Source organism: Archangium violaceum, from assembly GCF_016887565.1.
Classification (GTDB): Bacteria; Myxococcota; Myxococcia; order Myxococcales; family Myxococcaceae; genus Archangium; species Archangium violaceum_B.
On the sequence record NZ_CP069396.1, the window covers coordinates 11083392 to 12006137 of the forward strand.

Sequence of the window (922746 nt, forward strand, 5' to 3'; positions counted from 1 at the left end):
GCGGTGGCCGCTTCGACTGGAACGCCAACGGGCTCATCCAGCTCGAGTCCCGCGTGCCGCACCCCAGCGGCGAGAAGATCCCCGCCTTCGTGCACGAGGACGGCAAGACCTACGGCCCGTTCGACCGCTACGTGTCCGTCGACTCTCCGCAGGAGCTCGCCTACTTCTCGATGGAAGGCCAGAACCTGGCGTCCTCGGGCATCAAGCTCGTCAACCGCAACCACGTGAAGATCCACCACGTGAAGATCAAGGACTACACCTGGGCCGGCATCCTCAGCGAGAGCGCGGGCTACGCCGAGGTGAAGGACCTCCAAATCTCCAACTTCCTCATCGCGGAGTCCTCGAAGGAGGACACGGGCTCCTCGTGGGGCAACATCACCCTGCGCGGCACGCACGAAGGGCTCCTCATCCAGGACGGGCGCATCGAGCACCTAACCAACCCGACGCGCCCCGAGGGCTACTTCAAGGGCTCCGGCTACGCCATCAAGGCCTTCCGCTCCTGGGAGGACACCGCCCGGAAGCAGGATGAGCTGCGAAGCTCCAGAATCCTCAACATCGTGCAGCGCGGCAAGGACAGCGCGCCCTGGGCCAACTACACGGCCGCCAACATCGCCTTCGAGTTCTGGAGCATCGGCGCGGACGGCGTGGAGATCGCCAACTGCGACCTCAACGCGGCACTGTCACTCGAATACAACGCGGCGATCGACCAGAACCCCTACAGCTTCTACGTGCACCACAACCGCATCAAGACGGTGAAGTCCGGCCTCGTGGAGCTGGCCAACAGCAACATCATCGTCGACAGCAACTCCTTCGACCTGACCGGCAACGCCAACCCCTGGAACGTGATGGGCGAGTACAACAACGGCGGCCCCTCCAACCAGGGCCCCGTCCTCAAGAACATCCGGGTGAGCAACAACGTGTTCAACCTGGCCTCGTTCAGCCCCGCCATGTTCGTGTTCACCACGCGGGTCGAGAACTTCAAGTTCTACAACAACACGGTGATCAGCTCGGGTGCCCCGGCCCTCTTCGAGTTCCGCCGCCCCAGCTCCCAGGGCAGCGGCGCGATCGACATCCGCAACAACATCTTCGAGTCCGGCTCCGCGATGAAGATGTTCGTGTTCACGGAGAACAACAACGGGACGGCGCCCTCCTCCGTGGCCTACACGAACAACCTGCACAAGGCCGCGCCGGTGAACCTGCCCGCGACCACCACCCAGGCGGGGAACATCCTGGGCACCGCCCAGCTCGCTCGCACGGGGGCGATGCCCTTCCCCTACTTCGAGGCCTCGAGCGCCAGCTCGAACGTCGTGGATCGGGGAGTGAACGTGGGCCTGCCGTTCACGGGCTCCGCTCCGGACATCGGAGCCTCCGAGTACGGCAGGCCGGCGGGCACCATCGGCACGCCTTGAGCACGGCGCCCGTGCTCAGGGAATGGCGAGCACGGGCGTGTCGTCCAACACCAGCGGGTCCGTGGCCCCATCGCCGCCCCAGAACTTCCACTGTTCGGCGGTGGGGACCAGCGGCCGGTAGCCTCCGTCGTAGTCCCAGGTGGTGACGTACACCTTCACGCCCTTCAGGTTCGTCAGGCCGCTGAACAGCTCCCCCGACAGCGTGAGGGTGACGGTGTTTCCGGCCATGTCCACCTCGATGGCGGCGGCGGGAGAGACCGGGGTGCCTTCCACGGTGGCCGAGGCGCCACGCGTGTCGAACAGGGCGTTGGACCAGCCGTGAACGCGGGCGCGGTAATCCCACTCCATCCCCGCGGGCACGGAGGCGTTCTGCTGCGGCATCACCGTGATGCCGGTGCGCCCGGGCACGTCGACGAAGACGGTGAAGGCCACGTGGTCGAAGCCGTTCTGCGGATTCCAGATGGTGGTGACGCGGTTCGTCTGGAGGGCGATCTTCAGGACGTTGCCCGAGCCCAACAGGGTGACGCGGCGCAGGTCTCCCTGGTGGTTGTCTCCCCAGGAGGAGTCGGTGGGGTAATGGTAGTTGCCCCCCGGGCCGATGTCGTCGCCCGCCGGATCCTCATGGGTGAGCAGGGGCGAGAAGGAACGGTTGACGCGGAAGGTGCGCGTCTCGGAGAAGACCTGGGCGTCCTCGGCCCAGGCCACCAGAGAGTGCTGGATGTCCGGGTCCACCATGCCGGCGACGCTGACGGTGGTCCGCCAGGTGCCACCACCCCCGACCGTCACCGTGCTCGCCGACCCCAGCGCTCCATCCACCACCACCTTGAAGGTGGACACACCGGTGGCGGTGCCGGACAGCTCGAAGTCTCCGCTCACCGTGTCGCCGCTGGACGCGGCCAGGGTGATGCGGGCGGTCTCCGCGGGCGGCGGCGTCACCTTGCCGGTGGGCATGAAGACCCGGGCCGCGCGCGCGGGCAGCTTCAGGGAGAGCTTCCCGCCACGTCCCACGGCGGCGTCTCCGGCCGCGGGCCCGAGGCTCGCGAGCAGCTTCAGCTCGCTGCCATCGGCCAGCCCCGTCCCCAGGTTGTCCAGCAGCGTCTCCTCGTCCGAGGTGTTGAAGACGACGAAGGCCACCTGCCCCTCGCCCTCCATCTTGTACGCGAACACCCCGCCGCGAGCGTCGTTCTGCCGCAGCACGGTGGGCGTGCCCCGACGGAAGACGGCCTGGGACTTGCGCAGGGACGTCAGCTCCCGGATGAGGCCATACAGCGGCGCGGAGGTATCGAAGCGGTCCTTCCCGCCCGAGCCGTAGCCCCGCTGGAACATGGCGCCACGCTGCTCGGTGAAGCCCTGCTCGGTGCCGTAGTAGAGGACCGGGATGCCGGGCACGGTCATCATGAACAGCAGCGCCTGGCGCAGCGCGGCCTCCGAGCCTCCCGCCAGGAAGCGGTCCACGTCATGGTTGTCCAGGAAGGTGGGCATCAGGTGCGGCCGCGCGAACAGCTCCCGCGAACGCGCCATCCGGTACGCCAGCTGCGACGTGGGACGTCCCCGGGCGAAGACATCCCCCATCGTGCCGTACAGCGGGAAGTCGAGCATGCCCGGCAACAGGTCCTCACCCGTGGCCGGATTCTTCATGTACGAGGCCACCTTCCTGGACGCGGCGTCATCGAAGGGCTTGTCGACGGCGAACCCCTCTCCGAACGCGAGGAAGCCCTCCTTGCCCAGACTCCGCGCGTGCTCGATGACGCCCGGGTGTTCCTTGTCCTGGGAGTAGAGGAAGTCCTTGAAGGTGGACGAGGGCACGTAGAAGACGGTGTCCACGCGGAAGCCATCCACGCCCACCTCGCGGATCCAGAAGTTGTAGCTGTCCTTGAGGGCCGCGACGACCGCCGGGTTGTCCGTGTTCAGGTCGTCCAGGTCGGAGAGCTGCCAGTTCGCCTCCTGCTCGCGGTTGCCGTAGTCCGCGATGGTGGGCGTCCAATGGAAGATGTTGGCCTGACGGTGCGCGGCGTTGGTGGGGTCCCACTGGTCGAACGGCGCCTGGATGGGGCCACACGCCGGCCTGGCGCCCGTGTTGAGCACCACGTGGGCCGTCACGTCCGAGGGGTCGTAGCTCGTGTAACGGAAGCAGTTGGCCATGTGGTTGAGGACGATGTCCTGCACCAGGTACATGCCGCGCGCGTGGAGGCCTCGGGACAGCCGCTGGTAGTCCTCCAGCGTGCCCAGGTGGGGATCCACCTGGTTGAAGCTCCGCGCCCAGTAGCCGTGATAGCCGCCGTAGTTGACGAGCGGATCCCACCACTGGTTGGCCACCGGCGGGGTGATCCAGATGGCCGTGGCCCCCAGCCCCTGGATGTAGTCGAGCCGGTCGAGGACGCCCTTCAGGTCCCCGCCGCTGTACTTCGCCCCATTGGCCGGATCGAACTCGCCCGCCCCCTGGTTGTCATTGTCCGGGTCGCCGTTGGCGAAACGGTCGGTCATCACGAAGTAGAGGATTTGATCCCTCCAGTCCGGTGAAGGGACATGGAGCGGATCCGCGGGAGGCGGCGGAGGTGGCGGCTCCTCGTGGGATTTGCAGCCCAGGAGGGTGGCGGCACCACACACCAGTGCCAGGAGTGTCGGGGAGATGGGACGCATGCCCCGGAGACTACACAGAAGGCCGGAGACTTCCCGCGTGGGAAGTTCCGAAGCATCCAGAACACGTCTACGTCTGAAGGAGCCCTCCGCTCAGCGCGGTGGGGGAGTAGCCGAGCATGCGGCGACAGGTCCTCGAGAAGTGCGCGAGGTCGGCGAACCCGGCGAAGTGTGCGGCGTTCGTCGCATCGAGCCGCGCGGACGCCCCCACCGCGACGAGGAGCCGGTGCCAGAGTTGGAAGGTGCGGATGGGCAGCCCCACGTCGCGAACGAACAGCGCCTGCAGGTGCGCCTGGGAGATGCCGACGCGCGCGACGACGGGACGCCGATCGACGGCTGGATCGCGCAAGGCCTCGAGGACACGGGCGACACGTCCGTCGGGTTCGCGGCGTGGTGACTCCTTCGCGAGCCAGGCCGCGTACTCGCGCGCGAGGCCGTCGAGGCTCTCGGGGCGGGACAGGGACGCGCGGTGCGCGGCCACGGCCGCTCCGAACCGCGAGGCAAGGCGACCTTCGAGCGGAAATGCCCCGCCACGCAGGCGCGAGTAGACCGCGACGTGTGAGGCCCGCTCCGGGTCGTAGAGGAACCCGAGAGTAGGCCCGGGACAGCTGGCGGCGTGCGGCAGGTGGGGAGGCACCACGACCACGCGCCCGCTCACCCGTGCGCCGTCCGTCTCAGTCACCGTCACGTCGCTGTCCAGTCCGACGAGCAGTCCCACTCCGTGCTGCGCGTGAAGAGACGAGGCCGTCCCCACCGAGGCTCTCACCGCGAACGTGTCCGTGAGCACGGCACCGATCCGCGATTCGTTCAAGCGGTCCATGGACCCGGGACTGTACCGTCTCTTCATGCCCCTCGATCCAGGGCCATGGAGGTCGTGAGCGATGATGAACCTTCTCTCCGACGAGACACGCCGCAATCCCTATCCCGAGTACGACCAGCTCCGGAGCCGCTCTCCCCTGCTTCACGAGCCACGCTCCGATTCATGGATGATCTTCGATTACGAGGGCGTGAAGCGCGTGCTCCATGATCATGAGGCGTTCAGCTCCATCGTGGCGCCGCCGAGCTCGCAGACTTCTCAGTGGCTCATCTTTTCCGACCCGCCGCGCCACACCCAGCTGCGCGCCCTCATCATGCGGGCTTTCACCTCGCGGGCCGTGGCGAGCCTCGAGCCCCGCATCCGGGAGCTGTCGCACGCGCTCCTGGCCCCGGCGCTCGAGCGGGGAGAGATGGACCTGGTCACGGACTTCTCCGTCCCCCTCCCCCTGATGGTGATCGCCGAGATGCTCGGTGCCCCCGTCGAGGACCAGCCGCGGTTCAGGCACTGGAGCGATGTCATCCTGGCCCTCAGCCACACCACCGCGGGCGGTGAGGAGGCAGCCCGGGTGCAGGGTGAGTTCAGGGCCGTGACGGATGAGATGAAGGTCTACCTGCGGGGCCTGGTCGAGCAACGACGGGTGTCGCCAAAGGACGACCTGCTGACCCGGCTCATCGAGGCCGAGGTGGACGGCGAGCGGCTGACGGAGGAGGAACTGCTGGGCTTCTTCCAGCTCCTCCTCGTGGCAGGCCACGAGACGACCACGAACCTCATCAGCAACGCGATTTTGTGCCTCATCGAAAACCCGGACCAGCTTGCCCGTCTGGCGGCAACGCCCGACCTGCTGCCCTCGGCGATCGAGGAGGTCCTGCGCTACCGCTCACCGGTCCAGGCGATGTGGCGCGTGACGAGGCACGACGTCCAACTGCACGGCCAGGAGATTCCCGCCGGGAAGATGGTGATGCCGATGATCGGCTCGGCGAACCGGGATCCGCGGAAGTTCTCCGATGCGCACCGGTTCGACATCACGCGCGATCCCAACCCGCACATCGCGTTCGGGCACGGCATCCACTTCTGCATCGGAGCACCGCTCTCGCGCCTGGAGGCCCGGATCGCCCTCTCCGCGTTCCTGGAACGGGTGAAGGGCTTCCAGCTCGCGAGTGACGCGCCATGGGAGCCGCGCAAGGCCATCCACGTGCACGGCCCGGCCCGCCTGCCCATCCGATTCGAGCCGGGCAGGCGGGCCGCTGTACCGGCCTGACGGTGCTACATCATCCGCCGATGGACTCCGGCTCACCCCGCCGTGCGCACGAGCTTGGGTGAGAGGCTGTCCAGGAGCGCCTCCGCGAGCCGCTCCAGGTCATCCAGCGGCACGCCCTGGATGGTGACGAGCGTCTTGCCGCCCTGGACGCTCGTCTTGAGTTGCACACGGGCGCCCTGGGCGAAGTGCCGCGAGAAGCTCTCGCGCACGAAGTCGACACGGGCCACGTCCGGCTGGGGCATGGATGGCTTGAGCGGCTTGCGCTTGTTCTTCACGGCATTCTTCAGCTCATCCAGGCTGCACTCGGTGAAGGGCTTCTGGCTCACCGCACCGCCCTCCTCGGGAATGTCGATGGGCATGTCGTCCAGCTCGCTGGGAGCGAAGTCGAGCTCCGCGGCCTTCGCGTAGCTGCTCAGCGTGGTCAACTTCATCACGCCGTGCTTCTTGCATGCGTCCTCGGTGAACGCCCGAGCCACGGCGCCGTAGCGGCTCAGGGTCGCCTGCGACAACTCCTTGAAGTTCTGGCTGAAGTAATTCTGAGCAGTGCCGAAGCCCTCCTTCTCCGCCAGCTGGTTGGCCACCGTGTAGTTGTAGAGCTTGCCGATGCTGTATTGCCCGGCATTGCCCTGGGTCAGGTAGGAGCGGATGGAGTTCGTCACCTGTTCGAGCGTCAGCTCGGGCAGGGTGTTGCTTGCGTTCGTGTCAGTCATATTGCCCCCTCGATGTGTGGAGCGGACCGCGGAGATCGCGGCCGGCCTCGCCATGAGCAACGTCCAGGCCAGGGCTGATGGCTCGTGGATTCGCACACTTACGAGGCGCTGGCAGGCCGAGGCGGTCTTCAATCCAGACGAGTCATCCGCGCTCTGGGACTGCGAGCCGCACCCATCGAATCCACTTCTCACCGGTGAGAAGTGAAAAGTGGCATTTCAAATGCACTTCTCACCGGTGAGAAGTGAAACCGGGTGGGTCAAATCCACTTCTCACCGGTGAGAAGTGAAACTGGGCGGGTCGAATCCACTTCTCACCGGTGAGAAGTGAAACCGGAGGCCTATGTCCCAGTGCGATCCCTGATGCCGTCACGCACGCCATGGACCTGGCTCCCCTCACCCGAGGAGGGCTCGCACCAGGAGGAGCTCGCCAGCAGGTTCCGCGCGTAGTCGTGGAGCCTCCGCTGCCACGCCTGGGCCCGCGCCAGGATGGGGGCGCGAAGACCGTCGGCCACCTCGGCCAGTTCCAGGGCCCGCTCGAAGATGTCCTCCTCGGGCACCGACAGGTCCACATGCCACGCATCCAGTCCCAGCGAGGACATGAAGTCGAGGCACTTCTCCCGGTAGCCCAGGGAGAGGGTCGGTGTGCCGGCGCAACACGAGAGCACGGCCGCGTGCAGGCGCGTGGCGAACGTCAGCGTGCACGGGCCGACGAGCTCCATGTACTCCTCGGCGGTCCGCGGACTGTGCGTGAGGTCCTCCGCCCGCCCCACCGCGACCTTCAGGCGGTACAGCGCCTCGACGTCATGCTCATGCATGGCCACGAAGAGGGGCTCCCACTTCCGCGCCATGAAGTGACGGATGGCGCGCTCCAGTCCCTCCAGCCGCTCGTAGGCGAAGCCCTCGCGCTCCTGCCGTGGCGGGAGGACCAGATTGACGGCGAACCGACGCGGCTCCAGGGGCCGCACCGGCGCCTCGCGCGCCAGCACCAGCGCCAGATCTCCAATCACTTCCGCATGGGAGACGCCCAGGTCCTCGAGCAGGGCCTTGGAGCGGGGCCCCCGCACCCCCACCGCCTGGAAGTCCCGCAGCAGCGCACGCCACTCCGCCAGGTCCGGCTTCCGGCTCATGTTGAAGCCGGCGCTGCCCACCCCGGTGCCAAGCGTCCACGCGGGAAGTCCCTGCCGGAGGGCCGCGCGCACCGTGCCCAGCCCGTAGGGGTTGATGAATGTCCCTCCACCCAGGACGAACCGCTGGAAGAAGGGCCGGCCCGAGAGGCCCAGGTGAGCGAAGCGCTCCTCGTGTCGAGGGTAGCGGAAGGACACGAGGTGGACCCCCTCGAGCACCCGCTGCGCGGCCTCGAAGAGGGCATCATCTCCGAGGTTCCGCCAGCCATGGCCGCCCGCGTACGCCACCCGTTGCCCCCCCTCCCTCAGCAGGGAGAGCCGCTCCCGGGCGACGAGAGCATTGCGGTGGAGCGCGGCGAGCAGGGAATGCATCCGGGAGGAAGCCTGCCCCCCCGTCTGACGGATTGCTCATCTCGAACACCCGCGCACCCGGAACCACACCACTGGAGAACGAATGAGCGCGGAAGAGTTTCAACAGTCGACAGAGCCGCTCGTCACCGCGCGGGCGCACCGAGAAGCGCACACAGGGCGTCCAGGTGGGTGTCGGTGCTGAAGTGCCGGGACATGCGCCAGGCGCCCTCACGCAGCCGGGCATGGTGGTCCGCATCGGCGAGCGCCCGGACGATGGCGTCGGCGAGTCCCTCGGGAGTGGGCGGCTCTCCCGGGGCGAGCTCGCCGGACACGCCCGGCTCGCACCAGTCGGGAATGCCCCCCACCGCGAAGGCCACCGAGGGCAGACCCACCCCGCCCGCCTCCGCTCCCACGACCCCGAACGGCTCGGGCCAGACGCTGGGCACCGCGAGCAGGTCCGCCTGACGCATCAACCGCTCCCGCTCGGCCCGGTCCACCCATCCCGTGAAGCGCACCAGCACGCGCCGGGACTCCGCCTCCGCTCGCATGCGCGGAAGCTCCGGCCCGTCTCCCGCCACCACCAGCTCCAGCTCACGCCCCAGCGCCGCGCGGGCCCGGGGCAGGGCACGCACCAGCTCCACCCCACCCTTCAGCTCCGTGAGCCGCCCCACCATCAACACCTGTCCGGAGAAGGGACGGGGCGCGGGAGGCTCCGCGTCCGGCAGGCTGTCACCGAAGAGCGTCAGGCGCACCACCTGGGACTCGGAGAGCCCGTGCCGGAGGTACTCCTCGCGCATCGCCCGGCTGCCCACCAGCACGGTGCCATAGCGCCGGGCCAGGGCCAGACGGCGCTGCTGGTAGTGGTACTCGCGCACCGCGGTGAGGGGGCTGCGTCCGCCGCAGCGGCGCGGGAGGTAGTGCACGAGACACCCGGGACCGAGCACCCGCTGGCACGGCACGGGCCGCGGAAAGGCGTGGCGCTTCATCCCGCTGATGCAGGTGCCGTAGTAGGCGTGGAGGAAGAGCAGCGCCGGGTAGCGCTCCAGCAACGCCTCCTCCAGGTCCAGGTCCTGCACGCCGTGCTGGTACACGCGCGCGGGCCTCCACACCGCCACGGCGTCGAGCACCCCCTGGCGTCCGAGCGCGGCGAGGCTCCACACGGGAATGCCGAGCCCCTCGTCGATGCGGGCCTGGCCCGGGGTGGCGTCGTGCTCGAAGAGGAGCCCGGGGGAGAAGCCACGGGACTGGAGGAGCGGCAGCAGCGTGCGCAGGTGCGTCTCGACGCCTCCCACCACGGCGCGGTGCCGCGTGACGAAGAGGATGCGCGCACCGTGGCTCATGGGCTTCCCGAGGGCTTCGAGCCCGCTCGGGCCACCCAACGCGCCGGCATGCGCGCGAGCACCGCGTTCCACCGGGGCCGTACGTAGGCCTCCAGCGGCCCGCGGAAGGCCACGGGGCCCACCACGACGAGGTACAGCAGCGCGGCGGCTGCGGACAGCGCGACCAGGCCCGGGAAGTGGTCGGGAGACCAGAAGAGGGCCGCCGCGGCGCCGAGCACCATCAGGGCCCCGGTGCGCAGGCCCCAGGGCGCGAGCGGCCGCAGGAGCTGTCCCACCGAGGTGCCCGAGTGGCGCGCCAGCGCGCGCAGGTGGCCGGGGAGGCTCACCAGCACCAGGCCCGCGAGCGTGCCGAGCGGCGCGCCGATGAAGCCGAAGAGCTTCAGGCCCACCGCGCCCAGCACGAAGGCCAGCGAGCCATCCACGAGCGTGGTGAGCGCGATGCGGCGCTCGTCTCCGAAGCAGAACGTGGCCAGCGCGGTGGCGTTGGCCAGGTGGCGCAGCGTCATGTTGAGGGCGAACAGCACCGTGACGGCGAGCCCCAGGTGTTTGTCCGCGCCCACCCACCAGCCGACGAAGGCACCATTGGCGGCCACCACGCCCGTGGCGAGCAGTCCGCTGACGAGCAGCGTGGCCTGGGTGAGGCCGGTGGTGACATGCAGCAGGCGCTCGCGAGACTCCCCGGTGCGCATCTGGCTCAGGCCGGGCAGCGCCGTGTTCACGAGCATGCGCGGCTGGTGGATGAGGATGCTCACCGCCTTGCCCGTGCACGCGTAGGCGACGGTGGCTTCGGGCCCCAGCAGCTTGCCCACCAGCAGCAGGTCCGTGCCACTCACCAGCAGGGTGGCCAGCTTGTCGACGCTGATCCACGCGCCCCGGCGCAGCCAGTGGACCACCTCGGACCAGGCGAGCACCGGCAGCCGCCTCGGCAACAGGTGCCGGTGGTGCCGCCACAGGCGCCAGCCGGCCAGCACCGCCACCACTCCCTGCTGGACGATCCACCCCCAGGCGAGCGCCACCAGGCCATGGCCCAGCAGCACCAGTCCCACGGTGGTGGCATTGCCCAGGAGGAAGGCCACCATCTGGGCGCCCGACTGCCAGGCCAGGTCCTGCAATCCCTCCAACAGCGCCGGCAGCAGGCGCAACGGGTATTGCAGCACGAAGGCCAGCAGCGTGGGCCCCAGCGCCGGACGCAGCGCGTCCCAGTCGGAGGGCAACAGCAGCCAGAGGACGAGCGCCGCCACCCCGACGAGCACCGTCTGCATCAGCGCCAGCCGCGCGGAGAAGCCCACCAGCCGCGAGGTGGCCTCCGGGTCGTCCGCGCGGCCGGTGGAGATGGCGATCTCCCGGGGCACGAGCGCCACCACGCCGACATCCAGCAGCAGCAGCCAGCCCAGCAGCTGCATGCCGACAATCCAGAGGCCATACTGCTCCGAGCCCAGGCGCTCGAGCAGGAAGCGGGTCAGGTAGAGCCCCACCCCCATGGACAGCAGCTGGTGGGCGTAACCCACCCCCATTCCACGGAGGTACCGGCGCGTTCGACTCATGAGCGCCTCCTATACTGCCATCACCCCGCCCGGGAACGGTCGAGACATGTCAGGGTCCGCGGGGACCCCCGAGCGCCCGACAGTCAACCGAGCGCCCCGACCCCCCGGAATGGCCTCATCCGCGCCTTGACCTGACCGGTCCACTCTGGTGGCGTCCGCCCGGTGCGGTTGCTCTTCCTCAGTCCCGTGGGGGTGGTGGGCGGTGCGGAGCGGACGCTCCTGGACCTGATGGATTGTCTGCGCCGTGCTTCCGACGCCCCCTGGCTCGGGCTCATCGCCGGAGCGGAGGGACCGTTGACGGAGCAGGCGCGAGCGCTGGGCGTGGAGACGCTCGCCCTGCCCCTGCCTTCCGAGCTCGCCGCGCTCGGGGACTCGCAGCTCCGGGGGGCGGGAGCGGACCGCTTCCTGCGCTTCGGCGCCTCCCTGGCCCGGGCCACCCCGGCCGCGGCGGGCCACCTGCTCTCCCTGCAACGCGCGCTCCGGCAGCTCCGCCCCACCCTCGTCCACTCCAATGGCCTGAAGACGCACCTGCTCGCCGCGCTCTGCGCCCCCGGAGCCCCGGTGGTCTGGCACATCCATGACTTCCTCGGTGAGCGGCCCCTGCTGCGGCGGGTGCTGCGGGTGGCCGGAACGCGCGCGGCGGCGGCCATCGCCAACTCGGCGGCGGTGGCGGAGGACGCCCGGCGCGTGCTCGGCCCCGTCCCGGTGCACCCGGTGCACAACGGCGTGGACACGGAGCGCTTCGCGCCCGGCCCGGCTGAAGGGGGGAGGCTCGATACGCTCGCGGGCCTGCCCCCGGCGCCCGAGGGCACGGTGCGACTCGGGCTGGTGGCCACGTACGCGCGCTGGAAGGGCCAGGAGGTGTTCCTCCAGGCCGCGGCGCGGCTGCGGGCCCGGCTCCCCGCGCACGCGGTGCGCTTCTACGTGGTGGGCAGCCCCGTGTACCGCACGCCCGGCTCGCAGTACTCCGAGGCGGAGCTGCGCGCCACCGCGCACGCGCTGGGCCTGGAGGGCCACGTGGGCCTCATCCCCTTCCAGGCCGAGCCCTCCGCCATCTACCGGGCGCTCGACGGCGTGGTGCACGCCAGCACCCGGCCGGAGCCGTTCGGGATGACCATCGTCGAGGCCATGTCCTGCGCCCGGGCGGTGGTGGTGTCCTCGGCCGGAGGGGCCGCGGAGCTCGTCCGGCCCGGGCACGACGCGCTGGCCTTCTCGCCCGGGGACGTGGAGGGCCTCACGGAGGCGATGGCGCGGCTCGTCCGCGAGCCGGAGCTGCGCGCGCGGCTGGGCGGGGAGGCCCGCCGCTCGGTGCTCGTGCGCTTCACCCGCGAGCGCTACGCCTCACAGGTCAGGGACGTCTACACGCGGGTGCTGGGAGGGAGGGAATGAGCGGGCGGCGAGAGGACGCGCACGGCGTCTCCTGGCACCTGCTCACCGGCGAGTACCCGCCCCAACCCGGCGGGGTGAGCGACCACACGTGGCAGGTGTCCGAGGGGCTCGCGCGGGCGGGCTGCGCCGTCCACGTCTGGGCGCCGGGTGAGCGCCAGGACACCCCGCCTCCCGAGGGCATCACCGTGCACCGGCTCCCCGAGGGCTTCGGCCCGCGAGGCCTGCTGCGGCTGGAGCGCGAGCTGGCGAGGCTTCCCGGCCCGAAGCGGCTGCTGGTGCAGTACGTGCCCCATGCCTTTGGTTACCGGGCGATGAACGTCCCCTTCGCGCTGTGGCTCGCCAGGCGGTGGGGAGACGAGGTGTGGACGTTCTTCCACGAGGTCAGCTTCCCCTGGGGCTGGGACCGGCCCTGGCGCCACAACGTGCTGGGGGCCGTCACGCGGGTGATGGCGGCGCTCGTGATGGCCCGGACGGACCGGCTCTTCGTCTCCACGCCGTGGTGGAAGGAGCGCCTCCCTCAGCCACCGCGCCGGGTGCCCATCGAGTGGCTGCCCGTGCCGAGCAACCTCTCCACGCGACCGTCTCCGGACAGGGTGGAGAGCGCCCGGGCCTCGCTGCGGACGAGCCCGGACGCCGTGCTGCTCGGCCACCTGGGGACGTACGGTGAGCCCCTCGTGACGATGCTGGAGGAGGCACTGCCCGGGCTACTGCGGCGGGACACGCGCCGGCTGGCGGTGCTGACGGGCCGGGGCAGCACGCGCTTCGCCGAGCGACTCACCGGCCGCTACCCGGAGCTCGCCGGACGCGTGCACGCGCTGGGAGGGCTGCCCGGGGACGAGCTCGCCGCCACGCTGAAGGCCTGCGACGTGCTCCTGCAGCCCTTTCCCGATGGGCTGAGCACGCGCCGCAGCAGCGCCATGGCGGGGCTGGGGCTGGGCGTACCGCTGGTGTCCAACGCCGGCTCCGCCACCGAGCCCCTGTGGCACGGCTCGGGCGCGCTCGCGCTGGCCCCCGAACCGACGAGCGCCTCCATCAGGGAAACGGCCGAGGCCCTGCTGTCCGCGCCGGACACCTGGCCCGCCCTGGGCCAGCGGGGCGCCGATTTCTATACGGAGAATTTCTCACTCACGCATACGCTGGAGGTGCTGCTGGACCGAGCGCCCGCGCGCGTGGTGGAGGACACATGAGCCGCACCGAGAGCCCTCTGCGTCTGGCGTTGCTGATGGATCCGCTCGATGAAGGTTGGCCGAGCATGGACCTCGCGGGCGAGGCGCTGCACGAGCAGTTCCATGGTCCCCTGGCGCAAGCGGTGTACGTGACGTCGATGCGGCCGAAGCTGTTGCCCCTGGCGCGGAAGCTCCCGGTGCTGCGGGACAGGCGGGAAGCGCTCAACGTGGACCGGGTGCTCACGCGCTTCCTCGCGTACCCGGCCCGGGCGGCCCTGCGCTCGCGGGGACAGGATGCCTGGCACGTGGTGGACCACACGTACGCCCAGCTCGTGCACGCGCTCCCGCCCGGCCGCGTGGGCGTGTACTGCCATGACCTGGATGCCTTCCGCAGCATCCTCGAGCCGTGGAGGGAGCGGAGGCCCGCATGGTTCAAGGCGATGGCCTGGACCACGCTGAAGGGGCTGCAACGGGCCGCCGTGGTGTTCCACAGCACGGGCGCGGTGCGCGAGGAGCTGCTGCGTCACGGTGTGGTGCCCGCCGAGCGGCTGGTGCACGCACCGCTGGGAGTCTCGGAGGAGTACAGGCCCGAGCCGGTGCCGGGAGACACGAGCGACGAGGTGCTGCGCCCCCTGGGTGGCCGGCCCTACGTGCTGCACGTGGGCAGCGGGATTCCGCGCAAGCGCATGGACGTGCTCTTCGAGGTGTTCGCGGCGCTGCGCCGCCGGCATCCAGAGCTGCGACTGGTGCAGCAGGGCGCGGCGCTGAACGAGGCCCAGGTGGCCCAGGTGGCGCGGCTCGGCATCGGCGAGGCGCTGCTGCAGCCGGCGAAGCTCGACCGGGCGACGCTGGCGGGGTTGTACCGGAAGGCGAAGGCGGTGCTGGTGACGAGCGAGTCCGAGGGTTTCGGGCTGCCCGTCATCGAGGCCCTGGCCTGCGGCACGCCCGTGGTGGCGAGCGACATCCCGGTGCTGCGCGAGGTGGGCGGGGATGTCGTCAGCTACGCCCCGGTGGGAAACGCCGCGGCGTGGACGGAGGCGGTGCACCGCGTCCTGGAGTCACCGGAATCCGACGCGGCCCGGAGCCAGCGCATCGCACGCGGGCAAGGCTACTCGTGGACGAACCACGCGCGCATCATCCTGGACACGTACCGCCAGCTCGCCGGGCACTGAGCCCCCTCCCCCTCAGCGCCGGGAGGCCAGTTCCTGTTCGACCAGCCCGGCGAAGGCATCGAAGCAGCGCGAAGCCTCGAAACGCTCCTGGACCATGCGCCGCCCGTTCCGGGCCAGGGCGAGGAACGTCTCCGGCTCATCCATCACCCGAGCGAGGGCCGCGGCGAGCCTCCGAGGCGAGCGCACCGGAACGGTGAGGCCCGTCTCGCCATCGACGATCGTCTCCCGCAGTCCACCGACGGCCGTGGCCACCACGGGCACCTCGCACGCCAGCGCCTCGAGGGGAGAGAACCCGAGCCCCTCCTCCAGCGACACCTGCGCGCACACGTCCGAGGCCTGGTAGTACGCGGGCAGCTCGCGCATGGGGTCCACCGCGTCACGGGCGAGGGTGCGGTCTCCCAGGCCCCGCTCCATGGCCAGCTCCCGCAGCCGCTTGTGCCCGCCACTCAGGTTGAGCATCCAGAAGGCACGGCCCTGCGCTCGCAGCAGGGCACAGGCATCCAGCAGGGACTCGGTGTCCTTCTCCGGGGCTACCCGGCTGGAGAAGAAGACGAGGAAGCCCTCCTCGGGCAGGCCCAGCTTCGCGCGCAGCCGCCGCTTCTCCTCGGGCGTCACCGGCGTGAAGCGCGACGTGTCCACCCCGTACAGCGGCACCAGCCGCACCTTCTCCGTCCGACCGAGTGACACCTCGCGCCCCAGGTAGTCACTGAGGACGAGGTAGCGATCCGCCAGCAACGCGTTGGCCGCACGCGCCGCCTCCAACAACGTGCGCCCGGCGAGGTAGGCCGGCAGGCCAATCTCCCCGCGCGAGTAGCGGCACTGAAAGTAGGCGATGTTGGGGCTGCAGATGAGCAGGTACGTGGGAGCGCGGGTGACACCACGCGCGACGTTGGCGGCCAGCGAGGCCACTCCCGCGTTCTGCGCCAGCACGGCGTCGAACTCCGCGCGGTGCCGCAGGAGCCACGCCCCGGCGTACGCGGCGAAGGCGACGCGCCCGGCCGGCCCCTCCACGATGCGGACGGGCTCGGGGCCCTCGTCCTTCCAGTTGATGGTGCGAGGCCCGAAGGCGGGGCGCAGCAGCAGCGTCAGCTCGAAGCGCTGCTTCAGCCCCGTCACCAGACGCACGTCGGTACCACTCTCGCAGATGAACACCAGCCGTCGGCGGGTGGGGGTCGTCATGCACGCCTCTCCAGCACCTGCTCGTACACCTGGAGTGTCCGCTTCGCCACTTCGTCCCAGGTCAGCGTCTCCGCACGGGCCCGCGCCGCCCGGCCCACGCGCTCCGCGAAGTCCCTGTCCACGGCCAGCTCGCGCAGGCCCGCGGCGAGCCCCTCGATGTCCCCGGCGTCGTCCAGCAGCAGGCCCTCCTCGCGGTGGGTGATGAGCTCGGAGGCCCCGGCGGCACGCGAGACGATGACGGGCAACCCGCAGGCCATGGCCTCGGTGACGACCATGCCGAAGGCGTCATACGGCGTGGGGCAGACGAAGAGGTCCGCCGCGGCATAGAAGCGCTCGACGGTGGCCGTGGGAGGATGGAAGCGCACCCGCTGGCCCAGCCCGAGCCGCTCCACCCTGGCGCGCAGCGAAGCGGTGTCGCTCCGGGTGACCACGTCCAGCGAGAGCTCCGGGACGCGGGCGAGCGCCTCCACGGTGACGGCGGCCCCCTTGCGCAGGTCTCCCACGAAGAGCGCGCACCGCTCCTCCGGCGCGATGCCGAGCTCCGCGCGCACCTCGCGCCGCACCTGACCGCGCAGCGCGGGGTGGAAGCGCTCCACGTCCACGCCATGAGGAACGACGTGGATGGGAGCCCGGCACCCGTGCAGGGTACGCAGCTCCTCCTCCAGTCGGCGGGAGATGGCGATGACGGAAGCACCTGACTTGCGGTAGAGCCGGTCCTCCAGCGGCACCAGCACGTTCTCGAAGATGCGCTGGCGCGGGGTGTAGTCGTAACCGAGCGCGCGCTGCGCCTGGAACCACGAGCGGTTGCAGATGTGCGCGGTGAGGACGTTGGCCTGCGCGGCGATGAGCCCCTGGCCGTGGATGATGTCGAAGCCCCGGCCACGCCCCAGTTGAAGCGTGGCGGACGCATAGAAGGACAGCACGCTGACCAGCGCGGTGGTGCGCACCGCGGGCACGTGGTGGAAGGTGATGCCCTCGGCTCCGCTCCGGTCGATGCGGTCGGCGAAGACATGCACCTCGTGCTTCTGGCGGAAGCGCTCGGCCAGCTCGACGACGTAGCGGCTGTGCCCGAAGCCGCGCTCGTAGTCGTGTACCACCAGGGCGATCCTCATCGGCGCACCGCCTCCAGGGGGCGCACCGGCAGGGCCGGTGGAGGCGACCCGGTGGGAGTGGAAACGGAAGCGCGAGCGGCCACCTGCCGGGGTTTGACCACGGGAGCCGGACGCCGCATCCCCACCACGGCCCCCATCCAGAGCAGCAGCAGCGCGGAGCCGGGGACGGAGGAGAGCAGGCCCGTGCCGATGAAGGCCGTCAGCCACATCACCCCCATGGTCAACCAGATCATCCGGTCCGCCACCAGCGAGGCGCCACGGCGGCGCGGCGGGATGCGGGTGACGAGCCAGACGAGGAAGCTCATCCAGATGATGAGCCCGAGGATGCCCTGCTCCATGGCGATGCGGCCGAACTCGTTCTCCAGGCCGTGCTGCGGCCGGGCCAGGTCCAGCAGGAAGAAGGGGATGCTCGTGCCCGCGGCACTGCCCAGGCCGTTGCCCAGCGGGTAGTTCGTGACGACATCCAGCAGGCTGCTGTTGACGCTCCAGGACACGCGCTCGGACACGTACTCGGTGTCCTGTAGCGTCGCGAAGCGCTGGAAGCGCGGGTTCTGCATGACGACGAGGCCCACCACCAGACCGAGCCCCACCACCGCGCCAATCACCTTGATGGAGACGCGGGTGAAGAACAGCAGCAGCAGGATGATGGCCAGGAGCTGCACCACGGGCTGGCGCGCCGCGCAGATGAAGAGACACAGCACGCTGCACACCAGCACGGCGGCGGTGAGGACTCGGCCGCGCGGGCGCCGGTGCCACCGGCGCAGGAGCATCGGCAGCGTCATCAGCACGGTGCCTCCGAAGGCGTGCGCGTTGTTGAAGGTGGACGGGATGCGGGGCAGTCCCTCCTCCCCCACGTCCGTGGAGAGATAGATGATGGCGGTGGAGGCGTTGCGAGGGAAGAAGGGCTCCAGCCCGTAGCGCAGCTCCGCCAGCGCGAAGGCGAACGCCACCACGTTGAGCCACAGCATCCACTCGCCGAGCCGATCCAGGTCATCCTCGTCCAGGCTCGCGCCGATGGTGATGAGCGGCAGCAGGAGGATGGCCACCCGCAGGCCGACGATCTGGATGAAGAAGTGCTGCGAGTCGAAGAGCGGCGACAGCACCATGGTGCACAGGGGCCAGACCATCAGCACCTTGACCCAGAGCTTCAACGCCAGACCGTCCCGGCCGACCCGCACCGACTTCTTGCGCCGCCGGGTGAAGAAGGCCAGGTAGAGGCCCAGCACCGCGCCGTCGCAGATGAAGTGCGAGAAGCCATCCAGGAAGCGCGCGCGGAGGATGCCGTAGAAGTAGCCGAACATCATCAGCGCGCCCAGCCCATGGCCGACGGCGCGCCGCGTGGCGAACATCGTCACGACGATGGCCATGACCGTGAGCAGCAGGCCGATCATCGCCGCGCCCCCACCGCGTCCAGGACCCGCCGGTAGACGTCGAGCACGCGCTCGCCCATGCGGGCCTGGGTGAACTCGGCCAGCACCCGTGCGCGGCCCGCCTCGCCCCAGGCCCGCCGCTGCTCCGGGTGCGTCAGCATCCGCTTCATGGCCGCGGCCAGCGCCGCCTCGTCCCCCGGTGGCACGGTGAGCCCGCTCTCCTCGTGGCGGCTGACGAAGGGCACCCCCGAGTCCAACGCGGTGTTGATGATGGGCAGCCCGCAGGCCATGGCCTCCAGTTGCACCAGCGCGAAGGCCTCGGCGCGGGTGACGGAGGACAACACGAAGGCGTCGCACGCGTAGTACAGCGACAGGAGCGCCTCGTCCCCCAGGTTCCCGAGGAAGTGGACGCGCCCGGCCACGCCGCTCGCCCGGGCCAGCGCCTCCAGCTCCGCGCGCAGCGGGCCCTCGCCCACCAGCAGCAGGTGCGCGTCCTCCACCCGGCTCAGCGCGCGGATGGCGTGGTCGAAGCCCTTGTAATAGACGAGCCGCCCCACCCCCATCAGCAGCGGCGCCCCACCGTACCGGGCCCGCACGGCCGCGGCCGCCGCCTCGCGCTCGGGCGTGCGCGTGAAGCGCGTCACGTCGATGCCGAAGGGCACCACGTGGCACTTCGCCCGGTACGGGCGCAGCGCCTCGGACGTCTCCACGTAGTTGGGCGAGCCCACCAGGATGGCGTCCGCGCGCCCCAGCGCCCGCCGCATGAAGGGCCCGTACAGCTTCAGCAGCCGTTTCTGGCGGACCACATCGCTGTGGTAGGTGATGACGAGCCCGTGCCGCCTCGGCCGCACGCTCCCCAGGTACCCCATCACCGCCATGGGGTGCGGGAAGTGCATGTGCAGCAGGTCATACCGGCGCCGCGACAGCTCCAGCGACAGCGTGGGGTTGAACGAGGTGGAGGCCACCTTGACCAGCTCGGCGCAGCGGGTGACGGACACGCCGCGCACCACCTCGTGCACGGTGCGCGGGGCCGTGTTGGAGACGAGTACCTCCAGCTCCACGCGCCCCCCGAGCTCCTCGCACAGGCCCGACAGGTGCGTCTCCATGCCGCCCCGGTAGGGGGCGTAGTACTTGCCGAGTTGGAGGACCTTCATCGCCGGAGCGCTTCTCAGGTGGCGGTGCGCTCGTCGCGCTCGCCGCCGTAGGAGTTGTAGCCGCCGTATTCGCCCTCGTACCTACCACTCTTCAGGTCCACGTGGTTGAGCAGAGCGCCGATGATGTGCGCCTTCACGTCGCGCAGCGAGCGGATGGCGCGCTTCGCCTGCTCGCGGTGGGTGGTGCCGGCCTTGAGCACCAGGAGGATGCCGTCCGTCTGCTTGGAGAGGACGAGCGCGTCGGACACGGGCCCCAGGGGAGGACTGTCCAGCAGGATGCAGTCGAAGCGCTCCCGCAGCTTGCCGAGCAGCTCGGAGAAGGCGCGGGTGTGGAGCAGCTCGGCGGGGTTGGGCGGCAGCGGCCCGCAGGGCAGGACGAAGAGATTGGGCACGTCGGTGGACTTGATGGCGCCCTCCAGCGAGCCCTCGCCCACCACCAGGGAGCTGACGCCCATGTCGTCGGGCAAGCCGAAAGCCCCGTGCAGGCGGGGCCGGCGCATGTCCGTGTCCATCAGCAGCACCCGGGTGCCCGTCTGGGCCATCACCATGCCCAGGTTGATGACGACGGTGGACTTGCCCTCGGAGGGCCCGGCCGAGCTCACCACCACCGTGCGGAAGGGCTTGTCCGGCGACATGAAGAGCAGGTTGGTGCGGATGGCCCGGCACATCTCCGCCGCTGGCGAGCGCGGGTGGCGGTGGATGTACAGGTCCACCGGACCTCCATCCCCGGGCACCAGCGGTGGCATGGCGCCGATGAAGGGCAGGCCCAGCCGCTCCTCCACGTCCGCGCGGCTGGCCACGCTCGCGTCGAGGAACTCCAGCGCCAACACCACCGCCACGCCTCCCAGGAGGCCCAGGATGAAGAAGAGCATCACCGAGTTGCGGGTGTTGGGCCGCACCGGCACGGGGTTGGGCAGCGCCGCGTCCAGCACGCGCACGTTGCTGGTGCGCAACAGGCCCGACACCTCCAGCTCCTTGAAGCGCTTGAGGACCATCTCGTACATGCGCTGGTCGTTCTCCGCCTCGCGCTGGAGCTTCTCGTACTGGATTTCCTTCTCCGTCACCTGGAAGGCCTCGGTCTTGGCCTTGTCCACCAGCGCCAGGAGGTTGCGCTCATTGGCCTGGGCGGCCGCCAGGTCCGTCTCCGCGCCGAGCACGAGGTTCTCCAGGCTGCGCCGCAGCTCCTGCTGCAGGACGGTCAGCTTCTGCTGGCACTCCTGCATCTTGGGGTGCTCCGGCAGGTAGCGCCCGGACAGCTCCACGCACGCGGTGCGCTGCTCCAGCACCCGGGTGCGCAGGTCGCGCAGCGAGCCCTCGCTGGCCTCCGAGAGGCCCTCGGCCCAGTGCTCCGACTCGGGGCTGGCGCTCTTGCGCAGCTGGCGCATGGAGTCCACCCTCGCCTGGAGCGCGGCAATCTTGGTGCGCACCGCGATGAGCGTGGACATGTACGTGTCGTGCGCCAGCTTCGCCGTGCTCTGCTGCGGCCCGCCCTTCTTGTCGAGGGACATGGAGAGCATGTCCGCGCCGCGCTTGAACTTGAAGAGGTTGAGCTCGCTGCCGTTGGCGCGCGCCCCCAGCTCGCTCATCCGCTCCTCGAGCCAGGCGCTGGCGCCCTCGGTGGTCTTCAAGCGCAGGTTGAGGTTCTCCGCGATGTAGGCCTCGGCCACCTCGTTGGCCAGCCGCGCCGCGCGGTCCGGGTCCACGTCCTCCACGGCGATGCGCACCACGCGCGAGTTGACGGAGGGGATGACGTTGATGCGCGAGCGCACCAGCCCCACCGCGTCGATGGAGGCCATGGCCTTCTTGCGCTCCTCCTCGTCCTTGATGCCCTCCACGCCCAGGAAGGCCGCGTCGTTCTGCAGGCCCAGCCTGTCCACCACCCGGGAGGCCACCGCGCGCGAGGTGATGACCTCGTTCTGCGTCTGGTAGTACTCCTTGTTCGCCCAGTAGTTGCTGCGCTCGTCGCCCATGACCTCCTTGACCTCGGTGTCGAGGACGCGGGGCGCGGCGACGTCGATGATGAGGGAGGTGCTCGTCGAGTAGATTTTCGGCTGGCGCAGGGTGTAGAGCGTGCCGACCAGGGCCATCACGGTCGTCACGCCGACGATGAGCCACTTGCGACGCCAGAGCGCGCGGACGTACTGCATGACGTCCAGCGCGGGCTCCTGGGCCTCGGGGGCCTCGTTGGGGGTCTCTTCCACGTCGCTCTCCTGCCGGGACGCGGGCGCGCCCGCTCCGTGGCGAAGGGGCCAGAGTGCCCCGGGAGGACGGGTGGGTCAATCTTCACCGCCTCGCCCGGATGCCCTCCTGCCACGCACTGTTCATCCGCCCGCGCACCCGCGCCCGCCGTGTGGTAGTCACGCGGGCGTGAGTCAGTCTCCGTCCTACGTCATTCCCTTCACCCCCGCGTCCGCCCCGGCCGCCTCCCGCTTCGCCCACTCGCTCGCCGCCCGGGGCGCCGAGGTCATCCTCGCCGGAGAGGGGCCGCTGGATGCGCCCTCCGGGCCGAACGTGCACGTGCTCCAGGGGCTGTCCGGCAAGGGAGCGGCCATCCGCGCGGCGCTCGGCCGGGTGACGGGCGACATCACCGTCCTCCAGGACGCGGACACGGCCTATTCGCTGGAGTCCTGCGAGGCGCTGTGCCGCCCCATCCGCGAGGACGCGGCGGACGCGGTGTTCGGTAGCCGGCGGATGCCCGCGCGGGACGCGGAGGTGCTGGCGGACCGGGCCCTGGGTCACGTCACCCGCTTCGTCACGGACGTGTCGCTGACGGATCCGCTCTGCGGCCAGCGCGCCTTCCGCACCGAGGCGCTCAAGTCGGTGTCGCTCACCAGCGATGATGACTCGGTGGACGCGGAAATCGTGGTGAAGCTGGCGGCGCAGCTCTTCCGGCTGGCCGAGGTGCCGCTGGTGCTGGACACGGCGCCGCACCAGCCGCTGGCCTCGCAGCTGGCGCGGCTGCGCACGCTGGTGCGCTACGCCACCGTGCGCAACGACGCGGACAACCAGCACGAGGGCTACAACACGCTGGAGCGCATGGACGGCGCCAGCAACTACAACGCGTGGCTGGGCCAGCGCTTCCGCGAGCACCTGGGCCGGCGCGTGCTGGAGATTGGCGCGGGCATCGGCACCATCACCGAGCAGTTGGAGCCGGGGCTGGAGCTGCTCATCGCGCTCGAGGTGGACCGCTTCTACGTGGACCGGCTGCGCAACAAGTTCCGCGGCAGGCCGCACGTGCGGCCGTACCTGTCGGACGTGGCGCTGGCGGACTGGGAGTCGCTGAAGGCCGAGCGGCTGGACACCATCGTGCTGTCCAACGTGCTGGAGCACATCCCGGACGACGCCTCGGCGGTGCGGCGCTTCCGGCAGATCCTGCCGCCGGGCGGCCGGGTGGTGGTGCTGGTGCCGGCGCTGCCGCAGCTCTTCGGGGCCATCGACGAGGCGGTGGGGCATTACCGGCGCTACACGATGCCCGGCCTGCGCTCCGTGCTGGAGGGCAATGGCTTCGAGGTGGAGCGGCTCGAGTGGATGAACCTGGTGGGGATTCCGGGCTGGTTCATGAACAGCCGGGTGATGCGCCGCCGCTCGGTGCCGAAGTTGCAGCTCAAGGTGTATGACCGCATCGCGCCGTTCTTGGCGCGGGCCGAGAGTCAGGTGAAGCTGCCCCTGGGAATGAGCCTCTTCGCGGTGGCGCGAGCCACTGGAGGTACCGCATGAAGAAGATCGAAGCCATCATCAAGCCGTTCAAGCTGGATGACGTGAAGGACGCCCTGCACGAGGTGGGGGTGCTCGGTCTCACCGCGGTGGAGGTGAAGGGCTTCGGTCGGCAGAAGGGCCACACGGAGCTCTACAAGGGCGCCGAGTACGTGGTGGACTTCCTGCCCAAGGTGAAGGTGGAGGTGGTGGTGGACGACGACATGGTGCAGCGCGTGGTGGACGCCATCGTGCGCGCGGCGCGCTCGGGTCCCGACGGGAAGATTGGCGACGGGAAGATTTTCGTCCTGCCGGTGGACGAGGCCGTGCGCATCCGCACGGGGGAGCGCGGTAGCGACGCGCTGTGAGTGCCCTGCCCTCGCGAGCACCGCGCGCGGTGTACGCGGTGCTGGTGGCGCTGTACGTGCTGCTGTTCCCGTATCACCCGGGCCTGCGCTCGCCCAACGAGCTGTGCCGGTTGTGGCAGACGCGCGCGCTGGTGGAGTACGGGACGCTGGACATCAACCGCGCCCTCCAGGACTTCGGCTACGTGGGGGACCTGTCGGTGAAGGACGGAAGGTACTACCCGTCCAAGGCGCCCCTGCTGTCCTTCGCCGCGGTGCCCGTGTACGCGGTGCTGCGCTGGTGGGGCGGTGGCTTCCTGTACGCCGTGCCCGAGGTGCCGCTCGTCTTCTTCAGCCGGCTGTTCCTCACCGTGCTTCCCACGCTGTTCATGCTGTGGCTCGTGCGCCGCTTCCTGCGAGCGTACCTGTCCCCGGCGGTGGCGGACGCGGTGACGGTGACGTACGGGTTGGGCTCGCTGGCATTCAGCTACTCGCTGCTCTTCATGAGCCACCAGACGACGGCGGTGCTGCTGTTCGGCGGCTTCTACGCGCTGTGGCGGCTGGCGCGCGGCGAGTGGCGCGAGCGGGGCTACCTGGTGGTGGGCGCGTGCGCGGGGGCCACGGTGGCCGCCGAGTACACCGGTGCGCTGGGCGTGCTCGGGCTGGTGCTGTACGCGGTGCTGACGGTGCTGTGGCGCGAGGAGCCGATGCGCGCGCGGTGGGTGCGCCTGGGACGCGGGGCCGCGCTGGCCACGCTGGGGGCGCTGCCCTTCGTGGTGGGGCTGATGCTGTATCACCAGGCGGCCTTCGGGCATCCGCTGGAGAGCGGGTACAAGCACCTCAACGACGCGGCCTACCAGCCGTGGCACCTGGGCGGCTTCCTGGGCATCCGCTATCCGGATCCGCGCGCCTTCGTCCTCTCCTTCTTCTCGCCGCTGCGGGGGCTGTTCACCCTGTCGCCCTTCCTGCTGCTCGCGCTGCCCGGAGTGGTGGTGATGCGGCGCGAGGCGCGCACGAGCGGGGAGATGCGGGCGCACCTGTGGCTCGTGGTGGCGCTGCTCGCCGGGTACACGTACTTCACGTCGTCCTTTTCGTATGACTCGTGGGGCTGGACGACGGGCCCGCGTCACCTGACGGGACTGGTGCCCTTCCTGCTGCTGCCCGTGGGCCTGCTGCTGGAGCGGCTGCGGACCGGGGGCCGGCTGGCGCTGCTGGGCGCGAGCGCGGCGCTGTGCACCGCGTCCCTCGTGTTCACGGGCGCGGCCACCTTCGTCAACTACATCCCCGATGACGTGTCCAACGCGTTCCTCGGGCTGGCGGTGCCTCTGTTGAAGGACGGCTACCTGCCGCCGAGCCTCCCGCAGTTCATGGGGCTCGGGAACCCCGCGGCCGGCGTGCTGCTCGGACTGTCACTGCTCGGACTGGCGGGGTGGGTCTTCGTGCGGCTGGTGTGGCTCGAGACGCGTGTGCCCGGCCCGGTCCCCCTGGTGGCGGGGCTCGCGATGCTCGCCGTGCTGCTCAGTGTCCAGGTGGCGACAGTGAAGCACCATGACGCGGACCGAGGGGCGGTGCGCTTCCTGAAGCAGCAATGGCTCGTGCCGCCCGGGCGGACCGTGGAGTTCTGGCCATCCCCCTCCGGCAGTTGATGGAGAATCCACGAAGCCCTTGGGCATACTGTGCATGTCCCCTCTCCCTCTGGGAGAGGGCTAGGGTGAGGGTATTTCCATCCCGCGGGCCACACGGGAATCTGAACACGGAGGCGACTACCCTCACCCCCCGCCCTCTCCCAAAGGGAGAGGGAGCATGCGAAACCCAACCCTGTCCACGAACTTCTCCGAATGTCCGCGCTGCTGCTCCCGCTCGCCCTCACGTTCCTGTACCGGGTGTGCAGGCACCTCGGTGCCGGACGTCGCCCGGCGCTGCTCTGGGCGGTCCTCGTGTGGACGCTCGCGCTGACGGCCGTCACGGAGCTGCTGAGCCTCTTCAGGCTCATCACCTTCGTCTCGCTCCTCGGCTTCTGGAGCAGCGTCGTCGTGGGCCTCGCGGGCTGGCTTCTCGTGCTCCGGCGCCGGAGGGCGGCCAGTTCCACCCCGGAGGAGAAGCTCGAGTTACCGCGAGAGCCCACCACACGGTTCGCGCTCGGCCTGCTGGCGCTGCTGCTGCTCGCCATCGGCGTGACGGCCCTGGTGGCGCCGCCGAACACGGGTGACTCGCTGTACTATCACATGAGCCGGGTGGCCCATTGGGCGCAGAGCCGGAGCGTGGCGCACTACCCCACGCACGTGCTGGCGCAGCTCCACCAGAACCCGGGCGCCGAGTTCATCATCCTCCACCTGCAGGTGCTCAGCGGGGGGGACCGCTTCGCCAACCTGGTGCAGTGGACCTTCCTCGCCTTCAACCTCGTGGCGGTGTCGCTGGTGGCGGCCCGGCTGGGGGCCCGGCCCTCGGTGCAAGTCTGGGCGGCGGTCTTCGCCGCCACCGTGCCCATGGGCATCCTCCAGGCCTCGAGCACCAAGAACGAGCACGTCCACGCCTTCTGGCTGCTGTGCTTCGTCCACGGCTTCCTGCGGCTGCGAGAGCGGGTGAGTCGGGGCCTCGTGCTCGCCACGGGCGCGAGCCTGGGCCTGGCCATCCTCACGAAGATGACGGCGTACTTCTATGCCTTCCCCTTCGTGCTCTGGTTCGCCGTGGACATGCTGCGCTCGCGCGAGTCCTTCCGGCGGCTGCTCGCGCCCGCGCTGACCATCTCGGTCCTGACGCTCGCGCCGAGCAGCGGGCACTACCTGCGCAACCAACACCTCTATGGCCGGCCCACGGGCCCCGCGGGCGAGGTCAACGTCTACAAAGAGGGCGACTCGTACGTCTATTACAACGAGGTGCTGTCGCCCTCGGCGCTCGTGTCCAACACACTGAGGAACGCGGCGCTGCACCTGGGCACGCCGGTGGGGCGCTTCAACATCCACTTCACCGAGCGGCTCGTGCGCGGGGTGCACCGGCTCATCGGGTTCGACGTGAACGACCCGCGCACCACCTGGGTCACCACCTCGTTCGCCGCCGGGCTCGCGGGGGCCTTCCGCAATGAGAACTACGCGGGCAACCCCCTGCACTTCGTCCTCTTCGTGGCCACGGCCTGCGTGTTGCTCTGGCGGTGGCGCCAGACGCCGGGCGAGCAGCGGGCCTACCTCGCCTCGCTCGGGGGAGGCTTCCTCATCTTCTGCCTGGCGCTGAAGTGGCAGCCCTGGAACAGCCGGCTCCACCTGCCGCTCTTCATCCTGAGTGCCCCGCTGGTGGCCGTGGGGCTCGCCGCGCATGGGAAGCGGCGTTGGGCCGACGCCGTGATGCTCGGGCTGCTGCTGGCCTCGTTCGTCTGGGCCCTCGGCAACGAGACCCGGCCGCTCGTGGGCCACGGCTCCATCCTCACGCGGAGCCGGGAGGAGCAGTACTTCAGCGACACCGGCACCCGGGACGCCTACGAGGGAGCGGCCCGGTACATCCGGGAGCACGGGCGCACTCGCGTCGGCCTCGTCTTCGGAGGCGACGCCAACAGCCAGCGCGAGTACCCCCTCTGGGCACTGCTCGCCGGCTCGCCCTCCCCCATCCGGGTGGAGAACGTGGACGTGCGCAACGTCTCCCGCCAGCTCGCCGATCCGAGCTTCTCGCCGGACGCCATCGTCTGCTTCCAGTGTGGCGAGGCCCAGGTGGCGCGCTACCGCAGCAGCGCGCGCGAGGTCCACGCGTTCGGCTCGGCCTGGGTCTTCGAGCCCTGAGCCCTCCCGGAGCGCCGCCGAGCGCTCACCGTGTGGTGGGCTCGGCGGAGGGAGCCCGCCGCTCACCCGCCGAGAACAGGCGCTTGCCCAGGCCCACCAGCGGCTTCTCCAGCACGTAGTAGCTGAGGGCCGCGCAGGCGAAGGCGGCCACGAGGTTCAGCGGCAGTTCCTGGAATGGGCCGAAGGGCAGCGGGCGCTTCATCACCGCGCCCACCAGGAAGAGTTGCTGCCACAGGTAGAGGCTGTACGAGAGCCGCCCCACCCAGGCGAGGGCCGGGGATTCCAACACCCTGCCGAGCAGCCCCGTGGGATGGAGCACGGTGCCCACGAGGAAGAAGGGGAGGAGCAGCGCCCACCACATGGTGTTGAACGGCAGCAGCGAGCCCTCCAGGCAGATGGCGGCCAGCACCACCAGGGCGGCCCAGGTCCACCGCGAGGCGAACAGCTTCCGAAGCCACTGCTCGCGAGACCCGTGGAAGAGCAGCAGCGCCGCGAACGCGCCCCAGAGCAGACCATCGATGCGGATGTCCGTGCGCACGGACATGTCCATCTGGGTGAGCCAGGCCGCGGTGGGGTGGAAGCGGATTTCAATCCAACGCCAGAAGGCCACGCCCCCACCCAGCAGGGCGGTGAGCCAGAGCGCGCGTCGTGAGCCAGCGAGCACCAACAAGCCGGGCCAGAGCAGGTAGAAGTGCTCCTCGATGGCCAGCGTCCAGAAGTGCCCCGTGTACCAGGTGCCGACCCGCGCGGGCGACAGGTAGTTCCGGTAGAAGAGGAACGAGCTGAGCAGGTCCTCGCGATGGATGGCCAGCAGCCCGGCGCCCGTCAGCGCCGTCACCGTCAGCAGGTAGGCCAGGCACGCCGGCAGGATGCGGAGGACGCGGCGCCCGTAGAAGTGCTGGAGGCGGATGCCGCCCGTCCGCTGCCGCTCCTGGAGCAGCCGATAGGTGATGAGGAAACCGCTCAGTCCGAAGAAGAGGGCCACGCCCTCGGCGCCGTACCGGGTGAGGTTGTGCCAGAAGCCTCCCGGCCCCTCACGCGCGAGCAGTGGCGCATCGGACGCGTGGCAGATCATCACCGCGAGGATGGCAATGGCCCGCCAGCCATCGAGCGTCGGCAGGTAGCTGGCCCGCTGCAGCTCCGTCACTTCCGGCTGCTTCTCCACCGTCTGAAGTGATGTCACCCGGCACCTTTCATCGGAGGAGGGATGCTTTCCAACGGCGCCCTATCTGTCAATGCAACGGTGCCCTATCTGTCAATGAACACCGCTGACATCCAGACTGTTGCCTGAGTGGCAGGCAGCTCCCCTCGCGGGCCCCCGAGCCCGCGCGCCTCCGGCCAAGCACCCGAAGATCGGCTGCCGCGGGCACTGGCACACATGGTCTTCAACTCCCTCTCGTTCCTGGCCTTCCTGGCCGTCTGCCTCGTGCTGCATCACCTGCCGCTCACGTGGCGGGTCCGGAAGCTCAACCTGCTGGTGGCCAGCAGCCTCTTCTACGCGGCCTGGAACCCGCTCTTCCTGCCGCTGCTCTGGTACGCCATCACCCTGGACTGGTTCCTCGCGCGCGCCCTCGCCTCGGCCCGGACGCCCGCCCGGCGCAAGGCCCTGCTCGGTGTGAGCCTCGCCAGCAACCTGGGGCTGCTCGCCTTCTTCAAGTACGGGCCGTTCCTCGCGGACAACACCAACGCCCTCTTCCTCGCGCTCGGCGTGCCGCTGCACGTGCCTCGGGTGGACGTCGTCCTGCCGGTGGCCATCTCCTTCTATACGTTCGAGTCGCTCGCCTACACGCTCGACGTCTACCGGGGACACGAGAAGCCCTGGGACTCGTTCCTCGACTTCGCCCTCTTCCTCACCTTCTTCCCGCACCTGGTGGCCGGTCCCATCGTCCGGCCCCGTGACTTCCTGCCCCAGTGCACCGAGCCGCGGCGCGCCACCCCGTCCCAGCTCCAGTGGGGCCTGCTGCTGCTGGTGCTGGGCGTGTTCGAGAAGGCGGTGCTCGCCGACGGGCTGCTCGCGCCGCTGGTGGACACCGTGTTCTCCCCGGGCGCGCGGCCCTCGGCCGGGGAAGCCTGGAGCGCGGCGCTCGCCTTCTCGGGGCAGATCTTCTGCGACTTCGCGGGCTACTCGCTGTGCGCCATCGGCGTGGCGCTGTGCTTCGGCTTCCACCTGCCGGACAACTTCCAGAGCCCCTACGCGGCGGTGGGCTTCAGCGACTTCTGGCGCCGGTGGCACATCTCCCTGTCGAGCTGGTTGCGCGACTACCTCTACATCCCGCTCGGCGGCAACCGGCACGGGCCCGCGCGCACGCACGTCAACCTGATGCTGACGATGCTGCTGGGCGGGCTGTGGCACGGCGCCTCGTGGACCTTCGTCGTCTGGGGCGGGCTGCACGGGCTGTTCCTCATCGCCGAGCGGATGCTGCGGCCCTTCCTGGAGAGGCCACGCTGGACGCGGGGACCCCTGGGGCGGCTCACGGGCGTGGCGGTGACGTTCCTGGGCGTCTGCTTCGCCTGGGTGTTCTTCCGCGCCCCGGACTTCGCCACCGCCTTCACCGTGGTGCGCGCCATGGTGGGCGCCTCGGGAGTCCACGCGGGAAGCCTGTTGAGCCAGTTCGACATGGGCCTGGCGGTGCTCACCGTCGGCGCGCTGCTGGCCGTGCAGTGGCGCTACCGCGACGTGCCCCTGCCGGAGGTGTTCACGTCCGTTCCCTGGTGGGCCTCGGCGAGCGCCATGACGGCGATGCTCGTGGCCCTCGTCACCGCCACCGGAGTCGACCGTGCGTTCATCTACTTCCAGTTCTAGCAACGCGCCCGAGTCCGGCGCGCTGGGGCGGGTGTGGTGGGTGGCGCTGCTCGCGGCGGGGGTCCTCCTGGCGGGCACCGAATGGGGTTGGCGCGTCCGTGGCTTCCAGCCGAGCGTGAAGGACACCCCGGAGCTGTGGTCCCTGGCGCGGGCCCGCGCGAGCGAGGGCGACGGTCGCGCCGTGGTGATGCTGGGCTCGTCGCGGTTCCAGGTGGGCCTGGTGCCCGAAGTGCTGTCCCAGTCGCTGGGCGAAGCACGGGTGGTACAGCTCTCCATCAGCGGCTCCAGCAGCCTGCCGGTGCTGGAGGACCTCGCGGCGGATGAGCACTTCCGAGGGCTGGTGCTGTGCGAGGTGAGCCCGACGCTCTTCTTCTCGGTGGAGCCCAACGAGGTGCGCGCGAGGCCCGCCTCGTACGTGGCGCGGCACGCGCACCGCACCTTCGTGGAGGACTGGGAGACGGCGCTGCGGTTGCCCTTCCAGGAGCACCTCGTGGTGCTGCTGTCGGCGGTGCAACCCAAGGGCGTGCTGCACCACCTGCTGGTGAACCGGACGCTGCCGCCGCCCCCCCTCAACCGCACCCGGGCCGACCGCCACCAGCCGTCCGACTTCGAGGGAGTGGACCTCGCGGCACTGCGACAGTCCTGGGAGCGGCGCTACCAGGACGCGCACGGGAGGACGCCGGAGCCCGCGGAGTTGGAGTCCCAGCTGGAGCGGGTGTCCGCCCAGGTGGAGCGCATCCGGTCGCGCGGTGGAGAGGTCGTCTTCGTGCGGATGGTCTCCTCGGGCGCGGTGCGGCGCATCGAGGACACGCGCTACCCGCGCGCGCTGTACTGGGAGCGGCTCCTCGAGCGCACGGGCAGCCAGGGTTTCTCCTTCGAGGACAGCCCCGCGCTGGCCCGCTTCGAGTGCCCGGATGGCTCGCACCTCGACTCCCGGTCGGCCCCCGGGTTCACCCACCTGCTCGGGCAGGAGCTGCTGCGCCGGGCACCTGGCAGGCTGGCCGCCCGCGATCCCTGACCGACCCGGACGCGGTGTGCGGGTGCGCGGCCCCGGGAGGTTTGCCTCTGGCCACCGGCCTCCCGGTCGGTCGACACTGAGCGCCTTCCCGATCTGCCTCCTCCGAGGAGACCCCCCACCATGAAGACCCGGATCGCCCTGCTGCTGTCCTTCTCCCTGGCCACCACCGCCTCCGCCGCCGACGAAGCCGCCGCCGAGCTGTGGACGCAGAAGTGCAAGTCCTGCCACGGACCGGATGGCCGGGCCCAGACCCAGATGGGCAAGAAGGAGTCCATCGTCGACCTGTCCCAGCCGGCCTGGCAGAAGGCCCAGAGCGACGACGACATCCGCGAGGTCATCTCCGAGGGCTCCTCCCGCAACAAGAAGATGAAGCCCTACAAGGAGAAGCTGACCCCCGAGCAGATCGACTCGCTCGTGAAATATGTCCGCACCTTCAAGAAGGGCTGAGTAGGTGGTTGTAGGCCCGGGGCCCCAGGTGCCTGTCGCCAACCGGGCCCCTCGCTCTCCCGTTGACCCCCACCCCTCCGGCTCCTAATTACCCTGGGGCGCTCCGAGGCGCCCCACGGATGGACACTCCTTTTACCCAGAAGCTCGATGTGGAAGCGCTCCGCGCGCCTCCGATGGCTGGGGACCCTTTCGCCCGAGTGCTGGAGTTGCTGCGCGCCGGGCAGCGTGTCCGCACGCAAGGGCTCCAGGGGGCCGCTCGAGGCCACGCGCTCGCCCAGCTGACGCGCACCCTGAAGGCGCCCCTCGTCTGCGTCACCACCGACGAGGAGTCCGCGGATGCCCTCGCGAATGACCTCGCCTTCTTCCTGGGCGGGCGGGGCACCCCGCGCGAGCCCCACGTCCTGCGCCTGCCGGCCGACGAGGTGCTCCCCTACGACGAGGTGTCCCCGGACGCGGACGTAGTCGCGGACCGGCTCGGCGCCCTCTTCCACCTCCACCAGGGCACGCGCTTTCCCGCGCTCGTGCTCTCGCTGCGCGGCCTGTTGCGCAAGGTGCTGCCTCCGAAGGTGATGGGCGAGCTGTCCGAGCGCCTCGTCGTGGGCCAGGACTTCGACCGGGACGAGCTTGCGCGCAAGCTCGCCAACATGGGCTACCAGTCCAGCCCGCTGGTCGAGGACCTGGGCACCTTCTCCGTGCGCGGTGGCCTGGTCGACGTCTTCAGCCCGCTCTACGAGAAACCCGTCCGCATCGAGTTCTTCGGCGACACCATCGAGTCCATCCGCGCGTTCGATCCGGAGACGCAGCGCACGGTGGACGCGCTCAAGGAGATCATCCTCCTGCCGGCGCGCGAGGTCATCTTCTCCGAGCAGACGCGCGTGAACGCCGAGGCCGCCGCCCGGAGCGTGGCCGACCGCATCAACCTGCCCACCACGAAGCTGCGCGAGCGCCTCGACGCCATCCGCGAGGGCATGCCCGGCTTCGGCCTGGAGGCCCTGCTGCCCGGCTTCTTCGAGGGGGGCCTGGGCACCGTCTTCGACTACCTGACGCGGTGGCACGCGGAGCCGCTCTTCTACCTGGACGATCCCCTGGGCCTCGAACGTGTCGCCGGGGAGCTGTGGAAGGAGGTGGAGCGCTCCGCCGAGGCGTCCGACGCGCGGCAGGATCTCGCCTATCCGCCGGGAGAGCACTTCCTCACCCATGAGCAGGCGGAGAAGCGGCTCGCGGCCTTCCGCGTGATGGAGGGAGGGGGCCTGTCGCTCACCCAGGGCGAGGCGCCGGTGCACTTCCCCTTCGGCACCACGCAGGACGTGCGCGAGGCCATCCTCGCCCACCACGGAGAGGAGGGCGCGCTCACGCCGCTCGTCGAGCGCCTCCAGCGCTGGCGCGACACCCGCATCGCCTGCGCGGTGGCGTGCGGCACGCTCAGCCAGGCGGACAAGCTCAAGCGCCTGCTGCTGGACCGCAACGTGATGGTCCGCGTCCACACCGAGCCGCTCGTGGATGCCTCGAAGCTCTACGAGCCCTCGGTGCATGCCCACCTCTTCACGGGCGAGGTGAGCCACGGCTTCGTGGATGGGGCCGGTGGCCTCGCGGTGCTCTCGGACGAGGAAATTTTCGGAGCGCGCTCCCGCCGGCGCGTGCGGCGCTCGAAGAGCCTGGATGCCTTCGCCTCGGGCTTCAAGGACCTGAAGGAAGGCGACATCATCGTCCACACCGACTTCGGCCTGGGCCGCTACGCGGGCCTGACGAAGATGCAGGTGAACGGGGTGCCCGGGGACTTCCTCGTCCTGGAATACGCGGGCCGGGACAAGATCTACCTCCCGGTGAGCCGCATGCGGCTCATCCAGAAGTTCACCGGTGGAGACCCCACCCAGGTGACGCTGGACAAGCTGGGGACGACGTCCTGGGAGAAGACGAAGAAGAAGGTCAAGGAGCAGCTGCTCAAGATGGCGGCGGACCTGCTCAACATCGCGGCGGCGCGCCGGGCGCACCCGGGCCACTCCTTCAGCGCGCCGGACCGGTACTTCGCCCAGTTCGAGGCGGACTTCGAGTTCGAGGAGACGCCGGACCAGGCGAAGGCCATCGAGGACGTGCTCAACGACATGCAGAAGTCCGAGCCGATGGACCGGCTCGTCTGCGGAGACGTGGGGTACGGCAAGACGGAGGTGGCGATGCGGGCCGCCTTCAAGGCGACGTTGGATCGCAAGCAGGTGGCGGTGCTGGTGCCCACCACGGTGCTGGCGCAGCAGCACTACCTGTCCTTCAAGAAGCGCTTCAAGGACTACCCGGTGGTGGTGGAGGTCATCTCCGGGATGAAGAAGCCGCCCGAGGTGCGGGAGATCCTCAAGCGCGCCAGGGACGGCAAGGTGGACATCCTCATCGGCACGCACAAGCTGCTGGGTGGGGACGTGGCCTTCAAGGACCTGGGGCTGCTGGTGGTGGACGAGGAGCAGCGCTTCGGGGTGAAGCACAAGGAGCAGATCAAGAAGCTGCGGGCGATGGTGGACGTGCTCACGCTGTCGGCGACGCCGATTCCGCGCACGCTGCACATGGCGATGTCGGGCGTGCGCGAGATGAGCATCATCGCGACGCCGCCGCAGGATCGGCGGGCCATCCGCACCTTCGTGATGAAGTTCGACGAGCAGACCGTCAAGGACGCCATCGAGCGCGAGGTGGCGCGCGGAGGCCAGGTCTTCTTCGTACACAACCGGGTGGAGTCGCTGCCCGCGATGGAGGACACGCTCAAGAAGCTGGTGCCGCACGTCTCCATCGGCGTGGCGCACGGGCAGATGGGTGAGGGCCAGCTCGAGAAGGCGATGCTGGAGTTCACCGAGCGGAAGTACCAGATGCTGCTGTGCACCAGCATCATCGAGAGCGGCATCGACATCTCGAGCGCCAACACGATGATCGTCAACCGGGCGGACACGTTCGGACTGGCGCAGCTCTACCAGTTGCGAGGGCGGGTGGGCCGCTCGAAGGAGCGCGCGTACGCGTACCTGCTGGTGCCGGCGCGGACGACGATCAGCAAGGACGCACAGCGCCGCCTGGAGGTGTTGCAGCGCTTCACGGAGTTGGGGGCGGGCTTCACGATCGCCAGCCACGACCTGGAGATCCGCGGCGCGGGCAACCTGCTGGGCGCCGAGCAGTCGGGCTCCATCTCGGCGATCGGCTTCGACCTGTACGCGCAGTTGCTGGAGGAGGCGGTGGCGGAGGTGCGGGGCGAACCGCCCCGGGTGCAGATCGAGCCGGAGATCACCATGCCCCTGGCCGCGCTCATCCCGGACGACTACGTGCCGGACGTGCACCAGCGGCTGGTGTTCTACAAGCGCTTCAGCCAGGCCAGCAATCCGGACGAGGTGCAGGACCTGCGGTCCGAGCTGGTGGATCGCTTCGGCGAGGCTCCGGACGAGGTGGACAACCTGTCGGAGCAGACGCTGCTGAAGATCGACATGAGGGATTTGCGGCTGCGCGCGTTGGAGGGAGGTCCGGGTCGGCTGGTGGTGACACTGGGCGCGGACGCGCTGCTGGACGGGATGCGGGTGGCGACGCTGGTGCAGAAGTCCAAGGGCGTCTACCGGCTCACGCCGGACATGAAGCTGGTGGTGAAGCTGGGTGCCGAGGTGCGGGACCAGGCACTCATCGCCGAGGCCAAGAAGGTGCTGCGCGACCTCGGCACCTGCGCTCTGCCGCAGGCGTGACGGGTTGCTTCACCTCGACGTCCACCGGGATGAGGTCCCATTCCATGGTGAAGACACGGGCGAAGAGCACCTGGAGGCTGGCGGGTTTTCTCCTGGTGCTCGTGGCGGCCCTTGGCTCCCAGGCGGAGCGGGCTGCGTATGAAGGGAGCGAACGCCCCAAAGGCTTCCAGGGCCAGGTCTACCTGCCCGTGGACTGCCGCTGAGCGGGCGGCCAGCGCTTGAGGCGCATCTGCCCGCTGTAGTAGGGCGAAAGGCCATGACCTCGGAACCCTCCCCGGTGCTCGAGTTTCCAGCGTGGCTCCATGGCACCACCGCCGCCATCCGCCGCAAGGCGAGAGCCGAGGGCCAACGGTGGGCGCGGGCTTACCTCAAGACCGGTGCCTTTCCCCTGCCCCGGCAGATGCGCCCGGTGCTGCCCGGCGAGGTGCTGGTGATGCACTCGGCGGGCGAATTCGACCTGGGCACCACACGTTGGTGGATAGACATGTTCATCGGCGTCTTCATGGGCTTGGACGAAGGTGCCCCGGAGGTGGAGGACCAGCGCATGAGGGACGCCTTCGAGTCCTTCTGCCTGCGCACTCCCTGGGGTGCCATCTACCAGGCCGCGGCTCCGTCCCCGCCGCGGAGTGCGGAGCGCATGGCGAAACGGCTCGCCTCGGTGCTCCGCTTCTGGGATGTGCTCCAGGGCCCTCGCTATGCGTACAGGATGCCCGGCACCCACCACTCCCTCGACGACCTCATGGCGTACATCTACCGCCCGACCCTGGAGGCATGGTGCCCCGGAGGCCCTGCCCCGGTCCGCGAACACCTGGCCCTGACGGTGGAGCGCATGGCTCGCGCGACCCGAGAGGATTGCCTGGAGGCCGTGTTCCGGGTCATTCCCGGCCTGGTGGAGGCGAACACGGACCTCCAACACCGCGAGCTGCTCAGCGACCCGGACTTCGTGCGCGAGCGCCTCTCCGCGCTTTCCCCGGAGAGGTTCGAGGATTTCTCCAGCGCCTACAGATACACGGTGAACGGGCAGTTGTACGCCTGGGACAGGGAGTTGGGGCGGCATTAGCCCGCTCGCCTTCTCCGCGCGCCTCAGCGCCCGCCCGTGCCCATCCCGGGCGCCAGGACAATCTCGATGCGCCGGTTGAGGCTGCGATGCTCCGGCGAGTCGTTCGCCGCGATGGGCTGGTACGGGCCATAACCCGCGGCGGAGAGCATCGTGGGGTCCACCCCCGCGTCCTGCAGCGACCGCACCACCGCCATCGCTCGCGCCAGGCTCAGCTCCCAGTTGCTCGGGAACGGGCCCTTGGCATCCGTCGGCACGTCATCCGTGTGGCCCTCTACCCGGATGATCTTCCCCTGCACCCCCTTGAGCGCCTCGGCGATCTTCGCCAGGGCCGCCTGCCCCTCCTTGCCCACCTTCGCCGACCCGGAGGCGAACAGAATCTTGTCCTTGAGGTTCACCGTCATCCGGCCCTTCAGCTCGGACAGCTCGATTTTGCCCTCGGAGATCTCCTGCTCCAGGCTCTTGGCCAGGCTCTCGTACTCGGCGCTCTTCTTCTCCAGCGCCTCCTTGGCCTCGGTCAGCTTGCGCTTGGAGCTGGCCAGCTCGTCGTTGAGCGCGGTGAGCTCGGCGTTCTTCTGCTCCAGCGCCCGGCGCTCCGCGGCCCCCGCCGTCAGCCTCGCCTCGGCGGTGGTGAGCCGCGTGGCCAGCGCCTCCTTGTCTCGCTCCAGCCCCGCCACCTGCTCCTCCAACCCCTTCACCTTCTCCTCCAACCCCCGCACCTTCTCGTCGGCCGCCGTCCGCGCGCCCTGCTCCGCCTTCAGCTGCTCCTCCAGCGTCTGGGCGTTCTGCATCGCCAGGTCGTACTTGCCCTGGGTGACGCAGCCCGTGCTCAGCGCGAGCGTGCACAGCGCGGTCATCAGTCCAGTCCTCATGTTGTGCTCTCCCGAAGATGGTTTGAGCACAAATGTACCGACTGGACGCGCGATGGCCAGCGGGAAGTACCCGCCTCCCGTCAGCGGTGCTGACCCGAGCGGCCGGCCTCGACGAGCGCGCGGGACAGGTCGTCCATCACCCGCAGCAGCTCCTGCCGCACCTCATCGGAGGAGTTGCGGAGCTGCGAGGTGATGGTGTGCAGCGTGTCTCCCGGAGCGGAGGCATCGTGCAGCATGCGGGCGGCGGTGCGCGTGGCGGTGAGGGGGCCCTCCACGTCCTCCGCCACGAGCCGGCGCAGCCGCTCCATGACACTGCTGGTCGCCGAGTGGGGAGCGGCGGCGGAGGCGGCCGGCACCGGTGGCGGCGGCGGATCCGTGCTGAGCGAGGCCGCGCACACCCGGTTGCGGCCCTGGCGCTTGGCGGAGTAGAGCGCCGCGTCGGTGAGCTCCATCAGGTCCGAGATGGAGGTGGCGTGCACGGGGAAGCAGCCCACCCCGACGCTGATGGTGAGCGCCCGGCTCCCGCCCCTGGCGCCGTGCACCATGGCGCCCTCCACCGCGACGCGGAAGCGCTCGGCGGCGATGAGCCCGTGCTCCAAATCCGTCTCGGGGAGGATCATCGCGAACTCCTCGCCACCGTGGCGGGCGACCACGTCCGTGGAGCGCGCCGTCTGCCGCAGCCGCGAGGACACCTCGCGCAGGGCCTGGTCACCGGCGCTGTGGCCGAGGTTGTCGTTGACCTGCTTGAAGAGGTCCAGGTCCAGCAGCACCAGCGTCATCGGGTGCTTGTAGCGCTGGGCGCGGCGGAACTCGACGCCGAGGGCCTCGTGGAAGTAGGCGCGGTTGTAGAGCCCGGTGAGCGGATCCGTCACCGCCACCAGCATGGCGCGGTCTCGCGAGGTGCGCAGCTGACGCTGGCGGCGCTGGCGGCGCAGGGTGCTGCCCATGCGGGCGGCCAGCTCGGCCATGGGCGTCTGCAGCGTGAGGTAGTCGTCGGCTCCCGAGTCGAACGCCGTCACGCGCCGCGAGGTGGACTCGGAGTCGTCCACCACGATGATGGCGGGGGCCTCCTCGTCGAAGCCGAAGCGCTTGAGGAGCGGCTGCTCCCCCTCGAGCGCGATGGAGTAGCTGACGATGAGCAGATCCGCGTCGGTGGTGGTGAGGCGCTGGGCGGAGGCGCGCTGGGTGAGCTGGAACTCGCTGCCCACGGGCGAGCCCCTGAGCGCCCTGGCCAGCCGCTCGCCCACCACGGGCATGTGGTGGATGATCTCCACGCGGGCCTGGGGCGGGGTGGGAGCCTCCTGCTCGCGCATCACCCGGGCCATGGCCTCGTGCTGCGCCAGCAGCTGGGCGCGCATCTTGCCCAGCGAGATGAACGAGCGCACGCGCGCCAGCATCTCGGCGTCGGGGGCGGTCTTGGTGAAGAAGTCGTCGGCGCCCACCGTCAGGCCCGTCACCCGGTCCTCGGATGAGTCGAGCGAGGTGAGCAGGAGGATGGGCGTGTTGGCGGTGCGCGGATGGTCGCGCAGGCGGCGCGTCAGCTCGTGGCCGTCCAGGCCCGGCATGATGACGTCGAGGATGAGCAGGTCGAAGGGATGGGGCCCATCGGTGGCGAGCTCGAGCGCCTCGCGAGGCGAGGTCAGCATCACCACGTCCAATCCGCTCTCCTTCAATCGGGAGCCGATGGCTTCAAGAGCAATGGGGCTGTCGTCCACGAGGAGGACGCGGCCGGAGGTGCTGAGGGAAGTGAGCGCTGCCATGGGGTCCGTTCTGCCCTCGAGGCTATCAGAGTGGAGGGATCGGATGGATGAGGGGGGCGACATTTCGTTCACCCGGTTGAGTCCCCGCTCCCCGGACGAGGTGGCCATACCCGCGGTCCTGGGCCTCGTGTCCGGGGGTGGGGCTGGAGTCACCAGGAGAGGACGTAGGTGCAATGCGGTCCGCCGTTCTTGCGGCACGGCTTGGACTCGTCGTGCGTCACGCGCACGCCCCGCTCGTAGCGGCGGGACAGGGACATGAGGATGCCCATGTCGAAAGCACACGGGTAGGGGGTCGCGCACACGGAGATGATACGCCGTTGTCCCCGCACCGGCTCGTAGCCATAGTGCCCGATGCCCTCCTCCATCCGGCCGGTCCCCGGGTCGAACATCGGCCTGCCGTGCTTGCGGTGGTTCATGTGGTACGCCACATCCAGGGACTTGAGGGCGCCGTGGATGTCCTGGGCTCCCGGGGGAAAGGTCGCGTTGCGGGGGACGGCCATGCCGATCTGCGTGACGACCCCGTCCCCCAGCTGCCTGCTGATCTGCTGGAAGCACAGGAGCCACGCCCGCTGCGAGTACCACGCGTCCAATTCCAGGTGCGCCACGCCGCTGGGGCCTGGCCGGCCAATGCCCTCGTCCAGCAGATAGGCGCTCGCGAGCACCGCGAATTGACTGAAGCCATCCAGCACGGAGCGCACCGCCAGGCCGATGACCTCGATGCCCTCTTCGAACGGGACGAATTGCATGTGCTTGGACTCCCTGGCCGTGGCCCTGAGCGGCACGTCCACCGGATGACACTCCGGCCCCACGGCGCGGGACTGTACCACCCAGGTCATGTCCGGGGACAAGCCCGGGCGGCGCGCCGATCGCGCCCCGGCCCCTGGCAGGCACCGGAGGATGACCCGGTGCGTCTTGACGCTCAGCGCCCGGAGTCTCCAGGGGCGCCGCAGAAGCGCGCGATGGCCCGCGAGAGGTACGCCTCGCACCGCACCAGGTCCTCCACGGGGACGTACTCCCCCGTCTGGTGGGCCACGCGGATGTCTCCCGGGCCGAACACCACCGCCTCCGCGCCCAGCTCCGTGAGCTGAGGGGCCTCGGTGCCGAAGGGCACGGTGATGGGGGCGTTGCCGGACAGCTCCGCCAGCACCCGCACCACCTCGGCGTCCGCCCGCGTGTCCACCGCCGGCTCCGAGCGCAGCAACCGGATGCGCGCCTCGTAGCCGGGCTCGTCGCGCACCAGCTCCTGGCGGATGGACTCCAGCAGCTCCAGCACCCGCTCCTTGGGCTGCCGGGGGATGGGGCGCCACTCCACGACGAAGCGGCACGCCCCGGCGATGACGTTGGCCGCCTTGCCTCCGCCGATGACGCCCACGTTCACCGTGGTGAAGGGAGGCTCGAAGGAATCGTCGCGCTCCTCGCGCAGCCGCGTGCGCGCCAGCGTCTCCAGCTTCTGCAGGAAGCGCCCCGCGCGGAAGATGGCCGAGGCGCCCTCGTCCGGGTACGCGCTGTGCCCCTCCTTGCCCCGCACCTCCACCTCCGCCAGGCAGTAGCCCTTGTGCGCGCGCACCGGCACCAGCGAGGTGGGCTCGCCCACGATGGCGTGCCGTGCCCTGCCCTTGCCCAGCGCCACCAGGTGCTTGGCGCCCTCGCAGCCCAGCTCCTCGTCGGCCGTCAGCAGCACCATGAGGGGGGCGCGCAGCGGCCCCGTGTAGTGCGTCACCGCGTGCAGCGCGCAGGCGATGAAGCCCTTGGTGTCGCACGCGCCACGGCCGTAGAGCCGCCCGTCGCGCTCCGTCAGCCGCAGCGCGTCCGTCCACGCCGTGTCGTACGGCACACAGTCCGTGTGCCCCACCAGCGCCAGCTCCGCCCGCTCCTCGCCCCCGCCGCCCTTCACCGCCACCAGGTTCACCTTTTCCACCCCCGCCCCGTCCCGGTAGTGCAGCCGCTCCACCCGGAAGCCCGCCTCCACCAGCCGACCCTGGGCCAGGTCCACCAACGGCGCGTTGGGGCGAGAGGACGTCGTGTCCAGGGCGACGAGCTCCGACAGTGTGGTGCGAAGCGCGGGCAGGGTGTCACTCACGGGTGGGGCCTCCAGAGCCGCCCAGGGGGGATTCACTCTCGAAGGTCCCACATCACTCCCGGAGGAGTCCAGGCTCCCCGTGCGTGGAATCCGACAGGTGACACACCCTCCAGGGCGTCTCGCCGCCGCGGCCCGCCCGCCTTAACTCAGCCCCCACCTGCGTGGCAGGGGAGACCAGACATGGCGGGTGGAGGAGCACGAGGGCTGCTGTTGGTACTGGCCGTGCTGCTGCTCGCCGCCGGGTGCCGGCGTGACAAGGCCGAGGGCCTGGCCGCTGTCCCCGAGCAGCCCGCTCCGGCCCTGGAGGCGCCCCGGGCCTCGGGCGGGAGGTTCCGGCTGAGCGAGCAGCGGGGAAAGGTGGTCCTCCTCTCCTTTGGCTACACGGCCTGTCCGGACGTGTGCCCCACCACCCTGTCCCAGCTCCGCCGCGTCTACGAGCAGCTGGGCGCCGCCGCCCGGGACGTGGAGGTGGTGTTCGTCTCGGTGGATCCGGAGCGCGACAGCGCGGAGCGGCTCGAGACGTACGTGCATGCCTTCCACCCGCGCTTCACGGGCCTGCGCCTGGAAGGAGACGCGCTCGCGGCGGTGCTGTCCGGCTATCGCGTCACGGCGTCCCGCCGTTATCCGGACGCCACGCGCTACCGCGAGCACCGGTTCGCCGGAGACATCCCCTACACCGTGGACCACACGGGGGCCTACTTCCTCATCGACAAGCGCGGCGTGCTGCGCGAGCGCCTGCCCTATTCGGTGCCGGCCGAGCAGCTCCGGGCGGGGGTGGAGCGGCTCCTGTCGGAGCGGGAGCCTCGCGCGTCCGTGCCCGGGATACAGGTGGAGGGGGCGCTCGCGCGTCTGACGCCCGCCCAGGTCGGGGCCGTCTACTTCACGCTGGTGAATACCGCCGGAGGGGAGGATCGGCTCGTGTCCGCCGAGGCCTCCTCCGCCGAGCGGGTGGAGTTGCACGAGGTGGTCGCGGAGGGAGAGATCCTCCGGATGCTCCCGAGGCCCGAGGGCTTCGGCGTGCCGGCGGGAGGCCGTGTCGAGCTGAAGCCGGGGGGCAAGCACCTCATGCTGTACTCCGTCCGGGGCTCGCCCGAGAGCATCCGCCTCACCCTCCATTTCGAGAAGGCGGGCGCCGTCCAGCTCACCGTTCCCGCCTCGGGGCCGGGCGCGGACGGGCCTTGAGCTCCGGGGTCACCATGGTTCCGCCTTCCTGGAAGCAGGTTCGCGGGGTGCTCGCGCTGCTGATCACCCTCGCCGGAGGCACGCTCGTCCTGCGCGCCTGGCTCGTCCAGCCGAGCCGGGAAGTGGAGTTGGGGGGACTGCGGCTGCGGCTGGAGCGGGCCGTCTGGATGCACGAGCCGACGGACCATGGAGACACGGCGCGCCTGCCCACCTCGGAGGGCGCACCTGGACCCGGACCGGGGCAGCGCCGCCTGGTCGTCGAGGTCACCGTCTTCAACCCGGGGAGGACGCCTCGGGACTTCGAGCCCGGGGAGCTCCGCCTCGCGGAGGCGGCGCGAGGGACGGTGTGGCAACCCTCGGCGGGAGGCCGTGGCGTCTTCACCCTGCGCCCCGCGGAGCTGCTGCCCGTGACGTTGAGCTTCGACGTCCCCGCCACCCAGGAGCCCGTGCGGTTGGAGTGGGAGCGTGACACGCGGCGCGAGGCCCTCCTCCTCACTCAGCGCCCCTCGAGCCCTGGCGAATCCGGGGAACAAGCCGGGTGGCCCCTGCGCGTGGAGCAGCTCCCGCCGGGCAGGGAGGCCGCGGGCTCGGCCCTCTTTCATGGACGGCTCGCCTGCACGTCCTGCCATGGCGACCTGGCACGGCCCGAGGGCCCGCGCATCGCGCCCTTCCTCGGCGACTTCGCCCGGGTGGGCGCCACCCGCGTCGCGGGCAAGAGCGCGGCGCAGTACGCCTACGAGTCGCTGCTCGACCCGAACGCCTTCATCCCCCCGGAGTGCGCCGAGCGGCAACCCTGCGCGCGGCCCACGCTCATGCCCCTGTATGGAGAGTCGCTGTCGCTCCAGGAGATGGCGGACCTCGTCAGCTACCTCATGGGCCTGCGGGGAGGGGGTTGAGCATGAGGGAGGCATGGCGGCAACGGTTGGCGCTCGCGGTGCTCCTCACGCTCGGCATGCTGGGCTGGGAGCTGTGCCTGCTGGAGCTGCTCTCGGGAGGCTTCGGTGTCCCGGCGAGCGCGCTGGCGCCCCGTCTGGCCAGGGACGCGATGCTCCTCTTCCCCCTCTGGCTGGTGGCGCTGTGGAGCACGCGTCCGGAGAAGCCACGCGACGCCGCCGCCCTGTCCTTGTGCTTCCTGCTGCTGCTGCTCCCCGTGGCCGCCGGACGTGCCCTCGTCCAGCGCTCGCAGGCGCGCCCTTCCTCGTCCGAGGCCGCGGAGGGACAGGCCGTCTCGGCGACGACCCGGACGCTGGAGGACGAGGGCCGCTTCCTCTGCGCCACGGTCAACGCGGACGTGTCCGCCGTCTCTCCGGAGCCAGCCAATGACTCGCTGGTGGCGACGGCGTGGACGGGGATGCGGGACGCGCTGCTGCTCCAGGTCCCCGTCCTTCCCCTGACGCTGCTGCTACTGCGCCGCCGCTCCAGGCCCGCCGCTTCCGAAGCACGCGCGGCCACTCCGGCGCTCGGGCCACTCATCTTCCTGGGGCTCCTCTGTGGCTGGAGCTCCGATGGAGGCCCTCCAGCACCTCGCGTCTCCTCTCCTCTGGAGCGCGAGGCAGCGTGCCGCCCCGGAGCGCCCGTGAGGACGTACTCGGTGGCGGCCATCTCCGTCGACCTTCCCCTCAATGCGCACGGAGACCATCAACCCCAGGGCCTCATGTACGTGCTGGAGGAGCGGTTGCCGGCCGTTCGTGAGCAGGAGCGGCGACCCTGGCCGGAGCGCACCGCCCCCGGGTTGCACGGCGAGCCCATCCAGCCGCTCGTGCTGCGCGCCAACCTGGGAGAGTGCCTCCTCCTTCACTTCACCAACCGGCTGGCCACGGGCCCCGCGGCGCTGCGCATCGAGGGCCTGCCAGCCACCGTGAGGGGAAGAGGCCCGGAGGGTGGCTTCGTCCCCGGCACCGCCGTCCCCCCAGGGCAGGGCCTCACGTATGTCCTCTCCCTTCCCGAGTCAGCGGAGGCGGAGGGCACCTATCTCCTTCACGACTCGGAGGAGGGAGGAGCGCGGGAGGCGCGTGGGCTCTTCGGGGCCCTCGTCCTGGAGCCAGCCGGTGCCGTGTACAGCGACGCCTCCACCGGCGAGCCGCTGCGGCATGGCGCGGGGTGGGAGGCCCTCATCGACGTCCCCACGGGCGAGCACTTCCGGGAGCTGGTGCTCCTCTACCATGCCCTGGGGCCTCCCGAGGCCGCCGACGTGCGCACCGCGAGCGGCGCCCCACTGCCCGTGCTGGACGAGATGGCGGGTCCCTTCCGGACCGGAGCATTCGGCGTCAACTACCGCAGCGAGCCCCGGTTCGATCGGGAGGAGCTCCTCCCGGAGGAGCACGAGCAGCGCCCCGCCTCTCGCCGAGGCCTGGCGACACCGGCGCTCCGCTCGTACCTGGGCGAGCCCGTCAGGCTGCGCATCGCGCACGCGGGGAGCGCGGAGTTCCATGTCCACCACCTGCACGGCGGCAACGAGCGCCGGGGCGGCGGCGAACCGCCCCGACTCCTGAGCCCGGGGCGCGGACAGACCCTCCGCCTCGGCAAGCCCGGCGACTTCCCGCGGGCGCCTGGAAGCTTCCTCGTGCATTGCCACGTCCCCAACCACTTCACCGGAGGCGAGTGGCTCGAGTGGCACGTGTTCTCCGCCCGACAGCCCGGGCTCGCCCCGCTGCCATCTCCCCGGTGAAGCAGCGGCCACGCCCCCGGGGTGCGACAACATGTCCCACCCCTCGTGGGGAACATCCAGCCTACAAGCCAGGCCGACATCCAACCCTGGAGGAACACGGATGAAGGCCCTCTCGAGCCCGCTTCTCGCCGTCGCGGTCGTCCTGCTGTGCCAGGCCGCCCATGCCCATATCTCGGTGGTCTCCGGCCCCGCCTTCGCGGGAAAGAGCCAGGAGCTCACGTTCAAGGTCGGTCACGGTTGCAATGGCGCGGACACCTACCGCGTGGAGATCCGCATCCCGGAGGGAGTGACCTCGGTGCGCCCGCTGGACTCGGTGTTTGGCAAGGCGGTCGTGGCGAAGGACGCGGCGGGGAAGGTGACGTCGGTGACCTGGACGAAGGCCGCCGCAGACGTCCTGCCCGGCGACACCCAGCTCTACAAGTTCACGCTGAGCGCCTCCCTGCCCAACGTGCCCTTCACCCCGTTGTTCTTCCCGACGATTCAATCCTGCCGGGCCGCGGACGGCACCGAGTCGACCACCGAGTGGGTGGGCACCACCACGGAGCACAACCACGGTGAGGACGCGGGCACCACGCCCACGGCGGAGCCCGCCCCCTCTGTCTTCCTCTACCCCGCGCGCCTGCCCGGCTGGAACAAGTACACCGTGGACCAGCACGTGCACGATCTCTCCGTCTTCAACGACGCACAGATCGTCTGGTCGGGAAACGCCGCCTACAGCCCCAATCCGGCCACCCTGCAACTGATTGAAAAGGAGCCGAATACCCAGACGCTCCGGGAGCTCCACCCCGGCACCGAAATCTGGGTCAAGTACTGAGCGAGGAGCCCACGATGCGTCCCATCCTCATCCTGGCCGCGCTGTCCCTGCTCTGCGCTTGCCCCTCGGGCACTCCCCCCCCGACGGACAAGCCCGGGGAGACTCCCCCCACGGGACTCCCCGCGGAGCTGAAGCCTCCCACCTCCCAGGAGCGTCCCCCCACGGGACCGGGGCTGCCGAGCGACTTGAAGCCACCGGGCCACTGATCAGGCCTGCACTTCCATCCCTTCGGCCACCCACGGGCGCTTGCGCACCGCTTCCTTGATCCACGTGATGTGCCGCTCCTCGTCACGGCGGTTCTTCTCGATGAGCGAGCGCACCTCGGGGCTCCACTCGAAGCTCAGCGCCAGCTCATAGGCCCGGTTGGAGAACTCCTCGTTGCCGAGCATCGCCACCAGCGCGGCCTCCGTCCCCATCAGGCTCGACATCGCCGTCAGGCCCCTCATCGCCGCGCCCTTCAGATCCGGCCGCAGATCCACCGCCTCGCCTCCGAACCGGAGGATGAAGGCGTTGAGGTCCTGCACGTGGCGGACATGGTCCACCCGGAACTCGTTCAGCCGCTCGCGCACCAGCGGCTCCTTCACCCGGGCAATCGCCGCGTCGTACGCCCCCACCGCGTCCACATCGAGCTGAGCCAGGCTGCGTAGCTTCTCCACCTCGGACTTGCGTGCCATCTCGTCCTCCCCCCCTCCATGAAAATCGACCCGGGCAATGTGCGTGGGCCCGCCCGCACGGCCAACCCCACCGCCACCGCGCCCGCTCGGACAGCAGGCAGGAGGGCTTCGCCCCGATGTCTCTTCACGGCCCGCGCCGTGCGCACCTTCCCTCCGTACCGCTCACAACGGAGGCACCTGCCATGAAGAACGAAGACGTCGTCACCACCAATGTCGAGCTGCGGACGCGGCGCATTCCCTCCATCGGCTTCCTCGGCGTCGCCATCGGGTGCATGGCCGCCAGCGCCCTGCTGATGGTCACCGGCCGCAAGAACTGGGCGAACTTCGTCGGACAGTGGGCACCCACCATCCTCATCCTCGGCACCTACAACAAGATCGCCAAGACGTTCTCCGCCCCCATCGACGAGCACGAGCGCGTCCGCCACGGCGACCATGCCTCCCTGCTGAAGTCTCCCGAGGAGCTCACCCGCCAGATGTCTCCGCGGCCCGTGAGCTGAACCACGGAAGCACCTCCCCTCACCCCGTCCCTCTCCCAGGGGGAGAGGGGTGGGGGGGGCACCTCAGGCCCTCGCGGGGCTCGCTCCGGAGGGCACCTGGCTCTGGCTCTCGCCCTGCCGCTCCGCTCGCCGGTGCTTCATCACGATGATGATTCCCACCATCGCGCTCACCAACATCAGCGCGTTCGTCACCACGAACACCCAGTTGTGGACCATCAGGCTGTAGAGGGTGAAGCCCGTGGACGCGGTGATCTGCCCCACGAAGAGCCACTTCGACACGCCCTTGCTCGTGCCCGACTTCCACTGCTTGTACACCTGATTCCCGATGGTCAGCACCAACACGAATGAGCTGAACCATCCGATGGCTTCGCTCCTCATACCCTCAACGATGCGCATGTCCTGCGGGACAGGACGGACCCTCCCCCGGGGGACGGGCGGGCGGGCAGGTGGGCAGCGGCGGGGAATTCGCGGCACACGCGCCGGAGCGGACACACCCTCCCTCCGATGACTCCCAACCCGCAGCCACGAGGTGCGTCCCATGAAGATCCGTGACGTGATGACGCCGGACGCCGTCGCCGCCCACCCGGAGACGACGCTGATGGCCGCCGCCGAGATGATGCGCCTGCTCAACGTGGGCTCCCTCCCCGTCCTGGACGGCGAGCGCGTCGTCGGCATCATCACCGACCGCGACATCGTCGTGCGAGGCCTCGCCCTGGGCTTCAACCCCCGGAACGCCTCCGTCGCGGACGTGATGACGCGCAACGTGCAGACGTGCTCCGTGGACGAGGACGTCGAGGACGTCGCCCATCAGATGCGCGAGCTCCAGGTGCGCCGCCTGCTCGTCGTGGACGAGCGCGAGCGGCTCGTCGGCATCGTCTCCCTGGGGGACCTCGCCATGGAGATGGAGGATCAGACGCTCGCCGGGCGGGTGCTCGAGGGAATCTCCGAGCCACCCGTGTCCCTGGCGCACTGAGGGTCAGGCCTTTGCGCCAGCCCGCCCGAGCCCGTGTCGTGCGCGGGAGCAACCTACGGCCATGCAGTCAACCTGCCGGCCAGGGCTGCAATGGCCGCAGCAACCCGGCCCGGTCCAGCAACTCGTGGACGCGAGCGGCCAGCGCGACGTGCTCCGGGTTGAAGGCAGTGAACCGCTCGGGAGTGAGGATGACGAGGGTGCCCTTGTCCTCCACAGGCTCGATGCGCACGGGGGCAGGCAGAGGGGGCACGGTGCCTCGCAGCCGCGAGAAGTACATCACCCAGCCCACCGAGGTACCTGCAGGTATGACCTGCTCTGAAACGAGGTCGTCGTATTGATGAGAGGTGACCACTCCCCACTCCGGCTCCCATGCCAGGGCCATGGCACGCAATACCTCGGTCATGACCGGAGCAGTCAGCACCCGTTCCCCGACAGGACCTTCATCGAAGGGCTTGAGCACGCAGTTGGATGGAAGCAAGGTTTCAACTGAACCGCACGCCGCTCCAGCGGAGGAGGTTTCCTCCTGGCTGTCGCCCGTCCACAGCCGGAACCTGAAGCCATCATCGCGCTGATGTTCCTCCTGTGCGAACAGTTTCTGGAAGCTCGCGGCGTTTGGAGTGAACTGGCGTTTGCGCGCCTCCTCGAAGGAGTTTGCCGGCTGGTACCAGCGGTTCCACGCTGGGTCGCAGCGCCCCAGGAGGTGGAAGAAACGCTCCGCGCGGCGTGCACAAGCCTCAGCGGATTCGGACCGGGCGAGCCAATAGGAGCCCGCGTAATAGGTTTCTATCATTGAACGGCTACTCCTCGTGGGGTCGGAGAAACATGGACGACCTCAATGGGGAGGCGCTCTTCCTTGAACATCTTCCTGAGTGCACCCGCGAGTTTCTCTTCAGCGACGATCCACCGAATGGGTGTTCCATTGGCGGCTTTGAACTGGCGCTTCGCCTGAGCTTGCCTTGGCCTGTGTCGAGGCGGACGACCTTCGTTGGGGTGCTGCACCCGGCGAGGGATGCGACCAGTAGAAGAACGACCCAGCGCCGCATGTGTGGAGCCTCTTGGCCATGGCCCCCGCGAGCCGGGAACGCAAACCGAGATTACAGAAGAGCCCCCAGAGCATGAACAGTGGAAGCGGCGGGAATCGAACCCGCGCCGGGCGGTGGGAGTCGATATCCCGCCGCGTCCCCTGGTGTCCCGCCCTGTTCCAGCCCGTTCCGCAGGCTCACGCGACATGGACGCAACATGGCGGGGGAGGTGAAGACCGACAATTCAGAGCGCGAGGGCAAGTACGAGACGCGCCGCGGGTCGTTCTCGTCATCTGGGCTGGCGGTTGAGGTCTGGCAGCATGCCAGCGCCCTCCTACTGTAGGTTCAACGGGTGCGAGGTGGTCGTGCCGAACAGCGCATTGCCGGGTACGCACGAAGTGAGAAGCGTGGGGCAGCGTTGCTCCTTGACACTCGCGCGCTGTCACGGCCACGCTGCGACGATGACAAATACTCGTCACAGAGGTTCCCTTCGACAAGCGCTGGCTGTAGTGACTGCGTTCGCGCTCCTGCTCGGCATCGGCAACGAGGCTGAGGCTCAACAAACGGGCAAAACGACCCGATACTGGGATTGTGCCAAACCAAGCGCTGCGTGGACTGGGAAAGCCTCAGTTACCAGTCCGGTTAAAGCTTGCGCCAAGGATGGCGTCACCGTGCTCGGTCCGGATGTGCAAAGCGGTGCGAATGGTGGTACTGCCTTCGCGTGCAACAACAATCAGCCGTGGGCTGTGAATTCAATTTTGTCGTATGGGTTTGTCGCGGCGCATGTGCTCGGCGGGTCAGAAGCCACTTGGAGCTGCGCCTGTTATGAATTGACATTCACCAGCGGGCCCGTGAATGGCAAGAAGATGGTGGTTCAGGTGGTCAATACGGGAGGGAATTTGGGTGAGAACCGTTTCGACCTGCTAATTCCTGGCGGGGGTGTTGGCATTTTCAACGCCTGTCAGAGTCAGTGGGGTGCTCCAGCCGATGGTTGGGGTGCCAGATACGGCGGCGTCAGCACTCGCGCTCAGTGCGACACGCTGCCGACTCAATTGAGGCCGGGCTGTCAGTGGCGATTCGATTGGTTCCTGAACGCGGATAATCCTAGCGTGAGCTTCAAGCAGGTCACCTGTCCATCCGCAATCACCAATAAAACTGGCTGCATCCGCAAGTAAGAGCAGGCGAACGTATCGTTGACCACCTGCGCGGGCCGGGTTCCTACGGGGACTCGGCCCTTTGCTTTCTGTGGGAGTGAGCGGGCGAATCAGCTCGGTACGAGCCCGGATTGCGTGTGCACTCTGGGGGCTACACCCAGCGGGTCATCCCGCAGGCCCCGCGCGTGAAGCTCTTCGGGAAGGTGCCGAAGGCTGCCTTCGACTTCCTGAACTTCGACGAAGCCGAGCGGCTTGTCGCCGCCGCTGACCTGGAGTGGCGTCCCGTGCTGCTCGTCGCGCTCAAGGCGGGGCTGCGGCTGGGGGAGCTAATCGGGCTCCAGTGGGACCGACCTGGACTGGCAGCGGAGCACCCTCCACGTTCGCCGGACTATCTGGCGCGGGGTGGAGGGCTTGCCGAAGGGCGGGCGTGAGCGGGCGGTCGAGCTGCCTGCGTCCGTGGTGGATGCCCTCAAGGCACACCTGTCGCGGTGCTCGACGCGCCCTTTGCGCCGGCACGCGACATAGACGCAATACGGCTGGAAGGTGCTGCTAACCAGCCGTGATCACGGCCTGAAAATGTGGAGGCGGCGGGAATCGAAGCCGCCAAGGCCGGATCCGCCTCCACTCGAGAACAGAGGCACACCCCCCGTTTTCCCTCTGAAAATGGGGCGCCCATCTGTCCGGGCGAGTCCATGCGCGTCCGTTCGATTTGGTCCTTTTTTGGTCCCCTTGGACCCCTCGCCGGGCTAGAGCGGCGAGCCTTCCGGGCCCTCCGGCTGTCTTCTGGCGCCAATGCCTTAGCCTACTATTGCCGCGTCCTGGTGGCCTCCACCGGCCCGAGCTTCGGCTGCCGCGCCCTGTGGCTCTCCCGGATCGCCTTCGTTTCGGTCCTTGGTTCCCTGGAGCCCTGGGCTACGACGAACTGCACAACTTTCAATGCACTAATAGGAGCGCTGTTACTTCCATGGAACACACCAACAAACAGGACGTGCTAGCAGAACTTTGTCCTGGCGGCTCTTTGGTCGGGTGGAACGCATGGACGCGAAAAGCAGGACAAGGCTTCATCGATCAAGACTCTGACTTCATCCCACCCGAAAACGGCGGCGAACCAGAAGAATACGAACACTTCTACAAACTTAGTGACTTCGGGGTGGATTACGCGCGACCGCGCTTGAGTCAATTGGCCGAAATTGTCCGCCTTGCAGGAAGCCTCGATAAGACTTGGGCTTTTCGCTGATCAACGGCATCCATCACAGAGACCACACATGAGCAACGAAGATAAAATCGCCGCACTGGAAGACAGGTTGAAACAAATTCGCGCCAACAATGGGGGAAATCAAACAGGAGTTTATTCAAGCCGTCGTGCCTTGGCTTGAGCCGTGGCATTTGAAAACCCGCTGTTAAAGGACGCTGGAACCGTGATGACTGAGCGCGACGCAGCCAAGCTCGAAATGGCAAGGCAGGCCGTCAAAAAGCCATGAGATGAAAACCAAGTAAAGGTGCGGGAGATCCAACCAAACACAGGCCACATCTCCCGTCTTGCGCGGCACCTAATCAACATCCAATTTCCAAGTGCCCTCGCCCCAATACTTCAGAACGCGAGACGCCAAGAAAGGAACCATGCCTTTCCCCTTGGCCGCTTCCTCGAGGACGGGCTTTGCCTGCTCGGGTCTATCACTGAGCAAACAGGCCGCCGCGTTGACTCGAACATCCATGCGCGGATGCGCTAACAGTCCCGCGAGCGCATCCCTCCCAGCCTCGCCCTGGTCGCGTAGCTTCTTGTAGGCAGCTATGTATCGCTTCGCATACTTGTTCCCGCCCTTACGGTCGCCGCGCATGATCGCCTCAGTCTGCGCCGCTACATTTTGGGCGAAGTCCTCCACGATGCTGCCCAGATCCATTACCACCCCCCATTCTTGATGTTCTCAATTGCAAGCAAGGCAAAATCTCGCTGCGCCTCGTAGGATTGAGTGCTGAGCCATTGCCTCACCGTCAGGCGTGAGGACTTGGTGGCGGTCCACTGGATGGACGAATAGAAGGCGCTCACCTCGTCATGCAGCGGCTTGTCTAGAGCAATGACATTCTCGGTGTTGTGTATAGCCTCGCCTCCAAATCGCTTGACGTTCCCTTTGGTCTGCTCAACCAGGTGATGCCACTCCTTGCCTTTGCCCGCTGGCCCCATGGCCGACTTGAAGCCACTAAACGACCCCCACGGCGACTGCGGGCCAGGGGACTAATGCGACTCGACCACCCATCAATGCCTGTTGGACTTCGGTCCTTGGCCTGAATGCAAAGCCGACTGCCACTGTCGCGGGAGAGATTTGTGATGGCGGCTCCTGCAGGCCTGGTTGCCGCTCGAACTGCGAGTGCCCGTATCCGAGTGTCTGTTACAGCTCGACCTGGACGTGCGGCCCAGACTTTGGCCCATTCCCCCCTGCACTCCCGGCTGTAACGGTTGCCCCTGACGCGGGGACGAGCCTCGGCGGCGAGTGTCTATGTCAGGAAGCTCAGCACCTCGCGCGCGCGACGCTCCAGGCTCTCTCGTATCGCGTCGCACGCCGTGGCGTGTGGCACCACGCACTGGAAGGGAGAAGCCCTCCAGGAAGGCGTGCCGGGGTTGCGTTCAATTGTACTCGGCTGGAGGGTCTAGAAGCCGAGCGGCACCAGGTAGGCCGTGCCGTTCTGCGTGCCCGTGCGGTAGCTGAGCGGCGCGCCGACGACGAGGGTGGGCGGGATGCTTCCGCTCCCCGCCACCAGCGCCAGATCGCTCCCGAAGTTGGAGCGCTCCGTCACGTCGCCCGTCAGCGTCAGCAGCGGCGAGACCGGGCCCGTGGTCGTGGGCCCGCCCGCGTAGACGAACACCGCGCCGCCGCCGTCCGAGGCCACCGACGCGCCCGGTGCGCTCACCACCAGCTCCGGCGCGCCGTCGCCCGTCAGGTCCACCCCACCGGCCAGCGCCGTGCCGAAGCCCACCGCGCGCGAGCGGTGCACCAGCACCTTGGGAATCAGCGCGCTGTCCATGGCGCCCACCACCGTCTCACCCGAGGCCGGCCGGCGGCTCACCAGCTGCGCGATGTCGAACAGCAGCACCGCGGGCTGCGTCACGCCGTCGTACGTCACGTTCGCCGCGCTCACCGCCAGGTAGTCCGCGCCCGTCTTGCCCAGCACGCGGCCCGCGCGCGTCGTCGCCACGCCCAGGCCGATGAAGTTCATGCCCACTTCCGAGTCCGCCGCCAGCCGCACCGTGGAGGGCACCTTGCGCGTGCCACACTTCACCCCGGCCGGGTCGTAACCGAACGCCACCACCACGCCGCCGCGCTGGGCGTTGTCCGTGTAACGCCACGCCACCTCGTCGCAGCCATCCGCGTTCAGGTCTCCCAGCACCGCCGGCGCCGACGTCTGCTGCACCAGCGAGGGCGGCTGCCCGGGGTTGCCCGGGAGGATGAGCGTGGGCGCCGTGTAGAGCGGATCGCACCCCATGGTCAGCTTGCCCGGCGAGACGTCGTCCGGAGCGCGGCCCGGCAGGATGTCGATGCCGTTGGTGCGCAGCATCGCGATGTCCTGCTTGCCATCCCCGTTGAAGTCGAAGCCGCCCAACACCCCGCGCCCCATGCTCCGGCGCGTGCAGTTGCCGGTGTTGCCCACGGCCGTGCACCCCTCGATGGTGCCCGGCGCCCACAGCCGGTAGGCGGGCTTGAAGGTTCCATCCGCCTGGCCCAGCGACACCAGCACGCCACCGTACTGCACGCTCGCGGTGGGGAGGCACTCGGGCCGCTCCAACTGGTACACGGGGGTGATGTCGGTGGCCCGCGTGGAGGTGCCCGGCATGATGAAGCCCGGCGCGCCGATCACCGCGTCCTGGCGCCCATCGCCGTTGAAGTCCGTGAAGGCCACGTCCGTGCCCACGTTGCGCCCGGGGGCCAGCGACGAGATGCTCCCCTCGCCCGCCAGCGCGAACTTCCCGTCCTGGCCGAAGGACCAGGCGCGGCCGATGGACAGCTCGGCGCCATCCGCGTTGGCCCCACCCGAGCCGGAGAAGCCCGGCGAGCCCACCAGCGCCACCGCGGCCGTCGTGCCCCGGGCCACCGCCACCACTTCACCGAAGCGCTCCACGCTCGGCCGCGCCGGCACCATGGAGACCGAGCGCGACCACTGCGCGAGCGAGTCGCCCGTCTTGAGGAAGGCATCCACCCGCCCGGTGAAGCCCAGCCCGGGCGCGGAGGCGCGGCCCGCGAAGGCCACCAGCCCGGACCGCCCCTCCGGCAGCGGCCACGTCGCCAGCCCCACGCCGAAGACGTCCGACTTCGCCAGTCCCGGCAGGAAGGAGCTCGACTTGTTGAGCGCGGCACCGCGGCTCAGCGTGGACAGCGGATAGACGAGCACCTTGCCGCCCAGGCGCAGCGTGGTGCTCCCCGAGCCCGGGCTCGCGTAGGGCGCGCCCAGCAGCAGCTCCGGACCGGGAGTCCCGTCCACGTCCAGCACCGCCCAGCTCCGCCCCGCGTTGATGCCGGCCGCGTCGCCGTACAGCCGGGCCCAGGCCTCGTCGCGCTTCACCTGCGCGGGCGTGGCCGCGGGCTCGCCCATGGGCTTGTACGCGCTCACGTCGAAGAGCAGCGCTCCGCCCGCGTCGTTCATGTTGACCTGGCCACCGCTGGTCCTCAGGTCCGGCGAGTCCACGCGATCCGCCAGCGCCATCAGCAGCGTGGGCCGCGTCCCCTCGCCCGGCACGACGTCCAGCTTCCAGGTGCCCTCGCCATTGGTATCATTCGCGACGGTGGGCATCACGTACACGTCCGGCGACTCGCGGAAGCGCGTGCCCGAGGCCCGCGCGAAGTACACGGACACGGCCTGCACCATCGCGGAGGTGCCATCCGCGTTGTAGCGCGACGCCCTGCTCAGCGCCGCCACGTCCGGCAGCCCGTCGCCGTTGAGGTCCGCCACCTTCAGCACGCGGCCCAGCTCCGTGTTGCCACGCGACTCGGTGGTGCCCGTCTTGCTCAGGTCCAGTCCGCCCAGGCGGAGGCTCGGCAGCTCCGGCACCGCCTCGCCCGGGGTGAGCAGGTAGATGTCCACCACGCCCCGGCGCAGCGTCACCGAGCCGGACAGGTCGCCCGTGGGCGAGCCCACCACCAGGTCCACGTCCCCGTCCACGTCCACGTCCGCGAGCGCCAGACCCGCGCCGAAGGAGCCACTGCGCCCCAAGCCGGCGAGCGGCGCGCGCAGGGGCTCCGGCCCATTGGCGCCGAAGCGGTACAGGTACACCGCGCCCGCGTCGCCCGCGGTGAAGTCCGCGCCCGGCGACGACACCGCCAACTCCGCCCTGCCGTCGTTGTCCAGGTCCCCGGCCACCACCGTCTCGCCGAAGCGGGCCGTGTCCGTCTCACCCGTCAGGGTCCACGTGGGCTTGTCGGGCAGCACGCCATCCCGGCTGCCCTTGTAGATGAACACCGCGCCGCCCTGGGGCCTGGCCAGGTCGCTCTCCGCCTGCCCCACCGCCACGTCCGAAATCCCATCCCCGTCGAAGTCCGCCGTCACCACCGAGGCCACGTCCGAGAGCCGTCCGTGCGCCTGGGTGTCGCGCTTGAGCTCGTCCAGGATGCGCACGGAGACGCGCGCCTTCTGGCCGGTGAAGGGATCCGCCGCCTCCAGCACCGCCAGGCCCTTCGCATCGGCCTCGGCCGAGAAGGCGCCATGGGCGATCTTCCCCGGGCCGGACACCTTGGTCCAGACCACCCGGTCACTGCCGCCCACCGTCCCCAGCGGCGCCGACGAGCCCGCCGGCACCGCCATCAGCGCCGGGTCTCCGCGCAGCTGCGCGTCCGCGCGCACCTCGAACTGGAGGACGGCCTCCTCGCCCGTGCGGCCATCCCGCACGCGCACCAGGTCCACGCCCTGCGCCGTGCCCGCCTTGTACGTGCCCGTGGACGACAGCGTGCTGCTGCCCGTCGCGTTGCGCTCCAGCGTGAAGACGGGCGTGCCCAGCTGCCCCGACACCTGCACCTGGAAGGTCGTGCCCGGCTTCACCGTGGCCCGCGCGGGCGCCACGTCGAAGCCCGTCACCACGTTCACCTGCGCCCGCGCGTCACCCGGGCAGCGGATGTCCTCCACCACCAGCGTGTCCGTCGCGGGCGTGGAGCCGGCGACGAAGCGCGACCCGCGCATCTCTCCCGACGAGCCCCCGGACTCCACGCGGAAGCTGTAGTAGCCGCTGCCTCCCGCGGCCGTCAGGGTGACGGGCTCATTCACGTGCACCCGGTCGGGGCTCGCGGTGAGGGTGAGGGGCGGCAGCCCCGAGCAGGGATTCACCGAGGGAGGCAGCTCGGTCGGCCCCTCCTCCAGGTTGCAGCCCGTGCCCAGGAGCGCGAAGGCCAGCGACGCGCGGAAGACTCGATTCATGGGGGAATGCCTCAAGGATTGGCGCCAGCAGTCGCCCAGCGCTGGATGACGGAGATGAGCTGTGGATCCAACGGACCGTCAGCGGGCATGCGCTGATCCCTCACCGCCGCGATGATGAGCGGCAGGTTGTCCTTCCACTGCTGATACGTGGACAGCTGCCGGCCCGGTCCCGAGTCGTGGCACTTCGCGCACCGCGCCACGTGGATGGGGCGGATGTCCTTGTTCCAGCCGAGCACCGACGAGGAGACGGGCTGGTACGAGAAGGAGACGGCGCGCCGGGCCTCGGTGCCGTCCGCGTAGCGCGCCACGGCGCTCAGCGTGTGCACGCCCGGTCCCAGTCCATCGAAGGAGTAGGCCTTGGGTGTCCCGTCCGCCTCCACCCCGCCGAGGCTGAAGGCCGGTCCGCTCACCGGCACGTCCACGCCCGCCACCTGGAAGGTGACGCTCTCCGGCGCATTGCCCGGCGCCACGCGCGCGCGCACCACCAGCGAGTCCTCCACCACCCGCATGCCCTCGTGCAGGCCCAGCACGCGCGGCACCGGGCCGCGGCTGAGCGCCACCGTCTCGGTGCCCAGCTGCGCCCAGACACAGCCGCTCTCGTCCGCCGTCAGCAGGCGCAGGCTGCCCGTGTCCACGCCCGAGGCCTGGCCCCACGCGTCCTTGTCCGCGTCGTACAGGAAGAGCCCGTCACCCGTCTTCACCCAGAGGAAGCGCCCCGCGGCCACCACCTGCTCTGGCGTCTCCTCCAGCGCCACCTCGCGCCACCCGTCCGCCGCGTTGCGCAGCAGCCGCTCCGACGTCAGCAGCCACGCCTCCCCCGCCCCCTTCTCCGACTCCCCCAGCCCCGCCAGTCCCACCAGGGTCTCGCCCTTGTGCAGCGACACCTGGGCCTGGCGCACCTGCCACGCCCCCGCCGCCGTCTGGATGGCGTTCCACAGCTTGTCCTCGCGGATGAACCACAGCGCCGGCGACACGCGCTCGGCCGGTGCCACCACCAGCGAGCTGATGCCCACCAGCGGCTGGCCATCCACCTTGAGCTGGGACAGCGCCCCGTCACGCAGCTGGAAGAGGCCCGAGGCATGCGCCAGCCACGCCGCGCCGTCCGGCGTCACCACCGACGCGCTCAGCCCCAGGCTCAGCGCATCCCTCCAGGGCGGGGCGATGATCCACCCCGACTGCGCCATGAAGAGACCGTTGTCCGCCTCCACCAGCGCGGAGCCCGGCCCCATCCGGAAGACGGCGCGGCCGCGTCCCGGCGTGATCGGATTGCCCGGGTGGTTCTCCAAGGGAGCCTTCGTCCCGTCCAGCCGCAGGCGGACGAGCTCGCCGGCCGCCGTCACGAAGATGCCGCCGCCCGTCTGGTCCGCGAAACCCGGCGAGGGCGCCACCTCCGCCTGGGCCGTCACCCGCGCCGGCTGGAAGGCCTCCGGCTTGGGGGTGTCCTGGGGGAGCGAGGGCTCGCAGGCCGCCAGCAGGCCCGCGAGCAGGAAGGGGTAGACCCTCACCCCAACCCTCTCCCAGGGGGAGAGGGAGCCGATACGGTACGAAGCTCGAGTGTTCATTACGCCAACAGGGCTTTGAGGGGTTCGACGCGCGTGATGCTGTAGTCCAGCTTGGCCGACGCCAGCACCGTCGCGATGATGTGCTCGGGGAGGATGCTCGTCCCGTTGGTCGGGTCCGACTGGCCCGTGGCCAGGTCCACCACGGCCGGCGCCATGCCGATGTCACCGCTCTTGCCGAACGTCAGGTTGTGCTTCAGCCCGGCGCCCATCAGCAGGCAGCTGTTCGTCAGGTGGTGGTCGCGCCCGCTCGTGGAGTTGATGGTCGGCGTGCGGGCGAACTCGGAGAACACCAGGATGGTGGTGTGGTCCATGAAGTTGCCCCCTCCCGGGTGCGCCGTCCTGCGCAGGTCGTCCACCAGCGCGCCCAGGGCGTCGAAGCCCGCGCGCTGGTTGATGGCGTGCGTCGTCTGCGTGCCGAAGTGCGTGTCCAGGCCACCGGCCAGGTTGATGGACACGCACTGGCTGATGCCCTTCTTGAGCGCCGTGGCCACCAGCGCCGCGCGTCCCGCCGCGTTGTCGTAGGGCCCCGAGGTGGGCAGACCGTAGAAGGAGCGCACCTCCGCGTTCTCCGCCAGCTCGAAGCGGAACGCGTTGTCCAGCCGGCCCGACAGCACCTGCCGCATCTGGTCCCGGCTCGTCGAGTACGTGGAGCCCACGCCACCGGCGCCGTACGCCGCCTCCTCGCAGGAGATGGGCTGGCCGCGGAAGTCCACCAGCTGCTTCTCCAGCTCGCTGTCCAGCTGCCGCGTGCTGGCCGCCAGCGTGAGCAGCAGGTCCCTCGACTGGCTCACCTTCAGCGCGTTGGCGTTGCCCGGGTAGTTGTCGTTGTACGTCTCGACGTTGTAGGCGATGGAGGGGATGGGCACCCTCGGCATCATCTGCCCCACCACCTCGGTGGCCGTGGACGAGCCGCGCGCCGCCGCGCCAATGGGGCGCTTGCCGGTGATGAAGTAGCGCATGCCCTCTTCATGCGCGAGCGTCGTCATGTTGATGCCCCGCACCACCGCCATCAGGTCGTAGTGCGCGGCGAGCCTGTCGCCCACCGCCGGACCGAAGGTGATGTTGGAGGGCGCCGCGCCCGCCCGCGTGGACGGCACGACGGGCCGGTCCGGGAAGCGCGCGTCGGTGAAGAGGTTGTAGCCCGGCTGGATGCGCGTCTCGGCGATCCGGTCGACGGTGAAGACGTCCGGGTCCCTCGGGTCGAAGGCGAGCAGCTGATCCCACCCTCCCGAGAAGTAGACGAAGACGAAGCAGCGGTCCGCGGGCGCCAGGGCCGAGGCCTGGGCGAAGGAGCGGAAGGGCAGGCCACCGAAGACGGTGGCGCCCATGAAGCCGGCGGCGGCCTTCAGGAAGGTACGGCGGCCGGTAGAGGTCTCTGGGTTCTTCTTCATGGATGCATCTCCCCGTGCCTTCAGTAGGTGAGGAAGCGCGAGTCCGTCATCAGCGCGATACACACCGCCGCCAGCGCCTGGTCTCGCTTCTGGATGGTCTCGGCGCGCGTGGCCGCCTGGGTGAAGAAGCCCACCCAGCGCGTCAGCTCCTCGCCCTGGAGCGGCGCGCCCCAGAAGCGGGTGGACAGGTAGCCGAGCAGGTCACGCACCTGCGTGTCCGACAGCTTGCGCAGGTCGGCCACCGCCCCGGTGGGCAGCGTGCGGCTGAGCACGCGTTGCGCCGGGTCGGTCAGCTTCACCTCGGCCGCCGCCTGGGTCATGCACACCTCGCGCGCCCCGTCCTCGAGGAACTTGGCGAAGACGAGGTTGGGCTCGGTGCTCTCCTGGTTGATGAGCGCGTAGTCCGGCCGTCCCAGCGAGGTGGCCAGGCCCTCGAGCCCGGCCCATGGCCGGCCCACGGCCACTTCGATGGAGCGGGCCAGCTGGTTGACGGTGACGCGGCGGGGCGAGCGCCCCACCCGGCCGTCCTGCAGCTCCGGATCCGGCAGCGGCGTCACGGACTCCGCATGCGGGTTGGTCACGGGCAGCATCTGTCCCTCCTCCGGGGGAGGAGTGGACGGGGTCTTCTCACACCCGGCGGCGCCGAGCGCGACGAGCGCGAAGATGAGCAGGCGGCGCATCAGTCGATCCTCCGGTAGGCGTCGGTCATCACCAGGCGCTCGATGAGCGCCTTGAAGCGGTGGCCGTCTCGCGCGAAGTCCTCGGCGAGCGGCTCCAGGTAGAGGCGCTTCTCCTCGGCGGACATGGGCCGGCCGAGGAACTCCTGCCAGACGCGCCGCACCGTGCAGCGCTCCAGCTCACCTGTCTGCAGCATGCGCTGCACCAGCAGCTGCGGGCCGCCGTCGATGTTCTGCTCCTCGTCCGCGGTGCGGTAGAGGTACGTCTTGAGCATGCCCAGCGAGCTGGCGCCGTCGCCGTCGTAGGCCTGCATGACGTACTGGCCGCACTCGTTGTTGCAGGTGGTGTTGCCCGACAGCGCGCAGTCACGGCACTTGGGATCGAACCGGGGGAAGTGGGACGGGTCGAGGAAGAGGGCGCCGCGCTCGGCGTAGCGGCCCCAGTGGGCGCCGGTGGGCTCGATGGTGGCGTGGCAGTAGTTGCAGCCGCAGCGCTTGGCCAGGTTGTTCTCCCGGTTGCACGCGTCCTCGGCGGCCGGCTGGCGCGCGTTGTCCGGAGGGGCGAACGACTTGCACAGGAAGGCCGCGTAGAACTGGTTGACGCGGGCGCGCTGGGTGGGGAAGCGGTAGAGGAAGGAGGGCGTGGTGAGCACGCCGGAGTGCTCGGGACCGCGCACGTACTCCTTCCAGGTGGCCGTCTCCGCGAAGGGCACCACGGGCAGCGCCTCGGCGGCCGTCGGCGCGCTGATGCTCAGCACCCCCAGGCCCTCCTGCGGGTTGCGGTAGAGCTCGGAGAGCGGGCCGTTGAGGAACGAGCGCGGCGTGGTGAGGATGTTGAAGTAGGGCTCGTCGCGGCGCACCACCGAGTCGGCGATGAGCTCGGGCTCGGCGTTGATGGAATCCACGCGCAGCTTGTGGACGTTGGCGGTGGCGTCGGCCACCTCGCAGCGCTCCATGCGATCACCACAGCCGCAGCTGCGGTCGTTGTTGAAGCGGGTGGTGGTGCAGGACTCCATCGTCCACGGGTTGGACACGCGCGTCTGCGCCTCGATGGCGCACACCCGCACCTCCGCGCCGGTGGTGCTCCAGTAGGGCGCGGGCCGAGCCACGTAGCCCTCGCGCTGGATGCAGCCATTCTGCGGCACGTAGGAGCCGTTGATGGGGAAGCCCCTGCCGTCCTTCCTCAGGACCAGGTCCACCGAGCACCGGTCGAGCCGCGTCAGGGGCGTGGAGGACGTGGGGCTGGGGTGCTTGAAGGAGACCACGCGGCCCGAGCCGTCCGTGTCCAGCACCTCCTCCGAGAGCGCGGCCGCGTTGGTCTTGGCCGGATCCGGCAGGCACAGGTGCGGCAGCAGCGTGCCGTTGGACTGGCGCCGCATGTCGCAGAAGTAGAGGTACTTGGCGGGGATGCGCCCCTTGGACACCGCCAGCTCACACGAGGTGATGGTGGCGTCGGTGGGGTTCTGGTCCAGCCGGTCGCAGCGGTAGTAGGTGGTGTCGTAGTCCCAGCTCACCGGCAGCGGCACGCCGCGCGTGTCGTAGCACGTCTTGGCGGTGGTGGGCTCGGCATGCGGATCCTGCCGCGGGCTGTTGCACGAGTCCTGGGGGATGAAGTTGTCACAGCCCTGGCCGTTGGCGCCGCGCAGCTGGCGGCTGCTGTTGCCACGCAGCGAGTACGCGTCCGTGGTGGAGCCCACGCCGGACAGGCGCGAGTTGCCGTTGTTGTTGACGCTGGAGCTCACGTTGCTCCACAGCAGCGCGCGGTGATAGGCGCGGACGCGGGAGTAGAACTCCTCCTTCTGCATGAGGGCACGGACATCCTCGACCGTCACCTCACCCTTGGCCCGAGCGGCCTGGTACTCCTCATAGGTGGGTGGACGACCGAGCAGATCCAGGGAGAGTTGGCGCAGGTGGCGCTCGAGGGGGACCTTGGACACCGGGGCACACACCTCGCCATCCGCCAGGGCGGCGGTGGAGCCCAGCAGGGCGGTGGTGACCAGGGGAGCGAGGAAGCAGCGTGCGAATCGCACGGGAACCTCCGGGGGGGCGCAGCGGGGGGAAACGACGGCGCCACTTATGCCAGGAATTCAACTTAATTGCTATATGCCCACACGACTCAGAGTGAAACAAAATGAGAAAAATGGGCCGGGAGGGCCGCGAGTTGCATGCGGGGCACAAGCAGGACAGAAAGGTGCGCCATGTCTGATGCTGCCCACGCCCCGATCACCCGGGTGAGCGACCGTAACTTCTTCATCTTCACCGCGGTGGTGTCGGCCGCCGCGCTCGCCTTCCTCGCGTACATCCTGCTGATCCGCCGGGGAGGACCGGTGGAGGGGGTGGATCTGCGCTTCCTGCCGGCGGTGAACGCGAGCTTCAACGCGCTGGCGGCGACGTTCCTGGCCGCGGGCTGGGTGGCGATCCGCCGGGGCGCACGGCGCGCGCACCAGTACCTGATGGTGTCCGCCTTCGCGTCCTCGGCGCTCTTCCTGGTGTGCTACCTGGCGTACCACTACGTGCACGGGGACACGCGCTACGCGGGGGGCGGGGTGATGCGGACGGTGTACCTGGTCATCCTGGCCAGCCACGTGCTGCTGTCGCTGTTCGTGGTGCCGGGGGCGCTGCTGGCGTTCTACTTCGCCTGGCGCGATGCCTTCGCGAGGCACCGGAAGGTGACGCGGTGGCTGGCGCCCATCTGGCTCTACGTGTCCGTGACGGGCGTGGTCATCTTCTTCATGCTGCGCGGCAGCCTGCCCGCGGTGCCCTGAACCCCTCGTCGCGAACGAGTCCTCAGGCCTGCTGTTCCGACCGCGCCTCCTCCACGCCCACCCCGCGTGGCAGGCGCATGATGAAGACGGAGCCCTGGCCCTCCTGGCTCTCCACGGACAGGGTTCCACCGTGCATCGCCACCAGGCGGTGCGCGCTGGCCAGCCCCACGCCACTGCCGGAGATGGCCGGGGCCACGTTCCTGCCCCGGCGGAAGCGCTCGAAGATGTGCGGCTGGTCCGCCGCCGGTATCCCCATTCCCCGATCCCTCACGCTCAGCCGCACCCAGCCCTCGGGCCCCGGGGACTCCTCGCTCAACTCCACGTCGATGGGACCTCCGCGCGGGCTGTACTTCACGGCGTTGCTCAGCAGGTTGTCCAACACCCGCTCCAGGCTCGCCGCGTCCCACTCGCCCTGGAAGCCCGCGCCCTCCACGTGCAGGTGCACCGGATGCGTCGCCGCCAGCGGCCCCAGCTCGTTCATCTTCGTCCGCACCAGCCCCAGCAGATCCACCGGCTCCCTCTTCAGCGGACGCTCCTGGCCCCGCGTCACCTCCAGGAAGTGGTCGATGAGCTCCCCCATCCTCTGCGTGCCACGCAGTATCTGCTCGAAGCGCGCCTCCACCCCGCCCTTGCGCACCTCCGCGGGCAACTGGCGGCGCAGCAGCTGCGTGCTCAGGAGGATGCTCTGCAACGGCCCCTTGAGGTCATGCGTGGCGATGGCGAAGAACTCGTCGCGCACCGCGAGGGCCTCGCGCGCCGCCCGCTCCGCGCGCTCCGTCTGGTGGCGGCGCTCCTCCAGCTCGCGCACCATGCGCACCGACTCCACGGCGTTGCGCAGGCTGTGGCGCAGGCGCTCCGGGGTGAAGCCCTCCTTGAGGATGTAGTCGTGGGCGCCGGACTTCATCGCCTCCACCGCCACGCGCTCGCTGCCACTGCCGGTGAAGAACACCGCCGCGGGAGCCCGCTGGCCGTACTCCTCGCGCAGCGTGCGCAGCAGGGACACCCCGTCCATGCCCGGCAGGTGATAGTCCACCACCAGGGCGTCCACCGGCGGAGCCTGGCGCAGACGCGTCAGCGCGCTCTCGGAGGAGCTGACGAGCTCCACCTCCCACTGCGACTCGGTGTCCTTCTCGAGCGACCGCCGCAACAGCGTCTGGTCCGCCAGGCTGTCATCGACGAGGAGCACACGCAGGCTCATTCCGTGGGTTCCCCCGCGCCGGGCAGCAACGCGGCGCTGAACCAGAAACACTCCAGGGCCCGCGCCGCCTCCTGCATCTCCTCGCTCCCACCGGGCTTGAAGAGGTAGCTGTTGGCCCCTCCGGCGTAGGCCCCGTCCACGTCCTGCGCGAGGCTGGAATTGGAGAAGATGATGACGGGCAGGGAGCGCAGCTCCGGATCCGCCTTGAGCTGGGAGAGCACCTCCTGGCCCCCGATGCCGGGCATGTTCAGGTCCAGCAGCACCAGCACGGGCCGGGGAGCGTCCACGTACGCCCCCCTCCGGTAGAGGTAGTCGAGCGCGGACTCCCCATCGCGCACGCGCACCACGGGCGCGAAGAGCGGCATCCTGCGGGCCACGCGAAGCAAGGCCTCGGCGTCCGGGTCACTGTCCTCCACGAGCAGCAGGGGCCGTTGCTTCTCCATCACCGGGGCCTCTCTCCCAGGGTGAAGAAGAAGGTGGAGCCCTGGTCGGCAATGGATTCCACCCAGAGCTCGCCCCCATGCAAACGGACGAGCCGGCGAGCGATGGCCAGCCCCGCCCCACTCCCTCCGCCATAGGCATGGGCGGGGTGCAGCCGGCGGAACATCTCGAAGATGGCCTCGTGGAACCGCTCGGGGATGCCGATGCCGTTGTCTCGCACATAGAAGACGTATTCATCTGGTCGGCGCCGTGCCGGTGCGGACAGGGGCTCTGCCGGGGCGACGAACCCCACCTCCACCCAGCGCGGCTCGCCGGGCCGATGGTACTTGGCGGCATTGATGAGGAGGTTGGCCCAGACCTGCTGGATGCGCACCCCATCGCATTCCACCCGGGGCAACGGACGCGGAGTCCGCACCTCCACCTGGTTCTCCCGCAGGCGGGCGGTCAGGGTGAGCAGCACCTCGTCCACCAGCGCTCCCATGTCCACCTCGCCCCAGGCCAGCTCCACGCGCCCCACCCGGCTGTACTCGAAGAGGGCGTCCAGCTGTCCCTGGGTCCGCCCGGCCAGCCACCGCACCTCCTCGAGCTGCTTGAGGCCCTCCTCGCCCAGGACGTCACCGTAATCCTCGGTGAGGAAGCCCACGTACTGCTGGATGCCCCGCAGCGGCTCCTTGAGGTCATGCGCCACGGTGCCACTGAAGGCATCCAGCTCCGCGTTGGAGCGGGCGAGGGCGGCGGCCTGGCGCAGCAGCACCCCCACCAGGGCACCGCGGAAGCTCGTGGCGGCGGCCAGGTCCGCGGGAGCCCAGGGGACGCTCACCCCGCGCACCGTCTCCCGCCAGGCGTCGAAGGAGGCGCGCGGGTGCAGGCGGCTGGCCCCGGGCCCGGGGACCACGGGCTTCTGGGGATTGCCGGCCCAGGTGACGGTGCGAACCACCTCGGGGCGGAACCAGAGGACGAAGCGCGGCGCGTCCTCGTCCAGCCGCACCGCGAGCAGACCACTGGCCACGTCCGCGTACCCGGCGGCCGGTTCGTGGAGCCGCGAGAGTCTGTCCGTGTGGAAGGCCCCCTCGAAGTGCTGCCCGGCCAGCCACCGCGCCAGCGCGTCCACCTCCGGCAGGGAGGGCGTGGCGCCCACGAGGAGGGGGGCTTCACCGAGCAACAGGGCCATGCCGCCCGCGCCGGTGAGGCCGAGCAGGAGGTCGCCCTGACGGGGGAGGGCCGTGCGCAGCGTCCCCGCCTCCGCGGAGAGCCGCCCCACGAGCTGGGACTGGAGGTCGGCGCGGCGGGCGAGCTCGGCGGACGCGGCGGCGCGCTCCTCGGACGCGAGCTGCAACGCCACCAGCCGGGCCAGCACGTCACACGCGCGGCGCGTGGCGGCCGGCACGACGAGCGGGGTGCGGTGGTGGCACGCGATGAGGCCCCACAGCCGGCCCTCGCGCACCAGCGACACGGACATGGAGGCGGCCACCGCCATGTTCGCGAGGTACTCCAGGTGCACCGGCGACACGCTGCGCAGGGCCGCCTGGGAGAGGTCCAACGGCCGCCCCAAGGAGGGGAGGACGGAGGGCACCAGCGGCACCGGGGCGGCGCGCGAGTCGGCGATGAGGCGCAGGGTGTTTCGCGTGTACAGGGCACGGGCCTGGGCGGGAATGTCGCTGGCCGGGAAGTGCATGCCCTGGAAGCTGTCCACGGCCTCGTCCCGGCTCTCCGCCACCACCTCGCCGTGCCAGTCCGCGTCGAAGCGGTACACCATCACCCGGTCGAAGCCGGTGAGCGCGCGCACCGCCTCGGCCGCCGACTGGAGCAACCCCAGCGAGCCCTGAGCGCGGGTGAGCGGCGAGAGGAGCAGCTCCACCATCGCCAGCGCCTCCTCCTCGCTGGTGAGCTCCGCGGCGGGCTCCAGCTCCAGCACGGTGAGGCCATCGCTCCGGTGCGGCAGGCCGATGAAGTGGCGGCCCGCGGCCTCGATGCGCAGCCCCCGCGCGTGGGACTGGGACGACAGGGCCCGGGTGAGGAGAACGAGCGAGGACGGATGGAGCACCTCCGCCAGGGGCTGGCCCAGCAGCGACTCCGGCGGGCGCCCCAGCATGGCGCCGGTGTTGGCGCTCACCACCCGCAGGGTGAGATCCGGCTCGGAGAAGGCCAGCAACACGCCGTGGGGCTGGATGCCCCCCAGCAGGTGGATGGGCTCGCGCTCGCACTGCGAGAGGTCGGCTTCAGAGACGGGAGGGCGCATCACCAGGAACCTCATGGACTTCGCGGAGCCAGACCTCGAAGGCCTCGAAGGTGTCCTGGGCACCTCGCACCACCCGGGGGGCGAGCGCCGGGTCCGGGCAGGCCCGGACGAGAGCCTCTCCGAAGGCCTTCCACATGGGCCCCACGGACTCCCCATACGCCCGGAAGAAGACGAAACCGCCCGCGGTCACGCCCTCGAAGTGGCGCTGGAGGTGGCGCAGGACGAGCTGTCCCCCGAGCGTCGAGCCCTCCAGGACGTAGAGGCAACCGAGCGCCTCGGGCACACCGGACAGGCAGGGGGGGCGCGTGGGCCGGGGGAGCCGCGCCAGCGTGGCCTCTTCGTGACCGAACGCACGGAGGTCCTCCGCCAGCAGGGGCAGCTTCCAACGCTCGTCCAGGCGCAGCGAGGGGAAGAGACCCTCCAGCCGCGCGGCGAGGGCCGCCTCCAGCGTGGCATGGAGACCGTAGAGCGCCTCCAGGTGGCGCCGGTATCCGGCCAGGGTGAGGTGGGGGTCCATCAGGCGCACCACACGCTCGGCGCGCTCGTGATGGGGGCGGGTTTCCGCCTTCAACGTCTGCAACAGGGTACGGGGCTCGGAAGAGAACAAGGCTCCCCCGAGCATGCGCACGAGCGGCGTACCGGGAAATCCCCGTGACGTGCGAGTGTCGACATTCCGCCAGCCGGGAGGGGAGGGAGCACGGGGTGCGCGCCCCTCCCCGCCCGCCCGGGCCCGGGGCTACTCGTCCGAGCGGTAGGGCACGAGGGTGAAGTTGATGCCGCTCACCGTCTGATCCTCGGACAGGAGGATGGGCTCGACGGTGGTGGCATCACGCCAGAAGCCCACGCGCTCCCCGTCCTCGAAGAACTCGTTGTCCCCGTCGTCGTCGATGGTGGCCAGCGCGAAGTAGGTGCGCGGGGTGAGCGCCAGGCTGTAGGCGTAACCCCCGGAGGAGGGCACCAGCGCCACGCCCTCGTCATCCACCTGCCACTCACCGACGTCGTCCAGGTAGGCGAAGGCGATGACGGCATCCTTGTCCTGGGTGGTGCCCACCTGGAACTTCACCAGCACCTCGGTGCTGTCCCCGTTGCTGCCCGACAGGGCGACGCGGGCCTCGTAGTTGCCGTTGGCCAGCCCCGCGGTGTTGACGGCCACCGCGAGCGAGTCGGACGCATAGCCCGACAGGGTCAGCGTGTTGCCCTCGGGGAAGGACAGCGCGGAGAGCTGCGCGCCCCTGGCCGCGGCCGTCACCTTGAGCGAGCCACCTCCCACGTTGCGCACGGTGAGCTGCTGGGTGCCTCCCCCGGGGAAGGAGAGCTGGGTGGAGCTCACGCTGAGCCTCGGCGGCGCGTTGGGGTCCGGCTGGACGCCCTTGGCCCGCAGCACGGCGGCCTGGGCATTGACGAGGCCGGCGCCACAACCCTCGGAGCACTGGCTGGACGGGTCGGCGGTGTCCTTGAGGATCTGCTCCGCGTCCGCCGCGCTGAGGCTGGGGTTCACGTCCTTCATGAGCGCGACGATGCCGGCCACGTGCGGAGAGGCCATGCTGGTGCCCTGGTAGTAGGCCCAGACGGGCTGGCCGGAGTCATCCAGGATGGTGGACAGCACGCCGTCCGGCTTGCCGTCGCCGTTGAGGTCCTCGGCCGTCTCGCCGCCGGTGGCCATCACGTCCACCGCGCTGCCGTAGTTGGAGTAGCTGGAGCGCCTGCCACTGAAGCGCGTGGCGCCCACGCAGATGACGCGCTGCTGGTTGCACGGCGAGAACTGGCTGGCGGGGATGTTCGAGTTGCCCGCGGCCACGACGATGACGACGCCCTTGGCCACGGCGGTGTCGATGACCTCCTGGAGCGCCTGGCTGGGGCTGCTCTCTCCACCGAGGCTCATGTTGATGACCTTGGCGGGGTACTTGTTGACGGGCAGACCCGGGACGCTGACCCCCGTGGCCCACTGGATGCCCGCGGCGATGTCGGCGAACGAGCCGCTGCCGCCGCCCAGCACGCGCACCGGGAGGATGGCGCGGCCACCCCAGTAGATGCCGGCCACGCCCCGGCCATCGTTCGTCGCGGCGGCGATGGTGCCGGCCACGTGCGAGCCGTGGTACGAGGAGCCGCCGTTGGGCTGGTCCTTGCCCTGGTCCGTGGGGTCGGTGTCGCGCCCATCACCGTCCTGGGACGAGGAGGTATCCGACACCAGGTCGGCGCCCGGCAGGACGCGGCTGTCCAGGTCGGAGTGCTTGATGATGCCCGAGTCCAGCACGGCGATGACGACGTTGCTGATGCCCGTGGAGGAGTTGGAGGAGCCCGTGGTGACGTCCCAGGCGGCGGGCAGGTTCATCATCGGGTAGTGCCACTGGCGCGAGTAGCCCGGGTCATTGGGCGCGGCGAGGGCCTGGACGCGCACGTTCTTCTCGGCGTAGCGCACGCCGCCCAGCTTCGCCACCTGCCGCACGAGACCGCCCGTCTCCCCGGCCTTCATGGCGCGCCGCTCCAGGGGCGCGTAGCCGATGACGTGCAGGTACTCGGAGATGAAGCCCTTGTGCACCGCGCGGTAGCCGGGCAGGTGCACGCGGGCGAGCGCGGCGGCCTCGGGGAGGTGGGCCTCCTCGAAGCGGACGATGACGTCACCGGGGATGGCGTTGGCCTCGGTGGACGGGCTCGTGGTGGTGAGTGCCGCGCCCTGGACGCCCTTGTTCGCGACGGCCTGGGCGATGGACTGGGAGAGCTTGCGCCGCAGAGCGGAGTCCTTGAGCAGCGCGGGCGAGACGGTGGCGGGAGTGGACTGGAGGCGGAACGGGGTCAGCGAGCCCCGCACCGTGCCCGTGGGCTCCAAGAGCTCCTCGGGGAAGGTACAGGTGGAGAGGCCCAACAGCCCCAGGAAGGCAAGACGGCGAATCATGAAATTTTCCTCGAACGCGGGTTGTGGTCCGCGCCGGACGCTAGAGCCACGTGGGCCGGTGCGTCCAGATGGCCCTGGCCGCCTGCTTGTTCTCTGGACCCGGCGAGAAGCTTCTCCCTACGATGCGCGCCCGCGGTCGCTCACGGCACACACATCGGAGGGGATACACCGGGTGAAGCACGGCATCGAGCTCGACAAGGTCACACGTGTGGTGGAGGGCGAGACGCACCTGGCGGACATCAGCCTGAGGCTCGAACCCGGCTCCTTCAACATCCTCCTGGGGCGCACGCGCGCCGGGAAGACATCGCTGTTGCGGCTCATGGCGGGGCTGGATCGGCCCACCACGGGGACACTGCGCGCCAACGGCGCGGACGTGACGCATGTGGACGTGCGCCGCCGCGACGTGGCCATGGTGTACCAGCAGTTCGTCAACTATCCCTCACTCACCGTCTACGAGAACATCGCCTCGCCGCTGCGGCTGGCGGGGAAGCTGGGCAAGCAGGACATCGACAAGCGCGTGCGGGAGACGGCCGCCGCGCTCCGGCTGGAGCCCTTCCTGGACCGGCTGCCCGCGGAGCTCAGTGGTGGGCAGCAGCAGCGCACGGCCATGGCCCGCGCGTTGGCGAAGGAGGCCTCGCTGCTGTTGCTCGACGAGCCGCTGGCCAACCTGGACTACAAGCTGCGCGAGGAGCTGCGCACGGAGATCCGCCAGCTCTTCCGCAACCGCCCCGCCGTCGTGGTGTACGCCACCACCGAGCCCACCGAGGCCCTGCTGCTCGGCGGACGGACCGCGGTGCTGCACGAGGGGCGCCTGCTCCAGGTGGGCCGCACCCTGGACGTGTACCAGTCGCCCGCCACCGAGCAGGTGGGCCAGGTCTTCAGCGATCCGCAGATGAACCTGCTGGACGCCGAGGTCTCCGCCGACGCGGGAGCGCGGCTCTCGCCCGAGGTGGCCTTCCCGCTGTCCGGGCACCTGAAGGGCCTCGTGCCGGGCCGCTACCGCCTGGGCTTCCGCGCCCACCACCTGCGGCTCGCCCCCAGCTCGCCCGAGGATGTCCGCCTCCCCGCGCACGTGGAGGTGGAGGAGATCAGCGGCTCCGAGACACTGGTGCACGCGGCGCACGGAAAGCTGTCGCTGACGGCGCAGGTGGAGGGCGTGCACCGGCACCCGTACGGCGCGCCGGTGGAGCTGTTCGTCCCGCCCTCCCGGATGTTCGTGTTCAGCCCCGAGGGCCGGCTGGTGGCCGCGCCCCCCTTCACCCCCGAGGAGCCCGCGAATGGCCAGGATTGAGCTCCGCGGCATCGCCCACGCCTATGTGCCCTCACCGGCGTCCGACAAGGACTACGCGCTGAGGCCCCTGGAGCTCGTCTGGGAGGCCGGCGGCGCCTACGCGCTGCTGGGGCCCTCGGGCTGCGGGAAGACGACGCTGCTCAACATCATCTCCGGCCTGCTGCGGCCCTCGCGAGGCCAGGTGCTCTTCGATGGAGTGGACGTCACCGCGGCCCCGCCGCAGCAGCGCAACATCGCCCAGGTGTTCCAGTTCCCGGTCATCTACGACACGATGAGCGTCGCGGAGAACCTGGCCTTCCCGCTGCGCAACCGGGGCCTGGGCGCCGAGGAGACCCGGGCGCGGGTAGAGGAGGTGGCGGAGCTGCTGGAGCTCACCCCGGACCTGCGCAAGCGCGCGAGCGGGCTGTCCGCGGACATGCGGCAGCGGATTTCGCTGGGGCGAGGGCTGGTGCGCCGGGACGTGGCGGCCATCCTGCTGGACGAGCCGCTGACGGTCATCGACCCGCACGTGAAGTGGCTGCTGCGCCGCAAGCTGAAGCAGGTGCACGAGCAGCTGAAGGTGACGCTCGTGTACGTGACGCATGACCAGGTGGAGGCGCTGACGCTCGCGGACCGGGTGGTGGTGATGAACCAGGGGCGCGTGGTGCAGATGGGCACGCCGCAGGAGCTCTTCGAGCGCCCGGCGGACACCTTCGTCGGCTACTTCATCGGCAGCCCGGGGATGAACCTGCTGCCCTGCGCGGTGGAGGACGGCGCGGTGGTGCTGGAGGGGCAGCGGCTCCCGCTGGACGCGGGCGTGTGCGCGAGGGCGCGGGCGGCCGGAGGCGAGCTGCGGCTCGGCATCCGGCCCGAGTTCCTGCGGCGGGTGTCCGAGGGGACGCCGTCCTCGGTGCGCGTCGAGGTGACGCAGGTGGAGGACCTGGGGCGCCACAAGCTGGCCACGACGCGGCTGGGGACGCAGACCCTCAAGGTGCGGCTGCCGGAGGAGGAGCGGCTCGCCCCCGGCGAGTCCTGCTGGCTGGAGCTGCCGCCTCGCTGGACGACGCTGTACGCCGGAGGCAGTGCCATCTCATGAGCAAACCCATCAACAACCGCGCCTGGCTGCTGGTGCTGCCCGTGCTGGTGGCCGTCGCTTTCAGTGCCGTCATCCCGTTGATGACGGTGGTGAACTACTCGGTGCAGGACATCCTGGGACCGGACCAGCGCGTCTTCGTGGGGACGGAGTGGTTCCGCAAGGTGCTGAGGGACCCGGAGCTGCACGGAGCGCTGCGCCGGCAGATCGGCTTCTCGCTGGCGGTGCTGGCGCTGGAGATTCCGCTGGGCGTGGCGCTGGCGCTCGTGCTGCCGAGACAGGGGCGCGCCGCGTCCGTGAGCCTGGTGCTGCTGGGCCTGCCGCTGCTCATCCCCTTCAACGTGGTGGGCACCATCTGGCAGATCTTCGCCCGGGGTGACATCGGCCTGTTCGGCGTGCTCATCAACTCGCTCGGCTTCCAATACAACTACACGGCCAACGCGCTGGACGCCTGGCTCACGGTGCTGCTGATGGACGTGTGGCACTGGACGCCGCTGGTGTCGCTGCTCTGCTACGCGGGCCTGCGCGCCATCCCCGAGGCCTACTATCAGGCGGCGCGCATCGACGGCGCCTCCGCGTGGGCCACGTTCCGCTTCATCCAGCTGCCCCGGCTGCGCGGGGTGCTGACCATCGCGGTGCTGCTGCGCTTCATGGACAGCTTCATGATCTACACCGAGCCCTTCGTCCTCACCGGCGGTGGACCCGGCAACGCCACCACGTTCCTGAGCCAGTACCTGACGCGGCTCGCGGTGGGCCAGTTCGACCTGGGCCCGGCGGCGGCCTTCTCGCTCGTCTACTTCCTGGTCATCCTGCTGTTCAGCTACGTCTTCTACACCGCCATGACGAGCGCGGACCGCAAGGAGGCGCGATGAAGCCCTCCCGCTTCGTGGTTCCGCTCTACCTGCTGCTGAGCTTCATCCCCATCTACTGGCTGGTGGGCATGTCGCTGAAAACGAACGAGGAGATCCTCGGCGGCTTCACGCTCTGGCCGCGCAATCCCACCCTGGCCAACTACGCCGTCATCTTCACCGACGCGGACTGGAGCAGCAGCTACGTCCACTCGCTCACGTACGTGGGCATCAACACGGTGCTCTCGGTGCTGCTGGCGCTGCCCGCGGCCTACGCCTTCTCGCGCTACCGCTTCCTCGGGGACTCGCACCTCTTCTTCTGGCTGCTGAGCAACCGCATGTCGCCCCCGGCGGTGTTCCTCCTGCCCTTCTTCCAGCTCTACTCGAGCATCGGCCTGTTCGACACGCCCTGGGCCGTGGCCCTGGCCCACATGCTCTTCACCGTGCCGCTGTCGGTGTGGATTCTCGAGGGCTTCATGTCCGGCGTGCCGAGGGAGATCGACGAGACGGCGTACATCGACGGCTACAGCTTCCCCCGCTTCTTCCTGAGCATCTTCCTGCCCCTCATCCGCTCGGGCGTGGGCGTGACGGCCTTCTTCTGCTTCATGTTCAGCTGGGTGGAGCTCTTGCTGGCGCGCACGCTGACGTCGGTGGAGGCCAAGCCCATCGTGGCCACCATGACGCGCACGGTGAGCGCGGCGGGCATGGACTGGGGCGTGCTGGCCGCGGCCGGCGTGTTGACGCTGGTGCCGGGCGCGGTCGTCATCTACTTCGTCCGCAACTACATCGCCAAGGGCTTCGCCCTGGGGAGGGTGTGAGCCATGGACTTCGAATGGATGGCCTGGACTGCGCCCACGGCCAGCTTCTTCATCGTCATCGCGCTGCTGCTCGCGGTCTACACCGTCTGGGGAATGCGCTCCCCTTCCCTGCCTCGCAAGGGGCTGCTGCCCATGACCACCACCCGGGGAGATCGCCTCTTCGTCGGGCTGCTGGGCAGCGCCTTCATCCACCTCGCCTGGGTGGGAGTGACGGATGCATCCGTCTGGTTCGCCGTAGGTCTGTCGTTGCTGTTCATGGTCTTCATTGCACGATGGGGGTAACCCGTTGAAGAACGCGCTGAAATGGACGCTGGCCCTGGCCCTCGCAGTCCCCGTGTACGGATGTAAGAAGGAGTCGAAGCCGGCCGAGGGCGAAAAGCCCGCCGCCGGACAGCAGCAACAGCCACAGCAACAGGTGGACGTCGCCGCGCTGGAGAAGGCCGCCGAGAAGTGGGTGGACCAGGAGTTCCAGCCGAGCACCCTGACACGTGAGCAGCAGCTCGCGGAGATGAAGTGGTTCCGCGAGGCCGCCGCGCCCTACCGCGGAATGGCCATCAACGTGGTGTCGGAGAGCATCGACACGCACGTGTATGAGTCCAAGACGATGGCCAAGGCCTTCGAGGAGATCACCGGCATCAAGCTGAAGCACGATCTCATCCAGGAAGGCGATGTCATCGAGAAGCTGCAGACCCAGATGCAGTCGGGCCGCAACATCTATGACATGTATGTCAATGACAGCGACCTGATCGGCACGCACATCCGCTATGGACACGTGGTGCCGCTGTCGGACTTCATGGCGGGCGAGGGCAAGGACGTGACGCTGCCCACGCTCGACGTGGACGACTTCATGGGCAAGAGCTTCGTCACCGGCCCGGACGGGAAGATGTACCAGCTGCCGGACCAGCAGTTCGCCAACCTGTACTGGTTCCGCGCGGACTGGTTCGCGCGGCCGGAGCTCAAGGAGCGCTTCAAGAAGAAGTACGGGTACGAGCTGGGCGTGCCGGTGAACTGGTCGGCCTACGAGGACATCGCGGACTTCTTCACCAACGACGTGAAGGAGATCGACGGCGTCAAGGTGTACGGCCACATGGACTACGGGAAGAAGGACCCGTCGCTGGGGTGGCGCTTCACGGACGCGTGGCTGTCCATGGCGGGCGTGGGCGACAAGGGCTTCCCCAACGGCAAGCCGGTGGACGAGTGGGGCATCCGCGTGGAGGGCTGCAACCCGGCGGGCGCCTCGGTGTCGCGCGGCGGCGAGACGAACGGCCCGGCGGCGGTGTACGCGCTGACCAAGTACATCGACTGGCTGAAGAAGTACGCGCCGCCCCAGGCGGCCGGCATGACGTTCTCCGAGGCCGGCCCGGTGCCTGGCCAGGGCAACGTGGCGCAGCAGATCTTCTGGTACACGGGCTTCACGGCGCAGTTGGCCAAGCCGGGCCTGCCGGTGGTGAACGCGGACGGCACGCCGAAGTGGCGCATGGCGCCCTCGCCGCACGGCCCGTACTGGCAGGAGGGCACGAAGCTGGGCTACCAGGACACGGGCTCGTGGACGATGCTCAAGAGCACGCCGCTGGAGAGGCGGAAGGCCGCGTGGCTGTACGCGCAGTTCGTGGTGGCCAAGAGCACGTCGCTCAAGAAGTTCCTGGTGGGACTGACGCCGATTCGTGACTCGGACGTGCGCTCCGAGCACGTGACGAAGGTGGCGGACAAGCTGGGCGGCCTGGTGGAGTTCTACCGGAGCCCGGCGCGCGAGGCGTGGACGCCCACGGGCACCAACGTGCCGGACTACCCGAAGCTGTCGCAGCTGTGGTGGCAGAACATCAGCCTGGCCGTGGAGGGCGAGAAGACGCCGCAGGAGGCCATGGACGCGCTGGCCAAGCAGATGGACGACGTGATGGGGCGGCTGGAGCGCGCGGGCATGCAGAACTGCCCGCCGAAGCTCAACCCGGAGAAGGACGCGAAGACCTGGTTCGACGCGCCGGGCGCCCCGCACCCGAAGCTGGCCAACGAGAAGCCCAAGGGCGAGACCGTGCCCTATGAGCAGCTCGTGCAGGCCTGGAAGGAAGGGCGCGTGAAGTAGGCGCCCACCTCCTCCTGACATCAGATAAAGGAGCACAACCGGACAGGGCGGGGCATCACTCAAGCGATGCCCCGCGCATCCTCTCTGGTTAGCGTTCGTTGAGAACGACGCTCTAAATTCCCAAGCCAGCAGAAGTAAAGTCCGGCCAATCATTCACCCGAAAGGCCAGAGGACCTTCTTCAGTCTCCTGCAATCTTGCACTGCACTACACTCAAGCACCTAAAAGGAATACCCCTTGCCCGGCAGGAAGAGATTTTCCTTCCTCGAAGAACTAAAGAACAACGGTTGGACAGTCTTGGATGACGTGGTTGAAAGCGCTGCGTTCCTTCAACTTGCACACAGCATTGGCGCACCAAGCATCGGAATTCATCGCTATAGAATTGAGCATCTCAGCCCGACCACAGCCAATGCAGCCAAAGCCGGAACAATGAGTTCCCAATATGGATTGGGCGAGTTCCCCCTACATACGGACACTGCCCATTGGCCAACACCTGCTCGATATATCCTTTTGCGATCAGTGGGTCTCTCCCACAGCCGCTCAACAATCATTGCCAGCACCAAGGACCTACCATTCAACCCTGAGCAACGTCACCTCATCGCCCAAGGGACATGGCTTGTATCTCAAGTTGCCCAGCCATTTACCTGCTCGGTCTTCTTCCAGCCAAACGAATATGCATTCCGCTTTGACGCAGCGTGCATGCGCCCCTACAATTCGGCAGCAAAAAGGATCCACCAACACATCATCGACACACTCAAACAGTCCAACTACAAAGAAATCAAATGGAGTCCTGGCCGGGTCTTGATTGTTGACAATTGGCGAATGCTACATGGCCGTGCCGACAGCCGAGAAACCAACGAAGTTCGTACTTTGCAGCGAATAACAATCCCCTGGGTGTGAAAAAACCATGCTTTGGACATACGATCTCCTCTGGGCAAAGGCCGCGTCTTACATGGAAAAGGCGCTTGCCGAACCAAAGGACGGAGCAATGTTTCCATTCTGGGCGTCATTGGCCATGGAATTCCTGGCGCGTGCGGCGCTTGCATCCAAGCATCCAGTCCTACTAGCTGATCCCGCAAATGAAAAGAACATTCTATACACTTTTGGAGTTTCCAGCCCAGACTTCCATCCCAAGTCCATCGGCGTGGCACTTGTCTTCGAGCGATGCAGAGCATTGATGCCGGACTTTCTAAAGGAACATGCCAGCTCATGCCTGTCACTAGCAAACAGTCGTAACGAGGAACTCCATAGCGGAGGAAAACCTTTTGAGAAATACGAAACAAAAAACTGGCTAGGATCCTACTATGCAGCATGCGTTCCTCTGCTAAAGTTCCAGGGCAAATCTTTGCAGGACTTCTTGGGTGCCGCAGAGGCCAAGGCCGCAGAGGAGATGCTCAAGGCCAAAAACGAAGCCACCGAGAAGAAGGTCAAGAAACTCATTTCTTCTCACGCAAACATATTCGAAAACAAACCCGAGCCCGAAAAAGCTCAACTGAGAAAAACCGCAGAAATTCAAGCAGAGCAAAAACGCTATGATGGTGGCCACCTAACCCAATGCCCCGCGTGCCAATCAAACGCAACCGTAACCGGCGAAGTGGTAAACACAACAGGGCCCAATTTAGAGCAAGGATATCTTGTTTTCCGCTCCTCAGTTCTACCTACAGGTTTTCATTGCGCCGCATGCGGACTGACTCTCGACGGACACGCAGCTCTACATGCTGCAGGACTCGGTGGGCAGTTCACAAGAACATCGAAGTGGGATCCTCTTGACTATTACGTTGTCACCGAAAGAGAGAACGAAGATGAAGACGAAGGCCCCCACGAAGAATACAACAACGAGTAGCTTAGAATAACTTCGATAATCCAGCGCAAGGACCTCAGTAGTTGATGATTTTTGGTGTGTACTTGCTGGGTTACAAACCTTGCGCAAGACGTAGTTCAAGCTGTGCCATCAAGCCACTTCAAAATCCGAGAACATGCTGCAGCGTCGCGGGGTAGAGTTCATGGAGCATCCCAGCCTTGAAGAATTGGTCCAGAAGTTCGAGGCGGCCAGGAAAGCCGGTGAGCGCGAGCGTGGGAACCCAGAGCAATTGCGATTGCACCGCGAGCTCGCTGATGAATGCCCTGCATTCACTCACAACCTGCTCTATCTCGCCCGGTTGCAACACCTCGTCGACCAAGCCGGCAGAAGCGCAGAAGAGGTGCTCCCCGAGATCCAGCACCTGCTCGAGTCCGCCGTCTTGGGCTCATACAGAAGTGCGCCTGCGCTGTTGGCACTGGGTAACTTCCTGGACACATTCCAAGATGACACGCCAGAGGCCATGAAGCTCTACGAAGAGGGAGAGCAGAAGGCACTCGCTACGCTCGCGGATGCGTGGTTCTTCAAGCTCAGGCACTGGAATCTCGAACGGACGAAAGAATCCCTGGAAAAGGCCCTTCGGCTTTGTGCCTTGGTGGAGCTGCTCTTTCCCGATCCGAATGTCCTCCTGGAGGGCGAGATACAGACCACGAAGCGCTACGCTGTGCTGGAGGGCTTGCTTCCCCAGGAAGACTCGTGACTCGATTCGGTACCCTGAGAAACCGCCTGTCTCGACAACTTCTCTACACCCCTGCTCCATTGTGGGGGAAAATTCAGATGCGCGTGATTCTACTGCTCCCGTTATGGCTGGCAATCCTCCAAGGTTGTTCGGGCATACCCAAGCAGATGTGCCTGGATTTCGACGCCAGCAGTGCACATGGCTCTGAAGAGATCGCGCTGGGTCCCAGGCTATTCCGCCCTCCACGAATCCGGAGCAACCCTTCCCAACCGGTCAAGCCTCCTCACCCCGAGCAACCCAAGCCGCAAGCATCTCAACCGCGGGCAAACCAACACCCCAAACCCGCCGGACCATCACCGTTCACACGGTTCCTGGACCCGAAGGTCGCTCGCGAGAACTTCGACAAGGGGCAGGCGGAAGCCCGTGCTGCATTCCCCCACTTGTTCGGCAAACCGAAGCAGCAACACCACCTCCACCCCAAGTATCTCGGTGGTGCCGAGGATGGGCCAACAACCGATGTGGATCCCGCCTATCATCAGCTCATCACCAATGCCTTCCGGCGGGAGCACCCCTACGGGCAGGAAGTTCCCAGCCCCGCTCAGCAGCAGGAAATCATGCGAAAGGTCTACTCCAAGTATCCGCTCCCCGGAGTGCATTTCTAGACGTCATGCGTGAAACCATCGAGATCCGGCTCTCCACGGACAAGGCACAGCATTTCCTTCCGCCAGACATTGGTGAGGATTGGGACATCACCCGCCGACTCGAACTGAACGTCGATGATCCGCTGGTCGAGACCATTCGCAAGCACGAGGAGGAGGAGCACCGCCGGGGAACGACGATGGTCACCTTCTGGCAGGTACGCCGCCGCTATTCGCAGCGCGAGTTACAATCTGCCGAGTTGCTCTGGATGAGAGTCCGGCCCTTTTTCGAGCCTACGGGCGAGGAGTGTGGCACCCTCTACGACGAGTCCCAGGCATGCACCTCCTGTGGAGCCGGCACACGGCAGGTTTCCGAGCTGCATCTCGACCTCAAGCGCATCCCCAAGGGCCGAGACATCGCGCAGACCCTCGGGGGAGAACTCGTGGTTTCCTCCAGGCTGGCCGAGGTGCTGCGCACGCACGGCATCACGGGCATGGAACTGAGGCCCGTGCTCGGAAAGCAGGGCGAGCGGAGCAAGGCATGGCATCAGCTCGTCATTCCCTCGCGTGCGTTGCAGGTGGCCGCGCCCACCCGAGTCGGCAATACCTTCTTCGTCCCAGAGCCCGATACGGCTCGCTGTCCCAAGGGACACACCTTGGGGCTCCGTGTGCTGTCCGAGGTCTACGTTTCTCGCGCGAGTCTCGACAGGAACGACTGGTCCTGCACACACCAGAGCGTTGGCCTGCGACAAGGGCTGTTCCGTCCTCAACCGCTGTTACTCATCTCCCAGCGGCTGTACCGCCTGCTCTGGGAGATGAAGGTCCGGCGCTTCGATGTCGAGATAGCCCGCCTGACATGACCCCTTGGCCGCGGAATGTCCCTGTGCATCAGCGTTCTCAGGCGCGCATTGCCTGAGCAATCTCCGCTGGAGTCATGCCCGGCTCGAGTAAGAAGTCGATGGCCATCGATTCGTGACAGAAAACCACTTTTTCGGATGGTGGGATAAGCGCGCGGCACCAGTGAGCGAACTCGGCACAGTCTTCAAGGGCACCGCTGTCAATAGTCAAACCTTTGCCCAACAGCTCAACGGATCCATAAAGCACTGAGCGATCCATGGGGAATTCGAAGTCTTGAAAGGTGTGCGTTTGAGAAGTGCTCAACTTTTCGATTTGAACCAGAGGCCAACGCATACGCAGCCGGCCCAAGAAAGCCTCCGCTGAGAAAGTCCATCCCGTCGTGATGACGATGTAATAACGCATTGGCATCTGGCTCTCGTCAGTTGGCCTGTGCCGCCTCGCCGGAACTGTCCTCGCCCTCCCCTTCCTCGTCGTCTCCCTGTGCGTCGAAGCCCTGGGGTACGCCGTCCACGTAGGTGACGACGTTGCCTACCGTGGCCGGCACTCGCGGGCCCGGTGTCACCACTCCCGTGAGGTTGAGTGGATCCACCGCAGAGAGCTGCACTCGCACTCCCGAGGGCGCTCGCCGGCGCACCGCTCGCGCCACGTCCACCGCCTCCGGTAGCGCGAACTGCTCTCCCACGAAGCCCGCCACGAAGCGGCCTCCCCGGATCTCTCCTCGCGCCTCCATCCGCCGGTACACGTACAGCAACTCGCGCCACGAGGGCGCCAGCGACTCGCGCATCACCAGGTCCCGCCAGACGATGCCGTAGCGCTGCAGGAAGAGTCGCGCGAGTGCGTCCCGCACCTCGTCCTCCGGCTTCGGCTCCGAGGGCACCAGCAGGCTCCAGCGGCCCGGTCCGCCTCGCTGCAGGAGTTTCTGGCGCTTGCGCTGCGCCGGGCTCTGCAGCACCCGCAGGTTCTGCACCGCGTCCGCTGTCACGAGGCCGCGCGCTACCAGTTCCCACAGTGCGTCCTCTACTTCCGCCGGCAGCCGGCGCGAGCGCGAGCACAGGTCGTTGAAGAAGCACGCGCCCCGCTGCTCCAGCACCGCCACCACGTCCTTCGCTGGACCGGACAGGTCCGGTGGCACCCAGACCCCTCCGTCCGCCAGCACCGCGTTCGGACGAGCCGCCGACAGCATCCAGTCCATGTCCTCGCGCTTCACGAACGTGAGGCTCGCGTTCCGGTTCGGTGTCGCCGCTCGAGATCTGGGCGCCTCGGGCTCCGGTGGCGTCGCGGGGGCTCCCCGGCGTGGGCCTGGAACGGGTTTCGCGTCCTTCATCGTCAGGCGGCCCCAGGCCACTTCTCCCGAGTAGCAGGCCCGCTCCAGCAGGTCCCCCAGGTAGCCCTTCATCCGCGCCGGTAGCAGATAGCGCTCCCACGCGGAGGCCGGTGCCTCGTAGCCCTGCAACAGGCTGATCGCCTTCGCCAACCCCGTGGAGCCTCGCAGGGCGTCCACCTCCTCCAGGTGGTGCCACCGGAAGAGGAATCGCATGAAGTCCTGTGCACTGAGTGGCTCGATCTCCTTGCGCAGTCGGCCCACCGTGAGCCTGTGGATTCGTTGCAGGAGGCGACGGTCACACCACTCCACCACGGCCGGGGTGGAACCCGGGGTCTCCGATACCCTCACCCCGTCCCTCTCCCAGGGGGAGAGGGTCAAACCCAAGGGACGGAATCGGCCTCTCAGGATTCCTCCCGTTGCCTCCAGTTGGTGCAACGTCAGGTTGATCTCGGACTCGTCCAACGCCGTTTGCTCGGCCAGCTCCGCCGCCGTGGTCGGTCCGAGTTGCTCCATCCACCCTCTCACCACCTGCGCCACCGCCGCATCCCGCTCCACTGGTTTGTCGCCTGGCAGGGGTTGAAGCTCCGGTTGCAGTGGCACCCCGGGGAACAGCGCACGGATCGTCCCCTGCCGCTCCGCTGGGATGAGGAACCGTTTTTCGCCTGTCTCCAGCCACGCCACCCGGCGTTGCGTCATGAGGCTCGCAACGAAGCGCTGCGGCACCTGCTCCTCCGGCATCAGCACCAGTTGCAGCAGCGCGTCGTGCAGCTCGTCCTCGTCTCGCAGCGGCGGCGCCGCGTCCCGCACCACCTGCTCGATGGCGTCCGCATCCAGTGCCCCGAACGACGCCGCGTCCTCCGCCGGCAGCGTCCTCCGCAGCACCACGTTGCGCACCCGGCGTTCCTCCGCCGGTGCATCGTCGAGGAACGTGTACGGCTGGCTGTTCACCATCTGGTGCGCGAAGACGCTCGGCTCGGGCACGTCCCTCGCCACCAGCTTGATGCGCCCGTCCTTCATCCTCCGCAGCACCTCGCGCAGGCCCTCCACATCCATGGCCTCGCGCAGGCAGTCCTCCATCGTCTGCTTCACCAATGGATGGTCCGGCAGCTCGACGTCCGCTCCTCCGTGGTTGTCCTGGCACCCCACCTGCGCCGGGAACACCGCCGCCAGCAGATCCTCACTCCTCGCCCTCTGGAGGTTCGGCGCCACCCGCTTCCCTCCCGCGAAGCGCGACAGCGACAACGCCCGCGTCGCATTCCACCGGAAGCGCGTCCCGAACAGCGGCACCTGCAACACCGCCTGCACCAGCACCTCCTCCACGTTCTCCGGGCTGAGGAACTGGAAGATGTCCTCCAACGGGAAGGAGTGCTGCTCTCCCAAGGACAGCAGCAGGCCATCCTCCGTCGCCGCCGCCTGCAGCTCGAAGTCGAAGGTGCGGCAGAAGCGCTTGCGCAGCGCCAGGCCCCACGCCCGGTTGATCCGGCTCCCGAATGGCGCATGGAGGATGAGCTGCATCCCCCCCGCCTCGTCGAAGAAGCGCTCGGCGACAATCGTGGTGTTGCTTGGCACCGTGCCCAGCACCTGCTGCCCCGCTCTCAGGTACGCCAGCAGCGCATCCACCGCCGGGGGCGGCACCTTCAGCTCCTTCTCCAGGAACAGCGCCGCGTCCGCACGCGCGAGCAACTCCTCGCGCAGCCGACCCACGTGCACGCTCAGCTCGTCCGTGCGCCCCGGCGCCTCGCCCCTCCAGAAGGGCACCGTCGGCGGCTGCCCGTGCGCGTTCTCCACCATCACCGACGCCCCCATCACCCGCTGGATGCGCCACGCCGTCGTCCCCAGCAGGAAGATGTCTCCGGGCGTCGACTCCACCGCGAAGTCCTCGTCCAGCGTCCCCACCACCTTCCCCTCGGGCTGTGCCACCACGTTGAACGTGAAGGTGTCTGGAATCGCTCCACCGTTCGTCAGCGCCGTGATCCTCACGCCCCTCCGCGCCTTCAGCCGCTGGTTCACCCGGTCCCGATGCAGGTGCACTCCCGCACGACCCCTCCGCAGCGACACGCCCTCCGACAGCGTCTCCAGCACCTTCTCGTACTCCTCGTACGTCAGGTCCCGGTACGGGTACGCCCTCCGGAACAGGCTGTAGAGCGCCCGCTCATCCCACTCCTCGCACGCACACGCCGCCACCACCTGCTGCGCCAGCACGTCCAGCGGCTTCTCCGGCATCCGCACCGCGTCAAGGTCCCCCTCCCGCACCGCGTTCAACAGCCCGACGCACTCCATCAGCTCGTCGCGCGTCATCGCGATCAGGATGCCCTTCGAGATTCCTCCCTTGTAGTGGCCCGCTCGCCCCACCCGCTGCAACAGCACCGCGATGGACCTCGTCGTCCCCAGCTGCACCACCAGGTCCACGTTCCCCACGTCGATGCCCAGCTCGAGCGACGCCGTCGCCACCATCACCGACAGCTGCCCCCCCTTCAGCCTCTCCTCCGCCGACAGCCGCATCTCCCTCGACATGCTGCCGTGGTGCGCCGCTACCTTGTCCGGCCCCAGCCTCTCCCCCAGGTCGTGCGCCACACGCTCCGCCATCTTCCGCGTGTTCACGAACACCAGCGTCGTCCGGTGCTCCCCCGCCAGCTGCACCAGCCGGTCATACACCTGGCCCCACATCTCGTTCGTGGCCAGCGAGCCCAGCTCCTCGTCCGGTACCTCCACCCTCAAGTCCCACGGCCGCTGGTGCCCCACCTGCACCACTCGGCACTCCCCCGCCTTCTCTCCCGTCAGGAAGCCCGCGATCGCCTCCAGCGGCTTCTGCGTCGCCGACAGCCCGATGAGCTGCGGCCGCACCTCGGTGATCGCCTTCAGCCGCTCCAACGACAGCGCGAAGTGGCTCCCCCGCTTGTCCCGCGCCAGCGCGTGGATTTCGTCCACGATGACCGTGCGCACCGAGCGCAGCGTCGCCCTCGCCCGGTCCGCCGTGAGGTAGAGGTAGAAGGACTCCGGCGTGGTGATGAGGATGTGCGGCGGCCGGCGCACCATCTGCGAGCGCTCGGACGCCGACGTGTCTCCCGTGCGCACCTGCACCCGCAGCTCCCGCGGGGTGAAGCCCGCCGCCCGGGCCCGCTGCAGCAGCTCCTCCAGCGGCTGGAGCAGGTTCTTCTGCACGTCGTTGCCCAGCGCCTTCAGCGGCGACACGTACAGCACCTGCGTCTGGTCCGGCAGCCGCCCTTCCAGGGCCAGCCGGAAGAGTCGGTCCAACGCCGCCAGGAAGGCCGTGAGCGTCTTGCCGCTGCCCGTGGGCGCGGCGATCAGCACGTCGTGCTGCGCCTGGATGAGGGGCCAGCCCTCCACCTGGGGACGCGAGGGCTCGCCCAGCCGCTCGGCGAACCACCGCTGCACCACCGGGTGGAACGACTCGAGGGCCGGATGGACGGCCTGGGACTCGGCGAAATCGAGGGCAATCTGAGGGGCCATGGCGCTCTCCCTCAGACTGAACACCGGTTTAGCTGGAGCGTCAACGCATCCGCCCGCCCGCTCGTCCAGCGTCACTGCACGCACCTCGCGTGAACCCTGCCCATACGTACGACACCACACAGCCACCGACAGACGACTGTCTCCTCCTCCCCACTCGGGCCCCGCGACGAGCCGCACCGAGCCAGCGGCCAGGAGAGCCCGTGCTTACCTCCACGGGTGAGGAGTCCCCCATGTTTCCCCCGAGCAGCCGCTATGCCCTCGAGGCGATCAACCCGGATGGGTTCCTCGCCCTTCGCCCGGAAGGCGGCGTGGAGGGCGCTCCCGAGGACTTCCTCTGCGAGTACGCGAACCCCGCCTCCGAGGCGCTGCTCGAGGAGAACCTGAACGGCCGCCGGCTGCTGGTCCGCAGGCCGGAGCTCGTCGAGGCCGTGAAGGCCTGGGGCCAGGTGCTCGCCACGGGCGTGACGGGCACGCACCTGTTCTCGCTGGGCCGGGGCCTCGACGCGCGCCGGATGATGGCTCGGGCCGCTCGCGTGGAGGATGGACTCCTCGCCGTGTGGCTGTCGGACGTGACGGACACCGAGCGCTTCGTGAGCGAGACGGCCGCCTTCGAGGAGAAGGTGCTCTCCTTCATGGAGTGCATGCCGGACCCGTTCCTCGCGTTCGATCGGCAGTGCCGCTTCATCTACGTCAACCGCGCCGCGGAGCGGCTGCTGGGCAAGCGGCGCCAGCTCCTCGTCGGGCGCAGCCTCTGGCAGGAGTACCCCGAGGAGCCCGGCTCCGTTCTGCGCCCCCAGGTGCAGCGCGCGCTCGCCACGGGCGCCCCCGTGGACTTCGAGGAGCGCTTCAACGGCCTCCACCTGGAGGTGACCGCGGTTCCCTCGGACAGCGGCGTGCTCGTGTACCTGCACGACGCCACCTCGCACCACCGGGCCTCGGATGCCGCGCGGCGCGCCAGCGCCCTCTTCAACGCGGTGCTCCAGGGCGCCACTGACGCCATCTACACCAAGGACCTCCAGGGCCGGTACACCCGCATCAACACCGCCGGAGCCCGGCTCATCGGCAAGCCGGCCGAGGCCATCATCGGCCGCACCGACGCCGAGCTGTGGTCGCCCGAGGCCGCTCGGGCCACCCTCTCCCATGACCGCGAGGTGCTCGCCTTCCGGCAGACCTTCACCTACGAGGAGTCGGAGTCGGGGCCCGTGAAGCGGGTCTGGTTGTCCACCAAGGGCGTGCTGCGCGATGAGGCCGGCGTGGTGTTCGGCCTCTTCGGCATCTCGCGGGACATCACGGACCTGAAGCTGCTCGAGGAGGCACTGCGGCAGAACGAGGCCCGTGTGCTGGAGGCGCTGTCGGCCGCGTCGCTGACGCTGTGGGACCTGCGGCTGCCGGAGCGGCGCCTGCGCTGGGAGCGTGGAGCCGCGGCCGCCTTCGCGCTCAGGTCGCTCGCCCCCGAGGAGCCGCTGGATTCGTTCCTCTCCCGCGTCCACCCGGACGACCAGCCCGTGGTGACCGAGGCCCTCGCGCGCTGCGCCCGGAGCCCGGGGGAGGTGTCCCTGACGTACCGGGTGCTCGCACCGGATGGATCCGAGCGGCGGCACGCGCTACGGGCACGGGCCTGTGCCGATGGACAGGGGCAGACCCGCGTGCTGGGCGTGCTGGAGGATCTGTCGGGCCGGACCCCGGCCGTGAGCGTCGCGGTGGCTTCTTGTGCGGACATGGCCCCCGCGGCCTTGGGCCCTCGCCGCCCTAGGAATGTCCCGCGCGCGGCGACGGGTGAGGTCGCCCTCCACGGACAACGGACCAGCCTCGTCCTGCAGGAAGAGGGGCACGAGGGAGAACGTGGCGAGCGCAACGAGGTGGGGCTGATCGGCAGCGCCGCACAGGGCGACGGTTAGTGGAGTGTCCGTGTAGTGGAGTGTCCGTGACCTCGAACGGAGACCCGTGGATGTCCCCTCTCCCTCTGGGAGAGGGCTAGGGTGAGGGTATTTCCCCGATCCGCGCGCCACACGGAAATTGGAACACGGAGGCGACTACCCTCACCCCCCGCCCTCTCCCAGAGGGAGAGGGTGCATGCGGAACCCAATACTCTCCTTGTCCCGCAGGGCAGTGGGTCCCCTCCTCCTGCATGGAGAGCTTCCTGCTCCGCATGCAGGAGGACGCCCGGATGCTGCTGCAGGAAAGCGAACTGATTTCGACCCGGGGGGCCCACAAGCCCCAGCTCGACCCCTCGCTCCAACATGGAACCAAGGGGGTCAACGTCAGCCCCGGTGAGCGGCTCGTCTCCCTCGTCGTGGGACTCGGCTGCGTGGGCTACGGACTGCGACGCCGCACCGTCCCCGCCATCCTCCTCGCCGTGGTCGGCGGCTCGCTCGTGCACCGGGGGCTCACCGGACGCAGCCGCGCCCTCGCCCTCATGGGCATGACCGAGGTGCCGGGCGAGCAGCCAGGTGTCGCCTTCGAGCTGAGCACCACCATCCTCAAGCCGCGCCAGGAGCTGTACCAGGCGTGGCGCGACTTCGAGAAGCACCCGCGCTTCATCCCCCACCTGCTCTCAGTGCGGAACCTGGAGAACGACAAGAGCCACTGGGTGTACCAGGGCCCCGCGGGCTCCGTCATCGAGTGGGAGTCCCGCGTCACCGAGGACCGGCCCGGCGAGCGCATCGTCTGGCGCACCATGCCCGGCTCCCTCATTCAGCACACCGGCACCGTCCGCTTCGAGGACGCACCGGGCGGCCGTGGCACCGTGGTGCACCTCGAGCTGCGCTACCACGTCCCCGGAGGCCGCGCCGTGGCGGTCGTGGCGAAGCTGCTCGGCGACGAGCCCAAGCAGCACCTCTCCCGAGGCCTGCGTCAGTTCAAGCAGCTCATGGAGACGGGGGAGGTCGCCACCGTCGACTCCCAGCCCCATGGCCACCGCTCCGGGTTGGGACGGACGCTGGCGCCGCGCTCCTGAGGACTCGCACCAAGGACGGAGGAAGAACCATGAAGGCCGTGTGCTGGACGGGTGTGAACGACGTGCGCGTGGAGACGGTCCCCGATCCCTCGCTCCTCAATCCGCGGGACGCCATCGTGAAGGTGCGGGCCACCACCATCTGCGGCTCGGACCTGCACCTCTACGATGGCTACATCCCCTCGGTGCTCAAGGGCGACATCCTCGGCCATGAGTTCATGGGGGAGATCGTCGAGGTCGGCAGCAAGGTGAAGAACCTCAAGCCGGGCGACCGCGTCATCGTCCCCTCGGTCATCAGCTGTGGTGACTGCTCCTGGTGCAAGAAGGGCCAGTTCTCCCTCTGTGACAATTCCAACCCCAAGCCGGCCCTGGCGGAAAAGCTGTGGGGACACGCCACGTGCGGCATCTTCGGCTACTCGCACATGATGGGGGGTTACGCGGGCAGCCACGCCGAGTACATCCGCGTGCCCTTCGCCGACGTGGGGCCTCGCAAGGTGCCCGACGGGCTCAGCGACGAGCAGGCCCTCTTCATCTCCGATGCCTTCCCCACCGGCTTCATGGGCGCCGACCTGTGCAACATCCAGCACGGCGACACCGTGGCCGTGTGGGGCTGTGGCGCCGTGGGCCTCTTCGCCATGAAGAGCGCCTGGCTGCTGGGCGCCGGGCGCGTCATCGCCATCGACCGGCTCCCGGACCGGCTCGCCGTGGCGCGCGAGCGCTGCCAGGCCGAGGTGCTCGACTACACCCAGGTGAATGTCCCCGAGGCCCTCAAGGAGCTCACCGGCGGGCAGGGCCCGGACGCGTGCATCGACGCGGTGGGCATGGAGGCCCATGAAATCGGCTACGAGGGCGTCTATGACCGGGTGAAGCAGGCCATGCGCCTGGAGACGGAGCGCCCCTACGTGCTGCGCGAGGCCATCCAGGCCTGCCGCAAGGGCGGCATCGTCTCCATCATGGGCGTGTACGGCGCCCTGGTGGACAAGTTCCCCATGGGCGCGGCGATGAACAAGGGACTGACGCTGCGCATGGGGCAGATGCATGCCCAGCGCTACCTGGACCGGCTCATCGGCCACGTGGAGCGCGGCGAGGTGGACCCCTCCTTCGTGGCCACGCACCGGATGGCGCTCGACGACGCCCCCCAGGCCTACGACATGTTCAAGAAGAAGAAGGACCACTGCCTGCGCGTGGTCCTCACCGCGTAGCCCGCCTCAGCGCCGCGTCAGCCCCACGGCCACCGCCCGGGTGGCCGCGTGGGTCCACGAGAGGCGGAAGGTGGCCGCCGTGCCGTCGAAGGCCACCGGATCCACCAGGATGTCGCCCGCCCCCGCCGAGCGCAGCGTCTCGGAGAGGAAGCCACAGGCGAAGAACGGGTTGTCCGCGGTCACGTCCTTCATCCACAGCGTGGCCGCGTGTGTGCCCAGCTCCTCCACCCGCACCTCGTTGAAGTTGTTGCCCGCCCGCACGTTGTGCGGCACCCGCTCCAGCGTGGGCCGGGGCCCCAGCCGCGTCACGAACGCCATGCTCGCCCGCCCCTGCGCCGTCTGCCGGTAGCCCTGCAGGTAGCGCTCGCCCAGGTTGAACCACGCCTCCCGGGGCGAGGCCGCCGGGAACACGTCGCTCGCCGCCACGCGCAGGAAGGCCTTCCACTGCTCCAGCGCATAGGCCGGCCGCAACGGCTCGTTCAGGTCCAGGCCCAGCTCCCTCAACCGGCGCCGGCCCTCCCGCGTCAGGTGCGGCCCCAGGGCTCGCACGAAGAGGGCATCCACGGACTGGGCGAAGAGCAGCTTCTCGTTGGCCAGCACTGAGGAGGGCATGGCGCAAAGGTGACAGTCCCCTCCGGCTTCCGGCCACCCCCCCTGCCCCTACTGTGTGTGCTGGTAGAAACTCCGCCAGCCCAGAAGGTCCCGGATTGTCCGCTGCCGCGCAGCCGATCCGTTCACACCTGCATCTTCAGCCGCGTCTCCTGCACCTCCGTCGAGGTGGCCACCTTCTCGCGCTCGGCCTGGCGCAGCAGGCGCAGGATGGGCGGGCCCAGCACGTCCACCTCGGTGGAGGCGAACGTCTCCGTGCCGAAGCGGCGGATGGTCTCCGTCTGCCGCTCGAGGATGCGGGCGTCCTGCCCGAAGATGTGCAGCGCCACCGGCGTGACGAAAGGCTTCACCAGCCAGTGCGGCACGGGCATGCGGAAGGTGACGACCGCGTACACCCACGTGTCCCAGTCGTCCGCTGGCGTCATCGCCGAGGTGACGATCAGATGGCTGTCGTCCCCCAGGCGGTACTCCACCTGCGCGATGGACGGCAGCAGGAAGCGGTCGAAGTGCTGCACCACCCCGCCCCCCGGCGCCAGCAGCTTGCCCGCCAGGCCCGGCGGACGCGGCTCGCCGATGTACTCGGCCTCTACCCGGTCCGCGCCCCGGCGCACCACGACGTCGATCTCCGCCCGCTTCTTCTCCGTGCGGAACAGGCCCCCATGCAGGAAGGCCGTATGCGGCACGTCCAGCGTGTTCTCCAGCAGCGCGTGCAGCGACCCCTTCGCCCGCAGGGTGCGGCGCACGGTGCTGTAGCCGTGAGCGTCCAGCAGCGGGAAGCGGTAGGGCTCGTGCGAGGGCTCGACGCCCGGGGTGGAGTACACCCAGACGAAGCCCTCCTGCTCGCGCGTGGCGTGCCAGGTGGAGCAGCGGGACTTCGCCCCCGGCTCGCCGATGAGGCCCGGAATGGCACGGCACTGGCCCGCTCCGTCGAAGCGCCAGCCGTGGTAGCCGCACTGGAGCTGACCGCCCACCACGCGCCCCATCGACAGCGGCACGTTGCGGTGCGGGCAGCGGTCCACCAGCGCCGCCGGCTTGCCCGTCTCGGTCCGGAAGAGCACCAGCGGCGTGCCCTGCAACATGCGCGCGAGCGGCTTGCGGCCCAGCTCGCGCGAGGTGCTGAGGATGAACCAGCTCTGCGGGAGCCGGACCACCGAGACCAGTCCTGAGGGCGCTCCGGCCGCGCGCCCTTCCTCACGAGAAGAGAACATGGGCGTCAGTCTAATGAGACGCCAGAGGAGTGCACGCTTCCTGGAGGCTCAACCCGACGCCCACCAGGCAGCGAGGCATCCCCGTGCACCATTCCATGTCCGTGGAGCCCTTTCAGCCCGCGGCCGCGAAGCTGCCGTGGAACGTGACGGGGATGGGGTGATCGAAGTGGACCGTCGCCAGGGGGCCGTCCTCGAGGTGCTGCCCGTCCAGGACCGCGACGTAGGAGTGATCGCTCGTCCGGTCGTAGACCAGATCGAGCACGAAGGCATCGTCCTCCGCCTTTCCGCGCGGCACGAGCACGGGCTCACTCGGCACGTGCCCGGCCGGCACGGCCCACTCCGCGCTGCCCCCCCGATCGAGGTCGATGCGCGTGAGCCCCGCACACCTCCGGTCCGCGCCGCGGCGCTCGGTCTGCACGAAGACGGTGCCGTGACGTGCCCCGTGCACTCGCGGATGCAGCTGCGGGAATTCGCAGGGGACATCGAAGAGCTTCGTCTCGCGCGTCCTTCCCGTCTTCAGGTCGAGGTGCAGGCGCGTCAGGAGCGGGGGCGGGCCGCTCTCCTCGAGCTCGCCGATGTCGCCGAGCGCGAACTCGGGGTAGCGGCACAGGTCGATGCACGGACCGTCACCGTCCTCGAAGGCGTTCGCGAAGTGCCAGGTCCAGAAGGCATCGAGCTCGAAGGTTCGCGGCGCATGGATGGCGTCCAATGGGACGACGATGAGCCGAGCCCCGAGCTCGGGCTTCCATTGGAAGAGCTTCGTGAAGTCGGCGAGTCCCAGCATCGCCCGCAGGAGGTTCAGCTTCACCGGCCCCAGGAAGAGGATCAGGTGCCGCTCCGTCGCCATGAAGTCGTGCACCATGCTCTGCCAGGGCGCCTCGAGCGTTCCAAGCTTCGTCCCCCGCCCCTCATCGGGCAGCGCGTAGAGGTCGATGAGCATCTTCGGGCCGTAGCGCAGTCCGAAGTTGAAGGAGGTCCGGAGCGAGGCGACGCGATGCGGGTGCGCGGAGAACGCTCCTGAGATCACCCCCAGGTCGGTGGCCTCGAGCGTGTCCAGCGAGCCCGGGTCCATCTCCTGCGGCAGTCCACCCTCCATCAGCGCGAAGAGCCGGTCCTGCCACAGCAGGGTCGACGTGTTGCCCGTGCTCTTCGCCGAGCCGCTGCGCGCGGCGCGCATGCGATCGAGCCACGAGGCCGCCGAGTTGAAGAGAAACCGCCCCGCCGCCTCCTCCGCGCGGTAGCCGGCGCTCTCGACGATGCGGCAGGCCCCCTGTGCGCCTCCACCCCCGAAGCGCACCGCCGTGACCGCCCCGTCCGCCTCGAACGCATGCGAGATGCTCCGGCCGAAACGCTCGAAGAGGCCCGCTCCGGCACGGAAGAGCGTGCCCCGGAGCTCCTCGGGAAGCGCTCCCTCGACCCGCAGGGGCTCGAACCCATGGGGGCGGGAGAGGGACCTCAACAAGGGGCTCACGGTCTTCTTGCCGCTCATCGTTCGCTCTTTCGGACAGGGAGACCTGCGCCTCCGTTGCAAAGTAAGTGCATCTTACTTACTTTGCAACGGACATGACCCGAAAGACGCCAACGCGCCCCTACCACCACGGAGACCTCAAGCACGCACTGCTCGAGGCGAGCATCGAGCTGCTTCGAGAGGAAGGTGTGGACGCGCTGACGGTGGCCGAGGTCGGCCGCCGGGTCGGCGTCTCCTCCGCCGCCCCCTACAAGCACTTCGCGGATCGCCAGGCGCTGTTGCGCGCGATCGCCGCGGAGGGAGACCGGCGGCTGGGCGAGGCCATCGTCGCGGCGGCGGGGAAGACCACCGATCCGCGCGAGGCGTTCCGCCTGTCGGGGATCGCCTACATCTGCTGGGCGGCGGAGAACCCCGCCCTCTACCGCATCGCGACCGACCCCGCGCACATCGACTACGCGTCGACGCCGCCGGACGTCCATCCACCGGAGGCACTCAAGGGGTCGATGGAGACGTTCTGGACGGAACTGGCGGCACTGGTGTGCTCGGGTGCCGCCATTCCCGCCTCGCATCCGTTGATGGAGCAGTTGCGAGGGCGAGCCCTGGCGCAGGGAGTGGCCAGCCTCTTCGTCAGCGGCGCCTTCAGCTCGCTCGGCATCACCACCGCGGATGCGGGGCGGATCGCGCGGGCCGTGACGGGCGAGGACGTCCCAGCCACTTCACGCCGGAGCAGAGCCTCGCGAGGATAGGCACGCCCCGCGATACCCTCACCCCGTCCCTCTCCCAGAGGGAGAGGGGTGGTTGGGGCTACAGGTCCAGCTTGCGCAGGCGCAGCGCGTTGCCGATGACCGACACCGACGAGAGGCTCATCGCCGCCGCCGCCAGCATCGGGCTCAGCAACAGCCCGAAGAACGGGTACAGCACCCCCGCCGCGATCGGCACTCCCAGGGTGTTGTAGACGAAGGCGAAGAAGAGGTTCTGCCGGATGTTCCCCAGCGTCCCCCGGCTCAGCTTCCTCGCCCTCGCGATTCCCCGCAGGTCCCCCTTCACCAGCGTCACCGCCGCGCTCTCCATCGCGATGTCCGTCCCCGTCCCCATCGCGATCCCCACGTCCGCCTGAGCCAGCGCCGGTGCGTCATTCACCCCGTCCCCCGCCATCGCCACCGTCCGGCCCTCGCCCTGAAGCCGCTTCACCACGTCCCCCTTGCCCTCCGGCAACACCTCCGCCACCACCTCGTCGATGCCCAACTGGCGCGCCACCGCCTCCGCCGTCGTGCGGCTGTCACCCGTCAGCATCACCACCCGCACTCCCTCCCGGTGCAGCGTGGCCAGCGCCTCGGCCGTGGTGCTCTTCACCGGATCCGCCACCCCGAGCAGCCCCGCCGGCTTCCCGTCCACCGCCACGTACATCACCGTCTGACCCTCGCGCCGCAGCTCCTCCGCTCGAGGTCGCAGTTCCGCCGCGTCCACCCCCAGCGACTCCAGCAGCGCCACGTTGCCCAGCGCCACCTCCGCGCCCTCCACTCGTCCCGTCACGCCCTTGCCCGTCACCGAGCGGAACCCCTGCGCTCCCACCAGCACCGCCCCTCGCTCCTCCGCTCCCGCCACCACCGCCGCCGCCAGCGGGTGCTCGCTGCCCCGCTCCAGGCTCGCCGCCAGCCGCAACAGCCGCGCCTCGTCCACGCCCTCCGCCGCCACCACCGACACCAGCTTCGGCTTGCCCTCCGTCAGCGTCCCCGTCTTGTCCACCACCAGCGTGTCCACCTTCTCCAGCAGCTCCAGCGCCTCCGCGTCCCGGATGAGCACCCCCGCCCCGGCCCCCTTGCCCGTCCCCACCACCACCGACATGGGCGTCGCCAGCCCCAGCGCGCACGGGCAGGCGATGATGAGCACCGCCACCGCGTTCACCAGCGCGTGCGCCAGCCGCGGCTCCGGGCCGACGAAGGCCCAGACGAGGAACGTCACCGCCGACACCGCGATGACCGCCGGCACGAACACCCCGGCCACCTTGTCCGCCAACCGCTGGATGGGCGCACGCGAGCGCTGGGCCTCACCCACCCGCTGCACGATGCGCGACAGCAACGTGTCCCGCCCCACCCGCTCGGCCTTCATCACCAGGCTGCCCGTCCCGTTGACGGTGCCGCCCGTGACTCGCGCCCCGGGCACCTTCTCCACCGGCATGGACTCACCCGTCACCATGGACTCGTCCACCGCGCTCTCGCCCTCCAGCACCACGCCGTCCACCGGCACCTTCTCGCCAGGGCGCACGCGCAGCGAGTCCCCCACCTTCACCTGCTCCAGCGAGACGTCCTCCTCCCGGCCGTCCGCGTGGATGCGCCGGGCCACCGCCGGGGCCAGGCTGAGCAGCGCGCGCAGCGCCCCCGAGGTCGCACGCCGGGCACGCAGCTCCAGCACCTGTCCGAGCAGCACCAGCGTGGTGATGGTCGCCGCCGCCTCGTAATACACGGGCGCCGCGCCGCCATGGCCCGTGAAGGCATGGGGCAGCAGCCCCGGCGCCACCGTGGCGAAGACGCTGAAGAGATACGCCGCCCCCGTCCCGATGGCGATGAGCGTGAACATGTTGAGGTGCCGGTTCCTCACCGACGCCCAGCCCCGCTCGAAGAAGGGCCAGCCGCCCCAGAGCACCACCGGCGTCGCCAGCGCGAACTGCACCCACGCCAGCAGCCTCGGGTCGAAGGCGCGCTGCACCGGCTGGCCCGGAATCATCTCGGACATGCCGAGGAAGAGCAGCGGCAGCGAGAGGACCACCCCCACCCAGAACCGCCGCGTCATGCTCAGCAGCTCGGGGTCCGGCTGCTCCTCGGGCAGCACCGTGCGCGGCTCCAGCGCCATGCCGCACTTGGGGCAGGTGCCCGGGTGGTCCTGCACCACCTCCGGGTGCATCGGACACACCCACTCGGTGCGCGCCGTCATCAGCACCGGCTGCTCCGGCTCCAACGCCATGCCGCACTTGGGGCACGCGCCCGGGTGGTCCTGGCGGACCTCGGGGTCCATCGGGCAGATCCACATCGTGCCCGGCGGAGCCTCCACCGGCTCCGGCTCACCCTTCGCCTCGAGGAATTTCGAGGGCTCGGCGGCGAAGCGCTCCCGGCACTTCGGGTTGCAGAAGTGGTAGGTCGCGCCCTTGTGGACGTGGCTGCCGCCCTTGGCGTTCGCGGGGTCGACGGTCATGCCGCAGACCGGGTCCAGCACCTTGCCCGAGGCCTCGGGCGGCGGGCCATGCGAGTGGGCGGCATGGGGATCGTGCGAGTGGGTGTGCTCGTGGGCCATTGAGGGAACTGCTCCTTTCACCCGGGCTAACGGAGCGCCCGCCAGACCCTTACAGTGGTCATGCTCCGCGCCCGGATTCCGGTCCGGGAGGTAACCTGGGCTCCCTGCCCGTCAAGCGGGCGTCTGACAGCCCCCACCCGGCTTCCCGCAGGTGCAGTCCAGGCACCCATGCGCCGCGCATGTACCGCAGCTCCGCTCCAGCTGTTTCTTCAAAGCCTGGCGCGCCCGGTGGAGCCGCACCCCGGCGTTGTTCGCGGTGATGCCCGACTCCCGCGCCACCTCGGGAACGCTCCGCCCCTCGAGGTCCACCTGACGCACCATCTCGGCGTACTCGGGCTTCAGCGCGGGCAGCAGGTCATGGATGCATGCGCAAACCGTTTGCGTCAGCTCCGGATCCCCACCCACCTCGGAGGCCTCGCGAGCCTCCCGCTCCAGCGCACGGCCCTCGGCGGCGTTCCGGCGGTAGTGGTCCACCAGCGCATTGCGCAGCAGCCGGTAGAACCACGCCACGGCCCCCTCGCCCTCCTGGAGGTCACCGCCCTTCTCCAGCGTCCGCACATAGGCGGATTGCAGCAGTTCCTCGGCGAGCGCCCGGCTGCCCACCCGGCTCTCGAGGAAGCCGAGGAAACGCCGGTGGTTTCCCACCAGTGCCTCCACGACCCCTGTATTCAACGTCCCCCCTCCCTCTCCCTCTGGGAGAGGGTCAGGGTGAGGGTATCCGTCACCGTCCCGCATTCCGTACCTCGGGCCTCTACCGGAGCGCACCTCGCGCCCCGGTTCCTGTCCATACCCGAGGCCCGGCGGGATTCAACCCCATCAGAACAGCCGATTGAGGCCGTTGAGCGCGGCCACCCGGTACGCCTCGGCCATGGTGGGATAGTTGAACGTGGTGTTGACGAAGTAGTCGATGGAGTTGCCCGGCCCCTCCTGCGCCATGATGGCCTGGCCGATGTGGATGATCTCCGACGCGTTGTCCCCGAAGCAATGGATGCCGAGGATCTCCCGCGTCTCCCGGTGGAAGAGCAGCTTGAGCATCCCCACCGTGCGGCCGGTAATCTGGGCGCGCGCCAGGCTCTTGAAAAAAGCGTGTCCCACCTCGTAGGGCACACCGTCGCGCGTGAGTTCCTGCTCGGTGCGCCCCAGGCTGCTGATCTCCGGGCTGGTGTAGATGCCCGTGGGCATGTCCTTCACCAGCTTGTGCTCCAGCCGACCCTCGACGATGTGCGTGGCGGCGAAGCGGCCCTGGTCATACGAGGCGCTCGCCAACGACGGAATGCCCACCACGTCTCCCACCGCGTAGATATGCGGGACGACCGTCTGGTACGCGTCGTTCACCTGCACGTTGCCACGCGAGTCCATCTGGATGCCCAGCGCCTCGAGCCCCAGGTTCTGGGTGTTGCCGGTGCGCCCGTTGGCCCACAAGAGGATGTCCGACTTCAGCCGCTTGCCGCTCTTGAGGTGCAGCACCACCCCGTCCTCGAGAGGCTCCACCCGATCCATCTGCTCGTGGTGGCGGATGAGCACGCCCTGCTCGCGCAGGTGGTAGGAGAGCGCGTCGGAGATCTCATCGTCCAGGAAGGACAGGAGCCGCTCGCGCGTGTTCACCAGGTCCACCTTCACGCCCAGCATGCGGAACATGGAGGCGTACTCGCAGCCGATGACGCCCGCGCCGTAGATGATCATCGTCATCGGCGTCTCGCGCAGCTTGAGGATGGTGTCCGAGTCGAAGATGCGCGGGTGGCGGAAGTCCAGGTCCGGCGGGTGGTAGGGCCGAGAGCCGGTGGCCAGCACGAAGGCCTTGGCGGAGAGATGCTCGCTGGCGCCCCGGGGCTCGCTGACCTCGACCGTCTGGGCGTCCAGGAAGCGCGCCCGCCCCACCACCAGCTCCACCCGGTTGCGCTCGTAGAAGGTGGTCCGCAGTTGCACCTGGCGGGACACCACGGACGAGGCCGTCCGCATCATGTCCTTGAACTTCCAGCGGTGGGCCAGCTCGACCCGGAGCTCCGGGTGGTCGGTCTGCACATCCACCAGCCGCTGGATGGCGTGGCGAAGCGCCTTGGAGGGAATGGTGGCGGTGTGAGTGCAGGCGCCCCCCACCAACATCTGCTGCTCCACCACGCACACCCGCTTGCCAGACTTCGCGGCCTTCATGGCGGCCCCTTCACCACCCGGGCCCGAGCCGATCACCACGACGTCGAATTGCCGCACGCTCATGGCCGGATATTTCCCGAGCCCGCGCATCCCGCAAAGAAATCACCCGGTAAAAGGGAGGGGGCACGGGCTCCCCCGCCCGCTCCCCTTGCATTCGGGGGCGGGTGACGGAACATGACAGGGGCGGGCCCCACCTTCTCGAGGGCCCTCGGAGAGCCCCATGGCGGTGCGCTACAAGAACCTGGACGGCAGTGGCCCGCATCCCCTCGGCACCGTCTTCAAGTGGGCCGTCGGCGACAAGCTGGCGGGCAGACGCCGTAGGAGCCCGGAGCGCGCCGCCGTGCGCCGCGTGGAGCCGGACCTCACCGTGCTCGCCACTCCGCCCGCTCCCGGAGAGGGCGTGCGCCTCACCTGGCTGGGCCACGCCAGCTGGCTGGTGCAGCTCGACGGCGTGTCGCTGCTCATCGACCCCGCGCTGCGCGACACCATCACCGGCTTCATCCGCCGCAACGTGGCCCCGGGCGTCCCGCTGGAGAAGCTGCCCCCCATCGCCGCCACGCTGGTGTCCCACAACCACTACGACCACCTGGACATGCCCACCGTCCTGCGCGTGGGCGCGCCCGTCATCACCGGGCTCGGCGTGGCGCGCTACTTCCGCCACGGCGCACCTCCCGCCACCGAGCTGGACTGGTGGGGCTCCACGAAGGTGGGCCCGGTGACGGTGCACTTCGTCCCCTCGCAGCACTGGAGCCGCCGGAGCCTCAACGACGCCAACGAGACGCTCTGGGGTGGCTTCGTCGTGGAGGGCTCCAGCGCGCGCGTCTACCACTCGGGGGACACCGCGTACTTCGACGGTTTCAAGGAGATAGGCCAGCGCTTCCCCGGCCTCGACGCGGCCATGCTGCCCATCGGCGCGTATGACCCGGGCTGGTTCATGGAGAAGCAGCACATGAACCCCGAGCAGGCCGTGCAGGCATATGAGGACCTCGGGGCCCGGCGCTTCCTCGCCATGCACTGGGGCACCTTCAAGCTCACCGACGAGCCCCTGGACGAGCCACCCCAGCGGCTGGACGCCGAGTGGAACCGCCGCCAGCTGCCTCGCGAGCCGCTCCACGTGCTCGCCGTGGGAGAGAGCCTCACCGTCCGCCACGACACGGCTCGTCAGGGTTGAGCGAGCGCGAGGGGTGTGCTCAGTAGGGAGCCGCCATGCTCCTGCCCGTACTCCTCGCACTCGCCCTCAGTCAGGCCCCCCTCACCACCGTCGCCGAGCAGAGTGGATGGACCCGCACCGGCCGCTACGCGGAGGTGGAGTCGCTCTGCCGCGCCTTCCCCAAGCGCTACCCCGGCAAGGTGCGCTGCGACACCTTCGCCACCACGCCCGAGGGCCGCCCCCAGCTCGTGCTCGTGGCGAGCGCGGATGGCACCCTCACCCCCGCCGCCGCCGCGAAGAAGAACCGCCCCGTCGTCTTCTTCCAGGGCGGCATCCACGCCGGTGAAATCGACGGCAAGGACGCCGGCTTCTGGCTGCTCAGGGACATGCTCGAGGGCAAGACCCTGCCGGGCGTGCTCACGCAGGTGACGGCCGTCTTCCTGCCCGTCTTCAACGTGGATGGCCATGAGCGCTTCGGCCCCAACAACCGCCCCAACCAGGTGGGCCCCGAGGAGATGGGCTGGCGCGTCACCGGGCAGAACCTCAACCTCAACCGCGACTACGTGAAGGCGGACGCCCCGGAGATGGTGGCGGTGCTGAAGCTGCTGCACTCCTGGGACCCGCTCTTCTACGTGGACCTGCACGTCACGGATGGCGCCAAGTTCGAGCACGACGTGAGCGTGCAGATGGAGCCGCAGAAGACGGGCCCGGAGACCCTGCGCACGTTGGGCACGAAGCTGCGCGAGGAGCTCTTCACCGAGCTGGAGTCCAAGGGCCACCTGCCCCTCGCCTTCTACCCGTCCTTCCGGGAGAACGATGACCCCGCCTCGGGCGTGAGCTACGGCGTGTCTCCCCCGCGCTTCAGCCACCCGTACTGGGCGGTGAACCGGCGCTACGGCATCCTGGTGGAGACGCACTCCTGGAAGCCCTACGCCCACCGCGTGGCCACCACGCGCCACGTGCTGGAGGGCCTGCTGCGGCTCGTCGGCCGGGACGGCCAGACGCTGATGGCCGCGCGAAAGGCCGCGGACGCCGAGGCCGAGTCCGGCAAGGTCCGCGAGGTGGTGCTCCTCTGGGAGAACACCGAGAAGAGCCGCCCCATCTCCTTCCGGGGCTACGCCTACGAGCGCATGCCCTCCGAGGTGTCCGGCCAGCCGTGGATCCGCTACGACGACACGAAACCGCAGGTATGGACGATTCCCTACTACGAGGAGCTGCGCCCGGGCCTCACCGCCACGCTGCCCACCGGCGGCTACCTGATTCCCCCGGCGCACGCGGCCTGGGTGGCGGAGAAGCTGACCGCGCACGGCCTGCGCTTCCAGCGGCTCGGTCAGGATGTCCCCTCGGCCCAGGTGGAGGTGTTCCGCGCCACCGAGACGAAGCTCCGCCCCGGCTCCGTCGAGGGCCACCAGGGGCTCTCCGTGAAGGGAGACTGGAAGAAGGACACACAGCCGCTCCCCAAGGGCACGCTCTACGTGCCAGCGGCGCAGAAGAGCGCGCCCCTGGTGGCGCACCTGTTCGAGCCGCTCGGGCCGGACTCCCTGCTCTCCTGGGGCTTCTTCAACAACCACTTCGAGCAGAAGGAGTACGTCGAGGACTACATCCTGGAGCCCTTCGCGCGCGAGCTGCTGGCGAAGGACCCCGCCGTCAAGGCCGCCTGGGAGGAGAAGCTGAAGGACAAGGAGTTCGCCAGCAACCCCCGCGCCCGCCTGCGCTTCTTCTACGAGCGCCACCCGGCCAACGACACCCGCTTCAACCTCTACCCCGTCTTCCGCACGGACTCGGCCCCCACGGCGCGGTGATCAACGGGGGGAGTCACCGCCTCCGAACAGGTTCACGAGCGCCGGACACGGCATCCTCGGCGTGTCCTCGCGCTGTCCGGGGGGCAGCATGTCATGCGCGATGCGCCACGCGATGGAACCCGCGACATAGGGAGCCGTGCACTCGTTTCCCTTGGCGTCGTTGCTCGGCTCTTCGCAGGTGGGATGGCAATAGCCCGCCTTGTGAGTCATCTCGTGCACCATCGTGCCCGCCCAGTACCAGGGCGCGAACCAGCCCACCTTCACCCGGTTCAGCTGGATCTGCTTCGACTCACCCCCGCCGTCCCAGGCATCCGTCAAGAAGAAGGCCACGGGATGGAGCGTGATGCGCGTCGTCACCTCCAACCCCGTCGCATGGGTCTGGATGGAGGGGACGAGCCCCAGTTCCGACTGCTGCCGCCAGGAAGGCGCATACCTCGGATCCTTCCCGAGGATCTCCTCCGCCGCCCGCATCTTCTCCGCGAACGCTCCGCTGTCGACCACCTTCAAGGCCAACTCCATGGAGGTCCGCATCCGCTCCGTTTCGGATTCGGGAATCTTGCTCAGCGGGCCGGAGCAGCGCTCACCCGAAGTACCTGCGACACAAACCTTTTGAATGGACGTGGTGGCGCAACCCGATACCAGCACACCTGCCCCGACCACGGCCCAGAGCCGCATCATCCGCTTCATGGCGATACCCCCTCCGAAATATTAGCGTCAGTGTCCCTCACCCGAGGAGACACCATGTCCAAGACCGCCTTGAAGTACCTGCTGCCCGTCCTGCTGCTCACCACGTCCGCCTTCGCCGCCGGCACCGCCGACGTGAAGGTTGGCACTGGCGTCGAGAAGTATGAGATCACCGGCGCCTCCGACAGCTTCACCGTCGCTCCGAACACCCGCATCTACGCCGCCACCAAGCTCACCGGTGCGGAAGTCGGCACCGTGACCGTCGTCTGGTCCAAGGACGGCCAGGAGGTCTCCAAGACGGAGCTGAAGGTGCCCCGCTCGTCCTACCGCACTCACGCCTACCGCACCTTCCGCGCGGGTGACTCCGGCTCCTGGACCGTGAAGGTGGTCGGCGCCGATGGGGCGGAGCTGGGCTCCGCCTCCTTCAAGGCCGAAGTCTCCGGCTGACCCCACGGGCGCGAGCTGGCACCGGGTGTACCCCACCTGGTGCCCCTCTCGCGCCGCGCGGCCCTCACCAGGGCAGCGGCCGCAGCTCCGTGTCGAGGAACAGCCCCGAGTGCTCCGGACGCAGCCGCGAGATGGCGGCCACCATGCGCTCGGCCACCACATCGGCCGTATCGGGGGCCTTGTCACCGCCCATGGCCGTGCGCGCCCAACCCGGATGCAGGGACACGCAGATGACCCGGGGCTCCTGCGCGGCCTGCCAGCGCGTCAGCGCGTTGAGCGCGGCCTTGCTCATGGCGTACTCGGGCTTGCCGCTCACCCGGAATACGGACAGCGAGCCCGAGTCCGAGCTCACGTTCACCACCACGCGCGGCTCCTCGGCGGCCCGCACGCGCTCGATGAAGGCGTCATAGACGCGCATCGGCCCCGCGGCGTTGACGTCCAGGATGCGCGCGGCCCGCTCCAGATCCATCCCCGGCGCCCGCTGCGGCCCCCCGTTGAGCGCGGCGTTGTTGATGAGCACGTGGAGCGGCCCCGGAGGACAGCGCGCCGCCGCGGCCCGCACCGACTCCGTGGAGCCCACGTCCATCGCCACCACGTGCAGCCGGGACGAGGCATGCGCCCGCAGCTCCTCCGCCCCCTCCGGGTCCCTCACCGCGGCCACCACCTCATCACCCCGCGCGAGGTACCTCGTGACCAGCTCCAGGCCGATACCCCTCGATGCTCCAGTGACGAGTACACGCATGCGCGCCTCCCTGGCTCACGGCGTGGCGGGCGCCACGACAGGCGGGGTGCTCCACGGCAGGACGTTGTTGTCCACCGGCGGCAGCGTCTTCAGGTAGTCGTAGATGGCGCCCAGGTCCTCTTCCGCCATCCCCGCGTAGGCCATCCAGGCCATCACCGTGTTGCGCTCCGGGGCGACCTCGCGCCGCGCCTCGGGCAGCGCGTGGCGCTTGAAGAGCGCGATGAAGCTGCCCCGGCTCAGCCCTCCGAGTCCCGTCTCATGCGGGGTGAGGTTCGAGCTGCGCACCATGGCGTCCTTCTCCAGCCCGAACTCCTGGCCTCCGGCGAACAGCTTTCCTGGCAGCGGCTCGCGCTTCTCATCGGTGGGGGTGTGGCAATCCACGCAGCCCGCCACGGTGCTCAGGTACCGGCCGTAGGCCACCGTGTCCGAGCGCGCGGGCGCGGTGACGGCCTTCTCCAGGGGCTCGGGCATCAAGCGGATGAAGACGTTCACCGGGAAGTCGAGCCGCGTCTTCGCCAGCGGGTTGCGGATGGCCGGAATGGACCTCAAGTACGCCACGAGCGCCTCCACGTCCTCGTCGGACATCTCCCGGTAGAGGCGGTAGGGCATGAGCGGCATCAGCGCCCGGCCATCCCGGCTCACGCCCTCGCGGATGGCGCGGATGATCTCCCCGTCCGTCCACTGGCCCAGACCCGTCTCGGCATCCGGCGTGATGTTGGACATGCACATCGTGCCGGGGAAGCCCGTCTCCGGCCCCAGGCACTGGCCTCCACCGCCCTCCGTGCCGGGCTTCGGCGGAGTCCCGAAGAGGCCCGTGTCCGCCTGCGAGTGGCAGTGGAAGCAGACGAAGACGTTCTCCGTGAGGTAGCGGCCTCGCGCGAGCTTCTCGGGGGTGACCTCCACCTTCTGGGCCGAGGCCGGGCGCGACCGCGGCCTCGCTCCCAGCACGAAGCCCGCCGCACCCAGCACCACCAGCAAGAGCACGGCGAGACCCGCCACGACGACCTTCTTCATCATTCACATCCTCAACGGGGGGGAATGGCTCTTTTTAGCTGAATTCCCGGTCTCGACCCATCCCCCCGGCCCGGCTCACGGGGACGCGCGCTGCCCTCGCACGTCGATGACGAAGTAGAGCTCGTCCTTGTTCTTGAAGAGCCCCGCCACCATCGAATACGGCTCGAAACCGAACTCCGTGTGACGGGTCGTCAGCACACCGCGTGCGGCCACCCGCTGCTCGTCCACCGCCACCTCCAGCGGCAGCTTCACCTCGTGCGTCGCCCCACGCATCGTCATGTCGCCCGTCACCTCCACCACCGGGTATCCACCCTCGCCCCGCTCCCCCGTGAGGGTGCAGGACGTCGAGGTGAACTGGATCGACTCGTGGTGGGCCAGGTCCAGCTGGTCCTCCGCCCGGAGGTGCTCGCGGATCGTCTCCCGGTCGCTCTCGGGGACGCGGTCCTCGCCGAGGAGGTCGCGCATCTCGTCACGCTCCGGATCCAACCCCTCCACCCGCACCGTCACCGCCACCGAGCAGCCAGACAGGTTGGAGGGGTCGAACCGCACCGTGCCCGCCCAGTCCGTGGCGCGCACCACGTGGTCGTGCCCGAGCGAGGCACTGAAGATCTGCACGTAGAGGTGGCTCTTCTCCAGGTCCGCGTCGAGCGAGTAGGTGCGCTGGCCGGGCGACAGGGACTCCAGGCCACTCGTGCCACCGGGAAAGTCACCGCGAGCGGGGAAGGTGATGCGCTCCCGGTCCTCGGCGGGGGTGGTGCCACAACCAGAGAGGGCGGCCGCGCCGAGCAGCGTGGCGGACAGGAAGAGGGAGAAGCGGCTCCGCATGGAAGACTCCGTGTCGGGGGGGAGTGTCTGACAGTGACACCGCGACTCTAGCACCGGCGCCGCGTGCGCCCTGACCACCCGGGAGGCCCTGCTACCGTGCGCACCGTGGTCCCCCATCCACGACTGGAGTTCCTCGCGTGAAGGCTCTTCTCCCCGTTGTCACCCTGCTCGTGTCCCTGCACCTCACCGCCTGTGGAAAGGCCGAAGCGGGCGACGACTGCTCTCCGGACAACAGCGCCACCTGCAGCAGCACCTCCGAGGCCCTGTGGTGCGAGAACGGCAAGCTCCGCGCCATCCCCTGCAGCGGTCCGAGCGGCTGCACCGAGACGAATGGCGGCCTGACGTGTGACTTCTCGCGCGCACAGGCGGGCGATGCCTGCCCGGCCACGAGCGAGAACAAGGGCCAGTGCGCGGTGGGCAACCCGGATGAGGCGCTGCGCTGCACCTCGGGCACCTGGACGGCGCTCACCTGTCAGGGCTGCTCCGTGCAGAGCGGGCAGATCACCTGCATCCCGTGAGCCCGAAATAGCAGGGGCCGGAGGCCGCTGGAACATCAGCGACGTCCGGCCCCGGCTTCAGCGACCCCGGCGGAAGTGGCTCCGCCGGGGCACGCCAACCTCACGAGCTCAGCCGATCTTACCCTCGCAGCGGCAGGTGCTCATGTTGCACGTCGTGCTGCCGGTGCAGCTGCCACCGCAGTTGTCCTTGCAGACGCACGAGCAGGAGTTGGCGTCGGCCTGGTAGGTGGAGCCGCAGTTGAGCGCCGCCGTGTCGCAGACGCAAGCGCAGGCGTTCGCGTCGAACTTGAAGCCCGTGGCGCAGGTGGCGCTCGCCACGCACTGGCAGGAGCAGGTGCTCGTGTTGCACTGCTGGAAGCTGCCGCACGCACCACCGCAGTCCGCCGCGCAGACGAAGCCGCACACGTCCTTGCTGGTGTTGCACACCTGGCCAGGAGCGCCGCCACCACCACAATTCGACGGGCACTCGCACCGGTTCGTCTGCCGGTTGCACGTCAGGTTGCCCTTGCAGAAGTCCGCCTGCGTCGGGTCGTAGTAGCCCGTGTCCGTCGAGCAGGGAGGCGGGTTGCCATCCTTGTTCGGCGTGAGGTCGGCCCAGTAGCGGTAGGAGATGGCGGCCTTCGTCGAGCCCGCGGCGGCGGGACGGCACGCGCCGTAGAAGGCCAGCGCCTGGCTGACACCGTCCACGTCGAAGCCGTTCACGCGGCTGCGCGGCAGGTCGCTCGCGTTGCACTGCGAGGAGTCCCGCACCGCCTCCACCGCCACACGCACCGAGGCGCCGATGGGCGGCTTGAGCGTGCGGTAGCCCGAGGAGGCAATCGCGCTGTCGAAGATGGTGTTGATGGTGTTCTGGATGGACGTGGCGCTGCGGATGCTGCCCGTGATGCCGCCCGTGGCCTGGATGACCTCCACGTGCCGCTGGTCGTTGACGGGCTCGCCCGGATAGCACTCGCCACCGGTCGCATCGCAGATGATGCCGTGCATGGGGATGAGCTGGCCGGTGGGGTTGGCGCTCTTGAAGTAGTCGATGTACGTGCTCACGGCCGTGCTGTCGTTCGTGTCACGCACGTCGGTGAGGATGATGACCACCAGCTTGGCGCCCGGACGGTACTTCTTGTCCGTGGGGGTGCCGGCGTTGGTCATGTAATCCACCGCGCCACGCGCGCTGTGCAGGGTCTTCTCGTCGCTGGAGCCGCTGATGCCGATCCAGCACCCCTGGGTGGTGTCGGGGCACGGGGCGTCCTTCTGCAGCCACGCCTTGAACTGGTTGATGTCGCGGGTGAAGCCGCGGAACACCCCGGCGTTGGGGATGCCATTGCCCGTCTGCGTGTAGGACGTGCTCACCATGGAGATGCGCCAGTCGAGCTGCGAGTTGGCCAGCCGGTTGGCCACGGCCGTGGCGGCCTGGCCCAGCGCGCTCTGGGACGTCTCCATGGAGCCGCTGTCGTCCACCACGAAGAGGAAGTCGGCCATGCCGTTGCCCGTGGTGAAGGTCTCGCACTGCACCGCGTCCGCGTCACCGAACTGGGCCAGCGCCGTGCCGCCCGCGGTGTCGCTCATGACGAAGAGGCCGGGCTCCACGAAGCGGTTGGCCGGAGTGATGGCAATCACCACCAGCACGCTCGAGTTCGAGCGGTGCACGTACTGCGCCTGGATCTTGTACGGACCGGCCGCGTTCGAACCGCCCGTGAGCGTGCCAGCGCCGGAGCCGACGAGCGTGTTGGCCACGGAGTTGGCGTAGTCACGCAGGTTGGTGGTCGCGGGCTGGTCGTAGTAGGCCAGCACCGCCGGGTGACCGTCCCAGGTGGTGAAGCTCTGGGTGGTGGCGGTGGTCGACGTCACCGACGGGGAGAACTGGCCACGCACGCCCAGCTCGTCGTTCACCGCCGTGGTCGAGGTGCCCACCTGGCCGCGCTTGTAGGCGATGAAGGCCACCTTGTGCGCGTCGTCATAGCCGATGAAGCCCTTGCTGTTGCCGTTCAGGACGATCTGCTTCACCTCCTGGAACTCGGGCCGGAGCGCCAGGCGGACGTCGCCGCCGCTGTCCTCCCGGAACGTCACCTGCCGCAGGTTCTGCGCGGCACAGGCCTGGCCCGCCGGGGTGTTGACGGCGCCATCCGCTCCGTTGTTCGGGTTCAGCTCGCCCGTGTCCGTGCGGCCGTTCTGGTTGGCGTCCTCGGCGCCGTCGGCGATGCCGTCGTTGTCCGAGTCGTTGTCCACCGGATCCGTCTTGGTGGACGTATCCGAGTCACCGGAGTAGCCGCAGTTGGTGACGGGCGCCGAGCCGGTGGCGACACCGCGCTCCACGCCGTCCAGCAGGCCGTCGCCGTCCGTGTCGCGGTTGGACGGGTCGGTCTCGCCCGGATCCTTCAGGCCGTTGCCGTTCACGTCCTCGCCCAGGAAGGTGCCCTGGTTGGGGCCATCGACCAGGCCGTCGCAGTCGGAGTCCTTGGAGCGGGGATTGGACTCGCCGGTGTCCACCGCGCCGTTGTGGTTCTTGTCCTCCACGCCGTCCTTGAGCCCATCACCGTCCGTGTCGGCGTTGTTCTTGTCGGTCTCGCCCGGATCCACGACGCCGTTGCCGTTGGCATCCTCGACGTCGTCCGGCTGGCCATCGTTGTCCGCGTCCGGCCGGGTGCCCGTGCCGCAGTCCTTGCCCGCCAGCGGATCCGTCTCGCCCGGATCCTTCTTGCCGTTGCCGTTGATGTCCTCCGCGCCGTCCTTGCAGGTGTCGTTGTCCGTGTCGGGGTTGCGCGGGTCGGTGCGGGTGACGTTCAGCTCGATGTTGTCCGAGAGGCCATCGCCGTCCATGTCGCGCAGGCGCGGGTCGGTCTCACCCAGGTCCAGCACGCCGTTGCCGTTGGCGTCCTCGGCACCATCCAGCAGCCCGTCACTGTCGGTGTCGGGGTTGGCCGGGTCGGTCTCGCCCTGGTCCTTCTTGCCGTTGCGGTTGGTGTCCTCCAGGCCGTCCTTCAGGCCGTCACCGTCCGTATCCGGGTTGGTGGGGTTCGTCCGGGTGGCCGGGTCCGAGTCGGCCCTGAAGAGGGCAGCGCATTCCGCGCTCGTGTTGAGGCTGGAGGTGCGGCCCACCTCGAGGCCGTCGCGCAGGCCGTCGAGGTCCGTGTCGCGCACGCCCGGCTTCGTCTTCGAGGTGTTGTCCGGAGGGTAGTAGTTGCCCCACTCCTCCGCGTTCGACAGGCCGTCGCAGTCGGTGTCGATCTTGTTGTTGTTCGGATCGCGGGTGGTCGGCACCGGAATCTCGACCTGGTCGGGATCCACACCGCCGTCGGGCTCTTTGGGGCCCCCATCGGGATCCGGGGTGCCACCGTCATCGGTGGGATCGGGGTTGACCTGACCGGCATCATCTTCGCCCGGGTCGACGGGACCCGGACAACCTGTAGCGAGAGCGGCCACGAGCAGAGCGGCCGCGAGGAATCTGGAAGGGACACTCATGGCGATTCGAGACCCGCGGAAGTGAGGAGGTGGTAAGAGGGGGACTGCATTCCGCGAAGCGTACGATTGCACTCGCCCTTTGTTGAGGTGGGAGTCTAGGCGCATGTCTCTCGCCAACTGGTGACCGCATGGTAGGAGTGCAGGCGCTTGGAACAATTGCAGCCGCCCGGTTGCAGAGCGGCCATTAACAGGAAATACACGATAGATGACCCAGGGGAGGCAGGCTCGGCTATCCTCCGTCGACGTGCCAGTGTTCGGTCTCGCGGCGTTGTGGAACGGCTCGGCCCGTGCGGAGCGGGTGCGAGAGCTGGTGGAGGGGCTCGGGGCGTTGCTGCCCTCGCCGAAGCCGCCTGGCATCGTCGTGGCGCTGCGAGAGGCGGAGGCCTCGCTGGAGCTGAAGGTGGAGGTGCCCAGCTACCCGCGAGCGGCGGTGGAGGCCCTGACGGAGCAGGTGCAGCAGAGCGGCGGGACGTTGGTGGAGCTGTGGCGCCTGCCCAAGGCGCAGCGCGATGCGTTCCGCGAGGGCTCGCTCACCGGTCCGGACACGCACGCCCTGGAGGACTTCGAGGCGGCGGCCATCGTGCTGCACGGGCACCTGCAACAGCTCGCCGTGCGAGAGCCCATCCCTGACGGGCCTCCGCGGGGGCCCGCCTCCGTCCCCATCGCCTTCTTCGACACCGCGTCCAAGGCCGCGACGCACTCCGCCCCCGAGCCCGAGGAAGCCGCTCCGGCCGAGAAGCCCACCGCCCCCGAGCCCGAAACCGAGCCGACGGAGACAGCCGACAGGCCCGCCGGCCAGGTCTACGAGACGTTCGACACGCTGCGCCGGGGCCGCCGCTTCGCGGTGAAGCTGGAGATGGAGTTCCGCACGGAGCTGGACTTCGTGCGCGAGCACGCGACGAACATCTCCAACGGGGGCCTCTTCGTGCGCACGGCGCACCGCCCGCCCGTGGACAGCGTGGTGACGGTGCTGGTGAAGCTGCCCAACGGCGAGCGGCTCCAGGGAGACGCGCTGGTGGTGCACGTGGTGGACGACCCGTACAAGGGAGGCGTGGGGCTCGCCTTCGTCAACGACGACCCCAGCTTCTCCCAGACGCTGGACCGCTACCTGGCGAGCCTGGCCGGCCCGCTGAGCTGAGCCCTACCCCACCGATGCCGAGGGCCGCGCGTCGGGAACCGGGGGGACGAGGAGTCCCGGCTCACCCATCACGACGAGCCGGCTGCGCCCGGCGCCCTGCTTCACCACGCGCACCTGCACGCCGATGCGCTCGGCCAGCCCGGACACGTGGGAGATGATGCCCACCTGCCGGCCGGTGGCCTGGAGCGCATCGAGCGTGGCCAGGGCCATCTCCAGCGTCTCCGGGTCGAGCGTGCCGAAGCCCTCGTCGATGAAGAGCGTCTCCACCTGGGTCGTCTCCGAGGAGAGCGAAGCGAGGCCCAGGGCGAGCGCCAGGGAGACGAGGAAGCTCTCCCCGCCCGAGAGGCTGGAGACGGCACGCACCTCGTCGCCCATGTCCTGATCCACCACCTGGAGGTCCAGGTCGTACTTCGGCACGCGCATGAGGCGGTAGCGGGGAGCCAGCTCCTCGAGGTGCGCGTTGGCGTGGTGCAGGAGGGCGTCCAGGGTGAGGCTCTGGGCGAACACCTTGAACTTGCGGCCATCGTGCGAGCCGATGAGCTCGCTGAGGGTGCGCCACACGCCGCTGGCGCGCTGCAGCTCCTCCAGGAGCCGGGCCTGCTCCCCCTGACGGCGGCGGGCCTCGTCATCCTGCTCGAGCCGGGCCTTCAGGGTGGCGGCGGCCTGGCGCCGGGCCTCGGTGTCGGCGCGGGCCCGCTCGCAGGCGGCCGGGGCATCCGCCTCGGCGATGGACGGGAGCCCGGTGGACTCGTGCCGGGTGCGCTGGCCCTCGCGCTCCTGGCGCACGGAGACGGCGTGCTCGTGCGCCTGGCGGAGTGCCGTCAGCGCGTTCTCCTCGGCCGCGCACCAGGCGGCATCCCGCGCGAGCAGGGCACGCACGGACTCGAGCGTGAGACCCCGGGCCGACAGCCGCGACGAGAGCGCCGCCTCGGCCTCGGTCCTGGCCGCGCTCGCGGACTCTCGGGCCCGCACCGCCTCCTCGACACGCGCGGCGGCGGCGGCGGCCTGCTGCTTCGCCTTCTCCGCATCGGCGCGCACGGACTCGAAGAGGCGGGAGGACTCCTCCAACTCCTGGCGCAGCTCGGCGCGAACCTCGGTGGTGGGACGTCCTCCGAGCACCACCGCGCGCGCCGCCTGCGTCTCGCGGAGCACGGACTCCAGCCGCGCCAGCTCCCGTGCGCAGAGCTCGGCCTGGGAGCTCCGCTCCTTGGCGAGGGTCTCCGCGGGAGCACGGTTCTTCTCCGCCTGCGCCACGCGCGTCTCCGCGTCACGGAGCGCCTGCTCGCGGGTGTTCCACTCCGCCACCCACTTCGCGCAGCGCGCGCGGAAGCTCGCCGGGTCGGCCGTCAGCGACTCCTCCCAGCGCTGCGAGTCCTTGAAGGGCGCCGCCAGCCCGGCCAGCACCTCCTGGCGGACGCGCGCGGCCTGCTCCACGTCACGGGTGGCGGCGGCCTGGGCCTCGGTGTTCTGGCGCAGTGCCTCCTCCGACTGGCGCAGCACCTTCTCCACCGCATCGAGGCGCTCGCGCGCGACGGTCAGCGCGGCCCGGGCCTCCTTCGCCTCGCGGGCCAGCTTCTCCGCCGTCTCCTCCTCGGCCTTCAGCGCGGCCAGCTGCGCCCTCGCCTCCGCGAGCGCCGACGCCAGCCACGCCTCGACGTCCGGCGCCTCCACGTCCTCCGGGGGCAGCACGCCCGGGAGCTTCGCGCGGGAGTGGCTCCACGCCTCGCGCTGCTGGAGCCGCCGCTTCGCCGCGGACTCGCGCCGGCTCTCCGCCTGCGACGCACGCGGGCCCGCCGCCGACGCACGCGCGCTGGCCGAGGCCTCCTCCTGCACCGCGGCCTTCAGCTCCCCTTCCAGCGCCTCCACCCGCTCCCGCGCCTTCGTGGCGAGCCCCTCCAGCGCGCTGCCGGAGCGGCGGTAGGGGTGCTCGGTGGCACCACAGAGCGGACAGGGGTGGCCCTCTCGCAACTCCGCGCGGTGCTCCGCGAGATCCAACGTCGCCCGGGCCTCGGTGAGCGCCCGCCGGGCCTCCTTCAGCGCGGCTTCCCGCTCGATGCGGCGCACCTTCGCGGCCTCGGCCTCGGCCGTCGCGGCGCCCTGCTCCAGACGGGCACTCGCGGCTTCCTCGGCGGCTTCCTGCTCGGCACGGGCCGCCTCGCTCGCGCCCTTGCGCGCCTCCGTCAGCGTCCGCAGTCCCTCCTGCCGAGACAGCAACGACTCCCGCCGGGCCCGCCGCTCCGCACCGGCATCCACCCCCAGCGCGGCCTCGGCACCGGCCACGGCGGCCTCCGCCGACTGCACGGACTCGCCCGCCTTGCGGCGCTCCTCACGACGGCGCTCGGCATCCGCGCTCAACGCGCCGGCCTGTGCGCTCACCTTCGCGAGCGACTCGCGGGCCGTGGCCTCCTCTCGCGCCGCGCGGCCGTAGCGGGTGAGCTCCGCGTCCCACCGGGGCCACTCGCGCGCCAGCGCCTCCAGGCGTGCGTACTCCGTGAGCCAGGCTCGCGCGGCCTCCACCTCCGAGCGCGCGGCCGACTCGTCCCGCGCCACCCGCGCCACCTCGTCCCGGGCTTGCCGCTCGGACTCCCGGGCCTCGTCCAGCTTCCGCGTCGCCTCCTGGGCATCGCTCCGCGCGCGCTCCAGCGCCGCGTCCAGCTTCACGGCCTCTTCCAGCGCCGGACGCGCGGCCGCTTCCGCCTCCACCGCCGCCTTCGCCCGCGCCTCCGCTTTCGCCCGCGCCTCCTCGCGCACCTGCTCCGAGGCCCGTGCCGACTCCGCCTCCGCGCGCCGCGCCGCCAGCGCCGACTCCGCCTCCGCCAGTCGCCGCGCCTCCTCGTCCGCCCGGTTCAACGGAGCACGCAACACTTCCGCGGCGCGCACCCGCTCCAGCTCCACCTTCCGAGGCTCCGCGGCCCGCAGCGCCTCCGCCGCGCCCTGGAGGGCCCGCTCCGCCTCCGCCTCCTGCGCCACCAGCCGCGAGCGCTCCGTGTACCAGTGGAGCGCCTGCTCGGCCCGGGCCTGCACCGCCTGGGCCTCCACCAGCGCCGACTCCTCGCGTGCGCGGCTCTCCTCCACCGCCGCGCGCTCCTCGTCCGGCAGACGGGGAATGGCCTTCACGCCCCTCTCCAGCTTGTCCAACTCCTCCTGCGCCGACTTGTGGCGCTGGTGCGCGGCCATGGACACCCGGCTGTACACCTCCGTCCCCGTCATCCGCTCCAGCAACTCCGCGCGCTCGTTGGCATCCGCGCGCAGGAAGGCGGCGAACTCGCCCTGCGCCAGCAGCGCCGAGCGGCGGAACTGGTCGAAGGACAGGCCCAGCCGCTCCTCGATGGCCTTGAGCACCTCGGACTTGGTGCGCCCGAAGGTCTGCTGGTTGGCCACGTCGGTGAGGCTCATCTCCTGGGGACGGAAGCGGCCCTCGGCGCGGTTGCGCGCCCGCCACACGGACCAGCGCGCGCGGTAGCGCCGGCCGTCCCTGCCCTGGAAGTCCACCTCGGCGAAGCCCTCGCCCGCGCCCCGCCGCAGCATGCCGCGCACGTCGTTGGCCTGCAGCCGCGCCTCCTCGTCCTCGTCCGGACGGCCCACCGGCGCGCCTCCGCGGTCACTCAGCCGGGGTGTGCGGTCGAAGAGGGCCAGGCACATGGCGTCCAGCAGCGTGCTCTTGCCCGCGCCCGTGGCGCCGGTGATCGCGAACAGCCCCAGCTTGTCGAGCGGCGGCTGGTCCAGCTCCAGCGCGAAGTCGCCCGCGAGGCTCGTCAGGTTGCGGCCACGAATGGCGAGAATCCTCACGACGCGTCCTCCTGCACCTGGGTGAGCAGCGAGTGGAAGGCCTCGAGCAGCGCCGGCTCCGGCGGCTCGGTGTAGTCACGCGCGTAGCGGGCGCGGAAGACGTCCTCGGGGGTGCGCTCCTTGAGGGAGAGGCCCGGCCGTCCATCCGCGAGCGCGTTGCCGGTGCCGGTATAGGCGGGGGTGAGCTTCACCAGGCGCGCGGCCTTGCCCTCGAGCGCGGCCTCCACGCGGCGGCGCAGCGCGGGCTCGGGGCGGAGCAGCGCGACGCACACCTCCAGGTAGGGACGGCGCCAGTCGGGTGTCTCGGCCTCCAGTTCGGGCAGGGCCTCCAGCTGTTGCACCACGTCATCCAGCGTGGCCACGTCGCGCGCGGGCACCCGGAGGATCTCCACCCGGCGAGGCACGTGCAGCGGCCTCACGGAGGAGAGCGTCTCGCCCTCCAGCTCCACCAGCAGCACCTGGTGCGCGTAGCTGGCCTCGGAGAGGGACAGGGGCAGGGGCGAGCCGCTGTAGCGCACTCCCTCGCGCCCGCCCACGCGCTGCGCCTTGTGCAGGTGCCCGAGCGCCGCGTACGCCACGTCCTCGGGGAAGAGGTCCACCGGGAGCGCGTGCTGGTTGCCCCCGAGAATCTTTCGCTCGCTGAGCGCGGACAAATCGGTGCCCACCATGTAGCAGTGACCCATGGCCACGAGCGCCTGTCCGGCCTTGCGCTTGGAGCGCGCGCCCTCCAGCACCTCGGCGTAGATGGAGCGAACGCCCTCGACGAGCCTGTCGCCCGCCTCCTCGGCCACGAGCGGCAGGTCCGCGGGCCGCAGGTACGGCACCGCCGCGACCCATGCGCCCACCTTGCCCTGTGCGTCCTTCAGCGGCACCAACAGGCGCTCCAGCTCCACCGAGCCGCGCGACCTGGGCAGCCCGCCCACCACACGCACGTCGAGCGCGGCGAAGAGTGGATCCGGCGCATCCAGGCGCGCGGCCGAATCGTGGTTGCCGCCGATGACGACGATGTCGAGCCGGGGGCAGCGCCGACGGGCGCGAGCGACGAACTGGTACCAGGCGGCCTGGGCTTCGGCGCTGGGGTTGGCGGTGTCGAAGATGTCGCCGGCCACCAGGAGCGCGTCGACCTTCTGGACCTCGAGCGTGTCGAGCAGCCACTCGAGGAAGGCGGAGTGCTCGGCCTCGCGCGAGGTGTCGTACAGCGTATGCCCGAGGTGCCAGTCCGACGTGTGCAGCAGGCGCATCCGTGCGCTCCCCTCCTGTGTCCGCCACGAGCCGGGAGCGGTGGGTTCCGCTGACTGCTCGTACGTTCAGGCGGCGCGCAGTGTGCACGCCGATAGGCACGGTGCCAACGGTGAGAATGAGGCCTACACGAAGGGGGTGAAAACGGGTGGACGGACACAATTCCGCTGGAAAAGTGCGGCGGAAATGCGGATCCGAACGGTTTCACTTCTCACCGGTGAGAAGTGGATTCGAACCCCTCGGTTTCACTTCTCACCGGTGAGAAGTGAAACGCTTCACAAGGTGATGTGCCCCTCGAGGTACAGCACCGCCTGTCCGGCCATGCCCACGCGCTCGCCGCGCGCCTCGCACTGGAGCACGCCGCCCCGGTGGGACACCTGGTGCGCCAGCAGCTGCTGCTTGCCCAGCTTCTCCGCCCAGTACGGCACCAGCGTGCAGTGCGCCGAGCCCGTCACCGGATCCTCCGGCACCCCCACCCGCGGCGCGAAGAAGCGCGAGACGAAGTCCGCCTCCGAGCCTCGCGCCGTCGCCGTCACCGCGAAGTAGTCCAGCTGAGCCAGCTTCGCCATGTCCGGGGCGAGCGCCCGCACCTGCTCCTCGCTGTCGAACACCGCCAGCAGATCCCTCGACACGAGCGTCTCACGAGGCTCGGCGCCCAGGGCCTCGACGAGCCCCTCCGGCACCGCGCACGGCTGGGGCGGCCGGGCGGGGAAGTCCATCTCCATCCAGTCCCCCTCCAGCTGCGTCACCACCAGCGGCCCCGAGCGCGAGTTGAACTGCGCCCGCTCCAGCCCCGGTGCCAGACGCGTGAAGAGGATGTAGGCCGAGGCCAGCGTGGCATGACCGCACAGGTCCACCTCCTGCGTGGGGGTGAACCAGCGGATCTGCCAGCCGCGCACCTCGTCACGCAGGACGAAGGCCGTCTCCGAGAGGTTGTTCTCCGAGGCGATGGCCTGGAGCACCTCGTCCGGCAGCCACGCGTCGAGCGGGCACACCGCGGCGGGGTTGCCGCTGAAGACCTGGGAAGTGAAGGCATCGACCTGGTAGAGCCGCAGGCGCGTGGGCATGGGGGGACGTGTTTATCTCAACCCGAGGAGTCATGAGAACCCAGGGCCTGGAGGATGAGGCCCCGGACACGTTCGGCGAGCACCCCCTCGTCCGAGCCGAAGTCCTCCGGGCGGACGAGCGGCAGCACCTGGACGCGCACGCGCGCATGGGGGTTCATCCACGGGCCGTCGCCCTCCACCAGCTCCGTGGTGCCCCGAATCACCACCGGAACCACCGGCACCCCCGCCTCCAGGGCCAGCCGGAAGGCGCCGCGCCGGAAGGGCAGCAGCCGGCCCGCCTCGCCGTAGGTGCCCTCGGGAAAGAGGAGCACTGGCATGCCCCGCCGCAACCACCCCCGGCAGACATCCAGCATTTCACGCATGGACTGGGGCCGCCCCCGCTCCACCCGCACGTAGCGCAACAGGCCCATCATCCACCCCAGCAGCGGAATCCGGAAGAGCGAGGCCTTGGAGACGAACTTGAAGGGGTGGAAGAGGCCCATGGCCGCGAGGATGTCCGCCATGGACTGGTGGTTGGCCACCAGCACGCACGGGCCCTCGGGCAGCAGCTCACGCCCCTCCACCCGCGCGCTCCACCCCGGCCAGGCGCGCAGGTACTGGAAGCACCAGTGGCACACGTATGCGTGCAGCACGCGCCGCTCCGGGTCGAACGGCAGCGTCAACAACCACAGCGCCACGCCCAGCAGGAACCCCGGTACGGCGGTGAGCCCGAAGACGGCCCAGAACCAGAGCGTGGCGGCGTATCTCACTTGGAGGACTGGGTGAGGACGCTGGCGAACTGCATGGCGTAGTTCACTTCCAGCCCTCCATCCACCACCAGCGTCTGGCCGTTGACGTACGAGGAGCCCTCGGAGCACAGCCACTCGATGGTCTTGGCGATCTCATCCGCGCTGGCCACGTAGCCCACCGGGACGCTGTCCTTCACCTTGGCCTCGAGCGCGGTCCAGGCGTCGCCCATGTAGAAGCGGCTGGAGTCGGTGTCGATGTAGCCCGGGTTGACGGCGTTGACGCGGATGCCGGTGGAGGCCAGCTCGGCGGCCAGGTACTTCACCAATATCTCCATGGCGCCCTTCATCGCGCCGAGGAAGCCGTGGAAGGGCAGCGGCATGCGCGAGTCCATGCCGGACACCATGACGATGCGGCCCTTGCGGCCCTCCATCAGCGGCACGGCGCGCTGGGCGCCCAGCAGGAAGCTCTTCACCGTGACGTTGAACGTCTTGTCCATCTGGTGGAGCTTCATCTGCATCAGCGGGGTGAAGGCGGTGGAGGCGGCGTTGGCCACGAAGACGTCCAGCGCGCCGAACTCCTGCTGCACCAGGTCGAAGGCGGCATGGAGGCTGGCCGGCTCCAGCTGGTCGGCGATGACGGTGCGGCAGCGGCGGCCGAGCGCCTCCACCTCCTTCGCCAGGGCCTCGGCGGCCTCGGCGTCACGCCGGTAGGTGGAGACGATGTCGTAACCCGCCTTCGCGAGTCGCAGGGAGAGGGCGCGGCCCACGCCACGCGAGCCACCGGTGATGAGCGCCACGGGAGCAGTCATGTCCCCGGGCATAGCACCTTCCGGCCGCGTCGCGCGCTCCCCTGCGCCGGGAAGTGTGTCGGATAGAGTGCGCCGCCATGAACGTCGCCTCCACTGCCTCCTCGCCTTCCGCCGGCCCGCGCTGGCTCTACCTGCACGGCTTCGCCTCGGGGCCGGAGTCCGCCAAGGGCGTGGCCCTCGCCGAGCACTACGCGCGCCAGGGCATCCACCTGGAGCGGTTGAACCTGCGGCAGCCCTCGCTCGAGCACCTGAGCCTGAGCGCGATGATGCGCACGGTGCGCGACGCCATCGGCGGCGAGCGGGACAGGGCCATCATCTTCGGCTCCAGTCTGGGCGGGCTGACGGCCTGCCGCGTGGCGGAGGAGGACGCGCGGGTGTGCGCGCTGGTGTTGCTGGCACCGGCCCTGCGCTCGCCGGAGCAGATGCGGCGCAACGTGGGAGAGCAGGGTCTGCGCCAGTGGCAGGAGACGGGCTGGCTGGAGACGACCGACTACGCGGAGAAGCGCAAGGCGCGCGTGCACTCCGGCCTCCTCCACGACATCGACACCATCGACTCGCGCTCGGGTGGCTGGCCGGACGTGCGCGTCCCCACGCTCCTCGTTCACGGGCGCCAGGACACGACGACCCTGCTCTCGTATTCGCGCACCTGGGCGCACGGCAAACGCCACGTCCGCCTCGTCGAGGTGGATGACGGCCACGAGCTGGTGAGCTCCCTCGGGCGCATCGCCTCCCTGGCGGACGACTTCCTGCGGCCCTTCCTCGTGCCTCCGGACGAGAAGGCGGGCCCCCGGTAGAAGGAGCGAGGCTCCACGCCAGCCCAGCGGCCGAGCGCACGCAAGCCCAGGCGCGACGAGGAATGCCTGTCGGGGCCTTCCGTTTGAGGCCCCACGATGCACAAGCGAATCCTCTCATCCTCCTGCCTGGTGGGTGCTCTGCTCGCCACGGCCTGTGAAGTCCCCTCCACTCCCCCGCCCTCTCCGACGGTGGCTGAAACACCAGCGCCGAAGGAGGTGCTCGACACCGCGGCCGGGCTCACCGTGACCAACTGCCGCATGCTCACCACTGCCCGCACGAGCGCCAGCGGCGACGACGGCGCCGGCAGCGTGGCCGCCAATACCCAGGACGACAACCTGGCTACGCGCTGGAGTGGCCCGGGCAAGGGTGCGTGGCTGACGATGGACCTCGGCACCTCGCAGTCGCTCGCGGGGGCGGCCATCGCCTGGCACCAGGGCAACACGCGCCAGAACCACTTCGTCCTCTCCACCTCCGAGGACGGCACCACCTTCACCCAGGCGTACGCGGCCGACAGCGCCCTGACGACCGAGGCCCAGACGTACCGCTTCACCGCGCGCAAGGCGCGCTACCTGCGCGTCACCGTCAACGGCAACACCGTCAACGACTGGGCCTCCATCGCCGAGTCCCGCATCTGTGGCGATGACGCCACTCCGTCTCCCACCGTGCCCACCACGGACTCGGGGGCGGCGCTGCCCCGCCTGCCGTACCTGCAGAGCGTGGGCCCCACCAGCGCCCTCGTGGCCTTCCGCACCGGCGTGTCCTGTACGCCCTTCGTGCGCTTCGGCGAGGGCGCGGACATCTCCCGCACCGCCACGGCCACGGTGGCCGGCTGGCGGCACGCGGTGAAGCTGGACGGGCTGCTGCCGGGCAAGACGTACAGCTACGTCGTCGAGGCGTGCGGCTCCGTCACCGGTGTGCGCCAGTTCCAGACGGCCACCGGCCCCGAGACGACGCGCGTGCGCTTCACCGCCATGGGCGACTTCGGCACCGGCGGCACGGCGCAGAGCCAGGTGCTCAAGCTGCTCGCGCAGCCCTCGCGCGCCGGTGAGTTCCTCCTCGCGCTCGGCGACAACGCGTACGAGTCCGGCACCGAGGCGGACTTCCAGGACCACATGTTCAAGCCCATGGCGGCCCTGCTGCGCGCCACGCCCATCTTCCCCGCGCCGGGCAACCACGAGTACGTCACCAACCAGGGCCAGCCCTACCTGGACAACTTCTACCTGCCGGCCAACAACACCGAGAAGAGCGAGCGCTACTACTCCTTCGATTGGGGTCCGGTGCACTTCGTCTCGCTCGACTCCAACTGCGTCATCGGCCTGGCCACGTCCGACCGCTGCACGCTGGCCGCGCAGAAGAGCTGGCTCTCCCAGGACCTGGCCGCCACGAAGCGGCCCTGGAAGGTCGTCTTCTTCCACCACCCGACGTGGAGCAGCGGCGAGCACGGCTCGCAGCTCAAGATGCGTCGCGAGTTCGCCCCGCTCTTCGAGCAGTACGGCGTGGACCTGGTCCTCACCGGCCATGACCACAACTACGAGCGCTCCAAGCCCATGAAGGGTGACGCGGTGGCGGCCTCGGGCACGCGCGGCATCGTCTACATGGTGGTGGGCAGCGGCGGCGCCAGTCTGCGCCCCTTCCCCGGCTCGCAGCCGAGTTGGACGGCCTTCCGCGACAACACCACCGCGGGCTACCTCGACGTGACGGTGGACGGCGGCACGCTGGCCGCGAAGCTCATCACCCCGAGCGGCGCCGTGCGCGACAGCCTCACGCTGACGAAGACGCTGCCCGCGGCGGTGCCCCAGATGACGGGCGTCTCGGCGATGTCGATGGAGACGCCTCCGGGCCCGGTGGACGACCCCACCCGGCAGCCCGCCTACATGCGCCCCCGGGCGCCGGTGCCGCCCGCCGACACGCTGGAGTCCGTGGCGGACGCACCCGAGCCCTCGGACACCATCGTCCGCGATCAGAAGTAACGCGGGCCCTCATGCGGCGGGGGTGAACACGGCCCCCGCCGCATCACGAGTTCCGGTTGGAATGCCGCCCGGACGCGGACAGGATGCGGCGGCCTTCCCCTGGAGCCCGAGAATGAACCGCATGCACTGGCTGGACGCACTCGCCGCGCGCTTCCTGGTGGCGCGCCAGCCCCGCTTCTTCGAGGAGGGTTGGGGCTCCAACGCGCTCCTGGAGAAGCTCACCCGAGGCCCCCAGGGCTTCGCCTTCCCCGAGCTCTCCGAGGTGACGATGCGCCAGCCGCGGCGCGAGGGGCGCCTGCTCGTGCGGGAGGGCCGCTTCCCCAGCCCCGCCGCGGTGGGCTCGTTGCCGGAGGCCTGCCGGGAGGCGCGCTTCCAGTTGCTGCTCCCCCAGGATGCCGGCCCGCGCCCGCCGGTGTGCGTCTTCCTGGCCGCCTCCGGGGACGAGGGCTTCGGCCTGCGCCGCTTCATCGCGCGGGAGCTGGCCCGGCACGGGGTGGGCGCGCTGCTGCTGGAGAATCCCTATTACGGCACGCGCCGCCCGCCCGGACAGAAGGGGCCCGCGGTGCGCACGGTGGCGGACCTGCTGCTGATGTTCCGCGCCACGGCGGTGGAAGCCACGGCGCTGCTGGGCTGGCTGCTGGCGTGCGGGCACCCCAAGGTGGGCATCTCCGGCTACAGCATGGGAGGCAGCATCGCCGCCCATGCCGCCGCCATGTTCCCGCTGCCCGCGGCCGTCATTCCCCTGGCCGCGGCGCACTCGGCGGCCCCCGTCTTCACCGAGGGCGTGCTGTCCGCCGTTCCCGACTGGGAGGTGCTGGGCCGCACCACCGGAGGAGCCGAGGCGGCGCGCCAGCGGCTCTCCGAGCTCCTCTCCGCGGCGGCCACCACCGCGCTGCCCCCACTGTCCAACCCGCGCCGCGCCATCCTCGTGGCGGCGCGCCAGGACGGCTTCGTCCCCTCGTCCTCCACGCTGCGCCTGCTTCAGCACTGGCGCGGGGCCGAGCTGCGCTACCTCTCGGGCGGACACGTGAGCGCCTTCGCCACCGGGCGCTCCACCATCATCCGCGCCATCCTCGATGCCTTCTCGCGCATCGAGCCCCTCCAGCTGCCCCCGGAGGAGCAGCGGGCCTGAGCGGGGCGGAGAGGTGCCTCACTCCTTCAGGGCGGAGTAGATGCGGAGGAAGATGTCGTTGGGCGTGTCGGAGGTCTGGTCCCACATGTTGACCATGATGACGCCCACGAGCTTGTTCTGGGGGTCGACCCAGGCGTGGCTCTTGAAGATGCCAGACCAGAAGTAGCGCCCCACCGGGCCCTGCTTCTCCACGAGCGCGGGGTCCTCCTGCACCGCGAAGCCGAGGCCGAAGCCGGTGCCGACGAACTCCGCGCGCAGCTCGCCGATTTGATTCCGGGTCATCTGCTCGACCGTCTCCTTCTTCAGGACGCGCACGCCGCCGAGCTCCCCCCCGTTGGCCATCATCTGGAGGAAGCGCGCGTAGTCGCTCGCCGTCGACACCAGCCCCGCGCCGCCCGAGCGGTAGCTCTTGGAGCCAGTGGTCTGGAAGTCAGGCGCGTAGGTGAAGAAACCCTCGACCACGTTGGTGCCCGTCTCGGGCACGCGCTCGAGCGAGCCCGAGGAGGTGTGCCGGTACAGCGCGGGCATGCGGGAGGCCTTGTCCTCAGGCGGGAAGAGGACCGTGTCCTTCATGCCGAGCGGCGTGAAGATGCGCTCCTGGAAGAAGCGGTCCAGCGGAGCTCCGGAGACCTGCTCGACGAGGTAGCCGAGGAGGTCCGTGTTGAGGCCGTAGGAGTAGGCCGCGCCCGGCTGATGCTTGAGGGGCAGCGAGGCCAGGGCGCGCGACTCGTCCGCGAGCGTCCACGGGGTGTGCTCGAAGCCGTCGGTGATACCGGCCTGCTGGTAGAGGGGACCGAGCGGCGGGCCCATGAAGCGATAGGAGATGCCGGAGGTGTGCGTCAGCAGGTGCTTCACGGTGATGGGCGTCTGGGCCGGCACGGTGCTGGAGTTGCCGCCCGGAGTCGCAGGCGGAGCGGCCAGCACCTGGACGTTCTGCCACTCGGGCAGGTACTTCGAGATGGGCTCATCCAGGCCGAGCTTGCCCTCCTCCACCAGCATCATCACGGCGACGCTGGTGATGGGCTTCGTCATGGACGCGATGCGGAACAGGGAGTCCGCTTGCAGCGCCGTCCCCTTCTCCCGGTCCAGCTGGCCAATGGCCTTCACATAGGAGTCCGAGCCATCGGTGCGCTGGAGGAGCACGACCGCCCCTGGAATCTTCTGGGAGTCCACCTGCTCGCGCAGGAGCGCCTCCACCGGCTTCATCTGCCGTCCGAGCGGAGACACGCACGCGGACAGCGCGAGGGCACTCAACGCGACGAGGAACTTCGACCACGACCTTCCTGGGAACCGAACCACGACGGACGCTCCTTGTTCGAGAAGCGCCGGACCCTAACAAGCCCGGGACGTGGCCTCACGAATGGAGTGTGAGGCCCCGAGCCCGAGGGATTACGGGTTCCCGCCCTGCGCGCCCTCGCCCCGCCCCCGCCATCCACCGGGACGGGACTGCTGCCGCTCCTCGCGCCGCATCTCGTCGTACTTCGCCTGCTGCGATTCATCGAGGAGGGACTTCACCTCCTTGTCCGTCTGGTCGCGCAGCTGGCGGATCTCCCGCCGCAGCTCCTGGGGCGACTTGCTGCCCGACTGCACCGCGTCGAGGAGCGCCTGACGCTGGGTGGTCTCGTTATCCATGTGGCGCGTGAGCGCCTGCTCCTGGCTGTAGCTCAACCGCGCGTCGGAGACGAACTGGCGCAGGCGCTCGGAGCGTCCCTCCAGCGCCTGCGCTTGCGCCTGCTGGAACTGCTGCTGACGGAGCTCGCGCTGCTCGGTGCGCATCTCGTCCTGGACCGAGCGCATCATGCCCTTGAGGTACTCGCGCCCGCCCTCGGAGCTCAGCGCCTCGCCGGCGATCATCCCGCGCACCTCCGTGCGGAGCTGCTCCACCTCGGCGGCCAGGGACGGCGGGACCGCGGCCACCAGGCCCCCGTCGGAAGCGGCCACCGGCCGCTGCTCGAGCAGCATCAACCGCTGGGACAGGCTCAGGGCGGAGTCCTCGAGGGACTTCACCCGCCGTTCGAGTGCCTCCAACTCCTGGGGTGAAGAGGCGGAGGCCGGGGGCTCGCGGGAGGGGGCGGGAGCCTCCGTCTCGCCACGAGAGCCCAGGAGGGTGACCGCGAGGGCCAGGGCGGACAGACCGAAGGATGCGAAGCCGAGGAAGCGATTCATATGTCTCTCCGGACGGTGGGAGGGGGCTCCGTATTCCATGGCCACCCGGAGGCCCACCCCACCCCGCAACACCTGGAGAGAATGGAGGTTAAAAAACCGCCCCGCTCAATAGAAGAAGCGGGTGGAGAAGATGAGCCGCACGGCGTCGGCCCGGGCCCCATCCATGTTCTCCCGCCGCCCGTAGAGCAGCTCCGCGCCGAAGGTGACGGAGCGCACCGGCGAAATGAGGAAGTTGCCGGAGAGGTAGTGCGTGCGCCTCAGCGCGCCGCCCGGCTGCACGTCCTGGGCGAACACCTCGAGGTAGCCGTAGACGAACGAGGAGGAGAGGTGCTCGGTCCAGTGCGGCTCGAGGGCGGCGAACAGGCCGAGCGAGGGCACCGCCCGCAGCCGGCCGGGGGCCACCACCAGCGCATCGAGCCCCAGCCCGGCCAGGTCGCTCGTGTAGTTGCCGATGCCGGAGCCATAGTGCACCTGGGCCGAGGCGCGCGAGCCCGTGCGGCCCCACGTCCAGAGCCCGCTCAACAGGGCGCCCCACCCCGGCACCGCGCGCTGCATGCCGCCCACCTCGTAATACCCGAGCCATCGGGCGAGTCCCGCCGCGCGCACGTGCCGGCCCGTGCCGAGGTTCCACTCCAGCGCGCCCACCACGTCCGGCAGGGGCTTGCGCACCTCCTCCGTGTCCGGGTTGGAGAGGGTGATGTCCGGCAGGGGCCGCTCCAGCGCCACCTGCACCAGCAGCGGGCCGAAGGTGTTCCCGTAGCGCAGCACCTCGCGCCGTGAGGCCAGCATGGAGCCCGGCCCCTGGAAGTCGAGGGTGTCGGGCACGGCCTCCAGGTCCATGAACGTCGTCCACTTGCGCCCCGCCAGCAGCGGACCGATGACGGCATACGCCTCGTAGACGCGGAAGTCCCCGCCGCTGGAGCCCTCGCCGTAGAAGTCCGCGGAGACATGGCCGACGAGCGGCCCCAGGAGCGTCAGCTTTCCCCCCTCGAAGAAGAGCCGGCTCTGCTTCGCGTTGAAGTTCAGGTTGGGCCCGCGCTGCTCCGCGCCCACCGGAATGGAGGCGGGCACGAAGTCCTCCTCGTTGAGGATGGGCTTGAAGTCATAGTTGAGGTCCACCTTGATGCGGCCGCGGAAGGAGACATAGCCGCGCCTCAGGTCCTCCTCGGTGGCGGGTCCCACCTTCACCACCATGCCCGTGAGCGAGGGGTCGACCACCGCCGGCTTCGACACCTCGGCGGGTGGCTCTTCCTCCGGGGGAGACTCCGGCGTCTGGACGCCACCGGGCGTCTCGGGTGCCTCGGGGACAGCGACATCCTTCGATTGTGCGAGGGTGCTGCTCCCGGCCAGCAACGCGCCCAGCAGCACCCCAAGTTGACCGAGCCTCCACATAGGACATGCCCCTTCCCGCTACCTCGGTACGAGGAGCAAGAGGATGGGACGTCATCCGGGCCTCAGCACCACTGAACCAGGGCCGAGGTGACTGTGGTGGACAGAACCCCCGCTCGACGCACCGCGGCGGGCGAAGGGGGCTGCCATCCGGGTGGGCTCGGGTCGAGAATTCTCAGAAACCGATACAGGAGCCCCCATGCAACGACGTTTCTTCTCCTCCCCCCGCCTGCTGGCAGCCGTGGTGCTCGCGCTCGCCCTGGGCGCGTGCGACACGGACCCCCCGGACGAGGGCGAGCTCTCGACGCGGAGCGACGCGCTCGCCGACCCCTGCGCGGGCAACCAGAGCTTCCAGGTGGGCGCGGGCATCTACGACATCACCGGCCCGGCCGCCGAGCTGGGGATGATGGGCTACGCGATGGTGGACCAGAAGACGGCGGGCATCCACCAGCGCCTGCGCTCGCGGGCCTTCGTCATCTCCTCGGCGTGCAACGGCAAGCGCGCGGTGTTCGTGAGCGCGGACGTCGGCCAGGTCTTCCAGGGCGTGAGGCAGCAGGTGGTGGAGAGGCTGCGCGCGAAGTACGGCACCCTCTACACGGACGACAACGTGTTGCTGAGCGCCACGCACACGCACTCGGGCCCGGGGGGCTTCTCGCACTACGCGCTCTACAACCTCACCGTGCTCGGCTACGACAAGCAGAACTTCGAGGCCATCGTGGACGGCGTCTACCAGTCCATCGTCCGAGCCCATGACAACCTCGCACCCGGCGGCATCCGCGTGGCCTCCGGCGACCTGCTCGACGCGAGCATCAACCGCTCCCCCGAGGCCTACCTGCGCAACCCCTCCACGGAGCGGGCGCAGTCGGCCCACGACACGGACAAGCGCATGACGCTGCTGCGACTCCAGGGGGATGACGGGCGCGAGGTGGGCATCATCAACTGGTTCGCCGTCCATGGCACCTCCATGGGCAACGACAACCTGCTCATCAGCGGCGACAACAAGGGCTACGCGTCCTACCTCTTCGAGAAGCTCAAGGGGACGAACTACACCGCGCAGCGCACCTTCGTGGCCGCCTTCGCGCAGAGCAACGAGGGTGACGTGACGCCCAACATCTACGGCGGCACGAACGGCGGGGGCGCCAACGACTTCGAGAGCACGGAGCTCTCCGGCCGCAAGCAGTACACCCTGGCGAAGGCGCTCTATGACTCGGCGACGGTGCCGCTGACGGGTGGCGTGGACTACCGGCACGCCTACGTGAAGATGGACGAGGTGCAGGTGGCGCCGCAGTACGCGGATGGGCTCGCGCACACCACCTGCGAGGCGGCCATCGGCGACTCCATGCTGGCGGGCGCCGAGGATGGCCCGGGCTTCGGCTACGAGGGCTCCACCTGCGAGGACATCGACAGTGTCTGGACGGTCTTCAACTGCACCCTCTTCACCACGCCGTGCCAGGGGGAGAAGCCCATCACGTTGGAGATGGGCACGATGCAGCCCTACCCGTGGACGCCCGAGGTGCTGCCGCTCCAGGTGGTGAGGCTGGGCAACGTGGCGCTGGTGGGAGTGCCCTTCGAGCCGACGACCATGGCGGGCCGGCGGCTGCGCAAGCAGGTGCTGGCGCAACTGTCGCCGCTGGGGGTGGACCAGGTGATCATCGCCGGCCTGTCCAACGCCTACGCGGGCTACCTGACGACGCGCGAGGAGTACGCGAAGCAGGACTACGAGGGGGCCTCCGTCCACTTCGGCCCGTGGCAGCTGGCGGCGGTGCAGCAGGAGGTGGACAAGCTGGCCATCGCGATGCGCACGGGCGCCAGCGTGGCGCCGGGCCCCACCCCGAGGGATTTGCGCAACGACCAGACGACGGTGCAGACGGGCGTGGTGTACGACGACAAGCCGCTGACGGCGAGCTTCGGCGGCCTCGTCGCGGACGCGCGTGCCACGTATACCCGGGGCGAGACGGTGAGCGTGAAGTTCTGGGGCGGCCACCCGAAGAACAACCTGCGGCGCCAGGGCTCCTTCCTCCAGGTGCAGCGCAAGTCGGGCACCTCGTGGGTGACGGTGGCCAACGACTGGGACTGGGAGACGAAGTACCGCTGGCAGCGCTACGACTGCGCCCCCACCTTCGGGTGCTCGCACGTCACCACCGAGTGGAAGATTCCGGCGGACGTCACACCGGGCACCTACCGCATCCGCCATGATGGGGACTGGAAGTCGGGCTGGGACGGGCTCATCCGCGCCTACTCCGGCACCTCGCGCGAGTTCACCGTCAACTGAAGTCGCCTGGACGGGCGGTGCGCCATGTCGGAGGCATGGCGCCCGTGCGCCCACCCGGGGAGCGGCGTGACACAAGGATGGGCATGGGCAGGCGCCCGGGACTGTGATTCGGTCGCGCCGCCATGCGACTCCCCTTCCGTCTCTCCCTCCTCTCTTCCCTGGCCGCTCTGGCCCTGCTCACCCATTGCGCCCATTCGAAGGGCCCGGCGCTCGCATCCGGACCCGCGCCCGTGGTCGCCACCGACAAGGGCCCGGTGCGGGGGCTGGCGTACGCGGACGGCAGCGCCGCATTCCTGGGCATTCCGTTCGCGGCACCGCCCACCGGCGCCCTCCGCTGGCGCGCGCCTCAGCCCGCCGAGGCATGGACGACGCCGCGTGAGGCCACGCGCTTCGGCAGCGCCTGCCCGCAGGTGGAGATGTTCAGCGGCAAGGCGATGGCGGACACCAGCGAGGACTGCCTCTCTCTCAACGTGTGGACGCCCGCGCTCCAGCCCGCCACCCGCGCGCCGGTGATGGTGTGGATTCACGGCGGCGGCTTCACCATGGGCTCGTCCGGCTTCGAGCTGTACGACGGCGCGGCGCTGTCGCGCTCGGGCGTGGTGGTGGTGAGCATGAACTACCGGCTCGGGGCGCTGGGCTTCCTCGGCCACCCCGCGCTGGGCGCCGAGAATGCGAACAAGGCCTCCGGCAACTACGGCCTGATGGACCAGCGGCGCGCGCTCGAGTGGGTGCGAGACAACATCGCCGCTTTCGGAGGTGACCCGGACAACGTCACGCTCTTCGGCGAGTCGGCCGGAGCCATCTCCGCGTGCCTGCAGATGGTGTCGCCGCAGGCGCAGGGCCTCTTCAAGCGCGTCATCGCCGAGAGCGGCACCTGCTACCTGACGGGCGTGCCGCTGCGCGACCCGGGCACGCCCCGGGAGGACAGCGCCGAGGAGCGGGGCCTGCGCCTGGCGAAGGAGCTGGGCTGCACGGACGGGGACGTGGCCGGGTGCCTGCGGACCAGGACGCCCGAGCAGCTGCTGGCCGCGAGTGGTGCCGCGCTCGACCTGCTCAAGCCGCACGTGGGCTTCGCGCCCATCATCGACGGGGACGTGCTGCCCGCGGCGCCGCGCCAGCTGCTCGCGGAGGGCAAGTACGCGAAGGTGCCGCTGCTGCTGGGGACCAACAAGGACGAGGGCACGCTCTTCACCATCAAGGCGAAGCTGAGCTCGCCCGAGCAGTATGAGGAGGCGCTGCGGGTGCGCTCGCCGGAGCACGCGGAGGAGCTGCTGCGCCTCTACCCGGCGAAGTCCTTCGCCTCTCCGCACGCGGCGTACGACCACATGCTGCGCGATGCGCTCTTCCTGTGCCCTGCCCGCCGGCTGGCGCGCACGGTGGTGGAGCACGGGCAGCCCGTCTACGCCTACCACTTCACGTACGAGCCCAAGAGCCTCTTCGGGGCCTTCTACAACCTGGGAGCGGCGCACGCCGCCGAACTGCCCTTCGTCTTCGGAGCGGAGAAGGGCCGGCTGTCGCTCGGAAGCGACAAGGAGCGGGAGCTGTCGGCGAAGATCATCGGCTACTGGACGCGCTTCGCGACCCAGGCGGATCCGAACGGCAAGGACGCAACCGAGTGGCCGGCATACACACGAGAGGGAGAGCCGCACCTGGTGCTGGACATGAACCTGGAGCGAGGCGAGCGGCTGGACCAGGAGCACTGTGACGAGCTGGAGAAGCTAGGACTCTAGAACTCGAGTTGCGCATGCACCCTCTCCCTCTGGGAGAGGGCGGGGGGTGAGGGTCGTGGACATTCCGAGCCTCACCACCCGGAGACCCCCCACCGCGGAACCGGAAGCGGTTTGCACCACAAACTGGTTGTTGACACCAAGCAGACAAGCGCGTTACCTCTCGGTTTGTAACGCAAACCTGTCTGTCCCACTGAGGGGGGAGCCGGTCATGTCCGAGCAACAGCTCCAGCGGATCCAGTTCGTGACGACGTACTACGACTGGCTGCAGGGACTGCGCTTCGTGCCCTTCGGGGTGGTGCAGCTGCTCTTCGCGGCGTGGCTGGCGGTGCCAAGACCGGAGGGAGCGGACGCGAAGGGATACCTCGCGGTGGCGCTGCTGACGAACCTGGGGGGGATGCTGGTGGCGACGGGGCTCTACGGGCTGTTGGGGAGGTACTACCGCCAGCGGTTCGGAGAGGTGCGCAGGAGCGCGACCACGAACCAGCGCATGCAGCGAGCCATTGGCCTGTCGGCGGCCCTGGGGCTCTTCGCGGGGCTGCTGACGGCGATGCTGCGCGCGTCCACGAGCGCATCGGGGCTGCCGCTCACGGAGTTCCTCTTCCTCTCCGCGGCGAGCATCGTGGGGTACTGGTACTGGAGCGGCCGGGTGGCGAGCCACTACCTCGGGGTGGCGGGGCTCTTCGCGCTGCTGGCGGGGCTGCACGCGGTGGACGCCAGCCCGGTGTATGCGCTGCTGCGGACACTTCCCTTCACGACGGACAGCCATGGGGCGGCGGTCACGCTGGCGGGCGCGTGGGGGCTGGCGGTCATCCTCATGGGAGTGATGGATCACCGGCTGCTGGCGCGCACCCTGGGGCACGAGCCCGAGGCGGAGACGGCGGAGGTGCCGGAATGAAGGCCCCGTTCGAGGAGCTGGCGACGCTCGACCGGCTGATCCACGAGCCCGCGAGGCTGGCGCTGCTGACGGCGCTCGCCTCGTGCGAGAGCGCGGACTTCCTCTACCTGCAGCGGCTCACGGGGCTGTCCAAGGGGAACTTGTCCAGCCACCTGTCCAAGCTGGAGGAGGCGGAGCTGGTGACGGTGGAGAAGCAGTTCAAGGGGAAGACGCCCCTGACGCGCATCGCGGTGACGGAGAAGGGGCGGGAGGCGGTGGAGCAGCACTGGCGGCAGCTGGAGCAGTTGCGAGGCAAGGCGCGGCGCTGGGTGCCACGGGGCACCGAGTAGCCGAGGGGAGGGACACGCCATGATCGAAGCCCGGAAGCTGACGAAGCACTACGGGGAGGCCACGGCCGTGAAGGAGGCGAGCTTCACGGTGGCGGCGGGAGAGGTAGTGGGCCTGCTGGGTCCCAACGGCGCGGGGAAGACGACGCTCCTGCGCATGCTGGCCGGGGTGCTCACGCCGTCCGAGGGAGAGGGGGTGGTGGCGGGGGCGAGCACCGCGACGGACGCCTTCGGCATCAAACAGCGGCTGGGCTTCCTGTCGGGAGACACGGCGCTCTCCCAGCGGCTGACACCGCGCGAGGTGCTGACCTTCTTCGGCCAGCTGCACGAGCTGAAGCCGGCGGAGCTGAAGCAGTGCACGGAGGAGCTCATCGCGCGGTTCGAGATGGGGCCCTTCGCGGACAAGCCATGCGGGACGCTGTCGGCGGGGCAGAAGCAGCGGGCGAACGTGGCGCGAGCGTTCCTGCATGATCCACCGGCGCTCATCCTGGACGAGCCCACCACGGCGCTGGACGTGCTGAGCGGGCGGTTCCTGCTGGACGCCATCCGCGCGGCGCGAGACGCGGGCAAGGCCATCCTCTTCTCCACGCACGTGATGGGCGAGGTCGATTACCTGTGCGACCGGGTGGTGTTGCTGCACCAGGGCCAGGTGCTCGACCAGGGACCCATCCCCGAGGTGTGCGCCCGCGCCGGAGTGCGCACGCTCACCGAGGCCTTCCTCCACTACCTCCCCTCGCGATCCGCCTGATCGGGGTGTCCCATGCGCTGGAGCATTGCCCGAACCCTCTTCCGGAAGGACCTGCTCGAGGCCCTGAGAGACCGCCGCACGCTGACGCTGCTCGTCGCCGTGCCGCTGCTGCTCTACCCGCTGCTGCTGGTGGTGACGGCGCTGACGTCCGGGGCGCTCGCGCGGAGCACCGAGGAGAAGCCGCTGAAGCTCGTCGTCTGGGGTTCTCCGTCCCCGATGCTCCAGGAGGCGCTGAGCGGAATGGAGCGCGTGGAGTGGGTGGACTCGCGCGAAACGGCGCCCGAGGACCCCTCGCGTGAAGCGAAGCGGCTGCTGGACGAGCGCAAGGCGCACGTGGTGCTCGCGCTGACGTCGAAGCCGGTGACGGGGAGCGAGGAGAACCTGGGCGTGCGCGTCTACTCCGACTCGGGCCGCCCCGAGTCGAGGGCCGCCCGCCAGCGGTTGGGAAAGGTGCTCGACCGGGTGCACCTGGACACGGTGCGCGTGCGCTTCACGGAAGCGGGGCTGTCGGACGAGCTGGCCGAGCCGCTCCAGGTGGAGGACTCGGACTTCCGCTCGCTGGGGCTGTGGCTCGCGTACATGCTGCCCTACGTGCTGCTGTGCGCGCTGGTGATGTCGGGCTTCTACCCGGCCATCGACGTCACGGCGGGAGAGAAGGAGCGGGGAACGCTGCAGACGCTGCTGTGCGCGCCGGTGAAGCCGCTGGAGGTGGTGCTGGGCAAGTACGGCGTGGTGAGCCTCTTCACGCTGGGCGGAGCCCTGATGAACCTGCTGGGAATGGGGCTGGCCTTCATGGCGATCGCCGGAGGGACGGTCGGGCGGGTGCACATGAGTGTCGGGACGCTCGCGGCGGCCTTCGGCGCGCTCGTGCCGCTGGCGATGCTGGTGAGCGCCCTGCTCATCGTGGTGGGGGTGACGGCGCGCAGCTTCAAGGAGGGGCAGAACCACCTGATGCCCTTGCTGCTGGTGGTGATGGCACTCGGCCATGGAGCGATGATTCCCAGCGTGGAGCTGACGCCGACGCTGGCGCTGGTGCCCATCGTCAACGTGGCGGTGCTACTGCGCGAGCTGCTCACCGGGCGGGTGGACGTGGGCCTCTATTCGGTGGTCTTCGTGAGCACGCTGGCCTGGGCGGTGGCGGGCGTGCTCTTCGCGGCCCGCGTCTTCGAGAGCGAGCAGGTGCTGCTGTCCGGCGAGAAGCCCTGGCGGGACGTGTTCGGCCGGAAGGTGCGCAGGGGGGACGCGTTCTCGCCCGGGAGCGCCCTGCTCTACTTCGCCGTCATCCTGGTGGGCTCGCTCGTCGCGGGGCTCCTGCTGTGGAAGCGGTTGCCGATGTGGGGGGTGCTGGCGGTGACGCAGGTGGGCATCTTCGGGGTGCCGGCCGTGGGGTGGGTGCGGTACCGGGGAGCGGACGTGCGCGAGGTGTTCTCCCTGCGCCTGCCCACGGGGCGCGGGGCGCTCGCGGTGCTCCTGCTCATCCCCTGTGCCCTGGGCGTGCAGGTCCTGCTGCGCAAGGCCCTGGGGGCCGCGTCCACTCCCGGGCTGGAGGAATTCCTGCGCGGGATGGAGCTGATGATGAAGGAGAGCGCGAGCTGGCCGTTGCCGCTGGCGCTGGCGGCGCTGGCGCTGGCCCCGGCCCTTTGCGAGGAGGCGGCGTTCCGCGGGGTGATGCTGGTGGGGCTGTCGCGCACGGGCTCGCGGGGGGTGGCGGTGGTGGGCAGCGCGCTCACCTTCGGGCTGCTCCACATCCACCCCATCCACGTGCTGCACGCGGCGATGTTGGGGCTGATGCTCGGCTACGCCACGCTGCGGACGCGCTCGTTGCTGGCGGGAGTCGTGCTGCACTTCGCCAACAACGCCCTCTCCGTGGTCAGCGTCCGGACCGGGACGGCCGCGGTGTGGACGTGGCTGGACACCTGGCCGGTGGCGCTCGCGCTGTGCGTGCCCGGCCTGGTGGCGCTGTGGCTGCTGCGCGGAGAGGAGCCGGTGCCCGTCCCGGCCGCGGTGGAGGCCGCCCCGGCCGAGCCGTCCGTGCCGTTGCCGAAGGCGTCCTGACTCACTCCACCACGAGCGAGGTGACGGAGAGCCCCGTCTGCCCGAGCTGCTCGACGTCGCGGCTGCCGCACACGGGGCAGCGCGGGCGGGGGTGCTCGGGCGCGTAGGTACGGCCACAGGACCGGCAGCGAGCCTCCACGTAGATGAGCTCCAGCAGCAGCCGCGCCCCTTCCGCCGAGGTCCCCCGGGCCCGGTCGGCGAAGTGGACGGAGAGGCGCTCGGGGCACAGGGACACCATCTCCGCCACCCAGCCCCGCACCACGCGGACACGCGAGGCGCCCTCGAAGAGGGCGCGCTCGAGCACGACCTCGAGCACCTGCCCTGCCAGTACCGACTCGTGCATGAAGCTTCCGGGGGGAAACGGAGGTCTCGGGAAGACGAGGAAAAATGGAGCCTACGGACCTGGAACTCGGGCCCGCGAGAGGAGCCGGACCGGCACGTCATCCGGAGAACGATTGAGGTTCCTCCTTCCCTCAGCGGACGGAGCCCTCGGCCTCGGGGACGGGAGCGGGTCGCGACGTATTGATGCGCCCGCGAGGTCCCGAGCGCATATGTTCCCCCCGCATCCGCCGTTCCGGAGGACGACATGGAAGAGCAGGGCCTGCACATCGAGACCCACCCTCGCGAAGGTGATCCGCTGGTACGGGCGGGAAGACCGGATCCGTGCACCATGGTCCTCTTCGGTGCCACGGGAGACCTCGCCCAACGCAAGCTGTTCCCGGCCCTCTTCGAGCTGGCGCGGCAGCGGCAGCTGCCCGACAACTTCGCGGTGGTGGCCTTCAGCCGCTCCGAGCACGACCTGGAGCACTTCCGCGAGCAGGTGAAGGAGGGCTTGAAGAAGTTCGCCCGCACCCAGCCATTGGACGAGGCCACCTGGGAGCGGCTCGCCAGCAAGCTGGAGATGATGACGGGGGCCTACGACGACCCGGAGTCCTTCATCCGCCTGCGCGAGCACCTGGAGCGCACCGCGGAGCGCTTCGGGACGCAGGGCAACCAGCTCTACTACCTGGCCACTCCGGCCTCCACCTTCCCCTCGCTGCTGGATGGCCTGTCCAGCTCCGGGCTGCTGTACCGCGAGGACGCGTCGGTGAAGCGCCCCTGGAGACGGCTGGTCATCGAGAAGCCCTTCGGCCGAGACCTGGCCAGCGCGAAGGAGCTCAACCGGGCCCTGGCGGCGGTGATCGACGAGAAGCAGATCTTCCGGATCGACCACTACCTGGGGAAGGAGACGGTGCAGAACATCCTCGTCTTCCGCTTCGCCAACGCCATCTTCGAGCCGCTGTGGAACCGGCAGCACATCGACCACGTGGAGATAACGGCGGCGGAGAAGATTGGAGTGGAGGGGCGGGGGCGCTTCTACGACGAGACGGGAGTCATCCGGGACATGGTGCAGAACCACCTGTTGCAGGTGCTGGCCATGTGCGCGATGGAGCCGCCGGTGTCGTTCGCGTCCGAGGACATCCGGGACGAGAAGAACAAGGTATTCCGCGCGCTGCGCCCCATGGTGGACGGTGAGGTGGCGAAGTACGTGGTGCAGGGGCAGTACCAGGGGTACCGCGAGGAGCAGGGCGTGGCGAAGGATTCGAAGACGCCCACCTACGTGGCACTGAAGACGTACATCGACACGTGGAGGTGGCAGGGTGTGCCCTTCTACGTGCGAGCCGGCAAGGGGCTGAGCAAGCGGGCGACGGAGGTGTCCATCCACTACAAGTCGGTGCCGCACTGCCTCTTCAACACGAGTGACACGTGCCAGAGGCTGCAGCCCAACGTGCTCACGCTGCGCATCCAGCCGCGCGAGGGCATCGGGTTGAGCTTCGAGTCGAAGGTACCCGGCGAGGACATCAACCTGTCGGGGGTGACCATGGACTTCGACTACGCGAAGAGCTTCAACAAGCCGGTGCCGGAGGCCTACGAGCGGCTGATGCTGGACTGCATGAGGGGCAACACGACGCTCTTCGCGAGGCAGGACAGCGTGGAGCAGGCGTGGGCGTGGGTGACGCCCATCATCGAGTCGCTGGACTCGGGGAAGGGAGGGCCGATGCACACGTACGAGCAGGGGAGCGCGGGGCCGGACGCGGGAGCGGCGCTGCTGGCGCGCGATGGGCGGCGGTGGACGGAGCTGAAGGGATGAGGCCCGGGCCCATTGTGGTGGACAAGGAGGCGCTGGTGGGCGAGGCGGCGGACTGGCTGGCCCGGGCGCTGAACGAGTGCGTGACGGGGGGCCAGAGGGTGAGCCTGGCGCTGTCGGGCGGGAGCACACCGGGGCCGGTGTACCGGGAGCTGGCGAAGCGGGACGTGCCGTGGGCGCTGGTGGACTTCTACTTCGTGGACGAGCGCTTCGTGCCGCCGGACCACCCGGAGAGCAACTACCTGCTGGCGGAGGAGGCGCTCTTCAAACCGCTGGGGGTACCGGTGCATCAAATCTTCCGGATGCCGGGAGAGAGGGCGGACCGGGACGAGGCGGCGCGGGACTACGAAAAACTGTTGCCGCGGGTGATGGACGTGGTGGTGCTGGGGATGGGGGAGGACGGGCACACGGCGTCATTGTTCCCGGGAGGCACGTCGCTGAAGGAGAAGGAGCGGCGGGTGTTGGCGGTGGTGGGACCCAAACCGCCGCCGTGGCGGATGACGCTGACGCTGCCGGTGCTGCAATCAGCGAGGAAGGTGCTGGGGCTGGTGAGTGGGGCGGGCAAGAGGGAGATGGTGAAGCGGGTCCTTGCGGGAGAGGACCTACCGGCGGCGAAGGTAGAGCAGACGCACTGGATGATGGACAAGGCGGCTGCGGGCCAGTGAATGCTCCCTCTCCCTCTGGGAGAGGGCTGGGGTGAGGGTCTGCCCCCGGAACCGACACACAGGAGTCAACGAAATGACCACAGCACAGGGGCAGCAGGGGCGAGCGCAGTTCGGCGTGGCCGGGATGGGGGTCATGGGACAAAGCCTCGCGCTCAACGTAGCGGACCACGGATTCAAGGTAGCGGTCTGGGACCGACACCCCGAGCGCTTCGAGGATCTGCGCAAGAAGGGAGCGCCGGCGAGCCTGAAGGGGTACGCGGAGCTCGCGGAGTTCGTGGGGGCGCTGGAGCGGCCGCGACGCATCCTGCTGATGGTGACGGCGGGGGCGGCGGTGGACTCGATGTTGGAGAAGCTGGAGCCGTTGCTGGAGCCTGGGGACGTGGTGTTGGACGGAGGGAACTCGTGGTTCCAGGACACGCGCAAGAGGGAGGCGGAGTGGAAGGCGAAGGGGCTGCACTTCCTGGGGGTGGGGGTGTCAGGGGGTGAGGAGGGGGCGCGCCATGGCCCGTCGATCATGCCGGGAGGCCCCGCCGAGGCGTACGGGCTGGTGAGGCCGGTGCTGGAGGCAATCGCGGCGAGGAGCGAGGCGGGAGTGTGCGTCACGCACGTGGGGCCGGACGGAGCGGGCCACTTCGTGAAGATGGTGCACAACGGCATCGAGTACGCGGACATGCAGTTGCTGGCGGAGACGTACGATCTGCTGAAGCGGGGGTTGGGACTGTCGGCGGAGCAGCTGGCGGATCTGTTCGCGCAGTGGAACCAGGGGATCGCCGAGTCGTTCCTGCTGGAGACGACGATCAAGGTGCTGAGGAAGAAGGACGGGGAGACGGGCAGGCCGCTGGTGGACCTGGTGTTGGACAAGGCGGGGCAGAAGGGGACGGGGAAGTGGACGGTGCAGGTGTCGCTGGACCTGGGGGTGCCGGTGCCGTCGATCGCGGGGGCGCTGGACGCGCGCAACCTGTCGTCGATGAAGGACGAGCGGGTGGCGGCGAGCCGCAGCCTGCACGGGCCGACGGGGGAGAGCCTGTCGGCGGAGGAGAAGACGAACCTGGCGGCGTGGGTGCATGACGCGCTGTACGCGGCGAGGGTGGTGACGTACGCGCAGGGGCTGAGGCTCATCCAGGCGGCGTCGAACGAGTACAAGTGGAACGTGTCGCTGGCGGAGATGGCGCGGATCTGGCGAGCGGGGTGCATCATCCGGGCGAAGCTGCTGACGCCGCTGCGGGAGGCGTTCGAGAAGAAGCCGGACCTGAGCAACCTGATGTTGGCGGACAGCCTGGCGCCGGTGCTGGAGAAGATGGCGCCGGGGTGGAGGCGCACGGTATCGGTGGCGACGAGGCTGGGGATCGCGGTGCCGGTGTTCAGCGCGAGCCTGGCGTACTTCGACAGCTACCGGAGCGCGGAGCTGCCGCAGAACCTGACGCAGGCGCAGCGAGACGCCTTTGGCGCGCACACCTACCAGCGCCGGGACAGGCCCGAGGCGGGCTTCGTGCACTCCGACTGGAGCTGATTCGCGCGGAGGACGCCATGACCACCATTCGCACGGCGGCACGAGCCATCATCCGTCATGAGGGACGGCTGCTCGTCATCCGTTACCGGGACGAGAGGGGTGACCGGTACGCGCTGCCCGGGGGTGGGCAGCGGCATCGGGAGGGAATGGAAGCCGCGCTCATTCGAGAGGTGGCGGAGGAGACCGGGGCGAGCATCCGCGTGGGGCCGCTCCGGTTCGTCCGCGAGTGCATCGCGGGACCCGGAGACCGGGCCCTGCCACCGGAGTTCCACCAGGTGGAGCTGTTCTTCGAGTGCACGCTGGAGCGGCCCTTCTCGACGGATACCCGGGGACAGGAGTTGGACCCGGATCAGGAGGGTGTCGAATGGCGCGGAGAGGAGGAGCTGCGTCAGCTCTGCTTCTTCCCCCGAGCGCTGCTCGACGCATTCGAGCGCGGCCAGGAGTTCGGGTACCTCGGCGTGGTCTGATCTCACTCCAGGCTCATGCCGATCCCGCCATCGACGATAGCATCAACTGCGTCTGGAGGAACTACGACGAGGCAACCGCTTTGAAGCGGGTCGAGGAGATGGAGAAGGTCGGTGTGAATACTCGCGCGCGCGTCGATGCCTACAGCAAATACAACACCGCCCGAAGTGGGACCGTCATGTCACTTCCCGAAGGAGATACCTGTCTCAAATGACATGAGAGGCATCATTGTCCGCGCCGCCGCGCTGTTGATGGTGGTGAGCTTTGGTTTGGGTACCGCCTTAGCCGCCTCCCGAATTCGCTACGTAAACCCAGGGGCTATGTTGTTGGTTTCTTCAACGGAGTCTGGAGCACGGAGTGCGCGGAGCTGAATCGACAGATGGTTCGACCGGGCCATCCTGGGCCTGATCCGTTCAAGCCAGGTGGGTAGGCGCGTACAGGAGGAGGTCCCGGACGAGCTCGGGAGCAACTGGTCCGATGATCGGACCAGTTCGTCCGGCGCGCCACCGGAAGGTCCCTCTGCAGGCTGGGCGGGCCGGCAGGAACCGGGGCACGCGGGCGGTTCTCCTCTCCCATTCCCCCCTCTGCGCTCGACACCAGGCGGGCCTGCCAGCACAACCCGCTCCTGGATATTTCGGGCAACCCTCCGCAGACTGCGGACCTCCGCTGGAAGGACGGGAAGCCCGCATGAAGCTCGACATCAACGGACAGGAACACGAGGTCTCCGACGAGAACCCCCACCGCGTACTGCTGTGGGTGCTCCGGGACGAGCTGGGCCTCGCGGGCACCCGCTTCAGCTGCGGAGCCGGCATCTGTGGCGCCTGCACGGTCCACGTGGACGGCGTCGTCACCCGCGCGTGCATCTCGCCCATCTCCCTGTTGGCCGGCAAGCGCATCCGCACCGTGGAGGGCCTGTCCCGCCCGGGTCCGGATGGCAAACCGCGGCTGCACCCCGTGCAACGGGCCTTCCTCCAGGTGCAGGCGCCCCAGTGCGGCTGGTGCATGAGCGGCCAGATGATGACCGCCGCCGCGCTCCTGGAGAAGAACCCGAGCCCCTCGCCCGAGCAGGTGGTGGAGGCCATGAGCCACAACTACTGCCGCTGTGGCACCTACCCCCGCATCAAGAAGGCCGTGCTCGCGGCGGCGAGCCAGCTGGCCGAGGAGACGGAGCCATGAGCGACTCGCTCCCGAAGAAGGGCTGGCGCCCGACGCGCCGGCAGTTCCTGCTCGGACTGGGCGTGGGCGGTGCCGGAGCCGTGGCCCTGGGTCTGCCCGCCCTGCGCCTGGGGGTCGCGCAGTGGTTCGACAAGGGCGACCTGCCCACCCCGAAAGGCAAGCTGGACCCTACCGTCTGGTTCGAGCTCTTCCCGGATGACCGCGTGCGCCTGCACCTGCCCAAGGTGGAGATGGGCCAGGGCGTCCACACCGCGCTGGCGCAGATCGCCGCCGAGGAGCTGGAGGTCCCCTGGGAGCAGCTGGAAGTGGTGCACGCCAGCACCTCCCATGGGCCGTTGGATTCGCAGGGCACCTCGGGCAGCCAGACCGTGGTCGGCCTGTTCACCCCGCTGCGCGAAGTGGCCGCCACCCTCCGGGAGATGCTGCGCGCCGAGGCCGCCCGCCAGTTGAACGTTCCCGCCGGGTCGCTCGTGGCGGCGGCCGGGACGTTCAGCGTGCGGGACCAACCCGAGCGCACGCTGCGCTACGGCGAGGTGGTGGCGAAGCACACGGGCACGTGGGAGGTGCCCGAGCAGGCGCCGGCCCTCAAGCCCGCGAAGGATTTCCAGCTCATCGGCCAGTCGATGCCGCGCGTGGACCTGGAGGCCAAGCTCACCGGCCAGCCGGTGTACGCGTATGACCAGCGGTTGCCCGGCATGCTGTACGGCGCCGTGGCCCGGCCGCCGAGACTCGGAAGCACGCTGCGGAGTGCCCGCGAGGGCCAGGCGCGCCAGCAGCCGGGCGTGGTGGCGGTGGTGGTGGAGGGCGACTTCGCCGGAGTGGCCGCCGAGTCCCGCGCGCAGGCCTACGCCGCCCTGGCCCACCTGGAGCTGGAGTGGAGCGAGGGCGAGTCCCTCCAGCAGGCGGACATCGAGGCGCTGACGACCGTGAAGGATGGCGAGGGCGTGCTCGTCCAGGACGAGGGCGATGCACCGGCGCACCTGGGGCGAGGCAGGCAGCTGAGCGCCGAGTACCGCACGCCCATCGCCGCGCACGCGCACCTGGAGCCGCAGGCCGCGCTGGTGGAGGTGAAACCGGAGGGGGTGCGGGTGTGGATGGCCACCCAGGTGCCCGGGAGCATCCGCAAGCAGGTGGCCAAGGCGCTGGACCGCGAGGAGGAGAGCGTCGAGCTCTTCCCCACCTACCTGGGAGGAGGCTTCGGACGGCGCCTGGACGCGCGGCCCGCCATCGAGGCCGCGAGGCTCTCGCGGGCCACGGGCCGGCCGGTGCACGTGGGGTGGAACCGCACCGAGGAGTTCCGCCAGGGATTCTTCCGCCCGCCCACGCACCACCAGCTGAAGGCCTCGCTGGACGAGTCCGGCCGGGTGCTGGCGTTCGAGCACCAGCAGGCCAGCGGAGACGTCATCTTCTCGCTGATACCGGAGGTCGCGGCGGCGGTGCTGGGAGCGGACCTCGGCGCCTGGCGGGGAGGCACCATCCGCTACGCCATGGCCCACCGCCAGGTGCGAGCCCAGCGCGTGAAGCTGCCCGTGCCCACGGGCACCTGGCGCGGCCTCGGCCTGCTGGCCAACACCTTCGCGCTGGAGAGCTTCATGGACGAGCTGGCCCACGCGGCCGGGGAGGATCCGCTGGCCTTCCGGTTGAAGCACCTGCCGGAGGACGAGCTGGGGCGCCGCTGGCGCCGGGTGCTGGAGTCGGCGGCCTCGCGTGCGGGCTGGGGAACGGCCGCGCCGGAGGGTCGCGCCCGGGGCCTCGCGTGCTCCATGGACACGAAGACCCTGGTGGCCCAGGTGGCCGAGGTCTCCGTGGAGGGCAACCGGGTGCGCGTGCACCGCTTCACGAGCGCCGTGGACTGCGGCCTGGTCATCAACCCGGACGGTGCCATGGCGCAGGTGGAGGGCGCGGTGATGATGGGGCTGAGCTCCACCCTGTCCGAGCGGATCACCGTGAAGCAGGGGCAGGTGGAGGCGGAGAACTTCCACGACTACCCGCTGCTGACGATGGCGGAAGCCCCGGACGTCGAGACGGTGCTGGTGGGAGACGGTGACACGCCGCATGGCATGGGCGAGCCGCCGCTCGGGCCGGTAGCGGCCGCCGTGGCCAATGCCGTCTTCACCCTCACCGGGAAGCGTCTGCGCAGCCTGCCCCTGCGGCTGGGGTAGGATTCAACCCGCGAACCTCGATACCCTCACCCCGTCCCTCTCCCAGAGGGAGAGGGGTGGGTGGTGGGTCTCGGGCGCAACAGGCCCGGCCGGTCCACGACGCCTTCACGGATGCACTCGATGGCTTCCTCCACCGAGTCCGTCACCACCAGCCGGTCCACGTCCGCCGCGTCGATGGTGCCCTCCGCCAACAGCTTCCCTCGCAGGAAGTCCAACAGCGGCTCCCAGTGTTCCCGGCCCATCAGCACCAGGGGAAAGCTCCGGATCTTCCCCGTCTGGATGAGCACCGCCGTCTCGAAGATCTCATTCATCGTCCCGAAGCCGCCCGGGAACGCCACGAATGCGTATGAGTATTTCACCAGCATCAGCTTGCGGATGAAGAAGTAGCGGAACTCGAGGAAGGTATCGAGGTACGCATTGGGCTTCTCCTCATGCGGCAGCTGGATGTTGCACCCCACCGAGCGCCCTCCCCCCTCGCGCGCCCCACGGTTGGCCGCCTCCATGATGCCCGGGCCTCCTCCCGTCATCACCGTGAAGCCCATCCGGGCGAGCTCCGTCCCCATCCGCCGAGCCAGTTCGTAATGGCGATGGTCCGGGCCGAAGCGCGCCGAGCCGAACACCGTCACGCACGGCCCCACGAAGTGCAGCGTCCGGAAACCCCTGAGGCACTCGGTGAAGATGCGCAGTGCCCGGCGCAGCTCCTCCCCGCGAGACCGGGGCCCCTCCAGGAAGATGCGCTCCTCGTGGGCTCGCGTTCCCTTCCCCCATCGGGCATCGGGGAAGGCTTCGGGCTCTGGCCTCTGGGAGTCGTCCGCTGGCACGAGGTCCGAGTGTAGTCCGTGCGACCGGCTCCCACCCGAACAAGAAGGCAGTACCCGGAAAGGTCACCGCTGGAGTAAGCGCGCACCATGTCGCCGCCCCTCCCGCTCCAGAAGAAGGTCGTGCTGGGCCTCCAGCACACCATCGCCATGTTCGGCGCCACCGTGCTGGTGCCGCTCCTCACCGGTCTCAACCCCAGCGTCGCCCTCTTCGGTGCCGGGCTCGCCACCCTTCTCTTCCACGTCCTCACCGGGCTCGGCGTGCCCATCTTCCTGGGCAGCAGCTTCGCCTTCATCGCCCCCATCATCGCCGTGCTCAAGGCCGAGGGCCCCGCCGCCGTGGGGGGAGGGCTCCTCGCCGCCGGCGCCATGTACCTCGTCTTCTCCGCCCTGGTGAAGGCCGTCGGCGTGCAACGCATCCAGCGGATCTTCCCGCCCATCGTCACCGGCCCCGTCATCATCGTCATCGGGCTCGGCCTGGCCAACGTCGCCGTCAACCAGGCCCAGAGTCACTGGGGGCTGGCGCTCGTCACGCTGCTGGCCGCCATCATCACCAGCGTCTTCGCCCGGGGTCTCTTCAAGATGATTCCCATCCTCATCGCCGTCATCGCCGGCTACGTGACGTCGCTGGTGCTCGGCGCGGTGGAGCCCGCGAAGCTCGATGCCATCCGGGAGGCCGCCTGGGTGGGCCTGCCTGCCTTCCACGCCCCGGCCTTCTCGTGGACAGCCATCTTCGTGCTCGCCCCGGTGGCCGTGGTCACCTTCATCGAGCACATCGGCGACGTCATCGTGAACGGCCGCGTGGTGGGGAAGAACTTCCTCGAGCGCCCCGGCCTGCCGCGCACCCTCTTCGCCGATGGCATCGCCAACATGGTCTCCGCCGCGCTCGGAGGGCCCGCCGCCACCACGTACGCGGAGAACACCGGCGTGCTCGCCGTCACCCGCGTCTACGACCCCGCCGTGCTGCGCATCGCCGCCGGCTTCGCCATGCTCTTCGGCCTCTCGCCCAAGCTGGCCGCCGTGTTCCAGAGCTTCCCGGCCGGCGTGCTCGGCGGCGTGAGCATCCTGCTCTTCGGGATGATCGCCTCCGTCGGCATCCGCACCCTCTCCGAAGCGAAGATCGACTTCGCCCACAGCCGCAACCTCATCGTGGTCAGCCTCATCCTCGTGCTCGGCCTGGGTGGCGCCAAGGTGCCGCTCACCTTTGGCGGGGTCCACATGGAGCTGCACGGCATGGCCCTGGCCGCGCTCGTGGGCATCCTGGCCAACGCGCTCCTGCCCGCCTCGCTCGACCGCGAGGAGCTGGATGCCCACCCCGCCGGGGAGTCTCCGCCCGCTTCGGACTCCACGCGCGACGTGAAGTAGGCATCCGTACCATTCAATGACTGACGGCCCTCCCAAAGGGCCCATTGCGCGTTCCCCTGCCCGTGTACTCCCTTGTCGGAGTCCACAGGCGAGGGAGCCCGTATGTCATTCATTACCGCAGCGGACAATCATCCGAGCGCCGGTCGAGCGATACTCCGGCCGCATGGCTGGCTGGCGCTCCTGACGAGTCTTCTATTGCTGTCCGGCTGCGCGGGGTCCCCCGCGCCCGGCCGCCCTGGCTCGCTCGCCACCTGGACTCCCGCGAACAAGGTGGGGTTTGGCACCGCGCACGAGGAAGCGAGTCGTGTCTGGTACACGCTCGGTGCCACCGGAGAGCTGACGGAGGTCTACTACCCCACGCTCGGCACCCCGAGCGTGAGGGACCTGCGCTTCGTGGTCTCCGACGGCCGCACCTTCGCCGAGTCGGAGCAGGACGCCACCGAGCACCGCGTCGAGCTGGTGGATCCGCGCAGCCTCACCTACCGCCAGGTGAACACGGCCCGCTCCGGCCGCTACCGTCTCACCAAGACGTACGTGACGGACCCGCGCGGGAACGTGCTGCTCATCGACGTGCGCTTCGAATCCCTCTCCGGGGAGCCCTATGCGCTCTACGTGGTGTATGACCCGTCGCTGTCCAACGATGGCATGGACGACTCGGGTACGAGCCATGATGACGTGCTGCTCGCGTCCGATGCGAAGGCCGCGAGTGCCCTGCTCGCCCGGCCCGGCTTCACGCGGACCTCCAACGGCTTCCTCGACGTGAGCGATGGCTGGACCGACCTCCGCGAGGACTACAAGCTGGACTGGAGCTTCGGCTCGGCATCCGAGGGCAACGTGGTGCAGACGGCCCGGGTGGCGGTGGATGGGCGCTCCCGCCAGCAGGTGACGCTCGCGCTCGGCTTCGGCCCCACGGCGCGCAAGGCCCACCAGACGGCACGCGACTCGCTGGCCACGGGCTTCCTGGAGATCTCCCAGCGCTACGCCGCCGGCTGGCACGCCTACCTGGACTCGCTGTCTCCCGCGCCGGCCAGCGCCCAGGAGTGGCGGACCACCTATGACGTGTCGGTGATGGTGATGGCGGCCTCCGAGGACAAGACGTACCGGGGCGCCTACATCGCCTCGCCCAGCATGCCGTGGGTGTGGGGCACCCGGAAGCTGGAGAACCCGTCCGGGCCCTACCACCTCGTGTGGTCGCGCGACCTGTATCAGATCGCCACCGCGCTGCTGGCGGCCGGAGACCGTGCGGGAGCGGAGCGCTCGCTGGACCACCTCTTCCAGGTGCAGCAGAAGCCGGACGGCTCCTTCCCGCAGAACGCCGAGGTGGATGGAACCCCGCGCTGGACCAGCCTCCAGCTCGACGAGGTCGCCCTCCCCATCGTCCTGGCCTGGCAGCTGGGCCGGGCCGATGCACAGACGTACACCGAGCACATCCGCAAGGCGGCGGACTTCCTGGTGGCCCATGGCCCCATCACGCCGCAGGAGCGCTGGGAGAACCAGGGAGGCTATTCACCCGGGACGATCGCCGCGGAGGTGGCGGGGCTCATCTGCGCCGCGGACCTCGCGCGCCGCAACGGAGACACCGCCTCCGCCGAGCGCTACGAGGCGACCGCGGACGCGTGGCAGCGCCAGGTGGAGGGCTGGACGGTGACGACCAACGGGCCGCTGGCGCCGCACCCGTACTACCTGCGGCTGACGAAGGACGGGAACCCCAACGCCGGGACGACCTACAGCGTGGGAGACGGAGGCCCGTCCGCCGCCGACCAACGCCGGGTGGTGGACCCGAGCTTCCTCGAGCTGGTGCGGCTGGGCGTGAAGCCGGCGGATGACCCGGCCATCGTGCGAACGCTGCCCGTGGTGGACGCGCAGCTGCGGGTGGAGACGCCCAACGGCCCCTTCTGGCGCCGGTACGACTTCGACGGGTATGGCGAGACACGCGAGGGCGCCCCCTGGGACATCAGCGAGCCCGACACCGGGCTGACACTCGGGAGGGCCTGGCCCATCTTCGCGGGCGAGCGGGGCGAGTACGCGCTCCTGGTGGGACAGCCCGCGGACGGCTTCCTCGCCGCGATGGCCCGCTCGGGCAACGACGGGTACATGCTGCCCGAGCAGGTATGGGATGGGCGTCCTCCGTCCGGACAGCCCGGCTTCGTTCCCGGCGAGGGGACGTTCTCCGCCACCCCCCTCGTCTGGTCTCATGCCCAGTTCGTGCGCCTGGCCTGGTCCATCCAGGTCGGCTACCCGGTGGAACAGCCCTCGGTGGTGGCCTGCCGCTACGCCCGCGTCTGCCGTAAATAAAGACACGGGGGAGGTCCCCGGCACGGTGCCAGGAACCTCCCCCGCGCGACGACTCAGGGACTCAGGGGCTCAGCCGCAGGTGAAGGTCCAGCGGCAGTTGTTCGAGAGGCACTCGCGGTTCTCCGCGCAGAGGGCGCCCTTGGCCTTCTTGTTCTGGCAGATGCCGGTGTTGAGACCCCAGCCGCAGTACTGGCTGGTGCCGCAGTCGTTGTCACCGTCGCAGATGCAGGTGCCGGTGATGTTGCCGCAGTCCAGCGAGGTGCACTTGGCGCTGACGCACTCCTCGTTGAAGCGGCACGTCTCGCCGAGCACCTTGGAGTTGGGCGAGTAGGCCTTGCCGCACACCTGGGGGTACTGCGCCTCGCGGGTGGCCTTCTCCACGTAGGGCGCCACGCCGCTGGTGTCGATGTCCGTGGCCGCGTCCGCCATGCCCGTGCGCGTGGACTGCGCGCGCTCCCACATGCGGATGAAGGTCTCCGCCGAGTTCTCCAGGCCCGTGGTGTTGACGCCCAGCTGCTTGAGGTCACGCACCACGTCCGGCAGCAGGCCCACGTGCGCCAGGCCGTACACGTCGAAGTCCGTGCCCAGGCGCGGCGGCCCGGAGAGGCGCTGCTGGTTGGCCTGCGCGTCCGCCTCCGCCTTGAAGCCCGCCGAGCACGCCCCGTACGAGCCGAAGCGCGGCCGCGTCTGCTGGATGAAGCCGTTGAGGTCCGCGCCGAAGGCCATGGGCACCTTCAGGCCCTGGCGGCCGAACTCGTACGCCTGGGCCAGCGAGCGCGTCGAGCCCTGGCAGGAGTTGGCCACGGTGGTGCGCGTGTACGCCCGCGTCTCGTCATGCGCCGTGCGCAGACCGAACATGCCGCCCGTCTGCCGCAGCTCCTTCACCACCCACGCCGGCGTCGTCTTCTCGTTCTCCGCCAGCTTCGGGTTCATCACCTCGCGGAAGTGGCCGTGGGAGATGTAGAGCGGGTAGTAGTTGTTGGCCTGGGACACGGAGAAGGTGTCCTGCACGCTGCGCTCGGACATGTGCGCCACGTCGATGAGCATGCCCTTGGCCATCATCTCCTGCACCAGGGCCCGGCCATCGGTCGTGAGACCCTTGACGTTGCGGCAGTTGGCGTCCACGTCGAAGCCCAGCGTGAAGCCGGGTCCGGTCACGCCGCAGTCGGTGTCGATGTGGCAGTTCTCCAGGAACTGCGCGGCCTGGAAGATGGCGTTGTGCAGCGCCGCGCCACCAAAGCGGTTGTCCAGCTGGTGCACCGGCTGGATGGAGCGCACGCCCAGCGAGTGGAAGCGGTTGAGCTCCGTGCGCCAGTCCTTGGTGCCGAACAGCTTGCTCGTCTCGATGGAGAGCACCATGGCCAGCTTGCCGGCGCCGATGATCTGCCGGGCATGCGCGGGCGACAGGGCGATCTCCGCCCAGTCCGTGCGCGCATCGAAGTCACGCGCCATCTGCAGCTGCACCTCGATGTCCGCCATCTCGTCGCAGGGGCGGCTGATGTTCTGGTAGGGCAGCGCGCTGCACAGGAAGCCGTTGCTCACCAGCGACACCGTCACCAGCGACAGGCCACCGTCCTTCGCCTGCTTCAGCCAGCCTTCCCAGGCCTGCTGGTGGGCGATGGTGTCCCAGCGCGGCCACTGGGTGGGCACCTGCTTGCGTCCCAGGTGCAGGCCCGTGTCGCCCTCGGTACCTTCGATCTTCCCGATGAACTCCGAGCCCACCGCCCCGCCAATTCCAAACAGCTGCGACAGCACCGGCACGGAGGACAGATCCACCCCCCCCGCGTTGGGGCACAGGTTGAGCATGTTGCTCAGGTCCATGCGCACGCGGGCGTGATCGCTCTCCGGCTCGCCGCCGTCACAGCTCACCAGCGTGCCGGTGTGGCCGCCGTGGAACCAGCCACCGCTAAACGCCTCCTCGGCGAACATGTGGTGGTGCAGCTCGGCGAAGCCCGTCACCGCCAGGGGCTGCTCGACGGCGGCGGCCTCGGGAGCGGGGGCTGGCGCCTCCTCCTCCGTCACCGGGTTACACGCCTGGGACAACAGGACAGCGGACAACAAGGCCAACGGGCGTCTGGACATCGCTGCTTCTCCTCGCACGGGGAGTGGAAAATTACACTTTCCATATCCCTCGGCTCGGACGAGGAAATCAAGCAAGCCCAGGAAAAATAGGGAGCAATTCGGAAAACACGGCCCCCTTTTCTCACGAGGTGAGAAAGCATGGGGGGCGCGGTCCTCCCGCCGGGGGTTCAGTCCTTCTTCTGCTGCGCCAGGGCCCGCAGGTCCGTGCGGCGGATCTTCCCGCTCACCGTCTTGGGCAGCTCCGTGACGAACTCGATTTCGCGCGGGTACTTGTAGGGGGCCGTCGTCCTCTTCACGTACTCCTGCAGCTCCTCGGCGAGCTGCGTGGAGCCCGTGAAGCCCGGCGCCAGCACCACGTACGCCTTGATGCGCTGGCCGATCCGCTCGTCGGGCACGCCCACCACGGCCGACTCGGCCACCGCCGCGTGCTCCAGCAGCGCCGACTCCACCTCGAAGGGCCCCACCCGGTAGCCCGACGTCTTGATGACGTCATCGCTGCGCCCCACGAACCAGAAGTACCCCTCCGCGTCCTTCACCGCCCGGTCGCCCGTCACGTACCAGTCGCCCCGGAAGGCCACCCGGTTGGCCGAGTCGTCGTTGAGGTAGCCCCGGAACAGCCCCACCGGCCACTCCGGCTTCACCTTCACCGCGATGTCGCCCTCCTGCCCCACCGGCACCTCCTTCCCCTCCCCGTCGATGATCGCCACCTCGAAGCCCGGGGACGGCTTGCCCATGGAGCCCGCCTTCGGCTCCAGCGCCGGGAACATCCCCACGATGACCACCGACTCCGTCTGTCCGTAGCCCTCGCGGATGTACAGCCCCGTGGCCTGCTTCCACGTGTCGATGACCTCGGGGTTGAGCGGCTCGCCCGCGCTCAGCGCGTGCCGCACCGAGGACAGGTCGTACTGCGACAGGTCCTGCAACACGATGGCCCGCCACGCCGTGGGCGGCGCGCAGAACGTCGTCACCTTCTGCCGCTCGAGCACCCGGAGCACCCGCGCCGCGTCGAAGCGGCCCCGGAAGTCGTACACCACGTTGCACGCGCCCTGGCTCCATGGGCCGAACAGCTTGCCCCACGCGCACTTGGCCCAGCCCGTGTCCGACAGCGTCAGGTGCCGGTCCTCCGGCGTCAGGTCCAGCCAGTAGCGGCCGGTGATCTGGTGCCCCAGGCCGTAGCTGGCCTGCGTGTGCTGCACCATCTTCGGCATGCCCGTGGTGCCCGAGGTGAAGTAGATGAGCATCGGGTCATCCGCCCGGGTGCGCTCGAACTGTGCGCCATGCGAGCCGGTGCCCGCGCCACCGGGCTCGTAGCGCACCCAGGGTGCGGGCGCCTGGCCCACGGCCACCCACGTCTCCACCCGGCCCGTGCCCACCAGGCCCTCGAACCTGTCCAGGCAGCTCGTGTCCGCGATGACGCCGTTGGCGTCGGCCGCCAGCAACCGGTAGCGGATGTCCTTGACGGTGAGCATCGGCGTGCCCGGCATGAAGACGATGCCAGCGCGAATGCACCCCAGGACGAGGAACCACCACTCCGGAATCCTCGGCATCATCACGAAGACACGGTCGCCCTTGTGCAGACCCTGGCTGGTGAGGAACTGCGCCGCGTGCAGCGAGCGCTGCTTCACGTCCTTCCACGTGAAGACGCGGGCCTGCCCCGCCTCGTCGCTCCACTGCAGCGCGGGGGCATCGGGGCGCTCGGAGGCCCAGCGGTCGATGACGTCCGTGGCGAAGTTGAAATACTCGGGGCGCTCCCACTGGAAGTCGCGGTGGGTTGCCTCGTAGTCAGTCATGTTGCGCGGTGTGGGTGTGGACATGATGACTGGCTCCTGTCGGGGGAGGAGGGTGAGCTTGGCACGGTTGGAGCGGCAAGGAGTGGGCGGCCCCTGGAAAAACGCCGGGTTTTGGCGCCAGAATGCAAGCGGTTGACGGCCTGAGGGAAGCGGCGAGGGTCCGGAGTAGGGCAATCACCGATGGTCGGAACCACGACATCCCATCATCACAGGGGGGACCTGATGAACACGATAGCTCTGTCCGCCGAGGCCCAGCGCCGCCCGTTCGGCCTCTACGCGCGGGTGCTGGCCACCCAGATTCTCTACGTCGCGCCGCTGCTGTGGCTCCTGGAGCTGAGCCAGAACCAGGCCTGGAAGGCGGTGAACGGGACGTATGGCTGGGTGTACCCGGCCTCGCCCTATGGCTGGTTCTCCTTCGGCAGCATGGTGCTCTGGGCGGGCTCCGTCTTCCTGATGTGGACGCTGCACTACTACTGGTTCCACCCGAAGGGGATGAAGCTCTGGCCGCGCGTGGCCATCGCCACGGGCGTGTGCTGGGTGGGCGAGTGGGTGGGAGGCTTCCTCGCGGTGCAGCTCACCGGGCAGCCCCTCCACGTGTGGCCGGGCTCGTCGATGGTGTACGTGAGCTTCCCCGCCATGTTCTTCTGGGTGAGCAACGTCATCATCTACCACCTGCTCACCGCGTACGTGATCGACCTGACGCCCAACTACGACGCGCCCGCGGACACCTGAGCACCGAGCCCCCGCGCATGAACCCCATCGTCCACGCCGAGCTGTCCTGGTTGATGACACAGCGCCTGGAGGCGCGGCGGGACCGTGTGCTCGTCGTCTGCGCGGGGCTGGCGCCGGACCTGGATGGGCTGAGCCTGCTGGGTGGGGTGGAGATGTACTCGACCTACCACCACCTCCTCTTCCACGGGTACGTGGGCGCGCTGTTGACGGCGCTGGTGTGCGCGATGCTGGCCCGGCAGCGGCTCCGGGTGGCGGCGCTGGCGCTGCTGGCCTTCCATCTCCACCTGCTGTGCGATCTCGCCGGCAGCGGCCCGGGCTGGCCCATCTGGTACTTCTGGCCCACCAGCCGGACGGAGTGGTTCTGGGAGGGGCAGTGGGACCTGGCCTCCTGGCAGAACAGCCTCATCGGGATGACGGTCACCACGCTGTGCCTCGCGTGCGCGCTGCGCTACCGCCGCACGGTGGTGGAGGTGTTCTCCACGCGCTGGGACGCCGAGGTGGTCCGCGCGCTGCGAGCCCGGTTCCTCGGCGAGGGCAGAGGAGAGGGTAGACCCTCGGCCTGAGCCTCCCGCGCCTCGCTCAATGCAGGCGCTGCTCCACCGCGCGCAGCACGGCGGACTCCAACTCGGCCGGAGTCGGGCCTGAGCTCCCCACGCCCAGCTCGGCCACCAGTCCGGGAATCTCGTCGACGGCGGGTCCGCCCACGAGGATGGGCAGGCCAGGACCCAGTCGCTCGCGGACCTCCGCGACGGCCCGGCGAAGGGCCGAGATGTTGAAGACCATCGTCACCGAGAGGGCCAGCACGTCTGGTGGCTCCTGCTCGAGGATCGACAGCAGGCTGTCGGTGGGCAGGTTGGCTCCGAGGTACAGTACGGTGAAACCGGCCAGCTCCAGGAAATCGGACAACAGGCGGGCGGCCATCTCGTGCAGCTCCCCCTCGACGCAGGCGACCGCCACGCTCACGCCCCGGGACGGCGCGGGTTGGGCGCGCGAGAAGAGGTGGGCGAGCGCCACCTGGGAGATGGCGGTGGCCCGGTGCTCCTGGGCGATGCCGATGTATTTGCCCTGCCAGAGCTGACCCAGCTCTCGCTGGGCCGCCTGGATGACGTGGCACTGCAGGTCGGTGATGGAGGCCCCTCGCGCCAGCGCCTCGTCGAGGAGGCGCAGGGACCCCCGCAGGTTCCCCGCCAGCTGGACCGCGCTGTAGGACGCGAGCAGACGAGGGAGGTCGATTTCGGGTGGCTGTCTTCGCTCCATGGTTCCCCCCGGCGCACGCGCCTCTCCTGAGCAAGCATAGCCAGCGCGCTCGTCTTCACGGGGATGGGGGACACCCTGGCGTTGCCCCGCCTGCCTCCGTCTCTCGCGCGCTCCGGGATTGGAAGGGCCTCGCCCCCGCGCCATGTTGAAGGAGGCCATGGCCTTCCTGGCCAGGGCTTCTCACGGGGGGAAATGGAAAGGACATGCACCAGCGCCTCTCCGGGACCACGGGTAGGGTGAAGCTCTCGGGACTGCTGGCCCTGGGAGCCCTCACCCTGGTGCAGGCCCTGTCGACGTGGGAGCACCCGGTGGGCTGGACCCTTCCGGGCGCGGTGCTGGTGGTGCTGGCACTGACCCTGGGCGTCCAGCTCTGGTTCGAGCAGCGGGAGGCCTCGGAATGGAGCCGCGCGCGACTCGAGTTCGCCGTGCAGGCACTCCGCGTCTCGGAAGCCCGGCTCTCGTGCGTCATCTCCATCGCCGGAGACGCCATCCTCTGCCTGGACGAGGCGGAGCGCATCATCCTCTTCAATCAGGCCGCCGAGCGGATGTTCGGCTACTCCAGCGACGAGGTGCTCGAACAACCCCTGGACCTCCTCTTCCCCGAGTCCCTTTGCCCCGACCAGGTGCGGCGCATGCGGGCCTTCATGGCCTCGCCGGACGAGACGCAACGGCTGGAAGAGCATGGCCCGGGGCTCGTGGGCCTGAGGAAGGGGGGCGACACGTTCCCCGCGGAGGTCACCCTCTCCAAGCGGGAAGTCTCTGGCTCCCGGCTCCTCACGCTCGTCCTGCACGACGTCACCGAGAGGGAGAGGCACGAGCGGAAGGCACGCTTCCTCACCGAGGTGGGCAACCTCCTCGCGTCGACGCTGGACTACGAGCAGACGCTCACGAACGTCGCGCGGCTGGCGGTGCGCTCCCTGGCGGACTGCTGCTTCCTCGCCCTGAAGGAGGAGGAGGACTGGCAGGAGCGGCGGTTGAAGGTCATGCACGGAGCGCCGGACAAGGCCCACCTCGCCGAGGCCCTGGAGCGGGCGATGCTGGAGCTGCGCGGCCCGCCCTTCATCACGTCCGTGATGGAGGCGCGGCGGCCCTGGGTGATGTCGACGGTGTCCTTCGGGAAACTCGAGTCCATCGCCCGGAGCAAGGAGCACCTCCGGCTCCTGCGGGAGTTGGAGCCACGGTCGCTCATGGGCCTGCCGCTCCTGGTCCATGGAAGCTTCCTGGGAACGCTCATCCTCGTCTCCGCCGCGCCCCGGCGCCTGTATGGAGAGGAGGACCTGCGGCTGGGAGAGGAGTTGGCCTACCGGGCCGCGCTCGCGCTCCAGAGCGCCCGGCTCTACCGGGCCGCGCGCGAGGCCTCCCAGGCGCGTGACGACATCCTGGCCGTGGTGGCGCATGACCTGCGCAATCCGCTGAACACCATCTCCATCAGTGCCCAGGCCCTCTTGCGGCAGCAGACCCTCGCCGGCGATGCGCGACTCCAGGCGCCCCTGCGCACCATCCGCGGCTCCGTGGACCGCATGAACCGGTTGATCCAGGACCTGCTCAACGTCAGCCGCATGGAGGCCGGCAGGATGTCCGTCGAGACCTATCCGGAGCCGGCGGAGACCATCCTCCAGGAGGCCCTCGAGGCGGCGCTCCCGTTGGCCTCGCAGGTCCAACTGCGCACCGAGGTGCCCGAGACGCTGCCCTGGGTGCGCGCGGACCGGGAGCGGCTCCTCCAGGTCTTCTCCAACCTGCTCGGCAACGCCCTGAAGTTCACCCCCCCGGGAGGACGGGTGACGATCGGCGCCAGGAGCGAGGGGTCGGTGGTGCGCTTCTGGGTGAGCGATACAGGCCCGGGGATTCCTCCCGAGGCCCTCGAGCACCTCTTCGACCGCTTCTGGCAGGTGCGGCACGGAGACCGCCGCGGGGCCGGGCTCGGGCTGTCCATCGCCAAGGGGCTCGTCGAGGCCCACGGAGGCCGCATCTGGGTGGAGAGCGAGCCCGGCCGGGGAAGCACCTTCTGCTTCGTCGTGCCCGTGGCGCACGAAGCCCCCGCCCTCGCGCCCTCCGAGCAGGGACAGCACGCCTGAGCCCCGGGACGCACTCCCTTGGAGCGGGGGACCCCCCGCACAGCGCTCTTGTCTGGAATGTTACACTGGTGACCGATGACGGTTGATTCCCCCGAATCGCGGGACCTGCTTTGGACGAAGAGGAGGGACTCCTTCATCTGCGCGATCCTCCTCGTCGTGGGGTTCGTCGCCCATTGCCTGGTCTCGGGAACCTTCCGCCAGGAGATCTCACTGGCTCTTCTCGGGTGGAGCGCGAGCTTCGCGACGCTCGGGGTCGTGTCTGGGTATGGATGGGTCCCCGAGAAGTGGATGGGAGGGTGCTCCGGGCTCATCAGCCTGGTGGGGGCGACGACCCTCATCCACTTCACCGGAGGGCCGCGCAGTCCCTACTTCCCCATGCTCGGCGCCCTGCCTCTCACCATTGCCGTCTTCGCCCCGGACACCCGGGTGTTCACGCTCCTGACCAGTGGGGGGACGCTGGTGGCGGCGGTGATACTGGACGTGCTGGTCGGCCTGCCCCCGAGGGAGATGCTGTTGCAGGTGTCGAGCTTCGGGATGATCGGAACGGTCGCTCTCTTCGTGGTGAGGACGTACCGGCGCACGCTGCACGCGGAGAAGGCGGCGCAGCGGGAGCGGCTGGAAGCCCTGGAGCAGCTCGCGGAGAGTGAGCGCCTCCGGAGACGCGCCGAGAGGGAACGCGCCGAGGTGGAGCGCCTGGTGCTGGTGGGGCAGCTGGCCGCCGGGGTGGCCCACGAGGTGAACAACCCGCTGGCCTTCGTGAAGTCCAACCTGTGCTTCATCCAGCAGGAGCTGCTGCGCGAGGACGGGCCGCTGGACCGCGCGGAGCTGCGCGACGTGCTCGCCGAGACGCAGCAGGGCGTGCTGCGCATCCAGCAGATCGTCCGGGATCTGCGGCGCTTCTCGCGCGAGGGGGACGGCGCCGAGGCGGAGGGGCGCTCGGAAGAGGCCATGCGAGAGGCGGAGCGGCTGGCCTCGGTGCGCCTGCGCGGCCTGGGCGAGGTGTCGCTGGAGATTCCACCGGGGCTGCCGGCGGTGCGGCTGGGCCAGCGTCAGCTGGTGCAGGTCCTGGTGAACCTGCTGCTGAACGCGGCGGACGCGGTGGAGATGGCGGAGCCCGCGCGCCGGGCCCTCATCGGGGTGAAGGCGCGGCGGGTGGAGGGCGGGGTCCGGCTGGAGGTGGAGGACAACGGCCCGGGGATTCCCGCGGACGTGCTGCCGCGGCTCTTCGATCCCTTCTTCACCACCAAGCCGCCCGGAAAGGGGACGGGGCTGGGGCTGGCCCTGTGCCGTGAGTACGTGTCGCGGGTAGGGGGTTCACTGGTGGCGGAGAACCGCCCCGAGGGGGGCGCCCGCTTCGTCCTGGTGCTGCCCACGGTGCCGGAGAGCGCCCCGACGGGGGCCTGAGGGAGCGGCCGGGCGGCTGTACGGGAAGCGTGAACCGGTGCGACTTCCGGTGCGGGAGGGCTCTGTCCGCCCTTGTGGAAGACCCGAGGGCTTGAGCATTCTCCGTCCACCATGGGACGCATCTTCGAAACCCGCAAGACCACGATGTTCGCCCGCTGGAACAAGATGGCGAAGCTGTTCACGCGGATCAGCAAGGACATCGCCATCGCCGTGAAGGCTGGCGGCCCCAGCCCGGACAACAACCCGGCCCTCCGCCGAGCGCTGCAGAACGCCCGCCTGGGCAACATGCCGAAGGACAAGGTCGAGGCCGCCATCAAGCGCGCCAGCGGCCAGGACGCCAAGGAGTACGAGGTCGTCCTCTACGAGGGCTACGGGCCGCACGGCATCGCCGTCCTCGTGGAGACCGCCACCGACAACGTGGTGCGCACCGTGGCCAACGTCCGCATGCACTTCAAGGACAACGGCGGCAACATGGGCAACACCGGCAGCGTCGGCTACCTCTTCCAGCGCATGGGCGTCTTCCGGCTCGCTCCCGAGGGGTTGGACCTCGAGGCGCTCGAGCTGGATCTCATCGACCATGGCCTGCAGGAGATGGGAGAAGGGACCGGCGAGAAGGGCGAGAAGCAGATCATCATCCGCTGCGCCTTCAACGACTTCGGTCAGCTCCAGGCGGCCATCGAGGCCCGCGGGCTCACGCCCCTGTCCTCCGAGTCCGAGTACATCGCCCAGAACCTCATCGAGCTGCCCGAGGACAAGGCGAACGAGGTGCTCGCGCTCGTGGACGCGCTGGAACAGGACGAGGACGTCCAGCGCGTCTTCCACAACCTGGCGTGACTCAGTGCCCGCTGCCCCCGGTGCTGGAACCCGGGGGCGGCGTCACCTCGCGCGGCGTGGGCTTCACCCCGGGAGGCGTGGGGAAGCTGCTCGGCTGGAAGTCCGGCTGACGCACGGCGAGCTGTCCCTGCCGGGCCAGGTCCATGGCGATGCCCAGGATGCGCGCGGCCTCCTCGGGCGCGTGGAAGCCCATGGAGTTCTCCGCCTCCACGAAGTCCACCATGAACTGGGCGCGGCGCTGCAGGTCCATGGCCGTCTTCAGGTCCGCGTCCGTCTTGCCCGCCGCGCGCGCGGCCTTCATGTCCCCGATGAGCGCCACCACCGCGTCCAGCGCCCGGTTGCGCAGCTCGAAGGTGCGGTCCTGGATGGTGTTCACCCGCTGCGTCAGCTCCTCCTCCGTCCAGTTGTGGCACGTCTGGCAGGCGCGGTTCACGTTGAGCAGCGGGCTGCGCACGTGGTGGTCCGAGATCTTCAGCGCGCCCTCGCGCTTGTAGGGCATGTGGCAGTCCGCGCACGACACACCCGAGCGCGCGTGGATGCCCTGGTTGTACATCTCGAACTCGGGGTGCTGGGCCTTGAGCACCGGCGCGCCCGTCTCGGCGTGGACCCAGTCCTTGTGCGGGTTCTCGTCGTAGTACGAGAGGATGTTCTCGATCTTGATGCCCTTGGACCAGGGATAGGTCAGCCGCTTGTCCGGGCCCTTGAAGTAGTACTCGACGTGGCACTGGCCGCACACGTACGTGCGCATCTCCTGGCGGGTGGCCATCGTGTTCACGTCGTAGTTCTGCACGCCCTGGCTGGCCTTGAGCGCGCGGATGCCCTCGAGGAAGCCCGGCCGCGTCACCCGCAGCTGCATCGTGCCCGGGTCATGGCAGTCGATGCACGCCACCGGGTGCTCCACCAGCTTGCGCGCCTCCATGTAGGGCATGTGGTTCATCTGCTCGAAGCCCTTGATGAGGTCTCCCCCGCCCAGCTTCTTGTAGGGCACGTACACCGAGGCGTGGCAGTGCATGCACGTGCCCGGCTGCTTCGTCACCACCTGCCGCTCGGTGAAGGTCTGGTCGTCCAGCATGTACGCGTGGCCGCGCTCCTCGCGGAAGTCCACCGCGAAGGCATAGCCCGCCCAGAAGGTCTTCAGGCGCGGGTCCTCCTCCAGGCGCGACTGGGCCGTCACCTCGCGCGGGTCGTTGGCGGTGGGCGCGCGCGGCACGCCGTCACTGCCGCCGTACTTCGTGCGCGTCATGTCCACCGTGCGCTTGTAGTCGTCGTACTGCAGGGGGAAGTTCTTGCCCCAGATGGCGGGATCCACGGTCTCGTCGGTGAGCTCGACGACCCGGTAGAAGGGATTCCGGGACTCCTGCTTGCGCTCCATGATGTTCACGGCGAGCGCGGCGGCTCCGGCGGCGGCGCCCGCGGCGAGCACCATGGCGGCGACGAGGAGAGCGATTCTGCGGCGAGTGCGAGAAGCTTCCATACGGTTCGGATCCAGGGAAGTCAGGGAGCGTGTCCGACGTCGTTGTGACAGCGAATGCAGGAGATGGAGCCGTCGTCACCCTCGGCTTTCGTGGAGGCCGCGTGCGCGTCGATGGCCTGCACGATGGGCTGGTGGCACGAGCGGCAACGCTGCTCGGTGATGGCCCGGTTGTGCGGGGTGATTTGAATGGGCTCGTGGAAGTCGCCGGAGGTGAAGGCCACCGAGTGGTGCCAGCCATTGCGCGCCTTGGAGATGTACTTGCCGACGAAGCTGGGCGGCGTGTGGCAGTCATTGCAGACGGCCACGGCATGGTGGCTGGACTTGCTCCACCCGGCGTACTGGTCCTGCATGATGTGACAGTTGGCGCACGCCGCCGGGTTGTCCGTCATGTAGGAGCCGCCCTTCGCGTAGGCGAAGGTGAAGCCACCGATTCCGGCCGCTACCCCGATGACGACGCTCGCGCCCAGGCTGAGCCAGGTGAAGAGCGTGGGCCCTCGGCGCCTGGGGCGACCCTCTCCTGCTTCGGGCTGGGAGCCCTTCGTCTCCACGCGAACACGCCTCCGTCAAGAGTGGCGGGCAAGATGGGTATCACATTCCAATGAGTCCACCCCGGAGCGTTGAAAAAAACGCGCGAGCCAGGTCCGTACACCACTCGATGCAGCGCGGGCCGCGAGGGTCCATGGCCCGACACTCCCGGTCAGTCCTTCTGGCGCACGTAGATGTCCACGTAGGACAGGCTCCACACGGCGTCGACCTCGGCCGGGTACATCTCCCCCACCTCCACGTCCGCTTCCGCGAGCGAGGTGTTGAGCGCGTACCCACCGCAGCGCTTGCCGCCCGCGGCGCTCCCATCCAGGCTGAAGGTCAGGCGGTACCAGCCCGCAGCACTGACGTGCGGGGGCAACGCGGCGCGCCCCGGCTCCCAGTCGTACCGGAAGAGCGCCTTGCCACGGACGTCCACCACGGCGGACAGGCCTCCGGCCCGGCCCCGGTCCCCCTTCTCCCAGACCGCGCTGTTGACGAGCGTGTACGCCGCGCCGTCCCACTCAGCCGAGGCAGCGTTCCACCGGAAACGCTCCTCCCGCGGCCGGGTGGCCGAGTCGGAGGGCTCCAGCTTCTGGAGGGTGAGGCGCGCGCACGGCGTCACCACCGTGGCGTCCCCGCTTTCGAAGAGCGACGGGATGGCCGGGTCCGTGTCCGACGCCACCACGCCCTGCATCTCCCGGGGCCCCTGGCCATGGAGATGGAGCATCTCGTAGGCCAGCAAGGGCTCGGGAAGCGGGGTGTAGAGCGTGGTCTCCACGCGGATGGCGGACGCGGTGCTCCAGGTGGTGTTCTCGAGCGTGTCGCTCCAGTCCACCTCGGACACGCCCACGGTGGCGCCCGGCGTCCCATTCGAGACGCCCGCCTGCCAGCGCCCTCCCTGGTCCTGGGGGTACACGCGCCACACGTCCACGCCTGGCGGAGGCGTGCAGGTGCTCGGGGCGCAGACCACCGGGGTGTCGCCCTCCGTCCAGCCGTACCACCAGTGGCCCTCGAGGCGGGGGGCCGTCAGCCCCACTCGCGGCGACAAGCCAGCGCCTTCCGGGAGCACCACCGGGAAGGACAGGTTGTGGCCATCCGCCCACGCGCCCGCTGGAAGCCACACCGCTCCCGCGAGCAACCAGGCCCGGGTGGCCCGACACACGACTCCCCGCTTCATGAGAGCGCCTCCTCCACCTGTCGCCATCCGCCGCCGGCTGGGGTGCCCTGGCGGCGTCGAGATGCGCAACGAGTTGGGGATGAGGCGTCGCGGCTTCAAGTGCCCGCACGGGCACCGTGCCGGACCGCGAACGGGCAGTGTCTGGCAACACACCTCGACTCAGCAGGGGTGTGCCTCGTGCGAAACCCAGCAACACCTCACGACCGCGGCTGGCTGGGAGCTCCCGCCGCGATGCTCCAAGGACTGCTCGGCGAGCGACAGGAGCGGGCCCCTGTCCTGGCGGGTACCGTTGGAGCCCGGTATCCGCTGCTGGCGAGTCCACGCGGCTGACCGCGAGACCCGCGATGAGCGTTCCCCTGATGCGGGCGGAACGCGGGTTGGACACCACCTGCTCCCGCACCGGTGTGGGGTGCTGGGAGGGGGTGCCCCGTCCGGAGCGACCGGCGGTGTCGTGCCGGTGCTGGACGCTGTCCTCCAACTGGAGGGCAAGGGAGTCGAGGGAATCCTCGAGCTGGCCGCATCCGGAAGCCGACACGACGAGCAGCAGCGACGCCAGCAGGACACCCGCCCCGCCGGGACGCACAGCCGCTCCCGCTCTGTCGACTCCTCGGTTCATGCGCTTCTTCCGGTGCTACTCGATGACCAGCAGATCCCCTCATGTGTTACCGCGACTATGAGGAAGCGCAATTCTTCGACTCGACAAGTGCCAGGAGCCGGGGCACCCGCTACCCTCCGCGCCGTCGCGCTACATCCCACAACCGGAGGAATCGAACATGGACGTCCAGGCAGCGGTGGCCATCGGACCGGGCAAGCCCCTGAGCATCGAGACGGTGCACCTCGAAGGACCCAGGGCCGGTGAAGTGCTCGTCGAGCTGAAGGCCACGGGCATCTGCCACACCGACGCGTACACGCTGTCGGGAAAGGATCCCGAGGGCCTCTTCCCCTCCATCCTCGGCCACGAGGGCGCGGGCATCGTGGTGGACACGGGCCCCGGCGTCACCTCGGTGAAGAAGGGGGACCACGTCATCCCGCTCTACACGCCCGAGTGCCGCCAGTGTAAGTCCTGCCTGTCGCGCAAGACGAACCTCTGTACGGCCATCCGCGCCACGCAGGGCAAGGGCCTCATGCCGGATGGCACCAGCCGCTTCCGGCTCGGCAAGGAGCCCGTCTTCCACTACATGGGGACGTCCACCTTCTCGCGCTACACGGTGCTGCCGGAGATCGCCGTGGCGAAGATCCGCGAGGACGCGCCCTTCGACAAGGTCTGCTACATCGGCTGCGGGGTGACCACGGGCATCGGCGCCGTCGTCTTCACCGCGAAGGTGGAGGCGGGCGCCCGCGTGGTCGTCTTCGGCCTGGGCGGCATCGGCCTCAACGTGGTGCAGGCCTGCCGCATGGTGGGCGCCGACCAGATCGTCGGCGTGGACCTCAATCCCAACCGGCGCGCCATCGCCGAGAAGTTCGGCCTCACCCACTTCGTCAACCCGGCCGAGGTGGGCGCGGACCTGGTGCCCTACCTCGTCAACCTCACCCAGGGCGGCGCCGACTACAGCTTCGAGTGCATCGGCAACGTGAACACCATGCGCCAGGCGCTCGAGTGCTGCCACCGGGGCTGGGGCGAGAGCATCGTCATCGGCGTGGCCGCCGCCGGAGAAGAAATCCGCACCCGTCCCTTCCAGCTCGTCACCGGGCGCGTGTGGAAGGGCAGCGCCTTCGGTGGCGCCCGCGGCCGCACGGACGTGCCCCGCATCGTCGACTGGTACATGGAGGGGAAGATCAACGTGGATGACCTCGTCACCCATACCCTTCCCCTGGAGCGCATCAACGAGGGCTTCGACCTGATGCACCGGGGCGAGTCCATCCGCGCGGTGGTGAAGTACTGATGGCCGCGTCGACCCTCCGGCTCGCCACTGAGCACCGCTGCTTCGGAGGCACCGTCGCCTACTACCGCCACGATTCCGAGGTGTGCGGCGGTGAGATGCGCTTCTCCGTCTTCCTGCCGCCCCAGGCGAAGGCGGGCAAGGTGCCCGTCCTCTATTACCTCTCGGGCCTCACCTGCACCGAGGAGACCTTCCAGATCAAGGCGGGCGCGCACCGGCTCGCCGCCGAGCTGGGGTTGATGCTCGTGGTGCCCGACACCAGTCCGCGCGACACCGGCATCCCCAACGAGAACGCCGACTGGGAGGTGGGCACCGCCGCGGGCTTCTATCTGGACGCCACCCAGGCGCCCTGGGCTCCGCGCTTCCGGATGTTCAGCTACGTCACGCGCGAGCTGCCCGAGCTGGTGGGCAGGAGCTTCCCCGCTCGCATGGACAGGGAGGGCATCTTCGGCCACTCCATGGGAGGCCACGGCGCCCTCGTCTGCGCCCTGCGCCAACCGGGCCGCTACCGCTCCGTCTCCGCCTTCGCGCCCATCAGCGCCCCCCTGCGCTGCCCCTGGGGACAGAAGGCCTTCCGCACCTATCTGGGAGCGGATGTCGATGCGGGGAAGGCCTGGGACGCCACGGAGCTGGTGCGCTCCGGCGCGCGTCTTCCGCCGCTGCTGGTGGATCAGGGCACCAGCGACAAGTTCCTCGTGGAGCAGCTCAAACCCGAGCTCCTCCGCGAGGCCTGCGAGCAGTCGGGGCAGCCCCTGACGCTCCGGTTCCAGGACGGCTACGACCACGGCTACTACTTCGTCTCGACCTTCATGGAGGACCACCTCCGGCACCACGCCGCGGCGCTAACCGCATGAAATGACGGGAGGTCCGTGCTCGCTCGGTGCACGGGCCTCCGTCGAGGTCCTCGAGTGCCCGCCAGGGACTCCGGGAGGACGGAGAGCTCCGACTGGAAGGGGGGCTGACAGGGGAGCACGCCGGGAAGTGGGAAGGGCTCCCGTTTGTCCGTGGGAGCCCAACCGGAACGAAAGGACCGAGATTGAAGCGTTTGCTGAGACTTGCCCCCTTCGCCCTGCTGCTGCCCACCCTTGCCTCCGCTTCCGTTGTCTGGAAGGGAGACTTCGAGACCGGAAACCTCTCGCAGTGGGACCGCGAGCAGAGTGTCGCCTCGAATCGCCTGCTGGTGGTCAACTCGCCGGTGCGAGAGGGCCGCTACGCGCTGAAGGTCACCGTTCACCAGGGCGATGACCCCATCAACGCCAGCGGCAACCGCAACGAGCTGCTGTACCTGGATAGAGCGGAGCCCGGCACCGAGTACTTCTACAAGTGGAGCACGCTGTTCCCCAGCAGCTTCCCGCGCTCTTCGAAGTGGGCGCTCTTCACCCAGTGGCACCACGACGGAAACGGTGGCTCTCCGCCGCTCGAGTTCTACGTGGTGGATGACCAGATCAACCTGCGCATGGGCGGCCAGAGTGGAAAGATCGTCTGGCGGGCCCCGCTACAACGCGAGCACTGGAACGACTTCGTCCTGCACGTGAAGTGGTCCCCCAGCGCGAGCACCGGCTTCGTCGAGCTGTACCACGATGGCAAGGTCGTCCTGCCGAAGACGAAGGTGGCCACCCAGTACTCGGGTCAGCGCAACTACCTCAAGATGGGCCTGTACCGGGATTCCTCCATCGCCCCGACGGGCATCGTCTTCCACGACGGCTTCGCCATGGCCACCAGCCTGGCGGACGTGATGCCCGCGCCCGTCGTCAACACGCCGCCCGACACCACCCCGGGCACCAACGCGCCCGGCTCCGTGTCCGGGTCGCCCCCGTCCGATGGGGGCTCCACTCCCGTGGCCGACACGCCCCAGGATCCCGACCCCATCGCCCAGACGCCCACGGGCTCCGACGACTCGTCCAACCCGGGCACCGGCGGTGTCGTCCCGGGAGATCCGACGACGCTCGGCGCGGGCATGCCTCCCGCGGGCTGCGGTGCCTCCTCGACGGGCGGCGCTCCCCTGCTCACGGTCGTCGGGCTGACGGTGCTCGCCCTGCTCGGCCGGCGCAAGCAGGTGCTCGCCCGCGCACGCGCCCCACGCTCGTCGCGGCGCTGAGCCAGCGCGTGGGGTTTCGACCCCCCACGGTCCGCCGAGGGGCTCTCCCCTCCCGCCATTGAAGCTGGCGGGGGGAGCCCCTCTTCGTCCCTTCCGGCGGGCAAGCCCATGTTCCCCGGCTCACGCCGGGTACGGAGTCCGCGGCTCGACGACTCGCTCGAGCAGACCTCGCTCCTTGAGCAACGCCTGAACGCGGCGGCCGAGGGCGAGGTGCTCAGGGTTGCTTGGGCCCGGACGATCGGGAGTCAGAACCAGGAGGCTGCCCTTATCGTCTACCGGCTCCACTCGCACAGGCTTCGGCAGACCAGGCAGCTCGCCGCGCTGACGCGAGAAGTACGTCATCCAACCCACGAAGGTGCCGGCGGCTCCCTGTTCCGCAATGCTGTCCCGGAAGTCCCCCGAGACGATGACACCCCAGTCCGGCTCCCACGCCAGCGCCATTGCCCGCATCACTCCAGCGAGCACTGGCGATGTGAGCATCCGCTCACTGCCAGCCGTCTCCTCAGGGAAATAAAGTATCAGGTGATTGGAAGACCCTTCCGCGTGTGCACCGCAGAAGATCAGGACCATGCCACCCTGATCCTGTTCGGCGTGACCTGTCCATGCACCGAAACGGAAGCCGCCACCGTCGCTTCGGTACTCCTCCTTCCCGAAGAAGTGCATGAAGGTCTCACGTGAGGGCTCAAACTGAAGCCTGGCCTCCGTGTCCTCCGAGTCCTGCTGCTCGTACCAGTGCGAGTAACTCGGGTGACACTGCGCCAGGAGGCGGAAGAACAGCTCCGCGCGACGAGCGCACTCCTCGGCGGACTCCTGCCTGCGGCCCCAATATACGCCCGCGTAGTAGCTCTCCGTCATCTTGCATCGGCCTCATGGCAGCAGCGGCGCTGTGTACACGACCTCGATCCCCTCGATGTTGTTCTCCAGAAACACCTTCTTGAGGATGGCAACCATCCGGGGCTCCGCCACATGCCATCGCACCTGGAGCCCTCCTGCAAGCCGACTCTGCCGCTTCGCTTGATCGATGAGACTCTGTGCGCCTTTGTATTTCCATTTCACCTTGAGGGCGTCGTCCCACCACTTCTCATATTCAAGAGCCTTGGCTTCGAGCAGTGTGTGTCGTTGGATCGAATCCATCGTAATCCACGCAGTCACCGCCTCGACAAACCTTGTAGCACCACCGCTTCGGTGCTCCCGTCACCTGGGCCTGGTAGTCCCGGGCCTGCTCGGACATGCTGGAAGTGTCCTCCACCCACTGCCCGGGTCCCCCAACCGGAGGCCACCCGCCGCCACCTCCCGTGCCCTGGGCGCCTGTATTGGCCATGTGCAGCACGTAGGTGGCACTCAGCGCATTGCCCGCCACGGCGACGGCGCCCCCAACGGGCACGGCCACCAGACGCACCGCCAGGAGCCCGTCCCCCGAGAGCGACAACAGTGGGACCGCCATGTTCCCGAGCTTCCCGCCCCACGAAGTCGCCTTCGCAGCACCCGCTCCCGAGGTGCCCACCATCAGGACCAGGCCTGTCGCGAGCCGGGACACGGTCCGTACCCTCTCCGCGTAGGGCTTGTGGCGAAACTCCTGCCAGAGCCGCGGCGAGTTCTCGTAGAGCTGACGCACGGCGCCTGGGAGTTGCACCAGCCCCTCGAGTGTCTCACCCGTGTGGAAGACGAGCCGGTAGAGGCCCTCGACCATATCCACCACCGCCAGCACCGCGCCCTCGGCCAACGCGAGCCCGGCGTTGTCGTCCGGCTCGTAGATGCCCGCTGAACGAGCCCCGTGCGGTACCTCGAGCTTTTCATCCACCGGGAAGAGACGCTCGCCGTCGATCGCGTAGAACGGGCCCACCTCGAAGCGGCCAGCGCGCAGGGTGCCGTCCTCGGCCAGCACCACCTCCCCCACCCTCTGCACGGCGATGCCTGTGGTGGGCCTCACCAGGTAGCCGTCTGGGCGGAGCACCAGGAGTCGTGAGAAGCGACGCATGCGTGCCTGCAATTCGTCGCGTGACACAGCCACCCCGCGCGTAGCCACCTCCAGAAGCAGGTGCGCCGCCATGCGCCGAAGCCCGAAGTTCCCCAGCGTCACCGGCGTGGACAGCAGGTGCGGCAGCAACTCCAGCGCCTGCCGAGGAGAAAGCGTGCGCCCATCCCTGGGCACCACGGTGGAGGGCATTCCCGCCTGCACGAGGAATCCTTGGAAGTAGTCGAGGGTGACGGGGACCTCGTAGGGCCGACCATCCCCCACACCGTCCGGCCATCCTGCCGCTTCTCCCTCCCAGTCCTCCGCCTCGTCATCCCTACCAGCGAGGCGGACGTGGCGCCGCGACGCCTCGGAGGCTGCCTCGCCCTCAGCGTCACTCACCTTCTGGGCCTTCGCCGCGCGCTCATTCACGTCCGGACTCTCCTGGGGCGAAGAGCGCCGGTACTGGTAGATACTGCCCGTGAGTCCTCCTCTCGTCGGAGAGCCCGTGGCACACGCGGCGTGCAGCACGAGGACGAGTAACGCCAGCGATGCTGGTGCCCGCCGAGGTGAGCCCCATGAGCTCTTCCGCCGAGCATCGAGCTGTGTAACGACGCCCTCCCCCACCCCAGGACTCCGGTACTCCCGCGCCATCCAACGCTCCATTGGTGGAGAGCGCCGACAATGCCCTCTCTCCCTACTGCCCACATGATAGGGGCAAGCCCGGATGGGCCCGTTCGCCCCCGATCGACATGGGGTGAGGAAACTTCTTTTCGGCTCCTACGAAAATAGGACCAGGTTTCCCCCCGAACAGCGAGTCCTCCCCCCATGGTCGCTATCGCCCGCTCCTCCGCCCTCGCCCCCCGTGTCGCCGCGAGTGCCGCTCCGCCCACGCTCCGCCTGAATTCGCGCGGGCCCTCCGTGGTCACCCTCCAGAAGAAGCTGAAGGCCGCGGGCTTCAACCCCGGCGCCGCCGATGGGGCCTTCGGCCCGAAGACGCTCGCCGCCGTGAAGGCCTTCCAGAAGGCCCGTGGCCTCGCCGCCGATGGTGTCGTGGGCCCCAAGACGTGGAGCGCCCTCAACAAGGCCACCGCCCCCAAGCCTCCTCCCCCCGCCTCCTCGGGCGGCTCAGGGCCCACGCTGCGCCATGGCGCCCGGGGCGAGCCCGTGCGCGCCCTGCAGAACCGCCTCAACGCGCTCGGCTTCAACGCGGGCGGCGCCGATGGCGTCTTCGGTGACAAGACGCTCGCCGCCGTGAAGGCCTTCCAGAAGGCTCGCGGCCTCACCGCCGATGGCGTCGTGGGCCCCAAGACCTGGGACAAGCTGGGCATCAAGGTGCAGGGCCCCACCACCCCGCCCCCCGGCGGCGGACGCACCGTCACCGGCTACGTCAACGGCGTGCCCCGCCAGATCACCCTCTCCTCCATCCCCAACGGCAAGGAGATGCGCTCGGACGCGGCGGCCGCCTTCAATCGCATGCATGCCGCTGCCCGCGCCGCCGGTATCAACCTCCACGTCAACAGCGGCTTCCGCTCCATGGAGGAGCAGCGCATCCTCTACCAGAAGTACCTCAACGGCACCGGCAACCTCGCCGCCAAGCCTGGCTACTCCAACCACCAGGGCGGCATCGCCGTGGACATCAACGTGGGCGCCACCAGCTCCGCCACCTACCGGTGGCTGGCCAACAACGCGAGCCGCTTCGGCTTCGCCCGCACCGTGCCCTCCGAGCCCTGGCACTGGGAGTACCGGCCCTGAGGGCAGGACCCGCGGCGGGGGCCGGACTCCACCACCCGCCCCGCCGCGCGGACTCACACTACTGCCACTGGTAGACGCGCACCCAGTCGACCTCGAACACCTGCGGCGTGCGGGCGATGAGGTCCGCCGTGGCCTGCGGCACGCCGTGATACGGCTGGCTGGCCCCGTTGACGCCGGCCGGGTAGTCGCCACCGACCGCCAGGTTCAGGATGATGTACAGGGGCTTGTCATACACCCAGTTTCCGTACCGGGTGACCTCAGACTTCAGCGTGGTCTTCACCAGGACACCGTCGATGAACCACTTGATGTCGGTCGGCGAGTACTCGGTGCGGTACGTGTGCCAGTTGGCGACCGAGGAGTTCGGGTAGAAGCGGCCGTTGATCGGCGTGTTGCCCGAGTAGCCCGGGCCGTGCAGCGCGCCCGAGGTCCAATCGGCGTAGCCGACGTTCTCCATGATGTCGAGCTCGCCGCACGCCGGCCAACCCACCGTGCCGATGTCGTTGCCCAGCAGCCAGAACGCCGGCCACAGGCCCGGGCCCACCGGCATCTTGAGCCGCGCCTCGATGGCGCCGTGGCGGAACTCCCTCTTGCCCGCGCTCTCCAGACGGCCCGAGGTGAACGGGTAGCCGTTGTTCGTCTCGCGGCGGGCGATGAGCTTCAGCGTGCCGTTGCTCACCTGCACGTTGTTGGCCGACGTCGTGTACTGCTGCTGCTCATTGTTGACGTGGATGTTGGTGATGTAGCTCCAGTTCGCCGTGTTCACGCTGGTGCCGTCGAACTCGTCGCTCCAGATCTGCTTCCAGCCAGTTCCACCGCCGCCAGCGGTCCCGAAGGAGAAGGCCTCCCAGCACCCGGCGGTGGTGCGGTCCGCGTACAGGGGCGCGTTCGCGCCACGGTTCGTATCGGTCGACACGTACTTACCGGTGCTCTTGGCGATCAGGCCAATGGTGCCGTTGTTGAAGTCGACCCACGTGAAGCGCTCCCAGTCGCCGATGGCGGTCCGGTCGGCGACGAGCTGGCCGCCGAGGTTCGTGTCGGCCGACACGTACTTGCCGGTCTCGCTCACGCGCAGCGCGATGGTGCCGTTGCCGGCATCGACGATCTGGAACAGCTCCCAGCCCGCCGCCGCCGCGCGATCCGCCACCAGCGGGGCCGTCGCCCCGAGGTTGCCATCCGCCGAGACGAACTTCCCGGTCAGGCAGGCCTTCAGCCAGATCGTCTGCCCGATGGGCGCCGCCAGGGACTGCGTCACCTCCGCCGCCGCCTCAGGAGCCAGCGCGAACTGGGGCGCGGCCTCGGGCGCGCACGCGGGCGCTCCCAGCAGCAGGCCACCAATCCCAGCCATCAACACCCAACGGCTTCCCATTGCCTTCTTGAAGTTCAAAACCATGTGACGTTCCTCGTGAGAATGTTTTGATGACTCACTGCTTGACGAGCTCGAACTGATCGAAGGCCGCCCAGTTCTGGGCCAGGGCGTCGCTGTAGACGCCCACCTCGATGAAGCCGTTGCTGACCTGGATGTTGTTGATGGTGTACTTCGTCCAGCCAGAGACGACACCCGAGCCGATCTCCGCGGTCACCTCCGCCGAGCCATGGTTCTTGGCATACAGGCGCAGCGCCCGCTGGCCGCCGCTGGAGCGAACCCAGACACTGGCCCGGTAGGCGCCGTTCGCCACGTTCAAGGACTGGCCGGTGATCTGCTGATAGGCCGTGGGCGCGTAGTGGGTGAGCTTGTAATTGCCCGTGTACGGGTAATCCGTGTCCACCTTGTGCGCCAGCTCGCCGCTGTGCCACTCGGCGTTCCAGCCGGAGAGGGTTCCGTCGGCCTCGAGCCCCGGGTTGGCGAGCAGGTTCGGCGCCGTGCCGGAGCTCTCGCGCAGCCACGTGTAGGTGCCCACGGTCTTCGCCGGCAGCGTGGCGAGCAGCTCCCAGCCCTCGGACGAGAGCTTGAACCGCTGGCTCGAGGCGGTCTGGTTGATGACGACGGACACGATGGTGTTGTCCGGGTTCAGGAAGGACACGTTCGTCACCGTGCTGGCCGAGCCATAGCTGCTGGAGATGCGCTTCGCACCCGGCTTCACGTACTTGGAGTACTGGGCGATCAGGTAGTACTCGGGAAGCGCCCAGTACGTGTCGTAGGTGGAGGCGCTCTGGATGAGCATCGTGGGGCCGGGCGTCCCGGTCCATTTCTCGGGCTGGATGTTGCTGTCCAGCATCGTCACCCAGGCGTTGTAGCCGGCGGCCCAGTTGCGGAAGTACTGCGCCATCCGGTCCGCCCCGCTCGTCCCCCAGACCGTGCGCTCGGTCAGGTAGATGTTCTTGTTCGGGTAGCTGTTGCGCACCTGCGTCATGATGCTGGGGTCACCGGCGTAGTCGTGGAAGGCCACGCCGTCCACCGCCGCGTTCGACGTGGCGTCGTCCAGGATGGTGGGGACGTAGGACCACGCCGAGTCGAAGTTGTGGTCATACGCCCAGATGCGGGTGCTCAGGCCGTTGGCGTTCAGCTCGTTCTTCAGGGCGAGGATGAGCTGCTTCTCCTGCGCAGGATCCACGGAGGCGCTGGGGTAGTCCGGCGCCGTGTACAGCGGCTCGTTCTGGACGGTCAGCGCGTAGATGGGGATGCCCTGCGCCTGGTAGGCCTGGATGGCCTTGCGGTAGTACACCGCCAGGTTCGGGATGTACTGCGACAGCAGCTTGCCGCCGATCAGGCTGCCATTGTCTTTCATCCAGGCGGGCGGACTCCACGGGCTGGCGAAGATCTTCAGGTTCGGGTTGAGCGCCAGCACCTGTTTGATCGTGGAGACGATGTTGTAATCAATGTCCTTCTGGATGGAGAAGTACGTGAGGTTGGGATCCGTCTGCCCGGCGGGCCTGTCGTCGTACGTGTAGAACTGCCGGCCGGTGAAGTCGGAGGCGCCGAAGGTGATGCGCAGCAGGTTGATGCCCGCCCCGGTGGAGGGATCCACCAGCTTCTTCAGGACCTCTGTCCGCTTCGCCAGGGACATGCGCGAGAGGTTGAAGACCGTCGACTCCTCCATCGACGTGCCGATGCCCAGCATCGTCTGGTATTGCACCGTGGGGTCCACCGCCAGCGTCGTGGCCGCCGTGGTCGTCGGGCTCGTCAGGGCGATGTTCGCCTGCTGGCTCAGCGCGTAGGGGATGGACTGGGGACCTCCGAACCAGCTGCCGCTGCCAGGGTCCTTCTCGGAGCTCCAGATGACCTGCGCGCTCGGCGCGGCCGAGGTGGCCGTCCCCGCGACGAGCACCCCCAGCGTCAGGGCGGATGTCAGGCGCTTCCATACCGCGAGTGAATCGGGACTGAGGGGCACTGTAGCCGACTCCGGTCTCGGGAGGTTTGACGGTTTCCCGGGTTTAGGAGGGCTAGAGTGAGTGACCCTTTTTTTCGGGTCAAAGAAAACAGGGGAGCCGTCAGGCCCGGACCTGTCCGCGAGCCGCCGGCCCGGAGGTGTGGCGCGCGCGCACACGGGCCTCGGCCAGCAGGTTCGCCAGATCCTCCTGCTTCATCGTCGCCTTCACCACCACCGAGTCCGCGAGGCGGTAGAGGACGGTGGCCAGCTCCAGCAGCAGGGGACGCAGCCGCTTGCCGAGCAACACCGTGCAGGCCCCCGCGCCATACCCGAGCAGGAACGGGGAGAAAGGGAGCTTCACGAGGACGCCTCCAGGCGTCGGACAACGAAGGGTCCGACCTCCTGTAGGTGGAGCCGCCCCCCGCTCGGCGCAAGGTGTCTCGCCTGCCTGCCTACACCGGGGGACACGACCCACCTCCCCCGGTCCTCTTGCACCCGGGAAAACCGGGTTCTCCCGCGAGCCTGCCCGCCTGCCGGGGGTTGAGCCTCCAGAAAGGTCCCCACCTCGGGTGCCCGGACGCACGGAAGTCGGGTCGTGTAGGGGAAACCCGCTGGGGTTGCGATAGATTGTGAACGTGCCGCGTTGTGTGACATGCGGGCAGCGTTGGGAGGGGACCCACGCGCACTGTCCCCGAGGAGCCACCCCCACCGACACCCCGTCCGTGGGGCGCGCGGGGATGACTCCAGTCCTCGCCATTCCCGGCTACAGGCTGGGGAACGAGGTGGCACGCGGCGGCTTCGGCACCCTCTACTCCGCGTGGCGCGAGAGCGACGGCCTGCACGTGGCCATCAAGGTGGCCCACCCCGAGGTGGCCCTGGCCCACACCCAGCTCGCCCGCGAGACCGAGGTGTTGCGCGTCATCGGCCCACCCACCGTGCCCACCGTGTACGAGACGGGCTCCCTGCCTGGGGGCGCGCCGTACCTCGTCATGCAGTTCATCACGCACCCCACCCTGGCGCAGCGCCTGGCCCGGCTGTCCGGCCCCATGCCCGTGGCGGAGTACGCCTCGCGCGCCCTGACCCTGCTGGACGCGCTCGCGGTGGTGCACGCCCGCGGCTTCCTCCACGGCGACCTCAAGCCGGAGAACGTCTTCCTCGACGACACCGCGCGCGCCGCCGGCTTCTTCGACTTCGGCCTCTCGCGGCCCGTGAGCGCCCCCGCGGCCTCCTCCGCCGAGGAGCCCACGCCCCCCATCGGCGACTCCTTCGCCGGCACCGCCGAGTACATGTCCCCGGAGCAGTGCTCGGGCGAGTCCGGCCTGGACGCGCGCTCGGACATCTACTCCCTGGGAGTCCTCTTCTACGAGATGCTCACCGGCCGGCCGCCCTTCTTCGGCACCCCGGCCGACGTCATCCACGCGCACCTGGCGCGCCGGCCCCTGCGCCCCTCGGAGCTTGCGCCCGTGCCCGCGGCGCTCGAGCAGGTGGTGCTGCGCTGCCTCACCAAGGAGCGCGCCCGCCGCTACGACACCGTGGACGCCCTGCGGCTCGCGCTCCAGGAGGCCCTGGCCAGCGCCGAGCCCTCCGCTCCCGCGCCCCTCCCGCGCGCACAGGAAAAGGCTCCGCCGGCCGCGCCCGTGCGGCGCTCGGTGGCCGTGCTCTTCTTCCGCTCCGGCGCCAACCCCGTCACCGTGCAGAAGGCGCTCGCCAGCTTCGGCGGGCAGATGGCCTTCCACGAGGGCACGCGCTTCGCCGGTGCCTTCGACCCGGACGTCGGGGAGAACCCCGTGCAACGCGCCCGGCAGGCCGCCGAGGGCCTCGCCGCGCAGAACCTCGCGCCCGCCGCGCTGGTGGACGTGGCCTCGGTGATGGTGCAGCGCCGCCCCGGTGGCCCCGCGCGCTACCTCGGCCCCATCTTCGCCCGCAAGGACCGCTACCCCACGGACGACGACCCCGCGACCCTGCTGCTCACCACCGCGGCGGCGGAGGCGCTGCCGGAGCTGCCATGCGAGCCGGTGCAGGGCCGCGAGGGCCTCTTCCGGCGCGCGTCCACCGCCACCGGGCGCGAGGACGTCACCGTCCTCCAGCACGGCAGCGGGGTGCTGGTGGGCCGCGGCAACGAGCTGGCCGAGCTGATGGAGAGCGCGGGCCTGGCGCTGGTGGAGGGCGCGCCCACGCTGGTGACGGTGCTGGGAGACCGGGGCCACGGCAAGACGCACCTGAGCGCCGCCCTCGTCCAGCAGCTCCAGGTGGCCCTGCCCCACGCGCGCGTGGCCGCCTGGCGCGCCCGCGAGCCGGTGCAGGGCGACCCCGAGGGCACGCTGCGCATGGTGCTGCGCGGCGCGCTGTATGATTTCCGCGGTGAGTCGGACCTGACGGGCTCCGAGGAGGAGGGCCGCGCCGCCTGCTTCGAGCTGCTGGGGCCCCAGCTGGCCACCGAGCTGTGGCCCGGCGTGGCCTCCACCCTGGGGTGGCTCGCCCCGGGTGCCGCCGGGCTGCAGAACTGGGCCGCGGCACCTGGCGCCCTCCGCTCGCTGGCCATGCGCGCCGCGGGTGAGCTGCTGGCCGCGCGCGCCCGCCGCCAGCACCTGTGCCTGCTCCTCGACGACGCGCACCACGCCGAGGAGACGGCGCTGGACGCGCTGGAGTACGCCGCGCTCGCCGAGTCCCGCATCCCCCTCTGGGTGTGCGTGCTGGCGCGCCCGGGCTTCGAGCGCCTGCGCCCCTCCTGGGGCACGCGCGCCGCCCGCCGCCACGTGCTGCCCCTGGGGCCCCTGTCCCCGCCTGGTGCGATGGAGCTGTGCCGCACGCTGCTGCGCCCGGCGGAGAACGTCCCCGCCGCCGCGCTCGAGCGCCTCACCGAGCGCGCCCAGCACGTCCCCCTCTTCCTCGTGGAGCTGGTGCGAGGCCTCAAGCGCCTGGGCCTCGTGCGCCAGCGCGCCAGCGGCGGCAGCTGGTACCTCGCCACGGACGAGCTGGACCGCATGCCGGAGATGCGGCTGGTGGACTGGCTGGCGGACCGGGAGCTGGGCGCGCTGCCGGTGGAGCTGGCGGCGCACGCCCGGCTGTGCGCGCTGCTCGGCCCGGACTTCACCGCCGCCGAGGCCGAGGGCGTGGTGCACGCGCTGGAGGAGGACGGGGGCGCGGCGGACTTCCCGTTGGACCCCCGGCATGCCACGCGCCGGCTGTTGGACCTGGGCCTGCTGGTGTCGCACCGCCAGGAGGGCATCAGCTTCCGCAACGAGCTGCTGCGCGCCACGGTGGAGCGCGCGCTGCCCGAGGGAGACCGGGTGCGCATCCACCGCGCCGCCTTCCGCTACTACCTGAGCGCGGCCGGTGCCGCCGAGCGCCAGCGCCTGCCGCGTCTGGCCCTGCACGCCGCCGCCGCGGGCCTGCGCGACGAGGCCGCCGCCCTCTACATCGACCTGGCCGAGTCCGCGCGCGGCCGGCATGCGTACCTCGAGGCCGAGTCCACCTATACCCGCGCGCTGGAGCTGCTGGACGCGGAGGACTGGCGGCGCCGCCTCACCGTGCTCCGGGGGCGGGGACTCATGCGCTACCGCGTGGGGCGCTACGAGGACTCGCTGGCGGACTTCGCCGCGGCGCGCGAGCTGGCCAGGCAGCTCGAGGCCGTCAACGACGAGGTGGACCTGCTGCTGGACGAGGCCATGGCCTACGACTGGATCAACGACTACAACCGCTCCGAGGAGCGGGTGTACGCGGCCCAGGAGCTGGCCTTCGCGGTGAACCTGAAGTCGCCGCTGCTCCAGGTCCGCCTGCTGCTGGGCCTGGGACGCGCGCAGTTCCGCAACGGCCAGTGGGAGGAGTGCTGCGAGCCCCTGCAGGAGGCGGCCGAGCGCGCGCGCAAGCTGGGAGACGCGGGGTACGAGTCGCTGGTGGTGGCGCAGCTGCTGCTCGGCGTCATCCTCCCCAACCTGGGCCGCATCGACGAGGCGGAGCGCATCTTCGAGGAGGTCATCACCGAGTGCACCGAGCGCGGAGACCGGTTGCACCTGGGCAGCGCCATCAACAACCGCCGCAACCTGTGGGTGGCGCGCAACGACTTCCAGGGCGCCATGCAGGACCAGGAGCGCTTCATGCACCTGGGGCGTGAGCTGGGCATGGTGGGCTGGGAGTACTTCGCCGAGCACAACATGGGCGAGCTGCTCTACCAGGCGGGAGACGCGGAGGCGGCGGCGCCCCACATCGCCCGCGCCATCGAGCTGGAGCGGCACCACCCGGAGATGGCGCCGCGGCCCTGGGCGCTGCTGCTGCAGGCGCGTGCGCTGGCCTACCTCGGGCAGGACGAGCGGGCGCGCGAGCTGCTGACGAACATCCGCCAGACGCTGAAGCAGAGCGGCGCGGAGTTCAGCCCCTCCGAGGAGGTCATCTTCTCCGCCGTGGAGCTGGCCACGCGCGATGCCACCCTCAAGGAGTGGGACGCGCTGCTGGCCCGCTCCGCCGAGTACTCGGTGGAGCAGGAGCCACTGGAGGTGCTGGAGCTGCGGGGGCTCGCCTGGCTGCGCAAGGGAGAGCGAGCGGCGGCCGTGCGCATGCTGGAGGAAGCGCTGCGCCGCGCCGACACCGTCCCCAACGTCATGCGGGGACGGCTCCAGCGCAGCCTGGAGAAGGCACGCCTCAGCCCTGCCGCATGAGGCTCAGCGCCGAGACGAACACGCCCACCAGGGACTCACCGACGATGGCGCCCGCGCCCGCGGACTGCACCGTCTGGGTGGTGGAGGGCCGCAGCCGGCCCACGAGCGCGGCCAGCAGCGTCCCCAGGCAGAGCGTCACCGCGTAGCTGGCCGGCAGGAGGAAGCCGAGGCCCATGGCGGCCGCCGAGGGCAGCAGGCGCGCCAGCCGCCCGCGGGCCGCCGCCGACAGCACGACCCCCAGGGCGAAGGCCACGCCCGTGGCCAGCGTGGACGAGCGAGGCAGTCCCTCCAGGCCTCGCGCGGTGAGCAGCTCCGCCACGGCCTTGAACTGACGCCCCGTGGGCACGGGCAGCGCCTGGGAGTCCAGCCCGTGCACGGACACCAGCAGGTGGTAGGTGGGCAGTGCCACGGCGGCGCCCAGCAGCAGGCCGGAGAGCTGGACGAGGAGCTGGCGGGAGGCGCTCGTCCCCAGCAGGCGCCCGGCCTGGAGCGACCAGAGGCTGCCGCTGGCGTGCGAGGCGGCACCGGACACCACCGCTCCAGCCGAGGCGTTGAGGCTCGGCAGGGGCGGCGCCAGCATGCCGAAGGCCCCTTGCGCGAACTGCCCCACGGGGCTGATGGGGGCGATGTCCGTCTGGCCCGTCGCGCGGGCACACACCGCGCACAGCGGCACGGCCAGCACCAGCGCCAGGAGGAAGTAGAGCGGACTCAGGTGGAAGGCGAACCACCCCATGGCCCCGGTCAGGAGGATGACCGGGAGCACCGCCCTCGCCACCCACCGGCTGGCCGTGGCCTCCCAGCCCTCGCCATACCGCGCGAGCCCCCTCAAGTCGGCGAGCACCGCCGGGAGGGCACGCACCTGGGAGGCGATGGACGTGGCGGCCGCGCCCACCATCAACCCCACGCCGGGCCAGAGGAGCCACGCGGCGAGCGACTCGCGCAGGGCGTCCGGGGTGGCTCCCGTCGCCACCCCCTCGCGCACCAGCCAGGGCGCCAGCCCCAGCCACGCCACGAGCGAGCCCAGCAGGATGCTCAACCCCGCCTGGAGCCCCACCAGCACGCCGATGCCCAGCAGCATCGGGTTCCACGCCATGCCCAACGACAGGGTCTCCGGCCCCATCCCGCCCACCCGCATCGCCGCGGGCAGCAGCGACACCGGGGGGACGAGCTGGCTCGCGTCCCTCAGCCAGGTGAGCACCCCGGAGACGAGACCACTCGTCCACAGGCCCCGCGCGCGCGCGGCATAGGCGGAGCCCGTGGAGTGCAGCGTGGAGATGAGCTCCGCGGCGGCGGCACCGGTGGGGAAAGGCAGGGCCTCCTCCTCGAGCAGGCGCCGCCGCAGCGAGAAGGCGAAGAGCACACCGAGCGTCCCCAGGCCCACGCCCCACAGGGCCACGGCCCAGCCAGGAGGCTGCGTCCCCAGCAGCGTGAGCGCGGGCACGGCGCCCAGCAGCCCCGCGCTGGCGGGCATCGCGCCCACCGAGACGGCCGTCGTCTGGGCGAGGTTGGTCTCCAGCGGGGAGGGAGGAGCGCCGCGCCGGGCGAGCACCGACAGGCCGCCGAAGGCCAGCAGCGAGGACAGCACGCACCCCGACTCCCAGAGGCCCGTCTTCAACCCCATGTAGACGTTGGTGACGGCCAGCACCGAGCCGATGAGGCCTCCCATCACCAGGGCGCGCACCGTCAGCTCACGCGGGGCCGGCGGCAGCGGAGAAGGCGTCCCGGAGACGGAATGCAGCGGGCGGGACGCGGACTCTTCCGGGAGGGGCGCGGGAGCCACCCCGGCACGTCCCGCCGGCAGCTTTCTCATCTCGCGCCACCGATGGCGAGCGGCACGGGCGCGGACGGAGCGGCCGAGGCGGCGTTCTGGGCGGAGCGGCCCACCAGCGCCCTCAGCTGGCGCAGGTCCAGCGGCTTGCTGAGCTTCGCGTTGGGCACCTCCTGCAGGAAGCTCAGCGCGCGCGGGGTGAAGGCGCCACCGGTCATGAAGACGACACGCTGGGCCTGGTCCGGCGCGAAGCGGTTCAGCTCGGCGTACAGGTCCATGCCCGTCATCCCCGGCATCATCACGTCACAGAGGATGAGGTCGAAGCGGCTGCCCCCGTCCAACATCTTGAGCGCGGCCCGGGCGCCGTTGACGGTGGCCACCTCGTGCTCGGGTGTCAGCGAGCGCTGGAGCGCCCGTGTCACATAGGGCTCGTCGTCCACCACCAGGATGCGCGCGCGTCCCACGGAGGGCACCGGCGCCGGCTCCGCCCGCTTCTCCACCGGGACACCCGCCACGCCCAGGTGCACGCGGAAGGTGCTCCCCTTGCCGAGCGTGCTCTCCACGCCGATGCGGCCTCCCATGGAGTCGATGATGCCGTGGCAGATGGACAGCCCCAGCCCCGTGCCCTCGCCCACCGCCTTGGTGGTGAAGAAGGGGTCGAAGATGCGCGCCTGCACCTCCGGGGACATGCCGCTGCCCGTGTCCCGCACCTCCACCACCACATCGCCCGCGCTCCCCTCGCGGATGACGACGCGAATCTCATGGTCCCTCGCGTCTCCCTCGGGGATGGCGTGCGCCGCGTTGAGCAGCAGGTTGAGGAACACCTGGCACAGGCGCGACTCGTTGCCCTGCACCGAGGGCACGGGCTCGAACTGCGTCACCAGCCGGGCCCGGTGCTTGATGACGTTGTCCGCCATCTTGCACGCCAGCTCCACCGCCTTGCTCACCTCCACCGGCCCCAGCCTGTCCTCCTGCTGGCCCCGGGCGAACGTCTTCAGGTCCCTCACGATGGAGGCGATGCGCTCGGCGCCCTCCACCGTCTCGCGCACCACCTGGTGCAGCGGCTCCACGTCGTGCGCCACCGGCGAGCCCCTCAGCCGCTCCAGCCCCTCCGACACCAGGTGCAGGTTGACGAGCATGTAGGCCAGCGGGTTGTTGATTTCATGGGCCACGCCCGCGCCCAGCGTGCCCACCGAGGCCAGCCGGTCCGCCATCTGCAGCCTCGCCTGCAACAGGCGGCGCTCGGTGGTGTCGCGGTGCACCATGATGTGGGCGATGGTCCGGCCCTCCGCGTCCCTCAGCGGGGCCACCACGGACTCGCAGTAGCTCTGCGTGCCATCGGGCCGCTTGAAGTCCATCTCACCCGTCCACCGGCCGTCGCGCTCCAGCGCCGAGAGCACCTCCCCGGTGCGCTTGTCCGCCTCGCCCGGGTGCAACAGCGAGAAGAGCGTCTGCCCGAGCGCCTCCGCCTTGCCCCGGCCGAACATCTTCTCCGCGCTCGCGTTCCAGTCGATGATGCGCCCGTTGCGGTCGGTGACCACCACGCCCTCGCACAGGCTCTCGAAGATGAGAGCCTGGCGGCGCAGCTCCTGCTCGGCCACCTTGCGCTCGGTGATGTCCATCACCGTGCCGGTAATCCGCACCGGGGTGCCCGTCTCGTCGCACAGCACGTCGCCCTTGCAGGACAGCCACCGGCCGCGCGCCCCCGCCACCTCGATGCGGTACTCCACGTCCAGGTGCGTGCGCTGGGTGATGGCCGAGGACAGCCCCTCGCGCACGCGCGACAGGTCTCCCGGGTGCACCACCTCGGACAGGTCCGTGGGCCGGCCCGACAGCGAGCCCACCGGCAGGCCCAGCAGCCGATCCACCTGCTCGGACCACGTCACCGCTCCGGTGACGGCGTTCCAATCCCAGATGCCCACGCGCGCCGCGCTCAACGCCTGACGCAGCTGCTCCTCGCCCTGCTCCACCAGCTCGCGCATGGAGAAGCGCAGCACCGTCACGGTGCCGATCTGCACCCGGTCTCCCTCGTGCAGCTCCGCCGAGGCGATCCTCACCCCGTTGACGTAGGTGCCATTGGTCGAGCCCAGGTCCGCGATGTGGAAGCCACCCTCGGCCGTCCGGGTGATGCGCGCGTGCCGGCGCGACACGCCATGGTCGTTGATCTGGAATCCCGCGTCCGCGCCTCGACCGAGCACGTGCTCCGCCGCCTCGATGCGGAAGACCTTTCCGATCGCCGCGGGCGTGGTGGTGCTGGTGAGGATGAGGCACGCACTCTCGGAGGACGGGAGCGGCTGCGCGGGCCCTCCACACATCGTGAGATCGTCCACCATCTTCATGGGCATGCTCTTCCCGAAGGCAGGAGTTCTTGAGTCATGAGAGTATCCAGCAGACTCGGGGCTCGCGGCACGCCACCTGGTCGTGGGCCCACACGCCCATTCATCCTCCACTGGACACCCGGCCACCGGAGGCTAACCGAAGTGCCTCCCTCTCGACAGAGCCCCCCCCCTGCCCGGAGCGGCTCCAGTCCTGGTGCTAATCTTGAAGTGATGGCGGACACGGACAGCACCTTCCACATCCTCCCACGCAACGAACGGACGCCCCCCCGGGACGCCCCGGCCCGAGTGAAGCTCGCCCCGGGAGTGCTCGCGGGTGAGTACATGCTCAAGGCCGTGCTCGCCTCTGGTGGGCATGGCGCGGTGTACGAAGCTGAACACCGCATCCTGGGCCGGCGCGCCGCGGTGAAGGTGCTGCACCCGCATCTGACCGATCAGGGTGAAATGTTGCAGCGCTTCGTGCGCGAGGCGCGGGTCGTCAATCAGATCCGCCACCCCAACATCGTCGACGTCTACGACTTCGGCATGCTGCCGGATGGCAGCCCCTATTATGTGATGGAGTTGCTGCCGGGGCGCACGCTCGGCCAGCTGCTGCAGGAGCGGGGAAGGCTGTCGCCGCAGCGGGCCCTGGCCTTCCTGGAGCCGGTGTGCGCCGCGCTGGAGGCGGCCCACCTGGCGGGCGTGGTGCACAGAGACCTCAAGGCGAGCAACGTGGCCGTGGTGTCCGAGGCGGACCCCCCCGTGGTGAAGCTGTTGGACTTCGGCATCGCCAAGTTCATCCACCCCGAGCCGGGGCAGGAGGGGCTGACGGTGGCGGGCCAGCGGCTGGGCACCTCGCAGGCCATGGCGCCCGAGCAGTTCCGCGGCGGCGCCATCGGCCCCACCACGGACATCTACGCACTGGGCGTGCTGCTGTACCAACTGCTGGTGGGCCACTACCCTTTCCAGTCCGAGGACCGGCTGGAGGTGGAGCGGATGCACCTGGAGGCCCCCGCGCCCCGGCCGAGCACCGAGGCGTCCGTGCCGCCAGCGGTGGACGCGGTGGTGCTGCGCTGCCTGGAGAAGGAGGCGGACCGGCGCTACCCGGACGTGGCCGCCTTCCGCGAGGCGCTGCGCGAGGCGGTGCAGCCCTCCTCCGAGCGGGTGACGGCCCTGGGCCGGAGCCTGCGCGCCTTCGCCCTCCACGCGGAGGTGGTGCTCGAGGACGGCGCCGAGGACGACGAGGCCTACGCCACCGTGTCCGAGGTGTTGGACGCGCTGGAGCAGGACCTGCGCGCCGCGGGCTTCGTGCTCGCCGTGCAGACGGGCATGGCGCTGCTGGGTGTGCGGATGCTCGACGAGCCCTCGCGCGCGGAGCCCCGGGCGCTGCTGGAGACGGCGCGCGAGCTGCACCGGCGCGCCCAGGAGCGCGCGGCCGGGACGCGCGTGAGCGTGCACGCCTGCGCCCACGTGGGCCAGGTGGATGCGCGGCGCGGTCCAGACGGGCTCGAAGTCACCGGCGGGCCCCTGGCGGACATCGCCGGCTGGGTGGTGCGCGACGCGAGCGGTCTCGGCATCACCCCCTCGGCCGCGCGCGCCTGCTCCCTGCCGCTCACGGGCTGACGGCTCCCCTCTTCCCTCTCAATCCCAGACGACGTGAGGCACTCCCCGCCTCACGTGGACCTCTCACGTCCCCCCACTTGACGTGAAAAGTCTTTCACTGACCGACATTGCCCGTGTTCCGATTCTCACTTTCAAGGAATCGGATGTCTCAATTCTGACCGATTAGGCGGCTCTGACGGGGGTGTCCTTTTTTTCATCTCTGACTGAGTTCACACTGGTGGCGTGGAGTTCAGATTGTCGGGGCCTTACTCCGAGCTGCTCCACCAGGGGGAGTTCCAAGCAGACAGACATATCCCGCGACACCATTCCCAGGGGGGTGGCCCATGCTGTTGAAGACTTTCGAGTCTCGGCGCAGTGGTTGGGAGCTTCGTCCGACGCGGTGGGGTTGGTTGGTGACACTCACACTGACCTGCGCCATCGGCTGCGGACCAGCGGGAGGGCTGCCTGGGGAAGGCGAGGAGGAATTGGAGAGCACTTCCCAGGAGGTGCTCGTGGCCAATGGCCTGAGTCTCAATGGCTTGAACCTCAATGGCCTGAATCTCAATGGCCTGAGTCTCAATGGCCTGAGCCTCAATGGCCTGTCGACGAGCAGCTTCACCTCCTGGTTCCAGGCGGACCGGGTGCAGCGCGACGAGGTGATGAAGTACGTGGTGGCCTGCGCGGTGCCGCTGGGCCAGAGCCGGACCTACACCGACCCGAGCACGTACACGACCTACACGTGGAACGGGTCGCTGGGGCTGGCCACGAGCTGGGCCAGTGGCAACGCGGCCACCACGACGGAGCTGCAGGTGGTGTCGGCCTGCATGGCGGCGCACGCCAACAAGTTCGGCATCCACGTCACCGTCTCGCTGCGCGGGCTGGACGGGGCTGGCACCGCCATCTCCACCACGAGCCAGGAGGTGACGAACTACACCACCCGGGAGGCGTGCTTCTTCGGCAACCTCTTCGACGGCTCCACGGGCACCTTCGGTGGCAATGACGGACTGTCGTTGAGCAGCAGCCAGAGCAGCCCGCGCGTGTGCGGCCTCGCCGGCTCCGGGGGCAGCTCGCAGTGCTCGCCCATGGTGTACGTGGGCAGCTGCTCGACGTACTGCACCCGCGACGCGACGAACACCTTCTTCACGTCCTGCACCTACAACAGCGTCACCTACCGCCCCATCACCACGCGCATGAATCCGGCGGACATCTACACCTGTGGCGATGGCGTGTGTCAGGCCACGGAGAAGTGCGGCACGGGCACCACGCCCGCCAGTTGCGCCGCCGACTGCGGCTCCTGCTAGCGCTCCACGCGCCTGAGACGGAACACGTCGACATCGACTCCTTCCGAGAAGAGGGCCATGGGCGGCTCGGAGGGACGGGGAATCCCGGCGGCCGCCAGGAGCGTCTCGTCCAGGCCCTCCACCTCGGCGCCCCGCACCTGGTAGGGCGTGTGGTGCACCTGGCCGCGGAACAGCTCCCCGTGGGCGGTGGAGTAGAGGAAGTAGCGCTCGACGAGGAAGTGCTGGAGCGTGCCCGGGGTGGAGCTGGAGGCGGTACCCCGGGGCGTGCACCGCACGGCGCACCGGGCCGGCGTGGGGCCGGGCCAGCGGCGCTCGGAGCGGTAGGCATAGGACGAGCCCTGGGGCCCGGCGGTGAGCTCCATGCCCGCGTAGTGGTACGGCAGCTTGAACCACGCCCGGGCGAGCCGCACGGCGATGGCATTGGCCGCCTCCAGACTGAAGAACCAGACGCCCGGGTCCTTCCCCTTGTAGTGCACGTACGTGCGCACGTTGGTCTCGTGGAAGTCCGACAGGAAGCCCACCGCGGGCAGGCCCCTCGGGCGCACGCCGCGCATGGTGAAGGGCACCAGGCCCACCCAGGCCCGGCTGTCGAACGTGTCCAGCGTCAGGCCCGGCGGCAGCAGCGGCGCCACCACCTCCGCTGGCAGCGACCAGTGGAGGAACAGCAGGTGCTTCCAGCTCTGGTACATCACCGGCCGCTCGTCCGGCCGGCGTGTCGGGCCGATGCGGTCGATCTCCGGCTCGGCGGGTGGGGTGAGGGACTCGGCACGACGCTCGGACACGGTGGGCCTCCGGAACTGACTGCGAGGACTTCATACCCCCGTCTGGCTCATGCCGACTGCCGGCACATTTTCCTACCTTCCCCCACTGGACAATTTGACCCAGGGGGGGTGGAAAGGCACCCGGCGAATGGTCCAGACTGTTCTCTCCCCCACCATTCAGTAGGCCCCTACTGAAGAATTGAAGGAGTACCGGATGCAAGCTGGCCTGGAGAGCATCGGGATCGCGGTGCCGTCGACGTACGTGGAGTTGGCGGAGCTGGCCAAGGCGCGCGGAGTGGCGCCGGGCAAGTATGTGGATGGCCTGGGGGTGACCCGGATGGCCGTGCCGCAGGTGGACGAGGACACGGTGACGCTGGCGGCGCGCGCGGCGCGGATGGCGCTGGACGCGGCCGGGTGCTCGACCGAGGACGTGGCCATGCTGGTGGTGGGCACCGAGACGGCGGTGGACCACTCCAAGCCGGTGTCCTCGTATGTGCAGGGCCTGCTGGGGCTGTCCACGCGCTGCCGCGTCTTCGAGACGAAGCACGCGTGCTACGGCGGCACGGCGGCGCTGCAGCTGGCGCTGGACTGGGTGCGCTCGGGCAGCGCCAAGGGGAAGAAGGCGCTCATCATCTGCTCGGACATCGCCCGCTACGGGGTGGGGACACCGGGCGAGCCCACGCAGGGCGCGGGCGCGGTAGCGCTGCTGGTGTCCGACAAGCCGAAGCTGCTGGCGCTCGAGGCGGGGAAGACGGGTGTGTACGCCAACGACGTGATGGACTTCTGGCGTCCGCTCTATTCGAAGGACGCGGTGGTGGACGGGCACTACTCGGTGCAGTGCTACCTGGACGCGCTGGAGGGGGCGTACAAGGCGTACCAGGAGGCCGCGGGCGACGCGGGGGGCGAGGGCCTCTACAGCGACCGGTTCGCCGCGCTCGTGTACCACGTGCCGTACGGGAAGATGTCGCGCAAGGCGCACCGTCACGTGCGCACGCTGGACGGGGACAAGGACGCGGACGCGAGCTTCGACAGGCTGGTGGGCCCCAGCCTCGTGCTGCCCTCGCAGGTGGGCAACATCTACACGGGCTCCATGTACCTGGCGCTGGCGAGCTTGCTGTCGAGCGCGAAGGAGGACCTCACGGGCAAGCGCGTGGGCCTGTTCTCGTACGGCAGCGGCTCGTGCGCGGAGTTCTTCAGCGGCGTGGTGCAGCCCGAGGCGCAGGCGCGCGTGAAGGCGCTGGGCCTGGAGACGCTGCTGGAGAAGCGGCGCGCGCTGAGCATCCCCGAGTACGAGCAGATCATGAACGCCCGCGAGAAGCTGGACGAGAAGCCGGCCGAGGACGCGCCGGGCCAGGGCTTCCGCTACCTGGGCACGCGCGACCACAAGCGCATCTACGCGCGCTGAGCCGAGAGGTTTGCACGGCCCGCGAGCGTCCTGACATGCTCGCGGACCATGCAGCTCGAGTGTGAAGCCTGCCATTCCCCGTTGCGCGCGGAGGACGTTCGCTTCGACCTGGCGCTGGCGAAGTGCCACGCGTGCGACGCCGTCCATGATTTGACAGGCCGCAAGGCGCGCGAGCTCGCCCCGACCTCGCGCGAGCGTCGGCCCATCCGGCCCAGGGCGGCGCTCCCCGAGCGCATCCAGGTGGAGGAGGACGGTCAGAGCACCGTGCTCACCTGGCGGTGGTTCAAGAAGCATCACCTCCTCATGGCCTGCTTCTGCGTCTTCTGGGATGGGATGCTGTTCAATATGTACAGAGCGATGCTCGAAAAGGGGAACGTGTCTCTTGTCGAGCTCCTCTTCCCCATGATGCACGTGGGCGCGGGCGTGTTCCTCACCTACTCGACGCTGGCGGGATTCCTGAACCGCACGCGCATCGAGGCGAGCCGCGACGAGTTGCACATCCAGCACGGTCCCCTACCCTGGCCGGGCAACCGCACCTTGTCGGCCCGCCAGCTCACCCAGCTCTATGCCACGGAGGTGCGGGGTAACAAGGGAAGCGTGTCCTACACACTGCTCGCTCTCGACCGGCGGGGGCACAAGGTGGAGCTGCTGTCGGGACTCGATGACAAGGACCAGGTGCTCTACCTGGAGCAGACCCTGGAACGTCGGCTCGGCATCGAGGACGACCCCGTGGATGGAGAGCTCGGCACCCGCGACCACGCGGGGTGAGCCACTACGGAATGAGGTAGTACGCCTCCTGCCGGGGCACGAAGAAGCGCCAGCCCTCACTGGTGAGGTACGCGGGGTCCTCCCCCATCGCATAGACCTCCTGACCGTCCCACTCGGGCACCGCGGTGCGCGTGTTGAGCTCGATGGCGATGTACGAGCCCTCGCGCAGCGGCTTGGGCTCCTCCTTCCGGCTGGCCGAGCGGAAGTCGATGGCCGCCCCCAGCGCGTGCCCCTGGTTTCCCAGCGGGTGCGAGTACACCTGCGCCTGAATCCCCTTCTCCTTCATCTCGGCCATCACCGCCTCGTACACCTCGGCGGACGAGCGCCCCGGACGCGAGGCCTTCACCAGCGCGTCCTGGAGCGCGTTCGTGTTCGCCAGCGCCCGCTTCAACCCCTCGGGGACATCCTTTTCGCCCTCGCGCAGCACGTAGGCCATCTTCTGCCAGTCGGTGTGCAGACCCAGGAAGCTGATGCCGAAGTCCACGTGCAGCAGGTCGCCCCGCTGGATGAGCACGTCCTCCCGAGCCACCGCGAGGAAGCCCCTCGACGACGCGTTGCCCTGCCCCCTGCGCTGCACGCGCAGATCCGGCTGGAACCAGGTCCCCACGCCCAGCCGCCACAGCTCGTCGTACAACCAGTGGCGCACGTCCCCCACCCGCGTGACGCCCGGCTTCACCACCTCGGTGGAGAGCGCCCGCCGCACCACCTCCTGCGTGAGCACCACCAGCGCCCGGTAGTGCTCCAGTTCCTCGGGGAGGCGCGTGTCCAGGTACTCTTCGATGAGGGGCGCCGCGCTCATGAAGCGCGCCTCCGCCTCGGGCCCCAGCGACTCCGCGAGGAACGCATGGGAGTCCCGCGTCAGGCTGCGTGTCACCCCGCGCTTGCCACCGGTGCCCAGCGCGATCGTCTTCGGCCGGTACCGCGCGTAGAGCACGGACAGCGCCTCCTGCTGACCACCCGCCTCCAGCGACTCGAAGAAGCGCGCGAGGTTCTCCTCCACGTAGCCCGTCAGCGCGTACTTCCTCAGCCCCTGCTCGCCCGCGTCGATGAAGACGAAGAGGTCCCGGTTTCCCACGTAGGGACGCGGCGGTGCGACACAGGAGGTGAGTGGATCGTCGTGGAACTCCTCGTTCACGACGATCCACATGCCCACGCCGTGGCGACGCATCATTGGCAGGAGCAGCTCATGGCGCCGGGCGAGCCAGGACTCGCGAAGGGCGAGCTGCTCGGACCAGCTCGGCAACCGGACCGGCCGCGTCTCCGTGGGGCCAGGGCGCACCGTGGCACAGGCCACGTTCAGCGCGAGCAGCAGGCAGGCAACGGCGCGGCGGTTCAATGTCATCGAGCGACTCCCGAGCGGGATGGAGCGCACAGGCTACCCGAGCTCCATGCGCCACCGGATCATCGGATGCCTGGTTCCCAGCCGAGCTCCTCCAACGGTGCGCGGCGAGCCGGGAGCCGAGCGATTACAACCTCCGGGTGATCGACGTGAGAGATCCCCGCGTGCAGGACGCGCTCCGCCAGGCGTGTGACGAGCTCGGGCTGCCCCTCACCTACCGCGGCTGCGTGTACCCGCTCCTGCGAGATCCCGAGGGCGAGTGGCCCCAGTGCTGCGGCGGAGGCTGCTTCCCATGCGCGCAGACGCTCGTGGATGTGGCGGTGCGCACGCTGCAACTGCTCGGCACGCCGCGCACCTCACCCCTGACGGGGTAGACCACCGCCCACCTACTCCTGCTGTGCTTCGTGCTGGGCCGGGGGCGAATCACGCTCGTCTTCCGCATCCAGCTCGCGCACCAGCGACTCACCGACCGAGCCCCGCCTCATCCACTCCGGCCAGGAATCGACGACCTTCTTGTTGCGCTCCAGGAACTCCCAGAAGCGTCGATTCTCCTCCGTATCCATCTTCTTGAACGAGGACATCAGGACTTTCCTCCCTGCACCTGACGCTCCAGCTTGACGAGCACTTGCTTCAGCTCGTCCGTCGCCAACCGCTCCAGCTGCACATAAGAATAATGAAGGAGCGGTATCCTGGGAGTGCTCTTCGCCGCTGTCCACTCCACAGCTCTGCCCTTCTTGTCCTTCCGGGAGACACGGCGACCCGAGCTGAGTTTCATCGAGAACACATCGAAGAACCGCCGCGGCCCCACACCCATGAAGGGGATGAAGCTCACCTTCCCCTTGACTTCGCCACCGTCCATCAAAGCGATGGTGTCATCGTGGAGCTTCAAGGCGTAACTCTTGGGGTACGGCTCGACGAAGTAGACGCGTTCGATCCCCGACGACACGATGTGCTTGGCGCAGTTGTGGCACGGGAACGTCGTGGCATACAGGTGAGCGCCCAGTGCCTGGGTGCCCATCCTCGCGCACGCGGTCAACGCGGCCATCTCGGCGTGGACTTCCCGGCTGTACTCGGTGATGTCCAGCAGGCCTGTGTCGGCGAACAGCTTGCGCCCCTGGTCGAAGAGCAGGTCGTCGTCACCCCCGTCGCTACCGGGCTCGTAATGCTCCTTCATCTTGCGCATCACCTGCACGACCAGCCGCCGTTTGAGGACGTCGTTGTAGTCGATGCCCCGAGCGCTATCACGCTGATCCTGCCGGCCGGGCCAGTACTGACCACCTCCATATTGGGGGGCATCGTTCGCGCCCGTGGCGATCACGTCCCCTGATGGAGTGGTGATGACCGCACCCACCTGCCGCGCCAGACTCCCGGAGCGCTGCGAGGCGGCGAAGGCCATGAACATCCCGTGTTCCTCCCGGGTGGGGGTCGTCCAGGGCTCACCGAAGAGGAGATCCAGGAAGCGGAAGACGTGATGCTTCGACTCGTCCTCGTTGCCCGTCATGGGGATGAAGACGTCGGCCAGCTCGAACGTGTCGCGCCCGTGCTGCCCGTAACCTTCCTTCTCGTCCGCATCCTTCTGGATGAGCTCACGCGCCTCATGCTCTGGAATCAGATGGCGATCCATCAGATTGCGCAGCCGCTGCGATTCCGGGGAGTAGACCCCCAGCAGGAAGAAGCCCTGGCCATAGAGCCGCTGGAGAGCCCGCACCTCATCGGGATGCTTCAAGGAATGGATGATGTGGGCTTTGCCCCAGAGCGGCTCCAACCTCGACACCGTCCCTTCCTTCTTCTCGGGCCGGCGGATCGCGATCTGCTGTGCGGCGTAGAGCGCGAAGATGTCATTGCGCTCCGAGAGCTCACGGAACTTGTTGCCCGCCTTGATGCGAGAAAGGATGCGTTCGTACTCAGGCGCGTCCTTCAGCTCGATTCCAAGCCGGGGGACGTCGAAGGTCTTGAAGAGTTCGGTCACCTGGATGACCTCCGGCTCGTAACCGAACCGCTGGAGCCCCTCTTTGAGGAAGGTCTCCAGACGTGACAGCTCCGTCCCCACGGCTCCGACGAGTCCCAGGACCAGTTCCGTGTGGTCCTTCTCCAGCGAGGCCAGCTCGGACTTTGTTTCGATGGTGGGCACTGCTCCCCTCCTCAGCAGATGCGACACCTTGGATAGCACGCGCTCCTGACATGACTCGTGAGCCAAGGGGCGTTCCTGTCGACCACCGGTCTCAGCGCTCCTGCTCCTCCTCGGGCGGCGAGAGGTCCGGGTCGATGGCCCGGATGATCCAATCCAGCGCCCTCGCCTCCCAGTTCGGATCCTTCAACGAGTCCACGTAGCGCTCGTAGGCGTACACGCCCGTGGCCTTCGCCAGACCGAGGACCTGCATCAGCGCCACGGTGCTGTCCAACACCACCACGGAGCGCACCATCCCATGGTCACGCAACCACACCATCGACTCCCGGATGAGCTCCTGGGTGTCCGTCGGGTTGGCCCGCTGCGTCCGCGAATCCACCATCAGCCCGAAGGGCTTGCCCCCCAGGGCGATGACCTGGAGCTTCAGGTCCTCCAACCAGGCGCGCGCCTCCTCGGGGGTGATGTACCCGGGAGCGTGGACTCGAAAGCCGTACTCCGTGACGAAGTTCCTTGGGACGGACATTCACTCCTCCCTGTGTCGGGTAGCGCGCGCCCCCCTACCACATCCAACATCCAGCATGTCTGAAAAAATTTGATTTACCTGTTCACAAAGGAAAGGAACTGAGGTACATCGTGCGACATCGGTGGCACGACACACACCGCGCCGCGCGCACGCATTCCTCACAGAAGAAAGGGGAGCCTGTGTCCCAACCCGCCCTCGCCAAGGTCCCGTCGAGTTCTCCGAGCCGTGGTGAGTCCGCCACCGCCCTGTTCCTCCCCCACCCGAGGGACGGCGTGGCCCCGGCCGAGCCGCACGCCCGTCCGCAGGAGCCGGTGGCGGCCCCGGCGCGGCTGCGCTCCTTCCGGACGCTGGAGGACGTGACGGTGGTGGAGGCCCTGCTGGCGCACCTGGAGGCGGAGCGGGTGGACACGGTGTTCGGCATCCCCGGGGGCAACATCGCCCCCCTGGTGCAGGCGCTGCGCCGCCAGTCGCGCATCCGCTTCATCATCGGCAGCCACGAGGGCGGCACGGCCTTCATGGCGGACGGGTACGCGCGCGCCACCGGCAAGCTGGGCGTGTGCGCGGTGACGGCCGGTCCCGGAGCCACCAACGCGATGACGGGCGTGGCCTCGGCGCACCTGGATCAGGTGCCGGTGCTCACCATCAGCGGGCAGGTGTCCACCGACCGCTTCGGCCTGGCCGCCATCCAGGAGAGCACGGACGAGGGAGGCATCAACACGGCGGAGATGTTCCGGCACTGCACGGCCTCGAGCAGCACCATCGTGGACGCGAAGAGCTTCCCCCGGCTGCTGGAGCGTGCGCTGAAGACGGCGCAGGCGGTGCCGTACGGGGCGGTGCACCTGAGCATGCCCACCAACATCGCCCGGCAGAAGCTGGAGAAGGTGAGCGTGCCCACGGCACCGGGTGCGTGGAAGGGCACGCTGTCCGCGGCGCCAGCCTCCGAGGTGTACACGGCCTTCGAGCTGCTGCGCCAGGCGAAGAGGCCCCTGCTGTACCTGGGCTCGGGCGCGCGCGAGGCGCTGGAGAGCCGGGGCGCGGAGTTCACCACCTTCGTGCGCCGCTACTGCATCCCCGTGGCCACCAGCCTGCGCGGCAAGGGGCTCTTCTCCGAGGAGGATCCGCTGTCGCTGGGCGTGCTGGGCATCGCCGGCAGCAAGCGCGCCGAGCAGTACCTGCGCGAGGGAGTGGACGTGCTGATGGTGCTGGGAAGCCGCCTGGGAGAGTGGGCCAGCAAGAGCTTCTCCTCGCTCTTCCAGACGGCGAGCACCGTCATCCAGGTGGACGCCACCCCGTCCGTCATCGGCCAGTTCCTCCAGGTGAACCTGCCCATCGTCGCGGACGTGAGCTCGGTGGTGGGGGGACTGGTGGAGTTCGGCCACGGCTCGGCGCCGGGCAGCGAGGCGGTGGTGCGCGAGCGCCGGCAGCACCTCAACGAGCTGAACCTCGCCCACCGGGCGGCGGCGGTGCTGCCCGAGGACGGGCCGCTCAAGCCCCAGCACGTCATGGCGGAGCTCAACCCGCACCTGCGAGGCAACACGGACCTGTACGTGGACATGGGCAATTGCACCGGCTGGGCCACGCACTGCCTGCGCATCGCTCCGCCCGCCCGCGTCTTCTATCCCTGCGGCCTGTCCTCCATGGGCTGGTCGATGGGCGCGGTCATCGGCGGGAAGGTGGGCCGCCCGGAGAACACGGCCATCGCGCTCATGGGGGACGGCTCGTTCCTGATGAACGGGACGGAGCTCGTCACCGCGGTGCGCTACCAGGTGGGCGCCGTGTACGTCGTCCTCAATGACAACTACCTGGGGATGGTGAACCACGGCGAGCACGCCCAGGCCAAGGGCGAGTACGCGCTGGACGACTCCTTCTTCAGCCTGGGCGACCCGGACCTGGTGAGGTTCTCCGAGTCGCTCGGGGCGCGGGCCTATGAGGTGACGCGGCCGGGGCAACTGACGCGGCTGCTGCCGGAGGTGCTCCGGCGCGCGGACGAGGAGCGCCGGCCACAGGTCATCGTGGCCCGCATCGACTACCGCGAGGTACCGCCGTACGGGGACCGGTTCGCCGCCGTCGCCTCGGCCCCCAGGGAGGGCTGAACACCTCCGGGGAGCATCCAGCGCCAGACGCGGCCGTTCGCGGGTACAGTTCGGCACGGGGTGGACACGGAAGCCCCCGGCCCCCCTGGAGCCCCGAATGACCCAGACACCCGCCACGCGGTCCGCCAGCGACTCGGCCCTCCCCCTCGACACACCGGGAGGCCCGCCCTCACCGGCGCCGGGGCAGCGAGGCTTCTTCGGCCACCCGCGCGGGCTCGCCACGCTCTTCTTCACCGAGATGTGGGAGCGCTTCAGCTTCTACGGCATGCGGGCGCTGCTCATCCTCTTCATGACGGCGACCGTGGAGAAGGGGGGCCTGGGCTTCGATGCGCAGAAGGCGAGCGCCATCTACGGGCTCTACGGCGCGGGCGTGTACCTCACCGCCATGCCAGGAGGGTGGCTGGCGGACCGGCTCATCGGCCAGCGGCGCGCGGTGCTCGTCGGCGGCATCATCATCGCCCTGGGCCACTTCAGCATGGCGCTGCAAGGGGTGTTCTTCTTCTACCTGGGTCTGCTGCTCATCGTATTGGGCACGGGGCTGCTCAAGCCCAACATCAGCGCCATGGTGGGCGGCCTCTACCCCGAGGGCGGCGCGCGGCGCGACGCGGGCTTCTCCATCTTCTACATGGGCATCAACACCGGCGGCTTCATCGCGCCGCTGGTGGTGGGCTACCTGGGCGAGCAGGTGAACTGGCACCTCGGCTTCGGCGCCGCGGGCGTCGGCATGGTGCTCGGCATCATCCAGTACCTGGTGGGAGGCAGGCACCTGGGCGAGGTGGGGCAGAAGCCCAGGAGCGAGGCCGCCCAGGGGTCCGGGCAGTCGAAGCAGGGTTCCTCACGCACGGTGGCCATCGCGGTGGCGGGCGTGCTGGTGGGCCTGCTGGGGGTGTTGCAGTGGGCGGGCGTGGTGGACCTGACGACGCCGGTGGGCCTGGCCAACGCGGGCGGCTTCATCATCTTGACGCTGGCGCTCGCGTTCTTCGCCTTCATGTTCACCGCTGGCGGGCTGGACGCCACGGAGAAGCGACGGCTGGGCGTCATCGGCGTCTTCTTCATCTGCTCGACCATCTTCTGGGCCGGCTTCGAGCAGGCGGGCTCCTCGCTCAACCTTTTCGCCCGGGAGCTGACGGACAGGACGGTGTTCGGCTGGGAGATGCCGTCGAGCTTCCTCCAGTCCATCAACTCGCTGCTCATCATCGGCTTCGCGCCGGTGTTCGCCTGGCTGTGGGTGTGGCTCAACAAGCGCGCGAACGAGCCGAGCAGCCCGGCCAAGTTCTCCCTGGGGCTGGTGCTGCTGGGCGCGGGCTTCGTGGTGATGGTGGCGGCGTCACTGGCGGTGGCGGGAGGGAACAAGGTGAGCCCGATGTGGCTGGTGCTCACCTACCTGCTGCACACCTTCGGCGAGCTGAGCCTCAGCCCGGTGGGACTGAGCACGGTGACGAAGCTGTCCCCGCAGCGGACGGTGGGACAGATGATGGGCGTGTGGTTCATGTCCATGTCGCTGGGCAACCTCATCGCCGGACGCGTGGCCGGACAGTTCGAGGCCATGCCGCTGCCCCAGCTCTTCGGCGCGGTGGCGGCGGTGGCCATCGGCGCGGGCCTGGTGCTGGCCGTCTTCGTCCGCCCGCTCCGGCGGATGATGGGCGGGGTGCACTGAGGAACCCGGCGCGAGCAGCAGGTGGAGCCTCGGGTCACACGGGCTGGGCGCGGGCTCACGCGCCCAGCAGCCGCGTCCAGTCGTCCCCATTCTCGAAGACGTGCACGCCCAGCCGCATGCCCACCTCGCGGTGCAACAGCGCCACCGGGCCTCCCACCCAGACCGGCGTTCCCTTGGGAATGCCCTCCAGGATTCGCGACAGCGTGTCCTCGAAGACCCGGGCGCCCTCGTCCGTCACCGCCGACAGCCCCACCAGCTCCGCCTTCAGCGCCTGCGCCACCCGCCCCACCTCCGCCGCTGGCGTCCGCTGGCCCAACAACGTCACCGACAGCCCGGCGTGCCGGATCCTCAACGCCGCGCCCAACAGTCCAATCTCGTGCTCCTCCTCCGGAAAACACGCCAGCACCACGCGCCGGTGCCCCTGGCCCGGCGCCGCGTGCAGCAGACCGATGAGCCGCGCACGCACCTCCTGCGTCACCAGGTGCTCCTGCCCCACCGACAACGTGCCCGCGTGCCAGCGCTCCCCCACCTCCCGCTGCAGGGGCACCAGCACCTCTTCATAGGCCCTCAGCGGTGACAGCGCGGCCAGCACCTCGTCCAGCACCGCCGACACCCGCCCCTGGTCCAACGCCTCCGCCGCCGTGAGGGCCTCGTCCATCCACGCCCGCACGTTCGCGGAGTCTGGCTCCACGGCGGGCGCCACCGCGTCCAGCTCCTTCAGCAACCGCGGCAGCATCGTCGCCGCCTCGCTGATGGACACGCCCTCCTCGGTGAGTTGCTTGAGCCGCCGCAGCAGCGCCACGTCCCGGTCCGTGTACACCCGGTAGCCCGAGGGCGTGCGCCTCGGCGACAGCACGCCATAGCGCCGCTCCCAGGCCCGGATGAGCTCCACCCTCACCCCGGAGAGCTCGGCGGCGACGTGGATCCTGTAGGTGCGTTCGGCCATGGCTTCCCCTGCCCCTCCGCACCCATCTGTCTCAGGTGCGGTTCGACTCGCCGCGCGCCTGCTGCCAGAGGAGCACCAGCTCCTCCGCGGTCTCGGCGTACTGCGCCCCCGCGCTGAAGATGGCCTTCAGGTGCTCACGCGCGCCCGGCCCTCCTACCACCACCAGCGTCGGAGCACACGCCTTGACCGAGGCGCTCAGCACCTGTTGCAGCTCCCCTGGATCCCTCCTCCGCACGCAGGAGAGCGCCACCAGATCCGGGTGCACCTGCTGGCACGCCGAGCGCAACGCCTCCGCCGGCGTGTCCGCCCCCAGCAGCGTCACCCTCCAGCCCTTTCGCTTCAGGTGAAGTCCCAGCGCCAGCAGTCCGCCCTCGTGCATGTCCCGCTCCGGGCAGGCCAGCAGCACCCGGGGGCCCTCCGGGGGCGAGTCCTCGGCCAGCAGCAGCGCGCGCAGCCGCTGGCGGATGAGCGCCGAGGCCATGTGCTCCCGCGCGATGTCCAGCCTCATCCCCATCTCCCGCAGCAGCGGCATGAGGAAGGCGTCACAGTAGGTCCGCGCGTCCATCGCGGCCCGCGCCTCGCCCAGCACCCGGTCCGCCTCGTCCCCGTCCAGCATCATCACCGCCGACCAGAAGCGCTCCTCCAGCCGCTCGCCCACCGGCAGCTCGCCCACCGGCGTCGTCCGCACCTGGGCGATCGCCTCGCTCACCGCCAGCCCCTCGGAGATGAGCTTCGCCACCCGGCGGATGTTCTCCACCTCGTCGCGCGAGTAGACGCGGTAGTTGCTCTCGTTGCGGAGGGGGCGCGGGAAGCCATAGCGCCGCTCCCACGCCCGCAGCGTGGCCTCGCGGATGCCCGTCAGCCGGGCGATGGTTCGGATGCGCAGCGTCATGCCGAAGGCGCCCTCCCCCTCACCACGTCCCAGCGCTCCGCCACCCCCAGGCCCCCGGACACCACCCGCGTGAAGCCCTCCAGGCTCGTCGTCTCCGCCAGCCGCCGCACCGCCCCCTCCAGCTCCGACTGGAAGCGCGACAGCGTCCCCGCAGCGTGCGGCGTCCCCACCTCCACCAGCACGTCCGGCCGCTCGTGCTCGAAGAAGGCATAGCGGATGGCCAGCGGCACGCACTCCACCCGCCCCACCCGCGCCAGCAGCTCCACTCCCCGCTCCAGCCGCAACGGCACCACCCCGAAGGGCCGCAGCTCTCCCTCCGGGAAGATGCACACCGCCGCCCGGGGTCTGCGCAACAGCTGGCCCGCGTAACGCAACGTCTCCAGCGACGAGGCCCACTCGCCCCGGCGGATGCTGAACGCCCCCAGCCGCGACAGGAAACGGTAGCGCTCCAGGTTGTGCTCCTCCATCACGCAGTACGCGTCCCACCCCGCCGCCCGCCCCACCTGGTGCAGCACGAAGCCGTCCCACCAGTTGCTATGGTTGGCGTACACGAGGCGCGACCCCTCCCCTCCCGGCAGCCCTCCTCGCACCCACAGGCCGCGAAACGCCGAGCGGAACTTCCACCCGACGTATCCATCGAGCACCCACCCGAAGAGTCCGCCCTTGGCCGCGCGAATCACGGCACACGCGCCTCCCGCCGCGATAGGAGAACCGTGAAGAGCGTCAGCCCCAGCGACACCATCACGCTCGTCAGCAGGAAGAAGAGGATCTCCTCCAGCGGCACCCCCGCCACGTAGACGCCCAGGTGCTTGCCCTCGCCGAAGTTCCAGATGCCCACCCGGATGGCCAGGTGGTCCGCCACCACCAGGTACGTGCCCACCACCAGCGCCGGAGGCAACACTGCCCCCAGCACCGCCCACGTACGGCCCCGGAAGTGGTGCACCAAGAACCCCAGCTGCAACACGATGAAGGGCACCGCCCACGCCAGCAGGTGGATGAGGTACGCCCAGCGCGACTCCATCATGACGCCACCTCCTCCCCGTCCAGCCGGGCCTCGCGCGCCTTGGGGGTTTCCGCCGCGCTCTTCTTCGCCGGTGCCTCCAGCACCCGCCGCAGCCGCTCGCCCGCCCAGAGCCCCACCAGCAACGTCTGCAGCCCGAAGAAGAGGTACTCCTCCAGCGGCAGGTAGCCCAGCTTGATTCCCCAGATGCGCTCCGGGTCGAAGCCCCACAGCCCCCACTTCACCGCCAGGTTGTCCCACGGCGACGTCGCCGCGTAGACCACCACCAGCAGAATCCCCATCGGCGCCAGACCTCGCCACGACAGCGTCCGCCGGTAGCGCACCAGCAGGAAGAGGATCGGCAGGACGACGAACAGTCCCAGGAAACGTGCGTACGTCATCCCCGGCCTCCTCCACTCAGCTCCGTCCACATCGGTGACATCCGCCCCCCCGCGTGCAACGCGTAGGTGCGCCCTCTCCAGGTCACCCTCGGCGGGTGTACGAGCGAGGAGAGAAAGGCGCACAGCAACAGCGCCTCTCCCAACAGCCAGTCCAGTGCCACGTGGCGCACGGTGGTTCCTATACCCTCACCCCGTCCCTCTCCCAGGGGGAGAGGGGTGCTGAGCACCGTCAGACGCCAGGACAACAGGGTTCTCATGCACAGCAGACCCCCCACCGCCATCGCCAGCCACTCCGAGCCCATCAGCACCCCCAACGCCAGCAGCGGCCACGTCGGCGTGAAGAGCAGTGGGACCGTCGGGTAGAGGCCCGGCCTGTGACTCTCCAATACCTGCATCCACCTCGTGAAACGGGCCAGCGCCGCCTCCCACGTACCAGACGCCAGGGGCACTACCGCCGGCACCTCGCACAGCGCCACGTCCAGCCCTCGCGCGTGCAACCGCTTCGACAGCTCCAGGTCCTCGCCAATGTGGTCCGCCAGCCCCTCCAGCTCGTCCATCGCCCGGTCGCTCAGCCCCAGCGCCTTGCCGCACACCGACTTCGCTCCCGCGCTCATCACGTGCAGCGCCCGGAAGCTGTGGTGTGTACGGCGCAGCAGCCCCGCCACCGCCCGATCCGCCAGGCCAGCCTCGCCCACCGGCGTCGGCACCGCCGTGCTCAGCGCCGCCCCCGCCTCCACCGGCGACGCCAGGCCTTCCACCAGCGCCCCCGTCACCGCCACGTCCGCGTCCACCACCAACACCACACGCCCCTCTCTCCGCAGTGTCTCCAGCGCGAACAGCAGGTGGCCCACCTTCCGGTTCGGCGTCGAGGGGTCGCTCCGCAACCACCGCACGCCCTCGGGCAACCGCGGCTCCCTCGGCGAGAGCACCACGTGCTCCAGTGGCCCCGCGTAATCGATCGGCCTGGACAGGTTCTCCAGCTCCCGGGCCGTGGGCTCGTCCACCGGCCGCAGCAGCAGCACCGGCACCCGCGTGGGCTCCACCGCACGGCGCCGCCGCAACAGCCTCGCCAGGGCCACCGCGCTGAAGCCCCCGGCCAGCACCGTCCAGCCCAGGCCCATCACCACCAGCGGGTTCATGTCCCACGCTCCACGCGCGTGCGGAAGTGCGCCATCCAGCGGATGAAGGGCGAGTGGAAGCGGCGGAAGTCCGCCACCTCCCCCATCACGTCCAGCCCGCTCCGCCGGGCCTCCACCCGGGCGTAGAAGGGCGAGGACTCCAGCAGCTTCGGCACGCCCACCACCGTGTTGCCCGCATGCAACCGCGCCGGCACCCGCAGGCCCCAGCCCGTCAGGCTCGTCGGCCGCGCCTCGGCCAGCAGGGGCCTGCGCTCGCACTTCGTCCCCAGCGCGCCCGCCGACACCCGCACCGGCGCCACCCCGCCCGGCAGGTGGTAGTCCACCACCGTCTCCTCCGGCCCGTGCACGCGCGCCCAGTGCCACCCCGGCAGCCTCGCGCCCAGCAGCTCCGCTCCGTGGTTGCTGTCGTGGTAGCCCAGCCCCTCCGACACCACCCCCTCCGAGGCCACCTCCAGCCGGGCCTTCGCCCGGGGGGCCAGCGCCCGCCAGTAGTGCGGCAACCCCGGCACCAGTTGCAGCTCCTCCGCCGCCGGCACCTGGGGCTCCAACACCAGACTCGCCCGCACCGCCCTTCCGAAGGGCGCGCACCGCTCGTCCACCTCCAGGCGCACCGTGCCGTCCGGCGCGTACTCCAGCAGCGAGCGGCCAATCCGCAGCGCCCGGCCATTGCCCTGCATCGAGGCCTCCGGGTACTCGCTCAGCACCCAGCGCTGGCGCCTGCCCTGGTGGTAGAGCGCGAAGTTCACCGCGCAGTGCTCGAGCGGCAGGGCCCCACGCTTCACTCCCGCCGAGTAACGCGGGGAGAAGAGCGAGCCCACCATGAAGATGAACACCGCGCTGTACTCCCCCGCCGTCACGTCCGCGTAGAACCAGCGGTAGGCCCCCGCCGTGTCCGGCAGCGCCGGCAACGCATCCAGCCAGCCATACCCATACGAGGCTCTCGGGGCCGATGCAGGGTCCAGCAGCCTCATGCGCTCCTCCGCAGGTGCGCGGACGCCATCTCCGCGGCGAAGCGGCCCGACAGCATCACCAGTGGGACTCCGCCTCCCGGGTGCGTGCCTCCCCCCGCGAAGAAGAGCCCCGGCGAGCAGCCCCGGATGCGCGGCCGGCGGAAGGGACCGAACTTCCCGTGCGGCAGGAAGCCGTAGATGGAGCCACCCGGGGCGCCCAGCGCCGCCAGGTCCACCGGCGTGCGCTGCCCCACCACCCGCATGCGCCCCCGCAGCTCCGGGTAGTGCTGCAGCAGCTTGTCGAACATCTGCGCCTTCACCCGCTCGGCCTGCAGCTCCCACGCGGCCGCCGCCCGCTCACAGGCGCCCGGCTCGCGCGGCAATGCCGGGGCGTTCACCATGACGAAGAGGCCCGTCTTGTCCGCGGGCGCCATCGTCGGGTCCGTCGCCGAGGGGTTGCAGAAGTACACCGTCGGATCATTGGCCAGCTGACCGCCGAAGAGCTCGTCGAACTCGCGGCGGTAGTCGCGGCTGAAGAGCACGGTGTGGTGCGGCAGCGCCGGACGGCCGTCCACCTCCAGCAGCAGCACGTAGCCCGACAGCGACAGGGGCTCGCTCCCCCGCCCCAGCGTGTCCAGCGGATCCGCGTTCACCACCACCGTGTCGAAGCGCTCCTCGCCGCCCTCGGGCCCCACCTGGTAGCCCCGCGCATCGCGCGTGTAGCGGGCTCGCGCCTGGAGGTGCACCTTCACCCCCTGCCGCTTCACCGCCGCCCCGAGTGCGTCCACCAGCGCGCCGATGCCGCCCCGCACGTGGTGCACGCCGTACGCGCGCTCGATGTGCGGGATGAGGGCATACGCCGCGCTCGCCTCGTAGGGCGAGGCCCCCGCGTACGTGGCGAAGCGCCCCACGAACTGCTGCATGTGGTCCGTCTTGAAGTGCGCCCGCGCCAGCTCATCCAACGTCGCCAGCTTCATGCCCCGGGCCATCGCCACCACGCCCCGCCGGGCCACGCGCGCCATGAAGCCCGCCATGCCCTCGAAGGGCGCCTCCAGGTACGGCTCCCCCGCGGCGCGCCAGATGGCCTCGGCCTCCGCGTAGAAGCCATGCACCCCGCGCCGCTCGCTCGGACGCAGCTCGCCCGCGCTCTGCGCGGTGCGCTCGAGGTCCTTGTACGCCACGAAGCCGCACCCGTCCGCGAAGCGGTAGGTGCACTGGGGCTCCAGCTCCGTGATGGGCGGCAGCAGCTCCACCGCGCCCAGCCGCTCGAACAGCCCCTTCACCACCTCCGGCAGCGTGAGCAGCGTGGGCCCGGTGTCGAACACGAGCCCGTCCGCCTTCACGCACTGCGCCTTTCCTCCGAGGGTAGGGCCTCCCTCGAAGAGCGTGACGTCGTGGCCCTCCTTCGCCAGGAGCCCGGCGGCCGTCAGCCCTCCGATTCCGCCGCCCACCACCGCGACACGCATCGCCTTCATCTCGAGGCCCCCTTGCGCCGTACCTCCTCGGCGAGGATCTCCCGCGCGCGCTCCGGCCGGTAGACGCGCTCACGCGCCAACCGCTCGGCGACGATCTCCACCAGCTCTCCCTCCGCCCCCACCTCCGCGGCCACGCGCCGTGCGTGCAGCGCCATGTGCCCCTTCTGGATGCCCTCGGTGGACAGCGCCTTGAGGGCCGACAGGTTGGTGGCCAGTCCCGCCGCCGCCGCCACGCACGCCAGGTCCACCGCGCTCTTCACACAGGCCAGCTTCAGCGCCCGCCGCACGCCCGGATGCGTGCGCGCCGCTCCGCCCACCGTCGAGGTGGCCAGCGGCATCACCAGCTGCCCCTCCAGCTCGCCCTGCGGCCCCTTCTTCCACGACGTGAGCGGCCGGTACACGCCCGAGCGCGCCGCGTACGCGTGCGCCCCCGCCTCCACCGCGCGCCAGTCGTTGCCGCACGCCACCAGCACCGCGTCCACCCCGTTCATCACGCCCTTGTTGTGGGTGACGGCCCGGTATGGATCCAACTCCGCGAAGAGGTGGGCCTCCAGGATGGCATCCCGCACCGCCGCACCATCGGGGAAGCCCTCGAAGGCCAGCGCCGCCGCGGGGACTCGCGCCCGCACGTACACCTTCCGGCGATCCGCCAGGTTGGTGAGGATCTTCAGCCCCGCCCGGCTCCTCGTGAGGGCCGCGAGCCGCGGCGCCATCTTCTCGGCCAGCCCGTTGACGAGGTTGGCCCCCATGGCATCGCGCGTGTCCACGTGCAGGTGGACGACGAGCGTGGTGGCGTCCAGAACGCGCACCTCCAGCTCGCGTGCCCCTCCACCCCGGGCGCACATGGTCCCCAGCAGACCATTGGCCTCGGCCAGCAGCTCGGGCGCTCGCGTGCGCAGCACCGTCTCCGCCTCGGCCAGCGAGGGCACGTCCAGCAGCTGCACCTGGGCGGTGGTGATGGGCTCGTCCGCCGTCACGGTGAAGCCGCCGCCCTCGGCGCACAGGCGCGCGGCGTAGCTGGCCGCGGCGATGATGGAGGGCTCCTCCACCGACATGGGCACCAGCCGGTCCTGCCCGTTCACCACGAAGTTGAGCGCCAGGCCCAGCGGCAGGCCGTGCAGGCCGATGACGTTCTCCACCATGGTGTCCGCGCAGGCCTCGTCGAAACCACCCAGGCCCGCGCACGCCTCGGCCTCCTCCGGCTCCAGCCAGCGCGACTCCACCAGCCGGGTGCGGCGGCTCTCCGGCGTCTGCCGGTAGAAGCCCGACAGCCGCGAGGAGCGCCGCACCTGCAGCCTCTGTATCTTGTCGTCGCTCATGGGCTGACTCCCGGAGTGATGCCCCTGGGCAGCAGCGGCACCTTCACCTCAGGCGTCGGTGGTGCTGGAAGCACCGAGGTGGGCCGCACCAGGATGGCCGTGGCCAGCGCCAGCTTGCGCGAGCCCGGCACCGACAGCCGCCCCTTGAAGACGTCGTAGTCGTTCTGCTCGATGGCGCGCAGGATGTCCCCGTAGATGGAGCCCATCAGCTTCACCATGCGCTGGCAGCCGAAGCCGGTGAGCGCGGGGATGCCCGCCGCCGCCCTCGCGTAGTAGGCGCGCGCCCGGTCGATCTGGAAGCGCATGAAGTCGCGCCAGCGGTCATCCACCACGCCCCGGCGCAGGTCGTCCACGGACAGACCGAAGGCGGCCAGCTCGTCCAAGGGCAGGTAGACGCGGTCGCGATCCAGATCCTCCTTCACGTCCCGGAGGATGTTGGTGAGCTGCATGGCGCGGCCCAGGTCCGCCGCCGGCCCGAGCGCCCACTCGTCCGAGCAGCCCAGCATCGGCGCCATCATCAACCCCACCACGCCCGCCACCCGGTAGCAGTACAGGTCCAGCTCCGCCCAGCTGTCGTAGCGGCGCTTCGTCAGGTCCATCTCCATGCCGGAGATGAGGTCCTGCATGGGCTGCTCGGGGACGCGGAAGCGGCGGATGCAGTCCACCAGCGCGGCCAGCTCCGCCGCGTCCCACGGACCCTCGCCGCCACTGGCGCGCGTGGAGGGCGGAGGCATGCGCGGATCGGCCAGCTCCGGCGTCTCCAGGAAGAGCTCGGCCACCGCCCGGCGCGCGCGCACCAGCCGCTCGCCCAGCCCCTCGGGCACCGCGCCCTGGTCCGCGCCGTCCGCCACGTCCACCATGTCATCCAGCCGCCGGCAGTAGGCGTAGAGCGCGAAGGCCGCCTTGCGCCGCATGCCGAAGAGCATGAACGAGGCGAAGAAGAAGCTCTTGGCGTGATTGCGAGTCACGCGCTCCGCCATCTCGTAACCACGTGCCACCAGGGTGTTGTCGTGCGCCTTCATGCCGCCTCCTCGATTGCTCCGCGCCCGGCTCCCCGGGGCTCCTTCACCACGTCCACCGCTCCCGACCAGGCAAGGATACGCTCCACCACCAGCCTCGCCGAGATGAGCACCGTGGGAAGTCCGGTACCCGGCTGTGTGGAGGCCCCCACGAAGAACAGGTTTCGTACCCGCGCATCCTGGTTGGAGGGGCGGAAGGGGCCAATCTGCATAAAGTTTTGAGCCAGCCCGAACGCGCTACCGCGGGCCAGGTTGAAGGTGAACGCCCAGTCGTCCGGCGTGAACACGCGCTCCACCTCGATGTCCCGCTCCAGCTCCGCGTGGCCCAGCTCCGCCAGGCGCTGGAACACCTTGGCCCGCACCTTCGGCCCCTCCACCTTCCAGTCCAGACCCGGGTGCTGATGGGGCACCGGCACGAGGATGTAGAGGGCGTCCTTGCCCGGGGGCGCGAGGCTCGGGTCCGTGTGCGCCGGAGCATTCACGTAGAAGCTCGGATCCTCGGGCACGCGGAAGCGCTCGAAGATGTCCTCGAACGAGCCCTTGTAGTCGCGGCCGAAGACGACGTTGTGGTGGTGCAACCCGTCGTAGCGCCGGCGCAGTCCCAGGTAGAGCATGTAGCCACTGGAGGTGAAGCGCAGCTTCTCCGCGCGCTTGAGCCGGGTGACGCCCGGATCCAACAGCTTCTCGTACGCGTAGGGCAGGTCCGCGTTACAGAGCACCACGTCCGCCTTCACCACCTCGCCGTCCTCGAGCTCCACGCCCGTGGCTCGCGAGCCCTCGGTGAGGATGCGCTTCACCGGCGTGCCGTAGTGCAGTCGCACACCCTCCTCGCGCGCCACCTTCTCCAGCGCGAGCGGAATGGCGTACAGCCCTCCCTTGGGGAACCACACGCCCACGCCCAGCTCGGTGAAGGGCAGCAGCCCGTACACCGCGGGCGACGCGAAGGGCGACACCCCGAGGTACATCGTCTGGAAGGTCATCGCCGCGCGCAGCCGCTCGTCCTGGAAGAAGCGGCTGACGTCCGCGTACATGCGGCGGTGGGCGCGCACCTGGAAGATCTTCTTGAGCACCGAGGGCGCGAAGTAGTCGCTGATGCCCGAGTAGTTGCGGCCCACCAGGTGGTCCAGGCTGGTGCGGTACTGGGTGCGGCCCTGCGCCAGGAAGGCGAGGTAGCGCGCGTAGCTGCCCGATTCAATCCGCTCCAGCTCCTGGCCCATGGCGCACAGCTCGGAGGTGAAGGTGATGGCCGAGCCGTCGCGGTAGTGGATGCGGTAGTTGGGATCGCACCGCAGCAGCGTGAGGTAGTCCTCGAGGCGCCGGCCGAGCGCGGCGAACGTCTCCTGGAACACCTCGGGCATCAGCACGATGGTGGGACCGATGTCCCAGGTGAAGCCGTCCACCTGGAGCCGGTTGCAGCGGCCACCGGGGCCGTCCGTCTTCTCGAAGAGGTGGACGTCGAAGCCCTGGTGGGCCAGCCGCGCCGCCGCGGCGAGTCCCCCCACGCCCGCGCCCACCACCACCGCCTGTCGCTTGCCGCTGCTCACGGTGCTTCTCCTCTCAGTCCATCCGATGGGACAGCTGGCCGACGAGCGTCTGCAACAACTCCCTCAGGCCGTTGGGGTTGGGCAGCGCCGCGAGCGCCCGCACCGCACCGCGCGAGGCCCGTGCCACCAGTCGCTCCGTGGCCACCCGGCCCCCGGCCTCCTCCACCAGCCGGCGCGCCCGCGCGAGCGCCGCGTCGTCCTTGGCCTCGGGAGGCAGCGCCCACAGCTCCGCCAGCTCCTGGCGCACCTGCGGGCTCGCGCGCGAACAGGCCGCCACCAGCGGGAAGGTGCGCCGGCCCAGGGTGAAGTCGCAGGACGCGCTCCGGCCGGAGCCCCGCGCGTCTCCGAAGAGGCCGATCAGCTCCTCGCGCAGCTGCCAGGCCAGCGCCACGTTGCAGCCCACGCGCGCCAGCCGCAGCCGCAGCGCGTCGTCCGCCCCGGCCAGCATCGCCCCGCACACCAACGGGGAGCAGAAGCCCTGGCGCATCGTCCTCAGGCGCACCCCGCGCAGGGCCTGACGCACGCTCATGCCGTCCGGCGACACACCCTCCCGCTCCAGGGCCGTGTACTGCCCCACCGCGGTGTAGCGGCACAGGCGCAGACAGTACTGCGTGGCCTGCGCCGCGCCCGGCAGCGACGCGCCGAGCATCGTCTCCAGCGCGCGAGCGAAGAGATGGTCCCCCACCACCACCGCCAGGTCCTGCCCGATGCGGCCCGGAGCCAGGAGCAAGTGCATGGCCAGGCCTCCGCGCCGCAGCACCGCCTGCTCCGTCACGTCATCGTGGATGACCTGGCAGGCGTGCAGCAGCTCCAGCCCCGCGGCGAAGCGCCACAACCCCGCCGGTACCGCCGCCGAGCCCCGCGCCAGGCAGTAGCCCGCCAGCAGCAGCGCCGGGCGCAGCCGCCGCGAGGGACGCAACACGTACTCCCGGACGTGGCCCAGGGCTTCTGTCCAACGAATGCCCAACCCGGCCTCGTCGGGCAGCTCGAGCAGCTCCACCAGGGACCCCTGCACCTGGGCCTGCACCAGCTTCAGCCACGCCTGCTCCACCGAGGGAGCGGGCATGAGCGGCGCGGCGATGAACGGCGTGGGGCCCATACAGCTGTCCTCCAGGGCGATGGGTACCTTCGACCCTGGAAGTAATCTTTGTGTCCAGCCCTTGTCAAGGTTATGTCCAAGGTATGTACAATGTTTGTCCACGGAGTTCCCGATGACCACACGGATAGCTGGCATGCTGACGATCGCCCTGTTGGCCACGAGCCCCGTGCTCGCCACCGAGCCTCGGGCGGTACCCATGGACGCAACCTTGAGGGGTTCCGATGGAAAGGAAGTGGCCCTGTCCCGTTGGCGGGGAAAACCCGTCATTCTCTTCTATGAGGATCGCCACTCCACGACACTCAACGGACCCCTCAAGGACGCCCTCTTCTCCCGGGGCCAGGCGCTCGGACTGCTGGACGCCGCCTGGGTGGTGGCGGTGGCCAACCTGGAGTCCTTCGACTTCTTCCCCGCCAGGGGCATCGCGCTCTCCCACGTGAGGGACGAGGAGAAGAAGTGGGGCATCCCCATCCTCGTGGACCTGAAGGGAACGCTCGGCACGGCCCCGTGGAACCTGCCAACGAAGACGTCCTCGGTGCTGCTGATGGATGGCGCGGGCACCGTCGTGTACCGATATTCGGGCCGCATGAACGAACGAGAGAGGGAGACGTTCTTCCACGCGCTCGGCACACTGCTGGGGCGTGACATTCCAAAGGAGACACACCCGTGAAGGTGGCGCTCACCGGAGCGAGCGGTTTCATCGGCCCCGAGCTGGTGCGGCGGCTGTTGGAGAGGGGCCATACGGTGCACGTGCTCGCGCGGGACGTGAAGCGCGCGCTGGCGCGGCTGCCGGAGGGAGTGAGCGGCTCCTTCTTCGACGCGGCCACGCCGCTGTCGCCGGACGCATTGGGAGGCGCCGAGGCGGTGGTGCACCTGGCGGGCGAGCCGGTGGCGCAGCGGTGGACGGAGAGCGCGCGCCAGCGCATCCACGACAGCCGGGTGGTGGGCACGCGGCTGCTGGTGGAGGCCATGAAGGCGGCGGGCACGGTGCGGCACTTCGTGTCCGCCTCGGCCATCGGCATCTACGGGGACGAGCGGGGCGCGGAGCCGCTCACGGAGAGCAGCTCGCTGGGGGACGACTTCCTCGCGCGGGTGTGCCGGGCCTGGGAGGCCGAGGCGCTGGAGGCGGACGCGGCGGGCATCCGCACGGTGGTGCCGCGCATCGGCGTGGTACTGCACCCGGAGGGCGGCGCGCTCAAGCAGATGCTGCCCCCCTTCCGCCTGGGCGTGGGCGGGCGCATGGGCTCGGGGCGGCAGTACATGAGCTGGGTGCACCGCGATGACACGCTCGGGCTGCTCCTCTTCGCGCTGGAGCAGGGGGAGCTGCGCGGGCCGATGAACGTGACGGCACCGGAGCCGGTGACGAACGCGGACTTCACCCAGGCCCTGGGAGCGGCGCTGGGGCGGCCGACCGTGCTGCCGGTGCCCTCGCTGGCGCTGAAGGTGGCGTTCGGGGAGATGTCCCGGGTGGTGCTGGGAGGCCAGCGGGTCCTGCCCCGGCTCGCGCTGGAGAGCGGCTATCGCTTCCAGCACCCCGAGCTGCCGGAGACGCTGCGCTCGCTCGTGGGGTGAGGCGCGGCTTCACGCTTCTTCACATACGATGGGGTTGCGGCGCATGGCGCGCCGAGTATCCAAGGCCCCATGATTCCGCTGCGATTCGTCATCTTCTTCGGCCTGCTGTCGCTGGTGGTGGTGTCCGGCCACATCTACCTCTACCGGCGGCTCTTCCGGGACACGGCGGCGCACCGCGCCTGGCGCCGGGCCGGCGTGGTGCTGATGGCGCTGCTGGCCTCGGCGATCCTCGGCTCGCGGCTGCTGACGCGCTTCTTCCCCTCGGAGCCGACGTTCGCCTTCGCCAACCTGGGCTGGTACTGGATGGGGGCGGCCACCTACCTGCTGCTGGCGGTGCTGTCGCTGGGAGGACTGCGCAAGCTGTCCGGGTGGCTGGAGCGTCGGCGGGCGGAGAAGGTGGAGCCGGCCCCCGTCTCCGAGGAACGGCGGCAGTTCCTCGCGCGGGCGAGCGCGGGGGCGGCGCTGGTGGCCACCGGGGGCATGGCGAGCTACGGCGTGTGGCGCGCCTTCACTCCGCCGGTGGTGAACGAGGTGGCGGTGCGGCTGCCCGGGTTGCCCAAGGCGCTGGATGGCTTCACCATCGTCCAGCTGAGCGACATCCACATCGGGCCCCTCATCCAGCGCCGCTTCATGGACGCGGTGGTGGCGCAGACCAACGGGCTGAAGGGGGACCTGGTGTGCATCACCGGGGACCTGGTGGACGGCAGCGTGGAGGAGCTGGGCTTCGCGGCGGGCTCGCTGAGGAACCTGCGCGCGAGGTACGGAACGTACTTCTGCACGGGCAACCACGAGTACTACTCGGGAGACGAGGAGTGGAGCGAGGCGCTCACGCGCATGGGGATGACGGTGCTGCGCAACCGCCACGTGAGCGTCGGCGAGCCGGGCGCCTCGTTCGACCTGGTGGGAGTGGATGATTGGGGAGCGCAGCGCTCGGGCTACCCGCGCGCCCGCAGCTATGACCTGGCGGCGGCCACGGCGGGGAGGGACCCGTCACGCGCGGCGGTGCTGCTGGCGCATCAGCCGAGCGGCTGGCGCGAGCTGGCGCAGAAGGCGGGCATGGGGTTGCAGCTCTCCGGACACACGCATGGAGGACAGTTCTTCCCCTTCAACCTGGTGGTGTCGGCCGTCTGGGAGCACCCCGCGGGACTGTTCCGCGAGGGAGACAGCCACCTGTACGTGAGCCGGGGGACGGGCTTCTGGGGCCCGCCGCTGCGCGTGGCCGCGCCGCCGGAGATCGTCAAGGTGACGCTGCTCGCCTGAGGTGGGTAGGATACCGCCGTAATGCGGAAGGAAGCGGCGAAGCGGGAGATCAAGCAGGAGCGCGCGGCTCGGACGCGAGTGGAAATCATGGAGGCGGCCATCACGCTGTTCGCGCGCCGCGGAATCCTCGCGACGACGATGGCCGAGTTGGCCAAGGCCATCCGGATGACGCCCGGGGCGCTCTACTGGCACTTCCCGACGAAGGAGGACCTGCTGCTGGCCACCATCGAGGAGCTGCACGCGCGCTACCTGCGTGAGTTCGAGGAGATCCTCGGCGAGCTGCGCAAGATGACGGCCCGGCAGCAGTTCGAGGCCTTCTACGAGCGGACGCTGCAGTTCCTGCGCTACCACCGGGAATACGGCATCTTCTTCGCGATGGTGTCGGCGGAGTCGGCGTACACGAACGACCGGGTGGCCGAGGCCATCCGGGAGAAGCTGGGCGTCTACGTGGCGGTGATGGAGAACATCATCCGCTACGGGCAGACGAAGACGAAGGAGTTCCGCACGGACATGGATGCGCACGTCACCGCGCACACCATCTTCGGCGGGTTCATGGGCGCGCTGCTGCACCAGAACCTGTTCCGCGATTCGGTGACGTACGACCCCATGCTCACGACACTGGAGCGGCTGGCGGCGGACGGCATCACCACGAAGCGCTGAGGGGCACGCGCCCTCGCCTCCCCCGAAACGACGACGCCCCCCGCGGCACCTGGAGACGGTGACGCGGAGGGCGTGAGGACTTCACCGGCCCTGCCCGCCTCGCGGTGGAGGCGGGCAGCACCGGCCAGCGTTACGGCTTCTCGGTCGGGCTCGACGAGTTCTGCGGATCGCGGATGGTGCGAACCACCCAGTCGGTCGAGTTGTTGTCCGTGTCGTAGCCGTTGCCCTTCTTCTCGTCGGCGCCGTTGATGGCCATCGAGGTGCTGTCCGAGGTGGCGAGGGCCTTGCGCTCGAGGCTGCCACCCGCCGCGGGATGGGCCGGAGCCGCCGAGCCCTCGGGCCTGTTGGCCGTGCCGTAACCCACCTTGTCGACAACATACAAATCGTCGATCTCATTGCTCATCAGGCCCGGCCCGATCCGGATGTGGCCACCACCCGTTGCCGAGGCCGACATGTCGAACCCGTACTCCGCGTCCGCCGCGGGAGGACCCACGTAGTCCTTGTGAGCCACCAGGAAGTATCCGTGGGCGGGGATGCTCTTGCCGTCCGGGATGGTGGCCGAGCCCGAATAGGTCGTGGTGGAGGTGGCGGACTTGTACTGGACCTTCCAGCCGCTCAGGTCCACGGCGGTGTCCGTCGGGTTGTAGAGCTCGACGTACTCGTTCGTGCCGAAGGTGGTGCTGTTGGGATCCGTGGGACCACGACCGGAGATCTCACTGATGACGATCTTCGGCGTGACCGCCACGTTGGCGGACACCGAGCTGCCGTAGGCATTGGAGGCCACCACCTTGCCGACCTTGAACGACCCACCCGCGGTGAACGTCACCTCGGCCTTGGTGCCATTCTCGGCGATGGTCGCGCTCGCCTGGGAGAGCGAGCCCAGCCCCTCGGCCGGCTCCAGGGTGAACGTGATGACGAGGCCATCCTTCTCGGCCGGCTTGTCGAGCGTCACGGTGTAGACCTGCGTGGCACCCGGCAGCAACCGGACGTTGGTCGGGGTGATGGTGGAGGGCTTCGGGTACGGCGGGCGCACCGTGAGCTGAACGGGGATGGACTTCGCGCCGAGCCGCGCGGTGACCGTTCCCGGGACGAAGTCCGTGCTCGTGCTGGTGTCCGCGGTGAAGATGAACTTCGCCGAGGTCTGCCCCTTGGGCACCGTCACCGTGGCGGCGGGCACCGTACCGAAGGCCGCGCCCGCGGTAACGGGCACCGCCGAGATGTTCACCGGGGTGTCTCCCAGCGCCGCACTGTCCAGCGTCACCGTGAACTCCTGGGTAGTGCCACGCACGAGGGTCAGCGGGCCCACCGGGGTGAGGGTGGCGAGCTTCGGGACGGCGGCGTTGATGTTGACCGTGGCCTTCGCGGTGCTGTCACCCAGCGTGGCCAGGATCTCCGCCGTGCTGATGGCGGGCGCTTGCGAGGCCGTGAAGACGAAGGTGACCGTGGAGGCGTTGGGCGTGAAGGTCACCGTCGGCTCCACCGTGCCGATGTCCTCCGGCACGCTGAGCGCGAGGGTGGTGTCCTTCGGCGCGGGGATGTCCACCCAGGCGGTGAGCGTCACGTCTCCGCCCGGTCCGACGATGACGGTGTCGGGCGTGATCTTCGTGAGCCTGGGCTGCTCGTTGGTGCCCAGCACCCGCACCGTGGTCTCCTTGCTCGAGTCACGCAGCGTGGCGGTCAGCTTCACGCTGGCGGCCTGGGCCTTGCCAATGAGCTTCACCTCGGCGGTGGTCTGCCCAGCGAGGATGACCACCTTGCCACCGTTGGCCGCCTCCAGCTTGGACGGATCGGCGGAGGTGATGGTGACCGTGACGTCCTCGGCGTACGTCTCGGACAGCGTCACCAGGAGCGGCCCACCGATGGCCGAGCACCCATCCGTCTCGCACGCGGAGTCCACGCGGGAGAACAGGCCCGCGGGGCCAATGGAGGCGAGCGGCGGCGCGGGCGCCAGGAAGTCGCTCGAGCCGCGCGGCTCCACCTTGGAGTTGCCGTTGCGCCAGTTCAGCAGGCCACGCAACCGGTGGTACTCCGTGCCCACCGCCGGAAGCGCCGTGGGCTTGTACATGAAGTCATCCACGCGCACGCCCACGGTCTCGCCATCCGTGCCGGCCTTGATGTCGACGACGTACTCGTTGATGGGGGCGCTCTCGCCCGAGCCCGGGGTGGGCTCGTGCTTCGTCACGAAGACGTCGGTGAGCTCCACCAGGACGCCCTCGAGCGCCTGGGCCCGCGAGCCACCCGTGCGCACCTCGGCGGGGGTGACGGAGACGGGCACCGGCGTGGCGGTGGCGGTCTGGGCAGTGACGACGGCGTTGGTGAGCTCGATCTGCCCGTAGTAGTGATCCACGATGGCCGAGGTGACGGTGATGCGCTCACCGACCTTGCGCCCGGAGGAGGTGCCGAAGACGAAGATGCCGGACCAGTCAGGACCGGCGGTCCGCTCCTCGTCCACCACCTGGATGAAGTAGCCGCTGCTGCCAGCCGTCCCCGTCACCATCGCATTGGCGATGGAGACCGGGTAGCCCGCGAACGGGTGGAGGCCATTCACCGGCTTCTTGATGTCGTAGATGGAGACGGGGCAGGCCGTGTCGCCGGGGTTCTTCGCGGCGCAGAGGTCGCACGCGTCACCCCTGCCGTCGCCGTCCGAGTCCTTCTGGTCCGCGTTGGCCACGGCCGGGCAGTTGTCGGTGGAGCTGGCGATGCCGTCACCATCCCTGTCGGCCGGGTTGGCGGCCTTGCAGGTCGTGCTGTTGGCCTCGAGCGGGCACGGGTCGCAGGCATCACCCACGCCATCATTGTCGGTGTCCGCCTGCTTGCCGTTGTCCATCGGGCGGATGGGGTTGAAGACGATGGAGCAGTTGTCCTGCGCGTTGGCGATGCCGTCACCATCGAAGTCGGCGAGCCGGCGCGTGCCGTTGTAGACGTTGGAGCCATTCACCGAGGCGGCCACCGGAGTGGAGGCGATGCGCTGCGGAGCGCAGATGGGCTCGTTCTGGGGCTGGTCGCCGCAGAAGAAGAGCGCGTAGGCGGTGGCGTTGGCGTCCTTCAGGGCGGAGAAGGTCTTGCCCGTCTCGGCCTTCACGCAGGCCGCCTTGGCGGTGCCGCACACGTCCACCGCGTCACAGGCATCCGTGGCGCCCTTGGTCAGCTCGGTCATCAGAGCCTGGTCACCATAGAGGGGCTTGCCGCCGCGCACGGTGAGGACCACGTCCTCCGGCCTGGCGGTGATGACGGCGCGGTGCGGAGAGAACGCGTTGGCGTTGAGCCGGAAGATGGCCAGGTCCGCCACCTTGCCCGGAGCGATGCGGCCCAGCTTCTCCCCGGTGTCCGTCGCATCCGCGGCGCTCGCGGTGGCCATCCGCCACAGCTGCTCGTCGGTGAACGTCTTCGAGTAGTGCACCTGGTTGAGGTAGTCCGCGCACCGCAGCTCGCGCAGGATGTTCATGGAGCCCGACTGCAGCCAGTCCGTGCCCAGCGCGATGTTCACGCCCATCTGCTTGTAGGCGGTGACCATGGCCGTGTCGCCGTACAGGGACACGTTGCTGCGCGGCGACCAGACGAGGCTCGCGCCGCGCTCGGCCATCTTGCCGATCTCCGCCGCCGTGAGGCCGATGCCCTGGATGACGGCCGTACGCCCCGTCAACACGTCCTGGCTGCCGGTGCCCTGACCGGAGAGGCAGCGGAACTCGTTGCGCGCCGACTCCTCGATGCCCTCGGACACGTGCGGCATGTAGGCCGACAGCCCCGGCATGTCGTCCGGCGTGTCGATGGCCGAGTAGTCGCACCCGCTCGCGAGCTCCTTGCCGTCATCGTCGTTGAGCGGGAAGGTCTGGAAGTTCACGGCCATCTCGTGCAGGCCTTCCTGGCTGGGCTTGCCCGAGCCGGTGGCGGACAGCTCGCGCACCAGGCCCGACAGGCCGCCCGCACCGGCGATCGACGTGGTACCGGCCATCACATGGCGCAGCTCGGCCCAGCGCTGGGCGTCATCGCCCGCGGTGCTGCCCTGGCTGACGGCCTTGTGGCCATCCTTGCCCTCGCGCCAGTCGTGACGGTGCTCGAAGCGCTCCTCGCGGCCCGGATCCGGCGCCTTCTGGAAGTTCATGTGCTCGTGCGCGTTGATGAGACCCGGGGAGATGACGCCCGCGGGGCAGGAGATCTTCGTCGCGTCCTTGGCCTCGGCCTGGTCCGAGCAGTCGCACGCCGAGCAGGTGATGATGCCCTGGGCATCCACCAGCACCTGACCCCCGTTGAGCGTCTTGCCGTCCAGCAGCACCACGCCCATGTAGAGGCGCGCGCCCGACGTCCCCTCGATCACCTTGCAGGTGGCCCCGGCCTCCGGCTGAGGCAGGCTCGACGGCGCGGCGCACTGCTCCTGCGTCGGCCGCGAAATCTCACAGTTGTTCTCGCACCCGTCCCCGTCCACCTTGTTGCCGTCGTCACACGCCTCGGAGATCTCCCGGACCTTGTTGCCGCAGACGGCCAGCACTTCCTGCTCCGGCGGCGTGAGGCTGCAGTCGTTCTGGCAACCATCCCCGTTGATGGAGTTGCCGTCGTCACACGCCTCGCCCACCTCCACCTCCTTGTTACCGCAGGTGGCCTGGTGCTCGACGGTCGTACACCGGTTGGAACAGCTGTCGTCATCGACGGTGTTGCCGTCGTCACATTGTTCCTTGCCCTCGACGCGGCCATTGCCGCATTCCTCGGACGAGGGGCAGGCGGTCAGCAGGAGCAATCCTGTGCCGAGGAGTGCCAGGAGATGGCGGGGGTTGTTGCGCATGCGGTTCCTGGGGGTTGGGGTTGGACCTGGGAAGTGGGCTCCTCCCGTGTGACAGGAGTGTGAAGCCCACTGAAACATTTGAGCGACACCTTACGCTGGAGGTGAGCCAGGGGGAAAATCCGGACCCGCGGCTGGATGCCCGCTCGCGAGCGCGATTCCCCTCTCAAACGCGTACTCTTGGACAGCCCCGGGACTCGCGTCGCACGAAGCAGTGGCGATCACGCCTCGAAGGTGATTGTTTGCTCTCCATGGCGCGCTCCCTGCTGCTCTCGCTGCTCGTGCGGCAGCACCTCGCACTCAAGGAGAAATTCCGCGCCCGCTACCCTCACTGTTGGTTGGTGTGGGAGGCGGGCGTGTGGAACGTGCCGGAGAGTAGCGAGCAGAATCACGGCACCACGCGGCTGCCCACCTCGGATCTGCGCGACTGTCTGCCCTCGGGGGACGCCATGTGCTTCGAGCTGGCGCTCGGGACGAGCGGACGGGATGTGCTGTCGCTGGGGCGCGCCTCGCACAACGTGTTCGTCATCAACGACGCCACGGTGTCGCGCGAGCACCTGGTGCTGCGCCCCCTGCCGGAGGGAGGCTGGACGGTGGAGGCCCTGGCCCAGGGAGGGCCGGCGACGCTCGGCGGCACGCTGCTGCGGCCCGGCCAGCCCACGCCCATGGAGTCCGGCATGCAACTGCAGCTGGGCGACGTGCGGCTCACCTTCCACGACGCCGACGGCTTCAGCACCCGCATGGGTCACACGGCCGCGCTGCTGATGGCCCAGCAGCGTGGGCCTCGCCAGAGCCCGGCCTGAGCCGGGCGCGGGCCCGTCCCTAGTGGACGGTGCCCAGCGTCGTGGGGCGCGGCTGGGGAGCGGTGGCCACATAGGCGATGGTGCCACCGGCGATCAGCGCCACGGCGCCCGCCCCCGCCCACACCCACCACTTCTTCGTCAGGCTCTCGCCCTTCACCGCCGTCTTCGCCTCCGCCGCCGAGGCCCGGGGCACCAGGACGCGCTTGCGCTCGGAGTCCTGCACCCGGCGCGCGGCGGTGGCCTCCGCCTGCGCCTTCAGCGCCGCGGCCCTGGCCTGATCCCTCGCCGTCGCCTCCCGCGCCATGCGCCGCTCCTGCTCCTTGCGCGCCGCCGCGTCCATCTCCGCGAGCAGCTCGCGGGCCAGCTCGGCGTTGCGTGGCTCACCCTTGGAGAGGGTCAGGTAGCGCCGGTAGAAGAAGGCGGCGCGCTCGGGGTTGCCCAGCTGCCGGTGGCACTGGGCGATGTTGAAGAGGAAGCCCGGCAGCGGCATCAGCCGGTACGCATCGCTGTAGGCGTCCAGGGCCTTGTTGAACTCGGCCAGGTCATAGGAGAGGTTGCCCTGGGCGAACCTCGCGCGGGCCTGTGCCTCCACGTCGCCCCCCGCGTTCAGGTCGGCGGCGCGCGCGGCCAGGGGCGAGAAGACGAGCGCCAGGGCCACCAGCACCGGCAGCACGAAGCGCTCAGTGAGCGAACGGGTCGATGACATCATCGCGCATCCCTGCCTTCTGCTTGCGGTGGACGTTGGTGCGCACGGGCCCTCGTGCCGCGTCCCGAGGAGCGCGCGGCTCCTCCAGGGCGGGCAGCTCCTCGAGGGCCGCGGGCGAATCGAGCCGCGCCTCGTGCTCACTGGAAGAAGGGAGGGCGACCGGCGTGGACGCCTCCACCGTGTCCGGAGAGGAGGCGTGCTCCGCGCGCGGCCAGAGGGCGAGCCCGGCGAGGCTCACCGCCAGCACGCCCGCGGCGATCGCCATCCCCCGGCGCCGCGCACCGGACAGCCACCCGGGAACGGGCAGCGGCTGGGTGGGCCGGCGATCCTCCGGGATGGGCTCCGGCACCGTGTCCGCCAGCAGCACGGTGATGACCTCGGCGAGCGACTGCGGACGATCCGCGGGCTCCTTGGCCAGGCAGCGCAGGGTGAGCTGCGCCAGCGACTGCGGCACCGGCTCTCCCGAGGGCGTGTGCGAGGGCAGCGCCGGCGGCGGCGCGGTGATGATCTTCACCATCAGCTGGCCGAAGTTGGACGCCAGATAGGGCGGCTGCCCGGAGAGCATCTCGTAGAGGACGGCGCCCACGGCGTAGATGTCCGCGCGGTGGTCCACCGGCAGGCCCGCGGCCTGCTCCGGCGACATGTACGTAGGCGTGCCGATGATGGTGCCATCCAGCGTGCCGCTGGTGTTCTCGGCGGTGAGGAGCTTGGCCACCCCGAAGTCGAGCACCTTGACGAAGTCCGCCTGCCCGCCCTTGTGGGTGATGAAGAGGTTGTCCGGCTTGACGTCCCGGTGCACCACCCCGAGCTGGTGCGCCGCGCCCAGCGCCGCGCACACCTGCACCGTGATGCGGCGGATGCGCATCACCGACAGCTGCTCTTCTTTCACCAGGGAAGAGAGGTTCTGCCCCCGCAGCAGCTCCATCACGCAGTAGACGTGCCCGTGCTGCGCGTCCTCCACGAAGTCGAAGATCTCCACGATGTGCTCGTGGTTGATCCGATTGACGGCGTGCGCCTCCTGGAAGAAGCGCCGCACGAAGCCATTGTCATGGGCGAAGGCGGGACGCAGCACCTTGAGGGCCACCTGGCGCCCCAGCCGCACGTGGCGGGCCTGGAATACCTGTCCCATGGAGCCCTCGCCCAGCAGGCGCTCCAGTTGGTAGCTGCCCAGCACTTCTCCTTCCCGAAGCTCCCGGTCCACGACCGTTGAACCTTCGGTAGAGCGGAAGCTGCTGGAGAGCACGGTGCCCGAGATGACGTCGTCGCCGCCCATGGGCGGCAAACCTTTCCATCCTCTCAGCGCCCGGCAACCCACCGTGCCTGCAATGTCGCCAGGGTGACGACTCTTCTGCCCCGCGAGCGGAGACTGTCTTCCACTCGCGGTTATCGAGAACTGGGAAGAGGCCCGCCAGATGGGGGCGGGCCTCCTACCGGGTGCACCTCAGCCGCAAATCCTCAGCCGCACGCCTTGTTGGTGCACTTGCCCGCCGTTCCGTCCGCCTTCCGGCAAACGGTGTTGTTGGGGCAGTCCGCCGAATCCGCGCAGTCGAACCCGTTGTTCCCGTCGTTGTCCAGGCCGTCGTTGCAGATGGTCTCCTTCTTGGTGCAGTTGGAGAAGACGCAGCCCGTGCCGCAGGTGCCGTTGACGCAGTTGGCGTCCGCGTTTCCGGTGAGGCAGTCGACGCCGCCATTGCCATCGTTGTCCACGCCATCGCCGCAGTTGGTCTCCTTCTTGACGCAGCTGACGAGGGAGCAGCCATCACCGCAGACACCGCTGACACAGTTGGCGTCCGCGTTTCCGGCCGCACAATCGATCTTGCCGTTCTTGTCGTTGTCGGTCGTGTCCGAGCAGGCGACCTCCACCGGATTCCCGCTCAGGCAGATGGAGCCATTGCCCAGGTTCGTATAGTTCGGGCAGTCGACCGTATCCGCGCAGTCGATCTTGCCGTCCTTGTCGTTGTCCTGGCCGTCACCGCACGCGGTCTCGACCGCCTTGCCACCCTGGCAGAGGCAGTTGGTACCGCACGGCTTGCTGGAGCAATCCACGGTGTCCGCGCAGTCGGTCCCGTTGTTGCCGTCGTTGTCCTTGCCGTCACCGCAGTCCGACTCGGACTTGCCGAAGTTCGAGCACGTGCAGCCGGCGCCGCAGGTCTGCTTGTCGCAGTCCGTGTCGACGCAATCGAAATCCCCGTCCCCGTCATCATCGGCGCCGTTGCCGCACGCGCCCTCGCCGGGCCTGCCGTTGACGCAGATGCAGGTGGGGCCGCACGCCTTGCCGGTGCAGTCGATGAGGTCCGCGCAGTCCTTGTTGCCGTCCCCGTCGTCATCGTCGCCGTTGGCGCAATCCAGCTCCGAGCGCCGGTTGCAGGTGCCGTTGACGCACGTCTCGGACGCGGCGTTGCAGGCACGGCCGCAGGTGCCGCAGTTGGCCATGTCGGTCTTCAGATCGAACTCCTCGAGGTCCGGCACGCCGTCGCAATCGTCGTCCTTGCCGTTGCACGACTCGGCGGTGGGCTTGACCTCGCCCGTGCAGACGACCTGACCGTTGGCGCCACAGGCCGGCTTGCCCGCCTTGCACTCGCCCTTGCCCAGCGTCCCCTCGGGGCCGGTGTAGCAGGGCTGGCCGGACAGGTCGTCCTTCGTGCCGTTGCAGTCGTCGTCGACGCCGTTGCACACCTCGGTGTCGGCCCTGCAGCAGAAGCCACGCAGGCCCGCGCGAGGCATGCACACCACGCCCTCCTCGGCGCAGTCGGCGTTCGTGTCGCAGCTGAAGATGGTGTCGTCCGGCAGCTCCGGCACCCAACAGCCCGTGGCGGACACCGCGAGCAGGAGACAGCAGAGGAGAGAAGAGAAGGACTTCATGGTCAGAAGCTCCCGCCAATGACGAGGTGGAGGTCCGTGCTGCCCTTGCCCGCCCCGGAGGTCACGGGGGCCAGCGACGAGGAGGCGGGCTCGGAGCGCGCCGGAACGATGATGAGCCACAGCAGGCTGCCGGCGGCCACCGCGCCGCCTCCCGCCATGAGCCCCGAGGCGAGCATCGACTGCTGCCGGGCGGCCAGGTACTCGCTCCGGGTGAGGCTCTGCACGCCCTGCCCGTCCACGCCCGTGGCGGCGGCGTTCCGGGCGCTCATCCCCAGCGCCACGCCCGCGCCCACCGCCGCCAGTCCCACCACCGTGGTGTAGAGCGCGGGCCGGCTGAAGACGGAGGGCCCTCCCGAGGAGGACTTCTTGCTCGACTTCTTCACCACCGCCACCGCGTCCGCCGGCGGCCCGTCCGGCGAGGGGCCGTTGAGCTCCAGCCGCACCTGCACCTCCTCCGTCGCGCCGGGGGCGAGCGTCAGCGTCTTCGTATAGGTGCTGTAGTCGTCGGCCTCGACGATGAGCTGCACCTCGCCGGGCGGCAGCTTCGCCTCCACCTTGCCCACGCCCAGCATGCGCTCGCCCACGCGCACCACCGCTTGCGGCACATTGCTGGACACCTTCAACAGGGAGCGCTGCCGGGCCAGCCCCGTCAGCCGCTTCGTCAGCACGTTGCCGGACTCGCGGATGAAGTTGCCGTCATTGGCCTTGCGGCCCGTCACCACGTCCGTCTCCACCACGCCCCGGTCCCGGTCATACGTCCACAGCCGCAGCGTCCACGTCCCGTCCTCCTGCGCCAGGCGCGCGGTGGTGAGCAGGTCCGCGTCGAGCGTCTCGGCGGCCGGCCCGAAGCACGAGGCCTCCCCGCAGCGCAGCGCCGAGTCGTAGTCCGCCCCGAGCTGGCTGCGGGACTCGCCCACGTCGGCGGCCCTCGACACGCCGGAGCGGAACGCCACGGCCTGCAGCCAGCCCAGCCACCGCTTCGACACCGCGGCACCCGCGCGATCCGGCGTGTCCACGCCCAGGAAGGCGAAGCGCGAGCGCAGATCCACGCCCGAGGTGCTCCCGCTCAGGTCCAGGCCCAGGTTGCCCGTGTCCAGCTGGGCGTCCTCGGAGTCCTGCTGCTCGTTGGGTTTCTGGCCGTTCGAGTCTCCGGAGAGATCCAGCCCGAGGCCTTCCTGGGCCCTGGCGGGCCCGGCGGCGAGCGCCAGCGCCAGCAGTCCAGCCACATACACGACGGGGGTACGCATGACCCCATGTTGTACCCTGAACAGAGCCCGCTGCGGAGCACCCCTCGCGTTGGCCCCACGCCCTCGCAGCCGGGGCAGGCAGGTGACCCGCGAACGTGCGCGAGTCATGTGGCACAAGGGCGCACACACACCAGGTGCGCCCGGAGGAAGGTCAGACGCTCATCCCGCGCGCGAGGCGAGGTAGCGCGCCAGGGCCTGGGCCTTGGGGATGAGCGTGTCCACCTCGATGAACTCATCCACCGTGTGGAAGCCCTTGCCGCGGGGACCGAGCCCGTCGATGGACGGAATCCCCATGGAGGACGAGGTGCTGGCATCCGAGCCGCCCCCCACCAGGGCAGCCTCGGCATGACCCAGCCCGGAGGCATGGGCGCAGGAGCCATACGCCGCCATCAGCGCCGCGGAGGCCTCGGTGCGCTCCAGGGGCTCGCGGGCCACGCCGCCATTCACCTCGATGCGGGTGCCGGGGACGCCGGACGCCGCCTCCTCCGCCGCCTGGCGGAAGCGCCGCACCAGATCCTCGCCGTCCGCGCGGGTGCAGAAGCGCAGGTCCACCTCGGCCACGGCGTGGTCCGGCACCGTGTTCTTCCCCTGGCCCCCCGTCACCCGGCCCACGTTGACGGTGATGCCGCGCGGGTAGTCCGTGAGTTGCTGCACCCGGTCCACGAAGCGGGCGAGCGCCCAGAGGGCATTGGCCCCATCCTGGTGGTTGTTGCCCGCGTGGGCCGCCTTGCCCTGCGCCACCGCCGTGGCCATGCCGGTGCCCTTGCGTCGGGTGATGATGGCGTCCCCGGCCCGGCCCGACTCGAAGACGAGACAGGCGTCCGCCCCATCGATGGCCTTGCGGATGACGTCCGCGCCCTCGGGCGAGCCCACCTCCTCGTCCGACACCACCACCAGCCGCAGCGGGGGCAGTGACTCCAGCCCGCCCGACGCCGCGAGCGACTTGAGGGCCCAGGCGATGACGACGAGGCCGCCCTTCATGTCCAGCACGCCGGGACCGCGCCGCAGCGCCCCATCACGCCGGTAGCCCTCGAACTTGCCCGGGGGGAACACGGTGTCCAGGTGGCCCACCAGCGCCACCGGCTTGAGCCCCGCCTTCCCCTTGGAGCGGAACACCAGGTGGTCCGCGTACCGCGTGCTGCGCACCACCTCGGCCTCGAGCCCGGGCATGGCGAACTGCTCGCGCAGCAGGGCACCGACCTTGCGGCCGCCCTCCGCGTTCTCCGTCCAGGAGTTGACCTCCACCAACGAGGAGAGCGCCTCTTCCATCTCCCCCAGCCTGCCCACCAACCAGCTGGCCGCCGCTTCACCCATCTCGCGCATCGTCTCGGCCTCCACCAAGGAGTTTCCCACCCGGAGTGCATCCCCGGATGCAATCCGGGCATATGCCAGGCCCCCGGCTCCAGGGAAGGTATCCCGGCGCCCGCCCGCCTGGGGCTCCAGCACGAGCCCTCCGGGGGAAGGAAGCTTGCCGGGGACGGTGGGGGTCCGCACCTCAAGGCCAGGAGGATGAACGATGGCGGACGCGCTGTGGATTCTGGTGGCCAATGCGAGCCGGGCCAAACTCTTCGCGACGGACGAGCGGGCGGAGCGGTGGGACCTGCGCGAGGAGTTCCAGCACGAGGAGAGCCGGATGCCCTCCCGGGAGCTGATGGGCCAATTCGACAACCCCAACGCTGGCACGCTGCACAAGCCCCAGCCGGAGAACGAGCCTGATGCGCGCCACCAGCTGGAGCACGAGCGCTTCGCCCGTGAGCTCGCCCAGCGGCTGGAGCGAGGACTGAACGACCATGCGTATGACCGCCTGGTCATCGCCGCTCCTCCCGAGTTCCTCGGCCGGCTGCGCAAGATGATCAGCCGCCGCGTGCACCAGCGGCTCATGCTCGACATGCGCGCCGACTACGTGAACGTGCCGGAGCGGGAACTGCCCGAGCGCATTCCGCTCTCCTAGGTAGGCAGGCGGGCAGACGCGGCGCCCGGGGGCCCTCACCCGCTCCGGGCGCCATCCGCGCGAAGTAGCTACGAATCCCACCTGGACATACCCGGGACAGGGGCCCCTCCAGTCAGGCGCGCTCCGTGGTACAGGTGGGGTGGGAATCAGCTGGAGGACACTGGAGTCCCCCGCGAGCCCACCGCGCGGACGTACGAGTTCATGAGACTTCCCCTGATCGGTACCCTGAAGCTGCGTGGCCGCCTGACGCTGTACGTCACCCTGCTGGCCGTGGTTCCCCTGCTGGCGTCCTCGCTGCTGGGGTTGCGTACCACCCATGGGATGATGCAGCAGCAGGTCCACGAGATGCTCCGCATCGAGGCGGAGGGCCTGAAGGACCTGGTGGAGGCCTCGCTGGCGGAGCGTGAGACGAGCGTGCGCAGCTGGGCGGAGGACGCGCTGCTGCGCGAGGCGCTGCTCACGGGAAGCTACGAGCAGAGCGACGCGGTGCTGTCGCGGCTGCAGCTGCGCTACACCACCTTCACCGGACTGGTGCTCTTCACCGAGGACGGCCGGGCCGTCTCCGCCAGCACGGCGCCCCTGCGCGACTCGTTCGCGGGCCAGGAGGTGGTGGTGCGGGACTCGCCCTGGTTCAAGGCGGCCCTGGAGGGGCGCTTCACCAGCGCGATGCTCACCGAGGAGGATCCCGTCTTCGGCATGCAGGTGCTGCACCTGGCGGCGCCGGTGATGGAGTCGCGTGGCGGGCGGCGGCTGGGCGTGCTGCTGGCGGCGTACGACTGGGGCCAGGTGGGCGAGGTGGTGAAGACCGCGCTGGCCCGCGCCCGCGCGCGCAAGAACGACAGCTTCGCCCTGGAGGTGCGCACCGAGGCGGGCAGCCTGCTCTTCGACTCGCGCGGCAAGGGCGCCGGGCGCATCGCCAATGCCGTGACGGCCGAGGCCATCAACGGGCCGGAGCTCTCGGACGTGGGGGATGGCTGGCGCTTCGTGGCGCTGTCCGACCAGGAGGATGTGTACGGCTCGGTCAACCAGCTGAGCCTGGGCGTGCTGGGCATCGCGCTGGCCGCGGTGGTGGTGGTCTCGCTGTCCGCCTTCCTGCTGGCGCGCGGCGTCGCCCAGCCCATCAGCCGGCTCAACCAGGCGGTGCGCCACATCGTGCAGGAGGGAGACCTCACCCAGAGGCTGGAGGCGCACGGGGATGACGAGGTGGGCGAGCTGGCGCGCTCCTTCGTGCAGATGGTGGGCAACCTGAAGGAGACGACGCTGAGCCTTCAGCGCGGCACCCAGGTGCTCACCGACACGGTGGCCGAGCTGACGCGCGCCGCCGAGCAGCAGGAGAACAACATCACCCGTCAGGCGGCGGCCCTGCAGGAGACGCAGGTGACGGCGCAGGAGATCAAACAGACGTCGTTGATCGCCTCGGAGCGCGCGACGGCGGTGCTCCAGGTGGCCACGCGGGCCGAGGAGCTGGGCCAGGGCGGCGTCAACGCGCTCACGGAGAGCATGAGCGGCTTCCAGGGGATGCAGGACCAGGTGAACGAGATGGCCGCGCAGATCGGCCGGCTCAACGAGCGCGCCCAGCGCATCGGCGGCATCACCCTGACGGTGAAGGGCCTGGCGGACCGCTCCAACATGCTGGCGCTCAACGCCGCCATCGAGGCGGTGCGCTCGGGCGAGCACGGCAAGGGCTTCGCCATCGTGGCCAAGGAGATCCGCACCCTGGCCAACCAGTCCATCCACTCCACCGCCGAGGTGGGCACGCTGCTCGAGGACATCACCCAGTCCATCCTCAAGACGGTGGAGCTGAGCGAGCAGGGCCAGGAGCGCATGGATGCGGGCCTGATGAAGGCGCGCAGCAGCGGCGAGAGCATCCAGGCTCTGAGCACCATCGTGCAGGACAACATGAGCGCGGTGAGGCAGATCGCCGGCGCGGTGAGCCAGCAGAACGCCGGCATCGCGCAGATCTTCACCGCGATGACGGACCTCTCCACCATGATGCACGACACCATGGTGGGACTGCAGGCCACCCAACGCGTCGCCCAGGCGCTGCGCGACGTGGCGGAACAGATGCAGCAGGTGGCGCGTAGCTACCGGGTATAAACAAGAAGGGGACGTCCATGACCACTCCGCCCCGCGCCGTCATCCTCGACCTCGGCAACGTGCTTGTCTTCCACGACAACGCCCTGCTCTTCCGTCGACTGGGTGCGAGGGCGGGCCTGTCACCGGCGGAGACCGAGAGCCGGCTGGCCTCGGGCCTGGGCTGGACGGCGGCCAACCGCGGGCTGCTGGGCGCCGAGGGCATCCGGCGCGACGTGTGCGGCTCGCTGGGAGTGGACCTGCCCTCGGAGGAGTTCAACACCCTGTGGAGCAGCCACTTCACCCTCCACGAGGCGGTGCTGCCGCGGGTGGAGGGGCTGGTGGGGCGGGTGAAGCTGGTGCTGCTGTCCAACACCAACGTGCTGCACGCGGCCTTCCTGCGGCCGAAGCTGCCGGTGCTGGAGCGCTTCGACTCGCTGGTGCTCAGCTGCGAGGTGGGCTCGGTGAAGCCCGAGCCCGGCATCTACAAGGAGGCGCTGCGCCGCGCGGGGTGTGAACCGCGGGACGTGGCCTTCTTCGATGACATGCCCGAGTTCGTCCAGGCCGCGAACGCGCTGGGCATCCGCGGCCACGTCTTCACCACCGCCGAGGCCTTCGACGCGCAGCTGAAGGCGCTCGGGCTGTAGCGGCACTACTTCTCGTAGCGCGCCACGGGCGGCTCGTTGCGGCCGGCCTCGGTCCAGGCCTTCAGGGCCGGCAGGGCGAGCACCGCGTCACGGTAGGCGGCGCACACCGGCTCCAGCTCCACGTCATAGGTGACGAAGCGCGTGACGACGGGCGCGTAGAAGGCGTCCGCGATGGAGAAGGCGCCGAAGAGGAAGGGCCCGCCCTGTCCGTGACGCGCGCGGCACTCCTTCCACAGCGAGGTGATGCGCTCGATGTCCTCGGCGACGCCGGGAGCGCGGCCCTCACCGGGCTTGCGGGCGCGGAGGTTCATCGACATGTGGTTGCGCAGGTTCGTGAAGCCCGAGTGCATCTCCGCGGTGACGGAGCGGGCCAGGGCGCGGGCGGCGGTGTCCTGGGGCCACAACCGCGCCTGGGGGAAGAGCTCGGCCAGGTACTCGCAGATGGCCAGCGAGTCCCAGATGACGAGCTCGCCGTGCAGCAGCGCGGGCACGCGGCCACTGGGCGAGTACTTCGCGATGTGCGCGGCGGTGTCCGGCTGGCCGAGCTGCACCACCACCTCGCGGAAGGGCTGCCCGGTATGGGCGAGCGCGAGGTAGGGCCGCAGCGACCAGGAGGAGTAGTTCTTCGAGGCGACGACGAGGGTGAGCTCTTTCATGGACGCGCACGATAGCCGGGCAGCAGGCCGCGCAGACGTGACATCCACGACTGGCGGCGGCCGCGCCGGAGCACGGGCGGATCGATGCGGTAGACGGACACTGGCAGGCGGATGTTCTTCAAGTCCCCGCGCCCCAGGCGCACCACGGGGGCGAGCACCTGACGCTCCACCTGCCGCACCACGGACTCACTGACATAGAGACTGCCGGGCCGGGCGAGCGCCTCCAGCCGGGCGGCCAGGTTGACACCCTCGCCGAAGACGTCTCCGTCCCGGTGCACCACCGAGCCCAGGTGGATGCCGATGCGCAGCTCCACCCGGCGCTCGTGCGGGACACACTCGTTGCGCGCACACAACGCCGACTGCAGCTCCAGCGCACATGACACCGCGGGGAGCGCCTCGTCGAACTCGACGAGGAAACCATCCTCCATCTGTTTGATCTCGCGTCCTCCGTGCCCGGACAGCAGGCCACGCACGAGCCGACCATGCTCCTCGCGCAGTTCGAGGTTGAGCGCCTCGTCCCGCCGGGCTTCGGGGCTGAGCTCCACCATGTCCGTGAACATGATGGCCGCCACCTTCCTGGGTTCCGGTTGCGGTACGTCCGCCATCATCAACGCGTCTCCTTCCCCCCCAACCAGACAGAAAGCGAATGTTACCCTACCGACACTCGCTTGTTCTGCCCGAGCCCCCCAGCCGGGCCAGCGAGAAAAACCCGGGCCCCCTCCGCCCGGTCGGGACGAGGCGCCCGACATCCGCGCCTGAACCCCACCTATTGACAGCGATAAGTAACCCACCACTGACGCAACGCACAATGTACGGAAGGGCTCCGAGGTAGGGAGACGTCGGCGAGACGACAACGGACGTGGCCCAAGTGTCGCCCTGTTACTGTTGAGAGTGAATCCGCCCATGTCCGAGCCCCAGGACGAACACGCCCCGCTCTGGCCGCCCCTGCTGCTGACGCTGGGCGTGCTGTACGTGGCCACCGAGGCGCGGCACGCGAAGCTGGCGCTCACGGCGCTCGCCGCGCTCGTGCTGCTGCCCACGGCGTGGCGGGTGATGACGCGCCGGTGGGTAAGAGGGGACGTGATGCGAGGGCTCGGCGCGGGCTACATCGCCAGCCACGTGCCGCTGCTGCTCGGGGCGTGCTCCACGCTGGAGAGGCCCGAGTGCCGCATCCACCTGTGCATGGAGGGAGTGGTCGCGGGAGTGCCCTTCGTGCCCTGGGCGGGAGTGTTGGGCACCCTGCTGTACTGGGCGTGGGCCGGACCGGGGCCGGGGCGCCGCGCGGAGTGAGGGCCGGGGGCCACCTTGCGGCTCCGGACGGCACCGCCCTAGCGTCTGGCTCCTTCGCACTCGAACGACGGAGCCGGGAATGAAGACCACGGGAAGCTGCTGCACGCTCGACATCGCCACCATGCAGGCCACGAAGACGCACGTGGCCGCCAACCCGGAGGCGGGCAAGGGCCGCTTCGAGACGGTGACGGAGTGGCGGGATGGCGCCCAGGCGGTGACCCGGGCGCGCTCCTTCACCCTGGAGACGGACGAGCCCACGGCGCTCGGGGGGAAGGATCAGCACATCGATCCGATGGAGCTGCTGCTGGCCTCGCTGGGCACGTGCCTGACGATTGGATGGGTGACCCAGGCGCGGATGCGCGGGCTGGAGTACCGCGACCTGCGCATCAAGGTGAGCGCGCCCTTCGATTTGCGCGGTTACCTGAACCTGGACCCGCAGGTGCGCCCTGGGTTCTCGGAGCTGCAGTACACGGTGGAGGTGGACACGGACGCGGACGCCGCCACGCTGGAGGAGATCCGCAAGGCGGCGGAGAAGAGCAGCCCGATGTTCGACAACATCCTCAATCCGACGGCCATCTCCGGCCGGGTGACGAAGCGCGGAGAAACGGTGGCCGCCTGAGTTCTCGCCTATCCCCTCTCCCTTCGGGAGAGGGAAAGGAGGGAGGGAGGGAAGAGAAGCTCAGCGCTGATTGGCGCGGAGCTCCTTCACCAACCGGTTGGCGCCGTAGACGTGCTCGAGGGCCCGCAGCAGGCCCTCGCCATGCACCGCCACCGCGCGGTTCGTCTCCGGGACGTACGCGTACCGGCCCCCGAGCGACGGCAGGTTGCCGTCGAAGATGAGCCCCACCACACGGCCCTCGCGGTCCACCATGGGCGAGCCCGAGTTGCCGCCGATGATGTCGTGGGTGGTGGCCATGTCGAGCGGCGTCTCACCGGACACCTTGCCCTGGGCCTCGAGCCACGAGTCCGGCAGCCGGAAGGGCTCCTTGCCGGTGTGCCGCGCGTAGGCCCCGGCGAACGTCGTCAACGGAGCCACGGTACGGCCATTCTCCGCCCAGCCCTTCACCACGCCGTAGCTGAGGCGCAGGGTGAAGGTGGCGTCCGGGTAGCCGGTGGTGCCATATGCCGCCAGCCGAGCCCGCGCGAGCAGCTCGCCATTCTTCTTCAGCACCGACTCCACCGAGTCCTCGTAGCGCTTGCGCACCTCGCGAGCCCGCGCGTCCACCCGGCGGGCCAGGAGGAGCATCGGATCCTTCGACGCCTCCACCGCGGCCCTCCCGCCCTCGAGCAGCCGCTGACGCTCCTTCACGTCGAAGAGCTTCGTGCCCTTCACCAGCGCGCGAGCCAGTTCCTCCGGGGCCTCGCGGCCGAGCACCTCTTGAACGAAGGGGTCATCGGCGCCCAGCGTCTCGCGCAGCCTGTTGAAGCCAAAGGTGAGCGTGACCACCTCGAGCTCCGGGGTGATGGGGGCGTCGCGCAAGAGCCCCTGGCGCAGGGCGGGGAGCTGGCCGTCGGTGTACTCGCGCAGCCGCTCCGCGTTGGCCTTGGGCAGCTCGTCCGCCGCGCGCACCAGTTGCCGGGCGAGGCCGAACAGCTCTGACGGGAAGCCATCCCCGCCCTCCTTCAGCTTGTACTCGGCCAGCAGGGGCCGATAGGCATCCAGCGCGCGGGCGATGGCGTCCCAGGCGCCCGAGGTGGTGGCCTTGAGCTTCGGATCCGCCTCCACCTTCGCGCGCAGGTCGGCCTCGGCCTTGCGCTTGTCCCCGAGCAGCGAGGGCTCGGCCAGGGCCTGGTGCCGGCCGCGCAGGGCCTTCAGCCCGTTCTCCACCGAGCGCAGCTTCGCGCGCGTGGTGCGCCAGCGCTCCGGGGAGGCCGAGGCGTACTCGCGCAGCATGCCGCGCATCTCCGAGAGGTGCAGGAGCGTGTAGGGCAGCGCCACGTCGCGCTGGAACTCCAGCTCCGCCACGGTGCTCTGCCGCTCGGTGCCGCCCGGATGGCCGGAGACGAAGACGAGGTCCCCCTCCCTGGCGCCCTCCCTGGCCCAGGACAGGAAGTGGTCCGTCTTCAGCGGCTGACCGTTGGTGCCCCACACGCGGATGAAGGCCGCGTCGAAGCCGAAGCGCGGGAAGTTGAAGTTGTCCGGATCCCCACCGAAGGCGGCCATGGAGAACTCGGGGGCGAAGGCCAGCCGCACGTCCTGGAAGCGGCGGTACTTGTAGAGGTGGTATTTGCCGCCGTTGAAGAGCGTCACCACGTCGCAGCGCAGCTCCGGCCCGGTGGCGCACTCGCTTTCGATCTTCGACATCTCCGCCTTGAGGGCGGTGTTGAAGGCCGAGCCGCCCAACCCCTGGGTGGCGCCCTGGAGGCGCGCGGTGACGTCCGTCATCTCCACGAGCTGGTTGGCCTCCACCTTGGGGCAGCGCAGCTCGTCCCCGGGCGCCTTCGCGTAGAAGCCGGTGGCGAGGTAATCCCGCTTGGGGGAGGACAGGTCCTCCACGCACGAGCGGATGCAGTGGTGGTTGGTCATCACCAGGCCGTCCGGAGACACGAAGCTCGCGGAGCACCCGCCGGCCAGCCGCACGGAGGACAGCCGCACATGGTCCAACCACTCCCGCGAGGGCTCGAACCCATGGCTGGCCTTCACGGCGGCGGCCGGAAAGGCGTCATAGGTCCACATCCCCTCTTCCGCGGCGGCGGGGAGGGCCAACAGGAGGCCGAGAGCAAGCAGGCGTTGCACGGGCAAGCGTCCTTGGAATGAAGGGGGAGCCCGCGTTGTGGCCTGGGAGGGGCGTGGCGTCAACCCGGACGGGACGGAGGAACGCACGTCGAACGCACGTCGGACTTGAGTTGGAGGCCAGGACCCCGGAAGGTTGGGAGGATGGCGACGAAGCACCACATCTATCTGGTTCCCGGCTTCTTCGGCTTCGCCAACCTGGGAGAGCTGCTCTACTTCGGGCACGTGCGCGACTACTTCGTGGCGGAGATGGCGCGCCGCGGAGTGGAGGTGGAGGTGGTCCAGGTGCTCTCGCACCCGACCGGCTCCATCCGCACGCGGGCGGCGGACCTCTACAAGGCCATCGAGGCCAGCAGCGCGAAGGACGACGACGGCCCCATCCACCTCATCGGTCACTCCACGGGAGGACTGGACTCGCGGCTCTTCGTCAGCCCGAGTGCCTCGCTGGGAGAGGGACTGGAAGTGGAGTTCTTCGCACGCCGGGTGCGCACGGTGGTGACGGTGTCCACCCCGCACGCGGGCACGCCGCTGGCGTCCTTCTTCCTGGGGCTCTTCGGGCAGAAGCTGCTGCAACTGCTGTCGCTCTTCACCGTGTACGTGCTGCGCTTCGGCCGGCTGCCGCTGACGGTGGCCTTCCGGTTGGGCAGCCTGCTGACGCGCTGGGACGAGCAGCTCGGCTTCCGGCCCACGCTGCTGGACCAGCTCTTCGAGCAGCTGCTGGGGGACTTCTCCGCCGAGCGCCGGGAGGAACTGGTGCGCTTCCTGGGGGACGTGGGCAGTGACGCCTCGCTCGTGCCCCAGCTCACGCCCGAGGGCATCGACCTCTTCAACGCGGGCACGCAGGATCGGCCGGGGGTGCGCTACGGCTCCGTCATCACCCAGGCCCGGCCGCCGTCGCTGCGCACGCGGCTGAGCGCGGGGTTGGATCCGTACGCCCAGCTCACACACACCGTCTACTCCTTCCTCTACGGGCGCACGCAGAACATGCCCCTCACGGCGATTCCCCTTCACACCCCGGCGCAGACAGCGGCGCTGGTGGAGGCGTATGGGGCGCTGCCGGGCCCGCAGGCCTGTGACGGCATCGTGCCCACGCGCTCGCAGGTGTACGGGCGGGTGCTGACGGCGGTGCGGGCGGACCACCTGGATGCCATTGGCCACTTCGACCAACCGGCGCACCGGCCGCCGCACGTGGACTGGCTCATCTCGGGCTCCGGATTCCGGAGGCTCCACTTCGAGCGCCTGTGGCGCACCGTGGTGGATTTCGTCCTGCTGGAGACATGAGATACACAGCGGACCCCAGCCCTCTGGAGTCCCCATGTCTTCCCACCTCCGTGACTTCTCTCCGCACGCACTCCGGGTCCTCGTGCTGGCGCTGCTCGCCGTCCTGACGGGCTGTGCCACCACGCCGAAGGTGCAGTCCACGCCTCCGCCCGCGCCGGTGCTGTTCGTGCACGGCACCGACGACACCCCAGGTGCCTTCTACGCGATGCTCGATGCGTTCGAGGAGGCGGGCTGGCCGAAGGAGCGGCTCCACGCGGTGCGCCTGCACCCGAACAATGGCCAGATGCCCATCGAGGTCATGGCCTACCAGGTCCGCAGCGCGGCGGAGGGTCTGCGCAAGCGCACTGGCGCCGAGCGCATCGACGTGGTGGCCTTCAGTCAGGGCACGCTGTCCTCGCGCTACTGGATGCAGGAGCTGGGAGGCCAGGGGCGCGTGCGGCGCTTCGTCTCCATCTCGGGGCCGCACCACGGCACACGCGCGGCGTACATGAAGGCGGATCCGGCCCTGGTGCAGATGCGCCCGGACAGTGACTTCCTGCGCGAGCTGAACCGCCGCGAGAACCCCCTCGGGGACATCGAGGTCTTCTCCTTCTGGACGCCGCTCGACAGCACGGTCGTCCCGGCCGACAGCGCGCGCCTGCCGGGCGCCACCGAGCGCACCTTCATCGTGCCCATGCACCAGCTGATGCTGAGCAGCCCGGCCGTCATCTCCGCGACGGTGGAGGCGTTGTCGAAGCCGGCGACCCCGTAGCTCCGGCTCGCGCTCAGGTACTGGCCGCCAGTACCTTTCCGACCCACTCGCGGGCTTCCTGACAGGTCTCCATCAGGAAATCGAATCGCCCGGACCGAAGCAGTTTCACCAGGGATGTGTCCCGGCCGACGAGGTCCGGCACATCCCAGGGGAAGTTGAGGCGCTCCACCTGTCGCTCCAGGGAGTGCGAATAGGTATCGAAGAAGCGGTCCACACTCGATGCGATGGGCAACGCATAGAGGTCCTCGTAGGTGTCGACCCATACGACCGGCTGTATCCCCTGCTCATCCGCCAGTGAGGGAACAGTTGCCAGGTAATAGGCCAGTGCCTGTTCCTTGGCGAAGACGAGCAGGGACCCGAAGGGCTCGGGCCAATCCCGGCGCCATTCCTCATTGACCCCCCTGAGGTCAAACCCATCCTCGGCCTTGCCAGGGAGCAGGAAGAATCCCTCTGGCAGACCGAGTGTGCTCACGCGAGTGAGGACGGCGGAAAGGTGAGGATCGCAGGGCAGTCCCGCTACGGGCTCCCCAGCGACAGGCGTGAAGGAAACCGGAGGCTCCTGATACAGCGCCAGTCCATACTTCCGGCACACCTCGAGCATGCGCTCGAATCCGGGAAGCAATTCTACAGGAGTCATCCTCACCCTCTCGCGAGCAGCCTCTCGATGTCATTGAGAGCGGATTGCGTCGCCTCATCGAGCGCCGACGTGGACCGCGAATCATGAAGCGCATCGTACCAACGCTGGAAATGTCGATCGACGATCTCCGCCACCTGTTTCACCTCGGCGGCATCCACCTGAGAACCACTCCGACCCTTCCGGAACTTCGTCCATAGACCGCTGATGCGCTGATGGACCGGCCGGGCCACGGCCGCGAGATTGCTCCGAGCATTGATGTCTTCCCCAAGGAAGAGATGGGCGTACTCCAGGGGGCGGCGGTGATGGATTTCATACGAGCCTCCTCGCCCGAGTTTCATGGCCTCTGCGAGCTCGGGATGAAGCCGTTGGAAGCTCGCACGAGCCGTGGTCCTGAGATCCTCCTTCTCCTCGCGGCTCAGCGGCACGGCGATGAGGTCCTCGAGCCGCTTCGCGAGCCTGCTCAACTCGCGCTCCTCGGCCTGGGAGAGCGAGCGGGCGCCTCGCAGCTCCAGCTTCTCCCAGAGCAGTGAGAAGGCATTCCGCTCCGCCTGGGGAAGACGTCGGAGGAGGTTGCCCAACCACCCGCGAACCCTCGCTCCACCCCGGAGGAGGATCTCCATCAACCTGGGCGCCGCGACTTCAAGGATGGCCCCCGTCCCGTGCGCCACCACGCCGCCGATGATCCAGAAGGCCAGTTCCTCCGCACCGAGGCGCAGCGCCAACCGCCCTGAATCCTCTACCTCCTCGCGCCATTCACGCAGGATGGACTCGTGCAGGGCCCGGTACCCGGCGATGACATCCTCATCCGCGCCGCCCGTTGGTTCCGGGTGGAGGGCCTCCGCTTCTACCAGTCTCCAGCTCGAAACGGTCTCTTCCGGCCGATGCGTCCCACGAAGCGCGAGACGCACCTCCCGCCTTCCTACTCCGTGTGTGAAGGGAAGCAACGCTTGGACGAGATCGCCCTGAAGGCGCGCCCTCGAAGACGAGCCCGCCTCGCGGCCCGCTCCCTCGTAAGGACCTGGCTCCCAGCCAACCAGCCCGTCATCCTCCAGCGTCACCGTCGCGGCGAAGGAAGCACCGCTCTCGGACGGACCCCCCATGAGACGTGCCATCTCCCCGGCCACCCGGACCACGGCCGCGTAGGTCTCGACCGAGACACCTTCGCGCCGTACGGGTTGTGTCTTCGCCTCCGGCGGCCGGGACACGTCCGAAGTCCCACGGAAGTCCACCCGCCAATCCGCTCTCCGCCGGTGCAACGTGAAGACGGCCTCTCCTGTCCGCTCATCCACGTAGGCGGAGAGGAGGCGCCGGAACCCCGTCACGAATTGGGCTTGGTCCACCGGCTCGGCCCGTTCCTGACCTCCAGTCGTTCGATGCGAGAGCAGCGTCAGCGCCCCGCCCTGCGCCCAGAAGCGCAACTCCACCTTCGCTCCCACTTCGTCCACACCGTGGACGAGCCCCCAGACCTGAGCCAGCGCGCACTCGGCCTCCGCGCGCCGGGCCTCGGTCACCTCTGGCTCCCGCCGGCCCGAATCGTGGAGGAACACTACCCCCTGGGTCCCCTCGGGTAGCAATCCCACTGGCGACAGCAAACCACCAGAGGCCATGGACCCCGCCGCACACGCCTGCAGCAGCACGGCCAGACTCAACAACAGACCTCGCACGATGGCCTCCCGGCCCATGGGCTCCACCTTCCCGGAAGCCGAAACAGGTGACGGGAGGATACAGAGAGAGAGGGGGCTTACACGGTCGCCCCCCGGGTTGACGGTCCCCACCCCTCCAGGCGGGGTGGCTTCCCGGGTTGGCGCGGGTCATCTCCGTCCCCACCGTCTGGGAAAGCCTCCGACGGCTTCCGGGCCGGGCGGAACCATGACGAGGGACGTATGACCACGAAGTTTCCGAGCCACATCAATCTCCCGCGCGAGGCCCGTGAGGAGCTCATCGAGCTGCTCAACACCTGTCTGGCCACCTCCATCGACCTGCACTGGCAGGTGAAGCAGGCCCACTGGAACATCCGCGGCAGGGACTTCATCAGCCGCCACGAGCTCTTCGACGACATCGCCGACCACGTGCGCAAACAAGCCGACGAGTTCGCCGAGCGCGCCGGAGCCCTCGGCGGCTATGCCCAGGGCACCATCCGCCTGGCCACCAAGAACAGCGAGCTGGACGAGTATGACCTGGCCGCCGTCAACGGCGACGACCACGTCCGCGTCCTCGTGGATCGCGTCTCGACCTATGCCACCACCATCCGCGAGGGCATCGAGCGCTGTGACGAGCTGAACGACCCGGTCACCGCGGATCTGCTCACCCAGGTGCTCGGCGTGGTGGAGCAGGACCTGTGGTTCCTGGAGAGCCACCTGTATGGCTCGACCGCCACCACCCGCGAGGAGATCGCCCCCTCCAGCATCCGCGAGGAGCGCAGTCCCTCTCCCACCGCATGACCCGCTCGTCAGCATGCGCGCGGACTCCTCGGTGAATATAGATGGCCCTCATTTCTGGAGGGCCATACGGGATGACGCCGGGAAACATGGAAGGAAAGGTCTGCCTCGTCACCGGGGCCACCTCGGGCATCGGGCTGGAGACGGCCCGCGCGCTGGCGCGCCAGGGCGCCACCGTGGTGCTGTCGGGACGTGATCCGGGGCGTGGCGAGGCGGCCCTCGCGGAGGTGCGCCGCACCGTCCCCGATGCGAAGCTGGACCTGATGCTCGCGGACCTGACCTCGCTGGGCTCGGTTCGCAAGCTCGCCCAGGGCTTCCAGGCCCGCTACTCACGGCTGGACGTGCTGCTCAACAACGCCGGCCTCATGCTCGACCGCCGCAAGGTGACCCCGGATGGCTTCGAGGCCACCTTCGCCACCAACCATCTGGCCCACTTCCTGCTCACCCACCTGCTCCTGGACGTACTCAAGGCCAGCGGCCCGGCGCGCGTGGTGAACGTCGCCTCCGAGGGCCACCGCATGGGCTCGCTCGACTTCCTCGACGACCTCCAGGCCGAGCGTGGCGGCTACAGCGGCATGAGGGTGTATGGCAACTCGAAGCTGGCCAACATCCTCTTCACCCGCGGCCTCAAGCGGCGGCTCGAGGGCACGAAGGTGACCACCAACAGCCTGCACCCGGGCGTGGTGCGCACCGGCTTCGGTCTCAACTCCGAGGGCATCACCAAGCACCTGGTGAAGCTGGCCGCGCCCTTCATGCTCTCCGCCGAGGGCGGCGCCCGCACCTCGGTGTTCCTCGCCTCCTCGCCCGAGGTGGAGGGCGTGAGCGGCAGGTACTTCATCAAGAGCAAGGTGGCCCGGGAGTCCAAGGCCGCCCAGAGTGACGAAGCCGCGGAGACACTGTGGCGCAAGAGCGCCGAACTGACGGGAGTGGGAGCATGATCGACCTCTACACATTCACGACGCCCAACGGGCGCAAGGTGTCTATCGCCCTCGAGGAGCTGGGGCTGCCCTACAACGTCCACGTGGTGGACATCACCAAGGGCGACCAGTTCAAGCCCGAGTTCCTCGCCATCAACCCCAACAACAAGATTCCGGCCATCGTGGACCCGCAGGGTCCGGGCGGAAAGCCGTTCTCCGTCTTCGAGTCCGGCGCCATCCTGCTCTACCTCGCGGAGAAGACGGGGAAGCTGCTGCCCAAGGACCCGCGCGCGCGCACCGAGGCGATTCAGTGGCTGATGTTCCAGATGAGCGGCGTGGGCCCGATGCTGGGACAGCTCAACCACTTCAAGCGCTTCGCCAAGGAGCAGATTCCGTACGCCATCGAGCGCTATTCGCAGGAGTCCGCTCGCATCCTGGGCGTGTTGGACAAGCATCTGGCGCAGCACGAGTTCCTGGCGCCGGAGTACTCGGTGGCGGACATCGCCACGTACCCGTGGCTGGTGGGCACGGGGCAGTACTACCCGGAGATGCTGCAGCCGGTGCCCAACGTGCGGCGCTGGCTGGACACCGTGGGGGCTCGCCCGGCGGTGCAGCGCGGCATGAAGGTGCCGGAGAGTAGATGAGCACGGGGAGGGAAATACCCTCACCCTAGCCCTCTCCCAGAGGGAGAGGGGACATCCACGGTGTAGAACCAGGTTCAGCCCTCTCCCCCTGGGAGAGGGTCGGGGTGAGGGTATCGGGAGGACCCGGGTTCAGCCCTCTTCCTCTGGGAGAGCTGGGGTGAGGGTCTCCTGGGTTTCCCTCCACTCGACCCCCCACCAGACGGGCAGGCACTCGAGAACAGGACCACGCCAGGCCCGGTGCCTAGCTTGAGAGGCACCATGAGTGAGCTCGTCTCCCAGCCTCGCGGCTTCTTCCAGTCCCTGGGCCCCGGCTTCGCGGGCGCCCTCTCCCTCACGCTCGTCCACCAGGGCGCTCGCGCCGTGCTCGACCACCCACCCCGCATGGACGTGCTCGGCATGCGCTCGTTGAAGAAGGTCTCCCGGTGGCTCGGCCTCCGCCCCGCCCATGGCCGTGCGCTGTACCGGCAGAGCCTCATCGGCGACCTGGTGAGCAACACCTTCTACTACGCGTTCGTGGCCATGGGCCGCCCTCGCCGCATCTACCTGCGGGGCGCACTCCTCGGCGCGCTCGCGGGCCTGGGGGCCGTGGTGCTCCCGCCCTACCTCGGCCTCGGCGAGCGCCCCAGCCGCGCGAAGCGCTCCACCGCCTTCCTCACCGTGGCCTGGTACACCCTCGGGGGCCTCGGCGCGGCTCGGGCCGCCAAGCACTCGCTCCTGACATCCACCACGCGGTGACGCGGCCTCGAAGGTTGCCGAGGTGAAACTCGCCTCCCGGAGCACTTGTCCCGGGAGGCGGGCCGTCCGAGCCTCGATGGCATGAACACGGACCTCACCCGCGTGCCCCTCCGAGGCAAGGACGGTGCCTTCCACGTCGTCGTCGAGTCGCCCCGAGGCTCCTCGGTGAAGCTGAAGTACGAGCCGAAGCTCGGGGCCTTCACCATCTCCAAACCGCTGGTGCACGGGCTGAGCTACCCCTTCGACTGGGGCTTCGTCCCCAGCACCCTGGCCCCGGATGGAGACCCGCTCGACGCGCTCGTGTACTGGGACGAGTCCACCTACCCCGGCGTGGTGCTCCCCTGCCGCGCGCTCGGCGTGCTGAAGGTGGACCAGAAGAAGAAGCGCGGCGGCGGCCGGGAACGCAACGACCGGCTGCTCGTCGTCCCCGTCAGCGCGGCGCGCGCGGAGAACCTCAGCGGCATCAAGGACCTGTCCCGCCGGGAGCGCGATGAGCTGGCGCATTTCTTCACCGCCGCCGTCGCCTTCGCGGACAAGGACGTGCGCATCCTCGGTTGGGAAGGGCCCGAGAGCGCCGAGCGGATGGTGGGGGAAGCCGCCACCGAGTTCGAGAAGACGGCCCGTCGTTAGGAAGAAGCCATGCCCCGCCCCACGCCCATCCGCGGGCTCGGCCCCGAGAGCCGTCTGGCCGAGGCCGCCCGCCGCATCATCGCCAGCCGCCTCGCCGACGTGCGCCACGAGGAGGACGCGCTCGCCACGGGCCTCACGGAGGACGGCGTCCACGACATGCGCGTGTCCACCCGGCGCCTGCGCGCGGCGCTGAAGGTGTTCCGCGGCATGGGGGCGCTGGCACCGCTGGAGCGCGAGGTGAAGCAGCTCCAGGACGCGCTCGGCGAGGTGCGCGACGTGCACGTCCAGGGCGCCTGGCTCGCGCAGGCGGCCCGGAAGGAGAAGTCCTCGAAGCGGGCCGGGCTCCTCGCCCTGCGCACGAAGGTGGAGTCCCAGCTCGGCGCGAAGGAGAAGAAGCTGCGGCGCACGATGAACCGCTGGGCGGACCGCACGGTGCCCACGCTCCTGCGCGAGGCGAAGCAGCTCGACGGCCCCGGGCGCTACGGAGGCCAGCGTGTCCGCCAGCAGCTCCGCCGCCGCCTCCGCACGGTGGAGCGGCTCATGGAGGACTACTCGGCCGCTCCGGACGCCCTCACGGCGCACGAGCTGCGCAAGGTGGTGAAGAAGCTCCGCTACGAGGCGGAGATCTTCCGCCCCTCTCTGCGCCGGACGATGGAGGGCCTGCTGGAGGCGCTGGTGCCGCTCCAGGAGCTGCTGGGCGAGCTGCACGACTCGGATGTGCGCCTGGGACTGCTCGAGGGCTTCGCCGCGGAGGGCTCCGCCTCCGAGCGCACCGCCGCGCGGGCACTGCTGGAGCGCGTGCGCGAGGAGCGTGCCGAGCGCGCCGCCCGGACCGCGCGGGAGCTGCAACGTTGGCACGCCGAGGAGCTGGCCCGCGGCCTGCGCCGGTTGCTGAAGTGAGGACCCGGGGACGGGGACGGTTCCCTATTTTGCCTTCTCGGGCGCGGGCCGGGCCCGCGCCGTCACCTCCACGAGAATGGCGATGGGCTGGCCCTGCACGTCCCGGTACAGGGCTCGCACCTGGTCGCCCTCCTGGATGTCACTCACGCTGGCCATCTGCCCATCCACCGTCACGATGGTCCTCGGCTTCATTCTCAGGTGGACATCCGGCGCGCCTCGCACGGACACCCGCACGCCCTCCGGGCTCGCGAGCTCCACCGCTCCAGTGACCTCGCCCGGTGCGCTCTCCGCGGGTGTCTCGGGAACTCCTGACTCTCCCTGGGGCGTGGCCGCCGCCTCGACTGGCGCCTTCACGGTCGCCAGGAGCAACGCGGTCATCCCCACCAACCACCCGCTCGCTCCCATTCGCATGGCATCCCCTGTCCTCTCCCGGACCGACTTCTAAGATGCACCCTGTCCCCCGGACGCCAGCCCTTCCGGGTGGCGACACGGCTCCTTCCTCGGGTGCCCGGGTGCCCTCCTGCTGCCCCAAGGAGCGCTCAGATACCCTCACCCCGTCCCTCTCCCAGGGGGAGAGGGGGTGTGGGTACATCCTCACTCCACGCTACCCATGCGCATCGTTTGCGCGTAGAGGATGCGATCCCCCATGCGCGCCTGCGGACTCGACTTCGGAACCAGCAATACGGCCATCGCGCTCCCCGACGGAACGGTTCTCCCCGTCTCCCCCGGCTACAGCGATCCCCGCCTCTATCGCTCCGTCATCTTCTTCCCCGAGGACGAGCGCGAGGTCTACACGGGCGCCCCGGCGATCGCCCGCTACCTCGAGGACAACTCCGGCCGCTTCATCCAGTCCGTCAAGTCCTTCCTCCACAGCGCCTCCTTCCGCGCCACCCAGATTCGCGGCCGCACCTGGCTCATCGAGGACCTCGTCGCCCTCCTGCTGCGCCGCGTCCGCGAGGCCGCCACCCCCCTCGCTGGCGGCGCCCCCGAGGCCGTCGTCCTCGGCCGCCCCGCCGTCTTCACCCCCGAGCCCGAGGCGGACGCGCTCGCCGAGCAGCGCCTGCGCCGCGCCGCTGAAATCGCCGGTTTCACCCACATCCAGTTCCTCATCGAGCCCATCGCCGCCGCGCTCTCGTACGAGGCCCAGCTCACCCGCGACGAGCTGGTGCTCGTGGCCGACTTCGGCGCCGGCACCACGGACCTGACGCTGATGCGTCTGGGGCCCTCGCGCCGCGGCAACCCGGACCGGCGCGGCGACGTGGTGGGCTCCACCGGCGTGCGCATCGGCGGTGACCGCTTCGACGCGGAGATCATGCGCCACAAGCTGCTGCCCCGCTTCGGCGCCGGCTCCACCTACAAGGTGCGGGGCTTCAGCGACAAGCGGCTCCCCGTGCCCCAGCACGTCATGGCCAAGCTACTCTCCTGGCACGAGATGTCCTTCATCCGCGAGAAGTCCACCCAGGAGCTGCTCGAGCTGATGCAGGAGTCCAGCGACAAGCCCGCCGAGGCCGAGGCCCTGTACGACCTCGTCATGGACAATCTCGGCTACCGGCTCTTCCGCGCCATCGAGGCGGCCAAGGTGCAGCTCTCCAAGGAGGAGGAGACCACCATCGACTTCGAGGAGGCCCGCATCCACCTGCACGAGCGCCTCACCCGCGCCGAGTTCGAGGCCGCCAGCGAGTCCCTCCTCACCCAGCTGCGCGAGGTGACCGAGGGGCTGCTGGAGCGCTGCGCGGGCGCGGGCGAGGTGGATGCCGTCTTCCTCACCGGCGGCTCCTCGCAGATTCCCGCCGTGCGCCGGCTCTACAGCGAGCGCTTCGGAGAGGGGCGCGTGCGCACCCGGGACGCCTTCACCTCCGTGGCCGAGGGACTCGGGCGGGCCGCGGCGTCCCTCTGAGCCACCCGCGCCTCAGTCGTGGTACCGCATCCAGTCGAGGATGCGCGGCCACACCGAATCCTGCGCGTCGTCCGCGAGGAACAGGTCCGCGTGCCCGTAGTCCAGCACGCGGGCCTCCGCCGGGAAGCGCTGCTGCAGGTGGACGGTGACGTCCGTGCTCCCCAGCAGGGAGGTGCTGTAGGTACCGAAGTGACCGAAGCCGCCCTCGGCCCCCACGTACAGCACCGGGACCTTCACCTGGCTCAGGTAGTCGTCATAGGGGACGTCCGGCGTGCCGCACCACAGCGCCAGCGTGTCCACCTGCTCGCCGATGCTCTGGTAGGTCGAGGCCTGCAGCAGGAAGTCGTAGAAGTAGCGCTCCCGCGTCCAGGTCGTCCCGGTGGGCAGACCGTCCGCACCGAACTGGCCGCCGGCGAAGTGGTAGGCCGGGATGATGGCCGGGCTCTGCAGCGCGAAGGTGGCCTGACCCGCCATGAGCGCGGCCTGCCGGTTGGTGAGCCCCGGCAGGAACGAGGGCGCGTCCGGCTGGGCGATGGCACCCGCCCCGAGCGCCTGGAGCAGACCGCCCGTCGCGCCGCCCTCGTACTGCCCCGCGGCCTGCTGCTGGGCGAGCGCCGTGTAGCTCTGACACGCCGCCTGGCGCTGCGCCTCGTCACCGGGTGCGAGCTTGTAGGGCATGTCCACGGGGATGAACCCGCTCACCCGGCGCTTGCCCGGTGGCAGCTTCGCCTCCTCGTTCAGGTACGCGTAGGAGACCGCGGCCCCGCGGCTCCACCCCAGCAGCACCGTCTTCCCGCCCTTGACCGTGGCGTTGAGCTCATGCACCCCTCGCGCCACCGCCAGCCCGGTGCCCAGGTCCTGGGCGTGCAGGCCCAGGTTCCAGTCCTTCATGAAGGAGAAGTCGGCCGTGTTGGCCGGGACGTTCACCCAACGCAGGTCGATGCCCCACACGTCCACACCCCGCTGCGCCAGGAAGATGGCGAAGGACTGCTGCCGCGGCACCGCCGCGCTCCCGGCGCTGGCCAGGAAGGCTCCCCGGAAGCCCCACACGTCCCCGTGCACCAGGAAGACCGACTCCTGCGAGTGCGCCGGCACGCCCTGCGTCACCTCGCGCACCACGCGGTGCACGGTGATGCGGTCATACGTCCCGGGCCCCACCCGGAGGTGGAAGCTGTACTCGAAGATGTCGTCGACCAGCTGCCGGCGCTCGGTGGACTCCAGCGTGCACTGCTCGTCGGAGAGCTCCTCACCGCAGGTCCGCTGGGGATGCTTCGGTGTCGGCCGGGACTCCGGCCTGCCTTCCTCGGCACGGGCCTGCAGCCCCAGACCCATGACACCGACACACAGCCACGCGAACACCTTGGTTGAAATGCGCATACCGACGTCCTTCCGCATGAAAGACCGCCCTCAACGGGAAAACTGGTCATCCCGGTCTTTCCTGACAACTGCAATAATGCTTTATTTTTTTAACATTGCGCAAGAGTGGGAGATGGACACACGGGAGGATTTCAGCGCTTTCCGGAGAGGGCGGCGGCCTCGACGATGAGGTCGGCGTAGCGGTTGCGGGGGTCGGCCGGCACGGTGCCGTCGCGGTAGTAGAAGGTGAAGTCGTCCCAGTCGTCCGGACGGGCATCGTTGGCGAACATCCATGGCCCACTCGCACCTACCCCGGTGCGCCAGGCGCAGCGGAACCAGCCCCGGTACAGGGCGCGCCGCTCGTCGAGGGAGAAGCCCTCCCGGTTGCGCAGGGCGAACTCGCCGATGAGCAGCGGCTTGCCGAGGTCCCGGGCGATGGCCGCGTGCTCGGAGAACCAGTGCGCGCCCGCCCGGGCGGTGAAGTCCGGCTTCACGCCGTAGGCCTCCGGGTAGAAGTGCACGCTGGCGAAGTCGATGAAGGGCGAGGCCGTGTTGCGGCGGAAGCTGGTGCCGCCCTCGAAGAAGGAGGTGCCCGTGCCGCGCCAGAAGAGCTCGTCGTAGCCCGCGGGGGAGGTGTCGAAGCCCTCCTCGCCGGTGCCCACCAGGTGCCCGGGCGCGTACTCCTTCACCACGGCGGCCACCTCGTCCACCCAGGCCCGCATGGCCACGCCGTCCGGGTCCAATCCCTTGCCGCGCGGCTCGTTGAGCAGCTCCCAGGCCAGCACCGCCGGGTGCTCGCCGTAACGCAGCCCGTCGAAGGTGTTGACGCGCGAGAGCAGCCGGGCCACGTGCGCCTTGTAGTGCTCGATGACGGCGCGCTCGGTGAAGAAGCGCGCGTCCCCCTCCACCGGCGAGGGCAGCCCGGCCCATTCCACGTACCGCCGGGTGCCCCCGTAGGCATCCCAGTAGTTGCCTAGCGGGAGGACGAGCTTCACCCCGTACGCGGAGGCCCGGGTGAGCACCAGGTCCAGCCCGCGCAGGGACACCTCGTCATACTGCAACGGGGCCACCTGGATGGCGGAGTCCCCCCGCTTGTCGGCCGCGTCGTTGTAGCCCGTGGTGCGCACGGCCCACACCCCGAGCGCCGCGGCCTTGGCGAGCGTCTCCTCCACGGCGGGCGACTCGGCGCGGCCGCGCCGCAGGTCGCGCGCGGCCTCCTCCTGGAGGTAGTAGGCGTTGAGCAGCACCGCCGCGGAGGGCGTCTCGCCGAGCCGCATCACCGGCGCCTCGGGGCAGTCCGAGGCCTCCGCCTGGAGCTCCTCGAGGGAGTCCTCGCCACACGCCACCACCGAGAGCAGCAGCACCACCAGGAAAGGGGCTCGCATGTTCTCAGCCCCGAGGCTCGTTCAATCCGAGGGCCTGGCGCACCTCTTCCACCGTGCGCGAGGCCCAGTGGCGGCGGTGGTTGTCCAGGGTGGAGAAGCTGCGCGGCTCCATCCGGTCGATGTAGAGCGTGCCATCCAGGTGGTCTATCTCGTGCTGGAGGATGCGGGCGTACCAGCCGCGCGCCGAGATGGATACGGGCTGACCCTTCTCGTCGAACGCCTCCACGCGCACGGCGCGGGCCCGGCGCACCAGCGCGGAGAAGCCGCTGACACTCAGACAGCCCTCGTGGAATTCCACGGGTGTCGGGTCCTCCACCACGAGACGCGGGTTGATGAGGACGTGGAAGGGCACGGGCTGGCGCTCGCGCGCGGCCAGCTCCGCGGGTGGGAGGGCCGCCTGGTACTCGGCCCGGTCCTCGATGACCGCGAGCCGCACATCCACCCCCACCTGCGGCGCGGCCAGGCCCACGCCCGGAGCATCCCGCATGGTGTCGCGCATGAGGGCGATGAGTTGCCCGATGGCGAGGCTCGTCATCTCCTCGGGGGTGAGCTCTCTCGCGCGCCGGCGCAGCACCGGCTCTCCCGTCTGGACGATCTTCAGGACCATGGAGCGAGGATAGCTTGGCATCGGCGGAGAAATAGGCTCTTAAGCGGGCGCCATGAGTCCGACACTCGATGTCCGCAACCTGCAGCACTCGGTGGAGCTGTCCGCCGCGCCGGAGGCCATCTACGACGCGCTGCTGGACGCACGGCAACATGCCGCCTTCACCGGCTTCGACGCGGAGATCGACGCACGCGAGGGCGGGGCCTTCTCCACCTGTGAAGGACGCAACAGGGGCTACACGCTGGTGCTCGTGCCCGGGCGGCGCATCGTGCAGGCGTGGACGCACCGGGACTGGCCCGAGCACCACTACTCCATCGCCACCTTCGACCTGGCGCCCATGGGGAGGGGCACGCGGCTCACCTTCACGCAGGTGGGGGTGCCGGCGGAGGCCTACGCATGGCTCGACGAGGGCTGGCGCACCACCTACTGGGGACCCCTCGCGCGCTACCTCGCCATGCGGCGCCGGGGGTGACTCGCGGAGCCCGTCACCGCGGCCCGCAGATCCAAAGGTTGTGAACCGGGATTTCGTCGCATTGCCGCCGGGGACCGCACACCTCCTCCTCGTCCGGTCCGCACCGCTGCCGGCATGTGTCCATGAAACATACGAACCCCTCGGAACAAGGGCGCTGCTCGTCACAGGGGCTCAAGCACTGCATTTCGGCGGTCCAAGCCTCCGCACCAGGCGAATAACCGATGTCGCATTGCTGCCCTTCGGGACACGGTTGCCGCTGGCAGTTCTCGCCACGAACGCGCATACAACTGGCATTGTCGGTACCCGCCCCCACACATTCCCGACCCTCTGGACAATCTCCGCCCTTGCAAAAAGGCCGACAGGAGGGAGCGTCCGGGCCTCCCCGACAAACGAAACCCGCGGGGCAGCTCGAAGGCACATCCATCTGACAAGGCCGGCCACAATGGCCATCACCACAGATCAGCCCACGTTCACAAGCGGACTCCGGATCAGGCGCGCTGTCGAAACAAGGCTGCCCCTCTTTTCGAGAGCCAATGAGAACACACCGACGCACCAGAAGGCCACCTTCCGGTACCTCCCGGGTTCGACACGTGAAGCCCTGCTTGCATTGCAGGTCCGTCAGACACGAGCTGCCAATACAGATGCGCTCCCCACCCAGGGAAAGACTCAGACACCCCAGGGGAGGCTCGCAGTCCTTCTGGCTCTCGCAGGAACGCCCATAGGTCAACAGCGCACGTCTTTCATCTCGAGCAAGGATGGGCACGACTCTGGCCCCCTGCTGAGTCATGGTCCTCGTCTGATATTCCCTCAGCTGGGCTCCGCAGTGATCGAACATGAACGACAGCGGAAGCATCAACCCCACGGTGACACCCAAGATCGTGCGCCACTTCATTCGCATTTCCAGTAACACGCATCTGGACGGTTCTTCGGATCATCGCAGTGCCACACCAACTTGCGACCCTTACCTCGACACTCAATGTCCTTCCCCATTTCGCGCTGCCGCTCGTCGTGCTGCTCCTCGATGTCCTCACGCATCGCATCGTCCAGAGCACCCCCCTTCCCATAGAGCTGCTCCGGGCACCCATTCCCGCCAGCAGCGCGATACCCAACACGAGCCCCCAACGCATGAAGCGTCCTCCTCGGTGGTGAGACGAGGGTCGCGACCCGTCTCTTCACTCCGAGTGTAAGTTCACCGGGGCATGCGGTACAGCACGATGCTGGAGCGCGGCGCCTGGAAGAGGAACTGCGCGCCGCGTTGCTCCTTCAGGGCCCGCTCCGCCGCCGAGCCGCCGCGCACCCCCACCCAGCGCGGTTTCAGCGCGTCGATGCGCGCGAGGTAATCCCTCACATCCACGTCGCTCGGCACGTACTCCACCCGGGTGCGGTAATCCCTCGTGAAGAACTCGGACAGGAAGTCCACCGACTGGTCATACACGACCACGTCGCCCGCCTGCAGCTCGCGCTCCTTGAGCAGGTTCCACTCGGTGGGCCACAACCAATCCACCACCTGCAACGCCGAGCGCTGCAACGGGCTCGCACGCAACGCCTCGCCGAAGTGCTTCGCGTACATGAACACGTCCACCTGCCGGACCTGCGCTCTGGCCCCCTGCCAGAACGTGATGCCCGTGAGCACCAGGAAGGCCAGCGACAGACCCGGCCGCAGCGGCCCTCGCAACAGCCGCCCGTGCACCACGCCCAGCGCCACCAGCCCCGCGGTGGCCACTCCCATCACGAAGCGCGGCCACCACGCCGCCTGCACCGCGAGCGACACCACCGCGAGCGCGAGGATGGGCAGATTGCGTTTCCAGCTCCTCGGGCTCAGCAGCTCCAACATCAGCAATATCAGACACGGCACCAGCAGGTAGGCGAACACCGGACCGAAGCCGCCCGTGCGCACGTCCGGCCAGAAGGTGGGCACCTCCGCGTACCAGCTCCGCAGCAGCTTCATGAACGCGCCTGGCGCACCGAAGAAGAGCGGGCTCTCCCCGGGCCGCGAGCCGTAGAAATCGGAGGGATCGAACTGCCCGGGCAGCTCCTTGCCCAGCAGCGGCACCTTCACCCGAAAAGCCCACAGCGGATTGCCCGTCTTCCACAGGTTCTGGAAGTACTTGAACGAGCCCACCACCATCAGCGCGAGCACCGACAGCACCACGTCCCCCACCCGCCTCGCCCGCTCGCCTCGCGCGTGCCACAGCTCCAGCGCGCACCGCACGGCGATCCACGGCCCGAGCATCAGCAGGTGGAAGGCCCCCGTCATCTTCGTGCCCGCGTACAGCCCGAGCGCCAGCAGGCACATCCACCGGTCCCGCGCCGTGGGACGCTCCCGCAGGAAGAACACCGCCGCGCTCAACAAGGCGCCACACGCCACGTCCACGTGCGTGCTCCACACCTGCAGGAACATCGGCGGCAGCAGCACCCACGCCGCGCCCACTCCCGCCGCGAAGGCCTTGCGCGCTCCCGCGGCTCGCGCCCACGCCGCCGTCACCGCCGCGCCCAGCACCGCGAAGGGCAACTGCGAGCTGTCGTCCAGCCGGTTGTCGAGCGGGAAGATGCAGTTCCACGCCGCCAGCAGCTCCACGTTCTTCGGGTGGCTCTGCGTCCACGGCACCGACGTCTCGATCCAATCCAGCGAGCCCATCTGGATGGCGTAGGCCGTGATGGGCACGTGGTACCACGTCGGGTCCCACGTCCAGGACTTGTAGATCCACACCAGCAGCGCGGCGAAGAGCAGCACGCCCGCGGCGGCCACCACCATGAGCACCGCCGGCTCGCGCTCCCTCCACGCATCCCGGGCCAGCCTCGCGGGCGCGCCCGCGTCCGAGCGCAACAACGCCAGCGCCCGCTCACGCCCCAGCCGGCGCCACGCCACCCACGCGGGCACCGCGAACACCACCGGCGCCAGCAGCCCGAGCCACACCGGCCGCAACAACCCCGGCAACCCCAACGCCTGCATGACCACCAGGATGAGCGAGGGCGCCACCAGCAGCGTGGCGATGAGCCGGTGCAACACACCCCGCTCCGGATAGAGCGCCGCCGCCACCAGCCAGCTGGCCCCCAGGCACATCAGCGTCTCGATGATCCAGATGATCCAACCCATGGCGCTCGTGGACGCGGACAGTGCCCCAGCCCGGTGAACCCCGCAAGCCGCGTCTCTCGCGTCACGACCTGGACACTCCGGGGTGGCTTTACCCGATCCTCCATCTGACCGATCATGTGCCCAGGAGGTTCCCGTGGCGATCCAACCCGCCGATATCCCGCTGCTGGTCCGGCAATACAAGGACAGCGCCGCCGCCAACATCCTGCAGGGGAAACCCGAGGAGGCTCTGGCCGACTACCGCAAGGTGGTGGACCTCAGCCCGCATGACACCGCCGCCCGCCTCAAGGTGGCCGAGCTCCTCGCCCAGCTCGGACACCGGCAGGAGGCCGTCCGCGAGTTCCACTACCTCGCCATCCGCTACGCCGCCGAGGGCCACACCATCCACGCGATCGCCGCCTGCAAGCTCATCCTCGCGATCGATCCGGAGCACCAGGCCACGCAGGAGAACCTGGCCAGCCTCATCGCGATGCAGAGCGCCGAGGAGCGCCAGCACCCCGAGCGCACCGAGCCCCTCGAGGCCGCCACCGAGTCGCCCAAGCGCGTCCCCACGCCCCTCTTCTCCCAGCTCCCCCGCGACGTCTTCGTGGCCCTCCTGGGCGAGCTGGAGATGCGCCGGGTGGCCGGCGGCGAGCGCATCATCACCGAGGGCGAGCGCGGCAACTCCATGTTCATCCTGGAGCAGGGCACCGTGCGCGTGGTGCACACGCCTGAGAACGGGCAACCGCGCACGCTGGCCGAGCTGGGTGAGGGCTCCTTCTTCGGAGAGATGGGGCTCATCTCGGACGCCCCGCGCGTGGCCAGCGTCATCGCCACCCGGGACTGCACCCTGCTGGAGGTGACGCGGGAGATGCTCACCCGGCTCGGTGCCCGCTTCCCCGTGCTCGAGCAGGTGGTGCAGCAGTTCTACAAGGACCGGCTGCTGGACACCCTGCTCAAGACCAGCCCCCTCTTCCAGCCGCTCTCCGACGAGCAGAAGCAGGCCATCGCCGAGCGCTTCCAGAGCCGAAGCGTGGAGCCGGGGACCGTGCTGCTCCAACAGGGACAGCGCAGCCACGCGCTCCACCTGCTGCTGCGCGGCCGCTGCTCCGTGGTGCACCAGGATCTCAAGGGCACCGAGCTGCCCTACCCGGACATGACGGAGGGCGCCATCTTCGGGGAGATCTCCCTGATGCTCGACCTGCGCATCACCGCCACCGTGAGGGCCGCCACGCCCTGCCTGCTGCTGGTGTTGGATCAGGACACCGTGAAGGAGCGGGTGCTGACCCACCCCGAGGTCCGCCGGAGGCTCACCCAGCTCACCCGCGAGCGGCTGGACCGGACGGCCACGATGCTGGCCGAGGGCGCCGAGGTCCAGGACTCCTTCCTCATCTGAGCACCGCTAGTCGCGGTCGTAGATGGGGTTCTCCGTCAGCCAGGCGGAGAAGAGCGCGTCGGCGAAGTCCTTGCCGGGGATGACGGCGCCCCGGCTCCCCTCGCCAGAGATGAGCAGTCCCTGATCCGGCAGGTAGGTGATGAGGAGCTTGTCGCCCTTGCGCACGCCGCGCAGCGACTGGACGAGCAGCTCCGAGTTGCGCCTCATCTCCGGCGAGCCGGCCGCCTTGCTGTGCGAGAGGAAGTTGCGGAAGGCATCCGCCAGCTGCTCGCGCTTGATGCTGCGCCGGAAGTGGAGCTGGAGCTGCTTGGGCCCCTGAAACGCGATGGCCTCCCTCATGGAGGACGGCTTCTGCTCCAGGTAGAGGCCCCAGACGTAGATTTCGAAGAAGAGCTTCTTCTTGAGGTCCACGTGGTTCAGGGCCAGCTCCTTGCCCGCCAGGGAGATGGAGTCCGGCAGGCGAACGCCCGCCATCACCCGGGCCTCGGCCGTCCCCGCCACCAGCGCCAGCGCCAACACCAGCCACCGCACTCCCCGCAACCTCGGCCCGCTCATGTCCTTCGCGTCCCCCCGCCAGCCCCTCGCCACCTCTCGCCTGGAATGCATGTCGTCGAAGGTGCACACGGTTGTGACGTTGGACCAGCCCCGGGTTTCCGGGTTATTCCCCGCGAGCGCTCGCCTGCCCGCCAGGTGAGGGTCGATCAGGGAGCGGGCGTGCCCTCCCGGCTGTCAACCCTCCGGCTTGTCCGAATGCCATGGGCAGGTCCGGGCCATCTGCCCACCTTCAGAGGCATGAACCCGTTTGATGAAGAGGAAGGCGGCCGGGGCTTCCGTCCGGAGCTCATCGAGGGTGTGCGAACCGCGGCCATCCCGCTGACGGACGAGGACTCGGACTTCGACGCGCTCATCGAGAGCATCGGTGACGCACGCTTCGTCCTGCTGGGCGAGGCCACCCACGGCACGCACGAGTTCTACAAGGCACGCGCCCACCTCACCCGCCGCCTCCTCACCGAGCGTGGCTTCTCCGCGGTGGCGGTGGAGGCGGACTGGCCGGACGCGCTGCGCCTCAACCAGTACGTGCACGGCGAGGGGACGGACGCGGACGTGGTGCACGCCTTCGACAACTTCCAGCGCTTCCCCCGGTGGATGTGGCGCAACCAGGACGTGCTGGAGCTGGTGGAGTGGATGCGTCAGCACAACGCCGCGCGGGGCAAGGACGCGCCCCGGGTGGGCTTCTACGGGTTGGATCTCTACAGCCTGCACGCCTCCATGCGCGAGGTGGTGCGCTACCTCGAGACGAGAGACCCCAGGGCCGCGGAGCGCGCGCGGGCCCGGTACGCATGCTTCGACCGCTTCGGCTCGGACCCGCAGTCCTACGGCCATGCCACGGCGTACGGCTTCGAGGACCCCTGCGAGGCCGAGGTCATCGAGCAGCTGCTGGAGCTGCGCCGGCGCGAGGTGAGGGACGGGCTCCTCGAGGAGGACGCGCTCTTCCACGCGGAGATGAACGCGCGGCTGGCGAGCGACGCGGAGGCCTACTACCGGACCATGTACGCGGGGCGCAACGAGTCCTGGAACCTGCGCGACACGCACATGGCGGACACCGCGGATGCGCTCTCCGAGTACCTCGGCCGCCGCTACGGGCAGCCGGGCCGCCTGGTCATCTGGGCGCACAACTCGCACCTGGGCGACGCACGCGCCACGCAGATGGGGGACCAGGGCGAGCTGAACCTGGGCCAGCTGATGCGCGAGCGTCACGGCAAGGAGACGTTCAACGTGGGCTTCACCACGTACTCGGGCACCGTCATCGCCGCGAAGGAGTGGGACGAGCCGGGCCTGAGGCGGCGGGTGCGGCCAGCGCTGCCGGGCAGCTACGAGGCGATCTTCCACGAGGTGGGTCTGCCCGGCTTCCTCCTGAGGATGGAGGACCTGGGCGAGGCGGGCTCGGGCCTGCGCGAGCGGCGGCTGGAGCGCGCCATCGGCGTCATCTACGCGCCACACAGCGAGCGCTACAGTCACTACTTCCACGCGGACCTGCCAGCGCAGTTCGATGCCGTGCTGCACTACGACCTGACCAGCGCCCTGAAGCCGCTGGACCGGGACGCGGGCCACGAGGAAGAGGACGCCGCGGACACCTGGCCCTACGGCATCTGAGCGAAGCCGCTGCGGCGCGAGGGCTCTCGGGATATAGGAGGCAACCGTGATTCTCGAGAGCTTCCAGATAGGAGAGGGGCAGCGGCCGACGGTGCTGCTGCATGGTTTCCTCGGCACGGGGCGCAACCTGCGCTCGCTGGCGACGGCATGGAGCGAGGTGGACAAGAGCCGCCGCTTCCTGCTGGTGGATCTGACGGGCCACGGCACCTCGCCGCGGCTGCCTCCGGGCGCCACCCTGTCCACGGTGGCCGCGGATGTGCTGGAAACGGCGCGCGCTGCGGGACTGCGCGGGCCGCTGGACCTGGTGGGACACTCGCTGGGCGGCCGCGTGTCGCTCGCCGCGAGCCTGCGCTCCCCCGAGGACGTGGCCAGCGTGACGCTGCTGGACATCACCCCCAGCCCCATCGCCTCCAACCTCTCCGAGAGCGGCAAGGTGATGGAGATCCTCCGCGCCGCGCCGCTCAGCGCGCCGGACAGGAAGACGATGCGCGCGGAGCTGACGGGACGCGGGCTGTCCGGGCCGCTGGCGGACTGGCTCGTCATGAACCTGGAGCCGGCACCGGACGGTGGCGTGCGCTGGCGCTTCGATCGCGAGTCGCTCGCCGAGTTCCACGGGCGGGTGAACGGGGAGGACCTCTGGGCCGCGCTGGAACGCCCGGGAGCGAAGGTGCGCTGCATCCGCGGCGGCCGGGCCCACTACGTCAGTGACGCGGACGTGGCGCGGATGGAGGCCCTGGGCTGCCCCGTGGCCACGCTCCCCGAGGCGGGCCACTTCGTCCATGTGGACGCCCCCGACGCGCTGTTGCGCTGGCTCACGAATGCTCCCGGCTCCGGCCAGGGCTAGAACGGAACGACTCCCTTCATGGAACGAACCACCCTCTTCATCTGGCTGGCGGTCCTGGCGGACGGCCTCGCGGGGCTGACGGGTGGGCTCCTCTCGGAGCGCTGGTTGGCCCGGCACCTGTCGGCCCTGGTGGCCTTCGCGGCCGGGGCCCTGCTGGGCGCGGTGTTCCTCGACATCTTCCCCGAGGCCGTGGAGGCCGCGGGCCCCTCCGCCTTCCACTGGGCCTTCGCCAGCTTCCTGGCCCTCACCTTCCTCGAGTGGTTCCTCGGGCCGCACCACCATGACCACTCGGCCCACGCCCCGGGGGAGCACGCGCACACGGGCCCCTCCTCCACCGTGGTGCCGTCGCTGCTCGCGGCGGACGCGATGCACAACTTCGGGGACGGAGCGGCGGTGGCGGCGGCATTCCTCGTCTCGACCGAGGCCGGAGTGGCCACCGCCCTGGCGGTCATCGCCCACGAGCTGCCCCAGGAGGTGGGCGACTACGCGCTGCTGCGCGCCAAGGGCCTGTCGCGCTCCCGGGCCCTGCTGGCGCTCGGAGGCGTGCAGCTCACCGCCGTGGCCGGGGCCGGCGCGGTGCTGCTGGGCTCCCAGGTGGTGCGAGGCCTGGAGGGCATCATCCTCGCGCTCGCCAGCGGCACCTTCCTCTACATCGGCGCCACGGACCTGCTGCCGGAGTTGCGCCGTGGCACCAGCCCCAGGGAGGCACGCGGCCGCCTGCTCGGCTTCCTGCTGGGCCTGGCGCTCGTGGCCATGGCCGGCGCCGTGGAGGGGCGGCTGATTCCGCACTGACAGGAGGGCAACCAGCGCGGCGGGGGCTGGTTCGGGTGTCCATCGCCGGACAGGGGCTGTATGGCCACGGTTCCAGCCATGCAGCTCGGGTCCAAGCGAATGCTCGGGGAGATCCTGATGGAGCTGGGGCTGATCGACCGCGCCCAGCTCCGGCTCGGACTGGTGCACCATCACGAGACCCAGGTCCCGCTCGGCCGGGCGCTGGTCCGCGAGGGTATCTGCACCGAGGCCGACGTCCTGCGGGCGCTCTCGCTGCAGCTCGGCATCGATCCCATCGACCTGGACCGGGAGCCCCTGGACAAGAAACTCACCCGGCTGGTGCCCGCGCGCATCGCCCGGCGCTACCGGGTCGTCCCGCTCCGGCTCGAGAAGGGAGAGCGCGAGGTGCTGCACGTCGCCCTGCCCGCTCCGGCGTCGATCGAGGCCCTGGACGCGGTGCGCGCCATCTCCGGCAAGCCCCGCGTCGAGCCCCACCTCGCCTCGGACACGGCCCTGTCCCACGCGCTCGCGGCGCTCTACGGCATCCAGGAGCACGCCGAGGAGCAGGCCTTCGCTCCCGCGCCCCGGGAGGGCCCCGGCACGCCCCTGCTGCTCTACGCGTGGCCCCCGGTGACCGCCACCCTCATCTCGCGAGCGCTCGCACGGCAGGGCATCCAGACGAAGGTCGCCTCCCCGCTGGAGGTCATGCACACGACGAGCTTGGACATCGTGTTCGCCCCCGTGCAGGCCATGGAGGGGCTGCTCGCGGGAGAAGCCCACATCGCCGGCGCGCTGCTGCTCTCGGGCACCTCGGATGACGAGGACCTCGAGCGCGCCCACCGGCTCGGCGCGAAGGGCTACGTCGCCAACCCGCTCGACGGCGAGCTGCTGCTGCGCGCCATCCGCCGGCTGCGCCCCGGGCCCGGTGACACGTCGCAGCCCCTGTCCGGTCCGAACGGCTGACGGCGGAGGGAAGCGACCACTGTCCTGGAGGTGACCCATGAGAGCGTCCACCCGATTCCACCAGAGGCACCCCGTCCTGACGGCCGTGCTCGGGGCAAGCGCGCTCACCTGGCTCTTCCAGCGGCTGCGCGCCCGGCTCTCCCCGGCCATCCTCCCGGAGCCGACCGGGCCCTATGACGTCGGCCGCGTCGCCTTCGACTGGGTGGACGCCCACCGCGACGAGCCCTATGCCCGTCACGGGCACCGCCGTCCACGAGAGCTGTCCGCGTGGCTCTGGTACCCCGCCGAGCCCGAAGCGGGAGCGAAGCCCGGTCCCTACCTGCCCGCGGGATGGCGCCTCACCAGCCTCTTCTGGCACTTCCAGGGCTCACGGGTGCGCGCCCACGCGGTGCCCGGGGCTCCCGTGGCACGCCCCCGGGCCCGCTACCCCGTGCTCGTCTTCTCCCCGGCCGGCTTCCCACCGCTCTATTACTCGTCCCTCTTCGAGGAGCTGGCGAGCCATGGCTACATCGTCGCCGCCGTGAGCCACACGTACGAGGCGCTCCCCGTCTCCGCCTTCGCGGATGGGCGCCTGCGGCTCTTCAGGCCAGCGAGCGTGGGCGGCGCATTGAAGGTCTCGCGCGCCTCGCATGAGGAGGACGTGCGCGCCCGGGCCTCGGTCGTCGACGTGAAGGCCGAGGATCTTCGCTCCCTGGTGGACGAGCTGGAGCGGCTGCAGGCCGGCTCCGGGCTGCTCGCCGGGCGGATGGACCTGGAACGGCTCGGTGCCTTCGGCCACTCGATGGGTGGCAACGCGGCGATGGAGCTCTGCGCGCGGGATGCGCGGTGCCGGGCCGTGGCCAACCTGGACGGAGGCGTGTGGAGCACGGTGGGCCAGGAGGGACTCCCCAAACCGCTGATGGAGCTGTTCGCCGAGCACCCCGAGTACGTGCGTCCGTGCGACGAGTCCGTGAGTCAGAAGGCCTTCGCGTCCGTCGAGTACTGCGAGGCGAACCGCGAGCTCGCGGTGGGCGGCTGGCAGCGCCTGTATGCCCGGGCCCGACCCGGCTACAGCATCCAGATTCGTGGGGCGGGTCACGCCAGCTTCACGGACTGTGGCCTGCTGCCCTTGAAGCGGCGCTCGCTCGCACGGCGGGCCCTGGGCACCATCGACGGCCGGCGGATGTGGCGCGTGCTGAGCGACTACCTGCGGGCGTTCTTCGACCGGCACCTGCAGGAGGCACCCGCCCCTCTGCTCGATGGGGCTTCCCCCTTCTACCCGGAGGGCGTCCTCGCACCTCCGGAAGCACTCTTCTCCCCGGCCCCGGGAAGCTGACGCCGAGGGGAACAGGGGCCCGCTACCGGGCCCGCACCGTCCTCCAGTAGAGTCCCCGCATTCCATGATTCCGCATCGCCCGAGGGGGAAGATGAAACCGAGGTCGGCCGTCGCCAGTGGACTCCTCACGCTCGCCATGCTCGGCGGTTGCTCGAGCCCCAACCACCAGCAGCGCCCCGAGCAGCCCGCCCCACCCGCGCCGAAGACCGCCTCGGCGCCGCTGACCGCACCGGCGCCAGCACCGGCTCCCAGTCATCCGCTGACCGAGAACCGCCTCGTCAACTCCGGACTCATCATCGAGAGCTTCGCGGCGAAGTTCGGAGCCCCGGAGCTCAAGCAGATTCCCTCCGAGGTGATCGACACCGGCGTCTTCCGGTACGTCCCCTATCTCTCGTACGAGGCGTCCCAGCTGGAGCTCAACATCTACGGGGACCCCCAGCACCCCGCCGGTGTGGAGATCGGTGTCTACGCGGGCAAGGACAGCACCAAGGAGGAGATCCGCAAGTTGATCGCCGGGCTCCTCCAGAAGGCGGAGGATCGGGAGCTGGTCCACGGCCTGGCGCTCGAGAAGGACGAGCTCCAGCGCGCCGGCCTCACGTTCGTGGTCACGCCCGCGACGGCGGAGGATGCCTTCGGGGGCTGGTGGATCTCCATCTACGACGCGAACGCCATCGAGAAGGCGCGTGCCTCCGATGCCGAGCTGAAGGTGCTCGCCCAGAAGCCGCCCAAGAGCGAGAGCACCCCCACCGCGCCGGCCGGGAAGAAGAAGGGCAAGAAGCACGCGCGCAAGCCGGGCGAGGCCCCTCGCGTCTACATCAAGGACTACTCCCGCGAGGGGGATACCTACGTCCCCGCCGACTCCGACGAACACTGGTAAGGGACGTGCGGCTCACTCGTTGCTGAAGAACAGCCCGGCGACACTCCCGCGCGACGAGTACTCGAGCAGCGGGAAGTCGTCGGTGGCCACGCGCGAGTCGTTGAACAGGTTCGGGAGCTGCTCGGGCGTGAGGCCCTGGGAGAAGACCTCGCCCGCGCGGAGCGGCTCGATGATGCCGATGCCGCGCAGGGCCCCGTGCACGGCGGGAATCCGCGTCAGCGCGTCGATCTTCCCCGGATCGGCCACCAGCGGCTGGTCCGAGGCGACCACGTTGAAGCCGTTCTGGTACGAGGGGAACAGCCGGACGTGCTTGAACGAGCGCCCCAGCGTGCTGAGCACCAGGCGCATCTCCGTGCCGAAGGCGTGCTGGATGACCACGCCGCCCTCGGTGAGGCGCTGCTTCACGATGTCGTAGAAGTCGCTGTGCAGCAGGCTCGCGCCACCGGGGAGCCGCGGGTCCGAGATGTTGATGGAGACGATGTCGAAGCGGTCCTTCTGGCGGGTGAGGTAGTGCCTGCCGTCGTCGACCACCACGCGCACGCGCGGGTTGCGGTGGTAGCCAAGGTTGTGCGGCATGAAGAGGTCGGCCGCCTCCACCATGCCCGGGACGATCTCCACCGCGTCGATGCGCTCGAGCTGCGGGTACAGGCCGAGCGCGCCCGCGGTGATGCCATAGCCGCTGCCGAGCACCACCGCCGTCTTCGCCTCGGGGCGGAAGAACAGGGCCAGGTGGCCCTGCATCTGCTGCACGTACGCGGTGTTCGCCGCGCCCAGGTAGTGGACCAGCTTCGTGTTGTTGTTGCTGACGCTGAGCAGGCCGCCCGGCAGCCCGTTCACCTGGAACACGCCGTAGCGGTCCTCGGCGCGGTAGACCAGCTGCTCCTTCGCGTCGAGCGTGACGAGCTCCTCCGGCAGCGCCAGCGGGACGAGCGTGACCACCACCGTCACCGCCCCCAGCCCGGCCAGCTTCGGCAGGCGCGAGCGCACGCCGAACCCGAAGACCACCGCGGCCATGACGCAGGCGAAGGCGACCAGGTAGCCGATGCCGCGGTACACCCCCACCGCGGGCAGCACCCAGAAGCCGACGAGCAGCGAGCCCGCCACCGAGCCCACCGTGTTGACCAGGTAGAACAGACCCGCCGCCAGGCCCGAGCGCTCCCGGGTGAGACGCGAGGCGGTGAGGCTGAGCGGGAACAGACAGCCCATGGCCAGCATCATCGGAGCCAGCAGCACCAGCGCCTGGAGGATGCGCGCGGTGAAGAACACACCTCCGGCGGGAGGCAGCGTGCGCTCGACCTCCGCCTGATGGTGGATCCACCACTCCGACATCGCCGCGCAGGCCATCATGAGGCCGGCCGAGAGCACCAACACCCCGCCCAACAACTCCGGGAGGCGGTGACCGAACCGGCGCATCAGCCGCTCGGCCAGCCACGAGCCCACCGCGAGCGAGACGAGGACACACGCCATCAGCGTGCTGAAGGCATAGGCGCGATTGCCCAGGAAGTAGCTGGACAGGCGCGTCCAGGCCACCTCCGCGCCCAGCGTGAGCAGGCCACTGGACGCCGCCACCAGCAGCAACACCCACTGGGGCAGAGCGGTGCTCCCGCCGTCCGGCGTGCTCCCGGCCTCCGAGGGAGCCTCGGACTCGGAGGAAGAAGCCGGCCCGGGCTCGGAGCGCGCGAGCAACGCCGGGACGCAGGCGGCGGCCGCGAGCAGGTTGAGCACGGCCCCCGCGCCCACCGAGCCACGTACCCCGAGGGCGGGAATCATCACGAAGCCGCAGGCCACGGTGCCCAGCGAGGCTCCCAGCGTGTTGAGCGCGTAGAGGACGTTCACCCCACTCACCTGGATGCCCTCACGGCGCGCCGCCGCCACCATCAGCGGGAAGGTGGCGCCCATGAGCAGCGTGGGCAGCAACACCAGCGCGAGCACGAAGAAGAAGACGAGCGCCACGCGCGCCACCCCGTGCACGTCACCCCCGATGATGAGGGTGTCGCGCAGCAGGAACAGCCCGAGGCCCGCCGCTCCGGCGGTGAACGCGATGGCCACCTCCACCAGGGCATACGCGCGCAGCGGGAGGCGCAGGACATCGGCCTTCCCGCCGGCCAGCCACGCCCCGAGCGCCAGTCCCGCCAGGAAGGCCGCGAAGATGGTCGAGGCCGCCTCCACCGTGGAGCCCACCATGTTGGTGAGCGAGCGGATCCACAACGTCTCGGCGATGAGCGCGGCGGCGCCCGAGAGCACCGTCGCCACCTTCAGGCCCAACCACGTCCGATTCAGCGTGCTGCTCACGGTGCGGCGCCTCCCGCCAGCTTCTGGCGCAGCGACTCGCGCAGCGCCTGGTCCTCGGAGCTCAGGGGCCCCAGTCCCCGGAGGAACTCCAGGTGGGCCAGCGCCGCGGCATCCAAGCCCCGGCGGGCCGAGACCTTCGCGAGGACGCGGCGCACGCCCGTGTTCAAGGGACCATCCCGATAGAGGCGCACGAGCGCCTCGTCCGGCACCTCGCGGCCGAGCCGGAGCATCAGGTCCAACCGCATCAGCTCGTACTGCAAGTCACCCCGGAGCGACTTCTCCAGTCCCTCCAGGACCGACAGCCCGCGCTCCACCTGACCGTGCTCCACCAGGCTCGACACCATGGACATCCGGGTGCGCGGAGCATCCTCCTCGTCGCCCCGCTCGAGCATGCGCTCGACGTACGAGAGCGGCAGTGGCTTGCGCCCGCCCTCCGTCAGCAGCTGCTTGCAGATGGGGTCGAGCGCGCGGGTCAACGCGTGCATGACGAAGCAGCGGGTGCCCAGGGTCTCGCGCGTGAGGGGCTGCTCCCCGGGGAAGCCGGGGGTGAAGAGATCCGCCTGGGCGAGCATCCACGGGGACCAGGGCTTCACGGTGCGCTGGGTGAGCGAGGCCGAGGCCATGACGAACTCCAGCTCCGGCTGGTCGAAGGTGTTGAGCGGCGCCTCCCAGTCGATCTCGAAGAGGCGGTGCTTGCGGAGGATGAGCTGGGAGTACAGCTCGTTCATGCCCATGCCGAGGTGGTGCGCGTCGAAGAGGGCCTTCAGGTCGGCCGGCCAGGCCTCCTCGGGGAGCGGGTGCGGCGTGAGCGGCTGGTTGCCGCACACCACCTGGGCGTACACGGAGGTGAGGAAGACGAAGTGGCAATCCGCGAAGCTCTGCCGCAGCGTCTCGAAGATGATGCGCGCGCCCTCCGGCGTGACGCGCGCGTCGAACCACATCGAGTACACCCCGCCCTCACTCAGCCGGCTCTTCACCAGCTCGAAGAACTCGCGCGTGTACAGCTTGCTCGAGGAGAAGTAGAGCGGGCTGGTGACGGTGTTGACGATGGCGTCGTAACGCTCGTGGGTGCGGGCGAGCGCGGTGAGGCCATCGTCCAGGACGAGCTGGAACCCGGGCCGCTGCAGCAGCCCGAGGTTGTTGGGCGTGAAGCGAGGGAGGGCCGCCGCCACCGCCGGATTGATCTCCACCCCATCCGTGCGCGCGAACAGGCTGGCGGTGGCGCCCGCGGTGATGCCGGTGCCCACGCCGAGCACCAGTGCCTTCTCGCGCCTGGGCACGTAGAGCGCGGGCGAGGTCCCCACGATGAGCTCGCTGAGGTTGGTGCGACCCGAGCTGGAGGAGACCAGCGAGCGGTAGCCGTTGATGATGACCGACTCCTCGCCACGGTGGTCACGCACCAGGCTGAGCGCGCTGTCGAAACGCTTGAGCAGCTCCGTCTCGCGCACGTTGGACAGGGTCTTCTCCAGGGTGTCCGAGGAGACGAAGTCGCGGTAGGACATCTGCATCAGCGTGTCGGACCAGGTCAGCCCGATGAGCGCGATGAGCGGCACGGGCAGCAGCCGCTGCCACCACCCCGGAGCGCGCGAGCCCTGGCCCTCGCGGGCGAGCAGTCCCAGCAGCCACAGCCCGGCGGGGAAGAGCAGCGACAGGGCGAGGAGCGACAGGTTCTCGTAGAGGACCGCGACGGACAGCACATAACCCAGACAGTTGCCGAAGCTGGACACCGCGAGCATGCGTCCCGCGGTGGTGCGCGCGCCCTTGAGGTGCCCGAGCAGGGCGGGCACCGTGGCGCCAAACACCGTCAGCGGCACCAGGCCCATGGCCGTGAGCACCAGGGCCTTGCACAGCGAGCTGAGCAGCGGCGTCACCCCGAACGCCACGTTGAGGTGCCCCCAGAGGCGCATGAGCGGCTGGAGCAGCCCCAGGCTCACGGCCACGGCCGCGGCCCCCACCAGCAGCAACGTCTCGAACCGGAGCCGCCAGCGGTGCGCGCGCCACGTGCCGAACGCGATGCCCGCCAGCCCCAGCGCCAGCACCAGGGCGAAGTTCTCGTGGAACGGACCGAAGACGGTCTCCGTGACCTTCAGCAGGAAGAGCTGGAACAGACCGCTCAGCGCACTGGCCAGGAAGAGCGCCGCCTGCCACCGCAAGGGCACCGGCTCCTGCTCGTCCCGGGGCTGCTCCTCCTGGGGTGGCTCCAGCTTGCGGAGCACCAGCGCGCTCACCAGGTTGAGCAGCGCCAGCAGCAGCAGCGTCTGCTTCACCCCGAGCGCGCGCAGCAGGCCGTACTCCATGGCCAGCACGCAGGCCGCCCCGCCCAGGTTGTAGATCCAATAGACGATGTTGAAGGCATCCGAGGAGCGCGTCGCGCCCAGGTGGTGCCGGGCATACACCGAGAAGAGCGGCACCGAGAAACCGATGAGCAGCGCCGGCACGAACGCGAAGGCGAAGGCGGTGAACGCCACCATCCAGCGGCCATGGCCGATGACGGGCAGCAGGTGCTCGAGCACGGCCTGGGTGTCGCTGGCGAACGTCAGCGCGACCAGCAGCGCGTACACGCCGATGCCCAGCTCGACCAGCCACAGCCAGCGCACGAAGCGGTGTGACACCCACGCGCCCAGACCGATGCCCAGCAGGAAGCTGGTGAGGATGGCCGCGTTCACCTGGAACATGTCGCCCAGCTGCGTCGTCAGCAGCCGCGAGTAGAGCAGCTCGTAGGCGATGCCACACCAGCCCGACAGCAACGCGATGATGGGGAGAAGTCGGCGGAAGAGCATGGGTTTTTCGGAGTCGGGCAGCGTAACAAAGGACCCCTCCCTGTCGAGCTTCACGGATACCCCTCGAAGGGGCGGTCCTCTGCTCGGCAGGGTCCCAGCACAGCCCGGTCGACGAGCAACCGGGCAAGTCACTCCTCCCCTGGATGCGGGGACGGCTCAGCGATAGCGGCGCTCGGACTCCTGGATGGGGTAGTCATTGGCGCTCATGTCGCGGCGGCGCATGAGCCCGGAGTCATCGAACTCCCAGTGCTCGTTGCCGTGCGTGCGCATCCACTGCCCCGTGTCCGCGTCACGCCATTCGTACTCGAAGCGCACGGAGATGCGGTTGCCCGTATAGGCCCACAGCTCCTTCATCAGCTTGTAGTCCAGCTCCTTGGCCCACTTGCGCCGCAGGAAGGCCTTGATGGCCTCGCGCCCTCGGAAGAACTCGGTGCGGTTGCGCCACTCCGAATCCTCCGTGTACGCCAGCGCCACCCGCTCCGGGTCTCGCGAGTTCCAGGCGTTCTCGGCGGCCTTCACCTTCATCCGCGCGCTCTCCTCGGTGAAGGGGGGTCGGATGGGGGTCGGAGTCGGGGACTGCGTCTCGGTCGGGGACATGCTTGCGGCCCTCCTGTCAGGTGACGACCCTTCTAATGAACGGCCCTACCCCATTCCAGGCCGCTGGAGACCGAACATGCAGATGGTCCGCGCGCTGTACGCATTCCTGGGGTCTCTCCTGCTCGGTCCGGCGTTGGCGCTCGCCCAGGCGGCCGAGCCCATCGAGCCGTATGAGCCCTACCAGGCCACCCGCTGGGGCGTGGGCTGGCTCTGGCTGGCGGTGCTCGCCGTCATCCTCGTCGCCCTCGTGGCCTGGGGACTGTCGCGCGACCGGACCCATCCACCGGGGCCGCTGACACGTTGAGGGGGGTCTCTTCGCCCGAGCTCCTCCCGGCGCGTACTCGCGGTTCTTCAGGGACGAGCAGCCGTCCAGGATGGATCGCCTGCCTGCCCTGGATTGGCGCGGGGCGAGCCATCGTGGACCTGTATACTCCCGGCCATGCTTCCGGTGATGGCGCTCGGGTTCGCCGTGGCCCTCGGTTCCTCGGCCCCCCAACAAGGGCCGAGGCCGGTGACGTTCGAGGAGATGGTGGGCATGCCGGTCGCCTTCGAGGGCCGGCACATGATTCCCCTGCCGCCGAAGATGCCCCGCCGGGCGCTGCGCTTCGAGTCCGCGCCGGAGAACCGCGGTCCGGCCAGCACGCTGCCCTGGGTGAACCTGCCCGGGGACACGGATGGCGGTAAGCGCACGCCCTGGGCGGTGCTGCTCGGCGAGATGCTCTTCCACGCGCCCCGGATGCTCGGACCGTTGAGCGTTCGGATGGGGGTGTCCTGCCACTCGTGCCACCCCCACGGCGCCACCAACCCCACCGTCTACACCGAGCACTCGTACATGGTGCCCGGGCGCATCGACCTCACCGTCTCCTATTTCTCCCCCACCGGGGACGACGGCATCCTCAATGCGCACATGGTGCCCACGCTGCGGGGCATCCGGTTCACCGCGCCCTACCCGCTCGACGGCCGCACGCACAGCCTGCGGGAGCAGGTGCGCAACGTCATCGTCGGCGAGTTCGCCGTGCCCGAGGTGCCCGACCACCTGATGGATGCGCTCGTCGCCTTCCTCAACCAGTTGGATCCGCTGCCCAACCCGAAGCTCGGCCCCCGGGGCCGGCTCGCACCCGGCGCGAGCGAGGCCGCCCAGCGAGGACAGGCCGCCTTCTTCCGCCCGCGCGCCGAGCTGGATGGGGACTCGTGCGCCACCTGCCACCCGCCGGAGCTCGGCTTCACCGATGGCAAGGTGCACGTGCTCGGCAGCCAGCGCGAGCGCTACGACACCCCGACACTCCTGGGGCTCGTCCACACCCCGCCGTATCTCCATGACGCACGGGCACGCACCGTGCCCGAGGTGCTCGTCGAGGTGGACAAGATGCTCGGCCTCGGGCTCTCCGAGGAGGAGCGGAGCGACCTCACCGCCTACCTGCAAGCCGTTGGCGACGAGGTGGAGCCCTACGAGCCCGACCGGCGCGATCGCCGGGTGGCCCTCTCCCTGGCCTTCGTCGACCTGGTGTTGGAGGGCCCCTACGCGCAGGACCCGCTCGTCTGGCGACTCACGCTGGAGACGGTGATGCGCGAGCTGGAGGACGAGCTGAAGGGGACACGGTCCCTCGAGGCCTTCCTCGCCGCGGCGCGTCCGGCCTTCACCCGTCCTCCCAACGACGCGGATCGCCGGGCCCTACGCGCGGCGCGCAAGGCCCTGCTGGACTCCGTCGCCCGCTCCACCCGCAAGGCCCCTGCCTCCGCGCGCACCGACCCGCCCTGAGCGGGGGCCTCAGCGAACGGCCCAGGTGGCCGGAGGTACGTGGAACACGAGCTCCGGCCGGTTCACGGGCGAGAGACTCGACGCGCCCGCCTGCAACGAGCCCGCGAGCGTGGGAATCACCCGGAAGTGGGCGCTGAAGGGCTCGGCGGCGCCTCGCGGTGGCAGGGTGAGGCTCACCGCCCCATCCTCCACCTCGTAGGACGTCACCTTGCCCGCGCTCACCAGCGCATCGAGGCTCGCCCGGTCCACCTGCACGCCCGCGGGCAGCCCCTGGCGCAGCGTGAGCGCCATGCCCGAGGGCGACGCCGCCTGCACCGTCAGCTCCGCCGGCATGCCCACCTTCACCTCGGCCGGACCCTTCACGGCGAGCTCCAGGCCGCTGCTCTTCTCGCTCGCGCGCCACGGCACGTAGGCCCCCAGCGTGAGGGAGAAACCCAGCCCCGGCACCGCCGGCTCCGCGCGCACCGCCCAGGTGTGCGTCCCCGCCGAGCCGGGCACCTCGCCCTCCAGCGCGAGCACCTCGCGCAGCGCCTTCGCGTCGAGCGTCCCCTCCGTCACCACCTTGCCGTCCCGCTCCAACACCACGCGCACCTGGGCCGGCAGCGGCTCCTTGAAGAGCGCCAGCGCCGCCTGGAGGCCCACGAGGTTGGCTCGCCCGTCACCCCAGCCAGACTCGGGCCGGTAGTCCGCGAGCAGCGAGGTGCCCAGGTCCGCCAGCGGCGCCTCCTTGTCGTCCGCGAGCGCCAGCACCGCGAGCGCGGTGGCCTCGGCCACCGAGGGAACGAGCCCGTCCGCGCGCACCACGCCGGGGCCCACCGGCAGGAAGGCGGAGCCATCCGGACGCTTCTGGATGGACTCGCGGACCTGCTTGCGCAGCGCGTCCCGCACCGAACCGCTCACTCCGCCGCTGGCGAGGATCGCCGCCGCCGTGTAGCCGTCCTGCACCCGCGCCACGTAGCGCTCGAAGGCACCCGCGACGCGCGCACCGAAGGCCGAGGCCCGGCGGCGTCCCTCGTCCGAGCCCGCCCCGGCCCGCACCGTCCGGGCGCAGTCCGCGGTGGCCACCAGCAGCCGCTGCAACGTCCAGCCATCCGCGCCCTGGCACGTCCCATCGGGCCGCTGGGCCGAGGTCACCTGCGAGGACAGGCGCTCGCCCAGGCGGGCCAGCACGGGGTTGTCGGGGTGCGCCAGCGCCGCCTCGGCCAGCAGCGTCGCGGTGGCCACGTCCGGCGCGCGGCCCGCTCGCAGCACGCGCTGCCCGGCGAGGGCCGACATGCGCGCGAGCACCTCCGCGTCCGCCGTCTCGCCCAGTGACTTCAGCAGCTCCGGCGCACGGCCGGCGAGCAACAGCGCATAGGAGTCCTCGGCCACGCCTCCGCGCCCCAGGGCCGCGGACAGCTCCGAGCGCAGCACGCCCAGGGCGCCCGGGTAGACGAGCAGCCGCACCCGCTCGCTGCCCGCCACCGCGTCGGCGGGGCCCACCAGCTCCAGCGAGCGGGGAGCGGCCAGCGTACCTCCACGTGTCTCCATCACCGGCCGGCCCGTGGGCCACACGTCGAAGGTGCGCGTCACCGAGTCCGTTCCACCCAGCGAGGCCCGCACCGTCACCGGCCCCGGCTGCGCCGCGCGCATCGTCACGTACTCCACCACGCTGCCCGCCGCCGGGACCGTCACCGTGCGCGAGCCGCCCTCCAAGGCCGCGCCCTGGGCCTCCACCTTCAGCGAGCGCGTCACCGGCGTCCCCGTGGTGTTCACCACCTGCACCGGCACGCGCACCACGTCCCCGGCGCGCAGGAAGGGCGGCAGCACCGGGTCCACGTAGGTGGGCAGCGTGCCCGCGAAGGTGCTCACCGCTCCGGCCTGCGCTCCCGAGCGCGAGTGCGCCAGCGCCAGCACCCGCCAGTTCGTCAGCCGGTCCGGCACCTTCACCGGCACCGAGGCCGAGCCCGACGCGTCCGTCACAACCAGCGGCTCGAAGAGGAACGTCTCGGGGAACCAGGCCCGCCCCGGTGTGGCCGGCGCTTCCTCGCCGGGAGGCGCGGGCGGCGGGGGCGGCGGAGGTGCCCCGGCCGCCATCACCGGCTTCGCCGCCCCTCCCCGTCCCGAGCCACCACCTTTGACGATCTGGATGATCTCCCGCCTCTTCTGCTCGAGGGGCCGCTCCTCGAGAGAATCCTCCATCGCTGGCGCCGCCATCGCCATCCCCTCCGCGTCCGCTTCCGCCGCGCCGAAGGTACTGAGGCTCTTCTGCTGCAAAACCATCTCCGGCGGCTCCGGGGAGGCCAGCGCTTCGGCGGAAGAGCCGAACATGCGGCGCACATTGCCCAGGCACGTGTTCAGCCCGAACCCCGCCATGAGGCACAGCCCACCCACGATGATGTAGTAGCGCTTCATGGCGACTCCCGGGCGACCCACGCGCCCCAGTTCTCGACGTCCTCGGGCAACCGCGTCCCACTCACCACCACCGCCCGCGGGTCGGTGAGGGCGAGCAGCTCCGGTGGCAGCCGCGACAGCTTCAACGTGCGGCCGTAGGCGTCCGTCACCGCCTCGCCGCGCTTCTCACAGGCCTCGAGCGCCCGGTCCCACAGCTTCGTCATCCCCGCGGCGGAGAGCGTCTCGCCCGGGGGGGCCGACTCCTCCCAGGCACGCACCTGCACCGTCAGCTCCGCGAGCACCCGGTAGAAGGGCTCGGTCAGCTCCACGTCCGGCATGAAGCTCCCCCGCGCCTCCACCGAGATGGGCTTCTCTCCACCGTTGCGCTGGGGCACGCCCGACACGCGCAGCAGGGTGGCGGCGGCCGCGTTGGCACCACGGATGCGCCCCATGGCGAGCGCCGTCCCGTCGAGCACGTCGAAGGCCGGCGACGCCAGCGTGGGCGCCGGGCGCATCCCATCGAGCGCGCCCGTGCCCGGCAGGGACGCGAGCTGCGACAGGCTCTCGTCCACGCCGAAGAGGCCCACCGCCGCCGGACCCGCCTGTCCATCCACGCGCGTATTCACCTGGATGTGGGCCAGCTCGCCGGGCGCATAGGCCGCCTTGTCCGGCGCCACCTCCAGCGAGAGCTTCGCGCGCGGCGCCACGTACACCCGCGCCACCGCGCCCTCCCAGGAGGCCTCGGCCCAACCCTCGAAGCCACCGGGCAGACGGAAGCGCGCCACCGGGCCCGGCTTCTCCACCTCGGCCTCCAGCCGCTCCTCCCCCGCTTGCAGGTAGAGCTTCTTCGGCAGCTCGCCATTGAAGTCCGGGCCGCGCAGCAGCTCGATGCGCACCTCCTCGCCCCCGCGCGCCAGCACCGGCGTGGCGCGCAGGCGCGTGGGAGGCAGCCGGGCCGGACGCAGCACCAGCTTCGTCGCGCCCAGGTCCTCCTTCCCCGCCGTCGCGCTCACCCGCAGCTCGTAACCGAGCAGCGTCGTCTCCTGGGACGCACCACCCGACTCGCCATGACCTCCGGGCTGGGCGGTGAGACGCACCACGCCCATGGCGTTCTCCGTCTCCACCTCTTCGCCCAACACCAGCCGCGAGAAGCGCGACTGGATGCAGGACAGATGCTCGGCGGACAGCATGCCCCGCGCCTGCGGCAGGGAGGCCCAGCCCACCTCCACCTCGCGCCGTCCCTTGTGCGTGCGCCAGGTGAGTGTGGCCGGCAACGAGGCGGACAGGGACAGCGTCTCGGGCAGGCACGCCCGCGCATCCAACAGGGTGGCGTGCAGCACCTGCTGCAACCACTCGGAGTACTCACCGGAGACGTAGTCCACCTCGATGGAGAGCTCGGGCAGGCCGGGGTCGCTCACATCCAGGGAGAGCGCCAGCATCCGCTCGCGGCCGGGCGGCAGCGTGCGCGTGCGCACCGCCAGGGCAAGGCAGGTGGCCAGCGGCGTATCCTCCGTCGCCACGTCCGTCACCGTCCCGCCCGAGCTCACGCGCACGCCCAACGTCACCGAGGCGGAGCCCTCCTCGGCCGACACGAAGCGCGCGCAGGGGCGCAGGGAGCCCAACCACCGCTCCAGGGCGAGCTGATCCTCGAGCCCGGCCTCACCGTCCTCCGAGAGGAGGTCCCTCACCGAGCTCAGCCCCACTGGGGGAGGCGGAGGCACGCGGCGCACCGGCATGGCGGGGATGACGACGTTGACGGGCGGACCCGGGTCGAGCTGGAAGGCGGCCACGCCATCCTCGTCCGTCACCGCGCGCACGCCCTCGTCCCGCGGGTCCCATGCGCGCTTCACGGTGAGCTCCGCGCCGGGCAGCAGCCGGCCATCTGCGCTGGTGGCGCGCAGGTAGACGCGGTTGCTGTAGCCCTCCACCAGACCATCCTCCAGCTCCGTGACGGCCGACACGGAGAGCGAGTCCTCGGAGAGCAGCACCGAGGTCCCACTCTGCACCTGGTCTCCCGCGGGGTCCGTGGCGGACAGCCAGGCGGAGAGGGTGAACTGGCCGCGCAGGTCATAGGGCACGCGCGGCAGGGCGAGGCGGAAGTGACCCGAGGCGTCCGTGCGTGCCTTCCGGGGCAGCCCGTCCCTGGCCTTCTCGTCGAGCCACTCGGTGGGCGGGGGCCACCCGCCCGAGGCATTCCACTTCACCTCCACGGCCGCGTCCGGCACCGGCGCGCCCGAGCTGTAGACGACCTGGCCCTCGACGATGGGCGACTCGCCCGCGCGCCAGAAGGGCCGGGTGCTGGTGGCCTCCACCCGGAAGCGAGGCAGGGTGAAGGGCTTCACCTGGAAGGAGGTCTCGGCGGAGGCATCACCGCTCGTCCAGCGCACCGTCCACCTGCCCGTGGGCGCGCCGCTGTCGAGTGGGAAGTCCCCGGCCACCACGCCCCAGGGGCCCGCGGGTGCGCGCTGCTCCAGCACCACCTCGCCGGAGGGGTCGGTGACGAACCACGTGCCCGGGCGCCCGTCGATGGGCGCGAGGTCCTTCGCGCGCAGCACCACGGCGCGGAAGCGCACCTGGTGGCCGGGCTCGTAGAGGGGCCGATCGGAGAGGACGTGGACACGGGCGGGGGCGTAGAGGGCCAGCGGGGCCTCCACGGTGTCGGTGCCGAGTGGTGAGCTGACGCGAGCGCGCAGCCGGTAGTCCCCATCCGGCAGCGCGGGCAGCTTCACCTGGGCGCGCAGCGTGAAGCTGGAGCCCTGCTTCTTCCAGCCGTCCTCGGGCGGGAGTGGAGACTCCTTGCCCTGGGCATCCACGAGGAAGAGCGAGGCATCCAGGCGCCGCACCGGGGCCTCCAGCCGCTCCCAGTCACGCGTGGTGACACCATGCGCCTGGGCCGAGACATAGACGAAGCCCGTGCTCTCGCGGGCGAGCCCCTCGACGCGCAGGCTCGGCGTCTGCCGGAGGCGCCCGTCCGGGCAGTGAGGCACCTTCACACCCTGGAACAACCAGGCGGAGACGCACACGTCCGAGGTGGCCCACCCCACGAGACCCACGAAGAGTCCCGCGGCGCAGCCGAGCACGACCCGGCGTTTCAAACGGATGTCCATCTGTCCTCCCCAGCCGGGACTCTACGCCAGGAAGGGTGCCGCGCGCTCTCCGGAGCCCGGCGCCGGGCGCCGGGTCCGACCCGATTCATCAGTGGTGACGGCCACCCCGGTGGTGACGGACGGGGCCCGCGTCATGGTGACGAGGTCCGTCGTACCTGGGGCCGTCGTACCTGCGGCCGTCATGCCAGCGACCGTCATTCCAGCGGCCGTCATTCCAGCGGCCGGGCCCTCGCCGGTGCCAGTAGTCGTGACGCACCACGCGGTAGCGGTCCCAGGAGTGGAGGAAGTAGTTGGGGTGTCCCCAGCGCACGGCGATTCCCGAGTGGCGGTAGAGGGGAACGGAGACGTGGAACGAGCCCGGGACGGCCCAACCCCCGCTCGCGAAGACCCAGGTGGGACCCCGGCGGATCCACTTCGGCGAGACATAGGCCAGGCCGGGCCGGGGCGGCTCGACCCAGGAGCCCTCCACCCAGACCCAGTTGGCGCCGGACCAGTACCAATAGCCCGGGGCCCACGTGAGGTTCGGAGCGGGAGGCGGCGGCGGTGTCTCCGCCCGGAGCTGGGGAGGCGCCTGGGTCGCGGAGAGCTCCTCGCGGGTCACCGCGATGGGGAACTCCACCTGCAGTGAGCCGGGTCGCGCCCAGCCACCCGACACCCAACGCCAGATGCTTCCCTCCTGCTGCCAGTAGCCATTGACGAACTGGTAGCCCGGCATCTGGGCGATCCACGTCCCCGGGTTGAAGCGCCACTCACCGCCATCCCAGAACCAATGACCGGAAGCCCATACCGCGTCATCGAAGGGAGGCGCCGAAGGCGACTCGGCCGGCAGCGCCGGAGGCGGGGAAGGCGCAATGGGCGATGCATCCTCCACGTCACCGGCGCTGTTGAATTCCTGGGTGGCGGCGACCGGAGCGGTCTGAGCTTGAACAACTGGAGCCGCCAGCGCGACCACGACACACATCCACCATCGACGAGTCATCACATCGTCTCCGCTGACTACTGAGCCTCTATCCCTACAGAGACTCCTCCAGCCCCCATTTATTCATCCCGCCGCCCGTACACCGGCCGAGCACGAGCCTGGCTTGCCTGCCCGGCTGCTCTTCCCCTTGCGACATTTCCGGAGATACATATAATTTATCCGTACCAGCTCGCCGGAGCTTATAAAAACAAGGTCCCAGGTCCCCAGATGGACGAACTCGACTACCGCATCGTCGATGTGCTGCAGCGCGACGGTCGCGCCACCCAGCTGGAGATCTCCCGCACGGTGGGGCTGTCGCAGCCGGCGGTGGCCGAGCGCATCCGCAAGCTCGAGGAGCGAGGGGTCATCACCGGCTACTCGGCGCGCGTGGACGCGGCGAAGCTGGGCAAGGACATCACCGCCTTCATCGGCGTGAGCATCGAGCACCCGAAGTACTTCGAGGGGTTCGCCAAGAAGGTGCTCGCCCTGCCCGAGGTGCTCGAGGCCCACCGCGTCGCCGGTCAGGACTCGTACATCCTCAAGGTGAGGACGGCGAACACCAAGACGCTCGACACCCTGCTCGTGGAGACGCTGCGCACCATTTCCGGCGTCACCCGGACTCACACCACCATCGTCCTCTCCTCCATCAAGGAGGAAACGTACGTCCACGTCTCTGAAGAAGAGCTGAAAGGAGCCTGATCCATGACCGCGGCTGTCAGCATTTCCGCCCCCCCGGCGTTCCCGCTCGCTCAGCGCATGTCGCGGATGAAGGCGTCCGCCGTGCGGGAGATCCTCAAGGTGGCCGAGCGTCCCGACGTGCTCTCGTTCGCTGGCGGCCTGCCGGCGCCCGAGCTGTTCCCCGTGGAGGCGATCGCCCAGGCGCACGCCGAGGTCTTCGCCCAGGAGGGCCGCGCCGCGCTCCAGTACAGCACCACCGAGGGCTACGGGCCGCTGCGCGAGTGGATCGCCTCGCACCTGGGCGAGCGGGGCCTGCACGTGGCGGCGGACCAGGTGCTCATCACCAACGGCTCGCAGCAGGGCATCGACCTGGTGGCCAAGGTGATGCTGGACCCCGGGGACGTGGTGCTGGTGGAGAACCCCAGCTACCTCGCCGCGCTGCAGACCTTCAGCGGATACGAGGTCTCCTTCAGCGTCGTGGGCAGCGATGACGACGGCATGCGCGTGGACGAGCTGGAGCGGTTCGTCACCGCGGGCCGCAAGCCCAAGCTCATCTACCTGGTGCCCAACTTCCAGAACCCGAAGGGCACCACGCTGTCGCTGGAGCGCCGGCACGCGCTCGTGCGCTTCGCCCAGCGCCACCGCATCCTCATCCTGGAGGACAACCCGTACGGCGAGCTGCGCTTCCGGGGCGAGCACCTGCCGTCGCTGGCCTCGCTCGACACCGAGGGCGTGGTCGTCAACCTGGGGACGTTCTCCAAGACGCTGGCCCCCGGACTGCGCATCGGCTGGGCGGTGGGCCCTCGAGAGATCATCCGCGCCCTCACCGTCGTCAAGCAGTCCACGGACCTGCACACCGCCACCGTCGCGCAGCGGGCCACGGCGCGGCTCCTGTCGCGCTTCGACTACAACGCCCACCTGGACCAGCTGCGCGCCGTCTACGGGGAGCGCTGCCTGGCGATGATCGGCTCGCTGGAGCGGCACATGCCCGCGGGCACCCGGTGGACCCAGCCGGACGGCGGCATGTTCATCTGGGTGGAGCTGCCGCGCGGCATGAGCGCGGACACCCTCTTCCCCCTGGCGCTCGAGAAGCGCGTGGCCTTCGTGCCCGGCTCTCCCTTCTTCGCCTCCGAGCCCCGCACCGAGTTCATGCGCCTGAACTACTCCAACCGCCCGCCCGAGCTGCTCGAGGAAGGCATGCGCCGGCTCGGCGCGGTCATCGCCTCACAGCAGTAACGCGACACCGCATCGGAGCTGAAAAATGCCGCTCCGGTGGCAGGCCTCATGTCACCGGAGGGTGCGTCGGTTGCTGGTGCAACCGGGGAACGAGTAGAGCGTGGGGCCATGATGAAGAGCCCCGCGCGTCTCCGAGCCCTGTCGTTGGGTGTCGTGCTCCTCACGGCCTGCGAGCCGGAGGAGCAGCGTCCGCCGCCTCCGCCGCCCCCGCCCGAGTTGAAGGTCGCCTTCAGGGGCCCGGACACGGTCCACTGCAACGCCAACCCGGTGGTCCTCACCTTCACCATCGAGGGCGGCACTCCGGACACCGTCGAGCTGAGTGACGGGCGGGGACCGATCGCCCAGCTCTCCGGGCCCTATCAGTACGTGTTCGACTGCGGTGCCGAGGCGGAGGAGCGCGCCTACACCTTCATCGCGACGGCCCGGGTCGGAGGGCGCGCGTTCTCCAGCCCTCTCAAGCAGGTCGTGGTCGACCGCACCGCGCCCGCCGTCCTCACTCCACCGTTCGATAGCGCCGACCCGGAAATCCCGAAGGACGCTCCCATCCGCGTGACGTTCTCCGAGCCCATGCGCACGGCCAGGGTCACCCCGGCGAGCGTCGACCTGGAAAGCGTCTCCCCCTACCTCGTGAAGAGCGTCTCGTGGTCGGAGGACGGGCGAACCCTGACGGTGACCCCCTCCAGGGAAATCAGCGCGCCCGAGACCCTCGCGCTCTCGCTGCACCCGGAGGACTTCCAGGACCTCGCGGGCAATGCGCTCCCCTCGAGAGCCACCACGAGGTGGACCTGGAGCGTGCCGACGTTCCTCACCTCGTGGATCCTCCCCAAGCACGGCAACGGCGTCGACGGAGCGGATCACCCCGCCTTCGCCATCGACCACGCCGGGCGCTCCATCGCCGCCTGGCCCGAGTTCACCCGGACGACGGGCTCACGGGACCTCTACGTGTACAGGTCCGGCGAGGGTGGGGGCGCGCGGCTCGGCGATGTCCTCAGCGCCCTGCCCGGTGATACCTCGGTCGATCAGGTCACCCTCGCCGTGGATGCCTCGGACCGGCCGGTGGTGGCGTGGATCGAAAAAGCAAAGGAAGGCGATCGGATCTTCGTGCGCCGCTGGAACGGCTCGAGCTGGGAGGATCTCGGAGGCCCTCCCGATCTGGCTCCCGAGCACGAGCCCTACCGCCTGACCCTCGCGACCGGAAGCTCGGACCTGCCCGCCGTGGCCTGGTCGGAGCTCGACGCCACCGGCGAGGCCAACATCTACGTCTACCGTTGGAACGGGACGGCCTGGGCCCCCGTGGGCAACCCCGTCGAGGCCCACTCGGGCAAGACCCACGCGGGCCATCCCTCGCTGGCGATCGACGGCGAGGACCGGCCCGTCATCGCCTTCCATGAGCAGGTCTCGGAGCTGGGTGTCTCCGACGTGTTCGTGATGCGTTGGAATGGCACGGACTGGGCGCAGATCGGCTCGGCCATCCGTCCGGCCGAGGTGAGCGAGAGTGCCTATGCCAACCACCTCTCGCTCGTGCTGGATGCGAAGGGAGCGCCCACGGTGGTGTTCCAGCTCATCACCCCCGGCTCGAGCTACACGTACTCCCTCTTCTACTCGCGCTACGACTCCACGGGCTGGTCCAATCCCACGCAGGTGGGGGGCGTCCGCGCCTTCTGGCCCTCGGCCACCTTCGATGCGCAAGGCCATCTCTGGCTGGCCTGGGAGGAGGAGCCGGTGCTCACCGTCCGCACCGCGCAGTTCCAGAAGGTGGACGCCGCCGACCCGTGGTTCGCCTCCCTGGAAGACGCCGCCGGCCCCGTGGTCGCGAGCGGCGGCGCGGCCGGGCCCGCGATGCTGTTCGTTGATGAGTCAAGGAGGGTTCCCCGGGTGGTGAGGCGCCAGTAGCACGGTGCCCTTTCTTTTTAAGAGAACCCGGGCATGAGAGGCTCTGCTCGCACGTCGAGGAGCACGCCATGCCCGCGGTGAAGAAGCCCCGCCCTCCCCAGGACACGCTGCCCCCGCGCCTGCAAGCGCTGCTCGAGGAGCTCACCCACCGCGAGCTGGCCGCGCGCCTGGAGCGGGTGTACCGCGCGGCGGCGGTGGCCATCGACCGGCTCGGGCACCTGAGCATCGTCAAGTACGAGCCCACCTCGCTGGAGGAGGCGGAGGGGGCGGATCTCTCGCTGTGGGAGACCATGGCCCCCGCCATCCGCGACACCGTGGTGGACGTGAACACCCTGGTGTCCGTCATCCGCGACGCCTTTCCTCCACCCGCCGAGGCCTCTCGGGACCAGGCCTGGGCACCGCCCCCGGCGGGTGTCGACGAGCGGCTGTCCCTGGAGGTGGAGGCGGTGCTGAACGCGTGCGCGGGGCGGCTGTCCCAGCGCGTGGCGGACCTGGGCCAGCGGGTACGGCGGCCCGAGGTGGTGAGCGACCGCTGGGCCCTCATGGCGGAGCTGCAGTCGTTCCGCGCGGACTTCCGCGCGCAGATTGGAGACCTCGTGTACCTCACGGCCGCGGCGTTCTCGGACGTGCGGCGCGAGGACGTGGTGCCGGGCTACCCGACGCACGTGGCGGCGGCGGCGGCACTGCGCGGCGCGGTGGCGGACCTGCGGCGCTCGTTGCACGCCCGGCTGGAGAAGTCGGCGAGCGCGGCGCCCAGGGAGCAGCCCTCCCAGGCCCGGAGGCTGGAGGAGACGCTGGCGGCCTTCGCGGGCATGCAGGCCTCGCTGACGATGAAGACGCGCGACAAGCGCCTGGTGGTGGAGTTGCGCGAGCGGCTGCACGAGCGGGGCGCCCGGCCGGAGCTGGACGCGCCGGAGCTGCGGGCGCTGGTGGAACCCTTCCTGGGCGAGTTGGGACGGGTGGGCACCGAGCTGACGCAGCGCACGCTGACGGCGCATGATCGCGCGGTGTGGGCGGCCTGTGGGGCGCGGCTGGAGCAGGCGTCCATGCACCTGTTCCTGGGCTCGCCGGGAGCGGAGCGCGTGCTACGCGAGGCCGTGGCGGCCGCGGAGGCGCTCTACGGCCGGGCACCGGTGTTCGACACCTTCCTGCGCAAGGTGCGCTCGGCGCTCGAACAGTCCTTCGGGGAGATGGAGCTGCGCGAGACGCTCGAGGTGTTCCGGGAGCGTCTCGCGGCCCTGCCCTTCACCTGAGGGAGCCGGGACTACTTGGACTCGGGCTTCGCGCCCTCGGGCAGCGCCGGCGCGGCCGCGTGGCGCGGCACCACCCGGTTGCGATGCTCGGTGACGAGCGTCTCGGGAGTCATCTCCTCCTGCCACTGCTTCGGGTTGGTGTTCCACCCGAAGTCGGCGGGCACCTTGCCGCCGCCCTGGTTCTTGTAGCCAATCATGTCCGGGAACTTCGCGGACCAGCGGCCCGCCGGGTCCGGCTCACGGGTGATGGGCTCGCGGTGGGACCGGGGGGTGTAGTTGCTCTTGCCGTTGCTCATGAGACGTGACTCCTAGCAGGTGCGAAGCCTCTCCGGAACCCCCAGTGGGGGCCGGAGGATGCCCGGCCCCCACCCCCCTAGAGGGGCCCGCTCGCTGCCCGCTCGGAGGAGGGGGCCTCGGCCCGGGAGCCCCGCCGGCGCCGGCCCCGCGACACCGGCGGCAACCACCGGGGTCCCAGCGCGAACACGGCCGCGAAGTAACGCGCCTGGGCCTCGCTGCCGTAGCGATATCGCCGCACACCTCCCTCCTTCAGGGTCACCTCCACCCCCCAGCCCTTCCCACGTCGGCGAAGCGCGACTCGCGCAATCTCCATGCCCACCGCCCCCCTCAGGAACGCCCCCTTCCTTGGAAACGGCGTGCCAGCCGGAGCGCCTCCGCTCGCGGGGTTGGGATGTGCGGCCGTGGACACAGCACGGCGGGACGGTAGGGACTACAGGCCCGCCCGTCCGCCTGCCCTCCGAGGGTGCACGAAAACGCGGCCCCGCGACTTGTGGCCACCGAATGCTGCGTTACGTGAAAGGCATGACATCGATTCCCGAGAAGACCCTCGGCGACAACATCGCCGAGTTCACCCTCCCTGAAGGCTGCATGCTGTGTGGCGGCGCGCTGATCATCCGCAGCTCGCCGGGCAACGGCTCGCACAGCTACTGCCCTCACTGCCACTGGCTGTCGCGCACGCGGGTGCGCATGCACAACGGCGGCCTGGAGATCGCCTACGCCACGCGGGCCGTGGCGTAGCACCCCTCAACGCAGCAACCACAGGGCGCACGGCACCGTGGCGAACGAGAGCGGAATGCCCAGCCCCACCATGAGCGCCGAGAGGTCCGGATCCAACTCGTGCTCCGCGGCGAGGATGGCGGCGGTGACCATGGGCGCCATGCCAGCCTGGAGGACAGTCACCTCGAAGGTGAGCCGGCTGATTCCGGGCAGAGCCAGCAGCAGCAGGGCAATCACCAGCGGGCACAGCACCAGCTTGTAGCCGAGCCCCAGCGCGAGCGCGCGCACCCGGCCCCTCAATCCCGAGAGCCGGAGTTGGAACCCCACCGAGAAGAGCGCCAGCGGGGTGAGCAGATCTCCCAGCCGGCCGAGCACCACGTCCACCCAGCCGGGCCAGTCCCAGGGGTGGGAGAGGAACGCGACCACCAGGGCGATGAAGGGCGGAAAGCCCAACACCTTCCAGAGCAGCACACGAGGCCGGGAGTCCTTCGCGGCGGCGTGCGTGGCGAAGAGGGTGGCCACCGTGGCCAGCGCGAGGAACGAGCCGAGCTGGTCGATGACCACCGCCACCTGCACCCCGTCGCGGCCCATCAGCCCCTCGATGAGCGGCAGGCCCACGAACGAGGTGTTGCTCAACCCGCCGGTGAGCACGAGCGCCGCCACGGTCCGGGGCGCGAAGCCGAGCCGCGGGCCCAGCGCGCGGAAGAAGAGCCAGGAGCCACCGAAGACGAGCCAGGGCGTGGCGGCGGCGATGAGCAGCTCGGGGACGAGCGTCAGCCGGTGGATGGCGCGCAGCACCAGCGCGGGCAGCGCCACGTTGAGGACGTAGGCGTTGAGGACCAGCGCCGTCTGCTCCGGGAAACGGCCACTGCGCCGCGCGAACACACCGAACAGGAGACTGGCGGCCAGCAGGCCAGCGAGCTGGCTCACGGAGCCCTCCTTCCAGAAGCACGCGGGGCCGGGCGTCCCTCTCCAGAGAGGAGCGGACGCTCACGTTGGATGAGCTCGGCGAGGAAGTGGAGGGTGGCGCGCACGCGTGCGTTGTGCTGCAAATCCGCGTGGACCACCAGCCAGATGTCACGGCGCAGCGAGGCCACCACGGGCGCCACCCGGCGCAGGCCCGACTCCCGGTCTCCGCACAGACACGGCATCACCCCCACGCCGAGCCCCGCCGAGGTGGCCGCCACCACCGACAGCAACGAGTTGCAGCGCACCGCCACGTGCGCGCTGGGAGCGGCCTCGGCCAGCCAGCGGGCCTCGGGCCATCGCTCCGCCGAATCCACGTAGCCGATGACGTCATGGCCCGCGAAGCCCTGGGACGGATCCGGCATCCCGCGCCGCTCCAGGTAGGTCTCCGAGGCATAGGGGGCGATGGCGATCTCCCCCACCTTGCGCGCCACCAGCGTGTCCTCCTGGGGACGGGTCAGGCGGACGGCGATATCCGCCTCGCGCCGTGCCAGGTCCAGCGAGCCGTAGTCGGTGAGGAACCGCACCTCGATGCCGGGGTGGCGCTCGCGGAAGGGGGCGAAGCGCGGCAGCACCACATCCACCGCGAAGGCCTCGGTGAGGGTGATGCGCACCACGCCCTCCAGACGCGCGTCCTCGCCACTGGCCCGGCGCTCCACCGCGAGCGCCGCCGCCTCCATCTCCTCCACCGCCGAGCGGATGCCCCGCCCCACGTCCGTCAGCACCAGTCCCGCCGGCGTCCGATCGAAGAGCCTCGAGCCCAGCTCCTCCTCCAACGCCGTCAGCCGCCGCCCCACGGTGGAGGCATCCACCTCCAGCTCACGCGCCGCCGCGGCGAGCGTCCCCTCCCTCGCGATGGCCAGGAAGTAGCGAAGGTCGGTCCAATCGGGCATGCCCTGCGAATTCGCATGCCCCCCTTGCGAATTCCAGCGTTTTCGCAGGGGGCCGGACTGGGGCATTTCATGGCTCGCCCGGGCCGCACGAAGCGGCCGGAGCTTCCGCACTGGAGCAAGCCATGACTTCCCTGAACCGCCTCTTCCTGTCCGTCGCCACCCTGGGCCTCGCGGCCGGCTGTGCCACCACGGGAGGCGCCGCGGGCACGCACGTGAAGACGAACGACCTGAAGGGGGCGTGGTCGAGCGCGGTGTGCGAGACGATGAGCAACCCGGACGGCTCGAAGACGTACTTCCAGCGGCACTTCGACCTCCAGGAGGCGCAGTGGTCGCTGAAGTTCGAGACCTTCGGAGACGCGGGCTGCACGGCGAGGCTGTTCACCGCGCGCTTCGAGGGCCCGTACACGCTGGTGAAGGACTCGGAGAAGGTTGCGGGGGCGACGGAGGGCGACTTCGGCTTCGCCCGGCACTACATGACGGCGCACGTGCAGCCGGTGGCGGACTGGTTCCAGGGGGCGAAGTGCGGCACGGGGGCGTGGAAGGTAGGAGAGGAACAGGAGACGAGCACCACGGGGTGCGTGTTCCTGCGGCCGGTGACGGCCTGCGGAACGGACCACGACGTGGTGAAGGTGGCGGGGGACAAGCTGTACTTCGGCCAGAGGCCGGCGGACAACGACATGTGCACGCCAGACAAGCGGCCCACGGAGCTGACGCCGGTGGCCGTGGTGCGCCACTAACCCTCTCCCTCTGGGAGAGGGACGGGGTGAGGGTATCCGCCCCCCGGGTTGCGCCCCACGCCCCCCTGGCAACTCACTCCGGCTTCCCGCAAGCTGCGCCGGGCATGAAGCACCTGTTGGGGCGACTGGGGGGGGAGTTCCGCGCGACGGCGGGGGGCCTTCCAAGCACATACTGGTACCTGTGGACGGGCACGCTGGTGAACCGGCTGGGCTCGTTCGTGGTGCCCTTCCTGGCCCTGTACCTCACGCGCGAGCGCGGCTTCCGGGTGGAGGAGGCGGGGCTGGTGGTGTCGCTGCACGGTGCTGGGGGCGTGCTGGCGGGGCTGGTGGGCGGGACGCTGGCGGACCGGGTGGGCCGGCGCAAGACACTGCTGGCGGGGCTGTGGCTGGGCGCGGCGGCGATGCTGTCGCTGGGCCTGGCGCGCGCCACCTGGCACATCTCCCTCTCCGCCTTCCTGCTGGGCCTGGTGGGCGAGCTGTACCGGCCCGCGGTGTCCGCGGCCGTCGCGGACCTGGTGCCGCCCCAGGACCGACCACGCGCCTACGGCCTGCTGTACTGGGTGGTGAACGTGGGCTTCTCCATCGCCCTGCCCCTGGCGGGGCTGGCCTCGCACTTCGGCTTCCTCACCCTCTTCGTGGCGGACGCCATCACCAGCTTCCTCTATGGCCTGCTCGTCTGGTGGAAGGTGCCGGAGACGCGCCCCGTCCTCCGCACGGAGCCGGCGAAGTCCTCGCCCCTGCCCTCACTGGCCCCCTTCCGGGACGGGGTCTTCCTCGCCTTCGCCGTGCCCACCCTCCTCACGGCCATCGTCTTCGCCCAGGGCACCGTGACGCTGCCGCTGGACCTGACGTCGCGAGGCATGTCTCCGACGACCTTCGGCACGGTGCTGGCGATGAACGGCGTCCTCATCGTGCTGCTGCAGCCCTTCGCCGGACGGGCGATGGGGCGGATGCGTCGCGCCACGGCCCTGGCCTGGGCCTCGGGGCTGACGGGGCTGGGCTTCGGGCTGCACGTGCTGGGCGCGAGCCCGGGGCTGGCGACGCTGGCCGTGGCGGTGTGGACGATGGGGGAGATCGCCCAATCCCCCGTGGCCTCGACGGTGGTGGCGGACCTGGCGCCCACGGAGCAGCGAGGCACCTACCAGGGCGCCTATTACATGCTGTGGGCCCTGTCCGCGTGTGTCGCCCCCTCGCTCGGCTCGTGGGTGCTGGGACACCAGGGCGCCGCCACCCTGTGGGGCGGCTGCCTGGCGGTGGGGCTGTTCGCCGCTGGCTGGCACCTGGCCGTCGCCGATGCCCGCCGCCGCCGCCTGGAGACCCTGCGCCTCACCCGCCCCGAGGTGAGCGCCGCGCAGGACTGAGGCTCAGGCCGGGTGCACCACGGCGTGGAGCGACGCGGGTCCACGCACCACCATCGAGCGGTGCCACGCCACCGGCTCCGGCACGGGGGACAGCCCTCCGCACCGGTCCAGCAGCGCATCCAGGGCCAGCCGCGCCTCCAGCCGCGCCAACTGCGCCCCGATACAGAAGTGGGCGCCGTGACCGAAGGGCATGGCGTGCGGGCGGGGCCGATCGAGGTCGAAGCGGTCCGCGTCCGGGAAGTGCGCCTCGTCCCGGTTGGCCGAGCCCATCAGCACCACCACCCGGGCCCGCTCGGGCAGACGGACACCCCCCAGCTCCACCTCGCGGGTGGTCATCCGCAACGCGCCCTGCGCCGGAGCCTCGAAGCGCAGCACCTCGTCGATGAAGCGGGGCAGCAGCGAGCGGTCCGCGCGCAACCGCGCCAGCAGCTCGGGCCGTTCCATCAGCACCAGGAGCGAGAGCCCCAGCAGGTTCACGGTCGTCTCCAGCCCGCCCACCAGCAGCAGGAAGAGGAAGGCCATCAACTCGTCGTCCGTGAGGGCCTCCCCTTCCACCTGGGCCCTGAGCAGCTCGCTCACCATGTCGTCCCCGGGCTGGCACCGGCGAGCCTCCACCACCTCGCCGAAGTAACGCCTCGCTTCCGCGATGGCCTGGCGCACGGGCCCGTGGCGCTCCGTGTCCGCGGGACCCAGGGCGGTGACGGTGGTGAGCTGGTCCGCCCAGCGCTTGAGGTCCATGCGCAGCGAGGGGTCCAACCCCAGCAGGAGGCAGAGCACCGAGGCCGGCACCGGCAGGGAGAAGGCCGGAATCATGTCCACGGGACGCCCCAGGGGCAGCGCGGCCACGACCTCCTCGGCGAAGGCGCGCACGCGTGGCTCCAGCCGCACCATGGCCGCGTTGCCAAAGGCCCGGTTGACGAGCGACCGCAGCCGCCCGTGCCTCGGCGGATCCATGGCGATCATCGACTCGGAGAACGGGTTGCTCCCGATCCACGGCGGATTGGTCGCGCGCCCGAACCCCTCGGATGAGAAGATCTGCGGGTTCTTGAACACGAACATCGCGTCCTCGAAGCGCGCCACGGCCCAGAAGCCACCGGGGTCTACCTGGGACACGGGCGCGCTGCGGCGCAGCTCCGCGTAGAGCGGATAGGGGTTGGCCTTCAACTCGGGCGTCATCAGGTTGGGGCGGCCACTCATGTACGAAGCTCCTGGGGAAGAGGGCTAGCGCCGGAAGCCGTACACCCATGCCGCCGCCGCGCCAAGCGCCGGCAACACCACGAAGAGCGTGAGCACGCCGAAGACGGCGTCGTTCACCGGCTCGCCAATGGCGTCCACGCCGGCCACGCGCAGCCACGCCTTCACGGCGGTGACGGACCAGTTGGCGAAGTTGGCGACGATGAAGGCCCACGCCAGCCGGTGCTGTCCCCGCGGGCCGTAGCGCAACATCGGCAGCGTCCAGGCCACGCCCAGCAGCAGGAAGGCCCCCAGCAGCGCGTTGAGGTGCGAGGCGAGCGCGGCCTGGGGATCGGCGGGCACCTTGCCCGTCATGGCGGCGGCGACGTAGCCCCCGGTGAGCAGGCCCAGGAGGATGAGCCACGCGGCCGCGTGCGCCATCAATCGCGCGGCGGGCAGCGGGGCCGGAAGGGTGGAAACGGAAGCGGGAGGAGACTCCTCGCTGGAGGACACGGGACGCAGGGCGGTCGTCATGGGAGGGTTCAATCTATCCGGGAAGCAGACGGGCGGACGAGCCGACCCAGGTTCGGACGGTCCCGAGGGCCGTGACAACCGGCGGACCTCGGAGCGCCTGCCTGGCCGCCTGCTCGCATTCCGGGAATGGATGTGAGAGCACCCTCTCCTGCCCTTCTGGACAGGAACCGCCCCATGCCGTTCCCTCCGCTCCGCTGGAAGCTCCTGCTGGCCCTCGTCTGTCTGCTCGTACCGGGACTCGCCCCGGGCGCGGGTGGGAAACCCGGACGGAAGAAGACACCGCTCGTCACCCTGCCCGGTGGCTCGGCCCTGCGCCGCGACGCCGCGAAGGCCTTCGAACGGATGTCCGCCGCGGCCCGCGCGGAGGGCGTCTGGCTCTGGGTGAGCAGCGGCTACCGCACCCGGAAGCAGCAGCGCTTCCTCTATGAGCGCTACAAGCAGGGCCTGGGTCCCCGGGCGGCGCGCCCCGGCCAGTCCAACCACCAGCGCGGCACCGCGGTGGACGTGTCCGTGGGCCACGAGGACACCCCCACCTATCGGTGGCTCGCCGCCAACGCGTGCCGCCATGGCTTCCGGCGCACGGTGCCCTCGGAGCCGTGGCACTGGGAGTACCGGCCCCGCACCACGCCCAAGCCCGCCCAGGGCAGCAATTGCCTCGGCCAGGCCGTGACGCCCCAGGAGCCGCCGCGCACGGCCTCCTCGGGCCAGAGCTGACGGCCCGCACTGTGTCATTCCCACCCTCGGCGGTGGGGAGTGCTCGCCAGCGGGCACTTACAATGTCCTGCTGTGTCAGCCCTGCACTCCGGGAGGAGGCGGAGAAAAGGGACCGACACCAACGTGGGCGGCCTGCCTATGACCGCCTTCCTGCTCACAGCCCTGCTCTGGCACGCCAGCCCCCAGGCCGGAACGCCCCAGGCCCAGGCGATGACTCCACAATTCCAGCCCGAGGTCTCCGACCCGATGCTGGCCCCCGTCCCCCCCGCGCCGATACAGGTGGGCTCCTGGGACGAGGCGCTCGCGCTGCTGCGCCAGCGCTCCACGGACCTGCGTGCCGCGCTGGCCCAGGTGGAGGTCGCCGCGGGACAGAGGCGCGCGGCGCTCGCGGGACTGCTGCCCTCGCTCCAGGGAACCCTCTCCGTGCAGTCCAACGTGCTCGACCCGAGCGCGACGCCCGTCCTCGGTGGCGGCGCTGGCGGCGGCATCGGAGGGGGCGCCGGTGGAGGGACGGGCACGGGAGGCGACACGCGGCCCACGTCGCCCCTGGGCACGGGCGTGCTGACAGCCTCGGTGCCCCTGTTCAACTGGAGCTCCATCCAGTCGCTGCGCTCGGCGAGCGCATCGCGCCGGGCGGCCGAGCTGTCGCTGGACGAGACGCGGCGCCAGCTCACCGGGGGCCTGGCCCGGGCGCTGGCGCGAGTGGCCTCCTCGGAGCGGCTCGCGGAGGTGAACCGCGTCAACCTGCGCTCGGCCCTGGAGCGGCTGGCGCTGGCCCAGCGGAGGCTGGAGCTGGGCGCGGGCACGCAGCTGGACGTCATCCGCCTGCGGCAGGACGCGGAGTCGGCGCGCTCGTCGGTGGTGTCCGGGGACGAGACGCTGCGGCAGGCGCGGGACACGCTGGGGCTGGTGCTGGGCGCGGACCAGCCGGTGGGCCTGGACCGTGGCGTCTCCCTGGAGGACCTGCTGAACCGCGGCCAGCGGGAGTGCCGCAGGTTGGAAACGGTGGAGCAACGGCCGGACCTCGAGGCGGCGCGCGCGCAGCTGGAGGCGGCCGAGCACTCGGTGTCGGCGGCGAGGGCGCAGTACCTGCCCACGCTGGCGGCGCAGAGCACGGCGGTGGGCCTGACGGTGGACCCGGGCTTCGCGCGGGTGCCGGTGTGGAACATCGGCGCGGTGCTCACCTTCCCCTTCTACGAGGGGGGTGCGCGCGAGGGGCTCGTGCAGCAGGCCCGCGCGCGGGAGGAGACGGTGCGCCAGCAGGTGGTGGCGCGCCAGCGTGCCGTGTCGGTGGAGGTGTCGCAGACACGGCGCGAGGTGGACGTGGCCCAGGCGGAGCAGCAGATAGCGACCCGGACCCGGGAGCTCGCCGCGGAGAACGATCGGCTCACCCGCCGTGCCTTCGAGGTGGGGGCGGGAACGAGCCAGGACCTGGTGGTGTCCGCGGCGGCCTTGCGACAGGCGGAGCTGAACCTGGTGGTGAGTGAGTTCCAACTGTTCCAGGCGCGGATCGAAGCATTCCTGGCGGAGGCGGCATGCGACTGGTGAGACATGGAGTCTGGGGAGCGTGGCTGGTGGGCCTCGCGCTGACCGGGTGCAGCGGTTCGAACGGAAAGGAAGGCCCGCGGGGAGGGCCCGGAGGCCCCGGAGGGCCAGCCGGCGCCGCGCGGCCGATGCCGGTGGAGGTGATGGAGCTCCGGCCGGGCCCGGTGCGTGACGTCGGGGAGTACCTGGGGACGCTCGTCTCCCGCCGGAGCATCACCGTCTATCCGCAGGTGGCCGGCTACATCCGGCGCATCGCGGTGAAGCCGGGCCAGCAGGTGAAGCCGGGCCAGCTATTGCTGGAGGTGGACCCGCGGCGCGAGCGCGCGGGCGTGCAGAGCGCCCAGGCCCAACGCCAATCGGCGCTGGCGCAGCGGGAGTACGCCCGGAGCACCCGCCAGCGCGCCGAGCAGTTGCTGCGCGAAGGACTCATGAGCCGCCAGGACTACGAGCAGGCGGTGGCTCAGGCCACGGCGGCCGAGGCCAGCGCGCGCTCGGCGGAGGCGCAGCTGCAGTCGCAGCAGGTGGAGCTCGGCTACACCACGGTGCAGGCGCCCTTCGCCGGGGTGGTGGGCGACATCCCCGTGAACCCGGGCGACTACGTCACCCCGCAGACGGTGCTGACGAGCGTGAACCAGAGCCAGGCGCTGGAGGTGTCCGTGGCGGTGCCATCGGAGCGCGCCGCGCGGGTGCAGCTGGGACGCACGCAGGTGGAGGTCCTGGACGACGAGGGCAAGCCGGTGCTGAGCGCCCCCGTCGTCTTCGTGGCCCCCACGCCGGATCCGCGCACGCAACTGGTGGAGGTGACGGCGGCCTTCGAGAACACGGTGGGCCTGCGCGCCGACCAGGTGGTGCACGCCCAGGTGGTGTACGAGACGCGCGAGGCACTGCGTCTGCCCACGTTCGCGGTGACACAGCAGAGCAGCCAGTTCTTCGCCATGGTGGCGGCGCAGGGAGACGGGGGCTCGCCCATCGCGCAGCGCCGGCCGGTGAAGCTGGGAGGGCTCGAGGGCAACTACTACGAGGTGCTGGGAGGCCTGGAGGCGGGCACTCCGGTCATCGTCGGTTCCCTGCAACTGCTGCGGGATGGCCAGCCCATCCAACCCAAGCCCGTGCGGCAATTGCCAGGCGAGGAGCAGGGCGTGGGCGGCGCCGCGGACGCGGGCACGGGTGGCGCCGGGGACGCGGGCACGGGCTCCGGCCCGGACGGAGGCAGGTGAGCGCCCATGTTCTCCGAATTCTTCATCCGCCGGCCCATCTTCGCCAGCGTCATCTCCATCCTCATCACGCTGGTGGGAGCCATCTCCATTCCCAGCCTGCCCGTCGAGCAGTACCCCAACCTCGCCGCGCCCCAGGTGACGGTGACGTCCACGTACATCGGCGCCTCCGCCGAGGTGGTGGAGAGCGCGGTGACGACGGTACTGGAGCGCCAGCTCAACGGTCTGGAGGGCATGCGCTACATCTCCTCCACCAGCAGCAACAACGGCACCAGCACCGTCACGGTCACCTTCGAGCCGGAGAGGGATCTGGACGTCGCCGCGGTGGACGTGCAGAACCGGGTGGCCACGGCCTCGGGACGGCTGCCCGCCGAGGTGAACGCGCTGGGCATCACCATCAACAAGACGCAGTCGCAGCTGCTCATGTCCTTCGGCCTGTATGACAAGGAGGGGCGCTACGACACGGGCTTCATCAGCAACTACGCGGACGTCTACATCCGGGACGCGCTGCTGCGCGTGAAGGGCGTGGGCGACGTGCGCATCTTCGGCGAGCGCCGCTTCGCCATGCGCTTGTGGTTGGACCCGGTGAAGCTGGCGAGCCGGGGCCTCACGGCGCAGGACGTGGTGAGCGCGCTGCGCGAGCAGAACGTGCAGGTGGCCGCGGGGCAGGTGGGGCAGCCGCCTTCGCCCCAGGGGCAGACGTATCAGATCAACGTGCAGGTGCTCGGGCAGCTGTCCACGCCGGAGCAGTTCGGCGACATCGTGGTACAGCGGGGCGAGGACGGCTCGCTGGTGCGGATGAAGGACATCGGCCGGGTGGAGCTGGGGGCGGAGAACTACAACCAGCTCTTGCGCTTCAACGGCCGGGACGCGGTGGGCCTGGGCATCTTCCAGCTCCCCGGCTCCAACGCGCTGGAGGTGCGCGAGGGCGTGGTGGCCGAGCTGGAGCGGCTCGAGGCCAGCTTCCCGCCGGGCCTCATCTACGAGAAGGCCTTCGACACCACGGCGGCGGTGGAGGAGTCCATCAACGAGGTGCTGCTCACGCTGCTGGAAGCCGTCGTGCTGGTCATCTTCGTGGTCTTCATCTTCCTGCACGGCTGGCGCAGCATCCTCGTGGTGGCCACGACGCTGCCGGTGTCGCTGCTGGGCACCTTCGCCTTCGTCAGCGCGTTCGGCTTCTCGCTCAACACGCTGACGCTGTTCGGCCTGACACTGGCGACGGGTCTGGTGGTGGACGACGCCATCGTGGTCATCGAGAACGTCGAGCGCGTGATGGCGGAGGAGAACCTGCCCGCGCGAGAGGCGACGCACCGGAGCATGAAGCAGGTGGGCGGCGCGGTGGTGGCGACGGCGCTGGTGCTGTCGGCGGTGTTCGTCCCGGTGTCCTTCTTCCCGGGCACCACGGGCTCCATCTACCGGCAGTTCGCGCTCACCCTCGCCTTCTCCATCGGCCTGTCGGCGCTGGTGGCCCTCACGCTGTCCCCCGCGCTGTGCGCCCGGCTGCTGCGTCCGCACGAGGGACAGAAGTGGCGCGTCTTCCGCTGGGTGGACCAGGGCATGGACTCCTTCCGGCGCGGCTACGCGCGCTTCCTCGGGCGGCTGCTGGGGCCGCGCATCCGGTGGGGCGTGCTGGCCGGCTTCGGGGTGTGCCTGGCCATCACCGGGCTGCTCTACAAGACGACGCCCACCGGCTTCATCCCCGAGGAAGACCAGGGCTACCTCATCGTCGCCATCCAGGGCCCGGAGGGCACGTCGCTGGACTACACGCGGCAGGTGCTCCTGCAGGCCGAGAAGGTGCTCAGCCAGCAGCCGGAGGTGACGGGCCTGTTCGCCGTGGGCGGCTTCTCCCTGCTGGGCAGCGGTCCCAACTACGGCGTCCTCTTCGTCAACCTGCGGCCCTGGGGTGAGCGCGAGGAGAAGGAACAGAGCGTGGCGGGGCTGGTGGCCCGGTTGCAGGGACCGTTCGCGGCCATCCCCGGCGCGCGGGTGCTGGCCTTCCAGCCGCCCACCATCCGCGGCGTGGGCAGCGTGGGCGGCTTCGAGTTCGTCCTGGAGGACCAGTCGGGCACCCACACGCTGGACGAGTTGTCGGCGGCGACGCAGCAGCTGTCGGCGCGGGCCAACCAGTCACCGGACCTGCGCGGCGTCTTCTCCTCCTATACGGCGAGCACCCCGCTGCTCAACGTGTCGGTGGACCGGGAGAAGGCCAAGGCACTGGGCGTGTCGCTGGACTCGCTCTACTCCACGCTGCAGGTCTACATGGGCAGCCAGTACGTCAACGACTTCACCTTCTCCAACCGCGTCTACCGCGTCTACGTGCAGGCGGCCACGCCCTTCCGCAACGAGCCCCGGGACATCTCCGCCTTCTACGTGCGCTCGGCGCAGGGGAGCATGGTGCCGCTGGAGAGCCTGGTGAAGGTGGAGTCCGTCACCACCGCGCAGAACATCCAGCACTACAACCTGTTCCGCTCGGCCACCATCAACGGCCAGGGGGCGCCCGGTGTCAGCACGGGCCAGGCGCTGCAGGCCATGGAGGCCGTCGCCCGCCAGGGCCTGCCCACCGGCTACACCTTCGAGTGGACGGGCCTGTCACTGGAGCAGAAGCAGTCCGCGGGCAAGGTGCTGCTCATCTTCGCCCTGGGCATCGTCTTCGTCTTCCTGGTGCTCTCCGCGCAGTACGAGAGCTTCGCCCTGCCCTTCGTCATCATGCTGTCGGTGCCGGTGGCCATGCTCGGAGCGCTGGGGCTGCAGAACCTGCGCGGGCTGGCCAATGACGTCTTCTGCCAGGTGGGTCTGGTGATGCTGGTGGGCCTCTCCAGCAAGAACGCCGTGCTCATTGTCGAGTTCGCCGAGCAGCTGCGTCACCAGGGCCTGAGCGTGGTGGACGCGGCCATCCAGGCGGCGGACACGCGGCTGCGGCCCATCCTGATGACGTCCTTCGCCTTCCTCCTGGGCGTGCTGCCGCTGGTGCTGGCCTCGGGAGCGGGAGCGGCCTCGCGCAAGTCGCTGGGCACGGCGGTCTTCGGCGGCATGCTGCTGTCCACCTTCGTCAACCTCATCTTCATCCCCGTGCTGTACACGCTGGTGGAGACGGCGCGCACGAAGCTGCTCAAGCGGCACGAGACACCACGCCCGGCCTGAGAAAAAAGAAGGCGGCGGGCGGCCCCTCTGGCAAAGGGCCGTCCGCCGCTCCCGGTTGGCCGTGAGGAGACGGCCACTGCCTACCTACAGCACGTCCCGTGCCAGCAGGCAAGCGCTTGAATCCTCGAAGGCCTTCTTATGCCACTGGTGCATCCAGGCTCCACTCCCAGGAGAACGGATGTAAAGCTTCGTGACAAATCTGGCGGAATCCCTTGGAACACCAATGGGTTGGCGCCGTCGGAGCCGCTTGTCGTCGAATCGGACAGGGCTGTCCTGATGGCGGACAACCCTGGCGCGGCACGGACCGAGGGGCTCAGGAGATCCAGGTGTCCACGGTCTTCACCACCTTCCACCGGCCCTCGACGCGCTCGAGGATGAGGGTGAGCCCGTTGGCGCCGACGTTGCCATAGGTGATGGAGGCATCGGCGGAGGCGCGGTCGGGTGAGGAGAAGCGCACCTGCTCGACGTCGAGGAACATGGCGCGGGAGGGAGCGACCCGGGTCTCGTATCGCCCGGCCGTGACCGTGAGGAGTGAATCCCGCGTGGGCACCACCTTGCCCCCCTGCCACTTACAGGCCTCCGGGCCGGACACCATGAAGCGGTCGTTCAGGAAGAGCGACAGGAACCGGTCGCTGGGGGCGCCGCACTCACCCCGGACGCAGACGCGAAGACAGTGGAGCGTCTGGGGATTGAGATCGCCTCCGAAGTTCGCGACGGTGCCGCGGACGATGGCGGCGTACAGCTCCGCCTCGTCCTCCGCCGCCAGCTCCGATCGGGAACGGGCACCGACGTCGTGCGAACACGCGGAAACGAGGAACAGCGCGACGATCCACCACCCTGCTCGGCGAGCTCCATTCATGGGCTTCCTCCTGGCTGGTTGCCAGGAGTGAGCCCAGCAGAGGGAGGGCCGGGAGGCCAGGACCTTCCAGGTGCGATGGCGGGAGACGGACAGGTACGAAAAGGTCGGGGCGCGGTGTTAGAAGGAGCCGCATCTCTCCGAGGCTCACCTTGGTTCGCGCCGCCAGACACATCGAGAACGTCCGATACGCCATCCGCAACGTCGTGGCCGAGGCGAGCCGCCTCGAGGCCCAGGGGCGGCGGATCCTCTATCTGAACATCGGGGACCCGCTGAAGTTCGACTTCCGCACCCCGCCGCACCTCATCGAGGCGGTGCACCGGGCGATGAAGGAGGGCCACAACGGGTACGCGCCCTCGGCGGGCATCCCAGCCGCGCGCGAGGCCATCGCCCGCGAGGCGGCGCGCAACGGCATTCCCGGCATCACGGCCTCGGACGTGGTGGTCACCACGGGAGCCAGCGAGGCGCTGGAGCTGGCGCTCACCGCGCTGCTGGAGCCCGGGGAGCGCGTGCTGCTGCCCTGCCCCGGCTATCCGCTCTACGGCGCGCTCATGGCCAAGCTGAGCGCCCAGGGCGTGCCCTACTCGCTGAACGAGGAGAATGGCTGGTCGTTGGATCTCGAGGAGATCGACGCCCTGTGCACGCCAGGCACGCGGGCCATCCTGCTGTGCAGCCCCAACAACCCCACGGGCGCGGTGCTGGACCGGAAGGTGCTGGAGGGCCTGCTGGAGATCGCCCGGCGGCGCGGGCTCGTGGTGCTGTCGGATGAGATCTACGACAAGCTGCTCTACGACAAGGCGCACGTGGCCACGGCGTCGCTCGCGACAGACGTGCCCATCATCACCTTCAACGGCCTGTCCAAGGCGTACGTGGCGTGTGGCTGGCGGGTGGGGTGGCTGGTCTTCTGCAACGCGCACCTGATGCCGGAGCTGAAGAGCGCGGTGATGAGGTTGGCGGACGCGCGTCTGTGCAGCCCGGCCCCGCAGCAGTACGCCATCGAGCCCGCGCTGGAGGGACCGCAGGACCACATCCCGGAGATGATGGGGCGGCTGCGCGCGCGGAGGGACTTGATGGTGCGGCGGATCAACGCCATCCCCGGACTGTCGGTGGTGGAACCGGCCGCCGCGTTCTACGCGATGGTGCGCCTCCAGCTGCCCGGTGTGACGTCGGATGAGGACTTCGTGCTCTCGCTGCTGCGCGAGAAGGGCGTGCTGTTCGTCCACGGGAGCGGCTTCGGGCAGAAGCAGGGGACCCAGCACTTCCGGGTGGTGTTCCTGCCGCGGGAGGACGTCCTCACCACGGCCTTCGACCGGTTGGAGACGTTCGTGCGCGAGCGCTATTCACGGTGAGGCACCAGCCCGAAGCATCCAGAGCCCGCCTCAAGGGCGCGGACTGACGCCCTCGCTCACCGCTCCGCCTCATTCAGACACAGAGAAGCCATCCTCACCTCACGGAGGGGAGCCCAATGAACAGGATGAGGGGGAGCCATCTGGCCCGACTGTGGCCCGTGGCCCTGTATCTGCTGCTGACGTCCGCATGCGCGACGCTGGAAGCAACCTCCCGGGAAGCGCCTCCTCCCCCTGGGTCGGAACCGCTCGTGCGAGTGAGCCCATTGCCTGATGGCAGACTCCAGCTCGCTTTCCCATCGGTACCTCCAGTTCCAGCATTGCAGCGTCTATCCGTGGAAGAGGCCTCGCGTGTGCTGGCTGATTTTCGCGAGGCTTTCGCTCAGCAGGCGGGCTCACGGGTCACCCTGGCATCATCGAATCCGGTTTGCTCCGGCTCCCGTTGTCCCACCCCGTGGGGGCAATCCTTGCGCGAGCAATACCATGACCGCTACGGGCCACCCCTGCTCCCACTGCCCACGTGCCTGGAGGAGAGTGCGCTCCTGATGGCCTTGCGCCTATCCCCCCGGTACATGCCCGCTGGCATACGTGAGGCGGCGGAGGAACTCTTCAAGGATCCGGCTTTCCTCGCGGGCATCGCCACCGCCCTGGTGGTGTATATCGTCGCCTGGGCGGCTCCCGAACCGATCTTCACCAAGTCCTTCGCCATTTCCGTCACGGCGGTGCTGACCTTCGCCTTCACCTTGGCGGAGCTCACCCACCTGGGTCTGGTGGCTCTTCGCCTGTACCAGGACACGGAAGGGAGCCGGACGCTGGGTGAGATCGAAGCGGCGGCGAAGCGCTTTGGCAGATCTCTGGGAGGCGTAGGGCTGCGGGCCATGGTGTTCGTGGCGAGCTATGGAGTGGGCAAGGCTTTCCCCAGGCTCCCTCCAGGAGGACTGAGGGCGCTGCTGGCACCTCCTCGCTACGCGGTGGCGGGCGGGTTGGAGCTGACCGCGGCCACGTCAGTCCAAGCCGTGGCGGATGGGACCCTCCTGATCTCGGGAGTGGCCGCTGGTGCGACGAGTTCCACCCTCCGAAGCGCCTGCAAGGACGGCTCGCGCCAACTGGCTGGCCACTGATGGCATCACCTGGCCACCAACAAGAACGACTCAGCCGCCGTGCGAGGTGGCCCGTGGACTCCCCGCTTCGAGAAGATCTTCGCCAAAGCGGGAATGAGCCTGGATGCGCGAGAGAACCAAGTCTACCTGGAGGCACACCAGGGACCTCATCCCGAGGAGTATCATGACGAGGTCTACGAACGACTCCGAGAAGCGGTTTCGAGATGCAGGACGCAGCAGTCCTGCCGGGCCAGGCTGGTGGATGCACTCGGGCGAATCGCGGATGAGGTCTGCACGCCTGGCTCCAGGCTTCATCGGTTGGTGACGAAGTCCCAGCGTTGAGAGGGAGGGCGCATGAAATACTTCCAGCTCCGAGACGACATGCGCATTCCTGGACGCTGGGTCCTGTCGGATCCCCTCGACGAAAACGGTCAGGAGGTCGATCCCTGGCTGTTCGACGAGGGGAAGCCCCTGGAGTTGCAAGGAACGCTTCGTCTCCCCCAGGCCCAACCGGGACGTGCGCTCGACTTCAGCCTCACCACACTCGCCATCCCCGTGGTCCATGCCCGGGTCGTCTCACTCCTCGAGCGCTCAGGTCTCCAGCAGCAGGTGCAGTGGCTCCCTGTTCAGGTGGAGGGACAGCCCGAGCCCTACTTCATCCTCAACGCGCTTCGTGTCATCCGCTGCATCGATGACTCGCGCTGCGAGCAGGTGCAGTACTGGCGGCCAGAGGATGGAGAGCCCGACAAGGTGGGGCAGTACCGCGTGGTCTCTGGCCTGCGCATCGACCCGAGCCGGGTGGGAGACGCCTCCATCTTCCGAACCTGGGGTTGGAGCGTGGCGCTCATTGTCTCCGAACCTCTCAAACAGGCACTGGAGCAGGAAAACGTCACGGGTCCCCGATTCACCGAGGTCTGATGCCTTACGAACCGGACTTGCCGGAGACGGGTTCGCCTGCCTACCAACCCCTCCTGGGAGCAGGCCCCACCAACCCACTCGCCCCGGTCGCTTCCAGGGGGAACGGTGCCACCCCGACAGCCCGAAACCGCGGGGACGCCGGGCCGGTGGGGGCGTGTTATGTGAGGCAGCATGCCTCCCCGACGTCCTGAAATCCTCGCCCCGGCGGGCGACCTCGATTCCATGCGCGCCGCGCTCGCCAGCGGAGCGGACGCCGTCTACTTCGGGCTCGACGAGGGCTTCAACGCCCGCGCCCGCGCCGACAACTTCAACCTGGAGCGCCTCCCCGAGACGATGGCGCTCGTCCACCGGGCCGGGGCTCGCGCCTACCTGACGCTCAACACGCTCATCTTCGAGCCCGAGCTGCCCGTGGTGGAGCGCATCCTCCGCCGGGTGGCCGAGGCCGGCGTGGACGCCCTCATCATCCAGGATCCGGCCATCGCCCTGCTGGCCCGTGCCATCTGCCCCCAACTGGAGCTGCACGCCTCCACGCAGATGACCGTCTCGAGCGCCGAGGGCATCCGCTTCGCCCGGGGCCTGGGCATCACCCGCGTCGTCGTCCCGCGAGAGCTCTCCACCACGGAAATCCGCCGGCTGGCCAGTCAGACGGACATGGAGCTGGAGGTCTTCATCCACGGGGCGCTCTGCATGTCCTGGAGCGGCCAGTGCCTCACCAGCGAGGCGTGGGGCGGGCGCTCGGCGAACCGGGGCCAGTGCGCCCAGTCCTGCCGCCTGCCGTATGACCTGATGGTGGACGGCCAGAAGCGCGACCTGGGCGACGTGAAGTACCTGCTCAGCCCCAAGGACCTGGCGGGCGTGCGCGCCGTGCCCGAGCTCGTGGACATCGGCGTCCACAGCCTGAAGATCGAAGGCCGGCTGAAGGGCCCGCAGTACGTGACGACCACGGTGCAGGGCTATCGCCGGTGGGTGGATGGAGTCGTCGCCGGCAAGCCGGATGAGCGCCAGCTCGCGAGCGACCTGGCCGACATGTCCCTCACGTACAGCCGCGGCTTCTCCAACGGCTTCCTCGCGGGGTCGGACCACCAGACGCTCGTCGAGGGCCGCTTCCCCAAGCACCGGGGCCTGTACCTCGGCCGGGTGCGCTCCGTGTCCGGCAAGGAGGTCGTCGTCACGCCCGACGAGCGTCCCTGGACGGGAGCCCTCGGCCTGGGCGAGGAGCGTCCCGAGGCGCCGGGCGGACAGGTGTCCTCTCCGCTCGCGGGAGAGCCCACTCCGGCCGACGTGGATCCGCGCCCGGGCATGGGGGTCGTCTTCGACGCGAGCACGCCCGAGGACAAGCACGAGCCCGGAGGACCCATCTTCCGCGTGGACCGGCGGGGCAATGGCTGGGTGCTCGGCTTCGGGCACCCGGGACCGGACCTGGGGCGGGTGGCGCCCGGCCAGCGCGTGTGGCTCAACAGCGACCCGTCCCTGGCGCGCCGCACCGAGGGTCTGCTCTCCCACGGCGAGCCCGAGGGCCGCATCCCGCTCACCCTGAAGCTCTCCGGCGCCGAGGGCACGCCCCTGCGCCTGCATGCGAGCGCCTGGGGGCACGAGGGCTCGGCCAGCAGCCAGACTCCGCTGGCGGCCGCGAAGGGCAAGGGCCTCGACGAGGCGCTGCTGCGGGACAAGCTGGGTGCCTTTGGAGGCACGCCCTTCACGCTGGCGCACCTGGACTGCACGGAGCTGGCGCCGGGCCTGCACCTGCCCGTCTCGGAGCTCAAGGCGCTGCGGCGCGACCTCGTGGCCGGACTCTCCGCCGCCGTGGAGCGGGGCCCCAAGCGCACCGTGGTGGAGACGCCGGTGCTGGAGCAGGTGCGCGCCTCGCTGCTCGCGAACGTGCCCGAGGCGCTCGCCGAGGACGGTGCGCGCCTGCTGCCGCTGTGCCGCAATGACGAGCAGCTGGAGGCGGTCATCGCCGCGGGCCTGCGCGAGGTGGAGCTGGACTGGATGGAGATGGTGGGCCTGCAGCGCGCGGTGGAGCGGGCGAAGGCGGCGGGGCTGCGCGTGACGATCGCCACGGTGCGCGTGCAGAAGCCGGGCGAGGAGGGCTACGACGCGCGGCTGGACCGGCTGCGGCCGGACGCGGTGCTGGTGCGCCACTGGGGAGCGATGATGCACTTCCTGGAGCGGCCGGCGGGCCAGCCGCGTCCGGTGCTGCACGGGGACTTCTCGCTCAACGTGACCAACTCGCTGACGGCGGCGCACCTGCTGCGGCTGGGGCTGGACACCCTGACCTTCTCGCACGACCTGGACGAGACGCAGCTCTTCTCGCTGCTGGACCACGCGCCGGCGAATCGCTTCGCGGTGGCGCTGCACCACCACATCGCCACGTTCCACACGGAGCACTGCGTGTACTCGCACAACCTGTCGAACGGGCGCGACTACCGGAGCTGTGGCCGTCCGTGCGAGCGGCATCAAATCTCACTGAGGGATCGCATCGGACTGGAGCACCCGGTCATCGTGGACGTGGGGTGCCGGAACACGGTGTTCAACGCGCAGGCGCAGAGCGCGGCCTCACTGGTGCCGAAGCTGCTGGAGCGAGGGGTACGCCGCTACCGGGTCGAGTTCGTCCGGGAGTCGCGAGAGGAAGCGGCGCGGGTGCTGAGCGCCTACCAGGAGCTGCTGGCGGGGCGTATCAGCCCCACGGAGGCGGTGCGAAGGACAGCGGTGCACGAGCAGTTCGGGGTCACGAGGGGAACGATGCAGGTCCTCAGCTGAAAACAAAGGGGACCCCTCGTCCAAACACAACAACCCCTCTCCCTCTGGGAGAGGGACGGGGTGAGGGTAAACGATTCCGTTCTCCAACCCGTGCTCAAGCTCCGGAGACCCGTGAAGCCGCCCGAGTGCCCGCGGAGGAATAAGCCTCGACGACCCCGGACAGGTCCTCGATGACGAGCACGCGAACGATCTTCCCGTCGAGGAAGTCGAGGACGAGAGAAAACTCGCTGTGGCAGGCCCTTCCAGTCTTCCTGACGATGAACTGCTCGTCGCCGAGGACGATGACCTGGTCGCCGTTGCCGACAAAATCCCAGGTGTGGATCTCCTGGACGTCGAGCACGTCATCGAGCCGGTCGAAGTAATCGACGATGGCCAGCCTGCCGCGGAACTCGCCGCTGAGGGGAGTCCCCGGGGGGAGGGAGAGCTTGAAGACGGCATCGTCGGCCAGCATGTCGAGGAGGGGCTGGACGGAGCCGGTGCGAGACATCTCCTCGAAGGTCTGCCGGGTGCGCTCCACGTTCTTCTTCGCTTCGGACACGGCGGGTTGCCTCTGGGTGCTGAGAAGGGAATCACTCTGCGCCTGGAGGCCGAGTCAGGTCCAAGGCCCGTGGAGGCTCGTGTACAGTTGCGGGCATGTCGCAAGTCGCCATCGTTGGATACGGACGCTTTGGCCGCGCGCTGGGCTCACTGTTGGAGGCGGCGGGGATCGGCTACCGGGCGTTGGACCCGGTGGCCGACATCCCCGAGGCCCACCGTGCCAATTCGTTCCAGGAGCTGGTAGCCGGAACGGAGCTGATCGTGGTGGCGGTACCGGTGCCGCGAATGCAGGCCGTGCTCGAGAACCTGTTGCCGCACCTGCGGCCGGAGCAGCTGGTGCTCGACGTGGGGAGCGTCAAGGTGAAGCCGGTGCACGCCCTGAACGCGGTGCTCGGCACGCGGGTGCCCTGGGTGGGGACGCATCCCCTCTTCGGTCCACTCAGCCTCGCGATGGCGGAGCGCCCCCTGCGGGTGGTGGTCTGCCCCAACCCGCTCCACCCGAACGCGGCGCGCCAGGCGCGGGCCTTCTTCGAGCGGCTGGGCTGCGAGATCATCGAGCAGACGCCCGAGGGGCATGACCGGATCATGGCGCACACGCACGCGCTCACCTTCTTCGTGGCCAAGGGGATGCTGGACGCGGGCTCGGGAGTGGACGTGCCCTTCGCGCCGGCGAGCTTCAAGGCGCTGTCGCGGACCATCGAGACCATCCGGGCGGACGCCGGACACCTCTTCGCGGCCATCCAGCACGACAACCCCTTCGCGGCGGAGGCGAGGAGCCACCTGCTCGGCGCGCTCGGAGCCATCCATCAGGAGCTGGAGGCCATCCCCCCCGAGGCCGAGGCGCCGGAGACACCGCACCTGGAGCTCCCCGCGCTCGAGACGGGCCTGCCGGAGCTCACGGAGACGCGCGAGCTCATCGACCAGGTCGACCGCGAGCTGGTGGAGCTGCTGGCCCGGAGGGCCGAGCTGGCCCGGCGAGCGCTCCAGGCCAAGGCGCAGGCGGGACAGCCGGTGCCCGACCCGGCGCGGGAGGAGGCGATGGTCGCCTCGCGGCGCGCCTGGGCCGCCGAGCGGGGTCTGGATCCGGAGGGGGTGGAGGCCATCTTCCGCGCCGTGCTGCGCTTCTCCCGGCGTGCCCAGCACACGAAAGGCTGACACTCTGAACCATTGCGCTTCATGAGTGGGACGTGTTGATTGCGCCCCAGCGGAGGCCTGCCCCGGCCTCCGAGACACGTGACGCATGTCCCAGGACAGCGTCACAGGGAGGGGTGCAATGTCGAAGTTCGTTCGAGGAACGGTGCTGTCGGGCGTGCTCGCGGGTCTCCTGCTGGCTCCCGCCGTGGGAGTGGCGCAGGGCCGCGCGTCCGTGAAGGTGGACGCGAACGGCAACGTCGAGGTGAAGGCGGGCAACACGGAGGTGAAGACCCAGGGCGCTGGAGTGAACGTCCAGGGTGGTGGCGCCGAGGTGGAGGCCCAGGGTGACGAGGAAGGCGCGGGCGCGCGGCTCGAGATTTCGGGGACGGAGAGCCAGGAGACGCACCGCTGCTCGCCGAAGACCGAGGTGGACATCACCGGCAGCGACAACGTGGTCACGCTGACGGGTGAGTGCAAGAGCGTGAGCGTGAGCGGCGCCAGCAACAAGGTGACGGTGGAGGCCGTCGCCGCCATCACCGTGACGGGCGCCGACAACTCGGTCACCTGGAAGCGGGCCGTGGGCGGCAAGAAGCCCAAGGTGAGCCGCTCCGGTGCCAACAACAAGGTGACGCAGGCGCGCTGAGCATCCGTATCCGGTGAGGCCAGACGCGGGGCAACACTCCCGGGTCTGGCCTCCGGCGTACGGTGACCCGCTGATTTTTTGATCACTCCCGGGTGCTCCCGCGACCAAGTCAGTCGAACCAGGGGCGGTTGGCCGGACCAGCCCCCGGGTCATCGGAACAGGTCACCGTCATGATGAAGAACTTCGTCCTCGCCACCGCGCTCTCGTTGAGCGCGAGCTGGAGCACCGCGTCCAAACCCTGCCTGGAGGCACGGCCCTCCCTGCCTCGGGAAATGAAGGAGAGCATCGACCAGCTCGTCGAAAGACGGATGCAGCATGGCCACATCCCCGGGCTCTCGCTGGTGGTCCTGCGTGAAGGCAGGCCCGTCTACGTCCGGGGTTACGGGAGCGCCAACCTGGAGTCGGGCGAGCCGATGACCGCGTGCACGCGCGTCTCGGTGGGGTCCACCACCAAGGCCATGACGGCGCTGGCCCTCATGCAACTGGTGGAGCAGGGGAAGGTGGAGCTGGATGCGCCGGTGACGCGCTACCTGCCCTGGTTCCAGACAGCGGATGGACGGGGCAGCGGCATCCTCGTGAAACAACTCCTCTCACATACCTCGGGCATGCCCGCCAAATCCCTCCTGGAGGGCACCACGGATGATGGCGCCCTGGAGCGCCGGGTGCGCTCCTTTTCCCAGTTGAGCCTCGCCTTCGCGCCGGGCCAGGGATGGATGTATTCCAACACGGGCTACGCCGCCGCTGGACTCATCGTCCAGACGGTGTCGGGTATGCCTTATGAGCAATACCTGGCGAGCCACGTCTTCCAGCCCCTGGGGATGAAACACACCTCTTTCGGCCCTCCGCCGGAGGAAACGGGCCACCTGGCCCAGGGCTACGTGTGGACGCGAGGGGACACCCGCCCCGCGCCCATGCTGCTCGCACGCGAGCAGCACCCGGCCGGCTCCTCGACCTACTCCTCGGCCCGTGACGTGAGCTACTACCTGGCCGCGTTGCTCGCGAAAGGACGGGGCGTCCATGGCCGCGTCATCACCCCGGAGTCCCTCCACCAGATGTGGCAACCCGCCGCGGCCACCTCCGCGGATGCCGCCTATGGGTTTGGCTGGGAGCTGGGGTCGATGTACGGGCGGCAGGTCGTCTACCACGACGGGAGCGTGGTCGGCGGCGGCTCCATGTTCATGTTGTTCCCCGACGATGGCCTGGCGGTGGCGACGCTCGCCAACCTGAATGGCGCCCACCAGCAGGAGCTGGCCAAGGCCGTTGCCGCGCTGCTGTTGGGAGCCGAGCCTCCCCCGGCCCCGCCCCTGGTCTACCGGGCTCCCAGTACCTTCGTGCCGGACACCTCGGTGTGGCAGAAGTACGTGGGCGACTACATCCTCCCCATCTATGGAACGATGAGGCTCTACGTGGAGTCAGGCCGGCTGCTGGCGGACTGGACCTACACGACGCCCACCCAGGTCCTGGAGCTCGAGGCCTACGGTGACAATGATTTCGTCATCCGCAATGAGCTCGGCATCAACGAGGGGTTGAACATCAGTTTCCAGGGCACCCCGGACGGCCAGGTCCTCCTGTTGATGAATGGCCAGCCATTTGGACGCCGCTTGTAAGCCATACCTCCAAGGCCTACTGGGCCACGTAGCGGAAGAGTGGCTTCAACCAGACGACGACGGCCGCCGCCCCGGCGTCGGGAACACCGAGGACGCGCTCGCCCAGATAGCTGGCGCGTCCCAGGCGCGGCTTCATCCGCGCGGTGGCCTCCACGCCGCGCTCCGCCGCCAGGACACAGGCTTCCCAGGCATTGGCCAGCGACTGCCCGGCCTCCAGCGCTCGAGCGAAGGCGTCCGCCGCCGGCTGCAGGGCGTCGAGCATCGTGCGGTCTCCAGGACGGGCGCCGCCGAGCTCCGCCACGGCCTCGACACCCGCCAGGAAGGCCCCGGCCCACGCCTTCGGGTCCGGCGTCGCGTCCGTCAGATGGCGGGCGGCGCGCAACAACGCGGTGGCGTAGAACGGCCCCGAGCTACCGCCCACGCTGCGGCGCAGGGCCTCGCCCATCGCCATCAACGCCCGCAAGGGATTCGCCCAGGAGGACTCGGGCAGGGCGCGCAGGGCCGCCGCGCCGCGCGCCAGGCTGATGCCGAGGTCGCCATCGCCCGCCGCGCTGTCGAGCTCGGTCAAGACCGACTCGGCCGCATCGAGCGCGTCGGCGACCGCCAGGACCGCCTCCTTGAACCGGGCCATTCCGGGCTGCTCCGCGGTGGCCGTCACGGGGGCCGGCGCGGGAGGCACGGGCCGGCGCTGACGTGCCGGAGCGAGCCTTCCATTGCCCGGCCAGGCCGGTGCGGCGGTGGCCGCGTCGAGCCAGCGCAGCCGCTCGTCGTCCACCTTCAACAGGGTCAGCGAGCAGCCCGGCATCTCCAGCGCCGTCAGGAACGAGCCACTCCAGGCCCGCTCCACGAGGACTCCCCGTTCACGCAACACGGCCAGGGCGCGGCGGGTCACGATCGCCAGCTCCATGGGCGGCGTGCCACCCAGACCATTGACCAACAAGGCCACGCGGTCGCCGGAACCGATGCGCCGGTCCTCCAGGATGGTCTCCAGCAGGGTATCCACCAGCGCATCGGCCGGCTGCAGCGGCACGCGCCGCACGCCCTGCTCACCATGGATGCCCAGACCGAGCTCGATCTCCTCCGCGCCGAGCGAGAAGCCGGGCCGGCCCGCCGCGGGCACGGTACAGGGGCCGAGTCCAACCCCCATGGAGCCGAGCTCGGCGGCGGTCGCGGCGGCTTGACGCGCGACCTCCGCGAGCGGCGCGCCGGAGGCGGAAGCGGCACCGGCCACCTTGTGCACCAGGATGGTCCCCGCGATGCCCCGTCGGCGCGAGGGCTCGACGGTGTCGCGCAGGGAGACATCGTCGGCGACGACGACGATCTCCGTCGGAATGCCTTCCGCGCGCGCCAACTCGGCGGCGAGGCCGAAGTTCAGCCGGTCACCGGTATAGTTCTTCACCACCAGCAGTGCGCCCGCCGGACCCGAGACCGCGCGGATCGCCGCCAGGACCGCATCGGGGCTGGGCGAGGTGAACACGTCGCCAGCGACCGCCGCGTGCAGCATGCCGACGCCCACGTAGCCCGCATGGGCGGGTTCATGTCCGCTGCCACCTCCGGAGATGATGGCGACCTCGCGTTGATGGACCTCGGCGGGGGTGTCGGCGCGGACCACCACGGATTCACCCTCCAGCAGGGCCTGCCCTGGAGAGAGCGAGACCAACCCCTCGAGCATCTCCCCCACGACTGCGCGGGGACCATTGACGAGCTTCTTCATCCTCCAAAATTGAACGCGCGGCCCAAGCCACGTCAAGTCCCAGCACTCCCCGGTGCCTGGCCCTGAGGGGCGGCTTCTCGGTATGTTAAGGGGGCACTCGATCCGACGCGGTCTGGAAGGCAGCGAGCGCTTGAGCCACGAAACAGGTCCCTCTTCAGAGCTGGCTCATTCCATCGCGGAGTTCCTTCGCCGAAGGAGGTCGGAAATCCTCGCGGCCTGGAAGGAGAGGGTCAGGGGCCCCCCGGTGCTCCAAGCCCACCTTCCCGAGTTCCTGGACGACCTCATCAAGGGGTTGCTCCAGTTGGAGGATGGGGGTGCTGGACGGCAGAGGACCGGGCCCGGTGAGGACAGACTCGAGCAGGTCATCCAGGAGTACGGGCTGCTGCAATCGGTGCTGCTCGAGTTCCTCCATCGGGAAGCGCGCCCGTCCCCGGAAGGCATCCAGCTCATCCTCGACTCCGTCAATAAAGGAATCCGCGAAGCCGCGGTCGGGCTTCAACACGCGAGAACCCAGACCGAGAAGTTGAAGTCCGGCGAACGTGAACGGCTCATCTCCGCGTTCAAGGCCGCGACGGCCGCGACCGCCATCGTCCACGGCCCCCAGTTCATCTACGAGTTCGCCAATGACGAATACCTGAGGCTCTTCCTGGGCACACGCGAGTACCTGGGCCTGCCTCTTCGCCGCGTGTTGCCGGAGCTCGAGGGCACCGGCATCTTCGAGCAGCTCGATGAGTCCTTCCGGACGGGAAGACGGGTCGAGCAGAGCGAGGTCCCCCTCCACTTCCGCACCGCCGACGGGACCATGAAGCTCGGTTACTACACCTACACGTTCACGCCTCATTTCGATGAGTCCGGCCGTGTCCAGGGGCTGCTCCTCATGGGGATCAACGTGACCGACTACGTGCTCGCGCGTCAGGCGATCCAGCGAAGCCAGGAGCAGTTGCAACTCATCACCGATCGCCTGCCCGCCTTCGTCAGCTATATCGATCGGGAGGGCCGCTATCGGTTCGTCAACCGGACCTACGAGACCTGGTACGGAATCAAGGGCTCCGAGATGCTGGGCAAGAAGCGCCGCGACTTCACGACCGAGGAGACCGCGGATCTCGCGGAGCCCTATGAGAGGCGCGCGCTCTCCGGCGAGCCGGTGCGCTACGAGAACGTGCTGCGCAAGCCCTCGGGTGAGTACACCATCCAGGATGTCGAGTTCGTCCCCGACCGGGATTCCGAGACCGGGGAGATTCGCGGCGCCATCATCGTCGCCCACGACATCACCGAGCAGAAGAAGAGCAGGCAGGCGCTCGAGGATGCGATCCGCGCTCGCGACGAGTTCCTGTCGATCGCCTCGCATGAGCTCAAGACCCCGCTCACCTCCATCCAGCTCCAGACCCAGATGATGAAGCGAAGCATCGAGCAGGGCCGCCCGGACGCGTTCGATCCCCCCCGGGTGACCCGGCTCGTGGTGCAGACCGACAAGAGCGTCCAGCGGCTGACCCGGCTGGTGGACGACATACTGGACATCTCCCGCATCTCCACCGGGAAGCTCACCTTCACACCGGAGACGTTCGACCTGTGTGAGCTGGCCCGGGAAGTCGTGGAGCGCATGGCCGTTCAAGCGAGCGGCGCACGCATCACCTGCGAGAGCCAGGACCAGGTCGAGGGCGCCTGGGACCGCTTCCGGATCGACCAGGTGCTCACCAACCTCGTCACCAACGCCATCCGGTACGGTCAGGGCTCACCCGTCAAGGTCACCGTCCATTGCTCGGGCCCTTACGCCGAGCTGAGGGTGCGAGACCAGGGACCGGGCATCACGCCCGAGAACCAGGAGCGGATCTTCCTGCGATTCGAGCGCGCGACGTCCGCGAGCACCGTCAGCGGCCTGGGTCTCGGGCTCTACATCTCCCGGGAGATCATCGAGCGCCATGGAGGGTCCATCCGGGTCGAGAGCGAGCCCGGCAAGGGCGCGACCTTCATCGTGAAGCTTCCCCTGAGGGTGGCGCCCCCCTGACGAGACAGGCCCCATTCGACCTAGAATGGGGATGGAATGATCGAACCCGCCCAGCCCATGCCCTCCCCCGCCGGGGAGCTCGCCCCTCCCATCGATGTCACGCCCGAGGAGCGCGAGTACCAGCGGGCCCGGGTGGCCTTCTTGCTCCCGGAGCGAGCGAGCAGCGGTGCGCTCCTGCTGATGGGGACGCTCGTCCTGTTCGCGCTCTCCATGTGGGGCGAGCACGACTGGCGGTACCTGGTGCTGCTCATCTCCGTGCTGCTCTTCCACGAGCTCGGACACTGGGCCGGGATGCGGCTGTTCGGCTTCCAGGACGTGCGGATGTTCTTCATCCCCTTCTTCGGCGCGGCCGTGTCCGGGCGCAACCAGGGCGCGGAGAGCTGGAAGGAGGCACTGGTGCTCCTGCTGGGACCCGTCCCCGGCATCCTCGCGGGTTGTGGGGTGGCGATCTTCTCCGCCGCCACGAAGTCCCAGGGGCTGACGGAGGCGGCGTTGCTGCTCCTGGGCCTCAACGGCTTCAACCTCCTGCCCCTGGTGCCGCTGGATGGAGGGCGCCTCTTCCAGCTGCTCCTCTTCAGCCGCCACCGCTACCTGGAGCTCGCCTTCACCCTGCTCACCTCGCTGGCGCTGATCGGCGTGGCGCTCGCGCTCGAGACCTGGCTGCTGGCCGCGGTCGGTCTCTTCAACGTGATCGGACTGTTCCGCCAGGCGCGGCTGCTGCGTCACGTCCACGAGCTGCGCGCGGCATACCCGGGCATGGTGCAGGGACCGGAGCGGCTCGATGACACCTCGACGCGGGCCCTCTACGACGCCTCGCTCGCGATGGCGGGCACGAGCGGTGAGCACGAGACGAATGCCTACGTGGGGCGCGCCCGGGTGATGCGGGAGCTCCACCAGCGGGTGCGGCAACACCCGCCCTCCGCGCTGGCCAGTCTCGCGCTCTCCGGCGCGTGGTTCGCGGGGCTGCTGGCGCTCCTCGTCGGGCTGGTGCTCCTGGCGTGGGCGTCCAGAGCGTCCTGAGCTCGGGGACGCAACCTCCGAAGGACAGGTTCCGATAACGTGCCCGGTGTCAGGGCGCTCCGCGAGGGCGGGGCCTACGTCGGCTACTGACGGGGGCCACCCCATCACGGCGGGGGCCCGGGTGGACTAATCTGCGGTGCCATGTCCCTCCCGCGCGCCCTGCTCACCGGATTCCTCCTCGCGGCCATGGCCCTGTCGGGCTGCAAGCGCGACTCCCAGGTAGACGAGAAGAAGGCCGCGGAGCCCGAGCTGCCCCGGGCGGATCCAGCCCTCTTCGCCCGCGCCGGGCTCACCGCCCCCACCACCGCGCCGGGCATGCCGGACCCGGGCACGGTGGTGCTCTCGGAGCTGCGAGAGGCCATGGCCGACCCCCAGCCCGTCACCGAGCCCGAGCTCTGGAACCTCGTGCGGGAGGCGAACTGGCGCGAGGAGGGGCAACCGCCCGGCGAGCGGCGCGGCAAGGCGGAGCGCTCCGATGAGGAGAGCTCCACGCTGGGCTCTTCCGGAGGACAGCCTCAGCTGAGGCGCAAGAACCTCAGGAACTTCGGACAGGCGGAGGACGGGGAGGCGTCCCCCAGAATCGACATTCGGTCTCCCTCCCGAGTGGAGGCCCTGGTCCAGGAGGAGCCGCCGCCCCCGCCGGCTTCCGCTCCCGCCGCGGAACCCGTCCCGGCCCCCTCCGCGGCGCCCAAGCCCACCATCCCCGCGGACTACGCCGAGCAGCGCAGGAGGCTGGCGCAGTACGAGCGCCCGCGCGTGCTCGATCAGAAGCGGCGGGAGGTCATCCAGATCATCAAGGGAAGCGGAGCGCCCGCGAAGGCGGACGCGAAGCCCCTCGCATCCAAGAAGCTGGCGCGGCCGGAGAAGCCAGCGCCCGAGCCTGCGGACGAGCCGGCGGACGAGGCACCGCGGCCGGTGCTGCCCAAGGTGGAGTCCGCGCCGCGCATGGCCAAGGTGTTGGTGCGGGACGAGTCGGGCCGCTACCAGCCGCTGAAGGCCCGCGCGGTGCGCGTGGTGACGTACATCCAGGGCGCCCGCGCGCGCACGGTGGTGGACTACCTCTTCGAGAACGACACCCCGCGCACGCTGGAGGGCACCTTCTATTACCCGCTGCCGGGCGGGGCGACGGTGGCGGGACTGGCGCTGTACTCGGGCGCGGTGGCGGTGGACTCGCCCTCGCTCTTCCAGTCCGCGGAGCTGCTGCCGCCGCTGGGGGACGACTCGGGGAAGCCGGAGTCGCTGGCGGCGGCGGCCCCGCCGAGCCCTCCGGGAGCGAAGCGCTCGTGGGGCGTGGCGCAGGAGGCCCGCGTCGTCGAGCAGAAGCGCGCCCGCGAGGTCTACGAGGACGTGGTGCGCCAGGGCGTGGACCCGGCGCTGCTGGAGTGGGCGGGAGCCTCGACCTTCAGCGCGCGCGTCTTCCCGCTGCCGCCAAAGTCCCTCAAGCGCGTGGTCGTCGCCTACGAGCAGACGCTCCTCTTCGATGGCCAGCACCTGCGCTACACGTGGCCGCTGCCGCCGGGAGCGGGCCAGGCGCTGAAGGTGTCGGCGCGCGTGCACGTGGACCCGAGGCACGCCGGTGAGGTGACGGTGGGCCCGGACGCGGGACAGCCGCGCACGCTCGGAGCCTGGCGGGCATGGGACCTGCCGCGGCTGAAGGGGGACGGCGCGCTGGACGTGGCGCTCACCCCGAGGAGCGCGGAGGCGGACGTGCTGGTGGGCGGGGACCCGGCGGGACTGCCCGGGCACGCCTTCTACACGCGGGTGCGGCTGCCGGAGCGGCTCACCGCGGGCAACGAGGGAGCACCCACCGGGCGCGCGGTGCTGGTGGTGGACACCTCTCTGTCCTCGGAGGAGGGCAATGCGTGGGCCCTGCAGGCGGCGCTGCTGCGCGCGCTGCTGGAGAAGGATGAGAGCCTCGGCGAGTACGCGGTGCTCCTCTTCGACGTCCGCCCGCGCTGGTTGCATGGCCCGGGCTTCCGGCGCAACACGCCCGAGGCGCGCCAGGAGACGTTCGCGGAGTTGGAGCGTGTCTATCTCGAGGGTGCCTCGCATGTGGATGGAATGCTGGCCGAGCTGGACCGGGCCAGCCGGGACTGGCTGAAGCCGGCGGCGAGCGGCGGGCGGGTGACGGCCTTCCTGCTCTCGGACGGCAACGTCACCTGGGGGCAGAGCCACGTGGACGCCCTCATCTCGAGCCACTCCGCCACGGAGACGCTGCGCTGGGTGGGCTACCGCTTCGGCGAGGCGGCGGTGAACCAGGAGCTCTTCGACGCGCTGGCCCGGGCAAGTGGAGGCCGGGTGGTGAACGTGCTGTCCGGCGCCGAGGTGGAGGCGGCGGCACGCGCGCACCGGGCGGCCTCGGTGGTGCTGGCCCGGGTGGAGGTGAAGGGCGCGCAGGTGAAGGACCTGGTGGTGGCGGGCCGGCCGCACCTCGTCTTCCCCGGGCAGGAGCTGCAGGTGGCCGGGCGGCTGGTGGGTGACGGCGAGGCACGGCTGGAGGTGGTGACGCAGGCCGCGGGAGAGGAGCGCTCGCTGGCGGTGCCGCTGCCTCGCGAGGAGGACAGCACCTTCGCCCCACGCGCCTGGGCGGAGCTGTTCGTGTCGCGGCTGGTGGCGCTGGACGACGTGAAGCTGGACCGGATGGTGCTGGCGCTCAGCCAGCACTACCGGCTGACCAACGCGCGGGCCTCGATGCTGGTGCTGGAGTCGGAGGGGGACTACGTGCGCTACGCGGTGCGCGACGAGCAGATGGACCTCTCCGACCTGGACACGCTGAGGAAGCAGCAGGAGGACCAGCGGCGGGACGAGCTGCTGGGGCTCTCGCTGAATGGCGTGCCGGAGACGGGCCGCGAGGTGCTGCGGGTGCTGAAGGCGAAGCAGGAGGTACTGGGCTCGAAGCTGAAGGCCCAGGCCCTGCGGGACGCGCCCTACACGGGCGGCGAGGAGCGGCTCCAGGCGGAGCTGGAGTACCGGAAGGCACGGCGGGCCAACAAGGACGACGTGATGGTGTACGAGGCGGTGGCACGCAAGCGGGCCTTCGCGGGGGACACCTGGGGCGCGGTGCGGGCCCTCTCGTCACCGGTGGAGCTGCGCCCGAAGGACGCCGAGGCGCTCCGGCTGGTGGGCTACGGACTGCTGGCGCTCGGCCAGTACCCGGCCGCCGCGGAGCTCTTCGAGCACGTGCGCCTCAACCGTCCCTTCGAGCCCCAGTCCTACCTGGAGGAGGCCCTGGCGCTGGACGCCGCGGGGCGGCCCGCGGAGGCGGCGCGCGACTGGGAGATCGTCCTGGCCGGCTCCTGGAAGCGGCATGACGAGCAGACGAAGAAGGTGGCGGCCTTCCACTACGGCCGGATGCTGGCGGCGCTGGCGAGGCACCCCCGGCTCGTGGGCGAGATGAAGGTGCTGGAGTCGCGCCGGCGCGAGCTGGAGGAGCTCGCCAGGCAGGGACCCATCGACTACCAGCTCACCACGCACTGGAACTCGGATGGGACGGACATCGACCTGTGGGTGGTGGAGCCCACGGGAGAGAAGTGCTTCTACAAGCACAAGCGGACGTCGCTGGGCGGAGAGCTGTACTGGGACATCACGGACGGACTGGGCCCCGAGCTGTACCACGCGCGCGAGGCCGTCACGGGCACGTACTTCGTGGTGGTGCACTACTACGGCAACAACTCGCCGAGGTACGCGGTCCCCACCGCCCTGCTGCTGGTGTCGGACCGGGACGCCTTCTCCAAGGACGACGCGTACCAGCGGCGCTTCCAGGTGCGCATCCTGCCCAGGAAGGACGCCCGGCTGTTGCTGCGGCGCGAGGTCGTGCTGACGGAGAACGTCCCGGTGGCCAGGACGGAGGAGTGAGCACCTCCGCCCTCCGCGCCCTACCAGGTGAAGAACAGGTGGAACTCCAGCCCCGGCTCCCAGCTCGCCTCCAGGGAGACCGTCGTCCGGACGCTGGTGATGTTCCGGACGGTCGCCTTGTAGATGCCCAGGAGCAGCGAGGGCCCCAGCAACTCACGGAAGAACACGAGCCGGCCCTGGGTGGGACCCACGCTCTCGTACCTGCGCTCACCGTAGGAGCAGAGGAACTGGGCCGATTTCACGGAGAAGGCCAGGCGGTCATGCGCGTTGCCGCTGTCGCTCATCCGGTAGGCCTTGATGAGCGGCAGCTGCAGGACCCGCCGCGTCATGTGCTCCCCGATGGCTTCCAGCGCCTGTCCGTACGACAGCTCGCCCCGGCCCGCCACGCGGTCCGCCGTGGCGTCGACCAGCCGCAACAGGTCCACCACGGGATACCGGGCGACCGCCACCCACTCCCACACGGGCCACGTGGCGGCGCGCAGCGACTCCGCCTGATCTCGCCCCAGCAGCTCGCTCATCGCCAGGAAGGCGCTCTCGCAGAACACCCCCGCGATCTGATCCTCGGGCCGGGCCCGCTGGATGCGCTGCCGTAGTGCCTCTCTCGTATCCTCTTGCATCCACTCCCCTCCCCCTGTGCCTCCGGATGCGGCCAGGACCCTCGGGTCAACGCTCGGGGCTCAAGATGATGCGCAGCTCCTCGAGCATCTCCTGCTCGGAGGCCTGCAACTGGCCGTCGCTCGCGATGAGCGCGCGGGCCGCTTCGAATACCTCGTCCGGGCGATCTCGCAGCAGCGCCAGGTCCGGCGCCGGGGGCGGCGCGTTGCTCTCCAGGGCCTTCTTCAGGGCGGCCACCTCCCGCTCCGGCACCCCCCAACTGCGCGCCGAGCCGAGCAGCAGTCCCGCCTCCCGCTCGTCGATCCGACCGTCACTCCAGGCCAGCTGGAGCATCAGCTTGAGCACCTCGATGTTGAAGTCGTCCTCGGCGGCACGCCTGGCCATGCGACATCCTCCCAGGAACGAGCCTCGCCGTTCCCGCAGCGGGCGTCCACAGCGTGTTCGACCGTCCTGCGGCACACACCCCGCCCGGGCCCCACCCCGGGCTCCTGCCCACCCGGCGACACCCCGGCGGCGGCCGGGGCCTCGCAATTCCCAAAAACCCAGCAATCCCTCGCATGCGGCGGCCAGGGCCTCACGTCCCGAGGCAATTGATGCGGCGTAGCTGCAGCTCCGCCAGCCCGGCAAAAGCCTGACAAGCCTCCGCGCGCACCCTGCAAGTCATTGTTTGCCCGACTCCACGCGGGAGCCGTTTTCCCTGAGATATACCGGGGTTCCAGGGTCTCGACCCGACGGAGCGGAGTTTTCCAGCCACGCCGGGCGCGCGCAAAACGCTGGGCAAAGAATGGCAGCCGCACTTGACGAAAAGAGTGCCTGGGCGTTCTCATTTTCGTGCAAGGGATTACCCTCTCGTGGAACAAGAAAGACCACGATGAGGCAGCGCCCTCGCCGCCGCGTCCCCGAAGGAGGAGGAGCCATGAGCAGTACAGACCTCGAGACCCCGGCTGGAACGGTGCTCGCCGCCGGGAGCTACTCGGGCTACTCGCTGCACGCCCAGGGTCCCGAGGAGGGTATCAACCTCATCCTGTCCCAGCCCGGCATCAGCTGCAGCCGGGTGACGCGCCTGAGCCCCACCTCGGTGTGGGCCATCCCCTCACCGGGTGCCGAGCTCCCCTCCCGCGAGCGGCCCCTCCACCTGCTGCTGGATGGCAACGGCCACACCATCGGTCCGCTGCGGGGTGAGATTCTGTGGAGCGACTCGCGCCGGTACGACGCGCCCCTGGGCATCCAGCTGGTGGGGGTGTCCCTGGAACAGGGGCAGCAGATCCTCTCCCTGCTGGACGCGGAGGCCCGGAGGGGACGCGCCCGCCCCGCGGTCTCGCCGCTGCCCATCGAGGAGGCCCTCGTCCAGCCCGAGCGCATCCGCTCCGTCCTCAAGTCCGTGTGCGTGATGAAGCACCAGGGCCTGCTGCGGCAGCTGGGCCGCACCCTGCGCGTCACCCTGGAGTACTTCGACGTCGAGTCCTCCCAGCTCCACTGGCGCCGGGAGGATCCGGAGCTCGACTGGGGCGCGGCGCCCTATGACATCGAGGTGGTGGGCTACAACTCGGCCTACCGGATGCGCGTGCCGGCGCTCGAGGTGCGCGGGGACCGGATGATCACCCCCATGCCCCGGCGGCTGTGGAAGGTGCGCCACCGCTGGCACCGGCGCGTCCCCGCCCCCGCCGGCCTCCGGGCCCGTTTCCAGCACCCGCTGTGGAACCAGCTGGGACCCCGGGAGCGAGAGGTCCTGGACCTCTCCTTCAGTGGCATGGGCCTGCGGGGCGTCCCCGAGGACCTCGTCTTCCCGGGCCTCCTCCTCCAGCCCATCGAGGTCTGGGGCGATGACGACGAGCCCATCCTCCTGCGCGGCGAGGTGCGCCACGTGGCGGACAAGCAGCCGGAGGGGCAGCGGATGTACGGCCTGCAGGTGACGCCCTGCACGCCCATGGACGAGTCGCGCTGGGTGCACCTCGTCTCCCAGGCGCTCTGCCCCTCCACGCGAGGGGGCGCGGAGCTGCTCGAGCCGCTGTGGGAGCTCTTCGTCGACTCGGGCTACTTCAACCTGGCCGGCAAGACGACGGAGCACTTCGAGGAGCTGCGCACCGGCTTCATGCACCTGAGCCACCGCGCCGCGCACCTGCCCCGGCTCTTCTGCCAGACGGTGTGGCCCTCCGAGCGAGGGGTGGAAGCCACGCTGTCCTCCGTGCGCCCCTACCGTCACAGCTGGCTGGTGCACCAGCTCGCCAAGCGCTCCGGAAAGCCCGCCGTGGACGTGCCGCCCGGGCAGATCCTGCGCGACATCCACGTGCGCACGCTGGAGCACTCGCAGAGCGATCCCCACTTCCGGTGGCTGATCGCCTACGCCGAATCCACCGTCCCCCTCATGGAGCGCGTCCACATCCCCTACGCCCAGGCCCAGGTCCCGAGCGGCGACGCGCTGGTCATGCCCGTGCGCCTCATGGACGTGAGCTGCGAGGAGGAGAGCGGACTGCCCGCGGACGGGCTGGACATCGGCCCCGCCACCTCCTCGGAGAAGCTGCGGCTGGCGGAGGAGATCGCCCGCACCCGCCCGGCCTGCTACGTGGACGCGCTGGACTTCTCGCGCGAGCGGATGGACATGGGGGACGCGGCGGAGACGTGGCTGGAGGCCGGGCTGGAGCGCGAGCGCCGCATCCTGGTGGCCCGCCGCGACGGCGTGGCGCTGGCCGCCATCGTCCTGGAGCTGGGACCTCCCGGGACGAACCTCTTCCGCCTGCTGGACGCCGCGCGCCTGTTCCCGCTCGCACCCGACGGCCGGGACGCCTACGTCGCCCTGCTGGACGAGGCCCGCCGCTGGTACGCGCGCCGGGGCCGCTCCTCCTTCGTCTTCCTGCGCGAGGACGAGGACGACAGCTACGCCGCCGCCGCGCGGCTGCATGACGAGCCCGGTACCCGGCCCTGCCTCTGGCTGCTGTCGGCCCGGCTGCTTCCCGAGTTCCTCGAGTACGTGAGCGAGGCGACCGTGGGTCGCCTGATGCCCACCCACCGCAACCCCTGACGTGAAGTGCAGTACCAGCTGTACCCAAGGAGTAGGCACCATGAGTCTGGTCAAAGAGCTGTACGAGCCGTATGTGCTGCCCGCGCGCGCCCGCATCTCGACGGATCCGGTGATGCGCAGGCTGGTCGATCCCGCCATCGAGCCGCTCGTCCTGGAGCGGTTCTTCATCCAGTTGAACTCCCTGGGCGTGTACATGACCGAGCCCGTGGAGGGGTGGATCCGCCGCGCCGGCCAGCGCTGCATCGCCCAGGGCCAGGACTCCATCGGCAGGTCCCTCGTCGCGCACGCGAAGCACGAGGCCGGCCACCACCAGATGATGATCGACGACGTGCGCCACCTGGTGCGGCGGTGGAACTCGCGGCGCGGGCAGACCCTGCACGTGGAGCGGCTGCTCGCCCAGCACCCCACGGACGCGATGCGCGCCTACCGGCAGCTCCACGAGCAGACCATCATCGGGGACCTGCCCGCGGGGCAGATCGCCATCGAGTTCGAAATCGAGAACCTGTCCGTGGTGCTGGGGCCGCACCTGCTGTCCAACGTGGCGCGGGTGCTCGGCCGCGAGACGCTGGAGGGGCTCAGCTTCCTCAAGGAGCACGTGAAGCTCGACATCGGCCACACGGCGCTCAACGAGCGGATGCTGGAGGAGCTGCTGCAGCAGATGCCGGAGAACGCCCGGACGCTCGCGGAGCTCGGCGCCGAGGCGCTCGACATCTACCTGCGCTTCATCGGTGACTGCCTGCACTCGGCCGAGACGGCGCTGTGGACCCCGACCGAGGTGGTGGCGGTGGCCTAGCGGCCGAAGAGGGCCTCGGGCTTGTCGAGGCCGCGCGCCTTGGCCAGCGGCAGGAGGATGTCCTCGGGAGGCGCATCGGCGGTGAGCAGCAGGGCGCGCACCGCCGTCTCCACCACGTCCTCGGCGCTGGGACGCACCATGCCCCGGCGCGCGTCCTCCACCTTGCGCTGGCGGTAGACGTCGAAGCGCTCCTTCACCCGCGTGGCGATGGCCGTCATGGCCCTGTCGCCCGCCTCCACCCGGAGCTCCGCCTCGCTGCGCAGCTGCACCGGATCCGCCAGCACGCCCACCTTGTCGTAGGCCTTGTTGGCCGAGTCCTCGTGCATCGCCGCGTAGTCCTCGGTGCGCGGCGAGGCGGCGACCGCGTCCTTGGCCAGGTCCACCAGCCGCTCGGTGACGCTGGCGGTGATGGCGAGCCGGTGCAGCTCCACGTCATACGGGTACTCGCTGTAGACGGGCTCGTCCACCGTGAGGGGCTCGCGGTAGTAGGCGTCCCGGCCGCGCTGCACCTCGCGCCGCTGCGCCTCGGCGGACTCCTGGGCGGCCGTCAGTCGGCGCTCCAGCTCCTGCGCCGCCGCGCCCCGCTGCGACAGCGAGCCCTCCTCGCCATCACACTGCGAGTTGCAGCGCGCGGGGTTGCACTCCTGGGGCACCTGCCCGTTCTGGCTCTGGGTGAAGGCCCGGGTGCACTCGGTCAGCGCGGTGGCGCACAGCTTGCGCTCGCGCTCGCGGCAGCGGAAGGCCACCTCGCGCGCCTGCACCAGCTCGTCCTGCTTGCGCAGGTAGTCGCGCAGCACGCCCGACAGCTTGCGCTCCACGTCCTCCAGCTTGCGCTCCTGCTCCAGCAGCGCCGTCTCCAGCTCCACCCGGCGCGGGTTGGGCACGGCCTTGTTCGTCACCAGGTAGCGCTGCGTACGCTGGGACTGCTCCACCGTCTTCTCCGGCCGCACCCGCTCCAGCGCCACGCCCAGGCGCACGCCCTCGTGGTCCTTCGGCGCCTCGGTGGTGATGACGCGGATGGGAACCTCCTGCGGCAGCAGCGCCGACAGCCGCCCGGGCGACAGCCGCTGCACCACGTCCGGCGCCTCGGCCTTGTCCTCCGCCGGCCCGGCCACCACCAGGAAGGCGATCTCATCCTGCAGCTTGCGGCGCACCGCCTCGGCGCGCTCGCGGGCGGGCGTGGCCCCCACCCGCTCCTGGTCCGCGCGCACGTACGCCAGCAGCGCGTTGCCGGGCTTGCCCTCCTCCTCCAGCCGCTGCGCCGTGGTGAACCACCGGCGCGCCCACGCCGTCTTCACCGCGTCCACCACCTTGCGCGCCTCCGCGTGCGTGGCATCCACCGCCAGCACCGCGTCGAGCTCGGCCCGCGCGTCCTGCAGCCGCTCCTCCTTCAGCGCCTTCTGGGCCACCTCCACCCGCGCGTCCAGCGTCTGGGTGAGGAGCGCGCGGGCCGGGTCGTTCTCCCCGTCCAGCTCGAGCGCGCGCACCAGCAACTGCGAGGCCCCGGCCAGGTCACCCTCGGAGTGCCTGGCCTGGGCGGCCTGGAACACCTCGGCGCTCCACTGCTTGCGCATGGCGCGCAGCTTCACGCGCACCTCCGAGTCGCCCGGCTCCACGGCCAGGGCGCGCTGGTAGGCGGCCTCCGCCTCCGCCCACTTGTGCTCGGTGGTGAGCTGGTCGCCTTCCTTCACCGCGCGGGAGAAGGCCGAGCAGCCCGCGAAGGCGAGCAGGGCGAAGAGGGAGAGGGCAATCAGTCCCAGACGGCGGGACGGAGACGATGAGGGGCCGGGCATCGAACGCACGGCCCCATCTTCGGGGAAAGCCGCGCCTGGATGAAGAGATGATTGAGTGTTCGACCACCAGGCAAGCAGTCTCTGGAAACGGACGGGTCACGACGCTATGAAGAAGGTTCCAACCCCGAGGTGAGCCATGTCCGTGCGCATCCGCCTGTACTCGGATTTCGTCTGACCGTTCTGCTTCATCGCGGAGCGCAGCAGCCTGGTCAGGCTGCAAGAGGAGTACGACGTCGAGGTGGAGTGGAAGGGTTTCGAGCTGAACCCGGAGACGCCCCGTGGGGGCATCTCCCTGGACCAGCTCTTTCCGGGCCGGGGAGAGGCGATGCGGGCCCACGCGGAGCAGTTCGGCCGGAGCTTCGGTGTGTCCCTGAAGGTCCCCGCGCGCATGTCCAACACGCGCCGGGTGCTCGCGGTGACGGAGTGGGCGAAGGACCAGGGCCGCTTCCAGGCCTTCCACCAGGCGGCCATGGAGGCCTACTGGCGGCGGGGTGAGGACCTCGAGAGCCCGGACGTGCTCGCCCGTCTGGCGGAGCAGGCGGGCCTGCCCGGCGAGGGAGCACGCGGCGCCATGGACTCGCCCGAATACCAGGCCCGTCTGGACACCCTGCGCGACGAGGCCCGGCGCGACAGCGTGCGCGGCATCCCCACCTTCTTCATCGGGAAGACCCGCGTGGTGGGCTGCCAGCCGTACGAGGCTTTCGAGCAGGCCGTCCAACTCGCGGGGGCCCGCCGCAGGCAATGAAGCGCTCGCTCGCCCGGCTGTTGTCCACACGGAGCGCGACCCCACGCTCGCGCTCCACCGCTCGGGAATGACGCGACGCACCAGTGGGTATGAATCCAGTCTCCAAGAGGGGGGCCCATATTCCAAGAGGGAGTTTCAGCGAATGGCCTGCTCGCCACCGAAGCCAAATCCCACCGAGCTCCGCCTGCCCATGTGGGCGGACCACCATCGCGTCGAGGACTACCGCAACGTCCACTGCCGCCACTACGCGATGTGCATCGACGCGGCGGTGCGTGAGGACTGGGAGGGCTTCTCCTGCCAGAAGTGCCCCCTGTTCCACAATGACGCCGCGCCTCGCGCGGAGCAGTACGCGTACGATCAGCCGGCGGACAACGGTCGGCCGTAGTCGAAGCCGACCATCTCCCCTCTGGACGGCCCCCGGGTGTGTGCCAGCACACGGGCCCACCCGGGTGTCCGTGCACTGAAGCACGCGGGGCATGTCCCCCCGGCCACTGGCCTCCAGACGCATGTAGGTCCCCCTGGCCTTTCCGGCAACGCGACAGCAACTTGACGCGTCATCACGGCGGACCATCCGCGGGGGGGGCGATGTTGCGACAGCTGCTGCTGTCCGGAACCGGAATCCAAGCCGACGGTGCGATGCGGGCCCTGCCCGGCGCCTTCGCCCTGCTCGCCGAGGAGTTTCCCACCATCACCGTGCGGCCCCTGGATGCGGCCAGCGACACGAACGTGTTGCGGCTGGATGCCCAGGAGTGGCGCGCCCCCGGCTTCGATCCGTTCGACTGGGACGAGCGCGTCTTCGGCGCCGCCACCGGGTGCGCGCAGGGCCACGGTCTCGCCCTGCACCTCACCGGCTCGCCCCACGAGGCGCTCGCCGGCACCGCGATGGAGATCCTCACCCGCTACCAGGGCCTCGTCGGCCGCCGCAACGCCGAGTCCGAGGGGCCCCTCTTCGACGCCATCCTCTCGCGGCACCTGGCGCTGCACGACCTGAGCAAGCCGCTCGTCGTCGCGGACCACCGGCATGCGCTGGACACGTGGCAGTGGGTGCTGCGGCTCGCGCCGCACGCCGACCTGGCCCTCCAGGTCGCGGCCCTCTTCCACGACGTGGAACGCCTGCTGTCCGAGGCGGACGTGGCCTGTGAGCTGCTCGCGGAGGTGGGCGTCGACGCGGGCACCCGCGAGCGCGTGCGCTGGCTCATCGGCCGCCACGAGCGCCCCCAGGAAGACGTGTGCCTCGCGCTGCTCAACGACGCGGACGCCCTCTCCTTCTTCTCGCTCAACGCCTCCGGCTTCGCCCGCTACTTCCCGCTCGAGCACACCCGCCGCAAGGTGGTCTACACGCTCCGGCGGCTGCGTCCCAGCCAGCGCTGGCGGCTGGCGCGTGTCCGGCTCGCGCCCCAGGTGCGTCGACTCCTCGAGGAAGCCATCGGAGCGATCACCCTCCCCAACACGATGCAGGAGTCGGCATGAAGTTGGTGATCTTCGGCCTCACGGTCAGTTCCTCCTGGGGCAATGGCCACGCCACCCTCTGGCGCGGGCTCATCTCCGCCCTCACCGCCCGCGGGCACCGCGTGGTCTTCTTCGAGAGGGATCAGCCCTTCTATGCCTCGCACCGCGACCTGCTCGCGCTGCCCCGGGGCGCGGAGCTCATCCTCTATTCCTCGTGGGACGAGGCCCTGCCGCACGCGCGCCGGCACCTGCGGGACGCGGACGTGGGCATGGTGACGTCCTACTGCGCGGATGGCATCGAGGCGGGCCGCCTGGTGCTGGGCTCGCCCGTGCCGGTGAAGTCCTTCTACGACATGGACACGCCCGTCACGTTGGAGCGGGCCGAGCGCGGAGAGCGCGTCGAGTACATCGGTCCGGAGGGACTGGGGGACTACGACATCGTCCTGAGCTACACGGGCGGCGAGGCCCTCACGGGGCTGCGGCGGCTCTTCGGCGCGCGCCATGCCGTGCCCCTGTATGGCAGCGTGGATCCGCGGGTGCACTACCCGGTGCCGCCGAAGGAGCACTACCAGGGGCACCTGTCGTACCTGGGCACCTACGCCGCAAACCGGCAGCAGGCGCTGGAGCGCCTCTTCCTGGAGCCCGCCAGGCGCATGCCCGAGCGGCGCTTCGTCATCGGCGGGGCGCAGTACCCGCGGGACTTCGCGTGGACGGAGAACCTCTACTTCGTCCAGCACCTGCCGCCCTCGGAGCACCCGTCCTTCTATTGTTCCTCCGCCCTCACCCTCAACGTCACCCGTGCCCCCATGGCCGCCAGGGGCTGGTGCCCGTCGGGCCGCCTCTTCGAGGCCGCGGCCTGCGGCACCCCGGTGCTCAGTGACGCATGGGAGGGCCTGGAGTCGTTCTTCCGTCCCGGCGAGGAGCTCCTCATCGCGCATTCCACCGAGGATGCGCTGGAGGCCCTCTCGCTCTCGCCGGAGGAGCTGGCCCGGATGGGCCGGCGTGCCCGGGAGCGAGCGCTCACCGAGCACACCGCGGAACGACGCGCGGAGGAGCTGGTGGTGTTATTGGACGGTGCGCGCGTCTCGAACCATGTGAGGAACTGAGACATGTGGGGACTCATGAGCGTGGACGTCCCCTCTCCCTCTGGGAGAGGGTCAGGGTGAGGGTCTACGGGCGTTTCGGACGGTGAGTACGGGGGAAGGGAGGCGGCGATGGAAGGAGTTCCGGGAAGGAGGTGCGCGCATGCGACCTCCTGACGAGTCACCCTGGCAGGAGGAGCAGTCGTCCGAGGACACACGGACCGTGGCGGAGGTCCTCGGGCCGCTGCTGCCACCGCAAGCCCTGCATGGCTCCGCCCTGATCGTGGCCGCGCACCCGGAGGATGAGGTGCGGGGAGCCTCGTGGCTGCTGCGCCGCAGCCCCGGCTGTCACGTCGTCCACGTCACCGACGGCTCCCCAAGGGACATGTCGTCGACCCGGCGCGAGGCCTATGCGCGCCTCCGCGAGGAGGAGTCCTTCGCCGCGCTGGCCCTCGCCGGAGTGCCTCCCCATCACCTCCTCTCGCTGGGGGCGGCGGACCAGGAGGCGGCGCTGGATCTCGTCACCCTCACCGAGTACCTCATGGCGCTGTTGAAGGCGCTGCGCCCGGCGCTCCTCGTCGTCCATCCGTACGAGGGCGGCCACCCGGATCACGATGCCGCCGCCTTCATCTCGCACGCCGCCGTTGCGCTGATGGCGAGGGCGGGACGCACGCCGCCAACCCTGCTGGAGATGGCGTCCTATCACCGCCGCCAGGGAGTGCTCGTCACCGGCGAGTTCCTCCCCGCGCCAGATAGCAGTCCGGTGGCCACGGTGTCCTTCACCGACCCCGAGCGCGCCAGCAAGCAGCGGATGCTCGCGTGCTACGCCTCGGAAGCGCGAGAGCTGAAGTCCTTCCCGGTGGAGCAGGAGCGCTACCGGGCCGCGCCTCGCTACGACTTCACCCGTCCGCCACACGAGGGGATGCTTCAGTACGAGTCCAACGTCTGGAGGATGACGGGCGCCCGCTGGCGGGAGCTGGCCCGGCAGGCGCTGGAGAGACTGAAGCTGCCGGAGGTCCCATGGCACTGAGCTCCGACCTGGGCGCGCCCCGGCTCCAACCGGCCCGGGCCCCCGCCCACCTCGAGGTGGAAGAGGTCGTCTCCCCGCGAGGCCTGGAGCAGCTCCGAGGCGAGTGGCGCTGGCTGTGGGCCCGCTGTCCCGGGGCCACCACCTTCCAGCGGCCCGAATGGCTGCTGCCCTGGTACCGGCACTTCGGCCCGGGCTTCTCGCCCCGACCGCCCTGGGTGGTGACGCTGCGGAGCGAGGGCCGGCTGGTGGGGCTCGCGCCACTGGCCATTCGCGAGGAGGAGGGAGCGCGCGTGGTGAGGCTGCTCGGCGAGGGCCTCTCCGACTCCCTCGACGTGCTGATGGATCCGTCCCTGGCACCACAGGGCGTGCGGGCCCTGTTCGACTGGCTCGCCCGGAATGACGAGCGCTGGGACCTGTGCGTCTTCGAGCAACTCCGGGAAGACTCGCCCCTGCTGGCCACTCCCGTGCCTCCGGGCTGGGGCGAGCACAGCGAGGCGCGGGAGGTCTGTCCCCGGACGATCCTCCCCTGGGCGGCGGGGGGACGGCTCGCGGCCATCCTGAGCCAGGCCCGTCACCGCCTGGAGCAACTGGGCCCGGTGCGCATCGAGGAGGCGAACGAGGGCAACCTGGACGCGATGATGGATTCGCTGTTCCGGCTGCGCGGTATGGAGGATGCCACGCTCCAATCCTTCCACCGGGAGGTGGCGCGCGGCCTGCTCGCCGCGCGGGCCCTGCGCCAGTACACCCTCCACGTGAATGAACGGCCGGTGGCCGTCTTCCACGGCTTCCAGGACGGAGCGCACGTCCGCTATCACCTCGGTGGGGCCGATCCGGACTTCGAGCGCTACCACGTGGGCCACCTGGTGATCGCCCATGCCCTCGAGGAGGCGGCGCGCTCCGGGGCGACGGTGTTCGACTTCCCGCGTGGCTCCGAACCCGCCAGGTACCTCTGGGGCGCGAGGGAGAGCCGGGACCACCGGCGCAGCGTGTGGCACGGCCCCGAGACGAAGATGTGAAGCCGCGGAGGCGCGGCTCATGAGACGACAGGCGGAGAAGCACCTGCCCCATCGGGAGGGATTGACCTGGCGGACAGGTGCCTTTCCGCCGCCTCGTCAACAGATTACCCGCATGCGGCTCTCCACTGGGCAGTCCCGGCGAGGAACACGTCCATGACCCTGGCGATGCGAATCGAGCGTGAACAGCTGCAGTCGCACTCCGCACCCCGTCGGCGCTGGGTGACCGTGGCGGCGGATGGGAGTGGTTGGTACGTCCGGCTCGAAGGCAACCACCGGGTCGACCGATACCCCAACGTCACCCAGGCCATCCACCGCGGGCGGAAGCTGGCGCACCAGCACAAGCCCTCGGGCCTCGTCATCCAGTACCAGGACGGAGAGGAGGAGGAGCTCCAGTACGAGAGCGTGGCGAATCCTTGAGGGCCCCGTGACGGGCCCGTGAAAACCTTTCACTTCCCGACGTCCCGAGCCCCCACGAAGCTGGTGGGGGCACGTGCCAGAACACCGGGCGCTGCCCATCTTCCGTCCCGTGCAGGAGCAACGCGTCGAGAACTGGGTGGAGTTGCAGGATGCGCTCTTCGCGGGCTCGTGGAACGAGACCCTCAAGCGTTTCCGCCCCACCCTCGCCTTCCGCGGCATGCCGGACTCGAGCCATGACCTGGCCACCAGCCTCAACCGGCGCGGCGGCAACTACTCCCGCCAGGAGCACGTCATGCTGCGCGCCTTCCGCAAGTACGCGCGCGGCACCAGCAACCCCTGCGAGTCCATCTGGGACTGGCTGTCACTCGCCCAGCACCACGGGCTGCCCACGCGCCTGCTGGACTGGACCTTCAGCCCCTACGTGGCGCTGCACTTCCTCACGGAGAACCCGGAGCTGTACGGCATGGACGGCGTGGTGTGGTGCGTGGACTACCGCGAGACGAACCGGCTCCTCCCCCGTCCCCTCAAGGCCCAGCTCCAGGAGGAGGGCGCCGACGTCTTCAGCGCGGAGATGCTCGCCGAGGTGGCCGACAACCTCGCCACCTTCGATCGGCTCTCCCGCGGCCCCTTCGTGCTCTTCTTCGAGCCGCCCTCCATCGACGAGCGCATCGTCAACCAGTTCGCCCTCTTCTCGGTGATGAACGACGCCTCGGCGCGGCTGGACGAGTTCCTCGAGCGCCAGAAGAAGGGCGTGCGCCGGCTCATCGTCCCCGCGCGCCTCAAGCAGGAGGTGCGGGACAAGCTCGACCAGGCCAACATCACCGAGCGTGTGCTCTTCCCTGGCCTGGACGGGCTCTCCCGCTGGCTGCGGCGCTACTACAACCCGCGGCCCCCCGGCGCCCCCCGTCTCCACTAGGGACTGGAGTGGGCCTCCCTCTGCCCGGGCAGCCGCTGGTACTGAGTGGCGCGCCCCTCCTCCTTCACGCGCTTGTCGCTGAGTCTGCTGATGCCACCCAGGACGATGGTGAGCGCGATGACGAGGAAGAAGAAGACGAGGACGGCGAAGAAAAACCCCATGGCGAACATGTCACCCATCGAGCGACCTCCTTTCGGCTCAAGGTAGGGCCGCTGTGGGAGCCCGTGCCTGCCCCCTCTCCCTCTGGGAGAGGGCTGGGGTGAGGGTCTGCCTCCCCGCTCGCCCTCCACCTCTCCCCGGGCTTGCCGTCTCCCCCGGACCACCAGACCTTGAGTGTCGAGTTCAACACACCCATCCCGACGGAGGACGCACGTCCGGTTTCGACTCCCGTTCACCCGATACCCTCACCCCAACCCTCTCCCGGAGGGAGAGGGAGTCAGCTCGCGCAACAGCCAGTCACGGACCACCGTGAAGACACGCTCGGCCGCCTCGTCCAGCACGTGCCCCGCTCCCGGAATGAGCTCCAGCGCCTTCTTCCCCCGGGCCCTCTCGTAGATGGACCGTGAGCAGCTCGGCGGCAGCACCGCGTCCGAAGCGCCGTGGATGAGCAGCAGCGAGCGCGGCGGCAGCTCCGACACGGCCTCCGCCCCGTAGCTCTGCGGTGACAGTCCCACCACCGTCGTCACCCAGGGCGACTGCGCTCCTGCGCCGATCATCACCGCCCCGCCGAACGAGTGCCCCACCAGCGCCACCCGCTCCAGCCCGTGCTCCACCAGGAACTCCACCCCCGCGAGCACGTCATGCACCGACTCCGCCAGGTCCGTCGCGTGCCGGTACTTCAGCCGCAGTGTGGACAGGCCCTGCCGCAGCAGCTCCTCGCCCAGCCGTGGATACAGTCCAAGGGCCGGCGTGTCGAAGCCTCCCCCCACTCCCCCGGCCAGCAAGGCGCCCGCCTTCGCTCCAATGGCCTCGTACAGCAGTACATCCACCGCGCCCCGCCTCGTGCGCAATGTAAATGACCGCGGCTCCATACCCGCCCCGTCTCGCGGCGTTTCCATCTCGGGTCCGCTCCTGCTGTCGTTCCAACCCTTGCCTCTAGGGTGGGCATGAGCGGCAGGCTGGGAAGGCGTGCCATATCGGGCGGGAGAGCGAAGGGTAGACCCTCACCCTGGCCCTCTCCCAGAGGGAGAGGGGATGGACACCGTGGGGAATCCGGAAGGGCTCAGGTCTTCGCGGCCGGCGGATGGCGCGGCAGGTTCAGCCAGAAGCAGGTGCCCTCCGCCTCCGTCGAGCGGACCTGCAACGCTCCCCCATGCGCCTTCACGATTTCATGGGTGATGTAGAGCCCCAGTCCCAACCCCGAGCGCGAGCCCGAGCGGGCACCATCCCGCCCGCGCACGAACGGGTCGAAGATGTGCGGCAACCGCTCCGAGGGAATCGGGGAGCCCAGGTTGTGCACCTCCACCCGCACCCCATCGCCCTCGTCGCGCGCCAGCACCCGCACCGCGCTGTCCTCCGGCGAGTACTGCACCGCGTTGCCCACCAGGTTGGACGCCGCCTGGGCGATCCGATCCGAGTCCCACTCGCCCCAACCGGTGCCCGACACGCCCAGCTCGAAGCGCCGCTTGGGATGCGCCACCTCCAGTTCCTCCACCACCTGCCGCAGCACGTCGTGCAGGTTCATCCACGTGCGCTGCAGCGGGTAGCCTCCGCCCAGCCGCGTGCGCGTGAAGTCCAGGATGTCGGAGATCATCCGCGCCATCCGGTCCGCGGAGATGGAGATGCGGTTGACGGCCTTGCGCTGGGGCTCGGACAGGCCCCCGTAGCGCAGCAGCAGCGCCGCGTTGCCGGAGATGGCCTGCAGCGGATTGCGCAGGTCGTGCCCGAGGATGCCCAGGAACTGCTCGCGGAACACCGCCGTCTGCCGCGCGGCCTCCTCGCGCTTGAGTCCCTCCTCCGCCCGCTTGCGCTCGATGGCGTAGCGCAGCGCGCGCACCAGCAGCGGCCCCGTCACCTGGCCCTTCACCAGGTAGTCCTGCGCGCCCGCGTGCACCGCCTTCATCGACAGCTGCTCGTCGTCCGTGCCGGTGAGCACCACCAGCGGCAACATGGGCGCCGCCTGCAGCATCCGCTCGATGTTGGAGATGCCCTGCCCATCCGGCAGCGCCAGGTCCAACAGCACCACGTCCAACCCCGGCTCGCTCACCACCGCGAGCGCCTCCGCCATGCGCGTCACGTGGCGCACCTCGAAGCGCACGGACGGCACCTCCTTCAGCTCCTCCTGCAGGAGCCGGGCGTCCCCGGGGTTGTCTTCCACCAGCAGCAGCCGCAACGGCCGTCCCTCGTTCTGGGTCATGGTGGCCTCACTCCCCCGAGGGCAGCCGCACCACCGACAACCAGAAGTCGTCGATGGAGCGCACCACCGAGATGAACTGATCCAGATCCACCGGCTTGGTGATGTAGCAGTTGGCGTGCAGGTCGTACGTGCGCAGGATGTCCTCCTCCGCCTTCGACGTGGTCAACACCACCACGGGGATGCGGCGCAGGCTCGAGTCCTCCTTGATCTCCGCCAGCACCTCGCGCCCGTCCTTCTTGGGCAGGTTGAGATCCAACAGGATGAGGTCCGGCCGCGAGGACTCCGCGTGGGGACCCTCGCGGCGCAGGAAGGCCAGCGCCTCCACCCCGTCGCGCGCGACGGAGAGGCGGTTGCGCACCTTGCCCTCCTTGAGGGCCTCGATGGTCAGGCGGACGTCTCCGGGGTTGTCCTCCACCAGGAGGATTTCGATGGGCCGTCCGCGGGTGTCGTCACTCATGAAGTAGTGCCCTGGGGTGAGGGGGTGGGAATGGCGGGAAGGGTGAACCAGAACGTCGTTCCCTGTCCGAGCTGCGAATCCAGTCCGATGCGGCCACCGTGCCGCTCGACGATCTTCTTGCAGATGGCGAGTCCGATGCCGGTGCCGGGGTACTCCTCCTTGCCGTGGAGCCGTTGGAAGATGACGAAGATGCGTTCGTAATACTGCGGCTCGATGCCGATGCCGTTGTCCTCCACGGTGAAGCGCCACTCGTTGCCCTCGCGCTCGGCTTCCACCAGCACCCGGGGCGGCGTCTTCCCGCGGAACTTCAAGGCGTTGCCCACCAGGTTCTGGAAGAGCTGGATGAGCTGCGTCTCGTCCGCCATGACCGGCGGCAGCTTCCCCTGGACGAGCGTGGCCTCCGTCTCCTCCACCAACGTCTTGAGGTTGGCCAGGGCCTTCTCCAGCGCGCGGCCGGAGTCGATGGGCTTGAACTCGTGGCCCCGCGTGCCCACGCGCGAGTAGGCCAGCAGGTCCTGGATGAGCCGCTGCATGCGGTTCACCCCGTCCACCGCGTAGGCGATGAACTCGTCCGCGTCCGAGTCCAGCTTGCCCTGGTAGCGCCGGGCCAGCAGCTGCGTGTAGCTGGCCACCATGCGCAGCGGCTCCTGCAGGTCATGCGAGGCCACGTAGGCGAACTGCTGCAGCTCCTCGTTGGAGCGCGCCAGCTCCCGGGCATGCTCCTGGAGGGACAGCTCGGCGCGGCGGCGCTCGAGGCCCTGGGCCACCGCGTCCGCCACCGTGGCCAGCGTGGCCAGCGCTTCCTCCTCCAGGGGGCTCCTGCCGAAGACGGAGAGCACGCCCACCAGCTGCCCGCGCACCAGCAGCGGGGTGCCCACGAAGGACACCAGTCCCTGGGCCTGCATCCACTCGCGAGACCGGACACCGGGGTGTTGCAGCACGTCGTTGAGCAGCAGGGGCTGGCGCGTCTGCCCCACCGTGCCGACGAACCCCTCCCCCAGCGCCAGACGGGTGGGCTGGATGGAGGAGGGAACGGCGACGCCGGCAGTGCCTTCCAACACCAGCGCCTGGGCCTCCCGGCTCCACCCCCACACCTGCACCAGCGCCAGCGCCGGCAGGCTGCGCACCATCGCCCCGGCACAGTCCTGCATCAACCGGGAAGGAGCCTCCTCGCGCGACAACACCTCGCTCACCTTGATGCGCAGGGACTCCAGCTGGCGGGCACGCTGCTCGCTCTCCAGCCGCCGCGAGGACTCCTCGGCGCGGCGCTGGGCGGTGATGTCCGTGGTGGTACCAATCCACTCGCGCACGGTGCCCTCGGGGTTGAGGAGGGGCACCGCGCGGCACACGGTGATGGCGTAGCGCCCGTCCGGCAGGCGGACGCGCATCTCCACCTCATAGGGCTGTTTGAGCGCCCGCGCCGCCTCCCACCCACGCCGCACCCGCTCCTGGTCCTCCGGATGGATGGCGGCGAGCCAGCCATGGCCCCGGTAGTCCTCGTAGCTCTGCCCGGTGAAGGCCCGCCAGGAGGGCGAGTCCTCCTCCACGAGCCCATCGGGCCGGCGGACCCAGACGGCCTGGGCGCTGGCGGAAACGAGCGAGCGGAAGCGCTCCTCGGCGCGCAGGGCGTTGCCGTAGAGGCGGGCGTTGTCCACCGCGAGCGCTGCGCGGGACGCCAGCTGCTCGGCGAAGACCACGTCCGAGGGAGTGAAGCGCCGGCCGGACTCGGCGGTGACGAGCGCGAGGGCTCCGAAGGTACGGCCCCGCGCCGTGAGGGGCACGGTCAGCGACGAGCGCAGACCCAGCTCACGGGCGATGCGCAGTTGCTCCTTGTCCCGGCAGGCGGCCACCAGGAGCGAGTCGGGGATGTCCGGGAGCACCGAGGAGCGGCCGGTACGGATGACCTCGTGGATGCCGTGCGGGTCCTTGGGGTCAGGCGGGTAGCGCCGGCGCAGCTCATGGGCCCACTTCGCCTTGGAGGGATCCACGTGCGCCACGGCGAGCAGGCGCACGACGCCGTCCTCGCCCTGGATGTCGATGGAGCACCAGTCGGCCATCTGGGGCACCGCCAGGCGGGTGAGAGCCGCCAGCGTCGTCTCGTAGTCCAGCGAGGAGGCCAGCAGCGAGTCGGCCTGGGTGAGGAACCGCATCGAGTCCGCGGCGCGCTTCTGCTCGTCGATGTCGGTGCAGGTGCCGAACCACTTGACGATGCGACCATCGGCATCGCGCACGGGCTGGGCGCGACCGAGGAACCAGCGGTACACGCCGTCGTGGCGCCGGCAGCGGTACTCCACCTCGTAGGTGTCCCCGGTGCGCAGCGAGTGCAGCCAGCGCTTCTGCGCCTCTGGCACGTCCTCCGGATGGAAGGGCAGGCGCCAGCCGTCTCCCTGGGTCACCTCGAGGGACGAGCCGGTGTAGTCGTACCAGCGCTGATTGAAGTAGTCGTGGTAACCATCCGGCCGCGTCGTCCACACGAGCTGGGGGATGGCCTCGGCGAGCTGCCGGAAGGTGGATTCCCCATCAGGATGACTCAGGGTCTTGCTCAGCAGCGTGTGCACGTCCGTTACGCGTCGCTCGGTGGAGTTCATGAAGGGGGGACGTGGGACGTTAACAGCGCCAGAACAGTCCGGAGCCGCCCCTCCCATTCAGCCCCCAACGGCTTTCCACCAGCGGACACTCCCGAAATGGGTGTTGCACACCCGGAGGACGGAGGGCGGGGTCCTCGCCAGGCCGCCCGGTCCACGGAGGGAGGAGCGCGAGCCGGCGCGAGTCATCACCTCCGCTGCTCGTGACGAACAGAAGGAGCTGTCGGTGGTGGCGCGAAGCCATCGGCGGGAGCAGACATGAGGGGAGACGGGACGCGAGGAGGAGGACCCCATGGCGCGGGCGATGTGGAACGGAGTGGTGCTCGCCGAGAGTGATACGTACGAGCTGGTGGAGGGGAACGTGTACTTTCCGCTGGAGTCGGTGAAGCGCGAGGTGCTGAAGCACAGCGGCACGCACACGACCTGTCCGTGGAAGGGAGTGGCGAGCTACTACGACGTGGTGGTGGACGGAAAATCGAACAAGGACGCGGCGTGGTACTACCCGGAGCCGAAGGAAGCGGCGCGGAACATCCAGGGCCACATCGCCTTCTGGAAGGGAGTGCAGGTAGAGCGCTAGCGGACCCGAGCGGTACCGGTGCACACTTCCCCTCTCCCTTCGGGAGAGGGACGGGGTGAGGGTACCCGTCACCGAGTTCCCCAAGAAGAAGGTTCGTGGATGTCCTGGCTCCTCCCCTGCGCGCTCCTCACCGCCACCCTGTCCCAGACTCCGACCCCCGAGGAGCCCCCATCGCCCCCCGCGGCCAGCGTGCCCGGAGAGACGACGGTGGTGGCGCCGAGAGTACCCACGCCGCTGAGCCGAACGCCGACGGCGGTGAGCGTGGTGGAGAAGGAAGACATCCAGGAGGGGCGCGCCACGCTGGGCCTGTACGAGGCGCTGGTGGGAGTACCGGGACTGCTGACGCAGAGCCGGAACAACCATTCGCAGGACCTTCGGCTCTCCATTCGAGGCTTCGGGGCGCGCTCGGCGTTCGGCATCCGGGGGGTGACGGTGCTGGTGGACGGCTTTCCGGAGACGATGCCGGACGGGCAGACGAACGTGGACAGCCTGGACATGGCGTCCACGGCGCGCATCGAGGTGCTGCGGGGCCTGTCCTCGTCGCTGTACGGGAACGCGGCGGGGGGAGTGGTGAGCATCACCACGGAGGAAGGCCCGGAGCGGCCCTTCGTGGAGGCGCGGACGCTGCACGGAGACGCCGGCTTGTGGAAGCTGCACGCGAAGGGCGGCGGAAAGAGCGGGGACGTGCGCTGGCTGGTGAGCGCCTCGAGGCTGGAGCAGGGCGGGTGGCGGAGGCAGTCGGGCACGGAGCAGGTGCTGCTGAACGGGAAGGTGAACTGGACGCCGGATGAGCGCTCGAAACTCACGGCGGTGCTGTCCCTGGTGGATGCGCCCGAGGCGGGGGATGCCGGAGGGCTGACACAGGCAGAGGTGGAAGGAGACCCCCGTCAGGCCTCGCCGCTCAACCTGAGCGCCCGAGCGGGCGAGTCGGTGCGACAGGGCCGGCTGGGGCTGACGTACCACCGGCGCCTGAGCGAGACGCAGGAGGTGGAAGCAAGCGGATTCCTGGCGCTGAGACGCTTCCAGAACGCACTGCCCTCGGTGGTGGTGGCTTTCGACCGGACATTCGACGGGGTGTCGGTGCGCTACGGCAACCGGGCGCCGCTGCTCGGGCTGCGCAGCCGCTTCACCTTGGGAGCGGAGTTCCAGTCCCAGTCGGACCGGCGGAAGAACTTCGACAACGTGGACGGCCAGCCCGGGAGCACGTTGCAGCTGGACCAGGACGAGGACGTGATGTCCCTGGGCCTCTTCGCGCAAGAGGAGTGGGAGCTGCGCGAGCGCCTGACGCTGGTGGCGGGGGCGAGGTACGACGTCTCGCGCTACGGGGTGGAGGACTTCCTGAAGGAGGACGGGGACGGGACGGGGACGCGGACGTTCCAGCAGCCCACGGGGAGGCTGGGGCTCATCTGGGCACCGAGGCCGGAGGTATCGGTGTTCGCGAACGTCTCGCAGGCCTTCGAGGCGCCGACGACGACGGAGCTGGCGGTGCAGCCGGGGTCGGGCGGAGGACTGTCGAGGGACCTGAAACCCCAGCACTCGGACGGGGTGGAGCTGGGAGCGCGAGGACACCTGTGGGGCCGGCTGCGCTACGACGTGGCGCTGTTCGCGGTGTTCATCCGTGACGGGCTGGTGCGCTTCGAGGACGAGACGGGGCGGGCGTACTTCCGCAACACGGGGCGTTCGCGGCACATGGGGGCGGAGGTGGCGCTGGAGACGAAGGTGACGGAGGAGTTGCGGGTGCGCGCGGCGTACAACGCGTTGCAGGCGACGTTCCGCGACTACACGTCACAGGGGAAGCAACTGCGAGGCAAGTCCATCCCGGGCATTCCGGCGCATCAGGTGAGCGCGGAGGCGGTGTACCAGCACGCGAGCGGAGCGAGGGCGGCGGTGGAGGTGTTCAGCGCGGGAGGGCTGTACGCGGACGACGCGAACACGGTGCGCGAGCACACGGCCTGGGTGGTGAACGCGAGGCTGGGGCACCACTTCCAGCTGGGCGTCTTCGAGGTGAGCCCGTTCCTGGGGCTGCAGAACCTGCTGTCGGCGCGCTACAGCGACAACGTGCGGGTGAACGCGAGCCGGGGGCGCTACTTCGAGCCGGCGCCGCCCCTGACGGTGTACGCGGGAGCGGGCCTGTCGCACCGCTGGTGAGGGTGCTCAGGCCAGGGGCGTCGCGGGCACTCCACAAAGCTCGGCGATCGAGCGAACCAACTTGTCGAATGACGCGGAGCGCTCTCGGAGGAAACCGATATCGATGCGCCGCGTCTCCTGAAGCTGGTGCACGGTCGGGGAATAATCCGGGACGAGCTTCCTCATCGTGCCCTTGGCGCCACGCCCCGACACCGGCACGGCCACTCCCGCCGCCATCAACTCCGCATCCGGCCGGCTGAGCAGAAGCCACATCTCGTACTCATGGACGGCCATCACGGCGACGCCAGCCCCCAGACGGCGCATGACGCGTGTGGCATCCGGTCCCCATACCGCGGCGCAATCCTCGTCCTCGTCACACAGCAACAACACGGCATTTCCAGGACGAGGCCGCCGCTGCGCCAGCACCATCGCCTTGACGACCTCGTCCTCGCGGCACGGCCGCCGAGGCCTCGGATGGCGAGCATCCACGAGCGCGGAACGCTTCCGGCGAATGGGCTCGGGATCCACCACCCAGCCCTGGACTCCAAGGTAGGCCATCACCCGGGCACACAGGTTCGGGATGGCGGCGACCTCCCCCTCCCCTTCCACGACACAGACGAGTCGCTTCAAGTCAGATCGCGCGGATCCAGCGACTCTGGCTCCTCGCCCTCGATCCGGAGCGGCTCGCTACGCGCGAGCTCCGACAGGCTCAAGAGTCCCTCTCGGACGACCTCTCGCTGGGCCGTGGAGAGAGGACCGATTCGCGTGGTCCCGTTCCGGTAGCCACACACGAGGATCTCCTCGTCCTGGGCCGCGTCCAGCAGCTCGGGGCTGTGGGTCGTCACCAGGACGGAGCCTCGCTGCGAGGCGAGCTTCAGCACCTCGAAGAGCAACGCCGCGGCCCCAGGATGGATGGCGACCTCGGGCTCCTCGACGATGAGCAGTTGAGCAGCAGGAGGTAGAGGCTGCGCCGTATGGGAGAGGGTCTGGGCCGCGACGATGATGCCCAGGGTCCGAAGAGCCCCTTCCGACATGTTGGCCGCCGCGAAATGCGCCACGCCCATGGGCTGTCGCTGGCTGAATCGCAGGACCAGGAACCCGCCCGCCTCCTCGACGAAGATGTCCTCCAGCCCGGGGATGAGCCGCCGCATGGACAGCAGGATGAAATCGAACGCCCTCCTATCCTGACTACGGAGACGCCCCAGCACGCTGGCGATGTTGCGCCCGTTCTCCTGGAGCCGTCCCGCTTCGCCAGGAGGTTGGGGCACGGTCATCTCGGCCAGGTCCAGACGCAGCCGATGCACGTCGATGACATACTCGGGAGCTATCTGCCTGGCGTAGAGCAGGATGCTCGTCGTGGGCGGCAGGTGTGTGAACCCGAATCCTCCACCTTGCATCCCGCGTCCACCCTCACGCGTGAATTGGAGGTCCCTCTTCCCCGCCTCGACGACCTCGAGGGTCTCATCCAAGAACCTCCACCTGTTCCCCGCCTCTGGCGCTATCGAGCAGAATTGCTCGACATACCTCGAAGCAAACTCCTCCCTGCTTCCGCTGGCGCGCACCCTCACCTGGAGCGTGTCGTCATCCCCGACGCCCCAACGCCGGATGGACGCCAATCCACCCCGCCGCTGAATGGCGGATGCGGCATCGATGCCCAGCTCACTGGAGAGCACGAGCGCGTCGACGAAGTTGGTCTTGCCGCTGCCGTTCGGTCCCACCAGGACCGTGAAAGGCGCCAGTTCCACCTCCGCGCTCTCGATGCTCCGGTAGTTCTTCAGCGCGATCCGCAGCCACATGCAGCGTTCATCCCTTGTCCCACACGCCGAGTCAATCTGTCCGCTTCCTGAGCGTCCACCCTCCTGCACGCCACGCCTCCATGGCATAACACTCCCCCCATGACCGCCCCCGCCTCGAACCCACTGATCTCCGACCGCGACGTGGACTTCCAGCTCTACGAGGTGCTGGACACGGAATCGCTCTGCAAGCTCCCGGCCTTCGCGGACCACTCGCGCGAGACGTTCACGCTCTTCCTGGACAGCACGCGCCGCTTCGCACGGGACGTGCTCTTCCCCACGTACCGCCTCATGGACGCCGAGCCCCCGGTGTTCCGCGACGGCCGCGTCCACGTGCACCCGCTGATGCGCAAGCTGTATCCGCAGCTGGTCGAGCTCGGCCTGTTGTCGGCCACGCGGCCCGCCGAGGTGGGCGGCCAGCAACTGCCGCTCACGGTGTACTCGCTGGCCTCCGCGTACCTGATGGCGGCCAACCTGAGCGCCTACGGCTTCGTCGGCCTCACCACCGGCGCGGCGCACCTCATCGAGGCCTTCGGCAACGCCTGGCTCAAGGACACGTTCATGTCCCGCATGTACCGGGGTGAGTGGACGGGCACCATGGCCCTCACCGAGCCGCAGGCGGGCAGCAGCCTCGCGGACGTGCGGACCCGGGCCACGCTGGCGGCGGACGGCACGTACCTCATCACCGGCTCGAAGATCTTCATCAGCGGCGGGGACCAGGACTTCACGGAGAACGTGGTGCACCTCACGCTGGCGCGCATCGAGGGCTCGCCGCCGGGGACGCGGGGCCTGTCGCTCTTCGCGGTGCCGGCGCGCCGGCCCGAGGGGGGCCGGCTGGTGGACAACGACGTGCGGGTGGCGGGGGCCATCCACAAGATTGGCTGGAAGGGCATCCCCAGCCTCGCGCTCAACTACGGCGAGGGCGGGGACTGCCGCGGGTGGATTCTGGGCGAGCCGGGCAGGGGCCTGTCCCAGATGTTCCAGATGATGAACGAGGCGCGCATCATGGTGGGCCTCAACGGCGTGGCGACGGCCTCGGTGGCGTACCAGGAGGCCCTGGCGTACGCGCAAAACCGTCCCCAGGGGCGCCCCTCCTGGGAGAAGGACGCGACCCGGCCGCAGCACCCCATCATCGAGCACGCGGACGTGCGGCGCATGCTGCTGCGCCAGAAGGCCATCGTGGAGGGCGGCCTATCGCTGCTGGCGGCCGCCTCGTGGCAGTCGGACGTGGCGGCGCACGGGAAGACGGAGGAGGAGCGCAAGCGCGCGGGGCTGCTGTTGGATCTGCTCGTGCCGCTGGCCAAGACGTTCCCCGCGGAGAAGGGCTTCGAGGCCAACACTCTCGCGGTGCAGGTGCACGGCGGCTACGGCTACTCGACCGAGTACCTGCCCGAGGCGTGGCTGAGAGATCAGAAGCTCAACAGCATCCACGAGGGCACCACGGGCATCCAGGGGTTGGACCTGCTGGGGCGCAAGGCGATGGCGGCGGGCGGCGCGGCGCTGCAGGCGTTCTCCGAGGAGGTGGAGGCCACGGTGGAGCGGGCGCGCCGGGCCGGCGTGGACCCGGCCTGGGGCGACGCGCTGAGCAAGGCCATGCAGCAGGTGACCGAGCTGACGATGGACCTGGGCGCCGCGGGCATGGCCGGCGAGGTGGAGCGCATGCTGCGCCACAGCGCGCACTACATGGAGCTGTTCTCCGTGCTGGCGGTGGCGTGGCGGTGGCTGGCGCAGGCGGCGGCGGCGCAGGAGGGCATCGCTCGCGGCGGCGGTGACCGCGGCTTCTACGAGGGCAAGCTGGCCGCCGCGCAGTACTGGCTGCATACGGAGCTGCCCCGCGTGTCGACCCTCGTCTCGCTGTGCCGCTCGGGGGAGGATTCGTACACGCGGATGCGGCCCGAGTGGTTCTGACATGTCCGTCTCGTTCCACCTGTGCCAGCCCGGCCGTGGCGCCTCCTGCGGGGCGTGCTGCGGCCTCTACAACTTCCGCGACCACTCGCGCGCCACGCTCACCGAGCGTCTCGCCACGCAGACCGACACCTTCCGCCCCCTCCCCCAGGAGCCCGAGGCCTGGCGCTCCGCGGCTCGCGGCCTGCTCGAGGCCCGCCAGGCCACGCCTCCCCTCTTCCCCGCCGTGCGCGTCTGCCCCCTGCTGGGCTTCCTCGATGCCGAGCGCACCCGCGTGGGCTGCCTCGGCCACCCCAAGGTCACGGGCGGCGCGGATCTGCGCGACTGCGGCGTCTACCGCGCCGACATCTGCGAGACCTTCACCTGCCCCTCCTTCACCTGGCTCTCGGACGCACAGGCCCGGCTCGTCCAGGCCGCGTGCGCCGACTGGTATTTGTACGGGCTCGTCATCACCGACGTGGAGCTCGTCCGCGGTTGTCTGCGTCTGTTGGAGTGGGAGCTGGCTGGGCCCGTGGACCCCGAGGCCCTCATCGCCCGTCCCGCTACGCTTGAGGCCGTGCGCCAGCTCTTCGCCCTGAAGGAGACCGCTCCCGGCCGCGGCTCCCACGCCGCCGTGTTCGGCCGGTTCACCCCGGACACCGAGGGCGAGCCTGTCTCGCGCAACCTCGACTACGCCGCCCTGGGCGCTCGCGCCTCCCCGGAGGATGAGGTGGTGCTGTGCCTCGGGTATGTGCCCCAGAGGCTGGAGGAACTCACCGCGGCTCGGGAGTTGGTTCGCTCGCATGTGCACGCCGTGGCACGTGCGCTCACGGTACGGCCCATACCCTCACCCTAGCCCTCTCCCAGAGGGAGAGGGGACATACACGGGGGCTCGGTGGGCTTTCTTCTGTGCGCCCGAGCGGGCAGGCGCCACGTGGTCTCTCCTGGGTCCAATGTCCATCTGGAGACATATGAGACCCCTCGTCCTCGCCTCCGCTCTCCTGGCGCTGCTGCTCGGCTCGGGCTGCGCTTCCCTCGCCTCAGCCACCCGCCCCGCCACCCGCGCCATCGGCGAGCTTGTCCTCTCTCCCCAGGATGAGCTGCGGATCGGAAACCAGCTCGCCTCCCAGGTGAGACAGCAGGAGAAGGTCCTCGAGGATCCCCAGGTCCAGAGCTACGTGAACACCCTCGGACAACGCCTCGTTGCCCAGGTGCCTGGCAAAGAGCGGCCGTTCGACTTCCACTTCACCGTCATCGACGCCCCCGACAACGTCAACGCCTTCGCCCTGCCCGGTGGTCACATCTTCGTCTACTCGGGCCTCATTCGCGCGGCCAGCAATGAGGCCGAGCTCGCCTCGGTGCTCGGCCACGAGGTGGCCCACGTCGCCTCCGGCCATGCCCGTCAGCAGCTCGCCAGCCAGGTGGGATTGGGCACCCTGCAGCAACTCCTGCTCGGGAACGACCCGCACGTCCTCGCCCAGCTCGGCAGTGCCATCGCCTCCCAGGGCTACCTCGCCGCCTACACCCGCGGCATGGAGAGCGAGGCGGACAAGCGCGGTCTGCAGTACCTGGACACTGCCGGGTATGACCCGGCCGCGATGGCGCGCTTCTTCGACAAGCTCGGGAAGCTGGAAGGTTCCAAGCCCAACTTCGTGAGCTCCTTCTTCGCCACCCACCCCAATCCCGGCGCACGCGCGCGCGAGGTGAGCTCCCTCATCGAGTCGCGTGGCTATGGCGGAGGCCAGGAGGCCATCGTCAGCAGTGACTTCCAGAACATCCAGGCCCGGGTCGGCGGACCGGTGCGCTGAGCCACCAGTGAACAGGACGCCGGGGCCTGCCTTGCCGCCCCGCCCCTGGCTCCCCACCTTCCCCCGGCGGGAGAACGCCGGGAGTGTGGGATGTCCAGATGGGCGATGGGGTTGGGGCTGGTGGCATGGAGCGTCCTGTGCTCGACGGGATGCCGGAAACCCGCGGGGCCGGAGATCGCGGTGCCCGCCCCAGCCGAGTCCCGCCCCGGCAAGACCATCGATGTCGTCGAGTTACCAGAGCTCACGCCGCTCCCCGTTGAGGCCAGCAAGGCCGATCCTCCCCCGCTCCCCATCGCCACCACCCAGGTGACGGATGAGGAGCAACCTCCTTCACGACTGCTGGAGACGGACTCCGAGGCATGGGAGTGGCCGGAGCGCCGCACCGTCCGCACAAGCCCTGAGGAGGACGAGGAGCGTGCCTGGTTCCGCCAGGCCGCCGAGGCCGCGCGCGCTGGCAACACGGGCGTCTCCGCCTCCGACCCCGTCGAGGAGGTCATCATCGCCAGCGGCACCGTGGACGGGCGGGTGCGGCGCGTGCGGCCCGACACCATCGAGGTGAGCGACAACGAGGGCAACGTCTACGAGCTGCGCATCGACAACCGCAGCCGGGGCCTGCGCCGGGGCCGCCACATTCCCCTCAAGCGCATCACCGAGGGCATGCCCGTGCGTGCCTCGTTCGACCTCGTGGGCGGCGGAGAGAGCCTCGCGCGCGACATCGAGCTGCGGCGCTGAGGAAAAGACGACGGGCGGTCCCCCCATGAAAAGGACCGCCCGCCATTCAACCCATCCTGTACGTCGGGACTACGGCTTGGTGTAGCTGATGGTCAGGCTGTAGGTGGCCGCGGTGTAGCCGCGCACCATCACGTAGGCGCTGCTCTGGCCCGCGGGCACCGTCAGGTCGCACGTCTCGGAGGCGCCCGAGGCGTACGGACGGCAGTTGTACGTGGTGGTGGTGGGCGCCGCGCCGAAGCGGACGTACAGGTCGGGGTCGCCCGAGCCCGTCATCACCACCTTGAACTTGGTGCCAGCCACCACGCTGTAGGCGCCGTAGTTGACGTTCGCGCCCGAGGCCACGCTGCCGCTGACCGTCGTGGTCACCGGCGTGCCCGTGCCACCCGTGCCCGTGCTGTACGTGCCCTTGAGCGAGGTGCCCGAGTACGCCGAGAAGGCATTCACCATCACGTACCAGGTGCCCGCGGCCGGGTTGGTGAAGGGGCAGCTCTCCGCGTTGCCGCTCGCGTACGGACGGCAGTCATAGCTGCTGGCGGTCGGCAAGGCGCCGTACTTCACGTACAGGTCCGCGTCACCCGTGCCGCCGCTGATGTCGAACACCAGGCTGCTCTGGCCGGCGGGAACCTCCAGCGTGTAGTACTTCTTGCTGCCCGAGCTGCCGGAGATGCTCACCGCCACGCCGTTGCTCAGCGGCGTGAGCACCGGCGGCGGAGGCGGCACGCCCACGGCCTTCCAGGCCTCGGTCACCGCGGCGGCCTCGGCCGAGCCCGCGCCGTAGAGCGCCTCGGCGGCCTGCACCGTGTACGTCTTGGCCTGCTCGAAGGTGGTGCTGGAGGTGAACAGGTCCGTGTTGGCCTTGTAGAAGATGCGGCCGGCCTTCTCCGGGCCGATGGCCGGCACCGTGTTGGTCGTCTTGCCGCGCGGGTGCGTGCCACCCTTGGACAGCAGCGAGAACACCAGGTTGCTGATGCCCGAGCTGTAGTGCACGTCCTGGCCGGCGTAGTCCGCGTACGAGTCGAGCGACACGCCGTCCTTGGCCGGGTCGTCCATGTAGCGGAGCGCGTCACCCGCGGTGGCCGGCGTCCAGATGTCCTCGCCAATCTTGAAGACGTCCGCGTCCACGGCCCAGTTGCGCGACCAGCTCTCGCACACACCGGCGAAGATGTCGGACATGGACTCGTTGAGGCCACCGGACTCACCCGAGTACACGAGGTCCGACTCACTGTCGGTCACCGCGTGGGTCAGCTCGTGGACGGTCACGTCCAGGTCCAGGCCCAGCGCGATGGAGTCCGTGCCGTTGCCATCGCCGTACACCATCTGGGTGCCGTCCCAGTAGGCGTTGACGTAGTTGGAGCTGTAGTGGACGGTGCTGATGAGCGTGGCGCCCGCGTTGTTGTACGAGTCGCGGCCGAACAGCGTCTTGTAGCAGTTGTAGGTGTCGCCCAGCTTGTCGTAGTTGGTGTCGACGTGGTTGTCGCCGATGGCCGCCTGACCCTCACTGCGCTTGAGGGTGCCCGGCGTGCTGGTGCCGTTGTTGGCCGAGTACACCTTGCGGTTGAGGGCCGAGTGGATGAGCGGGTTCACCAGCAGGATGCCACCGCGCCGCGCGTCCACGTAGACGAGGTCGTCGGCGGGCATGCCGTCGCGCTCGCCCTGCACGCGCACCTCGTAGGCCAGCCGGGGCTCCTGGCTGCCCTCGGTGCTCACGTAGACCAGCTTCGCCTCGCTCCCGGAGGCCCCTCGCGCGGTGGAGCCGTCCACGGCCGCTCGCAGCGCGGCCTCGGGCGCCACGCTGGCCTGGGCCGCCCCGCGCTCACCGGCCCGGAGCGAACCGTTGGCCGAGTAGATGTTACCCGCCCCGTCCGCGTGCAGGATGAGCTCGCCGCCCACCACGCGCAGCCCGTTGAGCGTCTGCTGGAAGCGCAGGTGCTGGTGGCCGCGCTCGTCCACCGAGGCCCGCTTGAACACCAGGTCCTCACCACTCACGCGGAACACCGGCGCGATGTCCTCCAGCGCCGCGCGCAGCGAGTCGTTCGCCCGGAGCGCGCCCACCTTGTCCGCCACGCCCTTCACCGCGCCCAGGTTGCCGCTCACCACGTAGGGCACGCCCGAGTCGCTGGTGGCCACCACCCGAGCGTCCTTGAAGCGCGCCAGGGCCGCCTGGATGTCCACGTCCTTCGCACCCGCCCGGACGGCCTCCTCGTTGACGTCCGTCGTCGAGCCGCAAGCCGCGAGACTGGCACCGAGCCACGCCGCGCAGAAGGTTCTCCACAGTCGATGAGCCAAGGCGATACCCCCTCTGAAGAAGAGAACTGTGTCTTGACATACGTATTAGACCGCATTCAAGAGGCTCTGATGGTTTTCAGGATTTTTTCTATTTCAGGGGCTGTAAACCTCGCTCCGAAGCCACTTGTCTCCGTCCCGACCCGCTGCGATGGTGCGCGATTTTTCCACCGGGCGCCGGGCCTGCTGGCGCTGGGACTGCTCGCGCTCCTGTCCGCGTGTGCCCGCAACGTGCGCCCCACGGAGCCCCCCCTCCCGCCGCGAGTCACGGTGGAGCAGGCGGCGAAACTGATGCCCCCGGACGAGAAGGACCGGGAGGGCTGGGCGGAGGACGTGATGGCCGCGCTGGAGGCGCATCGGCTGTACCCCTCGGCGGAGGCGGTGTGCTCGGTGCTGGCCGTCATCGAGCAGGAGTCCGGCTTCGAGTCCAACCCGCCGGTGGCGGGACTGGCGCGCATCGTCCAGCAGCGGCTGGACGCCTACGCGGACAAGCTGGGCCCGCTGGGGCCGCCCGCGGTGAAGGCGCTGCTCGAGGGCAAGGCCCCGGGCCAGACGCAGACCTTCGAGCAGCGTCTCAAGCTGGTGCGGACGGAGCGGGACCTGGACCGCATCTTCCGCGAGCTGCTGGAGTTCTACGAGACGGAGTACCCGAAGTCCTACGCCGCGGCGCAGCTGGCGAGCTCGCTCTTCAAGTCCACGCGGCTGGAGGACCTCAACCCCATCACCACCGCCGGCTCCATGCAGGTGAGCGTGAAGTTCTCGGCGGACCTGGCCGGCGGGGACGAGCAGGCGATGCAGCGGGTGCGCGAGGAGCTCTACACGCGCGGCGGCGGGGTGTACTACGGCACGGCGCGGCTGCTCGGCTACGAGGCCCACTACGACGACCCCATCTACCGCTTCGCGGACTACAACGCGGGCTTCTACGCCTCGCGCAACGCGGCGCTGCAGGCGCAGGTGAGCCGCCTCACCGGCATCAACCTGGTCACGGATGGAGACCTGCTCGCCTACGACAAGCAGGGCGAGCCCCTGGACCAGGACAGCAACTCGCTCAAGGCGCTGCTCGCCTTCCGGCAGCGGTACGCCTCGGACGACCTGAGCGAGCGGCGGGTGCGCAAGGACGCGCTGCAGGAGAAGGAGCTCGCCTTCGAGGAGACGGACACCTGGAACGCCATCAAGCGCGCGTACCAGGAGGTGACGGGCGAGACACCCGTCTACGCGCAGCTGCCCACGGTGGTCATCCGCAGCCCGAAGATGAGCTCGGAGCGCTCCACGGCGTGGTTCGCGCAGTCGGTGAACAGGCGCTACCAGAAGTGCATGGCCCGCTACGCCGCCCTGCCGAAGTAGCGGGGGTGGCGGGCCATGCGGCGCCCTCAGCGGCTCAGGGGCAGCCGGAGCTCACCTCGAGCGCGTCGTACGCCATCCAGCCGTTGCGCTTGGTGCCAGTGGTGGCGGCGATGACGTAGCCGTAGATGAACTTCATCGTCCCCGACTGCTGGCGGTAGCGGCCCGTGCTGTCCTGGACCCAGAGCGGGATGTCGATGGACGGAGCGCCGCCGTCGGTCGGCACGTCCAGGCGCTGGAACTTCGTGCCCGCCGGCCAGTGGTCCACCGCCGGGCCGCCCAGGCCGAAGCCCGGCACGTTGAAGGCGAGGTTGACCGAGCGCAGGCCATTGGCGCGCACCAGCGGCAGGTAGTCGCCCGCGCGCTCGTTGCTCGACGTGGTGTCGTAGACCACCTTCTTCACCTCGAGGGCGGGGTCATGCCAGTTGCGCACGGCGTAGCAGCCCAGCTTCGCCAGGCCCGCGCCCAGCGCGGACACGTGGCCGACCTTCTGCTCGAAGGACGTGCGCCCCAGGATGGCCGAGATCGGCAGCCACCCGGCGCTCGAGTTGGACGTCGACACCGCGAAGGCATGCAGCTCGTTGGCGAAGGTGCGCGTCTGGCCGTAGTTGAAGGCCGAGCTCGTCCGGTTGTTGATGCCCATCACCGTGCCGTTGCCGTTACGGATGGGCACGCCCGTCACCAGGCCCCAGTTGTCGTCGGCGGGATCGTTCGTGGGAACGCGATTGCCGCCGGGGTCCTGCAGCTTGCAGTTGTACGGGCTCTCGAGACAGTACGTCCCGTTCACGCCCGAGTAGGCCGCCTGCTTCCGGGTCGAGACCGCCTCGCCAGCCTCCGTGCCCTCGTCGACGGCCACCTCGCCGCCACACGCGGAGGACACCAGCGCCACAGCGCAAATCGTGAATATCTGGTTTCGCATGACATCATGGAAGACCAGGCTCTTCCCGGATGTCAAACGACTCCCAGTGCGTCCCCGTCAGCCGACAGGGACGCCTTGGGGACGCGAGCGCTCGCGGGTGTCTACTTCTTCACAGAGGCCCGGGGAGCGAAGTGCGGGTCGGTGATGCTCATCTCGGTGACGGTGCCGTACTTGCGAGCCACGTCACGGATGTCCGCGGCCTTGCCGATGAGCACCACGGTGAGGTCATCCCCGGAGGGCAGCACGCGCTGGATGGAGGCCTGGAGGCGGGCCTTGTCGGCACTGGCCACCCGGGCGGCGAAGTCGTCCACGTCGCTCGCGTCGAGCCCGTAGAAGGAGAGCTCGGACAACTTGCCGGCGATCTGCCGGCCCGTCTCCAGGGTGGGCGGGAACTGGCCCAGCACGTACTCCTTGGCGGAGGCGAGCAGGGTGTCGTCCACGCCCTGCTGGCGATAGCGCGCGAGCACGTCCAGCGCCAGGTCCAGCGCCTTCTCGGTGGACTCCGTCTTCGTGTACGAGGAGACGGCGAACGCACCCGGCTGCGTGTCGCGCACCACCACCGAGGCGGCGCCGTAGGAGAGGCCGGACTTGATGCGCAGCGCCGTGTTGAGCAGCGAGGTGAAGCGGCCGCCGAGCACCGTGTTGGCCAGGGCCACGTCCACGCGAGCGGGATCCGTGCGGGAGATGCCGGTGTTGCCGGCCCAGAAGTACGTCTGCGTGGCGTCGGGCTTGTCCACCAGCAGCACGCGCCGGCCCTTCGTCGCCTGGGTGGGCGGAGCCACCGGGGCCGGCGTGGACGCACGAGCCCAGCCCCCGAGCGCAGCCTCCAGCTGCTTCGCGAGCTTCTTCGCGTCGATGTCGCCCACCACCGAGAGGATGAGCCGGTCACCGCCCAGGTGCGCCTTGGCGTACGCCAGCACGTCCTCGCGCTGGAGCGTGGCCAGCGACGCCTCGCTGCCGATCACCGGACGGCCGTACGGGTGCGTCCCGAAGTGGAAGGCATGGAAGTAGGTGCCGATGATGCCGCGCAGGTCGCCATCCTTCGCGGCGGCGAGCTCCGACACCATGCGCTCGCGCGTCTTCTCCAGCTCGGCCGGGTCGAAGCGGGGCCGCATCAACAGATCCGAGAGCAGCTCCACCATGAGCGTGGTGTCGCGCGACATGAACTGCCCGTACACGTCGAGCGCCTCGCGGCCGGGAGCCACCGCGATGAAGCCGCCCACGCTGTCCACCGCCTCGGCGAACTGCCGGGCATCGCGCGCGCCAGCGCCCTTCTGGAGCAGCTCGGCGGTGAGCGCGGCCAGGCCCTCCTTGCCCTCCGGGTCTCCGAGCGCCCCGCCGCGCACCTTGGCGCTGAAGGACACCAGCGGTACCTCGCGCTTCTCCACCAGGAGCAGCTTCGCGCCGTTCTTCAGCTCCAGCACGGTGGCCTTGGGCAGCTTCACCGCGTCCTGAACCTGGGCCTGCTGCGCCGCAGGGCGCTGCGCCTTCGCGTCCTGGGCCCCCGCCGTGGAGGCCACCAGCAGCGCCGCGAGCGCCACCTTCCCCATGAACACCTTCATCGCGCCGCCTCCTTCTTCGCCTCGACGGGGGCCTCGGGCACCAGCACGCCCACCGTGCGGTTGTTCTTCGCGAACACCTTCCCGGCCACCTTCCGTACCTGCTCGCGCGTCACCGCCTCGTACTGCTCGGGCGCGCTGAAGAGCTTCTGCCAATCCCCGTGGAACACCTCGTAGGTGCCGAGCGCCTGCGCCCGGCCGCTGTTGGTCTCCAGGTTGCGCCAGAAGTCCGCCACGACGCCGTTCTTCGCCTTGCGCAGCTCCGCGTCGGTGACGCCCGCGGACACCAGCTTGCCCAGCTCCTCGTCGAGCAGCGCCTCCACCTTGCCGAGGTCGCCTCCCGGCGGCAGGTCCACCAGCAGCCATGTGAGCCCCGGGTCGAAGCCGGCCGCGCGGTAGCCCTCCACGTGGATGGCCACCTGCTCCTCCTCCACCAGGCGCCGGTGCAGCCGCGAGGAGTCCCCGTCCGTGAGGATGCGCACCAGCAACTCCAGCGCGGGCGCCTCGGGGTCGCTGGCCTTGAAGGCGTGGAAGGCCATCTGCAGCAGCGGGGCCTGCGCCAGCTTGCGCACCACCACCCGGCGCTCGCCCAGCTGCGGCGGCTCCTGGGTGCGCACCGGCTCGGGCGCGGGCTGGGACGGGATGGGCTCCAGGTACTTCTCCGCCAGCGCGAAGATCTCCTCGGGCGTCACGGCCCCCACCGCGATGAGCGTGGCGTTGTTGGGCGCGTAGTAGGTGCGGAAGTAGCGCTCCAGGTCCTCCTGCTTCCAGCTCTCGATGTCCGAGGGCCAGCCGATGGTCGGAATCTGGTACGGGTGGGCCACGTAGGCGGTGGACTGCACCTGCTCCATGAGCAGGCCGGCGTTGTTGTTGTCCACGCTGGAGCGCCGCTCCGAGTAGACGACGCCGCGCTCGCTCTCCACCACCTTGGGGTCGAACGACAGGTGCTGCAACCGGTCCGCCTCCAGGTCGAAGATGAGCTCCAGCGCCGAGCGCGGGAACCAGTCCTGGTACACGGTGACGTCCTCGGAGGTGTAGGCGTTGTTGCTGCCGCCGTGCGCCTCCATGACGCGGTCGAACTCACCGGGGCCGTACTTCTTCGCGCCGTTGAACATCATGTGCTCGAAGAAGTGGGACAGGCCGGTGATGCCGGGGCGCTCGTTGCGGCTGCCCACGCGGAACCAGTCGTAGAGCGAGATGCTGGGGTTGTCCGGGTCCGACCAGACGATGATCTTCAACCCGTTCTTCAGCGTCTTCGTGCGCACGTTGGCGCCGGGCTTCTGGGTGGACGTGGCGGTGGCCGACGTCTCGGTCCGCGCGGCGCGACCCTGGGCGCACGCGGCCGAACCGGCCAGCAGCACCAACCCCGTGACGAGCAACTTCTGTCTGAGCATCCGCTCTCCCTATGCGAAGGCACCCCTCAACGGGAGGAATTTCGGGATATTCCCCAGGGAGCCGTCCGGCCCTCAGGCCACCGAGGCGTACGAGAACTCGGGAACGGACCCGAGCGAGGGCGGAGTCTCCCCGTGCAGGGGCCCGTGGATCCACCCGCGCAGCGCGGCGGTGAGCCAGCTGAGGTGCGAGCCGCGCACCGCGCCGAAGAGGTAGCGGTCCGGGCGGAGGACGGCGATGTCCACGTGGTGCTCGCGGAACCACGCGTCGAGCTTGCCCTCGACGTCCACCGCCTCGCCGGGCTCGGCCACGCCGGAGCGCGGAGGGATGATGCGCACGCAGCGGGCGCCGATGCTGTCGGCGAGCGCCTGCGCGGCCCGGCGCGAGGCCTCCGGAGTGTCCGGGTGCACCACCACCGAGAAGCCGGGGCCCAGCAGCTCATCCAACCGCAGCAGCCCTCCCCCCGGAACGCCCACGCGGGGCTGAGGGAAGTAGGACCCCTCGGGGGCCTGACGGTGGGCGCGCGCGCCCCCCAGCATGAAGCCGCGGGTGATGAGGGGCTGGGGCTTGAACTCGAAGTCGCGGATGAAGCGCTGCGCGCGCGGGATGCGGTGGAGCGCCTTGAGGAGGTTGTCGCGCAGGAACGCGACCGGGCGGCTGCCGGTGAGCATGACCTTGCCCATGTTCACGCTGGTTTCGATCATCGCCTGTGCATGGGGGCGGCGCTCCTGCTCGTAGGAGTCGAGGAGCGGCTCGTCGGCGTGGCCCTGGAGCACGGCGGCCAGCTTCCAGGAGAGGTTGGCGGCGTCGCGCAGGCCGGAGCAGAGCCCTTGTCCCAGGAAGGGCGGCATGAGGTGGGCGGCGTCGCCGAGCAGGAACATCCGCCCATCGCGCCAGCGCGAGGCCACGCGGCTGTTGGTGATGTAGGCGGCGGCGCGGAGGATCGTGGCGCGATCCGGGTCCACGTGGGGGGCGATGAACTCGCGGATGCGCTCGGGCCGGAGCAGGTCCTCGTGCTTCTCCTCGGGGCGGATCCGGCACTCGATGCGCATCTCGTTGCCGGCGCAGCGGGTGACGAAGATGTGCCGGTAGGGGTCGCAGATCATGCGACTGATGGGCGGAGGCGTGTCGTGCAGGAGGAGGGAGATGGCGATGGTGCCCTCCTCGTCGGTGGAGCCCACCATGTCGATGCCGGCGAGCTGGCGCACGGTGCTGCGGCCTCCATCACAGGCCAGGAGATAGCGGGCGCGCACGGTGCGCTCGGCGCCCTGGGAATCGCGGACGGAGACCGAGATGCGCTCGGCGTCCTGCGTGTAGGACTCGACGCGATGGCCGAGCTGGAAGCCGACATGGGGGAAGCGCGAGAGCCCCTGGCGCAGCACCTGCTCGAGATAGGGCTGGCTGAAGAAGCGCAGGACCGGGAAGCCGAAGCCGAAGTCGAGCCCCTGGGCGACGACGCGGGCGAAGAGCTCACCCGAGGCGCCGACGAACTCCACCTCGGGGCAGTCGTACATATGAGCATCCAGGACGTTGGCGAGGCCGACGGACTGGTAGATGCGCATGGCCTCGTCGTCACAGGTGATGGCGCGAGGCTGGCTGTGGGGGGTGAGGTCGCGCTCGAGGACGAGCGTCCGCACCCCGTATAGACCGAGGAAGTTGGCCGTCAGCGCACCCACCGGGCCGCATCCGGCGATGAGCACGTCCGTCTCTTCGACCTGGGGCGTCATGGAACTCCGAACTCCTGCCAGGGAGACCCCCGGGATGGGGTCCTGGCAGGCGGGAATCTACCGGATGGCAGGCGGCCCACCACAGCCCATGTCATGGGGCGGCCCGGGGGGCGAACGGGCGAGGGCTCGTCACACCTGGTACCCATCTCGCCCGCCCGTCGAGCTTCCTTCTCTCCTTCTCCAGCGATATGACTTCCCAAGTCATATCCAGAAACACTACATTTGCCGTCCTCACCGTCTCCGTGAAGTCCACGGGCATGACGCGTGGACTTCACCCCGAGAACCAGCCACCGCGGGTCAGACTACCCGACGCACGGAATCGACCCGCCGACCATTATTTCTGGGTATACGCACCTTGCAACACTCCCCCCGCCATGCGCACGGACCTCCATATCATCGCCAGCTGCACCAAGAGGAAGCGGGCTCCGGTGCCCCCGGAGCTGCGCCTGCGGGAGCTGCGCGAGACGAAGCCCGACCTCCGGGCCCGGCGCTGGTGGAGCCGCCTTCACGAGCACCCGCACCCCACCCTCCCCGCGGAGTCCCTGTACGCGGGCGAGCACTGGCGCGTCGTCCTGGAGCTGCCTCCCCTCGCCCTCCAGGCCCGGCTCCGGCCCCGGCTCTGGGTGGCCTCGGCCGGCTACGGGCTCATCCCCTCGGATGCCCCCATCCGCCCCTACTCGGCCACCTTCTCCCGGGACGACGAGGACTCCGTCGTCCCTCGCCACCCCTCCCGGTCCACCGGCGCCCTGTCGCGGCAGTGGTGGATGGCGCTCGCCCGCGAGACGGGTCCCGCGCCCGGAGAGCCCCGGCTCCTCCACCACCTGGCTCGCTCCTCCCCCGACGCCCGCATCCTGGTGGTGGCCTCGCCCTCCTATCTCGGCGCGCTCGAGGAGGACCTGGCACTCGCGGCCCGCGCCCTGCGCCGCCCCGAGCACCTGCTCGTCATCTCCGCGCCCGGCCCCACCTCCCGGGGCGTGCTCGCTCCCCACTGGGTCCCCTCGAGCGCCCGGCTCCAGGCCGCCCTGGGCGGCACCCGGAATGCCCTGAGTGTCCGGATCGCGAAGGACCTGCTGAGGCGCGCAAGCGGGGAGGACGTAACGGATTTGGACGCCGCCAGGGTCCAGGGTTATTACGGGCGTCTGATCCACCGCAGCGCGCCTCCACCGCGCTTGCAGCGGACGCCCATGACGGACGACGAGGTACGGCGGTTCATCGCGCGGGAGATGCGCACGGAGCAACGGACATGGAGCGCCATGCTGCGGCGGCTGCGCGACAGCGGCCTCGCCTGCGAGCAGCAGCGCTTCCGCCGGCTCTTCCTCGAGCTCCAGGAGCGCCCATGAGCCGCCTCCCCCCGAAGCCCCTCCTCCACCTCCGGATGCTCGCGTGAAGTTCTTCCTGCCAGACAGCCAGGATCTCGTCGATCCCTCCTTCGACTTCGAGCTGGAGCGCCGCTCGATGACCCGCCAGCGCCAGCGGGACGACCTCTATGCCCACGAGGTCTTCTCCACGCCCGCCTTCGACGGCCTGCTGGTGTCCAAGGGAATCGTCGACGGCTTCGGCGTCCTGGGCAGCCGCTACACCCTGTCCCAGCGCCGTCGGCTCCAGCGCGATGGCGCTCCCCAGTTCTTCCGTCTGGACAACGCCCCCTACCCGCTGGAGATCATGGGCGACTGCGGCGCCTTCACCTACGTGGACGAGGAGGAGCCTCCGTACTCCGTCGACGAGGTGCTCGCCTTCTACGAGAGCTGCCGCTTCCACTACGGTGTGTCGCTCGACCACGTCATCCTTGAGTTCGACCCCGCCGCGGATGCCCCGGGCGCCGAGGAGGACGTCATCTCCCCCGCCATCCGCGCCCGGCAGCAGCTCACCCTCGAGCGCGCCCGGGAGTTCCTGCGCAAGCACAAGGCGGGAGGCCATTCCTTCAAGCCGCTCGGGGTGGCCCAGGGGTGGAGCCCGAAGTCCTACGCCGCCGCGGTGAAGGCGCTCCAGAAGATGGGCTACGACTACATCGCCCTGGGCGGCATGGTTCCCCTCAAGACGCAGGAGATCCGCCTGTGCCTGGAGGAGATTCAAGCGGTCCGCAAGCCGGGCACCCGCCTGCACCTGCTGGGCGTGACGCGCCCCGAGCACCTCCAGGAGTTCTCCCGCCTGGGCATCGCCTCCTTCGACAGCACGTCCCCACTGCGGCAGGCCTTCAAGGATGCCCGCGACAACTATTACCTGGACGGGCACAAGTACACGGCCATCCGCATCCCGCAGATCGAAGGCAACCCCGACCTGCAGAAGAAGATCTTCGCCGGCCAGGTGTCCCAGGAGAGCGCGCGCCGGCTGGAGCGCGAGTGCCTGGAGTCCATGCGTCTGTTCGATCAGGGCCGGCGCACGGTCCGCCAGACGCTGGAGGTGCTGCTGGAGTACGAGCGGCTCTACGACCCGGACACGAAGCCGAAGAGAAACGACCACGCCGCCGCCTACGAGCAGACGCTGGAGAATGCGCCCTGGCGCCGCTGTGCGTGCGAGGTGTGCGGGAAATTGAAACACCACGTCATCCTCTTCCGGGGCGCGGAGCGCAACCGGAGGCGCGGCTTCCACAACATCTGGACGCTGTATCGCCAGATGCACGAGCGCGGGCTGGGCGAGGGCTCCCCGTTCCAGGAGGAAATGGGTCCGCGCGCGCGCCGGGCGAAGGCGCGCGCCCACGGGTGAGGGAGAGGGAAGAGACATGCCGAAAGAACTGAAGCTTCCCGCCGTCGAAGTGCGCCAGTCCAAGGGCCGGACGCTGTACTCGTTCGCGGTGGACGGGAAGCTGGTCCATCGCTTCGCCACCATCTCGCGCGTGAGCCGCAGGGAGGGCCAGCTGCACGGCTACCAGCGGCCCGAGGCCCTCGCGCACATCGAGGAGATCCGCAACTACCTCGAGAGCCCCTCGCCGATGGTGCCCAACGCCGTCATCCTGGCCTTCGACTCGCGCGTGCGCTTCAAGCCGGCGGAGACGAAGCCTCCCTCCAAGGAGGTCTACTCGCGGCCGGGCTTCATCATCATCCCGATGGAGGAGCAGCCCGACGAGGACAAGCCGGGCTTCATCGTGGATGGCCAGCAGCGACTGGCGGCCATCCGCGACGCGGCCATCGACAGCTTCCCCATCTGCGTCACGGCCTTCATCACCGACGACATCGGCCAGCAGGCCGAGCAGTTCATGCTCGTCAATTCGACGAAGCCCCTGTCCAAGGCGCTCCTGTACGAGCTGCTCCCGCAGACCCGCGCCCAGCTCCCCTCGTCCCTCAGCCGCCGCCGGCTCCCGGCCCAGCTCATGGTGCGGCTCAACCAGGATGAGCGCTCTCCGCTCCGGGAGATGATCCAGACGGCCACGCACCCCACGGGCATCATCAAGGACAACTCCATCCTCAAGATGCTCGAGCACAGCCTGATCGATGGCGCGCTCTACGAGGTCCGGAAGCGGGGCGACTCGGAGGATGGCCTCGAGCCCATGATGGAGCTGCTGCGCAACTACTGGACGGCGGTCTCCCAGGTCTTCAAGGAGGCCTGGGGGAAGCCTCCCAAGAAGTCGCGGCTCATGCATGGCGCGGGAATCATCAGCATGGGCCTCATCATGGATGACGCCAGCGCGCTCCTCATGGAGACGGCGCGCCCCCCCACCGTCCAGCAGTACGCGGCCGCGCTCCAGCCGCTCGAGAAGCTCTGCCACTGGACCTCGGGCACCTGGGACTTCGGCAATGGCCGCACGCGCAAGTGGAACGAATTGCAGAACACGCCCAAGGACATCGATCTGCTCGCCAGGTACCTCACCGACCAGTACCGGAGTCTGGTGAAGGACCGGCCGCAGAAGCTGCGCCGGGTCGCCCAGCGCTGAGGTGTCACGCTCCCAGAGTCTACGTCCCGTGACCCCGTACAGCAGCCTGGAGCAACTCTTCCAACAAGGCCTGGCCTTCGCGCCAAGAGCCAAGGCGGGCCGCGCTGCCCAGGTGGTCCTTCGCGCCCACGTTCACGAGCTTCGCTCCCCAGTCCGCGGCAAGCCCGGTGATTCGCTCCATCGTGATGAACGCGTCATTGGTGCTCGCCACCACTACTGAAGGAAACGGGAGCCGCTGGCGCGGCATGGGCGCGAAGCCGCTCGTTCCCGCCGGAAAGCCGGGGGCCTCCGTGTCGCTGGGCGCGACCAGCAGGGCACCGCGGACCTTGCCATGATTGGCGGGATGCGCCGCTGCCCAATGCGCGACCAGGATGCACGCGAGGCTATGTGCCACGAGCACCACCGGCCGCCGCGCTCCCGCGATGGCCAGTTCCAGCGTGGCCACCCAGTCCTCCCTCCGGGGTGTGTTCCACTCCGCCTGCTCGATGCGCTGGCAGTCCGTCCGCTCCCGCTCCCAGTGGGTCTGCCAATGCTCGGGGCCCGAGTTGTAGAGGCCCGGAAGGATGAACACGGCGGGGGAGGCTTCTGTGGACATGGCTACCTCGGCAGTGCGACGCGGGCGTTCGATGGGGAACCTTCCCGACCGTATTAAGGCAGTGCATCCAAGTCGGGCAAAAATAACGAACTTCTGATCAGACTTCGTCGAATCGCCCACCCACCATGCCAGTTCGTTCCAGGGCCGCTTTGATCTCCTCATCAACGATGACCGGCGGGTGCCAGCCCCAAAGCCGGAACACGCGGGCATCGCCAACCTTCGACTTGTCAATGCGCAGACCTATCACTGAGCGGTACTCCCCGACTCGCTCTGGCCGCCCATCTCCCGCACTGTAGAACTGAACTTCTGCGCTCGCCTTATCGTCAATGCACCGGACTGTCCGCGCCACGTTCACAAGATAGTAAGTCTCGGCCTGTCCTTGAACCTCGACAGGAAAGAGCTGAACATCGTTGGGGGCCATCTCACGGAAGACAGCGGCCACTCGCACGTTGACGATGGGGGCTTGCCCAACCCCCGCTGTGTCGAAGTCCAGTGGCCTCCCGGGTCGGTCAACCGAGACGCGCAGTCGCTCGCGAACCTCGACGGGCCGACCATAGCTGAATTCCCAAACGTCCTCTAGCTCCTGACCGGTAAGGCGAGTCGGCTCTCCCAGGTACCAGCGCCCCGCCACATCCACGTCAATGCCTAGCCGGAAAAAGCGTCGCTCCATGGGTCATGCCTCGGGGTTCTTCGTGACCAGCTTCCGCAGCTCTGTACCCGCCGTTGTAAGGTCTTTCGCGATCTTTGCCAGTTCGTCAACCAACGCGGCCCGGCACTGCGCGGCCCCCCGGCATCCCTGCATTGCTCTCGCGATCCGGTCCAACACGGCCTGGTGGTACTCGCGAGAGTGAGGTCCCTTGTGCCCCTTGATGCGCACCTGGTTCGCAGGGTCATTGAGTTCCATCCTGGCCAGCCTGAAATAGCGCTCGAACAGCGGAGTCCATGGGCCGCCAGAAGCCTCGGAGATTTCGTTCTTGTTCGTGCAGATGTGGTGAATGTCGCCTTCGGGGTCGCCCTGCATGGCACTCCCGGGGCCCATGGCGACCGCTGCAACGGCCGTGGGGGCAAGTACGACATTCAGCACTCCCGCTGAAGGCATGGCAATCGATTGCACCCCGCCTGTCCACGCCGCAGATAGCTGAAACCCGCCTTCGGCCTGTGCCCTCAACGCCGCCTGCGCCGCGCCTGGTAGCTTGGAGCCCTGCGCAGCCGTGGCGTTCCTACCGCCGAGAACGGACAAGGCGACGATAACCAGAACCCGAGCACCATTGTCTCCGAGCACTTTCCCGAATCGGTGTCCAACATCCTCCAACTCCGAGATGGTACGGGCGTTCTTTGACTCCTCCATGAGCCGCAGGAATCCCTGTCCGAGGTTCCACACGGGGCCGGTGCCGAGATACGCAATCAATGATGCCGTTAACGCAATCGCAACAAGCTTGGTGATGGGCTCGGGTGCAACCAACATCACAAGTGCGGTCCCCACCATGGACACAACCATTGTGCGGAGGGCAGCAGGGTCCGCGAAGTCCTTTACCGCTTCCTCGACGCCTTCCCAGACTGTATCGAATGCGAAGAAGAGCGACATCATGCGCAGCTGCGTCGGATCCAGAGTCAACTCCCCCGCGAGCAGATTCAGCCGCGCTCTGGGGTCACTCTGCTGTTGTCCGATCCGTGCATGCGACTGGGCCATCGTGCGCCCCTGGGCCCCGTCAACCACCCCTCCAGCCGAAGCAAGTAGAAAAAGCCGGGCATCCTGCTCGGGCTCCTCATGTATGACATTCAGCTTCAAGTCGAGCATGAGTTGCACGACAGCCCTCTTGAACTCTGCTTCATCGATTTCAATAGGTTTGGTCTCAACGGGTTGCCAGACGCTCGGCGCCCCCTGTCCAGTGTCCAGGTTCACGATTCGCGTCGTTGCGCAACCTGACGCGAGCAACAGCAACGCGACGATTGCGCAGATCTTCATGGCGCTCCCCGAGGTCAACGTCCCTATGCCCCCGATGCACAGTACTGTCTTGGCAGTGAGCATGCCCCGATCTTGTGGCTCTCCCGCAGTTCGTGTGGTTCAGAGCGGCGAGCGGGCGAGCCTTATTCGTCAGTCGTCCGTATGCACCCAGGATTCACACAGACCGCGGCCGTGGTCCTCCTGCGAGGAACCAAGCGGGCAACTCGGCACCGGGAAGTGCCCATCGTCACCATCGACTCGATCTCCATGACGCCTGCGCCCGCATTGGCATCGCCCACTGATCGCCGAACGCTCTCCGCCGCACCCTCGCGACCTTAGCCCAGGGCGCACCACCGGACCTCATCGCCCCGATGATGGGACATGCGGGCACGCGGATGGCTGAGTGGGGTCTACGGCAGGCTGCCAACGAGGGAGCTTGCTACTCGGGTCGTCGCTGCCGTGGGAGCAGACCGTAGCGCATTTGTAGCAGACACCCGCGCTACAAATGGACTCCCTGGACTCCGTGGACTGACTAAGTCCTCGAAGTCCGAGGGAGTTGATGTGCCCAGGGGCGGAATCGAACCACCGACACGGGGATTTTCAGTCCCCTGCTCTACCAACTGAGCTACCTGGGCGTTCTGCTCAACCGCGCGAAGTAGGGGCGATTTACGGGGACTCGGCCCTCACGTCAAGCTGGTTCTTCAACTCCACCCCACTTCCCCTCCTTCCCCCTCCCCGCTCGCACGCCCGGCCGCCCTCCCCTCCTCCACGCCCGCACGCCCCGTGCGTTTCCGTTAAATCCCCGCCATCTCCCCCGGAGGCCCCTGCGTGAGCTGGCTCAACTACCACCACCTCCTCTACTTCTGGACCGTCGCCCGCGCCGGCTCCATCGCCAAGGCCAGCCAGGAGCTCCACCTCGCCCAGCCCACCATCAGCGCCCAGCTCAAGCTCCTCGAGGAGTCCCTCGGCCACAAGCTCTTCGAACGCCAGGGCCGCCGCCTCGTCCTCACCGACGTCGGCCGCACCGTCCTCCGCTACGCCGAGGACATCTTCCGCCTCGGCAACGAGCTCAAGAACGTCGTCAACGGCATGCCCTCCGGTCAGGGCCTCCGCGTCGCCGTCGGCGTCACCGACGTCATCCCCAAGCTCGTCGCCGAGCGCCTCCTCCAGCCCGCCTTCGACGTCTCCCCTGACCTCCGCATCACCTGCCGCGAAGGTCCTCTGCCCCAGCTCCTCGCCTCCCTCGCCCTCCACGAGCTCGACGTCGTCCTCGCCGATTCCCCCTCCCCCGAGCCCGTCAGCGTCCGCTCCTTCAACCACCTGCTCGGCAAGTGCGGCGTCTCCTTCTTCGCCGCCCCCAGGCTCGCTCACCTGTCCAAGGGCTTCCCTCGCTCCCTCGATAGCGCCCCCGTCCTCCTCCCCTCCGACGCCTCCTCCGTCCGCCGCTCCCTCGAAATGTGGTTCGACTCCCGCGGCATCCACCCCGTCATCACCGGCGACTTCGATGACTACGCCCTCTTGTTGGCCTTCGGGCAGCGCGGCCACGGCGTCTTCGCCGCCCCCTCCGTCATCGAGCAGGAGGTGTGTCGACAGTTCAATGTCTCCGTCATCGGGCACACCGATGACATCGAGACCTGCTTCTACGCCATCTCCGTCGAGCGGCGACTCAGGCACCCCGCTGTTGTCGCCATCGCCGAGACGGCTCGATCACGGTTGTTCGGGTAGCGGGGTAGACCCTCACCCCAGCCCTCTCCCAGAGGGAGAGGGAGCATCGCTCAGGGCGAACGGTGGACTTCGCGACCGTCTACCACCGTCGCCACTACCTTCGCGTCCACCAGTTTCTTGGGCTCGTCCGCGACCGGGTCCACCGACAGCACCGTGAAGTCAGCGTCCATCCCCTCCACCAGACGCCCCCTTCGCCCCTCCGCGAACGACGCCCACGCTGGTCCCACCGTGAAGCCCTCCAACGCCTCCTCCCCCGTCAGGCGCTCCTGGGGTTGCCACCCGCCCTCGGGCTTTCCCCCCGCGTCCTGACGCGTCCTCGCCGCGTACAGCCCCGCCAGTACGTCCGGATTCTCGATCGGGAAGTCGCTCCCCAGCGCCAGCACCGCCCCCGCTTCCTTCAGGCTCTTCCACGCGTACGCCCCCTTCAGCCTCTCCGCCCCCAGCCTCGCCTCCGCCCACCCCATGTCGCTCGTCGCGTGCGTCGGCTGCACGCTCGCCACCAGCCCCGCCTCCCCCAGTTTCTGGATGTCCTCCGGCCTCAAGATCTGCGCGTGCTCCACCCGGTGTCTCAGCGCCTTCGTCCCCGTCCCCGCCGCCGCTCGGATCAGCGTGTCCACCACCAACGTGTTCGCCCGGTCTCCAATCGCGTGGATGCACACCTGGAAGCCCCTCTCCATGAAGGCCCACGTCCTCGCCGACAGTTCCTCCGGCTCCATCAGCAACAGCCCCGTCTCCCCAGGCGCGTCGCTGTAGGGCTCGTGCAGCGCCGCCCCTCTCGAGCCCAGCGCCCCGTCCAACAGGAACTTCACCGACTTCATCTCCAACATCCGCCCGCTGTACGTCCCCAGCTCCAGGTACGTCTGCCGGTCCCCTCCCTGCCCGTCCGCCATCGCGTACACCCGCACCGGCAGCCTCCCCGCCATGTCCCACATCTGCAGCCGCCGGAACGTCCTCAGGTCCATCCCCGCGTCGTGCACCCCCGTCAGCCCCACCTCCGCGCACCGCTCCAGCGCCGCCGAGAGTCTCGCCTCCAGCTGCTCGTCCGTCGGCGGCGGCACCACCCCCGCCACCAGGTCCATCGCGTTGTCCACTAGCACGCCCGTCGGCTCCCCCTTCGCGTCCCTCAGGATGCGGCCTCCCGCCGGATCCCTCGTCTCGCGCGTGATGCCCGCACGCCGCAGCGCCTCCCCGTTCACCCACGCCGCGTGATGGTCCACCCGCGTCAGGTACACCGGCGTCCGCGGAAAGCGCGCGTCCAGCTCCGAGCGTCCCGGAAAGCTCTTGCCCGGCCACCCGTTCTGGTCCCATCCCTTTCCCACCAGCCAGTCCCCCTGGAAGCTCGTGGACGGTGCATCCCCCAGACGCTGGATGACCTCGTCCACCGAGCGCGCTCCCTCCAGCCTCGCCACCGTCAGGCTCCACCCCAGTCCCGCCAGGTGCGCGTGCGCGTCCACCAGCCCCGGCACCACCACCGCGCTCCCGTAGTCGACGATCCGCGCCCCCTCGCCCGCCGCCTTCAGCACCTCCGCCTTCGTCCCCACCGCCAACAGCCGCCCCTCGCGCACCGCCAACGCCTGCGCCTCCGGCCTCCTCGCATCCAGCGTCCGGATCCGGCGTGCCACGTAGACTGTCGTCTCCACTCGCGCTCCCTCGGGCGCCCTCCGGGCGCACCCCAGCCCCAACGCCAGCACCAGCATCCCCAGGAGGACGCCCCGTGCCGCACCGCGGGCCCGTGTTCCGTGTTCGTGTTGGACCATCCGCGCCTCTAGCTAGCCGAGTGTCCCGGCCATTGCATCGAGCATCTGGGGCCCAACCGCCCTCGGTGCGGCTCTCGCACGGGCTCACCGCTGTGGAGGGATTCCCCCGTCCGGCTCGGTGATCGGTCCCGCGGGCCCCGGCGGCTCCGCGGGCACGTTCTGCACCTCCTCCCGCTGTGCCGCGTCATCGAGCGGCTCCCGGTTCTCCGTCCCAGGTGGCTGGGTCGTCCGGCAGGCCAGGAAGCCAACGAGCACTCCCATCCCCATCAGCAGCGCACGGCGCATGGGCACCTCCTCCATACCAACGCGTTCCCGCCCACCGTAGGGAGCCCCTCCTTCCACCGCAACGCGCTCTCCCTCCCTCCGTCCGCCAGCGGATTCACCCACTCCGCCGGGCACCCTCCCCATCGCCCCCCTCCCCTCCCACCGAGCCTCTCCCTCCCTCCTCCACGCTCGCCACCTCGGCCCCATCCTTCCAGGCAGGAGGTCTCATGCTCGACGTCGTCGACATCGGTGATCGCTCCCTCGCGTCCTACCGCGGCGTCGCTCCCGACGAGCAGCTCGACGAGCTCGCCCGCGTCGCCCGCGAACTGCGCGGCGCCCGCATCCTCCACCTCAACGCCACCGCCTATGGAGGTGGCGTCTCGGAGATCCTCCGCTCCAGCGTTCCCCTCCTCCGCGCTCTCGGCCTCCAGGCCGAGTGGAAGATCATCCGCGGCGACGACGCCTTCTTTCAAATCACCAAGCGCCTTCACAACGGCCTGCAGGGCGCCCCCGGCGAGCTCTCCGACACCGAGAAGGCCGTCTACCTCGGCAACGCCCAGCTCAACGCACCCCACCTCTCCGAGGGCTACGACTTCGTCATCGTCCACGACCCCCAGCCCGCCGCCATCCCCGGCCTCGTCCACCACCGCGGCCCCAAGTGGATCTGGCGCTGCCACATCGACACCTCCCACCCCAACCCCGCCATCTGGGACTTCCTCCTGCCCTACCTCGGCTCCTACGACGCCGCCGTCTTCACCCTCCAGAGCTTCATCCCTCCCCGCTTCCCCGTCCGCCGCGTCGCCATCATCCCTCCCGCCATCGACCCCCTCAGCCCCAAGAACCTCTCCCTCCCCGAAGACCTCGCCCGCCACATCCTCGAGTGGATCGGCGTCCGCATCAGCCACCCCCTCGTCACCCAGGTCAGCCGCTTCGACAAGTGGAAGGATCCCCTCGGCGTCGTCGCCGCCTACCGCCTCGTCCGCCAACGCATCCCCCGCCTCCAGCTCGCCCTCCTCAGCTCCATGGCCCAGGACGACCCCGAGGCCTGGGACATCTACGAGAAGGTCCGCGCCGAGACCGCCGACGACCACCTCATCCATGTCTTCACCAACCTCGTCGGCGTGGGCAACGTCGAGGTCAATGCCTTCCAGTCCCTCTCCGATGTCGTCATCCAGAAGTCCCTGCGCGAGGGCTTCGGGCTCGTCGTCTCCGAGGCCCTCTGGAAGGGCACCCCCGTCGTCGCCGGACGGGTTGGCGGCATTCCCATGCAGATGCCCCCGGGCACCGGCGGCATCCTCGTGGACAGTGTCGAGGAGTGCGCCGATGCCCTCCTTCATCTCCTGCGTCACCCCCAGGAGGCTCATGCGCTCGGCGCGCGCGGACGGGAGCGCGTCCGGCAGCACTTCCTCATGCCCCGGCTCGTGCTCGATGAGTTGCTTCTGTTGGAGGCGCTCGCACAGGAACGGCCCGTGGGTGATGCTTCGCGAGAGATCGTGGTGGAGTCACCGCTGGCCAGCGAGGTGGGGCACTGAGACGGGGGATGACCCTCACCCCAGCCCTCTCCCAGAGGGAGAGGGGGCTGCGGAGCGCTGCTGTGTAGCACAGCGGACCCCTCGGCTCCCCGCGCAGTGCACGGCTGGATGGATGCCCTCCAAGGTGGGGTGACTTTGCTCGGGCTGGTGGTCAGTGGTTCCGCTGGTTCTCAGAGGTGGAGCACGAGGACGGATACCCTCACCCCGTCCCTCTCCCAGAGGGAGAGGGGTTGGGGCCGCGGTGTTGGGGCCGCGGTACAAGGAAGTGGGGTTCGCGATGCTCGGGGCGTTCGGGCGATTGGCCGTGGTGGCCCTGGCGCTGGGGGTGATTCTGCTCGGCCAGGCGGACGGACATGCGGATTCCCCGTCGCCCCCCACCGTCTCCCTCTGTGTCCTCGATGGCATGGTCGATGCCGGCTCCAGCGCCTACCTCGTCGACTGTGTCCGGCGCGCCCAGGACTCCGGTCATCAGGCGCTCCTCCTCCGCCTCGACACCCCCGGCGGCGAGCTCGAATCCACTCGCGATATCGTCCGCGCCTTCCTCGGCGCTCGCATCCCCGTGCTGGTGTGGGTGGGACCTTCCGGCGCCAGGGCCGGCAGTGCCGGAGTCTTCATCACCCTCTCCTCCCACCTGGCCGCCATGGCCCCCGGCACCAACATCGGCGCCGCCCACCCCGTCGTCGGTCTCACCGGACAGGACCCCGAGGAGGCCGGCGGCAAGGAGATGGCCCGGAAGATCGAGAACGACGCCGTCGCCTTCGTCGAGGCCATCGCCAAACAGCGCGGCCGCAACGTCGAGTGGGCCATCAGCGCCGTCCGCCAGAGCGAGAGCGTCCCCGCCGAGAGGGCCCTCGCGCTGCACGTCATCGAGCACGTCGCCCCCACCCAGGAGGCCTTTCTCGAATGGGCCAACGGCCGCACCGTCACCGTCGCCGACACGCCCGTCACCCTGCGCACCGCCAACGCCCAGGTGGTGGAGCTCGCGCCCTCCCTCTCCCAGCGCGTCCTCCACGTCCTCGCCCAGCCCGCCGTCGTCTACGTCCTCTTCCTCATCGCCGGCCTCTGCATCACCGTGGAGCTCACCCACCCCGGCCTCTTCGCCCCCGGCATCGTCGGCGTGGTGTGCCTGGTGCTCGCCCTGCTCGCCTCCTCCGCCCTGCCCGTGCGCACAGGCGCCCTCGTCCTGTTGTTGCTCGGCGTCGCGCTGCTCGTCGCCGAGCTCTTCGTCACCAGCGGCCTGCTCGGCGCCACCGGCACCGTGCTGCTCGTGCTCGGCGGCGTGTTCCTCGTCGACCGCTTCGACGCGGACTGGTTCGTCGACCGTCCCCTGCGGATTCCCCTGCAGACGCTCATCCCCACCGCCGTCTTCTTCGCCGGGGCCGCCGTCTTCCTCGCCTTCCGCGCCGCCGAGACCCGACACAAGCCCCAGCTCGCCGGAGACGTGGGCCTCGTGGGCGAGGTGGGCCAGGTACTCGAGGCCGTCTCGTCCTCTGGCGGCGAGGTGTTCGTCCACGGCGAGCGCTGGTCCGCTGTCTCCTCCTCGCCCCTGGCCCCCGGCGCCCGCGTGGTGGTGCGCCGCGTGGAGGGGCTCACCCTCTTCGTCGACGAGGTGAAGCCATGAACGACTTCTTCCTGAATGCCCTCGGGCTGCTCATCCCCCTGGGCATCCTCGTGCTCCTCTTCCTCTCCGGCGTGCGCATCGTCAACGAGTACGAGAGCGGCGTCGTCTTCCGCCTCGGCCGCTTCGTGGGCCTCAAGCGCGCCGGCTTCCGGTGGATCATCCCCTTCGTCGAGCGCATCGTCATCATCGACATGCGCACCGTCGCGCGCGACGTGCCCCCTCAGGACGTCATCACCCGGGACAACGTCAGTGTGAAGGTGAGCGCCGTCGTCTACTTCCGCGTCATCCACGCCGACAAGGCCGTGCTCCAGGTCGAGGACTACCTCTACGCCACCAGCCAGCTCGCTCAAACCACCCTGCGCGCCATCCTCGGACAGGTGGAGCTGGATCAGCTCCTCTCCGAGCGCGACCGCGTCAACCGCGACATCCAGAAGGTGCTCGATGCCCACACCGACCCGTGGGGCATCAAGGTCTCCAACGTCGAGGTGAAGCACATCGACCTGCCCGTGGAGATGCAGCGCGCCATCGCCCGCCAGGCCGAGGCCGAGCGCGAACGCCGCGCGAAGATCATCGCCGCCGAGGGCGAGCACCAGGCCGCCGAGAAGCTCTTCCTCGCCGCCGACGTGCTCAACCGCAACCCCATCACCCTCCAGCTGCGCTACCTGCAGACGCTCGTGGAGATAACGGGCGGTGGCAACCAGACCATCATCCCCATTCCCCTCGACCTCATACGCGCCCTCGGCCTGCAACCGAAGTGAGTGCCGGACGCCCCGGTGCGCTCAGCTCCTTCGCTCCTCCGTGGGGGCGGGGACCTCGGCGTCCTCGTACATCTCGCGCTTCTCCAGCGCGATCGCGTCCCGGCCGAGCCGCAGCGACGCCAGCGCGAACACCGCGATGACGCCCAGCAGCACCACGCCCACCGAGAAGGACACCACCGGCAGCACATCCGGCACGCCGAAGCGCCGCTGCGACAGGTACAGCAGCGAGGTCAGCACGAACGAGATGAGCGCCCCGTAGTCCATCCCCATCGCCCGCGCCAGCAGCAGGTGCCTCCGGTCCAGGATGGCCACCTCCGCCTTCAGCAGCTCGCGTCGCGGATCTCCCTTCGGCAGCGAGCGCCACTCGCGCAGCATCTCCCGCATCCGGGACGTCATCCGCCCAATCTGGTTGTCCAGCCCCGTGGCCAGGATGCCGCACGCGGACACCATGACCGCCGGTGTCACCGCCGCTCCGATGACCCGGATGGAAGAGATGTCCACGCCGCCCGTCGCGTCCATGGGCCCTCCTCTGACCCACCCGACCCGCCCGGCGCAAGCCCGGCCGCCTGCTCCCCCCCATCCTCACAGTGGTTTCATGACAGTGACAAATCGACAGTGACGACTTGACACCAGAACTGTCGGGTCCTACTGTCTGGGTCGTGAGCACAACGAAGACATCCAAGGAGTGGAAGCTGACGGAGCTGGCCGAGGCGGCGGGCGTGTCCCCCCGGACCGTGCGCTACTACGTCCAGCGTGGACTCCTGCCCGCCCCGCCCTTCAAGGGGCCGGACACCGTCTACGGGGAGGACCACCTGCTGCGCCTCAAGGCCATCCGCGCCCTACAGGCGAAGTTCCTCCCGCTCGATGCCATCCAGGTGGAGCTGGCGCGGCTGGGTCCCGATGAGCTGAAGGCGCTCGCCGACACGGACTCCGCCCGCCTTGCGTCCCCCACCGCCGAGGCCCCCGCCCCGGCGCCTCTCCCGAGCCCGGAAAAGGCCGAGGCGTCTGTCTCCCCCTCGGAGGGGGTGACAAGCTGGCGCCGGTGGGAGCTGGCACCAGGGCTGGAGCTGCACCTCGCCGATACGGCGGACGCGAAGACCCGGGCGCTCGTGGAGCGTGTGCGCGCCCTCATCCAGGAGTCCCAGGAAAGGTAGAGCCATGGAGAACGTCGAGAACGTCAAGGCAGGGCTGTACACGCAGAGCGGTGCCCAGGTTCCCCTTCAGGGCGTGGACGTTACCGGTGAACTCCTCGGCGGCCATGCCAGGGTGCGCGTGCGCCAGCGCTACCGCAACGCCGAGTCCAGGCCCGTCGAGGCCGTCTACGTCTTTCCGCTGCCCTCCGACGCCACGCTCACCGCGTTCTCCATGGAGTGTGCCGGGCGCCGCGTGCACGGCATCCTCAAGGAGCGCGAGGAGGCCTTCCGCGCCTATGACGACGCGGTGACGGCCGGCCACGGCGCCGCGCTGCTCGACCAGGAGCGCCCCAACGTCTTCACCGCCCAGGTGGGCAACCTCCTGCCCGGCGAGGAGACGCTCGTCGAGGTGGAGTTCCTCCAGGCCATCCAGGTGGAGGAAGGCTGCGTGCGCTGGGCCCTGCCCACCCTCGTCGCCCCCCGCTACATCCCTGGCAACTCCCAGGGTGACCGCACCGCCCACGGCGCGGCCAATCCCACCAACCGCGTGCCCGACGCGGACCGCATCACCCCGCCCGTGGGCGACGCGCGCTACGGCCTCACGTTGGACCTGCTCGTCTCGCTCGGCCGCGAGGTGGTGGTGGAGAGCCCCTCGCACAAGCTGGACGTCTCCCGCGCCGAGGGCGGCATGCGCGTGAAGCTCTCCCAGCCAAACGTGGCGCTGGACCGCGACCTCGTGCTCAGCGTGCGCAGCCCCGACACAAGCACCCCGCTCACCACGCTCGTCACCCACCGCAAGGGCCAGGAGCCCGGCACCTTCGCGCTCACCGTGGTGCCGGACCTGCTCGGCATGGCCGCGGGCCCCAAGCGCCAGGAGGTGGTGTTCGTCGTGGACACCTCCGGATCCATGGACGGCGAGAGCCTCCCCCAGGCCCAGGGCGCGCTCCGCCTGTGCCTGCGCCACCTGCGCGAGGGCGACCGCTTCAACATCATCGCCTTCGAGAACTCCTTCCGCCTCTTCTCGCCGGAGCCCGTCGTCTTCACCCAGAAGACGTTGGAGCAGGCCGACCGCTGGGTGGCCGCCCTGCACGCCAGCGGTGGCACCGAGCTGCTCGAGCCCATGCGGGCCGCCGTGCGGGCCGTGCCGGATGGCGTGGTGGTGCTCCTCACGGATGGCCAGGTGGGCAACGAGTCGGAGATCCTCGACGCGGTGATGGCCGAGCGGAAGACGGCGCGCCTCTACTCCTTCGGCATCGGCACCAACGTGAGTGACGTGCTGCTCAAGGACATGGCCCGGCAGACGGGCGGCGCGGTGGAGTTCATCCACCCCGGCGAGCGCATCGACGACAAGGTGGTGGCCCAGTTCTCCCGCGCGCTCGCGCCGCGCGTCACCGGCGTGGAGGTGCGCTTCGAGGGCGTGGAGGCCTCGGAGCTGGCCCCCGCCGAGCCGCCGCAGCTCGTGGACGGCACGCCGTGGAGCCTCTTCGGCCGCTACACCACGCCCGGCTCGGGCAGGGTGGTGCTCAAGGGGAAGTCGGGCGCGGAGACGTTCTCGCTCTCCATCCCCGTGAGCTTCCCCGCCGAGAGCGATAGGCCCGCGGTGGAGAAGCTGTGGGCCGCCGAGCGCATTCGCGCCTGGCAGGACGCCGCGCTCGTGGGCCGGCGCGCCCAGGCCCTCAAGGAGCGCATCGTCCAGCTCGCGCTCGCGCACGGCATCGTCACGCCGTACACCTCCTTCGTCGTGGTGGAGGAGCGCACCGGCGAGCGCCGCGCCTCGGGCCAGCCCGAGACGCGCGTCGTCCCCGTCCACGCCCCCGCCGGCTGGGCCATGTTCGGCACCGCCAAGCAGGAGGAGGCGGAGGGCGCGGCCATGCCCTCCCTGGCCGCGGCGACGCCCCGGAACCGCGGGGCGGCCCCGAAGAAGGTGGCCGCATCCTTCGCGAATGTCTCCGCGGGTGCGCCACCGCCCCCCTCGCCCGTCCGGTACGCGTCCGCTCCGGCCGCAATGCCTCCTCCGGCTCCCGGCGCGCCGGCTCCCGCGGCGGCGGCTCCCGTGGTAGCCGCCGCCCGGCCCCAGGAGCAGGCGAAGGGTGGTGGCTTCTTCGAGCGGCTGCTCAGGAGCAAGGCGAAGGAGGTTGCGTCCTCGGCGGGGCCTGGCGGGGATGCCTTCGCGGCTCCCGAGCCCCTCTCCCTGGAGGCCCCCAGCGTTGACTCCCTGGACTTCGAGGGCGATGACGAGGCCATCTCGGTGCGGCGCGAGGGATTGGCGGCCGGAGGCCTTGGAGAGGTCGCCACCGATGGCGGCGTGGGCCTGCTCGAGAAGCAGCTCGCCAGCGGCCTGTGGGCCGGTACGGGGACTGGGCCCGAGCCCGTTCGCCAGGCTCGCGCCACCGCGCTCGCCCTGCTGGAGTTGCTGCGCCTGGGGATTACCAGCAGCCACGCGTTGCACGGCGCCCAGGTGAAGAAGGCCGTCGAGGCCCTGCTCGCGCTCGTGCCACAGTTGAGTGGTGCTCCCGATGTGGCCGAGCTCGTCCTCGGCGTGGCCTGGCTCGTGGCCGCGGGTCCTCGCACCCGGGGACGGATTGCCCAGGCCGCTCAGCCCATCGCCGGGCTCAGCTCGCGGCTGGAGAACGAGGTGGCCCTTCGCCAGCACGTGGATGCGCTGGCGGCGCGGTAGAGCAGGCGGAGTCACGGAAGGGGAGACCCTCACCCCAGCCCTCTCCCAGAGGGAGAGGGAGCATTCACGGTGTCACGGAAGGGGAGACCCTCACCCCAGCCCTCTCCCAGAGGGAGAGGGAGCATTCACGGTGTCACAAGGGGGAAGACCCTCACCCCAGCCCTCTCCCAGAGGGAGAGGGAGCATTTACGGTGAGGAATCGGGTTGGACCCTCTCCCTCTGGGAGAGGGACGGGGTGAGGGTATGGGGTGGACTCGGGTTCCCCATTTCCCGCGCTCCACGGATTGGAAAACGGGGACAGGCACCCTCACCCTGACCCTCTCCCGGAGGGAGAGGGGATGAATGAATGGGAGCTACAGCGACTCCAGGAACATCAGCAGTGACTCTCGCTCCTCCTTCGAGAGCTGCTTGACCGCTTCCCTCGAGGCCTCGGCCTCTCCACCGTGCCAGAGAATGGCCTCCATCAACGAGCGCGCCCGCCCATCGTGCAGCAAGCGCGTGTGCCCGTTGACGGTGGCCGTCAGCCCGATGCCCCACAGCGGTGCCGTGCGCCACTCGCGCCCAGTGGCCTCGAAGTCCGGCCGCCCGTCCGCGAGCCCCTCGCCCAGGTCATGCAACAACAGGTCCGTGTAGGGACGGATCGTCTGTCCGGACAGCTCCGGGTAGCCCTCCAACATGCCCGTGGTGAGCGTAGGCCGATGGCAACCCGCGCAACCCACCCGGTGGAAGAGCGCCTTCCCCCGCAGCACCTGGGGTGAGTCCACGTCCCGGCGCGCCGGCACGGCGATGACGTGCGAGTAGAAGGTGAGCGCCGCCAGCCGGTTCGCCTCCACCTCCGGCGCTCCTCCCGAGGGCGCATCCCCGCAGGCCTGCTCGGCCGGGGTGCACGGCTGCGCGGGAAACAAGGGCGTGGTGAGCCCCATGTCTCCGAGGAAGGCCCCGGCGCTCTGCTGCTCCAGGTCCGGCTGGTTGGCCTTCCACCCGAAGCGCCCCAGCACCTGCCTGCCCTGACGCACGCTCCACACGCGGTTGGGCCGGCCGGAGATGCCATCCCCGTTCGCGTCGTCCGGGTCCGCCCACTCCAGCACCGTCTCCTCGGGGACCGCCGCCAGCAGACCGAGCCCATGCAGGGGTTGCGCGAGCCGCGGCGAGAGCATCGTGTCCGGATGCGGCGGACCGTGGGCCAGTTCCTCCAGCGCATACTCGGGAGCCATCAGGGTGAAAGGCTCACCATCCGCGAAGGTGCCCGGGCGCGGCGTATGGCGCACCACCAGCCGCGCCTCGGCCGGCACACCCGGGACCCCCTTCGGCTGCAGCTGGTCACCATAGGTGGGCTCCGGGAGCGGTCCACCGTTGGGCGCCATGCCCGGGATGCTCAGGCGAATCAGCAGCGCCTCTCCTGTGGAGCCGGGCTCGTCCGGTGGCGCGGTCCTCCCGTTGCCCACGTGGCAGGACTTGCACGCCACCGCGTGGAAGAGCGGCCCCAGCCCGTCCCGGTCCGCCCGGCTGCTCGAGGCCGGCGCCGGAATCCAATCAATCTCAAAGACGCCTCGCCCCGAGACGAAGCCCGAACGCCGCTCCAGCGTCAGCACGGGCAGCGCCTGGGAGAAGGCCTGCGCGCTCGCGTCGGTGACGGTGCCCGCCTCGCCTCCCGATAGCGCCTCTCCAGGCTCCACCACGTCCCAGCGGACCGGAGGCACCTCGTCCAGCGGAGCCGGAGACGGAGGCTCCCCACGGCACGCCATCGCCGAAAAGCCAAGCACCACCGCCAGCGTCCAACCCTGGCGCGTCCTCATGGCAGCTTCACCACCACGGGCTCGGGGAAGCTCCAGTTGTTCTGCAACGTGTCGTTGCCCAGCGAGCCGGTGCTGTTCCAGCCCCACCCGAAGAGCTGACCATCCCGGCGCAGCCCCAGCCCGAACGTGGAACCCGCGGCGGCGTCCCTCAGCTCCGAGAGCCCCACCACCGCCTTGTCCGCGAGGGGATGGGCCTGATGCTCCGAACCACTCTGCCCGTTGCCGAGCTGCCCGTTGAAGTTCTGGCCGAAGCCCCACAGCGTGCCGTCCGCCTTCAGCGCGAGGCCGAAGTTGGAGTTGGCATACACGGCCACCACGTCCGTCAATCCCACCACCTTCACCGGCGCACGCACCTCGAAGCCCGAGCCGCTCTCGCCGTTGCCCACCTGCCCGCTGGCATTGAGGCCCCAGGCCGACACCGTGCCGTCCTCGTGGAGCGCCAGCACGTGGTCACGCCCGCTGGCGATGTCCACCACGCTGGAGAGGCCCGGCACCCGCACCGGCTCGGGATGGGCCACCGAGTCCTCGGTGCCCTGGCCCAGGTTGCCGAAGTTGTTGTTCCCCCAGGCCCACACCGTGCCGTCCCTCGTGAGGGCAACCGACTGCTGCGAGCCGCCCGCCAGCTTCACCACCTCCGTCAGCCCGCGCACCGGCACCGGGTAGTCGCGGTCCGTGGTGGTGCCATCCCCGAGCTGCCCGTTGTTGTTCTTCCCGAAGGCCACCACGGTGCCATCGGCCTTCAGCACGAGGGCGTGACTGAAGCCGAGCGCGCCCGCCACCGCGTCCGTCAGTCCAGGCACCTGCGTGGGCCGATTGCGCGGCTGGGTGTCCGGGGTGCGTGGCTGGCCCTCCACGGGTGGAGTCCCCAGGCCGAGCTGTCCACTGGCGTTGGCGCCCCAGGTCCACACCGTGCCGTCCTCGAGCACCGCCAGCGAGGTGTTGCTGTTGATGGCGATGGAGGCCACCCGCGACAGCTCCGCCACCAGGACCGGCGTGGAGCGAGGAGTCGTATCACCGAGCCCGAGCTGCCCCTGCGCGTTCTGCCCCCACGTGTAGAGCCGTCCGTCGCGCACCGCGCCACCGTGCAGACCGCCCGCCGACACGAGGGTGCCGAAGTGGAAGGACACGGAGGCCTCGGCCACATGGCCCGTGGCATCCTCCGCGCGCACCACCAGCGTGTTGTTCCCGGGCCGGGGCGTCACCTCCAGCGCGAACGCGCGCCCACCCTCCGACTCCGTGGACTCGAGGACTCGCGTCTCGCCATCATTGAAGCGCCAGGTGAGCCGCTCCACGCCGGTGTCATCGGCCGCGGTGCCCTCCAGCCGCACCTGCTGGTACGCGCCCAGGCGCCAGGCCTCTCGTGGCGAGGTGAAGCTCACGGTCGGCGGCGTCAGGTCCGCAGCGGCCGGTGGCGTGTTCGTCCCGGGGGGCGGCTTGCCACCACATCCCCACAGCAGAACGGCGCCCAGCAGGGCGCGAGGCAGACGTCGGTGCATGGCTCTCCTCTCACCGGAGCCAGACTCCGGCGGAAAGCCCTGCCGGTAACGCATCCCCGGGAGGAGCACAAGCCACCCACGTGCGCTCGGGCTCCCCCTCCTACTGTCTCGGATCGCGTTACGGAATCTTGGGCGCGTCTTCCGAGGTGTTGAAGATGATGATGGACGTGCAGGTGTTGGATGCGTCCCAGCCGAAGGCGAGAGAGCTGTCCCCATTCAGGGACTGGACCATGTTCACGAAGCCGGGCGCCGTGGACGAGCAGCTCACGTAGGTGCCGCCAGCATCCCTCGCGTAACACTGACCGATGATGGTCGTGAACGGACTGACCGACTGCGTGTAGCAGCCGATGTACTGCATCGAATCCGCGCTGTTGCGCGCTCCTCCCAGAGAGCCCTGCGCATGCCGGTTCGTCACGTCCACCACGACCTGCTGGCTGGACTTGAAGCCGGCCACGGCGCTGGTGGCCGCCAGCAACGCTCCCACCCCCACGGCCGCAACGGTCATCTTCCTCTTCATGCGCGCTTCTCCCGGTGAGTGGGGCGACCCCTGTCGCCCCCGTGCGGCCGGCATGATGGGGAATCGGTCTGACATCGCCCGCTCACGCGTCCAGCAGGGCGCGCAGGTCCTCGGGAATCGGCATGGGCGTGAGGATGCCCACGTTGGCTCCTCCGGTATTGCCGAGCGGAGCCCGGCCGAGCCACGAGCCCGGCCCGGCCACCAGGATTCGCGCCAGCTGACCGAGCAGCTCGCGCACGTCCCCGCGCCGCCACCCGAAGGCGAACATGAGGCAATGCACCCGGACATGCGGCCCGGCATGGGCCTGACTCAGGATGTGGGCCCGCTCCAGGTGCCGCCACGCGCGCGGCAGCTCACCACCCCGCTCCGCCTCGGTGGCCTGGTGCAGCTCGGTCTCGAACGCGGCCCGCAGCTTCGACTTCATCGGCATGACTTCCTCCTTCTTGACCGCGCCACCTTCACGCGGGAGGAGCGCCGCGCGCTTGTAAGAACTCGCCACCTCCTGGGGGGAGGACCCACTCGACCACGCCGGCGATCTCCGAGGGGGAGAGCCCGAACACCCGGCGGAAGACGTGGCTCAGGTGGGCGCTGTCGGTGAAGCCCGCCGCGTGCGCCGCGGTGGTGAGGGGAGCACCCGCCCGCAGGTGCTCGGCGGCGCGGTGGAGCCTCAGCCAGAGGATGTACGGCCGGAGCGCCAGCCCCACCTCGGCCCGGAAGAGATGGGACAGCCGGCTGGTGGAGAGCCCCACCCGGGGCGCGAGCGCCTCGAGGCGCACGTCTCCCTCAAGCGCCTCCGGCAACAGGCGCAGCAGGCGCTTCACCGCGGGATGGGTGGGCCGAGGGCTCGCCGTGTCCACCCGCAGCGCGAGGAGCATCGCCTGGGCGAGCGACTCGGCCTCGTGCCAGTGCCTCGGTGGCGCCTTCGGGGCGAGCGACACGAGGCACTCGCCCGCCCGCTGCCAGTCCGCCACGGAGTCTCGCGCGATGCCGAGTGTCTGGAGGCTCCGTCCGACGAGGTCATCGGGGTACACGTGGAGCAGCACCGCGGCACTGGCCGCGCCGGCCACGGCGTGCTCGACATCCGGCGGGATGATGGCCGCCTGGCAGGGCCGGGTGCGCAGGCGGGAGTCCGCCAGCGAGACCGGCTCACCGAGCGACAGCACCAGTTGGAAGCTGTGGTGCGCATGCGGTCGCGTCTCGCCCAGGGGCCCCGCGTAGAGCAGGCGCCCGGGTCCGAAGAAGAGCCGCCCCCTCCACGTACGGCTCACGGGGTCAGCGGTCGCGCAGTGGCGGAGTGCCCGTCCGAGCCTCCTCCGCCGAATCCAACGTTTTCGGCCACGCCGACTCCGGCTGGTAGCGCTGCACCTCGCGCACCACGAAGAAGGCCGCCGCCGACAACACGCCGATGTCGTCCAACCAGCCCAGGATGGGCAGGAAGTCCGGCAGCGCGTCCACGGGCATGACGAAGTAGATGACGGCGAACAACCCCGCGAGCCTCCGCCACATCGGCACGCGCGGGTCTCGCACGTAGCGGAAGAACCGGGTCCCCATTGCTCGAAGGCCTGCAGCGTTCATGTCCTCTCCTACGAATGGAGGCCGATTTCCATTGCGGCCCCTCCACCGTAGGCGCCCGGCCGCTCGTGGGGCAAGCCGCCATCTCCCCGAGTGTCCTCAGTCGTCCTCGCACGGCTCCTTGGGCGGCTTGTCCTTCTTGGCCCCCCGCGCACCCGGCGCCTCCGGCTCCTCGCAGTCATCGGGGCCCGGGTGCTGTTCGAAGGGCGGACGCCGCTCGAGGAAGGCCTCCATCAGCTCCTGCCGGTACGGGAGGAAGGTGCCCACCAGCGACTCCGAGAGCCCGTAACGCGGGCCGTCCGGACCCTCCTCCAGCGTGCGCTCGCTCACGTGGACGAAGGTGTAGAGGGTGGACTTGGAGGGCCAGGTGAGCCCGCCTCCGAGGTTCGTGCCCGTGCTGAGCTGGTGGCACCCCGCGCAGGAGAGCGTCTGCGCCCTCGCGACGATGTTCGCCGGCGTGAGCGTGCTGCGCAGCGTGGAGAGCCGCTGCTGGAGTTGGGTGCGCAGCGGGCTCGCACCCGTGCCGAAGTGGTGGACGTAGAGGTTCTCCGTGCCGCTCGCGTTGCTCTGCCCGGTGTTGAAGCGCTCCTCGGTGGCCATCGTGTAACGGAGCAGGTCGTTGGTCGCCAGCGTCCCCACCTGGGACGCCAGGGACTCCGCGAAGTCCGCCTTGAGCGGATGGCCCACCTTCGAGCTGAAGAGCACTCCGGCCGGGTTCGTCTTCACCGTGTCCGGCTCGAAGCGCATCACGCACGAGCCCCCCTCGCACCGCTTGCGCACGCGGAACTCGCGCAACGTCCAGGTGGACTGCATGAACTGGTTGGTGCGCACCTGGCCGGTGGCGCGATCCGTGGCGTTGCCGAAGTTGTCGATGTCGATGACCGGCGGGATGTTCCCGATTCCCTCGAAGTAGAAGCGGTGCAGGGCCTCGGCGCGCACCGCCGGGTCCGGCTCCTGGGAGAGCTCCGCCCAGAAGCGCATCACCTTGCGGCACCCGTGAATCCCCTTCTTCGGCTTCGGGTTGGGCAGCACTCCCTCGAAGGCGATGAGGTTGCGGCTGCGCGAGTTGGTGATGCCCGAGCGCCGGGCGAAGACGATGCGGTACTCCCCGCAGTCGCTCCCGTCCTCCGCCGCCAGGTCGAAGCGGTTGAAGAGCCCGATGGGCACGTACGCCGCGTGATGGGTGTCCGGATTGAGGAAGGGATTCTCCTGCGCCTGGCTCCCCTCCGCCCGAGGGCAGGCATAGGCGAAGCCGTTGAAGCCCGGCAGCCCGTCCTCGAGCGTCTGGTCATCGCAATGCGCACCGCCCAGCCCCAACCCCGGCCCCGGCCGCTGCGTGTCCCACCACTCCTGGTAGAGCCTCAGCCCCGTGAGCCCCGGAATGCCGCTCTGCTCCGCCAGCCGGTTCATCACCTCCTCGAAGCTGAAGCGCGCCAGGATGAGCTGGTCCGTCACCGCCAGCGAGCGCCGTGGATCCACGCTCACCTCCAGCCCTGGCTTCGCCATGGATTGGGGGCCGCCCATCGGTAGCAGCCCGATTCCACGTCGCTCTGGATGGAGTGACACCCCCGGGGAAACCGCTGGAGCCGATGGCGGCTCCACCGTCACTCCACATGCAGATAGGGCCACGACCCCCGCCGCGGCCAGGAGATAGAACGCACGCATCAGGACCCCCCTCATGCGGTCCGCCCGAAGCAAAGACAGCGGCGGGTCCGCCTCCAGAACTTAGGAACCCTGGCAAGGCGGGGTTGACCGTCCGGGAGGGAACGCTCGGTGTGGAGCCGCGGGACTGGTTTCGTGTGGAGCCGCACGACCTTCTTGTCCTGGAGGGACGTGGGTCTCCGGTTTACACGCGGCGGGTCTCGTTCGAAACGCGAAGAGGGCCGGAGGAGGGAAATCCCTCACCCCAGCCCTCTCCCAGGGGGAGAGGGGGTTTACACGGGTTCGACTCGCGGCCCGTGAGACCCTCACCCCGTCCCTCTCCCGGAGGGAGAGGGGTTCTTGCTTACTCCTCGGACTCCGGCTCCGACGACTCCGTGGACTCCTCGGCGGTCGACGCTTCGGCCGCGGGCTCGGTGGACTCCGACGACGCGGACGCCTCCGCCACCACCGCCTCGCCTCCGTTCTCCTCGCCCTCCTCCTCCGACTCCGGCAGCTTCGAGATGCCCGTCACCTTCTCCTCCGCGCTCTCCAGCGCGATCAGCCTCACACCCTGCGTGTTGCGGCCGATGACGGAGATCTCCTTCGCCTTCATCCGAATGAGCATCCCGCCGTTGGTGACCAGCATCACCTCGTCCTTGTCCGTCACCTGCAGCAGGCCCACCACCTTGCCATTCCTCTCGGTGGCCTTGATGTCGATGATGCCCTTGCCGCCTCGGCCCTGCTGACGGTACTCGCCCTCCTCCGTCCGCTTGCCGTAGCCGTTCTCCGTCACCGTCAGCACCGTGGTGTCCTTCTCCACCAGGTCCGCACCCACCACCTCGTCGCCATCCTCCAGCGTGATTCCCTTCACGCCGTAGGCATCCCGGCCCATCGAGCGCACTTCCGTCTCCGGGAAGCGGATGCTCATGCCGTTGGCCGTGGACAGCAGGATGTCCTTCGAGCCGTCGGTGATCTTCACCGCCACCAGCTCGTCCCCCTCCTCGATGCCCAGCGCCCGGATACCGCTGGAGCGCACGTTCGAGAAGGCCGACAGGTCCGTCCTCTTCACCACGCCACGCTTCGTCACGAAGAAGACGAACTGGTTCTCGCCGAACTCCTTCGTCACCAGCACCTGCGCCAGCCGCTCGCCCTCGCCCAGCTGCACCAGGTTCACGATCGGCTTGCCTCGCGACGTGCGGCCCGCCAGCGGAATCTCGTGCACCTTCAGCCAGTACAGCCGGCCCGTGTTGGTGATCGGCATCAGGTACGCGTGCGTGCTCGCCACGAACAGGTCGGTGACGAAATCGTCCTCCTTCGTCGTCGCCCCCGTCTTGCCTCGCCCGCCTCGCTTCTGCGCCCGGTACTCCGTCAGCGCCGAGCGCTTCACGTACCCCGTGTGCGACAGCGTCACCACCATCGTCTCCTCGGCGATGAGGTCCTCGCTGGTGATCTCCTCCGCCGCGCCGGTGATCTCCGTGCGCCGCTTGTCGCCGTAGCGCTCGCGGATCTCCCTGAGCTCCGTCCGGATGACGTTGAGCAGGCTCGACTCGTTGGCCAGGATGTCCTCCAGGCGGAGGATCTCCCTCACCAGGTCCACCAGCTCGCGGAACAGCTCCTCGCGCTGCAGGCCCGTGAGGCGCTGCAGGCGCATCTCGAGGATGTTCTTCGCCTGCTCCTCGCTGAAGCCCGAGCCCTCGTACCGGTGCTCCAGCCCCGAGTAGCTCGGCACCTCGTCGCGCGCCCTCGAGACCAGCAGCTCCATCTGCGCCTTCGCCTTGGCGTAGTCGATGCGCTGCAGGTTCTTGAAGTTCTCCCGCTCGTAGAGCGCGGGCGACAGGATGTTCATCAAGCCCCAACGCGCCTCGTCCGGATCCCTCGAGGCACGGATCAGGCTCACCACCAGGTCGATGAGGTCCTGCGCGACCAGCAAGCCCTCGACGATGTGGCGGCGGGCCCGCGCCTTGCGCAGCTCGTAGCGGCTGCGGCGCGTCACCACGTCCCGGCGGTGCGCGATGAAGCGCTCCAGCAGCTCCTTGAGCGTGAGCGTGCGCGGCTGGCCCGCGTCGATGGCCAGCATCACCGCGCCGAAGGTGGTCTCCATCGCGGTGTTGGCGAACAGGTTGTTGAGCACCACGGCGGAGATGGCGTCGCGCTTGAGCTCCACCACGATGCGCATGCCCTGCCGGTCGCTCTCGTCGCGGATGTCGCTGATGCCCTCCAGCTTCTTCTCGCGCACCAGGTCGGCGATCTTCTCGATGAGCCGCGCCTTGTTCACCTGGTAGGGAATCTCCGTGACGATGATGCTCTCACGGTCACCCTTCTTGGAGGTCTCGATCTCCGTGCGGGCCCGGACGGTGATCTGCCCACGGCCCGTCTCGTAGGCGCGCAGGATGCCCTCCCGGCCGGTGATGATGCCGGCGGTGGGGAAGTCCGGCCCGGGGATGAACTGCATCAAGTCCCGAACGGTGGCCTCGGGATGGTCGATCAGGTGCAGCGTCCCGTCGATGACCTCGGTCATGTTGTGCGGCGGGATGTTGGTGGTCATACCCACCGCGATGCCCGTGCTGCCGTTGACCAGGAGGTTGGGGAACTTGGTGGGGAGGACCAGCGGCTCCACGGTGGAGTCGTCGTAGTTGGGACCGAAGTCGATGGTCTCCTTGTCGATGTCCGCCAGCATCTCCTCGGCCAGGCGGTCCATGCGCACTTCCGTGTAGCGCATGGCCGCTGGCGAGTCGCCGTCCACGGAGCCGAAGTTGCCCTGGCCGTCCACCAGCAGGTAGCGGAGGCTCCACTCCTGGGCCAGACGCACCATGGCGTCGTAGACGGCGGTGTCGCCGTGCGGGTGGTACTTACCAATCACGTCACCCACCACGCGCGCGCTCTTCTTGTAGGCACGGTTGTGGTAGTTGCCCAGGTCGTTCATCGCGTACAGCACGCGGCGATGCACGGGCTTGAGGCCGTCACGGACGTCGGGCAGCGCGCGCCCGATGATGACGGACATCGAGTAGTCGAGATACGAACGGCGCATCTCGTCTTCGATGTTGACGGGGATGAGTTCTCCCACGCTGCCCTGAGGAGGAGCGGGGGGCGTTGCCGGCTTGTCGGTGGTGTCGTCGGCCATGAAATCGAGGGTCAGGGGTGGGGCCCGCACGATGGGGGCCCGTCAGGGTAACGTGCCTACGTAACCCCCGGATTTTCCAGCGTCAACAAGGGAAACACGGGGGTGACGAGGGGTAGGCGGAAAGAGGAGCCAGAAGTCGCCTGGCTGGGGGGCATCGGACACCTCGTCCGACCCCATCCGAACCTCTAACCGATGACCGAGCGCGCTTGTTGCACCAGATTCACCAGGCGTGACGAATCCCTCCACCCGCGCAGGGCGGAGCTTCCAATTCCGTGCCTCTGGATGAGTTCCCGGAGGACTCCGCGAACCCGCTCGCCATCCGCGCCGCCGCGCGACTCATCCGCCCGCCAGGCCAGCTCCTCCAGGCGAGCCCAGCGCGCGGCCAGCCAGCGCTCCTCCTCGGGAATATCCTGGCGCTGAGCGTCCCACAGCTCATAGGCCACTTCGATCAGTGCCGCCCGGGCGTCCGCCAGGCGTTCCGTGGCCAACAGCCGGATGCGCGGGACGTACTCGCGCTCGAACATCCACCAGAGCACCTCGGGGAACTCGGCGTCCTCGAGCACCAGCGGGGCCACCCGAGCCTGGGCCATCCGGCTCAGCAGGGCATGGGCCTCCTGGAACCAGTAGGCGGCGTGCAACAGGCGCTCGGGGCCGTTGCGCGGCGGGTGGAGCGGCGCCCGGGTGGACTGCTTGCGGAAATCCTCCACCATGCCGCCAATCGCATCCACTCCGGAGAGCCGGTTCCACAACGACACCAGCGCCGCCTGTCCTCTCGGCCACCACAGGCTCAGCTCCTCCCGTTGCGCGCTCGTGAACGGGATGCGGCCCGTGATTGGCAGGGGCCGCGCGAAGAGCGACTCCAGCAGCTCCCCGAAGGCCGAGGCCTCCCGGAGCGCCGGCAGCGTGTCCGGGAGCACCTCCACCGCCGTGCTCCACCGCTGCTGGGGCGGCACCATGCGCGGGATGGTGAGCAGCCAGTCCTCCAGGGCCACCATCAGGCTCCCGAGGGGCTCTTGGGCGCTCCGCCCCAGCTTGCGAGCCAGGTCCCGGGCGAGCTGGTCCCTCAGCGAGCGCACCTCGAAGATGCCGCGGACGGTGGGGTTGCTGGTGGGCCAGGACTCGGCCTCGGCGCGGCGGACGGCGTAGGCGAGCACCTCGTCCACCTTCTGCTGATGGGCCGCCACCTCGCGCAGGAGGGGCATCTGCTTGCGCAGCGCCGCCTCCCACCCGGAATCGGCCAGGGCCAGCACCAGGCCGTAGTAGCGCTTCCGGGCGGGCTCCAGCACCACTCCCCGGCCCTCCAGGCGCAACTGGTACTCGTCCTCGACGGGTGCTCCCATGGTGGACGCAGTATAGCCCCGGGGCTCAGCTCGCCTGGGCCAGCGGATCCTTGGGACGCAGCGGGGTGGCGAGCCGCTCGGCCTCGGCACCCAGGGGACCCTCCGGGTCCAGCGACTTCGCGCGCTCGAAGGCGGCGAGGGCGCCCTCCCGGTCCCCCCTCAGCTTGAGCGCCACGCCCACGTTGAGGTGCGCGCCGACGTTGTCGCGGTCCATGGCGAGCGCCTCGCGGAAGTGGGCCAGGGCATCGTCCAGGTCACCAGCCAGCAGGGCCTCCTTGCCGGCCTGCACGCGCTTGTCCGCGTCGTTGACGAACTCCACCTGCAGCAGGCTGCCGCCGGCCACGGTGACGATGAGCGCGCGGAGGATGCCACCCCAGTAGAAGGTGAGGCCCTCGGCGGCCACCACGGCGGCGATGGGCAGATCCGGCAGCAGCTGCTTGCCCCGGAACTTGAAGCGCACCTTGGTGTAGCGGCCCTTGTTGGCCCAGTGGACGAGCTCCTCGCGCATCTTGCGCAGGCTCTCCTCCACCCGCTTGGGGTCGATCTCGAAGGGCAGCGCGCGACCGCCCTCCACGGGCTCCCCGGCCGGCAGGGCCTTCATCTCGGGCGTCTCGGGCGTCTCGAGCGCCTCGCTCGGAGCGGTCTGCTCGGGCGCGGGGGGCGCCACCGGGGCGGCGCGCTTCTTCGCGGCGGCGGGTTTCTTCGCCGGAGCCACACGCTTCTTCACGGACGCGGGGCGCTTCTTCGCGGGGGCGGCGCTCTTCTTCTTCGGAGCCGCTCGGACGGCCTTCTTCTGGCTCGCCGAGGCCTTGCGGGGTGCGGTCTTCGCCATGGACGCGACTCTAACCAGTCGCGGGCCGGCTTGCTCGTCGAGGCGCACCGACATGTCGATCCGACACGTCAACGCCGCGTCAATGAGCAGTCTGAAGGGCGGCGTCCGGCGTCTGGCCCGTCAGACACGCGTGCTTTGCATGGCATGCGCTTTGCGTCTGAATCCGGATATCGAGGAGAGAGAAGAAGTCATGGACACGAGCAGGAAGACGGCGTTGGCAACCGACTCGCGGATCGACCCCCAGGCCGAACGCTTCATGGAAGAGACGGTCCACCACGCCCAACCCTGTTCCGCTCACGCGCTCCTGGCCTCGTGGGCCGGTACCTGGAAGGTGCGGACGAGGAACTGGATGGGCTCGTGGGTGGAGTCGACGGGCACGGTGAAGATGCGGATGACGCTCGGCGGGCGCTACCTCGAGGAGACCTATACCAGCACCGTCCTGGGCCATTCCTTCGAGGGACGCACCGTCTACGGCTACGACAACGCCCAGGACGTGTTCGTGATGATGACGTACGGCAGCATGGGCACGGGCCTCACCCTGCGCGAGGGCACGCTCGATGCGAGCGGCAGGGTCATCACCTTCCGGAACGCGACCGGCGGGAGCGAGCGCGTGGTGATTCGCATGGAGGGCCCCAACGCGCTCGTCGCGGAGATGTTCGATGGGGAGCCGGGCCCCGATGAGGTGCGGGTGGTGGAAGCCAGGTACACCCGCGCTCGCTCCGTCTGGGGACTCGGCACCTGAGGCATCCCCCCCTCACGCCGGCAGGCGCCAGTCGATGGGCTCGCGCCCCGCCTTCTTCAGCGCCTCGTTGGTGAGGCTGAAGGGCTTGCTCCCGAAGAAGCCCTTCTTCGCCGACAGCGGCGAGGGATGCGGTGCCTTCAGGACGATGTGCCGCGAGGTGTCGATGAGCGCCTCCTTCTTCTGCGCGTAGCTGCCCCACAGCAGGAACACCACCGGCTCCGGCTCGTCGCTCACCTTCTGGATGACCGCGTCGGTGAAGGCCTCCCAGCCGTGCCCCTCGTGGGCGTTGGCCTGCCCCTCGCGCACCGTCAGCACCGCGTTGAGCAGCAGCACCCCCTGCTTCGCCCACGGCACCAGCGAGCCGTCCTTCGGCTTCGGCACGCCCAGGTCGCTCTGGAGCTCCTTGAAGATGTTCACCAGCGAGGGCGGTGGCTTCACCCCCGGCTGCACCGAGAACGCCAGCCCGTGCGCCTGTCCCGGCCCGTGGTACGGGTCCTGCCCGAGCAACAGCACCTTCACCTCGTCGTACGGCGTCAGCCGGAAGGCCGAGAACAGGTCCTCCTCGGACGGGTACACCGTGTGCTCGCGCCGCTCCCGCGTGACGAACGCCTCCAGCTCCGCGAACCCAGGGCTCGCCAGCACGTCCTTCAGCACCTTCTTCCAGTCCGCCGGCAGCCGGTCCTTCATCGCACCCATCGCGCCTCCGAGTCAGGGCTCATCACCTACGGAGCACCCGTCCACCCTACTTCAGCGGTCATGTGGCGTGGGTGTCTTTTTCACGTCGGTCCGATTCACGGTGGGTCGAGCATTCCAGGCCGGGCCATACCTCGCGTATTGAGGAGTCGAGGATGCGCCCCGGGTGGACCGGGGCGGGAGGAGGTCTACACATGGGAGCGCCGAGACTCGCGTTCACGGTGATGCACGCCGCCTTCGATCCCACACGGGTGGAGCTGGCGCGGAGGTTGGAGGAGCGGTTGCGCCAGTCGCTGGGCACGAGGGACGTGCTCCACGTGGAGCGGGACACCGTGCGCCGTGGCGTGTGGAACGTGGCCAGCGCGTGCTGGCGGTGGGGCATCGCCCAGGCCGAGCACGGCATCACCCACGTGGTGCTGCTCAATGACGACGCCGTGCCCTGCGCCGGCTTCGTGGAGGCGGTCCGCGCGGCGCTGGCCGTGAGGCCTCGGCACCCCGTCTGCTTCTACGCGAACCATGAGACGGCGCGGCTCGCGTACGAGCAGGGAGATGCGTGGTGGACCTCGGACGATGGGCTGGTGGGTGTGACGTGCGCTCTTCCGGTGGAGCTGGCGCGCGACTTCCTGGAGTGGGAGCACGCCTCGCTGGTGGAGCGCCCCCCTCCGGGGCTCTCGGACGACGGGCGGCTCAACGTGTGGGCCATGGCGCACGAGCGGAAGATCTGGCACGCCAGGGGCCTCGTGGAGCATGCCATCCCGGACGAGAGCCTCATCGGCAACCAGGGGCATGAGGGGCGCACCTCGCTCACGCCCCTGCCGGCCAGTGAGGAGGAGGCCCGTGCCATCGACTGGACCCGGGGGCTGGAGGAGCCGCTGCACGTGCTGGTGTACGGGGTCTCTCCCATCCACCTGCTGAGGGAGATCAAGCCCGAGGTGCGCTCCCGGATGGGGCTGGAGCAGGTCGTCGATCGCCTCTGGGGCGAGGCGGCACCCCGGGCGCGTGAGTTCTACGGCCGCATGAGGCCGTGACACAGGCGGAACACCCGCGTTTCCCCCCGTCCGCCGCCCCACCTGACAAGCAACCGAGCCCTCCTCTTGGGCTCGGGCCATTGTCGGGCTACCCTCGGGGACGCCATGTCGATGTACAACGAGTCGCTCCGCGCGTTCCTCAAGCCCGTCCTCCCCTATCTCGACGACCCGTCGGTCTCAGAGATCATGATCAACGGGCCCACCGATGTCTGGATCGAACGCAAGGGCAAGGTCTCCAAGACCGATGCCACGTTCACCGAGGAAGGTCTGATCGGCGCCGCGCGCAACATGGCGCAGTTCGTCGGCCGCCTCCTCAACGACGAGCGTCCCCGCCTCGACGCGCGCCTGCCCGACGGCAGCCGCATCCACGTCGTCATCCCGCCCATCGCCCGCAAGGGCACCACCATCTCCATCCGCAAGTTCTTCAAGGACAAGCTCACCATCGAGTCCTTGATCAAGTTCAAGTCGATGACCAAGGAGATGGCGCGCCTCATCGACGCGGGCATCCACACCAAGCTCAACATGCTGGTGTCCGGCGGCACGGGCTCGGGCAAGACGACCCTGCTCAACATCGTCTCCTCCCTCATCCCCGACGAGGAGCGCATCCTCACCATCGAGGACTCGGCCGAGCTCCAGCTCAACCAGTCCCACCTCGTCCCCTTCGAGAGCCGGCCCCCGGACAAGTTCGGCAAGGGCGGCGTGGACATGGGAGACCTGCTGCACTCGGCCCTGCGTCTGCGCCCGGACCGCATCGTCGTGGGCGAGGTGCGCGGCGGCGAGGCCTTCCACCTCGTTCAGGCGATGAACACGGGCCACGGCGGTTCGCTCGCCACCACCCACGCCAACACCCCCACGGACACGCTGCGCCGCATCGAGTCGCTGTGCCTCATGTCCGGCATCGAGCTGCCCATGGTGGCCATCCGCGCCCAGGTGGCCAGCGCCATCAACTTCGTCATCTGCTGCGAGCGCCTCCACGACGGCAGCCGCAAGACGATTGCCCTCTCCGAGGTGCTCCCGCTCAGCGAGAAGGGCGAGTACCGCACCCAGGACATCTTCGTCTTCACCCCGGTGACGAAGGACGAGGACGGCCACATCCTCGGCTACCACGCGCCCACCGGCATCATCCCCACCTTCGTGGACAGGGCGCGCGCCTACGGCTTCTCCGACCTGGACGAGTCCTTCTTCGACCCGGCCACCTACGGCCTGCCCCCGCCCCCCTCCTTCCGCCTGGGCGAGACGTACGCCGTGCGCTGGGCCCCCTCGCTCAAGCACCGCGAGCGCGGCGAGCGCGACCCGGACAGCTTCAAGAAGGAGTGGCTGGCCTTCGAGCAGCGGCTCAAGGACGAGGCCCACGACGCCAAGGACGGCAAGCCCCCGGCGCCCGCCACCCCGGCGGTGCAGGTGCAGGTGCCCGCCAACCTGCCCACCCCGCCCAAGGCGCCCGCCGCCCGCGGCGGCCCCGCCCTCCGGCCCAACCTTCCCGCCAACAAGCCCCCTCCTCCCCCGGATGACGACCGGACGCCGCCGCCCACGCGCAACCCCTTCGCCTCCGAGGAGGATGGACCCGGCGCCCCGGACGACGAGCCCAAGGTGCAGGTGGCCGCGGACCTCCTGGCCGAGGACGAGACCCAGGGCCGCGGCATCGTCCCGCCGCGCCCCACCCGCTCGTCCACGCCCCAGCCGCAGCGCTCGGGCCCCACCACCGGCGTCCGCCCCGCGATGGCTCCTCCCGCCCGCCGGCCCGCCGCCATGCCCCCCGCCCGGCCCGCCCTCGCCCCTCCCGTGCCCGACGAGGACCTGGAGGACGAGCCCCGGGAGCTGGACAACTCCGAGAAGACACACATCCGGCCCATGCCGGACAAGCCGCGCCGCTGAGCCCCTCCGGGCGCCTCCGCCCATCGCGCACCCGGCGTCACTGACGGTACGTCTCCTTGCGGCAAGCGCTACATGAGGGGAAAGTGGCGCCGTGTTCCTTCCACTCCTCGCCACGCTCGCCGTGCTCGGCCAGGCGCCCGCGTCCTCCGAGGCGCCCCTCACCGTGCTGATCGCCCCGCCCGAGGCCGCGGGCGTCCCCTCCCACATCATCTCCTTCGCCCAGGAGCATGTGGCCGAGCAGCTCAAGACGCAGGGCCTGCAGGTGGTCCTCACCTCGGACTTGTCCCAGCTGCTGTCGCCCGCCCAGCGCAAGTCGGTGCTCGGGTGCAACCGGCTGGAGCCCGCCTGCCGCATCACCCTGGGCGAGGCGGCCGAGGCCGACGTGGTGATGATCACCGAGCTGGTGCAGTTCCTCAGCGGCTACCGGGTGGGACTCAAGGCCTACGCCACGCGCGACGGCGAGCTGCTCGCCGAGCACTACGAGCCCGGAGTCCGCGAGGACCTGTTGCTCGACGCGCTCACCCGGGCCAGTGAACGGGTGGTGCCCCCGGTGCTCCAGGCCCTGCGCCCGACGCAGGCCCCCATCGTCGAGACGCCGCTGCCGGAGCTCACCCCGGTGCAGCCCCCCACGCAGCCGAAACCCGAGCTGACGGCCACCCGCTCGGGCCCGCCGGGCTGGGCCTGGGTGCCCGCCGCCGGAGGCGCGGTGATGCTGGGCGTGGGGACGGTCTTCCTCGTGAAGGCGGGCCAGGACTACCAGGAGCTGAAGGACCAGAAGTTCGAGGACCTCGAACGCGGTGCCCAGCTCAAGGAGTCCGGCCAGAGAGCGCAGAACCTGAGCCGGATCGCCTATGCGGTGGGCGCGGCGGGCGTGGTGACGAGCGGGCTCATCTATCTGCTGTCGGGCAAGGACAAGAAAGAGGCGGTGGAGGTACGACCCACCGCTTCCGTGGGAAATGGCGGCGGGATGGTGGGGCTGGTGGGGACACTGCCGTGAGGATGCACATGCTCGAGACGAAGAAGCTGTTCGCCGCGGGGCTCGCGCTGGCGTCGCTGGCCACCACCGGCTGTTTTGACTTCGACACGGCGTTCACCGAGTGCGTGAGGAATGGGCACTGCAATCCGCCCTCCGGCACATGCGACCCCACGCTGCCGGACCCGCTGGATGACGCCTTCGCCGACGCCAACTGCGACGGCGTGGATGGTGATGCCGACGCCGGCTTCTTCGTCGACCCCGTCGCCGGTCAGAACGTCAATCCCGGTACCCTCAAGGCTCCGTTCAGGACCCTCTCGTACGCCCTTCCGTTCGCCGCCGATGCCGGCAAGGTGCTCTACCTCGCACAGGGCACCTACAACGAGCCGGCGCTCCGGCTCGAGCGGCCCGTGTCGCTCCGTGGCGGCTATTCCAGGCTCGAGGACGGCGGCTGGGCTCGCGGCAATGAGTTCGACACCCGCATCAACGGCGGCCCCATCGGCCTGACGGTGAGCGGGTTGGAGGACGCCACGCTCGTGCTGGATCGCCTGCACATCACTTCCTCCACGCCTCCCGATGCCGGAGGGGCCTCCATCGGGCTGCGGGTGCTCAACTCGCTCGACGTGCAATTGAATCATGTGACCGTGGAAGCAGGGCGCGGCGCGGATGGACTGCCGGGTAGTTCGCCCGTGCTAAACCCCCAGGCGGGTGCGGATGGCGGGCCGGGGCAGAGCACCAGCGAAGCCACACAGAACACCCGCGCCGATGGTGGCTCTCCTGGCGTCAACAGTTGCGGCGCTGGCATTCAGGGAGGCCGGGGTGGGCAGGGCGGAACCAACGCTCAACTCGCCGCCAATGGAGAAGGAGGAATTCCCTTCGCTGACGGAGGTATCGCCGGAGTGCGGCAGGAAGAGAGCTGCCCCGGAGGTACGTGCAAATGCCTTGGAGATCCAGGCGGAAGGGGCCTGGATGGCGTTGAAGGAGATGCCGGAACGGACGGCACGTCGGGAGATGGCATCGGCCAGTTGGAGGGCAACACCTGGATCGCGCATGGCAGCGCGGATGGTGGTTCTGGCTCTCCAGGCGGAGGGGGTGGCGGAGGTGGCGGCGGGAGCTATTGTGTCGTCAACGCCGTGAGCCAGGCGTACTCGGAAGGTGGCGGTGGAGGGGGTGGTGGCGCGGGCGGCTGCCCCGGCCTCGGCGCGAGCGGTGGCAGCGGTGGAGGTGCCTCCATCGCCGTGCTGCTCATCAATGGGCGAGTGAAGTTGGAGTCTTCCATGCTCAAGACGGCTGGCGGTGGACAAGGGGGACGTGGCGGCACAGGTGGCAACGGCGGTGCCGGCGGCAAGGGAGGACCCGGCGGGTCGGCCTACACGCATCGAGTCTCTCTCTCCCCAACACTCAGCGCGGAGAGCACCGGGGGCACAGGCGGCAATGGTGGCAATGGCGGCAACGGTGGCCGCGGAGGTCATGGCGGCAACGGCGGAGGTGGACCGTCCGTGGGCATCTGGTGCGACTCCAGCTCGTCCTTCTCCCAGGAGCGTACGGTCTTTTCCCTCGGCGACGGAGGCATGCCGGGCAATGGCCCCGCTCCGACAGGCGAACCGGGCATCATGGAAGAGCAGTACCGGTGTCAGTAAGAGCTGGCATGCTCAGTCCCCAACCCGGTGCTTCGGCGTCCTCCATGTGAGGGCACCAGGCACCGGGTTTCTTCATTTCAGAACGCAGTCTCCGTACGGAGCACCCGATGAAGCGCCTCATATCCTGGCTCGCCCTGCCCTTGCTCGTGGCCGGCTGCACCACACCCGGCTCCGGTGAGGAGCCCGGCCCCTCCTGCCCCGATGCAACGGCGTGTCCCTGCCAGCCCGGCCAGACAGACCTGCCGGACGACTCCTTCCAGGACTCCAACTGTGATGGCGTGGACGGCACCGCCAGTGCCGCCCTCTTCGTCGACCCCACCTCCGGCCAGGACATCAACACCGGTACCCGCGAGGCTCCGCTCAAGACCCTCTCGTATGCCATCCAACGCGCCGCCAACCAGGGCAAGGCGCTCTACCTGGCCCAGGGCACCTATGACGAGCCAGCACTCGTGCTCGACAAGCCCGTGTCTCTCTACGGCGGCTACTCCGGCGTGAGTGGCGGCTGGGCTCGCGGCAACTACACCACCCAACTGCGTGGCGGCGGCGTCGGCCTGACGGTGAGCGGGCTGGGCAAGGACGCTGGCGTCACCCTCGAGCGCATGCGCATCACCTCCGCTTCGGCCACCGACGCAGGTGCTCCGTCCATCGGCGTGCGGGTGATGTACTCGGGGGGAGTGAAGCTGCGCTACGTGGAGGTGCTGGCCGGGGCCGGTGCTCCGGGGACTCCAGGCTCCACTCCTCCACCCAACCCCCAGGGCGGTGTGCAGGGTGGCATGGGGCAGAGCACCACCAATGAAGCCACACCGAACACGCGAGCCGGTGGTGGCGCGCCTGGTGTCGGCGGCTGTAGCTCCGACCTGGCGGGCCGAGGTGGACAGGGCGGTGTCTACGGTGTGGAGCCCACCCGGGGCGAGGCGGGCATTCCCGCCTCTGACGGGGGAACTGCCGGACCCAACGTGGTCTTGAACAACTGCCCGACCACCATCCCCACCTGCCAGTGCAACGGGATTGCAGGTGGCAAGGGCCAGGATGGCGTCGAGGGTGAGGCTGGCACGGATGGCCGCGCGGGTGATGGCATCGGCCGGTTGGCGGGCGACTCCTGGATGGCGAATGTCGGCGGGGATGGCGGGCTCGGCCATCCCGGAGGAGCAGGCGGCGGCGGTGGCGGCGGCAGTTACTGTAGCACCGAATGGCTGCGGGCGACCGAGGCGTCGGGTGGGGGCGGCGGGGGAGGAGGTACGGGGGGTTGCCCGGGAACGGGGGCAACTGGTGGCAGCGGCGGTGGCGCCTCCATCGCCGTGCTGCTCATCAACGGACTCGTGGAGTTGGAGTCCGCCACGCTCAAAACGACCGGCGGTGGACAGGGAGGTGCCGGTGCGCAGGGTGGCTCCGGTGGTCCCGGCGGCCTCGGAGGAGCCGGGGGGACGGGCTACACACAAAGGACCGATTTCACGGTGAATGGTACGCCGTATCGCGCGGAATCCATCGGAGGCCCGGGCGGTGCGGGCGGCAACGGGGGAGTAGGAGGCCGCGGTGGCCATGGTGGCAACGGGGGCGGTGGCCCTTCCGTGGGTGTCTGGTGTGATGCCACCTCGACCTTCACCCAACGGGACACGGTCTTCGACCTCGGTCCCGGAGGCCGGCCCGGCAACGGTCCCGCCCCCACCGGCGAAACGGGCCTCCGGGGCCAGTCCTACCAGTGCCAGTAGGGACTGGCATGCTCGGTTCCCACCCGGTGCTTCGGTGTCCTCCATGTGAGAACGCCCTGCGCCGGGTTTCTCCATTTCAAGACGCAGTCCCCGTACGGAGCACACGATGAAGCGCCTCATGCCCTGGCTCGCCCTGCCCTTGCTCGTGGCCGGCTGCACCACACCCGGCTCCGGTGAGGAGCCTGGCCCTTCCTGCCCCGACGCAGCGGCGTGTCCCTGTCAGCCCGGCCAGACAGACCTGCCGGACGACTCCTTCCAGGACTCCAACTGCGATGGCGTGGACGGCACCGCCAGTGCCGCCCTCTTCGTCGACCCCGCCTCCGGCCAGGACATCAACACCGGCACCCGTGAGGCTCCGCTCAAGACCCTCTCGTACGCCCTCCAGCGCGTCGCCAACCAGGGCAAGGCGCTCTACCTGGCCCAGGGTACCTATGACGAGCCGTCGCTCGTGCTCGACAAGCCCGTGTCTCTCTACGGCGGCTACTCCGGTGTGGAGGGCGGCTGGGCTCGCGGCAACTACACCACCCATCTGCGTGGCGGCGGCGTCGGCCTGACGGTGAGCGGGCTGGGCAAGGACGCTGGCATCACCCTCGAGCGCATGCGCATCACCTCCGCTTCGGCCACCGACGCGGGCACTCCGTCCATCGGCGTGCGGGTGATGTACTCGGGGGGAGTGAAGCTGCGCTATGTGGAGGTGCTGGCCGGAGCCGGTGCACCGGGCACTCCAGGCTCCACTCCTCCACCCAACCTCCAGGGGGGCGTGGATGGCGGCGTGGGGCAGAGCACATTCCAGGCGACCTCTCCCACGCGTGCCGATGGTGGCGCTCCTGGCGTCGGTGGCTGCAGTTCCGACCCGGCGGGCCGTGGTGGACAGGGCGGTGACTTCCTCACATCCGCCACCGACGGGGAATCAGGCATCCCCTCCGCTGACGGGGGCATCGCAGGAGGACGGCGGGAAGAGAGCTGTCCCGGCACTTGTCAGTGCATCGGGAATCCTGGGGGCAAGGGACAGGATGGCGCCGAGGGTGCGCCCGGAACGGACGGTACCCCAGGCGATGGCATTGGCCAGTTGCAGGGTGACTCCTGGATGGCGCATGTCGGCGCGACTGGCGGACCAGGCGCTCCTGGTGGAGGAGGCGGCGGGGGTGGAGGAGGTGGCTACTGTGAACTCACGACTTCGACCAGCGTGATCTCGCAGGGTGGCGGTGGAGGAGGTGGGGGCACGGGCGGCTGCCCGGGGATGGGAGCAACTGGAGGCAGTGGCGGTGGCGCCTCCATCGCCGTGCTGCTCATCAACGGACTCGTGGAGTTGGAGTCCGCCACGCTCAAGACGACGGGTGGAGGACAGGGAGGTGCCGGTGCGCACGGCGGTGCTGGCGGTCCTGGTGGCCGCGGCGGAGCCGGGGGGACTGCCTACACGCGCACGAGCAATTACTCAGGGCTTGTGGTGGATAGCACCGGAGGCCCGGGTGGTGCGGGCGGTAACGGGGGAGTGGGAGGCCGCGGCGGCCACGGTGGCAACGGAGGCGGTGGCCCCTCCGTGGGTGTCTGGTGTGATGCCACCTCGACCTTCATCCAGCGGGACACGGTCTTCGACCTCGGTCCCGGAGGCCGGCCCGGCAACGGTCCCGCCCCCACCGGCGAGACAGGCCTCCGGGGCCAGTCCTACCAGTGCCCCTCCGCCCCATGAGAAGGTGAGCCCCTGCTGATCCACCCCTCCTGCTCGCTCGCTTGTGGGAATCCGCCCCCGGTCTGCTAGCCTGGGGCTCCTTCCCCGATGGCTGATCCTCGTACCTGCGAAACTTGCGGTCTCGCCGTCCCGGCGGACACGGACTTCTGCCCGCGTGACGGCACCGTGCTGCTGGGCTCCTCCACGTCGTCGCTCTTCCCCGACGATCAGGCGAGCTCCCGGCGTACCTCGCCCGGAAGGACCGTGCACGTCATGGAAGACCCCTCCGCGCAGGATCCCCTGGTCGGTCTGAAGCTGGGTGAGTACGAGCTGCGCCAGCGCATCGGCGTGGGTGGCATGGGCCTGGTGTACGACGGCATCCAGCCCCTCATCGGCAAGCGCGTGGCGGTGAAGGTGCTGCGCCCGGAGCTGGCCGCCGCCGAGGAGCAGGTGGCGCGTCTGCTCGCCGAGGCCCGCGCCGTCAACGCCATCCGCCACCGGGGCATCGTCGACATCTTCGGCTTCGGCCAGGTCCCCGATGGCCGCCAGTACATCATCATGGAGTACCTCGAGGGCGTCGCCCTCGACGCGTACCTGGCCGAGAAGGGCCGGCTGCCCGTCTCCGAGGTGCTCGACATCCTCGACGAGGTGCTCAGCGCCCTGGGCGCCGCGCACGGGGCCGGTGTCGTCCACCGCGACCTCAAGCCGAGCAACATCTTCCTCGTGCAGCAGCCGGACGGCTCGCGCTACGTGAAGCTGCTGGACTTCGGTCTGGCCAAGATGGGCCTGCCCGCCGGCCGCACCGCGCAGACGCGCACGGACATGGTGGTGGGCACCCCGGAGTACATGGCGCCCGAGCAGGCCCGCGGCCAGCCCGTGGGCCCCATGACGGACCTCTACGCCCTGGGCGTGGTGGCCTTCGAGATGGTCACCGGCCGGCTGCCCTTCACCGGCTCCTCCCCGGTGGACCTGCTGATGAAGCACGTGGACGCGCGGCCCCCGAGGCCCTCGGAGTTCGTCTCCGAGCTGCCCGCCGCCCTCGACGCCTTCGTCCTCCAGATGCTCACCAAGGACCCGGAGGCGCGTCCCGGGTCCGCCGAGCAGCTGCGCCGCCAGCTCCTGCGGCTGCGCGATGCCCTCCACACCCCGGTGCATCCCCCGGCCCCGGCCCCGCAGGCCAAGCCCACGGTCCCGGAGCACCCCGTCAAGGTGCACCCGGAGAACCCGGAGCCGACCGCGCCCTCGAAGGTCTCCACCCCGCCCCCGGCTCCCGAGGCGGCGCGGCCCGAGCCCGCTCCCGAGGACGTGCGCACCCCGGCGGTCGCCTCTCCGCTCAAGCGCCTGCTGCCCGTGGGCCTGGGCGCCGTCGCGCTGGCGGCCGTCGGTGGCATCGTGTTCGCCCTGCGCGAGCCACCGCCCACTCCTCCGCCCCAGGTCACCGTCACGCAGCCGAAGCCCCAGCCCGCGCCGGAGGTCCAGCCCTCCACGGGGACGACCCAGGCCCAGCAGGGCACTCCGGCCACGCCCCCCGACGCGGGCACCGGCCTGGCCGTGACGCAGCCGGAGAAGCCCGCGGACAACGCGGTGCAGCCGGTGGCCCATCACGAGACCTCGGACACGCCAACGGTGGTGCCCAAGGCCCGCCCGGCCCCTACCCAGGCCGCGCTCCTGCGCCGCATCGAGCAGCTCGAGCGCCAGGTGGCCACCGGATTCGGCAGGGACGGCCAGAAGCTGAGCCCGGCCACGCACTCCACCCTCGAGAAGCTCCGCAGGAAGGCCGAGACGGCGGGGACTCCGGAACAGCGCCGCGAGATGGCCTCGCAGCTGGACAGCTGGGAGAAGCTGTTCCTGCGCCGCAAGTGAAGCGGGCCCGGCCCCTGGCCAGGCCCCTTCGCCTCCTCAGCGCACGCAGTCCACCGGCTGGGACCGGGCGTTGGACGCCCGCTCCTCGGTGACGAGCTTGTAGGCCGCCAGGTCGTCCAGCAGCACGTCCCGGTTCTGCCGGATGAGGCTCGCGTTCCGGCAGAAGACGGCGTCCTGGTAGAAGGAGTGGGGCGGCAGGGTGAGCGCCAGCTCGGCCAGCTCCGGCAACTGGAGCGTGTCCAGCTCGCGCCTGAACACCTTGAACGCCGCGTCCTCCACCCCGACGATGCCCCGGTCGAAGTAGAGGGCCGACAGGTCATAGGCGATGAGCTGATCCTTCTGCAGGAAGGAATGCAGGCGGTGGGTGGCCACCGTCAGCTCCACGTTGCCCTGGATGCCGAGAGCCATGGCCAGCCGCGTGGCGATGAGCCGCTCGCAGGCGCCGTCTCCCGGTGGCTCGGAGCCGAAGGTGAGCAGGGAGAAGAGACGCCAGGCCCAGGCGGGGCCGTCCTCGCGCGGCGTCTGGAAGTAGGTGGGGCACCCGAGCTGCGCGATGTAGAGGGCCACCAGGTCCTTGGGCAGGCGCGCGAACTCCGGCCGCTTGTATTCGATGGAGCGCGAGCGGTCGAACGTGCCCGCGCGCAGGCTCATGCGCTCGCCCTCGATGGAGTTGCGCAGCTGCTTCTCCAGGTCGAACTCCGTCTCCAGCTGGGGCAGCTTGCTGGCGGCATGGAGGTACACGGCCGGCAGCGCCACGCCCGCCAGCCCGATGAGGAACAGCACCAACCAGAGCAGGGTCTTCACGCCCCCCAGGTTATCAAAGGGCGACGCCGGGCCGGGTCCGGGTTAAATCTCCCCCTGACATGAACGACTGGCACCCCACCACCGTGGCGGCCGTGCTCCCCGCCGCGGAGGGCCTCACCGAGCTCGTCCTGGACATCGGCGGCACCCCTCTGGTGGGTACCCACCGCACCCCGGGGCAGTACGTGCGCCTGGCCCTGCCCGAGGTGGGCGAGAGCATGTTCGCCATCGCCTCGCCGCCCGAGCCCTTCAGCACCCGCTGGGAGTTCCTCCTCAAGGGAGGCAGCCCGCTGCCGGACGCCCTCGTGCGGCTGGAGCCCGGGGCGAAGGTGCACAGCAAGCGTCCCGAGGGCCGTGGCTTTCCCCTCCCCCAGGCGCGAGGGAGGGATCTGCTCCTCTTCGCCACCGGCTCGGGCATCTCCCCCATCCGCTCCGTCATCGAGAGCATCCGCCAGGAGCGGGGCTCCTACGGGCAGGTGACGCTCTACTTCGGGGCGCGCACCCCGCAGGCCTTCGCCTACGAGAAGGAGCTGCACCATTGGGAGGCAGCGGGCATCCGCGTGGTGCGCACGGTGAGCCAGCCGGGCGCGAGCGGCTGGCAGGGCCTCACCGGCTACGTGCAGACCCACCTGGGCGAGCAGCCGGCGGCGGACACCCTGGCCTTCTTGTGCGGCCAGTCCGGCATGGTGCAGGAAGTCATCGAGGCGCTGCGCACCCTCGGGCTGCCCCGCGAGGCCATCCACCTCAACTACTGACGCCACTCCACGGTGGGAGCGGCGTAGCGCACGGTGAAGAGGGCCGCGGCCGGCTCGCTCTCCTGATTGCCCGTGGCCTTCTGCGGCGTCCACGCGGCCACGCCCACCCACTGCCCATCCGGGCTGAAGCGCACCCGGCGCACGGACCAGCCGAACGTCCGCTCCGCCACCGGATTCTCCGCACCGTCACGCCACACGTAGAGCTGCTTGTCCCAGCCGCCGCTCGCCAACGCGCGCCCGTCCGGCGAGATGCCCGCGGTGGCCACCACGCCCCGGTGCCGCGTCCACTTGCGCAGCACCTGCCCGTTCCTCGCGTCCACCAGCGCCACGGCGTTCTGCTCGGAGAACGGCTCCACGAGGCCCTTCTTCTCGCGCTCGTAGATGGTGCGGGTGCGCTCGGCCTTGCCCTCGGAGAGCGCCACGCCCAGGCGCTTGCCGGCCGCGTCCACGGTGACGTCGTTGACGTGGGCCTCGTACGTGAAGGTGGCGCGCGGCGCGAACACCAGCCCCCGCTCCTCCTCCTGCGTCCCCGCGGCCGGTGCCTTCAGCGTGAGGACGACCTCGCCCGTGGACTCGTCGAAGGCCACGTCGACGCGCTCGGAGAAGGGCGCGCCCAGCACGCCCGCCACGTTCTGCGGCAGACACGCGTCACACACCGCCACGTCCACCTCCAACTCCAGGCCCTTGAGGCGCAGGTGCTGGCCCCGCGCCACGCGCGCCAGGTTGGAGCCGAGCGCCGAGGGCAGCGTCACCGAGTCCTGAAGGAAGGCCGTGTCGATGCCCGCCGCCGCCGCCGCCTGCGTGCCCAGCACGATGGCGGGAGTGCGCGCATCCAGCGCGAAGGCCACCGGGGACTTCCCGTTGACGGTGCCTCCCACCACGGCATGGCCCCCGCGCCGCTCGAAGCGCAGCCGCGTCTGGTCCCTCCGCAGCGTCTCCTCGCGGGTGTCGAAGACCCGGATGTGCTTGTCCCAGCTCCCCGAGTACAGCGTCCCGTCCGCCGCGAAGGCGAGCGCGCTCACCCTGTCCTGGTGGGGCCGCACCTCGAAGGAGAACCCCAGGTCCGCCACGCGCAGCGCGGTGACGAGCCCCAGGGCGCTGCCCACCACGAGGTAGCGCCCAGCCGGGTGGAAGGCCACCGTGGTGAGGGGCTCCTCGGTGCGCAGGCTGGCCTTCTGCGCGCCCGTGACCGCGTCATACAGGCGCACCATGCCGTCCCAGCCCGCGCTCGCCAGCAGCGTGCCGTCCGGCGAGAAGGCCAGCGCCTCCAGGTCGAACTCGGCGGGGTTGACGCCCGCGTTCACCACGGGCGCCAGCACCGGCTTCAACGTCCACAGCGCGAGCTGGTACTCGCGAGCACCCAGGTGCGAGTAAGCCACCCGCGAGGACTCCGGCGAGAAGGCCAGCGTCCAGACGAAGTCCTTCCGGTCGAGCACGGTGGAGTCATCCAGGCCCGCCACCTCGCCCGCCAGGTACGCTCCCGGCTTGGACTCCAGCCGCGAAACGATCTCCGGAGCCAGGGCCGGCGCGGCGTGCTCACAGCCCGCCAGCGCCAGCAGTCCCACCACGGCCAGCGCGCGCGGCGCGACGGTCCTCACGAGCCCCCCAGCGCCGCCGTCTTCTCCGGTGGCACCTCGGTGACGCCCTTGTTGTCCACCGCGAGCAGGAACAGGGGCTTGCGCGCCTCCCGCTTCTCGTCGAAGGCCGTCTTGCCGGTGGCGCCGTCGAAGTCCTTCAGGGTGGCCAGGGCCTCGCGGAACTCGCCGCGGCTCCGCGGCGCCTGCTTCGACTCGAGGATCTGCCTCACCATGCGCGCCGAGTCGTAGCCGTAGGCCTCCAGCAGGCTCGGGTCCTGGTTGCCGTTGGCCTGGCGGTAGGCCTTCACGAAGCGCTGCGTGGCCGGCCGCTGCGAGTCCACGAAGAAGCCGTCCACGTACACCGAGCAGGTGACGAACTTGCCCCCGCGCTCGACGAGCTCGGGCAGGCCGCTGGCCCCCTTGGTGCTGCTCCACGCGTTGGTGCCCAGCAGCATCACCGTCTTGAGGTCCTTCTTGCCCGTCGTCTTGCGGATGCGCTCCAGGTCGCGTGAGTCGCACGCGTTGGTGACGATGTCCTCCACCGCCAGCGCCGGAGCCACCAGGCTCACCCGCTTCCACTCGTCGGGGATGAAGATGGCCTCGAAGTCGATGATGGGCTCCACGCCGCCCTTCATCTTCTCCATCGCCTTGCGCTTGCGGAACGCGTCCTGGCCGCTCGTCTGCTGCTGCACCTCGCGCACGCCCTCGATGTAGTCGAGCCGGTCCTCCAGGTAGTAGCGGCCCACCAGCTTCTTGGCCTCGTTGGTGAACGTGGTCTGGTCGTGGTCGTACGACTCGGCGCCCCGCACCTGCCCCCCGCTCTCCACCACGTGGTCCCAGAAGTCGTTGGCCAGCTCCACGCCGTAGGGGAGGTTCGGGTAGAGCACCGCGAAGCTCTTGAAGCCCTTCTGCTTCATCGCGAAGTCGGCGATGGCCCGCGCCTGCGCCGAGTTCGTCAGCATGTTGCGGAAGACGTAGGCACCGATGTCGGTGATGTCTTCCTGGCGCGTGAGGGTGAGCAGCGGCACCTGCAGCTCCTCGGCCACCAGCGCCGCGCGGCGCGACTCATCCGAGGTGATGGGGCCCAGCACCGCGATGGCCCCCTCGTCGAAGGCCAGCTGCTCCATCACCTGGCCGGTGGTGTTCACGTCGCCCTGGGTGTCCTTGACGACCAGCTCGATGTCGCTGCCGGCCAGCCCCAGCTTCACACCCCGCAGCACCGCCTCGCCCACGGCCTTGTACTTGCCGGACATGGGCAGCACCAGGCCCACCGTCTTCGGCTGCACCTCCACGCGGCGGGTGGCACGCGCGAGCAGCTCGCGGGCCTGTCCGGCGAACGGGTGGTTGGGCGCCTCCGCCAGGAAGCGGTTGAGCGTCTCCTCCAGCCGCGTCCAGTCCCGCAGGTGGTAGTAGACGCGCGCCAGCTTGAACGTCAGCACCGGCCAGGCGGGGTTGGACGTGGACAGCCCCTCCATCACCCGGGCGATGTCCATGAAGCCCGCGCGGCCCTCCACCAACTGCTGCACCCGCGCCGCCGCGGCCTGCTGCGCCTCGGGCGTCTGCGCGTTGCCGGCCAGGTCCACGGCGATCTGCAACGACTGTCCGAAGAGGCCCGCCTTCTCGGCGGCCTTCGCGGAGTCCTCGAGCAGCTGCGTGCGCTCGGCGCCCTCGGCACGCTCGGCGAGGCTGTAGAGCGTCTGGTACGCGTCGCGGTAGGCCCCCACCTCCAGCGCGGCCCGGCCCAGGCGGCGCTTGGCGTCCTGCGCCTGCGGATGCAGCGGGTTCTCGAAGAGCAGCTCGTTGAAGCTCTTGCGCGCGTTGACGTAGTCCTGGGAGTCGTAGAAGAGCACGCCCGCCCGGTAGAGGGCCTCCTGGCCCGCCGTCGTCTCCGGGTACGACTTGCGCACCGCGAGGAAGGACTCGGCGGCCTGCTTGCGCGGCGCCGTCTCCGACTGCTGGATGGCCTGGGCCAGCGCCTGGTCCGCCCGCGCGTCCTTGCGCGCCTCGACGGAGGGCTTCGTCGGGAACGGGTCCCCCCGGGGGACGTCGTCCTGGTTGGAGCCGGAAGAAGAGCCGGAGGAAGAGCCATGCGAGGAGCCACCGCCCACGGCGGTAGGCGTCTTGCACGCGGTCATCAGCAGCACCAGCGCGAACAGCAGCGCGCGGCGCGGAGAAGGGCGGACGTCCATGGTGTGGGGGTGCATAGCAGTGGGGCGCGCCTCCGTCGACAGTCGAGCGGGGGGTGGGTCTCCCTCCTTCGCCCGATGGGTCCTGCACCAGACGTGCCGCCCTGGAGCCCCGAGCGCCCACCCCGGACATGGAAGGCCGTGGGCCCCGAAGCCCGTGGGCCCCGAGCCACGGTCGTGTGGGCCCGGGTACTCGCCCGCCTGCTCGGGGGACGGCGAGGAGGGCGCTCCCAGGGAGGGGCCCCCGATTGCGGCCCCCACCCCCCATCCCAACCGTTGAGGCTTGGACCTTCACCGAGGAGCTGGCGATGGCGGGCACGAGGAAGCTGAGGGAGGGCTACGGAAGCACGAGCGAGCAGCGGCAGCGCAACCTGGAAGGCGACGCCTTCGAGGAGCGGGCGCCGCACACTCCGGAGGAGAGCGAGGCGGCCCGGGGCTCGCCGGACAAGGGAGGGCACGTGGTGCACGTGGATGCCCTGCCGGAGCCGCTCGACCTGGACGACCCCCCCGAGAAGTGAAGGACCCATCCGGAGCCAGCCATGTCCCAGCCCAAACGGATTCGTGCAGGAATGGTGGTGAAGAGCCGCGCCGGAGAGCCCCTCGGGCGGGTGCTCAGCGTGGATGACGAGGGCTTCGTCCTGGAGCGCAGGGTGGTCATCACCCGGGAGCACCGGGTACGGCTCGACGAGGTCCACGCGTTGGAGGCCGACGGCGTGGTCATCCACCACGACCGGACGCCCCCGCTCCACGCGGATGCGAAGGACCTCACCGAGGTCTTCTGGTCCGCCCGGCGCGCACGTGACGAACAGAAGCCCCTGGACGAGCGGGAGACCCGGTGGAGCGGGGTGCCGCAGCGCATCGTCGCGGTGACCGAGCACGCCGAGGCCTACCCCGTCCAGGTGGAGCGGGGCACCGTCAGCAACCCCCGCTACGTGCCCATGTCCGAGGAGCGGTTGCCCCTGCCCCCCACTCCGGACGAGGAGGAGCCGCGCCCCTTCCGGAGCCAGGAGGAGACGCCGAGAGCCCCTCCACCGAAGCGCTCGTCACGCTCGCGCTGGAATCGCGGAGTGCTGCAGCTGACCGAGGGGCTCGTGGCGCGCTACGCCGCCCGGCCCTTCATCGCAGCCACCTCGCTGTTCGAGCGGCTGCGCGGCGCGTGGTCCTTCGCGGAGCACTGAGCGCCCTCAGCCCTCGGATGCGGGGACCGGGCGGCGTCCCACCGCCAGGTCCCTCATCCCGCGCGCGCCGTTGAAGAAGAGGCGGATGTCCGACAGGCCCGCGGTCCGGAGCATCCCCTCCATCTCCTCCGGCGTGAAGTTGTCGCCCCCCGTGCTGAGCAGCATGAACAGCGACAGGAGCGCGGGCAGCAACGGCCCCCTCCGCTCGGGATGGAACAGCGTCTCGCTGACGAGCAGCAGCCCCCCCGGACGCAGCAGGGACACCGCCCGGGAGAGGATGCGCGCGCGCTCCTCCGCCACGAAGTCGCCAATCACTCCCGACAGCAGGAGGGCATCGGCCGGCTCCAGGGTGCCCCCCAGGTCCTCGCGCAGGTCCGCCACCGTGCAGCGGATGCGGCCGGTGAGCCCGGCACGCGCGATGCGCTCGGCGGCGTACGCCCGCGCGGGCGGCGTGTCGACGAGCTCGATGGACAGGTGCGGCACCGCCTGGGCCAGCTCGATGGCCACCTGCCCTCCCCCGCCCCCGAGGTCCACCAGCCGGCGCACCCCGGTGAAGTCCACCTGCTCGGCGATGAGCCCGCCCACCCCACGGCTCGCGATGTCCATGGCCCGCATGAGGAGCGCGTACTCGTCCGGGTGCCGGGCCAGCTCCGTGTACGCCTCACCGGCATGACGCGCGGGGTCGACGAAGGGCCAGTGCTCGAACTGGGATTGACCACTTCGCACCGCCGCGCCCAGGTGCGCGAACAGCGAGTCCACGTGACGGCGCTGGTGCTGGAGGAACGGCACGAGCGAGTCCTCTCCGTCCGAGGTGAGCACCGCCGCCGCCAGGGGTCCATTGCGGAAGCGCGGGCCCACCTCCTGCTCGACGAGCCCGAGCGCCACCAGCGCCGTGAGGAGCCGCCTCGCTCCCTCCCCGGAGATACCCGCCCGGGCCGCCAGCTCCTGGGCATCGAGAGGACCCGCGGCCAGGTGGTCGAAGAGCCGCAGGTCCAGCGCCGCGCCGAGCACCGAGCCCAGTATCGGAGCGCAGGAGAGGAGCTGAAGGGTGGCCGGCGTGCACGGCACCGGCTCGCCTCGAAAGCCGAGCGTCGCGTCTCCACTCATCGCCGGGACAGACGTGCGAGCTCGTCGATGACGCGATCGCACTCCTCCTCCGTGTTGCACGGGTGGGGCGAGACGCGGACTCCCGCCCCCGGCCGGGTGTCGATGTCGATGCCAAGCGCCGCCATCCGCTCGACGAGCACCGCCCCGTCCTCCATGTCGAAGCAGAGCATCCCACCGCGCCGCTCGGGCTCGCGCGGCGTCTTCACCGGGAGCCCCGCGTCGTGCGCCCGGGCCATCATCCGCGTGGTGAGCGCCACGCTGCGCTCCCTCAGCCGCTCCACGCCCGTCTCCAGCACGAAGCGCAGGCCCGCGCGGCCGGTGTAGATGGGCTCGATGGCGGGCGTCCCCTGCTGGAAGCGCGCGCTCCCCGGCGCGGGCTCGTACGTCTCCGCGAATCCCACCATCTCCCGATGGCCGATCCACCCCGGGAAGGCCGGCTCGAGCCGCTCGGCCAGCGCGGGCCGCACGTACAGGAAGGCCAGCCCCAGACCGCCGCCTCCCAGCCACTTGTGGGTGCCCCCCACCACGACATCCGCGCCGAGCCGCCGCACGTCCACCGGCACCACGCCCACCGCCTGGTACGCGTCCAGCACCACGAGGGCCCCCGCGTCGTGCGCCGCCTTCACCACCGGCGCGACCTCCAGGAGCGCCCCGGTGCGCGGCGACACCAGCGACAGCGCCACGATGGCCACCCGCTCGTCCAGGTGCCGCAGCACCTCCTCCGGCCGCAGCAACACCCCGTCCTCCGGCCGCAGCTCCTCGACGGAGAAGCCCCGGCGCGCCTGCGCGGACCACAGGTAGCGCGAGGAGTGGAAGTCGATGGCGCTATAGAGGATGCGGTGACGCTCCGGACGCGGCGACACCGCGGAGGCGATGGCCGCCTGCGCCGCGGTGACGCTGTCGCGGAGCGCCACCGAGCCCGGCTCGGCCCCGAGCAGCTGCTCGAGCAGCCGGGAGAACTCGCCCATGCGCTCGATCCACACCGGAAGGGAGCGGTTGCGCAACCCCAGCGTCCGGGCGTACTCGAGCAGGTCCACGTACATCTCCGAGGGCGTGGGGCCGAGGCACTGCGTGGCGAAGTAGGTGCGCTCGGAGAACAGCGGGAAGCGGGCGCGCAGCGCGGCGAAGTCCGAGGCGCTCATGGGTAGCACTGGCGGTACAGCGCGTCGAAGAAGGCGCGCGACGCGGTGGCCACCGCCTTCGCGCCACGCCAGGCGGCCTCGCTCGCCGGGCCCGTGGGGATGAGCCGCGCCATGTCCATGGACTCGCTGGCGTGCTCCACCTCCAGGTGCTCGTGCAGGTGCAGCCACTCGAGCGCGGAGGGAGGAATCTGCGTCTGGCGGCGGAACTGGTCCGCGACGAACGTGTCCACCTGCTTGCCGTACACCTCGACCACCAGGCTCGCCCCCACCCCTTCGTAGGGCTCGGCGCTCACGTAGCAGCGCTCCAGCTCCGCGCCGAGCGCGTGACCCGGCGCGAGCACCTCCTGTGTCTCCGGTGGCGCCCAGGGCGCGAGCACCTCGAACATCCGCTCGAAGAGTCCCCGGTGGGCGCGCGTGAAGTCGCCATCGCCCAGCTCGTCGTTGAGCTGCTTCGCCAGCACGCTTCGGATGCGCTCGTCCGTCGCTCGGGCGGTGAGCCACGCCAGCCGGCGAGGAAACTCCCGGGTGATGCCCACGCGAAAGTTGGCCAGCAGGCGGGCCAGCACCTCCAGGCGCACCGGCTCGCGCTGCATCCGCGTGAAGAACGGGTGGTCCGCCACCGAGTGCGTCTCGAAGTGGTCGACGATCTCCGTCGCCGGCCGTGCCACCTCCACCGCGGGTGGCTCGCGCGACGGCTGCCGCATCATCCCGTACGTCTCCGGTGAGAAGTAGACCGTCACCCGGGGCCGCCCCTGCCACCGCACCGCGGCATAGGTGTGGATGCCCGTACCGGCCTCCAGCGGACGGTGGGCCGAGGCCTCCAGCGCTCCCAGGTACGGCCCGGTGGCCAGCCCCTGGCTGTCGAGATAGCCGGTGATGCGCTGGCGGATCTCCCGGTCGTCACGCGCGTGGTGCGACATGGGGAAGTACACCGTCACGGCCTGGGGTCGCGCATCGGAGGGGTCCGTGAAGCTCAGGCATGTCACCAGCCCCTTGCCACCATAGGGGCCCTCGCCGCCACCGGCCATCTGCCGGCAGAACTCGGCGGCGACTCCCGGCTGGTGGTGACGCCCCAGCGCGCACACCTCTTCGAGGAACGACGCGGTCGCGCGGTGGTGGCGGAAGTAGAGCTTCGCCCGGGCATCGGCACGCGGCGACAGGTCGAGCGCGAAGTAGACGGGCTCGTCCATTCCCACCTCGCGGCGCCCCATCACCTCGGCCACCGAGGACCAGGCCGCGTGGAAGCCGATGCGGTGCAGCGCCTCCTCGGTGAGCCGGGCCGCCCGTCCCGGACCCTGGGCCAGGAGGTTGAAGTACGCCTTGAAGTCCACCGGGTGCCCCGGGCTGAACGCGGCCGAGTACCACGCGACGAACCGGCCCCGCGCGTCCTCCGGCATCAACAGCCCCTCCAGCGCGCGCAGCCGCTCGAGGTGCAGGCCCTGGGTCCGCGCGAGTTCCTCGTGCAGGCGCAGGCTCGCGGCGCGGTTGGCGCTCAGCGAGAACGGCGCGTCCATGGGCTCCACCAACACGCGCAGCTGCGGCCCCTCGGCGTCGATGGCCACCGACAGTTCGAAGGGCGAATGGTCGTCACACACGTCCGAGGGCCAGGGCGGAGCCTCTCCCACCGGCAGCGCGCCCCAGCTCGAGGCCAGCGTCAGGAAGATGTCCCGCATCGCCTGGGTGGAGGGCTCGTCGAACCCCAGCGCCCGGGCGAGCGCCGTCATCCGTTCACTCCCCGAGGCGATGAGCGTTCCAGCGAGAAGACCGTGCTCCCGCATGTGACTCCTCCTCAAAAGAGTGAGGGAGGGCGCCGCGTTCCAGGCGGAACGCCGTCCCTCCCCCCTCAGGTGACTCAATTTCTCGAAAAGTAAACGTTGGCTCGTGTGGCTGTCTATGAGCGGGGGTCGCACCACCGCAATCGCTCGCACGCACCGTGAGAGCGCGAGGAGGGGATGCGCGAAAGGAGCCAACGTCGCGCGCGGCTCACCGCACACACGCAGCGGAATCCCCCGCCGGCATCTCCCGAGCGGGTGAGGAGGGACCCACCGGGAGTGGTCTCCGACACCTGTCTGACCGTCACCACGACCCGAGAGGAGGACCCTCCGGGCGCGGTTTCCGCCAACTGGTCCGACTGTCGGACCAGTTGGCGCGAAGCGGGCCCGGAAGGCTCAGGCGCTCACGGAGGCGGAGGCGAGCACCACCGGGGCGGGCACCACGGCCGCGCGGCGAGGCTGAAGCGCGCGCCGCAGCTTCGCCACCAGCACGTCCGGATTGACCGGGTACATGAGGACATCGTCCGCGCCCGCGTCCAGCCCGGCCTCCACCAACCCGGGGTCCTCCGGAGGGGCCAGCACGAAGATGGGCAGGGAGGCGGTGTCCGCCGAGGAGCGCAGCGAGCGCGTGAGCGCGGCGCCGTCCCCATCCGGCAGTTGAGAGGCCACCACCAGCGCCTGACTGCCCTGCGCCAGCAGCGTGCGGGCCCGCGCCGCGGAGTCGGCGAGCACCACCCGCACCCCGTCCGCCAGGAAGCGCGCCTGGAGGGCCGAGGCCCGCGCCGTGTTGGGCTCGGCGAGCACCACCGTGTGCGCGGCGCTCTCGCCCAGCACCAGCTCCATCACCTCCGCGGAGAGGGCCTCCAGGGCCACCGCGGGCAGGCGGTTCTCGGTGCGCAGCTTGACGAGCGACTGCGACGCGGCCGAGGCCACCGGCGTGGCCGTCCCCGCCACCTCCAGCAGCGACACCGCCGCGGCCAGGGCCAGCGTGGCCCGGTTGGCGTTGTCGGACAGCGGCGGAGCGTCCCGGGTGCAGGCGCCGATGAGCCCCGCCAGCTCGCCCGCGTCACGGCCGAGGATGGCGCGCACCGACTCGCGCGAGGGCCGGGAGAAGCGCTCCTCCGACTCCTGGCAGGCCGCGAGCGCCAGCGCATAGGCCACCGCGGAAGCCCGCTCGGCCTCCGCGCGCCCCGCGCCCAGCCGCCGGGCCACGCGCCGCGCCAGCTTGGCGAGCGCCGCGCCCTGCACTCCCACCCCACCGAGCTCCGCGAGCGCCGCGTCCACCACGCGCGCGTGCAACCGCGCCGCGCGGCCGAGCGGACCGGCCTCTCCTCCGAGCGCCTCGGCCAGCGAGGGCAGCACGCGCACCTCCATCGAGGGCGCCACCGTCATCAACCTCGCCACCAACGACGGCGCGTCCGGCACCGTGTCCGCGGCCACCAGCGCCACCTCCGTACCGCCGAGGGCCACCGCCTTCTCCACGTCCGCGGCGCTGCTGCCGGAGGCCGCCACGCCCTGGCGCGTGAGCAGCCGCACCGCCGCCTCGCGCAGCTCCTCGTCGTCCGACACCACCAGCATGGTGCGCGCCAGCGAGGCGGGCGCGAGCGTCGGCGGAGGCCGCGGCGCCGGCTCGGGCACGGGCGGTGGCGGCAGGGGCGGCGGCGCGGGGACGGCGGAGACCTCCTCGAAGGCGGACTCGTCCAGCAGGCGCTCGCGCGTGCGGGTGTGCTTGTCGGCGTAGGGCGTGACGCCCGCCTGCGTCTCCGAGCCCGCCAGCGGCATCATGTTGGACCAGTCATCCATCTGGTCCGGGTCATCTCCCCGGTAGAAGCGGCCGATGGCGCGGCGGATGGCTCCCTCGGTGGCGTAGATGCCGCGCACGGGACAGCCGGTGATGAACTTGAGCTCGTCCAGGCGCGCCAGGTCGCGAGGCTCGCGCATGGCGCACACCAGCTCCTTGGACTGCTGGGCCACCGGCACCGCCTCGAGCCGCTCGGCCTTCTCCAGCGGCAGCAGCGCCAGCAGGCCCTTGGGCACCGGCATGGTGCGCAGCACCTTGTCCGACACGAACGCGATGCCTCCCTGCTCGCTGAGGGCTCGCACCACGTCCTCGTCGGTGAGGATGCCCTCGGCCACGAGCAGCTCGCCGATGCGCCCGCCGGTGCGCTTCTGCCGCTCCAGCGCGCCCTTGAGCTGCGACTCCGACAGCTTGCCGGCCGCCACCAGCATCTCCCCCAGCTTGCGGCGCCCCGTGCGCATCACACGCGTGGGCACCTGCATGGCCACGGAGGAGCCCACCGCGCTCATCGTCATCGAGCGCGCGCCGGTCGGCGACACATGTGGAATGGATGAAGGGCCCACCCCGCTCAGCGTCATCGCGCGGGCGCCGGCCGGCGGAGGCACCTGCATCGTGACGGAGGTGCCCGCGCGCGCCTCGGGCGGCGGGGGCGGAGGCTGCGTCCGGCCCGCGTCCCCCACGCTGCGCATGGAGGGAATCGACGGCGTGCCCGGGCGCGGGCCTCCGGGAAACGGCGGGCGCGAGCGCACCGAGGTGAGCGTCGGCGGCCGCTGCATCCCCGCGTCCGAGCCCAGGCGGATCTCCTCGCCCCGCACCTCGCCCGAGCCCTCCAGCGGCGAGTGGCGGTCGGGGAAGCAGCGCGAGAAGAGCGCCGCCACGTCCTGCGGGCCCACGCGCAGCCGGTGGTCGAAGAGGAAGTTCTGCAGCGCGTCCGAGATGTCGCGCGCCCGCTGGAAGCGCGCCGTCGGGTTCTCCGCCAGCGCCCGGGTGACGATGCTCCACAGCGCCGGCGGCACGCCCGGCAGCGGCGACAGCGCCTTCACGTCGAACTGGGCGATGTTGCGCAGCGTCTGGAAGTAGTCCGTCCCCCCGAAGAGCTGCTTGCCGGCGAGCAGCTCGTACAGCATCAGCCCGATGAGGAAGAGGTCCGCGCGCTGGTCCACCTCGGCGCCCTTCACCTGCTCCGGCGCCAGGTACCCCGCCTTGCCCTTCACCACGCCCACCTGCGTGCCGTTCTGCGCGTTGGCCGCCTTGGCGATGCCGAAGTCCGCCAGCTTCACCTCGCCGCTGCTGGCCACCATCACGTTGGACGGGTTCACGTCCCGGTGGATGATGTTGAGCGGCCGGCCCGCCGCGTCCGAGCGCCCGTGCGCGTACGCCAGCCCCTCGGTCACCTGCTGGACGATGAAGCACACCTCGCGCAGCCCCAGCGGCACCTGGTGGGACGCCGAGCCCCGCTGCACCGCCCGCAGGTTCTCCCCGTCCACGAACTCCATCACCATGTAGTACTGCCCGTTGATGGCCCCCAGGTCGAACACCTGCACCACGTTGGCGTGCTGCAGGCACACCGTCAGCTTCGCCTCGCGCAGGAACAGCTCCACGAACTCCCGGTCCTGGGCGAGCGACGGAAGGATGCGCTTCACGGCCACCGGCTTCTCGAAGCCCTCGGCTCCGACCACCTTGGCCAGGAACACCTCCGCCATCCCGCCGGCCGCGAGCTTGCGGATGAGTCGGTATGTGGCCATGCCGGCACCTCCCCCATCTCCCTAGGTTGCGTGCTCGGTATGCTCACGGGAGGGCGTCTTGGTGAGTCCCCTTCGCCCCGGGACGCCAGGAACGTCCACCCGCGGGCACTCCCATGACGCATCGCGCCCCTACCTCGTTCACCGGTGGTCAGCGGCCTACGACTCCAGGGAAGGTGGGGCGCTCTGCGGCACGGGAGGAGCTGGCGGCACATGCCCCTTCACCCCCGGGGCGCCGCGTCTCGTTGGATCAGAAAATTCGACGAGGACAACAGGTGAAGTGCGAGGGACGCGGCGGGTAGGGCGTGGTAGCGTGTCCTTCCGTGGCGCAGCCGTACGACGACGACGACGAGCAGCAGGACGAGCAGACAGCAACCCTGCACAGGGCCGAGTCCGGCCGGGTGCGGCTGAAGCTGGTGGTGCTGTCGGGGCCCAGTGCCGGACGCAGCCAGGTGCTCGAGCCTGGGGAGTACCTGGTGGGCAAGGCCCCCACGTGCGACATCGTCCTGAGCGACAAGACCATCTCGCGGCAGCACCTGAAGCTGGTGGTGCGCCAGGATGGCGTGCAGGCGGTCGACATGGAGTCGCACAACGGCTCCTTCTGCGAGGGGCTGCGCTTCTCCGAGCTGGAGCTGCGCCCTGGAACCGTCATCACCCTGGGCACCACCGAGCTCAAGTTCGTCCCGGAGGACACGCGGGAGCGCTCGGTGACGCTCTCCTCGCGCACCCAGTTCGGCGCCCTGGTGGGCAGCAGCCGCAAGATGCGCGAGGTGTTCACCCTGCTGGAGCGCATGGCGCCCGGCGGCTCGGACGTGCTCATCCAGGGTGAGACGGGCACGGGCAAGGAGCTGTGCGCCGAGGCGCTCCACCAGGAGAGCCCGCGCGGCAAGGGGCCCTTCGTCATCGTGGACCTGGCGGGCATCGCCCCCTCGCTCATCGAGTCGGAGCTGTTCGGCCATGTGAAGGGAGCCTTCACCGGCGCCCAGAGCGACCGCGCGGGCGCCTTCGAGCGCGCGAGCGGGGGCACCGTCTTCCTCGACGAGGTGGGCGAGCTGCCGCTGGAGCTGCAACCGAGGCTGCTGCGCGTGCTGGAGCGGCGCCAGGTGAAGCGGGTGGGCGCCAACGACTACCGCACCGTGGACATGCGGGTGGTGGCGGCCACGCACGTGGACCTCGAGGGCGCGGTGAAGGCCGGGAAGTTCCGCCGCGACTTGTTCCACCGGCTCGCGGTGCTGCGCGTCACGCTGCCGCCCCTGCGCGAGCGGCCCGATGACATCGCCCTGCTCATCGACACGGTGCTCAAGCGGATGGGCCGGCCGCCCAGCGCGCTGTCGGACCAGACGCGGGCGCTGCTCACCCAGTACCCGTGGCCGGGCAACGTGCGCGAGCTGCGCAACGTGGTGGAGCAGGTGGTGAACCTGGGCGAGGAGGCCCTGCCGGAGCTGGAGCCGCTGCCCGGCGAGTCCCTCACGGGCGACGCGCACTCCGGCGCCGGAACGCCCGAGTTGGATCTGCCCTTCAAGGAGGCCAAGGAGCGGCTCATCGAGGGCTTCGAGCGGGACTACCTCAAGGGTCTGATCGAGCGCTGCGAGGGCAACATCTCCCGCGCCTCGCGCGAGGCCGGCATCGACCGGGTGTACCTGCGCAAGCTGCTGAAGAAGCACGGTCTGGAGGACCGGAGCGGCGCCAGGGAGGCATGACGGCAGTCACCGGAAAGAGGCGCCCGGTAGTTGGATCGCCTCTTGCAGTGGGTTGGGGACGTCTCCATCGCGGGAAGGGTCCCCATGAACGTCGGCAGGCTGGCGCAGGCAGTGGTTGCTCGGGCGGGAACGCAGGGCCAGCGGCTCGAGCAGGGTCCCCGGCGCGAGTCGGCGAAGCCTGAGCAGGCCCGGAAGTCCTCGCCGGGCGGCGCTCCCGCGGGCAAGTCCGCTCCCGGCGGCGACGCCGGAGCCGCCCGGGGCGCGCGGCGCCAGGAGGGGATGGAGGTCCGCGGTGATGCCGCCGGGGCGTCCCAGGGTGGCTTCGAGGGCGTGGCGGACAAGCACGGCGTGGCCGACAAGCAGAAGGCCCCGTGGAAGCCCCAGACCGACCCGGCCCGTTTCGCGTCCCAGGGCCAGGCGCCCCTCGCGCGCGAGACGCCGGCCCCGGCGACCCCCGAGCTCTCCCGGGAGCAGGCCGCCGTCGACAAGGATGCCCCTGGCGCCGAGCGCCGGGCCGTCATGGGCCGCGCGCAGCTGCGCGCCGCGGTGGTGGATCGCCTCGTCCGGGGCCTGACGGACCTCCAGGTCCGGCTGAGCGACTTCCTGAAGAGCCCCGCCCGCCGGCAGGGTGTCGTCAGCCTGTCGCTGGTGTTGAGCGAGAGCTCCGTCACCCACGAGCTGTGGCAGGAGCCGATGTCCACGCCCGAGGGCCGGATGCGCCTGATCCAGATGCTGGGCCTTCCGCTGGAGACGGACGACGGCTCGGTGGCGCGGGTGCTGGTGGACGAGGTGCGTCAGGCCTTCAAGGACTTCCACGCCAGTGTCGCGGGCCGCAAGTGCCGGCAGGAGTACGCGGAGCTGATGCGGCGCTTCGAGGAGGCGAACGTGCTGCCCGTGGTGGCCGGCCACGACACCGGGCCGATGGTGGCCGAGCTCACCCGGCTGGGCGTGCGGCTCGAGAGGGACTTCACCCTGTCACTGCTGGTGGACCCGCACACCATCGCGGTGGGGTTCCTCCCCGACGAGGGCTCCGCCACCCAGGTCATGGTCACCGGCCTGAACGCGCAACAGCTCGGCGCGCTCATCGCCCAGATGCGCCGTCTCAACAACCGGCTCTCCAACCGGCAGGTGCGCATCCTCCTGCACCGCCTCACCTTCGACGTGGTGAAGGAGTGCCGCAGGAGCCTGGGACAGGCCGAGGTGCGCCACGCCCAGGAGTTGGCGCTCCAGCACCTGCGGCTCCAGGCCTACGAGTACTGCCTGCCCTGACTCCAGAGTGGTGACGGTCGTCACCAGGTGATGACAGCCGTCACCCGGGTCCCCCCCGGTTTCGATGGTGACAGCCGTCACCAGTCTCACTGGAAGAGCCCCCGTCAGCGGGCAAAACCCCGTCTCTTCGGGCACTTTTCGATGACGCGGCGCGTGGCACACATCCTGCTCTAGTCTGTGCGCAACAACCACTCAGTGGGTGCGGGACACCCATCCAACCACAGCGAGCACACCATGCAGATCCCCACGCAGTTCCAGAAGCCCTCCCTGCCCCCCACCACCGCGCCGTCCCTCTCCCGCGCCCCCGAGGCGAAGCTCCAGACGCCCTCGGCGAGGGCCACGGACCGCGCCACCTCCGGCTTCGAGGCGCGCTCGAGCTTCGCTCCGGCCAGCAAGTCCCCGGTGGCGCTCACGGACACCCCCGCTCCCACGAGCAAGGGCGCCCTGCCCCTGAACAGCCCGCAGGCCCAGGCCGCCATCCAGAAGACGCTCGACTTCGTCCAGCGGGGGCAGCCGGGTGCGGCGAGCCGGGGCCTGGTGCCCACCACGGATGCCTCCAAGACCCTGTCGCCCCGCGCCGTCGAGCGTGACGCGTTGGGTATGACGCATGTGCGCATGGATCGCGTGCACGAGGGCGTGAAGGTCTTCGGCGAGCAGGTCATCGGCCACCTCGACCGCGAGGGCAAGGTGGCGGGCCTCACCGGCAATGTCTCCTCCATCCCGGCCGGGCTGGGCAAGACGGAGCCGAAGCTGTCGGCCAAGGAGGCCCTGGCGGTGGCCCAGAAGGACTTCGCGGGCCGGACGGACCGGGAGCCCTCGGTGCAGCGCGCCATCTACCAGGCGAAGGATGGCAGCTACCACTCGGCCTTCCACGTGGAGCTCACCAACACCTCGAAGCTCCAGGGGAGCGAGCGCCCGCGGCGGATGAACTACCTGGTCGACGCCAACTCGGGCGAGCTGCTCGAGAAGTTCAACCAGATCGGCGGCATCGAGCTACCCCACAAGGGGGGCGCCCAGGCCGCGTCCGCGAAGAGCGCCACGCCGGCCCCGGCGTCGGGCAAGGTCTCCACGCCGGACACCGAGCCCACGAGCAAGGCGGATGACACCACGCTCTACAGCGGCAAGGTGGACCTCTCCACCACGAAGAACAAGGACGGCACCTACAGCCTGGAGGACAGCACGCGCGGCAAGGGCGTGGTGACGTACGACGCGCAGAACAAGGAGGAGGCCAGCAACCCGGTGAAGATCACCGACAAGAACAACGTGTGGGGCGAGTCGGCGGACCCCACGCGCAACCGCTCCGCGGTGGACGCGCACTACGGCGCGGAGATGACGTACGACTTCCTCAAGAACGTGCTGGGCCGCGACTCGCTGGATGGCAAGGGCGAGAAGCTCGTGTCCAACGTGCACATCGGCACCGACTTCGTGAACGCGTACTGGGACGGCAAGCAGATGAACTACGGCGATGGAGACGGGAAGGACGCGGGCCCGCTCACCACGCTGGACATCGCCGGCCATGAAATCGCCCACGGCCTGACCGAGCGCACCGCCGGCCTCATCTACAGCGGCGAGTCCGGGGGCCTCAACGAGGCGATGAGCGACATCATCGGCACGGGCGTGGAGTGGTACGCCAGCCAGAAGAACAAGGCGGTGGAGTTCGACTGGAAGATGGGCGAGGACGCGTGGACGCCGGCCAATGGCGACGGGGACGCGCTGCGCTACATGGATGACCCGACGAAGGACGGCTACTCCATCGACAACTACAAGAACTTCCCGAAGCAGACGGAGGTGCACGGCTCGAGCGGCATCGCCAACAACGCCTTCTATCTGCTGGTCAACGGCGGCACCAACCGCACCTCGGGCCAGCAGGTGAAGGAGGGCCTCGGGATGGAGAAGGGCCTCCAGGTCTACTACCGGGCCCTGGAGCACTACATGACGCCGAAGACCACCTTCGCCCAGGCGCGTCAGGCGACCGTCCAGGCCGCGACGGACCTCTTCGGGGCCAACTCCGCGGAGCTGCAGAAGGTGAAGGACAGCTGGAGCGCGGTGGGCGTGAACTGAACGGGTGCCGATGACCCGAAAAATCGGGCACCGCTCTCCTGGGTGGGTGGCAACGGTCCGCTGCACAGGAGAGCCCATGAAACGTTCGATTCGCTCCGCCGCCTTCCTCGCGGCCATCCAGCTGTTTGGCACTGCTTGCGGTGGGCAGGACACGCTTCCTCTGGAGCTGGAGGAAGGGACCCTGACCGCCGCCGCCTGCTCCGAGTGGGCGGAAGGCAATACCTACACGGCCGGGCAGGCCGTCACCTATCAGGGCGCGGCGTACACGGCGCTGGTCACCCACACCGCCTATGTCGGTACCAACTGGAACCCCAGGGACACCCCGTCCCTGTGGTCGCCCGGGGGCAACTGCGGCACGCCCGCGTTCACCGTGAGCCTGTCGGCGAGCCCGACCACGCTCACCGCGGCGGGCAGCATCGGCCTGACGGCGCAGCTGAGCGGCGGCACGGGCACGAAGGTGGAGTTCTACCGGGGCAGCACGCTGCTGGGCACGGACACCAACGGCGCGGATGGCTGGAAGGCCTCGGACGCGTTCAGCGCGTCGACGCAGAACGGCACCTACAGCTACACGGCCAAGGCGTACACCTCCACCACCAACGCGACCAGCTCGGCGGTGAGCGTGACGGTCAACATCGGCGGGCAGCCGCCGCCCAGCAGCATTCCGAAGCACGCGCTCATCGGCTACTGGCAGAACTTCGACAACGGCGCCAAGACGCTGCGCATCCGCGACGTGCCGGCCGCCTACGACGTCATCATCGTGGCCTTCGCCGAGCAGACCGCCATCCCCGGCCAGGTCACCTTCGCCGTGGATCCGGGCCTCTCCAACGCCCTGGGCGGCTACTCCAAGGCGGACTTCATCGCCGACGTCCGCGCCAAGCAGGCCGCGGGCAAGAAGGTCGTCCTCTCCATCGGCGGCGAGCGTGGCAACGTCACCATCAACAGCTCGGCGACCGTCACCGCCTTCGTCGACAGCTTCTACGCGCTGATGAACGAGTACGGCTTCGACGGGCTCGACATCGACCTGGAGCACGGCATCGACGCCGCCAACCTGAGCACCGCCTCGCGGCAGCTCGCCAATAAGGTCGGCTCGCGCTTCGTGCTTACCATGGCCCCCCAGACGCTCGATGTGCAGACGGGCGGCCGGTACATGCCGCTCATCAACAACACCAAGGACATCATCACCATCGTCCACACCCAGTACTACAACTCGGGCGCCATGCTGGGCCGCGATGGCAAGGTGTACAGCCAGGGCACGGTGGACTTCATCACCGCGCAGGCGGACCTGCTCCTGGCCACCCTGCGCGCCGACCAGGTCGCGCTCGGCGTGCCGGCCACCGCGCAGGGCGCTGGCAGCGGCTACGTGAGCCCCTCGGTGGTCAACGCGGCCCTGAGCTGCCTGGCCCTGGGCACCAACTGCGGCAGCTACAAGCCCGTGGCGAAGTACGAGGCCATCCGCGGCGTGATGGACTGGTCCATCAGCTGGGACGGCACCAGCAACTGGGCCTTCTCCAACGCCGTGGAGCCGCACCTGAACTCGCTGCCCTGAGTGGCGGCACGAGGGCCCGGTGGCGGTTGCACCGGGCCTGTTTCACCCCGGCGGCGCGGCTCGTGGTAGGCAGGGGAGGCAATGAACCCTGCACAGACAGCGCCCCGGGTCCTCGTCGTCGGCTGTGGTGGAATCGGCGGCGTGCTCCTCTCGCGCATGGTGGAGGCGGGCCAGCGGGTGGCCGCGGTGGCGCGGCGCGAGGAGATCGCCAGCGTGCTGCGGACGCGCGGCCCGGTGCTGCGTGACGAGAAGGGCGAGCGCACCGTCCGAGGCGACCTGGAGGTCTTCGTCCAGCCGCCCCGGGAAGGCGCCTACGACTTCATCCTGCTCGCCACGCCACCGAATGGGGTGGAGGCGGCGGCCCGGGACACGGCGCACCTGCTCGCGCCGGACGGAGCCATGGTGGTGCTGCAGAACGGGCTCTGTGAGGAGCTGGTGGCCCAGGTGGTGGGCGAGACGCGAGTGCTCGGCGCCATCGTGGCCTGGGGCGCGTCGTCACCGGAGACGGGCGTCTACGAACGGACCTCCTCGGGGGGGTTCATGCTCGGCGCGCTCTCCGGCGAGCAGGACCCGAGGCTGCCGCGGCTGGCCGAGGTGCTGGGCGCGGTGAGCCAGGTGGCCTTCACGGGGAACCTGCGCGGAGCGCGCTGGAGCAAGCTGGCCATCAACTGCGCCATCTCCACGCTGGGCACGGTGGGAGGAAGCCGCGTGGGGCCGCTCCTGCGGCACCGCTTCGTCCGACGGCTCGCGATGGAGGTCTTCACCGAGGTGTTCCAGGTGGCCCGGGCGGAGGGCGTGAAGGTGGAGAAGGTGGCCTCCACGGTGGACCTTGAGTGGCTCACGCTGGGCGAGTCGGAGCGGCACGCATCGGGCTCCCCTTCCCTGCTCCTCAAGCACGCGATGCTGCTGGCCATCGGCGCGCGCTACCGCCGGCTCCGCTCGTCCATGCTGGCGGCCATCGAGCGGGGACGCGAGCCGCCGGTGGACTTCCTGAATGGCGAGGTGGTCCGGCGCGGGAAGGCGCATGGCATCCCGGTGCCGGTGAACGAGCGCTTGCTGGAAGCGGTCCACGCCATGGCCCGGCGCGAGCTGGCGCCCGGCGTGGAGACGCTCCGCCGCATCCACGAGCAGACCCGACCCCAGGGCCGCTGACCCGGGCGCGCGCCGCGCGAACTGGTCTGACTGTCAGACCAGTTGGTGAAAAACGCGCCCGGGAGGCGCTCCGGTCACGGCAACTTCCGGGAGCGAAGCCGTCAGGGGATGGGGTAGCTCAACCCGTACCCGATGGGGTAGAGGCTCGAGGAGGGCTTGCCCGCCTCCGGGATGTTCACGGGCAGCAGGCCGGTGGGGTTGATCACCCCCAGCAGAACCTTGGCGAGCGCCCGCATGGAGACGGGACGGTAGCCATAGGTGGCCACGACGGTGGGCGCGTCTCCCAGGTAGCCCACGTCGTAGGGCTCGCGCACCGAGACGACCACCACCGGCTTCTGCGTGGAGCGCAGCGCGCTGACCAGCTGCAACTGGGACGGGTTCTCCCAGGCCCGCGAGGTCAACACCACGACGACATCCACCTGCTCGGCCGCCGCCACCGCCTGGTCGATGGCCGACTGGGCCGGGGCGATGCCCGTCTGCAGCACCTGCGCGGAGACCCACCGCTTCGACAACTCCTCCCCCAGCGCCGCGGTGGTCGCCACGCCCCAGCCGGTGACCAGCACCTTGCTCACCGGCGCCTTCAGCGGCAGCACCCGCGCGTCGTTGCGCAGCAGGGTGATGGAGCGGGCCGTGATGGACTCGGCCGCGTCCAGGTGGCTGGCGGCTCCCACCTGCGCCAGAGCCGCCTCATCGACCAGGGGCTCGGCCAGCAGACCGCGCTTCTGCTTGAGGGCGAGGATGCGGCCCACGGCCTCGTCCAGCCGCTCCTGACTGAGCTCGCCCCCGCGCACCGCCGCCAGCACGGCGTTGTAGGCCACGTCGATCTTCGGCGGCATGAGGAGCAGGTCCACGCCGGCCTTGAGGGCCTCCACCGGCACGCGCGCGTCGCTCTCGTCACCGAAGGGCCGCGCGCCCGCCATGGCGAGCGAATCGCTGACCACCACGCCCGTGTAGCCCAGCTGGCCGCGCAGCAGGTCCGTCAGGATGGGCCGGCTCAGCGTCGCGGGCAGCCCCGAGGCATCCAACGAGGGCACCACGATGTGGGCGCTCATGATGGCATCCACCCCCGCGTCGATGGCCGCCACGAACGGCGGCAGGTCCACCGCGTCGAGCTGCTGCGTGCTGCGGGAGATGATGGGCAGCCCGAAGTGGCTGTCGACATCGGTGTCCCCATGACCGGGGAAGTGCTTGGCGGAGGCGGCGATGCCCCCGGCCTGCATGCCGCGGATCTGCGTCTGGACGAAGCCGGACACCAGCGCGGGGTCCACCCCGAAGGAGCGCACGCCGATGACGGGGTTGAGCGGGTTGCTGTTGACGTCCGCGACCGGACCGAAGTTCTGGTTGATGCCCAGGGCGCGCAGCTCGCGCCCGGTGATGCGCGCGGCCTCGTGGGCGTCCTGGAGGCGGCGGGTCGCTCCGAGCGCCATGCTGCCCGGGAACTGGGTGACCGGCTCACCCACGCGCGTCACCACGCCGTGCTCCTGGTCCGTGGCGATGAGCAGCGGAATGCCCGGCGCCTGGCGCATCGCCACCTGCTGGAGCCCCCTGGAGAGCGCGGAGATCTGCCGGGGGTTGTTCAGGTTGTTGGACCAGGTGAAGTAGATGATGCCGCCCAGGTGGTAGCGCGAGATGAGCTGCTCGGCGTTGTCCACCCCGTGGTCCTTCTGGTTGGACGCGATCATGCTCGCGTTCGGATCCGCGGCCTGCTCTCCGTAGGCGTACGTCATGAAGAGCTGACCCACCTTCTCCTCGAGGGTCATGTCCTTCAGCCGGCAGGGCACCCAGTCCGCCGCATGGATGTCGTCCTTCTGCTGGCAGGGCGTGGGGGGCGGGGTGACTTCATCCTTGCCACAACCCGTGCTTCCGAATGACAGACAGACGAGTGCCGCCGTCAGCAGCACGTGCTTCCGCTGATGCTCCACCATTCCTCGTTCCTCTTCTCGCAGGGCCGCTGACCGTCCACGGCCGGGGGGCCGGAAAGATGCCTCACCGCGCTGACAAGAAGGAGGGGGAAGGAGTCCCGCTCACTTCCTATTGTTGGAGGACTTACCGGAGCCCTTGCGCAGCCGCGCCGTGACAGTGACCAGCGAGTCCCGAGGGCACGGGGTGCGGTGCGTCGCCTTCTGGAAGCCCCGCAGGGTGAACTCGACGACGAGCGTCCTGCCCGGCACGCAGTCGAGCCCCACCGTCACGGGGGTGTCGCCCTGGTCCACGCCATTCACCCGGACGTTGGCACCGGAAGGTTGCGACTCGAGCGACAGGAGGGCCCCCTTGAAGGCGGTGCGCTCCTCCCGGGTCGGCTTCTCCGTCTCCGGGGGTGGCTCCCCCTCGGAGGCGGCGGGCTCGTCCCCGCCCGGCTTCGAGGCAGGAGTGGGCTCGGAGCTCGAAGAGGCGGAGGTGGGCGAGAGGGTGATGAGGCGAGGCGTGGAGGACACCTCCCCCCTCAGCAACGGGAGGACGAACAACCCGGCCGCGGCCAGCCCGCAGAGCGCGGAGGCCAGCTTCAGCACCGCGGCCACCAGCTCCCCCGCCGAGGCCGTCGGCCTGGGGGGCTTCCCCACCGGACCGACGGAAGACCGCGGCGAGCCCGCCTGGACCGCGCCAGTCTCCTCGGGCCGAGAGCCCGGCTGCATCGCGCCGTTCACGTGTCCACCTCCGACGCCCGGGTTTCAGCCGACCACACGGAAGACCTCGCGCAGGGTCGTGGCCCCGGCCCGCGCACGCTCCAGGCCCGCCGCGAGCAGCGGCACCATGCCCTCCTTCACGGCGGCATCGTGCGTCTGGGACGTGGGCACCTTGGTGTTGATGCACTCGCGGATGGTCGGGGTGACGGTCAGCACCTCGTAGAGGGCGGTGCGTCCCAGGAAGCCCGAGCCGCCGCACTTCGCGCACCCCGACGCCCCGTAGAACGGGCCCGCGGTGGGCAGCCCCGCCGCGTTGAGCCGGAGGACCTCCTCGTGCTCGGGCTGGAAGGGGACGCGGCAATGCGGGCACAGCGTGCGCACCAGCCGCTGCGAGATGCTGGCCACCGAGGCGGACGCGAGCAGGAAGGGCTCCACCCCCATCTCGATGAGCCGGTTGAAGACGCCCGCCGCCGAGTTCGCATGCACCGTCGTCAGCAGCAGGTGTCCGCTCAACCCCGCCTGGATGGCCGTGCGCGCCGTCTCCGCGTCGCGAATCTCTCCCACCATGATGACGTTGGGATCCTGCCGGAGCACGGACCGCAGGCCCTGGGCGAAGGTGAAGCCCTGCTCGGTGTTCACCTGCGTCTGGGAGAAGAGCGGCACATCGAACTCCACCGGATCCTCGATGGTGGCGATGCGCGTCATGTCACCGCGCGTCCGCTTGATGTAGCCCAGCGAGGCATACAGCGTCGTCGTCTTGCCGCTGCCCGTGGCTCCCGCCACGAAGATGACGCCCTGCGGCCGGTCGAGCACCCGCTGGTAGGGCCCGAGGATGGCCGGCGGGAAGCCCAGGTTGGACAGCTCCGGCAGCCGCACGCTGCTGCGCGCGATGCGCAGCGCCACCGACTCGCCGTGGTTGGTGGGCAGCAGCGACACGCGGATGTCCGCGGGGCCGTCCGGCGTGCCGAAGGCGAAGTGGCCGTCCTGGGGCCGATCGCTGCGGAAGAGCACCACCTTGGCCAGCACCTTGAAGCGGTTGATGAGGCGCGGGTGGTGCTCCCGCGGAATCATCATCACCTCCTCGAGCACGCCGTGGATGCGGTAGGCGATGCGCGTGCCCGTCTCCAGCGGGTGGACGTGCACATCGCTCGCGCCGATGCTGATGGCCCCCTCCATCAGGACATCCACGAAGGCGATCATGTCCGGCTCGGAGCGGGCGATGTAGCCGCGCAGGGACTGCCGCAGCTCCTCCAGCATCTCGCGCACCACGGACGCCACGTCCGCGTCCACCACCGCCAGCGGCGACAGGGCCTGCCGCTGGGGGAGGGAACGCTCGGAGCGCCGGGAGCGGGCCTCCACGAACGCGCCCGCCGTCCCCAGCGCGAGCGCCAGACCCACGCTGCCCAGCAGGGCCGGCGTGAGCGCCAGCCCGAGGAACTGGAGCCCCACCCGGCGCGCGACCTCCACGTCCTGGATGGGATTCTGGAACCACCACAGGCCCACGCCGCCCAGGAGCAACAGCAGGGCCAGGACCCAGGCCGCTCGAGCGGCTCTGCGCAAAGGCTGGAGCATTCGGGCCACGAGGCTAACAGAACCCGTGGCCCGTCACACCCTCACCCCGTCCCTCTCCCAGAGGGAGAGGGTCAGCCGAAGAGCTCACGCACCTTGTCGAAGAAGTTCTTCGACTGCGGGTGCGCCTCCTCACCGCTCAGCTCGGCGAACTTCTCGAGCAGCTCGCGCTGCTTGCCCGACAGCCCCGTCGGCGTCTCCACGATGACCCGCACGTGCTGGTCCCCGCGCTGCCCGCTGTGCAGGTGCGGAATCCCCTTGCCCTTCAGCCGGAACACCTTCCCCGACTGCGAGCCCTCGGGAATCGTCATCTTCACCTTCCCGTCCAGCGTGGGCACGTCGATCTTGGCTCCCAACGCCGCCTGCGTGAACGAGATGGGCACCTCGCAGAAGACGTCGTAGTCCTCGCGCTGGAAGAGCGGGTGCTCGCGCACGATGACCGTCACGTACAGGTCGCCCGGAGGTCCTCCCCGGTCTCCCGGCTCGCCCAGGCCTCCCAGCCTCACCCGCGTGCCATTGTCCACACCCGCCGGGATGTTGACCTCGATGACCTCCTCGGAGGGCACCTTGCCCGAGCCCCGGCACTTGGCGCACGGGTCCGGCACCACCGCGCCCGTGCCGCCGCAGTCACTGCACGGCCGGGACACCGCGAAGAAGCCCTGCGTGAAGCGCAGCTCGCCCGAGCCTCCGCACGTCCCGCACGCCTTGGGCCCCGCGCCGCTCTTGCTGCCCGAGCCGCTGCACGTCTCGCACTTCTTCGGCCGCGGAATCGGCACCTTCGGACGGCAGCCGAACGCCGCCTCCTCGAAGGAAATCTCCAGGTTGAAGCGCAGGTCCGCGCCCCGGTTGTTCACCCGGCCGCGTCCTCCCCTCCCACCGAAGATGTCCCCGAAAATCTCCCCGAAGATGTCGTTGATGTTGACGCCCTGGAACCCGCCGAACGGGTCTCCGCCTCCGGCGCCACCCACGCCCGCGTGGCCGAACCGGTCATACCGGGCCCGCCGCTCCGGGTCGCTCAGCACCTCATAGGCTTCCGAGGCCTCCTTGAACTTCTCCTCGGCCTCCTTGTTTCCGGGGTTCCGGTCCGGGTGGAACTGCAGGGCCACCTTGCGAAAAGCGCTTTTCAGCTCTTGCGCCGAGACGTTCTTCTGGACGCCCAGTACCTCGTAGTAGTCGCGTTTCTGTCCCGCCGCCGCTGGCATTGCGTCAAACCCCTGGATTTATTGAACTTTCTACGCTCGCGTAGTCTTCGAAGTCACTATAACGCAGGCGAGAGGTCCGGCAATCCGGGCCCGCCCCGCTGAGCGGGGCGGGCCCTCGGGTCCACGCGTGAAACGTCGGGCTCAGACAGTCCAGACCCGATTGGCCGTCAGCTCCATGCGAGCAAGCCGCCGCTTGAGCACCGGATCCACCGCTCCCCGGGGGGCCCACTTGGGGACCACGAAGTGAAGCTCCGCGTTGTAGAGCTTCGCGGCGCTGGACAGCAGGCTCCAGCGATTCTCCGTCGTGGGGTCCTCCACCATGCCCGGCGTGACGATCTCCAGGATGATGGGGGTGCGCGCCGAGTCGGACTGCCGACAGGTGAAGTCCGGCCGGTGGTCCTCGATGGTGCCCGAGAGGATGGGCGGAGGCATGAAGCCGGGCAACCTGGCTTTGATGTCCGTGCAGCCGATGGTGCGGAAGTACTCCGCCATCAGCCACAGGAGCCGACGACGCTCTTCGTTATCGACCACGGGCTCACAGCCCGGACTGAACAGCGTCTCTTTCCCAGTGTTGTTGGTGTCCATGGCTAGCGAAAAGCTGTCCGCCCCTTCCCGGCGGAGCAATGAAAGGGCCAACCCGGATTGAGTGCCGGGCAGCAGGGCGGGCGGGGAGGCACGCGGTGCTGTCGTACAGTGGGCTTTGCCCGGCAGCGGACAGGATGCGAAGGTGCGCACCTCCGTGGCCCCCCGTCCTCCTCCGCACGTCTACCGCCGTCTGCTGGGCTACCTCCGGCCCTACCGGGGCCTGCTGCTCGCGGGCCTGGGCGCCTCGCTCGTGGCCGCCGCCGCCACCTCCGCCTACGCCTGGTTGGTGGGGCCGCTGCTGCGCGCCGTCCTCACCGGCGCCCCCGTGGAGCTCGCGGGCATGACGCTGCCCGGAGAGCGCCTGCTGCGCGTGCTCCCCCTCATGGTGGTGGCCGTGGCCGTGGTGAAGGCGACGGCCAGCTTCCTCCAGGGTGGGTGGATGCAGCGGCTGGGCCAGCGGGTGATGGCGGACCTGCGCGCCTTCCTCTACTCGCGGCTGCTCGCCCAGCCCCCCGCGTTCTTCGAGCGGCGGCACTCGGGCGAGCTCCTCACCCGCTTCACCGCGGACGTGCCCCTGGTGGAGTTCTCCGTCACCCAGGCGCTCTCCTCCTATTTGAAGGACGGGTTGCAGATCCTCTCGCTGCTCACCGCCTGCTTCCTCATCGACGCGAAGCTCTTCCTCCTCACCTTCGTGGTGATGCCCCTCACGGTGCTGCCGGTGCGCAGCTTCGCGCGCTCGCTCAAGAAGGTGGCCAACCGCTCGCAGAACAGCCTCGGCGCGCTCACCGCGCTCGCCGCGGAGCAGCTACAGGCCCTGCCCGTGGTGCAGGCCCATGACGGCGCGCCCCGGGCGCTGAAGGCCTTCGAGGCCGAGTCGGAGCGCTACCTCGGGGAGATGCGCCGCTCGCTCTTCCTGCGCGGCGCGTACAGCCCCACGGTGGAGGTGATGGGCATCCTCGGCGTGGCGCTGGCGGTGGCCTGGGGCGCCCGCGCGGTGGCGGCGGACCCGGCGCTCTCCGGGCGGCTGCTCTCCTTCATCGCCGCGGTGCTCCTGCTCTACCAGCCGGTGAAGTCGCTCAGCGGCACGCTCTCCCAGGTGCTCACGGGCCTGGTGGCGGCCGAGCGGCTCTTCTCGCTGGCGGACTCGCCGGTGCCCCCGGACGAGGGTCAGGAGGCCGCGCCCCTCGGCCGCGCGCTGACGCTGGAGGGGGTGCGCGCCACCTACGCGGATGGCCGCGAGGCGCTGCGCGGGGTGGACCTCACCGTGCCGGCGGGCGCCCGGGTGGCGGTGGTGGGCGCCTCGGGCGCGGGCAAGACGACACTCTTCTCCGTGCTGCTGGGCTTCCTGCCGCCGAGCGGTGGCACGGTGCGTTGGGACGGCACGCCGCTGTCCCAGCTCAAGCCCTCCAGCGTGCGCGCCCAGATGGCATGGGTGCCCCAGGAGCCGGTGCTCTTCTCCGGCAGCGTGCGGCACAACCTGCTGCTGGGCCGCCCCGAGGCCACCGACGCCGAGCTGTGGGAGGCGCTGCGGCTGGCGCACGCGGAGGACTTCGTGCGCGCCCTGCCCGGCGGCATGGACGAGCCGGTGGGCGAGCGCGGTGCGCGCCTGTCCGGTGGACAGCGGCAGCGGCTCGTCCTGGCGCGGGCCTTCCTGCGCCAACCCTCGGTGCTGCTGCTCGACGAGCCCACCAGCGCCCTGGACGCCCAGAGCGAGGCCGCGGTGGGCGCGGGGCTGGCGGCACTGATGAAGGGCCGCACGGTGCTCGTCATCGCCCACCGCCTGTCCACGGTGCGAGACGCCGACCTCATCGTCGTCCTGGAGGCCGGCCAGGTGGTGGAGGCGGGCACCCACACCGAGCTTGTCGCCAGAGGTGGGCGTTACACCCAGCTCCTGGGTGAAGGCGCCGTCGCCGCCTGATAGCGGACACGGTTGTCCGCCTTCCTGTCAGCGCTTCAACCCAATGCCCCGTGGATACGTTCACGGCCAGGCAGGGAAACCAGATTCTTGCCCCAATTCTGGAATTCCTGGCGGATGCCGTATAGTCTTACAGCATGTTGGTCCCCGCGAAGCTGAACACCGTCTCCGGCCTGCTCGTCGCCACGCTCCCCGCGGTGGCGGTGGTGGGCTTCGGTTCCGCCCTCCTGTCGTTCGTCGGTGGTCGCACCGAGGTGTGGCGCATGGCGGACACAGCGGGGCCGTACAGCCTGTTGATGGCGGCGGCGGTGCTGGGAGTGATGGTGGTGCTGTCGATGCTGCTGAGCATGGGCTTGACGGGACGGCACGCGCCGCTGGTGGTGCTGGTGGGCATCGCCACGCTGCCGTGGTTCCTGGGCATCGCCGGCACGGACGAGGCGATGGAGCGGGTGCTGGCGGCACTGCCGGACGTGGGCAGCGGAGACGCGCTGAGCGTGCTGGTGGCGGGCACCGGCGAGGCCATGGTGACGCGGCTGCTGGGGGCGTGGGCGAGCGCGGCGCTGCTGGTGGGGGTGGCGGTGGGGCTCGTGCTGCTGCGCGGGCGCGCGGCGCTGGTGGGCGAGGGCGCCGGACAGCTGCTGGGCGCCGCGCTGAGCCTGGCGCTGGGGAGCATCGCGCTGCTGGTGGCGCTCGAGGCGCACCAGCTCTTCCAGATGCTCACGACGATCGCCACGCAGGCCCCGGAGGCGCGCGCTGGCTTCATCACCTCGGGCACCGAGCGGCTGGCCCACCTGGAGGATCTGCGCTCGGCGGCGCTGGTGGTCCTGGCCATCCTGGCGCTCTCGCTGGTGTCGTGGCAGTTCTACCTCCGCCCCCAGGCGGTGTCCCAGTGGGCGGGCAGCCTCATGCTCGCGGGGCTCTCCGCCGCCGTGCTGCTGCTGGACGCGCGCCCGCTGGAGCTGGCCGCCCGGGGCGCTCGGGAGGCCGGCCTGTCGCGCACCCTTCTTCCCCTGCTGGTGCGCAGCAGCTCGGCGAACGCGCTCGGTACCCTGCCCTCCGGCACCCTGCCGTCGCTCGGTGGCATCCGGACGTCGCGGTGAGCACGCGGCCCACCCGGGCCAGCGAGGTACTCAGACGAGCCAGAGGAGCAGCACCACGCCCAGCACGAACCCCAGCCCGAGGACGATGAGCATCGTCAGGCCCTCCGTCTTCTGCCTGCGCAGCATGACGGGGTCGACGGGCGGAACGTTGGGGAGCCGGATGGGGGCGGGCGGGGCCGGCGCGGCGGGAGGAGCCGGAGCGTGAGCCTGGGCACTGGACGCGGCTTGCGCGGCGGGAGCGGGCGCGACGGGAGCGGAAGACGCGGCCTGGGCGCCCCCGGCGAGCACGAGTCCCTGGCGCGCGAGCGCGAGCACGCGCTGGATGTGTTGGATGTAGCGATCCTCGCCCTGGTAGTCCTCGAGGGCGAGCGCGGCGCGCAGCAGCCGCGCGGGGACGGGCTCGGCGTCCGGGTGGACGACACTGGCCGCGGCGCGCGCGGCCCCATCCTGCTCCACCCGTCCGGTGCGCAGGCCCACGCCGCTCATCCACACGCAGTGCTCGCCCAGCAGCGTCAACTCCTGGCGCTGCACCTTCCCCTCGCTGTCCACGAAGGAGAGCAGCTCCGCGCCCTGGGGCGACAGGTGCCACACGGAGCGCTGTCCACCGTCTCCGGGAGGCCCCTCCACCGGGCGCGCCTGGTACAGCGCCAGGACGGCGGCCTTCATTCTCTCCGACGACGATTCGCTCATGGACGGGGCGTCAGCCTAGGGTGGGATGGACGGAAACGGAAGGCCGGGCATGCCTCTGGCTCCCCGCTCGGCCTACCCGGGGAGGCCCGGGCCATGGCCCCCAGGCATTCCTATGGTTGCCCTGGAGGAACCCACACATGGCCATCATCCTGCCCGAGACACCCATCCAGGCGCCCTTCGTGGTGCCCGCCAACCGCACGGAGGTGACGGGCGAGCCGGAGCGGAAGGGAGGGGGATATGACCCGCGCTTTCCGGACGTGAGCTGGGACGGCACGGCCCAGCACGGAGGCGGCCACGTGCCGGAGGACTACCAGTGGCCCAGCAACCCCAAGCAGCACCAGGACGACCTGATGGGCGAGTAGTGGAAACGACCGCACGGAGTCACGTGCCTCCCCGCCGTCCGGGCGCTACGGTGTGCACCTCATGAGTCGCTCCCGCTCCAAGCGAATGGATTTCGTCCACCACTTCGAGGGCGCGCAGGTGCTCGACGGGCTGATGGAGCTCGCGGGCACGGCGCACGACAGCCTCACGGTGCTGGCGCACATGCGGCAGGCCCACGCGGAGGGGCGCCCCTCGGGGGAGGCCATCTCCGGCCTCTTCGAGCGCGAGCCGCGCTTCGAGTCCCCGGAGCTGGCGCGCCGGCTCTTCCAGAACCTGCTGGGCCTGTGGGACCTGGTGGAGGAAGGCAAGTCGGTGCGGCTGGAGGAGGAGCCACGGGCGCCGAGGCCCAAGAAGCAGAAGACGGAGGCGCCCCGGCCCTTCGCCCCGGGCGAGCCGGACACGGCATTCGTGGAGGCGGCCTGGCGTTATCTGGAAGACGACGAGCGGGGGCGGACGCGGCTGCACGATGCGTTCGAAAACAAGCAGGACGCGCTGCTGGGTGCCCTTGACGGGGCGGGGCTCACGGACGAAGGATATGCCGTCGCCCGACACCTGCTGTTCGAGCTGCATGCCATGCTGGAGCTCGGTTGGCCGCAAGGGCTGGCGAGCGTGGCCGCCAGGGCGATGGAAGAACCGGGCACGGAGAATCCGCCAGTGCCCGCGGCCCTCACCGCGTACGCGGACGAGGCGCTGTTCGAGGCGGAGCAGGACGAGGAGCACCCCCTGACACCCGAGGAGCTGACGAAGGTCCGCACCCTGGTGAAGCGCGGCACGGTGGCGCTGTGGAGTGCTCGGAAGGGAAAGTGAAGAATGGCACGTGACAAGGACGACGATCGGGGCGGAGGGGGCTTCTCCGGCAAGCGGACGAAGTCGTGGAGGGAGATCGACGCGTCGCGAGGCAAGGGCCGCGGGCACACGTCCCGGCAGGACGATCCGGCGCAGCAGCGAATCGAGCGCAGCGCGTCGTACCAGAAGTACAAGGCGGCGGCGGACGCGCTGTTCACGGGGGGCGAGCTGCCGGAGGGTCTGGCGAAGACCTTCGACCCGGAGGGCAAGCGCAAGGCGCAGAAGCAGGCGATGCAGAAGCTGATGGAGTCCGCGGAGGATCCGCGAGCCTGGGCGCAGGGCGTGCTGGACTACCTGGAGAAGTACCCGGAGCTGCCGGAGGACCCGTACTTCCTGGACAGCCTGCTGGGACATCCGCGGGAGCGGATCGTGGACAAGGCGCTGGCGAGGCTGGAGGGGCTGGAGGCGGAGGGCAAGCTGGTGAAGACGAAGGTGCCCAAGAGCCTGGATCAGCGGCTGAAGGGAATCGAGCTGACGAGCCTGGACCCGGACATGCAGGGTCGGGCGAAGACGTTGCGAGAAAAGCTGCGAGTCTGACGCGCGCCCCACCCCACCCCATCCCGCCCACCACTCCCACTCCCACTCCCTCTCCCTCTGGGAGAGGGTCGGGGTGAGGGTATACGCGCCTCGGGTTCCTACCCCACGAGAGGCAACGCGAGCGGCACGAGGGCCGTGGGAGGGTCGACCATGTGGAGCACGCGCATCATGCGCTGATGAGCATCCGGGTCGTAGGTGGCGCGGAGCGTGACACGGTCGACCAGGAGGCTGCTGAGTGACATGGCGAGGCGGCGGGTGGCGCTCACGTTCTCCAAAGAGCACCCGGGCACGCGGAGATCCTCACTGGCGGCGGAGAGCCAGGGGCCCTCGACGAGCTCATTGAAGGCCTTCTGAGAGGTGCGCCCGTCGCGAGCCAGTTGCCGTCCGAGCTCGAGCGCGGACAGCATGCCCACGGTCATGCCCTGCCCATAAACGGGATTGAAGGCGCACAGAGCATCCCCGAGCATGACGAGGTTGTCGGCCTGGAGCGACGAGCTCAGGACGCGAGTGCCGGCCATCCTGCGGAAGCAGTGGATGGGACCGAGGAACTCGGCGTCGGGGAGGACCTGTGCGAGGGCGGGGTCCCGCAAGGAGCGCGCGTAGTCGAGGAAGCCCTCGCGGTCGCCCGGGGGCAGCTCGTTGCCGGAGCCGACCAGCAGCGCCAGGAACAACCCGTTCTCGATGGGAACGAGCCCGCCGCCGCGGAGGAACCGAGGGGGACACACCTGCACGTAGATCTGCCGGAACGGCAGCCGCTCGGCGTGGGGGACACGCACCACGCAGGTGGAGTAGCTCGCCCGGGCATCCACCTTCTCGAGCACGGCCTGGGAGCGGAAGGGGCCGTTGCGGCCCGAGGCATCGACGAAGAGCGAGGCCTCCAGCTCGCGACCATCGCCAGCCTTCACGGCCAGGATGCGGCGCCGCGAGGAGTCCCAGCGGAACGTCCCGGCCTCGAAGCGCTCGACGAGCTCGATGCGAGGGTTGCTGGCGACGCGAGCACGAACCGTCTTCTCCAGGAGCCCGCGGCTGCACGAGCGCGAGGTGATTTCGGAGGGAGGACGCGGGAAGGCGCCGAAGCGACCGACCCAGTAGCAACCGGGGCCCCAATCCAGCCACGCGGCGCCGGCGCGGGTCAGGTCGTCGTCGATGCCCGGGAAGAGCTCGCCGAGCGCCATCCAACCGCGCCGCAGCAACACGTGGACGTGGTCCACCTGGGGCACGCCCCGGCGCGCGTGCTGGACGTCCTGACCATCCTTGTCCACCAGCAGGACGCGCTCGAAGTGCCGGGACAGCACGGTCGCCGCCGACAGACCCGCGATCCCACCGCCAATCACCACTGCTCTCGACATGTACAGGGCCCCCAGGGTGCTCCCATTCAGGGAGACAGCGTCTGGGGGCCGGACGATAGCCGATCCGCGTGGGAGCGCGGAGGCTCAGCGGTTGATGACGAAGCCGCAGGCGGAGTCGAGCACCACCTTCGCGCCCGCCAGTGCCGTCAACAAACGCTCGTAGTGCGTGCGCTCGGCGGAGAGCTGCGCCTCCACGGCCTTCTCCTCCAGCCCCTGGTGCGTGAGCGACAGCCGCATCCGCTCCAGCGCCGCGTCACGCTCGGACTCGATGGCCTTGCGCGCCCGCGCCTGCAGCTTGGCCAGGTCGGCCTCGGCGGCCTTCTGCGCCACGGGCACGCCCTTCTCCACGAAGGCACCGAAGCCCGGGAAGAGCCGCAGCCACTCGTCCCCCTTGAGCGACTTGCCGTCGGCCTCCAGCGCGGACAGCACCGCCGCGTCGGCCTTGGGGCCCGTGGGGCCCTCCACCACCGCCACGTGCACCAGCGTGCGCTCCAGGAAGCGGGCGATCTGCCGGCTGGGCACCCGCGCGCCCGGCGAGGTGTCCTCGGGCTCCGGCATCTGCACGTGGTAGAGCAGCTCCACGCCCCGGGCCTTCATCGGCCCACGCTTCTCGATGAAGCGCGCCCCGCTGCGCCCATAGGGCCCGTCGCGAAGGAAGCCGAACAGCGCCTCGACGATGGGATGGCCGGTGGCGAAGTACTCCAGCTCCTCGGCTTCCACGGCCGTGTCGCGCCAGAAGGAGCCCAGCACCGTCCGGTCCTCGGTGATGTCGATGCCCGGAAGCCCCTCCACCTTCAGCGCGTGGCCGAACTGCAAGGCGCACTGGAAGGCATCCACCTGCTCGTCCGTGTCCACGCCGATGCCCACCCGGCGCGCCAGCTCCGTCACCGTCTCCTCGAGCTTCTCGTCCAGGTCGCGCGCCACGCTCCACAGGCCCTCGTCGAGGCTCTGCTCCTCCTCCTCGTCGGGCTCCACGCCCATGCGCTCCTGGGCGCGCGTCACCAGCCGAGCCACGGCCTCGCGGTCGAACGAGCGGATGTCCAGCAGCGGGTCATACGCGCGCTTCACCTGCGCCCGCGCCGCCTCCACCTTCTCCTTCAGCTCGGCGGCGTACGCCACGCGAGACTCGCGCGGCAGCAGGGCCAGCTCCGTGAGCCGCTCCTCCACCTCCTCCAGCACGGCGTCCAGGCCGCCCACCGTCTCGCCGAACACGCCCACCGCGTCCGCCAGCAGCATCAGCACGTCCGCCGCCAGCGTGCCCACCGGGTCGAAGACGTGAATCTCCACGGGGTGGTTCTGCCCGATGCGGTCCAGGCGGCCGATGCGCTGCTCCACCGTGGACGGGCTCCACGGCAGGTCGTAGTGCACCAGGTGGTGCGCGAACTGGAAGTTGCGGCCCTCGCCGCCCACCTCGGTGCACAGCAGCACCTTGGGGCCCTCGGGGTCGCGGAAGCGCGCCACCTGCCGGTCCCGCTCCACCATGGGCAGGTCGCCATGGTACGCGAGCGCTTCGATGCCCTCGCGGCCCAGCTCCGAGCGCAGGGCCTCCAGGGTGTCGCGGCTCTCGGTGAACACGAGCACCTTGGCGTTGGGCTCCGAGCCCCAGATGCGGCCGCGCAGCACGTCCAGGAAGGCGCCGAACTTCGCGTCGCGCGCGGGCAGCTTGAGGCTGCCGGCCACGCCCGCCAGGGCCTTGTTGGTGCGCAGGGCCTCGCCGAAGGCGGCGGGGCTCGACTCCAGGCGGCGCAGCAGGTTGCCCAGCGGCGCGCCGCGCAGGTTGGAGGACGCGAGCGCGGCCAGCGCGGCGTCCCGCGTCTTGAGCTCGTCCGCGGACAGCTTCACCGGGTGGCGGTGCAGGCGGCGCGTGGAGAAACCACCCACCACCGCGCGCCGGTTGCGCACCAGCCGGTCCGACAGGCTGTACGTCTCCGCCAGGTGCTGCATCAGCGCGTCCCGATCCTTCTCCGTCTTCAGCTTCGGGTCATCCGGGAAGCGCGCCGCCAGGGCCTTCACCGCGCCCGCCGCGTCCTTGCCCTCCAGCAGCCCGCGCACCGCCGCGCTCAGCTCCTCCTGGCGCGCCAGCCGCTGCTCGAAGCCCTTCACCGTGGGCGCCGTGGACGCATCAATCAACGTGAGCAGCCCGTGGTACTCGGCGGGGTCCAACTGCATGGGCGTCGCCGTGAGCAGCAGCAGGCCCCAGCTGTTGGCCGCCAGGCCCTCCGCGGCCTCGAAGGCCTTCTCGCCCTTGAGGTGGTGCGCCTCGTCGATGATGACCAGGTCCCAGAAGGCGCCCTCGTCGGCCACGGCCTCGCGGTGCTCCTCGCCGCGCGCCAGCATCTCCAGGCTCGTCACCACCAGCGGGAAGCGCGCCCACGGGGACACGCCCGGCATCTCCTTGAGCGACTGCGCGTACCGGTCCGAGTCCATCAGCGTGAAGAGCTGGTTGAACTTGTGGAACAGCTCCACCAGCCACTGCACGGTGAGGTGGCTGGGGGCCACCACCAGCACGCGCCGCGCCAGGCCCGACAGGCGCAGGGCGCTGAACACCATGCCCGCTTCGATCGTCTTGCCCAGGCCCACCTCGTCGGCGAGCACGAAGCGGGGCCGGCGCGCGCTCAGCACGCGCTGCACCACGCCCACCTGGTGGGGCTTCACCATCACCCGGCTGGCCAGCAGCGCGCCCAGCGCGTCACAGCGCCGCTCGTCATCCAGCACCAGCGCCTGCTTGCGCAGGGTGAAGGCGCGCGCGTCCCCCACCCGCCCCTCGCGCAGCGTACTGAGCAGGTCCGAGCGCGGCGCGAGCGCATGCACCTCGGACTCCGGCAGCTCGTCCTCCTCGCCCGTGTCCGCGTAGCGGATGACGTAGCGGCGCAGGCCCCGGCCGCCCTCCTCCTCGCCCAGCACGGTGGCGCGCCGGCCCTTGGCCGTCTGCACCGGCTCGCCCTTCGTCAGGGCGTAGTGCACCAGGGCGCCACCCTTGGTGGACACCAGCACCGGCTCTCCCTCCCGGGCGGGGAAGAGGACGAGCGCCTTGGCGCCCTCGTCCTGCATCGACAGCAGATGTCCCACGCCCCACTCGGGCTGGGGGAGGTAGCGGACCTTGTTGCCAGGAACGAACGACATGGTCGGAAACGGACCCTCACGGAATGAAAAGAAGGGGGTTCGCTCATAACCTCGCGAGCCCTTCCCGGCCATCCCGCGAACCCCTCGGATTTCGGTCCGGCCTCGTACTCCGGGGTGATGCCGCTGTCATCTAATGGACTCGCCCCTGCCCGGGAGGGCCATTCCTCCACAGACCCTCTACAGGCAAGGTGGAACGTGCCTGCGACCCTGCACGAAGGGGGGTTGCTGGGGGGGAGAGCCACATGCCGCTGCATCATCACCTCACCGCGCCGCGCGCGCGCGTGGGCCTGCTCGCGTCCGCCCTGTTGATGTTCACCCTGCTGACGGTGCCACTGCTGGCGCCGGGCTCCCTCCCAGGCGAAGGGACACCAGGCCCGCTGCTGCCGCTGCTCACGGGCCTGGGCGGGCTGGCCCTGGGGAGCGCGCTGAGCTGGAGGCTGCGCCTGACGCGGGACAACGCGCGGCTGCGCGCCCAGGTGCAGGGCGCCTTCGAGCTGGTGGGCGTGGCCGCGCACGACCTGGGCAACCCCCTGCTGGCGCTCCAGCTGCGCCTGTACCGGTTGCGCGGCCACCTCCCGCCGGACTCCCGGGCCCAGGAGGGCCTGGCCATCGCCGAGCGGGAGACACGCCGCATGGGCCTGCTGGTGCATGACCTGCTGGACCTCTCCCGGCTGTCGGCCGGCCGACTCTCCCTGGAGCGAGAGGAGCTGGACCTGGCCGCGCTCGCCCGCGAGGTGACCGAGCGCTTCGCCGACCAGGCCGCCGCCATGGGCAGCCCCCTGCGGCTCCACGCCCGGGGGCCGGTGCGCGGCCAGTGGGACCGCGAGCGCCTGGACCGGGTGGCCACCAACCTGCTGAGCAACGCCCTCAAGTTCGGCCAGGGCCAACCCATCGAAGTGGAGGTGCTCGCCGACGGGCCCCGCGCCCGGTTCGCGGTGCGCGACCATGGCGTGGGCATCCCTCCCGAGGCCCAGCAGCGCCTCTTCGGCCGCTTCGAGCGCCTGGGCGACACCGGCCGCCCCGGCTCCGGGCTCGGCCTCTACATCGTCCGCCAGCTCGTCGAGGCCCACGGCGGCACCATCCACGTCTCCAGCCTCCCCGGCCAGGGCTCCACCTTCACCGTCGAGCTGCCCCAGGCCCACGCCTGACGTGGCTGGACGTGGTGCGCCCTCCCACGCCCGAACCCCTCCGCCCACACGTGACGTGGTGAGTCCTCCCACGTCCGTCCACCGCGGGCCCACACCTGACGCGATGCGTCCTGTCAGAACCGCACAGTCAGGCGGGCTTTCGAGGGTAAATAATTACTCTCGAAGTTGAAATTCCAGGCAGAAACCCTCTATTCTGTCGTTGCTTGAAAAAAGCCGTTCCCTGGGAAACAGGGAATAGCCCAAGCGCTTCGACTCCCCACCTGGTAGGTAGGAAAGAGGAGTCGGAGTCACGACACACGGCGGGGCGCGAGCGAGCCCGCCACCACGACAGCAATGGAGGGCCGCCATGAGCGGATTTGGAGCGCTTTGTGTGCCGTCGCACTCGTCCGTCCGTGTCCCCGGGATGAAGGGGATCCGCCGCGGCGTGTGGCTCGCGGCCCTGGCCCTGCTCGGGACGGGCTGCGGTGAGCGCGAGGCGCTCGAGCTGGCCCCCGGCCTCGTGGCCCAGGCCCAGGCGCAGACCGAGGAGGCCCAGGCCGACACGCAGACCGAGGACCTGATGAAGCCCCGGCCGGTGGCGAAGCCGGTGGGCCTGGCGCTCGAGGTGGACAACGGCGTGGGCACGCCCCTGCGGGTGCGGGCCGGGCAGACCTTCTTCATCAATCAGATCGACCTGCGCGCCGCGATAACGGCCACGGAGGACCGGGGCGTGGACGGTCTGCGCCGCACGGGCGACTTCGCGTCGCTGGCCTGGCAGGGCACGGCGCTGGCCGACGCGGACCCCACCTTCTCGCTCAACGCGGACCAGACAACCTACACCCGCCGCCGCTTCTACCGCTCCTCACATTGGATGCAGAAGCCCAGCATCATCACCGTGATGCCCGTGGACGCCCGGGGCCGCCCCACCGGCCGCGTCATCCCCCTGAACCTGGGCAGCGAGGACCGGCGCAAGTTCAGCGACGACTTCTTCATCCGCCGCATGCGCGCCATCCAGTGGACGCGTGACTGCGGCTCGGCCACCTCCTGCGCCGGCGCGCACGCCTTCGAGGAGGAGGCACTGGTGGAGGTGCGCAACGCTCGCACCGGGGCCACCACCTTCAGCCTCTCGCCGGATACCCGCGCCCTGCTGGTGGACTGGACGGCGCGCTCGGGCGCCCCCTACCGCATCCCCGTGGAGCAGGTGCAGAGCTCCACCTGGTCCTACGGCTTCAACATCGACATCACGCCCGTCACCCCCCCGCGCGCGGATGGCACCTACGCCCCCGGCTCGGAGGTGACCTTCCGGATGACCTTCAGGGACGGAGCGGGCAAGCGCCTGCACCCGGAGGGCAGCCTGCCGACCTACAACGAGTTCCTCTCGGGCCAGGTCGAGTCCGGCCTCCAGTACTACCGGGGCTTCTCGGACGCCGCCACGACGTACTATCGTCGCAAGCACCGCGAGTGCAATTTGTCGGCGTCCATCATCGGGCCTGCCCAGAGCATCCAGCCCCTGCGCAACATCGTCGAGATGGAGGACTTCCTCGGTCCCGAGGAGTCCATCTCCATCGGTACGCCCGAGCGGGATGGAGTGTACGCACAGGCCATGACGGTGCCGCCGGCCAACAAGCTCTTCGGTGGCGCGTACGACCCGACGCACGCGGGCTGGGACGCGCCGGTGCGGGACACCTTCACCAACAAGCTGCCGCTCAACGCGGAGCCCGGCACCTACCTGGTGACGGTGAAGGCCCGCCGCATCTACCTGGGCGAGGACGTCGCCGCCAGCCGCACCATCGAGATTCAAGTGGGCACCCGCCAGCACACCGAGGTGGAGCTCACCACGGGCAAGTGCGCCACCTGCCACACCGAGGGCGGCGAGCTGGGCAAGGTGCTGCATGCCCTGGACAACCGCGCCACGTGCGCCACCTGCCACGCCCCGCTCGCCTTCGAGCTGGAGGGGCCCATCGCGGTGCGCACCCACTTCGTCCACTCGCGCGGCCGCTTCGACGCCCCGCTGCAGCAGTGCTCCTCCTGCCACGTGAAGCAGGAGACCACCCAGCGCACCAGCAAGTCCGCCTGCCTCTCGTGCCACACCAGCTACCCCGAGTCGCACGTGCAGAAGTTCGGGCCCATCCAGCACATGTACGTGGGCGGCGGGCGCGAGTCCTTCCAGCAGTGCACCGGCGCCTGCCACAAAACACACCCGGGCAGCGGCTTCTAGCGCCGCCGCCCATCCCCCCGGAGGTCCTCCTTGGCAATCGTGAAGATGCAGACGGCTCGCACCACACTGTCCGACCCGCTCGCGGCCGCCGAGGACCTCGTCAAACAGCTGGAGGGAGTCAACCCCAAGCTCGTCACCCTCTTCGCCTCGAGAGACAGGGATCAGCAGGCGCTCAACCGCGCGGTGCGTGAGCGCCTGCCCGCTGGCACCCGCCTGGTGGGCGCCACCACCAACGGCGAGCTGGACAACCACGGCATCTACCGCGGCAACGTGGTGCTGGGCGCGCTCTACGGCGACTTCGAGGTGGGCCTGGGCCTGGGCACCGGCCTCACCCTGGACGCGGTGGGCGCCGGCGCCATGGCCATGAAGCGCGCCGCGCAGGACCTGGGCGTGCGCCAGCAGGACATCGACTCGCGCAAGTTCGTCGGCCTCGTCATCGACGACGGCTTCCGTTACAAGAAGGAGGAGCTGCTGCTGGGCATCCTCGAGAAGAACCCCGCCCTCATCCTCGTGGGCGGTGGCGCTTCCGACCACGAGTTGGACCCCGCCAAGCAGTCCGCCCTGCTCCACGTGGACGGCGAGGTGGCCACCGACTGCGTGCTGGTGGCCCTCTTCAAGACGAACGCTCCCTGGGCGGCCCTGCGCTCGCACTGGTACGTGCCCACCGGCGAGCGGCTCGTCATCACCAAGGTGGACGAGAGCGCCCAGCGCGCCCTGGAGATCGACGGCAAGCCCGCCGCCCTGCGCTACTCGGAGCTGCTCGGCATCCCCGTGGAGGAGCTGGAGTACGGCAAGCCCCGGGGCTTCGCCGCCCAGCCCACCGCCCTCAAGGTGGGCCGCGAGTACTTCATCCGCTCCCCCTGGAAGGCCCTGCCCGACCACTCCATCCTCTTCGCCAACCTCCTGGAGGAGGGCACCGAGCTGGAGCTCATGAAGCTGGGCGACATGGCCGGCCTCACCCGCTCCTTCTTCCAGGACGAGCTGCCCCGCCGCGTCCAGAATCCCCAGGCCGCCCTCCTCTTCCACTGCGGCGGCCGCATGTACTATTCCCACGTGGTTGGAACCACGGCCCAACTGGCCGACACCTTGCGTCACGCTCCCCCGGCGGCTGGAATGAACGTGAACTTCGAAATCTACTCGGGGTTCCACATCAACACGACGCTGACGGTTCTCGCGTTCGGGGGTAACTGACCGATGACCACCACACCGGCTCCCGCGATGTCGGGCCAGGATACGCCCCGGCTGCTCCTCGTGCTGGGCGAGGGCGAGGCTACCCAGGTGCTGGAGGTGCTGCGGCGCGCGGACGTGACGGTCGCCTCCGAGCGCGTGTCCACCCCCGAGGAACTGAAGACCGCGCTGGAGAAGCCGTGGGAGCTGATCCTCTGCGCCGCGGAGGCGCCGGGGCTGGGATTGCGCGAGGTGGTGCCGCTGCTGCGCGACAAGGCCCCCGAGCGCCCCTTCATCGTCCTCTCCTCCCGCTTCGACGAGGAAGAGATGCGCGCCGTCATGGAGGAGGCCGGCGCCAGCAGCTACCTGCAGATGGACCGGCTGCCCATGCTGGTGCCGGTGGTGCGCCGCGAGCTCAAGCGCATCGTCGAGCGCCGCCAGCACCAGCAGGCCGAGACGCAACAGCAGCACTCGCGCTGGCTGCTGGAGAAGATCGTCGACAACCTCCCCTTCGTCCTCTTCGCCAAGGACGCCGAGAAGCGGCAGCTCCAGGTGGTGAACAAGACGCTGGCGGACATGTTCCAGATGTCCAAGGAGTGGCTGCTCGGCAAGACGGACCGGGACTACATGCCCCCGGAGATCGCCGAGTCCTTCATCGCCATCGACACGGAGATCATCACCACCAAGAAGATGAAGGTCTTCGAGGAGGTGGCGCGGGTGGGCACGGTGGACCGCATCTTCGCCACCCGCAAGCTGCCGCTCCTGGATGACACCGGTGAGGTCCGCTACGTGCTGGGCATCACCGACGACATCACCGAGCACAAGCTGGCCGAGGAGAACCTGCGCAAGTCCCAGGCCGAGCTGCAGGAGGCCAACAAGCGCCTGGCGGAGAACCTGGAGGAGCTCAAGCGCAGCCGCGCCGTGTCCGCGCGCACGCTGGCCAGCTACCAGCAGCGCGCCCTGCAGATGGAGATCATCCGTCAGCAGAACGAGGACCTGGACCGGCTGGCCACGGAGCTGGCCATCGCCAAGCGCAACGAGGAGGAGCGCGCGCGCGAGGCCGAGGCCGCCGCCCGCCTCAAGAGCGAGTTCCTCGCCAACTTCAGCCACGAGATCCGCACGCCGCTCAACGGCATCATCGGCTACTGCGACCTGCTGGCGCGCGAGGAGGGCAGCCGGCTCACGGCGCACGGCCGGCGCGACCTCAACGTGGTGAAGAAGAACGCGCAGACGCTGCTGGCGCTCATCAACGACATCCTCGACCTGTCGAAGATCGAAGCCGGCCGCGCGGAGATCGTCGTCGAGCGCGTGGACATGCAGGAGCTGGGCGAGGACTGCACCTCCACCGTGAAGGAGTACCTCAAGGGCAAGGACGTCGAGCTCACCCTGCACATCGACCCGCAGGTGCAGTACGTGCGCACGGACGCGCTCAAGCTGCGGCAGATCCTCCTCAACCTGCTGTCCAACGCGGCCAAGTTCACCGAGTCCGGTGAGGTGGCGCTCAGCGTGCGCGCGGAGGGCACCGAGGCCGTCTTCACCGTGGAGGACACGGGCATCGGCATCCCGCCGGACCAGCTGCCCTTCATCTTCGAGAAGTTCCGCCAGGTGGACGGCTCCACCACGCGCAAGGTGGGCGGCACCGGGCTGGGGCTGGCCATCGTCCGGGAGCTGAGCAAGCTGCTGGGCGGCAACGTGTCCGTGCAGAGCACCCTGGGCCGCGGCACCACCTTCACCGTGCGGCTGGCCGGCATCCTCGAGGGCGAGGTGATGGGCGAGTCGCGCGAGCTGGACAAGCCCGTGGCCGTGCAGGACGTGGCCGCCTCGCTCGCGGCGGTGGCCCAGGGCGGCACCGTGCTGGTGGTGGATGACGACGTGCTCGTGCAGCAGCTGGTGGCCGGGCAGCTCACCCCCGCGGGCTTCGAGGTGGTGACGGCCTCCGATGGCCTGGAGGCGCTCAAGAAGGCCCGCGAGCTGCGCCCGCAGGCCATCGTCCTGGACATCTACCTGCCCCGCCTGGACGGCTGGAGCGTGCTGTCCACCCTCAAGAGCGAGCCGGACCTGGCCCGCATCCCCGTCATCATCATCTCCGTGGAGGAGCAGCGGGCGCGCGGCTTCTCCCTGGGCGCGTGCGAGTACCTCGTCAAACCCATCGAGCCCGAGCACCTGGTGGAGGTGGTGCGCCGCAGCATCGGCACCACCACCGGCGTGGGCGAGGTGCTGGTGGTGGACGACGACGCCTCCACCCGCGAGCTCGTCAGCCGCTCCCTGCGCCGCGCCGGCTTCTCCACCACCGAGGCCCACAGCGGCGAGGACGCCCTGCTCAAGGCGCGCGTCTCCCCGCCCACCCTCGTGGTCCTCGACTTGATGATGCCCAACCTGGACGGCTTCGAGGTGCTGCGCCGCCTGCGCGCCGAGAAGCTCCACGTCCCGGTGGTGGTCCTCACCGGCAAGACGCTCTCCGGCGAGGAACAGTCCGTGCTGCGCGACGGCTTCGCCGGCTTCGTCCAGAAGGGCGGCCACGCGCTCGAGGACGTCATCGGCCAGGCCAAGGGCCTGCTGCTCAAGCAGAGCGCGCAGCGCGCCGGCCGGCTGCCGCGCATCCTCTACGTCGAGGACAACCCACAGAACCGCGACATCGTCCGCCGCTACCTCGGCGGTCTGTACGAGGTGCTGGAGGCCGAGGACGGGGAGCTGGGCGTGGAGCGCGCCACGCGTGACTCACCGGACCTCATCCTGATGGACCTGTCGCTGCCTCGAGTGGACGGCTGGGAGGCCACCCGGCGCCTGCGCCAGATGCCCGCCGCGGCCTCCATCCCCGTCATCGCCGTCACCGCCCACGCCGGGCGCGAGTACCAGGAGAAGGCCACGGCCGCCGGCTGCAACGCCTACCTCACGAAACCCCTGGATCGCGACCAGTTGCTGGATACCATCCGCAAGTATATTGGGAGAAATCATGCCTGACGTCGCGGCCCCCAAGGTCCGCATCCTCGTGGTGGACGATGATCCGGATCAGCTGGATCTCGTCCGCCGTACCTTGAGCTCGCACGGCGGCTTCGAGGTGCAGACGCACAACTCGGCCCTGGGCGTATCCAATCTGGTGCGCAACGGAGAGCCGGATCTCGTCCTGCTGGACGTGAACTTCCCCGCGCTCAAGGGCGACCAGGTCGTCAGCCTGGCCCGCCGCTATGCGCCCCAGGGCACCAAGTTCATCCTCTACTCGGCCTCGGATGAGTCCCGGCTGCGCGCGCTCGCCCTGGCCTCGGGCGCGGACGGCTACCTCTCCAAGAGTGTCCAGGGGGCGGAGCTCATCCAGAAGCTCACCGCCTTCCGCAAGAAGCCGGGCGGCAGCACGCTGCTCGTCTGAAAGCGCCAGTCAAGGACCGGGGCGGAGTGGGAAGACCCCGCTCCGGCCCTGGGGACTACGCGTGCTGCGCGTCCGCGGGGCGGGCGAGCCCCAGCTGACACGCCACCATCGCCATCTCCACGCGGTTCTGTACCCCCAGCTTGCGGTAGAGGTTGGAGACGTGTGCCTTCACCGTGCGCTCGGTGATGCCGAGCCGGGCGGAGATCTGCAGGTTGTCCGTACCGGCCGCCACCAACGTGAGCACTTCGCGCTCGCGCTCGGTGATGCGCCCGAGCAGCGCCGCGCGCGCGTCCCGCTCGGGAGACCGGGTCGCCGGAACCACGAACTCCGGCGGCACGAGCCACTCTCCACGCGCCACCTGCTCGACGGCGGCGAGCACCTCGTCGCAGCCCACGTTGAGCTTGCACAGATAGCCGACCGCCCCCGCCTGGAAGCAGCGCTCCACCAGCGGCATGTCACGGAAGGCCGAGAGCACGAGCGAGCGCGTGTTCGGATACTGGTCGCGCAGCTTCTCCACCAGCTCCAGGCCGTTGCCTACCTCCTCGGTATCCGAGCGCTCGAGCCGGAGGTCGACGATCGCCACGTCCGGCGCCTGCTGCTGGAGCTGCGCGAGGAAGCCCTCCACGTCCGCACCGCGCGCGACCACTTCCATCCCAGAGCTCTCGAACAGAGCGATCAAGCTCTCCCGGAAGACGCGCTGATCCTCCAGGATTCCCACTCGAATCCGTTCCGTCGGCACGAGGAACTCCTTTCCCGCGGACATCCCACCCGCACACCCATGCATGACCAGCGGAGTCTAGTCGTGCAATGGAAGAGGAGCCTTTCCATGCCCCGGTACTGTCCGCCAGGCGGCATTGCAACCGCCTCTCGGGGACCACCCGGACCTGGGAAGCATGCGGGATGAACAGGGGAAGCGAGCGGGCTCATACCGGGAGCGAGGGGGGCAAGCAGACGGACACGCGCACGCGGCCGATCTGCTCCACTCGCACCTGCCGCCTGTCGGGCAGCAGGTGGAGGCGGACACAGCAGCCCGCGACATAGGTCCGCAAGCCATCCCCATCCCGTTGGGCAAGCTCCATCCAACGCGGGTCCGCGGGAGGCAGGTACTCGGCCACCTCGGCGATGCGCTGGAGGTGGGCCTGGAGCGAGACGCGAACGGGAGAGGGAAGCTCTTCCAGCAAGGGGGTCAGTGGCTTGTCGATTCGTATGGTGAAAGGCATTTGCCTTCACAGTCGACAGCAGGACCCTGGAAGGGAATTGTACCCGTGGACAGCCCTCCGCTCCCGCTTCCTCTCCACCTCTGACTGGCTGGGCCACGGCCATCCACGAAATGGGACGGCACTGACTGCGCAGGTAGTATCGCGAAGGTGTCCGCGGAAGTAGAGTCCACCAAGGCTCTACCCCCCGCGAGATGCTTCCCATGCTTCCTGCCACGCATTCCGGCTCCCGACACGTCCGCGCCCCGCCGAGGTATGCCCGGCGGCTGCTCGACGCGCTCACGCCCCGGCGGCCTCCCGTCGCCTGCCTGGCGCTGATGGCCGTCAACTTCGCCGTCTTCCTCGTCGCTCAGGCGTGCGGCGGCGCGGAGTCCTACGTCATGCTGAAGCGGATGGGGGCGGGACTCAGCCCGGCCGCGCTCGGCCCCGAGCCCTGGCGCCTGCTGAGCGCGAGCTACCTGCACCAGGGGTGGCGGCACCTGCTGCTCAACTTCACCTCGCTGCTGCTGTGCGGCGTGTACCTGGAGGGGCTGATCGGCCGCTGGCGCCTGCTGCTGCTGTACACGGTGACCCTCCTGGTCTCCAACACCCTGATGATGGGCTTCTACCCGCAGATGCTGTCGTTGGGCGCCTCTGGCGGCATCTGCGGCTTGTTGGGAGCGATGCTGGTGCTCTGCTACCGCCCGGGCCCGTGCGCGTGGTGGTGGCCCTGGTACTACCGGCTCGCGCCCGCCGCGTGCTGTCTCGGCGTCCTGGCCTCCACCCTCTACGGCGCATACGAGTGCGCACAACCGGGCACGAACTTCGCGCATCTGGCGGGAGGCACGGTGGGTGCGGTGCTCGCGCTGTCGGGCGCGTTGACGTGGGAGCTGATGCCGCCGGCCTTCAAGGAGGTACGGCGCGTGCGGGAGAGCGCGCGCATCTCGTGGTGGGTGACGCTGGCCTGCCTCTTCGTTGGAACCATGGCGGGGCGCCCCTGGCAGCTGCGGGAGAAGCAGCCCCTGGTGCGCGTGCAGGTGCCCGGGACACCCGTCTCCGTCGCCGTGCCCTCCGGGGCCGCGGCCCATGTCTCGACCGAGCGCTCCGAGGAGGACGACTCCTGGGTGAGGCTCACGTTCGGCGAGCCGATGACGGAGCCGGTGCTGGTGGAGGTGACCGTCGAGAGGATGGACGAGACGGTGACCGAGGAGGAACACGAGAAGAAGACATGGGAGCTGCAGGAGGAGCTCTACAAGGAGGTGGAGGAGTCACGGGACGAGCTCGAGAAACCGTGGTTCCGTCCCATGGTGACCAGGCTGTACACGAAGCGGGTGGTGTACTCGGCGAGCTACTGGAACGAACTGTATTGGGTGCAGCGGTGGGTGATGCTCCGGGGAGAGTGGCGCATCACCCTGCTGACGGTGAGGGCGCCCGGGATGCCCGCGAACTGGGAGGGCACGGAAGAGGACGTGTCCTCGAGCCTGGTGGTGGAGGAGCCGGGCGCGCCGCGTTGGGACACGTGCCAGGCGTGGAACACGGTCTGGGGCGGGGTGTGTCCTCGCCAGCCGTGAGAAGTCCCGCCTACGGGAACACCACGCCGCGCACGGTGACGGCGCGCGGCCCGTCCGCCTCCGTCAACGCGAGGAGGAAGGTTCCCCGGGACTGTGCTTGCGTGGCCTCCGCCTCCACCACGATACGGCCCAGTTTTCCCGGAGGAATGGGCTCGCGAGACCAGACCCTCAGCACGGGCAGCCGCGCACCTTCCTTGCTCACCAGCTCCGCCACCTCACCCACCGTCCAGGGCTGGGTGCCCGTGTTGTTCATCTTCAATTCCACCGCGACCCGAGCCACCGCCTCGGCGCGGTAGCTGTAGGCACTTCGTACCAGGAGGGCATCACCCGGGTGCTGGGTGATGTCCTTCTTGAGATTCCGCACCAAGAGAGTCTTGCCCTCTTTCACCAGCCCGGCGTCAAACAGGTCCGTGAGGCTCTCGTGACACCGAGGTTCCATCTGGGTGCGCGCCAGTTGGGCTTCACATCGCTCGGCTCGCTCGCGCTCCTGCCGTGCCTCCTGCTGAAAGGACCCTGCGGAACGAGGCCGACGGTCCACCCGCACCTCCTGCTCAGCCCGGGTGGGACGTGCCACCAACCGGAAGGTGACGCTCTCCGGCACCTCCCCGTCCGCGAAGCGCACCGTCAGCCACAACGGCCTGTCCAGCTGCACATCCGAGGGCAGAAGCATGACCATGCCGCGCGCCTCGTTCACCGCCACCGCGACCAGCCGCTCGTCCTCCACCGCCACCCCACCTCGTAAGAGCGGCGCGTTGAACACCAGGGAAGTGGAGTGGTGGGGACTGATGCCCACCTCGTACACCTGCCCGGCGTTGTCCGCCGTCAGCTCGAGGTGACGCACGCCCTCCGTGTCCCAATCCGTCGACACGGGCTGCGCCAAGGCGGGCGCACCAGCGAGGACCGCGAGCAGCAAGGAGATGGCGGAGAGAGGAGTGGACATGGGCGGGAGAACCTCCGGAGTGGTGCAGAATATCACTCACCCCTGACGTCATCTCCTGCTTCGTCTCCTGTCCACCCGTGTCCGGCCTGCTCGGGACCTACTCGAAGCGCTCCACCGGAACGAGGCCCACGACCCCCCGGATACGGGCGGTATCCGCCCCACCGCCGGGCTCCCTGAACACGCCGCGCTTGTCATCCGTCTGCACGTCATAGAACTCCAGACACACGGGCCAGGCGTGCCCATCCGGCGTATGGGCTTCCGTGAAGCGGCCGTACACGCGCGTCTCCCCGACGAAGAGCACCCCGGAGAACACCGTGCCGTCCGGCAGCTTTCCCCAGTCCTCTCCGCGCAGGTTCAACTTGGCGCCCGGACCCGAGCGCACGGTGAACACCTCGTCTGGGTTCTTGAGACCGGGGAGGTCCACATCCTGTCGGTCACCGAAGCGCAGGCCCAGTTCCTTCATGGTCTGCACGGAGTTGGCGGGGCACTCGGCTGGCGCGGGCGTGGGCCGCACCGCGGAGGAGGTGGTGGGGCCGGGACAACCCGCGGCGAGAGAGCAGAGGAGCAGGGCCGAGCCCGCCCTGGAGGCCGTGGAGCCCGAGTCCTTCGGCTGCGGTGTGTCGCTCTGGGGAGTGGGAGCCTTGCGGAGTGGAGTCTTCACGCGCCTGTCTTCCTCATGACTCGTCGCGCGGGCGACGGGCGCGGGGGTTGGGGCCTCGGAGGGCTCCGCGCCGCCGTCACCTTCGGGTGGCTTCCACGGGGGCGCCACTTCCTGACCCAGGCGGAACCAGACCTCCGGCATGGGAAGCAGCGAGGCCACCGGGGGCGTCATCCATGACTCCTCCGCAACCGGGGCCGGATCCGGGGGTGGATGCGAGCGCCGCGTGATGATGAAGAGGGCCGACACGGCCAGCATCAGCGCGAGGGCCGCGCAAACCATCACCGCACGCCGGGGAAGGGCGCGTGCTGGCGGCGGCGTGGATGCGACGCGTGCCTCCACGCGCGGCGACTCGTGGACGGGCGGTGCCTCTTCCCCTGGCGCCTCTTCTTGTGGAGGCCGTGGCTCCGAGAGTGGCGCGGCCACGGTGGACGGCTCCCGTGGTGGGGGCGGCTCGCCGCGCCTTGGGTGGAGCCGCGCGCGCTCCTCCAGCCGCCGCGACAGTGCCTCCGCTTCTTCTTCCTCCAGTTCCACCTCCGCCACGGTGGTGGCGCTGTCCGGGCCCCACGCCTCGCACAGCGGCTCGTCCCAAGTGGCGTCCGCTCCCCCCAGCGCAGCCTCCAGCGCGGCCTCCACCGCGAGGGCGTCCGGGTAGCGCTCCTCGGGTTGCTTCTCGAGCATGCGCTGGCACACCTCGCCCAGCGCCCGGGGCACGCGCCCATTGCGTACATGAGGCGGCTCGGGCGAGTGGTGCAGGATGGCCTCGCCCAGGGCCCGCCCGTCCTCCAGCGAGTCCCCCGACTCCTCCACCTGGAAGGGGTAGGTGCCCGTCAGCAGCCAGTAGAGCAGCACGCCCAGCGCCCACGTGTCGTCCCGGGCGCTCGCCTCGTAGCGCTGGCCGGAGTGGAGCCGCTGGTGCGCGGCGGCCTCGGGACTGCGGTAGAGCGCGGTGCCCACCACCAGCGGACCCGTCACGTGGTGGGCCCCGGGGAAGGTGCCCACGCCGAAGTCCACCAGCACCGGCAGCCCGTCCTTGTCGCGCACCACCACGTTGGCGCACTTGACGTCCCGGTGCACCACCTGCGCCCGGTGCACCGCCGCCAGCTGCCGGGCCAGCGCCCGCACCACCTGCGCCACCTGCCGCGCCGTGGGGTTGCACTGCCGGGCCCACTCGTGCAGCGCCCGTCCCCACACGTACTCCATGACGAGGTAGACGAAGCGCGGCGCCGTGTCCGGCCACTCGCCGTGCCCGCGCACCGCCACCCAGCCCAGGCGCCGCAAGCGCAGCAGCACCTCCAGCTCGCGCCACGCCCACGCCGCCGAGCGGGGCAGGTAGATGAACTTCACCGCGTACAACCTGCCGCTCCTGCTGCGGGCGCGGAACACGGCGCCCTGGCTGCCGGTGCCCAGCCTCGCCTCCAGGAGCAGTCCGCCCACCTCCGTGCCGGGCAGGGGCAGCTGCGGCTCCACGGGTGCGTTGGCCGCCTGGCGCCACAGCCTGTGCCGTTGCGCCCTGAGCCACCTGTCGTCGGCTCGTCCGGATTCCACCCCGTTCATGCGCTGAACCTCATAGGTGAGGCAGCGTAACATGACCTGATGACACAGTCCCGCCCGGCAGCAGCCCCTCGGACACGAGCAATGCGTCCAGCCCATCGAGCAGGGCATGGAGGTTGGGCAGCAGCTCCTGTTCGGGATGACCCACCGCGCGAATCACCGCCTCCACCTGGGGCTCCAGCCCGGGTGGCCGCTTCGGGCACAACCGCCTCGCGTGCGCCAACAGCCGCTTCTCGCCCGGGTGCGGGACGCGGTTCACCGCGAACAGGATGTCGAAGTAGCTCGCCAACACCGCCGTCACCCGGTGTTGCACGCTCACCGGGTCCGCCCGGCGCAGCGCGAGCTCGATCTGCTCCAGGTACGACGACAGCTTGCTGCGCAGCACCGGATGGTTCTTCGCCACGATGGAGCGGCGCAGGGGCTCCGGGTAGGGTCCCCGGGCCCGCTCCTGGAGCCGAGCGAGCCATCCCGTGCGATCGAAGAGGACGCGGGAGTTGCGCAGCGTGTGCCAGAAGCTGGTGGTGTAGCCGAGCGACGCCTCGAAGCGCACGAGGACGCGATCCAGCTGGTCTTCCATCCACTCCGGGCTCCACCAAGCGGCGTCCACGCCCTGGCCGCTCGTGTCGAGCCACTCGTCGCCGGTGCCGAAGAAGGTGTTGTCGATTTCGGCGCGGCGGGCGGTGGGGAGGATGAGGGCGCGCCGCGCCTCGGCGGGAGGCGGAGGGCTCGCGTAGACGATCAGGTCCAGGTCCGAGAGGGGATCGGCGGAACCCGTCACCCAGGAACCGCCGAGCGCCACCGCGCGAACCTGCTCGAAGGTGGAGAAGCGCGCCGCCCACTCACTGGCCAGCGGAGGGACATCCGAATCCGGTGCGGTCATGGGAGACGCTCAGCGCAGGGAGCGGATGACGCGGCAGGGGTTACCCGCGGCGAAGACATAAGGAGGGATGTCGCGCGGAGCCTGCGCGCGCGGGCGCGTTCGGCCATCAGCTGCGGGTCCGTGGCGAGGTACAGCTCGCCCGCGAGCATCTTCTCTTTCTCGGTCCGTGCCATGCCCGGAAGGTGACACGGCCCCGCGGCACCCGACACGACGGTTTCGGGCAATCACCCACTGGCGAACGGACCCGAAGCACCGGCGGCACCCTGCCGCTGTACGGAGTGAGCAACATCCAGACGCTCAGCCCGAGCAGGCCAGGGGCCACCAACGGAGAGGCTGTCAGAGGCATCGGTAAGGTGGAGGACACGTCTCTCCTGGGAGACTCGCCATGCTCGTGCAGCCCCATTGCCTCCGCGGACGCGGGTGGAGGCACCTTCCAGCTCTGCTGCCCCTGGCGGCCCTGCTGATGCTGGCCGGGTGCGCCACCGTCACGCCTCGCACTTCTCGGGGTTGGCTACTGCCCGGCCTGAGTCACCGCTCCCTGGCACCTACGCCCTTCCCCAGCACGAGCGCCCAACCCGTTGTGGCGGCCCCCCTGCCCTCCTCCACCCTCGTACAGGGCGCCACGAGCACCGCCGCCGAAGACGATGACGAGGAGGATGACGTTGAAGCGCAGGAGCGCGCGCCGGGAGACGTGACGGGCGCACCCGAGACGTCCTCACACGCGAGGGCGGGCCACCTCGTGGCGGGTGGGGACGAGCCATTGGAGGACTGGGGCGAGGGCTGGACGGGCTGGCCCGACGGCGTGGGCGATGGGCGCCCCCACACCGTGCCCATGAGCCTGGACTACTTCCAGGGCTTCCTGGCGCACGTGGGCGTGCCCACCGACGCACTGCCCGACGACGGGCGCACCCTCTCTCCCGAGCAAGCTCTGCGGCTGCTGCCGCACCTGCTCTCCTCTCCAGTGACATTGGGCAACTTCGCCCAGCGCCGCATGGCGGCCTGGCTGCTGCTGGAGGTGGCCACGGGCGAGCGGCCCGTGTCGCGCGAGGAGTTGCACGCGCGCATGGAACGCTTCCACCGGCTGCTGGTGCTGCGGCCGGACGGCTATCTGGTGCTGGCCGTCACGGGCGAGGCCAAACAGAAGGTGGGCGAGGTGCAGGTGGCACAGGACGGCACGCTGCGTGCCGGCCGCTACGAGGTGGGCCCCTTCTACGCCCTCGAGAGCAGACGCCTGTGGCCAGTGGATGCCGCGCTGGAGGTGCCACGTGGGGCGCTACCACTGGGTGCCTACGAGCCGGATGACGGTGTGCTGCTGCCCGCGTTGCACGGGGCGGCCCTGGCGCTGGCGGACACGGTGGAAGGGCTCTACCGAATCACCTTCCATCCCATCGAAACCGTGGAGGGACTCATCCGGTTGCCGGGCGCGGTGCGTGAGTTGGTGCGCAACGCCCCCGAGTATTGGGAGTCCTTCCGGCACAAGCCCTCCGGCGAGCAGGTGCGGGGCGTGTCGCGCGTGGCCACCGGCGTGGTGCTGATGGTGGGTACCGCGGGGGAAGGCGCGGTGCAGGCCGCCACGTGGGGGAGTCGGATGGGACGACTCGCCGTGCCCGTCTTCTCACTCACGGGAGAAGGCGTGCTGGCGCTGCGGCTGGTGGCGGTACCCGGCCGGGTCATCGCCGTGGCGGGCCAGGCACTCAGCGCCACGTACGTGCTGCACATGGCCAGCATGGGCGTGGCCGCGGCGGGCGGTGGCGCATGGACACCGCCCGTGGGCGGGCCGGGCCAGTGGGTGCCCAAGAACGAGAGCATGTCGGCCCGCTCACGCAAGTTCCAGAACAAGGTGACGAAGGCGCCAGCGGGCTGGGTGTACCGCGTCCTGTTCGGTGGCGAGAAGGCGGACTTCGACGGCTTCGCGGAAGGCGTCCTGCTGGAGACCAAGGGCCTGGGCTACGACAAACACTTCGACGCGAGCCTCAAGGCCAGGCGGTACTTCAAGGGTGCCAAGAGACTCGTCAGACAAGCCCAGAGACAGGAGAGGGTCGCCAATGGTGTCCCCATCCGCTGGCATGTGGCGGAACCCCGTATGGTCGCCATTCTCAGAACGCTTTTCAAAAACGCCAACATCAAAGGAGTTGACGTGGTCTACACTCCACCGTAGCCCCTCGAAACGCCCATGAAGGAGACCTTCTACGCAGGTGTTTATTGGCCGGCTCGCAAGGAGTCGGCCGAGGAGTGCGCTCGGCGCGCGGAGCTCTTCATCCACCTTCTCGCCCCATGCGATCCCATCTATGCCCGCTGGTTCGAACAGGCGAACTCCCTCAAGAAGGCGCTCCAGCTCCAGTTCGAGCCCACCTACGAAACGTTCCTGCGCTTCTTCAAAAGCAAGAAGTACAACGAGGGTTCGTTCGGGTTCAGCTTCAGTGCTTGGACGGGACACAAGGAGGATGGGCACGGTGGCGTGGTGATGCTCAGCTGTGGCTCTGCGGTCGCGCCCCCTCCGAATTCTTGTCTTCTCGAGCTTCCCCATGCGGGGCCAGAAGAGCAGCGCGTCCTCACCGCACCAGTTCTGACTGGAGTGCTGCGCGCCCTGGTGCTGGCCTGGGAACCGGACTGGGGCGGAGTCATTTCCGAGAGATACCGGGACCTGCGCGACGAGCCCGTAGGTCCCCCCTACACGGGCTGGCTCATGTACCTCTCGCGCCGCCGGGGAGAGGTGCCTCCCCTGCCCGCGCCCGTGCGTGTCGAGCCCGTGGAGGACAAGGGCTCGCTCGTCATCCTCACTCCCGAGCGCTTCACCGTGGACGACCCGGCTCATGTCGCCCTGGCCGATGAAGTGCGCGCATTGCTCGACCGGGCGGGCCTGCTGAAGGAGTCCAGCGCATACTCCTCCACCCCGTCGTAATCCACGTTCCCGGACGGCGCGTTCCCCCCGAGCAGGCCAGGGGCCACCAACGGAGAGGCTGTCAGAGGCATCGGTAAGGTGGAGGACACGTCTCTCCTGGGAGACTCGCCATGCTCGTGCAGCCCCATTGCCTCCGCGGACGCGGGTGGAGGCACCTTCCAGCTCTGCTGCCCCTGGCGGCCCTGCTGATGCTGGCCGGGTGCGCCACCGTCACGCCTCGCACTTCTCGGGGTTGGCTACTGCCCGGCCTGAGTCACCGCTCCCTGGCACCTACGCCCTTCCCCAGCACGAGCGCCCAACCCGTTGTGGCGGCCCCCCTGCCCTCCTCCACCCTCGTACAGGGCGCCACGAGCACCGCCGCCGAAGACGATGACGAGGAGGATGACGTTGAAGCGCAGGAGCGCGCGCCGGGAGACGTGACGGGCGCACCCGAGACGTCCTCACACGCGAGGGCGGGCCACCTCGTGGCGGGTGGGGACGAGCCATTGGAGGACTGGGGCGAGGGCTGGACGGGCTGGCCCGACGGCGTGGGCGATGGGCGCCCCCACACCGTGCCCATGAGCCTGGACTACTTCCAGGGCTTCCTGGCGCACGTGGGCGTGCCCACCGACGCACTGCCCGACGACGGGCGCACCCTCTCTCCCGAGCAAGCTCTGCGGCTGCTGCCGCACCTGCTCTCCTCTCCAGTGACATTGGGCAACTTCGCCCAGCGCCGCATGGCGGCCTGGCTGCTGCTGGAGGTGGCCACGGGCGAGCGGCCCGTGTCGCGCGAGGAGTTGCACGCGCGCATGGAACGCTTCCACCGGCTGCTGGTGCTGCGGCCGGACGGCTATCTGGTGCTGGCCGTCACGGGCGAGGCCAAACAGAAGGTGGGCGAGGTGCAGGTGGCACAGGACGGCACGCTGCGTGCCGGCCGCTACGAGGTGGGCCCCTTCTACGCCCTCGAGAGCAGACGCCTGTGGCCAGTGGATGCCGCGCTGGAGGTGCCACGTGGGGCGCTACCACTGGGTGCCTACGAGCCGGATGACGGTGTGCTGCTGCCCGCGTTGCACGGGGCGGCCCTGGCGCTGGCGGACACGGTGGAAGGGCTCTACCGAATCACCTTCCATCCCATCGAAACCGTGGAGGGACTCATCCGGTTGCCGGGCGCGGTGCGTGAGTTGGTGCGCAACGCCCCCGAGTATTGGGAGTCCTTCCGGCACAAGCCCTCCGGCGAGCAGGTGCGGGGCGTGTCGCGCGTGGCCACCGGCGTGGTGCTGATGGTGGGCACCGCCGGAGAAGGCGCGGTGCAGGCCGCCACGTGGGGGAGTCGGATGGGACGACTCGCCGTGCCCGTCTTCTCGCTGACAGGCGAAGGCGTGCTGGCGCTGCGGCTGGTGGCGGTGCCCGGCCGGGCCATCGCCGTGGCGGGCCAGGCGCTCGGCGCCACGTACGTGCTGCACATGGCCAGCATGGGCGTGGCCGCGGCGGGCGGTGGCGCATGGACACCGCCCGTGGGCGGGCCGGGCCAGTGGGTACAGGTCAAAGAGTCCATGTCCGAAGCCGCGCGCAACTACCAATCCCAGGTGACGCGAGCACCACCCGGCTGGGTGTACCGCATCTTCCTCAATGGCGAGAAAGCTGACTTCGACGGGTACGACCCCCAGGCCGGTGTCCTGCTGGATGCCAAGGGCACGGGGTACGACAAATGGTTCGACAAGGACTTCAAACACAAACCTTACTACCAGGGTGCCGATGAGCTCGTGGAGCGGGCCCGGAGACAACTCGAGTTCGCGCGGGGAGTGACAGTCCGTTGGCACGTGGCAGAACCCCGGATGGTGGGCATCATCAAGAAGCTCTTCGCGACCACGGGAATCAACGGTATTGAAGTGGTCCACACTGCGCCGTTGCCACCCCGAGGCATGTGATTCATGAGGGAGACCTACGCTGCTGGAGTCTACTGGCCAGCTCGCGCGGAAACCGCCGAGCAGTGTGCCCGGCGCGCGGAGACCTTCTTCCGTCTGCTCTCGCGTTGCGACACCAGCTATACGCGCTGGTTCGAGAAGGCGCACTCGCTCGAGAAAGCGCTCCAGCTCCAATTCGAGCCCACCTACGAAACGTTCCTACGCTTCTTCGGAGAGAAGAAGTATCGCCGGGGGAAGACAGACAAGGATGGGTTCAACTTTGGAGCCTGGAATGGGGATGAGGAAGGTAGCAACATCATGCTCACCTGCGGCACCAGCTCTCGCTACTTCCCCAACACATGCATTCTCCATCTGCCCTCGGTGGATACAGAGGCGGGGCGGATACTTTCCGCGCCCGTGATGACGGAAGTAGTACGCGCCCTGGTGCTGGCCTGGGAGCCGGAGGATGGCGGTGTCTTCTCGGACGCCTACCAGGAATCAAGAAACGAGCCCGTGGGGCCCCCGCGCACGGGCTGGCTCATGTACCTCTCGCGCCGCCGGGGAGAGGTGCCTCCCCTGCCCGCGCCCGTGCGTGTCGAGCCCGTGGAGGACAAGGGCTCGCTCGTCATCCTCACTCCCGAGCGCTTCACCGTGGACGACCCGGCTCATGTCGCCCTGGCCGATGAAGTGCGCGCATTGCTCGACCGGGCGGGCCTGCTGAAGGAGTCCAGCGCATACTCCTCCACCCCGTCGTAATCCACGTTCTCGGACGGCGCGCTACGGGTCAACCCTCCGGCAGCGCGCATCCCGTGCTGGCCAGGAGGTCGCCATCGTGCCTATCTCCACCTCATGGGCGCACTGGCCGACCTCCTCACCACGCGGCGGGAGGACATCCTGCAGCGGTTCGAGCGCACGGTGCGGGCCCACCTCCCGGCCGAGCAGCTGACACGCTCCGCCATCATCGACACGATTCCGGGTCTGCTCGATGAGATGCGCACGCTCCTCCGAGGCCTCGACGGGGGAGAGGCCTCGCCCACCGACAGCCTCCACGTGAGCCAGCGGGTCGAGGAGCACCGGGCCCAGCGGCAGGATCTCGGCTACAGCGTCACCCAGCTCGTCCACGAGTACGGTCTGCTGCGCGACTGCATCCTCGAGCTGATGGAGGAGACCGGCGGCGTGCTCGACATGAAGGAGCAGAGGGCCTTCCACCGCTGCCTGGACCTCGCGATGACCGATGCCGTCACCGAGTCCGGTCGCATGCGGGACGAGGAACGCCGCGCGGCGGAGGAGGAGCGGTCGGCGCTGCTGCACCGCGAGCGCGCCGCCCGGGCCGAGGCCGAGGAGCAGCGGGCCCTGCTGGAGGGCATCATCTCCCAGAGCGGTGACGGCATCCTGGTGGCGGACGCCCAGGGCGTGCTGCGCCTCTTCAACCCGGAGGCCGAGCGGCAACACGGCATGTCCCTCAGCGAGGTGCACGTCGCGCGCTGGGGGGAGCAATACGGGCTGGTCGACGAGGAGGGCCATCCCCTCCCCCTGGATCGGGTACCCCTCTATCGCGCGCTCCAGGGCGAGTACATCCGGGACGAGTCCATCTGGCTGCGCCGGCCGGATGGGACGCGGCTGCCCGTCACCATCACCGCCCGGCCCCTGCGGCGGCCCGACGGCTCCCCGGGTGGGGCGGTGGCCTCCACCCGCGACGTGGCGATGCGGCGGGCCATGGCCCAGGAGCGGGAGGAGGCGCTGGCGCTGCTGGACATCCTGCTGGCCACCGCGCCGGTGGGCCTGTCCTTCCTGGACAGGGACCTGCGCTACGTGCGCATCAACAACGCGCTCGCCGCCATCAACGGCGTGCCCGTGGAACAGTCACTCGGACGGACCCCGCGCGAGATCATCCCGAAGATCGCTCCCCTCAACGAGCCCCACTACCGGCGCGTTCTGGAGACTGGCGAGCCGGTGCTCAACGTGGAGATCTCCGGCTCCACGGCGGGCCGGGGGGGCCAGGTCGGCCACTACCTGGTGAGCTACTACCCGGTGAAGGACCACGAGGGCCGCGTCTCCATGGTGGGCACGGTGGTGGTGGACATCACCGACCGCAAGCGCATCGAGGAGCGATTGCGCCAGACGTCCGAGTTCCGCGAGCGCTTCCTCGGCATCGTCAGCCACGACCTGCGCAACCCCCTGGGCGTCATCACCCTGTCGGCCAACATGCTGCTGCGCCAGGAGACGCTGCCCGAGCGAGCCCTGCGACTCTCCCAGCGCATCGCCCTCAACGCGGAGCTGATGGGGCGGATGATCGGCGACCTGTTGGACCTCACGCGCGGGCGGCTGGGGGGCGGCATCCCCATCGCCCCCGCTCCGGTGGACCTGGGCTTGTTGGGCCGGCGCGTCCTGGGCGAGCTGGAGGTGACCCACCCGGCGCGCGAGCTGCGGTTGGAGGCGCGGGGCGACCTCCAGGGCGAGTGGGACCAGGACCGGCTGGCCCAGCTGCTCGGCAACCTGTTGCGCAACGCCCTGGACTACAGCCCCGAGGACACGCCCGTCACGCTGACCCTCCAGGACGAGGGCGCGGGCATCCGCATCGAGGTGGGCAACCGGGGCGAGCCCATCCCCGCCGAGCTGCTCCCCGTCCTCTTCGAGCCCTTCCGCCGCGGGGAGCTGCGCGGCCACAGGCGCTCGTCGGGACTGGGGTTGGGGCTCTACATCGTCCAGCAGATCGCCCTGGCGCACGCGGGCACCATCGAGGCGCGCTCGACGCGCGAGGAGGGCACGGTGTTCACCGTGCGGCTGCCCCGGCTCGCGCCGCGTCAGGGGTGAGTCCACTGTCGGCAACACCCCGGCGGCCGGCCTCATGGGAGCGCCTGCCCGCCCGCCCGTGTCGTCTTCCTGGATGTTGTCTTCCTGGCTTTGCGCGGCTCGCTGGACTCCTGCCCGCAGGCTCTTCCTTGCTTTGCACAGAACCCCGGGCTGTGGACGTCGGATTTGTGGCCTCCGGACACGGTTCCGGTGGGGGAGGGCCTCCCACTGTGGGGCCGAGACGGTATTCTTGGGCCCCGCAGCCATTGGCTGCCTCTGTCGAAAACCATCTCTGCCCATCCTCCAAGAGGAGCCCCCATGTCCGAGAGCGAGAACAAGATTCGTGTCCTCGTGGTGGACGACGATGTGGATCAGCTCATGCTGTTGGAGCGGACGCTCAACGCATATGGCTTCGAGGTCCGCACCCACCGTTCGTCGCTGGGCGTATCCAACCTGGTCCGCAACGCCCTGCCGGACCTCGTGCTGTTGGACGTGAACATCCCGGCGCTCAGCGGGGACAAGGTGCTGGCGCTGGCGCGCAACCAGGCGCCGGCCACCACGCGCTTCATCCTCTATTCGGCCTCGGACGAGTCCAAGCTGCGCGCGCTGGCGCTGGCCTCGGGGGCGGACGGCTACATCTCCAAGAGCGTCCAGGGCGAGGCGCTGGCCCGCAAGCTCATCAGCATCTACAAGAAGAGCCGGCTGCCGGCGGCGAGCGCCCGCTAACGGCGCTCACAGCAGGGCGGCGACCTCCTGGAAGACACTCCGGAAGTCGCCCCGCGCGCCGATGAGCCGCAGGTTCTGCGCCAGGCCTCCGGTGGAGCGGAAGAACATCACCGCCTCGGCGGGTGGGCGGATTTTGAGAAAACGAGCGGCGTTGCGCGCGAAGTGCAGCTTCATGTCGCGCGTGATGGAGCACGTGGCGTAGTCGTACGAGGTGGCGCGCATGGGCCGTCCGGCGATGTGCAGCACCTCCTGGATGAGCTCGCTGGCCTCCGCGTCCGGCAGCTCCGAGGTGAAGCCCACCTCGCGGCTCAGGCCCATCACGTCCATGGACTCCAGCCGCACGGCGTGGAGGAACATGCGCCGGTTGGCGTCCACGAAGTGAGGGCTGAAGCGCTTGATGGAGCCGAAGTCGAGCAGCCCCAACCGCCCGTCCTCCAGCACCATGAAGTTGCCCGGGTGCGGGTCGGCGTGCATCTCCCCGACGGTGAAGAAGGGCCCGTAGATGGCGAGGATGAGCTGGCGCGCCACGCGGAAGCGCTCCTCGGCGGAGGGCTCGGAGACGACCCAGTCCTTGAGGGTGCGGCCCTGGAGCAGCTCCAGGGTGAGCACGCGCCGGGTGGTGCGCTCGGAGATGACGGCGGGCACCTCGAGCTCCGGCAGGCGCGCCACGCCGCGGGCGAAGGCGGTGCACAACCCGGCCTCTCGCAGATAGTCCGTCTCCAGGAGCATCTCCTCGCGCAGCTCCTGGAAGTAGGCGGTGCCATCCGTGAGGCGCGAGGCCTTGGAGAGGGTGTTCACCACCAGGCCCAGGTTGTCCATGTCCCCGCTCAGCGTCGCGGCGATGCCGGGGTACTGCACCTTCACCGCCACCGGGCGGCCGTCCTGCAGCACGGCGCGGTGTACCTGGCCCAGCGAGGCGGCGGCGAGCGGCGTCTTGTCGAACTCGCGGAAGAGGGCCTCGGGGGAATCGCCCAGCTCCTCGCGCAGCACGCGCGCCACCACCTCGTACGGCATGGGCGGGGCCTCGTTCTGCAGGCGGGCGATGACCTGGCGCACCTCGGGGGAGAGGAACTCCGTGTCCATGGACACGACCTGGCCGAGCTTCATGGCCGCGCCCTTGAGCTCTCCCAACGTGGTGACGAGCTTCTCGGCGGCGGCCCTGCTGAGCAGCTCCGGCTCCTGGCCGACGAGCCGTTTGGCGCCACTCTTGAGGACGTCCGCGCCGAGTTGGGCGGAGAGGCCGGCGAGCTTGCGGAAGCGGGTGAAGCGCCCCTGGGTGGGGAGCTTGTCGTCGAGGTCGGAAGGGTCGGAGGGCATGCGCGCGGGCCGATACTACTAACGGTCCGCGGTGGGGTTCGCACCGGCACGCAGCCTCACCCGGAGGGCATGCCAGCGCTTGAGGGCTTCCAGGTGGAGCGGATCCACCTTCAGGGCGGCCTCGTAGGAGGAGAGGGCTTCCGAGAAGCGGCCCGCGGCCCGGAAGGCGTCGCCGGAGGCGAGGTGTAGGACGGAGTGGCCCTCGGTGGCCGGGTGGCGGGCGAGGTAGCGCCGGCGGCACTCCTCCAGGGCGGTGACGGTGAGGCCGGCGGCGAGGCAGCGCAGCACGCCGTCCAGGTTGCGCAGCTCCGCGTCGTACTCCACGCGCCGCTCGGGGTGGCCGAGCACGAGGAGCGCCTCGGCCACCTTGGAGAGGGCGCGCTGCACGAGGGCGCGCTGGCCGGGGGACAGGGGCAGCGCGAGCAGCTGCTCGAGCCGGTTGCGGGCCTCGCGGGTATGCGCGCGCACCGTGTCGGCGTCGGCGTCCCGGGAGACGCCGAGCACCGTGTAGTGGTCGCCCCCGAGACGCCGGCGGAACTCGCGCAGCACGGGCTCGGCGCGGGCGTCGTCCTGGGGCGCGGGGGGAGGCGTGGACGCCTCGGGCTTCTCCCCCGCGAGCAGCCGGGCGAAGCTCTGCTGGAAGGTGACGGACGTGTCACGCAGCTCCACGCCGAAGCCCGGGGCCATATTCCACGCGCGGGCCTGCTCGGCCGTCACGTGGCGCACCACCTGACCGGTGCAGGGCAGCTCGCCGCCGGGCAGCCGCAGCAGCAGGGACACGTCGGAGAGCAGCGCTGGCGGCTCCTCGTTGGTGCGGAGGAAGAGGCCGGTGCGGCCCACGCGCTCGCACGGGTACTCGCGCACGCCCAGCGAGCCATGCACCGGCACGCGCGCGGTGAAGCCGGAGGCGGGAATGGGCGCGGGCGTGCGCGCCGGGGAGATGGAGGCCTCCAGCGCGGCGCGCAGCTCGGCGGCGGTGGAGAAGCGCGCCTCGGGACGCTTGGCGAGCGCGCGCAGCAGCACCGCGGAGAGCGCGGGCGGAATCCCCGGGCGCACCTCGTGGGGCGGGCGCGGGGCCTGCTGGAGGTGGGCCACGAGGACCTCGGCGGCGCTGCGCCCGGAGAAGGGCGTGCCGCCGGTGAGCAGCAGGTAGCCGAGCACCCCCACCGCGTACAGGTCGGTGCGCGCGTCCACGTCGTTGCCACCGCACTGCTCGGGGGCCATGAACTCGGGGGTGCCCATGAGCACGCCGGTGCGCGTGGGCGTCTCCCCCTCGAGCCGGACGAGCCGCTTGGCGATGCCGAAGTCGAGCAGCTTCACCCGGTGGCGGCCGTTGGGCCCTGGCACGAGGAAGACATTGGCGGGCTTGAGGTCGCGGTGGATGATGCCGTGCGCATGGGCGGCGCCGAGCGCCTCGCACACCTGGGCAAGCAGCTCCACCACCAGGCGAGGCTCGAGCGGCCCGCGCGCGAAGGCGGCCAGACTCTGCCCCTCCAGGTGCTCCATGACGAAGTAGGGGCGGCCGTCACGGGTGTCGAGGTCATACACGGTGACGACGTTCTCGTGCTGCACGAGGCTCATGGCGCGCGCCTCGGCGAGGAAGCGGCTGACGAGCTCCGGCTCCTCGGCGAGGTGGCGGTGGAGGACCTTCACGGCGACGCGCTTGGGGATGAGGACGTGCTCGGCCAGGAGCACCGTGCCCATGCCACCGCGGCCCAGCTCGCGCAGGGCGATGAAGCTGCCGAAGCGCTGACCCACGAGCCGCTCACCCCGCTCACCCGAGGGCGGCAGGGTGACGGAGTTGAGCGGGCCCGCTTCTCGGGCGCGCAGAACGGTGGGGCACTCCGCCAGTTCCGGATGCGGGTTCTGGCAGGAGCAGCGCGGGCGGGTGTCGGGTTCCACGGCACTTTTGAATCCTTGCCATCTTCGTGCCGACAGGCCGGCGAGCGGTTCTCGGACTTGGGGAGTCGCGAAGTGGTTGAAGCGCCCTGTCTGTAGGCCACTATCGGCGGGCATCCTCTCATTCCGTGGGACGATGCGGCGCCGAGGGGCTGTAAAAAGCGCCGAAGACGGGCTGAAAATCCTACCGATTCCTGCCTCGAGGAGGGCGTGCCCGGGCCACCGTGCTCACCGGGGAAACGGGAGCGCCGACGGGAGCGGAAGAAGACGGAGGAGGCTGAAGCCAGGGTGGGTGCGGGGCATCATCGCCGAGGGAGGGTCGATGACGACGAACGGCAACCAGCGCACCGGGTGAAACAATCTCCCCTCTCCCTTCGGGAGAGGGACGGGGTGAGGGTATCGCGCGCCGTGGGTTCAACCCCACGTCGCCCCCGTCTCAGTGACGACCGTTGGCGGCCAGCAGCTCCGAGGCGAGCGTGGGAGCTGCGTCCTCCTCCTCGACGTCGAGGACGGAGATGGTGCGGCAGGAGGTATCGACCTCATAGAGGACGACGTACCCATCGACGACGCAGCGCAGCAGGGGCAGGTCGGTGGCGCCGAGCTTCAACCAGAGGGGGTTGAGGGGAGGAGCCATCTCCGCCAGGCGCGAGATGTCGTCGATGCGGCGGTGCAATCGTTCGACGAGCGCTGGGGGAAGTGACTTCAAAGTACTCCACAGCTCCACTGGGATATGGACGCGGTAGGCCATTGAGGGCGAGGTGGCCATTGTCCTTTGGCCCGACAAGTGGGGGGTTGCGCATTGCCGGACAGGGGGTGGCCCCCAGCGTTCAGGCGTCGACGGAAACGATGAGTCCACGAGGTTTGGAGTGTGGGCTTTCGGTCAGGGGAGAGGCGCTGGGGCCGGGAGGGGCGGAGAGGGATTTCTCGGAAGGCGGGCTGTGCCGTGTTGAGATGTGGGGGGAGCCGTACGCGTCCCTGCCCCCGCATCGGAGCCAGAAGCCACGTGGAAACACTCGTTCGGATCGCGGAGGCGTTGGGTCGCTTCTCCGCGCGCTTCGTGCCCAGCTCGTTCGCCATCGCGGTGCTGCTGTCGCTGCTCACCCTGGCGCTGGCGCTGGGGTGGACGGACGCACCGGCGCCGAGGGTGCTGGACGCGTGGGGAGGAGGCTTCTGGGAGCTGCTGACCTTCTCCATGCAGATGGCGCTGGTGATGTTCACCGGCTACCTGCTGGCGCTGACGGGCCCGGTGAAGGCGCTGCTGGAGCACCTGGCGAGGCTGGCGCGAGGCCCGCGCAGCGCGGTGGTGCTGATGGCGGCCGTGTCGATGGGGCTGGCCTACATCAACTGGGGCCTGTCGCTGGTGGCGAGCGCCATGCTGGTGCGCTTCGTGGTGAGGCGGCAACCGGACGTGGACTACCGGCTGCTGGTGGCGTGCGCCTACTTCGGACTGGGGGCCACGTGGCATGCGGGCCTGTCGGCCTCCGCGCCGCTGCTGGTGGCCACGCCGGGCCACTTCCTGGAGAAGCAGCTCGGCCTCATCCCCATCGACCGGACGCTCTTCTCGCCCTTCAACATCGGGCTCACGGTGGGGGTGGTGGGCGTGCTGACGCTGCTGGCGTGGGCGCTGCATCCGCGGCCCGAGCGCGCGGTGCGGGTGGACCCGGCCATCCTGGAGCAGCTGAAGGACTTCGAGCCGCCCGCGCGGCCGGCGGACAAGAGCCCCGCGGCGTGGATGGACTTCTCGCCGCTGCTCAACGTCCTCTTCGGCGCGCTGGGGGTGCTGTGGTTCGGCCGGCACCTGTGGCTCAACGGAGGCTGGAAGGCCATCAACCTCAACGTGGTGAACTTCCTGTTCCTGATGCTGGCGGTGCTGCTGCATGGAACGCCCGCGCGGCTGCTCAAGGCGAGCGAGGAGGCCGCGAGCGTGCTGCACGGCATCGTGCTGCAGTTCCCGCTGTACGCGGGCATCTACGGCATCTTCAAGGCCACGGGGCTCACCGAGCGCATCGGGCAGCTCTTCGTGTCGGTGTCCACGCCCACGACCTTCCCGGCCATCATCTACCTGTACAGCGGGGTGGTGAACTACTTCGTGCCCTCGGGCGGCTCCAAGTGGGCCATCGAAGCGCCCTACCTGCTGGAGGCGGCGAGGACCCTGGGGGTGGAGCCGGAGAAGGTGGTGATGGCGTACGCGTGGGGGGACATGGCCACGGACCTCATCCAGCCCTTCTGGGCGCTGCCGCTGCTGGCGGTGGCGCGGTTGGACTTCAAGGACATTCTCGGGTTCCTGCTGGTGGCCTTCTTCGTGTACCTGCCGCTGGTGACACTGGCCTTCCTGCTGTGGGGGTGAAGGGGTGGCCCGCCCCCGGGTGCCCTGTGGTAGACATCGGCCTGGAACAAGCCCAATCGAGGGGGATGAACTCATGGCGGGAAATCTGAAGAAGCTGGCGGTGTGCGCGGTGGTGGCGTTCGGCGGCGTGGCGATGGCGCAGGATCAGGCCGCGGCCCCGGAGGCTCCGGCGCGCGAGCCGGTGAAGGTGCCGTCGGGCGACGCGGTGAAGACCACCTGGGAGTATTTCTACAAGGGCCAGGGCCAGGGTCCGGTGCTGGTGGAGGCGAAGCTGTGCACCGAGGTGGCCAAGGACGGCCCCAACAAGTTCGAGTGCATCACGGAGGTGGCGCCGGAGGGAGTGAAGGCGAACACGAGCGTGATGGTGTGGCAGTCGTACCTGGTGCCGCAGGGGGACAGCATCGAGGACCTGATGGTTCAGGTGAAGCAGGGCAACGTGGTGCGTGAGACGAAGGACGTGAAGGTGAAGGGGGACGGCTGGCGTGCGCGGCAGTGGACGGGCGTGCGGCTGAGCAAGCCGGGCGACTGGAGCGTGGTCATCATGCGCGGCGAGCAGGTGCTCAAGACGCTCAACGTGAAGGTGCTGTAGCCAAGAACCCCTCTCCCTCCGGGAGAGGGACGGGGTGAGGGTATCCGCCCCCGACGCGCCCGCCTGGAGGCCCCCCGAGGCCCTGGACGGGCGCGCTTCTTTTCCCGGGCCCCATCGAGAGGACCCATCCTTTCACGTCTCGTAAGCCAGACTTACCCGGTGGATAAGAGTCACGTGAAACGGGCCCTCAATACCCTCACCCCGTCCCTCTCCCAGGGGGAGAGGGCTGAACCCGGGTCCTCCCATTACCCTCACCCCGTCCCTCTCCCGGAGGGAGAGGGGTTGTGGGCTGTCGTCAAGGGGTTGGCCTGACACTCCGTCTTCCCGGAATTCGACTTCCCTACCGGGGCCGTGGTACACGCGGGCCGCCTTCAGGCGCACTCTCTGGCCCTGAAGGGCGAGGCTGTGCTGAAGCGTCGGCGAGCGGACCCCCTCTCGCAGACGGCCAACCCCTCGACACTCTTTCTGAGGAGTTGCACTCCATGAAATCCATTTCGCGGCTGGATGCTCTGTCGAGCATCACCGGCAAGCTCGCGGGAGTCCTCGGACTCCTGACGCTGCTCGTCGGCAGCACCGCCCGCGCGAGCGAGGCGGACCTCGTCCTGCCGGACTTCCGTTCGGTCACCTTCGTGGGCGGCCTCAACGGCCACTCGCTGCTGCTGGCCGGCATCGCCGTGGCCATCTTCGGCCTCATCTTCGGCTTCATGCAGTACACGGCGCTGCGCCAGCTGCCCGTGCACAAGTCGATGCTCGAGATCTCCGAGCTCATCTACGAGACCTGCAAGACGTACCTCGTCACCCAGGGCAAGTTCATCCTCATCCTCGAGGTGCTCATTGGCGCGGTGATGGTGGTGTACTTCGGCTTCCTGCGGCACATGGAGGCCATCAAGGTCATCACCATCCTCATCTTCAGCCTCGTCGGCATCGCGGGCAGCTACGGCGTGGCCTGGTTCGGCATCCGGGTGAACACCTTCGCCAACAGCCGCACGGCCTTCGCGTCGCTGCGTGGCAAGCCCTACCCCACCTACGCCATCCCCCTGCAGGCCGGTATGTCCATCGGCATGGTGCTCATCTCCACCGAGCTCCTGCTGATGCTCATCATCCTCCTGTTCGTCCCGGCCGACTTCGCGGGCCCGTGCTTCATCGGCTTCGCCATCGGTGAGTCGCTGGGCGCCTCGGTGCTGCGCATCGCGGGCGGTATCTTCACGAAGATCGCCGACATCGGCTCGGACCTGATGAAGATCGTCTTCAAGATCAAGGAAGACGACGCGCGCAACCCGGGCGTCATCGCCGACTGCACGGGTGACAACGCGGGTGACTCGGTGGGCCCCTCGGCCGACGGCTTCGAGACCTACGGCGTGACGGGCGTGGCGCTCATCACCTTCATCCTCCTGGCGGTGCCGGGCGCGGAGTACCAGGTCCAGCTGCTCGTGTGGATCTTCATGATGCGCATCGTGATGGTGCTGGCCTCGCTGGGCTCCTACGGCCTCAACGGCATCATCCAGGGCGGCAAGTACAAGACGGCGGACCACATGAACTTCGAGCACCCGCTCACGTTCCTGGTGTGGCTGACGTCCATCGTGTCCGTGGCGCTGACGTTCCTGGTGTCCTACCTGCTCATCCCGAACCTGGCCGGTGACCCGACGCTGTGGTGGAAGATGTCGGCCATCATCACCTGCGGCACGCTGGCGGGCGCCATCATCCCCGAGGCCATCAAGGTCTTCACCTCCACCGAGAGCCGCCACGTGCGCGAGGTCGTCACGGCCTCCCGCGAGGGTGGTGCGTCGCTCAACGTCATCTCGGGCCTGGTCGCCGGTAACTTCTCCGCCTACTGGATGGGCATCATCATCGCGGCGCTGATGGGTGGGGCCTACTTCTTCAGCCTCGACATCCCCAACACGCTGATGATCGCCCCGGCGGTGTTCGCCTTCGGTCTGGTGGCCTTCGGCTTCCTGGGCATGGGCCCTGTGACCATCGCGGTGGACTCGTACGGCCCGGTGACGGACAACGCGCAGAGCGTGTACGAGCTGTCGCTCATCGAGAACGTCCCCAACGTGAAGGCGGAGGTCCAGAAGGACTTCGGCTTCACCCCGGACTTCGAGAAGGGCAAGGAGTACCTCGAGGAGAACGACGGCGCGGGCAACACCTTCAAGGCCACGGCCAAGCCGGTGCTCATCGGCACCGCGGTGGTGGGCGCCACGACGATGATCTTCTCCATCATCGTCATCCTGGTGGGCATCACGGTGGGCCCGGACGGCTTCCGCTCGCTGAACGCGGCCAACGCGGCCAACCTGTCGCTGCTGCACGCCCCGTTCCTGCTCGGCCTCGTCACCGGCGGCGCCATCATCTACTGGTTCTCCGGCGCGTCGATGCAGGCGGTGTCCACGGGCGCGTACCGCGCGGTGGAGTTCATCAAGGCCAACATCAAGCTGGAGGGCGTGGAGAAGGCGAGCGTGAGCGACTCCAAGCGCGTGGTGGAGATCTGCACCCAGTACGCGCAGAAGGGCATGCTCAACATCTTCCTGGGTGTGTTCTTCAGCACCCTGGCGTTCGCGTTCCTCGAGCCGTACTTCTTCGTGGGCTACCTCATCTCCATCGCGGTGTTCGGCCTGTACCAGGCCGTCTTCATGGCGAACGCCGGTGGCGCGTGGGACAACGCGAAGAAGCTGGTGGAGACGGAGCTGAAGGCCAAGGGCACGGACCTGCACGCGGCCACGGTCGTGGGCGACACGGTGGGCGACCCGTTCAAGGACACCTCGTCCGTGGCGCTCAACCCGGTCATCAAGTTCACCACGCTCTTCGGCCTGCTGGCGGTGGAGCTGTCGGTGGAGCTGAGCGCGGCCGGCCAGGGCACCATCACCCGGGTGTTCGCGGGCATCTTCTTCATCGCCTCGATGGTGTTCGTGTACCGCTCCTTCTACGGCATGCGCATCGAGACCCCGATGGCCGCCATCGCCGGTGAGGGCAGCAAGCCGGGCGTGAAGCCGGCCTAGTCAGTTACCCGGGGGCCCTCGCGGCCCCCTCGGGACACACGAGCGGCGGGGAGCCTCCGGGCTTCCCGCCGCTTCGCTTTTGGGGAGGCCTCGGCTGGAGGCCTCAGCGGATGCGGAACGCGGGCGGGTCGATGCGGGTGGAGCGGCACTCGGGGCAGGAGCCGGGCCGGGTGAGGCGCTTGCGGTCGCGGAAGACGAAGCCACAGGCCAGACACTCGGCGGGGATGACCTCCAGCGCGGCGCCACCGGCGCGCAGGGACTTCTCCAGGTGCTCCAGGTGCCCGGCCACGTCCTTCTCGGAGATGCCCACCAGGGCCGAGAGCTCCTTGGCGGTGAGCCCCGTTTCCGGAGCCGAGGACAGCTCGGCCTCCAGCGCGCCGCGCACGGTGGCGCCTCGGGGTTGGGGAACGGGACTGGAACTCATGGGCCGCTACCTCCCAGGTGGAGGGTAGTCACGCCCACCTGCTCCGGCGTCCAGGAGCACATGCCCGCTCGGTGGGCAAGAGCCAATCCCGTGGCGGAAAGAGTCCTAGATGTCCCAACGAGGGTCCGAGTAGCCTCCCCGGCCATGAGCCTCCGCTACACCGCTGATTACAGAACGCTCCTGTGGTGCGTCGCCATGCCCATCGTGGCTATGGCGCAGTACGTCAATCCCACGCTCATCCCCTATCTCAGCCCGCTCGGCTGCTACCTGGCGCTGAGCGCTGGCGTCATCGCGCACAACCACAACCACTGCCCCACCTTCAAGAACCGGCGGCTCAACTTCTTGATGAGTCTCTGGCTGGCGCACTTCTATGGCTACCCCACGTTCGCCTGGGTGCCGACGCACAACCTCAACCACCACAAGTACGTGAACAAGGCGGGGGATGCGACCATCACCTGGCGCTACACGACGAAGCACAACTGGTGGGTGGCCTTCACGTACTTCTTCGTCTCGTCCTACTGGCAGAGCGATCCCATCAAGCAGTACATCGGCAAGGCGCGTCAGTCGAACCCCACGCTCTTCCGGCAGATCGTCACCCAGTACATGACGTGGGCGGGCCTGCACCTGGCGCTGCTGGGGCTGGCCATCGCGTGGCACGGACCGCTGCAGGGGTTGAAGGTGTGGGGCTTCGCGTTCCTCATCCCGGCGCTCTTCGCGCTGTGGACGATCATGTTCTTCAACTACATCCAGCACGTGCACGCGGATCCGTGGAGCGAGCACGACCACTCGCGCAACTTCGACGGGAAGCTCATCAACTTCCTGCTCTTCAACAACGGGTTGCACGCGGCGCACCACGAGATGCCGGGCGCGCACTGGAGCATGCTGCGCGAGGCGCACGAGAAGATCGCGCCGCAGATCAACCCGCAGCTCATCCACGGCAGCTTCTTCTGGTTCTGCTTCAGCAACTACGTGCTGGCGCCCGTCTTCCCGAAGCTCGGCACGAAGCAGGTGGGCCGCGCGCCGTACGATGTGCCCACGGGAGAGAAGCTGGAGCTGAGCTCGGCGGACGTGGACGCGCTGGAGTCGGGCATCAACGCTGCACGAACCTGAACACTCGGGTTGGACGCCCTCTCGACATTTTGGATGGGACGGACTACGCCTTGCCTTCCGGCTCAAGTCCGGGCCGAGAAGGCGGTAGCTGCCGCCTGGTAACGAAAGAAGAACGATTCATGGCAACTGGTACTGTCAAGTGGTTCAACGACGCGAAGGGCTTCGGGTTCATCACGCAGGACGGCGGTGGTGAGGACGTGTTCTGCCACCACACGGCCATCAACATGGATGGCTTCCGCACCCTGGCCGAGGGCCAGCGCGTGGAGTTCGAGGTCACCAAGGGCCCGAAGGGCCTGCAGGCGCAGAACGTGCGCGCCGCCGGGTAGTCCGTACCCCGGATGAATCCTGGAGCCCGACCTTCTTCGAGAAGGTCGGGCTCTTGCTTTTGGTGGTGAGGGTCTTCGTCGATGCGCCTGCCGCCCCTGCCCCGAGTCATCGGCTTCGATGACGCCCCGTTCAAGAAACGCCCAGGCGCGAAGGTGCCGCTGGTGGGAGTGGTGTGCGGAGGAACTCGATTCGAGGGACTGGTCTGGGGACAGGTGCGCAAGGACGGGTGGACGGCGACGAGCGAGGTGAGCCGGCTGCTGGTGGGGGGCAAGTTCCTGCCGCAACTCCACCTGGTGCTGCTGGATGGAATCGCGTTCGGAGGCTTCAACGTGGTGGACCTGCCGCGGCTGGCGCACGAGCTGAAGAAGCCATGTGTGGCGGTCATGAGGCGAATGCCGGACCTGGAGGCGGTGGAGCGAGCGTTGCGCCACCTGCCGCGAGCGGAGCGGAGGCTGGAGTTGCTGAGGCGAGCGGGCCCCATCCATCAACAGGGAGGCTTCACGTTCCAGGTACAGGGAGCGGAGCCGGAGTGGGTAACGGAGGCACTGAAACGCCTCACGGATCGAGGACACGTACCGGAGGCATTGCGACTGGCGCACCTGATCGGCTCAGCGGTGGTAACGGGAGAAAGCTCCAAGCGAGCCTGACCCCTCTCCCTCCGGGAGAGGGACGGGGTGAGGGTACGCGAGCCCGTGCTCCCCACCGTGCCGCTACCTGCGAACCTCGGGGGGAACCTGTTCCAACCACCCCACCTCGAGGGCGGCCCACAACCCGAGCAACACAGCCTCGGCGGCATCATGCCGGAGCGAGGTAGGCCTGGGGGCACCGGACCACTCGATGACCCGGCGAGCGAGCCCATCGGCGGCGTCCTTGGCGAGGCCCCCGGTGCGCTGCTCGCGGGCGTACAGGAGGCGTGAGCGCCAGTCCTGGGCGGACACACGGAGCACGGGGAGCGCGCGCCGAGCGGCCTCACGTTCCCACACCTCGGCGATGGGCCCGCCGCCCTCCAGAACCAGCCACGCGAGGGGCCCGGCGGAGTGAAGCACGGAGGGCACGGCGCGCTTGAGCCGGGACTGGGAGCCGAAGTTCTGCGAGCGGTACCAGCGCAGGCGCCCGTCGGAGCCGAACAGAGCGAGCCCCGAGCGGAGGCCGAGGTCGACCGCGAGCAACCCCGGCTCCGAGGGCGAGTCCGGGCTCACTGTTGCTGCTGCGACTCCGCCTGCTCGAGCGAGGAGGCGATGCGGCCGGCGGCGGCGACGAGCTCGACGCGGCGGATTTCCAGGGTGGCGCGGGACTGGGCGGCGGCGCTGGCGGCGAGGAAGCGCCGGGTGTCGGCGTCGGACATCTCGAGGCTGGTGGCGACGCCGGCCTTGAAGGCGGCGGCCACCTGCTGCTGGACGCGGGCGGCGAGCTGCGACTGGGCCTCGGCCTGGGCGAGGGCGGCCTGGGCGGCCTCGAGGTTGGCCTTGGCGGCCACCCAGTTGGCGCGGCCCCTGGCGCGAGCCGACTCATACTGCGCCCTGGCCTGGGCCAGGCGGGCCTCGTCCTCGTGCAGGTTGGCGTAGCGCTGCCCGCGGTCGTAAAGGGGCACGGAGGCGGCGACGACGAGCTCGTAGGTGGTGTTCTTCCCGGTGAAGCCGGCGTTGGAGTTGTAGTTGCCGCGAGCGATGGCGGCGAGGCTGGGCAACCACGCGAACCGGTCGTAGGTCACCTTGCCCTCGTTGGCCTGAACGGCCTTGGAGGCCGAGCGCACCGCGAAGGTGTCCTCCCAGGGGCTCTGGTCGTCGGAGGGAATCTGCCACTGGGGGCCGGGGGTATCCAGGGCGGCGGGCTGCACGGGCTCGCCCACGAGGGCCCCCAGCAGAGACAGCAGCTGCGCGTACTGCCCGGAGAGCTGCGCCAGCTGCACGCGGGCCTGGGCCGTCTCCGCCTGGGCGCGCAGCAGCGAGGCCTCCACGGTCATGCCCACGCCCAGCTGGGCCTTGGCATCGGCCTCGCGCTGGAGGGCCACCTGCTCCGCCTCGCGGGCCGCGTCCATCATCTGCATGATGCCCTGCAGGCCCAGGTAGGTGCGCGCCACGGCCAGCAGCACCTGCTCACGGGCCTCGAGGGCACCCAGCTCCGCGGCCTCGGCGCCGGCCTTGGCGGGGCCGATGAGGAAGACGCCGGCCGGGGTGAAGAGGGGCTGGGAGATCTGCGCCGTGGCGTAGCGCGAGTTCTCCGCCGAGATGACGACGGGCGCGGGGATGATGCCGGGGTTGACGGGCTGGAGGGCGAACACACCGCCCACCAGCTGGACGAAGCTGCCGAGGTCCAGCTCGGCGGCGGCGCTGGAGTGGACGAACTGGCCGCTGAGCGTGAGCTCGGGCTGCCAGGCCGTCCAGGCGCGGCGGACACCGGCGGCGACCACGGCGGACTGGGCGCGAGCGGCGGCCACGTCCGGGCCCTGCGTCGAGGCGAGGGAGAGCGCCTCCTGCAGCGACACCGTGCGGAGCGTGCCGGGCGCGGGAGTGGCGGCCGCGGAGGGCGGAGCGGCGGGAGCCGGTTGAGCGGACTGCGCGGGGGCCGAGGGCGCCTGGGCGAGCGCGCCGAGCGGCGAGAGCGCGGCGAGCAGGACGAGGGAGAGGGGACGCCGGACGGAACCAGCAGCGATTCGGATGGACATAGGAGGAATGAACGGAGGAGGGGGGAGCCCGGGGGCCGCGCTCAGGCGGCGCGGCCGGGCTGCTGCTCGGAGACGGGAACGGGGGAAGCCTCGTCCTTCTTCTGGACGCGCTTGGAGAAGCCCAGGCTCTCCATGGCGGCGAAGACCACGGGCACCACCAACAGGGTGAGGAAGGTGGAGGTGATGACGCCGCCGATGACGGCGATGGCCATGGGGGCGCGGAACTCGGAGCCCACGCCCTTGCCGATGGCGGTGGGCACCATGCCGATGGCCATGGCGGCGCTCGTCATGAGGATGGGGCGCAGGCGGCGGGGGCCGGCCTTCATCAGCGCCTCGTCGACCGAGTCACCCTCGCGCAGGTACTGAAGCGCGCCGTCCACCAGGAGGATGGCGTTCTTCGTCACCAGGCCCATCAGCAGGATGATGCCGATCATCGCGCCCATGGAGACGTGGAAGCCGCCGAAGAACAGACCCAGCAGCGCGCCCACCAGGGCGAGCGGCAGGGACACCATGATGGTGAAGGGGTGCTTGAGGGACTCGAACTGGCTGGCGAGCACCATGTAGATGAAGACGAAGGCCAGCAGGAAGGCGGTGCCGAAGGCGTCGTTCTGCTCGGCCATCATCTTCATCTGGCCGTCGTAGACGAGCGAGTAGCCCGGGGCGAGCGGCTTCTCGGCCACCTTCTCGCGCAGCTTCTTGGCCACGTCACCCAGGGGAGCGCCCTGGAGCTGGGCGTAGACGGCGAGCTGCCGCTGGCGGTTCTCGTGCTCGATGACGCTCGGGCCATCGCGCAGCTCCACCTTGGCCAGGTCCGACACCGGGACGAGCCCCTTGGGCGTGGCCAACAGAATCTGCCGCACGCGCTCTGGGGTGCCACGGTCGCGCTCGGAGAGGCGGACGCGGATGTCCGTCTCGTCGACGCCCTCGCGCAGCTTGGCGGCCACGTCACCGCCGATGGCCAGACGCATCTGCATGGCCAGGGCGGCGGCGCTCACGCCCAGGTCCTTGGCGCGGGCCCGGTCGATCTCGATGGCCAGCTCCGGCTTGGGCGGATTGAAGTCCACGCGCACGTCCGCGGTGCCGGGGATGTCGCGCAGAATCTGGGCGACGCGCTCGGACTCCTCGCGGATCTTCTCCAGGTCCGGACCGGTGACGCGCACGATGATGGGATAGAAGTCACCACCCAGGCCGTCGATGATGGGCGGGTCCTGCATGATGACGCGGGTGGCGACCAGCGCGGGCGTGAGAATCTCGCGCGCCTGCTCCTTGATGGGATCGATGCCCCGGGTGCGCTGGTGCTTCTCCACCGTGAGCACCCGGATGCGCGCCTTGTTCACATCGCCGTTGTCGCCGACGATGGAGTAGACGTCCGTCACCTCGGGAATCTGCTTGAGGAGCCGCTCGGCCTCCGCCACGCGAGCCCCCGTCTGCTCCAGGTTGGAGGCGTCCGGCAGGATGAGCTGCACGAGGAACTGCGAGCGGTCCTCGGGGGAGAGGAACTCCACGCCCAGGCGGCTGGCGGCCCCGAAGGACAGCCCCATCACCAGCACGGTGATGCCCGCGGTCGCCCACTTGTGGTCCAGCACCCAGCGCAGGATGCGCGAGTAGAAGCGCTCGCTCTCGTCCAGGAAGCGGCGGATGGCGCTGGCCAGCGCGTTCTCCTGGTGGTGCTCGCCTGGCTTGCGCTGCTTCGCCAGACGCGCGGACAGCATGGGGTCCAGCGTGAAGGAGATGAAGAGCGAGATGAGCACCGCCACCGAGATGGTGAGGCCGAACTGCTGGAGGAACTGGCCCACCATGCCGGGCATGAAGGCCACCGGGACGAACACCGCCACCAGGGCGAGCGTGGTGGCGAGCACCGCCAGGCCCACGTCCGACGTGCCCTTGGAGGCCGCGGACACGGGGTCCTCGCCCTGCTCCAGACGGTGGGTGATGGCCTCGCGCACCACCACCGCGTCGTCGATGAGAAGACCGATGGCCAGCGAGAGCGCCAGCAGCGTCATCTGGTTGAGCGAGTACTCCAGCAGGTACATCACGAAGAACGTACCGACGACCGAGGTGGGCAGCGCCAGCGAGGAGATGAAGGTGCCGCGCGGGTCCAACAGGAACATCAGGATGATGAGCACCGCCATCGCGCCGCCGAAGATGAGGGCGATCCACACCTCGTGGGCGTTCTCGCGGATGGGGATGGACTGGTCGATGAGCAGCGTGGTCTGGAAGTCATGCCCCAGGGAGGGCACCACGGTGTCCAGCGCCTTCTTCACCGCGTCGCTCACCGCCACGGTGTTGGAGCCGGGCTGCTTGACGATCTCGAAGATGACCGCGTCCTTGCCATTGAGGCGCGCGGTGGTGCGCCGCTCGGCCACGCCGTCGGTGATGGTGGCGATCTCCTCCAGCCGCACCTGGGCGCCCGTGCGGCTCTGGGCCACCGGGAGCTGCCGCAGCTCGTCCACGTTGCGGAACTGTCCCAGCGAGCGCACCGTCAGCTCGTTGGGCCCCAGCTGCAGGCGGCCCGCGGGCAGGTCCAGGTTCTCCATGCCGATGCGCTGGGAGATGTCCATCGGGGACACGCCCACCGCGCGCGCCTTGTCCAGGTCGATGTCCACCTGGATCTCCCGCACGTCACCGCCGTTGATGCGCACGTCGGCCACGCCCTCGAGCTGCGCCAGGGCCGGCTTGAGCTTGTCCTCGATGAGCTTGCGCACCGTGCGCGAGTCCGCCTGCGCGCTCGCCGCGTAGGTGAGGACGGCCACCGCGGAGATGTCCACGCGGCCCACCACCGGCGTGTCCGCGTCCTGCGGCAGCCGGTTGGCCACGCCCGACACCTTGTCGCGCACCTCCTGCACCGACCGGTCCAGGTTGGCCGACAGCTTGAACTGCACGATCACCGTGCCGACGTTCTCGCGGCTGAAGGAGTGGATTTTATCCACGCCGCTGATGCCGGCGACGGCATCCTCGATGGGCTTGATGACCTGGGTCTCGAGCTCACCCGGGCCCGCGCCCTTGTAGATGGTGTTCACCACTACCACGGGGATGGACACGTCCGGGTAGAGGTCGGTACCGAGCCGGGAGTACCCCATCACCCCGAGGACGATGAGGCAGAGGGACAGCATGGCCGTGAAGACGGGCCGGCGGATGGAGACGTCGCTGAGGAGCATGGGAAACGCCCTGGTATCCTTCGAGGCCTACTTCACGGAGACGCGCGTACCCTCGGCGAGGGACGGCGTGGGGTATTCGACGACCTTGTCCAACGGGGAGGCGGCCTTCACCACCACCTCGCGCACGCGGCGCTCCAGCACCTGCACGTCCACGCGGCGCACCTCGCCGGTGGAGGCCACCACGTAGACGTGGTCCCCGCCCGAGGACGACAGCGCGGAGACGGGAATCACCTGGGCCTGCTGCGCCTCGCCCAGCGGGAGGATGACGCGCGCCAGGGTGTTGGCCACGAAGCGCCCATCCTTGTTGGGCACCACGATGTCCACCGGGATGCGGCGGGTGGCCGGGTCCGCGGAGCGGATGATGGTGCGGATGACGGCCTCGTCCGTGGAGGCGCCACCGCCGACGACCTCGACGCGCACCTTGGTGCCCGGCTTGAGGTAGGCGCGCGTGGAGTCGGCCACCGTCGTCTTCAGCAGCAGGGAGTCCAGGTTCTCCAGTCCGAACTGGGGAGCGCCCGGGCCCACGATGGCGCCCACCTGCTCGGGCGCGTCGGTGACGGTGCCGGAGAAGGGCGCCTTCAGGTCGTGCTTGCGGCGGCCGGCCTGCGCCTGCGCGAGCTGCGCCTTCGCGGCGAGCAGCTGCGCCTGGGCCTGCCGGGCCTGGGTGGTGGAGGTGAGGTTCTGCAGGTCGCTCACGTTGCCCTGCTCCTGCAGCTTCGCGTTGCGACCGGCCACGTCGGCGGCCATGGCGGCGCTCACCTCGGCGGCGGCCACGGCGGCCTGCGCCTGCGCCAGCTGCGCGTCGGCGATCTCCACGTTGAGCTGGGCGAGCACCTGGCCCTCCTGCACCGTCTGGCCCTTCTTCACGCGCACCTTCTCCAGGCGGCCACCCACCTCGAAGCCCACCTGCAGGGCCTGGGCGGGGAAGAGCGTGCCCGTCACCTCCTCGCGCATCGCGGCCTGCTCCGAGCGGGTGGCGGCGAGCGTCACCGTGGGGAGCTGCTCGGTGGTGGCGGCCTTGGTGGCGGCGGAGGGCGGAGCGGCGTCCGCCTTGCAGCCGGAGAGGGACAACGCGGTGGCGGCCATGCCCACGGCGGCGAGCCCGGCGACGAGAGGCGTCCTGGAGAGTTTCACGTTCCTACCTCGGGGTGCTGCGGGTGCGAGAGAGCGCGCGGGCCGGAGGAGACCTGCGCGGGGAAGTCTTCGGAGTCCTCGACGAGGCGGGGCGCGGGGCGGTGACGCCCGGGGCCAGGCTGCCCTCGAGGATGAGGCGGTGCAGTGAGCTGGCCCAGGCGGCCAGGTCCGGCTTCTGCTCCATCTGGCTCATCCGCTGGGCCAGCAGCAGGTAGGTGCCCACGAGCAGCGAGCCGGTGACCTCGGGAGGCACGTCCGTGCGGAAGGCGCGGTTGCTCTGCAACCGTTGGAAGTCCTGCGCCACCCGCGCCACCTCGTGCTCCACCACCTGCCACATCACCGTCTCGAATTCGGTGCCCTGGCAGCCGCGCGTGAGCACGTGCACCACGTCGCGGTAGGCCCACATCAGCTCCAGCGTCCGCAGGTCCGCATCGGTGCTCATGCGCACCAGGCCCTCGTAACGCTCGGAGCGCTCGGTCACGTCACCCGGTTCCAGCGGACCGTGCTCGGTGAAGAAGCGATCCGCGTCCTCCTTGCGCTGGGTGATGAGCCGGTTCATCGCCTCCGTGAACTCGCCCACCACCTCGCCGAAGAGCGCCTCCTTGGAGGAGTAGTGCAGATAGAAGGCCCCCTTGGAGAGGCCGCACGCGGCGGTGATGTCCTCGATGCGGGCGCCTCGAATGCCCTTCTTCACGAATTCGGTTCGCGCGGCGGCGATGAGCGCTGCACGGGCATGTGGGTCCGCGGGACGAGCCATGACGGACGCATTACTAACCCGCCGGTCAGAAACCGCCAGGGGGTTTCTGAATCACGGGTCAGTAACCGCCCGAGTGTCACTTATTGAATCAATCAGCAAGGCTATCCAACTGAAAGCCGGGCTACTGCGGTGTGGGAGCGCCGAGCCGCGCGAGGGCGGTGCACAGGGGGCACGCGGGGGGCGCGTGGGGGACGTCGCGGCGGTGCAGGTCCAACACCGCGCGAGACACCTCGGCCAGCTCGCGGCGCACCTCGCGGCGGGCGCCCTTCACCCGGGCGATGGAGAGGTTGTCGTAGGCCGTCGTCTGGTGTCGCATCCAGGCGATGACGGCGGCCTCGGCGCGGCGCTCGATGGGGATGCGCTCGGTGCGGGCCACGGTGCCACTGCCCACGGGGGTGGCATGGGCCGACACCGCCACGGCCAGCCGCTTGGCCTGGGGGGTGAAGGTGGGCGCGAAGGCGAGGAAGCGCAGCACGGCGTTGGCGAAGTCCACCTCGTACTCGGCCTGCTCGCGCTCGCGGCGGCGGACGTCCGCCTCGCGCTTGCGGGCATAGGCGGGGGTGGCGCGCTCGGACTCCAGGGCGGCCCGGGCGGCGGTGATGTGGGCCTCGGGCGCCCATACGCCCTGCGAGAAGATCTTGCGGCCCTTCTTCTCCACCACCGTCCAGCTGGGGCCGGCGGCCTTCACCCGGCGCGTGAGGCCCGCGTCACCCGGGGGCAACAGGGCCCAGCCGGCGGGCACGGAGAGGATGGAACCATCGGCCGCGCGCACGCGGCGCGGGTCGCTCGTGGGGGACACGGTGAGGGAGTCGCTCATGACGGGGGGCCGCGCCTATATCGTGCTAAAGGGGCATGTCGCCAGCGCTGGGGCGCTGCGCGGGAGGGTCTTCAATCGTGGGCAGCGCCGGCATGTCCATCCTCAGGCTCACCTTCCTCGGCACCTCGGCCGCGCAGCCGACGTTGCACCGCAACCTCTCGGGGCTCGCGGTGAAGGCGGATGCGGATCTGCTCCTCTTCGACTGTGGCGAGGGCAGTCAGCGGCAGATGGTGCGCTTCGGCACCGGCTTCACCGTGGATGCCGTCTTCTTCACCCACTTCCACGCGGACCACTACCTGGGAATCATCGGGTTCCTGCGCACGCTGGGGATGATGGGGCGCGACTCGCCCGTGCAGCTCTACGGGCCTCCCCCGGCGCGGCGGCTGCTCAACCAGGCGGTGCACCTGGGCGTGGAGTCGCTGTCCTTCCCCGTGGAGATGCACGAGCTGCGCGACGGGGACAAGGTGGAGCGGCGCGGCTACACGGTGCACGCGGTGGGGGTGGACCACCGCATCAACGCGCTGGGCTACGTGCTGCAGGAGGACGAGCGCCCGGGCAAGTTCAACCTGGAGAAGGCGAAGGCGATGGAGATTCCCTCGGGGCCCGTCTACGGCCAGCTCCAGCGCGGCGAGACGGTGACGCTGCCGGATGGCCGGACCATCGGTCCCGCCGAGGTGGTGGGGGACCCGAGGCCCGGCCGGCGGCTGGTCATCTCCGGCGACACCCGCCCCTGCCAGTCATTGGTGCGGGCGGCGAAGGACGCGGATCTGCTCATCCACGAGTCCACCTTCTCCGACGACGAGCAGGAGCGCGCGCACGAGACGCGGCACTCCACCGCGCGCGAGGCGGCGCAGGTGGCGCGCGAGGCCGGGGCCCGGCGCCTCATCCTCACGCACCTCTCCAGCCGTCACGACACGGACCCCGCGCGGCTGCTCGCCCAGGCGCGCGAGGAGTACAAGGGGCCCGTCGAGGTGGCCTACGACGGGCTCACCGTGGAGCTGCCCCTGCGCGACTGAGCGCGCGGGGCGGTGCGGGCTACTTGATGGACTTCTCGGCGTCCTCGCGCAGCGCCTTGGCGTCCTCGGGCGCCAGGCGCTGCATCAGCTCCCACTCCATCTCCATGTCGCGCACCAGATTGGTGGTGTCGGTGCCAATCTGCTGACGCTCGCCCGTCTTGGGGTCCACCGGGCCCTGGCCGGCCTCGGTGCGGTTCTGCTTGAAGATCTCCACCGAGGACATGGTCGGGGTGGGCTGCTTGCCACGCACCAGGTAGCGCACGTAGTTGGTGCCCAGCGACGAGGGCGCGCCCACCATGTGCCAGTCGGTGCTGATCTCATAGGCGCCCGGGGCCTCGCGCAGCGGCAGGTCCTTCTCCTTCAAGAAGGAGCGCACCTGCGGCCACACCTCGGCGATGGGCTGGCGGTACACGTGCTGCGTGGCCTTCTCCTGAAGGTAGGCCTCGCGGCGGGCGGCCGCGCATCCGGCGGCGAGTGAGGCGACGGCGAGCAGCAGCAGCGACAGGCTCCACGGCGAGCGCTTCGAGAGCGTCATGTGCGGGTCTCTCCTGAGAGGGAAGATGGGGCCAGGGATTTGAAGCACGGGCCTCCGCTCGCGCCAAGCCACCGCGCGGACGCACCGGGCCATGGCCGCGGCACCGGCCACACACGCAATGACAACGAAAACCATCAATCTGTTCGAAACAGGCGGAGACGCCGTGGACGCTCGCGGGAGCTGGTCCAGAAGCTCCGCTTGAAGGAGTGAGTCGCTCGCCGCGTGCTAGCGTCGGCGGGCGGATGGCGCCTTCATCGAAGATCTGCCCTGGGTGTGAGGTGGCGATGGTGCCCTTCCTGGCGAAGGGAGTGGAGATCGACTGCTGCCCGAAGTGCGGAGGGCTGTGGTTCGACTTCGGCGAGCTCACCCGGGTGGCGGGACGCAAGGCAGAGCTGGAGCTGATGGGGGGCCACACCTCCCGTCGTTGCGCGTTCTGCCGCATCTCGATGGAGCCGGCACTGCTGCCCGGGGCGATCCCCGTGGAGGCGTGCACGGCGTGCCGTGGCATCTACCTCGACGAGGACGAGCTCGAGGAGTTCGCCAGGGGCCACGTCTCGATGACACCTCGGGACGGGCACCCGTGGAAGCGAGCAAGGCCCGAGCAGAGGAAGGAGACATCCACCGCGGCACAGCCCCAGGGCTTCGAGTGCGTGAGGTGTGGACTGCGCTTTCCGTATAGCGAGGGGAATGCGCTGCGCGGCGGGCTCGCCTGCCGGAGTTGCACGCCTCGGCCCCAGACGACGGAAGCCGAGAGACGCTCCGCCAACCGTGACTCCGATCTGGGTCATGCAGGCGGCCCCGACGTCGATTTCGACTTCGATTTCGGTTTCGACTGAATGGAGTGGTCAGGGCCCTGGCATCCGTGGCGAAAGCTCGTCTGCGTCAAGCGATGACAGGAACGAAGCAAAGTCACCGGCCAGGAAGTAGAGGCTCCGCTCACCTGCACGAGCATGTCCATCCCAGTAGAAGATCGCGCCCGCTCGCTCACCCACCACCGACAAACAGATCTTGTCGACGCCCTCTGTCGTTGCGATTGGAACCAACTCCGAGGGGATGCGATCCCCGAACACATCGAGGTTCCAATCCAGATTGCAGGATTCGACAGGGTCCCTCAGTCCAAAGAACACGTGGATTCGACCGAGTGAATTGCCCTCGAGACCTTTGATCGTCAGCAGATCTCGCTCAGGGCGCCCGCCATTGGTGGCCAACAAGAACTCCCTGTAGGCGGCGGGAAGAACAAGGCCATGCTTCTTCTCGAATGACCTGACGTCTTGCTCGAAGAGAGGAGGTCCTCCCTCTCGTGTCTTCAGCAAAGCAACCATCATTGACCTCCCGAGAAACCGCCGGTGTGTCCCGTCCTGGCGTGGATTCCCGTAGGGACGAGTTGCAGAGTCGTTCCGTCCTGGTGGTGATGCCAGGTCATTCCCTTGGGCGTCTCCTTGAATCCCGCTGCCTTGTTCGCGGCAGCGAAATCCCTGACCCGAGAGCCCGTGAATGAAATCTTCACCTCGACTTCAACGACCCCGGCGGCCCTGAAGTCGGGGTAGCCATCGGCATCGAACGGAACATGGGTAACTGGATGCTTCCTTCCCGCCAGATGAGCGTTCCGGATGGGAGTTTCGGTTGTCGAAGTGCGGCCCGCCCGCTCGGACTTCGCTTCCGACAACCACGCCTGGGCTCTCGCCACATTGCCCCGAGCCTCGTAGAGGGCCACGGCGCCAGCCTCTCCCCCTTCGTGAACCAGCAGGGCCGCCTCCCGGCTGGCCTGGATGTGCCTGGCCAGCTGATGAATGCCGTCCCTCCCCAGCCGCATCCACAACCGCTCCGCTACCTCCGCCAGCCCCTCGAATCCCAGTTCCGGTACCTGGAGTTGCCCCACCCGTCGCCATCCGGGCCCCTTGCCCTCGGAGAGGTAACGCGCCCCCTTACCGCCAGCGTACAAGGCCACCAGCACCGTCGCGGCCGACAGCTCGCGCGTGGCCTGCTCGTACTGGCCCTGGGACAGCGAGTACACCCCATGACACGTGCCAGCCACCAGGTTGAAGAAGCCCACCGGTACACCGAACGTCAGCGCGTCAAGACTCCCCAGCGCCACGCTTTCCGGTGAGAAGGCTCGCTCCAACTCCGCCCGCTCCACCTCGTCGAGAGCCTGCTGGTAGAGCGGAGGCAGTTGCCCTCGCTGCGTGTCGTACTTCATGGCCAGGGCGCCCCGGCGCAGCTCGCTGGTGGACAGGGCCTCGTTGGCAGCGCTGGCCAGACCCCGGGCCACGTCACCCAGATGCTCGGGACGATCCTTGTAGTCCCCGAGGTTCAGGCCCCGCTGCCGCAGCGCCTCGCCAACAGCGCCCATCCGCCCCAGGGTTTCCGCGAGGTGTTTGTCTCGGGCGAGCAAGAGGAGCACCTGGTGCAAATCATCGGTGAACGCCGAGTGGATGATGAAAAGAGCAAACAACTCGGCTCTGGCGGCGCCGTACTCCCGGGTGGCGGTGAAGAGGAACGCGGCGCGTTTACGGTTGAGAGCATCTGAGCCATCGCGCAGAGGCCCCAGGGAGCCGAGCCGGACGGCGGACCAGCCATCCAGCCCCTCCACCAGCCGGGCCATATCCACCTCGCGCTGCAACGCGATGAACTCCGCTGGCGAGGCACACGCCAGAAAGGGGGCAAGCACCTCCTGGCTGGATGACATGGAAGGCCAGCCTGGGGGCCGTGCACCCTCCTCCTGGCAACTTGCATCCCGCACGAGTTGAAGGGTTTCAGCCTTCTTCCCGGGGAAGCCGCCCGCCCCGCCCGACCCCTCCACCAGCTCGACCGGGGGAGCCGATTGCATCAGCCCGAACGAGGCAGGCCGTGAGTGCATACCAAAGCCACTCAGCTGACTCCCACGCGGATGGCCCGTTGCACACCCGGTCAGCAGAACCAGTGCAACCAGGAGCAGGAGGACAGAGCCAGACGGATGTCCGTCCCCATGCACGAAGGGCCTTCGAGAAGGTAGAAGCGGCGATCTCACGAATGGAAGCATCACTGGCAGGAGGCACTCGGACCAGGCCGTGAGTCTCCATCGCGGAGTCCGCGCTCCACAAGCAAGGCCGGCGCGCTCGAGCCAGGATTCTTCACGCCGGAGGCGGCGGGCTCTCCTCGTACACTTCCGCCACCGAGTCCGCGGACACGCCCCAGGCCTCCTCCGGACGGCCCACGGTGAAGTGCTCGACGAGGAGCGCCGCCACCTTCTCCGGTGCCTCCAGCGGCACGAAGTGGCCCTCCTCGGGCAGGTGTTGCACCGCGGGCGGCTGCTCGAAGTACGGCTCCAGCCCCTTCGTGAACGCTTTGCGCAACGCGCTGTCCTGATCGCCCCAGATGAGCAGGAAGGGCGCGCGGATGCGCGGGTAGCTCCTCATCCGCCGCAGTCCTCGCGGGGTGAAGTTTCGGCGGAACAGCTCGCGGTAATAGGCGATGGCCGCGCGCGCCGCCCCGGTCCGCGAGAAGTTGGCCTCGTACTCCGCCAGCCGGCCCAGCGGCACGCGCGACGGGTCCACCATCGCCCTCCGGATGAGGTGCGGCACCAGGGCGCCCCCTCCCGCGGAGAGCACGCGCTCGGGCAGGTAGGGGATCAGGAAGGCGAACATGTACCAGGAGCGCACGAGCTGCGCGGGATTCAACAGCTGCCGCGCCATCTTGCTCGGATGCGGAGCGTTGATGACGGCCAGCCGGTCCACCACCTCCGGATGCATGGCCGCCACGTGGTAGGCGATCAGCCCGCCCCAGTCGTGCCCCACCAGGTGCACGGGCCGCCCAGGCTGGAGGTGCCGTGCCAGCTGCACGACGTCGTTCGCCAACGTGTCGAGGTCGTAGCCCCCCTCGGGCCGATCCGTGCCGCCATAGCCGCGCAGGTCCGGCGCGACGGCGCGGAAGCCAGCTTCGGCCAGCCGGGGGAGCACCTCGCGCCAGCTCTCGGACAGTTCGGGAAAACCGTGGAGCAGCAGCACGAGCGGACCGTCGGCGGGACCGGCCTCCAGCGCTTGCACGCGCAGGCCGGGCAACGGGATGAGGCGGGGCATGATGGATTCCATGCGCAACAGCTAGGTCCGCCCCTCCCCGCGAGGAAGCGGGCCCCGGGACGGGACGTCCGCCGCCATACACGCCCGCCGAAATCCGTGCCTCGCCACCCCGTCGTGGACATGATGGTGCCCCTCGATGATTCCCATCAGCGACGACAACCCCACACTCCGCGCTCCGCTAGTCACCTGGCTGCTGCTCGCCGCCATCGGCGCCACCTGGGTCTTCATCCAGGGCGCCGGGCTCAATGCCCTGGCCCTGGTCTCCAGCGTGTGCAACCTCGGGCTCGTCCCGGGTGAGCTCACCGGGCTGGCCCGGGTGGGCCTCGCCGTGCCCCTCGGAGATGGACTGGCGTGTGTCATCGACCAGGAGCCCATCAACCGCCTCACGCCCCTCACCTCCATGTTCCTCCACGGGAGCTGGGGTCACATCCTGGGCAACTGCCTCTTCTTCTGGGTGTTCGGCAACAACGTCGAGGACAGCATGGGCCGGCTGCGCTTCCTCGTCTTCTACATCGTCTGCGGCCTGGCCGCGGCCGCCGCGCAGGTGCTGGTGGACCCCTCCTCGCCCGTCCCCATGGTGGGCGCCTCGGGCGCCATCTCCGGAATCATGGGGGCCTACCTCATCCTCTACCCGCGCGTGCGGGTGAACATGCTCTTCATCTTCATCATCATCATCCGCATCATCCCCCTGCCCGCCTGGGTGGTGCTCCTGTACTGGTTTGGCCTCCAAGTCATCACCGGCCTGCCCCAGCTCAATCAGATCGACGCCGCGGGCGGCAGCGGAGTCGCTGTGTGGGCGCACGTGGGTGGCTTCGTCGCGGGGCTCGTGCTGGTGAAGCTCTTCGAGAACCGGGAGCTCACCTCCCGGCGCTCCGGGTGGCGGCACCGGCTGCACCCCAACCACCCCTGAGGATGAGGCACGGAGGGAGACGTCGGGAACAGCCGCCTCGGCCCGTCGGTTCGCGAGCGTGTCAGAGGCACGCGGTTTGCTGAAAGGCACATCAGGGCTTCGTCACGCGGCTCGGGAGACACGCTCTCCTCGGGAGCCGCCCCAGAGGGTGTTGCACGATGCGTTGGGTGGGGATGGTCCGGTCTTGCAATCCGCGGCACCTGGCGATGGCGCTGGTGTTGCTCACCCTGCTGCTGGGGGGCTCGCCCCGGTCCGCCTCGGCGCAATCCGAGGTGGAACCCCTGCTGCCCACCGGCCCCAAGCCGCTCATGCTGCATGTGCCTCCCGTCCAGTCCGTGAACGAGGAGGAGGAGCTGCGTGTCACGGTGCGGGTGGAGGGTGGACAGGGGCGGACGCGCGTCTTCGTGGACGGACTGCCGCCGGGAGCGCTCTGGGACGAGCCCGCTCGCACGCTCACCTTCCGGCCCGACTTCATCCAGGGCGGCTGGCACCAGGACGTCACCTTCACCGCCACGGACGGACAGAGCACCACCCAGGCGCGGATGACGCTCACGGTGCTCGACACCGTGCGCCCGCCCGAGCCGCGCATCCTCCACCAGGAGGAGCTGTCCGGAGTCCTGCGCCTGACGCTGGAGCAGCCCACGGACGCGTGGCTGGACAGCCCCGGCTACGCGGGGCGCACCTTCCCGGCGGTGGTGACGGTGCCGCTCGCCTCCTCGGCCGCCTACCCCATGCCCGTGACGGTGCGCCTGCACGGCGTGGGCAACTGGCCGCCCACGCCCCAGATGTCCCCGGACCGCTTCATCATCGAGCCGAGCGACCCCGACCTCACGTACTGGTGGGGCTACTCCGAGCGCCTGCCCCAGGGGCCGGCCCTGGAGGGCGCCGTGCCGCCGTACACCGCGCGCCGGGTGCTGGCGCTGCTGGAGTGGGTGCTGCGCCACCATCCCGGAGCGGATGCCAGGCGCGTCTTCCTGGAGGGAGACTCCATGGGCGGCGCGGGCGCGCTGGCGCTCGGCCTGCTCAACGCGCGGCACTTCGCGGGCGTGTATGCCCGGCACGCGCAGCCGGTGGCGCGGGCGCACCGGCCCTGGCGGCTGGCGCAGCTCTCCTCCCTGTGGGGCATGCCCGAGGAGGAGGTGCCGGACGCGGACGGCCTGGGCGTCTGGAGCCGCCTGGACCTGACGCGCGCCCTGCGCGACGAGCCCGAGGCCCGCTCGCAGTTCCTCATCCTGCAGCACGGCAAGGATGACCCCATCATCCACTTCGGCTCCGTGGTGGGGCCCAGCTCGCTCACCGGTGCCTCCTTCTACGAGACGCTGCAGACGCGGCACATCGGCCACGTCGCCGTCTGGGACGAGGGTGGGCACGTGGAGGCCGATCCGTGGCTGGGCCAGCGCTGGTGGGACCTCGGCTGGAGCCCCCTCAAGGACGCCCACACCTTCCTGCGCGGGGACCTGGCCTTCCCGGCCTTCAGTCACTCCTCCTGGGACGGCAACCCGGGCAGCGGGGGCAACGGGCGCCAGCCGTGGCGCAACGACTCCGGCTACGCGGGTGACCCGAAGGTGCCCGGGGACACGGGCTGGGATGGAGACGTGGTGGGGATGATCAACCGCTCGCTGCGCTGGGACAGCCAGCGGCTGGTGGACACGCACACGCGCTTCGAGCTGCCGCTGCGCGCGGTCATCGGCCCCGGCGTCTCCGACACGCCCGTGGTGGACGTGACGCCCCGGCGCGTGCAGCGCTTCCGGTGCCTGCCGGGCGAGCGCATCCGTTGGACCTTCGGCGGGGCCAGCGGCACCGTCACCGCGGGCTCGGATGGCAGCGTCACCGTGCCCCGCCTCCGGCTCGGCGCGAGCTGGACGCCGCTGGTGCTCGAGCGCGAGCGCGTGCCCGAGCGCAGCTGAGGGCACCCGCGCGAGCCCCGGACTACCGCGGGCGCAGCAGGATGAAGCCCTCGTCCAGGTGCTCCACCTCGCCGCGCCGCTCCGCGTCCGCCACTCTCTCCGCCAGGGCCTCGCGGGAGAACGGGAAGGTGTCCAGTTCCGGGTTGACCAGCACCACCGCGCCCGGCCGCGTGGTGCTCGCGGCATCCAGGAAGGGCAGCGGGGACAGCGCGTAGGACAGGTGCGGGAAGAGCACCGTCTGCGCGTAGAACACCGGGGGCGCCTCCGTCCGCAGATTCCCGGTCGCTCGCTCCAGCGCGTCCAGCACCCGCGTCCTCGGCGGACCGAAGCGCACGTACGCGCCTCCCCACAACGGGAAGGACAGCAGGGCCACGGCGCACAGCAGCAGCCGGCGCGGGGCCGGCAACCCCGGGCGATCCAGGTGCCGGTACGCCTCCAGCAGCCCCCAGAAGAAGAAGGGCAGGAGCGTCACCGGGTAGTACATCCGGTAGTCGTGCATCTTGGGGTACGACGCGCTGCCCAGGATGAAGAGCGTGGGCAGCATCGCCACCAGCGGCTGGCGCGAGAGCAGGGGCAGCAGCAACGCCGGAATGAACAGCTTGTACCAGCCGGAGGTGAGCACGTCGCGCAGCACCCGCCCCGGCGAGCGGAGCATGTTGAGGGCGATCTCCGGCGGTGAGCCGCCGTACTGCCCCCAGAAGCCAACGTAGGTCGGCAGCCCATGCCCCGTCTGCGCGAGCGCCCACGGCTGGACGACGCGCGTGTTGACGATGAACAGCGCCACGCTCACGGAGAGCACCGCGAGCGCCGGGCGCCACCGCTTCCGGTCGAACACCAGCGTCCCCAGCGCGAGCGCCGAGGCATGCAAGGCCGCGTCCTCCTTGATGGAGAGGAAGCCCACCAGGGCGGCAATCCACACCGCGGGCCGGCGCTCCACCCAGCCCAGCACCAGGGTGAGGCCGAACACCGGGTAGAAGACCTCGGGGCGGAAGCCGCCATCGAGCAGCGCGCCCACCCACGGGCTGGTGAGGAAGGCCACTGCCGCGAGCAGGGCGATGGCCTCGCTGCCCACCAACCGCATCGCGAGCCGCCACAGGGGGATGAGCGAGGCCCACACCACGAGGGCGGTGGTGATGCACAGCAGCAGCGGGCTCTCCCAGAGCCGGTGCAGCGGCACGAAGGGCAGCAGCACGTACGAGGGATGGATGCCGAAGTGATTCACGTCGTAGATGGGCGAGTACATGAACCGCCCATGGTTCGTGCTGAAGAGCATCCAATCGAAGATGCTGAAGTCCACGCCGTTGACGGCGAACGAGCGGTACTTCCACACCTGACAGACGAGGCACCACACCCCGGCGCAGGCGAGCGCTGCGTTGCGCCAGGCGCGCGAGAGGCGGGCCTCGGCGAGCCCATCCACGGCCCGGGAGCCGATGAGCCCCACCAGGAAGAGCGGGTGGAGCACGTACTGCCAGGTGCGCGGAGCGCCCAGCTGGGGACTCACGGCCGACAGCGGGCCGGACGCCAGGAACATCACGCACAGCGCGGCGGCGAAGCCGGTGAGGAGCCGGCTGGCGCGAGAGGCGGCCTCGGACGAGGCGGGCACGAAGGAGGGAGTGGACACGAAGGGGCCGGGACTCTACCCCCGGACAGGAGTCCTGGAACTACTTTACGTCCTCGGTGCGGGAGGCGTTGCCCTCCTTCACGGATTCACGTCCAGGATGAGGAAGGAGTCCGACGCCTGGTCATACGCGCCCAGCGGAGAGATGTGACCGCCGCCCTTCTGTCCCCCCGCCGAGGAGCAGCAGCGTGGTGCGGAGCGTCTTCATGCCCCAAGCCTGCCACAACAATCCGGGCTCCATCGACTTGACTACAACCGTAGTCAGGGCTTACCTTGCTCCTTGACGACACTTGTAGTCACGCGGATGGGCCGAATGAAGAAGCCGGTGGGAGACCAGGAGTTGGTGGTGCTGCGCTGGGTGGCCGAGCACGGCCCCGTCACCGTGGGTGAGGTGGCGGAGCGGTTCGGCGAGCCACAAGGCCTGGCGCGCTCCACCATCCTCACGGTGATGGAGCGGTTGAGGAGCAAGGGGCACCTGACGCGGCGCAAGGTGGAGGGCGTCTACCAATACAGCTCCAGCGTGCCGCTGGCGGAGCTGCTGCGGGGCGTGGTGGGGGACTTCGTGAAGAAGTCGCTGGCGGGCTCGCTGTCGCCCTTCGCCACGTGGCTGTCCCAGGCCGACGAGGTGAGTGACGACGAGCTGCGCCAGTTGGAGGAGGCCGTTGCCCGGCTCAAGTCGAAGAAGGAGGGCGAGGAATGAGCGCCATGGACATGCACGCGGTGGCGGAGCAGGGACTCGGGGTGCTGTGGCGGGTGACGTGGCAGGGGGCGCTGTGGGCGCTCGTGGTGTGGGCCCTCACGCGGGCGCTGCCGAGGCTGCCCTCGTCCGCGCGGGCCGCGATGTGGTGGCTCGTGGGGCTCAAGTGCCTGGTGAGTCTGTGCGCGCCGGGCACGGTGCGCCTGCCACTGCTGCCAGCGCCCGAAGCGCCCCAGGCCGTCGCGGTGAAGGTGGACACGGCTCCGGCCCATGCGGGCACCGCGCTCAGGGTGGAGAAGAAGCACGGTGAGGCCTCGCTCGTGGCAACCCCGCCGGAGCGCACAGGCACGTGGATGCGCCAGGCGGTGCTGGGCGTGCTGCTCGCGTGGCTCGGCGGCCTCGCCTGGCAGGGGTGGGCGCTGCTCCGGAGCCTCGCGCAGTTGCGCCGCATCCGGCGCGAGGCACGGCCGCTCGAGGACGCCACGCTCCACCAGGCCGCGGCGACGCTCGGTCGGGAGCTGGGCCTCGCGCGCATCCCCCGGTTGCGCGTCTCCGAGCACGCCCCGAGTCCCCTGGCCATCGGCCTGCTGCGCCCCGAGGTCATCCTGCCGCGCGCGGCGCTGGAGAAGCTGTCCCCGCTGGAGCAGCGCATGGCGCTGGCGCACGAGCTGGCCCACGTGCGGCGCGGGGACCTGTGGCTCGGCTGGGTGCCGGCGCTCGCTCAGGCGTTGTTCTTCTTCCACCCCCTCGTCCGCCGGGCCTGCCGCGAGTACGCGCTCGCCCGCGAGGAGGCCTGCGATGCCGCCGCGCTCCAGGCCACCGGGGCCGAGCCCCACGAGTACGGGCGGCTCCTGCTCGTCTTTGGTATCGCCCGCGCTCCGGCTGCCGCGGCGATGCCCGGTGCCTCATCACATCTCGCAGCCCTCAAACGGAGAATCGCCATGCTGGAACACGCAAGTACCGACTCGATGCGGCGCCACCACTGGATTCGCTGGGCCCTGGGCGGCCTCGCGCTGGTGGCACTCGTCCCCTTCCAGGTGGTGGCCCGCGAGCCAGCGGCCCCCACGCCCCCAGTGCCCCAGGCGCCGGCGGTGACCCCACAGCCCTCGCAGCCCCTCGTGCCCGCCGCCGTCCTGCCCCTGGTGAAGCCCCCCGCCCCCGCGCCTCGGGTCGCCGTGGCGCAGTCCGCTGCTCCCGCGAGGCCTCCCGCGCCTCCGAGTGCGCCCGCCGAGGACGATGACGGCAGGTACTCCTACGTCCTCCTGCGCTCCTCGGACAACGCGACGATGTCCGGTTCGCCGCACGACCTGAAGGTGGCTCGCAGCCTGGCGGGCGGAGGGAACCAGCCCCTGCTCTACGTGCGCCGCGATGATGGCCAGGAGTTCATCATCCGGGACGCGGCGACCCTGCGGACCTTCGAGGACACCTTCAAGAGCGTGAGGGAGCTCGACGAGCAGCAGAGGGCGCTGGGCGAGCAACTGAAGGCGCTGGGCGAGAAGCAGGGCGAGTTCGGCGGGAAACAGGGGGAGCTCGGCGGGAAGATGGGGGAGATTGGCGAGAAGATGGGAGTGCTGGGACGCAAGCAGGCCCGGCTCGCCCACCAGGCGGCCCTCCTGGAGATGGACGACGGGGAGGAGACGCCGGACATCAAGCGCCAGCGGGAGCAGTTCGCGCGCGAGCAGAAGGAGCTGCAGCAGCAGATGGAGGAGCTCGAGCGGCAGATGGAGCCCCTCAACGAGCAGATGGAGGCCTTCAGCCGGGAGATGGAGAAGTACAGCGAGCCCATGGAGAAGCTCGGCGAGCAGATGGAGAAGCTCGGCGAGCAGATGGAGGCGGCGAGCCGGGAGGCCGAGAAGAAGGCCCAGGCGCTGCTGGATGACGCGGTGCGGAAGGGGCTGGCCGAACCCGTGAAGCGCTGACCCCACGCATTCCCACTCGCGCCCGAGTGCGCCAGAGTGCAACGCCCACCGACCCCGTCACCCGGGGCTCTTCGAAGGGTGTGCGATGCACGGTTTGAAGTCCCTCCTTGGCTCGATGCTCCTCCTGGTGTGCGCGGCCGGTTGTGCCCGGCGTGCTCCAGAGACACAGCAAGCCCCCTCCTCTTCCACCACCACCGTCTATGTGGCGCGGCGTGTGCGGACGCTCGATGCGGAGCGACCGATCGCCGAAGCGCTCTCCGTGCGCGCGGGGAAGGTGCTCGCGGTGGGCACGAAGGCCGAGGTGCTCGCCTCGGCGGGAGGGGACGCGCGGGTGGTGGACCTCGGGGACGCGACCGTGGTGCCCGGCCTCACCGACGCGCACGGGCACCTGTCGGGCCTCGGCCGCTCCCTGGCCGGGGTTCGGCTGGAGGGAACGACCTCGCGCGAGGAGATCCTCTCGCGCGTGGCAGCGGCGCCTACCACGGCATGGTTGGGCGACTGGCTGATCGGCCAGGGGTGGGACCAGAACGACTGGCCGGAGAAGAGCTTCCCCGGCCGGGCCGAGCTGGACGCGAAGCTGCCGAAGACGCCCGTGGCGCTGGAGCGCATCGACGGTCACGCGCTGTGGGTGAACGGCGAGGCGCTCCGGCGGGCGAAAATCACGAAGGACACACCGGACCCGGCGGGCGGGCGCATCCTGCGGGGCCCGGACGGCGAGCCCACGGGCATCCTGGTGGACAACGCGATGGGCCTGGTGGACGCGGTGCTGCCGCCGCCCACGGATGAACAGCTGGAGGCGCAGCTGGCCGCGGCGCTCGCGCGCTGCGCCGAGGTGGGACTGACGGGGGCGCATGACGCGGGCATGGACCTGCGCACCTTCCGCCTGCTGCAGCGCTGGGACAAGGAAGGGAAGCTGCCGCTGCGCGTCTACGCGATGGCGGACGGCCAGGGGCCGAACCGCGAGACCTACCTGCGCGAGGGTCCCTTCCAGGGCCGGATGCTGACGCTGCGGGCGGTGAAGCTGAGCCTGGACGGAGCGCTGGGGAGCCGGGGCGCGGCGTTGCACGCGCCGTACAGCGACGAGCCGAGCCACCGCGGGCTGCTGCTGCTGACGCCCGAGGAGTACGAGGCACGGGTACGGGCCTTCATGGCGCGCGGCTTCCAGGTGGCCACGCACGCGATTGGTGACCGGGCGAACACGCTGGTGCTGGACACGCTGCTGCGCTCGGCCGAGGCCACGGGGACGCTGAATGGGCGGCACCGGGTGGAGCACGCGCAGGTGCTGCGGCCGGAGGACATCTCGCGGCTGGGCCAGAGTGGCTTCATCGCGAGCATGCAGCCCACGCACGCGACGAGCGACATGCCCTGGGCGGAGACGCGCGTGGGCCCCAAGCGCATCCAGGGCGCGTACGCGTGGAGGAAGCTGAAGGAGTCGGGAGCGCCGCTGGCGTTCGGCAGTGACTTCCCGGTGGAGCGGCCGGATCCGCTGCTGGGGCTGTACGCGGCGCGCACGCGGCAGGACGCGGAGGGCCAGCCCGCGAACGGGTGGTACCCCGCGCAGCGGCTGAGCGGCGAGGAGGCGCTGGAGGGCTTCACGGTGGGCGCGGCCTACGCGGCGTTCGCCGAGAACGAGCGGGGCCGGTTGAAGCCGGGCCAGGACGCGGATTTCGTCGCGTTCTCGGTGGACCCGGTGGACGCGCCCCCGGCGGAGCTGCTGAAGGCGCAGGTGAAGCTCACGGTGGTGGCGGGCGCAGAGGTCCACAAGGCGCCGTAGCTCACGCGAGGGGGCCGGGGAGCGGGACGACCCTCACCCTGGCCCTCTCCCAGGGGGAGAGGGGATTCACTTGTCCTTGCCACGCCCCTTGGGCTTCTTGTCGGTGCCGGGCGTGCCCAGGTCCGCGGTGAAGGCCAGCGCCTGGATCTTCCGGTCCACCTCCTCCTGTGCCTCGCGCTTCTCGCGCTCCACGCTCTCCAGCTCGCGGGCAATGGCCTCCAGCCGGTCCTCCTGCTCGCTCAGCTTCGTCACGAAGCGCTCGGAGAGCTCCCGCTGCGAGGCCCCGCTCTTCAGCGAGTCGATGTTCGCCCGGATGCGCTCCTGGTCCTTGAAGAGCTTCGTCCGCTCGTCGTTCAGCTTCCGCTCCTGCCTGTCCAGTGCCACCATGCGGTCGCGGATGGCGACGACCTCGCGCACGCCCTGGGCCACCCGCTCGTCGATGTAGCCCGACTCGAGGAAGAAGCGCACCTCCTCCAGCCCCGTGTTCGAGAAGTACCAGGTGCGCTGTCCCGTCGTGCGCTCGGTGATGGTGAGCTCCTCGCTGGCCGAGGCCCCCAGCTCCAGCTTGAAGCGCCAGAAGTTGTCCGTCGTCTCGGCGGGCTCCGGCGAGTCCTTCAGCTCCCAGCCCGTGCGCGGGTGCTCCAGGTACAGCGTCTGCGCCCGCTTCGCCTTGTTGCGCACCGTGTAGAGCGTGCGCCGCAGGTGGTAGAACTCCACCAGCAGCACCCCGTGGCTCACCACCGCGCGGAACACCGGCCCCTCCTCCGTCCGGTCCTCCTGCGACACCACGCACCCCAGCTCCACCGCGTACGGCACGAAGCGCTTGTCGTCCGGCTTCATCGTGTCGAGCATCGCCTCGCCCACGTAGGTGTCCCCCTCCGTCACCGTCACCGGCCCGCCCTCCAGCGTCAGCCCCGTGGTGTTCTTCAGCTCGATGCACGCCATGGGGTTCTTCTCGCGCGTGGCGCGGTTGTAGAGCAGCACCCGCCTGCCCTCGAAGGGCCGGTGCAGGATGGGCACCAGCGCGCTCTGGTTGCGGTGCACCGTCACCGGATGGTCCACCCGGTACTCGAAGAGGTCCCCCACCTCCTTCGTCAGCGTCTTCACCGCCGCGCTGCGCTCCATGGCCTCGCGCCGGGCTGGCCCTCCCCGTCCTCCCACCGCCCCGAAGGTCTTCATCATGGGCGCGGCGGCCATCCCGGGCGCGGGCGCCGGGGGCATGGGCGGTTCCATCGCCATGTCCGCCGACACCTCGGCCAACACCTCCTCCTCCATCCCCCCGTACCCCTCCTCGGGGATGACGGGCGCCGCGGCCGCCTCGGTGCGCACCTCCACCACCGGCCGCCGCATGTAGCGCGGGTTGTACAGGTCGTGCACGAAGGACACCGGCAGCCCCGCGATGAGCGCCAGGTCCACGTCCACCCAGTCCTCGTCCCCCGTGTTGTCCACCACCGCCCAGCCCTGCAGCAGCGGCGGGCGCTCGGCCTCCAGGAGGATGCGGTAGCTCGTCTTCCACACCGGCGCTTCCAGCACGTACGAGACGAACAGCTCCCGATCCCCCTCCCCCGCGGTGAGCACCGACAGCCGCTTGGTGTCCTTCTTGTACGAGGACAGCACCGTGGCCAGGTAGAACTCGAGGTCCTTGCGCACCGTGTCGTCCAGGAACGTCAGCTCCGCCACGTCCAGCAGGTCGAAGCTGCGCAGCGACGCGCCCACCAGCAGCGTCAGGAAGGGCCGGTGCACCGCCGCCTTGCCCTCGACCACCGGCAGGGACTCCAGCCCCACGATGACCCCCTCCACCTGCTGCTCCTTACCCACCCGCACGCGCACCCGCGCGCCCTTGATCTGCCCCAGCAGCGCGGTGAGGCTGCCCGACTCCGGTATCCGGATGGTGGCCTCCTGCAGCAGCTGCTCCAGCGGCTTGGTGGAGTCGTAGCTCACCGCCGACACCGAGCCGCCCGACAGGTCCAGCACCGTCATCGACTTCAGGACGTCGTTCATGTCCCGCGCCTTGAAGTCGAAGTGGAGCGTGTCGCTGCCGCTCACCCTCCCCCGGCGCTCGAAATAGCCGACTCCATGCTTGTAGAGGACGACGCGGCGGATGGGCAGGGAGGGAGGCATGTGCGCGCGGCTCCAGCGAATGGTGGGACTGAATACACTCCCGGTGTATCAAGTCTCACATGCAAATGCGCCACTCCCCACGTCCCCTGGCCGCGCTGCTGAGCGCGGCGGCACTGTCCTTCCTCCCGGGCTGCGAGAGCACGAAGTCGAGCGGCCCTTCTCCCACCGACACCCAGCAGCCCGCCCCCATGAGCACGGACACCGCGTCCTGGCGGAACGCCCGCGTGGGCGACCGGGTCACCTACACCTTCTCCGCCAACCAGGGCGCCGGGCAACACGGAGGCGCGCGCGCCCTCTCCGGCCAGGCGACGCTGGAGGTGGTGGCCGTGCAGCAGCCCTGGGTCTGGGTGCGCCTGGCCTTCGAGGATGCGGCGGGCAAGCCGCTGGCCCAGGCGAAGCTCGCCCAGGAGCTCATCATCCCCGTGCGCGCGGACACGACGCGCCCGCTCGACGTGCCCCACCGGGGCGAGGCCACCGCCGAGAAGCCCTCCACCGCCGGCCTGACCTGGGAGGCCGTGCGCTACGTCGAGGACTCGCGCCCCGTGGACGGTCCCCTGCAGACGCGCGTGTACGCCAACGAGCCGGGCCCGCTGTACCTCACCCATGGCCTGCTCGAGGCGAGCACCGAGCTCGCCGGCTTCCGCACCCCGGGCGGCTTCCAGCTGAAGCTGCGCGAGTTCCGTGAGGGCGAGGCCGGCGCCAAGGCCACTCCTCCCTCGCTGGAGCGGCCCCTGGGCCCCGGCGCGTACTACGACCGGCGCGTGGAGGTGGGCCCGTCGCCCAGCGTGCAGCGCGTGTGCTTCGGCGCCGAGCGCGGCTTCATCCTGCGCACCGAGGGCCCCGTCGACACCAGCACCGCGCCCTGCTCCGACTTCTCCCAGGCCGATCCGCAGCCGCTCGAGGAGGCGCTGCTGGGCCTGCCCTGGGATGCGCTGACCTCCGAGTGGCCTCCGGCGTCCGCCGCGGCCGCCGCCCCTGGGAAGTTCACCGTGGAGGGCCGTGACGTGCCCGCCCTCACCGCGCAGAACACCGAGAACGTGGAGGGTGTCCAGCGCGTCTTCTCGGAGACCTACGCGGCCGATCCCTGGGCCCCCGCGCTCGCGGGCCTGCCCCATGAGGCGCGCTTCCAGCCGCTCTCCAGCGGCACCGAGCGCGTGGCCGCCGGAGGCAAGCGCGAGCCCGAGGGCGGCACGCGGCTCGTCCGCTGGGGCACCTGGGCGGAGGGAAGCCAGAAGTAACCCTCGCACCCGGCGTGGGCGGGATGAGCCGGAGCCGGCCATCCCGCCCGCGACCTGCTGACTACGTGCAGTTGGTGTTGTAGCCGGGGCCGCCGAAGAAGAAGTACCGGCCCCACCCGTTGGCGGTCGAATCCAGGAACAGGGAGATGTCGTAGCAGCCGGCCCAGTCACGCGTGCCGGTGACCGCCCCCGTCTGGTAGACGCTGTTGGTGTCGATGTACTGGATGCGCCGCTGGTAGGCCGCCTGCTGCCAGCCCGCCGAGGGGTAGGCGCCGCTGCCCATGTCCGTGGCGGTGTGGCGGCCGCCGTTGCGCTTGTCGATGATCTCCCCGCCGAAGTCCACGTTGGCGGCCGCGTCGCTGATGCCGTTGGCGTCGAAGAGCGAGCGCGGGTAGTAGCCCACCCAGGTCGTGCCCACGCGCAGCCACCAGTTCCCGGTGGGGCCGTCCTTGTACCACTCGAGCTTCTGCTCGTACTGGGTGCCGCCCGTGGTGCTGTACGAGCCGAACTTGCCGCCGATGACGACGGAGGTGTCGGTCTGCACGAAGGCCGAGCAGCTCAGGTTGTAGCAGCCCGTCGTGTAGCCATCCGGCGTGTAGTAGATGAACAGGCGGGAGTTGTTGTCACCGTAGAGCTGGTTGTAGAGCTGGATTCCCGTCTCCACCGTCTCCAGGTTGGTGCCCGAGCCGCGCGTCACCCAGATCTGCGACAGGCTGAACTCGCTGGTCAGCTCGACGTAGGGGTTCCACAGGTTGAGGGTGCTCGTGGCGCCGCGGTTGGCCACGATCTGGTAGGCGTGCGCGTACTGGTGCAGGGCGGTGGGACCCGCGGCGGGCGGCTCGATGGCCGAGGGAGGCCGGGGATCGGCGCCACCGGGAACCTTGCGGAAGACGTCCTCCAGGCGCTCGAACCGCTTCATGTCATCCAGGGTGAAGCGCAGCACGGGGATGGAGCCCTCGGGGCAGTGCTGCACCGCGCCGAACGCGTCGACGCCGTCCGTGAGACCCTGGTGGGGATTGAGACCCCGGGCACCGAAGGTGTCCACGGGCTCCCCCACGGGAGCGGTGCGAGGCGCCTTCTCGATGGCCTGCTTCTCCATCCCCTGGCGGCGCAGGCCCGGCTGGGCCTCCAGGCGCACGCAATCGATGTCATCTCCCACCGCGCTGCGGAAGCGGTGCACCACGTCCTGGGGCGAGTAACGCCCATCGAGGTAGCGCTGCATCCGCCCCAGCTCCGCGGCGTCCGGACCCTTGCGAGCCAGCGCTCCCTCCTGGGTGCGCGTCTGCTCGGCCGGAGCCTCCCCCGCCGTGTCGGGCATACCGCACCCGGCCAGGGCCATCAGGGACAACACACCCATTCCAAACTTTCCAGTCATTGTCTTCCTCCTGTTTCCCAAAAAGCTCACTTGCAATCGGTAGGGCAGTTGCAAGGGTTTTCACCCTCGCGGCACTCGCCGTCGCCACATCGCGCGCAGACGAAACGCCCGCCCTTCGAGACGAGACACTGGCCCGGCCGCGCGGCGGATTCATAGGCATCCAACCGCGTCAGTCCGGAGCAGCATGACGGCGAGGACTCGCCGCGCCCGGTGGCCCGCTGTTCCTCATAGGCAGAGGAGCCCTGCCCTTCTCCCAGGCAGCTCCCCGTCTGGGCTCCGGAGTCGGTTCGCACGGCCTGCTCGGCGGCGCGCTCCTCGTCCCGAATCACCCCGGCCGAGCCCGCCGATGGCTGGCAACCCGCCAGCAACATGACAATGAGCCCGATACCGCACCATGCCTTCATCTGATCTCCCCCCTCTGGCCGTCCACACCGGCCTCCGCTGATTTCCCTCTCATACCACAGTTCATCCAGAATTGAAGTAGGAATCCGAAAATCCTGAATTCCCTACGCGGCACGTGGGTGAGGCCCGTGAAAACAACCAGGAGAGTCATTGACGTACAGTGTTGAGAGCATCACACTGCCCGAGTAGCCAGACACTCAGGGGGGACGTTTGGATTTCGCCGCGCAACAGGCATTGATGGAGCCACTGGGCAAACCGCCGCCCTTCTCGAGGAACGAAGGGGAGGCACGGCTGGTGGTGCGCTCCATCGGCACCGCGGGAGCCGGGATGGTGCGGACGCTGAAGCACATCCTGCCCTACCCGGAGTCACAGGTCGCGGCCCTCCTCTACCAGGCGCCCTCGGAGCTCGTCGTGGGCCTGCCGCGCCCGGTGGCGGAAGCCATGAGCCGGATGCTGCGCGACACCGGTCTGGAATCCGACGTCCTCGACGCCCGCGAGTCCTTCGACCCGGGCCTGGGCGACCACGAGGTGGCGCTCGTCGTCCACCAGGTCGAGCACATGGGCTCCATCATCCAGGAGCTCGTCTCCGTGCTCGGGCTGGACGTGACCACGGCCCGGAAGATGGCGTGTGCCTCGCCCGCCATCCTGCTCGGGCGCATCTCGTCCGCCACGGTCGAGGCCCTGCGCAAGCGCTTCGCGCCGTGGGGCGCCGAGCTGGACGCCTCGAAGCCGCGCGAGGCGCTGTTCGATCTGTTCATCGTCGAGGGCGCGGCGGCCACCCGGGCGGCGGTGCAGCGCGCCCTGCGGGACGCGGGCGTGCCGCTGACCGAGGACAAGGAGCACTCCAGCAAGGCCCTGGTCGCGATGGGGTTGGATGCGCCCAGGGCTCACGCCATCTGGGAGCGGCTGCAGCGGACCGGCACCTCGCTGCGGTTGATCAACCGTGACTTCCAGCGCTTCGAGGTGGTGCTCGAGCAGGCACGGCCCTCCTCGGCCCTGACCGACTTCCTCCACCGCGGCGCGGGCATTCCACCGGCGGTCGTGCCGAAGCTGCTCGAGCGGCGGCCCATCGTCACCCACCACAACATTCCCCACGCGGCGCTCGGGCCCTGCCTGGAGGAGTTCGCCCGGCTCGACTGCCAGGTGACGGCGCGGCTGTTGAGCTTCCAGACCTTCTCCCTCGAGCTCACCGAGGTCCGCGACATGGCGGCCACCCTGCTCACGCTGCGCGTGGTGGCGGACCTGGATGATGCACGGGCCCGGTCGTTGCTACAGGCCCTGCCGGCCCGGATCGAGGGCCCCTTCACACCCCTGCACGCGCGCTGGTTGCAGTACGAGCTGAAGAGGATTGGGACCACCGCCCGGCTGGTGCTGCGATGAACGCCCCGCGCCCCACGCCTCCGGCCCACCTCGGCATCGCCGAGCAGGGAAAGCTCCATGCGCTGCGTGGGGAGTACGAGGTGGCGCTGCTGCACTACCGCGAGGCCATGCGCCAGGCCGTGCGGCGGAACGACCCGGAGGTCTTCTTCCGGCACTACCTGGAGTGCGCCATCGAGGCGTTGGAGCAGAGCGGCTCCTGGCCCGAGGTCCTCGACTACTGCGACCGGGCCCTGGCCCATTACCGCGACCATCCTCCGCCCGACGACATGGCGCGAAGGGACCTGGCGAGCATCCACCAGCGACGCGGCGTGGTCCTGCTCAAGTCCGGGAAGCGTGACGCCGCCCGGGAAGCCCTGCGTGCCGCCCTGGCGGCCCTGCCCACGGGCCAGACGCTTCCGCTGACCAGTCAGCTCCTCCGCTGGCTGGACAGCGGTTACCACCTCGACCCCGACCGCATCACCGCCGAGCAGAGGCGTTGGAGCTACTTCTCGGTGCGGACCGGCCAGGTCGATGCCCGCATCGCCACGCCACTGCCACCGGGACATCCCGGTCTCTCCCCTCGCACCTGACGAAGTCCAGGAAAGGACTCCCACATGTTGGAAGACAGGCTCCAGAACATGTCCCCGGGCGAGGTGCTGCAAGACGCCCCCATCAGCCAGCTCATCGAGAAGCTCAGCCTCGCCATCGCGGACGCGCAGCTGCGGCTCGACAGCAACAGCATCAGCATCACGTGGATGCTCGGGAACACGACGGTCGACATCCGGGATGCCAGCGGCAAGGCCCAGAGCCGGAGTCTGCTCGAGCTGGGCTTCACCCCGTCCTTCTATCACTTCGAGCGAGTGGTCCTCGAAGTGAAGATGCAGATCGCCATGAAGGTGGAGGAGAGCACCGGGGCGCGTCTGGACTTCAATCTGGGCACGAACACCGCCAGGAATCAGGGCGGCACGGGTAACACCGGTGGCACGGCGCCTGGCGGCAATCAGGCCTCTCAGCCTGGAGGCAATCAAGCTCCTCCATCCGGAGGTAATCAGACCTCCACTCCTGGCGGCGGGCAGGCCTCCCCTCCTGGCGGTGCTCCAGGCTCTCAGCCCGCTGGCAAGCCCACGGCTCCGACCGCACCCGGAACACCAGCCTCGTCAACGACTGGTGGCTCTGGTGCTCCCGCCTCCGGTGCCCCTGCTTCTGGCGCTCCTGCCTCCGGTGCTCCTGCCTCCGGTAACCCGCAGCCCTCCAGCAGTTCCCCCGCCCCGAACACGAGCCAGGGCCAGCCGCAGAGGGAAGCCGTTCCGTTCGGCATCTCCGTCAGCCTCGAATACAGCCGCAAGTACAACTACGACGTGAGCGGCTCCTCCTCGGTCACGGCGACCCTGGTATCGGTGCCCGCGCCGACGGCCTTCCTCGAGGCCGTCAAGATCGCCACGGGCACGGGCGGCTCGTCCGGCGCTCCCCCGCCCCCGGGTGGAGGTACCCCCAACGACCCGTCCGGCCCCTCCGGCGGCCCTTCCGGTCCCTGAAACCGCCAGCCCTGACCGGAGCTCCCAATGGCCGACATCAACACCCTCATGCAGCAATCACCGCTGCCCGAGATGCTCGAGCGGCTGGGCGTGGCCATCGCCAATGCCCAGTACGCCATCGACAAGAAGTCCCTCCAGATCGCCCAGCTCATGGCGGACACCGAGAACGGTCTCCAGCTCGGCCCGGACGGAGAGAAGCGGAGCCTGCTCGAGCTCGGCTTCACCCCGACCTTCTATCACCTCTCCGAGGCCACCATCGATGCCCGGGTCGCCTTCAGCATCGGCCAGTCCTCGGAGTTCTCCGTGGGCGCCAGCGTGGGCGTGAACATCTACTTCTTCGCCGCCTCGGTGAACGCCAGCTACACGGCGAAGTACTCCTTCGACGCCAGCGCCTCGAGCGCCATCCGGGCCCGCTTCGTCTCCGTCCCACCGCCCACGGTGCTGGCCGATCTCCTGCGCTCCACGTTCACCCGAAAGACGGGCGGATAGCCCCCATCCCCGCAGTCCCTCTCAACGCAGCATCCCAAGGAGGATTCCGACATGGCCATTGGCCACGAACTGCTCAACGTGCCCATGGGCGACATGATTCGCCAGATGGCTTTCGCGATCGCGGATGCTCAGCTGGATCTGGATGAGTCCAGCGCCCGCGTCGCCGAGATGATGAGTGGCTACCGCGTCCTGCGAGACGCGGATGGCAACCTGGTGGACGCCACCGGCAAGGCCAGCGCCACGCCCGTGTACGTCGACACCCGCGTCACCTTCGGCCGCGATGCCGCCAACAAGCCCGAGAAGCTCAGCATGATGGAGCTGGGCTTCACCCCGACCTTCTATCAGTTCATCGAGACGGTCATCGAGGTGAAGATCGCCATCCGCGTCACCCGCGAGCGGGCCTACGACACGAAGGAGCAGACCAAGAGCAACCAGTACCGGCTGCGCAGCTCCAACGGTCTGAAGGTCACCACCACCACCGTCGACGCCTCCTACTCGTCCAAGTACGGCTACAGCGCCGAGGGCTCCAGCCTGCTGCGCACCAAGCTGGTCCCCGTGCCGCCTCCTCCCGTCCTGGAGGAGCGCATCCGGCGCATGTTCGAGCAGAACGACAAGCCCCCCACCCCGTAGGCGTCCACTAGGAGCCCTTCATGCCCTTCCCAAGCAACGCCAGCATCGGCCAGCAACTCCTGGATGTGCCCTTCCCGGACATGATCAAGAGCATGGGTCTGGCCATCGCCCAGGCCCAGTTCGAGCTGGATCAGGTCGGTCTGCGCCTGGCCCAGATGATGTCCGGTCAGTACGAGATCGAGGAGCCGGATCCCCTCGACCCCGAGAAGACCAAGACCGTCCAGAAGGAGGCCTACATCACCTTCGACGGCAAGAAGCTCTCCATGCTCGAGCTGGGCTTCACCCCCACCTTCTACCAGTTCGTCGACACCATCATCGAGGTGAAGATCTCGATGAGCATGAGCTACGACCGCTCGTACAAGCGGTCGACGTCGAACACCAGGCTCAATGCCTCGACCAGCTTCTTCATCTTCGGTGGAGGCCTCAGCGCCAGCGTCTCCTCGGTGAGCGCCAGCTACGCCTCGCGCTACCAGTACAGCGCCGAGGGCTCCAGTCTGCTGCGCACCAAGCTGGTCCCCGTGCCGCCTCCGGCCGTGTTGGAGGAGCGCATCCGCCGCATCCTCGACCGGCAGAACAGCACCGAGGGCGGTGGTGGCGGCGGACCCTCGTCTCCTCCCGGGGGGTGAGCCATGACGTCCTACCTGAGCTGGCAGGATCTGCTGGACGACGAGCCGGCCGCGCCGCCGGCTCCAGCCGCTCCCGCTCCGGACACCGCGGCGGGCCAGGGGAACATCGCGTCTCCTCCGCCCCCGGTGCCCGAGGCACTGTCGCGGCTGCTCTCCGAGCGCGAGCAGCTCGAACGTCGTCTCAAGGGGCTCACCGGCCAGGGCGAGGCGGACCCGGAGGAGGAGCGCCGCCAGCGCTGCTTCCCGGTGCGCGCCCATACCAAGGAGAGCCGCATCGAGGAGCGGCAGTTCCAGCGGCGCGACGAGCACACGCGGATACTGGCCCGTCAGGCCCAGGAGCGCCATGTCATCGAGCGGCGTCAGGAGGCCGCGCGCCAGGAGGCGCGGGAGCAGGCCGTGGAGGAGCACCGGCAGCAACAGCGGTTGGAGTCGCTGTACGAGGCCTGGCGGCAGGAGCAGCAGGAGGAGGCGAAGCGCCTCGCCGAGGAGCGGGCCCGGCTCCAGGAGCGTTGGCAGGGAACGCGCCAACAGGCACTGCGGAACGCGGCCCTGGAGAAGCAGCGCCTCCAGAGCTGGCACGACGAGCGCAACGCTTCACTCGCCGCCAACCGCCTCCAGCGCGGCATCGAGCAGCGCCAGCAGCGTCAGGACGAGGAACGAGCCCTCGAGGAAGCCCGGGAGCGCCGGGCCCAGGCTCAACGAGAGCATCAGCAGGAGCTCCGCCGGGAGGAGCGCGCCCGGGAGCGGCAACAACACCGGGATACACGCTGAGCAGGCCATCATGATGGCCGCGAGACATTCATAGGGGACGCCATCCGCATGACGACCACCACCGCCCAGGACTTCATCGAGAATACGCTGGATGACTACCTCGTCAGCCTGGCCGAGGGCATCCAGGAAGCACAGCTCCAGCTCAATCGCATCCAGATCGCCGGGCCGGGGGGCCAGTCCCCCATCACCTACCATCTGCCGCGAGTCGACTTCGAGCTGAAGCTGACCTTCGAGATGACACAGGGCTCGCAGACGTCATCGACGGGCACGACGAAGATCGGCACCAGTTCCTCGAAGGGACCGGTGCTCGTCTTCAAGCCCGCGATTGCCCAACAGTCTGGCGGCCAGCAGGTGCAGGCCGAGGCCTTGAGCATCATCAAGGGCAGCTTCGTGGCCGTCCCCGCCAACGGTGGGCAGCCGCCGCCCGTGCTCCGGTGCTCGCTGGCCCGTGGCGCCGCTCCCGGCGAGACGCTCGTCACCGTCACGCTCCTCAATGCGATCGGCGAGCCCCAGTCCGGTGTCGAGGTGCAATTCAATATCGACCCGGAGCGCAGCGCGGCCCTGAGCGCGCCGGACGTGCCCCAGCTCAAGCTCCAGGCCGACACCCGGGTCCTCTACGGCGTGCGCGTCACCGACAGCAATGGACAGGCCCAGAACACGCTCCGGGTCAGCCCCAACGAGCCGGCCAAGGCCATCGTGGCCCTGGTCATCGACGCGATGGGACAGACCGAGACCGTCATCGCCCAGGGGGGAACGAAATGAGCCTCACCGTGAAGGCCGTGCTGTTCAGCCCGACGGGTGAGTCCGTGGTGGGCATCGAGGCGCAGGTCTGCATCTTCATGCTCAACGGCTCGGCCCAGGTCATCGGCACCGGAAAGACGGACGCCAAGGGCGCGTTGCTCATCACCACCAACTGGCAGGCCCCCAGCACCTACCAGCCCCGGCTGCAGCTCCTCGTCCGCCGCGGCACCGCCTTCGTCGAGCTCGCGGAGAACCTCCAGAGCTTCGCCAACGAGGCCGCCGACTTCGGCTCCCTGGCACTGCCCGCGCTCGTGGCGGGAGTCGTGCAGCCCATGGTGACCATCCCCCAGGGCGCCATTCCCGTGGTCAAGCCCACCCTCGGCACCGCCATCCCCACCGCCGCCACGATTCCCGTCACCTCGATTCCCGTCACCTCGATTCCCGTCACTTCGATTCCCGTCACTTCGATTCCCACCACCTCGACACCGCCGATACCGGCGCCCACCACCGAGACGTCACTGCAACAGGTGTTCGAGGGCACCGGGACCCAGGTCCAGCGAGCGCAGGATGCGCTGCGCACCAGCAACAGCAACTTCCGCCTGGGGAAGGTCTCCCTGCAACTCAAGGTGTTGCCGGGCACCACCGCGGGGAGCGTGGTGCTGCCAAAGCCAGACGACATCACCAAGGTCGGCAACCAGGGGCTGAGCCAGATCAACTTCGACCTCGAGAGCGTCGACAAGCCACAGCTCCCCATCCCGACGGCCACCGCCCAGCCCCTGCCGCTGCTCACCGGCTACACCGAGGTGCACGCGCGCAGGCTGCTCGCCGGGAACCAGTTGCAGCTCGAGGTGCTCCAGCAACTGGTGGATCGCGAAGAGGATGTCGGCCGCGTCATGTTGCAGAGACCCCCGGCGGGCACCCCCATGAAGCCCCGAACTCTCGTCACCATCGCCGTCGGAAGGAAGGGATAGCCCACCATGGCCACCCAGGACCCCAAGGATCTGCTCGATGCGCTGTCCGCCCCCGTGGGGGAGCTCATCGCCTCCGTCGGGCGCGGTGTCGCCGAGGCCCAACAGGAGATGGATGCGCAGACGCTCGCCACCATCCGCAGCATCTACGGCGAGTCGGGCAATACCGAGCTGCTCTCCACCCTGCGGCAGATTGGCTACCAGCCGACCTGGTACCACATCCCCGAGGTCACCGCGGAGATCAACGTGGCGATCTCCATCGTCGGTCAGGCCACCCAGCAGGCCCAGACCACCGGAGCCACCACCTCCACCGCCGGGAAACAGAAGCTCGCCGCGCGCCCACGTCTCTACGCGGCCCCCGTCGACGCCGGCTACAGCAACCGTTACGGCTATGACGTCAAGGCCGCCAGCGTGGTGAAGTTCCGCATCGTGCCGGTACCGCCCTCGGCCAACACGGAGAACCTCCGGGTGGTGCCCAACCTGCTCGGAAAGACCTTCGCCCAGGCCCGCACCGCCCTGGACACGCTGGGCATCACCTACCGCGTGGGTGGAGACACCGCTCCGGCCGACACGGCTTCGGTGAAGGCCCAGACACCGGCCGCCGGCGAGCTCATCCCGGGCTCCCGGGACCTCGAGCTCTCCTTCTGAAACACCGCGGCCCCGTCGGAGCGGGGCCGCGCCCCGGCCCGCGCTCAGGCCACTTCGGACGAGAGCTTCACCTCGATGTTGCCCTGGGTGGCCAGCGAGTACGGGCACACCTTGTGCGCCGCGTGCATCAGCTCGTCCGCCTCGGCCTGGGACACGCCCTCGATCTTGCCGTGGAGAGCCACCGCCAGACCGAAGCCGCCCGTCGGGGTCTTCCCGATGGTCGCCTTGGCCGTGATGTGGGCATCCTTGATCTGCTTCTTCATCTGCCCGGCCACCAGGCGCAGCGCTCCCTCGAAACACGCCGAATAGCCCGCCGCGAAGAGCTGCTCGGGATTGGTGGAGCCAGGAGCCTCGGGACCGCCCAGGGCCTTCGGCATGGTCAGCGCCATGTCGATCGTCCCATTGTCCGAGCGGACACGACCGTTGCGACCTCCGTGAGAGGTGGCGGTGGCGGTGTAGAGCGGCTGGATGGCGATGGGGGGCATGTCGAGGACTCCTCGGGACTGCGAGTGGAGCGCCCCTTCTAGCCCCCTCGCCCCCCGAACGCATGGCAATCCAGAGGCGCCCCGCTCCTCGATTGCCCAGGACACATCACTTCACCGGCGCCCGCGCACCATGCGCCCCTTCGTCAGGTGCGCCACCGCCTCGCCCAGTCCCTCCAGCGTCAGCGGGAACATGTCGAAGACGTTGTGCACCGCCTGGATGGTGTTGCCCCGCCACGTCTGCGGAGGCTCCGGGTTGAGCCAGGCGCTGCGCTCGAAGTGCCGGGCCAGCTCCATCAGCCACACCAGGCCCTCCTTGCCGTTCACCGTGTCGTAGCGGCCCTCCGAGTTCGTCCGCATCGCCAGCTCGTACGGCGCCATCAACGCGTCACCCACCACCACCAGCTTGAAGTGGCGCCCCACCTGCCCCAGCAGATCCGGCACGCTGAGGCCTCCCACCAGGTACGGCGAGTCGAACACGCGCCCGTACACGCAGTTGTGGAAGTAGTACGTGCGCAGCTCCTTGAAGTGCGTGGCCTGCTTCGCCACCGAGAACAGCCGGCTCACCAGGTGCGCGTACGGGTCCATGGAGCCACCCACGTCCATCAGCAGCACCACGCGCGTGTTCGGCCGGCGCGGCGGGCGCGTCACCACCTCCAGCTCGCCCGCGTTCTTCGCCGTGGAGGCGATGGTGCCCTCCACGTCCAGCTCGTCCGGTGCGCCCTCGCGCGCGAAGGCCCGCAGCTTGCGCAGCGCCACCGCCATCTGCCGCGTGTCCAGCACCACGTCGCCCCGGTACCCCTGGTACCTGCGCGCCCCGGCCATCTTCATCGCCATGCGGCCACCGCCGCCCTCGGCCCCCTCACCCCCCACCCGGAAGCCCTCGCGTGGCTCCCCCGAGTGCCCGAAGGGTGACGCGCCTCCCGTGCCAATCCACCGCGTGCCGCCGTCGTGCCGCTCGCGCTGATCCTCCAACCGCTCCTGGAAGAGCCGCTCCAGCTCCTCCACGTCGAAGTGCTCCAGCAGCGCCCGCTCCTCGGGGGTGAGCTCGCGCCGCTCGCGCGCCTCCTTCAGCCAATCGAGCAGCTCGTCCTTGAGCTTCTGCCCCGCGCCCTCCATGCCCTTGAAGTGAGCCAGGAAGGCCTGGTCGAACGCATCCAGGTGCGTCTCCGCGTGCACCAGCAGCGCACGCGCCACGTGGTAGAAGCCATCCAGCGAGCTGTCGTGCAGCCCCGCCTTCAGTGCCCCCGCCAGCGCGAGCGCCTCCTGCGCGCCCACCGGTACCCCACGCCGCCGCAACTCGAAGAGGAAGGGCAGGAACATGGCTCGCTCCCCGTCAGGCCTTCGTCCGGCGGCCCCGCCCGAAGGCCTCCGCCACCGCCAGCAGGTCCTGCTCACGCTTCAGCAGCGCTCCCAGGAAGGGCAGGTTGTCCTCCAGCTTCACGTCCGTCACGCCGTTGGCCTTGAGCACGGCGATCCAATCCACCAGCTCGCTCGTGCTCGGACGCTTGCGCAGCCGTGAGAAGCCGCGCAGCTCGTAGAAGATCTTCAGCGCCTGCTCCGTCAGCGACACGTCCAGCCCCGGGTGGTGCACCGCCACGATGCGGCGCATCAGCTCCTGGTCCGGGAAGTCGATGAAGTGGAAGACGCACCGGCGCAGGAAGGCGTCCGGCAGCTCCTTCTCGTTGTTGCTGGTGATGATGACCACCGGGCGCTGCGTGGCCACCACCTCCTCGTTCGTCTCCGTGATGCGGAAGCGCATCCGGTCCAGCTCGTGGAGCAGGTCGTTGGGGAACTCCAGGTCCGCCTTGTCCACCTCGTCGATGAGCAGCACCACGCGCTCACGGGAGGCGAAGGCCTCGCCCAGCGGGCCCATGCGGATGTAGCGGCGGATGTCGCGCACGTCCCCGTCGTTGAAGCGCGAGTCGTACAGGCGCTGCACGGTGTCGTAGACGTACAGGCCGTCCTGGGCGCGCGTGGTGCTCTTCACATGCCAGGTGAGCAGGCGCAGGCCCAGGCTCTCGGCGACGGCCTCGGCCAGCAGCGTCTTGCCGGTGCCGGGCTCGCCGCGCACCAGCAGCGGACGCTGGAGCGTCAGCGCGCAGTTGACGGCGGCCTGGAGGCCCTCGCTGGAGAGGTAGGTATCGGTTCCACGGAAACGGGAAGGAGAGGACGTCATGCCCTCTCCTTTTAACACCGACCCGCCCCCGCTGCCTGCCCGTCCGCTAGTTGTTGGCGGAGTTATTCACCAGCACCGACGAGTCCACGTCGAGGCGGCGCCCGGAGAAGCTCAGCGTGGCATCACAACCCGGGGTGCAGCCGGTGCCGTTGCAGGAGAAGCTCAGCGCGAGCGTGCCCTCCACGGTGTCGCCCAGCTCCTCGAAGGTGTAGGTGGCCCGCGAGGTCCGGTTGGGGTTGTTCTGCGTCCGCTCGACGGTGAAGGTCGGCTTCTTGTCGTCACCGGTGCTCACGATGGCGTCGCCCTGGATGAGCACCTGGGAGCTGCCGAGCTGGTAGTTGATGTTACCCACCTGCAGGTACTTCCGGTCCTCCACCCCGTCCCAGATGATCCACTGGCCGACATCGACCACGTTGGTCGTCCTGTCCGAGGGCGCCGCGCCCGAGGTGTAGCAGGCGTCGGGGACGATATCCAACGGCGACCGGTCGATGGCCACGCGGTAGTACTTCGGCTGCTCACCACAGCCCAGCAGACCTCCCGCCACCACGGCCGTCACCACATACAGCGTCGAACGCAGGTTCATGCTCTTCCTCTTGGGATGGGGCGGGGAGGACCCCGCGCCGGATTCAAGGCCCGCCGCCAGGCAGGGGGCGGTCCGCACGTCTCCGGGGGGAGCGAGCAACCCCGGAGGCGGCGCCATACCCCCGCCCCGGGGCCGCGCGCAAGGTCGGGGGTGCTCCCACTGGGAGATGGGAGGCAATAGTTTCCCCGTACTTCCCGCTTCCGCACGGCAAACGAGCGAGCATGGCCGACACGCCTCTACGCATCGTCAGCTACAACGTCCGCTACTTCGGACATGCCCTGCGCGGGCTCGCCAGCACGCTGGGGCCCAAGCGCCGGGTCGCCGCGGCATTCGCCGCGCTCGACCCCCTGCCGGACATCATCTGCCTGCAGGAGGTGGAGACGCAGTCGTTCCGCAGCAGCGTCGCCCACCGGCGCGCCCGCCCCGACGAGACGCAGCTCGAGGCCTTCATGGGGCGCATGGAGGAGACGTTCGCCAACCTGCGCCGGCCCATGCCCTACGAGGCCTTCTACTTCCGCGCCCACCACTACAAGCTGGGCGAGTTCTCGCTCTACACCACCGGGCTGGCCATCCTCGTCAACGTCCAACGCTTCGCGGTGGACATCCACAACGTGGACGCGCCCCACCACATCACCCACCACCACGTGCGGATGCTGCGCGAGCGCAAGCAGAGCCGCATCTGCGCGCACATGCGCCTGCTGCGCCGGGAGGACGGCCTCCCGCTCCACGTCTTCAACACCCACCTGAGCCTGCCCACCCCCTTCTCCCGCGCCTTCTGGGCCACCCGGGAGAAGATGGGCAACGGCATCAACCAGCTCCACGAGGCACGCGCCCTGGCCCAGTTGGTGCGGGCCAGAGCGGCCGGAGAACCCTTCCTCGTCTGCGGGGACTTCAACTCGCCCCCCGCCTCGCCCGTCTTCCACTACCTGTGTGACGAGGCCTGTTTCACCGATGCCCAGGTGGCGGTGGGGCAGATCGATCCCCAGCTCTCCCGCGGCTTCCCCACCGCCGGCTTCATGCACATGCGCATGCACCTGGACCACATCTTCTCCGGCGGAGGGGTGCGCTGGTTGGACACCGACGAGACGTGCCCCTTTGGAGATCCACACAGCCGCTTCCACGGCCTGTCGGACCACATGCCCCTCATCGCGCGCTTCCAGCTCCAGCCGCCCACCACGCACGCCGAGGTGTCCCCTCCCGCGCCGATCTGAGCCATCGGCCGCCCGCTCCCCCTCCATGCCAGGACGCGGCCTTCCGAGACGCTGCCCGGAGGTACTCACGGCTCCGTGTCTCCATCGCCAACCTGTAGTCTCTAGAGGAGGATCCGCGTGGTGGGAGGGATGTCCAGCAACGACTTCAGGGAGTTGATGGACGCCATGGCGGACCCGCTCGTGGCCTGCGATGGGGGCGAGCACGTCCTCTACCTGAACCCCGCCGCCGAGCGCCTGCTCGGCTGGAAGCTGTCGGAGCTGGTGGGACAGCCCTTCGACCGCCTCCTCCCCCCGCGTCTGCGGGCCTTCGATGGCCAATCCTTCCTGCGCTACCTGCTGGGCCGGCGGCGCGCGCTGAGCGGACGACCCGTCCGCACGTCCCTGCTGTGTCGGGGCGGGCCGGAGATGGAGCTGGAGGTGACGGTGGGCAGCTCCGGCGGAGGCGGTGGGGAGCGCATCTCCCTGGTGCTGCGGCGCCCACCCGAGTTCCCCGACTACACCCAGGAGCCGATGGAGCGATTGTCCTCCGTGGCACACACGCGCATGGTGAGCCCGGTCTCCGCCGGGGAGCGCGCCTACCAGCTCGTCTTCGAGAACGCTCCGCTGGGCCTCTTCCACTTCGACACCACGCCCACCCTGCTCGCGTGCAACGACTACTTCGTGCGCATCATGGGCTCATCCAAGCGGATGCTCATCGGGCTGAACCTGCTCAGCCTCCAGAACGAGACGGTCATGTCCTGCGTGCGCGACGTGCTCGCCGGGCGCCATGCGTACTTCGAGGGGGACTACCGCGCCATCACCTCGGGCAAGGTCACCCCGGTGCGCGCCCACTTCGCCCCCTGCTTCAACGAGAAGGGAGAGGTGGAGGGCGGCGTGGGCATCATCGAGGACATCACCGAGCAACGGAGCGCGGAGGCCGAGCGCGGCCGCCTGCTGCGCGAGGCCCAGGAGGCCATCCGGGTGCGCGACGACTTCCTCACCATCGCCTCGCACGAGCTGAAGACGCCCCTCACCCCGCTGTCGCTGCGGCTGGCCAGCCTGGAGCGACGGCTGGAGCGCAAGGAGCCCGTGGACTCCACGCTGCTGCGCCATGCCCGCCAGCACCTGGTGCGGCTGGCGGCACTCATCAATGATCTGCTGGATGCCTCGCGCATCGAGGCCGGCCGGCTCGCGCTGCACTTCGAGCCCATGCGGCTGGACAGCATCATCGAGCGCGTGCTGGCCGGAATGGACGCCGAGCGCGGCCATCACCGCATCGACTACGCGCACCCGACCGAGCCGGTGCGCATCCGGGGGGACCCCTATCGGCTCGAGCAGGTCATCGCCAACCTGCTGGAGAACGCGCTCAAGTACAGCCCCGGGGACAGCACCGTGCGCGTGACATTGGACGTGCGTGGCGACTTCGCGCTGCTCTCCGTGACGGACGAGGGCATCGGGATACCGCACGACCAGCAGGAGCAGCTCTTCGAGCGCTACTTCCGCGCCCGGAACGTCTCCGTCACCTCCTATGGAGGGCTGGGACTGGGCCTCTACATCAGCCGCGACATCGTGGAGCGCCACGGCGGCCGCATCTGGGTGGAGAGCGAGCTCGGCCGGGGCTCCACCTTCCACGTGGCCCTCCCCCTGCTGTCCGCCGCCAACCCCACGCCGCCCGAACCCACGCACCCCACCACCGGCTCGCCCCAGCAGGTGCACTGAGCCACGAAAAAGGCCGGGCCCCGCCTCCCCGGTGAGGGAGGAGGGCCCGGCCCGAATCACGACACGGAGGCCGGGTTACCGGCGCCGGCGGCGGGCCAGCGCGAGGAACGTGCCCAGGCTCAACAGCACCAGCGAGGAGTCACCGCCGGTGGCCGAGCAGCCGCCGAAGCCATCACCCAGGAAGGCGATGTCCCCGGAGTCCGGGGTGGTGCCCTGGACGACGGTGAAGGTGCGGCCAGAGGACACCGGGCTCTCGTTGCCAGCCGGATCCGTGGTGCGGACCGTCACCGTGTGCGAGCCGGGCTCCAGCGGCACGGTCGGCGTGTAGCTCCAGTTGCCGGACGCATCCACCGGGGCGGTGCCCACCACCTGACCGTCGATGATGACGGTGATGGTGCTACCGGGCTCCCCCGTGCCGGAGATGGCCGGCGTGGTGGTCTCCACGGTCGCGCCGTCGGTCGGCGCGCTCACCACCGGAGCGGCGGGCGCCGTGGTGTCCACGGTCCAGGTGCGGGTGGCCGGCGTGGCGGACACGTTGCCCTGGGCATCACGGGCACGCACCTCGAAGGTGTGCGGGCCATCGGCCAGGTTGGAGAGCGGATGCGGGCTGGTGCACGGGACGAAGTCACCCGTGTTGTCCAGCCTGCACTCGTAGGACACGCCCGACTCCGACGAGCTGAAGCTGAACGACGCGCTCGAATCGCGGGTGACGCCCGACGGGCCCGAGGTGATGGAGATGTCCGGACCCGTGGTGTCCACCGTGAAGGTGTTGGTGTTGGACTCGACGCTGGGATTACCCGCCGCGTCCGTGGCCTGGGCCCTCACCGTGTGCTGGCCATCGTCCAGCGCCTTGTCGGCCGGTACCGTCACGCTCCACGCGCCCGAGTCGTTGGCCTTCACCTGCCCCACCACCTTCCCGTCCACGTAGACGGTGACGGTGCTGCCAGGCTCCGCGGTGCCCTCGAGCTTGGGCGTATGGGTGCTCACCGTCGTTCCGTTCGCGGGCGTCAGCACCACTGGCGCGGCGGGAGGAGTGGTGTCCACCGTGAAGGTGTTGGTGCTGGACTCGGGGCTGGGATTGCCCACCGCGTCCGTGGCCTGGGCCTTCACCGTGTGCTGACCGTCGTCCAGCGCCTTGTCGTCCGGCACCGTCATGCTCCACTCGCCCGAGGCGTTGGCCTTCACCTGCCCCACCACCTCACCATCCACGTAGATGGTGACGGTGCTGCCAGGTTCCGCGGTGCCCTTGAGCTCCGGCGTATGGGTGCCCACTGTCGCTCCGTTCGCGGGCGTCCGCACCTCCGGCGCGGGCGGAGGCGTGGAGTCCACGTAGAAGTTGCGCACCTCGGACGTGGGGCCGGTGTTGCCCGCCGCGTCCGTGGCCTGGGCCTGGACCGTGTGCCAGTCATCGAGCAGCGCGGTCTTCGGCGTGTAGCTCCACTTGCCATCCGCGTCCGCGTCGACGATGTCCACGGGGATGCCATCGAGGATGATCGTCACGCGGCTGTTCGCCTCGGCCGTACCGGTGATGAGCGGCGTGGGACCCTGGACGGTGGCGCCCTCGGTGGGCGTGAGCACCTCGGGAGCCACGGGCCTGGTGGTGTCCACGTAGAAGATGCGCGGCACGGGCGACACGGGGCTCTCGTTGCCCGCCGCGTCCCTGGCCCGGGTCTCCACCTGATTCTTGCCCTCGGGCAGCGGCGTCGTCGGCGTGTAGCTCCACTTGCCGTCCGCGTCCGCCTTCACCGGACCGTACTCCGTGCCATTGATGATGACCGTCACGTCCACACCGGGCTCCGCCGTGCCCGTGATCTCCGGCCGGGTCTCCTGCGTGTGGAGCCCCTCCGCGGGAGTGCTCACCGCCGGAGTCGCGGGCGCCGTCTTGTCCACCGTGAAGGTGGTGGTGTCGGACACGGGGCTGGTGTTGCCCGCGGCGTCCGTGGTCCGGGCCTCCACTGTGTGCGAGGTCTCGGACAGAGGCGTGGTGGGCACGTAGGTCCACTTGCCATCCGCGTCCGCCGTCACCGGGCCGTAGTCCTTGCCGTCGATGATGACCGTCACCTTGCCGCCGGGCTCCGCCGTACCTGAGATCTCCGGCTGGGTCTCCTTCGTGGAGGCACCATTCGCGGGCACGAGCACCGCCGGCTTCCCGGGCGGCGTCTTGTCCACGGTGAAGGCGTTGAGCGTGCTCCTGGCGCTCTGGACGCCCTGGTACTCCGTGACGGCCTCCACCGTATGGCGACCCTCGGAGAGGTCCTTGAGCAGGGGCAGGAGGTAGTCGCCATTGGCGTAGGGCGTCACCCGGAACTCGGAGCTGTCGACGTAGACCCCATCGATGATGATGAGCACCTTGAGCACCGTGACATCGGAGAAGGGCCCCGTGGCCTCGACGGGGACCTTGCCCTTGATGTCCGGCCGGACGCTGCGGGTGAAGGAACCATTGGCGGGTTCGGTCACGGAGGGAACCGGCGGCACGACGAACCTTCCGCTGAGCGTCTCACGGAGACCCGCGGAGCCAGGCTTCGCGCCGTACTGGGAATCCGAGGTGTTCGACTGCGTCCCGGGCGAGGCCTCGCTGACGCTGAAGGAGCAGGTATTGCTCTCCGCCTGGAACAGGATCCGCCCACCACCGCCACCTCCACCCGGGCCCATGAGCGCCGAGTTGGAGCTGCCACCGATACCCCCGTTGGCGGAGATGCCAGTGGCACCACAGGCGGCGGACCCGGCCAGGCGCAGGTAGATGCTGCCGCCCGCGCCACCACCACTGCCCGCGTCCTGCTCCGCGGTGTTGCCGGCGCCACCCGTCGCGCTGATGAATCCCGTCCCCGCGAGCTTGTTGGCACGAATGAAGATGGCACCACCACCCGCGCCGCCAGACCTGCCAGTCGAGGCATCCGCATGGCCCGCGCCACCGCCACCGCCGAACGTCAGGCGCTGGGCGAGTGAATACTGGAGCGCCGCGCCTCCCAGGCCGCCCACGGCACGTCCGTCGAAGGAGTAGCCACCCCTTCCGCCGGCCCCGCCGTTACCACCACCACCTCCACCGGACTTGTAGCAGACACCACCGCCACCACCGCTGGTCACGTTGCCGAGGCCGGTGTGCTCGTTGCCGTAACGCGCATCCACGAGGCCCTCGCCCTTGCGGGCTCCCCCGGGAAGCGGCTCGTCCGGCTTCGTGCAGTTGGTGTTCCCGACATCGTCATCGTTGGTCGTGCCCCCTCGGAACCCGGCGCCATTGGCGACGATGCTCCCATTGTTGGTCACCGTCCCCGTGGCCAGGAACGCGACGACACCTCCGGACTTTCCATCCCAGGGCTTCGCCGAGATGTTCCTGGCGGGGTTGATGGTGAGATCCGTGTACTCGGGCACCCGGATGACCTGGGTGATGTTCGACGGGTAGTCACGGATGAGGGGTGCCGTCAGGGTCAGCGTCGAGCCCACCACCGACTTCAGCCGCGCCAGTTCCCACAATCCCATCTGGAACTTCGTCCGGTCGTCGATGTCGATGGGGCCAACATTCCCCGTGGCGGCCTCCGGGGCGTCCGGCCTGAGACCCGTGGCCTGCAGGACCATCACCAGATCGCCCGGCAGGAAGCACCGGGTCGCACCGGTGCACACCCCCACCTCGACGGTGTCCTCGCCCTTCAACAGCGGCATCGTCACCTGGGCGTAGCTGTTGACGGGACCGCTGATCGTCACCGTGTGCACTTTGTCGTTCCCGGTGCCCAGACCGAACGTGTCCGGCTCGGCCAGCGCCGCCGTCGAGCCGAGGGCCAGCACGCAGAGCGCGGCCGCGAGCCAGGTCTTCATGAATGGATTGCTCATGATCTTCGATTCCTTCGACTACTTCAGCTCGCGCTCGGGGGTGGTGATGATGAACTCCACGCGGCGGTTGGTCGCGCGGCCCTTCTCCGTCTTGTTGGACGCGATGGGCCGGTCGGGACCGAAGCCCTTCGCCTCCAGGCGCGACGCCTCGACGCCCTTGTTCACGAGGTGGCTCTTCACCGACTCGGCCCGAGCCAGCGACAGCTTGCGGTTGGCCTCCGCGTTGCCGCGGTCGTCGGTGTGACCCTCGATGACCATGAGGTCGACCTCGGGGTGCTGGCGGAGCACCTGGGCCACCTGGTCCAGCATCTTGAAGGACCGCTTCTGGATGACGGCCTTGCCGGTGGCGAAGAACACCTGCTCCTTGATCTCCAGCTTGCCCGTCTGGATGGCCACGAGCTGCTTCTGCTGCACCGGGCAGCCCTGGTTGGTGGCCACGCCCTTCTCGGCGGGGCAGTTGTCCAGGTGGTCCGCCACGGAGTCACCGTCCGTGTCCTTCGCCGGGCAGCCGCGCAGCTCCATCAGGCCCGCCTCCGTGGGGCACCTGTCCGCGTCGTCCTCCAGGCCGTCCTTGTCCGCGTCCCTCACCGGGCAGCCCTGGCGCTCGGCCAGACCCGCCTCCGTGGGGCACTTGTCCGCGCCGTCCTCCAGGCCGTCCTTGTCCGCGTCCCTCACCGGGCAGCCCTGGCGCTCGGCCAGACCCGCCTCCGTGGGGCACTTGTCCGCGCCATCCTCCAGGCCGTCCTTGTCCGCGTCCTTCACCGGGCAGCCCTGGCGCTCGGCCGGGCCCGCCTCCATGGGACACGTGTCCGCGCCGTCCTCGATACCGTCCTTGTCCGCGTCCTTCACCGGGCAGCCCTGACGCTCGGCCGGGCCCGCCTCCATGGGACACGTGTCCTCGCCGTTCCTCACGCCATCGCCATCGTCGTCGCGCCGCGAGGCGTCCTGCCGCTCCCCACCGCCAACGGCCACGCCGAGCAACAGGCGGAAGGAGGGCGTGCCCGGGGTTTCACCGAAGCCGGGACCGCCCAGCGCATAGAGCTCGGACGACTCGCCGAGGGGAAGCCGGAGGCCGGCCAGCACCTCCAGCGACTTCGGCTCGCGCGAGAGCGGCACGCTGCCGCGCACGTTGAGCTCGCCGCGCAGCCCGTCGCCCGTGGTGGCCAGCACCGCGCCCAGGCGCACCTCGTTGCCCAGCTCGTCCTGCACCGTGCCCGCGTCACCGAGCACGACGGTGGGCCGCACCAGCGCGCCCGCCTCCACGCCAGCGCGCAGCCAGCCGAAGCTCCGGCCCACCATCACCTTGGGCGAGATGCGGACGATGCCGTCCCGCGAGAGCGTCTCCACGCTGCCCACGGGCAGCCCCACGCCCAGCTCGAGCGCCAGGTCCACCGGCGCCTCCCGCTGCTGCGCGAGCAATCCCAACCGCACGTGCGCCGTGGGCGTGGACAGACCCGTGCGAGCCGGTGCCCCGATGCCCTGGGCGCTGAGATCATCTCCACGCTGCCAGGCCACCAGCGGCAACTGCACACCCAGCTCGAGCCACCGCATCGGTGCCCAGGCCGCCAGCAGGTGCGCCGTCACCCGGTCTCCCACCACCGAGCCCAACCGAGCACCATCGCGGTACATCACCAGCGGATCATTCTCGTACTGCCCCGCGAGCGAGAGACGGAAGCCGCCTGCGGGCAGCAGCTCGCCGGTGCCCATGAGCAGAGAGCCCCTGCCGTTGGGGTTGAGCTCCAGACGCTCCAGTTCGAACTCCGGCAGGCCCGAGGGCTGCGCGAGCGCGACGGGAGCGAGCAGCATGGTGGCAACAGCGGACAGGCGCACGAATCCCGACGAACGCGTCGACGAGGGCGCGCCACGCATGGTCGTCCCCCGGTGGAAGGACGGCTTCTTGTGGCTCATGAGTTCTCCGTGTCGAGGCCCCTGCGGGTCCTGTTCCGACTGGACCGCCTCGCGGCGCTGCATCCCAGGTGGAAAGCTTGAGAAGCGCTGCTCCCCGTGCGTGTCCCGGATGTCGCCGCGTGCATACAGACACTGGAAGGCCGAGGCCTGTCCAGGAGTTGTAGAGGGTATGGTGCACGCCCGGTCGTCCCTCTGGGAGCCGCGATTGCGGGTTGCTCCGCCTCGTCCGGGTGCGGCTCGCGGTCGTGGCCTCTGTCATTCAGTGACCGCTCACTCCTACTGCCAGTACGTCCAGAGGGCAAAGAATCGTTGCCGGGCAGGCAGCAGGTGAGCACCCTGGGCACGGTGAGCACTCTGAGCACCCTGAGGCGCATCGGATGGGGTCTGGGCCTCGGGCTGATCGGGTGGGTGGTGAACCTGGCGGCCCTGGAGGTACTGCCCGGGGTGCATCTGCTGCTCGGCCCGGTCGTGGTGCTGCTCGCCGCGGTGCTGCTCGGTCCGGTAGCGGGCGGGCTGGCGGGCGCCGTATCGGGCGCGGGGACCATCTGGCTGTGGGGCCACCCGTGGGGGTGGCTCAACATGATTCTCGAGGGCGTCTTCGTGGGCGCGCTGCGTCGGCGCCTCACGCCGCTGGTGGCGGATGCCTGCTACTGGGTGCTGAGCCCGCTGTACTTCCTCCTCACCTACCGGGTGATGGAGGACATCCCCCTGGAGGCCACGCTGGTGGCGGGGGTGAAGCAGGCGGTGAACGGGCTGCTGGCGGCGCTCATCCTCCAGGTGGTGCTGTTGCTGCCCTCGGTGCGCAGGCACCTGCGAGCGCTGCTACCGCTGCCGCTGGCGGACGTGTCCATCGGACGCGCGTTCGGCTCGGCGCTCACGCTGGGGGCCATCATCCCGCTGCTGGTGGTGGGCGGGGCCGAGGGCCGTGCGCGCTACGCCACCGAGGTGCGGCAGGTGAACGAGGAGAACCTGCACGCGGCCCGGGTGGTATCCAACGAAATCGAGAGCAGCTTGCAGCACTCGCGCCATGGCGTGTTCCGGCTGGCGCGCACGCTGTCGGCGGGCCTCTCGCCGGACGGGGTGCTGCCGGGCCAGAACTTCCTCGAGGGCGAGCTGGACGCGCTCACGTCCTACTCGCCGGAGGTGGTCAACGCCTACGTGGGCAGTCCGGAGGGGGTGGCGCTCGCCTTCTCTCCCCGCACCGACGCGGCGGGCCGTCCGCTGGCGGGCACGGACTTCTCGGATCGCCCCTACGTGCGGCAGGTGCGGCAGGCCCACGAGCCCGTGGTGAGCGACGTCTTCCTGGGACGAGGAGGAGTGCAAGGGCCGCTGGTGGTGACGGCGGCGCCCATCCGCCGGGGAGAGCATTACGCGGGGTACGTGATGGCCGCGTTGGACCTGCCGAGGCTGCGCCAGAACGCGCGCACCCTGGTGCGAGACACGCCGCGGCGCATCCGGGTCGTCGACGCACGGGGAGGAGTGGTGCTCGACTCGGCCGAGGAGGGCACCGGGCAGATGCGGAGCACCGTCGGCACGCCGCTGGCGAGTGCGCTGAAGCAGGTGGGCAGTGGCGGCACGGGGACCTATGAGAACGAGCTGGACACGGTGACGCTCGTGCGCGTGGGGTCGCTGCTGCACTTCGGCATGGTCGAGGTGCCGGAGTTGGGATGGAGGGTGGTGGTGGAGCAGCCGGGAACGAGGCTGCAGCAGGACGTGGAGCGCTCCTACTTCGCGCTGCTGGGCACGGTGGGGCTGGCCACGGTGGCGGCGGTGCTGCTGGCGCTCACCTTCTCGCGCATCATCGTCTCGCCGGTGCACGGGGTGTCGCACGCGGCGGCCCGGCTCGCGGCGGGAGAGCGCACGGCGCGAGCGGCCGAGGTGGCCGAGGACTCGCCGCGCGAGCTGAGCCAGCTGGCGGAGACCTTCGACCGGATGGCCTGGCAGCTGTCGCGGCAGATGGAGGCCGTCGAGCGCACCAGCCGGGAGAAGGACGCCTTCCTCTCCATCGCGTCGCACGAGCTGAAGACGCCACTCACCGCGCTCAAGGCGCAGGTGCAGATATTGAGGCGCAAGGTGCCGGGCGAGCACGTGGAGCGGCTGGACAAAGTGAGCCAGCAGGTGGACCGGGTGACGCGGCTGGTGAACCAGTTGCTGGACGCCTCGCAGCTGGGCCTGGAGCAGCTGCCACTGGAGCGCGCGCGGTTGGACCTGGGCGAGGTGGTGCGGCGGGTGGCGGACGCCCTGGTGAGCGCCTCGCCGCTGCACACGCTGGAGCTCGAGGTGTGCCCGCTGGTGGGCGAATTCGACGAGCTGCGAATGGAGCAGGTGCTGCACAACCTGGTGTCCAACGCCATCAAGTACAGCCCGACGGGAGGAACCATCGAGGTGTACACCCGGGTGCAGCCGGGCAACGAGGCGGAGGTGGTGGTGGCCGACCGGGGAATCGGCCTGCGAGTGCATGACGAGGAGCAGCTCTTCGGGCGCTTCGAGCGAGGAGATCGGCGTGAGCTGACCGGCATCTCGGGCATTGGGGTGGGGCTGTACGTGTCGAGGGAGATCATCCGCCGTCACGGGGGGCGCATCTCGTTGCGCCCGCGCGAGGGGGGAGGAGCGGTGGCCACGGTAAGACTCCCGTTGAGCGGGAAACCGGAGCACGACCACCACGCCCCCCACCGGACCGAGCACTGAACGAGTTACGCATGCACCCTCTCCCCCTGGGAGAGGGCGGGGGGTGAGGGTAATTCAGTCCCCGGGTTCGCCTCTCAACCCAATACGCCCAGAGCGTGAGCCAACCGCCAGGCGACCACCAGCAGGTGCGCGTCCTGAACCCCATCGAGCTGGCTGATGAGGACCTCGAGCGGCATCCAGTGCAGACGCGGGTCATGAGCGGAAGCCGCCTCGACCTCCACGGCGAAGGGCCAGACCAGCTCGGGGGTGACACCTGGAGTCGTGTGGTACGAGCCGCCGAGCTCCCAGGTATGGCGGACGGAGACGGCGAACTCCTCGCGAAGACGCTCGGCGATGAAGGAGGGCACCTGACCGAGGTGGGTGAGCGTCCGGGGAAGCCGCCAGGCCGGAGACACGGCGATGCGGGCGCTGCCCGTGAAGTGCTGCACCACCGGCAGCTCGCGGTGCTCGATGCCCACGCGGATGCCCTCGCGCGTCCGAACCACCGGGAGCGCCACCGTGGTGTTGCGACTCACCTCGCCGCGGGGCACGAGATACTCGCGCGGCACGCTGGCCAGCACGCGGCCCTCGGCGTCGCGCTCGGAGAAGGTGCCGGTGCACAGGTCCAGATAGCCGATGGCACCCTCCTCATGGGGAGAGAAGCCCACGTGGCGCGCGGGAGCCAGCGCATCCTCGGCCCACGCCGGCCCACCGGACTGCTCGGCGAGCTGGATGGAGGCGCCGATCCACGGCCCCGGAGAGGTCCCCAGGTGGCGCAGCAGACGGTGGATGTTGAGCTCCAACCGGGCGTCCACCATGCCGCCCACGTGGCAGGCGCGGAGCACCTGGCGCGCATCCAGCTCGCGCACCGAGCCGGAGCTGGTGAAGGGGCTGTAGTCGGGGACGGGAAGACCGGAGGACGGAGCCACCTCCACCAGGTACGCGGACACGCGCTCGCTCACCCCGCCGGGCGAGGTGAAGTAGCGCAAGGGCTCTCCGAGGGCGCGGATGCTGTCGGCGGGGAGTCCGGCCCGCTCGTGCAGGATGCGCGTGATGGCCTTGTCCGGCGGCTCACCGGCGTGGGTGATGGCGGCGAGGGGCTCGGTGATGTAGCCGGACAGCGCCGCGCCTCCGAGGTTGGGATGATCCGCGCAGGCGTTGACGATGGGCCGGGGGAAGCCCTTCTTGGCCAGCACGAACACCTGCCCGTCCTGGCGGAACCAGGGCAGCAGATCCAACGTGCGCCCGGGGCGCTCCACCAGCTCCCAGACGCGGCCGGACTCCTCGTGACGCCAGGCACTGAGGGACAGGAAACGAGGCGTGGCGAGGGGCTCGCTGCGCTCCTCGCGCAGCTCCACGCCCGCGCCGGGGGGCACCTTCTCTCCCACGATGAGGTAGTTGGTGGCTGGGAACGGCAGCGGCCGGCCGTCGACATCGCTCAGGTGGAAGCGGCCCTCGTAGCGATTGGCGATGATCCACGGGTTGCGGATGGGCATCGAGCTGAGGATGCGCAGCCCGCGGCGGCGGAAGGCGGACTCGAACTGGGACTGGGAGAAGTAGGTGTACTCCTCGAGCAGCTCCACGTCCCAGTCGGTGCGGTAATCCTTGCGGAGGATGAACTCGTTGGCGGCGCGCAGGGCGAGCCGGTAACGGACGTGTCCCGCGTGGGGCGAAACGAGCCGCGTATGAGGCACGGGGCCGTCGCGGTTGACGCTGCAGCGGAAGCCGCGCGCGAAGCGCTCGAAGAGCGCGGCGGTGGAGAGCTCCGGGACGAGCCCCTCGGCAGCACCATCCGTCGTGGGCAGGTCGAGGAACACCTCCGAGGGCCCATCGGGGATGAGGAAGTCGCGGATGATGATGACGCCGCCGGTGCGCAGCGCGCGCACCTGGTTGTCCAGACACTCCTCCAGGCGGGCGAGCGAGAAGGAATTGAAGCTGGTGACGTGGTGGAGCACCGACGAGTCGAGCACACCATCGAGCGACTCCGGCGGGAAGACCGGGTCGGCGATGTCACCCACGACGAAGCGGAGGTTGGAGCGCTGATAGGACTCGGCGGCCATCTTCACGGACACCGGGTTGATGTCGACGCCGACCAGCTCCAGACCGCTGTAGAGACAGGCGAGGTCATGGGTGCCACGACCCGAGCCGCTGCCCATGTCGGCCACGCGGCCGCGCGTGGGGAAGTGGGCGGTGGTGAGGGCCACCTTCTGCTGCATGGAGGCATCCATGCCAGCGAAGTAGGTGGCGTAGTGGTCCGCGTTGCCGCGGTGCTGGGCCGCGTAGGATTCCGCCGTGCTCGTCTTGGGGGCCATCGAGGCACCAGTCTACCGCGACAGGCCCGCTCCAGGAGAGTGACGTGTCGGGGCCGCCCGCTCGAACGGCTAGGCGCGCCTCCGCTCCAGCGAGCTCACGGTTGGGGGCGCCACCACAGTCCTTTCAAACCCGCCTTGTCACAGGCCTGCTTCGCCTCTTCCGTGAAGCAGTAGAAGGTCAGCTCGGGAACACAGAAGACCGGCGGGAACCCGCCGTCCGGTGCGCGCAGCGCGAGGTGCTGGGCCTCTTCCATCCCCAGGTAGCTCACGTCGGCCTGTTGGAATGGCACACCATTGAAGTGGCGCCGTCGTCAGACACTTCGTGCCACGCAGTTCCGCCGGGAGTGTCCGGATGTTCGCGCCATCGCCGTGGTCGATGGATCCGCTCTGAACGGCCATCACGCCTCCTCACAGAACCCGGGCACGAAGCCGGTCAGAGGAGAGCAAAGCAAGAAATAACGCGGGCAGGCAAGCGACCCTCCGTCGCGCGGACGTGCGCGAGCATGAGCTCGCCGAGTACCGGGAAACGGGTTGGTTCCGGCGACTCGAGGCCGCCGGAGTAACCTACAGTCGCGCTTCGCCTTCAAAGCGGCCAGGGAGCCGCCATGCCGGGGAGCACCCACGTGACCGCTGTCGTGTCTGCCGAAGCCCGCTATGCCCGCGCCTTCATCTCCAGCGACGCGCGCGGCGGCAACGCCACCTGGGTATTGCCGGTCGGGATGGAGCCAGGTGCCGCGGCGGCGGCGGTCGACACAGCCCGGGCACTTGCCCGTGAGACCGGTATCGAGGTGACACTCGAAGCCGCGGGCAGGGACTTCCGGTTCATCGCGCCGGATGGAGAGCTGAGCCTGTGCCTCCACGGGCTGTTGGGCGGACTGGCGCTCGCCCGAAACGAGGGGCGCATCCCCGAAGAGAGGCGGGCCGTGACGGTGACGACCCCGTCTGGTGAGCTCACGGCCCGAGTCGAGGCGGTGGATGCAACCTCCTTCGAGGTCTCGGTGGAGTTGGGAAGGCAGCACCTGGTCCCGGTGGAGATAGGACAGGAGCTGCGAGCGGCACTGGCCGCGGCCCTGGGGCTCACGCCGGGCGACATGCCCGAGCGGCTGTGGAACGCGGGCGGGGCGCGTCTGAAGACCTTGATTCCGCTCGGGAGGCGTGAGCGGCTGACGGCGGTGAACGTGAATCCCGCGGCCGTCGAGCGCATCGCCTCCCAGCTGGGCTGCACCGGCCTCTATGCCTTCGTCGTCGAGCGTGCGGACGCGACCCGTGCGCACCTCGCCGTGCGGCAGTTCCCGGCTGGCATCGGCATCGTCGAGGATCCGGCCACGGGGGGTTCCGCCGCCGCCCCCGCCCTATGGCTCAGGCGGGAGGGAGGGCATTCCAGGCTCGCGCACCTGACCCTCGCACAAGGCGAAGACATGGGACGGCCGTGCCGTCTGGTCGTGGAGCACACAGGCGATGATGACGCGACCGGCTGGCGGGTGGGGGGCCGCGTCGTTCTGGAGCCGTCTCCCCCCAACATCAGGAGCGGACACGGATGACGAGCTTGCCAAAGGGCCCGCGGTCCAGGTGCTCCAGTGCCTTCGGGAACTCGGCGAGGGGATAGACCGCATCGACGACTGGCGCGAGCTCGAGCTGGTCCACCGCGCGCACCAGGTTCTCCAGACCCCGCCGGTGGCCGACGAAGATGCCCTGGAGAACGCCTTGCGACTGGAAGAGCGGCAGCACCGGGAAGCGGGCCTCGAATCCCTCCAGCACGCCAATCAGGGAGATGCGCCCACCAGACGCAATGGCATTGGCCGAGCGGGCGAGGTTGTCTCCACCCACCACCTCCAGGATGTGGTCGGCGCCCTGCCCTCCCGTGAGCTCGAGCACCGCCTTCGCCCAGTCGGGCGTGTGGCCGCGATGGATGCCATGTGCCGCGCCCAGTTCCCTGGCGCGGGAGAGCTTGCCCTCATCACCGGAGAGCACGATGACCCGCGCCCCCATGGCCGACGCGAGCTGTAGCGCGAACAGGGATACGCCGCCCGTGCCCTGGGTCACCACCGTCTGCCCTGGACGCAGTGCACCCAGCTCCACCAGCGCGGTCCAGGCCGTGAGTCCAGCGCACGGCAGCGTGCTCGCCCGCACGTCATCCAACGTCTTGGGGGAGGCAACCAGCCAGCTCTCGGGCATGACCACGTACTCGGCCAGGACGCCGGGCACGCTGCCGCCCAGGCTTCGCACCTGCCGGGGCGTCGGGCCCTCCACCCAGTCGGTCTGGAAGTTGGCGATGACCCGCGCTCCCTCCTGGAAGCGCCGCACACCCGCCCCGGTGGCGACGACCTCCCCCGCCATATCGGAGGTGGGGACGAACGGCAGGGGCATGTTCGAATAGCCGCCACCGTCCAGGAAGAGCTTCTCGCGGTAGTTGAGCGACACGGCCGAGACACGGACCAGTACCTCGCCCGGCCCCGGCTTCGGGATCGCCACGTCCGCCAGCTCCAGATGCGCCCGACCGGGCTGCCGCAACTGCCAACGCTTCATCGTGCCGCTCATCGTCTGCTCCGTGCTCATGCGTGAAAGTGACACAGGAGATATAGAGACGAGTCTCATTCGCCAGTGGAGACACTTCCTCCACTCACTGTGGACACGAAGTCGCCAATTGGAGCGCAGTCATGACGGATCGCCTCAGCGGAGTCCTCTCGTTCGTGCAGGCCGCCGAAGCCGGGAGCTTCGCGCTCGCCGCCCAGCGCATGGGCCTGTCGCGCTCGGCCATCGGCAAGAGCATTGCCCGACTGGAGGAGCGGCTGGGAACGCGCCTGTTCCAGCGAACCACACGCCGGCAGAGCCTCACCGATGATGGGCAGGCCTTCTACGAGCGCTGTGTGCGCGCGCTGGCGGAACTGGAGGCCGCCGAGGCGGAGCTGGACTCCGGCCGCCGTGCCCCCACCGGCCGCTTGCGCGTGAGTGCGCCGGTGATGTTCGGCCGGCACTGCGCGGCGCCGCTCCTCTGGGACCTGGCCCGCCAGCATTCCGGGCTGGAGGTGGAGATCTCCTTCAGCGACCGCGTGGTCGACCTCATCGAGGATGGCTACGACATGGCGGTCCGCGTCGCGCCCCTGGCGGACCAGGCCGGCCTGACGGCCCGCCGGCTGGGAGTCCAGGAGATGGTGGTCTGCGCCGCGCCTTCCTACCTCGCCAGGCACGGCCGTCCCACCACACTCGGGGAACTGGACGGTCACGAGGCCGTCATCTACGGGCGCAATGGCATTTCCAAACCCTGGCGGTTTCCGGATGGACAGGGCGGCGAGAAGCTCGTGTCCGTTCCCTCGCGCCTGCGCTTCGACGACGTGGAGACCATCGCCGACGCGGCGGCGCAGGGGGCGGGGCTGGCGTGGCTTCCGTGCTGGCTCGTCGCGGAGCGCGTGCGCGGCGGACAGCTCGTCATCGTCCTGGAACAGGAGCACCGCTACGGCAATGAAATCTACGCCGTCTGGCCGCAGAACAAGCACCTGCCCTCGAAGGTGCGCGCCGCCATCGACATGCTCGTCGCGCGCATCCCGGAGCGGCTGTCGAGCGCCACCCGCCCGGTCAAGGCATCCGCCAGGCCTCACCCGCGCCGCGGTTGACATCCGCGATGGGCGTGGAAGGGCTGGACGGCTCCCTCTGGCATCGATCTGGTCCAGGGACATGAGCGACAACCCGATGACGAGACCGACGCACGCTTCATCCCGCTGCCCGTCGTGAAGCAGGTACGACTCGCGGAAGTCCTCGGGCAGGCGGTGCCCGAGCCGCTCCTCGAGCGCCACGAGCCAAGCCTCCGTCGCCCCCGGATTCAAGCTGGCGACCACTTCAGGGGCATAGTCCTGGTACCAGGCCCGCGGGCTCCTCCCTTGGCCGGGCTCGACGAGACGCACCGCCAGTGTCGCATCAATGACTGATAGCATGACCGCCATGCGCTGCCGCATCCCCCTACCGCTCTTGTGGGCACTCATGACCTGGCCCGCAGTGGCACAGGTCATACCTCCTGCCCATCTCACCATCGTCGCACCTGTTCCCCCGGGGACGGACTCGGAGAAGGCGCACCTCCTGTCCTTGCTCCTCAAGGGCGATATCGACGCAGCCATTTCCTACTGGGGAGTGGCCAACCTGGGGAAGCAGACTCCCGCATGGCTCCTGGCTCTGAAGACGAGCTACGATGCGCGCAGACAGGTCGCGGGTCAGTGCCAACCCGTGGCCCGCGACATTCATGCCGCCTTCACTAGGTTTGGTGGCAAGCCGCAGTTCGTGGAACTGACGGCAAGAAAAGGAGGGCAAGCCGCCTACATTGTCTTCAGAAATGACAAGGGCAGGGATCTCATGGTGTCAGACAATGGCTACCATGTGGCCGTGAGGATAGAAGGATTTGCTTACGATGCGTATACCGGCGCCCAAGGTCTCCCGTGAAAGGTGTACCTGGACAGACTCGGTTCCGTGCTGAAGATTCATGAGAAGGTCATAGAGGCCTTGCCGGAAGCAATTCCATGAGCCCTCAGACAGATCTTCCAGCTGCGCCGAGGCAGGCCGTCCCGTTGCTCGATGTACTGCTGCGCATTCGTCAGGATGTACAGGAGAAGCGCACGGGGCCCTATATCTATATCGGCATGGCGGATGTTGCTCGGCTCTCCACGTTTTGCGTCGGCTACACGCAATGCATGTCCAGCCTGGGAGTGCACGAGGGCAGCGATGTCCTCTTCCACGACTGGCTGGAGATTCTCACGAATCCACAGCGCGGCAGAGCCTGGGACGGCAGGTTCCTGGACGAATGCGGTGGCGATCACGAACGCGCTGTAAGGAAGTACCTTGACCGCGTCGCGGAGTTCCGATCGCTCTCCCCCGAGGTGCTGGCTGCCATTCCATACCATGGGGAAGGGGAGCATCCCTGGAACGAGCTGCCTTCCCTGCGCCCCACCACCCCTCCTGTTTCCACCCTCGACATGCTGCTGGAGGCTCGCCAGGCGATTGGCGATGTGGAGGGGCGCCTGGCCATGCTCATCGGCGACATCAAGGTACAGCGCATGGCGGGACTCATTGACGGCTATCGGCTGTGCCTGGAGTTATCGGGCACCCAGGACAAGGAGTACGCTCGGTTCGAACAGTGGCTCCACCAGGAGAAGGAACTCCCCCCATCGCAGACCTGGGAGCAACCCCTGCTCAGAGCCAGCCACGGAGCTCACGAGAAGGCCATCCGCGGGCTCCTTGATGCTGCTGCCGAATTCGTCAGGCGCTCCCGAACACCCTTCCCGGCGGTCTAGTGGAGTGTCCGACAAGTCTTTCAACATAGTCGCGGAGCGAGAACGAGGCGGTCTCCGGGCGCGAGTTCAAGCAACTGGTCCGATGGTCAGACCAGTTCGAGCAGCGCGCGATCGGAAGGTGCCTCTGGGGCGGTTTCTGGCTCGAAGGCGCACTACCTTCGGTATCGTCTCCGCGAGTTGGGTAGGCCGCCGAGCAGCCGGCGTTCTCCTCGATGTGGTGCTGCGCCGATGTCTCTCCCGACTATGTTGAAAAACTTGTCGGACACTCCACTAGGGTGCTCACAACCAGGCCTTTCAAACCCGATGGGGGGCGAATCTCCGAGAGTGGGAGCGCTCAGTTGCAGTAGTACTGGGGGGCGAGCTCCAGGACGCGCTGCTCGGCGGCCGGAGAGAGCGCGCGCAGGCGGGAGAGGAAGAGGGGCGTCTTCATCCCCATGCCAATGAAGGTCCAGACATACGAGCGCTCCTGGGCCGCGAGGATCTCGCTCCGCTCGCTCTCCGTGAGCGTACGTCCGATGGCCTTCTCGAAGGTCTGGAGATCCAACTCGAGCTGCCGCGACAGGGTGCCCCGAAGCGCTCCGAGGATCTCCGCGTATTCATTCATGGCCGAGTCCAGTGTCTCGGGCGCCCGCGCGAGGATCTTCTGGGCCTCCAGGTAGTCGAGGCGGGCGTGTTGCGCCTCCTCGAGCCAGTGGTGCTTGAGCATGTTGCAGAACACCGGGTCGAGCGCCTCCCGCTCATTGTTGCGGATGGTCTCCACGTAGTGCTGCTGCGTCATGAGCTCCATGTGCAGATTGAAGATCAGCACGGCGAGATGAGACTTCGACATGATGGCCCTGGCCACCTGGACGTGATTGTCCAGAAGGGCCGGTGCCACATTGAACCCACGCGCGAACATGTCCGTGTACCGGGCGAAGAGCTGCTGGTGCTTGATCTCCTCCTCGGTGAAACGCAGGAGCGCGCGCATGTGTGTCGAGTTCCCATGCAGCTCGAGGCCGGCACGCTGCGACATGAGCGCGACGACGTACTCCTCCAGGAACAGGAACAGGTGGGCGTAGCTGTTCGAGCGGATCTGATTGAGCGCCAGTTTCTCCCCGGCGCTCAAGCAGCTGATCGACTCCGTCCCCGTCAACGCGTCCGAGAGGATTCTCCGGCTGAAATCGATGACGGTGTCCCTGGGCAACAGCTCATCGACCCGCCACGACACACGCTCGGAGTTCTGGATACAGGATTGATACTCGGAGTCTTGATTGAGCATGATTCAGATGAGCAATCTTCTTCACTCCGTGTCAAGTCGTGGGCCTGGAGCGTCTTGCCCCGCTTCGTCCCCGGCGAGACAGGGCAGCCGCACCGTGAAGGTGGTGCCGTGCCCCAGGGTGCTGCGCACCGACAGCGAGCCCCCCAGCGCCCGCGTCAGCTCCCGGGTGAGCACCAGCCCCAGCGTGCCGCTGCCTCCCTTGTGTGGCTTCTCGAAGAGCAGGGGCAACTGGTCCTCGGGAAGACCTCCGCCCGTGTCCTCGACGATGAAGACGGCTTCGTGGCCCTCGGCGCACGCGGTGAGCGAGATGCGTCCGGACTCGGTGGAGCTGGCCGCGTGGGACAGCAGGTGGAGCAGCACCTGGCGCAGCCTCAGCTCGTCCGTCCGCAGCATGTACACCTGCTCGGTGAGCTGGGTGGTGAGCTCGACGTCCTTGCCCTCGAGCTGCTCGCGCACCGTGTCGGCACACTCCTCGGCCAGCTCCCGGAAGTTCAACAGCTCCCGCACCACCTGCATCCGCCCCGCATCGAGCTCGAGCAGCTCCAGGACATCGTTGATGAGCGCGAGCAGCCCCTGGGCGCTCTTCTTGACCATGGTCAGGTCCCGCTGCCCGCGCGGTGTCAGGCGGCCTCCCTCCTCGAGCAGCAGGAGCTCGCAGTAGCCGATGATGCCGTTGAGGGGGGAGCGGATGTCGTGGTTGAGGCTGGCCAGGAACTCGCTCCTGCGCTGGCGCCGCACCTCGTCCCACTGATACTGGCGGCACTCGACGGCCCGCCGCACCTCGCGCTGGACTTCCAGCACCACCTGCGCCAGCCGCCCCAGCTCCAGGTAGCCGTGTGCCCCCGCCGTCAGGGCCGCCTGCATCTCCGCCTCGTCCCACCGCGCCGTGAGAACGAGGAAGCCCAGCGCGGGCATCTGCTCGCGCAAGAGCGGCGCCACCTCCTGGAAGCCCAGCCCCGCCAGCTCCGCCCCACACACGACCAGCTCCCACGGACGCTCCAGCGCCGCCTTCAGCGACTCCGGCGTGCTCACCCGCTCCGAGCAGACCTCCAGCCCCGCTGCCCGCAGCCGCTCCAACACCTGCCGTGTCTCGCCCTCGCCCGCCACGAAGAGCAGGCGCGCGGCGTCCCCCTGCCCCTCCCTCTCCGGACTGTTCATCCCTCAGCGCCTCCTGGATACGACCGTCGCGAGCAGACCGCGATGTGCACGCCGGGTCCAGCGCCCGGCGGGGAAGATGACCTCTTGTGGACCGCCGTACTTCTTTTCCTCAACACGGCGGCCGGGCCCACGTTAATCGTTGCGCTACCACACCCGCAGAGGACGACACATGGCGCAGACGAGCGCGAGGGCGAGCGGCACATTCAAGATTGGCGGCGACCTGGAGGTGTACCGGCTGGGGTTCGGCGCGATGCGCATCACCGGCGCGGGTATCTGGGGACCCCCGGAGGACCCCGCGGAGGCCCGGAGGACCGTCAAGCGCGTGCCCGAGCTGGGTATCAACTTCATCGACACCGCGGACAGCTACGGCCCGCACGTGAGCGAGGAGCTGCTCGCGGAGGTGCTGGCTCCCTACCCAAAGGGCATGGTCATCGCCACGAAGGGAGGCCTCACCCGTCACGGGCCCAACATCTGGCCTCCCCTCGGGCGGCCCGAGTACCTGCGCCAGTGCGTGTTGATGAGCCTGCGCCGGCTCAAGCAGGAGCGCATCGACCTCTGGCAGTTGCACCGCATCGACCCGAAGGTGCCGCGCGACGAACAGTTCGGCGTCATGGCGGACATGCAGCGCGAGGGCCTCATCCGGCACCTGGGCCTGAGCGAGGTGAACGTCGAGGAGGTCAAGGCCGCCGGCCGCTTCTTCAAGGTGGCGACGGTGCAGAACCTCTACAACCTGGCGAACCGTCAGAGTGAAGAGGTGCTCGACTACTGCGCCGCGCAAGGCATCGGGTTCATCCCCTGGTACCCCCTGGCCGCGGGAAGCCTCGCGGCTCCCGGCGGCCCGCTCGACACCCTCGCGAAGAAGCTCTCCGCCTCGCCCTCGCAGGTGGCGCTCGCGTGGGTGCTCCAGCGCAGCCCGGTCATGCTCCCCATCCCCGGGACGGGCAAGGTCCGCCACCTCGAGGAGAACACCGCGGCCGCCGGCATCACGCTCTCCGACGACGACTTCCGCGCGCTCGATGCCCAGGGACGCCAGGCGTGGCAGCAGAGCCGGCGGTAGGGCGAGACCCTATCGGAACAGGGCGGGCCCGGGACTCCGGGTGCCCTCAGGCCCACCCGCGCCGCGCGTCAGCCACCGGACCCAGGACCCGATCCAGGAAGGCCTCCGCGCGTTCGCGGCGCGCCATCCACTCGTCCACCTGCCCCATCATCAACCACGACACCAGTCCGAGCTCCTCGTGCGAATACGGCGGCGTCGGCGGTGCGCTCACCAGCTCCATCACCGCCGCGGCCAGCGCGCGACGCTCGTCCTCCGTGCGCTCCGGCGACATCAGCTCCCGCCGCAGCACCTCGTCCATCCGCGCCAGGCGCTCGGCGGAGAGCAGCTTCGGAGCGCAGCGCTCGAACAGCAGCGCATGCCGCTCGTCGGTGTCCTCCACCTCCTCCATGACACGGCCGATGTGCCGCTCCACGGGCGGAACGAGCTGCTCCCAGGACCAGCGCAGCGAGCCCAGCGGCCCGCCCTCCCGGAACATCCTCCGCAGCAGCACCATGCCCTCGGAGATCAACCGGGCGGCATCCGGAGAGACCATCACCTCCTGGACCCGGAGATAGGCCTCGGTGGTGACCGGATCCAACCCGGGCGGAGGCGGCAGGTGCACCACTCCCTGCCCCTGGACCCGCGAGACACTCCGGTCGACGCTCCGACAGCACCGCTTGTACTTCTGCCCACTGCCGCAGGGACAAGGCGCATTGCGAGGGTTCATATCCAACGGGAAAAATAGGATGCCTCGCATGACTTCTCCGGTCAAGCGCGGCTCGCTCCCGCCCCAGGCGGGCGGACCGTCGGTCCTGGAACGAATGCGTCCGTGTTAGCGTCCAACCGGCATGCGTCCCGTCCCCGAGCCGCCGCCGATGACCACCCGCGCCCTGCTGGCGTGCCTGGTGCTCGCCACCGTGGCCAGCCTCTTCCTCTGGCAGACGGTGTGGCTGTACCCCTTCCGGCTGCTCGTCACCCTCATGCACGAGAGCGGGCACGCCCTCACCGCCTGGGCCCTGGGCTCGCACGTGGGCAGCGTCACCATCAGCCCCGCCACGGGTGGGCTCACCTACCACTCCGGCACCGGCTCGCTGTGGAAGGAGCTGCTCATCTCCTCCGGCGGCTACGTGGGCTCCTCCGTGGCCGGTGCGCTGCTCCTGGTGGCGGCCGGCCGCATGCGCAGCGGGCGCGCGCTGTTGTGGGGCCTCGTCGCCTGGATGGTGGCCGTGGCCGTCCTCTGGGTGCCCCTGCTCCCGCCCGACCCCGGCTCCGCCCACGCGCTCGCCACCGGCTCGTCCCGCTCGGATGGGCTCTTCACCCTCGGCTTCATCGCCGGCATGGGCGCCCTGCTCGGCCTGGTGGCCTGGAAGGGGCCCGTCTGGCTGCGCCGCGGGCTCGTGGTGTGGATCGCCGCGCTCTCGTGCCTCATGGCGCTTCAGGACATCAAGGGCCTGCTCGGCTTCGGCCTGGAGGTGGGTGTCTCCGACGCGCACACCATGGCACGGCTCACGTACCTGCCCGCACCCCTCTGGGCCGCGGTGTGGATGCTCGTGTCGCTCGGGGCCATGTGGCTGGGATTGCGCTCCATCCTCCGGCGCCGGCGCCTGCTGGCCTCCCGGAGCCCCATGGCCGGCCTGTCCTTCCGCTAGGCCCGGGGTACTTCAGAAGGGCAGCGAGGCCCGCCCGTCCCGGTGGTCCCGGAAGAACTGCCGCACCTGCTGAACGGCCGGGTGCTCGGACAGGGGACTCACATCCACCCTCTCCAGACGCCGGCACAGCTCCTCGTCGAGGCTCGACCCGTCGAACCCAAGCACTTCCTCCAGGACGCGCCGGGGCTCGCTCTGGCCCCGAGCCAGCTCCTCCCCGGTCGGCTCTCGCCCCAGTATCTGGCGCAGCACGCTCCGATCCGCGAAGAGCAGCACCTCCGTCTGCGGAACCATCAAGACGAACTTCCACAGGTCGGCGCAGGCCACACCAACCAGCAGGTACATGATGGAGCGGTGCGTCTGCCGCAGCTCCTCCTGCTTCGAGTCGGTCATCAGCGCCACGACGGACTTGCGGTTGAGGAGGATGGATCTCGCCAGGGAGACGCTACTGCCCACGTAGTCCGCGTCGAGCACGTGGAGCTCCCGCCCGAACTCCGGCTCGAACAACCTGCGCAACACCAGGGCCATCGCATGACCCCGCACCACCAGGACCGGAATCATCGGAAGTCCTCCGCCTCGAGCTCGTAATCCATCACCGCTTCCTCCACGGCCTTTCGCCACTTGATTCCGAGCGCGGTGCGCATGCCATTCCTCAAGGCGAGGTCCACGTCCCTCGTCCCCCAGAGCAGAACGTTGCGCAACGAGTGCGCGTGCAATTCCTGCCGCGCGGGCAGGGTGAAATCCCTCGCACTGAAGAAAAGACCCACGACCGGAGGCGGTCTCCGATCGACCCGAACCTTGAGCTTCGCTATCGGGCTGAAGTCGACGGGCTCCCGCCAATGCTTGCATTCCAGCAAGCACGAAAGCCCCTCGACGTAGATCGCCCCATCCACCTGCTCCCACTCCCCCCTGAAGGGCCAGATGACCTGCGCTCCCTCGAGCTGGAACGCGCGCAGGATGAGGAACTCGAATGCCCTCCCTGGCGACCAGGGGGACAGATCCTCCCCCTTCTTCACCCGCTCCCACAGGTCAAACAGCCCCGCCCTTCCCATCGACCTCACCCACCCGACGTACTTCTCCTCCCCCTCCATGCCCCACCTCCCGACCCCGCCCTCTCATCGTCAAAGGCTAACCAGCCCCTCTGACACGCTCACTGATCGGGTTGCTCCTCGTTTGTCAGGAGTATCGGAGGGATGACTTGATACGTCAAGTGGCCGGGGGGACCTGATGGGTGATCCGCTTGCATCGGGGTAGACCCTCACCCCAGCCCTCTCCCAGAGGGAGAGGGAGGGGTTGCGGCCTTGCTTCCTTACGGCCTTGCTTCTCAGAGCTTCTCCACCACCACCGTGTTGTCGCTCGGCTTCCGGTCGATCAGCTTGTTGAACGGATCCACTCCCGCCTTCGCCGGACGCTCGCTCACCAACGCCGTGAACTCCACCTCCCCCTTCGTTACCTGCACCTTCTCCAGGTAGAGCGCTCGGCCCTTCTCATCCAGCACCCCCACGTCCATCCAGTCCGCCAGCTTCAGGTCCGACTCCGTCCCCGTGCCGTTCGCCTCCAGCTTGCGCACCTTCGCCGTCACCTTCACCTCGTACTTCCCTCCCTCCACCTCCCTGTACGTCGCCTTCAACGCCCGGTTCTCGTACAGCGTCAGCCGCTCGAAGAAGTCGTGGATGACGTATTGCAGGTGCTCCGGTGTCACCGCCCTCAGCTCGGCGATCAGCTCCAATGAGCTCGTGAACGGCGGCTGCTGGAATCCCACCTTCTTCAGGTACGTGGACAACGCACGGTTCACGTTCTCCTCCCCCACGTAGTCCTGCAGCGCGTACATCACGATGCTGCCCTTCTTGTAGTGCACGTACCCCTGGTTCTCCACGCTCACCAGCGGCATCTCCTGCTTGCGCTCGAAGGTGCGCCCACGCAGGTACTCATCCAGCTCGTAACGCAGGAAACGCCCCATCTTCTCCGCGCCGTACTTCTTCTTCATCACCATCAGCGCCGAGTACTGCGACAGCGTCTCCGACAGCATCGTCGAGCCCTGCACGTTCCCGCCAATCACCTGGTGCGCCCACCACTGGTGCGCCACCTCGTGCGCCGTCACGTAGTACGGATAGTCCACGTCCTCGGGGTCCTCCGGATCCACCTTCGCGATGAAGCCGATGCTCTCCGAGTACGGGATGGTGTTGGGGAAGGACTGCGCGAAGCGCGCGTACCGGGGGAACTCGAGGATGCGCACCTGCCGGTGCTGATACGGCCCGAAGTTCTTCGTGTAGTACTCCAGCGAGTCCTTCACCGCCTGGATCATCCGGTCCACGTTGTACCCGTGGCTCGGATGGTGGAAGACCTCGATGGCCACGTCGTTCCACTTGTCCCGCTTCACCTCGTAGCGCGCCGAGAGGAACGAGTAGAAGTTCAGGATCGGGCTGTCCATCGTGTAGTGGAAGTAGCGGCGGCCGTTCTCCGTCCACTCCTTCTGGAGGTAACCGGGCGCCAGCGCCACCTGGTCCGGCGACGTGCTCACCGTCGCCTCGAACGTCACCCAGTCCGAGTCCGAGGTGATGTACGTGTTGCGTCGCGCCTCCAGGTCACTCGCGTCCGCCATGTGCGGCCGGGGAGCCAATCCCTGCTTCTTGCGCTGCTGATCATCCTGCAGCTCGCGGTCCGCCGAGTACCCGAGCGACGGCAAAACACCACTGTTGAGGAAGGTGCCGTTCTCCACCAGCGACGTCACCGCCCCCGAGTTGCGGAAACCCCGAGGCTCCATTCCCAGCTCGAACTGGAGCTCGGCCGAGGCCCCCGGCGCCAACGGCGTGGGCAGCGTGTACGTGAAGAAGCCCAGCCGCGTGTCCTTCTCGCTCGGCGTCTCCGCTCCCGCCACCGCCAGCCGGTACACCTTCATCTCCGACGGCAGGTTGATGTACACCGTCTTCACCGGCTCGCTCGTCTTGTTGACCAGCCCGAAGGTGCCTCGCGCCCTCATGCGCGGCTCCTCCGGGAACAGGTCCATGTCCACCTTCACCGAGACGATGCGCGGCTGCGCCACCTTCGCCAATGTCTTGTATTGCTTCTCGTAGTCGGCGCTCTCCGCCTGCTCCTCGTGCTCCGTCTTGAAGGTGTTGAGGCGGTTGGTGTTGTGGAAAATGAAAGTCCCAGCCCCCACCGCCGCCACCACCGACAGGGCCATGCCCACCCGCACCGGCAGCGAGGCCCTCGCGCCCGCCAGCCGCAACCGCCAGCGCACATGCGTCTCGGTACCACGCACCCAGAGCAGGTGCGTGACGAGGGCGAGCGCCACCGCGACGAGCGCCCAGTACGCGCGGAACCACACCATCTGCGCCACGAACGGCCCGAAGCCGTTCATGTCCGAGTACGTCTCGGGCGGCGCGGTGCCGTACTTGTAGAGGTTGTGCTGGAAGCCGAACTCCGAGGCGAACTGGCCCGCCAGCAGGTAGAGCACCATGATGAAGTGCCCCACGTACTTGTGGTTGACCAGCACGTGCACGAGCACCGCCAGCACGCACAGCAGCCACAGGTCCATCAACCGGTAGCCGAGGAGGTCCGTGGCGTAGAGGCCGAACTCGAAGTGGGTGTAGCCCTTGAAGAGTTGCACCAGCATCCCGCAGACGAGCACCACCCCGTTGAGCAGCACCTGCACGCCCATGAGCGCCAGCAGCTTGGAGGCGAAGGGCAGCCACCCGGGCACGGGCAGCGAGTCGTAGAGCTGGTTCATGCGCGCGTCCCGCTCGCGCCAGATGAGCTCGCCCGAATAGAAGGTGATGATGATGAAGTGGAAGAGCGCGAAGGTGCCTCCCACCAGCTCCAGCACCATGTACGTCACCGGGTAGACGGCGGTGCCGAACATCACGCCGATGACGCGCGAGGTGCCCAGCACGAAGATGACGCCCGCCAGGACGATCACCAGGAAGTAGACGTTCTTCACCGTCTCCTTCAGGTCCAGCCACGCCAGGCGCGGGAGCATCCGCAGGAAGGTGGCTCCCCGGAAGTCACGCGACACGGAGAGGGTCGAGAGCGGTACCTGCGCGGAAGGGGACTCGGCCGCGGTCTCCGCCGAGCGGCCTCCCGCCAGCGCGTGGGTCCGCTGGAAGCGCACGAGCGTGTAGCCGAGCACGGCGGCGCCCACCGAGACCCAGAGCAGGCGGTTGGCGAGGAACCAGCCCTCGAGCGGCACCACGCGCGTGTTCTTCTCCGCCACCGTCCAGTACTCCGTCAGCAGGCGAATCGCGTTCATGCCGAACGGGTCCACCAGCGCGGCCACCCACTTCGTGTCGAGCTCCCGGAGCAGGCTGCTGCCAATCAGGTAGCCCACGAGCAGCACCACGCTGGCCACGTAGACGGGGAGGATGCGGCGGGTGAGCGCGGCCATCCCGAAGAAGAGCGCACCGGTGAAGAAGAGGTTCGGCAGGATGCTGAGGAGGTAGGGCCGCAGGTAGGAGCCCGACACCGTGGGGCCGATCAGGCTCTGGTCCAGCCAGGGCATGGTGGCGCCGAACCTCGCCCCCAGGCCGATGCTCGAGAAGATGAGCAGCAGCGTGAGCAGCGACCCCAGGAAGCGCCCGAGCAGGTACTGCGCCCGCGAGATGGGCGCCGTGAAGAAGAGCGGGTGCGTCCCGTTGGCGAAGTCCTGGTACACCGCCTGCCCCATCACTCCACCGGTGATGATGACTCCGGCGAAGCCGAGCAGGGTGAGCAGCGAGTTCAACGAGAAGGGCGAGTTGGCGAGCACCTTGCTGCCTCCCGCCGCGCCGAACATCACGGTCTTGAAGGCGCCTCCCGCCGCGTTCATCGCGAGGCAGGCGAGCACGAAGAAGATGCCGAAGTAGACCCAGGTGGACAGCATCTTGAGCCGCCGTCGCAGCTCGAAGAGGGCGATCGTGAGCATGTGCGGTGGTTCCTCAGCCCACGGCCGTGCGAGGGGCGGAAGCGGCGTCCTGCGCCAGGTGGCCCTTGATGGTGGCGAAGTAGGCGTCCTCCAGGTCCGGCACCGCCGGTGAGAAGGAGCCGTCCGGGGCACTCTCGCTGTACACGTGGACGAGCGTGCGGCCCATCAGCAGCCGGTGGGAGATGACGGGCAGCGCGGACTGCAAGCCCGCCAGCTCCGCCTTGTCCACGAACTTCTTCCAGATGCGGCCCTCCAGCCGGGCGATGATGTCCTCGGGCGCGCCGGTGAGCAGCACCCGGCCCCCGTTGAGCACCGCCATCTGCGGGCACAGGTCCCGCACGTCCGAGACGATGTGCGTGGAGAGGATGACGATGACGTCCTGCCCGATTTCACTCAGCAGGTTGTGGAAGCGTACGCGCTCCTCCGGGTCCAGGCCCGCGGTGGGCTCGTCCACGATGAGCAGCTTGGGGTTGCCCAGCAGCGCCTGCGCGATGCCGAAGCGCTGGCGCATGCCTCCGGAGAAGCCTCCCAGCTGCTTGCGGCGCGCGTGGTGCAGGTTCGTCTGGTGCAGCAGCGCGTCCACCACCTTCTTGCGCTCGAAGGGATTGGAGATGCCCTTGAGCGTCGCCAGGTGGTTGAGCAGCTCCTCCGCCGTCACCTTCGGATAGAGGCCGAAGTCCTGGGGCAGGTAGCCGAGCACCCGGCGCACCGCGTCCTTGTCCTTCAGCATGTCGATGTCGCCGAGCAAGGCGCTCCCGCTGTCCGCCTCCTGGAGGGTGGCCAGCGTGCGCATCAGCGTGGACTTGCCCGCGCCGTTGGGCCCGAGCAGCCCGAACATGCCGGGCTTGATGGTGAGCGTGACGTCCTGCAGCGCCTGGGTGCCGTTCGGGTAGCGCTTGGACAGGTTCTGGATGCGGAGCTCCATTGAGCCCTCCGAAAAGTGAGGAGGGCATCATGGAAGGTCACGCCGCGCTCCGTCCACTGCGCGACACACCAGTCCCCAGGGACCTCAGGGGTTGAGGCGGACGATCTCCTCGTTGAGCGCGCTGGCGAAGCCCACCCAGGCCAGGTAGGGCGCCATCATCCACGCCGCACCCCGGTCCACCTCGCGCGCCGTCGCGGTGTACGCGGCGAGGCTCACTCCCAGTGCGGCGATGTCCGCCAGGGCCGCCCTCTGGCGGTGCTTGCCGAAGAAGAGCGGCGACCAGAGCGCGTTGAAGCCGAGCTGCACCCCCCAGAGCATGAGCGCCCAGGAGCGCTTGCGGCCCGCCGGCCCGTTCCACACCCTCCACGCCGAGAAGGACATCAGCCCGTACAGCGCCGTCCACACCGGCCCGAAAACCCACGAGGGTGGTTGGAAGGACGGTTTGCGCAACCGGCGATACCAGAGCTGCGAGCTGCTCGAGGCTCGCGCTCCCAGCACCGCCGCACCCGTGGTGAGCACTCCGAAGGCTCCCAGGGCAGCAAGTGATTCCGTGCGCAGGGAGGGGTTCTTCAGGGTCGTGAGGGATGGACTGTTCGGGTCGTACTGCTCCTGCTTCATCTCCGCCTCCAGGCGTGTTCGGACTGGAACCGGCTCCGGAGGAAGTCGCCTTCCTCCTGGAGCCGAGCTGATCTTTTCCTCGAGGGAAGACCCTCACCCCAGCCCTCTCCCAGAGGGAGAGGGGGCGACGACGGCTAGACCGGGGCTCCCGCGGCTTCCTCACCGACTCTCGCCTCCAGCCGCGTCCCCGCCGCCAGCCAGTTGCGCACCAGCGCCAGGTGCTCCTGCTCCACGTCCAGCGCCCGCTGGAAGTCGTCCGCCAGGTCGTTGTGCCCCAGCTCTCGCGCCAGCTGGATGAGCAGCTCCCAGCTCGCGTTGTCCACCAGCTCCGCCGTCAGCAGCCCCTCCAGCGACTGCAGCAGATTGACGCGCGGATCCACCAGCACCTTGGGCACTCCTTCCGACAGGTTCGCCTGCAGGTCCGCCGCGGGCGTGAGCGCCGTGGGGTCTCCTCCCAGCTTCTCGATGGACCGCTTCACCAGCGCGAAGTGCGACAGCTCATCCAGGCGGATCTTCTCCAGCTGCTCCCGCGAGGGCCCTCCCTCCCACGTGCCGAACACGTCCAGCTTGGACAGGGCCGCCTCGTAGATCCGCACCCCCGTGCGCTCGAAGCCGGCACGCTGGCCCAGCTTGTCCATGAAGACCGTGGACCGGCCACCCTTCAGCATGTCCACCGCCGTCTTGGCCATCCCCTTCAGGCTCGCCGGAGGCGGCACGGAGCCCAATCCCGCCTGCTCCCGCGCGAACTCCTCGCGCACCTTCCAGATGCCACTGGCATCTCCCGGGCTGCTCGGCTGCGCCTTCTCGGCGCCCTCGATGGCCTTCTTGCTGTGCACCGGAGAGGTCTTGATACCCGTCCGGTTCATCCCCATCTCGCTCGCTTTGCGCTCCATTACTGGATCCTCCCGTCGGCCAACGTGGGCACACGCTCGGCCTCATCGGACAGCTCGGTGCCCGGACGCCAGTGGTAGCCCGCGGCGGCGATCTCCGTCGGCGAGCCCTCCGAATTGAGCTGCTGGCGGTAGCGCAGCGTCCGCTCGGACTCCTCGGAGCGCGGCACGAACTCGGTGCCCTTGGCGCTCAGACCCACCTCGGCGCGCAGCACCTGGCGCACGAACTCGCGGTGGCTGTCGTACCGGATGGGCTCCGGCAGCTCCCTGGGCAGCACCTCCGCCGGATCCCTCCCCTCCAACCGCTGGAAGAGCTCCATCACGTAGTGCAGGTGCCCCAGCTCGTAGTCCACGAACCGCTGCCACACTTCCTTGATGCGCGGGTTCGACTCGTAGTGCAGGCAGCTGTAGTAGTTGTAGACCTCGACGGCCTCGTGCAGCAGCCACTTCTCCAGCCACGACTCGTCCGGATCGCTCAGCGACTCGTACTGCGTGACGTGCTGCTCCTCGATGGAGGCGATCTCCGCGTAGAGCTGGCGCGCCACCGGGTCGGTGAACATGGGCCCGATCGTCATGTAGAAGTCGTGCGTCTGGTGCTCGGCCCCGGTGATGGTGATGGCGTGGATCTTCGAGAGCGGATCGGCCGTGCGCCTGTCATAGGGCCGCCGCACGTCGTCCAGCGGGTGGCGGTGCTCGATGGAGGTGGGCCGCCCGGGGATGATGTCCGAGTAGCTCTGGACGAGGTAGTTCGGATCCTTCCCCTCCAACCGGTCGTACAACGCCGAGTAGCGGTACAGGTGGTCGAAGTCCTCCAGCATGCCGAAGCGGTACGCCTGGGCGAGGTAGGGATCCGGCTCGTGCTGGGCCACGCTCGCCGTCACCTCGATGGCCACCTGCTCGAAGCCGATGGTGGTCTCCAGGGGAGACTGGTCCGGCGGATTCATCCAGTTGACCAGCGTCTGCTGGTGCTGCTCCACACGGCGGATGATGGCAAGTGGCTCGCGCAGCTGCCGGTTCATTCGCGCGCAGGCGTGGCTGAAGCGCAGCGCTTCCGATTCGATGCCGTTCATCAGGATGACGCGCACCCGCGTGAAGGCGTCGTCGTCCAGCTTGCTGTAGGTGCGCCGCGTGAGATCCTTCCAGGTGAAGACCTGACGATCCAGCGAGACACCCTTCTCCTTGAAGAGGTCCAGGGCCACGTAAGACTCCTTTATGTGTCGCTCGGGGAGCACGGCCGGCCGGAAGGACTCCAGGCCCCCCGGGTTCGCCGGTAAAGCTCAGACGCACATCCAGGGACGGCAACGCGGCCCACCGTCTCCGCCCGGAAGGCGGTGAGGATGGCGTTGGCTCGGCTGCCCGGACGCTGCACGAACCACCAGACACGACGAAGCCCGCCAGGTCTCATGGACCCAGGCGGGCTTTCAAGGGCACGGCGGGAGGGAGTCGCGAGAGGTCAGCGCACCACTGCGTGGCTGAGGGCGCGGTGCACGGCCTCGAGCGCCTTACGGGCCTCGAGCAGCTCGGCGCGCTCGGCGGTGAGCGAGGCCACCTGCTGGGCCAGCACGTCCCGCTCGCCCTGGAGCGCGTCCACCGCGCGGCGCAGCGCCGAGGCATCGTCCTTGGCCACCTCCAGCTCGCCGGCGAGCCGCTCCTCCTCGGAGAGGCTGTCGGCCAGGGCCTTCTTGGCCTCGGCGACGGCGGCCTCCAGCGTCATGCGCTCCTGGGCCGCGGCCTGCATGGCCTGACGCGCCTCCTGCAACGACAGCAGGGCCTCGTCACGCTCGCCCTCCAGCGCCGCCAGCTCGCGCTCGAGGTCGGCCAGCAGCTTCACCCGGCCTTCCATGTCGGTGGCCAGCCGGCGCGCCTCGTCCATGCGCAGGCGGGCCTCCTCGGTGGCCTTCTCCGCCTGGCGGCGCGACACCTCCAGCTCCTGCGTGAGCGAGAGGTTGAGCGCCTTCACCTTGGTGAGCTCCGCCTGCAGCGCGGAGATGCGCTCCACCGCGCGCAGGCCCGCCTCGGCCACGCTGGCCGGCAGGGGCTCCGGACGCGGGTTCTCCCGCACCGCCTTGAGGCGCTCCTTCAGCCGCTCGCGGCGGGCGTGGGAGTCCAGCTCCTCGCGGGGCGGGGCTGGCGTCTGCACCTCCACCTCGTGCTCGGGTGGCTCCGCATGGGCCACCGGAGCGGCCACCTCCACCGCCTGATGGGGCGCCTGGACCGAGGGCGCGCGCAGCGCGGCGTCCAGGGCCTCGGAGGCGGTGGGGCGCGGCGCGCGAGCGCGCTCGATGCGGGCACGCACCTCGGTGGACAGGTCGTTGGCGGGAGCCGGGGGCGGCGGCTCGGGAGCGCGCGCCTGCTCCGGCTCCATGGCCTGCTCCGGAGCCTGGTCCTGCTCGGGCGCCTGCACCTGCGCCTCGGGCTCCTGCGCCTCGTCGGGCGCGGCGGGGTCGACAACACCAGTGAACGCCCCCAGGCGGAGGCGCGGCTTGGCGCGGGACACGTTCTGTTCGAAGGCCTTCTTCATGGACGGGCTCGAGAGCGGAAAGGTGGACGTCAACCGGCCTGCTGCGCACCGGTATCGCTACCGGGAGCCGCGTTCGCTCGCAAGCGCGGAAGTACGTTCTGGATGAGGGCCTCGATGTCGGTGGCCCCCTTGGAGGACGGGTCCGCCACGAAGACGGGCCGGCCCTCGCTCGAGGCCTGCGCGAACTTCGTGCACTGCCGGATGATCGTCGGCAGCAGGTACTCCGGGTAGTGCGTCTGCAGCGCCTCCAGCGCCTCCTTGGCCAGCTTGAAGGTGGCGTTGAAGGAGTTCACCACGATGAACACGTGGTCCAGCACGTGGTTGAGGTCCTCCTCCAGGCTCTGCACCGTCTCGAAGAGCAGCTTGAGGCCGTGGAAGGAGAGGAAGTCGGCCAGCACCGGAACGAACAGGTCGTTGGCCGCCATCAGCGCGTTGAGGTTGAGCAGCCCGAAGGACGGCGGCGCGTCGAAGACGATGACGTCGTACTGGGCCTCCACTTCCTTGAGGGCGTTGCGCAGCTTGAACTCGCGTCCCGCCATGGGCATCAGCGCCAGGTCCACCGTGGACATGGTGAGATTGGAGGGGACGAAGTGCAGGTTGGGCAGGGAGGACTTCTGGATGACCTCCGACATGGGTGACTTGCGCACCAGCACGTTGAGGAGCGTCTTGTCGAAGTCCTCGCCCTCGAAGCCCAGGCACTTGGTGGCGTGGCCCTGGCTGTCGAGGTCGACGATGAGGACGGTGTGGCCCAGCTCCGCCAGGCGCCAGGCATAGGAGGTGGACAGGGACGTCTTGCCCGTACCGCCCTTGAAGTTGAGGAAGAGCTGCTTGCGCCGGCCGAGCGGCGGCGGGTACGCGCCGAGCTGCGCCCGCAGCGCCCACACCTCCGTGCCGGTGTAGCTGTCCTGCTTCAGCACCGAGGCGATGGATTTCTGCGGCAGGCCGAGCATCTCGGCGACCTGCTTGGTGCTGTAAGTCGGCGCATCCATGGAGAACCCTTCGTCGAACCCTTAAGGGCGCATACCTTGCCTCAAGCGGCGAAGTATTTGTGACCTCGCCGTACGATCGCTCCCCTGGCCACCAGCAAGGCGAGCGCTTCCTCGGCCACCTCCGCGGACGCGGAGATACCCGACGCCAGCTCCCCGAGCGAGCGGCCCCGGATGGCCGCGCGAATCTCCGACATCAAGGGACCGCACAGGGCCTCCACGGGAGAGGCCGCCGGGCGGATGGCGGCACGCGACGCGGGCTGGGCCACCGCCTGCCTGGGCGCCGCGGGAGTGGCGGCCGTGCGGACGGCCTGGGCCGCGCTCCGCACCGGTGCGGCGGTGGGCACCGGCGCGCGGTGGCTCGGAGACGGAGCGGGCTCGGGGCGCGCGGCCGGGGCCGGAGCGGGCGGGGCCACGGGGACCGGCGCGCGGGCGGCCGCCACGGGAGCCGGGGCGGGGGCCGGAGCGGGCTCGGGGGCGCGCACGGGCGGCGGAGCCTTCGGGACGAGCGAGGCGCGCACCGGCTGCACGGGGAGCCCGGCGAGCCGGCGGATCTCCCGGCGGCGCCGGCCCTCGTCCATGTCCACCACGGCGGAGACATCCTGGCCGAGGATGCGCGAGAGGCTCTGCGCGGCGGCGCGGCGCACGCGCACCTCGGAGTCCTTGAGCGCCTCCAGCAACATCGACCGGGCGGACTCCCCGCTGCCGGCCCCGAGTGCCAGGGCGGCGAGGCTGCGCACCTCGGCGTCCGGGTCGTGGATGGCCTCCTCGCCGAGACGCCGGGCGCCCTCCCCCTCCAGCCCGAGCGCCAGCAGCGAGGCACGCCGGCGCACGGAGCGATCCGGATCCTTCACGGCCTGGGCGAGGTGCGGCGCGGCCTCCAGCGGAGACAGGGAGAGCAGCGCCTTGAGGGCGGCGATGCGCACCTCGGGGACGGAGGAGGCCAGCAGGGGCGACACCACCGAGGCCCCCTGCTCCTTGCCCACCTCGGAGAAGGCGGCCAGCAGGGCCACCTGGACGGTGGGGTCCGTCTCCGCGTGCAGCGCGGTGGCGAGCGCGGGCGCCGCGGCCGGCTGGCCCAGGGCCTTGAGGCGCTCGGCGGCTCGCACGCGCGAGGTCGCATCCGGCGCCGACAGCTCGCGCACGGAGAAACCGAAGAGGGTCTCGTCACTGCCACCGCCGAGCTCCGCCATCTGCCCGGGGCTCACCGCCAGCCGTCCCTCCAGCATGAGGCGCTGAGCGTGCTGCACCACCGGCGAGACATTCGCCCCGGCCGCGGACGCCCCCACCACCGCGAGCGCGGGGGCCTGCTCCGCCTCGGCCTGCGAGGGCCAGGGGAACTGGGGCGCGGCCACCACCGGGCGGCCGAGCGCCTCGCTGCGCAGCTGCGAGATGAACGAGGCCAGGTCGATGCCCAGGTCGTCCTCCTCGTCCTCGTCGCGCTCGCGCCGGTCCGAGGTGCGGATGCGGCTGGCCTCCAGCAGCTTGCCGAGCAGCTGGCTGCGCTCGGTGCGCAGGGCCTGGTTCAGGCGCGTGAGCTCCTCGCGCTCGGCGCTCATGCGGCCCACCCGCACCTCCAGCTCCGCCACCTCGCGTCGCAGGGCCAGCTCGCGCTGTTCCGAGTGGGTCAGCTCGCGCCGCAGGTGCTCCAGCTCCTCGCGCGTGGACGTCAGCTCGTGGTGCAGCTGCTCGGCACGGGCCTCGAAGTAGACGATCTTTTCGAGTGCGCTCTTGAGCAGCGCGTCCGGACGCTCGTCGCTCACGGCCTGATCAGCCCTCTCCAAAACCCGCGGCACACCGGGAGCCCCGCGCCTGGGAACGCAGGGGACTCCGGTACCCGGGAACCTCCGGGAGGGCGCCACCATATGTCAGACCGTCGTGAGAGGTAAACCCCTGAAATGGTTGGGACTTTTCCGTCTCGGCCCACCTGGGGGATTGACAATCGCGCCGGGGCCGATTTCTCGGGCCTCCGGGCGCTCGCGGCCTCGCGGCGAGAGGCGGAGCGGGCGCCCGCCTCCTTGGAATGGATGACATTGCGGGTCCGGACACGGGACGCGCGAGGTTCCTCCTCGCAACCGACTTCAAAAGTTATCCGCTGACACATGACTCAATAAGTCATATAACCTCATGAGTCAGGACGTGAGTCAGGACGGAGCCAAGAGGAAACATGGCGTCGAAGACTACTTTTCCAGTCCCCCCCGAGCAGTCGTCCTCCACCTCCCGGCGCGCCACGCGGGGCAAGGAGGCAGTCCCCCAGGCCGGCGCGCCCCGGGGAAGGAGAGAAGCCAAGCAGAAGCTGGCCAAGGCCCTGGGAGATTCGGCCCGAGAGGCCCGGCAGCGCGCGGGGCTGACCCAGGCGGACGTGGCCGAGCGCATCGGCGTGGCCACCGAGGTCTACGGCCGGTTGGAACGCGGGCTGCTGATGCCCAGCGTCCCCACCCTGCGGCGGCTGTGTCTCGCCCTGCACCTGCCCGCGGATGCGCTGCTGGCGCTCGACTCCCCCCAGACGCCCGCCTGGGCCGAGGTGCCCATCCCACCGCCGGTGCAGGAGGGGCCCCAGATGCGGCGGTTGATGCGGCACGTCCGCAAGCTCAATCCCACCCAGCTCCGGGCCCTGTCCCTGGTGGCCGCCACGCTGCGCCGCGAGGACTGAGCCCGGTCCAAGGGAGGTCACCCGTCCGAGCACCTGGATCGGTCGCCTGGTGGACCTCCCTCCATCCCACATGGGTGGCGCGGCTCGTCAGGCGCTATGCTGCCGCACCGTGCGCCCCGCAGCAGGACTCGACGACTACCTCCGAGAACCCATCGGTCACTACCTCGCGGGGGAGAACTTCCTCCATTGGTATGCATCGCCCGAGCTGTGCGGGTTCACCCTGTGGGGAAGGCCGGGGGAGACGCAGATCCAACGGCTCACCCAGGTGCTGGACGTGGAGCTGGCCCCGGCGCTCCCCCATGTGTCGCTGGTGGACACGCGCCGGGTGGAGGCCCCGGACGCCAACGGCCTGTCCGTGCTGGTGAAGTACATGGTGCCGCGCATCAACGGCTTCTCCCAGACGGTGAAGCGTCAGGCCCTGCTGCGCCCCGAGGGCATGACGGGCGCGGTGGTGGGCGGCTTCTACAGCCTCGTCAGCTCCGGCTACCCCACCCGCGCCTTCGCCGAGCCCCTCGAGGCACTCGCCTGGCTGGGCCGTCCCCTGGACGAGGCCCAGTCGCTGATGAACGAGCTGAACGACCTGGTGATGCAGGTCATGGGACAGTCCCCGGTGCTCGGCGAGCTGCACCGGGTGCTGCGCAACCGGCTGGTGGGCGCCAACCTCGCGGAGATCGCCCGCGAGCTGGGCATGTCCGAGCGCACCCTCCAGCGGCGCCTGCGCGAGGCCGGCACTTCCTTCCAGACCGAGCTCAACACCGTGCAGGTGCGCACCGCGCAGTCGCTCCTGCTGGGGAGCGACGCCAAGCTCACCGCGGTGGCCGTGGAGGTGGGGTGCGCGTCGCTCCAGCACTTCAGCAGCCTGTTCCGCAAGATGACGGGGGAGTCCCCCAGTTCCTGGCGGGCCCGGCACCGCAACACGCTCTAGTGGAGTGTCCACGAAGTCCTTGGACAGAGTCCGAGGGCCCGTGGATGTCCCCTCTCCCTCTGGGAGAGGGCTAGGGTGAGGGTCTTCCCCCTGGAGCGCATGCCCCCATGGGAGCTCACAGAGGACAGCGAGGGGGCAGTTGCGTGCCGCGATGCAAGCCCGGTGAGGAACACGAGGGTGACGACCCTCACCCCCGCCCTCTCCCAGAGGGAGAGGGAGCATGCGCAACACGACTCTGTCCACGAACTTCGTGGACACTCCACCAGCCGCCCGTGCCCTCAGGCCGCCGCCGAGGTGAGCGCCGGCACTGCGGGCAGCACCAGGACCAGGCGGGCGCCACCCTCGGCGCGGTTCTCCGCCACCAGGGAGCCCCCCACCCGCGACACGTACTCGCGGCACAGGGCCAGCCCCAGCCCCGTCCCATCCCCCGGTGGCCTGGTGGTGAAGAAGGGCTCGAAGATTCGCTGCAGCAGCTCCGGGGCAATGCCCGGGCCATTGTCCTCCACCTCCAACCGCACCCCACCCTCCACCCGCCATGCCTTCATCAGGATGTGGGCCCGGCGCGCGGGCACCGCCGTCTCCACCGCGTCCGCCGCGTTCAGCAGCAGGTTCACCAGCACCTGCACCAGCTGCCGCTGCCCCAGCCGCACCGCCGGCAGTCCCGGTGGAATCTCCAGCGACACCTCACCCAGGCCGCGCAGGCGCACCGAGGCCAGCCGCTGGGCCTCGTGCATGGCCGCCTCCGGCCGGCCCTCCGCCTCGCCCCCATCCCCCTCGCGCGAGAAGCGCCGCAGGTCCTTCACGATCTGCTGGATGCGCATCACGCCCTCCTGCGTCTCGGCGAGCACGTCGCGCAGCTCCGCGCGGTCCAGCGGCCCGTCCTCGCGCAGCACCTCCTGCTGGATGAAGCACAGGTTGGACTTCACGAAGGCCAGCGGGTTGTTCACCTCGTGGGCCACCCCGGAGGCCAGCTGCCCCACCACCACCAGGCGCTCCACCTCGGCGCGCTCCACCTCGGCGCGTCTGCGCAGCCGCTCGCTCTCCGCGAGCTGCTCCAGGGCCGCCAGCATCTCCCGCTGCGCCAACAGCATCTCCCGCTGCGCCACCACCATCTCCTGCTGCGCCGCCTTCTCCGCCTCCCGCATGCGCCGGTACGTCCGCGCCCCGTAGGCGGCCATCACTCCGAGCAGGGAGAAGCCCCACAGCTGCACCAGCATCACCCGCGGCGACATGCCGGACAGCACGTCCAGCACGGCCACCGCCCCCAGCGTCGCCACGCTCGCCAGCCACGTGGGCCCCCGGCTGTTCGGGCTGAACATGGCGGTGAACAGGGGCAGCGTGCACAGCATCGGGAAGTAGATGCTCGAGGGCCCCCCGGTGAGGTGCAGGTACACCGTCACCACCACCAGGCTGACGGACGCGCCCCACACGGCCGACCACCGCACGGGAATCCATCCCGCCCCCACCGCCAGGCCGATGCAGACGAAGCTCGCGCTCCACGCGACGTTGAGCAGCGCGAGCGCCGGCACGAAGGTCCCCAGCTGCACCCAATGCAGGGAGACGCCCCCGAGGAAGACGGCCGCGCAGACGAAGTAGCTCTTCCTCTTCACCCGACGCAGGGCCTGCAGCTCGGAGGGGTCATCGGTCATTTCGGAGGCCGACTGTAACATCCCGGACAACCCGGAGACGCGGAGTGCTTCACCCGCGCCCCAGGCGCCGCGCCTTGCCCAGGCGGATGCCGTTGGAAGCGCCCTTCTTCGCCTTCGCCGCCCCCGCGCCCGCGGGCAGGATGGGGTCCGGACACACCGCGCGCAGCCGGCAGCCCCGGCACTCCGCCCCGCTCCACACCGACTCGAAGAGGGCCGTCGTCCGGTCGATGACGTCGAAGTCCTCGGTGACGAAGCCCAGCTCGAAGTTGCGCACGTCCTCGCCCTTGGCACCCAGCCCCGCCCCGGTGAGGTTGGCGCTGCCCAGGTAGGCCCACGCCCCATCCACCAGCACCGCCTTGAAGTGCACGCGCGGGCACACCTTCAGCTCCAGCCCTCCCTTCACCAGCCGCGAGCGCTTGTCGAACTCCGCCCGGAAGGGCCGGCTGGGCAGCTCCGCGTGCAGCAGCCGCAGCGACACCCCGCGCGCCGCCAGCCCATCCAGCACCTGCAGCAGCGGGACGAAGCGCCCCGCCTGCTCCACGTACATGGCCTTCACGTTCGCCGTCGCGATCCACACCGACTCGCGCGCATGCGCCAGCTTGCCCAGCACCACCTCCCGGTACAGCGCACCACCGTCGAGGAGCTCCGCTTCAATGGGCCGCATGCACACATGCTCGCACACCGAGCGGACTGGCGCGAGGTTCCCTCGGCACCAGGGATGATGACCCCGGGTCACTTGACAGCCGATCCGGCCCCACTTAATTGATGACTCATGGTCAGCAACGACGCGAAGCGCGTGATGCCACAGCGTGCGCGGAAGGAAGAGGACAAGGAGGCGCGGCGGCGGCAGTTACTGGACGCGGCGATGGCGCTCTACCAGGGCAGCTCGTACGCCGAGGTGAAGATGGCGGACGTGGCGGAGCGGGCCCAGCTGGCCAAGGGGACGGTGTTCCTCTACTTCCCCACGAAGGAGGCGCTCTTCCTGGCGCTGCTGGAGGAGCGGCTCTTCGCCTGGTTCGCGCGGGTGGAGGAGACGCTGTCGCGAGGCGAGGGCCGGTGGACGGGGGCGCGGGTGGCGCGCGTGCTGGCGGAGTCGCTGGAGGGAGAGGAGTCGCTCACGCGGCTGCTGGCACGGCTGCAGACGGTGCTGGAGCAGAACGTCACCGAGGAGCAGGTGCGCGGCTTCAAGGAGCGGTTGCTGGAGGCGGTGGTGCGGGCGGGGGCACTGGTGGAGAAGCGGCTGTCCTTCCTGAAGGAGGGAGAGGGCGTGCGCTTCTTCCTCCAGGTGCACGCCCTGGTGACGGGCCTGCGGCAGATGGCGGACCTGGCGCCCGTGGCCCGCGCGGTCCACGAGGCCGCCCCGCACCTGGAGCCCCTGCGGGTGGACTTCACCCGGGAGCTGACGGACTCGCTCACCACCCTGCTGCGCGGGCTGGAAGCGCGCTGACCAGCCGTGAACATTCCCATCGCCCCGCCCGGGCCGGGTCGATACAGGATGACGTAGAGCCCGGGAGCGGTGGAACCGAAGGCGGACAGCGGTATCCGAGGAGACGAAGCGATGCGCATGGTGAGCATGGATGAGCAGGCCCGGAAGAACCCCTTCCAGGAAGCCTTCGAGCGCCTGCGGGCCCGGCGCTGGGAGATGTCGAGGACGACCGCCCGCGAGCGCATCGAGCGGCTGGAGAAGCTGCGGCGCGCCATCGTCGAGCGGCGCGAGGCCATCTATCGGGCCATCCACGCGGACTTCCGCAAGCCGGCCGCCGAGGTGGAGACGACCGAAATCCTCATGGCGCTCACGGAGATCGACCACATCGTCAAGAACCTGGCGAAGTGGATGAAGCCGCGCAAGGTGGGCACGCCCGTGCTGCTCACCGGCACGCGCAGCGAGGTGCGCTACGAGGCCAAGGGCGTGGTGCTCATCATCTCGCCGTGGAACTACCCCTTCCAGCTGCTCATCGCCCCGCTGGTGGCGGCGGTGGCCGCGGGCAACTGCGCGCTGCTCAAGCCCAGCGAGAAGACGCCGCACACCGCGGCCCTCATCGACCAGCTCATCCGCGACGTGTTCGACCCGTCCGAGGTGACGGTGGCGCTGGGCGGGCCGGAGGTGAGCCAGGCGCTGCTGGAGCTGCCCTTCGACCACTTCTTCTTCACCGGCGGCCCGAAAGTGGGGCGCAAGGTGATGGAGGCGGCGGCGAAGTTCCTGGCCGGGGTGACGCTGGAGCTGGGCGGCAAGTCGCCCGCCGTGGTGGACGAGACGGCGGACATCGACACCGCGGCCGAGCGCATCGCCTTCGGCAAGTTCCTCAACGGCGGGCAGACGTGCGTGGCGCCGGACTACGTGATGGTGCACGCGTCGAAGGAGGCGGAGTTCCTCTCGAAGCTGGGCCAGACGCTCGCGCGCTTCTACGGCACGACGGAGGAGGCGCGGAAGGCCACGCCGGACTTCTGCCGCATGGTGGATGACGGGCAGTTCAACCGGGTCAACAAGCTGCTGGAGCGCTCGGTGGCCAGCGGGGTGCGCGTGGTGGAGGGAGGCACGGTGGACCCCACCAGCCGCTACATCGCCCCCACGGTGCTGGCGGACGTGAAGCCGGAGTCGCCCATCATGGAGGAGGAGATCTTCGGCCCGGTGCTGCCGGTGCTGCGCTACCAGCGGCTGGACGAGGCGGTGCGGCAGATTCGAGAGGGCACCAAGCCCCTGGCCATGTACATCTTCAGCCACGACCGGCAGAACATCGACCGGCTGCTGGCGGAGACGTCCGCGGGCGGCACGTGCGTGAACACCACGGTGGTGCACTTCAGCAACGCGGACCTGCCCTTCGGCGGCATCGGCGAGAGCGGCGTGGGCAACTACCACGGCGAGTTCGGCTTCCGCACCTTCAGCCACGAGCGGGCGGTGCTGCGCCAGGGGCCCCTGTCCTTCCTGCGCACCATGTTCCCGCCGTACACGGAGAAGGTGAGGAAGATGCAGCGCATGGCCACCCGACTTTTCGAGTAGAACGCCGGCCGTGCTCACCGTCGATCCCCATCCCCTGTTGGACCCGGTGGTCTTCACGGCCACCTTCCCGTCCCCTCTGTCCGCCAGCCCCTCGCCCGAGTGGCTGGTGGCGCTGCTGAAGCTGGATGCCCCGGCGCCCCTGCGCGCCGATGACGCCGTGCGCGGCGCGGTACGCGACCTGTTGCGTCATGGCGGCTACAAGCCCACGGGCCGGGGCAAGCCGGCCTCGGAGTACCTGGTGCGGGCGGCGGGAGACGGGACGCTCGGCTCCATCAACGCCGCGGTGGACGCGTGCAACGCGGTGTCCCTGCACAGCGGGCTGCCCATCAGCGTGGTGGACCTGGACCGGGCCCGGCCCCCGCTGCGCCTGGGCATCGCGCCCGAGGGGGCCTCGTACGTCTTCAACGCCTCGGGGCAGACCATCGACCTGGGAGGCCTGCTGTGCCTCTTCGACGCGGAGGGCCCCTGCTCCAACGCGGTGAAGGACGCGCAGCGCACCAAGACCCAGGGCGACACGCGCCGCACCCTCACCGTGCTGTGGGGCACCCAGGCCCTGCCGGGACGCACGGAGCAGACCTTCACCTGGTACCGCGAGCTGCTCGGGAGGCTGGGCGCGACGGTGGAGCGCCAGTCCTGAGCACACCCGACCTGACCCAACTGCTGGCGGACGGAGCGCGCGCGCTGTCGGCGGCCTGGAACCGTCCGGTGCTGCTCAGCGGGCCCGAGCTCCTCAAGGCGGAGACCCGCAGCGTGGTGGTGCGCGCCCAGGTGCGCGGCGGCCCGGTGCCGGCCGTCGTCCTCAAGCACTTCCGGGACGACCTGACATGCGGGCTCGACGACTGGGCCGGCGCGGAGTTCCTCACCCGCCGTGGCATGGAGACGGGCCCCCGCTTCCTCGCGGGCGACGTGGACGCGCGCCTCTTCGTCATGGAGGACCTCGGGCGCGGGCCCACGCTGGAGGCCCTGCTGCGCGGAGAGGACGCGCGCGCGGCCAACGCGGGATTGATGGCCACCGCGCGCCTCACCGGCCAGCTCCACGCCCGGACGCTGGGCTCGCAGTCCGAGTACGAGCTCGTCCGCCAGGCACTGCCTCCCCGGCACGAGCGGGTGCGGGTGGAGAACGCGCGCTTCCTGCTCGACCACGAGGGGCGGCTGCTGCGCTGGCTCACCGCGGTGGACGTCAAGGCCGCGCCGGGCCTGAGCGAGGACCTGGAGGCGGTGGCGCGTGCGCTCGCGGACCCGGGCCCCTTCCTCTCCTTCACCCATGGAGACATGGCGCCGAGCAACGTCCTCTTCACCCCCAGCGGCCCTCGCCTGCTCGACTTCGAGTACGCGGGCATGCGTCACGCCATGTACGACGCGCTCATGTGGCTCGTCAGCGTGCCGTTCCCCGACGAGCTCGTCTCTCGCGCGGACATCACCTACCGCATCACCCTGTCGGCCGACTGCGAGGCGGCCCAGGTGGACTCGCACTGGGCCCGGGCCCGCGCCACGGTGGCGCTGGCGCGCACGGTGAACCTCTTCCAGTGGCTCCACCCGCGGGTGCTCGAGGAGGACCGGGACTGGGCTCCGGGCTTCTCCGCGCGCACCGCCCTGCTGCACCACCTGGCGCGCAGCCGGGCCCTGCTCGTGCCCGCCGATGGCTTCCCGGGACTCGCCCGCACCCTCGAGACGCTGGAAGCACGTCTGCGCGAGCGCTGGACGGTGACGCCCTTCGTCTGGCCCGCGTTCCGTCAGGAAGACCGCTGAAGTCCCAGGCCCTGGAGGATGGTGGCCACCACCACGTCCGGCTCCGGAGAGACGTCCACCGCCATCGCGCCCTCGGGCGGCTCCAGCGTCGCCAGCTGGCTGTCGAGCAGCGTCCTCGGCATGTAGTGGCCCCGCCGCCGCGCCAGCCGCTCGGCGAGCACCTCGCGCGGCGCCCACAGGTACACCCACCGCTGCCGCCCCGCGTCCACCGTCAACAGCTCCCGGTAGGAGCGCTTGAGCGCCGAGCACGCCAGCACCAGGTCCTCCCCCGACTCCAGCGCGCTCCGGACGATGTCCCGCAGTGCCTCCAGCCAGGGCGCCCGGTCCTCGTCCGTGAGCGGAATGCCCGCGGCCATCTTCGCGATGTTCTCGCGTGAGTGGAACTCATCCGCGTCCCGGAAACCGCACCCGAGCGCCGCGGCGAGCCGCTGCCCCACCGTCGTCTTCCCCGCCCCGGACACTCCCATCACGATGACCACCACGTGTATGACCTCTCAGAAGATCCAACCAAACCCGGGAGATGTGGAAGTTTTGATCAATCCCCTCGTGTCCGACTGAACGAATTGAGCACCCGGCAGGAGAATCTCCGCGCGGACGTGTGGTGGTGGGCATTGCAAGCACGCGGATTCCCGCCTCCCGTCCATCACGGAACGCAGCATGGCCCTTGCAGGTCATTCACTGCCTTTCATCCATCACTCCGAACCGGTCCCCATGCACTGCGAGCACTGTTCGTCAGAACACCCCGCGAGTCTCCCGTGCGACCAGCAGGTCACCTGCTCCGGCTCCGAGCTCGCGAGTCCGGTACCGCGCCCCGTCTTCGCGGGACGGCCGCCGGTGGTGGACCTGCGGGGCCACACACTGGGGCACTACCGGCTGACGCGCCTGCTGGGCAGTGGTGGCATGGGGACGGTGTACCTGGCGGAGCAGACGCTCATCGGGGCGCGGGTGGCGGTGAAGGTGCTGCACCCGCACCTGGCGCGGGATGCCCGGCTGCGCGCGCGCTTCTACGCCGAGGCGCGCACGGTGAACCTCATCGGCCACCCCAACATCGTCCGCATCTTCGACATCAATGAGTCGGAGGATGGGCTGCACTACTTCGTCATGGAGTACCTGGAGGGCCAGCCCCTGTCGCGGCTGCCGCGCCCCATGGAGCCGGGGCTGTTGGCCTGGCTGCTCGCCCAGGCCTGTGACGCGCTGGAGGCCGTCCACCGCAGCGGCGTGGTGCACCGGGACCTGAAGCCGGACAACCTCCTCATGGTGGAGCGCCCGGGGGAGCGCCCCGCCCTCAAGGTGCTCGACTTCGGCGTGGCCAAGGCGCTGCGCGACACCGGCCAGGAGCAGACGATGGCCGGGCAGGTGTTCGGCACTCCCGCGTACATGGCCCCGGAGCAGTGGAGCGGTCAGCCCGTGGATGGGCGCTCGGACCTCTACGCGCTGGGGGTGACGGGCTACCTGCTCCTCACCGGACAGCTCCCCTACCCCCGAGGGCAGCTCGCGGAGCTGGTGCTCTCACCGGAACCGCTGCCCCCCCTGCGCCCCCCGCATACGCTGGTGCCCACGGTGCCGGAGGCGCTCTCCCAGACACTGCTGCGCGCCCTGGCCCGCAACCCGGCGGAGCGCTTCACCACCGCGCTCGACTTCAAGCGGGCCCTGCTCGCCGCCGTGCGCTCCGCTCCCGCCTCGCGGCCCCCTCCTCCGCGCGCCGTGCAGCGCCCTCGCGGGCTCGTCAACACGCCCATTCCCGCGGCGCCGCCCCGGCCCGAGCCCAATGATCCCACGCCCCTGCCCACCTGGACGGCCCGGGTGCGCCGCGGCGGGGGCGCCGATTCCGTGGTGGTGCATTGCAGCGAGCTCAGCCGCGGCGGCCTCTTCATGTGCTGCGCCGAGCCCTTCCCTCCGCTCTTCACCCGGCTCGAGTTCACGCTCCAGCTCGGCGGCGAGGAGGTGGAGTGCGTCGCGGAGGTGGTGCGGCACGTGGACTCGGCCCAGGCACACACCTGGCACATGTACCCGGGTGTGGGGCTCCAGTTCATCAACCCCTCCGCCCGGCTGCGGGACATGCTGATGAGGGTCCGGCCCGCGCGACGTCCGTCCGCGACACCACACTCCATCCTGGCGCAGGAAGCCCTCGCACACCTCTGAAGCCCCGCGCGTGTCCGGTTCCCATCACTCCGGGGGAGGAGAACGTCTCCTTCCAGACGGCGGCGGGGGATGAGCACGGCTCCCGCTGTGGGCGATGGATACCCTGGTGTGTGCCATGATGCGCGGATCAGGTGTTCGAACCCGGGGGGGTTGGAGTCGCGTCGGGTGGCGCGGCGCGTGGTTGCTCGTGTGCGCGGTGCTGCTGGGAGCGTGCAGGGATTCCGGCACGGTCTCCGGGACGGCGCTCTACGTCACCACCGAGTTCACCCCCACGCTGCTGCTCACCCAGGTGCGCGTCTGGGGCGAGGTGGAGGGAGGGCCGTCGTTCGGCCCGCACCTGCTTCCCGAGCAACCGGAGCGGCTGCTGCAGAGCGGGGAGACGTTGCGCATCCTGCTGGAGAATGCCCCCAATGGCGCGCAGACGAAGGTCTACGTGGAGGGGGTGAACGACTCCGGCACGGTGGCGCGAGGCGAGGGCAGCGCGCAGATCCGCGATGGGTACGAGGTGGACGTCTCCATCCGGCTGGAGGCCAAGGCGCCGGACGGGGGCAACGGCACCTTCTGCGTCGAGTGTGACGGCTGCTGCATCGAGGGCATCTGCACCCGCCCCACCTTCCAGACGTGCGGAGCGGGAGGTATCAGCTGCGTGGCCTGTGACGAGGCGCGCGCCAATGCCTGTGATGCGCGGGGCGTCTGCGTCTGCGGCACCCAGCCGGCCTGCAACGGGACGAACGTGGACCGCTGCGTGAACGGGCAGTGCAGGTGTGGCACCGGCCCGGCCTGTGGCGCGGGGCAGGCGTGCGTGAACGGCTCCTGCAGGTGCACGCCGGACTCCTGCGGGGGCTGCTGCTCGGGTGATACTTGCGAACCAGGCAACACGCAGAACAAGTGTGGCAAGGGCGGCGAGGCCTGCCGCAAGTGCAACAAGCTCTGCGAGGCGGACGGCACCTGCGGCTGAGCGCCACGCCCCGGCGCCGGCTCACTTCACGGTGAAGGAGCGCGAGGCGCCCTTGTAGGGGCGCACCCTCCCATCCCAGCCGGACTTCCAGTCGCCCTCGTGGACGATGCGGTAGGTGCCCGGCTCCGCGTCGCGGGGAATGGCCCACTCGATGATGGCGTGCGAGCACGCCAGGGTGGGCAGGCAGTAGCCGCGCCGCCACGTGTACTTCGTCTCCCAGTCCCAGTCATACGCCACGTCGTCCCAGAAGAGACCCCGGCGGCGCTGCACGCGCAGGAAGGTGCCCTGGACGTGCGGGTCGTTCTTCGGGTGCCCGCCCCAGAAGGTGACACGCACCGTCTCCCCGCGCGCGTAGGACTCCCGCGCGTCGACGAAGACATCCCCGAAGCGTCCCCACAACGGCTTGTCGTCGAAGAGGACGCCGGGCCGCAGGTGGTTCTGCAACTCGTGCAGGTCGCGCGGCTTCGGCCCCGGAGGAACGGACGTGCCCTCGCGCAGCGCCCGGGCCAGCCCGTCGAACTCCTGCTGGAGGGCCGCCAGCGTCCACGGGCCGAAGTGGGTGGAGGCGCCCTCGTACTCCTGTTTGGCGTACTCCTCGCGCGTGGCGATGTAGCCGGAGTAGGCGTTGGACAGGCCGGCGATGACCACCTCCGTCACCCCCGCCGGGGCCAGCCGCGCCCGCACCGTCTCGCGCAGGCGGCGGCCCGCCATGGTGGTCAGCTCGAAGGGCACCGCCACCAGCGCCACGTTCCCCACGGTGACGAGTTGCAGCGGCAGCACCTCGGGGCTCCACGGGTAGGGCTTCATCGCGCCCATCTCCAACACGATGGGTTTCTCCGCCTGGCAGGACGTGGTGGTGGTGGTGCAGGTGAAGGCGCTCCACACGTCGTGCATGGCGGCACAGGTGGCGCCCTCGTGTCCCACGCCCGGCCCGTCCTCGGCCCCCGCCAGCATGGAGATGCCGATGGCCGCCGGACAGGTGTGCCCCTCGGGGCCTCCCGTGAAGGCCGGAGACACCGTCACGCCATCCATCTTCACGTACACGTGCCGGTAGTCCACCCCCCCCGTGAGGGGCGTGATGGCGCTCTCGTAGAGGGACACGGCGCGTGCGTACTGCTTGCGCCCGGAGAGCTCCGTGCTCTCGAAGTCGTCCTCGCCGCCCCCGTCCTCGCCGCCGTGGATGTTGGGCGTCACATCGCCCTCGTTGCTCTGCGCGAAGGCGGCCACGAAGGTGTCCCCGGTGGCGTCATAGCGCGTGCCCTTCGCCTTCTCGAAGAGATAGGAGGCGTACCCCTTGTTGTCGCCGCTGATGTAGCGGTACTGCATCCCCATCGAGGTGGCGTGCACGGCGAACCAGTCGATGAGCCCCACCTCCACACCCGAGTCCTTGGTGAAGCGCAGCAGCGTCATCCGCTTGTCCGTGTCGTACGCGTAGCGCGCGCGCTCCTCGGGCGGGTTGAGGCGGTAGGCCTCGGGCGAGCGGTTGAGGCTCGCGTCGAGCAGGTCCCCCGCCGCCAGGGTGATGCGGCCCGGGCCCAGGTGCTCGTGGGCGCGGACGATGGACTGGTAGATGCCCTCGACGATGACGTCGAAGTTGCGAGGGACGAAGCCGAACGTGCTCAGGTTGTAGAGCGCGTAGTGCGAATAACCCCCCGGCCCGCTGTGCGTATGGGTGGCGCTCAGCAGCACGTTGTCGTCGGAGTAGAGCCCGCCGTAGGTGTCGCGCAGCCGCTTCACCACCTGCTGCTTCACCCCCTGGAACAGCATGCCCAGGTCCGCGCTCACGAACACCACGCGCTTGCCGTTGCACGGCGAGGCGATGACGAAGGCACGCGAGCGCAAGCGCTGGTGGATGCCGGCCGTCTGCTGCTCCAGCTCCACGTAGCCCAGCATCCCCACCTCGGCGGCGGGACCGGTGATGTCATACACGCCGCTGCCGATGAGGAACGACTGCTGCCCGGCGCAGGTGCCACCGAGCCCTTGCCCCCCCTGCCCCACCGCCTGCCCGGCGTCCGGCTGTCCGCCCCGCGAGCCACGATGGCCGCAGCCAGCAAGTGCCAGGAGCAGTGCCAGGACGAGCACACCGTGGCGGATGAGGAACGAGTGCACACACACCTCCAACAAGGGCCGGATGGCCCCTGCCGAGAGGTATACGACCGCGCGGGTGTCGATGCAGGGCCGATGAGCCTGTTCAGGAGGCCCTGGGCAGCGTCACCCGGAAGACGGTCCCCTCGGACGGCGAGGAAGACACGCAGATGCTCCCGCCCAGCCCTCGCAGGATGTCATGGCACACAGAGAGCGAGGGGCCCGGCTTCGACTCCCGCGGCGTGAAGAGCGGCTCGAAGACGCGCGGCAGTTGCTCGGGAGGGATGCAAGCGCCGGTGTGGTGCACCTCCACCACCACGTGGCCCTCGCCATCCTCGCGGGTGACCAGGCGCACCTCGTTCGCGTTCGTGTCCCCATGGTCCGGCAGCGACATCACCGCGTGGAGGACGAGGTTGAGGAGGGCCTGGCGCAGCACCCCCTCGCCGCAGGCCACCGTGGCCCTCAAGCCGTAGTCCCGCACCAGCCGTCCCCGCGAGCGCAGCGTGCTGGAGACCATCTGCCCCACCATGTCGAGCAGCCGGTTCACGTCCACCGGCCCCTGGCTCGGGTCCGTCCGGAAGCTGCGCAGGTGACCGATGAGCTGCCGCATCCGCTCGGCGCCCTCGCGCACCTCGCCGACCGCCTCGCGCCACTCGGCCACCTGCTCCGGCCTGGCGGCCCCGGCCACGTCGCCCATGCTGGACAGCAGGTAGTCGAGGTTGGCGAGCATGAAGGCCAGCGGGTTGTTCATGTCGTGCGCGAAGCCCGGCACGAGCATCCCCAGGGTGGCCAGCTGATCCGACTGCTGGAGGCGCGCCTGCATCTGCCGGCGCTCGGTGCGGTCCGTCAGCGTCCCCAGCACCTCGCCCTGTCCCGTCGGCGAGCTGTGAGCGGCCAGCTCCACCCACAGCGGGCCTCCGGACGCCAGGAGCCGCAGCTCGATGCGGAAGGAGGGCTGCACCCGCGCGGCGAGCGCATCCAGCACGGCCTGCACCCGCGGCCTGTCCTCCGGGTGCGCCATCTCCACCAGCGGCTGGCCGAGCACCTCCTCCACCTCCAGCCCCGTCAGCGACGTCCAGGTGGGGCCCAGGAAGGTGAGGGTGCCCAGGGCATCGAGGTGGAAGACGACCTCGCTCAGCTGCTCCGCCAGGAAGTGGTAGCGCAGCGCATCCGCCGACAATCCCGAGCGGAGACCCGCGGCGAGCGCCAGCATGTCCATGCGTGAGAGCGAACCCGGCGCCGGGCTCTCGGTCTCGAAGACGATGGCCTGCGACAGCTGCTGGTACACCATAACCGCGCTCCTTTCCCCCGGGGAGGACGGCCGCGAGGAGACGGCTTCCCCCATCCGTCTCCCTTGGGCCCCCGCGCTTCCCCCCTCGGCTTCGAGCAGGCCCATTTTCTTTTTCCGAGAGCATAAGGCCTCGGAATGAAAGCGCGTCAATTCGACCACCGCTCGCGGGAGGAGAGGTTGTCCGGAGTTGAAAGAATTCCGTGAAACTGTTGGGCGGTTACTCCTGGGAATCGTCCACTGGAGGCCAGGAGGCGTCCGGAGCACCGGAGCGGTCGCGCTCCCGGCGATCACCGATGACGCGGGCGGGGACCCCGGCGACGATGGCCCAGGCGGGCACGTCCCGGGTGACGACGGCGCCCATGCCCACCACGGCATGGTCTCCAATGCGCACGCCATCGGTGATGCCCGCGTTGGCGCCCACCCAGACATCCTTGCCGAGCACGATGCCGCGCGAGGTGACGGGCTGGGAGCGTACGGGCCGATCCGGGGCGAGCCCGTGATCGAAGGCATAAAGGGTGGCGCCGGTGGCGACGCGGCTGCCCTCACCGATGTGGATGCCGCCCGCGCCACCGTCCAGGCTGACGCGCGCGTTGAGGCTCACCCCGGCCTCGAGCACCACGGGTCCGTGGACGAAGGCGTTGGCGGCGATACTCACCCCGGGGCCGACGATGCGGATGGGCCGGCCCGGCTCGGCGAACAGCCGCGCCTCCGGGGCGATGAAGCAGCCCTCGGCGATCTCCACCGTCTCCAGCTCGCGCAGCTGGTCCTGCACCTCCTTCTGCCAGGCCTCGGCCCAGGCGCGGTGGCGCGGCTTGAGCGTGAAGTAGAGCCACGGCATCCAGGAGAGACGCAGCTTGTGCTGCTCACGGCGGCGGGCGTCGAGATCGTCCACGGCTTTTGAGTACCACGACCTCGCGCCAGGTGGACACCGCGTGCTATCCGCCCCGCGGACCCCGCGCACCCTCCAGTGAAGACCCACATGGCTCCAGCAAGATTCATCACCTCGACCCTCTGCCTGCTGCTCGTCTCCTGTAGCGCCACGCGCCACATCGCCGCCCCTGACGTCGAGGAGCTCACCCGCTACGTGCTCGTCATCGAGGAGTCGCCCAGCGGTCAGGTCACCCACGACTGGCATCCCGCCGAGGGTTTCGACCTCTCGCGATACAGGTCGCTATCGAGTGCCCGTGCACCCCATGGACGCATCGGGCCCGTGTCGTGCCACCAGCGCGACTGCGATGAGGAGAACCGCGAGTGCGTCCGCGACTGCATGAACCGCCCTCTTGGCCGAGGATTTGGACATGTGACGGCTGGACGGGGCAAAGGCGGGAAGCATGAGTATTGTGAACGCCGTTGTATGCAACCCTACATTGATTGCATGGAACTACAGGAGCGACGACCTCGGGAGTTCTCGGCCGTGAACGACGCGGTTGACTGGTTGAAGCGCAACCATCAAACGATCCTGGTGGGAAGCATCGTCGTTATCGCAGGGGTCGCCTTTGTCGCGGTTTCCGCCGGTGCGGGGCTCGTCGTCCTCGCTCCAGCGGCTCTTCTTGCATCCTGACGAGCCCTGTTCGGGGCCCCATCTCTCCCTGGCATCATATGGAATTCGGAAAACTCTTCTACGAAGCGCTGAACCTGCTCGGCTCGATTCATGAAAACACTCAATCTCCAGAGGAGAAGGAGTTGCTTCTCGCCGCAGCTGAGGCACTCAGGTTCATCAACACGACAGGTCAGCAGTATGACTTTGAAGACTACCGCCAGGAACTCAGGACCGACGGACCTGAAATGGTAATCGCCGCGTTCTCAACGCGCGAAGAGGCGGAGGTCTGGCTGAAAAACCATCCCAAACCGCCCCACATGGCGCAAGTGCTGATCGCTGACGAATACCACGTCGTCGGGTACGCTCGTGATATCAATCTACGCAGGCTGCTCCGCACTCCCTCGGTCGAGTACCATCTCGAGGAAATGATGCATGACGGCCTCCCACCAGCGGTGGCCACCTTCAATACGCGGGAGGAGGCGAAAGCCTGGTTCTACAACCTGCCCGAACGGCCCTCTCAAGCCGTCATCCAACTCGGGGGCGAGCACTACCTGGCGGCGTATCATCGCAACATCGACCATCTCGCATTCCACCCCTTCTCCCTCGTCGAGAGATTGAAGGAGTGGCGAAAGAAGAAGGAAGAAGAGGAGAAAGAGGTGAAGGAATCCAAGCCGCAGTCCTGACGTTCCCCTCGCTCCGCTCCAGCCCCATGTGCCCTCCACCTCCGGACACTCTCCGTCCCTCCAGGCGAGCCTCGGACATGGCGTCTCAGATCGAGACTTGCGTGGCCGGATGTCCCTGCTAGGAGTCTCTCTCCCGGAGAAAGATCGATGAAGGCAGCCCCGCCCCATCCCCAGGAGGAAGCGCGCCTCGCGGCGCTCGATACCCTCGAGATCCTCGACACGCTGCCAGAGGCCGGCTTCGACGACCTGACGCGCCTGGCCTCGCAACTGTGCGACACCCCCATCGCCCTGGTGTCCCTGGTCGACCACTATCGCCAGTGGTTCAAGTCCCGCATCGGACTGGAGGCGCCGGAGACACCGCGCGACTTCGCCTTCTGCGCCCACGCCATCCTCGGCGAGCAGCTCTTCGTCGTGGAAGACGCGCACAACGACGAGCGCTTCCACGACAACCCGCTCGTCACCGAGGGGCCTCACGTACGCTTCTACGCTGGCATCCCCATCAGGAGCGCGAGCGGACATCCCCTCGGCACCCTCTGCGTCATCGACCACCAGCCGCGCCAGCTCACCCCGAGCCAGGCGGATGCGCTGGCGGTGCTCGGACGTCAGGTGGAGGCCCAGCTCCTCTTGCGGCTGCGAGTGCGCGAGCTGGAGCGGCGCGAGGAAGAGCTTCGCTCGCAACGCGACACACTGGCCAGCCTTCAGGACCAGAAGGACGCGCTGCTGCTCAAGGTGATGCGCGACTTCAAGGCGCCCCTGTCCACCATCCTCACCAACGCCACCTTCACCCTCTACCGGCCGCACCTGCCGGAGGAGCTGCTGCGCGCCACTCGCGACATCCGCGACGCGGCGGACGGCCTGCAACGCACCGTGTCCAACCTCCTGGACGCCAGCGGCGACGAGGCCACCTTCGCCTTCAACGCCACGGAGTTCGATGCCCACCTGCTGCTCTCCGAGGTATCGCGTGACTTCCAGCAGCGCCTGGTGAGCTCCCCGCGCCGCTTCACCCAGAACGTCAAGCTGGTGGAGCCGCGCCTCACCGCCGACCGCGAGCTGCTGCGCCGCACCCTCCTCAACCTGCTGGACAATTCCTTCCAGTACACCGCCCTGGGCAGCAGCAAGGTGACGCTCGAGGCCTCCAACCCCGAGCCGGGACTGCTGGAGCTGCGGGTGCGGGACGAGGGCCCCAGCATCACCCCCGCCGCGCGCGCGCACCTCTTCGACGCCCACGTGCCCGAGCACACGCCCACCACCGGGCGCGCCGAGGGCGGCAACCGGCTGGCACTCGCCTTCTGCCGCCGCGCCGTGCAGGCCCACGGCGGGTGGCTCTGGGTGGAGGACAACCACCCCAAGGGCGTGGCCTTCTGCGTGCGGCTGCCCACGCGCCCCCACGGGCCCCTCTTCCCCGGCTCATGAAGGCGTGGTCTCGCCCCGCGCCTCCTCCTGGAGCTCGGGGCTGCGCCGCTTGGCCGCCCGCGCCAGCAACGCCGTCAGCAGCGCCCAGCCCAGCCCCGCCATCCACCCGCCCAGCACGTCCGTCGGGTAGTGCACCCCGAGGTACACCCGCGTCACTCCAATGAGCAGCGTCAGCAGCAGCGCCACCGCCACCAGGTAGGCCTTGAGCCTCCGCCGCTCGGTGAGCTGCGCCAGCAGCGCCCCCAACGTCAGATAGACGATGGCCGACAGCATCGCGTGCCCGCTGGGGAAGCTCTCCGTCAGCACCCAGGTGAGGTGCGGCACCACCGTGGGCCTCGGCCTCGCGAAGAGCCCCTTGAGCAGCGAGTTCAGCAGCGCTCCCCCCACCGTCGAGCCCACCACCAGCCCCAGGGTGCGCCAGCGCCGCACCAGCACCAGGAAGCCGCTCACCGCGCACACCATCAGCGCCAGCACCGACACGCTGCCCAGCGCTGTCACGTCCCGCGCCGCCTCGGCCAGCCACAGCGGGCCCACGGGCTCCGCCGGATTGTCCGGGCGCCGCAGCGACAACAGCACGCGCTCGTCCACGTGCTGTGTCTCATTCTCCCTCACCTCATCCGACAGTGCGATGAAGCCCAGCACCACCGACACCAGTGCCAGCAATGTGGCCAGCAGGCCGATACCGTCCGCTCCCATCCCACGGACGCGCTCCCGCAGGGCATGCAGCGCGAGTCGCATATGCCCCCACGTTAAGCGCTCCTGGCGCTCCCCGACGACTTCTCCCTTCTGATCCTCACCCTCCATCCGTGCGCTCTCCGACACTGCGCCGGAGTCATTCGTGTCCCGGAGGGCAGAGAACGCCTCGGGGGCTTGGGGATCTCCCCCGGCGTCACCAGCTTACGGGCACCAAGCTGTGCTCGTGCCGGGCACACAGGAGGCTTCGGACGCGCATGTCCGACCCCCTCCCCGGCCAGCTCTGGGAGTGATGGTCCCCATGTTCGCTTCCGCTACGACTTCCAAATCCGCTGCTATCCCCGCTCCGAACTTCAAGACGGCCCACATCCACCGGGTCTTCTTCATCCGCTGGGAGCAACCGCCCACGCCCCAGGAGCTCATGGTGGTGGCCTCGCGCTTCCGCGAGGCCTACGAGAAGAACCGCCAGCAGCTGTGCGCCGTCATCACCACCGCGCCCAAGGCGCGGGTGCCCAACAGCGAGGAGCGCAAGGGCCTCTTCAAGCTGCTGGAGGACCACCGCAAGTACATCTGCGAGCTGCACCTCGTCATGGAGGGCAACGAGCTGCAGCACAACCTGCAGCGCATCATCGCGTCCGCGCAGCTCATCGTGACGCGCATCTACGACAACAACTACGCGCGCCTGCACAAGCGCGCCGATGACATCGCGCCCTTCCTCACCAACCGACTGAAGGTGGACGGCAACCGCATCATCTCCGACGCCCGCCTGCTGGGCCTGGTCGCCTAGGCCCACCCGGCGGGCGCGGGGCCCGGCCTACCGGGCCACGCAGACGTAGTAGTTCTCGCCGTAGTAGTCGTCGCTGTCGGCCGCCACCACGCGCGAGAAGCCCAGGCCCCGCAGCGTGTCCACCAGGGCCTCCGTCTCGAAGAAGGTCACCATCTCGTTGGGGTCGGACACCAGCCGGCGCGTCACGTCCGCGTGGTAGGTGGTGGCGGACTTGAGCGTCTCGTCCCAGCGGCCCTCCGCCTTCCACTCCTCGATGGAGTGCATCATCACCTTCTGGAGGTCGGGCCGCTTCCGGGGCCCGGTGAGGATGAGCACGCCGCCCGGCTTGAGGCGCTCGAGGCTCTCGCACAGCACCGCCCCCGGCTCGCGCACGTAGAAGAGGACGTTGTTGAGCACCACGGCGTCCGCCTCGCCCGGCACTCCCTGGGGGAAGGAGCGCACATCCCCCTCCAGCACCTTCCAGCGGCGGCGGGCCTCCTCGGGGGCCTGGGCGTGCTTGCGCAGCGCCAGCCCGAGCATCGCCACGTTGTTGTCGAAGCCCACCACCGTGTGCCCACGCTCGACGAGCGGCTGGCTCACCAGCCCCGTGCCGCACCCCGCGTCGATGACGTACCGGCGGCCCTTGGTGTCGCGCAGAATCTTGGCCACCATCCTCCGGTAGCAGTTGAGCTGGGAGCAGATGGCATCGTAGCTCCACGCGAATTCGGACCAGATGTTGTCGACCATGGTTGGGACTCCCTCCCTCCGGGATGGCGGGATGGACCCGGAGCGCAGGGTTCCAATCTAAGTCGTGTGACAAGCCCTCCCCCCGGCGCGCACCCGGGCCATAAAAAAACCGGGCCCCGCGAATCCGCGAGGCCCGGCGGGAGGGCGACAGGCGCGCCCCGGCGCTCAGTGACGCTTCATCCACCGGTAGATGGGCTCCCAGACGCGCTCCGGCGCGTCCTCGGCCAGGAACAGGTCCGCGTGGCCGAAGTCGGCGAAGCGCTGGTCATCCGACTGCCGCTGCACCCGCTTCACCGTCACGTCCCTGCTGCCCAGCAGCTTCTTGGGCAGGTACTCGCCGTAGCTGCCAAAGCCGCCCGCGGCGCTCACGTGCATCACCGGAACGGAGATCTTCTTCAGGTGGTCGTCGTACGGCAGGTTCTCCTGGCCGCACAGCAGCTGCTCGGATTCGACGATCTCCTTGAAGCTCTGGTACGGGTGGGCCACGCGCATGAAGTCGAAGAACTGCCGGTCCTTCACGTAGCGCAGCGCCGTGGGATTGCCATCCGAGCCGAACTGGCCGGCGTTGAAGTGGTAGGCGGGCACCGTCGGCTCGATCCCGTAGTTGGGGGCCGAGATGAACGAGAAGGTCGCCGCGCCCAGGGTGATGGCCAGCTGCTTGTTGGGCAGCGGCGGCAGCGGCGGCAGATTCGCGGGCTCATCCGGGCGGGAGATGGCCGCCTCGCCCAGGACCATGATGGCCACGCCCGCGCCGGGCCCCAGCAGACCGCCCTCGACACGCCCCGCCTCGAGCTGCGCCTTGGCCAGGGCCGCGCGCGTGCACGCCCACTGGCGCTGCTGCTCGCCGTCCGGCCCGAACTTCACCACCATGTCCACCGGGATGAAGCCGCTCACGTTGCGCCGCGCCGCGGGCAGCTGCGTCTCCGCGTTGAGGTAGGCGTAGGCCACCATCGCCCCACGGCTCCAGCCCAGCAGGTTCACCTTGCCGCCGCCGTTGCCCGTCAGCGCGCGCACCGCCCGAGCCACCGTCAGGCCCGTGCCCACGTCCCGGGCGTGCGTGCCCAGGTCCCAGCTCTTCATGAAGGAGAAGTCCGTGGTCTCCAGCGGCACGTGCGTCCACCGCAGGTCGATGCCCCACACGTCCACGCCCCGCTGCGCCAGGTAGACGGCGATGGAGTGGTCCTCCGGCACCGCGTTCGTCAGCGTGCTGGCCATGAAGGCGCCCCGGAAGTCCCAGGCGTCGCCATGCACCATGAAGACGGACTCGGAGCCGTACCTCGGCGAGAACACCCCGCGCTCGCGCACCACGCGGTGCAGGGTGATGGTGTCGTACACGGTGGGGCCCACCCGCACGTCGATGCTGTAGTGGTAGATGTCATCCACCACCCGCTCACGTGAGAAGCCTCCCACGAGCCGGGCGTCCTCCGTCCCCTTCAGGCAGTCGGAGCAGTCGAAGGACTGGAGCATCGACTGCTCCTGGGCCAGCTCCTCGGCCTGCGCGGGCGAGACTTCGGAGACGGACGGCTCGGCACCGCAACCCATCCAGAGCAGGGCGAACGGGACGATGTGGCGGAGTTGGAATCGCATGGGTTCCTCGAAAAGGTTTGCTGCCAGCAGGGTGAAGCAACGTTTCTGCCGCCCCCCTGGTACGACTTGCGCGAGCACGAAGCAGGAATCGCACCAACCCGCCAAGCCTCTGAAAAGACTGGAATGCCCTCCAGGGCATGCCGTCAGCACTGAAACATGACGCTGTTACTGAACAAAGGAAAGCCTGATTTTCAGAGGCAACGGACGTTCCGCGTCGAAGTTGAAATCCATGCTTCAAGAATGAATCAGAAAACATGCAATCGCCGCGAAGTACGACAGCCGCGTCCTCTCTGAACAGACCTCCCCATAACACCCGCGCCCCGGGAGGACACGTCCGAGAATGAGCGGCGGACACCCCCGCGCCTTGTTGCCTCCAGGAAGGGGACCCACACTCCGCGCCCCGGGAGGAAACCATGGCCTTCGCCACCATCGACCCCACGACCGGCAAGACGCTGCGCACCTTCGCGCCCCACTCACAGGAAGAGGTGGAGGCGCGGCTGCGGCGGGCCGAGGAGACGTTCCGCACCTACCGCCACACCCCGTTCGCCGAGCGCGCCGGGTGGATGCGCCGGGCCGGGCAGCTGCTGGAGGACGAGGCGGAGCGCTACGGGCGGATGATGACGGAGGAGATGGGCAAGCCGCTGGAGGCCGCGCGCGCCGAGGCCCGCAAGTGCGCCACCGCCTGCCACTACTACGCGGAGCACGCCGAGCGCTTCCTCGCCGACGAGCCGGTGGACACCCCGCCGGACAGGAGCTTCGTGCGCTACCAGCCACTCGGGCCGGTGCTGGCCATCATGCCGTGGAACTTCCCCTTCTGGCAGGTGGTGCGCTTCGCCGCCCCGGCGCTCATGGCGGGCAACGTGGGGCTGCTCAAGCACGCGCACAACGTGCCCCAGTGCGCGCTCGCCCTGGAGGAGCTCTTCGTGCGCGCGGGCTTTCCCCCGGGCGTCTTCCAGACGCTGCTGGTGGACGTGGCCGGGGTGCGCCGGCTCATCGAGGACCCGCGGATTCGCGCGGTGACGATTACGGGCAGCGAGGGCGCCGGCCGCGACGTGGCCCAGCGCTCGGGCCAGCAGCTCAAGAAGGTGGTGCTGGAGCTGGGCGGGAGCGACCCGTTCGTGGTGCTGCCGAGCGCGGACCTGGAGGCGGCGGTGGAGACGGCGGTGAAGGCCCGCCTCATCAACAACGGCCAGTCGTGCATCGCCGCCAAGCGCTTCATCGTCACCGAGCCCATCTATGGTGAGTTCGAGCGCCGCTTCGTCGAGCGGATGCGCCGCGCCGTGGTGGGAGACCCCCTGGACGCGAAGACGGAGGTGGGCCCGCTCGCCACGGCGAGCATCCGCGACGGGCTGCACGACCAGGTGGAGCGCAGCATGGCCGCGGGGGCGAAGCTGCTGCTCGGGGGCCTCAAGCCACCCGGCCCCGGCTTCTGGTACCCGCCCACCGTGCTGGCCAACCCGCCTCCGGACACACCGGCCTACCGTGAGGAGATGTTCGGCCCCGTCGCCGTCCTCTTCCGCGCCAGGGACGCGAAGGACGCGCTGCGCATCGCCAACGACTCACCCTACGGGCTGGGCTCCTCGGTGTGGACGCGCGACGAGGCCGAGCAGCGCCTCTTCATCGACGGGCTGGAGGCTGGCACGGTGGCCGTCAACGGCATGGTGGCGAGCGACACCCGCCTGCCCTTCGGCGGGGTGAAGGCCTCGGGCCACGGGCGCGAGCTGGCGCGCCACGGGCTGCTCGAGTTCCTCAACATCAAGACGGTGCGCATGGCGCACGCGTCCTCGCTCCCGGACCGGACGCGGGCCCAGGCTAACGAGTAGGCACCCGCTCGCGCGGCGCGTCGCGGTGGACCTCCTCCACCGCCTCGGCCACCGCGTCCATCTCCAGGCCGAGCTGCTCCACGCTCCGGCGCAGCCCCGCGCCCGCCACGTCCGCGCTCGCCGCGTCCGCCGAGCGCACCCGCAGCACCTGCGTGTAGAGGTTCTCCAGCGTGTAGTACAGGCGCATGTGCTCGGCCTCCAGCCGCGAGGCCGCCGTGGCCAGCTCCGCCCGCTGCCGCCGCTGCTCGTCCAGCAGGCGCAGCGCCCCCTCCAGCCGCTCCTTCACCACCGCGTCGCGCTCGGACTCCACCCGCGCCGACAGCTGCGAGCGCTCGTCCTCCAGCCGGCGCTCGTCCTCGGGCGAGGAGAGCGAGCGCAGCTCCCGCTCGCGGCGCACCAGCTCGTGGCAGCTCTTGCGCAGCCCCTCCACCGTCTGCTCCGGCTGGTGCACCACCTCCCGCAGCACCCCCGGCCCCGAGCGCAGCTCCGCCAGCAGCTTGTCGCACAGCGCGTCCACCCGCGCCTTCCTCGGGTCCGCCTCCTCATGGGGTGCCACGGGCTTCTCCGGCTTCCCGGACACCTCCTCGCGCGCGGACTCGAGCGGGGACGTGCCCTCCCCCGTGCCTTCCCGCGCGCCCTCCTGGAGCCGGTGCTGCCGGGCGCGGCCCAGGATGCTCGCCGAGGAGATGCCCATGCCGAGCGCCACGAAGATGAGCCACCACACCTGCGGACGGAGGAACGCCATGCCCGTGAGCACGAGCGCCGCCACGGCGAACACCCACCCCACCAGCGGGTTGGCCTCCTCGTTGCGCCGCTGCCGCTTCAGGGCGCGCCGCTGCTCGCGCGCCATCTGCCGCTGCAGGTTCCGCTCCCACTTGCGGCGCTCCCGGTTGCTCAGGTTCTCGCCCCACTCCTCCCACTTGCGCGCCTGCCGCTCGCCCCACTTCTCCCACTTGCGGACCTGGTGCTCCACCCGCGCCTCCCAGTCCTTCCCGTGGTGGCGCGCCCACTTCTCCCGCTCCTGGGCCTCGTAGCGAGCCCACATCTCCATCCATCGGGCATGGTGTTTCTGGCCCTCGGCGAGGGCCTCCATCATGCGGCGCAGGTGCTTCTGGAGCGGGGATTCCGGAGGGGAACCGGGGGGTTGAGGTGGAAAGGGCGGTTGCGGAGCCATGGCGCGTGCCTCCTCTGCGACCACGATTACACCGATTCCACCCTCCGGCCAGGGAAGCCGCAGACCTCCGACTCTTCCCCCGGGGGATGGAAGCGCCGCGCCCGCCTGTTCGCGGCCCGCGGAGTTTGCCCTTCCACGCCAAATGACCGAAGAAGAGAGGGCGCTTGGGGGGCCGCAAGGGGACACAGGTGTCGAGGACTGAAGCAGAGGGATTCGGACCTGAGGCGATTCGCGCGCTACGCGGGGAACTGAGCCGCGCGGCCTTCGCCCGGCGGCTCGGGGTGACGCCCCTGACGGTGTACCGCTGGGAGCTGCCGCAGGCCGCCCCGCAGGCCCGGCGGCCGAGGGGACGGGTGGCCGAGGCGCTGCGCCTGCTGGCCGAGGGGGGCCAGCCAACCCTGCCGCCGCCTCCCGCCCGTCTGGCCACGGGCCTGGCGCGGCAGGAGGTGTCTCGCGAGGAACGGGCCCTGCTGGCGCCCTGCCATGCGCTGCTGCGGCGGGCCGGATGGCGGGCGGCGGAGGATGCCTTGCTGGCGGTGCTGGCCTCGGGCGGGCTGCGCTCCGTGGGGGCGCGAGCCCTGGCCGCGGTGGGGCTGGCCTACGTGTACCGCTGGGGCTTCGAGGACGTGCGGCGGGCCTTCACGCTGCTGCTGCCCCACCTGGCCGAGGCCGACGCGGGCCGGCTGCCCGGGGCCGTCGAGGTGCACGTGCACGCGATGGCCGCCAACCTCTTCGCCTCACCGGACGGCCGGCTCTTCGACCCGGGCAAGGTGAACGTGCACGTGGCGCGTGCCGAGGCGCTGCTGGGGCCCAACGTCTTCGCGGCCGCGGAGGCCCGCTGCCACCTGCGCATCGCGGAGATGTCCGCGGCCTTCTACATGGGCGCGCCCGAGCTCATCTCCCGCCAGAAAGGACGCGTGCAGGAGGCACTGGCCGGGGTGTCGGACCCCACGATGCGGGTGCTGGCCGCGGACGTGCTCGCGCACGAGGCCGCCTTCCAGGGCGAGGGCTCGCTGGCCACCCGGCGCTTCCGCGAGTTGGCGCAGCAAGCGGGGCGCGAGGGCTATGCCTTCATGGAGGCGCGCGGCCTGGCCTTCCTGGCGCAGCGCCGGCTGGACGAGGCGGCCGAGCCCGACGAGGCGCTCACGCTGGTGCGCCGCGCCCGGGAGCTGGCCTGGGACGGGAGGCTGGCGCGGGGCTTCACCTTCATCTTCGCCGCGCGCGCGGAGGCGGATGCCCTGCTGCGGCTGGCCCGCTTCGCCGAGGCCGAGGCGGTGCTCAACGAGGGCGACGCGGTGCTGGAGGAGCATGGCTGGACGCCCCAGCACCTGGCGGTGCAGCGCGCCCGCTTCCTGTACCTCACCGGGCGCTATGCGGACCTGCGCCGGCTGGCGGCGCGGCTCTCGGGCTACGCCGGGCCCCACCTCCAGGCCCACACCCGCGCCACCGGGTGCTGGGTGGAGGCGCTGGTGGACTGGGTCGAGGGCCACGCGCAGCGGGCCGCGGAGGGCTTCGCCAACACCCAGGCCCGCATCCTGGAGGGCAACGGCTGGCCCATCCTGCGGCGCGACTGCCTCATCACCGAGGTGGGCGCACGCACCGCCGCGGGCCAGCTCCCGGAAGCCCGCACCGCGCTGCGCCGGGCCCGCGCTCTGCTGGAGCAGTGTCCCTCCGCCTGGAGCACCGCGCGGCTCCTGCGCCACGAGGGCGCCCTGCTCGCGCGCGAGGGCCGCTCGCGCGAGGCCCGCGAGAAGCTGGAGGCCTCGCTGGCCACCTTCACCCTCGCCGGAGACCGTCCCGAGGCGGCCCTCACCCGCCGCAGGCTCGCCCAGGTGGCGCGCGCGGGAGGCGAGCCCGACGCCGAGGCCCGGCTCGTCCAGAGCGAGGAGGAGCTGCGGCGCCTCGGCATCACCCCGCCCCCGGACTTCAGCCCGGAGCCCCTGCCCGCGCGGGAGCTGGAAGCCCCCGCGTCCGACGGAGCCCCCCGGCTGGGCGCCGAGGCCCTGGTGGTGCCCTTCGAGCGGCTCGCCGTGCGCGGCATGGGCGCGCCCCTCATCCAGCGCGAGCTGGTGAGGGTGCTGGAGGGCCTCTTCCCCGGCGTCGGACCCCGCCTGGAGGAGCTGGACTCGCAGGGCCGGGCCACGCTGCTGCTGGGAGAGGACGACGTGCCGGCCAGCGAGTGGGTGGAGTTCGGCGACGAGTGTGGCCGCCGGCTGCGCGTGGGCGTGGCGGGCCCGCTGCCCGCGGATGGACGGGCACTGCTCACCTCGCTGGCGCGGCTCGCGGGCTTCGCGCTGGAGGTGGCGGTGCTGCGCGGCTTCGCCCACGCGGAGCCCCCCGTGCGCGAGCCCGAGGGCGCCCCCGAGGTGCCCGGCTTCATCGCCGCCTCGCCCGCCATGCACAAGCTGAAGGCGGAGCTGGCGGGGCTGAGCGGCTCGCGCGCCACCGTCATCGTCACCGGCGAGTCCGGCAGCGGCAAGGAGGTGGTGGCGCGCGCCCTCCACCGGCTGTCGGCGCGGGCGGAGCGGCCCTACGTGGCCTTCAACTGCGCCGCGGTGCCGCGCGAGCTCTTCGAGGGCCAGCTCTTCGGCTACCGGCGCGGCGCCTACACGGGCGCGGCCACGGACCATCCGGGCGTCATCCGCGCGGCCCACGGCGGCACGCTCTTCCTGGACGAGATTGGCGAGCTGCCGCTCGAGGTGCAGCCCAAGCTGCTGCGCTTCCTGGAGAACGGCGAGGTCTTCCCGTTGGGCGAGACGCGGCCGGCGCAGGTGGACGTGCGTGTCATCGCCGCCACGCACAGGGACCTGGGACAGCTGGTGCGCGAGGGCCGCTTCCGCGAGGACCTGTACTACCGGCTGCAGGTGGTGCCCATGCGGGTGCCCCCGCTGCGCGAGCGGCGCGAGGACGTGGTGGCCCTGGCGCGCCACTTCGTGAACCACCTCACCCCCGAGGGCCAGGAGCCGCCGCAGCTCGCGCCGGACGCCCTGGCCGCGCTGGTGGCGCACTCCTGGCCGGGCAACGTGCGCGAGCTGCGCAACGTCATCGAGCGCTCGCTGGCCTTCGGGCCACTGCCAGCGGTGCTGGGGGCGGACAGGCTGCGCATCCGGGGCTGAGCCCTCTCGTCAGGCAGGTGGGGCATAATGGAGGAGAGTGCCCACGCCCCAGGAGGCTCCGCATGACCGACTCCATCCGCCCCGGTGGTTCCCCTCTCCTCCAGACGCTCACCCAGGTGGCACGCACCGCCACCGAGGTCGCGAAGACGGTGGGCGAACAGGTGACGTCCGCGGTCAACAACGCCGCGAGCACGGCCCAGAGCGCCTTCGAGGCGGCCAGCAACACCGCCGCGCTGGTGGACATCAACGGGGGCACGCCCGCTGGCCAGGTCCAGGGCCCGGTGGTGAGAGATGGCGGCCCGGCCACGGCCCTCGCCTGGGCCAACGAGCAGATGGGCAACGCCGGCTATGACGACGAGTGCCTCAACTTCGTGATCCGCGCGTACGGCATCCACCAGACCGCCGCGCGCGCTCCGGAGATCAACTACGCCAGTGGCACCAACAACGCCATCGGCGCCTTCAACGGCCTCGAGAGGAACGGAAAGATACGGCCACCGGACTCGGACATCCCGTTGCAAGCGGGCGACATCGTCTTCTTCGGGGCCACCGAGAAGAACGAGAACGATGGCCACATCTGCATCGCCACGGGCCGCATGGCGGCGGATGGCACTCCCGAGGTCATCACCTCCGGCTACGAGGAAGCCTCGGGCGTGCACCTCTCGTCCATCGGCCAGCTCACCCAGGACTCGGGCCCGTACATCGGCTCCACCACGCCCGAGCTGGCCTTCGCGGAGGGGATGTGGCCGGGCACCTCGGAAGCCAGCGCCAGCGGGGGGGCCGCGCCCACCACCGCCCCCCGGCCCACCGACACCTCGGAGGCCACCAACCCCTCGGGCAACGCGCCCCAGGCGTGGAACAACACCTGCGGCGCCAACGCCCTCATGTCCATGGAGGCCGCGTTGGATCCGGAACGCGCCGCCCAGCTCGCGGCCCTGCCCCCCGAGGAGCGCGCGGCGTACGAGGGCGCGGTGCTCCGCTCGCATCCGGACAACGACGGCTTCGCGCTGGGCTCGCGGCCGGGCGGCACCACGAGGGGCTGGGGCCCGGACATGATGAAGTGGCAGGTGAGCGAGCGCTTCGGCGGCGAGGCCACCGTGATCTTCCCCGACAACCGCAAACAGGCCGTGGACGCGCTCACCACGCAGCTCGCCGAGGGCAAGCCCGTGGCCATCGCCCTCGCCGACCACTGGCTGAGCGCCACGGCGATGCGTCAGGGAGAGTCCGGGCAGGAGATCCTCATCCACGACTCGTGGACGGGCACGAGCGCCTGGGTGCCGGAGGCCGACCTGCGCGAGCCGGGCAGCGGCTGGATGCGCACGTACTTCCCGAATGCCCCCTTCGAGGGAGCCATCCACTCACTCGTGGCCCCGGGAGAGCCGGCACTGAATTCGGGCTCCACCTACCGCGAGGCCGAGGCCGGCCTGCTCGAGGGCGTCCGCGCCGAGATGCGCTGAGCCCCAACGGGGGGAGGAAAAAGAACACCGCGGGCCAGGACAGGGGGCGAACCCGACCCGCGGTGCATGGCTACGACTACACCCGCGAAAAGATGCGCCCGGGGGCCGAAGTGGGGGGGCCTCCGACCCACGGACGCTTCGGGCACCGAGGCGCCCGAACTCAAAATCGTTGTCGAGGAGACACCTAGCACCCGGCGTGCCAAGAGCCGGAGGCCGCTGGAGGCCAAATGGAAATCATCCAGCGGCCTTCCGCGAGCAGGCGGGCATATCCAATGCGGTATCCAGTGGAAATGGGGGTGGGTATTGGATGCCCCGGTGGATATGGGCGAAGGAGGCCCTGGAAAGCGACCAGGCGGAAGGTGCGGGAGGGGGAACGGAGCACACGGAGGCGGCGGTCGGGGGCAAAGTGAGTTAGGGAGGAGCCATCCGATGAGCACTTCCGTGTCCTCCCGTGCCTTCCGCGTTTTCAGCTGGTTCACCCTCGCCTACACGCTGGCCGTGGTGCTGTGGGGCGCCTTCGTCCGAGCCACGAAATCGGGCGCGGGGTGTGGAGACCACTGGCCGGTGTGCAACGGCGAGGTGGTGCCGCTGGCGCCGACCGTGCAGACGCTCATCGAGTACACGCACCGGGTGACGAGCGGGCTGGCGCTGGTGCTGGCGGTGGTGCTGTGCGTGTGGGGCCTGAGGGCGCACGCGAAGGGGCACCCGGTGCGCAAGGCGGCGGCGGCCTCGCTCTTCTTCATGCTGACGGAGGCGGCGGTGGGGGCGGGGCTGGTGCTCTTCAAGATGGTGGCGGACAACGAGTCCATCGGGCGGGCGGTGTGGATGGCGGTGCACCTCATCAACACGTTCCTGCTGGTGGGAGCGATGGCGCTCACATCGTGGTGGGCGGAAGGCCGGGAGCGGCTGACGCTGAAGCGGCAGGGGCTGACGGGGTGGCTGCTGTTGGGGAGCCTGGTGGGGCTGCTGGTGCTGGGGGTGAGCGGGGCCATCGCGGCGTTGGGGGACACGCTCTTCCCGGCGACGAGCCTGATGGAGGGGCTGCGCCAGGACATGTCGCCCACGGCGCACGTGTTGCTGCGGCTGCGGGTGCTGCACCCGGTATTGGCGGTGGGCGTGGGGGCGCTGGTGGTGTTCTCGGCGGGGATGGTGACGCGGCTGCGGCCGTCGCCAGCGGTACGCCGGGCGGCGTGGCAGCTTGGCGTACTCTATGTACTGCAACTGCTGGCGGGGCTGGTGAACGTGGTGCTGCTGGCACCGGAGTGGATGCAGCTGTTGCACCTGCTCTTGGCGGATCTGGTGTGGGTGGTGCTGGTGCGGCTGAGCGCGGCGGGGCTCGCGCTGGGCGCACCGCGGGCGGACGTGAAGCCCCGGCCTGACATGGATGCCTCGGTGGCGTGAGCCTCCGGCCCGAAATCAGCCCCACGCAGGTTTCCCCACAATCAAAACTGACACACCGTCCCTCACGGACAGGTGTCCGGACAGGTGTCCGGGGCGGACAGATGTCCGGGCCCTCGTGACAGGTGGGTCAGCCGCCATCGCGAGGCGTACCGCGCGCCACGGCATCCGGAATGCCCTGGGTGGCCGCGGTGCCGATCCTCTGGAACATCGCTTGGAGCAGCGGCTCTCCGATGTCCAGGATGCCCTTCAGCTCGATTTCGGCCGTGTACACCAGCCGGGTATTCTCCCCTTCGGGCGAGAGCTGGATGTGATCCCGGTACCGCAAGAAGCCCGTCTCTCCGAACAGGACGAGCTCCCGGGGCGGCGCGTACACGTCGATCTCATAGGGCAGTTGCATCTGCCCGAGGAGGATGGGCGGCAGCTCGAATCCGTCGAGCGCTGTCTTCGGGAACATGCCTCCGACCAGCATGAACCGCGTCCCCCGACCGATGGGACCCTCGGTCAGCTTCTGCGCCTCGAACGTGCGCGGATCCCACGTCGGCGCATGACGGAAATCACTCACGAACGCGAAGGTGTCTTCGATTCGCCGGGGAACGATGAGCGAGGTTTGAAAGTGGGCCATGGTCGGTTCCTTCGAACGTGGGTCTCAAGCCTCGCCGGGAGTCCGCTCCAGACTCAACCGGGCACGCTGCGCGAGTGTTGGCTGACTTCGCGAGAGCGCCAGCTCGAGAGCATCGCGGAAACGCTCCGCCGCCCGTCGTGACTCTCCCCTCCGGAGAAGCAGCTCGCCCTGGAGGCGCACCAGCTCCGCCTCGTAGCACCGCTCGTCGCTCTCCTGGATGAACGCCATGAGCGCATCCAGCGCGACCTGGGCCTTCTCCAGGTTTCCACCGCGCAGCTCGGCCTCCACGAGCGCGCTGTGCCAGAACGACGAGGCCGTGCGCGTGCCCACGGCGTTGAGCGAATCGATTCCCGCGCGAATGATGGACGCCCCTTCGCCCGTGCGGTTGCACCAGCCGAGGGTGATGCGCCCACAGGCCTCCCAGTGGGGCATGCGCTGCTCCCGGCTGAGCGCGATGAGGCGGCGGGAGTGCTCCATGGCCAGCTCGTGCTCGCCCATGAGGCAGTGGAACACGGCGACGATCAGCTCGACGAAACCCTGGCTGCCCGGCTGCCCGAGCCGGGCACAATGCGCCAGCGCTTCCTGGCGGTACCGCCGCGCACCTTCGAGATCTCCCTCCAACCAGGCGATCCACACCAGGAATGCCAGACCGTACGCACGAGCATCCTGACCGAAGAGGAATGCCAGACGCGCATGCTTCTTCTCGTCGTAGAGGGCCAGGGCGGTCTCGAAGTGCACCCGGGCCTGGCTCACGCGCCCCCGCCAGAAGCGGGTGGAGCCGAGTGCCTGGTGCGCACCGAGTGCAATCCCCGAGTCTCCCGAGCGCTCGGCCAGCTGGAGCAAACGCTCGCCCATGTCCTCCGCCTTCGGAAGCACGGCCTTCACGTGATAGAAGATCCACAGTCCCCAGAGCACGGGGAACAACCGGTCGGCCGCGGCATCTCCCACCTCCAGACACAGCTCGTAGGCGCGCCGATACGTCGTCTCCACCTCTGGCGCCGCATAACCGCGGGTGAGCATGAGGGGGACGCCGATCGCCACTCGCAGGCTCAGCTCCTCGAGCGCACGCGTGGCGCGATCCGGCAGCTTGTCGACCAGGGACAGGGCGCATTCCAGATGCCGTGTCGATTCTCCGAGGGCCCATGCGCCCAGGGAGGCCTGACCCGCGGCGGAGTAGCAGCGGAGCGCCTCCACGACCTGGCCCGCCTCCCGATGGTGGTGCGCCAGGATTTCGGGGGGCGTGTCCGGCACGTGCTTCGGGAGCAGCTCCGCGATGCGGCGATGGTATTGCTGGCGGGTGCGCTTGAGCAGCGAGCCGTACGCCGCATCCTGGATGAGCGCGCTCCTGAAGTTGTACGCCGCATGAGGAGGGTCACCCCGCCGGTAGAGGAGTCCGGCCTCGGACAGCCGCGCCAGCTCCTGCTGGAGCGTCGCATCGTCGATGACGAGCAACTCCTTGAGGAGCGCATAGTCGAACTGCCGCGCGATGGTCGCGCCCACCTGGAGCACGATCTTCGCCCGGTCCAACCGGTCCAACCTCGCCATGAGTGAATCATGGAGCGAGGCGGGAACCTGCAGGGACGGGAGGAGCACGGAGAGGTGGTAGCCCCCCTCCTGCTCGATGAGCTGACCGGACTCGATGAGCATGCGGGTCAGCTCCTCCACGTACAGGGGATTTCCATCCGCCTTGTGGACGAGCAGCTCGACGAGCTCGACGGGCAACTGCTTTCCTCCGGCCACCCGCTCGATCATGCACACCACCTCGTCCCTGGCCAGGCCGCTCAACGACACCCGGGTATCCACCAGCCACGGGACCTCGAAGGACGAGCGGGTGGTCAGGATGACCAGGAGGTGTGTCTTGGAGACATGCTTCGCCAGCAGCCCGATGAACTCCAGGGACGTGGGATCCATCCAATGGAGATCCTCGATGACGAGCACGAGGGGCTTCGACTCCGAGAGCCGTGAGAAGAGGTCGAGCAGGAACTTCTGGAGCTTCTGCTTCTTCGCCTGGGGGGTGAGCGCGGACGCCAGCTGTGCTTCTTCCGCGACGGGAATGGACAGGAGCGAGGCCAGGAGCGGCAGCGCGTCCGTGTTTCCCGGGAAGAGGCGGGACACGAAGGTCGCGACCTTGTCACGCTTCTTCTCCGGCGAGTCCTGTTCGCCGAGCTCACACAGCTCGGAGATCATCTCGATGAGCGGGCGCATGGCCGTGTTCGTATAGAACGGCGAACAGTGGCACTCGAACCACCGCTGCGCCTCTTCCAGCACGCTGGCGCGGAAGGCACGGACGAGGCGCGACTTGCCAATCCCTGGCTCGCCGCTGATGACGACCATCCGGCCACGCCCCGCGCGGCTCTCCTTCCAGCACTCACGCAACATCGACAGGTCGCCCGTCCTGCCCACGAACGGGAAGGGTTCCTCCTGCCCCGGCACCGCCGTCTGGCGCCTCGTGTTCACGGCACGCCGCAACCGGTACACCTCGACCGGCTGGGGCACACCCGCGAGTTGGTGCAGGCCCAGGTCTTCCCAGGAGAAGGCGCCGCGCACGAGCCGTGCCGTCGCCCCACTGATGACCGCGGTTCCAGGCTGGGCCAGGCTCTGCAGCCTCGCGGCCACGTTGGGCGCCTCGCCAATGGCGAGTTGCTCGCGGTGCACGCTGTCTCCCATGAGCCCGACCACGGTGATTCCCGTGTGGGCGCCAATGCGGACGGCGATGGTGACGGCCCGCTCGGCGGCCAGGCGCACGTTCAGCTCGTCGATGGCTTGCAACACATCCAGCGCGGCGTGACAGGCCCGATGGGCGGCGTTCTCGTGCGCCACGGGGTAACCGAAGTACGCCAGGATTCCGTCACCCAGAAGCTGGGCCACATGGCCGTCGTACTTCCGGATGACCCCCAGGGCGGCCTCCTGGTAGGCACGCGTCAGCTCGCGCAGGTCCTCCGGGTCCAACTTCCCGGCCAGCCGCGTCGAGCCCACGAGATCACAGAACATCACGGTGAGCTGCCGGCGCTCGGCCTCTGGCTTGGCCAACGAGGCACCAGACGGAACGACCGGAGCCTCGGATGTTCTGGCGCTCAGTGATTTGCCGCATTCTGCGCAGAACTTCGCCCGGGGCGGGTTCTTCTGGCCGCACGAATCACAGACGCGCGACAGTGGCGTGCCGCACTCGATACAGAACTTGCTCTGGTCGGGAAGGCTCGTCTTACAGGAGGGGCAGTGCACCCAAGCAATGTAATCCGGTTGCCCGTGTCTGTTCACTCCAACCACAAGCCGGGCTCCAAAGTGGGGGTTTCACGTTGCTTCAAGAAAAAGTCCTGCTGATCGACGTCGACCGGATCGTCGCACTCGACAGCAAGCCCATCCTTCGCAACCTGCTCATCACCCAGGCGTACGCGGAACTGTCGGATGCCATGGCTCGCCTGCTCGGTCGCGAGAACATCACGTGGCCCACCATGGCCGCCTGGTCGTCGAAGTCGGTGGGAGGCTTCATCCGCGGTGAGGAGCTCCCGGCGATGTTCCGGCAGATGCTGCTGAGCTCGGATTGGCTCCACGAGTCCTCGCGGCGCCTGAACGCGTCACTCCGTGAGACACATCCGGGTGTGTCCCTCGATATTCTCGGCGGCCTGCAAAGCCTCGCATCGTGCATCCTCGAGGATGTCAGCCGTTACCTCATCCAGGGCAACAGGATCGTCTTCGAGGAGGTGGCGAGGCTCCTCACGGCGTTCGTCCAGGAGTTCTCGGGAGACACGAAGCCGGACGAGCGCAAGCTCCGGGACTTCCTCGCGCGCTATCCCGATGGCCCCGTGCGTCCCGACCAGGTCACGGTCGATGCCAGCAGTGGGGACCTGAACATCACCCAGCGGGGCGGCCAGGGCCTGCTCAAGAGCGCCATGGCCAACTACTACCGGGCCATGCACACGACCGACTCCAGCGAGAAGGCGCAGCTCATCCTGCTCGCCAATGGAGAAATCGGTCTGCATGAGCAGACACGGCTCCAGCCCTACCTCGAGGGCTCGATGAATGCCCCCTGGAGCGATCTCATCTACAACGCGAACCACAACGCGTTGCTCGAGCGCGTCGCCGACCAGGACCTCCGGGGCAAGGCGCACGTCCTGATGGATCGCCTGCTGCCTCCATTCGCCGATGGAGTCGAACGGCTGTTCCGGGACTTCTCCACGGCCGCGCTGATGACGCTCAAGCTGCCCGACAGCGTGCTTCGCCTGGGGTTCGACCTGATGGCCGCTCCTGGCCATTCCCTGTTCCCTGAAGTCCTGAAGAACCCCACCCAACCCGAGCTGTGCTCCGTGCTGGCGCAATACGGCGTTCTCGAGGAGAACGCTTTCGGGCTGGGGCTCGTGGAGCGCATCCAGAAGGCGGTCCACGGCGTGGGGGAAAAGTTCGGGTTCGCGCCGCACACGGCGGCCCATGACTGGACCGACCTGACGCAGCGCATGCGCTTCATCCTGACGCTGTTCCGCTCACGCCAGCAGGACGGCCATCTGTTCCAGCAGCCGTTCTCCGCCCAGCAGCGAGTCGCGCTCCTCGAGGGACAGGTACCGGAAGGACCGCTCTAGTGAGTGAGCGGCCGGGATGCAGCCCATCCCGGCCGCCCGCGCCCGGGTCCTACTTCCCCTCGGCGCGCATCACGTCCAGGTAGCTGTGCAGGCCGCGGATGTGATTGCCACCATCCACGGAGATCGTCTCACCGGTGATCCACGAGGCGTCCTCGCTGCACAGGAAGCACACCGCGCCCGCGACGTCCGAGGGCTGGCCACACGGCTTGCCCAGCGGCGTCCGGGCGAGGAACTCCCGCTCCATGTTCCCGGAGATCATCCCGGCCCCATCGGCGAGCGGCGTACGGATGGCGCCCGGCGCCACCACGTTCACCCGGATGCCATGACGCCCGAGCTCCGCAGCGGCGACCTTCGAGAGGTTCGCCAGCCCCGCCTTGGAGGCACAGTAGTGGCCGAGCCCATCCGTCACCGCCATCTGGTTCAGGGAGGAGATGTTGACCACGGCTCCGGGCTTCTTCGCCTCGACGAGCGCGCGCGCGAAGGCCTTCATGAACAGGAAGGGACCCTTCAGGTTCACGGCCAGCACCCGGTCGAAGTCCTCCTCGGCCAGGTCGACCAGGGGCGAGAGCGTGGCGGTCCCCGCGTTGTTCACCAGGATGCCCGGCAGGCCCAGCTCGCGCGTGGCGACCTCGATGGCTCGGGTCACGTCCTCCGCGCGGCGCACGTCCCCGGTGAACGGCACCGCTCGCGCGCGCCCCTCCATGGCCCGGTTGAGCGCCTCGGACGTGGCCTCCACCTTCGCCTGGGTCTGACCGAAGATGAGGACATGGGTCCCTTCCTGCATCAGCCGCGAGGCAATCCCCATTCCGATACCCTGCGCTGCTCCCGTCACGATGGCACTATTCGATATGAGCTTCATCCCGACTCCTCTGGTCCCTCGACTATAGGCCGGATGGAACCCACGCCGGGAGAAGGCCCCCCTCACCCCGCCCGCTTCTTCGGGCTCGCGTAGGGAGCCAGGAGGTCGGGCTGGTCCACCAGACAGCGCAGGGCCTTGCCGGCGAAGCCCTCCAGCCTGTCGATGAAGGCGAAGTCGTGCTCTTCACCCGCCTCGTGTGCCAGCTCATGCAGGACGATGCCAAGCGTCCGTGACTCCAGCGGATCATCCAGCCGCACCTGTCCCCGCATGTTCACCCGCAGTACACGGCGCTCCCGGTCGTACTCCGCGTCCACGTGGGCGCTCGGGTCTCGCACCTTGCGTTCGAAGAACTCCACGCGCACCTCCCGCCCGATGAGCTCTCGCGACAGGCAGCGCACCAGCCCCACGAAGCGCTCGGCGCGCGCACCGGGATGCACCAGGACGTCGCGCGGCGGGCCCTCCATCCGCTCCACGTACGCGTCCGCGGACTCCACCACCGTCTCGAGCTGCTCCAGCGCCGTGAGCGGCATCCCCCGCAGGTCCACCACCTTCGCCCCGAGCTGGCGTGCCCGGTCATCCGCCCGCGGCCCCACCGACAGCACCGCCCGCGCCGGCAGCACCTTCTCCACGTAGGCCTCGAGCGCCTCCGGGCCGAGGGTGAAGTGCGAGAGCACCTCCGTCACCCAGGCGCCCGACAGCTCCTGGCGGCTCAGCTCGGGCGCCAGCGATTCGAGGAGGATGGCCGCCAGGATGCGCTTGTAGGGGTCCCTCGCGGCATCGCGCTCGGCCGCCAGGGGAATGCGCTGCTGCACGTCGACGTGCCACGGGAGGTGGTGCGGCTCCACCGGCAATCCCAGCTCGAAGAGGTGTGGCGTCTCACCGGGGCGCGGGTGGTAGAGGTCCACCCGCGTGGCCCGCTCGACGTACCGCTCCACCCCGCGGTGCAGCTCCACCGTCTCCAGCAGGCAGTCCTCCAGCGACTCCTTGACCCGCGGCATCCGCACCGTGCGGCCATTGATGATCAGCTCGACCCCCGGCGGCGGGAGGGTGAGACGCAGCAGCTGGACGGCGGCCTCGCGCTCGCTGGCGCTCGTGCGGCGGAAGAGCCGCAGGCACGTGCCCACCAGGCGCGTGTTGGGCTTCACGTGGCGCCCGGTGTCGTCGAAGACGAGCGTGCGCCCCACCGTCTCCACCTCGGCGCGATCGCTCGAGGCGATCATCTCCTTCAAGCCCCGGCCCTTGCGCCCGCGCCACGTGGGCGGCGTGTCCTTCTCCCCGAGGAAGACGGTGAAGGCGAACTCGTCACGCGCGAGCCCGGCGGGTGCATCGTCCTCGATGCGGACCTCGTCCTCCTCCAGGCGCACCTTCACCCGGCGCGCCCGCTGGTCGAACGCGTTCTGCAACGCCTCGCGAACGAGCTGACCGAGGGGCCGGGCGCGGTTGGAGCGCCTCCACCCCTCTTCCGACAACTCGAACCACTCCGAACGACCGTTCCGGGCCTGGCCCATCGAGACTCTCCGAGCTCCGGGCTCCCACCAGCGCATGAGCCGCCGTGGGGCAACCGGACCGGATGAAACACCTGGGGCCGCGAGTCTCTTCCCGCCCCATCCGCCGGGCTTCAGCGCGGCCAGCGGTAGCCGCAGACCTCGTAGGAGCCGAGCGAGAACTTCGACCTCTTCACGGAGTCGCCCTGATTGCCCCCCAGCAGCTCGATGTGGGTCGAAGTCGAGTCGACATAGAACGCGACGTGGTACCCCGTCGAGGAGCCCGTGGCGGCGTCGCGCTGGGCGCCCTTGCGCTTGATGACGGTGATGGCCCCGTAGCGCGGCGAGTCCAGGGTCTCGCCCCAATCCAGCCAGCTCTTGGCCAGCGCGTTGTTCGTCCCGGTGTATCCCGCCTCCTTCATGACCCAGTTGACGAACGAGGAGCACCAGGGCGTCTCGTCGTCCTTGGCGCGGAGGCTCGTCGCACCGTGGTACTCGACGATGCGGCTGTTGTTCCGCGCCGCCCCATCCTCCTCGCGCTGGCCCTCCTCCCCGAAGGCGATGTCCATCCACGGCGCGTCCGCCCCGCCCGCGGACCGCGCTGCCGGGGCCGCGAGCGCCGCCTGCTTCGGAGCCGAAGCCAAGGACGGTTGGCCCAGCGCCGCCCAGGTCTTGGCGCCCACCACCCCGTCCGCGGTGAGGTGCCGGGTCTTCTGGAACCGGACCACGGCCTCATGGGTCTTCTGTCCGAAGTCTCCGTCCACGGGCAGCTGCGGGCTCGGCTTCAAGACGCCGTTCAGGAGCGATTGCAATTGGCTGACTTCCGCTCCCCTGCTGCCTTTCTTGAGTGTCTCCACGATTCGACCCTTCGCCCTGGGCGTGTATGGGTTTGAGCAGGAAGACGCGGGAGCGCTCCTCGTTGTGACTCCGCCTCCGGGAGAGGGGGGTCTGACATCCCAGGTCACCCTCGGAGGCCGCCCCTGAAACGACCTCCGGGAGCCTGTTCCGGGCCCCGGCCATGTCAGACCCATTGGGTATTCCTTGCTCATGGCCGCCCGAGAGGGGGCCAGGACTTCACACGCCACCACCGGGCCCGATCCATCGCGGCCCCCCATCCAACCTGGAGCATCCCGTCATGGCCAACCGCAATACCGCCCGCAGCCGTTCCACCGAGCAGACCAAGACCGCCTTCGAGGAGCTGGCCCGGAAGACCCGCAACAAGCCCGTGGTCCCCGCCAAGGAGCAGGAGGCACGTCAGGCCCACGCCCGCAACGTGCTCACGGATGTCTCCGGCCTCACCGCCGAGTCCGCCGTCAAGAAGGTCACCGAGGCCGGCCTCACCATCAACAAGACCCTCGCCGGCATCAACGAGCAGGTGATCGCCCTCGTCGAGGAGCTCAAGCAGCTCGACGAGGCCATCCACCTCAAGAACGAGGAGCTCTCGGTGCTGCACGGCAAGGACGTCGCCGCCAGCGCGCTCGACGTGCTCGTCACCGAGTACGACAGGAAGAAGGCGGAGCTCCAGGCGGAGATGGAGCGGCTGCAGAAGGAGATCGCCGACACCCGCGCGAAGTTCGCCACGGACCTGGCCGCGGAGCGGGAGGCTTCCGAGCTGGCGCGCAAGCGGGCCGAGGAGGAGTACCAGTACGACATCCAACTGCAGCGCAAGAAGGAGCAGGACACCTTCGCCGAGCACATGCGCCAGCAGGCCGCCGTCGAGCGTGAGCGAGAGGAGAAGCTGCGCAAGGAGTGGGCGACCCGCGAGGAGGCCCTGAAGCTGCGCGAGAAGGAGCTGGAGGATCTGCGCCGGCAGGTGTCGGACTTCCCGCTCGTGCTGAAGAAGGAGACGGACACGGCGGCGGCCATCGCCGGCAACCGGGTGAAGGGCGAGTGGGAGGTGAAGTTCACCCTCGCGCAGAAGGACGCGGAGACGGCGCAGCGGGTGGCGAGCATGGAGATCGCCTCGCTCAAGGAGACCAATGGCAAGCAGGCGCAGGCCCTGCAGACGCTCCAGACCGAGCTGGCCGAGGCCAAGCGTCAGGTCCAGGCCATCGCCGAGAAGGCGCTGGAGTCCGCCTCGGGGGCTCGCGCGCTCGCCGAGGTGCAGGGCGTCATCGCCAACCGCGACTACGCCAAGGGCAAGTAGCCGGCGGGTGCGGAAGGCACGAGCCTCCGCCCCACGCTGTCGCGCAGGTGGGGCGAGGCCGCCAGCCCTCGAGTCAGCGCCTCCCTCGCCCGGTCCACCTCGGTCATCTCCCGCAGCACCTCGTCGATGGCGGCATTCTGCTGGTGGATGGCCGCGGCGATCTGCCGGGCGGCGCCGCGGTACTCCTCCACCAGCGCGGACAGCTGGCGCAGCTCCTCGGAGAGCCGGTGCGCCTGCGCCAGCCCTTCCCCCAGCCGCCCTCCCCGCTCGCGCACCGCCTCGGCCAGGGCCCGTGTCTCGCGGGTGATGCCCTTGAGCAGGGGCTCCGCCTCGCGCGTGGTCTGGCTGGAGCTCTCCGCCAGCCCCCGCAGCTCCCGGGCGATGACCGAGAAGACGCGGCCCGCGTCCCCGGCCTGCATGGCCTGGATGGAGGCGTTGAGCGCCAGCACGTCGCACTCCGACGCGAGCTGCCGCAGCAGGGCCGTGGCGGCACTGACGCGGCCCGCGTGCTTCGCCAGCGCGTCCAGCCGCCCCTCCATCTCCCGCTGGTGCTGCTGCAGGGCCACCAGTCCCCGCTGCCCCTCGGCGATGGCCGCCTCTCCCACGCGGCGGAAGGTCTCGCTGCGCTCGGCCCGCTCCAGCACCGCGGCCGCCTGGAACGCCGCCATCGAGGACGTCCTCTTCACCTCCCTCATGGTGGCGTCCGCCTCCGCCACCGCCTCCGCCTGCCGCGCGAAACCCTCGGCCTGTCTCGAACGCGAGGAGCCCAGCTTCTCGGAGGCCTGCTCGAGCCGCGCGTTGTCCTCCACCACCTCCCGCGTCAGCCGCCCCAGCTCCTTGAAGATGGGGGCCGTGGCCAGTGACAGGATGCCAATCTCATCGGTGGAGACCCACCGGGGCAGGGGCGGCTCCCTGCCCGCGAGGCTCGCCGTGTCGGCGCTGCCCGCCATGTCCGCGATGCTCACCAGCGAGGTCTCCAGCTCGAGGGTGCCCCGGGCGAGCTGCAACGCCATCCGCCGGGCGATCCGTCCCGCCTGCAGCACCAGCAACGTGCCCATCACCGCGAGCTCCCACTTGGACTCCACGGCCAGGGCCGTCAACCGCAGGGCGGCCTCGCTCCGGGAACACCCCAGCACGACGGCCATCGTCGACAGGGCACAGATGGCCGACAGCCCCATCAGGTACGGCAGGTACCAGTCCAGCGAGCGCCAGAAGGGCCAGCTCCCGGGGAGCTCCACCTCCGGGTTGCCGAGGAACCTCCTCGCGGCCAGGGGCCGCACGGCGTCCTCCATGCGCAGCATCTCCGGCACGCTGGCGAAGGCGGCCACCAGCAGGGACATGAGCGCACACGGAAGGGCACGCCACGTTTCGCCTCCGTACAGCACACAGCACACCCACGCGCCCACCAGGCTGGCCGCGGCGAGCACGAGAATCTGCGAGACGCCCTGACGCCGGGGCAGCTCCAACATGCGCCGCAGCCGCGACTCGGGGCTCGAGCCAGGGGGAGACTCCAGGGCCCAGTTCGTCAACCGCCGGGCCATGCGCACGGGCAGCAGCGCGCCACACACCAGCAGGAGCGGGATGAGCCCCGTCACCGCCGCTTCCGTGGCGTACTTCGGCTCCAGCCCCAGCAGCAGCCACATCAGCCAGGTGCTCGGCCCCACCCAGAGCAGCAAGGTGAAGAGCTGGACGCGCACGAGGCCCCGCACGAGCAGGGAGCGCTCCGCCTCGCCCCCGGGCACGGGGCCGGCATCGACGGCGGCTCCCTGCTCGCGCACCGACGCGATGACCTTCCCGGCCAGCTCCCGCACCTCCAGGGTGACCTCGGAGGAGTCGCGGGCCTGGTGGGAGACCCTGCCCGCCACCTCCAGGAGGCCGGAGACGGCCTGGGAGAGCCGGGCGATGCCCTCGTTCTGCTCGCCGAGCACACCGGCGATGGTGCGGGCCGCCTCGGCGCTCTCCTCGGCGGACGTGGCGATCATCCCCAGGGCCTCTCCCGCCTCCCGCACCTGCCGCATGTCCCTGGCGACGCTGGCGGCGCCCTGCTGCGTCGTGCGCACCGCCTCGCGCAGGGCGCCGCGCATGTCCTGGAGGTCCACGTGCACCTGCCGGGTCGCCGCGAGGGAGCGCTCCGCGAGGAGCCGGGACTGCAGGGCCACGTTGGAGAAGTCCCGGGCCAGGATCCCGGAGCCCGCGGACTCGATGGAGGCGTTGAGCGCGAGCTGGCGGGACTGGATGAGCAGCCCCTGCACCCGCCCCGTGAGGTCCTCGAGCTGTCCGGTCGACTCCTCGAGCGAGCGCAGGCGGGCCAGCAGCTGCCCGGACTCGTCCTGGAGCACGGCGAGGCTGGCGATGCCCTGATGGACGGCGGCCAGTCCGGACTGACGGGAGGCGCTGGCCTTCTCGGCCAGGCCGATCACCGCCTCCGCCTTGTGCACCGACAGCTCGGAGGTCTTCAGCAGCCCCTGGGCATGGGCGCGGGTGTTCTCGAGCGCGGTGACCTGGCCCTCCAGCTTCTCGCGCTGCTCCTCCTGACTGCGCCCCAGCTCCTCCGCGGACAGCTGGAGCTGCTGGCCGGACTCACGCAGCCGCCGCGCCAGCTCGTTGAGCCCCAGCAGGGCGCGGGTGGTGACGATGGCCAGGCGTCCCAGCTCGTCGGTGGAGATCCACGCCGGGGGCTGGTAGTCGCCGGTCGCCGCCTGTTCGAGGGAGAGCTGGAGCCGCCGCGCGCCCCGGTCGATCTGCCGGGCGATCCTCCAGGTGGACAGGATGCCGACTCCCCCGAAGAAGAGGCCCATCACCGCCAGCGTCAGCTCGAGCTCGAGCTGCCCGAGCGCGCCTCGGCCCTTGCTCCAGAGGATGCCGCCGGGCACCGCCAGGGCACAGGCGAGCGTGAGGCCCGAGATGTAGGGCAGGAACCAGCGCAGCCTGCGCCACAGCAGGGGACGGGGCGCGGGCCGCACCGAGGGAGCGCGGTGGAACTCCTCCACCGCCTGGGGGAGCAGGGTGTCCTCCACCCCTTGCAGATGGTGGACGAGCACGAAGGCCATCAGCACCACCTGCACGGCGGCGCACGGAAGGGCCAGCAGCATCGGGCGCTCGAAATACCAGCAGTACACGAAGCAGGCCGCCACCTGCATGACGGTGATGAGTCCCAGGTGGAGCAGGTGCAGCTGCTGGGGCAGTTCCAGGATGCGCGCGAGCCGGGGCCCCGGGGGTTCTCCCGGCCGCGGCTCCAACGCCAGCCGCATGAGCCGGACCTGGAGGGGCATGGCGAGCACCAGCCGGTAGAGCCCGAGCGCCACCAAGACATGCATTCCCAGCAGCTTCCACATCTGCTCGCCGGTGAGCCCGAGCATCAGGCCGAGCAGGAATACCGTGGGGCCCAATCCCAGCAGGGTGGAGATCAGATTGACGGCCCGGCGCCGCCGGACGAGCGACTCGACGTTGACCTCTCCCTCTCCCATGGCGTGCCTTGACCTGGAGCCCCGGAAGAGGGCCCCGCACACGGCACCCAGGCCGCTCGATGCTCAAGACGTCGGGGAGCGGGGGTTGTGACAGGTGGGAGAGCGGTCACCTGCGCCGAGGCGCATCCGAGCGGGCGCCTCTTGCGCGTCCGATCGCCTGGAACCCAGCTTTCACCATGCCCACTCGCGCCCGGAAGACTCCGCTCCGCAAGACCCGCCCTCGCGCGCCCTCTCGGCCCCGGCTCGCCCGCCCCCCTGCCCGTTCCCGCACAGCCTCTCGGGAGAAGTGGGTGTACCTCTTCGACGAGGGCCGAGGGGACATGAAGGACCTGCTCGGCGGCAAGGGGGCCAACCTGGCGGAGATGACCCGCATCGGGCTGCCCGTGCCCCCCGGCTTCATCGTGACCACCCGGGCGTGCAACGCCTTCCAGGCCGAGGGCAACCAATTCCCCGAGGGCCTGTGGGAGCAGGAGCTGGCGGCCCTGCGGACGTTGGAGAAAAGGATGGGCCGCACGCTCGGAGACCCGGGGAACGCGCTGCTCGTCTCCTGCCGCTCGGGCGCGAAGTTCTCCATGCCCGGGATGATGGACACGCTGCTCAACATCGGGCTGAACGACGAGGTCGCCGAGGGGCTCGTCGCCGAGACGGGGGATGCACGCTTCGTCTACGACGCCTACCGCCGGCTGGTGCAGATGTTCGGCACCGTCGTGCTCGGGTTGCCCCACGAGCCCTTCGAGCACGTGCTGGAGGAGTACCGGCGCCAGCGCGGCATCCAGAACGACGCGGCCCTGCCCGCCGAGGACCTGAAGGCCATCACCCAGGCCTTCCAGCGCATCGTGCGCGAGAAGTCCGGCCGCGACTTCCCGAAGGAGCCCCTCGAGCAGCTCCGGCTGGCCACCGAGGCGGTCTTCCGCAGTTGGAATGGCAAGCGCGCGGTGGACTACCGCAACGCGGCCGGCATCGCGCATGACCTGGGCACGGCCGTCAACATCGTCACCATGGTGTTCGGCAACCGGGGCGAGGACTCGGGCACGGGCGTGGTGACGACGCGCAACGTGTCCACGGGCGAGCGGGAGATGGAGGGCGACTACCTGGCCAACGCCCAGGGAGAGGACGTGGTGTCGGGGACGCGCCCCACCCTGCGCATCGCCGCCCTGAAGGAGCAGCACCCGAAGCTCCACGCCCAGCTCGAGCGCATCTGCCAGAAGCTGGAGCGGCACTTCCGGGACGTGCAGGACGTCGAGTTCACCATCGAGCGGGGCAAGCTGTGGATGCTGCAGACGCGGGACGCCAAGAGGACGGCGCAGGCCGCGGTGCGCATCGCGGTGGAGCTGGTCCGGGAGCGGCGCATCACCCGGAAGGAGGCGGTCCTGCGGGTGAAGCCGGAGCAGGTGGACTTCTTCCTGCACCCGCGCTTCTCGTCCGCCGAGGTGAAGGCGGCCCGGGAGCGGGGGGATCTGCTCGCCACGGGGCTGAACGTCTCGCCCGGCGCCGCCAGCGGCGTGGTGGCCCTCGACGCCGACACCGCCGAGCGCTGGAGCAAGGAGGAGAAGAAGGCCGTCATCATGGTGCGGCCGGAGACGAAGCCGGACGACGTGCACGGCATGCTGGCGGCCCGGGGCATCCTCACCAGCCGGGGCGGGCGGACCAGCCACGCGGCGCTGGTGGCGCGGCAGTTCGGCAAGCCCGCGGTGGTGGGCGTCTCGGAGATGGAGGTGGACTGCGAGAAACGGCAGCTCACGGTGGCCGGGCGCGTGCTGCGCGAGGGGGACACCGTCTCCATCGACGGCACCACGGGCGAGGTCTTCGCGGGCCGGCTGGAGACGGTCATCCCGGACCTGTCGGACCCGCACCTGCTCGAGCTGCTGAAGTGGGCCGACGAGTTCCGCGAGCTGGGCGTGTACGCGAACGCGGACTACCCGCGCGACGCGAAGCTGGCGCGGGAGCTGGGCGCGGAGGGCATCGGGCTGTGCCGCACCGAGCACATGTTCTTCGAGACGGAGCGCCTGCCACGCGTGCAGCAGATGATCCTCGCCCGCACGGACGAGGAGCGCGCCGAGACCCTGGCGTGGCTGCTGCCCTTCCAGCGGGAGGACTTCCTCGGCCTGTTCCGGGCGATGGACGGCCTGCCCGTCACCATCCGGCTCATCGACCCGCCCCTGCACGAGTTCCTCCCCAACCATGACGAGCTGCTGCACGACGTCACGGAGCTGGAGACACGGCTGGAGTTGTTGAAGGACAAGCCCGAGGCGGCGGGACTGGAGGCCAGGCTCGTCCAGAAGCGCCGCCTGCTGGAGGCGGTGGAGTCGATGCGCGAGACCAACCCCATGCTGGGGCTGCGCGGGGTGCGGCTGGGCATCCACCTGCCGGCGCTCGTGCGCATGCAGGTGCGGGCCATCTTCGAGGCGGCCTGCCAGTGCACCCGGGAGGGCGTGCGCGTCTTCCCGAAGGTGATGATTCCGCTCATCGCGCACAGCAACGAGCTGCGGGTGGAGAAGGAGCTGCTCGAGGCCGAGGCCCGCGACGTGATGAAGGAGCAGGGCCTGGAGGTGGCGTACCAGTTCGGGACGATGATCGAGATCCCCCGGGCGGCGCTCACCGCGGACCAGATCGCCCAGGAAGCGGAGTTCTTCTCCTTCGGGACGAACGACCTCACGCAGACGACGTACGGCATCTCGCGCGACGACGCGGAGACGGGCTTCCTGAGCGAGTACCTCCAGAAGCGCATCCTCCCGGAGAACCCCTTCGCCACCTTGGACCAGCGGGGCGTGGGCGCGCTCATGGAGATGGGGGTGAAGCTCGGCCGGAAGACGCGGCCGAAGCTGGACGTGGGCATCTGCGGCGAGCACGGAGGGGACCCGAAGACGATCGCCTTCTGCCACCGCATCGGGCTCGACTACGTGTCCTGCTCGCCGTACCGCGTGCCCATCGCGCGGCTGGCCGCGGCCCACGCGGCGCTCACGTCCTGAGCCCTCCCCTCCCGGGCGCGCTCCGCGCGAACTGGTCCGACTGTCAGACCAGTTCGTGCAAACCGCGCCCGGCGGGTCCCCCTCTTCGCGAGGACGGCTGGCAACACCGGGCCTGAAATACGCGATAATGGGAGGACGCCTGTGAAATCCGGGCGGCGGCTCGACAGGGGAGGACGTGACGCCATGGCGATCAATGGAACGAACCGGAAGTCCGAGGGCATCCAGCATCGGCAGCCCGCGGAGGCGAAGCCCGAGGCGAAGTCCGAGGTGAAGACCCAGGACAGCACCCGGAACCAGGTCACCCCGGCACGAACGGAGACGCGGACCCCCCCACTCCACCAGGCGGACGCCTACGAGCCCACGACACGGGCCCAGCCCCAGGCCCTGTCCGCCCCGCGCACGGGTGCCCCCCAGCAGGTGGATCCGAACGGCCGGGCGGAGGAGGCACGCAACGGCACGGAGGCCGCCGCGCGCCTGCTCGAGCAGAACAACTACCCCACCGCGGAGTGGGAGAGCATCCGGGGGAGCGACTTCCTCCGGACGGTGGAGCAGCACAAGAACGACCCCGCCTTCCTCGCGGACATGTACAAGGCACTCGGTCCGGCCAACACGGCCCGGATGCTGGAGAACGCGGGACGGGCCGCGGAGACGCGGGCGGACCTCGACGTGGCGGCTCGCAGCCTGGGGACCGCCTTCTCCTCGGGCCAGTTCTCCGTGGCCGAGCAGCGGATGTTCGGCGAGCAGGCGGCGCGAGACGTGAACACCGCGCTCACCGTCTCGCAGGTGCTGGGCTCCTCCGCCTCCGCGCCCGGCGCGGACGAGATGCGGCGCGGCTTCCTGGACGCCACCATGACGCCAGGCAAGGCCCTGGGCACCGGCCGTGACGCGGGCCTGTGGGCGCGCGCGGCCGGAGAGGCGATCGCCGGAGACAAGAGCGGGCGCTACCTGCATGAGTACGTGGGCCGCATGACGGAGGGCGAGCGCACGCGCTTCTTCGAGAATGGCATCAACCAGGGTCCGGCCTGGGGGCCGCGCTCCAGCGACATGCCCTTCAACGGCCTGGAGGACGTGATGCGCCAGGCCAGCGCCAAGGGCCTGCTGCCGGCGCGCATCGAGTCGCTTCGCGTGCCCAACGACGCCGAGCTGATCGACCGGCTCAACACCCTCCGGAGCGAGAAACTCACCCCGGAACAGGAAGCCCACATCCGAAACCTGTCGTCCCCGGAGGAGCGGCGGATGTTCCTCGCCACCGTGAAGCAGCTCGAGGCCGTGAAGGCGGGCTCACTCAGCCCCTCGCAGTACATGACGAACGTCATGCAGTCCGCGGCGGACATCGCCGGCAACGACGGGAAGAAGTTCGCCCACCTGGTGCACTTCGCCTTCAACGAGCCGGAGAACGCGGGCTACCACGAGACCGCCCGCAAGGCGCTCGGCGGAGGCAACATCCCGGCGGGTTCGCTCCTGGAGACGACCTTCAAGGAGCTGGACGGCGACCTCAACAACGCGGCTGGTGGGTTCAACCCGAACATCACCGACACCGCCTCGAGCAGCACCGTCACCCACCACTTCGCGGAGTTCCTGGCCGTCGGCAGCTCGACCCAGGGCATTCCCGCGGTGGGCAACGCGGCCGTCGAGCACATCGACGACAAGACCACCAACCCGGGTGACGTGCGCAGCGGCTACTTCGGAGTGATGCTCGGCAACGCGCTGAAGGACGGGAAGGTCACCCCCCAGCAGGCGGTGGATCTGTACCGCTGGGCGTACACGAGCCAGCCGTCCACGATGAAGCCGCCGCCCTGGGGCACCCAGGAGACGGGCGCGTATCTGGATCCGAGCAAGGACTACGACATCAACGCCTGGATGCGGATGTACGAGGCGGCGAAGTAATAATGCCACCTCATGGCCTCGAACTCCGCCCGCTCCGCCCCGCGCCTGAAGTGGCTGCTCGCGCCGCTGGTGCTGCTCACGCTCACCGGCTGCTTCGACCTGCTCCAGGAGATCTGGATCCTCCCCGACGGCTCGGCGCGCGCGGTGTTCGACGTGTCCCTGCCGAAGTCGCTCCTCGACCTCGCGCGGGCCAAGGGGACGGATCCGCTCGAGCAGCTGCGCGCGGAGGTGCAGGCCACCGAGGCCGAGCTGAAGAAGGACCCGGATGTGACGAAGTTCGAGTTCCGGGAGTACGAGCAGGCCGGGCAGCAGCACTTCGTGTATGACCTGACGGTGAAGGACGCCACCCGGCTGGGCGAGCTGCAGAAGCGGGCGATGGAGCACAGCGCCTCGGCGAAGCAGGGGAATGCGAACATCGCCTTCCGCATCGAGCGCCGTGGCTTCGGGGAGTACGTCTTCGTCCAGCGGCTCGGCGAGGACCAGGGCCAGTCCGGTACACCGGACAGCGCGAGGAAGCCCTCGAGGGACCCGGGCGAGGAGCTGGGAAAGTCACTGGCCCAGGCGCTGCTGGGCAACCACTTCCTCACCGTGCGTGTGCACGGGCCCCTCATCACCGAGACGAACGGCACGCTCGGCGAGAAGAAGGACACCGTGGAGTGGAAGTACGCCCTGGTGGACCTGGCGGACGAGCAGGCGAAGGGAACGGAGCTGCGCGCGGTGGTGCAGGCCGGACCTCCGCTGTGGCTGTGGCCGGTGGTGCTCGGGGTGCCGCTGCTGGTGCTGGGATTGGCCATGATGGCCGCGGCCCGGCGGAAGCGGGCCCGGCACGGGGTGTAGACGAGGGCTCAGCGGGAGAAGCCCACCGCGTCGATGGTGAAACGGGAGGGGCACTTGCTGCGGAAGTCCGGCGGGGCCCTCCTGACCATCTCGCCCAGGCTGGCGCCCGGCTCGATCTGGGCCGGCAGGGAGATGAGGACATCGGTCAATTTCCCTCCGGAGCAGCTCAATTGCAGCCGATCGCGAGCCTCGGGGCCCAGGCCGTTGTCCACCTGCTGCAGGAAGTCTTCCATCGAGACCTGCTTGCCCATGTTCGCGGCCATGTACTTGCTGATGCCCGCGCCGTTGAACTGGCGGACGAGATCCATGGCCACCTCGTAATACTGGTCCATGTCCCAGTCCACCTGGCAGGTGCCATGCTTGAACCACTCGTGGCGCTCCAGGCAGGAAGCGGTGCCGGGCATCACCTGGCTCAACTGTTTGGCGACCTCTGGATTCAGCCCGAGGTCGGGGTAGTCGCAGAACTCGCGCGGCTTCCGCCTGTGCTCACAGTTGCCATAGTTGATGCCGCACGACTCCCGGTTGGGCCAGAGGCCGTGCAGGGTGAAGTTGCCCGCGGACTGGAAGGTGGCGGGGAAGTTGACGGCGCACTCCTTCTTGCTGCGGTGGCTCTCGCAGAAGGCCGGCTGCCAGCTGAGAGCCAGCTTGAAGCTGTCCTGCAGTCCGGCGGTGCTGCAGAGGGAAGGGTCGTCCGGATCAATGGGGGTCTCGGGCTCCGGCTGACCGTCGTCCACGGGCGTCGCCGCGCTCACCGACTGCCTTCCGCAGTTGGCCTCCACCCACCGCTCCGGGGGATTGGCATCCTCCACACGCACCCGGATCCAATCGGGCTGATTGGGACGGTTCACCTCCAGGATGACATAGGCATCGCCGGGCTCGAGGTGCGCCTTGTCCGGGTTGCTCTTCTTCTTCTTCGAGACGAAGGCCTCGCAATCCCTCTCCGCATGCAGGGTGCCGCTGGTGGGAACACTCGCCCAGGCGGCAGGCCCGAGACAGAAGAGCACGCTGGCCATCACGAGTGCGGAGGTAGACCGATTGTGCGGTTCCATGGTCATCGCTTCTCCGTTGCTGTGGGAGGCGAGCAAGGTATGCCTTTCCCACCTTCACTTCGCGGAGCGACGATGCCGCGAGTCTCACGCCGCACAATCCTAGAGTCGAAGTCCGCGCGGAACCACGAGCCGTGAAACAAACTCGAACAAGCCATTGACCAGCAGGGCGAGCCCCGCCGCCGGCACCGCGCCCTGGAGGATGAGATGAATGTCATCCAATCGAATGCCGGTGAGGATGGGCTGCCCGTACCCCCCGGCGCCGATGAGGGCCCCCAGTGTCGCGGTGCCCACGTTGATGACGGCGGACGTCTGGATGCCCGCGAGGATGGAGGGCGCGGCCATGGGCAGCTCCACCAGGCGCAGCCGCGCGCCGGATGGCAGGCCGAGCGCCTCGGCGGACTCGCGCACCTCGGGTGGAATGCCGGAGAGCCCCGCCGCGGTGTTCCGGATGATGGGCAGCAGGCTGTAGAGGAACAGCGCCACGATGGCTGGCCGCGAGCCGATGCCCAGCAGCGGAATCATGAACACGAGCAGCGCCAACGACGGCACCGTCTGGATGATGCCGGCCAGCGCGAGCACGCCCTGCCCCAGCCTCGGCCGCCTCGCCACCAGCACGCCCAGGGGCACCGCCACCACGATCGCCGCGAGCAGGGACAGGCCCACGAGGAACAGGTGCTCGCGCGTATGCCGCCACAGGCTCGCGCTCCACCCCTCCCCTCGCACCGTCACCACCAGCCCCAGCTCGCGCTCCAGGAACGTGGCGGCCACCTGCCGCTCGGGGACGCGCTGGAGCTTCGCCCGCGCGTTCAGCTCCACCATCTCCCGCTCGGAGATGCGGCCCTCCAACCGCCCGAACGCGGCCACCACCTCGGGGGCGCGCCCCGCCAGGTCGGCGCGGAAGACGAGCACGGCGTCGTACGCGGGGAAGTGCTTCAGGTCATCCTCCAGGACGCGCAGGCCGTAGTACTGGATCTCCGCGTCGGTGGAGTACAGGTCCGTCACCTGGATGGCGCCGCTCTCCAGACCCCGGTAGGCCAGGTCATGGTCGAGCCCGCGCACGTCCCGCTGGGGCAGCGCGTAGCGCGAGCGCAGGGAGGGCCAGCCATCGCCCCGGTCCATGAACTCGTTGCTGAAACCGAAGCGCAGCTCCGGGTGCTCGCGCAGGTCGGAGAGGGTCCGGATGCCCAGACGCTCGGCCTCGGCCTCCTTCATGCCGAGCGCATAGGTGTCATTGAAGCCCAGGGGCGCGCTCATGCGCAGGCCCTCGGCGGCGAGCGCCTGGCGCAGGGCCTCGTCATCGGGCAGCGGGCGGCCGGCGAAGATCTCCTGGCGCAGGGTGCCGGTGTACTCGGGATAGACGTCGATCTCCCCCCGGCGCAGGGCCTGCCAGAGCACCTGGGTGCCACCGAGCTCTCGCCGGTGCTCGGCCCTCGCGCCGGTGCTCCGGGCGAGCTGCGTCACCATGTCCCCGAGGATGACGGACTCGGTGAACTTCTTGGAGCCCACGCGCACGGGAGGCTCCTCCGACGACGCGCCGGAGCACGCGACGAGCACCAGGAACAGGCTGGCGGCGAGGGCCCTCATTCGTGGTGGCCCCCGAAGGGCAGGCGCTGGGCCTGGAAGAAACGGGTGACGAAGGGGTCGGCGGGAGCGCGCTCCAAGTCCGCGAGCGGGCCCTGCTGGACGATACGGCCCTCGCGCATCAGCACCACGTGGTCGCCGAGGAAGGCCCCCTCCCCCAGGTCATGGGTGACGAGCACCACCGTCTTGCCGAGCCGGGCGAAGATGTCTCGCAGGTCGCCCTGGAGATCGTAACGGATCATCGGGTCGAGCGCGCCGAGCGGCTCGTCGAGCAGGAGCACGTCCGGGTCGAGCAGCAGGGCGCGCATGAGGCTGACGCGCTGGCGCTGACCACCGGAGAGCTGGCCGGGGTAGCGGTCGAGGGCGTCCGGTGGAAAACGGGTGAGCTCGACGAGCTCGTGCAGCCGTGCGCGGATGCGCTCCCCGGGCCACTTCAGGTAGCGCGCCATGAGGGTGGTGTTGCCCTCGGCGGTGAGGTGCGGGAAGAGGCCGCCTCCCTGGAGCGCGTAGCCGATGCGCTGGCGCACGGCGAGCAGGTCCTCGTCACGCAGGGGCTGGCCCCGGAAGAGGACGCGGCCCGTGTCGGGCCGGAGCAGACCATTCATCAAGCGCAGCACGGTGGACTTGCCACAACCGCTCGGCCCGAGGAGCACGGTCGTGCGCCCCGCGGGTACACGTAGGTCGAGCGGGTACAGCGCCTGCGTGTCGCCGAAGCGTCTGGACACCTGTTCGAGCTCGAACACGCAGCACCCTCCTCCATCCGTGCGGACCGGACTCCGCGTCATACCGCGCCCCCCGCCATCTCGGGACAGCCAACGGTCGTGTTCTGTTAATCGCGCTCGACGTGTCTCCAATGCCTCCCTTGTCTGGCCTGGACGCGCTCTCCACCTTCGCGTCGGTCCGTCCTCGCGGACTGGTGGTCCCCCGGAGGTAGAGACGTCATGCCCTCGAAGCTCCCCCTTCTCACCACATGTGCGTTGTTGGCCCTGCCCGCGGTGGCTCGCTCGGAGTCCAATCCACGCGCCATCAGCCTTCGCATCCAGTGCCCACTGAAGGACGACATCCAACAGCAGAGAGCAGCCAGGCAGGCGACGCAGGATTGCAGGCTCCTCTCGGGCTGGTTCGAGGGCCGTCTCGACTGGCGCAGCGGCGGCACGGCCGGTGAAGAGGACTCGGGCACGCTCCTGTTCTCGGAGTTCGGCCGCTTCTACGCCACCCACGGCCTCGACGGCGAAATCATCGTCTACGCCGATGGCAACAACCACTCGGAGGACTTCGAGCAGCGCTACCTCACGCCGGGAGAGCACAACGTCCTGACGGCGCCGGACCTGCGCGTGGTGCTCTACCTGCGCAAGCGCGACGACTACGTGAAGCTCACGGACCAGCGATTCATGCCCGTGGCCAGCGCGGCCTGGGCGCGGTACGCGGAGAAGGCGCTCGGGTTCACGGGTGAGCTGACCGGTGACGTGGTCGGTCCCCAGGGCTCCACCAAGGTGGTGGCCATCCAGAGCGTCCGGGTCTCCAGCACCCTGCCCACGACCGGGCAGGAGCTCCGCTTCGACGGGAGCCAGTGGGAGCCCACCACGACCTCGCCCCTGACGGCGGGAGCCGGACTCCAGGGCGGCCCTTATGACGGCCAGAGCCCGGCCACCTTCTCGGTGGTGTTCGGAACGGGCCCGGGCACGGTGACGGAGGGCTCGGACACACGGCTCCCTCCCGCACCGGGCGCGGCGGGACAGCTCCTCTACTCCAATGGCTCGAAGTGGAACGCGCTCGCCCCGGGCGCTCCGGCGCAAGTGCTGCACGGTGGCACCACGCCTTCCTGGGGCCCGGTGTCCCTGGACAAAGACGTGAGCGGAGTGCTGCCGCCCGCGCGCGGCGGCACCGGCCTGGCCTCTCCGGGCGCGGCGGGCAACGTGCTGCGCAGCACCGGGAGCGGGTGGGCGAGCAGCCCGCTCACCGGCGGGGACGTCCCGGGCGGCAGCGGCAACTACATCCAGAACCAGGCCTCCACGCAGCAGAACGCCCGGATGTGGATCAGCGGGCTGGCCAGCGTGGGCTCCCTCCGGGTGGGCGGTGGCACCCTGCTCCAGCGCGTGCAGATGGGCTCCCTCGTGCTCAACCCGCCCGGCCGGTGCGACGGCTTCCCCATCATCCAGTGCAACTACACCTGGTCGCTCGCGTTCCCGAGCGCGTTCTCCTCGCCGCCGACGGTCATCGTCACGCCGCGCAGCGGCTGCTGGAACTGCACCGACACGTTCAACGTCACGACCCGCAACGTGACGGAGACGGGCTTCGACCTCGTAGTGACGCGGACCGACCCGCACCACCTGGGCGCGGACTGGGGGCAGTACCTGCAGATCGACTTCCTGGCCGGTAACTGAGTCGGAGGAACCCGGATGAATCCACGTCACGTCTGGACACTGGCTTCCGTCGCGCTCCTCGCCGTGGGAGGCCTGCTCGGACTGCACATCTACCGACTGGAGGCGCGCCTGGCCTCGCTGGAGGCGGGCGCCGGACGACGTGGACCCGTTGCACCCGGAGAGACGCGCGACCCGGAGGGCACCGCCTCTCCGGGTGTCGCGCCGCCGCGGGCGGGGAGCTCCGAGGCCACGGCCATCCCCCCTGCCCGGCGGGCCCTGAGGCTCGATGACGGAGCGGCGCGGCAGGTCGCGCAGCGGCTCGGGGGCGAGCTCGGCCTCGAGCAGGAGCGGGTGGAGAAGCTCGCCCGCTTCCTGATGGCCTTCCATCTCCGCGCGGCACTGGCGAGCGCACGCGCCCGCGGAGAGGACGTGTCCGAGTCGGCGGCGAGCTACCCCGAGTTGCTGCGGGGAGACCTGAAGCAGGAGCTGCTCGGCCTCCGGCTCTCCCAGGCCCAGCTCGCCGCGCTGTCCCGTCAGACACCCGGGCTCGACGCCCTGCTGTCGCATTGATTGCCGTCCATCCGCGTGCCCTTGGGCGAGCGGAGCTCTCGAGCCCTACTTCTCACACGGCACGGCGGAGCACTCACCCCACATTCCGCGCCCGGCCCGCCGGGCCGAGGACTCCAGGGATTGGAACTCCGAGCGCCGCGACTCGCCCGCCGGAGCGATGTAGAGGACACAGGCATAGCCCTGTTCGGCGAGCAGTGCGTTCACCTCGTGCCCATCCACGCTCACGTACGCGAGCAGCCGCCCGTAGCGGTCCGTACACGCCTCTCCGTACCGCAACCGCACGACGCGCCCCTCGACGAGCGAGCGGTTGAAGTCACGGGACTCGGCGCCGAAACACTCGTGCTTGCCGCCCGTGCTCTCCGGAGTGTCCACGAGCAGGTAGCGCACGCGCTCGCCGCTCTGGAGCACCACGGTGTCACCGTCCACGACCCTCGACACCACGCCAGCGCTCGGGCCACAGGCGGACTCCGAGCCGCACGCGCACAGGACGATGAGCACGCACCCGAGCACCACCACGAGCACCCGCCAGCCGTTCACGGCGCGCATGGACGATTCTCCGCACCGGGAGTGCCCCGATCCACCGCGTTGTAGAGAACGCCCTCCGGTGTCGAGCAGAAGCTCCCCGCCACATCGTTGCGCAGGGCGTCCTTCCGCGCGGGGTCGAGCTGCCTGGACACACCAGGGAGCGCGGCGCCCGTCCAGGTCACTTCATCGAGCAGCCCTCCATTCAGGGACAAGCGCAGCGCATGTGTTCCCGCGCTGTTGCTCAAGCCGAAGGAGAAGGTCGCCAACACGGGCCGCACCCCACCGTTGGTCGAGGGCTCCCTGCTCCGCGCGAGCACCACGGGAGTCCCTCCCCTCACCTCCAGGCACTGCTTGTCATTGAGCGGGGTCCCCCCACCGCTCTCGTCCGAGAGCAGCACGCCATTGAGGTCCACATCGCGCAGGGCATGCACCTCCACCCACTCGCCCTGAGCATCCGCCACGGCCTTCGGATCGGCCATGACCTCGGTGATGACCAGGTCACCGGGGCCGGGGCGCGACACGCTCCGGAGTAGGCTCGTCCCTGGTGACTGACACGTGTCCCCGGGCACACCGGCATCCGCGATCACCCCCGCATCGGCAGACACACCCCCATCCGCGCCTCCGAGCGGATTCGCACAGGGAGGGTTCGCGGTCCCAGGGCTCGCCCGTGGGCCACTGCCCGTGCCGGGCGCGGGCGCATCACACCAGTGGCTCGTGTCGTCGTTGTCGAGCGCATCCGGCACGAGCCTCCCGTCGTAGATGCGTGCCACGCCCGAGCGGATCGGCCCGGCGTATCGCACCTCGTCCACGACGACGTCCCCACAGCGCAGGCCGATGAGTCCACCCGTGTTGCCCAGGGAGCCGAGCGTGTCGCCATACGAGTGGTTCACATGAACCGGCAACTGCTCGACACGCACGTCCCCGAGCACCCCATAGCCCCTCGCCTCCACCAGCATGGACTCCTCGAAGAGGTACGCCCGCTCCTGCGAGCCATCCACGCGCGCCGCGTAGAGCAGCAGCCCCTTCAGGTCCACCGCCGAGCTTCCCGGGTTGTGGAGCTCCATCCACTCCTGCCCGGTGTCCGCACCCGCGGGGTCCGGCAGCAACTCGGTGATGACGACATCTCCGGGCCTCCATCCCTCGCAGTCGGGCTCCACTTCATCGAAAGACAAACCACAGGCGCTGCCCACGAGCGCCAGGGCCAGGACGACACCAGACAAGACAACGTGTTTCTCCATGGTCGACTCCAGACTCAGAAACGGCTCTCCAACTCCAGACGGAAGAGGTGCTGTGGCGGCTCGGGGGGCGTGAGCGAGCCCACCGGGGACTTCAGGTCCAGACCGAGCTCGTAGCGCCCACGCGCGCTCCACCCGGGCAGGACCGCCCAGGCCACCTCCAGCGAGGTGCGCAGCGCCTGCGTCAGCCGGGTGTTCTCGGACAGGTCCTCGTCCTGCCAGCTCGCGCGCCCGTGCAGGCGCAGGGCCGGCAGCGGCCGGAAGAGGGCCTCCAGCACGGCACGCCCATCCTTCCGGAAGCCCCTGGGCTGACGGCGACTGCCCACCAGCGTGTGCTGGTACTGCACGGCGAGCGTCAGCGCCTCGGAGGCCTCGAGCCGCACCCGGCCCGCGACGCGGTATTGCTCGCCCGCGCACGCAATCGGCTCTCCGGTGGACAGCGTTCCGTCATTGCCCTCGAAGCACAGCTCCGGCCCGTTGCGCCCGAGGTCCTTGTTGCGATGCTCCACCCACACCGAGGGCTGGAGCTCCGACACGCCCACGAAGTCCACCCGGGCGGAGGTGCGCAGGTGGAAGACGCCGGGCGCCTCGCCACCGGGAGGCTGCGTCCACACGTCCACCCGTCCCGAGAGCCGCCACGCGCCCTCCACCGTGCGGTGCAGGTAGCGCAGCCGGGCGCCCAACTCGTTGCTCGCGCGCAGGCCCTCGGACTCGTCGGGGCTGGAGACGGCGCGGCTGTAGGGGTTGTCGAAGTCCCGTCCGTAGTAGCGCAGCGTCAGCTCCCACTCCTGGCTCGGGTCTCCGAGCACGGTGCGCTGGACGGCGCCGAAGCCTCCGCGCGGCTGTCCGGAAAGGCCCGCGAAGCTCCGCGCGCCCTCGAAGAAGAGGTCCACCGGCCCCAGGCCCCACGCGGCATCCGCGCCCACCGCGCCATAACCTCCGCCCATGGGGTAGCGAGCGCTCTCCCGGAACTCGAGCGCCACGCCCTCCACCACCCACACCGGCCAGGCCCCCCAGGCCGTCACGCCCACCCGCGTGCGTGGAGAGGCGCCCAGGGAGACATGGCCGCCCCCGGCCACCTCGTGGAACACGTCCGGCAGGGTGCGCGAGACGAAGTGCGCGGGCCCCGGCACCTGCTTGCCGGGGAGCACGGCGAGCACCTCCGGCGCCCGGCACCCGTCCGTCCGCGAGCCCTGGCAGTCCTTCCGGTCGAACAGCTCGTACTGGGAGAGGTCGCGCGACTGGTGCGAGCCGAAGCCGGTGAGGGACAGCTCCAGTCCTTCCACCTGCCCGTGGACCGTGCCCACCACCCCGCGAAAGCCCTCCGTCCACCCGAAGTCCGGGGTGACGCGGCCCTGGGCATCCTCACCCACGCAGGCCCCCGTGCCCGACAGCACACAGCGCTTCTCGGGAGTGCCGGGCATGAGGAAGCCCTCATCGGCAACGAAGCCCTCCGGCGCCGGGCGGCCCGTGGTGTCGAGGGTGAGCCGCTGTCCGAAGCCCAGCCGGTACGTGCCCACCAGCACCGAGGCATGCGCGCCCTCCCATCGCACGTGAAACTTCGGCGCTCGGGGCGTCACGCTGGGGAGCTCGGCCACCAGCACGCGGCGCCGGGAGTCCTGGCGCACGGGGCCCAGGCGGCGCCTGGAGAGGGAGACGCCGCCTCCGCCTCGCAGGCCCAGGGGCCCGTCGACCTGGGCCTGGAGGAGCATCGGGGGCACCAGCGCATCCGCCGCGGCGTACGCCGTCAGCAGTCGCAGCCGCCCGGAGACGTCCCACTCCCCGCGCTCCTCTTCCACCAGGAAGGGCCGCAGCCGGCGGAGCTCCGCCGCGGAGAGCACCCCGGCCTCCACCAGCGCCCCCGGCGCGAAGGTGCCCTCCACCCGCGCCCGGTACGCGAGGAGCGCATCCACCTGCGCCCAGGTGAGGCCCGGCAGCGCGTACAGCGCCTCGCGCGTGGCCGTGCGGAGGTCCACCCCCGTGCGCAGCAGCTCCAGCAGCGTGTCGAAGCCCTCCCGCGAGAGCACCCCGTCCTCGAACAGCGCGCGCAGGTCCGTCTCGTCGTCGATGGAGAGCTCGACCTCGTACGGCTCGGCGCGCGCGCCCGGCGCGGCGAGGAGGGTCCACACAATCAGCAGGGCAGGCAGGCAGGCGTGTCGCACGGAGCCGGCGCTCTGCACGAAGGAGACCAACGAGGACACCTCGGAGACCCCACCTGCGAGGTGTCCCGGAGCGGGACAGCCATCCAGACGGCGGACCCGGACCGACCCCTGCCCACACCCCGGGCACAGTGGGGACATCTCCGAGAGGGTTGGCCGGGAGCGCCGGGCCATCTATCTTCGAACCCAGCCGCTCGTCGGCGTCGCCCATGGGTCACGTGCACATCATCCGAGACTTCGCCTCCCCCCAGGAGGGCTTCACCCGCACCGTGCGCATCTACACGCCGGAAGGGTACGACCAGGCCCCCCACCACCAGTTCCCCGTCCTCTACATGCACGACGGGCAGAACGTCTTCGCGCACCCCGAGTCCGCCATCTTCGACACCTGGTGCGCCAACCTCGTCCTGGAGCACATGGTGGGCGAGGGGCAGGAGCCGTGGATCATCGTGGGCATCGACTCGGGCCCGGGGCGCATGCGGGAGTACTCGCCCTGGGACGACCCGAGCGTCCACGTGAACGGCGGCGGCGAGGCCTACTCGCGCTTCCTCGTCGAGACGCTCAAGCCCTACGTCGATGGTGTCTACCGCACGCGCCAGGGCCCCGAGTGGACGGGCATCATGGGCTCGTCGCTGGGCGGGCTGATGTCGCTCTACCTCGGCTGGAGGAACCCCGAGGTGTTCGGCCGCATCGGGGCACTGTCGCCCTCGGTGATGTGGAGCCGGTACAAGCTCTTCCACGACTGGACGGAGCACTCGCGGCGCTGGACGCGCATCTACCTGGACGCCGGGACGCACGAGTGGATCGACCCGGGTGGCGTCCCGCTGCCCTACGGCGAGGCCACGCGCGACTTCTACTTCCACCTCAAGGGACTGGGTTACGCCGACCACGAGGTGGCGCTGGTGCTCGAGCCGGAGGGCCAGCACCACGAGCGGGACTGGCAGCGGCGGCTCCCGTTCGCCATGCGCTGGCTGCTGGCTTGACGAGGCCCGGATGCGGCCCCGCGAGGTGAAGCGGGAAGACCGGGTGGTCTTCGTCCAGGTGGTGGAAGGACTGCTCCGGCACGGCGTGGGAGAGCGGGTGACGCCGCGCCTGCGCGAGCGGCTGCGCCAGGCGGGACTGGACCTGGACCGGCCGCTGCTGCCCGCCTACCGGGTGGAGATGTGGAAGCACTGCCTGCACATCATCATCTCGGAGGTGTACCCGGGCATGCCGCGCGAGGAGGCCTTCCGCCAGCTGGCGGCCCAGCACGTGGAGGGCTACGGCCAGACGCTGGTGGGGCGCGCGCTGCTGCGGCTGCTGCGGTTGCTCGGGCCCAAGCGCACGGTGCACCGGATGGTGCAGGCGCTGCGCTCCTCGGACAACTACACCGAGGTGCGGCTGACGGAGCTGGGGCCGAGCACCTATGAGATGTGGATGAACTCGGTGCTGGACGCGCCGGGATACGCCGAGGCGCTCTTCACCAGCTTCCTGCGGGTGAGCGGGGCGGAGGAGCCCCAGGCGGTCGTCGTGCGCAAGGAGGAGGAGGGCACCACGTACCTCCTCAGCTGGAAGGAGCGCTGAGGAGCGTCACACCGTGGCCTGGATGAGGCGCACGGCGTCCTGGGTGGCGGCGAGGCTGTCGTGGCGGGTGAGGTACATCTCGTTGCCCATGGCGCTGTGGAAGACGGCGGGCATCTCGCGATGCATCAGGAGCGCGTCGCCGAGCCTGGCCACCAGCTCGGAGTGGGAGTAGCGGTAGCGTCTGGTGGCGCGCCGGGCGGCGTGACACACGTGGTAGCGAGGCGTGTAGCGGAAGTCGCGCACGTCATCGCCCGTGAGGATGCGGGTCCAGAGACGGTACACGTCGATGTCGCACGAGTAGTTCATCATGTCCGTCATGTAGCCGCCGGGCGGACGCAGGTTGGCCTCGAGGGCGACGTAACTGCCATCGGCGAGGCGGAAGAATTCGAGGTGGAACCAGCGCTCGCGCAAGCCGAGCGCGGCCACGGCGCGGCGGCCGAGCGTCTCGAGCGCGGGAGGAATCTCCTTGAGGCTCCAGAAGGAGATGTCGCGCTGCTCGAGCACGACCTCCATGACGCCGTCGCTGTACTCGTGGCTGAGGCGGAAGACGATGTGGCCATCGCGGTCCACGAGCCCGTCATAGGTGACGATGGTGCCGCGCACGAAAGCCTGGGCGACGTAGCCGGGGAGGGGCTCGGCGAGGGCGGCATCGACATCGGCGTCGGAGGAGACCTTGAAGGTGCGGGCGGCGCCGACGCCCACGTCGGGCTTGAGGACGAGCGGGTAGCCGACGCTCCTGGCGAAGGCCTTCACGCCGGCGGCGTCCTTGACGGGGATGCCATCGGGGTGGGGGACACCGGCCTGCTTGAAGACATCGTGCATGCCGAGCTTGGTGCGCAGGCGGGCGATGTCGGCGGGGAGGAGGCCGGGGACGTGGAAGTCCTGACGGAGGCGGGCCTCGACCTCGAGCCAGGTCTCGTTGAGCGAGTCGATGCGGTCGATGCGGCCATGGCGCCAGGTGAGGTAGCCGGTGGCGCGCAGGAGGGCGTCGTAGTCGTTGAGGTTGGGGGCGAAGAAGTACTCGGAGAGGGACTCGCGCAGCTCGTGGCGGAGGGAGTCGTAGGGGGTATCGCCGATGCCCAGGACGTTGACACCGCGCTCGCGCAGGGCGGTGACGAAGTGGAAGAACTGAGGGGGGAAGTGAGGAGAGATGAAGACGACGTTCATGGGCGGGCTCGGGAGGGCCTCCTGCGCGACGGGAGCACCATAGCGCGACCCAGGAGCCGGCCCACATTCCGGTCCGCGAGGAGGTGAAAACCCGGACACCCCAATCCCATCTCCCTCCGGGAGAGGGTCAGGGTGAGGGTACCCGTCCCCTTGGCTCCCCCCTGTCTGCCACGCTCTTACTCTTGAATGGGGAAGGAGCCGCATCAGACTCCAGCGCCTACATCAGCGTAACCCCCTACAATCCCTGTGGATTTTCCCGCTGTCTACCAGCGCTGCCCTGGGCTCGAGCCAAGCCGTGCGTGGACAGAAGGACCCAGGGCAATCCTCTCCCGTGCAGAAGCGCGATCTGGTTCCTCATGTACCGACGCGCGTCCCGACCACTGCCGTAAATGACGTAACCGCCAAACCTGAATGTTCTGTGCGGACCTGTCCCATTTCGAGGACGCAGGTCCGCATCCCGAGATGCCCCCTAGCACCACTGTGCCGCGTAAACGCGCGAAACGACACAGGAGTATTCCTGGCCCTCGGATTGCTCTGAATCCAGAGCAACCACACGCCAATGCCTCACCTTTCAATCAAATGTGATGGGTCCAGCCTCATGGCCCGGCCCCCAGCCGCACGGGTGACTCGATTGGCAGAAGCATGTGGCGTGATTCTGGGATCCGACCGCAGAAAACCAATCGCATCGAGGTATGAATGTTCCAGACTTTCAGCCAATTTCCAGCTGTGTCACATACACTCAGAGGGTGGAGCCCGTTGAGAGCCCTCGTGTCACTGAGCACTTTGCTCGTATCGTTCATGGCGACGGCGTATTGGGAGCCGCCTTGCATGGAGAACGATGTCGAGAGCTGCTCCACGTGGGAAGATTGCCCGGGGGAGAGAACATGCATCAACTCGTCCTGGAGCGCCTGTGTATCCGTTGACGAGACCTGTCAGAATTGGGCTCCCACGGAAGTATGGCTCAAGACGAGTGGAATCGGCCCGGGACGCGAAAAAACATTCATTGGCTTCGGAAACGAGATTTACGTCAATACGCCGGACGGACTCCCAGATTATCTATTCACACAAGGGCAAACCCACATCACCTTCACCGCGACCGGGGTAGATTCAAATCGAGGAATCACATCCATCAATCTCGCGGGGGCAATGAACCGCATCTGCATGAAGAGGCGGAGCAACGCGGCGGATCCCGAGGAACGTATCACCCAGTCGTACCCAATAACCGGCAAGAAAGTCACTAGCGCTGGGTCGTCGTCTCTCTCAACATCGGTCACGGTGGATTACACGACCTACGCCAATGAGTGGCAATGCCCGACTGGCTACCTGCCCTGGCGAATGGACCTGGACATCTCCGCGGTGACAGTCAACGGAGAGGGGAAAACGGTCAGGACCAAACGGCAACGGTTCGTATTCGTGCAGTCTTTCAAGGTGGCCACCTACAATATCTACCATGGCGTTGACACGAATGGGGTGCAGAACATTGATCGGGTTGCGAAGCTGCTGCTCGACAACGATGTAGACATGGTGGCCCTACAGGAGGCGGACTCGGCCGACGTGAGATGGCTTCGTCAGAGCATTTACATTGGAGATCTCAAAAACCACGTTTACGAGATGGGGAATGACCTTGCCATCTTCAGCAAGTTTCCCGTCGTGAGCCACATGGTGATTCCGTATTCGGTTCCAGTCACCGGTTACGAGCCGGCATGGCAATACGTTCAGCTCGACCTAGGCGGTTTCCAGGCTCGATTGGTCAATCAACATCTCACTGCTGATTCCGTTGGCCGTAATCGAGGAATCGACCCGGTCGCATACCGGCGTGTACAAGTGGAGGAAATGCTGCAGTACATACGCTTCGGCCTTCCGGCCATCATCGCCGGTGACATGAACTCACACGTCTACGCTGAAGGCTCTTCGTACACGGTCTACGGTTACGAGATCACGCCTCTCGCCGAAGCGTGGCCGTACATGCACATGTGCGTCGCCACAGGATGCCCTACGGAGCCAGACATCGGCGCTCGGTTCGACATCGACCACATCTGGGTGCGGCATGCATCGCCCGGCTTCAGCTTCGTGGATGCATATGCGCCGCCCCGGTGGCAGTCTCCCTCCGACCACCCGCTCAAGGTGGCTCGCATGAACATCGCTGAGTAGGTATCAATCGAACTCCAGGGTTCGTACGAAGTTCCTCGAACGAAGGCAATGCTCTAGGGTTTTCCTTCATCCATGAGACTCGTCTTCGTTGGAACCAGCAGAGGTGCACGCGGGACGGAAACGCACCTGCTTTGCCTCGTCCGGGCACTGGCCCGGGCGGGGCACGAGGTCCTCACCGTCGCGCGTCCGGGAGCCTTCATCGCCCGTGAGCTGACCGCGAGCGGTCTGTCGGTGGAACCCGGTGTCTTCCGCAATGCGCTGGACGTGCGAGGAGGGAGGGCCGTGCTCCGCGCCATCCGGAGACTGCAACCGGACTGGCTCGTGGGCAGTTTCGGACACGAATACTGGCCGCTGCTCGTGCTGGGCCGCGCCACGGGAACTCGCGTGGCGCTGTTCCGGCACCTCAACAGCCCGCTCCAGCCGTTCTCACGCACGCTCCTGCCGCGCATGGCCCACCGCTTCATCGCCGTCTCCGAATCCATGCGGGAGCATCTGGTGGGCCAGGGCGTTGCCCGCCAACGCGTGCAGCTCCTCTACAACCCGCTGGACGTGGAGCACTTCCGCCCGAACGCGCGCTTGCGCGCCGAGAGCCGCCATGCGCTGGGTGTCCGAGAGCACGAGGTGCTCGTGGGGTTCGTGGGTGCGCTCGCGCCGGAAAAGGGGGCCTTCCGGCTCGCCGAGGCTTTCAATGAGGCGATGCCACAGCGTCCCTCCCTGCGAGCCCTCTGGGTGGGACAGGAGGAGGCCCATTCGCGCCTGCGGAGTGTGATCGTGCCCGCGCTCCAGGAGCGTCACCTGCTGCGCGGGTGGACCGCGGACGTGAGACCCCTCTACGCGGCCATGGACGTGCTGGCCATGCCCTCCGAGTGGTTGGAGCCTTTCGGACGCGTGTCCATCGAAGCCCAGGCGTGTGGCGTTCCCGTGCTCGGCAGCCGCATGGGTGGCATTCCGGAGACATTGCGCGAGGGAGAGACGGGATGGCTGCTCCCGCCAGGGGATGTGGCCGCATGGCGGGATGCGCTCGTTGCCGCCGTCGACATGCCCGCGGAACGGCGGCGCGCCATGGGCGAGGCTGGGAACCAGTTCGTCACCGGTAGGTTCTCCACCTCACGCATCGTGGAGGACTTCGTCGCGCTTCTCGGCTCACCGGCTGCATTGCCTGGGTGAACCCGGGACTTCCGATACCCTCACCCCGACCCTCTCCCGGAGGGAGAGGGAGGGATGGGGATGGGAGAGGGTTTCTACAGCGGCACGGCTCCGCGGTACCTCAGCTCCTCGTGAGCGGACGGTAGCGGATGCGGTGCGGCTCCAACGCCTCGGCGCCCAGCCGCTTCTTCTTGTCCGCCTCGTAGTCCTGGAAGTTGCCCTCGAAGAAGAACGCCCGGCTGTCTCCCTCGAACGCCAGGATGTGCGTCGCGATGCGGTCCAGGAACCAGCGGTCGTGGCTGATCACCACCGCGCAGCCCGCGAAGTTCAACAGCGCGTCCTCCAGGCTCCGCAGCGTCTCCACGTCCAGGTCGTTCGTGGGCTCGTCCAGCAGCAGCACGTTGCCGCCACTCTTGAGCATCTTCGCCAGATGCACCCGGTTGCGCTCGCCGCCCGACAGGTCCTTCACCCGCTTCTGCTGGTCCTGCCCCTTGAACGCGAAGCCCGCCAGGTACGCGCGGCTCGGAATCTGCCCCGCCCGGCCCAGGTCGATGTAGTCCAGCCCGCCGCTCACCTCGTCGAAGACGCTCTTGTCCCCGTCCAGCGCGTCGCGGCTCTGGTCCACGTACGCCATCTTCACCGTCTCGCCGATGCGCAGCTCGCCCGCGTCCGGCTTCTCCACGCCCGTCAGCATCCGGAACAGCGTCGTCTTGCCCGCGCCGTTCGGTCCGATGATTCCCACGATGCCGCCCGGCGGCAGCTTGAAGTTCAGGTCGTCGACCAGCAGCCGGTCCCCGTACGCCTTGCGCAGCCCCTTGGCCTCCACCACCAGTCCGCCCAGCTTCGGCCCGGGCGGAATCGTCACCTCGCCCGTCGGATCCCTCTTCTCCTGCGTCTGGTTGAGCAGCTCCTCGTACGCCGAGATACGCGCCTTGCTCTTCGCCTGGCGCGCCTTGGGCGAGGCTCGCACCCACTCCAGCTCGCGCTTGAGCGTCTTCTGCCGCGCGCTCTCCGACTTCTCCTCCAGCTCCAGCCGCTTCTGCTTCTGGTCCAGCCAGCTCGAGTAGTTCCCCTTCCAGGGCACCCCCTCGCCGCGATCCAGCTCCAGGATCCACTCCGCCGCGTTGTCCAGGAAGTACCGGTCGTGCGTGATGCAGACGATGGTGCCCTTGTACTCCTTGAGGGCCTGCTCCAGCCACGCCACGCTCTCGGCGTCCAGGTGGTTGGTGGGCTCGTCCAGCAGCAGCAGGTCCGGCTTCTCCAAGAGAATCCGGCACAGCGCCACGCGGCGCTTCTCACCGCCGGACAGCTTCGTCACGTCCGCGTCCCCGGGCGGCAGGCGCAGCGCGTCCATCGCCATCTCCAGGGTCCGGTCCAGCTCCCAGCCGTTGCACGCGTCGATGGCGTCCTGCAACCGGCCCTGCTCGGCCAGCAGCTTCTCCATCGCCGCGTCGTCCATGGGCTCGGCGAACTTCGCGCTCACCTCGTTGAAGCGGTCCAGCAGCGCGCGCACCTGCTTGAGGCCCAGCTCCACGTTGCCCTTCACGTCCAGCGAGCTGTCGAGCTGCGGCTCCTGCGCCAGGTAGCCCACGCGCGCGCTCGGGTCCGGCTTGGCGACGCCGAAGAATTCCTTGTCCACGCCCGCCATGATGCGCAGCAGCGTCGACTTACCGGAGCCGTTCGGACCGATGACGCCGATCTTCGCTCCCGGGAAGAAGGACAGGTAGATGCCCTTGAGGATCTCCTTGCCGCCCTTGACCTTCCGCAGGTCCTGCATGGTGAAGATGAAGTTCTGGGCCATCGTGCTCTTTCTGCCTCCAACTCGGTGACGGGGACGGTGGCGGATAGCAGGGTGCCGCGGCGGGCTCAAGGCGCTCGGCCGCGCTCCCGCTCTTCCCGGACACGTCTTTCCCGGGCTTCCGCCTCTTCCGCGTGAGAACAGCCCGCACCGCGTGGCACGTCCTCGGAGTCCTCCCCCCGCCCCTCCGGACTCCCCGCTCCCCTACTCCCCAGGCGGGACGCCACGCCGGCCGGGGCTCGCCCCGGGGGAATCCGGCGAGGAACCACTGCGCAGCAGCTTCTGGTGGAGCGACTTCGCCACGAAGAAGGCAAAGTCCGCGTCCCCGAAGCGCAGCAGCGCCCCATCCCTCAGGAGGTACTCCCGCTCGGGCGCGAGGGGCTTGCCATTGAGGAAGGTGCCATTGGTGGACCGCAAATCCCTCACCCGGCAGCTGGCGGCCGGCCCGTACCAGCGCAGCTCCGCGTGGTGCTTGGACACCGACGGGTCGTTGATGACCAGGTCACAGCTCGGCAGCCGCCCCACCGCCAGCGAGTCCTGGGAGCGCAGCGGCGGCAGCGTCGCCACCTGCAGCAGGTCGAAATTCAACAGCATCGACACCTGCATCGCCTCCAGGCTGCCCATGCCGTTGCCCAGCACCGTGCGCTGGGCCCCCAGCCGCAGCGCCATCTGCTCCACCACCGGCCTGGGCGGCTTCTGCACCAGCGCGAACGGCCCCACCTGCTGACAGAAAACCGGCTCCGTCAGCCGCACCGCCAGTGTCCTCAGCTCCTTCACGGTCAGCATTGCAGCCCCATTGTAATGCAGTCGGACCTTTTCGGGGGCCCGGGTGGTGGTAAAGGCCCCTCCCATCATGTCCTCCACCCCCGCGCTCGAGCTCCAAGGTCTCACGAAGACCTATGGAGGCAAGCTCACGGCCCTCTCCGACGTCAACCTCAGCATCCGCCCCGGGGAGATCTTCGCCCTGCTCGGCCCCAACGGCGCCGGCAAGACAACCCTCATCGGCTCGGTGTGCGGGCTGGTGAAGAAGACGAGCGGGAAGATCATCCTCTTTGGCAAGGACCTGGACGAGGATCCGGTGCGCCCGCGCTACGAGGTGGGGCTGGTGCCGCAGGAGATCAACTTCGACCCCTTCTTCTCGGTGGCCGAGTCGCTCTACATCCAGCAGGGCTACTACGGGCAGCACCGGGACGAGGCGCGGGTGAAGGAGGTCCTCACCGCGCTCAACCTGCAGAACAAGGCGGACTCGCTCACGCGCGCGCTGTCGGGCGGAATGAAGCGCCGGCTGCTCATCGCCAAGGCGCTGGTGCACAAGCCGAAGCTCGTCTTCCTGGACGAGCCCACCGCGGGCGTGGACGTGGAGCTGCGCCGGGACTTGTGGACGTACGTGCGCAAGCTGGCCTCCGAGGGCACCACCATCGTCCTCACCACGCACTACCTGGAGGAGGCCGAGGAGCTGGCCGACCGCGTGGGCGTCATCAACGAGGGCAGGCTGCTCTTGGTGGAGGACAAGAAGGCACTGCTGCGCCGGCTGGGCGAGAAGCGGCTCGTCGTCACCTTCACCGACGCCGTCACCACGCTCCCCGAGTCCACGCGCCAGATGGGCGCCGCGCTCTCCGCCGATGGCCGCACCCTCACCTACGCCGAGCGCGAGGGCTGCGCTCCCGCGGGCGAAGTCCTGCGCGCCCTCTACACGCAGGGCCTGCCCGTGAACAACGTGGAGACGCGCCACTCGCGCCTCGAGGACATCCTCATCGACATCCTGCGCGGCAAGCCCGCCGCCGCGCTCGCCTCCTGAGCGGCCCCCACCCCCTGCCCCGACGACACCATGAACACCCTTGGGATGAAAACCCTGCTGGCGAAGGAGGTCCGGCGCTTCATGCGCGTGCCGGGCCAGACCGTCCTCTCGCCCCTCATCAGCACCTCGCTCTACTTCCTCGTCTTCGGCTACTCGCTCTCCGGGCGCGTGCACGAGGTGGAGGGCGTGCCCTACCTGTCCTTCATCGTCCCCGGCCTCGTCTTCCTGGGCCTAGCCAACAACGCCTTCCTCAACAGCAGCTCCTCGCTGTTCATCACCAAGATTCAAGGCACGGTGGTGGACCTGCTGGTGGCGCCGCTGGGGCCCCTGGAGCTGCTGGCCGGCTTCATCGGCGGGGCCATGGTGCGCGGGCTGATGGTGGGCGGGCTCACCTGGGCCGTGGCCACCTTCTTCACCGGCTTCCGCCTGGCGCACGCCCCCGCCACGCTCTTCTTCCTGCTGCTCTCCTCGTACACCTTCAGCGTGCTGGGCGTGCTCGCGGCGGTGTGGGCCGAGAAGTTCGAGCAGGTCAACTTCTTCCCCACCTTCGTCATGCTGCCGCTCACCTTCCTGGGCGGCATCTTCTACTCGGTGCGCGAGCTGCCCTCGCCCTGGAATCACATCAGCCTCTTCAACCCCATGGTCTATATGGTGGAGGGGCTGCGCTACGGAATGCTGGGCACCGGCGGCGGTTTCTCCCCCTTGCTCGGCGGTGGAATCCTCCTGGCCCTGGCGGTGTTGGCCACCGGCGTGGCCTGGGCCGCGTTGCAATCTGGTTACAAATTGAAAGCCTGAGCGCTCATTCGATGACTGCCTGCCTGCTTACTCGATCGAGTCACGAATTGGACATTCGCGGATTCTTGGAACCCGGGTTATCGTGACGCGCCATGGCAGTCCCCTTCGGCAAGTACCAGTTGTTGCGCAAGATCGCCTCCGGCGGGATGGGACAGGTGTTCCTCGCGCTGGAGAAGGGATCTGGGCTGGAGAGGCTCGTCGTCCTCAAGCTCATCCTGCCGCATCTGGCCGAGGATGAGGACTTCCTCGAGATGTTCCTGGAGGAAGCGAGGTTGGTGGCGCGGCTGGCGCATCCCAACCTCATCACCATCCTGGAGCTGACGGAGATCGATAGCCGGCAGTGCCTGGCCATGGAGTACGTGCAGGGCGACGACGTGCGCCGGATGGAGAAGTTCGCGCGCGCGCAGGGCAAGCCGCTGCCGGTGGGACTGGTGCTGCGCATCATCGCGGAGGCGGCCGCGGGGCTGCACTACGCGCACCAGGCGAGGGATCCGCAGGGCCGGCCGCTGCAGCTGGTGCACCGGGACGTGTCGCCGCAGAACATCCTGGTGGGCTTCGACGGAGGCGTGAAGGTCATCGACTTCGGAGTGGCCAAGGCGGCGGGCAGCGCGTCGCACACGGCCACCGGAGTGCTCAAGGGCAAGTACCCGTACATGTCGCCGGAGCAGGCCAATGGCCAGCCGGTGGACGCGCGGAGCGACTTGTTCGCACTGGGCGTGGTGCTGTGGGAGTTGCTGACGGGCCGGCGCCTCTTCAAGGGCGAGTCGGACATGATGACGCTGCGGCTGGTGCGAGACTGCCAGGTGGCGAAGCCCTCGCAGCTCAACCCCCAGCTGCCGCCGGGCCTCGACGAGCTGGTGCACAAGGCGCTGGCCCCCTCGGTGGAGGGCCGCTACCCGGACTGCGGCGCCTTCCGGCTGGCCATCGAGGACTACATCCTCCAGCACCGGTTGCCGGCCAGCAACGCGCACCTGTCCGCCTTCCTGCGGGAGGTGTACGCGGAGCGCCTCGCGCGCGAGGCGGACCCGGCCAATTTGGACCAGCTCAGCGAGGACACGGACCTGGACGCGAAGACCAACCCGTCTCGCAGCAGCGTCCGTTCGCAGTCGCAGCGGCCTCCGCTCCCGCCCCCGCCAGGGCCTCCGCCCTCGCAGACGGGGACGCCCGTCGTCTCGCCGCCCAGGCCGCTCACGCTCGTCACCTCCCGGCCCACGCTGTCCATCAGTCCCGTCCCCGTCACGCGGCGGCGGCGCTTGCCGGTGGTGCCCATGGTGGCCGGAGTGGGCGCGCTGCTCATCAGCGCGGGGGCCGCGCTCGTCTTCCTGCGCTCCACCCCCGCGGAGTCCCTCTCGCCCGTGTCGCAGCCCCCGCTGGTGGCGCGACCCACCCAGCCCACGCAGCCCGAACAGACGCCGGAGCCGCGGGCGGTGACGTTGAAGGTGCTCTCGGAGCCCGCGGGCGCGGTGGTGGTGGTGGATGGGAAGCAGCACGGAGAGACGCCGTTGGAGCTGCCACTGCCCACGAACGCGCCGCCGGTGATGCTGGCGGTGAAGCTGGATGGCTACGAGACGGTGTCACGCCCGGTGTCCGCCGGGGACGCCCCCGAGGTCTCGGTGAAGCTCACGCCGAAGCCGGCGGCACAGAAGCCGCGCCGTCCCTCGCCCTCGCCGCTGGACATCAAGACGGACCGGTGAGGAGCGCTCCGGGAGTCCCCGTGCTCGCGCGCGGGTGGTACGACTCCCGGCCATGCCGACCCTCACCGCCCCTTCCCTGGCGACCCCCGCCCTCCTCGCCGCCTTCACGCTGATCCTCGGGTGCGCCGGAGCCACGTCGAGCACCCGGGCGCTCCCGGCCGCGGACGCGCACGCCGTGGATCCGCTCTTCGCCGCCTACGACACTCCGGATGGCCCCGGGGCCAGTGTCGTGGTGATCCACGAGGGGCGGGTCGTGCTCGGCCGCGCCTACGGACTGGCGGACCTCCAGGCGCGCACGCGGGCCACGCCGGAGACCCAGTACCGCCTGGCCTCGCTCTCCAAGCAGTTCACGGCCACGGCCATCATGCTCCTGGCCGAGGAAGGCAAGCTCCGCTACGACGACCGCGTGGTCGACGTGCTCCCCGGCTTCCCGGCCTACCTGCGCGAGGTCCGCATCCGGCACCTGCTCCACCACACCTCGGGCATCTGGGACTACGAGGCCTTCGTCCCGGACACCCAGACCGTACAGGTGAAGGACAAGGACGTCCTCGCGCTGCTCTCCCGCGCCGACCGCACGCACTTCCCGCCCGGGAGCGCGGTGCGCTACAGCAACTCCGGCTACGCGGTGCTCGCCCTCATCGTGGAGCAGGTCGGCGCAATGCCCTTCGCCCGCTTCCTGCACGAGCGCGTCTTCGCCCCGCTCGGCATGCGCTCGACGGTCGCCCATGAGGAGGGCGTCTCGACGGTGGCACGCCGCGCCTACGGCTACGTGGCCGACGCGAAGGGCTTCCGCCCCAGGGACCAGAGCCCCACCAGCGCGGTGTTGGGAGATGGCGGCATCTACTCGTCCGTGGCGGAGCTGGTGGCCTGGGACGCGGCGCTGGACGCGCACACGCTCGTCAGCGCGGACACCCAGCGGCTCGCGTGGACGCCGCCGACGCTGCCGGATGGCGCGTCCACGCGTTACGGGTTCGGCTGGTTCGTCGACGAGGACGGGGGACGGATGCGCCTGTCGCATCATGGAGAGACGAGTGGCTTCACCCATGCCATCGTGAAGTACCCGGAGCAGCGGCTCACGGTCATCGTCCTGACGAATCGCGCCGGCGGGGAGCCGTGGAGGCTCGCGCAGCGGCTCGCGGACCACTGGCTCGGCCGCGAGACGCAGCGGCGCGAGTGGCCCTTCGAGACCACGCCCAACGCGCGTTAGGGAGCCGGCAGGACCTCGATGGAAGTGGCGACGCGGATGCCACCTTCGTTGCGGAAGGACGTGCGAACGGTCATGCCCTCCTGGAGCTGCTCGAGGGCGAGCGTGCCCTGTCTTCCGCTCTGGCGGATCGGCAGCCGGTCCTCGTCCTTCACGACGACCTGGACCAGCGGCTCCCGCGGGCCCAGGTCGAGGGTGATGACGTTGCCGGTGGCTCCCTTCACCGTGCCCCGGATGGAGCCGCGTTCCTGTTGGGTGAATTGATCCCCGGGCGTGGCCTTCTCCTCGATCGCCTTCAGCTCCGACGGCGTGGGGTCCTCGGCCAGCGCGCCGAAGGCGAACGTAGCCATGGTCAGTCCGGCGAATACGGTCCGTGAGCGCATGGCCCACCTCCTCCCGGGAAGCTGCGTCCGGCAACCGGCTCCGCCAACCCGTGCCTGCCTCCCCGGGCCCCTGGCGGCCCCGGCGGATGCTCGTGCTCGAGTGCACGACCCGGGTACACCTCATACCCTCACCCCGACCCTCTCCCAGAGGGAAAGGGAGAGGAGAGGAGAGGAGAGGGGTTGGAGATGGGAACCTAGGCGCCCCCTCCCGTGGCGTAGTGCAGCACCAGCAGCACCGCCAGCACGTACACCACCGGGTGCGCCTCGCGCGGACGTCCCGACAGCAGCTTCAGCGCCGCGTACGACACGATGCCCGCGCTGATCCCGTTCGCGATGGAGTATGTGAAAGGCATCAGCGCGATCGTCAGGAATCCCGGCAACGCCTCATCCATCCGGCTCCACTCCAGCTCGCGCGCTCCGCTCATCATCAGCGCCCCCACCACCACCAGCACCGGTGCCGTCGCCACCGGCGGAATCGCCGCCAGCGTCGGCACGAAGAAGAGTGACAGCAGGAAGAGCACCGCCACCACCACCGCCGTCAGTCCCGTGCGCCCGCCCTCCTCCACCCCCGCCGCCGACTCGATGTAGCAGGTCACCGTGCTCGTGCCGAACACCGCTCCAGCCACCGTGCCCACCGCGTCCGCCATGAAGCCCCGGCCCGCTCCCGGCAGCTCCCCGTTCGGCTTCAGGAAACCTCCAATGCGGCCCACCCCCAGCAACGTGCCCGCCGTGTCGAACACGTCCACGAACAGGAACGCCAGCATCACCGTCAGGAACTTCCCCGTCAGCACCTGCGAGAAGTCGAAGGCCCAGAACGTCTCGCGCGGCAGGCTCGGCACGCTCACGAACGACTCCGGCGCCTTCGCCAGCCCCAGCCCCCACGCCGCCACCGCCACCGTCGCGATGCCAATCAGCAGCGCTCCCTGCACCTTGCGCGATGCCAGCGCCCCGATGAGCACCAGCCCCGCCAACGCCAGCAGCGGCACCGGCGCGTGCAACACCCCCAGCTGCACCAGCGTCGCCGGGCTGTCCACCACCAGCCCCGCGTTCTTCAGCCCGATGAGCGCCAGGAACAGTCCGATACCCGTCGTGGTGGCCAGCTTGATGGGCGCCGGAATCGCCCGGAGGATGATCGTCCGGATGCCCCCGTACGACAGCACGATGAACAGCAGTCCCTCGACGAACACCGCCGTCAGCGCGAAGCGCCAGTCCACCCCCAGCCCCTTCACCACCCCATAGGTGAAGTACGCGTTCAGCCCCATGCCCGGCGCCAACGCGAAGGGGAACTTCGCGTACACCCCCATCAGCAGCGTGCCGAAGGCCGCGCCCAGCGCCGTGGCCACCGTCACATCCGCCACCGGCATCCCCGCCTCGGACAGAATCTGCGGGTTGACCAGCAGGATGTAGGCCATGGTCAGGAACGTCACCAGGCCCGCGCGCAGCTCCGTCCCCACGGACGAGCCCCGCTCACGGATGAGGAAGAAACGCTCGAGAGCTTCCATACGGCGCCCATATAGACGTCCGCGAGCCCCCGCCCCAACCTTTTATGTCGCGCGCCTCGGCGGAGCCTGCGCCACCAACGCCCGGATGACCTCCGCCTCGAAGGGCTTGTCGATGCGCGGCGCCGACACCTGCTTGAGGAAGTCTCGTGCCCGATCCGTGAAGCCGCCTCCCGTCATGTAGACGAAACGCGACAGACACTCGGACCGCGTCTCCACCAGCCTCGCGTACAGGTCCATGCCCGTCAGGTCCGCCATCATCAGGTCGCAGAACACGCGGTCGAAGCCGTCGTCCTTCTCCAGCACCGCCAGCGCCTCGCGGCCGCTCTGCACCACCACCACCTCGTGCACCCGCCCGAGGATGCGCCGCATCACCGACCCGATGCCCGGCTCGTCGTCGATGACCAGCACCCGCTTGCGCGCCTGCACGTCCGCCATCGTCCGCGCCGGCGTCGGCACGGCCAGGGACTCCAGGCTCTCGCTCACCGGCAGCACCACCCGGAACGTACTGCCCCGTCCCGGCTCGCTCTCCACCGCCAGCTCGCCCTCCATCGAGTGGATGATGCCCAGACAGATGGACAGCCCCAGCCCCGTCCCCTCTCCCTGCGCCTTCGTGGTGAAGAAGGGCTCGAAGATGCGCGCCAGCACTTCCGGGGTCATCCCCACGCCGGTGTCACGCACCTCCACCACCACCCGCTCGCCCTCCCGCCGCGTCACCAGCGTGACGCGGTGGTGCGTCACGTCTCCCTCGGGGATGGCCTGCGCCGCGTTGACGAGCAGGTTGAGGAACACCTGCCCCAGCTTCGCCTCGTTGGCCCGCACCGGCGGCACCACCCCGTAGCGGCGATCCACCCGGGCCCGGTGGCGCAGGTGCGGCATCGCCAGCGACACGCTGAACTCCAGCGCCGCGTGCACGTCCACCGGCCCCAGCCGCGTCTCGTCCGCACGCGCCAGCGTCCGCAAGTCCTTCACGATGGTGCGGATGCGCTCGGCCCCCCGGCGCGCGTCCTCCAGCGCATGCACCGTGTCCTTCAGCCGCTCGGCCACCGCCGGTCCCAGCTCTCGCGCCGCCACCGACAACTGCTCGAGCGCCACGTGCAGGTTGCCCGTCACGAAGGCCAGCGGGTTGTTGATTTCATGCCCCACCCCCGCCGCGAGCTGCCCGGCCACCGACAACCGCTCCGACTGCACCAGCTTCTCGCGCGCCGCGTTCAGCTCTCCCGCTCGCTCCCGCGCCAGCGCCTCCGCCTCCAGCCGCCCGGTGAGCTCCTGGACGAGCAGCGTGTCCCGCTCCAGCTCCGAGCGCTTGCTCGGGGAGATGTCCTGGAAGCGCGCCAGCACGCCATCCTGGAACCGCGTCAGCGTGATGCGCAGCCACATCCCCCCGTCCTCGGGCAGCATCACCTCCAGCACGCAGGGCTGCCCCGTCTCCACCACCTGGCGGTACATGGCGAAGTGCGGCCGGGCCCGCTCGGTCTTGAAGACGTCGAGCATCCGTCGCCCGAGCAGCGGACCGGTGAACCGCCGCGTCACCTGCTCCCCGACGGCGTTGATGAACACGCACTCGAAATCGGCGATGGCCCCGGCGGCGTCTCTCACGACCCTCAGCACCAGGCTGCCGTCCGGACTCGCCCGCTCCACCTCGGCCAGGGCGCTCAGCAGAGCATCCCCATTTCTCTCGGAGGTGGCGGCGGTGGGCGTGTGGCTGACTTGGGTCACGGCGGACATCGATGATCCTCTACGACGGGCCCCCCACCGTGTCGGAGCGCCAGTCTACCCCCACCCCCGCCGAGCCGCGAGTGCCCGGCCGGCTCCGCACAAAAAAGCGGGCGCGGGGAGTCACACTCCCCGCGCCCGGTGCTTCACCCGCCGTGGGTGAGCGCTTCGCTACTCGGCGATCTCACGCACGCTCAACCACTTGAAGTCCACGTCCGAGGCGCTGTCCCAGCGGAACGTGGCCAGCGGGCCGCCCCAGGTGAGGGGCGCGGCGGCCACGGAGCCACCGCAGTGATCGAGGTCACCGCCGATCTGCCCGTAGTCCGTGGTGTCGTAGATCTTCTTCCAGGTCACCTTGTCCGCGTTGTCGTTGAGCCACAGCTCCAGCTTCACCGCGGCCTTCCCGTTGTAGGTGGTGTTCTTCATGATGGACTTGAAGCCCACCCAGCGGCCCTTCAGCGAGCTGGTGGCCGTCTGGTACGAGGTCTGGTCGTAGCTGACGTGCCAGGACTCCTTCTGCCAGCGGGCGCGGCCGTCGTAGTGGAGGCTGCCCTTGTACGAGGTGCCCTCGCAGGCCAGCGAGTCCGTGTGGCGGCCACCGCGCGCGTACCAGGCGAAGTTGTCGCTCATGTCGCTGGCGGCGTTCACCTTGATGAAGCCGGTCATCTCCACGTTCTTCCAGTCGTTGGCGGCCTGCATGTAGCCGCGGCTCGCCAGCACGTCCGGGTCATACGTGGGGATGAGCTTCGAGTCGTAGCCGGTGGTGGTCTTGGCGTGCATGCGCACCTGGCTGCTCTTGTTCTTCCAGGAGCCGTCCGCGTTGCGCGTGATGGTGTCCTGCGGGTCGAAGCGCGTGTCCTGCAGCGCGTTGTCCTTGAGGAACCACGTCTCGCCGCCCGCCTTCGTCGGGTAGATCATCGTGACGCCGAAGACGTCCTTGCCCGTCTCCGGGGTCGGGGTGGGCGTGGGAGTGGGCACTGGCTCGGTGGAGGAGGCCGCCGCGAGCTCGGAGATGCTCGCCCAGGTGTTCACGGTGTTGCCGTTGACCGTCACGCGCACGTAGCGGGCGCTCTTCGCGGGGAAGGTGTAGCGCTCGGCGGAGGCCGTCTTCCCGGAGGAAGTGCCCGAGAACACCGTCGTGAAGGTGGAACCGTCCGACGAGACGCCGATGGTGAAGTTGCTGGCTCGAACGTTGCCATTGTACCAGGCGATGTCCAGGGCGCTCAGGGACTTCACGGCGCCCAGGTCCCCCTGAATCCACTGACCGCGGCCATCCGAGGACCAGCGGGTGGACAGGCTACCGTCGATGGCATTGGCCGGCACGTTGCCGTCATTCCCACTCGCGGTGGCGGAGGAGAAGCCGCCAGCCGCCAGCGCCTGGGACGCAGAGAAGGTGACGAGGGAGACGAGCCCGAAGGCGGCCAGCTGCCGGCGGCGGGAGGAGAGTCGATTCATCACTATGTCGCTTCCTTTGCGGTGAAGGGACCGGCGCGGCGATTGGAATTTCCCAGCGCACCCATCCCGAGTGTTGGCCTTGCAACACTCGCTTCCCCAATCAATTCCTGGCATTTTCCCAGTAATTTCAATGGTTTGCGAGCACACCCCTCCCTATGGAGTCACATCGGTCCGATGGACACCGGGAGTCGGGCAGCCAGCGTCCTGTCCGTGTAGGCCCTGCGCTGGCTGCTCGCCTACCGACCTCGTAGGTCGGAGGGGAGGGGGCGGTATAGCAAGTCACTTCCGACGTGCCCAGCCTCGGCCGGACCGGGAACCGGCGCGCTGGCCGCCTGGGGGGTGCTGGGACGAGTGGGACGGGGAAGTGTGCGCTTCCTGTCATCGAGCCCCACGCCCAACTTTCGTAGGACCCCCGAACGAACACGAGGGTCCACAGGGAGGCAACATCATGAGCTTCAAGAAGAGCTGGGGTTTTGGCGCGGTCGCCGCGGCCACGCTGATGGCCTTGCCCGCGCTCGCCCAGGACGAAGCGCGCATCCCGGACGAAGGGCGTGTCTACGACTACGACGCGAAGCAGGACCGGGGAATGGACTTCGGTGTCAGCTTGTCGGGCGGCCTGAACGTGTTCACCGGAGACCTGGGTGACAGCACGGGCACGGGCGCCTTCGCGGGCATCCAGGCCAACGCCCGTCCCCTGCCGCTCATCGGCGTGGAGCTCGGCTACGAGGGCTCGCGCAACCCGTTCACGGACATCGACGGCTCGCTGTGGCGGCACAACGTGGGCGCGCTCGCCAAGGTGGGTCCGCAGCTCGGCGCCAACGGCGCCCTGCGGCCCTTCGTCGGCGCAGGCTTCGGCGTGAGCATCCTCAATCCCTCGGACGACGCGGGGCTGCGCGCCGACAACGACCTCGTGACCGAGGTGCCGCTGGCGGCGGGCATCGATTACAAGTTCGGCTCCGTGTCGGCCGGCGCGCGTGCCACCTACCGCTTCCTCGGCGACGAGGAGCTGGGCGTGGGCAGTAACGGCAACAACGTCAACGTCGGTATCAACCTGGGCGGTGCCTTCTAACCACACCGCCCCTCAGGCTTCGACGTGGCTCAGCCCGTGATGCGCACCACCACGGCGGAGGGCCCCTCGAGCCGGACGACCCCGCTTCGCAGCGGCTCCTCCCGCGAGGAGCCGCCGAAGCGGGGGGCTTCGCTCCACACCACCAGCCGGGCATGGGCGGGCAGCCGGTGCTCCAGCGTTCCCCGCACGTTGACGAGCACCTGCAGCGAGCCCTCGGGGCCCCGGCGCTCCAGCACCAGCGCGTGCGCGCCCAGGGGCCGTGCGTCGTACTGGCCCCGGCGGTTGTGTTTCAGGGCTGGATCCGTGGCGCGCAGGTGCAGCAGCTCGCGGTAGAGGGCGAGCACCCCGGCATGCTCCGGCCGCTCGGCCTCGCTCCAGTCGAGCCGCGAGCGCGTGAAGGTCTCCACGGCCTGCGGGTCCGGCACCTCCTCGCCAGCGAAGCGCGCGAAGCCGGCGAACTCCTTGCGCCGCCCCTCCGTCACCAGCTTGCCCAGCTCGGCGTTGTGGTCCGTGAAGTAGAGGAAGGGCGTGCTCGCGTTCCACTCCTGCCCCATGAAGAGCAGCGGCGTGTAGGGCGACATCAGCAGCAGCGTGCTCATGGCGCGGAAGGCCGCCGGGGACACGTCGGCCCCCAGCCGCTCGCCGTGGGCCCGATTGCCCACCTGGTCATGGTTCTGGATGCAGTGCACCAGCCGCCAGGGCTCGGTGCCCTCCACCGGCGTGCCCCGGACGCGGCCATGCACCTGGGACACCTGGCCCTCGTAGAACCAGCCCTGCCGCAGCGTGCGCGCGAGGTCCTCCGCGCCGCCGGTGTAGTCCCGGTAGTAGCCCTCGCTGTCGCCCGCGAAGGCGCGGCGCATCTGGTGGTGGAAGTCGTCCGCCCAGACGCCGTCCAGCCCGTAGCCGTCCTGTGCGGGCGGGCGCACCAGGCGCGTGTCGTTGCGCTCGTCCTCGGCGATGATCACCACGCGCCGTCCGGGGGCCGAGGCCCGGGCGCGCTCGGCGATCTCCGTGAGGAGGTGGGACTTGCCGTCATCGATGATGGCGTGGGCCGCGTCCAGCCGCAGCCCGTCCGCGTGGTAGTCGCGGATCCACATCTCCACGTTGGAGAGCACCAGCGAGCGCACCACCTCGGAGCCCTCGCCGTCGTAGTTGACGGCCTCGCCCCACGGGGTGTGGTGGCGGCCGGTGAAGTAGAAGGGCGAGTAGCAGCGCAGGTAGTTCCCGTCCGGCCCGTAGTGGTTGTAGACGGCGTCGATGAGCACCGCGAGCCCCTCGGCGTGGGCCGCGTCGACGAGGCGCCGCAGGCCCTGGGGGCCGCCGTACTCCGCCTGGGGCGCGAAGAGGTCCACCCCGTCGTAGCCCCAGTTGCGCGAGCCCGGGAAGCTGGCCAGCGGCATCAACTCGAGCGTGGTGATGCCCAGCGCCTTGAGCGAGCGCAGGCGGGGGATGAGGGCCTCGAAGGTGCCCTCGGGCGTGGCGGTGCCCACGTGCACCTCATAGATGACCTGGGCCTCCGGGTCCGGACCCTTCCACCCGGCGTCCGTCCAGGCGAAGTCCGGCACCACCACCTCGGAGGGGCCGTGCACGCCGTCCGGTTGTGAACGGCTCCACGGGTCCGGGAAGGGGCCCTCGCCATCCACCCGCAGCTTGTAGCGCACGCCCGCGCCCTCTCCCTTGAGTGTCGCGGAGAAGAAACCCCGCCCCTCATCGGCCATGGGCAGGGAGGAGCCTGGCTGCCCGTCCCGTCCGAACAGCACCACCTCGACCTTGCGATGGCTGGGGGCCCAGACGCGCCACCGTACACCCGTACCCGGTTCCACCCAGGCGCCCAGGCGCTGAACGTGCCCCCGCGTGTCCTCTGCTCGTTCCATGCCCACCTACTTATCCACCCTGACGTCCTGAGGAACGTGTCCTCCGCGCCAATGAGGCAGGCAGATGTTCACTGGTGACCCTGTTCGCCCGGTGTCCGCCCCCTCCGAGAGCGGCCGGGCAACAGGGGTACGTCCAGGCAACGCTTGTCCCGTGCCGTGGCTGTCGGAAAGATGCCGCCCACTTCATGAGCCCACGTCCCGACCATCTGCAGGCCCTCCCCTTCGAGCATGGCCAGTCCGTCCGCGAGCGCGTCGCCGCGCTGGAGGTGCTCTCTCCGCGGGAGATCGACGAGCGGCTCTCCTCGCTCGGCTACCGTGGACAGAAGGAGGCCCGGCGCGCGGCCTCGGTGCTCGCCTACCGGCACCTGCAGCGGTTGCGGCGCATCCACCTGGAGGGCATCGCCCCGGAGCCCGGCACGCGCGAGAACTGTCTCTTCCTGGGGCCCACCGGCAGTGGGAAGACGTTCCTGGTGGAGCTGCTCTTCCGGGAGATTCTCGGGGTGCCCACGCTCATCGTGGACGCCACGCAGTTCTCCGAGACGGGTTACGTGGGAGACGACGTGACCACCATGCTCTCGCGCCTCTACGAGGCGGCGGGTGGGGACGTGGCGTGGGCGGCCTGCGGGGCCATCTGCATGGACGAGTTCGACAAGCTCGCCACCAGCCGCTCCGATGCCCGCTTCGCCGGGCAGCAGACCACCAAGGACGTGAGCGGCTTCGGCGTGCAGCGTGGCCTGCTCAACCTGCTGAGCGCGCCACGGGCGGACTTCCCGCCGGACTTCGGCTTCACCAGCCGCACGCCGCCCATGCCCATGGAGCTGTCGGCGCTGACGTTCATCGCTTGCGGGGCCTTCAGCGGGCTGAAGGGCACGGCCGAGGAGCTCGGGACGAAGGAGCGCATGGGCTTCGGGCGCGAGGTGCGCAAGCGCGAGCCGGTCATCGCCGAGAAGGTGACGGAGGATCAGATCGAACAGACGACGGCCTTCGCGCGCTACGGCTTCATCCCGGAGCTCATCGGCCGCTTCAGCCGCATCGTCTCCTTCGCGCCGCTGGACGCGGCGACGCTGGGCAGCATCCTCGAGGACAACGTGCTGCGCGCCTACGAGCGCGAGTTCGCCCACGAGGGCCTGACGCTGGTGGTGGAGCCCGCGGTGCGCGAGTGGGTGGTGGCGCGGGCGCTCAAGCGCGAGACGGGAGCGCGAGGCCTGCGCGCCGCCCTGGTGCCGCAGCTGGAGCGCGCCGCATACGACCACTTCGGCGAGCCCCAGGTGTCCACCGTGCGTCTGGTGCTGGACGGCGACCAGGTGAGCACCGTCGCCGGTTGAGAAAAGAAAACGCGGTGTCGGGAGCAGATCCCGACACCGCGTGTCCATCCAGGTCCCGGAGAGCCGTCTCTCGAGCGTCCCCCCGACCTCGTGCGGCTCCGCTCAGCCGCGGTACTGGTGGATGGACATGATGGGGTAGTTCATCGACGAGATGGTGATCTTCTGCGAGCCATCCGCGTTCACGTTGTTGGAGCCGATGAACTGGGGCTTGCCGTCCTTCATGCCGGCGAACATCACCACGTGGTGACCGCCGTTGGTCTTCAGGCTCACCACGTCACCCGGCTTCGCATCGGCCAGCGACACGCGCTTGAAGTTCGGGTCCTTGTCCAGGTTGGCCTGCAGGCCCACCACCGCGTTGTGGTGCTGGCCGTTCTTGATCTGCCCCGCCTGCTCCAGGCACGCGGACACGAAGTTGGCGCAGTTCACGTTGTTGGGGACCCAGTCCTCCATGTCCGAGCCCACGCCGCCCTTCTCCAGCTTGAGGCTGCCGGCGTTCTTGCCCAGGTGCGACTTCGCGATGTCGAAGGGGCTGCCGTTGGGACCCTGCGAGGCCGGGCCCGCGGAGGTGGGACCCTGGGTGCCCGACGTCGACGGGCTGCCGCTGTTGCCCTTCGACGGACCGGGCTCGAAGCTGTCGCGCGAGCCGGGGATGTTCAGCGACTTGCCCGCGTAGATCAGGTTCGCGTCCTTGATCTGCGGGTTGGCCTTCATCAGCGCGCTGACCGTCGTGTTGTGGCTCCTGGCGATCGCCGACAGCGTGTCTCCGGACTTGATGCGGTAGCTCATGGCCGCTCCTGGGCGGGAAATTTGAAGTAACAAACTCGAAGAAATTCTCGGACCCAGGGCTGGGGAAGTTGCGTCGCCCCTGTCACGAACCCGCCTCGGCCCCTGATCCTACTCTCAACCTCCAAGAAAAAACGACACGGAATCTTGAACAGCAATATTTCCTCGTGATACCTGGAAAACCGGGTCACGACCATGCAACCTCCATCGAAGAAGGCCGCCGTCACGATCGGCGCCCTGCTGCTCATCATCCTCGGGGCGGCGCTGCTGTCGCGCCGCTCGGGCCCCGCCGGGGGGGAGTCTCCGGAGACCTCGGCCGACACGGCCACCCCGTCCGGGAGTGCCCAGGCCGCCGCCGCACCATCCCAGCCCGGAGGCCCGGGCCAACCCCAGGAGCGCCGTCCCAAGGAGGACGTGCTGCCCATGCCGGGGTGCTGGGAGGGGGTGGGCGAGTTCGACAAGAACGCCTCGCTGGACAACTTCCGCCAGGCCCTGGCCGCCGCGGCGGGCGCGGGTGATCGCGAGCTCGCGCAGTACCTCCAGGAGCGGCTCACGGAGCTGGTGGGGGAGGACGCGGGCAAGGCGCTCCAGGTGCTCGACTGGGCGGAGAAGTCCAGCCAGCCGGAGCTGGGCGTCTACATGGAGGCGCTCAAGGCCACGGGCGCCGTGCAGGACCCGAAGGTGGCCGAGCGCCTGCTGAAGATGGGCGAGGACAAGGGCTCGCAGCTGATGAACCGGGCCGCGGCCATGGACGCGCTGGAGACGCAGAAGCGCCTGTCTCCAGCCAACATCCAGCGGTTGAAGACCGTGGCGATGGACCTGTCGGCGGACTCGGCGGGCTGGGTGGCCACGCGCACCATCGGCCGGGTGATGAAGGAGGACTTCGAGCGAACCGGCAACTTCGCTCCCTATTGGAAGGAGCTGCTGGACATCGGCGAGAAGTCCGAGGACATGGCCGTGCGCCTGCTGGCGCTGGAGATGCCCTCGTATTCGAACCCCGTCATCGGCGGCGATTCGATGGAGCGGCTCGTTCAGATCATGCGCACCGACCGGGAGCGCGACGTGCGTGAGATGGCCGCCTTCCGGCTCGCCGTCACGCAGGAGCCGGACAAGGCGCTGGAGGCCTACCGCGCCGCCTTCCCCGCCGAGCAGGACGAGTGCGTGCGCTGGGCCTTCTTCCGCTTCGCCGTGCGCGCCGCCGGGCCCCGGGCGCTGCCAGTGCTCGCGCAGATGGCCGCGCAGGATCCGCGCTTCCTCCAGGACTACCAGGACTTCCAGCGGCTCTACGCCGAGGGCACGGTGGACTTCGCCCGTGTCTGGATGGGCAAGGAAGAGCGCCACCCATGCATCATGGAGGAAGGAGCGCCGCACTGATGCGCCCGCACTCCTCCCCGTCCCCGACAGGAATGACTCGCATGCCTCATGGACACCGCACCGCCGGCTGGCGTGTGGCGCTGCTGGCCGCCGTGGCCTGGCTGCTGCCCGCCAGCGCCTCCGCCGCCGATACCGACAAGACGCCCCTGCGCCAGGTGACGTGCTCCTTCACCGGCATGGTGGACGAGCTGCGCGCGGCGCTGAAGTCCGGCTCGCCCGCCTACCGCAAGTACGTGAAGGAGCGGCTGAAGGTGGCCGCCCGGGCCATGCCCGCCGACGAGCTGCTCGCCATCATCCAGCAGGAGCGCGACCCGGACACGCTGGAGGCCCTGGGCGCGGCCCTGGCCAGCAAGGCCAGCTTCTCCGAGGACGCCACCCTCCTCCAGCCGCTGCTCGCGCGCGCGGCGGGGGACGCGGAGCCGGGCCTGCGCGCCGCGGCGGTGCGGGGGCTGCGAGGCACCGGCTCGGTGGACGTGATGGCGAAGAACGGCGGCGTGGTGACGTACGAGCAGCTCATCCGCGACAGCGCGCCCGAGGTGCGCCAGGCCGTGGTGGACAACCTCGTCCACGAGAGCGCCAAGGTGTACTTCGGCCACGACCGCACCGTGTCCGAGACGGCCGTCAACACGGCGCTGGCCGCGAAGGACCCCGAGGTGGCCGCGAAGCTGCTGTCCGAGGTCTCCATGGAGCAGGTGGGCCATGGCACGGTGGAGCAGCTCCGCCAGCAGCTGCGCTCGGACAACGCGAGCCTGCGCGGGGCGGCGGCGACGGCGCTCGGCGGCGTACCCGGAGCGGAGTCCACGAGCGTGCGCGACTCGCTCGTCGAGCTCTACCGCACGGACAAGGACCCGGCGGTGCGCAAGGCGGCGCTGCGGGGAATCGTCCGGCTGGGCATGGGCGGCGCGCTGCCCACGCTCGAGTCGCTGCGGGGCGTGGCACCCGCGCTGGATCCGGAGATCGACGCCTGGCGCACCGCGCTCGGGATGAACCTCCAGGAGTGGGAGCTGCTGCTCCGGGAGAAGGAGCGTCTGCGCAAGTAACGGGGGGAACGCAGTTCCGCAGTGCAACCTCAGAGGAGGCAGTATGAACGTGAAGAAGATGCTGTACGCCGCCGTGGCCCTCACGGCCGGCTGGGCCGGGGTCGCCGTGTCCGCCACCGCGAAGGGTCCCATCTGCGAGACCAGCGCGAACGTGAACTCGACGACGTACTACAACTGCTCGGGCAGCAGCCACACCGCGCTCGACATGGGCAACGCGTCGTGCGGTGAGTGGAACCACCGCGCCATGCTCTCGGGCAGCTACGCCTACAAGTACTACGGCGGCTGTGCCGCGGCCTGCTACGGCTCGGACTGCAACGGCGGCGCGGGCAACTACTACGTCGTCACCGGCGCCAGCGGCTGGGACTTCCGCCAGCTCCACATCTACGCCAACGTCAGCTCCGGCACGAAGACCTGCGATGGCTGCGCGCTGGGTCTCGTGGGCGGCACCGGTAGCGCCACCGGCCCGCACGTGCACGCGGACAACCGTCAGTACGGCACCCGCAAGTCGGCCTGGTACACCAGCAAGGGCACCACCTGCGGCTCCAGCGCGTACTGCGGCAACGTCGTCGGCGTCCCGACGCTCTAGTTCCCCCCCGCCCCGTTCCAGCGCTCCGGAGCGGGGCGGCTCCTCCAGGCACGTGGCCCGCCCTCCCCGAGGGCCCGAGGCCCGGCCGCCCGCCTCCCCGACGGGCAGGAGGCCCGACGCTCCACGCCCGTTCGCTTGTGACCGCTCGCTCCAGCTCCCCACCTTGTCCCAAAGGAACCGTTGAACGCGGCGGAAGGATGGGATGGGCATGCACAAGTGGACATGGAGCCTGACGGCGCTGGCCCTGCTCGGCCTCGCTTCCGGCTGCAACAAGGGACAGAACGAGAACGCGAACGACCGGGGCGTGGTCGCCACGGAGCGCGGCCGCATGGGCGAGGAAGCCCCGGTGGAGAACGAGAGCGTCACCGAGCAGAACCCCGAGGCCATCGGCGGCGAGGACCTGGCGGACCAGGAAATCTACGGCACGGTGACGGGGATGGGCGCGGGGAACATCACGGTGCGCAACAACAGCGGGAGCACCACGATGACGCTCGCGCTGCAGGACGACACCCGCTTCCTGAGCCAGGGCCGGCCGGCGCAACGCGCCCAGCTGCGCGAGGGCATGCAGGTGCGTGCCTCCTATGACGAGCTGGGCGGCAAGTACGAGGCCACCACCGTGGAGCTCTTCCCCAAGGCGACGAAGCCACAGACCCCGGAGAAGTGAGAGGTGTTCCCATGCAGCATCACACGCGAGAGATTCCCCGCGAGGTGTGGTCCGACTATCTCACCCTGCTGAGCAGCATCGAGCGTGACCACCGGGTCCGCGTCCAGGCCGGGGGGCCGGACTTCGGCGAGCAGACGCTGGCCGCGAGCCTGCCGCTGGTGGACATCTCCGTCGAGGAGAAGGGCAGCGATGAGGGGGCCATCGAGGTGACGGTGGGCCGGCCCGGCGAGGAGATCACCCACCGCATCCTGCACCCGGAGCACGTCTGGGCCGAGGAGAGCGACAGCGGGGACATCGAGTGCCTGGACATCGAGGACTCGGACCACGTGAAGACGCTCATCTACTTCGAGCCGCAGCTGGCGCTCGAGGAGGCCATGCCCCAGCAGATGTAGAAGACGAGGCCGGAGACGCCCCACCTCCCGAGAGGTGTTGCATCCCCGGCCCCAGTGTCAGCTCAGACGAGCGGACGGATTACGGGTACAGCGCGCGGGCGCCGGACTTGTCCAGGCTGGTCAGCACGAGGTCGCCGGTCTGGGTGCCGTTGCACTGGGGGTAGTGCATGACGGAGGCGCGGTCGTAGGTGCTGGTCAGCGCGCGCCACTGGTTGTCCTCGTAGCAGCCGGAGGAGGTGGAGCGGGTGTGCTCGTGACGGAAGCCGAGCGTGTGGCCCAGCTCGTGGCGCAGCACGCCCGTCAGGGACCAGGCGCCCGTGCTGCTGAAGGCGCTGGTGTCGATGAGGACGTTGCGGGCCGAGCGGCTGGAGTTCGGGAAGAACGCGCGCGCCACGTAGCCGGCGCCGCTCACCTGGCGCACGTCGAACACCACCGCCGACTGGGACGCGGTGCAGCTGGAGTCGTAGCTGCTGCTGTGCACGAAGTTGACGTTGGCGGTGGCCTCCCAGGCCGCCGTCGCGCTGTTCATCGCGCTCACCACGGTGCTGTAGCGCGAGCCGAACGAGGAGGAGCTCACGCAGTAGGTGATGTTGCGGGCCGCGGTGGCGCTCCACTTGATGTCGCCGCCGATGTAGTACACGGCCAGGCCGCCCTCGGAGGTGCCCACGTCACCGTTGGCCACGAAGTTGTCATAGTACGCGCGCAGGCCCTCGACACCCTCGACGGCCTCGTCGCCGTTGACGACGTAAACGTCGCCCTCGTCCTTGATGGCCTCGGCCTGGAACTCCTCGAACGTCGGGATCTTCTGCTCGGCGGCCTCGGGGCCACCGCAACCAACAAGAGCCACACCGGCCAGCAACGCCATCGAAAGCTTGCGCATGGGAATTCCTTTGAAGGGAACAGCGGGGGGGTTTGACGCGGTCACCTGGGCTTCCCCAGCCGCGACCGCGCGCCGCATGCCCTGAGCAACCCCCGGGCCAACAAGCCTCTCTTCGGGAAATCGCGGACTTGGCTCGGTTAACGCGAATAGTCGTGGACTATCGAGACTCCAAGGATTCCCGGCTTCCCTGTAAAGACCCCTGACTTTTCCCGCTGAATCCCTCGTGGCGTCAGGCGTTTATCCGCTCTTCGCCCTCACTGTCCGACTCTCAGACGAGGTGTTTCCGTATCGGACAGCGGGCACACGTCTCCCAAATGGAGGACTCCTCCAGAAAAGAAACGGCCACACACTCGGTCCAAATACAGCCACGGCGGCAAATACGACGACAGCGGTGAGTATCACATTCATTGAAGGACCAAGGAAGCGCCCTTCCAAGGATGGAAGGGTGGGCTTCCCTGGCCCGGACATCACTGGCGAGGCCCAGGGGGCCCGGGAGTTACGGGTACAGCGCGCGGGCGCCGGACTTGTCCAGGCTGGTCAGCACGAGGTCGCCGGTCTGGCTGCCGTTGCACTGGGGGTAGTGCATGACGGAGTACGAGTCGTAGCTGGTCAGCGCGCGCCAGGCGGAGTCCTCGTAGCAACCGGTGCTGGTCAGGCGGGTGTGCTCGTGGCGGAAGCCGAGCGTGTGGCCCAGCTCGTGGCGCAGCACGCCCGTCAGGGTCCAGACGCCCATGTTGCCGAAGGCGCTGCTGTCGATGAGGACGTTGCGGGCCGAGCGGCTGGAGTTCGGGAAGAACGCGCGCGCGGTGTAGCCGGCGCCGCTCACCTGGCGCACGTCGAACACCACCGCCGTCTGGGACGCGGTGCAGTTGGAGTCGTAGCTGCTGCTGTGGATGAAGTTGACGTTGGCGGTGGCCTCCCAGGCCGCGGCCGCGCTGTTCATCGCGCTCACCACGGTGCTGTAGCGCGTGCCGAACGAGGAGGAGCTCACGCAGTAGGTGAGGTTGCGGGCAGTGGTGCTGCTCCACTTGATGTCGCCACCCGAGTAGTACACGGCCAGGCCGCCCTCGGCGGTGCCCACGTCGCCGTTGGCCACGTAGTTGTCATAGTACGCGCGCAGGCCCTCCACGCCCTCGACGGCCTCGTCGCCATTGACGACGAAGACGTTCTCCTCGGACTTGATGGCCGAGGCCTGGAACTCCTCGAACGTGGGGATCTTCTGCTCGGCGGCCTCGGGACCACCGCAACCAACGAGCGCCACACCAGCCAGCAACGCCATCGAAAGCTTGCGCATCGGGATTCCTTTTTCGGGGACGACAGGGGGGGTAAGGAGCGCGCTCGCCCGGGACTCCCCGGCCGCGATCGCGTGCCCATTCCCTGAGCAACCTCCGGGCCAGGAAGACAGCTCCTTGGAATCTCCAGGGTTTGGCTGGATTCGCCTGGATTCCAGTGGAGCCTCCGCGCTCCACCCCGAGCCCCAGGAATGCCAAGCTTCTTTACACACCACTCTCCAAGATTCTGAGATTTCCAGAACTTGAGAACCCAGCAATCCAGCCGTCCTGGAATCGGACATCCACTGTCCTCTGAGCGGCCACACGCCCAGTCACGCCGCGGCGCGGTGGAGGGCCGGGCTCAGCCGTGGACGGGCTCGGGCACCTGGGCGGGCTCGTGCGGGGCGTTGGCGTCGGCCTGGGCGAAGTAGATGCGCTCGAGCAGCTTGCGGTGGTGGATGAGGGGCTTGTCGTACTTGCCCAGCCGCATGCCCTTCATGCTGTAGGGGGTGTGGGCCACCAGGGGGATGAAGCGGGCGTCGTCGCGGACCTCGGACCAGCTCAGGAGGAGGGCGGCGCGGCGCACCAGCGGCATGAGGGGGCGCAGGCGCTCGTCGTGGAGCTGGACGAAGGAGAAGAAGTGCAGGCGCGTGGTGTTCGCCGTCTCCGGGACGAAGAAGATGATGGCGCGGTTGGTGAAGGGGCGCTGCTGGCCGGTGGGGCTCGTCCAGGTGATGGTGTAGTCGGTGCGCACCGGATCGAAGCGCGTCACCCAGTGGTTGTGGAAGAAGTCGCCGTTGCGCAGCAGCAACAGGGGAATCAGGTAGGAGGGACGCTGGGGCGCGCTGTAGCGCACCTCGGTGCGGTCCTCGAAGTTGTGGGCCTCGTACTCGATGTCCTTCGTCTGGGCGCGGTTCCACCCGAGGCGGGTGTGGACGAAGGGGGTGTGCTCGTCCTCGCTGAAGTTGTCGAGGGCGACGTGCAGCGGCGCGCGGAAGAGCATGGAGAAGGCGCCGTTGTAGTCGTAGCCCTGGGGAGCGAAGTCGGGGAAGGCGGAGGGAGGCGCGTCGCGAGCGGCGAGCCACAGGGAGTCGAAGCGCTCGACGAGCTGGAAGGAGCGAGCGTCGCACTTCTTGAGGTCGGGCTGGCTGGGGCTGCGGCCGTGGCCATCGGCGTCGAAGAGCCAGCCGTGGTAGGGGCACTCGAGGCGGCCCTCGGGCGTGACGCGGCCGGCGGACAGCGGGGCCAGACGGTGGGGGCATGCATCGGCGAGCGCGGCGGGGCGGCCCTGGGCGTCGCGAAAGAGGACGTAGGCGCGGCCAGCGAGCTCCACGCGCACCGGCTTCTCCTTGAGCTTCCGGGAGGACAGGACGGGGTGGAAGAAGCGGGTGACGTCGGGCATGGGCTCCATGGCTTGGCAGTATATGCGCCGGGACCGGGGCACCACCGGGGCCCGCCCTGTCTGAAGGATGCTGGACGGAGCCTCCCGCCGCGCTGCCGCCGGACGGAGGACGTGCACATACTGACCGCTCGTCCCGGCCCCGACCCGGCCGGGCGGAGGACGGATGACGCTGGAATCGCTGCTCCTGGAGGTCTGGCCCCACGTGGCGGCGGCGTTCGCGGTGGTGGCCAACCTGCTGGCCACCGGGCACGCGGTGCTGCGCAAGCGGGACGTGCGCGCGGCGGTGGCCTGGGTGGGACTGGTGTGGCTGGTTCCGCTGGTGGGAGTGGTGCTGTACCTGCTGTTGGGCATCAACCGCATCCGCCGCCGGGGCCGCTCGCTGGCGCTGCGCCAGGAGCACGGCCAGTTCCCCTCGAGGCCGAGCGTGACGACGTACACCCCCGAGGAGCTCGCGGCGGCCATGCCCCCGGCGGCGCACCTGGCCTCGCTGGCCCGGCTGGTGGACGAGGTGGTGCACCACCGGCCCCTGCTGCCGGGCAACCGGCTCGTCCCGCTGGAGGCCGGCGCGGGCGCCTACCCGGCCATGCTGGACGCCATCGAGGAGGCGCGCACCTCCATCTCGCTGTGCAGCTACATCTTCGACAACGACGAGGCGGGCCGGCGCTTCGTGGACGCATTGGGGCGCGCGGTGAAGCGCGGGGTGCAGGTGCGGGTGCTCATCGACGCGCTGGGGGCGCGCTACGACTGGCCACCCATCACCGGGCGGCTGCGCCGGGCGGGGGTGCGGGTGGCGCGCTTCCTCCCCACGCTGCTGATACCGGCGCGCCTGCCCTTCATGAACCTGCGCAACCACCGCAAGCTGCTGGTGGTGGACGGGCGGGTGGGCTTCACCGGGGGGATGAACATCCGCGAGCACTTCCTGCCCGGCCACGGCGACGCGAGCGACTTGCACTTCCGGGTGGAGGGGCCGGTGGTGGGGCAGTTGCAGGAGACGTTCGCCGAGGACTGGGCCTTCACCACGAAGGAGCGCCTGCAGGGGGAGACGTGGTTCCCGTCGCTGGAGCCCGCCGGGCCGGTGGTGGCGCGGGGGATCGCGGACGGCCCGGACGAGGACTTCGAGACGGTGCGCTGGACGCTGCTGGGAGCGCTGGCGTGCGCGCGCTCCACGGTGCGCATCGTCACGCCCTACTTCATCCCGGACTCGGCGCTCGTCACGGCGCTGAACGTGGCGGCGCTGCGGGGCGTGCGGGTGGACGTGGTGCTGCCCGAGCGCCTCAATCTGCCCGTGGTGCAGTGGGCCGCCACCGCGCAGCTGTGGCAGGTGATGCGCCCGCACTGCCGCATCTTCCTCACGGCGCCCCCGTTCGACCACACCAAGCTGATGGTGGTGGACGGCGTGTGGTCGCTGGTGGGCTCGGCGAACTGGGATCCGCGCTCGCTGCGGCTCAACTTCGAGTTCGACGTGGAGTGCTACGACCTGGAGCTCGCCACGCGGCTGGAGGCCCTCATCGAGGAGCGGCTGAAGCGGGCGCGGCAGCTCACCCAGGAGGAGCTGAGCGCCAGGTCCCTCCCCGTCCGTCTGCGGGATGGCGTGGCCCGATTGCTGTCGCCGTACCTGTAGACCCGAGCGACCTCAGGCGTTGGCCACCCGCGACACGGCCTCCGTCCAGCGGATGTCGAAGGTGCAGCCGGTGGCGTCGAAGGACAGCACCTCCACGTGCACGTCAGGAGCACCGGCCACCCGCTGCGCCCGGAGGATGAGCCCCACCATGAAGGAGGGGTGGTCGCAGAGGAGCTCGCTCATCCAGAGCTCGACGTGCTGCGGCGAGTGGTCCACCAGCCGCACCTCGCTGAAGTTGTTGCCACCGCGGAGATCCTGGCTGATGCGCGCCAACGTCAACCCGAGACCGAAGGCCGGGGCGAGCCCCGCCACCACGCGCCCCACGAAGGTCTGGAGGTAGCCCTCCAGGAAGTGCTCCCCCATGCATCCGTGCGCCTCGGAGGGAGACAGGTCCGGGTAGAGCGACTCGGAGGCGATGCGCACGAACGTCTTCCACTGCTCCAGCGGGTAGGAGATGGCGAGAGGGCGCTCCAGGTCCAACCCCGCCTCGAACAGCAGGGCCCGGGCCTCGGGAGACAGGCGCGCCCCCAGACCGCGCACGAAGAGCGCTTCGACGGTCGTGGCGAAGACCTGTTTCTCCAGCGGCATGACGGCCTCCTCGGCTCCTCCAAGGAAAGCGGCTCCGACGGCGAGGCGCATCACTCGCCTGCACCGAAAGATCAGCCTCTCACAAAACAAGACACTTCCGCCAGACCACCGGTGCGGGGGTGTTGGCTCACGAGCCCGGGAGTCCTCAGGATGGCACGCGGCCGACGAGCGCGAGGATGGTGTCGCCGTAGCGCTCGGCCAGCTTGGGGCCCACGCCGTGGATGCGTTGCAGCGCGGCACCATCGCGAGGGCGCGCGGTGGCGATGGCTCCGAGCACCTTGTCGGTGAGGATGCGGAAGGCGGGGACGCGCCGCTTGCGGGCCTCGGCGAGCCGCCACGTACGCAGGGCCTCCACGAGCTGCGGCGAGGCCGTGCTCACGCCGAGCGTCGCCCCGCTGCGCCTGGAGCGGTCCAATGCTCGTGCCAGGGCCTCGCGGCCGCGAGGAGCCCGAGGCACCTCCACCCGCTCCGCCATGTCCCCCTCGAACTCGTAGTCGTACTCGACCTCGGTCCGAGCCGGAGCCGAGCGCTTCTTCCTGCCACCGGAAGCAGCGCCCTTGCGACGCGACGTGCGGCGGCTTCCTCCGGCCGCGGAGAACCCCTTGGCTCGCGAGCCCCGGCGTTTGCGCGCGGGGGCCTCGTCTGGCGGCCTCGGCAGCTGCACCTGTCCCGGAGCGGGCTCGCGCGTCTTTCGCCCCTCGGGAGTGAGCGTCACGCGCTGGAAGGTGATGTTCTGCCCGTCCTTCTCGAAGGTGTCCTCGGACAGGCGCACCAGCCCGGCGCGCACCAGGCCCCCGAGCAGCCGCTCGAAGTCGCGGCGCGGGAGGGCCTCGCCGAACAGTTCGCGGTGGAGCCGGCCGGTGGCCTGGGCATCGCGCTCGTGGAGCGTCCCGAGGATGCGCGCGAGCGCCTGCGCCTCCGACGCGGACGGCTCGCCGAAGCGCAGGGTGGCGCACGACTCGGGCGCGCAGACATCGCACAGGCCGCAGGCCGCGCCCGTGTCCTGCACGTCGCCGAAGTGCTCCACCAGGTGCCGCATCCTGCACCCGTGCGACTCGGCGTAGCGCGCCATGTGCTCGAGCTGCGACTGCTTGTGCTCTCGCTGCGTCGTGTACGCCGCCATCCAGCCCGGCCGTCCGCGCTTCACGGCCTCGTCCGGCGTCATCTCCACGCCACCGTGGATCCACAGCTGCTCGAGCGCCTTGTCGAAGACCTCGGAGTCCATGCGCACCCGCGCCGCCAGCGACTCCTTGGGCTCCGGCTCCTCCCGCGTGGCGCGGAAGATGCGCTCGAGCATCGAGGGCTCGGGATAGTCGCGCTGGTGGAAGAACTCGTGCGTGCGCCGGTCGATGAAGGAGTGCAGCAGCACCGCCCTCGAGGGCTTCCCATCCCGGCCCGCGCGGCCCAGCTCCTGATAGTAGCCCTCCACGCTCGCTGGCAGCGCCGCATGCACCACCGTGCGCACGTCCGCCTTGTCGATGCCCATGCCGAAGGCCGTCGTCGCCACGATGACCTCCAGCCGGCCGCCGAGGAAACGCGTCTGCACCTCGTCGCGCTCCGTCGCGCTCATGCCCGCGTGGTAGGTGCCCGTGCGGAACTCCGCGCCGAGCTCCTCCGTGTACCGCTCCGCGTGCTTGCGCGTGGCCGCGTAGACGATGGCCGGACGGTGCGCGGGCTCCGCCAGCAGCTCCCGGATGGCATCGGCGCGCTGGCTCGGGTTGAGCTCGCGCACCTCGATGGCGATGTTGGTGCGCCGGAAGCCGTGGATGAAGGTGCGCGCGGGCGCGCTCCCCGTCCCCTTGAGCCCGAGCTGCTGGACGATGTCGCGCTGCACCCCCGGTGTCGCCGTCGCCGTGAGCGCCACGACCGGCGCGGGACGGAGCATCGGCAGCCGCGCCCCCAGCAACCGGTAGTCCGGGCGGAAGTCGTGTCCCCACTGTGAGATGCAGTGGGCCTCGTCCACCGCCACCAGCGCCGGTGTCCTCCGGGCCAGCAGCTCCACGAAGCCCGGCACCCCGAGCCGCTCGGGCGCGATGAAGAGGAAGTCCAGTCGCCCCTCCAAGTACTCCGCGCACACCTGGCGCGAGGTGGCTCGGTCTCGCCCCGAGTGGATGCGCTCCGCCGCCAGCCCGAGCGATTGGAGCCTCGCCACCTGGTCCTCCATCAGCGCGATGAGCGGGCTGATGACCAGCGTCGTCCCCGCTCGCGCCAGGCCCGGCAGCTGGTAGCAGAGGGATTTGCCCGCCCCCGTCGGCATGACGAGCAGCAGGTCCTTTCCCTCCGTCGCCGCACGGCACACCGCCTCCTGGTACGGCCGGAAGTCCGAGAAGCCGTACACCTCTTTCAGCAGCCCTCGCAGGGCGCTTGGCGGCGTGGGCTCGCGGGGCTTGCGCTCGGGTCGGGCATTTGGGGCAACGAGCGTGAGGGACGGGCGCGCGGTGGGGCGCGGTGACCTGGGCAGACCCTCACCCTGACCCTCTCCCAGGGGGAGAGGGGATTCACGCGGAGCCAACCTGGGGGGGGTCCGTGTACCCTCACCCCGTCCCTCTCCCGGAGGGCGAGGGGTGGTGGGCGGCGGCATCGGCAGATTGGGCGGCACCTTGCCGACGACTTCGATGACGTAGGCCTCGATTCCTCTCAGGAACGAGTCCAGGTCTCCGCTGCCCCGCTCGATTCGCTGCAGCCAGGCCTCCCACTGTCCCGTCATCGCAGGGCTCTTCACGTCCGGATGCACCACCCGGATGAGCGCGATCCCCTTCTCCGTCGCCTCGAACGACTTGCCCCTCCTCACCAGATAGCCACGGTCGAGCAGGGTCTCGATGATCGCCGCGCGCGTCGCCGGTGTCCCCAGCCCCGACTCCCGCATCGCGTCCGCCAGCTCCTTGTCGTCCAGCGCCCTCCCCGCCGTCTCCATCGCCGTCAGCAGGCTCGCGTCCGTGAGCCGGGGCGGCGGTCTCGTCCGCTTCGTCACCGGCTTCACCTCCCGCACCGAGCGCGCCTGCCCCTTCGCCAGTCCCGACGGCAACTCCTGCTCGTCCTCGGGCTCCTCCGCCTCCGCCTCGCCCTCCTTCTTTCCCGCCTCGCGCGGCTTCGGCGCCTTCTGCCCTCCTCCCACGTCCAGCACCTTCCAGCCCTGGCGCTCCACCATCGTGCCCGTGCTCTGGAAGCGGTCCACCTCCGACCCGTCCTTCGCCGCGACGGCGGTGATGACCGTCGTCACCGACCAGACGAAGTCCTCGTGCCACGCCGCCAGCAGCCGCCGGCAGACGAGCTCGTAGATGCGCCGCTCCTCCTGCGACAGCCTCGCGCCCTCCGGCGAGGTCGCCGTGGGAATGATGGCGTGGTGGTCCGTCACCTTCGCGTCGTCCACGAAGCGCCTTCCCAGCGGGCGCTGTCCGGTGCCGGGCGCGAGCAGCGCCTCCCAGGGCGCGCGGATGGCGTTCACCACGTCCGGCAGCGTCTCCGCTATCTGCTTCGACAGGTGCCGGCTGGAGGTACGTGGGTAGCTCAGCAGCTTGTGCTTCTCGTACAGCGCCTGCGCCAGCTCCAGCGTGCGCTGGGCGCTATAGCCATACAGCCGGTTGGCGTGGCGCTGCAGCTCCGTCAAATCGTAGAGCAACGGCGGAGCCATCCGCTTCGTCTCGGCGGTGACGGACTCCACCGCCGCCCGGCCCACCTTCACCCGCTCGACGATGCGCTCGGCCTCCTCGCCATCCGCCGACAGACGCCGCGCCTCGCGCGCGTCCCACTCCTTCTCCTTCCCCGGCTCGGCGGGTCGGAACCAGGTGCCTTGGTAGTGGCCCTGGGGTCCCTCGGGGCCCGCCGGACCGAACGTGGCGACAATCTCCAGGTAGTCCTTCGGGACGAAGTCGCGGATGGCCAGCTCGCGCTCCACCACCATGGCCAGCGTCGGCGTCTGCACCCGCCCCACCGACAGCGTGTCCCCGCCCGCCAGCGTGTACAGGCGCGACAGGTTCATCCCCACCAGCCAGTCCGCCCGGCTGCGCCCCTTCGCGGCATCCGCCAGCGGCTCGTAGTCACGCCCCGGCTTCAGCGAGCGGAAGCCGTCCCGGATGGCCCCCTCCGTCAGCGAGGACACCCAGAGCCGCCGCACCGGCTTGCGGCACCCGGCCGCCTCGTAGATGTAGCGGAAGATGAGCTCGCCCTCGCGCCCGGCGTCCGTGGCGCACACCACGGTGTCCACCTCGGGCGCGTTCATCACCCGGCGCACCACCTTGAACTGGCTCGCCGTCTTCTCCTCCACCACCAGCGGCCACTCGCGCGGCAACATGGGCAGCAGCTCGCGCTGCCAGCGCTTCCACTCCGGCCTCATCTCGTGCGGCTGCGCCAGTCCCACCAGATGCCCGATGGCCCACGTCACCACGTAGCCGTTGCCTCGGTAGCACCCCTCGTCCTGCTCGCGAGCCCCCAGCGCCCGCGCGATGTCGCGCGCCATGGATGGCTTCTCCGCCACCACGGCCAGCACGCCCCGTCCTCCGTCACCCATGTTCATCCCACCTCATCGCGTCCGGCCCGAGCCATACCGCGTCCGCGGGCCCTGACCATCCCCCTACATACACCACCCACCTGCAAGGTCGTTCAGGTATCCAACATGCATACCGGCTGAGCGGGCAAGGGGGCGCGGAGCATGGATTCCCGGCACTCCCCCTCAACCCCGCATCGCGTGGCGCTCATACGCAAGCAGTTGGCGTCCGGGAGGAAAACTCCCGATCGCACTTTGGACATTATGCGCCCGTCACCAACGCGCTCACGGGCACGCCACGGGGGGAGGAGCCCATGCACATGAGGTTGGAGAACGGGATGAAGGTGTCGGGTCATCAGGTCCACGGGAAGCGGTTCGGGGGGGAAACGGTCGGGGTGGTCCTGCATGTGGGGGGGGAGCAGAGCGCGTCGGTGGTGAGACCTCTGGCCCGGTCGTCGTACATGGCCGGGCAGCTCGAGCGCGATGGGGGCAACCGACTGGAGGTGCCGCCGTTGGCGTCCTTCGCGGGGGCGAAGCGGACCCAATGGGCGGTGCTGACGGAGGCCGAGGTGCTGGCGGGACTGCGCGAGGTGGTCACGGGGGTGACGTGCCTCGCATCGGTCCGGCCCATGTCACCGCGGCTGACGGTAGCCCCCATCGTGCTCGCCAGAGGGGGGGGATTCAGCCCGGGCCGGGTCTCCCGGAGCGGGCTGGTGGAGTCGGCGCACAGCCACGACGTCGACGCGGTGGAGGACGAGGGGGGAATCTACAGCTGGTAGGACGTTTGCTTTCGCGCCCCCCTGGAGCACCGGGGGGCCAGTCTCAGGTGGTCCCGTGGGGGCGGGACACCCAGGCTGACGACTCATCGACTCCTGCCCCATGGCAGAGGGGGAGGGCAGTGAGGTCGAAGTCGGAGTGATGGGGGATGCCTCGCTTTGAAACGAGGCATCCCCCATTTTTTTTCACGGGCTCGCGTGGGACGTGCCGGTGTGTTGCTGGTGCCAGGCGGCGAGCACCTCGCGCTCGCGCTCCGGGGTGAGGCCGGCCCGCTTCGCCAGCCCCGCCTGCCGCTCCGGGGGCAGCCCGTTGAACCAGGCCAGCGTGTCGCGCGCCGTGTCCACCACCGGGCGGAACTTCAGTCCGCGCGCCACCGCCCGCGCGTTGCTGACGCTGCTCATGCCCGCCATCTCGCCCGTGGGCGGCACCCAGACGGGCATGTCCATCCAGGGCTTCACGTTCTGCTTCTCCAGGAAGCCGGCATCGGCCCAGGTGAAGGTGGCGTCGCTGTTGCTGGCCTTCTTGCAGGCCTCCAGCAGCTCCCCCATGGTGAGCGGCCTGGCCGGGCCGGTGGCGTTGAAGGTGCCGATGTCCTGGTTCTCGACGGTGAGGAGCGCGAACTCGGCCAGGTCCCGCACGTCGATGAACTGCGCCGGGTCCGCGCCGTTGGCGCCAGGAGCGAGCACCTCGCCACCGCGCGCCACGCGCACCGGCCAGTAGGTGAAGCGCTGGGTGGGGTCATCCGGGCCCACGATGAGGCCGGGGCGGATGACGGTGGTGCGCCCGGGGAAGGCCGCCTCGGCCGCCTTCTCGCTGAGCGCCTTGAGGGCGCCGTAGTTCTCGCTGACGTTCTCGTCGGTGGGATCCGCCACCGTGGCCAGCGGCGAGTCCTCGTCCATGCCCGGCCGGGGCAGCTCCTTGTAGACGGAGATGGTGGAGATGAAGACGTAGTGGCCCACGTTGGGCGCCAGCAGCTCCGCCGAGGCGCGCACGATGCGGGGCACGTAGCCGGAGGTGTCGATGACGGCATCCCAGCTCCGCCCCTCGAGCGCCTTCAGGCCCTCGCCCACCTTCGGGTCCCTGTCCCCCTGCAGCTTCTCCACGTCCGGGAAGAGCTGGGGCCGCGTCTTGCCGCGGTTGAAGAGGGTGACGGTGTGGCCACGCGCGCGCGCCGCCTCCACCAGCTGGGGCCCGAGGAACCCCGTCCCCCCGAGGATCAGGATGCGCTTGCCCCCGGTGCGCGGCACGGGCGCCGTCCCGGCGCTCTCCCGGGTGGAGGTGGAGGTGGAGGCACAACCCACGGCCCAGAGCGAGCCGAACGCGGCGGCGCCCTTCAAGAACCCTCGACGAGACAGCTTCATGCGGACTACCCCCTCTTGGTGTGAACGTGCGAAGCGCGGCCTTGTCGCACGGCCGCGAAGCTCAGCGAGCCGCGTCCGCGGTGGGAGCCAACGCGGGGGCCTCGGCGCCAGTGCGCGCGGAGAAGCGCTGCTGCAACCGGGCGAGCCACAGGGACACCGCGAGCCACAGGCCCGCGAAGGGCACCGCGGTCAGCGCCAGTCCGGCCGCGCCCAGCCCCAGCGAATCGAGCCCCGTGTACAGCCACGAGCTCACCGTGTCGCTCCCCCGGTACACCACCGTGTCGATGAAGCCCTTGGACTTGTACTTCGTCTCGCGGTCCACGCTGGTGAAGAGCACCTCGCGGCCGGGGCGCTCGAAGGCGTAGTGCGAGGCGTTGCGCAGCGACTTGAAGCCGATGAGCACCCCCATCGTGGGCACCGCCGCCAGCCCGAGGAAGCCGAGCCCGGTGAGCAACGGAGCCACCGCCAGCGCCAGGCCCAGGCCAAAGCGCGTCATGAGGCGCCCCGTCACAAACACCTGCAGCACCAGCGTGAAGGCCTGCACCCAGAACTCGATGCCCGCGAAGGCCGCCGCGCGCGCGTTCGTGCCGGAGGCCAGCCCGGCCACGATGTGGGCCTGCTGGTTGTAGAGGAAGGTGGAGGTGGCGGCGTAGAGCAATATCTGCAGCCCCAGCCCCAACAGCAGCGGCGAGGAGAACAGCAGCCTCAACCCCGCGAAGATGCCGCCCCCCACCGGAGCCTCCGCGACGGCCGCCCGGGGCTGCGTGGTGGGGCCCCCGCGCGACAGCCGCCGCACGCACCGCGCGCTGACCTCCAGCAACACCGCCGTGAAGAGCATCAGGTTCGTCGCCCCCAACGGCTCGGCCAGGAGACTCACGAGGAAGGGACCCACCAGCATCCCCACCGTGCCTCCCGCGGCGATGAAGCCGAAGAGCCTCCGGCCCTGCTCGTTCTCGAACAGGTCCGCCATGAAGCTCCAGAAGACGGAGACGACGAAGAGGTTGTAGACGCTCACCCAGACGAAGAAGGCGCGCGCCACGTGGTCCCCTCCCACGCCCAGCTTCAGCACCCCGAAGAAGCCCAGCAGGTTGAGCAGGAAGAAGCGGTAGACCAGCGGTATCACCCGCTGCCTCGGCCAGCGCGACACCAGCGCCGAGAAGGCCGGCACCGCCACCAGCATCACCACGAAGGTCGCCGTGAAGAGCCACGACACGTTCTTCACGCCCTTCGCCGTCGCCATCTCGTCCCGCAGCGGCTTGAGGATGGCGTAGCCACACATCAGCGTGAAGAAATACACGAAGGACAGCAGGACAGAGCCCACCTCCTCGTCCTTCACGTTCACGAATCGCTTCAGCATGGGTACCAGTGCCATCCCCGTGTGCTCTCGGACCGGGGTTGGCTCCCCTCCGAGCGTGCCGCCACCAACCCCGACACACCCGCACTATTCCCAACGCTGATGGGACACTCCAGTCAGGGGGACGGATTTGGGGCGCTCCCTGACTTCTCGTGAAGCGCTCCCGGCCCGCGGGTACGGGGTTGGAACCCCATCCCCTCACCCCGACCCTCTCCCAGAGGGAGAGGGAGGGGGAGAGGGAGGGGGTGGGTCTACTTGCCCATCACCTGACGAAGGACCGCCTCGACCCTCGGCAGCGCCGCCTTGATCTCCTCCATCGACACCGCTCCCACCGACAGACGGAACCAGCCCGTGTCATCCTTCAGACCGAACGCCTGGAACGGCACCAGCGCGAAGCCCGCCTTGTCGAGCAACAACTTGCGGATCTCCTCGTTCGTCTTCAGCCCCGCCTTGCCGATCAGATCGAACTGCGCCGACAGGTAGATGGCCCCCTGCGGCGCGATGGACCGCACCGGCAACCCCGCCTCCCGCATCGCCGCGAAGCCCTGGTGCAGCGCCACCAGCCGCTCGTCCACCCGCTTCCGCATCCCCTCCAGGTAGCTCGTCGTGGCCGGCACGTCATCCAGGAAGCGCGCCACCGCCACCTGCTCGGCCTTCGGCGCCCACGCCCCCACGTGCCCCAGCACGTCCTTCATCCTCGAGATGATCGACGGCGGCCCCAACGACCAGCCCACTCGCACGCCCGTGGCCGCGAACGCCTTCGAGATTCCATCCACGAACACCGTGTACGGCGCCAGCTCCGGCACCAGCTCCAGCGGCGTCACGTGCTTCGTCTGGCCGAACGAGAGCGTCCAGTAGATCTGGTCGTACATCACGATGAGCGGCTTGCGCCCCTGCGCCTCGCGCTTGCGGTTCTCCTCCACCACCCGCTGGCCGATGTCCTTCAGCGCCTCGGGGGAGATCATCGTCCCCGTGGGGTTGAGCGGGCTGCAAAGGCATAGCAGTCGCGCCTCGGGCAGGTGCGGCGCAAGTTGCTCCGCCGTGGGCATGAAACCGTGGGCGGGGTCCGTCACCACCGTCACGTGCTTCGCCCCCACCATGTGCGCGTAGTGGTTGTTGTTCCACGAGGGCACCGGGTAGACGACCGTGTCGCCCGGATCCATCACCGCCCGGAAGACGCCGTAGATGACCGGCCGGGCGCCCGCGGCGATGAGCACGCTCTCCATCGGATACTTCAGGCCCAGCGTGCGCTCGTAGAAGCGCAGCACCGCCTGCCGGAGCGTCAACACACCATCCGAGGGCGGGTAGTTCGTCTCGCCCGCCTTCAAGGCCGCGGCGATGCCCTCCCCCAGCGCCGCGGGGATGGGGAACTCCTTGGGGCTGAAGTCTCCCACGGTGAGGTTGCACACCTGTTTGCCCTGGGCCACCAGCTCGCGAATCTCTCCGGCGATGCGGAGGATTTCGCTGCCGACGAGGCCACGCACCATCGTGCCAACGGTGTCGTCCCGTCGAGCAGGGCCAAGCAGGGAGGTGAGATCAAGAGCCATGGGGGGTCACTCCTGGGGGATGAAGAGTCCAGGCGAACCATATACGCCGCGAAGTGCGTCACAAGCGGTCCGTGGGATTTTCCACATACCCCTGCATGCCCGGTTCGCGGACGCCTGACTGCCCGCTACCGGGCAATTCCTTCCACCTCCAATCGATGCAGGCGCGGAAGTCCTCTACACACGAAGAGCGCCACCGGGGCTCCCGGCCCATTCCGGGCACGCAGGGCCCTGGTGGACAGACAGGAGAACCCGATGCACACGCGAAACACGAACCGTTGGGCGGTGCTGACGTTGGTGGGGGCGGGGCTGCTGGCGCTCGCCGGCTGCGGAAGTGACAAGTACGTGGCAACCACCCAGCTCACGGGTGCCAACGAGGCGCCCAGCCCGGTGACGACCAACGCCACCGGCACGGCCACCGCCATGCTCGATGGCGACACGCTCACCATCACCGGCAGCTTCAACGGGTTGGGGAGCGACCTGCACGTGGTGTCCGGCAGCTCGGCCCACGTTCACAAGGGGGCCGCGGGTACCGCCGGTCCCGTCGTCTTCCCTCTCACCATCACCAGCACCGACCAGCGTAACGGCACCTTCACCGGTACCCAGGAGCTCAGCGGTGATGAGCAGGAAGACTTCAAGAACGGGCTCTACTACGTGAACGTCCACACGGCCACCAACCAGGGCGGGGAGATCCGCGGTCAGTTCGTGCCGCTCCGGCAGGACGACTGACCCCCCCACCGGCGGAGCCGAGACCGTCCCGGCTCCGCTCCCTCCTCCGGGAGGCGATCGCACTGGCACTCGGGCGCCGCTCGTGCCACATGGGGCCCCGATCCGGCCCCGACCCCGCGGGCCGCCAGGAGGACGACGATGAAGGTGTTTGGACGCTGGATGCCGGTACTGGGGCTCGCGGCCTGCCTCGCGACGGCGGGCTGCAAGAAGGAGGAGCCGGCCGCCGCCCGGCCCGAGCCCACTTCCCCCGCCGAGCCCACCCCGTCTGGGACGAAGGCCCCGGAGAATACGCCCCCGCCCCCGGAGCCCGCCGCTCCCGCCGGTCAGCCCGCCAATGCCGGTGCGGGAGCCCCCGAGGATGCCGGTGCCGCACCCGCCCCCACGCCCTCGGGCTCGCAGGCCGGCCAGGCCGAGGATCCGAAGGGCCGCGAGTGGACCGCGAGCCGCATGGACATCAAGCGCTCCGGCCAGGCACCCGTGACGCTGCGCGAGGTACGCGCGGCCCGCAACGAGGGCTTCGATCGCGTCGTGTTCCAGTTCGACGGCGACCAGGTGCCCGGCTACCACGTCGAGTACGTCGACAAGCCCGTCATCAAGTGCGGCTCCGGAGACCCCACCGAACTGGCCGGCCAGGGCTGGCTGCAGGTGCGCATCCAGCCGGCCCAGGCTCACGCGGACGGCAAGGCCACGGTCACCGAGCGTGAGCGCAAGCCCGCCCTGCCCGTCCTCGCCGAGCTGGAGCAGACGTGCGACTTCGAGGGCGAGGTCACCTGGGTGCTCGGCGTGCAGCACCCCAACAAGTACCGGGTGATGGAGCTGCACGGGCCCACGCGCCTCGTGGTGGACGTGCAGCACTGAGCGCGCGCATCAGCCGAGCTGCAGCTCCGCCGCCAGCCGCTCCAGGGCGGCGATGAGCCCCCGGTGCCGCGCCCGGGCCTCCTCGCCGCCCGCGCGCAGCGCCAGGGCCAGCGCCTTCGGCAGATTCAACGCCTCGTCCCGCTCGAGCTTCTCCGCGTACCCGCTCCGGTAGTCGTTGGGCACGCGGAGGCTCCAGTTCTCCTCGCTCACCGTGCCGGGCGCGTTGTACGTCTCCTTCATCCCCAGCAGGTCCGGGAAGAACACCATCACGTTCTCCGCCCGGCTGGCGAAGAGGTCCGCGAACTTCGCCTGCACCAGCATCCCCGGCTCCTCCACCAGCCGCCGCGCGAAGTCCTCGCGCCCCTCCTCCTCCGGGTGGAGCCTCCACGCCAGGTACTCCGCCTGCGCACGCGCCTCGCCCGCCTGCCTCCACCGGTCCGCCAGCGCCCAGATGGGCTTCGTGTCGTGGTTGCCCACCATGATCCAATCCTGGGGCACCGCGTTCTCGCTCCGGTACACGTCCTTCGGATTCGTCAGGTCCGCCTTCTGCGTCACCCGGAAGCGCCCCAGCCCGTACTGCTCCATCACCCGCCGCAGCGGATGGGGCATGGTGCTCAACACCTCGCACAGCAGGTCCGACACCTGCCGCCCATGGGCTCGCGCCGCCGCGATGATGGCGTCGAAGAGCGCGCTGTAGCGGCGTACCTGCATGGGGTTCAGCTCGCGCACCCAACCATCCGCGTAGCGCGGCACCGAGCGGTCCAGTTGCTCCGGCGGCACGATGGCCCAGCGCGCCAGCTGCGGGTGGTCCGGCAGGTCCGGCGACGCGAAGAGCCTCGCCCCGTTCTGCACCGCTTGCAGCGCGTTCAGCTCTCCGGACCGGTACACCCACGGGCACACCAGCCCGTGCGGGTGATCGATGCGCAGCCCGTCGTACTCGGACAGCATCTTGTTCACCCGCGAGCCCATGAAATGCAGCACCGGGCCCGCCGCCCCGCGCGGCGCATGGTACTGCTCCGGATCCAGCACCGGGTAGTTCCACGGCTGGCCCTCGGGGTTGGTGCGGCTCGGTGGTGCTCCCATCAGATACGAGCCCACGAAGAGCCCCTGGTACGCCCAGGCATCCCGAGGCGAGAAGCCAATCTGCAGGTCTCCAAACAGCTTCAGGCCCCACGCCGCCGTCCGCTCCCGCAGCGCCGCGTGCTGCGAGTGCACGAGGAACTGCCGGAACGCATAGGCCTCCACCTGCCCGGCGTACTTCGCCAGCAGCACCTGCCGGCGCGTGGTGAACGCCGCCTCCTCGCCAGGGCGCGGGCTCCACAGGCGCCGGTCCCACTCGCTCGACCACTCCTTCCAGTAGGGGCGCCCGTGCTCCGTGCAGAGCGCGTCGTAGAGCGCGTCCCGCTCCAGCCACCCGTGGTGCTCGCGCCGAAAGGTGTCGAAGTGCTCGGCGAGCCAGGAGATCGCACTGCCGGGCGCGGCTTGGGCCCGCTTGTGCCGGAAGGCCTCCCACGCCTCGTCCAGCGCCTCGTTCTGGGCGCGGAAGGCGTAGCGGTGCTTCACCCTCGGCTCACTCCCGGGCCGGGCCGCGACGAGGGCCTGCACGCGCTCGGGCCGCAGCAGACCGCCCCAGGACTCCTCGTGCGTGAGGGACGCGAGCGCCACGTTCAGCACGTTGCGCGAGAAGAGCGTCCCGTCATACGGCGAGGGGTTGTCCTCCGACGTCTGCCCCTGCGGACCGAGCTGGATGCCGTTGAAGCCCAGCTCCCGCGTGAACTCGAGGAAGCGCAGGCCCCCTTCCGAGTACGGCGAGCCTCGGCCGAGATCCTCGCCCGGAGTGCTCGGGAAGCTTGGATCGTGGATGCTCAACACCAGATTGCGCACGTTCAGCGCGGCCAGGGCCGCCGTCACGTGACGCCGGTAATCTTCGGGCAGGGTTCCGCGGGGCATGGAGACGACTCGCAGGAGAGGAGCCCACCCTAGGAGATAGCGGCCGGGCCGTGAACCCCTTCCCGATCACGGCTGGCCGTTTCCCGGGCAGGCACTGACAGATTGGAGACCAAGCACGGAGCCGGGCGGCGGGGCCTCAGCCATTCTCCGCGGCGGCTCCGCCCTCGCCCGCCGCACAGTCCGTCTTCCGCAGCAGCTTCTTCACCTGCTTCGTCACCACCGCGCCCCTCTGCACCGAGAAATGCCAGGTGCGCGAGTACACCTCCGCGCGCGGCTGCGTGTCGCACGTCGGGTGTGTCAGCACCTCTTCCAGCACCACCTCGCCCCGCCCCAACCGCAGGCCCTTCACCTCCGACTGCACCTCGTCCTCCGGCGGCTCGATGACGCTGGACTCGACGTCATCCTTCTTCAGCAGCGCGAGGATCATCAGCCAGCTGCGCTGCGCGCGCGGCCCCTCCTCCCCCTCGTACTGGAAGGTGGTCGCCATCAGGGTTCCCCCCGTCACCCGCATCTGCGTGCTCTTCCCGAAGGACCAGCCCGGCAACAGCGACGGACACGCCAGCGCATCCCGCTCCTCCCACAACACCCGGCGCGAATATGAGCGCGGCTCCAGCGCCTTGAACACCTTCGCCACCGCCTCGCCCTCCTGCGCCTCGCACACGCCCAGGACCACGAAGAAGTAACCGGGCCGCAGCCCGGGCAGGTCCGTGCCATCGACGATGCGCGGATAGCCGGGCCCCGCCTCCACCACGCGCGCCCAGTCCACCGAGCGCTCCTGGTAGGACTGCACGAAGGACTCCGCCTCCTCGCGCGTGCGGCCCCCGCCCCAGACCACCATCACCCGTTCCTTGATGGAGCCGGGCAGTGGCAGCTCCGGCTGGGCCCGGACGGAGAGCGACGTCAACAGGACGAGAACCCCGAGGAGAAGACGCATGGTGCCACGCACGATGGCACGGCTTCGGGGTCGCTCCTAGAAGCCTCCCTGGCCGCTCCCCTGACGGCCCGAGCCCCGTCGCTCCCCGGGCATCCATCCCCCTCCCCTCGGGTGTTCCCCTCCACGTGTCCCCGGCTCCCACCAGTGAACACTGGCGGGCAGGGTGGATGGACGTTTCCCACTTCCCGTTGGAAGGGTGGAGGCCCTACGGGAGACAGTCTTCTTCGACCTGGAGTTCCTGATGAGCACGCTGGCCCCCCCTCCCCTGCTCTCCGCCCTTCCGCTGGCTCCGCCCGGCGAGGGACTGTCGGCGGAGATGCTGGCCCTGCTCTTCGAGCGCGCCCGCCCGCTGGTGGACGCGCTCTTCGCGCAGGTGAACGATGGCGTCACCGTCCAGGCGCCCGACCTCTCCCTGTGCTTCGTCAACCCCGCCGCGGTGCGCCTCCTCGGCGCCACCTCCGAGCAGGAGGCGCTGCACCTGGGCGGTGCCTCGGTGTTCGGGCGCCATGAGCTGCTCGACGCCTCGGGCAATCCGCTGAGCCACGAGGCACTGCCCGGCCGGCAGGTGCTCGCGGGCCAGAGCGTCTCCGAGCGCGTTCTGCGCTTCCGCGACAAACGCACGGGCCAGGAGCGATGGAGCCGCGTCTCCTCGGCCCCCGTGCGCGACTCGCGGGGCCAGGTGGTGTACGCCGTCAACGTCTTTCGCGACGTCACCGAGGTGATGCGGACCCAGGAGCGGCTGAGCCTCCTGGCCGAGACGGGGGAGTTGCTCACCGCCTCGCTCGACCTGGACAGCACGCTGATCGCCACCGCGCGTCTCCTGGTGCCACGTCTGGCGGACTGGTGCGCCGTGGAGCTCGTGGAAGGCTCCTCCCCTTCCCGGCAGGTGGCGGCCATCCACTCGGATCCCGCCAAGGTGGAGCTGGTCCGCAGGATGCGCGAGCTCTACCCCTCGGACCCCCATGCCCACGGTGGTACCGCCTACGTGCTGCGCACGGGCCTCTCCGCGCATGCGCCCGACATCACCGATGACATGATGGTGGCGTCGGCGAAGGACACGGAGCACCTGCGCCTGATCCGCGAGCTGGGCCTGCGCTCCCTCATCATCGTGCCCCTCAATGCCCGGGGCCGGACGCTGGGCACGCTCTCGGTGGCCACCGCGGAGTCGGCGCGCCGCCTGGAGACCGATGAGCTGCAGCTGGTGGAGGAGCTGGCCCGCCGCGCCGCGCTCGCCGTGGACAACGCCCGCCTCTACGCCGAGGCGAAGCGCGCCCAGGCCCGCCACGAGGTGGCGCTCGAGGCCGGACGCATGGGTGCCTGGGAGTGGGACATCCAGGCCGGACGCGTGACCTGGGCACCCGAGCTGGAGCGCATCCACGGCATCCCCGAGGGCAGCTTCGACGGCACCTTCGAGGCCTACCAGCTCGACATGCACCCCGAGGACCGGGAGCGTGTGCTCACCAGCATCCAGCGGGTGGTGGCCCGGCAGGAACCGGAGCACCACGTGCAGTACCGCATCATCCTCCCGGATGGGCGGGTGCGCTGGGTGGAGGCCCATGGCCGCCTCACCCTCGACGACCAGGGCCGCCCCGCGCGCCTGACGGGCGTGTGCACCGACATCACCGAGAGGCTCACCCTGGAGGAGGACGCGCGCCGGCTGGTGCGCGAGCAGGCCGCGCGCGCAGAGGCCGAGCGCGCCCGCCAGCACACCGCCGAGCTGCTGGAGAACCTGAAGAAGGCCCAGGACGAGCTCGCCCTGCGCGCCCAGGAGCTGGCCCGCTCCAACGCGGACCTGGAACAGTTCGCCTACGTGGCCTCGCATGACCTGCAGGAGCCCCTGCGCATGGTGGCCAGCTACGTGCAACTCCTGTCACGGCGCTACAAGGGCAAGCTCGATGCCGACGCGGACGAGTTCATCCACTACGCGGTGGACGGCGCCAACCGCATGCAGGCGCTCATCAACGACCTGCTGGCCTACTCGCGCGTGGGCACGCGGGGCAAGGAGCCTCAACCCGTGTCCCTGGAGAAGTGCGCCGCTCGCGCGCTGTCCCACCTGCGCCTCGCCCAGGAGGAGACGGGCGCGGAGCTGACGGTGGAGCCGCTCCCCTGGGTGAAGGGAGACGAGACCCAGCTCGCCCAGCTCCTGCAGAACCTGGTGGGCAACGCGCTGAAGTTCCGCGGAGACAAGCCCCCGCGCATCCGCGTGTCCGCCACGCGCCAGGACGACACCGTCACCGTCTCCGTGGAGGACAACGGCATCGGCATCGAGCCCCAGTACTACGAGCGCATCTTCGCCATCTTCCAGCGGCTGCATGGCAAGGAGGAGTACCCGGGCACGGGCATCGGCCTGTCCATCTGCAAGAAGATCGTCGAGCGCCACGGCGGACGCATCTGGGTGGAGTCCACCCCGGGCCAGGGCAGCACGTTCCGCTTCACGCTCACCGCGGCACAGCCCCCTACCCCGTCGGCCTGAGCTCGCGCTCCGGAGCGCGCCCGGTGAGCGCCTCCACGTACAGCTCCCGCACCCGGCCGGCGAGCTCCACCGAGTCCGGGACGAACGACTCGGGCGGCAGCGGCGGCAACACCCGCACGCGGATGGAGGCGCGCGGGCTCATCCACGGGCCATCTCCATCCACCAGCTCCGGAGTGCCCTCGATGAGCACCGGCACCACCGGCACGTGCTCCTCCAGCGCGAGCTGGAAGGCCCCGCGCTTGAAGCGCAGCAGCTCCCCCTGCGAGTAGGTACCCTCGGGGAAGATGAGCACCGGCATGCCCCGGCGCAGCCAGCGGCGGCACGGCTCGATCATCTGCTCCATGGAGGAAGTCTTGCCCCGCGTGACGGCCACGTAGCCCAGGAGGCTCATCATCCACCCCACGATGGGGATGGAGAACAGGGACGACTTGGCCACGAACTTGTACGGGTGGAACAGGCCCATGGCCGCGAGGATGTCCGCCATGGACTGGTGGTTGGCCACCAGCACGCACGGGCCCTCGGGCAACAGCTCCCGGCCCTCCACGCGCGTGCGCCAACCCGGCGACACGTGCAGCCACAGCCCGAAGCACCAGCGGCAGATCAGCGCGTGCAGCCACCGCCGATCCGGGTCCAACGGGTAGGCGACCAGGAACAGCACCAGCCCCAGGGTGAAGAGCACCGGGGCGGTGACGAGGAAGACGAGCCAGAACCAGAGGGTGACGGCGTATTTCATGACGGGGGCGCCGCGCGGAGGAATCTCACGCACGCGGGCCCCGCGTCCACTCTCTCCGCTATCCGACGGCTTCGCCTTCCGCCTCTCCCGAGGGCTCCGCGGAGGGCTCCGCTCCGGAGGAGGAAGCCGCGGGCTTGCGACGCGGGAAGAACCGTCTCCAGGACAGGGCGAAGCCCGTCCACACGAGCAGCACTCCGCCCAGCGAGGCGATGGCCGCGACGAGCTGGCCGCCCCATCCGAGCGCCTCGCCGGTGTGCAGGAAGCGCATCCACGTGCGCATCTGGCGGCCCGGGGTGTAGTCCGAGAAGCCCTCCCGGCGCAGCACCTCGCCGGTGAAGGGATCGAACACGAGCTGCGCCGAGGCGAAGAGCGGCCAGCCGCCCTGCTCGCGGATGGCGAAGTTGACCGGCTGCGGGCCCTTGGCGCGCGCTTCGTTGCCACCGGGGCCACCGCCTCCCCGCTGACCGCCCTGCTCTCCCCGAGGCCCTTGCGCGCCCTGGGGACCCTGCGCCCCTTGAGGACCCTGGGGCCGACCACCACCGCCACCACCCCCGAGGCGCAGCGTCACGCTCTCATGGGCCGGCACCTGCTGCTGGGCCCTGGCCAGCAGGGCATCGAGGCCGAGCGGCTTCGCGCCGGCGGGCGGCTCGGGCACCGTGACCGATGGCGGAGCGGCCGGGCCCTGCGCGGCCGGAGGCTTCTCTCCCGCCAGCGTGAAGATGAGATTCGAGGCCCAGCGGTAGGAGATGACCATGCCCGAGGCCGTCAGGATGACGAGGATGGGCAGGCACCAGAAGCCGATCACGTTGTGCCAGTTCCAGTCACGCGCCTTGCCCCGGATGTTGAGCCTGAACCAGAGCGAGGGCCGGACCGTCCGCCACGTCCACTTCCGGGGCCACCACAGATAGAGGCCCGAGAGTCCGAGGAAGAGGAAGGCGGCGTTGCAGGCCCCGGTGATGGCCTTGCCCACGGGGGTGTTGTCCCCCTTGGCACCGAGCCACCGGTGCCACTCCTCCATCACATGGAAGAACCCGCGCCAGCCTCCGTCTCCCGCCGCGAGCACCTCCCCGGTGTAGGGATTCACGTAGGCCACGCCCGTGCGTCCGAGGCTCACCATCACGGTGGAGCCCGGCTCCGGATACACCGTCACCCCCGAGGGCTGCCCCTCCGGCCGGGCGGCGCGCACCCGGGCCACCAGCTCGTCCACCGGCAGGCGCGGCGCGTCCGGCGTGGGCGGTTGCACCCGCCGGACCTCGCTCTCGGCCCAGGCGAGGAGCTGCGGCTTGAAGGCGATCGCCGCTCCCGTGAAGGACATGATCGCGATCACGACGCCAGCGATGACACCCGATACGAGGTGCATCCAGAAGAGGATGTTGCGGAAGGTTCGACTCATGGAGCGCAGCGGGCCTTCACTTCAGGGAGAACTGGAGAGGAACGTCGATGACGACACGCACCGGCCGGCCCTGGCGGCCGAGCGCCGGGGAGAAGCGCCACCGGTTGACGGCGGAGATGGCCGCCGCGTCGAGCTCGGGAACGGAGCGGATGACGCGCGTGTGCTCCGTCTCGACGCGCCCATCGGTGCCGATGATGATCCGCACCAGGACCACCCCCTCGATGCCCTCGGAGCGGGCCCGCCGGGGGTAATGGGGAGTCACCTGCTCGAGCACCTCCGGACGACGTGACACCTGCTTCACGTCGAGAGCCGTGCCTCCCGTCGCGCCCAACGCGCTGCCTTCCACCCCGTCGAGGGCACCGCCCACGATTCCCGCCACCACTCCCCCGACACCCGAGAGGCCCACCTCGGGGGAGGCCTCCTGGGAAACCTCGGTCTCCTCCACTGCCGCCTCGATCACGGGCGCCGGCTCCACGGGAGCGGGGGCCACCTCGGGAAGACGCGAGGGCTGGGGAGGCACGAGAGCCGGACGCGGGGCGGGCACGCGAGCCTGACGCGCAACCCGCTCCGTCCGCGCCGCATGCGAACCCGCGGCGGCCCGAGGCGGCGCGGGAGTGAGGAACACCAGCTCCGGCTCCTCTGGCCGCGCGGGCGCCCCGGCCGGAGCGCGCAGGGCCGAGAGCCCCACGAACGCGACCGCCCCGGCATGCACGAGCACGGTGAGCACGAGCGCCCAGCCCCACCGCCCCCACGCCTCCTCTCCCCGGACCTCGCCCATGAGGAACAACCCCGGGGCGGGCTCCACCTGGGACGGCGCGAGCCCGGATGATCCGACCTCGGAGGGCTCGACCGCTCCCGCCAACGCCATGACATCTCCTCGTACCGTAGGGCTGAAATTGAGAATCGTTCTCATTTTCGTCCTTTGGCGTATCGCAACATGAGCAGGCGCGTCAACCCAGGGGAGGGAGCGGGCCCTGGGGCGTCCAGCAGAACAACATACTTGCTCTTCCCAGGGAATCTGAATATGAGAATCACATTCAGAATGAAATCCGAGCCGGCCGCGAGAAGCGGTCGCCGGGTCCGCGCGTGATCGCGCGAGCCGGTCCTCTCCAGCGTGGACCGACGGAGACAGCACGCAATGACATCCCCCAAGCATGGCAAGGCAGGCATCCGCTCGATCAAGGGCCATCCAGGAGGCGTGCGCGGCGCGCTGCGACCCTGGAGTCAGGCCGCGGTCGGCCTTGCATCGGCACTGGCCGCCAGCGGCGCGGTCGCCCAGGAGACGACGGGGACGGAGCCCCAGAAGCCGGCCGAGGACCACTACGTGCTGCCGACGGTCCAGGTGGTGGGCGAGTCGGAGTCGGAGAGCTACAACCCCCAGGAGAGCAGCCTCACGCGGCTGCCCAGGCCGCTGGTGGACACGCCGCAGACGGTGACGGTGGTGCCCGAGCAGCTCATCGAGGAGCAGAACGCGACGACGGTGCGCGATGCCCTGCGCAATGTCTCCGGCATCACGATCAGCGCGGCCGAGGGCGGCCGCCAGGGCGACAACTTCATCCTCCGCGGCTTCTCGGCGCAGACGGACGTGAGCCGTGACGGCGTGCGCGACCTGGGCTGGTACACGCGCGACACCTTCAACATCGGTGGGGTCGAGGTCTTCTTCGGGCCCTCCTCCGTCCTCTTCGGGCGTGGCTCGACGGGCGGCGCCGTCAATCTGGCCACGAAGAAGCCGGTCAAGCGCTCCTTCCAGGAGCTGAGCCTGACCGGCGGCACCGCGCCCTGGGGCCGCGTGGAGGTGGACGTCAACCAGGTCATCACCGATAGCATCCAGGTGCGCGTCAACGCCGCGGGGCAGCTCTCCCAGGTGGCGGGGCGTGATCTGGCCGAGCAGAACCGCGCCGGCTTCGCCCCCTCCATCCGCTTCGAGCTGGGCAAGAACACGTCGATCGACGTCGACTACCTCTACCAGCGGGAAGACAGCTTCCCGGACTACGGCCATCCCTATTTCAATGGCTACCCGGTCTCGGTCACCCTCGGCGTTCCGCGCAACGCCATCTATGGTGTGGAGGGCTCGGACACCGAGCGGGTGAATGCCCACATCGGGACCGCGCGCTTCCAGCACCGGTTCGGGAATGGTCTGACGCTGACGGACACGCTGCGCTACGGCGGAGTGGACCGGTTCTCCCGGCCCACGTCGCCGCGCGGACTCTCCCCCACCGACGCCCCGACGACGATCGGCCGGGAGCGCTACCAGACCGACACGGACAACACCAACCTCATCAACCAGACGGATGTGCGCGGAGAGTTCCAGACCGGCATCCTGAAGCACACCGCGAACGCCGGGCTCGAGCTGGCCTGGGAGACGCGCGACCAGCTCCGCTTCAACCTGCCCGCGGTGAATCTGTCCACCGGGACCAACCTCCCCGCCGACCTGTTCGACCCGGCTCCCTCGCCCGACCTCTCCCCCGTCAACAAGGTCTTCTCCACCTCCAACGACACCGATCAGCGCACGGTGGGCGTCTACGCGTCGGATCAGATCCAGATCACCCGCTTCCTCGAGGTGCTCGGCTCCGTCCGCTTCGACTCCTTCAAGACGAAGTACTCCTCGGTGAGCAGCACGAACGTCGTCACCCGGCTGGAGAACACCGACACGTTCTTCAACTGGCGCGCCGGCCTCGTCTTCCACCCCCTGGAGAAGACGAGCCTCTACGCCATGTACGGCACCTCCGCCAATCCCTCGGCGGAAGCCGGCACGCTGCCCACCGGCACGGAGAGCCTCGAGCCGGAGCGGAACAACATCTACGAGGTGGGCGCCAAGGCGGACCTGCTCGACGAGCGGCTGGGCTTGAGCGCGGCCGTCTTCCGCCTGGACAAGACGAACGCGCGCGTGCCGAACACCGACCCCAACGGGCCCCCGCAGATCCTCGCGGGCGCGCAGCGCGTGCAGGGCTTCAACTTCGGCGCGGGCGGCCTCATCCTCGAGCGCTGGCGGTTGATCGCCAACTACACCTTCATGGAGTCGGAGATCCGCGAGCACACCAACGAGTACCTCGTGGGCCAGCGGCTGCCGAACACGCCCAAGCACAGCATCTCGCTGTGGACGACCGTGGAGGTCATCGACAACCTCACGCTCGGTGGCGGCGCCGTCTACCAGGACGTGACGGTCGTCAACAACCCGACCTCCACGGCGCAGGTGCTCAACAAGGTGCCCAACTTCTGGCGCTTCGATGCCTTCGCCAGCTACGCGGTGGGCCCCGTCCAGCTCCAGCTCAACGTGAACAACCTCACCAATGAGCTGTACTACGGCCAGTACTACAGTGGGCAGGCCGTTCCCGCCGAGACGCGCTCGGCCAGCCTGACCGGTAGGGTCCGCTTCTAGCTCCATGCGGTGAGGACGTTTCCATGATGCTCCACATCCCCAACGTCCTCACCGCCGAGCAGGTGGCCCGCTGCCGCGCGATCTTCGACCAGGCCTCCTGGGAAGACGGCCGCGTCACCGCGGGCTACCAGTCCGCGCAGGTGAAGAAGAACCTGCAGCTTCCGGAGAACAGCCCGCAGGCCCGGGAGCTCGGAGACCTCGTGCTCGCGGGCCTCGAGCGCAGTCCCCTGTTCATCTCGGCCGTGCTGCCTCAGCGGGTGTTTCCTCCGCTCTTCAACCGCTACGACGCGAGCATGTCCTTCGGCTCGCACGTCGACAACGCCATCCGCCCCATCCCCGGCACCCCGCTGCGCATCCGCACCGACGTCTCCGCCACGCTCTTCCTGTCCGACCTCGAGAGCTATGACGGCGGAGAGCTCGTCGTGGAGGACACCTATGGCAGCCACGCGGTGAAGCTGCCCGCGGGCGACCTCATCGTCTATCCCTCGACGAGCCTGCACCATGTCACGCCAGTGACCCGTGGTGTCCGGCTCGCCTCGTTCTTCTGGGTGCAGAGCATGGTGCGCGAGGCGAGCCAGCGCGCGCTGCTGTTCGACCTCGACACGGCCATCATGCAGCTCAACCAGGAGGTGCCCAAGAGCCCCTCCCTCGTCATGCTCACGGGCGTCTACCACAACCTGCTCAGGCAGTGGGCCGAGCCCTGAGGAAGCGTCCTCGACGTCCGTGTGCCTGGTCCTGATGCCCGTGGATGTCCCCTCTCCCCCTGGGAGAGGGATAGGGTGAGGGTCTTTCCTCAGCACCGTGGTCAACCAGGGCGACGACCCTCACCCCCCGCCCTCTCCCAGGGGGAGAGGGAGCATGCGCAACCCAATTAGAGCTGCTGCTCCCGGCTGCGCACGTTCCACGTCTCTCGCAGGGAGTCGGGGATTCGGAACGGCGGACGCTCTCCCCCTCGTCCCACCCAGACGATGCCCTCCAGCAGCTTGCGCCCGAACAGCTCGCTGAGCTTCTCCGCCACGATGTTCTGCTCGTCGCTCTCGTCCATCACCCACCCCAGCAGCTTCAGCGGCTTCACCAGCGCTCGCGTCCAGTCCGACGGCGGCACGGCGATCAGCTCCGCTGTCTTCTCCCCCACCAGGTAGCGGATGAGCGTGCTGCTCAACCCATCGAAGAGGTTGCCGGGGATGATGTGCTCCAGCAGATCGATGAGGGCCTTCGTCATCGCCTGGCCCTCGGGGCATGCGTGCAACACGCGCCCCAGGATGACGTCCGTGAGGACCTCGCCGTCCTCGAACGACTCCGGCAGCAGGCGCTCGTCCACGCCCATCACGTAACCCACCACCCGCCACGCGTGATAGTAGGCCTGCGCCTCGCGCGCCGAGAGCGTGTAGCCCAGCTTCACCAGCGCGCGGATCGTCACCACCGAGAACGTCACCAGCGTGCCCGCCATGTCCTCCTGGTTGATGGGCTGGCCCCACTCGGGATTCCACCGGCCGCTCTGACGGATGAGGTGGCGCACGGCGGCGTGCATCAGCCGCACCTTCTGCGCGTCCCGGATTCCCCACCCGTCGTGCTCGAGCCCCCCGGGGCTCATCACGTCCACCACCATCTGCGCCGTCTCCACGATGCGCCGCTGGGTGTCCGTCTGCAGGCGCGCCGTCATGTGCAGCACCTGCACGCCCTCGGCGCCCGCGTAACAGATGGGCAGACTCGCGCACACCAGCGCCACCACCGACAGCGGGCCACACCGGCTGAACACCGCCTGCCCCTCGCGGATGAGCTCCTTGTCCGCCCACGAGGGCAGCTTCGCGCTCTGCTCGAAGTAGCCGCGCAGCGGCACCGGCAGCTGCTCCGCCGTCACCGACTCGTGGGCCACCAGCTGCTTCATCAGCCCGTTGGCCGAGCCCACCATCCCCTGCGCGAAGAGGCTCCGCACCGCCTCGTCGGCCGGCGGATCACACTGCTCGCGCATGGCATCCAGGAACTCGTTCGTCCAGCGCTCGTCCGTCATGGGAAGTACCCCCGAAATGGCTCCGCCCTCCATTCCCCCCGGAGGACGGGGCGCCAGTGTGGCACACGCGCCCGGACTGTTCGAGAGTGGATGCCTGCCCGCCCGCTCAGTGCACCGGCGGCTCGGGGGGCCGCTCCCGCTCGGCCGGGCGCGAGGCCCGGGGCAGCGTGAAGGAGAACGTGCTCCCCTGCCCCTCCTCGCTCTCCACCTCCACCGAGCCACCATGGGCCTGCACCAGCCCCCAGCTGATGAAGAGGCCGAGCCCCGTGCCCTTCTTCCCCGTCCCCTCCGCCTGCCAGAAGGGCTGGAAGAGGTGGGGCAGCGCTTCGGCGGAGATGCCCGGGCCGGTGTCGTGCACGCGGAAGCGCACGAACTCCTCCCCGCACTCCACCACCACCGTCACGCTCCCACCCTCGGGGGTGAACTTGAGGGCATTGCCCACCAGGTTGGACAGCACCTGGAAGACGCGGTCCCGGTCGCAGCTCACCCGGCAGCGCTCCCGGGGCAGCCGCGTCCGCAATTCAATCCGCTTCTGGATGGCCAGGGGCTCGAGCAGCGCCAGACCCTCGCGCACCAGGTCGTCCACCCCGTACTGCCCGAGGTCCAGCTTCAACCGGCCCGCCTGGAGGCTGGCCATGTCCAGCAGGTCCCGGATGAGCCGGTCCATCCGCTGCACCGAGCGCTCGATGGTGCCCGTGTGGTTGCGCATCCGCTCACCCACCTCGCCCTCGGGGATGAGCCGGCGCAGGAGCTGGACGGTCAACGAGATGCTGCCCAGCGGGTTCTTCAGGTCGTGGCTCACCACGGCCAGCACCTCCTCGCGGGTGCGGACCGCGTTGCGCGCTTCCCGCTCGGCGGCCTCGGCCCGGGCACGCTCGCGTTGCTGGGCCTCGGCCTCGGCACGCGCGGCCTGCTCCCGTTCCACCAGACGGATCCGCTCCTCCTCGCCCCGCAGGCGCCGGGCCTCCTCCCGGTCCAGCGCGAACGCGGCCCCCCACACCAGCCCGGCGAAGGTGAGGACGTTCACGGTGGCGATGAGCGCCACGGCGAATGGCAGCGAGTAGGCCTCCGCCTGGTAGCCCGCGAGCACCAGCCCGGCCTGGAGGATGGGGAGGATGAACGCGGGCGGCAGCAACCAGCGGGAGAGCACCCCGCCCAGGCCCGAGTGGGTGACGACCTTCATGAAGCCGCGGTCCGGACGGGCACTGAAGACGCCCACGGACAACAGCAGGAAGCACACCGTGGTGTGCACCGCCATCTGCGCGTAGCGGCTGATGCCGGTGAACTCCCGCAGCCCGTAGAGGTAGCCCAAGAAGCCCACCAGCGAGATGACTCCCGCGAGCGCGGCGAGGTACTGCGCGGGCCACCCGACCACCCGCGTCTTCAGCTCGATGCTGAGGAGCGACACCCCGAGCAGGAGGAAGCAGATGGCGGTGTTGGGAGCCATGCGCCCCGGATGGCCGAGCTCCACGCCGAGGACGGGGTCCCTCACGAGAAGCTGGTCGATGCCGAGGTCCACCCCGAAGATGTACTGGGCGAGTGTCGGGCCCGAGATGAGGATGAGGAGCCCCGCGCCGACCCGCACCGCCCACTGTCTGAAGACGCTGGGGCGGGAGAAGCTCAACAACACCAGCGTGCTTCCGGAGAGCATGAAGCACAGGGCCGTGTTGGCCTTCATCGTCGGCAGGCCCGGCCGCAGCCCCTTGAGCGAGGAGATGTCGAACAACCACGCGGCGAACACCACCAGTCCCACGAGCAGGACGATGCCGCCCTGGAGTCGCGCGGTCCGCTGGAGGTTCCGACACAGACGCTCGTGGGCCGTCACCTCCATTGCTCGCCCTCCCTCGGGGCGCGTGCCCGCTCAAGCGCCCGGACGCGCCTGAGGGGGCCCGTGAAGCGGCTCGCGCTCGCGGTGGCCCGTCTTGCGCCGCAGCTTGCCCATCGCCCACGTCCTCCAGTCATGGAGGATCTCATACACAGTAGGAATCACAAGCAGTGTCAGCAATGTGGAAGTGATGACACCCCCGATGACGGCACGGCCCAGGGGCGCCCGGAAGTCACCGCCCTCGCCATGCCCCAGCGCCACCGGCACCATGCCGGCGATGAGGGCCAGGGTCGTCATCATGATGGGCCGCAGGCGGATGCGCCCCGCCTCGATGAGCGCCTCCCGCATGGGCTTGCCCCGCAGGTGCGCCCACTTGGCGAAGTCGATGAGCAGGATGGCGTTCTTGGCCACGATGCCCATCAGCAGGATGACGCCGATGAGGCTCATGATGTTGAGCGTGTCCCCGGACACCAGCAGCGCCAGCACCACGCCGATGAGGGACAGCGGCAGCGACAGGAGGATGGCCAGCGGGTCCAGGAACGAGCCGAACTGGATGACCAGGATGAGGTACATCAGCAGCACCGCCACCGCGAGCGCGAGGAAGACGCGGCCGAACACCTCCGCCTGGTCCGCCGCCTCGCCGCCCACGCCCAGCTCGTAGCCCGGCGGCAGCCGCACCTGCGCCACCCGCGCCTGGATGTCCGTCATCACCTCCGACAGCGAGCGCCCCTGCACGTTGGCCTGGATGTTGATGACCTTCTCGCGGTTGAGGTGGTTGATCTGCGCGGGACCCACCGTCTCGCGGATGCGAGCCACCTGGCCCAGGGGCACCAGCGCCGGAGTACCGCCCGGCGTCACGCCCGCCACCAGTGGGAGCTGCTCCAGGTCGCTCGGGCGCGTCCGGGACTCGGGGACGAGCCGCACCATCACGTCCCGCGTCTCGCCCGAGGGGTCCACCCAGTCACCCGAGTCCACGCCCGCGAAGGCCGCGCGCAGCGACTGCGCCACCTGGGCCACCGTCACGTTCAGCCGGCCCGCCACGCCGCGGTCCACCTCCACCTCCACCTCGGGCTTCTCGCCGCGCGTGGACAGGCCCACGTCCACCGCGCCCGGCACCTTCTCCACCTCGAGACGCACCGCCTCGGCCAGCCGCGTCAGCTCCCGCGCGTCCGGCCCGCGCAGCTCCAATTGAATCTGCTTGAAGGCTCCGCCGAAGCCGCTGGTGAAGACGGACACCCGCGCCCCGGCCACGCGCGACAGCTCCTGGCGAAGGGTGGCGCCCAGCCCCTCCTGGCTCACCTTTCGCTCGTGCTTGGGCACGAGGCGCACGTACACCAGCGCCTGGTCCACGCCCGGCGAGCGCAGCGGCAGCGCCGTGCCGATGGTGGTGAAGGTGTACGCCACCTCCGGGTGGTTGCGCGCGATGCGGGACACCTCGTCCACCTTGCGCCGCGTGTACTCCAGGCTGGAGCCCGCGGGCGTCTCCACCAGCATCTCCACCTCGGAGCGGTCGCTCACCGGGACGAAGCCCGCTCCGCCCACGGTGCCCTGCAACACCAGCGCGCCCACCAGCGAGCCCACCGCCACCAGCACCATGGCCAGCCGGTGGTCCAGCGCCCAGGCGATGACGCCCTTGTACCGGTCCGCCTGCCGGTCGAACCAGTTGTTGAAGCGCGCCAGCACCCGCGAGATGGGACCCCTGCGCGCCCCCTTCTCCACCGCGGGGTCCGGCCAGTACGCCGACAGCATCGGGTCCAACGAGAAGCTCACGAACAGGGACACCAGCACCGAGCAGGCGATGGTGAGGGCGAACGGCTTGAACCACTGCCCGGCCACCCCGTACATGAAGGCCACCGGGACGAACACCGCCACGATGGAGAACGTCGTCGCCGCCACCGCGAGGCCGATCTCGCTCGTGCCGTCGCGCGAGGCCGTGTAGTGGTCCTTCCCCATCTCGATGTGGCGCACGATGTTCTCGCGCACCACGATGGCGTCGTCGATGAGGATACCGATGGCCAGCGTGAGGCCCAGCAGCGACATGGTGTTGAGCGTGAAGCCGAACGCCCACACGCTGATGAAGGAGGCCAGCACGCTCACCGGCAGCGCCAGGCCGGTAATCACCGTCGAGCGCCACGAGTTGAGGAAGAGGAACACCACCAGCACGGTGAGCAGCGCGCCCTCCACGAGGGCGGACTGCACGTTGAACACCGCCTCGTCCACCCGGACGCCCGCGTCACGGACGATCTCCAGCTTCACGCCCTGGGGCAGCTTGGGCTGGATGGCGGCGATGCGCTCGCGGATGGCGTCGGCCACCTGCGTGGTGCTGTAGCCCTGGGCCTTGAGGATCTCGATGCCCACCGCCTCGCGGCTATCGTAGAGGGCCAGCGTGCGCGGATCCTCGGTGCCGTCCACCACCTGGGCCACCTGGCCGAGCCGGATGGGCTGACCGTTGCGCTCGGCGATGACGACGCGCGCGAAGTCCTCGGGCGTCTCCAGCCGGCCCTTGAGGCGGATGGTCGTCTCATCCAGCTTCGCATCCAACCGCCCCACCGGCGCGGCGAGGTTCTGCTCCTGCAGCGCCTGCACCACCTGCCCGATGCTCAGCCCCGCGGCCTGCAGCGCCTGCGGGCGGACGAACACCGTCATCTCCCGCTCGATGCCACCCACCACCGAGGCCTGCGCCACGCCGGGGATGGCGCGCAGCTCGCCCACGATGCCCGGGTCCGCCAGCCGGGAGAGCGCCGTGGCCGGCACCGTGTCCGAGGTGAGCGCCAGCGAGACGATGGGCATGTCCGCCGGATCGAAACGCGTGAGGATGGGCTCCTCCATCTCCAGCGGCAGGTCCGCGCGCTTGCTCGAGATGGCGTCCCGGATGTCCTGCGAGGCCTGTTGGATGTCCTTTTCGTAGTCGAAGAAGATGGTGAACTGCCCGAGGCCATCCGTGGCACTGGAGGTGGAGCGCCGCGCGTCCACCCCGCTGATGCTGAAGATGGCGTCCTCGATGGGCTCCACCACCTCGCGCTCCACCACATCGGGTGAGGCGCCTGGGTAGACGATGGTGACGCCGATGATGGGCTGATCGACGTCCGGGAACTCGTCCGTCTGCAGCGCCACGAGCGCGACCACACCGAACACCACCAGGGCCAGCATGGCGGTGATGGTGACGATGGGCTTCTTGATGGCGAAGTCGGAGATGAACACGAAGGCTCTCCCTCTAATGAGACTAGGCGCGAGTGGACACGAGGCTCAGCGAGGCGGGGACACGGGCTCGGCCGGGGGAGGCCCACCACCGCCCACGCCCGGCTCGGGCTCCCGGGGCTTCTCCCTGGGCGGCCGCACCTGCACGAGCGTGCCCTCGGCAAGGTCCCGCGCCGAGCCGCGCAGCAACACGTCTCCGGCCCCCACACCGGAGCGCAGCTCCACCAGCCGCGCCATCTGGTCCGTCATGCCCAACGTCACCGGCACGCGCTCCACCCGGCCATCCTTCACGCGCAGCACCGTGGGCGGCTCGGCGCGCGTGTCCACCACGGAGATGGGCACGGCGGGCACCTCGCGCTGGAGCGACGCCACCCGCCCCTCGGCGAAGAGCCCGGTGAGCAGCGCCTGCTCCGTGTTGGGCAGGGTGACGTAGAGGCGCACCTGGCCGGTGGCTGGATCCACCGCCGGGTTGATGCGCTCGATGCGGCCCGCGAAGGTGCGGTCACCATAGCCGCCGACGGTGAAGTCCACCCGGGTGCCAGTCTTCAGCGTGCTGAGCTGCGCGGCCGGCACCGAGGCCTCCAGCCGCATGCTGGTGGGGTCGATGACGGTGTAGAGCTGCGTGCCCGGCTGGACGACGTCTCCCGCGCTGGCGTGACGCTCGCTCACGATTCCATCGAAGGGGGCGAGGATGCGGGTGCGGCCCACCTGCTGCCGCGCGAGCGCCAGCCGGGCATTGGCCTCGGCGAGCTGCGACTCGGCCTGCACGCGCGCCAGCTGAGCTCGCTCGAAGTCGCGCCGGGTGATGACGCCCGCCTCGACCAGCTTGCGGTTGCGCTCCTCCTCGGAGCGGGCCACCCGCAGGGCGTCATGCCCCACCCGCACCGCCGTACGCGCGGCGAGGAACTGATCCTGCTGCGAGAGATCCTGGATGCGCGCGAGCAGCTGCCCCTTCTTCACTTCCTGGCCCTGCTCGACGGCCATCTCCAGCACGGCGCCCTGGGCCTCGGAGCGCATGGTGGCGGCGCGCCGGGCCTGGAGCGTGCCGGAGAGGACGGGCCCCTCCTGCAGCTCGCGCGACTCCACCCGCACCACGTCCTCCGGCCCGAGCGTCACCGGCGCCTGTGCCTGTGGCTGGGACGCCTCCGGCGCGCCCGGCTTGCAGCCCGAGAGCACCCCCAGACTCAATCCCAGGCTCATGATGAAGAGACCGCGGAATCCCGCCTTCACGGGCATCCACCGTCCCGTTCCCCGGCGTCTCGTGCTTGCACTCACGCCAAACACCTCCTGACACACCGCGTGGTGATGTGCATGATGGAGAGCCGACGCACCCGGAGTGACATCTTGGAGCCCCTCCCGCTGGTTGCCCGCTCGCTCGGAAACCGCTCGTGCGATGAGGGGTTGCGCCTCGCGGAGGAGGCAGGGAGCCGGGCGCATGTGTTCCCGCTCTCCGCGTGTGGGGCCACGTCTTAAGAAATTCTTACGACAGTTCCTGTAGGAGGCAGATGAGGGGACGGCGCCACGGGGGACGTGGTGGCCTCCGTTCCTGGAGAGGACAGCCCCATGGGTGAGCGCATCCTGCTCATCGAGGACGACCAGCAGCTCGGAGCACAAATCACGGACTTCCTGGGACGGGCGGGTTTCGAGGCCACGTGGTGGTCCGAGGGACGTCCCCTGCAACCCGGCGAGGCGGCGACCTACCGGCTCGTCATCCTGGACCTGATGCTGCCCGGCACCTACGGCATGGACATCCTCCGGCAGCTCCGCGAGGGCTCGGACGTGCCCGTGCTCATCCTCAGCGCGCGCAACGACACCGCGGACAAGGTGCGGGCGCTGAAGCTGGGGGCCGACGACTACATGACCAAGCCCTTCTGGCCCGAGGAGCTGGTGGAGCGCATCCGCGCACGGCTGCGCCGGCCCGTGATGCAGCGGCAGAACGCCGTGGAGCTCGGGGGACTGTCCGTGGACCTCGAGAGCCACGAGGTGCGCGTGCAGGGCAAGCCCGTGGAGCTCACGCGCGTGGAGTTCGAGCTGCTGGCCGCGCTCGCCCGCCGGCCGGGAGCCGCCGTGACTCGCCAGTGGTTGGTGGAGAACGTGTTGGACCCCGAGCGCGAGGGCACCGAGCGGACGCTGGACGTGCACGTGTCGCGGCTGCGCCGCAAGCTGGGTCCCGGCAAGCACATCGAGACGGTGTGGGGCATCGGCTACCGGCTCGGGGACGGAGAGGGTCCATGAAGCTGCGCATGCGGCTGGCACTCACGACCGCGGGGGTGGCGCTCGCCATCGCGCTGGGGCTGGCGTGGATCCACTGGACCGTCGAGACGAGCGCGCGCGAGTCGCTGCTCGCCGAGTTCGCCCTCACGCAGATGCTCCAGGGCGGGCGTGAGCGCTGCGAGGCCTCCCCCGCGACCTGGAGCCTCGAGCAGACCGGTGGACCCCGCGGTCCCCCACCGGGTGGGCGCGAGGGCCCTCCACCGCCACCTCCGCGGAACTGGTTTGGAAGGAAGGAGCCAGGAGGCCCTCCTCCCCCTGGAGGGACGGCGCTGTTCGCCTATGACACGGAGCTCGTGGCCCGGAACCCCGCCGCGCCTCCGTTGCCCGAAAAGCTCGCGGCGGCCATGCGGAAGGGACAGGAGGCGGCCGGCCGGTCCCCGGGGCTCGACGACCGGGGCATGCGAGAGCTGGTGGTGCGGATGCCCTGGGCTTCCGGCCCCTGTGCCTTCGTGCTCGTCCGGCAGTGGGGACCGGGCCCGCGAGGGCGGCGGTCTCCGACACCTCCTCCCGACATGCTGGTGTTCCCCTCGCTGATCGCCCTCGCGGGCGTGCTGCTCACGGTGGGGCCCGTGGTGCGCCGCCTGCGCCAGCTCACCCGTGAGGTGCGCACCTCCGTGAGCAGCGCGTACCAGGGGCCCATCACCCTCCAGGGGAACGATGAGGTCACCGAGCTGGCGCGTGCCTTCGACGAAGCGGGGCGTGAGGTGCGCGCGCAGATGGACCTCAAGGAGCAGCGGGAGCAGACGCTGCGCTCGTTCCTGGAGAACACCACGCACGACGTGATGATCCCCCTGACGGTGCTCCAGGGGCACCTGGCCGAGTTGCAGCAGCGCGCCGCCCGGGGCGAGCCGGTGGAGGCATCGGTCGTCGCGGCGGCCAGCCAGGAGGCCCATTACATGGCGGCGCTCATCCACAACCTGGGCGCCGCGGCGCGGCTGGAGGCGGGCGAGCCGGCCGTGCAGCGCGCCCCGGTGGACCTCAACGCCCTGGTGGAGCGGTGCATGAGCCGCCACCGCCCCATCGCACGCCAGCAGGACGTGGCGCTCGAGTACGCCGTCCCGGAGGCGCCGGTGCGGGTGCTCGGGGACGACATCCTCATCGAACAGGCGGTGAGCAACGTCATCTACAACGCCGTGCGCTACAACGCGCGCGGAGGACATGTGGCCGTCGTGCTCGAGCACCAGCCGGGGAACACGTTCCGCCTGCGGGTGCTCGACGACGGGCCCGGCATCCCCGAGAACGAGCTGTCGCGCATCGTCGAGCGGCGCGTCCGCGGCAACGCCGCGCGCACGCGAGGGCCTGGAGGCAACGGCCTCGGGCTCAACATCGCCTGGAAGGTGACGGTGCTGCACGGGTGGCGCCTGGAGCTGGGACGCTCGGAGTACGGAGGGCTCCAGGTGGACTTCCTCGGTGAGCTGCTCTCCGAGAGCGAGCCCGGTGGAACGCGCCGGACGTCGGGCATCGGGTAGGCTCGGGCGCCCGTGCGCGCCCCCTTCGTCTTCTGCTCGTTCCTTCTCTGTCTCCTCGTCTGTACTTCCGCCGCCGCCGCTGGACCGCTGGTGTTGGAGGGGGAGGTACCCGCCGAGGGCAGCTTCTTCGACCTCCCCTTCGAGGTGCCACCCGGCACGGTGGAGCTGGAGGTCCGCCATGACGACCTCGCCAGCGAGAACATCCTCGACTGGGGACTGGAGGACCCGAACGGCTTCCGCGGCTACGGCGGTGGCAACGAGGAGCCCGCCATCGTGGGCGAGCGGGCGGCTTCGCGCTCGTACCTGACGGGCCCCCTGCCCGCGGGCACCTGGAAGGTGACGGTGGGCAAGGCCAAGATTCGCAAGACGCCCGCGCGCTACCGCATCGAGGTGCTCTTCCGCTCGCAAGCCACGCTCGCGCCCCAGCCCGAGCGCCAGCCCTACCACCCCGCCGACGCGCTCTCCTCACAGGCCCGCTGGTACTCGGGCGACTTCCACGTCCACTCGCGCGAGAGCGGTGACGCCCGGCCTCCGCTGGAGGAGATCGCCCGCTACGCGCGCGGCCAGGGGCTCGACTTCGTCGTGCTCACCGAGCACAACACCACGTCCACGCTCGACTTCCTCGGGGACGCCCAGTCGCGCTTCCCCGACCTGCTGCTGGTGCCGGGCATCGAGTACACCACCTATGGAGGCCACGCGAACGCCATCGGCGCCACCCGCTATGTGCCTCCGCGCGTGGGCGAGGGTGTCTCCTTGAAGGAGGCCGTGGACGACTTCCACCGCCAGGGCGCCCTCTTCTCCATCAACCACCCCACCTACGACGTGGGCGATATGTGCATCGGCTGCGCGTGGCAGCACACCGTACCCCCGGGCGGCGTGGACGGGGTCGAGGTGGCCAACGGCGGCTGGGAGAAGCTCGGGCGATTCTTCTCCGACGGCGCGCTTGGCTATTGGGACTGGCTGTGCGCGCAGGGGCAACACGCCGCGGCGCTCGGAGGCAGTGACGACCACCGCGCCGGCGTGGACCTGGATTTCACCCAGAGCGCCATCGGTAATCCCACCACCCTCGTGTACGCGCGCGAGTTGAGTGTGCGGGCACTGCTGGACGGCATCCGTGATGGTCGCACGGTGGTGAAGCTCCAGGGGCCGGAAGACCCCATGGTGGAGCTGACGAGCAGCGTGGTGCCCGCCGGAGACACCGTGCTCGCGGAGGGCACACGCTTGAGTGCCCGTGTTACTGGTGCGAAGGGCCAGCAGGTGCGCTTCGTCCACAATGGCGTGCGACTGCCGCTCGTGGCGGTGACCTCGGATGACTTCGTGGTGGAGCAGGACGTCACCGCTCCAGAGCACGGTGAAGATCGCTTCCGCGTGGAGGTCTGGGTGAATGACAGACCTCGCACCGTCACCAGTCACCTCTGGGTGGCTCGCTCCTCGGAGATGCGCGGCATCCCCGGTCCCGTGCCCCAGCTCGGTGAGCCCGGCCGTTGCGGCTGTGGCTCGGTGCCGGGCTGGAGCGTGGGAGTGCTCGCGCTGGCCGTACTGGCATTGAGGCGCGAGCGGCGCACACGGTTGGACAATGCGCACTGACTCACGACGAGCCTTGTGGGCGGGCCTGCTGCTCGCCATGGCCATTCTGTCCATCTGATGTGCGTCGCTGACACCACCGCCCAGCCGGGGAATGAACCTGCGCTACTCGCCGCGCGAGGCTTTCCCGCCCGCGTTGGCCGAAAAGCCGAGTGCGGCGAGCCCCAGCCCCGCGGGCGCTGCGCGGCAGCGTGCCCTCGCGGCACACCTCGCATTCCTCGGGGCGGTTGGTGATGTGTCAAACTCCTCCCGCCGCATCTCCGGTGAGCTTTCCAGACTCGAGGCCAGCGAGCGAGGCATCGCCGGCAGAGCCGCCGGCATCTTCGGCCCCTACGTCGATCATGGCACCCAGCAATTGCGGTGGATCGACGCGGAGCTCGCTGCCGCCACCAAGCTGGCCAACACGGCCTCGGAGGTGGGTGACCCGGACATGCAGCTCGCCCTCCTACGCCTCGCCGGCCCACGGCTCCAGGCCGCCATGATGGGCTCCATCCTGCTCGCCGTATGGCTCGACTTCCTCAACCTCGCCGACGTCGTGCTCAACCAGTACCTCTACAGCGTAGAGAGGCTGTTCGTGGACATGGAGCGTTTTCAGAAGATGCTCGAGCCGTCCATGAAGGCGCTCTCCTCCCTGGAGCCAGGGCAGGTGGAGGTAGCGGCGGCCGACCTCCCCGCGCTGGTAGGCCACCTCACCAGCGAATTCGCCACAACCCGTGAGGCCGTGCGCGCAGGGGCGGAGAACCTCGAGAAGATGCTGGTGCTCAAGGAGTCCATCGAGGCACTCACCCTGCTATCGGCGATGAAGTTCTCGCTCCCCGCACCACCGCCGGCCGCTCCGGCCACGCTCGGAGTGGGCCTGGTGATGGGCTCCAACGGCGTGATGATGGGCACGCGGATTGTTGTCTCCGCGGAGTGGGTGGAGATGATGCGCCGACTGGTGCAGGCGGGCATCCTCTCCCTTCCCGTCGTCAGCGCCGCCGTGCGGATTCACGCCGGCCAGGTGATGATGGCGCAGTCTCACGACGAGTTGCCGCGGGGCGTTCGCGATGCGCTGGGCGATGGACCCGAGGTGCGGAGCATGCGCGTGACGGGCAGAGCTGGGACCGGCATGGCCAGGCCTCCGCGGCACCACGTCCTGCCGCGAGAGTTCCGCGAGTGGTTCGAGAAGCGCGGCTTCACTGGCGACATGAGCATCGACCGGTTCTGCGTCGAATTGGAGCGTGCAAGCCACGAGGCGATTCACGGCGGTGGCGATTGGCTCGTGGGTCGTCGATGGCCCGGTGAGTGGAACCAGATGATCATGGGGGCACTGCGTGACGCCGAGGCCGAAGCGGGTCGGATGTTGACGCGCAGCGAGATCCTGAAGGTCGTCGCGGAGTACATGAGACTCTATAAAATCCCAATGAACTTCGTCCCCGGGAGAGGACCATGACAGAGGGGAGTGCCTGGCAAGGCAACTGGAGGGCCCGTCTGTATGAACGGGTCCGCGAGCGGGGTTTCGACTCGCTCACGGCCTTCGCGGAGGCGCGTCCCGCGGTCCCGATCCATACGCTCGCCGAGGAGCTTGGCGAGGACGATGTCGCTGGGGTGCAGGTGTTGGGCGCGTTGCTGTCCGAAGCGGAGCAGCGCAAGCAGGTCACACGTTTCGTGCGCGATGTTCTCGTGCGCCTTTTGTCCCAGCATCTCCCCGAGGGATGGCCCGCCGTGCTGGACGACTCGAACCGTTTCACGGTCGCCCAGACATTCGCCATGTGGACGAGCTTCACCCCGGAAACACACAAGGAGCGTGTCAGGCAGGCCAGGGCAGCGCTCCGCGCCGAGCCGCCGCCGCCCGGCTGGCGCCCGCTCGGCCCTGACGACGAGTTGCTCCGAACGCTCCTGCCTGACGAGGAGGTTTGAACTTCACTGCCACTAGGGAGCTTTCTTCGGCGCCTCGGGTGCTTCCTTGGCTCCTCGACGCAGACCCGCCACTCCCTTCTGGACCTCCCGCTGCGCCTGCTCCAACGCCGCCTTGGGCGTGGAGAGCTTGTGGAGGGTCGCGTTCATCGCCGACGTCGCCGGAGACCAGACCATCGTCATCTCCGCCAGGTTCGGCATGGGCAGGGACACCTCCCCCTGCTTGCGGATCGCCGATAGCACCGCGTCCGAGGCCACCGCCGGATCCTCGTACACTTGCGCGAACGCCGGGTTCTGCCTCCCCTGCAACGCCATGACGCGCGCACCCTCCGGGCCGGTGAGGTAGCGCACGAAGTCATAGGCCGCGTCCTTGTGCTTCGAGCGCGAGGAGATGGCCACCCCCTCCACCGTCATCCACGGCTTCAGCGGCTTGCCGCCCGCCTCGTCCACCGTGGGCAGCAGGGCCAGGCCATAGTCGATGCCCGGGGCGATCTCCCCGATGAACCAGGGACCAGAGAAGACCATCGCCGCCTTGCCCTCGTTGAACAGCGACGTGACGAGCGCCGTGGACGGCTCGGCGGGCAGCACTCCCTCCTGCTTCACCCAGCTCATCAACAGCTCCAGCGATTTGACGTTCTCCGGCGCGTCCAGGCGCACCTTCGGACCCGGGTCGAACACGCGCCCCCCGAAGGCATGCATCAACGCCGCGTGGTAGTAGAAGTCCGCGTAGGGATAGGCCAGACACACCCGCGTCTTGTCCGCCGAGCCCGCTCGAAATGCCTTGCACGTGGCCAGCATCTCCCCCGTCGTCTGGGGCGGCTTCGCCATCAGCTTCTTGTTGTAGATGAGCGTGATGACCTTGAAGTTCAACGGCAGCGCGTAGACCGAGCCCTGGTAGGTCATCGCCTCCAGCGTCCCCTTCACGTAGCGCTCGCGCACGGACGGCTCCAGGAAGAAGTCGAGCGGCTCGAGCAGCCCGCCCCCCTCCACCCAGCCTCCGAGCCGGTCCTGCGGGAAGACGAAGACGTCCGGCCCCAATCCCCGTGGAAGCGTCGCGGAAATCTTGTCCGTGAACGCATCCGAGGGAATGGCCAACAGCTTCACCTGCACACCGGAGCTCGCCTTGGCCGTGTTGTACGCGGCGACGACCTTCTCCAACGCGGCGCGCTCGGAGGCGCGGTAGCCGTGCCACACCACCACCTCGGCGGCACGAGACACTCCAGAGGACACCAGGGCCAACAGGAACAGGAGCCAGAACGGCGAGCGACTCTTCATGAGCGGAACTCCTTACCCGAGAGCAGCCCGGGCCAAAAAAATACAGAACCCGACAATGACCAGAATTGCACCTCATACCCGGCTGTCGAAGCTGGAACCGGTCCCAGGGCCATGACCGGAAGCCGCGGGACGGGCCCAATGTTGCTCAGTGTTCCTTCGACTCCTCGGACGTACTCGCAATGCCCCTGCCGCCCCCTCCTGACTTCCAGCTCCTCTTCGAGCACAGCCCCGGCGCCTACCTCGTCGCCGCCCCGGACGCGGACTTCACCTTGGTGGCGGTGAGCGATGCCTACCTGCGTGCCACCTTGACGACCCGCGAGGGCATCCTCGGCCGCCCCTTGTTCGATATGTTCCCCGACAACCCGGCGGAGCCGGACGCCACGGGCGTGCACAACCTGCGCGCCTCGCTCGAGCGGGTCGTGGCCACTCGCGCGCCGGACACCCTGGCCGTGCAGAAGTACGACATCCGGCGTCCCGAAGCCGAAGGGGGCGGCTTCGAGGAGCGCTACTGGAGCCCTCGCAACACCCCCGTCCTCTCCTCCGAGGGCGAGGTGCTCTACCTCATCCACCGGGTAGAGGACGTGACGGACTTCGTGCACCTGTCCCGCCGCCGCGAGGAAGAGCGCGAGCGCACGGCGGCCCTCCAGAGCCGCAACCTGGAGATGGAGGTGGAGCTCCTCCACCGGGGCCAGGAGCTCCTGGCCGCCAACCAGGAGCTGCGCGAGGCGGTGCGAGCGCGCGACGAGTCCCTGACCCTGGCTTCCCAGTCCCGCGCGGAAGCCGAGCACCAGCGCGAATGGCTCCATTCGCTCTTCATGCAGGCTCCCACCGCCATCGCCATCTTCCGGGGGCCCCAGTACGTCATCGAGCTGGCCAATCCCAAGATTTGCCGCCTCTGGGGCCGCCGGCCCGAGCAGGTGCTGGGCAAGCCCCTGTTCGGGGCCCTGCCCGAGGCCGCGGGACAGGGCTTCGAGAAGCTGCTGGATGGGGTGCTCGCCACGGGGAAGCCCTACGTGGGGACGGAGCTGCCCGTCAGGCTGGCGCGCCTGGAAGGCGGAGCCCTCGAGGACGCGTACTTCAACTTCGTCTACGAGCCCCTGCGCGACGCCCAGGGCGGGGTGGAGGGCGTCATCATCGTCGCCTCGGACGTGACGGAGTTGGTCCAGGCGCGCCGGCGGATGGAGGCGCTCGCCGCCGAGGAATTGCGCGCCACCGAGGAGCGGCTGCGCCTGGCCACCGAGGCCATGGGACTGGGGACTTGGGAGATGGACTCCACCACGGGTGCGCTGGAGTGGGACGCACGCACGCGCACCCTCTTCGGGGTGCCCGAGGAGGCCCCCGTGGACTACCCCCTCTACCTCTCGCGCGTGCACCCCGAGGAGCGCGAGCGCGTGGACCGCTGCGTCCAGGAGGCGCTGGCCCCGGGCGGCACCGGGACCTTCTCCATGGACTACCGCGTCGTCCCGAACGAGGGCGCGGCGGAGCGGTGGGTGTACACGCAGGGCCGGGTCTACCGCGATGGCTCGGGGTATCCCGTCCGCTTCCTGGGCACGGTGCTCGACATCACCGAGCGCAAGCGCACCGAGGAGGCGCTGGCACGCAACGCGGCGGAGCTGGAGGCCATCCTCCAGAGCATCCCGGACGCGCTCTTCGTGGCGGACGCCACGGGCGTCAAGCGCGCCAACACCCGGGCGCTGGAGATGCTCGGCTTCTCCAGCCTGGAGGAGCTCAACCAGGCGGTGCCCGTGCTCTCGGAGCGGCTCAACAACCGCTCCGCGACGACGGGCCAGCGGCTGACGATCCAACAGGAGGCCGCCACCCGGGCGATGGCGGGCGAGCGGGTGGTGGACGAGGTGGTGTCGCGCCACCTCCAGACGGGCCGGGATGTGGTGATGCGCCGCGCGGCGGCGCCCATCCTCCAGGACGGGCGGATTGTCGGCGTGGTGGCCGTCAACACGGACATCACCGAGCGCAAGCGCATCGAGGCGGAGCTGCGGCAGGCGGCGGAGTTCCGCGAGCGCTTTCTCGGCATCGTCTCCCATGACTTGCGCAACCCGCTCAACGCCATCCTCCTGTCCGTCAATGCGATGATGCGCTCGGATGGCCTCGTCCAACAGCATCTGAAGGCCGTGCGCCGTATCGCCACCAGCGCCGAGCGCATGGGGCGGATGATCGCCGACCTGCTCGACTTCACTCGCGGGCGGTTGGGCGGGGGTATTCCCATCAGCCCCCGCTCGGCCAATCTCCGCACCATCTGCCGGCAGGTGTTGGAGGAGCTGGAGATTGGCAACCCCCAGCGGGAGTTTCGGCTGAGCGCAACAGGCGAGTTCCAGGGCGAGTGGGACCCCGACCGACTCGCGCAGCTCCTCGGCAACCTCGGCAAGAACGCAGTGGACTACAGCCCTGACGGCATGCCCGTGGACTTCGTGTTGCGCGACGAGGGGGACACCGTGCGCGTTCAGGTGCACAACGAGGGCCCCCCCATTCCGGCGGACCTGCTCCCGCGCATCTTCGAGCCCTTCCGGCGGGCCACGGACGAAGGACACCCGAGGTCCGGCCTGGGCCTGGGCCTCTTCATCGTCCAGCAGATTGCCCGCTCCCACGGAGGACACGTCGAGGTGTGCTCCACCCCAGCGGAAGGCACCACGTTCACCGTGCGGCTGCCGCGCTCCGTTGGCCCGCCCCGTAGTGGGCATGACCCGTTTCAGTGGATGGGGTGACGACGCCGCCAGCCTACCTCGGGAGAACTCCCGGGTAGCACCCCGCCTGCCGCGCGCGCTCGCGCACCAGCGCCAGCACCAGCTCGCACGTGGGCATCGGCCTGCCCACGAGCTGGCCGAGCTCCACCACCGCGCCCAGCAGCGCGTCGATCTCCATCGGCCGGCCTCGCTCCAGGTCCTGCAGCATGGAGGTCTTGTGCGCGCCAACCTCCGCCGCTCCCCGGATGCGCTTGTCGATGTCCACCGGGAAGCGCACGCCCAGGGTCTCGGCGACGGCCTGCGCCTCCACCATCATCGCGCGCGCCACCGCTTGGAGGTCCGCCTGCGTCGCGAGCCGCTCCAGTGTCGCCCCCGTGAGCGCCGAGAGCGGATTGAAGGCCAGGTTGCCCCAGAGCTTCACCCAGATTTCATCGCGCAGACGCGGCCGGATGGGCACCTTCAGGCCCGCTTGGATCAACTGCTTCGCCAGGGCCTCGATGCGCGGGCTCTTGCTCCCATCGGGCTCACCCAGCGAGATGCGGTCTCCATAGGTGTGCTCGATGACGCCGGGCTCGACCACCTCGGCCGCCGGGTAGATCACCGAGCCGATGGCTCGCGACGGATGCAACGTCGTCCAGAGCTTCCCGCCCGGGTCCACGCTCTCCACCGGCCGGTCCCGGTAGGGGCTGTCGAGTCCGTAGAAGTACCAGTAGGGCACACCGTTGATGCCCGTCACGAGCGCCGTCTCGGGGCCCAGGAGCGGGACGATCTGCTCCGCCGCCCCTGGCAGCGAGTGTGCCTTCAACGTGACGAAGACGTAGTCCTGTGGCCCCGCCTCGGCCGGGTTGTCCGTGCACGGCGGGTGGACGGTGACGCTCTCGCCTTCGCTTCGCAGGGTGACGCCCTTCTCGCGCATCGCGGCCAGGTGCGCCCCGCGCGCGATGAAGGTGACATCAGCACCCGCCTGGACCAGCCGGACGCCGAGGAACCCGCCAATCGCTCCCGCTCCGAAGATGGCGATCCTCATGCCGTGAGCCCCAGGCGCTCCGCCAGCCCGATGCGCTGCAGCTTGCCCGTCGCTCCCTTGGGAATCTCCGTGAGGAAGACGATCTTCCTCGGCACCTTGAAGTCCGCCAGGCGCCTGGCGGCGAAGTCCCGGAGCTCCCGCTCGGTGACGCTCGCCCCCTCGCGCAGCACCACGGCGGCAGCCACCTCCTCGCCCAGCTTCGGGTGCGGCATCGCGAAGGTGACCACCTGCTGCACCGCCGGGTGATCCATCAACACCGTGTCCACTTCCAGCGGGCTGAGCTTCTCGCCCCCCCGGTTGATGATCTCCTTGAGCCGGCCGGTGATGCGCAGGTAGCCCGCCTCGTCGAGCGTCCCCTGGTCCCCCGTGCGGAACCACCCGTGCGTGAAGGCCTTGGCGTTGGCCTCGGGGTTGTTCTCGTAGCCCGCCGTGACGTTGCGGCCCCGGATGACGATCTCCCCGAGCACGCCCGCCGGCAGCAGGTTGCCGGCCTCGTCCATGATGCCGATCTCCGGCCCCGCCGCGATGCCCACGCACCCCGTGTAGCGCAGCCTCGGCGGCAGCGGGTTCGAGGCCATCTGATGCGACGCCTCCGTCATGCCGTAGCTCTCGATGACCGGCACCTGGAACACCCGCTCGAGCTCCTCCATCACCTGCGGCGGCAGCGACGCGGAGGACGAGCGGATGAGGCGCAGCCGCCCGGATTGGATGATGCCGCTGTTGCGCCCGGCTCGGCCGAGAATGGCCTGGTGCATGGTGGGCACCGCCGTGTACCAGCTCGGCCGGATCTCCTCGAACCAGCTGAAGAACTTGAGCGCGTTGAAGCCCGGCGTGCACACCACGGCGCCTCCCGCCGCGAGGCTCGCCAGCACCGCCGCGATGAGCCCGTGGATGTGGAAGAGCGGCATGATGTTGAGGCAGACATCCTCGTGCCCGAGCTCCAGCGTGTGGCCGATGTGATAGGCCGACGCCGTGACGTTGACGTGGCGCAGGGGGACGATCTTGGGCCGCGAGGTCGTCCCCGAGGTATGGAGCACGAGTGCCACGTCCTCGGCCCCGGCGAAGCCCGCCCGCGCTGGACTCCCCGAGAGCGGCCTTTCTGGCTTCAAGGTGAAGAGGCCCGCCGGACCTTTCGCGTCGGGCACCAGCTCGATGATGGGAATGCCTCGCGCGGCGGCGACGGCGCGTGCCGGGCTCTCCATGCCCTCCTGGATGACGAGCGCCCGGGCGTTCAGGTCCGAGAGGTAGAACTCGAACTCCTCCGCACGGTAGGCCGGGTTGAGCGGCGCGGTGGTGGCGCCACAGGCGATGGTGACGAAGGCCGTCGCCATCTCCGGACCGTTGGGCAATACCAGGGCGACACGGTCACCACACCCGATGCCCAGGGCGTTCAATGCCGCGACGGTGCGCCGGGCGAGGTCCCTCAGACCGCCATGCGTCAGGCCGGGCCGCCCCGGCGCTCCGATGGCGAGGTCTCCCTCGCGCCCCTGCTCGATGAGCTGCACGACCGTGTCCGCGCGATACATACCGACGCACCTCCGCTCCTGCTGGAGGTCTTCCGATACGTCCTCCGGTGTCCCCGCGCAACCAACGGTTGTCCGGGGAGGAGCCAGTCGTGAGACGGCCGACTCAGTAACGCGCCCGGACTCCCAACGACGGCAACGTCACGGGCGGAAGGCCGAACGGCTTGCGCACCAGTTGGCCCTTCTCGCGCCCGTAGGAGTAGCGGAACGTCTCCTTCGCCAGGGCGACGTTGAAGACATCCAGCCACGCCTCCACCGCCAACGGCCCCAGCGTGCCCGTCTTGGATACCCGGCCATCCACCCGGAAGTAGCCCGGCAGGCGCGTCACCCGGTCCCGGTCCTCCGGAATCCAGCGCGACGTGCCCTTCTCCGGATCCACTCCCTCGCGCTGCGTGTACGAGAAGAGGAGGTTCCCCGCCTCGGGCATCCCCGTGTTGTAGTGCAGCGTGGTGCCCACCGTGAGGCCCCACGGCAGCTTCACCGTGACGGCCGTGTTGAAGACGTGCGCCTGCTCGAGCGACGAGGCGAGCGGCACCTGCTCCGTGCCCACCACCTGTCCCGCGTCGTTCCGGCGCTCCACGGTCGTTCGCAGCGTGCGCCGCTGGAAGGTGTAGGAAGCGAGGAGCGACCAGCGGTCGGAGATCGCTCGCCGGGCCAGGAGCTCCACGCCGTAGCCGTACCCCTCCGCCGTGCGCGTCCGCCCGCGCTCCACCGGGTCATCCGCGAGCATGTCGAAGGACAGTACGTCCAGCTCCACCGTGCGCAGCAGCGGGAGGGCGAACACGTCCGCGCCGAAGGTGAAGCCCGCGGGGCCTCGCACGTCCGCGCCCGCCTCCACCTGGAGGGCTCTCTGCATGCCGAGGCGCAGCGCCGCCGCCTCCACGCCCGGCGCGTCGATGAGGTGGGCCGGTGGCTGGTGCATGAGTCCCGCGCCCAGCCGCAGCGCCACCGTCTCCGAGAGCATCGCCCGTGCGTGCAGCCGGGGCTCGACGACCATCTGGCTCAGCGCGGGTGCCAGCAGGTAGCCATCCACGCGCACGCCCGGAGTGAGCTGCCACCTGTCCCGTGTCCACGTGGCCTGCGCGTACGCGCCCGCGAACGTGGCTCGGGCGAGGGATTGGAGGACGCCCGTGGTGATGGTGGGACGGGAGGGGTCCCCGGCCTCGCCAGGGCGAAAGGTGGTGGATTGGTCGATGTCCGCGAGCCGGCGCTCCACGTCCGCGCCCGTCTCCACCGCGAGCCGCTCCGACAGGGAGGCACGCCACGCCACCCTCGCTCCGAGCGTGCGCTCCGAGAGCCCCACGGTGACTCGCGATGCATCGCCTCCACCGTTGGCGCCCAGGGTGTCGTGGCCGTAGGTGACGGCGGCCTCGGCCTCGCCCGCGCCCAGTGGATGCGTGAGGCGGAGATCCACGCGGTGGAAGGCGGTGCCCAACCGGACGATCGTCCCCGTACCGCGCAGGCCCGCGTCATCCGAGCTTCCCAGGGCGAACAGGCGCAGCGAGCCCCGGCCCACGGACTGGGTGATGCGCGCCTGGTAGTCGAAGAGGCCGAGCACCAGATCCGGGCCCGGTGAGTCTCGCAGGCCGTTGATGACCGAGGCGGCGATCCATGGGGTATAGGCGAAGCGGCCGGAGAGGGTGAGCTCGGTGCCCGTGTCGGCGATGGGTACCTGGGTGAGCACGCCGACGTTGAACAGGTCGATGGAGCCAACGGCGCGTACCGTGTCGGTGCTCGGCTCGAGGAGCCGGGCCTCCACGGTGCCACCCAGCTCTCGACCGAAGCGCGCCGGAGGGGGTCCCCGGTGGAAGTCGAAGCCGGAGACGAGCTCGGGGCTGATGGCCGAGGGGCCCACCCACAAGTGATAGAGTTGGGGCACTCGCACGCCGTCCAGGTAGATGCCCGTGGACGATGGGGCAGAACCGCGCACCACGGGCAGGCTCGCGCCCGAGACGATGTGACTCACCCCCGGCAACACCATGAGGGCGCGCAACGGCTCGCCTCCCCAGGTGCCCGCCCAATCGTGCAACTCGGAGGATTCGAAGGTGAGGGGGGCACCGCTGCTCGTGGACAGCTCCCCGGCCTGGGAGACAGAGCCCACGAGGAGCGCTAGCAGGACTCCTGGCGTCTGACGCACGGCTTCTCTTGGGTTCGACTCTCCCTCTCCCTTCGGGAGAGGGCGGGGGGTGAGGGTAGCGGAGCTCCCGAGGTTATATCTGGGAACCTCTCCAGTCTGGATCCCAGGATCCGGGTACCCTCACCCCGTCCCTCTCCCGGAGGGAGAGGGGTGTTGCGCGCGCGCGCTACGGCGTTTCGCTCTGAAGCAGCGTGCCGGTTGAGAAGGCGTCCGCCGTGCCGCACTGCGGCTTCACCGCGGCCCCAGGGCACGACACCGGCGCGTGCGCGCGGTTGTGGTCCGTGAAGCAGCGCGCCCCCTCCGTGTCCCACTCCGCCTCCAGCCCCCAACCCTCGGTGTCCACCTGCACGTTCAGCGCGTCGTAGATGTTCACCCACTGCCCGTTCACCGTGTGCGAAGTGCCATCGCCGCAGTAGTCCGCGCGGATGAGCCGCGTGCACGCCTGGTGGTGCGCCGCCAGGCTCACGCCCCCGACGCTCGCCCACGGCTTGTAGCCAATGTGGATGCACTTCGCGATGGCCGCGCCCTCGCACGCGAAGGTGAAGGTGTTCGGGTCTTCGTACTTCGCGCCCCCCACGCCCGGCAGCTCCTTCCGGTAGTCCCAGCGCCCCGCCACCGCGATGGCGTCCGCCGGCTGTCCGCTCGCGTCCTTGCAGATGGGGTACCAGTGGCCGTCCTTCGGCTCTCGATAGGACACCCGGTACTTCCACACGTCCTGCTCCGCGCCCGTGCCCGGGGTGATGCCGTCCACGCGCAGCTCCACCTTGCCGCCATTGCCCAGGTTGCCCGTGAACCACGCGTGCGCGAACTGCGTTCCGGACACGCTCCTCCCCAGGTACCGGCCGTGCAACACCGAGCCCTCCAGCCACACGGCGTCGAGCCGGCCTTCCTTCCACCCGTGGCCACGCCCGGGGGCCGGCTCGTTCCAGCCACCGAGCCACGCTCCCGCGTAGTTCACCGACACCAGCATCCGGGCGATGCCATTGAGCTCATCCCCGTTCAGGTCCGAGCCATTCAAGTCCGAGCCGTTCAGGTCCGAGCCATTCAGGTTGGACCCGTTCAGGTTCGAGCCATTGCTCACGCCCAACGCCGCGCCCGTCTCACCGGCAGACTCTTCCGGAAGCACCGGCGCCTCGCCTCCACACGCCACCACTCCCACGGTCGCCACGACAACACGGCACCACCCACTCGCTCGCATGACCCTACCTCCGTCCCCAGCCCCACTTGCGAGCGACGGTGTGCAGTGGCCAGTCCCCGAGCAAGCCGCACATGTCGCACCCGGGCACTTGCACCGTTCACGGCTTCACCCCCGAGGGCGAACCGTGGTGTCAGTCCAGCGTGTGCAACGTACGGGAGGGCAGGTCCGCGCACACGCGGATGCCCACGGTGATGTCGCGCAAGGTCCGCTCGGGCATCTCCCGGTTGGCCAGGCGCGCCGAGGCGGCGGCGAAGTAGTACGCGCCCCCGCGCGCCACCACCTGGCCGGGCTCCACCGCCGAGTGCGTCCACTCCCAGGCATTTCCGGCCAGGTCGTCCACCCCGAAGGGGCTGCGCGAGCCGGGATGCGAGCCCACCTCGTCGGGGCCGAAGCCCCCGGGCTCCTTGCCGTAGGTGAGGTCGAAGTTCGCGTCATCCGGAGCCAGTGAGTCTCCGTGGGGGAACTCGCGGCCATCCTCGCCCCGCGCGGCGCGCTCCCACTCCAGCTCCGTGCACAGGCGGGCACCCGGTACCCGGCCCGTCCGGGACAGCCACGCCGCGTAGGCCGTCGCGTCCTCGAACGAGATGCCCGTGACGGGGAAGTTCAGCCAGTCCTGCGAGGCACGCCGCTCCCGCTTCGCGTAGCGCAGCTTCTCCCCGGCCCGGACGGTGTAGGGCACGCCCCCTGGCTGGAAGTGGAGCGTCCACGTGCCCCGCACCCGCTCCAGCCGGAGCATGCCGTGGTAGGTGGTGCTCGTGCGCGGTGCGCGCAGGGCCCGCTCCGTCGCGGGCAGCGACTCCAGGAACGTCAGCCAGTCCGCGTAGGTCGTCTCCCGGCGGGCGATGAGGAAGCCCGCCGTCTCCTTCGGGTGCAGCGGCAGGGCGTTGAAGAACCCGCGCACGCTCGCATCCGCCGCGCTGCCGAAGAGCACGCGCCCGGGCGGCACGTAGACGAAGCCCGTGGGGAGCTCCCCCTCGCGCAGCAGCGGCAGCCGCAGGTGTCTCCGCTCGCCGCGCGCGAGCCGCAGCGGAACGAGCGCGGGCTCGTGGCCCGGGGCCCACACCCTCAGCCGCCAGTCTCCCGGTGGCACCGCCCTGTCCACCCAGGGCTCCGGCCCGAGTGACACCGGCTCTCCGAGGAGCTCGCGGCCCTCCACGTTCCGGGAGACGGGCCGCAGTTCCACCATCGCCCCGGGAGCGGCGATGTCGAGCGTGAGGAGTGAGGGGGCCGTCCAGCGCCGCCAGCGCTCCCCCGTCGTGTCGTACAGCCGCAGCCGCTGCAGCAGCGCCGGCAGCTCGCTGGTCTCCAGCGACTGCTCGGCGTGGAGGGCGCGCTCGAGGAGGAAGTCGGCCAAGGCCTCGCGGACATCCTGGCGCATGGGGTCCAACACCAGCGCGTGCTCCAGGTGGTCCCCCGCTTCGTCGAGGTGGCGGTGCAGCACGGCCTCCGCCGTGGCGGTGCGCGTCCAGGCCGTGTCGCCCTGCTCCTTGCGGCCCGCGTCGTAATGGAGGAGGGCCTCCTCGCGCGCCGAGGCGAAGGTGGCGCGCTCCCTTTGTACCCGCTCCATGGTCGTGGCGGCCTCGGCCAGCCAGGCGCGTACCGCCGCGTCCCGCTTCGCCTCCTCGCGCAACCGGAAGCCTCCGTAGACGAGCGCCAACGAGAGGACGAATCCCACCGCCAGGGCCTGCCGCATGCGGCGGCTGCGCACCATCGTGCGGCGCGAGGCCTCGAGAAAGGCCAGCTCGCGGCGGGTGAGCTCGGCGGGGTCGAGCAGGGTGGCCTCGGCCAGCTGCCGCGAGCCCCAGAGGAGGTCACGCACATGGCCCAGGCGCTCCCAGTGCGCGGAGGCGGCCTCCAGCCGGGCCTGCACCTCGCGGCGCTCGGCGGCCTCGGCCAGCCAGCGCGCCAGCGTCCCCCAGCCGGACAGCAACGCCTCGTGCGCCACCTCATAGGAGGTGCCGCCCTCCCCTTCCCGGGCCACCAGCAGGCGCGCGCGCACCAGGGCCTCCAGCACCGTGCGGTGGCGCGGGTCGTCCCCCACCAGCTCCCGGTCCGTCTTGCGCGCCCGGGTGCCGTCCGCGGTGATGAGGCGCAGCAGGACGCCGCGCGCCACCGTCCGCTGGTCCGGCAGCAGACGCGCCACGGTCGCGTCCGCGTGCTTCGCCAGCGCGCCTCCCACTCCGCCCAACCCGTCCAGCGCCGTCTGGGGGATGAGGCCCGCGGCCACGTCCCGCGCCTCCCACAGCTCGGCCAGCGCGAACTGCAGCAGCGGCAGCCCGCTCTCGGTGGTGGAGGTGGAGGCCACCAGCGCTTCCACCAGGGCCTCGGACTCGAAGCGCACGCCCGTGGCCCGGGCCGGACCCACCACGGCCTCGCGAATCTCCTCCGGGCCGAGCGCCCGCAGCAGGTAGAGCGCCCCGGGCACCGCCGCGCCCAGTCCCGGCACCGCCGTCAACCGGGTGAGGAAGTCACTGCGGCACGTGGCCAGCAGGCGCACGCCGGACACGCCCTCGGCGAGCCCTCCGAGCGCGAGGCCCGCCTGCGCGGCCTCCGCGTCGCCCGCCAGCGTCACCAGCTCCTCCATCTGGTCCACGTAGACGACGAGTCCCTCTTCCTGGCGGAGGTGGGCTCGCAACCGGCGCGCGAGGCCCGTGGGGTCCGCGCGCAGGGAGGCCACCAGCCCCTCCTCGTCCGCGCCCAGCACGGGGGCGAGCGCGGCGGCGAGCGCGGAAGCGGGGCGCCGGCCTGGAACCAGCCGCACCCCGCGCCAGCGCCGCCCATCCTCCAGCGCGCCGTCGACGACGCGGGGCAGCACTCCCGCCAGGCACAGCGAGGACTTGCCCACCCCGGAGTCACCGGCGACGAGCAGGAAGGACTCGGCCCGGAGCCGCTCCAGCACCTCGCGCTGCTCCCGCCGCCGGCCGAAGAAGAGGGCGCGGTGCTCGGCCTCGAAGGCCTGGAGGCCGCGGTAGGGGTTGCCCTCGGGGACGGCGCCCGCGGCCTCGTCCCGCGAGAGCTGCTCCAGCGCGTCCAGCAGCAGCACGGCGGAGGCGTAGCGCTCCTCGGGGGCGCGGCGCAGGCAGCGGTCCACCACGGCGGCGAAGTCCGGGTCCACCCCCGGGGCAACCTCGGCCAGGGGCCGCGCGTCCCGGTGGGCAATCACCACCGAGAGCTCCCTCAAGGGCACGTTGCGGAAGGGCCCGCTGCCGGCGCACAGCTCGTAGAGCACCAGTCCCAGCGAGTACACGTCGCTGCGGGTCGTGAGCTCCCCGCCCGCCCAGGCCTCCGGGGACATGAAATAAGGAGTGCCCACCAGCATGCCTTCCGGCAGCGACGGCAGGTCCACCCCATCGAGCGAGCCCGCCAGGGCATCCGGGTCCAGGTCGGGCAGGAGGGGAAGGCCGGCTCCGGCCTCGGCGAGCGCGGAGTCCCCCGGCACGGGCGCCTCCGGGTCCAGCAACTTGGCCAGGCCGAAGTCCAGCAGCTTCACCTCGCCGGTCTCGGTGAGGATGGCGTTGCCCGGCTTGATGTCGCGGTGCAGCACCCCGCGCCGGTGCGCGGCGCCGAGTCCCCGCGCCAGCTGCTTGCCGAGCTCCAGCACGCGCTCCCAGGGCAGGGGCCTCGGCAAACGGTCCAGGGTGGTGCCGCGAACGAACTCGGAGATGAGGTAGGGGTGGTTCTCCAGCTGCCCCACCCGGTAGAGGGTGACGACATTCGGGTGCTGGACACGCGCCGCGGCCCGGGCCTCCACCAGGAAGCGGGTGAGCGCGCCAGCGTCCAGCGCCCGGACGAACTTCACCGCCACCGGCCGGTCGAGCAGCGTGTCGCGGGCCAGATACACGCGTCCCGTGGCCCCATGGCCCAGGAGGCGCATCAGGCGGTATTCGTCGAACGCCTCGGGTGGAGTCCACCCGTCGACATTGGACCTGGAAGCAGGCGAGGAGCCCACGGGGAGGACCTGACGTACGGGAACGCGAGGGAACCGGACGACGGGCTAGGGGCTGCTCTTGGGCTTGCTGGGTTTGAGCATCCGGCGGATGCGGTCCTCGAGGTCCTGCGGCAGGCACGGCTTGGCGACGAACTCGTCCGCGCCCGCCTGCCGGGCCTGCTCGGCGTTGCCGGCGAGCACGTGGCCGCTGAGCGCCATGACTGGAATGTTGCGGGTACGTAGGTCCTGTTTGAGCCGCCGCGTGGCCTCCCAGCCGTCCATCACCGGCAGCGACAGGTCCATCAGGATGATGTCCGGGGGAGCGCCCTGGGCCTTCTCCACGGCCTCCACGCCGTTGCGGGCCACATCTACCTGAAACCCGACATATGCGAGGTACTCCGCATACATCTCGCGGGCATCATCGAAGTCGTCGACGACGAGCACGCGCTTGGGCTCGACCGTCTCAGCCGGCCTGGCGCTGTCGTCCGTCGTGATTTCGAGGGTTTGCGTGGGCGGTACGGTCATGGCGCGGGGCCCTCGTCCAGGGTGGGAACGCCGCCCCATGCTATGCACGGCCCCGTGGATGTGCTCGTCCCCGCCAGGGTCCGGAGGCTCCCGGGCCCACAAAACCTGTCGGACCCCGGACACTTCACTCACAGCGTTGATGACTTGGGAAACCCGGGCGGCGCACTCCCGCCCGGGTTTGGACCGCGGGACTACGGCGCCTTGGTGAGGGCGGCTTCCACGACCGTGGTCGAGGGGATGGGGGCGCCCCAGGAGGTCTCGTAGTAGCTCGCCGGGTCCAGCGACTGGAACCTGGCGAAGTCAATCTTCACCCGGGCGCTGGTGGTGCTGGGGTTGATCGGCGGCAACGTCGTCGCGGAGGCGTAGGTGAAGAAGAACCGGCTCGTGGCGTCGTTGAAGTTGGTGATGTCGATCGGGTACTTCGTGGCCGCCTCCCCGGCACAGCCGGCGTTGGGGGGAGGAGCCCTCGTCACCTTGAAGATCTGCGAGGTCGTCGTTCCCGTGATGACAACGGCATCGAGCAGCTCAAGAGACGAGAGCACGAGCTGATTGAAGGTGAGCAGGACGCATTCACCCGAGTCCAGCACCCCCGCGGTGTTGCCGGTCACGGTCGTATCCCTGAACGCGGCGCTCACGAGCTGGGCGGGCCTGGGCGTCTTCGGGTCGCCGCTGATGAAGAAGCCCTTCCAGGTCTTGGCGGTGCCGTCATACGCCGAGGTGGCGCGCAGGATGAGGTTGTATTCCTGCCCCTCCCGGATGACGGAAGCCGCGGGCGTGAGCGTGTAGGAATCTCCCGTGACGCTCGGCGTGACGACGAGGTCCAGCTTCTCCTGGCCGTACTCGTCCGTCAGGATGGCCAGCAGCGAGTCCTTCGCCACGGGCTGGGTGAAGCTGATGAAGATGGACTCGCCGGAGCGCAGGAGGTTGCGCATCGGCCTCTTCGCCTCGGCCTTCTTCGCGGCATCGGTGAGCGTGGCGAAGTTCAGGCTGGGGACGTTGGTGGCCAGGATGCCGAAGCCGGCGGGCTGGTCGGGGTTGCTCGGGTCGCCGGCGTCGGTGCGCGGCGCGGGCAGTTGGATGAGCTGCGAGCCGCCATACGCCATCAGGGTCGAGGCATCGATCTTCCGGGCATAGCCGCCCGCGTCGAAAATGCCATCGGTGTTCAGGTCGATGGGGTCCACCCAGAGGCGGTACCCCCCCGCCGCGGCCCCGGTGCCACCGATGCGCGCCAGCTCCGCCGGCGCGGGGACGCGCTCGAAGGTGACGACCCCCAAGGCATCCGCCTGGGCCATGACCACCACCGAGCTCACGGCCGTCGTCGCGGTGCCATTGACGGAGATGATCCCGGCGGGAGTGGCCTCGAGGTACGCCTGGGCGCCCGCGGCGGGACGGCCCGAGGGCGTGACGAGCGTGAAGCGCACGGTGCTGTTGGTCTCGGTGAGGGAGACGGCGCCGATGTTCGCGTTGCCGTTGTTGATGGGGATGTTGCCCGCGCTGGACGGCACGATGGCGCTGGTGCGCAGCGTGGCGTAGCCCGGCTTGCTGATCGTCAGCAGCACGTTGGAGCCAGCCGGCACGTTGGTGAACATGAAGTTGCCCGAGGCGTCCGTCGTGGCCGTGACCGGCTTGTCCGTCGTCGCGCTCCCGATGGTCATCCCCACCGAGACGCCCGAGAGCGGCTCCATCCGGGTGGTCAACACCTGACCGGAGACCGTCCCCTTCGGGTTGGCCGGAGCCACCACCGACACCGTATCCGGCTCGCGGACACCATCGACGATGCCGTCTTGGTCCGCGTCCTCAGGACCGTTGCAGCCAATCACCAGGAGCGGCAGCACGACTGCCCAATGCTTCTTCATCTTCCCACCTTGAATGCTTGGAGTGTCAGCCCTTGCACAGCGGCGGGACGACACTCTCCGAGCCGGGCCGCCTGCGTCAAGCAGGGGACGGTGGGAGCACCCAGGACGGACATTTCCGGGGAGGCACCCGGGCTCCCCGGACGCTGCTAGCGTGCGCGCCATGAGCGACGTGGATGTGAACGACCCCTGTCTCGGCTGCGCCATCGTGAGGGGAGCCACCCGGCCCGTGGGGGGAGTACTCGCCCGCTCGGCCGGACTGGTGCTCCATGGCGTGGCCTCGCCGAGTCCGGTACCCGGCTGGGTCGTGCTCACCAGTGCGAGGCACGCACGCGCATTGTATGACCTGGACGACGAGGCGGCGCGCGAGCTGGGCCCCTTCGCCGCGCGGGTGATGCGGGCCCAGCGCGAGGTGCTCGGCGCCGAGCACGCCTACGCCTTCGCCATCGGAGACGTGCTGCGCCACTTCCACCTGCACCTGGTGCCCCGCTACCGGGACACGCCCCAGCGCCTCTGGGGACGGGGGGCCTTCGACGCGACCCCCGGGGACTGGCGCCCGGAGGCGGAGCTGGAGACCGCGGCCAGGGCCCTGGCGGCAGCGCTGGGCGGGTGAGCGGACGGGCCCTCCTCGCGCCCGGCGCCTGCCCACTCACGCCGTGCGACCCCCACTGTCCGCCCGTGGACCTCGCCATCCCTCGCGGTGAAGAATGGCGGCGCCCATGCGCGCGCTCCGTCTCGGGACCCTCGTCCTCACACTCCTGCTCACGCCCGCCACCTCCCTGGCCAACAACACCGCGGACGAGGCGGACGTGACGTTCGAGGTCGGCAACGAGGCCTACGCCCGGGGACAGTACGTCGAGGCCCTGCGCTCCTACTTCACCAGCTACCGCCTCGTCCCCAACCGCAACGTCCTCTTCAACATCGCCCGCTGCTACGAGGCGCTCACCCGCTACAACGAGGCCTACCGCTACTACAACGACCTGGCCCAGGAGAGCCTCCCCCACGCCGACGAGGCCGAGGTGCAGCGGGCCCTGGAGCGGCTGCGTCCCAAGGTGGCCCTGGTGCGCGTCACCACCGACCCCCCGGGCGCCGAGGTGTTCGTGGACCGCGAGGACCTCGGCATCCGCGGCCTCTCGCCCCAGACGCTCGCGCTGACGCCCGGCACGCACAAGGTGATGGTGCGCAAGCAGGGCTACCGCCCCACGGAGCAGTCCATCTCCGTGGTGCGGGGACACTCCGTGGCGCAACCCTTCGAGCTGGAGCTCATCACCGGCAGGGTGGAGCTCACCGGCACGCCCGAGGGCGCGGAGGTGCGTGAAACCCCGGACGGCCCCGTGGTGGGGCGGGTCCCCGGGGCGCTGAGCTTCACTCCCGGTCAGCATGTGTTGCACGTGCGCGCGCCCGGCCACACCCCGGCCCAGCTGCTGGTGGACGTGCCCGCCGACGGCACCGTCTCCCTCCAGGTGGCCCTGCGCCCGCAGGAGAAGCCCACCGGGCGCCTCATCATCACCGCCAACCGCGACAACGCCACCGTGCGTCTGGACGGCCACCCCGCCGGCTTCACCCCCACCGTCGTCACCCTCACCGAGGGCGAGCACACCCTGGAGGTGGAGAGCCGGGACGTGCGCCCCCTGCGCCAGCAGGTGACGGTGGTCGCCGACCAGGAGACGCGCATCCACGCGGACCTGCGCTACGAGCCTCCTCCGGTGCGCGCCGCGTCCAAGAACCTGCTCTCCGTGGACGAGGCCCCCGCCTCCATCACCGTCCTCACCCAGGAAGAGCTGCGCGCCTTCGGCTACACCACGCTCGCCGAGGCCCTGGCCGCCGTGCGCGGCTTCTTCATCTCCAACGACCGCTCGTACACGTACCTGGGCGTGCGCGGCTTCGCGCCTCCGGGAGACCTCAATACCCGCGTCCTCATCCTCTGGGACGGCCACTCCGTCAACGACGTATGGGCCGGCCAGGGCTACTCGGCACGCGACCTGGTGGTGGACCTGGAGGAGGTGGACCGCATCGAGGTGGTGCGCGGCCCGGGCAGCGCCCTCTACGGCACGGGCGCCTTCTTCGCCGTCATCAACGTGGTGCCGCGCGACTCGCTGGGCATGGAGCGGAAGGTGGAGGCGACGGCCGCGGTGGGGGCGCTGGGAACCACGCGGCTGCACGCCACCGCGGCGTGGGATGACGGGCAAGACAAGTCGGTGCTGCTCTCCATCGCGGGGCTGAACATGCAGGGCGCGGAGACGACCCGGATGGGCGAGGGTTTCCCGGTGGTGGAGGGGATGGACACGGAGCGCGGTGTCACGACTTCGGTGCGGGCCCGCTTCGGCGGCCTCACCCTCCAGGCCCAGCACCACTGGCGAACGAAGGAGGTCCCCACCGGCGCCTTCGGCACGGAGCTGGGCATCGACGGCACCCGCGTGGAGGACCTCCGCGCCTTCGTCGAGGCGCGCTACGAGAAGAAGCTGAACGAACGCATGAGCCTGTCCCTGCGCGGCTCCTACGACGCCAGCCGCTACCGCGGGTACTGGATGTACGAACAGCCGGAAGGCGGCGGCATGCGGCGCGACACGGACGCGGGCCGCGCGGACTGGGTCTCCGCCGAGGCCCGCTTCCTCGCCCAACTCTTCAAGGGCAACCGCCTCACCGTGGGACTGGAGGGCCAGGGCCAGCTGCGCGTGGAGCAGGAGAGCTTCGGCCCCGAGGGCGAGGCGCCCATGCCCGGCCGGCAACGCGTGCTGCTCTCCGCCTACGTGCTGGACGAGTGGCGCCCGCACCCGAGGCTGAGCATCTCGGCGGGCCTGCGCCTGGACAAGTACCTCGACCTGGACACCACGCCCCTCACCCCGCGCCTGGCCGTCATTGGCCGCCCCTATGACAAGGGCCTCACCAAGCTGGTGATCGGCCGCGCCTTCCGCGCCCCCAATGTCTACGAGCTCGACTACCAGGACTACGGCTTCACCCAGCGCGCCGCTGGCTCGCTGGAGCCGGAGACCATCACCACCTATGAGCTCGAGCACTCGCACGACCTGACGAACGAGCTGCGCCTCACCGTGGCGGCCTACGACAACCGCATCTCCAACCTCGTGGTGCTGGAGACGGAGGACGGACCAGCGCGGTGCGGCAACCCGCTCGGCACCGAGGAGTGCATCATCTTCCAGAACCGTCCCGGCGAGATACGCGCCCTGGGCGCCGAGGCCAGCCTGCGCTGGCAGCCGGGGCGCTACCTGATGGTGGACTTGAACTACTCCTTCGTCACCCTGAGCAAGGCCTCGGAGGAGGTGGCCGCCGCCGTGCCCGCGCACCTGGCCTCCGGACGGCTGCTGCTGCCCCTGGGCAATGGCGACGTGCGCCTGTCCACCCAGGCCACCTACCAGAGTGCCCGCGGCAGCAGGACGGAGGGTGCCGACCGCGGCGAGGCCCTGCTCATCAACGTGGGCTTCTCCGGCGAGTTGCCACACCTGCGCTACTTCGCCGGCGTGCAGAACCTCCTCGACGCGCGCTACGCCCTGCCGCTCGGGAGCGAACGCGCCGCCGCCCCCGTGCCCCAGTACGGGCGCACCTTCACGCTGCAGCTCACCGGCGACTTCTGAGGCTCACAGCTTCAGGGGAAACTCCTTCCGGCCCTCGGCGCAGAAGAGGCCCAACCGATTCCTGTCGACGTAGGGCACGTCATGGCCGCCCTTCTCGAAGTCGCGCAGCGAAATCTCCCGCTCGCCGCCGGGGGCCATGCCGCCCAGCTTGTACATGTCCCGTCCCTGGATGACGAGGATGCACTGGCTCCAGATGATGGAGTCCGTGTTGGTGAGGATGAGCTTCCGGCCGAGGGCACCCTTCCGCGCGATGCGCCCACTCAACTCCCGTGGCTCCGCGGGCTTCCCTGCGGCGGGAGCTGACTCGGCGGGAGCCGACGCGACGGGAGCCGACGCGACGGCCGGCGGCGTGACGGTCACCTCTTGGAGCGGCGCGAGGAGCTCGGACGCCTGGGGCTCGGACGCCTCGGGTTCGGCCTTCACGGGTTTGACCTTCTCGGCTCTGGCCTTCACGGTGGAGGACGCGGGAAGCACCAGGAAACGGTCGACATCCCCGGCGTTACGCACGCGCTCGTCGGGGTCCACCCTCGCCTGCTGCGGAAACACCTGCATCACCGTCGCCTCGCCCAGGAGCCTCGCCTTCCCATCCTTCACCGGCGCCGCCACCACCGGGAGGACCATGCCCTCCGAGAGTCCCGACTTCCTCCCTCCCAGGACGCGGTAGAGTCGGCCTCGCTCCGCCCTCATCGCCACCACATGCTCCGCGGGGACGAGCTCCGGCGGTGCCGACGGGACCTCGCCCCTCTCGGGGGCATGGGGCTCCCCGGCCATGGCCTCCGGCGGCCCTGGGTTTGGACGGGGCTCGCCGAATGCGCCAGGGCCACCCGGAGGCATTCCCTCCGGAGGTGGCGGCATGTGCTCCCGAGGCGCTCTCTCCCCTCGTGGCGGTCTGTGCTCGGGAAAAGGCCCGTCCCCTGGCCGCCTGTGTTCAGGAGGCCCGTCCCCTGGCCGCCTGTGTTCAGGAGGAGGCCCATCCTCTGGCCGCCAATCATGACGAGGCCCACGCATGTCCGGGCCACGCTCCTCCCGCTGTTGAGCACTGTGGAGCATGAACCCCGTGGTCACCGCCGCCGTGATGCCAATCAGGCCGAGCGCTCCGAGGGTGAGCGCCACCACCCACCCCTTGCGGCTCACGCCCAGCGGTCCGGAGACGGGCGCCGCGAGCTGCGCGGTCGCCACCGGCGCGAGCGCCGGCCCGGAGCCGACCACGGGCACGGCGGGGCTGGTGGGCGAGCGCACCAGGGTGGGCTCGAAGCCCGGGCTCTGCTCCGCGATGGGGGAAGCCAGGGGCAGCGGAGCATGGCGCGCGGTGTTCACGGTCCCCAGGCTGCCGCCGGGCAGGGGGGTGCGGCGCAGGGCCGGGTTGGAGAGGCTCGTGAGGAGCTTGCGCTGCGCGGCGAAGGCCTCCGGGCAGCGCTCGCGCACGAAGTTGCCCACCTCCTCGGCGCCGAGCGTGGAGCCGGTGCGCAGCAGCTGCTCGTTGAGGGCGCGGGCGAAGTCATCGGCGCGTGCGTAGCGGTCCCCGGGGGCGGGAGCCAGCGCGCGGCGCACCACCGCGTCGATAGCGGGGTCCAGGTCCGGACGCACCTCGTGCAGCGCGGGCACCGAGGGGTTGGCCATGGCCGCCATCATCTCGCCCACCGTGCCGGGGGCGATGAGGGGCCGGCCCGCGAGCAGCTCCCACACCACCACGCCACAGGAGTAGATGTCACCGCGGTGGTCGACGGGCTCGGCGCGCACCTGCTCCGGGGACATGTAGCCCAGCTTCCCCATCACCGTGGACGGCAGGGTGTACTTGCTGCGCGCCGCCGACTTGGCGAGGCCGAAGTCGATGACCTTCACCTCGCCCTCGTAGGACACCATCACGTTGTGGGGCGAGACGTCACGGTGGACGATGCCCAGCGGCTGGCCGTCCGGCCCCGTCTTGCGGTGGGCGTAGCCGAGCCCCTCGGCGATGCGCTGGCCGAGGTAGAGCGCCACCGGCACGGGAACCTGCTGGCCCTGGGTGCGCGCCTGGTCCTGAAGGAAGGCCAGGTCCACGCCGGCCACGTACTCGAGGGCCATGTAATAGGTGCCCTCGGCCTCGCCCATGTCGTACACCTGCGCGATGGACGAGTGGACGAGGTGCACCAGCACCTTGGCCTCGTGGTGGAACCGGTCGAGGAACTGCCGGTCATTGAGGAGCGCCGGGAGGATCGTCTTGACGATGCAGGGTTTCTCGAAGCCCGCCGCACCGGAGATCTTGGCGAGATAGACCTCGCCCATGCCGCCCTGGCCGAGCAGCTGGACGAGCTCGTAGCGGCCGAGGGGTTGGAGCAACTGGGGAGATTCGTTCATCGACGGAGAATCCATGGCCGGCCCTGGGGACTTCCATCCTAACCCGGGATGTGCCCCGGGTTGCGGCGGTCCCCCCATGTCTTAAAAATTGGAAATAACGGCCATCCGACCCGGGGCTCGGGGGGCGAGCGGTGTGCCTCAGCCCACCCGCTCCACCCGTGCGGGGCCTCGCGGCTCGCGGAATTGCCGGTGGTACAGCTCCGAGTACAGCCCACCCCGGGCGAGCAGCTCCTCGTGCGTGCCCCGCTCGACGACCCGCCCCGCGTCGATGACGAGGATGAGCGCCGCGTTCCGGATGGTGCTCAGCCGGTGGGCGATCACCACGCTCGTACGGCCAGCGAGCAGCGTGGACAGCGCACGCTGGATGAGTGCCTCCGTCCGCGTGTCGATGTTCGCCGTGGCCTCGTCGAGGATGAGCACGCGCGGCTCCGCGATGACCGCCCGCGCGAAGGCGAGCAGCTGCCGCTGCCCCTGACTCAAGGTGGCGCCCCCCTCACCGAGCACCGAGTCGTAGCCCTTCGGCAGCGCGGCGATGAAGTCGTGGGCGTGGACCGCACGCGCGGCGGCCTCTATCTCCTCGCGGCTGGCGCCCGGCCGGCCATAGCCGATGTTCTCGGCGATGGTGCCGGAGAAGAGGAACGGCTCCTGGAGGACCATCGCCATCTGCCGCCGCAGGCTCGCCCGCGTCACGCGCCGCACGTCGTGCCCGTCCAGCCGCACCGTCCCCGAGCTCGCGTCGTAGAAGCGCGGAATCAGGCTGGCCACGGTCGTCTTCCCCGCGCCCGTGCGGCCCACCAGCGCCACCGTCTGGCCGGGCTCGACCTCGAAGCTCACGTCATGGAGCACCGGCTGCGCCGCGTCATAGGCGAACGACACCCCCTCGAGGACGATGCGTCCCTCGGCCCGCCCCAGCTCCAACGCATCCGGGGCATCCCCGGGCTCACGCGGCTCGTCGAGGATGGCATAGACGCGCTCGGCGCCGGCGAGCGCCGACTGCATCTGCGTGTAGACCGAGGCCGCGAGCTGCACCGGCCGGAAGAACTGCTGCACGTAGATGAGGAACGCGGCCAGCAGGCCGACGCTCAAGTGCTCCTGGAGCACCAGGTGGCCGCCGTAGCCGATGACGAGCGCGGTGGAGAGCGTGGACAGGACGTCGATCGCCGGGGAGAACGCCGAGGTGACGCCGACCGCGGCCACGTTCGCGTCCCGGTTGGCGGCGTTGCGGTCGCGGAAGCGCCGGATGTTCTCGTCGGTGCGGTTGAACGCCTGCGCCTGCCGCACGCCGACGATCTCCTCCTGGAGCTCGGCCGTCACATTGCCCACCGTCTGGCGCGTCTTGCGGTAGGCGCGCCGGGCGCGGGCGGCGAAGAACCAGGTGGTGGCCAGCATCACCGGCAGCAGCATGAAGCACGCCAGCGCCAGCCGGACATTGAGCGCCAGCATCATCCCCAGCACGCCCACCAACGCGAGCACCGGGCCCAGCAGCTGCGTCAGTCCCTGCGAGAAGAACTGATTGATCGTATCGACGTCACTGAGCAGCCGGCTCATCAGGTCGCCAATGGGCCGCTTGTCGAAGTACGTGAGCGGCAGCGCCTGGAGCTGCTCGAAGAGCCGGGTGCGCAGGGTGGAGAGCACCCGCTGGGCCGTCGCGCCCACGCGCTGCGTCTGCGCTCGCTGGGCCAGGGCGCCCACGCCGTAGACAACCAGCAACAGCAGCATGGTGCGCAGCAGGCCGGGCCGATCTCCGCTCCCGATGTCGCGGTCGATGGCCAGGCTCACCAGGTACGGCCCGGCCATCTGCGCCAGCGCGCTCACCCCAATGAGCGCCAGCGCGACGAGCAGTGTGCCCTGGTGGGGCCGCAGCTCGCCCAGGAGCCGCCGCGCCACCGCCCCGCGATTGTTGGCGCGCTGCTCCTCCACCTCCGCCATCGCCTCGAGACTCCCGGGCCTCCTCATGCGACCTCCGCGGGTGCCGGCTGGAGCTGCGAGCCGAGGATTTCATTGTAGAGAGGGCTCGAGGCGACCAGCTCCTCGTGCCGTCCCCGCGCGACCACCCGGCCCTCGTCGAGCACGAGGATGAGGTCGGCATCGCGTACCGTGCTGACCCGCTGGGCGATGACGATGGCGGTGCGGTGGGCGCCGCGCATGAGCCGGTCGAGCGCGTCCTGGATGGCGCTCTCGGTCTCGGCGTCGACCGCCGAGGTGCTGTCATCGAGGATGAGCAGGCGCGGATCCGTCAGCAGCGCCCGGGCGATCGCCAGCCGCTGGCGCTGCCCGCCCGACAGCCCCACGCCGCGCTCACCGACCCTCGTGTCATAGCCCTGCGGCAGCTCCGCGATGAATCCCGCCGCCTGCGCCGCCTCGGCGGCCGCCTGGACCTCCTCCAGGGTCGCCTCGGGGCGGCCATAGGCGATGTTCTCCCGGATGGTTCCCGAGAAGAGCAGCGCCTCCTGCAACACGATGCCGATCTGCGAGCGCAGGCTGGAGAGCGTCACCTCGCGCACGTCCTGGCCGTCGACGAGCACCGCGCCCCCCGTCACGTCGTAGAAGCGGGGCAGCAGGTTGATGATGGTGCTCTTGCCAGAGCCGGTGGTGCCGAGAATCGCGACGAGCTGCCCCGGCTCGGCCACGAAGCCCACCCCGCGAAGCACCTCCCGCTCACCGCCCGCGTAGCGGAAGCGCACATCGCGGAACTCGACCCGCCCCTGGATGGGAGGCAGTACCCTGGCCCCGGGCCTGTCGACCACCTCGACCTCGGTGTCGAGCAGCTCGAAGACACGCAGCGCGGATGCCCCGGCGCGCGAGAGCTGCACCGACAGGAACCCCACGGACATCAGCGGCATGAGCAGGAAGCCCAGATAGCTGTTGAACGCGAGGAGCTCACCGAGCGTCAGCCGCTGGCCGAAGATGAGCACTCCACCGAGCCCCACGACCACGAGCGTGCCGAGGTTGGCGAAGAAGCCCACGAACGGGAAGTTGCTGGAGATCGCGTCGACGACCTGGAGGTTCTGCACCAGCAGCTCGTCGTTGATGCGCTGGTAGCGGGCCGTCTCGCGCGCCTCGCCGGAGAACGCCCGCACCACGCGGATGCCACGCAGGTCCTCCTGGAGGACCGTGTTGAGCCGGCCGAGCGACGCCTGCAGCTTGCCGAACAGGGGGCCCATCTGGCCCATGAACCGCCTGAGCAGCCAGAGGATGGGCGCCACGGCCGCGATCGCCGCGACGCCGAGCACCAGGTTGATGCCGAGCAGCAGCGCCGCGCAGCCCACGAGCATGACCAGCGAGGCGGCGAACTGGACCACGCCGCTGCCGACGAAGGTGCGCACCTGCTCGACGTCGTTGGTGAGCCGGGTGAGCAGTTGCCCCGTCTGTGCCTGATCGTAGTAGCTGAAGCTCAGCCGTTGAATCCGCGCGAAGAGCCCGTCGCGCAGGTCGAAGGCGACGCCCTGCGAGGCGCGCTCGGCCAGGTAGCCCTGAAGGAAGGTGAAGAGCCCGCGCACCAGGGCAATGGCCACCAGACCGCCCACCGCCGCGAGCAGGGTCGAACGGTTGTCCCGGGCGATGCCCTCATCGATCGCCAGACGCACCATCTGCGGCGCGGCGAGGTTGGCGGCCGAGAGCAGCAGGAGCGACACCAGCGCGCCCGCCGTCTCCAGCTTGTACCGCCTCAAATACCCCAGGGCCCTCCAGACCGCCTTGCCTCCGCCGGGTGCCAGCGTTGGCCGTCGTCCTTGTTCCATGTCCTGGCAGGCGTAGCGGAGAGCGCCACCGTCGGCAATGTCTGGTGCACTCTCCGGGTACGAGAAAAGAAGACGGAGGCTGGTCATCGCACCGCGCCTCCGTTGGTAGGAGTTGCTCCCCCTCGGCAATGGCCACTTCTCCAATCAAGAATATGCGGTTATTCCCCCCAGAGCCTGTTCCCAGTGAGGCTTCGTTCATGGCCGGAGCTGGTCAGCAGAACCATCAACCGCGTTGGACAGCGAGAGCGCTCATGCACTTGTTTCAATCGACCCATCGGACCCCGAGAGTCTCCCTTCGTGCGGTCCTGCTCCTGAGCCTGGGATGGATGGGTTGTGGAGAGGGCAAGGACAGCACGGCCCCGGAGAAGGTCCAGATCACCGGTGGCGTGACGGCGGAGGAGGCCGTGACGGGCTGGCGGACGCTGCAGGCCTCCGCCGAGGACGACTCCGGAAAGGTCTCCAAGGTGGAGTTCTACGTCTCCGACACGCTCGCCTGCGTGGATGGAGTGGCCAAGAGCTCCGGCGCGACCTTCTCGTGCGCCTGGGACTCCTCCAGCGTCGCCCAGGGCGGCCACCAGCTCACCGCCAGGGCCTACGATGCCGCGGGGAACGTCACCCGCTCCCAGCCTCTCTCCTTCACCGTCGCTCCGCCCAACCGCCTCCCCACCATCAGCGGGGTGACCGTCACGACCTCCTCGCTCGACGAGGGCTCGAGCACCACCTTCACGGTGACCGCCAGCGACTCGGACGGGGATGCACTCACCTACTCCTGGACGCAGACCCCGTTCGCCCCCGCGGGCACCTTCGGTGACGAGACCGGAGCGACCCGCACGTGGACGGCCCCCCTCGTCTCGACCAACACGACCTTCACCTTGAAGGTGACGGTCTCGGATGGGAAGGGAGGCACGACCCAGTCCTCCCTCGATGTGACGGTGGCGAATGTCCCCTCCCGCAACCGCGCGCCCACCGTGGACGAGACCATCACCGTCCCCACCGCGCGAGTGGTCGCGGGCGACACCGTCATCCTCTCCATCGGCGCCAATGATCAGGATGGGGACACGCTCACCTACACCTGGACGACGACGAACACGGCGGGCGAGGGCATCTTCACGAACCGGAATGCCCCCGTCGCGGAGTGGCGCTCTCCCGACCTCCGCACGGCCACGACCTACTCCTTCCAGGTCACCGTGTCCGATGGAGCCGATTCCGTGACCCGCTCGGGCGAGGTGCAGCTCCAGATTCCGTCGTACTCCCGTGACATCCAGCCCCTCTGGGGCCCGACGTGCACGGACTGCCACAACGCCAACAGCACGACGCCCCAGGGATTGAACCTGGAGGCGAGCAGTTCCTACGCGTCCCTCGTCAACGTGGGAGGCACCGAGGCCTGCAGCGCCCTCAACCGCGTGCAGCCGGGCTCCCCCGACGACTCCCTGTTGGTGCAGCGGCTCAGCAGCGACAGCTGTGGTCGCAGGATGCCTCCGCTCGACGCGGACTACTTCGACAGGAACGCCGGCGAGCTCACGCGCATCCGCTCGTGGATCCTCGCTGGTGCGGCGAACGACTGATCCCTCGGGTCACCGGCTCTCGCGAGGGCGGCCCGCCTCAGGGAGTGGAGGCGGGCGGCTTCACCGGCTCGCCCTGGCGGAAGCGCTGCTCGGGGCCGGGCCCCACGTACACCTGCACGGCGCGGAAGCGCGCGGTGCCCTCGGGGATGCGGGCCGCGTGACGGATGCCCGCCGGGATGTAGACGGCATCTCCCGGCCGCACGGGCATCGCCCGCCCCTCCACGCTCATCTCCGCCTCGCCCTCCTCCACGTAGAGCATCTCCACGCTGTCCTCGTGGATGTGCTCGGGCACGCCCGAGCCTCCCTGGAGCTCCAGCACGCCCATCGAGGCCGCACTGGCGCCGGTCTCCTCGTTGACCAGCAGGATGGCCGTGCCCTTTCCCTGGGCGATGCGGAAGGTGGCGGCATCCGCGGTGCTCACCACGTAACGAACGGGAACGGTGGGAACCCGGGCACAGCCGGCGGAGACACAGAGCAGGGCCGTCAGGAGCGAGGTGCGCATGCCCCGTTCCTATCCCAAAGAATCCGGTCCCGCTAAGGTACCGCGCGTGAGCCCTCCCCGATTCATTCCCGCCTATGACGCCCCCGAGCGCCCGCGTGATCGCGCCCTGCTCTTCGTCGTGCGTGGTCTCGACGTGCTCGTCGCCGAACAGGGGGAGAGCGTCCGCATCCCCACCGGCGCGGAGCTGCCCGCGCTCGCGGCGGAGGCCCACTTCCTGGGCATGCTCGAGGACGTGGATTGCTACGCCGTCGCCCTGTCCAAGGACACCGAGCCTCCCACGGGCCTGAAGCTCGTCCCCGCGCGGAGCCTCTACAACCGCGTGGACGAGGCCCTCTTCGGCGTCACCGGCCGCGCGCTCGCCATCGCCGAGTGGGACAGCACCCACCGCTTCTGCGGGCGCTGTGGTCAGCCCACCGTGCTCGTCCCCGGCGAGCGCGCGCGCCGCTGCCCCGCCTGCCGCACGCCCTTCTACCCGCGCATCTCCCCCGCCGTCATCGTGCTCATCACCCACGGCGACTCCATGTTGCTCGCGCGCAACGCCAACTTCCCCGAGCCCTTCTTCAGCACCCTGGCCGGCTTCGTCGACGCGGGTGAGTCGCTCGAGGAGACCGTGGCGCGCGAGGTGAAGGAGGAGGTGGGCGTGGAGCTGAAGAACCTCCGCTACTTCGGCAGCCAGCCGTGGCCCTTCGGCCGCTCGCTCATGGTGGGCTTCACCGCCGAGTACGCCGGAGGCGACATCCGCGTGGACGGCCAGGAGATCGCCGAGGCGAAGTGGTTCACCATCGACAACCTCCCGCGCATCCCTCCGCGCATGAGCATCGCCCGCCAGCTCATCGACTCCTTCATCGCCCAGGTGAAGGCCCGGAACACCCCAGGCTGAGGTCCAGGAGGGCAGGCGTCCGGAAATCCCAGGCGCCGCCGGGTGGTTCGAGGTCCAGAGGGTGACTCCGCTTGCATCCACCGCCCGGGTGGGGTTGAAGCTGGCCCCTCGGATTCCCCATGCCCGCCGCGCGTCCCCAGATCGAGCCCCGTCGTGTTCCCACCGCCGACTCCGTGGTGGTGAAGGAGATCTACCTCTCGGTACAGGGCGAGTCCTCGCACGCGGGACTGCTGTGCTCCTTCGTGCGGCTCACCGGCTGCCACCTGCGCTGCACCTACTGCGACAGCGAGTTCGCCTTCCACGGCGGCATGCGCATGAAGATTCCGGAGGTGGTGGCCCAGGTGAAGGCGCTCGGCGCGCCCCGGGTGGAGGTGACGGGCGGCGAGCCCCTGCTGCAGCCCGGTGTGTACCCGCTCATGGAGGAGCTGCTCTCCGCCGGCCTCATCGTGCTGCTGGAGACGAGCGGCGCCATCGACGTGCGGCTGGTGCCCCCGGCCGTCCATAAAATCGTGGACATGAAGACGCCGTCCTCGGGCGAGTGCGACCGGAACGACTACCGGAACCTCACCTCGATGAACGCCAACGACGAGCTCAAGTTCGTCATCGGCAGCCGCGAGGACTACGAGTGGTCCAAGCGCCTCATCACCGAGCACCGGCTGCTGGAGAAGCCCTACGAGCTGCTCTTCTCCACCGTCTTCGGCAAGCTCACGACGAAGGCGCTGGCCGAGTGGATCATCGAGGACCGGCTCCCGGTGCGCTTCCAGCTCCAGATGCACAAGTACACCTGGGACCCGAACGAACGCGGGGTGTGAGGGCACGGCCCCGACGCTCAGCCTGGCCGCAGGGCGCGGAGGAGCCACAGGCCCCAGGCGAGCGAGAGCAGGAAGAAGAGCAGGTTCACGGCGGCGAGCCAGCGCGTGCACCGGGCGAGGAGCCGGGCCCGTCGAGGACCCTGTCCCCGGTCGATGCGGCGCAGCTCCCGGGTGGGCACCCAGAGGCCCAGCGCGCCCGACACACCTAGCAGGAGCCATCGGGGGATGGCGAAGCTGGCTGGAACCCCCGGGAGGAAGGCCGCCGCGGTGGAGAGAATCCCGAGCAGCACCAGGCCCGACACCCCGAGGAGCCGCAGCGGAATGGGGCCGAGCTGGGGGCCGACCAGGGCCGCGCAGGAGGCACAGTACGCCGCCTCGCCGAGCAGCTCGGTGCACTCGCCACAGAGGAAGGTGCCGCAGCGGGTGCAGGTGGCCACCGCCGCGCGCTGATGGGTGGGGCAGCGGGGGCTCGTGGAGGCGGGCGGTTCGTGCGCGGTCGCCACGGGCTCGCGTCGGGACGTCAGAAGCTGGGAGGCGGAGGCCGCAGGAGCACCTGCTCCACCGCGTGAGCGCCCAGACCGAGGAAGACGGCGGCCAGCACCGTGCTGCCGAAGAAGCCCGCGAGGATGAGGTTCTTGCGCGGGTGCTCGAACTGACTGAAGGCGTAGACGAGCATGTAGAAGGGCACCAACAGCACCATCATCCCGGTCCCCAGACTGCGACGGAACGCATGGATCAGCAGGAAGGCGGCGCAGACGACCGTGATGACCCCGAACAGGGCGGCGAGAGGAAGGAGCGGCACGACCTTCAGATAGCACGGCTCTCGCCTTGTCGCGGTCCCCGTGAGCAGATTGCGTGCTAAAGGACGCTCCCACGTCTCCTCACCGAGGTGCTCCGACGATGGCCACACTGAAGACGCTGCTCACCTTCATCCTCGCGGGGGCCTTCCTGGGGCTGGCCTCGGCCTCGTGGTTGGGGCCCCAGTTCCTCACCTGGTACAACACGGCGCCGCTCGGCGCGCAGACGGTGTGCGATCTTCCCAAGGTCATCGAAGGCGTCACCGCGGACCTGCTGCGCTACCAGCTCTACGGCACCCTCACGGGCGCGGGCGTCTTCCTCATCCTGGGCATCCTCTTCGTGGTGGCGCGCTCGAAGAAGCAGAAGCAGGCCCAGCAGCAGCCCCCGGCCAGCCCGCCCCAGCCTCGTCCGACCGCCTGAGACGGGTAGACTGTCAGGCTGACCTCCCACCAGGAAGTCAGCCCATGTCCAGCGCCAGCTCGCCCCGTCCCGACACGCACGCCGCTCCGGCCTCGCCCTCACCTGCCCCGGCCCCGCCCGGTGTCGAGGTGGAGGGCGTCAGCAAGTTCTACCGCCGGGGCCAGCGCGTGCTGTCGGACGTGAACCTCCACATCCGCGCCGGAGAGACCTTCGGCATCATCGGCCCCAACGGCGCCGGGAAGACGACCCTGTTCGGGTGCATGCTCGGCCTGCTGTGGCCGGACACGGGGGCTACACCGAGACGCTGAAGTTCCTCCGCATCCCGACGGCGCTCAACCCGTAGACCCTCACCCCCATCCCCTCTCCCAGGGGGAGAGGGGAGTGACGTCACGCCACCGGCAGATCCACGATGAAGCGCGCGCCGCCCTCGGGACGGTTCTCCGCGCTCAGCTGGCCCCCGAAGGACTCCACGTACTGGCGCGACAACGTCAGCCCCAGCCCCGTGCCCTTCCCCTGCTCCTTCGTCGTGAAGAACGGCGTGAAGAGCTTCGCCAGGTGCTCCGGCTTCATCCCCGGCCCGTTGTCCTCCACCACCAGCCGCACCCGCTCGGCCACCGTCTCCACGCGCACCGCCACCTGCCCGTCCAGCACCTTCGCGTCCTCGATGGCGTCCGCCGCGTTCAACAGCAGGTTCAGCAGCACCTGCCCCAGCCGCCGCGGCTCGGCCCTCACCGCCATCTGCGCCGGCGGCTCCTCCACCGCCAGCTTCACCAGCGACTTGAGCCGCACCGACGCCAGCCGCACGCTCGCGTCGAGGATCGGCGCCAGCTCGCACCGCCCCACGCCCTCCACGCCCTCGGCGCGCGACATCGCCGTGAGGTCCTTCACGATTTGATGGATGCGCTCCACCCCCTGCATCGTCTCCTGCAGGGCCTCGGTGTACTCGGCCGTGCCCACTCCCGGCGCCACCTGCTGCCACTCCTCCTGGAGGAAGCGCAGGTTGGCCTGGATGTAGGCCAGCGGGTTCTTCACCTCGTGCGCCACGCCCGCCGCCAGCCGCCCCACCTGCGCCAGCCGCTCCGCCTCCAGCACGCGCGTCTGCGACGCCACCAGCGCCTCCTTCGCCGCCAGCCGCTCCGCCTCCGCCCTCACCCGCGCGTTGCCCACCCGCCGGTAGAAGGAGCTCAGCAGCATCCCCATGCCTCCGGCCCCCAGCAGCAGCAGCAGCCACGTCGCCATCAGCGGCGCGCTCGTCCCGCTCAGCCACATCACCACGCCCGCCGACACCATCGGAAAGAGCGTACTGAGCACGCCCAGCCCCAGCGCCCCCCGCGAGATGGAGAGCGACACCACCGGCAACACGCAGAGCCAGCCGAAGAGCGGGCTGTTCACCCCTCCCACCCGGGACAACACCAGCCCGAAGAAGACGTTGGGCAGCACCACCCCGGCCAGCGTCAGCACCACCTGGCGCCGCTCCGGCGACACCCGGCTGAGCGACCACGCCATCACCCCCGTCAGCCCCCCCCACACCGCCCGCAGCGCCAGCGTGTCCCATGTCGGCCGCATCACCGACAGCGAGTCCACCACCCAGAACGGCAGACACACGAGGGCCAGCATGTAGAGAAGTTTCTGCTCGTCCTGGAGCATTGATTCCTCGCTCCCTGGCGCTACCCCCGAGTCTTCCTGGGGGATTCTCCCATGCTCCCGCTTCATGTCCGTCCGGTCTCCCCTGATTTCCAAGGGAATGGAGAGTTACGCAGGAACAGTGTCATAAAACGGGGTCAGAAGAAACCCAGCCTGGGTCAGCCACGCACCTGCTGAACAAGGCGAAGTTTCTCAGCCCGTGAGAGGCGCTTGAGGGCGGCCTCGCGGCGCAGGGCGGCGCCGCGATCGGCGGCCGACTCGCTCCACACCAGCGTCACCGGCAGGCGGGCACGGGTGTAGGCGGCGCCGCGGCCCCGGTTGTGGGTGGCCAGGCGGCGCTCGAGGTTGTTGGTGGCACCGGTGTAGAGCGACCCATCCCGGCAGCGCACCATGTAGACGGTCCAGGCGTCCGGCACGGCGGGCGGCAGCATAGCGCGCCCGTGCCCTTCCTAATAAGGAGGCGGGCCCTCCCATGTCCCCCCCCTGGGTTTCCCACACTCCGACATCACCAACCCCACCGGCAGCAGGGGGTCCACCCGCCAGGCCGACAGCACGTGGGCCCGGCTGATGAGCCCCACCAATCCCCCCGCCTCCTCCACCACGGGAAGTAGCGAGACACCGTGTCGCTCCATCACTCGCAGGGCACGAAGGAGAGTATCTGTGGGTAGTAGGGTGACCTCGGTCGAGGACAACCTTTCCGCAAGTGTCGGGTCTTGCCGCATCTACGAGCCTCCCGGCTTGAACGCGGGAGAGTCATTGCAACCACCCTGCCGGACATGTGGGTGCATTGGATTTTGAACACATCTCTTGCACCCGGGGGCATTACATTCCAGCCGTGACGAATCGAAACGGGCCCAGGTTGCTGAAGATGGCGGATCTCTTCTCGCGGACGGTCAACCACGAGGGAGAGGGGCTGCTCACCCTGCCCTTCAAGCCCGACGAGCTGTACCGGGTCCCCACGGATGACGGCGCGGCCATCGCCCTGGGGCGCTACCACCCTCGGGGCGAGCGCCGCTACGCCGAGCCCGTCGTCCTCTGCCATGGCCTGGGAGCCAACCGCTTCCACATGGACTTCGACGAGCGCTACAGCCTGGCGCGCTACCTGGCCCGGGCGGGCTTCGAAACGTGGGTGATGGAGCTGAGGGGCCGGGGGCTGGCGGGCCCCTGTGGCGAGGCCTCCTTCGATGACCAGGCCGAGCACGACGTGCGCAGCGCCCTGCGAACCGTCCTCTCCACGGGGGCGAAGGAAGTGCTCTGGGTGGGCCATTCCAAGGGAGGACTGACCCTGTACGGCCATCTGGCGCGAAACCCGCAAGCGCCCGTCCGGGCGGCCGTGGCCATGGGCAGCCCCTTCACCTTCGCGGTGCAGCCGGGCCTCAAGCGCTTCATCCAGCGGATAGAGCCGCTGCTGCGCCTGAAGATGATTCCCACCCGGCGAATCACCGGCATCGCCCTGTTCGGCGCGCCGCCGGGGCCGCTCAGCCGCTACATGATGCTGGCCTCCAACATGGAGCCGGACGTGGTGCGCAAGGCCCTGGCCAACGTGCCCGCGGACATCTATGGCGGCGTGGTGCGCCAGTTCGCCCATTGGATCGCCACCGACTCCTTCTGCATGACGGACGGCACCTGCTACCGCAAGCCGCTGTCCGAGGTGCGCCTGCCGGTGATGCTCATGGCGGGGAGCAAGGACCTGCTCGCTCCCCCGCTGGCCGTGGCACGGGCCCAGGAGCACCTCGGTGGGCCGGTGAAGCTGGTGGTGGCCGGGCGGGGGCACGGCTTCGCCGAGGACTACGGCCATGCCGACCTGGTGCTCGGACGTCGGGCACCGGACGAAATCTTCCCCCTGGTGGAGGCGTTCCTGTCCGCGCACGCGACCCGGCCGTGAGGCCCCGGGGGCAGTCCCGTTGTCCGCTCCTCCCTGGCGTGCTACCCCACGGGCCCGCACACCATGTCCCCCACCCTTCGTCCCCTTGCCCTCGCCCTGCTGGCCCTCGTGGGCTGCGAGCGCGGCCCCGCGCCGGGTCACGCCCAGGTGGATCTCCGCCACACGCGTGAGGAGGGCGGCACGCCGGTGGCCTCCTGGGAGGCAGACGGGGTGACGGCGGAGGAGCTGCGCCTGCGCCTGGGGGAGATGAGCCCCGCGCTGCGCGAGCGCTACCAGACGCTGGAGCAGAAGCGCGAGTACGTGGAGGGCCTGGCCCGCTTCGAGCTGCTGGTGCGGGAGGCCGTCGCGCGCGGGCTGCAGAACGACCCCGAGGTGGTGGCCAGCACCAAGCGGGCGCTGGTGTCGAGGCTGATGCGGCAACAGCTCGACGAGGCCCAGCCCCCCGTGTCCGACGCCGAGGTGGCCGCGTACTACGAGCGCCAGAAGGAGGACTACGTGCGGCCGGAGCAGGTGCGGCTCTCGCACGTCTTCCTCGCGGCGCCCCGGGCGGACGCGGCGCGCGTGGCGGCGGCGCGCGAGAAGGCGGAGAAGCTGCTCGCCGAGGCGAAGGCCCTGCCTCCCAAGGACTTCGCCGCCTTCGGCCGGCTGGCGCGGGCCCACAGCGAGGAGCCCCGCACGCAGCCGTTGGACGGAGACCTGCGCTTCCGCGCCCTGGAGGTGCTGGCCCAGGACTTCGGGCCCGAGGTGGCCGAGGCCGCGCGCGCCCTCATCGCCAGCGGCCCGGGCGCGCTCAGTGGCGTGGTGCAGACGGACGCGGGGCTGCACGTGCTGAGGCTCACCGGGTACCAGTCGGCGCTGGACCTGAAGCTCGAGGACGTGCGCCAGCAGATCTCCGGCCGCCTGTCCCAGGAGAAGCGCACCCGGGCCTGGGCGGAGCTGCTCGGCGACCTGGAGCGCCGCTCGGGTTTCGCGCTGGACACCGCGGCGCTGTCGCGGGTGCACGTGGACGTGAGCACACCCATGCTGCCAGCGAGCGGCCCGGCCCCCGGTACCATTCCTTCCCCCTTCCCCGCCGCTCCCGTGGAGCAACCGTGACTGTCGAGAGGAGCCCCTTCATGCGCCTGGCCTTCGTCCGCGCCGCCCCGCTGCTCGCCACCCTGGCACTCGCCGTGGGGCTGGCGGGCTGTACCAAGAAGGACCAGGAGGATCCGGACGCCAACGTGGTGGCCACGGTGAATGGCGAGGTGCTCTCCCGCGCGGAGTTCGAGCAGGAGCTCTGGCGGGAGCTCGCCTCCACGGGCACGGAGTCCTCGCAGCAGCCCACCCCGGAAGAGGTGGAGCCCTACAAGCGGGCGCTGGTGGAGACGCTCATCTCGCGCATGTTGCTGCTGCAGGAGGCGCGGACGCACAACATCACCGTGACTCCCGAGGAGGTGGATCGCGGCGTGTTGCGGCTGTCGAGTGACTATCCGTCGGGCAACTTCAACGAGGTGCTGGCGCAGGGGCAGCTGTCCATGGCGGAGCTGAAGACGCGCGAGGCGGCCCGGCTCACCATCGAGAAGCTCTTCGCCCACCAGGTGTACACGCGCGTGGCGCTGACGGAGGAGGAGCTGCGCGCCCACTTCGCCGCGCACGAGGCGGAGTACGCCGAGCCCGAGCAGGTGCGCGCGGCCCAGATTGTCGTGAAGGGGATGGACGAGGCGCGGCGGGTGCAGGCGCAGCTCAAGGCGGGCAAGAAGTTCGCCGACCTGGCGCGCCGGTACTCGCTGAGCGCGGACGCCAAGGTGGGAGGAGACCTGGGCTTCTTCCCCCGAGGGCAGATGCCGCCGGCCTTCGACGAGGTGGTGTTCAAGCTGGGCGTGGGGCAGAGCTCGGACGTGGTGGAGACGGAGTACGGCTACCACCTGTTCCGGGTGCTGGAGAAGAAGCCGGGGCGCAAGCTGGAGTTCGCGGAGGTGCGCGACCAGGTGGAGACGAAGCTGCTGGCGCAGCGGCGGGCGGAGGCGCAGGGGAAGTACGAGCAGGAGCTCCGGGCGAAGGCGAAGGTGTGGGTGAACGAGGCCACGCTGCAGGCCATCCGTGAGCGGCCGGCGCCGCAGGCCACGGCGAAGCAATGACGACCCGTCGTCCCAACGAGGACACGAAGATGAGGACGCACATGAAGAAGCTGATGGGGACGATGGTGGCGGCGCTGCTGCTGAGCGGCGCGGTGGCGCGGGCGGAGCTGGTGGACCGGGTGGCGGCGGTGGTGAACAAGGACGTCATCGCGCTGTCCGAGGTGGAGAAGCGCGCGGCGCCGGAGCTGTCGCGGGTGAACAGCGCGGTGCGCGAGCCGCAGAAGCGGGCCGAGGAGCGAGCGCGGGTGCTGAAGAGCTCGCTGGACACGCTCATTGGCGAGAAGCTGATGGAGGCGCAGATCCAGGAGCTGGGCCTGGGGACGACGGACGCCGAGCTCGAGGCGGCGATGGCGGACGTGAGGAGGCAGAACAACATCACGGACGACTCGCAGTTCGAGCGGCTGCTGTCGGGCGAGGGCTACACGCTGGCGGCGTACAAGGACTTCCTGCGCAAGCAGATGTCGCGGATGAAGCTGGTGCAGATGAAGGTGAGCCCGAAGGTGAAGGTGTCGGAGGAGGACCTGAAGGCGGCCTACACGCAGTACACCAAGATGGAGTCCGGGGACGCGGAGGTGCACGCGCGGCACATCCTGGTGCAGGTGGATCCGAAGGCGACGCCGCAGCAGGTGGAGGCGGCGCGGCAGAAGGCGCTGAAGCTGGCGGAGGAAGCGCGCAAGCCGGGGGTGGACTTCACGGAGCTGGCGAAGGCGAAGAGCGAGGGACCGAGCGCGAAGGAGGGAGGAGACCTGGGCTTCTTCAGGCGAGGGGTGATGGTGCCGGCGTTCGAGAAGGTGGCGTTCGCGCTGAAGGAGGGGGAGGTGAGCGAGCCGGTGCGGACGCAGTTCGGCTGGCACGTGTTGAAGGTGGAGGAGAGGAGAGCGGTGGACGTGCCGGCGTTCGAGACGGTGAGGGCGGAGCTGGAAGGTCGACTGCGGATGCAGAAGACGGAGAAGTACGTGGAGCAGTACGTGCAGGAGCTGAGGCAGCAGGCGTCGATCGACGTGAAGATCTGAGGACCCAGGTACGAGTGACCCAGGTTGAATCCGCGTCAATCCCCTCTCCCTCTGGGAGAGGGTCAGGGTGAGGGAAGACGCGTGAACGAGCGTCCGGTCGTAGGCATCTCATTGGGAGACGTCTCGGGGATAGGGCCCGAGGTCACGGAGCAAGCCCTGGCGAGGCCACAAGTACGCCGGGCCCTGCTGCCCGTGGTCTTCGGGGACGGGCCGACGCTGGCCCGCTTCGCCCACTTCAAAAAATACGCGCGAGCCACCCCCGAGACGCTGACCCGGCCGACCCAACCCACGGTGTGCGTGGTGACGGAGCTGGCGGAGAAGGACCGGGTGCCTGGCAAACCCACGAGGGCGGGAGGCCGAGCACAATACGGCTACATCCAGGCGGCGATCGAAGCGGCGCGAGCGGGGAAGGTGGACGCGCTGTGCACGGCACCGGTGTCGAAGGAGCAGATCTCCCGTGCGGGAATCCCCTTCATGGGGCACACGGAGGTGCTGGCGGAGGCGTTCGGGCGCGAGGTGCTGATGCTGATGGACGGCCCTCGGGTGCGGGTAGCGCTGGCGACGAATCACGTGCCGTTGGTGGAGGTGTCGAAGCTGCTGACGGTGGAGCGGCTGGTGGGCCAGCTCCAGCTCCTGTCACGGAGCCTGAAACCGGTGGTGGGCCGAGCGCCGCGCATCGGGGTGCTGAGCTTCAACCCGCATGCGGGCGAGGGAGGGCTGCTGGGGCGGGAGGAGGTGGAGGTCCTCACGCCGGCCATCAAGAAGGCGCGCAAGCTGCGGGTGGACGCGCACGGGCCGCTGGCGGCGGACGGGCTCTTCGCGAAGGTGAAGGACTTCCCGTACGACGTGGTGCTGGCGATGTACCACGACCAGGGGCTCATCCCGGCGAAGGCGCTGGACTTCGAGCGGACGGTGAACGTGACGCTCGGGCTGCCGGTGCCGAGGACGTCACCGGACCACGGCACGGCCTACGGCATCGCGGGCCAGGGAAAGGCGAGCAGCGTTCCCATGGAGGAAGCGCTGCTCAAGGCGGCGCGGCTGGCGGGGCGCTGAGCCCGTTCAGTAGGTGAACGGGAAGCGGATGGGCTCGCTGCTCTGCACGCGGTGCTGGGGGAACTTCCAGGAGCGCACGGCGCCCTCCATGCAGCGGGCGAACGGGGTGCCCTTGAGGGAGTCGGTTTCCATCTGCACGTCGGAGGCGGAGCCGCTGGTCTGGACGCGCCAGCGCAGGACGAAGCGATCCTTGCCCGAGTCGGAGGTGCGAGGAGGCTCGTGCGCCTCGATGCAGGAGAGGATGGCGTCCTTGTGCGCGCTCACCACCTGCACGATGTCCGAGGTGGAGAGCGACTCGGGCACCGCCTTGCCGGGCTCGGGCGGGAGGTAGACGGTGCGCTTGGAGCGCGGGTCGTCCGGCTTGTGCTTCGGCGAGTCCTTGGAGAAGCCGAGTTCCCGCTCGAAGTCCTTGTCGATGGAGTCATCGATGTCGGTCGGGTCAGCGGCGCCCTTGTCATCCTCCAGCGCCCTGTGTCCCGGAGACGAGACGGGAGCCTCGGGCGCGGGCGGCGGCTGCGAGCGGCGCTGCGAGGCCGACGCGGACTCCTCCGGGCGGACGGAGGCCAGGCGCGGGCCGGGGAGCGGCTTCTCGTGCGTCACCGGAGTGGCCTCGGCCACCTTGCGCGGCTTCTCGGGTGCCGCCACGGGCGCGGACGGCGCCGAGGCGGCGATGACCTTCGCCTCCTGCTTCTCGGGTGCCGGCACGACGGCGGGCGGAGGCTGGGGCGCGGTCACCACGGGCTGAGCCACGGGAGCGGGCTGCTGCGCCACGGGAGCAGTCTGCTGCACCACCGGAGCCGCGGCGACCACGGGCGCGGAGGCCACGGGAGACGCAACGGGAGGCGGCGAGACCTCGGTCCGGGGCGCCGGAGCACCGTGGAGCCGCGGCATGAGGAACAGCGCCCCCACGACGACGCCCACGGCCGTGGACCCCACCACGGCGCCGGCCACGCGCAGCAGTCCCCGCCGCGAGGGCGCGGGCGCCTCGACGGGAACGGGAGCGGCCATCATGGGAGGAACGACGGGCGGAGCCATGGGCACTCCGAGCCCCGGGTACGGATAGGCATACGGAGCGACCGGCGCGACCGGCGCGACCTGGGGCACGGGCGTGGGGATGGGAGCACTCGGCGCGTCCAGCAGAGCCGAGCGCTCCTCCTCCCTGGCCTGCTCGCGCTCCTCCTCCATCTTGCGCAGCCACGCCTCCTCCTCCGCGACGAGCGAGGGCAGCGCGGAGGCCACCTTCTTCTCCTCGGAGCCGGCCTTCTTCGAGGGAGCCGGAGCCGCGGCGACGCTCGCGTCCACGCCCACGGTGGGCAGCCCCGCGACGGTCAGCGCGGCCACGAGCTCGGGGACATGGGACAGCGGTATCCAGTTGGACCAGGCCTCGCACCAGAAGAGGGTGTCGGGGCCGAGCTCGCCCTGGTGCCACAGCTCGCGCAGGCGCTCCAGACGGAACGGACCGGCCGCCTGCGCGCCACGCTCCACGTACCAGTCCACCGCTCCCACGGCCACGGGAGCGCGGCCCTCTGGCGCGCGAGCCGCCTCATCGGAGACGGCCTCCAGCTCCGGCGCTCCGAAGAGCGCGTCGTCGAAGATGGCGTCCAGATCATCCGGCCGCACCTCGCGCAGGGCGGACTGGACGCTGACGGGTGACGTCTCGGAGCGAGACGCGGAGAGGAGCGGGGGACGAGCCCCGCTGCCCGCACGAGAAATGGAATCGCCCCCGATGCCTGAATGGTTCGTGCCCACACGCCCTCCTACCGGCCCCTGCTGCCCCGCACGCCGGGACAGCTCGTGGGGCCGAAGCTAAGGACGTTCGAGAGGGTCGCCAGGATTCATCTCCCGCGCACGGACCGAACCATCCGCTTCCGAGCGCTTGCTGGCGAGGAAAGTTCTGTGCTGGACGCAGCCAATTCCCTCAGGAGCAAAAACCCCTGGACACCCGGACTACGTCGTTTCCATGGATGGGCAAGGAAGGTGTGCGATCAGCTCCTCGCCATCCCTCGCGGGGTCGACCAGCACCACATCCGAGGCCTGCCCGTCGCGGAACAGCTGAACACTGACGCGCCCCACGGGGCACCAACCCAGGCACCCGGTGAGGCTGACGCGCACGCGCTCGCCACACCCGCTCCGGGCGAGGGTGGCGCGGATGCGGCGCGGCAGGTCCACGCCGCCCGCGCTCGTCTCCAGCCGCATCAGGCAGCGGTGGCACACCTGGGCCTGTGTCTCCGGCGAATCCGAGTCACTCATGGCGAGCCCCACCTCCTCCCCTCTCCCGTCCCGCGCCCGCCCACAAGGTATTGCGACAGGGCGGGTGCCGGTAGCCGCTCCGCTGGCCGCCCGCGGGACGAGCGGGAGAGCGACGGATGTGACGTCTCCCCATCTCTCGATGCACAACCTTGGGAATAGCGCTTGCACCTACGAAGGGAGACCCGGTCATGGGAGGGAGCAAGGAGAAGCAGGAGACGCCCCAGAACGAAATCCCGAGAATCTCCAGCGGCACCTCCTACCTCGATCAGATCCTCGCGGGCGGCTGGCTGTGCGGCGGCATCTATATCGTCGCGGGCCCGCCCGGTGCGGGGAAGACCATGCTCGGCAACCAGTTCTGCTTCTCCGCGGCCGACCGGGGTGAAGCGGCCCTCTACGTCACCCTGCTCACCGAGACGCACTCGCGCATGATGCTGCACCTGCGCTCGTTGGCGTTCTTCCGGTCCGAGTACGTGGGCACGCGCATCTACTATCTCAGCGGCTCGGTGACGCTGAAGGACAGCGGCCTGTCGGGGCTGATGGAGCTGCTCACGCGCACGGTGCGCGAGAAACGCATCAAGGCCCTGGTGCTGGATGGCTTCACCCTGCTGCACACGTACGCGAAATCCCCCCTGGAGCTGCGCGAGTTCCTCCAGGGCCTGTCGGTGCTGTGCGAGCTGACCGGTTGCACCACGCTCCTGCTGAGCACCGAGGTGAACAAGGCCATGGACGTCGAGTACGCCATGGTCGACGGCATCCTCGCGCTGAGCGCGGAGCTGCTCGGGCTCAAGGCCATCCGCGGCCTGGAGGTCATCAAGTTCCGGGGCAGCAACAACATCCCGGGCAAGCACACCTTCCTCATCGACGAGCGCGGCGTGAACGTCTATCCGCGCTGGGAGGCCGTGTTCCGCGCAACGCCCAAGGCCGTGCCCGACTCCAGCGTGCGTCTGCGCCTCGGCATTCCCAGCGTGGATGCCATGTGCCAGGGGGGCCTCATCACGCACTCCTCCACGCTGCTGCTCGGCAGCCCGGGAGCAGGAAAGACGATCCTCGGGTTGAGCTTCCTGGCCGAAGGCGCGGCCCGGGGCGAGCGCGGCCTGTACTTCGGCTTCGCGGAGAGCGCCGAGACGCTGATCCGCAAGATGAAGAGCGTGGGGCTCGACCTCGCGCCTCACGTCGAGCGCGGGCTACTGCGCCTGGAGGTCCGCGCCCCCGTGGAGACGCTCCCGGACGCCATGGTCCAGGAGCTGATGGAGCATGTCTCCCGGCACGAGTACAAGCGCCTCTTCATCGACGGGCTGGAGCCCTTCTCCAAGGAGAGCATCGACCCCGAGCGCACGCCCCGCTTCATGTCCGCGCTCCTCAACGCGCTGCGTGCTCATCACCTCACCACGCTGGTGACGGAGCAGCTCCACACCCTCTTCGGACCGGACCTGCGCTCCCCCATCCAAGGCGCGGAGGCCACCTTCGACAACGTCATCCTCCTGCGCCTCGTGGAGCTCGACGGCCGGCTGCGCCGCCTGCTGTCCATCCTGAAGATGCGCGACAGCGACAACGACCCCTTCCTGCGCGAGTTCGTCATCTCCGACCACGGCTTGCAGGTGCGGGAGCTCCACAAGAGCCCCAAACGCCGCCCGCGCAAGAGCCGGGGACGCGGATGAGCCGCATCCTCATCGTCGAGGATGAGGAGATCCTCGCGGCCGCTCTCGAGGACATCCTCGAGGACGAGGGGCACCACGTGCGCATGGCTCGCAACGGCCTGGAGTCCCTCGAACTGATCGCGCGGGAGCGGCCGGAGCTGGTGCTGCTCGACCTGATGCTGCCCCTGATGGACGGCCTCACGGTGTTGAAGACCCTGCGGCGGGAGTCGCCCGCTCCGGCGGTGGTCGTGGTGACCTCGTGCGAGCGCGCGGTGTTGGGAGACGTCCCCATCCAGGGCTTCCTCCGCAAGCCCTTCTCACTCGATGCACTGCTCCGAGCGGTGAAGGCCGCGCTGCTCCCGCGGCGGACGCCCTCCACCTCCAGATGATAAAGGAGGGGCCCCCAGGGGCCGCCATGAAGAGGACCGTCAGGAAGAAACAACCATCCAGGAAGCGCCGGAGCGCGGCGGGGGAACGGACCCAGCTCGTGGAGCGCTTCCCCGTGGTGGGCATCGGGGCCTCCGCCGGAGGACTGCCCGCCCTCCAGTTCCTGCTCGAATCCCTGCCCCCCGACACCGGGATGGCCTTCGTCATCGTCCAGCACCTCTCGCCCGACCACGAGAGCGCCCTGCCCGCCCTGCTGGCCTCGAGGACGTCCATGCCCGTGCTCGAGGCCCGGGAAGGGCTGGCGCTCGCGCCGGACCACGTCTACGTCAGCCCGCCCGGCGTCCGCCTGACGCTCGCGCGGGGTACGCTGCACCTCAGCCGCCGCCAGCGCCCCCAGGGCAAGCTCCGCCTCATCGACGACTTCCTGGGCTCCCTGGCGGAGTCCGCGCCGGGCCGCGCCCTCGGCGTCATCCTCTCCGGCACGGGCTCGGACGGCACTGACGGCCTGCGGGCCATCCGGAGCGCCGGGGGCACCACCTTCGCCCAGGAGCCGTCCTCGGCCCGCTTCGACCTCATGCCCCGCAGCGCCATGGAGGCTGGCGTCGTGGACCACGTGCTGTCCCCCGAGGGCATCGCGGGAGCGCTGGCCCAGCTCGCCCACGCCCCCGGTCCTCGCCTCGCGCGGCCCGCCCCCTCGTCCTCCTCCCCCGGCGAACCCGAGCAGGACCTCGCCCACCTCTTCCACCTGTTGCGCACCACCACCGGGGTGGACTTCACCCACTACAAGCCGAGCACCATCCAACGGCGCCTGGGCCAGCGGATGCACCTGAGCCAGTCGTCCACCCTCGCCGACTACGTCCGCTACCTGGAGAAGCACCCCGAGGAGCGCGAGGCGCTCGGGCAGGATCTGCTCATCCACGTGACGAGCTTCTTCCGGGACCCGGAGGCCTTCGAGCCCCTCCAGCAGCACGTCTTCCCCGAGCTCTTCCGCAACCGGCCCTCGGGGCTCCCCTTCCGGCTGTGGGTGCCGGGCTGCTCCACCGGGGAGGAGGTCTATTCCCTCCTCATCTGCCTGCTGGAGTACCTGGGCGAGAACGCCGCCACCACGTCCATCCAGGCCTTCGCCACCGACGTGAGCGAGCAGGCCCTCGCCCACGCCCGCACCGGCCTCTACCCCGAGTCCATCGCCGCCGACGTCTCCCCCGAGCGGCTGCGCCGCTTCTTCGTGCGCACCGAGCACGGCTATCAGGTCCACAAGTCCCTGCGCGACCTGTGCATCTTCGCCCGGCAGAACGTGGTGGGGGATCCGCCCTTCTCCCGGATGGACCTCATCAGCTGCCGCAACGTCCTCATCTACCTGGGCCCGGTGCTGCAGAAGCGCGTCCTGCCCATCTTCCACTACGCCCTCAACCCCGGCGGCTTCCTGCTGCTGGGAACGTCCGAGACGGTGGGCGCCTCGGTGGACCTCTTCTCGCTGGTGGACCGGCGGCACAAGCTCTACCGGAAGAAGGCCACCTCGCACCGGCCGAGCCTGGCCTTCAACTACCAGGAGCCCGTGGCCGGGCGGCACGAGGACACGCGCGCCCGGCTCAAGCGCACCCCCCTGGAGCAGGACCCGCAGCGGGAGGCGGACCGGCTCGTCCTCGCCCAGTACGGACCCCCGGGCGTCATCATCAACGACGCGATGGAGATCCTCCACTTCCGCGGGCATACCGGCCCCTATCTCGAGCCCCAGTCCGGAGCCGCGAGCCTCAACCTCCTGAAGATGGCGCGCGAGGGCCTGGCGCTGGAGCTGCGCGCCGCCATCCATCAGGTGCGGCGGGGCGCCAGCCGGGTCCGCAAGGAGCAGGTGCGGGTGTCCGGCGACCGCGAAGGCCAGCGGCGGATCAACCTCGAGGTGGACCTGCTGTGGGCCTCCTCGGGCGCGCGGGAGCGCTACTACCTCGTCCTCTTCGAGGAGCTCCCCGAGCCCCCGGCCGTCCCCGCCTCCCGCGGGGGAAAGACCCGGGTGGGGCGGAAGAGCCCTCGCGCCAGCACCGGCGAGGAGGTGGAACGGCTGCGTGAGGAGCTGCGCATGGCCCGGGAGCACTTGCGGACACTGCTGCAGGAGCAGGAGGCCGCCTCCGAGGAGCTGCGCGCCGCCCACGAGGAGTCCCAGTCCAGCAACGAGGAGCTCCAGTCCACCAACGAGGAGCTGGAGACGGCCAAGGAGGAGCTCCAGTCCACCAACGAGGAGCTCACCACCCTCAACGAGGAGCTGCAGAACCGCAATGCCGAGCTCAGCCAGCTCAACAGCGACCTGAACAACCTGGTCGGCAGCGCGCAGATCGCCACCGTCATCGTGGGCAACGACCTGCGCATCCGCCGCTTCACCCCCATGGCGGAGAGCGTGCTGGGGCTCACCTCCGCGCACGTGGGCCGCTCGCTGCGCGAGCTGCCGCTGCCCATGGACCTGCCGGCTCTGGAGCGGGCCATCTCCGCGGTCACCGACCAGCTCACCCCCTTCGAGCGCGAGGTGCGCGCCCGCGACGGGCACTGGTACTCGCTGCGGCTGCGCCCCTACAAGACGCTGGACAACAAGCTCGATGGCGCCGTGATGACGCTGTTGGGCATCGACCGGCTCAAGCACAGCCTCGAGGAGAGCCACCAGGCCCGGGAGTACGCGGAAGCCCTCGTGGAGACGATGCGCGAGCCGTTCCTGGTGCTGGACAGCCACCTGCGCGTGGTGACCGCCAGCCGCTCCTTCTATGAATCCTTCCAGGTGATGGAGGCGCACACCGTGGGGATGCCCATCTACCAGCTCGGCAACGGACAGTGGAACATCCCCCAGCTGCGCCACCTGCTGGAGGAGGTCCTCCCGGAGAACACCCGGCTGCGAGACTTCCTGGTGGAGCACGACTTCGAACAGCTCGGCCACCGGCGGATGCTGCTCAACGCCCGGAGGATCTCCGGCCGGGAGCTGGGCACGCAACGCATCCTGCTCTCCATCGAGGACGTCACGGGTCGGACATAAACCCTAGCGGTAGGGGGTGGGGTGGGTGACCCCACTGCCTATGGGTGTTACATTTTGGGGCCCCCCGCCGGGGGACACCCATGCCCGACTACGCAAGCCTTTCCCGAGCCGAGTTGGCGCGGGCGCTGGAATCCCTCGACTCCACGCCCGTGGCGCCCGACGAGCTCAAACGCTTGCTAAGGGAGCTGCAGCGCCACCAGCTCGAGCTCGAGCTGCAGAACCGCGAGCTCCGCGAGACGCACCAGGAGCTGGAGGAGTCGCGCAGCCGCTACGTGGACCTCTACGACTTCGCCCCCATGGCCTGCGTGAGCCTGGATGGCCGCGCCTGCATCCGCGAGCTCAACCTCACCGGGGCCGCCCTGCTGCAGCGGGATCGCACCCATTTGATGGGCCAGCCCTTCACGCCCTTCGTGGACCCGCCGGACTTGAGCCGCTTCCTCCAGCACATCCGCCAGTGCCTCTCGGGCGAGACGGTGAGCACGGAGCTGGGGCTGCGGGTGGGCAAGAGCCGCATCGTGGTGCGGCTCCACAGCGCCCCGTTCAGCGGCGGAGAGCCATACGGACACCTGTGCCGCACGGCCATCCTCGACATCACCGAGCTGCGGCAGATGCAGTTCCGCCTGAGCCTCACCGAGCGGCTGGCCACGGTGGGGACGCTCGCGGCGGGAGTGGCCCATGAGATCAACAATCCGCTCAGCTTCCTGATGGGCAGCATCGAGCTCGTCGTGCGTCAGCTCCTGCGACAGCCGGAGCTCGGGCCCGAGCCCCTGGACATGCTCATCAAGCACCTGACCGATGCCCGGACGGGAGCCGAGCGAATCCGGAGCATCGTGAGGGATCTGGGCACCTTCTCCCATTCCGAGGAGAGCCCCCTGGTTCCCATCGACGTGCGGCAGGTGCTCGACCTGTCGGTGAAGATGGCCATGGGGGAGATCCGCCACCGGGCCCGGCTCGTGCGCGACTACGGGGACGTCCCGGACATCCTCGCCGACGGCTCCCGGCTGGGGCAGGTGTTCCTCAACCTGCTGGTGAACGCGGCCCAGGCCATCCCGGAGGGCGGCGCGGAGCGCAATGAGATCCGCCTGCGCACGCGGACCCTGGACGGGGCGGTGGTGGTCGAGGTGCAGGACTCGGGCAATGGCATCCCCCGGGAGCTGCTCGGTCGCGTCTTCGATCCGTTCTTCACCACCAAGCCCATGGGAAAGGGAATGGGGCTCGGCCTGTCCATCAGCCACGGACTGGTCACGGCGCTCGGGGGCGAGCTCGCCGTGGAGAGCGAGCTGGGGCGGGGCAGCGTGTTCCGCGTCCGCCTCCCGGTGGCGCCAGCCGGGCTCGCGGCGGTGTCGTCTCCGCCTGCGTCCGAGCGCTCCGCGGCCCAGCGGCGGGGACGGCTCCTCATCGTGGACGACGAGCCCCTGCTCGCGCAGACCCTCAAGATGCTCCTGGAGCCGGAGCACGACATCACGATCCTCGGGGATGCGCGCTCCGCGCTGGAGCATCTGCGCGACGGCACCCCCTACGACGCCATCCTGTGTGATCTCATGATGAAGGAGATGACCGGGAGCCAGTTCTACGAAGAGCTCTCGCGCATCATCCCCGAGCAGGCCCGCCGGATCATCTTCATGACGGGCGGAGCCTTCACCCCCAGCGCCCGCGACTTCCTGGTGCGGGTATCCAACCCCCACATCATCAAGCCCTTCAGGAAGGGGGAGCTCGACAAGCTGCTCATCCCGCTCCTCCAGTAACCGGGCCCGTCGAAAGGGGGAAGGCCCGGATGGAGCCCTCCCCCCTCACGCGTGCTTCAACGGTGGGCGCGGAGCCCGTCGGCGTAGTGCTGCAGCTGGCGCTTCGCGGCATCGAAGGCATCGTTCACGGCCTGGTAGGGGTCCTCGTGTGCGGCGCGGTCGCCATGCTCGCGGTCGACCACGATGTTCTTGCCGGGGACGTGCAGGTCCAGACGGACGTGGAAATGCTTGCCCTGCTGATGATGCCGGTGCGGCTCTTCCACCACCACGTGGCAGCCAGTGATGCCGTCGAAGAACTGCTCGAGCTTGTCCGCGCTGTCGCGGATGTGCTCCGAGAGGGCATCGCTGGGGTTCATTCCACGGAAGGTGATCTGCAGGTTTCGCTTCATCTTCGCGCCTCTTGAGTGGCTCGCCGTTGGAGCCGTCGTGACGACCTCTCTCCATTGCATACGGAGCGCCAACGCTCCTTCCCTCGGAGGGCCAGGGGTTGGGCCCCGTGAGTGACGCAGCCTTTGCGGTGCCCCCGGGTGGGAGCGCAGCCTTTGCGGAAACAGGTGCCGGGCCCCATCGGACCCGCACGGGGAGTCGAAGACGCCACACGGGAGGGCTTCCCGTCGGGCGGAGCAGCCGGGCAGGCGCGTGCTGCGGCGCGGCGAAGGGGTGCCCATCGTCACCTGTCGGAGGTGCACGCGTGATTCGCATCGGACCGGCGGGATGGAGCTACGATGACTGGGCGGGGGTGGTGTACCCGAAGCCGAAGCCGAAGGGGTTCGACCCGCTGGCCTTCCTGGCGAGGTACTTCGACGCGCTGGAGCTGAACACCAGTTTCTACGGGCCCATCAGCCGGCGCAACGCGGAGCTCTGGGTGGAGCGCACGGACTTCAACCCGGACTTCCGCTTCACGGCGAAGCTGTGGCGGCGCTTCACCCACGAGCGCGGCGAGGCGTGGACGGCCGACGAGGTGCGGCAGACGCGCGAGGGGCTGGATGCCATCCACGAGGCCGGCAGACTGGGAGCGGTGCTGGTGCAGTTCCCCTGGTCGTTCCGCAACGACGAGGAGAACCGGGACTGGCTGGACGCGCTGGTGTCCGAGTTCTCGGACTGGCCGTTGGCGTTGGAGGTGCGGCACGAGTCCTGGAACGAGCCGGACGTCTTCGCGGAGCTGGCCGAGCGCGGAGTGGGTTTCGTGAACATCGACCAACCGCTCTTCCAGAACTCACTGGGGCCGAGCGCGCGGGTGACCTCGTCGGTGGGCTACGTGCGGGTGCACGGGCGCAACTACCGCAACTGGTTCCGCAAGACGGCGAGCGCGCTGGAGCGCTACGACTATCTGTACACGGCGAAGGAGCTGAAGCCCTGGGCCGCGCGCACGCAGGAGATAGCGGCGCACCCGCGGGTGAGTGACGTGTACGTGGTCACCAACAACCACGTGCGGGGCAAGGGCGTGGTCAACGCGATGATGCTGCAGACGATGCTCACCGGCCGGAGGGTGCACGCCCCGGAGGCCCTGCTGCGCGAGTACCGCGACACGCTCGGGCCCTACGTGTTGCCGCCGGAGGAGGAGGCTGCCGAGGCCCCTGGAGCCAGCCCCGCGGGGTGAGCGCACGGCAGGCCATCAGACCTCGATGAATTTGATGCCTGTAATGCCCTCTTGCTCCATGGCCAGCTTGACACGCTCGGAGACGATGAGGACCACCAGCCAGCCCCAGGGACGGAAGATGCTGGCGTCCCCAACCTTCGTCGGATCTATCTTCATGCCCGCCACGTTCCGGTATTCACCTACCCTCTCCGGCTCGCCATCCTCTGGCCTCCAGTAGAGCACCTCCTCACACCGGGCATCATCGATACATCGGATGACTTGCAAGGCATTGAGGATGAACCAGGGCTCCGACTGGCCCTCCACCTCAACGGGGACGAACTGCACCTCCTCCTCAATCCCCAGACGCTCGAAGAGAGAAACGACACGACGGTTGACGATGGGAATCCCCATGGAATGAGAGAATTCGAGCGCAACACCCGCGGGTTTCACGGATAAGCAAATGGGTTCCTTGATATCCAGGGCCCGTCCCTCGTGGAACCGCCAGGTGTCGAACACCTCATCCTCTGTTCCTAGAGGCATCCGCAGGTGCCAACGCCCTGGAATGTATTTATCATCGTATAGCTTGTAATATCTTGCTTGCGCCGTCATGGCCTCCTCGTGGCGAGCTTGTTGAGCGTGGAGCCTGGCGTACATACCTCCCCTGCAATCTTGTCGAGTTCTTCCACAAGCCTGGCTCGGCACTCGGCCCGAGTTCTACAAGTCCCAAGCGCCTTGTTCAATCGCTCGAAGATCTGACTGTGGTACTCCTCGGGATGGGGCCCCTTGTGGTCTCGCAAGTAGACGATGTTCGCCGGGTCGTCGAGACTCATCCCCGCCCGCGCGAAGAGAGACTCGAACTCAGGCGTCCAGGGGCCACCGTTGGCTTCCGACGTGTCATTCTTGTTCGTGCACAGATGGTGGGCCTGGTTGTCACTCTGCTTCGACTCGTCACACGCCCCTGTCGTCCGGGTCGCTGCCGCCGCTGACGCCACCGCCGCGGCCGTCGTGTTCGCCGTCACCCCCATCAGCACCACCGTGCCGTCCGCCACGCTCACCTGCGCCCGCGCTCCCTCTCCCACCATCAACCTTCCCCTCCCTCCTCCTCCCGCCAGACTGAATCGGGGCGGTGACAGCCTCCCCCACAGCCCTCCTCCTGGCACCTCCGGCAACGCCCTGGCCAGCCTCGCCCCCGCCAGCGTCACCAGCACCCTCAGCCCCACTCCCCCCATCGCCTTCCCAAACCGCTCGGCCACCGCTTCCAACTGCTCCTGAGTCCTGGCCGCCTCCGCCTCCTGCTACAGGCGCAGGCACGCCAGCCCCACGTTGTAGAGCTCCGTCGCCGTGTACGTCAGCATCAGCCCTATCGTCACCGCCGTGGCGAAGGCCTTTGAGAAAACCGGCTCGGGCGCCGCCCACGCCACCATGTAGAGCACCATCGACATGCCCACCGATAGCAGCACCGCGCGCGAGCTGAACATCTCCGCCGCCGCCTCTCTCGCCCCCTCTCCCATGTAACGCGGCGAGAGCGCCAGGGCCTGAAACCACTTCGCGCTCTCCAGCGAGTCCGGCAGTGACACCTGGGCGGGCCCGTACAGCATCTCGTATGCCTCTCGCACCCTCCTCTCCAGGTCCGCGCGGGGCGGTGGCTCGGCCAGCCAGCCCGCCATCACCACACCCCTGGCGGATGGCGGCTCCAGCGCCGCCACCACCGCTCTCGCTTCCTCCCACGAGAACAGCGCCAGGGCTGGGTTGGGCCTGAGCTTCTTGAAGGTGAGCTTCAGCCCGCGCCCCTGTCCGCCGAGGTACTCGCTCACCCCCACCGGCTCCAACACCGAGAGCCGCGCTCCCGTATCGGGCGGGGCTGCTCGGGCCGACAGCGACACCACCACCAGCAGCAGGCAAAGAACGTGGGTGACTCTCGGATGCATGACAACCAACCATCTCCTTCCACCTCGGCGTGCGCCACCTGCGCGTCGAAGCGGAGCACCGTGGGGAGGCCCGGGGCCACCCGCAGCCCCGGCTCACTTCCAACGGGTACCCGGCCGAGCATGACCCGAGCCGCTACTACCGCGCCGTCCCCACCGTCTCGCCTCGGAGGAAGCGCTCCACGGACTGGAGCACCTCGGGGTCCGACATGAGCGCCAGGTGCTCGGCCGGGCTGTCCAGGTGGCGGAAGGGAATGGACCCTACGGGCAAGGCGCGCGAGGCCAGCACGGACCCGTCCCCGTCCGCGCGCGGCGGGTGCTCCAGGTCGAGCTTCCCATCCACCACCCGCACGCCGCTCACCGTGGGCCGCCCCTTGCCCACCACCACGAGCATCTCGAAGGGAGCCGGAGGCAACCCGGGCTTCAGCGCGAGCGCCTCGGTCAGCTCCCGGTGCGCGTCCAGCATGCGGACGAGCTGCGCGCGGTAGGCCTCGTTCTCGCGCAGCGCGGGGTCCGCGAACAGGCCCCAGCCCTGCTTCAACCAGACGGCCGGATCGAAGGCATCCAGCTCGACGGGCCCGCCCTCCGCGTCCACGAAGAAGTCACTGCGCCAGGGCAGCAGCTGGAAGGCCGAGGCGAAGGTGAACATCGCCTCGGGCGCGAGCAGCGCGCGGTTGCGCATCGTCTCCGTGCCCACCAGCAGGTCATCGAAGATGCCCGGACCGCCGGTGAACGGGGTACCGAGAATCACCACGCGCTTCACGTGCTCGGCACCGGCCCAGGGGCGCTCGCCCGCCTGCGCGCCTCCGTGGAGCAGACAGTGCATCGTCACCAGCCCGCCCATGCTGTGGGCCACGATGTTCACCTTGCGCCGCCCTCCCCCTTCCGCCACGAGCTGCTCGATGCGCGCGCACAGCTGGCCCGCGCTCTCGCGCACGTCCCGCCGCCAGTCATAGGAGAACGGAACGAAGCCCGGCAGGTGGTCGCGGCTGAACTCCATGAACGTGCGGTACGCGTCCACCGACACGAAGACCGCCGAGAGCTGGGTGAGCGGGCCATCCGGGCGCAGGGGCCCATAGACAGGCACGGGGCGCTGTCCGGGGAAGGGAAGGGCGAGCGTGCGCTCTCCGCGCGAGAACGCCTGTCCCACCGAGATCCAGGCCCGCTCGGGCTCCGGGCCCTCGGTGACGAGGAAGCTGCCGTGATAGCCCGGAACCAGCAGGGTGACCTCGTCCCCCGTGGGCGGTGGCACATGGACGCGGGCGACGGTGCAACCGGCGAGCACCGCGCCCAGCAGCAACAGGATGTACGAGCGGTGGAGTGTCTTCATGGCGCGCAGCTTCCGGGGGATGAACCGGCCTCGCAAGGATGCTGTCTCATTACCCGGCGGCCGGGCACCCGAGCCCCCGAGGGCCTGTCTTCGCCCGCTGACGCCCTGGAGCACCGTTCGCACCTTCGGGCAAAGGAGACACCCGATGTCCGACGATCCCATCGAGAAGCTGCATCAGCGCGAACGGCAGCAGGAGCGGGAGCGGTTGCGCGAGCTGGAGGCCAAGGACCTGGAGGTGGAGTCGCAGCGGGGCCCACGCCCGCTCGAGGGCTTCGCCGGGGGCCACACCACCTGGGCGAGCAAGCAGGACGATGAGGCCGCCGCGGAGGTGCACGCCCACGACGAGGAGGACGCCTGGAACGAGAGCAAGGAGCAGGTGGCCCGGCTCTCCCCCGATGGCCACGCGCCCGCGCGCAAGGACGAGGAGCCAGGGAAATAGAACGGAGGCGGATACCCTCACCCCGACCCTCTCCCAGAGGGAGAGGGGGAGGGAGAGGGAGAGGGGGCTCAGACCGCGAGCCGCAGGGGCCTCAGCACGCCCTGGAAGCGCCGGTCCCCGGCAATGGCGAAGTCACGCAGGACGCCCAGCTTCCCCAGCAGCGGCAGGGAGGCCATCAGCAGCCGCGGCAACAGCCCTGTCCCACTCAGGAAGCGCGCTTGCCGCGTCTGGATACTCTGGATGTCGGTCACCTCGGGCAACCGCTCCGCCTGGACGCGCGCGGCCGCGGCATCCAGCGCCTCGGGGGAGCCGTCCGCGGCGAGCACCGGGAACAGGTGGTTGGCGGCCACCAGTGCATCGCGCAGCGCCACGTTCACCCCCTGCCCGCCCACGGGCGACATGGGGTGCGCCGCGTCCCCGATGAGCAGCAACCCTGGTGCCGTCCAGCGCACCAGCCGGTCGCAGATGACATCCAGGAGGAACGGATGGCTCACCTGCTCCCGGTGCGCGAGGACGTGCTCGGCCAGCTCCGGCCGCACCGCCCGGGCCAGCTCCTCCATCCACGCATCCACGCCCCTGCCGCGCAGTTGCTTGAACTGGCCCTTCCCCATGCTCCAGCCCAGCTGCAGCGTCCCGTCATAGGAGGGGAAGGACAGGCATGCACCGCCCACGGTGGCGTAGATCTCCGAGTGGCCCGGCCGCCACGAGGGAGGAAGCGGCACCTTGCACCACAGGATGTCGAAGGACTGGGGCACGCGCTCCTCGTGCAGGTCCGCCTTGCGGCGCAGCACCGAGTTGCGCCCGTCCGTGCCGATGATGAAGTCCGCTCGCAGCTCCTCCTCGTGCCCGTCCCGCTCCACGCGCACGCCCACCACGCGCCCGCCCTCGCGCACCACGTCCCGCACCGCCACGCCCCGCTCCAGGCGGAAGTGCGGGAAGCGCCCCGCCTCCTCCACCAGCATCTCCAGCAGCGCCGGCTGGCTCACGATGCGCGCCACGTTGTCGCGGGCCGACTCGGGCACGTCCACCGACACCAGCCGCCGCGAGCCCCTCCACACCGCGAGACTCGCCAGCCGCACCGACGGCAGCGCCTCGAAGCGCGCGCCCAACCCCATCTGGTGCAGCACGTCCCGGCCGCTCGGCTGGAAGCCCTCGCCACGGAACTCGCGCGAGAAGTCCCGCTGGCGCTCCAGCAGGTGCACCGGCACGCCCCGGCTGGCGAGGATGTAGGCCAGGGCGGCGCCCGCCGGTCCCGCTCCGACGATGAGAACCCGCTTCATGACTTCCCTCCCGGTTGGGCCGGCGTGAGCAGCCGGCGAAAGCCATCCACGACGAGGTCCGCGTGCCGCTGCAGGGCCTCGTCATCGAGCCGCTCCCAGTTCGCGAGCAGCCACCTGTCTCCAGTGCCATCGATGGCGCCCACCCACTCCACGAGCAGCTCCACGGGCACGTCGTCGCGCACGACGCCCAGCTCGCGGCCTCGCTCGAGGATCGCTCGCGAGACGGACTGGCCCTGCTCGAAGAGGACCGCTAGCGGTCCTCCCTCGCGCAGCTGCGCCGGCAGCGTCCACACCGCGCGCGCCACACCCATGAGCCATGGATGCTGGCGGAAGATGAGGAACTGGCGCCGGTAGGTGGCGCGCGCGACGTCCCAGAAGGTGTCCGCGCGCAGCTCTTCCGGCCGCAGCTGGGCCACGAGCATCAGCTGCTCCATGCTGTGCTGGACCACCGCGAGGAACAGGTCCGCCTTGTCGTCGAAGTAGTAGTAGGCCGCGCCCTTGCTCAGCTCCGCCTTCTCCAGGATGCGGTTGAGCGACGCCCCCTCGTAGCCGAGCGCGCCGAACTCGCGCGCCGCCACCTCCAGGATGTGGGCGCGGCGCTCGGGGGGAAGCTTCTCGAAACGCGGACGGGGCATGGCGGTGTGAACCTCGGGCCCGATGGCCAGACCAGGAGAACGAACCTCCTGGTTAGACCAGATAGTCTGGACGTCCGGTCTGCGCAACTTCCCGCGAGTCGGAGGCCCAGGAGCTGTTCGACACGCCAGAATTCCATAAATGTCAAAATTGGGTACCCTCAGCGTTCTCGGTCAGTAAGCGAGCGCGTGCTTGCCCATCCCCTTGGAGGCAAGCCCCTGCGGACTCGCCCGCTGTCCGCGACCTCCCCTGACGAGTACGCCAGCCACTTTCAGCGGCCGGCGCTCCACGCCGACGCGAGGTCAGAGCTTCTCGCTGTGCGGCCAGGTGACACTCACCGTGGTGGCAATCAATGGCAATGGCATCTCCAGCTCGAAGCGGCGCGTCTGGGATTCCGTCGGGAACACCCGACACGGTCATCGCCTTCACAGGCACGCTCAGCCTCGACAATGGTGGTGACACTGTATAGTTGAAGAACACAGCCAAGACGGTCATCGAAGGCATCACAAGACATGTGAAACGCCTCACTCGTCGAACGTGAAAGGATTCACAGCGCCGGGACGGCGTGGCCGTCATATTGGGATACACCGAGGCCACGAAGCCCCGGCGCACACGGTTGACTGGAAGCAGGCACTGCCTGGCGGGGCCTCTTCGAGGGGGATGCAAATGAAGCGCGACAACGAAGAACAGGTCATCAAGGCAACCCTGAAGGGCTTCTCGGAGGCGTGGCTCGCCGGAAGCATGGACGCGGTGATGCAGCTGTGGGATCCCTCCGCCGCGGAGGAGATGACCTACGAGCCCGTCGAGCACACCTCGCCCATCCTCGGACGCGATGCCCTGAGGCAGTACTTCGTCCAGGCCATCGCGGGGCACGTGATGACCCATACCGACATGCTGGCTCCGGTCGTGCGCTTCCTGAGCGGTGACCTCGCCTACGCCATCTGCAACTACCGCTGGGTGTCCGAGACGGCCAACGGCCAGCACTCCGACGACATCACCCGGGCCACCTGCGTCCTGCGCAAGCGCGCTCACCGGTGGTACTTCCTGCACATGCACGAGTCGCTGGGCGTGGGAGGGTAGTCGGGCTCACCGGCCCAGGGCGGGGGCGGAGATGCCCATGTCCAGCACCGCCGCGCCGCGTACCCGTCCCTCTCGCAGCGCCGCCAGCGCCTCGTTGGCGGCCTCGAGGGGGAAGGCTTGCACCTCGGTGTGCACCGGCACCCGGGGCGCGAGCGCGAGGAAGTCCAGCCCGTCCTGCCGCGTGAGGTTGGCCACCGAGCGCACGGTGCGCTCCCCCCACAGCAGTGAGTAGGGGAACGCGGGGATGTCGCTCATGTGGATGCCCCCGCACACCACGGTGCCACCCTTCACCACGGAGGCCAGCGCGGCGGGGACCAGGCTCCCCACGGGCGCGAAGAGGATGGCGGCGTCCAGCTGCACGGGCGGCGGCACGTCCGAGTCCCCCGCCCACTCGGCCCCCAACCGCAGCGCGAAGTCCTGCGCCGCCACGTCTCCCGGGCGCGTGAAGCCGAACACCCGCCGGCCCTGGTAGCGAGCCACCTGGATGATGACGTGCGCCGCCGCGCCGAAGCCGTACAGGCCCAGCCGCTCGGCGTTGCCAGCCATGCGCAGGCAGCGGTAGCCGATGAGCCCCGCGCACAACAGCGGTGCCGCCTGCAGGTCCGGGTAGCCCTCGGGGATGGGAAAGCAGAAGCGGTGGTCCGCCACGGCGTAGTCGGCGTAACCGCCGTCGATCTGATAGCCGGTGAAGCGGGCGTTGTCGCAGAGGTTCTCCCGGCCCGACAGGCAGTAGTGACACGTCCCGTCACTCCACCCCAGCCACGGCACGCCCACCCGGGTACCTGGAGCGAAGATTCGCGCGTGCTCACCCGCCTTCACCACCCTGCCGATGATCTCGTGCCCCAGCACCAGCGGCAGCTTGGGGCGCGTCAGCTCGCCATCCGTCACGTGCACGTCCGTGCGGCACACCGCGCACGCATGGACTCTCAGCAGGAGCTGCTCGGGACCCGGCTCCGGAATGGGTCGCTCCTCCAACCGGAGCGGCTGCCCGGGAGCGGGAAGCACCATGGCACGCATACGAATCGTCACCCGGGCTCAGCGGAAAAGGAGCGCGTCCGACACGGGGCACACCTACCCCACACCCACCCAACCGGTACCCACCCCGTCCCGCACCGGACTCCTACTGTTGGTCCCGTGCCGGGCACGCATCTGGAAACTAGGTACCGTCACGCCGGGCACCACCCCCACCCCGAGGAGCCCGGCCGTACCTCCGAGAGGAGGGCGGGGGCCTGGTTGCCTCACAGGTGGGCTCAGATCTGGATGCCAGCGACGAGGCCCGGCCACAGCCGCACGCTCGTGTCTTCCGACCCGTAGACCCGGCCCAGGCCGAAACGATCCATCTCCTTCAGCCCCTCGCCCTGGAAGGAGATGAGGGTATTGGCCGTCACCCCGCCGAAGACCGCCAGGTGCGAGGCCAGCTGCCAACCGCCCACCAACCGCAGCTGCGCCAGCAGGTCATTGCTCGAACCGAGGAAGTTGCCCTCGCGCAGGGAGGAGGCGATGGCATCCACGTCGACGAAGAAGCCTCCGAAGGGGATGTGGCCCCCCAGCCCGAGACCCGCCGACCAGCGGCGCTGCTGGCCCTCGCGGCCGGGCTCCATCCCCACCGTGAGGAGGGTGTGGACGTTCTTGCCGCCGATCTTCAGCGCCACGTTCGTCAGCATGACGTCGCTGGCCCAGGCCTGCAGGTGGAACTGGCCATTGCCCACGATGCTCAGCAGGCCGATGGGAGCGCCCTCCGCCTCTCCAGCCACGTTGAGGAGGCCCAGCTGCAGGCCCTTCATCCGCCGTGCGATGTTGACGAGGCCCACCTGCGCCCCGTTCACGTCCCCGCCCACGTTGAGGAGGGAGAGCTGGACGCCATCGAGGCTCCGCGCGAGGCTCACCCCCGTGGACAGCTGCATGCCCGTCATGGCCGGGGCGATGTTGAGACCCACCGCCGCCTGAAGGCCGCGCGTCTCACCCGACGCGATGTTGACGCCGCTGGAGAGCTGCGCGCCCACCATCTCGCCGGCCGCGACGTTGACGCCCACGACCGCCTGCAGGCCCCGCATCGACCCCCCGGCCACATTGGTGATCACCGAGGCCTGCGCCCCCTTCACCTGGCCGGCGTAGTTGGCGACCACCGCGAACTCGGCGCCCCGCAGCTCCCGGTCCACCCAGTTGCCCACGATGGACGTGGCCAGACCGTCCACCCGGCCCGCGTGGGTGGCGAGCAATCCAATGGAGAGGTTGTTCACCACGTTGCCGCTCGTGAACCCGTTGGTGCTGATGCCGGGCAGGATGGAGAGATTCACGGGCATGTGGACGTCCTGCGCCGGGGCCTGCTGGGAGGCCTCCACCGTCGCGGGCAGCGGCGCGGGCTCCGGCTGTTCGGCGCCCGCCGAGAACCCCACCATCGCCGCCATCACTCCCGCGCACACCGAGACCTCGAGCTTCATCGTGTAACCCTTCCTGCCATCGGGGCCCCACCGCCCCATCCGGGCACTGGAAAACCGGTGCCCGGCGAAAGTGTCACCTGCCCCGCTCACCTTTCTTCCGGGGCCCACCGTCCGGCGGGAACCGGTACGCTGCCCTCCATGCTGACGCGCACCATTCCCAAGAGCGGCGAGAAGCTGCCCGTCATCGGCCTCGGAACGTGGCAGACCTTCGACGTGGGGCCCTCCCCCGCCGAGCGCAAGGAGCAGAAGGCGGTCCTCAAACGCTTCCTCGCGGCCGGCGCCCGGGTCATCGACTCCTCCCCCATGTACGGCCGCGCCGAGCAGGTGGTGGGGGACCTGTTGCGGGAGCTCGGGGAGGAGCGCACCCCCTTCCTGGCCACCAAGGTGTGGACCTCGGGCCAGGAGGCCGGCCAGACGCAGATGCGTGACTCGCTGCGCAAGATGGGCCACGGGCAGCTGGACCTGATGCAGGTGCACAACCTCGTGGACTGGCGCACCCACCTGCCCACCCTGCGCGAGTGGAAGTCCACCGGGCGCATCCGCTACCTCGGTGTCACCCACTACCTGCGGAGCGCCTTCGACGACCTGGAGAAGCTCATCCGCGAGGAGTCACTGGACTTCGTGCAGCTGCCCTACTCCATTGCGATGCGCGACGCGGAGGAGCGGCTGCTGCCCGCGGCCGCCGAGCACGGCACCGCGGTGCTGGTGATGCGCCCCTTCGAGAGCGGGGACCTCTTCCGGCGGGTGAAGGGCAAGTCGCTGCCCCCGTGGGCCGCCGACTTCGACTGCAAGAGCTGGGCGGAATTCTTCCTCAAATACATCCTCGGGCACCCGGCGGTGACGTGCCCCATCCCGGCCACGAGCAACCCGCGACACCTCGAGGACAACCTGCGCGCGGGCACCGGGCGCCTGCCCGACACGAAGACCCGGGCCCGCATGGTGGAGTACCTCGGCCTGTAGCGGCGCGAGGCTCAGTCCTCGAGCTCGGACTCGAAGACGAGCTCGCCGGTGAGCGAGAAGACGAGGCCGGTGCCCAGCTCGCCCTCCTCGTCGTCACGGCCCACGTCGACCACCTTGTCGTCCTCGTCCCACTGGCCCAGGTAGTACTCGCCGCCCGCCGTCATCCACGCCCGGTCCTCGGAGACGACCGTCTCCACCGTGTCGCCCTTGTCGCTGGTGGCCCGGTACACGGTCCACTCCATGCCCTCCTCCTTCAGGTGGGACGTCACCTCGACGAGTTCCTCGTCCTGGGGCGCACCACCCGCCTTCTCCTCCACCTTCCACTTGCGCTCGTCGGCCTTGGGCTTCTGCGCGTGCCAGCCCTTCACCAGGTCCCGCATGGACTGCTCGGCCTTCTCCTGGAGCGCCTTCATGTTCGAGGGCAGCCCGGCCTCGTCCAGCGCCATCAGCGCCGTCTCCAGTTGGATCGCCTTGAGGGCCCACTCGTTCATCGCCGTCTTCAGCATCGCCGTCCGTCTCCTCGGGCCACGGGGGCCCGCCATCCATCCCGGGGACTTTCCGCGGGCAGGGCGCGTGCCCCTATCACGTTCCGGTGCCCGGTGGGGCCGCGCGTTCGCCTCGGGATGATGGGGACGGCGCTGGAAACCCGACATCCCACCCGGCCTCCGGTACGAGGCGCTGTCCGGCCCCGAACGTGGCTCCGGGCCCCACGCAAGCCAAAGGAGCGAGCAAGTACCGCGCTCGCCATACGGCCGGGCACTGCCCACCTTCGCCAGAGCATCTGAGCGCGCGGAAGAAAGGAGGGCGGGCCATGGGGAGCGAGCGACATGAGCTGAGCCTGGGAACTCCGGCGAGCATTCCCCTGACGACACGGGCCGCGGAACGGTTGCCGGCCCTGAGCCGCCCCACGGCGGTGCCCAGGCCGGCACGGGCGCGCGTGCAGGCGGTGCTACGCCCGGCGTTCGCGGTGGTAGGGCTGGGCATGCTCGTCCTGCTCGTCCGGGACGTGGGGGCCGGGGAGCTGCGGCGGGTGCTGTCGCGGGCCGCGCCCTGGTTGCCGCTGGTGTTCGCGCTCGAGGTGGCGCGCCTGTCGCTGGACGCGCTGGCCACGTGGGTGGCGTATGGCAGCCGAGCACAGCAGGTGCCCTTCCGCTCCATGCTGCGCGCGCAGCTCATCAGCACGGTGGTGGCGACGCTGGCGCCAGCGGGACGGGTGGCGGGCGAGGCGACGAAGGCGGCGCTGGTCAGCCCGTACACGGGAGGCGCCACGGCGATGGCGGCGGCGGCCACGTCGCAGGCGGCCGCGCTGGTCTCCACGGGCCTCATCTCCATCCCGTGCGCGCTGGCCGCGTACGTGATGACGGGCCCCTCGTGGCTGACGCTGGCGCTCGGGGTGCACATGGTGGTGCTGGTGCTCGTGGGCGCGAGCATGCGCGCGGGAATGAGGGCGCACAGGCTCGGTGCGTGGCTGAAGCGCCGCTTCCATCGCATCGCCCCGCATACGGAGGTCTTCCAGGAGTCGGCGCGGAGCTGCGCGCTGCTGCCGGCCCGGCCCATCCTGGCCACCCTGCTCGGCCGGGTGCTGCAGGTGGTGCAGTACGGCATTCTGGCGATGGCGGTGGGCATCGACGTGACGGTGGTGGGGGCGCTCGTCGCGCAGGGGCTCAACCTGGTGGCGCTGGCGGTGGGCACGCTGGTACCAGGGCAGTTCGGGGTGAGCGACGGGGCCTTCGCGCTGTCGGCCAAGGCCTTCGGCACCACCGCGGCCAAGGCCATGTCCATCGCGCTGATCGCCCACGTGATTCAGGTGCTGTTCGTGCTGATGGGTGCCCTCACGCCCCTGGTGTGGAGGGAGCGTCGGACCCCGGCTCCTAACAGAACCTGATTCTGTTTCCACGACACGGCGAGCAGAGTGACACTCAGCTCGGGGGCGCGGTGGTACCAATACTCCAATGCAGGAGTTCCGCGGGTCCTCCTTTCCAAGACGGGAGAGCAGGTAGACTGATGAGGGGACGCCTGTATATGGCCGCAGCGGTCCTACTCGGGCTCGGGCTCGTGATCATCTATCATCTCGCGCCCGCCAAACCAGCGCCCACCCGGTCCAACGTGCCACAGACGGAGCCGGAATACTTCGCCGAGCGAACTTCGGACTGCGATGTGGACCTGTTGGCCATGGCTCGGTCAGAATCAGGCCCTTTCCAACGTGTCTTCCCCGTGGGCGCGAACCGGCCGCGGGAGCGGCTCCGGCGCAATGTCTGGGAGCATGGCCGCTATAGAATTCGAGGGCGCTTCACAGGCAAGCTGCGTGAGTTCTCCGAGTGTGCCTCCTTCCCGGAGTTCGAGGTGCTCGAATTCAGACCCTGGGGCAAGGTACAGCGCTGCGCGTCCCCTGGGGCACTCGATGCCACGCTGCTGCTCTACACTGAAGACCTCGCGCAGGATCGCTACGCTCCCGAGGATTTCATTGATGGCCCCTGGCCTGCCTCCATTGACGATGGGACCTGTAGACTCATCGCCGCGTGCGCGGTGGACGAGCGCCGCCAGGAGTCGCGCCACGCTCCCGATGATGTCATCGATGGAGAAGAGCTCCCCTCCCTTGATGGCAGGTATTGCAAGCCCACCGCAACGTGCGCGGACGGCGAGCGGCGCGTCACCGCGTGCTCGGGAGACATCTGGTGCTGCCACCTCCTGCCCGCGGATGATGCGCCGGAGCAATGACCGGCGCATGGCCACGGTACTCACCCAGTAGTCACCCCGCACCGCGGGACGCTAGACTGCGTCCCTCTCTTCACCCTGGGAGGGACCCACCACTGACCCGAATCCTGCTCGTCGGCCTCGTCCTCTGCTGTCTCCCCGCCCTCGCGCGGGAAGCCTCGTCCACCGAGCCCCAGGGGCTCGCGGCGGTGCAGGCCCGTGGAGAGCTGTTGTGGGGGGCCGACGCGCAAGGCGGTGCGCCCTACGTCTTCCAGGACCCGATGGACCCCAACCGGCTCATCGGCTTCGAGGTGGACCTGGCCAACGCCCTCGCCGAGAAGCTCGGTGTGAGAGCGCGTCCGGTGCTCGGCCCGTGGGACTCGCTGCTGGAGCTGCTGGCGCGCGGCGACTTCGACGTGGCGCTCAACGGCATCGAGGTGGCCGAGGAGAAGAAGCGCGTCTGCCTCCTCTCGCGGCCCTACTACTCCGCCGGAGAGCGGCTCACCGTGCGCCGGGGAGACCCCCACGCGCCCCACGTGCTGTCCCAGGTGAAGGGCCGTCCCGTCGGTACGCTGCCCGGCTCGCTCGCCGAGCGCATCCTCCGCCGCGAGGGCGCGCAGGTGAGGACCTATGAGGGTGGCCAGGATGAGATCTTCGCGGACCTGAAGCTGGGCCGTACGGACGCGGTGCTGCTCGACGAGCCCATCACCCGGTACTACGGCACCATCGAGCCGGACCTGGAGGTGGCACCGGGCTCCTTCGGCGAGGTGCGCTACGCGGTGGCGGTGCGGCTGGGAGAAGAAGACCTGCTGCGGGCCATCGACGAGGCGCTGGACGAGCTGGCGCGCGACGGCACGCTGCGGTCCATCTACGAGCGGTGGGGCCTGTGGAACCCCGAGACGGCGGCACTGCTGGGCGACCCGAACCCGAGCCCGAGCGGCGTGCCGGAGCAGTACGACGCATGGCGGGCCGCGGTGGGCAAGGTGCCGCCCTTCCTCGAGCGCGTGAAGGAGCGCTACCCGGCCACGCTGGCGCTGTTCGCCCGGGGAGCGCTGATGACGCTGGGGGTGTCGCTGCTGTCCATGGCCCTGGCCGTGGCGACGGGCGTGGTGCTGGCGGTGATGCGCGTCTTCGGCCCCCTCCCCCTGCGCTGGTTGGCCATGGCCTACATCGAGGTGGTGCGCGGCACGCCGCTGCTGGTGCAGCTCACCCTGGTGTACTTCGGACTGCCACAGCTCGGGCTGCGGTTGAATCCGCTCACCGCGGGCGTGCTGACGCTGGGGCTCAACTACGCGGCGGCCGAGGCGGAGAACTACCGCGCTGGAATCTCCAGCGTGCCCGCGGGCCAGCACGAGGCGGCCAGGGTGCTCGGCCTCACGCGGTGGCAGACCTTGCGGCACGTCGTGTTCCCCCAGGCCATGCGCATCTCCCTGCCGCCGATGACGAACGACTTCATCGCGCTGCTCAAGGACAGCTCACTGGTGTCGCTGGTGACGCTCACCGAGCTCACGCGCACCTACCTCAACCTGGCCAACGCCATGCGAGACCACCTGGGCCTCGGCCTCCTGGTGGCCGCCATCTACCTGCTGCTCGGCCTGCCCTTCGCGCACCTGGCGCGCACGGTGGAGGCCCGGCTCGGCCGGCACCTGAAGGCGGTGGCGCGATGATCCGCGTCGAGGACGTGCGCAAGCGCTTCCCCGGCGCGGCCGCGCCCACGCTGGACGGCGTGTCCTTCACGTTGGAGACCGGCAGGCTGGCGGCCATCCTCGGACCGAGCGGCTCGGGCAAGTCCACGCTGCTGCGCTGCATCGTGGGCCTGGAGCGGCCCGACTCGGGCACCATCCACCTGGGCGGACAGGCGGGGTTGGTATTCCAGTCCTTCGAGCTGTTCCCTCACCTGACCACGCTGGACAACTGCGTGCTGGCGCAACGGCTGGTGGCGAAGCGCTCGCGAGCCGACGCGGAGGCGAGGGCGCGCCAGTTGCTGGAGGCGCTCGGGCTGACACACCGGCTGGACGCCTATCCGGACATGCTCTCCGGAGGGCAGCGGCAGCGGGTGGCCATCGCGCGGGCGCTGGCCATGGAGCCGGCGGTGCTGCTCTACGACGAGCCGACGAGCGCGCTGGACCCGTCCCTGCGCCGCGAGGTGGTGGAGACGCTGCGCCGGGTGGGCTCGCTGGGAATGACCCAGCTCGTGGTGACGCACGACGTGGCGCTCGCGCGGGCCTCGGAGGTGGTGCTGGTGCTGGACCATGGCCACCTCGTGGAGCAGGGCCCACCCCAGCAGGTGCTCGATGCCCCCCGGCACGACGCCACGCGCCGGCTGCTCGCGCAGGCCCATGACTGAACACGGTGGCGCACGCTCGCCCGCCTCCTTGTTGCAACGGCTCCCGGCCGTACTCAATCACGGTGGAGGCCCCAGGCCGTGGAGGGGCCTCGGGGGCTGGAATGCGGCAGCGCATCGACGACTACGCCTTGCTGGGCGACTGCCATTCCGCGGCGCTGGTGGGCCGTGATGGCTCCATCGACTGGGCCTGCTTCCCCCGGTTCGACTCCGCCGCGGTGTTCTGCCGCATCCTCGACATGCGCCAGGGTGGCTCCTTCCGGGTGAGCCCCGAGGGTCCCTATCAATCCAGACGCCGGTACCTCGACGACACCAATGTGCTCATCACCACCTTCACCACGCCCACCGGAGTGCTGGAGGTGACGGACTGCATGCCCGTGCGCCTGGCGCTGGCGCGCAGCTCGCGCGTGGGGACGCGGCACTCGCTGCTGCGCCGGCTGCGCTGCGTCGGTGGCGAGGTGACGGCCCGCGTGGTGGTGGCGCCGCGCTTCGAGTACGGGGCCTTCGTGCCACACATCCGCCTCACCTCGCCGCGGACGGCGGAGCTGGTGGGGGGCGCGGACGCGCTCTGGGTGACGGCCACGCGCCCGCTCTCCGCGCACGAGAACGCCCTGCGCGCCCGCTGGCGCCTGCGGCCCGGAGACGAGGCCTGGGTGGAGGCGGCGTGGACGCCCTCGCTCGTCCAGCGCGCCCTGGAGGACATGCCGGACCAGAACGCGATGCGCCGGCGGCTGGAGGAGACCGTGACCTTCTGGCGCGAGTGGATCTCCCACTGCGCCTACGAGGGCGAGTACACGCAGGCGGTGCGCCGCTCGGCGCTGGTGCTCAAGGCGCTCACGTACGCGCCCTCGGGCGCCATCATCGCGGCCCCCACCACGTCCCTGCCCGAGGAGCCGGGCGGCGAGCGCAACTGGGACTACCGCTACACCTGGCTGCGGGACACGACGCTCACGCTCATCTCCCTGATGCTCCTGGGCTACCGGGAGGAGACGGTCGCCTTCCGGCACTGGTTGGGGCGCACCAGCGCGGGCCGCCCCGAGGACGTTCAAATCATGTACGGCATCCGTGGCCACCGGCGGCTTCCGGAGGTGGAGCTGCCCCACCTGGAAGGCCACCAGGGCGCACGGCCCGTGCGCGTGGGCAACGGAGCGGTGAAGCAGCTGCAGCTCGACGTCTTCGGGGAGATGCTCGAGGGGGCGTGGCTCTTCTCGAAGATGGGCGGGCGGATGACGGCGGAGACGTGGGACTTCCTGCGCGGGCTGGTGGACGGCGTGTGCGAGCGCTGGCGCCAGCCGGATCAGGGCCTGTGGGAGATCCGCGACGAGCCCCGGCACTTCATCCACTCGAAGCTGTTGTGCTGGGTGGCGCTGGACCGGGGGCTGCGCATCGCGCGGGCGCGGCGGTTGCCGGCGGCGGTGGGGCGCTGGTCGCGCGAGCGCACGCTGCTGCGCGAGTATCTGCTGCGCGAGGGCGGGCGCGATGGGTGGTTCTCCCAGGCGGTGGGCTCGGACAGGGCGGATGCGTCGGTGCTGCAGCTTCCCGCGCTCGGCTTCCTCCCGTCGGCCCACCCGCTGGTGAGCCGCACGGTGGAGAAGGTGCGCCGGTTGTTGGAGCGGGACGGGCTGCTCTTCCGCTACCACGCTCCGGATGGACTGCGCGGCGGGGAGGCAACCTTCCTGCTGTGCTCCTTCTGGCTGCATGACGTGCTGGTGCACTCGGGGAGGACGCAGGAAGCGGAGGAATTGCTGCGACACCTGCTGAGCCTGGCCAATGACGTGGGCCTCTACGCGGAGGAGGCGGTGCCGGGCACGGGCGAGGCGATGGGCAACTTCCCCCAGGCCTTCACACACATGGCCCTGGTGGCCTCGTGTGCTCAGCTCTCCGCGGGCCGGAGCTTCCAGCTCCCCAGGCCGGGCGCGTACGACTACGCGGACTTCGCGCTCACCTACCACCTCGGCCGGCGCTCCATCTTCATGTCCCACTTCTCGTGGGAAGCGGTGATGTGAGCGCGCGCGGAGGAGCTAACAACCCAGGTGCGGGTCGTACCGGGGCGCGAGCAGCGAGGGCACCACCATCTCCGTCACGTCCCTGCCCCCCAACAGGTTGGTGGCCAGCACCAGGGGTGTGTAGACGAACCCCCACGGCAGGCCCCACCAGCCGAGCAGCAGTGACAGCAGTGTGTAGCCGAGACTCAGGCCAAACGTGCCCTGTCCCGCGCGGACGAAGTAGACGTCGGAGGAGCGCCGCGTTGTCGTGACGAAGAAGGACACGCAGTACTCGAAGACGACGAACCTTCCTCCACGTTGCAGCTCTTCCTGGACCTGTGCCGTAGACAGGCCCTCGATGCCCAGGATGCCAGCCATTACTGTTCCCCCTGTTCGAAGAGTTCGGCGTAAACCGCGATGAACAGTCATCACAGCGTACATAGGGCCTGCCCGCCTGCACAGCGACGCCGAGAGCGAGCCCTCGCGGACACACGACAGGGGCGAAGGCTCCAATACTCCGCGTACAAGAGCAATCCGGTAACGCTTTCTCAAATGTGGAGAACGCCACGCTCACGGTTCGATAGTTGCCTGGCGAGCAACACCCGTCTCGTGAAGCCCCTCACGGCAAGGCCCACCTGGCGTGCGGGCGAGGGAGCGACATCCACGCGCCTGTCACCTTCTTCCTCCCTGCTTACCGTGAGCGCTCGGGAGGCAGGAATGGCCACGAAGAAGACGGAGAAGAAGAATCCCATCGCGCACTTGAGCGAGCTCATCCGCGGCATCAAGGTCGCGATGATGACGACGGTCGAGGAGGACGGCACCCTGCGCAGCCGCCCCATGTGGACCCACGACCGGGACTTCGATGGAGAGCTGTGGTTCTTCACCCGCGAGCACTCGCCCAAGGTGGACGCGGTGGAGCGGGACCATCACGTCAACCTCTCGTACTCGGAGCCGGGACGGGACCGCTACGTGTCGGTGAGCGGGCTGGCCCGTCTGGTGCTCGACAAGGAGAAGGCCCGCGAGCTGTGGAACCCCACCCTCAAGGCCTGGTTCCCCGAGGGGCTCGATGACCCCGAGCTCGCCCTCATCTGTGTCCAAGTGAACAAAGCCGAGTACTGGGACACTCCCAACAGCCGCATGGTGCAGCTGGTGGGCTTCGTGAAGGGCGTCATCACCGGCGAGCCGTACCGTCCGGGCGACAACGAGAAGGTGAACCTCGACGAGGCCGGCACCTCGTTGCACTGACGCCCTCGCTGCACTTTTCCAGCAGTGCCCTAAAAGACAGACGCGGGAAGCTCAGCCGCATTCCACGACGAGCTTCCCCTGCACGCGGCCCTCCTCGAGCAACCGGTGGGCCTCGCGCACGGAGGCCGCCGACAGCGGGCCCACGGAACGCACCGCGGGTGGATTCAGGACGCCCTCCTCGATGAGCCGGGAGAGCGTCTCGAGTTGCTCGCGGTAGAGGCTCCACGTCTCGCGCGGAGCGTAACGGGCCCGCGCGCCGAGCTGGACGAAGTGGAACTCCAGCGAGCGGAGGATGAGCGGACTGCGCGTCTCGTCCCAGAGGTTGATGGGGGAGTCCGCCGGCTCCTCCACGATGGACACCACGCGCCCCTCCACCGCCGCCGCGTCGAAGCACAGCTCCTTCATGGTGCCGCCGACGAAGTCCAGGGCCACGGGCACGGGCCGCCCGCCGTTCATCGCCAGCAGCTCCGAGAGCAACCGCTCACGTGACAGCCCGCGGTAGCGGAGGATGTGGCCGGGCTCCACGCCGAGCTGGCGCACCAGGTAGTCGGCGCTCGTGTCGCTCCCGGCCGTGGTCAGGAGGGGGTGGGCTCCCAGGTGGCGCAACAGTTGGAGCGCCATGGAACCCACGCCGCCCGCGCCTCCGGCGACGAAGACCGCCTCGCCGCGCTGGACGCGTGCCCGGGTGATGGACTGCCACGCCGTGAGCGCCACCACGGGCAGTGCGGCCGCCTCGGCGAAACCCAGACGCGCGGGCTTGGGGACCACCAGCACCGCCGGCACACAGGTGTACTCCGCGTGAGAGCCATTGCTGCCCTGTCCCGCCCGGTAGCAATACACCGCGTCCCCCACGGCGAGTCCCTTCACCCCCTCGCCCAGTGCATCCACCACGCCGGAGAGGTCCCTCCCCAGGACCTGCGGCAGCCGGCCGCCGAATCTTCCCTGGCGGAAGTAGAGATCGATGGGATTGAAGGACGCGGCCCGGATGCGCACCCGCACCTCTCCAGGGCCCGGCTCGGGTAGGGGCCAGTCCGCTTCCACCAACTGCTCGACTCCACCGAACGCATGCTGAGTGATGACGCGCATAGGGCGGCGGAGCGTACCGGCGCCCCCCGCCCGAGGCTATGCTCTCGTGCGTCATGACCTCCCCTTTCGCCGAGCACTTTCCCGCCTTGCGGTCGGGCTTCAGCTACATCGACAACGCCGCCGGTGCGCAGGTGCCCTCGCACACCATCGACGCCATCACCGGGTTCCTCACCAGCGGCAGCTGCAACGTGGGCCAGCCCTACGCGGCCTCCGTGCGCGCCACCGAGGTGAAGGCCCAGGCCCGCGCCGCTACCGCCGAGTTCCTCCACTGTCAGCCCGAGGAGGTCATGCTCGGCACCAGCGCGACCGCCCTCACCTTCCAGCTCTCGCGCGCCTTCTCCCGGCTCTTCCAGCCCGGAGACGAGGTCATCGTCTCGGAGCTCGAGCACGAGTCCAATGCCAGCCCCTGGCGCTGGCTGGAGGCCCAGGGCGCCGTGGTGAAGGTGTGGCGCGCGCACTGGCCCGAGGGACGTCTGGAGCTCGCGGATCTGCGCTCGCTGCTCACCTCGCGCACCCGGCTGGTCGCGGTGACGGCCGCCGCCAACTCGGTGGGCACGATGCCGGATGTGGCCGGTGCCACCGAGCTGGCCCACTCCGTGGGCGCGTGGAGCATCATCGACGCGGTGCACTCCAGCCCGCATCAGCTGCCCGACATGAAGGGCTGGGACGCGGACTTCGCCGTGTTCTCGCCGTACAAGGTCTTTGGACCCCACATGGGCTGCATGTACGTGCGCCGCGAGCTGCTGCCCCGGCTGCCGGCGGACAAGCTCTGGTTCGTCCCCGACGACAGCCCCCAGAAGTTCGAGCCCGGCACCGCCAACCACGAGGCCCTCGCGGGCTGGCTGGGCACGCTGCGCTACGTGCGCGAGGTGCTCGGTGGTGGGCAGCCCGGGCGCGCGGGACTGGAGCAGGCCTATCGCCGCATCGAGTCCCTGGAGCGTCCGCTGCTGGAGTCCGCGCTGGAGCGGCTGCGCGCCCACCCGCGCGTGCGGCTGTACGGCATCCCCGAGCCCAAGGGTCGGACGGCCACCTTCTGCTTCAACGTGCCCGGAGTCGCGCCGCGCGCGGTGGCCGAGCACCTCGCCCAGCGGGGAGTGGGCGTGGCCGCGGGCCACTACTACGCCACCCTGGCCATGCAGGCGCTGGGCCTCATGCCCGAGGGCGCGGTGCGCGTCTCGCTGCTGCACTACAACACCCTCGCGGACGTCGACCGGCTCCTCGCGGCCCTGGACGCGCTACCTTGAGTCCGTCGCGGTGAGCGGCACGAAGCGCAGCCCGAAGGCCCAGGCCGGAAAGGCCGTCGCCGCGAACCCCGAGCCCCACCCGTACAGCAGCTCATCGAGTGGAACGCCGAGCAACCTGCCCCGCAGCAGGAGGCTCGGCCTCCACGTGCGCTCGAAGACACCGGGGACGAGCCACTCGAAGACCAGGCACAGCCCGAGGTAGATGGCCGCCGACACCAGTGCGCCCCACAGGCTCGGCGCCACCAGGTCCGGGCGCGTCACCAGCAGGCCCACCACCACCCCCACCATCGCCAGCACCGAGGCGTAGAGGATGGGCACGCCCACGGCGAGCAACAGCCCGGCCACCGCCAGCACGAGGACGATGGCGCCCACCGCCCGGGGCCACGGCCTCACGCCGCCGCTCTGGGAGACCACCGTCCGGCGGAACACCACCGCGTAGGCACTGCACGAGAAGGCACCGAGCCCGACGACGAACAGCACGTCCTCGATGCCGAAGCCGAGCCGGTCCGCCAGGTCGAACAGGAACCGCGGGGCCCAGTACTCCGGATAGAACAGCCACTCGGTCGCCGCGAACGGGAGCGAGCACAGCGCCACCCGCCCCATCAACCCGCGCAGGTCCGCGCGCACGAGCCAGACGAGGGCCCCCGGAATCAGGAACAGGAGCGCCAGGACGAGGAACTCGTACGTCATGGAGCTCTCAGCTTGCCGCCAGCAGGAGGAGGGGGAGCGCGACCGCCGCCAGGGTGGCGGTGATGGCGGCGGCGACCCGGACCTGGACGCGCTTCGAGCCGGGAGGCGCGGGACGCACCAGCGGCACCGCGAGCGCCGCCAGCGCGGGCACGAGCCACCACGCCCCCGCGCTCAGTCCCACCGACGCCATGCCGAACGGGGCCAGCGCCAACGTGAGCCCGTTGAGCGCCAGGATGCCCCACGAGGCCCGCTCGCCGCCTATCCGTGCTGGCAACGTGAGCTTGCCGCTCTCCCGGTCCGAGGGCTCATCGGGGAGCGCGGTGGCGATGGAACAGGCCAGGTGGGTGGGCAGCAGGAGCGCGACGAGCGCCCAGGGGAAGCTCCCGAGCGCTCCGCCCTGCGCGAGGTACCCATAGAGCGGCAACACCCCGGCGACACCCACCGCCTGCAACGCCTCACCACCGCCCCGATAGGAGAGCCGGAGTGGCGGATAGCTGTAGGCCCACAGCAGCCCCAGCGCCAGCACCGCCAGCGGCACGAGCAGCGGTGCGCCACGGGCCACCGCCAGCCCCACCGACACGGCCAGCAGCGAGCCCGCGCAGACCAGGGCGGCCGTGCCGATCGCACGCGGCGAGAGCCGGCCCTCGACGAGCACGCGGGAGCCGCCGGAGAAGACGGTGGGCGTCCGGTTGCGGCGGTCGGTCTCCTGGTCCGCCCAGTCGTTGGCGTAGACGATGAAGAGCTGGTCGAGCAGCCCGAAGAGCTGGACACCCACCAGCGTCCCGAGGTCGAGCGGCTGTCCCCGCATGCGCACGGCGACGAGCTGACCGAGCAGCAACGGGAGCGCGATGTACGACTGCGAGGGCAACCGCGAGGCCTGGAGCCACGCCCGGCTCACGACGTGGCATCCCGCGAGAGACCCAGACGCCGCGCGGCCTCGGTGCGCAGATCGGTGAACGGGAGGTCCCAGCGGCGCTCGCCATCGAGCCGCCAGGCCTTGACGGGGATGAGGTCCGCCTGGGCGAGCACCTGGTGCAGGTGCGCCTCCTCGCGAGGCTCGCGACAGAAGAAGAAGGGGTTGCGGAACTCCGGGCCCTGGAGCTGCCCGTATTTGGCGTCGTTGCGGGCGATGAGCTCCAGCAACGTCTGGCGCCGGGCATCGAGGTAGTCGAAGAACACCAGGTCGAACGGACCGATGGCCGCACGCGCCTCGGGCTGGCGCGACACCCAGCGGGCCCAGTCGTAGCCGTACAGGAAGTCGTGGGCGTAACGGAAGCGCAGCTCCGACTTGTTGCCGAAACCACGGCACAGCCCCACCACCCGGCGCGCGAAGCCCTCTATCTCTCCCGGCCCTCCGGCGTTCCACATGCAACAGGCCAGGTAGTCGAGGTCCCAGAAGATGTTGTCCGGGAAGTCCTCCGCGAAGACCCGCACCAGCTCGCCCAGCCCCTCGGCGAAGGCTCGCGTCCGCGCCACGTCACCCAGGCCGTCCATCACCCTCGCCGCCAGCTCCACGGGCAGGAGCGCGCGCGAACGGCTGGGATCGAGCGAAGCGCCCCCGCCGAGCAGCGGCGCCAACCGCTCGAGTCCCGCGAGGATGTCTTCCGGCAGTCCTCTCACCCAGGCCCTCTCCAGCTCGCGACGAGCACCAGCGCCGACAGCGTGAACGTGCCCCACCAGATGGCGCGATGCAGCTCCGCCTTGTACGCCGACTGCGCGCCGAAGGCATTCGTCACCGCGCCCGGACTCCTCCGCACCAACCGCACACCGAACAGTAACGTGAGCAGCACGGCCGGCACCACCGCACCGGGCGGCGGTGCGTCCTCGGTCAGACAGGCCGCCACGAGCCAGAGGAGCGCGCCCAGCGCCAGCAGCACCTCCGAGCCCGCGCGGACCACCGCGTTGCCCAGGAGCGTGGTGAAGGTGCGCTTGCCTCCGGCCCGGTCGCTCTCCTCGTCGGACAATCCACTCGCCAGGGCGCTCGACAGCGACAGCGCCAGCATGCCCGGGGACAGAGCCACCAGCCATGCGGGTGCCCACTCGCCACACTGGGCATAGGCATGCAGCGCGGGGAGCACGACGCCCACGCCCACCATCTCCAGCAACTCACCGCCGCCCCGGTAGTTCAGCCGCAGCGGCGGCAACGTGTAGGCGACGAAGACGAACAGGCCCAGCGCCGCCAGGTGTGGCAACAGCGGACGCTCCAGGGCGAGCCCCGCCACCCACGCAACGAGCAGCGCCACGACCCCCGCCCCCAGTCCCGCCGCGAGCACCGCCCCGGCGGAGAGGATGCCATCGGGGATCGTCTTCGGCGAACAGCCCTGGGGGAACATCCGGCGCTTGAGGACATCCACCTCGCGGTCTCCCCAGTCGTTGAGCAGCACGACGAAGGCGACATCCGCGAGCATCCACACCGCGCCGAAGAGGAGCGCCCCCGCGGACAGCCGGCCCGCGGTGGCCGCGCCCACGGCCTGGCCGAACAGGGCCGGGACGAACACCTTCGGCCAGCTGGCCGGCTTGAGGGCGTACCACCACCGCGCCGCGAGACTCATCGACCCGACACGCACCGCGCCTCCCAACGTGAGAATCAGCGCGTGAGCGCGGTGGCGATGACGTTGAGCACCTTGAGCTGGGACGGAGACAGGGTGCGCAGCGAGCGCGCGAGCTTGCGCAGCTCGGGGGAGCGCTCCTCCTTCGCCGGCAGCGAATCCACCCAGGCCGTCACCTCGGTGTGACTCAGGCTCAGCAGCGTGTCCGAGGGAATCTTCAGGATGATGCTCAGCCGGCGCAGCGTCGGGACGCTGGGCATCATCCCCCCGCGCTCGATGCGGCCGTACACGCCAGGAGCCAGACCGACCTTCTCGGCCGCTTCCGCCTGGGTGAGCCCCGCGCGCAGCCGGGCGGCACGCGCCGCCGCCCCCAGTGCGAGGGCCAGCTTGTCATCCATGCGCTGCTGCGAGACGGGCGGAGAGATGCGTTTCGATGCCATGGTGCCTGACGTACAAAGAGACGTAGGAGGACATTACCCGAGAGGCCAACCCGCGCCTAGGAACTTGCGGCATCTCGTTCCCTCCCGGAAGCGCTACCTCCTGCCCCACGGGTCGTGCATCGCCCCACGACCAGGGGAGTCCTCCGACACCCGCTCTAGAGGTCCCCCGCGCGGCAGGAGAGGGCACGGGAGGGCAGGCGCCTCCTGCGACCTCGCGGCCCGCATGTCCACGTTCTCGGTCTGACAGCGGACACCCCAAGACATCTCAACGAGGAGACGGAACGATGACCGGGAAGACGAGACTCGCACTGGTTGGACTGCTCGCGGGCTTCATGGCGCTGAGCACCGCCAATATGCGCGCGGAGGCCAGGACGAGCCCGCAGGCCATCTCTCAGCAACAAGGCGGGAGCACCGGCACTGGCACGGGGACCAGCACCGGCACAGGTACTGGCACTGGCGGAGCTGGCACCACCCAGGACCAGGACACCCTCGACCCGTCCAGGACGAATGACACGGGTGACACGAGCACGCTGGACGAGCCCGGCACTGGCGGCGCGGGCACCACGCAGGACGAGGGCCCCCTCGACGAGCCCGGCACCGGCGGCACGGGAACGACCCGGGACGAGAGCACGCTGGACGAGCCCGGCACCGGCGGCGCGGGCGCCGACGACATGACGGATGATCCGGCGCTCGACGAGCCCGGCACCGGCGGCGCGGGTGACAACGGGCAGGACCGCGTGGACGACGAGGACGAGGGTTTCCTCCGCGACGAGGGGCTCGACCACCAGGAGGGGCAGGCCGATCAGGACACCGTGAATCCTCCGGGCACGGGCCAGCAGCAGCGCTAACCCGCGCCCGCGGGACGCCTCCCGGACTTCGCCGCGTCCGCGTCGGCGCCGGGAGGCAGTGCTATCTGGAGGATGAGCTCGCGTCGGCGCCGGGCCATGTCGAGCCGGCGCTCGAGCGCGGTGCGCTCCTGCCGGACCTCGCGAGGCTGGGTGACGGCCCGGGCCGCGAGCGCCACCAGCCGCTCGTTGATGACCTGCAGCTCCTCGTCGAGGAGCACGGGCTGGATGTGGCGCGCGACCTTGCCCCGGCCGAGCGCGACGTAATGGTTGTTCTCGATCCACACCGGCAACACGGACGTGCCCGCCAGCGACACGGGCGCTCCCGGAGCGGGGCGCGTGAGCGAGAGCCGCAGCAGCAGGGAGTCGCGCTTGTTGCCCCCCTCCTCCGACCGCCGGCCGTGGACGTAGTACCGATCCTGGTTGGCGATGAGGTTGCCCAGGGAGAAGGCGACGAGCGTGTCGCGTCCGGAGGTGGTGCGGTACGACTCGATGGGCTGTAGCACATGGGGATGGTGGCCGATGATGGCGAGCGCACCGGCCTCCAGGAGCGCGCGCGCCAGCTTCCGGTCATCCGGATGCGGCGAGTGCGAATACTCGGTGCCCCAGTGGATGGCGACGATGAGCGCGTCGCAGCGCCGGGCCGCGGCGCGCACCAGCTCCACGGCGGCCTCTGGAGCCAGCCAGGTCCCACTCGCCTTCGCGTTGTAGGGCACGTAGGCGACATGGGGCGAGGTGTCCGGCTCGCTCGGGTTGTGCGCGCCGTTCAGCCACCGGGTGAAGGACAGGAAGCCGATCCGCATCCCGCGCTTCTCGAGGATGAGGGGCTGCCACGCGGAGGCCTCGGAGGAACCCGAGCCGACGCTCCGCAAGCCGGCCTCGGACAGGTGCTTCCACGTCGCGGCGACACCCGCGCGGCGCTGGTCGAAGGCATGGTTGTTGGCGACGGACACAACATCCACCCCGGCGGAGGCCAGCGCGCGCAGCATGGCGGGAGGCGCGTCGAAGATGAGGGGAGCGGTGGGCGCGCGGGGGTCCCCGCTGACGGGCGTCTCCAGATTGACCATGGCGACGTCGGCGGTGCGCAGCACGTCGGTGATGGGCCCGAAGACGTGGTCCCATCCCTCGTTGTTGAGCGACCGGACGGTGCCGCCCCCCTCCTGGACGGAACGCGCATGGTCGGCCGCGGCCTCCTTCACCTCGCCATGGGGAATGACATCCCCACCGAAGACGAGCTCCACGCGTTCGGGAGTGGTTCCACACAGCAGGGGGACGAGCAGGAGCGTCTGAACGAGCACGCCCTCAGGCTAGCCGAGCCGACGGGCTGGAGGACAGGGCCCCCTGGTGCACACGGTGCGGCTCGACGTGCGTACCGGGGACTTCCTCTTCCCGGGGCTGCCGCTGCTGTCGCTCTGGCCGCCGGTGGCCTTGAGCGAGCGGCAACGGAGACGGCTGCACGCCGCGCTCGCCGGGGGGGCGCCACCGCACCACGCAACAGGACGTGCTCTATGGAGTGCGGCAGCTGGTAGACAGGGCCCTCAAGGCGCTCTCGCCCGCCATCAATGACGTCACCACGGCGGTGATGGTGATCAACGAGTTGGGCGCGGTGGGGCGGGCGGTGGCACACAAGGGGCGGCTCGGCCAGGGTTGGTGGATGCGGCACATCCGTGGGGTGACGCTGCTGCGCCCCGGCTTCGGGCTCGCGCCCTTCCTGCAGGACGCGTTCGGGGAGATTCCCCACGCCGCCTCCTCGCAGCCCCGGGTCATCCTGCGCATTCTGGAGGTGCTCTCGCAGATCGCCAGTGTCGAGCAGGACGCGACGATCCGGAGGATGCTCGTGCGGACCGGCCGGTCGGTCTACGAGGCGGTCCGGCTCTCCGAGCAACGAAAGCGTGACATGCGGCTCATCGACGAGCTCTGGCTCGGGCTGCAGCAGAAGGAAGCCCCCCTGTCCGCTGCCCTCCCCCCTGCGAGACGGTGCACTGAGAAAGCCCGGTTGAAACGCGCGAGGGGCTCGGGCATCTGGGAGGCCATGCTAAACCGAATGCTTCCCCTCACCGTGGCGGCCCTCCTGCTGGGTACGGCCGCCGTCTCCGCGGAGCGTGCGATGTCCTTCTTCGAGCTGCAGTCCAAGCGACTCAATGGCCAGGCCGTGAACCTCTCCGAGTACAAGGGGAAGGTGGTGCTGGTGGTGAACACCGCCTCCGAATGTGGCTACACGCCGCAGTACGCGGGGCTGGAGAAGCTCTGGGGCGAGTACAAGGACAAGGGGGTGGTGGTGCTGGGCATCCCCTCCAACGACTTCGGTGGCCAGGAGCCCGGCGGCGCGGAGCAGATCGCGAAGTTCTGTGAGCTCCGCTACAAGGTGACGTTCCCGATGCTCGAGAAGGTGAAGACGAAGGGCGCGGGCCAGTCGCCCATCTACGAGTTCCTCGCGCGCAAGCACGGCGAGCCGAAGTGGAACTTCCACAAGTACCTGGTGGGCAAGGACGGCCAGGTACGCGCCGCCTTCTCCAGCTCGGTGGCACCCGAGAGCACCGAGCTCAAAAGCGCCATCGACAAGGCCCTCGCGGAGTAGGCCGAACGCTGTACCGGCAGTGCCCGCTCCCAGTGGCTTGCGCCCGTGGCGGCAGGACTCCTAGCCTCCGCCACGCTCGCGTATGTCCACCAAGAAGACCCTTCATCACTCCACCCGATGGCTCGCGCTCCTCGGTGTGCTACTGGCCGCCTGCGCCACCTCTGCCCCGGGAGTGCGCGAGGAGGACGAATCGCCCGAGGCCGTGACCTCGTGGGAGGAGGCCCGGACGGACCCGAGTTGCGTGGTGCCGCTATGTGACGGGGAGCGCTGCGCCCTCTGGCGCTGCCGGGACCTGGTGGTAGAGGACTCCCACTCCGTGGTGCTGGCACGTGGGCCCATGCCCCAGGCCATGCGCCCGCCGCTGGTAGGCAATCCCAGCCGCTGGTGGGCGCCGCCCCAGGCCGCGCCCTCCTACCCGGAACCCATCTTCGAGATTCCCTGGCACAACTGGAAGCTTCGCGAGCAGCTCGCGCAGCGGCAGCACCCGCTCGCGTGCATGCTCCCACCCGAGCCCCTCGAGAAGCACCACATCTTCCCGCAAGCCCGGGACCTGGCTGAATGGTTCGAGAGCAAGCACATCGACATTCATGCATTCACCGTCCGCCTCCCCGAGAGCTTCCATCGATGGCTGCACAGTGGCGGACCCAAGGGCGGGCAGTGGAATGAGGCCTGGCGACAGTTCCGTGATGAGAACGGAGGCGCCACCACAGAGGATATCTGGCGGTTCGCATTCGTGCTCATGACCCGGTTCGGAATCAATGGCCCGCTCATCCCCTACTACTGCCAGAAGTGAGCCGAGGAGCACAGGGATGCGGTATTTCAGAATCAAGGAAGACAGAGAGGCGGGCTACACCGGCGACGTTGACGCCGCGCACAAATGGAAGCTCCCGGGTGTCTTCGGCTGCCCTGCGTGCAAGGCCACCTGGGGTGACAATTCCAGAGCGTACCCCTCGGTGGATCTGACCCCGGTGGCCTCCTTGGCCAACTTCGAGAAGGCCCGGGCCGAGCCCATCGAGGAGTATGAGCGGCTGCGAGCATTGGTTCTCCCCTACCTGCCTCCGGGAGCCGTGCTGGAACCGGGTTCAGCCCTGGGTCCGCTGGTCGGCAACGCTCAGGGCCGCTTCGGGCCGCTGGTATCTCCCAATCCCTGGTGGCTGCTCATACAGCGTGAGGCACTCGAGAAGCTTCAGTCCGAGGACTTGCGTGGGCTCAAGGGTTGCCGCACCCAACTCCGTTTTCGCCAGCGAAACTCGCCCGAGTTGCTCGAACTGGAGCTCCTCCCCCTGGGCCGTGCGCACCCGGACTGCCTGCCGCCGGATCGCAAACCGCCCTGCCCTCGCTGTGGCCGTTTTGGCCTCACCCTGCCCAAGCCCCTCCTTCTGGATGCCGCCACGCTCCCCAACCACCTGGACGTCTTCCGACTGGAGGACTTCTCCACCGTGATCGTCTGTACCGAGCGATTCGTCGACGCCTGCCAACGTCTGGGCCTGGATGGCGTCGCCTTCCATCCCCTGCCCACGCCAATGGTATCGACCTGACCGAGTCGGCCGGGCTCACTTCCGGGGAGTCCGGCCGCCCCGTCCTGGCGCTGGCGGTGCGCGCTCGCTCCCCGCCGTGAGCCATGACACCACGCGCCGCAGCTCAGCCTCCACATTCCGGTCGGGCGCGCCCACCGTTCCGGACCGGAAGAGCGAGAGTCCCTCCAGCAGGGCCACGAGCAGCTCCGCTCGTGCGCGGGTCTCGGCGCGGGACGTCTCTGGAGCCAACTGGCCCAGCCGCTCCGCCACCGCGTCGGTATAGCGCGAGTAGAAAGCCCGAAGCTCCGCGGCGATGGCGGGCTCCCGCGCCGCCAGGGCCCACAGGTCGTAGAAGAGCCGGTAGCTGGCGGGATCCAACTGGTCTTCCAACAGGGCCTTCAATGTCTCGTCGAGCGCCTCGGCCGGGTCTCCCGCCGCGCCCATCCGCTCCTCGAGCCGCGCCGTCGCCCGCTCCAGGACGCGCGCGAGCAGGGCCCGCACCAGGTCCTCGCGAGTCGCGAAGTAGTACTGCAGGTTGCCCAGCCGGATGCCGGACCGCTGCGCCACCCCGCGCAGCGTGAGGGCCGCGTGTCCCTCGTCCACGAGCAGCCGTTCCGCCGCGTCGAGGATGGCTTCGCTCCGCTCCTGGCCCTTGCGGGAGGCACCGCGGGTGCTCATGCCGCCCGCCTCTCCATTTCCGCGCCGCGCCGTACCTCGAGCTCCACTCCCAGGGAGCGCAGCGCCGCGAGCGCCCGCTCGGGCGACGGGGTCTGCTCCGGGAAGGCGACTCCCCGAGGAGGCGCGTCTCCATCCAGCCCGAGCGCACGCTCCAGTGCCAGGGTGGCTCCGGCGGCGGTCAGGTGGGCTTGACCCCGCGCATCCACCAACGTGGCCGTGAGCGACCCTCCGCCGGAGGAGACCTCGATGCGAACCACGGCCTGGCCCCCCTGCCCCGAGCTGCGCAACAGGGCGCGACGCAGACCCCGGAAACGATCCCCTCGAAGCAGGTGGATGAGACCCAGCCCTCGGAGGGCCCGGAACGCGAGCGTGGCCGACTCGTCGCTGAAGCCAATGCGCGTGGAGACCGTCCGCGCGCCCAGCACCAGAGGGAGCGTGAGCTGCTCGGGCGTATCGAGCCGGACCACCCGGCGGTGCCGGCCCGCGAGCTCGACCCGGCGCGCTCCGGTCAGTGGCTCCACCTCCCGGCGCCGTCCCTCCTCCATCACCTCGAAGGGCAGGTGCATGCGGTCCATGAACTCGATCGAGTCCTCGCCCGCCCGGTCGGCCAGGTCATAGAGGATGGAGGTATCAATGGAGTGCGCGCTGCCCAGCTCCCGGGCAAGTGCCGCCCCCACCAGCGGGACGATGCCTCCCATCCATCCGGAGGCGAGGACGACAGGGGCTCGGGGCGGCTCCACCGCCGCCCAGGCCAGGGCCTGCTGCACACGCGCCGTCCAGCGGGTGATGTCCACGAAGGGAATGCCCGCGTGAACGCACGCGCGCAGCAGCCGGTCCAGGGGATCATTCACCAGGGTGACGACGGCACGTGCGGAGAGGTCGAGCGGGGCCGGGCCCGCGATGTCCATCGCGTGGAGCGACGCCCCCACTTCCGCCGCCAGGGCTTCGCCCCGTGAGGGTGTCCGTCCTGTCAGCACCAGCGGCAGCGAGGGATGACGGGCCCGGAGCATCCGGGCTACCTCACCGCCGACGACGCCATACCCCCCCGCGAGCACCACGGCTCCGTTGGGGTCGTACCGAAGCGTGTCCCTCACGATGATTTCCCGAGTACGCATGGGAAGAATATAGGTCATTTGACCTATTTCTTCAACCCCGGGAACTGAGCCAACGTCGTGTCATGCGCTCGGCGGGTCGACTCCTCGATCGGGAGCTGCCTGAGTGCTTTCGACAGCACCTCGATGCCCCACGGGCCCCGGTACCCCGCCGCCAACATGATGTCGACGAAGCCTCGCACGTCGAACTCACCATCTCCGCAGAGGTTGCGGTACTGGGTGGTTTCCTCGACGAGGTCCGGCATCGACCGCAACCGTCCATCGTTGATTTCGATGCCGACGATGTAGCTGCCGGGAAACTCCGCGACCGCCTGGTACGGAATGCCCAGCTTCACGATGTGCCACAGGTCCAAGACGATGCCGCCGTTCGGCGCGTTGGCGCCGGTCACCAGCTCGAGCGCCTTGGCCAGTGAGTCGATGTGGGAGAAAGGCATGAGCTCGAAGCCGATGCGCGTGCCATGCTCGGAAGCGTCTTCACACAGCCTGGCGAAGCTTTCGATCAACCGTGGCATCGGACAGGGCGTGCGCAGGAAGTCGCCCACCTTCACGTGACGGGCGCCCAGTGTCCGCGCGGCCGTCAGCAGCATGCGCCGGGTCTGGTCGGATGCCACGCGACGCTCACCGTCCACGAACCAGTCGGTCAGGAACTCGAGCTCGACGTGCACGATGCCGTGATCGTCGAGAATGCGCTTCATCTCGGTCAGCGTGTAGCGCTTCAACGAATGCGCGAGATCCGCATGCCAGATGCCCATGCCGCGGAAGCCCGCCCTGGCGGCGGCCGATACACGGTCACGAAAATCGATGGGACTGTATTCACGATCGGTATGCGGCTCGGCGCCGCCCGCGATGGTCCAATATGAAGCCAACAGCTCGGGACGTTCAGTCATGCTGTCACTCTCATGCGGCGAGACCTTGACCGCGAGGGAAATCAAGAGAAGGTCGTTTCCGTTCCAGAACAGGGGTAACCGATGAAGGACATGGTGTCTCTCGCTCGCCTCGACGGCATGGCCCAGGCGGAGCTGTGTGCTCGGGGAGAGGTCTCCGCTGCCGAGTTGTTCGACGCGTGCCTGGCGCGCATCGACGCGTTGAACCCGCTGTTGCGTTCGGTCGTCACGGTCGCTCGCGAGCCCACCCGCCCGGCGAAGCCGGGACCGTTCTCCGGGGTGCCGTTCCTGGTGAAGGACGCCACGCCGTGGCCGGGAATGCGTTGGTCGATGGGCTCGCGGCTGTTCGCGGCCAACGTCGCCCAGCAACAGACGCCGTACGGCAGGCAGCTCGACGAGTCGGGGCTCGTGTGCGTCGGCAAGAGCGCGACGTCGGAGTTCGGCCTGATCGGCAGCACCGAGACGTTGCTCGAGGGCGTGACGCACAACCCATGGAACCTCGCCCATTCGGCCACGGGCTCATCCGGGGGAAGCGCGGTCGCCGTCGCCGCGGGGCTCGTCCCGCTCGCGCACGCCAACGACGGCGGCGGTTCAATCCGCATCCCCGCGTCGGCGTGCGGCCTCTTCGGCTTCAAGCCGAGCCGTGGTCTCACGGTGTCGGCGAGCTTCGCCAGCTCGGACTTCGGGGACATGACGAGCGATCACTGCATCAGCCGCTCGGTGCGTGACAGCGCGTTGTTCCTGTCGATCACCGAGGATCGCTCGAGGGGTGCGCCCGTCGGCTTCGTGCGCGATCCGATCGCTCGCAAGCTGCGCATCGCGACCTGGACGCGGACGGTGATGGGCTCGGAGCCGGAGCCCGCGGTGCGCCGCGCCTACGATGAGGCGGTGGCGCTGCTCACCGAGCTCGGTCACGAGGTCGAGCCGATCGCGCCGCCCGCCTTCGACGGCCCCGCGCTGGGCGACGCGTTCTTCCTGGTGTCGGGTGCGGCCATCGCGGGCGTCGTCGAGCTGGTCGATCGAACGCGTGACATTCCCGTGCAGAGCGACGAGCTCGAGCCGTTCACCTGGGCGCTGGTCGACACCTTCCTCGCCCGCGGTCCCGACGCGCTGCCTCAATCGCGCGCCGTCTTCGCACGGGCGGTGCACACCTATCACGAGGCGACCCGAGGGTACGACGTGGTGCTCACGCCGACGATCGCCACCGAACCCTGGCCCATCGGGCACCTCTCGCCGGTTCTCGGGCGAGAGGAGCTGCTCCGCCGCACGGCGCGCGCCGTCGGTTACACGCCCATCCAGAACATCGCGGGCTGCCCCGGCATGTCCGTCCCCCTTCACTTCCCGGATGGCGGTCTGCCCATCGGCACCCACTTCGCCGCGGCCCCCGGCGCCGACGCGCTGCTCCTCGGCCTCGCGTATCAACTCGAACAGGCACGCCCGTGGAAGGACCGCTGGGCGCCCTACTCGATTCCCGCGCTCCGCCCATGAATCCACCAGCTCGCGCTCATCGTGCCGGCCACCAACCGAGTGCATGCCGGGAACGTAGGCATCTGGCTGGGCCTTCCCTCTCTCGAACGAAGGTCCACACTGGCCCGGGCCCGGGCGCATTCCCAACTTCCTCTTGAGTAGCAACCAACCGGTCCCCGGACACGGAGGTGAATGCCATGAGCCAGCTAATCACCAAGACGTTCTCCCAACCCGATGAGCGACGGTCCTTCATCGCGCATGGCCATGTGGACGTCATCCATCTCGACGGCCGTACCATGGGATTGGCCGTCTTCGAGCCCGGGTGGATATGGTCGAAGGACATCCAGCCCATCGCCGGGACGAAGAGCTGCCAGGTTGCCCACACCTGCTACTACGTCTCCGGGAGCATGGAGGTCGTCATGGACGACGGCACCCGGAAGACGCTTCACGCGGGGGACGTGGCCTACATTCCGCCCGGACACGATGCGTGGGTAGTGGGCGACGAGCCCTGCGTGCTAGTGGACTTCGAGGGCATGTCCGACTACGCGCAGCGCGAAGCCTCCATGGGACGGGAGGAGGCGCCACCGGTCTGACGATTCCGCTCATGTGAAGTCACAGGCACGACGGGCGGCTCCACCCAGATGCCCCATCGAGGGCATGACAAGGAGGACGCCATGAGTCGTAGAGAGCTGATCATCCGGGCGTGGAAGGACCCGGAGTACCGCCGCACCGTGGCCATCAACCCATGCGGGCCCGTCATCACCCGGTTCAGCCCGTGCCCCCTCCCGTGCTGGAGTGAGGACGAGAAGAGCCGCTGACTCGTCTGGACGCCTCTCATCCAGAGGGAGGCGGCTCTGTTTGTGAGAGAATGACAAAGACGCTGGCAATCTGTCCTCCACGGGCATCGATAACACGCCCACTGGACCACCCGCGGCAGATGCCTCGCGACCTGATACGCCTCTGAATCCTCGTCATTTTAGCAAAACATAGAATAACTGTCAATTCAACGAAGATCCCATGGGAGGACTCCGAGGGGATGCTTACCTCGGTGTTCGTATCTCGCGGCACCTTCCGGGGAACGTGTCCCCTGCTGGGGAGGAAGGGCCAGCGCAGGAGTGTCCCATGTCGACGAAGGACAGCCAGAGCGCTCACGGGCTCGCTCCGACTTTCATGAAGGAAGGGGCCGAGTCACCTCCCGTGCGCAGAAGGCCGCCTCCGTCCCTCGCCGCGCGGTACGAGGACATCCGCTTCGCTGGCGAAGGCGCGATGGGGACGGTGTACCGGGCGGAGGATCCGCGACTCGGCCGCCCCATCGCGCTGAAGCTCCTCAAGAACAGTGAGCCATCGCTCTGCCGGAGGTTCATCGCCGAGGCGCGGGCCCAGGCGCGCATCCAGCACGAGCACGTGTGCGGTGTGTACGAGGCCGGACTGGCGGATGGAGAGCCGTACATCGTGATGCAGTACATCGACGGGGAGCCGCTGTCGCGCGTGCGCGAGCGCATGACGCTCGAGCAGCAGGTGAAGCTGCTTCAGGAGGTCGCCACCGCGGTGCACGAGGCGCACCGGCAGGGGATGATCCACCGGGACCTCAAGCCGGGGAACATCCTCGTCGAGCGGCGCGAGGACGGGACGTGGAAGCCGTACGTGGTGGACTTCGGCCTGGCGCGCGAAGTCGCGGAGCAGGGGCAGACCCAGACGGGTGAGGTGCTCGGCACGCCCGCATACATGTCGCCGGAGCAGGCCAATGGGGACGTGCACCAGCTGGACCGCCGCACGGACGTGTACTCGCTGGGGGCGACGCTGTACGACGTGATCGCCGGCCGGCCCCCCTACGTCTCGGAGCACCCGTGGAAGTTGCTCCTGATGTCGGTACAGGAGGACCCGCCGCTGCTGGGGCAGGTGAAGCCGGGAGTCCCGAGGGACCTCGAGACCATCGTGATGAAGTGCCTCGAGCGGGAGCCGGCGCGCCGCTACGACTCCGCGCGGGCGCTCGCGGAGGATCTGCGGCGCGTCCTGGACGGCGAGCCCATCCTGGCGAAGCAGGCCTCCTGGGGTTACCGCCTCCGGAAGAAGGCACTCAGGCACAAGTTGCTCACGGTGAGCCTCGGGGCCCTCGTGCTGGGAGCGCTCGGACTTGGAGCCGCCTGGGTGGGTGCCCAGCGGCACGCGGAGGAGCAGGCGCGGCTGGCCCGCGAGCTGGGCGAGAGCGTGAAGGAGATGGAGCTGTTCCTCCGCGCGGCGTACGGGCTGCCGCTCCATGACGTGGAGCGAGAGCGGGACGTGGTGCGCGCCCGGCTCGTGGAGCTCGAACAGCACCTGCGCGCGTCGGGCGAGGCCGGACGAGGACCCGGACACCACGCGCTCGGGCTGGGGTACCTCGCGCTCGGAGAGCCCGCGCGGGCCCGGGAGCACCTGGAGAAGGCGCTCGCGGCCGGGTACTCGTCGGCGAGCCTCGAGTATGCGCTTGGGAGAGCGCTCGGAGAGCTCTTCCGGCGCGCCCTGGAGGACACCCGGCGCATCACCCAACCACGGGAGCGGCAGGAGAAGGTGGCGCTGCTCGACAAGGAGCTGCGCGCGCCCGCGCTCCTCCACCTGCGGGCGGCGATGGGGTCGAGGCTCGAGGTGCCCGAGTACGTGGAGGGATTGATCGCGCTGTACGAGGGCAACCACGAAGAGGCGATCGCGAAGGCGAAGGCGGCCTTCGACAAGGCCCCCTGGATGTACGAGCCGAAGAAGCTCGAGGGGGATGCGCTGTACGCCGAGGGCAGCAAGTACCGGCATGACGCGGCGTTCGACTACGAGAAGATGAAGGGCTACTTCGAGCGTGCCTCGCGGGCGTACCGGGTGGCATCGGAGATGGGCAGGAGCGACCCCTCCATCCACCGGGCGGAGTGCGAGCTCTGGGAGAAGATGGGGTGGGCGGACTCCTCGCGGGGCCTGCCGCCCGGCCCGTCCTTCGAGGCCGCGGAGGTGGCGTGCAACCGCGCGGTGCGTTCGAGCTCGAAGGAGGGCGAGGCCCTGGTGCAGCGGGCCCTCGTGCTCCTGGCGCAAGTGCATGTGCTGGGCGGCAGCGTCTCGAAGGACACGCTCCCCGTGGTGGAGGAGGCACTCAAGGCCGCCGAGGAGGGGATGAGAGCGCGCCCCCGGGATGTCATGGCCCATTATGCGCTGGCGCAGGCCCTCTACCTTCGGGCCCGGCTCCTGCCCGCGCTGGACCGCGAGGCGTCCATGGAGCCGGCCATCGCGGCGTACCAGCGAGTCCTCTCCCTGGAGCCGGGCTTCACCTGGGCCCACAACGAGCTGGGCGAGGCGTATCTCGGGGAGGCCACGAGAGCCCTCGCGATGGGACGGGAGGCCACGCCGCTGCTGGAAAAGGCCTCCCAACAATACGAGCAGGCCCTGGCGCTCGACTCCAAGTTCGCGCTGCCCGTGGGCGGATTGCTGGAGGCATCGACGGTCCGGCTCGAAGCGGAGATCGCCCGGAGGCGCGAGGCGCCCGAGGCGCTCCAGGCGCTCTTCCACGCACTGGCCCGGCTCGAACAGGTCGGCTCCAGCCCCCAGGTCGTCGCGCTGTGGACGGCGCGCGCGCATCGGCTCCACGCCCACCATGACTTCGTGCTCGGCCGGGATCCCCGTCCGTCGCTGAAGAAGGCATTCGAGGTGCTCCGCTCCGTCTCCGGAGACCCGCCAGAGGACTCCTGGCTGCTCGCGGAGTGGGTGCTGAACCGCCTCCTCGAAGCCGAGAACGAGCGGCGCCAGGGGGGGGATCCAGCGTCGGCCCTGGAGAAGGCACGGGCCTCGCTGCGAAGGGTCGGCGAGATGAACAGACCGTGTGCCAGGGTGACCTGCGAGACAGCGATTCAGCTGAGCCCGCTCCTGACCCGCGAGTGTCAGCGATTCCAGACATCCAAGACGTGATTTCACCCGTCCTGGAAATCATTCAACCCCAAACCAGACAGCAGGGCACGACCTCTCGTGCTCGAAAACGACCCCGGAGCTACCCATGTGGATCAGGCACGCACTCCTTCTGTTCATCACGTTCGTCATGTCAGGCCTCGCCGGATGTGGGAGTACCGGAGAGGACTCTGAGCAGAACCAGTTCCCCACGGTCGCCACACAGGCGGTTCTGAGCAACATGAGCGATGTGAGCGGTGAGCGGCCCCCGCCCAACGGCTTGAACGGCACGAACCCCTCCTGTTTCTGGGCCGCCAGTACTCAGCAGGCGCTCAGGATGATGGGCGGCACCGCGCTCGACCAGGGCGCGGGGTTGCTGCCGAGCATCCCCCTGAGCGAAGTCTCCCAGACCTGTCGACACGTCCTCCGCTCCGCTGTCCAGTGTGCCCTCACGCCAGACCAATCCGTGCGAGATCCCGTGACGGACGAGGTGTACACGGGCTGGTGGGGGCTCGCCCCCTCGTGGCGCGGTGACGTGCTGAATACCGAGGGCCGCCGATATGTGACGGCGTGCATGGTCCAGAGACTGAACTTCTATGGGACTTCCGTCCCCATCCTCCTCGACGGCCCCCATTCCGCCCTCGCCGGGGGCACGGCCCATGCCTCGCAGTACCCCATCGAGGAGTCGACCGTCTTCGGCGACCTGTTCTCGTCCACCACGCCCCTGCTGGGAATCCTGCCCGCGTTCAATGTCTTCGTGTGCTGGGAGTCACTGCTGCCCCAATCCTGTGGCCTGCTGGGACTGCCCCTGCTCCTCGAGAAGCGGATCTGCGACGACGTGCCGCTGTGCGGCCTCGTGACGCTGGGGCCGTGTGCCTTGTCGTGCGTGGAGGATGGCTCTCATTGGAAGTGCCGGTCGGGCCTGCTCTCCCCGTTGTGGACGGAGACGGTCCGGGTGAAGCTGGAGACGGCCACCTGTTCAGTGAGCCCGGCGGCGGATTTGGAGCACCTTCAGCCCCCCTACTGCCCAAGCAACCCACCGTAGAAGAGTCGCTGACTCGTCCGGATGCCCTCACATCCGGCGGGAGGCGGCTCTGTCTGTTCGAGCACGAGGACGCAACGCTGCGGACCCGGAACGACAAGGAGGTTCCATGGCGCCAGCGATTGAATAGTCCACCCAAGGCTACGGGTAGTCGAACCCCCTCGACACCTCGCTCTCTGGAAAGGAGCGATGCCATGAGTATCAGTGCTCTGACGAAGGCGGCCCTCTGTCTTGGGCTGGTGGTTTTCGCCGTCTCGGCTCATGCCGCGACCGAGAACGTGCAGTGGACGAAGACGGTGGGCGTCTCCGTCTCGGGAAACAGCGTGAGCAAGAGCCTCAATACGACGGGCTGGGATGCGGGCGCCAGCTCGACAAAGGCCATTGCGTCTGGAGACGGTTACTTCGAGTTCACGGTGACCGAAACGACGACGGACCGCATCGCGGGTCTGAGCAAAGGCGATAGCAATCTGTCCTATACGGACATCGACTATGGAATCTATCTCGGCCGGTTCGGTGAGATATATGCCATGGAAGGCGGCTCGAGTCGGCCCATTGGCGTCTACGTGCCTGGAGATGTCCTGCGCGTCGCCGTCGAGGGCGGCGTGGTCAGGTACCGCAAGAACGGAGCCCACGTGGCGACCGGCCTGACGGCACCGACGTATCCGCTCGTGGTTGACACGGCACTGCACCACCCGGGGGCCAGCGTCACGAATGCGGTCCTCTCGGGAAACCTGACCGGAGCCGTGATTGATTCACCGGGTGGATACGCGGTGAACGGCACGCAGGTCATCAATGATTTGGGCCAGTGGGTCGGTTCACCGGTCGGGTTGCAGGGACCCGTGGGCCCACAAGGCCCGCCAGGACCCCAGGGACCGAAAGGCGATCAAGGGCCGCCAGGGCCCCCGGTTCATACAGTCGCCATTTGTGGCCTCGTCAATTGCGACACGGGCTGCGCCTCCGCGTGCGGTGACAGATTGAAGGTCTTCGCCTCTGTGGTCGCATCCAGCACGGGCTGCTCCGTCACCTCGTCCACCGGCTCGTGCTCCCTTCCACCGCCCACGCCTCCACCCCCTGGGGTCGCACCCATTGGCCCTTCTCCATGCCGCATGTGCTGCGCCTGCAAACCCTGAGTCACAGCGTCCACTGGCCCACGGCGCCACGCTGTGGGAAAAGGACGCAATGACCAGGATCAAGGTGAGCGCATTTCGCTGGGTACCGCCTTTCGCACAGGGTCTGGTGCGGGATCTGCGCGTGCGCTGGGCACTCGAGGAGGCGGGCCTCGCCTATGAGGAGCGGCTGATCGGACCGGAGGATCAGAAGTCCGAGTCCTATCGTCGCCTTCAGCCTTTCGGGCAGGTGCCCGCCTACGAGGAGGACGGGCTGGTGCTGTTCGAGTCCGGTGCCATCGTGATGCATATCGCCGAGCGGACCGAGGCGCTGATGCCCTCCGAGCCTGGCGCCCGGGCGCGCGCGAAGACGTGGATGTTCGCGGCGCTGAACACGGTGGAGCCGCAGATCCAGAATCTCGCCGAGATCGACCTGTTCAACCCCGGAGAGGAATGGGCGAAGCTGCGTCGTCCGGCGGCGGTCGAGGCGGTGAAGGAACGGCTGGAGAGTCTGTCCGCCTGGTTGGACGGGAAGGACCATCTCGAGGAGCGCTTCACCGCGGCGGACCTGCTCATGACCACGGTGCTGCGCATTCTGCGCCACACGGAGCTGGTCGCGGAGTTCCCGGTGCTCCATGCCTACTGCCAGCGGTGTGAGGCCCGGCCGGCGTTCCGCAAGGCGCTGGCCGACCAGATGGCGCCCTTCGCCAGGAACGCGCCTCCCGGAAGATGAGGAGCGTACGCGCTGGGTCGTGAAGAAACCATGTTCCTCCTCCTCCTCACCGTCGCCAGTGCCCTCTATTCGCTCACCCTGGCCGTCCTGCTGCTCCGGGTCATGCGTGCCCTGCCCCGGCTCCAGCGGATGAACGCACCGCCACCCGCGCGGTGGCCTCGGGTGTCGCTCGTCATGCCCGCGCGGAACGAGGAGCACACGCTGGAGTCCGCCATGCGCTCCAAGCTGGGGAACACCTATCCGGAGCTCGAGCTGGTGCTGGTGGATGACCGCTCGACGGATGCGACGGGAGCCGTCGCCGACACCTTCGCCCGGGCCGAGCCCCGGCTCCAGGTGGTGCACGTCGAGCACCTTCCGGAGGGATGGCTCGGCAAGGTCCACGCCATGCAGCGGGGGCTGGAACGCGCGAGCGGCGAGTGGGTCCTCTTCAGCGACGCGGACGTCCACCTGGTCCCGGGAGCCCTGGAGAAGATCATCGCCCACGCGGAACACGAGGGGCTCGGCCATGTCTGCGTCCTGCCCGAGATCACCTGCTCCGGCTTCGTGCTCCAGATGACCCTCGTCTCCATGTTCCGGCTCCTGTGCGTGAGCACCCGGATGTGGGCGGTGTCCGATCCGCGCTCGTCCGCCTCCATGGGGGCTGGCGCCTTCAACCTCGTGCGCCGCTCGGCCCTGGAGCGCACACCCGGGCTGGAGTGGCTGAAGATGGAGATCGTCGACGACGTCGCGCTCGGAATGATGCTCAAGCGCTCCGGCGCGAAGTCGGCCGTGCTCAGCGGCCGCGGCGGCGTGAGCCTCGAGTTCTACCCGTCCCTGGGCGCCTTCACCCGAGCGATAGAAAAGAGCGGCGCGTCCTTTCCCTTCCCCGCGCTCCTGTTGGGCAACGTGCTCCTGGTGATGTTCGAGTGCGGGTTCCTGGCGGGAGTGGTCTCGGGACGCCCGGCGCTCGTGCTCCTGGGGGTGGGAACGTGGGCGCTGGGCTCCGTGATGACCTGGGCCTTCAGTGTCTGGTCAGGCTTTCCCCGAGCGCCCGCGCCACTGGCCTTCCTCGGCGTCCTGCCCGCCGCCTGGGCCGCCATCCGCTCGGCGGTGCTGGCGCTCGTGCGCGGGGGCGTCGTCTGGCGTGGGACGTTCTACCCGACGTCCGTGGTGCGCGCCGGACAACGCATGGGGCGCTGACGGCCATCTCTCCTTGCCATGCGTGACACAGGGGTCCACCCTGGCGGGTGCAACATCACCATGGCGAGTTCATCCGAGTTGAAGCCCCTCCCCCCCGAAGAACCCACGCCGCCCAAGCCGGTCGAAACACGACGAGGGCCGCACATCTGGCTCACGCCCCTGTTGGACGGGTTCCTCTCGGAACACCTGAGCAAGGCGCCCCCCTCCGAGCTCCTCCGGTACCGGGTGCTGATCGGCACCACCCTGTTCTCCGTCCTCTTCACGGGGCTGTTCCTGCTGTTCACCCCCTTCCAGCCCTCCCACGTGCCCACGATGGTCGTGGGCCTGTGCTACCTGGCCGTGCTCGTGCTGGCACGCAGGGCCACCTCGCTCGCCCTCCCAGGGCTGCTCCTGAGCGCGGCCTCGACGCTGGGGTGGGTATCCTCCAACCTCATCAACGGTGCCCCCCTGGGGGGGACTCATGCCTCGGCGATGCTGCTCCCCGCCATCGCGGTCTATCTGGCGGGCCCCCGCCCGGGGTTCTTCATCACGGCCGTCCTCTGCCTGTTCGCGGGGTTCATCATCCCGCTCTATCGCATTCACATCGGCGCCGACCTCGGGCCCTACACCCTCGAGACGTTCTGGAACGCGCACATCACCGCGGCCGTCTCCCTTCTGGGAGCATGGCTGCTGGGGACGCTGCACAGCACCGCGCGCGATGCGGCCCACGAGGCACTCGAGCGGACGCTGAAGACCCTGCGGGAGAGTGAGGGCAAGTTGCTCAGCGTCGTCGAGAGCACCGACGACCTGATCTGCGCGCTCGACACCAACAGGCACGTCATCACCGCCAACGCGGCGATACGGCGGGCCTACCGCGTCATTCACGGCCGGGAGTTCCAGCCCGGGCAGGAGTTCTTCACCGGAACGCCGCCGGAGTTCCAGGCACGCTGGTCCCCTCGGCTCGACAGGGCGTTCGCCGGGCAGCGACTGAGGCTCGAGGATGATGACTGGATGGGGGACAAGCCCGTCGTGATGGATGTCTCCGTCAGTCCCATCGTGGCGGAGGAAGGCCGGGTGACGGGCGTGACCCTCTTCACGCGCGACATCACCGAGCGCAAGCAGGCCGAGGCCCGGCTGAAGGAGATGCACCGCACCCTGGTGGACATCTCGCGCCAGGCGGGCATGGCCGAGGTCGCCACGGGCGTGTTGCACAACGTGGGCAACACGCTCAACAGCGTCAACATCTCGACGGGCCTGCTGAAAGACCAGCTACGCACCTCGCGGCTCTCCGGCCTGCTCAAGGCCGCCCGGTTGCTGCGCGAGCACGCCTCGGATTTCGGCGCCTTCCTCACGAGGGATCCGCGCGGGCAACGGCTCCCGGGCTACCTCATCGCTCTCTCGGAGCAGTTGGAGAAGGAGCGCGAGACGATGAGCAAGGAGCTCGACTCCCTGAGCGAGAGTGTCGATCACATCAAATCCATCGTGAGCATGCAGCAGCGGCACGCGCGTTCCGCCGGGGTGGTGGAGCAGCTGCCGGTGCCCGTGCTCATCGAGGAGGCCCTGCGCCTGCACGCGGGCTCGCTCGAGCGCGAGGGCATCCACATCGAGCGGGAGTACGCCGAGGTTCCTCCCATCTTCGTGGATCGACACAAGCTGTTGCAAATCCTCATCAACCTGCTGAGCAACGCGAGGCATGCGCTGCTGGAGAGCAGTACCCCGGACAAGCGCTTGCGCATCCGCATCCGCCAGAATGCCGGAGGAGAGCGGTTGGTCATCGAGGTGTCCGACAATGGCGTGGGCATCCCGCCGGAGCACCTGACGCGCCTCTTCTCCCAGGGCTTCACGACGAGGAAGAGCGGGCACGGCTTCGGGCTGCACATCAGCGCGTTGGCGGCCCTCGAGATGAAGGGGAGCCTCACCTGCACGAGCGCCGGCCCCGGCCAGGGCGCCACCTTCACGTTGGATCTACCGATGGAGGGAGACACCGAGGAATAGCCATTGGGCTACCCCGGCGGCGTCTCGTAATCTCAGTCGTCCCTGGCGGGAGCGGCCTTCCCCTCTCGCCGGCCCCTCTGACCGGAGGTCTTCCACATGCGCCGTCCTCTTTCCCTGTCATCCGTCACGCGGGTGCTCGGGCTCGCGCTCGCACTCAGCTGCCTGGGTGAGGCCCACGCGGAGTTCCAGGAACTGCTGAGGCCCGAGAGCGCGCCCCCCCTCGTGGAAGACCCCGGCCCACGGAGCTGCACCTCATTCCGGTACCCCGTCGCGCTCGTCCGGGGAAGACCCGCGCATCACGAGGTCGCCGCCGAGCTCTGCGTGCCCGCCGAGCACTCGCGAGACACGGTGCTGCTCACCGTGCATGGCTCGACGTACTCCAGCCTGTACTGGGACTTCCCGTACCAGCCCGAGCGCTACTCGTTCGTGCGCCACGCCAACGCCGCGGGCTACGCGACGCTGAACATCGATCGCATTGGCAGCCGCGACAGCGACCGGCCCCTTTCACTCGCCGTCAACCTGACCGCACAGGCCTACGTGGGCCACCAGCTCGTGCAGGCCCTGCGCAACGGTGCGTTCGGACATGCGTGGAGCCGCGTGGTGCTCGTCGGCCACTCCCTGGGCTCCATCATCTCGATCGCGCAGAGCGCGACGTACCACGACGTGGAGGGACTCGTCGTCACCGGCTGGCTGCATACCCTCAGCCCCCGCTTCCCCCTGTCCCTGCCGAACTACATCCCCGCGGCCCTGGATCCCCGCTTCGCGGGCGCGGGCCTCGACCTGGGCTATCTCACGACGCGTCCCGGCAGCCGGGGCGGGATGTTCTACCACCTGACCAACACGGACCCCGCGGTGCTCGCGCTGGACGAAGCGACGAAGGAGACCACCACCGAGCTCGAGGTCGTCGGCATTCCGGTGGTCGGCAGCGCGGCCTTCAGCCTCCAGGTCGACGTGCCGGTGCTCAGCGTCGTCGGGCGCTACGACAAGCTCTTCTGCGGCATCCCCGCGTGCGGCGACTTCCCGAGCGCCACGACGCTGGAGCCCCTCATGTACTCGCCAGCCGCCCAGCTCTCGCTCGTCACCATCCCGGCGTCGGGCCACGACCTGAACCTCCACCGCAACGCGCCCACGACATACGCGGTCATCCTGGACTGGCTCGACGCGCGCTTCGCTCCGTACAGGAATTGATTTCGCGAAGTCGGCCGTGCTCGACGGCCGCAACGGCGCGGGCCTCGACCCGGCTCGCCGGGGCTCAGCCTCCGGTGAGCGCGTCGTAGCCGCGCCCCCGGAACTCGAGCAGGCAGAAGCCATGCCCGAAGGGGTCCGCCAGGTTGGCCATGCGGCCCCACTCGCGCTCCTGGATGTCCCGTTCGAGCGTCGCGCCCGCGGCCCGGGCCCGCTGCACCACCGTGTCGAGGTCGGTGACGGTGAAGTCCAGGTGCACGGGCGTCCAATGCCGGCGGTAATCCCGCGCGGAGGAGGCGCTCGGGGAGGCCGTGCTCCCCACTGGCTTGGAGAGCAGGTCGATGGGAGACGAGGCCCCGAGCAACTCGGCCCAGTCGGAGCCCAGCCGACGCCCGACCGTCAACCCGAGAGCCTCGGTGTAGAACGCGATGGCCTTCTCCAGGTCGTCGACATCGATGCAGGCACGCAGTTCGATCATGCTCGCGAGAGTCTCCGGTTGCCGGACAATTCGCCATCGTCCCGGAGGCAGTGCCTGGCACTGTCCTCGATGAGTTGCTCGCGGTGATCACCACCCTTTCCACTGACCCCGAGCCACGGCGACGCGGTGGTGTTCGCAACCTCTTCGAGTCCATTCCCGAGGTACTGGAATGGCACGAGCGCTGGTGAGGCTCTCAACCAAGTGACTCACGCCCCGTGCGGTCAGGCAGCCACACCCCATACTCCGCCCTCATGAGCGCGGAACCACGGCGTGCCCCCAGGCCCAGTCCTTCCGCGCACTTGGCGCACCGCGAGCCCTGGCCCGCTGGCTGCATTCACTCGGCCCGTACCCATCCTGTCCGAGGAATCCCATGCGAGCCGCACTCGCCGCGCTCATCGTCTGCCTTCTGTCCGTCCCCGCCTCCGCGCAGGAGCCGGCGTCGCACGACACGCCCTGCCCCGCTCCCGCCTCGCCCCTGAGCTCCGGCGCCATCACCCAGGGCACCCTCGTGGCGAAGCTCCGCCACCACGCCTCCGCCCAGGGCTGCCCCGAGTCCCAGCCCCAGCACTTCAGCCTCAAGCACACCGAGGTGGACGCCGAGGTGAGCGGCTTCCTCGCCAGCGTCACCGTCACCCAGGTCTTCGAGAACCCCTACTCCGAGCCGCTCGAGGCCCTCTACGTCTTCCCGCTGCCGGAGAAGGCCGCGGTGGATGCCATGGAGCTCGTCATCGGCCAGCGCGTCATCCGCGGCGTCATCCAGACCCGTGAGCAGGCTCGCGACACCTACGAGCGCGCCCGCGCCGAGGGCAGGACGGCCGCGCTGCTCGACCAGGAGCGCCCCAACCTCTTCACCCAGTCCGTGGCCAACGTCCTCCCCGGAGAGGAGATCCGCGTGCGCATCCACTACGTGGAGCGGCTCGTCTACGAGAGCGGGAAGTACCGATTCGACTTCCCCATGACGGTGGGGCCGCGCTTCATCGGCGGTGAGCCCCTGGCCTTCCGCCAGGGCGAGGGCACCGCGCCCGACACCACCACCGTCCCCGACGCCAGCCGCATCACCCCGCCCGTGCTGCCCCCCGAGGCGCGCAGCGGCCGTGACATCCACCTCTCCGTGCGTCTGGACGCGGGCCTGCCCGTGCACGAGCTGCGCTCCACCTCGCACCAGGTGACGGTGACGCGCGAGGGCTCCAGCCGCGCCCGCGTGGAGCTCGCCCCCAACGACCGCATCCCCAACAAGACCTTCACCCTGGAGTACCGCGTCGCCGACGCCCTCATCCGCCCCGCCGTGCTCATGCACCGCGAGCCCGGCGCCGACGAGGGCTACTTCCTCGTGCTCCTCAACCCGCAGCTCGAGCCCAAGCAGGAGGAGGTGGTGCCTCGCGAGCTGTACCTGGTGCTGGACACCTCGTGCTCCCAGTCCGGCCAGCCCATCGAGAAGTCCAAGGCCATCACCGCCGAGGTGCTGCGCCACCTCCACCCCGAGGACACCTTCCAGGTGCTCAACTTCGACACGTCGGTGACGAAGTTCGCCCCCGCCGCGGTGCCCGCCTCGCCGGAGAACGTGGCTCGCGCCCTGCCCTACGTGGCCAACTTCTGGGGCGGCGGCGGCACGGACGTGCGCGTGGCGGCCCAGGAGGCCATGGTGCCCGCCAACGACCCCGCCCGCCTGCGCATGGTGCTGTTCATGACGGACGGCTTCATCGGCGATGACGACCAGGTGCTCGGCACCCTCCAGCAGCACCTGCGCGAGGAGACGCGCGTCTTCAGCGTGGGCGTGGGCAACGACGTCAACCGCTACCTCGTCGCCAGGATGGGCGAGGTGGGCCGTGGCGCCTCCACCTTCGTCAACCTCCGCCGCCCCGAGGCCGAGGTGGCCCAGGAGTTCGAGTCGCGCATCCGCGGCCCGGTGTTGACCTCGGTGCGCGTGGACACGGACGGGCTGCCGGTGTCGGACGTCTACCCGCGCGTGCTGCCGGACCTCTTCAGCGGCCAGCCGCTGTTCCTCATCGGCAAGTTCCACGGCTCGGGCGATGGCCTGCTGCGCATCACCGGCCGCGTCCGCGGGCAGGAGCGCCACTTCGACGTGCCCGTCACCTTCCCCGCCTCCGCGCCGGAGCACGCGTCGCTGCGCAGCCTGTGGGCCCGTCAGCGCATCGAGGAGCTGTCGGTGGAGAACTACCGCGGCGAGAAGCCCGAGGTCGTCCAGGCCATCACCGCCACGGCGCTCCAGTACCGGCTGATGAGCAAGTACACCTCGTTCGTCGCGGTGGAGGAGGTGGCGCGCACGCAGCCGGGTGGCGACACGGTGCGCGAGATGGTGCCGGTGGAGCTGCCCGAGGGCACCTCGTACGCGGGCGTCTTCGGCGAGCTGAGCCGCGAGGAGATTCCGCCCGGGGACCCCATCATCTCCGTGGTCGCCCCGAGGAACGCGCGCCGGGTGACGGCCTACTTCCCCTTCGGCCTGGTGAAGCCCCTCACCTTCGACGCGGCCACGGGCCTGTGGCGGGGCCGCTTCCTGGTGCCCCTCTTCGTGGAGGACGGCTACTACGACGTGCTGGTGGCGGTGGAGATGAGGGACGGCACGGTGCGCCGCCGCGAGGTGCGCTACCGGCTGGACTCCAAGGGCAACGACTTCGAGGTGACGCTGTCCACGCGCGTGCTCGCCCCGGGGCAGGCCCTGCGCCTGGAGGTGGACGCGGTGGAGGCCACCCGCGAGTTGAGCGTCTACGGTGAGCTCTTCGGCGACGAGCAGCTCCTCCTGGAGACGCGCGATGGGCTGCGCTTCTCCCGCGAGCTGGTGGTGCCCGCCGGCACCGAGCCCGGGGAGTACGAGCTGGTGCTCGTGGCCCGTGACGCCGCCGGCAACCGCTTCGAGCGCCGCGAGAAGGTGCGCGTCGCCCTCCGCGTCGAGGAGTGACCCGGGCATGCCCTCGGGGTGCTGGCGCCGAGCCACGGCCCGAGGCTGGAAGGAGACGCGGGCCAGCGGTTCCGAGGGGTTGGTCGCTGGCCCATGCTTCGCAAGAGAGAAGGACGAGGCGGCGCACACCGCCGCCACGCCGAGGACCCGCACATGCTGCTCTCCACCCTGACCGCCGCCCTGCTCTCCGCCACCGTCACCAACACCGAGACGGTGCATGACCTCGCCTCGTACAACGGCCACGTGGTGGCCTGCACCGAGGGTGGCCTGGAGCTCTTCACCTCCGCGGGCCGGCCGGTGCGCAAGTTGACGGTGGAGGACGGCCTGCCGAGCCACTTCTGCCGCGCGCTGGAGGTCGCGGGAGACCGTCTCTTCGCCGCCACGGACGAGGGCGTGGTGGTGATGGACGACCGCTGGCGCGTGGAGCCGGTGGTAGAGGCGAAGTGGTACGCGCTGCCCGCGGCGGAGGGCATGAACGCGGAGGTGTACCGCGCGGCGCTCGGGTGGCTCTCGGAGCGGCTGCTCGCGGGCCCCACGTACACGGCCTTCACCGAGCGCTACCTCGGCACCGCGGACGGGCGGGTGATGGCTCCGGCCTCGGGGCGCATGTGGACGGTGCCAGGGCAGGTACTGCTACTGGAAGAGGAGGGTGACTCGCTGCGCGTGGGCACCACCGAGGGCACCTTCACGCTGGGGCCAGATGGGCTCGTGTCCCTCCCCGTCCCCGTGGGGCCGCTCGCGTACGCCACGGGCCCGGGGAGCGAGACGCGGGTACTCGGCGCGGAGGGCGAGTCCCGGCGCTGGGGCGCGAGCTCGGGCGAGCCCAGGGCCCTGCCCGCGGGAGCCACGAGCACGCTCGAGGAGAAGGGCGTGGCATGGGTGGGCACCCGTGACCAGGGCGTCTTCCGGCGTCAGGACAAGGAGTGGAAGCGGGTGACGCCCTCGGGCCAGCTGTGTGGCAACCACATCACCGCGCTCACGCGGCACCAGGGACAGCGGGTGGTGGGCACCTTCGACAAGGGCGTGTGCTGGGAGCTGCCCGACGGGCGGTGGCGGACGTTCCGCGCGCCGAACCTCCCGAGCAACCATGTGCTGGGCCTCGCGAGCGATGGGAAGAACCTCTACGTGGCCACGATGTACGGGCTGGGCCTCTACGATGGGAAGTCGTGGACGCCCATGGCGTACGGAGGCCGCAACCCGGTGGCGCTCGGCAAGCTGTCGGTGCTGGCGGCGATGGCGGACACGGAGGACGGTGTCGCCCTGGTGGATGGACGGGGTGTCTCCTTCGTGAAGCGGGCGAGCCAGCCGCTCGAGCTGGCGAAGCGGCTGCAACTGCCGGAAGGCTGGAGCTCCCATGTCTCGGTGGCCGACGGCACCGGGCGCTACCTCTGGGTGGCGAGCGAGGACCGGGGACTCGTGCGCTGGGACGGCACGCAGTGGAACCGCTTCCACGACGGCAAGAACCTCACGGACAACTGGGTGACGGCGCTCTCGGCGGACGGTGAGGGCCGCGCGGTGGTGGGCTCGTGTCAGGACGGCTTCAGCTACTTCGACGGCGAGCGCTGGACGCGGGTGCGCGACGCCGCGGGACTGCCGAGCCGCTACGTGGTGTCCACCGCACTGGTACCGGGCGGGGCCCTGGTGGGCACGCTGCGGGGCGCGGCCCATTACGACGCGGCGAGCGGAACGGTGCGCGCGCTGCCCCGGCTCGCGGACCCGCGCGTGCACTCCCTCCTCGTGGAGGAAGACACGGCCCTCTTCGGCACCGAGGGAGGACTCTCCCAGCACGCCTGGAGCGCCCCGGCCACCGTCTCCCAACGCTGAGGCGCATCCCCGGGCATGCGCCTCCCCCTCGCCGGGCCCCGGGTCCCCGGCTGGCCTCAGCCCGCCTTGAGGACGCCCACCGGGTGCGACTCGCCGGAGGGCCCGGACGAGAGCACCAGGACGGCCGACTGGCTCAGGGCCGCCTGCCCCAGGACGTTGAGCTGCTGCTGGTTGGCCACCGCGTTGTGGAACGCCAGGCCGAGCGCCTGCGCCGCCGCCTCGTACACCGAGGCCAGGGCCCGCGCCCTCACCTCATCGGGGTGGACGGACGAGGCCCTGGACTCGGGCTCGTTCCCCTCCACCGGGGCCACGGACTGTGCTGGCTCGATGGGCGGGAGGAAGGCGGACTTCGGCTCGGGCCCCGGGCCCCGGACGGACTCGCTGGCCACCCGGGCCTCCACGACGAGATCCAGGATGCTCTGCTGCTGCCGCGCGGTGACCTCGTTCAGCTTCGCCAGTACCTGGGCCACCGCCGTCCCGAGACGCACCAGCTCCGCCTCGGCGCCGAGCGTCGCCAGATCCACGTTGTCGCTATCCGCCATCGAGTTCCTCCTGGGAGTGAAGGGCACCACGGTGCCACGCCAGGGGGAGTAAAGCCGCCCGGACCGGATCCGTCGAGCCACCTCTCACCTCCGGGCCGCCTTCTCTCCCGCCAGCCGGGCATGCCACACTGTCCCAAGGTCCCCATGCGATTGAGCGACGCGCAGGCGCTGCTGGACACCTCCTTCCAGGGTGTGCAGGAAGGTGCCACCCGGATGTACGAGCCCGAGGACGAGCGCTTCGACAAGCGCCTGAGCGCCGTGTGGCTGGAATACCGCTGGTACGTGCACGGACGGGGGCTCGCCGAGGTCTTCGTGAAGTGGAAGCGGGTGGAGCGGGAGTCCTGCGCCCGGGAGGAGGTGTCCGTGCTGCGCCTGCACCTGCTCGGACACTCGGCCGTGCTCGCGGGGTGCGCGCAGCGGGTGCTCGACGCGGGCCAGCCCGCCCCGGGACGTCTGCTGGAGCTGTTCGGCGCGGACGGAGTGAAGCGCGAGAGCAGCGCGGCCGGCACCACCGGCATCACCCTGGAGCACTGGCCGCACCCGGCGCCCCAGCCGCTGCTGCCGGAGGAGACGTTCCAGGCGCTGTCGGCGGTGCTGGTGGACCCGCACGCCTCCTTCGAGGAGCGGCACGAGGCGGTGGACAGGCTCTGCCGGGAGCGCAGCCCGCGCGTGGTGCGGATGCTGCTGGCGGCGCTGGAGGTGGGCCCCTCCCTGTCCGCCCTGCGCCGGCTGTCCGAGTGGGGCGAGCTGGACGCCCTGCCGCACCTGGAGCGGGCGCTCGCGGACGTGGCACCTGACAACCCGGCGGACCTCTGGGCGCTCACCGCGCTGCAGCGTCGGTTGCAGGCCTGGGAGACGGCGACACGCGCGCTCCAGCCCGCTATGTAACGCCCATGCGAATCCTCCACACGATGCTGCGTGTCGGCGACCTCGAGAAGTCGCTGGACTTCTACACCCGCGTCCTCGGAATGCAGTTGCTGCGCCGCAAGGACTACCCGGATGGCAAGTTCACCCTGGCCTTCGTGGGCTACGGCCCCGAGGACACCCACCCGGCCCTGGAGCTCACCCACAACTGGGACACCTCGAAGTACGAGCTGGGCAACGCCTACGGCCACGTCGCCCTGGGCGTGAAGGACATCCACGCCACCTGTGACGCCATCCGCAAGGCCGGTGGCAAGGTGGTGCGCGAGCCGGGTCCCATGAAGCACGGCACCACCGTCATCGCCTTCATCGAGGACCCGGACGGCTACCGCGTGGAGCTCATCCAGCAGGGCTCGTGAGCCCCAGGTCCACCGGCCGAGCGGGTCGGCCGGCGGGCACCGTGCCTTTTGGCCCCTCTGGCCTACTGGCCCATCTGGAAGGAGCCCTCGGCCACCAGCATCAGCTCCACCGCGGGCGTGGCCTTCACACCGAAGGCGGACAGCGCGGAGGCCTGGGCGCGCACCGCCGCCGCGTAGGTCTGGTAGGCCTCGGCCGTCTTCGTGGCCAGCAGCGTGACGTTGGTGCCGCTGGCCGTCACCGCCGCCGAGGCCGCGAGGTCCAGGGTGGTGTCCAGCGTGGCCGCCGCCGCCACCGAGGCCTGCACCGCCGCGCTCACCGCGAGCTGGTTCGTCGCGCTCACCCCGAGGTAGCGCCCCAGCACCGAGGCCTGCACGTCCGTGGTGCCCACCACGCTGGCGCCGAAGCCCGCGAAGGCCTGTGCCGCCAGCGCCGCGCTCGTGGAGGCGCGCACCTGGGTGCGCAGCGTGGTGCTCGCCGTCACCGCCTGCTGCTTCACGTCGTCCGCCGCGTTGGCCGCCGCGAGGAGCGCCGACAGCGCCGCGCCAGAGGCCTGTGCCTCCAGCCCCGCCGAGGCCCGCGCCGCCGCGTCCACCAGCGGCTTCGCGTCCTCCGCGGACAGCCGCGCCTTCAGCGTCGCCCGGAAGGAAGCGCCCGCCGCGCGCTCGCTCTGCGCCTGCTGCTCCACCTTCGCGCCCAGCTTCTCGGCCGCCGCCCGCAGGTCCGCGTGGAACTTGTCATAGGCCTGCTCCACCGAGCCGCCCGCGTCCAGCGCCACGTTCAGCGCCGCCGCCGCCGCGAGCTCCTCGTGGAAGAGCGCCGACTGGGTCGTCCGCGCGCCCGCCTGGGCGTACATCTCCAGCTCCGCCTGCTGCGCCGCGCGCACCGCGTCCGCCATCGCCTTCACACGCGAGCGGAAGGCCTCGCTCGTGGAGGCTCCCTCGCGCGCCGCCGCCGCCATGCGGGCGTTGATGCGGGCACGCACGTCCACCAGGTCCACCGTCTCCGCCTGGGACTTGTCCGCCATCATCTGCGCGAAGACCTCGGCCTCCAGCGAGCTCTCCCCGTCCATGGGCGGAGCCACCGCGTCCTGGCCCTCGGCCGTCGCCTCGAGCAGCGCCGAGGCCACCACCTGGCCGGAGGCGTCCACCGCCTGCAACACCAGGTGCTCCTCACCCGCGGGCACGTCGAGCGTGTACTGGCCCTGCGCCTCCAGCTTGCCCTCGGCCACCACCGTCAGGGTGCCATCGGGCCCCACGGTGCTGGCGCGCACCTGCGTCGCCGCGGCCACCGTGCCCGAGCCTCCAAGCGGAAGAGCCCCGGACACCAGCCCCTGCGGCTGCGTGCCCTCGCCGTCCGTCACGCGCCCCTTCACCTGCACCGTGTTGCCACAGCCCGTGCCCAGGCCGAGCACCACCACCGCCGCCCAGAGATTGCGAAGCGTCGTCGTCTTCAATGTCGTCTCCTCACGTCCAAAGGCGCCGCATCCGGCCACCCGGCCCGGAACCGGAGCGAGCGCTCGCCCATTTCTTGAGAAAAGGGCTCCCGGATGGATCTGCGCCGCTTTCTCGTGGGGCTGACGACCTTTCCGTACAAGGGGCGAGGTGGGTGTGAAGGGAGGTACGCTACGGCTGGCGGACAGCGGGTTCCCAGCCGGCGGTGACGAGCTGAAGCAGCTCGACGCCGAGCAGCTCCGGGTAGCGCCGCCGCCAATCCGTGCGCTCCGGCGTGGCGGGCTCGCCGTTCCAGAGCACCTGCCCCCCGGCGCGCACCCGCAGCCGCTCGGCCGCGGCGAAGGTGGTGTGCGCCGTCCGTGAAAAGGAAGCCTCTCCCCACTGGGGCCAGATCAGCAGTTCGTCCGCCGCGTGGGGATTGCGAAGGAACCACGTCACGGGCTCACCCGAGGCCCGATCGAACCAGACGCCCTGTGTCCCCTGGAGCTCCACATCCTGTCCTTCCGGTGGCGCCGCCAGCAGCTCCGTGAGCGGTGGCGGCTTGGGGTGCTTCAGCCTCAGGGCCAACAGGTTGGGGCCCTCGTCATGTCCCCCCGCCGGAAACTCGAGGGGCATGTGGAGGGTGGTGTGGAGCTGCTCGCGGCGTTGCAGCCACTGGCGCCCCTGCTCCAGCGCGTACTTCCCCTGGGCCTCCGTGAGAGCGCCGAGGGATTCCACCGTCACCTCGCGCCCGTGCACCCCCTCGAAGGCGCGCAGTCCCAGCTCCTCGTTCACGAGGGCCGCGAGGGAGAGCAGCTCGAACATGTTGGCCAGGAAGGAGGGGCTGGTGCCACTCACCGAGAGCTGGAGGGTTCCCGCCCGGGGCCCGTTGTTGGGCCGCACACCCGCCCACAGCAAGGGGGCGGAGGCGGGCTCCGCGTCCGCGCGGAACACCCAGGTGGCCCCATCGGGCCGGCGAGCTCGCACGATGGGACGGGAGCGGGCGAGCAGGTCCAGGCAGGCACGCAGCTCCTCGGGGGTGAGCCGGTCCGGCGCACCGGCCCGGACATCCTCGTAACGGAGGTGTGATGTCAACCAGACGGAGTAGGGCATGGGAGGTTCCTCGGGGCGGACGCTACTACCGCGTCGCCCCGGAAAAATCGCGCGATGTTATGGCTGCGGCATGACCACTCTTCCTCCTCCCGTCCAGGGCTTCGCCGAGGTGAAGGGAGCCCGCCTGCACTACGAGCTCCATGGTGATGGCTTCCCGGTGGTGTTCCTCCATGGGGGCCTGCTCGACCTACGCATGTGGGAAGGGCAGATGGGACCGTTCTCCCGGCACTTCACCACCCTGCGCTACGACCAGCGGGGCTTCGGCCGGACGGAAGCCCCCCTCGGGCAACCCCACGCGCCCCACGAGGATCTGCTCGCCCTGCTCGACCGCTTCTCGATGGACCGCGCACACATCATTGGCCACTCGCTCGGAGGGCGCGTGGCGCTCGACTTCGCCCTGGCCTTTCCCGAGCGCGTCTCCTGTCTCGTCCTCGTCGCGCCCGGCATCCAGGGCGCTCCGCCCTCGCCCGAGGAGTTCTCCTGGTACACGCGCCTGCTGGGCACCGGCGGGGAGAAGGACCCCCAGGCCCTCATCGAGGCCTGGCTCGGCAGCGACTACCTGGCCGCTGCCATGGCCCTGCCCTCGGTGGCTCCCCAGGTGCGGCAATGGACGGTGGAGAACCTGCCGGGCATGAGGCCTGGAGCCCACCTTCCCCGCTTCCTGGAGCCCTCGGCCTACAGCCGGCTCGAGGAGCTGCTCATGCCCGTGCTCGTCGTGGTGGGGGACAGGGACAACCCGGTCATGCTGAAGAACGCCGAGGTGCTGGCCCGGCGCGTGGCCGCCCTCACCCGCGTCACCCTTCCGGGTGTGGGACACCTCCCCAACCTGGAGCGCCCCGAGGACTTCAACCGTGCTGTGCTCGACTTCCTCCTGGGACATCCCACCCCAGCCCCTTGACGCAGTGCGGCATCACCCCTGATGCTCGCATCTCCAAAGGGGTGCTCGGGATGAAGCCAAGGCGTCACTTCGATACCGGGTGGAGGGAACGGCTGGCACTCGCCGATGGGACGGAGGTGGAATTACGGCTGGTCCAGCCGGCTGACGCGGAGTTGCTCCTGGAGGGCTTCGAACGGCTCTCGCCGCGCTCGCGCATCGGACGTTTCCACGCCGCCAAGCCACGGCTCTCGGAGCACGAGGTGCACTACCTCACCGCGGTGGATGGGGAGCAGCATCTGGCGCTGGGCGCGGTGAGCGTGGGTCCCGAGGGCCAGGGGCGCGGGTTGGGCATCGCCCGCTTCATCCGTCTGGCCCCCGCCTCCGAGGTGGCCGAGGCCGCCATCACCGTGGTGGACGCGGCCCAGGGCAAGGGGCTCGGCCGCATCCTCCTGGAGCGGCTCATGGAAGCGGCGCGGGAGCGGGGCGTGGAGCGATTCGAGTGCCACATCCAGCCGGGCAACGCCGCGATGGTCCGCCTGCTGAACCGGCTCCTTCCCGATGGCGCGCACGAGGAGGAGGATGACGCGCTCCGCATCACCGTGTCGCTGTCCTCCACGCCCCGCAGGAAGTGGAACCTGCTGCTCCTGCTGCTGGCGCTCGCCGCCCAGGGGGCACTGACCGTGCTCGGGCCCGCTCGCTCGCATTCTCCGAACGAGCAGGGGCCACCAGGTTGACGTTGGACCGGGCTCCGCGCGGTGATGCACCCCGCAGCCCTGCCCTTCAGGGGAAGTCCCATGACGTCCACCCGCCGAAACCCCTCGGGGTTCCGCCTTCCCACGCTCGCCCTGGCAGCTCCCACCTCACCCCCGAGGCCCGGGCGGCCCTCAACAGCGCCTGTGACACCGCCGCCGACCCCGGAGCGCCCCTCGAGACGAGCCTCCACCCCGGCTGCGCGGACGAGCTCGTCAGCATCTACAACGGGGGCAAGACGCACGCGGGCCAGACCGCCTGGAACAACCCGGTGACGCTGACGCTCAACACCGCGTATGCCTGGGTGGCCCAGCTCCAGGCCGGCTACACGCCGGAGGAGCTCCGCGCCTTCGCCCGGTCCGCCTACGCCGAGAACGCCTTCAACCCGCCGGGCACCATGCAGAGGGTGGGCACCACCTCGGGGCTCGCCTACCACGTCCAGGTGTACACGGATGCCCAGGGGCGCGTGACGGCGCACCTGCAGGGCTGTGGCCCCGTGGCCGATGGCGCGGACACGCTCATCACCTACGACCAGGGCAAGCGCTGTTGGATCAACAAGGTCATCTTCCACCAGCCGGTGGAGAAGCAGCTGCCCCGCCAGCCGGACGCGAAGGCGCGCCAGGTCTTCGCGGCCGGGGACTCGGACACGGACCTCTCCTTCGTGCAGGACGCGACGCACCTCAAGCTGGCCATCAACCGCAACAAGGTGCAGTTGATGTGCAATGCCTACGCGAACCACCAGGGCCAGTGGCTGGTACAGCCCATGTTCGTCCAACCTCGCGCCCAGGGCTCCCGCTATCCCTGCACCACCGCGAAGGACGCGGCCGGACAGCCCCTCGTCGACGAGGCGGGCCACCCCTTCACCCAGGACTACGAGGACCGGGTGTACGCCCTGCCGTAGCCGCCCACTCAGGCCGCGCGGCTGGCCAGATCCGCCATCAGCGTCTGCGTCCCGGCGAGCGTCGGGTCCTCCCGCCGGGACCGCGCCGACTCCACCTCCACGCCATGCGCCATCCACCAGCGCTCGGCGTCCTCCTCCGTCCAGCGCCCGGCGTCCGCGCACGCATCCAGCGCCATCCGCAACGCCCGCGCGCTCTCGTAACGGGCCTCGGGCTTCTTCTCCAGACAGCGCAGGAGGACGTCACACAGGTCCTTCGGCAGCTCGCGCCCGGCGCGCACCTCCGGTGGCACGGGCGGCGTGTGCAGGTGGTGGGCGCAGATCTCCACCACGCTCCGGCCCTTGAAGGCGTGAGTGCCGGTGAGCAGCGCGTACCCCACCGCGCCCAGCGAGTAGAGGTCTCCCCGCGCGTCCACCGCCTCCGGCGTGGAGATGGCCTCGGGGGCCATGTACAGCGGCGTCCCGGTGATGACGCTGCCCTGGGAGATCGCCACGTCCGACGAATTGCCCAGCTGCTTCACCAACCCGAAGTCGAGCACCTTCACCAGGTCCGGCATGCCCCGGCGCCGGCACAGGAAGAGGTTGGCCGGCTTGATGTCCCGGTGCAGCAACCCCAGGCCGTGCGCCTCCTCCAGCGCGCCGCACACCTGACGCAGGATGTGGATGACGCGCGCGGGCGGCTGCGGGCCCGTGGCCGTGAACAGCCCCTCCAGGTCCACGCCCTCCAGGTACTCCATCACGTAATAGAAGAGCCCATCCGCGGTGCGGCCGTAGTCGTAGATGGCGATGGTGTTGGGGTGGGTGAGCTGGCTGGTGAGCTGCACCTCGCGCTCGAAGCGCTCCAGACCCTGGCCGTCCGTGTCGGCGCGCAGCAGCTTGATGGCGGTGCGGCGGCGCAGCAGGGCGTGGCTGGCCAGGTACACCTCGCCCATGGCGCCGGCGCCCAGCCGCTGCAGCAGCGTGTACTGGCCCAGCTTGCGCGCGTCGCGCACCTGCTTGCGCAGCCCGTAGATGACGGCCGAGGCCACCGTGCTGAAGGCCACCGCCACGATGAACCAGCACAGCGCCAGCAGCACCTGACTGATGGGCGAGAGGGGCGCCGCGTCGCGGTGCTGCATGGCGACGACGGTGGCCAGCATCCCGATGCCGCACGCGCCACCACTCAGCAGCAGCGTGCGCCGGGCACTGCTCGGCACGAGGATGGCGCGCAAGCTGAGGAGCGCCACCAGCGCCAGCAGCATCTCGTAGATGCCCGCCACCGGGTAGGGGTGGACGAAGGGCCAGCTCGACACCACCGCGCCCATCAGCAGCACGCCCACCGTCTCGATGGCCTGCAGGGCCTTCCACGAGCGCGTACCAGTGCGACACAACAACCAGATGCACCCGAAGACGGCGTACTCGCCCAGCGCCTCGTAGGAGAAGAGGCCCTCGAGCGCCGCCTGGAGGCCCACCTGGGGATCCAGGACGATCGCCAGGTGGAACAGGGGGTAGTAGAGGATGTCGATGAGGAAGCACACCTTCCCGAACAACCCCAGACGCTCCTGGAGCAACGCGCGCCCGTCCTCGGTGCGGCTCGAGGACACGGACGGCGCCGCCGGGCCCGCCGCGGCACCGAGAGAGGGAGGGAGCACTTCGCTCATGGTGCGGACAACTTAGCTCAAACCCCTGTCTCTGTCTGGCGGTGTACAGTGCCGCCCGCAATGCTCAAGACGCTCATCGTGGACGACCAGGCGGCCGTGCGCACCGCGCTGGAGGTCCTCTTCGATCTGCACGGCCTGCCCACGCTGGTCGCCGGCTCGCCCCAGGAGGCGCTGGACCTGGTGGCCGCGGAGGATGTGGGAGTGGTGGTGCAGGACATGAACTTCACCGAGGCCACCACCTCCGGTCACGAGGGACTCCAGCTGCTGCGGGACATCAAGCGATTGGACCCCGACCTGCCCGTGCTGGCGATGACGGCGTGGACGTCGCTGGAGATGGCGGTGCAGCTCATCAAGGAGGGAGCGAGCGACTACCAGGCCAAGCCGTGGGACGACACCAAGCTCGTCAACACGGTGAAGAACCTGATGAGGCTGCGGGAGCTGTCGCTGGAGAACACGCGCCTGCGGGCGGGGGGCGCCAGGGCCCGGGCGGAGCTGGCGCGCAAGCACGACCTGCGCGGCGTCATCTACGCGAGCCCCACCATGCACGAGGTGGTGTCACTCGTAGTGAAGGTGGCCCCCGCGGACGTGCCCGTCCTCATCACCGGCCCCCATGGCGCCGGCAAGGAGCAGGTGGCGGAGATGGTGCAGGCCAACTCGCGCCGCAAGACCGCACCCTTCGTGAAGGTGAACTGCGGCGGGCTGCCGGATCAGCTCCTGGAGGCCGAGCTCTTCGGCGCCGAGCCCGGGGCCTACACCGGAGCCATGAAGCTGCGCGTGGGCCGCTTCGAGGAGGCGCACGGCGGCACGCTCTTCCTCGACGAGATTGGCAACCTGTCCCCGGCCGGGCAGGCGAAGCTGCTGCGCGTGCTGCAGCTGGGCGAGTTCCAGCGGCTGGGCAGCAACGTGACGCGCAAGGTGGACGTGCGCGTCATCAGCGCCACCAACGTGGACCTCCCCAAGGCCATCCAGGAGGGCACCTTCCGCGAGGACCTCTACTTCCGGCTCGCCGTCATCGAGGTGAAGCTGCCGGCGCTGAAGGACCGGCCCGAGGACGTGCCGGTGCTCGCCGAGCACTTCCTCCAGCACTTCCAGCCCGAGGGCGAGGTGCTGTACCTGGGCGCCAGCGCGCGCCAGGCGCTGCTGGCCCACGACTGGCCGGGCAACGTGCGCGAGCTGCAGAACCGGATTCAACGCGCGGTGCTGGTGCGCAAGGGGGCCACGCTGGAGGCGGCGGATCTCGGGCTGTCCGAGGCGGGCCAGCCGGAGAAGTCCGCCTCCGAGCCCGCGTCCGTCCCCGCCGCGCTCTCCGAGGAGGAGGCCCAGGAGCGCGCCACCGTGGAGCGGGCCCTCGCCGAGGCGCAGGGCGTGGTGTCGCGCGCCGCCGCCCAGCTCGGACTCAGCCGTCAGGCCCTCTACCGGCGCATGGAGCGGCTCGGCCTCAGCGTGGAGCGCCGGCTCAAGGGCTGATCTCACTTCCGGAATCCTCTCGTGCTCTCCTCGAAGAACGTCTCCGCGTCCTCCACCTCCACGCGCCGTGTCCCGCCCCTGCTGCGCACGCTGACACCGGGCGCGGTGGCGCTCGTCCTCGCGGTGCTGCCCGGCACCGTGCTCGCGGTGACCACCTGCTCCACCGTGTGGACGCTCGTGGGAGCGGGGCTCGGCGTGCTGCTGGGACTCGGACTGTTGACGTGGGCCGCGCGAGCCCAGGCCGCCGGCCAGGAGAAGCTGCTGCGCACGGTGGTGGAGGGCGTGCCCATGGCCATCGTGCTGTATGGCGACTCGGGCCACATCGCCTTCACCAACGCCGCCGCCCGCGAGCTCTTCTTCGAGGGCCGCGCCGTCGAGGGGCAGAACTTCCTCTCCATGCTCCAGGCCGCCCCCGCGGCCCTGCGCCAGGCGCTCCTCACCGACAGCGACGAGCTCTTCACGGTGGAGGTGAACAAGGAGAGCGAGACGTTCCACTTGTCCAAGCGCGACTTCGACTTCGCCGGCGAGCCGCACACGCTGCTCATGGTGAAGCACCTCACCCAGGAGCTGTCACGCCAGGAGGTGGACGTCTGGAAGAAGGTCATCCGGGTGATGAGCCACGAGCTGAACAACTCGCTGGCGCCCATCTCCTCGCTGCTGCACTCGGCGCGGCTCATCTCCCAGAACCCCGAGCAGCTCGGCAAGCTGGCGCGCGTGCTGGACACGCTCGAGGAGCGCACCACGCACCTGCGCACCTTCCTGGATGGTTACGCGCGCTTCGCGAAGCTGCCGCGCCCCCGGCAGGTGGTGGTCGAGTGGCCGCGGCTGCTCTCGGGATTGCAGGCCCTGTATCCCCAGGCGACCTTCTCACCGCCGCCGGGCAAGCCGGGCTGGTTCGACGCGGCGCAGGTGGAACAGGTGCTCATCAACCTGCTGAAGAACGCCCAGGAGTCCGGAGGGCCACCCGAGTCCGTGGCCCTGGAGGTCGACGAGGCCGAGGGAGGCTTCCGGCTGCGCGTGCACGACCGGGGGCGGGGACTGGCACCCGAGGTCCTGCAGAGCGCCCTGCTGCCCTTCTACACGACGAAGGAGAAGGGCACGGGGCTGGGGCTGGCGCTGAGCCGGGAGATCATCGACGCGCACCGGGGGCGGCTGCGCATCGAGAACCGCGAGGGCGGAGGAGCCACCGTCACCGTATGGCTGCCCGGGCGCGACATGACGATCGCTGGCCGCACGTCCCTGGCTCGGCTGACGATGACGCGGGTGTGAGGCATGGAGGCCCAGCGCCAATCCCGCCATCTCAGACTTCGGTGAAGCGAATCCCTCCAACCCGAGGGTCTTCCAGTGCCTCTTTGAGACGCTCGGAGACGAGAAGGACGGAACTCCACCCCTTGGGCCGGAAGATGTCCGCATCGCCAGCCTTGCTCGGGTCGATACGTAGGCCCCTGACAAGGCGGTAGTCGCCTACCCTGTCGGGTGCTCCATCTTCGGGCTTCCAGTATTCCACGCGCTCACATCGAGCATCGTCAATGCAGGGGATGACACGGAGGACGTTTGCAATGAAGAAAGGGGCTGTCTGTCCCACCACATCGACCGGGATGAACTGTATCTGTTGTTGAAGACCGAGGCCTTCGAAGAGGGGAACGAGCCGACCGTGAATGATGGGGATGCTGAGCGTCGTGAAGCTGAAGTCGAGCGCACGTCCAGGAGCAGCCAGGGAAATTCGAGGCGTCCCCGCCAACGCGATGGGATGTCCGCTGAAGAACTGCCAGGGGTCGAGCTCCTCGCCATACTCGTCGGTGGGATCCGCCAGGACCCACTGATCTCGGATGCGTGAGTCGAGGAACAACTCATGATATCGAATGGGTTCACCCATTTCAGTCCCTGGATTTCGCAATCAGGTCGTGGAGCCGTGTGCCAGGAGTGCAGACCTCATCTGCAATCCTCTTGAGCTCCTCCAACAGTCTGGACCTGCATTGCTGTCGATGGTGACACACGCCGGAGCGAGCAACAGGCACAGAGCTACGGCCAAGTACGGGGCCAGCGGGCCCATCCTTGTCTCTCGCATGGTGTGCCAGAAGGTATCAGAGGGTTGGAATCGCGACTCGCATCCTGTGACACTGGAGCTCGACAAGGTGGCGAGGAGCTGGTCTACAACGCATGCGCCATGAACCGCAGCCTCCTCCTGTCCGCCTGTGCCCTCACCACGTGCCTCGCCTGCACTGACTCGCGCCGCGCCCCGACACAACCGACGGAAATGCCCCAACTGGTCGACGCCGGCACCACGCCCCCTCGCGAGCACCGGGACTCACCCACCGCCGAGGCGCTGACGGATGCCGGCTCCACGGATGCGGGGATACACACGGACGGCGGCACCGCCTGCTCGGCCCAGGGGCTGAGCCCCACACCCGCCCCCGCGCAGCCGCCTCTGCCTCCAGCCGTGGACTCCATGCGCCGCCGCATCGTCGCCGCGGCGGTGGCGTGTGACTACGCGGCGCTCGGCGCGCTCGCGGACGAGCAGGGCAAGGGCCTCCGCTTCTCCTTCGGCCCCGACAAGGACGTGGCCCGCTTCTGGCGCCGGCTGGAGCAGGAGCACGGCGCTCCGGTGCTGGCCCGGTTGGTGAAGATCCTGAGCCTGCCCTACACGAAGCAGGACGAACTCTACGTCTGGCCCTCGGCGTTCCGCGAGAAAGCCACCGCCGAGGACTTCGCGGCCCTGAAGGGACTCTACCCGGACGAGCAGCTCCAGGCGATGCGGCACGAGGGGAGCTATCTCGGCCTGCGCGCCGCCATCACCGGCACCGGAGACTGGCAGCTCGCCGTCAGCGGAGATTGAGGACCACGCCCCAGAGGCCCGAGGGCATGCGCGGAGCGCACCACCTACAATCCGTGCCCGCGGTGCGGTACGGCGCGACGGCCAACAGCGGAGGGGCCGGCGCGTCAGGCGAAGGCGAGCGGATACAGCACCACCTGGGCGTAGTTGATACTGCCCTCGTGGGTGAAGAAGTGCTGGGCGGACTGGCGCAGCCTCTGGATCATCGTCTCGAACTCGGCCTGACTCACGGCTCGCAGGGACATGTACAGGCGCGCCGCCGCCCTCAAGTACGAGAAGAGTGGGTGGTCATCATGCCCGTCCGGCCACCGGCACAATTGGCGGTAGAGCCGATCGAACTCGGAGTCCAGCTCGGGCCTGCCCATCGCCGCGCAGTAGACGGCGGCCGTCGTCTCCAGCAGCAGGAAGAAGGGCCTGTACTGCCACGGCGGCTCCCGTGTCATGTCCGGCGGTACCGCCGTTCCCGTCCACAACCGTGAGATGGGTTTGAGCCGCACCGTCACGATCCTGCCCGAGTAGTCCGCCACCGGGGCTTCCTCTCCTTCCAGTGGAATCACGCGGTCCTGCTCCCGAGAGTGGTGCCTGATGGGGATCTGCAACACCTCGGGCCGGCGCACATCCAGGCCGCCCCGCTTCAACTGCTCCACCACATCCCAATCCATGCCTCCTCCTTGAACGTCATCTCGTGAGTCAAGTGGAAGATGCGACTTTTCTGGTCAGGTGTCGAGTGTTTCGGCCCTTCTTCCGTTTTGAAGGGAGCTTCGGATTTCACTTGACCTCGAAGGTTCGGTGGTCAGTAGGTTCTTCCGGCATGCGACCCACCCCCTGCGGTCTCGTCCCCCTCCTGCTGGCCCTGACTGGAAGCCCCGAGGAGCCACCGTCTTTTCAGGTCATCTCCCCGGAAACGCCCGCGCGGCCGGAGATGATTCCAGAAGTCACTCCCGCTCCGGAAGGACGGGAACGTGCGGTACGCGCGCCGGAGACTCCCGAGGCGACTGGCTCCACCGGGCCGGAGGACGATGCGCGGCAGGTGCGGGTACTTCCGGAGGCGCCAGCTCGGCCGCTCACGGAGCGGGCCGGAGACTACGAGACCGGCCTCTTCGCCCGGCTGGTGCTTTCGGGACGGTTGGGCTGGAGCGGTGTCACCCTCTCAAGGCCGATGGACGCCAAAGGAATGACCGAGGGTGGCGAGCTCATCGCATGGGACCAGCTCATCCACCGTGCGGAAACCCTCGCCGTGGTCTCGGCGGCGCTGAAGCTGTCCGCGGCGTCCACGCGGCCCTGGGTACCAACCGAGGCGTGGCTGCTGGACACGAAGGGCGAGAGAGTGGGCCGTTTCCCGGTGTGGATGGGCGTTCCGATGCTCTACCCGGGCGGCAGATGCATCGTGGTCGTTGAGGTGGAGCTCGTCCCGGGTGCATCGCCGAGGACGCTCCGGCTCGAGCTGCGGGAGAAGGACGGCGGGCGCGTCGTTGCCATCGGGGAGATGGAGCTGTGAACGAGAGTGTGACGGGCATGAACGGGCACGTGTGGAACGTGGCGGAGCTCGAATCCGGCACCGTGGTGGCCGGTTGGCGCGTACTGGAGCGACTGGGCGTGGGCGGCTATGGGGCCGTCTACCTCGTGGAGTCCGTGGAGCAGCCGGGAGCCCTCGGCGCACTCAAGGTGTTCTTCCACCCCCAGGACATTCGCGCCGGACGCGAGCAGTCCCTGCTGGTGGACAAGGCGATGCACCCCAACGTGGTGCGCTGCCTTGGTACGGGCCGCTGGCCCCACCCCATTCAGGGGCGTCCCTTCCTCGTATTGGAGTACGTGCCCGGCCCGCCACTGCATCTGTGGGTGGAAGAGAACAACCCCGAGTTCTCACGACTGGCCTACCTGGGCGCCGAAGTGGCCCTGGCGCTGAGCCACCTGCACGCGCGGGGCGTGCTGCACCGCGACCTCAAGCCCGAGCACGTGCTGGTGAGGGAGACGGACAGGAAGCCGGTGCTGGTGGACTTCGGCGTGGGTGACTACACGGGGGCGAACACGCTCACCGAGACGCCCCTCCCCCCGGGCACCGCGCACCTGCGCAGCCCCGAGGCCGCGTGCTTCTGGCTGGCCCATGGCGACAAGCCCCGGGCGCGCTACGACTATCGTCCCTCGGACGAGCTGTACGCGCTGGGAGTGTGCCTGTATCGGGCGACAACGGGTCACTACCCCTTCCCGGCCGTGGCGGACGTGAAGCTCCTGCTGTACATGGACATCGCCCACCGGGTGCCGCCACCGCCGGTGGAGGTCAATCCCCGGGTGCCGCTCGCGTTGAGTGACGTCATCACGAGGCTGCTGGCCAAGCACCCCGAGGCGCGCTACCGCAACGGCGAGGAGGTGCACGCGGCGCTGATGGCGGCGGCCACCTTCGGTGGGCGCGAGCCCTGGGAGGCCAGCATCTTCGAGTGGGAGGAGGTCCCCACGGGAGACGTGCCAGAAGGGGCGAGCACCGCCAGGCGGCGCATCCGCCGGCCCCCTCCGCCCGTACGGGAGCAGCAGCCAACGCCGCCCAGGGACCCACCTCCAGCCGAACCGCCCACCTCCGAGTCCGCCGTGAGTCCGCCCGAGCGCTCGCGCAAGACAGTGCTGACGGTTACCGCGGCACTGATGGCCCTGCTCGCGACCGCAGTCGTCCTCATCCCACACGAGTGGAGGTGGAGGCAGGAGGAAACCCCTCAGGTCACCGCGAGCGACCCGCCTGCTGCGGTCCAGGAAGTGGCACACCCGGCCAAGGCGCCCGACACTGCGCCCGCCCCGGCCCCGCCACCAGCGGAAGACCCCCCCGAGGCCACCGTCCAGCCGGTGCGACACACGGAGAACGTGTCCATGAAGAAGAACAGCCCGCCCAACAAGAAGCCCGAGCAGAAGCCCGCCACCAGCGAGGCGATCTCCGCCGATGCATGGAGGCGAGCGATGATGGTGTGCCTTCTGTACGGAGGCACGGCGTGCACGGGAGCCCAGGTGCGGCCACAGCCCGGAGATTGTCCTCCCGAGGCGCTCGCCGCCATGCGCTCCTTGCGTCAAAGAGTCCCCGGTGCTGTGGACGTGTGGCTCGACGTCACCAAGCCCCACTCCAGGGGTCTGGACAACTATGCGGATGGCCCCGTCATCAGCAGCATCGCGTACAGCAGTAGTGACATCCCCGAAGGCGCGTTGCTGTACGGGTGGCTGTGGGTGACCGGAAACGGAGTCAATGCCGAAGGCTACAAGAGGGTCTACGGCCGTTGGGACAAGTTGAAGCTGCCCGATGGAAGGGAAATGCCGGTGTGCTTCATCCTGGCCGATTCGGATGGAGTGCCCGAGGTCGAGGCCGGACCGCCGGGCTACGCCCGGTTTCCGCGCATCGCACCGCTCATGTCCGTCAAACGCTTCGTTTTCGAGTGAGGCCGCGAGGCTCAAGCCACGAGGTGGTCCACGCCCTCGGGCAACCCGAGGTGCCTGCGCACCACGGCCGTGAGCGCGGCGCTGGAGATGGGCTTGCGCACGAACTCGGAGGCACCCGCCTGCACCGCCCGAAGATCGAGATCCGGCGCCTTGCCTCCGGTGAGCAGCACGATGGGCAGGTGGCACACCTCGGGCCGCGCGTCCGCCCGCACCTGGCGCACGAAGTCCAGACCGTTCATTCCCGGCATGTTGAAGTCAGCGATGATGAGGTCCACGGGGCTCGAGCCCAGCAATCGCAGTCCTCGATCCGCCCGGTCCGCATCCAGAAACCCCAACTTCAACTTCATCAAATACACCTTGATGATGTGCCGGATGGTGTCGCTGTCATCCACGATCAGAACGCTGCGCTTCATGGAGCCCCCTCGAATCCAAAGGCAGAATTCCGGAAGAACCCGCGTGTGTCGACCCGATGGCATTCGCGGCCGGCCTCGGCACGACCAGGGCTGAACACTCCGGGACTCGGGACGTACGGAGATGTTGAGCAACCGACTGCGACATGTCGTGGGTGGTGAGCAACGGGGAGAGGAGACGCGGTCCGGAAGGCGGGTCACGGCCATGCGCGAACCCGTGCCCGCCCTCCGGTACCGCTGCGCTCCGGAATGCTGGAGACCCCCCCGGGCCCCGCCTTCATTCCGTTACGGTGTGTGAACGACCTCTCGGGCCGAGCCCACGACGACGGCTCCATCAGCCCCAGGGCCTCACACGTCAACCCCGAGGAACAGTGCGCATCGCTATCCGCGTGAGCAACTGCCGTGCCGCCATCAAGTTGCACCTGGAGGTCTCACCCACCCGCGAGAGCCCCCTCGGATTTTCGAGAGAAGCCCTGGAGATTCCGTGAGTTACGCGCGCGCCGGTGTCCGCGGCACGCGTGTCAGAATGGCGCGGAGCCGGACACCTGTCCGGACACATGTCCGCGTGAGCCGGTGGAGCCGGACACTCGTGTCGCGTCAGGCGACGAGATTCACATCCTCGGAAAGTGGGAGATGCCGCCGCACCACGGCCGCGAGGTCCTCGATGGAGACGGGTTTGCGCACGAACTCGGAGGCTCCCGCCTGCAGGGCCCTCGCCTCGAGGTCCGGCGCCTTGCCCCCGGTGAGCAGCACGATGGGCACCTTGCGCACCTGCTCCCGCTCACTCGCGCGGACCCGGCGCACGAACTCCAGGCCATCCATCCCACCCGGCATGTTGACGTCCGCGATGATGAGATTCACCGCGCTCGTCTCCAGATGCTGGAGCCCCTGCTCTCCTCCACTCGCGTCGAGGAAACCCAGTTTCATCTTCATCAAGTAGATCTTGATGATGTGCCGGATGGTGTTGCTGTCCTCCACGAGCAGCACGGTGTGATTCATGGGAATCCCCTTTTTTAATGGAGTCTTTCCATTACCCGTGAATCAACGTCCCGCCACCCGACATGCCCGTGAGTCTTTGGCACGGTGAGAACTGAACAGAGACGCGGGTGCCCGCAGCAACCCATGTATGCGAGCTACCCTCACCCCGACCCTCTCCCGGAGGGAGAGGGAGGGTGTTTGTTTGTTTGTTTATTCGTTTGTTTCAGCTCGCGCGGAAGCGTGCGTCGAAACGTGTGGGACCTGGCTCTCGCCTCACACCGTGGTCCGGGTTCGCCGACAGGTGCTCCAGCACCTTGAACACCGTCTCCACCTCGTCCGCCGCTCCCACCGCCGTGGCCAGCTCCTCCGCGGTGTAGGCCTTCGCCTTGTCCCCGCGCAGCTTCGCCAGCACCTTGCCCTGCAGCTCCAGCACCACGCCCGCCGCCTTCTTCCCCGCCTCCACTCCCGGCTGGTGGTATGCGTTGATGTTCACCAGTGTCGCGTAGAAGCCTACTGCCCGCTCGTACAGGGCGATCAGCGCTCCCACCGTCCGCGCGCTCACGTCCGGCACCGTGAGCGTCATCGACTCGCGGTCCTTCTCGAACAGCGCCCGCCGCGTCCCCAGGAAGAAGCCCAGCAGGTAGTCCCCGCTCGTGATGTCCGGCTCCACCTGCATCGACGCGCCCCCGCGGTCCTTCAACACCTCCAGGAAGGTGACGAAGAAGTTGTTCACGCCCTCACGCAGCTGCTGCACGTAGGCGTGCTGGTCCGTGGAACCCTTGTTGCCATACACGGCGATGCCCTGGTTCACCACCTTGCCATCCAGATCCTTCTCCTTGCCCAGCGACTCCATCACCAGCTGCTGGAGGTACCTGGACATCAGCATCAGCCGGTCCTTGTACGGCAGGATGACCATGTCCTTCTGTCCACGCCCGTTGCCCGCGTGGAACCACATGAGCGCCATCAGCGCGGCCGGGTTGCGCAGCAGGTCGCGCTTGCGCGTCGCCTCGTCCATGTCACGCGCGCCCGACAGCATGCCGTCGATGTCCAGCCCCTGCAGCCGCGCCGGCAGCAGGCCCACCGCCGACAGCACCGAGGTGCGCCCTCCAACCCAGTCCCACATGGGGAACGTCCGCAGCCAGCCGCCCTTCTTCGCGTAGCGGTCCAGCTCGCTTCCCCCACCCGTCACCGCCACCGCGTGCTTGCCGAAGTCCAACCCCTTCTGCTGGTACGCGCGCTCGGCCTCCACCATGCCGTTGCGCGTCTCCTTCGTGCCACCCGACTTGCTGATGACCACGGTGAGCGTCTCGGAGAGCCTGTCCCCGAGCTGCGCCAGCACCCGGTCCATCCCGTCCGGGTCCGTGTTGTCGAAGAAGAACACCTGCATCCGGTCCGCCGCCGTGCCGAGCGCGTCCGCCACCAGCTGCGGCCCCAGCGCCGAGCCACCGATGCCCACGAGCAGCACCCGCGTGAAACGGTCCGCCTTCGGAGGCTTCATGCGGCCGGCGTGCACGTCATCCGCGAAGCCGCGAATGGCCGCCACCGTGTCTTGAATCTCCTTGGCGAGGCCCGTCTCCGGAGCGCGCTCGGGAGCACGCAGCCAGTAGTGCCCCACCATCCGCTTCTCGTCCGGATTGGCGATGGCTCCCTTCTCCAGGGTCTCCATCGTGTCGAAGGCCTTCTCCATGCGGCCGCGCATCTGCTCGATGAACTCGTCGGCGAAGTTCATCCGCGACACGTCGAGCGTCAGCCCGACCGACTCCACCTCGCACAGGTACTTCTTGTAGCGCTCCCACAGTTGGCGCTCGGTCATCGCATCTCCCTCGGCTTCGTTGCTCCTTGCCTCGCCCGTTCCTACCGCCGCGCCCACACTCGGGGGAATGATTTTGATGGGCTCACGCCCCCGGCGTGACACTGTTGATGCACCAGCCGTCTCCGGCCCATCATCACCCTCCATGAGCCTGCCCTGGATGCTCGAGACGCCCGCGCCGCCCGCCGACGCGCGAATTCCCTATGGCACCGCCACCCACCAGTTCGGGGACCTGCGCCTGCCTCGGGGCAAGGGCCCCCACCCCGTCGTCGTGGTGGTGCATGGCGGTTTCTGGCGCGCACGGTATGACCTCGAGCACGTCGGCCACCTGTGCGCGGACCTCACCCAGCGGGGCTACGCCACCTGGAGCCTCGAGTACCGGCGCGTCGGCCACCCCGGCGGCGGCTGGACCGGCACCTTCGAGGACGTCGCGCACGGAACGGATTTCCTCCGCACCCTCGCGGCCCGGCACCCGCTGGACCTCGGGCGCGTGGTCAGCCTGGGGCACTCGGCTGGGGGGCACCTGGCCCTCTGGCTCGCGGGACGTGGACGGCTGAAGCCCGGGCAGGCGTTGCACACCGGGAAGCCCTTCGTTCCCCGGGGGGCCGTGTCGCTCGCGGGCGTGGTGGATCTGGAGCGCGCTCACGCGCTGCACCTGGGGGATGGGATCGTCGAGTCCTTCCTCGGGGGGACGCCCACCCAGGTGCCCGAGCGTTATGCGCTCGCGTCTCCCTCCGCGCTCCTGCCGCTCGGCGTGCGGCAGGTCCTCGTGCACGGGGAAGAGGACACCACCGTCCCGGTGACCCTCAGCGTCGAGTACCATGCCCGTGCCACGAAGCTCGGGGACTCTGTCAGGCTCGTGAGCCTGCCGGGCACCGAGCACTTCGAGGTCATCGACCCGCGTGCGAAGGAGTGGCCACGGGTCGTCGAGGCCGTGGACTCGCTCGTATGAGGCCGCTGCTTTCGCCTCGCGGAGGAGATCAGGCCTCGGGACGAAGAAGCACTGGGAAGGAGCGCATGCCACGGAAGGTCGTATTGTCCGACCACATCGGCCGCTCCGGTGCTACTCGCAGGTGGGGGAAGCGACGAAGCACGGTGCCAATGACGATCTGCCCCTCCAATCGCGCCAGCGGTGCTCCCGCGCAGTAGTGGATGCCCATGCCGAAGGCGAGGTGTCGATTGTTCTCTCGACGCACGTCCAGCCGGTCTGGCTCCGAGAACTGCTCCGGGTCACGGTTGGCCGAGCCCATCATCAGGAAGATGCGCTCCCCCATGGCGATGCGCTGACCGCCCACCTCCATGTCCTCCAGGGCCAGTCGGGACATCCGCTGCACCGGGCTGTCGTATCGCAACAGCTCGTCGATGGCCGAGGCGGGCAGTTCCACCGAGTCGCGAAGCAGCCACAGTTGCTCGGGCTGGTGCAGCAGCGCGTGGAGCCCGTTGCCAATGAGGCTGGTGGTCGTCTCATGCCCGGCGAAGAGCAGCAACAAGCAGGTGGAGAGAATCTCCTGCTCATTGAGGATCCGCCCCTCTTCCTCGGCGGCGAGCAAGGTGCTGATCAGATCGTTCCCCGGGTCCTTGCGCCGCCGGGCCAGCACGTCCTCCAGGTAGCGCTCCAGCTCGCGGAAATCGGCGGCCGCCTGCTCCACCTGCGCCAACGCCACGCGGCCCGAGGCAAGCGCGGCGAGCATGTCCGACCAGGCCTTGAGTCGCTCTCCATCTTCTGGGGGGAGACCGAGCATCTCGCCGATGACGAGCACCGGGAGCACGTTGGCCAGATCGCGCATGACATCCATGCGTCCGGAGTCCTCGACCCGGTCCAGGAGCTGGTCCGTGAGCGACTGGATGCGCGGGCGCAGGGACTCCACCATCCGTGACGTGAAGGCCTTGTTGACGAGCGATCGCAGCCGCGTGTGATCGGGCGGATCGTTCATCAACATCCAGGAGGAGACATAGCGGATCATCGGCCCCATCAGCGCCTGCATCCGCCTCATCGTCTCCGGCATCGCGTGCGGCGTGACCCGCTCGGCACGTTTGCAGGAGAGGCGCGGGTCCCGGAAGCCCGCGAGCACATCCTGGTAGCGAGTGAGGAGCCAGGCGTTCCAGGATGCGTGGAAGTACACCGGGGCCCGCGCCCTCAGTTGCGCGTAGGCGGGGAAGGGATTTTCCCGGAAGTCGGGCCCATCCAGGCCGTAGGGGTCATGCTGCATGGGGAATTCCTCGTGTGTCAGGGGGTCGAATGCCAATCGGGCTGCTTGCACCATGCCCACGGCGGAACGGCTCCCCTATGCGCTGGTTCACCCTCCAAGTGTAAAATGCATCACTGAAGAGGGAAGCCGAGCCCCCTATACAGGTTCCGCCCACATCGTTCCGTGGGTCAAGCCACACCTCGCGCGGAGAAGACCTCATGACCCAGCAAGCCTCGCAGCAGCTCGACATCTCCATCTCCATCACGGACAGCCAGACCCTGCAGGTGAAGTTCTCCCGGCCCGTGACGGACATGTTCAAGGCCTCCGTGGTCAATGGTGAGGTCCCCGTCGATGTGGTGGCGGCCGCGCTCCACTTCTACCTGGCGCTGAAGAAGGATGCGCCGTCCGCCAGCAAGCCCGTCATGGCCCCCTGGTAGGTCGAACCCCATCATCCACGCTGCCTTCCCGGAACGGAGGCCTTCACAGATGGCCATGTCGAAGCATGAGGGAAACACTCCCGAACTCATCGATGTCGCGGTCGTCGGGGGTGGAATCTCCGGCGTGTATTCGGCCTGGCGCCTGGCCCGGGACGTGTTGCATCCAGAGCTCGGTGAACGGCTGACGGTCCACCTCTTCGAGAGCAGCGGCCGGATTGGAGGGCGGCTGGAAACGGTCGCCCTGGGTGACTCGGGACAGCGCGTCGATGTAGGGGCAATGCGCTTCTTCCCGGGCCAGCGACTGGTGTCCTCCCTCTTCCAGGCGCTCGAGCTGCCCACGGTACCCTTTCCCAGTGAGCAGCTCCGCCGATTGTACCTGAGGGGCGTGCTCCTCACGCCGGCCGAGCTGGCCCGATACCCAGACAGGCTCCCCTACCGGCTCGTGGGTGAGGAGCGCGGGAAGTCCCCCTTCGTGTTGCTGCAGTACGTCATCCAGCTCATCCTCCCCAATGCCTTCGAGCTCTCACCCAGTCAGTGGGAGGAAGCGAAGAAGAGCTGCACGGTGAATGGTGTGCCCCTCTGGCAGCTCGGGTTCTGGAACCTGCTGGACCAGATGGTGAGCGGCGAGGCCTATGACTACCTGCTCAACACCATCGGTATCGACTCGCTCCTCAGCAACTGGAACGCCGGGGAGGCGTTGCAATTGCTGTGCTTCGTGCTCAAGCAATTCCAGGAGGCCGAGGCCAAGGGGACTCCCCCCACCCTGGCTCCCGGCGAGGGATTCCAGAGCCTCGCCCTCACACTGGCCGAACGGTTCGTCAGCAGCAAAAAGACGAAGCTCCTGCTACGGCACAGGCTCGTCTCGGTGGAGCGGGTGCGTCCCTCACGAGAACACCATGGCCTGGAGTTGCGTTTCGAGCTCCGCGACGAGGCGGACCGGCCCATCGGCGAGAAGCGGGTGCACGCCTCCCACGTCATCCTGGCGATGCCAAAGCGAGCCCTGGAGCTGGTCGGCCAGAAGAGCCCGGAGCTCGACACCCCCGAGGTGCGCACGCTGCTCGCCACGGTGAAATCCGAACCGGCCTACAAGCTCTACATGTCCTACGGGCAGTCCTGGTGGAACACGCTTGGGTTCGGGCCGGGCAATTCCGTGACGGACGTCCCACTCCGGCAGGTCTTCTACGGAATGGCGGTGGGTGACTCCAATGCCCCGGTGCTCCTGGCCAGCTACACCGACATGGACGGGGTCTCCTTCTGGAAGGGCCTGGCTCCGCTGGCGACCAACCGCATGCAGCAGTTCCTCGAGCAGCAGCGGGGCATGGAACATGAAACCTTCGGCTCCCCCGGCCTGGCCGAGACCCTGACACCCCTGGCGAACGTCGTGCAGCGCCATCTCGGGGAGATGCATGGAATGAAGTACGTGCCGCCTCCGCGTGGTCTCGTCTATCGCGACTGGACGGAGGAGCCTTATGGAGGTGGCTGGCACTCCTGGAATCCCTATGTGGAGGTCGCGGGGGTCATCGGCCGGATGCGGCGCCCGGTGCCGGACCTGAACCTGTATGTCTGCGGTGAGGCGTACTCCAGCATGCAAGGCTGGGTGGAGGGGGCGCTGCGCTCGGCCGAGCTGGTGCTCCAGAACGGCCTGCGGCTGCATCGTCCCGACTGGCTCCCCGCCGACGTGGACCTGGGCGTGTAACCATGAGTTGGGAGTACCACGCACTCAAACGGCGGTTGGGGCTTGGGACGGAGCCGCTCCTCGGTCTCTTCGAGGAGTTCTGCCTGGATGCCTTCGCGGCCATGCGGGACATGGAGTGGTCTTGCAAGGTATGCCCGGACGTCGTCCTGACCGACCGCTTCTTCTGGCTCGGTGCACCCACGGACTCCGCGCTCTACGCCCCTGGCCTGCGCCTGCTGCTGGATGCGCTCCGATTCGAGCCGACCGGTCTCCCCGGGGGCCGGGCCCGCTTCGAGGCATTGGTAGCCGAGGAGACCGAACGCCTGCTGGTGGCCTACGCCGGGCCGGATCCGCGCTCCGGCCGAGCGGCGCAGCTCAAGGTGTACCTGACCCTCAAGGACTGCTCGGCGGCCCGCTACCACGAGCTACTGCGGCCCGTGCTCCCCGCGCTGCCAGCCGAACCTCCACCGGAAGAAGCCACACTGCTGTTCTGCTATGCCCTCGAGGCCGGGGGGTCGGCACGTCCCCGCCTGTACGTGCAGTTCCGCGAGGAGGCCTACCAGAAGCCGCGCATCGCCCGGTACATGGAGGAGCGCGTGGGCACGCGAGGCCTGGCGCTGGCCCGGGGCCATCGTGCCTCGGGCGTCGCCCTCAAGGAGGGGGCCACGGAGATGCTCGGGCTGGGGCTGAGGCCCACCGGAGCCGAGGGCCCCCACCCCTGCCAGGTCATCTCTCCCGTGGCGCTGCCGCTGTTGGAGGCCGCGCGGCGGGTACCATTGCTGGCCGAGCGGCTCGACCGGGTGAGCTGGGTCACCCTCGCCAACGACGAGGATTCCCTGCGGTGCCAGACGCATCAGCGTGAGATGAACGTCTATGTGAAGCTGCTGCGCTGAGCCGCCGCGCTCTCAAGGAGAGGGGAAGGGACGCGCCAGCCGGAAGGAGAGCGACACGTCGCGGTACACTGCCGGCGGGCTGTTGCGGTAGGCAGAGCGGCACAACTCCTCGGAGGCATGGAAGGGAGCACCCTTCACGATGCGATGGATGCCTCCGGCGCCAGGGCCGGAGATGTCCTCCCCGTTGGACAGCACCGGCCTGCCACGCACGACCCGGGGACCCTCCACCTGGTAGGCATCCTGGCACCATTGGTGGACGTTGCCCGCCATGCCGCGCACCCCGTAGGGGCTCTCGTCGATGGGATAGCGGTCCACGGTCACCTTCGTGGCACGGCCTCCAGAGAGGCTGTGGCGCATATGGCAGAAGGTAGGGTCCAGGAAGTCGCCCCAGGGGAAGTGACGGCCATCGGTGCCGCGGGCTGATTTCTCGTACTCCATCTCCGCGCATAGTCGCCAGGGCACGCCATCCTTCTCCGCGCGCCAGCGCGCGTAGGCATCGGCCGAGTGCCAGTTGATCATCGTCACGGGCCAAAACCGCCGCGTGTCGGAGGCGTCGATGAAGAAGCCCCCCTCCGGACTCCGCTCGATGAAGGGTTGGGCCTGCTCCGTGCGCGACTTGCCCTCCTCCCACGCGGGTTGTGGTGGCACGTGGCGCTCCGCGTCCTCCCGCTGGCCCCGGGCAACGAGGTCATTGAGGAAGTCCAGGTACTCCACCAGGGTCACCGGGAAGCGCTTCATCACGAAACCGTCCAGCCACAATCTCCGGAGGGGCAGGCTGTTCTGGGCCTTGGGATCGCCCCCGCTCCAGAACCAGCCGGCTGGCACGTAACAGTCGTTCTCGAGCAATTCCTCTGGGCGTGGCAGGTAGATGGGCTGGGGCGCCGACTCGCCCTCAGGCACACCATCCCAGTGCCTCAAACGATCGATGTGGATGGGGTACTTCACCTCGACGCGGCCTGGGTAATGGATGCGCAGCAGGTAACTGCCCATGGGCAGTTCCAGGCGGTGGAGGGGCGTGACCCCCAGGCGCCGCCCCTCTGCGGGTATCAGGTGCCGGTCGCGCGATTCGTAGGGGTGCAGCGTTACCTCCGCGCCGGGAGGATTCGTCACCAGGCTGACCGCGCCCGGGCCCAGGAGGTAGGCGGAATGCTCGCCGCGATCATGGACGCGCAGGAGCAGTTCGCTCTGGAGCTGGGCCTGCTCGTCGCGGAGGCGCTCGGCCTGCTCGTGGAGCCGCCGGTAATGCTGTGCGAGCAGAGCATGAGCCTCCCGCAGGTCGGGAGCCTGGGTGAGCGCGGCCTGGAGGAGTTGGAGGGCCTGATGCTGCTTCAATTCCGCTTCACGCCGCAGGCGCGCGGCCTCGTCCTGGAGGTCCCAGCCGGGAATCTTGTCCTCCACAGGCGCGAAGGGAGGAATCTTCTGAAGCAGGTGGTTGGCCGCGACCTGCCGCTCGGCGGCCATCGCGCGCAATGCCTCCATCTCCGGTAGAAGCATCCGAACCTGGGCAACGAGCGCCAGTGCCTCCTCTTGCCGCCGCTCGCCATCCAGCCAGGCCCGGATGTCCTCCGCGAGGGCACCCGCGTCCGGGTAGCGCTGGGACTGCTCCCAGGCCATGGCCCGCAGGCAGATGCGCCGCAGTGCCTCGGGGAGAGGCGGATGGCTGGCGGGAGCACCAGGCCCGTGACCAGGGAGCAGTTCCTCCACACGCCGACCGTGAGGAGGACGATTGCCAGTGAGGACGTGGAGCAAGGTGGCCCCGAGCGCATAGACATCGGTGGTGGGGTCCAACAGGTCCTGCCGCCCCGCAGCCTGCTCCGGGGCCATGTAACCCGGGGTTCCACTGGCGCTCCCCGGCAGGGTGAACATCTGCGACTCCCCGGACAACAGCAAGCCACCTCCCTCCGCGGCGCTCACGCCCTCCTCCAGCGGCGCTCTCTCCTGCAGCACCTTGGCGAGCCCCCAGTCGAGGATGAGCGTCTCACCGTACTCACCCACCATCAGGTTGAGGGGTTTGATGTCACGGTGCAGCACGCCCCGCGAATGGGCGAAAGCGACTCCCTCGCACACGCGCAGGAACGCGTCGATGAGCCGGCGCAGAGTCCAACCCGAGGCCGCCGGCCGCCACTCCGGCATGCCTTGTGGCTCGTGCGTACGCGAGGCCTGGTGTACCTCCTGGAGGACGTCCAGCAGGGTGCGGCCCTGGACCTCCTTCATCGTGAAGTAGAGCCGCCCGTCGGGATGTTTCCCCAGGTCATACACCGGGACGATGCTGGGGTGCTGGAGCTGGGCGGTGACCTGGGCCTCGGCGATGAAGCGGGCCAGCATCGATTCATCGTGCTGGGTCTCGGGCTTGACGAGCTTCATCGCCGTCCTGCGACGGAGGGTACGATCGAAGATGCGCCGGACTTCGCCCATGCCCCCTCTACCAATGAGCCCCATGTCCTCGAAGCGACTGGTGACATCCCGCACCTCGATGGGGGCGGGAGCGGGGGCGGGACGGCGGCTGACCTCCTCGGGGGACGAAGAGGGACTCATCATGCTGCCGGTGGCCATCCGCGAGTCGAACTCCTCCGTGGTGAAACCGGAGGCGGCACTCCCGCGCAGCATCTCCGACAGCTCCTGCCCCGCCTCCGGAGGCAGTTGGAATTTCGAGATGAAGCCGTCGATGATGTCTTTCAAGTCGACTCCTTTCCGGCGCTCGCCGATCCCTCACGAAGGGGATGCGGAATGAAAGCGTTCCGCATTCCGTGCCGTCAACACGCCAGCAGGAGCCGCGAGCCCCCAACGGGGAGGGGGCGCCGTCAGAAGCCTCGCATCCAGCCTCCGTCGATCGCGATGGATTGGCCCGTGATGTAGCCCGCCTGCTCCGACGCCAGGAACGTCACCAGCGCTCCCAGCTCCTCCGGCTTGCCCAGACGGCGCGCCGGGATCGCCGAGGTGATCTTGTCCTCGGGAACACCCAGTTCCCTGAGGCGCTCCGTCGCGTGGTAGCCCGGCTGCACCCCGTTGATGGTGACCCCGTGCTCGGCCACCTCGTTACTGACGGTCTTCACCAGCCCCATCAACCCCGCTCGCAAGCCGTTGGAGATCGTCAGCTGCGACATCGCCTCGCGCGCCGCCACCGACGTCACCAGGATGATGCGCCCCCAGTGTCTCTCCTTCATCCCCGGCAGCGCCGCCTGCAGCCCCTCCACCACGCTCATCCACAGGCTCTGGAAGCCCTCCTGCCACTGCTCAGCTGAGATCTTCTCGATGCCCCCCTTCGGCGGCCCGCCCGTGTTCACCACGAGCACGTCCACTCCACCCAGCTCCGTCACCACCTTCTCCACCAGCCCCTTCGTGGCGCCCGGCTTCGTCGTGTCCGCCGCCACCCCCAGCGCGGCGCCCATCCGCTTCGCCGCCTCCCGGATGCGCTCCTCGCTGCGCGAGCAGATGGCCACCCTCGCCCCTTCCTTCACCAGCTGCTCAGCGATGGCGTACCCCAGTCCGCTGGAGGCCCCCATCACCAGTGCCCGCCGACCCTTCAAGCCGAAATCCATCCGAATGCTCCTTCACGAAAGGCACCAGCCGCTCGTGGATGAGCGCGCGGGCCCGGTCCAGGTCCACATCCTCCGCACGGGTGAGGCCCTCGCTCAGCTCGGCGACGATTCCGCCCGCGATGGCTCCCACCTCGTACGCCAGACGGTACGGCACCCGGCTGAAGCTCACCAGCGTGTAACGGCTCAGGAACTCGCCCGGGAAGGCGTTGAGCAACACCTTCTCCACCGCCTTCTCCTGCAGGAAGCGCGGGTCCGCCGTCCTGTCCCGCATCTCCACGAAGTTCTCCACCGCCATGTCCGCGATGGCGTCCGCGTTCGGCTTGCGCAACTGGAAGAAGTCCTCGAACGCCTCCTCCCACCGCGCGTGCCGCCCGAGGCACTCGTCCAACACCACGCAGTCCTCGAAGCCGCAGTTCATCCCCTGCCCGAAGAACGGCACGATGGCGTGCGCCGCGTCTCCCAGCAGCAGCGTCCTCCCCCCCACGTGCCACGGCGCGCTCTTCACCGTCACCATCGTCCCCGTGGGGTGGTGGAAGAAGTCGTGCTCCAGGTCCGGAATCAACGCCAGCGCGTCCGGGAAGTGCTCCTCGAAGAAGGTCACCACGCGCTCGGGCGAGTCCAATGACGCGAAGCTCACCGGCCCCTGGAAGGGCAGGAAGAGCGTGCAGGTGAAGCTGCCATCCTCGTTCGGCAGGGCAATCAACATGTACGAGCCCCGGGGCCAGATGTGCAGCGCGTGCTTCTCCATCCGGAAGGCGCCACCCGGACCCGCGGGAATCGTCAGCTCCTTGTAGCCATGGCTCAGGTGCTCCTGCTCCGCGACATGGCCCGGCCGCGACACCAGCTCGCGCCGCACCGCCGAGCCCGCGCCATCCGTGCCGAACACCACCGGGGAGCGCACCTCGCGCACGGCGCCACTCTCCTCGTCCAACACCTCGAGCAGGCCCCGCTCGGCATCCAGGTGCTGCACGCGCTGCTTGAACTGGATGCGCACCCGCCCCGTGGCCTCCGCATGCGTCATCAGGCTCTTGTTGAGCCACGCGCGCGAGAGGCTGTTGATGTGCTGGGATTCGTCCTTCCCGTACGCCTGGAAGGCCAGCGCCCCCGTGGCGGAATGAATCATCCGTCCGCGCATGGGGATGGCGTGGCTCAGCGCCTCCTCCTCCAACCCCACCTGCCGCAGGGCGTGCAGCCCCCGGGTGGAGATGGCGAGGTTGATGGAGCGGCCCGCGCCAATGGCCTCGCGCCGCATGTCCGGGCGCCGCTCCAGGACCTCCACCTGGAAGCCGCGCCTCGCCAGGTACATCGAGAGGAGCGAGCCCACCAGGCCCGCTCCCACCACCGTCACGCGCTCAGTCCGCTGAATCTCTTGCATGCCGTTCGAGTACCCCCACGAACCTGTATACGTCATGGAAGCTGACATAGAAGGGAGCCGGTGCGGCACGGATGATGTCCGGTGAACGGAAGTCGCAGAAAACGCCCGCGCTGTTCAGTTTCTCCAACATTCTCCGCGGCTCCTTGCTGAAGCGCAGGGAGAGCTGCACCCCGCGCTGCTTGGGGTCTCTCGGGGTGAGGACGGTCACGAAGCCGGGCGGGAGCCGTTCCAGCAGGAACTCCAGGTAGCCGGTGAGCAGCTCGCTCTTGTGGCGCAGGGCCGGCATCGTCGCGCGGTCGAAGAGCTCCATGGACGCACGCAGCGCGGAGAGCTGGAGGATGGGCGAGTTGGACAGCAGCCAGCCCTCGGCACCCGGAGACGGGTCGAAGTCCGGGCCCATCTGGAAGCGCGTCTGCTTGTTGTGGCCCCACCAGCCCTCGAAACGGGGAAGGCCCTTGTCACGGGCGTGGCGCTCGTGGACGAAGACACCACCGAGCGTGCCCGGACCTCCGTTGAGGTACTTGTACGAGCACCACACGGCGAAGTCCGGCCCGTCGTCGTGCAGCGAGAGCCGCAGGTTGCCGGCCCCGTGCGCCAGGTCGAAGCCCACCTGGCAGCCCTGCTTGTGCGCGGCCCGGGTGATGGCCGCCATGTCGAACGCCTGGCCGGTGAGGTAGTTCACGTTGCCCAGCAGCACCAGGGCGATCTCCTTCCCGTGCCGCTCGATCGTCTCCAGGATGTCCTCGAGGCGCAGCGTCTCTTCGCCCGGGCGCGGCGAGAGGCGGAGGATGTCGCGCTCCGGGTCGTATCCATGGAAGCGCACCTGCGAGGCCACCGCGTACTGGTCCGACGGGAACGCACCCGCCTCCATGAGGATCTTCGAGCGCTCGCGCGTGGGCCGGTAGAAGGACACCATCATCAGGTGCAGGTTCACCGTGAGGGTGTTCATCACCACCACTTCGATGGGGTGGGCGCCCACCAGCCGAGCCGTCTGCTCGGTGAGCGTCTCGTGGTAGGGCATCCACGGGCGAGTACCGGTGAAGTGGCCCTCCACGCCCAGCTTCGCCCAGTCCTCCAGCGCCTCCAGCACATAGGTCTTCGCCTTGCGCGGCTGGAGCCCGAGCGAGTTGCCCACCAGGTACATGGCGGGCTCACCACTCTTGTGGTCGGGGAAGATGAACTCCTCTCGCAAGTGGCGCAGCGGATCCTCCGAATCCATCCGCCGGGCGAACTCCTCACTGGCCTCGAAACGCACCGCCTGACTGCCCATCTACTTGAACTCCTCGGCCGAGCGCCCGAGCCACTCGAGCGCGTTACGCCACAACAAACGTTCGCGCGTGGGGGCATCGAAGTCCACGAGAGACTCCACCAGCTCCCCCGGCCGATCCTCTCCCAGGGGGAAGGGATAGTCACTGCCCAGGGCCACCTTCTCCGGGCCGAACAGCCGGACGATGAAGCGCAGCATGTCCGGGTCGTGCACCAGCGAGTCCACCCAGAAGCGGCCCAGGTACTCGCGCGGTGAAACCGGGTTGTCCACGGCCACCAGGTCCGGTCGTACCTGGAAGCCGTGCTCGATGCGGCCGAAGGTACCCGGGAAGGCGCCGCCGCCGTGCGCGAAGGCCAGCCGCAGCTTCGGCAGCTTCTCCAGCGTGCCGGAGAAGAGGAGCGAGCAGAGGGCCAGGGCCACCTCCGCGGGCATGCCCACGAGCCAGGGCATCCAGTACTTCTTCATCCGCGCCTCGCCCAGCATGTCCCAGGGGTGGACGAAGATGGCGGCGCCCAGCTCGGCCGCGGCCTCGAAGAAGGGGAACAGCTCCGGCTCCCCCAGGTTGAGGCCGTTGACGTGCGAGCCCACCTGCACACCCGCCATCCCCAGCTCGCGCATGCAGCGCTCCAGCTCGCGCACGGCGAGCGCCGGGGACTGCAGGGGCACCGTGCCCAGCCCCACGAAGCGCTTCGGGTGCGCCTTCACCACCGAGGCCAGCTGGTCGTTGAGGAAGCGCGACACGTCCAGCCCGTGCTCCGGCTTCGCCCAGTAGCTGAACATCACCGGCACGGTGGACAGCACCTGCACGGTGACTCCGCACGCATCGCACTCCTCGATGCGCTTCACCGGATCCCAACAGTTGCTCTCGACTTCGCGGAAGAACTTCCCGTCATCGCGCACCATGCGCGCCCGGCACGGCACGTGGTGGTCCAGCGTCATGAAGCCGCCGTACCCGTAGCGCTCGGCGAAGCGTGGCAGCTCGGGCGGCAGCAGGTGGGTGTGGATGTCGATCTTCACGACGCGCGCTTCTCCCGCGTCATCTGGAAGCCGCACTTCTTGCAGGTGCAGTGCTCGGGATTGCCATAGAAGCGCTCGAACACGGGTGGCAGTTGCGTGACGATGTTGGTGACCTGCAGGTACTCGTCATACAGCTTCGTGTCGCACCGGGGGCAGAACCACGCGAACCCGTCCAGCTCTCCCGGCTTCCGCTTGCGCTCGATGACCAGGCCCACCGTCCCCGCCGGCCGCTGCGGCGAGTGCGGCACCTTGGAGGGCAGCAGGAAGATCTCCCCCTGTCGGATGGGGATGTCCTGGGGCTTGCCGTCCTCGATGACGCGCAGGTTGATGTCTCCCTCCACCTGGTAGAAGAACTCCTCGCTCTCGTCGATGTGGAAGTCCGTGCGCGAGTTGGGCCCGCCCACCACCATGACGATGAACTCCCGGTCCTCCCACACCAGCTGGTTGCCCACGGGCGGCTTCAGCAGGTGGCGGTGCTCGTCGATCCACTTCTTGAAGTCGAGGGGTCGCAACATCTCAGTCTCCAATCGTGGCCACGCACTTCAGCTCGATGGCGATGGGGGTGGGCAGCGCGGTGATTCCGAGTGTCGTCCGGCACGGCGGCGTGGGCACGTCCTTGAAGTACTCGGCCCACAGCCGGTTGTAGGTGGGGAAATCCTTCTTCATGTCCGTGAGGTACACCGTCACGTCCACCAGCCTGTCCCAGGAGGAGCCTGCCTCCTCCAGGATGTAGCGCACGTTGCGGAACACCGAGTGGCACTGCGTCTCGATGTCGTACGAGACGATGTTGCCCGCCGCGTCCAGCTCGACGCCGGGGATCTTCTTGCTCCCGCGCTCGCGCGGCCCCACGCCGGAGAGGAAGAGCAGGTTGCCCACGCGCCGGGCATGGGGATAGAGGCCCACCGGCTCGGGGGCCCGATTGGAATCGACTCGCTCGGAATGGCTCATAGCTTCACGCACACGTTCTTGGGCTCGGTGAAGAAGCGCAGCGCGTCCCAACCGCCCTCGCGCCCCACGCCCGAGTCCTTCACCCCGCCGAACGGCGTGCGCAGGTCGCGCAGCATCCAGCAGTTCACCCAGACGATGCCGCTCTCCAGCTTCGCGGCGAAGCGGTGCGCCCGGCTCAGGTCCCGCGTCCACACGGTCGCCGCCAGCCCGTAGCGCGTGCTGTTCGCCCAGGCCAGCACCTCCTCTTCCTTCTCGAAGGGGGTGAGCGTGGCCACCGGGCCGAAGATCTCCTCCTGGTTGGTACGGCAGGCGTGGCCCAGGCCTTCGATGAGCGTGGGCTCCACGAACCAGCCGTTGCGGCAGCGCCCCGGCACCTCCACACGCTTGCCTCCGGTGAGGACGCGGCCCCCCTCCTGACGGGCCACGTCGATGCAGCCCATCACCTTCTCGAAGTGCTGCGAGGACACCAGCGCGCCCTGGTCCGTCGACGGCTCCAGCGGATCGCCCACCTTCAACGCCCGCGTGCGCGCCACCAGCGCCTCCTTGAAGCGCTCATAGAGAGGGGCCTGCACGAAGATGCGCGAGCCGCAGAGACAGATCTGCCCCTGATTGGAGAAGGACGAGCGCACCGTGGTGGCCAGCGCCTCGTCGAAGTCACAGTCGGCGAAGATGACGTTGGGGTTCTTGCCCCCCATCTCCAGCGAGAGCTTCTTGAAGAGCGGCGCGGCGGTGCGGGCAATCTCGGCGCCCGTACGCGTGCTGCCGGTAAAGGAGATGGCGCTGATCTCCGGATGACTGCTCATCGCGGCGCCCACCTTGGCGCCGTAGCCGTGGACGATGTTGAGCACGCCCGGCGGCAGCCCCACCTCGCGGCACACCTGCGCGAGCAGGTACGCGGTCATCGGCGTCACCTCGGAGGGCTTGGCCACCACGCAGTTGCCCATGGCCAGCGCGGGAGCGATCTTCCAGGTGAGCAGATAGAGCGGCAGGTTCCACGGCGAGATGCACCCCACGACGCCCAGCGGCGTGCGCAGCGTGTAGTTGAGCGCCAGGCCGTCCGTGGTGTGGGCCTCGGTGGAGAACTGCGTCACCGCGTCCGCGAAGAACTCGAAGTTGAGGACGCTGCGAGGGATGTCCACCGTGGAGGCCAGCTTCAGCGGCTTGCCGGTGTCGATGGCCTCGGCGCGGGCGAAGGCCTCGGTGCGGGCGCGAATCGTCTCCGCGATGCGGCGCAGCATGCGAGCCCGCTCCACCGCCGGAGTCGCGGCCCAGGCCGGGAAGGCGCTCCGGGCCGCCTCCACCGCACGTTGGATGTCCGTCCCGTCCGAGTCCGGCACCCGGGTGGAAGGTTCCCCGGTCGCGGGGTCGGGCTTGTCGAACCAGACCTGGGAGCTCGGGGACACCAGCTCTCCGCCGATGTAATTGAGGACCTTCTCCACGCGCGAATCCTCCTCTGGCAACCCGGGCCTCGAATACCACGGGCCCCTACAGCGGGCCCCCAACGAGAGGGGCCGAAGCGTTCACTTGTCGAGCACGCCAGGTCATGACGCGTCGCGCGAATGCACTGACAATCGGGGTTTCCCCTGTCTTACTTTCTCATATTATTAAACCCACCTATCCTGCTGGGCGCTTCTTACCCCCCAGGAGGTTCCCCATGCACTTCTTTCCCAGGTCCGGGTGGCTCTTCGGCGCCACCTGTGCCGCGCTCCTCGGAGCGAGCGGAGTGGCCCAGGCCGCCGCCGATGGCGTGGTCTTCGTCCACGGTACCGGCGACCAGTCGGTGAGCTCGGCAACGACCGGCTACTGGACGCAGAGCTCCATCGACACCATGCGCAGCGGCCGGCCCTATCTCATCGTCGGCTACCCCGGAGCGTCCTGCGCCGGCTTCAGCCAGTGCAGCTGGGGATCGATCGTCGATCAGATCGTCCCCTGGATGAACGCCAACAACATCACCAGCTTCACCGTCATCACCCACTCGAACGGCTCGAGCCCGCTGCGCTACATGCTCGGCCACACCGGCGCGGTGAGCGCCAAGGGCCATGCCGTCAGTACGGTGACGAGCCGCATCTCCCAGGTCATCTTCTCCGCGCCGGACCTCACGGGCACCCCGCTGGCCGATCAGGTCACCACGAGCGGCTCCTTCCTCAACATCGCCAACAGCGTCGTCGAGTTCTTCGGTGGGGGTAGCTACAACAACCCCGCCGTCGTGCAGCAGCGCACCGACAACATGCGCGTGTACAACTCCAACGGCACCTTCGCGGGCGCCCAGGGCGCCACCACCGTCGGCGGCAAGCCCATCTCCGTGGTGCGCGGCAACCGCGTCTACGCCAACATCTTCTCGAGCGACGCGTACTGCGGCGGCTACATGTACACCATCGGCCTCAAGGCGGCCGCGCTGCTCGGCTGGGGCAGCTTCAACGCCAGCACCGATGGATTCATCGGCAGCGACAGCTCGGGCTACTTCGGCAACATCATCATCGACGACGCGCGCCTCAACCACCACCAGTCGCGCCGCAGCTGCCACAACAGCGGGACCCTCATCGGAAAGAAGGTGGCCAGCGTCAGCATCCCGCCGCCCTCCCAGCAGACCTACACGCCCGAGACCAACGTGCAGGCCGCCGCCCTCGCCTGCAACAACTACGCGGCCGCCTATGCCACGGACTTCATGACCGGAAACACCGTCTGGAAGTACGGCTGCTCCAGCACCCAGCTCAACAACGGCTACGTGGAGCCCGACTGCCTCATCTCCTACGGCTACTCCAGCAGCTACCGCATCCCGAGCACCGCCAGCTGGAACCCCTTCCTCAACCCCGCCTACTACCCCACCTGGAGCGAGGTGTGCCCCGACTCCTGGCAGGGCGACGGCATCTGCGACGCCTGCCTCATCTCCAAGTACGGCTTCGACGCCACCACCGGCTCCACGGGCGCCAATGACTGCGTCCAGTCTCCGCCGGGCGGCTCCAACTGGTGCGCCGACCTCGCGTGGGACACCTACTATGGCTTCCACAACTACGCCGTCGTCCAGGCGCTCCACTAGGCCAGAGAGAGAACGATCATGACCTTCCCACGTTCCTTCGTTCAGTCCGCCGGCCTGGCGCTGGCCGTCACCCTCCTCGGCGGTTTCACCCAGGAGCCCGCCATGAGTGCCAACCTGCGCAGCGCCTCGGACGCCACACGCGCCCCCGGCGACGTCGCCCCGGGCCGCCTCTTCGCCCGCGATGCCCGCGAGGGCATCGGCCCGGGCCGCGTCTCCGTGTCCAACCCCACCTCGCCCAAGCAGCCGATCGCGGCTCCGCTCGCCCCCGAGACCCGGCGCTCCAAGTCCACCGTCATCCACGTGGCCCCACGCTCGGCCGCCACGCAGCTCGAGCTGCCCATCACCTCGCCCGACGAGGCCTGGGTGATGTTCATCCCCAAGGGCAATGACGCCAAGGTGGGTGAGGAAGCCCTGCGCGACATGGCCCTGTTCGACCCCCAGGGCGTGCGCGCGGACAAGCGCGCCGCTCGCGCCGCGGAGAAGGAGCTGGACGCCGACCCCGCGCGCATGAAGGCAGAGGGCATCACCAGACCCATCACGATGCTGCGCATGAACCGCGACATGGGCCGCGGCCTCTACAAGGTGCAGGTCGGCCCCAAGGCGGCCGCGGTGGGCATGGCCATCGAGGTGCGCGAGCCCTCCTCCACCATCGAGCTGTCGCTCACCGCCTCGACGATGCAGCTCTTCCCGGGCGACGATGGCTACGTGACGGTGGGCCTGCAGTCGGAGGCGCCGCTGGAGCGCGTGCGCTACGAGGCCACGCTCTACAACCCGCGCTACGAGCGCGACCGCTCGGTGCCCGTGGTGAAGGTGGGCAACGAGTACCGGGCCATGGTCTCGCGCGTCATGCAGGAGAAGGACGAGACGGGCGCATGGGTGCTCGAGGTGCGCGCGGTGGGCACGGCGGGCGGGCAGGCCTTCGACCGCCTGGCGCAGACCGCCTTCGGCTTCGCGGTGCCGACGGCGCGCATCGCCTCGGTGGGCCGGGAGCGTCTGGTGCGTGAGGGCGGCAAGGTGACGGCGCTCGAGGTGGACGTGGTCCTCGAGAGCCAGGCGCTCGACCGCTACGAGGTGACGGGCACGCTCGTGGCCACGGACGCGCGGGGGGTCGAGCGGCCGGTGGCCGAGGCCCAGGTGACGGACCAGCTCGGCACGGGCACGCACACGCTCACGCTGCGCTTCGAGGCCGGCCACGCCGGTCTGTCCAGGCTGGACGGCAGCTACGCGCTGCGCGGGCTGCAGCTCTACTCGCTGGGCACCAACACCCTGTACCACCGGCTCGCCAGGGGCCTCGAGGTCCGCTTCCCGACGGTGCGCCTCGCGGAGCTGGGAAGCTCCGAGGTGACACCCGCCATCGAGCACCTGCTGCGCGCGGGAGAGTTCGACGTCGGACAGTAGGCCGCACCCGGTCCAGGGGTCCGGCCTTCACGGGTCGGGCCCCCGGCTTCCGCTCCACCCCCGCCGTGCCAGCGGTTGCACGCCCGCCCGCCCGGGTGTTCCGCGGGTGATTCCGGCAGTTGCTGGCGCAAGCGGTTGGAGCCCGTAGAGTTCGCCCCGGAAAACGCTGGTGGAGGCCCCCCGCCCCTCAGCAGGAGAGGTGTGTCGATGTTCTCGAAGTGGACGGTGGGACAGCAGTTCCGCATCGGCTTCCTCCTGGTCGCCGCGCTGCTCGGCCTCTTCCTGCTCGCGTCCTTCGAGAGCACCCGGGACTTCGCGACCGCCCTCACCGCCGTGCAGCGCAGCCACGAGACCCTCAATGGAATCGATCGGGTCCGCGCCCGGCTCGACGGCGCGGAGATGGGTCTGCGCGGATACATCTTCACCGGTAGCACGTCCTACCTCGAACCCCACTCCCGGGCCGCGACCGAGCTCGCCCGGGAGCTGTCCCTCCTGCGCGAGCTCGTCTCCAGCAATCCCGAGCAGGCCCGCCGCCTGGAAGCGCTCCAGCCCCTCATCGAGCGGATGCTGGTCCAGCTGCGCGACACCACCGAGCTGCGCCGCACCCAGGGGTTCAGCGCCGCCCTGGCCACCCTCGACACCGGAGAGGGCAAGCGGCTGATGGACGGCATCCACCAGACGATGGAGGAGATGCGCCGGACCGAGGCCAACCAGCTCGCGGCGCGTGATGCCTATCTGGCGAAGGGCTCGCGCACGCTCAACTGGTTCTTCAGCGGTGGGAGCGCCGGCGTCCTCGTCTTCGTCACGCTGATCGGCGTGATCATCGCCAGGAGCCTGGGCCGCAAGCTCGAGAACGCCATCCATCAGGTGCAGAGCTCCTCGGCCGAGCTCCAGTCCGCGGCCTCGCAGCAGGCCACGGGCGCGCGTGAGCAGGCCTCGGCCTCCACGGAGATCTCCACCACCGTCCAGGAGCTGCTGTCCACCTCGAGGATCATCGCCACCAGCGCGCAGCAGGTGGCCCGCGTGGCGGACGAGACGGCCGGCGCGGCCCACACCGGCAACGAGACGGTGCAACACGCCCAGGAGGCCATCGAGTCGGTGCGCCGCCAGGTGGACGCCATCGTCAATCACATGCTGGAGCTGGGCAAGCGCTCGCAGGAGATCGGCGGTATCGTGGACATCATCAACGAGCTGGCCGAGCAGACGAACATCCTCGCCATCAACGCCACCATCGAGAGCGCCGGGGCGGGTGAGCACGGCAAGCGCTTCGCGGTGGTGGCGGAGGAAATCCGCAAGCTGGCGGACCGCGTGGGGGGTGCCACCAAGGACATCCGCGTCCTCATCGACGAGATTCGCGCGGCCTCCAACACCACCATCATGGCCACCGAGGATGGCTCCAAGGCGGTGCAGAGCAGCGCGAAGCAGTTCGGTGACGTGGCCGGCAACTTCCGCCGCATCGCCGAGCTGGTGCGCGCCAACCTGGACGTGGCGCGGGAGATCGAGCTGAGCACCCAGCAGCAGACGACGGCCGTGGAGCAGGTGAACACCGCCATCCACGAGATGGCCGCGACGGCGCGTCAGACCGAGGCCAGCTCCACCCAGACGCTGCAGACGGCCAACCAGCTCATCCAGCTCTCCCAGCAGCTCAACGCCATCATGGCCGCGCGCGTCACCCGGTAACGCGGCGCGTCCGTCTGACATTGTCTGTCATTGTGGCCGGCCCCCGGCCCACGCGTGGTCCTTCCCACCCCACCCGGGTCCCTCTCGACCAAGTCCGGGAGCGCGTTCACCACGCGGTGCAAATGCAAAGTTATGAGGTGAGCGGTTCATTTGCATTTGTGCCTCTCATTCCTAATCAAACTCCTCGCGAGGCTTCGCCGCCGAGGCTCTTCCATGCCCATACACAACGAAAAGATTTGCCCTGGGTGTACGGAGAGCACGTTTTGGAAAGTATTTGCTCCAAGACGATCCAATCGGACCGCCTGGCATCAATCCAGCATCGAAGAGAACCGTCCAGGGGGGACTCGACGAGCAACCCCCCTCGCATCTCGCAGGGGAGGGAACCATGAGGGCAGTGCTGCAACACATCAGTGTCCGACAGGCCCGTTTCGCCGAGCACCCCTTCTTCGCCGAGCTCCGACAGGACCGCCCGCTGGAGCAGGTGCTGGCCTTCGCCCCGCGCCTGGCCTTCTGGGTGATGAGCTTCCAGGACGTGCTGCGGCTCAACGCACAGCGGGTGAGGGACCCCGAGCTCAACCTGCTCATGCTCCGCCACCGCTCCGAGGAGCGCGGGCACGACCACTGGTTCTTCGAGGACGTGGCCGTGCTCATGGGCCGCCCGCTGACGCTCACCGACCTGTGGGACCGGCCGCACGAGCGCACCCGCGACGCCAGCTACGACCTCATCTCCGAGGTGCTCCGCCCCATGGATGACCGGCTGCGCGTGGTGCTGGTGCTGACGCTGGAGTCCACCAGCCACGCCTTCTTCAGCCGCACCGCCGCGCTCACCCAGTCCTCGGGCACCAACAAGCGGCTGAAGTACTTCTCCAACCACCACATGGAGGCCGAGGAGCAGCACGAGGTCTTCGAGGAGCAGATGGAGGCGATGCTGCGCGGCATCGAGCTCACCCCCGCGTTGCGTGAGGAGGCCGTCACCCTGGTGGACCGCATCTACGCGGCCTTCCACGCCATGTTCGACGGGCTGCACACCGAGCTGCTGGCTTCCGTGAACCGGCCCGACTGGCGTCCGCAGCAGACCCACGTCTCCGGGCAGGACCTGGCCGGCGTGGGCACCTGAGCCCTGGCTACTGGGGCTCGACGATATTGAAGAACGACTTGATGACCTGCTTGCCCTTCACCTCCCAGATGACCACCTGTCCCTGGCGGATGAAGTAGCTGTCACCCTCCTTGAACGTGTGGCTCTTGCCGGTGTGGTCCGTGATGGTGACCTGACCCTCGAGGATGGTGGCGTGCTCGGTGAAGGGGAAGGTCACTCGGATCTTCCCCTTCGTCGCCTTGAAGAGGCCCGCCGTCGTGCCGTTGCGGCTGTGGTCGATGCGGGCGAAGAGCTGCGGATTGCCCTCGAGCACCCGCCCGCCCAGCACCTCCGGCGGCCCCAGCCACACGAACTTCGAGTCGTCCACCGGCTTGCCCCGCGTGGAGTAGACGATCATCCCGGAGGGGGCCGCGTCCTCGAGCGACGAGGTCGAGGAGACCATGCCCTCGGAGGAGGTGGAGCCCTGCGGCTGCTCACCGCCGCAAGCCACCAACAATCCCGTCAGAGCAACCAGACCCAGGCCCAACAACTGGTGGCGGCGAACGTGACGAGACATGAACCCCTCCTGATTGGTTTCAGTGTTCGCACATATTTAAACCATGTCCTGAATCTGCTGTCTATGAAAAATGGGGCTTATGCGCGAAACGACATAAACCGACAAAGTCCCTGGCCCGCATACCCATACAATCCTGGCGGCTATTTACAGACAGAACGGCCGCCAGGAGCCTCCAATACTTGAATTACCATTTAAGGCGATAGGAGCAGGAACGGGCACCCTTCGCGCGGCAGCCCACGGCGTCGTGCTCGATGCGCAGCACGATGGAGCCCTTGGGCTGGAAGCGGTCGTAGAGCGCTTCCATGATTCCCTGGTCGAAATCGCAGGGGTAGGGATTGTCACACACCATCTGGGCCGTACGCCCCACGCCGGGGACGTAGCGGTAGCTGCCGATGTCGCCCGTGCCCCGGTGGTTCATCCGATAGGCCTGGTCGAGCGAGAGCAGGGCCGACTCGAACGAGTTGATGGCGGGAGGAAAGACAGAGGATTTGGGAATGGCGTGGCCAATCGCTCGTGTGGTGTGTGGACCGACCTGTGCGAGGATGTCGTTGAAGCTCGAGAGGACACTGTTCATCGGATACCACTTGTCCGCCTGAAGCGTCTCGATGCCATGAGAGGCCAGGATGCGTTGCGCCCTGAGCTTGAGAAACTCCATGGCATTGACCAATGCCTGGACACTCTGCCCATACACCTCGACTTCGCTTGAAAGCGTGCTGCGAGTCATGAACACTCCTTCTTCCTGACCAGCGGGCCCATACTCAAACACGCGGCTGGCTTCCCCCTCAAGACGTCGACTCCCAGGAGATGGCCACATGACGGAACACATGCAGGCGGAGCTGGCACGGTTGCTGGACCAGGCCCGGCTAGAGGCCCGGGAGATTCCACCCCTCACACGGCAGCACCCGGACCTCACGCTCCGGGATGCCTATGCCATCCAGGCCGAGGGCATCCGCCTGCGCACCGCCCGGGGTGAGCGCGTCGTGGGCCTGAAGATGGGGCTCACCTCCGAGGCCAAGCGCCGGCAGATGAACCTGGACTCGCCGGTGTATGGGGTCCTCACCGACCGCATGCGCGTGCCCGCCCATGGGTCGCTTCGGCTCCAGGGCGCCATCCACCCGAAGATCGAACCGGAGATCGCCTTCCGCACCTCGCGCGAGCTGCGCGGCCGCATCACCCGCGAGCAGGCGCTGGATGCCTGCGCGAGCGTCTTCGCCGCGATGGAGATCCTCGACTCACGCTTCGTCGACTTCAAATACTTCTCCCTGCCCGACGTGGTGGCGGACAACTCCTCGTCCTCGCTCTTCGTGCTGGCCACCACCGAGCGGCCCCCCCGTGAGCTGGACCTGCCCCACCTCCAGATGGTGATGGAGGTGAATGGCGAGCGCGTGCAGGCGGCGCGCTCGGACGCCATCTCGGGAGATCCGGTGCTGTCCCTCATCCAGCTGTGCGAGCTGCTCGAACAGCACGGCGAGTCCCTTCCCGCCGGCAGCATCGTGCTCGCGGGCGCCGCCACCGCGGCACACATGCTGAAGCCCGGAGACCACGTCCGCCTCACCGTGGACGGCCTGGGTGAGGTCGCGGTCTCCGTCGAGACCTGATAGTCAGACGCGGCGCTCCATTTTCATTCAGAGAGGCTCGCGTCCATGTCCACGACCCGCACCGGCCGAGTGGCCGCCCTGTTCGCTACCCTGTCGCTCCTGTCCGCCCCCGGGGTCCTCGCCGCGGAGCAGGAGGCCGAGTACGACAAGCCCTATACCTTCGAGACCGTCGACGCCTACGAGGCGAACGACCGGATGTTCCTCATCGTCACGGGCGTCCTCCAGGGCGAGACCAGTCCCCGGACCTTGAAGTTCTGGGCGGGCGGCGCCTCCGACGTCAGGCTCCTCCAGCTTCAGCGCTGCGATCGCATGGCCCTTCTCACCATGAACAAGCCCGGTCGCTACTACCTCCAGGTGACGCGGTACGAGACCCCCGCCACCTCCCCGCTCGGCGTGAACTGCAAGCTGACCCGGCGCTAGGCGAATTTTTCCATGGGGATGATACGAAGGACATGGCTGGCATTGGCGCTGGCGCTCCTCGGCCTCCAGGCAGGATGTACTGGACGGAACGGCGGAGAGGAGGACGCGGGCTCCACGACGAAGGACGCGGGCTCCACCACGGGTGACGCGGGTTCCACCACGAGCGACGCCGGCTCTCCCCCGGGTGACGCGGGCTCCGCCGAGGACGGTGGCACCTCCCTCGTGGATGACGACCAGGACGGCCACCCCGCCGCCGAGGATTGTGACGACCACGCCGCGGAGGTGTGGCGGGAGCTGACGGTCTACCCGGATACGGACCTGGACGGCATCGGAGCGGGAGAGGCCGAAAAGCGCTGCAGCGGCACCCAGCCGCCGCGAGGCTACTCACTCCAGGCCACGGACTGCGCACCCGAGGACGCGGTGCGCTGGCGACAGCTCTCCTATTTCTTCCGCGACGTGGACGGAGACGGCTTCACCGTGGCCTCCTCCGGGCAGGTGTGCGGCGGCGAGCAACTGCCCGCGGGATACACCCTCGTCTCCTCCGGCTCCGACTGCGATGACACCCAGGCCACGCGCTGGGCCCTCGTCACCTCCTATGTCGACACGGACGGAGATGGCTTCGGCACGGGAGACGCGGTGCTTCAATGCACGACGGGAATCCCCGAGCTGGGCTACGCGCCCCGGGGCCAGGACTGCGCCCCCGGGGACAACACCCGCTGGCGGATGCTCGCCTACTCCCACCGGGATGAGGACCTCGACGGCGCCACCCGCGCCGAGAGTGGCCAGGTGTGCGGCGGCGCGGCGCTTCCCGCTGGCTACACGCAGAGCCCCGGCGGCGACGATTGCAACGACACCAACGCCGCCGTGCAGGTGTCCTGGAGCGTCTTCCCCGACACGGATGGGGACGGCGTGGGCGCTGGCTCGCGGGAGACCGTGTGCGCGGGGAAGGAGCGTCCGGCGGGCTACTCCCCAACGGGCACCGACTGCGAGCCCGAAGACGCCTCCCACTGGCAATGGCTGTCCTACCTCCACCGGGACACGGACCTCGATGGCTTCACCGTGCCGTCCCCGGGCCAGGTGTGCAGTGGCACGGCCCTCCCGCCCGGCTACGCCACCTCCGCCCGAGGCGAGGACTGCGATGACTCGAACACGTCCATCCACCAGAGCCTCCAGGGGTGGCCCGACACGGACGGAGACGGCGTGGGCGCGGGGACGGCGAAGACGCTGTGCACGGACGGCTCCCTGCCTCCATCCTGGTCCCCCGTCGGAACGGACTGCGCCCCCGACGAAGCGGACCGCTGGAAGCGCCTCGGCTACACGTACGTGGACCAGGACGGCGACGGGCAGACCGTGCGCTCCACCGGCTCGGTGTGCACGGGAGACACGCTGCCCCTGCCCTACTTCACGAAGGCGACGGGCAATGACTGCGACGACGCGGACGCCCTCCTCTTCCGCTGGTCCGTCCTCTACCCGGACAAGGACTCGGACGGCGCGGGCGCTCCGCCCCGGGTCATCCAATGCATCGGAGAGTCCCTGCCCCTCGGCCACTCCATCTACGGTGACGACGTGAACGACGCCGACCCGAGCCGTCAGGTGGACGCCGAGCAGGACGAGGAGGACGAGCTCATCCTCGAGCTCTGAGCCTCGTGCTCAGCGAGCGGAGTCCATGCCCCGCGGGGCCGCTTCCTTCTTGCGCGGCCCGCCACGGTTCTTGTCCGCGATGGCCACCAGGATGAGCACGAAGGAGAACAGCCGGATGATGTACGCCGTGATGAGGTGCTCGTTGTCGTCCCGCAGGTAGAGACTCACCATGCGGTGCAGCGCCATCAGCAGGAAGGAGGTGGCGAAGAAGGCGAAGAACCGATCGCGCGTCTTCCGCCAGAACCGGAGGAAGAACAGCCCCGCGACACAACACAGGGCGGATGTCATGCCGGAGAGAAAGTCGTTCATTCGGAATCCCACACGAGTCCGAAGACCAGGAGCGCGAGTGACAGCAACCCGGACAGGTTGCGCAGCACCAGCAGGTCCCGACCAGGGATGATGATCAGGTCCACCACCAGCAGCAGGTTGTTCACCGCCAGCCCCACGAAGCACAGGCTGCTCCACAGCAGCAGGGGAACCCGGTTGCGGGCATACCCGCGAAGCAGCAGCACCGCACAGGCCAGGCTGGTCACCGCGCACAGAACGAAGACTGCCTCAGCCATTGTCATCCCCCTTCCGCAGTCGGAAGGCATCCGCGAAGGTCCGTATCTTGTCGACGGGCTTGGAGAAGATGAGGTTGATGACGGTCACCCGGCGCTCGGCATACGCCTTGGCCAGGCCCGCCACCGCCTCGTCCAGCGCCGGAGTCCCCGGGGCATAGCGGTACCCACCCGGGCTCCCGTCCACTCGGGCCAGCAGCCCGGCACGCGCCTGATCCTCCAGCCGATCACTCGCGGAGAGGGCGGAGATCCTCAGCTCGCGCGCCACCGACTCGGCGTCCCACGTACGCTCCGCGTGCTGATGGAGCAGCAGGAGGATCTCCAGCTGCTCCACCGAATCGACATGATCGACGATGAATCGCCGCACCACCTCGGGAAGATCGCCCGCGCGCAAACCTCATCCCTTTCTCCCCACCCCAGCCGGCCCGCCCCCTGGCGGGTCCGTTACGAAAGCATGGATTGGACGGGCAGGCGCACGTGGAAGGTACTGCCCTCCCCCTCCACGCCCCGTGACTCGGCCCAGATGCGCCCGCCATGCTGCTCGATAATGCCCTGGGAGATGGTCAAGCCCAAGCCAAGACCGCCATAACGTGCGCCATGGGCCTGCCCGAAGCGTTCGAAGATGAGCGCTAGCTTCTCCGAGGGAATGCCAATGCCGTGGTCCCGCACCCGGAGCGCCACCTGGCCCTCCTCGGCCCAGACCCGCAGCTCCACCGGCCCCCCATGGGGGGAGTAGCGGATGGCGTTGGAGACCAGGTTGGTCACCACCTGCTCGATACGTCCCGGGTCCCCGCGCATGGGCAGCCGCGCGGGGGCCTCCAGGCGCAGCCGATGGTCCGCGGAGAGCGCCTGCAACCGCTCGCAGGACGTGCGCAGCAGGGGCACCAGGTCGAACTCCTCCACCTCCAGTGACAGCCGGCCCGTGAGCAACCGGCTCACGTCCAACAGGTCCGACACCAGCTTGGTCATCCGGTCCACCTGCCGGTCCAACCCCTCGAAGGCCCGGCGGGGCCCGTCCGTCAGCTCGTCGCCGAACTTCCGCTTCGCCAGCTGCACCTGCATCTTCGCGGCGGCCAGTGGCGTGCGCAGCTCGTGCGAGGCGGCCGCCAGGAAGGCGTCCTTCGCCGCGCTCGCCCGGGCCAGCTCCTCCTCGGCCCGCTTCTGATCGTCGATGTCCGTGGCGGTGATGATCCACCCGGAGATGCGCCCGCGCTCGTTGCGCTCCGGCACGGCGCGGCCCAGGTGCCAGCGGTACGCCAGGTCACTCTGGCGCAGCAGCCGGAACTGCACCTCGAAAGGCTGGCCGGTGCTCACCGAATGACACCAGGCGGCATGCACGGAGGCCTGATCCTCCGCGTGCACCACCTCCGAGCGCCATAAGTCCTCCACGGCCTCCGCGGGCAGGCCGGACAGCTCCGTCCAGGCCCGGTTGCCATAGCGCAGCCGTCCATCCGGGCTGGCGGCGAACACGCACAGGGGCATGGCGTCGCCGAGCAGCCGGTAGCGGTAGGCACTCTCCCGCTCCAGGGCCTCGCGCTCGCGCCGGCGCAACAGCGACTCCTGCCGCTTGAGCTGCTCCTCCTTGAGGAACAGCTCCACGAAGACGGACACCTTCGAGCGCAGAATCTCCGGCGCGAAGGGCTTGAGCACATAGTCCACCGCGCCCTGGGCATAGCCGCGGAACACGTGCGAGGCGTCCCGGCTGCGCGCGGTGAGGAAGATGATGGGGATGAAGCGCGAGCGCTCGCGCTCCTTGATGAGCCGGGCGGTCTCGAAGCCGTCCAGCCCGGGCATCTGCACATCCAGCAAGATGAGGGCGAAGTCCTCTCGCAGCAGGTGGAGGAGCGCCTCCTCCCCCGAGTGGGCCTTCACCACCTCGCCCAGGTCGCCCAGCGTGGCTTCCAGGGTGAGGAGATTCGGTGCGTGGTCGTCGACCACCAGGATACGCGCGGCCGGATGCTCCTCCGGCCGCACCTGGAAGTCACTGCCCCCCTCCGTCCACGTCATTGCTGTCATCTGGCTCCCGAGCAAGGCTCTACCCACCGGCGAATCAACTCCAGAAGCCGCTCGGTATCGACCGGCTTCGAAAGGTAATCGGACGCGCCCGCTTCCAGGCACTTCTCGCGGTCGTCCTTCAACGCCCGCGCGGTGATGGCGATGACCGGCAGGGAAGCCCACCGGGAGTCCGCCCGGATGGCGCGCATCGCCTGGTAGCCGTCCATCTCCGGCATCATCACGTCCAGCAGAACCACATCCAGCTCCGGGTTCTTCTCCATCAAATCCATGGCCGCTCGGCCGTCCTGGGCGAACGTCACCTGCATGCCGTGGCTCTCCAGAACGCTGGTGAGGGCGAAGATGTTGCGGGCATCGTCGTCCACCAGCAGCACCTTGCGGCCAGCCAGCGAGCGGGTGAGCTCCTTGGCCTCCTCGTTCGCCACGCGGGACTGGTCCCCCACCCGGCGCAGGAAGCGGCCCACCTCGGCGAGCACCGCCTCGGGCGAGCGGGCGGCCGCCTCGAGCAGCACGGACTCGGCCGAGCGCCGCAGCCGCCGCTCGTCATCCGGCAGCAACTGCGAGCCACTATAAAGGAGCACGGGGGGCAGGCGGGCGGGCCGGCGCACCAGCTCCACCAGCAGCTTCATCCCCCGCCCACCGGACGCGGCCAGGTCCAGCGCCAGGACGTCCACCTCACCCCGGTCGAGCGCCACCACCGCGGAGCTCGACTCCAGCTCGCGCATCTCCAGCGGCTCGCCCATGTCGATGAGCTGCTGGACGCTGTCGCGCAGCTCGGGCTTGGGGTCCACCAGCAACAGCTTCCGGGGAGCGCCGTTGGGCTTGAGCTCCAGGTGGCTGAAGGCGCCCTGGATGGCCTCGGGAGAGAAGGGCCGGTCGAGGTAGGCGAAGCCGCCGCCGCACGAGGCGCCGCGCATCCGGTCCACGCTCACCATCTGGACGGGGATGCGGCGGGTGCGAGGGTCGCGCTTGAGGCGGTCCAGCACGCTCCACCCGTCGATGACGGGCAGGCCGAGCTGCAGGACGATGGCGTACGGCTTGAGCCGCTGGGCCAGCGAGAGCGCCACGTCGCCCCGGGTGGCCACCAGCGCCTTCAGGCCGTGCTGGCGCGCGGCGGTCACCAGGCCGTGGGCGAACTCCACGTCGTCCACCGCCACCAGCAGCACGCTGTCGTCCGCGCCCAGGTTGTCCCGGTCATCCACCAGGGGGTGGGGGGCCGCGGTGCCGTGCACCGTGTCGCGCGGCAGCAGCTCGCGCAGCATGGGGCTGTAGCCCGCGTCCGTGTCGCTGGCCGGCTCGCCCCCACGCTCGGGGCCGCTGTAGCTGCGCGGCAGGTAGAGGGTGAAGGTGCTGCCCGCGCCGCGAGCGCTCTTCACGCGAATCTCTCCGCCCAGCAGTCGCGCCAGCTCGCGGCTGATGGAGAGACCCAGGCCGGTGCCGCCATACTTGCGGCTGGTGGTGCCATCCGCCTGCTGGAAGGCCTCGAAGATGAGCTTCTGCTTGTCCTCGGGGATGCCGATGCCCGTGTCGATGACGGAGAAGGCCAGCACCGTGTCCGCCTCCACCAGCTCGGGGGCGGCGAAGCGCTCCTCCGCGTCCGCCATGCGGATGCGCAGCGTCACCTGGCCCGTGCTGGTGAACTTGAAGGCGTTGGACAGCAGGTTCTTGAGGATCTGCTGCAACCGCTTCGGGTCCGTGAAGACGGTGGCCGGCACCTCCGCGCCCACCTCGGTGAGGAAGCCCAGGTGCTTCTGCTCGGCCACGGGGCCGAAGGTGCGGCGGGCGAACTCCACCAGCTCCGCCACGGCGGAGTCTCGCGGCTCCACCTGCATCTTCCCCGCCTCCACCTTGGACAGGTCGAGGATTTCGTTGATGAGGGACAGCAGGTCCCCACCCGAGGAGTAGATGGTCTCGGCGTACTCCACCTGCTTGCGGCCGAGCGAGCCGTCGGAGTTGTCCGCGAGCAGCTTGGCCAGCACCAGCATGCTGTTGAGCGGCGTGCGCAGCTCGTGGGACATGTTGGCGAGGAACTCGCTCTTGTACTTGGAGATGAGCGAGAGCTGTTCGGCCTTCTCCTCCAGGGAGGAGCGCGCCTGCTCCACCTCGCGGTTCTTCTCCTCCACCTTGATGTTCTGCTGCTCGAGCAGCTTGGCCTTCTCCTCCAGCTCGAGGGCCTGGGCCTCCAGCGCCGAGTTGGAGCGCTTGAGCTCCTCCTGTTGCTGGGTGAGCTCGCGCGACTGGCTCTGCAGCTCGTTGGCGAGGCTCTGCGACTGGCGCAGCAGCTCCTCGGTGCGCATGTTGGCCATGATCATGTTCAGCACCACGCCAATGCTCTCGGTGAGCTGGTCCAGGAAGATCTGGTGGATGGTGCTGAACGGGTGGAAGGAGGCCAGCTCGATGATGGCCTTCACCGCGCCCTCGAAGAGGACGGGCAGGACGATGACGTTGAGGGGGCTGGCCTCGCCCAGGCCGGAGGTGATGCGGATGTAGTCCGCCGGCACGTGGGTGAGGAGGATGGTCTTCTTCTCCAGGGCGCACTGGCCCACCAGGCCCTCACCGAGCCGGAAGCGGTTGCCCACGTTCTTGCGCTCGCGGTAGGCGTAGCTGGAGGTCAGCTTGGCCACGGGCGCGCCATCCTCGGAATCCATGAGGAAGAAGGCGCCGTGGTGCGCGGAGACCAGGGGCGTCAGCTCGGACATGATGAGCCGGGAGACGGCCTCCAGGTTCTTCTGGCCCTGCATCATGCCGGAGAACTTCGCGAGGTTCGTCTTCAGCCAGTCCTGCTCGGTGTTCTTCTGCGTCGTCTCCTTCAGGTTGACGATCATCTGGTTGATGATGTCGGACAGGGCGGCCACTTCGCCCTGCGCATCCACCGAGATGGACCGGGTCAGGTCACCCTTCGTCACGGCGGTGGCCACCTCGGAGATGGCGCGCACCTGAGACGTCAGGTTGCCGGCCAGCTGGTTCACGTTGTCGGTCAGCTGCCTCCAGGCCCCGCGGGCACCGGGCACCTTGGCCTGGCCGCCCAGCTTCCCTTCGATACCGACCTCGCGGGCCACCGTGGACACCTGCTGGGCGAAGGTGCCCAGGGTGTCGGTCATGCTGTTGATGGTGTCCGCCAGCGCGGCCACCTCGCCCTTCGCGTCGACCACCAGCTTCTGGGTGAGATCACCATTGGCGACCGCCGTCACCACCTTGACGATGCCGCGCACCTGGGTCGTCAGGTTGCGGGCCATCAGGTTCACGTTGTCGGTGAGGTCCTTCCACGTACCGGCGACACCGGGCACACGGGCCTGGCCGCCCAGCTTGCCCTCGGTCCCCACCTCGCGGGCGACGCGCGTCACCTCCGAGGCGAACGCGTTGAGCTGATCCACCATCGTGTTGATGGTGTCCTTCAGCTCCAGGATCTCGCCCTTCGCGTCGACGGTGATCTTCTTGGACAGGTCACCGTTGGCCACCGCCGTCGTCACCTTGGCGATGTTGCGCACCTGGTTGGTCAGGTTGGACGCCATCGAGTTCACGCTGTCGGTCAGGTCCTTCCAGACGCCCGACACGCCCTGCACCTCGGCCTGTCCGCCCAGCTTCCCTTCCGTACCGACTTCACGCGCGACGCGCGTCACCTCCGCGGCGAAGGACCGGAGCTGGTCCACCATCGTGTTGATGGTGTTCTTCAGCTCGAGGATCTCCCCCTTCACGTCGACGGTGATCTTCCGCGACAGGTCGCCATTGGCCACCGCCGTCGTCACCAGCGCGATGTTTCGCACCTGGCTGGTGAGGTTGGAGGCCATGAAGTTCACGTTGTCCGTGAGGTCCTTCCACGTACCGGAGACGCCGGGCACGTCCGCCTGACCACCCAGCTTGCCTTCCGTACCCACTTCCTTGGCGACGCGGGTCACCTCACCGGCGAACGACCGCAGCTGCTCCACCATCGTGTTGATGGTGTTCTTCAGCTCGAGCACCTCGCCCCGGGCGTCCACGGTGATCTTCTTGGACAGGTCACCGCGGGCGACGGCCGTGCTGACTTCCGCGATGTTTCGCACCTGCGCGGTCAGGTTGTTGGCGAGCAGGTTCACGTTGTCCGTGAGGTCCTTCCACGTACCGGCCACCCCGGGCACGTCCGCCTGGGCACCCAGCTTGCCTTCCACGCCCACCGTCTTGGCGACGCTTGTCACCTGGTCGGCGAAGATGCCCAGTGTCTTCGTCATGCTGTTGAGCGTGTCGGCCAGCGCGGCCACCTCGCCCTTCGCATCCACCACCAGGCGCTGGGACAGGTCGCCGTTGGCGACCGCCGTCACCACCTTGACGATGCCTCGCACCTGGGTCGTCAGGTTGGAGGCCATCAGGTTCACGTTGTCCGTGAGGTCCTTCCACACGCCGGACACGCCCGGCACGTCGGCCTGGCCGCCCAGCTTGCCTTCCGTACCCACTTCCTTCGCGACGCGCGTCACTTCGCCGGCGAACGAGCGGAGCTGATCCACCATCGTGTTGACGGTGTTCTTCAGCTCGAGCACCTCGCCTCGCGCGTCGACCGTAATCTTGCGCGACAGGTCACCCCGCGCCACGGAGGTCGTCACCTCGGCGATGTTTCGCACCTGCGCGGTCAGGTTGTTGGCCAGCTGGTTCACGCTGTCCGTGAGGTCCTTCCACGTACCGGCCACCCCGGGCACCCGCGCCTGGCCGCCCAGCTTCCCTTCCGTACCGACCTCGCGCGCGACGCGCGTCACCTCGGCGGCGAAGGAGCTGAGCTGATCCACCATCGCGTTCACGGTGGTACCGATGCGGAGGAACTCGCCCTTCACCGGCTGCCCGGGCAAGTCCAACGCCATCTTCTGGGTGAGGTCACCCCGCGCCACCGCGCCCAGCACGCGCGCCACCTCGGTGGTGGGCTGCACCAGATCCGCGATGAGCGAGTTGATGGAGCCGATGCTCGAGGCCCAGCCGCCACTCACCGGGCCGAGCGAGGCGCGCTCCGCCATCTGTCCCTCGCGGCCCACCACGCGCTCCACGCGCACCAGCTCGTCCTGCATTCGCTGGTTCATCGCCACCATGGCGTTGAAGGTGAGGGCGATCTCCTCCATCGCCGCGGGCTGAGCCTCCGGCGGCAGACGGACGGAGAAGTCTCCGTAGGTCACCGCGCGCATGGACTCCAGCAGCGTCTCGAGCGCCGCCGCTGTCGCGCTCCTTCGCGGCCGGGGATGTGCATGGCGCGCGAGGGGGGTGGTCTTGCGGATCTTCTTCCCGGTCTGGGTACGGGTGGGGTGACGGTTGCGACTCTTCACGCGTCTGCTCCAGTGCGGGTGATTGGCGTAGACCCAACCGGAGGACATCTTCCGTTCGTTCCTGTTCGTGAAATGCCCCTCACGTGAGCAAGCGGCCAGGCGAGCGCACACGCCTCCCGGAATATCCGCTCCGGCACCTGGCACGGGAAGGTGGGGGAATGAATGACACGCGCTGAGTTGTCCCCTTCGTCCATCCCGAACGAAAGGAATGCCGTTTGAAGAAGTCCTGGATGCTTTCCAGCCTCCTGCTGCTCCCCACCGTGGCGAGCGCCAGCGTTCTGTGGAAGGGCGATTTCGAGACGGGGAACATGTCTCAGTGGAACAAGGTGGAGATGGTCAACAGCAACCGTCTCCTCGTGGAGGCCGACCGGGTGCGCGAGGGCAGCTATGCCATGCGCGTGCAGGTGGATCAGGGCGACAAGCCCATCCAGGCCAGCGGCAACCGCAATGAGCTGGTCTACGTGGATGCCTCCCTCATGAATGGGGGCGGCGAAGGGGCGGAGCGGTACTACGCCTGGAGCACGCTCTTCGACGAGAGCTACCCCAGCGCGGCCACCTGGCAGGTCTTCACCCAGTGGCACCACACGGGCCTGACGGGCTCGCCGCCGATGGAGTTCTACGTCTACGGCGAGGAGCTGCGGATGCGCGTGGGCGGGGAGCGGGCGCAGGATGTCTGGAAGGCCCCCCTGCAGCGCGGCGTCTGGAACGACTTCGTGGTCCACGTGAAGTGGAGCGCCAACCCCAACGTGGGCTTCGTGGAGATGTTCCACAATGGCCAGCAGGTCGTTCCGCTCACCCCCATGGCCACGCTGTACCCGGGCCAGGGCGTCTACGTGAAGCAGGGCCTCTACCGCAACGAGACCATCGCGCCCCAGGGCGTGGTGTTCCACGACGGCTTCACCGTGGCCACCGACCTGGCGGACGTCTTCACTCCCGCCCAGCCCGCCACGGCCGCGGCCCGGTGAGTCGGGCAGGCAACGGCTCTACCTCGGGGAGAGGGTGAGCCGCGTCGTCGACAGCGGGCGGCCCCGGGCGTCCATGAAGCTCGCCTGGACCTCCAGCGGCCCGGCGAGCCAGCCTCCCTCCACCGGCGTGCTGTAGGGCAGCAGCATGTCCACGCCCGCCGAGATGTCCGCCGCCTCGCCCTCTCGCGGGAAGAACCGGAGCGGCTCCCCGCCGGGCGGCGTCCCCACCACCGAGAGCCGAGCCCCCTCCGGAGCCGTGTAGCTGAACTGCACCGCGCCGCCCTCTCCGCAGACCAGCGTCCCGCCCGGCCGCGCCTCGCCCTTCACCTCGCCGTCCGCTCCCACGCAGAAGGCCCGCAGGCCCCAGGCCTTCGTGCCGGTCTCCACTCCACGCGACCGCCACTCGGGCTCGCCAGCCGGCTGCGTCCCCAATCGCGGCACCACCAGCAGGACCAGCACGGTGCAGACCGCCAGCCCCAGCGCCGCGGGCATGAAGAGTCCCTCGAAGAAGCGCTTGCGCTCGGGGACGGGCGCCCGGGCCGGCTTCGCGGCCGCCGCCACGCGCTCCAGCAGCACCTTCTCCAGCAGTGCCTCCCGGCTCGCCGGCAGCGCGCGCTTCTCCAGCACCGACTCGACCCGGCCCAGCTTGTCGTAGGCCTCGCGGCACTCCTCGCACCCCGCGGCGTGCGCGCGCAGCCGCGTGTAGCCCTCCCCGTCCAGCTCGCCCCGGAAGAGCGCCGCCAGCGCCTGCTTCGCCTGTCCGTCCGCGCACTTCGTCATCACTGGCCTCGCCGCTTGAAGAAGCTCCAGCCCTTCACTTCCATGCCTTCCAGGTAGCCGCGGGCCTGCAGGAACTCGAGCAGCCGCGTCTTCAACCCCAGCTCCCGGCGCCTCACCTGGATGCGCGTCAGCCCCAGCCGCTCCGCCGCCCCCTCCTGCGCCAGCTCCTCGTCGCCGAAGCGCAGCTCGAACAGCCGCCGCTCCTCCTCCGTCAGCCCCTCCTTGAAGCTCGCCAGCAGCGCCTCCACCTCCCGGTCCTCCAGCGCCTGGGCCAGTCCCTCCCCCTCCTCCGGCACCTCGCCCTTCTCCTCGAAGGGCTCCAGCCCCACCGCCACCTCGCGCTGCCTGGACTGCTCCAGCAGCACGTTGCGCGCGATGCCCGCCAGGAAGTGCCCGTACGGCCTCACCCCGTCGTACGCCGCTCGCGTCCTCGGCTCGAAGGCACGGGCGAACGTCTCCAGCACCGTGTTCTCCAGCTCCAGCGAGCCCCTCACCTGCCCCACCCCCCGCCACGCCATGGCCCTCAGCCCCCGTGCCAGCGCCTCGACGTGCGCCCGGTACACCCGTCCCAGGGTGTCCGGCTCGCCCTCCCGGAAGCACTGCAATGTCCGCTCATCCCACTCCATCCCTCGGCGACTTACCGTGCCCCGCAGCCCGCGTCACCCACCCGTCAGGTTGAAATTGTCCGTTGTCGGTTGGGTTGGATCGTCCGGGCTCGAAATTCCTCCCGTCCAATGAGCGACACATCGCGCCAACCCGGTGTGCCACCCTCGCGTACCCGTAGCACCTTGCGGCCCTCTCACCCTCCCGGAGACACTCTGCCGCGCATGCGACTCCTCCGATGCGCTCCGCTGGCCCTGTCGTGGGTCCTGCTCCTCGTCGGCGCCGCCGCGAGCGCCGCACCCGAGCAGGTGAGCTACGCCCTCATCGTCGCCAACAACACCGGGCTCGAGCCCAAGCAGGCGCCCCTGCGCTACGCCGATGACGACGGTGCGCGTTATTACGAGCTCTTCGCCCCCCGCACCCGGGAGGCCGTGCTCCTGTCCGTGATGGACTCGGAGACGCAGGCGCTCCACCCGGGGCTCGCCGCCCGGACGCGCCCGCCCACCCGCGCCGCGCTCAAGGAGGCCCTCGGCCGTCTGAATGCCCGCATGGCCGAGGACCGGGCACGCGGCGCCAACCCGGTGCTGTATTTCGTCTTCACCGGCCATGGAAAGCGCGGGGCCGCCGGCGAGGGCACGGTGAGCCTCCTGGATGGGCCCTTCACCCGCACGGACCTGTACTCCCAGGTCATCGCGTCCAGCACCGCCAGCTTCATCCACCTCATCGTGGACGCGTGTGATTCGTACTTCTTCGTCAACTCGCGCGGCGCGCTGCCGGTGGCCCCCGCCCAGGTGCAGGCGGTGCAGGGCCTGCTGGCCACGCGCGAGCTGGCGCGCTACCCGCACGTGGGCGCCGTGCTGTCCACCTCCCGCGAGCAGGAGAGCCACGAGTGGAGCGCCATCCGCTCGGGCGTCTTCAGCCACCAGGTGCGCTCGGCGCTCGCCGGCGCCGCGGATGTCAACGCGGACGGGCGCATCGAGTACTCGGAGCTGAGCGCCTTCATCGCCGCCGCCAACCAGGGCGTGGCGGACGTGCGCGGCCGGCTCGACGTGTCCATCCAACCGCCCGCGCTCGACCGCTCCGCGCCCCTGGTGAACCTGGGGGACAAGGCGCCCCTGGGCTTCCTGCTGCTGCCCACGGGACTGGAGGGCCGGCTCTGGGTGGAGGACGCACGCGGCCTGCGCGTGGCGGAGTTCAACAAGGAGCGCGAGCGCTCGCTGGTGTTGGGACTGCCGCTCGCGTCCGGCTACTTCCTGCACGCCCCGGGACGCGAGGCCCCCTTCCCGCTCACCCGCGCGGGCACGGTGGTGGACGCCGCGAGCCTCACCTGGCGCGAGAACACCTTCGCCTCGCGCGGCGCCGTGCAGGACGCCTTCGAGGAGAAGCTCTTCTCCGTGCCCTTCGGCCCCCGCTTCTACACCGGCTACATGGCCAGCCTCGGGCAGACGCCCGTCGCACCCGAGCAGCAGGCCGACCTGTCTCCATGAGTCTCCTCTCCTTCGCGCTGATGCTGTCGCTGGCGGGCGCACCGGCCCCGTGTGGAGGCGAGCGGGTGGTGCTCGTCCCCTTCCAACCCGTGGCGCTGCCGAGCGCCGAGGCCCGCCAGCTGGAGGACGCCGTGCGCCGGGCGGTGGAGAGCACCTCCGGCCTCTGCCTGGAGTCTCGCGCGAGCACCGTGGCCAGGGTGCGCGACCAGGGAGGCCGGCTCCCCGGCTGCGTGGACGCGGCGTGCCGGGGCTCGCAGACGCAGGCGCTCGGCGCGGAGCGGCTGGTGCGCGGCGTGGTGCTCGGCGTGGGCGGCGGGCGCACCGTGGCGCTCACGCTGGTGGACCGTGAGGGCCAGGAGTCCCATACCCTCGTCCAGCTCTCCGGTGAGGGACTGCCGCCCGGAATGGAGGAGGCGCGGGCGCGCGAGGCCTTTGGTGCGCTCTGGGCGGCGCGGCCCTCGCCTCGGCGGGGGCGAAGCGTGAAGAAGGCGTGGCCCACCGTGGTGATGGCGGCCGGAGGTGTCGCGCTCGCGGCTGGAGTGGGCTTCGGGCTGGCCGCGCGCCGCTCGGAGGCGGGCCTCTCCACGGGCAACGCGGGCTGCACCGGCGAGGGCGAGGCCTTCCGCTCCTGCTTCGCCGGACGTCTGCGACAGGGACAACAACAGAGCCGCACGGCCAACCTGTTGATGGGCGCTGGCGCGCTGCTGGGCGCGGGCGGGGCCGTCTTCTTCGTCTGGGAGACACCGTGAAGCGATGGCTGACGGGGTGGGGACTGGCCGCGCTGCTCGGACTCGCGGCCTGCATGTTCCACCCGGACCTCTCCCGCTTCCCCGCGTGCGATGACCAGGGCGCGTGCGCCTCGGGCTGGACGTGTCTGGCCTCCGAGGGAATCTGCCTTCCGGACTGCGGTGAGCGCGGCCCCTGCCCCACCGGGTTGGACACGACGGATGCGGGCACTCCGGATGCGGGCACGGACGCAGGCATCCCGGACGCGGGGCCGGAGCCGCTCATACTCGTCCCGGATGGCCCCGGGCAGGGGTTGGAGACCGCGAGCTTCCTCTACCGGTTCCAGGCGAGTGGCGGGACTCCGCCCTACACCTTCTCCTCTCCCGGACAGCTCCCGCCAGGCCTGGAGCTCAACGTGAAGGGCGAGCTGTCCGGCAAGCCCACCGCGGCCGGAGACTTCCGTTTCACCCTCGAGGTGGTGGACCAGGACACGATGCCCCAGCGCGCCAGCCGGGAGTTCTCGCTGAGCATCCGGCCCGTGCTGCGCATGGCCGGGCCGGGCATCCTCGCGGATGTCCCGAACGGCAAGCCCTATCGGGAGCAGCTCTCGGCCACCGGCGGCAAGCCGCCCTACAGGTTCGAGCTCGTCGCGGGCAGCACCCTGCCCGCCAACATCGTCCTGCTCCCCACCGGGAAGGTCGAGGGGAACCCGGACGAGGGGGGCGTCACCCGGGCCTTCGAGGTGCGGCTGACGGACTCCGACGAGCCTCCGCAGGTCGTCACCCGGACGCTTCAAATCACCACCGGCTCGTGCCAGACCCTGTACATGTGCGTGCTGACCCGCGCCATCCCCGATGGGCGCCAGGGCTCGGCCTACACCTATACCCTCCAGACTTCCGGCAGCACGGGCACCGTCACCTGGAAGGTGGCGGCTGGCAGCACCCTGCCCCCGGGCCTCACGCTGTCGAGCAACGGCATCCTCTCCGGCACTCCCACGCAGGCGATGGTGGAACCGTACAGCTTCACCCTCTCTGTATCGGATGCGTTCGACACGAGGCCGTTGAAGCTGTCGATGCAGGTGTATTGAGCGCTTCGGGCCGCGCGGAGATCCACCCGCCCGCCCTTCCATCAATACTCCTCGTGAGCCAGGCGCGAGGGGTGCCTCATCGTTTCTCTTTCTGAGCGGTCGTGGGGGGTTCTCCATCGCTGGAGACCCCTGCTCGCGGGTCTGGGATTGGCGGGGCTGCTCGTGGCACCGCTGAGCGCGATCGATCCGCCTTGCGCCTACGTGCTGAGCCAGACTGGCTCCACCCTCGTGGCGATGCCTGCCATTCCCCTCGTCGTGTCGACCGATGACGCCGGCTCCCGCGGACGAACCCTCCTCGGCTACTCCCTGTCACCCCGCACGTGCTCCAGCGAGGGCAGGGGCACTCCCGCCCTCCTCGTCCCCGTCCCCACCTCGCTGTTCGAGCGCCCGGAGACCCTCATGGAGGTGGAGTCCATCGTGCTCGACCTCGGAGCCCACCCGGTGAGCCGGCCGGGGCACGTCCTCACACTCGAGGGTGGCGACCTCCTCGTCCTCCCGCGGTCCGGCGACGCCACTCCCAGCGCCGCGTGGGACCTCCCCGAGCCCTCCATCACCTTCCGCATGGGCGGCCTCCCGACGACGGCCCACTACCTCCCGCCCACCCGGGAGCGGACCGTGGAGAGCGCCGCGGAAGATGGGCCCTGAGAACGCCCGGAAAACAATTTTCAAATCCGGTCGATCCAATGAGGTGGGGTTTTCCCAAGTCATCGAGAGGCGCCCGCGGTGATGCGCAGCGGACCTCCTTCATTTCTCGGGGAACACATCATGAAAGCCATCAAGACATTGGGCCTCACCCTCACCACCACCGCCCTCCTCTCTGGCTGCGGCGCCTCTCCGGAAGCCGAGACGACCCGGATCCGCTCCGCCAGCGCCGCGCTCCAGGGGAAGAAGCCCGTCGTGGAGCCGCAGCAGCCCTCCGCCACGTCCCCGAGCGCCTGCACCGCCCTCTACTCCAACCCCCAGGCGCAGGCGGCCCTCACCCAGGCCGTGGTGGATCCGGGACTCGCCGCCGATGGACTGGTGAAGACGCTCATCCTCTCCTTCAACACGCAGGAGGCGGTGGCGCCCGCGGTGGACCTGCTCAGGAGCACGCTCGGCCTGTCGCTGGGAGACAACCTCGGTGCCTTCAAGGCGCTGCCCATGGTGGCGCTCAAGGTGCCCGTCACCCCGGTGCTCCTGGGCACGCTGCGCACCGTGCTGCAGCCGCTCGGCCTGCTGTCCATCTACCAGGACCGGCCGCTGCACTACTTCCTGGACGAGAGCGTCCACTACATCGGAGCGGACACGGCGCGCACGGCCTTCAACGCCACCGGCGCGGGCGTGGGCGTGGGCATCATCGACTCGGGCGTGGACGGCACGCACGGGGACTTCCCCAACCTGGTGAAGAACGTGAAGGTGGTGGCCCCCATCGTGGAGGTGGGCGTGGGCGGCGCGCTCTACGTGGACGTGCCCAACAGCGACCTCACCAGCGGCCACGGCACGCACGTGGCGAGCACCATCGGCGGCTCGGGCGCGCGCTCCGGTGGCAAGTACAAGGGCGTGGCCCCGGGCGCGAAGCTGCTCGCGGTGGGCGCGGGCGAGGCCATCAGCATCCTCTACTCGCTGCAGGGCTTCGACTACCTGATGAACCCGGACATCCGCGAGACGCACAACGTCCGCGTCATCTCCAACTCGTGGGGCTCCAGCGGCAGCCACTTCGCGCCGTTCGATCCCATCAGCATCGCCTCCAAGCGCGCCTACGACGAGGGCGTGGTGGTGGCCTTCGCGGCGGGCAACGACGGTCCGGACGCGGACACGCTCAACCCGTACAGCGCCTCGCCGTGCGTCATCTCGGTGGCGGCGGGCGCGGCCAAGGACACCAGCGCGGCCACCAACCCGCTCGTGAGCAAGGGCGTGCCGGGCCAGCTCGCCAGCTTCTCCAGCCGCGGCATCCCGGGTGACGCCAACCACCACCCGGACATCACCCTGCCCGGCGTGGCCATCGTCGCGGCGCGCGCCACCACGGCCACCGTGGCGCAGCCGTATCTGGGCCTGGACGGCCTGCACCCTGAGCCCTTCTACGCGGCCCTGGATGGCACCTCCATGGCCACCCCGCACCTGAGCGGCGTCGTCGCGCTGATGCTGGAGGTCAACCCGGAGCTCGACATGGATGGCGTGCTGGCGGCGCTGACGTCCACCGCGAAGCCCATCTACGAGCAGAACGCCACCACGGGCGCCACGCGCAAGCTCGAGGAGTGGGAGGCCGGCGCGGGCTACGCGGACGCCTACGCCGCGGTGCGCGCGGCCTCCGAGTCCGCTGGCACCCGCACCACCACCGTCACCTCGGCCCTGCCCGGCTGGAGCGGCAACGTGGGCCTGACGGTGAAGCTGCCGGTGGTGGATGTCAGCCTCGTCGAGGCGAAGCACGAGCACACGCTCACGGTGCCCGCGGGCGCGAGCGCCCTGCGCGTCACCACCAGCTGGGGCAACCCGGCGCTCGACCTGGATCTCTACGTGTATGACCCGAGCGGCAACCTGGTGGGCAGCGGCGCCACCGGCACGTCCGCCGCGGAGTCGGTGTCCATCCCCCGCCCCGTGGCGGGCACCTGGCGCGTGGTGCTGAAGGGCTACCTCAACACGCCCACCAGCTACACGGGCACCGCCGCAGTGGACACGCTCGTTCCCGTCACGCAGTAGCGCGAACCCCCACTCGCGCTACACCCACGGCACCGGTTCACTCCACTGTCCGGTGCCGTGGGCATTTTTGTCTCAGTCGTCGATGACAGGGAGGCACTCGTCCCAGCAACGGCTGTTGGCCTGCGAGCAGGTCTTGTCCTCGACGCACTTCGCGCAGTCCTCCGCGCGGGTCGCGAAGCTCTGGTCGTCCTCCGACTTCGTGCTGCACTGGTCCGTACACCTGTCCACGTTGAGGCCGTCCGAAACACATTCCTGGTACCGCTCGCAGGAGACACGGCAGTCGCTCTTGCAGCCGCTCAGCGTCATCACGAGGCCCAGGGCCGCCACCAACGTCACGATACGGTTCTTCATCAGCGCCTCCTTCTTGGCGCGGCGCATCATGCATGCGGGCAGGCGCCCCGCAACCGCGGAACGAGCGCATCGGCTCTCCGTTGACCTCAAACCGATGACGGAGGGCTCTCACCCCGTGCGGAAGTGAGAAAATCCAACACCCGCTCCAGGGACTCCGTGCGCTCCACCTCCGGGGGAAAGTCGCGGAAGGCCTCGCGCGGGCCGAAGAGGATGAGCGGCTTGCCGTAGCGCAGCGCGAGCACCACCTCGGACACCGTGCCCGAGCCCCCCGGCAGCGCCACCAGCGCGTGCGCGGTGAGCACGTTGAGGTGGTTGCGGCTCATCGGCTCCGTTCCCCGCTCGCCGCTCAGCGGCAGGTGCGTGAGGATGGGCAGCTCCACCGCCGGGTTGGGGTAGCCCGGCTTCGGCCTCCACGTGCCGTCCTCCACCGAGCCCGGGACGATGCCGAGGGACAGTCCCTCGCGCCCCTCCACCGCCACGAAGGCCTCCGCCGCCGCGCGCATCACCCCTCCCCCCGCTCCCGTCAGCAGGTGGAAGCCCCGCTCGGCGATCCACCGGGCCAGCGGCTCCACCCAGGCCCGGTGCTCCTCCGTCCCCGAGCCCAGGACTCCGATGATTTCACGTCGGCCAGGCATGGCTTCGCTCCGGGCTTGAACGTATGGCGTCAGTGGAATTCTGTAATCTGGCCCCGCGACGCGACGCGGCGTACACACTGCTCGCCTCTTTCGACCCGACCGAAGACCATGACGACCTCCGCACCGCTGCCTCCCATGCCCCCGGGCCATTGGCTCTGGGGCCACCTGCTCGAGCGCGTGAACAACCCCCTCGGCCTGTTCCTGAACACCCGCAACCGCCTCGGGGACGTGGTGCGCTACCGCATGGGCCCCATCTTCGTGGAGCAGCTCACCCACCCGGACCACGTCAAGCACGTGCTCGCCGACGCGAGCGCCCGCTACACGAAGGGCACCGTCTTCGACAAGACGCGCCCCCTGGTGGGCAACGGCCTGCTCACCGCCGAGGGCGACTTCTGGAAGCGCCAGCGCCGGCTCTCCCAGCCCGCCTTCCACAAGGAGCGCCTGGCCGCGCTCGCGGAGATGATGACGCGCACCGCCGCCGAGACGCTCCAGGCCTGGGAGCCCACGGTCGACGCGGGCCAGCCGCTGCCCGTCTTCCAGGAGATGATGCGGCTCACCCTCACCGTGGTGGTGCGCGCCCTCTTCAGCACGGACGTGAGCGAGCAGACGCGCGAGGTGGGCGAGGCCTTCACCACCGCGCTCTCCGTCACCAACGAGCGCATCATCTCCCCCCTGCCCTACCTGCCCTGGCTCTACCGGCTGCCCACGCGCAACAACCGCGCCTTCCGCCAGGCCGCGGACACGCTGGACCGCATCGTCAACGGCATCATCTCCCAGCGCCGCGCCGCGGGAGCCGCCGCGAACACGGAGGACCTGCTCGGCATGCTGATGGTGGCGTGCGACGCGGACACCGGCGACGCCTTCGACGACCTGCAACTGCGCGACGAGGTGATGACGCTGCTGCTGGCCGGGCACGAGACGACGGCCACCGCGCTCGCGTGGACCTTCCACCTGCTGGAGCAGAACCCCGACGTGGAGGCCACCCTGCACGCGGAGGTGGACGCGGCGCTCGGCGGGCGGGTGCCCACGATGGAGGACCTGCCGAAGCTGCGCTACGTGTGCTGCGTCTTCGAGGAGGCCATGCGCCTCTACCCGCCCATCTGGGCCATTCCCCGCGTGGCCCAGGAGGACGACGTGGTGGACGGCTACCGGATTCCCAAGGGGGACATGGTCATCCTCGTCCCCTACGTCACCCACCGTCACCCGGACTTCTGGCCCGAGCCGGAGCGTTTCGATCCCACGCGCTTCCTCCCGGAGAATGGCAAGGACCGGCCCCGCTGGGCCTACCTGCCCTTCGGCGGCGGGCAGCGCCAGTGCATCGGCAGCAACTTCGCGATGATGGAGGCGCAGCTCATCCTCGCCATGGTGGTGCAGCGCTTCCGCCTGCGCGGGGTGCCCGGGGTGTCCGTGGAGCCCGAGCCCCATGTCTCGCTGCGCCCCCGCGGCCCCATGCCCATGCGAGTGGAGCGCCGCCAGCGGTGAGGCCCGCCCTCACAGGGCGCAGGTGCCGCAGTCGAGCAGGCAGCTGTCGGCGGTGATGCCCCAGCCACAGCTCTCGCCCTGCTGGCAGACGCCATCGCCGCAGCGGTGCACGTCCTGCGAGCGGATGCGGGTGGTGAGCGGCTTGTACTGCACGCCGTTGACGGAGCAGTTCATGTAGAAGGTGCCGCTCGGGTCCAGCGTGCAGTACTGCTCGCACTGGCCGATGCGCTTCACCTGCGCGCAGGCCGCGTTGGACAGCGCCCCGTAGCCCTTCAGTCCGCACGGGCGCGGGGTGCTCTCGTCCTCGGCCAGGGAGCTGCGGTCGTTGCCGGCGAAGAGCCCCTCGCTGGTGAAGACGTTGCCGAAGAAGCACGACTCGCGCCGGGCGAAGAGCGACAGCTCGTCGGAGGTGTAGGGGATGTTCGCCCCGGTCGAGTCGCGCCCCAGCACGGAGATGGAGACGTGCAGCCCGTAGTTGTTGGCGTGGGCCCCCAGGCACGCGGAGATGGTCTGCTGCTCCGCCACGGTGGCCGGAGCCCCACCCGACCAGGCCGGCGCCAGCCCCAGCCCGCCCGACCAGGTGTAGACGACGCCCGTGGAGGGATTGGTGAAGCTGCGGGTCTCGTTCGCGGACACCGCGCAACGGACGATGTAGCGCATCAGCAGCTCATTGCCGGCCGGGTTGTCATTGAACCACCTGGAGAAGTCCGTGGTGGACAGGCCGTTGAGCGACAGGCCGTTGAGCGACAGGCCATTGAGCGACAGGCCATTGAGCGACAGGCCATTGAGCGACAGGCCGTTGTCCTCCTGGAGGGACCGCTCCTGCGTGTGCAACGCCAGACCCTGCTCCTCCTCGTAGGTCGACTCCTGCACCCCACAACCCGCCGCTCCCACCAGCAAGAGCGCCGACGTGAGGACCCACGCCGCCACACTCCGACCCGCCCCACGCCCGGCCATCCCGCTCCGCAGACCCTTGATAGACGTGAAACCCATGGCGCACCTCCGGCTCTCGGCCGCCTGGGATCACCAGGGGCCGAAAATCAGGGTGGGGATGCACCGCCTTCCCAGCATGGGCCGGAAGTCGCGAAAAGCCCTGGAGGTCTGACTCTCGACAACTGAGAAGTCTGGCCCTCGACGCTGTGCGCAACCGAGCGTGGAGCGCTCAACGCTCCGCGGGCCACGCGCACATGGGCCTACAGCCTCATTCTGGAAAGTCTTTTCCCTGTCTTGGAAAGATGGTCGCCACCTGGGGCATCACCGTGCGAACCGGTGGCGTTCCTCGGCTCCAGCGAAAGCAAGGAGCGCGCCCGCGGTGGCATGCGCATCCTCCATCGCGCCGTCGGGCCCCTGGTGCGCGAGGAGCAGCGACAGGAGGAGCGCGTGGGCCCCGCCTCCGGCCTCGCCCGCGCATTGCAGGCAGAAGGCCACCTCCGCCGCCAGGTCCACGTGGCCCTGCTCCACCACCCAGGGCGTGGCCACCAGCAGCTCCTCCGTCCACGCCGCCGCGCCCGGGTCCTTCAGGGGGAAGCGCAGGTAGCGGGTGTCCAGCAGGTACAGGTGCGTGAGCCAGTAGAGGTCCGCCAGGTGCCACGTGCCGCGCAGGGCCCGTTCGGGAATCGACAGGCGCACGTCCAGGCCGCACGTCGCGGCCATCTCGCCCAGCAGCCACGCGTAGATCCCCTCGTCCTGGCCATTGAGGTACTCCAGGTAGGCGCGCAGGGCCTCCGGCTCCAGGGGGGCATGGGGCAGGCCCCGCTCGCGGAGCACGTACCAGGCGTCCACCCGGGACATGCCCACATCCGCGGGCAACCCGAAGGGGAGCGCCAGCGGCACCTGCGCCAGCGCGGCCACCGCCTCCGCCAGCGTGGCGCCCAACCCGAGCCGCGCGAAGACCCCGGGCGCATGGCCCTCCAGCATGTGGAGCGTCAACGCGCGCAGTGCCCGTGACTCGTCGTCCCCGTCCTCCGTCCGCGAGAGGAAGGCCCGCAGGGCCCGCGCCGTCGCCTCCGTCCCGGGCGGAGTCGGATGCGCGGGAGGCCCCGGCAGGCGGAAGAGGGCCGAGGCGTCACGGGTGAAGTCGGGACTGCCGGGCACGTCCGCCACCGCGTCCGCCAACACCGAGCTCGCGGCCGCCGCGGCGCGCAGGGCCCGCGTGTAGCGCTCGCGGAAGGAGGGGCCCTCCACCTCCACGCGGTAGAGGTCCAACCGCCGGGCTCCGGCCCGTGCGGCGAGCGAGGCCTGGTGCCCGCTCTTGAAGGTGAGGACGAGCGGCGCGTCCGGGAGGGGCTCCACCGGCCGGGCCGGCAGCGCGGCGGCGCGGGTCAGCTCCGCGAGCACCTCCTCGGGAGGACGCGAGGAGGCCTCGGTGACGGAGAGGGCCGCCTTGGTGCGCACGTAGCCCACGCGGCCGGCCAGCGAGGCCTGGAGCACCTCGTCGCCCGAGACGAACACCGCCGGCACATCGGCCTCCGCCGCCAGCGCCAGCACGAGGTCCGCCTCCGACAGCGCCCGGCCCGCGCACGTCCACGCGCCGAGCAGATCCACCGTGTGCGCGCCGAAGCCCGCCGAGCCCGCCGCCGCGTGCATGCCCAGGCAGGCCACCGCCTGGACGTCCTCGAAGAAGGAGGCGGCGTACGCATCCTCCTCGAGAAAGCACGGCTCGGCCGAGGGGTGCAGCGCCTCGGGCAGCAGGTTGGACTCGCCGGAGCCGCACAGGTGGCTGTCACTCACCCGCACCCGCTGGAAGCCCGCCGCGAGCAGGCCCTCGACCGCGGCGTTCACCTCCGCCGTCAGGAGGGCCCGGGAGCGCGCGTACTCGGGAGTCCCGGAGATGAGCGCGGCGGGGGCGTCCACACCGGCCACGCCCTCGAGGTCGACGACGAGCAGGGCTCGGCGCACACGCATACCGCTCCTCCTCTACTTGCCGGGGCCACCCGAGCGGATCCACCGCGCCAGCGTGAGCGCCGTGGGCTCGTCGATGAGCGAGGCGTAGGTGGGCATGGCGGTGCCGGGGACGAACTGCTCGGGATTGCGGATCCACTTCGCCAGCTCCTGCTCGGGCTTGCTGGCGGCCTTGACGATGCGGTCGTGGTAGCGCGCACCCGGGGCATGACACAGGGTGCAGCCCAGCCGCGAGAAGAGGGCGGCGGGGTCCACGTCCTTCTTGGGCTCGGCCTGCGCGAGCACGAGGTGCACGAGCGAGGCGGGCGCCGAGGTGCGCACGGGCGTGCCGGACTCCAGCGCGTCCGTGGACACGGCGGCCGACGGAGCGGCGGGAGCGGTGTGGGGTCGGGCGCCGGGCACGTCGTTGTGGCGCGGGGGCAGCGAGCGCAGGTACTCGTAGAGGGCCTTCATGTCCACGTCATCCGCGCCGCGGTAGCGCGGCATGGGGTAGCGGACGATGGCCCCGGGAGCGAGCCCGTCACGCACGGCGCGGGTGAAGTCCTCGAGGCTCCAGCCCTTCAGGCCGGTGGCGTCGAAGGTGAGGTTGGAGGAGCGGATGGGCTGGCCATCGGCGCCGAGGAACTCACGGCCACCGGAGAAGCCCTTGGCACCATCGGCGGCCTTCGGGTCGAGGCTGTCGGTGTGGCAGTTGCCGCAGTCGAGCACGCGCGCCATGTAGCGGCCGTACTCCACGGTGGGGCCCTTGGGGGGCACGGACATGCCGGAGGCGGGATGATCCGGCACGTCGGTCACCAGGCCGTAGGCGATGCCACCGAGGAAGGAGAAGCGCGTGGGGGGCGCCACGGTGGCATCGGCCTCGAAGAGGGGATTGCCCGAGCGCATGAAGCCCAGCACGGCGGCGAGATCCTGATCGCCCATGATGGAGGAGGGCATGGGGACGAGGCGCCCATCGCGGCTGACGCCGTAGCGGATGACGCGGGCGAGCTCCTCGTCCTTCGCCGAGCCGATACCGGCGGTGGGGTGCGCGGTGAGGTTGGCGGTATAGAGGGAGCCGAGCCACCCGGGCGCATCCTTCATGGGGGCGCCGGTGACGCGCTGAGCATCGGGCCCGCGGTGGCAGCCCTCGCAGGCGCCCCGGAAGATGCTCTCTCCGCGCGCGAGCGCCTCGGGGGACGTGTCCGCCCGGATGGGGGGATAGGCGGTGGTGGCGACGCTCGCGCACCCGGACAGCAGGGCGCTGCCCGCCAGCAGGGTGGCATACACGGCGCTCGGAATTCGTGGGCGCATCCGTTCAGGTCCTCCGGAGAAATCCAGGATGCCGCAACTTCCGCCCCAAGGGTAGGCGCTGCCCGGAAGCCTGGAGCCCAGGCGGGCAGGACGGTGGGGGCGGAGAAGTGGGGAGGCCTGCTTCATCCACCGGACACGCGCGGGGACGGGCCCCCTTTTTCGTGACGCGCCCGGCCGGGGCTGTGGGTATATAAGGAGGCCGGCGGTGTCCGCCAGGCAACACCCCTGTTGCCCTTCCGGGGGCCGGCTCCTACCGACACCCCGCCACGAAGCTGGTACGGCCATGAAGACCGAGTACGAGCGCCATTCCTCCGCGCGGATGTTCGAGAACAACTTCCTCGAAGCCGCCTCGAAGATCCACCCCGTCACCCCGTTCGCCTTCTACATCCCGATCATCACGGCCATGCTGGCATGGGGCCTGTGGAGCGGGACGACCCGCCCGGGGATGGTCGCGCTGTTCGCGCCCCTGGGATACCTCACATGGTGCTTCATGGAGTACACGCTGCACCGCAACCTCTTCCACTGGGAGGGGAACGGGCCGCTCACCCGGCGCTTCCACGCCATCATCCACGGCTACCACCACACGTACCCGGATGATCCGCAGCGGCTGGTGATGCCGCTGGGCGCGAGCATCCCGCTGGCCATCGTCATCGGTGGGCTGCTGTGGCTGGTGGGCCGGCCGGACGCCACGCTTCCCTACTTCTTCGGCATCGTGGTGGGCTACCTCGCCTACGACTACCTGCACTGGGCGGTGCACTACAAGAAGCCGTGGACGAACTGGGGCAAGGCGCTGCGCGCGCACCACATGGCGCACCACTTCGCCTGCCCGGACAAGAACTTCGGCATCAGCCACCGGTGGATCGACCGGCTGGTGGGCTCGATGCAGGTGCGCGGGCAGGCGGCTCGCGAGGCGGCGAAGCAGGGCGCCGACACCAGCGCGGCGGAGTAGTCACCTCCGCCGCGAGCCACCGGGGCGCCCCTCAGAGGTGTGCGGGAGCAGCCGCCGCCCACTGCCAGGCGGTGCCCCGGTGCAGAGCGGCGTAGAGGATGTCGCGCAACTCGTTGCACTCGGCGTGGGTCAGCGAGCGGTCGAGCGCGCGCAGCACCACGCGCAGCAGCACGTTCTTCTGCCCGGGTGAGATGCCGAGCCGCTGGATGGCGGCGGGCGGCAGCGCCTCGTAGGGCGTCTCCGAGAGCACCTCGACGGTCTCCACCACGTCGGCCCGGGGTCCGAGCACGGCACGCACCACGTCTCCGAGCTCCTCGGAGGTGGTGTCGCCCTCGAGCACCAGGGACAGGTCGCGGCGGACGGCGGGCATGGAGGACACCTCGCGGTAGGGCTCCAGGTCGAGCAGTTGCGAGGCGATGCGCGGGTCCTCGGAGCGCAGCAGGCGGATGTCGTCGAGGCCCTTGCGCAGCATGAGGATGCGGTCCATCCCGAGCCCCATGGCGAGCCCGGTGGTGTGCGCCGTGTCGAGACCGCTCTCGGCGAGCAGCGCCGGGTGGGCGAGGCCGCACTCGCCGATCTCCACCCACTCCGCCCCATGCCGGACGTCGATCTGCAAGCCATCCGTGGTGTACGGGTGCCGGGCCGGAGTGGTGCGCAGCTCGCGTCCGGGAAGCAGGGCGCGCACCACGGTCTCCACCATGAGAAGCAGGTCCCCGGTGCCGAGAGGTGCTCCGCGCCGGACGCGCCAGAGGTCCATCTGGTGGGGCTCGCCGGTGTGCAACCGGTCGATGCAGTCGCGCCGGTAGACGAGCCCGGGACAGGCGAGTAGCACGTCTTCGGGAGGCTGGGGTGTGGTGGCGAGCTGACGGAGCAGCGGAGGAATCATCGCCGAGGTCTGGGTGCGCAGCAGCGCGGTGTCACAGACGTAGCGGGTGTAGCGAGCGTCGCGCGCGGCGCCCTCGGGTGGGTAGCGCAGCCGATCGTAGTTGTCGGTGATGGAGACGATGGGGCTGCGCCGGTGCAGGCGGACGTCACACCGCCATGCTTCACGGAGGGCGGCGAGCGCGTCGTCGACGAGGCGCTGCATGGCATGGGAGCCGGAGGAGGGGTCGGTCAGGTCACGGATGGACAGGGCACGGCGAACGTCATCGACGCTGAGGATGCAGACGGACATGGAAGTGCTCTCTCGGTGCTGGAGTGGAAGGAAACGGCTCCAGGCGACGCCCGGTCCTCGAGGGGAGGAGTTGACGCCGCCACGCTCGGAACCCCCCGAACCCCAGGTCCGGGCGAGCGTCACGCCGAGAGGCGATCCGCCGAGAGAGAGCGCGCTAGCGACGCAGCACGGCCTCCCCGTACCCGGTGGGGCTCGGGGGGCGGCTAAATCGACGCTGGCACGTCAGGAGAATCATGGCGGCCAGAAAGGTAGACGCGGTCCGGGCCAAATGCAATCCGGGGCCCCACGAAAGGCCGCCCGCTCACACCTCGACGAACCGCGTGCCCGTGAGGCCCTCCGCCTCCATGGCCTGCTTGAGGTCCTCGGAGATGATGAGGGCCAGTGACCAACCCCAGGTGCGGAAGATACGGCTGTCTCCGACCTTCGCCGGGTCGATGCGCATGCCTTTTACGTACTTGTACTCGCCCACCTTCTCCAGCTCGCCGTCCTCGGGCTTCCAGTACTGCACCTCCTCACACCGGACGTCGTCAATGCAGCGGAAAGTGTGAAGGGTATTGAGGATGAAGTAGGGCCCAACGTGGCCCTCTACCTGGACGGGCAGGAACTGCACCTCCTGGATGCCCAGGCGCTCGAAAAGTTGGACGACACGACCGTGGACCACGGGAGTCGAGAAGGCGTCCAGGGTGAAGTCCATCGTCACCCCATCGGGCTTCACAGGAAACCGGATGACTCCCCGAGGCTCGATTCGGCGGCCTTCGGTGAATTGCCAGGGGTTGAGCTTCTGCCCATGCTCATCGAGGGGACGCCTCAGGTGCCAACGATTCGGAATGCGCATGTCATCGTCCAACTCGTAGTGCTTGGGCATGTCTTCCATTCCGGCATCAGTCCTGGGACTTCGTTACCAGCAGATGGAGGGGTGAGCCAGGGGAGCAGACCTCCTCCGCGATGTCCCTGAGCACCTTCACCAGCTTGATTCTGCATCGAGAGACAGTTGCGCAGCCTTGAAGCGCCTGGCTGAGCTTCCTGTGCACTTCGCGGTGGTACTCCTCCGGATGCGGACCTTTATGACCCTTGAGATAGACGAGGTTCTCCGCTGCGTCCAAACTCATGTCCGCCAGTTCGAAGAGTTCCTCGAACCTGGGCGTCCAGGGTCCACCAGACGCCATCGAGAGGTCGTTCTTGTTCGTGGCGAGGTGATGCCAGTGGTAGCCGTCCTTCTTCTCGGAGCCATCGGTGCAGGCACCACCTACCGCAGCAGCCGCCGTGCCCGCTGCCACACCCGTCACGATGACGGTACCGTCCGCCACCATCTGTACCGTCGTCGCTCCTCCCATCATCTCCCCTCCGGCGAAGGCGAACCGCGGAGAGCCCAGCAGACTCCACAGTCCTCCCTCGGGCACCTGGGGCAGGCCCCTGCTCACGCCCATGCTGGCCACCAGAATCAGTACTCGCAGCGCCGTGCCGCCCATCGCCTTGCCGAAGCGTTCCGCCACGGCCTCCAACTCCTCCACCGTCCTCGCCGCCTCGGCCTCCTGGTACAGCCGCACGCACGCCCGGGCCAGCTGGGTGAGTTCCAGCACGCCCACCGCCAGCGACAGCCGCAGCGTCAACGCCGCCACGAAGGCCTTGGTGAAGACGGGCTCTGGAGCCAGCCACGCCGCGAAATACACCGCCACCGACAGGGCCACGCTGGAGAGGAAGACGGGCGAAGAGAACAGTTCCTGGGCCGCCTCTCGCACGCCCGTGCCCATGTAGCGGGGGGACAGCTTCAAGGCCAGGAAGAGTCGGCTCTGCTCCAGAGACCGAGGCATGGGGAGCAGCGACGGTCCGAACCGGGACAAATACTCCTCCCGCAGCCGTGCCTCCCACTCCGCGGGCGGTTCTCCTCCCGAGCCGGCTGACACCAGGACGAGCCGGGGCCGAGGCAGAGGCCGCTTCTCCGCCACTCGGAAGGACTCATCGAAGGCCGCGAGGACCGTCCGCGCCTCCTGCACCCGCAGCCGCTCCAGGGCCGGGTCCGGCGCCACTGGCTCGAAGGAGAACCGCAGTGCACCACCGGAAAGCTCGCTCGTCCTCACCACCTTCGGCTCCGCCTGGGGCCTCCCGCCAGCGGGAACTCCCTCCGGGGACGTGGCGCAGGAGAGGAGCAGCAGGAGCAACAAGGCCACGGTCACGCGCGGCAGTACAAAGGCTCGCGTCATGACACGGCAGAATGCATCACCCCACGATTGCTGCACCATCCATCCCTCCACTACCGCGTATCAAAGAACCAATCGCCCGCTCACACCTCGACGAACCGCGTGCCCGTGAGGCCCTCGGCCTCCATGGCCTGCTTGAGGTCTTCGGAGATGATGAGGGCCACGCGCCATCCCCAAGGGCGAAAGACACGGGCATCCCCTACCTTCGCGGGATCGATGCGCAGGCGCGAAACGACCCGGTACTCCCCGAGTTTGTCAGGGCGATTGTCCTCCGGCTTCCAGTACCGCACCTCCGCGCACCGGGCGTCATCGATGCACCGGATGATTCGCAGGGCGTTGAGGATGAAATAGGGCTCCTCGTGAGCTTCCACTCGAGCGGGAATGAACTGCACCTCCCGGACTCCCAACTGTTCGAAGAGATGAACGACACGCTCATGGACAACGGGGATGGAGAAGGCAGCCCAGCAGTAGTCCAACGCACGTCCGGGAATCTGGAGCGGAAAGCACGGCACGCCTTCCAGGTCGAGCACCTGACCCTTCTTGAACTGCCAGGGATCGATTTCCTGCCCCTGCTCGTCGACGGGGCTCCCCAGATGCCAGCGCGAGTGGGATTGCCTGTCGTCCATCAATTCGAAGTACCGGGTCATGTACTGCATCCTCATCTCCGGCTAGGTCTTCGTCAGCAATCGGTGGAGCAAAGACCCGGGAGTGCATACGTCGTCCGCCAGCGTCCTGAGTTCCGCTTTCAGCGCGTCTCCGCACTGTGAAATGGTTCGGCAGTTCTCGAGTGCCTCCACGAGCCTCCGATAAATCTCTTCATGGTACTCCTCGGGGTGAGGACCTTTGTGACCCGCGAGATAGACGAGGTTCTCCGCTGCATCCAGGGACATCCCCGCCTTCGCGAAGATCTTGACGAACAGCGGCGTCCAGGGGCCTCCGTTCAGCGTCGAAGTATCACTTTTGTTCGTGGCGAGGTGATGCCACTGATGACCCTCCTTTTTGACGGAGCCATCGCTACAAGCGCTTCCCAGAGTCGCAGCCGCCGTGCCCGCCGCCACACCCGTCACGATGAGGGTACCGTCCGCCACCATCTGTACCGTCGTCGCGCCTCCCATCATCCCCCCTCCGGCGAAGGCGAACCGGGGAGAGCCCAGCAGACTCCACAATCCCCCCTTGGGCACCTGCGGCAACCCCTTGGCCACGCCCATGCTGGCCACCAGAATCAATACTCGCAGCGCCGTGCCTCCCATCGCCTTGCCGAAGCGTTCCGCCACGGCCTCCAACTCCTCCACCGTCCTCGCCGCCTCGGCCTCCTGGTACAGCCTCACGCACGCCCGGGCCAGCTGGGTGAGCTCAAGCACGCCCACCGCCAGCGACAGCCTCAGCGTCAACGCCGCCACGAACGCCTTGGTGAAGACGGGCTCGGGCGCCAGCCACGCCGCGAAGTACACCGCCACCGACAGGGCCACGCTGGAGAGGAAGACGGGCGAAGAGAACAGTTCCTGGGCCGCCTCTCGCACGCCCGCGCCCATGTAGCGGGGGGACAGCTTCAAGGCCAGGAACAGCCGGCTCTGCTCCAGAGACCGGGGCATGGGCAGCAGCGACGGTCCGAACCGGGACAAGTACTCCTCCCTCAGCCGTGCCTCCCACTCCCCGGCCGGTTCTCCTCCCGAGCCGGCTGACACCAGGAGCAGCCGGGGCCCAGACCGAGGCCGCTTCTCCGCCACTCGGAAGGACTCATCGAAGGCCGCGAGGACCGTCCGCGCCTCCTGCACCCGCAGCCGCTCCAGGGCCGGGTCCGGCGCCACCGGCTCGAAGGAGAGCCGCAGTGCACCACCGGGAAGCTCCCTCGTCCTCACCACCTTCGGCTCCGCCAGAGGCCGCCCGCCCGAAGGAGCCTGCTCCGGAGACGTGGCGCAGGAGATGGGCAGGACGAGCCACAGAGCCACGACCACGTGCCGCCAGGACTGGGTGCTCATGTTCCGGCAGCATGCCGCGCCACCAGGAACCACGCCACCGGAGGCCACGTCCCGGATTGCCCCTTCATCGCGCGGACATCAATGCCATACCATGTCCCGAGCCCCGGACTCACGGATGGAAACATGACGTAAGACATAGAAACATCACGTAATGAAGCCGGGTAATATTTGATAACACAAAGAAACATTCCGTATCAGGGAGACATCCAGTCCGCCCGGAGCACCCACAACCCCCTGAAACAACGGCGAAATATCTCTTCACACATGAAAAGAGAAACATCCGCCGCCTGCATCCGATTAATCAATTGAACGCTTCGCCGCGCTCATCCCCCGCAGCCATAAGAACAGGGTGTCTCCCATGGTCTCCAGCATCTCCTCGAAGCCCGCCTCCCTTCCGCAGGTCTCCCAGCAGTCGACGGTCGCCAGGCCCACGGAAGTCCGCTCCCCCTCGGCGGCGCCCGTCGATGCCAACAAGGCGGCCCATCAGCTGCGCAACAGCCTCATCGGGCAGGACTCCTTCCAGGCCACTGGCGGCGGCAGGCGCCCGGTCGATCTCGGTCAGACCTCCGCGACCGACAGCTCCGGCCTCGGTGGACTCGGAGAGCTGGAGCAGTTGCTCGGCTCGCTCCTCGAGCAGCTCTCCTCCGGTGACACCGAGGGGGCCCAGGAGTCCCTGGCCACGCTGCTGAAGGCGCTCGGCATCGAGGACACCGACTCGGCCGAGGAGGCCAGTGGCACAGAGTCCCTGGATGACAGCGGCACGCTCGAGAGCGCGAGCGGCGTCGACGCCTCCGCGGAGGCCAGCGAAGAGGGCGGTCTCGAATCGCTCCTGCAGACCCTCTCTGAGCTGGCCACGAAGAGCCCGGAGCTGTTGAAGCAGCTCGTACAGAACCCGGAGTTGCTGAAGGCCGTGATGCAGAACCCCCAGGTGCTCCAGCAGCTCGCGACGAACCCGGAGCAGCTCACGTCCCTCACTGGTGGCGCCAGCCAGGGCTCGAGCCCCCTGGGCGAGCTGTCGGGCCTCAGCCGATTCCTCGGCTCGGGCAGCTTCTCTCCGCAAGGGATTTGAAGAGCCCCTTCCGCCTCACCGTGGATACTGGTCCGAGAGCGGAAGAGCGCTCTCGGGCCAGGCTCGGCCAACCCGCGACTACCGCGTCCCGAAGAGCCGGTCGCCCGCGTCGCCCAGACCCGGGAGGATGTAGCCGTGCTCGTCGAGCTTCTCGTCCACCGCGGCGGTGAAGACGTGCACGTCCGGGTGGTGCTCGCGCAGGTTCGCCAAGCCCTCGGGGCACGCCAGCAGGCAGACGAAACGCAGGCTCCCCGGCTTGCTCCGCTTGATGCGGTTGAGCGCCGCCACCGCCGAGTTCCCCGTCGCCAGCATCGGATCGCACACGATGACGTCTCGGTCCGCCAGCTGGTTCGGTACCTTGTAGTAGTACTCCACCGCCGCCAGCGTCTTCGGGTCCCGGTACAGGCCGATGTGTCCCACCCGGGCGCTCGGCACCAGCTGCAGCATCCCGTCCAGGATGCCCTGCCCCGCGCGGAGGATGGCGATCAGCACCAGCTTCTTGCCCTCCAGCACCGGCGCCACCGTCTCCATCATCGGCGTCTCGATGGTCTCATCGCGCAGCTTCAGGTCCCTCATCGCCTCGTAGGCGAGCAGCAGGGAGATCTCCTGCAACAGTGCACGGAACGAGGCCGTGCTCGTGTCCTTGCGCCGCATCAGCGTCAGCTTGTGCTTCACCAACGGGTGGTCCACCACGGTGCAATTGTCCGAGTACGTCACGGCTCCCTCCTCGTTGCTCGAGTAAAAAGAAGACCCTCACCCCAGCCCTCTCCCAGAGGGAGAGGGGGCACTCTCAGAACACCGTCCCGTCACTCTCGATACGGATGGGCGGCGTGCCCCCAGGACGCTTCTCCGCGGCGATGCGTCTCCCCGCGCTCCACGTCCCCCCCTGCAGCACCTTCGCCAGCGGCAGCTGCTCCGCCGTCATCCCCAGCCGCTCTCGCACCCGCTTCGCCACCTCGTCCAGCAGCGCCACCGTCAGTGCTCGCCACTCCACGATGGGCTCCGACCCCGGCGCGTACGCGTCCGTGAGCAGCCGCGCGTCCCTCGGCACCAGCGCGCCCAGGTCCACCAGCAACCCTCCGTTGCGGTACTCCGGCAGCCCCGTCAGTGCGTCCAGGTCCGTCACCTGGATGCCGCCTTCCTCCAGCGGCTCCAGCAGAGAGTACGTCAGCCACTGCGACAGCTTGTGGAAGGGCACCAGCGACTCCGGACTGCCCTCGGCTCCCAGCGCCGAGTGCGGCCACACGTCCCCCAGGTTCACGCCCTCCAGCGTGATGCGCCCCGGCCAGATGGGCCCCAGCGACTCCAACACCCGCCCCAGCACCTCCGCCGCGGGCACCTTCGCGCCCTTCGCCGCGAGCAGGTCATAGAGCGCTCCGGGTCTCGACAGCACCCGTCCCAGCCCCCGCAGCAGCGCGAGCCGTCCCTCCAGGCCCGCCAGCGGATTGGCCTCCGTCACCTGGAAGCCTTTCGCCAGCGACTCCAGGCTCAACCGCTGCAAGCCCTCCGCGTCCGCGCGCAGCGGCTGGCGCGCATCCGAGGAGAACGCCCCCGCCAGGAACATGCGGAAGCTGGCCACGGCCAGGCCCTCGGAGCGCGCGTAGGTGCCACCGCCGGGCTCCACGTACTTCCACGTGGGACCGCTGCCCGCGTCCAGCAGCACGCTGGTGATGACCAGGTCCAGCTTCGCCCGGGCCCGCTCGGCGGGCGGCAGCGAGGCCAGACGCGCATCCAGCTCCGCGTTGCGCCGCACGCCGCCCACGTCGAAGTGTCCCCAGCGGCTGTGCACGGGAATCTCCAGCGTGGGGTACGCCGCGCGCGTCACCTCCAGCACGTAGTCCGCCACGGCGGGCACGCGCTCCATGTCCACGCGGAAGTGCTTCAGCTTCCCGGCGAGCCCCAACTCCAGCAGGGCCCGGCAGCGCTCACGGATGGCGCGAGGGCTGAGCAGGTACGTGACGGTGGAAGAGGCCTCAGGCATCGAGCGCCCTGCCCTTCACCTCCACGAGCTCCTCCTTCGAGGCCACCTTGCCCGTGGTGAAGTAGCCGGCGGCCTTCTTCGCCTCCATCTCCACCTTGGCGTCGGCGGGAACCAGCTCCTCCGGAATCGGCACGCGCTCGAGAATCTCGATTCCCGACCGGACGATGGCGTCGTGCTTCATGTCGCTCATGGACACGAAGCGGTGGATGCGGGTGATGCCCAGCCAGTGCAGCGCGTCCGGCATCAACTCCTGGAAGCGCATGTCCTGCACGCCGGCCACGCACTCGGTGCGGTGGAAGTACGTCGCCGCCGAGTCCCCGCCCTCCTGGCGCTTGCGCGCGTTGTAGACGAGGAACTTCGTCACCTCGCCCAGCGCGCGGCCCTCCTTGCGCGAGTAGACGATGACGCCCGCTCCGCCCTCCTGCGCCGTCTGGATGCACACCTCGATGCCGTGCGTGAGGTACGGTCGGCACGTGCAGATGTCGCTGCCGAACACGTCCGAGCCGTTGCACTCGTCGTGCACGCGCACCGCCAGGGGCACGTCGGGGTTGGAGATGGTGTCCATGTCCCCGAAGAAGTAGAGCGTCAGCCCTCCGATCGGCGGCAGGAACACCTCCAGGTCCGAGCGGGTGATGAGCTCGGGGAACATGCCGCCCGTCTGCTCGAAGAGGCCGCGGCGCAGCGCCGCCTCGCTGAGGCCGAAGCGCTTGGCGATGCCCGGCAGGTACCACACCGGCTCCACCGCGGCCTTCACCACGCTGACATCACCGTTCGCGCAGAGAATCCTGCCGTCCGGCTTGAGACGGCCAGCGGTGATGGCGTCGCGCAGCTCGGGCATGTTGATGTGCGCGCGAGTGATGGCGATGGTGGGCCGGATGTCCATGCCCTGATCCAGGTAGGCCCGGAAGGCCTGCGGAGCCACCGCGCCCCACGGATCCATCGAGACGATGCGCTCGGGGTTCGCCCAGGCCTTGTGGGGGCCGATCTGCACGGCGGGCGCGGTGTTGGTGAGGTCCGCCCGGTGGTCCGCCGTCAGCTGCCCGGCCGCCACGGCGACGGCCCGGTAGATGGCATACGAGCCCGAGTGGGTCCCAATGACGTTGCGGTGCGCGGGCTCCGTCAGCGTGGCGATGACGGGCCCCCGGCGCAGGGGCTCGGATTCACCCCAGCGGATGGGAGTGACCTGGCCATCGCTGTCCGGGTGAGAGGTGAGACGGATGTGATTGACGGGCTTCTTGTCGGCCATGAGGCGCCCTCCTCGGAGTGCGCGCAGCGGTGAAGGGAAACAGCGGGGGAAGACGCGTCAGCTCATCCAGCTGCCGTCGGTACGAGAGGTCCACTTGCGGGTGACCTTCTTCAGGTCCGTCCAGAAACCCAGGCTGGACGTGCCGGTGATGTCACCGTGGCCGAACTTCGACTCGCCGGTGCCACCAAAGGAGAAGGGCTCGCGAGGCACGGGCACGCCCACGTTGACGCCCACCATGCCCACGCGCGCCCCCTCCACCACGGCCTGCGCCACCGCGCCATTGGTGGTGAAGATGGACGCCGCGTTGCCGTACGGCGAGGCGTTCTCCACCTCCAGCGCCGCCGACAGCGTGGGCACGCGGATGATGGACAGCACCGGGCCGAACAGCTCCCGCTGCGCCGCTTCCATGTCCGGGCGCACGCCATCGAGAATCGTCGGCCCCAGCCAGTGGCCACCCGACCACGGCTCGCCCGCGGGCTTCTTCCCGCGCCCGTCCAGCAGCACGCGCGCTCCCGCACGCTCCGCCGTGGCGATGGCCGCCTCCAGACGCGACAGGCTGGCCCGGTCGATGATGGCGCCCATGCCGCCACCCACCTCCAGCCGGGAGGCGCGCTCCACCACCTGCCCGATGATGCGATCCACGTCTCCCACCGCGAGCAGCACGCTGGCCGCCATGCAGCGCTGGCCGGCGCACCCGGTGAAGGAGTCCAGCACGGACTGCGCGGTGAGGGCCTCGTCCGCGTCGGGCACGACGATGAGGTGGTTCTTCGCCCCGCCGAGCGCCAGCACGCGCTTGCCCTGCGCACTGCCCTCCGCGTACACGCGCCGCGCCACGGGCGAGGAGCCCACGAAGGCCAGGGCGCGCACGTCCGGGTGCGCCACCAGCGCCTCCACCGTCTCGCGCCCGCCGTGCACCACGGAGAAGACACCGCGGGGAATGCCCGCCTCCACCATGAGCTCGCCCAGCGCGCACGCCGTCAGCGGCACCTTCTCCGAGGGCTTGAGGATGAACGCGTTGCCCACCGTCACCGCGATGGGGAACATCCACAGCGGCACCATCGCCGGGAAGTTGAAGGGAGTGATTCCCGCCACCACGCCGAGCGGCTCGCGCCGGAACTCGCACGTGACGCCGCGGCTCACCTCCAGCGCGCCGCCGGTGTCGAGGTTCTGCAGAGACAGCGCGAAGTCACACACCTCCAGGCCCTTGAGGATTCCGGCACGGGCCTCGGCCACCGTCTTGCCGGCCTCGCTGGCGGCGAGGTGCGCCAGGCGCTCCAGGTTGCTCTCGAGCAGCGTGCGGAAGCGGCCCATGAGCGTGGTGCGCTCGCGCAGGGGCGTGGCGCGCCAGCCGGGAGCCGCGGACCGCGCGGCATCCACCGCCTGCGCCACGCCATCAGCGGGCGTCAGCGGCACCCGGCCGATGACGCCTCCCGTGTACGGGCTGCGCACGTCGAGCAGCGAGGCATCTCGCGGGACGAGCCACTCTCCTCCCACGAGGTTGCGGCAGGTGGTAACGCTCTCGGGCAACTGGACGAAGGACACTCGCGCTCCCCCACTTCGGCAATCGCGTCACGCGAACCGTGACGACCCCGCCACGCCCGAGCATAACAAGAGACTCCGGGAATCCGGCAATCCGGGGGGGAGACGAAGGAAGGGAAATACCGTTTGTCATCCGACATCCGCGCCGGACGACGCATCGCGCAGTGACAGGGATGAAACCACGCCCCGTGGCCCGTGGGCCACGGACCTGTCGCTCTCGGGCCACGTTCGCTCCACGAGTCCCCTGGCCTCGTCCCTGCAATCACCAGGCGCATGCACGCCCCCCTGCTCGTGGTGCTCCACTTCCTCCTCGGTTCTTCCGGGGACACGCCACGCCCCTCAAAGCCTTTCACGGCGATGACCTACAACGTCCTCTATGACGCACCGGCGGAGGACATCGAGAAGTCGCTCGACGTCATCGAGCGGGAAAAGCCAGACATCCTCTGCCTGCGCGAGCTGACGCCAGCCTTCGCCACCGCCTTCCGCAAGCGGCTCGGCAAGGAGCTCCCGCACACCGTCCTCATGCCGAGAAAGGGCACGTGGGGCGTGGGCATCGCGAGCCGGCATCCCCTGTCACGCGCCGAGCGCTTCCCCGAGAAGCCCCACCGGCTGCCCGGCCTGGAGGCGGACGTGAGACTCGGCGGGCGCGAGCTCGGGGTGGTGTGCGTGCACCTCATGGCCGCCGGGGCGAAGCACAAGAAGTCCGATGGTCTCCTGGAGTCCATGGAGAAGAACGCGGAGCTGCGCGAGAAACAGGGCAAGGCGCTGATGGAACGCTACGCGGACGAGAAGAAACCCCTGCTGCTGCTCGGGGACATGAACGAGGGCCGTCAGGCCGCCGCGATGAAGGCCTTCGCCGCCGCGGGCTTCATCCACTCCTGCGACGGGCCGGACTCCTCCTGTGGCCCCACGTGGCCCGGGGCGAACACCGCCCTGCCCTCGGTGGTGGAGATCGACCACATCCTCGGGCGCGGCCTCACCTTCTCCGAGGCCCGGGTGCTGCGCTCGGGTGGCTCGGACCACTACCCCGTCCGCACGTTCTTCCACTTCGAGAAGTGAAGAAGCGCGCGGCAGGAGACGGCCCGGGCCGCTCCAAAGACGAGCCCCCAGCAGCCTGGCGTACGGGCGAGTCCTCTCCATGAACGCTCGCGGGACCGCCCATGGCACGAGCACCTCGCTTGGTGCCAGGGCACCGGCTCCGCTAGCCTCGGGGCCCTCGAGCCCCTATGACCTCCGACCGACTCCTCGGCGAGCCCCGCGCCGCCCGCCTCGTGGCCCTCGTGTTGCTCAACAGCTTCCTCGCCGCGGGCTGCGGCCTGGTGGACCAGCCCGTGGGAGGCTCGGTCCAGGGACTGCGCGGCACCCTGGTCCTCCAGCTCAACGGTAGCGAGCAGCTGACCGTGAGCAGCGACGGACTCTTCCTCTTCCCCACGCTGCTCGAGCCCGGCACCCCCTACCAGGTCTCGGTCCTCACCCAGCCCCGCGGACAGACCTGCGAGGTGACGCAGGGCAGTGGAGACATCGGTGACGAGCCCGCCACCCACGTCAAGGTGGCCTGCCAGGACCTGCGCTACGGCATCGGCGTGACGGTGTCGCAGCTCACGGGGCCGCTGGTGCTGCAGAACAACGGCACCGACCTGCTCACCGTCACGGCCAACGGCACCTACACCTTCCCTGGCCGCCTGATCTCGGGCGAGGCCTACAAGGTCACCGTCCGCACCCATCCCGAGGGCAGCACCTGCGTGGTGGAGGGCGGCAAGGGCACCATGGACGCCGCGGACGTGATGAACATCCTCGTCACCTGCGGTCCGGGCATCCGGGTGGGCGGCACCTTCACCTACGACCATGTGCCCACGCGCCACGGGCCGACCGGCTCGGGGCTCGACTACGAGAACACGAAGGCGCGTCCGGTGCGCCGGGCGTTGGTGCAGGTCGTGGAGCAGCCCTCGGGCACCGTGCTCGCCAGCACGCTGACGAGCGACAACGGGACGTACTCCATGAGCCTGCCGGGCTCGCAACCCTACGTGGTCCGCGTCTACGCCGGCTCGGCCGTGACGGACTACCAGCCGGACGGCATCGGCCAGGACGACTGCAAGGGCGCCGCGTGGGAGGTGCACGTCGTGGACAACACCCGGGAGCAGGCCCGCTACGCGATGCAGTCCGACACCTTCACGGGCTCCAACCTCGATGCCGACATGCACGCCGGAGTCGCTCACGGCACGTCCGGCTATACCGACCGCACCGGCGCGCCCTTCGCCCTGCTGGACACCCTGGTGAGCGCCATGGAGCGCGTGTGCACCGCCGACCCGAAGATGGCCCTCCCCCTGCTGCGGGCCAACTGGAGCCCCAACAACACCGACGAGTCGGGGGAGACCTCGACCGGCGCCATCGGCACCTCGCACTACACGCGCAGCAAGGACGGCGTCTCCAACCTCTTCATCCTCGGCCAGGAGGGCGTGGACACCGACGAGTACGACGACCACGTCGTCGCGCACGAGTTCGGCCACTTCCTGGAGGATCGGCTCTACCGCTCGGACAGCATCGGCGGCTCGCACTCGTCGGCTCAGTCCCTGGTGCCCACGGTCGCCTTCGGCGAGGGGTATGGCAATGCCTTCTCCGGCATGACCTTCAACGATCCGGTGTACGTGGACACCTCCGGCAGGAAGCAGGGCTCGGGCTTCACCATCCCGGTGGCCGTGACGCCGAGTGGAGATGACCGGGGCGTGTACAGCGAGACGAGCGTCCAGTTCTTCCTCTGGAGCCTGTACGAAAGCCGTGACTCCGTGGCGCGCAGCGGCAGCTACGACCGCATCCACGACGTGCTGCGCAACGCGCACCGGACGCAGCCGGCCTTCACCACCGTGCACACCTTCGCGGCCGCGTACAACCAGCGCTACGGCGCCTCGGCCGAGGGCCTGCGCGACCTGTGGGAGCGTACGCTCGACACGCCCTACGACTCGCTGTGCGCCGGCCGATGCAGGGGCAGCGGGGACACGGCCGACCTCTTCGACGTCGACAATGACATCGGCGCGCACTACGCGGAGGGCGCCGCGGGAGCGCGCGGCTACCCCACGGACTCCTTCAACTATCAATCGGCGGAGTTCTGGCGCATGTACCGGGTGCTGGCCTCTGGAGCCAACACGCCCACCGCCCACGACCGGACGGACGCCGGTGGCTACAACTACGCCTACAACAAGTTCGGCTACAACCGCTGGTACCGCTTCACCGCCACGGGCACGCGCACCACGGTGAGCCTCTCCGACCTCCGCGGCGGCGCCACGTGCGAGCAGGACGTGCTCGACTTCTACATCTACGGTGGCGGCGAGTTCGTCACCTCCGCGGCGACCGAGCAGGGTTGTGAGCAGACGACGTTCGACTCAGTGCCCGGCACCGAGTACGTGCTCGACATCGAGGGCTACGAGTCCGAGGTGACCGGCTGGACCGTGACCATCACCCCGTGAGTGACACCCGGAAGGAACTCCACGACATGCGAACCCCCGTGCTCATCGCGACGCTGGCCCTCGGCTGCGCGGCCGCCTCCCCCGCCGAGGCCCACAAGCCCTCCACCCCGGAGGCCTCCGCTCCCGCGGCGCGCCCCGCCACTCCCGCGCCCAAGGCGGACCGGAAGGCGGAGCCCTGGAATGGAGGCAAGGCCCGGCCTCCCTTCACCCTGCGCGCCACCCCTCATGGCACCGTGAAGGCGCAGACGCCGCTCACCCTCGTGGCCACCATCGTCCCGGAGCAGACCTGCACCTCGCTGAGCACGCGCGTGCGCGGCGCGGAGGGGGTCGTGGTGCAGGGCACCGAGAAGCAGCACCCCACCTGCGAGCCGGGTCAGCCGGCCATCCACGAGGTCACCGTGACGGTGCCCCCGGGCGTCTCCGGCCATGCCGTCGTGGACGTGCGGATGGAGGTGCAGGGCCGCGTCTACGAGTCCTCGCAGTCCATCCCCCTGAGCGCCGAGGGCGCGTCCCAGTCGAGCAAGCCGCAGCCGGGCACGGTGGAGCGGGACGAGAGCGGAGGAAAGGTCATCATCCTCCGCCCCTCGAAGAAGGAGCAGTAGCCGCTACCCGCGAAAGGAGCCCTCGGAGCGCCCGTCCGCGGCCCGCCCCGGTCGCGGCCTCGAGGGCCTCTCCGCGTCCGCCACCAGCGCGCGCACCGTGTCGAGCTCCACCGGCTTGACGAGGTGGGTATCGAAGCCCGCCTCGTGCGAGCGCTGGCGGTCCGAAGCCTGCCCATAACCGGTGAGCGCCACCAGCATCAGGTCCGCGCCCCCCGGCCGCTGCCTCATCCGGCGCGCCACCTCGTACCCGTCCATCCCCGGCAGGCCGATGTCGAGGAACACCACGTCGGGGTCCACGCCGCCCACGAGCTCCAGTGCCGCCGGGCCGTCGTGCACCACCGTCACCTGGTGCCCGTCCAGCTCCAGCACCTCGCCGAGCAGCTCCGCGGCGTCCACGTTGTCGTCCACCACGAGCACGCGGCGGCGCGCGGAGGGCATCTCCCGCTCGGGCCGCGCGTCCTCGGGCTCCACCGGTACCCGCGCCTCGGGCAGCAGCGGCAGTCGCACCGTGAAGACGCTGCCCCGGCCCACCCCCTCGCTCGCCGCCTCCACGCGCCCGCCGTGCATCTCCACCAATTGCTTCACCAGGGTCAGCCCCAGGCCCAGTCCGCCCTGCGCCCGGTCCAGTGTGCGCGCCACCTGCATGAAGGGCTCGAAGAGGTGCGGCAGCGCCTCGGCGGGAATCCCCATCCCCGTGTCCTCCACCCGCACCACCGCCTCGCCTCCCTCACGCGCCAGTGACAGGGTGATGCGGCCACCGCGCTCCGAGTACTTGGCCGCGTTGTGCAGCAGGTTGGTGAACACCTGCTCCAGACGCACCGGGTCCGCCTCCGTCCACACCGGCACCAGCGGCAGCCGCGCGCTCAGGGTGTGCGCCCGGGACTCGGAGAAGGGCCGCGCCGCTTCCAGCGCACGCCCCACCGCGGCCACCAGCTCCACCGGGCGCTTCTGCAGCTGAATCTTCCCCCGCGTCACACGCGACACGTCGAGCAGGTCATCCACCAGCCGCCGCATGTGGTGCACCTGGCGCTCCACCACGTCCCGCTCCCGGCCGATGTCCTGCCCCTCCTCCAGCTTGCGCTCCATGAGCTGCACGGCGGTGAGCACCGGGGCCAGGGGGTTGCGCAGCTCGTGGGCGAGCATGGCCAGGAAGTCGTCCTTGCGCCGGTCCGCCTCGCGCAACTGCTCCTCCACGCGCGCCCGCTCGCCGAGAGCCACCCGCAGCCCGTCCGCGCTCCGCTCCGCCTCTCGACGCGCGCGCACCTGCGCGAGCGACATGAAGAAGAACGCCAGGCTCACCAGCACGCCCGCCATCGACACGGGCAGCACCAGTCGCCCCGCGGCCGTCTCGGTGAAGACGGGCAGCGAGGCGAAGGTCAGCGTCCAGGGACGCCCCGCCACGGTGAGCCGGGTGGTGGTGGTGAACATGGGCGCGTCCGGCAGGGGCCTCGCGCCGGACGAGCGGTGCAACAGGTTCTCTGGGTCCACCGCCGGGCCGTCGTAGAGCTCGAAGGCCACGCGCGGCTGCCGCTCGGTACCGAAGATGCCGCGCAGCAGGTCACCCGCGCGGAAGGGGCTGTAGACGAAGCCGACGAGCTCCTCGCGCCGTCCCTCCACCGTGGCCGGCACGCGGCCGCCGCGGTAGACGGGCAGGTACAGCAGGAAGCCCGCCTGCTTCTCCTCGTGAATCTCCTGCTTGAGCGTCACCTTGGCGGTGAGGGCGGGCCGCCCCGTGTCCCGAGCCCGCGCCATGGCCTCCCGGCGGGTGGGCTCGGAGTACATGTTGTAGCCCATGGCCGCCTGGTTCCTCGCGTCGCGCGGCTCCAGGAAGACGATGGAGTGGAGCTCGTCCCCTGGAACCTCCGGCCACACGTGGAAGTCCGGCTGAGCCCCCTTCGTCCGAGCCCAGTGCTCCACTTCGGGACGCTCCTGGGGCGAGAAGCGGCGGGAGAAGCCGATGCCCTGGATGCCCGGGTATTGGATCTGCACCCGCAGGAGCTGGACGAACTCGGAGAACTCGGTTGGCGTCACGTCGTGCTGGGTGGCGAACAGGCCCTCGGTGCCCTCGAGCAGCGCGACATAGGTATCCAGCCGGCGCTGGATGCGGTCGGACGCCGCCTGCACCAGGTTCTCGAAGCGCGCCTCGTCCCTTGCCCGCACGTTGGCCTTCAGCAGCAGGCTCACACCGCACGTGAGCAGCAGGGACAGGGCGAACACGGCCCAGGGCATGAGGTGGCGAGGGAGCCGGCGCAGGACGGGATGGCGAAGGAGTTTCTTCACGAGTGGGCGAGTGGAGAACGCACCAGCGGAGCCCTCTCCATCCTCGCCCGCTGGTGAACGCCCCTCTGCCCTCCCGGGCGGTCTCGTTGCTCGCGCTCCAGGGGGTCCCTAGCTTGTTCGGGTCGGGTCGCTTGGGACGGCACACCGACGTGGGCTGCCCGGTGGGGAGGACTGGGGGATGTCATGCCAGACAACACCGGTCGGAACGAAGGCAGAGATTCCCTGGACATCGGGTTCGAGGACTCGGACTTCGGCGACGAGCTGGCGCGGGCCGTCGCCGGTGGCCCCTCCCTGTTGCGCCTCCCGACGCAGGGCGAGCAGTTGGGAGGACCGGACGGCCGTCGCTTCCAGATTCTCGAGCAGCTGGGCGGCGGCTCCATGGGCCGGGTGTTCCGTGCCTGGGACACGCGGCTGAGACGCGAGGTGGCGCTCAAGTTCCTGCTCCCCCGCTCCCACCTGGGGGATGAGGAGCTCGCCTCGATGCTGCAGCAGGAGGCCCGTGCCATCGCGCAGCTCGCCCACGCCAACATCGTCCGCCTCTTCGACACCTCCGAGTGGACCGGCGCACCCTGGGAGCCGCGCATCCCCTTCCTCATCATGGAGTGTCTGGAGGGAGAGTCGCTCTCGTCGGTGCTGCGGCGGGAACAGCGGTTGGAGCCCCGGCGCGCCCTGGAGATCATGTCTGGCATCGCCGACGGGCTGGCCCACGCCCACGAGCACCACGTCATCCACCGCGACATGAAGCCGAGCAATGTCTTCCTCACCCGGCAGGGTGAGGTGAAGCTGCTCGATTTCGGCCTGGCATGGTTGCTGGAAGAGGGGGCCGCTCCAGGCTTCCTCGACCTGCCCAGCGCTGGCACGCCGGCCTACATGGCGCCAGAACAGTGGCGGAGCGAGCACCAGGACGAGCGCACCGACATCTGGTCCGCCGGAGTCGTGCTGTACGAGATGCTCACCGGCACCCTCCCCTACCCGACCACCACCATCCCCGAGTTGCGTGCGCGGGTGCTCTCCGACGAGCCCATCCCACCCGCGCGCGAGCACCGCCCGGAGCTGCCCCGGGAGGTGGAGCCCCTGCTGGCCACGCTGCTGGCCAAGGCCCCCGAGCGGCGCTACCAGACGGCGCAGGAGCTCGTGGAGGAGCTGCGCGAGCTGACCGAGCGGCTCGGCTACCACGGAAGGAGACCGCGCACCGTGGCCGCCGAGCGCCGGCAGGTGACGCTCGTGTCCTGTCAGTTGAGCGGACTGGCCGGGCTGGCGGAAGCGCTGGACACCGAGGGGATGGGCGAGTTGGAGGATGCCTTCCAACAGCGATGCGCGGAGCTCGTCCAGCTGCGGGGCGGCTCCATCGCCCTGTACCTCGGTGACGAGGTGCTGGCCTGCTTCGGCTACCCGGTGGCGCGCGAGGAGGACTCGGAGCACGCCGTCCAGGTGGGACTGGTCCTGGTGCGGGACATCCCCGCGTTCCTTCAGCGTAAGCTGCCGCAACTGCCTCCGGGCGTCCTGGCCCCGCGGGTGGGCATCCACACGGACCAGATGACGCTGGGCGAGCATCCCCGGGAGCAGGGAGGCCAGGCGCTGCTCCTCCAGGGCGAGGCCCCGAAGGTGGCCACCTGGCTGGCGGAGCAGGCCGAGCCCCACACCGTCGTCCTCAGCGAGGCCACCTGGGAGCTGGTGCGCGCGACGTTCGAGACCGAGGCGCTCGGGTCCCGCCCCTACCGGGGCCTCTCGGGACCGCGGCCCCTGGGCCTCCACCGGGTGCTGCGCGAGCGGCCGACGACGTTCCGCTTCGAGCGGGCACTCGCCGCCGCCGGAGGCCTCACCCCACTGGTGGGGCGGGAGGACGAGCTGCGGCGGCTCCTCGCGTGCTGGAACGAGGCCCTGCGGGGAAAGGGCTCCTTCGTCCTCGTCAGCGGAGAGGCGGGCCTCGGCAAATCCCGGCTCATCCAGGAGCTGCACCAGCGGATGGGTGAGGAGCCGCGTGAGCACTTCCAGGCCCAGTGCTGGCCCCAGTCGAGCACCAGCGCCTTCCACCCCGCCATCGAGGTGCTGCGGCGCCTGTTCCCCTCGCGCGAGCTGTCACGGCTGGAGCCAGGCCTGTCCCCCGAACACACCTCGCTCCTCGTCCAGCTCCTCTCACAGCCCCTTCCCGAGGGACTCCCCGCTCCCCAGCTCTCGCCGGAGTGGCGCAAGGAGCGCACCCTCGAGGCCATCGCGGCACTGCTGGCGCGCGTGGCCCGTGAGCGGCCGGTGCTCGGCGTGGTGGAGGATCTGCACTGGGCGGACCCCTCCACGCTGGAGCTGCTCGGCTACCTCCTGGAGCGGGTGGAGAAGGAGCGCGTCCTCTTCGTCCTCAGCGCCCGGCCCGACTTCCACCCCACCTGGCCCCGCCGCCCCTGGATGCACACGCTCACGCTGGAGCGGCTGCCACCGGAGCTCACCGCGGCCCTGGTGCGCGAGTCCGCCCACGGCCATGCGCTGCCTCCGGCGCTGGTCGAACAGCTCGTGGCCCGGACGGACGGCGTCCCCCTCTTCGTGGAGGAGATGACGCGCATGGTGCTGGAGCATGGGACGCCCGGCTCCATCCCCATCACCCTCAACGAGCTGCTGCTGGCGAGGTTGGACCTGCTGCCCTCCCGGCAGAAGGCGCTGGCCCAGTCCTGCGCGGCGCTCGGGCGAGGCTTCTCGCACGCGCTGCTGACCGCGCTGACGCGGCAGAGGCAGAGTCCCGCCTCGCTGCGGCGCGATCTGGAAGGCCTGGTGGCCGCCGGGGTGCTGCAACCCCGCACCGAGGGCGACGGGCCCGGCTACCAGTTCCGCCATGCCCTCCTGCAGGACGCGGCGTGGCGCTCCCTGCCGCTCGGAGCGCGCCGGCGGCTCCACCAGCGCATCACCCAGGCCCTGCTGGAGCAGTCCCCCGAGGTGGCGGAGGCACAACCGGAGCTGCTCGCCCACCACTTCACCGAGGCCGGCGAGTACGCCCGGGCCCTGCCGTACTGGGAGCGGGCGGGACACGGCGCCAGCCTGCGCTCGGCCAACCAGGAGGCGGTGAGCCACTTCCGGCAGGCACTGCGGATGCTGCGCCTGTTGCCCGAGGAGCCGCGACGGCGCGAGCAGGAGCTGCGGCTGCTCATCGCCCTGGGGACGCCGCTGGCCCAGGTGCAGGGCTACCGCTCGGAGGAGGTGGAGCGGACGTACACGCGGGCGCGCGAGCTCATCCACCAGGTGGGCGAGGCGCTGCCGCGGCTGCGGCTGTCGTACTTCGGGCTCTTCGCCTACTTCTTCTCGCGGGCGGAGTACACGCTGGCGCACGAGCTCGCCGAGCAGCTCGTGGCCCGGGGCGAGCGCCACCAGGATGGGGAGCTGCTCGCCCTGGGGCACCGGATGATGGCGGTGGACTGCTTCATCTGGGGACACATGCCCGCGGCGCTGAAGCACGTGGAGAAGACACTGGCGTGCTCGGAGCTGCCGCTCGAGGAACAGCGGGCCATGGCCGAGACGCAGTGGATCAACCCACGCGCCACGGCGCTGGCCATCGGGGCGATGGTGCACTCGGTGCTCGGCCGGGAGGAGGAGGCGCGCCAGTACAGCCGGGAGGCGCTGGAGCTGGCGCGGCGCATCGGCCACGCGCACACATCCGCCAGCGTGCTGACGTACCTGGCCGTGGCCTGCCAGCTGCGGGGCGAGGCGGAGTGCGCCATGGAGTGGTCCGAGGAGGCCATCTCGCTCTCCAACGAGCACGGGTTCCGCGCCTGGAGGGTCTGGTCCACGCTCATCCGCATCTGGGCCCTGTCGGAGACGGGGGACACGAAGGGAAGACTGGCGCTCATGCGCGAGGCCATGCGGGGCTGGGAGGAACCGGGCATCCGCGCCGGCCAGCGGCACCACGACCTCGGACTGCTGGCGGGCCTGTACCTCAAGCTGGGGCAGCCCCGCGAGGCGCTGGAGCTCACCACCGAGGGGCTGGAGCGGGCCAAGAAGTCGGGAGAGCACTTCTACGAGGCCGAGCTGCACCGGCTGCGCGGAGAGGCCCTGCGGGCGCTCGGCCACGAGCCGGAGGCACGCGAGTGCTTCCTGCGCGCCGTGAAGGTGGCCCGGGAGCAGGGGGCCTCCGCCTTCGAGCGGCGGGCCCTGCACGAGCTGGGAGTGCTCCCTTCGGAACAGCCCCCGGCGTAGCGGCACTCTCTAATGAGGCATCTGGAGGCGGTGGCCCATGCGCCCCATGGCGTGGATGGCTCCGACCCCGTCCGGCTGGAACCTGCCCTGGAAGTTCTTCCGGCACAGCAGACCGTCCATGCCATACACCAGCTTGTTCATCCAGCTGCCGTCGATGATGAACTCGGCCACCTGCTGGGCCTCCCATTCGAGCCGCAGCCGCACCTTCTCGAGCTCGTCCGGGCCCTTCGCCGACAGCAACCCGAGCACGTTGCACCAGACGCGGTCCCGGTAGTACCGCAGCCCCGTGCTGGTGAGCAGCTCGTCGAACTTGCCCAGGACGCCGCTGAACAGGCGCATGCCTCCGCCGAACTCGCGCCCGAGGATGTCTTGAATCTTCGGGTTGCAGCGCACGAGGACGTTGTTCATCTGGTCATGGTCGAACTTCCGCCGGGCCATGAGCTCCGCGTCCCGATGCTCTCCCGCCTTCCGGATGAATTCGTGGACGCCATTGGCCAGGTCGAAGTTGATGTGGGCATTGATGCCGAGCACCATGTTCTGGAGGACACTCCAGGCATGAGGGCTGGCGGCCCGTTCCATGGCGATCTTCCAGGCCTTGCACGCCGGCTTCTCCAGGGACTGGAAGTAGAGCTGGGCGAACCGGCCGGCGAGCCGATCGACCCACTCGGGGTCGAAGAAGATGGGCTGCTCGAAGTCCTCGTTGCCGCCATGGACCGAGGCGTTCACCTGGGTCGTCATGACGTAGTAGGCGCGCAGGAAGATGGCCCGCTTGTCCCCGGTGGCGTAGAACTCCCGGAGCTTCTTTCGCATGCAGACGAGCGCCTCGTCCGTATTCCGGGGCCGGTGCATGCGCGCGTCGCATTCGGCGCCACATAGCGGCGACGCGGTATGGATATCCGCCATATCGACTCTCCCTCTCAGTGCTTCACACCCGAGACGGTTGGAGAGGAAGAGAGCCGGATGTGACGCGGGAGGGCCTGGCCCGTCCGCTCGCTCCCCCATGTGGGCTGCCAGGGGAGCGAGGGCGCGGTGGCTCAGTCGCGGCGGTACATGGTCATCACACAGGCGCCGTGGTCGCTGAAGCTGGAGTGCAGGTCCGTGGTCATCGGCTGTGTATGCCCCCTCTCCCCCTGGGAGAGGGCTGGGGTGAGGGTGAAACACCGCTTCCCCATCCCGCGAGTACCACTCGGGAGCAACAGGGAATCAGAAACCCGGTCCTCGCGCGCGATGGAAGAGGGCTCCATCCCGTTCCCATCCTGAAACCCAAGGAAGGTCCGCACACGGGCCTACCGGACATCGGGACCAGGGGGAAGGCATGCAGGGGAAATGGACGAGGATGGCGCTGTTCACGGTGTTCGCGGCGATGGGAGTGGCGGGCTGCGGTGGCCCCCTGGAGGAGGAGTTCCCCTTCGACGAGCAGGAGGAGCTGACGCAGGACGAGGCGGGAGAGGTGAGCGCGCTCGAGCAGGACAAGCCGCCGTGCAAGAACGTGAAGGCGAGCCCGAAGCTGCTGTGGCCACCGAACCACAAGTTCCACACGGTCACGCTGAGCGGGAAGGACGGGTACGGCGAGAAGTTCAAGGTGACGATCAAGAAGGTGACGCAGGACGAGCCGCTGAACGGCCAAGGCGACGGCAACACCGAGCCGGACGCGAAGTGGGTCGACGACTACAAGGACCGGGTGAAGCTGAGGGCGGAGCGCAGCGGGCAGGGAGACGGACGCGTGTATCGGATCACCTTCACGGCGAAGGACAGCAAGGGCAAGACGTGCACGGGCACGGTGTTCGTGGGAGTGCCGCATGATCAGGGCGGCCACTCGACGCCGGTCGACTCCGGGTACATCTACGACTCGTTCGGGTACTGACGAGGGGAGCATTGCCCGGGAAAAAGGCTCACGGGTCCAACGCGGTGACCGGCGGCCATGCCCGCCAGCAAGAGGTCACCCATGGACGACGTGCAGCGGCTGAAGGATCTGAAGAAGGACCCCTCGCTCTTCGACCAGGGGCCCCACGGGAGCTGCGGATTCGCTGGCACGCTGATGGGCCTGCTGATCCATGACCCCTCGAAAGTCGACGACCTCTACAAGACGATCTCCCAGGGCAGCGAATACCTGGGTGTGAAGGAGTCGGTCGAGGTCAAGAACCGGCTCAAGAAGCGGTTGGACGCGGGGGTGATCAATGACCAGGCCAATAACTTCCTCGACGTCCGCATGTCCCTGGGGCTCATGATCATCCTCAAGGAGTACCTCCGGGAGAAGAAGCAGGACCAGATCTGGGAGGATTGCCGGAAGTACTCCTTGAACTTCAAGGACTACCAGCAGAATCCCTGGGTGTACGGGGACAAGCTCAAGGACCTGCAGCAGAACGCCCTCAACGTGCCGGACTTCGCCTACAAGCACGGAGACCTGGCGCTCACCATTCCGGCCATGGAGGCCCTGCTGGGCATGGTGGGCTTCAAGTCCATCAGCACCACCAGCCTGGTCAGCAATGAGGACGTGGTGAGGTCCGGGAAGAACCTGAGGATGTTGTTCCTGAACCAGTCGCTCAAGGACAACCTCAAGAAGGTCGTGAACAAGGTCGACGATGGAACCTACGCGGGGGCGATGGTGGGGGTGGCCTACAAGCCCTTCATCGGACAGGCGGTGCACAAGCCCCACCAGTACATCGGTCACTGGGTCTACCTGCCCAAGCCGATCAGGTTCCCCCCCGTGGATGTCGCCAGGAACGTGGTCTGGACCTGGGGCAAGCAGCTCAACCTCAACGACCTGCTCAAGGAAGACATGGTCCCGAAGGCCGTGGTGACCTTCGAGAAGCAATAGGCCGACGTGTGACGCCTTACACCTCGGGAGCCGGACGCATGGCCCGGGACTGGCGGCGCGCCCGGCGCTCCTCGCGGCGCTCGTGCTGGCGGACCACCATGCCATAGGTGATGCGGTAGCCCACCCACGCCGTGGGCACGCCCAACAGCACGCCCCCGATGACCAGACCGAGCATCACCTCGAGCGCACCGGGGCCGGAGAAGGAGAACGTGCTCAGGTCGAAGGCCGCGGCCTCGACCCCGGCCTGCTGCTGCGAGGCCGGCAGGAGGCGGTGCGCGATGGGACGGCCGACGAGGTAGCAGAGCCCATAGACGGGGGCGGCCGTCACGGGGTTGTTGAGCCACACGCCCGTGGCGGCGGCGACGCGCGAGAGCTGGAAGTGCGTCACCCGGCGGAGCACCTCGGCGACGAACAGGGCCAAGGGCAGCTGCAGTCCCATGATGGGCAGCAGGGCGATGAACAGTCCGAGCGCCATGCCAGCGGCGATCTCCTCCGGGGCACCCGCGCCACGCAGGATGCTCACATGGGCACGCCGGAGCTTCTTCTTCGCGACCTTCCACCACGACGACACGGGCCACCACTCTTCTTCAGGCCGAACTCTTCGGAACCAGCGCCAGGATAATGCGAAGCGGGCGCGTCCGCAGGACGACGTGGCGAGGGACCGGGCCCGGCCGCCCGCCCGCCCGCGAATTCATATGGCGTGCAACGAACTCGGGAAGGGGCGGAACCCGAGCGCGGCCTCCACGAAGGCGCGCAGCTCGCCCGCCGCCCAGGGCGTGGCCAGGGCGAAGTGGATGATGCTGGACTGGCTGAGGGTGGAGGCCTCCTCGGGCCGGAACTTCCTGGACAGGAGGATGCGAGGGCCCGGGTAGTCCCGCTCCACCAGGGCGGAGAGGAAGTCCGCCGCCCCCTTCGCGTCCGCGAGCCCCAGGTCGACGATGATGGCGGTGGGCGCCGGCTCGAGGTCGAGCAGGGGCAGGGCCAGGGCGAAGGTGTTCGCGGGGAGCAGCTCGAAGCCCGGGGAGAGCTCCCGCCGGGCGGTATCGCGCAGGCCGGCGTCATCCGCCACGAAGAGGACCCGGATGATTCCGGAGACACCCCGACCCTGGGGGCGTCCATCGCCCTGCGACTTTCGGGAAGGAGGCTCGGGAGGCACGAAGCCAGCGTAACGCCGGGAAAGAACGCGGGGCAACGCATTGCGTCTCACCGCGACCGATAGTGAACCTCGCGCGCACCCGCTCTACGCACTCACGAGGGTCAGCTCGGTGATTTCGGGCGCGGGGCCCAGGCGCAGCGGGGGGCCCCAGTAGCCGGTACCCCGGTGGGTGTAGACGCGCACGCCCGCGATGGTGGCCATCCCCTGGATGACGGGCTGCTGCAGCTTCACGAAGGCCATGAAGGGGAACATCTGACCCCCGTGGGTGTGACCGGAGAGTTGCAGGTCCACGCCCAGGCCCCTGGCCAGCAGGGCCGCGCGAGGCTGGTGCGCGAGCAGCAGACGCGGCACGCCCTGCGGCGCCCCCGCGAGCGCCACGTCCGGCCGGCACGCATGCGCCGGATCCATCCTCCCGCCCTCGAGGTCCGTCACCCCCGCCACCGTCAGGCGCGCGCCGTCCCGCCCCACCACCCGGTGCGTGTTGTTCAGCACCGTCAGCCCCAGCCGCGCCACCTCGGCGCACCAGGCCGCGCCCCCGTGGTAGTACTCGTGGTTGCCCGTGACGTAGTACACGCCCAGCGGCGCGCGCAGGCCCGCCAGCGGCGCCACCTCGTCCCGCAGCCGCGTGACGGAGCCGTCCACCAGGTCCCCCGTCACCGCCACCACGTCCGGCTTCAGCGCGTTCACCTGCTCCACCACCCGCCGCATGAAGCTCCGGTCCAGCGTGGGGCCGATGTGGATGTCCGAGATCTGCACCACCTTCATTCCCGACAGCCCCGCGCCCAGCCCCACCACCGGCACCGTCACCCGCTCCACGCGCGCCGGAGCCCGCGCCGTGCGGAAGGCGAACAGCATGGCCGGCACCACCACGCCCACCACCCCCAGCGCCTTGTCCCGCGCCAGCACCCCCGCCTCGGGTGCCGAGCCCGCCAGCCGCCACACCCAGCCCACCACGTCCGCCGCCACCGTGGCCGTCAGCAGCAGCCCGAAGGCCCCCATCCACAGCATGCCGCCCCAGTGCAGCACCTGCTCCAACCACGAGGGCCGCATCCGCGTGGACACCATGGCCGCTGGAATGGACACGAAGCCAAGCCCCAGCACCGCCCACCCCAGGGCCGCCCAAGGCTGCGCGAACCCCGGCTCGGCGACGAGCCGCACCCCGAGGTAGTAGTGCAGCGCGGCCACCAGGCCCATCATCGTCATCAACATCAGGATGCCCCGCAGGATGAGACTGGCGGGAACCCGGCCCGGGCGGTCGCTCCGCCGCGGCTCCACGCTCGTACCGTTGGACGGGGAAGACACCTCCACGGAAGGCTCCTTGCTTCGCCAGGAAGGCCCCGGCGCACTCGGTCTGGCCGGAGACAATAACGACCACCCCCTCGACCCGCCCGGCAACCGGGCGGGGGCACCCCCTTCCAGAGCCTCCCCCACGAGCGGCCGGGCGGGGGGCCGTCACAGGGGGGCCCCTCCGTCCTTATTCTTCCGGCATGAGGCGCTCATACGCGAAGCGAATCGGTTCAGCGCTCGGGACGGCCGCCCTGCTCTGCCTGGGGACGGCGGCGGCCCAGGGCGGTGTCCAGTACCTCTACCTGCGCACGCCCAACGCGGCCATCACCGCACGGGTCACCGAGGACAGTGTCATCGGCCCCGACCTGCAGCTCGCCCGCGACGGGAAGACGCTGCGCGGCAGGGCGTTCGGCCGGACGGTGTTCCTCGGCCTCAACGGGCAGGAGCTGGGCGGTACCGTGGGCAGCGAGCTGACCCGGTTGAGCTTCGAGCACAAGGGCAACGAGATAGAGGCGACGGGCAGCTTCCATGGCGACATCGCCCGGATGAACATCACCCCGGAGCGCTTCACCGCCACGGTGGGCCCGTGCAGCTATGACCTGAAGTCCACCCGGGACGGGGGCTACATGGGTTCGCGCTCGTGTGGAGGCTCGCCGGAGCGGCCCGTCCTGCTCGCGATTCCTCCCGCGCTCGCGCAGCAGGGCCCGGCGATGACGCTGGCCACGCTCGGCCTCATCCTGGGCGTCGACTAGGGGGCGTAGGCGCGCAGGAACGTCTCCAGGTGGTCCTCCAGGAAGCGCTCCACGTCCAGCGGCCGGCACTTCGCGCCCGAGAGCTGCACCTGGTGCAGCAGACCGAGCACCACCGGACACACCAGCTCCAGCGCGGCGTGGCGCACGTCGCAGCGCCGCAGCTCCCCGTCCGCGATGTGGCGCGACAGCCGCGCCTCCGCTGATTGGAGCGTGGGCTCCAGCAACTCCTGCACGTACACCGGCCCCAGCGTCTGGTGGCCCACGCTCGCGGTGAGGCCGAAGGCGTGCACCGCGCCCACGCCCAGGCGCCAGCCCGTGAGGAGCTCTTGGAGGAACCACTGGAGCGACTCGCGCACCGGGCCGCGGGGCTCGGTGGCCGCGGCGAGCAGGTACGGCAGACCGCGCCGGTGCATGTCCGCCATCACCTCCGACAGCAGCGCCTCGCGCGAGCCGAAGTAGTGGCGCAGCGTGGCCACGCTCACCCCGGCCACCTCCGCGAGCTCCCGGAAGCTCGCCTGGGCCCCGTCTGGCGCGAGCAGGCGCACGCGGACCGCCTCCAGCAGGCGCTCCCGCTCCTTCTCGTAGTCCGCGTTGCGGCTCCCCTTCACCCGGGCCATGCGCCTTGAATAACCCGCATGGAGTAGGAAATCCATCCGCTTCCAGCCCTTCCCCACCCTCCTCCGCACTTCGACTTGAAATTAAGTAAACCAACCTGGATATTCTATCCCAGGAGAGGAACATGCGGGAGGAACTCATGCTGGACGGTTTCGCCGACGAGGGCTTCGCGGACGTGTGGACGCCGGTGGCCATGTCTCGCGAGGTGGGCAGGGAGCCGTACGGGCTGACGGTGGCGTCGGAGCGCGTCGTGCTGTTCCGGGACAACCAGGGACGGGTGCAGGCGCTGCATGACCGCTGTCCGCACCGGGGAGTGAAGCTGTCGCTGGGGAAGGTGGGGAAGGACGGGTGCCTGGAGTGCCCCTTCCACGGGTGGCGCTTCGACTCGAGCGGAGCGTGCACGCACATTCCGCTCAATCCCATGCCCGAGGAGAAGCGCCAGCGCTTCGCCGCCACGACCTTTCCAGTGCGCGAGCGCGGGGGCCTCATCTGGCTCTACACGCGACCGGGCGCCGAGGCCCCGGACGAGCCGGCGGTGCCCCCGGTGATGGAGCAGGAGGGAATCCACGTGTGGCACTACGCCGAGACGTGGAACGCGCACTGGACGCGGGCGATGGAGAACATGCTGGACTCGCCGCACCTGCCCTTCGTGCACCGGCGCACCATCGGCGGGCCACTGTGGCGGCGGATGAAGCCGGACTCGAAGATGGAGATGGAGGTGCATCCCTCGCCCACGGGCTTCCGCACCTCGTGGAGCCTGGACGGGGTAGCGAGCGCGGCGGGCCTGGAGTGGCTGCGGCCCAATGGCATGGCGATGCACGTCCCCATCCCCAACCGCATCATGCGCCTGCACATGTACTGCGTGCCGGTCGATGCGACGCACACGCGGATGATGTTGGTGAGCACGCGCGACTTCCTGAAGTTCCAGCCGCTGGCGGCCGTGCTCGACCGCTACAACAAGCGCATCCTGCGCGAGGATCAGGCCGTGGTGGAGTCGAGCGATCCAATCGAGGCGCCGCCAGTCTCCGAGGAGCGCAGCGTGGCGACGGATCGGGCCACCCTGGCCTTCCGGCGCTGGTACCTGGAGCGCAAGAAGCGGGGCCCGAGAGCAATCTCCGTCAACGAGGCCCCCCTCGCGAGTTGAGCATGCACCCTCTCCCCCTGGGAGAGGGCGGGGGGTGAGGGTCGTCGCTCAGCGGCCGTCATCCCCCCCGCGCTCCAGCGAATCCCGGTTGCGAGGCGCGAAAAACCGCTCGCGCAGCAGCCGTGGCAGGGCGCGCTTCTCCACGCACAGGAGATGAAGCGCGTCGTTCCACTCCCCGAGCACGGCGACGGCGCGCACATCCGGGGCCTCGCGATAAAGACTGTTGAGGTTGTGCACGAGGGCCCAGAGGTCCTCCACCTCCCAGCGCTCGGACACCTCGCCGGCGAGGATGTGAAGCTCCAGGACGGGGCGCTCGCGCACGTCGACGACCTTGAAGCGCCGCGCGGCACCGCCCATGGCGGAGGTCAGAGGGCCGACGAGCTCATCGGGCCGGACCCCGAAGGACACGGTGAGGCCGCCGGCGAGGAGGCCCGCGTCACACAGACGCAGGAGCGACACATGGGGAGGCTCCTCGGGGTTGAGAACCTCGCGAGCCGCCTCCCGATCCTTGAGAAGACGCGAGCGTTCGAGCGAATCGAGGAGGGAGGCCATGGGGCCTCACTCTACCTCGCCGTCCCAGTAGCCCACCTGGGCGGAGAGGGGCAGAGGCCTCGAGCGTGCGCGCGGCCTTGTTGCCGCCGGGAGCCGCGGAAGGAGAAGAGAAATCCAGTCCATACGGGGAGTGGTGGTAAACCTTGAATTACCCGGCCTGTCCGTGTATACAGACATTGGATTCCAGGTTGGGATCGCGCCTGGGGCCATGGCCCTTCCGGCCATTCACAGACAGTGGAACCAGCAGAGGGGGAGTAGACAATGAACTACCGTAATGCGTTTTCGGCGCTCGTCGTTGGGGGTCTCGTGGGCGGCTGGATGAACGTCGCCGTGGCGGCCGAGCCGGGTCGGAGCGCTGCTGACCAGAACATCGACGCGCAGGGCAACCCCGTGCGGATCGGGTCCGTGCAGCAGAGCGGGTTCTCGACCCTGGCCGCGTCGTCCCTGGCCTGTCTCGAGCTTCACACCGTCGGCGGCGGGACCTGGCAGATCCAGGCCATCATCGACCCGAACAGCTACCCCTTCAACATCATCGGGGGCAACATCAGCGGGACCATCTGCAACTCCCCGAACTGGGCGGTGACGGGTGGCACGCTGGGCAGCTCGGTGACCATCAACGCGAGCTACACGGGCACGGCCAGCTGCGCCGGCACCGCGTCGATCGTGGGCAGCTTCGCGGCCCCCGCGGCCTACTCCGGCACCTACGGCTTCAATGGCTCCTCCACCTCGTTCGGGCATCGGATCCTCTTCAAGGGCTGGGGTCCCTGCTAGGACTTCGCGAGTTGCTCCACCGCTGCTGGCCGGGTCGCGATGACGGCGAAGACGCGGTGGGGCACGGCGAGTGGATTCTGGGGAAAGCGCTCGGCGAGCAGTGAGCCGAGCGCGCCATCGAAGCGGGCCACCTGTTCCGGTGGGAGCGACGCCCCGATCTTGGCGCTGGCGCGGACACGACCGCGCCAGGCCTCGTGGGTGTAGGGGACAGCGAGGTCGAAGGAGAAGCTCTCCAGTTGGACGAAGCCCGCGACGGCGGCGTCCCTGAACCAGGCTGGATAGAGGCCGGAGCCATGTCCGAAGCGGACATAGGGCGGCACGGGTCCAGGGTTGGCCTCGTCGATGAGGGACTCGGTGGCTTCGATGACGTTGCCCGGCAGGGGCACCCAGTCGAAGTGCGCGATGACGAGCCTGCCCCCGGGGACGAGAAGCCGGGCGGCCTCACGGGCGGCGGCGTCGCGATCGAACCAGTGCCAGCACTGACCGGCGATGACGAGCTCCGCCGAGCCCGCGGGCAACCCGGTGTGCTCCGCGGGGGCGAGCCGGAAGTCGATGGAGAGCCCCTCCCTGGTGGCGAGCTGGCGGGCCCCGTCGAGCATGCTGGCGGAGATGTCCAGGGCGGTGACCTGGCAGCCGTACCTCGCGAGGCCTCGGGCCACAGTACCGGTGCCGGAGCCCAGGTCCACGGCGCGCAGCCCGGGCCGGAGGATGCCCTCGGCGGCGAGCCGCTGGAAGAAGCGCTCCGGGAATCCCGCCCGGTGCTTCACGTAGTCATCCGCCGTCCGTCCGAAGTCGATCTGCATGGTGGCCCGCTCCTCGCTGTCTCATGTCGACGAATCGTCGAGTCGAGTCGACAATGCGCCTCGGGAGACATGACGAATGGTTAAAGCGCGAGAGCCCCAGGCTCAATCTCGATTCGACAGTCGACACGAGGAGCTGGTGCCGGCGGCGGAGGCGGCGGCGCTGCTGGGCGTGAAGCGGGCGACGCTCTACACGTACGTGAGCCGGGGCCTGGTGCGCTGCGTGCCGGAGCCGGGGACGAAGGAGAACCGGTATGTCCGGGCGGACCTCGAGCGGTTGAAGACGCGCCATGACGCGCGAGCGGGACACACGGCGGTGGCGGCAGGAGCGCTGCGTTGGGGCGAGCCCGTCATCGACTCGGCGGTGTCGCGGATAGGGGCGGAGGGGCTGGCGTACCGGGGTCGACCGGCGGTGCTGCTCGCGATGGAGGGACGGAGCTTCGAGGACGTGGCGGAGCTGCTCTGGACGGGTGAGCTGCCCGCGCAGCCGGCGCGGTGGCCCTCGCCGGAGCTGCCCGTGCAGCCCTCGACGGTGGCGGGGTTGCTGCCGAAGCGCTCGCCGCCGCTGGTGGTGCTGTCGGCGGTGGTGCCCCTGCTGGGAGCCTGGGACGAGGTGCGCTTCTCGGCCCCGGTGGAGCAGGAGAAGCTGCGAGGGCAACGCCTGCTGCGGCACCTCGCGGCGTGGGTGTGCGCGGCGCAGGCGCCCTCGCGGGTGGCCCGGGCGCTGAAGGAGGAGACGGTGGCGGCCTCGCTGGCGGTGGCGTGGGGGGTGACGGGGAAGCAGGCGCCGGAGATGCTGGACCGGGCGCTGGTGCTGTGCGCGGACCATGAGTTGAACGTGTCCACCTTCGCGGCGCGGGTGACGGCGTCCTCGGGAGCGGACCTGTACGCATGCATGAGCGCGGCGTTGGCGGCGCTCTCGGGGCCGAAACACGGGGGCTCCTGTGACCGCATCGAGGCGCTGCTGCAGGAGGTAGGCAGGCCCGAGCGAGCACGCACGGTGGTGCACGAGCGGCTGCGGCGGGGCGAGTCGGTACCGGGCTTCGGACACCAGCTGTACCCGGAGGGAGATCCGCGCACGCCGCCATTGCTCGAGGCGGCGTATGCGTTCCGCCCGGAGCAGGTGGGCGTGCGGGTGCTGCGCGCGGTGGAGGAGACGATGCGAGAGGCGGGACACCCACCGCCCGCGGTGGACTTCGGGCTGGTGGCGCTGGCCTCGGCGCTGGAACTGCCAGCGGGAGCGGCGACAGCGCTGTTCGCGATGGGGCGCACCGCGGGCTGGGTCGCGCACGTGCTGGAGCAACGCGAACAGGGCCACCTGCTGCGCCCACGGGCCCGCTACGTGGGAGTACCCGTCACGCCCTCAGCGAGTTGAAGCAGAGGAAGCATGTCCAAGTCAGCTGCGGAAATCGCAAGCAAGGTTGCCGGTGCCTTCAATGAGCTCGGCCATATCGCTCGTGGACATTCTTTGGACGAAGCTCGCCGCAACCATGGCGACATCAGATTGAAGGAAATGTTGGGTGAATCCGCCCGGCTCTGCCTGGACTTCATCCAATCCGTTGAGCAGGGCTCCACCACGTTTCCTCGCCCAGCGGAAGCCAAGGCGGCACTCTCCCGGTTTCAGGAGCTGCTCTCCACTCTTGAGTTGGATGACGCGCAGGCATTGGACGAGCTCCAAGCATGTGCGCACCAGGTCTTCGACAGCCTGGGCATTCCACTGCCTGAATAAAGCCGTGGTGAAGGGATGGCAACCGTGCATGTTGAGGTCCATCCACATGCTCAACATCACGCTTGCTACCCAGATGCAGGCTCATCTCTGGTGCCATCTCCAAAACGGTGAAGTGCTCAACGCCTCTCGGCATCTCGGTATGGGTGATGGTACCTGGATCGTGGCTGGTCTTGAGGTCCGCAAGTATTCAACACCTCTCGGCATCCTGGCTTGGGGACAGCAGTGCGCATTCCCTCGTTGATTTCGACCACTTACGACCCCAGCATGCGAGCCCAGAGAGCCAACGCTCCCGTTGGCAGGAAGTGGGGGTCCCAGCTTGACCTTGGGCCGTTCCGAACCTCCTCGTGCCGGGTGGGAAGGAACAGCCCACAGCCCAGGTGACGGCGCCCACCCAGACCATGCGTTTGAAGACGCAAGGAGTCTTCTGGCGCGAGGCCTCCCACTGTAAGGGCAAAGCCCACGACCTTTCTTCCCGCGATGGACAGGATGCGCCGCCGGCCCAGGGTCAACGTCCCCTCGCAGCGCAGTTCCATCAGGAACTTGCGCGAGGAGAACTCGAACCTGGCGGCGTCCAGGGCGTGCTTGAAGGTGACGAGCCGCGAGGACAGCGAAGGAGAAGCCGCCAGGGGGTGGATCCCTGGCCTTCCCAGGTGGATTTCATGGCCCGCGAGGGAGAGTGAACTACGCGCGAGCGGCAGGAAGAACGCGAGGGAATCCGCTGGACAGCGCAGACGCAGCGCACCTCTCTCCAAGTGGAGGACCTTGGCATCGGCTCTCGTGCCACGCAGGGTGAAGACACCGACGTCATGGCGCTCGTGCAAACCGGGAAGCCGATGCGAGAGTGCCGAGAACAGCAAGTAGCCGTGGTCAAGCGGCACCGGCCCGCCGCGCACGGGAAACAGAAGATCGATGACAGGCGACGTCATGCACGAAGCCTCGTGAGGAGTTCTTCGAACCGTTGCTGCTCATCGCCGCGCTTGAGGTTCAGGAACTTCCTGAAGAGGCGAATCGCTTCGTGCCGCTCCGGCATCGACAAGGCGAGCAACCGCTTCGCCCATTGCTGCTCCACCTGCTGGAACTGTTGTCGCTGGCCTACGTTGCGCGCCTTCTGCTCCTCCAACCAAGTCTTCAGCTCCATCAGGGCCGGGGTCTCCAAAATCCTGCTGGATTGGAGGCTCGGTGTCTCCGAGACGAGACGCCCGTACCCAGCCGCGGTCTTTCCTCCCAGGCCCCAGGACTCCAACGCCTCGCGCACGTAACGGCCTGCCCGCTCCAGCAGCGCTCGCTCGCCCCTCGCCTCCAGGACCACCAGGAAGCGATTGCCCGGAGCCACCGTCAGGAACGACACGGGATTGGGATCGTCGAAGTCCACGGGCCATTCCCTGCCCCCGCTCTCGTAATACGCACGCTGGTGCACGGTGAGCACGTCTCGTGCCAGCATCGGCCCACTCCCCATCTCCGCCGGAACCCACAACGCATCATGGAAGACCACCTCCCCCTGGCTGCCCTTCTCCGAAAGCTCGTCTACGTCCGGAGAGCCGAACAGCCGTCGGAACACCCGGCCTGGGGCCCGGCTCGGACGCGAGAACTCCCAGGTCGTGCCACGGAAGGGCTCACGCTCGGGATCCTCGATGCCGGGCTCCGGGCCATACACCGTCTGAACATAATGGGCCGTCAGTCCCTTGAGGGCCGAGCCGGGCAGCACGGGCACTCCCCAGGTGTGGTGCAGCGTCAGCCCTACTCCGGTGGCCGACGAGGTGCCGTGCCCCACGAGAACCCGGCTCTCCGCCCGTACGATGAAGCAGAGGGTGTCTGGACCCTGAAAGGATTCCTTCCAGCGGCGATAGGCCTGTGAATAACGGGCCGGCTCGCGGCATTGGGTCAGAAGCTCCAACCATCGTTTGCGCGCGGCGGGATCCTCTTGAAGCACGGCCAGGGGCGCGCACCGTGTGTACCCCAGGCCCGCGTGGCTCGGCACCTGCCCGGGAGTCTCCGGACACCGGTCCTCACCGTCCGCCATCAGCCACATGGCTTCGATCCTCCTGCGTGAAGGTGGCCTGCACCGCGCGCCGGAACCACACCAACACCTGGAGCAGCTCGCGGGTCGCCAGCATGTAGTCGCTCATCTCGAGCCGGCGCACCGCCTCGGGTAGCTTCACGCCCGCCATCCGGGGAGGCCCGGGCAGCAGTGCGTCAGCGAGGTCCTTGAGAAGCCGTCCCACGGGCTTGTCTTGCTTCGCCTTCTCGGACTCCAACTCACGCTCGAGGAAGGCCAGCGCCGCAGCCAGGCCATTGCGCAGCACGGCGGCACCAAGGGCGTGGACGTGCGTCGCATAGTCCGCGCGCTCGCCCGGAGGCACGCGCATCACCCGTTCGTAGGCGTGGAGGGCTCGCGTCTGCTGCCGCGTTCGATGGATCATGGCCGTGCCTCCCTCGAAACCCCAGGCCACGCCGCCAGCCGGCATCTGCCCCGACCCACGGTGGCCTTACCGCCCAGTTGCAACAGCGCCGTCCCCTTCAGCGCCCGCTCGAGCACCTCCGTCGCGCTCAGTTCGGTGCCCCGGCGCAGACTGCGCCCCGCGGCCAGCACCCCTACCAACAGGGTCTCCGCGGGCAGGCTCTCCTCTTGCCAGAGCGCCCCCTGCACCACCGTGCCAGTATCGGGGTCGATCCGCACGCGCGTCTCCACCTGGGTGGCCGTCTCCAGGAGGAAGCTCATCGTCTCGTCGTCCACCACGGCGAAGCGCTCGCGCAGCCCCTCCTCCTCCTCGGGCCACGTCCGCGAGAGGAAGCGTGCCCAGGCATCCACCGCAGGCTCCACCTGGGCATCCAGGTCCAGATCCTCCAGCAAAAGCCTGCGCTGCTTGGGCGACACGGTGATGCTGCCCGCCCCCACCCGTGCGCCGGTAGCGGGTAGCCGCTTCATGCGCCCCGGTAGCCCATCGAGGCCCGCCAGGTCCCTACGCGCCAGTTCCAGGAGCAGCGGCGAAGACACCCATGCGAAGGTACCCAGGAAGCTGCGCACGGGCAGCGCCACCAACCGCGCGTCTCCCACCACCAGCGCACCGGCATGGTCTCCCTCACGAGCCTCATCCCCCGCCGCACCGCTCACCTCACGCAACGGGCCGAAGAGGGCCTCCCACTCCGCTGGCGGCAGGCTCCGGCGCGCCTCGCGCAACACGCCCTTGAGCGAGGAGCCAGGAACGAAGGGGATGTTCGTCGCACGCAGCCTCGCGATGGGTAGGTCGATGATGCCCACGCTCTGCCCCGTCCCCGCGTGCAGGGGCGAGAGGGCGTGCAGCAGGTAGGGCCGGATCTCCATGCTCATGTGTTCATCTCCTCGGGGTTCCAATGCCCGGGCAGTACCCGCCCCAAGCCCTCCTCGCGGCCATTGCCCCAGGGGGCCAGCCAGAGCGTGCTCAGGGCGGTGAAGGGACGTCCATCCACCCGCTCGAAGAAGTAGACCGAACCCGCAGGCACCAATCGACGGGTGGCGCGAGCCCTCCTTTGGACCATGTCCCAGGTAGACAGTTCCAGGGGCCGGTTCACCAGGGCCGCGCGGAGCACCACCTGCCCCTCGACTCCCGGCAAGGTGCCCACCCACGCGGGGTCTCCTTGGTACTCAGCACGCTCCAGACCATCCGGCAGCCAGCCTCGTTGGAATTGCGCGGGTGTGGCCAGAATCAACCGCAGCCCGGGGGAGCGCTCCGGCAGCCCCCTGGGCGCCGCGAAGAGCGCGGGTGTCACGCGCTCGGCCAGCGTCAACCTCCGCTTGCCACCCAGCCCCAACGGCCCACCGGGAAAGTCCGGAGCATCCGCGGGCAGCGTGCATTCCAGACCCAGGGCCCACTCGCGCGCTCCAGTGCCGAGAGGCTCGCGACAGAGCATCTCCAGGATGGGCGTCTGGTACAGCATGCCAGGCTCCGCGGTCTGGGTGTCGATGTTCAAGGTCACCCGGACGTCGACACGGAAGGGAGGACCGGACTGTCCGCGGGACTTTGGAGTCTCGCCGCGCAGCCAGCCACTCAGGGCGTCCTCCGTCCAGAAGGGCTGCAGGGACCTCGGCTTGCCTGGCGGGAGCACGGGGCGCCACAGGGCCTCCAGCGCCGCGTCGTCCTCCGTGCCCAGGGTCGCGACACCGCGCGTGGGGCGTCGGGGCAGAAGTCGCTGGAGACGTCCGTCCACGGCCAGGGCATCCGCCGGCACGGGCCACATACGGTGCTCGGGAGCGAAATCCTCACCCAGGGGCCGAAGGAGGGCGAGCACGGGTCCGAGGGCGACGTCCTGGGTTTCCCGCTCCCATTGTGCCGGGGACAGGGTTCGCGAGGAGCGGGCCATGAGGGACTGGCCCCAGGCCGCCCGCAGAGCGCCACGAATCGTGGAGGGCGGAGGCCAGGGGTGGGAATGGCTCCGGCCGACGTCGCTGGTGTACCAGCCACGTCCGTCCTTGCAGAACAGCCCATCACGCGGCAACAGGGCAAAGCGCGCGGTCGTGCTCATGCCGCACCTCGAGTGTCACCCCGCGACCGGAGGGTGGCGCGTGAGAGCATTTCCGCCAGGAACACGCGCTCCGCCCAGGCCTCTACCTGGGTGTGGAGTTCCTCCAGGGTGCCGTCTTCCTTCAAGTCCAGTCCCGCCTGCTGGGGTGTGAGTCCCGCCCCGGGAGTGCCTGCCTCCACACGAGCCAGCACCCGTTGCACTTCTCCTAACAGCACAGGCCGCCAACGCGCCTCGTCCTGCGGCGAAACGGCGTGACGGGGAATGCGCCGCAGCGCCGTGTACACCTCGCGGACCTTCGTCATGGGCAACGTGCCCTTCTCGCGAAGAGTGACGGTGTCCTCGATCGCTTTCACGGGTCCATCGGACCAACGGAGCCGCCAGGCATGCTCACGGCTGGAACGCAGCCGAGCCAGGAGTGCGAAGCCGTTCCGGTCCTCCCCTTTGGCCAACTGCTCCGCACGCCGCCCCAGGTCCAGCAGGTCTCCAAGGCTCTCCAGCACATGACCTACCCCCAGCCCCACCGACAGCGTGGGCTCTTTCACACCCCGGCCTTCGAGTCCCCGTTTCATGGCGGCGGAAAAGGCCCGCGACAGCTCAGCGGCGCAGCCCAGCGCGTCCGGAAGACAGACGAAGCCGACCACGTCATCCCCTCCGGCGTAGACCAGCACGCCCCTGTGCTGCTCCTCGATGATGCGCCGGGCCTCGGAGGCAAACCCGGAGAGCGTGCGAGACAGGGACTGGTGCGCGGTGGGGCCATGAGAAGCCAGGGTTTGAAGCGTCTCTCCCATCTTGTCGCCGTCCGCCATAAGGCAGGCCACATAGGGGAAGGGCTCACCCAGGGTGGCAAGCAAGGGCCGCACGAAGTCCTGGCCGAAGCGCTCCGCGACCTCGCGCTCCAATTCTTGCTCTTCCAGGTACGTGCTCCACCGGCCGGGCAGCAGGAGCTGCGCGTCAAAGGGGAAGTCGCGCACCCATTCTCTTTTCCCCGGCTGGACTGGCGTCAGGAACCGAGAGCACTCCCGGCGAAGCCTCTCCATCGCCGGAGCCTTCGTCTCCTTCGCGAGCGCCGTATAGGCAGCGAGGCCGATGGTCGGGACGGGGATGAACTGCCCGGGCTTCCCGCCAGTGCGCTTGAGCAGACCGATGGCGTCCAGCTCCTCGCGCCGACCAATGCGGAAGCGGCTCCAGTCGCCGCCCTCACGCCTCCCCTCGACCAGCACGGACTCACGTGCACCATCCAGGCTGGACTTGTGACGGCCTCCCCGCTGGTGCTTCCACGGAGCGAATGGGCGCAGCCGCTTGCGCTCGGCCAGCGCGGCTTCCACGAAACTCAGGGCGTTGCGGTATTCGTCTGGCGGCGAGAAGGAACACCAGGCGGCATGGAACTCCAAGAGGGTGCCCAGTTGCTCCTGGGCGGTGCCAAGAGCACCAGCGTCCACGAGTTGGGGATGCTTGTACCAGACCTCCATGCCCCAATCGCGCAGCCGTGTGCGCGCCGCCTCCCGGGCGGCCCGGGCCACCTCGCGCGGGTCTCCCTGCCGCACGAGCACCAGGAGCTTGTTGGGGACGCTGGGAGCGGCCTCCTCGCCTTCCACGAGCGCGGGGAAGATGAGCTCCGCCTGAAGCTTCTGGGCGGTACGGGCGGCCTCGAGGCTCAACTCACTGAGCACATGGCTGCCGAACCACAGGTCCCGGGTTCGCCGGGCCTGGGCGATGAAGTCCTGCACGGGACCAAGGCTCATGAGGAGCAGGTGCGCGGTGCTCACGTCGACTCCTTCACGTCGCGAAAACCCTTCACCCAGTTGAGAAAAGCCTCCTCCAGGCTCGATTCCATGAGGGGCGCATAGAGCGGGGTGTCACCCGAGGCCAGGAGCGGGCCGAAAGGGGCCTCTGAGTCACGGACCTGGACACGCTTGTTCACCAGGACGACACGGCCCCGGCCTGGCCAGGCACGACGCAACCAGAGCGCGATGGGAACGAAAGAACCGTTCGCCAGCGGCATGGCCTTGACGATCAGCGGTGAGGCAAGCCGCTCGTGCAGCCGCTCCCCGTCATGCCAATGCAGCTCGACATCCGGGGGCTCTCCTTCTGGATAGCGCGCTCCGTTCTTCTCTCCTCTGTTGGGCCGGGCGAAGCGCTGGAAGCGAATGGCCAGGGGCAGGCCAAAACCCGCGCGCGGCCAAGCCATGGCCCTGCTCGCATACTGGGGTCGAGGCGGGTGAGCCCATGGGGTGCCATCCGGCTTGCGCAGCAATTGGCGTATCTTGTCGGCCTCGGGCCAGAAGGAGCGCCCCGGGCGATTGGGCTCCCCCTGCTCCCGAGCGAACGCTCCGCTCCTACCCCTCTCGGGCACATCCCGGCGCGAGCCGGGCGGGAAAGGCCCTTGCCCCTGACGGAAGTCGCGCAGCCAGCCCAGGGCCCGCGTCCAGGCATCCTCGGCCTTCGGTCGCGGAGCGCCGTAGAACAAGCGAGCCCCCCGCAGCACAGGCATCTGGCGGGCACCGTCCGAGGGGCGCGCGCCGAACAGAGGCAGACCCGGGAAGAGGCGCGACCACTCCTCGCGCGTGGGCTGTGAAGGCAACCACGCCGTGGCATCCTCCACGACGGTGAGCGAGCCGAGCCCACGCCGCGTGCGGCTCCCATATCCTCCCCAGAGCACCCAGGCCCGGAGAGCGCTCTCCACCTCGGAGACACGATCCGTGGGCGCCAGGACATGGACCCAGAAGCAGAGGGAGGGCCGCCAGCGTGGAGCAGGCGGCTTCTCCTCCACGGCCTGCTTCTTCTGTGCGCTCGCGACCCAGAGGGCATAGGCGCCCGGAGTGTTCTGGCGGATATCGTCGGGATCATCGGACAGGGTCCGGGAATCCACCTCCACGCGAATGTCCACACGTGAGCGGGTCCCCGCGTCCTTGCCCATACCACCCCAGAGCTCGCGCTCTCGGCGGGCCAGTTCCGCGGACGTGGCGCACTCGTGCCCATGGAGTGCCCGCCACCAGAAGCGCAGGTGGCCGCGAATCGAGGGCACACGGATGGGATCGAGCTTCTCCAACTCCCGGGGAGCGGAGGACCCCGCGAGGAGCGGAGTGGTCGTCATCAATCGCACCCTCAGCGACTTCATCGGAGGTCCGCCCGAGAAGCGTCGTGCTCGTGGTGCCGGATCTGGCAGCGGGCCAGTGCTCACGTGGAATGACTCCTTCCCGGGGAGCCGAGCAGGGAGCGGTGCTGATCGAATAGCGCTTCGAAGAGCTTCCGCACCTCGTCCTGGCTCTGTTCCCGAGGGCGCTCGTCCCAGCGGCGGAGCGCGAGCAGCAAATGACGCACCCAGCCGGGGTTCTCCATGCGAACCAACTCTCTGCGGTAGTAGAGAGCCAGTATCAGGGTGTCATTCTTGTCCAACCCCTCCAACTTGACGCGCTGTTGGTTGTAGCTCTCGTGAGGATCCGGGAAGGTGGGCAGCCCCGCGATTTCGATGAACACCCGCTCCAAGTCGGGATGAGCTTCCCTGGACAGGGAGGCCGTAGAGAACCGGCAGGCATGGAAGAGCCAGATGAGGTAGCGCCGCAACCGGCGCTCGGGAAGGCTCTGGATGGGTCGCTCCGGCTCGAAGATACGAACGCTCTCCAATGCATTCCAGATGATGGCCTCGAGGGCTTGCGACGGAGGCCGGGCGGTCTCGGCTCGATGTCTCTGCCGCCAAGCCAACGCCACCTCGACGGATACCGCGTCCGCGTCGTAATCCACTGCTTCGAGCACCCAACCCGTGCGTCCACTCCCGCTGTAGCTGTAGGAGGTCGGGCCGCGCTGCTGGACATGGTAGGCCTCGTGGACGAGGAGCAGCCGAATGCACTCCTCCCAGTCTTCTTTCGAGCCCAGGCGCTGGCGCAATGTCCGGAAGCTGTCCAGCAGGTCGACGGGGAACTTCCAGCTTCCAGCCTGGTAGCGGAACAGGGGCGTTCTCTCCATCGCGGGCGTGGTGTCGATTTGACTGTCCAGGAGGATCCTCCCTCCAAGGCGCTCAACCAGTGGCTGTTGCTCGGGTTGGCCCAGCCACTCGACCAGTTGCCGGTGGACGGCGCTCACCTTCTTGAGCTCTTCCTGGATCTCCTGCCACTGCGTGGGAGTGAGGGCCTCTTCCCGCGCGGCGGCCAGACGGCGCCGGGGGCTGATCTGGTGGACGGCGAGATACTTGCGCTGATCTGGATTGAAGTGGTGCAGCCACAGGGGGTGCTGAGTCTGGGCGTTGATCGCGGTCCCCAGCGCGGCGGCGAGGCTACCGGGGCAGTCCATGGCCAGGAGTACGGACTCGGCCCCCTCCAACCGGTCATGCAGGGTGTCGAGCACGGCGCGGAATTGCTCCGCCGCACGCGAGACCTCAGCAGGGTTCTGGACGGCTTGCACGGAGGGCCCCTGGACAGGCCGCAGGTAGACCGTGGCCAGGAGTTCCGAGGGATGGCGCGCCTGGAACTCCGCGAGGGCCGTGTCTCGAATGGAGTTGGTGACCTCGACGATGAGCGCCACGTGCCCACGGCCTCCCTGCCGCGTGGAGGGAAGACCCTCGACGATGAAGAAGGGCTCTGGCGTGGCGGGATGGGATCTGCCCGCCATGAGGGACCAGGAGCCGTCCTCCCGCGACTGCTGGTAGACATACAGGGGCCGGCGCGGCAGACACCAGGCCAGGTGCAGCATCAACACCAGCGGTGCGCACCCGAACAGGTGGATGGGCAGGTCGAGTCCAAGCTCGCGCTCCCGGGCCACGAGCGCCTCGGCGAACCGCTCGTTCTCGTCGAAGGCCCAGCCCCAGTCCTGCTCCCGCTGTGCGCGGACGAGCGCATCCTTGTCATACGGATGCAGCACCACGGCCGCGACGTCCCTGTCTCCCTCGAAGCCACTGCGCCTCAAAGCGTCTCGCGCGGTGTTCTCGGCAACAGGGCGGTCGTGCTCGTAACGAAGGATGAGGGCCTGGGTTCTGGGCGTCAGGGGAATGTCCATGAGAGGGCTCCTGGAGGGACAGGGAACTGCAAGAACAGACTCAGGGACCCCGATCCCGATAGAATTCACCGAAGAGCTTCTTCAAGCGCCCGTGGGCACTCGGGGGATTGGAGTCGCTCTCTTCCCTTGCGAGCCGCACCTCCCTCGCCGCGCTCGCCAGCACCTGCTGGGCTGAGGTCTTCTGGAGGGGCTTCATTCGAGCATCCACGTCGGGACCCAACCGGGCGGGGTCCGGACACGTGCCCAGCACCTTCTGACTCAAGTGGGAGAAGAGTATCTCCAGACCCTCGAGGTAGTCCCCGGGCGGAGAGGGGAACGCGCTGTAGCTCATCACCTCCAGATGAAAGGAGCGCAGAGGGCTGGACGAGTGGTTCCGGTTCCAATGCTTGACGGCCTTGAGGAGTGGCTTGAGCTTCTTGCCCGCAGCCTCGTTGGCTTCCGTGCTCAACGTCTGGTGAATGCGGGGGTTGGTGAGGATCCACTGCCCTGTGTGCCGCTCGGGAATGAGGTAGGCATTCCGGTTGGGCACCTCGAAAGCGGGCACGACATCGAACTCGACGCCAGACTTCGAAAAGCCGATGTGCACCGAATGCTGCTGAAGAGTGGGGGATTCCTTCTGCCGCCACTCCGCGTGGAGCGCCTGCCGGACCTGCTTGAGCCCCGCATCCGGTGTCAGGCTGCCTCCGGGGGAAGACGAGGCGGAGGAAGTAAGAACGGCATCGCCCAACACGACGAAGAGGTCGATGTCGTGTAGCGGCCGGATGGCGGTGTTACGGCTGTAGGAGCCAGCAAGGAAATCCGTCTTCGTATCGAGCCGCTGTCGCAAGCTCTCGCGCACCAGGGTGTGTTGGCGGCTGACCTCGTCCCGCTGTCCCTGTGTCAACTCCAGGGACTGGATGAACTTCTCCAGTGCCTCACGCACACTCCACATGTCCGCTCCTTGGGTTCTTCCTCGTCCAAGGAGAAGGACGTCAAAAAGGGTGGCGAACCATCGCGGCCCGATGCTTTTTTCCGAGGACCCCCCTCCCCTCCCGGACAAACCCTCGATTTTCGGGGCGATTTCAGCCGTCGGAGGAAGGCAGTAGGCGCAGAACGTCCGCCATGGAGGGACGTTCCAACACCTTCTTGGCCAGCATGCGGGCCAGCAACGAGCGAAGAGCCTCGGGCGCCACCCCCTCCAGGAGCTCCAGCGGTGGTGGCCGTACCACATGGCAGAACATCAGGCCCTGCTGTTCGTTGGAGATGAAGGGCAGACGGCCTGTGAGCAACTGAAACCCAAGGACTCCCAGCGAATAGACGTCGGCCCGGTCATCCACGCTCTTAGGACTGCGCCACTGCTCGGGTGCCATGTAATCCCAGGTGCCCAGGAGCGCGCTGCCCGCCGTCGAGACCGGAAGCGCGGCGGCGGGCCCGCTCCCGGTAGCGAGCCTCTTGGCGAGTCCGAGGTCGGCGAGCTGGATCTTCCACGCCCCAGGCTTCCGCTGAGAAACCAGGATGTTGGCGGGCTTCAGATCCCGGTGGACGAGGCCACGCGCATGCAACAGGGCCAGGACCTCCGCCAACTGCCGGACCACCTGGATGCAGTCCTGGACCTGGAGCCGCCCTCCTTCGCGGGCGAGCGCATGGTGGAGATCCTCCGGTTGCCACTCCAGGACCATGAAGGGACGGCCCTCCGGGAGCACTCCGGAGGTCAGGGCACGAACCAGGTGCGGGTGCTGGAGTTCCTGGAGCGTCCGTGCCTCGTTGAGGAAACGGGCCACCACTTCGGGGTGGAGGCACCATTCCGGGCTCAACACCTTCACCGCCACGGGCTCACCCGAAGTGGCATGCCGTCCCGCGTAGACCTCACTCGTGGCGCCCACCGCCACACAGCGCGCGAGGAGGTACTCACCCACGCAGGTTCCGGATGCCAGCATCGAGGACGCCATCAGGAGTCGGTGGAAGGCTGGAGGGCCCGCAGCTTCTCCAGCCAATGCAACAGCCCTCGAAGCTCATCGGCACACTCTGGATAGCCCGCGGCGAAGGTATCGGGCTCCAGGGGCTTTCCCTCCTCGCGCCGTCGGAAGTAGACGGACAGGGCCGCATCCACCTGGTTGCGGATGAGGATCGCATCGGGATTTTCCTCGGACTCCAGCTCCGCCACGCCTTCCATGCGCGCACGGAGGGTCCGCAGGCCCCGCTGCAGCAGCGAGTCCACGGCTTCCCTGGAGCGGCCGAGCCGCTGCGCGATGCCCATCACCGTCGAGTCATGGAGGTAGTAGAGCGACAGGGCCTCTCGCTGGGCATCGGGGAGCTCGTAGAAGCACGCCAGCAACCGACGCCACTCCTCCTGGTGGAAGGAGACCGTGCTCGGACTGCGTTGGGGCGCGGGGATGTCCTGGGCCTCGCTGGCATCCAGGGGAAGCGCCCCCACGTCATTCCTCTTCTGACTGCCCGCCTTGCGCAGCAGGTCCACCCACCGGGAGTGGAGGACCTGCTCGAGCCAGACCCGCCACTCGCCCTCGCTCGTGCCCCGGAAGGAGGCGAAGCGTTGGAACGCGCCCAGTGCTGCTTCCTGGGTGACGTCCGAGGCACGAATCCCTCCCGGGGCAGCGTTCCCGATGCGCCGGGCCGCCCAATCCTCCAGATTGGATTCACTGCGGCGGAGCAACGCCTCCCAGGCTCCCTGCTCCCCCTCGCGCACCCGGTTCAGGAGCGCCTCAATGGACAGCTCAGATGGCTTCGATGAGCTCATGGTCCCTCCGCACTCCGCCCATCCTATGGGCAGTCCGCGAACCTGAAGCGTACATCTTCTCCATCCTTGTCCTTGAAGTCCCTGGCCAGGGCGCACCGGTCGGTGCGCAGGCGCGAGGCCATGTCCCGATCTCCCGTAAGTGACTCCTGTCCGGCCAGGGCGTGAAGCCAAACCAATGCGAAGCGCTTACTGGGGGGCTCCCCGTCCCGCAGCCGCTCGCCCAGCTCCCGCGCCTTCTTGTAGTTCACCTCCGCCTCCTCACGCTGGCCCTGAGCGACCTGGAACGAGGCGACGTCCATGAGGACCCGGGCAAGTACCCACCGGCTGTATTGGTCCCCCGCCGGAGCCTCCCTGAAACTGCTCCACCCCAGGCTCAACTCCCGCTCAAGGAACTTCCGCGCCGCGTCTGGCTCACCCGCCGCCCGCGCCACGCTCGCGCGCATTCCAAGCGCCTCAGCGAGAAGGGCTTTGTTATAGGACTCGCCGTTCTGTTCATGGAGCTGGATGGCCTCGTCCAGGAGGCCGGCGGCGGCGTCCAACCTTCCCGTGATGAGTTCGCACCCGGCCAGTTCAGAGTCACTCACCGCCAGGGTGCGCCGGTCGTCCACCGGGTCGTGGGTCCGTACCTCGGGACGCTTCAGCGCCCGCACGGCCTCGGCGAAGTGCGCGCGAGCCTGGTCGAGGTTGCCTTGCGCCTGCTCCACCTTGCCACGCTTGGAGTGGCCGAGGGCCCGTAGCCGCAACAGCCTTCCATCCGCAGGCCGTTCCGCGAGCGCCGCGTCCAATTCCTCCCGCGCCTCGTCCAGGAACTGGCGGGCTTGCGCCAGACTTCCATCATGGAAGGCGAGATCCGCCTGCCGATGAATGATCTGGACGGCCACGCGCCGCACCTCGGGGCGTTCGCGTTGCTGGGGCGTCAGCTTCGCCAGAGAGTCACGAAAGCCCTTCAACCTCTCCTTGCGCAGTTCCAGCGTGTACGGCAGCCAGCTGAGCTTCCAGTCCAAGTCATCAGAGAACTCGTCCATCGTGTCGATGAGCTGCTGCAGGGACGCCTCCGCGAGCTGCCGCTCATGGCGCGCGAGGGCCGCGTAGAAGAGGATGGCCAGGAGCGCCAGTCCGGCCGCCGCGGTGAGCAAGGCCCGGTTGAAGGTGCGCCGCCGCTCCAACCGCCGGGCGGCCTTGAGGAAGCTGGCCACCTCGGAGCTCTCCCGCCGACCCTCGGCCTGGGGAACGTGGGCCGGAGCCACGCCCCCAAGGTAGTAGGTGAGCAGGGTGCCCGTGGGCAATCCCTCCACCGGACACTCCGCCTGATGCCAGCCATGCGCGGCGGCCTCGAGAAGCGCTTGGCGCTCGAGCGACGTCCGCTCCTTCTCGATCCACGTGGCAATGGAGTGCACCCGGTACAGCAGCAGCTCGTGCACCAGTTCCACACGTTGCTCCGCGTCGCTGGCTCCGCCTGACAGCTGGAGCAACCGCAACCCCGCTGGCGCTCCCGAGGTGCTAGTGGACAGCCCGGACAGCCGCAACAGCACGTCCTCGGCCCGCTCGTCATTCCCGCCTGCCGCGCGCACATCGCGCCGCGAGCGGGGACGGCGGGTATCCGGCACGCCCCGGCCTATCTGCACCAGGGACAGGCTCATCCACTTGGCGCGCTCCCGCCCCTCCGCCCCCAGACTGTCGAGCAGGGCCTCGGCCTGCTGGGCCAGGGCGCCGCCCACGCCCCCAAGCCGCTCATAATGCGCGTGCGTCAGCGGCGCGCCGCCACTCAGCACCCACAGCCCTCGCAGCGCCTGCCCGAGCAGCGGCAGGCGGCCCGCCTCGCTCCGCGCGTCCTGCACCATGCGCTGGGCCAGCCCTTCGCTCAGCCGAAGCCCGGCGTGAGAGGCCATGCCCTGGACGACCTGGGTCAGCGCGGCGGGCTCCATGGGCAGCAAGGGGAAGCGCACGGCGCGCGAAAGGTGCCGCGCCAGGGCGGGCACCTGCTCGATGCGGTGCAGGAAGTCGGCGCGCACGCAGGTGAGCAGCCGTACCGGTGAGCCGGAGTCCTCGATCGCGGCACTCAACAGCGCGTCCAGCGTGAGGCATTCGGCCACTCCTAGCGTGAACAGCTCCTCCAACGGCTCGATCACCAACAGGAGGCGGCATCCCTGGGGTGTATGGGCGGCGGCGAAGTCGCGCAGGGCCCCGGCGCCCGTCCGCAGCAGGCGCTCCACCGTCTCCGCGCTCTCCCCCTCTTTCAGCTGGAGGGGGCCAGAGGCGAGCGCCCGGGCCACGGCGCGGATCGGCTCGTCACCGGGGCGAACGCACACCACTCGCCACGTCGATAGCTGGACGAGCCGGGGTAGGAGGCCCGCTTGGATCAACGAGGACTTGCCCACCCCGCTGGGCCCCTCCACCTGGAGCCACCGCCGCTGCCCTCCGTGGAGCTCTCCGAGCAGGGCGAGCAGGGTCTGGAGCTCCTCATCCCGGCCAAAGAACAGCTCCGCCTGCGCCTCGGTGAAGGGGGCCAGTCCGGGAACGGGGCACGACTCCCGATCGTCTTCCCACGGCCGGCTGAGCATGTCGTGGCAACGCCGCATCGTCGGCCGCCGCGCGGGCTCCTTGGCGAGCATGGAGGCGATGAAGGCGCACAGGCGGCCGGGCAGCGTGGGCACGAACTGCTGCAGCGGGGGTGGCTCCTCGTGCACGTGCGCGGAGAGGACCTCGACGGGCTCCTCGGACACGAAGGGCGTACGGCCCGCGAGCATCTCGAAGAGCATGACGCCCAGGGCGTAGACGTCCGCGCTGGCGTCCACGCGGGCGGCACTCCGGAACTGCTCCGGCGCCATGTACGGGTAGGTGCCGATGAAAGCCGACTCGTGGGTGTGGACCTGGGTGGGGCCGAGCGCATCCACCGCCACCGGTGGCAGCTTGGCGATACCGAAGTCCAGCAGTTTGACCCGGTAACCGGGGTGGCCTTCCTCCTGGCAGAGGAAGACGTTCTCGGGCTTCAGATCGCGGTGGACGATTCCCTGGGCATGGACCTCCCCCATGGCGTCCGCGATCTGCGCGCCCAGGGCCACCGTGTCCCGGAGGGATACCGGGCCTGCCTGCCGTCGCATCCACTCGCGCAGGGACAGGCCGTCCAGGTACTCCATGGCGAGAAAGGCCGTGTCTCCCTGCCGCGCCGAGTGCAGGACGCGCACGACCCCCGGATGCTGGAGCCGCTCCAGGGCCTGGGCCTCTTGCAGGAAGCGGGCAACGAGGTGCGGCTCGCGTGCCGCCTCGGGGGACAGGAGTTTGAGGGCCACACGTTGCCCCTGAGGCCCGTGTTCAGCGGCATAGACGCTTGCCATGCCCCCGCTGCCAAGCAGGTGCAACAGCCGGTAGGGACCAACATGAGTGGGGGGGCTGGGCTCCATCGCGGGACCATGATCGCCGCTCCCGCGCTCAAGGGCAAAAGCCCTGTTCCCGGCAACGCAGAGCTTGTGGTGCGTCGAACTCTCCTTGTCCAGCGTCGTATGCCTGCTCGCTTGCTGCTCCTCCTTGCCCCACTCGCGACCCTCGCCAGGAGCACCGCCCTCCCCCCTCTTCAAGCCACTACCTCAACACCGAACTCCGGCCAGGTACTGCGGCTCGGCTGGCGCTCGTCCTCGTGCTCAACGCCTCTCGGCATCACGGCGAGGGGGACCGCGCGTCGTGGTCACGAAGAAGCGGTTCGTGTCGTTGTGCTCAACGCCTCTCAGCATCACTGCGAGGGGGACCCCTCATCACGCCCACTTGGAGGGGCTGGTGCTCTCGGTGCTCAACGCCTCTCAGCATCACTGCGAGGGGACCTTCCACTCGATGCCGTCGACACGCCAGCCTTCCTGGTGCTCAACGCCTCTCGGCATCTCGGCGAGGGGGACATCTCCTGAGAGAACCAGATCAGGCGGATGGACCGGTGCTCAACGCCTCTCGGCATCACAGCGAGGGGGACCCTCCTTGGTGGTCATGTGCACCACGATGAAGTTGGGTGCTCAACGCCTCTCGGCATCTCGGCCAGGGGGACGACAGGGGCCCGGTGGTGAGGTTGAGAGCGCCGCTGTGCTCAACGCCTCTCGGCATCTCGGCGGGGGACCAACGTCTTCAACAACTCGGAGTTCGACCCCCGGGAGTGCTCAACGCCTCTCGGCATCTCGGCCAGGGGGACCTGAGCGCGTGCGGTCATCAAGCGTCGCGGCCGTTGTGCTCAACGCCTCTCGGCATCTCGGCCAGGGGGACCAGAACATGCCGTACACGGCCGACACGACTTCCATGTGCTCGACGCCTCTCGGCATCTCGGAGAGGGGGACTGACCAGAAGCTCAAGACCAAGAATGTCTATCGCAGGTGCTCAACGCCTCTCGGCATCTCGGCCAGGGAGACCAGCGGCGCGCGATGCGCGTCCCGTCAGCTCCGCCCAGTGCTCAACGCCTCTCGGCATCACAGTGAGGGGGACGACCGGTACCGAGTACGACAACGTGGCGCTGGAGCAGTGCTCAACGCCTCTCGGCATCTCGGCGAGGGGGACTACGAGCGCGAGTGATTCAACGTCCCCGCCAACTCGTGCTCAACGCCTCCCGGCATCACGGAAAGGGGGACGACTCTCCTTCCGCAGCAACAAGTACCTCGACAGGTAGTGCTCAATGCCTCTCGGCATCACGGCGGGGGGACCCCCGCGCGGCAGTGGTACTCTCCACCCTCGCAATAAAGTGCTCAACGCCTCTCGGCATCTCGGCCAGGGGGACGTCGCCGCATTCGCCTTCGTCGTCAACCTCGTGGGCAGGTGCTCAACGCCTCTCGGCATCACGGTGAGAGGGACTGAGGTGCTGAAGCCGAACGCGGCCACGATCGCCGAGTGCTCAACGCCTCTCGGCATCTCGGCCAGGGGGACCCGTGCGAGGACGCCTATACCTGCCGCGACTTCGCCGTGTGCTCAACGCCTCTCGGCATCACGACGAGGGAGACCAGGGCTTCACCGCGGGCGGTCCACTGGGCGCAGCGTGCTCAACGCCTCTCGGCATCTCGGCCAGGGGGACGGTCGGTGCCGGCGGGGCCATCGCCTACCAGTACCTATGCTCAACGCCTCTCGGCATCTCGGCCAGGGGGACCCCGTGACGGGCGGCAACACGCCACGGGCCTGGGCTCCGGTGCTCAACGCCTCTCGGCATCTCGGCCAGGGGGACGGAAGCAGAAGAAACTGGAGACCACGAACTACGATGAGTGCTCAACGCCTCTCGGCATCTCGGCAAGGGGGATATCCACCCGCAGACAGCGTCGGTGCGGGAGTGGTAGTGCTCAACGCCTCTCGGCATCTCGGCCAGGGGGACAGCGCTGATGGCCGACGACTGGTGGAAGGAGTGCTCAACGCCTCTCGACATCACAGCGAGGGGGACTGGACGGCCAAGGCAGCAAGGGAGTGATGCGCGACACGCGATCAACGCCTCTCTGCATCTCGGCAAGGGATGAACAACGACCCTGGAGCCTCAAGCGTGTCGAACTGTGCTCAACGCCTCTCGGCATCTCGGTGAGGGACTCAGGAAAAGAACTCGCTGCTGAGCTTCGGCGAGATGTGCTCAACGCCTCTCGGCAAGGGGGACTTGCGTCAGGTCGGCCTGGAAGCCCTTGGTGAGGTGCTCAACGCCTCTCGGCATCTCGGCGAGGGTAACTGGAGGTGCCCAACATGCCGGCCGAGGCCTACCTGTGCTCAACGCCTCTCGGCATCTCGGCGAGGGGGACCTCGCTGCGATGGCGCACGAGAACGCGGACGTGCGGGTGTGCTCAACGCCTCTCGGCATCACGGCGAGGGGGACTCAGTCAGCATCGGCCACAGCGAGACGAAGGAGGGCGGGGTGCTCAACACCTCTCGGCATCTCAGCCAAGGAGACCTTCCTTCGTCCAGGAGATGCTCGACCACCAGGAGTGCTCAACACCTCTCGACATCTCGGCTAGGGGACTTCGCGCTCCAGGCTGACGGGTGGTGGCTGCGCTCGGAGTGATCAACGCCTCTCGGCATCACGGCGAGGGGGGGAACATGAACTCTACACCGGAGGTCGTGGACACGGACACAAGTGATCAACGCCTCTCGGCATCTCAGCCAGGGGCACTGCTCGGTTCTACATCCTGAACCAAACGAAGCTCTAGTACTCAACGCCTCTCGGCATCTGAGCGAGGAGGTTCCCTATCTCCCTCGGCACATCATCATGAGCGCTCGCCCGGTGAGTCCTCGGCAATCTTCTTTGAAGCAGCTATTCACCTGTCAAAGAGCATCCACCCTCGATTCTATTAACCATTCCTCTGCCCGGCCACCACCCCACGACGCAGATGCATCCAGATGCTGTTCATACCGCCAGGAAACCATGGGCCCCCACGGCCTATATCCATCGCTCGATTTCCAACGCTCGCCGGCCGTCACTTCGTGCACGGGTTGTCGACGAGGCGCTGGACTCCGCTCCCTCCGTGCCTTACCGAAGCCCCATGAGCCCCTTCGTCCGCCTTCAGTTGCTGCTCCTGCTCGGCAACGTCGCCTTCATCGCCGCCTGGGCCGTCGCCCTCACTCGGCCCTCGGGCTGGCAGTGGATTGGCGTGCTCCTGCTCGCGTTCTTCGTCGTCGTGCGCGTGGGCGGCATGTGGCTCCGCGCTCGGAAGTATCCGGACCAGGCCGGACGCTCTCGCAAGGCCGCCGTCCTCTCCACTGTCGTCGCCGTGCTCGCCGTCGCCCTGTGGGTGTACACGGCCCTGCGCGGGCCCGCTTGAGGTCCGTGCGACTTGTGGATTTTGGGGTTCTTCCTGGGGAACCCGGGGGGATCCTGTAGACCCTCACCCCGTCCCTCTCCCAGAGGGAGAGGGTGATCGGAACCCGTGGTCCTCGATACCCTCACCCCGTCCCTCTCCCGAAGGGAGAGGGGTTGTTGTGCTGTGTTGTGTTGTGTTGGGTTGCTTCGCTACACGTTGAAGCGGAAGTGCATGCAGTCGCCGTCCTGCACCACGTACTCCTTGCCTTCTACTCGCAGCAGGCCCTTCTCCTTCACCGCGCTCTCGCTGCCGTACTTGATGAGGTCTTCCCACCTCATCACCTCGGCCTTGATGAAGCCTCGCTCGAAGTCCGAGTGGATGACCCCCGCCGCCTGCGGCGCCTTGTCACCCTTGTGGATCGTCCACGCACGGCACTCCTGCTCGCCCACCGTGAAGTACGTCTGCAGGCCCAGCAGCTTGTAGCCCTCCCGCACCACCTTGTGCAGGCCCGGCTCGCTCAACCCCGCGCTCTCCAGGAAGCCCGGGCGCTCCTCCTCGGGCAGCTGCTGGATTTCGGCCTCCATCGCCGCCGCCAACGCCACCACCCCGGCCCCCTCCTTCGCCGCCATCTCCCGCACCCGCTGCACCATCGGGTCCGTGTCTTCCTTGCCGATCTGCTTCTCGCTGATGTTCGCCACGTACAGCACCGGCTTGTCCGTCAGCAGGAACAAGTCCTTCAGGACCACCCGCTCCTCGGCCGTCAGCTTCTGCGCGCGCACCGTGATGGCCGAGTCCAACCCCGCCTTCACCTTGTCCAGCACCGCCAGCTCCGCCTTCGCCTCGTCGCCCGCCTTGCCGCCCATCTTGGCGTTCTTCTGGGTGCGCTCGCGCCGCTTCTCCACCGTCTCCAGATCCTTCAGGCACAGCTCCGTGTCCACCACGTCCCGGTCTCGCACCGGATCCACGCCACCCTCCACGTGGGTCACGTTGTCGTCCACGAAGCAGCGCAGCACGTGCAGCACCGCGTCCACCTGCCGGATGTTCCCCAGGAACTGGTTGCCCAGTCCCTCGCCCTTCGACGCGCCTCGCACCAGGCCCGCGATGTCCACGAACTCCAGCGACGTGGGGATCTTCTTGAGCGGCTTCACCAGCGCCGTCAGCTTGTCCAGCCGATCGTCCGGCACCGGCACCACGCCCACGTTCGGTTCGATGGTGCAGAACGGGTAGTTGGCCGCCTGGGCCCCCGCCGCCGAGAGTGCGTTGAACAGGGTGGACTTGCCCACGTTGGGCAGACCGACGATGCCGATGGAAAGCGCCATATTGGATTCCTGAACAGCGTTGCGCGGACCCGGAAATCCGGGTGGTTACGCCCGGGTCGTCGGCGAGCCCTTGGGCAGGCCCTGCACGAACTGCTCGGCCAGCGCGCGGTGCTTGCTGTCGTCCAGGCGCTCGTTGATCAGCTTGCCCGCCACTTCCATCGCCAGGTCCACCGCCATCGCCTTCACCTCGGCGATCGCCTTGGACTTCTGCTCCTCGATCTCACGCTGCGCCGACGCCTTGAACTCCTCGGCCTCCTTGCGGCTCTTGGCCATCAGCTCCTCGCGGAACTTCTCCACCTCCTGCTGGTTGCGGCGGAGCATCTCCTGCGCGTCGCGACGGGCCTCGGCGATGGCCGTCTTCTGCTCGGCGAGCAGCTTCTCGGCCTCGGCGCGCTCCCGCTTGGCCGCCTCGATGGAGCTGGCGATCTGCTTCTCGCGCTCCTCCACCAGCGACAGGATGGGGCCCCAGGCCTTCCAGCGCAGGATGATCGCGACGATGATGAAGGTGACGAGGGTCCAGAAGATGAGGCCCGGGCGGACCTCGACGAAGCTGCTGGCGGCGAGAACGTTGGGCAGGAACATGGCGGCCTTCGCGGGTGCGACGTCAGGGGTACTGCGGGTACGACATAAACGACTCGACGACTCTCTACTACGAGGACCGGCGCCCCCCGCCTGAGCGAGCGAGCGCCGGACCCGGAGTCCTACTCGACCAGAACCCGAATCAGGTCTTGATGGCGAGCAGGATGCAGACGACCAGCGCGAACAGCGTGGCGCCTTCGATGAGCGCCGCGGCGATGATCATGGTGGTGCGGATGTCACCGCCGGCGGCCGGCTGACGGCCCGTGGCGTCCATGGCGGCGGCGGCCAGCTTACCGATACCCAGGGCGGCGCCGATGATGGCGAGGCCGGCACCGATGCCGGCGGCGAGGAAGGCGAGAGCGACGTTGGTCATGGGAGTGCTTCTTCTTTCTTCGGAGGGGACCCACTTGTGGGGGGGTCGTTGCTGCCCTTTGGGACGACCTCCGGCGACCTTTCGAATCGCCGGGTACTCACCGGGGCCCCACACCTCGGAGCCCCGCTAACTCGGAGAGGACCTCAGGAGCCCAGCATGTGGGCCTTGCCATGGTCGTGGCTGTGGCCCGTCTCCTTGTGGTCCGCGTGCTCGTGCTCACCGTGGCCGTGGTGGCCCATGGCCACGCCCATGCCGATGAAGAGCGCCGAGAGCATCGTGAAGACGTACGCCTGCACGAAGGCCACGAACAGCTCCAGCAGGTAGATGCCCAGCGCGAAGGGCACGCTCACCAGCGCCACCGCCGGATGGCCGAGCATGAAGATGAGGCCCAGCAGGAAGAAGATGACGATGTGGCCCGCCAGCATGTTGGCGAAGAGACGGATGGTGAGCGCGAAGGGCTTGGTGAACAGGCCCAGGATCTCCACCGGCACCATGATGGGCCACAGCCAGGGGGCCACGCCGCCCGTCAGGTGCGCCAGGTAGCCGCCGAAGCCCGCGGCGCGGATGCCCGCCACCTGCGTCAGCACGAAGGTGCACAGCGCCAGGCCGCAGGTCACCGCGATGTTGCCCGTGGCCGTCGCCATCCAGGGGAACAGGCCCAGCAGGTTCATGAAGAGGATGAAGAAGAACGCCGTCAGCAGGTAGGGCGTGTAGCGCGGCCCCTCCTCCTTGCCGATGTTCTTGATGGCCAGCTCGTCACGCACGAACAGCACGAGCATCTCGAAGAGGTTGGCCCCGGTGCCCCGCGGCACCAGCTTCGTCTTGTCCCGGTTGCTGAAGAGCAGCAGCGAGCCGATGAGCAGCAGCGCCGCCAGCCACATCATCACCGTGTGCTTCGTGATGGACAGGTCCAGGCAGCCCGCCCCCAGGCCCGGCACCACCATGCCGTGGTCCGTCTGCTGCGGCGCGCACGCCCCGTCGTGGAACGGGATGAGGATCTGCGGCAGGTGGATGGAGCGGTGGTCGCGGCTCAGCGGAACCTCGATCTCGTACTCCGGCGAGTCCGAGACGTGGTGGAGGATGTAGCCCGCCACGTCCTCCTCCTCGTGCTCCAGGCGCGTCTCCCCGTGCCCGCCCTCGGCGGCCGTGGACCCGTGCTCGTCCTGAGCGCTCGGCGAGGCGAACGCCACACCGGCCATCAACCCGACGAGAAGAACCATTGCCTTGCGCATCACTCGTCTCCGCCCGCCGCGTCCCGGGACGCGGCCATCACGTAGCTCACTTCAATCCACTGCAGCACGAAGTAGGTGCCGAAGAACCCCGCCACGAACGCCACCGCACCCAATCCCCTCTGCACCACCCACAGCAGCCCCACCACCACGCCCACTGCCCGCAGCCCGAACACCACCCCCACCACCTTCAGCGCGGCATTCAAGTCCTTGCGCACCGCCCGCCGCTTGAGCACCAGGCTCACCACCCCCGTCACCGCCGCCAACGTCACCCCGATGACCGCCGACTGCCGCGCCTCCGCCTCCCTCGGGAGGAAGGCCGCGAGCGCCAGCCCCACCACCATCACCCCCGCCGCCAGTCCGGCATGCGTCCGGAACGTCTCCGCGCCCTGGTGCCTCACCGCTTCCGCTTCCCCAACCGCGCCATCTCGTGGAGGAACCCGTAGAAACCCGCGGAGATCCCCACCAGACTCAACCCCAGCAAGAACCAGGGAGACGTCCCCAGCCACTTGTCCAGGAAGTACCCACCCAGCACCCCCACCACCGCCCCACCCGTCAGCTTCCACACCGCGGCGATGTACGGCTCCGCCGCCCTCATCTGCCGGGCCGTCTCGCCCAGCTCGCTTCCTTCCGTGTCCTTCCCGGGCTCCTTCTCCGCCATGCCTCGACAACCCCCGGGAAAACCACGGGTTTCCTCGCCGCCCCACCCCACCCTTCCTACGCGCGGGCGCCGCTTAGCATTGAAAACGAGCGGGACGCAACCGCCACGCTCCCGGAGTGCTCCGATCTAGAAGGGAGGGGAATGCCTAGGGCAAGCCGAAGTCCGGATGGAAGTCGGCCTTGAAGCCGACGGCCGTCCCCGTGGTGGAGGTGGCCGCCGGCTGGACCAGCACCTCCACCCGCTTCACCTGGCGGAGCACGCCCTGGACGTCCGAGGTGCTGTTGGCGCCAATGACCCAGGCCCCCCCGTCCGGAGGCGGCAGGGGGATGCTCTGGGTGATGGAGACCGTCCCCGCCGAGTTGAGCAGGGGGGCGGGGTGCACCAGCCGGAGGAAGCCCCCCGGCCCACACAGGAGCACGACCGGCTGGCTGTGGGAGGCCCAACGGTTCAGCCCTCCATCCGGGTTGCTGTAGGTACCTCCGGAGCTGGTGAAGGTGGCCCACAGCTTGAGCGTGGTCTGGGGACGCGTCAGGTCCCACGTCCCCCCGTCCCGCTCCGCCCAGAAGACGTGGCTGTACTGGTCCGAGCCGGACCACACATCGCCCGACACCGTGTCCGCCGGGGAGGCATTCGTGTAGGCGGTGTTGTCCTTCAAGCACCCGCCCACCACGCCATTGAGGGCCGAGTTCAGGTGCCGGGCGCCGACCACCACCGTGGAGTCCGCGAAGAACCGGGTGGGCCCACCGCAGTCGGGCCTTTCGTCCGTGACGCCATCGCAGTCGTCGTCCTTCGCGTTGCACGTGTCCTGCGACGCGGGGTTGACGAGCTGGCGGCAGGTGTCCTTCCCGCCGACACACGCCCGGCGTCCCTCGGCGCATACCCCGAGGCGGCTGGAATCGACGCACGGCTGGTTCAGCTCGGGGATGTCGTCCGTCTGCAGGTTGCAGTCATCGTCCAGGCCGTTGCACACCTCGAGAGCCCCGGGATGGACGGCGCCGTTGTCCACGCGGCAGTCCTGCGCGTTGTCCGCCCAGCCCACGGGCTTCTGACAGAACGTTCCCGGCTGCGCGGGGTCGCCGAAGCCGTCGTTGTCCTGGTCGCGGTAGTAGCGGCCACCGTCGAGCCCCTCGTCGATGACGCCGTCACAGCTGTTGTCCAGGCCGTCGCACTGCTCGGGGGCGTTCGGGAAGAAGAGCCGGCCACCCGCGGCCGGGTTGTCGTTGCAGTCGTCGCTGTTGGTGACCGTCGGCACCGACTGGGGCGGCGAGCAGCGGTAGAGCGGCTGGGTGAGGTTGCCGAAGCCGTCCTCGTCCAGATCCTCGAAGAACGTCATCGGCGTGCCGCCATCCAGACAGGTGCCCCCATCCAGCACCCGGCCGATGCACAGCGGATCCTCCTGCTCGCGGCAGCACACCCCGTCGTCACAGACGAAGCCGCCGTCACCACACTCCGCGTCCGCATTGCAGGAGTAGTAGCCGTCGACCCTGGGCACCTCGTAGCAGGCGATGGCCAACGCGACGCACGCGCCGAGCGCGAGCAGGGAGAGACGGACGAGGCGATCGGTCGAGGGCATGGACGCTACTCGGACGGGGTGGAGAGGAGGTCGAAGACGAAGAGGCCGGCGCCCACCGCCGCGAGGCCCGCACCCGCGCCGAGCAGCACGTTGCCCGTGCGCGCGTAGCGCCCGGCCTGCTCATACGCGGGGCCCGCCCGGGTGAAGGAGGTGCAGTCGCGCTCGCGGCCCTCGCAGGACTCCACCCCCCGCAGGGAGCCCCGCGACAGCCCGCCAGCCACCAGCGAGCCCGCCACCGCGAGCGCTCCCACGCTGAAGGTGACGTAGGAGGCCGCCCGCAGTCCCTTGCCGCGCGGGGCCCGCGACTCCGTGGCGCCCGGCAGGAAGTCCGGCCTCGGCTCCAGGCGCAGGAGCACGCCCTCCTGGACCTGCTCGCGCGTGAGGGTCGCCTCACCCGAGGGCAGCAGCACATCCACCTCGTGCGGGCCCGCCGTCAGCGCCACCACCTCGCCCGGCCCGGTCATCATCCGTCCATCCACGCGCAGCCGCGCCGTGCCCGGCGCCACCACGCCCCCCCATCCCTTGCGCGCGAAGGCCGGCACCAGCGCCGCCACCGCCGGCCGCAAGTCCCGCGCGAGCATCGCTGGCGCGAGGCCCGTCACCGGGCGCCTCGCCACTTCCCCGCGCACCGTGTCCACCCAGGCCACGTCCACGTCCAGCGAGCCCTGGCGCCTCGGCACCACCCCCAGCACCAGCACGTGCTCGGTGCGCTCCTCCGCCGCCACCGCGCGCAGGCACGCGTCCTCCGCGCCACAGCGGCCCTCGAGCGTCACCTCCCGCCCCGAGGAAACCAGCAGCCCCGTCAGCTCGCGCGCCAGCCCCTCGGCGATACCCCGCACGCGCTCCGCCTCGGCCGCGCCGAGAGTGCCCCCGTGCTGCAGCCGCACCGCGAGCCGCTCCGCCGCCACGGCGGGCAGGGACAGACACAGCAAGAGGAACAGGAACGGAAGTCGCTTCACGGCGGCGCACTGTAGCGCAGGAGCGCGGCCCCGGTAGCCCGTGCATCCGCGCACATTCCCGATGCACCCGGGGAAACGGCCAACCCGGCGCCGGGGGGGATGATTGGCGCCGCACCCGTCCGCCAGGCCCACCTCGCCGCGAGGTCCCACCGTTTCCAGCTTCCAACGTGAAGCCTCTCTTCACGTGCAGGAGGAGCACACCATGCCACTGCAGATCAGCTCGCCCCGCTTCGCGGATGGAAACCCCATTCCCATCGCCTACACCTGCGAGGGAGATGACCTGCCCCCGCCACTCCACTGGGAAGGCGAGCCCGCGGGCACCAGGAGCTTCGCGCTCGTGGTGGAGGACCCCGACGCGCCAGACCCGAAGAACCCCCAGCGCACCTGGGTGCATTGGGTGCTCTACAACCTGCCCCCCAACCTCCATGACATCCCCGAGTCCCTCCTGCCCGGTGGACTCCCCCAGCAGGTGCGCCAGGGCCTCAATGACTGGAAGCGGGCAGGCTACGGAGGGCCTTGCCCCCCCATCGGCCGCCATCGCTACTTCTACCGCGTGTTCGCCCTGGACACCGTCCTGCCCGACATGGGGCCCGTCACCCGCCAACAGCTGGAGCGCGCCATGGAAGGCCACATCCTCGCCCAGGCGGAGCTGATCGGCACCTACGAGAAGGTGCACCACCACCACTGAAGGCTCCCAAGTGAAGGCTCCCGAACCCGGAAAACGTCGCGGACCGCTTCCCCCCGGAGGGCGCGAGTGCCATCCTCATCCGCCGTGATGACGCCTGATGGACCCGGGGGGGCCCCGTACCAGCATCTCGAGACGCTGCCTTTCGCGCTGGGCGTCATCCGTGACAGCCACATCGTCCACGCCAACGCGGCGTTGCTCGGATTGCTGGGCCTGCCTCGCGAGGAGGTGCTCGGAAGATCCTTCGATCTGCTGTCTCCTTCCCAGAGACAGCTCGGCTCCGAGCTGTACGCGCGCATGCAGCGCGGCGAGGCGGGCCTGGCGGACACCTACGAGACGGTGCTCCGCACCGCCACGGGCGAGCGGCGCGTGGAGCTCACCCTCTCCCCGTACGGGCCGGACACGCTGGTGCTGGTGAGAGACCTCACCCCCCGTCTGGCCCACCGCCAGTTGCTGCAACGCATGGCCTCGCTGGGCGCCTCGCTGCCCGGCATCCACTCCGAGGATGAGGTGCTCCGCCGCGTCTTCGAGGGCCTGGCCGAGCTGGAGCTGTCCTACGGCTACCTCGTACCGGATGGGAATCGGGTGTGGCTGGGTCACGCCTTCGTGGCACTCGGGGCCGCCGCGGGCGAGCAGCGCCTCACCGGCCAGCACCTGGTGGACGTGCCGGGCGCCTGGTCTCCCGTGCTGGAGCGCGCCTGGCACGAGGGCTCCGCCTACGGGGAGGACTTCGCCTGGGAGGCCTCCCGGTTCGTGGGCCCGGACTGGGCCGAGCCGGTGCGCACGCACCTGCTGCGCGTGGGGCCGCTGCGCGCCGTCTGCGTCCGCATCGACATGGAGGGCTTGCCCCGGGCCCTCCTGGTGGTGGCCGCCGACTGGCTGCGCGAGGAGGAGTTGCCCTCGCTGCGCCTCTTCGCCGCCCAGGTGTCCGCCGCCCTGGAGTCCGCCCGCACCATCTCCCGCCTCTTCACCCGCAACACCGCGCTCGCCGCCCTCAACCGGCTGGCCGAGGTGGCCGCCACCGCTCCGGAACCTCGCGCCTTCTTCGAGCCCGGCGCCGAGGAGATCATCGGGCTGCTGCGCTGCAACGCGGTGCTCCTCTTCCTGACCACCGAGAACGCCCAGGCGCTCGAGCTGGTCTGGCACCACGGCGTGAACGAGGAGATGGCGCGCGCCTACAAGCGGGTGCCCATGCGCGACAGCGCGTCCCAGCGGGTGATGGAGGAGGGCGTCCCCCGGGTGCTGTCCGCCGAGGAATTCCCCGACTTCATCCGCGAGGGCCTCAAGCGCGCCAGCCGCACCACCCTCGCCCTGGTGCCCCTCAAGGCGCGCTCGCGCATGGTGGGCACGCTCGTCATCACCTTCCAACAGCACCGCATCCTGTCCTCCCTGGAGCTGGAGACGCTCCAGGCCATGGGCTCCCACTTCGCCGCCGCCATCGAGTCCCACCGCCTCCTCCAGGAGGTGCGCGGGCGCGCCGAGGAGCTCGCCCGCCTCCACACGGAGCTCAAGCACGCCCAGCAGCAACTGGTGGAGCACGAGCGCCTGGCCGCGCTCGGCGCGCTGTCCGCCGTGGTGGCCCACGAGGTGCGCAATCCCCTGGGCGCCATCTTCAACGCCCTGGCCACCCTGCGCCGCTTCGTCGGGCCCTCCGCCCCCGCCGACACCCTGGTCGGCATCCTCGAGGAGGAGGCCAACCGCCTCAACCGGCTGGTGGATGACCTGCTCGACTTCGCCCGCCCCACCTCGCCCCTGCCCCAGCCCGTCCCCCTCGCCCACCTGCTGGAGGAGGCCGTGCGCACCGCCACCAGTGGCCAGTCCCGCGTGCGCGTGGAGTGGGCCCTCGCCCCGGACGTGCCCCCCGTCCCCGTGGACGAGCGGATGATGCGGCAGGCCTTCCTCAACCTCGCCCTCAACGCCGTGCAGGCCATGCCGCAAGGCGGCACGCTGCGCGTCGCCGCGCGCCGCGGCACCGAGCACCCCGGGGCCGTGGTGGAATTCACCGACACCGGCCCCGGCATCCCCCAGCAGCTGCGCGAGCGCCTCTTCGAACCCTTCTTCACCACCAAGGCCACCGGCACCGGCCTGGGCCTCGCCATCGTCAAGCGCACCCTGGATGCCCACCGGGGGCAGATCCGCATCGAATCGCCTCCCAGTGGCGGGACCACCGTCGTGCTGATGCTGCCGCTCACCCAGGAGTCCACCCCCGCGCACGCGGGGTGAGCACGGGCGGCGGGACGGAGGGGACGGCTACCCTCACCCCGACCCTCTCCCGGAGGGAGAGGGAGTGGAGGCTCGGACTCCTGCCCGCCCACCAGGCGCTTGTCTGTCTTTGTCGGGTAGAGCACTTTCTACCGTCGTGCTGGAATCACTTTCAATCCTTTATCAAGGATTCTTCCCGCCCCTCCCTGGTAATCCAGGAACATGAGGAGTAGAACAGGCCCCTCCCAGGCCTCCGTTCCGACGCTCGGCGTGGCCGGCGCCCTGTCGCCGCCTGGGAACAATTCATCTCCAGGTGCCGGACCGCCGAGTCCCGATCCCGTACTCCGGGAGGTGTCGTGATGCGCCGTCTGCTCGCAGGTAATGTCGTGGTGGCCGTGCTGTCGCTGGCGGGAACCGCCCAGGCCGAAGGGGAATGTGGCTGGACGTCCGCTGGCTGGAACGCGCCCAACGGCGCGGCCGTGTTCGACCGGGGCCCCGGTCCCATCCGTGACGTGCTGGACGCGATCGGCGAGTACCGCACCCACTCGATGCTCTCTCATGGCCCCGGCAGCACCGTGTCTCACGCCACCCTGAGGACCCCCACCCAGGCCAGCTGGCCCGGCGTCTGTACCAAGCCCATCACCCCCACCGACATCCAGTACGGCTACCCCGGTCTCGAGCAGGTCAACCAGGGCGGCATCTACATGTACATGTACGGGGACAGCTCCGCAGGTGCCGAGTGGACGGGCTGGCAGCAGGGCAACCCCAGCCATGCGGCCCTCATCGGCGACTCCATCTGGTACAACCACCCGTTCGTCAGCGACATCTCCCGCACCGACCCGAACCAGTACATCGACCGGCCGGTCCGCAACAGCTACCGCGTCAACTACTCGCTCTTCCAGTACCGCGACCTGCAGAGCGCCCACGAGATTCCGGGCAACGCGGACAACAATGGCATGGTGTGCTCCACCTTCCTCGCCTACGCGCACAACTACGCGGGCCGCGGCCTGGTGACGCCGCACACCTACTCGCACGCGCAGATCGCCAACGCCGCCAACTCGCTCTACACGGGCGTCTACAACCAGTGCAAACAGTCGCTCGGCTGGTTCACCAACGCGCTGCTCACCGTGGCCTGCCCCTTCTACAACGTGTGCGGCAACGCCGGTAACCAGGTAGCCAACTGCATGTCCGCCAACCGCTGCGACACCTCCGACGCCAAGCACTGGAAGGCCGTGCGCGACGACGGCAACACCACCGCCACCTCCATCAGCCCGGATCGCATCGGCGGCTGGGGCGTGCACCCCATGAACAACACCATCTGGGGCCCGGACTACTCGCACCAGCTCCAGTGGAACTCGGGCGGCAACGTCTACGGCTGCTGGCAGTAACCCCCACACACCCTTTCGTCCCACACCCGGAGAGGAGCCCACCCCCGATGACCTCGACCCCCGAGACCCGCTCCCAACGGCCCTGGCGCTGGATGCTGCCCCTGGCCCTCCTGCTGCTCGGAGTGGTCGCGGGCTGGCTCCTCTCCCGGCAACAACCCGCGCCGGAGTCCTCACCGCCCCAGGCACGCACGCACGCCCAGGCCCCCGGTGAGGACGCTCCGCCGCCCACGCTGGCCGCCGCGCCCACGCCCGCGCCGGCCGCACCACCCTCCGGCGGCTCCGAGCCCGCTCCTCCCATCGTGGATGAGATCCTCGTGGAGAAGCCGGAGGTGTGCTCGGGCGAGGACAACCTCATCACCATCCGCGCCCACACGCCGGATGGCAACGACGCCTATCTGCACTACACCGTCGGCGATGGCACCGGCCAACGCATCCCCCTGCGCGTCTGGCGCAACGACGCGGACGGCTCGTACGAGATTCCCAAGGTGACCGTGTTCACCAAGAACAACGTGTCCGTCACCGTGCCCGTCCCCGCTTACACGGTGAAGGACTGCGAGCCCGAGCGCCTCGTCCACGTCATGTCCCGCCGCCTGCCCAACGCCGAGGACGACTTCGAGTTCTTCGCCAGGCTGCTCGACCGGCCCGTCAAACCCGGCCAGCCCGCCCCCAAGCCCTTCGTCCCCATTCGCTACGTGTGGACCTTCGACGACTCGGCCACCGAGACGACCACCACCCCCCTCGTCTCTCATACCCTGCTGGGCAAGACGGGCGCCGAGGGCATGTACACCCAACACCTCATCCGCGTGGACGTCTATGACGCCTCCGGCCGCAAGTTCACCGGCCGCTCCTCGCTCCAGGTGCTCAACACCTCCTTCGAGAACTTCGACAAGAAGGGCATCGTCACCCTGCTCGCCGTGGGCACCCCGCGCTTCCCCGTGCTCGACACGGACGGCGTCGTCCGGCAGACCTTCCGCCTCTACCACCGCTTCCGCGGACCCGTTCGCCTCACCAAGGTGACCACCATCCGCGCCTTCCGCGGCAACGACGAGGGGCCTCCTCCTCCGGAGCAGGTGGATGTCTCCTCCCTCCCCATCTCCGAGGTTCCCGAGGGCAAGGGCTCCGAGGTCCAGGTCTCCTTCGACACGAACGCCGAGCCCGACGTCTTCGCCATCACCTACTCGCTGGAAGGTCTCAGCTCCGATGGCCACCCCGCTCGCGGCACCTTCTCCATCATGCGGCCCCCTCCCAAGCCCACCCGGGAGAACAGCACCCGCATCTCCGACCCCGTCCTCCTCGCCAAGGTCAAACGCGCGCGCGAGCTCCTCAAGCAGGAGTACGTCACCGACGAGGACATCCTCCGCCTCGACCGCGAGGGACGGTTCGCTGATTTGAAGATCGACCCCTCACAGAAGCCCTCCGATACCGTCGCTCCCGCCAGCGGGACCTCCACTGGACGCCTTCGCGGCTCGGGCTCCGGCTCGGGGCATTGACTCGGGTTCGGCACGGGCTCGGATACCCTCACCCCGACCCTCTCCCAGAGGGAGAGGGAGGGTGGTGGCGCGCGTCCGGGGAAAGCGACATGATCTCGATCATGTCCCTCTTCGATGCCGTCCTGGCCGGTGACCTGGCCCGCGTTCAGGTGCTCCTCGATGGTGGCGCCGACCCCAACCCCTTCGACGCTGAAGGTCGCACCCCCCTCATGCTCGCCGCCGAGCTCGGCCGGGAAGACATCGTCCGCTCCCTGCTCGCCGGTGGCGCCGACCCCATCCTCACCGATCGCGTCGGAGAGACCGCTCTCGGCAAGGCCGCCGCTCACGGCCACGGCCGCATCGCCGCCATCCTCTACCCCCTCGCCTCCGAGGACGAGCAGCTCATGGCTCGCGCACTCCTCAAGGTCGGCACCGACTTCTTCAACCTCCCCGCCCAACCCGCTCAGCCCCCGGACGAGTTCCGCCGCAAGCTCGCCTCCGCCAGCGCCTATATCGCCGGCAAGCTCGGCGATGACTCCCCCTCCCAACGGCTCGAGCGCCTGCACCGCGCCGAGAAGAACTCCAAGAAGTCTTGAACGGGCCGTCACCGGTTTTTCTTGAAATCGGCCCCTCGTGTCCGGTTTCCAGCGGCCCATCCGCTCACGGCTGAACATCTCCCCCGGCGGGTTTCCGGCGTGTCACATCACTCCGTGTCACCATGCCCGCCATGTCGGTGCGGCCCTGTGGGTCGCATGGTGCTACTCCGCCTCTCCTGTGGGGGGGCCTCGTTCACCAGGGGGACATGCATGCTGATGACGGATGAGCGCGTGGTATTCGGCAACGCCTTCCATGGCGTCTTCCAGATTGCACTCAACGGAAAGCTTTCCGCCGCGGCTCGAAGCGCGCTCGGCCGCATGGGGCTCCACATCGACCGGCAGCCCCTCTCCTTCTACCCGCTGTCCGTCTGGCGCCCCTCGCTCGACATCATCGTCCGCGACCTCTTCCCCAACCTGCCTCTCGAGGAGGCCTACCGCCTGCTCGGCCGGAAGATGGTGCTCGACGTCAGTGAAACCGTGCTCGGCCGCGGCGCGCTCGCCCTCGGCCGCGCCCTCGGGCCCCGCCGCCTTCTCATGCGGATGAACCACAACTTCCGCAACATCGACAACTACGTGCAGATGCAGCTCACCGAGCTGGCTCCTACCCAGTACGAGGTCTTCATCAACGAGACCCTCGGCGTGCCCTCCTACTACCAGGGCCTCCTCGAGGCCGCCCTCGGCTCCACCGGCGCCCGTGAGCCCCATGTCCAGCGCGTCCGCACCGACGGCACCAGTTGCACGTACCGCGTCGAGTGGCGCTCGTAGGCACGGCGGGGAAAAGACCCTCACCCCAGCCCTCTCCCAGAGGGAGAGGGGGCCTCTGGCTCAGTGGCGCAGGAGGGACGCGGTCCTCTGGAGGACGCCCCACCAGCCGGAGAGCCGCACCGCATCTCGCTCCTCTCGCACCAGCGTCCAGCACCCTTCCTTCGCGTCCGCGATCACCTCGTGCCTCGAGCCCGCCGGCGCGCTTCCCCAGTCTCCCTCCTCCAGGAAGCGTCCCCGGTCCCACGCTCCTCCCGCGACCACCAGCCCCTCCTCCACCCCGAGGTGCGCGTGCCTCGGAAAACGCGCCCCCGGATTCATCTGAATCAGGTAGAGCCCACTCCCGCCCGACACGTCCTTCACCAGGCGCGCCATCCGGCAGCCCCCTCCCGGTACCGGGTGCCAATGCCAGCGCTCCGGCGGCGGCAGCTCCGCCAGCAGCCCCGGCGGCAGTGGCAACCCCTCCACGCGTCTCGGCTGCTCGTGCCGGCCCGCCTCCGCCCAGATGCGCCCGAAGAGGTCCTCCGGCACCGGTTCCTCCGGCACGGCCTCCAGCAGCGTGCCTCCGGGCTCTCCCAGGCGCCCCACCTCCCGCGCGCATCGGGCACAGAAGGACAGGTGCGTCTCCACCAGCAGGCGCATGGGCACGTCCACGGCCCCCGTGGCATAGGCCAGGAGCCGCTCGGTAGGGGGATGGTTCGCGGGCTTCATCGCTTCACTCCGTCAGCAGGGCGCGCAGGTGCCGCAGGGCCATCCGGACTCGGGACTTGAGCGTGCCCAGCGGCACCGCCAGCTCCACCGCCGCCTCCTCGTGCGTGTAGCCGCCCAGTACCGCCAGCTCGACCGCCTGGCGCTGCTCGGGGTTGAGCCCCTCCAGCGCCCGCTCCAGGCTCATCGACAGCACCGGGTCCGCCTGCACGAGCGCCAGCAACGGGCGTTCCGCCTCCGGCTGCATGGACTCTCCGCCCGGCGCTCGGCGGCGCCATCGGTCCACCAGCTTGTTGCGCGCGATCATGTACATCCACGCCAGGGGCGTTCCCTGCTCGGAACGGTAGCTGGAGGCCTTCAGCCAGACGGCGGTGAAGACCTCCTGCACCACGTCCTCGGCCAGTGCCCGGTCCTTCGTCACGCGCAGCACGTAGCCCAGCAACCGGCCCACGTGCCGCTCGTAATAGGACTGAAAGGCCACCTTGCTGCCGCGGGCGATGGCGCCGAGCAGCGCCCCATCCTCCTCCATGGCTCCCACTCCTCCGGACGCACGCGCGCCGCGCGCCATCCGGGTTCATCCAGAGGCCATACGGAGAACAGGGTGGGTTTGGATGAGTCGGGCCGACAGGGGAGGTCGCCTGCACGCACCTCCCCCGGGGGACGGACGGCCTAGTCGTTGAAACGGCCGGCGCGCGCCTCCTCGAAGGGCACCCGGTGCTTCATGTACGTGCCCTGGAAGTTGTGGTTGGCCGCGAGGTTGAGGCCGCCGTCGCCGAAGCGGTGCACCACCGCGCCCTTGCCCGCGTCCTTCAGGAAGCCCGCCGGATCGAAGCTGCCACCCAGGCCCGTGAGCGTGGGCACCGCGTCCCGGTTGTTCACGTAGTGCACGTAGTTGGGCCCGTCCGGGTACTTCGTCGAGGCCGCCCCGAAGGTCTCCACGTTCAGCTTGCTCATCAGCTTCTGCGTGTCCGCCTTGGACAACCCATCTTCGATGCGCAGCCTGCGCTCCACGTCGAAGAGCGCCCGCGCCGTGATGAGGCCTCCCTGGCTGTAGCCCATCAGGTGCACGTCCCGGCCCGCCTTCAGCTCCGAGTAGACCGTGTCCGCCAGCGTGTCCACCGCCGGGTTGCGGCCCTTGTCCAGCTTGTCCTTCACGCACTGGGCCAGGTCCGAGATGACACCCTCGGTGGAGTTGTGGATGCCAATGGCCTTGGCGTTCGCCTTGTCGGCGATGGCCTGGAGGTCGCTGGACTGCGACTCCTTGGGCGTCAGGATGCCGTTGACGTAGATGATGGTCTTCGCCGGGTTGGGGTTGTCGCGCGGCGTGACGCCCGGAATCTGGCTCAGCGGCGTGCCCGGCGGGAACGTCTGCCCGTTGGCCCCCACGAACTGGCCGTCATGCACCTTGTCCGACGGCTTGCTCCCGCCGCCCAGCAGGTTCGCCGTCTGGCGCGCCGGAGCCGACTCGAAGGCATCCGCCCCCTGCTTGGCCACCTTGGCGTTCGGGGCCACCGTGTTCTTCACGGTGTTGGCCGCCGTGCCGGCGGGCTGCTGCGTCTTGTCGAGGCTCGGGCGCGTTCCCTGCGTCACCTGGGGCAGGGTCTTGCGGTTGCGGTCGATGAGGCTCATGGGGGGCTCCTGCTTTTCGGCGAAAGTACCTTTCCTCCATTGTCCCATGGAGCGGTGCGGAAGTTGCGTACCCCCCACATTTTTCCCGGGCGGGTGAGGGCCCACCCACTGTCTCGTGGAAAACATGGAATACGGTTAAAACACTTTTACTGCGACAACCCTCCATGACATAGGGGCGGCCCTTCATCCAGGAGGGATGGCTTCATGAACGTCATACGCCGGTTGCTCGGGATGGCCTTCGTCGCGATGAGCGTCATGGCCCAGGAGGCCCACGCGGGCCGACTTCCGGAGTCGCTCACCGTCTCCAACAAACAGCTGCTGCTCGCGGGCAAGCCCTTCGTCGCGCGCGGGGTCAACTACCAGCCCGTGCCCAGGACGGGGCCCAACAACTGGCCCGATGACTGGACCATGGACACAGGCGTCGTCATCAACGACTTCATCAAGATGAAGGAGATGGGCGTCAATACCCTGCGCGTCTACGTGAAGTACGACCGGCTGTTCCAGAACTGGAACGAGCAGAACGATCCCTCCCTCGACATGTCCCGGGTGGACCCGGCGGTCCTCGCCCGCTACCGCACCGTCATGGCCGAGGCGGACAAGCAGGGCATCTACGTCATCATGAACTACTGGCTGCCCGACGGCGTGGACCTCCGCCCGGGCCAGCAGGTGAAGTTCAACAAGGACGCGCGGACCCGCCACAAGCTCCAGTTCCGCAACATCATCGACGTCTTCAAGAACCGGAACGACTTCCCGATGGTCCTCATGTGGGCCTTCGGCAACGAGAACAACTTCGACGGCAAGCGGGGACCGCTCACCCCCGCGGAGCTCTTCAGCTTCTACCAGGAAGCGGTGAGCGAGGCGAAGAGCCAGGCGGATGCCTCGCACCCCTATACCGTGGTGCTGGGAGACAACCCCGCGCTCGACATCCACAACACCAGTCTGCTCAATCGCGCGCCCGCCGTGGATGTCTGGTCCCTCAACATCTACAACACCGAGCAGGGCTTCAAGAACATCATCCAGGGCTACCCGCTCAACAAGCCGCTGCTGTTCACGGAGTTCGGCTACGACGCCTGCGACAACACCGTGGGCTGTGACCACGGCACGTGGGATGGCCAGGGCTTCGCGCAGGCCCAGCAGAACCAGGCCAACTTCTACAAGAACCGCTGGGAGAACACGATGCTGCCCAACCTGAGCGCCACCACCTCGCGCGCGCTGCTCGGGGGCGTGGTCTTCGAGTGGAACGACGAGTGGTGGAAGTCCGCTGGGGATTGGAGCGTCCACAACGATGGAGGCTTCAACAACGGGAACCTCGGGCCCGACTACTTCATGAACGAGGAATGGTTCGGGCTCTCCACGGCGCTCGAAGGCGGAGTGACCAGTGGACGCTACTACCGCTCCGCGTTCCAGGAGCTGAAGCGGATGTGGACCGCCCCGATCACGCCTCCTCCCACCGGCACGGTCCAGGTCGTCAACCCGAGCTTCGATCGGGAGGGCGGGACGCAGCAGCCCTCCGGGTGGAGCACCTGGTCTCCCAATGGCTCGGAGGACGCGGACTTCACCGAGACCCATGGCGGGCGGCAGGCGAACAACCTCCACGGCACGCACTACAAGACCGTGCCCTACCATGTCTTCACCTACCAGACCCTCTCCGGACTGGCGAACGGCACCTATACGCTGCGTGCCTGGGTCTACTCCTCGGGTGGACAGACGCGCGCGGAGATGCATGCCAAGGACTACGACGGCACGGGCAACATCATCCGTCTGCCCGTCGCGAAGACGTCCGCCTGGACCCAGGTCTCCATCCCCAACATCCAGGTCACCGCCGGACAGCTCACCCTCGGCTTCCTGTCCGAGTCGCCGGCCTACTCCGCATTCTACTTCGACGATGTCGAGGTGTTCCGCCAGTAGCGCCCAGGGGCGCCAGGCCGGGAGAGCGAGGTGACGTCACCTCGCCTATGCTCCCGTCATGCCCACCCCCAGTCGCGACCTCAACCCGGTCAGCCCCGAGAATCTCGCCAACAGAGTTCCTCTCTACAATGAGTTACGGCAGACCGACCCCGTGCATTGGTCGGACGCGATGCAGGCCTGGGTCATCACCCGCTACGACGACATGATGGCGGGCTGCCGGGATCCTCGCCTGACGGGGGACCGCTCCAAGTTCTACGAGCGCCAGGTCCAGGCGCTGGGCCCCGCGGCCATCGAGGGGTTCATGCGCTTCGCGCGCCTGCAGATGACCACGCTGGATGGGCCGGAGCACGTGCGCGTGCGCCGTCCCGCCCAGACGGCCTTCACGGCGCAGGCGCTCGAGATCTGGCGTCCCGCCATCCGCCGCATCACGGAGGAGCTCCTGGCTCCGCTGCTCCCGTCGGGACGGATGGACCTGGTGGCGGACTTCTCCCATCTGCTGCCCCCGATCGTCATCGCCGAGATCCTCGGCGTGCCTCCCGCCGACCATCAGCGCTTCCGTGAATGGTCCGTGGCCCTGGGCGAGTTCTCCTCCCCCGCGCCCGGCAAGGACATGCGGGAGGTGGCGGAACGGGCCAATGTGGCGACAGCGGAGCTCGGCAATTTCCTCCTCACGGCCTCCGAGCAGCGCCGCCGCTGTCCCGGCAAGGATGCCCTCAGCCACATGATCCTCGCCGGGGATGAGGGAAAGATCACCCCGGAGGAGATGCTGGCCAACGCCACCACCGTGCTCGTGGCCGGGCACCTGACCACCACCGATCAGATCAGCAATAGCATCTACGATCTGCTGACACACCCCGAGCAACTGCGGCTGTTGCGCGAGAATCCCCGTCTGATGACGTCGGCCGTGGAGGAGATGCTGCGCTTCAGCCCGGCGGTGACCACCGTCTTCCGAGTGGCCTCCGAGACCTTCCAGCTGCGCGGCCGGACCATTCGCGAAGGAGATCTCGTGTGCTTCTTCGCGGGCGCCGCCAATCGGGACCCGGAGCACTTCCCCGACCCGGACCGCTTCGACATCACCCGCGACTTCTCCCAGCAGAGAATCATGACCTTCAGCTTCGGGCCCCACCAATGCCTGGGCGCCAGCCTGGCCCGCATGGAGCTGGAGATCGCCATCGAGCTGCTTATCCAGCACATGCCCGGGTTGCGTCTGGACCCGGAGCAGCCCCCCCGGCGCAAGAGCGGCAATCTGCTCTTCCATGGTTTCGAGCGGATGCCCCTCCAGTGGTGACGTGACGACCCTCACCCCAGCCCTCTCCCAGAGGGAGAGGGAGCACCCCCTCGGGCTCTCATGTGTTGACTCGACATCACACAGAGAAGGGTTTCAGCGACCGGGCGAGCATTCGCCCCTCCCCCAGGTAGGGGACGGGCCCTCTTCTGGCCGCCTGTCGCACCTTGGCTGTTGAGGGTCTCATCCCCACCTTCATCGAGCCTCACCCGTCCCACGCTTCAGCTTCACTTCACGGACGGAAGGAGAGCGACGATGGAACGCAGCCCACCGACCAGCTTGCAGGCGATGGACGCTGCTCTCTCAGCCGAGTCCGACGCGTCCGTCCCTCCCCGCTCCCTCTCTTTGAGACAGTTCATTCTCCGACTCAGGGAAGCCTCCCGCCGCGGAGGTCCCGAGGCCATCGAGCAGCTGCTCCGGGATGGCAGCCTGCACCGGCGCGCCGTCGAGTCCTTCGCGCTCCTGAGGGATGGGAGGTACACGCGCACGCTCGTCTACCGGGATGAGGACCTCGAGGTCCTGGTGCTGGGCTGGGGCCGCGATGCGCGGGCCCCCATCCACGGGCACGACGGCCAGGAGTGTTTCCTGATGACCGTGGCCGGCGAGCTGGAGGTCGCCGACTACCGCCTGGTGGCGGGCGGCCAGGAGCCCGGCTACGCGCTCGTCGAGCGCATGGGCCCACGCCGCACGCTGCTGCCCGGCGCCATGGACCACCGCAGCCCCCAGCAGGAGCTGCACTCGGTGCGCACGGGCGCTCGCAGCGGCTTCGCCATCTCCCTGCACATCTACTCGCGCCCCATCGACTCCTGCCTCATCTATGACCCGCGCCGTTCCAGTTGCGAGCTGCGCCAACTCCATTACGACCGTGTGATGCGCCTCGCCGACCCGCCCACCCCGACCTCCTCCCCGCGCGCCTCGTCCAAGCCCCGCCCGGGACGCTTCGCCCGTGTCTGGCGTGCCCTCTTCCGTCGCGTGCAGGAGGTGAAGGAGACGGTCAAGGAGACCCTCGTTCCCGCCCGCGTGGCCGAGGACTCGGCGAAGATCGCCATCAAGCGCGTGGAACACCGCTACGCCAACAAGGTGGTGGCGCTCCGGGACGTCAACCTCAACATCCGCTCCGGTGAGTTCGTCTGTCTCCTGGGGCCCTCGGGCTGCGGCAAGTCCACCCTGCTGTACGCCCTGGCGGGCCACATCGCCCCCACTGGCGGACAGGTGCGCATCGATGGCAGGCCCATCATCGGCCCGGGGCCGGAACGGCTCCTCATGTTCCAGGATGCGGCCCTCTTCCCCTGGCTCACCGTGCGGCAGAACATCGAGTTCGTGCTCGCCGCCCGCGGCCTCTCCAAGAAGGAGCGGACCGAGCGCGCCAACCGCTACATCCACTACGTCCAGCTCACCGGCTTCGAAGACACGCTGCCCCATGAGCTGTCGGGCGGCATGAAGATGCGCACCGCGCTCGCCCGCGCGCTGGCGGTGGACTCGCCCGTGCTCCTCATGGACGAGCCCTTCGGCTCGCTCGACGCGCAGACGCGCCTGCACATGCACGAGCTGCTGCAGCGCGTGTGGATGGAGACGCACAAGACGATCGTCTTCGTCACCCATGACGTCACCGAGGCGCTGATGCTGGCCAACCGGGTGGTGGTGATGGCGCCCCGGCCCGGCCGCATCGTGAGGGACCTCGAGGTGCGGCTGCCCATGCCGCGAGGCCCCGATGACGTGGAGCTGGTGGGAATGGCGCGGCAGATCCGCGTGATGCTCCACGAGAGCGAATCCATGGGCGAGGCCGGGCCAGGAGCCCGGACGGAACGAGGGACGCACCATGAAGGCCGTGAAGGCGTGGCACCTGAGCCAGAAGCTGCTGTTCCTCGCCGGACTCCTGGGAGTCTGGGCGCTGCTGGCCCGGTTCGGCCCGTGGCCACACCACCTCTTCCCGGGCCCGAAGGCAGTCACTGAGAGCCTCGTCGCCATGGCGCTCGATGGCCGGCTGTGGGACGGCATCTCGCGCTCCATGGGACGGCTCGCGCAGGGCTACGCCATCTCCGTGCTCATCGGCGTGCCGCTCGGCATCCTCATGGGACGCGTGCGCACCTTGAGGCGCGCGCTGCGGCCGCTGGTGGTGGGCCTGCAGGCGCTGCCCTCCATCTGCTGGCTGCCCCTGGCCCTGCTGTGGTTCGGCCTCACCGAGACGTCCATCATCTTCGTGGTGGTGATGGGCTCGGTGCTCGCCATCGCCATCGCCGTGGAGGATGGCGTGATGAACGTGGACCCGCTGCTCTTGCGCGTGTCCTCCACGTACGGCATCCGCGGGGCGCGCTTCTATGGAGGTGTGCTGCTGCCCGCGGCGCTGCCGGGCATCGTCACCGGGCTCAAGCTGGGGTGGAGCTTCGCCTGGAGGGCCCTCATGGCCGGCGAGCTGCTGTACGTGTCCGGAGGCCTCGGCCAGCTGCTCACCATGGGCCGCGAGCTGATGGAGATTCCCCAGGTGATGGCGGTGATGGTGTGCATCATCCTCGTGGGCACCCTCATCGACCGCGTCCTCTTCCAGTCGGTGGAGACGCGCGTGCGCCGCCGCTGGGGACTGGCCGCTACCTGACAGAGTCCTCGTACCCAGGTCCATGTGCGGCGAGCCCCGACCCGCACCACCCTCGCCCTATATGCGTATCGGATTCCTCGTCGCGAGTCTCACCGTCCTCTGTCTGTCCGTCGCTGGCTGCAAGAAGGAGCCGTCGAAAGAAGAAGCGGCGAAGCAGGCCGCCGCACAGCCGCTCCGGGTGGGCTTCTTCCCCAACATCACCCATGCCCAGGCACTGGTGGGCAACGGCTCGGGCGCGTTCAAGCAGGCCGTGCCCAACATCGAGCTGAAGATGTTCAACGCCGGACCGGCGGCCATGGAGGCGCTCACCTCCGGTTCGCTCGAGGCCTCGTACGTGGGCACGGGGCCGGCCATCAACACCTTCCTCAAGGCGGGGCGCGAGCTGCGCATCATCGCGGTGGCGGTGGACGGCGGCGCGGTGCTGGTGACGAAGACGGCGCGCTCCCCCGCGGAGCTCAAGGGCAAGACGCTGGCCAGCCCGCAGCTGGGCAACACCCAGGACATCGCGCTGCGGCACTGGCTGGGCCAGCAGGGGCTGAAGGTGGGGCAGGACGTCACCGTCACCCCGCTGTCCAACCCGGACATCCTCGGCCTCTTCCTCAACGGTAAAATCGAAGGCGCCTGGGTGCCCGAGCCCTGGGGCGCGCGCATGGTCGCCGAGGGCGGTGGTCACATCCTCGTGGACGAGCGCGACCTGTGGCCCGACAAGCGCTTCCACACCACCGTGCTCGTCACCACGCGCAAGGCGCTGGAGGAGCGGCGCGAGCAGCTCAAGCAACTGCTGCGCGCCCACGTGGCCCTCACCCAGCAGTGGCAGCAACAGCCCGACGCCTTCGTCTCGCGCGTCAACGAGGCCTTCGGCAAGGTGACCGGGCATCCCATCTCCGAACCCATCCTGAAGGACTCCTTCAGCCGCCTGGATCCCGCGCTGGAGGCGATGCCCGCTCAGCTCGAGCAGGCAGCCAGACACGCACAGCAGCTCGGCTTCATCCCGAGCTCGGACCTGTCGGGCCTGGTGGACACCTCGCTCCTGCGCGAGGTGATGGCGCCGGACGCGAAGCCCTAGTCAGCGACAAGGAAGGCACTTGTCCGACGGGTAGGTGGGCATCCGAGCATCGCCCCGGGTGAGACGGCACCTCATGGGGCCCGATGACCCGGGACGCGCACGGGGGGCTCCTCGACACGTGGATGATCGCGACATGGCCTCGGGCTTGCTCCACATCCGCCCGAGGAGTCTCCGTTCATGTCGCATGGCACCTACATCCACTTCGATGACTCGCGATGGCCCCTGCTCATCGTCCAGTACGCGGGCACTCCGACGAACGAGCAGTTCGCGGAGTCACTCGCGCGAAGGTCGAGCTACCTCGACCGGGGACCGCATGTCACCGTGCTCGACCTGAGCGGAGCGCCGAACCCCGGCCCTCCCGAGCAGCGCCACATGCAGGTGGATTGGCTCAAGCGGAACGAGGCGCGGCTGAGAGACCAGTCGCTGGGCGTGGCCTTCGTCACCGACTCCGCCGTGATGAAGCTGCTTCTGAGCATCATCCAGCACCTCAAGCCCATGCCCACCCCCTATGTCACCTTCAAGCACCTCTCCGAGGCGGTGACGTGGGCCGCGGAGTGTCTCGAGCGCGCCGGGCGCACCACCGAGGCCCGGCACGCCCGCGAACACGTGGGCCCGCTCGCCGGCAGACGCTCCGCCTGAGCGCCTCCGTCGTGCTCCACGGAGCCCATGCCCGGGGAACGGATACCCTCACCCCGTCCCTCTCCCAGAGGGAGAGGGGTGGGGGCTCAGCGCAGCTTCGGCGGGACCCGGTAGATCTCCTCCACGTCCTCGTGGTTGAAGAGCCCCATCGCCTCCCGCTGCACGATCAGCGTCCACTTCCGGTACTCGGCGTCGCGCCGCTTCTCCTCGTACTCGGCCAGCCGCTTGTCCCTCGCCGGGCTCGGCGCCATCGCGCGCACCTGCTCCCCCAGTTGTTTCAGCTCCGTGAGCTGGCGATCCAACCGGTGCCCCAGCGCCTTCAGACTGTTGGCCGCCTCCGCCTTCAGGGCGACTTCAATGGCGAGCGCTCCACCTATGGGTGCCTTGCCCGACATATGTCTCCACCTCGTTCCGTGACTCCAGAACGAAGGATATGGGACCCCTCGTCCGAGAGCTTGAACGGACGCGACACGCGATGCGCCGCTCTAATGGATGACACTACGCCGTGGCGCGCACCGGCCCGGTGGCCTCCGCCCGCAGCCGCAGCGCCTTGGGGCCTCGGATGGAGAAGTGGTTGGTGATCTCCACCCGCTCGCGCTGGCCGGGTGCGAAGGAGAACCGGCGCCCCGGCTCGAGCAGCTCCTCCAGCGCCACCTTCGCCTCCAGCCGAGCCAGCGGCGCTCCCAGGCAGAAGTGGATGCCGTGGCCGAAGGAGACCATGCCCTGGGCATTGCGCGTCACGTCGAAGCGCTCCGGGTCCGTGTACTTCCGCGGGTCGCGGTTGGCGGACCCCAGCAGCGTCATGACGTTCGAGCCCGCGGGGATGCGGGTGCCGGCGATCTCCACGTCCTGGAGGACGTACCGGGAGACCGCCTGCACGGGCGAGTCGTACCGCAGCATCTCCTCCACCGCGTTCGGAATCAGCGCCGGCTCCGCGGTGAGCCGCTCCAGTTGCTCGGGGTTCGACAGCAGCGCGCGCATGCCGTTGCCCAGCAGGTTGGTGGTGGTCTCGTTGCCCGCCACCAGCAGCAGCCGGCAGAAGTCGACCACGGTCTCCGCCGTGAGCACGCCCTCCTTCTCACCGTTCTCCAGCAGCGCGCTGATGAGGTCGTCCCGCGGCTCCTTCCGGCGCGCGGCGATCACCCCCTCCAGGTAGTCCCGCATCTCCCGGATTCCCGGCTCCACGAGGGCCGGGTCTCCCCCGTTGAGCAGCACCGTGGTGGAGGCGACGGTGTCGTCGGACCAGCGCTTGAAGTCGAGCCTCCGCGCCGGCTCCACCCCGAGCATCTCCGCGATGACGATGATGGGCAGCGGCTCGGCCAGCTCCTTCATCAGGTCGAACTCGCCCGACTCCGGCAGCTGGGAGATCAGCTCCCGGGACAGCCGCCGGATGAACGGCTCCATGTCCGCGACGCGGCGGGGCGTGAAGGCCCGGCTGACCAGATTGCGCAGCCGCGTGTGGATCGGCGGATCCGCGGTGAGCATGCTCCCCCTGCGCAGCGTGCCCACGAGGACCGGAGCCACCGTCTCGGCCGCGGCGTACTGCTCCTCGCGCACCAGCGACCGCTTGGACGAGAAGAGGGCCGGGCTCTTCGTGACGAAGAGGACGTCCTCGAAGCGGCTGACGAGGTGGACCCGGAGCTGCTCGTTCCAATAGACGGGCGCCGTCTCCCGGAGCACCTCGTAATAGGGATAGGGATTGGCCCGGACCGTGGGCGAGAACGGATTGAAGTCGCTGGCTTGCACTGCGTGCTCCTTCTACGAACCTCGGGTGAGCCCCCTTCTGAGGCCAGACTCACGGCATGAGGCAAACCTCATTGGCTGAATATAGATTCAGCCAATGGGCAGGGCAACGCGAAGAACCTGCTCGTGGGTGAAAAGAGGTATGACGGGTTGTGCGACCCAGCCAGACACACACCGGCCACTTCGGACGCACACCGCCTCCGGCCAATACAAGCTACACGGACTTAACACGAATTCTTTGACTGTACTGGCCTTTACTGTAGTCTCACTTTCCAAGTACTTCCCTGGAGGTCCGCCATGAACCCGCTACAGACGCAGACCCAGAAGAAGCTCGTGCTGAACAAGGAGACCCTGCGCAACCTCCAGGGCTCCGAGGCGAAGGCCAAGAAGGACGAGCGGGTGATGAACTCCGACCTGTACACCCGCACCTGCACGCGCGCCTGCGACTGAGGCGGCACCGGTCGTTCCCGTGAGAGGCCGGGGTGGAACCCTCCCCGAGTGGCGCCCCCGACCTCCCCACGAAGGGCCTGGCCCGGATGAGTCCCCCGACGACACGCTGGCGCCCCCTGCTGGTGGGTGACACGGCCGCGCGGGCCTGGGCCGCCATCGACTCCATCGCCGGGCAACTGCGCGCGCTGCCCTCCGGGCACCCGCGGGATGCGTCCCTGGCCAACGGCCACGCGGGACAGGCCCTCTTCTTCTCCCTCCTCGACACGCGGCGCCCGGGACAGGGCCACGCGGCCCACGCGGCGGCGCTGCTCGACGCGGCCACCACCGCCGTCGCGGAGACGCCCATGGAGCCCTCGCTCTACGAGGGCTTCACCGGAGTGGCCTGGGCCCTCGAGCACCTGGGGCCACGAGGCGAGGACGTGAGCGTCGACCTCGATGCGGCGCTGCTGGAGCTGCTCGGCCAGTCGCCCTGGAGCGGCGCGTACGACCTGGTGGAGGGACTGGTGGGGCTGGGCGTATACGCGCTGGAGCGGCTGGCGCGGCCCTCGGGAGCCCCGCTGCTGGAGCGCGTGGTGGAGCGGCTGGGCGAGCTGGCGCGGCCCCTCGGGCCGGGGCTGACGTGGTGGACGTCGCCCGAGTGGATGCGGCCGGGACTGCGCGCCCACCACCCGGAGGGCTGGTTCAACCTGGGCGTGGCGCATGGCGTGCCCGGCGTGGTGGGGGTGCTGGGAGCGGCCTGCGCGCACGGCGTGGCGGTGGCGAGCGCCCGTCCCCTGCTGGAGGGCGCGGTGCGCTGGCTGCTCGCGCAGGAGGAGCCCGGCGACGCGGGCGGCTTCCCTTCCTGGATGGAGCCGGGCGGTGGACGGGGGCCGGTGGCGCGCACGGCGTGGTGCTATGGCGATCCGGGAGTGGCCGCGGTGCTGCTCTCGGTGGCGAGGGCCCTGGACGTGCCGGAGTGGGAGGCGCGCGCGCTGACCATCGCGAGGCGGGCGGCGGCGCGCGTGCCGGAGCGGACGCGGGTGGCGGACGCGGGCCTGTGCCACGGCGCCGCGGGACTGGGGCACCTGCTCCACCGGGTGGCCCACACCACGGGTGACGAGGCCCTGGCCGGAGCCGCGCGGGCGTGGTTCGAACGTGCGTTGGAGCTGCGACGGCCCGTGAACGAGGACGGCCCGGGGCTGCTGACGGGCGTGACGGGGACGGGGCTCGCCCTGCTGGCGGCGGTGGGCGGAGAGGAGCCCGGGTGGGACAAGGTGCTGCTCGCCTCGCTGCCCGGCCCTCCGGCGTAGCATGGAGGACATGGGAGAACGACCAGGCGTGCGGCCCGCGGGATTCTTCGTGCTGCGCACGCCGCTGCTGCCCCATGACGTGCTGAGGGAGTGGAGCACGGGCGCCGGGGATTCCGGAGCGCCCGGTGGGGATGACGCGACCCTGGAGGCGGCACTCGCGACGGACCGGCGGCGCACGCGCGAGCGGCTGCGCGAGGTGGTGACGCGGCCCGAGGTGCGCGAGGCCCTCTTCCTGGCCTCGCCCTCGCTGGAGGAGAGCCTCGGGACATGGTGGGAGGCGCCCGAGAGCGAGCGCGGACAGAAGGTGGAGCGGACCCTGGTGCGCTACCTGTCGCGCATGGCGGGGAGGGCCACGCCCTTCGGACTCTTCGCGGGCTGCACGATGGGCGAGCTGGGTGCCCGGACACGCCTGGTGCTGGGCCCGCTGGAGGAAGCGCGGCGGCACACCCGGCTGGACATGGACTACCTCTTCTCCCTCACCGAGACGCTGGCCTCGCGGCCGGAGTGGCGGAGGGGGCTGCGCTTCCGGCCCAACTCCAGCCTGTACCGGGTGGCGGGAAGGCTGCGGTACGCGGAGGCGCGGCGGGAGGGCCAGGCGCGCGACTACCACCTGGTGGCGGTGGAGCCGACGCTCTACCTGGAGGCCACGCTGGCTCGCGCCGCGCGGGGAGCGAGCCTGGAGGAGCTGACGGCCGCGCTGTGCGAGGCGGACGCCGAGGTGCCACGAGAGGAGGCCGAGGCCTACGTGGAAGCACTGGCGGACGCGCAGCTCCTGGTGCCGGAGCTGTCGCCAACCGTCACCGGGCCGGAGCCCATCCACGAGGTGCTGACCCAGCTGCGCCAGCTTCCCGGAGGTGAGCCCCTGGTGGAGCGGCTGGAGCAGGCGCGCGCGACGCTGGAGTCCCTGGATGGACAGGGCCTGGGCGTGCACCCGAGGCGCTACCGCGAGGTGGCGGAGCGGCTGGAGGCGCTGCCGGCCCGGCCCGCGCTGCCGCGCCTCTTCCAGGTGGACCTGGTGAGGCCGGCATCGGAGGCGGTGCTGGGCGAGGCGGTGGTGAAGGAGGTGGTGCGCGGGGTGGAGCTGCTGCGGCGGCTGGTGCCCGCCCGAGGCGGTGGAGAGGCCCTGCGACGCTTCCGCGACGCCTTCCTGGCGCGCTACGAGGGCCAGGAGGTGCCGCTGGTGGAGGCGCTGGACGAGGAGTCGGGCCTCGGTTTCGGCGGCATCTCGGATGAAGCGGAGCCGCTGTTGCGCGGGCTCGCCTTCCCCGGACGGGCACAGGAGAAACACTGGAGCGAGCGGCACGCGCACCTGCTGCGGCGCTGGGAGGAGACGCTCCGGGCGGGAAGGCGCGAGCTGGCGCTGACGGAGGAGGACGAGCGGGCGCTCGCGGTGGAGTCACCGCTGCCGCTGCCGGACGCCTTCGAGGTGCTGGCCGCGGTGGCGGCCCCCTCGGAGGAGGCACTCGCCGAGGGCCACTTCCGCCTGCACCTCGCGAGCGTGGGAGGCCCTCCGGGTGCACGGCTGCTGGGGCGCTTCTGCCACGCGGACGCGAAGTTGGAGGAAGCGATACGCAAGCACCTGCGGGAGGAGGAGGCGCTGCGCCCGGGCGTGTGCTTCGCCGAGGTGGTGCACCTGCCGGAGGGGCGGGTGGGCAACGTGCTGCTGCGCCCGGTGCTGCGCGACCACGAGATCGCGTACCTGGGGCGCTCGGGGGCACCGCGGGAGCGCCAGGTGCCGATGACGGACCTGCGGGTGTCGGTGGTGGGGAATCGGGTGGTGCTGCGCTCGGAGCGGCTGGGCTGCGAAGTGCTGCCGAGACTGACGACGGCGCACCACTATGGAGGAAGGAGCCTGGGGCTGTACCGCTTCCTGTGCTCACTGCAGGGACAAGGCGTGGCGGGGAGCCTGGGGTGGGAGTGGGGACCCCTGGAGGAGGCGGCCTTCCTGCCCCGGGTGACGGCGGGCCGGCTGGTGCTGTCGCTGGCGCGCTGGCGGGTGGAGCCGGCGGAGGTGGAACGGCTGGAGGGGCTGAGCGGGGTGGCCCGGCACCGCGAGGTACGGCGGTGGCGCGAGCGGCGGGGGATTCCGCGGCACGTGGGGCTGTCGGAGGGAGACAACGTGCTCCCGCTGGACCTGGAGGGAGAGCTCTGGGTGGACACCTTCCTGCAACTCGCGAAGGGGCACGAGACGGTGACGCTGGTGGAGCCCTTCCCCGGCGGGCACGAGCTGTGCGTGCGAGGTCCCGAGGGCCGGTACGTGCACGAGCTGGTGCTGCCCTTCACGCGGGCCCGCCCGGAGACACCGCGAGCGCGAGCCCCCCAGGACTCCCGCCCGGCGGAGCCGGCGCGGATACGGAGACGCTTCACGCCAGGCTCCGAGTGGCTGTACGCGAAGCTGTACGGAGGGAGCGCCTCGGCGGATCGGGTGCTGCGCGAGGCGGTGGGGCCGCTCGTGCGGGAGGCGATGGGCGCGGGAATGGCGGACGGGTGGTTCTTCATCCGCTACGACGACCCGGAGCCACACCTGCGGGTGCGCCTGCATGGAGACGCGAGGCGGCTGACGGGAGAGGTGCTGCCAGCGTTGGAAGCGCGGATGGAGCCGCTGCTGGAGGAGGGGCTGCTGTGGCGGGTGCAGCTCGACACGTACGAGCGGGAGGTGGAGCGCTACGGCGGGGGTGAAGGTGTACGGCTGGCCGAGCGGCTCTTCCACGCGGACAGCGAGGCGGTGCTGTCCATCCTGGAGGGGCTGAGCGGGGATGAGGGAGCCGAGACGCGCTGGCTGCTGGCGCTGAAGGGCGTGACGCTGCTGCTGGAGGACCTGGGGCTGGAGGCGGAGACGAGGCACGGGGTGCTGTCGCGGGCGCGCGAGGCCCTGGGACGCGAGATGCGGGTGGAGGCGGACTTCACGCACCAGCTCGGAGCGAGGTACCGGCAGGAGCGGGCACGCGTCGAGGCGGTGCTGCGCGGAAGCGGGACGGAGGACGGGCCCTTGTCGGCGGGGCTGGCGGCACTGGAGAAGCGCTCACGGGTGCTCGAGCCCATCACGGCGGAGCTGCGCGGATGCGCCATGGAGGGCCGGTTGGGAGTGCCGCTGGAGGAGCTGGCCTGGAGCTTCCTGCACATGCACGCGAACCGGCTGCTGCGCTCCTCGGCCCGGAGACAGGAATTGGTGCTCTACGACTTCCTGCTGCGCCACCTCGAGTCCATGAAGGCCCGGCGGAGGACCTGAAGGTCCGCTCGTCGACCTGGGGCGGGTGAAACTGCCCGTGAATATAGCGCCTGCCTCCTCGTCAGTGGCCGCGTCCATTATTCGATACAGGAGGGGTCGTAGTACGCGGCACACCCCGCGCGTGGGCACGTTTGTCATTGTCGGCCCTGGTCAGAGCGCGAATCGCGAGAAGCCACATCCGCATGAGATTCATGCGTCTCCCTCCCGTGCTCCAGGTCTTCAATTGAGGACCCGAGGAAAAGCCGCCGGACCGTGGGGGCGCTCGAAGAATGGGTAGGGCCGAAGCCTCGACCCATTGCGTCACGCACCAGGAGAGCGTCATGAGCAGTCATTGCCAACATGTCAGGGTCTCTGGCGTTCCGACGTCGGAGCGCCGTATTCATCCCACGTTCCCGCGCCATCGCGCCTTCCCGCCTCACGTGGGAGCCGGGTGCTATAGCCCGAATCCTCACCTCCTCTTGGAGCACACATGACAACCACACGAGGTCCATCCTGGTGCCGTCACGGCATGTGGATGACGGTCCTGCTGGCGGCGACTGGCTGCGGCGGACAAGCCCCTGGTAGCGAAACCGGGCTCCTGGGGAAGCTGCGGAGCGCATTGAGTGACAACGCGCCGGATCTGCGGGTGTCCGCGGTCCACGGGCCGAGCAGCGCCGTACCCGGCCTGCCCTTTTCCGTGGATGTCACCGTGTGCAACGAGGGCACCGAGACCGCCGACATCAACACCGACGTGTTCCTGTCCGAGGACGCGCTCATCCAGCCCTCCGACATGCTGCTCGCGTCCCGTCCGGTGAACCTCAAGCCCGGACAGTGCTCCACGCTCGACATGAACGTGGACATGGGCGTGAGCCAGGCGGGGAGCTACCACCTCGGTGCCATCACCGACTCCTTCGACTACGTGTCCGAGCTCAACGAGGACAACAACTCGCTCGTGGGGAACACCCTCACCGTCGACGCGAAGCCGGACCTCGTCCTCACCGCCGTCACGGGGCCCTCCCGGCGCTCTCCCTACACGCCCGACGCCCCCGTCTTCTTCACCGTCTGCAACCAGGGCCTGCCCAGTTCCAACACGAACGTGGACCTCTTCCTGTCCACGGATACGACCATCAGCCGGAACGATGATCTCTTCTTCGCCAACGTCTGGGTGGACGCACTCGCCGCGGGCGAGTGCAGGACGCAGAGCGTCCCCACCCACACTCCCCCCGAGGGCATCTTCTACCTGGGTGGCATCGTCGACCCCTTCGACTCCCTGCCGGAGATCCTCGAGGACAACAACGTCCTCGTCGGCCACCGCATGGCCATAGGCTATGGGCCGGATCTCGTCATCACCTCGGTGCAAGCGCCCGCCAGCGCGCGGCCCGGTGAGCCCCTCGGCATCAGCGCCACCGTCTGCAACCAGGGCTTCCAGCCCAGCTACTTCTCCGAGCTCGCGGTGCGCCTGTCCGACGACGCCACCGTCACCCCGGACGACCCCATGCTCGGCTTCGCCCCCGTGGGCGACCTCGACTCCGGCATGTGCGCCACCGTTTCCGTGACGGGTCCCGCCACGCCGCCCTCCGGCACCTGGTACCTGGGCACCTTCGCCGATGCCTCCCAGTTCGTCCTGGAGCTGGACGAGGCCAACAACGCCTCCGCCCCTCGCGCCATCACCTTCGGCTCCGACTCGGACCTGACCGTGTCCCTGAAGGCTCCCGCCCTCGCGCCGCCCGGAGGGTCCTTCCGCTACACCGCCACCGTCTGCAACCAGGGCACCTCTCTCGGCGAGCCGACGACCCTCGACATCCTCCTCTCCTCGGATCCCACCTTCTCCGACGACGACCTGTTGCTCGGCGGCGCTCAGGTGCCGCAGCTCGCCGCGGGGGAGTGCACGGAGCTCTCCCAGGAGATTCCCTCGTACGCCCCGCCGTCCAGCTACTTCCTCGGCGCCCGCGTGGATGGCTCCCACGGCGTGCCCGAGCTGCGCGAGGACAACAACCTCTCCAGCCCCTCCCCCTTCGTCATCGGCCAGGGAGTCGACCTCATCGTCACCTCCGTGCGCGCTCCCGCCAGCGCCCTGCCGGGCAACCCCTTCGAGGCCACCATCACCGTGTGCAACCAGGGCTCCGACCTCAGCCCCGGCGCCATGCTGGCCCTGAAGCTGGCTCCTCTCGACGTGGCCACTCCCGTGGACCTCCCCGCTGGTACCGCCTTCGTGGGCGGCCTGGCCCCGGGTGCCTGCGAGAACGTCACCGCGAGCGTTCTCCCCGACATGCCCATGCCCCTGAGCGGTGCCTGGAAGCTGCTGGCCCTCGCTGACTCCGACCACTCGGTCCCCGAGCTCATCGAGTCCAACAACTCCGCCTCCAGCAACCGCATCGGCATCAGCTACTCCGCTGACTTCGTCATCACCTCCGTCAGCGGTCCCACCCGCCTGTCCCCCTACAGCTCTCCGGACACGGTTGCCTTCGTCACCGTCTGCAACCAGGGCACCAGCAGCCAGGGTGCTCAAGCCGAGCTGTACTTCTCGCAGGATGCCTTCATCACCCTCGATGACATGATGGCCGGCAACGAGCCCGTGGGCTACCTCGACCCCGGCCAGTGCCGCACCACCAGCGTGCGCATCCACGCGCCTTCCGAGGGCACCTTCTACCTGGGCGCTCGCATCCCTCCCTTGCCCCAGGAGCTGTTCCTGGATGACAACGTCGCCATCGGCAACCTCGTGGCCATTGGCAACAAGGCCGACCTCGTCGTCACCTCGGTGCAGGCTCCCACCAGCGTCAGGCCCGGCGAGCTCGTCAGTGCCACCGCCACCGTCTGCAACCAGGGCTTCGCTCCCAGCTACTTCTCCCAGGTCGCGGTGTATCTCTCCCAGGACTCCACGGTGGACCCCACGCAGGACATGCCCATTGGCTTCGCGCCCGTGGGTCACATCGACATGGGCCAGTGCGCCTCCGCGACCGTGACGGGTACTGCCTTTCCGGCCGGTACCCACTTCCTCATCGCTTCCGCGGATGACTCCAACCAGGTTCCCGAGCTGTACGAGGACAACAACACCTCCGCTCCTCGTGCCCTGTCCCTCGGCTCCGGCTCGGACCTGACCGTGTCCCTGCAAGCGCCCGCCGTTGCTCGGCCCGGTGAGCCTCTCAACCTCACCGCCACCGTCTGCAACCAGGGCAATGCGCTCAGCGCTCCGTCGCACGTCGACTTCCTCTTCTCCACGGACGCCACGCTCTCTCAGCAGGACGTCTTCCTGGGCGGCATCCCGGTGGATCTACTCGCCCCGGGTGCCTGCGCGACCCTCTCTCAGCAGGTCCCGGTCCCGCCCGAGAACGGCTTCCTCGGCGCCATCGTCGACGGGCCCAACGTCCTGCCCGAGCTGCGCGAGGACAACAACACCTCCGCTGCTTCCGCTCTCGTCACTGGCTTCGGTCCCGACCTCACCGTTACCTCGGTGAAGGCTCCTCCCAGCACCATGCCCGGCAACCCCTTCGAGGCCACCGTCACCGTGTGCAACCAGGGCTCCGACTTCAGCCCCGGCTCCATGCTCGCCCTGAAGCTGGCTCCTCTCGACGTGGCCACTCCCGTGGAGCTCCCCGCTGGCACCTCCTTTGTGGACGGCCTGGCTCCGGGTACCTGCGAGAACGTCACCACGAGCGTCCTGCCCGACATGCCCATGCCCCTGAGCGGTGCCTGGAAGCTGTTGGCCCTCGCTGACTCCGACCACCTCGTCTCCGAGCTCATCGAGTCCAACAACTCCGCCTCCAGCAACCGCATCGGCATCAGCTACTCCGCTGACTTCGTCATCACCTCCGTCAGCGGTCCCACCCGCCTGTCCCCCTACGGCTCTCCGGACACGGTTGCCTTCGTCACCGTCTGCAACCAGGGCACGAGCAGCGCGGGAGCCGACCTCGAGCTGTACTTCTCGCAGGACGTCTCCATCACCCGCGATGACATGATGGCCGGCAACGAGCCCGCGGGCTACCTCGACCCCGGCCAGTGCCGCACCGCCAGCGTGCGCATCCACGCGCCTTCCGAGGGCACCTTTTACCTGGGCGCCCGCGTCCGTCCCGCCCCACAGGAGCTGTTCCTGGATGACAACGTCGCCACGGGCAACCTCGTGGCCATCGGTAACAAGGCCGACCTCGTCGTCACCTCGGTACAAGCCCCTACCAGCGTTCAGCCAGGCGAGCAGATCAGCGCCACCGCCACCGTCTGCAACCAGGGCTTCGCTCCCAGCTACTTCTCCCAGGTCGCGGTGTATCTCTCCCAGGACGCCACGGTGGACCCCACGCAGGACCTCCTCATAGACGTGGCCCCCGTGGGTGACATCGACATGGGCCAGTGCGCCTCCACGACCGTGACGGGTACCGCCTACGTTCCGGCCGGTACCTACTTCCTCGTCGCTTCCGCGGATGAGTCCGACCAGGTTCCCGAGCTGTATGAGGACAACAACACCTCCGCTCCTCGTGCCCTGTCCATCGGCTCCGGCTCGGACCTGACCGTGTCCCTGCAGGCCCCCGCCGTCGCGCGGCCCGGCGAGCCCCTCAGCCTCACCGCCACCGTCTGCAACCAGGGCAATGCGCTCAGCGCTCCGTCGCACGTCGACTTCCTCTTCTCCACGGACGCCACGCTCTCTCAGCAGGACGTCTTCCTGGGTGGCATCCCGGTGGATCAACTCGCCCCGGGTGCCTGCGCGACCCTCTCTCAGCAGGTCCCGGTCCCGCCCGAGAATGGCTTCCTCGGCGCCATCGTCGACGGGCCCAACGTCCTGCCCGAGCTGCGCGAGGACAACAACACCTCCGCTGCTTCCGCTCTCGTCACCGGCTTCGGTCCCGACCTCACCGTTACCTCGGTGAAGGCTCCTCCCAGCACCATGCCCGGCAACCCCTTCGAGGCCACCGTCACCGTGTGCAACCAGGGCTCCGACTTCAGCCCCGGCTCCATGCTCGCCCTGAAGCTGGCTCCTCTCGACGTGGCTACTCCCGTGGAGCTCCCCGCTGGCACCTCCTTCGTGGGCGGCCTGGCCCCGGGTGCCTGCGAGAACGTCACCGCGAGCGTTCTCCCCGACATGCCCATGCCCCTGAGCGGTGCCTGGAAGCTGCTGGCCCTCGCTGACTCCGACCACTCGGTCCCCGAGCTCATCGAGTCCAACAACTCCGCTTCCAGCAGCCGCATCGGCATCAGCTACTCGGCTGACTTCGTCATCACCTCCGTCAGCGGCCCCACTCGGCTGTCTCCCTACAGCTCTCCGGACACGGTTGCCTTCGTCACCGTCTGCAACCAGGGGGCTGCGAGCGCGGGGGCCGACCTCGAGCTGTACTTCTCGCAGGACGCCTCCATCACCCGCGATGACATGATGGCCGGCAACGAGCCCGCGGGCTACCTCGACCCCGGCCAGTGCCGCACCACCAGCGTGCGCATCCACGCGCCTTCCGAGGGCACCTTCTACCTGGGCGCCCGCGTCCGTCCCGCCCCACAGGAGCTGTTCCTGGATGACAACGTCGCCACGGGCAACCTCGTGGCCATCGGCAACAAGGCCGACCTCGTCGTCACCTCGGTGCAGGCCCCCTCCAGTGTGCGGCCCGGCGATCCTCTCAGTCTCACCGCCACCGTCTGCAACCAGGGCTTCGAACTCAGCTACTACTCCCAGGTCGCGGTGTATCTCTCCCAGGACGCCACGGTGGACCCCACGCAGGACCTCCTCATAGACGTGGCCCCCGTGGGTGACATCGACATGGGCCAGTGCGCCTCCACGACCGTGACGGGTACCGCCTACGTTCCGGCCGGTACCTACTTCCTCGTCGCTTCCGCGGATGAGTCCGACCAGGTTCCCGAGCTGTATGAGGACAACAACACCTCCGCTCCTCGTGCCCTGTCCATCGGCTCCGGCTCGGACCTGACCGTGTCCCTGCAGGCCCCCGCCGTCGCGCGGCCCGGCGAGCCCCTCAGCCTCACCGCCACCGTCTGCAACCAGGGCAATGCGCTCAGCGCTCCGTCGCACGTCGACTTCCTCTTCTCCACGGACGCCACGCTCTCTCAGCAGGACGTCTTCCTGGGTGGCATCCCGGTGGATCAACTCGCCCCGGGTGCCTGCGCGACCCTCTCTCAGCAGGTCCCGGTCCCGCCCGAGAATGGCTTCCTCGGCGCCATCGTCGACGGGCCCAACGTCCTGCCCGAGCTGCGCGAGGACAACAACACCTCCGCTGCTTCCGCTCTCGTCACCGGCTTCGGTCCCGACCTCACCGTTACCTCGGTGAAGGCTCCTCCCAGCACCATGCCCGGCAACCCCTTCGAGGCCACCGTCACCGTGTGCAACCAGGGCTCCGACTTCAGCCCCGGCTCCATGCTCGCCCTGAAGCTGGCTCCTCTCGACGTGGCTACTCCCGTGGAGCTCCCCGCTGGCACCTCCTTCGTGGGCGGCCTGGCCCCGGGTGCCTGCGAGAACGTCACCGCGAGCGTTCTCCCCGACATGCCCATGCCCCTGAGCGGTGCCTGGAAGCTGCTGGCCCTCGCTGACTCCGACCACTCGGTCCCCGAGCTCATCGAGTCCAACAACTCCGCCTCCAGCAGCCGCATCGGCATCAGCTACTCCGCTGACTTCGTCATCACCTCCGTCAGCGGCCCCACTCGGCTGTCTCCCTACGGCTCTCCGGACACGGTTGCCTTCGTCACCGTCTGCAACCAGGGCACGAGCAGCGCGGGGGCCGACGCCGAGCTGTTCCTCTCACAGGCTGACTCCACCTCCGGCGATGACATGCCCATTGGGTACGACCCCGTGGGCGACCTCGACCCCGGCCAGTGCCGAACCGCCAGCGTGCACATCGGTGGCATGCCCTCCGAAGGTACCTTCTACCTGGGCGCCCACGTCCGTCCCGCCCCGCAGGAGCTGTTCCTGGATGACAACGCCGTCATCGGCCACCGCGTGACCATCGGCTCCAGGCCCGACCTCGTCGTCACCTCGGTGCAGGCCCCCGCCAGCGTGCAGCCCGGCGCCCCGCTCGATGCCTCGGCCACCGTGTGCAACCAGGGCACCACGCCCAGCTACTACTCCAACGTCGAGGTGCTCCTGTCCCCGGATACCGACGTGAACAAGCACGAGGACTTCCGCGCGGGCGTCATCCCCGTCGGCATGCTCGAGGCGAGCCAGTGCACCACGGTCCGACTGACGGACTCGGTCCCGCTTCCCTCGGGCACCTGGTACCTGGCCGCGCTCGCCGATGCCTCCGAATATGAGCCGGAGCTGGACGAGGACAACAACCTCTCCGACCTCGGTGTCCTGGTGGTGGGTCTGGGCGCGGACCTCACCGTGTCCGTCGACACGCCCACCAGCGCCCGGCCTGGCATGAACTTCGACGTCCTCGCCACCGTGTGCAACCAGGGCACCGCGCCCTCTCAGCACTCCCACGTCGACGTCGTGCTGTCCTCGGATGAGACCCTCACCCAGTCGGACTTCCTCCTCGGTGGGGCGCCGGTGGAGCCGCTCGCCCCGGGGGCGTGCACCTCGCTCTCCGTGACGACCTCCGCCTCGCAGCCCGAGGGCATCTGGTTCCTCGGCGCCATCGTCGACGGGCCCAACGCCCAGCCCGAGCTGCGCGAGGACAACAACGCCTCCACGGCCTCTGTCTTCGGCCTCGGCCAGGGACCCGACCTCGTCGTCACCTCGGTGCAGGCGCCCACCGCGAGCCACCCGGACACCACCTTCCCGGCCACGCTCGAGGTGTGCAACCACGGCACCGCGCCCAGCCCCTCCACCCAGGTGGAGCTGAAGCTGGCCGCGCAGGGCCTGGGCTCTCCGGTGGAGCTGCCCGCGGGCACCGCCCCCGTGGGGCCCCTGGCACCGGGTGCCTGTGAGAACGTCGCCGCGAACGTCGCCGCCGCCGTGCCCATGGGGACCTGGAAGCTCCTCGCGCTCGTGGACGCCCAACACTTCGTCCCCGAGCTCGTCGAGTCCAACAACTCGGCGTCCAGCCAGCGCATCGGCATCGGCTACGCGCCCGACTTCGTCATCACCTCCGTCGAAGCCCCGGCGCTCATCTCGCCGTGGGAGGGCGCCACCGTCCACATCACCGTCTGCAACCAGGGCTCCGACTCCGGCGCGGGCGCTCCCGACATCGGGGTGATGCTCTCGCAGGACGCCTCCATCACGCGCAACGACATGCACCTCATGAGCGTTCCCGTGAACGACCTGCCGCCCGGCGAGTGCCGGACGGTGGACGCGGCCATCGACTCGACGCCCGAGGGCACCTTCCACCTGGGAGCCATCCTCACCGTCTGGATGCCCGAGCTCTTCCGGGACAACAACACCGCCGTCGGCCCTCGCGTGGTCATCGGCGCCAGGCCGGAGCTCGTCGTCACCTCGGTGCAGGCTCCCACCAGCGTCCAGGGAGGCGGGGTCTTCACGAGCGCCGTCAACGTCTGCAACCAGGGCTTCGACTTCAGCAACCCCACGAACGTGGAGGTGCGGCTGGCGGGCCAGGAGCCCGAGAGCCTGCTCGTGGGCAACGCGATCGTGCCCGAGCTCGAGCCGGGTCACTGCCAGACGGTCTCCGTGGAGTCCCAAGCCAACGTCCCTCCGGCGGCGTACACGCTGGAGGCCGTGGTGGATCCCCACAACCAGGTGTGGGAGCTGCTGGAGGACAACAACCGTGGGACGGGTCACACCGTCACGGTGACGAACTAGTCCGGTATCACGCTCCCCGGCGCCCACACCGCCGGGGAGCGGTTGGATCTTCCCCTCGTCCGAGGGCCGGACGGTATCGTCCGGCCCTCCGAGGTGAAGAACCATGCAGACGAAGGCCGCTCCCCCCATCACACACCTTCAGGGCCGGCGTACCCTCCCGCTCATCGAGGCGTACTTCGAGCTCAACCACCTCAAGCAGCTCTACCGGCAAGGGTGGCTGCGCGTCGGCCTGTCGCGGGAGAAGTGCGAGAGCGTCGCCGAGCACTCCTTCGGCATGGCGCTGCTGTGCCTGTTCCTCGCGGACAGCTACTTCCCCGAGGCGGATGCGTCGAAGGTGGTGCGCATCGCGCTGCTGCACGATCTGGGCGAGGCCTACGTTGGAGACATCACGCCTCACGACCCGGTGAGCCGCGAGGACAAGTACCAGCGCGAGCGGCAGGCCGTGGAGCGCATCCTCGCCAAGCTGCCGCGAGGCGCCGAGTACCTCGCGCTCTGGGAGGAGTACGAGAACGGCACCTCCTTCGAGGCCCGGCTCGTGCGCCAGGTGGACCGGCTGGAGATGGGGCTGCAGGCCACCATCTACGAGCACCAGGGCGCGGGGGACCTCTCGCAGTTCTTCGCCTCGGTGCACAAGGCGCTGGAGACACCCGAGCTGAAGACGGTGCTCGCGGAGTTGGAGAAGCTGCGGCCAGGTACGCCGGGACAGGGCTGAGGCAGCGGCCCAGGCCGGGCTCCAGGAGCGAGCACACTCAACACGGCGGGCTCATCAATGGTAGCGCTGCTGGCAATTCCGCACCTCCGCTGGGGCGAGGACCCACTCACCTTGCCTTGGGTAGTAGACACGCAAGACCGAGCCCGGAACGGACTCGAGAATGCTCTCGCGGCAATCGTAGATCCCATCCCCTTCCCAATCCCAATCCTGGCGGATGTACATGTCATTACCGTAATCGCTCGTACCCGTCAGGTATCGACGAATCCTGAGAGGATTGTCCCTGCCCTTGCTCAGCACGATGATCCGCGTCAGGTGCCATTCGCCGTCATGTGCTTGGATGAGCGCGTAGAACCGTGACACGAGCAGGGGGGTCACGACGAGGATGAGCAGGAAGAGGACTCCCAGGAGCGCGAGAGTCACCCGGGTATACAGGCGCTTGACGGCGGGCGTTGAGAGCGCGCGAGGCATAGGGCCCGGAGTCTGGCAGAAGCCGTGACCCACGCGCCAGCCGGACCAGGGTGTCAGACGACTCCGCGGAGGCGAGTCGCTTGAGCCCACGCGAGTATCTCGCCCAGGGCATCGAGCGCCCGAACCACATCCGCGTTGCCGGGTAAAAAGATCCAAGACGGGGCACGCCCCGCCAGCTCAGGCTCGGGCGCATGCTCATGATGAATCCCGTCGCCACCACCGGGCTCCTCGTCGCCTCGATTCGCTCCGAGGAGTCCCTGCGCCCTGATCGCCTCTTCGAGGACCCCTTCGCCGCGGCCCTCTCCGGGGACGAAGGACGTGCCGCACTCGCTGCTTATCGCGCCGCCGTGGGGCCCTCCATTCCCATCATCGAGGTGCGGACACGCTTCTTCGACGAGGCGATCACCCGCGCTTCGACCGCGGGCGTGCGCCAGTTCGTCATCCTCGCCGCGGGGATGGATGCGCGCGCCTACCGCCTCTCATGGGCGGAGAAGACGCGGGTCTTCGAGGTCGACCAGAGCCAGGTCATGACCCACAAGGAGCGCACGCTCGAAGGCGTGCCTGCGCGTTGCGCGCGGGTCTCGATCGCTTCGAACCTGGCCGACGACTGGCCGCGGGCTCTCGCGGCGAGCGGGCATGACGCTCGCGCCCCGACCTGTTGGCTCGTCGAAGGTCTTCTCCAGTACCTGGAGGCTGGGATGGTCGAGGAGCTCTTCGCGCGCATGGACGCCCTGTCGTCTCCCCGCTCGAGGCTCCTCTACGACGTCGTCGGCCGAACGCTCCTCGCCTCTCCGATGGCCGCCCCGGTGCTTCGGTTCATGAACGAGCTTGGCGCGCCGTGGCGCTACGGCACCGATCAACCGGCGACGCTCGTCGAGGGTCGCGGGTGGCAGGCCGCCCTCACCGACCCCGCGCGGATCGGAGCCGAGTGGGGACGCTGGCCGTTTCCGCCTGGTCCGTCAGGCGCGCCGGGCTTTCCGCTCGGAGCGCTGGTGGAAGCCACCAAGGAAGGCTGACAGTGGCACACGCCGGCCCAGGCGGATGAGCCGCGCGGCGGTGCGGTTGAGTGGCGCGGAGGGCCTCCCTCGGGAATGGGGTGGAGCTCATCCCGAACGCGGGGAATACCCTTCGTCTCGCGGTGCGGATTTGGACTCGCTCGCACGCGCGGCAATCGCGGCGAATGCCAGAGCGATCAGGAGCACGAGCGGGTGACGCTCCATCCACGCCACCGCGGGGCCGGTCGGGTTCGGAAGTCCCGCCGTTCGCTCGAGGAGCCAGCCGGACATGAGATGGTCCGTGCCCGTCGTGATGTGCTCGCTCCCCAGCTCACCCTCCGCTGCCCTGCCGCGCACTCCCCCCGGCCCCGGCAATGGCGTAGAGGATGCACAGCCCACCCTCAGACCCTTCGCACACCCCGAAGCGGCGACCTCCATGTCCCGGTCTCCGCCCATGAGCACTCATGAAAATAAATCACAACCGCGAGGAGCCCACTCCTTCTCCATGCCCCCGTGTGGGCTCACCAGGAGAAGGACATGGACAGGAAACGAATCATCAAGGGGCAGGGTCTGACCGTGCCGGAAATGGCGCCCGCGCCCGTCTCGCTACGGACCGGCCGGGCGTCACGAAGGTCTTTCCCAGTCAACACGCTCTGGAGGAACCGGGGGAAAGCCTTCCTCTTGCTGCTGACGGGGTGTCTCGGCGTGCTCGCGGCGGCTCCGGCCAGGGCCTTCGATGACGCGGCGGCGGACCGGGTCCTCCAGGCCGCTCAGCAGAAGCTGCGCGCCACGGCCTCGGACCCGCAGATACCAACGACCCAGTACCCCAAGGCCACGACCAACGGCCCGTGGAGACTCGTCCCCAACACCGCCAACATCGACTGGGTCCAGGGCTTCTTCCCGGGCCAGCTCTGGCTCATGTACGAGCAGGGCAGAGACCCTTTCTGGCGCACCAAGGCGGACGCCTGGACGCGCAACCTGGAGCTCCAGAAGAGCAACCCCGATATCCGTCAAATCACCCATGACCTGGGCTTCAAGTTCATGTCCAGCTTCGGCCAGGCGTACCGGCTCACGGGGGATGACGCCTACCGGCAGGTGCTGCTGACGGCCGCGGGCTCGCTGGCCCGACGCTTCAACTCCACGGTGGGCGTCATCGATTGCTGCGACTGGAACGACGGGACCTGGCACGTTCCCATGGTCACGGACACGATGATGAACCTGGAGCTGCTCTTCTGGGGGGCCCGGAATGGAGGCAATCCCGCCTGGAACGACATGGCGCTCCGTCATGCCTTGAAGACCGCGTCGGACATGGTCCGCGCCGACGGCGGCACCTTCCACGTGGTGGATTACAGCACCTCGGGCTCCATCCTCTCCCGGGGCACGTTCCAGGGGTTCTCCGCCAGCTCCACCTGGGCCCGTGGGCAGGCCTGGGCCATCTACGGCTTCACCATGGCCTACCGGTACACGCGGGACCCGCGCATGCTCCAGGCCGCGCAGAAGGTCACCGACTACTACCTGGCCCGGCTGCCCGCGGACTTCGTCCCCAACTGGGACTTCAACGCACCCGCGAACCAGCAGCAGAAGGACTCCTCGGCCGCCGCCATCGTCGCCTCGGCGCTCCAGGAGTTGAGCAGGTATGTCAGCGACCCGGCCGTGGCCCAGCGCTACCAGAGCGCGGCCCTGGCGACGCTCGACAGCCTCGCCTCCCCGGCCTACCTGGCCCCGGCCACCGGCGGCGGCCCCGGCATCCTCCTGCACGGCGTGGCCTTCTACAAGACGGCCATCAAACCCACGGGAGAGGACATCGACAAGAGCCTCATCTACTCGGACTACTACTTCGTCGAGGCGGTGAGCCGCTTCAAGTTGTGGAATCAGGGTGGGTGGCTCTCGACGCTCGGCTTCCCCGAGAGCGTGCGCGGCCTGGGCACCGGCAACACCGGGGTGCGGATCGTCGAGTTCGACGTGACGCCGCTCAGCAAGCTCATCGATGGCGTCATCGGCTACGCGGACACCTCGACCAACGTCACCGCCTACTCGAGCCTGGCCATGAGCCTCCGCATGAACCCGAGCGGCTTCTTCGACGTGCGCCGGGGCGGAGCGTACGCCGCGCTCGCGAGCGTGCCCTACCAGGCCAACACCACGTACCACGTGAGAATGCGCACGGACCTGAACGCCAAGACGTACAGCGTCTGGGTGCGACCTCCGGGTGGCGGCGAGGTGCTCGTAGCCGACAGCTTCGCCTTCCGCTCCGACGCGCCCCCCACCGATGACCTCGGCAAGGTGTCTCTCAAGAGCGGCCACTTCGACAACGAGTTCCGGGTCCGCAACCACACCGTGCGGGCCGAGTGAGTGGGGTTGCACCTGCTCCCGCCGGGGCCGGCTCCAGGCACTCCAAGCCTGGAGCCCGCCGCGGACCTGGGGCTCAGGACGCGTCCTGGGCCCGGTGCGCCAGCGACTCCTTCAGGACGTCGTCGGCGATGCCGCCCTTGCTCAGCAGGCTCCCGGTCAGCAGCGAGCACTGTAGCCAGAGACATGCGAGCGCAAGCTGGGCTGGCTCAGGAGTCGTAGCCGTGGTGCCCGTCGAGCACGATGACCTTGCGGCTGGCCGGGTAGTAGAGGACGCCCCATTCCTTGAAATCGTGGCAGTTGTGGCAGGCCACCTCTCCCCCGGAGAACCAGGCCTGGACGTCGCCGCCGCCGGCGTAGGCATCGATTTGCGAGAGCAGCGCGGCGCCTTTGCCGCCGGAGAAGAAGTAGCTCTGCGCCAGGCCCGCGCGGTTCGTGACGGTGCCGTC

749 protein-coding genes, 1 tRNA gene and 7 pseudogenes (2 of these 757 running past the window's edge) are annotated in these 922746 nt (G+C 69.5%); 377 read left to right on the top strand and 380 right to left on the bottom strand.

Features of this window, described 5'->3' with window-relative positions:
- Nucleotides 1–1409: the 3' portion of a DUF1565 domain-containing protein gene (locus tag JRI60_RS44105; RefSeq protein WP_204222063.1), read on the top strand. Its footprint begins 802 nt before the window's first position; the window shows 1409 of its 2211 coding nt (coding positions 803–2211); its start codon lies off the left edge, out of view; its stop codon occupies nt 1407–1409.
- A 15-nt stretch (nt 1410–1424) separates the two neighbouring features.
- Here the strand turns inward: JRI60_RS44105 and JRI60_RS44110 are convergent, their stop codons facing one another.
- Together JRI60_RS44110 and JRI60_RS44115 are read right to left on the bottom strand one after the other, a co-directional pair.
- Nucleotides 1425–4049 carry an alpha-amylase family glycosyl hydrolase gene (locus JRI60_RS44110; protein WP_204222064.1) on the bottom strand — a complete coding sequence of 875 codons (2625 nt, stop codon included), beginning with the start codon at nt 4047–4049 and terminating at the stop codon, nt 1425–1427.
- A 67-nt stretch (nt 4050–4116) separates the two neighbouring features.
- Nucleotides 4117–4866, bottom strand: a complete 750-nt coding sequence (locus tag JRI60_RS44115) for an AraC family transcriptional regulator (protein WP_204222065.1) — start codon at nt 4864–4866, stop codon at nt 4117–4119.
- 61 nt (nt 4867–4927) lie between these two features.
- On the opposite strand from JRI60_RS44115, the gene JRI60_RS44120 reads away from it, so the two are divergent.
- The gene (locus JRI60_RS44120; RefSeq protein WP_239470079.1) at nt 4928–6121 is read left to right on the top strand and encodes a cytochrome P450; all 1194 of its coding nucleotides are present in this window, start codon (nt 4928–4930) and stop codon (nt 6119–6121) included.
- A gap of 32 nt (nt 6122–6153) precedes the next feature.
- Here the strand turns inward: JRI60_RS44120 and JRI60_RS44125 are convergent, their stop codons facing one another.
- The 4 genes from JRI60_RS44125 to JRI60_RS44140 form a co-directional block, all read right to left on the bottom strand.
- Nucleotides 6154–6831, bottom strand: a complete 678-nt coding sequence (locus tag JRI60_RS44125; protein ID WP_204222066.1) for a hypothetical protein — start codon at nt 6829–6831, stop codon at nt 6154–6156.
- Nucleotides 6832–7169: 338 nt separating this feature from the next.
- Nucleotides 7170–8327, bottom strand: a complete 1158-nt coding sequence (locus tag JRI60_RS44130; RefSeq protein WP_204222067.1) for a polysaccharide pyruvyl transferase family protein — start codon at nt 8325–8327, stop codon at nt 7170–7172.
- A 122-nt stretch (nt 8328–8449) separates the two neighbouring features.
- The gene (locus JRI60_RS44135) at nt 8450–9646 is read right to left on the bottom strand and encodes a glycosyltransferase family 4 protein (protein ID WP_204222068.1); all 1197 of its coding nucleotides are present in this window, start codon (nt 9644–9646) and stop codon (nt 8450–8452) included.
- Nucleotides 9643–11190 (bottom strand): lipopolysaccharide biosynthesis protein, encoded by a 1548-nt coding sequence (locus tag JRI60_RS44140; protein ID WP_204222069.1) that lies wholly within the window; start codon nt 11188–11190, stop codon nt 9643–9645. Before JRI60_RS44140 ends, JRI60_RS44135 begins: the two co-directional genes overlap by 4 nt.
- Nucleotides 11191–11352: 162 nt before the next feature.
- On the opposite strand from JRI60_RS44140, the gene JRI60_RS44145 reads away from it, so the two are divergent.
- The 3 genes from JRI60_RS44145 to JRI60_RS44155 are packed head-to-tail and all read left to right on the top strand — an operon-like array spanning nt 11353 to nt 14917.
- The gene (locus JRI60_RS44145; protein ID WP_204222070.1) at nt 11353–12579 is read left to right on the top strand and encodes a glycosyltransferase family 4 protein; all 1227 of its coding nucleotides are present in this window, start codon (nt 11353–11355) and stop codon (nt 12577–12579) included.
- The gene (locus JRI60_RS44150) at nt 12576–13766 is read left to right on the top strand and encodes a glycosyltransferase family 4 protein (protein ID WP_204222071.1); all 1191 of its coding nucleotides are present in this window, start codon (nt 12576–12578) and stop codon (nt 13764–13766) included. Before JRI60_RS44145 ends, JRI60_RS44150 begins: the two co-directional genes overlap by 4 nt.
- The gene (locus tag JRI60_RS44155) at nt 13763–14917 is read left to right on the top strand and encodes a glycosyltransferase family 4 protein (protein WP_239470080.1); all 1155 of its coding nucleotides are present in this window, start codon (nt 13763–13765) and stop codon (nt 14915–14917) included. Before JRI60_RS44150 ends, JRI60_RS44155 begins: the two co-directional genes overlap by 4 nt.
- 12 nt (nt 14918–14929) lie before the next feature.
- Here the strand turns inward: JRI60_RS44155 and JRI60_RS44160 are convergent, their stop codons facing one another.
- Genes JRI60_RS44160 through JRI60_RS44180 form a run of 5 tightly spaced genes read right to left on the bottom strand, consistent with a single transcriptional unit; the run spans nt 14930 to nt 21933 of the window.
- A complete protein-coding gene (locus JRI60_RS44160; protein ID WP_204222072.1) occupies nt 14930–16096 on the bottom strand; it encodes a glycosyltransferase family 4 protein in 1167 nt (388 codons plus the stop codon).
- On the bottom strand, nt 16093–17208 hold the full coding sequence (locus JRI60_RS44165) for a glycosyltransferase family 4 protein (protein ID WP_204222073.1): 1116 nt from the start codon (nt 17206–17208) through the stop codon (nt 16093–16095). Before JRI60_RS44165 ends, JRI60_RS44160 begins: the two co-directional genes overlap by 4 nt.
- Entirely contained in the window at nt 17205–18599 is a 1395-nt protein-coding gene (locus JRI60_RS44170; RefSeq protein WP_204222074.1) for a hypothetical protein, read from the bottom strand. Before JRI60_RS44170 ends, JRI60_RS44165 begins: the two co-directional genes overlap by 4 nt.
- Nucleotides 18596–19732, bottom strand: coding sequence for a glycosyltransferase (locus tag JRI60_RS44175; RefSeq protein ID WP_204222075.1), 1137 nt, complete (start codon nt 19730–19732; stop codon nt 18596–18598). Before JRI60_RS44175 ends, JRI60_RS44170 begins: the two co-directional genes overlap by 4 nt.
- A 14-nt stretch (nt 19733–19746) precedes the next feature.
- The gene (locus JRI60_RS44180; RefSeq protein WP_239470081.1) at nt 19747–21933 is read right to left on the bottom strand and encodes a GumC family protein; all 2187 of its coding nucleotides are present in this window, start codon (nt 21931–21933) and stop codon (nt 19747–19749) included.
- 166 nt (nt 21934–22099) lie between these two features.
- On the opposite strand from JRI60_RS44180, the gene JRI60_RS44185 reads away from it, so the two are divergent.
- The 4 genes from JRI60_RS44185 to JRI60_RS44200 all read left to right on the top strand — a co-directional run bounded on the left by JRI60_RS44185 (nt 22100) and on the right by JRI60_RS44200 (nt 27536).
- Nucleotides 22100–23449, top strand: coding sequence for a bifunctional glycosyltransferase/class I SAM-dependent methyltransferase (locus tag JRI60_RS44185; RefSeq protein ID WP_204222076.1), 1350 nt, complete (start codon nt 22100–22102; stop codon nt 23447–23449).
- The gene (locus JRI60_RS44190; protein ID WP_204222077.1) at nt 23446–23793 is read left to right on the top strand and encodes a P-II family nitrogen regulator; all 348 of its coding nucleotides are present in this window, start codon (nt 23446–23448) and stop codon (nt 23791–23793) included. The genes JRI60_RS44185 and JRI60_RS44190 overlap by 4 nt, the downstream gene beginning before the upstream one ends.
- On the top strand, nt 23790–25415 hold the full coding sequence (locus JRI60_RS44195; protein WP_239470082.1) for a hypothetical protein: 1626 nt from the start codon (nt 23790–23792) through the stop codon (nt 25413–25415). The genes JRI60_RS44190 and JRI60_RS44195 overlap by 4 nt, the downstream gene beginning before the upstream one ends.
- 192 nt (nt 25416–25607) lie before the next feature.
- Nucleotides 25608–27536 (top strand): glycosyltransferase family 39 protein, encoded by a 1929-nt coding sequence (locus JRI60_RS44200; protein ID WP_204222078.1) that lies wholly within the window; start codon nt 25608–25610, stop codon nt 27534–27536.
- A gap of 25 nt (nt 27537–27561) precedes the next feature.
- Here the strand turns inward: JRI60_RS44200 and JRI60_RS44205 are convergent, their stop codons facing one another.
- Complete coding sequence (locus JRI60_RS44205; protein ID WP_204222079.1) at nt 27562–28719, bottom strand: acyltransferase family protein; 1158 nt, start codon at nt 28717–28719, stop codon at nt 27562–27564.
- Nucleotides 28720–28914: 195 nt separating this feature from the next.
- On the opposite strand from JRI60_RS44205, the gene JRI60_RS44210 reads away from it, so the two are divergent.
- The 6 genes from JRI60_RS44210 to JRI60_RS44235 all read left to right on the top strand — a co-directional run bounded on the left by JRI60_RS44210 (nt 28915) and on the right by JRI60_RS44235 (nt 36562).
- The gene (locus JRI60_RS44210) at nt 28915–30339 is read left to right on the top strand and encodes an MBOAT family O-acyltransferase (RefSeq protein WP_204222080.1); all 1425 of its coding nucleotides are present in this window, start codon (nt 28915–28917) and stop codon (nt 30337–30339) included.
- 40 nt (nt 30340–30379) lie between these two features.
- Entirely contained in the window at nt 30380–31357 is a 978-nt protein-coding gene (locus JRI60_RS44215; protein WP_204222081.1) for a hypothetical protein, read from the top strand.
- A 120-nt stretch (nt 31358–31477) separates the two neighbouring features.
- Nucleotides 31478–31804: a c-type cytochrome gene (locus tag JRI60_RS44220; RefSeq protein WP_204222082.1), complete on the top strand. Its 327-nt coding sequence runs from the start codon at nt 31478–31480 to the stop codon at nt 31802–31804.
- A 119-nt stretch (nt 31805–31923) separates the two neighbouring features.
- Entirely contained in the window at nt 31924–35502 is a 3579-nt protein-coding gene (gene mfd / locus JRI60_RS44225) for a transcription-repair coupling factor (RefSeq protein ID WP_204222083.1), read from the top strand.
- 44 nt (nt 35503–35546) lie between these two features.
- The gene (locus tag JRI60_RS44230) at nt 35547–35705 is read left to right on the top strand and encodes a hypothetical protein (RefSeq protein WP_204229497.1); all 159 of its coding nucleotides are present in this window, start codon (nt 35547–35549) and stop codon (nt 35703–35705) included.
- Between the two features lie 53 nt (nt 35706–35758).
- The gene (locus JRI60_RS44235) at nt 35759–36562 is read left to right on the top strand and encodes a hypothetical protein (RefSeq protein WP_204222084.1); all 804 of its coding nucleotides are present in this window, start codon (nt 35759–35761) and stop codon (nt 36560–36562) included.
- A gap of 23 nt (nt 36563–36585) precedes the next feature.
- Here JRI60_RS44235 and JRI60_RS44240 read toward each other — a convergent pair whose 3' ends face one another.
- The 4 genes from JRI60_RS44240 to argE form a co-directional block, all read right to left on the bottom strand.
- A complete protein-coding gene (locus tag JRI60_RS44240; RefSeq protein WP_204222085.1) occupies nt 36586–37431 on the bottom strand; it encodes an OmpA/MotB family protein in 846 nt (281 codons plus the stop codon).
- An 80-nt stretch (nt 37432–37511) separates the two neighbouring features.
- Complete coding sequence (locus JRI60_RS44245) at nt 37512–39191, bottom strand: diguanylate cyclase (RefSeq protein WP_204222086.1); 1680 nt, start codon at nt 39189–39191, stop codon at nt 37512–37514.
- Nucleotides 39192–39340: 149 nt separating this feature from the next.
- Nucleotides 39341–39937 carry a hypothetical protein gene (locus tag JRI60_RS44250; protein WP_204222087.1) on the bottom strand — a complete coding sequence of 199 codons (597 nt, stop codon included), beginning with the start codon at nt 39935–39937 and terminating at the stop codon, nt 39341–39343.
- A gap of 173 nt (nt 39938–40110) precedes the next feature.
- On the bottom strand, nt 40111–41271 hold the full coding sequence (argE, locus tag JRI60_RS44255) for an acetylornithine deacetylase (protein ID WP_204222088.1): 1161 nt from the start codon (nt 41269–41271) through the stop codon (nt 40111–40113).
- Between the two features lie 180 nt (nt 41272–41451).
- Between argE and JRI60_RS44260 the strand changes: the two genes are divergently transcribed.
- From JRI60_RS44260 to JRI60_RS44280, 5 genes are all read left to right on the top strand, one after another.
- Nucleotides 41452–42453: an SCO family protein gene (locus JRI60_RS44260; protein WP_204222089.1), complete on the top strand. Its 1002-nt coding sequence runs from the start codon at nt 41452–41454 to the stop codon at nt 42451–42453.
- Between the two features lie 14 nt (nt 42454–42467).
- Nucleotides 42468–43349: a c-type cytochrome gene (locus JRI60_RS44265; protein WP_204222090.1), complete on the top strand. Its 882-nt coding sequence runs from the start codon at nt 42468–42470 to the stop codon at nt 43347–43349.
- Between the two features lie 2 nt (nt 43350–43351).
- A complete protein-coding gene (locus tag JRI60_RS44270) occupies nt 43352–45121 on the top strand; it encodes a cupredoxin (protein WP_239470083.1) in 1770 nt (589 codons plus the stop codon).
- A 100-nt stretch (nt 45122–45221) separates the two neighbouring features.
- A complete protein-coding gene (locus JRI60_RS44275) occupies nt 45222–45935 on the top strand; it encodes a YcnI family protein (protein WP_204222091.1) in 714 nt (237 codons plus the stop codon).
- A 14-nt stretch (nt 45936–45949) separates the two neighbouring features.
- Entirely contained in the window at nt 45950–46141 is a 192-nt protein-coding gene (locus JRI60_RS44280; RefSeq protein WP_204222092.1) for a hypothetical protein, read from the top strand.
- Here JRI60_RS44280 and JRI60_RS44285 read toward each other — a convergent pair whose 3' ends face one another.
- Nucleotides 46142–46609: a ferritin-like domain-containing protein gene (locus JRI60_RS44285; protein WP_204222093.1), complete on the bottom strand. Its 468-nt coding sequence runs from the start codon at nt 46607–46609 to the stop codon at nt 46142–46144.
- Nucleotides 46610–46791: 182 nt separating this feature from the next.
- Between JRI60_RS44285 and JRI60_RS44290 the strand changes: the two genes are divergently transcribed.
- Complete coding sequence (locus JRI60_RS44290) at nt 46792–47106, top strand: hypothetical protein (RefSeq protein ID WP_204222094.1); 315 nt, start codon at nt 46792–46794, stop codon at nt 47104–47106.
- Between the two features lie 63 nt (nt 47107–47169).
- Here the strand turns inward: JRI60_RS44290 and JRI60_RS44295 are convergent, their stop codons facing one another.
- Nucleotides 47170–47484 carry a hypothetical protein gene (locus tag JRI60_RS44295; protein ID WP_204222095.1) on the bottom strand — a complete coding sequence of 105 codons (315 nt, stop codon included), beginning with the start codon at nt 47482–47484 and terminating at the stop codon, nt 47170–47172.
- Nucleotides 47485–47644: 160 nt separating this feature from the next.
- On the opposite strand from JRI60_RS44295, the gene JRI60_RS44300 reads away from it, so the two are divergent.
- Nucleotides 47645–48079 carry a CBS domain-containing protein gene (locus tag JRI60_RS44300; RefSeq protein ID WP_204222096.1) on the top strand — a complete coding sequence of 145 codons (435 nt, stop codon included), beginning with the start codon at nt 47645–47647 and terminating at the stop codon, nt 48077–48079.
- A gap of 67 nt (nt 48080–48146) precedes the next feature.
- Here the strand turns inward: JRI60_RS44300 and JRI60_RS44305 are convergent, their stop codons facing one another.
- Both JRI60_RS44305 and JRI60_RS55230 read right to left on the bottom strand, forming a co-directional pair.
- Entirely contained in the window at nt 48147–48869 is a 723-nt protein-coding gene (locus JRI60_RS44305; protein WP_204222097.1) for an immunity 52 family protein, read from the bottom strand.
- Nucleotides 48866–49027 (bottom strand): annotated as a pseudogene (locus JRI60_RS55230) (AHH domain-containing protein); the annotation flags it as partial. The gene JRI60_RS44305 and the pseudogene JRI60_RS55230, both read right to left, overlap by 4 nt.
- 583 nt (nt 49028–49610) lie before the next feature.
- Here JRI60_RS55230 and JRI60_RS44310 point away from each other — a divergent pair.
- The 3 genes and pseudogenes from JRI60_RS44310 (at nt 49611) to JRI60_RS44320 (ending at nt 51492) form a co-directional block, all read left to right on the top strand.
- Nucleotides 49611–50276 carry a hypothetical protein gene (locus tag JRI60_RS44310; protein ID WP_204222098.1) on the top strand — a complete coding sequence of 222 codons (666 nt, stop codon included), beginning with the start codon at nt 49611–49613 and terminating at the stop codon, nt 50274–50276.
- A 137-nt stretch (nt 50277–50413) separates the two neighbouring features.
- Nucleotides 50414–50735: pseudogene (locus JRI60_RS44315) on the top strand (tyrosine-type recombinase/integrase); the annotation flags it as partial.
- A gap of 484 nt (nt 50736–51219) precedes the next feature.
- On the top strand, nt 51220–51492 hold the full coding sequence (locus tag JRI60_RS44320; protein WP_204222099.1) for a hypothetical protein: 273 nt from the start codon (nt 51220–51222) through the stop codon (nt 51490–51492).
- A gap of 313 nt (nt 51493–51805) precedes the next feature.
- Here JRI60_RS44320 and JRI60_RS44325 read toward each other — a convergent pair whose 3' ends face one another.
- From JRI60_RS44325 to JRI60_RS44355, 7 genes and pseudogenes are all read right to left on the bottom strand, one after another.
- Nucleotides 51806–52156 (bottom strand): DUF2019 domain-containing protein, encoded by a 351-nt coding sequence (locus JRI60_RS44325; RefSeq protein WP_204222100.1) that lies wholly within the window; start codon nt 52154–52156, stop codon nt 51806–51808.
- Nucleotides 52156–52467: pseudogene (locus JRI60_RS44330) on the bottom strand (AHH domain-containing protein); the annotation flags it as partial. The pseudogene JRI60_RS44330 and the gene JRI60_RS44325, both read right to left, overlap by 1 nt.
- Before the next feature lie 434 nt (nt 52468–52901).
- Nucleotides 52902–56651 carry an FG-GAP-like repeat-containing protein gene (locus JRI60_RS44335; protein ID WP_204222101.1) on the bottom strand — a complete coding sequence of 1250 codons (3750 nt, stop codon included), beginning with the start codon at nt 56649–56651 and terminating at the stop codon, nt 52902–52904.
- A gap of 11 nt (nt 56652–56662) precedes the next feature.
- Nucleotides 56663–58156 carry a hypothetical protein gene (locus JRI60_RS54810; protein ID WP_275439069.1) on the bottom strand — a complete coding sequence of 498 codons (1494 nt, stop codon included), beginning with the start codon at nt 58154–58156 and terminating at the stop codon, nt 56663–56665.
- A gap of 56 nt (nt 58157–58212) precedes the next feature.
- Entirely contained in the window at nt 58213–59604 is a 1392-nt protein-coding gene (locus tag JRI60_RS44345; RefSeq protein WP_204222102.1) for a DUF1501 domain-containing protein, read from the bottom strand.
- A gap of 20 nt (nt 59605–59624) precedes the next feature.
- Entirely contained in the window at nt 59625–60284 is a 660-nt protein-coding gene (locus JRI60_RS44350) for a hypothetical protein (RefSeq protein ID WP_204222103.1), read from the bottom strand.
- Nucleotides 60284–62311 carry a DUF1585 domain-containing protein gene (locus JRI60_RS44355; RefSeq protein ID WP_239470084.1) on the bottom strand — a complete coding sequence of 676 codons (2028 nt, stop codon included), beginning with the start codon at nt 62309–62311 and terminating at the stop codon, nt 60284–60286. The genes JRI60_RS44350 and JRI60_RS44355 overlap by 1 nt, the downstream gene beginning before the upstream one ends.
- A gap of 168 nt (nt 62312–62479) precedes the next feature.
- On the opposite strand from JRI60_RS44355, the gene JRI60_RS44360 reads away from it, so the two are divergent.
- On the top strand, nt 62480–63046 hold the full coding sequence (locus JRI60_RS44360; RefSeq protein WP_204222104.1) for a DUF420 domain-containing protein: 567 nt from the start codon (nt 62480–62482) through the stop codon (nt 63044–63046).
- A 22-nt stretch (nt 63047–63068) separates the two neighbouring features.
- Here the strand turns inward: JRI60_RS44360 and JRI60_RS44365 are convergent, their stop codons facing one another.
- The 5 genes from JRI60_RS44365 to JRI60_RS44385 form a co-directional block, all read right to left on the bottom strand.
- Nucleotides 63069–64244, bottom strand: coding sequence for a hybrid sensor histidine kinase/response regulator (locus JRI60_RS44365; protein ID WP_204222105.1), 1176 nt, complete (start codon nt 64242–64244; stop codon nt 63069–63071).
- Nucleotides 64241–64687: a response regulator gene (locus JRI60_RS44370; protein WP_204229360.1), complete on the bottom strand. Its 447-nt coding sequence runs from the start codon at nt 64685–64687 to the stop codon at nt 64241–64243. The genes JRI60_RS44365 and JRI60_RS44370 overlap by 4 nt, the downstream gene beginning before the upstream one ends.
- On the bottom strand, nt 64687–66924 hold the full coding sequence (locus JRI60_RS44375; RefSeq protein WP_204222106.1) for an ATP-binding protein: 2238 nt from the start codon (nt 66922–66924) through the stop codon (nt 64687–64689). Before JRI60_RS44375 ends, JRI60_RS44370 begins: the two co-directional genes overlap by 1 nt.
- Complete coding sequence (locus JRI60_RS44380) at nt 66905–67531, bottom strand: biliverdin-producing heme oxygenase (RefSeq protein WP_239470085.1); 627 nt, start codon at nt 67529–67531, stop codon at nt 66905–66907. Before JRI60_RS44380 ends, JRI60_RS44375 begins: the two co-directional genes overlap by 20 nt.
- A 129-nt stretch (nt 67532–67660) precedes the next feature.
- Nucleotides 67661–69817, bottom strand: a complete 2157-nt coding sequence (locus tag JRI60_RS44385) for a S8 family peptidase (protein WP_204222108.1) — start codon at nt 69815–69817, stop codon at nt 67661–67663.
- Nucleotides 69818–69989: 172 nt separating this feature from the next.
- Here JRI60_RS44385 and JRI60_RS44390 point away from each other — a divergent pair, with 172 nt between their 5' ends.
- The 11 genes from JRI60_RS44390 to JRI60_RS44440 all read left to right on the top strand — a co-directional run bounded on the left by JRI60_RS44390 (nt 69990) and on the right by JRI60_RS44440 (nt 79959).
- The gene (locus JRI60_RS44390) at nt 69990–71108 is read left to right on the top strand and encodes an ABC transporter ATP-binding protein (protein WP_204222109.1); all 1119 of its coding nucleotides are present in this window, start codon (nt 69990–69992) and stop codon (nt 71106–71108) included.
- Nucleotides 71095–72183 (top strand): ABC transporter ATP-binding protein, encoded by a 1089-nt coding sequence (locus JRI60_RS44395; RefSeq protein ID WP_204222110.1) that lies wholly within the window; start codon nt 71095–71097, stop codon nt 72181–72183. Before JRI60_RS44390 ends, JRI60_RS44395 begins: the two co-directional genes overlap by 14 nt.
- Nucleotides 72180–73052, top strand: coding sequence for a carbohydrate ABC transporter permease (locus JRI60_RS44400; protein WP_204222111.1), 873 nt, complete (start codon nt 72180–72182; stop codon nt 73050–73052). Before JRI60_RS44395 ends, JRI60_RS44400 begins: the two co-directional genes overlap by 4 nt.
- The gene (locus JRI60_RS44405) at nt 73049–73846 is read left to right on the top strand and encodes a carbohydrate ABC transporter permease (protein ID WP_204222112.1); all 798 of its coding nucleotides are present in this window, start codon (nt 73049–73051) and stop codon (nt 73844–73846) included. Before JRI60_RS44400 ends, JRI60_RS44405 begins: the two co-directional genes overlap by 4 nt.
- Before the next feature lie 3 nt (nt 73847–73849).
- Entirely contained in the window at nt 73850–74128 is a 279-nt protein-coding gene (locus JRI60_RS44410) for a DUF2160 domain-containing protein (RefSeq protein ID WP_204222113.1), read from the top strand.
- A 4-nt stretch (nt 74129–74132) separates the two neighbouring features.
- Entirely contained in the window at nt 74133–75926 is a 1794-nt protein-coding gene (locus JRI60_RS44415) for an ABC transporter substrate-binding protein (RefSeq protein WP_204222114.1), read from the top strand.
- Nucleotides 75927–76161: 235 nt separating this feature from the next.
- Nucleotides 76162–76824 carry a TauD/TfdA family dioxygenase gene (locus JRI60_RS44420; protein WP_204222115.1) on the top strand — a complete coding sequence of 221 codons (663 nt, stop codon included), beginning with the start codon at nt 76162–76164 and terminating at the stop codon, nt 76822–76824.
- Between the two features lie 7 nt (nt 76825–76831).
- Nucleotides 76832–77767 carry a hypothetical protein gene (locus JRI60_RS44425; protein WP_204222116.1) on the top strand — a complete coding sequence of 312 codons (936 nt, stop codon included), beginning with the start codon at nt 76832–76834 and terminating at the stop codon, nt 77765–77767.
- 133 nt (nt 77768–77900) lie between these two features.
- Nucleotides 77901–78482: a hypothetical protein gene (locus JRI60_RS44430; RefSeq protein WP_204222117.1), complete on the top strand. Its 582-nt coding sequence runs from the start codon at nt 77901–77903 to the stop codon at nt 78480–78482.
- Nucleotides 78479–79123, top strand: a complete 645-nt coding sequence (locus JRI60_RS44435) for a hypothetical protein (RefSeq protein ID WP_204222118.1) — start codon at nt 78479–78481, stop codon at nt 79121–79123. The genes JRI60_RS44430 and JRI60_RS44435 overlap by 4 nt, the downstream gene beginning before the upstream one ends.
- A gap of 5 nt (nt 79124–79128) precedes the next feature.
- Nucleotides 79129–79959, top strand: a complete 831-nt coding sequence (locus tag JRI60_RS44440; RefSeq protein WP_204222119.1) for a hypothetical protein — start codon at nt 79129–79131, stop codon at nt 79957–79959.
- A 37-nt stretch (nt 79960–79996) separates the two neighbouring features.
- On the opposite strand, the gene JRI60_RS44445 is transcribed toward JRI60_RS44440, so the two are convergent.
- Together JRI60_RS44445 and JRI60_RS44450 are read right to left on the bottom strand one after the other, a co-directional pair.
- Nucleotides 79997–80365, bottom strand: coding sequence for a hypothetical protein (locus tag JRI60_RS44445; protein ID WP_204222120.1), 369 nt, complete (start codon nt 80363–80365; stop codon nt 79997–79999).
- Between the two features lie 10 nt (nt 80366–80375).
- Nucleotides 80376–84752: a DEAD/DEAH box helicase gene (locus tag JRI60_RS44450; RefSeq protein WP_204222121.1), complete on the bottom strand. Its 4377-nt coding sequence runs from the start codon at nt 84750–84752 to the stop codon at nt 80376–80378.
- Between the two features lie 230 nt (nt 84753–84982).
- Here JRI60_RS44450 and JRI60_RS44455 point away from each other — a divergent pair, with 230 nt between their 5' ends.
- From JRI60_RS44455 to JRI60_RS44465, 3 genes are all read left to right on the top strand, one after another.
- Nucleotides 84983–86650: a PAS domain-containing protein gene (locus JRI60_RS44455; RefSeq protein ID WP_204222122.1), complete on the top strand. Its 1668-nt coding sequence runs from the start codon at nt 84983–84985 to the stop codon at nt 86648–86650.
- 230 nt (nt 86651–86880) lie between these two features.
- Nucleotides 86881–87708 carry an SRPBCC family protein gene (locus JRI60_RS44460; protein ID WP_204222123.1) on the top strand — a complete coding sequence of 276 codons (828 nt, stop codon included), beginning with the start codon at nt 86881–86883 and terminating at the stop codon, nt 87706–87708.
- Nucleotides 87709–87737: 29 nt separating this feature from the next.
- The gene (locus JRI60_RS44465) at nt 87738–88907 is read left to right on the top strand and encodes a zinc-dependent alcohol dehydrogenase (protein ID WP_204222124.1); all 1170 of its coding nucleotides are present in this window, start codon (nt 87738–87740) and stop codon (nt 88905–88907) included.
- A 6-nt stretch (nt 88908–88913) separates the two neighbouring features.
- Here JRI60_RS44465 and JRI60_RS44470 read toward each other — a convergent pair whose 3' ends face one another.
- The 3 genes from JRI60_RS44470 to JRI60_RS44480 form a co-directional block, all read right to left on the bottom strand.
- Nucleotides 88914–89519 carry a DUF2378 family protein gene (locus tag JRI60_RS44470; RefSeq protein ID WP_204222125.1) on the bottom strand — a complete coding sequence of 202 codons (606 nt, stop codon included), beginning with the start codon at nt 89517–89519 and terminating at the stop codon, nt 88914–88916.
- A 122-nt stretch (nt 89520–89641) separates the two neighbouring features.
- Nucleotides 89642–90724 carry an aromatic ring-hydroxylating oxygenase subunit alpha gene (locus JRI60_RS44475; protein ID WP_204222126.1) on the bottom strand — a complete coding sequence of 361 codons (1083 nt, stop codon included), beginning with the start codon at nt 90722–90724 and terminating at the stop codon, nt 89642–89644.
- Between the two features lie 112 nt (nt 90725–90836).
- On the bottom strand, nt 90837–92213 hold the full coding sequence (locus JRI60_RS44480; protein ID WP_204222127.1) for a carotenoid oxygenase family protein: 1377 nt from the start codon (nt 92211–92213) through the stop codon (nt 90837–90839).
- 74 nt (nt 92214–92287) lie between these two features.
- Here JRI60_RS44480 and JRI60_RS44485 point away from each other — a divergent pair, with 74 nt between their 5' ends.
- A complete protein-coding gene (locus JRI60_RS44485) occupies nt 92288–92938 on the top strand; it encodes a TetR/AcrR family transcriptional regulator (protein WP_204222128.1) in 651 nt (216 codons plus the stop codon).
- A gap of 58 nt (nt 92939–92996) precedes the next feature.
- Here the strand turns inward: JRI60_RS44485 and JRI60_RS44490 are convergent, their stop codons facing one another.
- The 3 genes from JRI60_RS44490 to sthA form a co-directional block, all read right to left on the bottom strand.
- Nucleotides 92997–95480 carry a heavy metal translocating P-type ATPase gene (locus tag JRI60_RS44490; RefSeq protein ID WP_204222129.1) on the bottom strand — a complete coding sequence of 828 codons (2484 nt, stop codon included), beginning with the start codon at nt 95478–95480 and terminating at the stop codon, nt 92997–92999.
- Nucleotides 95481–95591: 111 nt separating this feature from the next.
- On the bottom strand, nt 95592–96152 hold the full coding sequence (locus JRI60_RS44495; RefSeq protein WP_239470086.1) for an RNA polymerase sigma factor: 561 nt from the start codon (nt 96150–96152) through the stop codon (nt 95592–95594).
- 144 nt (nt 96153–96296) lie between these two features.
- Nucleotides 96297–97694 (bottom strand): Si-specific NAD(P)(+) transhydrogenase, encoded by a 1398-nt coding sequence (gene sthA / locus JRI60_RS44500; RefSeq protein ID WP_204222131.1) that lies wholly within the window; start codon nt 97692–97694, stop codon nt 96297–96299.
- A gap of 157 nt (nt 97695–97851) precedes the next feature.
- On the opposite strand from sthA, the gene JRI60_RS44505 reads away from it, so the two are divergent.
- Nucleotides 97852–98802 (top strand): MBL fold metallo-hydrolase, encoded by a 951-nt coding sequence (locus tag JRI60_RS44505; protein WP_204222132.1) that lies wholly within the window; start codon nt 97852–97854, stop codon nt 98800–98802.
- 35 nt (nt 98803–98837) lie between these two features.
- Nucleotides 98838–100583: a M14 family zinc carboxypeptidase gene (locus JRI60_RS44510; RefSeq protein ID WP_204222133.1), complete on the top strand. Its 1746-nt coding sequence runs from the start codon at nt 98838–98840 to the stop codon at nt 100581–100583.
- Here JRI60_RS44510 and JRI60_RS44515 read toward each other — a convergent pair whose 3' ends face one another.
- Nucleotides 100584–101090, bottom strand: coding sequence for a hypothetical protein (locus JRI60_RS44515; protein ID WP_204222134.1), 507 nt, complete (start codon nt 101088–101090; stop codon nt 100584–100586). It lies immediately after the preceding gene.
- A 234-nt stretch (nt 101091–101324) separates the two neighbouring features.
- On the opposite strand from JRI60_RS44515, the gene JRI60_RS44520 reads away from it, so the two are divergent.
- Nucleotides 101325–101714, top strand: a complete 390-nt coding sequence (locus JRI60_RS44520) for a DUF2914 domain-containing protein (RefSeq protein WP_204222135.1) — start codon at nt 101325–101327, stop codon at nt 101712–101714.
- A gap of 64 nt (nt 101715–101778) precedes the next feature.
- Here JRI60_RS44520 and JRI60_RS44525 read toward each other — a convergent pair whose 3' ends face one another.
- The 3 genes from JRI60_RS44525 to JRI60_RS44535 all read right to left on the bottom strand — a co-directional run bounded on the left by JRI60_RS44525 (nt 101779) and on the right by JRI60_RS44535 (nt 104295).
- Nucleotides 101779–102456, bottom strand: coding sequence for an SDR family oxidoreductase (locus JRI60_RS44525; RefSeq protein ID WP_204222136.1), 678 nt, complete (start codon nt 102454–102456; stop codon nt 101779–101781).
- A gap of 15 nt (nt 102457–102471) precedes the next feature.
- On the bottom strand, nt 102472–103470 hold the full coding sequence (locus JRI60_RS44530; protein ID WP_204222137.1) for a c-type cytochrome: 999 nt from the start codon (nt 103468–103470) through the stop codon (nt 102472–102474).
- Nucleotides 103471–103545: 75 nt separating this feature from the next.
- A complete protein-coding gene (locus tag JRI60_RS44535; RefSeq protein WP_204222138.1) occupies nt 103546–104295 on the bottom strand; it encodes a YceI family protein in 750 nt (249 codons plus the stop codon).
- Nucleotides 104296–104432: 137 nt separating this feature from the next.
- On the opposite strand from JRI60_RS44535, the gene JRI60_RS44540 reads away from it, so the two are divergent.
- A complete protein-coding gene (locus JRI60_RS44540) occupies nt 104433–104813 on the top strand; it encodes a hypothetical protein (RefSeq protein WP_204222139.1) in 381 nt (126 codons plus the stop codon).
- 108 nt (nt 104814–104921) lie between these two features.
- Here the strand turns inward: JRI60_RS44540 and cglD are convergent, their stop codons facing one another.
- Entirely contained in the window at nt 104922–108266 is a 3345-nt protein-coding gene (gene cglD / locus JRI60_RS44545; protein WP_204222140.1) for an adventurous gliding motility lipoprotein CglD, read from the bottom strand.
- Nucleotides 108267–108510: 244 nt separating this feature from the next.
- On the opposite strand from cglD, the gene JRI60_RS44550 reads away from it, so the two are divergent.
- Nucleotides 108511–109404: a TIGR02266 family protein gene (locus JRI60_RS44550; protein ID WP_204222141.1), complete on the top strand. Its 894-nt coding sequence runs from the start codon at nt 108511–108513 to the stop codon at nt 109402–109404.
- Nucleotides 109405–109407: 3 nt separating this feature from the next.
- Here the strand turns inward: JRI60_RS44550 and JRI60_RS44555 are convergent, their stop codons facing one another.
- From JRI60_RS44555 to JRI60_RS44575, 5 genes are all read right to left on the bottom strand, one after another.
- Nucleotides 109408–113193 carry an AAA family ATPase gene (locus JRI60_RS44555; RefSeq protein ID WP_204222142.1) on the bottom strand — a complete coding sequence of 1262 codons (3786 nt, stop codon included), beginning with the start codon at nt 113191–113193 and terminating at the stop codon, nt 109408–109410.
- Nucleotides 113190–114434 (bottom strand): exonuclease SbcCD subunit D C-terminal domain-containing protein, encoded by a 1245-nt coding sequence (locus JRI60_RS44560; protein ID WP_204222143.1) that lies wholly within the window; start codon nt 114432–114434, stop codon nt 113190–113192. Before JRI60_RS44560 ends, JRI60_RS44555 begins: the two co-directional genes overlap by 4 nt.
- Nucleotides 114435–114707: 273 nt before the next feature.
- Nucleotides 114708–115499, bottom strand: coding sequence for a PhzF family phenazine biosynthesis protein (locus JRI60_RS44565; protein ID WP_204222144.1), 792 nt, complete (start codon nt 115497–115499; stop codon nt 114708–114710).
- A 17-nt stretch (nt 115500–115516) separates the two neighbouring features.
- Nucleotides 115517–116248, bottom strand: coding sequence for a lysophospholipid acyltransferase family protein (locus JRI60_RS44570; protein WP_204222145.1), 732 nt, complete (start codon nt 116246–116248; stop codon nt 115517–115519).
- On the bottom strand, nt 116245–117036 hold the full coding sequence (locus JRI60_RS44575; RefSeq protein WP_239470087.1) for an SDR family oxidoreductase: 792 nt from the start codon (nt 117034–117036) through the stop codon (nt 116245–116247). Before JRI60_RS44575 ends, JRI60_RS44570 begins: the two co-directional genes overlap by 4 nt.
- A 77-nt stretch (nt 117037–117113) precedes the next feature.
- Here JRI60_RS44575 and JRI60_RS44580 point away from each other — a divergent pair, with 77 nt between their 5' ends.
- The 3 genes from JRI60_RS44580 to JRI60_RS44590 all read left to right on the top strand — a co-directional run bounded on the left by JRI60_RS44580 (nt 117114) and on the right by JRI60_RS44590 (nt 120933).
- Complete coding sequence (locus JRI60_RS44580) at nt 117114–117830, top strand: YqiA/YcfP family alpha/beta fold hydrolase (RefSeq protein ID WP_204222147.1); 717 nt, start codon at nt 117114–117116, stop codon at nt 117828–117830.
- Nucleotides 117831–117926: 96 nt separating this feature from the next.
- On the top strand, nt 117927–119801 hold the full coding sequence (locus JRI60_RS44585; protein WP_204222148.1) for a metallophosphoesterase: 1875 nt from the start codon (nt 117927–117929) through the stop codon (nt 119799–119801).
- Nucleotides 119802–119913: 112 nt separating this feature from the next.
- Nucleotides 119914–120933, top strand: a complete 1020-nt coding sequence (locus JRI60_RS44590; protein ID WP_204222149.1) for an alpha/beta hydrolase family protein — start codon at nt 119914–119916, stop codon at nt 120931–120933.
- An 18-nt stretch (nt 120934–120951) separates the two neighbouring features.
- Here JRI60_RS44590 and JRI60_RS44595 read toward each other — a convergent pair whose 3' ends face one another.
- The 3 genes from JRI60_RS44595 to JRI60_RS44605 all read right to left on the bottom strand — a co-directional run bounded on the left by JRI60_RS44595 (nt 120952) and on the right by JRI60_RS44605 (nt 124491).
- A complete protein-coding gene (locus JRI60_RS44595) occupies nt 120952–122232 on the bottom strand; it encodes a serine hydrolase domain-containing protein (RefSeq protein WP_204222150.1) in 1281 nt (426 codons plus the stop codon).
- 90 nt (nt 122233–122322) lie between these two features.
- Nucleotides 122323–123099, bottom strand: coding sequence for a hypothetical protein (locus JRI60_RS44600; RefSeq protein WP_204222151.1), 777 nt, complete (start codon nt 123097–123099; stop codon nt 122323–122325).
- Nucleotides 123100–123204: 105 nt separating this feature from the next.
- On the bottom strand, nt 123205–124491 hold the full coding sequence (locus JRI60_RS44605) for a DcaP family trimeric outer membrane transporter (RefSeq protein ID WP_204222152.1): 1287 nt from the start codon (nt 124489–124491) through the stop codon (nt 123205–123207).
- Nucleotides 124492–124687: 196 nt separating this feature from the next.
- On the opposite strand from JRI60_RS44605, the gene JRI60_RS44610 reads away from it, so the two are divergent.
- The 6 genes from JRI60_RS44610 to JRI60_RS44635 all read left to right on the top strand — a co-directional run bounded on the left by JRI60_RS44610 (nt 124688) and on the right by JRI60_RS44635 (nt 132514).
- Nucleotides 124688–126760 (top strand): neutral/alkaline ceramidase, encoded by a 2073-nt coding sequence (locus tag JRI60_RS44610; RefSeq protein WP_204222153.1) that lies wholly within the window; start codon nt 124688–124690, stop codon nt 126758–126760.
- 122 nt (nt 126761–126882) lie between these two features.
- On the top strand, nt 126883–128490 hold the full coding sequence (locus tag JRI60_RS44615) for a carboxylesterase/lipase family protein (protein ID WP_204222154.1): 1608 nt from the start codon (nt 126883–126885) through the stop codon (nt 128488–128490).
- A gap of 208 nt (nt 128491–128698) precedes the next feature.
- Complete coding sequence (locus JRI60_RS44620) at nt 128699–129385, top strand: hypothetical protein (RefSeq protein ID WP_204222155.1); 687 nt, start codon at nt 128699–128701, stop codon at nt 129383–129385.
- Nucleotides 129382–129714, top strand: a complete 333-nt coding sequence (locus tag JRI60_RS44625) for a transcriptional regulator (protein WP_204222156.1) — start codon at nt 129382–129384, stop codon at nt 129712–129714. The genes JRI60_RS44620 and JRI60_RS44625 overlap by 4 nt, the downstream gene beginning before the upstream one ends.
- A gap of 19 nt (nt 129715–129733) precedes the next feature.
- Complete coding sequence (gene ccmA / locus JRI60_RS44630) at nt 129734–130459, top strand: heme ABC exporter ATP-binding protein CcmA (RefSeq protein WP_204222157.1); 726 nt, start codon at nt 129734–129736, stop codon at nt 130457–130459.
- A gap of 12 nt (nt 130460–130471) precedes the next feature.
- Nucleotides 130472–132514, top strand: coding sequence for an ABC transporter permease subunit/CPBP intramembrane protease (locus JRI60_RS44635; protein WP_204222158.1), 2043 nt, complete (start codon nt 130472–130474; stop codon nt 132512–132514).
- A 1-nt stretch (nt 132515) separates the two neighbouring features.
- On the opposite strand, the gene JRI60_RS44640 is transcribed toward JRI60_RS44635, so the two are convergent.
- Complete coding sequence (locus tag JRI60_RS44640; RefSeq protein ID WP_204222159.1) at nt 132516–132857, bottom strand: hydrogenase maturation nickel metallochaperone HypA; 342 nt, start codon at nt 132855–132857, stop codon at nt 132516–132518.
- A 243-nt stretch (nt 132858–133100) separates the two neighbouring features.
- Here JRI60_RS44640 and zwf point away from each other — a divergent pair, with 243 nt between their 5' ends.
- The 6 genes from zwf (at nt 133101) to JRI60_RS44670 (ending at nt 140620) form a co-directional block, all read left to right on the top strand.
- Complete coding sequence (gene zwf, locus JRI60_RS44645; protein ID WP_204222160.1) at nt 133101–134645, top strand: glucose-6-phosphate dehydrogenase; 1545 nt, start codon at nt 133101–133103, stop codon at nt 134643–134645.
- The gene (pgl, locus tag JRI60_RS44650; RefSeq protein ID WP_204222161.1) at nt 134642–135307 is read left to right on the top strand and encodes a 6-phosphogluconolactonase; all 666 of its coding nucleotides are present in this window, start codon (nt 134642–134644) and stop codon (nt 135305–135307) included. The genes zwf and pgl overlap by 4 nt, the downstream gene beginning before the upstream one ends.
- Nucleotides 135308–135380: 73 nt before the next feature.
- On the top strand, nt 135381–136817 hold the full coding sequence (gene gndA / locus JRI60_RS44655) for an NADP-dependent phosphogluconate dehydrogenase (protein ID WP_204222162.1): 1437 nt from the start codon (nt 135381–135383) through the stop codon (nt 136815–136817).
- 17 nt (nt 136818–136834) lie between these two features.
- Nucleotides 136835–137284, top strand: a complete 450-nt coding sequence (locus JRI60_RS44660; RefSeq protein ID WP_204222163.1) for an NUDIX domain-containing protein — start codon at nt 136835–136837, stop codon at nt 137282–137284.
- 685 nt (nt 137285–137969) lie between these two features.
- Nucleotides 137970–138458: a (2Fe-2S)-binding protein gene (locus JRI60_RS44665; RefSeq protein ID WP_204222164.1), complete on the top strand. Its 489-nt coding sequence runs from the start codon at nt 137970–137972 to the stop codon at nt 138456–138458.
- Nucleotides 138455–140620, top strand: a complete 2166-nt coding sequence (locus JRI60_RS44670; protein WP_204222165.1) for a xanthine dehydrogenase family protein molybdopterin-binding subunit — start codon at nt 138455–138457, stop codon at nt 140618–140620. The genes JRI60_RS44665 and JRI60_RS44670 overlap by 4 nt, the downstream gene beginning before the upstream one ends.
- Before the next feature lie 26 nt (nt 140621–140646).
- Here the strand turns inward: JRI60_RS44670 and JRI60_RS44675 are convergent, their stop codons facing one another.
- On the bottom strand, nt 140647–141441 hold the full coding sequence (locus tag JRI60_RS44675; protein WP_204222167.1) for a TIGR00730 family Rossman fold protein: 795 nt from the start codon (nt 141439–141441) through the stop codon (nt 140647–140649).
- A gap of 87 nt (nt 141442–141528) precedes the next feature.
- Here JRI60_RS44675 and JRI60_RS44680 point away from each other — a divergent pair, with 87 nt between their 5' ends.
- Together JRI60_RS44680 and JRI60_RS44685 are read left to right on the top strand one after the other, a co-directional pair.
- Nucleotides 141529–142803, top strand: coding sequence for a uracil-xanthine permease family protein (locus JRI60_RS44680; protein WP_204222168.1), 1275 nt, complete (start codon nt 141529–141531; stop codon nt 142801–142803).
- A gap of 102 nt (nt 142804–142905) precedes the next feature.
- Nucleotides 142906–145098: a glucan 1,4-alpha-glucosidase gene (locus tag JRI60_RS44685; RefSeq protein ID WP_204222169.1), complete on the top strand. Its 2193-nt coding sequence runs from the start codon at nt 142906–142908 to the stop codon at nt 145096–145098.
- Between the two features lie 69 nt (nt 145099–145167).
- Here the strand turns inward: JRI60_RS44685 and JRI60_RS44690 are convergent, their stop codons facing one another.
- Both JRI60_RS44690 and JRI60_RS44695 read right to left on the bottom strand, forming a co-directional pair.
- Nucleotides 145168–147180 carry a membrane dipeptidase gene (locus JRI60_RS44690; RefSeq protein WP_204222171.1) on the bottom strand — a complete coding sequence of 671 codons (2013 nt, stop codon included), beginning with the start codon at nt 147178–147180 and terminating at the stop codon, nt 145168–145170.
- 167 nt (nt 147181–147347) lie between these two features.
- Nucleotides 147348–148994, bottom strand: coding sequence for an acyl-CoA synthetase (locus JRI60_RS44695; protein WP_204222173.1), 1647 nt, complete (start codon nt 148992–148994; stop codon nt 147348–147350).
- Nucleotides 148995–149192: 198 nt separating this feature from the next.
- Here JRI60_RS44695 and JRI60_RS44700 point away from each other — a divergent pair, with 198 nt between their 5' ends.
- Nucleotides 149193–149702 carry a hypothetical protein gene (locus JRI60_RS44700; RefSeq protein WP_204222174.1) on the top strand — a complete coding sequence of 170 codons (510 nt, stop codon included), beginning with the start codon at nt 149193–149195 and terminating at the stop codon, nt 149700–149702.
- A 17-nt stretch (nt 149703–149719) separates the two neighbouring features.
- The gene (locus tag JRI60_RS44705) at nt 149720–150265 is read left to right on the top strand and encodes a metal-dependent hydrolase (RefSeq protein WP_204222176.1); all 546 of its coding nucleotides are present in this window, start codon (nt 149720–149722) and stop codon (nt 150263–150265) included.
- Nucleotides 150266–150281: 16 nt separating this feature from the next.
- On the opposite strand, the gene JRI60_RS44710 is transcribed toward JRI60_RS44705, so the two are convergent.
- The gene (locus JRI60_RS44710; RefSeq protein ID WP_204222177.1) at nt 150282–150959 is read right to left on the bottom strand and encodes a cobalamin B12-binding domain-containing protein; all 678 of its coding nucleotides are present in this window, start codon (nt 150957–150959) and stop codon (nt 150282–150284) included.
- A 203-nt stretch (nt 150960–151162) separates the two neighbouring features.
- On the opposite strand from JRI60_RS44710, the gene JRI60_RS44715 reads away from it, so the two are divergent.
- The 3 genes from JRI60_RS44715 (at nt 151163) to JRI60_RS44725 (ending at nt 155272) form a co-directional block, all read left to right on the top strand.
- Nucleotides 151163–153034, top strand: a complete 1872-nt coding sequence (locus JRI60_RS44715) for a sensor histidine kinase (RefSeq protein ID WP_204222178.1) — start codon at nt 151163–151165, stop codon at nt 153032–153034.
- Between the two features lie 75 nt (nt 153035–153109).
- Nucleotides 153110–154438, top strand: a complete 1329-nt coding sequence (locus JRI60_RS44720; RefSeq protein WP_204222179.1) for a sensor histidine kinase — start codon at nt 153110–153112, stop codon at nt 154436–154438.
- Between the two features lie 111 nt (nt 154439–154549).
- A complete protein-coding gene (locus tag JRI60_RS44725; RefSeq protein ID WP_204222180.1) occupies nt 154550–155272 on the top strand; it encodes a YebC/PmpR family DNA-binding transcriptional regulator in 723 nt (240 codons plus the stop codon).
- A 1-nt stretch (nt 155273) separates the two neighbouring features.
- Here the strand turns inward: JRI60_RS44725 and JRI60_RS44730 are convergent, their stop codons facing one another.
- The 3 genes from JRI60_RS44730 to JRI60_RS44740 all read right to left on the bottom strand — a co-directional run bounded on the left by JRI60_RS44730 (nt 155274) and on the right by JRI60_RS44740 (nt 158448).
- On the bottom strand, nt 155274–156698 hold the full coding sequence (locus JRI60_RS44730; RefSeq protein WP_239470088.1) for an ammonia-forming cytochrome c nitrite reductase subunit c552: 1425 nt from the start codon (nt 156696–156698) through the stop codon (nt 155274–155276).
- 68 nt (nt 156699–156766) lie between these two features.
- A complete protein-coding gene (gene nrfH / locus JRI60_RS44735) occupies nt 156767–157294 on the bottom strand; it encodes a cytochrome c nitrite reductase small subunit (RefSeq protein WP_204222183.1) in 528 nt (175 codons plus the stop codon).
- 149 nt (nt 157295–157443) lie between these two features.
- The gene (locus JRI60_RS44740; RefSeq protein WP_204222184.1) at nt 157444–158448 is read right to left on the bottom strand and encodes a hypothetical protein; all 1005 of its coding nucleotides are present in this window, start codon (nt 158446–158448) and stop codon (nt 157444–157446) included.
- A gap of 773 nt (nt 158449–159221) precedes the next feature.
- Between JRI60_RS44740 and JRI60_RS44745 the strand changes: the two genes are divergently transcribed.
- The 3 genes from JRI60_RS44745 (at nt 159222) to JRI60_RS44755 (ending at nt 162426) form a co-directional block, all read left to right on the top strand.
- Nucleotides 159222–160331 carry an S-(hydroxymethyl)glutathione dehydrogenase/class III alcohol dehydrogenase gene (locus tag JRI60_RS44745; RefSeq protein WP_204222186.1) on the top strand — a complete coding sequence of 370 codons (1110 nt, stop codon included), beginning with the start codon at nt 159222–159224 and terminating at the stop codon, nt 160329–160331.
- Complete coding sequence (fghA, locus tag JRI60_RS44750) at nt 160331–161182, top strand: S-formylglutathione hydrolase (RefSeq protein WP_204222187.1); 852 nt, start codon at nt 160331–160333, stop codon at nt 161180–161182. Before JRI60_RS44745 ends, fghA begins: the two co-directional genes overlap by 1 nt.
- A 191-nt stretch (nt 161183–161373) precedes the next feature.
- Nucleotides 161374–162426 carry a polysaccharide lyase gene (locus JRI60_RS44755; protein ID WP_343213370.1) on the top strand — a complete coding sequence of 351 codons (1053 nt, stop codon included), beginning with the start codon at nt 161374–161376 and terminating at the stop codon, nt 162424–162426.
- A gap of 120 nt (nt 162427–162546) precedes the next feature.
- Here the strand turns inward: JRI60_RS44755 and JRI60_RS44760 are convergent, their stop codons facing one another.
- The 3 genes from JRI60_RS44760 to JRI60_RS44770 are packed head-to-tail and all read right to left on the bottom strand — an operon-like array spanning nt 162547 to nt 164812.
- The gene (locus tag JRI60_RS44760; protein ID WP_204222191.1) at nt 162547–163281 is read right to left on the bottom strand and encodes an immunity 52 family protein; all 735 of its coding nucleotides are present in this window, start codon (nt 163279–163281) and stop codon (nt 162547–162549) included.
- 12 nt (nt 163282–163293) lie between these two features.
- On the bottom strand, nt 163294–163560 hold the full coding sequence (locus JRI60_RS44765) for a Tox-REase-5 domain-containing protein (protein ID WP_204222192.1): 267 nt from the start codon (nt 163558–163560) through the stop codon (nt 163294–163296).
- Nucleotides 163514–164812, bottom strand: coding sequence for a hypothetical protein (locus tag JRI60_RS44770; protein ID WP_204222194.1), 1299 nt, complete (start codon nt 164810–164812; stop codon nt 163514–163516). The genes JRI60_RS44765 and JRI60_RS44770 overlap by 47 nt, the downstream gene beginning before the upstream one ends.
- 396 nt (nt 164813–165208) lie before the next feature.
- On the opposite strand from JRI60_RS44770, the gene JRI60_RS44775 reads away from it, so the two are divergent.
- Nucleotides 165209–166135 carry a peptidoglycan-binding protein gene (locus JRI60_RS44775; RefSeq protein ID WP_204222196.1) on the top strand — a complete coding sequence of 309 codons (927 nt, stop codon included), beginning with the start codon at nt 165209–165211 and terminating at the stop codon, nt 166133–166135.
- 58 nt (nt 166136–166193) lie between these two features.
- Here JRI60_RS44775 and JRI60_RS44780 read toward each other — a convergent pair whose 3' ends face one another.
- The 3 genes from JRI60_RS44780 to JRI60_RS44790 all read right to left on the bottom strand — a co-directional run bounded on the left by JRI60_RS44780 (nt 166194) and on the right by JRI60_RS44790 (nt 169804).
- Entirely contained in the window at nt 166194–167525 is a 1332-nt protein-coding gene (locus tag JRI60_RS44780) for a family 16 glycosylhydrolase (RefSeq protein WP_204222198.1), read from the bottom strand.
- 31 nt (nt 167526–167556) lie between these two features.
- The gene (locus JRI60_RS44785; RefSeq protein ID WP_239470089.1) at nt 167557–169464 is read right to left on the bottom strand and encodes a glycoside hydrolase family 30 protein; all 1908 of its coding nucleotides are present in this window, start codon (nt 169462–169464) and stop codon (nt 167557–167559) included.
- Between the two features lie 100 nt (nt 169465–169564).
- Nucleotides 169565–169804: a hypothetical protein gene (locus JRI60_RS44790; RefSeq protein WP_204222200.1), complete on the bottom strand. Its 240-nt coding sequence runs from the start codon at nt 169802–169804 to the stop codon at nt 169565–169567.
- 376 nt (nt 169805–170180) lie between these two features.
- Between JRI60_RS44790 and JRI60_RS44795 the strand changes: the two genes are divergently transcribed.
- Entirely contained in the window at nt 170181–174098 is a 3918-nt protein-coding gene (locus JRI60_RS44795; RefSeq protein WP_204222202.1) for a serine/threonine-protein kinase PknK, read from the top strand.
- Here JRI60_RS44795 and JRI60_RS44800 read toward each other — a convergent pair.
- Entirely contained in the window at nt 174082–175908 is a 1827-nt protein-coding gene (locus JRI60_RS44800) for an OPT/YSL family transporter (RefSeq protein ID WP_204222204.1), read from the bottom strand. The two genes, JRI60_RS44795 and JRI60_RS44800, sit on opposite strands and share 17 nt — an antisense overlap.
- Entirely contained in the window at nt 175905–178211 is a 2307-nt protein-coding gene (locus JRI60_RS44805; protein WP_204222206.1) for a PAS domain S-box protein, read from the bottom strand. Before JRI60_RS44805 ends, JRI60_RS44800 begins: the two co-directional genes overlap by 4 nt.
- Before the next feature lie 201 nt (nt 178212–178412).
- On the opposite strand from JRI60_RS44805, the gene JRI60_RS44810 reads away from it, so the two are divergent.
- Both JRI60_RS44810 and JRI60_RS44815 read left to right on the top strand, forming a co-directional pair.
- Nucleotides 178413–179804 (top strand): serine/threonine-protein kinase, encoded by a 1392-nt coding sequence (locus tag JRI60_RS44810; RefSeq protein WP_239470090.1) that lies wholly within the window; start codon nt 178413–178415, stop codon nt 179802–179804.
- A gap of 464 nt (nt 179805–180268) precedes the next feature.
- Nucleotides 180269–181084 (top strand): hypothetical protein, encoded by an 816-nt coding sequence (locus JRI60_RS44815; RefSeq protein WP_239470091.1) that lies wholly within the window; start codon nt 180269–180271, stop codon nt 181082–181084.
- Here JRI60_RS44815 and JRI60_RS44820 read toward each other — a convergent pair.
- The gene (locus JRI60_RS44820; protein WP_239470092.1) at nt 181081–181866 is read right to left on the bottom strand and encodes a YqjF family protein; all 786 of its coding nucleotides are present in this window, start codon (nt 181864–181866) and stop codon (nt 181081–181083) included. The two genes, JRI60_RS44815 and JRI60_RS44820, sit on opposite strands and share 4 nt — an antisense overlap.
- Before the next feature lie 193 nt (nt 181867–182059).
- On the opposite strand from JRI60_RS44820, the gene JRI60_RS44825 reads away from it, so the two are divergent.
- Together JRI60_RS44825 and JRI60_RS44830 are read left to right on the top strand one after the other, a co-directional pair.
- The gene (locus tag JRI60_RS44825) at nt 182060–183250 is read left to right on the top strand and encodes a hydroxymethylglutaryl-CoA synthase (protein WP_204222211.1); all 1191 of its coding nucleotides are present in this window, start codon (nt 182060–182062) and stop codon (nt 183248–183250) included.
- Between the two features lie 48 nt (nt 183251–183298).
- The gene (locus tag JRI60_RS44830) at nt 183299–184018 is read left to right on the top strand and encodes a hypothetical protein (protein WP_204222213.1); all 720 of its coding nucleotides are present in this window, start codon (nt 183299–183301) and stop codon (nt 184016–184018) included.
- A 4-nt stretch (nt 184019–184022) separates the two neighbouring features.
- On the opposite strand, the gene JRI60_RS44835 is transcribed toward JRI60_RS44830, so the two are convergent.
- Nucleotides 184023–185360: a M24 family metallopeptidase gene (locus tag JRI60_RS44835; RefSeq protein WP_204222214.1), complete on the bottom strand. Its 1338-nt coding sequence runs from the start codon at nt 185358–185360 to the stop codon at nt 184023–184025.
- Nucleotides 185361–185497: 137 nt separating this feature from the next.
- Here JRI60_RS44835 and JRI60_RS44840 point away from each other — a divergent pair, with 137 nt between their 5' ends.
- On the top strand, nt 185498–185731 hold the full coding sequence (locus JRI60_RS44840; protein WP_204222216.1) for a hypothetical protein: 234 nt from the start codon (nt 185498–185500) through the stop codon (nt 185729–185731).
- 12 nt (nt 185732–185743) lie between these two features.
- Here JRI60_RS44840 and JRI60_RS44845 read toward each other — a convergent pair whose 3' ends face one another.
- The 3 genes from JRI60_RS44845 to JRI60_RS44855 all read right to left on the bottom strand — a co-directional run bounded on the left by JRI60_RS44845 (nt 185744) and on the right by JRI60_RS44855 (nt 188008).
- Nucleotides 185744–185938 (bottom strand): hypothetical protein, encoded by a 195-nt coding sequence (locus tag JRI60_RS44845; RefSeq protein WP_204222217.1) that lies wholly within the window; start codon nt 185936–185938, stop codon nt 185744–185746.
- Nucleotides 185938–187488 (bottom strand): anti-phage dCTP deaminase, encoded by a 1551-nt coding sequence (locus JRI60_RS44850; RefSeq protein WP_204222219.1) that lies wholly within the window; start codon nt 187486–187488, stop codon nt 185938–185940. The genes JRI60_RS44845 and JRI60_RS44850 overlap by 1 nt, the downstream gene beginning before the upstream one ends.
- A gap of 91 nt (nt 187489–187579) precedes the next feature.
- Complete coding sequence (locus tag JRI60_RS44855) at nt 187580–188008, bottom strand: hypothetical protein (RefSeq protein ID WP_204222220.1); 429 nt, start codon at nt 188006–188008, stop codon at nt 187580–187582.
- A gap of 179 nt (nt 188009–188187) precedes the next feature.
- Here JRI60_RS44855 and JRI60_RS44860 point away from each other — a divergent pair, with 179 nt between their 5' ends.
- Complete coding sequence (locus JRI60_RS44860; protein WP_239470093.1) at nt 188188–190101, top strand: thiamine pyrophosphate-binding protein; 1914 nt, start codon at nt 188188–188190, stop codon at nt 190099–190101.
- A gap of 97 nt (nt 190102–190198) precedes the next feature.
- Nucleotides 190199–191758 (top strand): peptide MFS transporter, encoded by a 1560-nt coding sequence (locus JRI60_RS44865; RefSeq protein ID WP_204222221.1) that lies wholly within the window; start codon nt 190199–190201, stop codon nt 191756–191758.
- 55 nt (nt 191759–191813) lie between these two features.
- On the opposite strand, the gene JRI60_RS44870 is transcribed toward JRI60_RS44865, so the two are convergent.
- From JRI60_RS44870 to JRI60_RS44925, 12 genes are read right to left on the bottom strand one after another with little or no spacing between them, the layout of a single operon-like run.
- Nucleotides 191814–192704, bottom strand: a complete 891-nt coding sequence (locus JRI60_RS44870; RefSeq protein WP_204222223.1) for a MerR family transcriptional regulator — start codon at nt 192702–192704, stop codon at nt 191814–191816.
- A 31-nt stretch (nt 192705–192735) separates the two neighbouring features.
- A complete protein-coding gene (locus JRI60_RS54815) occupies nt 192736–193596 on the bottom strand; it encodes a MerR family transcriptional regulator (protein ID WP_204222224.1) in 861 nt (286 codons plus the stop codon).
- On the bottom strand, nt 193593–194276 hold the full coding sequence (locus JRI60_RS44880) for a lysophospholipid acyltransferase family protein (protein WP_204222225.1): 684 nt from the start codon (nt 194274–194276) through the stop codon (nt 193593–193595). The genes JRI60_RS54815 and JRI60_RS44880 overlap by 4 nt, the downstream gene beginning before the upstream one ends.
- Nucleotides 194273–194620 (bottom strand): lycopene cyclase domain-containing protein, encoded by a 348-nt coding sequence (locus JRI60_RS44885; RefSeq protein WP_204222226.1) that lies wholly within the window; start codon nt 194618–194620, stop codon nt 194273–194275. Before JRI60_RS44885 ends, JRI60_RS44880 begins: the two co-directional genes overlap by 4 nt.
- The gene (locus JRI60_RS44890) at nt 194617–194997 is read right to left on the bottom strand and encodes a lycopene cyclase domain-containing protein (protein WP_204222227.1); all 381 of its coding nucleotides are present in this window, start codon (nt 194995–194997) and stop codon (nt 194617–194619) included. The genes JRI60_RS44885 and JRI60_RS44890 overlap by 4 nt, the downstream gene beginning before the upstream one ends.
- On the bottom strand, nt 194994–196136 hold the full coding sequence (locus JRI60_RS44895) for a glycosyltransferase (RefSeq protein ID WP_204222228.1): 1143 nt from the start codon (nt 196134–196136) through the stop codon (nt 194994–194996). The genes JRI60_RS44890 and JRI60_RS44895 overlap by 4 nt, the downstream gene beginning before the upstream one ends.
- Nucleotides 196133–197107, bottom strand: a complete 975-nt coding sequence (locus JRI60_RS44900) for a carotenoid 1,2-hydratase (protein WP_239470094.1) — start codon at nt 197105–197107, stop codon at nt 196133–196135. The genes JRI60_RS44895 and JRI60_RS44900 overlap by 4 nt, the downstream gene beginning before the upstream one ends.
- A complete protein-coding gene (locus tag JRI60_RS44905) occupies nt 197104–198561 on the bottom strand; it encodes a phytoene desaturase family protein (protein ID WP_204222229.1) in 1458 nt (485 codons plus the stop codon). The genes JRI60_RS44900 and JRI60_RS44905 overlap by 4 nt, the downstream gene beginning before the upstream one ends.
- Nucleotides 198558–199880 (bottom strand): hydroxymethylglutaryl-CoA reductase, degradative, encoded by a 1323-nt coding sequence (locus tag JRI60_RS44910; protein WP_204222230.1) that lies wholly within the window; start codon nt 199878–199880, stop codon nt 198558–198560. The genes JRI60_RS44905 and JRI60_RS44910 overlap by 4 nt, the downstream gene beginning before the upstream one ends.
- A complete protein-coding gene (locus tag JRI60_RS44915; RefSeq protein WP_204222231.1) occupies nt 199877–200902 on the bottom strand; it encodes a phytoene/squalene synthase family protein in 1026 nt (341 codons plus the stop codon). The genes JRI60_RS44910 and JRI60_RS44915 overlap by 4 nt, the downstream gene beginning before the upstream one ends.
- Nucleotides 200899–202443 (bottom strand): phytoene desaturase family protein, encoded by a 1545-nt coding sequence (locus JRI60_RS44920; RefSeq protein WP_204222232.1) that lies wholly within the window; start codon nt 202441–202443, stop codon nt 200899–200901. Before JRI60_RS44920 ends, JRI60_RS44915 begins: the two co-directional genes overlap by 4 nt.
- Nucleotides 202444–202456: 13 nt before the next feature.
- Nucleotides 202457–203542, bottom strand: coding sequence for a polyprenyl synthetase family protein (locus JRI60_RS44925; RefSeq protein ID WP_239470095.1), 1086 nt, complete (start codon nt 203540–203542; stop codon nt 202457–202459).
- Nucleotides 203543–203675: 133 nt separating this feature from the next.
- Between JRI60_RS44925 and JRI60_RS44930 the strand changes: the two genes are divergently transcribed.
- From JRI60_RS44930 to JRI60_RS44945, 4 genes are all read left to right on the top strand, one after another.
- Nucleotides 203676–204209, top strand: a complete 534-nt coding sequence (locus tag JRI60_RS44930; RefSeq protein WP_239470096.1) for a peroxiredoxin family protein — start codon at nt 203676–203678, stop codon at nt 204207–204209.
- Nucleotides 204206–205111 (top strand): TIGR01777 family oxidoreductase, encoded by a 906-nt coding sequence (locus tag JRI60_RS44935; protein ID WP_204222235.1) that lies wholly within the window; start codon nt 204206–204208, stop codon nt 205109–205111. Before JRI60_RS44930 ends, JRI60_RS44935 begins: the two co-directional genes overlap by 4 nt.
- A 69-nt stretch (nt 205112–205180) precedes the next feature.
- Nucleotides 205181–206371 carry a metallophosphoesterase gene (locus JRI60_RS44940; protein WP_204222236.1) on the top strand — a complete coding sequence of 397 codons (1191 nt, stop codon included), beginning with the start codon at nt 205181–205183 and terminating at the stop codon, nt 206369–206371.
- A gap of 21 nt (nt 206372–206392) precedes the next feature.
- The gene (locus tag JRI60_RS44945; protein WP_204222237.1) at nt 206393–207031 is read left to right on the top strand and encodes a TetR/AcrR family transcriptional regulator; all 639 of its coding nucleotides are present in this window, start codon (nt 206393–206395) and stop codon (nt 207029–207031) included.
- 130 nt (nt 207032–207161) lie between these two features.
- Here the strand turns inward: JRI60_RS44945 and JRI60_RS44950 are convergent, their stop codons facing one another.
- Nucleotides 207162–211808 carry an amidohydrolase family protein gene (locus tag JRI60_RS44950; RefSeq protein ID WP_204222238.1) on the bottom strand — a complete coding sequence of 1549 codons (4647 nt, stop codon included), beginning with the start codon at nt 211806–211808 and terminating at the stop codon, nt 207162–207164.
- A 248-nt stretch (nt 211809–212056) separates the two neighbouring features.
- Here JRI60_RS44950 and JRI60_RS44955 point away from each other — a divergent pair, with 248 nt between their 5' ends.
- The gene (locus JRI60_RS44955) at nt 212057–212608 is read left to right on the top strand and encodes an FHA domain-containing protein (protein WP_204222239.1); all 552 of its coding nucleotides are present in this window, start codon (nt 212057–212059) and stop codon (nt 212606–212608) included.
- A 19-nt stretch (nt 212609–212627) separates the two neighbouring features.
- Here the strand turns inward: JRI60_RS44955 and JRI60_RS44960 are convergent, their stop codons facing one another.
- The 5 genes from JRI60_RS44960 to JRI60_RS44980 form a co-directional block, all read right to left on the bottom strand.
- On the bottom strand, nt 212628–213314 hold the full coding sequence (locus tag JRI60_RS44960; RefSeq protein WP_239470097.1) for a tetratricopeptide repeat protein: 687 nt from the start codon (nt 213312–213314) through the stop codon (nt 212628–212630).
- On the bottom strand, nt 213289–214587 hold the full coding sequence (locus JRI60_RS44965) for a serine/threonine protein kinase (protein WP_204222240.1): 1299 nt from the start codon (nt 214585–214587) through the stop codon (nt 213289–213291). Before JRI60_RS44965 ends, JRI60_RS44960 begins: the two co-directional genes overlap by 26 nt.
- Before the next feature lie 182 nt (nt 214588–214769).
- Nucleotides 214770–216176, bottom strand: coding sequence for a hypothetical protein (locus JRI60_RS44970; RefSeq protein ID WP_204222241.1), 1407 nt, complete (start codon nt 216174–216176; stop codon nt 214770–214772).
- 2 nt (nt 216177–216178) lie between these two features.
- Nucleotides 216179–217423, bottom strand: coding sequence for a PEGA domain-containing protein (locus JRI60_RS44975; RefSeq protein WP_204222242.1), 1245 nt, complete (start codon nt 217421–217423; stop codon nt 216179–216181).
- 159 nt (nt 217424–217582) lie between these two features.
- Nucleotides 217583–218776 carry a M20 family metallopeptidase gene (locus JRI60_RS44980; RefSeq protein WP_275439071.1) on the bottom strand — a complete coding sequence of 398 codons (1194 nt, stop codon included), beginning with the start codon at nt 218774–218776 and terminating at the stop codon, nt 217583–217585.
- Nucleotides 218777–218939: 163 nt separating this feature from the next.
- Here JRI60_RS44980 and JRI60_RS44985 point away from each other — a divergent pair, with 163 nt between their 5' ends.
- From JRI60_RS44985 to JRI60_RS44995, 3 genes are all read left to right on the top strand, one after another.
- Nucleotides 218940–219374, top strand: a complete 435-nt coding sequence (locus JRI60_RS44985) for a host attachment protein (protein ID WP_204222243.1) — start codon at nt 218940–218942, stop codon at nt 219372–219374.
- A 201-nt stretch (nt 219375–219575) separates the two neighbouring features.
- Nucleotides 219576–221471: a methyl-accepting chemotaxis protein gene (locus JRI60_RS44990; protein ID WP_204222244.1), complete on the top strand. Its 1896-nt coding sequence runs from the start codon at nt 219576–219578 to the stop codon at nt 221469–221471.
- Nucleotides 221472–221488: 17 nt separating this feature from the next.
- Nucleotides 221489–222094, top strand: coding sequence for an HAD family hydrolase (locus tag JRI60_RS44995; RefSeq protein WP_204222245.1), 606 nt, complete (start codon nt 221489–221491; stop codon nt 222092–222094).
- A 5-nt stretch (nt 222095–222099) separates the two neighbouring features.
- On the opposite strand, the gene JRI60_RS45000 is transcribed toward JRI60_RS44995, so the two are convergent.
- Together JRI60_RS45000 and JRI60_RS45005 are read right to left on the bottom strand one after the other, a co-directional pair.
- Entirely contained in the window at nt 222100–222750 is a 651-nt protein-coding gene (locus JRI60_RS45000) for a glutathione S-transferase family protein (RefSeq protein ID WP_204222246.1), read from the bottom strand.
- Entirely contained in the window at nt 222747–223358 is a 612-nt protein-coding gene (locus tag JRI60_RS45005; RefSeq protein ID WP_204222247.1) for an adenylate/guanylate cyclase domain-containing protein, read from the bottom strand. The genes JRI60_RS45000 and JRI60_RS45005 overlap by 4 nt, the downstream gene beginning before the upstream one ends.
- 295 nt (nt 223359–223653) lie before the next feature.
- Here JRI60_RS45005 and JRI60_RS45010 point away from each other — a divergent pair, with 295 nt between their 5' ends.
- Together JRI60_RS45010 and JRI60_RS45015 are read left to right on the top strand one after the other, a co-directional pair.
- Nucleotides 223654–224040, top strand: a complete 387-nt coding sequence (locus tag JRI60_RS45010) for a hypothetical protein (RefSeq protein WP_204222248.1) — start codon at nt 223654–223656, stop codon at nt 224038–224040.
- A 79-nt stretch (nt 224041–224119) separates the two neighbouring features.
- Nucleotides 224120–224659: an OsmC family protein gene (locus JRI60_RS45015; RefSeq protein WP_204222249.1), complete on the top strand. Its 540-nt coding sequence runs from the start codon at nt 224120–224122 to the stop codon at nt 224657–224659.
- A gap of 60 nt (nt 224660–224719) precedes the next feature.
- On the opposite strand, the gene JRI60_RS45020 is transcribed toward JRI60_RS45015, so the two are convergent.
- A complete protein-coding gene (locus JRI60_RS45020; RefSeq protein ID WP_204229367.1) occupies nt 224720–226717 on the bottom strand; it encodes a S46 family peptidase in 1998 nt (665 codons plus the stop codon).
- A gap of 201 nt (nt 226718–226918) precedes the next feature.
- Here JRI60_RS45020 and JRI60_RS45025 point away from each other — a divergent pair, with 201 nt between their 5' ends.
- Together JRI60_RS45025 and JRI60_RS45030 are read left to right on the top strand one after the other, a co-directional pair.
- Entirely contained in the window at nt 226919–228055 is a 1137-nt protein-coding gene (locus tag JRI60_RS45025; RefSeq protein WP_204222250.1) for an esterase/lipase family protein, read from the top strand.
- Nucleotides 228056–228089: 34 nt separating this feature from the next.
- Nucleotides 228090–228806 carry an esterase/lipase family protein gene (locus tag JRI60_RS45030; RefSeq protein ID WP_204222251.1) on the top strand — a complete coding sequence of 239 codons (717 nt, stop codon included), beginning with the start codon at nt 228090–228092 and terminating at the stop codon, nt 228804–228806.
- Between the two features lie 13 nt (nt 228807–228819).
- Here JRI60_RS45030 and JRI60_RS45035 read toward each other — a convergent pair whose 3' ends face one another.
- Complete coding sequence (locus JRI60_RS45035) at nt 228820–229443, bottom strand: hypothetical protein (RefSeq protein WP_204222252.1); 624 nt, start codon at nt 229441–229443, stop codon at nt 228820–228822.
- Nucleotides 229444–229445: 2 nt separating this feature from the next.
- Nucleotides 229446–231125, bottom strand: a complete 1680-nt coding sequence (locus JRI60_RS45040) for a hypothetical protein (protein WP_204222253.1) — start codon at nt 231123–231125, stop codon at nt 229446–229448.
- Nucleotides 231126–231326: 201 nt separating this feature from the next.
- On the opposite strand from JRI60_RS45040, the gene dps reads away from it, so the two are divergent.
- From dps to JRI60_RS45070, 6 genes are all read left to right on the top strand, one after another.
- On the top strand, nt 231327–231884 hold the full coding sequence (gene dps / locus JRI60_RS45045) for a DNA starvation/stationary phase protection protein Dps (RefSeq protein WP_204222254.1): 558 nt from the start codon (nt 231327–231329) through the stop codon (nt 231882–231884).
- Between the two features lie 71 nt (nt 231885–231955).
- Nucleotides 231956–232819 (top strand): SDR family oxidoreductase, encoded by an 864-nt coding sequence (locus tag JRI60_RS45050; protein ID WP_239470098.1) that lies wholly within the window; start codon nt 231956–231958, stop codon nt 232817–232819.
- A complete protein-coding gene (locus tag JRI60_RS45055) occupies nt 232816–233442 on the top strand; it encodes a glutathione S-transferase N-terminal domain-containing protein (protein ID WP_204222255.1) in 627 nt (208 codons plus the stop codon). Before JRI60_RS45050 ends, JRI60_RS45055 begins: the two co-directional genes overlap by 4 nt.
- A gap of 258 nt (nt 233443–233700) precedes the next feature.
- Nucleotides 233701–234177: a hypothetical protein gene (locus JRI60_RS45060; protein ID WP_204222256.1), complete on the top strand. Its 477-nt coding sequence runs from the start codon at nt 233701–233703 to the stop codon at nt 234175–234177.
- Nucleotides 234178–234258: 81 nt separating this feature from the next.
- Nucleotides 234259–234807 carry an inorganic diphosphatase gene (locus tag JRI60_RS45065; RefSeq protein WP_204222257.1) on the top strand — a complete coding sequence of 183 codons (549 nt, stop codon included), beginning with the start codon at nt 234259–234261 and terminating at the stop codon, nt 234805–234807.
- Between the two features lie 9 nt (nt 234808–234816).
- A complete protein-coding gene (locus JRI60_RS45070) occupies nt 234817–235707 on the top strand; it encodes a CHAD domain-containing protein (RefSeq protein WP_204222258.1) in 891 nt (296 codons plus the stop codon).
- Between the two features lie 24 nt (nt 235708–235731).
- Here the strand turns inward: JRI60_RS45070 and JRI60_RS45075 are convergent, their stop codons facing one another.
- Nucleotides 235732–236118, bottom strand: coding sequence for a hypothetical protein (locus JRI60_RS45075; protein WP_204222259.1), 387 nt, complete (start codon nt 236116–236118; stop codon nt 235732–235734).
- 235 nt (nt 236119–236353) lie between these two features.
- Here JRI60_RS45075 and JRI60_RS45080 point away from each other — a divergent pair, with 235 nt between their 5' ends.
- Nucleotides 236354–237604, top strand: a complete 1251-nt coding sequence (locus JRI60_RS45080) for an Hsp70 family protein (protein WP_204222260.1) — start codon at nt 236354–236356, stop codon at nt 237602–237604.
- 12 nt (nt 237605–237616) lie between these two features.
- On the opposite strand, the gene JRI60_RS45085 is transcribed toward JRI60_RS45080, so the two are convergent.
- From JRI60_RS45085 to def, 3 genes are all read right to left on the bottom strand, one after another.
- A complete protein-coding gene (locus tag JRI60_RS45085) occupies nt 237617–238981 on the bottom strand; it encodes a hypothetical protein (RefSeq protein WP_204222261.1) in 1365 nt (454 codons plus the stop codon).
- Between the two features lie 131 nt (nt 238982–239112).
- Complete coding sequence (locus JRI60_RS45090; RefSeq protein ID WP_204222262.1) at nt 239113–240345, bottom strand: cellulase family glycosylhydrolase; 1233 nt, start codon at nt 240343–240345, stop codon at nt 239113–239115.
- 4 nt (nt 240346–240349) lie between these two features.
- The gene (gene def, locus JRI60_RS45095; RefSeq protein WP_204222263.1) at nt 240350–240952 is read right to left on the bottom strand and encodes a peptide deformylase; all 603 of its coding nucleotides are present in this window, start codon (nt 240950–240952) and stop codon (nt 240350–240352) included.
- 52 nt (nt 240953–241004) lie between these two features.
- Between def and JRI60_RS45100 the strand changes: the two genes are divergently transcribed.
- Nucleotides 241005–241421: an SRPBCC domain-containing protein gene (locus tag JRI60_RS45100; protein ID WP_204222264.1), complete on the top strand. Its 417-nt coding sequence runs from the start codon at nt 241005–241007 to the stop codon at nt 241419–241421.
- A 1189-nt stretch (nt 241422–242610) separates the two neighbouring features.
- On the opposite strand, the gene JRI60_RS45105 is transcribed toward JRI60_RS45100, so the two are convergent.
- A complete protein-coding gene (locus JRI60_RS45105; RefSeq protein ID WP_204222265.1) occupies nt 242611–244518 on the bottom strand; it encodes a hypothetical protein in 1908 nt (635 codons plus the stop codon).
- A 133-nt stretch (nt 244519–244651) separates the two neighbouring features.
- On the opposite strand from JRI60_RS45105, the gene JRI60_RS45110 reads away from it, so the two are divergent.
- Entirely contained in the window at nt 244652–245890 is a 1239-nt protein-coding gene (locus JRI60_RS45110) for a cyclic nucleotide-binding domain-containing protein (RefSeq protein WP_204222266.1), read from the top strand.
- A gap of 6 nt (nt 245891–245896) precedes the next feature.
- Here the strand turns inward: JRI60_RS45110 and JRI60_RS45115 are convergent, their stop codons facing one another.
- On the bottom strand, nt 245897–246496 hold the full coding sequence (locus JRI60_RS45115) for a chalcone isomerase family protein (protein ID WP_239470099.1): 600 nt from the start codon (nt 246494–246496) through the stop codon (nt 245897–245899).
- 186 nt (nt 246497–246682) lie between these two features.
- Between JRI60_RS45115 and JRI60_RS45120 the strand changes: the two genes are divergently transcribed.
- The 6 genes from JRI60_RS45120 (at nt 246683) to JRI60_RS45145 (ending at nt 252814) form a co-directional block, all read left to right on the top strand.
- Entirely contained in the window at nt 246683–248044 is a 1362-nt protein-coding gene (locus JRI60_RS45120) for an erythromycin esterase family protein (RefSeq protein WP_204222267.1), read from the top strand.
- 46 nt (nt 248045–248090) lie between these two features.
- A complete protein-coding gene (locus JRI60_RS45125; protein WP_204222268.1) occupies nt 248091–248888 on the top strand; it encodes an alpha/beta fold hydrolase in 798 nt (265 codons plus the stop codon).
- 18 nt (nt 248889–248906) lie between these two features.
- A complete protein-coding gene (locus tag JRI60_RS45130) occupies nt 248907–249680 on the top strand; it encodes a ZIP family metal transporter (RefSeq protein WP_204222269.1) in 774 nt (257 codons plus the stop codon).
- Between the two features lie 78 nt (nt 249681–249758).
- Entirely contained in the window at nt 249759–250622 is an 864-nt protein-coding gene (locus JRI60_RS45135) for a general secretion pathway protein GspE (protein ID WP_204222270.1), read from the top strand.
- A gap of 37 nt (nt 250623–250659) precedes the next feature.
- A complete protein-coding gene (locus JRI60_RS45140; RefSeq protein WP_204222271.1) occupies nt 250660–251937 on the top strand; it encodes an alpha/beta hydrolase family protein in 1278 nt (425 codons plus the stop codon).
- 64 nt (nt 251938–252001) lie between these two features.
- Entirely contained in the window at nt 252002–252814 is an 813-nt protein-coding gene (locus tag JRI60_RS45145; RefSeq protein ID WP_204222272.1) for a hypothetical protein, read from the top strand.
- 12 nt (nt 252815–252826) lie between these two features.
- On the opposite strand, the gene JRI60_RS45150 is transcribed toward JRI60_RS45145, so the two are convergent.
- The 3 genes from JRI60_RS45150 to JRI60_RS45160 all read right to left on the bottom strand — a co-directional run bounded on the left by JRI60_RS45150 (nt 252827) and on the right by JRI60_RS45160 (nt 258483).
- On the bottom strand, nt 252827–255106 hold the full coding sequence (locus tag JRI60_RS45150) for a fused MFS/spermidine synthase (protein WP_204222273.1): 2280 nt from the start codon (nt 255104–255106) through the stop codon (nt 252827–252829).
- Nucleotides 255103–257886: a hypothetical protein gene (locus tag JRI60_RS45155; RefSeq protein WP_204222274.1), complete on the bottom strand. Its 2784-nt coding sequence runs from the start codon at nt 257884–257886 to the stop codon at nt 255103–255105. Before JRI60_RS45155 ends, JRI60_RS45150 begins: the two co-directional genes overlap by 4 nt.
- Nucleotides 257887–258042: 156 nt before the next feature.
- Complete coding sequence (locus JRI60_RS45160) at nt 258043–258483, bottom strand: nuclear transport factor 2 family protein (RefSeq protein ID WP_204222275.1); 441 nt, start codon at nt 258481–258483, stop codon at nt 258043–258045.
- A 76-nt stretch (nt 258484–258559) separates the two neighbouring features.
- Here JRI60_RS45160 and JRI60_RS45165 point away from each other — a divergent pair, with 76 nt between their 5' ends.
- Both JRI60_RS45165 and JRI60_RS45170 read left to right on the top strand, forming a co-directional pair.
- Nucleotides 258560–258787, top strand: a complete 228-nt coding sequence (locus tag JRI60_RS45165; RefSeq protein ID WP_204222276.1) for a hypothetical protein — start codon at nt 258560–258562, stop codon at nt 258785–258787.
- A gap of 135 nt (nt 258788–258922) precedes the next feature.
- Nucleotides 258923–260242 (top strand): cytochrome c peroxidase, encoded by a 1320-nt coding sequence (locus tag JRI60_RS45170; RefSeq protein ID WP_204222277.1) that lies wholly within the window; start codon nt 258923–258925, stop codon nt 260240–260242.
- A 9-nt stretch (nt 260243–260251) separates the two neighbouring features.
- On the opposite strand, the gene JRI60_RS45175 is transcribed toward JRI60_RS45170, so the two are convergent.
- The 3 genes from JRI60_RS45175 to JRI60_RS45185 form a co-directional block, all read right to left on the bottom strand.
- On the bottom strand, nt 260252–262636 hold the full coding sequence (locus JRI60_RS45175; protein WP_204222278.1) for an alpha-2-macroglobulin family protein: 2385 nt from the start codon (nt 262634–262636) through the stop codon (nt 260252–260254).
- Entirely contained in the window at nt 262633–265722 is a 3090-nt protein-coding gene (locus JRI60_RS45180) for an MG2 domain-containing protein (RefSeq protein WP_204222279.1), read from the bottom strand. The genes JRI60_RS45175 and JRI60_RS45180 overlap by 4 nt, the downstream gene beginning before the upstream one ends.
- An 88-nt stretch (nt 265723–265810) precedes the next feature.
- Nucleotides 265811–266701, bottom strand: coding sequence for a YXWGXW repeat-containing protein (locus JRI60_RS45185; protein ID WP_204222280.1), 891 nt, complete (start codon nt 266699–266701; stop codon nt 265811–265813).
- A gap of 207 nt (nt 266702–266908) precedes the next feature.
- Between JRI60_RS45185 and JRI60_RS45190 the strand changes: the two genes are divergently transcribed.
- The 4 genes from JRI60_RS45190 (at nt 266909) to JRI60_RS45205 (ending at nt 271740) form a co-directional block, all read left to right on the top strand.
- Nucleotides 266909–267379, top strand: coding sequence for an Lrp/AsnC family transcriptional regulator (locus tag JRI60_RS45190; RefSeq protein ID WP_204222281.1), 471 nt, complete (start codon nt 266909–266911; stop codon nt 267377–267379).
- Between the two features lie 3 nt (nt 267380–267382).
- On the top strand, nt 267383–268594 hold the full coding sequence (locus JRI60_RS45195; protein WP_239470100.1) for a PLP-dependent aminotransferase family protein: 1212 nt from the start codon (nt 267383–267385) through the stop codon (nt 268592–268594).
- A gap of 108 nt (nt 268595–268702) precedes the next feature.
- A complete protein-coding gene (locus tag JRI60_RS45200) occupies nt 268703–270487 on the top strand; it encodes an Ig-like domain-containing protein (RefSeq protein WP_204222282.1) in 1785 nt (594 codons plus the stop codon).
- A gap of 68 nt (nt 270488–270555) precedes the next feature.
- Nucleotides 270556–271740 (top strand): hypothetical protein, encoded by a 1185-nt coding sequence (locus tag JRI60_RS45205; protein WP_204222283.1) that lies wholly within the window; start codon nt 270556–270558, stop codon nt 271738–271740.
- Between the two features lie 11 nt (nt 271741–271751).
- Here the strand turns inward: JRI60_RS45205 and JRI60_RS45210 are convergent, their stop codons facing one another.
- Together JRI60_RS45210 and JRI60_RS45215 are read right to left on the bottom strand one after the other, a co-directional pair.
- On the bottom strand, nt 271752–272036 hold the full coding sequence (locus JRI60_RS45210; protein ID WP_204222284.1) for a hypothetical protein: 285 nt from the start codon (nt 272034–272036) through the stop codon (nt 271752–271754).
- A 77-nt stretch (nt 272037–272113) separates the two neighbouring features.
- Nucleotides 272114–272275, bottom strand: coding sequence for a hypothetical protein (locus JRI60_RS45215; RefSeq protein ID WP_239470101.1), 162 nt, complete (start codon nt 272273–272275; stop codon nt 272114–272116).
- Nucleotides 272276–272559: 284 nt separating this feature from the next.
- On the opposite strand from JRI60_RS45215, the gene JRI60_RS45220 reads away from it, so the two are divergent.
- On the top strand, nt 272560–272775 hold the full coding sequence (locus JRI60_RS45220; RefSeq protein WP_204222286.1) for a hypothetical protein: 216 nt from the start codon (nt 272560–272562) through the stop codon (nt 272773–272775).
- A gap of 6 nt (nt 272776–272781) precedes the next feature.
- Here the strand turns inward: JRI60_RS45220 and JRI60_RS45225 are convergent, their stop codons facing one another.
- Entirely contained in the window at nt 272782–273684 is a 903-nt protein-coding gene (locus JRI60_RS45225) for an AEC family transporter (protein WP_204222287.1), read from the bottom strand.
- Nucleotides 273681–274613: a LysR family transcriptional regulator gene (locus JRI60_RS45230; protein WP_204222288.1), complete on the bottom strand. Its 933-nt coding sequence runs from the start codon at nt 274611–274613 to the stop codon at nt 273681–273683. The genes JRI60_RS45225 and JRI60_RS45230 overlap by 4 nt, the downstream gene beginning before the upstream one ends.
- A gap of 122 nt (nt 274614–274735) precedes the next feature.
- Between JRI60_RS45230 and JRI60_RS45235 the strand changes: the two genes are divergently transcribed.
- Nucleotides 274736–275350, top strand: coding sequence for a hypothetical protein (locus JRI60_RS45235; RefSeq protein ID WP_204222289.1), 615 nt, complete (start codon nt 274736–274738; stop codon nt 275348–275350).
- Between the two features lie 104 nt (nt 275351–275454).
- Complete coding sequence (locus JRI60_RS45240) at nt 275455–276711, top strand: MDR family MFS transporter (protein WP_204222290.1); 1257 nt, start codon at nt 275455–275457, stop codon at nt 276709–276711.
- 3 nt (nt 276712–276714) lie between these two features.
- Here JRI60_RS45240 and JRI60_RS45245 read toward each other — a convergent pair whose 3' ends face one another.
- Both JRI60_RS45245 and JRI60_RS45250 read right to left on the bottom strand, forming a co-directional pair.
- A complete protein-coding gene (locus JRI60_RS45245; RefSeq protein WP_204222291.1) occupies nt 276715–277908 on the bottom strand; it encodes a cytochrome P450 in 1194 nt (397 codons plus the stop codon).
- 24 nt (nt 277909–277932) lie between these two features.
- Nucleotides 277933–278418: a hypothetical protein gene (locus JRI60_RS45250; protein WP_239470102.1), complete on the bottom strand. Its 486-nt coding sequence runs from the start codon at nt 278416–278418 to the stop codon at nt 277933–277935.
- A 174-nt stretch (nt 278419–278592) separates the two neighbouring features.
- Here JRI60_RS45250 and JRI60_RS45255 point away from each other — a divergent pair, with 174 nt between their 5' ends.
- From JRI60_RS45255 to JRI60_RS45270, 4 genes are all read left to right on the top strand, one after another.
- Nucleotides 278593–279132, top strand: coding sequence for a M15 family metallopeptidase (locus JRI60_RS45255; protein WP_204222292.1), 540 nt, complete (start codon nt 278593–278595; stop codon nt 279130–279132).
- Between the two features lie 138 nt (nt 279133–279270).
- The gene (locus tag JRI60_RS45260) at nt 279271–280680 is read left to right on the top strand and encodes a TolC family protein (protein WP_204222293.1); all 1410 of its coding nucleotides are present in this window, start codon (nt 279271–279273) and stop codon (nt 280678–280680) included.
- Nucleotides 280668–281894, top strand: a complete 1227-nt coding sequence (locus JRI60_RS45265) for an efflux RND transporter periplasmic adaptor subunit (RefSeq protein ID WP_204222294.1) — start codon at nt 280668–280670, stop codon at nt 281892–281894. The genes JRI60_RS45260 and JRI60_RS45265 overlap by 13 nt, the downstream gene beginning before the upstream one ends.
- 6 nt (nt 281895–281900) lie before the next feature.
- Nucleotides 281901–285032, top strand: coding sequence for an efflux RND transporter permease subunit (locus JRI60_RS45270; RefSeq protein ID WP_204222295.1), 3132 nt, complete (start codon nt 281901–281903; stop codon nt 285030–285032).
- A gap of 313 nt (nt 285033–285345) precedes the next feature.
- Here JRI60_RS45270 and JRI60_RS45275 read toward each other — a convergent pair whose 3' ends face one another.
- Nucleotides 285346–285891 carry a hypothetical protein gene (locus JRI60_RS45275; RefSeq protein ID WP_204222296.1) on the bottom strand — a complete coding sequence of 182 codons (546 nt, stop codon included), beginning with the start codon at nt 285889–285891 and terminating at the stop codon, nt 285346–285348.
- A 149-nt stretch (nt 285892–286040) separates the two neighbouring features.
- On the opposite strand from JRI60_RS45275, the gene JRI60_RS45280 reads away from it, so the two are divergent.
- The 4 genes and pseudogenes from JRI60_RS45280 to JRI60_RS45300 all read left to right on the top strand — a co-directional run bounded on the left by JRI60_RS45280 (nt 286041) and on the right by JRI60_RS45300 (nt 292012).
- On the top strand, nt 286041–287237 hold the full coding sequence (locus JRI60_RS45280) for an aminotransferase class I/II-fold pyridoxal phosphate-dependent enzyme (RefSeq protein WP_204222297.1): 1197 nt from the start codon (nt 286041–286043) through the stop codon (nt 287235–287237).
- A 125-nt stretch (nt 287238–287362) separates the two neighbouring features.
- Nucleotides 287363–288676, top strand: a pseudogene (locus JRI60_RS55235) (AHH domain-containing protein).
- Nucleotides 288677–288688: 12 nt separating this feature from the next.
- The gene (locus tag JRI60_RS45295; RefSeq protein ID WP_239470103.1) at nt 288689–289252 is read left to right on the top strand and encodes an imm11 family protein; all 564 of its coding nucleotides are present in this window, start codon (nt 288689–288691) and stop codon (nt 289250–289252) included.
- A gap of 171 nt (nt 289253–289423) precedes the next feature.
- Nucleotides 289424–292012: a U32 family peptidase gene (locus JRI60_RS45300; protein WP_204222300.1), complete on the top strand. Its 2589-nt coding sequence runs from the start codon at nt 289424–289426 to the stop codon at nt 292010–292012.
- A gap of 94 nt (nt 292013–292106) precedes the next feature.
- Here JRI60_RS45300 and JRI60_RS45305 read toward each other — a convergent pair whose 3' ends face one another.
- Nucleotides 292107–292550 (bottom strand): nuclear transport factor 2 family protein, encoded by a 444-nt coding sequence (locus JRI60_RS45305; protein ID WP_204222301.1) that lies wholly within the window; start codon nt 292548–292550, stop codon nt 292107–292109.
- A gap of 95 nt (nt 292551–292645) precedes the next feature.
- Here JRI60_RS45305 and JRI60_RS45310 point away from each other — a divergent pair, with 95 nt between their 5' ends.
- The 3 genes from JRI60_RS45310 to JRI60_RS45320 all read left to right on the top strand — a co-directional run bounded on the left by JRI60_RS45310 (nt 292646) and on the right by JRI60_RS45320 (nt 295933).
- Nucleotides 292646–293704 (top strand): prephenate dehydrogenase/arogenate dehydrogenase family protein, encoded by a 1059-nt coding sequence (locus tag JRI60_RS45310; protein WP_204222302.1) that lies wholly within the window; start codon nt 292646–292648, stop codon nt 293702–293704.
- A 118-nt stretch (nt 293705–293822) separates the two neighbouring features.
- Nucleotides 293823–294326: a DUF3060 domain-containing protein gene (locus JRI60_RS45315; protein WP_204222303.1), complete on the top strand. Its 504-nt coding sequence runs from the start codon at nt 293823–293825 to the stop codon at nt 294324–294326.
- 170 nt (nt 294327–294496) lie between these two features.
- Entirely contained in the window at nt 294497–295933 is a 1437-nt protein-coding gene (locus JRI60_RS45320) for a serine hydrolase (RefSeq protein WP_204222304.1), read from the top strand.
- Between the two features lie 16 nt (nt 295934–295949).
- Here JRI60_RS45320 and JRI60_RS45325 read toward each other — a convergent pair whose 3' ends face one another.
- Nucleotides 295950–297647, bottom strand: a complete 1698-nt coding sequence (locus JRI60_RS45325; RefSeq protein ID WP_204222305.1) for a dihydroxyacetone kinase family protein — start codon at nt 297645–297647, stop codon at nt 295950–295952.
- 244 nt (nt 297648–297891) lie between these two features.
- On the opposite strand from JRI60_RS45325, the gene JRI60_RS45330 reads away from it, so the two are divergent.
- From JRI60_RS45330 to JRI60_RS54820, 3 genes are all read left to right on the top strand, one after another.
- Entirely contained in the window at nt 297892–299652 is a 1761-nt protein-coding gene (locus tag JRI60_RS45330) for a sensor histidine kinase (protein ID WP_204222306.1), read from the top strand.
- Between the two features lie 36 nt (nt 299653–299688).
- Complete coding sequence (locus JRI60_RS45335) at nt 299689–300672, top strand: hypothetical protein (RefSeq protein WP_204222307.1); 984 nt, start codon at nt 299689–299691, stop codon at nt 300670–300672.
- Between the two features lie 141 nt (nt 300673–300813).
- A complete protein-coding gene (locus JRI60_RS54820) occupies nt 300814–304527 on the top strand; it encodes a VIT domain-containing protein (RefSeq protein ID WP_204222308.1) in 3714 nt (1237 codons plus the stop codon).
- A 20-nt stretch (nt 304528–304547) separates the two neighbouring features.
- On the opposite strand, the gene JRI60_RS45345 is transcribed toward JRI60_RS54820, so the two are convergent.
- Entirely contained in the window at nt 304548–305144 is a 597-nt protein-coding gene (locus JRI60_RS45345) for a DUF2378 family protein (protein ID WP_204222309.1), read from the bottom strand.
- Between the two features lie 46 nt (nt 305145–305190).
- Nucleotides 305191–305526, bottom strand: a complete 336-nt coding sequence (locus JRI60_RS45350) for a TerB family tellurite resistance protein (protein ID WP_204222310.1) — start codon at nt 305524–305526, stop codon at nt 305191–305193.
- Nucleotides 305527–306058: 532 nt separating this feature from the next.
- Between JRI60_RS45350 and JRI60_RS45355 the strand changes: the two genes are divergently transcribed.
- Nucleotides 306059–308161 carry a hypothetical protein gene (locus JRI60_RS45355; RefSeq protein ID WP_204222311.1) on the top strand — a complete coding sequence of 701 codons (2103 nt, stop codon included), beginning with the start codon at nt 306059–306061 and terminating at the stop codon, nt 308159–308161.
- Between the two features lie 40 nt (nt 308162–308201).
- Nucleotides 308202–308954 carry a hypothetical protein gene (locus JRI60_RS45360; RefSeq protein ID WP_204222312.1) on the top strand — a complete coding sequence of 251 codons (753 nt, stop codon included), beginning with the start codon at nt 308202–308204 and terminating at the stop codon, nt 308952–308954.
- Here JRI60_RS45360 and traC read toward each other — a convergent pair.
- Nucleotides 308951–310747, bottom strand: a complete 1797-nt coding sequence (gene traC, locus JRI60_RS45365; RefSeq protein WP_204229372.1) for an outer membrane exchange accessory lipoprotein TraC — start codon at nt 310745–310747, stop codon at nt 308951–308953. The genes JRI60_RS45360 and traC overlap by 4 nt on opposite strands.
- Before the next feature lie 214 nt (nt 310748–310961).
- Between traC and JRI60_RS45370 the strand changes: the two genes are divergently transcribed.
- The 8 genes from JRI60_RS45370 to JRI60_RS45405 all read left to right on the top strand — a co-directional run bounded on the left by JRI60_RS45370 (nt 310962) and on the right by JRI60_RS45405 (nt 317402).
- Entirely contained in the window at nt 310962–311492 is a 531-nt protein-coding gene (locus tag JRI60_RS45370) for a DsbA family oxidoreductase (RefSeq protein WP_343213436.1), read from the top strand.
- 142 nt (nt 311493–311634) lie between these two features.
- Nucleotides 311635–311877, top strand: a complete 243-nt coding sequence (locus JRI60_RS45375) for a hypothetical protein (RefSeq protein WP_204222313.1) — start codon at nt 311635–311637, stop codon at nt 311875–311877.
- Nucleotides 311878–312077: 200 nt separating this feature from the next.
- Nucleotides 312078–312962 (top strand): DUF4202 family protein, encoded by an 885-nt coding sequence (locus JRI60_RS45380; protein ID WP_204222314.1) that lies wholly within the window; start codon nt 312078–312080, stop codon nt 312960–312962.
- On the top strand, nt 312959–314047 hold the full coding sequence (locus JRI60_RS45385) for a CgeB family protein (RefSeq protein ID WP_204222315.1): 1089 nt from the start codon (nt 312959–312961) through the stop codon (nt 314045–314047). The genes JRI60_RS45380 and JRI60_RS45385 overlap by 4 nt, the downstream gene beginning before the upstream one ends.
- Nucleotides 314048–314186: 139 nt before the next feature.
- On the top strand, nt 314187–315053 hold the full coding sequence (locus tag JRI60_RS45390) for a PIG-L deacetylase family protein (protein ID WP_204222316.1): 867 nt from the start codon (nt 314187–314189) through the stop codon (nt 315051–315053).
- Nucleotides 315044–316069 (top strand): GNAT family N-acetyltransferase, encoded by a 1026-nt coding sequence (locus JRI60_RS45395; RefSeq protein ID WP_204222317.1) that lies wholly within the window; start codon nt 315044–315046, stop codon nt 316067–316069. The genes JRI60_RS45390 and JRI60_RS45395 overlap by 10 nt, the downstream gene beginning before the upstream one ends.
- Before the next feature lie 153 nt (nt 316070–316222).
- Nucleotides 316223–316486: a DUF2188 domain-containing protein gene (locus JRI60_RS45400; protein ID WP_204222318.1), complete on the top strand. Its 264-nt coding sequence runs from the start codon at nt 316223–316225 to the stop codon at nt 316484–316486.
- 109 nt (nt 316487–316595) lie between these two features.
- Nucleotides 316596–317402 carry an FRG domain-containing protein gene (locus tag JRI60_RS45405; RefSeq protein WP_204229374.1) on the top strand — a complete coding sequence of 269 codons (807 nt, stop codon included), beginning with the start codon at nt 316596–316598 and terminating at the stop codon, nt 317400–317402.
- Here JRI60_RS45405 and JRI60_RS45410 read toward each other — a convergent pair.
- The 5 genes from JRI60_RS45410 to JRI60_RS45430 all read right to left on the bottom strand — a co-directional run bounded on the left by JRI60_RS45410 (nt 317399) and on the right by JRI60_RS45430 (nt 322803).
- Nucleotides 317399–317581 (bottom strand): hypothetical protein, encoded by a 183-nt coding sequence (locus JRI60_RS45410; protein ID WP_204222319.1) that lies wholly within the window; start codon nt 317579–317581, stop codon nt 317399–317401. The two genes, JRI60_RS45405 and JRI60_RS45410, sit on opposite strands and share 4 nt — an antisense overlap.
- A gap of 225 nt (nt 317582–317806) precedes the next feature.
- Nucleotides 317807–318391 carry an alpha/beta hydrolase gene (locus tag JRI60_RS45415; protein WP_204222320.1) on the bottom strand — a complete coding sequence of 195 codons (585 nt, stop codon included), beginning with the start codon at nt 318389–318391 and terminating at the stop codon, nt 317807–317809.
- A 233-nt stretch (nt 318392–318624) separates the two neighbouring features.
- Nucleotides 318625–319758: a hybrid sensor histidine kinase/response regulator gene (locus JRI60_RS45420; protein WP_204222321.1), complete on the bottom strand. Its 1134-nt coding sequence runs from the start codon at nt 319756–319758 to the stop codon at nt 318625–318627.
- 7 nt (nt 319759–319765) lie between these two features.
- The gene (locus JRI60_RS45425) at nt 319766–320215 is read right to left on the bottom strand and encodes a response regulator (RefSeq protein ID WP_204222322.1); all 450 of its coding nucleotides are present in this window, start codon (nt 320213–320215) and stop codon (nt 319766–319768) included.
- The gene (locus JRI60_RS45430) at nt 320212–322803 is read right to left on the bottom strand and encodes a PAS domain-containing protein (protein WP_204222323.1); all 2592 of its coding nucleotides are present in this window, start codon (nt 322801–322803) and stop codon (nt 320212–320214) included. Before JRI60_RS45430 ends, JRI60_RS45425 begins: the two co-directional genes overlap by 4 nt.
- 289 nt (nt 322804–323092) lie before the next feature.
- On the opposite strand from JRI60_RS45430, the gene JRI60_RS45435 reads away from it, so the two are divergent.
- Together JRI60_RS45435 and JRI60_RS45440 are read left to right on the top strand one after the other, a co-directional pair.
- The gene (locus tag JRI60_RS45435; protein ID WP_204222324.1) at nt 323093–323377 is read left to right on the top strand and encodes a DUF427 domain-containing protein; all 285 of its coding nucleotides are present in this window, start codon (nt 323093–323095) and stop codon (nt 323375–323377) included.
- A gap of 99 nt (nt 323378–323476) precedes the next feature.
- Nucleotides 323477–325525 carry a TonB-dependent receptor family protein gene (locus JRI60_RS45440; protein WP_204222325.1) on the top strand — a complete coding sequence of 683 codons (2049 nt, stop codon included), beginning with the start codon at nt 323477–323479 and terminating at the stop codon, nt 325523–325525.
- Between the two features lie 6 nt (nt 325526–325531).
- Here JRI60_RS45440 and JRI60_RS45445 read toward each other — a convergent pair whose 3' ends face one another.
- Nucleotides 325532–326134, bottom strand: coding sequence for a DUF4276 family protein (locus tag JRI60_RS45445; protein WP_204222326.1), 603 nt, complete (start codon nt 326132–326134; stop codon nt 325532–325534).
- Nucleotides 326131–327300 carry an AAA family ATPase gene (locus JRI60_RS45450; protein ID WP_204222327.1) on the bottom strand — a complete coding sequence of 390 codons (1170 nt, stop codon included), beginning with the start codon at nt 327298–327300 and terminating at the stop codon, nt 326131–326133. The genes JRI60_RS45445 and JRI60_RS45450 overlap by 4 nt, the downstream gene beginning before the upstream one ends.
- A 99-nt stretch (nt 327301–327399) precedes the next feature.
- On the opposite strand from JRI60_RS45450, the gene JRI60_RS45455 reads away from it, so the two are divergent.
- The 4 genes from JRI60_RS45455 to JRI60_RS45470 all read left to right on the top strand — a co-directional run bounded on the left by JRI60_RS45455 (nt 327400) and on the right by JRI60_RS45470 (nt 331721).
- Entirely contained in the window at nt 327400–329205 is a 1806-nt protein-coding gene (locus JRI60_RS45455; protein WP_204222328.1) for an acyl-CoA dehydrogenase, read from the top strand.
- Nucleotide 329206: 1 nt separating this feature from the next.
- Nucleotides 329207–330037, top strand: coding sequence for a hypothetical protein (locus JRI60_RS45460; protein ID WP_204222329.1), 831 nt, complete (start codon nt 329207–329209; stop codon nt 330035–330037).
- A 115-nt stretch (nt 330038–330152) separates the two neighbouring features.
- Nucleotides 330153–330989, top strand: coding sequence for a M48 family metallopeptidase (locus tag JRI60_RS45465; protein WP_204222330.1), 837 nt, complete (start codon nt 330153–330155; stop codon nt 330987–330989).
- 90 nt (nt 330990–331079) lie between these two features.
- Nucleotides 331080–331721 (top strand): hypothetical protein, encoded by a 642-nt coding sequence (locus JRI60_RS45470; protein WP_204222331.1) that lies wholly within the window; start codon nt 331080–331082, stop codon nt 331719–331721.
- Between the two features lie 69 nt (nt 331722–331790).
- Here the strand turns inward: JRI60_RS45470 and JRI60_RS45475 are convergent, their stop codons facing one another.
- Nucleotides 331791–334007, bottom strand: coding sequence for a M4 family metallopeptidase (locus tag JRI60_RS45475; RefSeq protein ID WP_204222332.1), 2217 nt, complete (start codon nt 334005–334007; stop codon nt 331791–331793).
- Nucleotides 334008–334295: 288 nt separating this feature from the next.
- On the opposite strand from JRI60_RS45475, the gene JRI60_RS45480 reads away from it, so the two are divergent.
- Nucleotides 334296–335348: a DUF1615 family protein gene (locus JRI60_RS45480; protein WP_239470105.1), complete on the top strand. Its 1053-nt coding sequence runs from the start codon at nt 334296–334298 to the stop codon at nt 335346–335348.
- A gap of 34 nt (nt 335349–335382) precedes the next feature.
- Here JRI60_RS45480 and JRI60_RS45485 read toward each other — a convergent pair whose 3' ends face one another.
- The 4 genes from JRI60_RS45485 to JRI60_RS45500 form a co-directional block, all read right to left on the bottom strand.
- The gene (locus tag JRI60_RS45485; protein WP_204222334.1) at nt 335383–336264 is read right to left on the bottom strand and encodes a hypothetical protein; all 882 of its coding nucleotides are present in this window, start codon (nt 336262–336264) and stop codon (nt 335383–335385) included.
- 101 nt (nt 336265–336365) lie between these two features.
- On the bottom strand, nt 336366–337826 hold the full coding sequence (locus tag JRI60_RS45490; RefSeq protein WP_204222335.1) for a M16 family metallopeptidase: 1461 nt from the start codon (nt 337824–337826) through the stop codon (nt 336366–336368).
- Nucleotides 337823–339217 carry a M16 family metallopeptidase gene (locus JRI60_RS45495; protein ID WP_204222336.1) on the bottom strand — a complete coding sequence of 465 codons (1395 nt, stop codon included), beginning with the start codon at nt 339215–339217 and terminating at the stop codon, nt 337823–337825. Before JRI60_RS45495 ends, JRI60_RS45490 begins: the two co-directional genes overlap by 4 nt.
- A gap of 72 nt (nt 339218–339289) precedes the next feature.
- Entirely contained in the window at nt 339290–340942 is a 1653-nt protein-coding gene (locus JRI60_RS45500) for a bifunctional 3-(3-hydroxy-phenyl)propionate/3-hydroxycinnamic acid hydroxylase (protein ID WP_204222337.1), read from the bottom strand.
- A 374-nt stretch (nt 340943–341316) separates the two neighbouring features.
- On the opposite strand from JRI60_RS45500, the gene JRI60_RS45505 reads away from it, so the two are divergent.
- The 3 genes from JRI60_RS45505 to dbpB are packed head-to-tail and all read left to right on the top strand — an operon-like array spanning nt 341317 to nt 344810.
- Complete coding sequence (locus JRI60_RS45505) at nt 341317–342282, top strand: hypothetical protein (protein ID WP_204222338.1); 966 nt, start codon at nt 341317–341319, stop codon at nt 342280–342282.
- Nucleotides 342283–342325: 43 nt separating this feature from the next.
- Nucleotides 342326–343645: a tRNA-guanine transglycosylase DpdA gene (gene dpdA / locus JRI60_RS45510; RefSeq protein WP_204222339.1), complete on the top strand. Its 1320-nt coding sequence runs from the start codon at nt 342326–342328 to the stop codon at nt 343643–343645.
- 16 nt (nt 343646–343661) lie between these two features.
- Nucleotides 343662–344810, top strand: coding sequence for a DGQHR domain-containing protein DpdB (gene dbpB, locus JRI60_RS45515; RefSeq protein WP_204222340.1), 1149 nt, complete (start codon nt 343662–343664; stop codon nt 344808–344810).
- Nucleotides 344811–344829: 19 nt separating this feature from the next.
- On the opposite strand, the gene JRI60_RS45520 is transcribed toward dbpB, so the two are convergent.
- The 4 genes from JRI60_RS45520 to JRI60_RS45535 form a co-directional block, all read right to left on the bottom strand.
- Nucleotides 344830–345405 carry an RBBP9/YdeN family alpha/beta hydrolase gene (locus JRI60_RS45520; protein ID WP_204222341.1) on the bottom strand — a complete coding sequence of 192 codons (576 nt, stop codon included), beginning with the start codon at nt 345403–345405 and terminating at the stop codon, nt 344830–344832.
- 97 nt (nt 345406–345502) lie between these two features.
- On the bottom strand, nt 345503–346075 hold the full coding sequence (locus JRI60_RS45525; protein WP_204222342.1) for an imm11 family protein: 573 nt from the start codon (nt 346073–346075) through the stop codon (nt 345503–345505).
- A 3-nt stretch (nt 346076–346078) separates the two neighbouring features.
- Nucleotides 346079–347371, bottom strand: coding sequence for an AHH domain-containing protein (locus JRI60_RS45530; RefSeq protein WP_204229375.1), 1293 nt, complete (start codon nt 347369–347371; stop codon nt 346079–346081).
- Nucleotides 347372–347912: 541 nt separating this feature from the next.
- A tRNA-Phe gene (locus tag JRI60_RS45535) sits at nt 347913–347985 on the bottom strand.
- 193 nt (nt 347986–348178) lie between these two features.
- Here JRI60_RS45535 and nhaR point away from each other — a divergent pair.
- Nucleotides 348179–349075, top strand: a complete 897-nt coding sequence (gene nhaR, locus JRI60_RS45540; RefSeq protein ID WP_204222343.1) for a transcriptional activator NhaR — start codon at nt 348179–348181, stop codon at nt 349073–349075.
- Between the two features lie 50 nt (nt 349076–349125).
- Here the strand turns inward: nhaR and JRI60_RS45545 are convergent, their stop codons facing one another.
- Nucleotides 349126–350772 carry an amidohydrolase gene (locus JRI60_RS45545; RefSeq protein ID WP_204229376.1) on the bottom strand — a complete coding sequence of 549 codons (1647 nt, stop codon included), beginning with the start codon at nt 350770–350772 and terminating at the stop codon, nt 349126–349128.
- A 144-nt stretch (nt 350773–350916) separates the two neighbouring features.
- On the bottom strand, nt 350917–351117 hold the full coding sequence (locus tag JRI60_RS45550) for a hypothetical protein (protein ID WP_204222344.1): 201 nt from the start codon (nt 351115–351117) through the stop codon (nt 350917–350919).
- A 206-nt stretch (nt 351118–351323) separates the two neighbouring features.
- Here JRI60_RS45550 and JRI60_RS45555 point away from each other — a divergent pair, with 206 nt between their 5' ends.
- From JRI60_RS45555 to JRI60_RS45565, 3 genes are all read left to right on the top strand, one after another.
- Nucleotides 351324–352628: a glycosyltransferase gene (locus tag JRI60_RS45555; protein ID WP_204222345.1), complete on the top strand. Its 1305-nt coding sequence runs from the start codon at nt 351324–351326 to the stop codon at nt 352626–352628.
- A gap of 277 nt (nt 352629–352905) precedes the next feature.
- Nucleotides 352906–354249 carry an NfeD family protein gene (locus JRI60_RS45560; RefSeq protein ID WP_204222346.1) on the top strand — a complete coding sequence of 448 codons (1344 nt, stop codon included), beginning with the start codon at nt 352906–352908 and terminating at the stop codon, nt 354247–354249.
- On the top strand, nt 354246–355007 hold the full coding sequence (locus JRI60_RS45565) for a slipin family protein (RefSeq protein WP_204222347.1): 762 nt from the start codon (nt 354246–354248) through the stop codon (nt 355005–355007). Before JRI60_RS45560 ends, JRI60_RS45565 begins: the two co-directional genes overlap by 4 nt.
- A 21-nt stretch (nt 355008–355028) precedes the next feature.
- Here JRI60_RS45565 and JRI60_RS45570 read toward each other — a convergent pair whose 3' ends face one another.
- On the bottom strand, nt 355029–355526 hold the full coding sequence (locus JRI60_RS45570) for a DUF2721 domain-containing protein (RefSeq protein WP_204222348.1): 498 nt from the start codon (nt 355524–355526) through the stop codon (nt 355029–355031).
- 140 nt (nt 355527–355666) lie between these two features.
- Here JRI60_RS45570 and JRI60_RS45575 point away from each other — a divergent pair, with 140 nt between their 5' ends.
- Together JRI60_RS45575 and JRI60_RS45580 are read left to right on the top strand one after the other, a co-directional pair.
- Complete coding sequence (locus JRI60_RS45575) at nt 355667–356161, top strand: helix-turn-helix domain-containing protein (protein WP_204222349.1); 495 nt, start codon at nt 355667–355669, stop codon at nt 356159–356161.
- A gap of 4 nt (nt 356162–356165) precedes the next feature.
- Entirely contained in the window at nt 356166–358817 is a 2652-nt protein-coding gene (locus JRI60_RS45580) for a VIT domain-containing protein (protein ID WP_204222350.1), read from the top strand.
- A 353-nt stretch (nt 358818–359170) separates the two neighbouring features.
- Here the strand turns inward: JRI60_RS45580 and JRI60_RS45585 are convergent, their stop codons facing one another.
- From JRI60_RS45585 to JRI60_RS45630, 10 genes are all read right to left on the bottom strand, one after another.
- Entirely contained in the window at nt 359171–360613 is a 1443-nt protein-coding gene (locus tag JRI60_RS45585) for a di-heme oxidoredictase family protein (protein WP_204222351.1), read from the bottom strand.
- Nucleotides 360610–362109, bottom strand: a complete 1500-nt coding sequence (locus JRI60_RS45590; RefSeq protein ID WP_204222352.1) for an RCC1 domain-containing protein — start codon at nt 362107–362109, stop codon at nt 360610–360612. Before JRI60_RS45590 ends, JRI60_RS45585 begins: the two co-directional genes overlap by 4 nt.
- A gap of 118 nt (nt 362110–362227) precedes the next feature.
- Nucleotides 362228–362626: a hypothetical protein gene (locus JRI60_RS45595; protein WP_204222353.1), complete on the bottom strand. Its 399-nt coding sequence runs from the start codon at nt 362624–362626 to the stop codon at nt 362228–362230.
- Nucleotides 362627–362708: 82 nt separating this feature from the next.
- Nucleotides 362709–363056, bottom strand: coding sequence for a DUF3703 domain-containing protein (locus tag JRI60_RS45600; RefSeq protein WP_204222354.1), 348 nt, complete (start codon nt 363054–363056; stop codon nt 362709–362711).
- Nucleotides 363057–363084: 28 nt separating this feature from the next.
- Entirely contained in the window at nt 363085–363789 is a 705-nt protein-coding gene (locus tag JRI60_RS45605) for a helix-turn-helix transcriptional regulator (RefSeq protein WP_239470106.1), read from the bottom strand.
- Nucleotides 363790–363898: 109 nt separating this feature from the next.
- Nucleotides 363899–364201 (bottom strand): YkvA family protein, encoded by a 303-nt coding sequence (locus JRI60_RS45610; protein WP_239470107.1) that lies wholly within the window; start codon nt 364199–364201, stop codon nt 363899–363901.
- A 96-nt stretch (nt 364202–364297) separates the two neighbouring features.
- Entirely contained in the window at nt 364298–365704 is a 1407-nt protein-coding gene (locus JRI60_RS45615; RefSeq protein WP_204222356.1) for a hypothetical protein, read from the bottom strand.
- Nucleotides 365705–366203: 499 nt separating this feature from the next.
- Nucleotides 366204–368960, bottom strand: a complete 2757-nt coding sequence (gene gyrA / locus JRI60_RS45620; RefSeq protein WP_204222357.1) for a DNA gyrase subunit A — start codon at nt 368958–368960, stop codon at nt 366204–366206.
- Nucleotides 368961–369145: 185 nt separating this feature from the next.
- On the bottom strand, nt 369146–370300 hold the full coding sequence (locus tag JRI60_RS45625) for a hypothetical protein (RefSeq protein ID WP_204222358.1): 1155 nt from the start codon (nt 370298–370300) through the stop codon (nt 369146–369148).
- A 25-nt stretch (nt 370301–370325) separates the two neighbouring features.
- Nucleotides 370326–371132, bottom strand: coding sequence for a tetratricopeptide repeat protein (locus JRI60_RS45630; protein WP_204222359.1), 807 nt, complete (start codon nt 371130–371132; stop codon nt 370326–370328).
- Nucleotides 371133–371322: 190 nt separating this feature from the next.
- On the opposite strand from JRI60_RS45630, the gene JRI60_RS45635 reads away from it, so the two are divergent.
- The gene (locus JRI60_RS45635) at nt 371323–371874 is read left to right on the top strand and encodes a DUF1579 family protein (protein ID WP_204222360.1); all 552 of its coding nucleotides are present in this window, start codon (nt 371323–371325) and stop codon (nt 371872–371874) included.
- Nucleotides 371875–371886: 12 nt separating this feature from the next.
- On the opposite strand, the gene ung is transcribed toward JRI60_RS45635, so the two are convergent.
- The gene (ung, locus tag JRI60_RS45640) at nt 371887–372561 is read right to left on the bottom strand and encodes a uracil-DNA glycosylase (protein WP_204229378.1); all 675 of its coding nucleotides are present in this window, start codon (nt 372559–372561) and stop codon (nt 371887–371889) included.
- 200 nt (nt 372562–372761) lie between these two features.
- On the opposite strand from ung, the gene JRI60_RS45645 reads away from it, so the two are divergent.
- The 7 genes from JRI60_RS45645 to JRI60_RS45675 all read left to right on the top strand — a co-directional run bounded on the left by JRI60_RS45645 (nt 372762) and on the right by JRI60_RS45675 (nt 383324).
- Nucleotides 372762–373595 (top strand): hypothetical protein, encoded by an 834-nt coding sequence (locus tag JRI60_RS45645; RefSeq protein ID WP_204222361.1) that lies wholly within the window; start codon nt 372762–372764, stop codon nt 373593–373595.
- 105 nt (nt 373596–373700) lie between these two features.
- Nucleotides 373701–375470, top strand: coding sequence for a CpaF family protein (locus tag JRI60_RS45650; protein WP_204222362.1), 1770 nt, complete (start codon nt 373701–373703; stop codon nt 375468–375470).
- A gap of 91 nt (nt 375471–375561) precedes the next feature.
- The gene (locus JRI60_RS45655; RefSeq protein WP_204222363.1) at nt 375562–376467 is read left to right on the top strand and encodes a hypothetical protein; all 906 of its coding nucleotides are present in this window, start codon (nt 375562–375564) and stop codon (nt 376465–376467) included.
- 8 nt (nt 376468–376475) lie between these two features.
- Nucleotides 376476–378083, top strand: coding sequence for a PE-PGRS family protein (locus tag JRI60_RS45660; RefSeq protein ID WP_204222364.1), 1608 nt, complete (start codon nt 376476–376478; stop codon nt 378081–378083).
- 107 nt (nt 378084–378190) lie between these two features.
- Nucleotides 378191–379792, top strand: coding sequence for a DUF1565 domain-containing protein (locus JRI60_RS54825; protein WP_204222365.1), 1602 nt, complete (start codon nt 378191–378193; stop codon nt 379790–379792).
- 106 nt (nt 379793–379898) lie between these two features.
- Nucleotides 379899–381482, top strand: coding sequence for a DUF1565 domain-containing protein (locus tag JRI60_RS54830; RefSeq protein WP_275439072.1), 1584 nt, complete (start codon nt 379899–379901; stop codon nt 381480–381482).
- An 87-nt stretch (nt 381483–381569) separates the two neighbouring features.
- Nucleotides 381570–383324 carry a serine/threonine-protein kinase gene (locus JRI60_RS45675; RefSeq protein ID WP_204222366.1) on the top strand — a complete coding sequence of 585 codons (1755 nt, stop codon included), beginning with the start codon at nt 381570–381572 and terminating at the stop codon, nt 383322–383324.
- A gap of 36 nt (nt 383325–383360) precedes the next feature.
- On the opposite strand, the gene JRI60_RS45680 is transcribed toward JRI60_RS45675, so the two are convergent.
- The gene (locus tag JRI60_RS45680) at nt 383361–384128 is read right to left on the bottom strand and encodes a transglycosylase domain-containing protein (protein ID WP_204222367.1); all 768 of its coding nucleotides are present in this window, start codon (nt 384126–384128) and stop codon (nt 383361–383363) included.
- Nucleotides 384129–384187: 59 nt separating this feature from the next.
- On the opposite strand from JRI60_RS45680, the gene JRI60_RS45685 reads away from it, so the two are divergent.
- Entirely contained in the window at nt 384188–384880 is a 693-nt protein-coding gene (locus JRI60_RS45685) for an NAD-binding oxidoreductase (protein ID WP_204222368.1), read from the top strand.
- On the opposite strand, the gene JRI60_RS45690 is transcribed toward JRI60_RS45685, so the two are convergent.
- Entirely contained in the window at nt 384874–386478 is a 1605-nt protein-coding gene (locus JRI60_RS45690) for a WD40 repeat domain-containing protein (protein ID WP_204222369.1), read from the bottom strand. The two genes, JRI60_RS45685 and JRI60_RS45690, sit on opposite strands and share 7 nt — an antisense overlap.
- Nucleotides 386475–388646 carry a penicillin-binding protein activator gene (locus JRI60_RS45695; protein ID WP_204222370.1) on the bottom strand — a complete coding sequence of 724 codons (2172 nt, stop codon included), beginning with the start codon at nt 388644–388646 and terminating at the stop codon, nt 386475–386477. Before JRI60_RS45695 ends, JRI60_RS45690 begins: the two co-directional genes overlap by 4 nt.
- 305 nt (nt 388647–388951) lie before the next feature.
- Here JRI60_RS45695 and JRI60_RS45700 point away from each other — a divergent pair, with 305 nt between their 5' ends.
- Together JRI60_RS45700 and JRI60_RS45705 are read left to right on the top strand one after the other, a co-directional pair.
- Nucleotides 388952–389161: a hypothetical protein gene (locus JRI60_RS45700; protein WP_204222371.1), complete on the top strand. Its 210-nt coding sequence runs from the start codon at nt 388952–388954 to the stop codon at nt 389159–389161.
- A gap of 21 nt (nt 389162–389182) precedes the next feature.
- The gene (locus JRI60_RS45705) at nt 389183–389821 is read left to right on the top strand and encodes a hypothetical protein (RefSeq protein WP_204222372.1); all 639 of its coding nucleotides are present in this window, start codon (nt 389183–389185) and stop codon (nt 389819–389821) included.
- Nucleotides 389822–389827: 6 nt separating this feature from the next.
- Here JRI60_RS45705 and JRI60_RS45710 read toward each other — a convergent pair whose 3' ends face one another.
- The 4 genes from JRI60_RS45710 to JRI60_RS45725 all read right to left on the bottom strand — a co-directional run bounded on the left by JRI60_RS45710 (nt 389828) and on the right by JRI60_RS45725 (nt 397385).
- Nucleotides 389828–390928, bottom strand: a complete 1101-nt coding sequence (locus tag JRI60_RS45710; protein ID WP_204222373.1) for a methyltransferase — start codon at nt 390926–390928, stop codon at nt 389828–389830.
- Complete coding sequence (locus tag JRI60_RS45715; RefSeq protein WP_204222374.1) at nt 390925–392070, bottom strand: aminotransferase class V-fold PLP-dependent enzyme; 1146 nt, start codon at nt 392068–392070, stop codon at nt 390925–390927. Before JRI60_RS45715 ends, JRI60_RS45710 begins: the two co-directional genes overlap by 4 nt.
- Entirely contained in the window at nt 392067–393848 is a 1782-nt protein-coding gene (locus JRI60_RS45720) for a tryptophan dimethylallyltransferase family protein (RefSeq protein WP_204222375.1), read from the bottom strand. Before JRI60_RS45720 ends, JRI60_RS45715 begins: the two co-directional genes overlap by 4 nt.
- A 390-nt stretch (nt 393849–394238) precedes the next feature.
- Entirely contained in the window at nt 394239–397385 is a 3147-nt protein-coding gene (locus tag JRI60_RS45725) for a protein kinase domain-containing protein (protein ID WP_204222376.1), read from the bottom strand.
- 320 nt (nt 397386–397705) lie between these two features.
- Between JRI60_RS45725 and JRI60_RS45730 the strand changes: the two genes are divergently transcribed.
- The 5 genes from JRI60_RS45730 (at nt 397706) to JRI60_RS45750 (ending at nt 405110) form a co-directional block, all read left to right on the top strand.
- Nucleotides 397706–399082 (top strand): sigma 54-interacting transcriptional regulator, encoded by a 1377-nt coding sequence (locus tag JRI60_RS45730; RefSeq protein ID WP_239470108.1) that lies wholly within the window; start codon nt 397706–397708, stop codon nt 399080–399082.
- Nucleotides 399083–399166: 84 nt separating this feature from the next.
- Entirely contained in the window at nt 399167–400351 is a 1185-nt protein-coding gene (locus tag JRI60_RS45735) for a hypothetical protein (RefSeq protein ID WP_204222378.1), read from the top strand.
- A 234-nt stretch (nt 400352–400585) separates the two neighbouring features.
- Complete coding sequence (locus tag JRI60_RS45740; protein WP_204222379.1) at nt 400586–402412, top strand: M4 family metallopeptidase; 1827 nt, start codon at nt 400586–400588, stop codon at nt 402410–402412.
- A gap of 76 nt (nt 402413–402488) precedes the next feature.
- Nucleotides 402489–403958 (top strand): chitinase, encoded by a 1470-nt coding sequence (locus JRI60_RS45745; protein ID WP_204222380.1) that lies wholly within the window; start codon nt 402489–402491, stop codon nt 403956–403958.
- An 81-nt stretch (nt 403959–404039) separates the two neighbouring features.
- Entirely contained in the window at nt 404040–405110 is a 1071-nt protein-coding gene (locus tag JRI60_RS45750; RefSeq protein WP_204222381.1) for a ketopantoate reductase family protein, read from the top strand.
- Between the two features lie 101 nt (nt 405111–405211).
- Here JRI60_RS45750 and JRI60_RS45755 read toward each other — a convergent pair whose 3' ends face one another.
- The 5 genes from JRI60_RS45755 to JRI60_RS45775 all read right to left on the bottom strand — a co-directional run bounded on the left by JRI60_RS45755 (nt 405212) and on the right by JRI60_RS45775 (nt 411090).
- Nucleotides 405212–407035 carry a glycoside hydrolase family 3 protein gene (locus JRI60_RS45755; RefSeq protein ID WP_204222382.1) on the bottom strand — a complete coding sequence of 608 codons (1824 nt, stop codon included), beginning with the start codon at nt 407033–407035 and terminating at the stop codon, nt 405212–405214.
- A gap of 99 nt (nt 407036–407134) precedes the next feature.
- Nucleotides 407135–407755 (bottom strand): PEGA domain-containing protein, encoded by a 621-nt coding sequence (locus JRI60_RS45760; RefSeq protein WP_204222383.1) that lies wholly within the window; start codon nt 407753–407755, stop codon nt 407135–407137.
- A gap of 24 nt (nt 407756–407779) precedes the next feature.
- Nucleotides 407780–409306, bottom strand: a complete 1527-nt coding sequence (locus tag JRI60_RS45765) for a GspE/PulE family protein (RefSeq protein ID WP_204222384.1) — start codon at nt 409304–409306, stop codon at nt 407780–407782.
- Between the two features lie 71 nt (nt 409307–409377).
- Nucleotides 409378–410505, bottom strand: a complete 1128-nt coding sequence (gene dnaJ, locus JRI60_RS45770) for a molecular chaperone DnaJ (RefSeq protein WP_204222385.1) — start codon at nt 410503–410505, stop codon at nt 409378–409380.
- A 141-nt stretch (nt 410506–410646) separates the two neighbouring features.
- On the bottom strand, nt 410647–411090 hold the full coding sequence (locus tag JRI60_RS45775) for a hypothetical protein (protein WP_204222386.1): 444 nt from the start codon (nt 411088–411090) through the stop codon (nt 410647–410649).
- Nucleotides 411091–411244: 154 nt separating this feature from the next.
- Between JRI60_RS45775 and JRI60_RS45780 the strand changes: the two genes are divergently transcribed.
- Complete coding sequence (locus JRI60_RS45780; RefSeq protein ID WP_204229380.1) at nt 411245–413008, top strand: ABC transporter ATP-binding protein; 1764 nt, start codon at nt 411245–411247, stop codon at nt 413006–413008.
- Nucleotides 413009–413142: 134 nt separating this feature from the next.
- Nucleotides 413143–414105, top strand: a complete 963-nt coding sequence (locus JRI60_RS45785) for a hypothetical protein (RefSeq protein WP_204222387.1) — start codon at nt 413143–413145, stop codon at nt 414103–414105.
- Nucleotides 414106–414135: 30 nt separating this feature from the next.
- Here the strand turns inward: JRI60_RS45785 and JRI60_RS45790 are convergent, their stop codons facing one another.
- Nucleotides 414136–414795 (bottom strand): hypothetical protein, encoded by a 660-nt coding sequence (locus tag JRI60_RS45790; RefSeq protein ID WP_204222388.1) that lies wholly within the window; start codon nt 414793–414795, stop codon nt 414136–414138.
- Between the two features lie 137 nt (nt 414796–414932).
- Between JRI60_RS45790 and JRI60_RS45795 the strand changes: the two genes are divergently transcribed.
- From JRI60_RS45795 to JRI60_RS45805, 3 genes are all read left to right on the top strand, one after another.
- Nucleotides 414933–415157 (top strand): hypothetical protein, encoded by a 225-nt coding sequence (locus tag JRI60_RS45795; RefSeq protein WP_204222389.1) that lies wholly within the window; start codon nt 414933–414935, stop codon nt 415155–415157.
- Nucleotides 415158–415218: 61 nt separating this feature from the next.
- Nucleotides 415219–415983: a hypothetical protein gene (locus JRI60_RS45800; RefSeq protein ID WP_204222390.1), complete on the top strand. Its 765-nt coding sequence runs from the start codon at nt 415219–415221 to the stop codon at nt 415981–415983.
- Nucleotides 415984–415986: 3 nt separating this feature from the next.
- Nucleotides 415987–416559: a hypothetical protein gene (locus tag JRI60_RS45805; protein WP_204222391.1), complete on the top strand. Its 573-nt coding sequence runs from the start codon at nt 415987–415989 to the stop codon at nt 416557–416559.
- Between the two features lie 98 nt (nt 416560–416657).
- Here JRI60_RS45805 and JRI60_RS45810 read toward each other — a convergent pair whose 3' ends face one another.
- Nucleotides 416658–417908, bottom strand: coding sequence for an FAD-dependent oxidoreductase (locus tag JRI60_RS45810; RefSeq protein ID WP_204222392.1), 1251 nt, complete (start codon nt 417906–417908; stop codon nt 416658–416660).
- An 84-nt stretch (nt 417909–417992) separates the two neighbouring features.
- Entirely contained in the window at nt 417993–421031 is a 3039-nt protein-coding gene (locus tag JRI60_RS45815) for a helicase-related protein (protein WP_204222393.1), read from the bottom strand.
- Nucleotides 421032–421273: 242 nt separating this feature from the next.
- On the opposite strand from JRI60_RS45815, the gene JRI60_RS45820 reads away from it, so the two are divergent.
- From JRI60_RS45820 to JRI60_RS45840, 5 genes are all read left to right on the top strand, one after another.
- Nucleotides 421274–422179: a sensor histidine kinase gene (locus tag JRI60_RS45820; RefSeq protein ID WP_204222394.1), complete on the top strand. Its 906-nt coding sequence runs from the start codon at nt 421274–421276 to the stop codon at nt 422177–422179.
- 403 nt (nt 422180–422582) lie between these two features.
- Nucleotides 422583–424376 carry a cytochrome C gene (locus JRI60_RS45825; RefSeq protein WP_204222395.1) on the top strand — a complete coding sequence of 598 codons (1794 nt, stop codon included), beginning with the start codon at nt 422583–422585 and terminating at the stop codon, nt 424374–424376.
- A gap of 30 nt (nt 424377–424406) precedes the next feature.
- A complete protein-coding gene (locus JRI60_RS45830; protein ID WP_204222396.1) occupies nt 424407–425567 on the top strand; it encodes an FIST signal transduction protein in 1161 nt (386 codons plus the stop codon).
- A 3-nt stretch (nt 425568–425570) separates the two neighbouring features.
- Nucleotides 425571–428504: a response regulator gene (locus JRI60_RS45835; protein ID WP_204222397.1), complete on the top strand. Its 2934-nt coding sequence runs from the start codon at nt 425571–425573 to the stop codon at nt 428502–428504.
- Entirely contained in the window at nt 428497–428907 is a 411-nt protein-coding gene (locus tag JRI60_RS45840; protein ID WP_204222398.1) for a response regulator, read from the top strand. Before JRI60_RS45835 ends, JRI60_RS45840 begins: the two co-directional genes overlap by 8 nt.
- Nucleotides 428908–428962: 55 nt before the next feature.
- On the opposite strand, the gene JRI60_RS45845 is transcribed toward JRI60_RS45840, so the two are convergent.
- Nucleotides 428963–429646 carry a response regulator transcription factor gene (locus JRI60_RS45845; RefSeq protein ID WP_239470110.1) on the bottom strand — a complete coding sequence of 228 codons (684 nt, stop codon included), beginning with the start codon at nt 429644–429646 and terminating at the stop codon, nt 428963–428965.
- A 184-nt stretch (nt 429647–429830) separates the two neighbouring features.
- Entirely contained in the window at nt 429831–430088 is a 258-nt protein-coding gene (locus tag JRI60_RS45850) for a hypothetical protein (protein WP_204222400.1), read from the bottom strand.
- A 239-nt stretch (nt 430089–430327) separates the two neighbouring features.
- Between JRI60_RS45850 and JRI60_RS54835 the strand changes: the two genes are divergently transcribed.
- Entirely contained in the window at nt 430328–431674 is a 1347-nt protein-coding gene (locus JRI60_RS54835; protein ID WP_204222401.1) for a rhomboid family intramembrane serine protease, read from the top strand.
- Between the two features lie 10 nt (nt 431675–431684).
- On the opposite strand, the gene JRI60_RS45860 is transcribed toward JRI60_RS54835, so the two are convergent.
- From JRI60_RS45860 to JRI60_RS53980, 4 genes are all read right to left on the bottom strand, one after another.
- Complete coding sequence (locus JRI60_RS45860; protein ID WP_204222402.1) at nt 431685–432614, bottom strand: DUF2381 family protein; 930 nt, start codon at nt 432612–432614, stop codon at nt 431685–431687.
- A gap of 97 nt (nt 432615–432711) precedes the next feature.
- Nucleotides 432712–434829 carry a serine/threonine-protein kinase gene (locus JRI60_RS45865; protein ID WP_204222403.1) on the bottom strand — a complete coding sequence of 706 codons (2118 nt, stop codon included), beginning with the start codon at nt 434827–434829 and terminating at the stop codon, nt 432712–432714.
- A gap of 10 nt (nt 434830–434839) precedes the next feature.
- A complete protein-coding gene (locus JRI60_RS45870; protein WP_204222404.1) occupies nt 434840–435706 on the bottom strand; it encodes a nucleotidyltransferase domain-containing protein in 867 nt (288 codons plus the stop codon).
- Entirely contained in the window at nt 435703–435879 is a 177-nt protein-coding gene (locus JRI60_RS53980) for a maltose acetyltransferase domain-containing protein (protein ID WP_343213374.1), read from the bottom strand. The genes JRI60_RS45870 and JRI60_RS53980 overlap by 4 nt, the downstream gene beginning before the upstream one ends.
- A 212-nt stretch (nt 435880–436091) precedes the next feature.
- Here JRI60_RS53980 and JRI60_RS45880 point away from each other — a divergent pair, with 212 nt between their 5' ends.
- The 6 genes from JRI60_RS45880 (at nt 436092) to JRI60_RS45905 (ending at nt 444010) form a co-directional block, all read left to right on the top strand.
- On the top strand, nt 436092–437864 hold the full coding sequence (locus tag JRI60_RS45880) for a Tox-REase-5 domain-containing protein (protein ID WP_204222405.1): 1773 nt from the start codon (nt 436092–436094) through the stop codon (nt 437862–437864).
- A gap of 15 nt (nt 437865–437879) precedes the next feature.
- Nucleotides 437880–438608 (top strand): immunity 52 family protein, encoded by a 729-nt coding sequence (locus JRI60_RS45885; protein WP_204222406.1) that lies wholly within the window; start codon nt 437880–437882, stop codon nt 438606–438608.
- Nucleotides 438609–438718: 110 nt separating this feature from the next.
- On the top strand, nt 438719–440515 hold the full coding sequence (locus JRI60_RS45890; RefSeq protein ID WP_204222407.1) for a Tox-REase-5 domain-containing protein: 1797 nt from the start codon (nt 438719–438721) through the stop codon (nt 440513–440515).
- Nucleotides 440516–440518: 3 nt separating this feature from the next.
- The gene (locus tag JRI60_RS45895) at nt 440519–441247 is read left to right on the top strand and encodes an immunity 52 family protein (RefSeq protein WP_204222408.1); all 729 of its coding nucleotides are present in this window, start codon (nt 440519–440521) and stop codon (nt 441245–441247) included.
- Between the two features lie 93 nt (nt 441248–441340).
- Nucleotides 441341–443305 carry a PAS domain-containing protein gene (locus tag JRI60_RS45900; protein WP_204222409.1) on the top strand — a complete coding sequence of 655 codons (1965 nt, stop codon included), beginning with the start codon at nt 441341–441343 and terminating at the stop codon, nt 443303–443305.
- A 297-nt stretch (nt 443306–443602) separates the two neighbouring features.
- Nucleotides 443603–444010 carry a response regulator gene (locus tag JRI60_RS45905; RefSeq protein ID WP_204222410.1) on the top strand — a complete coding sequence of 136 codons (408 nt, stop codon included), beginning with the start codon at nt 443603–443605 and terminating at the stop codon, nt 444008–444010.
- Between the two features lie 6 nt (nt 444011–444016).
- Here JRI60_RS45905 and JRI60_RS45910 read toward each other — a convergent pair whose 3' ends face one another.
- The 3 genes from JRI60_RS45910 to JRI60_RS45920 all read right to left on the bottom strand — a co-directional run bounded on the left by JRI60_RS45910 (nt 444017) and on the right by JRI60_RS45920 (nt 447932).
- The gene (locus tag JRI60_RS45910) at nt 444017–445327 is read right to left on the bottom strand and encodes an ABC1 kinase family protein (RefSeq protein ID WP_204222411.1); all 1311 of its coding nucleotides are present in this window, start codon (nt 445325–445327) and stop codon (nt 444017–444019) included.
- An 18-nt stretch (nt 445328–445345) separates the two neighbouring features.
- Nucleotides 445346–447229, bottom strand: coding sequence for a protein kinase domain-containing protein (locus tag JRI60_RS45915; RefSeq protein WP_239470111.1), 1884 nt, complete (start codon nt 447227–447229; stop codon nt 445346–445348).
- Nucleotides 447230–447662: 433 nt separating this feature from the next.
- Nucleotides 447663–447932, bottom strand: a complete 270-nt coding sequence (locus JRI60_RS45920; RefSeq protein ID WP_204222413.1) for a type II toxin-antitoxin system RelE family toxin — start codon at nt 447930–447932, stop codon at nt 447663–447665.
- Between the two features lie 297 nt (nt 447933–448229).
- On the opposite strand from JRI60_RS45920, the gene JRI60_RS45925 reads away from it, so the two are divergent.
- From JRI60_RS45925 to JRI60_RS45935, 3 genes are all read left to right on the top strand, one after another.
- The gene (locus JRI60_RS45925) at nt 448230–449573 is read left to right on the top strand and encodes a short-chain fatty acid transporter (RefSeq protein WP_204222414.1); all 1344 of its coding nucleotides are present in this window, start codon (nt 448230–448232) and stop codon (nt 449571–449573) included.
- A 73-nt stretch (nt 449574–449646) separates the two neighbouring features.
- Nucleotides 449647–450162, top strand: a complete 516-nt coding sequence (locus tag JRI60_RS45930) for a hypothetical protein (protein WP_204222415.1) — start codon at nt 449647–449649, stop codon at nt 450160–450162.
- A gap of 482 nt (nt 450163–450644) precedes the next feature.
- The gene (locus JRI60_RS45935) at nt 450645–453155 is read left to right on the top strand and encodes a sodium-translocating pyrophosphatase (protein ID WP_204222416.1); all 2511 of its coding nucleotides are present in this window, start codon (nt 450645–450647) and stop codon (nt 453153–453155) included.
- Between the two features lie 103 nt (nt 453156–453258).
- Here the strand turns inward: JRI60_RS45935 and JRI60_RS45940 are convergent, their stop codons facing one another.
- Nucleotides 453259–453579 carry a transcriptional regulator gene (locus tag JRI60_RS45940; protein ID WP_204222417.1) on the bottom strand — a complete coding sequence of 107 codons (321 nt, stop codon included), beginning with the start codon at nt 453577–453579 and terminating at the stop codon, nt 453259–453261.
- Between the two features lie 195 nt (nt 453580–453774).
- Here JRI60_RS45940 and JRI60_RS45945 point away from each other — a divergent pair, with 195 nt between their 5' ends.
- From JRI60_RS45945 to JRI60_RS45955, 3 genes are all read left to right on the top strand, one after another.
- On the top strand, nt 453775–454689 hold the full coding sequence (locus tag JRI60_RS45945) for a fatty acid desaturase family protein (protein WP_204222418.1): 915 nt from the start codon (nt 453775–453777) through the stop codon (nt 454687–454689).
- A 119-nt stretch (nt 454690–454808) separates the two neighbouring features.
- Nucleotides 454809–455015 carry a cold-shock protein gene (locus tag JRI60_RS45950; protein ID WP_108072049.1) on the top strand — a complete coding sequence of 69 codons (207 nt, stop codon included), beginning with the start codon at nt 454809–454811 and terminating at the stop codon, nt 455013–455015.
- Nucleotides 455016–455096: 81 nt separating this feature from the next.
- The gene (locus tag JRI60_RS45955) at nt 455097–455663 is read left to right on the top strand and encodes a DUF99 family protein (protein ID WP_204222419.1); all 567 of its coding nucleotides are present in this window, start codon (nt 455097–455099) and stop codon (nt 455661–455663) included.
- A 63-nt stretch (nt 455664–455726) separates the two neighbouring features.
- Here JRI60_RS45955 and JRI60_RS45960 read toward each other — a convergent pair whose 3' ends face one another.
- The 6 genes from JRI60_RS45960 to JRI60_RS45985 form a co-directional block, all read right to left on the bottom strand.
- Nucleotides 455727–456185 carry a hypothetical protein gene (locus JRI60_RS45960; protein ID WP_239470112.1) on the bottom strand — a complete coding sequence of 153 codons (459 nt, stop codon included), beginning with the start codon at nt 456183–456185 and terminating at the stop codon, nt 455727–455729.
- Nucleotides 456186–456211: 26 nt separating this feature from the next.
- Entirely contained in the window at nt 456212–457681 is a 1470-nt protein-coding gene (locus tag JRI60_RS45965; RefSeq protein WP_204222421.1) for a TolC family protein, read from the bottom strand.
- 41 nt (nt 457682–457722) lie between these two features.
- The gene (locus tag JRI60_RS45970) at nt 457723–460839 is read right to left on the bottom strand and encodes an efflux RND transporter permease subunit (RefSeq protein WP_204222422.1); all 3117 of its coding nucleotides are present in this window, start codon (nt 460837–460839) and stop codon (nt 457723–457725) included.
- Nucleotides 460840–460866: 27 nt separating this feature from the next.
- Nucleotides 460867–461973 carry an efflux RND transporter periplasmic adaptor subunit gene (locus JRI60_RS45975; protein WP_239470113.1) on the bottom strand — a complete coding sequence of 369 codons (1107 nt, stop codon included), beginning with the start codon at nt 461971–461973 and terminating at the stop codon, nt 460867–460869.
- Nucleotides 461974–461977: 4 nt separating this feature from the next.
- Nucleotides 461978–462730 (bottom strand): TetR/AcrR family transcriptional regulator, encoded by a 753-nt coding sequence (locus JRI60_RS45980; protein ID WP_204222423.1) that lies wholly within the window; start codon nt 462728–462730, stop codon nt 461978–461980.
- A gap of 121 nt (nt 462731–462851) precedes the next feature.
- Complete coding sequence (locus JRI60_RS45985; protein WP_204222424.1) at nt 462852–463547, bottom strand: DUF2293 domain-containing protein; 696 nt, start codon at nt 463545–463547, stop codon at nt 462852–462854.
- Between the two features lie 92 nt (nt 463548–463639).
- Between JRI60_RS45985 and rnz the strand changes: the two genes are divergently transcribed.
- A complete protein-coding gene (gene rnz / locus JRI60_RS45990) occupies nt 463640–464563 on the top strand; it encodes a ribonuclease Z (RefSeq protein ID WP_204222425.1) in 924 nt (307 codons plus the stop codon).
- A gap of 19 nt (nt 464564–464582) precedes the next feature.
- Here the strand turns inward: rnz and JRI60_RS45995 are convergent, their stop codons facing one another.
- Nucleotides 464583–465098: a hypothetical protein gene (locus tag JRI60_RS45995; protein ID WP_204222426.1), complete on the bottom strand. Its 516-nt coding sequence runs from the start codon at nt 465096–465098 to the stop codon at nt 464583–464585.
- A gap of 242 nt (nt 465099–465340) precedes the next feature.
- On the opposite strand from JRI60_RS45995, the gene JRI60_RS46000 reads away from it, so the two are divergent.
- On the top strand, nt 465341–465934 hold the full coding sequence (locus JRI60_RS46000) for a zf-TFIIB domain-containing protein (RefSeq protein WP_204222427.1): 594 nt from the start codon (nt 465341–465343) through the stop codon (nt 465932–465934).
- Between the two features lie 9 nt (nt 465935–465943).
- On the opposite strand, the gene JRI60_RS46005 is transcribed toward JRI60_RS46000, so the two are convergent.
- The 3 genes from JRI60_RS46005 to JRI60_RS46015 all read right to left on the bottom strand — a co-directional run bounded on the left by JRI60_RS46005 (nt 465944) and on the right by JRI60_RS46015 (nt 469153).
- Nucleotides 465944–466420, bottom strand: coding sequence for an SMI1/KNR4 family protein (locus JRI60_RS46005; RefSeq protein ID WP_204222428.1), 477 nt, complete (start codon nt 466418–466420; stop codon nt 465944–465946).
- Nucleotides 466420–467784: an HNH endonuclease gene (locus JRI60_RS46010; protein ID WP_239470114.1), complete on the bottom strand. Its 1365-nt coding sequence runs from the start codon at nt 467782–467784 to the stop codon at nt 466420–466422. Before JRI60_RS46010 ends, JRI60_RS46005 begins: the two co-directional genes overlap by 1 nt.
- Before the next feature lie 424 nt (nt 467785–468208).
- On the bottom strand, nt 468209–469153 hold the full coding sequence (locus JRI60_RS46015) for an alpha/beta fold hydrolase (RefSeq protein WP_239470115.1): 945 nt from the start codon (nt 469151–469153) through the stop codon (nt 468209–468211).
- A gap of 136 nt (nt 469154–469289) precedes the next feature.
- Here JRI60_RS46015 and JRI60_RS46020 point away from each other — a divergent pair, with 136 nt between their 5' ends.
- Together JRI60_RS46020 and JRI60_RS46025 are read left to right on the top strand one after the other, a co-directional pair.
- A complete protein-coding gene (locus JRI60_RS46020) occupies nt 469290–470063 on the top strand; it encodes a rhomboid family intramembrane serine protease (protein ID WP_204222431.1) in 774 nt (257 codons plus the stop codon).
- A gap of 173 nt (nt 470064–470236) precedes the next feature.
- Nucleotides 470237–471970: a hypothetical protein gene (locus JRI60_RS46025; RefSeq protein ID WP_204222432.1), complete on the top strand. Its 1734-nt coding sequence runs from the start codon at nt 470237–470239 to the stop codon at nt 471968–471970.
- A gap of 22 nt (nt 471971–471992) precedes the next feature.
- Here JRI60_RS46025 and JRI60_RS46030 read toward each other — a convergent pair whose 3' ends face one another.
- Together JRI60_RS46030 and JRI60_RS55240 are read right to left on the bottom strand one after the other, a co-directional pair.
- On the bottom strand, nt 471993–473591 hold the full coding sequence (locus JRI60_RS46030) for a DUF2079 domain-containing protein (protein ID WP_204222433.1): 1599 nt from the start codon (nt 473589–473591) through the stop codon (nt 471993–471995).
- 78 nt (nt 473592–473669) lie between these two features.
- A complete protein-coding gene (locus tag JRI60_RS55240) occupies nt 473670–473735 on the bottom strand; it encodes a hypothetical protein (protein ID WP_204229382.1) in 66 nt (21 codons plus the stop codon).
- A 166-nt stretch (nt 473736–473901) separates the two neighbouring features.
- Here JRI60_RS55240 and JRI60_RS46040 point away from each other — a divergent pair, with 166 nt between their 5' ends.
- The 3 genes from JRI60_RS46040 (at nt 473902) to JRI60_RS46050 (ending at nt 477978) form a co-directional block, all read left to right on the top strand.
- Nucleotides 473902–474288: a BlaI/MecI/CopY family transcriptional regulator gene (locus JRI60_RS46040; RefSeq protein WP_204222434.1), complete on the top strand. Its 387-nt coding sequence runs from the start codon at nt 473902–473904 to the stop codon at nt 474286–474288.
- Complete coding sequence (locus JRI60_RS46045) at nt 474285–476204, top strand: M56 family metallopeptidase (protein WP_204222435.1); 1920 nt, start codon at nt 474285–474287, stop codon at nt 476202–476204. Before JRI60_RS46040 ends, JRI60_RS46045 begins: the two co-directional genes overlap by 4 nt.
- Before the next feature lie 85 nt (nt 476205–476289).
- The gene (locus tag JRI60_RS46050; protein WP_204222436.1) at nt 476290–477978 is read left to right on the top strand and encodes an amidohydrolase; all 1689 of its coding nucleotides are present in this window, start codon (nt 476290–476292) and stop codon (nt 477976–477978) included.
- 66 nt (nt 477979–478044) lie between these two features.
- Here JRI60_RS46050 and JRI60_RS46055 read toward each other — a convergent pair whose 3' ends face one another.
- Entirely contained in the window at nt 478045–480099 is a 2055-nt protein-coding gene (locus JRI60_RS46055) for a hypothetical protein (RefSeq protein ID WP_204222437.1), read from the bottom strand.
- A 59-nt stretch (nt 480100–480158) separates the two neighbouring features.
- Between JRI60_RS46055 and JRI60_RS46060 the strand changes: the two genes are divergently transcribed.
- Nucleotides 480159–481337 (top strand): DUF6068 family protein, encoded by a 1179-nt coding sequence (locus JRI60_RS46060; protein ID WP_204222438.1) that lies wholly within the window; start codon nt 480159–480161, stop codon nt 481335–481337.
- A gap of 61 nt (nt 481338–481398) precedes the next feature.
- On the opposite strand, the gene JRI60_RS46065 is transcribed toward JRI60_RS46060, so the two are convergent.
- Together JRI60_RS46065 and JRI60_RS46070 are read right to left on the bottom strand one after the other, a co-directional pair.
- A complete protein-coding gene (locus JRI60_RS46065; RefSeq protein ID WP_204222439.1) occupies nt 481399–482712 on the bottom strand; it encodes a neprosin family prolyl endopeptidase in 1314 nt (437 codons plus the stop codon).
- A 26-nt stretch (nt 482713–482738) separates the two neighbouring features.
- Nucleotides 482739–483116, bottom strand: coding sequence for a hypothetical protein (locus JRI60_RS46070; RefSeq protein WP_204222440.1), 378 nt, complete (start codon nt 483114–483116; stop codon nt 482739–482741).
- A gap of 208 nt (nt 483117–483324) precedes the next feature.
- On the opposite strand from JRI60_RS46070, the gene JRI60_RS46075 reads away from it, so the two are divergent.
- Genes JRI60_RS46075 through JRI60_RS46120 form a run of 10 tightly spaced genes read left to right on the top strand, consistent with a single transcriptional unit; the run spans nt 483325 to nt 490881 of the window.
- Nucleotides 483325–484494 carry a hypothetical protein gene (locus JRI60_RS46075; protein WP_204222441.1) on the top strand — a complete coding sequence of 390 codons (1170 nt, stop codon included), beginning with the start codon at nt 483325–483327 and terminating at the stop codon, nt 484492–484494.
- Nucleotides 484491–485063, top strand: a complete 573-nt coding sequence (locus JRI60_RS46080; RefSeq protein ID WP_204222442.1) for a hypothetical protein — start codon at nt 484491–484493, stop codon at nt 485061–485063. Before JRI60_RS46075 ends, JRI60_RS46080 begins: the two co-directional genes overlap by 4 nt.
- Nucleotides 485064–485087: 24 nt before the next feature.
- Complete coding sequence (locus JRI60_RS46085; protein WP_204222443.1) at nt 485088–486008, top strand: hypothetical protein; 921 nt, start codon at nt 485088–485090, stop codon at nt 486006–486008.
- 27 nt (nt 486009–486035) lie between these two features.
- Entirely contained in the window at nt 486036–486497 is a 462-nt protein-coding gene (locus tag JRI60_RS46090; protein ID WP_204222444.1) for a hypothetical protein, read from the top strand.
- 51 nt (nt 486498–486548) lie between these two features.
- On the top strand, nt 486549–487127 hold the full coding sequence (locus JRI60_RS46095; RefSeq protein ID WP_204222445.1) for a hypothetical protein: 579 nt from the start codon (nt 486549–486551) through the stop codon (nt 487125–487127).
- A 20-nt stretch (nt 487128–487147) separates the two neighbouring features.
- Complete coding sequence (locus JRI60_RS46100) at nt 487148–487753, top strand: hypothetical protein (RefSeq protein WP_204222446.1); 606 nt, start codon at nt 487148–487150, stop codon at nt 487751–487753.
- A 3-nt stretch (nt 487754–487756) separates the two neighbouring features.
- The gene (locus JRI60_RS46105) at nt 487757–488524 is read left to right on the top strand and encodes a hypothetical protein (protein WP_204222447.1); all 768 of its coding nucleotides are present in this window, start codon (nt 487757–487759) and stop codon (nt 488522–488524) included.
- A 48-nt stretch (nt 488525–488572) separates the two neighbouring features.
- The gene (locus JRI60_RS46110; RefSeq protein ID WP_204222448.1) at nt 488573–489286 is read left to right on the top strand and encodes a hypothetical protein; all 714 of its coding nucleotides are present in this window, start codon (nt 488573–488575) and stop codon (nt 489284–489286) included.
- Nucleotides 489283–490236 (top strand): hypothetical protein, encoded by a 954-nt coding sequence (locus tag JRI60_RS46115; RefSeq protein ID WP_204222449.1) that lies wholly within the window; start codon nt 489283–489285, stop codon nt 490234–490236. Before JRI60_RS46110 ends, JRI60_RS46115 begins: the two co-directional genes overlap by 4 nt.
- Nucleotides 490237–490242: 6 nt before the next feature.
- On the top strand, nt 490243–490881 hold the full coding sequence (locus JRI60_RS46120; RefSeq protein ID WP_204222450.1) for a PASTA domain-containing protein: 639 nt from the start codon (nt 490243–490245) through the stop codon (nt 490879–490881).
- A 44-nt stretch (nt 490882–490925) separates the two neighbouring features.
- On the opposite strand, the gene JRI60_RS46125 is transcribed toward JRI60_RS46120, so the two are convergent.
- The 4 genes from JRI60_RS46125 to JRI60_RS46140 form a co-directional block, all read right to left on the bottom strand.
- Nucleotides 490926–491366, bottom strand: a complete 441-nt coding sequence (locus tag JRI60_RS46125; RefSeq protein WP_204222451.1) for an organic hydroperoxide resistance protein — start codon at nt 491364–491366, stop codon at nt 490926–490928.
- Between the two features lie 111 nt (nt 491367–491477).
- Complete coding sequence (locus JRI60_RS46130; RefSeq protein ID WP_204222452.1) at nt 491478–492686, bottom strand: vWA domain-containing protein; 1209 nt, start codon at nt 492684–492686, stop codon at nt 491478–491480.
- A 13-nt stretch (nt 492687–492699) separates the two neighbouring features.
- The gene (locus tag JRI60_RS46135; protein ID WP_204222453.1) at nt 492700–493542 is read right to left on the bottom strand and encodes an AAA family ATPase; all 843 of its coding nucleotides are present in this window, start codon (nt 493540–493542) and stop codon (nt 492700–492702) included.
- A gap of 46 nt (nt 493543–493588) precedes the next feature.
- A complete protein-coding gene (locus JRI60_RS46140; RefSeq protein ID WP_204222454.1) occupies nt 493589–494125 on the bottom strand; it encodes a hypothetical protein in 537 nt (178 codons plus the stop codon).
- 221 nt (nt 494126–494346) lie between these two features.
- Here JRI60_RS46140 and JRI60_RS46145 point away from each other — a divergent pair, with 221 nt between their 5' ends.
- Both JRI60_RS46145 and JRI60_RS46150 read left to right on the top strand, forming a co-directional pair.
- The gene (locus JRI60_RS46145; RefSeq protein ID WP_204222455.1) at nt 494347–495336 is read left to right on the top strand and encodes an endonuclease/exonuclease/phosphatase family protein; all 990 of its coding nucleotides are present in this window, start codon (nt 494347–494349) and stop codon (nt 495334–495336) included.
- Between the two features lie 129 nt (nt 495337–495465).
- Nucleotides 495466–497034, top strand: a complete 1569-nt coding sequence (locus tag JRI60_RS46150) for a sensor histidine kinase (RefSeq protein ID WP_239470116.1) — start codon at nt 495466–495468, stop codon at nt 497032–497034.
- Nucleotides 497035–497109: 75 nt separating this feature from the next.
- On the opposite strand, the gene agmC is transcribed toward JRI60_RS46150, so the two are convergent.
- Nucleotides 497110–500859, bottom strand: coding sequence for an adventurous gliding motility protein AgmC (gene agmC / locus JRI60_RS46155; RefSeq protein ID WP_204222456.1), 3750 nt, complete (start codon nt 500857–500859; stop codon nt 497110–497112).
- A gap of 18 nt (nt 500860–500877) precedes the next feature.
- Nucleotides 500878–502767, bottom strand: coding sequence for an OmpA family protein (locus JRI60_RS54840; RefSeq protein WP_204222457.1), 1890 nt, complete (start codon nt 502765–502767; stop codon nt 500878–500880).
- Nucleotides 502768–503112: 345 nt separating this feature from the next.
- On the opposite strand from JRI60_RS54840, the gene JRI60_RS46165 reads away from it, so the two are divergent.
- Entirely contained in the window at nt 503113–505455 is a 2343-nt protein-coding gene (locus tag JRI60_RS46165) for an ATP-binding protein (protein WP_239470117.1), read from the top strand.
- 74 nt (nt 505456–505529) lie between these two features.
- Here the strand turns inward: JRI60_RS46165 and JRI60_RS46170 are convergent, their stop codons facing one another.
- Nucleotides 505530–507746: a class I SAM-dependent methyltransferase gene (locus JRI60_RS46170; RefSeq protein ID WP_204222458.1), complete on the bottom strand. Its 2217-nt coding sequence runs from the start codon at nt 507744–507746 to the stop codon at nt 505530–505532.
- Between the two features lie 95 nt (nt 507747–507841).
- Entirely contained in the window at nt 507842–508036 is a 195-nt protein-coding gene (locus tag JRI60_RS46175) for a hypothetical protein (RefSeq protein WP_204222459.1), read from the bottom strand.
- Nucleotides 508037–508381: 345 nt separating this feature from the next.
- On the opposite strand from JRI60_RS46175, the gene JRI60_RS46180 reads away from it, so the two are divergent.
- The gene (locus JRI60_RS46180) at nt 508382–509287 is read left to right on the top strand and encodes a PhzF family phenazine biosynthesis isomerase (protein WP_204222460.1); all 906 of its coding nucleotides are present in this window, start codon (nt 508382–508384) and stop codon (nt 509285–509287) included.
- On the opposite strand, the gene JRI60_RS46185 is transcribed toward JRI60_RS46180, so the two are convergent.
- Nucleotides 509268–510302 (bottom strand): zinc-dependent alcohol dehydrogenase family protein, encoded by a 1035-nt coding sequence (locus tag JRI60_RS46185; RefSeq protein ID WP_239470118.1) that lies wholly within the window; start codon nt 510300–510302, stop codon nt 509268–509270. The two genes, JRI60_RS46180 and JRI60_RS46185, sit on opposite strands and share 20 nt — an antisense overlap.
- A 101-nt stretch (nt 510303–510403) precedes the next feature.
- Between JRI60_RS46185 and JRI60_RS46190 the strand changes: the two genes are divergently transcribed.
- A complete protein-coding gene (locus JRI60_RS46190) occupies nt 510404–511357 on the top strand; it encodes a LysR family transcriptional regulator (RefSeq protein ID WP_204222461.1) in 954 nt (317 codons plus the stop codon).
- Between the two features lie 96 nt (nt 511358–511453).
- Here JRI60_RS46190 and JRI60_RS55245 read toward each other — a convergent pair.
- Nucleotides 511454–511771 (bottom strand): annotated as a pseudogene (locus JRI60_RS55245) (SMI1/KNR4 family protein); the annotation flags it as partial.
- Between JRI60_RS55245 and JRI60_RS54000 the strand changes: the two are divergent.
- Nucleotides 511683–512174, top strand: a complete 492-nt coding sequence (locus tag JRI60_RS54000) for a hypothetical protein (RefSeq protein WP_239470119.1) — start codon at nt 511683–511685, stop codon at nt 512172–512174. The pseudogene JRI60_RS55245 and the gene JRI60_RS54000 sit on opposite strands and share 89 nt — an antisense overlap.
- A 125-nt stretch (nt 512175–512299) precedes the next feature.
- Entirely contained in the window at nt 512300–513022 is a 723-nt protein-coding gene (locus JRI60_RS46200) for a hypothetical protein (RefSeq protein ID WP_239470120.1), read from the top strand.
- A gap of 334 nt (nt 513023–513356) precedes the next feature.
- Here JRI60_RS46200 and JRI60_RS46205 read toward each other — a convergent pair whose 3' ends face one another.
- Both JRI60_RS46205 and JRI60_RS46210 read right to left on the bottom strand, forming a co-directional pair.
- Entirely contained in the window at nt 513357–514280 is a 924-nt protein-coding gene (locus JRI60_RS46205; protein ID WP_204222463.1) for a diiron oxygenase, read from the bottom strand.
- A 21-nt stretch (nt 514281–514301) separates the two neighbouring features.
- Nucleotides 514302–515438: a hybrid sensor histidine kinase/response regulator gene (locus tag JRI60_RS46210; protein WP_204222464.1), complete on the bottom strand. Its 1137-nt coding sequence runs from the start codon at nt 515436–515438 to the stop codon at nt 514302–514304.
- Nucleotides 515439–515607: 169 nt separating this feature from the next.
- Between JRI60_RS46210 and JRI60_RS46215 the strand changes: the two genes are divergently transcribed.
- Nucleotides 515608–516495 carry an aldo/keto reductase gene (locus tag JRI60_RS46215; RefSeq protein WP_204222465.1) on the top strand — a complete coding sequence of 296 codons (888 nt, stop codon included), beginning with the start codon at nt 515608–515610 and terminating at the stop codon, nt 516493–516495.
- Nucleotides 516496–516541: 46 nt separating this feature from the next.
- On the opposite strand, the gene JRI60_RS46220 is transcribed toward JRI60_RS46215, so the two are convergent.
- The gene (locus tag JRI60_RS46220; protein ID WP_204222466.1) at nt 516542–517201 is read right to left on the bottom strand and encodes an SEC-C domain-containing protein; all 660 of its coding nucleotides are present in this window, start codon (nt 517199–517201) and stop codon (nt 516542–516544) included.
- Nucleotides 517202–517322: 121 nt separating this feature from the next.
- Here JRI60_RS46220 and JRI60_RS46225 point away from each other — a divergent pair, with 121 nt between their 5' ends.
- Nucleotides 517323–518123 carry a M50 family metallopeptidase gene (locus tag JRI60_RS46225; RefSeq protein WP_204222467.1) on the top strand — a complete coding sequence of 267 codons (801 nt, stop codon included), beginning with the start codon at nt 517323–517325 and terminating at the stop codon, nt 518121–518123.
- 12 nt (nt 518124–518135) lie between these two features.
- On the opposite strand, the gene JRI60_RS46230 is transcribed toward JRI60_RS46225, so the two are convergent.
- The 10 genes from JRI60_RS46230 to JRI60_RS46275 form a co-directional block, all read right to left on the bottom strand.
- Nucleotides 518136–518681: a hypothetical protein gene (locus JRI60_RS46230; protein ID WP_204222468.1), complete on the bottom strand. Its 546-nt coding sequence runs from the start codon at nt 518679–518681 to the stop codon at nt 518136–518138.
- Entirely contained in the window at nt 518678–519211 is a 534-nt protein-coding gene (locus tag JRI60_RS46235; protein WP_204222469.1) for a restriction endonuclease, read from the bottom strand. The genes JRI60_RS46230 and JRI60_RS46235 overlap by 4 nt, the downstream gene beginning before the upstream one ends.
- A 233-nt stretch (nt 519212–519444) precedes the next feature.
- Nucleotides 519445–523020 (bottom strand): M1 family aminopeptidase, encoded by a 3576-nt coding sequence (locus JRI60_RS54845; RefSeq protein ID WP_204222470.1) that lies wholly within the window; start codon nt 523018–523020, stop codon nt 519445–519447.
- A gap of 13 nt (nt 523021–523033) precedes the next feature.
- On the bottom strand, nt 523034–523945 hold the full coding sequence (locus tag JRI60_RS46245) for an ABC transporter ATP-binding protein (RefSeq protein WP_204222471.1): 912 nt from the start codon (nt 523943–523945) through the stop codon (nt 523034–523036).
- Nucleotides 523946–524029: 84 nt separating this feature from the next.
- Entirely contained in the window at nt 524030–524563 is a 534-nt protein-coding gene (locus JRI60_RS46250; protein ID WP_204222472.1) for a TspO/MBR family protein, read from the bottom strand.
- A gap of 134 nt (nt 524564–524697) precedes the next feature.
- The gene (locus JRI60_RS46255; protein WP_204222473.1) at nt 524698–525456 is read right to left on the bottom strand and encodes a ferritin-like domain-containing protein; all 759 of its coding nucleotides are present in this window, start codon (nt 525454–525456) and stop codon (nt 524698–524700) included.
- On the bottom strand, nt 525456–526652 hold the full coding sequence (locus tag JRI60_RS46260; RefSeq protein ID WP_204222474.1) for a hypothetical protein: 1197 nt from the start codon (nt 526650–526652) through the stop codon (nt 525456–525458). The genes JRI60_RS46255 and JRI60_RS46260 overlap by 1 nt, the downstream gene beginning before the upstream one ends.
- Nucleotides 526653–526906: 254 nt before the next feature.
- Entirely contained in the window at nt 526907–527974 is a 1068-nt protein-coding gene (locus tag JRI60_RS46265) for an extensin-like protein (RefSeq protein ID WP_204222475.1), read from the bottom strand.
- Nucleotides 527975–528003: 29 nt separating this feature from the next.
- Nucleotides 528004–528963 (bottom strand): ParA family protein, encoded by a 960-nt coding sequence (locus tag JRI60_RS46270; RefSeq protein WP_204222476.1) that lies wholly within the window; start codon nt 528961–528963, stop codon nt 528004–528006.
- Between the two features lie 41 nt (nt 528964–529004).
- Nucleotides 529005–530723, bottom strand: a complete 1719-nt coding sequence (locus JRI60_RS46275) for a HEAT repeat domain-containing protein (RefSeq protein WP_204222477.1) — start codon at nt 530721–530723, stop codon at nt 529005–529007.
- A gap of 404 nt (nt 530724–531127) precedes the next feature.
- Between JRI60_RS46275 and JRI60_RS46280 the strand changes: the two genes are divergently transcribed.
- Both JRI60_RS46280 and JRI60_RS46285 read left to right on the top strand, forming a co-directional pair.
- Nucleotides 531128–531613 carry a helix-turn-helix domain-containing protein gene (locus tag JRI60_RS46280; RefSeq protein ID WP_204222478.1) on the top strand — a complete coding sequence of 162 codons (486 nt, stop codon included), beginning with the start codon at nt 531128–531130 and terminating at the stop codon, nt 531611–531613.
- 247 nt (nt 531614–531860) lie between these two features.
- Nucleotides 531861–532538 carry a helix-turn-helix domain-containing protein gene (locus JRI60_RS46285; RefSeq protein WP_239470911.1) on the top strand — a complete coding sequence of 226 codons (678 nt, stop codon included), beginning with the start codon at nt 531861–531863 and terminating at the stop codon, nt 532536–532538.
- A gap of 278 nt (nt 532539–532816) precedes the next feature.
- On the opposite strand, the gene JRI60_RS46290 is transcribed toward JRI60_RS46285, so the two are convergent.
- Both JRI60_RS46290 and JRI60_RS46295 read right to left on the bottom strand, forming a co-directional pair.
- Nucleotides 532817–534187 (bottom strand): sensor histidine kinase, encoded by a 1371-nt coding sequence (locus JRI60_RS46290; protein WP_204222480.1) that lies wholly within the window; start codon nt 534185–534187, stop codon nt 532817–532819.
- 49 nt (nt 534188–534236) lie between these two features.
- The gene (locus JRI60_RS46295) at nt 534237–534851 is read right to left on the bottom strand and encodes a phospholipase D-like domain-containing protein (protein ID WP_204222481.1); all 615 of its coding nucleotides are present in this window, start codon (nt 534849–534851) and stop codon (nt 534237–534239) included.
- Nucleotides 534852–534959: 108 nt separating this feature from the next.
- Between JRI60_RS46295 and JRI60_RS46300 the strand changes: the two genes are divergently transcribed.
- From JRI60_RS46300 to JRI60_RS46315, 4 genes are all read left to right on the top strand, one after another.
- Nucleotides 534960–535634 (top strand): TetR/AcrR family transcriptional regulator, encoded by a 675-nt coding sequence (locus JRI60_RS46300; protein WP_204222482.1) that lies wholly within the window; start codon nt 534960–534962, stop codon nt 535632–535634.
- Nucleotides 535635–535745: 111 nt separating this feature from the next.
- Nucleotides 535746–537185 (top strand): aldehyde dehydrogenase family protein, encoded by a 1440-nt coding sequence (locus tag JRI60_RS46305; RefSeq protein ID WP_204222483.1) that lies wholly within the window; start codon nt 535746–535748, stop codon nt 537183–537185.
- Nucleotides 537186–537195: 10 nt separating this feature from the next.
- A complete protein-coding gene (locus JRI60_RS46310) occupies nt 537196–537822 on the top strand; it encodes a phenylalanine--tRNA ligase beta subunit-related protein (protein ID WP_204222484.1) in 627 nt (208 codons plus the stop codon).
- A 68-nt stretch (nt 537823–537890) separates the two neighbouring features.
- Nucleotides 537891–538934: a phosphotransferase family protein gene (locus tag JRI60_RS46315; RefSeq protein WP_204222485.1), complete on the top strand. Its 1044-nt coding sequence runs from the start codon at nt 537891–537893 to the stop codon at nt 538932–538934.
- Here the strand turns inward: JRI60_RS46315 and JRI60_RS46320 are convergent.
- On the bottom strand, nt 538919–539416 hold the full coding sequence (locus tag JRI60_RS46320) for a gluconokinase (RefSeq protein WP_204222486.1): 498 nt from the start codon (nt 539414–539416) through the stop codon (nt 538919–538921). The two genes, JRI60_RS46315 and JRI60_RS46320, sit on opposite strands and share 16 nt — an antisense overlap.
- A 229-nt stretch (nt 539417–539645) precedes the next feature.
- On the opposite strand from JRI60_RS46320, the gene JRI60_RS46325 reads away from it, so the two are divergent.
- Complete coding sequence (locus tag JRI60_RS46325) at nt 539646–541076, top strand: serine/threonine-protein kinase (protein ID WP_204222487.1); 1431 nt, start codon at nt 539646–539648, stop codon at nt 541074–541076.
- Nucleotides 541077–541263: 187 nt separating this feature from the next.
- The gene (locus JRI60_RS46330; RefSeq protein ID WP_239470912.1) at nt 541264–542034 is read left to right on the top strand and encodes a hypothetical protein; all 771 of its coding nucleotides are present in this window, start codon (nt 541264–541266) and stop codon (nt 542032–542034) included.
- A 21-nt stretch (nt 542035–542055) separates the two neighbouring features.
- On the opposite strand, the gene JRI60_RS46335 is transcribed toward JRI60_RS46330, so the two are convergent.
- The 3 genes from JRI60_RS46335 to JRI60_RS46345 form a co-directional block, all read right to left on the bottom strand.
- Nucleotides 542056–544143, bottom strand: coding sequence for a neutral/alkaline ceramidase (locus JRI60_RS46335; protein ID WP_204222489.1), 2088 nt, complete (start codon nt 544141–544143; stop codon nt 542056–542058).
- Nucleotides 544144–544225: 82 nt separating this feature from the next.
- On the bottom strand, nt 544226–545410 hold the full coding sequence (locus tag JRI60_RS46340) for a two-component system sensor histidine kinase NtrB (RefSeq protein WP_204222490.1): 1185 nt from the start codon (nt 545408–545410) through the stop codon (nt 544226–544228).
- A 217-nt stretch (nt 545411–545627) separates the two neighbouring features.
- Nucleotides 545628–546248 (bottom strand): acyltransferase, encoded by a 621-nt coding sequence (locus JRI60_RS46345; RefSeq protein ID WP_204229386.1) that lies wholly within the window; start codon nt 546246–546248, stop codon nt 545628–545630.
- Nucleotides 546249–546389: 141 nt separating this feature from the next.
- Between JRI60_RS46345 and JRI60_RS54010 the strand changes: the two genes are divergently transcribed.
- The 3 genes from JRI60_RS54010 to JRI60_RS46360 all read left to right on the top strand — a co-directional run bounded on the left by JRI60_RS54010 (nt 546390) and on the right by JRI60_RS46360 (nt 549046).
- A complete protein-coding gene (locus JRI60_RS54010; protein WP_239470121.1) occupies nt 546390–546971 on the top strand; it encodes a hypothetical protein in 582 nt (193 codons plus the stop codon).
- Nucleotides 546972–547009: 38 nt separating this feature from the next.
- Entirely contained in the window at nt 547010–547633 is a 624-nt protein-coding gene (locus JRI60_RS46355; protein ID WP_204222491.1) for a head protein, read from the top strand.
- Nucleotides 547634–547780: 147 nt separating this feature from the next.
- On the top strand, nt 547781–549046 hold the full coding sequence (locus JRI60_RS46360; RefSeq protein ID WP_204222492.1) for a GAF domain-containing sensor histidine kinase: 1266 nt from the start codon (nt 547781–547783) through the stop codon (nt 549044–549046).
- Here JRI60_RS46360 and JRI60_RS46365 read toward each other — a convergent pair.
- Nucleotides 549041–549742, bottom strand: a complete 702-nt coding sequence (locus JRI60_RS46365; protein ID WP_204229388.1) for a phosphatase PAP2 family protein — start codon at nt 549740–549742, stop codon at nt 549041–549043. The genes JRI60_RS46360 and JRI60_RS46365 overlap by 6 nt on opposite strands.
- A 298-nt stretch (nt 549743–550040) precedes the next feature.
- On the opposite strand from JRI60_RS46365, the gene JRI60_RS46370 reads away from it, so the two are divergent.
- Nucleotides 550041–550526, top strand: coding sequence for a DofA protein (locus tag JRI60_RS46370; RefSeq protein ID WP_239470122.1), 486 nt, complete (start codon nt 550041–550043; stop codon nt 550524–550526).
- A gap of 27 nt (nt 550527–550553) precedes the next feature.
- Here JRI60_RS46370 and JRI60_RS46375 read toward each other — a convergent pair whose 3' ends face one another.
- Both JRI60_RS46375 and JRI60_RS46380 read right to left on the bottom strand, forming a co-directional pair.
- Nucleotides 550554–551252, bottom strand: coding sequence for a class I SAM-dependent methyltransferase (locus JRI60_RS46375; protein ID WP_204222493.1), 699 nt, complete (start codon nt 551250–551252; stop codon nt 550554–550556).
- Between the two features lie 165 nt (nt 551253–551417).
- Nucleotides 551418–552839, bottom strand: a complete 1422-nt coding sequence (locus tag JRI60_RS46380; RefSeq protein ID WP_204222494.1) for a hypothetical protein — start codon at nt 552837–552839, stop codon at nt 551418–551420.
- 413 nt (nt 552840–553252) lie between these two features.
- Between JRI60_RS46380 and JRI60_RS46385 the strand changes: the two genes are divergently transcribed.
- On the top strand, nt 553253–554662 hold the full coding sequence (locus JRI60_RS46385; protein WP_204222495.1) for an NAD-dependent succinate-semialdehyde dehydrogenase: 1410 nt from the start codon (nt 553253–553255) through the stop codon (nt 554660–554662).
- On the opposite strand, the gene JRI60_RS46390 is transcribed toward JRI60_RS46385, so the two are convergent.
- Nucleotides 554652–555836: a hypothetical protein gene (locus JRI60_RS46390; RefSeq protein ID WP_239470123.1), complete on the bottom strand. Its 1185-nt coding sequence runs from the start codon at nt 555834–555836 to the stop codon at nt 554652–554654. The two genes, JRI60_RS46385 and JRI60_RS46390, sit on opposite strands and share 11 nt — an antisense overlap.
- 188 nt (nt 555837–556024) lie before the next feature.
- Here JRI60_RS46390 and JRI60_RS46395 point away from each other — a divergent pair, with 188 nt between their 5' ends.
- The 3 genes from JRI60_RS46395 (at nt 556025) to JRI60_RS46405 (ending at nt 561807) form a co-directional block, all read left to right on the top strand.
- Nucleotides 556025–558952 carry a sigma-54-dependent transcriptional regulator gene (locus JRI60_RS46395; protein ID WP_204222496.1) on the top strand — a complete coding sequence of 976 codons (2928 nt, stop codon included), beginning with the start codon at nt 556025–556027 and terminating at the stop codon, nt 558950–558952.
- A gap of 62 nt (nt 558953–559014) precedes the next feature.
- The gene (locus JRI60_RS46400; protein WP_204222497.1) at nt 559015–560406 is read left to right on the top strand and encodes a hypothetical protein; all 1392 of its coding nucleotides are present in this window, start codon (nt 559015–559017) and stop codon (nt 560404–560406) included.
- Between the two features lie 429 nt (nt 560407–560835).
- Nucleotides 560836–561807, top strand: coding sequence for a COX15/CtaA family protein (locus JRI60_RS46405; protein ID WP_204222498.1), 972 nt, complete (start codon nt 560836–560838; stop codon nt 561805–561807).
- A 127-nt stretch (nt 561808–561934) separates the two neighbouring features.
- Here JRI60_RS46405 and JRI60_RS46410 read toward each other — a convergent pair whose 3' ends face one another.
- The 3 genes and pseudogenes from JRI60_RS46410 to JRI60_RS55250 all read right to left on the bottom strand — a co-directional run.
- Entirely contained in the window at nt 561935–562429 is a 495-nt protein-coding gene (locus tag JRI60_RS46410) for an SRPBCC family protein (protein ID WP_204222499.1), read from the bottom strand.
- Nucleotides 562430–562453: 24 nt separating this feature from the next.
- Nucleotides 562454–565459: an ATP-binding protein gene (locus JRI60_RS46415; RefSeq protein ID WP_239470124.1), complete on the bottom strand. Its 3006-nt coding sequence runs from the start codon at nt 565457–565459 to the stop codon at nt 562454–562456.
- Nucleotides 565460–565573: 114 nt separating this feature from the next.
- A pseudogene (locus JRI60_RS55250) lies at nt 565574–565696 on the bottom strand (zinc-ribbon domain-containing protein); the annotation flags it as partial.
- A 29-nt stretch (nt 565697–565725) separates the two neighbouring features.
- Here JRI60_RS55250 and JRI60_RS46420 point away from each other — a divergent pair.
- The gene (locus JRI60_RS46420) at nt 565726–567003 is read left to right on the top strand and encodes a hypothetical protein (RefSeq protein ID WP_204222501.1); all 1278 of its coding nucleotides are present in this window, start codon (nt 565726–565728) and stop codon (nt 567001–567003) included.
- A gap of 49 nt (nt 567004–567052) precedes the next feature.
- On the opposite strand, the gene JRI60_RS46425 is transcribed toward JRI60_RS46420, so the two are convergent.
- The 3 genes from JRI60_RS46425 to JRI60_RS46435 form a co-directional block, all read right to left on the bottom strand.
- On the bottom strand, nt 567053–567862 hold the full coding sequence (locus tag JRI60_RS46425) for an SDR family NAD(P)-dependent oxidoreductase (RefSeq protein ID WP_204222502.1): 810 nt from the start codon (nt 567860–567862) through the stop codon (nt 567053–567055).
- 62 nt (nt 567863–567924) lie between these two features.
- A complete protein-coding gene (locus JRI60_RS46430) occupies nt 567925–569370 on the bottom strand; it encodes an ATP-binding protein (protein ID WP_204222503.1) in 1446 nt (481 codons plus the stop codon).
- A gap of 110 nt (nt 569371–569480) precedes the next feature.
- Nucleotides 569481–570158 (bottom strand): TIGR02594 family protein, encoded by a 678-nt coding sequence (locus JRI60_RS46435; RefSeq protein ID WP_204222504.1) that lies wholly within the window; start codon nt 570156–570158, stop codon nt 569481–569483.
- A gap of 323 nt (nt 570159–570481) precedes the next feature.
- Here JRI60_RS46435 and JRI60_RS54850 point away from each other — a divergent pair, with 323 nt between their 5' ends.
- Nucleotides 570482–571492 (top strand): kinetoplast-associated protein, encoded by a 1011-nt coding sequence (locus JRI60_RS54850; protein ID WP_204222505.1) that lies wholly within the window; start codon nt 570482–570484, stop codon nt 571490–571492.
- Here the strand turns inward: JRI60_RS54850 and JRI60_RS46445 are convergent.
- Nucleotides 571474–574959: a methyl-accepting chemotaxis protein gene (locus tag JRI60_RS46445; RefSeq protein WP_204222506.1), complete on the bottom strand. Its 3486-nt coding sequence runs from the start codon at nt 574957–574959 to the stop codon at nt 571474–571476. The two genes, JRI60_RS54850 and JRI60_RS46445, sit on opposite strands and share 19 nt — an antisense overlap.
- Nucleotides 574960–575249: 290 nt before the next feature.
- Between JRI60_RS46445 and ppdK the strand changes: the two genes are divergently transcribed.
- The 3 genes from ppdK to JRI60_RS46460 all read left to right on the top strand — a co-directional run bounded on the left by ppdK (nt 575250) and on the right by JRI60_RS46460 (nt 580652).
- A complete protein-coding gene (ppdK, locus tag JRI60_RS46450) occupies nt 575250–577928 on the top strand; it encodes a pyruvate, phosphate dikinase (RefSeq protein WP_239470125.1) in 2679 nt (892 codons plus the stop codon).
- A gap of 183 nt (nt 577929–578111) precedes the next feature.
- The gene (locus JRI60_RS46455) at nt 578112–579815 is read left to right on the top strand and encodes a hypothetical protein (protein ID WP_204222508.1); all 1704 of its coding nucleotides are present in this window, start codon (nt 578112–578114) and stop codon (nt 579813–579815) included.
- A 12-nt stretch (nt 579816–579827) separates the two neighbouring features.
- Nucleotides 579828–580652: a hypothetical protein gene (locus JRI60_RS46460; RefSeq protein ID WP_204222509.1), complete on the top strand. Its 825-nt coding sequence runs from the start codon at nt 579828–579830 to the stop codon at nt 580650–580652.
- A gap of 8 nt (nt 580653–580660) precedes the next feature.
- Here the strand turns inward: JRI60_RS46460 and JRI60_RS46465 are convergent, their stop codons facing one another.
- From JRI60_RS46465 to JRI60_RS46475, 3 genes are all read right to left on the bottom strand, one after another.
- Nucleotides 580661–581701 carry a ribonuclease T2 family protein gene (locus JRI60_RS46465; RefSeq protein WP_204222510.1) on the bottom strand — a complete coding sequence of 347 codons (1041 nt, stop codon included), beginning with the start codon at nt 581699–581701 and terminating at the stop codon, nt 580661–580663.
- A gap of 99 nt (nt 581702–581800) precedes the next feature.
- Nucleotides 581801–583285 (bottom strand): glycine betaine ABC transporter substrate-binding protein, encoded by a 1485-nt coding sequence (locus JRI60_RS46470; RefSeq protein WP_204222511.1) that lies wholly within the window; start codon nt 583283–583285, stop codon nt 581801–581803.
- Nucleotides 583282–584025 (bottom strand): ATP-binding cassette domain-containing protein, encoded by a 744-nt coding sequence (locus tag JRI60_RS46475; protein WP_204222512.1) that lies wholly within the window; start codon nt 584023–584025, stop codon nt 583282–583284. The genes JRI60_RS46470 and JRI60_RS46475 overlap by 4 nt, the downstream gene beginning before the upstream one ends.
- Before the next feature lie 198 nt (nt 584026–584223).
- Between JRI60_RS46475 and JRI60_RS46480 the strand changes: the two genes are divergently transcribed.
- Both JRI60_RS46480 and JRI60_RS46485 read left to right on the top strand, forming a co-directional pair.
- Nucleotides 584224–585666 carry an H-type lectin domain-containing protein gene (locus JRI60_RS46480; protein WP_204222513.1) on the top strand — a complete coding sequence of 481 codons (1443 nt, stop codon included), beginning with the start codon at nt 584224–584226 and terminating at the stop codon, nt 585664–585666.
- Between the two features lie 15 nt (nt 585667–585681).
- Nucleotides 585682–586215 carry a hypothetical protein gene (locus tag JRI60_RS46485; RefSeq protein ID WP_204222514.1) on the top strand — a complete coding sequence of 178 codons (534 nt, stop codon included), beginning with the start codon at nt 585682–585684 and terminating at the stop codon, nt 586213–586215.
- 45 nt (nt 586216–586260) lie between these two features.
- Here JRI60_RS46485 and JRI60_RS46490 read toward each other — a convergent pair whose 3' ends face one another.
- From JRI60_RS46490 to JRI60_RS46500, 3 genes are read right to left on the bottom strand one after another with little or no spacing between them, the layout of a single operon-like run.
- Nucleotides 586261–586761: a thermonuclease family protein gene (locus tag JRI60_RS46490; protein ID WP_204222515.1), complete on the bottom strand. Its 501-nt coding sequence runs from the start codon at nt 586759–586761 to the stop codon at nt 586261–586263.
- The gene (locus JRI60_RS46495; protein WP_204222516.1) at nt 586749–587978 is read right to left on the bottom strand and encodes a lamin tail domain-containing protein; all 1230 of its coding nucleotides are present in this window, start codon (nt 587976–587978) and stop codon (nt 586749–586751) included. Before JRI60_RS46495 ends, JRI60_RS46490 begins: the two co-directional genes overlap by 13 nt.
- A gap of 14 nt (nt 587979–587992) precedes the next feature.
- Complete coding sequence (locus JRI60_RS46500) at nt 587993–590176, bottom strand: hypothetical protein (protein WP_239470126.1); 2184 nt, start codon at nt 590174–590176, stop codon at nt 587993–587995.
- Nucleotides 590177–590343: 167 nt separating this feature from the next.
- Here JRI60_RS46500 and JRI60_RS46505 point away from each other — a divergent pair, with 167 nt between their 5' ends.
- Nucleotides 590344–591114: an alpha/beta hydrolase gene (locus JRI60_RS46505; RefSeq protein ID WP_204222517.1), complete on the top strand. Its 771-nt coding sequence runs from the start codon at nt 590344–590346 to the stop codon at nt 591112–591114.
- A gap of 10 nt (nt 591115–591124) precedes the next feature.
- Nucleotides 591125–591694: a DUF2378 family protein gene (locus JRI60_RS46510; protein ID WP_204222518.1), complete on the top strand. Its 570-nt coding sequence runs from the start codon at nt 591125–591127 to the stop codon at nt 591692–591694.
- Between the two features lie 6 nt (nt 591695–591700).
- Here JRI60_RS46510 and JRI60_RS46515 read toward each other — a convergent pair whose 3' ends face one another.
- A complete protein-coding gene (locus tag JRI60_RS46515; protein WP_204222519.1) occupies nt 591701–592861 on the bottom strand; it encodes an ATP-grasp domain-containing protein in 1161 nt (386 codons plus the stop codon).
- A gap of 828 nt (nt 592862–593689) precedes the next feature.
- On the opposite strand from JRI60_RS46515, the gene JRI60_RS46520 reads away from it, so the two are divergent.
- Together JRI60_RS46520 and JRI60_RS46525 are read left to right on the top strand one after the other, a co-directional pair.
- A complete protein-coding gene (locus JRI60_RS46520) occupies nt 593690–595012 on the top strand; it encodes an endonuclease/exonuclease/phosphatase family protein (protein WP_204222520.1) in 1323 nt (440 codons plus the stop codon).
- 72 nt (nt 595013–595084) lie between these two features.
- Nucleotides 595085–596179 carry a glycosyltransferase family 4 protein gene (locus JRI60_RS46525; RefSeq protein WP_204222521.1) on the top strand — a complete coding sequence of 365 codons (1095 nt, stop codon included), beginning with the start codon at nt 595085–595087 and terminating at the stop codon, nt 596177–596179.
- Nucleotides 596180–596279: 100 nt separating this feature from the next.
- Here JRI60_RS46525 and ettA read toward each other — a convergent pair whose 3' ends face one another.
- Nucleotides 596280–597959, bottom strand: coding sequence for an energy-dependent translational throttle protein EttA (gene ettA, locus JRI60_RS46530; protein ID WP_204222522.1), 1680 nt, complete (start codon nt 597957–597959; stop codon nt 596280–596282).
- Between the two features lie 201 nt (nt 597960–598160).
- Nucleotides 598161–598742, bottom strand: a complete 582-nt coding sequence (locus tag JRI60_RS46535; RefSeq protein ID WP_204222523.1) for an FHA domain-containing protein — start codon at nt 598740–598742, stop codon at nt 598161–598163.
- Between the two features lie 67 nt (nt 598743–598809).
- Between JRI60_RS46535 and JRI60_RS46540 the strand changes: the two genes are divergently transcribed.
- From JRI60_RS46540 to JRI60_RS46555, 4 genes are all read left to right on the top strand, one after another.
- Nucleotides 598810–599754 carry an ABC transporter ATP-binding protein gene (locus tag JRI60_RS46540; RefSeq protein WP_204222524.1) on the top strand — a complete coding sequence of 315 codons (945 nt, stop codon included), beginning with the start codon at nt 598810–598812 and terminating at the stop codon, nt 599752–599754.
- A 45-nt stretch (nt 599755–599799) separates the two neighbouring features.
- A complete protein-coding gene (locus JRI60_RS46545) occupies nt 599800–600549 on the top strand; it encodes an ABC transporter permease (protein WP_239470127.1) in 750 nt (249 codons plus the stop codon).
- A 92-nt stretch (nt 600550–600641) separates the two neighbouring features.
- Complete coding sequence (locus tag JRI60_RS46550; RefSeq protein WP_204222526.1) at nt 600642–602243, top strand: serine/threonine protein kinase; 1602 nt, start codon at nt 600642–600644, stop codon at nt 602241–602243.
- Between the two features lie 52 nt (nt 602244–602295).
- On the top strand, nt 602296–603450 hold the full coding sequence (locus tag JRI60_RS46555) for a serine hydrolase domain-containing protein (RefSeq protein WP_204222527.1): 1155 nt from the start codon (nt 602296–602298) through the stop codon (nt 603448–603450).
- Here JRI60_RS46555 and JRI60_RS46560 read toward each other — a convergent pair.
- The 4 genes from JRI60_RS46560 to JRI60_RS46575 form a co-directional block, all read right to left on the bottom strand.
- Entirely contained in the window at nt 603447–603830 is a 384-nt protein-coding gene (locus JRI60_RS46560) for a hypothetical protein (protein WP_204222528.1), read from the bottom strand. The genes JRI60_RS46555 and JRI60_RS46560 overlap by 4 nt on opposite strands.
- A 194-nt stretch (nt 603831–604024) precedes the next feature.
- Complete coding sequence (locus JRI60_RS46565) at nt 604025–605332, bottom strand: NCS2 family permease (RefSeq protein WP_204222529.1); 1308 nt, start codon at nt 605330–605332, stop codon at nt 604025–604027.
- A gap of 42 nt (nt 605333–605374) precedes the next feature.
- Nucleotides 605375–607057, bottom strand: a complete 1683-nt coding sequence (locus JRI60_RS54855) for a hybrid sensor histidine kinase/response regulator (RefSeq protein ID WP_204222530.1) — start codon at nt 607055–607057, stop codon at nt 605375–605377.
- A gap of 159 nt (nt 607058–607216) precedes the next feature.
- A complete protein-coding gene (locus tag JRI60_RS46575; protein WP_204222531.1) occupies nt 607217–608500 on the bottom strand; it encodes a discoidin domain-containing protein in 1284 nt (427 codons plus the stop codon).
- Between the two features lie 448 nt (nt 608501–608948).
- Here JRI60_RS46575 and JRI60_RS46580 point away from each other — a divergent pair, with 448 nt between their 5' ends.
- Nucleotides 608949–609569 carry an outer membrane beta-barrel protein gene (locus JRI60_RS46580; protein WP_204222532.1) on the top strand — a complete coding sequence of 207 codons (621 nt, stop codon included), beginning with the start codon at nt 608949–608951 and terminating at the stop codon, nt 609567–609569.
- Between the two features lie 29 nt (nt 609570–609598).
- Here the strand turns inward: JRI60_RS46580 and treZ are convergent, their stop codons facing one another.
- Nucleotides 609599–611443, bottom strand: coding sequence for a malto-oligosyltrehalose trehalohydrolase (treZ, locus tag JRI60_RS46585; RefSeq protein ID WP_204222533.1), 1845 nt, complete (start codon nt 611441–611443; stop codon nt 609599–609601).
- 185 nt (nt 611444–611628) lie between these two features.
- Between treZ and JRI60_RS46590 the strand changes: the two genes are divergently transcribed.
- Nucleotides 611629–612768, top strand: a complete 1140-nt coding sequence (locus tag JRI60_RS46590; protein ID WP_204222534.1) for an AAA family ATPase — start codon at nt 611629–611631, stop codon at nt 612766–612768.
- Between the two features lie 102 nt (nt 612769–612870).
- On the opposite strand, the gene JRI60_RS46595 is transcribed toward JRI60_RS46590, so the two are convergent.
- Nucleotides 612871–613554 (bottom strand): LysM peptidoglycan-binding domain-containing protein, encoded by a 684-nt coding sequence (locus tag JRI60_RS46595; RefSeq protein ID WP_204222535.1) that lies wholly within the window; start codon nt 613552–613554, stop codon nt 612871–612873.
- Between the two features lie 192 nt (nt 613555–613746).
- Here JRI60_RS46595 and JRI60_RS46600 point away from each other — a divergent pair, with 192 nt between their 5' ends.
- The 5 genes from JRI60_RS46600 (at nt 613747) to JRI60_RS46620 (ending at nt 617607) form a co-directional block, all read left to right on the top strand.
- Nucleotides 613747–614925, top strand: coding sequence for a HEAT repeat domain-containing protein (locus tag JRI60_RS46600; RefSeq protein WP_204222536.1), 1179 nt, complete (start codon nt 613747–613749; stop codon nt 614923–614925).
- Between the two features lie 41 nt (nt 614926–614966).
- The gene (locus tag JRI60_RS46605; RefSeq protein WP_204222537.1) at nt 614967–615965 is read left to right on the top strand and encodes a HEAT repeat domain-containing protein; all 999 of its coding nucleotides are present in this window, start codon (nt 614967–614969) and stop codon (nt 615963–615965) included.
- A gap of 43 nt (nt 615966–616008) precedes the next feature.
- On the top strand, nt 616009–616551 hold the full coding sequence (locus tag JRI60_RS46610; protein ID WP_204222538.1) for a peptidase M23: 543 nt from the start codon (nt 616009–616011) through the stop codon (nt 616549–616551).
- 208 nt (nt 616552–616759) lie between these two features.
- A complete protein-coding gene (locus JRI60_RS46615) occupies nt 616760–617215 on the top strand; it encodes a hypothetical protein (RefSeq protein ID WP_204222539.1) in 456 nt (151 codons plus the stop codon).
- A gap of 11 nt (nt 617216–617226) precedes the next feature.
- Nucleotides 617227–617607, top strand: a complete 381-nt coding sequence (locus JRI60_RS46620; RefSeq protein ID WP_204222540.1) for a DUF5335 family protein — start codon at nt 617227–617229, stop codon at nt 617605–617607.
- 79 nt (nt 617608–617686) lie between these two features.
- Here JRI60_RS46620 and JRI60_RS46625 read toward each other — a convergent pair whose 3' ends face one another.
- The 3 genes from JRI60_RS46625 to JRI60_RS46635 form a co-directional block, all read right to left on the bottom strand.
- Nucleotides 617687–618487 (bottom strand): M57 family metalloprotease, encoded by an 801-nt coding sequence (locus JRI60_RS46625; RefSeq protein WP_204222541.1) that lies wholly within the window; start codon nt 618485–618487, stop codon nt 617687–617689.
- A 496-nt stretch (nt 618488–618983) separates the two neighbouring features.
- Nucleotides 618984–619781 (bottom strand): M57 family metalloprotease, encoded by a 798-nt coding sequence (locus tag JRI60_RS46630; RefSeq protein WP_204222542.1) that lies wholly within the window; start codon nt 619779–619781, stop codon nt 618984–618986.
- 338 nt (nt 619782–620119) lie between these two features.
- Nucleotides 620120–621169: a Rieske 2Fe-2S domain-containing protein gene (locus tag JRI60_RS46635; RefSeq protein WP_204222543.1), complete on the bottom strand. Its 1050-nt coding sequence runs from the start codon at nt 621167–621169 to the stop codon at nt 620120–620122.
- 154 nt (nt 621170–621323) lie between these two features.
- On the opposite strand from JRI60_RS46635, the gene JRI60_RS46640 reads away from it, so the two are divergent.
- Nucleotides 621324–622781, top strand: coding sequence for a phospholipase D-like domain-containing protein (locus tag JRI60_RS46640; RefSeq protein ID WP_204222544.1), 1458 nt, complete (start codon nt 621324–621326; stop codon nt 622779–622781).
- Nucleotides 622782–622793: 12 nt separating this feature from the next.
- Here the strand turns inward: JRI60_RS46640 and JRI60_RS46645 are convergent, their stop codons facing one another.
- Together JRI60_RS46645 and JRI60_RS46650 are read right to left on the bottom strand one after the other, a co-directional pair.
- Entirely contained in the window at nt 622794–623369 is a 576-nt protein-coding gene (locus JRI60_RS46645; protein ID WP_204222545.1) for a DUF2378 family protein, read from the bottom strand.
- Nucleotides 623370–623514: 145 nt separating this feature from the next.
- Nucleotides 623515–627876, bottom strand: a complete 4362-nt coding sequence (locus JRI60_RS46650) for a DNA topoisomerase 3 (protein WP_239470128.1) — start codon at nt 627874–627876, stop codon at nt 623515–623517.
- A 296-nt stretch (nt 627877–628172) separates the two neighbouring features.
- Here JRI60_RS46650 and JRI60_RS46655 point away from each other — a divergent pair, with 296 nt between their 5' ends.
- Nucleotides 628173–628631, top strand: coding sequence for a hypothetical protein (locus JRI60_RS46655; RefSeq protein ID WP_204222547.1), 459 nt, complete (start codon nt 628173–628175; stop codon nt 628629–628631).
- A 183-nt stretch (nt 628632–628814) separates the two neighbouring features.
- Here the strand turns inward: JRI60_RS46655 and JRI60_RS46660 are convergent, their stop codons facing one another.
- The 3 genes from JRI60_RS46660 to JRI60_RS46670 all read right to left on the bottom strand — a co-directional run bounded on the left by JRI60_RS46660 (nt 628815) and on the right by JRI60_RS46670 (nt 632891).
- A complete protein-coding gene (locus JRI60_RS46660) occupies nt 628815–629990 on the bottom strand; it encodes an SDR family oxidoreductase (protein ID WP_204222548.1) in 1176 nt (391 codons plus the stop codon).
- 61 nt (nt 629991–630051) lie between these two features.
- Nucleotides 630052–631347, bottom strand: a complete 1296-nt coding sequence (locus tag JRI60_RS46665; RefSeq protein WP_204222549.1) for an NTP/NDP exchange transporter — start codon at nt 631345–631347, stop codon at nt 630052–630054.
- Nucleotides 631348–631595: 248 nt separating this feature from the next.
- The gene (locus JRI60_RS46670) at nt 631596–632891 is read right to left on the bottom strand and encodes a pyridoxal phosphate-dependent aminotransferase (RefSeq protein WP_204222550.1); all 1296 of its coding nucleotides are present in this window, start codon (nt 632889–632891) and stop codon (nt 631596–631598) included.
- A gap of 252 nt (nt 632892–633143) precedes the next feature.
- On the opposite strand from JRI60_RS46670, the gene JRI60_RS46675 reads away from it, so the two are divergent.
- Nucleotides 633144–633617 (top strand): CHRD domain-containing protein, encoded by a 474-nt coding sequence (locus JRI60_RS46675; protein ID WP_204222551.1) that lies wholly within the window; start codon nt 633144–633146, stop codon nt 633615–633617.
- Nucleotides 633618–633755: 138 nt separating this feature from the next.
- Complete coding sequence (locus JRI60_RS46680) at nt 633756–634475, top strand: AMIN-like domain-containing (lipo)protein (protein WP_204222552.1); 720 nt, start codon at nt 633756–633758, stop codon at nt 634473–634475.
- Nucleotides 634476–634484: 9 nt separating this feature from the next.
- On the opposite strand, the gene JRI60_RS46685 is transcribed toward JRI60_RS46680, so the two are convergent.
- A complete protein-coding gene (locus JRI60_RS46685) occupies nt 634485–636425 on the bottom strand; it encodes a 4-alpha-glucanotransferase (protein WP_204222553.1) in 1941 nt (646 codons plus the stop codon).
- Between the two features lie 136 nt (nt 636426–636561).
- Nucleotides 636562–637359: a hypothetical protein gene (locus JRI60_RS46690; RefSeq protein ID WP_204222554.1), complete on the bottom strand. Its 798-nt coding sequence runs from the start codon at nt 637357–637359 to the stop codon at nt 636562–636564.
- Nucleotides 637360–637600: 241 nt separating this feature from the next.
- Here JRI60_RS46690 and JRI60_RS46695 point away from each other — a divergent pair, with 241 nt between their 5' ends.
- Nucleotides 637601–639832 carry an ATP-binding protein gene (locus JRI60_RS46695; RefSeq protein ID WP_204222555.1) on the top strand — a complete coding sequence of 744 codons (2232 nt, stop codon included), beginning with the start codon at nt 637601–637603 and terminating at the stop codon, nt 639830–639832.
- Here the strand turns inward: JRI60_RS46695 and JRI60_RS46700 are convergent.
- From JRI60_RS46700 to JRI60_RS46710, 3 genes are read right to left on the bottom strand one after another with little or no spacing between them, the layout of a single operon-like run.
- Nucleotides 639816–640565 carry a lysophospholipid acyltransferase family protein gene (locus tag JRI60_RS46700; protein WP_204222556.1) on the bottom strand — a complete coding sequence of 250 codons (750 nt, stop codon included), beginning with the start codon at nt 640563–640565 and terminating at the stop codon, nt 639816–639818. The genes JRI60_RS46695 and JRI60_RS46700 overlap by 17 nt on opposite strands.
- Nucleotides 640566–640623: 58 nt before the next feature.
- Nucleotides 640624–641958, bottom strand: a complete 1335-nt coding sequence (locus JRI60_RS46705; protein ID WP_204222557.1) for a PepSY-associated TM helix domain-containing protein — start codon at nt 641956–641958, stop codon at nt 640624–640626.
- 16 nt (nt 641959–641974) lie between these two features.
- Nucleotides 641975–642826: an energy transducer TonB gene (locus JRI60_RS46710; RefSeq protein WP_239470129.1), complete on the bottom strand. Its 852-nt coding sequence runs from the start codon at nt 642824–642826 to the stop codon at nt 641975–641977.
- Nucleotides 642827–643096: 270 nt separating this feature from the next.
- Between JRI60_RS46710 and JRI60_RS46715 the strand changes: the two genes are divergently transcribed.
- Entirely contained in the window at nt 643097–645337 is a 2241-nt protein-coding gene (locus JRI60_RS46715; RefSeq protein WP_204222558.1) for a TonB-dependent receptor, read from the top strand.
- Between the two features lie 23 nt (nt 645338–645360).
- Nucleotides 645361–646041 (top strand): Fe2+-dependent dioxygenase, encoded by a 681-nt coding sequence (locus tag JRI60_RS46720; RefSeq protein WP_204222559.1) that lies wholly within the window; start codon nt 645361–645363, stop codon nt 646039–646041.
- A 167-nt stretch (nt 646042–646208) separates the two neighbouring features.
- On the opposite strand, the gene JRI60_RS46725 is transcribed toward JRI60_RS46720, so the two are convergent.
- The 4 genes from JRI60_RS46725 to JRI60_RS46740 form a co-directional block, all read right to left on the bottom strand.
- Nucleotides 646209–647348, bottom strand: a complete 1140-nt coding sequence (locus tag JRI60_RS46725; RefSeq protein ID WP_204222560.1) for an oxygenase MpaB family protein — start codon at nt 647346–647348, stop codon at nt 646209–646211.
- A gap of 106 nt (nt 647349–647454) precedes the next feature.
- On the bottom strand, nt 647455–649179 hold the full coding sequence (locus JRI60_RS46730; RefSeq protein WP_204222561.1) for a sensor histidine kinase: 1725 nt from the start codon (nt 649177–649179) through the stop codon (nt 647455–647457).
- 30 nt (nt 649180–649209) lie between these two features.
- Nucleotides 649210–652374: an efflux RND transporter permease subunit gene (locus tag JRI60_RS46735; protein ID WP_204222562.1), complete on the bottom strand. Its 3165-nt coding sequence runs from the start codon at nt 652372–652374 to the stop codon at nt 649210–649212.
- 45 nt (nt 652375–652419) lie between these two features.
- Nucleotides 652420–653646 (bottom strand): efflux RND transporter periplasmic adaptor subunit, encoded by a 1227-nt coding sequence (locus JRI60_RS46740; RefSeq protein WP_239470130.1) that lies wholly within the window; start codon nt 653644–653646, stop codon nt 652420–652422.
- 288 nt (nt 653647–653934) lie between these two features.
- On the opposite strand from JRI60_RS46740, the gene JRI60_RS46745 reads away from it, so the two are divergent.
- The 5 genes from JRI60_RS46745 to JRI60_RS46765 all read left to right on the top strand — a co-directional run bounded on the left by JRI60_RS46745 (nt 653935) and on the right by JRI60_RS46765 (nt 659597).
- Nucleotides 653935–654606 carry a response regulator transcription factor gene (locus JRI60_RS46745; RefSeq protein ID WP_204222563.1) on the top strand — a complete coding sequence of 224 codons (672 nt, stop codon included), beginning with the start codon at nt 653935–653937 and terminating at the stop codon, nt 654604–654606.
- Nucleotides 654603–656114 (top strand): sensor histidine kinase, encoded by a 1512-nt coding sequence (locus tag JRI60_RS46750; RefSeq protein WP_204222564.1) that lies wholly within the window; start codon nt 654603–654605, stop codon nt 656112–656114. The genes JRI60_RS46745 and JRI60_RS46750 overlap by 4 nt, the downstream gene beginning before the upstream one ends.
- Nucleotides 656115–656126: 12 nt before the next feature.
- Nucleotides 656127–657701 carry a CehA/McbA family metallohydrolase gene (locus tag JRI60_RS46755; protein ID WP_204222565.1) on the top strand — a complete coding sequence of 525 codons (1575 nt, stop codon included), beginning with the start codon at nt 656127–656129 and terminating at the stop codon, nt 657699–657701.
- 232 nt (nt 657702–657933) lie between these two features.
- On the top strand, nt 657934–659130 hold the full coding sequence (locus tag JRI60_RS46760) for a DUF2380 domain-containing protein (RefSeq protein ID WP_239470131.1): 1197 nt from the start codon (nt 657934–657936) through the stop codon (nt 659128–659130).
- Nucleotides 659127–659597, top strand: a complete 471-nt coding sequence (locus JRI60_RS46765) for an NUDIX hydrolase (RefSeq protein WP_204222566.1) — start codon at nt 659127–659129, stop codon at nt 659595–659597. The genes JRI60_RS46760 and JRI60_RS46765 overlap by 4 nt, the downstream gene beginning before the upstream one ends.
- 12 nt (nt 659598–659609) lie before the next feature.
- On the opposite strand, the gene JRI60_RS46770 is transcribed toward JRI60_RS46765, so the two are convergent.
- Nucleotides 659610–660869: an extracellular solute-binding protein gene (locus JRI60_RS46770; RefSeq protein WP_204222567.1), complete on the bottom strand. Its 1260-nt coding sequence runs from the start codon at nt 660867–660869 to the stop codon at nt 659610–659612.
- Nucleotides 660870–661048: 179 nt separating this feature from the next.
- On the opposite strand from JRI60_RS46770, the gene JRI60_RS46775 reads away from it, so the two are divergent.
- Complete coding sequence (locus JRI60_RS46775) at nt 661049–663589, top strand: PAS domain-containing protein (protein WP_204222568.1); 2541 nt, start codon at nt 661049–661051, stop codon at nt 663587–663589.
- Nucleotides 663590–663602: 13 nt separating this feature from the next.
- Here JRI60_RS46775 and JRI60_RS46780 read toward each other — a convergent pair whose 3' ends face one another.
- The 7 genes from JRI60_RS46780 to JRI60_RS46810 all read right to left on the bottom strand — a co-directional run bounded on the left by JRI60_RS46780 (nt 663603) and on the right by JRI60_RS46810 (nt 675762).
- Nucleotides 663603–664595 (bottom strand): 2-dehydropantoate 2-reductase, encoded by a 993-nt coding sequence (locus tag JRI60_RS46780; RefSeq protein ID WP_204222569.1) that lies wholly within the window; start codon nt 664593–664595, stop codon nt 663603–663605.
- Nucleotides 664592–666121 carry an acyl--CoA ligase gene (locus JRI60_RS46785; protein ID WP_204222570.1) on the bottom strand — a complete coding sequence of 510 codons (1530 nt, stop codon included), beginning with the start codon at nt 666119–666121 and terminating at the stop codon, nt 664592–664594. Before JRI60_RS46785 ends, JRI60_RS46780 begins: the two co-directional genes overlap by 4 nt.
- Before the next feature lie 103 nt (nt 666122–666224).
- A complete protein-coding gene (locus JRI60_RS46790; protein ID WP_204222571.1) occupies nt 666225–668255 on the bottom strand; it encodes a TonB-dependent receptor in 2031 nt (676 codons plus the stop codon).
- A gap of 166 nt (nt 668256–668421) precedes the next feature.
- The gene (locus tag JRI60_RS46795) at nt 668422–669423 is read right to left on the bottom strand and encodes an ADYC domain-containing protein (protein WP_239470132.1); all 1002 of its coding nucleotides are present in this window, start codon (nt 669421–669423) and stop codon (nt 668422–668424) included.
- Between the two features lie 160 nt (nt 669424–669583).
- Nucleotides 669584–673402, bottom strand: a complete 3819-nt coding sequence (locus tag JRI60_RS46800) for a bifunctional serine/threonine-protein kinase/formylglycine-generating enzyme family protein (RefSeq protein ID WP_275439075.1) — start codon at nt 673400–673402, stop codon at nt 669584–669586.
- Nucleotides 673403–673447: 45 nt separating this feature from the next.
- Complete coding sequence (locus tag JRI60_RS46805) at nt 673448–673906, bottom strand: response regulator (protein ID WP_239470133.1); 459 nt, start codon at nt 673904–673906, stop codon at nt 673448–673450.
- A 191-nt stretch (nt 673907–674097) separates the two neighbouring features.
- Entirely contained in the window at nt 674098–675762 is a 1665-nt protein-coding gene (locus JRI60_RS46810; RefSeq protein ID WP_204222573.1) for a carboxypeptidase-like regulatory domain-containing protein, read from the bottom strand.
- Nucleotides 675763–675922: 160 nt separating this feature from the next.
- On the opposite strand from JRI60_RS46810, the gene JRI60_RS46815 reads away from it, so the two are divergent.
- Together JRI60_RS46815 and JRI60_RS46820 are read left to right on the top strand one after the other, a co-directional pair.
- Nucleotides 675923–676372, top strand: a complete 450-nt coding sequence (locus JRI60_RS46815) for an HIT family protein (protein ID WP_204222574.1) — start codon at nt 675923–675925, stop codon at nt 676370–676372.
- 106 nt (nt 676373–676478) lie between these two features.
- Entirely contained in the window at nt 676479–679349 is a 2871-nt protein-coding gene (locus JRI60_RS46820) for a TonB-dependent receptor domain-containing protein (protein WP_204222575.1), read from the top strand.
- Between the two features lie 3 nt (nt 679350–679352).
- Here the strand turns inward: JRI60_RS46820 and JRI60_RS46825 are convergent, their stop codons facing one another.
- The 3 genes from JRI60_RS46825 to JRI60_RS46835 all read right to left on the bottom strand — a co-directional run bounded on the left by JRI60_RS46825 (nt 679353) and on the right by JRI60_RS46835 (nt 685357).
- Nucleotides 679353–681686, bottom strand: a complete 2334-nt coding sequence (locus JRI60_RS46825; RefSeq protein WP_204222576.1) for a serine/threonine protein kinase — start codon at nt 681684–681686, stop codon at nt 679353–679355.
- A gap of 138 nt (nt 681687–681824) precedes the next feature.
- Entirely contained in the window at nt 681825–683642 is a 1818-nt protein-coding gene (locus tag JRI60_RS46830) for an ABC transporter ATP-binding protein (RefSeq protein ID WP_204222577.1), read from the bottom strand.
- A complete protein-coding gene (locus JRI60_RS46835; RefSeq protein ID WP_275439076.1) occupies nt 683639–685357 on the bottom strand; it encodes an ABC transporter ATP-binding protein in 1719 nt (572 codons plus the stop codon). The genes JRI60_RS46830 and JRI60_RS46835 overlap by 4 nt, the downstream gene beginning before the upstream one ends.
- Before the next feature lie 395 nt (nt 685358–685752).
- On the opposite strand from JRI60_RS46835, the gene JRI60_RS46840 reads away from it, so the two are divergent.
- A complete protein-coding gene (locus tag JRI60_RS46840; protein ID WP_239470134.1) occupies nt 685753–686991 on the top strand; it encodes a PKD domain-containing protein in 1239 nt (412 codons plus the stop codon).
- A gap of 37 nt (nt 686992–687028) precedes the next feature.
- Here JRI60_RS46840 and JRI60_RS46845 read toward each other — a convergent pair whose 3' ends face one another.
- Complete coding sequence (locus JRI60_RS46845; RefSeq protein WP_204222580.1) at nt 687029–687493, bottom strand: cupin domain-containing protein; 465 nt, start codon at nt 687491–687493, stop codon at nt 687029–687031.
- A gap of 46 nt (nt 687494–687539) precedes the next feature.
- Here JRI60_RS46845 and nudC point away from each other — a divergent pair, with 46 nt between their 5' ends.
- Nucleotides 687540–688373, top strand: a complete 834-nt coding sequence (gene nudC / locus JRI60_RS46850) for an NAD(+) diphosphatase (protein ID WP_239470135.1) — start codon at nt 687540–687542, stop codon at nt 688371–688373.
- A 119-nt stretch (nt 688374–688492) separates the two neighbouring features.
- On the top strand, nt 688493–689185 hold the full coding sequence (locus JRI60_RS46855; RefSeq protein WP_204222582.1) for a radical SAM protein: 693 nt from the start codon (nt 688493–688495) through the stop codon (nt 689183–689185).
- 17 nt (nt 689186–689202) lie between these two features.
- Here the strand turns inward: JRI60_RS46855 and JRI60_RS46860 are convergent, their stop codons facing one another.
- Nucleotides 689203–689688: a B-box zinc finger protein gene (locus JRI60_RS46860; RefSeq protein WP_204222583.1), complete on the bottom strand. Its 486-nt coding sequence runs from the start codon at nt 689686–689688 to the stop codon at nt 689203–689205.
- A gap of 17 nt (nt 689689–689705) precedes the next feature.
- Nucleotides 689706–689987 (bottom strand): hypothetical protein, encoded by a 282-nt coding sequence (locus JRI60_RS46865; protein ID WP_204222584.1) that lies wholly within the window; start codon nt 689985–689987, stop codon nt 689706–689708.
- 98 nt (nt 689988–690085) lie between these two features.
- Here JRI60_RS46865 and JRI60_RS46870 point away from each other — a divergent pair, with 98 nt between their 5' ends.
- Nucleotides 690086–690403 carry a hypothetical protein gene (locus tag JRI60_RS46870; protein ID WP_204222585.1) on the top strand — a complete coding sequence of 106 codons (318 nt, stop codon included), beginning with the start codon at nt 690086–690088 and terminating at the stop codon, nt 690401–690403.
- 44 nt (nt 690404–690447) lie between these two features.
- Complete coding sequence (locus tag JRI60_RS54860; protein WP_204222586.1) at nt 690448–690711, top strand: ATP-binding cassette domain-containing protein; 264 nt, start codon at nt 690448–690450, stop codon at nt 690709–690711.
- 79 nt (nt 690712–690790) lie between these two features.
- Here JRI60_RS54860 and JRI60_RS46880 read toward each other — a convergent pair whose 3' ends face one another.
- The 3 genes from JRI60_RS46880 to JRI60_RS46890 form a co-directional block, all read right to left on the bottom strand.
- Nucleotides 690791–692050, bottom strand: coding sequence for a sensor histidine kinase (locus tag JRI60_RS46880; protein ID WP_204222587.1), 1260 nt, complete (start codon nt 692048–692050; stop codon nt 690791–690793).
- 155 nt (nt 692051–692205) lie between these two features.
- Nucleotides 692206–692478: a GIY-YIG nuclease family protein gene (locus tag JRI60_RS46885; RefSeq protein ID WP_204222588.1), complete on the bottom strand. Its 273-nt coding sequence runs from the start codon at nt 692476–692478 to the stop codon at nt 692206–692208.
- Between the two features lie 18 nt (nt 692479–692496).
- On the bottom strand, nt 692497–692769 hold the full coding sequence (locus JRI60_RS46890) for a CBS domain-containing protein (protein WP_204222589.1): 273 nt from the start codon (nt 692767–692769) through the stop codon (nt 692497–692499).
- Nucleotides 692770–692915: 146 nt separating this feature from the next.
- Between JRI60_RS46890 and JRI60_RS46895 the strand changes: the two genes are divergently transcribed.
- The 5 genes from JRI60_RS46895 (at nt 692916) to pdxA (ending at nt 698115) form a co-directional block, all read left to right on the top strand.
- Nucleotides 692916–693932 (top strand): alpha/beta hydrolase, encoded by a 1017-nt coding sequence (locus JRI60_RS46895; protein ID WP_204229396.1) that lies wholly within the window; start codon nt 692916–692918, stop codon nt 693930–693932.
- Nucleotides 693933–693995: 63 nt separating this feature from the next.
- A complete protein-coding gene (locus JRI60_RS46900) occupies nt 693996–695027 on the top strand; it encodes a peptidylprolyl isomerase (protein ID WP_204222590.1) in 1032 nt (343 codons plus the stop codon).
- A 20-nt stretch (nt 695028–695047) separates the two neighbouring features.
- Entirely contained in the window at nt 695048–696049 is a 1002-nt protein-coding gene (locus tag JRI60_RS46905; RefSeq protein WP_204229397.1) for a peptidylprolyl isomerase, read from the top strand.
- A gap of 41 nt (nt 696050–696090) precedes the next feature.
- Complete coding sequence (locus JRI60_RS46910; protein WP_204222591.1) at nt 696091–697062, top strand: peptidylprolyl isomerase; 972 nt, start codon at nt 696091–696093, stop codon at nt 697060–697062.
- An 81-nt stretch (nt 697063–697143) separates the two neighbouring features.
- On the top strand, nt 697144–698115 hold the full coding sequence (gene pdxA / locus JRI60_RS46915; RefSeq protein WP_204222592.1) for a 4-hydroxythreonine-4-phosphate dehydrogenase PdxA: 972 nt from the start codon (nt 697144–697146) through the stop codon (nt 698113–698115).
- Nucleotides 698116–698121: 6 nt separating this feature from the next.
- Here pdxA and JRI60_RS46920 read toward each other — a convergent pair whose 3' ends face one another.
- Nucleotides 698122–699864 (bottom strand): GYF domain-containing protein, encoded by a 1743-nt coding sequence (locus JRI60_RS46920; protein WP_204222593.1) that lies wholly within the window; start codon nt 699862–699864, stop codon nt 698122–698124.
- Nucleotides 699865–700062: 198 nt separating this feature from the next.
- Complete coding sequence (locus JRI60_RS46925) at nt 700063–700365, bottom strand: hypothetical protein (RefSeq protein ID WP_204222594.1); 303 nt, start codon at nt 700363–700365, stop codon at nt 700063–700065.
- Nucleotides 700366–700553: 188 nt separating this feature from the next.
- Between JRI60_RS46925 and JRI60_RS46930 the strand changes: the two genes are divergently transcribed.
- From JRI60_RS46930 to JRI60_RS54865, 4 genes are all read left to right on the top strand, one after another.
- The gene (locus tag JRI60_RS46930; RefSeq protein ID WP_204222595.1) at nt 700554–702023 is read left to right on the top strand and encodes an ATPase domain-containing protein; all 1470 of its coding nucleotides are present in this window, start codon (nt 700554–700556) and stop codon (nt 702021–702023) included.
- Complete coding sequence (locus JRI60_RS46935) at nt 702020–702391, top strand: response regulator (RefSeq protein WP_204222596.1); 372 nt, start codon at nt 702020–702022, stop codon at nt 702389–702391. The genes JRI60_RS46930 and JRI60_RS46935 overlap by 4 nt, the downstream gene beginning before the upstream one ends.
- A 26-nt stretch (nt 702392–702417) precedes the next feature.
- Nucleotides 702418–705402 carry a chemotaxis protein CheB gene (locus JRI60_RS46940; protein ID WP_204222597.1) on the top strand — a complete coding sequence of 995 codons (2985 nt, stop codon included), beginning with the start codon at nt 702418–702420 and terminating at the stop codon, nt 705400–705402.
- A gap of 80 nt (nt 705403–705482) precedes the next feature.
- Nucleotides 705483–707147, top strand: a complete 1665-nt coding sequence (locus JRI60_RS54865; protein ID WP_204222598.1) for a hybrid sensor histidine kinase/response regulator — start codon at nt 705483–705485, stop codon at nt 707145–707147.
- Nucleotides 707148–707203: 56 nt separating this feature from the next.
- On the opposite strand, the gene JRI60_RS46950 is transcribed toward JRI60_RS54865, so the two are convergent.
- On the bottom strand, nt 707204–707536 hold the full coding sequence (locus tag JRI60_RS46950) for an HPF/RaiA family ribosome-associated protein (RefSeq protein ID WP_204222599.1): 333 nt from the start codon (nt 707534–707536) through the stop codon (nt 707204–707206).
- A 302-nt stretch (nt 707537–707838) separates the two neighbouring features.
- Between JRI60_RS46950 and JRI60_RS46955 the strand changes: the two genes are divergently transcribed.
- On the top strand, nt 707839–708747 hold the full coding sequence (locus JRI60_RS46955; RefSeq protein ID WP_204222600.1) for a DUF72 domain-containing protein: 909 nt from the start codon (nt 707839–707841) through the stop codon (nt 708745–708747).
- Nucleotides 708748–708762: 15 nt separating this feature from the next.
- Here JRI60_RS46955 and JRI60_RS46960 read toward each other — a convergent pair whose 3' ends face one another.
- The 3 genes and pseudogenes from JRI60_RS46960 to JRI60_RS46970 form a co-directional block, all read right to left on the bottom strand.
- Complete coding sequence (locus JRI60_RS46960) at nt 708763–709335, bottom strand: imm11 family protein (protein ID WP_239470137.1); 573 nt, start codon at nt 709333–709335, stop codon at nt 708763–708765.
- Nucleotides 709332–710654: pseudogene (locus JRI60_RS55255) on the bottom strand (AHH domain-containing protein). Before JRI60_RS55255 ends, JRI60_RS46960 begins: the two are co-directional and overlap by 4 nt.
- A gap of 136 nt (nt 710655–710790) precedes the next feature.
- The gene (locus JRI60_RS46970) at nt 710791–711981 is read right to left on the bottom strand and encodes a lipase family alpha/beta hydrolase (RefSeq protein ID WP_204222601.1); all 1191 of its coding nucleotides are present in this window, start codon (nt 711979–711981) and stop codon (nt 710791–710793) included.
- Nucleotides 711982–712126: 145 nt separating this feature from the next.
- Here JRI60_RS46970 and JRI60_RS46975 point away from each other — a divergent pair, with 145 nt between their 5' ends.
- Entirely contained in the window at nt 712127–712420 is a 294-nt protein-coding gene (locus JRI60_RS46975) for a hypothetical protein (protein WP_204222602.1), read from the top strand.
- A 68-nt stretch (nt 712421–712488) separates the two neighbouring features.
- On the opposite strand, the gene JRI60_RS46980 is transcribed toward JRI60_RS46975, so the two are convergent.
- Nucleotides 712489–713700: an FAD-dependent monooxygenase gene (locus tag JRI60_RS46980; protein ID WP_204222603.1), complete on the bottom strand. Its 1212-nt coding sequence runs from the start codon at nt 713698–713700 to the stop codon at nt 712489–712491.
- Nucleotides 713697–714335 (bottom strand): TetR/AcrR family transcriptional regulator, encoded by a 639-nt coding sequence (locus JRI60_RS46985; RefSeq protein WP_204222604.1) that lies wholly within the window; start codon nt 714333–714335, stop codon nt 713697–713699. The genes JRI60_RS46980 and JRI60_RS46985 overlap by 4 nt, the downstream gene beginning before the upstream one ends.
- 664 nt (nt 714336–714999) lie before the next feature.
- Here JRI60_RS46985 and JRI60_RS46990 point away from each other — a divergent pair.
- Nucleotides 715000–715413 carry a YybH family protein gene (locus JRI60_RS46990; RefSeq protein WP_204222605.1) on the top strand — a complete coding sequence of 138 codons (414 nt, stop codon included), beginning with the start codon at nt 715000–715002 and terminating at the stop codon, nt 715411–715413.
- 6 nt (nt 715414–715419) lie between these two features.
- Here the strand turns inward: JRI60_RS46990 and JRI60_RS46995 are convergent, their stop codons facing one another.
- Both JRI60_RS46995 and JRI60_RS47000 read right to left on the bottom strand, forming a co-directional pair.
- Nucleotides 715420–716430 carry a zinc-dependent alcohol dehydrogenase family protein gene (locus JRI60_RS46995; protein ID WP_204229399.1) on the bottom strand — a complete coding sequence of 337 codons (1011 nt, stop codon included), beginning with the start codon at nt 716428–716430 and terminating at the stop codon, nt 715420–715422.
- Nucleotides 716431–716663: 233 nt separating this feature from the next.
- Complete coding sequence (locus JRI60_RS47000; protein WP_204222606.1) at nt 716664–717854, bottom strand: LA_2272 family surface repeat-containing protein; 1191 nt, start codon at nt 717852–717854, stop codon at nt 716664–716666.
- Nucleotides 717855–717992: 138 nt separating this feature from the next.
- Between JRI60_RS47000 and JRI60_RS47005 the strand changes: the two genes are divergently transcribed.
- Nucleotides 717993–718814: an aldo/keto reductase gene (locus tag JRI60_RS47005; protein ID WP_204222607.1), complete on the top strand. Its 822-nt coding sequence runs from the start codon at nt 717993–717995 to the stop codon at nt 718812–718814.
- 11 nt (nt 718815–718825) lie between these two features.
- Here JRI60_RS47005 and JRI60_RS47010 read toward each other — a convergent pair whose 3' ends face one another.
- On the bottom strand, nt 718826–719320 hold the full coding sequence (locus tag JRI60_RS47010; protein WP_204222608.1) for a hypothetical protein: 495 nt from the start codon (nt 719318–719320) through the stop codon (nt 718826–718828).
- A gap of 305 nt (nt 719321–719625) precedes the next feature.
- On the opposite strand from JRI60_RS47010, the gene JRI60_RS47015 reads away from it, so the two are divergent.
- The 5 genes from JRI60_RS47015 to JRI60_RS47035 all read left to right on the top strand — a co-directional run bounded on the left by JRI60_RS47015 (nt 719626) and on the right by JRI60_RS47035 (nt 725858).
- Nucleotides 719626–720699, top strand: a complete 1074-nt coding sequence (locus JRI60_RS47015; RefSeq protein WP_204222609.1) for a lysylphosphatidylglycerol synthase transmembrane domain-containing protein — start codon at nt 719626–719628, stop codon at nt 720697–720699.
- Nucleotides 720700–720836: 137 nt separating this feature from the next.
- The gene (locus JRI60_RS47020) at nt 720837–721532 is read left to right on the top strand and encodes a hypothetical protein (RefSeq protein WP_204222610.1); all 696 of its coding nucleotides are present in this window, start codon (nt 720837–720839) and stop codon (nt 721530–721532) included.
- Between the two features lie 185 nt (nt 721533–721717).
- Entirely contained in the window at nt 721718–723175 is a 1458-nt protein-coding gene (locus tag JRI60_RS47025; RefSeq protein ID WP_204222611.1) for an ABC transporter substrate-binding protein/permease, read from the top strand.
- Nucleotides 723172–723855 carry an amino acid ABC transporter ATP-binding protein gene (locus JRI60_RS47030; protein ID WP_204222612.1) on the top strand — a complete coding sequence of 228 codons (684 nt, stop codon included), beginning with the start codon at nt 723172–723174 and terminating at the stop codon, nt 723853–723855. The genes JRI60_RS47025 and JRI60_RS47030 overlap by 4 nt, the downstream gene beginning before the upstream one ends.
- Nucleotides 723856–723956: 101 nt before the next feature.
- Nucleotides 723957–725858, top strand: coding sequence for a glycoside hydrolase family 15 protein (locus JRI60_RS47035; protein WP_204222613.1), 1902 nt, complete (start codon nt 723957–723959; stop codon nt 725856–725858).
- 15 nt (nt 725859–725873) lie between these two features.
- Here the strand turns inward: JRI60_RS47035 and JRI60_RS47040 are convergent, their stop codons facing one another.
- Nucleotides 725874–726215, bottom strand: a complete 342-nt coding sequence (locus tag JRI60_RS47040) for a hypothetical protein (protein WP_204222614.1) — start codon at nt 726213–726215, stop codon at nt 725874–725876.
- Between the two features lie 339 nt (nt 726216–726554).
- Between JRI60_RS47040 and JRI60_RS47045 the strand changes: the two genes are divergently transcribed.
- Nucleotides 726555–727082: a pyridoxamine 5'-phosphate oxidase family protein gene (locus JRI60_RS47045; RefSeq protein WP_204222615.1), complete on the top strand. Its 528-nt coding sequence runs from the start codon at nt 726555–726557 to the stop codon at nt 727080–727082.
- Between the two features lie 51 nt (nt 727083–727133).
- On the opposite strand, the gene JRI60_RS47050 is transcribed toward JRI60_RS47045, so the two are convergent.
- Nucleotides 727134–728168 carry a quinone oxidoreductase family protein gene (locus JRI60_RS47050; RefSeq protein ID WP_204222616.1) on the bottom strand — a complete coding sequence of 345 codons (1035 nt, stop codon included), beginning with the start codon at nt 728166–728168 and terminating at the stop codon, nt 727134–727136.
- Nucleotides 728169–728221: 53 nt separating this feature from the next.
- Here JRI60_RS47050 and JRI60_RS47055 point away from each other — a divergent pair, with 53 nt between their 5' ends.
- Nucleotides 728222–729412, top strand: coding sequence for a cysteine desulfurase-like protein (locus tag JRI60_RS47055; RefSeq protein ID WP_204222617.1), 1191 nt, complete (start codon nt 728222–728224; stop codon nt 729410–729412).
- On the opposite strand, the gene JRI60_RS47060 is transcribed toward JRI60_RS47055, so the two are convergent.
- From JRI60_RS47060 to JRI60_RS47080, 5 genes are read right to left on the bottom strand one after another with little or no spacing between them, the layout of a single operon-like run.
- Nucleotides 729404–730102: a lycopene cyclase domain-containing protein gene (locus JRI60_RS47060; protein WP_204222618.1), complete on the bottom strand. Its 699-nt coding sequence runs from the start codon at nt 730100–730102 to the stop codon at nt 729404–729406. The two genes, JRI60_RS47055 and JRI60_RS47060, sit on opposite strands and share 9 nt — an antisense overlap.
- Before the next feature lie 7 nt (nt 730103–730109).
- A complete protein-coding gene (locus JRI60_RS47065) occupies nt 730110–731000 on the bottom strand; it encodes a prenyltransferase (RefSeq protein ID WP_239470140.1) in 891 nt (296 codons plus the stop codon).
- On the bottom strand, nt 730997–731722 hold the full coding sequence (locus JRI60_RS47070) for a ferrochelatase (RefSeq protein ID WP_204222619.1): 726 nt from the start codon (nt 731720–731722) through the stop codon (nt 730997–730999). Before JRI60_RS47070 ends, JRI60_RS47065 begins: the two co-directional genes overlap by 4 nt.
- Complete coding sequence (locus JRI60_RS47075; protein WP_204222620.1) at nt 731719–732669, bottom strand: prenyltransferase; 951 nt, start codon at nt 732667–732669, stop codon at nt 731719–731721. The genes JRI60_RS47070 and JRI60_RS47075 overlap by 4 nt, the downstream gene beginning before the upstream one ends.
- Nucleotides 732670–732689: 20 nt before the next feature.
- Nucleotides 732690–733091 (bottom strand): helix-turn-helix transcriptional regulator, encoded by a 402-nt coding sequence (locus JRI60_RS47080; protein WP_204222621.1) that lies wholly within the window; start codon nt 733089–733091, stop codon nt 732690–732692.
- 284 nt (nt 733092–733375) lie between these two features.
- Between JRI60_RS47080 and JRI60_RS47085 the strand changes: the two genes are divergently transcribed.
- Nucleotides 733376–733939 carry a hypothetical protein gene (locus JRI60_RS47085; protein ID WP_204222622.1) on the top strand — a complete coding sequence of 188 codons (564 nt, stop codon included), beginning with the start codon at nt 733376–733378 and terminating at the stop codon, nt 733937–733939.
- Here the strand turns inward: JRI60_RS47085 and JRI60_RS47090 are convergent.
- Nucleotides 733936–735234, bottom strand: coding sequence for a CapA family protein (locus JRI60_RS47090; RefSeq protein WP_204222623.1), 1299 nt, complete (start codon nt 735232–735234; stop codon nt 733936–733938). The two genes, JRI60_RS47085 and JRI60_RS47090, sit on opposite strands and share 4 nt — an antisense overlap.
- A 215-nt stretch (nt 735235–735449) precedes the next feature.
- Between JRI60_RS47090 and JRI60_RS54060 the strand changes: the two genes are divergently transcribed.
- From JRI60_RS54060 to sitI6, 3 genes are all read left to right on the top strand, one after another.
- A complete protein-coding gene (locus tag JRI60_RS54060) occupies nt 735450–736514 on the top strand; it encodes a glutathione peroxidase (RefSeq protein ID WP_239470141.1) in 1065 nt (354 codons plus the stop codon).
- Between the two features lie 82 nt (nt 736515–736596).
- Nucleotides 736597–737307 carry a SitA6 family polymorphic toxin lipoprotein gene (sitA6, locus tag JRI60_RS47105; protein WP_204222624.1) on the top strand — a complete coding sequence of 237 codons (711 nt, stop codon included), beginning with the start codon at nt 736597–736599 and terminating at the stop codon, nt 737305–737307.
- A 16-nt stretch (nt 737308–737323) separates the two neighbouring features.
- Complete coding sequence (gene sitI6, locus JRI60_RS47110) at nt 737324–738052, top strand: SitI6 family double-CXXCG motif immunity protein (RefSeq protein WP_204222625.1); 729 nt, start codon at nt 737324–737326, stop codon at nt 738050–738052.
- A gap of 15 nt (nt 738053–738067) precedes the next feature.
- Here the strand turns inward: sitI6 and JRI60_RS47115 are convergent, their stop codons facing one another.
- From JRI60_RS47115 to JRI60_RS47125, 3 genes are read right to left on the bottom strand one after another with little or no spacing between them, the layout of a single operon-like run.
- Nucleotides 738068–738709, bottom strand: coding sequence for a TetR/AcrR family transcriptional regulator (locus JRI60_RS47115; protein ID WP_204222626.1), 642 nt, complete (start codon nt 738707–738709; stop codon nt 738068–738070).
- Nucleotides 738706–739824, bottom strand: coding sequence for a saccharopine dehydrogenase family protein (locus JRI60_RS47120; RefSeq protein ID WP_204222627.1), 1119 nt, complete (start codon nt 739822–739824; stop codon nt 738706–738708). Before JRI60_RS47120 ends, JRI60_RS47115 begins: the two co-directional genes overlap by 4 nt.
- A gap of 23 nt (nt 739825–739847) precedes the next feature.
- The gene (locus tag JRI60_RS47125; RefSeq protein ID WP_204222628.1) at nt 739848–740708 is read right to left on the bottom strand and encodes a sugar phosphate isomerase/epimerase family protein; all 861 of its coding nucleotides are present in this window, start codon (nt 740706–740708) and stop codon (nt 739848–739850) included.
- Between the two features lie 81 nt (nt 740709–740789).
- On the opposite strand from JRI60_RS47125, the gene JRI60_RS47130 reads away from it, so the two are divergent.
- From JRI60_RS47130 to JRI60_RS47175, 10 genes are all read left to right on the top strand, one after another.
- Nucleotides 740790–742193: an amidase gene (locus tag JRI60_RS47130; RefSeq protein ID WP_204222629.1), complete on the top strand. Its 1404-nt coding sequence runs from the start codon at nt 740790–740792 to the stop codon at nt 742191–742193.
- A gap of 176 nt (nt 742194–742369) precedes the next feature.
- Nucleotides 742370–742765, top strand: a complete 396-nt coding sequence (locus tag JRI60_RS47135) for a cupin domain-containing protein (RefSeq protein ID WP_204222630.1) — start codon at nt 742370–742372, stop codon at nt 742763–742765.
- Between the two features lie 81 nt (nt 742766–742846).
- Nucleotides 742847–742990, top strand: coding sequence for a hypothetical protein (locus JRI60_RS47140; protein ID WP_204222631.1), 144 nt, complete (start codon nt 742847–742849; stop codon nt 742988–742990).
- Nucleotides 742991–743294: 304 nt separating this feature from the next.
- A complete protein-coding gene (locus tag JRI60_RS47145) occupies nt 743295–746090 on the top strand; it encodes a serine/threonine-protein kinase (RefSeq protein WP_204222632.1) in 2796 nt (931 codons plus the stop codon).
- 217 nt (nt 746091–746307) lie between these two features.
- On the top strand, nt 746308–747111 hold the full coding sequence (locus JRI60_RS47150) for a hypothetical protein (RefSeq protein ID WP_204222633.1): 804 nt from the start codon (nt 746308–746310) through the stop codon (nt 747109–747111).
- Between the two features lie 191 nt (nt 747112–747302).
- Nucleotides 747303–748238, top strand: coding sequence for a hypothetical protein (locus JRI60_RS47155; protein ID WP_204222634.1), 936 nt, complete (start codon nt 747303–747305; stop codon nt 748236–748238).
- A gap of 49 nt (nt 748239–748287) precedes the next feature.
- The gene (locus JRI60_RS47160) at nt 748288–748947 is read left to right on the top strand and encodes a glutathione S-transferase family protein (protein WP_204222635.1); all 660 of its coding nucleotides are present in this window, start codon (nt 748288–748290) and stop codon (nt 748945–748947) included.
- Nucleotides 748948–748977: 30 nt separating this feature from the next.
- The gene (locus JRI60_RS47165) at nt 748978–750126 is read left to right on the top strand and encodes a glycosyltransferase (RefSeq protein WP_204222636.1); all 1149 of its coding nucleotides are present in this window, start codon (nt 748978–748980) and stop codon (nt 750124–750126) included.
- A gap of 60 nt (nt 750127–750186) precedes the next feature.
- Nucleotides 750187–752100, top strand: a complete 1914-nt coding sequence (locus JRI60_RS47170) for an ATP-binding protein (protein WP_204222637.1) — start codon at nt 750187–750189, stop codon at nt 752098–752100.
- 96 nt (nt 752101–752196) lie between these two features.
- Nucleotides 752197–753288: an alpha/beta hydrolase gene (locus JRI60_RS47175; RefSeq protein ID WP_204222638.1), complete on the top strand. Its 1092-nt coding sequence runs from the start codon at nt 752197–752199 to the stop codon at nt 753286–753288.
- 64 nt (nt 753289–753352) lie between these two features.
- Here the strand turns inward: JRI60_RS47175 and JRI60_RS47180 are convergent, their stop codons facing one another.
- Nucleotides 753353–753763: a VOC family protein gene (locus tag JRI60_RS47180; RefSeq protein WP_204222639.1), complete on the bottom strand. Its 411-nt coding sequence runs from the start codon at nt 753761–753763 to the stop codon at nt 753353–753355.
- 370 nt (nt 753764–754133) lie between these two features.
- On the opposite strand from JRI60_RS47180, the gene JRI60_RS47185 reads away from it, so the two are divergent.
- Entirely contained in the window at nt 754134–756680 is a 2547-nt protein-coding gene (locus JRI60_RS47185; RefSeq protein WP_204222640.1) for a VIT domain-containing protein, read from the top strand.
- 153 nt (nt 756681–756833) lie between these two features.
- Nucleotides 756834–758504 carry a ligand-binding sensor domain-containing protein gene (locus JRI60_RS47190; RefSeq protein WP_204222641.1) on the top strand — a complete coding sequence of 557 codons (1671 nt, stop codon included), beginning with the start codon at nt 756834–756836 and terminating at the stop codon, nt 758502–758504.
- A 56-nt stretch (nt 758505–758560) separates the two neighbouring features.
- Here the strand turns inward: JRI60_RS47190 and JRI60_RS47195 are convergent, their stop codons facing one another.
- Nucleotides 758561–759046 carry a RebB family R body protein gene (locus JRI60_RS47195; protein WP_204222642.1) on the bottom strand — a complete coding sequence of 162 codons (486 nt, stop codon included), beginning with the start codon at nt 759044–759046 and terminating at the stop codon, nt 758561–758563.
- 144 nt (nt 759047–759190) lie between these two features.
- On the opposite strand from JRI60_RS47195, the gene JRI60_RS47200 reads away from it, so the two are divergent.
- Together JRI60_RS47200 and gloA are read left to right on the top strand one after the other, a co-directional pair.
- The gene (locus JRI60_RS47200; RefSeq protein ID WP_204222643.1) at nt 759191–759934 is read left to right on the top strand and encodes a hypothetical protein; all 744 of its coding nucleotides are present in this window, start codon (nt 759191–759193) and stop codon (nt 759932–759934) included.
- A 5-nt stretch (nt 759935–759939) separates the two neighbouring features.
- Entirely contained in the window at nt 759940–760326 is a 387-nt protein-coding gene (gene gloA, locus JRI60_RS47205) for a lactoylglutathione lyase (RefSeq protein ID WP_204222644.1), read from the top strand.
- 62 nt (nt 760327–760388) lie between these two features.
- Here gloA and JRI60_RS47210 read toward each other — a convergent pair whose 3' ends face one another.
- Nucleotides 760389–761780 (bottom strand): hypothetical protein, encoded by a 1392-nt coding sequence (locus JRI60_RS47210; RefSeq protein ID WP_204222645.1) that lies wholly within the window; start codon nt 761778–761780, stop codon nt 760389–760391.
- A gap of 169 nt (nt 761781–761949) precedes the next feature.
- The gene (locus tag JRI60_RS47215; protein WP_204222646.1) at nt 761950–762870 is read right to left on the bottom strand and encodes a hypothetical protein; all 921 of its coding nucleotides are present in this window, start codon (nt 762868–762870) and stop codon (nt 761950–761952) included.
- A gap of 70 nt (nt 762871–762940) precedes the next feature.
- Between JRI60_RS47215 and JRI60_RS47220 the strand changes: the two genes are divergently transcribed.
- The 3 genes from JRI60_RS47220 to JRI60_RS47230 are packed head-to-tail and all read left to right on the top strand — an operon-like array spanning nt 762941 to nt 765398.
- Nucleotides 762941–763768, top strand: a complete 828-nt coding sequence (locus tag JRI60_RS47220) for an alpha/beta fold hydrolase (RefSeq protein ID WP_204222647.1) — start codon at nt 762941–762943, stop codon at nt 763766–763768.
- 50 nt (nt 763769–763818) lie between these two features.
- Nucleotides 763819–764481, top strand: a complete 663-nt coding sequence (locus JRI60_RS47225; protein WP_204222648.1) for a GNAT family N-acetyltransferase — start codon at nt 763819–763821, stop codon at nt 764479–764481.
- Complete coding sequence (locus JRI60_RS47230) at nt 764478–765398, top strand: hypothetical protein (RefSeq protein ID WP_204222649.1); 921 nt, start codon at nt 764478–764480, stop codon at nt 765396–765398. Before JRI60_RS47225 ends, JRI60_RS47230 begins: the two co-directional genes overlap by 4 nt.
- A gap of 8 nt (nt 765399–765406) precedes the next feature.
- On the opposite strand, the gene JRI60_RS47235 is transcribed toward JRI60_RS47230, so the two are convergent.
- Nucleotides 765407–767035 carry a serine/threonine-protein kinase gene (locus JRI60_RS47235; protein ID WP_204222650.1) on the bottom strand — a complete coding sequence of 543 codons (1629 nt, stop codon included), beginning with the start codon at nt 767033–767035 and terminating at the stop codon, nt 765407–765409.
- Nucleotides 767036–767095: 60 nt separating this feature from the next.
- Between JRI60_RS47235 and JRI60_RS47240 the strand changes: the two genes are divergently transcribed.
- A complete protein-coding gene (locus tag JRI60_RS47240) occupies nt 767096–768502 on the top strand; it encodes a sigma-54-dependent transcriptional regulator (protein ID WP_204222651.1) in 1407 nt (468 codons plus the stop codon).
- 21 nt (nt 768503–768523) lie between these two features.
- Nucleotides 768524–769771, top strand: coding sequence for a sensor histidine kinase (locus tag JRI60_RS47245; RefSeq protein ID WP_204222652.1), 1248 nt, complete (start codon nt 768524–768526; stop codon nt 769769–769771).
- Between the two features lie 31 nt (nt 769772–769802).
- On the opposite strand, the gene JRI60_RS54065 is transcribed toward JRI60_RS47245, so the two are convergent.
- A complete protein-coding gene (locus JRI60_RS54065; protein WP_239470142.1) occupies nt 769803–770378 on the bottom strand; it encodes an imm11 family protein in 576 nt (191 codons plus the stop codon).
- Between the two features lie 291 nt (nt 770379–770669).
- Between JRI60_RS54065 and JRI60_RS54070 the strand changes: the two genes are divergently transcribed.
- Nucleotides 770670–771338: a hypothetical protein gene (locus JRI60_RS54070; RefSeq protein WP_239470143.1), complete on the top strand. Its 669-nt coding sequence runs from the start codon at nt 770670–770672 to the stop codon at nt 771336–771338.
- Nucleotides 771339–771442: 104 nt separating this feature from the next.
- Here the strand turns inward: JRI60_RS54070 and JRI60_RS47260 are convergent, their stop codons facing one another.
- Nucleotides 771443–771997 carry a hypothetical protein gene (locus JRI60_RS47260; RefSeq protein ID WP_204222654.1) on the bottom strand — a complete coding sequence of 185 codons (555 nt, stop codon included), beginning with the start codon at nt 771995–771997 and terminating at the stop codon, nt 771443–771445.
- Between the two features lie 149 nt (nt 771998–772146).
- On the opposite strand from JRI60_RS47260, the gene JRI60_RS47265 reads away from it, so the two are divergent.
- Both JRI60_RS47265 and JRI60_RS47270 read left to right on the top strand, forming a co-directional pair.
- On the top strand, nt 772147–772833 hold the full coding sequence (locus tag JRI60_RS47265) for a DUF2381 family protein (RefSeq protein ID WP_204222655.1): 687 nt from the start codon (nt 772147–772149) through the stop codon (nt 772831–772833).
- Entirely contained in the window at nt 772830–774749 is a 1920-nt protein-coding gene (locus JRI60_RS47270; protein ID WP_204222656.1) for a serine/threonine protein kinase, read from the top strand. Before JRI60_RS47265 ends, JRI60_RS47270 begins: the two co-directional genes overlap by 4 nt.
- 11 nt (nt 774750–774760) lie before the next feature.
- On the opposite strand, the gene JRI60_RS47275 is transcribed toward JRI60_RS47270, so the two are convergent.
- From JRI60_RS47275 to JRI60_RS47285, 3 genes are all read right to left on the bottom strand, one after another.
- Nucleotides 774761–775162, bottom strand: coding sequence for a response regulator (locus JRI60_RS47275; protein WP_204222657.1), 402 nt, complete (start codon nt 775160–775162; stop codon nt 774761–774763).
- Between the two features lie 594 nt (nt 775163–775756).
- Nucleotides 775757–776158, bottom strand: coding sequence for a response regulator (locus JRI60_RS47280; protein ID WP_204222658.1), 402 nt, complete (start codon nt 776156–776158; stop codon nt 775757–775759).
- 202 nt (nt 776159–776360) lie between these two features.
- The gene (locus tag JRI60_RS47285) at nt 776361–777950 is read right to left on the bottom strand and encodes a glucose-6-phosphate isomerase (RefSeq protein WP_204222659.1); all 1590 of its coding nucleotides are present in this window, start codon (nt 777948–777950) and stop codon (nt 776361–776363) included.
- 142 nt (nt 777951–778092) lie between these two features.
- Between JRI60_RS47285 and JRI60_RS47290 the strand changes: the two genes are divergently transcribed.
- Complete coding sequence (locus JRI60_RS47290; protein ID WP_204222660.1) at nt 778093–778899, top strand: alpha/beta hydrolase family protein; 807 nt, start codon at nt 778093–778095, stop codon at nt 778897–778899.
- A 28-nt stretch (nt 778900–778927) separates the two neighbouring features.
- On the opposite strand, the gene JRI60_RS47295 is transcribed toward JRI60_RS47290, so the two are convergent.
- Complete coding sequence (locus JRI60_RS47295) at nt 778928–780157, bottom strand: cytochrome P450 (protein ID WP_204222661.1); 1230 nt, start codon at nt 780155–780157, stop codon at nt 778928–778930.
- A gap of 197 nt (nt 780158–780354) precedes the next feature.
- Between JRI60_RS47295 and JRI60_RS47300 the strand changes: the two genes are divergently transcribed.
- The 3 genes from JRI60_RS47300 to JRI60_RS47310 are packed head-to-tail and all read left to right on the top strand — an operon-like array spanning nt 780355 to nt 783141.
- Nucleotides 780355–780573: a hypothetical protein gene (locus tag JRI60_RS47300; protein ID WP_204222662.1), complete on the top strand. Its 219-nt coding sequence runs from the start codon at nt 780355–780357 to the stop codon at nt 780571–780573.
- A 55-nt stretch (nt 780574–780628) separates the two neighbouring features.
- Nucleotides 780629–782269, top strand: a complete 1641-nt coding sequence (locus JRI60_RS47305) for a flavin monoamine oxidase family protein (protein WP_204222663.1) — start codon at nt 780629–780631, stop codon at nt 782267–782269.
- A 2-nt stretch (nt 782270–782271) separates the two neighbouring features.
- Nucleotides 782272–783141, top strand: coding sequence for a hypothetical protein (locus tag JRI60_RS47310; protein WP_204222664.1), 870 nt, complete (start codon nt 782272–782274; stop codon nt 783139–783141).
- Nucleotides 783142–783153: 12 nt separating this feature from the next.
- On the opposite strand, the gene JRI60_RS47315 is transcribed toward JRI60_RS47310, so the two are convergent.
- From JRI60_RS47315 to JRI60_RS47350, 8 genes are all read right to left on the bottom strand, one after another.
- The gene (locus tag JRI60_RS47315) at nt 783154–785820 is read right to left on the bottom strand and encodes a protein kinase domain-containing protein (protein ID WP_204222665.1); all 2667 of its coding nucleotides are present in this window, start codon (nt 785818–785820) and stop codon (nt 783154–783156) included.
- Between the two features lie 122 nt (nt 785821–785942).
- On the bottom strand, nt 785943–786680 hold the full coding sequence (locus tag JRI60_RS47320; RefSeq protein ID WP_204222666.1) for an SDR family oxidoreductase: 738 nt from the start codon (nt 786678–786680) through the stop codon (nt 785943–785945).
- Nucleotides 786607–788055, bottom strand: coding sequence for an FAD-dependent oxidoreductase (locus JRI60_RS47325; RefSeq protein ID WP_204222667.1), 1449 nt, complete (start codon nt 788053–788055; stop codon nt 786607–786609). The genes JRI60_RS47320 and JRI60_RS47325 overlap by 74 nt, the downstream gene beginning before the upstream one ends.
- The gene (kynU, locus tag JRI60_RS47330; RefSeq protein ID WP_204222668.1) at nt 788033–789325 is read right to left on the bottom strand and encodes a kynureninase; all 1293 of its coding nucleotides are present in this window, start codon (nt 789323–789325) and stop codon (nt 788033–788035) included. The genes JRI60_RS47325 and kynU overlap by 23 nt, the downstream gene beginning before the upstream one ends.
- The gene (locus JRI60_RS47335; protein WP_204222669.1) at nt 789326–790339 is read right to left on the bottom strand and encodes an amidohydrolase family protein; all 1014 of its coding nucleotides are present in this window, start codon (nt 790337–790339) and stop codon (nt 789326–789328) included.
- Nucleotides 790336–790854, bottom strand: a complete 519-nt coding sequence (gene nbaC / locus JRI60_RS47340; protein WP_204222670.1) for a 3-hydroxyanthranilate 3,4-dioxygenase — start codon at nt 790852–790854, stop codon at nt 790336–790338. Before nbaC ends, JRI60_RS47335 begins: the two co-directional genes overlap by 4 nt.
- A gap of 1 nt (nt 790855) precedes the next feature.
- Complete coding sequence (locus tag JRI60_RS47345; protein WP_204222671.1) at nt 790856–791287, bottom strand: RidA family protein; 432 nt, start codon at nt 791285–791287, stop codon at nt 790856–790858.
- A complete protein-coding gene (locus JRI60_RS47350; protein WP_204222672.1) occupies nt 791284–792726 on the bottom strand; it encodes an aldehyde dehydrogenase in 1443 nt (480 codons plus the stop codon). Before JRI60_RS47350 ends, JRI60_RS47345 begins: the two co-directional genes overlap by 4 nt.
- A gap of 215 nt (nt 792727–792941) precedes the next feature.
- Between JRI60_RS47350 and JRI60_RS47355 the strand changes: the two genes are divergently transcribed.
- The 4 genes from JRI60_RS47355 (at nt 792942) to JRI60_RS47370 (ending at nt 798519) form a co-directional block, all read left to right on the top strand.
- Nucleotides 792942–794324 carry a hypothetical protein gene (locus tag JRI60_RS47355; RefSeq protein ID WP_204222673.1) on the top strand — a complete coding sequence of 461 codons (1383 nt, stop codon included), beginning with the start codon at nt 792942–792944 and terminating at the stop codon, nt 794322–794324.
- An 18-nt stretch (nt 794325–794342) separates the two neighbouring features.
- Entirely contained in the window at nt 794343–795722 is a 1380-nt protein-coding gene (locus JRI60_RS47360) for a DUF4785 family immunoglobulin-like domain-containing protein (RefSeq protein WP_204222674.1), read from the top strand.
- A gap of 207 nt (nt 795723–795929) precedes the next feature.
- The gene (locus tag JRI60_RS47365; protein ID WP_204222675.1) at nt 795930–797402 is read left to right on the top strand and encodes a methyl-accepting chemotaxis protein; all 1473 of its coding nucleotides are present in this window, start codon (nt 795930–795932) and stop codon (nt 797400–797402) included.
- Nucleotides 797403–797787: 385 nt separating this feature from the next.
- The gene (locus tag JRI60_RS47370) at nt 797788–798519 is read left to right on the top strand and encodes a hypothetical protein (protein WP_204222676.1); all 732 of its coding nucleotides are present in this window, start codon (nt 797788–797790) and stop codon (nt 798517–798519) included.
- Nucleotides 798520–798526: 7 nt separating this feature from the next.
- Here JRI60_RS47370 and JRI60_RS47375 read toward each other — a convergent pair whose 3' ends face one another.
- Both JRI60_RS47375 and JRI60_RS47380 read right to left on the bottom strand, forming a co-directional pair.
- Nucleotides 798527–799054, bottom strand: a complete 528-nt coding sequence (locus JRI60_RS47375) for a cupin domain-containing protein (RefSeq protein WP_204222677.1) — start codon at nt 799052–799054, stop codon at nt 798527–798529.
- Between the two features lie 184 nt (nt 799055–799238).
- On the bottom strand, nt 799239–799778 hold the full coding sequence (locus JRI60_RS47380; RefSeq protein WP_239470144.1) for a hypothetical protein: 540 nt from the start codon (nt 799776–799778) through the stop codon (nt 799239–799241).
- 88 nt (nt 799779–799866) lie between these two features.
- On the opposite strand from JRI60_RS47380, the gene JRI60_RS47385 reads away from it, so the two are divergent.
- From JRI60_RS47385 to JRI60_RS47395, 3 genes are read left to right on the top strand one after another with little or no spacing between them, the layout of a single operon-like run.
- The gene (locus JRI60_RS47385) at nt 799867–800652 is read left to right on the top strand and encodes a 2-keto-4-pentenoate hydratase (protein WP_204222678.1); all 786 of its coding nucleotides are present in this window, start codon (nt 799867–799869) and stop codon (nt 800650–800652) included.
- 45 nt (nt 800653–800697) lie between these two features.
- Nucleotides 800698–801072 carry a hypothetical protein gene (locus JRI60_RS47390; RefSeq protein ID WP_204222679.1) on the top strand — a complete coding sequence of 125 codons (375 nt, stop codon included), beginning with the start codon at nt 800698–800700 and terminating at the stop codon, nt 801070–801072.
- Between the two features lie 12 nt (nt 801073–801084).
- The gene (locus JRI60_RS47395; RefSeq protein WP_204222680.1) at nt 801085–802713 is read left to right on the top strand and encodes a hypothetical protein; all 1629 of its coding nucleotides are present in this window, start codon (nt 801085–801087) and stop codon (nt 802711–802713) included.
- Nucleotides 802714–802722: 9 nt separating this feature from the next.
- Here JRI60_RS47395 and JRI60_RS47400 read toward each other — a convergent pair whose 3' ends face one another.
- From JRI60_RS47400 to JRI60_RS47420, 5 genes are read right to left on the bottom strand one after another with little or no spacing between them, the layout of a single operon-like run.
- On the bottom strand, nt 802723–803001 hold the full coding sequence (locus tag JRI60_RS47400; protein ID WP_239470145.1) for a DUF5985 family protein: 279 nt from the start codon (nt 802999–803001) through the stop codon (nt 802723–802725).
- Nucleotides 803002–803018: 17 nt separating this feature from the next.
- Entirely contained in the window at nt 803019–803276 is a 258-nt protein-coding gene (locus JRI60_RS47405; protein ID WP_204222682.1) for a DUF5985 family protein, read from the bottom strand.
- Nucleotides 803269–803667: a hypothetical protein gene (locus tag JRI60_RS47410; protein ID WP_204222683.1), complete on the bottom strand. Its 399-nt coding sequence runs from the start codon at nt 803665–803667 to the stop codon at nt 803269–803271. Before JRI60_RS47410 ends, JRI60_RS47405 begins: the two co-directional genes overlap by 8 nt.
- A 50-nt stretch (nt 803668–803717) precedes the next feature.
- Nucleotides 803718–805280 carry a sensor histidine kinase gene (locus JRI60_RS47415; RefSeq protein WP_204222684.1) on the bottom strand — a complete coding sequence of 521 codons (1563 nt, stop codon included), beginning with the start codon at nt 805278–805280 and terminating at the stop codon, nt 803718–803720.
- A gap of 5 nt (nt 805281–805285) precedes the next feature.
- Nucleotides 805286–810565 carry a HAMP domain-containing protein gene (locus tag JRI60_RS47420; RefSeq protein ID WP_239470146.1) on the bottom strand — a complete coding sequence of 1760 codons (5280 nt, stop codon included), beginning with the start codon at nt 810563–810565 and terminating at the stop codon, nt 805286–805288.
- Between the two features lie 230 nt (nt 810566–810795).
- Between JRI60_RS47420 and JRI60_RS47425 the strand changes: the two genes are divergently transcribed.
- Complete coding sequence (locus JRI60_RS47425; RefSeq protein WP_204222686.1) at nt 810796–811530, top strand: polysaccharide lyase; 735 nt, start codon at nt 810796–810798, stop codon at nt 811528–811530.
- A gap of 18 nt (nt 811531–811548) precedes the next feature.
- On the opposite strand, the gene JRI60_RS47430 is transcribed toward JRI60_RS47425, so the two are convergent.
- Both JRI60_RS47430 and JRI60_RS54875 read right to left on the bottom strand, forming a co-directional pair.
- Nucleotides 811549–812310, bottom strand: coding sequence for a zf-HC2 domain-containing protein (locus JRI60_RS47430; protein WP_204222687.1), 762 nt, complete (start codon nt 812308–812310; stop codon nt 811549–811551).
- A complete protein-coding gene (locus JRI60_RS54875) occupies nt 812310–812936 on the bottom strand; it encodes an RNA polymerase sigma factor (RefSeq protein WP_204222688.1) in 627 nt (208 codons plus the stop codon). The genes JRI60_RS47430 and JRI60_RS54875 overlap by 1 nt, the downstream gene beginning before the upstream one ends.
- Before the next feature lie 201 nt (nt 812937–813137).
- Between JRI60_RS54875 and JRI60_RS47440 the strand changes: the two genes are divergently transcribed.
- The 5 genes from JRI60_RS47440 to JRI60_RS47460 all read left to right on the top strand — a co-directional run bounded on the left by JRI60_RS47440 (nt 813138) and on the right by JRI60_RS47460 (nt 818889).
- The gene (locus JRI60_RS47440; RefSeq protein ID WP_204222689.1) at nt 813138–814400 is read left to right on the top strand and encodes a caspase family protein; all 1263 of its coding nucleotides are present in this window, start codon (nt 813138–813140) and stop codon (nt 814398–814400) included.
- Nucleotides 814397–815149, top strand: coding sequence for a hypothetical protein (locus JRI60_RS47445; protein ID WP_204222690.1), 753 nt, complete (start codon nt 814397–814399; stop codon nt 815147–815149). The genes JRI60_RS47440 and JRI60_RS47445 overlap by 4 nt, the downstream gene beginning before the upstream one ends.
- Complete coding sequence (locus JRI60_RS47450; RefSeq protein WP_204222691.1) at nt 815146–816213, top strand: Ig domain-containing protein; 1068 nt, start codon at nt 815146–815148, stop codon at nt 816211–816213. Before JRI60_RS47445 ends, JRI60_RS47450 begins: the two co-directional genes overlap by 4 nt.
- Before the next feature lie 162 nt (nt 816214–816375).
- Nucleotides 816376–816858: a hypothetical protein gene (locus tag JRI60_RS47455; protein ID WP_204222692.1), complete on the top strand. Its 483-nt coding sequence runs from the start codon at nt 816376–816378 to the stop codon at nt 816856–816858.
- Nucleotides 816859–816978: 120 nt separating this feature from the next.
- Nucleotides 816979–818889, top strand: coding sequence for a S8 family serine peptidase (locus tag JRI60_RS47460; protein WP_204222693.1), 1911 nt, complete (start codon nt 816979–816981; stop codon nt 818887–818889).
- Between the two features lie 72 nt (nt 818890–818961).
- Here the strand turns inward: JRI60_RS47460 and JRI60_RS47465 are convergent, their stop codons facing one another.
- The gene (locus tag JRI60_RS47465; RefSeq protein WP_204222694.1) at nt 818962–819240 is read right to left on the bottom strand and encodes a hypothetical protein; all 279 of its coding nucleotides are present in this window, start codon (nt 819238–819240) and stop codon (nt 818962–818964) included.
- Between the two features lie 86 nt (nt 819241–819326).
- Nucleotides 819327–819875, bottom strand: a complete 549-nt coding sequence (locus tag JRI60_RS47470) for an LOG family protein (RefSeq protein WP_204222695.1) — start codon at nt 819873–819875, stop codon at nt 819327–819329.
- Between the two features lie 108 nt (nt 819876–819983).
- Here JRI60_RS47470 and JRI60_RS47475 point away from each other — a divergent pair, with 108 nt between their 5' ends.
- Complete coding sequence (locus JRI60_RS47475) at nt 819984–821357, top strand: cytochrome P450 (protein WP_204222696.1); 1374 nt, start codon at nt 819984–819986, stop codon at nt 821355–821357.
- A gap of 9 nt (nt 821358–821366) precedes the next feature.
- Here the strand turns inward: JRI60_RS47475 and JRI60_RS47480 are convergent, their stop codons facing one another.
- The 3 genes from JRI60_RS47480 to JRI60_RS47490 form a co-directional block, all read right to left on the bottom strand.
- Nucleotides 821367–822350: a hypothetical protein gene (locus tag JRI60_RS47480; RefSeq protein WP_239470147.1), complete on the bottom strand. Its 984-nt coding sequence runs from the start codon at nt 822348–822350 to the stop codon at nt 821367–821369.
- 261 nt (nt 822351–822611) lie between these two features.
- Nucleotides 822612–824261: a DUF6895 family protein gene (locus JRI60_RS47485; RefSeq protein WP_204222697.1), complete on the bottom strand. Its 1650-nt coding sequence runs from the start codon at nt 824259–824261 to the stop codon at nt 822612–822614.
- Between the two features lie 12 nt (nt 824262–824273).
- On the bottom strand, nt 824274–825548 hold the full coding sequence (locus JRI60_RS47490) for a c-type cytochrome (protein WP_204222698.1): 1275 nt from the start codon (nt 825546–825548) through the stop codon (nt 824274–824276).
- A gap of 283 nt (nt 825549–825831) precedes the next feature.
- On the opposite strand from JRI60_RS47490, the gene JRI60_RS47495 reads away from it, so the two are divergent.
- Nucleotides 825832–826497: a sterol desaturase family protein gene (locus JRI60_RS47495; RefSeq protein ID WP_204222699.1), complete on the top strand. Its 666-nt coding sequence runs from the start codon at nt 825832–825834 to the stop codon at nt 826495–826497.
- A gap of 31 nt (nt 826498–826528) precedes the next feature.
- Here the strand turns inward: JRI60_RS47495 and JRI60_RS47500 are convergent, their stop codons facing one another.
- From JRI60_RS47500 to JRI60_RS47520, 5 genes are all read right to left on the bottom strand, one after another.
- Nucleotides 826529–827671, bottom strand: a complete 1143-nt coding sequence (locus tag JRI60_RS47500) for a hypothetical protein (protein ID WP_204222700.1) — start codon at nt 827669–827671, stop codon at nt 826529–826531.
- Nucleotides 827672–827972: 301 nt separating this feature from the next.
- A complete protein-coding gene (locus JRI60_RS47505) occupies nt 827973–828536 on the bottom strand; it encodes an imm11 family protein (protein WP_239470148.1) in 564 nt (187 codons plus the stop codon).
- Nucleotides 828537–828552: 16 nt separating this feature from the next.
- Nucleotides 828553–829872: an AHH domain-containing protein gene (locus tag JRI60_RS47510; protein WP_239470149.1), complete on the bottom strand. Its 1320-nt coding sequence runs from the start codon at nt 829870–829872 to the stop codon at nt 828553–828555.
- A gap of 80 nt (nt 829873–829952) precedes the next feature.
- Entirely contained in the window at nt 829953–830525 is a 573-nt protein-coding gene (locus tag JRI60_RS47515; protein WP_343213376.1) for an imm11 family protein, read from the bottom strand.
- A gap of 12 nt (nt 830526–830537) precedes the next feature.
- The gene (locus JRI60_RS47520; RefSeq protein ID WP_204222702.1) at nt 830538–831848 is read right to left on the bottom strand and encodes an AHH domain-containing protein; all 1311 of its coding nucleotides are present in this window, start codon (nt 831846–831848) and stop codon (nt 830538–830540) included.
- A 358-nt stretch (nt 831849–832206) separates the two neighbouring features.
- On the opposite strand from JRI60_RS47520, the gene JRI60_RS47525 reads away from it, so the two are divergent.
- Nucleotides 832207–832917 carry a hypothetical protein gene (locus JRI60_RS47525; RefSeq protein ID WP_204222703.1) on the top strand — a complete coding sequence of 237 codons (711 nt, stop codon included), beginning with the start codon at nt 832207–832209 and terminating at the stop codon, nt 832915–832917.
- Nucleotides 832918–832995: 78 nt separating this feature from the next.
- On the opposite strand, the gene upp is transcribed toward JRI60_RS47525, so the two are convergent.
- The 4 genes from upp to mmsA all read right to left on the bottom strand — a co-directional run bounded on the left by upp (nt 832996) and on the right by mmsA (nt 837686).
- Nucleotides 832996–833571, bottom strand: coding sequence for a uracil phosphoribosyltransferase (gene upp, locus JRI60_RS47530; RefSeq protein WP_239470917.1), 576 nt, complete (start codon nt 833569–833571; stop codon nt 832996–832998).
- Between the two features lie 136 nt (nt 833572–833707).
- Nucleotides 833708–834898, bottom strand: a complete 1191-nt coding sequence (locus JRI60_RS47535) for a URC4/urg3 family protein (RefSeq protein ID WP_204222705.1) — start codon at nt 834896–834898, stop codon at nt 833708–833710.
- Nucleotides 834891–836144, bottom strand: coding sequence for a GTP cyclohydrolase II (locus tag JRI60_RS47540; RefSeq protein WP_204222706.1), 1254 nt, complete (start codon nt 836142–836144; stop codon nt 834891–834893). Before JRI60_RS47540 ends, JRI60_RS47535 begins: the two co-directional genes overlap by 8 nt.
- Nucleotides 836145–836201: 57 nt before the next feature.
- Nucleotides 836202–837686: a CoA-acylating methylmalonate-semialdehyde dehydrogenase gene (gene mmsA, locus JRI60_RS47545; RefSeq protein ID WP_204222707.1), complete on the bottom strand. Its 1485-nt coding sequence runs from the start codon at nt 837684–837686 to the stop codon at nt 836202–836204.
- A 354-nt stretch (nt 837687–838040) separates the two neighbouring features.
- On the opposite strand from mmsA, the gene JRI60_RS47550 reads away from it, so the two are divergent.
- From JRI60_RS47550 to JRI60_RS47560, 3 genes are all read left to right on the top strand, one after another.
- Complete coding sequence (locus JRI60_RS47550) at nt 838041–838742, top strand: endonuclease/exonuclease/phosphatase family protein (protein WP_239470150.1); 702 nt, start codon at nt 838041–838043, stop codon at nt 838740–838742.
- 167 nt (nt 838743–838909) lie between these two features.
- Nucleotides 838910–841144, top strand: a complete 2235-nt coding sequence (locus tag JRI60_RS47555) for a hypothetical protein (RefSeq protein ID WP_204222709.1) — start codon at nt 838910–838912, stop codon at nt 841142–841144.
- Nucleotides 841145–841170: 26 nt separating this feature from the next.
- A complete protein-coding gene (locus JRI60_RS47560) occupies nt 841171–841746 on the top strand; it encodes a hypothetical protein (protein WP_204222710.1) in 576 nt (191 codons plus the stop codon).
- 3 nt (nt 841747–841749) lie between these two features.
- Here JRI60_RS47560 and JRI60_RS47565 read toward each other — a convergent pair whose 3' ends face one another.
- On the bottom strand, nt 841750–844026 hold the full coding sequence (locus JRI60_RS47565; protein WP_204222711.1) for a CHASE domain-containing protein: 2277 nt from the start codon (nt 844024–844026) through the stop codon (nt 841750–841752).
- Nucleotides 844027–844209: 183 nt separating this feature from the next.
- On the opposite strand from JRI60_RS47565, the gene JRI60_RS47570 reads away from it, so the two are divergent.
- The gene (locus JRI60_RS47570; RefSeq protein ID WP_204222712.1) at nt 844210–848202 is read left to right on the top strand and encodes a protein kinase domain-containing protein; all 3993 of its coding nucleotides are present in this window, start codon (nt 844210–844212) and stop codon (nt 848200–848202) included.
- A gap of 9 nt (nt 848203–848211) precedes the next feature.
- Here JRI60_RS47570 and JRI60_RS47575 read toward each other — a convergent pair whose 3' ends face one another.
- On the bottom strand, nt 848212–849012 hold the full coding sequence (locus JRI60_RS47575; RefSeq protein ID WP_204222713.1) for a DUF5995 family protein: 801 nt from the start codon (nt 849010–849012) through the stop codon (nt 848212–848214).
- 505 nt (nt 849013–849517) lie between these two features.
- On the opposite strand from JRI60_RS47575, the gene JRI60_RS47580 reads away from it, so the two are divergent.
- Nucleotides 849518–850066 carry a hypothetical protein gene (locus tag JRI60_RS47580; protein ID WP_204222714.1) on the top strand — a complete coding sequence of 183 codons (549 nt, stop codon included), beginning with the start codon at nt 849518–849520 and terminating at the stop codon, nt 850064–850066.
- 81 nt (nt 850067–850147) lie between these two features.
- Complete coding sequence (locus tag JRI60_RS47585) at nt 850148–851020, top strand: hypothetical protein (protein ID WP_204222715.1); 873 nt, start codon at nt 850148–850150, stop codon at nt 851018–851020.
- Between the two features lie 16 nt (nt 851021–851036).
- On the opposite strand, the gene JRI60_RS47590 is transcribed toward JRI60_RS47585, so the two are convergent.
- From JRI60_RS47590 to JRI60_RS54880, 3 genes are all read right to left on the bottom strand, one after another.
- Entirely contained in the window at nt 851037–851591 is a 555-nt protein-coding gene (locus tag JRI60_RS47590) for a DUF2062 domain-containing protein (protein ID WP_204222716.1), read from the bottom strand.
- 120 nt (nt 851592–851711) lie between these two features.
- The gene (locus JRI60_RS47595; RefSeq protein WP_204222717.1) at nt 851712–852176 is read right to left on the bottom strand and encodes a hypothetical protein; all 465 of its coding nucleotides are present in this window, start codon (nt 852174–852176) and stop codon (nt 851712–851714) included.
- Nucleotides 852177–852260: 84 nt separating this feature from the next.
- A complete protein-coding gene (locus JRI60_RS54880; protein WP_430384425.1) occupies nt 852261–853478 on the bottom strand; it encodes a metallophosphoesterase in 1218 nt (405 codons plus the stop codon).
- A 185-nt stretch (nt 853479–853663) separates the two neighbouring features.
- Between JRI60_RS54880 and JRI60_RS47605 the strand changes: the two genes are divergently transcribed.
- Nucleotides 853664–854215 carry a hypothetical protein gene (locus tag JRI60_RS47605; protein ID WP_204222718.1) on the top strand — a complete coding sequence of 184 codons (552 nt, stop codon included), beginning with the start codon at nt 853664–853666 and terminating at the stop codon, nt 854213–854215.
- On the opposite strand, the gene JRI60_RS47610 is transcribed toward JRI60_RS47605, so the two are convergent.
- A complete protein-coding gene (locus JRI60_RS47610) occupies nt 854212–854832 on the bottom strand; it encodes a TetR/AcrR family transcriptional regulator (protein ID WP_204222719.1) in 621 nt (206 codons plus the stop codon). The genes JRI60_RS47605 and JRI60_RS47610 overlap by 4 nt on opposite strands.
- A 122-nt stretch (nt 854833–854954) precedes the next feature.
- On the opposite strand from JRI60_RS47610, the gene JRI60_RS47615 reads away from it, so the two are divergent.
- Nucleotides 854955–855974: an aromatic ring-hydroxylating oxygenase subunit alpha gene (locus JRI60_RS47615; protein WP_204222720.1), complete on the top strand. Its 1020-nt coding sequence runs from the start codon at nt 854955–854957 to the stop codon at nt 855972–855974.
- 48 nt (nt 855975–856022) lie between these two features.
- Here the strand turns inward: JRI60_RS47615 and JRI60_RS47620 are convergent, their stop codons facing one another.
- Entirely contained in the window at nt 856023–856526 is a 504-nt protein-coding gene (locus JRI60_RS47620) for a hypothetical protein (RefSeq protein ID WP_204222721.1), read from the bottom strand.
- Nucleotides 856527–856787: 261 nt separating this feature from the next.
- Between JRI60_RS47620 and JRI60_RS47625 the strand changes: the two genes are divergently transcribed.
- Entirely contained in the window at nt 856788–857297 is a 510-nt protein-coding gene (locus tag JRI60_RS47625; protein WP_204222722.1) for a hypothetical protein, read from the top strand.
- On the opposite strand, the gene JRI60_RS47630 is transcribed toward JRI60_RS47625, so the two are convergent.
- Nucleotides 857294–858100, bottom strand: coding sequence for a class I SAM-dependent methyltransferase (locus tag JRI60_RS47630; protein ID WP_204222723.1), 807 nt, complete (start codon nt 858098–858100; stop codon nt 857294–857296). The two genes, JRI60_RS47625 and JRI60_RS47630, sit on opposite strands and share 4 nt — an antisense overlap.
- A 76-nt stretch (nt 858101–858176) precedes the next feature.
- On the opposite strand from JRI60_RS47630, the gene JRI60_RS47635 reads away from it, so the two are divergent.
- The gene (locus JRI60_RS47635; RefSeq protein ID WP_204222724.1) at nt 858177–859472 is read left to right on the top strand and encodes a citrate/2-methylcitrate synthase; all 1296 of its coding nucleotides are present in this window, start codon (nt 858177–858179) and stop codon (nt 859470–859472) included.
- A 21-nt stretch (nt 859473–859493) separates the two neighbouring features.
- Here the strand turns inward: JRI60_RS47635 and JRI60_RS47640 are convergent, their stop codons facing one another.
- Nucleotides 859494–859868, bottom strand: coding sequence for a hypothetical protein (locus JRI60_RS47640; RefSeq protein WP_204222725.1), 375 nt, complete (start codon nt 859866–859868; stop codon nt 859494–859496).
- Between the two features lie 4 nt (nt 859869–859872).
- Between JRI60_RS47640 and JRI60_RS47645 the strand changes: the two genes are divergently transcribed.
- Nucleotides 859873–860067 carry a hypothetical protein gene (locus tag JRI60_RS47645; RefSeq protein WP_204222726.1) on the top strand — a complete coding sequence of 65 codons (195 nt, stop codon included), beginning with the start codon at nt 859873–859875 and terminating at the stop codon, nt 860065–860067.
- Between the two features lie 10 nt (nt 860068–860077).
- On the opposite strand, the gene cas6 is transcribed toward JRI60_RS47645, so the two are convergent.
- The 12 genes from cas6 to JRI60_RS54885 all read right to left on the bottom strand — a co-directional run bounded on the left by cas6 (nt 860078) and on the right by JRI60_RS54885 (nt 875450).
- Entirely contained in the window at nt 860078–860752 is a 675-nt protein-coding gene (gene cas6 / locus JRI60_RS47650) for a type I-MYXAN CRISPR-associated protein Cas6/Cmx6 (protein ID WP_204222727.1), read from the bottom strand.
- Nucleotides 860749–861855 (bottom strand): type III-B CRISPR module RAMP protein Cmr6, encoded by a 1107-nt coding sequence (gene cmr6, locus JRI60_RS47655; protein ID WP_204222728.1) that lies wholly within the window; start codon nt 861853–861855, stop codon nt 860749–860751. The genes cas6 and cmr6 overlap by 4 nt, the downstream gene beginning before the upstream one ends.
- A complete protein-coding gene (locus JRI60_RS47660; RefSeq protein ID WP_204222729.1) occupies nt 861833–862246 on the bottom strand; it encodes a type III-B CRISPR module-associated protein Cmr5 in 414 nt (137 codons plus the stop codon). Before JRI60_RS47660 ends, cmr6 begins: the two co-directional genes overlap by 23 nt.
- The gene (cmr4, locus tag JRI60_RS47665; protein WP_239470151.1) at nt 862243–863154 is read right to left on the bottom strand and encodes a type III-B CRISPR module RAMP protein Cmr4; all 912 of its coding nucleotides are present in this window, start codon (nt 863152–863154) and stop codon (nt 862243–862245) included. Before cmr4 ends, JRI60_RS47660 begins: the two co-directional genes overlap by 4 nt.
- A complete protein-coding gene (locus JRI60_RS47670) occupies nt 863151–864326 on the bottom strand; it encodes a type III-B CRISPR module-associated Cmr3 family protein (RefSeq protein WP_204222730.1) in 1176 nt (391 codons plus the stop codon). Before JRI60_RS47670 ends, cmr4 begins: the two co-directional genes overlap by 4 nt.
- Nucleotides 864323–866092 carry a type III-B CRISPR-associated protein Cas10/Cmr2 gene (gene cas10, locus JRI60_RS47675; RefSeq protein WP_204222731.1) on the bottom strand — a complete coding sequence of 590 codons (1770 nt, stop codon included), beginning with the start codon at nt 866090–866092 and terminating at the stop codon, nt 864323–864325. Before cas10 ends, JRI60_RS47670 begins: the two co-directional genes overlap by 4 nt.
- A complete protein-coding gene (gene cmr1 / locus JRI60_RS47680) occupies nt 866089–867420 on the bottom strand; it encodes a type III-B CRISPR module RAMP protein Cmr1 (RefSeq protein WP_204222732.1) in 1332 nt (443 codons plus the stop codon). Before cmr1 ends, cas10 begins: the two co-directional genes overlap by 4 nt.
- A gap of 83 nt (nt 867421–867503) precedes the next feature.
- Entirely contained in the window at nt 867504–869315 is a 1812-nt protein-coding gene (locus tag JRI60_RS47685; RefSeq protein WP_204222733.1) for an SAVED domain-containing protein, read from the bottom strand.
- Between the two features lie 40 nt (nt 869316–869355).
- Complete coding sequence (locus JRI60_RS47690) at nt 869356–870246, bottom strand: nucleotidyltransferase domain-containing protein (protein WP_204222734.1); 891 nt, start codon at nt 870244–870246, stop codon at nt 869356–869358.
- A gap of 130 nt (nt 870247–870376) precedes the next feature.
- Nucleotides 870377–871243 carry a serine/threonine-protein kinase gene (locus JRI60_RS47695; RefSeq protein ID WP_239470152.1) on the bottom strand — a complete coding sequence of 289 codons (867 nt, stop codon included), beginning with the start codon at nt 871241–871243 and terminating at the stop codon, nt 870377–870379.
- The gene (locus tag JRI60_RS47700) at nt 871243–872049 is read right to left on the bottom strand and encodes an RNA polymerase sigma factor (protein ID WP_204222735.1); all 807 of its coding nucleotides are present in this window, start codon (nt 872047–872049) and stop codon (nt 871243–871245) included. The genes JRI60_RS47695 and JRI60_RS47700 overlap by 1 nt, the downstream gene beginning before the upstream one ends.
- 23 nt (nt 872050–872072) lie before the next feature.
- Nucleotides 872073–875450 carry a serine/threonine-protein kinase gene (locus JRI60_RS54885; RefSeq protein ID WP_204222736.1) on the bottom strand — a complete coding sequence of 1126 codons (3378 nt, stop codon included), beginning with the start codon at nt 875448–875450 and terminating at the stop codon, nt 872073–872075.
- Between the two features lie 3075 nt (nt 875451–878525).
- On the opposite strand from JRI60_RS54885, the gene JRI60_RS47710 reads away from it, so the two are divergent.
- Nucleotides 878526–878804 carry a hypothetical protein gene (locus tag JRI60_RS47710; RefSeq protein WP_204222737.1) on the top strand — a complete coding sequence of 93 codons (279 nt, stop codon included), beginning with the start codon at nt 878526–878528 and terminating at the stop codon, nt 878802–878804.
- A 188-nt stretch (nt 878805–878992) separates the two neighbouring features.
- Here JRI60_RS47710 and ychF read toward each other — a convergent pair whose 3' ends face one another.
- The 8 genes from ychF to JRI60_RS47750 all read right to left on the bottom strand — a co-directional run bounded on the left by ychF (nt 878993) and on the right by JRI60_RS47750 (nt 885476).
- A complete protein-coding gene (gene ychF / locus JRI60_RS47715) occupies nt 878993–880102 on the bottom strand; it encodes a redox-regulated ATPase YchF (protein WP_204222738.1) in 1110 nt (369 codons plus the stop codon).
- Between the two features lie 45 nt (nt 880103–880147).
- Nucleotides 880148–880684 carry a F0F1 ATP synthase subunit B gene (gene atpF / locus JRI60_RS47720; protein ID WP_204222739.1) on the bottom strand — a complete coding sequence of 179 codons (537 nt, stop codon included), beginning with the start codon at nt 880682–880684 and terminating at the stop codon, nt 880148–880150.
- 139 nt (nt 880685–880823) lie between these two features.
- Nucleotides 880824–881054 (bottom strand): ATP synthase F0 subunit C, encoded by a 231-nt coding sequence (locus JRI60_RS47725; RefSeq protein ID WP_204222740.1) that lies wholly within the window; start codon nt 881052–881054, stop codon nt 880824–880826.
- Between the two features lie 143 nt (nt 881055–881197).
- Nucleotides 881198–882286 (bottom strand): F0F1 ATP synthase subunit A, encoded by a 1089-nt coding sequence (gene atpB, locus JRI60_RS47730; RefSeq protein ID WP_204222741.1) that lies wholly within the window; start codon nt 882284–882286, stop codon nt 881198–881200.
- Nucleotides 882286–882627 carry a hypothetical protein gene (locus JRI60_RS47735; RefSeq protein ID WP_239470919.1) on the bottom strand — a complete coding sequence of 114 codons (342 nt, stop codon included), beginning with the start codon at nt 882625–882627 and terminating at the stop codon, nt 882286–882288. The genes atpB and JRI60_RS47735 overlap by 1 nt, the downstream gene beginning before the upstream one ends.
- Nucleotides 882628–882680: 53 nt before the next feature.
- Entirely contained in the window at nt 882681–882944 is a 264-nt protein-coding gene (locus tag JRI60_RS47740) for an AtpZ/AtpI family protein (protein WP_204222743.1), read from the bottom strand.
- Nucleotides 882945–883089: 145 nt separating this feature from the next.
- Nucleotides 883090–884517, bottom strand: a complete 1428-nt coding sequence (locus JRI60_RS47745; RefSeq protein WP_204222744.1) for a putative metal-binding motif-containing protein — start codon at nt 884515–884517, stop codon at nt 883090–883092.
- Nucleotides 884518–884522: 5 nt separating this feature from the next.
- Nucleotides 884523–885476: a hypothetical protein gene (locus JRI60_RS47750; RefSeq protein ID WP_204222745.1), complete on the bottom strand. Its 954-nt coding sequence runs from the start codon at nt 885474–885476 to the stop codon at nt 884523–884525.
- A gap of 202 nt (nt 885477–885678) precedes the next feature.
- On the opposite strand from JRI60_RS47750, the gene JRI60_RS47755 reads away from it, so the two are divergent.
- From JRI60_RS47755 to JRI60_RS47780, 6 genes are all read left to right on the top strand, one after another.
- A complete protein-coding gene (locus JRI60_RS47755; RefSeq protein WP_204222746.1) occupies nt 885679–886164 on the top strand; it encodes a YbhB/YbcL family Raf kinase inhibitor-like protein in 486 nt (161 codons plus the stop codon).
- Between the two features lie 66 nt (nt 886165–886230).
- Nucleotides 886231–888384, top strand: coding sequence for an ATP-binding protein (locus JRI60_RS47760; RefSeq protein WP_343213377.1), 2154 nt, complete (start codon nt 886231–886233; stop codon nt 888382–888384).
- A gap of 338 nt (nt 888385–888722) precedes the next feature.
- Nucleotides 888723–889751 carry a hypothetical protein gene (locus JRI60_RS47765; RefSeq protein ID WP_204222747.1) on the top strand — a complete coding sequence of 343 codons (1029 nt, stop codon included), beginning with the start codon at nt 888723–888725 and terminating at the stop codon, nt 889749–889751.
- 47 nt (nt 889752–889798) lie between these two features.
- On the top strand, nt 889799–891241 hold the full coding sequence (locus JRI60_RS47770; protein WP_204222748.1) for a hypothetical protein: 1443 nt from the start codon (nt 889799–889801) through the stop codon (nt 891239–891241).
- 89 nt (nt 891242–891330) lie between these two features.
- The gene (locus JRI60_RS47775) at nt 891331–891816 is read left to right on the top strand and encodes an ankyrin repeat domain-containing protein (protein WP_343213378.1); all 486 of its coding nucleotides are present in this window, start codon (nt 891331–891333) and stop codon (nt 891814–891816) included.
- 210 nt (nt 891817–892026) lie between these two features.
- Nucleotides 892027–892581: a DUF2378 family protein gene (locus JRI60_RS47780; RefSeq protein WP_204222749.1), complete on the top strand. Its 555-nt coding sequence runs from the start codon at nt 892027–892029 to the stop codon at nt 892579–892581.
- Nucleotides 892582–892641: 60 nt separating this feature from the next.
- On the opposite strand, the gene JRI60_RS47785 is transcribed toward JRI60_RS47780, so the two are convergent.
- The 3 genes from JRI60_RS47785 to JRI60_RS47795 all read right to left on the bottom strand — a co-directional run bounded on the left by JRI60_RS47785 (nt 892642) and on the right by JRI60_RS47795 (nt 894915).
- A complete protein-coding gene (locus JRI60_RS47785; protein ID WP_204222750.1) occupies nt 892642–893289 on the bottom strand; it encodes a cupin domain-containing protein in 648 nt (215 codons plus the stop codon).
- Between the two features lie 4 nt (nt 893290–893293).
- On the bottom strand, nt 893294–893815 hold the full coding sequence (locus JRI60_RS47790; RefSeq protein ID WP_204222751.1) for an RNA polymerase sigma factor: 522 nt from the start codon (nt 893813–893815) through the stop codon (nt 893294–893296).
- A 140-nt stretch (nt 893816–893955) separates the two neighbouring features.
- Nucleotides 893956–894915: a hypothetical protein gene (locus tag JRI60_RS47795; protein WP_204222752.1), complete on the bottom strand. Its 960-nt coding sequence runs from the start codon at nt 894913–894915 to the stop codon at nt 893956–893958.
- 204 nt (nt 894916–895119) lie between these two features.
- Between JRI60_RS47795 and JRI60_RS47800 the strand changes: the two genes are divergently transcribed.
- The 6 genes from JRI60_RS47800 to JRI60_RS47825 all read left to right on the top strand — a co-directional run bounded on the left by JRI60_RS47800 (nt 895120) and on the right by JRI60_RS47825 (nt 902406).
- A complete protein-coding gene (locus JRI60_RS47800) occupies nt 895120–896823 on the top strand; it encodes a carbohydrate binding domain-containing protein (RefSeq protein ID WP_204222753.1) in 1704 nt (567 codons plus the stop codon).
- A 58-nt stretch (nt 896824–896881) separates the two neighbouring features.
- Entirely contained in the window at nt 896882–898111 is a 1230-nt protein-coding gene (locus tag JRI60_RS47805; protein ID WP_204222754.1) for a cytochrome P450, read from the top strand.
- A 342-nt stretch (nt 898112–898453) separates the two neighbouring features.
- Nucleotides 898454–900061 (top strand): ATP-binding cassette domain-containing protein, encoded by a 1608-nt coding sequence (locus JRI60_RS47810; RefSeq protein WP_204222755.1) that lies wholly within the window; start codon nt 898454–898456, stop codon nt 900059–900061.
- Nucleotides 900062–900074: 13 nt separating this feature from the next.
- Nucleotides 900075–900701, top strand: a complete 627-nt coding sequence (locus JRI60_RS47815; RefSeq protein ID WP_204229498.1) for an ABC transporter permease — start codon at nt 900075–900077, stop codon at nt 900699–900701.
- Between the two features lie 61 nt (nt 900702–900762).
- The gene (locus JRI60_RS47820) at nt 900763–901767 is read left to right on the top strand and encodes an ABC transporter substrate-binding protein (RefSeq protein ID WP_204222756.1); all 1005 of its coding nucleotides are present in this window, start codon (nt 900763–900765) and stop codon (nt 901765–901767) included.
- Between the two features lie 177 nt (nt 901768–901944).
- On the top strand, nt 901945–902406 hold the full coding sequence (locus tag JRI60_RS47825; protein ID WP_204222757.1) for a hypothetical protein: 462 nt from the start codon (nt 901945–901947) through the stop codon (nt 902404–902406).
- Nucleotides 902407–902492: 86 nt separating this feature from the next.
- Here JRI60_RS47825 and JRI60_RS47830 read toward each other — a convergent pair whose 3' ends face one another.
- Both JRI60_RS47830 and JRI60_RS47835 read right to left on the bottom strand, forming a co-directional pair.
- Entirely contained in the window at nt 902493–902801 is a 309-nt protein-coding gene (locus JRI60_RS47830; RefSeq protein WP_204222758.1) for a hypothetical protein, read from the bottom strand.
- Between the two features lie 103 nt (nt 902802–902904).
- A complete protein-coding gene (locus tag JRI60_RS47835; RefSeq protein WP_204222759.1) occupies nt 902905–904152 on the bottom strand; it encodes a cytochrome P450 in 1248 nt (415 codons plus the stop codon).
- Between the two features lie 294 nt (nt 904153–904446).
- On the opposite strand from JRI60_RS47835, the gene JRI60_RS47840 reads away from it, so the two are divergent.
- The 5 genes from JRI60_RS47840 to JRI60_RS47860 all read left to right on the top strand — a co-directional run bounded on the left by JRI60_RS47840 (nt 904447) and on the right by JRI60_RS47860 (nt 918488).
- Entirely contained in the window at nt 904447–904599 is a 153-nt protein-coding gene (locus tag JRI60_RS47840; protein ID WP_204222760.1) for a hypothetical protein, read from the top strand.
- Nucleotides 904600–904685: 86 nt separating this feature from the next.
- Nucleotides 904686–905888, top strand: a complete 1203-nt coding sequence (locus JRI60_RS47845) for a lanthionine synthetase C family protein (RefSeq protein WP_204222761.1) — start codon at nt 904686–904688, stop codon at nt 905886–905888.
- Between the two features lie 10 nt (nt 905889–905898).
- Nucleotides 905899–909117, top strand: a complete 3219-nt coding sequence (locus JRI60_RS47850) for a lantibiotic dehydratase (protein WP_239470153.1) — start codon at nt 905899–905901, stop codon at nt 909115–909117.
- 469 nt (nt 909118–909586) lie between these two features.
- Nucleotides 909587–917776 carry a CARDB domain-containing protein gene (locus JRI60_RS47855; RefSeq protein ID WP_204222763.1) on the top strand — a complete coding sequence of 2730 codons (8190 nt, stop codon included), beginning with the start codon at nt 909587–909589 and terminating at the stop codon, nt 917774–917776.
- A 103-nt stretch (nt 917777–917879) separates the two neighbouring features.
- On the top strand, nt 917880–918488 hold the full coding sequence (locus tag JRI60_RS47860; protein ID WP_204222764.1) for an HD domain-containing protein: 609 nt from the start codon (nt 917880–917882) through the stop codon (nt 918486–918488).
- Between the two features lie 54 nt (nt 918489–918542).
- Here JRI60_RS47860 and JRI60_RS47865 read toward each other — a convergent pair whose 3' ends face one another.
- Nucleotides 918543–918956, bottom strand: a complete 414-nt coding sequence (locus tag JRI60_RS47865; RefSeq protein ID WP_204222765.1) for a hypothetical protein — start codon at nt 918954–918956, stop codon at nt 918543–918545.
- A gap of 197 nt (nt 918957–919153) precedes the next feature.
- Between JRI60_RS47865 and JRI60_RS47870 the strand changes: the two genes are divergently transcribed.
- The gene (locus JRI60_RS47870; protein WP_239470154.1) at nt 919154–919972 is read left to right on the top strand and encodes an SAM-dependent methyltransferase; all 819 of its coding nucleotides are present in this window, start codon (nt 919154–919156) and stop codon (nt 919970–919972) included.
- A 516-nt stretch (nt 919973–920488) separates the two neighbouring features.
- Nucleotides 920489–922300 carry a glycoside hydrolase family 88 protein gene (locus JRI60_RS47875; protein ID WP_239470155.1) on the top strand — a complete coding sequence of 604 codons (1812 nt, stop codon included), beginning with the start codon at nt 920489–920491 and terminating at the stop codon, nt 922298–922300.
- Between the two features lie 206 nt (nt 922301–922506).
- Here the strand turns inward: JRI60_RS47875 and JRI60_RS47880 are convergent, their stop codons facing one another.
- Nucleotides 922507–922746 carry the 3' portion of a hypothetical protein gene (locus JRI60_RS47880; protein ID WP_204222766.1) on the bottom strand. Its footprint extends 1107 nt past the window's final position, so the window shows 240 of its 1347 coding nt (coding positions 1108–1347); the start codon falls outside the window, past its right edge; it ends in the stop codon at nt 922507–922509.

What these genes read in the sequence shown, in the direction of transcription:
- JRI60_RS44275 (WP_204222091.1), top strand. Translation starts at nt 45,222, where the DNA reads ATGAAGGCCCTCTCGAGCCCGCTTCTCGCCGTCGCGGTCGTCCTGCTG.
- JRI60_RS45080 (WP_204222260.1), top strand. Translation starts at nt 236,354, where the DNA reads ATGCGCGCCTGCGGACTCGACTTCGGAACCAGCAATACGGCCATCGCG.
- JRI60_RS47200 (WP_204222643.1), top strand. Translation starts at nt 759,191, where the DNA reads ATGCGATTGAGCGACGCGCAGGCGCTGCTGGACACCTCCTTCCAGGGT.
- JRI60_RS46780 (WP_204222569.1), bottom strand. Translation starts at nt 664,595, where the DNA reads ATGAGGATCGCCATCTTCGGAGCGGGAGCGATTGGCGGGTTCCTCGGC.
- JRI60_RS44470 (WP_204222125.1), bottom strand. Translation starts at nt 89,519, where the DNA reads ATGCCCTCCTCAGTGCTGGCCAACGAGAAGCTGCTCTTCGCCCAGTCC.
- JRI60_RS47690 (WP_204222734.1), bottom strand. Translation starts at nt 870,246, where the DNA reads ATGTGGAGTGTGCGTGAGGCACTGGAGAAGTTCATCCAGTCCCTGGAG.
- JRI60_RS44590 (WP_204222149.1), top strand. Translation starts at nt 119,914, where the DNA reads ATGAACCGCATGCACTGGCTGGACGCACTCGCCGCGCGCTTCCTGGTG.
- sitA6 (WP_204222624.1), top strand. Translation starts at nt 736,597, where the DNA reads ATGTCCACCAAGAAGACCCTTCATCACTCCACCCGATGGCTCGCGCTC.
- JRI60_RS47860 (WP_204222764.1), top strand. Translation starts at nt 917,880, where the DNA reads ATGCAGACGAAGGCCGCTCCCCCCATCACACACCTTCAGGGCCGGCGT.
- JRI60_RS46720 (WP_204222559.1), top strand. Translation starts at nt 645,361, where the DNA reads ATGATGCTCCACATCCCCAACGTCCTCACCGCCGAGCAGGTGGCCCGC.
- JRI60_RS47080 (WP_204222621.1), bottom strand. Translation starts at nt 733,091, where the DNA reads ATGGCATCGAAACGCATCTCTCCGCCCGTCTCGCAGCAGCGCATGGAT.
- JRI60_RS54065 (WP_239470142.1), bottom strand. Translation starts at nt 770,378, where the DNA reads ATGGGTGAACCCATTCGATATCATGAGTTGTTCCTCGACTCACGCATC.
- JRI60_RS45715 (WP_204222374.1), bottom strand. Translation starts at nt 392,070, where the DNA reads ATGAGCGCCTCGGACTTCGCCGCGCTGCGCGCCCGCTTCCCGCTGTTC.
- JRI60_RS46405 (WP_204222498.1), top strand. Translation starts at nt 560,836, where the DNA reads ATGAGCACTTCCGTGTCCTCCCGTGCCTTCCGCGTTTTCAGCTGGTTC.
- rnz (WP_204222425.1), top strand. Translation starts at nt 463,640, where the DNA reads ATGTCCATCCTCAGGCTCACCTTCCTCGGCACCTCGGCCGCGCAGCCG.
- JRI60_RS47055 (WP_204222617.1), top strand. Translation starts at nt 728,222, where the DNA reads ATGACCTCCCCTTTCGCCGAGCACTTTCCCGCCTTGCGGTCGGGCTTC.
- JRI60_RS46840 (WP_239470134.1), top strand. Translation starts at nt 685,753, where the DNA reads ATGGGTTGTGGAGAGGGCAAGGACAGCACGGCCCCGGAGAAGGTCCAG.
- JRI60_RS45105 (WP_204222265.1), bottom strand. Translation starts at nt 244,518, where the DNA reads ATGGGTTGGATCATCTGGATCATCGAGACGCTGATGTGCCTGGGGGCC.
- JRI60_RS44135 (WP_204222068.1), bottom strand. Translation starts at nt 9,646, where the DNA reads ATGAGCCACGGTGCGCGCATCCTCTTCGTCACGCGGCACCGCGCCGTG.
- JRI60_RS44455 (WP_204222122.1), top strand. Translation starts at nt 84,983, where the DNA reads ATGTTTCCCCCGAGCAGCCGCTATGCCCTCGAGGCGATCAACCCGGAT.
- JRI60_RS46325 (WP_204222487.1), top strand. Translation starts at nt 539,646, where the DNA reads ATGCACTGCGAGCACTGTTCGTCAGAACACCCCGCGAGTCTCCCGTGC.
- JRI60_RS45255 (WP_204222292.1), top strand. Translation starts at nt 278,593, where the DNA reads ATGCCGTTCCCTCCGCTCCGCTGGAAGCTCCTGCTGGCCCTCGTCTGT.
- JRI60_RS45440 (WP_204222325.1), top strand. Translation starts at nt 323,477, where the DNA reads ATGTCCTGGCTCCTCCCCTGCGCGCTCCTCACCGCCACCCTGTCCCAG.
- JRI60_RS44830 (WP_204222213.1), top strand. Translation starts at nt 183,299, where the DNA reads ATGCAGCTCGAGTGTGAAGCCTGCCATTCCCCGTTGCGCGCGGAGGAC.
- JRI60_RS46140 (WP_204222454.1), bottom strand. Translation starts at nt 494,125, where the DNA reads ATGAACCTGCGTTCGACGCTGTATGTGGTGACGGCCGTGGTGGCGGGA.
- JRI60_RS47170 (WP_204222637.1), top strand. Translation starts at nt 750,187, where the DNA reads ATGGCGAGTTCATCCGAGTTGAAGCCCCTCCCCCCCGAAGAACCCACG.
- JRI60_RS45025 (WP_204222250.1), top strand. Translation starts at nt 226,919, where the DNA reads ATGGCGACGAAGCACCACATCTATCTGGTTCCCGGCTTCTTCGGCTTC.
- JRI60_RS45765 (WP_204222384.1), bottom strand. Translation starts at nt 409,306, where the DNA reads ATGCTCCAGCCTTTGCGCAGAGCCGCTCGAGCGGCCTGGGTCCTGGCC.
- JRI60_RS47445 (WP_204222690.1), top strand. Translation starts at nt 814,397, where the DNA reads ATGAGTCTCCTCTCCTTCGCGCTGATGCTGTCGCTGGCGGGCGCACCG.
- JRI60_RS46855 (WP_204222582.1), top strand. Translation starts at nt 688,493, where the DNA reads ATGCCCGCCGCGCGTCCCCAGATCGAGCCCCGTCGTGTTCCCACCGCC.
- JRI60_RS45270 (WP_204222295.1), top strand. Translation starts at nt 281,901, where the DNA reads ATGTTCTCCGAATTCTTCATCCGCCGGCCCATCTTCGCCAGCGTCATC.
- JRI60_RS45145 (WP_204222272.1), top strand. Translation starts at nt 252,002, where the DNA reads ATGATTCCGCATCGCCCGAGGGGGAAGATGAAACCGAGGTCGGCCGTC.
- JRI60_RS44725 (WP_204222180.1), top strand. Translation starts at nt 154,550, where the DNA reads ATGGGACGCATCTTCGAAACCCGCAAGACCACGATGTTCGCCCGCTGG.
- JRI60_RS47555 (WP_204222709.1), top strand. Translation starts at nt 838,910, where the DNA reads ATGACCTCCGACCGACTCCTCGGCGAGCCCCGCGCCGCCCGCCTCGTG.
- JRI60_RS47145 (WP_204222632.1), top strand. Translation starts at nt 743,295, where the DNA reads ATGTCGACGAAGGACAGCCAGAGCGCTCACGGGCTCGCTCCGACTTTC.
- JRI60_RS45710 (WP_204222373.1), bottom strand. Translation starts at nt 390,928, where the DNA reads ATGAGTGGAGACGCGACGCTCGGCTTTCGAGGCGAGCCGGTGCCGTGC.
- JRI60_RS46060 (WP_204222438.1), top strand. Translation starts at nt 480,159, where the DNA reads ATGCAAATGCGCCACTCCCCACGTCCCCTGGCCGCGCTGCTGAGCGCG.
- JRI60_RS45400 (WP_204222318.1), top strand. Translation starts at nt 316,223, where the DNA reads ATGACCCTGGCGATGCGAATCGAGCGTGAACAGCTGCAGTCGCACTCC.
- JRI60_RS45695 (WP_204222370.1), bottom strand. Translation starts at nt 388,646, where the DNA reads ATGGACGTCCGCCCTTCTCCGCGCCGCGCGCTGCTGTTCGCGCTGGTG.
- JRI60_RS47220 (WP_204222647.1), top strand. Translation starts at nt 762,941, where the DNA reads ATGACCACTCTTCCTCCTCCCGTCCAGGGCTTCGCCGAGGTGAAGGGA.
- sthA (WP_204222131.1), bottom strand. Translation starts at nt 97,694, where the DNA reads ATGAGCGTGCGGCAATTCGACGTCGTGGTGATCGGCTCGGGCCCGGGT.
- JRI60_RS47840 (WP_204222760.1), top strand. Translation starts at nt 904,447, where the DNA reads ATGAACCCGCTACAGACGCAGACCCAGAAGAAGCTCGTGCTGAACAAG.
- JRI60_RS44985 (WP_204222243.1), top strand. Translation starts at nt 218,940, where the DNA reads ATGGCGGACGCGCTGTGGATTCTGGTGGCCAATGCGAGCCGGGCCAAA.
- JRI60_RS47370 (WP_204222676.1), top strand. Translation starts at nt 797,788, where the DNA reads ATGAGGGCAGTGCTGCAACACATCAGTGTCCGACAGGCCCGTTTCGCC.
- JRI60_RS46605 (WP_204222537.1), top strand. Translation starts at nt 614,967, where the DNA reads ATGCCTCATGGACACCGCACCGCCGGCTGGCGTGTGGCGCTGCTGGCC.
- JRI60_RS45310 (WP_204222302.1), top strand. Translation starts at nt 292,646, where the DNA reads ATGTCGCAAGTCGCCATCGTTGGATACGGACGCTTTGGCCGCGCGCTG.
- JRI60_RS44510 (WP_204222133.1), top strand. Translation starts at nt 98,838, where the DNA reads ATGCTCCTGCCCGTACTCCTCGCACTCGCCCTCAGTCAGGCCCCCCTC.
- JRI60_RS44685 (WP_204222169.1), top strand. Translation starts at nt 142,906, where the DNA reads ATGTCATTCATTACCGCAGCGGACAATCATCCGAGCGCCGGTCGAGCG.
- JRI60_RS45410 (WP_204222319.1), bottom strand. Translation starts at nt 317,581, where the DNA reads ATGGGTGACATGTTCGCCATGGGGTTTTTCTTCGCCGTCCTCGTCTTC.
- JRI60_RS46640 (WP_204222544.1), top strand. Translation starts at nt 621,324, where the DNA reads ATGACGCTGGAATCGCTGCTCCTGGAGGTCTGGCCCCACGTGGCGGCG.
- JRI60_RS46265 (WP_204222475.1), bottom strand. Translation starts at nt 527,974, where the DNA reads ATGAAGAAGGCCTTCGAACAGAACGTGTCCCGCGCCAAGCCGCGCCTC.
- JRI60_RS46015 (WP_239470115.1), bottom strand. Translation starts at nt 469,153, where the DNA reads ATGCCCCGCCTCATCCCGTTGCCCGGCCTGCGCGTGCAAGCGCTGGAG.
- JRI60_RS46465 (WP_204222510.1), bottom strand. Translation starts at nt 581,701, where the DNA reads ATGGAACCGCACAATCGGTCTACCTCCGCACTCGTGATGGCCAGCGTG.
- JRI60_RS46895 (WP_204229396.1), top strand. Translation starts at nt 692,916, where the DNA reads ATGGCGGATCTCTTCTCGCGGACGGTCAACCACGAGGGAGAGGGGCTG.
- JRI60_RS47825 (WP_204222757.1), top strand. Translation starts at nt 901,945, where the DNA reads ATGTCGCATGGCACCTACATCCACTTCGATGACTCGCGATGGCCCCTG.
- JRI60_RS46745 (WP_204222563.1), top strand. Translation starts at nt 653,935, where the DNA reads ATGGGTGAGCGCATCCTGCTCATCGAGGACGACCAGCAGCTCGGAGCA.
- JRI60_RS46560 (WP_204222528.1), bottom strand. Translation starts at nt 603,830, where the DNA reads ATGCGCTCACGGACCGTATTCGCCGGACTGACCATGGCTACGTTCGCC.
- JRI60_RS47400 (WP_239470145.1), bottom strand. Translation starts at nt 803,001, where the DNA reads ATGACATCCGCCCTGTGTTGTGTCGCGGGGCTGTTCTTCCTCCGGTTC.
- JRI60_RS44150 (WP_204222071.1), top strand. Translation starts at nt 12,576, where the DNA reads ATGAGCGGGCGGCGAGAGGACGCGCACGGCGTCTCCTGGCACCTGCTC.
- JRI60_RS45790 (WP_204222388.1), bottom strand. Translation starts at nt 414,795, where the DNA reads ATGAGCGAATCGTCGTCGGAGAGAATGAAGGCCGCCGTCCTGGCGCTG.
- JRI60_RS46485 (WP_204222514.1), top strand. Translation starts at nt 585,682, where the DNA reads ATGAATCCACGTCACGTCTGGACACTGGCTTCCGTCGCGCTCCTCGCC.
- JRI60_RS45130 (WP_204222269.1), top strand. Translation starts at nt 248,907, where the DNA reads ATGGAACGAACCACCCTCTTCATCTGGCTGGCGGTCCTGGCGGACGGC.
- JRI60_RS47050 (WP_204222616.1), bottom strand. Translation starts at nt 728,168, where the DNA reads ATGCGCGTCATCACTCAGCATGCGTTCGGTGGAGTCGAGCAGTTGGTG.
- JRI60_RS47475 (WP_204222696.1), top strand. Translation starts at nt 819,984, where the DNA reads ATGACGACCTCCGCACCGCTGCCTCCCATGCCCCCGGGCCATTGGCTC.
- JRI60_RS44285 (WP_204222093.1), bottom strand. Translation starts at nt 46,609, where the DNA reads ATGGCACGCAAGTCCGAGGTGGAGAAGCTACGCAGCCTGGCTCAGCTC.
- JRI60_RS44360 (WP_204222104.1), top strand. Translation starts at nt 62,480, where the DNA reads ATGTCTGATGCTGCCCACGCCCCGATCACCCGGGTGAGCGACCGTAAC.
- JRI60_RS47845 (WP_204222761.1), top strand. Translation starts at nt 904,686, where the DNA reads ATGAGTCCCCCGACGACACGCTGGCGCCCCCTGCTGGTGGGTGACACG.
- JRI60_RS46765 (WP_204222566.1), top strand. Translation starts at nt 659,127, where the DNA reads ATGACAGAGGGGAGTGCCTGGCAAGGCAACTGGAGGGCCCGTCTGTAT.
- JRI60_RS45615 (WP_204222356.1), bottom strand. Translation starts at nt 365,704, where the DNA reads ATGGCGAAGCCAGGGCTGGAGGTGAGCGTGGATCCACGGCGCTCGCTG.
- JRI60_RS46545 (WP_239470127.1), top strand. Translation starts at nt 599,800, where the DNA reads ATGAAAACCCTGCTGGCGAAGGAGGTCCGGCGCTTCATGCGCGTGCCG.
- JRI60_RS47160 (WP_204222635.1), top strand. Translation starts at nt 748,288, where the DNA reads ATGACCAGGATCAAGGTGAGCGCATTTCGCTGGGTACCGCCTTTCGCA.
- JRI60_RS54860 (WP_204222586.1), top strand. Translation starts at nt 690,448, where the DNA reads ATGTCCAGCGCCAGCTCGCCCCGTCCCGACACGCACGCCGCTCCGGCC.
- JRI60_RS45490 (WP_204222335.1), bottom strand. Translation starts at nt 337,826, where the DNA reads ATGAAGGTGTTCATGGGGAAGGTGGCGCTCGCGGCGCTGCTGGTGGCC.
- JRI60_RS45745 (WP_204222380.1), top strand. Translation starts at nt 402,489, where the DNA reads ATGAAACGTTCGATTCGCTCCGCCGCCTTCCTCGCGGCCATCCAGCTG.
- JRI60_RS47755 (WP_204222746.1), top strand. Translation starts at nt 885,679, where the DNA reads ATGCCACTGCAGATCAGCTCGCCCCGCTTCGCGGATGGAAACCCCATT.
- atpB (WP_204222741.1), bottom strand. Translation starts at nt 882,286, where the DNA reads ATGCGCAAGGCAATGGTTCTTCTCGTCGGGTTGATGGCCGGTGTGGCG.
- JRI60_RS46120 (WP_204222450.1), top strand. Translation starts at nt 490,243, where the DNA reads ATGGCCACCCAGGACCCCAAGGATCTGCTCGATGCGCTGTCCGCCCCC.
- JRI60_RS46460 (WP_204222509.1), top strand. Translation starts at nt 579,828, where the DNA reads ATGGCCTCGAACTCCGCCCGCTCCGCCCCGCGCCTGAAGTGGCTGCTC.
- JRI60_RS45425 (WP_204222322.1), bottom strand. Translation starts at nt 320,215, where the DNA reads ATGAGTGACGACACCCGCGGACGGCCCATCGAAATCCTCCTGGTGGAG.
- JRI60_RS44270 (WP_239470083.1), top strand. Translation starts at nt 43,352, where the DNA reads ATGAGGGAGGCATGGCGGCAACGGTTGGCGCTCGCGGTGCTCCTCACG.
- sitI6 (WP_204222625.1), top strand. Translation starts at nt 737,324, where the DNA reads ATGCGGTATTTCAGAATCAAGGAAGACAGAGAGGCGGGCTACACCGGC.
- JRI60_RS47785 (WP_204222750.1), bottom strand. Translation starts at nt 893,289, where the DNA reads ATGAAGCCCGCGAACCATCCCCCTACCGAGCGGCTCCTGGCCTATGCC.
- JRI60_RS47870 (WP_239470154.1), top strand. Translation starts at nt 919,154, where the DNA reads ATGATGAATCCCGTCGCCACCACCGGGCTCCTCGTCGCCTCGATTCGC.
- traC (WP_204229372.1), bottom strand. Translation starts at nt 310,747, where the DNA reads ATGCCCGGCCCCTCATCGTCTCCGTCCCGCCGTCTGGGACTGATTGCC.
- JRI60_RS46900 (WP_204222590.1), top strand. Translation starts at nt 693,996, where the DNA reads ATGTCCCCCACCCTTCGTCCCCTTGCCCTCGCCCTGCTGGCCCTCGTG.
- JRI60_RS45945 (WP_204222418.1), top strand. Translation starts at nt 453,775, where the DNA reads ATGCCCATCGTGGCTATGGCGCAGTACGTCAATCCCACGCTCATCCCC.
- JRI60_RS45165 (WP_204222276.1), top strand. Translation starts at nt 258,560, where the DNA reads ATGCAGATGGTCCGCGCGCTGTACGCATTCCTGGGGTCTCTCCTGCTC.
- JRI60_RS46290 (WP_204222480.1), bottom strand. Translation starts at nt 534,187, where the DNA reads ATGACCGATGACCCCTCCGAGCTGCAGGCCCTGCGTCGGGTGAAGAGG.
- JRI60_RS45950 (WP_108072049.1), top strand. Translation starts at nt 454,809, where the DNA reads ATGGCAACTGGTACTGTCAAGTGGTTCAACGACGCGAAGGGCTTCGGG.
- JRI60_RS47505 (WP_239470148.1), bottom strand. Translation starts at nt 828,536, where the DNA reads ATGCCCAAGCACTACGAGTTGGACGATGACATGCGCATTCCGAATCGT.
- JRI60_RS47795 (WP_204222752.1), bottom strand. Translation starts at nt 894,915, where the DNA reads ATGAGCCTCATCGACCGCAACCGCAAGACCCTGCCCCAGGTGACGCAG.
- JRI60_RS46700 (WP_204222556.1), bottom strand. Translation starts at nt 640,565, where the DNA reads ATGAAATACGCCGTCACCCTCTGGTTCTGGCTCGTCTTCCTCGTCACC.
- JRI60_RS46825 (WP_204222576.1), bottom strand. Translation starts at nt 681,686, where the DNA reads ATGAACGAATCTCCCCAGTTGCTCCAACCCCTCGGCCGCTACGAGCTC.
- JRI60_RS46750 (WP_204222564.1), top strand. Translation starts at nt 654,603, where the DNA reads ATGAAGCTGCGCATGCGGCTGGCACTCACGACCGCGGGGGTGGCGCTC.
- JRI60_RS44125 (WP_204222066.1), bottom strand. Translation starts at nt 6,831, where the DNA reads ATGACTGACACGAACGCAAGCAACACCCTGCCCGAGCTGACGCTCGAA.
- JRI60_RS45465 (WP_204222330.1), top strand. Translation starts at nt 330,153, where the DNA reads ATGAGACCCCTCGTCCTCGCCTCCGCTCTCCTGGCGCTGCTGCTCGGC.
- JRI60_RS45085 (WP_204222261.1), bottom strand. Translation starts at nt 238,981, where the DNA reads ATGCGCATTTCAACCAAGGTGTTCGCGTGGCTGTGTGTCGGTGTCATG.
- JRI60_RS45480 (WP_239470105.1), top strand. Translation starts at nt 334,296, where the DNA reads ATGCCCCCGGACGAGAAGGACCGGGAGGGCTGGGCGGAGGACGTGATG.
- JRI60_RS47745 (WP_204222744.1), bottom strand. Translation starts at nt 884,517, where the DNA reads ATGCCCTCGACCGATCGCCTCGTCCGTCTCTCCCTGCTCGCGCTCGGC.
- JRI60_RS44245 (WP_204222086.1), bottom strand. Translation starts at nt 39,191, where the DNA reads ATGGCAGCGCTCACTTCCCTCAGCACCTCCGGCCGCGTCCTCCTCGTG.
- JRI60_RS46550 (WP_204222526.1), top strand. Translation starts at nt 600,642, where the DNA reads ATGGCAGTCCCCTTCGGCAAGTACCAGTTGTTGCGCAAGATCGCCTCC.
- JRI60_RS47385 (WP_204222678.1), top strand. Translation starts at nt 799,867, where the DNA reads ATGACGGAACACATGCAGGCGGAGCTGGCACGGTTGCTGGACCAGGCC.
- JRI60_RS44130 (WP_204222067.1), bottom strand. Translation starts at nt 8,327, where the DNA reads ATGCATTCCCTGCTCGCCGCGCTCCACCGCAATGCTCTCGTCGCCCGG.
- JRI60_RS46885 (WP_204222588.1), bottom strand. Translation starts at nt 692,478, where the DNA reads ATGCTGCCGCCCGCCGTGCCGGACGCCTGGACCGTCTACATGGTGCGC.
- JRI60_RS44905 (WP_204222229.1), bottom strand. Translation starts at nt 198,561, where the DNA reads ATGAAGGCGATGCGTGTCGCGGTGGTGGGCGGCGGAATCGGAGGGCTG.
- JRI60_RS44575 (WP_239470087.1), bottom strand. Translation starts at nt 117,036, where the DNA reads ATGACTGCTCCCGTGGCGCTCATCACCGGTGGCTCGCGTGGCGTGGGC.
- JRI60_RS46810 (WP_204222573.1), bottom strand. Translation starts at nt 675,762, where the DNA reads ATGAAGAAGCATTGGGCAGTCGTGCTGCCGCTCCTGGTGATTGGCTGC.
- JRI60_RS46375 (WP_204222493.1), bottom strand. Translation starts at nt 551,252, where the DNA reads ATGGTCGACAACATCTGGTCCGAATTCGCGTGGAGCTACGATGCCATC.
- JRI60_RS44160 (WP_204222072.1), bottom strand. Translation starts at nt 16,096, where the DNA reads ATGACGACCCCCACCCGCCGACGGCTGGTGTTCATCTGCGAGAGTGGT.
- JRI60_RS47020 (WP_204222610.1), top strand. Translation starts at nt 720,837, where the DNA reads ATGGCCGCAGCGGTCCTACTCGGGCTCGGGCTCGTGATCATCTATCAT.
- JRI60_RS46390 (WP_239470123.1), bottom strand. Translation starts at nt 555,836, where the DNA reads ATGGCTCCGCAACCGCCCTTTCCACCTCAACCCCCCGGTTCCCCTCCG.
- JRI60_RS46480 (WP_204222513.1), top strand. Translation starts at nt 584,224, where the DNA reads ATGCCCTCGAAGCTCCCCCTTCTCACCACATGTGCGTTGTTGGCCCTG.
- JRI60_RS47045 (WP_204222615.1), top strand. Translation starts at nt 726,555, where the DNA reads ATGGCCACGAAGAAGACGGAGAAGAAGAATCCCATCGCGCACTTGAGC.
- JRI60_RS44975 (WP_204222242.1), bottom strand. Translation starts at nt 217,423, where the DNA reads ATGCGTACCCCCGTCGTGTATGTGGCTGGACTGCTGGCGCTGGCGCTC.
- JRI60_RS46960 (WP_239470137.1), bottom strand. Translation starts at nt 709,335, where the DNA reads ATGACGGCGCAAGCAAGATATTACAAGCTATACGATGATAAATACATT.
- JRI60_RS47625 (WP_204222722.1), top strand. Translation starts at nt 856,788, where the DNA reads ATGAACTACCGTAATGCGTTTTCGGCGCTCGTCGTTGGGGGTCTCGTG.
- JRI60_RS45525 (WP_204222342.1), bottom strand. Translation starts at nt 346,075, where the DNA reads ATGGAGCGACGCTTTTTCCGGCTAGGCATTGACGTGGATGTGGCGGGG.
- JRI60_RS44950 (WP_204222238.1), bottom strand. Translation starts at nt 211,808, where the DNA reads ATGCGCAACAACCCCCGCCATCTCCTGGCACTCCTCGGCACAGGATTG.
- JRI60_RS47710 (WP_204222737.1), top strand. Translation starts at nt 878,526, where the DNA reads ATGAGCCCCTTCGTCCGCCTTCAGTTGCTGCTCCTGCTCGGCAACGTC.
- JRI60_RS47580 (WP_204222714.1), top strand. Translation starts at nt 849,518, where the DNA reads ATGCAGGGGAAATGGACGAGGATGGCGCTGTTCACGGTGTTCGCGGCG.
- mfd (WP_204222083.1), top strand. Translation starts at nt 31,924, where the DNA reads ATGGACACTCCTTTTACCCAGAAGCTCGATGTGGAAGCGCTCCGCGCG.
- JRI60_RS46725 (WP_204222560.1), bottom strand. Translation starts at nt 647,348, where the DNA reads ATGACGGACGAGCGCTGGACGAACGAGTTCCTGGATGCCATGCGCGAG.
- JRI60_RS46845 (WP_204222580.1), bottom strand. Translation starts at nt 687,493, where the DNA reads ATGCGCACCTCGCTCCTGACGGCCCTGCTCTGTGTCTCCGCCGGCTGT.
- JRI60_RS45705 (WP_204222372.1), top strand. Translation starts at nt 389,183, where the DNA reads ATGTCCCAGCCCAAACGGATTCGTGCAGGAATGGTGGTGAAGAGCCGC.
- JRI60_RS54820 (WP_204222308.1), top strand. Translation starts at nt 300,814, where the DNA reads ATGTCCCTCCCGCGCGCCCTGCTCACCGGATTCCTCCTCGCGGCCATG.
- JRI60_RS46445 (WP_204222506.1), bottom strand. Translation starts at nt 574,959, where the DNA reads ATGGGAGAGGGAGAGGTCAACGTCGAGTCGCTCGTCCGGCGGCGCCGG.
- JRI60_RS45035 (WP_204222252.1), bottom strand. Translation starts at nt 229,443, where the DNA reads ATGACTCCTGTAGAATTGCTTCCCGGATTCGAGCGCATGCTCGAGGTG.
- JRI60_RS44240 (WP_204222085.1), bottom strand. Translation starts at nt 37,431, where the DNA reads ATGAGGACTGGACTGATGACCGCGCTGTGCACGCTCGCGCTGAGCACG.
- JRI60_RS44715 (WP_204222178.1), top strand. Translation starts at nt 151,163, where the DNA reads ATGCACCAGCGCCTCTCCGGGACCACGGGTAGGGTGAAGCTCTCGGGA.
- JRI60_RS45555 (WP_204222345.1), top strand. Translation starts at nt 351,324, where the DNA reads ATGCTCGACGTCGTCGACATCGGTGATCGCTCCCTCGCGTCCTACCGC.
- JRI60_RS45775 (WP_204222386.1), bottom strand. Translation starts at nt 411,090, where the DNA reads ATGGACACCAACAACACTGGGAAAGAGACGCTGTTCAGTCCGGGCTGT.
- JRI60_RS46210 (WP_204222464.1), bottom strand. Translation starts at nt 515,438, where the DNA reads ATGAACAGTCCGGAGAGGGAGGGGCAGGGGGACGCCGCGCGCCTGCTC.
- JRI60_RS45460 (WP_204222329.1), top strand. Translation starts at nt 329,207, where the DNA reads ATGTCCGTCTCGTTCCACCTGTGCCAGCCCGGCCGTGGCGCCTCCTGC.
- JRI60_RS45185 (WP_204222280.1), bottom strand. Translation starts at nt 266,701, where the DNA reads ATGACTCGTCGATGGTGGATGTGTGTCGTGGTCGCGCTGGCGGCTCCA.
- JRI60_RS46710 (WP_239470129.1), bottom strand. Translation starts at nt 642,826, where the DNA reads ATGGCGTTGGCGGGAGCGGTCGAGCCCTCCGAGGTCGGATCATCCGGG.
- JRI60_RS44535 (WP_204222138.1), bottom strand. Translation starts at nt 104,295, where the DNA reads ATGCGGAGCCGCTTCTCCCTCTTCCTGTCCGCCACGCTGCTCGGCGCG.
- nbaC (WP_204222670.1), bottom strand. Translation starts at nt 790,854, where the DNA reads ATGTTGCGACCCCTCGACTTCAAGAAGTGGATCGACGAGCACCGCCAC.
- JRI60_RS45450 (WP_204222327.1), bottom strand. Translation starts at nt 327,300, where the DNA reads ATGTGGCTGCGGATCGCGCTGAAGAACTACCGGAGCATCGAGAGCGCG.
- JRI60_RS45385 (WP_204222315.1), top strand. Translation starts at nt 312,959, where the DNA reads ATGAAGTTGGTGATCTTCGGCCTCACGGTCAGTTCCTCCTGGGGCAAT.
- JRI60_RS46250 (WP_204222472.1), bottom strand. Translation starts at nt 524,563, where the DNA reads ATGAAGCAGGAGCAGTACGACCCGAACAGTCCATCCCTCACGACCCTG.
- JRI60_RS44300 (WP_204222096.1), top strand. Translation starts at nt 47,645, where the DNA reads ATGAAGATCCGTGACGTGATGACGCCGGACGCCGTCGCCGCCCACCCG.
- JRI60_RS46270 (WP_204222476.1), bottom strand. Translation starts at nt 528,963, where the DNA reads ATGGATGCGCCGACTTACAGCACCAAGCAGGTCGCCGAGATGCTCGGC.
- JRI60_RS44640 (WP_204222159.1), bottom strand. Translation starts at nt 132,857, where the DNA reads ATGCACGAGTCGGTACTGGCAGGGCAGGTGCTCGAGGTCGTGCTCGAG.
- JRI60_RS45245 (WP_204222291.1), bottom strand. Translation starts at nt 277,908, where the DNA reads ATGAGTGGCCGCCCCAACCTGATGACGCCCGAGTTGAAGGCCAACCCC.
- JRI60_RS46565 (WP_204222529.1), bottom strand. Translation starts at nt 605,332, where the DNA reads ATGGAAGCTCTCGAGCGTTTCTTCCTCATCCGTGAGCGGGGCTCGTCC.
- JRI60_RS54010 (WP_239470121.1), top strand. Translation starts at nt 546,390, where the DNA reads ATGGCTCCAGCAAGATTCATCACCTCGACCCTCTGCCTGCTGCTCGTC.
- JRI60_RS45860 (WP_204222402.1), bottom strand. Translation starts at nt 432,614, where the DNA reads ATGTCCACTCCTCTCTCCGCCATCTCCTTGCTGCTCGCGGTCCTCGCT.
- JRI60_RS45380 (WP_204222314.1), top strand. Translation starts at nt 312,078, where the DNA reads ATGTTGCGACAGCTGCTGCTGTCCGGAACCGGAATCCAAGCCGACGGT.
- JRI60_RS47290 (WP_204222660.1), top strand. Translation starts at nt 778,093, where the DNA reads ATGAGCCTGCCCTGGATGCTCGAGACGCCCGCGCCGCCCGCCGACGCG.
- JRI60_RS54830 (WP_275439072.1), top strand. Translation starts at nt 379,899, where the DNA reads ATGAAGCGCCTCATGCCCTGGCTCGCCCTGCCCTTGCTCGTGGCCGGC.
- JRI60_RS47215 (WP_204222646.1), bottom strand. Translation starts at nt 762,870, where the DNA reads ATGCCCTACTCCGTCTGGTTGACATCACACCTCCGTTACGAGGATGTC.
- JRI60_RS45040 (WP_204222253.1), bottom strand. Translation starts at nt 231,125, where the DNA reads ATGGGCCGGGAGGCCATCGTGCGAGGTCTGTTGTTGAGTCTGGCCGTG.
- JRI60_RS47540 (WP_204222706.1), bottom strand. Translation starts at nt 836,144, where the DNA reads ATGGCCGACAAGAAGCCCGTCAATCACATCCGTCTCACCTCTCACCCG.
- JRI60_RS44635 (WP_204222158.1), top strand. Translation starts at nt 130,472, where the DNA reads ATGCGCTGGAGCATTGCCCGAACCCTCTTCCGGAAGGACCTGCTCGAG.
- JRI60_RS46680 (WP_204222552.1), top strand. Translation starts at nt 633,756, where the DNA reads ATGAAGGTGTTTGGACGCTGGATGCCGGTACTGGGGCTCGCGGCCTGC.
- JRI60_RS47790 (WP_204222751.1), bottom strand. Translation starts at nt 893,815, where the DNA reads ATGGAGGAGGATGGGGCGCTGCTCGGCGCCATCGCCCGCGGCAGCAAG.
- JRI60_RS47275 (WP_204222657.1), bottom strand. Translation starts at nt 775,162, where the DNA reads ATGAAGCGCAGCGTTCTGATCGTGGATGACAGCGACACCATCCGGCAC.
- cas6 (WP_204222727.1), bottom strand. Translation starts at nt 860,752, where the DNA reads ATGACGTCGCCTGTCATCGATCTTCTGTTTCCCGTGCGCGGCGGGCCG.
- JRI60_RS47670 (WP_204222730.1), bottom strand. Translation starts at nt 864,326, where the DNA reads ATGAGCACGACCGCGCGCTTTGCCCTGTTGCCGCGTGATGGGCTGTTC.
- JRI60_RS44465 (WP_204222124.1), top strand. Translation starts at nt 87,738, where the DNA reads ATGAAGGCCGTGTGCTGGACGGGTGTGAACGACGTGCGCGTGGAGACG.
- JRI60_RS45195 (WP_239470100.1), top strand. Translation starts at nt 267,383, where the DNA reads ATGACCGCGGCTGTCAGCATTTCCGCCCCCCCGGCGTTCCCGCTCGCT.
- agmC (WP_204222456.1), bottom strand. Translation starts at nt 500,859, where the DNA reads ATGAGCAATCCATTCATGAAGACCTGGCTCGCGGCCGCGCTCTGCGTG.
- JRI60_RS44370 (WP_204229360.1), bottom strand. Translation starts at nt 64,687, where the DNA reads ATGGAGAAGCAACGGCCCCTGCTGCTCGTGGAGGACAGTGACCCGGAC.
- JRI60_RS44760 (WP_204222191.1), bottom strand. Translation starts at nt 163,281, where the DNA reads ATGACGGAGAGCTACTACGCGGGCGTATATTGGGGCCGCAGGCAGGAG.
- JRI60_RS44960 (WP_239470097.1), bottom strand. Translation starts at nt 213,314, where the DNA reads ATGTCATCGACCCGTTCGCTCACTGAGCGCTTCGTGCTGCCGGTGCTG.
- JRI60_RS45755 (WP_204222382.1), bottom strand. Translation starts at nt 407,035, where the DNA reads ATGGTGGAGCATCAGCGGAAGCACGTGCTGCTGACGGCGGCACTCGTC.
- JRI60_RS45485 (WP_204222334.1), bottom strand. Translation starts at nt 336,264, where the DNA reads ATGCGAAACCAGATATTCACGATTTGCGCTGTGGCGCTGGTGTCCTCC.
- JRI60_RS44730 (WP_239470088.1), bottom strand. Translation starts at nt 156,698, where the DNA reads ATGGTGCTCGCCGCGGGCGCCGCCGCCGGAGCCGCCGCGCTCGCCGTG.
- JRI60_RS44710 (WP_204222177.1), bottom strand. Translation starts at nt 150,959, where the DNA reads ATGGAGCGAAGACAGCCACCCGAAATCGACCTCCCTCGTCTGCTCGCG.
- JRI60_RS45635 (WP_204222360.1), top strand. Translation starts at nt 371,323, where the DNA reads ATGGACACGAGCAGGAAGACGGCGTTGGCAACCGACTCGCGGATCGAC.
- JRI60_RS45155 (WP_204222274.1), bottom strand. Translation starts at nt 257,886, where the DNA reads ATGCTCTTCCGCCGACTTCTCCCCATCATCGCGTTGCTGTCGGGCTGG.
- JRI60_RS47485 (WP_204222697.1), bottom strand. Translation starts at nt 824,261, where the DNA reads ATGCGTGTGCGCCGAGCCCTGCTCGTCGTCGACCTCGAGGGCGTGGCC.
- JRI60_RS44895 (WP_204222228.1), bottom strand. Translation starts at nt 196,136, where the DNA reads ATGAACCCGCTGGTGGTGATGGGCCTGGGCTGGACGGTGCTGGCCGGG.
- JRI60_RS47520 (WP_204222702.1), bottom strand. Translation starts at nt 831,848, where the DNA reads ATGAGCACCCAGTCCTGGCGGCACGTGGTCGTGGCTCTGTGGCTCGTC.
- JRI60_RS45970 (WP_204222422.1), bottom strand. Translation starts at nt 460,839, where the DNA reads ATGCTCCTCAGCGACGTCTCCATCCGCCGGCCCGTCTTCACGGCCATG.
- JRI60_RS45840 (WP_204222398.1), top strand. Translation starts at nt 428,497, where the DNA reads ATGCCTGACGTCGCGGCCCCCAAGGTCCGCATCCTCGTGGTGGACGAT.
- JRI60_RS46555 (WP_204222527.1), top strand. Translation starts at nt 602,296, where the DNA reads ATGCCGACCCTCACCGCCCCTTCCCTGGCGACCCCCGCCCTCCTCGCC.
- JRI60_RS44600 (WP_204222151.1), bottom strand. Translation starts at nt 123,099, where the DNA reads ATGAATCGCTTCCTCGGCTTCGCATCCTTCGGTCTGTCCGCCCTGGCC.
- JRI60_RS46985 (WP_204222604.1), bottom strand. Translation starts at nt 714,335, where the DNA reads ATGCCCCGTCCGCGTTTCGAGAAGCTTCCCCCCGAGCGCCGCGCCCAC.
- JRI60_RS47765 (WP_204222747.1), top strand. Translation starts at nt 888,723, where the DNA reads ATGCGCCGTCTGCTCGCAGGTAATGTCGTGGTGGCCGTGCTGTCGCTG.
- JRI60_RS44190 (WP_204222077.1), top strand. Translation starts at nt 23,446, where the DNA reads ATGAAGAAGATCGAAGCCATCATCAAGCCGTTCAAGCTGGATGACGTG.
- JRI60_RS46970 (WP_204222601.1), bottom strand. Translation starts at nt 711,981, where the DNA reads ATGAAGACACTCCACCGCTCGTACATCCTGTTGCTGCTGGGCGCGGTG.
- JRI60_RS44120 (WP_239470079.1), top strand. Translation starts at nt 4,928, where the DNA reads ATGATGAACCTTCTCTCCGACGAGACACGCCGCAATCCCTATCCCGAG.
- JRI60_RS44915 (WP_204222231.1), bottom strand. Translation starts at nt 200,902, where the DNA reads ATGAAGGCGCACGACAACACCCTGGTGGCACGTGGTTACGAGATGGCG.
- JRI60_RS46110 (WP_204222448.1), top strand. Translation starts at nt 488,573, where the DNA reads ATGACGACCACCACCGCCCAGGACTTCATCGAGAATACGCTGGATGAC.
- JRI60_RS45295 (WP_239470103.1), top strand. Translation starts at nt 288,689, where the DNA reads ATGAAATACTTCCAGCTCCGAGACGACATGCGCATTCCTGGACGCTGG.
- JRI60_RS44430 (WP_204222117.1), top strand. Translation starts at nt 77,901, where the DNA reads ATGCTGCAGCGTCGCGGGGTAGAGTTCATGGAGCATCCCAGCCTTGAA.
- JRI60_RS47525 (WP_204222703.1), top strand. Translation starts at nt 832,207, where the DNA reads ATGGTCTCCAGCATCTCCTCGAAGCCCGCCTCCCTTCCGCAGGTCTCC.
- upp (WP_239470917.1), bottom strand. Translation starts at nt 833,571, where the DNA reads ATGCGGCGCAAGGACACGAGCACGGCCTCGTTCCGTGCACTGTTGCAG.
- JRI60_RS45930 (WP_204222415.1), top strand. Translation starts at nt 449,647, where the DNA reads ATGGCGGGAAATCTGAAGAAGCTGGCGGTGTGCGCGGTGGTGGCGTTC.
- JRI60_RS47280 (WP_204222658.1), bottom strand. Translation starts at nt 776,158, where the DNA reads ATGAATCACACCGTGCTGCTCGTGGAGGACAGCAACACCATCCGGCAC.
- pgl (WP_204222161.1), top strand. Translation starts at nt 134,642, where the DNA reads ATGAGGCCCGGGCCCATTGTGGTGGACAAGGAGGCGCTGGTGGGCGAG.
- JRI60_RS46905 (WP_204229397.1), top strand. Translation starts at nt 695,048, where the DNA reads ATGCGCCTGGCCTTCGTCCGCGCCGCCCCGCTGCTCGCCACCCTGGCA.
- JRI60_RS45500 (WP_204222337.1), bottom strand. Translation starts at nt 340,942, where the DNA reads ATGACGCCCCAGGTCGAAGAGACGGACGTGCTCATCGCCGGATGCGGC.
- JRI60_RS47615 (WP_204222720.1), top strand. Translation starts at nt 854,955, where the DNA reads ATGCGGGAGGAACTCATGCTGGACGGTTTCGCCGACGAGGGCTTCGCG.
- JRI60_RS44445 (WP_204222120.1), bottom strand. Translation starts at nt 80,365, where the DNA reads ATGCCAATGCGTTATTACATCGTCATCACGACGGGATGGACTTTCTCA.
- JRI60_RS47460 (WP_204222693.1), top strand. Translation starts at nt 816,979, where the DNA reads ATGAAAGCCATCAAGACATTGGGCCTCACCCTCACCACCACCGCCCTC.
- JRI60_RS45595 (WP_204222353.1), bottom strand. Translation starts at nt 362,626, where the DNA reads ATGAAGAGGAAGATGACCGTTGCGGCCGTGGGGGTGGGAGCGTTGCTG.
- JRI60_RS45785 (WP_204222387.1), top strand. Translation starts at nt 413,143, where the DNA reads ATGTTGGTCCCCGCGAAGCTGAACACCGTCTCCGGCCTGCTCGTCGCC.
- JRI60_RS45495 (WP_204222336.1), bottom strand. Translation starts at nt 339,217, where the DNA reads ATGCTCAGACAGAAGTTGCTCGTCACGGGGTTGGTGCTGCTGGCCGGT.
- JRI60_RS47375 (WP_204222677.1), bottom strand. Translation starts at nt 799,054, where the DNA reads ATGTCTCGTCACGTTCGCCGCCACCAGTTGTTGGGCCTGGGTCTGGTT.
- JRI60_RS54835 (WP_204222401.1), top strand. Translation starts at nt 430,328, where the DNA reads ATGCTTCCTGCCACGCATTCCGGCTCCCGACACGTCCGCGCCCCGCCG.
- JRI60_RS45430 (WP_204222323.1), bottom strand. Translation starts at nt 322,803, where the DNA reads ATGAACTCCACCGAGCGACGCGTAACGGACGTGCACACGCTGCTGAGC.
- JRI60_RS54840 (WP_204222457.1), bottom strand. Translation starts at nt 502,767, where the DNA reads ATGAGCCACAAGAAGCCGTCCTTCCACCGGGGGACGACCATGCGTGGC.
- JRI60_RS45275 (WP_204222296.1), bottom strand. Translation starts at nt 285,891, where the DNA reads ATGAATGGAGCTCGCCGAGCAGGGTGGTGGATCGTCGCGCTGTTCCTC.
- JRI60_RS47115 (WP_204222626.1), bottom strand. Translation starts at nt 738,709, where the DNA reads ATGAGCACCCGCGGTGCCTCCCGCAAGGGCCAGGAGCGGAGCGAAGCC.
- JRI60_RS46995 (WP_204229399.1), bottom strand. Translation starts at nt 716,430, where the DNA reads ATGCGTGCCATGGTGCTTCCCGCTCCCGGGCAGCCGCTCCGGTTGGAG.
- JRI60_RS44265 (WP_204222090.1), top strand. Translation starts at nt 42,468, where the DNA reads ATGGTTCCGCCTTCCTGGAAGCAGGTTCGCGGGGTGCTCGCGCTGCTG.
- JRI60_RS45265 (WP_204222294.1), top strand. Translation starts at nt 280,668, where the DNA reads ATGCGACTGGTGAGACATGGAGTCTGGGGAGCGTGGCTGGTGGGCCTC.
- JRI60_RS44335 (WP_204222101.1), bottom strand. Translation starts at nt 56,651, where the DNA reads ATGAATCGAGTCTTCCGCGCGTCGCTGGCCTTCGCGCTCCTGGGCACG.
- JRI60_RS46235 (WP_204222469.1), bottom strand. Translation starts at nt 519,211, where the DNA reads ATGGAGGGGGAGGAGAAGTACGTCGGGTGGGTGAGGTCGATGGGAAGG.
- JRI60_RS45795 (WP_204222389.1), top strand. Translation starts at nt 414,933, where the DNA reads ATGGCCATCATCCTGCCCGAGACACCCATCCAGGCGCCCTTCGTGGTG.
- JRI60_RS44995 (WP_204222245.1), top strand. Translation starts at nt 221,489, where the DNA reads ATGACCACTCCGCCCCGCGCCGTCATCCTCGACCTCGGCAACGTGCTT.
- JRI60_RS46130 (WP_204222452.1), bottom strand. Translation starts at nt 492,686, where the DNA reads ATGTTCCTGCCCTTCCTCTTCGAGTTGCGGCGGCGTGGGGTACCGGTG.
- JRI60_RS46220 (WP_204222466.1), bottom strand. Translation starts at nt 517,201, where the DNA reads ATGAACCCTCGCAATGCGCCTTGTCCCTGCGGCAGTGGGCAGAAGTAC.
- JRI60_RS46870 (WP_204222585.1), top strand. Translation starts at nt 690,086, where the DNA reads ATGGCCACACTGAAGACGCTGCTCACCTTCATCCTCGCGGGGGCCTTC.
- JRI60_RS47495 (WP_204222699.1), top strand. Translation starts at nt 825,832, where the DNA reads ATGAAGACCGAGTACGAGCGCCATTCCTCCGCGCGGATGTTCGAGAAC.
- JRI60_RS45985 (WP_204222424.1), bottom strand. Translation starts at nt 463,547, where the DNA reads ATGAGCGACTCCCTCACCGTGTCCCCCACGAGCGACCCGCGCCGCGTG.
- JRI60_RS44970 (WP_204222241.1), bottom strand. Translation starts at nt 216,176, where the DNA reads ATGAAGTCCTTCTCTTCTCTCCTCTGCTGTCTCCTGCTCGCGGTGTCC.
- JRI60_RS46620 (WP_204222540.1), top strand. Translation starts at nt 617,227, where the DNA reads ATGCAGCATCACACGCGAGAGATTCCCCGCGAGGTGTGGTCCGACTAT.
- JRI60_RS45750 (WP_204222381.1), top strand. Translation starts at nt 404,040, where the DNA reads ATGAACCCTGCACAGACAGCGCCCCGGGTCCTCGTCGTCGGCTGTGGT.
- JRI60_RS46910 (WP_204222591.1), top strand. Translation starts at nt 696,091, where the DNA reads ATGAAGAAGCTGATGGGGACGATGGTGGCGGCGCTGCTGCTGAGCGGC.
- JRI60_RS46675 (WP_204222551.1), top strand. Translation starts at nt 633,144, where the DNA reads ATGCACACGCGAAACACGAACCGTTGGGCGGTGCTGACGTTGGTGGGG.
- JRI60_RS47060 (WP_204222618.1), bottom strand. Translation starts at nt 730,102, where the DNA reads ATGACGTACGAGTTCCTCGTCCTGGCGCTCCTGTTCCTGATTCCGGGG.
- JRI60_RS45315 (WP_204222303.1), top strand. Translation starts at nt 293,823, where the DNA reads ATGTCGAAGTTCGTTCGAGGAACGGTGCTGTCGGGCGTGCTCGCGGGT.
- JRI60_RS47165 (WP_204222636.1), top strand. Translation starts at nt 748,978, where the DNA reads ATGTTCCTCCTCCTCCTCACCGTCGCCAGTGCCCTCTATTCGCTCACC.
- JRI60_RS46880 (WP_204222587.1), bottom strand. Translation starts at nt 692,050, where the DNA reads ATGCTCCAGGACGAGCAGAAACTTCTCTACATGCTGGCCCTCGTGTGT.
- JRI60_RS44155 (WP_239470080.1), top strand. Translation starts at nt 13,763, where the DNA reads ATGAGCCGCACCGAGAGCCCTCTGCGTCTGGCGTTGCTGATGGATCCG.
- JRI60_RS45890 (WP_204222407.1), top strand. Translation starts at nt 438,719, where the DNA reads ATGCTCGTGCAGCCCCATTGCCTCCGCGGACGCGGGTGGAGGCACCTT.
- JRI60_RS47695 (WP_239470152.1), bottom strand. Translation starts at nt 871,243, where the DNA reads ATGGCGTCCTCGATGCTGGCATCCGGAACCTGCGTGGGTGAGTACCTC.
- JRI60_RS54865 (WP_204222598.1), top strand. Translation starts at nt 705,483, where the DNA reads ATGCCCGACTACGCAAGCCTTTCCCGAGCCGAGTTGGCGCGGGCGCTG.
- JRI60_RS47740 (WP_204222743.1), bottom strand. Translation starts at nt 882,944, where the DNA reads ATGGCGGAGAAGGAGCCCGGGAAGGACACGGAAGGAAGCGAGCTGGGC.
- JRI60_RS46520 (WP_204222520.1), top strand. Translation starts at nt 593,690, where the DNA reads ATGGAGAACGATGTCGAGAGCTGCTCCACGTGGGAAGATTGCCCGGGG.
- JRI60_RS46600 (WP_204222536.1), top strand. Translation starts at nt 613,747, where the DNA reads ATGCAACCTCCATCGAAGAAGGCCGCCGTCACGATCGGCGCCCTGCTG.
- ettA (WP_204222522.1), bottom strand. Translation starts at nt 597,959, where the DNA reads ATGGCCCAGAACTTCATCTTCACCATGCAGGACCTGCGGAAGGTCAAG.
- treZ (WP_204222533.1), bottom strand. Translation starts at nt 611,443, where the DNA reads ATGGAACGAGCAGAGGACACGCGGGGGCACGTTCAGCGCCTGGGCGCC.
- JRI60_RS45900 (WP_204222409.1), top strand. Translation starts at nt 441,341, where the DNA reads ATGGGCGCACTGGCCGACCTCCTCACCACGCGGCGGGAGGACATCCTG.
- JRI60_RS45360 (WP_204222312.1), top strand. Translation starts at nt 308,202, where the DNA reads ATGAGTCTGGTCAAAGAGCTGTACGAGCCGTATGTGCTGCCCGCGCGC.
- JRI60_RS46630 (WP_204222542.1), bottom strand. Translation starts at nt 619,781, where the DNA reads ATGCGCAAGCTTTCGATGGCGTTGCTGGCTGGTGTGGCGCTCGTTGGT.
- ccmA (WP_204222157.1), top strand. Translation starts at nt 129,734, where the DNA reads ATGATCGAAGCCCGGAAGCTGACGAAGCACTACGGGGAGGCCACGGCC.
- JRI60_RS44485 (WP_204222128.1), top strand. Translation starts at nt 92,288, where the DNA reads ATGACCCGAAAGACGCCAACGCGCCCCTACCACCACGGAGACCTCAAG.
- JRI60_RS46215 (WP_204222465.1), top strand. Translation starts at nt 515,608, where the DNA reads ATGGCGCAGACGAGCGCGAGGGCGAGCGGCACATTCAAGATTGGCGGC.
- JRI60_RS47425 (WP_204222686.1), top strand. Translation starts at nt 810,796, where the DNA reads ATGCTTTCCAGCCTCCTGCTGCTCCCCACCGTGGCGAGCGCCAGCGTT.
- def (WP_204222263.1), bottom strand. Translation starts at nt 240,952, where the DNA reads ATGGTCCTGAAGATCGTCCAGACGGGAGAGCCGGTGCTGCGCCGGCGC.
- JRI60_RS47195 (WP_204222642.1), bottom strand. Translation starts at nt 759,046, where the DNA reads ATGGCGGATAGCGACAACGTGGATCTGGCGACGCTCGGCGCCGAGGCG.
- JRI60_RS44140 (WP_204222069.1), bottom strand. Translation starts at nt 11,190, where the DNA reads ATGAGTCGAACGCGCCGGTACCTCCGTGGAATGGGGGTGGGTTACGCC.
- JRI60_RS44890 (WP_204222227.1), bottom strand. Translation starts at nt 194,997, where the DNA reads ATGACGTACGCACGTTTCCTGGGACTGTTCGTCGTCCTGCCGATCCTC.
- JRI60_RS47390 (WP_204222679.1), top strand. Translation starts at nt 800,698, where the DNA reads ATGTCCACGACCCGCACCGGCCGAGTGGCCGCCCTGTTCGCTACCCTG.
- JRI60_RS45470 (WP_204222331.1), top strand. Translation starts at nt 331,080, where the DNA reads ATGTCCAGATGGGCGATGGGGTTGGGGCTGGTGGCATGGAGCGTCCTG.
- JRI60_RS44175 (WP_204222075.1), bottom strand. Translation starts at nt 19,732, where the DNA reads ATGAAGGTCCTCCAACTCGGCAAGTACTACGCCCCCTACCGGGGCGGC.
- JRI60_RS44250 (WP_204222087.1), bottom strand. Translation starts at nt 39,937, where the DNA reads ATGCAATTCGTCCCGTTCGAAGAGGGCATCGAGGTCATCGGCCTGGCG.
- JRI60_RS44620 (WP_204222155.1), top strand. Translation starts at nt 128,699, where the DNA reads ATGTCCGAGCAACAGCTCCAGCGGATCCAGTTCGTGACGACGTACTAC.
- JRI60_RS45740 (WP_204222379.1), top strand. Translation starts at nt 400,586, where the DNA reads ATGCAGATCCCCACGCAGTTCCAGAAGCCCTCCCTGCCCCCCACCACC.
- JRI60_RS45050 (WP_239470098.1), top strand. Translation starts at nt 231,956, where the DNA reads ATGACGCCGGGAAACATGGAAGGAAAGGTCTGCCTCGTCACCGGGGCC.
- JRI60_RS46370 (WP_239470122.1), top strand. Translation starts at nt 550,041, where the DNA reads ATGTTCGCTTCCGCTACGACTTCCAAATCCGCTGCTATCCCCGCTCCG.
- JRI60_RS47465 (WP_204222694.1), bottom strand. Translation starts at nt 819,240, where the DNA reads ATGAAGAACCGTATCGTGACGTTGGTGGCGGCCCTGGGCCTCGTGATG.
- JRI60_RS47725 (WP_204222740.1), bottom strand. Translation starts at nt 881,054, where the DNA reads ATGACCAACGTCGCTCTCGCCTTCCTCGCCGCCGGCATCGGTGCCGGC.
- JRI60_RS45995 (WP_204222426.1), bottom strand. Translation starts at nt 465,098, where the DNA reads ATGACGCTCTCGAAGCGCTCGCCGTGGAGCCTGTCGCTGCTGCTGCTC.
- JRI60_RS44885 (WP_204222226.1), bottom strand. Translation starts at nt 194,620, where the DNA reads ATGATGGAGTCGCGCTGGGCGTACCTCATCCACCTGCTGGCGTGGGCG.
- cmr1 (WP_204222732.1), bottom strand. Translation starts at nt 867,420, where the DNA reads ATGACGACCACTCCGCTCCTCGCGGGGTCCTCCGCTCCCCGGGAGTTG.
- JRI60_RS45530 (WP_204229375.1), bottom strand. Translation starts at nt 347,371, where the DNA reads ATGAAGATCTGCGCAATCGTCGCGTTGCTGTTGCTCGCGTCAGGTTGC.
- JRI60_RS44115 (WP_204222065.1), bottom strand. Translation starts at nt 4,866, where the DNA reads ATGGACCGCTTGAACGAATCGCGGATCGGTGCCGTGCTCACGGACACG.
- JRI60_RS44605 (WP_204222152.1), bottom strand. Translation starts at nt 124,491, where the DNA reads ATGTGGAGGCTCGGTCAACTTGGGGTGCTGCTGGGCGCGTTGCTGGCC.
- JRI60_RS46020 (WP_204222431.1), top strand. Translation starts at nt 469,290, where the DNA reads ATGATTCCCATCAGCGACGACAACCCCACACTCCGCGCTCCGCTAGTC.
- JRI60_RS47085 (WP_204222622.1), top strand. Translation starts at nt 733,376, where the DNA reads ATGACCGGGAAGACGAGACTCGCACTGGTTGGACTGCTCGCGGGCTTC.
- JRI60_RS44690 (WP_204222171.1), bottom strand. Translation starts at nt 147,180, where the DNA reads ATGTCCAGACGCCCGTTGGCCTTGTTGTCCGCTGTCCTGTTGTCCCAG.
- JRI60_RS45030 (WP_204222251.1), top strand. Translation starts at nt 228,090, where the DNA reads ATGTCTTCCCACCTCCGTGACTTCTCTCCGCACGCACTCCGGGTCCTC.
- JRI60_RS44835 (WP_204222214.1), bottom strand. Translation starts at nt 185,360, where the DNA reads ATGACATTGAACCGCCGCGCCGTTGCCTGCCTGCTGCTCGCGCTGAAC.
- JRI60_RS46650 (WP_239470128.1), bottom strand. Translation starts at nt 627,876, where the DNA reads ATGGGTGACGGAGGACGGGGCGTGCTGGCCGTGGTGGCGGAGAAGCCA.
- JRI60_RS45965 (WP_204222421.1), bottom strand. Translation starts at nt 457,681, where the DNA reads ATGTCCATCCGAATCGCTGCTGGTTCCGTCCGGCGTCCCCTCTCCCTC.
- JRI60_RS47850 (WP_239470153.1), top strand. Translation starts at nt 905,899, where the DNA reads ATGGGAGAACGACCAGGCGTGCGGCCCGCGGGATTCTTCGTGCTGCGC.
- JRI60_RS46340 (WP_204222490.1), bottom strand. Translation starts at nt 545,410, where the DNA reads ATGGTGTACCAGCAGCTGTCGCAGGCCATCGTCTTCGAGACCGAGAGC.
- JRI60_RS46580 (WP_204222532.1), top strand. Translation starts at nt 608,949, where the DNA reads ATGAGCTTCAAGAAGAGCTGGGGTTTTGGCGCGGTCGCCGCGGCCACG.
- JRI60_RS46990 (WP_204222605.1), top strand. Translation starts at nt 715,000, where the DNA reads ATGAAGCGCGACAACGAAGAACAGGTCATCAAGGCAACCCTGAAGGGC.
- JRI60_RS45435 (WP_204222324.1), top strand. Translation starts at nt 323,093, where the DNA reads ATGGCGCGGGCGATGTGGAACGGAGTGGTGCTCGCCGAGAGTGATACG.
- atpF (WP_204222739.1), bottom strand. Translation starts at nt 880,684, where the DNA reads ATGTTCCTGCCCAACGTTCTCGCCGCCAGCAGCTTCGTCGAGGTCCGC.
- JRI60_RS47130 (WP_204222629.1), top strand. Translation starts at nt 740,790, where the DNA reads ATGAAGGACATGGTGTCTCTCGCTCGCCTCGACGGCATGGCCCAGGCG.
- JRI60_RS44230 (WP_204229497.1), top strand. Translation starts at nt 35,547, where the DNA reads ATGGTGAAGACACGGGCGAAGAGCACCTGGAGGCTGGCGGGTTTTCTC.
- JRI60_RS46610 (WP_204222538.1), top strand. Translation starts at nt 616,009, where the DNA reads ATGAACGTGAAGAAGATGCTGTACGCCGCCGTGGCCCTCACGGCCGGC.
- JRI60_RS47815 (WP_204229498.1), top strand. Translation starts at nt 900,075, where the DNA reads ATGGCGCTCGATGGCCGGCTGTGGGACGGCATCTCGCGCTCCATGGGA.
- JRI60_RS44615 (WP_204222154.1), top strand. Translation starts at nt 126,883, where the DNA reads ATGCGACTCCCCTTCCGTCTCTCCCTCCTCTCTTCCCTGGCCGCTCTG.
- JRI60_RS44345 (WP_204222102.1), bottom strand. Translation starts at nt 59,604, where the DNA reads ATGAAGAAGAACCCAGAGACCTCTACCGGCCGCCGTACCTTCCTGAAG.
- JRI60_RS45190 (WP_204222281.1), top strand. Translation starts at nt 266,909, where the DNA reads ATGGACGAACTCGACTACCGCATCGTCGATGTGCTGCAGCGCGACGGT.
- JRI60_RS45600 (WP_204222354.1), bottom strand. Translation starts at nt 363,056, where the DNA reads ATGCCGATGAAGTCGAAGCTGCGGGCCGCGTTCGAGACCGAGCTGCAC.
- JRI60_RS47535 (WP_204222705.1), bottom strand. Translation starts at nt 834,898, where the DNA reads ATGCCTGAGGCCTCTTCCACCGTCACGTACCTGCTCAGCCCTCGCGCC.
- JRI60_RS46185 (WP_239470118.1), bottom strand. Translation starts at nt 510,302, where the DNA reads ATGAGCACGGAGCAGACGATGAGCGGCACGATGAAGCGTTGGCAGTTG.
- JRI60_RS46025 (WP_204222432.1), top strand. Translation starts at nt 470,237, where the DNA reads ATGGTCCGGTCTTGCAATCCGCGGCACCTGGCGATGGCGCTGGTGTTG.
- JRI60_RS46775 (WP_204222568.1), top strand. Translation starts at nt 661,049, where the DNA reads ATGCCCCTGCCGCCCCCTCCTGACTTCCAGCTCCTCTTCGAGCACAGC.
- JRI60_RS45835 (WP_204222397.1), top strand. Translation starts at nt 425,571, where the DNA reads ATGACCACCACACCGGCTCCCGCGATGTCGGGCCAGGATACGCCCCGG.
- JRI60_RS47430 (WP_204222687.1), bottom strand. Translation starts at nt 812,310, where the DNA reads ATGACGAAGTGCGCGGACGGACAGGCGAAGCAGGCGCTGGCGGCGCTC.
- JRI60_RS46115 (WP_204222449.1), top strand. Translation starts at nt 489,283, where the DNA reads ATGAGCCTCACCGTGAAGGCCGTGCTGTTCAGCCCGACGGGTGAGTCC.
- JRI60_RS46135 (WP_204222453.1), bottom strand. Translation starts at nt 493,542, where the DNA reads ATGACGTCCTCTCCTTCCCGTTTCCGTGGAACCGATACCTACCTCTCC.
- JRI60_RS45725 (WP_204222376.1), bottom strand. Translation starts at nt 397,385, where the DNA reads ATGGCCACATACCGACTCATCCGCAAGCTCGCGGCCGGCGGGATGGCG.
- JRI60_RS45210 (WP_204222284.1), bottom strand. Translation starts at nt 272,036, where the DNA reads ATGAGCAACGGCAAGAGCAACTACACCCCCCGGTCCCACCGCGAGCCC.
- JRI60_RS45645 (WP_204222361.1), top strand. Translation starts at nt 372,762, where the DNA reads ATGGGAGCGCCGAGACTCGCGTTCACGGTGATGCACGCCGCCTTCGAT.
- JRI60_RS45390 (WP_204222316.1), top strand. Translation starts at nt 314,187, where the DNA reads ATGCGACCTCCTGACGAGTCACCCTGGCAGGAGGAGCAGTCGTCCGAG.
- JRI60_RS46940 (WP_204222597.1), top strand. Translation starts at nt 702,418, where the DNA reads ATGAAGAGGACCGTCAGGAAGAAACAACCATCCAGGAAGCGCCGGAGC.
- JRI60_RS46105 (WP_204222447.1), top strand. Translation starts at nt 487,757, where the DNA reads ATGACGTCCTACCTGAGCTGGCAGGATCTGCTGGACGACGAGCCGGCC.
- JRI60_RS47260 (WP_204222654.1), bottom strand. Translation starts at nt 771,997, where the DNA reads ATGGATTGGGATGTGGTGGAGCAGTTGAAGCGGGGCGGCCTGGATGTG.
- dps (WP_204222254.1), top strand. Translation starts at nt 231,327, where the DNA reads ATGACCACGAAGTTTCCGAGCCACATCAATCTCCCGCGCGAGGCCCGT.
- JRI60_RS47855 (WP_204222763.1), top strand. Translation starts at nt 909,587, where the DNA reads ATGACAACCACACGAGGTCCATCCTGGTGCCGTCACGGCATGTGGATG.
- JRI60_RS45170 (WP_204222277.1), top strand. Translation starts at nt 258,923, where the DNA reads ATGCTTCCGGTGATGGCGCTCGGGTTCGCCGTGGCCCTCGGTTCCTCG.
- JRI60_RS47630 (WP_204222723.1), bottom strand. Translation starts at nt 858,100, where the DNA reads ATGCAGATCGACTTCGGACGGACGGCGGATGACTACGTGAAGCACCGG.
- JRI60_RS47235 (WP_204222650.1), bottom strand. Translation starts at nt 767,035, where the DNA reads ATGAGCGAAGTGCTCCCTCCCTCTCTCGGTGCCGCGGCGGGCCCGGCG.
- JRI60_RS47325 (WP_204222667.1), bottom strand. Translation starts at nt 788,055, where the DNA reads ATGCAAGAGATTCAGCGGACTGAGCGCGTGACGGTGGTGGGAGCGGGC.
- JRI60_RS46660 (WP_204222548.1), bottom strand. Translation starts at nt 629,990, where the DNA reads ATGAAGCTGTCTCGTCGAGGGTTCTTGAAGGGCGCCGCCGCGTTCGGC.
- JRI60_RS44825 (WP_204222211.1), top strand. Translation starts at nt 182,060, where the DNA reads ATGCAAGCTGGCCTGGAGAGCATCGGGATCGCGGTGCCGTCGACGTAC.
- JRI60_RS47470 (WP_204222695.1), bottom strand. Translation starts at nt 819,875, where the DNA reads ATGCCTGGCCGACGTGAAATCATCGGAGTCCTGGGCTCGGGGACGGAG.
- JRI60_RS45235 (WP_204222289.1), top strand. Translation starts at nt 274,736, where the DNA reads ATGACTTCCCTGAACCGCCTCTTCCTGTCCGTCGCCACCCTGGGCCTC.
- JRI60_RS47175 (WP_204222638.1), top strand. Translation starts at nt 752,197, where the DNA reads ATGCGCCGTCCTCTTTCCCTGTCATCCGTCACGCGGGTGCTCGGGCTC.
- JRI60_RS47830 (WP_204222758.1), bottom strand. Translation starts at nt 902,801, where the DNA reads ATGTCGGGCAAGGCACCCATAGGTGGAGCGCTCGCCATTGAAGTCGCC.
- JRI60_RS45240 (WP_204222290.1), top strand. Translation starts at nt 275,455, where the DNA reads ATGAAGCACCTGTTGGGGCGACTGGGGGGGGAGTTCCGCGCGACGGCG.
- JRI60_RS45055 (WP_204222255.1), top strand. Translation starts at nt 232,816, where the DNA reads ATGATCGACCTCTACACATTCACGACGCCCAACGGGCGCAAGGTGTCT.
- JRI60_RS47180 (WP_204222639.1), bottom strand. Translation starts at nt 753,763, where the DNA reads ATGATCGAACTGCGTGCCTGCATCGATGTCGACGACCTGGAGAAGGCC.
- JRI60_RS44405 (WP_204222112.1), top strand. Translation starts at nt 73,049, where the DNA reads ATGAAGCCCTCCCGCTTCGTGGTTCCGCTCTACCTGCTGCTGAGCTTC.
- JRI60_RS44490 (WP_204222129.1), bottom strand. Translation starts at nt 95,480, where the DNA reads ATGGCCCACGAGCACACCCACTCGCACGATCCCCATGCCGCCCACTCG.
- JRI60_RS46695 (WP_204222555.1), top strand. Translation starts at nt 637,601, where the DNA reads ATGAGCACGCTGGCCCCCCCTCCCCTGCTCTCCGCCCTTCCGCTGGCT.
- JRI60_RS45720 (WP_204222375.1), bottom strand. Translation starts at nt 393,848, where the DNA reads ATGCGGGAGCACGGTCTTCTCGCTGGAACGCTCATCGCCTCGGGGAGT.
- zwf (WP_204222160.1), top strand. Translation starts at nt 133,101, where the DNA reads ATGGAAGAGCAGGGCCTGCACATCGAGACCCACCCTCGCGAAGGTGAT.
- JRI60_RS45395 (WP_204222317.1), top strand. Translation starts at nt 315,044, where the DNA reads ATGGCACTGAGCTCCGACCTGGGCGCGCCCCGGCTCCAACCGGCCCGG.
- JRI60_RS45865 (WP_204222403.1), bottom strand. Translation starts at nt 434,829, where the DNA reads ATGAACGGGGTGGAATCCGGACGAGCCGACGACAGGTGGCTCAGGGCG.
- JRI60_RS46100 (WP_204222446.1), top strand. Translation starts at nt 487,148, where the DNA reads ATGCCCTTCCCAAGCAACGCCAGCATCGGCCAGCAACTCCTGGATGTG.
- JRI60_RS45070 (WP_204222258.1), top strand. Translation starts at nt 234,817, where the DNA reads ATGCCCCGCCCCACGCCCATCCGCGGGCTCGGCCCCGAGAGCCGTCTG.
- JRI60_RS45910 (WP_204222411.1), bottom strand. Translation starts at nt 445,327, where the DNA reads ATGCCCTCCGACCCTTCCGACCTCGACGACAAGCTCCCCACCCAGGGG.
- JRI60_RS47490 (WP_204222698.1), bottom strand. Translation starts at nt 825,548, where the DNA reads ATGCGCCCACGAATTCCGAGCGCCGTGTATGCCACCCTGCTGGCGGGC.
- JRI60_RS45520 (WP_204222341.1), bottom strand. Translation starts at nt 345,405, where the DNA reads ATGTCCACAGAAGCCTCCCCCGCCGTGTTCATCCTTCCGGGCCTCTAC.
- JRI60_RS44530 (WP_204222137.1), bottom strand. Translation starts at nt 103,470, where the DNA reads ATGAAGAAGGTCGTCGTGGCGGGTCTCGCCGTGCTCTTGCTGGTGGTG.
- JRI60_RS46590 (WP_204222534.1), top strand. Translation starts at nt 611,629, where the DNA reads ATGAGCCCACGTCCCGACCATCTGCAGGCCCTCCCCTTCGAGCATGGC.
- JRI60_RS45350 (WP_204222310.1), bottom strand. Translation starts at nt 305,526, where the DNA reads ATGGCCAGGCGTGCCGCCGAGGACGACTTCAACATCGAGGTGCTCAAG.
- JRI60_RS47415 (WP_204222684.1), bottom strand. Translation starts at nt 805,280, where the DNA reads ATGACGTGGACGGAGGGGGGCAGTGACTTCCAGGTGCGGCCGGAGGAG.
- ung (WP_204229378.1), bottom strand. Translation starts at nt 372,561, where the DNA reads ATGAAGGACCGGCTGCCGGCGGACTGGAAGAAGGTGCTGAAGGACGTG.
- JRI60_RS44365 (WP_204222105.1), bottom strand. Translation starts at nt 64,244, where the DNA reads ATGAGCCTGCGTGTGCTCCTCGTCGATGACAGCCTGGCGGACCAGACG.
- JRI60_RS46495 (WP_204222516.1), bottom strand. Translation starts at nt 587,978, where the DNA reads ATGGAGAAACACGTTGTCTTGTCTGGTGTCGTCCTGGCCCTGGCGCTC.
- JRI60_RS45345 (WP_204222309.1), bottom strand. Translation starts at nt 305,144, where the DNA reads ATGCAAGAGGATACGAGAGAGGCACTACGGCAGCGCATCCAGCGGGCC.
- JRI60_RS45585 (WP_204222351.1), bottom strand. Translation starts at nt 360,613, where the DNA reads ATGAGGACGCGCCAGGGTTGGACGCTGGCGGTGGTGCTTGGCTTTTCG.
- JRI60_RS46380 (WP_204222494.1), bottom strand. Translation starts at nt 552,839, where the DNA reads ATGCGATTCCAACTCCGCCACATCGTCCCGTTCGCCCTGCTCTGGATG.
- JRI60_RS54855 (WP_204222530.1), bottom strand. Translation starts at nt 607,057, where the DNA reads ATGTCCGCCGTGACCCAAGTCAGCCACACGCCCACCGCCGCCACCTCC.
- JRI60_RS45000 (WP_204222246.1), bottom strand. Translation starts at nt 222,750, where the DNA reads ATGAAAGAGCTCACCCTCGTCGTCGCCTCGAAGAACTACTCCTCCTGG.
- JRI60_RS44855 (WP_204222220.1), bottom strand. Translation starts at nt 188,008, where the DNA reads ATGTCCGTCCCAAGGAACTTCGTCACGGAGTACGGCTTTCGAGTCCAC.
- JRI60_RS45895 (WP_204222408.1), top strand. Translation starts at nt 440,519, where the DNA reads ATGAGGGAGACCTACGCTGCTGGAGTCTACTGGCCAGCTCGCGCGGAA.
- JRI60_RS44695 (WP_204222173.1), bottom strand. Translation starts at nt 148,994, where the DNA reads ATGTCCACACCCACACCGCGCAACATGACTGACTACGAGGCAACCCAC.
- JRI60_RS44700 (WP_204222174.1), top strand. Translation starts at nt 149,193, where the DNA reads ATGAACACGATAGCTCTGTCCGCCGAGGCCCAGCGCCGCCCGTTCGGC.
- JRI60_RS47570 (WP_204222712.1), top strand. Translation starts at nt 844,210, where the DNA reads ATGCCAGACAACACCGGTCGGAACGAAGGCAGAGATTCCCTGGACATC.
- gyrA (WP_204222357.1), bottom strand. Translation starts at nt 368,960, where the DNA reads ATGGCCGACGACACCACCGACAAGCCGGCAACGCCCCCCGCTCCTCCT.
- JRI60_RS46070 (WP_204222440.1), bottom strand. Translation starts at nt 483,116, where the DNA reads ATGAAGGCATGGTGCGGTATCGGGCTCATTGTCATGTTGCTGGCGGGT.
- JRI60_RS47005 (WP_204222607.1), top strand. Translation starts at nt 717,993, where the DNA reads ATGCTGACGCGCACCATTCCCAAGAGCGGCGAGAAGCTGCCCGTCATC.
- JRI60_RS54070 (WP_239470143.1), top strand. Translation starts at nt 770,670, where the DNA reads ATGAACCGCAGCCTCCTCCTGTCCGCCTGTGCCCTCACCACGTGCCTC.
- JRI60_RS46205 (WP_204222463.1), bottom strand. Translation starts at nt 514,280, where the DNA reads ATGCTCAATCAAGACTCCGAGTATCAATCCTGTATCCAGAACTCCGAG.
- JRI60_RS47510 (WP_239470149.1), bottom strand. Translation starts at nt 829,872, where the DNA reads ATGACGCGAGCCTTTGTACTGCCGCGCGTGACCGTGGCCTTGTTGCTC.
- JRI60_RS45880 (WP_204222405.1), top strand. Translation starts at nt 436,092, where the DNA reads ATGCTCGTGCAGCCCCATTGCCTCCGCGGACGCGGGTGGAGGCACCTT.
- JRI60_RS46540 (WP_204222524.1), top strand. Translation starts at nt 598,810, where the DNA reads ATGTCCTCCACCCCCGCGCTCGAGCTCCAAGGTCTCACGAAGACCTAT.
- kynU (WP_204222668.1), bottom strand. Translation starts at nt 789,325, where the DNA reads ATGGGCAGTCAGGCGGTGCGTTTCGAGGCCAGTGAGGAGTTCGCCCGG.
- JRI60_RS46345 (WP_204229386.1), bottom strand. Translation starts at nt 546,248, where the DNA reads ATGCCGTGGCTCTACTTCACGCTCAAGCCGCGCCACCGCGCCTGGGCC.
- JRI60_RS46975 (WP_204222602.1), top strand. Translation starts at nt 712,127, where the DNA reads ATGTCCGACGATCCCATCGAGAAGCTGCATCAGCGCGAACGGCAGCAG.
- JRI60_RS44775 (WP_204222196.1), top strand. Translation starts at nt 165,209, where the DNA reads ATGGTCGCTATCGCCCGCTCCTCCGCCCTCGCCCCCCGTGTCGCCGCG.
- JRI60_RS47700 (WP_204222735.1), bottom strand. Translation starts at nt 872,049, where the DNA reads ATGAGCTCATCGAAGCCATCTGAGCTGTCCATTGAGGCGCTCCTGAAC.
- JRI60_RS44870 (WP_204222223.1), bottom strand. Translation starts at nt 192,704, where the DNA reads ATGGCCGAACGCACCTACAGGATCCACGTCGCCGCCGAGCTCTCCGGG.
- cmr6 (WP_204222728.1), bottom strand. Translation starts at nt 861,855, where the DNA reads ATGTGGCTGATGGCGGACGGTGAGGACCGGTGTCCGGAGACTCCCGGG.
- JRI60_RS45090 (WP_204222262.1), bottom strand. Translation starts at nt 240,345, where the DNA reads ATGCGAGCCCCTTTCCTGGTGGTGCTGCTGCTCTCGGTGGTGGCGTGT.
- JRI60_RS44295 (WP_204222095.1), bottom strand. Translation starts at nt 47,484, where the DNA reads ATGAGGAGCGAAGCCATCGGATGGTTCAGCTCATTCGTGTTGGTGCTG.
- JRI60_RS46625 (WP_204222541.1), bottom strand. Translation starts at nt 618,487, where the DNA reads ATGCGCAAGCTTTCGATGGCGTTGCTGGCCGGTGTGGCTCTTGTTGGT.
- JRI60_RS47135 (WP_204222630.1), top strand. Translation starts at nt 742,370, where the DNA reads ATGAGCCAGCTAATCACCAAGACGTTCTCCCAACCCGATGAGCGACGG.
- JRI60_RS47395 (WP_204222680.1), top strand. Translation starts at nt 801,085, where the DNA reads ATGGGGATGATACGAAGGACATGGCTGGCATTGGCGCTGGCGCTCCTC.
- JRI60_RS45800 (WP_204222390.1), top strand. Translation starts at nt 415,219, where the DNA reads ATGAGTCGCTCCCGCTCCAAGCGAATGGATTTCGTCCACCACTTCGAG.
- JRI60_RS45020 (WP_204229367.1), bottom strand. Translation starts at nt 226,717, where the DNA reads ATGTGGACCTATGACGCCTTTCCGGCCGCCGCCGTGAAGGCCAGCCAT.
- JRI60_RS47150 (WP_204222633.1), top strand. Translation starts at nt 746,308, where the DNA reads ATGAGCGATGTGAGCGGTGAGCGGCCCCCGCCCAACGGCTTGAACGGC.
- JRI60_RS45160 (WP_204222275.1), bottom strand. Translation starts at nt 258,483, where the DNA reads ATGTCCCCGACCGAGACGCAGTCCCCGACTCCGACCCCCATCCGACCC.
- JRI60_RS44900 (WP_239470094.1), bottom strand. Translation starts at nt 197,107, where the DNA reads ATGAGGCTGCTGGACCCTGCATCGGCCCCGAGAGCCTCGTATGGGTAT.
- JRI60_RS44475 (WP_204222126.1), bottom strand. Translation starts at nt 90,724, where the DNA reads ATGTTCTCTTCTCGTGAGGAAGGGCGCGCGGCCGGAGCGCCCTCAGGA.
- JRI60_RS46000 (WP_204222427.1), top strand. Translation starts at nt 465,341, where the DNA reads ATGGCGCCTTCATCGAAGATCTGCCCTGGGTGTGAGGTGGCGATGGTG.
- JRI60_RS47635 (WP_204222724.1), top strand. Translation starts at nt 858,177, where the DNA reads ATGGTTAAAGCGCGAGAGCCCCAGGCTCAATCTCGATTCGACAGTCGA.
- JRI60_RS46715 (WP_204222558.1), top strand. Translation starts at nt 643,097, where the DNA reads ATGACATCCCCCAAGCATGGCAAGGCAGGCATCCGCTCGATCAAGGGC.
- JRI60_RS45590 (WP_204222352.1), bottom strand. Translation starts at nt 362,109, where the DNA reads ATGCACCGACGTCTGCCTCGCGCCCTGCTGGGCGCCGTTCTGCTGTGG.
- JRI60_RS54825 (WP_204222365.1), top strand. Translation starts at nt 378,191, where the DNA reads ATGAAGCGCCTCATATCCTGGCTCGCCCTGCCCTTGCTCGTGGCCGGC.
- gloA (WP_204222644.1), top strand. Translation starts at nt 759,940, where the DNA reads ATGCGAATCCTCCACACGATGCTGCGTGTCGGCGACCTCGAGAAGTCG.
- JRI60_RS47440 (WP_204222689.1), top strand. Translation starts at nt 813,138, where the DNA reads ATGCGACTCCTCCGATGCGCTCCGCTGGCCCTGTCGTGGGTCCTGCTC.
- JRI60_RS46365 (WP_204229388.1), bottom strand. Translation starts at nt 549,742, where the DNA reads ATGGGAGCGGACGGTATCGGCCTGCTGGCCACATTGCTGGCACTGGTG.
- JRI60_RS46935 (WP_204222596.1), top strand. Translation starts at nt 702,020, where the DNA reads ATGAGCCGCATCCTCATCGTCGAGGATGAGGAGATCCTCGCGGCCGCT.
- cglD (WP_204222140.1), bottom strand. Translation starts at nt 108,266, where the DNA reads ATGAGTGTCCCTTCCAGATTCCTCGCGGCCGCTCTGCTCGTGGCCGCT.
- JRI60_RS46150 (WP_239470116.1), top strand. Translation starts at nt 495,466, where the DNA reads ATGTCCAGCAACGACTTCAGGGAGTTGATGGACGCCATGGCGGACCCG.
- JRI60_RS44280 (WP_204222092.1), top strand. Translation starts at nt 45,950, where the DNA reads ATGCGTCCCATCCTCATCCTGGCCGCGCTGTCCCTGCTCTGCGCTTGC.
- JRI60_RS46245 (WP_204222471.1), bottom strand. Translation starts at nt 523,945, where the DNA reads ATGGAGCTCCGCATCCAGAACCTGTCCAAGCGCTACCCGAACGGCACC.
- JRI60_RS46360 (WP_204222492.1), top strand. Translation starts at nt 547,781, where the DNA reads ATGAAGGCAGCCCCGCCCCATCCCCAGGAGGAAGCGCGCCTCGCGGCG.
- JRI60_RS47865 (WP_204222765.1), bottom strand. Translation starts at nt 918,956, where the DNA reads ATGCCTCGCGCGCTCTCAACGCCCGCCGTCAAGCGCCTGTATACCCGG.
- JRI60_RS46705 (WP_204222557.1), bottom strand. Translation starts at nt 641,958, where the DNA reads ATGAGTCGAACCTTCCGCAACATCCTCTTCTGGATGCACCTCGTATCG.
- JRI60_RS47875 (WP_239470155.1), top strand. Translation starts at nt 920,489, where the DNA reads ATGGACAGGAAACGAATCATCAAGGGGCAGGGTCTGACCGTGCCGGAA.
- JRI60_RS47770 (WP_204222748.1), top strand. Translation starts at nt 889,799, where the DNA reads ATGACCTCGACCCCCGAGACCCGCTCCCAACGGCCCTGGCGCTGGATG.
- JRI60_RS44625 (WP_204222156.1), top strand. Translation starts at nt 129,382, where the DNA reads ATGAAGGCCCCGTTCGAGGAGCTGGCGACGCTCGACCGGCTGATCCAC.
- JRI60_RS46145 (WP_204222455.1), top strand. Translation starts at nt 494,347, where the DNA reads ATGGCCGACACGCCTCTACGCATCGTCAGCTACAACGTCCGCTACTTC.
- JRI60_RS46355 (WP_204222491.1), top strand. Translation starts at nt 547,010, where the DNA reads ATGGAATTCGGAAAACTCTTCTACGAAGCGCTGAACCTGCTCGGCTCG.
- JRI60_RS45175 (WP_204222278.1), bottom strand. Translation starts at nt 262,636, where the DNA reads ATGAAGCGCTACTACATCATCGTGGGTGGGCTGTGCCTCATGGCGGGG.
- JRI60_RS44290 (WP_204222094.1), top strand. Translation starts at nt 46,792, where the DNA reads ATGAAGAACGAAGACGTCGTCACCACCAATGTCGAGCTGCGGACGCGG.
- JRI60_RS47320 (WP_204222666.1), bottom strand. Translation starts at nt 786,680, where the DNA reads ATGGATTTCGGCTTGAAGGGTCGGCGGGCACTGGTGATGGGGGCCTCC.
- JRI60_RS47010 (WP_204222608.1), bottom strand. Translation starts at nt 719,320, where the DNA reads ATGCTGAAGACGGCGATGAACGAGTGGGCCCTCAAGGCGATCCAACTG.
- JRI60_RS47000 (WP_204222606.1), bottom strand. Translation starts at nt 717,854, where the DNA reads ATGAAGCTCGAGGTCTCGGTGTGCGCGGGAGTGATGGCGGCGATGGTG.
- JRI60_RS46010 (WP_239470114.1), bottom strand. Translation starts at nt 467,784, where the DNA reads ATGTCATCCAGCCAGGAGGTGCTTGCCCCCTTTCTGGCGTGTGCCTCG.
- JRI60_RS44740 (WP_204222184.1), bottom strand. Translation starts at nt 158,448, where the DNA reads ATGAAGCGGGGAGTCGTGTGTCGGGCCACCCGGGCCTGGTTGCTCGCG.
- JRI60_RS44385 (WP_204222108.1), bottom strand. Translation starts at nt 69,817, where the DNA reads ATGATTCGCCGTCTTGCCTTCCTGGGGCTGTTGGGCCTCTCCACCTGT.
- fghA (WP_204222187.1), top strand. Translation starts at nt 160,331, where the DNA reads ATGGCCGCGTCGACCCTCCGGCTCGCCACTGAGCACCGCTGCTTCGGA.
- JRI60_RS47640 (WP_204222725.1), bottom strand. Translation starts at nt 859,868, where the DNA reads ATGGACCTCAACATGCACGGTTGCCATCCCTTCACCACGGCTTTATTC.
- JRI60_RS45200 (WP_204222282.1), top strand. Translation starts at nt 268,703, where the DNA reads ATGATGAAGAGCCCCGCGCGTCTCCGAGCCCTGTCGTTGGGTGTCGTG.
- JRI60_RS45325 (WP_204222305.1), bottom strand. Translation starts at nt 297,647, where the DNA reads ATGAAGAAGCTCGTCAATGGTCCCCGCGCAGTCGTGGGGGAGATGCTC.
- JRI60_RS47585 (WP_204222715.1), top strand. Translation starts at nt 850,148, where the DNA reads ATGGACGACGTGCAGCGGCTGAAGGATCTGAAGAAGGACCCCTCGCTC.
- JRI60_RS46830 (WP_204222577.1), bottom strand. Translation starts at nt 683,642, where the DNA reads ATGAGGAGGCCCGGGAGTCTCGAGGCGATGGCGGAGGTGGAGGAGCAG.
- JRI60_RS44845 (WP_204222217.1), bottom strand. Translation starts at nt 185,938, where the DNA reads ATGTCCTCGTTCAAGAAGATGGATACGGAGGAGAATCGACGCTTCTGG.
- JRI60_RS47480 (WP_239470147.1), bottom strand. Translation starts at nt 822,350, where the DNA reads ATGGGTTTCACGTCTATCAAGGGTCTGCGGAGCGGGATGGCCGGGCGT.
- JRI60_RS46230 (WP_204222468.1), bottom strand. Translation starts at nt 518,681, where the DNA reads ATGATTCCGGTCCTGGTGGTGCGGGGTCATGCGATGGCCCTGGTGTTG.
- JRI60_RS45335 (WP_204222307.1), top strand. Translation starts at nt 299,689, where the DNA reads ATGATCGAACCCGCCCAGCCCATGCCCTCCCCCGCCGGGGAGCTCGCC.
- JRI60_RS44210 (WP_204222080.1), top strand. Translation starts at nt 28,915, where the DNA reads ATGGTCTTCAACTCCCTCTCGTTCCTGGCCTTCCTGGCCGTCTGCCTC.
- JRI60_RS46470 (WP_204222511.1), bottom strand. Translation starts at nt 583,285, where the DNA reads ATGAGGGCCCTCGCCGCCAGCCTGTTCCTGGTGCTCGTCGCGTGCTCC.
- JRI60_RS54845 (WP_204222470.1), bottom strand. Translation starts at nt 523,020, where the DNA reads ATGCTCACGATCGCCCTCTTCGAGCTGCGACGGCGGCTCAAGATGCTG.
- JRI60_RS47185 (WP_204222640.1), top strand. Translation starts at nt 754,134, where the DNA reads ATGCGAGCCGCACTCGCCGCGCTCATCGTCTGCCTTCTGTCCGTCCCC.
- JRI60_RS45115 (WP_239470099.1), bottom strand. Translation starts at nt 246,496, where the DNA reads ATGCATTCCAGGCGAGAGGTGGCGAGGGGCTGGCGGGGGGACGCGAAG.
- JRI60_RS46980 (WP_204222603.1), bottom strand. Translation starts at nt 713,700, where the DNA reads ATGAAGCGGGTTCTCATCGTCGGAGCGGGACCGGCGGGCGCCGCCCTG.
- JRI60_RS44525 (WP_204222136.1), bottom strand. Translation starts at nt 102,456, where the DNA reads ATGCGTGTACTCGTCACTGGAGCATCGAGGGGTATCGGCCTGGAGCTG.
- JRI60_RS44480 (WP_204222127.1), bottom strand. Translation starts at nt 92,213, where the DNA reads ATGAGCGGCAAGAAGACCGTGAGCCCCTTGTTGAGGTCCCTCTCCCGC.
- JRI60_RS44940 (WP_204222236.1), top strand. Translation starts at nt 205,181, where the DNA reads ATGATTCCGCTGCGATTCGTCATCTTCTTCGGCCTGCTGTCGCTGGTG.
- JRI60_RS46040 (WP_204222434.1), top strand. Translation starts at nt 473,902, where the DNA reads ATGAAGAAGCCGGTGGGAGACCAGGAGTTGGTGGTGCTGCGCTGGGTG.
- JRI60_RS45700 (WP_204222371.1), top strand. Translation starts at nt 388,952, where the DNA reads ATGGCGGGCACGAGGAAGCTGAGGGAGGGCTACGGAAGCACGAGCGAG.
- JRI60_RS45545 (WP_204229376.1), bottom strand. Translation starts at nt 350,772, where the DNA reads ATGCTGGTGCTGGCGTTGGGGCTGGGGTGCGCCCGGAGGGCGCCCGAG.
- JRI60_RS46300 (WP_204222482.1), top strand. Translation starts at nt 534,960, where the DNA reads ATGGTCAGCAACGACGCGAAGCGCGTGATGCCACAGCGTGCGCGGAAG.
- JRI60_RS47775 (WP_343213378.1), top strand. Translation starts at nt 891,331, where the DNA reads ATGATCTCGATCATGTCCCTCTTCGATGCCGTCCTGGCCGGTGACCTG.
- JRI60_RS47310 (WP_204222664.1), top strand. Translation starts at nt 782,272, where the DNA reads ATGAGTTGGGAGTACCACGCACTCAAACGGCGGTTGGGGCTTGGGACG.
- JRI60_RS47560 (WP_204222710.1), top strand. Translation starts at nt 841,171, where the DNA reads ATGCGAACCCCCGTGCTCATCGCGACGCTGGCCCTCGGCTGCGCGGCC.
- JRI60_RS45135 (WP_204222270.1), top strand. Translation starts at nt 249,759, where the DNA reads ATGCAGCTCGGGTCCAAGCGAATGCTCGGGGAGATCCTGATGGAGCTG.
- JRI60_RS46525 (WP_204222521.1), top strand. Translation starts at nt 595,085, where the DNA reads ATGAGACTCGTCTTCGTTGGAACCAGCAGAGGTGCACGCGGGACGGAA.
- JRI60_RS47605 (WP_204222718.1), top strand. Translation starts at nt 853,664, where the DNA reads ATGAGGCGCTCATACGCGAAGCGAATCGGTTCAGCGCTCGGGACGGCC.
- JRI60_RS47305 (WP_204222663.1), top strand. Translation starts at nt 780,629, where the DNA reads ATGTCGAAGCATGAGGGAAACACTCCCGAACTCATCGATGTCGCGGTC.
- JRI60_RS45675 (WP_204222366.1), top strand. Translation starts at nt 381,570, where the DNA reads ATGGCTGATCCTCGTACCTGCGAAACTTGCGGTCTCGCCGTCCCGGCG.
- JRI60_RS45935 (WP_204222416.1), top strand. Translation starts at nt 450,645, where the DNA reads ATGAAATCCATTTCGCGGCTGGATGCTCTGTCGAGCATCACCGGCAAG.
- JRI60_RS47500 (WP_204222700.1), bottom strand. Translation starts at nt 827,671, where the DNA reads ATGTCCGTCTGCATCCTCAGCGTCGATGACGTTCGCCGTGCCCTGTCC.
- JRI60_RS44395 (WP_204222110.1), top strand. Translation starts at nt 71,095, where the DNA reads ATGGCCAGGATTGAGCTCCGCGGCATCGCCCACGCCTATGTGCCCTCA.
- JRI60_RS47140 (WP_204222631.1), top strand. Translation starts at nt 742,847, where the DNA reads ATGAGTCGTAGAGAGCTGATCATCCGGGCGTGGAAGGACCCGGAGTAC.
- JRI60_RS44670 (WP_204222165.1), top strand. Translation starts at nt 138,455, where the DNA reads ATGAGCGACTCGCTCCCGAAGAAGGGCTGGCGCCCGACGCGCCGGCAG.
- JRI60_RS46490 (WP_204222515.1), bottom strand. Translation starts at nt 586,761, where the DNA reads ATGCGCGCCGTGAACGGCTGGCGGGTGCTCGTGGTGGTGCTCGGGTGC.
- JRI60_RS44680 (WP_204222168.1), top strand. Translation starts at nt 141,529, where the DNA reads ATGTCGCCGCCCCTCCCGCTCCAGAAGAAGGTCGTGCTGGGCCTCCAG.
- JRI60_RS45825 (WP_204222395.1), top strand. Translation starts at nt 422,583, where the DNA reads ATGAAGGGGATCCGCCGCGGCGTGTGGCTCGCGGCCCTGGCCCTGCTC.
- JRI60_RS45565 (WP_204222347.1), top strand. Translation starts at nt 354,246, where the DNA reads ATGAACGACTTCTTCCTGAATGCCCTCGGGCTGCTCATCCCCCTGGGC.
- JRI60_RS45905 (WP_204222410.1), top strand. Translation starts at nt 443,603, where the DNA reads ATGTCCGAGAGCGAGAACAAGATTCGTGTCCTCGTGGTGGACGACGAT.
- JRI60_RS47035 (WP_204222613.1), top strand. Translation starts at nt 723,957, where the DNA reads ATGCGGCAGCGCATCGACGACTACGCCTTGCTGGGCGACTGCCATTCC.
- JRI60_RS44410 (WP_204222113.1), top strand. Translation starts at nt 73,850, where the DNA reads ATGGACTTCGAATGGATGGCCTGGACTGCGCCCACGGCCAGCTTCTTC.
- JRI60_RS46925 (WP_204222594.1), bottom strand. Translation starts at nt 700,365, where the DNA reads ATGAGTGACTCGGATTCGCCGGAGACACAGGCCCAGGTGTGCCACCGC.
- JRI60_RS46535 (WP_204222523.1), bottom strand. Translation starts at nt 598,742, where the DNA reads ATGCTGACCGTGAAGGAGCTGAGGACACTGGCGGTGCGGCTGACGGAG.
- JRI60_RS45375 (WP_204222313.1), top strand. Translation starts at nt 311,635, where the DNA reads ATGGCCTGCTCGCCACCGAAGCCAAATCCCACCGAGCTCCGCCTGCCC.
- JRI60_RS46190 (WP_204222461.1), top strand. Translation starts at nt 510,404, where the DNA reads ATGACGGATCGCCTCAGCGGAGTCCTCTCGTTCGTGCAGGCCGCCGAA.
- JRI60_RS44505 (WP_204222132.1), top strand. Translation starts at nt 97,852, where the DNA reads ATGGCGGTGCGCTACAAGAACCTGGACGGCAGTGGCCCGCATCCCCTC.
- JRI60_RS46575 (WP_204222531.1), bottom strand. Translation starts at nt 608,500, where the DNA reads ATGAATCGACTCTCCTCCCGCCGCCGGCAGCTGGCCGCCTTCGGGCTC.
- JRI60_RS44610 (WP_204222153.1), top strand. Translation starts at nt 124,688, where the DNA reads ATGCAACGACGTTTCTTCTCCTCCCCCCGCCTGCTGGCAGCCGTGGTG.
- JRI60_RS44460 (WP_204222123.1), top strand. Translation starts at nt 86,881, where the DNA reads ATGGAGAGCTTCCTGCTCCGCATGCAGGAGGACGCCCGGATGCTGCTG.
- JRI60_RS46890 (WP_204222589.1), bottom strand. Translation starts at nt 692,769, where the DNA reads ATGCGGCAAGACCCGACACTTGCGGAAAGGTTGTCCTCGACCGAGGTC.
- JRI60_RS44200 (WP_204222078.1), top strand. Translation starts at nt 25,608, where the DNA reads ATGTCCGCGCTGCTGCTCCCGCTCGCCCTCACGTTCCTGTACCGGGTG.
- JRI60_RS46090 (WP_204222444.1), top strand. Translation starts at nt 486,036, where the DNA reads ATGGCCGACATCAACACCCTCATGCAGCAATCACCGCTGCCCGAGATG.
- dnaJ (WP_204222385.1), bottom strand. Translation starts at nt 410,505, where the DNA reads ATGCCAGCGGCGGCGGGACAGAAACGCGACTACTACGAGGTACTGGGC.
- JRI60_RS46295 (WP_204222481.1), bottom strand. Translation starts at nt 534,851, where the DNA reads ATGCGGCCCATTGAAGCGGAGCTCCTCGACGGTGGTGCGCTGTACCGG.
- JRI60_RS45300 (WP_204222300.1), top strand. Translation starts at nt 289,424, where the DNA reads ATGCCTCCCCGACGTCCTGAAATCCTCGCCCCGGCGGGCGACCTCGAT.
- JRI60_RS46425 (WP_204222502.1), bottom strand. Translation starts at nt 567,862, where the DNA reads ATGAAGCTCATATCGAATAGTGCCATCGTGACGGGAGCAGCGCAGGGT.
- JRI60_RS46510 (WP_204222518.1), top strand. Translation starts at nt 591,125, where the DNA reads ATGCGGCCCCGCGAGGTGAAGCGGGAAGACCGGGTGGTCTTCGTCCAG.
- JRI60_RS44865 (WP_204222221.1), top strand. Translation starts at nt 190,199, where the DNA reads ATGACCCAGACACCCGCCACGCGGTCCGCCAGCGACTCGGCCCTCCCC.
- JRI60_RS46815 (WP_204222574.1), top strand. Translation starts at nt 675,923, where the DNA reads ATGAGCGACGTGGATGTGAACGACCCCTGTCTCGGCTGCGCCATCGTG.
- JRI60_RS44220 (WP_204222082.1), top strand. Translation starts at nt 31,478, where the DNA reads ATGAAGACCCGGATCGCCCTGCTGCTGTCCTTCTCCCTGGCCACCACC.
- JRI60_RS47030 (WP_204222612.1), top strand. Translation starts at nt 723,172, where the DNA reads ATGATCCGCGTCGAGGACGTGCGCAAGCGCTTCCCCGGCGCGGCCGCG.
- JRI60_RS47190 (WP_204222641.1), top strand. Translation starts at nt 756,834, where the DNA reads ATGCTGCTCTCCACCCTGACCGCCGCCCTGCTCTCCGCCACCGTCACC.
- JRI60_RS47300 (WP_204222662.1), top strand. Translation starts at nt 780,355, where the DNA reads ATGACCCAGCAAGCCTCGCAGCAGCTCGACATCTCCATCTCCATCACG.
- JRI60_RS46045 (WP_204222435.1), top strand. Translation starts at nt 474,285, where the DNA reads ATGAGCGCCATGGACATGCACGCGGTGGCGGAGCAGGGACTCGGGGTG.
- JRI60_RS45205 (WP_204222283.1), top strand. Translation starts at nt 270,556, where the DNA reads ATGCCCGCGGTGAAGAAGCCCCGCCCTCCCCAGGACACGCTGCCCCCG.
- JRI60_RS45140 (WP_204222271.1), top strand. Translation starts at nt 250,660, where the DNA reads ATGAGAGCGTCCACCCGATTCCACCAGAGGCACCCCGTCCTGACGGCC.
- JRI60_RS45005 (WP_204222247.1), bottom strand. Translation starts at nt 223,358, where the DNA reads ATGATGGCGGACGTACCGCAACCGGAACCCAGGAAGGTGGCGGCCATC.
- JRI60_RS46685 (WP_204222553.1), bottom strand. Translation starts at nt 636,425, where the DNA reads ATGCCCCGCGGAACCCTGCCCGAAGATTACCGGCGTCACGTGACGGCG.
- JRI60_RS47660 (WP_204222729.1), bottom strand. Translation starts at nt 862,246, where the DNA reads ATGATCCATCGAACGCGGCAGCAGACGCGAGCCCTCCACGCCTACGAA.
- JRI60_RS46170 (WP_204222458.1), bottom strand. Translation starts at nt 507,746, where the DNA reads ATGGCCCCCAAGACGAGCACGGCGGAATCCTACGCGGCCCAGCACCGC.
- JRI60_RS46430 (WP_204222503.1), bottom strand. Translation starts at nt 569,370, where the DNA reads ATGGGCCAGGCCCGGAACGGTCGTTCGGAGTGGTTCGAGTTGTCGGAA.
- JRI60_RS44110 (WP_204222064.1), bottom strand. Translation starts at nt 4,049, where the DNA reads ATGCGTCCCATCTCCCCGACACTCCTGGCACTGGTGTGTGGTGCCGCC.
- JRI60_RS44170 (WP_204222074.1), bottom strand. Translation starts at nt 18,599, where the DNA reads ATGATCGGCCTGCTGCTCACGGTCATGGCCATCGTCGTGACGATGTTC.
- JRI60_RS47355 (WP_204222673.1), top strand. Translation starts at nt 792,942, where the DNA reads ATGCACTTCTTTCCCAGGTCCGGGTGGCTCTTCGGCGCCACCTGTGCC.
- JRI60_RS54875 (WP_204222688.1), bottom strand. Translation starts at nt 812,936, where the DNA reads ATGGAGTGGGATGAGCGGACATTGCAGTGCTTCCGGGAGGGCGAGCCG.
- JRI60_RS46455 (WP_204222508.1), top strand. Translation starts at nt 578,112, where the DNA reads ATGGCGATCAATGGAACGAACCGGAAGTCCGAGGGCATCCAGCATCGG.
- JRI60_RS45870 (WP_204222404.1), bottom strand. Translation starts at nt 435,706, where the DNA reads ATGACCGCACCGGATTCGGATGTCCCTCCGCTGGCCAGTGAGTGGGCG.
- cmr4 (WP_239470151.1), bottom strand. Translation starts at nt 863,154, where the DNA reads ATGAGCATGGAGATCCGGCCCTACCTGCTGCACGCCCTCTCGCCCCTG.
- JRI60_RS46655 (WP_204222547.1), top strand. Translation starts at nt 628,173, where the DNA reads ATGAGGTTGGAGAACGGGATGAAGGTGTCGGGTCATCAGGTCCACGGG.
- JRI60_RS45100 (WP_204222264.1), top strand. Translation starts at nt 241,005, where the DNA reads ATGAGTCCGACACTCGATGTCCGCAACCTGCAGCACTCGGTGGAGCTG.
- JRI60_RS44765 (WP_204222192.1), bottom strand. Translation starts at nt 163,560, where the DNA reads ATGGATTCGATCCAACGACACACACTGCTCGAAGCCAAGGCTCTTGAA.
- JRI60_RS47805 (WP_204222754.1), top strand. Translation starts at nt 896,882, where the DNA reads ATGCCCACCCCCAGTCGCGACCTCAACCCGGTCAGCCCCGAGAATCTC.
- JRI60_RS46095 (WP_204222445.1), top strand. Translation starts at nt 486,549, where the DNA reads ATGGCCATTGGCCACGAACTGCTCAACGTGCCCATGGGCGACATGATT.
- JRI60_RS47620 (WP_204222721.1), bottom strand. Translation starts at nt 856,526, where the DNA reads ATGGCCTCCCTCCTCGATTCGCTCGAACGCTCGCGTCTTCTCAAGGAT.
- JRI60_RS45660 (WP_204222364.1), top strand. Translation starts at nt 376,476, where the DNA reads ATGCTCGAGACGAAGAAGCTGTTCGCCGCGGGGCTCGCGCTGGCGTCG.
- JRI60_RS54885 (WP_204222736.1), bottom strand. Translation starts at nt 875,450, where the DNA reads ATGGAGCCCAGCCCCCCCACTCATGTTGGTCCCTACCGGCTGTTGCAC.
- JRI60_RS45570 (WP_204222348.1), bottom strand. Translation starts at nt 355,526, where the DNA reads ATGGACGCGACGGGCGGCGTGGACATCTCTTCCATCCGGGTCATCGGA.
- JRI60_RS45610 (WP_239470107.1), bottom strand. Translation starts at nt 364,201, where the DNA reads ATGAACGCTGCAGGCCTTCGAGCAATGGGGACCCGGTTCTTCCGCTAC.
- JRI60_RS46930 (WP_204222595.1), top strand. Translation starts at nt 700,554, where the DNA reads ATGGGAGGGAGCAAGGAGAAGCAGGAGACGCCCCAGAACGAAATCCCG.
- JRI60_RS45735 (WP_204222378.1), top strand. Translation starts at nt 399,167, where the DNA reads ATGAACGTCGGCAGGCTGGCGCAGGCAGTGGTTGCTCGGGCGGGAACG.
- JRI60_RS45580 (WP_204222350.1), top strand. Translation starts at nt 356,166, where the DNA reads ATGGAGAACGTCGAGAACGTCAAGGCAGGGCTGTACACGCAGAGCGGT.
- JRI60_RS46950 (WP_204222599.1), bottom strand. Translation starts at nt 707,536, where the DNA reads ATGAAGCGAAACCTGCAGATCACCTTCCGTGGAATGAACCCCAGCGAT.
- JRI60_RS45815 (WP_204222393.1), bottom strand. Translation starts at nt 421,031, where the DNA reads ATGTCGTTCGTTCCTGGCAACAAGGTCCGCTACCTCCCCCAGCCCGAG.
- JRI60_RS47820 (WP_204222756.1), top strand. Translation starts at nt 900,763, where the DNA reads ATGCGTATCGGATTCCTCGTCGCGAGTCTCACCGTCCTCTGTCTGTCC.
- JRI60_RS45120 (WP_204222267.1), top strand. Translation starts at nt 246,683, where the DNA reads ATGAACCCGTTTGATGAAGAGGAAGGCGGCCGGGGCTTCCGTCCGGAG.
- JRI60_RS44260 (WP_204222089.1), top strand. Translation starts at nt 41,452, where the DNA reads ATGGCGGGTGGAGGAGCACGAGGGCTGCTGTTGGTACTGGCCGTGCTG.
- JRI60_RS46820 (WP_204222575.1), top strand. Translation starts at nt 676,479, where the DNA reads ATGCGCGCGCTCCGTCTCGGGACCCTCGTCCTCACACTCCTGCTCACG.
- JRI60_RS45065 (WP_204222257.1), top strand. Translation starts at nt 234,259, where the DNA reads ATGAACACGGACCTCACCCGCGTGCCCCTCCGAGGCAAGGACGGTGCC.
- JRI60_RS44440 (WP_204222119.1), top strand. Translation starts at nt 79,129, where the DNA reads ATGCGTGAAACCATCGAGATCCGGCTCTCCACGGACAAGGCACAGCAT.
- JRI60_RS47610 (WP_204222719.1), bottom strand. Translation starts at nt 854,832, where the DNA reads ATGGCCCGGGTGAAGGGGAGCCGCAACGCGGACTACGAGAAGGAGCGG.
- JRI60_RS46065 (WP_204222439.1), bottom strand. Translation starts at nt 482,712, where the DNA reads ATGACTGGAAAGTTTGGAATGGGTGTGTTGTCCCTGATGGCCCTGGCC.
- JRI60_RS46280 (WP_204222478.1), top strand. Translation starts at nt 531,128, where the DNA reads ATGGCGTCGAAGACTACTTTTCCAGTCCCCCCCGAGCAGTCGTCCTCC.
- JRI60_RS46645 (WP_204222545.1), bottom strand. Translation starts at nt 623,369, where the DNA reads ATGCCGCTGGAGAAACAGGTCTTCGCCACGACCGTCGAAGCGCTCTTC.
- JRI60_RS47735 (WP_239470919.1), bottom strand. Translation starts at nt 882,627, where the DNA reads ATGGTGGTGGGGCTGGCGCTCGCGGCCTTCCTCCCGAGGGAGGCGGAG.
- JRI60_RS44745 (WP_204222186.1), top strand. Translation starts at nt 159,222, where the DNA reads ATGGACGTCCAGGCAGCGGTGGCCATCGGACCGGGCAAGCCCCTGAGC.
- JRI60_RS47040 (WP_204222614.1), bottom strand. Translation starts at nt 726,215, where the DNA reads ATGGCTGGCATCCTGGGCATCGAGGGCCTGTCTACGGCACAGGTCCAG.
- JRI60_RS45015 (WP_204222249.1), top strand. Translation starts at nt 224,120, where the DNA reads ATGAAGACCACGGGAAGCTGCTGCACGCTCGACATCGCCACCATGCAG.
- JRI60_RS47240 (WP_204222651.1), top strand. Translation starts at nt 767,096, where the DNA reads ATGCTCAAGACGCTCATCGTGGACGACCAGGCGGCCGTGCGCACCGCG.
- JRI60_RS47405 (WP_204222682.1), bottom strand. Translation starts at nt 803,276, where the DNA reads ATGGCTGAGGCAGTCTTCGTTCTGTGCGCGGTGACCAGCCTGGCCTGT.
- JRI60_RS47515 (WP_343213376.1), bottom strand. Translation starts at nt 830,525, where the DNA reads ATGCAGTACATGACCCGGTACTTCGAATTGATGGACGACAGGCAATCC.
- JRI60_RS44705 (WP_204222176.1), top strand. Translation starts at nt 149,720, where the DNA reads ATGAACCCCATCGTCCACGCCGAGCTGTCCTGGTTGATGACACAGCGC.
- JRI60_RS47295 (WP_204222661.1), bottom strand. Translation starts at nt 780,157, where the DNA reads ATGCAGCATGACCCCTACGGCCTGGATGGGCCCGACTTCCGGGAAAAT.
- JRI60_RS47120 (WP_204222627.1), bottom strand. Translation starts at nt 739,824, where the DNA reads ATGCGTACTCGGGAAATCATCGTGAGGGACACGCTTCGGTACGACCCC.
- JRI60_RS45550 (WP_204222344.1), bottom strand. Translation starts at nt 351,117, where the DNA reads ATGCGCCGTGCGCTGCTGATGGGGATGGGAGTGCTCGTTGGCTTCCTG.
- JRI60_RS45630 (WP_204222359.1), bottom strand. Translation starts at nt 371,132, where the DNA reads ATGGCGAAGACCGCACCCCGCAAGGCCTCGGCGAGCCAGAAGAAGGCC.
- JRI60_RS53980 (WP_343213374.1), bottom strand. Translation starts at nt 435,879, where the DNA reads ATGGCACGGACCGAGAAAGAGAAGATGCTCGCGGGCGAGCTGTACCTC.
- JRI60_RS44800 (WP_204222204.1), bottom strand. Translation starts at nt 175,908, where the DNA reads ATGAGAAAGCTGCCGGCGGGACGTGCCGGGGTGGCTCCCGCGCCCCTC.
- JRI60_RS45420 (WP_204222321.1), bottom strand. Translation starts at nt 319,758, where the DNA reads ATGACCCAGAACGAGGGACGGCCGTTGCGGCTGCTGCTGGTGGAAGAC.
- JRI60_RS46085 (WP_204222443.1), top strand. Translation starts at nt 485,088, where the DNA reads ATGTTGGAAGACAGGCTCCAGAACATGTCCCCGGGCGAGGTGCTGCAA.
- JRI60_RS46080 (WP_204222442.1), top strand. Translation starts at nt 484,491, where the DNA reads ATGAACGCCCCGCGCCCCACGCCTCCGGCCCACCTCGGCATCGCCGAG.
- JRI60_RS47225 (WP_204222648.1), top strand. Translation starts at nt 763,819, where the DNA reads ATGAAGCCAAGGCGTCACTTCGATACCGGGTGGAGGGAACGGCTGGCA.
- JRI60_RS46805 (WP_239470133.1), bottom strand. Translation starts at nt 673,906, where the DNA reads ATGACCGTACCGCCCACGCAAACCCTCGAAATCACGACGGACGACAGC.
- JRI60_RS47380 (WP_239470144.1), bottom strand. Translation starts at nt 799,778, where the DNA reads ATGACTCGCAGCACGCTTTCAAGCGAAGTCGAGGTGTATGGGCAGAGT.
- JRI60_RS47265 (WP_204222655.1), top strand. Translation starts at nt 772,147, where the DNA reads ATGCGACCCACCCCCTGCGGTCTCGTCCCCCTCCTGCTGGCCCTGACT.
- JRI60_RS47155 (WP_204222634.1), top strand. Translation starts at nt 747,303, where the DNA reads ATGAGTATCAGTGCTCTGACGAAGGCGGCCCTCTGTCTTGGGCTGGTG.
- JRI60_RS54000 (WP_239470119.1), top strand. Translation starts at nt 511,683, where the DNA reads ATGCGCTGCCGCATCCCCCTACCGCTCTTGTGGGCACTCATGACCTGG.
- JRI60_RS45075 (WP_204222259.1), bottom strand. Translation starts at nt 236,118, where the DNA reads ATGCGAATGGGAGCGAGCGGGTGGTTGGTGGGGATGACCGCGTTGCTC.
- JRI60_RS47550 (WP_239470150.1), top strand. Translation starts at nt 838,041, where the DNA reads ATGACCTACAACGTCCTCTATGACGCACCGGCGGAGGACATCGAGAAG.
- JRI60_RS44965 (WP_204222240.1), bottom strand. Translation starts at nt 214,587, where the DNA reads ATGGGCGGCGACGACGTCATCTCGGGCACCGTGCTCTCCAGCAGCTTC.
- JRI60_RS44665 (WP_204222164.1), top strand. Translation starts at nt 137,970, where the DNA reads ATGAAGCTCGACATCAACGGACAGGAACACGAGGTCTCCGACGAGAAC.
- JRI60_RS46670 (WP_204222550.1), bottom strand. Translation starts at nt 632,891, where the DNA reads ATGGCTCTTGATCTCACCTCCCTGCTTGGCCCTGCTCGACGGGACGAC.
- JRI60_RS46635 (WP_204222543.1), bottom strand. Translation starts at nt 621,169, where the DNA reads ATGGAGCCCATGCCCGACGTCACCCGCTTCTTCCACCCCGTCCTGTCC.
- JRI60_RS45625 (WP_204222358.1), bottom strand. Translation starts at nt 370,300, where the DNA reads ATGGGAGCACCCGTCGAGGACGAGTACCAGTTGCGCCTGGAGGGCCGG.
- JRI60_RS46125 (WP_204222451.1), bottom strand. Translation starts at nt 491,366, where the DNA reads ATGCCCCCCATCGCCATCCAGCCGCTCTACACCGCCACCGCCACCTCT.
- dbpB (WP_204222340.1), top strand. Translation starts at nt 343,662, where the DNA reads ATGCCGAAAGAACTGAAGCTTCCCGCCGTCGAAGTGCGCCAGTCCAAG.
- JRI60_RS44325 (WP_204222100.1), bottom strand. Translation starts at nt 52,156, where the DNA reads ATGGATCTGGGCAGCATCGTGGAGGACTTCGCCCAAAATGTAGCGGCG.
- JRI60_RS46595 (WP_204222535.1), bottom strand. Translation starts at nt 613,554, where the DNA reads ATGAGCTACCGCATCAAGTCCGGAGACACGCTGTCGGCGATCGCCAGG.
- JRI60_RS47800 (WP_204222753.1), top strand. Translation starts at nt 895,120, where the DNA reads ATGAACGTCATACGCCGGTTGCTCGGGATGGCCTTCGTCGCGATGAGC.
- JRI60_RS46665 (WP_204222549.1), bottom strand. Translation starts at nt 631,347, where the DNA reads ATGCTGAAGCGATTCGTGAACGTGAAGGACGAGGAGGTGGGCTCTGTC.
- JRI60_RS46730 (WP_204222561.1), bottom strand. Translation starts at nt 649,179, where the DNA reads ATGGAGGTGACGGCCCACGAGCGTCTGTGTCGGAACCTCCAGCGGACC.
- JRI60_RS46255 (WP_204222473.1), bottom strand. Translation starts at nt 525,456, where the DNA reads ATGGAGCGCAAAGCGAGCGAGATGGGGATGAACCGGACGGGTATCAAG.
- JRI60_RS44720 (WP_204222179.1), top strand. Translation starts at nt 153,110, where the DNA reads ATGACGGTTGATTCCCCCGAATCGCGGGACCTGCTTTGGACGAAGAGG.
- JRI60_RS45230 (WP_204222288.1), bottom strand. Translation starts at nt 274,613, where the DNA reads ATGCCCGATTGGACCGACCTTCGCTACTTCCTGGCCATCGCGAGGGAG.
- JRI60_RS44780 (WP_204222198.1), bottom strand. Translation starts at nt 167,525, where the DNA reads ATGGTTTTGAACTTCAAGAAGGCAATGGGAAGCCGTTGGGTGTTGATG.
- JRI60_RS45220 (WP_204222286.1), top strand. Translation starts at nt 272,560, where the DNA reads ATGACATCGATTCCCGAGAAGACCCTCGGCGACAACATCGCCGAGTTC.
- JRI60_RS44930 (WP_239470096.1), top strand. Translation starts at nt 203,676, where the DNA reads ATGCTGACGATCGCCCTGTTGGCCACGAGCCCCGTGCTCGCCACCGAG.
- JRI60_RS46005 (WP_204222428.1), bottom strand. Translation starts at nt 466,420, where the DNA reads ATGGTTGCTTTGCTGAAGACACGAGAGGGAGGACCTCCTCTCTTCGAG.
- JRI60_RS45260 (WP_204222293.1), top strand. Translation starts at nt 279,271, where the DNA reads ATGACCGCCTTCCTGCTCACAGCCCTGCTCTGGCACGCCAGCCCCCAG.
- JRI60_RS46515 (WP_204222519.1), bottom strand. Translation starts at nt 592,861, where the DNA reads ATGAACGTCGTCTTCATCTCTCCTCACTTCCCCCCTCAGTTCTTCCAC.
- JRI60_RS54815 (WP_204222224.1), bottom strand. Translation starts at nt 193,596, where the DNA reads ATGACGCTGCGCATCCGAACCATCGCCCGGCTGACGGGCATCCGCGAG.
- JRI60_RS45060 (WP_204222256.1), top strand. Translation starts at nt 233,701, where the DNA reads ATGAGTGAGCTCGTCTCCCAGCCTCGCGGCTTCTTCCAGTCCCTGGGC.
- JRI60_RS45820 (WP_204222394.1), top strand. Translation starts at nt 421,274, where the DNA reads ATGCCGCTGCATCATCACCTCACCGCGCCGCGCGCGCGCGTGGGCCTG.
- JRI60_RS45685 (WP_204222368.1), top strand. Translation starts at nt 384,188, where the DNA reads ATGAACGACTGGCACCCCACCACCGTGGCGGCCGTGCTCCCCGCCGCG.
- JRI60_RS44400 (WP_204222111.1), top strand. Translation starts at nt 72,180, where the DNA reads ATGAGCAAACCCATCAACAACCGCGCCTGGCTGCTGGTGCTGCCCGTG.
- JRI60_RS44580 (WP_204222147.1), top strand. Translation starts at nt 117,114, where the DNA reads ATGAACGTCGCCTCCACTGCCTCCTCGCCTTCCGCCGGCCCGCGCTGG.
- JRI60_RS46385 (WP_204222495.1), top strand. Translation starts at nt 553,253, where the DNA reads ATGGCCTTCGCCACCATCGACCCCACGACCGGCAAGACGCTGCGCACC.
- JRI60_RS47575 (WP_204222713.1), bottom strand. Translation starts at nt 849,012, where the DNA reads ATGCGAAAGAAGCTCCGGGAGTTCTACGCCACCGGGGACAAGCGGGCC.
- JRI60_RS45980 (WP_204222423.1), bottom strand. Translation starts at nt 462,730, where the DNA reads ATGGCTCGTCCCGCGGACCCACATGCCCGTGCAGCGCTCATCGCCGCC.
- JRI60_RS47015 (WP_204222609.1), top strand. Translation starts at nt 719,626, where the DNA reads ATGGGGAGCGAGCGACATGAGCTGAGCCTGGGAACTCCGGCGAGCATT.
- JRI60_RS44910 (WP_204222230.1), bottom strand. Translation starts at nt 199,880, where the DNA reads ATGAGCGACGACAAGATACAGAGGCTGCAGGTGCGGCGCTCCTCGCGG.
- JRI60_RS47125 (WP_204222628.1), bottom strand. Translation starts at nt 740,708, where the DNA reads ATGACTGAACGTCCCGAGCTGTTGGCTTCATATTGGACCATCGCGGGC.
- JRI60_RS45355 (WP_204222311.1), top strand. Translation starts at nt 306,059, where the DNA reads ATGAGCAGTACAGACCTCGAGACCCCGGCTGGAACGGTGCTCGCCGCC.
- JRI60_RS46410 (WP_204222499.1), bottom strand. Translation starts at nt 562,429, where the DNA reads ATGGCCCACTTTCAAACCTCGCTCATCGTTCCCCGGCGAATCGAAGAC.
- JRI60_RS45505 (WP_204222338.1), top strand. Translation starts at nt 341,317, where the DNA reads ATGCGCACGGACCTCCATATCATCGCCAGCTGCACCAAGAGGAAGCGG.
- JRI60_RS54850 (WP_204222505.1), top strand. Translation starts at nt 570,482, where the DNA reads ATGGCCAACCGCAATACCGCCCGCAGCCGTTCCACCGAGCAGACCAAG.
- JRI60_RS45560 (WP_204222346.1), top strand. Translation starts at nt 352,906, where the DNA reads ATGCTCGGGGCGTTCGGGCGATTGGCCGTGGTGGCCCTGGCGCTGGGG.
- JRI60_RS46615 (WP_204222539.1), top strand. Translation starts at nt 616,760, where the DNA reads ATGCACAAGTGGACATGGAGCCTGACGGCGCTGGCCCTGCTCGGCCTC.
- JRI60_RS44305 (WP_204222097.1), bottom strand. Translation starts at nt 48,869, where the DNA reads ATGATAGAAACCTATTACGCGGGCTCCTATTGGCTCGCCCGGTCCGAA.
- JRI60_RS46055 (WP_204222437.1), bottom strand. Translation starts at nt 480,099, where the DNA reads ATGCCTCCCTCCCTGCCCATCCGCCGCGTCGTCCTCTACAAGCATGGA.
- JRI60_RS46505 (WP_204222517.1), top strand. Translation starts at nt 590,344, where the DNA reads ATGGGTCACGTGCACATCATCCGAGACTTCGCCTCCCCCCAGGAGGGC.
- JRI60_RS46305 (WP_204222483.1), top strand. Translation starts at nt 535,746, where the DNA reads ATGCGCATGGTGAGCATGGATGAGCAGGCCCGGAAGAACCCCTTCCAG.
- JRI60_RS45805 (WP_204222391.1), top strand. Translation starts at nt 415,987, where the DNA reads ATGGCACGTGACAAGGACGACGATCGGGGCGGAGGGGGCTTCTCCGGC.
- JRI60_RS44560 (WP_204222143.1), bottom strand. Translation starts at nt 114,434, where the DNA reads ATGCGCCTGCTGCACACGTCGGACTGGCACCTCGGGCATACGCTGTAC.
- JRI60_RS44990 (WP_204222244.1), top strand. Translation starts at nt 219,576, where the DNA reads ATGAGACTTCCCCTGATCGGTACCCTGAAGCTGCGTGGCCGCCTGACG.
- JRI60_RS46770 (WP_204222567.1), bottom strand. Translation starts at nt 660,869, where the DNA reads ATGAAGAGTCGCTCGCCGTTCTGGCTCCTGTTCCTGTTGGCCCTGGTG.
- JRI60_RS44520 (WP_204222135.1), top strand. Translation starts at nt 101,325, where the DNA reads ATGTCCAAGACCGCCTTGAAGTACCTGCTGCCCGTCCTGCTGCTCACC.
- JRI60_RS45320 (WP_204222304.1), top strand. Translation starts at nt 294,497, where the DNA reads ATGATGAAGAACTTCGTCCTCGCCACCGCGCTCTCGTTGAGCGCGAGC.
- JRI60_RS44450 (WP_204222121.1), bottom strand. Translation starts at nt 84,752, where the DNA reads ATGGCCCCTCAGATTGCCCTCGATTTCGCCGAGTCCCAGGCCGTCCAT.
- JRI60_RS46400 (WP_204222497.1), top strand. Translation starts at nt 559,015, where the DNA reads ATGACCGACTCCATCCGCCCCGGTGGTTCCCCTCTCCTCCAGACGCTC.
- JRI60_RS44945 (WP_204222237.1), top strand. Translation starts at nt 206,393, where the DNA reads ATGCGGAAGGAAGCGGCGAAGCGGGAGATCAAGCAGGAGCGCGCGGCT.
- JRI60_RS44165 (WP_204222073.1), bottom strand. Translation starts at nt 17,208, where the DNA reads ATGAGGATCGCCCTGGTGGTACACGACTACGAGCGCGGCTTCGGGCAC.
- JRI60_RS44235 (WP_204222084.1), top strand. Translation starts at nt 35,759, where the DNA reads ATGACCTCGGAACCCTCCCCGGTGCTCGAGTTTCCAGCGTGGCTCCAT.
- JRI60_RS44375 (WP_204222106.1), bottom strand. Translation starts at nt 66,924, where the DNA reads ATGCGCCCTCCCGTCTCTGAAGCCGACCTCTCGCAGTGCGAGCGCGAG.
- JRI60_RS44795 (WP_204222202.1), top strand. Translation starts at nt 170,181, where the DNA reads ATGACTCCAGTCCTCGCCATTCCCGGCTACAGGCTGGGGAACGAGGTG.
- JRI60_RS44320 (WP_204222099.1), top strand. Translation starts at nt 51,220, where the DNA reads ATGGAACACACCAACAAACAGGACGTGCTAGCAGAACTTTGTCCTGGC.
- JRI60_RS47345 (WP_204222671.1), bottom strand. Translation starts at nt 791,287, where the DNA reads ATGAGCCATTCCGAGCGAGTCGATTCCAATCGGGCCCCCGAGCCGGTG.
- JRI60_RS44660 (WP_204222163.1), top strand. Translation starts at nt 136,835, where the DNA reads ATGACCACCATTCGCACGGCGGCACGAGCCATCATCCGTCATGAGGGA.
- JRI60_RS44565 (WP_204222144.1), bottom strand. Translation starts at nt 115,499, where the DNA reads ATGCCCACGCGCCTGCGGCTCTACCAGGTCGATGCCTTCACTTCCCAG.
- JRI60_RS47360 (WP_204222674.1), top strand. Translation starts at nt 794,343, where the DNA reads ATGACCTTCCCACGTTCCTTCGTTCAGTCCGCCGGCCTGGCGCTGGCC.
- JRI60_RS45180 (WP_204222279.1), bottom strand. Translation starts at nt 265,722, where the DNA reads ATGGACATCCGTTTGAAACGCCGGGTCGTGCTCGGCTGCGCCGCGGGA.
- JRI60_RS44955 (WP_204222239.1), top strand. Translation starts at nt 212,057, where the DNA reads ATGGCGCGCTCCCTGCTGCTCTCGCTGCTCGTGCGGCAGCACCTCGCA.
- JRI60_RS47685 (WP_204222733.1), bottom strand. Translation starts at nt 869,315, where the DNA reads ATGGACATTCCCCTGACGCCCAGAACCCAGGCCCTCATCCTTCGTTAC.
- JRI60_RS45810 (WP_204222392.1), bottom strand. Translation starts at nt 417,908, where the DNA reads ATGTCGAGAGCAGTGGTGATTGGCGGTGGGATCGCGGGTCTGTCGGCG.
- JRI60_RS44350 (WP_204222103.1), bottom strand. Translation starts at nt 60,284, where the DNA reads ATGCGCCGCCTGCTCATCTTCGCGCTCGTCGCGCTCGGCGCCGCCGGG.
- JRI60_RS45455 (WP_204222328.1), top strand. Translation starts at nt 327,400, where the DNA reads ATGACCGCCCCCGCCTCGAACCCACTGATCTCCGACCGCGACGTGGAC.
- gndA (WP_204222162.1), top strand. Translation starts at nt 135,381, where the DNA reads ATGACCACAGCACAGGGGCAGCAGGGGCGAGCGCAGTTCGGCGTGGCC.
- JRI60_RS46690 (WP_204222554.1), bottom strand. Translation starts at nt 637,359, where the DNA reads ATGCGTCTTCTCCTCGGGGTTCTCGTCCTGTTGACGTCGCTCTCCGTC.
- ychF (WP_204222738.1), bottom strand. Translation starts at nt 880,102, where the DNA reads ATGGCGCTTTCCATCGGCATCGTCGGTCTGCCCAACGTGGGCAAGTCC.
- JRI60_RS45885 (WP_204222406.1), top strand. Translation starts at nt 437,880, where the DNA reads ATGAAGGAGACCTTCTACGCAGGTGTTTATTGGCCGGCTCGCAAGGAG.
- JRI60_RS44805 (WP_204222206.1), bottom strand. Translation starts at nt 178,211, where the DNA reads ATGCCCATGAAGATGGTGGACGATCTCACGATGTGTGGAGGGCCCGCG.
- JRI60_RS47365 (WP_204222675.1), top strand. Translation starts at nt 795,930, where the DNA reads ATGTTCTCGAAGTGGACGGTGGGACAGCAGTTCCGCATCGGCTTCCTC.
- JRI60_RS44425 (WP_204222116.1), top strand. Translation starts at nt 76,832, where the DNA reads ATGCTTTGGACATACGATCTCCTCTGGGCAAAGGCCGCGTCTTACATG.
- JRI60_RS47285 (WP_204222659.1), bottom strand. Translation starts at nt 777,950, where the DNA reads ATGACCGAGCGCCAACTGTGGGAGCGCTACAAGAAGTACCTGTGCGAG.
- JRI60_RS45650 (WP_204222362.1), top strand. Translation starts at nt 373,701, where the DNA reads ATGTCGATGTACAACGAGTCGCTCCGCGCGTTCCTCAAGCCCGTCCTC.
- JRI60_RS44925 (WP_239470095.1), bottom strand. Translation starts at nt 203,542, where the DNA reads ATGGGCCCCACGCCGTTCATCGCCGCGCCGCTCATGCCCGCTCCCTCG.
- JRI60_RS46050 (WP_204222436.1), top strand. Translation starts at nt 476,290, where the DNA reads ATGCACGGTTTGAAGTCCCTCCTTGGCTCGATGCTCCTCCTGGTGTGC.
- JRI60_RS46225 (WP_204222467.1), top strand. Translation starts at nt 517,323, where the DNA reads ATGCGTCCCGTCCCCGAGCCGCCGCCGATGACCACCCGCGCCCTGCTG.
- JRI60_RS45010 (WP_204222248.1), top strand. Translation starts at nt 223,654, where the DNA reads ATGTCCGAGCCCCAGGACGAACACGCCCCGCTCTGGCCGCCCCTGCTG.
- JRI60_RS44585 (WP_204222148.1), top strand. Translation starts at nt 117,927, where the DNA reads ATGCACAAGCGAATCCTCTCATCCTCCTGCCTGGTGGGTGCTCTGCTC.
- JRI60_RS46785 (WP_204222570.1), bottom strand. Translation starts at nt 666,121, where the DNA reads ATGTATCGCGCGGACACGGTCGTGCAGCTCATCGAGCAGGGGCGCGAG.
- JRI60_RS45955 (WP_204222419.1), top strand. Translation starts at nt 455,097, where the DNA reads ATGCGCCTGCCGCCCCTGCCCCGAGTCATCGGCTTCGATGACGCCCCG.
- JRI60_RS47645 (WP_204222726.1), top strand. Translation starts at nt 859,873, where the DNA reads ATGCTCAACATCACGCTTGCTACCCAGATGCAGGCTCATCTCTGGTGC.
- JRI60_RS45940 (WP_204222417.1), bottom strand. Translation starts at nt 453,579, where the DNA reads ATGAGTTCCAGTCCCGTTCCCCAACCCCGAGGCGCCACCGTGCGCGGC.
- JRI60_RS45250 (WP_239470102.1), bottom strand. Translation starts at nt 278,418, where the DNA reads ATGACGACCGCCCTGCGTCCCGTGTCCTCCAGCGAGGAGTCTCCTCCC.
- JRI60_RS47780 (WP_204222749.1), top strand. Translation starts at nt 892,027, where the DNA reads ATGCTGATGACGGATGAGCGCGTGGTATTCGGCAACGCCTTCCATGGC.